At 63.8% G+C, this 913,810-nt stretch carries 839 protein-coding genes, 1 tRNA gene and 28 pseudogenes (2 of these 868 running past the window's edge); 342 read left to right on the plus strand and 526 right to left on the minus strand.

Going from position 1 to position 913,810, the window contains the following annotated elements; genetic code table 11:
• Positions 1-673, plus strand: partial view of an exodeoxyribonuclease III gene (locus tag EI171_RS27335; protein WP_161535179.1) — the 3' portion only. Its footprint begins 98 nt before the window's first position; only the last 673 of its 771 coding nucleotides appear in the window; the start codon falls outside the window, past its left edge; its stop codon occupies positions 671-673.
• A 1-nt stretch (position 674) separates the two neighbouring features.
• On the opposite strand, the gene EI171_RS27340 is transcribed toward EI171_RS27335, so the two are convergent.
• The 3 genes from EI171_RS27340 to EI171_RS27350 form a co-directional block, all read right to left on the minus strand.
• The gene (locus EI171_RS27340; RefSeq protein WP_161535180.1) at positions 675-1,493 is read right to left on the minus strand and encodes a DUF4886 domain-containing protein; all 819 of its coding nucleotides are present in this window, start codon (positions 1,491-1,493) and stop codon (positions 675-677) included.
• A gap of 84 nt (positions 1,494-1,577) precedes the next feature.
• Positions 1,578-1,946 (minus strand): GFA family protein, encoded by a 369-nt coding sequence (locus EI171_RS27345; protein WP_028171069.1) that lies wholly within the window; start codon positions 1,944-1,946, stop codon positions 1,578-1,580.
• Between the two features lie 76 nt (positions 1,947-2,022).
• Positions 2,023-2,340 carry a hypothetical protein gene (locus tag EI171_RS27350; RefSeq protein WP_161535181.1) on the minus strand — a complete coding sequence of 106 codons (318 nt, stop codon included), beginning with the start codon at positions 2,338-2,340 and terminating at the stop codon, positions 2,023-2,025.
• A gap of 186 nt (positions 2,341-2,526) precedes the next feature.
• Between EI171_RS27350 and EI171_RS27355 the strand changes: the two genes are divergently transcribed.
• A complete protein-coding gene (locus EI171_RS27355) occupies positions 2,527-3,252 on the plus strand; it encodes a sulfite exporter TauE/SafE family protein (protein WP_161535182.1) in 726 nt (241 codons plus the stop codon).
• 11 nt (positions 3,253-3,263) lie between these two features.
• Here the strand turns inward: EI171_RS27355 and EI171_RS27360 are convergent, their stop codons facing one another.
• Both EI171_RS27360 and EI171_RS27365 read right to left on the minus strand, forming a co-directional pair.
• A complete protein-coding gene (locus tag EI171_RS27360) occupies positions 3,264-5,333 on the minus strand; it encodes a bifunctional diguanylate cyclase/phosphodiesterase (RefSeq protein WP_161535183.1) in 2,070 nt (689 codons plus the stop codon).
• Positions 5,333-6,490 carry an ABC transporter substrate-binding protein gene (locus EI171_RS27365; protein WP_161535184.1) on the minus strand — a complete coding sequence of 386 codons (1,158 nt, stop codon included), beginning with the start codon at positions 6,488-6,490 and terminating at the stop codon, positions 5,333-5,335. Before EI171_RS27365 ends, EI171_RS27360 begins: the two co-directional genes overlap by 1 nt.
• A 204-nt stretch (positions 6,491-6,694) precedes the next feature.
• On the opposite strand from EI171_RS27365, the gene radA reads away from it, so the two are divergent.
• From radA to EI171_RS27395, 6 genes are all read left to right on the plus strand, one after another.
• Positions 6,695-8,140 (plus strand): DNA repair protein RadA, encoded by a 1,446-nt coding sequence (radA, locus tag EI171_RS27370; RefSeq protein ID WP_011086838.1) that lies wholly within the window; start codon positions 6,695-6,697, stop codon positions 8,138-8,140.
• 167 nt (positions 8,141-8,307) lie between these two features.
• Positions 8,308-8,937: a CvpA family protein gene (locus EI171_RS27375; protein WP_011086837.1), complete on the plus strand. Its 630-nt coding sequence runs from the start codon at positions 8,308-8,310 to the stop codon at positions 8,935-8,937.
• Positions 8,938-8,965: 28 nt separating this feature from the next.
• Positions 8,966-10,489, plus strand: coding sequence for an amidophosphoribosyltransferase (gene purF, locus EI171_RS27380; RefSeq protein WP_011086836.1), 1,524 nt, complete (start codon positions 8,966-8,968; stop codon positions 10,487-10,489).
• 138 nt (positions 10,490-10,627) lie between these two features.
• Positions 10,628-11,368: an SDR family NAD(P)-dependent oxidoreductase gene (locus EI171_RS27385; protein WP_161535185.1), complete on the plus strand. Its 741-nt coding sequence runs from the start codon at positions 10,628-10,630 to the stop codon at positions 11,366-11,368.
• Between the two features lie 91 nt (positions 11,369-11,459).
• Complete coding sequence (locus EI171_RS27390; RefSeq protein ID WP_161535186.1) at positions 11,460-12,608, plus strand: hypothetical protein; 1,149 nt, start codon at positions 11,460-11,462, stop codon at positions 12,606-12,608.
• Positions 12,609-12,772: 164 nt separating this feature from the next.
• Complete coding sequence (locus EI171_RS27395; RefSeq protein ID WP_028171062.1) at positions 12,773-13,999, plus strand: ABC transporter substrate-binding protein; 1,227 nt, start codon at positions 12,773-12,775, stop codon at positions 13,997-13,999.
• Positions 14,000-14,170: 171 nt separating this feature from the next.
• On the opposite strand, the gene EI171_RS27400 is transcribed toward EI171_RS27395, so the two are convergent.
• The 10 genes from EI171_RS27400 to EI171_RS27445 all read right to left on the minus strand — a co-directional run bounded on the left by EI171_RS27400 (position 14,171) and on the right by EI171_RS27445 (position 27,116).
• Complete coding sequence (locus tag EI171_RS27400) at positions 14,171-17,440, minus strand: autotransporter domain-containing protein (RefSeq protein WP_246740268.1); 3,270 nt, start codon at positions 17,438-17,440, stop codon at positions 14,171-14,173.
• Positions 17,441-17,616: 176 nt separating this feature from the next.
• Positions 17,617-18,891, minus strand: a complete 1,275-nt coding sequence (locus EI171_RS27405; protein WP_161535187.1) for a TCR/Tet family MFS transporter — start codon at positions 18,889-18,891, stop codon at positions 17,617-17,619.
• Positions 18,888-20,270, minus strand: coding sequence for a ribosome biogenesis GTPase Der (der, locus tag EI171_RS27410; protein ID WP_028171059.1), 1,383 nt, complete (start codon positions 20,268-20,270; stop codon positions 18,888-18,890). Before der ends, EI171_RS27405 begins: the two co-directional genes overlap by 4 nt.
• A gap of 49 nt (positions 20,271-20,319) precedes the next feature.
• A complete protein-coding gene (locus EI171_RS27415; RefSeq protein ID WP_028171058.1) occupies positions 20,320-20,871 on the minus strand; it encodes a hypothetical protein in 552 nt (183 codons plus the stop codon).
• 30 nt (positions 20,872-20,901) lie between these two features.
• The gene (locus EI171_RS27420) at positions 20,902-21,555 is read right to left on the minus strand and encodes a tetratricopeptide repeat protein (protein WP_011086826.1); all 654 of its coding nucleotides are present in this window, start codon (positions 21,553-21,555) and stop codon (positions 20,902-20,904) included.
• A gap of 169 nt (positions 21,556-21,724) precedes the next feature.
• Positions 21,725-23,317: a class I adenylate-forming enzyme family protein gene (locus EI171_RS27425; protein ID WP_161535188.1), complete on the minus strand. Its 1,593-nt coding sequence runs from the start codon at positions 23,315-23,317 to the stop codon at positions 21,725-21,727.
• A gap of 12 nt (positions 23,318-23,329) precedes the next feature.
• Positions 23,330-24,151 (minus strand): 3-methyl-2-oxobutanoate hydroxymethyltransferase, encoded by an 822-nt coding sequence (panB, locus tag EI171_RS27430; protein WP_028171056.1) that lies wholly within the window; start codon positions 24,149-24,151, stop codon positions 23,330-23,332.
• Positions 24,152-24,154: 3 nt separating this feature from the next.
• Complete coding sequence (locus EI171_RS27435) at positions 24,155-24,739, minus strand: NnrU family protein (RefSeq protein ID WP_028171055.1); 585 nt, start codon at positions 24,737-24,739, stop codon at positions 24,155-24,157.
• Positions 24,740-24,808: 69 nt separating this feature from the next.
• Positions 24,809-25,387: a hypothetical protein gene (locus EI171_RS27440; protein ID WP_028171054.1), complete on the minus strand. Its 579-nt coding sequence runs from the start codon at positions 25,385-25,387 to the stop codon at positions 24,809-24,811.
• 106 nt (positions 25,388-25,493) lie between these two features.
• Entirely contained in the window at positions 25,494-27,116 is a 1,623-nt protein-coding gene (locus tag EI171_RS27445; protein ID WP_011086821.1) for a peptide chain release factor 3, read from the minus strand.
• Positions 27,117-27,274: 158 nt separating this feature from the next.
• On the opposite strand from EI171_RS27445, the gene sugE reads away from it, so the two are divergent.
• Positions 27,275-27,589: a quaternary ammonium compound efflux SMR transporter SugE gene (gene sugE / locus EI171_RS27450; RefSeq protein ID WP_161535189.1), complete on the plus strand. Its 315-nt coding sequence runs from the start codon at positions 27,275-27,277 to the stop codon at positions 27,587-27,589.
• On the opposite strand, the gene EI171_RS27455 is transcribed toward sugE, so the two are convergent.
• The 7 genes from EI171_RS27455 to EI171_RS27485 form a co-directional block, all read right to left on the minus strand.
• The gene (locus EI171_RS27455) at positions 27,582-28,589 is read right to left on the minus strand and encodes an inorganic phosphate transporter (RefSeq protein WP_011086819.1); all 1,008 of its coding nucleotides are present in this window, start codon (positions 28,587-28,589) and stop codon (positions 27,582-27,584) included. The two genes, sugE and EI171_RS27455, sit on opposite strands and share 8 nt — an antisense overlap.
• 99 nt (positions 28,590-28,688) lie before the next feature.
• On the minus strand, positions 28,689-29,333 hold the full coding sequence (locus EI171_RS27460) for a DUF47 domain-containing protein (RefSeq protein ID WP_011086818.1): 645 nt from the start codon (positions 29,331-29,333) through the stop codon (positions 28,689-28,691).
• A 156-nt stretch (positions 29,334-29,489) separates the two neighbouring features.
• Positions 29,490-30,458: a branched-chain amino acid ABC transporter permease gene (locus EI171_RS27465; RefSeq protein WP_011086817.1), complete on the minus strand. Its 969-nt coding sequence runs from the start codon at positions 30,456-30,458 to the stop codon at positions 29,490-29,492.
• A gap of 1 nt (position 30,459) precedes the next feature.
• Positions 30,460-31,329 carry a branched-chain amino acid ABC transporter permease gene (locus EI171_RS27470; protein WP_011086816.1) on the minus strand — a complete coding sequence of 290 codons (870 nt, stop codon included), beginning with the start codon at positions 31,327-31,329 and terminating at the stop codon, positions 30,460-30,462.
• Between the two features lie 74 nt (positions 31,330-31,403).
• A complete protein-coding gene (locus tag EI171_RS27475; RefSeq protein WP_011086815.1) occupies positions 31,404-32,627 on the minus strand; it encodes an ABC transporter substrate-binding protein in 1,224 nt (407 codons plus the stop codon).
• A 90-nt stretch (positions 32,628-32,717) separates the two neighbouring features.
• On the minus strand, positions 32,718-33,464 hold the full coding sequence (locus EI171_RS27480) for an ABC transporter ATP-binding protein (protein WP_060911715.1): 747 nt from the start codon (positions 33,462-33,464) through the stop codon (positions 32,718-32,720).
• The gene (locus EI171_RS27485; RefSeq protein WP_011086813.1) at positions 33,457-34,212 is read right to left on the minus strand and encodes an ABC transporter ATP-binding protein; all 756 of its coding nucleotides are present in this window, start codon (positions 34,210-34,212) and stop codon (positions 33,457-33,459) included. Before EI171_RS27485 ends, EI171_RS27480 begins: the two co-directional genes overlap by 8 nt.
• A 310-nt stretch (positions 34,213-34,522) precedes the next feature.
• Here EI171_RS27485 and EI171_RS27490 point away from each other — a divergent pair, with 310 nt between their 5' ends.
• On the plus strand, positions 34,523-35,203 hold the full coding sequence (locus tag EI171_RS27490; RefSeq protein WP_161535190.1) for a hypothetical protein: 681 nt from the start codon (positions 34,523-34,525) through the stop codon (positions 35,201-35,203).
• 24 nt (positions 35,204-35,227) lie between these two features.
• On the opposite strand, the gene EI171_RS27495 is transcribed toward EI171_RS27490, so the two are convergent.
• Positions 35,228-35,581, minus strand: a complete 354-nt coding sequence (locus tag EI171_RS27495; RefSeq protein WP_060911712.1) for an ArsC family reductase — start codon at positions 35,579-35,581, stop codon at positions 35,228-35,230.
• 107 nt (positions 35,582-35,688) lie between these two features.
• Here EI171_RS27495 and EI171_RS27500 point away from each other — a divergent pair, with 107 nt between their 5' ends.
• From EI171_RS27500 to EI171_RS27510, 3 genes are all read left to right on the plus strand, one after another.
• A complete protein-coding gene (locus tag EI171_RS27500; protein WP_011086810.1) occupies positions 35,689-36,060 on the plus strand; it encodes a tRNA-binding protein in 372 nt (123 codons plus the stop codon).
• A 217-nt stretch (positions 36,061-36,277) separates the two neighbouring features.
• Positions 36,278-36,910 (plus strand): TetR/AcrR family transcriptional regulator, encoded by a 633-nt coding sequence (locus EI171_RS27505; protein ID WP_028171048.1) that lies wholly within the window; start codon positions 36,278-36,280, stop codon positions 36,908-36,910.
• 3 nt (positions 36,911-36,913) lie between these two features.
• Complete coding sequence (locus tag EI171_RS27510) at positions 36,914-37,696, plus strand: sulfite exporter TauE/SafE family protein (RefSeq protein ID WP_161535191.1); 783 nt, start codon at positions 36,914-36,916, stop codon at positions 37,694-37,696.
• A gap of 2 nt (positions 37,697-37,698) precedes the next feature.
• Here the strand turns inward: EI171_RS27510 and EI171_RS27515 are convergent, their stop codons facing one another.
• The 11 genes from EI171_RS27515 to EI171_RS27560 form a co-directional block, all read right to left on the minus strand.
• A complete protein-coding gene (locus EI171_RS27515) occupies positions 37,699-38,403 on the minus strand; it encodes a glutathione S-transferase family protein (protein ID WP_161535192.1) in 705 nt (234 codons plus the stop codon).
• A 105-nt stretch (positions 38,404-38,508) separates the two neighbouring features.
• Complete coding sequence (locus EI171_RS44975; RefSeq protein WP_165448151.1) at positions 38,509-38,652, minus strand: hypothetical protein; 144 nt, start codon at positions 38,650-38,652, stop codon at positions 38,509-38,511.
• Positions 38,653-38,769: 117 nt separating this feature from the next.
• Positions 38,770-39,435, minus strand: coding sequence for a DUF429 domain-containing protein (locus EI171_RS27520; RefSeq protein ID WP_161535193.1), 666 nt, complete (start codon positions 39,433-39,435; stop codon positions 38,770-38,772).
• 27 nt (positions 39,436-39,462) lie between these two features.
• On the minus strand, positions 39,463-39,810 hold the full coding sequence (locus EI171_RS27525; protein ID WP_161535194.1) for a carboxymuconolactone decarboxylase family protein: 348 nt from the start codon (positions 39,808-39,810) through the stop codon (positions 39,463-39,465).
• A gap of 3 nt (positions 39,811-39,813) precedes the next feature.
• Positions 39,814-40,335, minus strand: coding sequence for an RNA polymerase sigma factor (locus EI171_RS27530; protein WP_161535195.1), 522 nt, complete (start codon positions 40,333-40,335; stop codon positions 39,814-39,816).
• Entirely contained in the window at positions 40,332-40,541 is a 210-nt protein-coding gene (locus EI171_RS27535) for a DUF2892 domain-containing protein (protein ID WP_028171042.1), read from the minus strand. The genes EI171_RS27530 and EI171_RS27535 overlap by 4 nt, the downstream gene beginning before the upstream one ends.
• A gap of 97 nt (positions 40,542-40,638) precedes the next feature.
• Positions 40,639-41,823: a serine hydrolase gene (locus tag EI171_RS27540; protein ID WP_202633023.1), complete on the minus strand. Its 1,185-nt coding sequence runs from the start codon at positions 41,821-41,823 to the stop codon at positions 40,639-40,641.
• A gap of 74 nt (positions 41,824-41,897) precedes the next feature.
• Entirely contained in the window at positions 41,898-42,590 is a 693-nt protein-coding gene (locus tag EI171_RS27545) for a GNAT family N-acetyltransferase (protein ID WP_161535196.1), read from the minus strand.
• 4 nt (positions 42,591-42,594) lie between these two features.
• Positions 42,595-42,942, minus strand: a complete 348-nt coding sequence (locus tag EI171_RS27550) for a Lin0512 family protein (RefSeq protein ID WP_028171039.1) — start codon at positions 42,940-42,942, stop codon at positions 42,595-42,597.
• A 208-nt stretch (positions 42,943-43,150) separates the two neighbouring features.
• On the minus strand, positions 43,151-44,815 hold the full coding sequence (locus EI171_RS27555) for an acetolactate synthase large subunit (protein ID WP_161535197.1): 1,665 nt from the start codon (positions 44,813-44,815) through the stop codon (positions 43,151-43,153).
• Positions 44,816-45,812: 997 nt separating this feature from the next.
• On the minus strand, positions 45,813-46,706 hold the full coding sequence (locus tag EI171_RS27560) for a LysR family transcriptional regulator (protein ID WP_161535198.1): 894 nt from the start codon (positions 46,704-46,706) through the stop codon (positions 45,813-45,815).
• A 104-nt stretch (positions 46,707-46,810) separates the two neighbouring features.
• Between EI171_RS27560 and EI171_RS27565 the strand changes: the two genes are divergently transcribed.
• The 7 genes from EI171_RS27565 (at position 46,811) to EI171_RS44980 (ending at position 51,558) form a co-directional block, all read left to right on the plus strand.
• A complete protein-coding gene (locus tag EI171_RS27565) occupies positions 46,811-47,551 on the plus strand; it encodes an SDR family oxidoreductase (protein ID WP_161535199.1) in 741 nt (246 codons plus the stop codon).
• Positions 47,552-47,587: 36 nt separating this feature from the next.
• Positions 47,588-47,821, plus strand: coding sequence for a 4-oxalocrotonate tautomerase family protein (locus EI171_RS27570; protein WP_011086795.1), 234 nt, complete (start codon positions 47,588-47,590; stop codon positions 47,819-47,821).
• An 86-nt stretch (positions 47,822-47,907) separates the two neighbouring features.
• Positions 47,908-48,591: a GntR family transcriptional regulator gene (locus EI171_RS27575; RefSeq protein ID WP_246740269.1), complete on the plus strand. Its 684-nt coding sequence runs from the start codon at positions 47,908-47,910 to the stop codon at positions 48,589-48,591.
• Positions 48,588-49,838, plus strand: a complete 1,251-nt coding sequence (locus EI171_RS27580; RefSeq protein WP_161535201.1) for a dicarboxylate/amino acid:cation symporter — start codon at positions 48,588-48,590, stop codon at positions 49,836-49,838. Before EI171_RS27575 ends, EI171_RS27580 begins: the two co-directional genes overlap by 4 nt.
• On the plus strand, positions 49,838-50,881 hold the full coding sequence (locus tag EI171_RS27585) for a low specificity L-threonine aldolase (RefSeq protein WP_161535202.1): 1,044 nt from the start codon (positions 49,838-49,840) through the stop codon (positions 50,879-50,881). The genes EI171_RS27580 and EI171_RS27585 overlap by 1 nt, the downstream gene beginning before the upstream one ends.
• A 65-nt stretch (positions 50,882-50,946) precedes the next feature.
• Positions 50,947-51,300, plus strand: coding sequence for an MmcQ/YjbR family DNA-binding protein (locus EI171_RS27590; protein ID WP_028171033.1), 354 nt, complete (start codon positions 50,947-50,949; stop codon positions 51,298-51,300).
• A gap of 102 nt (positions 51,301-51,402) precedes the next feature.
• On the plus strand, positions 51,403-51,558 hold the full coding sequence (locus EI171_RS44980) for a hypothetical protein (RefSeq protein WP_053815110.1): 156 nt from the start codon (positions 51,403-51,405) through the stop codon (positions 51,556-51,558).
• A gap of 75 nt (positions 51,559-51,633) precedes the next feature.
• Here the strand turns inward: EI171_RS44980 and EI171_RS27595 are convergent, their stop codons facing one another.
• Positions 51,634-52,104 carry a MarR family winged helix-turn-helix transcriptional regulator gene (locus EI171_RS27595; protein WP_161535203.1) on the minus strand — a complete coding sequence of 157 codons (471 nt, stop codon included), beginning with the start codon at positions 52,102-52,104 and terminating at the stop codon, positions 51,634-51,636.
• A gap of 138 nt (positions 52,105-52,242) precedes the next feature.
• On the opposite strand from EI171_RS27595, the gene EI171_RS27600 reads away from it, so the two are divergent.
• From EI171_RS27600 to EI171_RS27610, 3 genes are all read left to right on the plus strand, one after another.
• A complete protein-coding gene (locus EI171_RS27600) occupies positions 52,243-52,644 on the plus strand; it encodes an Ohr family peroxiredoxin (protein ID WP_060913061.1) in 402 nt (133 codons plus the stop codon).
• 79 nt (positions 52,645-52,723) lie between these two features.
• On the plus strand, positions 52,724-53,137 hold the full coding sequence (locus EI171_RS27605) for a cupin domain-containing protein (protein ID WP_161535204.1): 414 nt from the start codon (positions 52,724-52,726) through the stop codon (positions 53,135-53,137).
• A gap of 52 nt (positions 53,138-53,189) precedes the next feature.
• Entirely contained in the window at positions 53,190-54,062 is an 873-nt protein-coding gene (locus EI171_RS27610; protein WP_161535205.1) for a helix-turn-helix domain-containing GNAT family N-acetyltransferase, read from the plus strand.
• Between the two features lie 43 nt (positions 54,063-54,105).
• Here EI171_RS27610 and EI171_RS27615 read toward each other — a convergent pair whose 3' ends face one another.
• Positions 54,106-55,326: an MFS transporter gene (locus tag EI171_RS27615; RefSeq protein WP_161535206.1), complete on the minus strand. Its 1,221-nt coding sequence runs from the start codon at positions 55,324-55,326 to the stop codon at positions 54,106-54,108.
• Between the two features lie 184 nt (positions 55,327-55,510).
• On the opposite strand from EI171_RS27615, the gene EI171_RS27620 reads away from it, so the two are divergent.
• On the plus strand, positions 55,511-55,972 hold the full coding sequence (locus tag EI171_RS27620) for a cupin domain-containing protein (RefSeq protein ID WP_161535207.1): 462 nt from the start codon (positions 55,511-55,513) through the stop codon (positions 55,970-55,972).
• A 178-nt stretch (positions 55,973-56,150) separates the two neighbouring features.
• Here the strand turns inward: EI171_RS27620 and EI171_RS27625 are convergent, their stop codons facing one another.
• On the minus strand, positions 56,151-56,738 hold the full coding sequence (locus tag EI171_RS27625; protein ID WP_028171027.1) for a membrane protein: 588 nt from the start codon (positions 56,736-56,738) through the stop codon (positions 56,151-56,153).
• Positions 56,739-56,845: 107 nt separating this feature from the next.
• Entirely contained in the window at positions 56,846-57,430 is a 585-nt protein-coding gene (locus tag EI171_RS27630; RefSeq protein WP_028171026.1) for a TetR/AcrR family transcriptional regulator, read from the minus strand.
• A gap of 77 nt (positions 57,431-57,507) precedes the next feature.
• Between EI171_RS27630 and EI171_RS27635 the strand changes: the two genes are divergently transcribed.
• Positions 57,508-58,005, plus strand: a complete 498-nt coding sequence (locus EI171_RS27635; RefSeq protein WP_161535208.1) for a peptide deformylase — start codon at positions 57,508-57,510, stop codon at positions 58,003-58,005.
• Positions 58,006-58,047: 42 nt separating this feature from the next.
• On the opposite strand, the gene EI171_RS27640 is transcribed toward EI171_RS27635, so the two are convergent.
• The 3 genes from EI171_RS27640 to EI171_RS27650 form a co-directional block, all read right to left on the minus strand.
• Positions 58,048-58,410, minus strand: coding sequence for a helix-turn-helix transcriptional regulator (locus EI171_RS27640; RefSeq protein ID WP_028171024.1), 363 nt, complete (start codon positions 58,408-58,410; stop codon positions 58,048-58,050).
• A complete protein-coding gene (locus EI171_RS27645) occupies positions 58,410-59,072 on the minus strand; it encodes an SRPBCC family protein (protein ID WP_011086779.1) in 663 nt (220 codons plus the stop codon). Before EI171_RS27645 ends, EI171_RS27640 begins: the two co-directional genes overlap by 1 nt.
• 201 nt (positions 59,073-59,273) lie before the next feature.
• Positions 59,274-60,065, minus strand: a complete 792-nt coding sequence (locus tag EI171_RS27650; protein ID WP_161535209.1) for a helix-turn-helix domain-containing protein — start codon at positions 60,063-60,065, stop codon at positions 59,274-59,276.
• A 120-nt stretch (positions 60,066-60,185) separates the two neighbouring features.
• Between EI171_RS27650 and EI171_RS27655 the strand changes: the two genes are divergently transcribed.
• Positions 60,186-61,736: a carboxylesterase/lipase family protein gene (locus EI171_RS27655; RefSeq protein ID WP_161535210.1), complete on the plus strand. Its 1,551-nt coding sequence runs from the start codon at positions 60,186-60,188 to the stop codon at positions 61,734-61,736.
• A 74-nt stretch (positions 61,737-61,810) separates the two neighbouring features.
• Here EI171_RS27655 and EI171_RS27660 read toward each other — a convergent pair whose 3' ends face one another.
• Both EI171_RS27660 and EI171_RS27665 read right to left on the minus strand, forming a co-directional pair.
• A complete protein-coding gene (locus EI171_RS27660) occupies positions 61,811-62,692 on the minus strand; it encodes a GyrI-like domain-containing protein (protein ID WP_011086776.1) in 882 nt (293 codons plus the stop codon).
• Positions 62,693-62,867: 175 nt separating this feature from the next.
• Positions 62,868-64,126 (minus strand): annotated as a pseudogene (locus EI171_RS27665) (serine hydrolase domain-containing protein).
• Between the two features lie 278 nt (positions 64,127-64,404).
• On the opposite strand from EI171_RS27665, the gene EI171_RS27670 reads away from it, so the two are divergent.
• Positions 64,405-65,796 (plus strand): NAD-dependent succinate-semialdehyde dehydrogenase, encoded by a 1,392-nt coding sequence (locus EI171_RS27670; RefSeq protein WP_028171020.1) that lies wholly within the window; start codon positions 64,405-64,407, stop codon positions 65,794-65,796.
• Between the two features lie 91 nt (positions 65,797-65,887).
• Here the strand turns inward: EI171_RS27670 and EI171_RS27675 are convergent, their stop codons facing one another.
• From EI171_RS27675 to EI171_RS27685, 3 genes are all read right to left on the minus strand, one after another.
• Complete coding sequence (locus EI171_RS27675; RefSeq protein WP_161535211.1) at positions 65,888-68,158, minus strand: hypothetical protein; 2,271 nt, start codon at positions 68,156-68,158, stop codon at positions 65,888-65,890.
• Between the two features lie 102 nt (positions 68,159-68,260).
• Positions 68,261-68,557 carry a hypothetical protein gene (locus tag EI171_RS27680; protein ID WP_060911690.1) on the minus strand — a complete coding sequence of 99 codons (297 nt, stop codon included), beginning with the start codon at positions 68,555-68,557 and terminating at the stop codon, positions 68,261-68,263.
• A gap of 239 nt (positions 68,558-68,796) precedes the next feature.
• Positions 68,797-69,180, minus strand: a complete 384-nt coding sequence (locus EI171_RS27685; protein ID WP_161535212.1) for a glyoxalase — start codon at positions 69,178-69,180, stop codon at positions 68,797-68,799.
• Positions 69,181-69,329: 149 nt separating this feature from the next.
• Here EI171_RS27685 and EI171_RS27690 point away from each other — a divergent pair, with 149 nt between their 5' ends.
• Complete coding sequence (locus EI171_RS27690) at positions 69,330-69,791, plus strand: GbsR/MarR family transcriptional regulator (RefSeq protein WP_246740270.1); 462 nt, start codon at positions 69,330-69,332, stop codon at positions 69,789-69,791.
• 63 nt (positions 69,792-69,854) lie between these two features.
• On the plus strand, positions 69,855-70,538 hold the full coding sequence (locus tag EI171_RS27695) for an isoprenylcysteine carboxylmethyltransferase family protein (RefSeq protein WP_161535214.1): 684 nt from the start codon (positions 69,855-69,857) through the stop codon (positions 70,536-70,538).
• A gap of 264 nt (positions 70,539-70,802) precedes the next feature.
• Here EI171_RS27695 and EI171_RS27700 read toward each other — a convergent pair whose 3' ends face one another.
• The 3 genes from EI171_RS27700 to guaA all read right to left on the minus strand — a co-directional run bounded on the left by EI171_RS27700 (position 70,803) and on the right by guaA (position 75,961).
• Positions 70,803-73,223, minus strand: a complete 2,421-nt coding sequence (locus tag EI171_RS27700) for a hypothetical protein (protein WP_161535215.1) — start codon at positions 73,221-73,223, stop codon at positions 70,803-70,805.
• 3 nt (positions 73,224-73,226) lie between these two features.
• Entirely contained in the window at positions 73,227-74,291 is a 1,065-nt protein-coding gene (locus EI171_RS27705; protein WP_161535216.1) for a PIN domain-containing protein, read from the minus strand.
• A 71-nt stretch (positions 74,292-74,362) separates the two neighbouring features.
• Complete coding sequence (gene guaA / locus EI171_RS27710) at positions 74,363-75,961, minus strand: glutamine-hydrolyzing GMP synthase (protein WP_161535217.1); 1,599 nt, start codon at positions 75,959-75,961, stop codon at positions 74,363-74,365.
• A 150-nt stretch (positions 75,962-76,111) separates the two neighbouring features.
• On the opposite strand from guaA, the gene EI171_RS27715 reads away from it, so the two are divergent.
• From EI171_RS27715 to EI171_RS27725, 3 genes are all read left to right on the plus strand, one after another.
• Positions 76,112-76,483 (plus strand): nuclear transport factor 2 family protein, encoded by a 372-nt coding sequence (locus tag EI171_RS27715; protein ID WP_161535218.1) that lies wholly within the window; start codon positions 76,112-76,114, stop codon positions 76,481-76,483.
• Positions 76,484-76,883: 400 nt separating this feature from the next.
• Positions 76,884-77,216: a DHCW motif cupin fold protein gene (locus EI171_RS27720; protein ID WP_161535219.1), complete on the plus strand. Its 333-nt coding sequence runs from the start codon at positions 76,884-76,886 to the stop codon at positions 77,214-77,216.
• Positions 77,217-77,483: 267 nt separating this feature from the next.
• Positions 77,484-77,693 carry a cold-shock protein gene (locus EI171_RS27725; RefSeq protein ID WP_008141931.1) on the plus strand — a complete coding sequence of 70 codons (210 nt, stop codon included), beginning with the start codon at positions 77,484-77,486 and terminating at the stop codon, positions 77,691-77,693.
• 219 nt (positions 77,694-77,912) lie between these two features.
• Here EI171_RS27725 and EI171_RS27730 read toward each other — a convergent pair whose 3' ends face one another.
• Positions 77,913-79,214, minus strand: a complete 1,302-nt coding sequence (locus tag EI171_RS27730; RefSeq protein ID WP_161535220.1) for an RsmB/NOP family class I SAM-dependent RNA methyltransferase — start codon at positions 79,212-79,214, stop codon at positions 77,913-77,915.
• Positions 79,215-79,249: 35 nt separating this feature from the next.
• Entirely contained in the window at positions 79,250-79,672 is a 423-nt protein-coding gene (locus tag EI171_RS27735) for an MAPEG family protein (RefSeq protein WP_028171008.1), read from the minus strand.
• A 157-nt stretch (positions 79,673-79,829) separates the two neighbouring features.
• Between EI171_RS27735 and EI171_RS27740 the strand changes: the two genes are divergently transcribed.
• From EI171_RS27740 to EI171_RS27785, 10 genes are all read left to right on the plus strand, one after another.
• Positions 79,830-80,465 carry an acriflavin resistance protein gene (locus EI171_RS27740; RefSeq protein WP_161535221.1) on the plus strand — a complete coding sequence of 212 codons (636 nt, stop codon included), beginning with the start codon at positions 79,830-79,832 and terminating at the stop codon, positions 80,463-80,465.
• Between the two features lie 70 nt (positions 80,466-80,535).
• Positions 80,536-81,378, plus strand: coding sequence for a metallophosphoesterase (locus EI171_RS27745; protein WP_161535222.1), 843 nt, complete (start codon positions 80,536-80,538; stop codon positions 81,376-81,378).
• Positions 81,379-81,520: 142 nt separating this feature from the next.
• Positions 81,521-82,816 carry an amino acid deaminase gene (locus tag EI171_RS27750; RefSeq protein WP_161535223.1) on the plus strand — a complete coding sequence of 432 codons (1,296 nt, stop codon included), beginning with the start codon at positions 81,521-81,523 and terminating at the stop codon, positions 82,814-82,816.
• 11 nt (positions 82,817-82,827) lie between these two features.
• Positions 82,828-83,487, plus strand: a complete 660-nt coding sequence (locus EI171_RS27755; protein WP_060911679.1) for an amino acid ABC transporter permease — start codon at positions 82,828-82,830, stop codon at positions 83,485-83,487.
• Between the two features lie 10 nt (positions 83,488-83,497).
• The gene (locus tag EI171_RS27760) at positions 83,498-84,148 is read left to right on the plus strand and encodes an amino acid ABC transporter permease (protein WP_161535224.1); all 651 of its coding nucleotides are present in this window, start codon (positions 83,498-83,500) and stop codon (positions 84,146-84,148) included.
• Complete coding sequence (locus EI171_RS27765; protein ID WP_028171002.1) at positions 84,135-84,863, plus strand: amino acid ABC transporter ATP-binding protein; 729 nt, start codon at positions 84,135-84,137, stop codon at positions 84,861-84,863. The genes EI171_RS27760 and EI171_RS27765 overlap by 14 nt, the downstream gene beginning before the upstream one ends.
• A gap of 31 nt (positions 84,864-84,894) precedes the next feature.
• Positions 84,895-85,692, plus strand: coding sequence for a transporter substrate-binding domain-containing protein (locus EI171_RS27770; protein ID WP_161535225.1), 798 nt, complete (start codon positions 84,895-84,897; stop codon positions 85,690-85,692).
• A 55-nt stretch (positions 85,693-85,747) separates the two neighbouring features.
• Positions 85,748-86,092 carry a RidA family protein gene (locus EI171_RS27775; RefSeq protein WP_092183004.1) on the plus strand — a complete coding sequence of 115 codons (345 nt, stop codon included), beginning with the start codon at positions 85,748-85,750 and terminating at the stop codon, positions 86,090-86,092.
• 63 nt (positions 86,093-86,155) lie between these two features.
• On the plus strand, positions 86,156-87,184 hold the full coding sequence (locus EI171_RS27780) for a succinylglutamate desuccinylase/aspartoacylase family protein (protein ID WP_161535226.1): 1,029 nt from the start codon (positions 86,156-86,158) through the stop codon (positions 87,182-87,184).
• Positions 87,185-87,225: 41 nt separating this feature from the next.
• On the plus strand, positions 87,226-88,290 hold the full coding sequence (locus EI171_RS27785) for a LacI family DNA-binding transcriptional regulator (RefSeq protein WP_161535227.1): 1,065 nt from the start codon (positions 87,226-87,228) through the stop codon (positions 88,288-88,290).
• A gap of 10 nt (positions 88,291-88,300) precedes the next feature.
• On the opposite strand, the gene EI171_RS27790 is transcribed toward EI171_RS27785, so the two are convergent.
• The 3 genes and pseudogenes from EI171_RS27790 to guaB form a co-directional block, all read right to left on the minus strand.
• Complete coding sequence (locus tag EI171_RS27790; protein WP_060911673.1) at positions 88,301-88,609, minus strand: hypothetical protein; 309 nt, start codon at positions 88,607-88,609, stop codon at positions 88,301-88,303.
• Positions 88,610-88,769: 160 nt separating this feature from the next.
• Entirely contained in the window at positions 88,770-89,792 is a 1,023-nt protein-coding gene (locus tag EI171_RS27795; protein ID WP_060913057.1) for an NADP-dependent oxidoreductase, read from the minus strand.
• Between the two features lie 291 nt (positions 89,793-90,083).
• Positions 90,084-91,576, minus strand: a pseudogene (gene guaB, locus EI171_RS27800) (IMP dehydrogenase).
• A gap of 407 nt (positions 91,577-91,983) precedes the next feature.
• Between guaB and EI171_RS27805 the strand changes: the two are divergent.
• A complete protein-coding gene (locus EI171_RS27805) occupies positions 91,984-93,474 on the plus strand; it encodes an MFS transporter (RefSeq protein WP_161535228.1) in 1,491 nt (496 codons plus the stop codon).
• Positions 93,475-93,627: 153 nt separating this feature from the next.
• Here the strand turns inward: EI171_RS27805 and EI171_RS27810 are convergent, their stop codons facing one another.
• Positions 93,628-94,314 carry an RlmE family RNA methyltransferase gene (locus EI171_RS27810; RefSeq protein ID WP_011086747.1) on the minus strand — a complete coding sequence of 229 codons (687 nt, stop codon included), beginning with the start codon at positions 94,312-94,314 and terminating at the stop codon, positions 93,628-93,630.
• Position 94,315: 1 nt separating this feature from the next.
• Positions 94,316-95,389: a Ppx/GppA phosphatase family protein gene (locus EI171_RS27815; RefSeq protein WP_161535229.1), complete on the minus strand. Its 1,074-nt coding sequence runs from the start codon at positions 95,387-95,389 to the stop codon at positions 94,316-94,318.
• 214 nt (positions 95,390-95,603) lie between these two features.
• Between EI171_RS27815 and EI171_RS27820 the strand changes: the two genes are divergently transcribed.
• Positions 95,604-97,976 (plus strand): xanthine dehydrogenase family protein molybdopterin-binding subunit, encoded by a 2,373-nt coding sequence (locus tag EI171_RS27820; protein ID WP_161535230.1) that lies wholly within the window; start codon positions 95,604-95,606, stop codon positions 97,974-97,976.
• A 100-nt stretch (positions 97,977-98,076) separates the two neighbouring features.
• Here the strand turns inward: EI171_RS27820 and EI171_RS27825 are convergent, their stop codons facing one another.
• Positions 98,077-98,877, minus strand: a complete 801-nt coding sequence (locus EI171_RS27825; RefSeq protein WP_028170995.1) for a hypothetical protein — start codon at positions 98,875-98,877, stop codon at positions 98,077-98,079.
• A gap of 106 nt (positions 98,878-98,983) precedes the next feature.
• On the opposite strand from EI171_RS27825, the gene EI171_RS27830 reads away from it, so the two are divergent.
• The 3 genes from EI171_RS27830 to EI171_RS27840 all read left to right on the plus strand — a co-directional run bounded on the left by EI171_RS27830 (position 98,984) and on the right by EI171_RS27840 (position 102,445).
• Positions 98,984-99,487, plus strand: coding sequence for a YaiI/YqxD family protein (locus EI171_RS27830; protein WP_060911671.1), 504 nt, complete (start codon positions 98,984-98,986; stop codon positions 99,485-99,487).
• A gap of 2 nt (positions 99,488-99,489) precedes the next feature.
• Positions 99,490-101,301: an ABC-F family ATP-binding cassette domain-containing protein gene (locus EI171_RS27835; RefSeq protein ID WP_161535231.1), complete on the plus strand. Its 1,812-nt coding sequence runs from the start codon at positions 99,490-99,492 to the stop codon at positions 101,299-101,301.
• A 64-nt stretch (positions 101,302-101,365) separates the two neighbouring features.
• Entirely contained in the window at positions 101,366-102,445 is a 1,080-nt protein-coding gene (locus EI171_RS27840; RefSeq protein WP_060911670.1) for a D-TA family PLP-dependent enzyme, read from the plus strand.
• Here the strand turns inward: EI171_RS27840 and EI171_RS27845 are convergent.
• Positions 102,442-103,344, minus strand: coding sequence for a LysR family transcriptional regulator (locus tag EI171_RS27845; protein WP_161535232.1), 903 nt, complete (start codon positions 103,342-103,344; stop codon positions 102,442-102,444). The two genes, EI171_RS27840 and EI171_RS27845, sit on opposite strands and share 4 nt — an antisense overlap.
• 92 nt (positions 103,345-103,436) lie before the next feature.
• Between EI171_RS27845 and EI171_RS27850 the strand changes: the two genes are divergently transcribed.
• Entirely contained in the window at positions 103,437-104,654 is a 1,218-nt protein-coding gene (locus EI171_RS27850; protein WP_161535233.1) for an MFS transporter, read from the plus strand.
• Positions 104,655-104,691: 37 nt separating this feature from the next.
• Here the strand turns inward: EI171_RS27850 and EI171_RS27855 are convergent, their stop codons facing one another.
• The 4 genes from EI171_RS27855 to EI171_RS27870 form a co-directional block, all read right to left on the minus strand.
• Positions 104,692-105,924, minus strand: coding sequence for an NAD(P)/FAD-dependent oxidoreductase (locus EI171_RS27855; RefSeq protein ID WP_161535234.1), 1,233 nt, complete (start codon positions 105,922-105,924; stop codon positions 104,692-104,694).
• Between the two features lie 144 nt (positions 105,925-106,068).
• Positions 106,069-106,986, minus strand: coding sequence for an SDR family NAD(P)-dependent oxidoreductase (locus EI171_RS27860; RefSeq protein WP_011086737.1), 918 nt, complete (start codon positions 106,984-106,986; stop codon positions 106,069-106,071).
• A gap of 144 nt (positions 106,987-107,130) precedes the next feature.
• Positions 107,131-107,610, minus strand: a complete 480-nt coding sequence (locus tag EI171_RS27865; RefSeq protein WP_011086736.1) for a MaoC family dehydratase — start codon at positions 107,608-107,610, stop codon at positions 107,131-107,133.
• A 132-nt stretch (positions 107,611-107,742) separates the two neighbouring features.
• On the minus strand, positions 107,743-109,461 hold the full coding sequence (locus EI171_RS27870; protein ID WP_161535235.1) for an AMP-binding protein: 1,719 nt from the start codon (positions 109,459-109,461) through the stop codon (positions 107,743-107,745).
• A gap of 243 nt (positions 109,462-109,704) precedes the next feature.
• Here EI171_RS27870 and EI171_RS27875 point away from each other — a divergent pair, with 243 nt between their 5' ends.
• The 3 genes from EI171_RS27875 to EI171_RS27885 all read left to right on the plus strand — a co-directional run bounded on the left by EI171_RS27875 (position 109,705) and on the right by EI171_RS27885 (position 111,648).
• On the plus strand, positions 109,705-110,895 hold the full coding sequence (locus EI171_RS27875; RefSeq protein WP_161535236.1) for an integrase arm-type DNA-binding domain-containing protein: 1,191 nt from the start codon (positions 109,705-109,707) through the stop codon (positions 110,893-110,895).
• Positions 110,888-111,193: a hypothetical protein gene (locus EI171_RS27880; protein ID WP_161535237.1), complete on the plus strand. Its 306-nt coding sequence runs from the start codon at positions 110,888-110,890 to the stop codon at positions 111,191-111,193. The genes EI171_RS27875 and EI171_RS27880 overlap by 8 nt, the downstream gene beginning before the upstream one ends.
• 116 nt (positions 111,194-111,309) lie before the next feature.
• Entirely contained in the window at positions 111,310-111,648 is a 339-nt protein-coding gene (locus EI171_RS27885; protein WP_161535238.1) for a hypothetical protein, read from the plus strand.
• Here the strand turns inward: EI171_RS27885 and EI171_RS27890 are convergent.
• On the minus strand, positions 111,645-112,013 hold the full coding sequence (locus EI171_RS27890; RefSeq protein ID WP_161535239.1) for a hypothetical protein: 369 nt from the start codon (positions 112,011-112,013) through the stop codon (positions 111,645-111,647). The genes EI171_RS27885 and EI171_RS27890 overlap by 4 nt on opposite strands.
• 35 nt (positions 112,014-112,048) lie before the next feature.
• Between EI171_RS27890 and EI171_RS27895 the strand changes: the two genes are divergently transcribed.
• The 8 genes from EI171_RS27895 to EI171_RS27930 all read left to right on the plus strand — a co-directional run bounded on the left by EI171_RS27895 (position 112,049) and on the right by EI171_RS27930 (position 119,102).
• Complete coding sequence (locus EI171_RS27895; protein ID WP_161535240.1) at positions 112,049-113,152, plus strand: DNA-primase RepB domain-containing protein; 1,104 nt, start codon at positions 112,049-112,051, stop codon at positions 113,150-113,152.
• Positions 113,145-114,320 carry an AAA family ATPase gene (locus EI171_RS27900; RefSeq protein WP_161535241.1) on the plus strand — a complete coding sequence of 392 codons (1,176 nt, stop codon included), beginning with the start codon at positions 113,145-113,147 and terminating at the stop codon, positions 114,318-114,320. Before EI171_RS27895 ends, EI171_RS27900 begins: the two co-directional genes overlap by 8 nt.
• Positions 114,321-114,535: 215 nt before the next feature.
• Positions 114,536-114,949 carry a hypothetical protein gene (locus EI171_RS27905; RefSeq protein WP_161535242.1) on the plus strand — a complete coding sequence of 138 codons (414 nt, stop codon included), beginning with the start codon at positions 114,536-114,538 and terminating at the stop codon, positions 114,947-114,949.
• A 58-nt stretch (positions 114,950-115,007) separates the two neighbouring features.
• Entirely contained in the window at positions 115,008-116,081 is a 1,074-nt protein-coding gene (locus EI171_RS27910) for a hypothetical protein (RefSeq protein ID WP_161535243.1), read from the plus strand.
• 12 nt (positions 116,082-116,093) lie between these two features.
• Positions 116,094-116,549, plus strand: a complete 456-nt coding sequence (locus EI171_RS27915; RefSeq protein ID WP_161535244.1) for a hypothetical protein — start codon at positions 116,094-116,096, stop codon at positions 116,547-116,549.
• Positions 116,539-116,745, plus strand: coding sequence for a hypothetical protein (locus EI171_RS27920; protein ID WP_161535245.1), 207 nt, complete (start codon positions 116,539-116,541; stop codon positions 116,743-116,745). Before EI171_RS27915 ends, EI171_RS27920 begins: the two co-directional genes overlap by 11 nt.
• 259 nt (positions 116,746-117,004) lie before the next feature.
• Positions 117,005-117,445 carry a hypothetical protein gene (locus EI171_RS27925; RefSeq protein ID WP_161535246.1) on the plus strand — a complete coding sequence of 147 codons (441 nt, stop codon included), beginning with the start codon at positions 117,005-117,007 and terminating at the stop codon, positions 117,443-117,445.
• A 175-nt stretch (positions 117,446-117,620) separates the two neighbouring features.
• Positions 117,621-119,102: a hypothetical protein gene (locus tag EI171_RS27930; protein WP_161535247.1), complete on the plus strand. Its 1,482-nt coding sequence runs from the start codon at positions 117,621-117,623 to the stop codon at positions 119,100-119,102.
• Between the two features lie 106 nt (positions 119,103-119,208).
• Here EI171_RS27930 and EI171_RS27935 read toward each other — a convergent pair whose 3' ends face one another.
• From EI171_RS27935 to EI171_RS27955, 5 genes and pseudogenes are all read right to left on the minus strand, one after another.
• Positions 119,209-120,003 (minus strand): hypothetical protein, encoded by a 795-nt coding sequence (locus tag EI171_RS27935; RefSeq protein ID WP_161535248.1) that lies wholly within the window; start codon positions 120,001-120,003, stop codon positions 119,209-119,211.
• 469 nt (positions 120,004-120,472) lie between these two features.
• Positions 120,473-121,366: pseudogene (gene mmsB, locus EI171_RS27940) on the minus strand (3-hydroxyisobutyrate dehydrogenase); the annotation flags it as partial.
• Between the two features lie 21 nt (positions 121,367-121,387).
• On the minus strand, positions 121,388-122,455 hold the full coding sequence (locus EI171_RS27945; RefSeq protein ID WP_161535250.1) for an enoyl-CoA hydratase/isomerase family protein: 1,068 nt from the start codon (positions 122,453-122,455) through the stop codon (positions 121,388-121,390).
• Positions 122,452-123,597, minus strand: a complete 1,146-nt coding sequence (locus EI171_RS27950) for an isobutyryl-CoA dehydrogenase (protein WP_161535251.1) — start codon at positions 123,595-123,597, stop codon at positions 122,452-122,454. The genes EI171_RS27945 and EI171_RS27950 overlap by 4 nt, the downstream gene beginning before the upstream one ends.
• A 22-nt stretch (positions 123,598-123,619) precedes the next feature.
• Complete coding sequence (locus EI171_RS27955) at positions 123,620-125,116, minus strand: CoA-acylating methylmalonate-semialdehyde dehydrogenase (RefSeq protein ID WP_011086731.1); 1,497 nt, start codon at positions 125,114-125,116, stop codon at positions 123,620-123,622.
• 101 nt (positions 125,117-125,217) lie between these two features.
• Here EI171_RS27955 and EI171_RS27960 point away from each other — a divergent pair, with 101 nt between their 5' ends.
• On the plus strand, positions 125,218-126,126 hold the full coding sequence (locus tag EI171_RS27960) for a LysR family transcriptional regulator (RefSeq protein WP_161535252.1): 909 nt from the start codon (positions 125,218-125,220) through the stop codon (positions 126,124-126,126).
• 114 nt (positions 126,127-126,240) lie between these two features.
• Here EI171_RS27960 and EI171_RS27965 read toward each other — a convergent pair whose 3' ends face one another.
• Entirely contained in the window at positions 126,241-126,861 is a 621-nt protein-coding gene (locus EI171_RS27965) for a TetR/AcrR family transcriptional regulator (protein ID WP_161535253.1), read from the minus strand.
• Positions 126,862-126,925: 64 nt separating this feature from the next.
• Positions 126,926-127,459 (minus strand): PaaI family thioesterase, encoded by a 534-nt coding sequence (locus tag EI171_RS27970; protein ID WP_028170984.1) that lies wholly within the window; start codon positions 127,457-127,459, stop codon positions 126,926-126,928.
• A gap of 154 nt (positions 127,460-127,613) precedes the next feature.
• On the opposite strand from EI171_RS27970, the gene EI171_RS27975 reads away from it, so the two are divergent.
• From EI171_RS27975 to EI171_RS27985, 3 genes are all read left to right on the plus strand, one after another.
• Positions 127,614-128,384 (plus strand): enoyl-CoA hydratase, encoded by a 771-nt coding sequence (locus tag EI171_RS27975; RefSeq protein ID WP_028170983.1) that lies wholly within the window; start codon positions 127,614-127,616, stop codon positions 128,382-128,384.
• 306 nt (positions 128,385-128,690) lie between these two features.
• Entirely contained in the window at positions 128,691-129,887 is a 1,197-nt protein-coding gene (locus tag EI171_RS27980) for an acetyl-CoA C-acyltransferase (RefSeq protein ID WP_161535254.1), read from the plus strand.
• Between the two features lie 112 nt (positions 129,888-129,999).
• The gene (locus EI171_RS27985; RefSeq protein ID WP_161535255.1) at positions 130,000-131,295 is read left to right on the plus strand and encodes an MFS transporter; all 1,296 of its coding nucleotides are present in this window, start codon (positions 130,000-130,002) and stop codon (positions 131,293-131,295) included.
• A 6-nt stretch (positions 131,296-131,301) separates the two neighbouring features.
• On the opposite strand, the gene EI171_RS27990 is transcribed toward EI171_RS27985, so the two are convergent.
• The 4 genes and pseudogenes from EI171_RS27990 to EI171_RS28005 all read right to left on the minus strand — a co-directional run bounded on the left by EI171_RS27990 (position 131,302) and on the right by EI171_RS28005 (position 135,138).
• On the minus strand, positions 131,302-132,669 hold the full coding sequence (locus tag EI171_RS27990; protein ID WP_161535256.1) for a carbohydrate porin: 1,368 nt from the start codon (positions 132,667-132,669) through the stop codon (positions 131,302-131,304).
• Between the two features lie 47 nt (positions 132,670-132,716).
• On the minus strand, positions 132,717-133,733 hold the full coding sequence (locus EI171_RS27995; RefSeq protein ID WP_161535257.1) for a transporter: 1,017 nt from the start codon (positions 133,731-133,733) through the stop codon (positions 132,717-132,719).
• A 113-nt stretch (positions 133,734-133,846) separates the two neighbouring features.
• Positions 133,847-134,314 (minus strand): annotated as a pseudogene (locus tag EI171_RS28000) (acetoacetate decarboxylase); the annotation flags it as partial.
• A gap of 278 nt (positions 134,315-134,592) precedes the next feature.
• Positions 134,593-135,138: a hypothetical protein gene (locus tag EI171_RS28005; RefSeq protein WP_060911632.1), complete on the minus strand. Its 546-nt coding sequence runs from the start codon at positions 135,136-135,138 to the stop codon at positions 134,593-134,595.
• 363 nt (positions 135,139-135,501) lie between these two features.
• On the opposite strand from EI171_RS28005, the gene EI171_RS28010 reads away from it, so the two are divergent.
• A complete protein-coding gene (locus EI171_RS28010; RefSeq protein ID WP_161535258.1) occupies positions 135,502-136,143 on the plus strand; it encodes a glutathione S-transferase family protein in 642 nt (213 codons plus the stop codon).
• Between the two features lie 241 nt (positions 136,144-136,384).
• Here EI171_RS28010 and EI171_RS28015 read toward each other — a convergent pair whose 3' ends face one another.
• From EI171_RS28015 to EI171_RS28035, 5 genes and pseudogenes are all read right to left on the minus strand, one after another.
• Positions 136,385-137,044: a TadE/TadG family type IV pilus assembly protein gene (locus tag EI171_RS28015; RefSeq protein WP_011086720.1), complete on the minus strand. Its 660-nt coding sequence runs from the start codon at positions 137,042-137,044 to the stop codon at positions 136,385-136,387.
• A 3-nt stretch (positions 137,045-137,047) separates the two neighbouring features.
• Positions 137,048-137,605 carry a TadE/TadG family type IV pilus assembly protein gene (locus EI171_RS28020; protein WP_011086719.1) on the minus strand — a complete coding sequence of 186 codons (558 nt, stop codon included), beginning with the start codon at positions 137,603-137,605 and terminating at the stop codon, positions 137,048-137,050.
• 10 nt (positions 137,606-137,615) lie between these two features.
• Positions 137,616-139,024: pseudogene (locus tag EI171_RS28025) on the minus strand (TadE/TadG family type IV pilus assembly protein).
• A 405-nt stretch (positions 139,025-139,429) separates the two neighbouring features.
• Positions 139,430-140,989 carry an acyl-CoA carboxylase subunit beta gene (locus EI171_RS28030; RefSeq protein WP_161535259.1) on the minus strand — a complete coding sequence of 520 codons (1,560 nt, stop codon included), beginning with the start codon at positions 140,987-140,989 and terminating at the stop codon, positions 139,430-139,432.
• Positions 140,919-141,893, minus strand: coding sequence for an IclR family transcriptional regulator (locus tag EI171_RS28035; RefSeq protein ID WP_161535260.1), 975 nt, complete (start codon positions 141,891-141,893; stop codon positions 140,919-140,921). Before EI171_RS28035 ends, EI171_RS28030 begins: the two co-directional genes overlap by 71 nt.
• Before the next feature lie 94 nt (positions 141,894-141,987).
• On the opposite strand from EI171_RS28035, the gene EI171_RS28040 reads away from it, so the two are divergent.
• From EI171_RS28040 to glsA, 4 genes are all read left to right on the plus strand, one after another.
• A complete protein-coding gene (locus tag EI171_RS28040; RefSeq protein WP_011086715.1) occupies positions 141,988-142,209 on the plus strand; it encodes a biotin/lipoyl-containing protein in 222 nt (73 codons plus the stop codon).
• Between the two features lie 314 nt (positions 142,210-142,523).
• Positions 142,524-143,690, plus strand: coding sequence for a TAXI family TRAP transporter solute-binding subunit (locus EI171_RS28045; RefSeq protein ID WP_161535261.1), 1,167 nt, complete (start codon positions 142,524-142,526; stop codon positions 143,688-143,690).
• Between the two features lie 36 nt (positions 143,691-143,726).
• Positions 143,727-145,802 carry a TRAP transporter permease gene (locus tag EI171_RS28050; protein ID WP_161535262.1) on the plus strand — a complete coding sequence of 692 codons (2,076 nt, stop codon included), beginning with the start codon at positions 143,727-143,729 and terminating at the stop codon, positions 145,800-145,802.
• Positions 145,803-145,822: 20 nt separating this feature from the next.
• The gene (glsA, locus tag EI171_RS28055) at positions 145,823-147,664 is read left to right on the plus strand and encodes a glutaminase A (RefSeq protein WP_161535263.1); all 1,842 of its coding nucleotides are present in this window, start codon (positions 145,823-145,825) and stop codon (positions 147,662-147,664) included.
• Between the two features lie 16 nt (positions 147,665-147,680).
• Here glsA and EI171_RS28060 read toward each other — a convergent pair whose 3' ends face one another.
• The 5 genes from EI171_RS28060 to EI171_RS28080 form a co-directional block, all read right to left on the minus strand.
• Entirely contained in the window at positions 147,681-147,983 is a 303-nt protein-coding gene (locus tag EI171_RS28060; RefSeq protein ID WP_027543134.1) for a nucleoside triphosphate pyrophosphohydrolase family protein, read from the minus strand.
• Positions 147,984-148,009: 26 nt separating this feature from the next.
• Positions 148,010-148,537, minus strand: coding sequence for a carboxymuconolactone decarboxylase family protein (locus EI171_RS28065; RefSeq protein ID WP_011086710.1), 528 nt, complete (start codon positions 148,535-148,537; stop codon positions 148,010-148,012).
• A gap of 99 nt (positions 148,538-148,636) precedes the next feature.
• Complete coding sequence (locus tag EI171_RS28070; RefSeq protein ID WP_161535264.1) at positions 148,637-150,868, minus strand: N,N-dimethylformamidase beta subunit family domain-containing protein; 2,232 nt, start codon at positions 150,866-150,868, stop codon at positions 148,637-148,639.
• 13 nt (positions 150,869-150,881) lie between these two features.
• Positions 150,882-152,486, minus strand: coding sequence for an ABC transporter substrate-binding protein (locus EI171_RS28075; protein WP_161535265.1), 1,605 nt, complete (start codon positions 152,484-152,486; stop codon positions 150,882-150,884).
• 20 nt (positions 152,487-152,506) lie between these two features.
• Positions 152,507-153,913, minus strand: a complete 1,407-nt coding sequence (locus EI171_RS28080) for an aspartate aminotransferase family protein (protein WP_161535266.1) — start codon at positions 153,911-153,913, stop codon at positions 152,507-152,509.
• Between the two features lie 112 nt (positions 153,914-154,025).
• Between EI171_RS28080 and EI171_RS28085 the strand changes: the two genes are divergently transcribed.
• The gene (locus EI171_RS28085; RefSeq protein ID WP_161535267.1) at positions 154,026-154,784 is read left to right on the plus strand and encodes a FadR/GntR family transcriptional regulator; all 759 of its coding nucleotides are present in this window, start codon (positions 154,026-154,028) and stop codon (positions 154,782-154,784) included.
• Positions 154,785-155,241: 457 nt separating this feature from the next.
• On the opposite strand, the gene EI171_RS28090 is transcribed toward EI171_RS28085, so the two are convergent.
• The 12 genes from EI171_RS28090 to EI171_RS28145 all read right to left on the minus strand — a co-directional run bounded on the left by EI171_RS28090 (position 155,242) and on the right by EI171_RS28145 (position 166,888).
• A complete protein-coding gene (locus EI171_RS28090) occupies positions 155,242-155,601 on the minus strand; it encodes a Zn-ribbon domain-containing OB-fold protein (protein ID WP_161535268.1) in 360 nt (119 codons plus the stop codon).
• The gene (locus EI171_RS28095) at positions 155,598-156,734 is read right to left on the minus strand and encodes a thiolase family protein (protein WP_161535269.1); all 1,137 of its coding nucleotides are present in this window, start codon (positions 156,732-156,734) and stop codon (positions 155,598-155,600) included. The genes EI171_RS28090 and EI171_RS28095 overlap by 4 nt, the downstream gene beginning before the upstream one ends.
• A 169-nt stretch (positions 156,735-156,903) precedes the next feature.
• The gene (locus EI171_RS28100; RefSeq protein WP_161535270.1) at positions 156,904-158,103 is read right to left on the minus strand and encodes a CaiB/BaiF CoA-transferase family protein; all 1,200 of its coding nucleotides are present in this window, start codon (positions 158,101-158,103) and stop codon (positions 156,904-156,906) included.
• 118 nt (positions 158,104-158,221) lie between these two features.
• Positions 158,222-158,428 (minus strand): hypothetical protein, encoded by a 207-nt coding sequence (locus tag EI171_RS28105; protein WP_011086702.1) that lies wholly within the window; start codon positions 158,426-158,428, stop codon positions 158,222-158,224.
• Between the two features lie 120 nt (positions 158,429-158,548).
• Complete coding sequence (locus EI171_RS28110) at positions 158,549-159,718, minus strand: acetyl-CoA acetyltransferase (protein WP_161535271.1); 1,170 nt, start codon at positions 159,716-159,718, stop codon at positions 158,549-158,551.
• Between the two features lie 60 nt (positions 159,719-159,778).
• A complete protein-coding gene (eda, locus tag EI171_RS28115) occupies positions 159,779-160,429 on the minus strand; it encodes a bifunctional 4-hydroxy-2-oxoglutarate aldolase/2-dehydro-3-deoxy-phosphogluconate aldolase (RefSeq protein ID WP_161535272.1) in 651 nt (216 codons plus the stop codon).
• Positions 160,430-160,442: 13 nt separating this feature from the next.
• On the minus strand, positions 160,443-161,423 hold the full coding sequence (locus tag EI171_RS28120; RefSeq protein ID WP_161535273.1) for a sugar kinase: 981 nt from the start codon (positions 161,421-161,423) through the stop codon (positions 160,443-160,445).
• A gap of 29 nt (positions 161,424-161,452) precedes the next feature.
• On the minus strand, positions 161,453-162,439 hold the full coding sequence (gene denD, locus EI171_RS28125; protein ID WP_028170962.1) for a D-erythronate dehydrogenase: 987 nt from the start codon (positions 162,437-162,439) through the stop codon (positions 161,453-161,455).
• Positions 162,440-162,504: 65 nt separating this feature from the next.
• Positions 162,505-163,428, minus strand: coding sequence for a carbohydrate ABC transporter permease (locus tag EI171_RS28130; RefSeq protein WP_161535274.1), 924 nt, complete (start codon positions 163,426-163,428; stop codon positions 162,505-162,507).
• Positions 163,421-164,377, minus strand: a complete 957-nt coding sequence (locus EI171_RS28135; RefSeq protein ID WP_028170961.1) for a carbohydrate ABC transporter permease — start codon at positions 164,375-164,377, stop codon at positions 163,421-163,423. The genes EI171_RS28130 and EI171_RS28135 overlap by 8 nt, the downstream gene beginning before the upstream one ends.
• Positions 164,378-164,441: 64 nt before the next feature.
• Positions 164,442-165,761, minus strand: coding sequence for an ABC transporter substrate-binding protein (locus tag EI171_RS28140; protein WP_161535275.1), 1,320 nt, complete (start codon positions 165,759-165,761; stop codon positions 164,442-164,444).
• A 59-nt stretch (positions 165,762-165,820) separates the two neighbouring features.
• Entirely contained in the window at positions 165,821-166,888 is a 1,068-nt protein-coding gene (locus EI171_RS28145; RefSeq protein WP_028170960.1) for an ABC transporter ATP-binding protein, read from the minus strand.
• Between the two features lie 200 nt (positions 166,889-167,088).
• Between EI171_RS28145 and EI171_RS28150 the strand changes: the two genes are divergently transcribed.
• From EI171_RS28150 to EI171_RS28185, 8 genes are all read left to right on the plus strand, one after another.
• Entirely contained in the window at positions 167,089-168,189 is a 1,101-nt protein-coding gene (locus EI171_RS28150; RefSeq protein ID WP_161535276.1) for a LacI family DNA-binding transcriptional regulator, read from the plus strand.
• A 122-nt stretch (positions 168,190-168,311) separates the two neighbouring features.
• The gene (locus EI171_RS28155) at positions 168,312-170,141 is read left to right on the plus strand and encodes an IlvD/Edd family dehydratase (RefSeq protein ID WP_161535277.1); all 1,830 of its coding nucleotides are present in this window, start codon (positions 168,312-168,314) and stop codon (positions 170,139-170,141) included.
• A gap of 138 nt (positions 170,142-170,279) precedes the next feature.
• On the plus strand, positions 170,280-171,011 hold the full coding sequence (locus tag EI171_RS28160; RefSeq protein ID WP_038966876.1) for an SDR family oxidoreductase: 732 nt from the start codon (positions 170,280-170,282) through the stop codon (positions 171,009-171,011).
• A gap of 124 nt (positions 171,012-171,135) precedes the next feature.
• Positions 171,136-171,882, plus strand: a complete 747-nt coding sequence (locus EI171_RS28165) for an SDR family NAD(P)-dependent oxidoreductase (RefSeq protein WP_161535278.1) — start codon at positions 171,136-171,138, stop codon at positions 171,880-171,882.
• A gap of 69 nt (positions 171,883-171,951) precedes the next feature.
• A complete protein-coding gene (locus EI171_RS28170) occupies positions 171,952-173,085 on the plus strand; it encodes a serine hydrolase (protein WP_246740271.1) in 1,134 nt (377 codons plus the stop codon).
• Position 173,086: 1 nt separating this feature from the next.
• Positions 173,087-173,479, plus strand: a complete 393-nt coding sequence (locus tag EI171_RS28175) for a GFA family protein (RefSeq protein WP_011086688.1) — start codon at positions 173,087-173,089, stop codon at positions 173,477-173,479.
• Between the two features lie 150 nt (positions 173,480-173,629).
• A complete protein-coding gene (locus EI171_RS28180; protein WP_011086687.1) occupies positions 173,630-174,310 on the plus strand; it encodes a site-2 protease family protein in 681 nt (226 codons plus the stop codon).
• A 63-nt stretch (positions 174,311-174,373) separates the two neighbouring features.
• Positions 174,374-174,796: a hypothetical protein gene (locus tag EI171_RS28185; protein WP_011086686.1), complete on the plus strand. Its 423-nt coding sequence runs from the start codon at positions 174,374-174,376 to the stop codon at positions 174,794-174,796.
• Here EI171_RS28185 and EI171_RS28190 read toward each other — a convergent pair.
• The 6 genes from EI171_RS28190 to EI171_RS28215 form a co-directional block, all read right to left on the minus strand.
• The gene (locus tag EI171_RS28190) at positions 174,784-175,611 is read right to left on the minus strand and encodes an energy transducer TonB (RefSeq protein ID WP_011086685.1); all 828 of its coding nucleotides are present in this window, start codon (positions 175,609-175,611) and stop codon (positions 174,784-174,786) included. The genes EI171_RS28185 and EI171_RS28190 overlap by 13 nt on opposite strands.
• A gap of 8 nt (positions 175,612-175,619) precedes the next feature.
• Positions 175,620-176,084, minus strand: a complete 465-nt coding sequence (exbD, locus tag EI171_RS28195; protein ID WP_011086684.1) for a TonB system transport protein ExbD — start codon at positions 176,082-176,084, stop codon at positions 175,620-175,622.
• 3 nt (positions 176,085-176,087) lie between these two features.
• Complete coding sequence (exbB, locus tag EI171_RS28200) at positions 176,088-177,062, minus strand: tonB-system energizer ExbB (protein ID WP_161535281.1); 975 nt, start codon at positions 177,060-177,062, stop codon at positions 176,088-176,090.
• Positions 177,059-177,748 (minus strand): Fe2+-dependent dioxygenase, encoded by a 690-nt coding sequence (locus tag EI171_RS28205; protein ID WP_161535282.1) that lies wholly within the window; start codon positions 177,746-177,748, stop codon positions 177,059-177,061. The genes exbB and EI171_RS28205 overlap by 4 nt, the downstream gene beginning before the upstream one ends.
• A gap of 19 nt (positions 177,749-177,767) precedes the next feature.
• Positions 177,768-180,299: a TonB-dependent siderophore receptor gene (locus tag EI171_RS28210; protein WP_028170952.1), complete on the minus strand. Its 2,532-nt coding sequence runs from the start codon at positions 180,297-180,299 to the stop codon at positions 177,768-177,770.
• A gap of 227 nt (positions 180,300-180,526) precedes the next feature.
• Positions 180,527-180,766 (minus strand): hypothetical protein, encoded by a 240-nt coding sequence (locus EI171_RS28215; protein ID WP_028170951.1) that lies wholly within the window; start codon positions 180,764-180,766, stop codon positions 180,527-180,529.
• 399 nt (positions 180,767-181,165) lie between these two features.
• Here EI171_RS28215 and EI171_RS28220 point away from each other — a divergent pair, with 399 nt between their 5' ends.
• The 3 genes from EI171_RS28220 to EI171_RS28230 all read left to right on the plus strand — a co-directional run bounded on the left by EI171_RS28220 (position 181,166) and on the right by EI171_RS28230 (position 186,109).
• Positions 181,166-182,338 carry an efflux RND transporter periplasmic adaptor subunit gene (locus EI171_RS28220; RefSeq protein WP_161535283.1) on the plus strand — a complete coding sequence of 391 codons (1,173 nt, stop codon included), beginning with the start codon at positions 181,166-181,168 and terminating at the stop codon, positions 182,336-182,338.
• Positions 182,335-185,481, plus strand: coding sequence for a multidrug efflux RND transporter permease subunit (locus tag EI171_RS28225; protein WP_011086679.1), 3,147 nt, complete (start codon positions 182,335-182,337; stop codon positions 185,479-185,481). Before EI171_RS28220 ends, EI171_RS28225 begins: the two co-directional genes overlap by 4 nt.
• Before the next feature lie 64 nt (positions 185,482-185,545).
• Positions 185,546-186,109 (plus strand): invasion associated locus B family protein, encoded by a 564-nt coding sequence (locus EI171_RS28230; RefSeq protein ID WP_161535284.1) that lies wholly within the window; start codon positions 185,546-185,548, stop codon positions 186,107-186,109.
• A gap of 15 nt (positions 186,110-186,124) precedes the next feature.
• On the opposite strand, the gene EI171_RS28235 is transcribed toward EI171_RS28230, so the two are convergent.
• The gene (locus tag EI171_RS28235) at positions 186,125-188,413 is read right to left on the minus strand and encodes an arylsulfatase (protein WP_161535285.1); all 2,289 of its coding nucleotides are present in this window, start codon (positions 188,411-188,413) and stop codon (positions 186,125-186,127) included.
• 107 nt (positions 188,414-188,520) lie between these two features.
• Here EI171_RS28235 and EI171_RS28240 point away from each other — a divergent pair, with 107 nt between their 5' ends.
• Entirely contained in the window at positions 188,521-189,207 is a 687-nt protein-coding gene (locus EI171_RS28240; RefSeq protein ID WP_246740272.1) for a TetR/AcrR family transcriptional regulator, read from the plus strand.
• Here the strand turns inward: EI171_RS28240 and EI171_RS46485 are convergent.
• From EI171_RS46485 to EI171_RS28255, 3 genes are all read right to left on the minus strand, one after another.
• On the minus strand, positions 189,189-189,314 hold the full coding sequence (locus EI171_RS46485; protein WP_256380387.1) for a hypothetical protein: 126 nt from the start codon (positions 189,312-189,314) through the stop codon (positions 189,189-189,191). The genes EI171_RS28240 and EI171_RS46485 overlap by 19 nt on opposite strands.
• A 31-nt stretch (positions 189,315-189,345) precedes the next feature.
• On the minus strand, positions 189,346-189,708 hold the full coding sequence (locus tag EI171_RS28250) for a DUF1428 domain-containing protein (RefSeq protein ID WP_028170946.1): 363 nt from the start codon (positions 189,706-189,708) through the stop codon (positions 189,346-189,348).
• A gap of 174 nt (positions 189,709-189,882) precedes the next feature.
• Positions 189,883-189,956, minus strand: a tRNA-Gln gene (locus EI171_RS28255).
• Between the two features lie 480 nt (positions 189,957-190,436).
• Between EI171_RS28255 and EI171_RS45840 the strand changes: the two are divergent.
• The 3 genes and pseudogenes from EI171_RS45840 to EI171_RS28265 all read left to right on the plus strand — a co-directional run.
• Positions 190,437-190,732, plus strand: a pseudogene (locus EI171_RS45840) (SOS response-associated peptidase); the annotation flags it as partial.
• Between the two features lie 127 nt (positions 190,733-190,859).
• Positions 190,860-191,933 (plus strand): acyltransferase, encoded by a 1,074-nt coding sequence (locus EI171_RS28260; RefSeq protein WP_161535286.1) that lies wholly within the window; start codon positions 190,860-190,862, stop codon positions 191,931-191,933.
• 662 nt (positions 191,934-192,595) lie between these two features.
• Positions 192,596-192,808 carry a hypothetical protein gene (locus tag EI171_RS28265; protein ID WP_060911603.1) on the plus strand — a complete coding sequence of 71 codons (213 nt, stop codon included), beginning with the start codon at positions 192,596-192,598 and terminating at the stop codon, positions 192,806-192,808.
• A 249-nt stretch (positions 192,809-193,057) separates the two neighbouring features.
• On the opposite strand, the gene EI171_RS28270 is transcribed toward EI171_RS28265, so the two are convergent.
• The 6 genes from EI171_RS28270 to EI171_RS28295 are packed head-to-tail and all read right to left on the minus strand — an operon-like array spanning position 193,058 to position 199,764.
• Positions 193,058-194,029: a tripartite tricarboxylate transporter substrate binding protein gene (locus EI171_RS28270; protein ID WP_028170943.1), complete on the minus strand. Its 972-nt coding sequence runs from the start codon at positions 194,027-194,029 to the stop codon at positions 193,058-193,060.
• Positions 194,030-194,086: 57 nt separating this feature from the next.
• Positions 194,087-195,217: an iron-containing alcohol dehydrogenase gene (locus EI171_RS28275; protein WP_028170942.1), complete on the minus strand. Its 1,131-nt coding sequence runs from the start codon at positions 195,215-195,217 to the stop codon at positions 194,087-194,089.
• Positions 195,218-195,230: 13 nt separating this feature from the next.
• The gene (gene pdxA, locus EI171_RS28280; RefSeq protein ID WP_011086666.1) at positions 195,231-196,268 is read right to left on the minus strand and encodes a 4-hydroxythreonine-4-phosphate dehydrogenase PdxA; all 1,038 of its coding nucleotides are present in this window, start codon (positions 196,266-196,268) and stop codon (positions 195,231-195,233) included.
• Positions 196,265-197,371 (minus strand): four-carbon acid sugar kinase family protein, encoded by a 1,107-nt coding sequence (locus tag EI171_RS28285; RefSeq protein WP_161535287.1) that lies wholly within the window; start codon positions 197,369-197,371, stop codon positions 196,265-196,267. Before EI171_RS28285 ends, pdxA begins: the two co-directional genes overlap by 4 nt.
• Positions 197,368-198,813 (minus strand): FAD-binding oxidoreductase, encoded by a 1,446-nt coding sequence (locus EI171_RS28290; RefSeq protein ID WP_161535288.1) that lies wholly within the window; start codon positions 198,811-198,813, stop codon positions 197,368-197,370. The genes EI171_RS28285 and EI171_RS28290 overlap by 4 nt, the downstream gene beginning before the upstream one ends.
• Positions 198,814-198,840: 27 nt before the next feature.
• On the minus strand, positions 198,841-199,764 hold the full coding sequence (locus EI171_RS28295) for a dihydrodipicolinate synthase family protein (RefSeq protein WP_028170938.1): 924 nt from the start codon (positions 199,762-199,764) through the stop codon (positions 198,841-198,843).
• A 124-nt stretch (positions 199,765-199,888) separates the two neighbouring features.
• On the opposite strand from EI171_RS28295, the gene EI171_RS28300 reads away from it, so the two are divergent.
• Complete coding sequence (locus tag EI171_RS28300) at positions 199,889-200,722, plus strand: IclR family transcriptional regulator (protein ID WP_161535289.1); 834 nt, start codon at positions 199,889-199,891, stop codon at positions 200,720-200,722.
• A gap of 10 nt (positions 200,723-200,732) precedes the next feature.
• On the opposite strand, the gene rnz is transcribed toward EI171_RS28300, so the two are convergent.
• From rnz to EI171_RS28325, 5 genes are all read right to left on the minus strand, one after another.
• Positions 200,733-201,638, minus strand: coding sequence for a ribonuclease Z (gene rnz, locus EI171_RS28305; RefSeq protein ID WP_161535290.1), 906 nt, complete (start codon positions 201,636-201,638; stop codon positions 200,733-200,735).
• Positions 201,639-201,705: 67 nt separating this feature from the next.
• Positions 201,706-202,689 carry an antibiotic biosynthesis monooxygenase gene (locus EI171_RS28310; protein WP_161535291.1) on the minus strand — a complete coding sequence of 328 codons (984 nt, stop codon included), beginning with the start codon at positions 202,687-202,689 and terminating at the stop codon, positions 201,706-201,708.
• 10 nt (positions 202,690-202,699) lie between these two features.
• Complete coding sequence (gene guaD / locus EI171_RS28315) at positions 202,700-204,097, minus strand: guanine deaminase (protein ID WP_161535292.1); 1,398 nt, start codon at positions 204,095-204,097, stop codon at positions 202,700-202,702.
• Between the two features lie 15 nt (positions 204,098-204,112).
• A complete protein-coding gene (locus tag EI171_RS28320) occupies positions 204,113-205,330 on the minus strand; it encodes a multidrug effflux MFS transporter (protein ID WP_161535293.1) in 1,218 nt (405 codons plus the stop codon).
• Positions 205,331-205,694: 364 nt separating this feature from the next.
• Positions 205,695-206,468 (minus strand): alpha/beta fold hydrolase, encoded by a 774-nt coding sequence (locus EI171_RS28325; protein WP_028170933.1) that lies wholly within the window; start codon positions 206,466-206,468, stop codon positions 205,695-205,697.
• A 144-nt stretch (positions 206,469-206,612) separates the two neighbouring features.
• Here EI171_RS28325 and EI171_RS28330 point away from each other — a divergent pair, with 144 nt between their 5' ends.
• The 4 genes from EI171_RS28330 (at position 206,613) to EI171_RS28345 (ending at position 212,086) form a co-directional block, all read left to right on the plus strand.
• Positions 206,613-207,263: a GntR family transcriptional regulator gene (locus EI171_RS28330; protein WP_028170932.1), complete on the plus strand. Its 651-nt coding sequence runs from the start codon at positions 206,613-206,615 to the stop codon at positions 207,261-207,263.
• Positions 207,260-208,789: an aldehyde dehydrogenase gene (locus EI171_RS28335; protein WP_028170931.1), complete on the plus strand. Its 1,530-nt coding sequence runs from the start codon at positions 207,260-207,262 to the stop codon at positions 208,787-208,789. Before EI171_RS28330 ends, EI171_RS28335 begins: the two co-directional genes overlap by 4 nt.
• A gap of 75 nt (positions 208,790-208,864) precedes the next feature.
• The gene (locus tag EI171_RS28340) at positions 208,865-210,232 is read left to right on the plus strand and encodes an MFS transporter (RefSeq protein WP_161535294.1); all 1,368 of its coding nucleotides are present in this window, start codon (positions 208,865-208,867) and stop codon (positions 210,230-210,232) included.
• Positions 210,233-210,601: 369 nt separating this feature from the next.
• Positions 210,602-212,086, plus strand: a complete 1,485-nt coding sequence (locus EI171_RS28345) for an amidase (RefSeq protein WP_246740273.1) — start codon at positions 210,602-210,604, stop codon at positions 212,084-212,086.
• A gap of 37 nt (positions 212,087-212,123) precedes the next feature.
• On the opposite strand, the gene EI171_RS28350 is transcribed toward EI171_RS28345, so the two are convergent.
• Complete coding sequence (locus EI171_RS28350) at positions 212,124-212,729, minus strand: TetR/AcrR family transcriptional regulator (RefSeq protein ID WP_038966275.1); 606 nt, start codon at positions 212,727-212,729, stop codon at positions 212,124-212,126.
• Between the two features lie 201 nt (positions 212,730-212,930).
• On the opposite strand from EI171_RS28350, the gene EI171_RS28355 reads away from it, so the two are divergent.
• Both EI171_RS28355 and EI171_RS28360 read left to right on the plus strand, forming a co-directional pair.
• Positions 212,931-214,172, plus strand: coding sequence for an efflux RND transporter periplasmic adaptor subunit (locus tag EI171_RS28355; RefSeq protein ID WP_028170927.1), 1,242 nt, complete (start codon positions 212,931-212,933; stop codon positions 214,170-214,172).
• Between the two features lie 165 nt (positions 214,173-214,337).
• Entirely contained in the window at positions 214,338-217,541 is a 3,204-nt protein-coding gene (locus EI171_RS28360) for an efflux RND transporter permease subunit (RefSeq protein WP_161535296.1), read from the plus strand.
• Here EI171_RS28360 and EI171_RS28365 read toward each other — a convergent pair.
• From EI171_RS28365 to EI171_RS28435, 15 genes are all read right to left on the minus strand, one after another.
• The gene (locus tag EI171_RS28365) at positions 217,538-218,266 is read right to left on the minus strand and encodes a sulfite exporter TauE/SafE family protein (RefSeq protein WP_161535297.1); all 729 of its coding nucleotides are present in this window, start codon (positions 218,264-218,266) and stop codon (positions 217,538-217,540) included. The two genes, EI171_RS28360 and EI171_RS28365, sit on opposite strands and share 4 nt — an antisense overlap.
• A 14-nt stretch (positions 218,267-218,280) precedes the next feature.
• On the minus strand, positions 218,281-218,460 hold the full coding sequence (locus EI171_RS28370) for a hypothetical protein (protein ID WP_246740274.1): 180 nt from the start codon (positions 218,458-218,460) through the stop codon (positions 218,281-218,283).
• Positions 218,453-218,710 (minus strand): hypothetical protein, encoded by a 258-nt coding sequence (locus tag EI171_RS28375; RefSeq protein ID WP_161535299.1) that lies wholly within the window; start codon positions 218,708-218,710, stop codon positions 218,453-218,455. The genes EI171_RS28370 and EI171_RS28375 overlap by 8 nt, the downstream gene beginning before the upstream one ends.
• Before the next feature lie 228 nt (positions 218,711-218,938).
• Positions 218,939-220,057: a helix-turn-helix transcriptional regulator gene (locus EI171_RS28380; RefSeq protein WP_161535300.1), complete on the minus strand. Its 1,119-nt coding sequence runs from the start codon at positions 220,055-220,057 to the stop codon at positions 218,939-218,941.
• Between the two features lie 312 nt (positions 220,058-220,369).
• A complete protein-coding gene (locus EI171_RS28385) occupies positions 220,370-220,648 on the minus strand; it encodes a hypothetical protein (protein WP_161535301.1) in 279 nt (92 codons plus the stop codon).
• Between the two features lie 382 nt (positions 220,649-221,030).
• Positions 221,031-221,279 (minus strand): hypothetical protein, encoded by a 249-nt coding sequence (locus EI171_RS28390; RefSeq protein ID WP_161535302.1) that lies wholly within the window; start codon positions 221,277-221,279, stop codon positions 221,031-221,033.
• 74 nt (positions 221,280-221,353) lie between these two features.
• On the minus strand, positions 221,354-222,328 hold the full coding sequence (locus EI171_RS28395; protein WP_161535303.1) for an AraC family transcriptional regulator: 975 nt from the start codon (positions 222,326-222,328) through the stop codon (positions 221,354-221,356).
• A 232-nt stretch (positions 222,329-222,560) separates the two neighbouring features.
• The gene (locus EI171_RS28400) at positions 222,561-223,715 is read right to left on the minus strand and encodes a LuxR C-terminal-related transcriptional regulator (RefSeq protein WP_161535304.1); all 1,155 of its coding nucleotides are present in this window, start codon (positions 223,713-223,715) and stop codon (positions 222,561-222,563) included.
• A gap of 296 nt (positions 223,716-224,011) precedes the next feature.
• Positions 224,012-224,524 (minus strand): hypothetical protein, encoded by a 513-nt coding sequence (locus tag EI171_RS28405; protein ID WP_011086643.1) that lies wholly within the window; start codon positions 224,522-224,524, stop codon positions 224,012-224,014.
• A gap of 101 nt (positions 224,525-224,625) precedes the next feature.
• Entirely contained in the window at positions 224,626-225,072 is a 447-nt protein-coding gene (locus EI171_RS28410; protein WP_011086642.1) for a MaoC family dehydratase, read from the minus strand.
• A gap of 379 nt (positions 225,073-225,451) precedes the next feature.
• The gene (locus EI171_RS28415; RefSeq protein WP_011086641.1) at positions 225,452-225,874 is read right to left on the minus strand and encodes a hypothetical protein; all 423 of its coding nucleotides are present in this window, start codon (positions 225,872-225,874) and stop codon (positions 225,452-225,454) included.
• A gap of 12 nt (positions 225,875-225,886) precedes the next feature.
• Entirely contained in the window at positions 225,887-226,108 is a 222-nt protein-coding gene (locus EI171_RS28420) for a hypothetical protein (RefSeq protein ID WP_008137329.1), read from the minus strand.
• Positions 226,109-226,306: 198 nt separating this feature from the next.
• A complete protein-coding gene (locus tag EI171_RS28425) occupies positions 226,307-227,119 on the minus strand; it encodes a lytic transglycosylase domain-containing protein (RefSeq protein WP_028170916.1) in 813 nt (270 codons plus the stop codon).
• Positions 227,120-227,255: 136 nt separating this feature from the next.
• Positions 227,256-228,059 carry a shikimate dehydrogenase gene (locus tag EI171_RS28430; protein ID WP_161535305.1) on the minus strand — a complete coding sequence of 268 codons (804 nt, stop codon included), beginning with the start codon at positions 228,057-228,059 and terminating at the stop codon, positions 227,256-227,258.
• A gap of 5 nt (positions 228,060-228,064) precedes the next feature.
• Positions 228,065-229,924, minus strand: coding sequence for an NAD(P)/FAD-dependent oxidoreductase (locus tag EI171_RS28435; RefSeq protein ID WP_161535306.1), 1,860 nt, complete (start codon positions 229,922-229,924; stop codon positions 228,065-228,067).
• A gap of 174 nt (positions 229,925-230,098) precedes the next feature.
• On the opposite strand from EI171_RS28435, the gene EI171_RS28440 reads away from it, so the two are divergent.
• Both EI171_RS28440 and EI171_RS28445 read left to right on the plus strand, forming a co-directional pair.
• Entirely contained in the window at positions 230,099-231,724 is a 1,626-nt protein-coding gene (locus tag EI171_RS28440) for a long-chain fatty acid--CoA ligase (RefSeq protein WP_161535307.1), read from the plus strand.
• A gap of 55 nt (positions 231,725-231,779) precedes the next feature.
• Positions 231,780-232,991 (plus strand): acyl-CoA dehydrogenase family protein, encoded by a 1,212-nt coding sequence (locus EI171_RS28445; protein ID WP_161535308.1) that lies wholly within the window; start codon positions 231,780-231,782, stop codon positions 232,989-232,991.
• Positions 232,992-233,657: 666 nt separating this feature from the next.
• On the opposite strand, the gene EI171_RS28450 is transcribed toward EI171_RS28445, so the two are convergent.
• The 4 genes and pseudogenes from EI171_RS28450 to EI171_RS28465 all read right to left on the minus strand — a co-directional run bounded on the left by EI171_RS28450 (position 233,658) and on the right by EI171_RS28465 (position 237,259).
• Positions 233,658-234,524 (minus strand): HlyD family secretion protein, encoded by an 867-nt coding sequence (locus EI171_RS28450; protein WP_161535309.1) that lies wholly within the window; start codon positions 234,522-234,524, stop codon positions 233,658-233,660.
• Positions 234,521-234,726: pseudogene (locus tag EI171_RS28455) on the minus strand (DUF1656 domain-containing protein). Before EI171_RS28455 ends, EI171_RS28450 begins: the two are co-directional and overlap by 4 nt.
• Positions 234,723-236,771 carry an FUSC family protein gene (locus EI171_RS28460; RefSeq protein ID WP_161535310.1) on the minus strand — a complete coding sequence of 683 codons (2,049 nt, stop codon included), beginning with the start codon at positions 236,769-236,771 and terminating at the stop codon, positions 234,723-234,725. Before EI171_RS28460 ends, EI171_RS28455 begins: the two are co-directional and overlap by 4 nt.
• Positions 236,772-236,773: 2 nt before the next feature.
• Complete coding sequence (locus EI171_RS28465; RefSeq protein ID WP_028170909.1) at positions 236,774-237,259, minus strand: MarR family winged helix-turn-helix transcriptional regulator; 486 nt, start codon at positions 237,257-237,259, stop codon at positions 236,774-236,776.
• A gap of 92 nt (positions 237,260-237,351) precedes the next feature.
• Here EI171_RS28465 and EI171_RS28470 point away from each other — a divergent pair, with 92 nt between their 5' ends.
• Complete coding sequence (locus tag EI171_RS28470) at positions 237,352-238,578, plus strand: MFS transporter (protein ID WP_161535311.1); 1,227 nt, start codon at positions 237,352-237,354, stop codon at positions 238,576-238,578.
• Positions 238,579-238,645: 67 nt separating this feature from the next.
• On the opposite strand, the gene EI171_RS28475 is transcribed toward EI171_RS28470, so the two are convergent.
• Positions 238,646-239,554: an amino acid ABC transporter substrate-binding protein gene (locus EI171_RS28475; protein ID WP_161535312.1), complete on the minus strand. Its 909-nt coding sequence runs from the start codon at positions 239,552-239,554 to the stop codon at positions 238,646-238,648.
• A gap of 174 nt (positions 239,555-239,728) precedes the next feature.
• A complete protein-coding gene (locus EI171_RS28480; protein ID WP_028170906.1) occupies positions 239,729-240,148 on the minus strand; it encodes a nuclear transport factor 2 family protein in 420 nt (139 codons plus the stop codon).
• Between the two features lie 142 nt (positions 240,149-240,290).
• Here EI171_RS28480 and EI171_RS28485 point away from each other — a divergent pair, with 142 nt between their 5' ends.
• The 3 genes from EI171_RS28485 (at position 240,291) to EI171_RS28495 (ending at position 243,298) form a co-directional block, all read left to right on the plus strand.
• Positions 240,291-241,532, plus strand: a complete 1,242-nt coding sequence (locus EI171_RS28485) for an amidohydrolase family protein (protein ID WP_161535313.1) — start codon at positions 240,291-240,293, stop codon at positions 241,530-241,532.
• 79 nt (positions 241,533-241,611) lie between these two features.
• Complete coding sequence (locus tag EI171_RS28490; protein ID WP_161535314.1) at positions 241,612-242,817, plus strand: amidohydrolase family protein; 1,206 nt, start codon at positions 241,612-241,614, stop codon at positions 242,815-242,817.
• 175 nt (positions 242,818-242,992) lie between these two features.
• A complete protein-coding gene (locus EI171_RS28495) occupies positions 242,993-243,298 on the plus strand; it encodes a hypothetical protein (protein ID WP_060913046.1) in 306 nt (101 codons plus the stop codon).
• Between the two features lie 18 nt (positions 243,299-243,316).
• Here EI171_RS28495 and EI171_RS28500 read toward each other — a convergent pair whose 3' ends face one another.
• The 7 genes from EI171_RS28500 to EI171_RS28530 all read right to left on the minus strand — a co-directional run bounded on the left by EI171_RS28500 (position 243,317) and on the right by EI171_RS28530 (position 249,511).
• Positions 243,317-244,240: an NAD(P)-dependent oxidoreductase gene (locus EI171_RS28500; protein WP_161537086.1), complete on the minus strand. Its 924-nt coding sequence runs from the start codon at positions 244,238-244,240 to the stop codon at positions 243,317-243,319.
• Positions 244,237-245,106 carry an ABC transporter substrate-binding protein gene (locus tag EI171_RS28505; protein WP_161535315.1) on the minus strand — a complete coding sequence of 290 codons (870 nt, stop codon included), beginning with the start codon at positions 245,104-245,106 and terminating at the stop codon, positions 244,237-244,239. The genes EI171_RS28500 and EI171_RS28505 overlap by 4 nt, the downstream gene beginning before the upstream one ends.
• Positions 245,107-245,133: 27 nt before the next feature.
• Positions 245,134-245,817, minus strand: a complete 684-nt coding sequence (locus EI171_RS28510; protein WP_161535316.1) for a 4-carboxy-4-hydroxy-2-oxoadipate aldolase/oxaloacetate decarboxylase — start codon at positions 245,815-245,817, stop codon at positions 245,134-245,136.
• The gene (locus EI171_RS28515; protein WP_011086622.1) at positions 245,814-246,527 is read right to left on the minus strand and encodes a PIG-L deacetylase family protein; all 714 of its coding nucleotides are present in this window, start codon (positions 246,525-246,527) and stop codon (positions 245,814-245,816) included. The genes EI171_RS28510 and EI171_RS28515 overlap by 4 nt, the downstream gene beginning before the upstream one ends.
• 67 nt (positions 246,528-246,594) lie before the next feature.
• Complete coding sequence (gene dctA / locus EI171_RS28520; RefSeq protein WP_161535317.1) at positions 246,595-247,896, minus strand: C4-dicarboxylate transporter DctA; 1,302 nt, start codon at positions 247,894-247,896, stop codon at positions 246,595-246,597.
• The gene (locus EI171_RS28525; RefSeq protein WP_161537087.1) at positions 247,893-248,777 is read right to left on the minus strand and encodes an amidohydrolase; all 885 of its coding nucleotides are present in this window, start codon (positions 248,775-248,777) and stop codon (positions 247,893-247,895) included. The genes dctA and EI171_RS28525 overlap by 4 nt, the downstream gene beginning before the upstream one ends.
• A gap of 29 nt (positions 248,778-248,806) precedes the next feature.
• Positions 248,807-249,511 carry a TetR/AcrR family transcriptional regulator gene (locus EI171_RS28530; protein WP_028170897.1) on the minus strand — a complete coding sequence of 235 codons (705 nt, stop codon included), beginning with the start codon at positions 249,509-249,511 and terminating at the stop codon, positions 248,807-248,809.
• Between the two features lie 108 nt (positions 249,512-249,619).
• Between EI171_RS28530 and EI171_RS28535 the strand changes: the two genes are divergently transcribed.
• From EI171_RS28535 to EI171_RS28550, 4 genes are all read left to right on the plus strand, one after another.
• On the plus strand, positions 249,620-250,597 hold the full coding sequence (locus EI171_RS28535) for a tripartite tricarboxylate transporter substrate binding protein (protein ID WP_161535318.1): 978 nt from the start codon (positions 249,620-249,622) through the stop codon (positions 250,595-250,597).
• 14 nt (positions 250,598-250,611) lie between these two features.
• Positions 250,612-251,415 carry an ABC transporter substrate-binding protein gene (locus tag EI171_RS28540; protein WP_161535319.1) on the plus strand — a complete coding sequence of 268 codons (804 nt, stop codon included), beginning with the start codon at positions 250,612-250,614 and terminating at the stop codon, positions 251,413-251,415.
• Between the two features lie 180 nt (positions 251,416-251,595).
• Positions 251,596-252,519 carry a PepSY-associated TM helix domain-containing protein gene (locus tag EI171_RS28545; protein ID WP_161535320.1) on the plus strand — a complete coding sequence of 308 codons (924 nt, stop codon included), beginning with the start codon at positions 251,596-251,598 and terminating at the stop codon, positions 252,517-252,519.
• A gap of 151 nt (positions 252,520-252,670) precedes the next feature.
• Complete coding sequence (locus tag EI171_RS28550) at positions 252,671-253,924, plus strand: DUF763 domain-containing protein (protein ID WP_161535321.1); 1,254 nt, start codon at positions 252,671-252,673, stop codon at positions 253,922-253,924.
• A 22-nt stretch (positions 253,925-253,946) separates the two neighbouring features.
• Here the strand turns inward: EI171_RS28550 and EI171_RS28555 are convergent, their stop codons facing one another.
• The 4 genes from EI171_RS28555 to EI171_RS28570 form a co-directional block, all read right to left on the minus strand.
• Entirely contained in the window at positions 253,947-254,180 is a 234-nt protein-coding gene (locus EI171_RS28555; protein ID WP_028170893.1) for a hypothetical protein, read from the minus strand.
• Positions 254,181-254,292: 112 nt separating this feature from the next.
• Positions 254,293-255,549 (minus strand): cytochrome P450, encoded by a 1,257-nt coding sequence (locus EI171_RS28560; protein ID WP_161535322.1) that lies wholly within the window; start codon positions 255,547-255,549, stop codon positions 254,293-254,295.
• Positions 255,550-255,660: 111 nt separating this feature from the next.
• Positions 255,661-255,987 carry a hypothetical protein gene (locus tag EI171_RS28565; RefSeq protein WP_028170891.1) on the minus strand — a complete coding sequence of 109 codons (327 nt, stop codon included), beginning with the start codon at positions 255,985-255,987 and terminating at the stop codon, positions 255,661-255,663.
• A gap of 106 nt (positions 255,988-256,093) precedes the next feature.
• Positions 256,094-256,867 (minus strand): ferredoxin--NADP reductase, encoded by a 774-nt coding sequence (locus tag EI171_RS28570; RefSeq protein ID WP_161535323.1) that lies wholly within the window; start codon positions 256,865-256,867, stop codon positions 256,094-256,096.
• Positions 256,868-257,023: 156 nt separating this feature from the next.
• Here EI171_RS28570 and EI171_RS28575 point away from each other — a divergent pair, with 156 nt between their 5' ends.
• Positions 257,024-258,220 (plus strand): amidohydrolase family protein, encoded by a 1,197-nt coding sequence (locus tag EI171_RS28575; RefSeq protein WP_161535324.1) that lies wholly within the window; start codon positions 257,024-257,026, stop codon positions 258,218-258,220.
• 113 nt (positions 258,221-258,333) lie between these two features.
• On the opposite strand, the gene EI171_RS28580 is transcribed toward EI171_RS28575, so the two are convergent.
• From EI171_RS28580 to EI171_RS28615, 8 genes are all read right to left on the minus strand, one after another.
• Positions 258,334-258,789 carry a MarR family winged helix-turn-helix transcriptional regulator gene (locus EI171_RS28580; RefSeq protein ID WP_011086610.1) on the minus strand — a complete coding sequence of 152 codons (456 nt, stop codon included), beginning with the start codon at positions 258,787-258,789 and terminating at the stop codon, positions 258,334-258,336.
• Positions 258,790-258,814: 25 nt separating this feature from the next.
• Positions 258,815-259,519: an ABC transporter ATP-binding protein gene (locus EI171_RS28585; RefSeq protein WP_011086609.1), complete on the minus strand. Its 705-nt coding sequence runs from the start codon at positions 259,517-259,519 to the stop codon at positions 258,815-258,817.
• Entirely contained in the window at positions 259,516-260,307 is a 792-nt protein-coding gene (locus tag EI171_RS28590) for an ABC transporter ATP-binding protein (RefSeq protein WP_161535325.1), read from the minus strand. The genes EI171_RS28585 and EI171_RS28590 overlap by 4 nt, the downstream gene beginning before the upstream one ends.
• Positions 260,304-262,193 carry an ABC transporter permease gene (locus EI171_RS28595; protein WP_161535326.1) on the minus strand — a complete coding sequence of 630 codons (1,890 nt, stop codon included), beginning with the start codon at positions 262,191-262,193 and terminating at the stop codon, positions 260,304-260,306. Before EI171_RS28595 ends, EI171_RS28590 begins: the two co-directional genes overlap by 4 nt.
• Before the next feature lie 174 nt (positions 262,194-262,367).
• On the minus strand, positions 262,368-263,570 hold the full coding sequence (locus tag EI171_RS28600) for an ABC transporter substrate-binding protein (RefSeq protein WP_028170888.1): 1,203 nt from the start codon (positions 263,568-263,570) through the stop codon (positions 262,368-262,370).
• A gap of 80 nt (positions 263,571-263,650) precedes the next feature.
• Positions 263,651-264,235 (minus strand): amino acid synthesis family protein, encoded by a 585-nt coding sequence (locus EI171_RS28605; protein WP_011086605.1) that lies wholly within the window; start codon positions 264,233-264,235, stop codon positions 263,651-263,653.
• A 27-nt stretch (positions 264,236-264,262) separates the two neighbouring features.
• On the minus strand, positions 264,263-265,162 hold the full coding sequence (locus EI171_RS28610) for a UPF0280 family protein (protein ID WP_161535327.1): 900 nt from the start codon (positions 265,160-265,162) through the stop codon (positions 264,263-264,265).
• Entirely contained in the window at positions 265,159-266,616 is a 1,458-nt protein-coding gene (locus tag EI171_RS28615; protein ID WP_161537088.1) for a 6-hydroxynicotinate reductase, read from the minus strand. The genes EI171_RS28610 and EI171_RS28615 overlap by 4 nt, the downstream gene beginning before the upstream one ends.
• 250 nt (positions 266,617-266,866) lie before the next feature.
• On the opposite strand from EI171_RS28615, the gene EI171_RS28620 reads away from it, so the two are divergent.
• Entirely contained in the window at positions 266,867-267,349 is a 483-nt protein-coding gene (locus EI171_RS28620; protein WP_161535328.1) for a (2Fe-2S)-binding protein, read from the plus strand.
• Positions 267,349-270,873 carry a molybdopterin cofactor-binding domain-containing protein gene (locus EI171_RS28625; protein ID WP_161535329.1) on the plus strand — a complete coding sequence of 1,175 codons (3,525 nt, stop codon included), beginning with the start codon at positions 267,349-267,351 and terminating at the stop codon, positions 270,871-270,873. Before EI171_RS28620 ends, EI171_RS28625 begins: the two co-directional genes overlap by 1 nt.
• Positions 270,874-270,876: 3 nt before the next feature.
• On the opposite strand, the gene EI171_RS28630 is transcribed toward EI171_RS28625, so the two are convergent.
• On the minus strand, positions 270,877-271,845 hold the full coding sequence (locus EI171_RS28630; protein ID WP_011086600.1) for a catechol 2,3-dioxygenase: 969 nt from the start codon (positions 271,843-271,845) through the stop codon (positions 270,877-270,879).
• Positions 271,846-272,284: 439 nt separating this feature from the next.
• On the opposite strand from EI171_RS28630, the gene EI171_RS28635 reads away from it, so the two are divergent.
• The 3 genes from EI171_RS28635 to EI171_RS28645 all read left to right on the plus strand — a co-directional run bounded on the left by EI171_RS28635 (position 272,285) and on the right by EI171_RS28645 (position 275,375).
• Positions 272,285-274,024: an ATP-binding protein gene (locus EI171_RS28635; RefSeq protein WP_028170883.1), complete on the plus strand. Its 1,740-nt coding sequence runs from the start codon at positions 272,285-272,287 to the stop codon at positions 274,022-274,024.
• Between the two features lie 243 nt (positions 274,025-274,267).
• On the plus strand, positions 274,268-274,849 hold the full coding sequence (locus EI171_RS28640; RefSeq protein ID WP_011086598.1) for a peroxidase-related enzyme: 582 nt from the start codon (positions 274,268-274,270) through the stop codon (positions 274,847-274,849).
• Positions 274,850-274,871: 22 nt separating this feature from the next.
• Positions 274,872-275,375, plus strand: coding sequence for an MgtC/SapB family protein (locus EI171_RS28645; protein ID WP_161535330.1), 504 nt, complete (start codon positions 274,872-274,874; stop codon positions 275,373-275,375).
• On the opposite strand, the gene EI171_RS28650 is transcribed toward EI171_RS28645, so the two are convergent.
• The 3 genes from EI171_RS28650 to EI171_RS28655 form a co-directional block, all read right to left on the minus strand.
• Positions 275,372-277,924, minus strand: coding sequence for an HAD-IC family P-type ATPase (locus tag EI171_RS28650; RefSeq protein ID WP_161535331.1), 2,553 nt, complete (start codon positions 277,922-277,924; stop codon positions 275,372-275,374). The genes EI171_RS28645 and EI171_RS28650 overlap by 4 nt on opposite strands.
• Positions 277,921-278,088 carry a hypothetical protein gene (locus EI171_RS44985; protein WP_165405372.1) on the minus strand — a complete coding sequence of 56 codons (168 nt, stop codon included), beginning with the start codon at positions 278,086-278,088 and terminating at the stop codon, positions 277,921-277,923. Before EI171_RS44985 ends, EI171_RS28650 begins: the two co-directional genes overlap by 4 nt.
• Before the next feature lie 276 nt (positions 278,089-278,364).
• Positions 278,365-279,096, minus strand: a complete 732-nt coding sequence (locus tag EI171_RS28655; protein ID WP_028170880.1) for a Crp/Fnr family transcriptional regulator — start codon at positions 279,094-279,096, stop codon at positions 278,365-278,367.
• Positions 279,097-279,242: 146 nt separating this feature from the next.
• Between EI171_RS28655 and EI171_RS28660 the strand changes: the two genes are divergently transcribed.
• On the plus strand, positions 279,243-279,446 hold the full coding sequence (locus EI171_RS28660) for a hypothetical protein (protein ID WP_011086594.1): 204 nt from the start codon (positions 279,243-279,245) through the stop codon (positions 279,444-279,446).
• 19 nt (positions 279,447-279,465) lie between these two features.
• Here the strand turns inward: EI171_RS28660 and EI171_RS44990 are convergent, their stop codons facing one another.
• A complete protein-coding gene (locus EI171_RS44990; RefSeq protein ID WP_165448150.1) occupies positions 279,466-279,609 on the minus strand; it encodes a hypothetical protein in 144 nt (47 codons plus the stop codon).
• A 275-nt stretch (positions 279,610-279,884) separates the two neighbouring features.
• On the opposite strand from EI171_RS44990, the gene EI171_RS44995 reads away from it, so the two are divergent.
• Positions 279,885-280,040 (plus strand): hypothetical protein, encoded by a 156-nt coding sequence (locus EI171_RS44995; RefSeq protein WP_165448149.1) that lies wholly within the window; start codon positions 279,885-279,887, stop codon positions 280,038-280,040.
• 15 nt (positions 280,041-280,055) lie between these two features.
• On the opposite strand, the gene EI171_RS28665 is transcribed toward EI171_RS44995, so the two are convergent.
• A complete protein-coding gene (locus EI171_RS28665) occupies positions 280,056-280,682 on the minus strand; it encodes a ParB-like protein (protein WP_028170879.1) in 627 nt (208 codons plus the stop codon).
• 321 nt (positions 280,683-281,003) lie between these two features.
• Between EI171_RS28665 and EI171_RS28670 the strand changes: the two genes are divergently transcribed.
• The 6 genes from EI171_RS28670 to EI171_RS28695 all read left to right on the plus strand — a co-directional run bounded on the left by EI171_RS28670 (position 281,004) and on the right by EI171_RS28695 (position 285,787).
• Positions 281,004-281,345, plus strand: coding sequence for a hypothetical protein (locus EI171_RS28670; RefSeq protein WP_028170878.1), 342 nt, complete (start codon positions 281,004-281,006; stop codon positions 281,343-281,345).
• 234 nt (positions 281,346-281,579) lie between these two features.
• Entirely contained in the window at positions 281,580-281,867 is a 288-nt protein-coding gene (locus EI171_RS28675; RefSeq protein ID WP_007592476.1) for an acyl carrier protein, read from the plus strand.
• Between the two features lie 10 nt (positions 281,868-281,877).
• The gene (locus EI171_RS28680) at positions 281,878-282,348 is read left to right on the plus strand and encodes a 3-hydroxyacyl-ACP dehydratase FabZ family protein (protein ID WP_161535332.1); all 471 of its coding nucleotides are present in this window, start codon (positions 281,878-281,880) and stop codon (positions 282,346-282,348) included.
• Complete coding sequence (locus EI171_RS28685; protein WP_161535333.1) at positions 282,345-283,556, plus strand: beta-ketoacyl-ACP synthase; 1,212 nt, start codon at positions 282,345-282,347, stop codon at positions 283,554-283,556. The genes EI171_RS28680 and EI171_RS28685 overlap by 4 nt, the downstream gene beginning before the upstream one ends.
• A 12-nt stretch (positions 283,557-283,568) precedes the next feature.
• Complete coding sequence (locus EI171_RS28690; protein WP_011086589.1) at positions 283,569-284,846, plus strand: beta-ketoacyl-ACP synthase; 1,278 nt, start codon at positions 283,569-283,571, stop codon at positions 284,844-284,846.
• A gap of 8 nt (positions 284,847-284,854) precedes the next feature.
• On the plus strand, positions 284,855-285,787 hold the full coding sequence (locus EI171_RS28695; RefSeq protein ID WP_161535334.1) for a lipid A biosynthesis lauroyl acyltransferase: 933 nt from the start codon (positions 284,855-284,857) through the stop codon (positions 285,785-285,787).
• 103 nt (positions 285,788-285,890) lie between these two features.
• Here the strand turns inward: EI171_RS28695 and EI171_RS28700 are convergent, their stop codons facing one another.
• The 8 genes from EI171_RS28700 to EI171_RS28735 form a co-directional block, all read right to left on the minus strand.
• Positions 285,891-287,015, minus strand: coding sequence for a polyamine ABC transporter substrate-binding protein (locus EI171_RS28700; RefSeq protein WP_161535335.1), 1,125 nt, complete (start codon positions 287,013-287,015; stop codon positions 285,891-285,893).
• A 6-nt stretch (positions 287,016-287,021) separates the two neighbouring features.
• On the minus strand, positions 287,022-288,200 hold the full coding sequence (locus EI171_RS28705) for an aminotransferase (protein WP_011086586.1): 1,179 nt from the start codon (positions 288,198-288,200) through the stop codon (positions 287,022-287,024).
• 8 nt (positions 288,201-288,208) lie between these two features.
• The gene (locus tag EI171_RS28710; protein ID WP_028170872.1) at positions 288,209-288,535 is read right to left on the minus strand and encodes a rhodanese-like domain-containing protein; all 327 of its coding nucleotides are present in this window, start codon (positions 288,533-288,535) and stop codon (positions 288,209-288,211) included.
• A gap of 310 nt (positions 288,536-288,845) precedes the next feature.
• A complete protein-coding gene (locus EI171_RS28715; RefSeq protein ID WP_161535336.1) occupies positions 288,846-290,777 on the minus strand; it encodes a potassium transporter Kup in 1,932 nt (643 codons plus the stop codon).
• Positions 290,778-290,917: 140 nt separating this feature from the next.
• Entirely contained in the window at positions 290,918-292,816 is a 1,899-nt protein-coding gene (locus EI171_RS28720) for a potassium transporter Kup (protein WP_063921615.1), read from the minus strand.
• Between the two features lie 256 nt (positions 292,817-293,072).
• Positions 293,073-293,903 (minus strand): flagellar motor protein MotB, encoded by an 831-nt coding sequence (locus tag EI171_RS28725; RefSeq protein ID WP_011086582.1) that lies wholly within the window; start codon positions 293,901-293,903, stop codon positions 293,073-293,075.
• A gap of 24 nt (positions 293,904-293,927) precedes the next feature.
• The gene (locus EI171_RS28730; RefSeq protein WP_011086581.1) at positions 293,928-294,701 is read right to left on the minus strand and encodes a motility protein A; all 774 of its coding nucleotides are present in this window, start codon (positions 294,699-294,701) and stop codon (positions 293,928-293,930) included.
• A 212-nt stretch (positions 294,702-294,913) separates the two neighbouring features.
• Positions 294,914-295,738, minus strand: a complete 825-nt coding sequence (locus EI171_RS28735; protein ID WP_161535337.1) for an SDR family NAD(P)-dependent oxidoreductase — start codon at positions 295,736-295,738, stop codon at positions 294,914-294,916.
• Positions 295,739-295,839: 101 nt separating this feature from the next.
• Between EI171_RS28735 and EI171_RS28740 the strand changes: the two genes are divergently transcribed.
• Positions 295,840-296,133: a hypothetical protein gene (locus EI171_RS28740; protein ID WP_028170869.1), complete on the plus strand. Its 294-nt coding sequence runs from the start codon at positions 295,840-295,842 to the stop codon at positions 296,131-296,133.
• Between the two features lie 9 nt (positions 296,134-296,142).
• Here the strand turns inward: EI171_RS28740 and EI171_RS28745 are convergent, their stop codons facing one another.
• The 4 genes from EI171_RS28745 to EI171_RS28760 form a co-directional block, all read right to left on the minus strand.
• Entirely contained in the window at positions 296,143-296,862 is a 720-nt protein-coding gene (locus EI171_RS28745; protein WP_038966252.1) for an RraA family protein, read from the minus strand.
• A gap of 221 nt (positions 296,863-297,083) precedes the next feature.
• Positions 297,084-297,965 carry a phosphatidylcholine/phosphatidylserine synthase gene (locus EI171_RS28750; RefSeq protein ID WP_028170867.1) on the minus strand — a complete coding sequence of 294 codons (882 nt, stop codon included), beginning with the start codon at positions 297,963-297,965 and terminating at the stop codon, positions 297,084-297,086.
• A gap of 87 nt (positions 297,966-298,052) precedes the next feature.
• Positions 298,053-298,757 (minus strand): phosphatidylserine decarboxylase, encoded by a 705-nt coding sequence (locus EI171_RS28755; protein WP_257784524.1) that lies wholly within the window; start codon positions 298,755-298,757, stop codon positions 298,053-298,055.
• A 77-nt stretch (positions 298,758-298,834) separates the two neighbouring features.
• A complete protein-coding gene (locus tag EI171_RS28760) occupies positions 298,835-300,790 on the minus strand; it encodes an ABC transporter ATP-binding protein/permease (protein ID WP_028170866.1) in 1,956 nt (651 codons plus the stop codon).
• 200 nt (positions 300,791-300,990) lie between these two features.
• Here EI171_RS28760 and EI171_RS28765 point away from each other — a divergent pair, with 200 nt between their 5' ends.
• On the plus strand, positions 300,991-301,596 hold the full coding sequence (locus tag EI171_RS28765) for a TIGR00730 family Rossman fold protein (RefSeq protein ID WP_028170865.1): 606 nt from the start codon (positions 300,991-300,993) through the stop codon (positions 301,594-301,596).
• A gap of 181 nt (positions 301,597-301,777) precedes the next feature.
• On the opposite strand, the gene EI171_RS28770 is transcribed toward EI171_RS28765, so the two are convergent.
• From EI171_RS28770 to cysS, 4 genes are all read right to left on the minus strand, one after another.
• Complete coding sequence (locus EI171_RS28770) at positions 301,778-302,155, minus strand: VOC family protein (protein WP_161535338.1); 378 nt, start codon at positions 302,153-302,155, stop codon at positions 301,778-301,780.
• A gap of 129 nt (positions 302,156-302,284) precedes the next feature.
• Positions 302,285-303,898: a citramalate synthase gene (cimA, locus tag EI171_RS28775; RefSeq protein ID WP_161535339.1), complete on the minus strand. Its 1,614-nt coding sequence runs from the start codon at positions 303,896-303,898 to the stop codon at positions 302,285-302,287.
• 177 nt (positions 303,899-304,075) lie between these two features.
• Positions 304,076-304,567, minus strand: a complete 492-nt coding sequence (locus tag EI171_RS28780) for a GNAT family N-acetyltransferase (RefSeq protein WP_028170862.1) — start codon at positions 304,565-304,567, stop codon at positions 304,076-304,078.
• A gap of 115 nt (positions 304,568-304,682) precedes the next feature.
• The gene (gene cysS / locus EI171_RS28785; protein WP_011086571.1) at positions 304,683-306,065 is read right to left on the minus strand and encodes a cysteine--tRNA ligase; all 1,383 of its coding nucleotides are present in this window, start codon (positions 306,063-306,065) and stop codon (positions 304,683-304,685) included.
• A gap of 290 nt (positions 306,066-306,355) precedes the next feature.
• On the opposite strand from cysS, the gene EI171_RS28790 reads away from it, so the two are divergent.
• Together EI171_RS28790 and EI171_RS28795 are read left to right on the plus strand one after the other, a co-directional pair.
• Positions 306,356-306,661 carry a hypothetical protein gene (locus EI171_RS28790; protein ID WP_028170860.1) on the plus strand — a complete coding sequence of 102 codons (306 nt, stop codon included), beginning with the start codon at positions 306,356-306,358 and terminating at the stop codon, positions 306,659-306,661.
• Positions 306,662-306,804: 143 nt separating this feature from the next.
• Complete coding sequence (locus tag EI171_RS28795; protein WP_161535340.1) at positions 306,805-308,004, plus strand: DUF2865 domain-containing protein; 1,200 nt, start codon at positions 306,805-306,807, stop codon at positions 308,002-308,004.
• Positions 308,005-308,046: 42 nt separating this feature from the next.
• Here the strand turns inward: EI171_RS28795 and EI171_RS28800 are convergent, their stop codons facing one another.
• Positions 308,047-308,955, minus strand: coding sequence for a DUF2189 domain-containing protein (locus EI171_RS28800; RefSeq protein ID WP_161535341.1), 909 nt, complete (start codon positions 308,953-308,955; stop codon positions 308,047-308,049).
• A gap of 554 nt (positions 308,956-309,509) precedes the next feature.
• On the opposite strand from EI171_RS28800, the gene EI171_RS28805 reads away from it, so the two are divergent.
• The 5 genes from EI171_RS28805 (at position 309,510) to EI171_RS28825 (ending at position 314,031) form a co-directional block, all read left to right on the plus strand.
• The gene (locus EI171_RS28805) at positions 309,510-310,343 is read left to right on the plus strand and encodes a cytochrome c oxidase subunit II (RefSeq protein WP_011086566.1); all 834 of its coding nucleotides are present in this window, start codon (positions 309,510-309,512) and stop codon (positions 310,341-310,343) included.
• A gap of 68 nt (positions 310,344-310,411) precedes the next feature.
• Positions 310,412-312,187 carry a cbb3-type cytochrome c oxidase subunit I gene (locus tag EI171_RS28810; RefSeq protein ID WP_011086565.1) on the plus strand — a complete coding sequence of 592 codons (1,776 nt, stop codon included), beginning with the start codon at positions 310,412-310,414 and terminating at the stop codon, positions 312,185-312,187.
• Entirely contained in the window at positions 312,184-312,891 is a 708-nt protein-coding gene (locus EI171_RS28815; protein ID WP_011086564.1) for a cytochrome c oxidase subunit 3, read from the plus strand. Before EI171_RS28810 ends, EI171_RS28815 begins: the two co-directional genes overlap by 4 nt.
• Positions 312,892-312,906: 15 nt before the next feature.
• On the plus strand, positions 312,907-313,629 hold the full coding sequence (locus tag EI171_RS28820) for a heme-copper oxidase subunit III family protein (protein ID WP_161535342.1): 723 nt from the start codon (positions 312,907-312,909) through the stop codon (positions 313,627-313,629).
• A gap of 9 nt (positions 313,630-313,638) precedes the next feature.
• Positions 313,639-314,031 carry a cytochrome C oxidase subunit IV family protein gene (locus EI171_RS28825; RefSeq protein ID WP_060911542.1) on the plus strand — a complete coding sequence of 131 codons (393 nt, stop codon included), beginning with the start codon at positions 313,639-313,641 and terminating at the stop codon, positions 314,029-314,031.
• Positions 314,032-314,129: 98 nt separating this feature from the next.
• On the opposite strand, the gene EI171_RS28830 is transcribed toward EI171_RS28825, so the two are convergent.
• The 3 genes from EI171_RS28830 to EI171_RS28840 form a co-directional block, all read right to left on the minus strand.
• On the minus strand, positions 314,130-315,887 hold the full coding sequence (locus EI171_RS28830) for an NAD+ synthase (protein ID WP_161535343.1): 1,758 nt from the start codon (positions 315,885-315,887) through the stop codon (positions 314,130-314,132).
• Positions 315,888-315,992: 105 nt separating this feature from the next.
• Positions 315,993-316,346 (minus strand): diacylglycerol kinase, encoded by a 354-nt coding sequence (locus EI171_RS28835; protein WP_161535344.1) that lies wholly within the window; start codon positions 316,344-316,346, stop codon positions 315,993-315,995.
• A 4-nt stretch (positions 316,347-316,350) separates the two neighbouring features.
• Positions 316,351-317,739: a class II 3-deoxy-7-phosphoheptulonate synthase gene (locus EI171_RS28840; RefSeq protein ID WP_028170853.1), complete on the minus strand. Its 1,389-nt coding sequence runs from the start codon at positions 317,737-317,739 to the stop codon at positions 316,351-316,353.
• 181 nt (positions 317,740-317,920) lie between these two features.
• On the opposite strand from EI171_RS28840, the gene EI171_RS28845 reads away from it, so the two are divergent.
• On the plus strand, positions 317,921-318,817 hold the full coding sequence (locus tag EI171_RS28845) for an alpha/beta fold hydrolase (RefSeq protein WP_161535345.1): 897 nt from the start codon (positions 317,921-317,923) through the stop codon (positions 318,815-318,817).
• Between the two features lie 4 nt (positions 318,818-318,821).
• On the opposite strand, the gene EI171_RS28850 is transcribed toward EI171_RS28845, so the two are convergent.
• Positions 318,822-319,085, minus strand: a complete 264-nt coding sequence (locus tag EI171_RS28850) for a hypothetical protein (protein WP_038966250.1) — start codon at positions 319,083-319,085, stop codon at positions 318,822-318,824.
• A gap of 201 nt (positions 319,086-319,286) precedes the next feature.
• Positions 319,287-320,770, minus strand: a pseudogene (locus EI171_RS28855) (aldehyde dehydrogenase family protein).
• A 114-nt stretch (positions 320,771-320,884) separates the two neighbouring features.
• On the opposite strand from EI171_RS28855, the gene EI171_RS28860 reads away from it, so the two are divergent.
• The gene (locus tag EI171_RS28860) at positions 320,885-321,967 is read left to right on the plus strand and encodes a substrate-binding domain-containing protein (RefSeq protein ID WP_011086556.1); all 1,083 of its coding nucleotides are present in this window, start codon (positions 320,885-320,887) and stop codon (positions 321,965-321,967) included.
• Positions 321,968-322,018: 51 nt separating this feature from the next.
• On the opposite strand, the gene EI171_RS28865 is transcribed toward EI171_RS28860, so the two are convergent.
• On the minus strand, positions 322,019-322,594 hold the full coding sequence (locus EI171_RS28865) for a hypothetical protein (RefSeq protein ID WP_161535346.1): 576 nt from the start codon (positions 322,592-322,594) through the stop codon (positions 322,019-322,021).
• A 162-nt stretch (positions 322,595-322,756) separates the two neighbouring features.
• Here EI171_RS28865 and EI171_RS28870 point away from each other — a divergent pair, with 162 nt between their 5' ends.
• Both EI171_RS28870 and EI171_RS28875 read left to right on the plus strand, forming a co-directional pair.
• Entirely contained in the window at positions 322,757-323,695 is a 939-nt protein-coding gene (locus tag EI171_RS28870) for a LysR family transcriptional regulator (RefSeq protein WP_161535347.1), read from the plus strand.
• Between the two features lie 172 nt (positions 323,696-323,867).
• Complete coding sequence (locus tag EI171_RS28875; protein ID WP_038966243.1) at positions 323,868-324,836, plus strand: helix-turn-helix domain-containing protein; 969 nt, start codon at positions 323,868-323,870, stop codon at positions 324,834-324,836.
• A gap of 99 nt (positions 324,837-324,935) precedes the next feature.
• Here the strand turns inward: EI171_RS28875 and EI171_RS28880 are convergent, their stop codons facing one another.
• From EI171_RS28880 to EI171_RS28900, 5 genes are all read right to left on the minus strand, one after another.
• Entirely contained in the window at positions 324,936-325,517 is a 582-nt protein-coding gene (locus tag EI171_RS28880) for a TIGR00645 family protein (RefSeq protein WP_161535348.1), read from the minus strand.
• 48 nt (positions 325,518-325,565) lie between these two features.
• A complete protein-coding gene (locus EI171_RS28885; RefSeq protein ID WP_011086551.1) occupies positions 325,566-326,204 on the minus strand; it encodes a TerC family protein in 639 nt (212 codons plus the stop codon).
• Entirely contained in the window at positions 326,201-326,563 is a 363-nt protein-coding gene (locus EI171_RS28890) for a hypothetical protein (protein WP_060911534.1), read from the minus strand. The genes EI171_RS28885 and EI171_RS28890 overlap by 4 nt, the downstream gene beginning before the upstream one ends.
• 2 nt (positions 326,564-326,565) lie before the next feature.
• Entirely contained in the window at positions 326,566-327,027 is a 462-nt protein-coding gene (locus EI171_RS28895) for a TerB family tellurite resistance protein (protein WP_028170845.1), read from the minus strand.
• Between the two features lie 413 nt (positions 327,028-327,440).
• Positions 327,441-327,821, minus strand: coding sequence for a nuclear transport factor 2 family protein (locus EI171_RS28900; protein ID WP_161535349.1), 381 nt, complete (start codon positions 327,819-327,821; stop codon positions 327,441-327,443).
• Between the two features lie 184 nt (positions 327,822-328,005).
• Here EI171_RS28900 and EI171_RS28905 point away from each other — a divergent pair, with 184 nt between their 5' ends.
• The 5 genes from EI171_RS28905 (at position 328,006) to EI171_RS28925 (ending at position 332,845) form a co-directional block, all read left to right on the plus strand.
• A complete protein-coding gene (locus EI171_RS28905) occupies positions 328,006-329,766 on the plus strand; it encodes an MOSC and FAD-binding oxidoreductase domain-containing protein (protein WP_161535350.1) in 1,761 nt (586 codons plus the stop codon).
• A gap of 41 nt (positions 329,767-329,807) precedes the next feature.
• A complete protein-coding gene (locus EI171_RS28910; protein WP_028170844.1) occupies positions 329,808-330,404 on the plus strand; it encodes a redoxin domain-containing protein in 597 nt (198 codons plus the stop codon).
• 102 nt (positions 330,405-330,506) lie between these two features.
• Entirely contained in the window at positions 330,507-331,334 is an 828-nt protein-coding gene (locus EI171_RS28915) for a class II glutamine amidotransferase (protein ID WP_028170843.1), read from the plus strand.
• Positions 331,335-331,354: 20 nt separating this feature from the next.
• A complete protein-coding gene (locus EI171_RS28920) occupies positions 331,355-332,584 on the plus strand; it encodes a carboxylate-amine ligase (RefSeq protein WP_161535351.1) in 1,230 nt (409 codons plus the stop codon).
• 75 nt (positions 332,585-332,659) lie between these two features.
• Positions 332,660-332,845, plus strand: a complete 186-nt coding sequence (locus tag EI171_RS28925; RefSeq protein WP_038966239.1) for a hypothetical protein — start codon at positions 332,660-332,662, stop codon at positions 332,843-332,845.
• Here EI171_RS28925 and EI171_RS28930 read toward each other — a convergent pair.
• Positions 332,830-333,033 carry a hypothetical protein gene (locus EI171_RS28930; RefSeq protein WP_038966238.1) on the minus strand — a complete coding sequence of 68 codons (204 nt, stop codon included), beginning with the start codon at positions 333,031-333,033 and terminating at the stop codon, positions 332,830-332,832. The two genes, EI171_RS28925 and EI171_RS28930, sit on opposite strands and share 16 nt — an antisense overlap.
• A 402-nt stretch (positions 333,034-333,435) precedes the next feature.
• On the opposite strand from EI171_RS28930, the gene EI171_RS28935 reads away from it, so the two are divergent.
• Positions 333,436-334,575 (plus strand): glucuronate isomerase, encoded by a 1,140-nt coding sequence (locus EI171_RS28935; RefSeq protein ID WP_161535352.1) that lies wholly within the window; start codon positions 333,436-333,438, stop codon positions 334,573-334,575.
• Between the two features lie 43 nt (positions 334,576-334,618).
• On the opposite strand, the gene EI171_RS28940 is transcribed toward EI171_RS28935, so the two are convergent.
• The 4 genes from EI171_RS28940 to EI171_RS45005 form a co-directional block, all read right to left on the minus strand.
• Positions 334,619-335,239: a general stress protein gene (locus tag EI171_RS28940; RefSeq protein WP_161535353.1), complete on the minus strand. Its 621-nt coding sequence runs from the start codon at positions 335,237-335,239 to the stop codon at positions 334,619-334,621.
• A 20-nt stretch (positions 335,240-335,259) separates the two neighbouring features.
• Positions 335,260-335,595, minus strand: a complete 336-nt coding sequence (locus tag EI171_RS28945) for a hypothetical protein (protein WP_011086542.1) — start codon at positions 335,593-335,595, stop codon at positions 335,260-335,262.
• 87 nt (positions 335,596-335,682) lie between these two features.
• Positions 335,683-335,835, minus strand: coding sequence for a hypothetical protein (locus EI171_RS45000; protein ID WP_053815111.1), 153 nt, complete (start codon positions 335,833-335,835; stop codon positions 335,683-335,685).
• Positions 335,836-335,994: 159 nt separating this feature from the next.
• A complete protein-coding gene (locus tag EI171_RS45005) occupies positions 335,995-336,444 on the minus strand; it encodes a hypothetical protein (protein WP_049832367.1) in 450 nt (149 codons plus the stop codon).
• A gap of 402 nt (positions 336,445-336,846) precedes the next feature.
• On the opposite strand from EI171_RS45005, the gene EI171_RS28955 reads away from it, so the two are divergent.
• Positions 336,847-337,854: an alpha/beta fold hydrolase gene (locus tag EI171_RS28955; protein WP_011086540.1), complete on the plus strand. Its 1,008-nt coding sequence runs from the start codon at positions 336,847-336,849 to the stop codon at positions 337,852-337,854.
• Between the two features lie 109 nt (positions 337,855-337,963).
• Complete coding sequence (locus EI171_RS28960; protein ID WP_011086539.1) at positions 337,964-339,259, plus strand: DUF892 family protein; 1,296 nt, start codon at positions 337,964-337,966, stop codon at positions 339,257-339,259.
• A 59-nt stretch (positions 339,260-339,318) separates the two neighbouring features.
• On the opposite strand, the gene gor is transcribed toward EI171_RS28960, so the two are convergent.
• Genes gor through rpiA form a run of 3 tightly spaced genes read right to left on the minus strand, consistent with a single transcriptional unit; the run spans position 339,319 to position 342,033 of the window.
• Positions 339,319-340,707, minus strand: a complete 1,389-nt coding sequence (gene gor / locus EI171_RS28965; RefSeq protein WP_161535354.1) for a glutathione-disulfide reductase — start codon at positions 340,705-340,707, stop codon at positions 339,319-339,321.
• A gap of 46 nt (positions 340,708-340,753) precedes the next feature.
• Complete coding sequence (locus tag EI171_RS28970; protein WP_011086537.1) at positions 340,754-341,305, minus strand: DUF2059 domain-containing protein; 552 nt, start codon at positions 341,303-341,305, stop codon at positions 340,754-340,756.
• A gap of 2 nt (positions 341,306-341,307) precedes the next feature.
• Positions 341,308-342,033, minus strand: a complete 726-nt coding sequence (gene rpiA, locus EI171_RS28975) for a ribose-5-phosphate isomerase RpiA (RefSeq protein ID WP_011086536.1) — start codon at positions 342,031-342,033, stop codon at positions 341,308-341,310.
• A 150-nt stretch (positions 342,034-342,183) separates the two neighbouring features.
• Here rpiA and EI171_RS28980 point away from each other — a divergent pair, with 150 nt between their 5' ends.
• The 6 genes from EI171_RS28980 (at position 342,184) to EI171_RS29005 (ending at position 348,493) form a co-directional block, all read left to right on the plus strand.
• Complete coding sequence (locus EI171_RS28980) at positions 342,184-342,876, plus strand: HAD family hydrolase (RefSeq protein WP_011086535.1); 693 nt, start codon at positions 342,184-342,186, stop codon at positions 342,874-342,876.
• A 137-nt stretch (positions 342,877-343,013) separates the two neighbouring features.
• Positions 343,014-343,499, plus strand: coding sequence for a hypothetical protein (locus tag EI171_RS28985; RefSeq protein WP_028170836.1), 486 nt, complete (start codon positions 343,014-343,016; stop codon positions 343,497-343,499).
• A gap of 120 nt (positions 343,500-343,619) precedes the next feature.
• The gene (moaA, locus tag EI171_RS28990; protein ID WP_028170835.1) at positions 343,620-344,654 is read left to right on the plus strand and encodes a GTP 3',8-cyclase MoaA; all 1,035 of its coding nucleotides are present in this window, start codon (positions 343,620-343,622) and stop codon (positions 344,652-344,654) included.
• Between the two features lie 293 nt (positions 344,655-344,947).
• Entirely contained in the window at positions 344,948-345,487 is a 540-nt protein-coding gene (locus EI171_RS28995) for a TRAP transporter small permease subunit (protein WP_161535355.1), read from the plus strand.
• A complete protein-coding gene (locus EI171_RS29000; protein ID WP_161535356.1) occupies positions 345,484-347,085 on the plus strand; it encodes a TRAP transporter large permease subunit in 1,602 nt (533 codons plus the stop codon). The genes EI171_RS28995 and EI171_RS29000 overlap by 4 nt, the downstream gene beginning before the upstream one ends.
• 121 nt (positions 347,086-347,206) lie before the next feature.
• Positions 347,207-348,493, plus strand: a complete 1,287-nt coding sequence (locus tag EI171_RS29005; protein ID WP_161535357.1) for a M20/M25/M40 family metallo-hydrolase — start codon at positions 347,207-347,209, stop codon at positions 348,491-348,493.
• 39 nt (positions 348,494-348,532) lie between these two features.
• On the opposite strand, the gene EI171_RS29010 is transcribed toward EI171_RS29005, so the two are convergent.
• Both EI171_RS29010 and EI171_RS29015 read right to left on the minus strand, forming a co-directional pair.
• Complete coding sequence (locus EI171_RS29010; protein ID WP_161535358.1) at positions 348,533-349,969, minus strand: HAMP domain-containing sensor histidine kinase; 1,437 nt, start codon at positions 349,967-349,969, stop codon at positions 348,533-348,535.
• A 1-nt stretch (position 349,970) separates the two neighbouring features.
• On the minus strand, positions 349,971-350,645 hold the full coding sequence (locus tag EI171_RS29015) for a response regulator transcription factor (protein WP_011086528.1): 675 nt from the start codon (positions 350,643-350,645) through the stop codon (positions 349,971-349,973).
• 381 nt (positions 350,646-351,026) lie between these two features.
• Between EI171_RS29015 and EI171_RS29020 the strand changes: the two genes are divergently transcribed.
• Positions 351,027-351,263: a hypothetical protein gene (locus EI171_RS29020; RefSeq protein WP_028170832.1), complete on the plus strand. Its 237-nt coding sequence runs from the start codon at positions 351,027-351,029 to the stop codon at positions 351,261-351,263.
• Positions 351,264-351,654: 391 nt separating this feature from the next.
• Here the strand turns inward: EI171_RS29020 and EI171_RS29025 are convergent, their stop codons facing one another.
• The 5 genes from EI171_RS29025 to EI171_RS29045 all read right to left on the minus strand — a co-directional run bounded on the left by EI171_RS29025 (position 351,655) and on the right by EI171_RS29045 (position 356,857).
• Positions 351,655-352,743: a TRAP transporter substrate-binding protein gene (locus EI171_RS29025; protein WP_028170831.1), complete on the minus strand. Its 1,089-nt coding sequence runs from the start codon at positions 352,741-352,743 to the stop codon at positions 351,655-351,657.
• Between the two features lie 207 nt (positions 352,744-352,950).
• On the minus strand, positions 352,951-353,706 hold the full coding sequence (locus tag EI171_RS29030; protein WP_246740275.1) for a hypothetical protein: 756 nt from the start codon (positions 353,704-353,706) through the stop codon (positions 352,951-352,953).
• A 226-nt stretch (positions 353,707-353,932) separates the two neighbouring features.
• Entirely contained in the window at positions 353,933-355,024 is a 1,092-nt protein-coding gene (locus EI171_RS29035; protein ID WP_028170829.1) for a TRAP transporter substrate-binding protein, read from the minus strand.
• Between the two features lie 203 nt (positions 355,025-355,227).
• Entirely contained in the window at positions 355,228-356,364 is a 1,137-nt protein-coding gene (locus tag EI171_RS29040; protein ID WP_161535359.1) for an Mrp/NBP35 family ATP-binding protein, read from the minus strand.
• 55 nt (positions 356,365-356,419) lie between these two features.
• A complete protein-coding gene (locus EI171_RS29045; protein WP_011086522.1) occupies positions 356,420-356,857 on the minus strand; it encodes a VOC family protein in 438 nt (145 codons plus the stop codon).
• A gap of 184 nt (positions 356,858-357,041) precedes the next feature.
• On the opposite strand from EI171_RS29045, the gene EI171_RS29050 reads away from it, so the two are divergent.
• From EI171_RS29050 to EI171_RS29075, 6 genes are all read left to right on the plus strand, one after another.
• On the plus strand, positions 357,042-357,914 hold the full coding sequence (locus tag EI171_RS29050) for an NAD(P)-dependent oxidoreductase (RefSeq protein ID WP_011086521.1): 873 nt from the start codon (positions 357,042-357,044) through the stop codon (positions 357,912-357,914).
• 21 nt (positions 357,915-357,935) lie between these two features.
• The gene (gene nhaD / locus EI171_RS29055; protein WP_161535360.1) at positions 357,936-359,213 is read left to right on the plus strand and encodes a sodium:proton antiporter NhaD; all 1,278 of its coding nucleotides are present in this window, start codon (positions 357,936-357,938) and stop codon (positions 359,211-359,213) included.
• A gap of 137 nt (positions 359,214-359,350) precedes the next feature.
• The gene (locus EI171_RS29060) at positions 359,351-360,946 is read left to right on the plus strand and encodes a HAMP domain-containing sensor histidine kinase (protein WP_038966223.1); all 1,596 of its coding nucleotides are present in this window, start codon (positions 359,351-359,353) and stop codon (positions 360,944-360,946) included.
• A gap of 44 nt (positions 360,947-360,990) precedes the next feature.
• A complete protein-coding gene (locus EI171_RS29065) occupies positions 360,991-361,194 on the plus strand; it encodes a DUF1289 domain-containing protein (protein WP_011086518.1) in 204 nt (67 codons plus the stop codon).
• Between the two features lie 28 nt (positions 361,195-361,222).
• Positions 361,223-361,777, plus strand: coding sequence for a TIGR02281 family clan AA aspartic protease (locus EI171_RS29070; RefSeq protein ID WP_028170824.1), 555 nt, complete (start codon positions 361,223-361,225; stop codon positions 361,775-361,777).
• Between the two features lie 220 nt (positions 361,778-361,997).
• Positions 361,998-362,666, plus strand: coding sequence for an outer membrane protein (locus EI171_RS29075; protein WP_161537091.1), 669 nt, complete (start codon positions 361,998-362,000; stop codon positions 362,664-362,666).
• 53 nt (positions 362,667-362,719) lie between these two features.
• Here the strand turns inward: EI171_RS29075 and dusA are convergent, their stop codons facing one another.
• From dusA to aceE, 14 genes are all read right to left on the minus strand, one after another.
• A complete protein-coding gene (gene dusA / locus EI171_RS29080; RefSeq protein WP_161537092.1) occupies positions 362,720-363,715 on the minus strand; it encodes a tRNA dihydrouridine(20/20a) synthase DusA in 996 nt (331 codons plus the stop codon).
• 521 nt (positions 363,716-364,236) lie between these two features.
• Positions 364,237-365,955: a class I poly(R)-hydroxyalkanoic acid synthase gene (gene phaC / locus EI171_RS29085; RefSeq protein WP_161535361.1), complete on the minus strand. Its 1,719-nt coding sequence runs from the start codon at positions 365,953-365,955 to the stop codon at positions 364,237-364,239.
• Positions 365,956-366,104: 149 nt separating this feature from the next.
• Entirely contained in the window at positions 366,105-367,481 is a 1,377-nt protein-coding gene (locus EI171_RS29090; protein WP_161535362.1) for a sigma-54 dependent transcriptional regulator, read from the minus strand.
• Complete coding sequence (locus EI171_RS29095; RefSeq protein ID WP_161535363.1) at positions 367,474-369,369, minus strand: ATP-binding protein; 1,896 nt, start codon at positions 369,367-369,369, stop codon at positions 367,474-367,476. The genes EI171_RS29090 and EI171_RS29095 overlap by 8 nt, the downstream gene beginning before the upstream one ends.
• The gene (locus tag EI171_RS29100; protein WP_371740274.1) at positions 369,362-370,366 is read right to left on the minus strand and encodes a cytochrome d ubiquinol oxidase subunit II; all 1,005 of its coding nucleotides are present in this window, start codon (positions 370,364-370,366) and stop codon (positions 369,362-369,364) included. Before EI171_RS29100 ends, EI171_RS29095 begins: the two co-directional genes overlap by 8 nt.
• On the minus strand, positions 370,363-371,754 hold the full coding sequence (locus EI171_RS29105; protein WP_246740277.1) for a cytochrome ubiquinol oxidase subunit I: 1,392 nt from the start codon (positions 371,752-371,754) through the stop codon (positions 370,363-370,365). Before EI171_RS29105 ends, EI171_RS29100 begins: the two co-directional genes overlap by 4 nt.
• Before the next feature lie 76 nt (positions 371,755-371,830).
• A complete protein-coding gene (locus EI171_RS29110; protein WP_161535364.1) occupies positions 371,831-373,153 on the minus strand; it encodes an NAD(P)/FAD-dependent oxidoreductase in 1,323 nt (440 codons plus the stop codon).
• Between the two features lie 48 nt (positions 373,154-373,201).
• Positions 373,202-375,478, minus strand: a complete 2,277-nt coding sequence (locus tag EI171_RS29115; RefSeq protein ID WP_161535365.1) for an NADP-dependent malic enzyme — start codon at positions 375,476-375,478, stop codon at positions 373,202-373,204.
• A gap of 68 nt (positions 375,479-375,546) precedes the next feature.
• A complete protein-coding gene (phbB, locus tag EI171_RS29120) occupies positions 375,547-376,272 on the minus strand; it encodes an acetoacetyl-CoA reductase (RefSeq protein ID WP_028170815.1) in 726 nt (241 codons plus the stop codon).
• A gap of 123 nt (positions 376,273-376,395) precedes the next feature.
• The gene (locus EI171_RS29125; protein WP_161535366.1) at positions 376,396-377,568 is read right to left on the minus strand and encodes an acetyl-CoA C-acetyltransferase; all 1,173 of its coding nucleotides are present in this window, start codon (positions 377,566-377,568) and stop codon (positions 376,396-376,398) included.
• 57 nt (positions 377,569-377,625) lie between these two features.
• Positions 377,626-378,960 (minus strand): dicarboxylate/amino acid:cation symporter, encoded by a 1,335-nt coding sequence (locus tag EI171_RS29130; RefSeq protein ID WP_202633024.1) that lies wholly within the window; start codon positions 378,958-378,960, stop codon positions 377,626-377,628.
• 45 nt (positions 378,961-379,005) lie between these two features.
• Entirely contained in the window at positions 379,006-380,751 is a 1,746-nt protein-coding gene (gene lpdA, locus EI171_RS29135) for a dihydrolipoyl dehydrogenase (protein WP_161535367.1), read from the minus strand.
• 17 nt (positions 380,752-380,768) lie between these two features.
• The gene (locus EI171_RS29140; RefSeq protein ID WP_011086502.1) at positions 380,769-382,337 is read right to left on the minus strand and encodes a dihydrolipoyllysine-residue acetyltransferase; all 1,569 of its coding nucleotides are present in this window, start codon (positions 382,335-382,337) and stop codon (positions 380,769-380,771) included.
• A 23-nt stretch (positions 382,338-382,360) separates the two neighbouring features.
• Positions 382,361-385,048, minus strand: a complete 2,688-nt coding sequence (gene aceE / locus EI171_RS29145; RefSeq protein WP_161535368.1) for a pyruvate dehydrogenase (acetyl-transferring), homodimeric type — start codon at positions 385,046-385,048, stop codon at positions 382,361-382,363.
• A gap of 625 nt (positions 385,049-385,673) precedes the next feature.
• Here aceE and lipA point away from each other — a divergent pair.
• A complete protein-coding gene (gene lipA / locus EI171_RS29150; protein WP_161535369.1) occupies positions 385,674-386,642 on the plus strand; it encodes a lipoyl synthase in 969 nt (322 codons plus the stop codon).
• 739 nt (positions 386,643-387,381) lie between these two features.
• Here lipA and EI171_RS29155 read toward each other — a convergent pair.
• From EI171_RS29155 to EI171_RS29210, 13 genes are all read right to left on the minus strand, one after another.
• Complete coding sequence (locus EI171_RS29155; RefSeq protein WP_161535370.1) at positions 387,382-389,118, minus strand: methyl-accepting chemotaxis protein; 1,737 nt, start codon at positions 389,116-389,118, stop codon at positions 387,382-387,384.
• A gap of 765 nt (positions 389,119-389,883) precedes the next feature.
• Positions 389,884-390,585 (minus strand): SDR family NAD(P)-dependent oxidoreductase, encoded by a 702-nt coding sequence (locus EI171_RS29160; protein ID WP_161535371.1) that lies wholly within the window; start codon positions 390,583-390,585, stop codon positions 389,884-389,886.
• Between the two features lie 33 nt (positions 390,586-390,618).
• Entirely contained in the window at positions 390,619-390,840 is a 222-nt protein-coding gene (locus tag EI171_RS45850; protein ID WP_246740278.1) for a hypothetical protein, read from the minus strand.
• Entirely contained in the window at positions 390,798-391,424 is a 627-nt protein-coding gene (locus tag EI171_RS29165; protein WP_246740279.1) for a hypothetical protein, read from the minus strand. The genes EI171_RS45850 and EI171_RS29165 overlap by 43 nt, the downstream gene beginning before the upstream one ends.
• Before the next feature lie 60 nt (positions 391,425-391,484).
• A complete protein-coding gene (locus tag EI171_RS29170) occupies positions 391,485-392,684 on the minus strand; it encodes an ABC transporter substrate-binding protein (protein WP_161535372.1) in 1,200 nt (399 codons plus the stop codon).
• Positions 392,685-392,757: 73 nt separating this feature from the next.
• Entirely contained in the window at positions 392,758-393,918 is a 1,161-nt protein-coding gene (locus EI171_RS29175) for an iron-containing alcohol dehydrogenase (protein WP_161535373.1), read from the minus strand.
• Between the two features lie 97 nt (positions 393,919-394,015).
• The gene (locus tag EI171_RS29180; protein ID WP_161535374.1) at positions 394,016-395,026 is read right to left on the minus strand and encodes a nitronate monooxygenase family protein; all 1,011 of its coding nucleotides are present in this window, start codon (positions 395,024-395,026) and stop codon (positions 394,016-394,018) included.
• Between the two features lie 20 nt (positions 395,027-395,046).
• Positions 395,047-396,234, minus strand: coding sequence for an acetyl-CoA C-acyltransferase (locus tag EI171_RS29185; RefSeq protein WP_161535375.1), 1,188 nt, complete (start codon positions 396,232-396,234; stop codon positions 395,047-395,049).
• A gap of 13 nt (positions 396,235-396,247) precedes the next feature.
• Positions 396,248-397,378 (minus strand): acyl-CoA dehydrogenase family protein, encoded by a 1,131-nt coding sequence (locus tag EI171_RS29190; RefSeq protein WP_161535376.1) that lies wholly within the window; start codon positions 397,376-397,378, stop codon positions 396,248-396,250.
• Positions 397,379-397,401: 23 nt separating this feature from the next.
• The gene (locus EI171_RS29195; protein WP_161535377.1) at positions 397,402-398,583 is read right to left on the minus strand and encodes an acyl-CoA dehydrogenase family protein; all 1,182 of its coding nucleotides are present in this window, start codon (positions 398,581-398,583) and stop codon (positions 397,402-397,404) included.
• A gap of 12 nt (positions 398,584-398,595) precedes the next feature.
• The gene (locus tag EI171_RS29200; RefSeq protein WP_161535378.1) at positions 398,596-399,333 is read right to left on the minus strand and encodes an SDR family oxidoreductase; all 738 of its coding nucleotides are present in this window, start codon (positions 399,331-399,333) and stop codon (positions 398,596-398,598) included.
• Positions 399,334-399,378: 45 nt separating this feature from the next.
• Positions 399,379-400,926 (minus strand): class I adenylate-forming enzyme family protein, encoded by a 1,548-nt coding sequence (locus EI171_RS29205; protein WP_371740275.1) that lies wholly within the window; start codon positions 400,924-400,926, stop codon positions 399,379-399,381.
• Between the two features lie 59 nt (positions 400,927-400,985).
• Entirely contained in the window at positions 400,986-401,624 is a 639-nt protein-coding gene (locus EI171_RS29210; protein WP_161535379.1) for a 2-hydroxychromene-2-carboxylate isomerase, read from the minus strand.
• 206 nt (positions 401,625-401,830) lie between these two features.
• Between EI171_RS29210 and EI171_RS29215 the strand changes: the two genes are divergently transcribed.
• Complete coding sequence (locus tag EI171_RS29215) at positions 401,831-402,313, plus strand: helix-turn-helix domain-containing protein (RefSeq protein WP_161535380.1); 483 nt, start codon at positions 401,831-401,833, stop codon at positions 402,311-402,313.
• A 217-nt stretch (positions 402,314-402,530) separates the two neighbouring features.
• On the opposite strand, the pseudogene EI171_RS29220 reads toward EI171_RS29215, so the two are convergent.
• Positions 402,531-403,127, minus strand: a pseudogene (locus EI171_RS29220) (LysR family transcriptional regulator); the annotation flags it as partial.
• Here EI171_RS29220 and EI171_RS29225 point away from each other — a divergent pair.
• Complete coding sequence (locus tag EI171_RS29225; protein ID WP_246740280.1) at positions 403,127-403,444, plus strand: SDR family oxidoreductase; 318 nt, start codon at positions 403,127-403,129, stop codon at positions 403,442-403,444. The pseudogene EI171_RS29220 and the gene EI171_RS29225 sit on opposite strands and share 1 nt — an antisense overlap.
• A 162-nt stretch (positions 403,445-403,606) precedes the next feature.
• Here EI171_RS29225 and EI171_RS29230 read toward each other — a convergent pair whose 3' ends face one another.
• Positions 403,607-403,984 (minus strand): response regulator, encoded by a 378-nt coding sequence (locus EI171_RS29230; RefSeq protein WP_161535381.1) that lies wholly within the window; start codon positions 403,982-403,984, stop codon positions 403,607-403,609.
• A gap of 78 nt (positions 403,985-404,062) precedes the next feature.
• On the minus strand, positions 404,063-404,425 hold the full coding sequence (locus tag EI171_RS29235; protein ID WP_161535382.1) for a PRC-barrel domain-containing protein: 363 nt from the start codon (positions 404,423-404,425) through the stop codon (positions 404,063-404,065).
• 100 nt (positions 404,426-404,525) lie between these two features.
• On the opposite strand from EI171_RS29235, the gene EI171_RS29240 reads away from it, so the two are divergent.
• The 3 genes from EI171_RS29240 to EI171_RS29250 all read left to right on the plus strand — a co-directional run bounded on the left by EI171_RS29240 (position 404,526) and on the right by EI171_RS29250 (position 405,613).
• Positions 404,526-404,714, plus strand: a complete 189-nt coding sequence (locus EI171_RS29240; RefSeq protein WP_161535383.1) for a hypothetical protein — start codon at positions 404,526-404,528, stop codon at positions 404,712-404,714.
• A 135-nt stretch (positions 404,715-404,849) separates the two neighbouring features.
• Positions 404,850-405,347 carry a hypothetical protein gene (locus EI171_RS29245; protein ID WP_161535384.1) on the plus strand — a complete coding sequence of 166 codons (498 nt, stop codon included), beginning with the start codon at positions 404,850-404,852 and terminating at the stop codon, positions 405,345-405,347.
• On the plus strand, positions 405,344-405,613 hold the full coding sequence (locus EI171_RS29250; protein WP_161535385.1) for a hypothetical protein: 270 nt from the start codon (positions 405,344-405,346) through the stop codon (positions 405,611-405,613). Before EI171_RS29245 ends, EI171_RS29250 begins: the two co-directional genes overlap by 4 nt.
• Positions 405,614-406,039: 426 nt before the next feature.
• On the opposite strand, the gene EI171_RS29255 is transcribed toward EI171_RS29250, so the two are convergent.
• Both EI171_RS29255 and EI171_RS29260 read right to left on the minus strand, forming a co-directional pair.
• Positions 406,040-406,240: a hypothetical protein gene (locus EI171_RS29255; protein WP_161535386.1), complete on the minus strand. Its 201-nt coding sequence runs from the start codon at positions 406,238-406,240 to the stop codon at positions 406,040-406,042.
• Positions 406,241-406,660: 420 nt separating this feature from the next.
• On the minus strand, positions 406,661-408,100 hold the full coding sequence (locus EI171_RS29260; protein WP_161535387.1) for an IS1182 family transposase: 1,440 nt from the start codon (positions 408,098-408,100) through the stop codon (positions 406,661-406,663).
• A 307-nt stretch (positions 408,101-408,407) separates the two neighbouring features.
• Here EI171_RS29260 and EI171_RS29265 point away from each other — a divergent pair, with 307 nt between their 5' ends.
• The 5 genes from EI171_RS29265 (at position 408,408) to EI171_RS29285 (ending at position 412,324) form a co-directional block, all read left to right on the plus strand.
• Positions 408,408-409,169, plus strand: a complete 762-nt coding sequence (locus EI171_RS29265; RefSeq protein ID WP_161535388.1) for an outer membrane protein — start codon at positions 408,408-408,410, stop codon at positions 409,167-409,169.
• Positions 409,170-409,559: 390 nt separating this feature from the next.
• A complete protein-coding gene (locus EI171_RS29270) occupies positions 409,560-409,931 on the plus strand; it encodes a transposase (RefSeq protein WP_039187448.1) in 372 nt (123 codons plus the stop codon).
• On the plus strand, positions 409,928-410,278 hold the full coding sequence (tnpB, locus tag EI171_RS29275; RefSeq protein WP_075969263.1) for an IS66 family insertion sequence element accessory protein TnpB: 351 nt from the start codon (positions 409,928-409,930) through the stop codon (positions 410,276-410,278). Before EI171_RS29270 ends, tnpB begins: the two co-directional genes overlap by 4 nt.
• A 59-nt stretch (positions 410,279-410,337) precedes the next feature.
• Complete coding sequence (locus EI171_RS29280; RefSeq protein WP_161535389.1) at positions 410,338-411,948, plus strand: IS66 family transposase; 1,611 nt, start codon at positions 410,338-410,340, stop codon at positions 411,946-411,948.
• Between the two features lie 4 nt (positions 411,949-411,952).
• Positions 411,953-412,324, plus strand: a complete 372-nt coding sequence (locus EI171_RS29285; protein ID WP_075969264.1) for an Imm1 family immunity protein — start codon at positions 411,953-411,955, stop codon at positions 412,322-412,324.
• A gap of 26 nt (positions 412,325-412,350) precedes the next feature.
• Here EI171_RS29285 and EI171_RS29290 read toward each other — a convergent pair.
• A pseudogene (locus EI171_RS29290) lies at positions 412,351-412,882 on the minus strand (cyclic nucleotide-binding domain-containing protein); the annotation flags it as partial.
• A gap of 488 nt (positions 412,883-413,370) precedes the next feature.
• Positions 413,371-413,808: a MarR family transcriptional regulator gene (locus EI171_RS29295; protein ID WP_161535390.1), complete on the minus strand. Its 438-nt coding sequence runs from the start codon at positions 413,806-413,808 to the stop codon at positions 413,371-413,373.
• 437 nt (positions 413,809-414,245) lie between these two features.
• On the opposite strand from EI171_RS29295, the pseudogene EI171_RS29300 reads away from it, so the two are divergent.
• The 4 genes and pseudogenes from EI171_RS29300 to EI171_RS29315 form a co-directional block, all read left to right on the plus strand.
• A pseudogene (locus tag EI171_RS29300) lies at positions 414,246-414,603 on the plus strand (hypothetical protein).
• Positions 414,604-415,000: 397 nt separating this feature from the next.
• The gene (locus EI171_RS29305; RefSeq protein ID WP_161535391.1) at positions 415,001-415,591 is read left to right on the plus strand and encodes an RNA ligase family protein; all 591 of its coding nucleotides are present in this window, start codon (positions 415,001-415,003) and stop codon (positions 415,589-415,591) included.
• Between the two features lie 480 nt (positions 415,592-416,071).
• Positions 416,072-416,308: a hypothetical protein gene (locus EI171_RS29310; RefSeq protein WP_161535392.1), complete on the plus strand. Its 237-nt coding sequence runs from the start codon at positions 416,072-416,074 to the stop codon at positions 416,306-416,308.
• A 49-nt stretch (positions 416,309-416,357) separates the two neighbouring features.
• Positions 416,358-416,726 (plus strand): annotated as a pseudogene (locus EI171_RS29315) (DNA ligase); the annotation flags it as partial.
• A 187-nt stretch (positions 416,727-416,913) separates the two neighbouring features.
• Here EI171_RS29315 and EI171_RS29320 read toward each other — a convergent pair.
• Both EI171_RS29320 and EI171_RS29325 read right to left on the minus strand, forming a co-directional pair.
• Entirely contained in the window at positions 416,914-417,129 is a 216-nt protein-coding gene (locus EI171_RS29320; RefSeq protein WP_161535393.1) for a hypothetical protein, read from the minus strand.
• Positions 417,130-417,280: 151 nt separating this feature from the next.
• On the minus strand, positions 417,281-417,793 hold the full coding sequence (locus tag EI171_RS29325) for an MOSC domain-containing protein (protein ID WP_161535394.1): 513 nt from the start codon (positions 417,791-417,793) through the stop codon (positions 417,281-417,283).
• Positions 417,794-418,333: 540 nt separating this feature from the next.
• Here EI171_RS29325 and EI171_RS29330 point away from each other — a divergent pair.
• From EI171_RS29330 to EI171_RS29350, 5 genes and pseudogenes are all read left to right on the plus strand, one after another.
• The gene (locus tag EI171_RS29330) at positions 418,334-418,483 is read left to right on the plus strand and encodes a hypothetical protein (protein ID WP_161535395.1); all 150 of its coding nucleotides are present in this window, start codon (positions 418,334-418,336) and stop codon (positions 418,481-418,483) included.
• A gap of 76 nt (positions 418,484-418,559) precedes the next feature.
• Positions 418,560-419,234: a recombinase family protein gene (locus EI171_RS29335; protein ID WP_161535396.1), complete on the plus strand. Its 675-nt coding sequence runs from the start codon at positions 418,560-418,562 to the stop codon at positions 419,232-419,234.
• Complete coding sequence (locus EI171_RS29340) at positions 419,235-420,221, plus strand: recombinase family protein (protein WP_161537097.1); 987 nt, start codon at positions 419,235-419,237, stop codon at positions 420,219-420,221.
• Positions 420,222-420,861: 640 nt separating this feature from the next.
• Positions 420,862-421,878, plus strand: coding sequence for a DUF4062 domain-containing protein (locus EI171_RS29345; protein ID WP_161535397.1), 1,017 nt, complete (start codon positions 420,862-420,864; stop codon positions 421,876-421,878).
• 320 nt (positions 421,879-422,198) lie between these two features.
• Positions 422,199-422,525: pseudogene (locus EI171_RS29350) on the plus strand (hypothetical protein); the annotation flags it as partial.
• Positions 422,526-422,706: 181 nt separating this feature from the next.
• On the opposite strand, the gene EI171_RS29355 reads toward EI171_RS29350, so the two are convergent.
• The gene (locus EI171_RS29355; RefSeq protein WP_161535398.1) at positions 422,707-422,910 is read right to left on the minus strand and encodes a response regulator; all 204 of its coding nucleotides are present in this window, start codon (positions 422,908-422,910) and stop codon (positions 422,707-422,709) included.
• Between the two features lie 232 nt (positions 422,911-423,142).
• Here EI171_RS29355 and EI171_RS29360 point away from each other — a divergent pair, with 232 nt between their 5' ends.
• Positions 423,143-423,454 carry a cytochrome c gene (locus EI171_RS29360; RefSeq protein ID WP_161535399.1) on the plus strand — a complete coding sequence of 104 codons (312 nt, stop codon included), beginning with the start codon at positions 423,143-423,145 and terminating at the stop codon, positions 423,452-423,454.
• 458 nt (positions 423,455-423,912) lie between these two features.
• Here the strand turns inward: EI171_RS29360 and EI171_RS29365 are convergent, their stop codons facing one another.
• A complete protein-coding gene (locus EI171_RS29365) occupies positions 423,913-424,107 on the minus strand; it encodes a hypothetical protein (RefSeq protein WP_161535400.1) in 195 nt (64 codons plus the stop codon).
• A 420-nt stretch (positions 424,108-424,527) separates the two neighbouring features.
• On the opposite strand from EI171_RS29365, the gene EI171_RS45860 reads away from it, so the two are divergent.
• The 3 genes from EI171_RS45860 to EI171_RS29375 all read left to right on the plus strand — a co-directional run bounded on the left by EI171_RS45860 (position 424,528) and on the right by EI171_RS29375 (position 425,789).
• Entirely contained in the window at positions 424,528-424,989 is a 462-nt protein-coding gene (locus EI171_RS45860) for a helix-turn-helix domain-containing protein (protein ID WP_246740643.1), read from the plus strand.
• A gap of 32 nt (positions 424,990-425,021) precedes the next feature.
• Positions 425,022-425,237: a hypothetical protein gene (locus EI171_RS46790; RefSeq protein WP_371740276.1), complete on the plus strand. Its 216-nt coding sequence runs from the start codon at positions 425,022-425,024 to the stop codon at positions 425,235-425,237.
• A 351-nt stretch (positions 425,238-425,588) separates the two neighbouring features.
• On the plus strand, positions 425,589-425,789 hold the full coding sequence (locus tag EI171_RS29375; protein WP_161535401.1) for a hypothetical protein: 201 nt from the start codon (positions 425,589-425,591) through the stop codon (positions 425,787-425,789).
• A 345-nt stretch (positions 425,790-426,134) separates the two neighbouring features.
• On the opposite strand, the gene EI171_RS29380 is transcribed toward EI171_RS29375, so the two are convergent.
• From EI171_RS29380 to EI171_RS29395, 5 genes and pseudogenes are all read right to left on the minus strand, one after another.
• On the minus strand, positions 426,135-426,575 hold the full coding sequence (locus EI171_RS29380; protein WP_161535402.1) for a nuclear transport factor 2 family protein: 441 nt from the start codon (positions 426,573-426,575) through the stop codon (positions 426,135-426,137).
• A 57-nt stretch (positions 426,576-426,632) separates the two neighbouring features.
• Positions 426,633-426,812 carry a hypothetical protein gene (locus EI171_RS29385; protein WP_161535403.1) on the minus strand — a complete coding sequence of 60 codons (180 nt, stop codon included), beginning with the start codon at positions 426,810-426,812 and terminating at the stop codon, positions 426,633-426,635.
• Positions 426,813-427,449: 637 nt separating this feature from the next.
• Positions 427,450-427,725, minus strand: a pseudogene (locus EI171_RS46795) (DNA ligase); the annotation flags it as partial.
• Positions 427,726-427,774: 49 nt separating this feature from the next.
• Positions 427,775-427,927 (minus strand): hypothetical protein, encoded by a 153-nt coding sequence (locus EI171_RS46800; RefSeq protein ID WP_371740277.1) that lies wholly within the window; start codon positions 427,925-427,927, stop codon positions 427,775-427,777.
• A 673-nt stretch (positions 427,928-428,600) separates the two neighbouring features.
• Positions 428,601-429,689 (minus strand): DUF1236 domain-containing protein, encoded by a 1,089-nt coding sequence (locus tag EI171_RS29395; RefSeq protein WP_161535404.1) that lies wholly within the window; start codon positions 429,687-429,689, stop codon positions 428,601-428,603.
• Positions 429,690-429,918: 229 nt separating this feature from the next.
• Here EI171_RS29395 and EI171_RS29400 point away from each other — a divergent pair, with 229 nt between their 5' ends.
• Positions 429,919-430,146, plus strand: a complete 228-nt coding sequence (locus tag EI171_RS29400) for a hypothetical protein (protein ID WP_011090370.1) — start codon at positions 429,919-429,921, stop codon at positions 430,144-430,146.
• A gap of 250 nt (positions 430,147-430,396) precedes the next feature.
• On the opposite strand, the gene EI171_RS29405 is transcribed toward EI171_RS29400, so the two are convergent.
• The 5 genes from EI171_RS29405 to EI171_RS29425 all read right to left on the minus strand — a co-directional run bounded on the left by EI171_RS29405 (position 430,397) and on the right by EI171_RS29425 (position 433,494).
• Positions 430,397-430,906: a PRC-barrel domain-containing protein gene (locus EI171_RS29405; RefSeq protein WP_011090371.1), complete on the minus strand. Its 510-nt coding sequence runs from the start codon at positions 430,904-430,906 to the stop codon at positions 430,397-430,399.
• A gap of 384 nt (positions 430,907-431,290) precedes the next feature.
• Complete coding sequence (locus EI171_RS29410; protein ID WP_011090372.1) at positions 431,291-432,424, minus strand: glycosyltransferase family 4 protein; 1,134 nt, start codon at positions 432,422-432,424, stop codon at positions 431,291-431,293.
• A gap of 131 nt (positions 432,425-432,555) precedes the next feature.
• Positions 432,556-432,765 (minus strand): hypothetical protein, encoded by a 210-nt coding sequence (locus EI171_RS29415; protein ID WP_028175743.1) that lies wholly within the window; start codon positions 432,763-432,765, stop codon positions 432,556-432,558.
• Between the two features lie 106 nt (positions 432,766-432,871).
• Complete coding sequence (locus EI171_RS29420; RefSeq protein ID WP_038967338.1) at positions 432,872-433,276, minus strand: hypothetical protein; 405 nt, start codon at positions 433,274-433,276, stop codon at positions 432,872-432,874.
• 17 nt (positions 433,277-433,293) lie between these two features.
• On the minus strand, positions 433,294-433,494 hold the full coding sequence (locus tag EI171_RS29425; RefSeq protein ID WP_028175742.1) for a hypothetical protein: 201 nt from the start codon (positions 433,492-433,494) through the stop codon (positions 433,294-433,296).
• A gap of 307 nt (positions 433,495-433,801) precedes the next feature.
• Between EI171_RS29425 and EI171_RS29430 the strand changes: the two genes are divergently transcribed.
• Positions 433,802-434,203: a hypothetical protein gene (locus EI171_RS29430; protein ID WP_246740282.1), complete on the plus strand. Its 402-nt coding sequence runs from the start codon at positions 433,802-433,804 to the stop codon at positions 434,201-434,203.
• A gap of 112 nt (positions 434,204-434,315) precedes the next feature.
• Here the strand turns inward: EI171_RS29430 and EI171_RS46805 are convergent, their stop codons facing one another.
• Complete coding sequence (locus EI171_RS46805; RefSeq protein WP_371740547.1) at positions 434,316-434,459, minus strand: carbohydrate porin; 144 nt, start codon at positions 434,457-434,459, stop codon at positions 434,316-434,318.
• A gap of 677 nt (positions 434,460-435,136) precedes the next feature.
• Entirely contained in the window at positions 435,137-435,397 is a 261-nt protein-coding gene (locus tag EI171_RS29440) for a hypothetical protein (RefSeq protein ID WP_161535405.1), read from the minus strand.
• Positions 435,398-435,781: 384 nt separating this feature from the next.
• Between EI171_RS29440 and EI171_RS29445 the strand changes: the two genes are divergently transcribed.
• Positions 435,782-435,988: a hypothetical protein gene (locus EI171_RS29445; protein WP_161535406.1), complete on the plus strand. Its 207-nt coding sequence runs from the start codon at positions 435,782-435,784 to the stop codon at positions 435,986-435,988.
• Between the two features lie 130 nt (positions 435,989-436,118).
• Here EI171_RS29445 and EI171_RS29450 read toward each other — a convergent pair whose 3' ends face one another.
• From EI171_RS29450 to EI171_RS29460, 3 genes are all read right to left on the minus strand, one after another.
• Positions 436,119-436,262 (minus strand): hypothetical protein, encoded by a 144-nt coding sequence (locus EI171_RS29450; RefSeq protein ID WP_202633025.1) that lies wholly within the window; start codon positions 436,260-436,262, stop codon positions 436,119-436,121.
• A gap of 387 nt (positions 436,263-436,649) precedes the next feature.
• Positions 436,650-437,165, minus strand: coding sequence for an inorganic diphosphatase (locus EI171_RS29455; RefSeq protein ID WP_161535407.1), 516 nt, complete (start codon positions 437,163-437,165; stop codon positions 436,650-436,652).
• A 79-nt stretch (positions 437,166-437,244) separates the two neighbouring features.
• Complete coding sequence (locus tag EI171_RS29460) at positions 437,245-437,760, minus strand: ferritin-like domain-containing protein (protein ID WP_161537099.1); 516 nt, start codon at positions 437,758-437,760, stop codon at positions 437,245-437,247.
• Positions 437,761-437,958: 198 nt separating this feature from the next.
• Here EI171_RS29460 and EI171_RS29465 point away from each other — a divergent pair.
• Together EI171_RS29465 and EI171_RS29470 are read left to right on the plus strand one after the other, a co-directional pair.
• A pseudogene (locus EI171_RS29465) lies at positions 437,959-439,461 on the plus strand (FAD-dependent oxidoreductase).
• Positions 439,380-440,748 (plus strand): annotated as a pseudogene (locus EI171_RS29470) (NAD(P)/FAD-dependent oxidoreductase). The pseudogenes EI171_RS29465 and EI171_RS29470 overlap by 82 nt, the downstream one beginning before the upstream one ends.
• Before the next feature lie 230 nt (positions 440,749-440,978).
• On the opposite strand, the gene EI171_RS29475 reads toward EI171_RS29470, so the two are convergent.
• The gene (locus tag EI171_RS29475; RefSeq protein ID WP_161535408.1) at positions 440,979-441,590 is read right to left on the minus strand and encodes a phasin family protein; all 612 of its coding nucleotides are present in this window, start codon (positions 441,588-441,590) and stop codon (positions 440,979-440,981) included.
• 38 nt (positions 441,591-441,628) lie between these two features.
• On the opposite strand from EI171_RS29475, the gene EI171_RS29480 reads away from it, so the two are divergent.
• Positions 441,629-442,498, plus strand: coding sequence for an alpha/beta fold hydrolase (locus EI171_RS29480; RefSeq protein ID WP_246740283.1), 870 nt, complete (start codon positions 441,629-441,631; stop codon positions 442,496-442,498).
• 394 nt (positions 442,499-442,892) lie between these two features.
• Here the strand turns inward: EI171_RS29480 and EI171_RS29485 are convergent.
• A pseudogene (locus EI171_RS29485) lies at positions 442,893-443,228 on the minus strand (DJ-1/PfpI family protein); the annotation flags it as partial.
• Positions 443,229-443,592: 364 nt separating this feature from the next.
• On the opposite strand from EI171_RS29485, the gene EI171_RS29490 reads away from it, so the two are divergent.
• The 5 genes and pseudogenes from EI171_RS29490 to EI171_RS29500 all read left to right on the plus strand — a co-directional run bounded on the left by EI171_RS29490 (position 443,593) and on the right by EI171_RS29500 (position 446,777).
• Entirely contained in the window at positions 443,593-444,228 is a 636-nt protein-coding gene (locus tag EI171_RS29490; protein ID WP_161535409.1) for a cysteine hydrolase family protein, read from the plus strand.
• Complete coding sequence (locus tag EI171_RS45865; protein WP_246740667.1) at positions 444,225-444,371, plus strand: hypothetical protein; 147 nt, start codon at positions 444,225-444,227, stop codon at positions 444,369-444,371. Before EI171_RS29490 ends, EI171_RS45865 begins: the two co-directional genes overlap by 4 nt.
• A pseudogene (locus EI171_RS29495) lies at positions 444,347-444,549 on the plus strand (DUF892 family protein); the annotation flags it as partial. The gene EI171_RS45865 and the pseudogene EI171_RS29495, both read left to right, overlap by 25 nt.
• 466 nt (positions 444,550-445,015) lie before the next feature.
• The gene (locus EI171_RS45010; protein ID WP_202633026.1) at positions 445,016-445,174 is read left to right on the plus strand and encodes a hypothetical protein; all 159 of its coding nucleotides are present in this window, start codon (positions 445,016-445,018) and stop codon (positions 445,172-445,174) included.
• Between the two features lie 493 nt (positions 445,175-445,667).
• A complete protein-coding gene (locus tag EI171_RS29500; RefSeq protein WP_161533493.1) occupies positions 445,668-446,777 on the plus strand; it encodes an IS630 family transposase in 1,110 nt (369 codons plus the stop codon).
• 219 nt (positions 446,778-446,996) lie between these two features.
• Here EI171_RS29500 and EI171_RS29505 read toward each other — a convergent pair whose 3' ends face one another.
• Positions 446,997-447,596 (minus strand): helix-turn-helix domain-containing protein, encoded by a 600-nt coding sequence (locus tag EI171_RS29505; RefSeq protein ID WP_161535410.1) that lies wholly within the window; start codon positions 447,594-447,596, stop codon positions 446,997-446,999.
• 207 nt (positions 447,597-447,803) lie between these two features.
• Between EI171_RS29505 and EI171_RS29510 the strand changes: the two genes are divergently transcribed.
• The 5 genes and pseudogenes from EI171_RS29510 to EI171_RS45870 form a co-directional block, all read left to right on the plus strand.
• Positions 447,804-448,307: a fasciclin domain-containing protein gene (locus tag EI171_RS29510; RefSeq protein ID WP_011085261.1), complete on the plus strand. Its 504-nt coding sequence runs from the start codon at positions 447,804-447,806 to the stop codon at positions 448,305-448,307.
• A 167-nt stretch (positions 448,308-448,474) separates the two neighbouring features.
• On the plus strand, positions 448,475-448,939 hold the full coding sequence (locus tag EI171_RS29515) for a TspO/MBR family protein (RefSeq protein WP_161535411.1): 465 nt from the start codon (positions 448,475-448,477) through the stop codon (positions 448,937-448,939).
• A gap of 11 nt (positions 448,940-448,950) precedes the next feature.
• Positions 448,951-449,460: a hypothetical protein gene (locus tag EI171_RS29520; protein WP_161535412.1), complete on the plus strand. Its 510-nt coding sequence runs from the start codon at positions 448,951-448,953 to the stop codon at positions 449,458-449,460.
• Between the two features lie 215 nt (positions 449,461-449,675).
• Positions 449,676-449,970: pseudogene (locus EI171_RS29525) on the plus strand (IS5 family transposase); the annotation flags it as partial.
• A gap of 49 nt (positions 449,971-450,019) precedes the next feature.
• A pseudogene (locus tag EI171_RS45870) lies at positions 450,020-450,208 on the plus strand (BON domain-containing protein); the annotation flags it as partial.
• Between the two features lie 232 nt (positions 450,209-450,440).
• On the opposite strand, the gene EI171_RS29530 reads toward EI171_RS45870, so the two are convergent.
• Entirely contained in the window at positions 450,441-451,181 is a 741-nt protein-coding gene (locus EI171_RS29530; protein WP_161535413.1) for a S1C family serine protease, read from the minus strand.
• A gap of 217 nt (positions 451,182-451,398) precedes the next feature.
• Here EI171_RS29530 and EI171_RS29535 point away from each other — a divergent pair, with 217 nt between their 5' ends.
• Positions 451,399-451,614, plus strand: coding sequence for a hypothetical protein (locus EI171_RS29535; RefSeq protein WP_161535414.1), 216 nt, complete (start codon positions 451,399-451,401; stop codon positions 451,612-451,614).
• A gap of 432 nt (positions 451,615-452,046) precedes the next feature.
• Here EI171_RS29535 and EI171_RS45875 read toward each other — a convergent pair whose 3' ends face one another.
• Positions 452,047-452,514 carry a CBS domain-containing protein gene (locus EI171_RS45875; RefSeq protein ID WP_246740644.1) on the minus strand — a complete coding sequence of 156 codons (468 nt, stop codon included), beginning with the start codon at positions 452,512-452,514 and terminating at the stop codon, positions 452,047-452,049.
• On the opposite strand from EI171_RS45875, the gene EI171_RS46810 reads away from it, so the two are divergent.
• On the plus strand, positions 452,431-452,691 hold the full coding sequence (locus EI171_RS46810; protein WP_371740560.1) for a hypothetical protein: 261 nt from the start codon (positions 452,431-452,433) through the stop codon (positions 452,689-452,691). The two genes, EI171_RS45875 and EI171_RS46810, sit on opposite strands and share 84 nt — an antisense overlap.
• Here EI171_RS46810 and EI171_RS45880 read toward each other — a convergent pair.
• Entirely contained in the window at positions 452,593-452,793 is a 201-nt protein-coding gene (locus EI171_RS45880; RefSeq protein WP_371740278.1) for a CBS domain-containing protein, read from the minus strand. The genes EI171_RS46810 and EI171_RS45880 overlap by 99 nt on opposite strands.
• A 118-nt stretch (positions 452,794-452,911) precedes the next feature.
• Here EI171_RS45880 and EI171_RS29545 point away from each other — a divergent pair, with 118 nt between their 5' ends.
• Entirely contained in the window at positions 452,912-453,616 is a 705-nt protein-coding gene (locus EI171_RS29545; protein ID WP_161535415.1) for a c-type cytochrome, read from the plus strand.
• Positions 453,617-453,768: 152 nt separating this feature from the next.
• Here the strand turns inward: EI171_RS29545 and EI171_RS29550 are convergent, their stop codons facing one another.
• The 3 genes from EI171_RS29550 to EI171_RS29560 form a co-directional block, all read right to left on the minus strand.
• Entirely contained in the window at positions 453,769-454,218 is a 450-nt protein-coding gene (locus EI171_RS29550; protein WP_161535416.1) for a CBS domain-containing protein, read from the minus strand.
• A 48-nt stretch (positions 454,219-454,266) separates the two neighbouring features.
• Entirely contained in the window at positions 454,267-455,088 is an 822-nt protein-coding gene (locus tag EI171_RS29555; protein ID WP_161535417.1) for a universal stress protein, read from the minus strand.
• A gap of 141 nt (positions 455,089-455,229) precedes the next feature.
• Complete coding sequence (locus EI171_RS29560) at positions 455,230-455,679, minus strand: host attachment protein (protein WP_161537100.1); 450 nt, start codon at positions 455,677-455,679, stop codon at positions 455,230-455,232.
• Positions 455,680-455,822: 143 nt separating this feature from the next.
• Here EI171_RS29560 and EI171_RS29565 point away from each other — a divergent pair, with 143 nt between their 5' ends.
• Both EI171_RS29565 and EI171_RS29570 read left to right on the plus strand, forming a co-directional pair.
• The gene (locus EI171_RS29565) at positions 455,823-456,491 is read left to right on the plus strand and encodes a CBS domain-containing protein (protein WP_246740284.1); all 669 of its coding nucleotides are present in this window, start codon (positions 455,823-455,825) and stop codon (positions 456,489-456,491) included.
• A 39-nt stretch (positions 456,492-456,530) separates the two neighbouring features.
• Positions 456,531-456,743 carry a hypothetical protein gene (locus tag EI171_RS29570; protein WP_161535419.1) on the plus strand — a complete coding sequence of 71 codons (213 nt, stop codon included), beginning with the start codon at positions 456,531-456,533 and terminating at the stop codon, positions 456,741-456,743.
• Positions 456,744-457,076: 333 nt separating this feature from the next.
• On the opposite strand, the gene EI171_RS29575 is transcribed toward EI171_RS29570, so the two are convergent.
• Positions 457,077-459,116, minus strand: a complete 2,040-nt coding sequence (locus tag EI171_RS29575) for a protein-L-isoaspartate(D-aspartate) O-methyltransferase (protein ID WP_161535420.1) — start codon at positions 459,114-459,116, stop codon at positions 457,077-457,079.
• A gap of 137 nt (positions 459,117-459,253) precedes the next feature.
• Here EI171_RS29575 and EI171_RS29580 point away from each other — a divergent pair, with 137 nt between their 5' ends.
• Together EI171_RS29580 and ppsA are read left to right on the plus strand one after the other, a co-directional pair.
• Positions 459,254-459,475, plus strand: coding sequence for a DUF302 domain-containing protein (locus EI171_RS29580; protein WP_246740285.1), 222 nt, complete (start codon positions 459,254-459,256; stop codon positions 459,473-459,475).
• 104 nt (positions 459,476-459,579) lie between these two features.
• On the plus strand, positions 459,580-462,042 hold the full coding sequence (gene ppsA / locus EI171_RS29585; RefSeq protein ID WP_246740286.1) for a phosphoenolpyruvate synthase: 2,463 nt from the start codon (positions 459,580-459,582) through the stop codon (positions 462,040-462,042).
• Here the strand turns inward: ppsA and EI171_RS29590 are convergent.
• The gene (locus EI171_RS29590) at positions 462,012-463,352 is read right to left on the minus strand and encodes an agarase (RefSeq protein ID WP_161535423.1); all 1,341 of its coding nucleotides are present in this window, start codon (positions 463,350-463,352) and stop codon (positions 462,012-462,014) included. The genes ppsA and EI171_RS29590 overlap by 31 nt on opposite strands.
• A gap of 179 nt (positions 463,353-463,531) precedes the next feature.
• Between EI171_RS29590 and EI171_RS29595 the strand changes: the two genes are divergently transcribed.
• From EI171_RS29595 to EI171_RS46815, 5 genes and pseudogenes are all read left to right on the plus strand, one after another.
• The gene (locus EI171_RS29595) at positions 463,532-464,866 is read left to right on the plus strand and encodes a GH1 family beta-glucosidase (RefSeq protein WP_161535424.1); all 1,335 of its coding nucleotides are present in this window, start codon (positions 463,532-463,534) and stop codon (positions 464,864-464,866) included.
• On the plus strand, positions 464,863-465,837 hold the full coding sequence (gene glk / locus EI171_RS29600; protein WP_161535425.1) for a glucokinase: 975 nt from the start codon (positions 464,863-464,865) through the stop codon (positions 465,835-465,837). The genes EI171_RS29595 and glk overlap by 4 nt, the downstream gene beginning before the upstream one ends.
• Positions 465,830-466,795: a 1-phosphofructokinase family hexose kinase gene (locus EI171_RS29605; protein WP_202633027.1), complete on the plus strand. Its 966-nt coding sequence runs from the start codon at positions 465,830-465,832 to the stop codon at positions 466,793-466,795. Before glk ends, EI171_RS29605 begins: the two co-directional genes overlap by 8 nt.
• Positions 466,788-467,903: an SbmA/BacA-like family transporter gene (locus EI171_RS29610; protein WP_161535426.1), complete on the plus strand. Its 1,116-nt coding sequence runs from the start codon at positions 466,788-466,790 to the stop codon at positions 467,901-467,903. The genes EI171_RS29605 and EI171_RS29610 overlap by 8 nt, the downstream gene beginning before the upstream one ends.
• A 46-nt stretch (positions 467,904-467,949) precedes the next feature.
• Positions 467,950-468,169: pseudogene (locus EI171_RS46815) on the plus strand (MFS transporter); the annotation flags it as partial.
• Positions 468,170-468,382: 213 nt separating this feature from the next.
• Here the strand turns inward: EI171_RS46815 and EI171_RS29615 are convergent.
• Genes EI171_RS29615 through EI171_RS29625 form a run of 3 tightly spaced genes read right to left on the minus strand, consistent with a single transcriptional unit; the run spans position 468,383 to position 470,777 of the window.
• On the minus strand, positions 468,383-469,801 hold the full coding sequence (locus EI171_RS29615; protein WP_161535427.1) for a HAMP domain-containing sensor histidine kinase: 1,419 nt from the start codon (positions 469,799-469,801) through the stop codon (positions 468,383-468,385).
• Positions 469,798-470,463, minus strand: a complete 666-nt coding sequence (locus tag EI171_RS29620) for a response regulator transcription factor (RefSeq protein ID WP_161535428.1) — start codon at positions 470,461-470,463, stop codon at positions 469,798-469,800. The genes EI171_RS29615 and EI171_RS29620 overlap by 4 nt, the downstream gene beginning before the upstream one ends.
• A complete protein-coding gene (locus tag EI171_RS29625; protein WP_161535429.1) occupies positions 470,463-470,777 on the minus strand; it encodes a PepSY domain-containing protein in 315 nt (104 codons plus the stop codon). The genes EI171_RS29620 and EI171_RS29625 overlap by 1 nt, the downstream gene beginning before the upstream one ends.
• Positions 470,778-470,925: 148 nt before the next feature.
• Between EI171_RS29625 and EI171_RS29630 the strand changes: the two genes are divergently transcribed.
• From EI171_RS29630 to EI171_RS29640, 3 genes are read left to right on the plus strand one after another with little or no spacing between them, the layout of a single operon-like run.
• Positions 470,926-471,195: a PepSY domain-containing protein gene (locus EI171_RS29630; protein WP_161535430.1), complete on the plus strand. Its 270-nt coding sequence runs from the start codon at positions 470,926-470,928 to the stop codon at positions 471,193-471,195.
• Positions 471,196-471,205: 10 nt separating this feature from the next.
• Positions 471,206-471,772 (plus strand): cytochrome b/b6 domain-containing protein, encoded by a 567-nt coding sequence (locus EI171_RS29635; protein WP_161535431.1) that lies wholly within the window; start codon positions 471,206-471,208, stop codon positions 471,770-471,772.
• Between the two features lie 41 nt (positions 471,773-471,813).
• Positions 471,814-472,509 (plus strand): VIT1/CCC1 transporter family protein, encoded by a 696-nt coding sequence (locus EI171_RS29640; RefSeq protein WP_161535432.1) that lies wholly within the window; start codon positions 471,814-471,816, stop codon positions 472,507-472,509.
• A gap of 58 nt (positions 472,510-472,567) precedes the next feature.
• Here the strand turns inward: EI171_RS29640 and EI171_RS29645 are convergent, their stop codons facing one another.
• The gene (locus EI171_RS29645) at positions 472,568-473,920 is read right to left on the minus strand and encodes a ferric reductase-like transmembrane domain-containing protein (protein ID WP_161535433.1); all 1,353 of its coding nucleotides are present in this window, start codon (positions 473,918-473,920) and stop codon (positions 472,568-472,570) included.
• 276 nt (positions 473,921-474,196) lie between these two features.
• Here EI171_RS29645 and EI171_RS29650 point away from each other — a divergent pair, with 276 nt between their 5' ends.
• Positions 474,197-474,649 carry a hypothetical protein gene (locus EI171_RS29650; RefSeq protein WP_246740287.1) on the plus strand — a complete coding sequence of 151 codons (453 nt, stop codon included), beginning with the start codon at positions 474,197-474,199 and terminating at the stop codon, positions 474,647-474,649.
• Between the two features lie 140 nt (positions 474,650-474,789).
• Here the strand turns inward: EI171_RS29650 and EI171_RS29655 are convergent.
• Together EI171_RS29655 and EI171_RS29660 are read right to left on the minus strand one after the other, a co-directional pair.
• Positions 474,790-474,906: pseudogene (locus tag EI171_RS29655) on the minus strand (EF-hand domain-containing protein); the annotation flags it as partial.
• Between the two features lie 525 nt (positions 474,907-475,431).
• Positions 475,432-477,717: a heavy metal translocating P-type ATPase gene (locus EI171_RS29660; RefSeq protein WP_161535434.1), complete on the minus strand. Its 2,286-nt coding sequence runs from the start codon at positions 477,715-477,717 to the stop codon at positions 475,432-475,434.
• Between the two features lie 123 nt (positions 477,718-477,840).
• Here EI171_RS29660 and EI171_RS29665 point away from each other — a divergent pair, with 123 nt between their 5' ends.
• From EI171_RS29665 to EI171_RS29680, 5 genes and pseudogenes are all read left to right on the plus strand, one after another.
• Positions 477,841-478,149, plus strand: coding sequence for a hypothetical protein (locus EI171_RS29665; protein WP_161535435.1), 309 nt, complete (start codon positions 477,841-477,843; stop codon positions 478,147-478,149).
• 72 nt (positions 478,150-478,221) lie between these two features.
• Positions 478,222-478,332 (plus strand): annotated as a pseudogene (locus tag EI171_RS45885) (arsenate reductase); the annotation flags it as partial.
• A 450-nt stretch (positions 478,333-478,782) separates the two neighbouring features.
• Positions 478,783-479,970, plus strand: a complete 1,188-nt coding sequence (locus EI171_RS29670) for an acetyl-CoA C-acyltransferase (protein ID WP_161535436.1) — start codon at positions 478,783-478,785, stop codon at positions 479,968-479,970.
• Between the two features lie 158 nt (positions 479,971-480,128).
• Positions 480,129-481,703, plus strand: coding sequence for a TRC40/GET3/ArsA family transport-energizing ATPase (locus tag EI171_RS29675; RefSeq protein WP_161535437.1), 1,575 nt, complete (start codon positions 480,129-480,131; stop codon positions 481,701-481,703).
• Between the two features lie 555 nt (positions 481,704-482,258).
• Positions 482,259-494,324: a VCBS domain-containing protein gene (locus EI171_RS29680; RefSeq protein WP_161535438.1), complete on the plus strand. Its 12,066-nt coding sequence runs from the start codon at positions 482,259-482,261 to the stop codon at positions 494,322-494,324.
• A 561-nt stretch (positions 494,325-494,885) separates the two neighbouring features.
• On the opposite strand, the gene EI171_RS29685 is transcribed toward EI171_RS29680, so the two are convergent.
• Both EI171_RS29685 and bamA (EI171_RS29690) read right to left on the minus strand, forming a co-directional pair.
• The gene (locus EI171_RS29685) at positions 494,886-495,101 is read right to left on the minus strand and encodes a hypothetical protein (protein WP_161535439.1); all 216 of its coding nucleotides are present in this window, start codon (positions 495,099-495,101) and stop codon (positions 494,886-494,888) included.
• 743 nt (positions 495,102-495,844) lie between these two features.
• Entirely contained in the window at positions 495,845-497,230 is a 1,386-nt protein-coding gene (gene bamA, locus EI171_RS29690; protein WP_371740548.1) for an outer membrane protein assembly factor BamA, read from the minus strand.
• Between the two features lie 87 nt (positions 497,231-497,317).
• On the opposite strand from bamA (EI171_RS29690), the gene istA reads away from it, so the two are divergent.
• Together istA and istB are read left to right on the plus strand one after the other, a co-directional pair.
• A complete protein-coding gene (istA, locus tag EI171_RS29695; RefSeq protein WP_161532270.1) occupies positions 497,318-499,075 on the plus strand; it encodes an IS21 family transposase in 1,758 nt (585 codons plus the stop codon).
• A gap of 4 nt (positions 499,076-499,079) precedes the next feature.
• Positions 499,080-499,846: pseudogene (gene istB / locus EI171_RS29700) on the plus strand (IS21-like element IS1631 family helper ATPase IstB).
• 74 nt (positions 499,847-499,920) lie between these two features.
• On the opposite strand, the pseudogene bamA (EI171_RS29705) reads toward istB, so the two are convergent.
• Positions 499,921-501,024 (minus strand): annotated as a pseudogene (bamA, locus tag EI171_RS29705) (outer membrane protein assembly factor BamA); the annotation flags it as partial.
• Positions 501,025-501,372: 348 nt separating this feature from the next.
• Between bamA (EI171_RS29705) and EI171_RS29710 the strand changes: the two are divergent.
• From EI171_RS29710 to EI171_RS29735, 6 genes are all read left to right on the plus strand, one after another.
• Complete coding sequence (locus EI171_RS29710) at positions 501,373-501,738, plus strand: hypothetical protein (RefSeq protein ID WP_049832366.1); 366 nt, start codon at positions 501,373-501,375, stop codon at positions 501,736-501,738.
• Positions 501,739-501,992: 254 nt separating this feature from the next.
• Complete coding sequence (locus EI171_RS29715; RefSeq protein WP_371740279.1) at positions 501,993-503,519, plus strand: efflux transporter outer membrane subunit; 1,527 nt, start codon at positions 501,993-501,995, stop codon at positions 503,517-503,519.
• Positions 503,516-504,748, plus strand: a complete 1,233-nt coding sequence (locus EI171_RS29720) for an efflux RND transporter periplasmic adaptor subunit (protein WP_161535441.1) — start codon at positions 503,516-503,518, stop codon at positions 504,746-504,748. Before EI171_RS29715 ends, EI171_RS29720 begins: the two co-directional genes overlap by 4 nt.
• Position 504,749: 1 nt before the next feature.
• On the plus strand, positions 504,750-506,711 hold the full coding sequence (locus EI171_RS29725) for a MacB family efflux pump subunit (protein ID WP_060911494.1): 1,962 nt from the start codon (positions 504,750-504,752) through the stop codon (positions 506,709-506,711).
• A 100-nt stretch (positions 506,712-506,811) separates the two neighbouring features.
• Entirely contained in the window at positions 506,812-507,525 is a 714-nt protein-coding gene (locus EI171_RS29730; RefSeq protein WP_038966216.1) for a response regulator, read from the plus strand.
• Entirely contained in the window at positions 507,522-508,841 is a 1,320-nt protein-coding gene (locus EI171_RS29735) for an ATP-binding protein (protein ID WP_028170783.1), read from the plus strand. The genes EI171_RS29730 and EI171_RS29735 overlap by 4 nt, the downstream gene beginning before the upstream one ends.
• A gap of 261 nt (positions 508,842-509,102) precedes the next feature.
• Here the strand turns inward: EI171_RS29735 and EI171_RS29740 are convergent, their stop codons facing one another.
• From EI171_RS29740 to EI171_RS29790, 11 genes are all read right to left on the minus strand, one after another.
• Positions 509,103-510,011: a flagellin gene (locus tag EI171_RS29740; RefSeq protein ID WP_161535442.1), complete on the minus strand. Its 909-nt coding sequence runs from the start codon at positions 510,009-510,011 to the stop codon at positions 509,103-509,105.
• A gap of 15 nt (positions 510,012-510,026) precedes the next feature.
• Positions 510,027-511,775 (minus strand): flagellar hook-associated protein FlgK, encoded by a 1,749-nt coding sequence (gene flgK, locus EI171_RS29745; RefSeq protein ID WP_161535443.1) that lies wholly within the window; start codon positions 511,773-511,775, stop codon positions 510,027-510,029.
• Between the two features lie 21 nt (positions 511,776-511,796).
• Positions 511,797-512,255: a flagellar protein FlgN gene (locus EI171_RS29750; RefSeq protein WP_161535444.1), complete on the minus strand. Its 459-nt coding sequence runs from the start codon at positions 512,253-512,255 to the stop codon at positions 511,797-511,799.
• Positions 512,256-512,279: 24 nt separating this feature from the next.
• Entirely contained in the window at positions 512,280-512,540 is a 261-nt protein-coding gene (locus EI171_RS29755) for a hypothetical protein (protein WP_028170779.1), read from the minus strand.
• A gap of 3 nt (positions 512,541-512,543) precedes the next feature.
• Positions 512,544-513,809 carry a flagellar hook protein FlgE gene (gene flgE / locus EI171_RS29760; RefSeq protein ID WP_161535445.1) on the minus strand — a complete coding sequence of 422 codons (1,266 nt, stop codon included), beginning with the start codon at positions 513,807-513,809 and terminating at the stop codon, positions 512,544-512,546.
• A gap of 19 nt (positions 513,810-513,828) precedes the next feature.
• The gene (locus EI171_RS29765; RefSeq protein ID WP_161535446.1) at positions 513,829-514,497 is read right to left on the minus strand and encodes a flagellar hook assembly protein FlgD; all 669 of its coding nucleotides are present in this window, start codon (positions 514,495-514,497) and stop codon (positions 513,829-513,831) included.
• 214 nt (positions 514,498-514,711) lie between these two features.
• Positions 514,712-514,984, minus strand: coding sequence for a hypothetical protein (locus EI171_RS29770; protein WP_028170776.1), 273 nt, complete (start codon positions 514,982-514,984; stop codon positions 514,712-514,714).
• Positions 514,985-515,158: 174 nt separating this feature from the next.
• A complete protein-coding gene (gene fliS / locus EI171_RS29775; protein ID WP_028170775.1) occupies positions 515,159-515,578 on the minus strand; it encodes a flagellar export chaperone FliS in 420 nt (139 codons plus the stop codon).
• Positions 515,579-515,599: 21 nt separating this feature from the next.
• Positions 515,600-517,288, minus strand: a complete 1,689-nt coding sequence (fliD, locus tag EI171_RS29780) for a flagellar filament capping protein FliD (protein WP_161535447.1) — start codon at positions 517,286-517,288, stop codon at positions 515,600-515,602.
• Positions 517,289-517,361: 73 nt separating this feature from the next.
• On the minus strand, positions 517,362-518,186 hold the full coding sequence (locus EI171_RS29785; RefSeq protein ID WP_011086476.1) for a flagellin: 825 nt from the start codon (positions 518,184-518,186) through the stop codon (positions 517,362-517,364).
• 141 nt (positions 518,187-518,327) lie between these two features.
• Complete coding sequence (locus tag EI171_RS29790) at positions 518,328-519,026, minus strand: RNA polymerase sigma factor (RefSeq protein ID WP_011086475.1); 699 nt, start codon at positions 519,024-519,026, stop codon at positions 518,328-518,330.
• Between the two features lie 509 nt (positions 519,027-519,535).
• Here EI171_RS29790 and EI171_RS29795 point away from each other — a divergent pair.
• From EI171_RS29795 to EI171_RS29810, 4 genes are all read left to right on the plus strand, one after another.
• On the plus strand, positions 519,536-521,965 hold the full coding sequence (locus EI171_RS29795) for a hypothetical protein (RefSeq protein ID WP_161535448.1): 2,430 nt from the start codon (positions 519,536-519,538) through the stop codon (positions 521,963-521,965).
• A gap of 67 nt (positions 521,966-522,032) precedes the next feature.
• Positions 522,033-523,361 (plus strand): hypothetical protein, encoded by a 1,329-nt coding sequence (locus tag EI171_RS29800; protein WP_161535449.1) that lies wholly within the window; start codon positions 522,033-522,035, stop codon positions 523,359-523,361.
• 14 nt (positions 523,362-523,375) lie between these two features.
• Complete coding sequence (locus EI171_RS29805; protein WP_161535450.1) at positions 523,376-523,903, plus strand: hypothetical protein; 528 nt, start codon at positions 523,376-523,378, stop codon at positions 523,901-523,903.
• 733 nt (positions 523,904-524,636) lie between these two features.
• On the plus strand, positions 524,637-524,957 hold the full coding sequence (locus tag EI171_RS29810) for an exonuclease domain-containing protein (protein ID WP_161535451.1): 321 nt from the start codon (positions 524,637-524,639) through the stop codon (positions 524,955-524,957).
• A gap of 9 nt (positions 524,958-524,966) precedes the next feature.
• On the opposite strand, the gene EI171_RS29815 is transcribed toward EI171_RS29810, so the two are convergent.
• The 14 genes from EI171_RS29815 to EI171_RS29880 all read right to left on the minus strand — a co-directional run bounded on the left by EI171_RS29815 (position 524,967) and on the right by EI171_RS29880 (position 540,199).
• Positions 524,967-525,149 (minus strand): hypothetical protein, encoded by a 183-nt coding sequence (locus tag EI171_RS29815; RefSeq protein ID WP_028170767.1) that lies wholly within the window; start codon positions 525,147-525,149, stop codon positions 524,967-524,969.
• Positions 525,150-525,194: 45 nt separating this feature from the next.
• Positions 525,195-526,310 (minus strand): WD40 repeat domain-containing protein, encoded by a 1,116-nt coding sequence (locus EI171_RS29820; protein WP_161535452.1) that lies wholly within the window; start codon positions 526,308-526,310, stop codon positions 525,195-525,197.
• A gap of 8 nt (positions 526,311-526,318) precedes the next feature.
• On the minus strand, positions 526,319-526,627 hold the full coding sequence (locus tag EI171_RS29825) for a hypothetical protein (protein ID WP_028170765.1): 309 nt from the start codon (positions 526,625-526,627) through the stop codon (positions 526,319-526,321).
• On the minus strand, positions 526,624-527,073 hold the full coding sequence (locus tag EI171_RS29830) for a hypothetical protein (protein WP_161535453.1): 450 nt from the start codon (positions 527,071-527,073) through the stop codon (positions 526,624-526,626). Before EI171_RS29830 ends, EI171_RS29825 begins: the two co-directional genes overlap by 4 nt.
• A 15-nt stretch (positions 527,074-527,088) precedes the next feature.
• Complete coding sequence (locus tag EI171_RS29835; RefSeq protein WP_028170763.1) at positions 527,089-529,155, minus strand: sigma-54-dependent Fis family transcriptional regulator; 2,067 nt, start codon at positions 529,153-529,155, stop codon at positions 527,089-527,091.
• A gap of 100 nt (positions 529,156-529,255) precedes the next feature.
• Positions 529,256-529,750, minus strand: a complete 495-nt coding sequence (locus EI171_RS29840; protein WP_011086465.1) for a hypothetical protein — start codon at positions 529,748-529,750, stop codon at positions 529,256-529,258.
• Positions 529,751-529,962: 212 nt separating this feature from the next.
• Positions 529,963-531,594, minus strand: coding sequence for a molecular chaperone GroEL (locus EI171_RS29845; RefSeq protein ID WP_161535454.1), 1,632 nt, complete (start codon positions 531,592-531,594; stop codon positions 529,963-529,965).
• 105 nt (positions 531,595-531,699) lie between these two features.
• On the minus strand, positions 531,700-532,533 hold the full coding sequence (locus EI171_RS29850) for an iron-sulfur cluster assembly protein (RefSeq protein WP_028170760.1): 834 nt from the start codon (positions 532,531-532,533) through the stop codon (positions 531,700-531,702).
• Between the two features lie 5 nt (positions 532,534-532,538).
• Positions 532,539-533,561, minus strand: coding sequence for an amidohydrolase family protein (locus EI171_RS29855; protein ID WP_161535455.1), 1,023 nt, complete (start codon positions 533,559-533,561; stop codon positions 532,539-532,541).
• A 135-nt stretch (positions 533,562-533,696) separates the two neighbouring features.
• Entirely contained in the window at positions 533,697-534,068 is a 372-nt protein-coding gene (locus tag EI171_RS29860) for an MmoB/DmpM family protein (RefSeq protein ID WP_011086461.1), read from the minus strand.
• 6 nt (positions 534,069-534,074) lie between these two features.
• Positions 534,075-535,145, minus strand: coding sequence for an aromatic/alkene monooxygenase hydroxylase subunit beta (locus EI171_RS29865; protein WP_028170759.1), 1,071 nt, complete (start codon positions 535,143-535,145; stop codon positions 534,075-534,077).
• Positions 535,146-535,200: 55 nt separating this feature from the next.
• A complete protein-coding gene (locus EI171_RS29870) occupies positions 535,201-536,241 on the minus strand; it encodes a 2Fe-2S iron-sulfur cluster-binding protein (protein ID WP_161535456.1) in 1,041 nt (346 codons plus the stop codon).
• A gap of 84 nt (positions 536,242-536,325) precedes the next feature.
• Complete coding sequence (locus EI171_RS29875) at positions 536,326-537,996, minus strand: aromatic/alkene/methane monooxygenase hydroxylase/oxygenase subunit alpha (protein WP_038966206.1); 1,671 nt, start codon at positions 537,994-537,996, stop codon at positions 536,326-536,328.
• A gap of 1,150 nt (positions 537,997-539,146) precedes the next feature.
• A complete protein-coding gene (locus tag EI171_RS29880) occupies positions 539,147-540,199 on the minus strand; it encodes an NAD(P)-dependent alcohol dehydrogenase (protein WP_161537102.1) in 1,053 nt (350 codons plus the stop codon).
• A 714-nt stretch (positions 540,200-540,913) separates the two neighbouring features.
• Between EI171_RS29880 and EI171_RS29885 the strand changes: the two genes are divergently transcribed.
• Positions 540,914-541,075: a hypothetical protein gene (locus EI171_RS29885; protein ID WP_161535457.1), complete on the plus strand. Its 162-nt coding sequence runs from the start codon at positions 540,914-540,916 to the stop codon at positions 541,073-541,075.
• Positions 541,076-541,365: 290 nt separating this feature from the next.
• Here EI171_RS29885 and EI171_RS29890 read toward each other — a convergent pair whose 3' ends face one another.
• The 5 genes from EI171_RS29890 to EI171_RS29910 form a co-directional block, all read right to left on the minus strand.
• Positions 541,366-542,109: an SDR family NAD(P)-dependent oxidoreductase gene (locus EI171_RS29890; protein WP_038966228.1), complete on the minus strand. Its 744-nt coding sequence runs from the start codon at positions 542,107-542,109 to the stop codon at positions 541,366-541,368.
• Between the two features lie 32 nt (positions 542,110-542,141).
• Positions 542,142-542,936, minus strand: a complete 795-nt coding sequence (locus EI171_RS29895) for an SDR family NAD(P)-dependent oxidoreductase (protein ID WP_011086453.1) — start codon at positions 542,934-542,936, stop codon at positions 542,142-542,144.
• A gap of 35 nt (positions 542,937-542,971) precedes the next feature.
• Positions 542,972-543,310 carry an NIPSNAP family protein gene (locus tag EI171_RS29900; protein WP_011086452.1) on the minus strand — a complete coding sequence of 113 codons (339 nt, stop codon included), beginning with the start codon at positions 543,308-543,310 and terminating at the stop codon, positions 542,972-542,974.
• Between the two features lie 24 nt (positions 543,311-543,334).
• The gene (locus tag EI171_RS29905; protein ID WP_161535458.1) at positions 543,335-544,567 is read right to left on the minus strand and encodes an ABC transporter substrate-binding protein; all 1,233 of its coding nucleotides are present in this window, start codon (positions 544,565-544,567) and stop codon (positions 543,335-543,337) included.
• Between the two features lie 68 nt (positions 544,568-544,635).
• A complete protein-coding gene (locus EI171_RS29910; protein WP_161535459.1) occupies positions 544,636-546,339 on the minus strand; it encodes an FAD-dependent oxidoreductase in 1,704 nt (567 codons plus the stop codon).
• Between the two features lie 182 nt (positions 546,340-546,521).
• On the opposite strand from EI171_RS29910, the gene EI171_RS29915 reads away from it, so the two are divergent.
• Positions 546,522-547,409, plus strand: a complete 888-nt coding sequence (locus tag EI171_RS29915; RefSeq protein WP_161535460.1) for a helix-turn-helix domain-containing protein — start codon at positions 546,522-546,524, stop codon at positions 547,407-547,409.
• Between the two features lie 16 nt (positions 547,410-547,425).
• Here the strand turns inward: EI171_RS29915 and EI171_RS29920 are convergent, their stop codons facing one another.
• Genes EI171_RS29920 through EI171_RS29935 form a run of 4 tightly spaced genes read right to left on the minus strand, consistent with a single transcriptional unit; the run spans position 547,426 to position 551,092 of the window.
• Positions 547,426-548,256 (minus strand): sugar phosphate isomerase/epimerase family protein, encoded by an 831-nt coding sequence (locus tag EI171_RS29920; protein WP_161535461.1) that lies wholly within the window; start codon positions 548,254-548,256, stop codon positions 547,426-547,428.
• On the minus strand, positions 548,253-549,146 hold the full coding sequence (locus EI171_RS29925; RefSeq protein WP_161535462.1) for an NAD(P)-dependent oxidoreductase: 894 nt from the start codon (positions 549,144-549,146) through the stop codon (positions 548,253-548,255). Before EI171_RS29925 ends, EI171_RS29920 begins: the two co-directional genes overlap by 4 nt.
• Before the next feature lie 21 nt (positions 549,147-549,167).
• Positions 549,168-550,040: an IclR family transcriptional regulator gene (locus tag EI171_RS29930; protein ID WP_161535463.1), complete on the minus strand. Its 873-nt coding sequence runs from the start codon at positions 550,038-550,040 to the stop codon at positions 549,168-549,170.
• A complete protein-coding gene (locus EI171_RS29935; protein ID WP_161535464.1) occupies positions 550,037-551,092 on the minus strand; it encodes a Gfo/Idh/MocA family protein in 1,056 nt (351 codons plus the stop codon). Before EI171_RS29935 ends, EI171_RS29930 begins: the two co-directional genes overlap by 4 nt.
• 191 nt (positions 551,093-551,283) lie before the next feature.
• Here EI171_RS29935 and EI171_RS29940 point away from each other — a divergent pair, with 191 nt between their 5' ends.
• The 10 genes from EI171_RS29940 (at position 551,284) to EI171_RS29980 (ending at position 562,501) form a co-directional block, all read left to right on the plus strand.
• Positions 551,284-552,546 carry an ABC transporter substrate-binding protein gene (locus EI171_RS29940; RefSeq protein WP_011086444.1) on the plus strand — a complete coding sequence of 421 codons (1,263 nt, stop codon included), beginning with the start codon at positions 551,284-551,286 and terminating at the stop codon, positions 552,544-552,546.
• Positions 552,547-552,629: 83 nt separating this feature from the next.
• Positions 552,630-553,307 carry a branched-chain amino acid ABC transporter permease gene (locus EI171_RS29945; RefSeq protein WP_246740289.1) on the plus strand — a complete coding sequence of 226 codons (678 nt, stop codon included), beginning with the start codon at positions 552,630-552,632 and terminating at the stop codon, positions 553,305-553,307.
• Positions 553,304-553,498 (plus strand): hypothetical protein, encoded by a 195-nt coding sequence (locus EI171_RS45890; RefSeq protein ID WP_246740290.1) that lies wholly within the window; start codon positions 553,304-553,306, stop codon positions 553,496-553,498. The genes EI171_RS29945 and EI171_RS45890 overlap by 4 nt, the downstream gene beginning before the upstream one ends.
• The gene (locus tag EI171_RS29950) at positions 553,495-556,026 is read left to right on the plus strand and encodes an ATP-binding cassette domain-containing protein (protein ID WP_371740280.1); all 2,532 of its coding nucleotides are present in this window, start codon (positions 553,495-553,497) and stop codon (positions 556,024-556,026) included. Before EI171_RS45890 ends, EI171_RS29950 begins: the two co-directional genes overlap by 4 nt.
• 17 nt (positions 556,027-556,043) lie before the next feature.
• Positions 556,044-556,853 (plus strand): shikimate dehydrogenase, encoded by an 810-nt coding sequence (locus tag EI171_RS29955; protein ID WP_161535466.1) that lies wholly within the window; start codon positions 556,044-556,046, stop codon positions 556,851-556,853.
• Between the two features lie 5 nt (positions 556,854-556,858).
• Positions 556,859-558,583 (plus strand): FAD-dependent oxidoreductase, encoded by a 1,725-nt coding sequence (locus tag EI171_RS29960; RefSeq protein WP_246740291.1) that lies wholly within the window; start codon positions 556,859-556,861, stop codon positions 558,581-558,583.
• Positions 558,584-558,596: 13 nt separating this feature from the next.
• Entirely contained in the window at positions 558,597-560,324 is a 1,728-nt protein-coding gene (locus tag EI171_RS29965; protein ID WP_161535468.1) for an FAD-dependent oxidoreductase, read from the plus strand.
• Between the two features lie 17 nt (positions 560,325-560,341).
• Positions 560,342-560,956 (plus strand): NIPSNAP family protein, encoded by a 615-nt coding sequence (locus EI171_RS29970; protein WP_161535469.1) that lies wholly within the window; start codon positions 560,342-560,344, stop codon positions 560,954-560,956.
• A 10-nt stretch (positions 560,957-560,966) separates the two neighbouring features.
• A complete protein-coding gene (locus EI171_RS29975) occupies positions 560,967-561,797 on the plus strand; it encodes a sugar phosphate isomerase/epimerase (protein WP_011086437.1) in 831 nt (276 codons plus the stop codon).
• Positions 561,794-562,501, plus strand: coding sequence for an SDR family NAD(P)-dependent oxidoreductase (locus tag EI171_RS29980; RefSeq protein WP_011086436.1), 708 nt, complete (start codon positions 561,794-561,796; stop codon positions 562,499-562,501). The genes EI171_RS29975 and EI171_RS29980 overlap by 4 nt, the downstream gene beginning before the upstream one ends.
• 598 nt (positions 562,502-563,099) lie before the next feature.
• Here the strand turns inward: EI171_RS29980 and EI171_RS46820 are convergent.
• Positions 563,100-563,267 (minus strand): annotated as a pseudogene (locus tag EI171_RS46820) (ligase); the annotation flags it as partial.
• A 541-nt stretch (positions 563,268-563,808) separates the two neighbouring features.
• Between EI171_RS46820 and EI171_RS29985 the strand changes: the two are divergent.
• Entirely contained in the window at positions 563,809-564,723 is a 915-nt protein-coding gene (locus EI171_RS29985; protein ID WP_161535470.1) for a hypothetical protein, read from the plus strand.
• A gap of 299 nt (positions 564,724-565,022) precedes the next feature.
• A complete protein-coding gene (locus EI171_RS29990) occupies positions 565,023-565,682 on the plus strand; it encodes a hypothetical protein (RefSeq protein WP_161535471.1) in 660 nt (219 codons plus the stop codon).
• Positions 565,683-566,138: 456 nt separating this feature from the next.
• Here EI171_RS29990 and EI171_RS29995 read toward each other — a convergent pair whose 3' ends face one another.
• Together EI171_RS29995 and EI171_RS30000 are read right to left on the minus strand one after the other, a co-directional pair.
• The gene (locus EI171_RS29995; RefSeq protein WP_161535472.1) at positions 566,139-567,098 is read right to left on the minus strand and encodes an OmpA family protein; all 960 of its coding nucleotides are present in this window, start codon (positions 567,096-567,098) and stop codon (positions 566,139-566,141) included.
• A gap of 888 nt (positions 567,099-567,986) precedes the next feature.
• Positions 567,987-568,547: a hypothetical protein gene (locus tag EI171_RS30000; protein WP_028170712.1), complete on the minus strand. Its 561-nt coding sequence runs from the start codon at positions 568,545-568,547 to the stop codon at positions 567,987-567,989.
• Positions 568,548-569,529: 982 nt separating this feature from the next.
• Between EI171_RS30000 and EI171_RS30005 the strand changes: the two genes are divergently transcribed.
• Positions 569,530-571,392, plus strand: a complete 1,863-nt coding sequence (locus EI171_RS30005) for a caspase family protein (RefSeq protein ID WP_246740292.1) — start codon at positions 569,530-569,532, stop codon at positions 571,390-571,392.
• A gap of 140 nt (positions 571,393-571,532) precedes the next feature.
• Positions 571,533-572,525, plus strand: a complete 993-nt coding sequence (locus EI171_RS30010; RefSeq protein WP_161535473.1) for a hypothetical protein — start codon at positions 571,533-571,535, stop codon at positions 572,523-572,525.
• Between the two features lie 27 nt (positions 572,526-572,552).
• On the opposite strand, the gene EI171_RS30015 is transcribed toward EI171_RS30010, so the two are convergent.
• The 3 genes from EI171_RS30015 to EI171_RS30025 all read right to left on the minus strand — a co-directional run bounded on the left by EI171_RS30015 (position 572,553) and on the right by EI171_RS30025 (position 576,780).
• A complete protein-coding gene (locus EI171_RS30015; RefSeq protein WP_236842227.1) occupies positions 572,553-573,110 on the minus strand; it encodes a DUF4384 domain-containing protein in 558 nt (185 codons plus the stop codon).
• 109 nt (positions 573,111-573,219) lie between these two features.
• Positions 573,220-575,019, minus strand: coding sequence for a caspase family protein (locus EI171_RS30020; protein ID WP_161535474.1), 1,800 nt, complete (start codon positions 575,017-575,019; stop codon positions 573,220-573,222).
• Between the two features lie 39 nt (positions 575,020-575,058).
• Positions 575,059-576,780 (minus strand): hypothetical protein, encoded by a 1,722-nt coding sequence (locus EI171_RS30025; protein ID WP_161535475.1) that lies wholly within the window; start codon positions 576,778-576,780, stop codon positions 575,059-575,061.
• Between the two features lie 183 nt (positions 576,781-576,963).
• Between EI171_RS30025 and EI171_RS30030 the strand changes: the two genes are divergently transcribed.
• Together EI171_RS30030 and EI171_RS30035 are read left to right on the plus strand one after the other, a co-directional pair.
• Complete coding sequence (locus tag EI171_RS30030) at positions 576,964-577,221, plus strand: hypothetical protein (protein ID WP_236842226.1); 258 nt, start codon at positions 576,964-576,966, stop codon at positions 577,219-577,221.
• Between the two features lie 98 nt (positions 577,222-577,319).
• Positions 577,320-578,303 (plus strand): DUF4424 domain-containing protein, encoded by a 984-nt coding sequence (locus EI171_RS30035; protein WP_161535476.1) that lies wholly within the window; start codon positions 577,320-577,322, stop codon positions 578,301-578,303.
• 9 nt (positions 578,304-578,312) lie between these two features.
• On the opposite strand, the gene EI171_RS30040 is transcribed toward EI171_RS30035, so the two are convergent.
• The 9 genes from EI171_RS30040 to EI171_RS30080 are packed head-to-tail and all read right to left on the minus strand — an operon-like array spanning position 578,313 to position 591,917.
• Positions 578,313-580,121 carry a serine/threonine-protein kinase gene (locus tag EI171_RS30040; RefSeq protein WP_161535477.1) on the minus strand — a complete coding sequence of 603 codons (1,809 nt, stop codon included), beginning with the start codon at positions 580,119-580,121 and terminating at the stop codon, positions 578,313-578,315.
• Positions 580,118-580,894, minus strand: coding sequence for a PP2C family serine/threonine-protein phosphatase (locus EI171_RS30045; RefSeq protein WP_161535478.1), 777 nt, complete (start codon positions 580,892-580,894; stop codon positions 580,118-580,120). The genes EI171_RS30040 and EI171_RS30045 overlap by 4 nt, the downstream gene beginning before the upstream one ends.
• 6 nt (positions 580,895-580,900) lie before the next feature.
• A complete protein-coding gene (tagF, locus tag EI171_RS30050; RefSeq protein WP_011086383.1) occupies positions 580,901-581,602 on the minus strand; it encodes a type VI secretion system-associated protein TagF in 702 nt (233 codons plus the stop codon).
• Positions 581,599-585,135, minus strand: a complete 3,537-nt coding sequence (tssM, locus tag EI171_RS30055; RefSeq protein WP_161535479.1) for a type VI secretion system membrane subunit TssM — start codon at positions 585,133-585,135, stop codon at positions 581,599-581,601. The genes tagF and tssM overlap by 4 nt, the downstream gene beginning before the upstream one ends.
• Positions 585,136-585,178: 43 nt before the next feature.
• Complete coding sequence (gene tssL / locus EI171_RS30060; protein ID WP_060911463.1) at positions 585,179-586,705, minus strand: type VI secretion system protein TssL, long form; 1,527 nt, start codon at positions 586,703-586,705, stop codon at positions 585,179-585,181.
• A complete protein-coding gene (gene tssK, locus EI171_RS30065; RefSeq protein ID WP_161535480.1) occupies positions 586,702-588,039 on the minus strand; it encodes a type VI secretion system baseplate subunit TssK in 1,338 nt (445 codons plus the stop codon). Before tssK ends, tssL begins: the two co-directional genes overlap by 4 nt.
• A gap of 48 nt (positions 588,040-588,087) precedes the next feature.
• Entirely contained in the window at positions 588,088-589,467 is a 1,380-nt protein-coding gene (tagH, locus tag EI171_RS30070; RefSeq protein ID WP_161535481.1) for a type VI secretion system-associated FHA domain protein TagH, read from the minus strand.
• Between the two features lie 12 nt (positions 589,468-589,479).
• Positions 589,480-590,043, minus strand: a complete 564-nt coding sequence (locus EI171_RS30075) for a hypothetical protein (RefSeq protein WP_011086378.1) — start codon at positions 590,041-590,043, stop codon at positions 589,480-589,482.
• A gap of 5 nt (positions 590,044-590,048) precedes the next feature.
• The gene (locus EI171_RS30080; RefSeq protein WP_161535482.1) at positions 590,049-591,917 is read right to left on the minus strand and encodes a type VI secretion system Vgr family protein; all 1,869 of its coding nucleotides are present in this window, start codon (positions 591,915-591,917) and stop codon (positions 590,049-590,051) included.
• Between the two features lie 347 nt (positions 591,918-592,264).
• On the opposite strand from EI171_RS30080, the gene EI171_RS30085 reads away from it, so the two are divergent.
• The 9 genes from EI171_RS30085 (at position 592,265) to EI171_RS30125 (ending at position 604,357) form a co-directional block, all read left to right on the plus strand.
• On the plus strand, positions 592,265-593,578 hold the full coding sequence (locus tag EI171_RS30085) for an ImpA family type VI secretion system protein (RefSeq protein WP_161537104.1): 1,314 nt from the start codon (positions 592,265-592,267) through the stop codon (positions 593,576-593,578).
• A 139-nt stretch (positions 593,579-593,717) separates the two neighbouring features.
• Positions 593,718-594,245, plus strand: a complete 528-nt coding sequence (gene tssB / locus EI171_RS30090) for a type VI secretion system contractile sheath small subunit (protein WP_027548753.1) — start codon at positions 593,718-593,720, stop codon at positions 594,243-594,245.
• A 16-nt stretch (positions 594,246-594,261) separates the two neighbouring features.
• Entirely contained in the window at positions 594,262-595,764 is a 1,503-nt protein-coding gene (tssC, locus tag EI171_RS30095; RefSeq protein WP_028170697.1) for a type VI secretion system contractile sheath large subunit, read from the plus strand.
• A gap of 50 nt (positions 595,765-595,814) precedes the next feature.
• Positions 595,815-596,300 carry a type VI secretion system tube protein Hcp gene (locus tag EI171_RS30100; protein ID WP_011086373.1) on the plus strand — a complete coding sequence of 162 codons (486 nt, stop codon included), beginning with the start codon at positions 595,815-595,817 and terminating at the stop codon, positions 596,298-596,300.
• 182 nt (positions 596,301-596,482) lie between these two features.
• Complete coding sequence (gene tssE / locus EI171_RS30105; protein ID WP_011086372.1) at positions 596,483-597,031, plus strand: type VI secretion system baseplate subunit TssE; 549 nt, start codon at positions 596,483-596,485, stop codon at positions 597,029-597,031.
• Between the two features lies 1 nt (position 597,032).
• Positions 597,033-599,000 carry a type VI secretion system baseplate subunit TssF gene (gene tssF, locus EI171_RS30110; RefSeq protein WP_028170696.1) on the plus strand — a complete coding sequence of 656 codons (1,968 nt, stop codon included), beginning with the start codon at positions 597,033-597,035 and terminating at the stop codon, positions 598,998-599,000.
• On the plus strand, positions 598,964-600,028 hold the full coding sequence (gene tssG / locus EI171_RS30115; protein WP_011086369.1) for a type VI secretion system baseplate subunit TssG: 1,065 nt from the start codon (positions 598,964-598,966) through the stop codon (positions 600,026-600,028). Before tssF ends, tssG begins: the two co-directional genes overlap by 37 nt.
• A gap of 97 nt (positions 600,029-600,125) precedes the next feature.
• Positions 600,126-602,765: a type VI secretion system ATPase TssH gene (tssH, locus tag EI171_RS30120; RefSeq protein ID WP_161535483.1), complete on the plus strand. Its 2,640-nt coding sequence runs from the start codon at positions 600,126-600,128 to the stop codon at positions 602,763-602,765.
• Between the two features lie 5 nt (positions 602,766-602,770).
• Positions 602,771-604,357, plus strand: coding sequence for a methyltransferase regulatory domain-containing protein (locus EI171_RS30125; protein WP_161535484.1), 1,587 nt, complete (start codon positions 602,771-602,773; stop codon positions 604,355-604,357).
• Between the two features lie 89 nt (positions 604,358-604,446).
• Here the strand turns inward: EI171_RS30125 and EI171_RS30130 are convergent, their stop codons facing one another.
• A complete protein-coding gene (locus tag EI171_RS30130; RefSeq protein WP_236842224.1) occupies positions 604,447-605,022 on the minus strand; it encodes a hypothetical protein in 576 nt (191 codons plus the stop codon).
• A gap of 260 nt (positions 605,023-605,282) precedes the next feature.
• On the opposite strand from EI171_RS30130, the gene EI171_RS30135 reads away from it, so the two are divergent.
• Entirely contained in the window at positions 605,283-606,161 is an 879-nt protein-coding gene (locus tag EI171_RS30135; protein WP_028170692.1) for a hypothetical protein, read from the plus strand.
• Positions 606,162-606,373: 212 nt separating this feature from the next.
• A complete protein-coding gene (locus EI171_RS30140) occupies positions 606,374-607,372 on the plus strand; it encodes a hypothetical protein (protein ID WP_161535485.1) in 999 nt (332 codons plus the stop codon).
• 124 nt (positions 607,373-607,496) lie between these two features.
• On the opposite strand, the gene EI171_RS30145 is transcribed toward EI171_RS30140, so the two are convergent.
• Entirely contained in the window at positions 607,497-608,399 is a 903-nt protein-coding gene (locus EI171_RS30145; RefSeq protein ID WP_011086363.1) for a hypothetical protein, read from the minus strand.
• Positions 608,400-609,021: 622 nt separating this feature from the next.
• Between EI171_RS30145 and EI171_RS30150 the strand changes: the two genes are divergently transcribed.
• Both EI171_RS30150 and EI171_RS30155 read left to right on the plus strand, forming a co-directional pair.
• Positions 609,022-609,957, plus strand: a complete 936-nt coding sequence (locus EI171_RS30150; protein WP_161535486.1) for a hypothetical protein — start codon at positions 609,022-609,024, stop codon at positions 609,955-609,957.
• Between the two features lie 136 nt (positions 609,958-610,093).
• Positions 610,094-610,417 (plus strand): response regulator transcription factor, encoded by a 324-nt coding sequence (locus EI171_RS30155; RefSeq protein WP_011086360.1) that lies wholly within the window; start codon positions 610,094-610,096, stop codon positions 610,415-610,417.
• A gap of 170 nt (positions 610,418-610,587) precedes the next feature.
• Here the strand turns inward: EI171_RS30155 and dhaK are convergent, their stop codons facing one another.
• The 13 genes from dhaK to EI171_RS45895 form a co-directional block, all read right to left on the minus strand.
• Positions 610,588-611,571 (minus strand): dihydroxyacetone kinase subunit DhaK, encoded by a 984-nt coding sequence (gene dhaK, locus EI171_RS30160; RefSeq protein ID WP_028170688.1) that lies wholly within the window; start codon positions 611,569-611,571, stop codon positions 610,588-610,590.
• A 36-nt stretch (positions 611,572-611,607) separates the two neighbouring features.
• Entirely contained in the window at positions 611,608-611,934 is a 327-nt protein-coding gene (locus tag EI171_RS30165) for a hypothetical protein (protein WP_370163087.1), read from the minus strand.
• Positions 611,935-612,022: 88 nt separating this feature from the next.
• Positions 612,023-613,642 (minus strand): phosphoenolpyruvate--protein phosphotransferase, encoded by a 1,620-nt coding sequence (gene ptsP, locus EI171_RS30170; RefSeq protein WP_161535487.1) that lies wholly within the window; start codon positions 613,640-613,642, stop codon positions 612,023-612,025.
• 4 nt (positions 613,643-613,646) lie between these two features.
• Entirely contained in the window at positions 613,647-613,952 is a 306-nt protein-coding gene (locus EI171_RS30175; protein ID WP_049832360.1) for an HPr family phosphocarrier protein, read from the minus strand.
• A 25-nt stretch (positions 613,953-613,977) separates the two neighbouring features.
• Complete coding sequence (gene dhaM / locus EI171_RS30180) at positions 613,978-614,370, minus strand: dihydroxyacetone kinase phosphoryl donor subunit DhaM (RefSeq protein WP_011086355.1); 393 nt, start codon at positions 614,368-614,370, stop codon at positions 613,978-613,980.
• Positions 614,367-614,990, minus strand: a complete 624-nt coding sequence (gene dhaL / locus EI171_RS30185; RefSeq protein ID WP_028170684.1) for a dihydroxyacetone kinase subunit DhaL — start codon at positions 614,988-614,990, stop codon at positions 614,367-614,369. The genes dhaM and dhaL overlap by 4 nt, the downstream gene beginning before the upstream one ends.
• Before the next feature lie 12 nt (positions 614,991-615,002).
• The gene (locus EI171_RS30190; RefSeq protein ID WP_161535488.1) at positions 615,003-616,031 is read right to left on the minus strand and encodes an ABC transporter ATP-binding protein; all 1,029 of its coding nucleotides are present in this window, start codon (positions 616,029-616,031) and stop codon (positions 615,003-615,005) included.
• The gene (locus EI171_RS30195) at positions 616,024-617,121 is read right to left on the minus strand and encodes an ABC transporter ATP-binding protein (protein WP_028170682.1); all 1,098 of its coding nucleotides are present in this window, start codon (positions 617,119-617,121) and stop codon (positions 616,024-616,026) included. The genes EI171_RS30190 and EI171_RS30195 overlap by 8 nt, the downstream gene beginning before the upstream one ends.
• 10 nt (positions 617,122-617,131) lie before the next feature.
• On the minus strand, positions 617,132-617,332 hold the full coding sequence (locus tag EI171_RS30200; RefSeq protein ID WP_011086351.1) for a hypothetical protein: 201 nt from the start codon (positions 617,330-617,332) through the stop codon (positions 617,132-617,134).
• Positions 617,329-618,306, minus strand: a complete 978-nt coding sequence (locus EI171_RS30205) for a carbohydrate ABC transporter permease (RefSeq protein WP_060911452.1) — start codon at positions 618,304-618,306, stop codon at positions 617,329-617,331. The genes EI171_RS30200 and EI171_RS30205 overlap by 4 nt, the downstream gene beginning before the upstream one ends.
• Entirely contained in the window at positions 618,303-619,277 is a 975-nt protein-coding gene (locus tag EI171_RS30210; RefSeq protein ID WP_011086349.1) for a carbohydrate ABC transporter permease, read from the minus strand. The genes EI171_RS30205 and EI171_RS30210 overlap by 4 nt, the downstream gene beginning before the upstream one ends.
• Before the next feature lie 69 nt (positions 619,278-619,346).
• On the minus strand, positions 619,347-620,705 hold the full coding sequence (locus EI171_RS30215) for an ABC transporter substrate-binding protein (RefSeq protein WP_028170679.1): 1,359 nt from the start codon (positions 620,703-620,705) through the stop codon (positions 619,347-619,349).
• 894 nt (positions 620,706-621,599) lie between these two features.
• Positions 621,600-621,818, minus strand: coding sequence for a hypothetical protein (locus EI171_RS45895; protein WP_028170678.1), 219 nt, complete (start codon positions 621,816-621,818; stop codon positions 621,600-621,602).
• 1,092 nt (positions 621,819-622,910) lie between these two features.
• Between EI171_RS45895 and EI171_RS30225 the strand changes: the two genes are divergently transcribed.
• Positions 622,911-633,326 (plus strand): VCBS domain-containing protein, encoded by a 10,416-nt coding sequence (locus EI171_RS30225; RefSeq protein WP_161535489.1) that lies wholly within the window; start codon positions 622,911-622,913, stop codon positions 633,324-633,326.
• A 354-nt stretch (positions 633,327-633,680) separates the two neighbouring features.
• Here the strand turns inward: EI171_RS30225 and EI171_RS30230 are convergent, their stop codons facing one another.
• The 3 genes from EI171_RS30230 to EI171_RS30240 all read right to left on the minus strand — a co-directional run bounded on the left by EI171_RS30230 (position 633,681) and on the right by EI171_RS30240 (position 635,501).
• On the minus strand, positions 633,681-634,178 hold the full coding sequence (locus EI171_RS30230) for a GNAT family N-acetyltransferase (protein WP_038965933.1): 498 nt from the start codon (positions 634,176-634,178) through the stop codon (positions 633,681-633,683).
• Positions 634,179-634,315: 137 nt separating this feature from the next.
• Positions 634,316-634,813 (minus strand): SH3 domain-containing protein, encoded by a 498-nt coding sequence (locus EI171_RS30235; protein WP_161535490.1) that lies wholly within the window; start codon positions 634,811-634,813, stop codon positions 634,316-634,318.
• 199 nt (positions 634,814-635,012) lie between these two features.
• Positions 635,013-635,501 (minus strand): DUF2147 domain-containing protein, encoded by a 489-nt coding sequence (locus EI171_RS30240; protein ID WP_161535491.1) that lies wholly within the window; start codon positions 635,499-635,501, stop codon positions 635,013-635,015.
• 216 nt (positions 635,502-635,717) lie between these two features.
• Here EI171_RS30240 and EI171_RS30245 point away from each other — a divergent pair, with 216 nt between their 5' ends.
• The 3 genes from EI171_RS30245 to EI171_RS30255 all read left to right on the plus strand — a co-directional run bounded on the left by EI171_RS30245 (position 635,718) and on the right by EI171_RS30255 (position 638,195).
• Positions 635,718-636,404, plus strand: a complete 687-nt coding sequence (locus tag EI171_RS30245; RefSeq protein ID WP_161535492.1) for a response regulator — start codon at positions 635,718-635,720, stop codon at positions 636,402-636,404.
• The gene (locus EI171_RS30250; RefSeq protein WP_011086340.1) at positions 636,401-637,501 is read left to right on the plus strand and encodes an ATP-binding protein; all 1,101 of its coding nucleotides are present in this window, start codon (positions 636,401-636,403) and stop codon (positions 637,499-637,501) included. Before EI171_RS30245 ends, EI171_RS30250 begins: the two co-directional genes overlap by 4 nt.
• A gap of 136 nt (positions 637,502-637,637) precedes the next feature.
• Positions 637,638-638,195 carry a cytochrome b gene (locus tag EI171_RS30255; protein WP_011086339.1) on the plus strand — a complete coding sequence of 186 codons (558 nt, stop codon included), beginning with the start codon at positions 637,638-637,640 and terminating at the stop codon, positions 638,193-638,195.
• A gap of 421 nt (positions 638,196-638,616) precedes the next feature.
• On the opposite strand, the gene EI171_RS30260 is transcribed toward EI171_RS30255, so the two are convergent.
• From EI171_RS30260 to EI171_RS30270, 3 genes are all read right to left on the minus strand, one after another.
• Complete coding sequence (locus tag EI171_RS30260; protein ID WP_202633028.1) at positions 638,617-640,977, minus strand: TonB-dependent siderophore receptor; 2,361 nt, start codon at positions 640,975-640,977, stop codon at positions 638,617-638,619.
• A 719-nt stretch (positions 640,978-641,696) separates the two neighbouring features.
• The gene (locus tag EI171_RS30265; RefSeq protein WP_011086335.1) at positions 641,697-642,065 is read right to left on the minus strand and encodes a hypothetical protein; all 369 of its coding nucleotides are present in this window, start codon (positions 642,063-642,065) and stop codon (positions 641,697-641,699) included.
• Positions 642,066-642,399: 334 nt separating this feature from the next.
• On the minus strand, positions 642,400-643,626 hold the full coding sequence (locus EI171_RS30270) for an aminotransferase class III-fold pyridoxal phosphate-dependent enzyme (protein ID WP_202633029.1): 1,227 nt from the start codon (positions 643,624-643,626) through the stop codon (positions 642,400-642,402).
• Positions 643,627-643,860: 234 nt separating this feature from the next.
• Between EI171_RS30270 and EI171_RS30275 the strand changes: the two genes are divergently transcribed.
• Positions 643,861-644,583, plus strand: a complete 723-nt coding sequence (locus EI171_RS30275) for a GntR family transcriptional regulator (protein WP_028171905.1) — start codon at positions 643,861-643,863, stop codon at positions 644,581-644,583.
• 117 nt (positions 644,584-644,700) lie between these two features.
• On the opposite strand, the pseudogene EI171_RS30280 reads toward EI171_RS30275, so the two are convergent.
• From EI171_RS30280 to EI171_RS30375, 22 genes and pseudogenes are all read right to left on the minus strand, one after another.
• Positions 644,701-646,396 (minus strand): annotated as a pseudogene (locus EI171_RS30280) (N,N-dimethylformamidase beta subunit family domain-containing protein).
• A gap of 35 nt (positions 646,397-646,431) precedes the next feature.
• A complete protein-coding gene (locus EI171_RS45905) occupies positions 646,432-647,391 on the minus strand; it encodes a N,N-dimethylformamidase beta subunit family domain-containing protein (RefSeq protein WP_246740295.1) in 960 nt (319 codons plus the stop codon).
• Positions 647,366-648,694 (minus strand): LamG domain-containing protein, encoded by a 1,329-nt coding sequence (locus EI171_RS45910; protein WP_246740296.1) that lies wholly within the window; start codon positions 648,692-648,694, stop codon positions 647,366-647,368. The genes EI171_RS45905 and EI171_RS45910 overlap by 26 nt, the downstream gene beginning before the upstream one ends.
• Positions 648,684-649,034: a hypothetical protein gene (locus EI171_RS30290; protein ID WP_011086330.1), complete on the minus strand. Its 351-nt coding sequence runs from the start codon at positions 649,032-649,034 to the stop codon at positions 648,684-648,686. The genes EI171_RS45910 and EI171_RS30290 overlap by 11 nt, the downstream gene beginning before the upstream one ends.
• Before the next feature lie 50 nt (positions 649,035-649,084).
• Positions 649,085-650,152, minus strand: coding sequence for an extracellular solute-binding protein (locus EI171_RS30295; protein WP_028171909.1), 1,068 nt, complete (start codon positions 650,150-650,152; stop codon positions 649,085-649,087).
• Positions 650,153-650,174: 22 nt separating this feature from the next.
• Positions 650,175-650,981, minus strand: coding sequence for an ABC transporter permease (locus EI171_RS30300; RefSeq protein WP_011086328.1), 807 nt, complete (start codon positions 650,979-650,981; stop codon positions 650,175-650,177).
• A complete protein-coding gene (locus EI171_RS30305) occupies positions 650,978-651,856 on the minus strand; it encodes an ABC transporter permease (RefSeq protein ID WP_039184197.1) in 879 nt (292 codons plus the stop codon). The genes EI171_RS30300 and EI171_RS30305 overlap by 4 nt, the downstream gene beginning before the upstream one ends.
• Positions 651,856-652,986 carry an ABC transporter ATP-binding protein gene (locus tag EI171_RS30310; RefSeq protein ID WP_049832416.1) on the minus strand — a complete coding sequence of 377 codons (1,131 nt, stop codon included), beginning with the start codon at positions 652,984-652,986 and terminating at the stop codon, positions 651,856-651,858. Before EI171_RS30310 ends, EI171_RS30305 begins: the two co-directional genes overlap by 1 nt.
• A gap of 100 nt (positions 652,987-653,086) precedes the next feature.
• A complete protein-coding gene (locus EI171_RS30315; protein ID WP_161535493.1) occupies positions 653,087-653,875 on the minus strand; it encodes a shikimate dehydrogenase in 789 nt (262 codons plus the stop codon).
• 14 nt (positions 653,876-653,889) lie between these two features.
• Entirely contained in the window at positions 653,890-654,537 is a 648-nt protein-coding gene (locus EI171_RS30320) for a class II aldolase/adducin family protein (RefSeq protein WP_011086324.1), read from the minus strand.
• Positions 654,534-655,817 carry a 3-oxo-tetronate kinase gene (otnK, locus tag EI171_RS30325; protein WP_246740297.1) on the minus strand — a complete coding sequence of 428 codons (1,284 nt, stop codon included), beginning with the start codon at positions 655,815-655,817 and terminating at the stop codon, positions 654,534-654,536. Before otnK ends, EI171_RS30320 begins: the two co-directional genes overlap by 4 nt.
• Positions 655,818-655,875: 58 nt before the next feature.
• Complete coding sequence (locus EI171_RS46825; protein ID WP_371740281.1) at positions 655,876-656,253, minus strand: GMC family oxidoreductase N-terminal domain-containing protein; 378 nt, start codon at positions 656,251-656,253, stop codon at positions 655,876-655,878.
• On the minus strand, positions 656,192-656,368 hold the full coding sequence (locus tag EI171_RS46830) for a hypothetical protein (RefSeq protein ID WP_370163106.1): 177 nt from the start codon (positions 656,366-656,368) through the stop codon (positions 656,192-656,194). The genes EI171_RS46825 and EI171_RS46830 overlap by 62 nt, the downstream gene beginning before the upstream one ends.
• Before the next feature lie 114 nt (positions 656,369-656,482).
• A complete protein-coding gene (locus tag EI171_RS30335) occupies positions 656,483-657,814 on the minus strand; it encodes an MFS transporter (RefSeq protein ID WP_060911437.1) in 1,332 nt (443 codons plus the stop codon).
• Between the two features lie 77 nt (positions 657,815-657,891).
• On the minus strand, positions 657,892-658,698 hold the full coding sequence (locus EI171_RS30340; RefSeq protein WP_161535495.1) for an enoyl-CoA hydratase/isomerase family protein: 807 nt from the start codon (positions 658,696-658,698) through the stop codon (positions 657,892-657,894).
• 30 nt (positions 658,699-658,728) lie between these two features.
• A complete protein-coding gene (locus tag EI171_RS30345; RefSeq protein WP_161535496.1) occupies positions 658,729-660,273 on the minus strand; it encodes an AMP-binding protein in 1,545 nt (514 codons plus the stop codon).
• Positions 660,266-660,784, minus strand: a complete 519-nt coding sequence (locus EI171_RS30350; RefSeq protein ID WP_161535497.1) for a (2Fe-2S)-binding protein — start codon at positions 660,782-660,784, stop codon at positions 660,266-660,268. Before EI171_RS30350 ends, EI171_RS30345 begins: the two co-directional genes overlap by 8 nt.
• Positions 660,781-661,596 (minus strand): xanthine dehydrogenase family protein subunit M, encoded by an 816-nt coding sequence (locus EI171_RS30355; protein WP_161535498.1) that lies wholly within the window; start codon positions 661,594-661,596, stop codon positions 660,781-660,783. The genes EI171_RS30350 and EI171_RS30355 overlap by 4 nt, the downstream gene beginning before the upstream one ends.
• A complete protein-coding gene (locus EI171_RS30360) occupies positions 661,593-664,595 on the minus strand; it encodes a molybdopterin cofactor-binding domain-containing protein (RefSeq protein WP_161535499.1) in 3,003 nt (1,000 codons plus the stop codon). The genes EI171_RS30355 and EI171_RS30360 overlap by 4 nt, the downstream gene beginning before the upstream one ends.
• 142 nt (positions 664,596-664,737) lie before the next feature.
• Positions 664,738-665,577, minus strand: a complete 840-nt coding sequence (locus tag EI171_RS30365) for an AraC family transcriptional regulator (RefSeq protein ID WP_011086314.1) — start codon at positions 665,575-665,577, stop codon at positions 664,738-664,740.
• 124 nt (positions 665,578-665,701) lie between these two features.
• Positions 665,702-667,117 (minus strand): UbiD family decarboxylase, encoded by a 1,416-nt coding sequence (locus EI171_RS30370; RefSeq protein WP_028171918.1) that lies wholly within the window; start codon positions 667,115-667,117, stop codon positions 665,702-665,704.
• A gap of 25 nt (positions 667,118-667,142) precedes the next feature.
• Positions 667,143-667,763 (minus strand): UbiX family flavin prenyltransferase, encoded by a 621-nt coding sequence (locus EI171_RS30375; protein WP_028171919.1) that lies wholly within the window; start codon positions 667,761-667,763, stop codon positions 667,143-667,145.
• A 161-nt stretch (positions 667,764-667,924) separates the two neighbouring features.
• Between EI171_RS30375 and EI171_RS30380 the strand changes: the two genes are divergently transcribed.
• From EI171_RS30380 to EI171_RS30390, 3 genes are all read left to right on the plus strand, one after another.
• Positions 667,925-668,896 (plus strand): LysR family transcriptional regulator, encoded by a 972-nt coding sequence (locus EI171_RS30380; protein WP_060913030.1) that lies wholly within the window; start codon positions 667,925-667,927, stop codon positions 668,894-668,896.
• A gap of 211 nt (positions 668,897-669,107) precedes the next feature.
• The gene (locus EI171_RS30385) at positions 669,108-670,148 is read left to right on the plus strand and encodes a tripartite tricarboxylate transporter substrate binding protein (protein ID WP_028171920.1); all 1,041 of its coding nucleotides are present in this window, start codon (positions 669,108-669,110) and stop codon (positions 670,146-670,148) included.
• Between the two features lie 422 nt (positions 670,149-670,570).
• Positions 670,571-670,888, plus strand: coding sequence for a helix-turn-helix transcriptional regulator (locus EI171_RS30390; protein WP_011086308.1), 318 nt, complete (start codon positions 670,571-670,573; stop codon positions 670,886-670,888).
• 11 nt (positions 670,889-670,899) lie between these two features.
• Here EI171_RS30390 and EI171_RS30395 read toward each other — a convergent pair whose 3' ends face one another.
• From EI171_RS30395 to EI171_RS30460, 14 genes are all read right to left on the minus strand, one after another.
• On the minus strand, positions 670,900-671,451 hold the full coding sequence (locus EI171_RS30395; protein ID WP_011086307.1) for a YeeE/YedE thiosulfate transporter family protein: 552 nt from the start codon (positions 671,449-671,451) through the stop codon (positions 670,900-670,902).
• 11 nt (positions 671,452-671,462) lie between these two features.
• The gene (locus EI171_RS30400) at positions 671,463-672,014 is read right to left on the minus strand and encodes a YeeE/YedE thiosulfate transporter family protein (RefSeq protein ID WP_161535500.1); all 552 of its coding nucleotides are present in this window, start codon (positions 672,012-672,014) and stop codon (positions 671,463-671,465) included.
• 107 nt (positions 672,015-672,121) lie between these two features.
• Positions 672,122-673,213, minus strand: a complete 1,092-nt coding sequence (locus EI171_RS30405) for a YeeE/YedE family protein (protein WP_161535501.1) — start codon at positions 673,211-673,213, stop codon at positions 672,122-672,124.
• A 101-nt stretch (positions 673,214-673,314) separates the two neighbouring features.
• The gene (locus EI171_RS30410) at positions 673,315-673,758 is read right to left on the minus strand and encodes a DsrE family protein (protein ID WP_060911430.1); all 444 of its coding nucleotides are present in this window, start codon (positions 673,756-673,758) and stop codon (positions 673,315-673,317) included.
• 8 nt (positions 673,759-673,766) lie between these two features.
• Positions 673,767-674,672 (minus strand): alpha/beta hydrolase, encoded by a 906-nt coding sequence (locus EI171_RS30415; RefSeq protein WP_161535502.1) that lies wholly within the window; start codon positions 674,670-674,672, stop codon positions 673,767-673,769.
• A gap of 14 nt (positions 674,673-674,686) precedes the next feature.
• Positions 674,687-675,088: a DsrE family protein gene (locus EI171_RS30420; RefSeq protein ID WP_246740646.1), complete on the minus strand. Its 402-nt coding sequence runs from the start codon at positions 675,086-675,088 to the stop codon at positions 674,687-674,689.
• 59 nt (positions 675,089-675,147) lie between these two features.
• Positions 675,148-675,840: a c-type cytochrome gene (locus EI171_RS30425; RefSeq protein WP_246740298.1), complete on the minus strand. Its 693-nt coding sequence runs from the start codon at positions 675,838-675,840 to the stop codon at positions 675,148-675,150.
• The gene (gene soxC, locus EI171_RS30430) at positions 675,824-677,095 is read right to left on the minus strand and encodes a sulfite dehydrogenase (RefSeq protein WP_011086300.1); all 1,272 of its coding nucleotides are present in this window, start codon (positions 677,093-677,095) and stop codon (positions 675,824-675,826) included. The genes EI171_RS30425 and soxC overlap by 17 nt, the downstream gene beginning before the upstream one ends.
• A 6-nt stretch (positions 677,096-677,101) precedes the next feature.
• Positions 677,102-678,793, minus strand: a complete 1,692-nt coding sequence (soxB, locus tag EI171_RS30435; RefSeq protein WP_161535505.1) for a thiosulfohydrolase SoxB — start codon at positions 678,791-678,793, stop codon at positions 677,102-677,104.
• Positions 678,794-678,820: 27 nt separating this feature from the next.
• Positions 678,821-679,642 (minus strand): sulfur oxidation c-type cytochrome SoxA, encoded by an 822-nt coding sequence (soxA, locus tag EI171_RS30440; RefSeq protein WP_161535506.1) that lies wholly within the window; start codon positions 679,640-679,642, stop codon positions 678,821-678,823.
• Positions 679,643-679,670: 28 nt separating this feature from the next.
• Positions 679,671-679,997: a thiosulfate oxidation carrier complex protein SoxZ gene (soxZ, locus tag EI171_RS30445; RefSeq protein ID WP_011086297.1), complete on the minus strand. Its 327-nt coding sequence runs from the start codon at positions 679,995-679,997 to the stop codon at positions 679,671-679,673.
• Between the two features lie 17 nt (positions 679,998-680,014).
• The gene (gene soxY, locus EI171_RS30450; protein ID WP_011086296.1) at positions 680,015-680,467 is read right to left on the minus strand and encodes a thiosulfate oxidation carrier protein SoxY; all 453 of its coding nucleotides are present in this window, start codon (positions 680,465-680,467) and stop codon (positions 680,015-680,017) included.
• 18 nt (positions 680,468-680,485) lie between these two features.
• A complete protein-coding gene (soxX, locus tag EI171_RS30455; RefSeq protein ID WP_202633030.1) occupies positions 680,486-680,929 on the minus strand; it encodes a sulfur oxidation c-type cytochrome SoxX in 444 nt (147 codons plus the stop codon).
• Between the two features lie 129 nt (positions 680,930-681,058).
• On the minus strand, positions 681,059-681,673 hold the full coding sequence (locus EI171_RS30460; protein WP_246740299.1) for a thioredoxin family protein: 615 nt from the start codon (positions 681,671-681,673) through the stop codon (positions 681,059-681,061).
• A 54-nt stretch (positions 681,674-681,727) separates the two neighbouring features.
• Here EI171_RS30460 and EI171_RS30465 point away from each other — a divergent pair, with 54 nt between their 5' ends.
• Positions 681,728-682,447, plus strand: coding sequence for a hypothetical protein (locus EI171_RS30465; RefSeq protein WP_246740300.1), 720 nt, complete (start codon positions 681,728-681,730; stop codon positions 682,445-682,447).
• A 1-nt stretch (position 682,448) separates the two neighbouring features.
• Here EI171_RS30465 and EI171_RS30470 read toward each other — a convergent pair whose 3' ends face one another.
• Positions 682,449-683,180, minus strand: coding sequence for a cytochrome c biogenesis CcdA family protein (locus EI171_RS30470; RefSeq protein WP_161535507.1), 732 nt, complete (start codon positions 683,178-683,180; stop codon positions 682,449-682,451).
• A gap of 75 nt (positions 683,181-683,255) precedes the next feature.
• Between EI171_RS30470 and EI171_RS30475 the strand changes: the two genes are divergently transcribed.
• The 4 genes from EI171_RS30475 to EI171_RS30490 all read left to right on the plus strand — a co-directional run bounded on the left by EI171_RS30475 (position 683,256) and on the right by EI171_RS30490 (position 687,311).
• The gene (locus tag EI171_RS30475) at positions 683,256-683,627 is read left to right on the plus strand and encodes a thioredoxin (RefSeq protein ID WP_161535508.1); all 372 of its coding nucleotides are present in this window, start codon (positions 683,256-683,258) and stop codon (positions 683,625-683,627) included.
• Positions 683,628-683,664: 37 nt separating this feature from the next.
• Positions 683,665-684,015, plus strand: a complete 351-nt coding sequence (locus tag EI171_RS30480) for a metalloregulator ArsR/SmtB family transcription factor (protein ID WP_161535509.1) — start codon at positions 683,665-683,667, stop codon at positions 684,013-684,015.
• A 72-nt stretch (positions 684,016-684,087) separates the two neighbouring features.
• Positions 684,088-685,167 (plus strand): YeeE/YedE family protein, encoded by a 1,080-nt coding sequence (locus tag EI171_RS30485; RefSeq protein ID WP_161535510.1) that lies wholly within the window; start codon positions 684,088-684,090, stop codon positions 685,165-685,167.
• Positions 685,168-686,486: 1,319 nt separating this feature from the next.
• Positions 686,487-687,311, plus strand: coding sequence for a type II secretion system protein M (locus EI171_RS30490; RefSeq protein WP_246740301.1), 825 nt, complete (start codon positions 686,487-686,489; stop codon positions 687,309-687,311).
• A 111-nt stretch (positions 687,312-687,422) separates the two neighbouring features.
• On the opposite strand, the gene EI171_RS30495 is transcribed toward EI171_RS30490, so the two are convergent.
• From EI171_RS30495 to EI171_RS30585, 20 genes are all read right to left on the minus strand, one after another.
• Positions 687,423-687,959, minus strand: a complete 537-nt coding sequence (locus tag EI171_RS30495) for a tetratricopeptide repeat protein (RefSeq protein ID WP_236842217.1) — start codon at positions 687,957-687,959, stop codon at positions 687,423-687,425.
• A 79-nt stretch (positions 687,960-688,038) separates the two neighbouring features.
• Positions 688,039-688,446 (minus strand): hypothetical protein, encoded by a 408-nt coding sequence (locus EI171_RS30500; RefSeq protein WP_011086285.1) that lies wholly within the window; start codon positions 688,444-688,446, stop codon positions 688,039-688,041.
• A gap of 9 nt (positions 688,447-688,455) precedes the next feature.
• Positions 688,456-690,111, minus strand: coding sequence for a type II and III secretion system protein family protein (locus EI171_RS30505; protein WP_161535511.1), 1,656 nt, complete (start codon positions 690,109-690,111; stop codon positions 688,456-688,458).
• Positions 690,112-690,499: 388 nt separating this feature from the next.
• Entirely contained in the window at positions 690,500-690,916 is a 417-nt protein-coding gene (locus EI171_RS30510) for a TadE family protein (protein ID WP_236842216.1), read from the minus strand.
• Positions 690,916-692,253, minus strand: a complete 1,338-nt coding sequence (locus tag EI171_RS30515; RefSeq protein ID WP_011086282.1) for a TadG family pilus assembly protein — start codon at positions 692,251-692,253, stop codon at positions 690,916-690,918. Before EI171_RS30515 ends, EI171_RS30510 begins: the two co-directional genes overlap by 1 nt.
• A 537-nt stretch (positions 692,254-692,790) precedes the next feature.
• A complete protein-coding gene (locus EI171_RS30520; RefSeq protein ID WP_161535512.1) occupies positions 692,791-693,438 on the minus strand; it encodes an isoprenylcysteine carboxylmethyltransferase family protein in 648 nt (215 codons plus the stop codon).
• Positions 693,439-693,440: 2 nt separating this feature from the next.
• Positions 693,441-694,349 (minus strand): type II secretion system F family protein, encoded by a 909-nt coding sequence (locus EI171_RS30525; protein ID WP_161535513.1) that lies wholly within the window; start codon positions 694,347-694,349, stop codon positions 693,441-693,443.
• The gene (locus tag EI171_RS30530) at positions 694,346-695,278 is read right to left on the minus strand and encodes a type II secretion system F family protein (RefSeq protein WP_161535514.1); all 933 of its coding nucleotides are present in this window, start codon (positions 695,276-695,278) and stop codon (positions 694,346-694,348) included. The genes EI171_RS30525 and EI171_RS30530 overlap by 4 nt, the downstream gene beginning before the upstream one ends.
• Complete coding sequence (locus EI171_RS30535) at positions 695,275-696,651, minus strand: CpaF family protein (RefSeq protein WP_161535515.1); 1,377 nt, start codon at positions 696,649-696,651, stop codon at positions 695,275-695,277. Before EI171_RS30535 ends, EI171_RS30530 begins: the two co-directional genes overlap by 4 nt.
• Positions 696,648-697,850, minus strand: a complete 1,203-nt coding sequence (locus EI171_RS30540; RefSeq protein WP_161535516.1) for an AAA family ATPase — start codon at positions 697,848-697,850, stop codon at positions 696,648-696,650. The genes EI171_RS30535 and EI171_RS30540 overlap by 4 nt, the downstream gene beginning before the upstream one ends.
• A complete protein-coding gene (gene cpaB, locus EI171_RS30545) occupies positions 697,850-698,803 on the minus strand; it encodes a Flp pilus assembly protein CpaB (RefSeq protein ID WP_038965955.1) in 954 nt (317 codons plus the stop codon). The genes EI171_RS30540 and cpaB overlap by 1 nt, the downstream gene beginning before the upstream one ends.
• Before the next feature lies 1 nt (position 698,804).
• Positions 698,805-699,311 (minus strand): prepilin peptidase, encoded by a 507-nt coding sequence (locus tag EI171_RS30550; protein ID WP_038965956.1) that lies wholly within the window; start codon positions 699,309-699,311, stop codon positions 698,805-698,807.
• A 103-nt stretch (positions 699,312-699,414) separates the two neighbouring features.
• Positions 699,415-699,762: a hypothetical protein gene (locus tag EI171_RS46835; protein ID WP_011086274.1), complete on the minus strand. Its 348-nt coding sequence runs from the start codon at positions 699,760-699,762 to the stop codon at positions 699,415-699,417.
• Positions 699,763-700,419: 657 nt separating this feature from the next.
• Positions 700,420-700,749, minus strand: coding sequence for a hypothetical protein (locus EI171_RS30560; protein WP_347341928.1), 330 nt, complete (start codon positions 700,747-700,749; stop codon positions 700,420-700,422).
• 124 nt (positions 700,750-700,873) lie between these two features.
• Entirely contained in the window at positions 700,874-701,791 is a 918-nt protein-coding gene (locus EI171_RS30565) for a DUF2950 domain-containing protein (protein WP_161535517.1), read from the minus strand.
• On the minus strand, positions 701,788-703,443 hold the full coding sequence (locus EI171_RS30570) for a DUF3300 domain-containing protein (protein ID WP_038965969.1): 1,656 nt from the start codon (positions 703,441-703,443) through the stop codon (positions 701,788-701,790). The genes EI171_RS30565 and EI171_RS30570 overlap by 4 nt, the downstream gene beginning before the upstream one ends.
• Before the next feature lie 94 nt (positions 703,444-703,537).
• Positions 703,538-705,451 (minus strand): HAMP domain-containing sensor histidine kinase, encoded by a 1,914-nt coding sequence (locus tag EI171_RS30575; protein ID WP_202633031.1) that lies wholly within the window; start codon positions 705,449-705,451, stop codon positions 703,538-703,540.
• Between the two features lie 81 nt (positions 705,452-705,532).
• Entirely contained in the window at positions 705,533-705,817 is a 285-nt protein-coding gene (locus tag EI171_RS45915) for a hypothetical protein (RefSeq protein WP_371740282.1), read from the minus strand.
• A 101-nt stretch (positions 705,818-705,918) separates the two neighbouring features.
• Positions 705,919-707,151 carry an HlyD family secretion protein gene (locus tag EI171_RS30580; protein ID WP_161535519.1) on the minus strand — a complete coding sequence of 411 codons (1,233 nt, stop codon included), beginning with the start codon at positions 707,149-707,151 and terminating at the stop codon, positions 705,919-705,921.
• Entirely contained in the window at positions 707,144-707,578 is a 435-nt protein-coding gene (locus EI171_RS30585; protein WP_060913025.1) for a hypothetical protein, read from the minus strand. The genes EI171_RS30580 and EI171_RS30585 overlap by 8 nt, the downstream gene beginning before the upstream one ends.
• Positions 707,579-707,758: 180 nt before the next feature.
• Between EI171_RS30585 and EI171_RS30590 the strand changes: the two genes are divergently transcribed.
• Complete coding sequence (locus tag EI171_RS30590; RefSeq protein ID WP_011086265.1) at positions 707,759-708,211, plus strand: hypothetical protein; 453 nt, start codon at positions 707,759-707,761, stop codon at positions 708,209-708,211.
• A gap of 42 nt (positions 708,212-708,253) precedes the next feature.
• Positions 708,254-709,054, plus strand: coding sequence for a polyphosphate kinase 2 (gene ppk2 / locus EI171_RS30595; protein WP_011086264.1), 801 nt, complete (start codon positions 708,254-708,256; stop codon positions 709,052-709,054).
• A gap of 94 nt (positions 709,055-709,148) precedes the next feature.
• Here ppk2 and EI171_RS30600 read toward each other — a convergent pair whose 3' ends face one another.
• The 6 genes from EI171_RS30600 to EI171_RS30625 all read right to left on the minus strand — a co-directional run bounded on the left by EI171_RS30600 (position 709,149) and on the right by EI171_RS30625 (position 717,296).
• Positions 709,149-709,616: a hypothetical protein gene (locus EI171_RS30600; protein WP_161535520.1), complete on the minus strand. Its 468-nt coding sequence runs from the start codon at positions 709,614-709,616 to the stop codon at positions 709,149-709,151.
• Positions 709,617-709,797: 181 nt separating this feature from the next.
• Positions 709,798-710,232: a hypothetical protein gene (locus tag EI171_RS30605; protein ID WP_161535521.1), complete on the minus strand. Its 435-nt coding sequence runs from the start codon at positions 710,230-710,232 to the stop codon at positions 709,798-709,800.
• A 30-nt stretch (positions 710,233-710,262) separates the two neighbouring features.
• The gene (locus tag EI171_RS30610) at positions 710,263-711,963 is read right to left on the minus strand and encodes an aspartate:alanine exchanger family transporter (protein WP_161535522.1); all 1,701 of its coding nucleotides are present in this window, start codon (positions 711,961-711,963) and stop codon (positions 710,263-710,265) included.
• 13 nt (positions 711,964-711,976) lie between these two features.
• A complete protein-coding gene (locus tag EI171_RS30615; RefSeq protein WP_028171958.1) occupies positions 711,977-714,730 on the minus strand; it encodes a decarboxylase in 2,754 nt (917 codons plus the stop codon).
• A gap of 194 nt (positions 714,731-714,924) precedes the next feature.
• A complete protein-coding gene (locus EI171_RS30620) occupies positions 714,925-716,616 on the minus strand; it encodes a SulP family inorganic anion transporter (protein WP_161535523.1) in 1,692 nt (563 codons plus the stop codon).
• Entirely contained in the window at positions 716,613-717,296 is a 684-nt protein-coding gene (locus EI171_RS30625) for a YoaK family protein (protein ID WP_028171959.1), read from the minus strand. Before EI171_RS30625 ends, EI171_RS30620 begins: the two co-directional genes overlap by 4 nt.
• A gap of 143 nt (positions 717,297-717,439) precedes the next feature.
• Here EI171_RS30625 and EI171_RS30630 point away from each other — a divergent pair, with 143 nt between their 5' ends.
• Genes EI171_RS30630 through EI171_RS30640 form a run of 3 tightly spaced genes read left to right on the plus strand, consistent with a single transcriptional unit; the run spans position 717,440 to position 720,642 of the window.
• A complete protein-coding gene (locus tag EI171_RS30630) occupies positions 717,440-719,128 on the plus strand; it encodes an aspartate:alanine exchanger family transporter (protein ID WP_161535524.1) in 1,689 nt (562 codons plus the stop codon).
• A gap of 11 nt (positions 719,129-719,139) precedes the next feature.
• Positions 719,140-720,033 carry a S9 family peptidase gene (locus tag EI171_RS30635; protein WP_028171961.1) on the plus strand — a complete coding sequence of 298 codons (894 nt, stop codon included), beginning with the start codon at positions 719,140-719,142 and terminating at the stop codon, positions 720,031-720,033.
• A gap of 30 nt (positions 720,034-720,063) precedes the next feature.
• Complete coding sequence (locus EI171_RS30640; protein ID WP_161535525.1) at positions 720,064-720,642, plus strand: invasion associated locus B family protein; 579 nt, start codon at positions 720,064-720,066, stop codon at positions 720,640-720,642.
• Between the two features lie 21 nt (positions 720,643-720,663).
• Here the strand turns inward: EI171_RS30640 and EI171_RS30645 are convergent, their stop codons facing one another.
• Together EI171_RS30645 and EI171_RS30650 are read right to left on the minus strand one after the other, a co-directional pair.
• Positions 720,664-721,170: a response regulator transcription factor gene (locus EI171_RS30645; RefSeq protein WP_028171963.1), complete on the minus strand. Its 507-nt coding sequence runs from the start codon at positions 721,168-721,170 to the stop codon at positions 720,664-720,666.
• Between the two features lie 47 nt (positions 721,171-721,217).
• A complete protein-coding gene (locus tag EI171_RS30650; protein ID WP_161535526.1) occupies positions 721,218-721,850 on the minus strand; it encodes a response regulator transcription factor in 633 nt (210 codons plus the stop codon).
• Positions 721,851-722,176: 326 nt separating this feature from the next.
• On the opposite strand from EI171_RS30650, the gene EI171_RS30655 reads away from it, so the two are divergent.
• A complete protein-coding gene (locus tag EI171_RS30655) occupies positions 722,177-722,860 on the plus strand; it encodes a helix-turn-helix domain-containing protein (protein ID WP_161535527.1) in 684 nt (227 codons plus the stop codon).
• 137 nt (positions 722,861-722,997) lie between these two features.
• Here EI171_RS30655 and EI171_RS30660 read toward each other — a convergent pair whose 3' ends face one another.
• The 3 genes and pseudogenes from EI171_RS30660 to EI171_RS30670 form a co-directional block, all read right to left on the minus strand.
• Positions 722,998-723,441: a potassium channel family protein gene (locus tag EI171_RS30660; RefSeq protein ID WP_011086249.1), complete on the minus strand. Its 444-nt coding sequence runs from the start codon at positions 723,439-723,441 to the stop codon at positions 722,998-723,000.
• Between the two features lie 59 nt (positions 723,442-723,500).
• Positions 723,501-723,851 carry a phasin gene (locus EI171_RS30665; RefSeq protein ID WP_011086248.1) on the minus strand — a complete coding sequence of 117 codons (351 nt, stop codon included), beginning with the start codon at positions 723,849-723,851 and terminating at the stop codon, positions 723,501-723,503.
• A gap of 17 nt (positions 723,852-723,868) precedes the next feature.
• Positions 723,869-723,994 (minus strand): annotated as a pseudogene (locus tag EI171_RS30670) (alpha/beta fold hydrolase); the annotation flags it as partial.
• Positions 723,995-724,095: 101 nt separating this feature from the next.
• Here EI171_RS30670 and EI171_RS45920 point away from each other — a divergent pair.
• The 4 genes from EI171_RS45920 to EI171_RS30690 all read left to right on the plus strand — a co-directional run bounded on the left by EI171_RS45920 (position 724,096) and on the right by EI171_RS30690 (position 726,274).
• Positions 724,096-724,266, plus strand: coding sequence for a hypothetical protein (locus EI171_RS45920; protein WP_236842214.1), 171 nt, complete (start codon positions 724,096-724,098; stop codon positions 724,264-724,266).
• A gap of 228 nt (positions 724,267-724,494) precedes the next feature.
• Complete coding sequence (locus EI171_RS30680; protein WP_011086246.1) at positions 724,495-725,148, plus strand: CoA transferase subunit A; 654 nt, start codon at positions 724,495-724,497, stop codon at positions 725,146-725,148.
• A 3-nt stretch (positions 725,149-725,151) separates the two neighbouring features.
• The gene (locus tag EI171_RS30685) at positions 725,152-725,802 is read left to right on the plus strand and encodes a 3-oxoacid CoA-transferase subunit B (RefSeq protein ID WP_161535528.1); all 651 of its coding nucleotides are present in this window, start codon (positions 725,152-725,154) and stop codon (positions 725,800-725,802) included.
• 13 nt (positions 725,803-725,815) lie between these two features.
• On the plus strand, positions 725,816-726,274 hold the full coding sequence (locus EI171_RS30690; protein WP_011086244.1) for a MaoC family dehydratase: 459 nt from the start codon (positions 725,816-725,818) through the stop codon (positions 726,272-726,274).
• Positions 726,275-726,303: 29 nt separating this feature from the next.
• On the opposite strand, the gene fabI is transcribed toward EI171_RS30690, so the two are convergent.
• From fabI to EI171_RS30765, 15 genes are all read right to left on the minus strand, one after another.
• Entirely contained in the window at positions 726,304-727,092 is a 789-nt protein-coding gene (gene fabI, locus EI171_RS30695; RefSeq protein ID WP_011086243.1) for an enoyl-ACP reductase FabI, read from the minus strand.
• Entirely contained in the window at positions 727,089-728,303 is a 1,215-nt protein-coding gene (locus EI171_RS30700; RefSeq protein WP_161535529.1) for an acetate/propionate family kinase, read from the minus strand. The genes fabI and EI171_RS30700 overlap by 4 nt, the downstream gene beginning before the upstream one ends.
• A 5-nt stretch (positions 728,304-728,308) precedes the next feature.
• Positions 728,309-729,271, minus strand: a complete 963-nt coding sequence (locus EI171_RS30705; RefSeq protein ID WP_161535530.1) for a phosphate acetyltransferase — start codon at positions 729,269-729,271, stop codon at positions 728,309-728,311.
• A gap of 29 nt (positions 729,272-729,300) precedes the next feature.
• The gene (locus tag EI171_RS30710; protein ID WP_011086240.1) at positions 729,301-731,520 is read right to left on the minus strand and encodes a TerB family tellurite resistance protein; all 2,220 of its coding nucleotides are present in this window, start codon (positions 731,518-731,520) and stop codon (positions 729,301-729,303) included.
• Between the two features lie 64 nt (positions 731,521-731,584).
• Positions 731,585-732,676 (minus strand): AI-2E family transporter, encoded by a 1,092-nt coding sequence (locus EI171_RS30715; protein ID WP_028171974.1) that lies wholly within the window; start codon positions 732,674-732,676, stop codon positions 731,585-731,587.
• Between the two features lie 152 nt (positions 732,677-732,828).
• Entirely contained in the window at positions 732,829-734,328 is a 1,500-nt protein-coding gene (locus tag EI171_RS30720; protein WP_161535531.1) for a tripartite tricarboxylate transporter permease, read from the minus strand.
• A gap of 12 nt (positions 734,329-734,340) precedes the next feature.
• On the minus strand, positions 734,341-734,808 hold the full coding sequence (locus EI171_RS30725) for a tripartite tricarboxylate transporter TctB family protein (protein WP_161535532.1): 468 nt from the start codon (positions 734,806-734,808) through the stop codon (positions 734,341-734,343).
• Positions 734,805-735,620, minus strand: a complete 816-nt coding sequence (locus EI171_RS30730) for a carboxymuconolactone decarboxylase family protein (protein ID WP_161535533.1) — start codon at positions 735,618-735,620, stop codon at positions 734,805-734,807. The genes EI171_RS30725 and EI171_RS30730 overlap by 4 nt, the downstream gene beginning before the upstream one ends.
• A gap of 13 nt (positions 735,621-735,633) precedes the next feature.
• Positions 735,634-736,407, minus strand: a complete 774-nt coding sequence (locus EI171_RS30735; RefSeq protein WP_161535534.1) for an SDR family NAD(P)-dependent oxidoreductase — start codon at positions 736,405-736,407, stop codon at positions 735,634-735,636.
• 11 nt (positions 736,408-736,418) lie between these two features.
• Positions 736,419-737,444: an acyl-CoA dehydrogenase family protein gene (locus EI171_RS30740; RefSeq protein WP_246740304.1), complete on the minus strand. Its 1,026-nt coding sequence runs from the start codon at positions 737,442-737,444 to the stop codon at positions 736,419-736,421.
• 39 nt (positions 737,445-737,483) lie between these two features.
• Positions 737,484-738,254, minus strand: a complete 771-nt coding sequence (locus EI171_RS30745; protein ID WP_161535536.1) for an SDR family NAD(P)-dependent oxidoreductase — start codon at positions 738,252-738,254, stop codon at positions 737,484-737,486.
• 46 nt (positions 738,255-738,300) lie between these two features.
• Complete coding sequence (locus EI171_RS30750; RefSeq protein ID WP_161535537.1) at positions 738,301-739,512, minus strand: acyl-CoA dehydrogenase; 1,212 nt, start codon at positions 739,510-739,512, stop codon at positions 738,301-738,303.
• A gap of 57 nt (positions 739,513-739,569) precedes the next feature.
• Complete coding sequence (locus EI171_RS30755; protein WP_246740305.1) at positions 739,570-740,787, minus strand: ABC transporter substrate-binding protein; 1,218 nt, start codon at positions 740,785-740,787, stop codon at positions 739,570-739,572.
• A 64-nt stretch (positions 740,788-740,851) separates the two neighbouring features.
• Positions 740,852-742,975 (minus strand): acetate--CoA ligase family protein, encoded by a 2,124-nt coding sequence (locus tag EI171_RS30760; protein WP_161535538.1) that lies wholly within the window; start codon positions 742,973-742,975, stop codon positions 740,852-740,854.
• Position 742,976: 1 nt separating this feature from the next.
• Positions 742,977-743,747 (minus strand): enoyl-CoA hydratase/isomerase family protein, encoded by a 771-nt coding sequence (locus EI171_RS30765; RefSeq protein WP_161535539.1) that lies wholly within the window; start codon positions 743,745-743,747, stop codon positions 742,977-742,979.
• Positions 743,748-743,935: 188 nt separating this feature from the next.
• On the opposite strand from EI171_RS30765, the gene EI171_RS30770 reads away from it, so the two are divergent.
• Entirely contained in the window at positions 743,936-744,913 is a 978-nt protein-coding gene (locus EI171_RS30770) for a tripartite tricarboxylate transporter substrate binding protein (RefSeq protein ID WP_161535540.1), read from the plus strand.
• A gap of 26 nt (positions 744,914-744,939) precedes the next feature.
• On the opposite strand, the gene EI171_RS30775 is transcribed toward EI171_RS30770, so the two are convergent.
• A complete protein-coding gene (locus tag EI171_RS30775; RefSeq protein WP_011086227.1) occupies positions 744,940-745,614 on the minus strand; it encodes a TetR/AcrR family transcriptional regulator in 675 nt (224 codons plus the stop codon).
• A 109-nt stretch (positions 745,615-745,723) separates the two neighbouring features.
• On the opposite strand from EI171_RS30775, the gene EI171_RS30780 reads away from it, so the two are divergent.
• Positions 745,724-746,608, plus strand: coding sequence for an SMP-30/gluconolactonase/LRE family protein (locus EI171_RS30780; RefSeq protein WP_161535541.1), 885 nt, complete (start codon positions 745,724-745,726; stop codon positions 746,606-746,608).
• 12 nt (positions 746,609-746,620) lie between these two features.
• On the opposite strand, the gene EI171_RS30785 is transcribed toward EI171_RS30780, so the two are convergent.
• The gene (locus EI171_RS30785) at positions 746,621-747,538 is read right to left on the minus strand and encodes a LysR family transcriptional regulator (RefSeq protein ID WP_161535542.1); all 918 of its coding nucleotides are present in this window, start codon (positions 747,536-747,538) and stop codon (positions 746,621-746,623) included.
• Between the two features lie 123 nt (positions 747,539-747,661).
• Here EI171_RS30785 and EI171_RS30790 point away from each other — a divergent pair, with 123 nt between their 5' ends.
• The 3 genes from EI171_RS30790 to EI171_RS30800 all read left to right on the plus strand — a co-directional run bounded on the left by EI171_RS30790 (position 747,662) and on the right by EI171_RS30800 (position 749,662).
• Complete coding sequence (locus tag EI171_RS30790; protein WP_161535543.1) at positions 747,662-748,744, plus strand: LLM class flavin-dependent oxidoreductase; 1,083 nt, start codon at positions 747,662-747,664, stop codon at positions 748,742-748,744.
• Positions 748,745-748,799: 55 nt separating this feature from the next.
• On the plus strand, positions 748,800-749,294 hold the full coding sequence (locus tag EI171_RS30795) for a flavin reductase family protein (RefSeq protein ID WP_060911395.1): 495 nt from the start codon (positions 748,800-748,802) through the stop codon (positions 749,292-749,294).
• A gap of 68 nt (positions 749,295-749,362) precedes the next feature.
• Positions 749,363-749,662 carry a hypothetical protein gene (locus EI171_RS30800; protein WP_060913022.1) on the plus strand — a complete coding sequence of 100 codons (300 nt, stop codon included), beginning with the start codon at positions 749,363-749,365 and terminating at the stop codon, positions 749,660-749,662.
• Between the two features lie 11 nt (positions 749,663-749,673).
• Here the strand turns inward: EI171_RS30800 and EI171_RS30805 are convergent, their stop codons facing one another.
• The 3 genes from EI171_RS30805 to EI171_RS30815 are packed head-to-tail and all read right to left on the minus strand — an operon-like array spanning position 749,674 to position 753,646.
• Entirely contained in the window at positions 749,674-750,114 is a 441-nt protein-coding gene (locus EI171_RS30805; RefSeq protein ID WP_161535544.1) for a RidA family protein, read from the minus strand.
• Positions 750,115-750,132: 18 nt separating this feature from the next.
• A complete protein-coding gene (locus EI171_RS30810) occupies positions 750,133-751,311 on the minus strand; it encodes an acyl-CoA dehydrogenase family protein (RefSeq protein WP_161535545.1) in 1,179 nt (392 codons plus the stop codon).
• 16 nt (positions 751,312-751,327) lie between these two features.
• Positions 751,328-753,646 carry a bifunctional salicylyl-CoA 5-hydroxylase/oxidoreductase gene (locus tag EI171_RS30815; RefSeq protein ID WP_161535546.1) on the minus strand — a complete coding sequence of 773 codons (2,319 nt, stop codon included), beginning with the start codon at positions 753,644-753,646 and terminating at the stop codon, positions 751,328-751,330.
• Positions 753,647-753,937: 291 nt separating this feature from the next.
• On the opposite strand from EI171_RS30815, the gene EI171_RS30820 reads away from it, so the two are divergent.
• Positions 753,938-754,444, plus strand: coding sequence for a MarR family winged helix-turn-helix transcriptional regulator (locus tag EI171_RS30820; protein WP_011086218.1), 507 nt, complete (start codon positions 753,938-753,940; stop codon positions 754,442-754,444).
• Positions 754,445-754,457: 13 nt separating this feature from the next.
• On the opposite strand, the gene EI171_RS30825 is transcribed toward EI171_RS30820, so the two are convergent.
• The 7 genes from EI171_RS30825 to EI171_RS30855 are packed head-to-tail and all read right to left on the minus strand — an operon-like array spanning position 754,458 to position 761,847.
• Entirely contained in the window at positions 754,458-756,122 is a 1,665-nt protein-coding gene (locus tag EI171_RS30825) for an ATP-dependent acyl-CoA ligase (protein ID WP_246740306.1), read from the minus strand.
• Positions 756,123-756,131: 9 nt separating this feature from the next.
• Complete coding sequence (locus tag EI171_RS30830) at positions 756,132-757,289, minus strand: ABC transporter substrate-binding protein (protein WP_161535547.1); 1,158 nt, start codon at positions 757,287-757,289, stop codon at positions 756,132-756,134.
• A gap of 57 nt (positions 757,290-757,346) precedes the next feature.
• Positions 757,347-758,129: a cyclase family protein gene (locus tag EI171_RS30835; protein ID WP_161535548.1), complete on the minus strand. Its 783-nt coding sequence runs from the start codon at positions 758,127-758,129 to the stop codon at positions 757,347-757,349.
• A 34-nt stretch (positions 758,130-758,163) separates the two neighbouring features.
• Positions 758,164-759,405 (minus strand): SDR family NAD(P)-dependent oxidoreductase, encoded by a 1,242-nt coding sequence (locus tag EI171_RS30840; RefSeq protein ID WP_161535549.1) that lies wholly within the window; start codon positions 759,403-759,405, stop codon positions 758,164-758,166.
• Positions 759,402-760,580: a thiolase family protein gene (locus EI171_RS30845; protein ID WP_060911389.1), complete on the minus strand. Its 1,179-nt coding sequence runs from the start codon at positions 760,578-760,580 to the stop codon at positions 759,402-759,404. The genes EI171_RS30840 and EI171_RS30845 overlap by 4 nt, the downstream gene beginning before the upstream one ends.
• Before the next feature lie 16 nt (positions 760,581-760,596).
• The gene (locus tag EI171_RS30850) at positions 760,597-761,034 is read right to left on the minus strand and encodes an organic hydroperoxide resistance protein (protein ID WP_060911388.1); all 438 of its coding nucleotides are present in this window, start codon (positions 761,032-761,034) and stop codon (positions 760,597-760,599) included.
• Positions 761,035-761,055: 21 nt separating this feature from the next.
• Complete coding sequence (locus EI171_RS30855) at positions 761,056-761,847, minus strand: aspartate/glutamate racemase family protein (RefSeq protein ID WP_060911387.1); 792 nt, start codon at positions 761,845-761,847, stop codon at positions 761,056-761,058.
• A gap of 631 nt (positions 761,848-762,478) precedes the next feature.
• Between EI171_RS30855 and EI171_RS30860 the strand changes: the two genes are divergently transcribed.
• The 4 genes from EI171_RS30860 to EI171_RS30875 are packed head-to-tail and all read left to right on the plus strand — an operon-like array spanning position 762,479 to position 767,189.
• The gene (locus EI171_RS30860; RefSeq protein WP_161535550.1) at positions 762,479-763,627 is read left to right on the plus strand and encodes an ABC transporter substrate-binding protein; all 1,149 of its coding nucleotides are present in this window, start codon (positions 762,479-762,481) and stop codon (positions 763,625-763,627) included.
• Between the two features lie 42 nt (positions 763,628-763,669).
• Positions 763,670-764,713 carry a branched-chain amino acid ABC transporter permease gene (locus EI171_RS30865; protein ID WP_161535551.1) on the plus strand — a complete coding sequence of 348 codons (1,044 nt, stop codon included), beginning with the start codon at positions 763,670-763,672 and terminating at the stop codon, positions 764,711-764,713.
• Positions 764,710-766,479: an ATP-binding cassette domain-containing protein gene (locus EI171_RS30870; RefSeq protein ID WP_161535552.1), complete on the plus strand. Its 1,770-nt coding sequence runs from the start codon at positions 764,710-764,712 to the stop codon at positions 766,477-766,479. Before EI171_RS30865 ends, EI171_RS30870 begins: the two co-directional genes overlap by 4 nt.
• Positions 766,476-767,189 carry an ABC transporter ATP-binding protein gene (locus EI171_RS30875; RefSeq protein ID WP_011086207.1) on the plus strand — a complete coding sequence of 238 codons (714 nt, stop codon included), beginning with the start codon at positions 766,476-766,478 and terminating at the stop codon, positions 767,187-767,189. Before EI171_RS30870 ends, EI171_RS30875 begins: the two co-directional genes overlap by 4 nt.
• Positions 767,190-767,586: 397 nt before the next feature.
• Here the strand turns inward: EI171_RS30875 and EI171_RS30880 are convergent, their stop codons facing one another.
• Positions 767,587-767,829, minus strand: coding sequence for a hypothetical protein (locus tag EI171_RS30880; protein ID WP_060911382.1), 243 nt, complete (start codon positions 767,827-767,829; stop codon positions 767,587-767,589).
• 472 nt (positions 767,830-768,301) lie between these two features.
• Here EI171_RS30880 and EI171_RS30885 point away from each other — a divergent pair, with 472 nt between their 5' ends.
• Entirely contained in the window at positions 768,302-768,808 is a 507-nt protein-coding gene (locus tag EI171_RS30885) for a peptidoglycan-binding domain-containing protein (protein ID WP_060913021.1), read from the plus strand.
• Positions 768,809-768,869: 61 nt separating this feature from the next.
• Here EI171_RS30885 and EI171_RS30890 read toward each other — a convergent pair whose 3' ends face one another.
• Positions 768,870-769,376: a MarR family winged helix-turn-helix transcriptional regulator gene (locus EI171_RS30890; protein ID WP_246740307.1), complete on the minus strand. Its 507-nt coding sequence runs from the start codon at positions 769,374-769,376 to the stop codon at positions 768,870-768,872.
• 149 nt (positions 769,377-769,525) lie between these two features.
• On the opposite strand from EI171_RS30890, the gene EI171_RS30895 reads away from it, so the two are divergent.
• From EI171_RS30895 to EI171_RS30910, 4 genes are all read left to right on the plus strand, one after another.
• Positions 769,526-770,203: a VOC family protein gene (locus EI171_RS30895; RefSeq protein ID WP_161535553.1), complete on the plus strand. Its 678-nt coding sequence runs from the start codon at positions 769,526-769,528 to the stop codon at positions 770,201-770,203.
• 47 nt (positions 770,204-770,250) lie between these two features.
• Positions 770,251-771,585 (plus strand): epoxide hydrolase family protein, encoded by a 1,335-nt coding sequence (locus EI171_RS30900; RefSeq protein WP_161535554.1) that lies wholly within the window; start codon positions 770,251-770,253, stop codon positions 771,583-771,585.
• A gap of 76 nt (positions 771,586-771,661) precedes the next feature.
• Positions 771,662-772,117 carry a carboxymuconolactone decarboxylase family protein gene (locus EI171_RS30905; protein WP_161535555.1) on the plus strand — a complete coding sequence of 152 codons (456 nt, stop codon included), beginning with the start codon at positions 771,662-771,664 and terminating at the stop codon, positions 772,115-772,117.
• A gap of 101 nt (positions 772,118-772,218) precedes the next feature.
• On the plus strand, positions 772,219-773,106 hold the full coding sequence (locus EI171_RS30910) for an alpha/beta fold hydrolase (protein ID WP_028172006.1): 888 nt from the start codon (positions 772,219-772,221) through the stop codon (positions 773,104-773,106).
• 2 nt (positions 773,107-773,108) lie between these two features.
• Here the strand turns inward: EI171_RS30910 and EI171_RS30915 are convergent, their stop codons facing one another.
• Genes EI171_RS30915 through EI171_RS30930 form a run of 4 tightly spaced genes read right to left on the minus strand, consistent with a single transcriptional unit; the run spans position 773,109 to position 776,323 of the window.
• The gene (locus tag EI171_RS30915) at positions 773,109-773,831 is read right to left on the minus strand and encodes a hypothetical protein (RefSeq protein ID WP_028172007.1); all 723 of its coding nucleotides are present in this window, start codon (positions 773,829-773,831) and stop codon (positions 773,109-773,111) included.
• A complete protein-coding gene (locus EI171_RS30920; RefSeq protein ID WP_011086198.1) occupies positions 773,828-774,265 on the minus strand; it encodes a thioesterase family protein in 438 nt (145 codons plus the stop codon). Before EI171_RS30920 ends, EI171_RS30915 begins: the two co-directional genes overlap by 4 nt.
• On the minus strand, positions 774,265-775,173 hold the full coding sequence (locus tag EI171_RS30925; RefSeq protein WP_028172008.1) for a fumarylacetoacetate hydrolase family protein: 909 nt from the start codon (positions 775,171-775,173) through the stop codon (positions 774,265-774,267). Before EI171_RS30925 ends, EI171_RS30920 begins: the two co-directional genes overlap by 1 nt.
• A 43-nt stretch (positions 775,174-775,216) precedes the next feature.
• Complete coding sequence (locus EI171_RS30930; RefSeq protein ID WP_161535556.1) at positions 775,217-776,323, minus strand: cupin domain-containing protein; 1,107 nt, start codon at positions 776,321-776,323, stop codon at positions 775,217-775,219.
• A 365-nt stretch (positions 776,324-776,688) separates the two neighbouring features.
• On the opposite strand from EI171_RS30930, the gene EI171_RS30935 reads away from it, so the two are divergent.
• From EI171_RS30935 to EI171_RS30950, 4 genes are all read left to right on the plus strand, one after another.
• The gene (locus EI171_RS30935; RefSeq protein ID WP_161535557.1) at positions 776,689-778,848 is read left to right on the plus strand and encodes an indolepyruvate ferredoxin oxidoreductase subunit alpha; all 2,160 of its coding nucleotides are present in this window, start codon (positions 776,689-776,691) and stop codon (positions 778,846-778,848) included.
• A complete protein-coding gene (locus EI171_RS30940; RefSeq protein WP_011086194.1) occupies positions 778,845-780,410 on the plus strand; it encodes an indolepyruvate oxidoreductase subunit beta family protein in 1,566 nt (521 codons plus the stop codon). The genes EI171_RS30935 and EI171_RS30940 overlap by 4 nt, the downstream gene beginning before the upstream one ends.
• A 155-nt stretch (positions 780,411-780,565) precedes the next feature.
• Positions 780,566-781,060 carry a MarR family winged helix-turn-helix transcriptional regulator gene (locus EI171_RS30945; RefSeq protein WP_161535558.1) on the plus strand — a complete coding sequence of 165 codons (495 nt, stop codon included), beginning with the start codon at positions 780,566-780,568 and terminating at the stop codon, positions 781,058-781,060.
• Positions 781,060-781,542, plus strand: coding sequence for a MarR family winged helix-turn-helix transcriptional regulator (locus tag EI171_RS30950; RefSeq protein WP_011086192.1), 483 nt, complete (start codon positions 781,060-781,062; stop codon positions 781,540-781,542). The genes EI171_RS30945 and EI171_RS30950 overlap by 1 nt, the downstream gene beginning before the upstream one ends.
• A 137-nt stretch (positions 781,543-781,679) precedes the next feature.
• Here EI171_RS30950 and EI171_RS30955 read toward each other — a convergent pair whose 3' ends face one another.
• From EI171_RS30955 to EI171_RS31010, 12 genes are all read right to left on the minus strand, one after another.
• Positions 781,680-782,561: a DMT family transporter gene (locus EI171_RS30955; RefSeq protein ID WP_161535559.1), complete on the minus strand. Its 882-nt coding sequence runs from the start codon at positions 782,559-782,561 to the stop codon at positions 781,680-781,682.
• A gap of 128 nt (positions 782,562-782,689) precedes the next feature.
• Positions 782,690-783,172 (minus strand): GNAT family N-acetyltransferase, encoded by a 483-nt coding sequence (locus EI171_RS30960; RefSeq protein WP_231166676.1) that lies wholly within the window; start codon positions 783,170-783,172, stop codon positions 782,690-782,692.
• A 167-nt stretch (positions 783,173-783,339) separates the two neighbouring features.
• Positions 783,340-784,449: a D-alanine--D-alanine ligase family protein gene (locus EI171_RS30965; RefSeq protein WP_202633032.1), complete on the minus strand. Its 1,110-nt coding sequence runs from the start codon at positions 784,447-784,449 to the stop codon at positions 783,340-783,342.
• Positions 784,450-784,466: 17 nt separating this feature from the next.
• The gene (locus EI171_RS30970) at positions 784,467-785,123 is read right to left on the minus strand and encodes an antibiotic biosynthesis monooxygenase (RefSeq protein ID WP_161535561.1); all 657 of its coding nucleotides are present in this window, start codon (positions 785,121-785,123) and stop codon (positions 784,467-784,469) included.
• Between the two features lie 745 nt (positions 785,124-785,868).
• Entirely contained in the window at positions 785,869-786,597 is a 729-nt protein-coding gene (locus EI171_RS30975; RefSeq protein ID WP_028172016.1) for an SDR family NAD(P)-dependent oxidoreductase, read from the minus strand.
• An 18-nt stretch (positions 786,598-786,615) separates the two neighbouring features.
• Positions 786,616-788,232: an ATP-dependent acyl-CoA ligase gene (locus EI171_RS30980; protein WP_161535562.1), complete on the minus strand. Its 1,617-nt coding sequence runs from the start codon at positions 788,230-788,232 to the stop codon at positions 786,616-786,618.
• 7 nt (positions 788,233-788,239) lie between these two features.
• Positions 788,240-788,716: an aromatic-ring-hydroxylating dioxygenase subunit beta gene (locus tag EI171_RS30985; protein WP_161535563.1), complete on the minus strand. Its 477-nt coding sequence runs from the start codon at positions 788,714-788,716 to the stop codon at positions 788,240-788,242.
• A complete protein-coding gene (locus EI171_RS30990; RefSeq protein ID WP_161535564.1) occupies positions 788,713-790,053 on the minus strand; it encodes a Rieske 2Fe-2S domain-containing protein in 1,341 nt (446 codons plus the stop codon). The genes EI171_RS30985 and EI171_RS30990 overlap by 4 nt, the downstream gene beginning before the upstream one ends.
• A gap of 17 nt (positions 790,054-790,070) precedes the next feature.
• On the minus strand, positions 790,071-791,021 hold the full coding sequence (locus EI171_RS30995; RefSeq protein ID WP_161535565.1) for a PDR/VanB family oxidoreductase: 951 nt from the start codon (positions 791,019-791,021) through the stop codon (positions 790,071-790,073).
• 118 nt (positions 791,022-791,139) lie between these two features.
• A complete protein-coding gene (locus EI171_RS31000; RefSeq protein ID WP_246740308.1) occupies positions 791,140-791,745 on the minus strand; it encodes a flavin reductase family protein in 606 nt (201 codons plus the stop codon).
• Between the two features lie 19 nt (positions 791,746-791,764).
• On the minus strand, positions 791,765-792,730 hold the full coding sequence (locus tag EI171_RS31005; protein ID WP_161535567.1) for a nitrilase: 966 nt from the start codon (positions 792,728-792,730) through the stop codon (positions 791,765-791,767).
• 60 nt (positions 792,731-792,790) lie between these two features.
• The gene (locus EI171_RS31010; protein WP_246740309.1) at positions 792,791-794,425 is read right to left on the minus strand and encodes an MFS transporter; all 1,635 of its coding nucleotides are present in this window, start codon (positions 794,423-794,425) and stop codon (positions 792,791-792,793) included.
• Between the two features lie 173 nt (positions 794,426-794,598).
• Between EI171_RS31010 and EI171_RS31015 the strand changes: the two genes are divergently transcribed.
• Complete coding sequence (locus tag EI171_RS31015) at positions 794,599-795,477, plus strand: IclR family transcriptional regulator (protein ID WP_161535569.1); 879 nt, start codon at positions 794,599-794,601, stop codon at positions 795,475-795,477.
• A gap of 56 nt (positions 795,478-795,533) precedes the next feature.
• On the opposite strand, the gene EI171_RS31020 is transcribed toward EI171_RS31015, so the two are convergent.
• The 6 genes from EI171_RS31020 to EI171_RS31045 are packed head-to-tail and all read right to left on the minus strand — an operon-like array spanning position 795,534 to position 801,399.
• Positions 795,534-796,583, minus strand: coding sequence for a LacI family DNA-binding transcriptional regulator (locus tag EI171_RS31020; RefSeq protein ID WP_011086178.1), 1,050 nt, complete (start codon positions 796,581-796,583; stop codon positions 795,534-795,536).
• Positions 796,580-797,224 carry a ThuA domain-containing protein gene (locus tag EI171_RS31025; protein ID WP_018643025.1) on the minus strand — a complete coding sequence of 215 codons (645 nt, stop codon included), beginning with the start codon at positions 797,222-797,224 and terminating at the stop codon, positions 796,580-796,582. The genes EI171_RS31020 and EI171_RS31025 overlap by 4 nt, the downstream gene beginning before the upstream one ends.
• 10 nt (positions 797,225-797,234) lie before the next feature.
• Complete coding sequence (locus EI171_RS31030; protein WP_161535570.1) at positions 797,235-798,332, minus strand: Gfo/Idh/MocA family protein; 1,098 nt, start codon at positions 798,330-798,332, stop codon at positions 797,235-797,237.
• Between the two features lie 22 nt (positions 798,333-798,354).
• On the minus strand, positions 798,355-799,203 hold the full coding sequence (locus EI171_RS31035; RefSeq protein ID WP_161535571.1) for a carbohydrate ABC transporter permease: 849 nt from the start codon (positions 799,201-799,203) through the stop codon (positions 798,355-798,357).
• A complete protein-coding gene (locus tag EI171_RS31040) occupies positions 799,196-800,137 on the minus strand; it encodes a carbohydrate ABC transporter permease (protein WP_161535572.1) in 942 nt (313 codons plus the stop codon). Before EI171_RS31040 ends, EI171_RS31035 begins: the two co-directional genes overlap by 8 nt.
• 2 nt (positions 800,138-800,139) lie before the next feature.
• A complete protein-coding gene (locus EI171_RS31045; protein WP_161535573.1) occupies positions 800,140-801,399 on the minus strand; it encodes an extracellular solute-binding protein in 1,260 nt (419 codons plus the stop codon).
• A 168-nt stretch (positions 801,400-801,567) separates the two neighbouring features.
• Here EI171_RS31045 and EI171_RS31050 point away from each other — a divergent pair, with 168 nt between their 5' ends.
• From EI171_RS31050 to EI171_RS31150, 21 genes are all read left to right on the plus strand, one after another.
• Positions 801,568-802,326, plus strand: coding sequence for an SDR family NAD(P)-dependent oxidoreductase (locus EI171_RS31050; protein ID WP_161535574.1), 759 nt, complete (start codon positions 801,568-801,570; stop codon positions 802,324-802,326).
• A gap of 236 nt (positions 802,327-802,562) precedes the next feature.
• Positions 802,563-803,813, plus strand: coding sequence for an ABC transporter substrate-binding protein (locus tag EI171_RS31055; RefSeq protein WP_011086171.1), 1,251 nt, complete (start codon positions 802,563-802,565; stop codon positions 803,811-803,813).
• Positions 803,814-803,936: 123 nt separating this feature from the next.
• Positions 803,937-804,764: an AraC family transcriptional regulator gene (locus EI171_RS31060; RefSeq protein ID WP_161535575.1), complete on the plus strand. Its 828-nt coding sequence runs from the start codon at positions 803,937-803,939 to the stop codon at positions 804,762-804,764.
• Positions 804,765-804,953: 189 nt separating this feature from the next.
• Positions 804,954-805,964 (plus strand): branched-chain amino acid ABC transporter permease, encoded by a 1,011-nt coding sequence (locus EI171_RS31065; RefSeq protein ID WP_011086169.1) that lies wholly within the window; start codon positions 804,954-804,956, stop codon positions 805,962-805,964.
• Position 805,965: 1 nt separating this feature from the next.
• Positions 805,966-807,048 carry a branched-chain amino acid ABC transporter permease gene (locus EI171_RS31070; protein ID WP_161535576.1) on the plus strand — a complete coding sequence of 361 codons (1,083 nt, stop codon included), beginning with the start codon at positions 805,966-805,968 and terminating at the stop codon, positions 807,046-807,048.
• A complete protein-coding gene (locus EI171_RS31075) occupies positions 807,041-807,823 on the plus strand; it encodes an ABC transporter ATP-binding protein (protein ID WP_161535577.1) in 783 nt (260 codons plus the stop codon). Before EI171_RS31070 ends, EI171_RS31075 begins: the two co-directional genes overlap by 8 nt.
• Positions 807,816-810,032: an ABC transporter permease gene (locus EI171_RS31080; protein ID WP_161535578.1), complete on the plus strand. Its 2,217-nt coding sequence runs from the start codon at positions 807,816-807,818 to the stop codon at positions 810,030-810,032. Before EI171_RS31075 ends, EI171_RS31080 begins: the two co-directional genes overlap by 8 nt.
• A 3-nt stretch (positions 810,033-810,035) precedes the next feature.
• Entirely contained in the window at positions 810,036-810,869 is an 834-nt protein-coding gene (locus EI171_RS31085) for a phosphoenolpyruvate hydrolase family protein (protein ID WP_161535579.1), read from the plus strand.
• Positions 810,870-810,896: 27 nt separating this feature from the next.
• Positions 810,897-813,797, plus strand: a complete 2,901-nt coding sequence (locus tag EI171_RS31090) for a flotillin family protein (protein WP_161535580.1) — start codon at positions 810,897-810,899, stop codon at positions 813,795-813,797.
• A gap of 11 nt (positions 813,798-813,808) precedes the next feature.
• Positions 813,809-814,246 carry an SRPBCC family protein gene (locus EI171_RS31095; protein WP_011086163.1) on the plus strand — a complete coding sequence of 146 codons (438 nt, stop codon included), beginning with the start codon at positions 813,809-813,811 and terminating at the stop codon, positions 814,244-814,246.
• A gap of 5 nt (positions 814,247-814,251) precedes the next feature.
• Positions 814,252-814,707, plus strand: coding sequence for an SRPBCC family protein (locus EI171_RS31100; RefSeq protein WP_028172034.1), 456 nt, complete (start codon positions 814,252-814,254; stop codon positions 814,705-814,707).
• On the plus strand, positions 814,698-815,516 hold the full coding sequence (locus EI171_RS31105) for a xanthine dehydrogenase family protein subunit M (protein ID WP_161535581.1): 819 nt from the start codon (positions 814,698-814,700) through the stop codon (positions 815,514-815,516). Before EI171_RS31100 ends, EI171_RS31105 begins: the two co-directional genes overlap by 10 nt.
• 17 nt (positions 815,517-815,533) lie before the next feature.
• The gene (locus EI171_RS31110) at positions 815,534-816,010 is read left to right on the plus strand and encodes a (2Fe-2S)-binding protein (protein WP_027548905.1); all 477 of its coding nucleotides are present in this window, start codon (positions 815,534-815,536) and stop codon (positions 816,008-816,010) included.
• A gap of 11 nt (positions 816,011-816,021) precedes the next feature.
• Positions 816,022-817,608: a xanthine dehydrogenase family protein molybdopterin-binding subunit gene (locus EI171_RS31115; protein WP_161535582.1), complete on the plus strand. Its 1,587-nt coding sequence runs from the start codon at positions 816,022-816,024 to the stop codon at positions 817,606-817,608.
• Positions 817,609-818,631: a xanthine dehydrogenase family protein molybdopterin-binding subunit gene (locus EI171_RS31120; RefSeq protein WP_161535583.1), complete on the plus strand. Its 1,023-nt coding sequence runs from the start codon at positions 817,609-817,611 to the stop codon at positions 818,629-818,631.
• Between the two features lie 10 nt (positions 818,632-818,641).
• Positions 818,642-819,523 carry a MoxR family ATPase gene (locus EI171_RS31125; RefSeq protein ID WP_011086157.1) on the plus strand — a complete coding sequence of 294 codons (882 nt, stop codon included), beginning with the start codon at positions 818,642-818,644 and terminating at the stop codon, positions 819,521-819,523.
• Complete coding sequence (locus EI171_RS31130) at positions 819,520-820,641, plus strand: VWA domain-containing protein (RefSeq protein WP_161535584.1); 1,122 nt, start codon at positions 819,520-819,522, stop codon at positions 820,639-820,641. The genes EI171_RS31125 and EI171_RS31130 overlap by 4 nt, the downstream gene beginning before the upstream one ends.
• A complete protein-coding gene (locus EI171_RS31135; RefSeq protein WP_161535585.1) occupies positions 820,638-821,522 on the plus strand; it encodes an amidohydrolase in 885 nt (294 codons plus the stop codon). Before EI171_RS31130 ends, EI171_RS31135 begins: the two co-directional genes overlap by 4 nt.
• 31 nt (positions 821,523-821,553) lie before the next feature.
• A complete protein-coding gene (locus tag EI171_RS31140) occupies positions 821,554-822,402 on the plus strand; it encodes an MBL fold metallo-hydrolase (protein WP_011086154.1) in 849 nt (282 codons plus the stop codon).
• A 20-nt stretch (positions 822,403-822,422) separates the two neighbouring features.
• Positions 822,423-823,997 carry an isochorismatase family protein gene (locus EI171_RS31145; protein ID WP_161535586.1) on the plus strand — a complete coding sequence of 525 codons (1,575 nt, stop codon included), beginning with the start codon at positions 822,423-822,425 and terminating at the stop codon, positions 823,995-823,997.
• Between the two features lie 3 nt (positions 823,998-824,000).
• A complete protein-coding gene (locus EI171_RS31150) occupies positions 824,001-824,627 on the plus strand; it encodes an FMN-dependent NADH-azoreductase (RefSeq protein ID WP_161535587.1) in 627 nt (208 codons plus the stop codon).
• Positions 824,628-824,731: 104 nt separating this feature from the next.
• Here EI171_RS31150 and EI171_RS31155 read toward each other — a convergent pair whose 3' ends face one another.
• A complete protein-coding gene (locus tag EI171_RS31155) occupies positions 824,732-825,754 on the minus strand; it encodes a glycoside hydrolase family 5 protein (RefSeq protein WP_161535588.1) in 1,023 nt (340 codons plus the stop codon).
• Between the two features lie 20 nt (positions 825,755-825,774).
• Complete coding sequence (locus EI171_RS31160; protein WP_161535589.1) at positions 825,775-827,061, minus strand: O-antigen ligase family protein; 1,287 nt, start codon at positions 827,059-827,061, stop codon at positions 825,775-825,777.
• A 222-nt stretch (positions 827,062-827,283) separates the two neighbouring features.
• Between EI171_RS31160 and EI171_RS31165 the strand changes: the two genes are divergently transcribed.
• On the plus strand, positions 827,284-828,420 hold the full coding sequence (locus EI171_RS31165) for a GNAT family N-acetyltransferase (protein WP_161535590.1): 1,137 nt from the start codon (positions 827,284-827,286) through the stop codon (positions 828,418-828,420).
• A 30-nt stretch (positions 828,421-828,450) separates the two neighbouring features.
• Here EI171_RS31165 and EI171_RS31170 read toward each other — a convergent pair whose 3' ends face one another.
• On the minus strand, positions 828,451-829,674 hold the full coding sequence (locus EI171_RS31170) for an NAD(P)/FAD-dependent oxidoreductase (RefSeq protein WP_161535591.1): 1,224 nt from the start codon (positions 829,672-829,674) through the stop codon (positions 828,451-828,453).
• A 433-nt stretch (positions 829,675-830,107) separates the two neighbouring features.
• Between EI171_RS31170 and EI171_RS31175 the strand changes: the two genes are divergently transcribed.
• On the plus strand, positions 830,108-831,454 hold the full coding sequence (locus tag EI171_RS31175) for a lipopolysaccharide biosynthesis protein (RefSeq protein ID WP_028172046.1): 1,347 nt from the start codon (positions 830,108-830,110) through the stop codon (positions 831,452-831,454).
• A gap of 7 nt (positions 831,455-831,461) precedes the next feature.
• On the opposite strand, the gene EI171_RS31180 is transcribed toward EI171_RS31175, so the two are convergent.
• Complete coding sequence (locus EI171_RS31180) at positions 831,462-833,558, minus strand: GumC family protein (RefSeq protein WP_161535592.1); 2,097 nt, start codon at positions 833,556-833,558, stop codon at positions 831,462-831,464.
• Between the two features lie 278 nt (positions 833,559-833,836).
• Here EI171_RS31180 and EI171_RS31185 point away from each other — a divergent pair, with 278 nt between their 5' ends.
• The 3 genes from EI171_RS31185 to EI171_RS31195 all read left to right on the plus strand — a co-directional run bounded on the left by EI171_RS31185 (position 833,837) and on the right by EI171_RS31195 (position 837,576).
• Complete coding sequence (locus tag EI171_RS31185; RefSeq protein WP_161535593.1) at positions 833,837-835,027, plus strand: glycosyltransferase family 4 protein; 1,191 nt, start codon at positions 833,837-833,839, stop codon at positions 835,025-835,027.
• Between the two features lie 29 nt (positions 835,028-835,056).
• Positions 835,057-836,592, plus strand: coding sequence for a hypothetical protein (locus EI171_RS31190; protein WP_161535594.1), 1,536 nt, complete (start codon positions 835,057-835,059; stop codon positions 836,590-836,592).
• A 123-nt stretch (positions 836,593-836,715) separates the two neighbouring features.
• Positions 836,716-837,576: an alpha/beta hydrolase gene (locus EI171_RS31195; RefSeq protein ID WP_161535595.1), complete on the plus strand. Its 861-nt coding sequence runs from the start codon at positions 836,716-836,718 to the stop codon at positions 837,574-837,576.
• 106 nt (positions 837,577-837,682) lie between these two features.
• On the opposite strand, the gene EI171_RS31200 is transcribed toward EI171_RS31195, so the two are convergent.
• From EI171_RS31200 to EI171_RS31245, 10 genes are all read right to left on the minus strand, one after another.
• Positions 837,683-838,033 carry a Rieske (2Fe-2S) protein gene (locus EI171_RS31200; protein ID WP_246740310.1) on the minus strand — a complete coding sequence of 117 codons (351 nt, stop codon included), beginning with the start codon at positions 838,031-838,033 and terminating at the stop codon, positions 837,683-837,685.
• Positions 838,026-838,730: an ABC transporter ATP-binding protein gene (locus EI171_RS31205; RefSeq protein WP_028172051.1), complete on the minus strand. Its 705-nt coding sequence runs from the start codon at positions 838,728-838,730 to the stop codon at positions 838,026-838,028. Before EI171_RS31205 ends, EI171_RS31200 begins: the two co-directional genes overlap by 8 nt.
• Positions 838,723-839,505, minus strand: a complete 783-nt coding sequence (locus tag EI171_RS31210) for an ABC transporter ATP-binding protein (protein WP_161535597.1) — start codon at positions 839,503-839,505, stop codon at positions 838,723-838,725. The genes EI171_RS31205 and EI171_RS31210 overlap by 8 nt, the downstream gene beginning before the upstream one ends.
• Positions 839,505-840,551 (minus strand): branched-chain amino acid ABC transporter permease, encoded by a 1,047-nt coding sequence (locus EI171_RS31215; protein ID WP_161535598.1) that lies wholly within the window; start codon positions 840,549-840,551, stop codon positions 839,505-839,507. Before EI171_RS31215 ends, EI171_RS31210 begins: the two co-directional genes overlap by 1 nt.
• On the minus strand, positions 840,548-841,420 hold the full coding sequence (locus EI171_RS31220) for a branched-chain amino acid ABC transporter permease (protein WP_028172054.1): 873 nt from the start codon (positions 841,418-841,420) through the stop codon (positions 840,548-840,550). The genes EI171_RS31215 and EI171_RS31220 overlap by 4 nt, the downstream gene beginning before the upstream one ends.
• A 69-nt stretch (positions 841,421-841,489) precedes the next feature.
• Positions 841,490-842,644, minus strand: a complete 1,155-nt coding sequence (locus tag EI171_RS31225; protein ID WP_202633033.1) for an ABC transporter substrate-binding protein — start codon at positions 842,642-842,644, stop codon at positions 841,490-841,492.
• A 75-nt stretch (positions 842,645-842,719) separates the two neighbouring features.
• Positions 842,720-843,919 carry a 2Fe-2S iron-sulfur cluster-binding protein gene (locus tag EI171_RS31230; protein ID WP_161535600.1) on the minus strand — a complete coding sequence of 400 codons (1,200 nt, stop codon included), beginning with the start codon at positions 843,917-843,919 and terminating at the stop codon, positions 842,720-842,722.
• Positions 843,916-844,752, minus strand: coding sequence for a xanthine dehydrogenase family protein subunit M (locus EI171_RS31235; RefSeq protein WP_161535601.1), 837 nt, complete (start codon positions 844,750-844,752; stop codon positions 843,916-843,918). The genes EI171_RS31230 and EI171_RS31235 overlap by 4 nt, the downstream gene beginning before the upstream one ends.
• Positions 844,749-847,142 carry a xanthine dehydrogenase family protein molybdopterin-binding subunit gene (locus EI171_RS31240; RefSeq protein WP_161535602.1) on the minus strand — a complete coding sequence of 798 codons (2,394 nt, stop codon included), beginning with the start codon at positions 847,140-847,142 and terminating at the stop codon, positions 844,749-844,751. Before EI171_RS31240 ends, EI171_RS31235 begins: the two co-directional genes overlap by 4 nt.
• A 9-nt stretch (positions 847,143-847,151) precedes the next feature.
• Positions 847,152-848,444, minus strand: a complete 1,293-nt coding sequence (locus EI171_RS31245; RefSeq protein ID WP_161535603.1) for an amidohydrolase/deacetylase family metallohydrolase — start codon at positions 848,442-848,444, stop codon at positions 847,152-847,154.
• Positions 848,445-848,654: 210 nt separating this feature from the next.
• Between EI171_RS31245 and EI171_RS31250 the strand changes: the two genes are divergently transcribed.
• The 3 genes from EI171_RS31250 (at position 848,655) to EI171_RS31260 (ending at position 851,755) form a co-directional block, all read left to right on the plus strand.
• Positions 848,655-849,098 carry a MarR family winged helix-turn-helix transcriptional regulator gene (locus EI171_RS31250; protein ID WP_161537116.1) on the plus strand — a complete coding sequence of 148 codons (444 nt, stop codon included), beginning with the start codon at positions 848,655-848,657 and terminating at the stop codon, positions 849,096-849,098.
• A 289-nt stretch (positions 849,099-849,387) separates the two neighbouring features.
• Complete coding sequence (locus EI171_RS31255; RefSeq protein WP_246740311.1) at positions 849,388-850,806, plus strand: cytosine permease; 1,419 nt, start codon at positions 849,388-849,390, stop codon at positions 850,804-850,806.
• Between the two features lie 4 nt (positions 850,807-850,810).
• Positions 850,811-851,755, plus strand: a complete 945-nt coding sequence (locus EI171_RS31260; protein WP_161535605.1) for an acetamidase/formamidase family protein — start codon at positions 850,811-850,813, stop codon at positions 851,753-851,755.
• Positions 851,756-851,757: 2 nt separating this feature from the next.
• Here EI171_RS31260 and EI171_RS31265 read toward each other — a convergent pair whose 3' ends face one another.
• The 13 genes from EI171_RS31265 to hydA (EI171_RS31325) all read right to left on the minus strand — a co-directional run bounded on the left by EI171_RS31265 (position 851,758) and on the right by hydA (EI171_RS31325) (position 867,333).
• Complete coding sequence (locus tag EI171_RS31265) at positions 851,758-852,744, minus strand: ABC transporter ATP-binding protein (protein WP_011086129.1); 987 nt, start codon at positions 852,742-852,744, stop codon at positions 851,758-851,760.
• Complete coding sequence (locus tag EI171_RS31270) at positions 852,741-853,730, minus strand: ABC transporter ATP-binding protein (RefSeq protein WP_028172064.1); 990 nt, start codon at positions 853,728-853,730, stop codon at positions 852,741-852,743. The genes EI171_RS31265 and EI171_RS31270 overlap by 4 nt, the downstream gene beginning before the upstream one ends.
• A 19-nt stretch (positions 853,731-853,749) precedes the next feature.
• On the minus strand, positions 853,750-854,673 hold the full coding sequence (locus tag EI171_RS31275) for an ABC transporter permease (RefSeq protein WP_011086127.1): 924 nt from the start codon (positions 854,671-854,673) through the stop codon (positions 853,750-853,752).
• Positions 854,670-855,611, minus strand: a complete 942-nt coding sequence (locus tag EI171_RS31280; RefSeq protein WP_027548944.1) for an ABC transporter permease — start codon at positions 855,609-855,611, stop codon at positions 854,670-854,672. The genes EI171_RS31275 and EI171_RS31280 overlap by 4 nt, the downstream gene beginning before the upstream one ends.
• Positions 855,612-855,628: 17 nt before the next feature.
• Positions 855,629-857,233 (minus strand): ABC transporter substrate-binding protein, encoded by a 1,605-nt coding sequence (locus tag EI171_RS31285; protein ID WP_161535606.1) that lies wholly within the window; start codon positions 857,231-857,233, stop codon positions 855,629-855,631.
• 142 nt (positions 857,234-857,375) lie between these two features.
• The gene (gene nikE / locus EI171_RS31290) at positions 857,376-859,046 is read right to left on the minus strand and encodes an ABC transporter ATP-binding protein (RefSeq protein WP_161535607.1); all 1,671 of its coding nucleotides are present in this window, start codon (positions 859,044-859,046) and stop codon (positions 857,376-857,378) included.
• The gene (locus EI171_RS31295; protein WP_060911331.1) at positions 859,043-859,891 is read right to left on the minus strand and encodes an ABC transporter permease; all 849 of its coding nucleotides are present in this window, start codon (positions 859,889-859,891) and stop codon (positions 859,043-859,045) included. Before EI171_RS31295 ends, nikE begins: the two co-directional genes overlap by 4 nt.
• Positions 859,888-860,922: an ABC transporter permease gene (locus EI171_RS31300; RefSeq protein WP_161535608.1), complete on the minus strand. Its 1,035-nt coding sequence runs from the start codon at positions 860,920-860,922 to the stop codon at positions 859,888-859,890. The genes EI171_RS31295 and EI171_RS31300 overlap by 4 nt, the downstream gene beginning before the upstream one ends.
• 28 nt (positions 860,923-860,950) lie before the next feature.
• The gene (locus tag EI171_RS31305) at positions 860,951-862,570 is read right to left on the minus strand and encodes an ABC transporter substrate-binding protein (protein WP_161535609.1); all 1,620 of its coding nucleotides are present in this window, start codon (positions 862,568-862,570) and stop codon (positions 860,951-860,953) included.
• A 118-nt stretch (positions 862,571-862,688) separates the two neighbouring features.
• Positions 862,689-864,125: an NAD(P)-binding domain-containing protein gene (locus EI171_RS31310; protein WP_161535610.1), complete on the minus strand. Its 1,437-nt coding sequence runs from the start codon at positions 864,123-864,125 to the stop codon at positions 862,689-862,691.
• On the minus strand, positions 864,122-864,871 hold the full coding sequence (locus tag EI171_RS31315; protein ID WP_060911328.1) for an SDR family oxidoreductase: 750 nt from the start codon (positions 864,869-864,871) through the stop codon (positions 864,122-864,124). Before EI171_RS31315 ends, EI171_RS31310 begins: the two co-directional genes overlap by 4 nt.
• Before the next feature lies 1 nt (position 864,872).
• On the minus strand, positions 864,873-865,847 hold the full coding sequence (locus EI171_RS31320) for an NAD(P)-dependent oxidoreductase (protein ID WP_161535611.1): 975 nt from the start codon (positions 865,845-865,847) through the stop codon (positions 864,873-864,875).
• 16 nt (positions 865,848-865,863) lie between these two features.
• Positions 865,864-867,333, minus strand: a complete 1,470-nt coding sequence (gene hydA / locus EI171_RS31325; RefSeq protein WP_161535612.1) for a dihydropyrimidinase — start codon at positions 867,331-867,333, stop codon at positions 865,864-865,866.
• Positions 867,334-867,389: 56 nt separating this feature from the next.
• Between hydA (EI171_RS31325) and EI171_RS31330 the strand changes: the two genes are divergently transcribed.
• Positions 867,390-868,052 (plus strand): aspartate/glutamate racemase family protein, encoded by a 663-nt coding sequence (locus EI171_RS31330; RefSeq protein ID WP_161535613.1) that lies wholly within the window; start codon positions 867,390-867,392, stop codon positions 868,050-868,052.
• Here the strand turns inward: EI171_RS31330 and EI171_RS31335 are convergent.
• The 13 genes from EI171_RS31335 to EI171_RS31395 all read right to left on the minus strand — a co-directional run bounded on the left by EI171_RS31335 (position 868,049) and on the right by EI171_RS31395 (position 883,974).
• Complete coding sequence (locus tag EI171_RS31335) at positions 868,049-868,717, minus strand: flavin reductase family protein (protein WP_202633034.1); 669 nt, start codon at positions 868,715-868,717, stop codon at positions 868,049-868,051. The genes EI171_RS31330 and EI171_RS31335 overlap by 4 nt on opposite strands.
• A gap of 5 nt (positions 868,718-868,722) precedes the next feature.
• Positions 868,723-869,655, minus strand: a complete 933-nt coding sequence (locus EI171_RS31340; RefSeq protein ID WP_161535615.1) for an N-carbamoyl-D-amino-acid hydrolase — start codon at positions 869,653-869,655, stop codon at positions 868,723-868,725.
• A 111-nt stretch (positions 869,656-869,766) separates the two neighbouring features.
• Positions 869,767-871,449 (minus strand): long-chain fatty acid--CoA ligase, encoded by a 1,683-nt coding sequence (locus tag EI171_RS31345; protein ID WP_161535616.1) that lies wholly within the window; start codon positions 871,447-871,449, stop codon positions 869,767-869,769.
• A complete protein-coding gene (locus tag EI171_RS31350) occupies positions 871,446-872,741 on the minus strand; it encodes an aspartate aminotransferase family protein (RefSeq protein ID WP_161535617.1) in 1,296 nt (431 codons plus the stop codon). Before EI171_RS31350 ends, EI171_RS31345 begins: the two co-directional genes overlap by 4 nt.
• Positions 872,742-872,752: 11 nt before the next feature.
• A complete protein-coding gene (locus tag EI171_RS31355; protein WP_161535618.1) occupies positions 872,753-874,333 on the minus strand; it encodes a hydantoinase B/oxoprolinase family protein in 1,581 nt (526 codons plus the stop codon).
• On the minus strand, positions 874,330-876,339 hold the full coding sequence (locus EI171_RS31360; RefSeq protein ID WP_161535619.1) for a hydantoinase/oxoprolinase family protein: 2,010 nt from the start codon (positions 876,337-876,339) through the stop codon (positions 874,330-874,332). Before EI171_RS31360 ends, EI171_RS31355 begins: the two co-directional genes overlap by 4 nt.
• A gap of 409 nt (positions 876,340-876,748) precedes the next feature.
• On the minus strand, positions 876,749-878,314 hold the full coding sequence (locus EI171_RS31365; protein ID WP_161537117.1) for a PLP-dependent aminotransferase family protein: 1,566 nt from the start codon (positions 878,312-878,314) through the stop codon (positions 876,749-876,751).
• A 46-nt stretch (positions 878,315-878,360) separates the two neighbouring features.
• Positions 878,361-878,891, minus strand: coding sequence for a flavin reductase (locus EI171_RS31370; RefSeq protein ID WP_161535620.1), 531 nt, complete (start codon positions 878,889-878,891; stop codon positions 878,361-878,363).
• An 8-nt stretch (positions 878,892-878,899) separates the two neighbouring features.
• Complete coding sequence (locus tag EI171_RS31375) at positions 878,900-880,153, minus strand: Zn-dependent hydrolase (RefSeq protein ID WP_161535621.1); 1,254 nt, start codon at positions 880,151-880,153, stop codon at positions 878,900-878,902.
• Between the two features lie 4 nt (positions 880,154-880,157).
• Positions 880,158-881,039: an alpha/beta fold hydrolase gene (locus tag EI171_RS31380; RefSeq protein WP_161535622.1), complete on the minus strand. Its 882-nt coding sequence runs from the start codon at positions 881,037-881,039 to the stop codon at positions 880,158-880,160.
• 11 nt (positions 881,040-881,050) lie between these two features.
• A complete protein-coding gene (locus EI171_RS31385; protein ID WP_060911319.1) occupies positions 881,051-882,196 on the minus strand; it encodes a pyridoxal phosphate-dependent aminotransferase in 1,146 nt (381 codons plus the stop codon).
• 7 nt (positions 882,197-882,203) lie between these two features.
• The gene (locus EI171_RS31390) at positions 882,204-882,983 is read right to left on the minus strand and encodes an SDR family oxidoreductase (RefSeq protein WP_161535623.1); all 780 of its coding nucleotides are present in this window, start codon (positions 882,981-882,983) and stop codon (positions 882,204-882,206) included.
• A gap of 67 nt (positions 882,984-883,050) precedes the next feature.
• Positions 883,051-883,974: a GntR family transcriptional regulator gene (locus EI171_RS31395; protein ID WP_161535624.1), complete on the minus strand. Its 924-nt coding sequence runs from the start codon at positions 883,972-883,974 to the stop codon at positions 883,051-883,053.
• Positions 883,975-883,991: 17 nt separating this feature from the next.
• Here EI171_RS31395 and EI171_RS31400 point away from each other — a divergent pair, with 17 nt between their 5' ends.
• Genes EI171_RS31400 through EI171_RS31425 form a run of 6 tightly spaced genes read left to right on the plus strand, consistent with a single transcriptional unit; the run spans position 883,992 to position 889,552 of the window.
• Entirely contained in the window at positions 883,992-884,855 is an 864-nt protein-coding gene (locus tag EI171_RS31400) for an ABC transporter ATP-binding protein (protein ID WP_161535625.1), read from the plus strand.
• Positions 884,852-885,637 carry a class II aldolase/adducin family protein gene (locus EI171_RS31405; RefSeq protein WP_161535626.1) on the plus strand — a complete coding sequence of 262 codons (786 nt, stop codon included), beginning with the start codon at positions 884,852-884,854 and terminating at the stop codon, positions 885,635-885,637. Before EI171_RS31400 ends, EI171_RS31405 begins: the two co-directional genes overlap by 4 nt.
• 22 nt (positions 885,638-885,659) lie before the next feature.
• A complete protein-coding gene (locus EI171_RS31410; RefSeq protein WP_161535627.1) occupies positions 885,660-886,676 on the plus strand; it encodes an ABC transporter substrate-binding protein in 1,017 nt (338 codons plus the stop codon).
• On the plus strand, positions 886,673-887,488 hold the full coding sequence (locus EI171_RS31415; RefSeq protein ID WP_161535628.1) for an ABC transporter permease: 816 nt from the start codon (positions 886,673-886,675) through the stop codon (positions 887,486-887,488). Before EI171_RS31410 ends, EI171_RS31415 begins: the two co-directional genes overlap by 4 nt.
• Positions 887,485-888,243, plus strand: a complete 759-nt coding sequence (locus tag EI171_RS31420; protein ID WP_161535629.1) for an ABC transporter permease — start codon at positions 887,485-887,487, stop codon at positions 888,241-888,243. Before EI171_RS31415 ends, EI171_RS31420 begins: the two co-directional genes overlap by 4 nt.
• A gap of 4 nt (positions 888,244-888,247) precedes the next feature.
• Positions 888,248-889,552 carry an LLM class flavin-dependent oxidoreductase gene (locus tag EI171_RS31425; protein ID WP_161535630.1) on the plus strand — a complete coding sequence of 435 codons (1,305 nt, stop codon included), beginning with the start codon at positions 888,248-888,250 and terminating at the stop codon, positions 889,550-889,552.
• Between the two features lie 210 nt (positions 889,553-889,762).
• Here the strand turns inward: EI171_RS31425 and EI171_RS31430 are convergent, their stop codons facing one another.
• The 11 genes from EI171_RS31430 to dapA form a co-directional block, all read right to left on the minus strand.
• Positions 889,763-890,695: a dihydrodipicolinate synthase family protein gene (locus EI171_RS31430; RefSeq protein WP_246740313.1), complete on the minus strand. Its 933-nt coding sequence runs from the start codon at positions 890,693-890,695 to the stop codon at positions 889,763-889,765.
• A gap of 26 nt (positions 890,696-890,721) precedes the next feature.
• Positions 890,722-891,513, minus strand: a complete 792-nt coding sequence (locus tag EI171_RS31435) for an amino acid ABC transporter ATP-binding protein (RefSeq protein ID WP_305764995.1) — start codon at positions 891,511-891,513, stop codon at positions 890,722-890,724.
• Positions 891,510-892,241, minus strand: a complete 732-nt coding sequence (locus EI171_RS31440) for an amino acid ABC transporter permease (protein WP_161535632.1) — start codon at positions 892,239-892,241, stop codon at positions 891,510-891,512. The genes EI171_RS31435 and EI171_RS31440 overlap by 4 nt, the downstream gene beginning before the upstream one ends.
• 19 nt (positions 892,242-892,260) lie before the next feature.
• Positions 892,261-893,097: an ABC transporter substrate-binding protein gene (locus EI171_RS31445; protein ID WP_060911315.1), complete on the minus strand. Its 837-nt coding sequence runs from the start codon at positions 893,095-893,097 to the stop codon at positions 892,261-892,263.
• 121 nt (positions 893,098-893,218) lie between these two features.
• Positions 893,219-893,521, minus strand: a complete 303-nt coding sequence (locus tag EI171_RS31450) for a DUF4286 family protein (protein ID WP_060911314.1) — start codon at positions 893,519-893,521, stop codon at positions 893,219-893,221.
• 11 nt (positions 893,522-893,532) lie between these two features.
• Complete coding sequence (locus EI171_RS31455; RefSeq protein ID WP_060911313.1) at positions 893,533-894,486, minus strand: dihydrodipicolinate synthase family protein; 954 nt, start codon at positions 894,484-894,486, stop codon at positions 893,533-893,535.
• Positions 894,483-894,914, minus strand: a complete 432-nt coding sequence (locus EI171_RS31460) for a MaoC/PaaZ C-terminal domain-containing protein (protein ID WP_011086090.1) — start codon at positions 894,912-894,914, stop codon at positions 894,483-894,485. The genes EI171_RS31455 and EI171_RS31460 overlap by 4 nt, the downstream gene beginning before the upstream one ends.
• Positions 894,915-894,917: 3 nt before the next feature.
• Positions 894,918-895,325 (minus strand): MaoC/PaaZ C-terminal domain-containing protein, encoded by a 408-nt coding sequence (locus EI171_RS31465; protein WP_028172095.1) that lies wholly within the window; start codon positions 895,323-895,325, stop codon positions 894,918-894,920.
• An 11-nt stretch (positions 895,326-895,336) separates the two neighbouring features.
• A complete protein-coding gene (locus EI171_RS31470) occupies positions 895,337-896,500 on the minus strand; it encodes an acyl-CoA dehydrogenase family protein (protein ID WP_161535633.1) in 1,164 nt (387 codons plus the stop codon).
• A complete protein-coding gene (locus tag EI171_RS31475; RefSeq protein WP_161535634.1) occupies positions 896,497-897,687 on the minus strand; it encodes a CaiB/BaiF CoA-transferase family protein in 1,191 nt (396 codons plus the stop codon). Before EI171_RS31475 ends, EI171_RS31470 begins: the two co-directional genes overlap by 4 nt.
• Positions 897,688-897,701: 14 nt before the next feature.
• Positions 897,702-898,610, minus strand: coding sequence for a 4-hydroxy-tetrahydrodipicolinate synthase (gene dapA, locus EI171_RS31480; protein ID WP_161537119.1), 909 nt, complete (start codon positions 898,608-898,610; stop codon positions 897,702-897,704).
• A gap of 184 nt (positions 898,611-898,794) precedes the next feature.
• On the opposite strand from dapA, the gene EI171_RS31485 reads away from it, so the two are divergent.
• The 6 genes from EI171_RS31485 to EI171_RS31510 all read left to right on the plus strand — a co-directional run bounded on the left by EI171_RS31485 (position 898,795) and on the right by EI171_RS31510 (position 904,416).
• A complete protein-coding gene (locus EI171_RS31485) occupies positions 898,795-899,880 on the plus strand; it encodes a LacI family DNA-binding transcriptional regulator (protein WP_011086085.1) in 1,086 nt (361 codons plus the stop codon).
• Between the two features lie 3 nt (positions 899,881-899,883).
• On the plus strand, positions 899,884-900,252 hold the full coding sequence (locus tag EI171_RS31490; protein WP_028172100.1) for a tautomerase family protein: 369 nt from the start codon (positions 899,884-899,886) through the stop codon (positions 900,250-900,252).
• A gap of 15 nt (positions 900,253-900,267) precedes the next feature.
• On the plus strand, positions 900,268-901,410 hold the full coding sequence (locus EI171_RS31495; RefSeq protein ID WP_161535635.1) for an acyl-CoA dehydrogenase family protein: 1,143 nt from the start codon (positions 900,268-900,270) through the stop codon (positions 901,408-901,410).
• 16 nt (positions 901,411-901,426) lie between these two features.
• Positions 901,427-903,010, plus strand: a complete 1,584-nt coding sequence (locus EI171_RS31500; RefSeq protein ID WP_161535636.1) for an acyl CoA:acetate/3-ketoacid CoA transferase — start codon at positions 901,427-901,429, stop codon at positions 903,008-903,010.
• Between the two features lie 9 nt (positions 903,011-903,019).
• Complete coding sequence (locus tag EI171_RS31505; RefSeq protein WP_161535637.1) at positions 903,020-903,508, plus strand: MaoC/PaaZ C-terminal domain-containing protein; 489 nt, start codon at positions 903,020-903,022, stop codon at positions 903,506-903,508.
• Positions 903,509-903,579: 71 nt separating this feature from the next.
• Positions 903,580-904,416, plus strand: a complete 837-nt coding sequence (locus EI171_RS31510) for an ABC transporter substrate-binding protein (RefSeq protein WP_161535638.1) — start codon at positions 903,580-903,582, stop codon at positions 904,414-904,416.
• A gap of 167 nt (positions 904,417-904,583) precedes the next feature.
• Here EI171_RS31510 and hydA (EI171_RS31515) read toward each other — a convergent pair whose 3' ends face one another.
• Genes hydA (EI171_RS31515) through EI171_RS31535 form a run of 5 tightly spaced genes read right to left on the minus strand, consistent with a single transcriptional unit; the run spans position 904,584 to position 909,361 of the window.
• Positions 904,584-906,044, minus strand: a complete 1,461-nt coding sequence (gene hydA, locus EI171_RS31515) for a dihydropyrimidinase (protein ID WP_011086079.1) — start codon at positions 906,042-906,044, stop codon at positions 904,584-904,586.
• Complete coding sequence (locus tag EI171_RS31520; RefSeq protein ID WP_161535639.1) at positions 906,005-906,742, minus strand: aspartate/glutamate racemase family protein; 738 nt, start codon at positions 906,740-906,742, stop codon at positions 906,005-906,007. Before EI171_RS31520 ends, hydA (EI171_RS31515) begins: the two co-directional genes overlap by 40 nt.
• Positions 906,743-906,745: 3 nt before the next feature.
• The gene (locus tag EI171_RS31525) at positions 906,746-907,522 is read right to left on the minus strand and encodes an ABC transporter ATP-binding protein (RefSeq protein WP_011086077.1); all 777 of its coding nucleotides are present in this window, start codon (positions 907,520-907,522) and stop codon (positions 906,746-906,748) included.
• Entirely contained in the window at positions 907,522-908,373 is an 852-nt protein-coding gene (locus EI171_RS31530) for an ABC transporter permease (RefSeq protein WP_161535640.1), read from the minus strand. The genes EI171_RS31525 and EI171_RS31530 overlap by 1 nt, the downstream gene beginning before the upstream one ends.
• Entirely contained in the window at positions 908,357-909,361 is a 1,005-nt protein-coding gene (locus EI171_RS31535) for an ABC transporter substrate-binding protein (protein ID WP_161535641.1), read from the minus strand. Before EI171_RS31535 ends, EI171_RS31530 begins: the two co-directional genes overlap by 17 nt.
• A gap of 174 nt (positions 909,362-909,535) precedes the next feature.
• Here EI171_RS31535 and EI171_RS31540 point away from each other — a divergent pair, with 174 nt between their 5' ends.
• Positions 909,536-910,270 (plus strand): GntR family transcriptional regulator, encoded by a 735-nt coding sequence (locus tag EI171_RS31540; protein WP_231166670.1) that lies wholly within the window; start codon positions 909,536-909,538, stop codon positions 910,268-910,270.
• Between the two features lie 2 nt (positions 910,271-910,272).
• A complete protein-coding gene (locus tag EI171_RS31545; RefSeq protein WP_038966024.1) occupies positions 910,273-911,022 on the plus strand; it encodes an aspartate/glutamate racemase family protein in 750 nt (249 codons plus the stop codon).
• On the opposite strand, the gene EI171_RS31550 is transcribed toward EI171_RS31545, so the two are convergent.
• Positions 911,023-912,402 (minus strand): amidase, encoded by a 1,380-nt coding sequence (locus EI171_RS31550; RefSeq protein ID WP_161535642.1) that lies wholly within the window; start codon positions 912,400-912,402, stop codon positions 911,023-911,025.
• Between the two features lie 88 nt (positions 912,403-912,490).
• Here EI171_RS31550 and EI171_RS31555 point away from each other — a divergent pair, with 88 nt between their 5' ends.
• The gene (locus EI171_RS31555; RefSeq protein WP_161535643.1) at positions 912,491-913,585 is read left to right on the plus strand and encodes an ABC transporter ATP-binding protein; all 1,095 of its coding nucleotides are present in this window, start codon (positions 912,491-912,493) and stop codon (positions 913,583-913,585) included.
• 29 nt (positions 913,586-913,614) lie between these two features.
• Positions 913,615-913,810 carry the 5' portion of an ABC transporter substrate-binding protein gene (locus EI171_RS31560; RefSeq protein ID WP_011086070.1) on the plus strand. The gene runs 851 nt beyond the window's last position, so only the first 196 of its 1,047 coding nucleotides appear in the window; its start codon is at positions 913,615-913,617; its stop codon lies beyond the right edge, outside the window.

Below are 913,810 nucleotides of genomic sequence, written 5' to 3' on the forward strand. Positions count from 1 at the left end.
GGAATTGAAGGCAAGTGATGGCGAATTTCCGGCGGCAGCCATCGAAAAGGCCGGCTACGGCGCAGTATGGCGTGGACAAAAAACCTGGAACGGCGTTGCCATCATCGCCCGCGATGCCGAGCCCATTCTCACCCGCGACCGCCTGCCCGGCGGCAGCGACGATCACGAGGCGCGCTACATCGAGGCCGCCGTGCGCGGCATCATCGTCACCAGCATCTACCTGCCCAACGGCAACCCCCAGCCGGGGCCGAAATTCGACTACAAGCTTGACTGGTTCGCGCGCCTGAAGCGCCACGCCAAGACCTTCATCAAGCAGGATCTGCCCGTGGTGCTCGCCGGCGACTACAACGTGGCGCCGACGGCGATCGACATTTATCCGACGAGGTCCTGGGACAAGGATGCGCTGATCCAGCCGAAGAGCCGCGCGGCATTTGCCTCGCTGGTCGCGCAAGGCTGGGGCGACGCGATCCGCGAGCTTCATCCGGACAAGCGCATCTACACTTTCTGGGACTATAAGCGGAACCGCTGGCCGCGCGATGCGGGCCTGCGGCTCGATCATCTGCTGCTCAGCCCTGCCCTTATTTCACGCCTGGCCAAGGCCGGCGTCGACAAGAAGGTGCGCGGCGAGGACGGCGCAAGCGATCACGCGCCGGCCTGGATCGTCCTGCGCTAGATCAGCGCCCGTAATACTCCTGCACCGTGTCCCATGCCGCCTTTTGCAGCAGTTGCGCCGTCTCCGGATCCAGCCCCATCGTGTAGGAATTGCCGACCGGCGTGCGACCTGTCAGCGCGGCGAGCGTCGTGCAGGCCGCCAGATACGTGCCGGCCGGACTCGGATGCCGCCTGTCCGGCGCATAGAGATTGAGCTCGGGCTGAAGCTTGCGGACGCGCGCAAACGCAAGACCCGCGGGAATGACGAGCGCATCATTGGCATTGCCGGCGAGCGTATAGGCCTCGGCCAGTCCTTCCGTCATCTCCGGCTTGTCGGCGTAGGCCCAGGACATGAACAGCACCGGCCGCATGTCGTGGGCGCGGACGATCTCGCTGTCCTTCTTGGCGAAGGCGACGAAGGCGTCTTTCAATTGCGGATGGATCGGGCACTGACTGCAATCCATCATCACAACCGCTTCGAACTGCCTGCCGGGCTTGTTGAAGACCACGACGTTCTGCTCGTCGAAGGAGTAGGCGCCGATGCCGCCCGGCCGCAGCAGATTGTCCATGTCGTGCCAGTCGAGGCCGGAGCCGCCGATCGTGACCATGGTGTTGCGATACGCCGCCTTGTTGGCCGCATCCGCAGCCCGCTCCATGAAGGAGAGATGCCAGGGCATGCCGTTGTTGTAATAGAAGAAGCTGTTCCCGACGAACAACGCCGCCTTGGGGAAGTCAGGTCCGAGCGTCGTGACCTTCGGCCTGGTCTGCGCCTGCGCCGCGTTGAAGCTGACTACAACTCCCAGACACATTGCGAGCATCGCTCGCGTCAAAAGACGCATCATGGGTTTCCTCGCCTTTTCTTCTCACCGAGGCCGGAAACAGATCAGCTTTCTCCGCCAGCCTCAAGAGGACGGGAGGCGGCATCCTCACCACAAATTCCTGCCGTCGATCATGTTCACCGGTACCGCGTCGAGGTCGAAATCGTCGAATAGGCGCGCGTTCACCGCGACCTTGGGGTTGTCGAAGTCAGGCTTGCCGGTCGACCAGTCCGGCGACTCCGAATAGGTGCCGCAGCCGCAGCTCGCACAGAAATGGTGTTTGACGGTGCGGCTGCCCCAGAGATAGGTCGTCACGTTTTCCGGCGGCGACAGCAGACGAAACTGCGCCGGCTTGTAATAGGCCCACAACGCGCCGCGCTTGGCGCAGAGCGAACAGGTGCAGCGCGTCACGCTGGAGGGCGCCTCCGTCACCTCGAACACCGTTTCACCGCAATGACAGCTTGCCTCGATCGGCATGACCACCTCTCCGTTTTGTCAGGAGATGGTCGTAGCCGGCCCCTGCTGCCAACATGCTGTCAGCAGCGCAATTCCCTCACGGAGTCTCGTTCGCGGAGAGGCGCCGGGCATTCGCGGCCACATGCTCACGATAGCGCCGGACGATGGCGGCCGGCGTTGCCCCCGCAAGCAGGCCCGCGGCGGCCTCGAAGGCTGCAGCGATCTTCTCGCTCACCATCAGCACGGCCTCCTGCCCGGCGGCCTCATCGCCCTGGCTGACCTTCTCGCAGCGCAGCCGCACCACTTCACTCGCTTCGACCGCGAGCATCGCGCCGGCGTACCAGGGAAAACCATTGTCGGACCCGCTGAGCACTGCATGCCGGTCGAGCGCGGAGAAGGAATGGTGATCGGGCATCGCGGACCTCAAATTCTCTAGGCGAGCGCTCCGATCAATACGCTTCAAATTCTAAGGACCAGGCCGCCGAGCGGGTCGGATTGGCGGTTCCTGCGACACCGCCGATTAACCAAGAGGCGATGTCGATGCGGCTGGGCACGGTTGCCGGCCACGGGCTACATTCGTCCGATTCCCGGAGCCCTGCCCTTGGCCTTCCTCTTCGTCCTCACCGTCGGCCTCGTCGCCGGCACCATCTCAGGCATCGTCGGCACCGGCTCGTCGATCATGCTGATGCCGGTGCTGGTCTACGCCTATGGGCCGAAGGAAGCCGTGCCGATCATGGCGGTCGCCTCCGTGATGGCGAATTTCTCGCGGATCCTGGCCTGGTGGCGCGAGGTCGACTGGCGGGCCTGCGCGGCCTATTCGGTGACGGGTGTTCCGGCCGCAGCGCTTGGCGCGCGCACGCTGCTCGCGCTCCCCTCCCACACCGTCGATCTTGCCATCGGCATCTTCCTGATCGCAATGGTGCCGGTCCGGCACTGGCTGGCGCGGCACGACCTCAAGGCCAATCTCTGGCATCTTGCGATCGGCGGCGCGATCATCGGCTATCTCACCGGCATCGTGGTCTCGACCGGGCCGCTCAGCGTGCCGCTGTTCCTGTTCTACGGCCTGTCCAAGGGTGCCTTTCTCGCCACCGAGGCGGCCGCCTCGCTCGGCCTCTACTTCGCGAAGTCCGTGACCTTCGAGCGCTTCGGCGCACTGACGAGCGATGTGTTCATCAAAGGTCTGATCGCAGGATCGTCATTGATGGCCGGCGCCTTCATCGCAAAGCGTTTCGTGCTGCATCTGAAGCCCGAGATGTTCCGCCTGCTGATGGACGCGATCATGATCGCGGCCGGGCTCTCGATGTTCTGGAACGCGACACAGCCGTAGCCGCACAGCGCTCAGGCGGCAAATTCGGGCGCGATTGACGGGCTGTCGGTGACGACGCGGCTCCCAGCCGCCTGTCCCTCGAGCCATTGCAGCACGGCCGCGAGCGGTTGCGGCCGATGATAGTGATAACCCTGCCCGAGCATCACACCCATCTCGCGCATGGCGTCAGCTTGCTCGGGCCGCTCGATGCCTTCCGCGACAAGCGTCAGCCCCAGCGTGCCGGCGAGCGAGGCGATGACGCCAACGATCGCCTTGTCTTCCGCGCTGTCCGGAATCTCGCTGATGAAGGCCTTGTCGATCTTGACCTTGTCGAGCGGGAAACGCCTGAGATGGGCGAGCGAGCTGTAGCCCGTGCCGAAATCGTCGAGCGCGATGGTGGCGCCGAGGCGCCGCAGGCGGTGCAACGTCTCGGACGCGCTGGCGATGTTGTTGATCAGCGAGCCCTCGGTGATCTCGAGCTCGAGCGACGATGCCGCGACGCCGAAGCGCAGGCAGGTCTCGCGCAGCTCGGCGGCAAGCGAATGGTCGGCGAGCTCGGACGGCGGCAGGTTGATCGCGATCCGGATATCCGGCCTGCCGGCGGCAGCCAGATGTTGCAGCGCGCGGCAGGCATCGGTCAGCACATAGCGCGTCAACCGTGCATTGTTGCCGCTGCGCTCGATCAGCGACAGGAATTCGCCGGGACCGATCACGCCATATTCAGGGTGGCGCCAACGAATGAGCGCCTCCAGGCCGACGACGCCCTGGCTGTCGAGGTCGACCTGGCTTTGATACCAGACCTCGAACTGGCCCTCGGCGAAGCCTGTGGGAATGGCAAGCTCGAGCTCCCTGCGACGGCGGTAGTCGCGCTGGAGCGCCTCGTTCAGCACCGCGACGGTGCCGGGCGCCTTGGTCTTGGCATGGTAGAGCGCGATGTCGGCGAGCGCCGGCAGGTGCGATAGCTCGGGATCGCCGGCGCGGCGCACGGCAAGACCGATGCTGGCCCGCGGCACGACCTGCTTGTCGTGAAGCCGGATCGGCTCGGAAATCGCGGCCAGCAGATGGCGCGCGAAGGCCTGCGCGGTCGCTTCGTTGCTGACTTCGGGGCGGATCACGACGAATTCGTCGCCGCCGAGCCGCGCCACCCAATCCTGCGGCTCGACCGCCTCGCGGAGACGCCCGGAAATGTGGACCAGGAACTTGTCGCCGGCATCATGACCGAAAGTGTCGTTGATGCCCTTGAAGTCGTCCAGATCGATGAAGCAGAAGGCGATCAGGGAATCCGGCGAGCCTGCATCGCCGCTCAAGGTCACCAGGCGCTCGGACAGCGAGCGCCGATTGGGCAGGCTCGTGAGCGGGTCGTGCGACGCCATGTGCCCGAGCCGGTCGAGCGCACCTGACGTCGTGTGCTGCATCGCGTTGAAGGCGTGCGCGAGCTGGCCGAATTCGTTCGACGATGTGATGTCCGCCGGATAGGCGCGACCATCCCGCTTGCTGCGCTGGATCGCAGACATGATTGCGTCAAGCGGCTTGCCGATGAAGATGTTCGCCGATATCCGCATTGCGACCACGGTCGCAAGCGTTGCGAGCAGGCCAACGATCAGCAGCCGCATCAGACGGCTGCCCGTGTCGGCGTAGACTGTCGCGTAGGAATAGGCGATCGCGATGCGGCCGGCCTGCACGGCCATGTTGCCGTTGCTGTAGTTGATCGGACGCGACACCTCCGCGACCGCCTGCCCGGAGGGGCGCGCCACCACGCGGGCGATCGCAGCGCCGGTGTCGTCATAGACGGCCGCCGCAGCGATGGTCTCGTCGTGCATGATCTCATTGAGCACGTTCGTGACCTGGTCGTAACGCATCTTCCAGAGCGGCTCGGCGATCAGCTCGGCGCGGCTCTCGGCCGTGCGGGCAATGCGCGCGTCGAGCTGCCTGATCTGCGACCAGAAGCTGGATGCCTCGACGCCGGCGGAGGCGAGCAACTGCACCACCAGCAGCACCGGCACGGTGGCCCAGATCATCGCGCGGACCACCGAGCGCGAGCGCGACGGCGCCGCCGCTTGCTGCTTGCGATCCGGATCGGTCATGTCGTCACCGTTCCGCATCAGTCAGCGATGCCTTCCGGCAGCGTCAGCGAAGAAATCAGCGCATCGACGGAGAAATCGTACCGGCCGCAGCGCCCTGCCCTCGCCCTGAAACGCGCGAAATCGATCCGATCGAAGGCGCGCGTCTTGATGAGGTCTCCGACCGCAGCGAGATTGTCGCGGGTGATCGCGGATGTCTTGGCCTCGACGCGGGGCGATGTGGCCGCGAAATCGCAGCCATCGGCGTAGTCGCGGAGCAGGACGATCGACCAGCCGCCGAGCAGGAAGTGGCCGCCGTCGGTCAGGAGCAGACGGCCGGCCCTGATCTCGCGCAGTGCATCCTCCGACCAGTTGAGGCCGACCACCTGAATATTCCGACCGGGCATGAGGCCGGCAGCGGTCGCCGCGCGAAGCGCGCCGAGCGCCATCGGATCGTTTCCGGCCCAGATGCCGGCGGGCCGTATCTCCTTGCGCGCGGCCCAGCTCAGATAATTCGCCGTGACCTGCTCGGCCTCCGACTGCGTCCAGTTGGCGAACAGCATCCGGTCCACCACCACGTCGGGCGCGGCCGCCACCGCAAGCTGGAGCCCGGCGTTGCGCGCGATCGAGGCGGGCGTGATCTCGTCGCCGCCGATGCCGAGAATGTGGATCTTGCCGTCCGGGCTCTGCCATTTCTCGGCACGCGCCGCGCTGATCAGCGCATTCGCCATCCGCGCGCCCGCGGTCTGAAGATCGGTCGTGATGTCGCCGAGCCAGGTCTTGAGCGTCCGGCGCGGCGGTCCGAGCCGCGCCGCATCCTCGCCGATCAGCGTGTTCGAGAGCAGCAGCGTCTTGACGCCCGCGGCCTCGGCCGCCTCCAGGATCGGAACGGCGGCGGATTCCTCGTTCGAGAGAATGAGGAAGTCGGGCTTGTCGGGACGTGCCACCACGCCGAACCCCAGCTCCTGCATAGTGCGGTAGTTGCGCTCGCTGGTCAGCACCTCGACATGCGCATCAAGCTTGCGGCCGGCGGCCTGCATGGTCTGCGCGACCATGTCCCAATAGACCTCGCCGGTCTTGCCGGGATTCACGAAGACGATGTTGAGGGATTTGGCGTCAGCCGCGACGACACGGCCGGCAGGCGCCAGAACGCCGCAGGCCATGCCCACGGCGAGCAATATCCGCAAAAATATCGTCATTGGTCTCGTCACCCCGTACTGGTTCCGAAACTGGACCGTCGTCCGCTAACATTTGGCAAAGCCCGGTGCGGCGCTGGGGCCTAGAACTAACAAAGGGTGTACTGGTTGCGTTGAATTGCGATATTGGGCGCGCGGGCGATCGGCCTCGCGGCCCGCCATTCCGTGCTATCAGCTGACATCAAGACCCCCGACTCAACTGTCCCCATGGCCAAGAACACGCTTTCCTTCGTCTGCCAGAACTGCGGCGCGGCCTATAACCGCTGGCAGGGCAAGTGCGAGTCCTGCGGCGAGTGGAATACGCTCGCCGAGGAGGACACGAGCGGCAGCGTGCCGGTCTCGATCCGCTCCAAGCGCAAGGGCCGGACCTTTGCGCTGGAGAGCCTTGCCGGCAAGAGCCCGGATGCGCCGCGCCTGTCCTCGGGGATGACTGAGCTCGACCGCGTCACCGGCGGCGGCTTTGTCCGCGGCTCCGTATTGCTCGTCGGCGGCGATCCGGGCATCGGCAAGTCGACGCTGCTGACGCAGGCGACCAGTCTGATGGCGCGCGCCGGGCATCGGATCGTCTACATCTCCGGCGAAGAAGCCATCGCCCAGGTGCGGCTGCGTGCCGAGCGGCTCGGCCTGTCGGACGCGCCGGTGCAGCTTGCGGCCGAGACCTCGGTCGAGGACATCGTCTCGACGCTGTCGGAGGGCGCGGTTCCCCGCCTGATCGTGATCGACTCGATCCAGACCATGTGGACCGACACCGTGGAATCCGCGCCCGGCACCGTCACGCAGGTGCGCGCTTCGGCGCAGGCGTTGATCCGTTTCGCCAAGAAAACCGGCGCCGCCATCATCCTGGTCGGCCACGTCACCAAGGACGGCCAGATCGCAGGCCCCCGCGTGGTCGAGCACATGGTCGATGCCGTGATGTCGTTCGAGGGCGAAGGCTCGCAGCAATTCCGCATCCTGCGCGCCGTCAAGAACCGCTTCGGGCCAACCGACGAGATCGGCGTGTTCGAGATGACCGGCCTTGGTCTGCGCGAGGTCACCAACCCCTCCGAACTGTTCCTGTCGGAGCGCGATCTCGGCACGCCGGGCACCGCCGTGTTTGCGGGCATCGAGGGCACGAGGCCGGTCCTGGTCGAATTGCAGGCACTGGTCGCACCAACCTCGCTCGGCACCCCGCGCCGGGCCGTGGTCGGCTGGGACCCGAGCCGCCTCTCGATGGTGCTGGCGGTGCTGGAAGCCCATTGCGGGGTCAAGCTGTCCGGCCATGACGTCTATCTGAACGTCGCCGGCGGCTTGCGCATCCACGAGCCGGCGGCCGACCTCGCCGCGGCGGCGGCACTGGTTTCGTCCCTGGTTAATGCGCAGTTACCCACGGATGCAGTCTATTTCGGCGAGATTTCGCTCTCAGGCGTGGTCCGTCCGGTGGCGCAGACCCCGGCCCGGCTGAAGGAAGCGGCAAAACTCGGCTTCCAGCGCGCCGTGCTGCCCGAATCGGCCCGGGGCGAAGCCGGCGGCGACGCCGGACTGTCGCTCAACGCGGTGAACAGCCTGACGACTTTGGTGGCCGAGATCGCCGCCCGCGGCTCCCGTCGGGGCGAATCCGGCGGATCGGCAGAGAAAAATGCCACACCGGCAAGATTCCGCCGCGGAGAGGGGTAGCCGGAGGTGACGTCCCCGGCCCCCGCCGCTATACAGCCGTCACAAAAGCAGCATGGGATTGCGTGGTTGCGGCCTTGCCGGGAACGCCGTCTGCCCCTCTTTTAGGGCAGCGGCCAAACACCGATTCGCTGAGCACCTTTGAGAGTACGAGCGGACCAGACCAGCCGATGCCAGTAACACTCCTCGACCTGATCCTGCTCGGTGTGATGCTGATCTCGGGCCTGCTTGCAATGGTCCGCGGCTTCATGCGCGAAATCCTGTCGATCGCAGCCTGGGGCGCGGCCGCGATCGTGACGCTGTACTCCTTCTCCAAGCTGCTGCCGACCGCAAAGACCTATTTCAACAACGACACGGTCGCGAGTGTGGTCGTGGTCGCCGGCGTGTTCGTCGGTACCCTGGTCGTGGTCTCCGTGATCACCGTCCGGATCTCCGACATGATCCTGGATTCGCGGATCGGCGCGCTGGACCGCACCCTCGGCTTCCTGTTCGGGCTGGCTCGCGGCCTTTTGATCGTCGTGGTCGCCTTCCTGTTCTTCACCTGGCTGGTGCCGGACAAGCAGCGCCCGGACTGGGTTACGGGGGCGAAATCCCGCGTGGTGCTCCAGGGAACCGGCGATTGGCTGATGGCGCTCTTGCCGGACGACCCCGAGAACACCATCTTGAAGAGATTCAAGAAAAACAAACCAGATGATGATCAAGCTGATTCCGAGCAGCAGCCTTCGGGCAGTGGCGACGGATACAGTAAACCTGCTCGTGACAGCCTGAAAAAGCTGATCGAGAAACCTGCGGCGCGTTGATTAGGCCCTAAAGAGAGGCGCGGACGAGATGCGACACCCTGACCAGGACGCCCAACTTGATCTCGATCCAAAAGCCGGTTTGAGCCCGGCCGCGCTAGAGCTTCAGGACGATCTGGAGGGGGATACGCTCCGCGAGGAATGCGGCGTATTCGGCATCTACGGCCACCCCGACGCCGCCGCCATCACCGCCCTCGGCCTCCACGCCCTTCAGCACCGCGGCCAGGAAGCCGCCGGCATCGTCTCCTATGACGGCAGCCGCTTTCACAGCGAACGCCGCCTCGGCCTCGTCGGCGACACTTTCTCCCGCCGCGAGGTGATCGACCGCCTGCCCGGCAACATGGCGGTCGGCCATGTCCGCTACTCCACCACCGGCGCGACCATCCTGCGCAACGTGCAGCCGCTGTTCGCCGAACTCAACGCCGGCGGCCTTGCGGTCGCCCATAACGGCAACCTCACCAACGGCCTGACGCTGCGCCGCGAGCTCGTGAGGAACGGCGCGATGATGCAGTCGACCACCGACACCGAGGTGATCCTGCACCTCGTCGCGCGCTCCCGGCGCAGCCGCTTCATCGAGCGCTATATCGACGCGCTGCGCGAGATCGAGGGCGCCTATGCGCTGGTCTCGCTGACCAACAAGAAGCTGGTCGGCGCGCGCGACCCGCGCGGCATCCGCCCCCTGGTGCTCGGTGAGCTCGATGGCTGCCCGATCCTGACGTCGGAGACCTGCGCGCTCGACATCATCGGCGCGCGCTTCATCCGCGACATCGAGCCGGGCGAAGTCATCGTGTTCGACGAGAACGGCCAGGACATCCACAAGCCGTTCCCGCCGATGGCGCCGCGTCCCTGCATCTTCGAATACATCTATTTCTCCCGTCCGGATTCCATCGTCCACGGCCGCTCGGTCTACGAGGTGCGCAAGGCCTTTGGTGCGCAGCTCGCGCGCGAGAGCCACGTGCCGATCGACGTCGTCGTGCCGGTGCCGGATTCCGGCGTGCCCGCCGCTGTCGGCTACAGCCAGCATTCCGGCGTGCCGTTCGAGCTCGGCATCATCCGCAACCACTATGTCGGCCGCACCTTCATCCAGCCGACGCAGGCAATCCGCGAATCCGGCGTGCGCATGAAGCATTCGGCCAACCGCGCCGCGATCGAAGGCAAGCGCATCATCCTGATCGACGACTCGCTGGTGCGCGGCACCACCTCGAAGAAGATCGTGCGCATGATGCGCGATGCAGGCGCGAAGGAAGTGCATTTCCGCCTCGCCTCGCCGCCGATCCTCTATCCCGATTATTACGGCATCGACCTGCCGGACCGCGGCGGCCTGCTGGCCGCAACGCATTCGCTGGAGGAAATGCGCGAGATCATCGGCGCCGACTCGCTCGCCTTCCTGTCGATCGACGGCATGTACCGCGCCATGGGCGAGCCCGGCCGCGACCCGGCCAATCCGAAGTTCTCGGATCACTGCTTCACCGGGGCGTATCCGACCCACCTCACCGACCAGACCCAGACCGAGCAGCAGCCCCGGCAATTGTCGCTGCTGGCGGAGGCGAGCTGACGGCGAAGCCGTCATCCCGGGGCGGTCCGTAAGGACCGAACCCGGGATCTCGAGATTCCGGGTTCGCGCTACGCGCGCCCCGGAATGACGGGGATGCGGGGGGCTTGTCCCGGCCATCCACGGCTGTAAAACCCCGCCATGACAAATCCCCTCGCCGACCGCATCGCTCTCGTCACCGGCGCCTCGCGCGGCATCGGCTTCGCCACGGCCAAGGCGCTGGCGAAGGCCGGCGCACACATCGTCGCGGTGGCGCGCACGCAGGGCGGGCTGGAAGAGCTCGACGACGAGATCCGGAAAGAGGGCGGCAGCGCCACGCTGGTACCGCTCAACCTCACCGATTCCGACGGCATCGCGCGGCTGGGCGCAGGCCTGCACGAGCGCTACGGCAAGCTCGACATCCTCGTCGGCAATGCCGGCGTGCTCGGCCCCTCCTCGCCGATCGGTCATATCGAGCTGAAGGCCTTCAACGACGTGATCGCGGTCAACGTCTCCGCGAACTTCCAGCTCATCCGCTGCATGGAGCCGCTGCTGAAGCAGTCCGATGCCGGCCGCGCCGTGTTCATCACCTCGGGCGCCGCCAGCAAGGCGACCGCCTATGTCAGCCCCTACGCCGCCTCCAAGGCCGCGCTGGAAACGCTTGCGCGCGCCTGGGCGCAGGAGACCGCGAACACGCCTCTTCGTGTCAACCTGTTCAACCCCGGCCCGGTCCGCACCCGCATGCGTGCCACCTTGATGCCGGGCGAGGATCCCGCGACGCTCGACACCGCCGAGCAGGTCGCCGAATTCATCGTGCCGATGTGCGCACCCGACTGGACCGAGACCGGCAAGTTCTACGACTACAAGACCCGCAGCCTGATGAGCTTCCGCTCGCCAGCCTGATTGACTTGGCTGATTGACTTGGGTCCCTCCCCGCGATTGACTGCCCGCGCTCAAGCGGCAGCAAGCCGCAGGCCAAAAAAGGGAGGTTGCGATGGCACCATCGCATGATCGCGCAGGCGTTGGCGGTGCGCTCGCACGGGTCTCTCACGCCTTCTCCATCCTGATCGCGGCACTCGCATTTGCGCTTCCGGGCGTTGCGACCGCCGGCGATGTCCCGACCTTCGCCGTCGATCCTTCCTGGCCCAAGCCGCTGCCGAACAACTGGATCCTCGGCCAGGTCGGTGGCATCACCGTCGACTGGCAGGGCCACATCTGGGTGATCCATCGCCCGCGCTCGCTCACCGACGACGAGAAAGGCGCAAGCCTCAATCCGCCGCGCTCGAAATGCTGCGTCTCGGCGCCGCCCGTGCTCGAATTCGACACCGACGGCAACCTGCTGCGGTCCTGGGGCGGCCTGGGCGAAGGCTACGAATGGGTCGGCCGCGAGCACGGCATCGAGGTCGACGAGCGCGGCTTCGTCTGGGTCGGCGGCAACGCCGACAATGACAACGCCATTTTGAAGTTCACGCTCGACGGCAAGTTCGTCGCCCAGATCGGCAAGATCGCGCCGAGCCTCGGCAGCAACGACACGACGCAACTCGGCAAGCCCGCGGAGACCGCGATCGACAAGGAGGCGAACGAGATCTACGTCGCCGACGGCTACGGCAACCGCCGCATCATCGTGTTCGACGCGAGCACGCTGGCCTACAAGCGGCACTGGGGCGCCTATGGCAACAAGCCTGATGACAACAAGCAGGCGCCCTACGATCCCAAAGCGCCGGTTGCCCAGCAATTCGGCAATCCCGTCCATTGCGTGAAGCTCGCCAATGACGGGCTGGTCTATGTCTGCGACCGCATCAACAACCGCATCCAGGTGTTTCGGAAGGACGGCACCTTCGTGAAGGAGTTTTTCTTCGAGAAGAACACGCTCGGCAACGGCGCGGTGTGGGACATCGCGATCTGGCCCGATCCAAAGCAGACCTGGCTGCTCAGCGCCGACGGCGAGAACAACGAGATCAGGGTGATCAGGCGCGACGACGGCAGCGTGGTCGGCAGCTTCGGGCGCAACGGCCGCAATGCCGGTCAATTCCACTGGGTGCACGCCATGGCGATCGACGCCAAGGGTAACGTCTATACCGCCGAGGTCGATACCGGAAAGCGCATCCAGAAATTCAAGCTGACGTCGGACGCGCTTAAATAGCGCCTCAACGCATTTTGCCCAAAAGTTAACCGACGGATGACGCAACGTCGCAGCGTCATCCGGCTTTAGGCGCATTGCCGCCGGCCGTGGGACACGGTAGAGCCATCAGCCGGACCAAGGCTCCGCAAGAGAGCCGTCCGCATGTTTGACAATGGAGGGAATCTATTATGACGACATTCGCGCGCCGCTCCGCGGCCCTTCTGGCCTGTGCCGCCTTCGGTTTTTCCACATCCGCCTTCGCGCAAGACAAGACCGTCAAGATCGGCGTCTTGAACGACATGTCGAGCCTCTACGCCGACATCGGCGGCCCGAACTCGGTCGCCGCGGTGAAAATGGCGGTCGAAGATTCCGGCCTGAAGGCCAAGGGCTGGACCATCGATGTCCTCTCGGGTGATCACCAGAACAAGCCCGACATCGGCGTCAACATCGCCCGGCAATGGATCGATGCCGACAAGGTCGACGCCATCGCCGACACGCCGAGCTCCGGCGTTGCACTCGCGGTGAGCAACCTCGTCAAGGATAAGAATTCGGTGCTGCTCAATTCGGGCGCCGCCACGGCCGACCTCACCGGCAAGGCCTGCACGCCCAACACCGTCTCCTTCACCTACGACACCTACATGCTCGCCAACGGCACCGGCAAGGCCCTGACCAAAGCAGGCGGCGACAGCTGGTTCTTCCTGACCGCGGACTACGCGTTCGGCCACGCGCTGGAGCGTGACACCAGCGCCGTCGTCACGGCCACCGGCGGCAAGGTGCTCGGCGGCGTCAAGCATCCGCTCAACTCCTCCGACTTCTCCTCCTTCCTGCTGCAGGCGCAGTCGTCGAAGGCCAAGGTCATCGGCCTTGCCAACGCCGGCGGCGACACCACCAACGCGATCAAGCAGGCGGCCGAGTTCGGCATCGTGGCCGGCGGCCAGAAGCTCGCCGCGCTGCTGCTGTTCATCAACGACGTGCATTCGCTGGGCCTGAAAACGGCACAGGGGCTGACCTTCACCGAGTCCTTCTACTGGGACCTCAACGATCAGACCCGCGAATGGTCGAAGCGCTTCCAGAAAGTGTCGCCCAAGGGCTCGATGCCCTCGATGACGGTAGCGGGCCTCTATGCGGAAATCCTGCACTACCTGAAGGCAATGGACGCGCTCGGCGGCAATCCGCATGACGGCGCCAAGGTCGTCGCCAAGATGAAGGAGCTGCCGACCGACGATCCGCTGTTCGGCAAGGGCCCGCTGCGCGCCGACGGCCGCCGCCTGATCCCGGCCTATCTCTTCGAGGTGAAGAAGCCGGAAGAGTCGAAGGGGCCGTGGGATTACTACAAGCTGGTGGCCACCATCGCGCCGGAAGATGCCGCCAAGCCGCTCGAGGCGAGCGAGTGCCCGCTGGTCAAGAAGTGACCGCGTAGCGGACACGCACAGGCTCTACGACGACATGCCCGGGCGAGAGCGCGAAGCGCGTCTTCGCGCTCGATGTCCCGGGCATTTGCGTTTGGGGCCTGCTACCGGCGGGCAAGGCGCCGCTCGCGCCATTTCTCCACGTCGCGTCTCTACAACGCGGACGAGCGCTTCCTACCAGGCATAGCGCACCACGCCCTTTCCGGAGTAGCTTGTGGTGACGTTCGAGAACTCACCCTCAAAGGTCCCGGCGAGCGAGAAACCGTTCAGCCATTTCACCTCGGCGGTTGCCGAGGTGAGCGCCGCGTCTCGCGCAGGCGATGCACCGCCGACGACGAAGGATGCGCCCGGCAACGCCTGGAAAGTGGCGGCGATGCCGCGATCGATATTGTAGTCATGTGCCCAGCCGAAGCGGCTGCGCAGGGTGAGGATCGCTCCCGGCAATGCCAACGATCGATCGGTGCGGAATCCCAATTCGGAGCGCGGCGAGGTAGCGGTCCTGGCCGCATAGGCCAGCGCAAAGGTGTTGGCACCGACGATGGCCCGTTCGGCATAGCCCGGCAGCTCGAAGGTCGCGAATTGCGCGGCGGCATAGGGCGTAAGGCCGATGCCGGCCCATGGGGTGATGAAGCGATAGCCGCCCTCGATACGCCCCGCCCACGCATTGGCGTTGAACTGCGCACGCAACTGGTCACTGCCCGCAATCGTGACCGTCCGGCTCGTCGTGATATCCTGCCAGCCATAGGCCAGGGCGCCGGAGACGTACGCGGCGCCGGCCGTATGACGAACGAATACGCCAGCCTGGAACAGGTCGGAGCGCCCCGAACCGAGACCGTTGGCGACGACGAAGTTGGTACCGCCGCCGGCCAAGGCGAACCCGACCTGGGTGAATGGAGAGATCCGATAATCGGCGCCGACGGCCGTGCCAGCGATGCGGCTGGTGGACGTGTTCGATCCCTGTACGGCATTGCCGTCGGTGGTCTGCGAGCCCCCATAGCCCGCGCCCCATACGCTCCAGCGCTGGCCGAAATCGATCGCGCCCGGCGTCTTGGCGATCATGGCGTAGGCGTCACGCTCGGCACCGGGCCGGCGGCGACCGCCGGCATAGCTATCGGCTGCTCCCTCTTTCCCAAATGAAGCGGCCGTCGGTGCGGTCCCGTCGCGGCCCGCGGTAAACGGATCGGCCAGCAAATTGACGAAGAGGTTCATCGCGTCGAATGTTGTCTGCTGCGAACCTGCCGCCAGTTCGCCCGAGGCCTGTGTCAGGTTCGCCGGGACATTGCCGGCGAAGATGCCGCCAAACGCCGAAGGAACGTTGCCGAAGGAATTGAACGCCCTGTCGAGCGCGGTGGCGACGGCCCGCTGGTTGATGTTGAGGCCGGCAATCTCCCCAAGGCCCGAGGCCAGAACAAGCTGCACCGTGCCGCCCGAATAGGTCAGCGAACCGGAAATTCCCGTCGGCGTCGCCACCCACTCAAAGCGCGAACCGTTCAGCGCCCCCGCGGTCAGGATGGTATAGGGCGAATTGAACCGCAGAGTGCCGCTGGCGAGCGCAACCCGAACCGTCCCGGCCAACGTCGCCGCCCCCGTCACATTGGTGAGGTCGGAAGCCGCCGATGACACCTGCACGAGGTAGGTCGCGGCGGCCGTGAATACAAGGCTGCCCTGAACGTTGATGGTGCCGACCGAGTTGCCTGGAGACAGAATGCCGCCGTTGATGACGGTATTGCCGACGATGCCGTTGCCGCCCAACGTGCCGCCGGCATTGACAACGAGATTGCTGGCCGATGCGATATTGCCGTTTACGATCAGCGCCCCGCCGCCGACATTGACATCACCGGAGAAGGAGCCGGTGCCAGTCAGCGTCCAGACTGAATCGTCGACCTTGTTGAAGGTCGTGAACCCCCGATACTGGGCCGCCGCGCCCAACGTGCTGACATCGAAGGTCGCCGCACCGCTGCCCCCGAGTTGGAACATATCACTGCCCCCACCGAGCACGTTGCCCGATATCACCGATCCCGGCGCGAGCGTGAGAACGTTGCCGCTACCGGCGAACTGGATCGCGGCCGTTCCTCCAGTGATGGTCCCCGCATTGAACACGTCCGACCCACCCGTGCCCGCATAGATGCCGTTGCCCGTGAGGCCGGAAATGGAGCCGTAGTTGATGACTGAGACGGACCCGAGGCTGGCGCGGACGCCGGTGTCGCCGCCACTGATCTGCGCGCCGGCATTGTTGGTCACCACCGCACTCGTCTCGGCGCGAATGGCGTAGCCAAAGCCGCCGGCACTTATGGTTCCGGAATTAACGACGGTTGCGACGCCATTGCTGGCATAGATTCCGTTGTTGATCAGGCTCGTGATCTGCCCACCAACGCCGTTGGTTACATTGACGTCGGTGAAGGCAAAGATGGCGATATTGTTGAGACCGGAAATGGTCCCGTGATTGGTAACGCGAGCAAAGCCCAAATTGGCAACCATGCCGCCGGTAATGCTTCCAGTGACACCGTTCGTTATTGTCAGATTGGCATTCGCAGAGGCGGCAAAGCCGGTGGGGCTCGAGATGGTGCCGAAATTCGTTACCGAAATCGATCCGCTGTTGGCGCGGATGGCAGCCGTTGCGCCGGTAATCGTCCCGGCGGCGGCGTTGGTGACGTCCATATTGCCGGTCACCTCCAGGCCATAGCTGGTCGTACCGGTAATCGTGCCGGCATTGGTGACATTCAACAATTGGTTGGCCTGGACACCGCTTATCCCGCCGGAAATCAGACCGCCCGCAGCGTTGGAGACGACCCCCGTGCCGTAGGCAATGAAACCGTAAGAGGTGCCGATGATATTGCCGGCATTGATGACATTCCCGACAGCGGAATAGCCGGAATTGACGCCGAGATCGCCGGCGATGGTGGCGCCCGCATTGTTGGTAACCGTGGCGTTGACGAAGGCGAATACGCCAACGTTTGCGTTGCCCGTGATCGTGCCGGAGTTGACGACAGTCACACTGCCGTTGTTCGAGCCGATGCCGGATAGGACAGTGCCGGTGATGGTGGCGCCGGTGTTGTTGGTGACGGTGACGTCATTTTGAGAGAAGACACCGTTCGTTGCGCCTGTGATGCTTCCCGAATTGCTGACCGTAGCGTTGCCGATATTGATTCCGCTATTCACGCTTCCGGTGACAGAGGCACCGCTATCGACATTGATGACAATGCCGGTCTGGTTGCCCGTCCCGTAACCGTTGGTCCCGTTCTGATCGGTCGTCACGCCCGAGCATGTAATGGTCGTGCCTGGCGGCGGATTGGGGCTATTGTCGGCCGCCGGCGAACAGGCCGCATACGCCCCGCCCATCAGAGCCAGCGTGACGGTAGCCGTGATCGCAATTGCAGCGGCAGCTCGCCAAATCAGCAAGCGCTGCCGAGGGAAACACCATATCCGAATCGGCAGGCGCGTCATTTGAATGGCTTGCTTCCGAGGCGTCGGCGGCCCCGGCCTTCAATTGCAAAAAGAACGAATCAACAGATTTATTGAATATGCTAAGTATCGCCGCCGAAAGGCTCCATGTACGCACGTCTGGCGAGAATCCGACGAATCGGAATCTCTGTTGCGAATTGGCGACAGTCGCAACCGTCCTATTCGCGGCCACCAGTCTGCCGGGCGGATGCGACTGTCGCCAGCGTCCGCATCGCGATGGCCACGCATACCACCATCAGCGCGCCCGCGAGGAGGAATGGCGCGCCGGGCAATTGCCAGGGCGCGCTGGTGCCGATGAAGTATGAAAACGTCAGCGTGAACAGGAACGGCCCGACGAGCTGCGACACGCTCTGCACGCTCGCGGTTGCGCCCTGCAGCTGCCCCTGTTGATCGGGTGCGACCAGCCGCGTCATCAGCGATTGCATCGCGGCACCCGAGATGCCCCACAGCGACATCACGGGAATGCCGATCCAGAACAGCGGTCCGGTCGGCGCTGCGCCAAAGATCACGAACCCGACCGCACCACAGCACAGGCCCAGCAACAGTGTGTTCCGCTCGCCGAGCGCACGCACGATCGGGCCGATGGCGAGCCCCTGCACCACCATGGCGCAGATACCGACCATCGCGAGCGTCAGCCCGACCGTCTTGGAATCCCACCCGTAGCGATAGGTCGCATAGAGCACGAAGGTCGATGGCAGCACGACATGCGCGACCTGCGCGATGAAGTTGACGACCGACAGCGCAGCGAGCATCGCGTTGGAACGCAGCAGACGCAGCGCCCCGACCGGATTGGCGCTGGTCCAGCGGAACGGCGCGCGCTTGTCGGGCGCCAGCGATTCCGGCAGGACCAGGAGCCCATAGAGCGCATTGGCGAAGCTCAAAGCCGCCGACGCCCAGAACGGCAGGCGCGGATCGATGTCGCCGAGCAGGCCGCCGAGCGCGGGGCCCAGGATGAAGCCGGCGCCGAAGGCCGCGCCAATCCTGCCGAAGATCGCCGCGCGCCGCTCCGGCGGCGTAATGTCGGCAATATAGGCAAACGCCGTCGAGATGCTGGCCGAGGTGATGCCGGAGATCACGCGCCCAATGAAAAGCCACACCAGCGACGGCGCCAGCGCCATCAGCACGTAGTCGGCGGCGAGCCCGAAATTCGACAGCAGCACCACCGGCCGCCGCCCGAAACGATCCGACAGCGCGCCCAGCACCGGCGAGAACACGAACTGCATCAACGCCCAGGCGGTGCCGAACAGGCCGAAGATGCGGGCCGCGTGTGCGGTGTCGTTGTCGACGAAGCTCTCGATGAGCTTTGGCAGGATCGGCATGATCACGCCGAGCGCGAGCATGTCGAGCAGGATGGTGACGAAGATGAAGGCGACCGCCCCGCGCCGGACCGGCGCAGCGCCCCGCGCCATCGCCTCGCCGGCATCGTTGCTCACGACGGCCGCTTGCGCTTATGGGCGAAGGGGTTGGCCTTCTCGCGCAAGGTGATGCGCACGGGCGTGCCCGGCAGATCGAAAGCCTCGCGCATGGAATTGGTCAGGTAGCGCAAGTACGACTGCGGCACCGCGTCGGCACGCGAGCAGAACAGCACGAAGCTCGGCGGCCGCGCCTTGGTCTGCGTGATGTAGTTCAGCTTCAGCCTGCGGCCGGACACGGCCGGCGGCGGATTGGCCTGGACCGCCTGCTCGAACCAGCGATTGAGCGCTGACGTCGACACGCGTCTGTTCCAGACCGCGTAGGCGTCCTGGATCGCCTGCATCAGGCGATCGATGCCCTCGCCCATCAGGCCTGATACCGCGACGATCGGCACGCCCTTGACCTGCGGCAGCCAGTGGTCGGCGTCGCGGCGCAGGCCCGAGATCGCGCCGCCGCCCTTGGTCTCCATCAGGTCCCATTTGTTGGCGGCGAGCACGAGCGCGCGGCCCTCGCGCTCGACCAGATCGGCAATGCGCAGATCCTGCTCCTCGAAGCGGTTCTGCGTATCCATCATCAGCACGACGACTTCAGCAAAGCGCACCGCGCGCAGCGCGTCGGCGACCGAGAGCTTTTCGAGCTTCTCCTCGATGCGCGAGCGACGCCGCAGGCCGGCGGTGTCGAACACGCGAAAATCCCGGCCCTTCCAGTTGATCTCGACCGCGATGGAGTCGCGCGTGGTGCCGGCCTCCGGGCTCGTCAGCAGGCGCTCTTCGCCGAGCAAATGGTTGATCAGCGTCGACTTGCCGGCATTCGGCCGGCCGACGATGGCGACCCGGATCGGGCGCGTCGCGGCCTCTTCCTCGGAGAGCGGTGCGTCGTCCTCGTCCTCATCCTCCTCGACGGGCTCCGGCATCAGCTTGGCGAGGGCGTCATAAAGCTCGCCCATCCCCTCGCCGTGCTCGGCCGAGATCTGGATGGGATCGCCAAGACCAAGCGCAAAGGCTTCCATCGCGCCGGCATCGCCATGCTTGCCTTCGCTCTTGTTGGCGACCAGCAGCACCGGCTTGTTGGCCCTGCGGGCGAAGTCGGCGAAGGCGCGGTCGGTCGGCGTCAGGCCGATGCGGGCATCGACGACGAAGAACAGCGCGTCGGCCTGCGCGATCGCGGCCTCGGTCTGCTCCTGCATCCGCGCGGTCAGCGAGCCCTTGGCGCCCTCGTCGAGGCCGGCGGTGTCGATGATGGTGAATTCGAGGTCGCCGAGCCTGGCCTCACCCTCGCGGCGGTCGCGGGTGACACCCGGCAGGTCATCGACGAGCGCGAGCTTTTGCCCAACCAGGCGGTTGAACAGCGTCGATTTGCCGACATTGGGCCGGCCGATAATGGCAATCGTGAAGGACATCGGTCATTCGTGCGCTGCGAAGGCCGCGCCTGTCAATGCAATGGAATTATTAGCGCGAGAAGCTGCCGCTCGGCAGCGGCGCCGGGAAGCCGCCCTGCGACTGCTGCTGCGTGGTCTGGGTCGGTTGGGCCTGCTGGACGGGCTGATCGGGCGGCGGCGCGGTGGTGCGCTTGCGTACGATCTTCTGCTTGGGCTGCGGAGCGGCCGCGGGCGGCGCGGCCTCCGGCTGGGCCTCGCCATCGACTTCGCCGGCAGGCGCATCGGCGGGCGCGGCCGCGCTGGCAGCCGGCTGTCTGGTCTTTTTCGCCTTCGCACCCTTCGCCGGCTTGGCCGGCTCAGGCGGCGGCTCCGTGGGCAAAGCCGCAACGGCAGGCGCATTCGGATCGGGCTGCTGCTGTGCGCCCTTGTACATGTCCTTCGGCACACCCTGCTCGAGGCCCGGCACGCCCTCCGGGAAGACCGGCTTGCGGTCGCCTGGCAGCTTCTTCTTGGTGTCGAGGAAATCGAGCATGTCGCTCGGATCGAAGCTGGAGCAGCCGCCCAGCACGCCCGTGAAGGCGATCAGGACGGCGGCTGCGATCAAGCGTGGCGTGCGGCGCATATCGGTGTCTCGTCTCAGCTCTCGGGACCGTCAGCTTTTGGCGACGGGCGGCAGCAGGGCCTGGAGCGCCTCGGCGCGCGAGCGCAGGCCCGGCGGCGTTTCGCCGTCCTCTGCGATCGCGTCGAGCCATTTGCGGGCTGCGGTCGTGTCGTTGTTGCGCCAGGCCGACAGCGCCAGCAACTCGCGGGCGCTGTGGCGGAAGGTCGATTTGGGTGTGGCGGAAGCCTCCAGCCGCTGCTGCATGTCGGCGTAGCTGGCGCTGTCGACCAGCAGGCCGGCGGCGCGGATCTTCGCCAGATCCTGCCACTCGCCGCCGACGCCGCGGTCGGCGGCAATGTCGTCGTACATCTTGGCAGCGGCCTTGGGATCGCGGCTAGCGGCCTCGGCCGCAGCACGCAGCCGCGCCAGAGTGCGATAGCCCGACGGAGCCTTGGCGGCGAGCTCGGTGAAGGCCGTCTCGGCCTCCGCATGCTTGTCCTGCTCGGACAGCTCGACGGCCTTCTCGAAGGCGGCGCCGGCCTCGGCGGCCTTCTTGGCCTCCAGATACTGGTAGCCGCGCCAGCCGCCCACAGCGGCCACGATGAGCACCATCAGGGCGATGAAGTAGATCGAATATTTTTCCCACAGCTTCTTGAGCTGTTCGCGACGTACTTCCTCGTCGACTTCGTCAAATAATTCAGACACTTATGCTAATCCCATGCCCGTCCGGGTGCGCGCGCCACAGCGTTCGCGTCAGGAATCCCGTCCCCCGCGTGGCGGCGAGGTAGCCTAACGATATGGCGGTGGCAAGGCAAAGCGAGCCCGATCAAGGCGTTAACCACCCGGGAGAGCCCGGAAGAAGCCCCTGCCCGGCTCAGGTTCCCAAGTGCTCCCGCAACTGCCGCTTCAGCACCTTGCCATTGGCGTTGCGCGGCAGCGGCTCGGTGGTGATCGCCATGGTTTCGGGGACCTTGTAGTCGGACAGCCGCTCCGCGCACCAGGCCCGCAAGACGTCGCCGGCGACCGGGGTGCGGGTCACCACGACAGCATGGACGCGCTCACCGAGCACCGGGCAGGCCCTGGCAATGATCGCGCTCTCGATCACCGCGGGGTGGCCCGCCAGCACGGACTCGACCTCCGCGGAATAGATCTTCAACCCGCCGCGATTGATCATGTCCTTCTGGCGGTCGAAGACGCGGACAAAACCGTCCGCATCGACTGACCCCAGATCGCCCGAGTGCCAGAACCCACCGGTGAAGCTCTCGGTCGTGGCTTTCGGGTTGTTCCAGTAACCCTTGATGACTGAGGCGCTCTGAATCCAGAGCTCCCCGATCTCGCCATGGGGCAGCTCGCGCCCATCGGGTCCCATCGCGACGATGCGCGCGCCGGGACACGGCAGGCCCACGCTGTCGATATGGCTCGCCGTCAGCTCGCCCGGCATGATCGTCGAGGGCGATGTCGTCTCGGTCGCGCCGTAGCAGTTCATCAGCTTCAGGCCGGGAATCGTCGCCTTGAGCTTCTCGATGGTCGCGACCGGCATCGGCGCGCCGCCAAAGCCACCGATGCGCCAGCTCGACAGATCGTAGCTGTCGAAATCGGGCTGGAGCAGGCAGAGATTGTACATTGCCGAAACCATCACCGTGTACGTGACGCGCTCGCGCGCGGCGAGCTTGAGATAATCGGCGGCCTTGAACTCCGGCATGATGATCAACGCGCCACTGCTGCGGATCATGGTCGTGATGTTGGCGACGACACCAGTGACGTGACCGAGCGGCACGGCCGCGATCGAACGGTCCGCTTCCGTCAATTGCAGGCAGGACGCAAACACCATCGAGGAATGGACGATGTTGCAATGGGCCAGCATCGCGCCCTTTGGCTTGCCCGTCGTGCCCGAGGTGTAGAGGATCATCGCCGTGTCCTCTTCGCTCACGTCGACGGGCGCGGCGGCCGCGGCGTTGTCTGCGAGCACCGCGAAGCGCGACGCATGCGGGTCGTCGTCGACGGCAACGCGGTGGATCACATCAGGCACATCCCGCGCATCCGGCAGCCGCCCGGCGAGCCCTGCCTCGTGGATCAGGATCTTGGCGCCGCAATCGGTGAGCACATAGGCAATCTCCGGCTTCTGCTGACGCGTGCTGAGCAGAACCGTGACCAGCCCCTCATGCGCGGCGGCAAACAGCAGCAGCGGAAATTCGATGCGGTTGCCCAGCAGGATGGCCACGCGATCACCGCGCTTGAGGCCGAGCTTGCGAAAGCCCTCGGCGATCCGGGCGGCCCGGTCGACGACCTGGCGCCAGCTCAGCCGGACATGACCGCAGATCAGGGCCTCGCCATCGGCGTTCTGCGCAACCGCTTCCGCAATCATCGCCCAAACGCTGCCCGGCCGCTTCACAAAGGCCGGCACGACGCGGTCGCCGAAGCGCGGCTCAAGCCGCATCGACGGAAGTGCGTGCTGCGACCAGTCCATGCGCGCCCCTCGTCAGCTCTTCTTCATGTCGTAGACATGCTCCGGGCCCGGGAAGGCCCGGCTCTTCACGTCGCGCGCATAGCCCGCGATGGCTTCCTCGATCGCCGGCCCGAGATTGCCATAGCGGCGCACGAATTTCGGCGACCGCGGCGACAAGCCGAGCATATCTTCCAGCACCAAAATCTGGCCGTCGCAGGCTGCGCTCGCGCCAATGCCGATGGTAGGAACTGCGATCGATTGCGTGATCTTGCTCGCCAGCGGCTCGGCGACCGCCTCGATCACGATCGAGAAGGCCCCCGCCTCTGCGATCGCCCTGGCGTCGTTCTCGATCGGAGCCCAGTTCGCCTCCTCGCGGCCCTGCGCGCGGAACGAGCCAAGCGTGTTGATCGACTGTGGCGTCAGCCCGATATGGCCCATCACGGGAATGCCGCGCTCGGAGAGAAACGCCACCGTCTCCGCCATCCGCGCGCCGCCCTCGAGCTTGACCGCGCCGCACAGCGTCTCCTTCATGATCCGCACCGCCGACTGGAAGGCCTGCTCCTTCGAGCCTTCGTAGGAGCCGAACGGCATGTCGACGACGACGAGCGCCTGGCTGGAGCCGCGCATCACCGCGCAGCCCTGCAGGATCATCATCTCAAGCGTCACGGGCACCGTGGTCTCGAAGCCATGCATGACATTGCCAAGGGAATCGCCAACCAGGATCGCATCGCAGTGCCTGTCGACCAGCGCGGCGGTGTGCGCGTGATAGGAGGTCAGCATCACGATCGGCTCGCCATTCTTGCGAATGCGGAGGTCGGGCGCGGTCTTGCGCCTGATGGCGGATTGGACGGACATTTGTCAGACCCCTACGACAGGAACTCCGATCACGACAGGATGGAATGCAAACGCCAGCGCCAGATACGCAACGACGCCGACCGCGACCGCGATCAGGTCGTTGGTGGCGCCGCCCACCGGAATCGGCGGACCGCCACTGTCGGAGCGATGCTTCAACGAAATGCGGTCAAACACCGCCCAGCCCAGGAACGAGCCGAACAGGATGATGGAACCGAGATCGCCATTGGCGAGGAGATGCGCGGCCGCCCACAGCTTGATGCCGGCCAGCATCGGATGTTTCAGCGTCGCGTAGATGCGGCCGCGCAGGTATGACGCGACAACCAGGATGACCGCGGGCAGCATCAGCGCGAGCGTGATGTGCTTCATCGCCTTCGGCGGATACCAGACGTCGATCCAGCCGGTCGCACGGTAATGACCAAAGCCCCAGATGATCAGCGCGAGCCCCGCGAGTGAGACGAGCGCATAAAGGATCTTGTAGGTCCCCTCGCCCAGCCTCGCGATGGCCTGCGCGCGCGCCTCGCGTTTCGTTGTGAAGACATGGGCCGCGAAAAACAGCACCAGCCCCAGGATCATGACTAGCAGACCCACGACATCCTCCCCTCAACCAGCGCCCGCCTCTGGCGTAGCATCGATTGGCGGTCGGTCGCAACCGATGCGCTACTTGCCGAGCTGCCGATTGTCGACGTAGCGGATCGCGATCGGCCGCCCTGCCAGGGCGCCGCCGAGACCGCTGGTGAATTTCAGCGGCAAGCAGGCCTTCAGCGAAGCATCGATGGCGTTCAGATAGGTCGTGCGGGTGTCGGCCGGGACGCCCGCGGTGGCGTATGTGAGGCGTGGCGGACCGATCAGGCCGCCCGCCTTGTTGAAGCTGAAGCGCACCGACATCTGCATGCCGGCCCGCGCGTTGTCCGCTGGCGGCGACCAGCAAGTGCGCAATTCGGCGAAGAGGTCGCCGATCGTATCGAGATCGTGATCCGGCTTCCGGTATTTGGCGCGGTCGGATTCGGACGGCACGCTGACGATCGTGAGCTGGAGATTCTGGCCGTAAGGATAGTCGATCTCGGGAATGCAGGGCCCGGGCTCGAGCGGGCTGCAATAGGACGGCGTGCAGGGCCGGTTGTCGAGCACGCTGCACGGTTCATGCGCAAACGGGATGGGATTGATCTGGCGCCGCTGCGCGTCGGCGGCCACCGTCGATATCGCCAGCAGTATAAGAAGGAGAATGCCGCGCCACATGGTATGCGAGCTCACAATGCCACTGTGGACGAAAGGTGGCATTGGTCGCGAAAGCGTCAAGTGCGCGCGCGTTCACATGCTCGCGTTTAGGCGGCCTTGGCGCGCGTTATCCCTTCTTCTTGACGTCCTTGACGTTGGTGAACTCGATGCCCTCGGCGCGTTCCCTGGTGTAGCCGAGATAGAACTCGTTCCTCGCCAGATAGACGGGATCACCATCGACGTCGTCGGCGATACTCGAGGTGTTGGCGGCGATGAAAGTGTCGAGCTTCTTGCGATCGTCTGAAGAAACCCAGCGCGCAAGCTGGAACTCGCTGACCTCGAACTCGACCGGAAGGGAATATTCCGCCTCCAGCCGTGCCTTCAGCACGTCGAGCTGGAGCGCGCCGACCACGCCGACCAGCGCCGGTGCACCGTCGCGCGGGCGGAATACCTGGACGACGCCCTCTTCCGACATCTGCTGAAGCGCTTCCTTCAGCTTCTTCGCCTTCATCGCGTCGGTGAGACGGACGCGGCGGACGATTTCCGGCGCAAAGCTCGGCACGCCGACGAAGTTGAAATCCTCGCCCTCGGTCAGCGTGTCACCGATGCGCAGCGTGCCGTGGTTGGGAATGCCGACGACGTCGCCGGCAAAGGCCTCATCCGCCACCGAACGGTCCTGCGCGAAGAAGAATTGCGGGCTCGACAGCGGCATGCTCTTGCCGGTGCGCACCAGTTTCGCCTTCATGCCGCGGCTGAGCTTGCCCGAGCACAGGCGCGCAAAGGCGATGCGGTCGCGGTGGTTCGGATCCATGTTCGCCTGGATCTTGAACACGAAGGCGCTCATGCGCGGATCGGTCGCCTCGACCTTGCGCTGGTCGCTCTCCTGCGCACGCGGCTCGGGCGCGAACTTGCCGAGGCCCTCCAGGAGGTCGCCGACGCCGAAATTGCGCAGCGCGCTGCCGAAATAGACCGGCGTCAGGTGGCCCTCGCGAAACGCCTCCAGCTCGAACGGTTTTGAAGCCTCGGTGACGAGCTCGAGCTCGTCCTTCACCGCGGAGACGTCGAGATTGGCGTTGAGCTTGGCGAGCTCCTCGATCTCGATCTGCTGCGCCGCGCCGGTCTTGGCGCCGCCGCCTTCGAGCAGGCGCACGCCGCCATTGACGACGTCATAGGTGCCGAGGAAGTCGCGGCCGCGGCCGACCGGCCAGGTCATCGGCGTGGTGTCGAGCGCCAGCGTCTTCTCGATCTCGTCCAGCAGCTCGAACACGTCGCGGCTCTCGCGGTCCATCTTGTTGATGAAGGTGATGATCGGAATGTCGCGCAGGCGACAGACCTCGAACAGTTTTCGGGTGCGCGCCTCGATGCCCTTGGCGGCGTCGATGACCATGACGGCGGAATCGACGGCCGTCAGCGTGCGATAGGTGTCTTCCGAAAAATCCTCGTGGCCCGGCGTGTCCAGCAGGTTGAACACGAGGCCCTCGAACTCGAAGGTCATCACGGACGTCACGACCGAGATACCGCGCTCGCGCTCGATCTTCATCCAGTCCGAGCGCGTGTTGCGCCGCTCGCCCTTGGCCTTGACCTGACCGGCGAGGTTGATGGCGCCGCCGAACAGCAGCAGCTTTTCGGTCAGCGTGGTCTTGCCGGCGTCGGGGTGGGAGATGATCGCAAAGGTGCGCCGCCGCGCCACTTCAGCGGCAAGCGGGGAACGGGCCGGCGATTCGGCTGTGGTGGTGGCGATGTCGGACATGGCGGGAGCGTTTGGCAGGGAAAATGGGCCGGATCAAGCCTGATTTGGTAATTGCGGAGCCCTTCGGCCAGCCCCATATCGCCGTTTGGGAGGGACGGCCCTCCTATCCACCAGCATATCAGCCGCGGGGACGACCCTGCCTTGAATGGAGGGTCGTCATGGCCTGGAGCATCCTGTTCGTCGCCGGTCTTCTCGAGATCACCTGGGCGATCGGCCTGAAATACACCGAGGGTTTCACCAGGCTTGTTCCCTCCGTCATCACGCTCGCGGCGATGGCGGGCAGCGTCATCCTGCTTGGGCTCGCGCTCAAATCGCTGCCCGTCGGGACCGCCTATGCGGTGTGGACCGGCATCGGCGCGGTCGGCACGGCGACGCTCGGGATCATCCTGTTCGGCGAGCCGGCGACCGCGCTTCGCCTGGCCAGCATCGGACTGATCGTTGCCGGTATCATCGGGCTGAAGTTCGTTACTTGACGAAAATCCTGACCGCCCACCAGGTCAGCGCGGCGACGATCGCCGAGGCCGGCATCGTGATCACCCAGGCATAGACGATCGAGCTGGCGACGTTCCAGCGCACCGCCGAGAGGCGGCGGGCGGCGCCGACGCCGACGATGGCGCCGGTGATGGTGTGGGTGGTCGAGACGGGAACCCCGAGGAAGGTCGCCATGAACAGGGTCGCGGCGCCGCCGGTTTCGGCGCAAAAGCCCTGCATCGGCGTCAGTTTCGTGATGCGCAGGCCCATGGTGCGGACGATGCGCCAGCCGCCCATCAGCGTGCCCATCGCCATCGCGGCCTGGCAGGACAGCACGACCCAGAACGGCACCGAGAATTCGCTGCCGAGATGGCCCTGTGAATAGAGCAGCACGGCGATGATGCCCATGGTCTTCTGCGCGTCATTGCCGCCATGGCCGAGCGAATAGAGCGAGGCGGAGGCGAATTGCAGGATGCGGAAGGCGCGATCCACGGCGAAGGGCGTCGATCGCACCGAGGCCCAGGAGACGATCGCAACCAGCAGCATCGCCAGCAGGAAGCCGACCAGCGGAGACAGCACGATGGCGATCACCGTCTTGGACAATCCGCTCCAGACCGCCGCCGAAATCCCGGCTTTGGCCACGCCGGCACCGAACAACCCGCCGATCAGCGCATGCGACGACGAAGACGGGATGCCGAGCGCCCAGGTCACGAGGTTCCAGACGATGGCGCCGACCAGCGCCGCGAAGATCACGTGGGCATCGACGATTGAGGGATCGATAATGCCGGTGCCTATGGTCTGGGCGACGTGCAGCCCGAACACCATGAAGGCGACGAAATTGAAGAAAGCGGCCCAGAACACCGCGAATTGCGGCCGCAGCACGCGGGTCGAGACGATGGTCGCGATCGAATTGGCAGCGTCATGCAGGCCGTTCAAGAAGTCGAACAGCAGCGCGACGGCGATCAGTCCGACCAGGACGGGAAGACCCAACGCAGCATCCACGGCGAGGCCCCTGCCTTAAAGTTTTCGCATGATCTCCGCGCAAACGCGTTCCGCGTTTGTCGCGAAGGAAAACCGCTGCACATTTTTCCGGATCATGCGCTACACTTGCTCGATGACGATGCTGTTGATCTCGTTTGCGACGTCATCGAAGCGATCGGCGACCTTTTCGAGATGGTCGTAGATCTCGACACCGACGATGAAATCCATCGCGTTGCCGTCGCGGTGCTTGAGGAACAGCTCCTTCATCCCGATGTCGTGGAGATCGTCGACCCGGCCCTCGAGCTTGGTCAGCTCTTCCGTGATGGCGGTCAGCATGGCCACGTTCTTGCCGATCTGCTGCATCAGGGGCAGCGCACGGCCGACCAGATTGGCGCATTCGATCAGAAGCCCGCCGATCTCGCGCATCGGCGGCTCGAAGGCGCGGACCTCGAACAGCATCACGGCCTTGGCGGTCTGCTGCATCTGGTCGATGGCATCGTCCATCGAGGTGATGAGGTTCTTGATGTCGCCGCGGTCGAACGGCGTGATGAAGGTGCGGCGCACCGCCGTCAGCACCTCACGGGTGATGTTGTCGGCATCGTTCTCGAACTGGTTGACGCGCTGGCAATAGACCGGCGTCTCCTCGCCCCCGTTGAGCATGCCCTGGAGCGCGATCGAGCCCTGGATCACGGTCTGGGCATGTCGGTCGAACAGGTCGAAGAACCGTTCTTCCTTGGGCAGGAAAGCGCGAAACCATCGCATCATGGGGATAGACTACCGGTTGGAAATGGCCCGGCCCGGAAGGGCCGTCACGAAACTGTCATAGACCATTTTCGGTCCGCGCGCGTGCCACCTCACGCCCGCGGTGCCGGATCATCCACCACTTTCACGAAGCGGGTAAATTGACCTTAAATCAATTACTTAGAGCGAACGCCGGAAGTAATGCGCGATTTCACCGACGACGCCGCGGCGGAAGGTGAGCACGCAGATCACGAAGATCGAGCCCTGGATCACCGTCACCCATTGGCCGAAGCTCGCCAGATATTGCTGCATGGCGATGATCACGAAGGCGCCGACCACGGGTCCGAAGATGGTCCCGAGACCCCCGACCAGCGTCATCAGCACGACTTCGCCCGACATCGACCAGTGTACGTCGGTGAGCGAGGCATTTTGCGCCACGAACACCTTCAGCGATCCGGCGAAGCCGGCCAGCGTGCCCGACAGGACGAAGGCCAGGAACTTGTACTGGTCGGTCCGGTAGCCCAGCGAGATCGCGCGCTGCTCGTTCTCGCGGATCGACTTCAACACCTCGCCGAACGGCGAGTTGATGATGCGGAAGATCAACAGGAAGCCGGCGAGGAAGCCGACCAGCACGACGTAGTACAGGACCGTCGGCTTGGAGAGATCGAGGACGCCGAACATGTGCCCCTGCGGAATGCCCTGAATGCCGTCTTCGCCATGGGTGAACGGCGCCTGGAGGTAGATGAAGTACAGGAGCTGCGACAGCGCCAGCGTGATCATCGAGAAATAGATGCCCTGGCGGCGGATCGAGATGTAGCCGGTCACGATCGAGAGCACGAAAGCACCGGCGACGCCGACGAGGATGCCGAGCTCCGGCGGCAACGCCCACACCTTCAGCGCATGCGCGCTGCAATAGCCGGCCGTGCCTAAGAACATCGCGTGGCCGAACGACAGCAGGCCGCCATAGCCGATCAGAAGGTTGAAGGCGCAGGCGAGGAGCGCGAAGCACAGCGCCTGCATCACGAAGAACGGATAGACCCCCGTGAACGGCACCGACGCCAGCAGCAGCGCCATCACCGCAAACACGATCATCTCGTCACGCATCGCGCGCGGGGTCGCCCGCAGCGTATCGTCCGTCAAGGCTGTCATATCAGGCCGCCCTTCCCGTCAATCCCGATGGCTTCACCAAGAGCACCAGCACCATCAGCACGAACACGACGGTGTTGGAGGCCTCGGGGTAGAAATACTTGGTCAGGCCCTCGATCACGCCGAGAGCGAAACCGGTGATGATCGAGCCCATGATCGATCCCATGCCGCCGATCACCACCACGGCAAACACGACGATGATGAGGTCGGCGCCCATCAGCGGCCGCACCTGGTTGATCGGCGCCGAGAGCACGCCGGCGAGCGCGGCAAGGCCGACGCCGAGACCGTAGGTCAGCGTGATCATGCGCGGCACGTTTATGCCGAAGGCGCGGACCAGCGTCGGGTTTTCGGTCGCGGCGCGGAGGTAAGCGCCGAGCCGCGTCTTCTCGATCAGGTACCAGGTCGCCAGACACACGATAAGCGAGAACACGACGACCCAGCCGCGATAGACCGGAAGGAACATGAAGCCGAGATTCATGCCGCCCTTGAGCTGGTCAGGAATGGCATAAGGCAGGCCCGACGATCCAAAATAGTTCTGGAACACGCCCTGCACGATCAGCGCAATGCCGAAGGTCAGCAGCAGGCCGTAGAGATGGTCAAGCCCGGTCAGCCATTGCAGCATGGTCCGTTCCAGGATCATGCCGAAGATGCCGACGACGATCGGAGCGACGATCAATGCCGGCCAGTAGCCGATACTGAGATAATCATTGTTCAGCAGGAAATAGGCGACGAAGGCGCCCATCATGTAGAGCGCGCCGTGGGCGAAATTGATGATGTTGAGCATGCCGAAGATCACGGCAAGCCCGAGACTGAGCAGCGCGTAGAACGAGCCGTTGATCAGTCCCACCAGTAGCTGAGCGTAAAGTGCCTGCATCGATCCCGCACCCGGTCCCTTCGGCGTTCCCCTGAAAGTCGCCCGCAGGCCTCAAAGGCCTGCGGGCCGTTATCCTACTTCTTCAACAGCGCGCACTTGCTCTCGGACAGCGGCGTGAAGGCCTGATCGCCCGGCACCGTGCCGACCAGCTTGTAGAAGTCCCACGGGCCCTTGGACTCCGAGGGCTTCTTGACCTCGAACAGATAGGCGCTGTGGATGGTGCGGCCGTTCGGCTGGATCTCGCCCTTGCCGAACAGATCGTCCTCCGTCGGCATCGACTTCATCTTCTCGACGACCTTGACGCCGTCGTGAGGATTGCCGCCGAGTGCGTCCAGCGCCTTGAGATAGTGGCGCACGCCGGCATAGACGCCGGCCTGCACCATGGTCGGCGGCGCGTTGTTCTTCATTTTCGAGGCGAAGCGCTTCGAGAACGCCCGGGTCTGGTCGTTCATGTCCCAGTAGAACGTCTCGGTGAAGTTGAGGCCCTGCGCGGTCTCCAGACCGATCGCCTTGACGTCGGTGAGGAACAGCAGGAGCGCGGCGAGCTTCTGGCCGCCCTTGACGATGCCGAACTCGGCCGCCTGCTTGATGGCGTTGGTGGTGTCGCCGCCGGCATTGGCAAGGCCGATGATCTTGGCCTTGGAGGCCTGCGCCTGGAGCAGGAAGGACGAGAAGTCCGGCGTGTTCAGCGGATGCTTCACGCCGCCGACCACCTTGCCGCCATTGGCGGTGACAACGGCCGTTGTATCGCGCTCGAGCGCCGCACCGAAGGCGTAGTCCGCGGTCAGGAAGAACCAGCTGTCGCCACCCGCCTTCACCAGCGCCTGGCCCGTGGTGTGGGCCAGCATGTACGTGTCGTAGGTCCAATGCACGGTGTTGGGTGAGCACTGCGCGTTGGTGAGGTCGGAGGTCGCCGCACCAGAGTTGATGTAGACGCCGTTCTTTTCCTTGATGACGTTGTTGACGGCGAGCGCCACACCGGAATTCGGCACGTCCACGATGACATCGATCTTGTCGACGTCGAACCACTGCCGCGCGATCGCGGTGCCGATGTCGGGCTTGTTCTGGTGATCGCCGGAGACAATGTCGATCTTCCAGCCCTTGGCGGTAAGGCCGGAATCTTCAACGGCCATCTGCGCTGCGAGCGTCGAGCCGGGGCCGCCGAGATCGGCATAGAGTCCTGACTGATCGGACAGCGCGCCGATCTTGACGGTCTTGTCCTGCGCGGACGCGACGCCGGCTGCGGCGAAGGTGAGCGCGGTGGTCAGCAGCAATGATGCAATCGACCTGGTCTTCATGCAACTTTCCTTTTTGAATTTTCTCGTTGGCAGTTCTTCTGTTTAAGCATGATCTTTTCGGAAAATCGCTTCACACCTTCCGGATCATGCCTAGACGCCGAGATAAGTGTGGAGCTTGTCCATGTTGGCGGCAAGCTCCGCATTGGAAAATCCGTCAATGATCTTGCCGTGCTCGACCACGTAGTAGCGGTCGGCAACGGTGGATGCGAACCGGAAGTTCTGCTCGACCAGGAGGATCGTAAAGCCCTCCTTCTTGAGCCGCGCAATGGTGTGGCCGATCTGCTGGATGATGACTGGCGCCAACCCTTCGGTCGGCTCGTCCAGCATCAGGAAGCTCGCACCGGTGCGCAGGATGCGCGCGATCGCCAGCATCTGCTGCTCGCCGCCGGACAACTTCGTGCCCTGGCTGTTGAGCCGCTCCTTCAGGTTCGGAAACAGGTCGAAGATCTGCTCGAGCGGCAGTCCGCCTTCGCGGACCACTGGCGGCAACAACAAATTCTCCCGCACGTCGAGGCTGGAGAATATCCCCCGCTCTTCCGGGCAGAACGCGATGCCCATGCGCGCGATCTTATCGGAGGTCGTGCGGATGATCTCCTGGTTGTTGAACTTCACCGAGCCGGTACGCTTGCCGATGATGCCCATGATCGACTTCAGCGTGGTCGTCTTGCCGGCGCCGTTACGCCCGAGCAGGGTGACAACCTCGCCCGCGTTCACGTCGAAATTGATCCCATGCAGGATGTGGGACTCGCCATACCAGGCCTCGAGGTTGCGGACCTGGAGGATGTTTCCGCCGCTCGCAGCCTTTGCCGGAGCCTCGGCGATCGCAGTGTCAGGCATGACCGGCTCCCAGATAGGCTTCCTTGACGCGTTCGTCCTTGGTGAGCTCGCTGTAATGGCCCTGCGCGAGAACCTGCCCGCGCGTCAGCACGGTGATGATGTCGGAGAGATTCGCCACGACGCTCAGATTATGCTCGACCATCAGGATGGTGTATTTCGCGGAGATGCGCTTGATCAGCGCCGCGATCTTGTCGATGTCCTCGTGGCCCATGCCGGCCATCGGCTCGTCCAGCAGCATCATCTCGGGGTCGAGCGCGAGCGTGGTTGCAATCTCGAGTGCGCGCTTGCGCCCGTAGGGCATCTCGACCGCAGGCGTATTGGCAAACTCGCTGAGGCCGACATCGTTCAACAGATCGCGTGCGCGATCGTTGAAACGGTTGAGCACGGACTTGGAGCGCCAGAAATCGAAGGAACTGCCGTGCTGGCGCTGAAGCGCGACGCGAACGTTTTCCAATGCGGTCATATGCGGAAACACCGCCGAGATCTGGAACGATCGCACCAGTCCCATGCGGGCCACGTCGGCCGGCGCCATCGCGGTGATGTCCTGTCCCTTGTACAGGATCTTCCCGGCGGACGGCCTGAGGAACTTGGTCAAAAGATTGAAGCACGTCGTCTTGCCGGCGCCGTTCGGGCCGATCAACGCGTGAATGCTCCCACGGCGGACCTTGAGCGCAACGTCGCGGACAGCGAAGAAGCCCGCGAACTCCTTGGTCAAGCCTTCCGTTTCGAGAATGAACTCATCGGCCAAACAGATTTCCCCCTGCCCGCGCGACCCGCGTGGCTGTCCTTGTTGCTTCGGCTTTCAGGAGGCCTTGGAGCCTTCCCGGAACGCCGCCTCCGGGCGCGGAATATGCCGGAGGTGACGGGGGTTAGGCAAGGCGGAAAGCTGAGCAGATCAGGTCTCCGGCTGGGATACAAATGCTCCCTTAGTCGGAGATGTTTTGATGTCACGCCTGCCCGGCCTTCCGGTTCAAGAAAGCACCGGTCGTCAAGCCGTCGTTAACGGTCTTTCGTCCCGCGCGCCAGCCTTCATAGAAAATTTTCCCGCGGCATGGATGATGCGCGGGTTTCGATCTGCCGGGAATATTGTTTTGGATTTCGCAAGCGCCGCTCCCTCCGCCGTCAAGTCGATCAGGCAGCGTGATCTCCTGAACACGTGGCTGCGACTCTATGCGCGCCAGCAGATCGCGCCGGCGATCTGGGAGTACCAGCCCGCGCGGCTCGAGGAAGAGCTGTCCGATCTCATCTATTACACGGTGGACAGCTCAACTCCGGTGCCGCGCCTCGTCATCCAGAGCGAAGGCACGCGGATATCGCGCGCTTATGGACATACCGGCAAGGGCGTGCCGCTGGATGAATATATCGGGCCGCGGCTCGTGCCCTTCGTGATGCCCATCTATTACGAATGCGTCGCGCGCGGGCTTCCGGTCTACAGCGTTGCCGACGTCGACGACATCTACGGGCGCAACGTCGCCTACGAACGCCTGCTGTTGCCGTTCCTGACCGACGGAAAGGTCTGTCACATCATCGCCTCGCTCAAGACCTTCTGCGAGGACGGCGGCTTCGAGATCAAGAATCTGATGCGCGGAAATGACGCGCCGCCGCGACCGAAGCTGCGCGCCGTGATCGATCGCGACCTCTTTCATCGCGCCCCCGGCCGTATCGCGGCCGCCGACGTCGTCGAGTTCGCGGACCAGTCCGGTCCCGCCGACGCCACCGAGATCATCGAGCTGAACTAGCCTTCAGCGCGATTTGGCGCCGACTTACTTCGCCCTGACTTCCTTGGCGTAGATGTCCGGCTTGAAGCCGACCAGCAGCTTGCCGCCGACTTCCAGCACCGGACGCTTGATCATCGATGGTTGCGCTAGCATCAACGCCAGTGCCTTCTTCTCGGTAAGACCCTCCCTGTCGGCGTCGGGCAGCTTCTTGAAGGTCGTGCCGGCACGATTGAGCAGAATCTCCCAGCCGAGCTTGTCGCTCCACTGCTTGAGCTTGTCCTTCTCGACGCCCGCCGTCTTGTAGTCGTGAAACTCATAGGCAACGCCATGGCTGTCGAGCCAGGCGCGCGCCTTCTTCATGGTGTCGCAGTTCTTGATGCCGTAGATGATGTTGGGCAAGACGTTCCTCTCGCATGCGTGATGCTTCGGCTGCGGCGTTGTACGAAACTCCGGTTCGCGCGACAATATTGCGAGCGAAGCTTACAAACTCTGTCAACGGACTCATCATGCACGTCACCCACGATCCCGCCGCGGCCCCGTCGCCGACCATCGACTTCAACAGCTTCCTCGCGGTCGATATCCGCGTCGGCACCATCGTCGATGCCAAGCCGTTCCCGGAGGCGCGCAAGCCGGCCTGGCGGCTGTGGATCGACTTCGGCCCGGCGATCGGCGTGCGCAAGAGCTCGGCGCAGATCACCGAGAACCATCCGCTCGAGACGCTGGTGGGGCAACAGGTCGCGGCCGTCGTCAATTTTCCCCCGCGCCAGATCGGGCCGGTCGTATCGGAAGTGCTGACGCTCGGATTTCCCGATGCCGACGGCAAGGTCGTGCTGGTGCAGCCGGGCAAGCCGGTGCCGAACGGCGGACGGCTGTTCTAGCGGCACACGGTCGCGAGCCGAGCCGTTGCGTCTGTCGGCGGCTCGCCATCCGTTTACGTCTCCTGTTCCCCGGCTCGGAGCCATCGAGACTTGACCAAAACCCGTCGTTGATCTAAAAATGACTGACTGATCGTTTTTTATTATACCCGCCAATAATCAAGCTGCCCTCGATGAATCGCTAAAACGATCGATCAGTCAGTTATTTGCGGAGGCTCCGATGCCGAAGATCAGCGACAAGCAGCGTGAAGGCCGGCGACGGCAGATCCTCGAGGCCGCCCTCGCCTGCTTCGCCGAGAATGGCTTTCACCAGACCGGCATGGCCGACATCGTGAAGCGGTCGGGGCTGAGCCATGGCGCGGTCTATCTCTACTTCCAGAGCAAGGACGACCTGATCGAGGCGCTCGCCGACGACCGGCACCGCCGCGAAGCCGTGCTCAACTCGGTCGCGCAGGGATCGGGTGATCCGATCGAAGGACTTCACGCGCTGGTCCGCGTCTACGCGCAATGGCTCACCGATCCCGCCGGCGAAGCGCGGCGGCGCGTCGGCATCCATGGCTGGGCCGAGGCGCTGCGTAACCGCCGCGTCCGCACCAGCGTCGTCGAGGGCATCGAGATGCCGCGCGCCCTGATCGTGGCGCTGGTCGAGCGCGCCCAGCACGACGGCCTCATCAGGCGCGACCTCGGCGCCGACGCCATCGCGCGCGTGTTGATCGCTATCTTCCAGGGCTTTGTGCTGCAAAAATGCTGGGGCGAGGACTTTGACGTCGATGCCTGCATGGCGGCTGTCGATGGCGTGATCGACGGCTTCCGCACGACGAAGCCGGACGTCAAGCGACGAACCCGGGCTTGAGCGATGTCCTGGATTTACGAACTGCTCGCAGGCATCGGCGTCGGCCTCGTCGGCGGCGTGACATCGGGCTTCATGGGCACGAGCCCGGGCGGCGGTCTCGTGATCTTCTCCGTTCTGCTGCTCGGCGCGGAGCAGCACGTCGCCCAGGGCACCTCGCTGATCACGCAGGTCCCACCGACCGGTTTCGCCGGAGTGCGCCGCTACTGGCAGAGCGGCAATCGCAGTCCGCTGCAATGGATCGTCTGGATCGGCATCGGATTTCTCGTCGGTGGCGCGGGCGGCGGCTATGCCGCGGCCGGCGTGTCCGACGCAGTGCTGCAATGGACCTACGTCGTCTACCTCGCTCTGCTGATCGCAGCCCTGCTGCTGCGCCGCGACCGCAAGGACGGAGCTGGCGAGGCCGGCGATCCTGCCGAACTGCCCTGGCTCCCGCTGTTCCTCATCGGCGCGCTGGCCGGCTTTTCCTCCGGCTTCATGGGGATCGGCGGCGGCCTGGCGATCACCGTCGGCCTTGCCGCGGGCCTGCGCGTGCCGCAGCACCAGGCGCAACTCGTCAGCCTCGTCTTCTCGGTGATCCCGACCAACATTCCAGCGGCGTGGATCTACTGGAGCAAGGGGCTCATGGTCGGCTGGCCGGCCATCATCGGCATCGTTGCCGGCCTCTGGGTCGGCACCGATCTCGGCGCACGCATGGCCAATGGGGTCAGCAAATCGGTGCTGCGCCGGGTCATGATCGCCCTCGTCTCGCTGATGGCGCTCTACATGACCTACAAGGCGCTGAGCTAGTTTCACGGCCGCTTCGGAATATTGAGCCCACGTTGCACCGCCGGACGCGCGAGTCCCCGTTCGAGCCATGCGGCAACCGATTTGAACTGGGTGAATTCGACGAGATCACCGGCGCCGTAGAAGCCGATGAGGTTGCGCACCCAGCCAAGCATCGAGATGTCGGCGATGGTGTAGTCGTCATCCATGAACCATTGCCGGCCGGCCAGATGCGTCTCCATCACGCCGAGCAGGCGCCTGGACTCGCCCACGTAGCGTTCGAGCGGCCGCTTGTCCTCGAAATCCTTGCCGGCGAATTTGTGGAAGAAACCGACCTGGCCGAACATCGGCCCGATCCCGCCCATCTGGAAATGCACCCACTGGATCGCCTGGTAGCGGCGCGCGGCATCCTGCGGCAACAGCTTGCCGGTCTTCTCCGCTAGATATTGCAGAATCGCCCCGGACTCGAACAGCGGCAGCGGCCTGCCGCCGGGACCGTTGGGATCGAGGATCGCCGGGATCTTGCCGTTCGGATTGAGCGACAGAAACTCGGGCGTCTTCTGGTCGTCCTTGCCGAAATCGACAAGATGGACCTCGTAGGGAAGCCCGATCTCCTCCAGCATGATCGACACCTTGACGCCGTTCGGCGTCGGCAACGAATAGAGCTGAAGCAGCTCCGGATGCCTTGCCGGCCAGCGTCTGGTGATGGGAAAGGCGGAGAGATCGTACATCGGGACCCCGGCATCGTTCGTGAGATTGTCGCCTAATCTAGGCGAGCGGACGAACGGCACAAGGCCGATGCAGAGGTCACACGATCTTTTCGCACTGAAGCCGGATCACAGCGGCCGCAGCAAGTGACTTGTCGCATACACGATATCGCGCTGCGCACGTTGCTCGATGAAGCGCTGCCCGGTGACGAGCAGGGCTCCGGTGAAAACGAGCGCGAGCAGCGCGGTCGCGAATTGACTGGTATCATTCATCGCACGAGCATCTCTGTAATCTCTTCGCACGGGGAACGCGGGCCGACCATCGACAGTTCCTATATCTGTCAAATAAATTGCCGCTTTATCCCGAGCGCGCCTTGGCGGCCGGTCGCCTCAATAGTTGATCTCCATTCGCAATCCGCGCGGATCGATCTCGCCATCGCCGACCGACTGCGTGCTGTCGCGCGCCGCGACCGCGCAGGCGCAGGCGTCGATGAGATCGTCACGTCCGATGCCGGTGCCGTGACGCTGCGTCAGCCATTTTCGCAAGCGTGTGAAGCCGCGTTGCTCCAGTAGCGCGATGCGTTGTTCGCGGCCCTGCGCTGATGCCTTGCTCTCGAGCAGCAGGCGGCCGGCGAGATTCCAGAAGATCAATTCCGGATGCGCCTCGCCGATCGTGGCCTGCCGTGCCGGCGTCATGATCTCGTCGACCTCCCTGATCTTGTCCCTGATGTTCCAGAGCTGCGCCGACACGCCCCTGCCCTCGCCCTCGTGCTTCCAGTAGTGCCGATTGGCTGCCGCCATGTCGGGAAATCTCCAGAGGTCGCGGCGCGCGCCGAGAAACACGGCGGGGCCGACCAGTTCGCGCGCACGCAGGTCGCATGTTCGATAGCCGCTCACGTTCAACCCAATCGGCATGTCGATCATCGCGCGCGCGTGTGGCATCGCGAGCAATCGCGTCAGCCCCGGCGAATAGTCGAAGCCGTGATCGCCGTGCTCGTCGATCCAAGCTGCGACCCAGCCGTAACGAAATCCATCGAGGCCGAGATAATTATTCACGCGGACGACCGAGCCCCCGATGCGCGTTCATCCCGTGGTTTCACCTCGATATCGCTCGAACAGGCGCTGCGCCAACAGCGCATGGCCGAGCGTGCCGCCGGCGCGGACCGCAGCGGCGATCAACGCAGCTTCCGCGACCTCCTCGCGCGTCGCACCGGCTTTCGCCGCCTGCGCCGTATGCACGTCGAGGCAATAGGCGCATTGCGTGGTGAGCGCGACCGCGAGCGAAATCAGCTCGCGATATTTCGGCGGGATCAAGCCGTCCTTGCGCTCGACGGCATGATTGAAGGCGAGGAAGGCGTTGGCCTCGACCGGCGCGAGCGCGACGAAGGCCGGGACGGATTTCAGGTCATCGGGGTTTTGATAATCGGTCATGTCTCATCTCGTCAGATATTCGCGCATCAATGCGCGGGCGCGATGTAGGCGTGCCTTGACGGTCTGCCTGGACGCGCCGAGTGCGACGGCGATTTCGTCGATGGTCATCTCCTTGACGTCGCGCATCAGCGCGACGTCGCGATAGTGCAGCGGCAGCGCCTCGAAGGCCGCGGCCACGTCGAGCCGCAAATCGGCCTCGGGCCGCGACAGCAGTGCGGCCTCCGCGTCACTCGCATCGATGGCCGGCATAAGGCCGGCCTTGCGCGCGAGCCGCAGGCATTCGCGCCGAACCACGCTGAACAGCCAGGCGGACAGCGCCAGCAGCGAGCGGATGGTGCCGACATGGCGGAACAGGATCCACAGCGCCTCCTGCGTCGCATCCTCGGCATCCGCCGAGCTGCGGCAGGTCGCGCGCGCGTAGCGGCGGATATCGGGCTGCGCCGTCGCGAGCAGCGCCGCGATCGCCTCGGGATCGCCGAGCCGCGCAGCCTCGAATAGATTGGGCGAGATCGCAGCCGCACTCACGACACGCCTCCTCGTCCGATCCCGGCCATCGCGCACATCGGGCAGTAGCCGACGAGGCCGGTCAGCGCGAAGCCTGCGCCGCCGAGCGCGACCAGCCACGCCGCAAGCCCGGACAGATACGCGAACGCGGCAATCCCGACCGCAATTCCGAGCGCCACCCGCACCGCCTGATGCACGCCACCGATGTTCTTCCTGTAAAATCCCATCACATCCTCCGACACGCGCCGAGGCGGAATGCCTCGAGGACAAGGAGGACGCGACGGGCGAAAAGGATTCGCGGAGGCCTGCAATTTTTTTTCGCGGTCAGCCTCCGACCGCCTGGTAGGCCAGGCGCTTGAACTCGAAGAAGAACGGATTCCAGAAGCCCATGTAGCGCTGGGCCATCAGGACGCCGGCGGTATTCGCCTGCGGGCAGATCCACCAATGCGTGCCGGCAAGGCCGCCCCACTGGAATTCGCCGGTGGAATTCGGCGGATCGAACGGCGTCGGCGCGAAGGTGACGGCGCCGCCGAGACCAAAACCCTTGCCGGGCATCGGCCCGAGATTGGCAAAGCGGATGGTCTGGCCTGCGGGCAGCTGGTTCGTCATCATCTGCCGCAGCGTCTCCGGCTTCAGCAGTGTATCTGACCCGGGCACCAAGGCGCGCACCAGCGCAAGCATGTCCGGCAGGGTCGAGACCAGACCGCCGCCGCCCGAGAGCCGCGGGAACGGACGGCGATAGGCCTGCGGGTAAGGCAGATTGTCGGCCCGCGTCAGGCCGGGCTTCATCGGATCGAGCACGTCGGCGCCGGTGTAGAGCGCGACCAGCCTGCCCTGCTGCGCTTCGGGCACGTAGAAGCCGGTATCGGTCATGCCGAGGGAATCGAAAATGCGCGCCTTGAGGAAGGCATCGAGGGATTTTCCGGAGACGACCTCGACGACGCGGCCGAGCACGTCGGTCGCCACCGAATATTCCCAGCCCGTTCCGGGACGATAGGACAGCGGCAGATCGACAAGCTTGTCGATCATGTCGGTCAGCGGCGTCAACGGATTAAGCACGCCCGCCTCGTTATAGCCTTTGAACAGCACCGTGCCGGGGTCGAAGATGCCGTAGCTGAGGCCGGAGGTGTGGGTCAGGAGCTGGCGGATCGTGATCGAGCCCTTCGCCGGCTCGACATCGGCAAGGCTCAAAGCGCCCTGCTTCAGCACCTTGCGATTGCCGAGCTGCGGCAAGAATTTTTCGACGACATCGTCAAGCCCGATGCGGCCCTCTTCCACCAGAAGCATGATCGCGCACGTGACGAAGATCTTGGTATTCGAAAACGCGCGGAAAATGTGGTCGGTCCGGAGCGCGGTTTTCGCTTCGCGGTCGGCAAGCCCGACGCATTGCTGGTCAACGACCTCCCGGCCGCGCAGCACCGCCCAGGACACGCCGGGAATGATCTCCTGATCGACGTAGCGCTGCATCGCCGTCCGTACGGCGGAAAAATCGGTTGTCCTGGCGTCCATGTGTTTCCCCCAATTGTGGTTGGGACGGATATAGCGTGAATTCGAAGGAAATGAAGGGCGGTCCTTGAGGGAGCCTATCCCTCCTTCATGAACGCAGTGACGTACAGGCGCCGCCGAATTCGCATGCCGTGTCGCTGGTACAGCGCGATCGCGGACGCGTTGCCGGAAAACACGTGCAGGAACGGAATCTCGCCGCGCGCCTCGATCCGGCGCGCGACCGCCGCGAGCAGCGCCTGCGCATAGCCGCGCCCGCGATAGTCCGGATGGACGCAGACGGCTGTCATTTCGACGAACCTTCCCGGCTTCATCCGCTCGCCGGTCATCGCGACCAATTCCCCGCTGACGCGGATGCCGAGGAATGTGCCGAGCTCATGCGTACGCAGTGCGAATGGACCGGGCTTCGTCAGATCCGTCAGCGCCATCATGGCGGGAACGTCGGCGGCGCTTAATTTGACGATCTCGGCGTCGCGCAGCGAACTGTCAGCGGGCGAGCCGATCATCTGCTCGCCGGTCTCGGCCAGCACCACCTTGAAACCGGCGGGCATTTCGACCGGCTCCGGCGTGAACAGCGCTGCAACCTGCGAGCCCGACAGGAGATCACGGAGCGCAGCAAAACTTGCCGCGGACATGTCGGCCATGTCGGCAAACGGCGTCATGTCCACAGGATAGCGCAGCGCTCGCGGGCCGCCCTCCGCCAGATGCTTCTGGCTCGTTGTCAGCGCGCTCCAGATCGGGCGATCCAGCAGCGCCTCATCGCTGTCGGACACCGGCCTACTCCTTGTCGAAGCTGACGATGACGGCGGCATTGGCGATGAGGATGGGGTCGTTGGCCACCTCCGTGGCCGAGGGTATCTCAAGCCCGCCCTTGACCGCAGTCACGGTCACGGTGCCGTAGGGCAGCTCCTTCGCAACGGCTTCCTTGTCCACCGCCTCGGGGTTGGGCACTCCGATCGTGACATCGACGAACATGTCGTTCGCGGTCTTGCCGATCATCCGGAAGAAACCGAGGCTCGAATGCCGGATGGCATCCGACACCGCCCGCTTCGCCGCCTTGGTGGCGTCCCTGCCGTGAACGTCGACGCCCATGCCCATCTCGGTGATACAGCGAACGCGAGTCATTTCATATTCCTGTGGCTGGTTGGGTGATTGAGAGTGTCGGGGATCAGTGGCTGCGGCACAAGTGAGGCTGTCATGTTAGCAGGAGGTCTTTGCCGAGACCTCCGTCATTGCGAGCGCAGCGAAGCAATCCAGAGTCTCTCCGCGGAGGCAGCCTGGATTGCTTCGCTGCGCTCGCAATGACGATGTCGAAATAGCTTCGCCCCATCAATCACGCCTTCGACTTCTCGTGAGCCCGCAGCTCATCCACGAGCACCCGCACGTTCTCCGAATAATCGATCGGGATCGAGACCAGGTGCACGCCGCCTTCCCTGAACGCGGCATCCAGCGTCGGGCCGAAGCTGTCGATGCTCGCGATGCGATGCCCCTTGGCCCCATAGGCCTTCGCGTAGAGGGCGAAATCGGGATTGCCAAAGGTCATGCCGAAATCGGCGAAATGATCGACGGCCTGCTTCCAGCGGATCATGCCGTAGGCGTTGTCCTCCAGCACCAGCACGACCAGGTTGAGCTTGAGGCGGACGGCGGTTTCCATCTCCTGGCTGTTCATCATGAATCCGCCGTCGCCGGCGACCGCGAGCACGCGGCGATCGGGATAGAGCATCGCCGCCATCATCGCCGACGGCAGGCCTGCGCCCATCGTCGCCAGCGCGTTGTCCAACAACAGCGTGTTGGCGACGCGGGTGCGGTAGTTGCGCGCGAACCAGATCTTGTACATGCCGTTGTCGAGCGCGACGATGCCGTTCTCCGGGATCACCTGGCGAATGTCGTGCACGATCCGCTGCGGCGTCGGCGGCCAGCGCGCCTCGGTGGCGCGGTCGGCGATATGCCTGAGGATCTCCTCACGGAGCGGCAGCAGCGCCGCGGCCTGCGGCAGCTTGCCTTCGAGCCGGTCGGCGAGCAGCTCCAGACTCGGGCCCACGTCGCCGACAACCTCGGCATCCGGGAAATAGACCTGCTCGACGCTGGCCGACGTGTAGCTGACGTGAATAACCTTCGGGCCCGACGGCCCCATGATGAAGGGCGGCTTCTCGATCGGGTCGTGACCGATCGCCACGATCAGATCGGCGGCGTCGATCGCGTCGTGGACATAGTCGCGCTCCGACAGCGCCGCGGTGCCCATATAGAGATTTGTGCCGCCGGGCACGGTGCCCTTCCCCATCTGCGTGGTGAAAAAGGGAATGCCGGTTCGCCGCACGAAGCTCGCGATGCCGTGGGTCGATCGTGGCCGGCTGGTCGCAGCGCCCATCATCACCAGCGGATGCCTTGCAGCGAGAATCATCTCGGCGGCACGATCGAGCGCGGCGCGGTGGGCGACCGGAATTTCGATCGGATGGATCGGAATCACGGGAGCGGCCGGCACTTCGTCGCCCGCGATGTCCTCGGGCAGTTCGAGATGCACCGGCCCCGGCCGTTCCTCCATCGCCACGCGAAAGGCATCGCGCACCACGGTCGGGATGCTGGAGGCGCTGATGATCTGCCGCGACAGCTTTGTCAGCGGCTTCATGGTCGCGACCACGTCCACGATCTGGAAACGCGCCTGCCGGCTGCTCATGATCGGCTTCTGGCCGGTGATCAGGATCATCGGCATCGCGCCGAGATGCGCATAGGCCGCGCCCGTGGACAGATTGAGCGCCCCGGGGCCGAGCGTCGAGAGACAGACGCCGGGCTTCCCGGTGAGCCGGCCATGGGTGGCAGCCATGAAGGCCGCCGCCTGCTCGTGGCGGGTCAGGACGAGCTCAATTTTGGAGGTGCGGAGCGATTCCACGAAATCGAGGTTTTCCTCGCCGGGAACGCCGAAAATGCGGTCGACGCCTTCATTCTCCAGCGCCGCGACAAACAGGTCCGATCCCTTCACCTTGCGCTCCTGCCCGCTCATGTCGCCTCCCGGTCACAATGTCGGCCCCTGTGTTCGACGGGAACCTCAAGTGTATCGTAACCGCGTGGCGCTCCGGCACAACTCACAAAGCGGCGCAGTTGGCCAACGATGTAGAGAGTGACTGTTCCGTCATCCTGAGGTGCGAGGCTTGCGGTGCGAATGCATCGCAAGCCGAGCCTCGAAGGATGAACGGCCGGGATGCAGCCGGGCCGTCGCCCTTCGAGGCTCGCCCTGCGATACATCGCAGGACGAGCACCTCAGGGTGACGGTGATAAATTGGTGCTCGCGACAAGTCGGATTTCCCAATCGCAGACACATCTTCGCATCCTCGCGGCTTGCTTCGCCCGAGCTTTGCTTCATCGCGACACCCTCCGATGTCAGAGGGCGCAGGGAAGGCCGGGTGCCGGCCGGGCACCCACGGTCCACTGTGCGAAGGTTGCGCTACAGGAAGCTGCACAGCGGCATACAGGTGAAGCCCAACACACGGCCTTCCCTGCTCAGTGGTTTGACGGCTTATGCCGCGTTCTCCCCGGGGAGCGATGCACTATTGCCCCCGTCGCCGTGCGGATCGCTGATGCGCGTGCCCGGTCGGGCCGCCGCATCACCACAAGACTTGGCGCACAGACCCCGGGCGCCAGGACGACACGGTTTTGCCGTACGCAGATCACACCGGTCGTGTGCGCGACGGCGTTCGCTCACGGTTGCCCGCCCTGCGATGCCTATCGCGCCGATGTGACTAGCGTCCACCGCAGCTCACCCCGCGTGTCGTGACGATCGCGATACGCCCCTCTGACCGGGATGAGGTGGCGCACGAATACGCCAAAGCCGAATTTCGGTAAAGTGGAATATTTTCGCTTGAGCGGATTGACCCGCAGCTTGGATGTTTTGCCCGTCGGGCAACGCAAGCTCTTGTAGCCCGGATGAGCGAAGCGATATCCGGGATTCGTGCGGGCGGCGGTCCCGGGTATCGCTTCGCTCACCCGGGCTACGAGTCACATCAAAGCTTCGCCTCGGCAAAAATGCCCGATATCCAGTCGAGGAAGACGCGCAGGCGCAGTGCGGGCTGGCGGTTTTGCAGGTACAGCGCGGAGAGCGGCGTCGGTGACGGCGGATAGTCGGCGAGCACCTCGACCAGCGCGCCGCTGGCGAGATCATCCGCGAAGCGATAGCGGGGGGCCTGGGCGAGGCCGAAGCCGAGCCGTGCGAGATCGGCCATGGTGTCGGAATTGTTGACGCGAACCCGGCTCGGCAGCACGACGTGATGCAGCGCGCCGGCGACGGAAAATTCCAGCGGCAGCACATCGCCGGTGCGCGAGGAGACGAAGGCGACCATCTGATGGCCGTCGAGCGTATCAGGCGCCATAGGCACGCCGTGGCTGGCGAGATAGGCCGGGCTCGCCACCGTGATCTCGGCGATCGTGCCGAGGCGGCGCAGGATCATCCCGCTGTCCTCCGGCTCGCCCGACCGGATCACGCAATCGATGCCTTCACGCACGAGATCGACCAGGCGGTCGCCCTGCCCGATCTGCAAGTCGAGCTGCGGATAGCGCGCCAGGAATGCCGGCAGGTGCGGCAGGATGAAGGTGCGGGTCAGCAAGGGATGGGCGTCGATGCGGAGCAGGCCGCGCGGCCGCGCATCGCGCATCGCAGTTTCCGCTTCCTCGACCTCGGCCAGGATCGCGACGCAGCGGCGGTAGTAGTCCTCGCCGTCGAGCGTCGGCGTGACATGCCGCGTCGTGCGGTCGAGCAGGCGCGCGCCCAAGCGCGACTCCAGGCCGCGCAAGACCTCGCTCGCCGTCGAGCGGGGAATGCCGAGATCGGCGGCCGCAGCCGTAAAACTCTGCCGCTCGACGAGGCGAACGAACAGACGCATGGCGTCAAATCGGTCCATGGCCGATTGTTCACCACAGCCGACAAGTGATGGCAAGTCTGAGGCGATTATCCGGCCACGGCGATCAGCTAAATCTCCGGCTGAAGACAACGAGGAGACCTGCCATGACCCACCAACATCAGCGCGCCGCCATCGTGACCGGCGGCTCCCGCGGCATCGGCGCAGCGATCGCCCGCCGGCTGGCGCAGGGCGGGATTGCGGTCGCGATCAACTATGCGAGCGGCCGCGCGGCTGCCGATGCGCTCGTCGCCGAGATCGAGGCCGCCGGCGGGCGCGCCATCGCCGTGCAGGCCGACCTCGCCGATTCGGCAACCCCTTCGCGGCTGTTCGATGCGGCCGAGCGCGCCTTCGGCGGCGTCGACATCCTCGTCAACAATGCCGGCATCATCGAGCTCGGGCCGCTCGCCGAGGTGACCGATGAAGCGTTCGCGCGGCAAACGTCGATCAATCTCGGAAGCGTGTTCCGGTCCTTGCGCGAGGCGGCGCGGCGGATTCGCGACGGCGGCCGCATCGTCAGCTTCTCCTCCAGCGTGGTCGGTCTCTACCAGCCCGGCTACGGCGTCTACGCCGCGACCAAGGCCGCGGTCGAAACCATGACGCACATCCTCGCCAAGGAGCTCGGCAGCCGGCGCATCACCGTCAACGCGGTGGCGCCCGGGCCGGTCGAGACCCGGCTGTTCCTCGAAGGCAAGAGCGAGCAGCAGGTGCGCGCCATTGCCGCCATGAACCCGTTCGGCCGCCTCGGCCAGCCCGACGACATCGCAGGAATCGTCGCCTTCCTCACCGGTCGCGATGGCGGCTGGATCAACGGCCAGGTCATCCGCGCCAATGGCGGCGTGGTCTGACGCACGGCACGATCGCATCACACGGAGAGACCCATCATGCCTTTCGCCAACATCAAGATTCCGCAAGCCGCGCTGTCTCGCACCCAGAAGGCGGAGATCGTGCATCGCCTCACCGCGCTGTTCGTCGACTATTTCGGCGAAGCGGCGCGGCCGCACACGATGGTGCTGATCGAGGAAGTCCCCGACGGCGGCTACGGCCGCGCCGACGAGGTGTTCGTCGTTCCCGACGCCTGGCGCGCCCGCGACGCCGTCACGCCAGCTTCAGGCTGAGCTCGGGTGCCGCCCTTGGTTCGTTTCACCAGCAAAATCAGTAGGCCCGCTTGACATTCCTCTGACATGCCGCTGGTATGTCAGTTATGCCCACCGCCTCCCTCGACCGCGACCGCGCCTATGCCCTGCTCCGCGACCTCGTCGTGTCAGGCGAGTTTGCGCCTGACGAACCCCTCTCCGAACGCAGCCTGTCGAGCCGCCTGGCGCTGGGCCGCACCCCGATCCGCGAGGCGCTGAAGGCGCTCGCCAGGGACGGCCTGCTCACCATCCATCCGATGCGCGGCACCTTCCTGCGCCAGATGTCCTTCGACGATCTGCGCGAGATTCATGAATTGCGACTCGCGCTCGAAGGCATGGCCGCCTATCTCGCCGCGACGCGCGGGCCGACGGAGCCGCTGCGCCAATGCGCCGGGGAGCTGCGCAGCATTCAGTCGCGCGAAAACCTCGATGTCGAGGAGGCGCAGCAGGTCGGCTGGGCCTTCCACGACGAACTCTTTCGCGCGACCGGCAATGGCCGGCTGGCGCAGTCCTACGACAATCTGCGCGCGCAGAGCGGCCTCGCCCTCCAGAAGATGCGGCAATACAGCGTCGAGCGCACGCGCCAGGCCGTCAGCGAGCATCTCGATATCTACGCGGCCATCGAAGCGCACGATCCTGACGCCGCGCAGCAGCGCATGTGGCGGCATCTGTCGTCCGCATTCGAGGCTCGCCTCACCGCGCTGGGCGCGATCCGCACGCAATATCCGGGACAAGGAGACCACCACGCATGAACCGGCTGCTGTTCAGATTGCCGCTCGTGTTCCAGATGCTGCTCGGATTGGTGCTGGGCCTCGGCGTCGGCCTGCTCTGGCCGGATTTCGGCGCGAGCCTGCGGCCGATCGGCACCGCCTTCGTCGAGGCGGTGAAGATGATCGTCATTCCCGTGGTGTTCGCAGCCGTCACGCTCGGCCTCTACCGCATGGGGAGCGAGTTGAAGGTCCTGGGGCGCGTCGCCGCGATCAGCCTCGGCTATTTCTACCTCGCCACCGTGATCTCGATCCTGATCGGCCTGCTCCTCAACGCCGCCTTCCATCCCGGCGCCGGCGCCCCGCTGGCCGCGACCGGCAAGGTGCCGCAGAACCTCGCGGTGTCGGTGGACTGGATCAAGTTCTTCATGGACATGATCCCCTCCAACATCGTCGCGGCGATGGCCGAGCAGAAGATTCTCCCGACGCTCGTCTTCGCCATTCTGTTCGGGCTCGCACTCGCCTCTAGCGGCAAGGTCGGCGAGCCCATGGTGGCCGTGCTCGAGGCGGTGATGGCGGCGATGTTCAAGATCACCAAATGGATCACCTCGCTCGCTCCGATCGCCATCTTCGCGGTGATGGCGTGGCTGTTCGCGACGCAAGGCCTAGCCACCGTGATCGCGCTCGCCAAGCTCGTCGGCGTGATGTATCTGGGCCTTGCGATCATGGTCGCGATCTTCTGGCTGATGCTGCTTGCGATCGGCGAGAAGCCGCTCGTCGTCACCAAGGCGGTGATGGAGCCGATGATCCTGGCCTTCTCCACCCGCTCCTCGGAAGTGACCCTGCCGCTGCACATGGAGAAGCTGCGGGCGATGGGCGCCTCAGAGCGCATCGTCTCGGTGGTGCTGCCGCTCGGCTATGCCTTCAACCGCGACGGCGCCATCATGTATTTTGCCCTCGCCGTCACTTTCCTCGCGGAAGCCTATGGCGTGACGCTGACCTGGTCGACGCTGTTCACCATCGTCATGGTCACGACGATCGCGAGCAAGGGCAGCGCCAACGTCCCCTCCGGCGGGCTCGTCGCCATCGCCATGGTGCTGTCGGCGATCGGGCTGCCGATCGAGGCGCTCGCGGTCATCGCCGGCGTCGACGCCTTCCTCGACATGGGCCGCACCGCGATCAACGTGTTCGGCAACACGGTCGCGGTGAAGCTGGTCGAAAAGTTTGCCGGCGACATGGCCGCCGATGAGACCCAGCCGACGGCGGCCGGCCTGCAAGTGCAGGACGCCTGATGGTCGCGCAAGAGAGAGGCCGCGACGGCGTCGTCGATCTGCGCAGCGACACCGTCACGCTACCGACGGCCGCGATGCTGGAGCGCATGCAGCGGGCCCCGCTCGGCGACGACGGCCGCGAGGGCGACCCGACCGTCCGCGCGCTCGAAGCGCGCGGCGCCGCGTTGACCGGCAAGGAAGCTGCCCTGTTCGTGCCGAGCGGCACGATGGGCAATCTCCTGGCGATGCTCGCCCATGCCGAGCGCAGCGCAGAGGTATTCGCCGACGCTGGTGCGCACCTGCTCAACTCCGAGCTCGGCAGCGTCGTGACGATCGCGGGGCTGGTGCCGAAGCCCATGCCGAGCCGTCGCGGCGCAATGGACGAAGCGGCGCTTGCAGACGCGATCCGCGGCTCGGAACGTCCCGGCCTGATCGCAATGGAGACGACGCATAACGGCGCCGGCGGCGCCGTGCTGCCCCTGCCGCACATGATGCGAATTCACGCGCTCGGACAGAGCAACGGGATCCCCGTGCATCTGGACGGCGCCCGCCTGTTCAATGCCTCGGTCGCGCTCGGCGCGCCGGCGGCACGGATCGCCGAGCATGCCGACAGCGTGATGGTCTGCCTGTCCAAAGGCCTGAGCGCGCCGGTCGGCAGCCTTCTGTGCGGTACCGCGGAGTTCGTCGCACGGGCGCGCACCTTGCGGAAACTCGTCGGCGGCACCATGCGCCAGTCCGGTGTCGTCGCAGCCGCGGGCCTCGTCGCGCTGGAGACGATGATCGAGCGCCTCTCCAAGGATCACGCGGCAGCAAGGCGGCTCGCCGCGGCCTTGAGCTGGCTCGACCCGGCACTCGCTGATCCCGACCAGGTGCAGACCAACATCCTGCGCATCGACGTCTCCGCAAGCGGACGCGAGGCCGCCGCATGGGCCGAGGGCGTGAAGCAGCGCGGCATCCTGGTGCAGGCCAGCGGCCCCTCGCAGCTCCGGCTCGTCACCCATCGCCACATCGACGGAGCGGCGGTGGACCGCACCATTGCCGCCTTCGCGGCGCTCGGCCGCTAGCGCGCGCATTGCAAGCAGCAAGCGCGCGCATTGCAAGCCGCGCGCGGCGTGCTATCGCTCGCGCCATGACTCCGAAAAGCTTCGAAGCGCGCTGCCTGCGCCTGCCCGCCGCCACCAAGGTGGTGCAGTGGGAAGGCACCTCCGTGTTCAAGGTCGGCGGCAAGATGTTCGCGCTCGGCGGCGGCTTTGCCGCGGGCTCCGGCGGCTACATGTTCAAGGTCTCGGACATGGCCTATGCAATCCTGATCGAGCACGGCGTGGCACGTCCGGCGCCGTATCTGGCTCGCGCCAAATGGGTGCAGCTCGTCAGCAACAACGCCCTGCCGGATGCCGAGCTCACCGCCTATCTGGCGCAGGCCCATGCGCTGATCGTGGCCAAGCTGACGCGCAAATCACGCAAGATGCTGGGGCTGGACTAGAGCCTCGCTGCGCCGCCCTCGCCATAACGTGATGTTCCTCCCATGGACTTGTGCTGCACCGCAACTAGCTCAAGGCAAAGTCCAATCGAGATGGAGTGTTTTATGAGCTCACCGAACACCACGACAGCCGCCAAATCTCATCGCTATGAACTCGTGCATGGTGACGGAGCCGACTTCGTCGCCTACCAGCGCCGTCGCGAAGACGGGATTTGGCAGACCTTTGCGACATGGATGATTCCGCGCACGGTCTGCAGCTGAAGCGGAGCGCTTTTCCCTCGTGCTTGCGCCGGAGGCGGACGCCGCCTCCGGCTTCCCTGCAGAAGCCCGCCCCGCTCAGCGCTTCTTCTCTGCACCCGTTTGGGTCGCGCGCAGCAGATTGTCGCGCAATGTGCTCACCGTCTTCTGCACCACCGGAAAATCGTCGCCGAGGCCGGTCGCCTCGATCAGGGACTCGCCGAGATCCTGTTCGATCAGCTTGCGCCCGCCCGGCGTCAGGCTCACCCGCACCTGCCGCTCGTCGGCGGGATCACGGTGGCGCCTGATGTAACCCGTCTGCTCGAGCTTCTTCAGGATCGGCGTCAGCGTGTTGGATTCCAGGAACAGCTTCTCGCCGAGCGCGCTGACGGTCTGCTCGTCCTCCTCCGACAGCGCCACCAGGGCGATGTACTGGGTGTAGGTCAGCCCGACCGTGTCCAACAGGGGCTTGTAGGCACGGCCGAAGGCGAGATTGGCCGAATAGACCGCAAAGCACAGGAAATTCGACAGCTTTCGGCCTTTGCCGGCGGCTTTGGGGGAACGGGCCACGGGAACCTCCGCAATTCGTGATCTGCCAACCGATATAAATCGTATCCGATTAAATCGGAAGATCTTGACCGGCGGATGCGGCGGGTTTATTTCATGGCGCATCCGATTAGATCGGATACGATAAAAAAGGACCCCGCCATGTCATCCGCTGCCAAGCTTCTCTTTACCGGCAAGACCCACGTCACCTCAGGCTCCGATGGTGCCGCGCACTCCAGCGACGGCTTCCTCGACATCAAGTTGGCGCAGCCGCATCCGGCCGCCGAAAACCTGTTCGCCGCCGCCTGGTCGGCCTGCTACCTCGGCGCGCTCGGGCTCGCCGCCGCCCAGCGCAAGGTCAAGCTGCCGAGCGAACCGTCGGTCGACACCGCGATCGACCTCAACAATGCGAACGGCGCCTTCTTCTTGCGCGCCCGTCTCGACGTCAGCGTCCCCGGCGTCGACCGTGCGGTGGCGCAGGAGCTGATCGAAGCCGCGCACGGCATCTGCCCGTACTCCAAGGCGGTGCACGGCAACATCGAGGTGACCACCACCCTCGTCTGAAGCGCCACGACGCGGGAACCGGCCGGCATCGGCCGGGCTCGCGCGGTGCGATCAATCCAGCGACCACACGGAGCCGACCATGAGCCATCGTCTTTTGCCCGCCGTGCGTATCCTCGCCAGCGCAGCCGTACTGGCCGCAAACCTGTTCACGCTGCCGGTAGCGGCGCAGCCGGCCGGTGTCACGCGCACCGACCTCCAGCGCCACGATCTCAGCGCGCCCGGCCGCGAAGCCGTGCAGGTGCGCGTCGACCTCGCCCCCGGCGTGGCGTTCGGCCGGCACACCCATCCGGGCGAAGAAATCATCTACGTGCTGTCAGGCGCCATCGAATACGCCGTCGAAGGCAAGCCACCGGTGACGCTGAAGGCCGGCGACGTGCTGTTCATCCCGTCCGGCACGGTGCATGCGGCGAAGAACGTGGGCACTGGGACCGCGAGCGAGCTTGCGACCTATATCGTCGCGAAGGACAAGCCGCTGCTGACGCTGGCAAAGTGAGGCCAGCCACTCCAATTGACCAAGAGACGATATCTGACTAAAGTCAGATATCATGCTCGATCCCGTCTCACGCGTTCGCCGCTTCAACCGTGCCGTCACCTCCGCCGTCGGCGCGCTCGACACCTCGTTCCTCGGTCGTGGCCGGCCGCTCGGCGCCGCGCGCGTGCTCAACGCAATCGGGCACGGACGTTCGGACGTGGCCGAGATCCGCGACTATCTCGGGCTCGATTCCGGGCTGATGAGCCGGCTGTTGCGCAGCCTCGAGGACGAAGGGCTGGTCGAGACCACGGCGCATGCGGACGATGCGCGCCGCCGCGTGGCAAAACTCACACGCACGGGCCGGCGCGAGTTCGCGGCCTACGAGGCGCTGTCGAATACGCAGGCAGAAAGTTTCCTCGCCCACCATTCGCAGCGCGATGCGCTGCTGGCGGCCATGGACATGATCGCCTCCGCGCTGACACGCGAGCGCGTTGCGCTCGACGAGACGGACCCGCGATCCGAGGAGGCGCGCTATTGCCTCGGCGAATATTACGCGGAGCTCAGCCGTCGTTTTAAACAGGGCTTTGACGTTTCGCTGTCGCGCGATCCCGATGCCAAGGACATGCGCCGGCCGCGCGGAACCTTCATCGTCGCGATGTCGGACACGCTGCCGACCGGCTGTGTCGGGCTGAAGGGAACCGATCACGGCTATGCCGAGATCAAGCGGCTGTGGGTCGCCCCCGCCGCGCGCGGATTGCGGCTCGGCCGTCGCCTGATGGACGCGGCCGAAGACGCGGCGCGCGAGCTCGGCATCGCGCTGCTGCGGCTCGACACCAACAGCGCCCTCCCCGAGGCCGGCCAGCTCTACCGCACCACCGGCTGGCGCGAGATCCCGCGGTTCAATGACGATCCCTATCCGGATCTGTTTTTCGAGAAACAGCTGTGAGGCAGAAGTCCCGGGTGTCGCTTCGCTCACCCGGGCTACAGTCTCACGCCGCTGCAGTCGCCGCCTGCCCTTGCGGCTTCGCGAACGGGCGGAAGGTCATCGCCATCAGGAAGGCGCCGAGGCCCATCGCCCAGGAGGCGATGTAGAGCCAGGCGTAGCTCGAGAACGCGTCGTAGATCAGGCCGCCGGCGAGCGGCCCCGTCGCCATGCCGAGGCTGCCGGCCATCGCGGTGCCGCCGATCACCGTGCCCATCATGCGCAGCGGAAAGTTTTCGCGCACCAGCACCGCGTAGAGCGGCATGGTGCCAGCATAGATGAAGCCGAAGATGGCGCCGACCGCGTAGAACGCCGCGAGCTGATGCGCGAAGACGTAGGCGAGTGCGCCGAACGCCTGCAACAGCAGGCCCGTGACCAGCACGCGCTTGGCGCCGAAGCGATCGCCGAGCAGGCCGAAGGCGATGCGGCCGCCCATGCCGGCAAAACCCTCGATGCTGTAGATCGTCACCGCCGCGATCAGCGGAATGCCGCAGCTCACGGCATAGCTGACGGTGTGGATGATCGGGCCGGAATGGGTGGCGCAGCAGAAGAAATTGGTCGCGAGCAGGATGAGGAATTGCGGCGAGCGCAGCGCCTCCCCCAGCGACATCTCCGCCTGCGCGGCGTCCTCACCCGACGGCACGGGCATCGCCTGCGCAAGCGCGGGCGGACGGCGCACCAGCAGCGATACCGGGATCATGATGGCGCCGACCACCAGTGCCACGATCTGCATCGAGGTGCGCCAGTCATGGCCGGAGACGAGCCAGGCCGCGAGCGGCGACATCGTCATCGGCGCCATGCCCATGCCGGCCGACACCAGCGAGACCGCGAGGCTGCGGTGGGTGTCGAACCAGCCGGTGACGGTCGCCATCATCGGCGCGAAGATCGCCGCGCAGGAGGCACCGACCAAGAGGCCGAACACGAACTGGAACGCAATGAGCGAGGTCGCATGGCTCGCCCCGAACAGGCTCAGCGCCAACACCGTCGAGCCCGTCAGCACCACCGGCCGCGGCCCGAACCTGTCCGTCGCGGTGCCCCAGGCCATGCTGGTGAAGGCCATCGCCAGAAAGCCGATCGTCATGGCGCTGGAGATGCCGGTCACCGACCAGCCGGTGTCCTTGGCGATCGGCTGCAGGAACACCGGCAGCGAAAACATGCCGCCGATCGCGACACAGCCAAGCAGGCCGCCGGCGGCGACGATCACCCAGCGATAGTAGGACGAGTTCATTTTCCTTGTCTCCCGTCAGTCTGTCTGAGTGAAAGACGATTGGGATTGGCGCGCGCCGACAGGCGACGGTACTTTAATTTTCCGGCGATCGCGACCGCGCCGCCGGTGCGCGGTTCCGCAAGCGCCGCCCCTGATGCGGCCTGTTCGCGCCTCATAACTCCAAAGGCTTCAGGAAAGCACCCGCATGCCCAAGATCGACATCGCCGCAGTGCCGGAGCGCAGAGGCTCCGGCTATCCCTCGCCCTTCAGTCTTCCTTGCGCCGAGCGCATCCGGCAGCGGCTCGGCAACGCCGGAGGCCTTTCCGATTTCGGCGTCAATTTGATGCGGCTGCCGCCGGGCAGCTGGTCGAGCCAGCGGCACTGGCATTCGCATGAGGACGAGTTCGTCTATTTGCTCGAAGGCGAACTGACACTGATCGAGGACGACGGTGAAACCGTCTTGCGCGCGGGCGATTGCGCCGCCTTTCCGAAAGGCAGCGGCAACGGCCATCACATGATCAACCGGTCGGACGCGATTGCCCTCTACCTCGAAATCGGCTCGCGCTCGCCCGCCGACCTCATCACCTGCTCCGACATCGACATGATGAGCCCGGCTTCCGACGGCCGGTTCCTGCACAAGGATGGCAAGCCCTATCCGGACGGCTAGTTCGGCCACGAGAACAAAAACCTCGAAAACAACCCCATGCACAGTAGGCGGGCGCTGCGGGATCAATGACTTACGATGTCGGTCATTTGCGATGCCGATCACTTGCGATACCAGGCCGCAATTTGACTCGTCGGGCAAAACACCGGCATCCTGTCATGATCCCGCCAACGCCATCGCATCACCCCAGCTGAGCCCGCCTGGCGCCACGCCGCCACGCGCTGACGGTGAGCCAGATCGCCGAGACCAGGAAGTAGAGCGCGCCGACCGCAGCATAACCGGCGACATTCGTGATCGACGGAGCCGCGGGCATCGCGGCTTGAGCGATGAAGAAGCCGCCTGCCAGCGCTGATTGGCCACCGCTGAGCGCCATGGCCCACTGCGCGCCAAAACGCCTCCAGCGCCGGATTGCCGTCCCGAGCTGCAGCAATCCGGACAGGATCGCCCATGCACCGAACACGCCGAGCACCCAGTTCATGCTGACCTGCAAGGCAAGGACGACCGCGACTGTGGTCGCCAGACTGACCAGGACGTTCAGAGCCTGGGTGCGGTTCTGGCTGAGCCCACCGCTGCGCAGCGCGTCGAGCCAATTGGCCGCGGCGTCCCACGCCGGATAGGCGACGAGCAAAGCTCCGGCGACCGGCGCGGAGGACTGACCGACGGCAAACGCAGCGGCAACCCAGGCGACGGAAAACCCCGCGCGCGTGAAGTAGTACAGCCTCAGCCATTGCTCCTGACCGGCCGAATCCGGCTGATGATGATCTCTCATGACAGTCTCCTTACCTACTAGTTGGTAGTTTCTCGAGCGAAGCGAAATTGCATCGACGCAGGTGGCTTGCAGCTTGTGTGATTGTCGGGGGGCCCGCCGGGTGGATCTCAGCGCGTTGCGGACAGCCGCTCCAGCAGCGGCCGGGTGATGACACCGAACATCTTGGGATCGCCATAGGCACGCGCCGACAGCATCGCGCCGTGAACCGTGGCCATGAATCCTTCGGCCTCGACCCGCGCCGTGCCGGAAAGCTGTAGCCGCCCCTGCCGCTTGCCGCGCTCCATCACTGAGGTCAGCCAGGATGCCAGGGCGCGGAAATGGGCGCGCACTTCAAGCGCCACCTCCTCGGGCAGGAGCGGAAGCTCACTGGCAAGAAGCGCACACACGCAGAACGGAGCCGTCGCGTCCTTGATGCACGCCTCCCAATAGGCGAGATAGCTTTTGAGCTGTGCGCCGGGGTCCGGGATGTTGCGCTCGATGGCGGAGAGTCCCGCCGCGGCCTCCTCGCGATAGCGCGACACGAGGGTGCGGACCAGGTCGACCTTGCTGGCGAAATGGTGGTGGATGCTCGGCTTGCGGATGCCGACGATGTCGGCGATGTCGGCGTAGCTGAAGCCGTTATAGCCGCCGGCAATGATCAGCGTGCGCGCGCAGGCCAGGATGTCGTCGGCGGTCGAGGAAACGTTGGTCATGGCGCATGAACTACCTTCCAGTTGGTAGGGCGTCAAGAACGAGGTGCTTCAACCATCCGTGAGTGGTAGGAGCGTGCATGACCATCCGCCCCCTCGCCCGCTACCCCGACCGCCGGCTGGCGATTCCTGCCCGCCCCGTCACTGCGTTCGACGACGAGCTCCGCGAGCTCGCCGCGGACCTGCTCGACACCATGCGCGCCGCGCCCGGCATCGGCATCACGGCTCCGCATATCGGCGTGCCCTTGCGCGTCGTGGTGCTCGAGCTCGACGCCAAAGACGGCGCACGGACCTATGTCAATCCTGAGATCACATGGGCTTCGCCCGAGATGATCATGCACCGGGAGGGCAGCGTCTCGATGCCCGGGGTCAACGACGAGGTCCAGCGTCACGCCCGCGTGCGCATCAGCTACTGGGATCTCGACGGCACCATGCAGACCGAGGAGTCGGAAGCCCTGCCCGCCGTCTGTCACCAGCACGAGATCGATCAGCTCGACGGGATGTTCTGGATCCAGCGGCTGTCGCGGCTGAAGCGGGAACGGCTGGTGAAGAAGTTCGAGAAAATGTCGCGGGGGTGACCGTGACGCTAAGGCGGCTTCGCCACCTTGTTCGCGACGCCTTCAAGCCCTCTTCCCGCTCCGTTTGGTGACGGGAGCGTGACGACGCTCCCGCTTGCCGCGCGCGATCTCGGTCGCCAGCGCGTCCAGCTTCGGCTCCCAGAAATTCCTGAACTGACCGATCCACGCATCCACCGCGCGAAGCCCCGCAACGTCGACCGAATAGAGCCGCCTTTGCGCCTCCGCCCGAACCGTCGCGAAGCCGCTCTCGCGCAGCACCTTAAGGTGCTGCGACACGGCGGCCTGCGTGATTCCGAACTCCGCCCCGATCGCCTCGACGACCTCGCCGGACGCCATTTCCCCGGGCGACAGCAGCTCGAGGATGCGACGGCGCACGGGATCGGCGAGGACCTCGAAGACGTGCATCAGCTTCCTGTGCCTGGATGTGCGACATCGGGCGGCATCTCGCCGCGATAGAAGGCGATGGTGCGGTCCGAGCGCTGCTTCGCCGTGTCAGGGTCGACCCCGCTCGCGACATGCGCCTCGCGCCATTGCTCGCCGCTTCGTGTCATGAATTCCTTGCCCGCAGGAGATCCCATCCATGCCTCGGCCGTCTCATGGTCGACCGATGCCCCGGTGGCAACATATCGCTCAAGTCCGGCAATGGCGAGGTCCCAACCGATACCCACGGCGCCTGGGCCGAACTGATTCCAGTGATCCTCGATGATCGCGGTGTGCTCCAGCGTCAACCGCGCCTGATGTCGTTCTGCCGCGAGCTGGACGTCGATCCAGCTCATCGCACCACCGAATTCCCACGTCGCTGCAAAATGGGTCGGCGGCGTACATGCCGTGATGGTGCCGCCCGCATTGCCCTTGAGCTGGTACCTTCCGCCGAGCTGGAGGTCTCCCTCGACCGGCAAGAACCAGCGCGGAATGCGCTCCCTGCTGGTCACCGCGTCCCAAAGATCGTCAACGCTCGTCTCGTAAAGCCGCGTCAGTGTCACCGCGCTGGCCGGCTTGCCGTCTTTCTCGAAATTCCGCACCGAACGCGTCACAAGCCCCAAGACTCTGGCGACGTCGATCTCCATTGCATTCCTCCTTGTCGTTGATCGCAAGGGCAAATATCGATCTGCACTAATATAAGTCAAGTCTTATATTCACGACGTTCGACGCCTGGAATTCGGTGCCCCTCCTTCAGCGGCAGAAAAAGGTCCCCAACCGCCTCGTGCTCCGGCACCTCCGGGAAGAAGCTCCGCCGCTGGCAATAGATCGGGAAGTTGCGTGCTTCCCTACGCATCCCGCACGATACTGCTGAGATATTTTGCCGGGGGGTTGCCGAGCGCCTTCTTGAACATCGTGATGAAGGCCGCGACGGACTCGTAGCCGAGATCGGCCGAGACCTGCTGCACGCTGGCGCCGGCAGTGAGTTCTCGCAGGGCGACGATCAGGTGCAATTGCTGGCGCCAGCGCCCGAAGCTCAGACCCGTTTCCCTGACGACGAGACGCGCGAGGCTGCTCTCGCTGAGCGCGACGCGCTTCGACCATTCGGCGAGGGTCCTGCGGTCGGAAGGATCTTTTGCCAGCGCAGCCGCGATCCGCTTCAACCGCGGCTCGGACGAGAGCGGCAGATGGAGCTGCTGGACGGGCATGCGCGGCAGCTCGCGGAGCAGGACGCTCGCCAGGAGGTCCACCCTCGCCAAGTCATCCCCGACCTGATCGCACAACTCGACGATCAGCTCACGCAGCAGCGGCGAGATCGACAGCGTGCAGCATCGACCCGGCAGGTCCACGATGTCGGGCTCGATGTAGACGAAAAACAGCCGGGCATTCTCTGTGGCGAGGTTGCTGTGCTGCATGCCGCCGGGAATCCACACCGCGCAATGTGGCGGCACCATCCACAGGCCACTGGGAACGCGACATGTGACACCACCTCCCAACGCGAAGACCAGTTGTCCCTTGCGGTGGCTGTGATCGGGGACCTCCCCCTTGGTCCCCGTCACGTCAACGCGCACGGCGATGACCGGGGCGGAGCGATCGTCCACATCGAGGCTGGACCATGGAAAGCGAAGGGGTTGCCGCATGCTGCCGGTTTTTAGTCATTGATTGGCTAAATATCTAAATTCAACGAGGGCGAAAGTCGATAGGTTGCTGCCAAACCTGCCGGGCGGCGGCCAGGCGCCTACCGATGACGGGATACGACCATGAATGCCTTCACGACCGCGACAGCAGCCGAACTCGGACGTGTGGTCCGCACCCAAGCCGGTTTCGTGCGCGGCGGCGTGCGGGACGCAAGCGGCGTGCTGTCGTTCAAGGGCATCCCCTACGCGGCGCCCCCGGTTGGACGGCTGCGCTGGTGCGCACCGCGGCCGCCAGCGCCTTGGGACGGCGTGCGAGATGCAAGTGTGTTTGGCGCAGGCTGTCTTTCAGCTCTCGAAAACGACCATCGGCCGGGACCGCGCGACGAGGATTGCCTCTATCTCAATGTCTGGACCACAGCGGAGCATCCGGACGAGAGGCGGCCCGTGATGGTGTGGATTCATGGCGGGGGCTTTCAATTCGGCTCCTCGGCCAACCCCGCGACCGACGGAGGCGCGCTGGCGGCCAGCGGGGTCGTCGTCGTCAGCTTCAACTATCGCCTCGGCGTCTTCGGCTTCCTCGCCCATCCTGATCTCGACGCGGAAGCGCCGTCGGGCAATTACGGCCTCAGAGACCAACTGGCGGCGCTGCGCTGGGTCAAGGCCAACATTGCCGGCTTCGGCGGCGATCCTGACAACGTCACCCTGTTCGGCGAGTCCGCCGGCGCCATGGCAGTCGGGATCCTGATGGCCTCGCCGCTCGCGCACGGACTGTTTCACAAGGCCATCGGACAGAGCGGCGCGTTCTGGGATGGCAAGCACGGGCCACTTCAGAGTTTTGAAGAAGCCCGCGCGCGCGGTCTCGCGTTCGCCCGGCAACAAGGCGATGAGTCCATCGCCGCCTTGCGCGCGATGCCGGCCGATCAGTTGAATGCAGCCGCACCATGGAGCTTCAAGGCCAGCCCCGTTGTCTCGGCATTCTCACCGAGCATCGATCATGATGTGGTGCCCGACGTGCCCGCCCGCAGATTCCTGCGCGGCGAGCAGATGCACATCCCGTTGCTGGCGGGCTGGAATAGCGCGGAGGAATTCCCCTTCCCTGCGCAATCCCTGCCCGACCACTCGGCGCGCGCCTTTCTCACCGCGGCCGAGGCAATGTTCGGCGGGGAACGCATGGCCGATTTCCTGAAGGTCTACCCTGCCGCGACCGATGCCGAGGCGAAGGCCTCCGCGGCGGCCCTCACCGGCGACGCCGTGATCGGCGAGCAGTGCTGGCAGTCGCTGCGGCTGCATCGGCGTCGCCGGCGCGCGCCCGCCTACGGCTATCTGTTCAGCTATACGTCGCGCTACACGCCGATCGCCTCGCATGTCACCGAAATCCCGTTCGTGTTCGGCACGCTGACGCCGCAACAGGTGATCGGCAGCACAGCACCGCCGGCCGAGGAGGACCGCGCGCTGGCGCGGACGATGATGGGTTACTGGGTGAATTTCGCGACGCAGGGGAATCCGAACGGATCAGGTCTGCCACCCTGGCCCGCCTATGACGAGAACGACGTCGTGCAGATCCTCGATACGACGATCGAAGCCCGTCCCAATCCGCAAGCCGCCCGCTTCCGCTTCCTCGACAGTTTCAGGCAGGACGGCGTATTGCCGATGCGCTGGCGCGAGATGGCATAAGCGGCTTAACCGCCAACTCGATAGCGACCAGTCCGTCTCCTACGACCGAAACGGACAGGCCGCCGTCAGGTGCGCTATTTCAGCGGCAGGAAAAGCTCCGCGACCGCCTCATGCTCCGGCACCTCCGGGAACAAGCTCAGCCGCTGGCAATAAATCGGGAAGTCGCGCGCTTCCTCGCCGCTGGCCGGAAGCCAGTCGCGATAAAGGTAGAGCGCGGCGGGCTCCAGATTGTCGGTGTGGCCGACGACGCGCAGCACCGCGCAACGTCCGCCGGGGATCTCGCCGGCCTTGATCGCTTCGCCATTCGCCTGGATCGGCTGGTCGGTCCCGGCGCAGAGGTCCACGCTGTAATCGGCCGGCGAGGCGGGACGCCGCTCGGAACGCCAGACATTGAAGGTCGGACTTGTCCTGGGGTGGAGGTTAGCCGCCCTGCGCCAGGCGATGAACCGCTGGATGGTGGCAGGAAGCGTCGCCGGGTCGCCCCGATGCTCCATGATCGCCACCCGTGTGGGCGGGACATCGCGGATCGTCACGTCGTCAGGGGTAAAGGTCTTCTGCATGAGCTTGCTCCTCGCGTTGTCGAGAGGCCCGAAGGCCGCAAGCCACGGCTCCCAGTCGGGAGATTTCCGGAACGACGACGGCGATTGCCCGAACCGTTGCCGAAAGGCGCGGGCGAAGGCGTCCGGTGCGTCGTAGCCGGCATCCATCGCGATGTCGGTGACGCTTTCGTCGTCCCTGTAGGCCAGCCGATGCGAAGCGCGCTTCATACGGGCAAGCTGAACATAGCGATGCACGGACAGCCCGAAGGTCGCCGTGAACTGCCGGTGGAAATGAAATTTCGAGAAGGCCGCAACAGCGCTCAGCGTGTCGAGGTCCAGATCAGCGTCAAGATGCCGGTCGATATGCTCCAGCACCCGCCGCATCCGATCCTGATAATTTTGCAGCGCCGCCTTCATCGTCCCTCCTCCGTGGCGGCTCCAGTTAGTCGCTGACGGCTGCGACGTGCTCGACCGATCTTGCGGTTTGGGGACTCGTAGGGTGGGTAGAGCGCAGCGAAACCCATCATCGCTGGTGCTCCGCGAGAGAAGCCGATGGGTTTCGCTATCGCTCTACCCATCCTACAACCTCACCTCATCCGCCCGCAATCAGCGCCTTTGCCAGCGCCATGTAGGCCGGCAGCGTCACGGGATCGTTGGCGGCGTTGCCCGCGACAGGGTGCGAGGCGTAGCGCGCGATCACCATCTCGGCCTTGGGATCGACGTAGATGCCCTGGCCGTGGACGCCGCGCGCCATGTAGGCGCCGTGGGGGTTGTGCGTCACCCACCATTGATTGCGATAGGAGGCACCTGGCAACGTGGTGTAGCCGGCCGGCTTGAATTTCTCGGGATCGCCGCCGCGCGAAATGTCCTCGACAACGGACGACGGCACGATCTGGCGGCCATTAAAACGGCCGTGATTGCGCATGGTCTCGCCGAAGCGGGCGAGATCGCGCAAAGTGGTCGAGAGACCGCCGCCGCCGCTCTCGGTGCCGATGCGGTCGACGTGATAATGCGCGTCCTCTTCCGCGCCGATTTGCGTCCAGATCCGCTCGGAGAGAACATCGGACAGTGTCAGGCGCTGGCGCGCCGGCAGATCCAGGCCAGCACGTCGGTGTTGACGGTCTTGTAGGCAAAGGCCTTGCCGTGCTCGCCCTGCTTCTTCTGCGCGACGAGGAAATCGAAAATGGTGGTCGGGCCGTCATAATCAGGCGGGATCGGCGCCATGCCGTTGGCGCGCCGCAAGCCCCAAACATGCGAATTCCTGTCGGTGTAGACTTCGGTGTATTCGAGGCCGGTCGTCATATCCATGACCTCGTGCACGCGCGCATCGCCAAATGCGCTCGCCTTCAGCTCCGGTACATAGTCCGTGACCGGTGCCTGCGGATCGATCTTGCCCTCGGTGACCAGAATGCCCGCGAGCACGCCGGTGAAGGATTTCGTTACCGACATTCCGATATGCGGCTTGTGCGGCTTCAACGCACCGAAGTAGCGCTCGTAGATCAGCTTGCCCCGATGCAGCACGGCGATGCCGTCGGTGTAGGTCTCCTCCAGCACTTTCGCGAAGGTCATGGGACGGCCGTCCATCGTGGTCGAGGCGACCGCGCCGATGTCGTGGTCCTCGCGCGGCAGCGGCGATGCCGGTCCCGCCCCGCGCCAGACGTTCACGGTCGGCACCAATTGGCGGATATTGCTCCAGGCCCAGCGCAGCTCGGGGAAGCTGCGGAACGAGCCGTCCTGGAAGGTGATCGTCCGCTCCGGCGCCGGCGGGAAGCCCTTCATCCAGCCGAGCGTTTCGGGATCGGTCTCAGCGGCGGTTGCGGGGGCTTGATTGGCGGTGGTCGCGACGGACATGAAGGCGGGCTCCGGAGAGGACGATGTGGCTGGCGTATCATGAGACAGCGCAACCCACATCCCGCGTTTGTGCCGGGGTGCTGTGCAGTGCCCCCTGATGACGACAGGTCCGACCACCGCCCGCTCGCAGTCTCGTGAACGGCGCTGAGGCATCTCGATTGACCTGTCTCAAAGTGACGAATTGGGTTGTGATCCATCCTTTCATCAGCAGTCCCGTCGGAAGCGCATGAAGGCAGCCGGCACCAAGCACTGCACGATGCCTGGAGCGAGAACGACACATGGCCTACGCAACCACCTACCCCTACACGGGTGAAGTCCTCGAGACATTCCCCACCGCCACCGATGCCGAGGTCGCCCGCGCGATCGACGCGGCGCATGCGGCCTTCCTTGCCTGGCGCGAGACGTCCTTTGCCGCGCGCGGCGCGATCCTGCAAAAGGCAGCCGACCTGCTGCGCAAGGACGCCGACGCCTACGCAAAGCTCCTGACGCTCGAGATGGGCAAGCTGTTCACCGAAGCGAAGGCCGAGGTCGAATTGTCCGCGAAGATCTTCGAATATTACGTCCAGAATGCCGAAAGCCTGCTCCGGCCGGAGAAATTGACTGTCGCCGATCCCGCCGAGGGCGAGGCCGTCATCGTCTGCGAGCCGCTCGGCGTGCTGCTCGCCATCGAACCCTGGAACTTCCCTTACTACCAGATCGCCCGCATCATCGCCCCGCAGCTTTCGGCCGGCAACACCATGCTGCTGAAGCACGCCTCCAACGTGCCGCAGAGCGCGGCGGCGTTCGAACGGCTGATGCGTGAGGCGGGGCTGCCCGAGGGCGCCTTCATCAATCTCTACGCGACCCGCTCGCAGGTCGAGACGATCATCAACGATCCGCGCGTCCATGGCGTGGCGCTCACGGGCTCGGAAGATGCCGGCGCGGTCGTCGCCGCGCAGGCCGGCAAGGCGCTGAAGAAGTCGACCATGGAGCTCGGCGGCGCCGACGCGTTCGTCGTGCTCGCCGACGCCGACATGGCCAAGACGATCAAATGGGCGGTGTTCGGCCGTCACTGGAACGGCGGTCAGGTCTGCGTCTCGTCCAAGCGCATGATCATCGTCGATGCGGTCTATGACGAATTTCTTGCGCGCTACCGCGAGGGCGTGGCCGGCCTCAGGGCGGGCGACCCCTTCGCCCCCGAAACCACGCTCGCGCCGCTCTCTTCGCAGGCCGCGGCCGACGAGATCAAGGAGAAGATCCGCCAGGCCGTTGCGCATGGCGCCAAGGCCGAGCAGGTCGGCCCGCCCGTCCCCAACCAGGGCGCCTTCGTGCAGCCGACGATCCTGACCGATGTCGCCGACGACAATCCGGCGCGCTACTGGGAATTCTTCGGCCCCGTCTCGATGCTATTTCGCGCCAGGGACGAGAATGATGCCGTGCGCATCGCCAATGATTCCCCGTTCGGCCTCGGCGGCTCGGTGTTCACCTCCGACACGAAGCACGGCGCGGACGTCGCCAGGAAGATCTCGACCGGCATGGTGTTCGTCAACCACCCGACCAAGGTCGAGGCCGACCTGCCCTTCGGCGGCATCCGCCGCTCCGGCTACGGACGCGAATTGCTGGGGCTCGGCCTCAAGGAGTTCGTCAATCACAAGCTGATCGACGTCGTCGACATCGACGCCCGGTTCTGACGGCGCGTCGTGCGTCACCCGCGCCGTGCGTGGCGCGGGTGACGTGCGATGGATGGGTCGGGCGATGAATACCCGTCGCTCCGGCTTCGGCTTACCCCTTTCGCCCCGTACGCTTCTTCGCCTTCGCTGCGCGTTTGCGCCCCGGGGCTGCCGCGCGCGCGGGACCGCGTTCCGCGCGGCCGCCTGTGTCGGCGGTCAGCTCGGGACGCAATCTGGCGAGCTTGGCGCGGTCCGGCAGCAGGTCCGCGAAGCCGTCGAGCACCCGCGGCGCGGGCGCACCGTCGCCGGCGACGGCCAGTGCACCTGCCGGCGCCGCGGTCTGGCTGAGCGCCTGCAAGCGCCGGCACGCCTCGCCGAGGTGATAGGCATCGCCGCCGAGCGCCACCCATTTGCCGACCTCGGGATGCAGCACGAGATTGGCCGAATGGTTGTCGCTGGCGCTGGACGGATAGTCGACGAACACGTCGATCCCCGACTGCACGCCCACCATCACGCCCTGCGCCGACCACGACACGGCGACGTCGACGCGGTAGCGGCCCGGTCGCTCGAAGGCAAAGCCCGCCGTGCTCCAGAACACTTTTGCCGAGGCCGTGACGCTCTTGCCAGGTTCGAGCTCGCTCAATTTCGCGTGCTCGCACAGGATCACAAAGGGCCTCACCGGACGCTCACGGCCCTCGGCATCGGTGACCGTGATCGACGCGAACAGGGCCTCAATGCCGACGTCGTTCGGCGCGCGCAGCGACACGCCGCTGGTGTTCGTCATCGTCCAGGTCAGATCCAGCGGCTGGCCGAGCGCGACGCGGTCGGTCGTAGCCGTCACCGCAAGCGTCAGCTCGGAAGGTTCGAAGTCGTGCCGGTCGGCGGCCTGTGGCGCGCCGGTCGGGAACCAGCTTGCGAACGGCCATCCGCCCGGACGAATGACCGGATCCGGCATGTGGTTCAGGTGATGACGGACGTTGGTGTTGTGCGCGAGCTTGATCTGATCCGGGAACACGCCGGGCTCGCCGGTCGCGGGACCTCCGAGCACGTCCGCCACGCTCGGCGTCGTGGTCATGATCGAGTTGTCGGCCGCCGTCTCCTGCTCCTGGTGGATCTGGTTCAGCGTGTGCGTCAGCTCGTGGGTCGCACTGCGCAGGAACGCACGCGGCACGTCGCGCTGCTTCCTGTTCGCGGCCAGACCAAAGTTCGACGAGTCCGAGGTGGGATAGCCGTCATCGGAGAAGCTCGCGCAGCCTTCGCGGGGAACGCCGATCTGGTCGTACATGATGCCGCGCGAGCAGCCGAGCTTCGCAGGCACGACGATCATGTGCACGCGCCATTCGGCGTCCAGATTCGTCGCCGGATTGCGCACGGTCGTCATCAGCGCGTGCAGATCCGCAGAGCTCCAGCAGTTGGTCGGCACCACGCCTGATGGCACCGGGACGTTGAGCTGGTCCTGCACCACCGTGAGCTGCCAGCCTGTCCTGGCGAAGATCGTGTCGAAGAACTCTGTGCCGCCGGCGCCGTCGGGCACCGGCGCGGGCCGCACGGCGCCGACCAGCGTATCGATTTCCAGCGTCGCTCTGCGGAAGAACTTCGACACCCAGGCGAGCGTGACGCTGCCCTTGTCCACACCGCCCTCGAACAGCCGGCCCTCGTAGAACGGTCCGCCGGTCAGGGAGAACGGAAACGGCGCCGGCACCTTCGCAAGCTTCATCGTCACGGTGCGCGACGGCGTCGCCGGGAACGTGCCCTTGAACTGGCCGACCGGCGGCTGCGTGTAATTGAACTGCTCGGCGACGATGGTGAGCTCGCACTTCTTCGGCAGCGGGACCGCGACCGGCGCGGACACGCTGGTCACCCTGAGATAGGAATGATAGCGCGCGCGGGGGAAGATGGGGATCCTCGGCCTGCGGATCGGGAACGGAATAGCCGGCTCATCGACCGCGCTGAGCGAACCGGCGAGGCTCGTCAGCCCCGCGTCTGCTGCGGCTTCATCTGCGTTCTTGTTCCCCACCGGCGGCAACGGATGGGGGATCGGACCGATCACCGGCCGCTTCGAGTAGAGATCGCCGCTGACGATCAGATGATCCGCGCCGCCGTCGGGCGCCGAGCGATCGACGCGCAGCGTGCCTTCGAAGGACACGAAGCCGGCCGTCGGCCTGAAGTTGATCTGGTAGCAGCCTTCGCGAAAGTCGAGCCTGCATAGTCTGAACGGCGGAAACGGCTGCAGATCGGTCGCGGCCGGCTGGTCGCCGGAATCGTCGTCGCTGATGCTGATCTGACGCGACAGCGGCACCTGCGGCTTCATCGCCGGCTCGACCGATGCTCCGGTCATCTTCGCAAGGCTGCCACTCGATTCATGCTCTGAGCAATTGCACATGTCGTAATCTCCTCGTTGAAATGACGAGGCGATCGACAAGAGCATCGGGCTCGTTCGCGGGTACGCCCGCGTTATCTCAAGTCAGCTGTGGCGTGCGCAGTCCTACGCGCGCCGATAGGTCACGACACAGCCCTCGGAATCCGTAAACTCAAACCGGTCGGCCTCGAGTGAAATGCGATAGGTCACAAGTTCATCGCTGGCCGTCCCGACGACGAGTGTGTTGGGATCCTCGAGACGGTAGATTCCCGCGTCCCACCACACCATGCCCTGCCCCTCGCCGCGCATGCCGCGGTAGGTGCCGGTCGAGAAGGTGATGGTGGCGGGATATTTGTCCGCACACGCAGCCGCCGTGGTTTTGGTCCACGTACCAACCATGCTCTGTTCGTGTTTGTCAGCCATAGTGTCTCCATAGCTCTCAGGAACCGACGCAATCGGCCGGTTGATGGCTATTTCAACATGTCGTTCTGGCGTGTGCAGCTCATTTCAGCTGATGTGGTGGCGGGCATCTCAATAAACCCAATTCACCACGTACAATCACAGCAGGTACTTTATCGCAGCATTGACGCGAGCGTGCGTGTGAGGTGCTTCACATGAAGGTGCGACAATTGAGCGCCGAGAGGCTCGCGCCAACGCCAGACCTACTCCGTCATCAACCGGCTCGGCCAGCCCACGCGGACGAGCAGGTCGTCAGGGCCATTTAGCGCGAATTCATACATGCCCCACGGCTTGTGCTCGGCCGCGCGGCTCGGCTCGACGATCTCCGGGCACATCGCCGCGGCCAGGCCGCGGACCCGGGGCGTATAGACGTAGACGCCAAACGGGTTGCTCCCCGGAATGAGCCAGCCTTCCACCGCCTGCTGCAAATGCACCTCGCCACCAACACCATCTGACAGCATCCGATAGTCTTCGTAGCCTTGATCGACCGGCCTGAAGAAGCCGAGCCTGTTCCACCACTGTTCCGCTGCATCGAGGTCGTTGCAGGGAATGATTGCGATCACGCTCGATGTCTGCCGCTCGTCCATGACGCGATGGCTCCCGCCGAAGCGTGAACTCCGGCGACATGATACCGATCCTACAAAACACCAGCCGCAGCGGACCGACAGGGAGGCATGAGCCCCCGCTTGACGCTTGCGGTCGGCCGTTACTTCTATATATTCGGAATATGCCGAATATGTCAAACAAGACCAGCAGGGACGAGCAGCGGTTCACGGAGGACGTGGCACGGCTGCTCACGCCCTGGGGCGTACCGCCCGTCGCCGCCCGTCTCTATGGCTATTTGCTTCTCTGCCCTCGCCCCGTCAGCCTCGATCAGATCACCGAAAGCCTCGGGATCAGCAAGAGCAGCGCAAGCGTAGCCGCTCGACTGCTCGAGAGCTACACGCTGGCGCGTCGCCATAGCGAACCTGGGACAAAACGCGCGCTCTATGCCGTAGCAGACGACTACGAAGCCATGGTCCGGCAGCAGAATCGTCTGCTCGACGCGTTGGCCGGGCAGTTGAACGCCGGAGCTGAAATAGCTGCGTCCAAGGCGGCAAGCGCGCGTCTCAGGGAGATGGCCGACTTCTATCGGGTCATGCGGGGCGCCATGGAGGACGCCATGAGCCGCTGGACACGTGGCCGACGACGGCAATGAGGAAACCCGCAGCGGCGCTGGCCGTGCGGAAGACTTCGAACCTTCGACGAGAAAGGCAGAAAAATGGGTCTCGTTCTCAATCTCATCGTTCAGACGATCGTCTGGTTCGGCTTCATGGGCGCGATCATCTTTGGTGCTGCAGGCACGACGGACTACCCCGGCGGGTGGCTCTATCTCGGTGTGATGGTCGTGCTTTCGGTCGCGTTCGGGATAAACATGGCGCGCGTCGATCCGAGCTTGCTCAGAGAGCGCCTCAAGCCGCCCGTGCAGAAGGATCAGCCGCTCGCGGACAAGCTGATTCTCATCCCGATCCTGCTCCTCATATTCGGAGGAATGGGCTTCATGGCGGCGGATGCGGCGCGCTGGCGGTGGTCGGCGATGCCATCTTCCGTGCAGTGGGCAGGCTGCGGGCTCCTGCTGGCGGCGATGTTGTTCATTTACTGGACCATGCGCACGAACAGCTTCGCGGCGCCGGTCGTGAAACTGCAAACGGACCGCGGGCAGGCCGTCATCACGACAGGCCCCTATGCCATCGTCCGCCATCCCATGTATTTCGGCACGCTCTTCTACGTCGCCGGGACATCGCTCGTGCTCGGCTCGTGGTGGGGACTTGCGACGGTCCCCATCCTCGCCCTGTTGTTCGGCATCCGGATCGGCATCGAGGAGCAGACGCTGCGCGCGGGCCTCGAGGGCTATGACGACTACGCGCGCCGTGTGCGCCGGCGTCTGATTCCGTTCATCTGGTGAGACGGTACGTCCTGCATGGCAACGCGAGAACGATTGGTCGAGAGGCCGGCGGCGGCGTCCGTAATGATGGCCCGCGCAACACGCGCGAAGGCCGGCTTCTCGACCGCCAGGATCGCTTCGAGCGCGTCGGCCTTGTGCAAGATGTCGAGCTTGACCTGCGCGAGTACAGACGTCGCCCTGAAGCAAAACGAAGCCGAACTAAAGCGATGTCCGACCTCTCAGCAACTGGGTCGAGGACGCTGATCATCATTCCGGTGGCCATCGTTAAGGAGATTCTCCAAAACGGTGCTTCCGCAACGCAACATCCTCCTCAGCCCTCTTCCTCGCGGATTCCCTCATGCTTTCTAGATCTTCAATATAAGATCTAGCAAAATCGCTGACCCGCTCATCTGGATCAACAAGCCACTCAAGGATTTCCTGCCGTTTTCGTTCATACGCTTCCACGAACCCAAACTCTCCCGAGACAACGCCTGTCGTCTCAAGAGCTATCGCGACCTCAGTCCTCAGTTTGCTATCAGTCGGGATAGATCGAATGATCTCGCGGCAGACGGCATGGATGAACGGCTGCCCCTCATAGTTGCGCAGAACAGCCAGAACGAATGCCAAGTTGGCCTCGCCACCTGCCCTCACCAGCTCCAACAGTTCCCTTTCAAAGTCGGCTGAAAAATTTGGAAAAATGTTCTTAAGGAGTCGTCCCCCCAAAAACTGAAAAAGCGAACGGTCTCGACCAAATTGCTCCCGACCCAACTGCACTACCTGTTGGGGGAAGTGCGACAGCGGCTCCTGAAGCTTATCAAAATCGTATGGGACGGCTTGAAACTCCGCCGGACCGGCCTCTTGCTGTTGGGTCAGCTCGCGATCGATCCTCCTGCAAAAAAATGCCATGACGCTAGCCGCATGACGTTGCGCAATGACAAAGAGAACACTCTCGGCGTGATAGTCAATCACTGGCAAGCTCTCAAGATTCTGGAGAACTAGGGACACGCCCGTCCCATCAAGCGCAGCGATAGACGAGTTGAGCTCCTGTCTAAACCATGCATCAAACACCCAACTGGCGTCACCCTCGCGAGTTAAGGCTGACAACGCCGGGAGAAACAACTCATTCAACAGAATGGTGTCGCCAGAGCGATAGTTCGTAATTGCAACCGAAACAACCTGCCGAATTGCGGCGAGATCCTTGAGTTCTACAGCTCGTTCGAGCAAGTGTCGAACCAAGCCAATGTCCAATCCATCATTAGATAGGAACAACTTAGTACAGGCAAATAGGTACTGCCCTCTCTCCCCGCTTGGGTCGTCGATCCAACTTAGGATCAACGAGCGGGCTGCGAGCTGCTCAGGCCCAGCCCACAATCCACGCAGAATGGGAATGAGAAATCTCTCGATCGATCGATGGTCTTCAGTGACTAGCTTTAGTGCCAGCAACGGATGCAACCTCGCTAGTTCCTCCAGGAAAGCGTAGAATATAGGAAAAGTTGCAAGGTCGTTTGACTCGGTCCGAGCGAACGTCACAATTCTCGTGCGCCATTTCGGATAGGATTCCTCGCTTATGCTCGCGGCGAACTCCGAAGCAGCACGCCGACGCATCTGCTCCGTCGCTTCGAAATCTCGCTCCGAGGCTGCGGCCCTGTCCCTCCAACTACCAAATATCCCCTCATACCCCACAAGCACTCGATAGACTTGATACTCCGGATGAGCCGAGATCTCCGTTTCGAGAGATAGCGCAAGCTCTCTTGTTTCCACCGCACGTGCGTGAAAGTAGATCCAGTAGCCTCGCGACTCGATGCTCTGGACTATTTGAAGATCTTCTGTCGCCACCAATTCCTTATAAAACGAAATCACCTCCGCAGCATCGCGCACGATAATGTCGCGAAAAGTCTGATCATCACCACCAACGTCAGGCATTCGCGTGGCTTCTTGCAACGCGCTCAAAATTGCCAATCTATCAGGCACAGTTTCGGCTGATAGATAGAGCCGCTTGAGCAGCAGAACGCTTCGAAGACGAACATCCGATATCTCTTGCCACGCGGGAATCGCCCCACGCTCAAGGGTGACCGCCCTGTATGACCAAGAGCTCGCTTCCATCACCGGAGAAAGAAGACCTCGAAGAAGGGTCAGCGCGCCACTAAAGAAGCGGCGCAGATCGGAGCTAGCCAACTGCTCGAGCGCTAAAATCACTTCTTTCTGCGGCTCGGCCCCTAGCCCTCCTTTCCGGTCAGGCCCATAGAAGACATCGATGTTATAGTCAGCCAACCCGGCGAGCGCATCGATTGATTTCTTCCTAATCTCATCCGATGCGTGGATGGAAAAGCGCAGGAGTATTCTGAGGACAGACCGCGTCTCAAAATAACGGAGGCCAGCCAGAACCTCGATCGCATCCCCTGTCAGTCGTTGAGCACTATGATATTTGGCGTATCGAGATCCCCACGCTTGCCGCTGATCAGAATACAGGATCTCGCGTCGCTCAACCTGATCGAGGAAGCTGTCCAAGATATCGACTGCTCTTGCGCTAAATCTGTGACCAATGACGTCCAGGATCGCGAGCGCATGCGACAAGGCATCATAGTCTTGCTCTGACCGCAGCGCAGCGGCTACTTGGTCAAGCTCATTCTGGAGGGCCGCCACCGCCCCTTGTGATTGCGACTTAGCGAGGCGCGTTAGAGCCTTGATGCGGGTCTGAATATCCATGACCTAGGAACCTTTGGCCAGAACTTGGATTATTTCAGGCTCCATCGCAGCAGCCGCAAGTTTGGCGAGCGCCGCATCATTAGGCAAATAGTGATTACCAGTGTCGCGGATCAATCCGGAGATAGCTAAACGCTCAGCGACGTTTCTTGCAAGCTCAATGGCTATGCCCAACTGCCCGAGCAGTTCGAACAACTGATGTTTGGTAGGATCTCCTAAATATGCAATACAACCTAGCACCGTTCTGTCCAAATTCTCGAACGGCTTCTGTGCACCAGTGAGCAGGCTTACCAATTTCTGATCGGCCAAGCCCGCATCACCTTCGACTGCGTCAGAACTCTCTGCAACCGGAGCATGTCTACCTGGAGGCGCATGAACGGCGGTAGCGGACAATACAGCCGGCCCGATTTTCACCTCTGCCTCTGCTTGCCTTTCGATGAAGTCTTGCGCCTCTACCGCGGCGAGATCTAGCGACGGCATGCCGGCCTGCAGCTCTCGTAGGGCTCGTTCCAACTCTCGGTAGCCCGCAATGACTATGCCGAGATTACGTGCCTCGTCTACGAGTTCTGGCGCAAAATTATCGCCCTCAAAAAATGCTTTGTTATCCCTCGAAATGAAGCGAACCTCGGAGCCTCGCGGCAACCGAAGCACACTCTCCCAAATTAGACAGTCCTTATACCCGTGGTCAGATTTCGATGTCGGCCTCCTCTTCTGGAGGGAGCGCTCGCCAGCGGCCGCAAGAACCTCCTTGGTCATCGGCGCTGAAAGCAGCAGCTCGTCGAGCGACGCTAGCCGTTCCAGGGTCCTTTGATCAACTACTTCATCGCCTGGCAATAGCCGATCGTCTAGATCGCCGACCAGTGTCTTGAAACTCGAGATCGCCGCACTCGCACGACCACGTTCCTCGCTCGCGGCTAATCGCGTCTGCTCAATGTACTCCTTCTGCAATATCTCAGGGACGAACAACCGACCCTTTGCTGTCCGGAGGAGCCGGATCAACTGCGGCCCCCCTTTCTTGCGGAGAAGATGTGTCTCGCGAACAAAAACATTGGTATCGCAGACAACGATCATACTGCGATCCTACTGCGAGGATCGGGCATTCGGCGGGCATCGGTCGCTCACTGACCGCAATTGGATCCCCCCTACTCCCACTCAATCGTCCCCGGCGGCTTGCTGGTCACGTCGTACACCACCCGGTTCACGCCCTTCACCTCGTTGATGATGCGCGTGGCGGTCTCGCCTAAGAACTTCATGTCGAACTGGTAGAAGTCCGCGGTCATGCCGTCGGTGGAGGTGACGGCGCGCAGACCCACGACGTAGTCGTAGGTGCGGCCGTCGCCCATGACGCCCACCGTCTTCACGGGGAGCAGCACCGCAAAAGCCTGCCAGATGTCGTCGTAGAGGCCGTGCTTGCGGATCTGGTCGATGTAGACGGCATCGGCCTTGCGCAGGATGTCGAGCTTGTCGCTTGTGATGTCGCCGGGGCAGCGGATGGCAAGGCCCGGGCCCGGGAACGGGTGGCGGCCGACGAAGATTTCGGGAAGGCCGAGCTCGCGCCCTAGCTTGCGGACCTCGTCCTTGAACAGCTCGCGCAGCGGCTCGACGAGCTTCATGTTCATGCGTTCAGGGAGACCGCCGACATTGTGGTGCGACTTGATGGTGACTGAAGGTCCGCCGGTGAACGAGACGCTCTCGATCACATCAGGATAGAGCGTGCCTTGCGCGAGGAAGTCGGCGCCGCCGATCTTCTTGGCCTCGGCCTCGAACACCTCGATGAAGAGGCGGCCGATGGTCTTGCGCTTGGTCTCGGGGTCGGTGACGCCTTCGAGTTCGCCCAAAAACTGCTTCGACGCATCCACGTGCACGAGCGGGATGTTGTAGTGGTGGCGGAACAGGTCAACCACCTGCTCGGCCTCGTTAAGGCGCATCAAGCCGTGATCGACGAACACACACGTCAGCTGGTCGCCGATGGCTTCGTGGATCAGCACGGCGGCGACGGCCGAATCGACGCCGCCGGAGAGGCCGCAGATCACCTTGCCCTTGCCGACCTGGGCGCGGATCTTGGCAATCTCCTCCTCGCGGAAGGCGCGCATGGTCCAGTCGCCGGTGAGGCCGGCGATCTTGCGCACGAAGTTGCGGATCAGCTTGGCGCCGTCGGGCGTGTGCACCACTTCGGGGTGGAACATCAGGCCGTAATATTTGCGCTTCTCGTCCTGGATGATCGCGAAGGGCGCGTTCGGCGAGGTGCCGGCCACCGAGAAGCCCGGCGGCATCCTGGTGATGCGGTCGCCATGGCTCATCCAGACCTGGTTCTTGCCGCCAAGCGACCAGACGTCCTCGAACAGCTTGCTCTGCGCTTTCACCTCGACATCGGCGCGGCCGAATTCGCGGTGATGGCCGCCCTCGACCTCACCGCCGAGCTGCGCCGCCATGGTCATCTGGCCGTAGCAGATGCCCATCACGGGAACGCCGGAGGCGAAGATCAATTGCGGGGCGCGGGGCGAGCCGGCCTCGTGCACCGACTCCGGCCCGCCGGAGAGGATCACCGCCTTCGGCTTCATCTCCTTGAAGGCCTCTTCGGCCTTGTTGAACGGGACGATCTCGCAATAGACGCCGTCCTCGCGCACGCGACGCGCGATCAGCTGCGTCACCTGGCTGCCGAAGTCGACGATGAGAATCTTGTCATGCGCCGAGGCCACGGAGCGCGTCGACGCGGAGCGGTCGTTCTGTGCTGCTGTCATGGCAAGCAGATACGCGACCACGCCCCTGCCCGCAACCGCGCAGGTTTGCGCGCCCACATTCTTCTTTGGGCATGGACAAATGTATATAGGTAAGTATTATTGACCTAATTTGCCCCACCCTTCAACCAGGGGCCGATCAGGGAGAATGCCATGTCACAGCACCATCAGCCATCGACGCTTGCCGCGCTCGGCCGGACCTGGGTCGAGGCCTGGAACGCGCGCGATCTCGAACGCGTGCTGACGCTCTATGACGAGGACACCGTGATGACCTCGGACCGCATCCCGGTGATGGGATTCGATGCCAGCGGCACCGTGCGCGGCAAGGATGCTTTGCGGGCCTATTGGCGCAAGGCGCTCGGGCTGCTGCCGGAGCTGCACTTCTCGCTGATCGATGTGTTCGTCAGCCCGGATAGCGTGGTGGTGTTCTACGCGAACGAGCGGGGGAAGAAGATCTGCGAGTATCTGCGGGTGAACGACGCGGGTCTGATCGTGCAGGGGTCGGCGAACCATCTGGTGGGGTGACGTCTCGCCGTGTTGAACGGTGCCGCCCCACCCACCGCCGTCATTCCCCGCGAAAGCGGGGAATCCAGTACGCCGCGGCTTCTCCGTATCACGGCACGGCCTCTGGAATACTGGATCGCCCGCTCCAGTGCGCAAGTGCGCACAAGGCGGGCGATGACACCGTGAGCGGGGTGCGAGCGTGCCCCAAGCCCGTCATCGCGAGGAGTTCGCGACAAAATTGCGGAGCAATTTTGCGCTGACGCGACGAAGCAATCCAGACGGCCTCCGCGGATGCATTTCTGGATTGCTTCCGCCTTCGCCAAGGCTTCGGCGGACAAGTCGCTATGCTCGGAATGACGGAGACTGCGGCGACAGCGTACGCTAACACCGGCATTGCCGGCTCTGAGACAGGACCTCCCCCATGAAACTCCCCACCTCCCCCTTCACCGTCACCGACTGGAGCAAGATCGAGCCGACCAAGCATGCCGGCGAGACCGGCCAGGCGCTGTGGCGCACGCTCAACATCGGGGATCTCCGGGTGCGGATGGTCGAGTATTCGCCGGGCTATCTCGCCGACCATTGGTGCGACCGCGGCCACGTCATCTTCGTGGTCAAGGGCGAGCTCGATTCGGAGCTGCGCGACGGCCGCAAGTTCAAGTTGACCGCGGGGATGAGCTACCAGGTCTCCGACTTCGGCGACGCCGCGCACCGGTCCTCGACGGCCACCGGGGCGACGCTGTTTATCGTCGATTGAGATGCGCCGGAGCGGTTAATTTGCACCGCAAAATAGAAAATCCGGGCGAGGTGCCGGGTGGCGGGTGGTGCCTTGAAGTGGCCCAAAATTCTCGCTATATTGTGATCATCGATACTTGGCCGAACGACTGGGCCGCTTCGCCTCGTCTAAGACAGGCGCGCACGCTTCAGATGATTTCTCCAAAACATCGACTCATCAGGACTATGGGCGCAGTGCTGCGTACCGGTCCGCGTGCGTATCCTCTCTAACTAACTAAAGGAAATTCCCATGGCTATGGGCACCGTGAAGTGGTTCAACACCCAAAAGGGTTATGGTTTCATCCAGCCGGACGACGGCCAGAAGGACGTGTTCGTGCACATCAGCGCCGTCGAGCGCGCTGGCCTCTCCTCCCTCAACGAGGGTCAGAAGGTCTCGTTCGACATCGTCGCCGACCGTCGCAGCGGCAAGTCGTCGGCTGATAATCTCCGCGTCGGCTAATCGCCAACGCACCGGCGCTTCTGACCACGGACGTACCGGCAGAGCGCGAGAACTTGAAAGCCCCGTGACCGGGATTCGGTCTGCGGGGCTTTTTGTTTTTGGCCCCTTCCGTCATTCCGGGGCTCGCGAAGCGAGAACCCGGAATCCATGGGACCGCAGAAACCGCCGCGCCATGGATTCCGGGCTCGCCCTGCGGGCGCCCCGGAATGACAACGTTGGTCAGGCGCCCTTCTTCAGCACCGAGACGAAGAAGCCATCCGTCCCCGTCCGGCGCGGCGTCATCAGCCAGCCTTCGGGCGATTGCAGCGCGGCTTTTGCGAAATCTTCCGCCTTGTCCCAGAGCACGCTCGCGGTCTGCTCGGGTGGCACCACCGCGAACTCCGGATGGCGGCCGATGAACGCCCTCACCTGCTCGCCGTTCTCTTCCGCCAGCACCGAGCAGGTGATGTAGGCGATGCGGCCACCTGGCTTCACCAGCGGCACGGCGCGCTCCAGCACCTCGGCCTGGTCGCGCAGGCGAATCTCCAGCGCACCCGGCCGCATCCGCCATTTGGCGTCGGGGTTGCGGCGCCAGGTGCCGGTTCCCGTGCAGGGGGCGTCGATCACAACGAGATCGGCCGTGGCACTGATGTCGGCCAGCGGATCGGCCTCGCCCTTGGGCGTGCGGACATCGGCATTGTGGACGCCGGCGCGCGACAGGCGTTCGTGAATGGGCGCAAGCTGCCGCTTGTCGCTATCGGTCGCGATCAACCGGCCCTTGCCCTGCATCATGGCGGCGAGCGCCAGCGTCTTGCCGCCGGCGCCGGCGCAGAGATCGATCACCTGCTCGCCGGGTTTTGCCGCGGTGAACTGGGCCGCAAGCTGCGATCCCTCATCCTGCACTTCAACGGCGCCCTTGATGAAATCCTCCTCGGCCTGGATGCCGGGGTTGCGCGCATCGGCGGAAAGCTCGATGCGCAGGCCGGTTGCAGACCAGGGCGTCGGTTTCGCATGAAGATGAGCAAGCGCCCGCAGCACCTTGTCACGATTGGACTTTAGCGTGTTGACGCGCAGGTCCAGCGGCGCCCGGCTCGCCATCGCGGCCGCCTCCGCCGCACGGTCCTCGCCGAACACCTTTGCCAGATGCGGATCGAGCCATTCGGGGTAGTCGCCGGCGATCGCAGCGGGAGCGTCCCTGAGGGAGCGATGGCTGAGCGCCGCCTGCTCGGCCTCCGTCAGCGGCGCCGGCGCAAACCGGCTGCCGTCGAACAGGGCGGCCATGGTGGCCGCGTCCATGTCGCGCTCGAGGCGGAGCATGCCGATCAGCCGCGCCCGCGCGGTGTCGGCGTCCATCAGGAAGGCGCTCGAGGCATAGCGGCGCAGCACGTCCCAGACGAGGCCGGCAATCGCGGCGCGGTCGCCGGAGCCGGCGAAGCGGTGCGCGGTGCCCCACTCCTTCAGTGCCTTGGCCGCGGGCACGCGGTCTCTCTCGATGGTATCGATCAGTTCGATGGCTGCGGACAGCCGGGCAGCGGGGGTCATTTCAAATCTTTCAGATGAAATCCGACCGTTAAAAGTCAGATCAACAAGAGCATTCTCAGCGCGAAGTAGATCCACATCACCAGCAGCACCAGTACGCCGGCGAGCCAGATCGTCGAGCGGCGGCCGAGATCGTTCGAGGAGACGAACACGCCGGCATGGGCGAACCGTGTCACCACGAACACCCATGACATCAGCACGATGAAGAGATCGACATGGCGCAAGGGGAGCGCCAGCGCGATCAGGGCGTAGAACAGCAACGGCAGCTCGAACTGGTTGCGGTAGCAATTGGCGATTTGCGTGGTGCTCTTGGGCCAGTTCGGCTCGCCCAGCGCAATGTCGCGGATCTTGGTCTCGCCCGAGACCAGCGCCTTGCGGCGCCCGAAGACCATGCCGATCAGAAGCGCGAAGGTGAGACCGACCTGCACGAAGACAGGCAGCAGGACCATTTGGACAGACATCGGAACTTTCCCGTAAGGCGGAACACCGCGGACCGTCATTAGCCGCGACTTCTGACGCTGACAATCAGCGAGTTGAACCGGTGTTCCCGCTCTTGCGACCAACCACCGATTGTTAAAGCAATTTCGTCCCCTTTGGGGCGCAAGGCAAGCGACCGCCATGAACACCCTCTCCGGCCTGATCGGCCCCCTTGCCGAATCCGCCAGCGACCGGCTCGGCATCCTGATGTCGGCGCTGTCAGGTATCGCGATGGCGCTCGCGGTCGCGCTGGCGATGACGGTGTATCTCCGCCTGGGCTATCGGATGAGCTATTCCCCTTGGCGCGATGTCGTCAGGCATGGCCTCGCCACGCTCGCCGCCGTCGCCCTGTTCGCCTTCGCCGCCTACGACGTGCGCCACGCTGCGCTCGCCTATCTCGGCCTCAACCCGTCCAAGCCTGCGGTCGAGTTCGAGATCCGCATGCCCAGGGAGACGCTGACGGCTGTATCCGACACCCAGATCGAGCTGCATACCGACCGCAACCAGACGCTGGCGCTGGTCGACGGCGTCCGCGACCTCGCCGACGGCCGCGCACTGCTGCGCGGCGCGGTGGCGCTCAACCACCGCACCGCCGACCGCGTGCTGGTGGTGAACCTGCCCGGCAAGGGCACGTTCGAATTCCGCCTCCGCCTTCCTGCCGAGCCGCATCGCTCCGAGCAGTTCGGCCCCTGGCATCTCGCCGACCGCATCGCCTCGCCGGTGACGGGCAGCATCGCGCCGCAGGACGCCTACACGATCCGCTATCGCGTGCTTTAAACATTGTTCGATCGCGGATGATGCGCGCGCCGTCATCGTTCCGACGTGCGACAACGCGTATGCTGACGCCATGTCCGAATTTCGCCTGACGCAGATTTCCGACACCCATCTCGGCCGGCGCTTTCCCGGCCTGATCGCCAACTTCCACCGCGTCTGCGAGCACATCGACGCTGACCGGCCCGATCTCGTCGTCAACACCGGCGACGTCTCCTTCGACGGGCCGACCAGTCGCGACGATGTCGCATTCGCAAAAGGCCTGCACGACGCCCTGCCCGTGACCTGCCGTTACCTCCCCGGCAATCACGACATCGGCGACAATCCGACCGCGATCGGGCCGGCGCCGAAGCCGCCGGTCAGCGAGGCATACCGCCAGCAATTCCGCGACATCATCGGCGAAGACCATTGGTCGTTCGAGGCCGCGGGCTGGTGCTTCATCGGCCTCAACACGCTGGTGATGAATTCCGGGCTCGCCTTCGAGGCCACGCAGTTCGACTGGCTAACCCAGGAGATCGCACGCACCAATGGCAGGCCGGTCGCGCTGTTCCTGCACAAGCCCGTGTTCCTCAACCTGCCCGACGATCCAGAGACGCCGGAGACATCGATCCGCTACGTGCCGCAGCCGGCGCGGGCGCGGCTGATCGAGATGTTTGCGCGTGTCGATCTGCGCCTCATCGCCAGCGGCCACGTGCACCAGCGCCGCGACTTCACGTTCCGCCACACGCGCCACGTCTGGGCGCCGTCGGTCGGCTTCAAGATCAACGACCAGCGCCAGGACCGGATCGCGATCAAGGAGACCGGCCTCGTCGAGTACCGCTTCCGGGGTGACAGTCTCGAGGTCCGCCACCTCAGGGCGGCGGGCCAGGCCGACATCGATATCGAGGAGGTCCTCGGCCAGATGGGCGGCGAGCACTAGCCCAATCCGACGGCATTCACCCCTACTTTCATACCTAGTTGCACTGAACTTGGCCCGTGGATGGCTAAAATCCGCTAATGACAACGTTGTCATTCGGACATATCGTTCACTTCAGCGGTCGAGGGCCGCTGAGGGAGCGACGATGCAGTTCTTGTCCCGGTGGGATAGCCAACGCGTTTCGACGACTACCCGGGGCATCCCCCTGGTCGATGGCCTGGCCACTGAGGACATTGGCAACCAGCGCTGGTCGCCTTCGCGCGGCGATCTTGCCCTGCCCGCCCTCACCCTCGATGAGGCCGCCTTTGCGGCCAACCGCGACCTCTTCCTGAATTGGTGCAAAAGCGCCGGCGTCAGCGTCGCGCCCCACGCCAAGACCCCGATGTCGCCGGAGCTCGCCCGCTCGCTGCGTGCAGCCGGCGCCTGGGGTACGACGGTCGCCAACGTCCAGCAGGCCGCCGTGCTGCTCGCGAGCGGCGAGCGGCGCCTGCTGCTGGCCAACGAGATCGGCGGACTGGCAGCCGGCCGGCGGCTCGGCGCGCTGCTCGGCGCCTATCCCGACGCCGAATTTCACGCCTTCGCGGATTCACCCGCCGCTGTCGCCGCGCTTGCCGAAGCGGCACGGATCGCGGAGCGCCGCGAATTGTCCGTGCTGGTCGAGCTCGGCGCAGGCCGCGCCGGCGCGCGCGATCGCGCCGCCATCGAGGCGACGATCGCAGCCGTGCTCGCCGCCGACCGGCTCGTGCTCGGCGGCGTTGCGACCTATGAGGGCGCAGCCGCAACGCCCGATGCCGACGAGACGATGCGCGCGATCGCGGCACTGATGGAGCGCACCATCGAGACTTTTGCGCTGGTGCGCGCCGCCGCCCCGCAGCGGCCACTGATCATCAGTGCCGGCGGCTCGGCCTTTTTCGACATCGTCGCGCGCGCGCTCGCACCTGGCACGCAGGCTGACGGCAACGCCAGCGTGATCCTGCGCTCCGGCGCGCTGTTCTTCGCCGATCACGGCATCTATGCCCGCGCCTTCGCGGAAGTAGACCGGCGCGGCGGTCTCCTCATCGACGGTCTGCACCACTCCGCCGTAGAAGGCTTTCGCCCCGCGCTGACGCTCTGGGCCGAAGTCTTGTCGCGCCCCGAGACAGGACTTGCGATTGCCGGCTTCGGCATGCGCGACGCCTCCTTCGATCAGGGACTGCCGGTCCCGTTGCGCGTATTCCGCGACGGCGTCGAGCAGCAAGGGCTCGACGCTGCGCTGACGGTAACGCGCCTCAACGACCAGCATGCGTTCCTGTCCGTCGCCCCCGAAAGCGTCCTTGCCGTCGGCGACATCATCGCCTTCGGCATCTCGCATCCCTGCACCTGCCTCGACCGCTGGCGGGTGATCCTCGGGCTCGACGCCGATGGTGTGGTCACGCGCGCCCTCCCCACCCAGTTCGGCTGAGAGCGCACGCAATGAACTTCCTGCCGCTCTGGCGCTATCAGAACCAGCTCATCGACGGGGCCATCGTCACGCTCGAGCTGACGGTGATCGCGGCGCTGGCCGGGCTCCTGATCGGCGTTGCCGGCGCGGTCGCGCTGAACGGCCGCATCACGCCGCTGCGCTGGCTGGTGCGCGGCTATATCGAGCTGTTCCGCAACACGCCGTCGCTGATCCAGATCTTCATCGTCTTCTTCGTGCTGCCGAACTTCGGCCTGAAGCTGCCGGCCTTCGAGGCGGCTGCCGTCGCGCTGTCGCTGTATTTCGGCGCCTACTCGGTCGAGATCATCCGCGCCGGCCTCGACTCCGTGCCGAAGAACCAGATTGAGGCCGGCCAGTGCCTTGGACTATCGGGCTGGCAGGTGTTCCGTCACATCCTGCTGCCGCCGGCGCTGCGCAACGCCTATCCGGCCGTGACCAGCCAGTTCGTGCTGCTGCTGCTCGGCACCTCGCTCGCCTCGCAGGTCGCCGCCGACGAACTCTTCCATGTCGCAGGATTCATCGAGAGCCGCACCTACCGCAGCTTCGAGGTCTATGCGGTGATCTGCGCGGTCTATTTCGCGATGGCGATGTCGTTCAAGGCGCTGTTCGCCATCATCGGTCTGGCGGCCTTCCGCTGGCCGCGGCGGCGCTGAGGGGACAGCGATGCGATCCTTCACCCTCATCGATTTCGTCTCGCTGTTCGCGGCGCTGCGCTGGACCGTCGCGCTGGCCGTGCTCGCGCTCGCCTTCGGCGCGCCGCTGGCGCTCGGGCTCGCCATGGGCCGCATCAGCCGCTTCGCCGGGCTGCGGTGGACGATGGCGGCGTGCATCCAGGTGATCCAGAGCGTGCCGCTGCTCGGGCTGTTGTTCTTCTTCTATTTCGGCATGCCGGTGTTTTTGGGCATCCAGGTGCCGGCGCTCGTCGCCGTGACCGTCGCCTACACGCTCTACACCGCCGCCTTCCTCGGCGAGATCTGGCGCGGCGGGCTGGAGGCCGTGAAGCAGGCGCAATGGGAGGCCGGTGCCTGCCTCGGCCTCTCCGCCTGGCAGCAATTCCGCCACATCATCGCGCCGCAGGCGCTGCGGCTGTCGCTGCCGCCGACCGTCGGCTTCCTGGTGCAGCTCATCAAGGGCACCTCGCTCGCCTCGATCCTCGGCTTCGTCGAGCTCGCCCGCGCCGGCCAAGTGGTGAGCGCGGCGACGTTCCAGCCGCTGCTCACCTACGCGCTGGTCGCCGCGATCTATTTCGCGCTGTGCCTGCCGCTCACGCTTTGGTCCCGCTCCCTGGAGGCCCGCCTCGATGGCTCTCGTTGAAATCCGCGACGTGCACAAGACATTCGGCAAGGTCGAGGTGCTCAAGGGCGTCTCGCTCGACGTCGAGGAAGGCGAGATCGTCACGATCATCGGCCGCTCGGGCTCGGGCAAGTCGACGCTGCTCCGCTGCATCAATGCGCTGGAGAGCGTCGATTCCGGCGAGATCCGCGTCGAGGGCGAGCGGGTCCATACGAAGATGCCCGACCTCAAGAAATTCCGTCAGCGCGTCGGCATCGTGTTCCAGGCCTTCAACCTGTTTCCGCATCTGAAGGTCGAGCGCAACATCACGCTGGCTCCGCTGCTCACCGGCCGCATCGACAAGGCCCGCGCACGCACGCTGGCCCAGGACGTGCTCACCCGCGTCGGCCTTGCCGAGAAGATCGACGCCTGGCCCGAGCAGCTCTCCGGTGGCCAGCAGCAGCGCGTCGCGATCGCGCGCTGCCTCGCCATGGCGCCTCACCTCATGCTGTTCGACGAGGTGACCTCCGCGCTCGATCCTGAACTCGTCGGCGAGGTGCTGAAGGTGATGGAGGCGATGGCGAAGCAAGGCATGACCATGATCCTAGTCACCCACGAGATGGGTTTTGCCCGCAACGTCGCCAACCGCATCGTCTTCATGCACCAGGGCCGCGTCTGGGAACAGGGACCGCCGGCAAAGCTGTTCGCCAATCCTGAGACCCCCGAGCTCGCCAGCTTCATCGCCTCAGCAAAATGATCATCCAGCCATCCGCCACCAGGAGAGAGTCATGAGACAACTGAAATCCCTCTTTGCGATCGCAGCCACGGCACTCGCAGTGCTCGCCGCGCCGAACCTCGCACAAGCCGACAAGCTGCAGGATGTGCTCGGCTCCGGCAAGCTGCGCGTCGGCATCCTGACCGATGCCGCGCCCTGGGGCTTCAAGGACGACAAGGGCGAGATTGCGGGCTTAGACGCCGATCTCGCCCGGCTGATCGCCGCCGACATGGGCGTGAAGCTCGAGCTCGTGCCGGTGACGGGCGCCGCGCGCATCCCGAGCCTGCTCTCCGACAAGATCGACATGCTGATCGCCGGCCTCGGCGCCACGCCCGAGCGCGCCCAGCAGGTGATGTTCTCGCAGCCGTACGCGGTGGTGAATCTCGGCGTCTACGGTGCGAAGTCGCTGCCCGCCGCGACCGGCAAGAAGCCCGACAATCTCGACGGCCGCAGCGTTGCGGTGGCCAAGGGCTCGACGCTCGACGTCTGGCTCACCGACAACGCACCGAAGGTGAAGCTGGTGCGCTTCGAGGACACCCCGGCCGCGCTCGCCGCATTCCTCGCCGGACAGGCCGACACCTTCGCCGAGAACAGCGCCATTGCGCTGAAGGTGCAGGACCAGAACCCGACCAAGGAGGTCGAGTTGAAATTCCTGATCCGCCAGTCGCCGGCCCATGTCGGCGTGCGCCAGGGCGAGCAGAACCTGCTCAACTGGATCAACACCGACATCTTCTTCAACAAGCTCAACGGCAAGCTCGGCGCACTTCAGCTGAAATGGTTTAGGGAAGAGCAGTCGCTGCCGACGCTGTAAGCTCGCACACGGCTCCCGCATCAGGCGGGAGCCGACCTTCACGAGGAGAATTGAGATGATCAAACGCTACGTCGTCGGCTCGCGCATGAGCCAGGCCGTCGCCGCCGGCGGCATGGTGCATATCGCAGGTCAAGTTGCGGACGACCGCAAGGCCGGCATCGTGTCGCAGACCCAGCAGGTGCTCGCCAAGATCGACGCGCTGCTCAAGGAAGCCGGCTCCGACCGCTCCAAACTGATCGCGGTCAACGTCTTCCTGCCGCATATCACCGACTTCGACACCATGAACTCGGTCTACGATTCCTGGATCGATCCGGCCAATCCGCCGGCGCGCGCCTGCGTCGAAGCCCGTCTCGCCGATCCCGATTTGCGCGTCGAGATGACCGCGGTCGCCTTGCTGTAACGGCATCGTCCCTCTTTCAACCTTCGGCCGGCGTCGGCGACGACGCGGCCCTCAGGGCCTCCCATGCATACCGGACTTTTCCACGAGATCGATTTCGAGAAGGACCAGAAATGGTCCGGCCATCTCGGCATTCCCTTCTCGATCGATCGATCGCCCTACTTCCAGCTCAAGATCCCGATCTTCCGGATCAAGAACGGCGCCGGCCCAAAACTTCTGTTGATGGCCGGCAATCACGGCGACGAATACGAGGGCGAGATCACGCTGACGCGGCTGTATCGCCGGCTCGATGCCAAGGCGGTCAAGGGCGAGATCACCATCCTGCCCTTCGCCAATCTTCCTGCCGTGATGGCGGCGCGCCGGCGCTCGCCGCTCGACGAGGGCAATCTCAACCGCGCCTTCCCGGGCGATGCCGCGGGCACGCCGACGTTCCGCCTTGCGCACTTCCTCGAGCACGAGCTGTTTCCGCGCCATGACGTCGTCTTCGACATCCATTCCGGCGGCACGTCGATGGCGCACGTGCCCTGCGCGCTGATCGAGCGGCAGGGACCGCCCGAGATGTTCGGCCAGGCACTGCGCCTGATGGAAGGATTAGGGATGCCCTTCGCCTTCGTCGCCGAGAACGGCGCCGCTGCGCCGACCTCGATGGCGGCGGCCGCGCGCGCCGGCGCGATCGGACTGTCAGGCGAGTTCGGCGGCGGCGGCACCGTCACGCCGCAGACGATGGCGTTCACCGCGCGCGCCGTCGACCGGCTGCTGCTCGCGCTCGGCATCGTCCAGGCCCCGGTGCTGGGGCCGCACGCGCCGGTCGAGCGTGCCACCGAATTGCTGGCGCTGCAAAGCCATGCGCAGGCGGTGTTCGCGACACGGCGCGGCTGGTTCGAGCCCGCCGTCATGGTCGGCGCGCGCGTTGCGGCCGGCGACGTCGCCGGCTGGTATCATGATTTCGAGCGGCCTGAGCTGCCGGAAGACGTGTTGCGCTTCCCGGCCGACGGCATCGTGATCTCGCAGCGCCTGCACACCGACAGCCAGAGCGGCGACTGCCTGGTCCAGGTCGGCCGCGCGCTGTCGCGCGACGAGCTGCCAGCGCGCTGAGCTTTGGAGACGATAGCGACTTCGACTACCCTCGGGATTCGATGACCGATCCGGCAAAGCCGAGCTATGACGACGTGGTGCGCATTCCGGCGCCGCCCGGCCGCGCCAGCGCGACCGGACGGCCGCCGCGCATCGCGGAGGTGGCGGAGCGCGCCGGGGTATCGCCGATCACGGTGTCGCGGGTGCTGCGCCACCCCCAGAAGGTCAATCGAAAGACCCGCGAGCGCATCCTCGAAGTGATCGAGGCAACCGGATACGCCTCCAACCCGCATGCGCGCGCGCTGCGCTCGGGCCGCTCGAACGTGGTCGTCGCCTTCGTCTCCAACATCCTCAGCCAGCAGTTCGGGCTCGCCGTGCGCAGCTTCGCGGCCACGCTCGAGCCGGAAGGATTCGAGGTGCTCGTCGGCCAGACCTCCTACTCCTATGTCAAGGAAGTCGCGATGATCCAGTCGCTGCGCGGCATCCGCCCCGCCGCGGTGATGTTCACCGGCGTGATCGAGCTCGAGGAGAACCGCGCAGCGCTTGCAGAGCTCGGCATTCCCGTGATCGAGACCTGGGCGTTTCCGCGCGACCCCATCGACATGCTGGTCGGCCTGCCCAATGCGGATGCCGGTGCGATGGCGGCGCGCAGGCTGGCTGAGGCCGGACATCGCCGCGTCGCTTTCATCGGCCGCAGCAGCGGCCGCGGCGCGCTGCGCCGCGACGGTTTTCGCACGGCAGCGGCGCAGCTCGGCCTCGATATCGTCCACGAGATCGGCGTTGGCGAGATCACAGGCCTCATAGACGGCCGCGCCGCCTTCACCGCCCTGCTCGATCGCGGCGACCGCGTCGATGCCGTGTTCTGCGCCAACGATCTGCTCGCGACCGGCGCGCTGATCGAGGCCCGCGCGCGCGGCCTGTCGGTGCCGCGCGATCTCGCCGTGCTCGGCTTCGGCGACAACGACGTCGCCGATCAGATCACGCCCGGCCTCACCACCATCTCGTTCGATGCGGCGGCCGTGGGGCGCATCGCGGCCGAACTGCTGCTGGCGCGCCTGTCGGGCACGCAGCTTGCCGAACAGCGGCTCGCCGTCGACCTGTTCCTGGTCGAGCGCGGCAGCGTCTGAGGATTGCGGCTTACGCGACGCTCTTGAGGTCCTGCTGGATCGCAGCCAGCAAGGATTCCAGCGCTGCGCTGTTCACCGGCCTCGCCTCGGCCATCTCGGGCTGGACGTTGGCGGACTGGACGCCGGCGGGCTGCGCAGCTTTGAGCGGACGCTTCGGGAACGGCGGCGGTGTCGGCATCGCGGGCCGGGTCAAATCGCCCTCGTCCTCGGCATGAACGAACTTGCCATGGATGACGTCGTCGCGACGGCCCATGACGAACATGGTCGTCCAATAGCCGGCGGCCAGAAGGATTACGCAGAAAATACCAATCTCTAACATCGTAGCACCTGAAATATGCCCGATGATTCAATGCCTTCGTCCGGACGTCAATGAACCGACGGTCACACCTGCGGGTTTTGCGGGCAGGTGTGACCGATCGGTGACACTTTCTTAACCATCCGCGCCGGGGCTGTGGCGCAGGTGCAACCAAGCCGTGCAGCTAGGCCTTATCTGGCCCGACCCGCACCAGCTGCTTGCCGAAATTGGCGCCCTTCAGGAGCCCCATGAAGGCACCGGGGGCGCTCTCCAGGCCCTCGGTGACGAACTCCTTGTATTTCACCTTGCCGTCGCGGACCCAGCCGGACATGTCGCGCAGGAAGTCGCCATGGCGCGCGGCGAAGTCGGAGACGATGAAGCCGCGGAAGGTCAGCCGCTTGGTCAGGGTCGCGCGCATCATGCTGGCGGCCCATTTCGGCGGCTTGGCCTCGGTGTCGTTGTAATGGGCGATCAGGCCGCAGACCGGCACGCGCGCGAACGGATTGAGCAGCGGGAACACCGCTTCGAACACGGCGCCGCCGACATTCTCGAAATAGACGTCGATCCCCTTCGGGCAGGCGTCCTTCAGCTTGGCCGCAAGATCGGGATCGCGGTGATCGATGCAGGCATCGAAGCCGAGCTCCTTCACCACGTAGTCGCATTTGTCCTTGCCACCCGCAATTCCGACCGCCCGCGCGCCCTTGATCTTGCCGATCTGGCCGACGGCGGAGCCGACCGCACCGGAGGCACCGGCGACGACGACGGTCTCGCCTTCCTGCGGCTTGCCGATGTCGAGCAGGCCGGTATAGGCGGTCATGCCGGGCATGCCGAGCACGCCGATCGAGGTCGAGATCGGACCGAGCTTGGGATCCACCTTGATCAGGCCCTTGCCGCTGGAGATCGCGTGCGTCTGCCATCCGGTACGGGCTCGCACGATGTCGCCTGCCGCGAAATCAGGATTGTTCGACGCCGCGACCTCGCTAACCGCCTCGCCCTCCATCACGCCGTCGATCGGCACCGGCGCGGCATAGGACGGACCGTCACTCATGCGGCCGCGCATATAGGGATCGAGCGACAGCCAGATCGTGCGCAGCAGGACTTCGCCCTGCCCCGGTGTCGGGACAGCGAATTCCTCAATGCGGAAATCGGACGGCTTGGGTTCGCCGACGGGACGCGCGGCGAGAACGATGCGTTTTGCTTGGGACATGATGGCTTCCTCCTGAATGCTTGTTGCAGTCATTTAGGAGGTAGGTGGGAATGAAGCAAATCCCACACTCGCTGTCATCGCGAAAGCGGGCGACCCAGTAGTCCAGGGGCGGCTGTGATTGAACCGAGAAGCCGCGGCGTACTGGATTCCCCGCCTTCGCGGGGAATGACACCGTCGTTGAGGCGAGCGCGCAAACCACTCATTGTCATTCCGGGGCGATGCGAAGCATCGAACCCGGAATCTCGAGATTCCGGGTTGCGCTTCGCGCCCCCGAAATGACGGCAGAGGCGACTAACCCCCGCCCGGATAGTTCGGGCTCTCGCGGGTAATCGTGACGTCGTGGACGTGGCTTTCGCGCAGGCCTGCACGGTGATGCGGACGAACTGCGCCTTGTCGTGCAGCTCCTTCATGTCCTTTGCGCCGACATAGCCCATCGCGGCGCGCAGGCCGCCGGCGAGCTGGTGCATGACGTGGCCGACCGCTCCCTTGTAGGGTACCTGGCCCTCGATGCCTTCAGGCACGAGCTTGAGCGTGTCCTTGATGTCCTGCTGGAAATATCGGTCCGCCGAGCCGCGCGCCATTGCGCCGACCGAGCCCATGCCGCGATAGGCCTTGTAGGAACGGCCCTGCCACAGGAAGACTTCGCCGGGCGTCTCGTCGGTGCCGGCGAGCAGCGAGCCGACCATGGCGATGTCGGCACCGGCGGCGAGCGCCTTGGCGAGGTCGCCGGAGAACTTGATGCCGCCATCGGCGATGACGGGAATGTCGGCCTTCTTTGCAGCCTCCACCGCATCCATGATCGCGGTGAGCTGGGGAACGCCGACGCCGGCGACGATGCGGGTGGTGCAGATCGAGCCGGGGCCGATGCCGACCTTGATGCAGTCCGCGCCAGCATCGATCAGCGCCTGCGCGCCTTCGGAGGTCGCGACGTTGCCGGCGACGACCTGCACAGAGTTGGACAGACGCTTGATGCGGTTCACTGCGTGCAGCACGTGGCGCGAATGGCCGTGCGCGGTGTCGACGACGACGAGGTCGACGCCGGCGTCGATCAGCCGCTCGGTGCGCTCGAAGCCGGTGTCGCCGACGGTGGTGGCGGCGGCAACGCGAAGGCGGCCCTGCGCGTCCTTGCAGGCGAGCGGATGGGCGACCGCCTTTTCCATGTCCTTCACGGTGACGAGGCCGACGCAGCGATATTGCTCGTCGACCACGAGCAATTTCTCGATGCGATGCTGGTGCAGCATCCGCCGCGCCTCGTCCTGGCTGACATTCTCGCGCACCGTGACGAGGCCTTCATGCGTCATCAGCTCGGAGACTTTTTGCCTGCGGTCGGTGGCGAACCGCACGTCGCGGTTGGTGAGGATGCCTACCAGCTTGCCCGGCGTGGACTTGCCCGCGCCGGTGACGACGGGAATGCCGGAGATGCCGTGATCGCTCATCAGCTTGAGCGCATCGTCGAGCGTCGCCTCGGGGCTGATGGTGAGCGGGTTCACCACCATGCCCGACTCGTAGCGCTTGACCTGGCGCACCTGGGCGGCCTGCCCTTCGGGATCGAAATTGCGGTGGATGACGCCGAGGCCGCCGGCCTGCGCCATGGCGATCGCCATGCGGGCCTCGGTGACGGTGTCCATGGCGGAGGCCATGATCGGGATGTTGAGCGGAATGGCGCGGGTGACGCGGGAGCGGATGTCGACCTCGCCCGGCATGACGTCCGAGAGGCCTGGCTTCAACAGCACGTCGTCGAACGTAAGGGCTTCGCGGATGCCTTGAACTTGCACCGTGGCCATCTGCCAACTCCTTCCTGCGGCCCTGCCGCAAATAGCTATGGATGAGCGCCGCCCTCGGCGTACCTTGCGGCATCGCCGGAGAATCGGAGCCCATCGGTGGGGTTGACGCGGGTCGATAGCACGGCCGCGTGACGAATCAAAGCAAATCGAGCCGCTGGCCAGCCATGCACAGGCTTTTTACCCAAATTCAGCGGGGATAGCCGGGCGGCGGCCACCCCTCGTCATTCCGGGGCGCGACCAAGGGCGCGCCCCGGAATGACGAGGGAGCGAGTGCAACCGCCGTCGAGGGTCACATGGTTATTACCCAGGATTTAGGTGCCATGCGTTGATCCGCAATGGTCGCCGCCGGGCGGCGGTGTTAAGCCGCAAGCCTCGCCCTTCCTTCCGATTTTCGTTACCAATCCGTCATGGTCGACAAGCAACGCGTCATTCCGCTGATCGTGGCCACTGCTCTCTTCATGGAGAACATGGACTCGACGGTGATCGCCACCTCGCTGCCGGCGATCGCGGCCGACATCGGCACCAGCCCGCTGACGCTGAAGCTCGCGATCACCTCCTATCTGCTGTCGCTCGCGGTGTTCATCCCGGCGAGCGGCTGGACCGCGGACCGGTTCGGCGCGCGGATGGTGTTCGCGATCGCGGTCGGCGTCTTCATGGTCGGCTCGGTCGGCTGCGCGCTCTCGACCTCGGTCACCGATTTCGTGTTCGCGCGCATCCTCCAGGGCATGGGCGGAGCGATGATGACGCCGGTCGGGCGCCTCGTGCTGCTGCGCTCGGTGGACAAGAGCGCGCTGGTCAATGCGATGGCCTGGGTGACGGTCCCTGCCCTTATAGGCCCTGTGATCGGCCCGCCGCTCGGTGGTTTCATCACGACCTACGCGTCCTGGCACTGGATCTTCCTGATCAACATCCCGATCGGGCTGCTCGGCATCTTCATGGCCCTGCGCTTCATCGATCCCATCAAGAGCGAGGAACGCGAGCCGTTCGACCTCTACGGCATGGTGCTCGCGGGGATCGGGCTCGCCGGCATCGCCTTCGGCCTGTCGGTGGCCGGCCTCAACCTGCTGCCCTGGAGCACGGTCGCCGCGCTGATCGTCGGCGGCGCGATCTCGATGACGCTTTATGTCATTCACGCCCGGCGCACGGGATCGCCGGTGCTGGACTTTTCGCTGCTGAACCTGCCGACGCTGCGCGCGGCCGTGCTCGGCGGATTCCTGTTCCGGCTCGGCATCGGGGCGCTACCGTTCCTGCTGCCGCTCCTGATGCAGATCGGCTTCGGGCTGTCGCCGTTCCACTCCGGCCTCGTCACCTTTGCCTCCTCGCTCGGCGCCATGGGCATGAAGACGCTGGCGGCACGCATCATCCGCACCTTCGGCTTCCGCAACCTGATGACGGTGAACGCGATCGTCAGCGCGTTCTTTCTCGGCGTCTGCGCGCTGTTCACGGTGACGACACCGCTGCTGATCATCATGGTGATCCTGGTGGTCGGCGGCTTCTTCCGCTCGCTCGAGTTCACCGCGATCAACACGGTGGCCTATGCCGAGGTCGAGACTGGGCAGATGAGCCGCGCCACCACGCTCGTCAGCGTCAACCAGCAGCTTGCGGTCTCCGCCGGCGTCGCCGTCGGCGCAGCGTCCGTCGAGACGACGATGTGGCTCAGCCATGTCAGCGAGCTCAACGCCACCGTGTTCGCGCCGGCCTTCGTCGTGGTCGCGCTGACCTCGGCGGCGTCGAGCTGGTTCTTCTGGCAGATGCCCGCTGATGCCGGCCACGAGATCTCCGGCCGCAAGGCGACCGAAATCGCGAGCCGCCGGGGCGCCGGCAAGGGTGCGGCCAAGGCCGCCGTGAAGGCGGCGACGGAAGATACGCAGGACGTGCGCGACCAGCGGCTGGGGTAAAAAACGCGCTCCGTCATTCCGGGGTGATGCCACGGGACCGCGCAAGCGCGGCCCGGAGCATCGAGCCCGGAATCCATTGTGCCGCAAGAGTCCCGGGAGAAATGGATTCCGGGCTCGCCTCTTCGAGGCGCCCCGGAATGACGGAGTTCGTTGCTACGCCTTCGCCCCGCCGCGAAACCCCGTCGCCAGCACGTAACGTTCCGACGAATCCTGCCGGCTCGCCGCCGGCTTCACATGGCGCACGGTGGCGAAGTCGCGCTTGAGCTGGGCGAGCAGATCGGCGTCGGCGCCGCTCTGGAACGTCTTGGCGAGGAAGGTGCCGCCGGGCTTGAGCACGTCGCACGCAAACGCCGCCGCGGTCTCGATCAGGCCGACGATACGGAGCTGGTCGGTCTTGCGGTGACCGGTGGTGTTGGCGGCCATGTCGGACATCACGACATCGGCGCCGCCCCCCAGCATCGCGGTAAGCTTTGCCGGCGCGTCATTGTCCATGAAGTCGAGCTGCGCGAACTCGACGCCGGCAATCTCGGGCATCTCCAAAAGGTCGATCGCAACGACCTTGCCCTTGCCGTCCACCGAGCCGACCCGCTTGGCGGCGATCTGGCTCCAGCCGCCCGGCGCAGCACCAAGATCGACCACAGCCATGCCGTGCTTCAGCAGCCGAAACTTGTCGTCGATCTCGAGCAGCTTGAATGCCGCGCGCGAGCGATAACCCGCCGCCTTGGCTTTCGCCACATAGGGATCGTTGAGTTGCCGCTCCAGCCACAGCTTCGACGACAATTTGCGCTTGCCGCCGGTCTTGACCTGGACGTGCAAGCGGCCGGTGGTGTCCTTGGCCATCTCACCAGCTCCTGAGCGCGCCGTCCTCGCGCATCATCTCGACCAGCATGCCTTCGCGCAGGCCGCGGTCGGCGACGCGCAGGCGCGGCAGCGGAAAGGCGCGGCGGATCGCGTCGAGGATGGCGCAGCCCGCAAGCACGAGATCGGCGCGCTCGACGCTGATGCAGCTGTTGTTCGCGCGCTCCTCGTAGCTCATGCCGAGCAGCTTGTTGATGGTCGCGGTGATGTCGGAATCGTTCATCCAGATGCTGTCGATGCGGCGGCGGTCGTAGCGCGCGAGATTGAGATGGATGCCGGCGAGCGTCGTCACCGTGCCTGAGGTGCCGAGCAGGTGCATGTCGGTGAGATCGACGCCGTGCGCTTCCGCGAACGGCGCGACGTGGTGTGCGACCTCCCGCTCCATCGCGGCGTAGATCTCCGGCGTCACGTCGCGGCCGCCGAACTGCTCGGCGAGCGTGACCACGCCGAACGGGATCGACATCCAGGCCTTGATGCGCGGCTCCGGATTTTCCGGATCGCGCTCGATCCGCACCAACTCGGTCGAGCCGCCGCCGATGTCGAACAGGATCGCGCCGCGCCCCCTGGGGTCGACCAGCGGCGAGCAGCCGAGCACGGCGAGCGAGGCCTCGGTCTCGCGGTCGATCACCTCGAGCTCGATGCCGGTCTCGGCCGCGACGCGGCTGCGAAAACCCTCCGCGTTCGAGGCCGCGCGGCAGGCTTCGGTCGCGATCAGCCGCAGCCGGCGCGCTTTCCGCAAGTTGATCTTGTCGCGGCAGATGCTGAGCGCCGCGATGGCGCGCTCGATCGCGGCCTCGCTGATGGAGCCGGTCGCCGAGACCCCCTCGCCGAGCCGGATGATGCGCGAGAAGGAATCGACCACGCGAAAGCCGTCGCTGGTCGGACTGGCGATCAGGAGCCTGCAATTGTTGGTTCCGAGGTCCAGCGCCGCGTAGACGCCGGTTCCCGGCGCTTGCGCGGCGACGGCCGGTTCAGTGGCCAACGCCACCGCCGCCATCGACCCCTCGAGCTCACCGTGCGGCGCATGGCCGTCGCGGAGCCGCGTGTGGTCATTCATACAAACTGTCTTTCCGCGGCCCGCTGAGGCCGAGCTGGAATTGCTTTTTCGCCTGAAACATTAGCAGCGCGGCAGGCCTGCGCAACAACGCATCACATGGCACCATGCCCATTCGTGCGTTGTCGTGAACGGGACCGTGGGTTATTTTTGAGGGGTCCGGCCCCCCCCAAGCGCCCCCCAAAACGCGCAATTGCCGGCTTTTCAGGTCAATTCCATGCAAGAACACACCAAATCGTCCACGCTCGAAAACGCTATTGCACTGCAAAAATACGGCGTCGGGCAGCCCGTCCGCCGCAAGGAGGACGACACGCTGGTGCGCGGCAAGGGCCGCTACACCGACGATTTCAACCTGCCCGACCAGGCCTACGCCGTGGTGGTCCGCTCGACCCACGCCCATGGAATCATCCGTGGCATCGGCCTCGATGCCGCCAAGGCGATGCCGGGCGTGCTGGGGGTCTGGACCGGGACGGACCTCGATGCCGCCGGCTACGGCCCCTTCACCTGCGGCCTGCCGCTGAAGAGCCGTGACGGCTCGCCCCTGCTCCAGACCAACCGCCAGCCGCTGGCGACCGACAAGGTTCGCTTCGTCGGCGATCCCGTCGCCTTCGTGGTGGCCGACACGCTGGCCCAGGCGCGCGACGCGGCCGAGGCGGTCGAGCTCGATATCGAGCCGTTGCCGGCTGTGACCGACCCCGAGGAGGCCGCCAAGCCCGGCGCGCCGCAGCTCTACGACCACATCCCGAACAACGTCGCGCTCGACTACCATTATGGCGACATGGAGCAGGTGAACGCGGCCTTCGCCAGCGCCGCTCACGTCACCAAGATCGACATCGAGAACACCCGCGTCGCCGTGGTCTCGATGGAGCCGCGCGTCGGGCTCGCCTCCTACGACAAGAAGGCCGAGCGCTACACGCTCCAGGTTCCGACGCAGGGTGTCGCCGGCAACCGCGCCAACCTCGCCAAGAACCTGAAAGTGCCGAACGAGAAGGTCCGCATTCTCACCGCCAATGTCGGCGGCTCCTTCGGCATGAAGAACATCAACTACCCCGAATACATGTGCATCCTGTACGCGGCCAAGGCGCTGGGACGGCCGGTGAAGTGGCTGGACGAGCGTTCGACCAGCTTCCTGTCCGACAGCCACGGCCGCGCGCAAAAAATCCATGCCGAGCTCGCGCTCGACGCCGAGGGGCACTTCCTCGCGGCCAAGCTCGAAGGCTACGGCAATCTCGGCGCCTACATCACCGGCGTTGCGCCGGGCCCGCTCTCGCTCAACACCGGCAAGAACTTTTCCAGCGTCTACCGCACGCCGCTGATGGGCATCGACATCAAGACGGTGCTGACCAATACCACGCTGATGGGCGCCTATCGCGGCGCCGGCCGGCCCGAGGCGAACTACTACATGGAGCGGCTGATCGACCGCGCCGCCGACGAGATGGGCATCAACCGGCTGACGATGCGCAAGCGCAACTTCATCAAGCCGACCCAGATGCCGTTCCCGGCGTCCTCCGGCGTCACCTATGACAGCGGCGACTTCCAGGCCGTCTTCAACAAGGCGCTCGAAATCTCCGACCACGAGAATTTCGCCAAGCGCAAGAAGGAGAGCAAGAAGGCCGGCAAGCTGCGCGGCATCGCCGTCGGCTCCTATCTCGAGGTCACGGCGCCGCCGAGCCCCGAGCTCGGCAAGATCGTGTTCGATCCCGACGGCAGCGTGCAGCTCATCACCGGCACGCTCGACTACGGCCAGGGCCACGCCACTCCGTTCGCGCAGGTTCTGTGCGAGCAGCTCGGCGTGCCCTTCGAGAGCGTCAAGCTCGTGCAGGGCGACAGCGACATCGTCCACGCCGGCAACGGCACCGGCGGCTCGCGCTCGATCACCGCGAGCGGCATGGCGATCGTGGGAGCTGCCAAGCTCGTGATCGAGAAGGGCAAGCGCGCCGCCGCGCACATGCTGGAGGCGTCCGAAGCCGACATCGAGTTCGAAGGCGGCAGCTTCACCATCGCCGGCACCGACCGCAGCATCGACATCATGGAGCTCGCCAAGAAGCTGCATGACGGCAAGGTGCCGGACGGCGTGCCTGATAGCCTCGACGTCGATCACACCAGCGAGCCGGTGCCCTCTGCCTTCCCGAACGGCTGCCACGTCGCCGAGGTCGAGATCGATCCCGATACCGGCGTGGTGCAGATCGTGCGCTACAGCGCGGTGAACGATTTCGGCACGGTGATCAACCCGCTGCTGGTCGCAGGCCAGCTCCATGGCGGCGTCGTCCAGGGCATTGGACAGGCGCTGATGGAGCACGTCCGCTACGACGAGAGCGGCCAGCCGATCACGGGCTCGCTGATGGACTACGCCCTCCCCCGCGCCGAGGACGTGCCGTTCATGACGGTCGGCGATCACCCGGTGCCGGCCACGACCAATCCGCTCGGCAGCAAGGGCTGCGGCGAAGCCGGCTGCGCCGGCAGCCTGTCGACCGTGGTGAACGCCGTGCTCGATGCGCTCTCCGACCACGGCATCAAGCACATCGACATGCCGCTGACGCCGGAGCGCGTGTGGCGTGCGATCCAGGATGCGAAGGGCAAGGCGGCGTAGGAGTTGTTTGTCGTTCCGGGGCGATGCGAAGCATCGAACCCGGAACCTCGAGATTCCGGGTTCGGTCCTGCGGACCGCCCCGGAATGACGACGCTGGATGTTACGCCGCAGCCTCCTCGCGCGGCTGGTAGATCGCGGTGTGCTGGCAATGCGCCAGCGGTGTCGTGCCGTTGGCGACGACCAGCGCGTCGAGCTCGACGAAGCGGTGGCCCTTCTTCTCGTAGTTCGCGGTGACCTTGGCCCGCGCAACGATCTCGTCGCCGGCGCGCGCGGGCGACAGCAGCTGCATGCGGCTGCCGACGTGGATCCACGGGCCCAAAATGGTATTGTCGACGAGGACGCGATTCATCACGCGCTGGATCAGGCCGGGATGGCCGAGCCCCTCGCGCGCGAAGATCGGATCGGTTTCCCTGATATCGGCGAGATAGTCCGCGGCGGCCTGCCCGATCCATCGGCGCGGCTCTGTGCCAAGCCATTTGCCGGTCTCGAACGTCGCCGGGCTGACCGGCTTGCGCTCAGCGACCGCGGGGACCGCGAGATAGTCGCTCAAATCCACCGCAGGCGCAGCCGCCGGCAGCGAGGCCGTCCCGGTGGCGCAGAGCTCGGTACGGCTGAACACCTCGATCGTGAGCAGGCCATTGTGCTCGGTCGCATCGACATCGGCCGTCTCGCCGTCATAGACCGGCTTGATGAAGCGGGCCTCCACTAGTCCGCGGGTGAGGAAATCGCGGCCCCAGCGCGCCAGCGGCACATGCATCATGTAGGCGAAGACATCGACGCCGGGCACCAGCCCGCCCGAGAAGCCGAAGCGGCGCGCCACCTTGTCGTCATGCATCTTGTTCTCGGATTGTTTGGCGGTGTTGTAGGCCTCGACGCGGTAGGTTTCGAGCCGGTTCGGCATGGCTGGCCTTCCCCAAAATTCCTGTTGTTTCGGATCGATCGTAGGCCCCGGGGAACACCGGTCAATCCCCTCGCCTTTGCGGCCCGAATGGGGTACCACCCCGCCAATGACTGACACGCCCACCCGCATCTATGTCGACGCCGACGCCTGTCCGGTGAAGGACGAAATCTACCGCGTCGCGCTCCGGCACGGCGTGCCCGTAAGCGTGGTGGCTGGCAACTTCATCCGCGTGCCGCAGGACCCCTTGATCGAGCGCATCGCGGCGGGAGCCGGCATGGATGCCGCTGACGACTGGATCGCCGAACGCGCCAGGCCCGGCGACGTCGTCGTCACCTCCGACATTCCGCTCGCCAGCCGCTGCGTGAAGGCGGGCGCCGACGTGATCGCGCCGAACGGCAAACCGTTCACCGAAGAGTCGATCGGGATGACGCTGGCGGTCCGTAATCTGATGACGGATTTGCGCTCGGCAGGCGAAGTCACCGGCGGCCCGCGATCGTTCGCGCCGCGCGACCGTTCGACGTTCCTCTCGGCGCTCGACCAGACGCTGCGCCGGATCCAGCGGCGCCGCATTGATGCGGCCGCAACCAGCCAGAATTCAAGCCAGGGCTGACGATGGCGCCGCCGCTGATCCAACTCAAGGACATCAAGCTGACGTTTGGCGGCACGCCGCTGTTGAACGGCGTCGAGCTCAACGTCGCGACTGGCGAGCGGGTCTGCCTGATCGGCCGCAACGGCTCCGGCAAATCGACATTGCTGAAGATCGCAGCCGGCCTGGTCGAGCCCGACGGCGGCACGCGCTTCGTGCAGCCGGGCGCCACGATCCGCTATCTGCCGCAGGAGCCTGACTTCGGCGACCACAAGACCACGCTCGCCTATGTCGAGGCGGGACTTGCGCCCGGCGACGACCAGCATCAGGCGCGCTATCTGCTCGAGCAGCTCGGGCTGACCGGCGACGAGAACCCGCACAACCTCTCCGGCGGCGAAGCTCGCCGAGCCGCGCTTGCATGTGTGCTTGCGCCCTCACCCGACATCCTGCTGCTCGACGAGCCGACCAACCATCTCGATCTCTCCACCATCGAGTGGCTGGAGCAGGAGCTCGACAGCCGCCGCAGCGCGCTGGTGCTGATCAGCCACGACCGCCGCTTCCTCACCAACCTCTCGCGCTCGACCGCCTGGCTCGACCGCGGCCGGATCAAGCAGATCGACCGCGGCTTTGCCTCGTTCGAAGCCTGGCGCGACGAGGTGCTGGCGGAGGAAGAGCGCGACCAGCACAAGCTCGACCGCAAGATCGTCGACGAGGAGCACTGGCTGCGCCACGGCGTCTCCGGCCGGCGCAAGCGCAACGTCAAGCGGCTTGCCAATCTGCACACGCTGCGCGACCAGCGCCGCAACTATCGCGGCACCGCCGGCAGCGCCAATCTCGCAGCCGCCGAGGCCGAGCAGTCCGGCAAGCTGGTGATCGAAGCCAAGGGCATCACCAAGGCCTATGGCGAGCGCAAGATCGTCGACAATTTCTCCACCCGCATCCAGCGCGGCGACCGGCTCGGCATCATCGGGCCGAACGGCGCCGGCAAGACCACGCTGGTCAATCTGCTCACCGGCGGCATGCAGCCTGACAGCGGCACCGTGCGGCTCGGGGCCAATCTGGAGATGGCAACCCTCGACCAGCACCGTGAAAGCCTCGACCCCAAATCGACGCTGGCGGAGGCACTGACCGGCGGCCGTGGCGACCAGATCATGGTCGGGGGCAAGCCGAAGCATGTCGTCGGCTACATGAAGGACTTTCTGTTCGCGCAGGAGCAGCGCGGCACGCCGCTGGAAGTGCTCTCCGGCGGCGAACGCGGCCGGCTGATGCTGGCGCGCGCACTGGCCAAGCCCTCGAACCTGCTGGTGCTGGACGAGCCAACCAACGATCTCGACCTCGAAACGCTGGACGTGCTCGAGGACATGCTCGGCGACTACGAGGGCACCGTCATCCTGATCAGCCATGACCGCGACTTCCTCGACCGCGTCGTCACCTCGGTGATCGCGCCTGAGGGCAACGGCAAATGGATCGAATATGCCGGCGGCTACAGCGATATGCTGGCGCAGCGCGGCGCGGACTTGAAGCGCGAGACGGCGAAGGCGCAAGTCCCCGCGGAGAAGAAAGAGGAGCGGATCGCTATTCCCGCTGCCGCGCCAAAGCGGCGATTGAGCTTCAACGAGAAGCACGCGCTGGAAACACTTCCGAAGAAGATGGAGACGTTGCAGGCCGACATCGCCAAGCTGCAACGCGTGCTCGACGATCCCAACCTCTACACCAAGGATCGCAAGACATTCGACGACACCTCCGCCGCCATCGCCAAGGCGCATGACGAATTGTCCGCCGCCGAAGAGCGCTGGCTCGAACTGGAAATGCTCCGCGAAGAAATCGAACAGGCTTAGCGCGTATTCCGCAAAAATGGGCACCGGTTTTGCAATCAGACTACGCGCCAACTGAGGGACTGCCATGACAACGACTCTCGCCGCCAAGATCGCCCGTGAATACGGCACCCCCTGCGCCGTCATCGACATGGACAAGGTCGAGCGCAACATCGCGCGGATCCAGAAAGCCTGCGACGAGGCCGGCGTCGCCAATCGTCCCCACATCAAGACGCACAAGAACCCAACGATTGCGAAGATGCAGATCGCGGCGGGCGCCAAGGGCATCACCTGCCAGAAGCTCGGCGAGGCGGAGATCATGGCCAATGCCGGCATCGACGACATCCTGATCAGCTACAATCTGCTCGGCGAAGAGAAGATGGCGCGGCTCGGCGCGCTTCAGGCGAAGGCGAACATGACGGTTGCCGCCGACAATTCGACCGTGGTTGCCGGTTTGCCCAAGGCGGCCGCAGCATCAGGCCGTCCGCTCTCGGTGGTGGTCGAATGCGATACCGGCCGCAAGCGCGCCGGCGTCGAGACGCCGGCCGAGGCGATTGCGCTGGCGCGCGAGATCGCCGGGTCCAAGGGGCTCGAATTCGCCGGCTTCATGCTCTATCCGACCGAGACCGGCTGGGCGGACGCGCAGAAATTCTATGACGAGGCGCTGGCCGGCGTGCGCGCGCACGGGCTCGATGCCAAGATCGTCTCCACCGGCGGCACGCCGAACCTCGTCAATCTCGGCAAGCTCAAGGGCGGCACCGAGCATCGCTTCGGCACCTATATCTACAACGACCGCATGCAGGTCGCGGCCGGCTCCGCCACCTGGGACGACTGCGCGCTGCACATCTATTCGACCGTGGTAAGCCGCGCCGCGCCCGAGCGCGGTATCCTCGACGCCGGATCCAAGACGCTGACCACGGACACCGGCGGGCTCGACGGCCACGGCCTGATCCTGGAGCACCCCGAAGCCAAGATCGCGCGCTTTGCCGAAGAACACGGCTTCCTCGATCTCTCCCGGAGCAACACGCGCCCGAACGTCGGCGACGTCGTGCGGATCATTCCCAATCATGTCTGCGTCGTCGTCAACATGATGGACGAGGTGGTGATGGTGCGCGGCGATGAGATCATCGGCACGCTGCCGGTGGCGGCGCGGGGGAAGCTGCGCTAACTCCCGATCAGCGCCTGGAGCTCCCGGTCCAGTCCATCGCGGAACAGCTTGATCGGCCGCTCCAGACGGCCGGCGGGCGCACGATGGACTATCCAGGCGCGCACGGCGGGTTTGAAGTCGCGCGCCACCACCGGCTTGAGCTTGTCGCGAAACGCGCTGCGTTTCAGGGCGATCGGAGTGACCAGCCCGACGCCGAGGCCGCGCGACACCAGCGACAGGCGGAGCTCGCTGTCCAGCGCTTCCACGGCGATGCTGAACGGCAGATGCTCCGCGTCGAATTTTCGTTTCAGCGAGTCGCGAAAGCCGCAACCGTCCTGGTTGATCACCCACGGCAGCTGCGACAGCCGTTCAAGATCGACGATGCGCGGGATCTTCATGTCGCGCGCAACGACGAACACGACGGGCTGCGCGCCGAGATCGTCGGCGGCGAGATCGGAAGGCGGGACCGCGCCGTCGGGCAGACAGATCGCGGCCGCATCGAGCTCGTTGCGGCAGACACGTTCGAGCTGGTTCGGCGACCAGCCGGAGACGACACGCACGGCCAGCGCGGGAAATTCGGCACGCACCGCGTCGAGCGGTCCGGTCAGCCCCGCCTCCGAGAGGAACGGCGTCAGGCCGAGCCGGAATTCGCCGCGCACCACGCCGTCATTGGCGACCCCTGATTTGAGATCGTCCAGCATCCGGAGCAGGCGCCGGCCCTGCTCATACGCTTCATGGCCCGCCGCGGTCGGTTTCAGCGGCTTGGAAAGCCGGTCCAGAAGCTTCGCCCCCAGCATCTCCTCGAGGTTCTGGATACGCCGCGTCACTCCGGGCTGCGTGAGATTGAGGCGCGCCGAGGCCGCCACGATCGATCCGGTCTCGACTACCGCAACAAACGCCACAAGGTCATGGGTGTTCATAACTAACTCGCATATTCTTTATAGACTTATTTGAATTGTAGCATATTAGACCCGCGGCTTAAAGGGACCTGCACTGAGCCCCGCGAGGTCCCATGACGATTTCAGAAACCCCCACGCTTGCGTCGCGAAACCAACTCGCCGAACGGCCCCTGATCTGGCTTGGCGCCATCACTGCCGGTGTCGTCGTCACCAACCTGTTCGCGCCGCAGATCCTGCTCGGGCAGATCGGGCGCTCCTTGTCCATGCCGGCGTGGCAGGCGGGCCTGATCAGCACGTTGACGCTGCTCGGCTATGCCCTCGGCCTGTTGCTGCTGGTGCCACTGGTCGATCTCGTCGAAAACCGGCGCGTCATCCTGCGCACGCTCGGCTGCGCTATCCTTGCCGCACTCTCCACGGCGTTTGCGCCGAAGCCATTCCTGCTCTTGCTTGGCACCTTCGCCCTCGGCGCCTCCTGCGCGGCGATTCAGATGATGGTTCCACTGGTTGCGTCCATGGTGGCGCCGGAGCGGCGCGGACAGGCCATCGGCGAGGTGATGAGCGGATTGATGATCGGCATTCTGCTGTCGCGGCCTGCGGCGAGCCTGATCGCCGATCTCTGGAGCTGGCGCGCCTATTACGTCGTCTCCGCCGCCCTGATGGCGCTGCTGGCCGGCGCGCTCGGCCGCTACCTTCCAGCCCTGCAATCGCCGGCGCGCGCAAGCTACGGCGAATTGCTGCGCTCATTTCCCAGGCTGCTGCGCGAAGAGCCCGTGCTGCGCGTGCGCGCCTGGACCGCATCGCTGGTCATGGCCTCCTTCACCGCCTTCTGGTCGGCGGTCGCGCTGCGACTGCCGGAGGCGCCGTTCGGCCTCGATGCCAAGGGAATTGCCGCTTTCGCGCTGATTGGCGTCGTTGGCGCCGCCGCGACGCCGATGGCCGGCCGGTGGGGGGACAAGGGATGGGCACGCTCGATGTTTGTTGCGGCCCATCTGCTCATCATCGGCTCGCTCGCGCTCTGCGCCTGGGCCGGCGCGCTGGAGTCCCGCATTGCCGCCCTCCTCGTGCTCAGTCTGGGCACCATCCTGCTCGATGTCGGCATCACCACCGACCAGACGCTCGGCCGCCGGGCAATCAACCTGTTGCGGCCCGAGGCACGCGGCCGCATCAACGGCCTGTTCGTCGCGCTGTTCTTCATCGGCGGCGGTGTCGGTGCCGCCGCGGCATCGCTGGCATGGACCCTTGGCGGCTGGACGATGGTCTGCGCGGTGGCGGCGGGTTTTGGGGTGCTCGGCCTGGTCACGGATCTCGTCAGCCGGACGGGGACATCATGAGCACCGCTATCAGCGAGCCTCGAACAGCGACGGGATTCTACGAGCGCTTCAGCCACTCCAGCACACCCCTGCCCGCGGCAGCGCCGGTCGCGAACGACGCCTGCAGCAGATAACCGCCGGTCGGCGCTTCCCAGTCCAGCATTTCGCCGGCGGCGAACACGCCCGGCAGCTTGCGGATCATGAAGTCCGCGTCGAGCTCGTCAAACGAAAGGCCGCCTGCAGTCGAAATCGCGCGATCGATCGGGGCAACGCCGGTGAGCTGGACCGGAATTGCGTTGATCAGGTGTGCGAGCTCGGCCGGCGAAAACGATGCCAGCGGCCGGCCGGATGCGATCGCGGCCTCCTGCATCAGGCCGATCCCGACCGGCGATACTTGCGCGGCCTTGCGCAGGAAGTTTGCGAGCGATTGCTTGCCGCGCGTACCTGACAGGCGCGTGGTCAGCGCGGCGGCGCCGAGGTCGGGCCGCAGTGCGATGGTCAGCGTCGCCTGCCCGATCCCCAGCACCGCCTCGCGCAGCTCCGCCGACAGCGCGTAGATCGCGCCACCTTCGATGCCGCCACGGGTGATCATCGCTTCGCCGCGCACCGTGTGTGCACCGATCGTCACCGCCACGCCCTTGAGCGGCTGGCCCTCGAAACGGTCACGGAACAATTCGGACCAGGCGACGGTGAAGCCGGAATTGGCCGGCCGCAGCCTTGAGATGGTAATGCCGTTGGCCGCAAGGATATCGACCCAGCCGCCGTCCGACCCGAGCCGCGGCCAGCTTGCGCCGCCGAGCGCAAGCACCGTGGCATCGGCCGCAACGACGGAGGTGCCGCTCCGGGTTTGGAACAACAGCCGCCCTTCCCCATCCCACCCGGTCCAGCGATGGCGAAAGGCGAACCGTACGCCGCTGGCGTCCAGTCGCCGTAGCCACGCGCGCAGCAGCGGAGACGCTTTGAATGCCTTCGGAAACACGCGGCCGCTGGTGCCGACAAAGGTCGGCTCGCCCAGCGCCGCGCTCCAGGCGCGCAGCGCGTCGGGTGGAAACGCTTCGATCGCGGCCTGCAGCTTCGCCGCCGCCTCGCGATAGTGCGGCATGAACTGCGGCAGAGGCTCGCTGTGAGTGAGGTTGAGCCCGCCGCGGCCCGCCATCAGGAATTTGCGGCCGGCGGATGGCATCGCGTCGTAGACGGTGACGCGCGCGCCACCCTGCGCCAGCACCTCGGCCGCCATCAGCCCGGCCGGACCTGCGCCAATGATGGCAACGTGGGATTCGGGTGCGGTCATGGTGGGAGTTTAGGCCAGATTCTAGCGCCCAGCTCGTCGTTCCGGGGCGCGCCTTCTTGGGCGCGAACCCGGAATCCATTAGACGACGGATTCTGAGGCACGATGGATTCCGGGTTCGCGCTACGCGCGCCCCGGAATGACAACTCAGAGCTTGATGCCGGCCCTGGCCGCGGCCTGCGCAACATACTTCTGCGTCTGCTCGAAGGCGCCCTGCAAAGCCTTCGCCTTCGACATGTCGCTGATCTCGGCGAAATGCGCGGCGACCGCGTCCGGCGTCCATTCGGACTCCGGCAGGTTGATGCCTTCGCTCTCCACAATCTTGATCACGGCGAAGGAGCCGGCACCGGCGCCCATGATGGTGCGGGTGGGCGCGTCCTCGCTGAGCATGTACTCGACCGCGGGCGTGATCGCGTTCGGCTTCATCAGTTGCAGCGCCTGTGGCGGCAGCAGCTCTTCGGTCATGCGGGTCGCCGCGGTCGGCGAGATGATGTTGACGCGGATGTTGGTCTTGCGGCCCTCTTCCGCCAGCACATTCATCAGGCCGACCATGCCGGACTTCGCCGCGCCGTAATTGGCCTGGCCGAAATTACCGTAAAGGCCGGAGGACGACGTGGTCAGCACGATGCGGCCGTAGTTGCGGTCACGCATGCCGGCCCAGGCCGCCTTGCAGCAGTAGAAGGTGCCGACGAGGTGCACGTCGAGCACCTTCTGGAAATCGGCCGCCTCCATCTTGCCGAACGACTTGTCGCGCAGGATGCCGGCATTGGCGCACAAGAGGTCGACGCTGCCCCATTCCTTCGTGGCACGCTCGACCATCGCGGTGACCTGCTCGAAGTTCGAGACGTCGGCACCGTCGGCCATCGCGGTGCCGCCGGCTTTGCGGATCTCCTCGACCACGGCTTCCGCCGGCGACAGCGAGCCACCAGTGCCGTCGCGCGCGCCGCCGAAATCGTTGACCACGACCTTCGCGCCGCGGCTGGCCAGTCCCAGCGCATGCGCCCGTCCGAGGCCATTGCCCGCGCCGGTGACGATGGCGACGCGTCCGTCAAACCTGATTGCCATTGTGCTTCCTTTCTTCCTTCTCCCCTCGTGGGAGAAGGTGGCGCGAAGCCACCCTCTCCCACAGGGGGAGTGGGTAAGAGCGCTTCGCGAGAGATCGGACAGCTTTTGAGCAGCGATGAAGGACCGGGTCAAGCCCGGCCAGACCTACGCGAAATAGATCAGGCCCAGCCACTCGGCGACCAGCGCGGGCTTGTCCTCGCCCTCGATCTCCACCGTGACATTGGTGCGGGACTGCAGCTCGTTCGGCTTGCGCAGCTTGGCTTCCGCTAGCACGAAACGGCCACGGACGCGCTTTCCCGAGCGCACCGGCGAGATGAAGCGCAGCTTGTCGAAGCCGTAATTGACGCCCATCGTGGTGCCGGCGATGACCGGCATCACCTCATAGGACATGATCGACAGCAGCGACATGGTCAGGAAGCCGTGCGCGATGGTGGTGCCGAACGCGGTCTCCTTCTTTGCCCGTTCAGGGTCGACGTGGATGAACTGGTGATCCTCGATCACGTCGGCATAGGTGTCGATGCGGGGCTGGTCGATCAGGTGCCATGACGACACGCCGATCTCCTTGCCGACCATGGCCTGATAGGCGTCCAGCGTAATCGGCGGCTTCTTCCAGACTTCGTTCATTGATAGCTCCAGATGGCGTCATTCCGGGGCGATGCGCAGCATCGAGCCCGGAATCCACTGTGCCACAGAGTTTGTCGCCGAATGGATTCCGGGTTCGCGCTCCGCGCGCCCCGGAATGACGAAGGTACCCACTTAACTCTCGCTCCGGGTTTTCGGCAGCTCCGGAAAATCCTCCTCGCGGAATTCCCGGCCACGCAGCGGATCGCCCCGATCATCGTCGCGCTCGAGACGTCGTAGCTGCACGCGGCGGATTTTGCCAGAGATCGTCTTCGGCAGCTCAGTGACGATTTCAAGGCGGCGGATGCGCTTGAACGGCGCAAGTCGGGTGTGCAGGTGCTTGAAGATCGACAGCGCCGTCTCCGGCGTTCGCTCCGCACCCGAAGTCAGCAGCACGAACGCCTTGGGGATCGCCAGCCGGATCGGATCCGGGCTCGGCACCACGGCAGCCTCGGCGACGAGTTCATGCTCGAGCAACACGCTTTCCAGCTCGAACGGACTGATGCGGTAATCGGACGATTTGAACACGTCGTCGGAGCGGCCGACGAAGGTGAGATAACCATCTTCGTCTTCGAACACGACGTCGCCGCTGCGATAGAGTGCGCCCTCGGCACCCGAGAGCTTGCCGTCGTCGCCCTGATAGCCCTGCATCAGGCCGGCGGGACGGTTCGCCCCGAGCACCAGCGTCACCTCGCCTTCCTTCGCCGGGTTGCCGTCGGCATCGCTGACCTGCACGCGATAGCCCGGCAGCGGGCGGCCCATCGAGCCGACCTTGATGTTTTGCCCCGGCGAGTTGCCGGCAAGCGCGGTGGTCTCGGTCTGGCCGTAGCCGTCGCGGATGGTGAGGCCCCAGGCCGCCTGCACCTGGTCGATCACCTCGGGATTGAGCGGCTCGCCGGCGCCGCAGACCTCGCGCAACGCGACCTTGAACGAGGCAAGGTTCTCCTGGATGAACAGCCGCCACACCGTCGGCGGCGCGCACAGCGTGGTGACGCCGCAGCGGCCGATGGTGGCGAGCAGCGCCTTCGCATCGAAGCGCGGCTGGTTCACCACGAACACGGTGGCACCCGCGTTCCACGGCGCGAAGAAGCAGCTCCAGGCGTGCTTGGCCCAGCCGGGCGATGAGATGTTGAGATGGACGTCGCCGGGCTTCAGCCCGATCCAGTACATGGTGGAGAGATGGCCGACGGGATAGCTGCGCTGGCTATGCAGCACCAGCTTCGGCTTTGCCGTGGTGCCCGAGGTGAAATAGAGCAGCATCGGGTCGTCGGCGTGGGTGGGGCCGTCGGGCACGAAGCTATCCGGAGCCTCTGCCGCTTCATCGTAAGCGAGCCAGCCATCGGAGGCCGCGCCGACCACGATGCGGACGACATTCTCTGCACCGAGGCTCGCGAACTTCGCGACCTGATCCTGCGCGGCCACCACGGCCTTCGCCTTGCCGCGATCAAGCCGGTCGCGCAGCTCGTCGGCGGTGAGCAGCGTGGTGGCGGGGATGACGACGACACCGAGCTTCATCGCAGCGAGCATGGTCTCCCACAGCGGAACCACATTACCGAGCAGCAGCAGGAGATGGTCGCCACGCTTCAGGCCCTGCGCTCGGAGGAAGTTGGCGACCTGGTTGGAACGGCGCGACAGCGCCGCGAAGGACAATTTCGTCTGCCGGTCCTGCGCGGCATCGACGATCCAGAGCGCGGGCCGGTCCTTGCTCTCCGCATTCGCCGCCAGCTCGGCGTCGAACCAGTCGAGCGCCCAGTTGAAGGGGGCCGGATCGGGCCAGCGGAAGCCTTTGACCGCTGCCTCGTAATCCGTGCGGTGTTGTAGAAGAAACGCGCGCGCTTCCTGAAATGTCGTCATGGTCCGGGCCCGTCCAATTGACCTGCGAGCGTAGCCCGGATGGAGCGTCCGGGCTAGCCGATTTCTGGTTGATGCTGGTTGATACTGGTTGTTGGTCGTAAGCACCGGAAATGGCGCCCAATTCTCGCCCGCCCCCCTTCCGGTTGGTTGTGGTTGACCCTATCTTAAGCTGACTTAAGCTGACCGGTTCTAGGATGGAACCGGGGGATAGATCGGGGGATGACCATGCGAACATGGGACCGATTGAGCGCCAGCTTCGTGCGGGGCGTGAAGGCGCCGGGCAAGTACTACGACGGCGGCGGCTTGCTGCTGAGCGTAGCACCAACCACGACGCCGGGCGAGGTCAATAAATCGTGGCTGTATCGCTATCAGATCGACAAGCGTGAGCGGGTGATGGGTCTCGGCTCAGCGCGGGTGGTGTCGCTCAGCGAGGCCCGCGCCAAGGCCAACGACGCGCGCAAGCTGCTCGCCTCAGGGATCGATCCCATCGCCGACCGCGATGCCGCCCGCATGGCCGCGCGCGTCGCCGACTTGCACCGCGCCACCTTCCGGCAAGTCCTCGACCAGTTGCTTGAAAGCCATGGTGACACGTGGCGGGCGAAGCACGCCAGTCAGTGGAAGAACTCGATGGAGACCTACTGCAAGCCGCTGATGGGCGTCGCTGTCGGCGACATCGACACCACGATGGTGATCAAGGTCATTGAACCGGACTGGAAGCGAGCACCGCAGACCATGGATCGGGTGCGGCGACGGATCGGCGAGGTGCTGGGCTTTGCCGAGGTGCGCGGCCTGCGCAAGGCGGGGCCTAATCCGACGCGGTGGAAGAACCATCTCGACCAGTTGCTGCCCCACCCGCGCGACCTGAAGCCCGTGGAGCACCACCCGGCGCTGGGCTATGACGCCGTGCCGAACCTGTACCGGCGACTGATCGCGACGGATTCGATCCCCGAACTGTGCCTCGCCTTCACGATCCTGACCGCCGTGCGCAGCCAAGAGGCACGCGGCGCGCGGTGGGACGAGATCGACCTGAAGGCCAAGCTCTGGACCGTGCCGCCGTCGCGCATGAAGCGCAAGCGCGAGCATCGCGTGCCGCTGAGCGACGACGCGATCAAGCTGATCGAGCGGCTGCCGCGCACGGGCGAGTACCTGTTCACGGTCAACGGCAACGGCAAGCCGATTGTCGCGATGAGCTTGCGCAAGGCTTTGCACCGGCATGGCGCGAGCGACTTCACCGTGCATGGGATGCGCAGCGCATTCCGCGACTGGGGCGGCGAGCGCACCAAGGCACCGCGCGAATTGTTGGAGGTCGCGCTGGCGCACGTCATCGGCAACCAGACCGAGGAAGCTTATGCGCGCGGCGATCTGCTGGCGAAGCGGCGCGCGATCATGGAGCAATGGGCGAAGCACTGCGCCCGTGGAGGTCGTCATGGATGATGCCGTCATGAGAGAGGTCGTCGGGGAGTTGCTTGATCATCCCGAAGACTACGCTCTGCCCCCGGAGCTACTTCGCGAGTTGCTAACGCGGCTGCGTGATCTGTTGGCACAGGACACGGGGCGACGTGCTGCGCATCGACCGAAACAGGACAGCACCGGGTCGTTCGTCGCCACGCTGATCACGTGCGGCATGAGCCCTGCGAAAGCCAAGCGCATGGCGGCAAAGATCAGAAGCAAATCGCCGCGCACGGTCGCGCGGGCTTATGAGCGGCACCAAACCGCGAAGCGACAAAAGTAACCCCTCGTTCTGTCGCTAGCGACAGAACTCCCTCCCTACTTCTGTCGCCTCGACGCGTGTGCGTCTCGCTGTGCATCCTTCCGATCACCACGGGTTGATTATGGAGGAATTGCCAGATGCGCGACGACGACACTCCCCGCCGCATTCGCGACGACGACGAATTGATCGCGCTCGACGCCGTGCGGGACATTCTGGGCGGCATGTCGGTTGCCACCGCTTACGTCGATGGCGAACTGATGGCACTGAAAATTTCCATGACGGCGGGCGAACGCCGCACTCATTCCGTGCGCTGGATCAAGCGCGAGATTCTGGAACTACGCGCTCAGCGCGTCGAACGTGCCGACGCCAACGCTGAGACTGTCAAAGCAGAAATCGCGGCACGCGTTGAGCGACGCCGCGAACGGCAACGGTTGCGCGTGCGCCCGAAGCCCGCCGCGCGTGAAGCCGCCGACTAACACCAACCCCCAAACATCTCGGAGGAACGACCATGACCATTGATCGAAATGATCCTGAGTATCAACGCGGCTACTTCGCCGGGTGTTATGTTTGCGACTGCAAGATCACGAGAGAAGAAGCCGTGGCGCTCGCTCATGATCTCAAGTGCGAAGCATTCAAGCACGGGTTCGGTGTCGGCTACCGGCACATGGGTTCGTGCAACGGAGAAGTCATTCCGGGGGAAGACCCCGAGTGTGATGACGCCGCTGCGAGAACGATCCGCAGCCTTCAAAGGCTTGCGGAACACAGCGAGCGCGGCTGATGAACGATCAAGCACGCATCCAAGCGTGTCGAGACTGAAATCGGGAGAAAGGACGATGGGCATGACCAGAACCACGACCATTCAAGTGGAGTTGCGTAATGAGTGCCACAAACAAAACGCCCCGCAGCGTTCGCGCGCCACGGGGCCAAGACGAGGTTGGTAATGAGCCGGACGATTTTAGGGCCGATGCCGGCGCGACGCAAGCCCCTGCCGACCTTGCCCCTGACCTCGATCAGGCCGCGCGCTTTCTGCGAGCACTTGATCCGGACCCCGCCACGCGATTCCTGTTCAAGACGCTGGACGATTCCGGATGCGATGCGCCAAACCTTGAAGAACAGCACCTTGGCACGCTGGCCGAACGGGCCGATGATCTGGCTGAATTGAACGGGCGCGGTGCCGGAATTTTCGTCACCATAAACCGGACTGTGCCGCACCGCGTCCGGCGACGCGCCGAAGATGTGATCGCCGTCCGCGCCGTCTTTGTCGATCTCGATGGCGCACCTCTACAGCCGGTGCTCGATCATCACATCAAGCCGCACTGCATTGTCGAGACGTCGCCCGGCAAGTATCACGCCCATTGGTTCACCGACGACGTTCCGCTGGATCAGTTCTCTCTGATCCAACTGGCACTGGCCGAGCAATTCAACGGCGATCCGTCCGTTCATGACTTGCCGCGCATTGCGCGGCTGGCGGGGTTCTATCATTACAAGCGCGAACCGCATCTGGTGCGGATCGTCAGCCTCGACGCCGACTTGCCGCGTTATCCGGGTGCGATCTTCGGGCGCAAGCCAACTCCCGTCATGAAGCCGTACCAGGAACGCGGCCCGGTTACGTCCTGCGATATCATGCTGGCCTGTGCGGCTCTGGCCGTGATCCCTCCGGCTGATCCGGTCAGCGATCACGCATGGCACGACCGCAACCATATCGGCATGGCGGCATGGCGGGCCAGTGACGGCGACCCGGAAGTGTACGACGCGTGGTGCGAATGGTTACACAGATCGGGACGCTACAGCGAACGGCACGCGAATAGACAGTGGAAGAAATACGGCAAGAACATTCACGCGCTCAAACCGGGCCGTCGCCCGCTTGGACTCGGCACCCTGATCGCGATGGCAGACATTGCCGATCCGTGCTGGCGCGACAAGATGATCCTCGATTTCGTCATGGCGATGCTGAAAGACGAGGAGGCGCATCATGGTTGATCCGATCAACTTCGATGAAGTCAAGAAACAGTTCTTCGCCAAGATGAAGCAGAAGGCCGAGGAAGTTAAAGAGCCCTGCGTCCTCCGCGCCGCCGATGTCCAACCGCGCGAGCACGATTGGCTGTGGGACGGCCACCTGCTGTGTGCCGCCGTCGAGATGATGACGGGGCTGCCGAGTATCGGCAAGTCGCAAGTTCATTGTTCCTTTGTCGCCTGTGTCACGACGACCAAGCCATGGCCGGACGGGACCGACTCCGGCGAACCTGCCAATGTCGTGATGCTGACGGCCGAAGACGCACTCGATCAGGAATTGATCCCGCGCCTGATGGCAGCCGGTGCCGATCTGAAGCGTGTTCACATTCTCAAATGTATCAAGTCGGACGGTAATGATCGGCAATTCCTGCTCGATAGCGACCTCGACATGCTGGAAAAAGTCGTCACTGAGATCGGTGACGTGAAGCTGATCACGATTGATCCGATCACGAGCTACCAAGGCGTCAAGATCGATTCACACAAGACGACGGCGGTTAGATCGCAGTTGGGACCGCTGAAGGACTTTGCCGAGCGCAACCACGTCGCAGTCTCCTGCATCACGCATCCGGCCAAGGCCGCAGGCAACAAAGCAATCGATTGGTTCATCGGCAGTCAGGCATACATCGCGGCGGCACGCGTCGGACACGTCTGCATTCCAGAAATGGAAACCGACGACAACGGCGACAAGATCGAGACTGGCCGGGTGCTGTTCTGTCACGTCAAGCACAATGCGTCCGAACGGATGCCGACGCTGGCATTCCGCAAGAAGAGTTTTGATCTGCACGGCACCTCCTGCGATCCGTTCACGATCATACAAAGCGTGCGCGTCGAGTGGGGGGAAGATTCGGTTGACATCTCGGCCGACGAAGCAATTCGCGAAGCCGCTTCCAGTGGCAACGTGAACCGACTGACCGGAAAGCAAGCCGAGGTCGTCGCCTTCCTGAGGCAAATGCTGCAAGGCGGCGAGCCGGTCGCCAAGCGGGACATCGACGCGGAAGCGGCGAAGCGCGGCTACAGCCACGAGCAGTTAAAGACGGCGCGAAACAACCTAAAGAAGGGGGGCGACGACATCGTCGCAGCACAGGTTCCGGGGCAAGCTCACGCAGGCTGGACATGGCAATGGCTCCGCTTTTGAAGCCCGGAAAGGTCAGTAAGGCTGCCTACATTCTGACCCCTGTCAGAGTGGTTTTGAACCACAGCCCTTCTGACATTCTGATAGCGAATTCAAAGACTTACGAGGGGGGTCTGTCAGAAGGTGAGCCCTTCTGATCAGAGGGGCTCTTAACCCACTGAAATTACTATCAGAATGTCAGAAAGTCTCTATTTAACGGTTAGGGGAGATTTTGTGTGATGGTGTGTGATCTGGATCAAATGGACGCGCCGCCCCGCCCGGCGCAGCCGGTAACCGCTTACGATCTGATTCCGGTGGGCGTGACGGCCGGCGCACCAACGTGCGGAGTACCTTGGCTCCGCAAACTGAAGGGTGACAAACGCGCGCGGCAGTGTCGTGAGGCTAAGCGGCGCGAGCGCGAGCGCGAGAAAGGCGAACGCCTTCCGGAGATGTTTGGTTACGGTTCTACAAAGCTAACAATGGAAATCTATAGTCTAGTGCTCCCAGTCAAATTGCTACAGGAAGCCTTGGAAGAAGACCCTGATCATCTTCTGAAGCGCTTCCCCGAGGTCGGGCGTGAGCACACGCACACTCACGATGAGACAGCGGAGGCGCTGCGGAAATTTCTGCTGCGCTGGCTCTTTGTCAGATGACGCGTTCGTGATGTCATCGATGACATCGCTTCGGTGAGATCGGGCGGATCATCGCCGCATGATGACACGAGCCCCAGCGGTCAACCGCATCCCCGCCGATTTCATTCGCCCTTTCAGCGATTCCCTCGCCCTTAGCCTCACGCGCGCGTTTCTGGCGTCGGCTGACGGCATGATGTCGGTCGCCAGCCCGGCTGAACGACTCCGGCACGATCCCGTCGCGCTCGATATCGTCACCAAATCGCAGGTGACGATCCCGACACTGCCCGGCACCCCCGCAGTCGCGGCGACGCAAGTTCATGTGTTGGGTGCGCTGCTCGGAACGGACTCGATGTTGCCGGCGGTCCTGCCGAATGCGACGGTCGCCCCGTTCGGACAAGCTGCATCGATGTTCGTTCCTGGATATTCGCGCGACGGCAGCGCAGTCGGGTTTTCAAAAGCAGGCAGCCCGTTTGCGCCCGTGCAGCGTGATTTGTCGCTCGGCTACACGCTGACGGCGGGGCGGCGCTGCGGCTTCATTTCAGTCTTCACCCGCGAAGCTATGTTCTCTGAGTTGTTCGTCCGCCGCCAGATCACCGGAGACATCGGTGCGGGTATCGATACGCTGATGCTTTCCACGAACGCGGCGGATGATGCGACGGGAACGCCAGCCGGGTTGCGCAACACTGTGAATGCCATCGGCGCAACGGCGGGCGGCGGCGAAGCGGCGATGACGGCTGATTTGTCCGCGATTGGCGCGGCAGTCGCCAAGGTCGGCGGCGGCAACGTGCTGTACGTCGCATCGCCGAAGGAATTTATAAAAATCCGCGCACGGTTGCCGTTGTTCAAGTTGCCGTTGGTCGCATCGAGTGGTCTCGCCGATGGCGTTATTCTCTGCATGGCTCCGGTCGCGCTGGCGATTTCCTCCGCTGATCGCCCGCTGCGGATTGAAGTCTCTGATCAGGCGGTCTTGCACATGGACACAAGTCCGACTGCGTTGACGACGGCTGGTACGCCTCCGGCATCGGCATTTCCCGAACGATCGATGTTTCAAACTGACTGCAAGGCGCTCAAGCTCGTCGCGGACGATCTCGACTGGGGATGGCGCACGATTGCGGGCAACTGCATCGCGTGGGTGACCGGCGTGACTTGGTAGGAGCAAGGACGAATGAGCACCATCGACTTCAAATCGCTTCGCGCCCAACTCGCGGCCGACTCCGTGCGATCCAAGGCTGAGCTTCAACAGCGTATCGAGATGCGAGAGCGTGGCGACTTCGATGATCAGATTATTCACAAGACCTATCAGCCGGAGCCCGAGCCGGCAGCGCCAGCAGCACCACCGCGATTGCAAGGCGTGATGTCGCCGGAGATGGCGGCGCAGTGGAATGGTTGGCTTCACGCGTCGGTTAGCAATGCCCTCGCTGCGCACAGCGGTCAACTCCACGCGCATTTGACCGCGCGCGACGAGACGATCTGCAAGCTCGTCGGTGAAGTCGTTGGACGCGAGGTCAAGAAGCTGCGTGAGGAAATCGGCGTGCTGCGGGCGCAGACTACATTGCTCGAAACCGTTGCGAAGCACCGCATTATCGCGCTGCCGACAAAGAGCAAGTCCAATGCCGCATGACGAAGCCCAAGCCCTGCGTGAGCGTGTCCGAACGACCATCATGCGCGTCTATCTTGAAGACCGCGATGCGCTGGGCTTTTTGGCCGAGCGACTATGCGCCATCACCGATATCGCGCGTGGCCCTGTGTTGTCGTGCAACGAGCGACTGGCTTTCAGCGACCTGCTGCATGCGGCGGCCGATGCAGTCGAGCGATGAAAGAATTTCGAGGTGCGGGTTGGCCTCCTTGCTCGATCCCCCGCAACTCGAAAGGTGGGCGCATCCTGACCATGAGTGCGCCCGCACTACGCGCGCCCCAGCGTGACGGCTCGCCGAGTGGCTAGTCACGTTGGGGTCCGGATCAAAGTTGCGGGGCGGCGGGGGCGCAATCGAAAATTGAATAGGGTTAGTCCGACGGATCACGTGGATAACCCGAGCTTCATAAACGTGTATTTTTTCGACGGCGATGGGTAGAAAAATGAAACAACGTGGTCGAGTTTCCGGCGCTGCTCGTGACGTTCTCGGGCTTCCGGCCGACACCACCGAGCGACCAGATGCGCCCTATACGTTGACCGACGCCGAAACTGCCGAATGGCGAGCCATCGTCGCGGCGATGCCGCCGCAATATTTCGCCCGCACGCAGTACCCACTGTTGACGCAACTGTGCCGCCATATCACGGCCAGCAATCGCATTTCGCTGCTGATCGAATCTCTCTGCAAGAGAAAGTCCATCGACTGCACCGAACTGATTTCGCTGCACGCCGCCCAAGCCGCCGAGACCGCCGCGATCATCCGGCTGTCACGCTCGATGCGGCTGACCCACCAGTCCGTGTATCGCGCCTCCGCCACGGGCAGGCTGACGCCGCAGCCGGTCATTGAGGCGCCGTGGCGTCGGGGAAAAGTGGAATACAGCAAATGAAGCATTCCACCGATGAGAGGGGGCGAATGAAAGCACCTGCCGCCCGGCGGGCTCGATCAGATTGCCGTGGGCCGAGTTGCAGTTTGCACAGGGTCCGAAATGGAAACACTGGTTGTCCCAGCGACACAGAGAGGCTAGGGTTGCATCCGTTCTGCCGGGTTTTTGCGAGGTGCGGATGAGCAGTCCGATCCTGTTGCTTGAAGAAGTGTTTCGTACTGAGGGCCTACCTGAATTTACGTTCGTTCCAGCGCCAAACTACAATGAAATTTTGCTCGACATACGACGGCCCGGCAAGCCCGTCATTCTTGAGGGTCAATCCGGCACCGGCAAGACTTCCTGTGTCAGGCGGATCATCGCCGAACTGCAGGATCAGGCAGCGACCGAGTACCTGACCGCCCGAAATCCGGTTCACATTTCTCGAATCGAGAAGATTGTACACGAGCAAATCGCGGGCAGATTTGTGGTTGACGATTTTCACAGGTTAAGTCAGCAGCTTCAGGAGCAAATAGCTGATGTCGCCAAGCTAGCGGCTGAAGTACGCGATCAAGGTGACGTGCCGAAACTGATAATCATCGGCATCAACCAAGTGGGGGCAAGTCTGATTCAGCTTGTGCCTGATATCGCAAAGCGAGTTGGTATTCACAGAATTTTGCCGGGACGACGGCAGGAGATTGCCGAGCTTATCAAGAGCGGATGCGAGCGCCTCAACATCCGTATTATGAATGCCGATGCGATTTTTGATGAGACGCAGGGAGACTACTGGCTGACGCAACAGATTTGCCAATCCATATGCTCCGCCGCCAACGTAACCCAGACAGTCGAAGAGCGGACGGACGTAACGTATGACATTGGGGACATTAGGAGGCGGGTGGTTGAGCGATTGCGGGCAGCCTATTATCCTGCGGTGAAGGATTTCTGCCGGGGCCGTCGCTTTCGCCCAAGTAACGACCCATACTTCAAGTTGCTCCGCGAGGTCGGGCAGCAGGAATCATCGATCGTCGACTTGAATGAGATGGCTAATGCTCACCCGGAGGTGCGCGGCAGCATCAACAACATCAAAGAGCGCCGGTTAGAAATTCTTATCGAGTCGAAACCGAATGTAGCTCTTCACTTTTACTACAACGCAGACACTAAGAGCTTTGCGATTGAAGACCCTGCGCTGTTCTATTTCATAAAGCATCTTGATTGGAATCAACTGAGACAGGATTGCGGGTTCCGAGAGCATGGCGAGGACTTTGAGTTCGACGTGGCGCTTTCCTTTGCCGGGGAAAATCGCGCCTTGGCTGCATACATTGCAGCAGCTCTGTTAAGCCTCGATGTAACAGTATTCTTTGACGCGCTTTTCGAGGCAAACTACTTAGGCAGGGCATGGTCGGCACAATTCACCGAAGTGTTCGGACGGAAGAGCCGCTTTGTAGTTTGTATTCTAGATATTCGCCACTCGGAGAAAATTTGGCCAACGTTCGAACGCGAAGTGTTTGCACCACGAATAGCGAACGCAAGCGTAATTCCCATCTTCTTGGACGACACCAAGTTTGTTGGCATACCGCGTGACATCGTCGGCATTCATTTCAAATTCGATCCCACCGATCCTGACTGGAAGAAAAAAGTTGATGAGGAGATCATCTATAAGTTGATCGACAAACTGTCAGAATAGCTCGCGATGCTTCTGCGCGGACGGCAAGAGCCTGACGGTGACGATGAATCCGCTGACGGGGATATTCTTGTTGGGGTAGGCAGGAAGTGCATTGTTCAGTCCTCCGTCATTGCTTGTAACTACGAAAAAATTCCCGCATCGACTCCTGTTGTGCCTCATTGGTGATCTCGCTCAGCCGCCAAGCGTCCTTGTTGATCAGCTTCTTGATCTCGCGCTTCACAATCCCGCGTAGATCGCGCGGGTCCATCGCGTCCAATTCCCAGCAGCGTCGCCCGTGGGTGCGGACGAACCACGAATAGCGCGTGTCGCCCCGCTTGTCGGCGGCTGGGAATGACGGCAGCCCGACAACTTGCTCAGGCGTCAGCGCGATCCGTTTCAGCTTGATATGCGTGCCGCCGTACTCGGCAAAGCGCTTCGGCAGATCGACGGCGGACATGTTCGCCCCGCTCGGATCGAGATCGCCGACATAGAGAATGTGCAGCGGGCGTCCGTCGTTGTCATTGGCGATGTCGTGGGTGACTGTGGCGCTCGCATAGCCATGCACGACCATGAACGGAATGGCGAACTCATCGAGCACCGGTTGCAGGACGCCCCTTATTGTGCCTTTCTCACTCCAAACCTGCACGCGGTGCGGCTGGCTCTGCCAGAAGTTCAGGCGATAGGCCAGCGCGCTCGCAGCCATGTACTCTTCGGGACTATCCCACGTTGCGGCTTCCTCGATCTGCCGCGTCTCGTCAACGATCTGCTCCCAAGGAATTGTGCCTTCCTCGCGCGCGATGGTTAACAACCGCGAGACCTTGGACGTTTCAGACTTCTCCATCGACGCAATGAGCTTCTGCACGAACAACGTGTAGCAAACACCGCGCACGGTGATCGGCGCTCTCTCCTTCGCGATCGGCATGGTTCGGCATCTCCAAAATGCGAACTCAAGGCGCGCGAAAGCACGCCGCGAATCGCGATGAAAATTTCTGGGAGTGGCAGAGCAGGAGCCGCGCCCACCGCGCGAACTCCTCTCTGCCTGTGCCGTACCTTGCCAAACGAGCCGTGGGCTCGCCCGCCGCCAATATAGCTCACCCTGCCGCGCCGCCAAGCCCCCGACGCCGCCGCAGAAACGCGAGTACGCTGCGTTCCCGCGCCGCCCCGGCGCAAGACACCGGGACGCCTGATCGCCGCGTTCCTGGTACCGGATGCCGATCCCCCAAAATCCATGGGGGACAGATCGGGGGGTGGCGCGTCAAAAGGCGAAATATCTCAATAAAATCAATGCTGATGCCCGGATGGAGCGAATCGCAATCCGGGGCCGGCTACGCAATTGGCAGAAGCTGTCCCGGATTTCGATTCGCTCCATCCGGGCTACGGGCAAAGCCTCGCTATTTTCCAGCGAGGCCGCGAACGTGCTTGATAATTCCGGAAAAATCCACCCCGCCGTGCCCCGCCTTGTCGAAGGCCTGGTAAATCTCCTGCGCATGCTGGCCGAGCGGCGTCGCCGCGCCGGCGGCCTTGGCGGCATCCTGCGCCAGGGTCAGGTCCTTCACCATCAGTGCCGAGGCGAAACCCGGCTTGTAGTCGTTGTTCGCCGGAGAGGTCGGCACCGGGCCCGGAACCGGACAATAGGTCGTCAGCGACCAGCACTGGCCCGACGAGGTCGAGGCGACGTCGAACAGCGCCTGATGCGAGAGGCCGAGCTTCTCACCCAGCGCGAAGGCCTCGCTCACAGCGATCATGGAAATGCCGAGGATCATGTTGTTGCAGATCTTGGCCGCCTGGCCGGCGCCGGCGCCGCCGCAATGCACGATCTTCTTGCCCATGTTTTCGAGCACGGGCTTTGCCGCGGCGAACGCCTTGTCCTCGCCGCCGCACATGAAGGTGAGCGTCGCCCCCTTGGCGCCGCCGGTACCGCCGGACACCGGCGCATCCACCGAAAGCACGCCGTTCTTGGCGGCCAGCGCGTGTGCCTGCCGCGCGCTCTCGACGTCGATGGTGGAGGAGTCAATGATCAGCGCGCCCTTGGTCATGACAGGGACGACCTCGTTCCAGACGCCGAGCACATGCTTGCCGGCCGGCAGCATGGTGACGACGACATCGGCGCCCTTCACTGCGCCCGATGCGCTGTCGGCAATGCCGGCGCCATCGGCCTTGGCTTGCGCGCGCGAGGCCTCGACGAGGTCGAACGCGACGACCTTGTGGCCGGCCTTGACCAGATTGGCCGCCATCGGGCCGCCCATGTTGCCGAGACCGATGAATGCGATCGTGGCCATTGTCGTTTCCTCCGCTTGAGACTGTTGTTAGTTGAACTTGAGTTCGTCGGCGCCAATCTCGGCGAGATACGGCGCAAGCAATTCCGGCGTCACATCCTCGATCCGCGGCGGCGACCAGATCGGATTGCGGTCCTTGTCGATCACGGCGGCGCGTACGCCCTCGCGGAAATCGTCGCTGCGGAAGACCTCCAGCGCGGCGCGATATTCGCGCACCAGACATTCTTCCAGGCTCGACGCGGCGCGTGCCAGCCGCAGCAGCTTCAGCGTCACCACCATGCCGCGCGGCGATTTTTCGCCAAGCGTCTTCAGTGTCGCCAGAGCGAATTCGGAACCGTCGCGCTTGAGCGCGGCGACGATGTCCTCCATCCGGTCGAAGCCGAACAGCGCATCGATCATCGGCTCCTTTGCCGCGACCGGCCCGGCGGTCTCGCCGGTCGCAAAGCCGTTGATGAGCTTGCCGACCTCGGCCGCGGTTGCACCGGAGCGCAGCTTCGTCAGCGCATCCCGCAGCTCCGGCCATTTCGCCGCCGGCACCACCCAATCGGCGAACTTCGCGTGGATCGCGTCCGGCCCGTTCATGGTCTGGCCGGTCAGGCCGAAATAGGTGCCGATCTCGCCCGGCGAGCGCGACAACAGATAAGTGCCGCCGACGTCCGGGAAGAAGCCGAGCCCGACCTCGGGCATCGCGAGTTTGGTGCGATCGGTGACGACGCGGTGGCTCGCATGCGCGGAGAGCCCGACGCCGCCGCCCATCACGATGCCGTCCATGAAGGCGACATAGGGCTTTGGGAACCTCTTGATCCGGGCGTTGAGGATATATTCCTCGCGCCACAGGATCTTGCCAAGGTCGCCATGAACCTTCGAGCTTTCCCAGAGCGTGCGGATGTCGCCGCCGGCACACAGGCCGCGCTCGCCGGCGCCCTCCAGCACGATCACGGCGACGGCCGGATCGGTCTCGAAGCGGTCGAGCGCGGTCTCGATGTCGCGAAACATCTCGAGCGTCACGGCATTGATGGCCTTGGGACGGTTGAGCCTGATGACGCCGGCCGATCCCTCGACGCGGGCGACCAGATCGCCCTCTTCCGCTGCCGTCATCGCGCGCCCTCGATCAGTTTGCGCGCCACGATGAGCCGCATGATTTCATTGGTGCCTTCGAGGATCTGGTGCACGCGCAGATCGCGCACGATCTTCTCGATGCCGTATTCGCTGAGGTAGCCATAGCCGCCGTGAAGCTGGAGCGCCTGGTTGGCGACCTCGAAGCCGACATCGGTGCCGAAGCGCTTGGCCATCGCGCAGAGCATGGTGGCGTCAGGATCCTTGCGGTCGAGCGCCGCTGCGGCCCGCCACAGGAACGTGCGCGCGGCCTCGAGCTCAATCGCCATGTCGGCAAGGCGGAATTGCAGCGCCTGGAATTCGTCGAGGCGTTTTCCAAACGCCTTGCGCTCCTTCATGTAGTTGCGCGCCTTGTCGAGCGCGGTCTGCGCGCCACCGAGCGAGCATGCCGTGATGTTGAGACGGCCGCCATCGAGGCCGGCCATCGCGATCTTGAAGCCGACGCCCTCCTCGCTCAGCCGGTTGGCGACCGGCACGCGGGCGTTCTCGAACATGACGGCGCGGGTCGGCTGCGCATTCCAGCCCATCTTGCGCTCGTTGGCACCGAAGGAGACTCCCGGTGTGTTGCCGTCAATGACGAGCGTCGAGATGCCGCCGGGGCCGTCGCCGCCGGTCCTGACCATCGCGACCAAAAGGTCGGTGCCGCCGGCGCCCGAGATGAACTGCTTCTGGCCGTTGAGCACATAATGGTCGCCATCGCGCACCGCGCGGGTGCGCAGCGCCGCCGCATCGGAGCCGGCGCCCGGCTCGGTCAGGCAGTAGCTCGCGATCAGCTCCATGGTGCAGAGCTTCGGCAGCCATTTGTGGCGCTGGGTGTCGCTGCCGTAGGCATCGATCATCCAGGACGCCATGTTGTGGATGGAGATGAAGGCCGACGTGGTCGGACAGCCCGTCGCCAGCGCCTCGAAGATCAGCGCCGCGTCGAACCTGGTCATACCGGAGCCACCGACATCCTCGCGGATGTAGATACCGCCCATGCCGAGCGTCGCCGCCTCGCGCATCACGTCGACGGGGAAATGCTTCTCCTCGTCCCAGCGCAGCGCGTGCGGCGCGATCTTTTCCGCCGCAAACGCCAACGCCATGTCGCGAACCGCGATCTGATCCTCGTTCAGAGCGAACTGCATGGGTGCCTCGCTCTTGAGAGGATCACTTCATCAGCGGGATCGAGAACTCCGCGCCTTCCTTGACGCCGGACGGCCAGCGCGAGGTCACCGTCTTGGTCTTGGTGTAGAAGCGGACCGAGTCCGGGCCGTGCTGGTTGAGATCGCCGAAGCCGGACTTCTTCCAGCCGCCGAAGGTGTAATAGGCAATCGGCACCGGGATCGGCACGTTGATGCCGACCATGCCGACATTGACCTTGGCCGCGAAGTCGCGCGCCGCGTCGCCGTCGCGGGTGAAGATCGCAACGCCGTTGCCGTAGTCATGCTCGGACGGCAGCGCCAGTGCTTCCTTGTAGTCGTGCGCGCGCACCACCGAGAGCACCGGGCCGAAGATCTCTTCCTTGTAGATCCGCATGTCCTTGGTGACGTTGTCGAACAGCGAACCGCCGAGATAGAAGCCCTTCTCGTAGCCCTGCATCTTGAAGCCGCGGCCGTCGACGGCGAGCGTCGCGCCTTCCTTGATGCCGATGTCGATGTAGCCCTTGACCTTCTCGACCGCCTCGCGCGTCACCAGCGGACCGTAATCGGCCGACGGATCGATCGAGGTGCCGATCTTCAAGGACTCGACGCGCGGGATCAGCTTTTCCATCAGGCGGTCGGCGGTGGGCTTGCCGACGGGCACCGCGACGGAGACGGCCATGCAGCGCTCGCCGGCCGAGCCGTAGCCGGCGCCGATCAGCGCATCGACCGCTTGGTCCATGTCGGCGTCGGGCATGATGATGGCGTGGTTCTTGGCGCCGCCGAAGCACTGGCAGCGCTTGCCGGTCTGCGCGGCGCGCTCATAGATGTACTGCGCGATCGGCGTGGAGCCGACGAATCCGACGGCCTTGATATCAGGGTCGTCGAGGATGGCGTCGACCGCTTCCTTGTCGCCGTTGACGACGTTGAGGATGCCGGCTGGCAGGCCCGCTTCCATCATCAGTTCGGCAAGCAGCATCGGCACGCCGGGATCGCGCTCGGAGGGCTTGAGGATGAAGGCATTGCCGCAGGCGATCGCGGGCGCGAACTTCCACATCGGGATCATCGCCGGGAAATTGAACGGCGTGATGCCGGCGACGACGCCGAGCGCCTGGCGCATCGAATAGATGTCGATGCCGGGGCCGGCGCCTTCGGTGTACTCACCCTTCATCAGATGCGGGATGCCGCAGGCGAACTCGGCGACCTCGAGGCCGCGCTGGATGTCGCCCTTGGCGTCCGGCACGGTCTTGCCGTGCTCACGCGCCAGCAGCTCGGCGAGCTTGTCGTAGTCGCGCTGGACCAGCTCGACGAATTTCATCATGACGCGGGCGCGGCGCTGCGGGTTGGTCGCGGCCCATTCCGGCTGCGCGGCGCGGGCGTTCTCCACGGCAGCGCGGACCTCGGCCTTGGACGCCAGCGCCACCTTGGCTTGGACGTCACCGGTCATCGGCTCGAAAACGTCGGCGGTGCGGCCCGAGGTACCTTTGACCTCCTTGCCGCCGATGAAATGTCCGATTGAACGCATGGAAATATCTCCTTCAGGCCAGCCTGTTCGCTTTGACAAATCCTATCGACCTGCATTTTATAGGATTCAAGTCTGATATATTGCACCATAGATGTGCGAAAATGCTGGATCAAGGTAGCATCGACTGGGACGACTTTCGCTTCGTGCTGGCCATCGTGCGGGGCGGCTCGGTTTCGGCTGCGGCAAAACAGCTCGGCGTCGACCATGCCACCGTGATCCGCCGCGTCGACAGGCTGGAAAAGCACCTCTCGGCCAAGCTGTTTGACCGGCGCAAGACCGGCTATCTCCTCACCGAGGCCGGCCAGCGCGTCGCCGACAGCGCGGAAGCGATGGAATCGACCATCGTCGCCAACCAGGAGCAGGTCGGCGGCTCCGTGGCGCGGCTGACCGGAACGGTGCGGATCGGTGCGCCCGATGGCTTCGGTACCGCCTTCCTGGCGCCGCGGCTGGCGCCCTTCGCGGACCGGTATCCCGATCTCGATCTGCAACTTGTGGCTACTGCGCGGCTGTTCAGTCTCTCCAAGCGCGAGGCCGACATCGCGATCAGCCTGACCATGCCGAAGGAGGGCCGCATCGTCGGCCGCAAGCTGCTCGACTACCGCCTCGGGCTCTATGCCGCCCCCGCCTATCTCGACCGCTTCCCGCCGATCGTCTCGCGCGAGGTGCTGCCGCAGCACCGCTTTGTCGGCTACATCGAGGAGCTCCTGTTCACGCCGGAGCTCGACTATCTGCCGCAGGTGTCGCCGCGGATTTCCGCACGCTTCCGCAGCGCCAATCTGATCGCACAGCTCAACGCCACGCTCTCGGGCTTTGGCATCGCGGTGCTGCCGCATTTCATGGCGAGCGACTATCCGCACCTCGTCGCGGTGCTGCCGGAGGAGATCTCGATCACGCGGACGTTCTGGATGCTGATGCACGCCGACAGCAAGGACCTCGCCCGGATCAGGGCCGTGGCGGACTACATCGGTGAGATCGTGGAGCGCGAGCGGGCGTTGTTTGCGGGGCGGTAAGCACCGATCCCGTAGGGTGGGCAAAGCGAAGCGTGCCCACCATGCCAACTACGATCACGGAGAGACGGTGGGCACGGCGTAAGAGCGCCTTTGCCCACCCTACGGCATCTCGGCCTAACTCTGCTTCGCCTTCTTCACCGCCGCCACCTTCGGCTCACGCTTCGCACCATCCAGCGCGCTGTCCCTGCCCGCCTTCAGCACCTCGTCCGACAGTTCGCTGGAGCCGGCGATGCGCGCCAGCAGCATGGTGCCGGCCATCGTCGCCAGCGTCGCGATCGCCTGCTTGCGCGCGGCCTTGCGCGGCAGGTTCGGGATGTAGTCGGTCATCATCTCGATCATCTCGTTGAGCTTGCCGGCGAAGGCCTTTCGCGTCTTCGGGCTCTCGCGGGCGATCTCGGCGCCCAGCGCGGGAATCGAGCAGCCATGGCCGGGATTGTCGCGATGCAGCGCGGAGAGATAGGTCTCCGCGATCAGCGCCAGCCGTTTCTCGGGAGAAACCTCGCCACTGATCTTGCGCCAGTGCTCCATCGAGCGGTCCATGGCGTAGGCAAAGGCCTCGATCACCAGCGCCTCGCGGGAATCGAAATGCGCGTAGAAGCCGCCATGGGTCAGGCCCGCCTCCTTCATGAGGTCGGCGACGCCGATGCCGTGCGCACCCTTTTCGCGCAGCCGCACGGAGGCCTTCTTCACGATGCGGTCGTGGGTTTCCTGCTTGTGTTCCCGGGAATAGCGCATGCGGGTCTCATTGAATGTCGGAGATCATTTCATAACACAAGAATGGACCGGACGGTGAATTAATTCATGTTAAGATATTGCCAATCATGGAAAAGGTTGCAGTTGCATGGACTGCGAGCGCCCCCTTGCCGTCGCGGACGAACCCCTCGGTGTAGCTGGTCTGCCGTCCCAGCTTGATGATCTTGCCTTCGGCCGTGATCAGCCCGGACCGGACCGACAGCGGACGCAGGAACGTCATTTTCAGATCGAGGGTCACGGACGACTGCCCGGCCTCCAGCCGGGTCGAAATGGCGCATCCCATGGCGGTGTCGATCAGCGCCGCGGCCGTCGCGCCATGCAGGAGGCCGATGGTATTTTCGAGATCCTCGCGCGGCTCCAATTGCATCACGATCCGGCCCGGCTCGACCACCGCCATGGTGAAGCCGATCAGCTTTGCGAAGGGCGGCGGCGGCAGCCGGCCGTCGCGAATGCCCAGCATGGCGTCCATGCCCGACAGGCCCATCGCCGCTTTCGCGACCGGCGCAGGGACCTGCCAGTCCACCACACGCTCGCGCCGCTGCGTGGGCGAAAACAGGTCGAGTTGATCGATGTCGGTCATGGCAGCCTCTTTGTATGACATACATCATACTATGCCACGAACTTCGCGCTGGCAACTCCGTCTCCCCGGCCCGCTTGACAAGCAACGCGTTTCGGCCCGGAAGTGACCCCGACCGGTGCGCCCGCGCACGTCCAACAAACGTCGAGATCCCACGATGGAAATGCTCAACAACCACTGCGGCGTGACGCGCGATGCGCGCGGCGTCGTTCACGTCGCGATCTGCAACGCCGGCTCGCTCAACATCCTCGGCTCGCCCGTCACCGACGCGGTGCGCGAAGGCCTGCAACAGCTCGCCTCCGATCGCAGCATCCGCGTCGTGGTGCTGCGCGGCCAGAGCGAGAAGAGCATGATCGGCGGCGCCGACATCAAGGAGATGGCCAAGCTCGAGCAGGCATCGGCCGAAGCCTTCATCAGCCGCCTGCGCGATCTCTGCGAGGCCGTGCGCCAGTTCCCCGCCCCCGTGATCGCGCGCATGCCCGGCTGGTGCCTCGGCGGCGGGCTCGAGGTGGCGGCCGCGTGCGACTTCCGCATCGCCGCGCATGATGCGCATTTCGGCATGCCGGAGGTCCGCGTCGGCATTCCCTCGGTGATCCACGCCGCGCTGTTGCCGCGCCTGATCGGCTGGGCCCGCGCGCGCTGGCTGGTGATGACGGCAGAGAACATCGACGCAGCCACGGCGCTCGCTTGGGGCCTGGTCGACAAGGTCGCACCCGAGGGCGGGCTGGATGCAGCCGTCGAGCACACGGTGAAGGCGCTGCTCGAATGCGGCCCCGAGGCGTTGCGGTCGCAAAAGGCGCTGCTACGGCAATGGGAGGAACTGCCGCTGACGGAGTCGGTGAACCTCAGCGTCAAGGTGTTCGGCGAGTCGTTCCTGACCGACGAGCCGACGCGCCTGATGCAGGCGTTCGTGAACAGGAAGCGGTAAGCGCTGGACGGGGTGCTTCGTTCCGCATGACGCTGTCATCGCCCGCGCGGCGGGAGATCCAGTATTCCAGAGGCTGCGGTGATTGAGCCGAGAAGCCGCGGCGTTCTGGATGCCCTCGCCTTCGCGGGGCAGACATCGTCATTGGGGGAGCGCTTTCGTTCCTAGAGTCACAGCCCCTCCTCCGATCGCAGGAGGAAATCTCATGCGAACCACAAGATTTTCTCATCCCAGCCGCGGTTGCATTTTTTGCGCCGCATCATATGATGAGCATAATCTTACTCAACCGTCATCGCAGGGAGTCCCGTCATGGCCGAAGCCGCCGATCCCGTCGTCATCGTCTCCGCCGCCCGTACCCCGCTCGGCCGCTTCATGGGCGAATTGTCGCCGCTGGCCGCGCATAAGCTTGGATCGCATGTGATCGGCGCTGCGCTGGAGCGCGCCAAGCTCGCGCCTGAGAAGGTCGATGAGGTCTTCATGGGCTGCGTGCTGCCCGCAGGACAAGGCCAGGCCCCGGCACGCCAGGCTGCCCGTGCGGCCGGCCTGCCCGATGCGACCGGCGCCACCACGGTCAACAAGGTCTGCGGCTCCGGCATGAAGGCGACCATGCTGGCGCACGACATCATCCGCGCCGGCTCCGCCGAGATCGTCGTCTCCGGCGGCATGGAGAGCATGAGCAACGCGCCCTATCTTCTCGCCAAGGCACGCGGAGGCTATCGCGTCGGCCATGACCGCATCATCGACCACATGATGATGGACGGGCTGGAGGACGCCTACGAGACCGGCCGATCCATGGGCGATTTCGGCGAGGCCACGGCAGAGGCCTACCAGTTCACCCGCAAGGACCAGGACGCCTATGCGATGGAGACGCTCAGCCGCGCCCGCAGGGCGGTCGAGGGCGGCGCGTTCAAGGCCGAGATCGCGCCGATCACGCTGACCGAGAAGGCTGGCCCACGCGTCGTCGCCAATGACGAGCATCCGCTGAAGGTCGATCCGGCCAAGATTCCCGGACTGAAGCCGGCGTTCCGCGCCAATGGCACGATCACGCCGGCCGCCTCCTCCGCCAATGCCGACGGTGCCGCCGCGCTGGTGCTGACGAAGCGGTCGCTGGCCGATCGCAACGGCCTTCCGGCGCTTGCCGTGATCAAGGGCCACGCCACCCACAGCCAGGAGCCGCAATGGTTCACCACGGCGCCGATCCCTGCGATCCGCAAGCTGCTCGACAAGATCGGCTGGAGCGCCGGTGACGTCGACCTGTTCGAGATCAACGAGGCTTTCGCCGTGGTGGCGATGGCGGCGCAGCGCGATCTCGGCATTCCCCGCGACAAGCTGAACATCAACGGCGGCGCCTGCGCGCTCGGCCATCCGATTGGCGCCACCGGCGCGCGGCTGATCGTGACGCTGCTGCATGCGCTCGAGGCCCAGAACCTCAAGCGCGGCGTCGCCGCGCTCTGCATCGGTGGCGGCGAAGCCACGGCCATCGCGGTGGAGCGGCTGACGCACTAGTCGTGATGTCCGAAATTGAGGGAAGTCTGACATTTTAGACTTCCGACGAATATGCCAGATTATAACGATGACGCGAGTCCCGGGAGGGACCGCCAACCATGATTGAGGCCCAATGATCTCGAACTGGCTCGCGGCAAGGCTCAGCCGCCGCAATATCCACTACGGCTGGGTGATGGTCGGCGTGACCTTCCTGGCCGCGCTGATCAGCGCCGGCACGGTCGGTGCGCCCGGCGTGTTCATCGTTCCCCTGCAGAAGGAGTTCGGCTGGAGCACGGCGGAGATCTCTTCCGCGCTGTCGATCCGCTTCATCCTGTTCGGGCTGATGGCGCCGTTCGCCGCCGCCCTGCTCAACCGCTACGGCCTGCGCAACGTCACGCTCACGGCGCAGCTGATCGTGGTCTCGGCGCTGGTCGCATCGCTCGGCATGACCGAGGTCTGGCAGCTCATAGCCCTGTGGGGCGTCGTGATCGGTATCGGCACCGGGATGACCGCGCTGGTGCTCGGCGCGACCATCGCCACGCGCTGGTTCGCGGCGCGGCGCGGCCTCGTCGTCGGCATCATGACCGCGAGCGTCGCCACCGGTCAGCTCGTGTTCCTGCCGCTGCTCGCAAGCCTCACCGAACGCTTCGGCTGGCGGCTGGCGCTCGGCTTCGTCTGCATCATGCTCGGCGTTTCCGCACTCGCGGTCCTGCTCGCGATGCGCGACCGTCCGAGCGATCTGGGCCTGCGCCCGTTCGGTGACGAGGGCAGCGAGCCCCTGCCCGCGCCGCCCGTCAACCACGGCTCGATCACGGCGGTGGCGCTCGGCACGCTGCGCGACGCCTCGAAGTCGAGCGCGTTCTGGATCCTGTTTGCGACCTTCTTCGTCTGCGGCGCCTCGACCAACGGCCTCGTCCAGGTCCACCTGATCCCGATGTGCCTCGATTTCGGCATCCCGCAGGTGCAGGCCGCAAGCCTGCTGGCTGCGATGGGTATCTTCGACTTCTTCGGCACCATCTTCTCGGGCTGGCTGTCGGACCGTTACGACAATCGCTGGCTCCTGTTCTGGTACTACGGCCTGCGCGGTCTCTCGCTGATCTTCCTGCCCTTCAGCGATTTCTCGTTCTACGGCCTGTCGATCTTCGCGATGTTCTACGGCCTCGACTGGATCGCCACCGTGCCGCCGACGGTGCGCCTCACCGCGCAGAAGTTCGGCCCAGAGCGCGCCAATCTGGTGTTCGGCTGGATCTTCGCCGGGCATCAGCTCGGCGCCGGCACCGCGGCCTTCGGAGCGGGCCTGTCGCGGACGCTGCTCCAGAGCTACCTGCCCGCCTTCTTCATCGCCGGCGCGCTCTGCGTGTTCGCCTCGCTGATCGTGCTGGCGCTGTCGCGGCAGCCGAAGCCGAAGACGCAACCCGCAATGGCGTAAGCTGCCCTAGTACCGGATCGTGGTGGTGACGCCGAAGACTGCGGCGTCACCGATCCGCGAAGTCCCGCTCGGATCGTTCGGAATGGGGACGCCGCCCGAGGGGCGGAACACGTACTGGAAATACGGCGCCACCAGCCAGCCCGGCTTGATATGCGCCTCGTAGATCATCTCGATCAGGGTCTCGTTGCTGCGCACCGGGCTCTGCACGCCGGTGAAGGCCTGCGTATCGAGATCGAGCGTGCGGGCCGTGTTCGAAATCCGCATATAGGCCATCGCCACGCCGAAGCGGTCGAGCGGATGGCCTGGCGTGAAGCCGACGAAGCCGATGCCGCCGTCGAGATAGAGGTCGATCAGATTGCGATCCGGCGGGCTGTAGGCGATGCGGCCGAACGCGGTGACGCCCGGGATCGAAGCGGAGGTGGTGTTGTCCTTCACCTCCGGCGGGCGGTAGAGCACCTGCTCGATCACCGCGAAGATGCCGTAGTTGCCGCGGAGCTTCGCCGGAACGCCGCTTCCGGAGGGATCGGCGATCGACAGTCCCTCCGCGGTAAACCGCTGGCTGTCGAACGAGCCATAGTGCTTCCAGGCGCCCGGCGTAAAATTGCCGGCGAGCGGGCGGCCCCCGATATCGATGTCGTAGTTGAAGCGGACCTGCCCGATCACCCAGGGCGGATCGTTGACGCGGAACGCGAGGCCGTGATGGTCGCGAATCTGTGGATCGGCATCGCCCGGCCCGGACGGATCGCCGTTGAACACCGCAGCATAGGCGGTGATCTGGTCCGTCAACGCGGCCTTGACGCGAATGCCGGGCACCGCGATCGGCGGGGCCGGGCCGCCGGCCGGAAGGTTGGAGGCCTTGATCGCCGGCCAGCCGAAGGTGCCGTTGATGAAGAGGTCGTCGGTCTGGCTGTCGAAGAACTCCACATCCGCGGCCTGCTGGCCGGCCCTGATGTTCAGCCTGTCGCCAAAGAAGCTCTGCTCGAAATAGGCGTTGTAGAGCCGCTGGTCCGGCAGCGCCTCGATCTCGCTGATGGTGGCGAGGTTCTGCACGTAGTTGCGCGAGAGCCCGCGGCCGTAGATCACGAAGGCGTTGGCGTAGAAGCGGCCGCCGCTCCAGCCGACGAGCTTGTCCAGATCGGCATCGACCGAGAGATCGAGGCGGCCGAAATGGATCGCGCCGCGCCCAACACCGCCGGACACATTGCCGATGTTGTCGGCGATGTAGGTGGCGCCGAAATTCAGGCCCTTGTTGGCGAGCCCGTCATGCCATTCGTTGGACCATTTTGGCGCCAGCCATTCCGCCGCGCTTTCGTCCTTGGCGCCGGCGCGCGCGCTCGTGCTCGCCAAGGTGCACGCCAGCGCAATTGCAGCCATGCTTCGCAGCAGAGAGCTATCGGCAATCGCGTTCACGGTTGGGTACGCTACTTGAAAATGCCCGTGCGCCGCATGAACAAATAGGCCGCGCCGACCGACGAGGCCATCAGCGCCGCCGCCCAGAGGAATCCGGTCTCGACGTCGGTGAGCGGCAGGCCCTTGGTGTTCATGCCGAAGATGCCGGTGATCAGCGTCGGCGGCAGCAGCAGCGTCGTCACGATGGAGAGCGTGTGGAGGTGGTGGTTGCTCTCCTCCTCGTTCTTGAAGCGCAGCTCCTCCTCGAGCAGCCGGCTGCGCTCGCGCAGCTCGACGATGTCGTGATCGAGACCATCGAGCCGCTGCGCCAGCTTGCCGGCGTGGATCCGCAAGCCCGGCGAGAGATGGTCCGTGTTCTTCTGGTCGAGCCGGTGAAACAGCACGCGCAGGCCGGTGAGCTGACGATGCAGCCTGACGCAGGTGCGGCGCAGCCGGCCGAGATTGCGGCGCATCTCCGGCTTGGCATCGTCGGCGAGGATGCGTTCCTCGATGCCGTCGATCTCCTGCCCGAGCTTGTCGGCCATCCGATCAAGCGTGTCGGCGACCTCGTCCACGATCTTTTCCAGGAGATGGGCGACGTTGTCGACGCGGTAGCCGCCTTCGAGCACCCGGCGCGTCGCATCCGCCGAGCACAGCGCCTGATGGCGGCCGCTGACCAGCAGGTGCTCGGTCATGGCGAAGCGCAGGAACGCGGTCTCCTCCGTGGCGCTGTCGATGTCGCGCACGAGGTCGGAGAACACGCCGTAGACGCAGTGGTCGATGACATGGAGCTGCTGGAACGTGTCGTTGGACAGCAGCAGCTCGCGCGCAAGCGGCGGCAGCGTCGATGCCGCAATCCACGGCCGCGCCCGCGCATCGGTCAGGTTGAAATGCAGCCAGAGCCGGCCGTCATGGCTGAACTCGATCGGCCGGTCGATCGGCAGCGCCTCGGCGCTGCCGTCGCTGTGCAGGCGGAACGCCCAGACGAGGCCCGGAATGACAGGCTCAGCCCCCGATATCGCGCTGACAAGCTTTGCCGGCTCAGCCATGGTAGCCCCAACCGTCAACAAATGCCCCGTCTCCGGAAGATGGCTGACGGCATCTTCCGGATCCACGCGGGTACTCAATTACGCCTTTGTTACAGTTTGATGATGGCGCCGCCCTACTCCGCGGCCAGCCCCGTCGCGGCCGCCGCCTCGACTTCCCTGATATAGTCGTGCACGACGCGGCCGAACGGCAACGTCAGATCGGCGGTGTAGTGATGCGCGCCGACGACGCGACGAACCGGGAAATCGGCAACCGGCGCATTGACGTGCGGCACCAGGTGAAGACGTCCGGGCCCCATCCAGGAGCCCTTCGGCACGATATCGGTGAGGTTGATCGCGACGAGCTGGCAGACTTCGAGACGGCCGTCGACGCCCGGGATCATCTTCAGATTCACCTGCGTCTTCGACAGCGTCGCGCGGGTGAGATCGCTGTTGCCGGCCATGCTCTCGTGCTTGTAGCCCATCGTGCCCATGGCGACGAGCTGGCCGGCATATTCCAGCGTGCCCGTCAGCGTGTCCTTGACGATCTCGAGCTTGGGACGGGCGTATTTCTTGGGAAAGCCCCAGATCTCGCGGCCCGCGGCGAAGCGGCGCGACTGGATCAAGATGCCCGAGCAAGGCATGGGGCTGGTGGTGCACGACGTCCACCGGGAGACGGAGAGCGCGTAAGGGGCACTGGAGCGGGGGCGCAAACAAAAACCGCGAAAACAACCCCATGCACAGTAGCCGAGGCACGGCGGATCAATGACTTACGTGTCCGCAAGGCGATTTGACTCGTCGGGCAAGACACCGGCATGATGTGATCATGGCGGGATACACAAGTCGCCGATGCCCTGCCCGACATTGATGCAGGAAGCCTTGCTCAAAGCGTCGCGACGCGCGGGTTGACGACCGTATACCCCCGCAAGGAACGCGCGTGCATTCTTGTTGCGTGTCCGCCCGAGTTGGCGTCATACGCCATCCAGATGTCTCCCCCGAGGTGCTGCTCCAGGACGAACACGTGGCCGCGTCGTGCCGCCACCATTCCCGGCGCTGGCGATGTGCGCGGAAAACGTAGCCAGTTAGCCGCGAGATTCAATTCCGGCACCATACGACCAAACACGCGCAGGGCCGCGCCGCAACCACAGAAGGACGACGGGCAACCGGCCGGTCGACCGCCGACGATCCGATCGCCAGGGACATTCGCCGCCGCAACGGCGTTGCCAGCGGCGACCATTGTGAGTTGTCTTGAATGGGGCGCCTGTGATGAGTACTTGGAAACGCGCTCGCGGCGCGTTTGCGAAGACGAGAAGTCGCAGGGCATGATGACATTGCATTCGGGCGCTTGAGCAATGCGGTTGGGTCGTGCTTCCGAAGCAATAGAACTGACGGCAACAAAAAGACACGCAGAAAGAACCGGCTTGAACATTGCAGGACTCCGAATTGGAAGGTCCCGCCCCGGTCGATGAGCAACTGATAACAGTTTGGCTGAAATGGGCCTAAAGGGCGGCAGAAAATGGCAGCATTTGCGGACCGCTCTCTTCAATCCGCATAAGCCACACGTTGCGACCGAAATGATTAACTCGCAGAGTACGAACGTCCGCCTTTGACACTCCCAGCGCTTGCGACAAGCGACCAGCTTCGCGTTGCGCTGGAAGCGGGAGGTCGCGACCGCCGGCGACGCCGAAGGCGTTGCGCAGGAGTATTCGACGAGCCTTGTACATATCGTGTCAGAGTGGAAATCTCGCTCCCGCGAATTTAGGCACTAAAGCCAGCGTAAGGACGCTCAATCATGCTCACTGTCTATGGCGAAGGTCGTGGGTTCCGTGTCGTTTGGCTGCTCGAGGAATTGGGAGTGGCTTATCGGCTGCGCCCGGTCGATCTGCTCGCGGTCGAGAATGATCCCGATTTCCTCGCGATCAACCCCGCCGGCTTTATCCCGGCGCTACAGGACGGCGACATGATCATGGTCGAATCGATCGCGATCCTCGAATACCTGCTTGCCCGCCACGGCCCGAGCCCGCTCGCCGTCGCCCGGGATGATCCGGCTTTCGCCGCCTATCTGCAATTCCTCCATTTGGGAGAGGCTGGGCTCGCTGGGCCAATGAACGCCGTCTTCGTCGGTCGCGCACTCGCGCCCGAAGCAGAGCGAAACGCCCGGGTCACGAACTGGGCACTGGAGACCTTTCACAGCCGGCTGGGATTGGTCATCCAGCGTCTCGCAACTCGTCCATTTCTCGCCGGAGACCAGTTCACCGCTGCTGACATTTCAGTGAGCTACGCTCTCCTGCTTGGTCTGCGAACCGGCAACTATACCCCGGGTTCAGTCGAGCGTGCCTATCTCGCCCGCACGACGACACGCCCCGCCTACGCCCGAGCAATGGAAATCTGCCAAGCCACCAAAGCCTGGGCGGAGAGATCACCGACGTTGTAGAGCCAAGTCGTGAATCCATAGAAGGGATTCCCACGCGCGTGGTCTTCTGATTCAGGATTGGCATGAGCCGATATGGCAGACTTCGAGTGGCGCGTGATCGAGCCACTTCTGCCCGATAAGCCCAAGCTGTGGCCTCGCGCCAGATGCCACGTGCACCTATCGAACGTTTGACACGTCGGGCAGCGGCGTCACGCCATCATTGCCCGCCTGCATCCCGGTTAACCGGCGCCGCGTCGCGACGCTAGCAGGTCTTCTGCTGCAGATGCTGGACGCATGTGCACGTCGTCGTCGCCGGATACTTCACGTCGTAGTATGGGAAGCTCGAGTTGGCCGGGCTGTTGGTCGAGCAGCGCGGGAACAGGTAATAGCTGTCGGTCAGCTGCACGGTGCCGGCGATCGTATAGCCGAGGTTGGGCGTGTAGTCATAGGACACCTCGCTCAGGATGAGCGAGATGTTGGCGTTGTTGGGATTCTTCGGATCGGTGGCGGTGAACTGGGACAAGGTCATCTGCTGACCCACGGTTCGCGCTGCCCCCGATTTGGTCGACGTGCTCCATTGCACCGTCGCATTGCCCTTGCTGTCGGTCGAGACTCCGGAGACCGTGATCGTCATCAGGGAGGTACTGCCGCTCTTGACGGCATAAGGCGCCATGATGGCGGTCGAAGCGGCAAGGATGCCGGTCATCTGGGACGCTGTGACCTGGGTGTTCTGCGAAACCATGTCCGCGACACTGTGCGCGGTCGCGGAGACCTTGACGTTCATGGCCAACCCGTTCCCGAGCTCGACGCCGCCGATATAGAGCAGCAGCATGAACGGGCTCACGATGGCGAACTCCGTCGCCGCAACGCCGCGAGCGTCGGTCCACAGGTCCCGTGCGCGAAACGACAGGCCGGCGATCATCAGTCAGCTCCCTGGCTCATTCTGGAACGCGGCGGACGCCATGATCAGCCGGTTGCCGTTGGAAAGATTCGACAGATTGAAACCGAGTGGCCCGAGCATGACAGGCCAGACATACATCACCCGGAGGACGACGATATCGCCGGAGTCGCCGGGATTGAACTGCCAGGTGTTGGTGACCGCACCCGTAGCGTCGAAGGTCAGGGAGGGCATGGCCGTGTTCGCGGAAGTCCACGACGTGGCGACCTGCATGTCCACCATGATGCCGCTGCAGTTGAACAAGATCACGATCTGGTCGCAGACCTTCTGCTTGAATGCGGACTGCGTCATCTGCGCGGACTGAACCTGTCCCGTCATGACCAGGCGCGCCGATTGACGCACCACGGATTCGAGCAATTCCTGCGCAAAGAAAACGATGAACGTCTGAATGAGCGCAATGATGAGGGCGAGGAACGGCGCGGCGACGAGCGCGAATTCGACGGCCGTGGCACCCCTGCTGTCCCGGGCGAAAGCTGCGCAGCGACCGCCGCGCCTCGTTCTCGTTGTAGCCTTTGGACCAGTCATGGCGCTTGCTCTACTGCACGAGGCTGGCAGTGCTTGACGCCACCTTGATGAAGAGGTTCGTCAGCGCGTCGGAAATGTCGCCACCGGTTTGGACGGAGGCATAGAAGCCAGGCGAGGCGCATGATTGCAGTTTTTGCGCGATGGTCCCGGTCAAGGAAGTAGGCTCGTTGTACGGGTCCACCCAGCTCATGTACCAGCTGTTCGTGACCGGGATATTGGGGGTCTTAAGTTGCAAGTATTCCGTGTAGAGGACAGCGATCTTAATGCCCCGGTTCTTGATGGTCGTGCAGATCGTCGTGTCGAGCGGCTGCTGGCATCGATTGTTGGAGGCGAGGCTCGCGTTGGGGCAAGTCGAAGCGCCCGAGACGATCTTGTCCTCCACGCCGTCGGTGACAAGGAACACCACTTCCTGCGGCGTATCTCCCGACGCGTTGCTCCCAAGCCCGGGAGTGGGCATGACGTCGTTGAGGCTTTTAAGCGCGCCGGCGATATCTGTGCCATTGTCGGTCTTGCAGTTGGTCGTCACAACGACGCAGTTCTGGTAGGCGACCGGCATCAGCGCGATGTTGGAAACCTGGGTTCCGGCGCTGGTCGGGGTGGTCAGTGTGGCCAGTGCGTTCAAACCCAAATCGAACGTATAGAGCGCCGCTTTGTAGGTGGTGTTGTTCAACGCCGACATGCACTGCATGACGCCGCCCGAAACGCCCGACTGCGGGCAGTTCGACCAGCTATTCAGCAACTGGTTGACGGCACTCGTCACGAGATCGATCCGCAAGGTGATATTTCTTTGTCGCGCGATCGCGAGGTTATCCTTGGTCCCGCCGTCGTGAGCGATATTGGTTTCATGACAGGCGAAGCCGCAGTTCTGCGAGCCCCCTGCCGACTGGTACGCGGGGGCGGTGTATTTGATGAGATTGCTGATGTCGGTCGTGGTCGCGCCGATCCCCATGGACGGCGAGTCATCCATCAGCAGATAGAAATTCATGTTGGGCGCGCTCGACGCCCTCGCCGTCGCGGAACCGGCGACCTGCCAGGTCTGCTTGCCGAGAACGCCGGGGAAATTGTTCGTGGACTGCGCGGTGTAGGAACCGTGATGGTTCGCGCGAGACCGGAATCGACGATAGTGACCGTCGGTGTCGGAACCGCGGACAGTCCGGGAAGATTCGCCTTCGCTGCGAAGACGGCTTCCGCGGTCGCCTTGACGACGGTGGTGTCGCTCTGCGTCAGCATCGCCGGCCTCACGGCCGCGATCGCGGCCGCGTCGGCAGCTGCGTTCAATTGCTCCCGCTTGCGCAGGGCCAGCGTATAGTCGAGCGCCATGCCCAGTAGAAAGATCGTGGGGACCATCATCAGCGCGAAGATGATGGCGACGTTGGCCTTCCTGTCTCTCGCGAAACGAAGCATTGCGCTGCGGAGCATGAGTTTCATCCTGGCTGCCGTCGCTACGGCAGCGGCCCTTCCCCTGAAATCGACGGAAAAGACTGCCGGGTTTCGATCCCGGCGCTCGCCGTCATGGGCGGAATATGCGGAGGGCTCCCTTAATCAAGACTTACGAGCAATCCACAACATGGGCTGCAACAGGTTGGATGTATCATATTGAGAAGGCATCATTAACGTCGGTTAAACGCGATCGCAGACACCCGCGGGTAAGCGGTAACAGGTGCCCCCTACGCCCGTTGCGGCCTCACGACCGGCGCTATCAGGCACGGCCGCGCGCCGTCTCCAGGCAGATCGCAAGCGGCGGAAAACCCGTCCCGCTCTTGGCAAGGGGGGGCCTGTCGGTCCGATTCGGGACTTTCGCGCCTCTGTGACGCGCCGGGCCGCCTACGGCCTGATCGTCATGTTCTCCGGCGGTCCGGCTTTTCGCAGCGGCTCGGCCAGCCTTGCGAACTCGCAGAGCAACGATCTCGTCTTCCTGGGATCGATGATCTCCTCGACCCAGAACTTCTCGGCCGAGCGGAACGGCGAGCGCAGCTTGTTCAGCCGCTCCTCGATCTCCCTCAGCTTCGCCGCCTTGTCCTCGGCCGCATCGATGTCGGCGCGGTAGGCCGCTTCAATGCCGCCTTCGAGCGGAAGCGAGCCCCAATAGGCCGACGGCCAGGCGTAGCGGATCGAGAAGCGGTCGGCCGGCTGATGCACCACGCCGGCGACGCCGAACGCGTTACGCAGGATCACGGTGCACCAGGGCACGGTGGTCTGGTTGACCGCGGCCATGACGCGGACGCCGTGGCGGATGGTCGCCGCCTTCTCGGCATCGAGCCCGATCATGAAGCCGGGGCAGTCCATGAGATAGACGATCGGCAGATGGAAGGTTTCGGCGAAATCGACCCAGCGCACCACCTTCTGGCACGCATCCGCCGTCCAGGAGCCGCCATAGTGAAAACTGTCGCTGGCAAGCAGCAGCACCGCCCTGCCCTCGAGCCGCGCGAGGCCGACGATGATTGGTTTGCCGAAATTCTTCGCGACCTCGAAGAACGAGCCCTTGTCGACAACGGACTCGATGATCGGCCGCATCTTGTAGACCTGCTTGCGGTTGCGCGGCACCGCGTTCATCAGCGCTTCCTCGGTACGCTCGGGATTGTCGGTGCAGGGCAAGGTCGGCGGCAGCTCGTAGACCGACGACGGCAGATAGGACAGGAAGCGCCGCGCGCAGGCGAACGCCTCTTCCTCGGTGTCGACGGCATGGTCAATCGCGCCGGCGCGGGTCTGGATGTCGGCGCCGCCGAGTTCCTCCTTCGAGAGGTCCTGTCCCAGCGCCTTCACCACAGGCGGCCCCGCGACGAACATCGCGGACTTCCGGGTCATGATGGAATAGTGGCTGGCGGCGAGGCGCGCGGCACCGAGCCCTGCAACCGAACCGAGGCCGAGCGCGACCACCGGCACCTGCGACAGGTTTTCCGTCGTGAAGCGATACCAGCGCGTGCCGCCGATGCCACCCGGCAGGTTCGCCGCGCCCTTGGTCTCGATGGTCTTGACCGAGCCGCCGCCGCCGGAGCCTTCGATGATGCGGACGATGGGCAGACGGAAGTCGTGCGCCATCTCCTCCGCCATCAGCGGTTTCGCGGAGATCGATGCATCCGCCGAGCCGCCGCGCACGGTGAAATCGTCGCCGACCACGACCACCGTGCGGCCGTCCACGCGCGCGCGGCCGAACACGCAGTTCGCCGGCGTCAACTTCTGTAACTCGCCGCTGGAATCGTACTCACCGATGCCGGAGACGGCACCGATCTCGTGAAAGCTGCCTTTGTCGATCAGCTTGTCGATGCGCTCCCGAACAGTCAGCCGGCCCTGGTCATGCTGTCGCTTGACCTTGTCAACGCCGCCCATCTCCCGCGCGAAGGCTTCGCGCCGGGCGAGCTCGTCGAGTTCCGGCTTCCAGGTCATTCACTCCCTCCGAATTGATCGGCTTGTTATTGTTGTGCACGGCCATTGCGACCGGTTTGCGCGGGATACGGTTGTTGAAGACGTCGCCTTCCGCACCCTCGAGCAGGCTGCCCAGCGATCGGCCCAGCGCGAGCATCAGCGGCGCGACTTCCGCATGCAGACGCTGCTCGTCGTACATCGCAGACAGAAGGCCGATCGTGATGACGACGAAGGTCTGGTACTGCGGCGACCAGATCGGCACCGCGAGGCCGTTGATGTGCGGGCTCCAGAGGCCGCAGGCCGTGACATAGCCGCGCTCGCGCAGCGATTGCCGGTTGGCTTCGATGCGAGGCTTCAGGATCTTGGCCGCCTCGGGAGCTTCGCGCTCCATGTCCGCAATGAAGGCATCGCCGACCTCGGGCGCCAGCGCCGCGGTGTAGGCTGCGCCCGCAGCGGTCGAGGCCATCGAGATGCGGCTGCCGGTGCCTTCATGCAGGCCGAGCGCAGTCGCGGATCGCGCGAACTGGAGATAGACGAGATGGAAGCGATCGGGGACCACGAAGCCGACCGTCCCCGGCAGTTGCTCAGCGACCTCTTGCAGGCGTTGCCGGATCATGCTGCGCAGCTGCGCGCCCTTCATCATCGAGGCGCTCATCGCCACCGCGCTCGGGCCGATGCGATATTTCTGGTCGCGCGGCAGATAGACGAGCTGGCCCATGCGCGTCAGCGTGTGCGTGAGCCGCGACACCGTCGAGCGCGGCAGGCCGCAGCGATTTGAAATCTCGAGATTGCCGAGCCGCGCCTCGTGGCCCTCGAAGCATCGCAACACATCGAACGCGCGCGACACCACCTGGATGACATCACCCTCACCGGCTTCGCCAGCGAGCGCACCTTGCCTACTCAACCGCTCCGAACGTCGTCCCATGTTCCCTACCATCTGTTCCGCTGTGCGGAATTAAATTCCACTTGCAGACGACGCTACCTCAGGCATTTTGCGACGACAACAAAAAGGCGATGGCATGCCAGAAATTAAGATCGTCACGGAGGTCGCTGGACGCATCTGCGCAACTCCCGTGCAAGTTGGAGGAACCGTTGCGGATGGTGACGACGTTGTGGTGGTCGAGGCGATGAAGATGGAGATCCCGGTACCCTCGCCTGCGTCCGGCACGATCACATCGCTTCTCGTCAAACTCGACGACGTCGTCGCCGAGGGACAGGCCATCGCGATCGTCGCGAGCTGAAGCGCATGCGCATCGCCTGACGTGGTTGCGCAATCTTTTTGTGGCCATCCTTCGAGACGCCTGCTTTTGGCAGGCTCATCGGGATGAGGCTGGTTTTCGCAGCAAATCACACATCCTCATGGTGAGGAGCGCCGCTCACGGCGCGTCTCGAACCATGGCCGAGCGATGCGCTATCGCCGTCAGTGGCCCGCGACAATCTGTCAGACCTCCGCTTCACCTCCGCGGTACGACGTTGCCATCGCCTGATACGGATGACATGATCTTTTCAAGCAAGAAGGTCTTCGCGAACCAAGCGAGGATGTTGGGAGGAAAACATGCTTCGTGGGCTGCTCGTGCTCGCGCCTGCCTTGGTTGCGGGCATTTCTTTTGTGTCTACACGCTATGCGTCGGCCGAAGACATCAAGCTGCCGCCGACATTGACGTTCACCGCCTATGACACCGGCACTGCCGGCTTCAACATCGCGGTCGGCGTCGGCAAGATGATGAAGGACAAGTACAGCACCGACGTGCGCGTGCTCCCCGCAGGCAACGACGTCGCGCGGCTGGCGCCGCTGCGCGCCAAGCGTGCCGCGGCGGCGGCGATGGGATCGGGCACCTATTTCGCGCAGGAAGGCGTGTTCGAGTTCGGCAGCAAAGAATGGGGGCCGCAGTCGCTTCAGATCCTGCTCTCGAGCGTCGATTGCAATTGCGGTTCGCTTGGCGTCGCAGCCGATACCGGCGTGAAAGATCTGAAAGACCTGAAAGGCAAGCGCGTCGGATTTGTCGTGGGCTCGCCCGCGCTGAACCAGAACTCGCTCGCGGTGCTCGCCTTCGCCGGGTTGACGCAGAAGGACGTCAAGGTCGTCGAGTTCGCCAGCTACGGCGCGATGTGGAAGGGCCTGATCAACAACGACACTGACGCGGCCTTCGGCACCACCATCACCGGCCCCGCCAAGGAAGCCGAGACCTCGCCGCGCGGCCTGATCTGGCCGCCGCTGCCGGCCAAGGACAAGGAGGGCTGGGCGCGGATGCAGAAGGTCGGCTCGTTCTTCTTCCCGCAAGTCGCGACCTGCGGCGCCGGCATCTCGCCGGACAAGCCGATCGAGCTCGGCAACTATCCCTACCCGATCTTCGTGACCTACGCCTCGCAAGCACCCGACCAGGTCTACGCGATCACCAAGGCGATGATCGTGAACTACGACGCCTACAAGGACTCCGCGCCCGGCGCCGGCGGTCTCGCCGCCGAACGCCAGACCAGGAACTGGGTGGTGCCGGTGCATCCCGGCGCGGTCAAGGCGCTGAAGGAGGCCGGGCAATGGAGCGACGCGCAGGACGCGCACAACAACAAGCTGATCAAGCGGCAGGAGGTGCTCGCAGCCGCCTGGGCGGACTACGGCAAGTCCAGTCCGCCGTCCGACGACAAGGCGTTCCTCTACGGCTGGATGAAGGCGCGCGCCACTGCGCTTGCGAAAGCCGACATGCCGAACGGGTTCGAGGACTAATCCACAGCGGTTAACTGCCTACGATCGGGGTCGATCATGTCGTCTGCTTCAGTTTCCACGGCCCCCAAGGACGAGGCCAAGCGGGTCGTGTTCGACGATCCGCACGGCGCCGCCGGCAACATGCAGGAAGCCGAGGTGACGCGCGTGCGCGCGTTGCGCGGCGCCTGGCGCTGGACGCTGGTTACTGCGACCGCGGCGACCATCCTGCTCTGCATCAACCAGCAGTTCTCGCTGCGCTTCTTCATCGGCTACACCCAGCTCAACACGGAGTATTTCTATCTCCTGATCGCCTTGATGCTGCCCTTCACCTTCCTGATCTTCCCGGGGACCGAGCGCGCGCCGCTCGACCGCATTCCCTGGTACGACCTCGTCTTCTTCGTCGTGACCTTCGCGGCCGCGCTGCTGTTGATGTCGAACGTGCGCAAGGCGGCGGAGGCCGGGTGGGAATTCGGCGGCGCGCCGAACAGCGTGATCGCCGCAGGCCTCGTGATGTGGGTGATGCTGATGGAGGCGCTGCGCCGCACCGGCGGCTGGAGCCTGCTGCTCAGCGTGTTTCCCTTCACCGTCTATCCGCTGTTCGCCGAATCCGGCTGGTTAGGTCCGTTCCGCGGCACGCAATCGACGCTGGAGCAGGCCACCGCCTATCACGTGCTGTCGGGCGAGAGCCTGCTCGGCATTCCCATCCAGGCCTTTGCCGACACCGTGATCGGCTTCCTCGTGTTCGGCACCGCGCTGATGATGACGGGGGCCGGCAAATTCTTCATCAACCTCGCCTTCGCGCTGTGCGGCACGTTCCGCGGCGGCGCGGCGAAGGTCTGCATCTTTGCCAGCGGCCTGCTCGGCATGATGTCGGGCTCGATCATCTCCAACGTGCTCACCGCCGGCACCATGACCATCCCCGTGATGAAGAAGAGCGGCTTTCGCGCCTCCTATGCCGGCGCGATCGAGGCCTGCGCCTCCACGGGCGCGGTGCTGGCCCCGCCGGTGATGGGCGCGACCGCCTTCGTGATCGCGCAGTTCCTCAATGTCAGCTACGCCGACGTCGCGGTCGCCGCGATCATTCCTGCCGCGCTCTATTATGTCGGCCTGTTCATGCAGGTCGACGCCTACGCGGCGCGCCACGGTCTCAAGGGCATTCCGCGCGCCGAGCTGCCGCGGATCATGGATACGATCAAGGATGGCTGGTACTACGTCTTCGTCATCGCGCTCCTGATCGTGATGCTGCTCTACTTCAAGCGCGAGAGCCACGCGCCGTTCTACGCCACCGCGCTGCTGCTCGTGCTCAACCAGCTGTTCTCCAAGGACACGCGCTGGACGCTCGCAACGATCGGCAAATTCCTCGAGGTCAACGGCCGTACCTTCGTCGAGCTGGTCGGCATCCTCGCCGGCTGCGGCCTCCTGATCGGCGCATTCTCGATGACCGGCGTGGTGTCGAGCCTCGCCAACGACCTGCTGCATATTGCCGGCGACAATCCCTTCCTGCTGCTCGGCATGTGCGCCCTCACCAGCCTCATTCTCGGCCTCGGGCTGACGACGACGGCCTGCTACATCTTCCTCGCCATCCTGGTCGCGCCGGCGCTGGAGAAGCTCGGGCTGAACAGGATGGCTGTGCACATGTTCATCTTCTACTGGGGCATGCTGTCGTCGATCACGCCGCCGGTTGCGATAGCCTCTTTCGCCGCCGCGGGCATCGCCGGCTCGCCCGCGATGAAGACGGGCTGGGAATCGATGTGGGTCGGCAGCATCATCTATTTCATCCCGTTCTTCTTCGTGCTCAATCCGGCGCTGGTGCTGCAGGGGTCGAGCCCCTATCTCGCCGGCCTCGGCCTGATGGCGCTGGCCGCGTTCGGCACGCTGTTCATCTGCGGCGGCATCCAGGGCTACCAGCCCTTCGTCGGCGACCTCCGCGGCGCAGGCGCGCGGGAATGGCCGATCCGCGTGCTGCTGGTGATCGGCGGATTCGTGGTGGCGACCCCCGGCGGCGGAATCATGCCGCTGTCGCAGATGCAGGTCACCATGCTGGGCCTTGCGATCCTCGCGCCAACGATTTTGATCGCCCTGCTGTTGATCCGACGGCAAGGGCCGATACCGGACGGGTTGCGCGTGCCCTGATTGCGTTGCACAAGGAGGCGATGACACCGCCGCCCGCCTCCGCCTGGACCCGCTCGAAGCCGCCCTTGCTGCGGTTTCTCGACACCTGCCTCAACGAATTCTCCGCCGAGACCTCCGGCGCGGTGGCCGATTACATTCCGGAGCTGGGCAAGGCCGACCCTGCCTATTTTGGCATCAGCCTCGCCACGCTGGACGGCCATGTCTACGAGGTCGGCGACTCCAGGGTGCCCTTCACCATCCAGTCGATGTCAAAGCCGTTCGTGTTCGCGCTGGCGCTGGATCTTTTGGGCGCCGGCCGCGTCGAGAGCGCGATCGGCGTCGAGCCGTCGGGCGATCCCTTCAACTCGATCCGGCTCAATTCCGACAATCACCCGTTCAACCCGATGGTCAATGCCGGCGCGATCGCCTGCACCGGGCTGATCTACGACAGCAAGGGCGCGGAGGCCTTCGAGCAGATCCGCCTTGCGCTCAGCCGCTTCGCCGGGCGCGATCTCGCCGTGGACGAGGCCGTCTACAGCTCGGAGAGCCAGACCGGCGACCGCAACCGCGCCATCGGCTATCTCCTGAAGACCAATGCGGTGATCTCGGACAACGTCGCCGCCGTGCTCGACGTCTATTTCCGGCAATGCGCGGTGCTGGTCACGGCGCGCGACATCGCGGTGATGGCGGCAACGCTCGCCAATCGCGGCATCAATCCGGTGACCGGCGAGCAGGTGATGAGCGCTTACGCGATCTCGCGCACGCTGTCGGTGATGACGTCTTCCGGCATGTACGACTATGCCGGCGAATGGATCTACCGCATCGGCATTCCCGCCAAGAGCGGCGTCGGCGGCGGCATTCTGGCGGCGCTCCCTGCCCGGCTCGGGCTCGGCAGCTATTCGCCGAAACTCGACAAGCACGGCAACAGCGTACGCGGCATCAAGGTCTGCGAGGCGCTGTCCTCGCATTACGACCTGCACATGCTCAACCGCAGCGACGACGCGCGCAACGCCGTCATCGCCGACTACGACATCGGCAAGAGCCCGTCGCGGCGCGTGCGCCGCGCGCAGGAGCGCGAGATCCTGGCCGCGCACGAGCAGGAGGTGCGGATCATCGAGCTGGTCGGCACGCTGTCGCTGTCGGCGGTCGACTACGTGTCGCGGCGGCTCGCGGGCCGGCCACGGCCGCAATTCGTGATCTTCGACCTTCACCGCGTCACCTCCACCACGCGCGCCGGCGCGCGGCTCGTGGCCGAGGCTTTCGAGGAGCTCGCCGCGCTGAACGTCACGGTGGTGCTATCGGGCGTCAGGCGTGCCTCGAAGGAGTGGAATACCCTGCGAGAGTGGACCGCGGAGCTGAAGAACGTCCGCGACTTCTACCTGCTCGACACCGCGATCGAATGGGCCGAAGACCAGATCGTCTACCGCTATGGCGGTTCGATCGATTTTCACGAGACCACCGAGCTTGCCGAGCAGCCGCTGCTGGAAGGTCTCAGCGCGGACGAGCTGGCGGAGCTCGGCGCGATCTGCACCATCAGGACCTATCAGTCCGGCGCAAAGATCCTCACGACAGGCGATCCCGCCGATGCCCTGTTCTTCCTGCGCAGCGGCGCGGTGCATGTCACGCTGCCCGACGGCGTGCGGCTCGCAACCCTGACCGCCGGCATGGCGTTCGGCGAGATGGCGCTGCTCGAGCAAACCCGCTCGGCCGACGTCTTCGCCGACATGGCGACGACGGCCTTCGAAGCCCCGCTGAAGGATTTTGAGCGCTTCCGCGAGCAGCACCCGCGCGCCTCCGAGCGCATCATGCGCAACCTGGCGCAGCTGCTTGCCGATCGCCTGATTGTCGCCAACGCCAAGGTGGATATTTTGACGTCGACCTGAGCGACGCCGGTATGGCTTATCGGCTTGCCGCCTCGCTGATCCGCCGCCTGATCTTGGCGGCGCTAGCCTTGAGCAATTCGGATGGCTGCTGGCCGGTCGCGGCGCACAGGCAGGCCCAGTAGTAGATGACATCGCCGAGCTCTTCGACGAGACCCGCCTTGTCGAGCCAGTCATCGCGCAGCAGCTTCTTGATGTGGTCGGCGACCTCGCCCGATTCACCGGCGAGGCCGAGCCCGAGATAGGACAGCCGCTCGTTCGACGGATGCTCGTCGACTTTCGCAACGCTTGCGGCCCAGGCCGCATATTCATCGATCGTCATCGGCATCCCTCGCCCCGGCTTTCGGATCAGCCCACCACTTCCGTGACCGGCTGAAGATCGATCTCGAACGTCTCCAGGAATTTCGACGTCATGATGTAGAAGCCGACCGAGAGCTGCAGCTCGACCAGCGCGGCCGGCGTCAGCTTCGATGCGATCGCCTTGAAGGTCGCGTCCGTCGGCTTGTTCAGCTTGACGATCTCGTCGGTGAAGGCGAGCGCGGCGCGTTGCACCTCATTGAAGCAGCTCGCGGCCTGCCAGTTCTCCAGCGCCTCATTCTGCTCGTCGGTGACGCCGACATTCTTGCCGATGCGCTTGTGGGCGACGATCTCGTACGGCGCCTCGCACAGGATGCCGGTGCGCGTGATGGCGAGCTCGCGCACGACCGGATCGAGCTCGCCCTTGTGGCGGATGGCGCCGCCGAGCCGGCAATACTGCTCAAAATAGCTCGGCGAATGCGACATCATCCGGAAGATGTTGGCGTGGCGGTTCTTGTCGAGGATTTCGCGGGTGCGATCGGACGCCTTGGACGGGTCGCTGTAGTTGATACGGGCCATCAGTCACCTTGGGTCTTGGTCTTGTTGTCGTTTTTCAGGAGTTCCCAAGACTAATCTTGCGCTGACGCAAGCGCAACATCATCGCGCATCGCGTCATCGCTACGCGGTCGACGCTTTCGGCGCCTGGAACGGCGTGGAATCAGCAAAGCGGCGGACGATATTGGTCACCAGCAGGGCCGCCACGTTGTTGTAGCCGTCAACCGGCAACGCACCGATGAAATTCATCGAGCCGACGGAAAAGACCGCGCCGCCATTCGGCGTCTCGAAGAAGGTCAGGTCGGAACGGATGATCTCCTCGCGCGACGCCGGCCAGGTGTGGTCGTAGCGCTCTTCATTGACCGGCTGATAGGTCGGATCGGCAAGCACGGCCCGGCCGATGATGATCGCATGATGCGGCGTGCCGAGGCGCGTGTCGGCGCGGTCGAGCTCGTGGCCTGCGGCGCCACCGCCCATGAAGCCGCGCTCGCCGAGCTTGGCGCCCGGCCTTGCCAGATCCTCGATGCCCTCGCGCATGAATGCGACGCGGGGATCGAGAATGCCGTCGAGGAAGGTGTAGGGGAAGCCCATGTACTCCCCTTGCGTACTGAAGCCGACGCCGACCAGCGCCTGCGGCGGGCGGCCGAGCCGTCGCCAGAGGCCGCCATAGGACCCGTCGAAAGCATGATAGCTCTCGCCGGGGAGCGTTTCCCAAAGACGGATGCCGCCCTCGGCGCGTCGCAGCTCGAAAGCCCAGGTACCCGTCGCGTGCGGCACCACTTTCCAGTAGAAGCCGTTGCCGCCGAGATACATGAAGCGGCCGCCATTGCCGATGTAGGCACCGAGCGCATCGAGCGTCTCGTGCGTGTGGTACTCCGGATGCTGGCCGGTCAGAACCACGGAATATTTCGACAGCAGATCGACGCCTTCGGCATGGACGTCGTGATCGGTGATGACTTCGAAATCGATGCCCTTGCGGGTCAGAAGATCGGTGATGGCGCTGTCGGCGGAGATCCAGTACAGGCCGGAACCGTAGTCGCTGGGATCGACGAGGTGGATCTGGTTCACGCGCTTGTCGATCAGCGGCCGGCGCATGGTCGACATCACCACGCCGCTGCCGTCCGAATGGAAGTTGTAGGGCGACACGCCGTATTCGGGATGGCCGTCCGGCGCCTGCGCCAGCGCGCCCCAGGCCAGTGACCGCTCCGTGATCAGGGCTTGCCTGCCCTTCTTCTGATACTGACTATAGACCGTGTAACTGAAGGTCGGGGCGAGGAATGCCACCTTGGCCTGCGATCCCGGTATGCGGGCGCGGACATAGAAGACGATGTTGTCGCGCGCGCCGTCCTTTTCCAGGTGCAGCGCATAGACGCCGCTCTTCCAGTCGTCCGGCACGGTGAAGGTCAGCGACGGCTGCCAGCCGGAATCGCCGATATCGTCGTCGTGGAAATGGATCGCGCCCCAGAGCTTCGGCTCCTCTGTCCAGCGATGCGTCACGCCGCCTGTCCAGCGCGATCCCGTCATCGCGCGCGTCGGCAAATTGATGCAAACGCCGTGCGCCCTGGAAGGACCGATATCGGTCGCAATGTCGGTCGGAATGCCGATGGAAAAATCCCATTCGGCGACGGCCGGGGCCGCGGCTCCAGAGCCTTGCACGGCGATGACGCCCTCAAGGCCCGCACCGCCATCGGTGATGCGCGGCCGTTCGATCTTGCCGTTGAAATGGTGGACTGCGCCTTGCCCTGCGCGCTCCGCCGCAATCGCGACGGCCCCCATGCCGGCCAACGCGGTGCGCGGCGCGCCCAGCGTTTTCGTCGCGCGCTCGTCGCGGTCGAGCCTGATCTTGCGGGGGGCCTGTGCGATCGCCAGCGATCCGGTCACCGGGTCGAACAGACACGCGATATCGTGCCACGCCCGCTCGGTGAGCGCGATGCCGGTCTCGACCTCGAATGTTGTCTCGCCAACGACAAGCCGCGCAAAAGCGCCCGCCTTGCCGACGCCAAGCGTCAGCGCGCCGCCAGCGCCCGCCCAGTTCAGCACGGCCTGCCTGCCCGCGGCGAGCAGGGTCGGCCAGACGGTCGCGGCAAAGGCGATCGGACCTGTCGGCAACGTCAGTGCTGATACATCGACCCAAGAGCCTTTGGCGATGGTCTGCTCGATGCCATCGTGCTGGCCTTCGAGATCCCACTTGACTGGAATCTCGCGATAACCGGGCCCCTTCGGGTTCGGGTCGCCACAGATCACGCGCGCGATCCGCGCCGAGTAGCGGCCGCCGCCCTTGACCGCGATCATGAAGTTGATGGCGTCGCCGGAGCGCACGCTCCAGCGGTCCGCATAGCCGGTGATCGGAAGCATCGAAAATCCCTCTTCAGGCCCCGCGCACGTTCCAGAACAACGGCAGGCCCTTGAGCATGCCCGTCAGGCTCTTCTTGTAAGCGGTCGGCTGATAGAAGACACCAAGCGGAACATAGGGAACGTCGATAAAGCACTGCTTCTGCATCTCGACGCCGATCCTGGCCTGCGCGGCGGCATCGGGAGCGGCGAACCAGGCATCCCGCAGCTGTTCCAGCTTCTCGCTCTTCGCCCAGCCGAACGTCGCCTTGTCACCGCTGCCGCGGATGAAGTTATGCGCCGACGGATTCAGCTGCGTGACACCCGCGGAATAGGTGCAGAAGGCGCTGTATCCGCCCTTGTCCGGCGTCTCGCGGTTGCCCATGCGCCGCAGCATCGAGCCCCAGTCCATCGCCGCGTAGTCGAGATTGAAACCGAGCTTGCGGAACAGATCAGCCGCGACTTCGCTCATCTGCCCGATCACAGGGAAATCGCCCGGCGCCATCAGCAGCACTTTCTCGCCCTTGTAGCCGGCGTCCTTGATCGCCTTGGCCGCGGCGGCGATATCCCGGGGGCCGGTCAGCGCTTCCATGCCGGCATCGTTCGCCATGTTGCCGCCGGGCGCGAAGAAGCCGATTTTGTCCCGCCAGAGACTGCTGTCCTCTCCCGCGACTGCGGACATGAATTCCTTCTGGCTGATGGCGGAGAGCACCGCGCGGCGGATGGCCGGGTTGTCGAACGGCGGCTGCGTGTGGTTGAAACGCAGCACGCCGACATTGCCTATCGGGTCGAGCAGCTCGACATTCAGCGCCTTGTTGCCCTTCAGCTTCGGCAACAGGTCGACGATGGGCTGATCCCACCAGTCGATCTCACCCTGCTGAAGTGCGGCCGCCGCCGTCGCGGGATCCGGGATGACCTGCCACTCGACCCGGTCGAAATGCGCGACCTTCGGACCGGCCAGCAGGCTCGGCGTCCCCTCGGGGCGCGGCACATAGCCGTCGAAACGCGTGTAGACCAGACGCGCGCCGGGCACGTGCTGATCGGCCTGGAACTTGAACGGACCGGAGCCGATCAGCTCCTTGACCGGCGTGACGCTGTCCGTCTGTGCAAGACGCTCCGGCATGATGAAGGCAACGATGGCGCCCACTTTGCCGAGCGCTTCCGGCAGCAGCGGAAACGGCGACTTGAGACGCCAGCGCACGGTCTTGTCGTCAGGCGCCGAGACTTCGTCGACCAGGTTGAAGAGCGAATTGCCGAACGCATCGCGCGAGGCCCAGCGTTTCAGGCTCGCCACCACGTCGCGTCCGCGCACGGGCTCACCGTCGTGGAATTTCAAGCCATCCCGCAACGTCATCGTCCAGAGCTTGCCGTCGTTCTCGACGGTATGGCCGGCGACCATCTGCGGCTGAACCTGGAATTTCTCATCCACGCCGTAGAGAGTATCCCAGATCAGGAAACCGTGGTTCCGGTTGACCAGGCCGGTGGTGATCATCGGATCGAGAATTGCGGCATCGGCCTGCGGTACGAAGCGCAGCACGCGCGAGGCTTGCGCGCGGGCCAGCCGCGGCATCGGCAAAGTCGAGCCCAAGGCGACGCCGAGACCGGCGCCCAGTGTGGATCGGAGCAGGTCTCGACGGCGCATGCTATGGTCTCCTCAACGGGTTACGCGGATGGACGTTTCTCGGCAAGCTTCGCTTCGGCGCTGAACAAGGTCCGCCCGAAAAGGTCGAGCGCCTCGTCAACCCCGGCTTCGTCGATGATCAGCGGCGGACAGAACCCGATCGTGTCGCCCATCGCGCGGATGATCAGGCCGTTCTCGATCGCGAGCGCGTCGAACATCGCGCCGACCTTCAGCGCGGGATCGAAGGCCTGCCGCGTCGCGGGGTCGGCGACCAGCTCGACCCCGATCATCAATCCCTCGCCGCGCACCTGCCCGACGATGCGCGAATCCCGCGCGATCTGCTCCAGCCCGGCACGGAGCCGGCTGCCCATGCGGCGGACATGCGGGACCACATTCATCTCGTGATAGATCTTCAATGTCTCGAGCGCGATGGCCGCGCCGACCGGGTGTCCGGAATTGGTGAAGCCGTGGCCGAACAGCTCACCGCCCTTGTTCATCTCGCTGAGTGCATCCCGGATCGGACGTCCCAGCAACACCGCTGACATCGGGAAGTAGGACGAGGTGATGCCCTTGGCGAGCGCCACCATGTCCGGCTTCATGCCGACCGTCTCGCAGCCGAACCAGTTGCCGGTGCGGCCGAAGCCGCAGACCACCTCGTCGCCAAGCACCAGGATGTCGTGACGGCGCAGCACCGCCTCGATCGCAGCGAAATATCCCTTCGGCGGCACGACGATGCCACCGCCGGCGTTGATCGGCTCGGCGATGAAGGCGGCGATCGTATCAGGCCCCTCGGCCATGATCAGCGCTTCGAGATCGGCGGCAAGGCGATCGACGAACGCCGCCTCGCTCTCGCCCGGCCTGGTGCCGCGATAGGCATCCGGGCAATGCGTGTGCAGGAAACCGTCGAGCGGGAGGCCGAATTCACGATGCATGCGCGGCAGGCCGCACATCGAGGCCGCAACGATCGTCGAGCCATGGAAACCGCGATCGCGGGCGATAATCTTCCGCTTCCCGGGCTTGCCGTGAACCGCGTGATACACCCAGGCAAGCTTCACCATCGTCTCGGTGGCTTCCGAGCCTGAGGTGGCGAAATAGGCCTGCGCATCCGGGATCGGCGAGATTTCGACCAGCTTCTCGGCAAGCTCGATCGTGTTATCAGGCGTCTTGTGATTGAAGCTATGATAGAAGCCGAACTTGTCGTAGGCCGCCGCCGCTGCGGCCTTGAGGCGCTTCTCGGAAAAGCCGAGCGAGGTGCACCAGAGCCCGGCCATCGCTTCCAGATAACGCTTGCCGCTCGCGTCATAGACATGGACGCCCTCGCCGCGCGCCATGATCAGCGGTCCGATTTCTGCATGACGCTGCGGGTTGGTCTGCGAGTGCAGATGGAACGCGATGTCGCGCGCCTCGGCTGAATTGGGCTTGCTGTCGAACACGCGCGCAGCCTCCATCGTCCCACCGACGGAGCATTCCCAACCCCGGTCGTGCGAAACTGGTCAGTCCAAATTGGTCTGACCAGCTTGCCTTTCGTGCGGCAGCTTGTCAAACTCAAATAAAGAGCTGATGAGCACGAAGATGTTGCACGATCCCCCGCCCAAGCCTGAACGCAGCTTCGAGATCGTCGCCCGGCGCATTGCTGCGATGATCCAGGCGAGTTACCGGATCGGCCAGCGCCTGCCGGCAGAGCGCGATCTCGCGAAGACCTTTGGCGTGTCGCGGCCGACGGTGCGCGAAGCCATCCTGTCACTGGCGATGGCCGGCATGCTGAAGGTGCGCAGCAACAGCGGCGTCTATGTGATCAGTCGTCAGGAAGCACCCGACGTGCATGTGCTCGAAGGTTTTGGGCCGTTCGAGAATCTGGAGGTGCGCCAGCTCATCGAGCCGCAGATCGCCGCGATCGCGGCGCAGCGCGGCACCGAAGCCACCTTCGCGCAGCTCGCCGAAGCGCTCGCCATGATGCGCTGGGAACATGCGCAGGGACGCGAGGCCGACACGTCGGATCACCGTTTCCACATGGTGCTGGCCGAGGCGACGGGGAACGGCGCGCTGGTGCAGATCAGCGACTCGCTGTGGCGCGCGCAAACCGAGTCCGGCATCTGGCAGGAAATTCACAACCACATGCAGATGGAGGACTATCGTCCCATGTGGCGCAGGGATCACGAGGCCATCTTCGAAGCCGTTCAAGCGAGGAACCCACGCAAGGCGAGCCTCGCCATGACGCGTCACCTCACCAACATCAAGGATGCGCAGATGGAGGCTTCGAATGCCAGATCGATGGCCACGACCAAGGCGCCCGCGAATCCTCCCAAGAAGGCCCGGTGAAACTTTTCGCGGTTGAAGCAAGTTTCCGCAAACCTTGTGCTGCACGACCGCAAGAGCAACATCATCGAGTCAAAATGCCGCCGCATTGCTGATCGACCTTGGCACAGTCGATATTCGCCGCGTGGGGACAAATCGCGGTGAATACTCGCAAGGGGTGTTCCGAGTAAAAACAATTGGCCGTCGGGCGCGCTAGCCGCGCAACGACGAGTCACGCCCAAGTCTAGGGAGAAAAAGGCATGAAGGAAGCCACCAAGGGGGCGGCCTCGGGAGCGCTCGCGCATATGCTGGCGGTGACGGCGATGCTCGTCATCGCCAGCATCTTGTTCTACGGGCGCTAGTAAGAGTTGTAAGCGTTGTAAGAGTTTTCGTCGTTCCGGGGTGGCCCTCGCACAGGCCAGGCCCAGAATACCCGTTCCAGGCTCGGTCTTCCGGACCGCCCCCGAATGACGAAATCCCGCTATTTGCTTTTGGTGAAGAACGGCACGAGCTTCCCGGCGAACGGCTTGAAGCTCGCATTGACCTCGTCGCCGATGGCGAGGTCGTTCTCGCCGTGGGCCATCATACGAAAACCCTCGGCACAATCGACCAGCAGGATGTTGTAGGGCACGTGCGCGCGCGTCTCGGGCGTGGCGGCGCGGCAGACCAGCGAGGTCGCATAGACCCTGCCCTTGCCGCTGGCGCGCTGCTCGGATGGGCCGGACGCACCGCAGGCCGCGCAGAAGGCGCGATGGAAATACTGCACGTGACCGCATGCGCCGCAGGTCTGAAAGATGATGGCCCGTTCGCCCGTGGTCCAGTCGGCCAGACGCTCGCTCATCGCACCCGCTCCAGGAACATGCTGACATGGGACGACAGCACGCCGCCGTCGCCGTGCAGGAGTGCGATCGAGGCATCGCGCACCTGGCGATTCGCCGCCCGCCCCGTCATCTGCAAATGCGCCTCGACCAGATGCGCCATCGCACCGCCGACGCCGCAATGGCCGTAGCTGAGCAGACCGCCATGGGTGTTGAGCGGCATCGCGCCGTCGCGGCCATAATGGCCAGAGCGTACGCGGGCCGCCGCTTCACCACGGCCGGCGAGGCCGAGATCCTCCAGCAGCATCGCAAGCGTGATCGTAAAACTGTCGTAGATCGCGGCGTAGCGCACGTCGGAGATCGCAAGGCCGGTGGCCTCCCTGGCGCGCGCGATCGAGATTTCGGCGCCGAGCTCGCTCAAGCCGGGCGCGGCCGTGACATGCTGATGGGTGTGGGCCTGGGCGCAGCCGCGGATGCGCACACCGGCCTCGCCTGTCCGCTCGCGGCTGACGACGAAGGCCGCGCCGCCGTCCGACACCGGGCAACAATCGAGCAGTTTCAACGGCATCGCGACCGGCTTCGAGGCCATGACGTCCGCGACCGTGATGGGATCTCGGAATTGCGCGCCGGGACGGGTGCAGGCGTGGGCCCGCATCAGCACCGCGAATTCAGCAAGGTCCTCTTCGGTCACGCCATATTCGTGCATGTACCTGTTAGCAACGAGGCCATAATAGGCGGGAATGGTCGGGCCGAGCGGCACCTCGTAATCGGGATGGCCGACCTGCGCCAGCGCCTGGATCGAGGCGTCGCGGCTCTGTCCCGTGAGGCGGTTCTCGCCGGCGACGACCAGCACATTGCGCGCGACGCCGGCCTCAACGAGATGATGCGCGAGCATCGTCATCGCCAGCCCCGTGGCGCCGCCGACCTGCACGGCATGGGCGTAAGAAGGGCGGATGCCAAAGTGCTCGGCGAAGACTGTCGCCAGCATGATGTGCGGCGAGACGGTGGAGTAGCCGCAGAGGACGCCGTCGATCTCGGCACGCTTGAGCCCGGCATCGTCAAGCGCGGCTTGCGCGGCCCTGCTCATCAGGTCGAGCGAGGATGAGCCTTCGTGCTTGCCGTACGGCGTGAGGCCGACGCCGGTGATGAAGCTCATGCTCTCTCCTCCTGGTCATTCCGGGGCGCGCCTTCTTTAGGCGCGAGCCCCGGTGCGCAATTGCGCACCGGAGAATCCATACTCCCGATGGTGGTTATGGATTCTGGGCTCGCGACTTCGTCGCGCCCCGGAATGACGGATGAGAGGGTTTGCGCCATCGCTTCCTCCCCTACTCCGGCAACGAGCGCGTCACGCCGTCGCGGACCATGGCGGCGATCTCCTCGGCGGAATAGCCGATCTCCTTGAGGATCTCCGCGCCGTGCTCGTTGAGACGCGGCGCAAGCCTGGTGGTCTCGGCCTCGGTCTCCGACCAGCTCGCCGTCACCTTCATGCTGCGGATCGGGCCTTCGGTCGGATGGTTCACGACCGGGAAGAAGCCGGTCGCCTCCAGATGCTCATCGTGCAGCATCGAGGCGAGGTCGTGCATCGGCATGACAGGCACATCGGCCTTGGTCAGCAGGTCGATCCATTCGGCTGTCGTGCGCGTCTCGAAGATGCGGGCGAGCTCGGCATAGACGACGTCGATATTATTGGCGCGGCCGGCGAAGGTCGCGAATTTGGGGTCGGCGCGCAGATCGTCGCGCCCCGTCGCCTTGAAGAAGTTTTCCCACTGCTTGTCATTGTAGACGATGACGCTGAGATAGCCGTCCGACGTCTTGTAGGGCCTGCGGTCGCGCGAGAGGTGGCGGGCATAGCCGCCCTTGTCGAGCGGCGGCTCGAAGGTGAGCCCGCCCATGTGATCGCCCATGACGAAGCCGGCCATGGTCTCGAACATCGGGATGTCGACGCGCTGGCCGCGCCCGGTCCGGTCGCGGTGCACGAGGCTGGCGCAGATCGCGCCGACGGCAGTGAGGCCGACGATGCGGTCGACCAGCGCGTTGGGCACGTAGCGCGGCACGCCGTCGCCCGTCTGCGCCATCAGCGCCGGCAGCGCGGTGGCACCCTGGATCAGATCGTCATAGGCGGGTTTGGCCGCATAGGGCCCGTCCTGGCCGAAGCCGAACACGCCGGCGTAGACGAGGCGCGGATTGATCTCCGAGACGACGTCATAGCCGAGCTGGAGCCGCGCCATCGCCTGCGGGCGGACGTTGTAGACGAGAACGTCGGCGTCCCGGAGCAGGCGCAGCACGGCATCGCGCCCCGAAGGCTTCTTCAGATCGAGGCAGATCGAACGCTTGCTGCGGTTGGTGTTGAGAAACACCGGGCCCATGCCGGCGTGGCGCATCGGGCCGATCAGGCGGGTGACGTCGCCGTCCAGCGACTCCACCTTGATCACGTCGGCACCGTAGTCGCCGAGCATCTGGGTCGCATAGGGCCCCATCAGCACGGTGGTCATGTCGACGACCTTGATGCCCTTCAGCGGCCCCATTCGTTCGCTCCCGATTGCGCGGGATCGGCTCAGCCCGCGATTTCGGTCCAGCTAACGGCAGCGGCGCCGCGCGCGCAAGGGCGGCCGGCGTATGGCTGCATGCGTGGTGGCGCGGCCGCTATTTCTTCTCGCGGGATTCCCGGATCTTCAGCAGCCGGTCGAGCTCTTCGTTCTGCTGGCTGATCCGGTCCGCGATGCGCGACTCGTTCTGCTCGCCGGAAGCGGCCGCGGCCTGCTCGATGAGCTGCCTGATATTGTCCTCGAGGATCGCGATGCGATCGTTGAGTGCGTCCATCGACAGCGAGTCTTCGTAGTCATTGCTCATGATGCATTCCCTGCAAATCAATCAAGAGCTTTAAGGGGCCCGGGCGGGGCCACCATGATCTAGCGCAATAAAGAAAGAAGGTGGGCACCGCGCTTCGCGCCCTTGCCCACCCTACAAGCCTTACTTCAGCGGCTCCAGCACGGAGACGTAGTTGGCAACCGCTGCACCGCCCATGTTGAAGATGCCGCCAAGCTTGGCGTTCTTGAGCTGCATGCCCTCGGGCGCCTGGCCCGCAAGCTGCATCGCGGTCATCACGTGCATTGAAACGCCAGTGGCACCGATCGGATGGCCCTTGGCCTTCAACCCGCCGGACGGATTGACCGGCAGCTTGCCGTCCTTGAGGGTCCAGCCTTCCTTGATGGCGCGGGCGCCCTGCCCCTTCGGCGTCAGGCCCATCGCTTCATATTCGATCAGCTCGGCGACGGTGAAGCAGTCATGTGTCTCGACGAAGGAGAGATCGGTGAGCGCGACGCCCGCCTTCTCCAGCGCCCGCTGCCAGGCGACCGTGCAGCCCTCGAACTGGAGGATGTCGCGCTTGGACATCGGCAGGAAGTCCTGGGCGTGCGCGGTGGCGCGGAAGCCGATCGACTTGCTCATGCCCTTGGCGGTCTCGGCGTCGGCCAGGATCAGCGCCGCCGCGCCATCGGAGACAAGCGAGCAATCGGTGCGCTTCAGGGGGCCGGCGACATAGGGGTTCTTCTCGCTCTCGGCACGGCAGAAATCGAAGCCGAAGTCCTTGCGCATCTGGGCGAAGGGATTGGCGACGCCGTTCTTGTGGTTCTTGGCCGCGATCAGCGCCAGCGCATCGGACTGGTCGCCGTATTTCTGGAAGTAGGAGCTGGCAATCTTGCCGAACACGCCGGCAAAGCCGCCCACCGTGTCGCCGTCCTCGGGCAGGTAGGACGCCTTGAGCAGGTTCTTGCCGATCTCCGGCCCCGGCGTGCGGGTCATCTGCTCGACGCCGACGACGAGCACGATCCTGGCCGCACCTGCGGCAATCGCGCGCAGGCCTTGGTGCACCGCGGCAGAGCCGGTCGCACAGGCGTTCTCGACGCGGGTTGCCGGCTTGAAACGCAGCTTCGGGTCGGCCTGGAGCACCAGGGAAGCGGTGAAATCCTGCGGCGAGAAGCCGGCGTTGAAATGACCCAGCACGATCTCGTCGACGTCGCCGGCCGAAATGCCGGCATCCGCCAGCGCCTCATTGGCCACGCGGACGACGAGGCTTTCGACGGTCTCGGTGTCAAACTTGCCGAACGGCGTATGCGCCCATCCGACGATGCTGGCAGTCATGGTCTTTTCTCCCTGGAAGCTCTCCCCTGAGCTATGTCTTAGCCTAGGGATGGCAAGACTTCACGCGCCTTTCAGGGCCTTGAGGGTGCGCTGGCAGATGGCAGTTATGCCGGCCCAGTTCCCCGCCCTGATCTCCGCGGTCGGGCACAGCCAGGATCCGCCGACCGCGACCACGTTGGGCTCCGCCAGCCAGGTCGCCGCATTGGCCTCGCCCACCCCGCCGGTCGGGCAGAACCGCACGTTCGGGAATGGCCCGCCGAGCGCGCGCAGGCCCTTGATGCCGCCGGCCTGCTCGGCCGGGAAGAATTTTGCAACGTCGAAGCCGTAGGACAGCGCCATCATCAGTTCGGACGCCGTGGCAATGCCCGGCGCAAACGGCAACGAGCTATCGGTGGCGGCCTTCAACAGGTCCGGGGTCAGGCCCGGGCTGATGCCGAACGCGACGCCGAGCTTCTCCACACGGGTGAAGTCGGCCGGATTGAGAATCGTGCCGATGCCGACGATCGCCTCGGGCACCTCGGCCATCATCGCCCTCGCCGCCTCAATCGCAACGGGGGTGCGCAGGGTCACCTCCAGCGTGCGGACGCCGCCCGCAACCAGCGCACGGGCCAGCGGTACAGCATCCTGGATGCGCTCGATGGTGAGGACGGGAATAACGGTCGCAGCCTTGAATAGCGCGACGAGCTGGTTCTGTTGGGCAGTCGTGGTCATCTTGGCCTTCGTTTCACTTGGTCGCTTGGCGCGTAGCCGCCGGCCGGTGCCGCTTCTTCGGCGGCATGGCATAGCCTGGAATGATGGCGCCGGGATAGCAGATCACGAGGCTGGCGAGGCGATGACCGGCCCGGGCCGCCTCGACCGGCTCGGAACCGGCGAGCCGGGCTGCGATATAGGCCGCGGCAAAGCTGTCGCCGGCGGCTGTGGTGTCCACCACGGGCTTGGTCATGGGCTCGGCACGGACCTCGCTGGTCCCGCCCGGAAAGCGCAGCAGGCTCACCGGCTCGGCGAGCCGGAACACCAGCTCGGGGCTCGGGATGCGCGCCATCAGCTGGTCGTGGCTCTCGCCGGGATAGAGCGCGAGCAGATCCTCGGTCGAGGTCAGCACGATGTCGGCGGTCGCAAACGCCGCGGCAAAGGCCTCGCGCGCGACATCGCGATCGGGCCATCCCCGCGCGCGAAAATTGGTGTCGAACACGAAGCGGGTACCGAGCAGGCGGGCGCGCTTGATCGCCGCGAGCAGGCGCTCGCGGCCAGGGGCGTCGTAGATCGAGAGCGTGATCGCGGAGAGATAGACGATGTCGTAGCTCATCAGCGAGTTGAGCAGCTCGTCCGTCTCCGGCAGGCTCATCAGCTGGCGGGCGGCCGCGCTGTCGCGCCAGTGGAAGAACTGGCGCTCGCCCTTCGCATCCGTCTGGATCATGTAGAGGCCGGGCAGCTTGCCCGGCAACCGCACCACGCGCCGCGTGCCGACGCCCTCCGCGGTCCAGGCCGCGATCATCTCATCGCTCAAGGCATCGTCGCCGAGCGCGGTGAGGTAATCGACCTTGACCTCGAGCCGCGCCAGATAGACCGCGGTGTTGAGGGTGTCACCGCCGAAACCGCGCGAGTAGAGACCGCCGCCCTGCCCGGCGGACTGTCCGGCAGATTGTCCACCTTGGGCCTGCCGGAGCTCGACCATGCATTCGCCGATGCAAGCAACGCTCGCCATGATCAGATCCACGCTGTTCATCGATTGCGTCAGGCGACGAAATTGCCGCCGAGCTCGTCTTCGATGTGAATGCGGATGATATCGTCGAAATTCTTTTCGGCGGTGGTGAAGCCGAGCTCGAGCGACCGCTTTGCGTTGAAGTTGCGCGGCCAGCCGCCGACGATGCCGACGATGAAGGGATCGGGCTCCCGCTTGATGCGGGCTGCGACCTTTTCGCCGGCAACGCGCTTCAAGGCGGCGATCTGCTCGCCGACTGTCGCCGACAGGCCCGGCATGGTCAGGTTGCGGCGCGGGCCGACGGTGGCGAGGTCCATGGTGCCGGCGTGGAGCAGGAAGCCGACCGCCGAACGCGGCGTCGCGTGCCAGTGGCGGACGTCCTCGGACACCGGGAGGATCGCTTCCTTGCCGGCCAGCGGCTCACGCAGGATGTTGGAGAAGAAGCCCGATGCCGCCTTGTTGGGCAGGCCGGGCCGGATGCAGATGGTCGGCAGGCGGATGCCGATGCCATCGAGGAAGCCGCGGCGGGAATAGTCGGCGAGCAGCAGCTCGCCGATCGCCTTCTGGGTGCCGTAGCTGAGCAGCGGGGTGTGGAAGAACTCGTCGCCGATCGCGTCCGGGAACGGGGCGCCGAACACCGCGATCGACGAGGTGAACACTACGCGCGGCTTGTAGCCGCCGCCGACGAGGCGGATCGCGTCGAGCAGCATTCGCGTGCCGTCGAGATTGATGCGGTAGCCCTTGTCGAAATCGAGTTCGGCCTCGCCCGAGACGATCGCGGCGAGATGGAAGATCGCGTCCGGGCGTCCGGCGATCAGCTTTTCGGCAGCCCCCGGCACGGCGAAATCGCCCGACACCGTCTCGACCGGAAAGCCGGCTTTTTCCGGCTTCTTGGGCTCGACCACGTCGTGCATGGTCAGCTTGGTGATCTCGCTCTTGCCGAGCCGGCCGTCGCGCAGCAGCCGTTCGCAGAATTTGCGGCCGACCATGCCGGCGGCGCCCAGAACCAGAATGTGCAAGAGCTTAACTCCTTCTTATTGGCCGGACCGCGCCGCTCCTGACGCGCCCTCGGCAAGCCCCGCGATCATTCCTTCACGGCGCCGGTCATCGCCGACACATAATGCTCCACGAAGAAGGCGTAAAGGATGACGAGCGGCAGCGAGCCGGCCAGCGCCCCCGCCATCAGCGAACCCCAACGGTAGATGTCACCATCCACGAACTCGTTGACGATCGCGACCGGCACCGTCTTGTTGCTGGTCGATTGCAGGAAGGTCAGTGCGTAGATGAACTCGTTCCAGCACAGCGTGAAACAGAAGATGAAGGCCGAGATGAGGCCGGGGATTGCGAGCGGCACGACGATCTTGATCAGGATCTGCCAGCGGCTCGCTCCGTCGATTAGCGCGCATTCCTCGAGCTCGAAGGGGATGGTCTTGAAATAGCCCATCAACAGCCAGGTCGAGAACGGGATCAGGATCGTCGGATAGGTCAAGATCAGCGCCAGCGGCGAGTCGAAAAGGCCGTACTGATACACGACGGTGGCGAGCGGAATGAACAGGATCGAAGGCGGCACGAGATAGGCAAGGAAGATCAGCCCTCCGACGAGGTTGGCGCCCTTGTAACGCAGCCGCACGATGGCGTAGGCCGCAAACACCGATGCGACGATCGAGAGCACCGTGGCGCAGATCGCCACATACATCGTGTTCCAGAGCCAATGCGGATAGTAGCTCTCGAACAGCAGCTTGTAGAAGTGCTTGAAGGTCGGATTCCAGGTCCAGAACGGATTGAACTTGTCGAGATCGAGCAGCTGCTCGTCCGGCTTCACCGAGGTCAGCGCCATCCAGTAGAACGGGAACAGCAGGACCACGACGATGATCGTGAGCGGCAGATAGAGCGTCACCATGCGCCGCGGCACGGACTGGAGATAGCTCATGCCCTCGCTGTGATCGACGCGCGCCGGCGTCGATAGCACGGACTTGAGATCGACTTTCGAGGCAGGAAGATCAGTCATTGCTTTCTCCCTGTTGCCACTTGCGACGCTGGAGGCCGAACCACGAGACCATGATCGCGGCAAGCAGGAATGGAATCATGGCGCTCGAGATCGCGGCGCCCTCGCCGAGTTGCCCTGCGATGATCGCGCGCTGATAGGACAGCGTCGCCATCAGGTGGGTTGCGTTGACCGGGCCGCCGCGCGTCATCGCCCAGATCAGCTGGAAGTCGGTGAAGGTGAACAGCACCGAGAAAGTCATCACCACCGCAATGATCGGCGTCAGCAGCGGATAGGTAATGAAGCGGAAATTCTGCCAGCGCGTGGCGCCGTCCAGGGTCGCTGCTTCATAGAGCGAGGGCGATACCGTCTGCAGGCCGGCGAGCAGCGTGATCGCCACGAACGGCACTCCGCGCCAGATATTGGCGAAGATAACGCAGATCCTCGCCCAGGTGGTATCCCCGAGGAAATTGATGTTCTGGCTGATCAGCCCGAGATGCCGCAACGACCATGAGATGATGGAAAACTGAGAGTCGAATATCCACCAGAACGCCAGCGCGGAGAGCACCGTGGGCACGATGAAGGGGATCAGTACGGCTGCGCGCAGCATCGCCTTGAACGGCATGTGTTCGTTCAGGAGCAGCGCGAGATAGAGCCCGACCGCGAATTTAACGGCGCTGGCGACGAAGGTGTAGAGCAGCGTGTTGAACACCGACAGCCAGAAGATGGAATCGTCCCAGAGCCATTCGTAGTTCTCGGTGCCGATGAAGTGCCCGACGCGGCCGATGCGGGTATCGGTGAAGGACAGCCAGATCCCGAGCCCGAGCGGATAGGCCAGGAAGAAGATCAGGAATGCCATGGCCGGCACCATGAACCAGAAACCGAGCCAGTTGCGGTTGTGCTTGAGCTGGTCCCAGGCGCGTGCCTTTTGAATCTGCGGCTTGGCGCGGGGAGCAACTGCGATATCGGCCATGCTCGGATCCCTGATCGGAGTGTTGACGAGTGGGTGGCCGGCGAGACCACCCACTCCGCGACGGTTAACGATAGATGCGCTTCAACTGGCGCTCGGCTTCCGCCATTGAGCCCTTCACATCCTTGGTGCCGGTGCAATAGTTGGCGAACATGTCGACGACGATGAAGTCGGCGATTGCGGTTGCCGCCTTCTCGCCCACAGTGCCGATGCCCGAGGCCGGCAACGTACGCTTGGACGCCTGCGCAAACACGGCGTTCTTGGGATCCGCGGTCCAGACCGGGGCCGTCTCATAGGCGTTCAAGGTCTGCGTCAAATAGCCTTGCGCACCGCTCAACCACTTCTCGTAGTTCTCCTTCTCCAGCATGAAGGCGATGAAGGCCTTCGCTGCGTTCGGATATTTGGTGAAGTTGAACGCGAGGATGGGCAGCGCAAGCTGCAATTCGGTCGGCTTGCCGATCGGACCCACCGGCCACAGGGCGTGATAGGTGTCCTCAGTCAGCTCCTTCTTGGTCGGATCGGTCTTGGCCCCCACGTAGATCGAGATGCCGTTGGCCGTACAATAGAGTTCGCCAGCCAGGTACGCCTTGTTGTTGGAGGAGTCGTTCCACGACGGCGTGCCCGGGATGAAGGTCTCGTAAAGCGCCTTGCAATACTCCAGCGCCTTCGCCGTCTCCGGCGAATTGATGATGACCTTGTCGTTCTGGTCGACCGTGTAAGCACCGTGGCCCCAGAGGACCCAGTGCAGCCATGAGTTGCCGTCGCCGCTGGCATGGCCGAGGGCAAAGCCGGCCGGCGTGTTGTTTGCCTTCAGCGCCTTGCACATCTCGAGGAAGCCGGGGAAGTCCTTCGGGAATTCCTTGAAGCCCGCCTTGTCCGTCGCCGACTTGCGGTACGTCATGTAGCCGCCGTTGGTCGCAACCGGGATTCCCAACCAGTCGTCACCGAGCTTGCAGGTCTTGGCTGCCGCATCGGTCCATCCGCCGTACTTCTTGCCGAGATAATCGGCGACGTCGTTCATCTCGAGGACCTTGGTCGGGAACAGCTGCGGCAGCGTGTGCAGGCCCCAGGCCAGATCGAGACCCGAGCCGGTGTTGGCGGCAACCGATGCCTTCGGCTGCACGTCCTCGAAGGACTCGCTGAACACGTTCATCTCGGTGCCGGTCGCAGTCTTGAACGCCGCGACCATGGCGTTGAATGCTTCGTCTTCCTGCGGCACGAAACGCTTCCAGCGCATCACCGTCAGCTTGGCGCCCGGCTCGGCCTTCCACGGCGAGTCCGCCGCCCAAGCCCTTGCGAAGTCGAACAGTGCCGGCCCGGTCAGTGCGCCGGTGGCAGCCAGCGCGGTTCCGCCTTGGAGCAGAGCCCGGCGGGTAAAGTCTTGCATGTCGTCCTCCCTGTGATGCTTTTTTGTAGTCTTTTGCAGTCTGCCTCATTCAGCTTGCATTACGCATTGAGCCGTTTCCCCGTGGCCTCGTCGAACAGGTGAACCACCGACGGATCGGGCCTCAGCCGGACCTTGTCGCCCGGGTTGAACTGGTGACGCTCGCGGAAAACGGCGACGACCTGCTCGCCGCCGAGCTTGGCGAAGACCTGGGTTTCCGAGCCGGTCGGCTCGACCACGACGATCTCGGCCTCAGCGCCGTCGTCGGCGATGGTGAAATGCTCGGGCCGGACACCAAAGACCACGGGACGGCCGTCGGCCCCCGCCGGCGCGTTCCTGAGCGGCAGCTTGACGCCGTTCGGCCCTTCGAAGGTCGCAGTGCCGTTGACGCGGACATGCCCCTTCAGGAAGTTCATGGCCGGCGAGCCGATGAAGCCGGCGACGAACTGGTTTTCAGGCTTGTCGTAGAGCTCGAGCGGCGTGCCCATCTGCTCGACGATGCCGTCATGCATGACGACGATCTTGTCGGCCATAGTCATGGCCTCGATCTGGTCGTGGGTGACGTAGACGGTCGTGGTCTTCAGCCGCTGGTGCAGCTCCTTGATCTCGGTGCGCATGGCGACGCGCAACTTGGCGTCGAGGTTCGACAAGGGCTCGTCGAACAGGAAGACCTGCGGATCGCGCACGATGGCGCGGCCCATGGCGACGCGCTGACGCTGGCCGCCGGAGAGCTGGCGCGGATAGCGCTCGAGCAGCGGCGACAGCGCGAGGATCTCGGCGGCGCGCTTGACGCGCTTGTTGATCTCGTCGGAACTCGCGTTCCGCAGCTTCAGCGAGAAGCCCATATTCTCGCCAACGGTCATATGCGGATAGAGCGCGTAGTTCTGGAACACCATCGCAATGTCCCGCTCCTTGGGCTGGACATTATTGACGACGCGGTCGCCGATCGAGATCGTGCCGGAGGTGATGTTCTCGAGGCCTGCGAGCATGCGCAGAAGCGTCGACTTGCCGCAGCCGGAGGGGCCCACCAGAACGACGAACTGGCCGTCCTCGATCGGGATCGAGACGCCGTGCAGGACTTCAAAGTTGCCGAACGATTTCCGCACGTCGCGGATTTGCACAGACGACATCTAGCTCCCTCCTCGAAAGTCCACGGCGCCTCGCGCCGCGACCGTCTTGTTTTTTCTGAACTTCGCCGAACGAAGCCCGGTCTTAACAGGCGACATTGTCGGCAGTTTGTGCGGTTTTGGCAATTTGTCTTTGGTTAGTCGTTGCTGGTAGCGCTGTCAACGTTCCTTTGTTTGCGGCAGTGACTGTGTTAAGAGCAGCAATGGGTCGAAAACGCACCAAGTCAGGCAAAATCCGGCTGGCGGAAGTCGCCGAGCTTGCCGGCGTCAGCCCGATCACGGCGTCCCGCTTCTTCCGTAACCCCGAAGCGCTCTCGGTCGCCAAGCGGACGCGGGTCGAGAGCGCGGCCAAGGAGCTCGGCTATGTGCCGAACCTGGCAGCACGCGCGCTCGCCTCGCAACGCACCGAGGTGATCGGTGTCTTGATTCCGTCACTGACCAACAACGTGTTTTCCGACGTGCTGCGCGGCATCTATGACGCCTCCGAAGGCGGCCGTTACTCGATCCAGCTGTCCAACACACGCTACAGCATCCTCCAGGAGGAGAAGCTGCTGCGCCTGTTTCTTGCGCAGAAGCCCGCCGGGCTGATCGTCACTGGCATCGACCAGACCGCGGAATCGCGCGCGATGCTGGAGGCGGCCGACTGTCCGATCGTGCAGATCATGGAGATCGGGCCCAATCCGGTCGACATGATGATCGGCTTTTCCCACTATGAGGCAGCGCGCGCCGCGGTTGCCCACCTGTTCGCGCAAGGTCACCGCAAGATCGGATTCGTCGGCGCGCGCATGGACCCGCGGGTGCAGCGGCGGCTGGACGGATATGTCTCGGCCATGAAGGACGCCTCCCTGTTCGAGCAACGCCTCGTCGTCACGACCGCCACGCCGACGTCCGTAACGCTCGGCGGCGCCCTGTTCACCGATCTCCTGGCACGCGAGCCCGACCTCGATGCGGTGTTCTGCGCCAACGACGACCTCGCGCTCGGCGTGCTGTTCGAATGCCGGCGCCGCGAGATCGGCGTCCCCGAGCAGATCGCGATCGTCGGCTTCAACGACCTCGAATTCATGGCCTCCGCCGTCCCCACCCTGACCAGCGTGCGCACCAACCGCTACGAGATGGGCAAGACAGCCGCCACCATGCTGATCGAGGCGATCGACGGACGGCGCCCGGAGCAGCCGGTGCTCGATCTCGGCTTCAAGGTGATCGAGCGGCAAAGCTCGTCGGCGCGACGTTCAGACGGCAGGCCGGCTGCGTCAGGTGCGGGCACTGCGAACAAAATGGTAGCGTTACCAAGTAGCCATGACTAGTATCGGATTTGTGAGGAAACGACCCGCCAGCGGGAAGGCAGGTCATCGCTAGCGCCGCTGGGCATCGCACAAGCCGACACCCCAAGACCGACGCCAGTGCGTTTGCATTGCAGGAGAACCCAATGACAAAAAAGCCAACCAATGGGCACGCGCCCGCCGGTAACGGCGCCCGTCGCCACCTTCGCTCGCAGGAATGGTTCAACAACCCGCATAACCCGGGCATGACGGCGCTCTATATGGAGCGCTATCTGAACTATGGCCTCACCCGCGCCGAGCTGCAGTCCGGCAAGCCGATCATCGGCATCGCCCAGACCGGCAACGACCTCTCCCCTTGCAACCGCCACCATATCGAGCTCGCCCACCGCGTCCGCGAGGGCATCCGAGAGGCCGGCGGCATCGCGATGGAATTCCCGACCCATCCCATACAGGAGACCGGCAAGCGCCCGACCGCGGCGCTCGACCGCAACCTCGCCTATCTCGGCCTCGTCGAAATCCTTTACGGCTATCCGCTCGACGGCGTGGTGCTGACCACCGGCTGCGACAAGACCACGCCCGCCTGCATGATGGCGGCGGCGACCGTGAACCTGCCCGCGATCGTGCTGTCGGGCGGCCCGATGCTGAACGGCTGGCATGCCGGCGAGCGGACCGGCTCCGGCACCATCGTCTGGAAGTCGCGCGAGCGGCTTGCCGCCGGCGAGATCGACTATGAAGAGTTCATGGAGATCGTGGCGTCCTCGGCGCCCTCGGTCGGCCATTGCAACACCATGGGCACCGCCTCGACCATGAACGGGCTGGCCGAAGCGCTCGGCTTCTCGCTGCCGGGCTGTGCGGCGATCCCCGCCCCCTATCGCGAGCGCGGCCAGATCGCCTACAAGACCGGAAAGCGCATCGTCGAGATGGTCTGGGAGGACCTCAAGCCCTCGGACATCCTGACCCGCAAGGCGTTCGAGAACTGCATCGTGATCAATTCGGCGATCGGCGGCTCGACCAACGCACCGATCCACATCAACGCGCTGGCGCGCCACATCGGCGTCGAGCTCTCGATCGACGACTGGCAGAAGGTCGGCCACGACGTGCCGCTGCTGGTCAACATGCAGCCGGCCGGCTTCTATCTCGGCGAAGAATTCCACCGCGCCGGCGGCGTGCCGGCCGTGGTGCGCGAACTGATGAAGCACAAGCGCATCCACGAAGACGCGGTCACCGTGAACGGTCGCGGCATCGGCGAGAACTGCGCCAATGCGCCCACGCCCGACAACGACGTGATCTGGTCCTACGACAAGCCGCTGGTGAAGGACGCCGGCTTCCTGGTGCTGAAGGGCAATCTGTTCGATTCCGCGATCATGAAGACCAGCGTGATCTCCAAGGAATTCCGCGACCGCTATCTCAGCAAGCCTGGAGATCTCAACGCCTTCGAGGGCCGCGCCATCGTGTTCGAGGGTCCGGAGGATTATCACGCGCGGATCGACGATGCCTCGCTCGACATCGACGAGCGCTGCGTGCTGTTCATCCGCGGCACCGGCCCGATCGGCTATCCTGGCGGCGCCGAGGTCGTGAACATGCAGCCGCCGGCGGCGCTGATCAAACGCGGCATCCTGTCCCTGCCCTGCATCGGCGACGGCCGCCAGTCCGGTACCTCGGGCTCGCCGTCGATCCTGAATGCCTCGCCGGAAGCGGCCGCCAATGGCGGCCTCGCGATCCTCAAGACCGGTGACAAGGTCCGCATCGACCTCAACAAGGGCAGCGCCAACATCCTGATCTCGGACGACGAGCTGAAGAAGCGCCACGCCGAGCTCAAGGCCAATGGCGGCTTCAAGCATCCGCCGAACCAGACGCCGTGGCAGGAGATCTACCGCAGCACCGTCGGCCAGCAGTCGACCGGCGCCTGCATGGAGCTCGCCACGCGCTACCAGAACGTCGCCGGCACCTTTGGAGTGGCGCGGGATAATCACTGACACTGTCATTCCGGGGCGCGACGAAGTCGCGAGCCCGGAATCCATTGATCAACCGACGCTGTGGCCCGATGGATTCCGGGTTCGCGCCAAGAGGCGCGCCCCGGAATGACGACAAAAAATTCAAAGGAGAACAAAAAAATGGCAGACCGCCTCAAGGGAAAGCGCGCCGTCATCACGGCTGCGGCAGCAGGCATCGGGCGCGCATGCGCCATCGCATTCGCGCGTGAAGGCGCGACCGTGATCGCGACCGACATCAACGAGAGCGGCATCGCGGGCCTTGCCAAGGAAGGCATCGCCGAAACCGCAAAGCTCGACGTGCGCAACACCGCCGACGTCAATGCTTTTGCAAAACGAGTCGGCAAGATCGACATCCTGCTCAATGCGGCCGGCTTCGTGCACCACGGCACCATCCTGGAATGCTCGGAAGAGGATTTCGACTTTTCGTTCGACCTCAACGTCAAGTCGATGCACCGGACCATCAGGGCCTTCCTGCCGGACATGCTCGCGGGCGGCGGTGGCAGCATCGTCAACATCTCGTCCTGCGCCGCGCTGCGGCCGCCCGCCAACCGCTATGTCTATAGCGCGTCGAAGGCTGCGGTGTCGCTGCTGACCCGCGCGGTCGCGCTCGACTTCATCACCAAGGGCATCCGCTGCAACAGCATCTGCCCGGGCACCGTTGAGACGCCCTCGATGCTCGACCGCGCCGCCGCGCAAGGACCGCAGGGCAAGGAGATGTTCATCTCCCGCCAGAAGATGGGCCGGCTCGGCACCGCCGACGAGATCGCCTCCATGGCGGTCTATCTCGGCAGCGACGAGAGCGCGTTCACCACCGGCGTCGACCTCGTCGTCGACGGCGGCTACATGCTCTGATCACGTCTCGTCCCGAGGAGGCGCGACAAGCGCCGTCTCGAGGGACGGGCCACGGGCTCCATGGGTCGAGACGCGCGCCAAGCGCGCGCTCCTCACCGTGAGGGACAGATAGAGGGATTTTTCGATGAACAAGATCGACCTCAACGGCCGCGTCGCCATCGTCACCGGCGGCGCACAGGGCTTTGGCCGCGCCATCGTTCAGCGCTTCGCCGCCTCCGGCGCCAAGGTCGCGATCTGGGATTTCGACGCCGCGCTGGCCGAGAAGACGGCAAAGGAGATCGGCGGCGAGACCAAGGTGTTCAAGGTCGACGTCACCGACACCGCAGCCGTCGAGCAGGCCCGCGATGCGACGCTGGCCGCCTTCGGCAAGATCGACATCCTGGTCAACAATGCCGGCATCGCAGGCGTCAACAAGCCGGTCTGGGAGACTGACCTCGAGGAATGGCGCAAGGTGCTGCGCATCAACCTCGACGGCCCCTTCATCTGCTGCAAGGCGATCGTGCCGGAAATGCTCAAGCAGAAATACGGGCGGATCGTGAACATCGCCTCGATCGCCGGCAAGGAAGGCAATCCGAACGCCTCGCACTATTCGGCGTCCAAGGCCGGCCTGATCGCGCTGACGAAGTCGCTCGGCAAGGAGCTCGCCGCGCACGACATCCTCGTCAATGCGGTGACGCCGGCGGCGGCGAAGACCGCGATCTTCGACCAGATGACGCAGCAGCATATCGACTTCATGCTGTCGAAGATCCCGAAAGCGCGCTTCGTGCAGGTGGAAGAGCTCGCCGCGATGGTGAGCTGGCTCGCATCCGAAGATTGTGCCTTCTCCACCGGCGCGGTGTTTGATATTTCCGGTGGACGGGCGACCTACTGAAGCATTGGCCGCCCCTGGAAGGGGCGGACCATGCGGCTTGGTTGTCGGGATTTTGGGCGTCGGGATTTCGTGAAGCTCGCAGCGGGCGCAGGCGCGCTGCCGCTGCTGTCGTCGACGACGTTCGCGCAACTCTCGCCCAACCCGCCGAACATCCGCCCGCCCTCACCCGCCGAGCGCGGCGCCATGGCACGGCTCGCGCACAGCTTCATGGACAAGTACGGCGTGCCGGCACTCTCCGTTGCTATCGGCTATGCCGGCACTGTTGTCCATGAGGACGCCTTCGGTGTTGCCGATATCGAGCGGAACGAGGCCGTAACACCGCGGCATCTGTTCCGGATCGCCAGCGTCAGCAAGATGATCACCTCAGTCACGATCTTCCGCCTGATCGAGGAGAACCGCCTCAAGCTGGCGGATCGCGTGTTCGGCCCGGACGCGTTGCTCGGCGCCGATTACGGACAGCCGCCCTATTCCGCCGGCATCGACCAGATCACGCTCGAGCATCTGCTGACCCACACCGCCGGCGGCTGGAGCAACGACAACCGCGATCCCATGTTCACCCATCCGCGGATGGATCATGCCGAGCTGATCGCCTGGACTCTGGCCAACCGGCCGCTCGACCGCCCGCCGGGCCAGCACTACGCCTACTCCAATTTCGGCTATTGCGTGCTCGGGCGCGTGATCGAGAAGCTCACCGGCCAGCCCTATGCCGAGCACGTCCGCACCGATGTGCTCGCGCGCTGCGGCGTCACCGACATGACCATCGCGGGCAACACGCGCGAGCAGCGCCAGACCGGCGAGGTCGCCTATTACGGCCAGGGCGAAAATCCCTACGACATGAAAGTGAGGCGGATGGATTCCCATGGCGGCTGGATCGCGACGCCGGCGGATCTCGTGCAGTTCCTGATGCATGTCGACGGTTACACGAGACCCGCGAACATCCTGCGGCCGCGCACCATAGAGATCATGACCACCGCGCCCAGCTACAGCCCGGACTATGCCAAGGGTTTCTGTGTCAACAAGTCAGACAATTGGTGGCACAATGGCAGCCTGCCGGGCACGAGCACGATTGCCGTGCGCACCCATGGCGGCTTCTGCTGGGCAGCCTTCACCAACACAAGACGCGGGAATTCCAACATGGATGGCGATCTCGACAATCTCAACTGGAGCATGGCGCGCCAGGTCGGCGAATGGCGGGTGGCCTGACATGATCCGGGAAGGTGGATGCCTGTGCGGCGCGGTGCGGTTCAAGGCGGAGGGCGAGCCGCTCAACGTCCGCATCTGCCATTGCCGCTTGTGCCAGAAGGCGATGGGCTCGCCCTACTTCGCCCGCGCACAATTCGACCAGCGTGCGCTGACCGTCGAGGGCGAGACCGAGCGCTATGCCTCGTCCGAGAACATCGACCGCGTGTTCTGCAAGCGCTGCGGCACACGCCTGTTCGCCTGGCGACGCAACGGCACGCTGGCCGGTGTAGCACTCGCCACCTTCGACGACCGCAACGCCTTCGCGCCGACCGAGCACATCTGGGTGTCGGAGAAGCTCGCCTGGCTGAAGCTCGACGACGGCCTGATACAATATCAGACGACGATTCCTGCATGAATTTGCACGACTGCACGGCGGGGGCGGTCCGCCGGTCATTTGCGGCGTGGTATTTCGGAACCGGCCACCCTATCTTGAGCTGAAGCGTTGCTGCACCGCCGGTTGGCTGGGACGGCTGCAAGGCCGCAGGCAAACCGGGACGGACGAGCCGTGAACATTTCCCTTTATGACCTTTCGGTGTGGGTGCTGCCGCTGGTGCTCGCCATCACCTTCCACGAGGCGGCGCACGCCTTCGTCGCGCACCGGCTCGGCGACAACACGGCCTGGCAGCTCGGCCGCGTCAGCTTCAATCCGCTCCGCCACATCGACCCTTTCGGTACCCTGATCCTGCCGGCAATGCTGCTGTTTGCGCATTCGCCATTCCTGTTCGGCTACGCCAAGCCGGTGCCGGTGAATTTCCGCAAGCTCAACAACCCCAGGCTCGACATGGTCTGGGTGGCGCTGGCCGGGCCCGCGACCAACATCCTGCTGGCGCTGGCGGCGGCTCTCACTCTCCACGCCCTGCCCTTGGCGCCGGCGGGGTCCGCGCAGTGGATCTTCGACAATCTCAAGAATGCGCTGCTGATTAACGCCGTCCTGGCCGTCTTCAACATGATGCCGATCCCGCCGCTCGACGGCGGGCGCGTCGCGGTCGGGCTGCTGCCACGGCCGCTCGCCCTGCCGCTGGCCCGGCTGGAGCCGTTCGGTATGCTGATCCTGATCGGCCTGTTGATCCTGCTGCCGCTTGCGGGCTCGCAGTTCGGTCTAAATCTTGATGTTATTTCAGCAATACTGCGAACGTTGACCGGTTATGTGATTCAGGCTGTTCTCTTCCTGACCGGCAACGCGTAGTTGAACTACGACACCCGAACACAAGCCGAAGGGCCAGAGGCCGACTTGGTCAAAGCTGCCGATATGCTGATCGCGCGACGCGCCGACACCCGAGCCCGCGCCGATTTTGCCACCTGGAAGATGATGGCCAAGCTCAACGGGTCGTCCGCGCTGCCGCCGGAAGCCCAGGAGTTCCTCGCGAGCTACAAGAACCTGCTGGCGCAGATGAGCGAGGGCGAGGCTACCGAAGCCACCATCGGCGCGATCTACCGGGCCTATTATGCCGAGATGGGCGGCGCCGGAACCCCGCCCGACGTCCGCACCCGCCCGCCTGAAACGGCGGCGGACAATGTTACCGCTTTCCGCCGTCCGGCACCGAAGCCGAAGAGGTCTGCCGCCTTCGGGGCGACGACACTCGGTGGAACCCAGAAGCGACCGCTTCCGGTGGCGCTGATCTTCGCCTGCCTGGTCGTGGTCTATGTCGGAATCCGGCTCTACTGGCGCTGAGCCGTCTTCTTCTTTTTCTTCTCGTCCGGCGGCTTGAAGATGATGGGGACCGTGCGCTCGATCCGGTCCTCGGTCAGCGCGGCGGGCGGTGTCGGGAAAGGATCGGATTTGTGGACCATGGAGATCGCGGCGGCATCGTAAGCCGCATCTCCGGACGACTCCACGACGTCAACCGAGATCACGTTCCCCCGTCGGTTGAGCGCGAAGCTCACCTTTACCGTCTGGTTATTGGGCTCCTTGCCCTCCGGGTTGACCTTGTGCGCAGATAGGTGCGCGCTGATCTTACGGTTCCAGTCGGCTGTCAGCTTCAGGATGTCCTTGCCGATGCCGAGAACCGGCGCCATCGCCTTCTCGGCCTCGCGCGTGGCGTCTTCAAAGGTTTGGCGCTCCATGGCGACCGACTTCTGCGATGCCTCCATGGCCGGCGTTTCGACGGCGGCCACCTTCGGATCGTCGTCCTGCTCCTTCTTCGGCTTGTTCTCGGTGACGAGGCGATCGGGATCCTCGGCCTGTTGCGGCCGATCCTGTGGAAGATCCGTCTCCTTGACCTCGGCCTTCTGCTCGGGCAGCGCCGGGCGCTCTTCCTGCTCCTCAGAGTCCGTCGGCCCGGGTGCCCTGTCGGACTCCTGAACCGGCGGCGACGTCATCTCGACCGCGAACTCCGCTCCCGCAGCGCCCAGCCCCTCGTCGCCATCGTCGGCCCGCAGGTTCGCGAGCGCCAGCGCGGCCCCGCCCAAATGGAGCGCGAGCGCCGCAACCGCCGCCAAAATCCAAAGCCGCCGGGCTGGTCTGGGTTCGAGTTCGACGTCGGACATGACGCCCCCTATGGCTGCGCCGCGCCAGCGGCGGCCGATCCCGCCGCCGTGGGCGGGCCTTCGAGCGCAACCAGCTTCACCCGCGTGTAGCCGCCGGAGCGCAACAGCTCCATGACGCCCATCAACTCGCCATAGGGCACGGAGCGATCGGCACGCAGGAAGACGTACTTGTCCTTGCTCATGTCGGACAGCCCGTCGAGCGTGCCGATCAGCTCGGCGCGGTGGACGGAATCCTCTCCGATGGCGAGCGTCAGATCGCGCTTGATGCTGAGATAGGTCGGCTTGTCCGGCTTCTTCTGCGGCGTCGAGCTCGACGTCGGCAAATCGATCGGCAGATCGACCGTCGAGAGCGGGGCCGCGACCATGAAGATGATCAGCAGCACCAGGATGACGTCGATGAACGGCGTGACGTTGATGTCATGCGTTTCCGAGAAGTCGTCGTCGTCATCGTTGTCTGCGAGCGAAACGGCCATGGTTCACTCCGCCGCGCGCGAATGCACGCTGCCGTGGCTGCGATCGAGATCGCGCGAGAGCAGCCGCCCCGCCGCGCCCGAGGCACGGCTGACGAGCTCGAGATAGCTCTTCGTCACGCGCGAGAAGTGATTGTAGATGATGACCGCAGGGATCGCGGCGACGAGGCCGATCGCGGTGGCGAGCAGCGCCTCGGCGATGCCGGGCGCGACCACGGCGAGGTTCGTGGTCTGCGACTTCGAGATGCCGATGAAGCTGTTCATGATGCCCCAGACCGTGCCGAACAAGCCGACGAAGGGCGACGTGGAGCCGATGGTCGCGAGCACGCCCATGCCGATGCGGATGCGCCGCGCCTCCGCGCGCACGATCTCGGAAAAGCTCGAGGCTGCGCGCTCCTTGATGCCGGCATCGCTGGACAGGCCGGCCGACATCCGTGCCTCGCGTAGCGCTGCCGCCAGGAAGGACGGCAGGATCCCCTCCTTGGTGCCGAGCGCCATCTGCGCTTCAGCGAGCGACCGTGCCTCCGAGATCTTCTTCAGCGCCGAGCGAAGCCTGCCGGACGCGACCGACAGCTCGATCGACTTGGCGATGAGGACGGTCCAGGTCATCAGCGATGCGAAGGCGAGCCCGATCATCACCGCCTTCACGATGACGTCCGCCGACATGAACATCACCCAGGGCGACAATTCCTTCATGGCCGGCGCGGTAGCGGACGCGGCGTCGGGCTTCGCAGTCGCCGGAGCGATGGCTGCGGGGGATGCCGTTGGCGCCGCGGGAGCGGTCGAGGCCGCAGGCGCCGGGGCGGCAGGCGCGGTCGTCGATGGTGCCGCTGGGGCCGGGCTGACCGGAGCCGGCCGGGCCGTAGATTGTGCCGGGACCGCAGGCGGGGTCTGTGTCTGGGCAGAAACCGGAGATGCGAGCCAGGCGGCCGCCAGCATCAAGACTGCGGCACGGCTTGCTTGGAAGGACATGATCTTCATACTTCGGCCCAGTAGCGAATGAGGTTGTGATAGATACCCGTCAATTTGACCGTTTCGGGATCGTCACGCCCGAGCCGTTCCACCAGCGCCTGTATCGCGGTGTCGAGGTCAAAGATCATGCTCCGGGCTTGATCGTCCCGTATCATGCTCTGAAGCCAGAAGAAAGATGCAACCCGCGCTCCCCGGGTCACCGGCGTCACCAGATGCAGGCTGGTCGAGGGATAGAGCACGCAGTCACCGGCTGGCAACTTGACTTCGTGCGAGCCGTAGGTGTCCTCGATCACAAGTTCGCCACCGTCATACTCGTCCGGCTCGGCGAGGAACAGCGTGACCGACAGGTCTGTGCGGATGCGAAGGCCGGTCAGGCGGTCGCCGCGGATCGCATTGTCGACATGCAGGCCGAAATGGTGACCGCTGCTCGCCGCATAGCGGTTGAACAGCGGCGGGAATATCTGAAGCGGGATCGCCGCCGCGATGAAGCGCGGGTTCGACGTCAGCGCCGAGATGATGCGGTTGCCGAGCTTGCGCGCGACCTCGCTGTCCGGCGGCAATTGCTCGTTGCGCTTGACCATGGCCGACTGCGAGCCGGCAGTGGAGCGGCCGTCCTCCCATGCGCTGGCGTCCATGATGCGGCGGAAATCCGCCACATCATCCTTGCTGAGAACGTTTTCGATGCATGTCAGCATGAAACTGATTATCGCTCCATCAGTAGCGCGCCGAGAGCACCACATAGGCGGCACGGCCCGGTGCCTCCAGCACGAACGGTGCCGCGCTCTGGTACAACGCGTCGTAGTAGCGCTTGTCGAAGATGTTGTTCACGAACAGCTTGACCTGCCAGTTCTTGTTGATCTTGGCCTCCGCGAACATGTCGAAACGCCAATAGCTCGGAATCGACGTGCCCTGGTTGGCCGCGAGCAAAGTGCCGCCGTAAATCTTCGAACGGTAGACCGCCTGCCCACCAAGTTCCCAGACGTCGGTGAGCTGGTACTTCGTCAGCAAGCTGAAGGACTCATGCGCGATGTTGGCGAGCGGACGCCCGACATTGGTCGGATACAGCGCCTTGTTGGCCGACGGCGCCAGCGACTGCGTCACTTCCGACTGCATCAGCACGAGACCGCCAAACACGCTCCACTTGTCGGTGATCTTGCCGCCGACGCCGAGATCGATGCCGCGGATGCGGTAGGCTGCTCCGGCGGTGATACACGATATATTGCCGCTCGTTCCGGTCGGATAGACGCATCCCAAAGGCGCTGCAGCGGCCGCACTGCCCACGTTCTGCGACTCGCGTGCGTTCTCTTTCGTCGTCTGGAACAACGCTGCGGTCAGAAGCAGATGACGATCGAACAGCTCCCACTTGGTGCCGAGTTCGATGGCCTTGTTCTTCTCGGGGCCGAATATCTGCGTATTGCCGCCCGGCAGGTTCGGATTGAGGCCGCCATAGGCTGTGCTGGTGCCGTCGAATTCGGCACCAACCGGGTTCGCCGAGGTCGCATACGCCACATAGACACTGCCGTTCGGTGCCGGCTTCAACGTCAGGCCGAGGTTGAAGTTCGGAATTAGAAACTCCGCCGATTGCTGGCCAGGACTGCCGACCTTCCGCGTGTTGATGCTGTAATCATCATAGCGGAACCCGCCGTTCAGGATCACCAAGTCACGATAGTTTGCGCTATCCATGACGTAGCCGCTGACGGTGTCGATGCCGATCTTGGTGGGACTGCCGGTGAGGCTCGGAATCCCGAAGGGAAGATTGGTATATTGCGGAGCGAATACGCTGACGTCGGTCTTCGATCCGCTGCCGCTGAAGGGCGTGCCGGTCGTCAGCTCCGAGCTGAGGCCGGTATAACTGTCGATCGACGATCTCTCGCGATCATACTCGACACCGCCGAGCAAGGTGTGCCTGAAGCCTACATCGTCGTTGAACTTGTAAGTTGCCTCGGTCTGGTTGGCGAACACGTCCGTGACCTGGAATCGGCTCTGCGGATTTGCACTCAGCGTCGAGGCCGAGAGCGGATCGACAAGCTTCGGCGCTTCAGGAAGCGTACCGATGTAATTCTGCGTCGAGCGGGACGCGCGGATCTTGTTGCTGACCATCAGGTCGGGGGTGATCTGCACTTCCGCGTTGATTGTGCCGATGTCCTGGCCGGTCCGGAAGAAGTCCCGGTTGACGAAGCCGTACCAGTTATTGCGATTGGCGCCGAAGTCCGGAAACGGACCGCCGGCAGTCGACGTCGTGCTGGGCCGATAATATGGCACGCCAAAATCCGGGCGGCCGGTCAGCTCGGTGTGAATGTAGTTGCCGGTGACCTTGACCGTATCGGTCGGCTTCCAGGTCGTGGCGACGAAGGCGCCGTTTCGATTGTCGGTGACGTAGTCGCGGCCGGCGACGTTGGCATCCTGGAACAGGCCGCCGACGCGGACGGCGAGCGTCGGGTCGATCACCTGATTGACGTCGAGTGTGACACGCTTGGTCTGGTCGGTGCCAAACGTGGTGTCCATGTTGTAGAAGCTCTTTGCCGTCGTCGCCTGCTTGGTGACGATGTTGATCGCACCACCCGCGACACCGCGGCCGGAAAAGGTCGAGCCGGGACCGCGCAGGATCTCGACCTGCTCGGTGAAGAAGTTCTCGCGCACACTGACGCCGGCATCGCGCACGCCATCGATGAAGATGTCGTTGCGCGCGTCGAAGCCGCGGATGAAGAAGCGGTCACCGAAGGCATTGCCGCCCTCGCCCGATCCAAGCGTCACGCCAGCCGTGCTGAGAATCGCCTGCTTCAGCGTCGTGGCGTTCTTGTCCTCGAGCACTTCCTTGCTGAGAACCGTGATCGACTTAGGCGTATCGACCAATTTCTCCGGAAACTTGCCCCCGGCCTGCACGTGATCGACCTTGTAGGGCGCGGCCGGATCGGCATAGGGATCCGCGTCGGCGGGTCCGGAGGGCGTCGCCGGAGCAGCCTGCTGGGCCTGCTGGCGCTGCGCGGCGCGGCGAAGCGCGTTGCGGGCGCGGACCTGATCCGGCGTGGGCTTCGAGGCCGTCGGGCGCGGACGCTGGACCGGAGCATCGACCGTCACCGGCGGCAGGTTCGACTGCTGCGCCTCTGCGCCGCTCGACACCGACGCCGCCGCGATCAGGCTTGCGACTGCCGAGACCTTCTTGCCGGAAATGCCCGCGGACTTTTCATACGCCAGATCGAATGCTGCGACCGAACGCAACGACTTCGGTGCGACCACCTGCCCCATTACAACACGCCCCATCTTCATGTCCGCTCATTCACTTCGATGAGCGATTGGGCTGTTGGTATCGACGGCAAAATAGTGGGTCAATGCGGGCAGGCCGCGAGAACGCTTGAATAAGTCCAGATCAAAACGATTCTAATCTACAGTTTCAAACGGTTCTAAAGAGAGATTGGAGTCGTTCTAAAACGAGCGCGAAAAAAGCCGCGAAATCAACGATCGCGCGCGCAGCGTCAATCGCTGCTCGGCGGCTTCATCAGAGAGAACAATTCGTCGACAGTCTTCTGTGCGACGGCACGCACGCGATCGGTGTTGTCCATGCCGGCGATGTTGACTCCCTTCACCACCGCCTTGATCTCGTCGCGGAAGTCGGTGAGGAAGCGCAAGGGGTCGCGCTGCTCGTTGGCGACGCGGGCGATCAATCCCGTGATCAGAATCTGACACGCGATCAGCTTGCCGTTCAATTCGTCCATCCTGCGCTCCCGTTGTGGCGCGCCGATATGAACGATGCCGATTTTCCTGACAACCGAAACACCGCCCGCGCGATTTAGAACCGTTCTCGGAACGCGCACATCCCGACGCTCCTGCCCGGGTGTTGCGCCAGCCTCGTTCCCAACTCGCCGCGGCCACCCACACCGGCTACGGGCATTGCCTCATTCTTGCACGCTGATCGCTCGCGGCGGGAAAATGCAGCACTGCACACCGGCGCGCCAGCGAGTTGCCTAAGCCGTGCAAAGCTTTCCAATTGTTTAGGATTCCCGATCGATAGTGCTGTTTACACTGGAACTTGGCGTGTATTATACAAGCGCCTTGGAACCCAATGATTGCCCCACAATTCGTAAATGAGGGCACAAGAGCCGACACGAGCCGATATGAAAAAAACACGGCCGATCCTCTGGATTCTGATCATCGCGGCCGTGGCCTCCGCGGGTTACTATGGTTGGCAGAAATTCGGCTCGCCGAATGCCGGAAAAACCCAGACGGCACAAAAAGGTCCGCCCCGCGCCCCCGCCGTTCCAGTGAGCGTTGCGCCGGTCCAGAAGGTCGATTTCCCGGTCTACCTGACCGGTCTCGGCACGGTTCAGGGTTTCAACACCGTCCAGGTCCGGCCCCGGGTTGACGGCCAGATCGACCGGATCGCCTTTACCGAAGGCCAGATCGTCAAAGAGGGCGAGCTTCTGGTCTCGATCGATCCCCGTCCCTATCAAGCCGCGCTCGACCAGGCCAAGGCCAAGAAGGCGCAGGACGAGGCAAATCTGGCGAACGCCAATCTCGAGCTCCAGCGCGCCATGAAGCTCGGCGAATTCGCCACCGCGCAGCGGGTTGACACCCAGCGCTCCACTGTCGCCCAGCTAACCGCCCAGATCGCCGCCGACGACGCCGCGATCTCCAATGCCCAGACACAGCTCGACTACACCCAGATCAAGGCGCCGATCACCGGCGTCGCCGGCCTGCGCCAGGTCGACGTCGGCAACATCGTCAACGCCTCGACGCAGACGGGTATCGTCACGATCTCGCAGGTCGAGCCGATCTCGGTGATCTTCACCGCGCCGGAAGATCAGCTCGCCTACATCAGCGAGGGCCAGAAGGCCGGGGCACTCAAGGTGATCGCGTTCACCACCGACGGCAAGAAGACACTGGCCGAGGGCAAGCTCGCCGTCATCAACAACCAGGTCGACACGACCAGCGGGACGATCCGGCTCAAGGCGGTGTTCGACAACAAGGACCACACGCTGTGGCCGGGACAGTCGGTCTCGACGCGGCTTCTGGTGCGGACGCTGAAGGACGCGACGGTGGTCCCGGATGACGCGGTCCAGCATTCGACCAACGGCCTTTACGCCTATACCGTCAACCAGGACAACAAGGCCGAAGTGCACAAGGTCAAGGTCAGCTACGCGATCGACGGACGTTCGGTCGTCGACGAAGGTCTCACGCCGGGGCAGCAGGTGATCACCGGCGGCCAGTTCAAGGTGCAGCCCGGAAGCCTCGTCTCGACGGCGGTGGCGAGTTCGGATCCGGCCCAGAACAAGGTTCGACAGGAATGAACGCGGGCGGGATTTCGGCACCTTTCATCCGTTATCCCATCGGCACCTCGCTGCTGATGGCGGGCATTCTCTTTGTCGGTCTCGTCGCCTATCCCCTGCTCCCGGTCGCGCCGCTGCCGCAGGTGGACTTTCCGACCATCCAGATCACCGCCAACCTGCCGGGCGGCAGCCCCGAAACCATGGCCTCGTCGGTGGCGCAGCCGCTGGAGCGCCAGTTCGCCCAGATCCCCGGCATCGCCCAGATGACCTCGACGAGCTATCTGGGCACCGCGTCGATCACCATCCAGTTCGACCTCAACCGCAGCATCGACGGCGCGGCCAATGACGTGCAGGGCGCCATCAACGCCGCCAGTGGCCAACTGCCGAAGAATCTTCCCTCGCCGCCGACCTATCGCAAGGTCAACCCGGCCGATGCGCCGATCCTGCTGCTGTCGGCGACGTCGGAGACGCTGCCTCTGACCAGCGTCAGTGACGCAGTCGACGCCCAGCTCGCCCAGCAGATCAGCCAGCTCTCCGGCGTCGCGCAGGTGTTCATCGGCGGCCAGCAGAAGCCGTCCATCCGCATTCAGGTCGATCCGGCGAAACTCGTCGCCAAGGGCCTGTCGATGGAGGACGTGCGCAGCCAGATCGCGATCACCACGGTCGACAGCCCCAAGGGCAATATCGACGGCGACAAGCGCGCCTACACGATCTACGCCAACGATCAGCTCACCCAGTCCAAGGACTGGAACGACGTCATCATCGCCTATCGCAACGGCGGTCCGTTGCGGATCCGCGACATCGGCCAGGCGGTCAGCGGCGCCGAAGACGCCAAGCAGGCGGCCTGGGCCAACGGCAAGCGCGGCGTGTTCCTGGTGATATTCAAGCAGCCGGGCGCCAACGTCATCGAGACCGTCGACAAGATCAAGGCGACCTTGCCCCGGCTGGTGGCAGCGATTCCGCCCGCGATCAAGATCGAGCTCATCAGCGACCGCACCACGACCATCCGCGCCGCAGTCGAGGACGTCCAGTTCACACTGCTGCTGACCATCGCCCTCGTGGTCATGGTCATCTTCATCTTCCTGCGCAGCTTCTGGGCGACCGTCATTCCCACCATCACGGTTCCACTGGCGCTATTGGGCGCGTGCGCGCTGATGTGGGTCGTCGGCTATTCACTCGACAATCTGTCGCTGATGGCACTCACGATCGCAGTCGGATTTGTCGTCGACGACGCCATCGTGATGCTCGAGAACATCACCCGCTACATCGAGGAAGGCGAATCGCCGATGGCGGCCGCCTTCAAGGGTTCGAAGGAAATCGGCTTCACGATCGTCTCGATCAGCATCTCGCTGGTCGCGGTGCTGATCCCGCTGCTGCTGATGGGCGGCATCATCGGCCGTCTGTTCCGCGAGTTCGCCGTCGTGCTGGCGATGACCATCTTCGTCTCGATGTTCGTGTCGCTGACGCTGACGCCGATGATGGCCTCGCGCTTCCTGCGCGCCCATGGCGAGGTGACCCACGGCAAGTTCTACCAATGGAGCGAGCGCGCCTTTGACGGGATGCTGCGGGGCTACGAATACATCCTCGATCATGCCCTGGCCTGGCGCCGTACCACGCTCACGATCTTCTTCGCCACGCTTGGCCTGTCGATCTACCTGTTCGTCCTGATCCCGAAGGGCTTCTTCCCGCAGCAGGATGTCGGCCTCATCACGGCGACCTCCGAAGCCTCGCAGGACATCTCGTTCAAGGAGATGGTGAGACGCCAGGAGCAACTGGGCAAGATCATCCTGGCCGATCCCGACGTTGCCAGCGTTGCCATGTCGATCGGCGGCAGCGGCCGCGCCGGCAACAACGGCAACCTGTTCATCACGCTGAAACCTCGCAACCAGCGCGAGGCATCGGCCCAGCAGATCATCGCGCGACTGCGTCCGCAGTTCGACAAGGTCGAGGGCGCCCGCCTCTACATGCAGGCGGCCCAGGACGTCCGGCTCGGCGGCCGGCCGACCCGCACGCAGTTCGAGTTCACCCTGCAGGATGCCGATCTCGGCGAGCTCAACGACTGGGCACCGAAGATCCTCGCCAAGATGCAGACGCTGCCGGAGCTGCGCGACGTCGCGACCGACCAGCAGACGCAGGGCACCACGGTCCAGCTCAAGATCAACCGCGACACCGCCTCACGCTACGGCATCCAGCCGCAGCTGATCGACGACACGCTGTACGACGCCTTCGGACAGCGCCAGGTCACGCAGTATTTCACCCAGCTCAACACCTACAAGGTGATCCTCGAGATCCTGCCGGAGATGCAGGGCAGTCTCGAGAGCCTGAACAAGCTCTATCTGAAATCGCCTTTGACCGGCGACCAGGTGCCGCTGTCGACCTTCGCGACCTGGACCACCGATCCGGTCCGCCCGCTCTCGATCAGCCACCAGGGCCAGTTCCCGGCGATCACCATCAGCTTCAACCTCGCCCAGGGCGTCGCGCTCGGCCAGGCCACCGAAGCCGTGCAGAAGGCGATGGCCGATCTCGGCGCGCCGCCGACGCTGAACTCGAGCTTCCAAGGCACTGCGCAGGCGTTCCAGCAGTCGCTCGGCACCGTGCCGCTGCTGATCCTCGCCGCGCTCGTCGTGGTCTATCTGATCCTCGGCATCCTCTACGAGAGCTACATCCATCCGATCACGATCCTGTCGACCCTGCCCTCGGCCGGCGTCGGTGCGCTCCTGATCCTGATGGCGTCCGGTTTCGACTTCAGCCTCATTGCATTGATCGGAATCATCCTCCTGATCGGCATCGTGAAGAAGAACGGCATCATGATGGTCGACTTCGCCATCGCCGCCGAACGCGACGAGCACAAGACGCCGGCGGAATCGATCCGCCAGGCTGCGCTGCTGCGCTTCCGCCCGATCATGATGACGACGATGGCGGCACTGCTCGGCGGCGTGCCGCTGATGCTCGGCCACGGCACCGGCGCCGAGATCCGCCAGCCGCTCGGCTACGCCATGGTCGGCGGGCTGATCGTCAGCCAGGCGCTGACGCTGTTCACCACCCCGGTGGTCTATCTCTATCTCGACGAGCTCAACAATTGGTTCTCGGGCTGGGGCCGTTCGGATGACGGCGAAGGCCACGAGGCACCCGCGCGCGGCACCGTCAAGCAGGCCGCCGAGTAAGCTTGCGCCGCCGCTCCCGCGACGCTACAGCGAGGCTTCCGGTTCACGCCAACGCAGTCTCGCCATGCCCATGCAATCCAGACTTGTCGCCCTTGCCGCCGGCCTCCTGTTGTCGACCGGTGCCGCGTATGCCCAGCAGAGCGCCAAGAAGAACGCGGCTCCTGCCCCGGCCGCACAGCCCGCGCCGGCGCCGACACAGCCGCAGGCTGACGGCGCGCAGCAGGCCGGCTGGGTCGTGCGCTGCACCAGCGTCAGCCGCGATGCGCCGCTCGAATGCGCGATGGAGCAGAATGCGGTGCTGACCAAGACCGGCCAGACCATCGTCCTGATCAACATCCGCATCGCGCCCGACACCCGCACGCCGGTGGCACTGCTGCAACTGCCGCTCGGCCTCAACCTTCCGATCGGCGCCAAGCTCCAGGTCGACGAGGGCAAGACGGTCGACCTCCAGATCCAGACCTGCGAGAACCGCGGCTGCTACGCCTCGACGCTGATCGCGGCGGACTTGCTCGCAGCCTTGCGGTCGGGCAAGCAGCTGAAGGTCTCCTTCCAGAACATGGCCAAGGAGACGATCGCGATCCCGATGCCGCTGGGCGATTTCGCGGCCGCCTACGACAAGATCAAGTAACGGGACGTTTCGCCCCTACTGCCGCGCCATCTGCGCGTTGCCGACGGCATCACCGTCGAGCTTCTGGTCGTTGTGCATGGTGACGGTGACGCGCAGCAGCCGGCCCTCGAACTCGAACGGCGCTTCGTATTGCGACACCGGGCTGCCGCGGTCGCGGCCGATGTCGAGGCCGGACCACGAGATCAGCGTGTGGAAGCCGAGCTGGGTCTGGAGCGTGCCCGCCGGCTCGCCGTCGATCAGCAGCGTGTATTCGGTAACGCCGGTGCGCGAGCCCTTGGCCGGCGGCTCCTTGCGCAGGGGGCGCTCGACGCGCACACCGAGCCGCCGCGCACCTGACGGCACCTTGCGGTTCGAGTGCACGACCTGGTGGCTGCCGCCGATGTTGAGGTCGTGCACGAGATGGCCGTCCTTGACGTAGAGGCTGTAGCCCGACGTCGCATCGCCGTGCGCGATCAGCACGCCGTTGGCGCCCGCCTCGTCGATCTCGACATGCGCCTCGATCGTGTAGCTGCGGCTGCGCACGTCGGGCGCCACATCGGTCGGCACGTGACCCATGCCGTGGTGGAAGACGAAATGGTGGCGCGCACCGTGGAAGCGCGCGGCGTTCTCCGCAAAGCGCGGCCCGAAACGGTCGTCGAGCGGCAGCACGTTGTGCTTCTCCGCCTCCTCCCACCAAGTCGCGATCATGCGGCCGAGACGCTCCGGCTCCTTGGTGGCGAGATCATTCGTCTCGGAGAAATCCTGATCCAGATGGAACAGCTCCCATCTGTCGTTCTCGAACGGCGTGCCGGGCGGATGGAAGGCGACCGCCTTCCACCCCGCCTGCCAAAGGCCGCGATGGCCGAACATCTCGAAATATTGCGGCGAGCTTTTTGAGGGCGCGGACGCGTCCGTGATCGAGCGCGCAAAGCTCTCGCCTTCGAGCGGCATCTGCCGGCAGCCCGCGATCGTCGGCGGCGCCTCGATGCCGATCAATTCCAGCAGCGTCGGCGTGAGGTCGCAGGCGTGCACGAACTGGTGCCGCAGCTCGCCTTTGCCTGCGATCTTCTCCGGCCAGTTGATGACGAAGGGATCGCGGATGCCGCCGCCATGGGTGTTCTGCTTGTAGCGGCGCAGCGGCGTGTTCGACGCCATCGCCCAGCCATGCGGGAAATTGCTGTGGGTGTCGGGCCCACCGATGTCGTCGATGCGGGCGAGCTTTTCGGCAATGGGCTCCGGCTTGAAGTTGAATGGCCCCATCGCGTTGACGAAGCCGAGCGGCCCGCCTTCCTGGCTCGCGCCATTGTCGGACATCACGATGATGACAGTGTTGTCGCGGATGCCCGCCGTCTCGAGAAACGCAACGAGCCGGGCAAGATGGCGATCGGAATGGTCGAGCATGCCGGCGAAGGCTGCTTGCAGGCGCGTGAAGACGCGGCGCTCGTCCGCGGTATGCTCCTCCCAGGCCTTCACGCCGTCGTTGCGCGCGGGCATCCGCGTTGCCGCCGGCACGAGGCCCATCGCCCTCTGGCGCGCCAGCCGCTGCTCCCGTTCGACGTCCCAGCCGTGCGCGAAGGCCGCGTCGTAGCTCCTGATGATATCGGCGGGCGCCTGATGCGGCGCATGGCAGGCGCCCAGCGCGACCCAGGTGAGCCAGGGAATATCCGGCCGGTCGGCGACGTGATCGCCGATGAAGCGGATAGACTGGTCGATCAGGTCCTCGGTCAGGTGATAGCCGTCGGCATAGGTGCCCGGCGGATCAATGTGCGTGTTGTCCGAGACGAGCTCGGGCGCATACTGGTCGGTCTCGGCATCGAGGAAGCCGTAGAAACGATCAAAACCACGCCCGAGCGGCCAGCCGTCGAACGGGCCCGTGGCGCCGCTCTCGGTCAGCGGGGTGACGTGCCACTTGCCGACCATGTAGTTGCGATAGCCGTGCACCCGCAGCATCTCGGCGAGCGTCCCCGCCTCGCGCGCGATCTTGCCGCGATAGCCGGGATAGCCGGAATCGAAATTGGCAAGGCAGCCGACGCCGACCGAATGGTGGTTGCGCCCGGTGAGCAGCGCCGCACGCGTCGTCGAGCACATCGCCGTGGTGTGGAAACCGCTGTAGCGCAGGCCCTCCGCGGCGAGCCGATCGATGGCCGGCGTCTTGATGGAAGATCCGTAGCAGCCGAAATCGGAAAAGCCGACATCGTCGAACAGCACGACCAGAATGTTCGGCGCGCCCTCTCGCGGCCTCGGTGCCTGCGGCCACCCGGGTTTTGACTCCGCAACCGTCTTGCCGACGGTGCCGCGGAACGGCGTGCCGCTGCCTGCGCTCATCTGCTCCTCCCTGCTTGTTGCGTGAACCGGACGGTTGACCCGCGGTCTGACCACGCTTAAATTATAATCAGAATTATGATTATGATTTGAAACGGATGCAAGCGCGGATGCGAGCACGTTCAGAAGAGCCCGGATTTCGCGATTTCGACCTGCCGGGCGTCGCCCCGTCGCGCCAGAAGCGCAGCCGGGAGACGACGCTGGCGCTGCTGCGCGCCGGCGCCGACATGCTGCGGGCGCGCAGCCTTGCCGAACTCTCGATCGAGGCGCTCTGCGCCGAGGTCGGAGCCACCGTCGGCGCCTTCTACAGCCGCTTCGAGAGCAAGGAGGCCTATTTCAACGCCCTGATGGCGCTGGCCGCGCGCGATGGCGAGCAGCGGCTGGGCGAGATCAGGCGGCCGTCACCCGACACCGGCCTCGACAAGCTCTGCCATGTCATCGTCGGCGGCATCATCGCCTGGATGCGCAACCATGAGGGCGTGCTGCGCGCGGCGCTTCAGCATGACGACACCCGCCCGGACAAATGGACGCCGTTCAAGGCGCTCGCCCAAGCCACCACGATGCGCGCCACCCCTCTCCTGTTGCCAGCCATGGGCAAGGGAATGGGCAAGGGACGCAAGGCCGCCAAGACCCGCACCATCGCCTTCGGCTTCCAGGTCGTGCTGGGCACGCTGGTGAACGCGATCCTCAACGATCCCGGACCGCTGTCGCTTTCGTCGAAAGAGATGGAGAGGCGGCTCGCCGGTTGCCTGTTGCTGCTGCTTCAGGCGGAAATCGATCATCCCACGCCGAGATAAGCGTTCTGCACCTGCAGGTCCTCCGCGAGCGCCGCCGCGGTGCCCGACAGCACGCTTCTGCCGACCTGGAGCACGGACAGCGGACCCGGATTTCGCTTACGCTCCATCCGAGCCACGAGCCTCCCTGCTCGACCTCACTCAACTGATAACATCGCTCGCGCGCAGCAGCGTCGTGAAGCCGCCATAGATCATGCGCTTGCCGTCGAACGGCATGCCGTCCAATTTCAGCCGAGGGTCAGCCATCACCTTCTTGTTGACCGCATCGCGCGTCTCCCGATCCCGATAGACGATCCAGGAGAACACCACGAGCTCATCCTCCTTCGCCATCACCGCGCGCGGAAACGATGTCAGCTCGCCATAGGGAACGTCGTCGCCGATGCATTCGACATAATCGAGCGCGCCGTGCTCCATCCAGACTGCGCAGGCCGTCTTCGCCAGCGCCTTGTAGGCCTCGATCTTGTCCTTCGGCACGGCCAGCACGAAACCATCGACATAGGGCATCACGGATCTCCTTGGGTTGTGTGTCCCAAGGACGATGGAGCGCACCGCGATCCGACGCCGCGGCTGCGCTTTCAGATGAGGCAAACCGTCGCGAGCGGCGGCACGGCGAGCGGGGCTTCGCAAAGGGCGCGGCCGCGGGGCGGGTCAATCATGGCTTGGGAAAAGCGCCTGAACTGGCTGGGGAACCTGGATTCGAACCAAGACAAACAGAGTCAGAGTCTGTTGTGCTACCGTTACACCATTCCCCACCGAAGCTCTTGATATAACAAGACTTTCTTCGGAAGTTTTGCAAACCGCAGCAAAAGTTTTGCAAGTCAGCGGCGCGCTGGCGCTCATATAGCCGCGTCGGCGTTCGCGGTCCAGCCCCTCTGTGACTATCGCGGCTTGTTCGCCTTGCGTTCTCGTCCTATGACTCGGCGCCATGTCCGCCGCCCGCATCATCAAGCCGCCACCGCTTTCCGGCGGCGATCGCAAATACTACGCCCGTGAGATCCGCAAGGCGGAGGTCACCTTCCGCACAACGTCTCGAGGACGCGCGACGACTCACGCAGCCGCGCGATCGGCAGGTCGCGCTCATGCGTAACTTCTGTACGGCAGTCCGTGCCAGCGAAGAAGCGCCGGCCGGATTTGATCGTCCTGCGTCAGGCCGGCGATCCGCAACCCGCCGCACCATCTCGCCGCATCAAGAAGGCCTCAATCTCTAGAGCGTCACCGCCAGCCAGGCGGCGATCAGCGCGCTCTTTCGCGTCGTCAATCGCTACGTCGGCAACCTGGCGGCGATGCCCTCGGCCTTCCAGGACAATCCGGCGCCCGTGGTGCGTGCCGCCGACAACGGCGAGTGCGAGCTTGCCATGATGCGCTGGGCATGCCGTCGCCGCCGAGCATCAAGGGGCCACCCGTCACCAACGAGCGTAACACGACGTCGCCACACTGGCGTCGCTGGTTGAAGCCGGAGAGCCGTTGCCTGGTGCCGGCGAACAGCTTCTCCGAATACGCGCCGGAGCTGAACCTGGAAACGGGCAAGGCAGCGAGTTCGGCACCGGCATCAAATATGCTGTGGAGAACGATTGCCTTGAGTTACATGAGCGCGGGCCGTATGACCGGATACTTGCTGACGCTCCATAAAGCACGATGCCGCCGCGCAGATCAAAATGTTCAGCCTCGATCGAACGAAGAACGATACTTCCACATTGCTGGATCTCCTCCGCGCGCTCGCCGCCCAAATGGTTTGCGTCGGGCACACTTGGAATTTGACTTTCACGTTCTTCGGCGGGGCTACGCAGACGCTAATCCCCGATATCGGCGTTCTTCTGTTTTTCGTGCTGTCCGGCTTCGTCATCGCATTCACGCTCCACGAGCGAACCAAAGCTGATGATTATTCCCTGCTGAACTATGCCGTCGAGCGCTTCGCCCGCATATACTCCGCATACGCGCCGGCGCTGATCTTGATCGCCGTACTGGACTATTCCGCCTGGGCGCTCGGAGTTGAGCGGTTTCGACTCGACAGCGCGGTAAGCTTTTTGAAGAACTTGGTGATGCTGCAGGGTTATCCTGGTAGGTGGGGCGGAGACACATTCGGCTCAGCCGGCCAGCTCAGCACGCTCGCCATCGAATTTCACATCTACTTCTTCGTCGGCGGCCTGTTCTTCTTCTGCAAAGGTCGCGACCAGATCGCTGGCCTCGTGCTGGCAATCGCAACCGCCACCGTTCCACTGTTCCATTTTGCTGAGAGGCCGGACGCGTCCCACGGCCTCTTCGTGCTCTGGTTGCTGGGCTTCGGCGGGTACTTCGTCGCAATCAATATGAGGATCGATCGGCTGGTGACAGTCGCCTGCGCCATACTCTCTATCCCGTTGTTCTGGAAGTGGCGCGGCTCTCATGTGCGCGGCGACGAGTACGCGCTAGCTGCACAACCCTATTTTGCGCTGTTTTTTGTGAGTCTTGCGATCGCAGCGCAGGGCCAAAACTGGCTCCGAAGATTTCAATCAATCGTCGGGTTCTTCGCAGGTTATTCCTATAGCCTGTTCTTAATCCACTTCACGATAGTGAAGATCGTCGTTTGGCACTTGACGTCGCCGCTCTGGGTGAGATTCGTGCTGGCGATCCTCATCTCAAATTTCGTCGCTTGGCTCTTCGCCATGGTCACCGAAGCCCGACACAAACAACTCGCTCGCTGGATACTGCGGAGAATGGCTTCGTTTCGAACCGTAACCGCTCGCCCCTGAAGACGACGGCAATCCGCCAGTAACGCTGTCGGAGGGCTTGGAGGTTAGTGGAGCCAGCTCATTCCCCACTTGGCCCCCTCAATCATCACCGCGATGAGCCGATCATGCGGCTCTTCGGAATGCCAATAATGAAACGACCGGTAGAGAACAAATTACAGGACGGCGCCTGAGGCTATCCCTAAAATTGGCAATTCTCAGTCCCATCGGCTTCGCGGCGCGCTCTAACAGTTTGCCCGAGGGCCGGAAATTGGTTGACTGAACGTCTTGCGTCAATAGAGATCGAGAAATCTCACAATCCAACGTAGCAGCTGAACGGCTGATGAATGCCCCATTCAATAAGCGTTGCATATCATAGGCGTAATCTGCCTATTGGAACCCGTATCCACGCCCTTCGTTGAAGATCAATCAAAAGGAGAGAACAGTGTTTATTCGTGCTGCAATTCTGGCGCTGGCAATCCTAGGATCAGTCTCATCGGCCATGGCTCAGTTTCCAGGCTCGCCGAGTGGCGGGTGTCCGCACGGCTATGATTTCAACTACTCCAATGGGCGCTGTTATCCTAACGAATACAAAGCGCCAGGTACCTATGCCCGACCGCAGCCGGACTATCAAGGCTATAGAGCCTATGGGTACGGATCCTGCCCCGATGGGTACGACTTCAACTATGACAACGGACGCTGCTATCCAAATTGGAGGCGCGCGCCTGGGCGATACCGCTACTGATCTGGCCACAACTCTGACACCGACCATAGGCTTTGGCGTTCAGCTTGGCGCCTGCGATATTCCGGAGGCGCTGCGCGATTTCATCGAAAGCCAGCTGGGCCGCGCGATCGGCGTGCAACTGGCGCTGCCGCTGCGAATCGCCGGCCGTGGCTAAGTGCACGGCCTGTGACGATCTCGGCTGCGTATGCGAGAACCACCCGGACTACCCATGGGACGGCCCGCGCGCATGCGGTTGCGGCGGCGCCGGCGCACCCTGCCCGGCCTGCAACATCCCGGCCGACGGCGACGCGCCGCGAATGCCGGACGGCTTCCGCCTGGAGGTCGATCGCGCTGGTTCTCGCATGCGCGGTACAGCTTGGTCGGCGACACGCGCCAGCCAAGCCTTGGAGTGAACGCCTGCCCCCTACTCCAGCTTGATGTTCGCGGCCTCGATCACCTTCTTCCAGCGCGCCGTTTCTGCGGTGATGTAGGCTGCGAACGGCTCCGAATCCACCGCGACCGCAGCCGCGCCGAGCTCGGCCATCTTCTGCACCGTGTCCGGCTGCTGCATGAAGGCGCGGATCTCGGCCGAGAGCTTTTCGACGATCGGCTTCGGCGTGCCCGCAGGGACGAGGAAGCCGTGCCAGGCGACCGCCTCGAAGCCCGGTAGGAATTCGGCGACTGCCGGGACTTCCGGATCGAACGCGGCGCGCTTCGGCGTTGCTGTCGCAAGCATCGCGAGCTGGCCGGTCTTCACCTGCGGCAGCAGCAGCGGCACGTTGTCGAAGGCGAGATCGATCTGACCGCTGAGGAGATCGGTCAGCATCTGGCTGGAGCCCTTGTAAGGCACGTGCACCATCTTCGTGCCGGTCATCTGCTGAAACAGCTCGCCGGCCAGATGCTGCGAAGTACCGACGCCGGCCGAGCCGAACGAGACCTTGTCCGGATTCGCCTTCAGATAGGCGATTAGCTCCGGCACGGTGCGCGCCTTGATCTTGTTGGGGTTCACGACGAGAACGTTGGGCACGACGCTGATCTGGGCGACCGGCACCAGATCCTTGTCCGGCTGGTAGCTGAGCTTCGGCCCATAGAGCGAGGGGTTGATGGCGAGCGCCGACGTGCTGGCAAGCCCGAGCGTGATGCCGTCAGGCGCCGATTTCGCCAGCCGTGTCACGCCGAGGATCGAGCCGGCGCCGCCGACATTCTCCACCACGAAGGGCTTGCCGAGCTTGACCTGCAAATGGTTGGAGACCATGCGCGCGAAGATGTCAGCGGTGCCGCCGGCGGCGAAGGGAACGATCACCGTCACCTGCTTGGACGGATAGCCGTCCTGCGCCTTCGCCGGCGACGTCGCCAGCAGCATCACTGAGGCAAGAACAAGCCACATCGATCTCATCGAAGTTTCCTCTGTTTTCACTGTGTTATTGATTGGCCGCCGCGCGCGGCGGGTGTTTTAGAACGCGACCTCGTACATCCCGTGGATCGCATCCCGGCCGAGATCGCGCGGGTTGTTGTCGAGCAGGCGGCGAATGGCGTGCGCCTCGTCGGCCATCACCCCGAGGTCGTCCTTGGGCACGCCGAGCGCGGACAGCCGCATCTCGATCCCGAGATCCCTGCAGAACTCGTAAGTCGCGTCGAACGCGCGTTTCGCATCGCCCTGCTCCGGCAGTCCGAGCGCCTGGAGCACTGCGCGCGTCTTCGCCTCGACCGCCGGCATGTTGAAGGCCAGCGTGTGCGGGAAGATCACCGCGCAGGCGAGCCCGTGCGCGACATGATGGCGCGTGCCAAGCGGATAGGCCACCGCATGGCCGGCGGTGGTGTTCACCGGTCCAAGGCAGTAGCCACCATAGAGCGAAGCCAGGGCAAGACCGGCGCGCGCCTCGCGGTCGCCGCCGTCGGCCACCGCGCGCTTGAGATAGCGCCCGACCAGCCGCGCTCCCTCGAGCGCATAGAGATCGATCGTCGGATGCGCCTTGCGGCTGGTATAGGCCTCGACGCAATGCGCGAGCGCATCGACGCCGGTGGCCGCAGTGACCTCCTTCGGCACGGTCATCGTCAAGTCCGGATCGACGATGGCGATGTCGGCGAGCATGAAACGGCTCTGCACGGCCTGCTTGTTCTGGCTGACGGGATCGGTGACGAGCGCACGGGTGCCGGCCTCGCTGCCGGTGCCCGACGTGGTCGGGATCTGCATCAGCGCCACGCTGCGGCCGGCCACCTTCTCTGGCCCGACGATGTCGGCAAAGGCCACGTCGGACGTGCAGAGCACCGCGACCAGCTTGGCGAGATCCATCGCGCTGCCGCCGCCGAAGCCGACCACGAGATCGGGCTTGGCCTCGCGCGCCATCGCCACCGCCTTCTCGAGATTGGGCAGGTCCGGCTCAGGCTTGACGTCGCCGAACACCTTCACCGCACCCGGCAACGCCAGCATGTCGATGCGGCGCGCATTGAACGCATCGGAAATCACGAGCGGCCGCTTGGCGCCGGTCCGCTCGGCGAAGCGCGCCGCGGCCGTGATCGTGCCGTTGCCGAATTCCAGGATGGTGGGACGAAGGATTTCGATGGGCGTGAAGGCGTTGGTCATCGTGCGGTCGATCTCATGATTTGGATGCGGAGGCGCCAGCGGCCAGCCGTTCGGCATAGTCGATGGCCTCGATCAGGCTGTGCTCGTTGGCGATGCCCTTGCCGGCAATGTCGAAGGCGGTGCCATGATCGACGGAGGTGCGGATGATCGGCAGGCCCAGCGTGATGTTGACGCCGGAGAGCTCCTGCCAGCGACCGGTCGCGGGATCGACCTGGAAGCCGAGCAGCTTGACGGGAATGTGCCCCTGGTCGTGATACATCGCGACCGCCGCGTCGAACTGGCCGGCGCGCAGCTTGACGAAGATGGTGTCGCCGGGCACGGGACCGATGACATCGAGGCCGTCGGCGACCGCTTTGGCGATCGTCGGCGCCGACACGTCGATATCCTGCCGGCCGAACAGGCCGCCCTCGCCCGCATGCGGGTTGAGCGCGGCGACCGCGATCTTTGGTTTGGCAATGCCGAGCCGGCGCAGCGCATCGTTGGTGAGGTCGATCACCATGCGCAACCGCTCCGGCGTCAGACGCTTCGGCACGTCTTCCAGCGCGACATGGGTTGAAACATGGCTGACGCGCATGTTGCCATGGGCGAGCAGCATCACCGAGCCGCGCACGCCGGTCAGATGGGCCAGCATCTCGGTATGGCCGGGGAAATGATAGCCGGCCTTGTTGAGGGCCTCCTTGTTGAGGGGGGCCGTGACGATGGCCGCGGTCCGGCCCGCCTGCGTCAGACGCACGCCCTGCTCGATCGCCTTATAGGCGAAGCGGCCGCCATCGGCGCTGAGCACGCCCGGCTTGATCGGGTCGCCCTCGGCGTCGGCTTGCAGGTAGCAGAGGTTGGGCCATTCGCGATCGTCCGCCGACACCTGCGGGATGGCAACGTCGGTGCCGAGCGCGGCCTTCGCGCCGTCAAGCGCCGCGCCGCTGCCGATGATCAGCAGGCGCAGATCGCCCGTCGCGATCCGGCCCTTCAGCCCGAGGCAGGCCTTGACGATGATCTCCGGCCCGATCCCGGCCGGATCGCCCATGGTGATGGCAAGATGACGAGAGGTCATGTCGGACTCTCCATTCTGAGCAGATGATTGTCCCGGAGCAGATCACGCCAGAGATCGCGGGTTCCGAACGCTCCGGACTTCGAGACGACGTCAACACCGGCCCAGCGCCCGCCTTGCAGCACTGAACGCGGCAGCCCCGGCACGATGCGTCCTGTCACCTGAAGGGCATGCGCGCCAAGGGCAACGCATGCGGCCTTCAGGGTCTCGCCGCCGGCGACGATCAACGTGCCGGGTCGATCGAGCGCCGCGATCAGCGCCGTCATTTCGCGCGCGATCCGCCGCGCCGCCTCGACGCGCGTCAGGCCTTCGGCGAGAGAGAATTTGACCAATGCGATTCCGTCACCGGCCAGCTTGCGCTGGACACGCATCGCGCCCTCACCTTCCGCAAGGGCGATGGTCGCCTCGCCGCATGCGGCGAGCTGCGACGCCGTGGCAGCCTGGTCCGAGCCGAACAGTCCCAGCACCGGCAGCTTCAACTGGCTCGGCGCGTCGGCACGATGGCTGCGGGCGAGCGCCCCGGCCAAGCCGCCGCTTCCGCACCACAGCACGGGCCCCGGCATGCGCCGTCCCATCTCCACCACACGATCGAGATCGATGTCGCTCTCGGCATCGAAGACCTGAACGCCGGCCTGCGCCAGCGTGTCGGCCTGCCCCTGCCGCGCCTCGATGCCCTCGAGCTGCAATTGGGCGAGGAGATTGTCGCCGACACGATGCCAGTCGCCTTGCACCGTGCGCGCGAATTGCTGGCCATCGACGGTACGGCGTCCCTGATAGTCGAAGGCGGGCGCGACCACGCAAGATGCCCAATGGCCGCTGCGCAGGCAGGCGCCGAGCTCTGCCGCCCATGCGCCACGCAGGAGGCTATCGACCTTCTTGTAGCCGATCGTCGCCCCGTGGAGCTGCGGCGCCAGCCGCCCGACGATCTCGACGCTCTCGGCCTTGGAGCGCTCCCGCGTGCCGCTGTCGATTGCGAGGCTCCGGGAGCCCTGCGTCGCGGGCGCTTCCGGCCAGGTGACGTCGAACGATCCGCACAGGCCGACGAACTCCGCCGCGGTGTCGAGCGCACCGGTGAGGTCGTCGGCAAGCAGGCGGACGCTCGTCATCGGCGCACGCCTCCTGCGGCGAAGATCTTGCCCGGATTCATCAGGCCATTCGGATCGAGCAGATGCTTGATATCGCGCATCAGTTCGATGTCGAGCGGATCGGCGACGCGGGCGAGCCGGCCGCGATTGGTGATCCCGATACCGTGCTCGGCACTGATGGCCCCACCTTGCGCCGCGGTCTCGTCGTCGACGATCTCGTTGATCTCGGCCACCAGCTCGGCCGTCGCATCCGGGTCCTGACAATGCGCGCGATCGATCAGTGCCACGACATGGATGTTGCCGTCACCGATATGGCCGTGCATGACGACGTTCGCATGTGGCACGGCGGCCTTGATCCGGGCCTCGACATTTTTGACGAAGGCCGCCTGGCGCTCCAGCGGCACGACGCTGTCATGCGACACCACGTAACCGCTGCGCTTGTTGCCTTCGGACACGCTGTGCCGGACCGCCCAGATCGCCTTCGCCTGCGCCAGGTTGGAGGCCAATATGGCGTCTTCGGCAAGCCCCGCCTCCATCGCCTCGGCAAGCACCGCGGCCAGCGGCTCGCTCAGGTCCACGCCTGCGAGCGTGTCGGTCAGCTCGACGATCAGATACCACGGCGTCGTCAGCTCGAAGGAGATCGTGACATGCGGCACCGTCTTCGCGATCGCCTCGATCTGCGACCGCGACATGATCTCGAGGCTGCCGAGCCGGTCGCCGACGGCACCGCGCAGGCGCTGCATGATCTCGAGCGCCTGCTCGACGCCCTGCAACTTCAATAGCGCCAAAGCCGAGCTGCGCGGCGGCGCGAACAGTTTCAGCACCGCTGCGGTGACGATGCCGAGCGTTCCTTCGGCGCCGATGAAGAGCTGCTTGAGCGCGTAGCCCGTGTTGTCCTTGCGCAGCGCGCGCAGGCCGTTGAAGACGCGCCCGTCGGGCAGCACGACCTCCAACCCGAGCACGAGATCGCGCGTCGGCCCGTAGCGCAGCACGGCCGTGCCGCCGGCATTGGTCGAGATATTGCCGCCGATCTGGCAGGAGCCCTCGGCACCGAGGCTCAGGGGAAAATAGCGATCGACGTCCCGGGCCGCGTTCTGCACCTCGGCGAGGATGCAGCCGGCCTCCACGGTGATCGTGTTGGCGAGCGGGCTGACGTCGCGCACGGCCCGCATGCGGTCGAGCCGGATCACGACATTGCCCGCGCGATCGTCCGGCGTCGCCGCCCCGCACATGCCGGTGTTGCCGCCCTGCGGCACGATCGCGAGCCGCCTTGCCGCGCAGAACTTGACGACGGAGGCGACCTCGGCGGTCGAGCCGGGCTTCACCACCGCCACGGCGCGGCCGTGATAGCGCCCGCGCCAGTCCACCACATAGGGCTCCTGGTCGGGCCCGGACGCGATGACGTACTTGTCGCCGACGATATCAGCGAGCCCGGCCAACGCACCCTGGAAAGAATCGGACATCGGATCGCCTCGTCGCCCGCGCCAAGTCTAGACGGCGGCGGCAGCGAATGCAGCAGCATCCGCGAGCAGTTCTTTCATTTGAGCCGGCGGCAGCGACTCCAGCGGCGGCCGCAGCCGCTGCCATCCGGCGTGACCGGTGCGCTCGGCCACCAGCGCCTTCAGCGATGCCATCTGCGGGAACCGCGAGACCAGCTCGCGCGCCTTCACGATGCGCGCCTGCGCCGCCTTGAGGGCCGGATCGTCATCGCCGTCGCGAAAGTGCTTGTAGACGTGGGCAAGACTGCGCGCGACGAGGTTGGACGTCGCGGTGATGCAGCCTGCGCCGCCCTTGCGCAGCAACGGCAGCATCAACGGGTCCGCGCCGCCCAGGACCGCGAACCCGGGGAAGCGCTCCACCATTGCGGTCATGTTGGCGAAATCGCCGGACGAATCCTTGATGCCGGTGAAGACGGCCGGATAGGCCTTGCGCAGCCGTTCGATCAGCGCATGCGAGATCGGCTGCGCCGACATCTGCGGATAGTGGTAGAGCACGACTTTCAGGCGCGCATCACCGATGCGCTGCACCACTTCGCTGTAGGAGGCGTAGATGCCGTCATCGCTGACGTTCTTGTAGTAGAATGGCGGCAGCATCACCACGGTGTCGACGCCGACCGAAAGCGCGTGACGCGTCAGCGCGATGGTCTCGGTGAGCGCGGCAACGCCGGTGCCGGGCAGAAGCCGCTGCGGCGCGATGCCGGCGGCCACCACGGCTTCAAGCAGCGCGGTGCGCTCGGCCGCTGAGAAGGAGTTTGCCTCGCCGGTCGTGCCGAGCAGCGCGATGCCGTTGCAGCCCTCATCCAGAAGGTAGCGGCAATGCTCCACGAAACGCGCGTGATCGGGCGCGAGCTCGGCGTCGAGCGGGGTCAGCGCGGCGGAGAACACGCCATGAGGGTGCAGCGATGATGTCGACAAGCTTCCTCCGATCGTCAAATCGATATTGTTCGGAATGCGAACATTTGTTATTTACTGATACTGTCAGTAAAATCAGCGCACCCCTGCGTCAAGGGTGATGCTGTCATGACGGGGGCATTCGAGCATGGCCAAGGTCCACAAGAAGGCCGCGAAGCGCAAACCTGAAGCTAGCCCAAAGAATCCCAAGAATTATGTCGCTTCCGTTGGGAAGGCCTTCGCTGTGCTCAGGAGTTTCACCAGCGAGGCCTTCGAACTCACCTTGAGTGAAGTCGCCGCACGCGCCGATCTCGATCGCGGGACCGCGTTCCGGCTGATCCAGACCCTGATCGAGCTCGGCTATCTCCAGCCGGTTCCGCAAAGCCGCCGGTTCCGCCTCGGGCTCGCCTGTCTCGACCTCGGCTACACGGTGCTGTCGCACGGATCGCTGCGAGCCATCGTCGAGCCGCTGCTGCGCGACCTCGTGCCTGACGTGGGCGATGCGGCCTCGCTCGGCATCCTCGACGGCGGCGACGTGATCTATCTCGCGCGCGTCGGCGCCGGCCTCGACCGTCACAAGATGGATCGCCGGCCGGGTTCGCGCATTCCCGCCTACAGCGCCGCGCTCGGCCATGTCATGCTGGCGCATCTGGCGCGGGAGGAGCAGATCGAGCGACTGGAAGCGCGCCCTCGCGTCAAGCTGTCGGAGCGAACGCTGACCGATCTCGACGCTCTGCTCGCCCGGCTCGACCTGGTGAAGAAGAAGGGCCACGCCGTCTCCGACGGCGAGAACGCCTATGGCTTGCGGACGCTGGCCACGCCGATCTTCGACGCCCAGGGTGTCGTGATCGGGGGATTGAGCGTCACCATCGACGCGATGCGCATGGACATGCCGGCCTTTCGCGACCAGGCGCTGCCGCGACTGATGCAGGTGACGCGCCAGGTGCAGGATATCGCGATCAAGTCGGGATTGTCGGGCTGAGGGCGGCGGACTAGACGACGATGTGATCGAAGTCGGCGGCGATCCGGCTGTTCGGGAAGATCCTTGCCGCCTCGGCCAGGATCTCTTCGTCCTCGTAGCGTCCCGACATATGGGTCAGCACGAGCTGTCCGACATTGTTCGCGGCCGCAAAGGCGGCTGCTTCTGCTGCGGTGAGATGGCCGTAGTCCCGCGCGGTCGACGCGTCGCGATCGAGGAACGTCGCCTCGATCACCAGCATGTCGGCGTCAGCGACATATTGCGACAGCCCCGCGGTGGCCTCGGTGTCGCCGATCACGACGAGCTTCCTGCCGCCGCTCGGCGGCCCCAAAACGTCCTCCGGATCGATCGTCCGGCCGCCTTCGATCACGACCGGCCGTCCTTGGGCCAATTCGCCGCGCAAGGGACCGTCGGGCACACCGAGCGAGGCGAGGCGATCGGACAGAAGGTGACGGCGCGCGGGGCTTTGGAATACGAAGCCAAAGCTGTCGGTGTCGCGATGGCGGACCGGAAAGCAGTCGATGGTGAAGTCGCCGGCATCGATGACCTGGCCTTCGGTCAGCGCTGCGAACTCCACGGGGATCGGCGCCCTGCCCGCGCCCCACAGGCCCGCCAGCATCCGGATGACGATGTCGAGTGTGCCCAGGCCGCCATGAATGGTCATCACATCGGAGGATTGCCGCAAGCCCAGCGTCGAGAAGAGACCGGGGATGCCGAGCACGTGATCGAGATGAGCGTGCGTCAGCAGGATGCGGTCGAGCCGCCGGAAGCCGGCGCCACTGCGCAGCAACTGACGCTGCGTGCCCTCGCCGCAATCGATCAGGATGCGCTTGCCCGCGGCCTCCACCAGGAGGGCCGGATGGTTGCGTTCCGCCGAGGGAACGCTGGCCGAGGTCCCGAGAAATGTCAGGGCGAACATGCTCGTCAGTGTCCAGAGACCGCCGCTCTCCCCGACAGCACCGGAGCGGCGCGCACGGTGGACGATCTCACCGCCCCCAATGCCACGCGAGCAGCAGCGCGTACAGACCCATCGACGCGGCGTAGAGCGCGGCAAGCAGCGCGTAGCCCGCGATCTGGCGACCGAGCGTCGCCTTCGGCGTCACCCACCAGTCCAACGCCCTGAAGGCGGCCGGCACCAGCCACCAGCCGAGCAGCTGGGTGCTGACGAGATTGCCGACGAAGAGCGACAGCCAGACCGGCACGCCGTGGCTGTCGATCAAGGGCGCGCTGACGAAATAGCCCCAGAGGTAGACCACGGGATAGAGCACCAGGAGGACGATGAGGTTGCTCTTCCAGATCAACGCAGGCCCCTGCTCCGGAGCCTGCGTCTTGCCGGCCGGGAACCAGAAATTGAAGCCGTAGCTCGCCCGCTTCACGTTCATGCCCGCGTTGAAGCGCGCGCCCTCCCTAAGCAGTGTCTGCCGCAACGGCGAGTCGAGCCATGCGCTGAGGTTGGCATCGCTATCGAATGACAGGATGACGATCCACTCATCGTGCAGGCCCGGAATCGGCCGCTCGATCTTGTGCCGCAAAAATCCTTTGAACTCGGCTTCCGCGGCCTGGATGCGCTGCTGCCAGGTGAGGAAAGCGTCCTCCAATCCTGCCGGCACCTTGAAGGAGATCACGGCGGAGACCGCGCTGTCGCGCTGCACTCCGGTGTCGGGCAGGATATGGACGTCCTCCGAACCAACGAAGAAGCGTTGTATCTCCGCAATCAGCTTCGCCCGCACCTCGCTCTGAAGCCAGGCGCGCGCCGCCGCCGGACTCGCGAAGCGCACGATCGTCACCCAGTCCACATGCGCCGGCGGCTGCGGCGGCACCACCTCCTGGCTGAGAAAGCCGGGCCAGGTCTTGAGCACCTCGCCGACCTCGCCGTTCCACCGCGCAAACGCCGCAAAGCCGTCGTCGGCGATGCGGCGCTGGATGACGAGGGCGACCGGCTGGCCGGCCGTATCGGGTGATCCGTTCATCGCGTCCGCTTCAGCTCTTCTTGTAGAGACGCTTGCCCATCACCCAGGTCTCGTCGACGCAGCGATCGTCGCCGACCATCATGACAGCGAACAGCATGTTCGCGGCGTCATCGACCGTGCGCGGACCAGCACCGTCGGCGACCAGCGACTGGTGCCAGGGTTGAGCGACCGGGCCGCCGTTCGGATCGAGCGCGATGAAATCGGCTTCCTTGCCGGGCTCGAAATTGCCGAGCTTGTCGTCGATGTAGAGGCCTTCGGCGCCGCCGAGCGTGACCGACCAGAAGCCACGATAGGGCGATAGCTTGTTGCGCTCGGCTTCCGCGAGGTCCTTGCGCGACGGATCCATGCTGCCGTCGAGCAGCGTGTTGTTGCACATGCCGACCTTGTAGGCGTCGTCGAGCACGGAGATCATCGAGAAGCGGTTGCCGCCGCCGACATCGGTGCCGAACGACATCTTCACGCGATGCTCCGGATCGGTGGCGCGGCCGAGACGGAACAGGCCGCTGCCGAGGAACAGGTTCGAGCACGGGCAGAACACCACCGCCGCGCCTTTCTTGGACATGCGGCGGAATTCGTTGTTCGAGAGATAGACGCCGTGGCCGCCGGAGAACTTTGGACCGACCAGGTCGAACTTCTCGTAGACGCCGAGATAATCCTGGCAGTCCGGGTGCTCGACCAGCACGCCGCTGCACTCGGCCGGATTCTCGGAGATGTGGGTATTGACCCAGCAGTCCGGATGCTCATGCTTGAGGCGCTGACACGCCTTCAGCAGTTCGGGCGAGGCGCCGAAGGCGAAGCGCGGTGTGATGGCGTAGAGGTTGCGGCCCTTGTTGTGATACTGCGCGATCAGCCGCTTGCTGTCGCGATAGAAATTCTCGGGCGTATCGATGAATTCGGCCGGCGCGTTGCGGTCGATCCCGGTGAGACCCGCGATCACGCGCATGTTGCGCCTGCTTGCCTCCTCGAACAGCTCTTCGGTCGCGACCGGTGAGGAGCTGGTGAAGGCCTGGCAGGTGGTGGTGCCGGCGGCGAGCAGTGCATCGAGAAAACGCTTCACGCCTTCGCGCGCGTAGTTGCGATCCTTGTACTTGATCTCCTCGGGATAGATCGACTTCTGCAGCCACGGCAAGAGCTGCTCGCCATAGGCACCGAGCACGCGGGTCTGAGGCAGATGGATGTGGCCGTCGATGAAGCCCGGGACGATGATGCGGTCCTTGAGATGGGTGATCTCAACGCCCGGATGCGCGGCGGCGATCTTCTCGTACGGACCGAACGCCTTGATGACGCCGTCGGTGACGACCATGAGGCCGTCCTGATGAAAGCGCGCAGACGCCTGCTCGTTGCCGATGTGCTTCCAGGGATCGTCGACGAAGTCGAAGAACGTGCCGCGAATACCGACGGTGGTCATGAACTGGTTCCTTCCTTAAGTCTGTGTGGCGTGGCGCGCCGCGGGCAGCGAGATCGCGAGCAGTGTGCCCGCAACAGTGCAGAGGCCGAGATAAAGCCAGCCGATCGGCGCCTGCGTTGCTTCGGGCAGCACCGCCGCGATGGCCATGGCGCCGCTCACCGCGAGATAGCAGAGTGCGCTGATGAGGCCGCCGATCAGGCCGTGGTCACGCTCGAACAGGCCGAGCGCCATGCCGTACATCATCGGGCACAGGACTCCGCAGCCGCCGAGCACCAGCGCGCCGCCGATCGTGATCGATGCGAAATCGAGACCGATGGTCATGCCTGTTACGGTCAGGACCGCGGAGCCTGCGAGAAACAGCGCGAAAGCGCCAAACCCCAGCATGCGGGCCGGCATGAAGCGCGCGAAATGTGCGCAGCCGAGCTCGCCGGCGAGATTGACGCCGCCAAGGCCGAGCGCGACGAGGCCGTAGATGGCCGCCGAATAGCCGAGGCCGGTCTGGTAGAAGAAGGGCGCGACGACGCCGAACGCCAGTTGCGCGCTGGCGGCGGCGGCAAACACCAGCACGAAGGCCAGGAAACCGGGACGAACAAGCGCGGCGCGAAGGATGCCGGCCGTGCGGCGCGGATCGAACGGCGCGCGCCGCTCCGCCGGCAACGTCTCGGGCAGCAACAGCACGACGATCGCGGCGACGATCGCCGCGGCAATGGCGATGATGACGAACACTCCGCGCCACGACGTCAGCTCGACGATGAAGCCGCCGGCCGCGGGTGCAAGCACCGGTGCAAGTCCCCAGGCCGCGCCAAGCAGGCCGGAGATCGCGGTGAGCTCGCGGCCACGAAAGCAATCGGCCGCGACCGCATAGGCAACGACGAGGCAGGTGCAGCCGCCGACGCCTTGCAGGAAGCGCAGCGCAAGCAGCAGCGATGCGCTGGTGGCGAGCGCGCAGGCAATGCTCATCGCGATGAGCACCGACAGCCCCGCGAGCAGGACGTTGCGGCGACCGAGCGTATCGGAGGCGATGCCGACCGGCACCAGTGCGAGGCTCATGCCGAGCATGTAGGCGGTAACGGTGTTCTGCATCGACGCCGGATCGGCGGAAAGATCCACCACCATCTGCGGCAGGCCGGGCGTATAGGCATCGAGCGGAATCTGGCTGAACGGCACGACGCACAACAGGATCGGCACGATCCCGCCCTTCGCACGACCGGCGTCCGAAGTAAGTGCAGTCATGGGCAACGCCCCCTCGATGCCCGCGGGTTCCATCTTTTCGTGCGCGCAATGAGAGGCGACGATGCGGGGTGCGGATATGGACGCGCGGAGCGTGCCAGAACTGTGTGTAAAAACTCTTAGGACTACCGGTTCAATGCAGACGGCTGACGTGCCGATCGTCGCGACCTGGGGGCCAAACAAAAAACGCGAAAACAACCCCATGCACAGTACAAATCAATGAAGAATTTCCTGCCGCGCGGGCTCGCGCCTTGCCCGCGAGGACGTTTGACACGTCGGGCAAGACAGGCGCAGGATTGCACGATCCCCAAAGCTGAATTCGCCGCCGAGCCGAACCATTAACCGTTCGGAAGGCATCGCTGCGTCTTCAAAGCAGGAAGCCTTGAAGAGCTCCGAGAAACTGTCGCGGCGATTGAAGCTGCGGCACGTGGGCGCAGCCCGGGATGACCTTGAGCTCGGCGCGCGGCAATCCGGCGGCCAATTCGCGCGACATCGGCGGCGGCGTCGCTTCGTCGCGCTCGCCCACGAGAACGAGGACCGGAACTTTCACCGCGGCAAGCTCGGCTCGGAGATCGAGGCTCGCCAATGCATCGCACGCGGCGCGGAACACGTCGGGATCCGCCCGCAGAAACGCGGCACGACGATCCTGCATCAACTCCGGATGCTGCGCCTGGAACTCGGGCGCAAACAGGCGACGCATCGCGACGTCGGTGATGGCCTCCAACCCCTTCTCGCGCGATGCCTTCGCCATGTTGCGAAACGCCTCGCGGCCGGGCTCCGAGAACGCTGCGCCGCTGTCGGCGAGAATGAGCTTGCTGGCGATCTCTTGATGCCGGATCGCCATCTGCAACGCGACGAACCCACCGTAACCATTGCCGAGCACGATCGCCGGCGCGCCGCCCGCGCCTTCGCGCACGGCCTCGGCCATCCGGTCCGCGACCGCGGCAAGGCCGCCGTCCACCGGGCGTGAACGGCCGAACCCCGGCAGCTCCGGCACGATGGTGCGAAACGACCTCTGAAGCTCAGGCACGATCGCATCGAAGCTCGCGCGATCCGACAACAGCGAGTGAAAGAGGAACAGCGGCGGCCCCTCGCCCGATTGCGCGGCGTTGACGGTCCCGTTGGCAAGAAGCCTGTCCATGTCCGGTCTTTCCCTCACTTCGTCGGTCGTTGGCGCGCCGCGGAGGCGCTGATTGATAAATCAACTGTCAGGGAATTCAAGCATTTGGCCCTTGACGTGAAATATCACGATTGAGATATTAATGCCAAGGAGACCAAACATATGATGCTTTTGCGCGAGAATATCTACGACCGTCTCAGGTCTGATATTTTAGCTTGTCGCTTCGCGCCGGGCGATGAAATGCGCGAACAGGACCTTGCCGAGCGCTATGAAGTGAGCCGGCAACCGGTCCGGGATGCGCTTCTGCGCCTGCAGCGCGAGCATCTCGTGACGGTGCAGCCGCGCCAGGGCTACCGGGTCACGCCGATCTCGCTGGCGGACGCCCGCGACCTCCTGCGCTTCCGTCTTGCGCTGGAGCCGGCCTGCGTTGCCGAGGCGATCGAGAGCGCGCCCGACAGTGTCCTGAAATCGCTCGATGAATTTCGCCGCTTCGCCGGCAACCACGAGGACTTCATCGCCTACAATCGCGCCTTCCACTCCGCGCTGGCGCATGCGTCCGGCAATCGCCGGATGGCGACGGCGCTATGCGACCTGATCGGCCAGGCCGACCGGCTGGTCCGCGTCAGCATCTCCAACCTTAGGGGGCACGACCCCGCGAAGCTCGTCGCCGAGCACGTCGCCCTGATCGACGCCATGCAGAGCCGCGAGACGCGAACCGCGGCGCGCATCATCAAGGCTCATATCGGGGCCACCGAAAAACGCGTTCTGCCGGCGCTCAAGCGCAACGCCGTCATCGTCGAGGAGAGGTCATCATGAACATTCCTTCAAAACCTGCGTCGATCGACGTCGAAACCCACGGCAATTTCATCGACGGGCGTGAAGTCGAAGCCGGCAACGGCGCGATGCTCGATGTGCGCAACCCCGCGACCGGCGACGTGATTGCCCGCATTCCCAATTCCACGGCGGAGGACATCGACCGCGCCATGAAGAGCGCGCGCGCCGCGTTCGAAGGCAAGGCCTGGGGCGGCTTGGATACGCGCGCCCGTGCCAGACTGGTCAACAGGCTCGCCGATGCCTTCGAGGCCAATCTCGACAGCCTGTACCGGCTGGAAACCCTCAACAACGGCCGCCCGGTCAACGAGACCCGCGCGCAGCTCTCCCGCCTGCCCGATTTCTTTCGCTACTTTGCGGGCGTTGCGCTAGCGCGCCGCGACTCCGTGATCCCCGTGGAAGGCGCGTATCTGAACTACACGCTTCGCACGCCGATCGGCATCGTCGCCAACTGCACACCGTTCAACCATCCGCTGATGATCCTGTGCAAGTCGCTGGCCGTGGTGCTGGCGACCGGATGCGTCACCGTGGTCAAGCCGTCCGAATATACGCCGCTGACGACCTTGAAGCTCGCGCAGATCTTCACCGAAGCCGGCCTTCCGCCGGGTGTCTTCAATATCGTGCTGGGCCTCGGCCAGAGCGCCGGCAAGATGCTGGCCGAACATGGCGACATCAACAAGCTGGTCCTGACCGGCGGCACCGAGGCCGGCCGCATCGCCGGCAGCGCGGCGGCAAAAGTGTTCGCACATCAGACCATGGAGCTCGGCGGCAAGACGCCGGTGATGGTGTTCGACGATTTCGACGTCGACCGCGCCGTCAATTACGCCGCGTTCGGCGCTTTCATCGGCGCCGGACAGACCTGCGTCTGTGCCTCGCGCCACATCGTCCAGGCCACCATCTATGACGAATTCGTCGAGAAGCTGCAGGCCAAGACCCGCACGATCCGCGTCGGCGATCCCTTCGATGCGAGCACCCAAATGGGCCCCGTGATCTCCGCCCGGCAGCGCGACCGCGTTCTCACCTACGCGGGCTACGGTCACGAAGACGGCGCGCGTCTCGTCACCGGCGGTGTTGCCGCGAAGGTGCCGGGCCACGACAACGGCTATTTCGTCGAGCCGACGGTCTTCGCCGACGTCACATCCGACATGCGCATCTTCCAGGAGGAGGTGTTTGGTCCCTTCACGTCGGTAACGCCGTTCAAGGACGAGGCCGACGCGCTCCGGCTTGCCAACGACTCGCCGTTCGGCCTCGCCGCAGCCATCCGCACGCGCGACGTCGCCCGCGCGCATCGTGTCGCCGCCTCGGTCAAGGCCGGCATCGTCTGGATCAACGACCACCACCGGCTCGACCCGGCCTCGCCCTGGGGCGGCGTCGACGATTCCGGCATCGGCCGCGAATGCGGCACCGAAAGCTTCAACGACCACTTCAACACCAAGAGCGTGATGGTCGCGACCCACGAGCAGCCGTTCGACTGGTATCGCGACACGGCCAACCAGAAGCGCCTCAACTAGCAGACATTGCACGCGGCAGATCGCTCACAGAAGGCGGGCCGCATCGACCAGAATAACAGTCAAGGGAGAGCGTATATGTCGACATCGGTGAACGCAGGCAGCCGTCTTGATCGGCTGCCGATCGGGCCATTCCACCGCCGCATCATGCTGCTGATCGGCATCGGCATGTTTTTCGACGGCTTCGACATCTATATCGCCGGGACCGTGCTGAGCGTGACGCTGAAGACCGGCTTTTCGACGCTCGCCCAGAACGCGGCTTTCATCTCGGCGACCTTCGTCGGCATGATGCTGGGATCGTTCGGCACCGGCTTTCTCGGCGACCGCTACGGACGCCGCTTCACCTATCAATTCAATTTGCTGCTTTTCGGCATCGCTTCCCTCGCCGCCGCGTTCTCGCCGAACATGGCCTTCCTCATTGCCTGCCGCTTCGTGATGGGGGTCGGGTTAGGGGCGGAGAATGTCGTCGGCTATTCGACGATGACGGAATTCGTGCCCGCGCGCACCCGCGGAAAATGGCTCGGCTTCACGGCCGTCTGCGTCGTCACCGGCTTGCCGGTCGCCCTGCTGGTCGCATCGGTACTGGTGCCGCAGTTCGGCTGGCGCTCTATGTTCGTGCTCGGCGGCGTAGGCGCGCTCGTCGTCTGGTACAGGCGCAAGTCGTTGCCGGAATCCCCGCGCTGGCTGGAAGCGGTCGGTCGCACCGCTGAAGCGGAAGCGCTGATGCAGGCCATCGAGAAGGAGGCGGCGCAAGGCCAGCCCTTACCTCCTCCCGCAGCTACGGCACCGGCCCCAGTGTCCCCCGATCTCGGCACGCTGTTCACTGCTCCCTTGCTGTCGCGGATGATCGTCGGCGCCGTCTGCCTGATCACGATCAACACCCTGCTCTATGGCTTCGTGACCTGGCTCCCGGTGTTCTTCGTCAAGCAAGGGCTCTCGATCGCAACCTCGTTCGGCTACTCGCTGCTGATGGCGCTCGGCGCTCCCGTCGGCGCGGCGATCGGCGCATTGACCGCCGACCGCTGGGGCCGGAAGCCGACCATCATCGGCGCGTCGCTGATCGCAGTGGCGCTCGGCGTCCTCTACCCCATGATCTCCGATCCGATCCTGCTGCCGGCCGTGGGCTTTGCGCTGACGGTGCCGATCTACGTCCTGGTCGCGCTTCTGTTCGGCATCTACATCCCCGAGCTGTTTCCGACCGAGGTCCGCCTGCGCGCTTCGGGCATCGTCAACACGCTCGGGCGCGGCGCCACGATCGTCACACCATTCCTCGTGGTGTCGCTGTTCGAGACGCGCGGCGTGGCCGGCGTGATGGCGCTGATGATCGGACTGCTGGTGGTGCAGATCATCACGGTCTGGGCGCTCGGCATCGAGCCGCGGCATCGCAGCCTCGAGGAGCTCAAGGCCGAGGAATCGGCTTCGCCGGTGCTCAAGGAAGCTTCCTGAGCATCACTGTTCGCTGGTCTGCGGGCGCCCCGGCATCGACGTCGGGACGATCGCATAAGAAGGCGTGGCGGGAAGCTCGCCCGCGGCCCATCCTTCGAGACGCCCGCCTACGGCGGGCCCTCAGGATGAGATCGCGTTTTGCGGCGGGATGTCTGCCCCTCATGGTGAGGAGCCCGCCAAAGCGGGCGTCTCGAACCATGCAGGCCGAGTTCGTCCGGCAGTCTCCTGGCTCCCAAATGCGACCAGCCCCCGCCCCGACCGGCGGGCAGATCTGGTTCCCGTTGCGCTGCCTCCTCATCACGCTCCCAACATTGCATGTTCCATCCCCGGATCGGTTCGCCGAGACGACGAGATACAATGGAGTTCGTGATGACCGCAGATGCCGCTGCCTTGAACTACGGCTCGATCAGCGCACTTCTGAGCGCTCTGCACGCCCGCAAGATCTCTGCGTCAGAGCTGCTCGCGCATACGATCGCGCGCATCGAGGCCCTGGACGGCAAGATCAATGCCGTCATCGTGCGCGATTTCGATCGCGCAAAGGACGCCGCGCGCGCTGCCGACGCCGCGCTTGGCCGCGGCGAGCGCCAGCCATTGCTCGGCATCCCCGTGACCTTGAAAGAACCGTTCAACGTCGCCGGCCTGCCGACCACGTGGGGCTTTCCACATTTCAGGGATTTCAAGCCGGAGGAAGATGCCCTCGTCGTCTCGCGGTTGAAGGCGGCGGGCGCGATCATCATCGGCAAGACCAATATCCCGATCGGGCTGCGGGATTTCCAGAGCTACAACGACATCCACGGGACGACGAACAACCCGTGGGACCTCGGCCGGTCGCCCGGTGGCTCCTCGGGCGGATGCGGAGCGGCGCTGGCCGCGGGGTTCGGTCCGCTCTCGATCGGCTCGGATATCGGCGGATCGATCCGGGTCCCCTCGCATTTCTGCGGTGTGTTCGGACACAAGCCGAGCCTCGGCCTGGTCCCGCTGCGCGGATACAGCCTGCCGCCGGCGCCGCCCGTCCCCGGCCAGGGCGATCTGGCTGTCGTTGGACCGATGGCGCGTACTGCCTCCGACCTTGCGCTGGCGCTCGACGTGATTGCCGGACCCGACGAGACGCGCGACGGGATCGGCTATCGCCTTGCGCTGCCGGCGCCGCGACATGACCAGCTGAAGAATTTCAGGATCCTCGTGATCGATACCCATCCGCTGATGCCGACGGGCGACGCGGTGCGTTCCGCGATCGGACGGCTGGCGAAACGGCTCGAACGATCCGGCGCGGGGGTCGCGCGCGCGAGCACGTCGTTGCCCGATCTCGCAGAATCCGCGCGGCTCTACATGAAGCTGCTCAACGCCGCGCGAAGTCCGCGCCTGACACCGGCCGCCCTCGCGGAGGCGCAAGGACTTGCCGCCGCACTCTCGCCGGACGACCGCAGCCTGCAGGCCGAGCGCGCCCGCGGCTGGGGCATGATCCATCGTGAGTGGCTGGCGACCGATGCGGCCCGCCTGCAGTTGCAGCAGCGGTGGCAGCTCTTCTTCCGCGAGTTCGACGCGGTGATCTACCCGACGGCCGCCGTGCCGGCCTTTCCGCACGACCAGTCCGAACCGTTCGACGCTCGGCAGCTCGACATCGATGGAAAGCTCTACAACTACTCCGATGCGTGCTTCATCTGGGCTGATCCCGCATCGACCTGCGGCCTGCCGGCGACCGCCGTTCCGATCGAGCGCACGGCGACGGGCTTGCCAATCGGCGTCCAGATCATCGGGCCTTACCTCGAGGACCGCACGACGATTGCGCTGGCCGGGCTGATCGAGCGCGAGTTCGGCGGCTTCGTCCCGCCGCCGTCGCTCCCTGCCATGTAGTCCACAAGATGACAGAAGCCGGCGACGCTGGCAGCCGTCACGTTCTCCCGGCCGATTGCGCCTCGACCGCCTGCACGGCCACGCTCGCCACCTGCCGCAGCGCTTCGCGATCTGCGCCCGAAGACGCCATCACGCCCATGCCGACGGAGACCGCAGAGACGTAGCGCGCGAGCGCGGCGGGATCAGAGCTCGACTTGAGATCACCTTCCGCCTTGGCGCGAACAAAACGGTCGCGGAGCTGATCTTCGTTCTGAGCGCGGCGGGCGGCGAGTTCGAAGGGGACATTCTCGGAGCCGCTGCCGCAGGCGATGCCGCCCTGCACGAGCAGGCATCCGGGCGGATTGGCGGGATCGGTCTGCTTGTCGGCGATGCCCATCAGCATCCGCTCGGCGACCTCGCGGGCGGTTGGCGCCGAGACCACGCCGTCCATCCAGACGTTACGCAGCTTGGTGTAGCGGTCGAGCGCGGCCTTCAGCAGGCCTTCCTTGTTGCCGAAACAGGCGTAGAGGCTGGGCGGATTGATGCCCATGGCCTCGGTGAGCTGCGCGATGGTGGCGCCCTCATAGCCGTGGCGCCAGAACACTTCCATCGCTTGGTCCAACGCCGTTTCGGCGTCGAATTCCCGGGGGCGTCCCATGCCCATGTGCCTGTCTCCTCGGAATTCACGTTCTGCGTGAAGCTTAACGTCAAATCCTATCTATTTGTTCTAGCTTTATTTTCTCTTCCGCCTTCCAATGCTTGCGGTAAGCGGCTACAATTTTCTTAGCAAACGGTACATAAGTATCTTGCGCTGCGGTATCCAGCTCCACATCTGTAGTGAACACTACATATCTGGAGCGCGCAAATGCCCCCCTCCCAAAATACCTCTCGCCCTGGCCGTATCCGCCGCCTTCTCGGCGGCGCCGCCATCGTGGGCGCCCTCGCCGTGGCCGGTTCGATCGCGACCGGCCATTACTTTCGTGCTGCGCAGGCGACCGCAACGGCTGCCGCGGCCGAGCAGGCCGTCTCCGTCACGGTCGCGATGATCGAGCCACGGCCGACCGTGCTGTGGGATGATTTCTCCGGCCGGCTCGAGGCCATCCAACGCGTCGAGCTTCGTCCGCGCGTGGCCGGTGCGATCCTGTCGACCAACTTCACCGAAGGCGCGCTGGTGAAAGCCGGCGACGTGCTGTTCAAGATCGATCCGGCGCCCTACGCGGCCGAGGTCGACAAGGCCAACGCCCAGCTCGAGGCGGCGAAGGCGCGCGTGGTGTTCACCCAGAGCGAGCTCGAGCGCGGTGCGCAGCTCGTCGGCAACGCGGTCGTCACGCGGCGCGACTACGACCAGCGCGACAACGCCAATCGCGAGGCCATCGCCAACGTCAAGGCGGCCGAAGCGACGCTGCAGACCGCGAAGCTCAATCTCGATTACACCGAAGTGCGCGCGCCCGTGGACGGCCGCGTCGGCAAGATCGAGGTCACCGTCGGCAATCTCGTTGCCGCCGGCACCGCCTCCCCGGTGCTGACCTCGCTGGTTTCCGTCAATCCGATCTACGCGTCCTTCGATGCGGATGAAGAGGTCGTGCTGCATGCGCTGAACTCGATCGCGGACGCCTCCGGCAAGCGCGGCAATCTCGACCAGATCCCGGTGGAGATGGCGACCTCAGGCGGCCTTTCGGCGAAAGGCCATATCCAGCTCATCGACAACCAGGTCAACGGCCAGAGCGGCACCATCCGTGTCCGCGCGGTGTTCAGGAACGAGGACGGGCGTCTGATCCCCGGCCAGTTCGCCCGCGTGCGCATGGGCCAGCCGAAGCAGCAGACGCTGGTGATGATCGACGAGCGCGCGATCGGCACCGACCAGGACAAGAAGTTCGTGATGGCGGTCGGCGACGACAGCCGCGCGGTCTACCGTCCGATCACGCTCGGTGGTGCGGTCGACGGCTTGCGCATCGTCACCGCGGGCCTGAAGCCCGGCGATCGCATCGTCGTCAACGGCCTGCAGCGCGTGCGTCCCGGCGCCCTCCTCAAGACGGAGGTCGCGGCGATGGGCGCGCGGGGGCAGCAAGCGGCCAACCGCAGCAACCAGGACGTGGTGCAACGCTGACATCTTCCGTCATTCCGGGGCGCGCGTCGCGCGAACCCGGAATCTAGAAGTTACTGAACTCCGATCACTTCACCTCTAGATTCCGGGTTCGCGGGCTTCGCCCGCGCCCCGGAATGACGGTGGAGCTGTCCGGAGACGAGCAAGATATTGCCCAGGGGCGAGGCCATGAATCTCTCAAAATTCTTCATCGATCGTCCGATTTTTGCCGGTGTGCTGTCGGTCCTGATTTTCCTCGCAGGGCTCATCTCGCTGTTCGCGATGCCGATCTCGGAATACCCGGACGTGGTGCCGCCCTCCGTCCTCGTGCGCGCGACCTATCCCGGCGCCAATCCGAAGGTGATCGCGGAGACGGTGGCGACGCCGATCGAGGAGCAGATCAACGGCGTCGAAGGCATGCTCTACATGTCGAGCCAGGCGACCACCGACGGCGCGATGACCCTGACGGTGACGTTCCGCCTCGGCACCGACCCCGACAAGGCGACGCAGCTGGTGCAGAACCGGGTGCAGCAGGCCGAGCCCCGCCTGCCTGCCGTGGTGCGCCAGCTCGGCATCATCACCAAGAAGTCCTCGCCCGACCTCACCATGGTGGTGCATCTCTTGTCGCCCAACGGCCGCTACGACATGACGTATTTGCGCAACTATGCGGTGCTCAACGTCAAGGACCGGCTGGCGCGGATCGACGGCGTCGGTGACGTCCAGCTCTATGGTGCCGGCGACTATTCGATGCGGGTCTGGGTCGACCCGCAGAAGGCGGCCGAACACGGGCTGACCGCGAGCGATATCGTCAAATCGATCCAGGCGCAGAACGTCGAGGCCGCCGCCGGCGTGGTCGGCTCCTCCCCGAACGTCAAGGGAATCGACCTGCAACTGTCCGTCAATGCGGAAGGGCGGCTCGCGAACGAGGAGCAGTTCGGCGACATCGTGGTCAGGACCGGCGCGCGCGGCGAAGTGGTGCGCTTGCGCGACGTCGCGCGCATCGAGTTAGGGGCGTCCGAATACGGCCTGCGCTCGCTGCTCGACAACAAGCAGGCGGTGGCGATCCCGATCTTCCAGGCGCCCGGCTCCAATGCGCTCCAGATTTCCGACCACGTCCGCGCCACCATGGCCGAGATCAAGAAGAACATGCCCGAGGGCGTGTCCTACCAGATCGTCTACGACCCCACCCAGTTCGTGCGCTCCTCGATCGAGGCGGTGATCCACACGCTGCTGGAGGCAATCGCGCTGGTGGTGCTGGTCGTGATCCTGTTCCTGCAGACCTGGCGCGCCTCGATCATTCCGCTGCTGGCGGTGCCCGTGTCGATCGTCGGCACCTTTGCCGTGATGCACGTGTTCGGCTTCTCCATCAACGCGCTCAGCCTGTTCGGCCTCGTGCTTGCGATCGGCATCGTCGTCGATGACGCCATCGTCGTGGTCGAGAACGTCGAGCGCAACATCGAGGCCGGGCTGTCGCCGCGCGATGCCACCTATCAGGCGATGCGCGAGGTCTCCGGCCCGATCATCGCGATCGCCATGGTGCTGATCGCGGTGTTCGTGCCTCTCGCCTTCATCTCCGGCCTGACCGGGCAGTTCTACAAGCAGTTCGCGTTGACGATCGCGATCTCGACCGTGATTTCCGCCGTCAACTCGCTGACGCTGTCCCCGGCGTTGTCGGCACTGCTGCTCAAGGGCCACGATGAGCCGAAGGACCGGCTGACGATCCTCATGGAAAAGGGCCTTGGCTGGTTCTTCCGCGGCTTCAACCGGGCCTTCACGCGTTCATCGGAGAATTACAGCGGCACCGTCACAAAGGTGATCTCCGGCAAGGCCGCGGTGATGGGTCTCTACGTCGTGCTGGTCGGCCTCACCGCCTTCCTGTTCCAGCAGGTGCCGAGCGGCTTCGTGCCGGGCCAGGACAAGCAATATCTGGTCGGCTTCTCGCGGCTGCCCGACGGGGCAACGCTCGACCGCACCGAAGAGGTGATCCGCAAGATGAGCGACGTCGCGCTGACCCAGCCAGGTGTCGAGAGCTCTGTCGCCTTCCCGGGCCTGTCGATCTCAGGCTTCACCAACTCGTCCAATGCCGGCATCGTGTTCTCGACGCTGAAGCCGTTCGACGAGCGCAAGGGTGCAGCCCTGAGCGGCAATGCCATCGCAGCCGAGCTGAACAAGAAATACGCCGGCATCCAGGAAGCCTTCATCGCCATGTTCCCGCCGCCGCCGGTCAACGGCCTCGGCACCATCGGCGGCTTCAAGCTGCAGATCGAGGATCGCGCCGGCCTCGGCTATGAGGCGCTGAACGAGGCGACCAAAGCGTTCATGGCGGCGATGCAGAAGGCGCCGGAGATCGCCGGCGTGTTCTCGAGCTTCCAGGTCAACGTGCCCCAGCTCTTCGCCGACATCGACCGCACCAAGGCGCTCCAGCTCGGGGTGCCCGTGACGGAGGTGTTCAACACGCTCCAGATCTACCTCGGCTCCTACTACGTCAACGACTTCAACAAGTTTGGCCGCACCTATTCCGTCCGCGTCCAGGCCGACGCCCCGTTCCGCGCCCGGGCCGACGACATCCGGCAGCTCAAGGTGCGCTCGTCCTCCGGCGACATGGTGCCGTTGTCCGCACTGCTCAAGATCCGCCAGAGTGCGGGTCCGGAGCGCGCGATCCGCTACAACGGCTTCCTGTCGTCCGACATCAACGCGGCGGCCGCGCCCGGCTTTTCATCGGGCCAGGCGCAGGAAGTCGCAACGCGGATCGCAGCGGAAGTGCTGCCGCCCGGCTTTGCCTTCGAATGGACCGACCTGACCTATCAGGAGTTCATCGCCGGCAATTCCGGAATCTGGGTGTTCCCGCTGGCGATCCTGCTGGTGTTTCTGGTGCTGGCCGCGCTCTACGAGAGCCTGACCCTGCCGCTCTCGATCATCATGATCGTGCCGATGGGTCTGCTCGCGGCGATGTTCGGGGTCTGGCTCTCGAAGGGCGACAACAACGTCTTCACCCAGATCGGCCTCATCGTTCTCGTCGGGCTCTCGGCCAAGAACGCGATCCTGATCGTCGAATTCGCGCGCGAGCTCGAATTCGCCGGGCGCACGCCGATCCGCGCCGCGATCGAGGCGAGCCGGCTGCGGCTCCGTCCGATCCTGATGACGTCGATGGCGTTCATCATGGGCGTCCTGCCGCTGGTGCTCTCGACCGGCGCAGGCTCGGAGATGCGACGCGCGATGGGTGTCGCGGTGTTCTCCGGCATGATCGGCGTCACCGTGTTCGGCCTGTTCCTGACGCCGGTGTTCTATGTGCTGCTCAGAACCATCACCGGCAACAAGCCGCTGGTACATCACGGCAGCGACATCAGCGCCGCGCCGGTCCAGGGGCTTCATCACGAAGGCGCAGGCCACTAGATCAGGGAAATCCCCGAGATCAGCAGCAGAACGAGCACGGTCTTGCGAAAGACCGTCTCGTTGACGCGGTGAAAGGCGATCACACCGAGCGCGGAGCCGGCGAACAGCGCCGGCAGGCTGACCGCGAGATCGACGAAGACCTTTGACGACAGGTCCTGATGTCCGACCAGCAGCGCGATGGCGAAGACCTGCATCGCCGCGATGAACGGCTGCACCAGGCCACGCTGCTCGCTCTTGGGCATGCCGCGCATGTCGCACCAGATCGTCGGGATCGCGCCCGGCATGGCCGTCAGCCCGCCGACCAGCCCTCCCCCGAATCCGATCAGCGCAACCCAGTGCCGGCCGACGGCCTCGCCGGCCGTCACCAGCGTCGGACGCAGCAGCATGTAGGCGGCATAGAGCGCGACGATGACGCCGAAGCCGCGCCTGAGCAGATGCGTATCGGTGGACTGCAACAGCGACACAGCGATGGGAACGCCGATCAATCCGCCGACGATCAGCAGCAGACTGCCTTCCCAGCGGATGCTGCGCCGAAGCGCCCACAGATTGGTCGCCTGCACGCCGATGCTGCACGCCATCATCAGCGGCACGGCCTCCAGCGGCTGAAACACCCGGAGCAGGATGGCGCCGGCTACGGCCGAGAATGCGAATCCCGACAGCCCCGAAACAAAGGCGCCGGCGAATACGGCAACGCTGAGCAGAGCCAGTGTCGTGACATCAGGCACGGACCGTCCTCCGGTCAATCGTAGGGAATTTGCGAGACGGCAGCGTCGACGTTTTCCGAGCAAACTTGCGGTTCGCGTGGAAACGACACATGCATCGCGTGCGCGTGAGAGCGTTCCAGCATCGCAAGGCCAACCAGTTGAAGCGTGACGAGTGCCACGGTCGCGGCGATTGCGACGATGTTGACGTTACGCACGCTCGAACGTGGGGTCGCCGGCGGCGCGCTCGCTCGCATCAGATCCGTGGGCATTGTCTGCAATATCCTCTTTGTTGCTGACCGGAATGATTTCATTCAAAGGCAATGGGTCGTGCGGCTGCTCCAGCAGATGGCGATAGCGCAGCAACGCGCGCCGCGCGTCGATCGCGCGCTGCGCGCGGAACGCCGCGCCGATACGCGCGACGATGTCGCGGAACTTGCGAGCCAGAACCGGTGACGTCGTTCGCATGACAATCTCCTTTCGACCTACACCAGAGATTGACGGGATTCACTTCCGCTCGCTGTGAGTTGCTTCACAAAACACGAACGCGTCGAACAAGAGATCGTGTGACATCTCCTAGAGGGGCACGCGGCAAATCGCGTCATTCGATCGAATGACCCGCGATAACTTTCTAATGATGTGTCTGTTTGAACCTATGGCGGGCTGCAGCGACGCCGCCCGCGACGCGAAGGCGCGTCAGTGCAGGAGTGGATTGGAAAATCCCGCCACGAGCTTGACGAGATCCGCCTGACGAGAAACGCCGGTCTTGGCGAAGACGCGATGCAGATGCGTCTTCACCGTCGTCTCTGCGATGCCGAGCGCAATCGCCGTCTCCGGCACGCCGCCGACCTCGACGATCGACTGCAAGACCCTCAATTCCGCCGGCGTGAGGTCGAACGTGCGGTCGACGAGGCCGGCACACGAGCGGCCGTCGAGTTCCGCCTTCCAGACGAACAGGGCTCCGACGGCCGGCGTGCGCTCCGTCGCGCCATCACGCAGCAACGACGGCAGCGCGATGACGTTCGCGATATAGTAGGAACCGCCATCGGATCTCAGCGGGATTTTTCGACCGGCCGCCGCAGCTACGGCAACCTCGCCGGAGTCGCGGAAGATATCGCGCAGGGCCAGATTTGCCTCGGCGGATCGCGCCACGAGCCGGCCCGAGACCGACCGCAGGACGTCAGCCGCGGCCAGAATGGTTTCCGCGGCAGGATTGCTGTGGACGATATTGCAGGCGGCATCGAGCAGGATGACGCCGGCACTGAGCCGGTCCACGACATCGGCCAGCGCGATCGCTCGCTGCTGCTTTCGCTCGATCGCCCGGTTGATCAGCAGCGCCCGGCTGGCGTGCGCGACCAGCGACTGCATGCGCGCGCGCTGCTCCGCATTGAGCATCTCCCTGCCCGGGATCACCGTCAGCAACATCGGACACGGCGACTTCGACTGCTCCAGCACCACGTTCGCCACGTCGACATAGCCCTGTGGACGCAGCCATTCCTGATAGAAGCGGCCGCGGCGATATTCCTCGAAATTCACGAGATCCGGGATGTTGCGCACCTCGCCGTACCGGGGGAGCCTGGCGAGAGGATCGTAGCGGGCGTAGGTCTCGGAATAGAGCTGGATGTAGTGCGGATCGACCCCGCAATAGAAATGCGTCGCGCCGGACTTGCTGACCGGATCCTTCGAAATCAGGCCGCAGGCCTGGCTGCCGATGAACGCATTAACCATGACGACCACGTCGCTCCACAACTCAGGGTGGAGACCCGCGTCATATATACTCTCGATCAACTCGTCATGTTTGGGAGGTCGGGGCATTGGAAGAGCCAGTGGTCAAACATCGAGACTGTGGAATGTTCTTCGTGCCCGGCGGCCTAGTTGAGTCTGTCACGGGAGCAAAAGGTTCAACTCCGATCGTGATTTCACCGATCAGTTGACGAGCGGATTCGAGAATCCAGCAACGGGCAGCTTACGAGGTCCGTGCATGGCAATGAATGGCATGAGTGATCAATATCACCAAGCGTACCACAACCGCGGCACGCGGCATCCTCCGATCGGAGGATGCGCCGGCCGGGCGGATGGAGCCCGGCCAGCGTGCGTCGTGTTCAAGCCGCCGGGGCTAATGCCGGCTCAGAACGCGACGCGAACGCCGCCCCTCGCGGTGCCAGTGCGGCTCTGGTCGGACATCATCATGCCCTCGACCGCGCCGAACACGGACACGTTGCGGCTGGTACGGTAGTCGAAGCCGAAGCCGGCGACGGCACCCACCGTGCTGCGGCTACCTGGCGTCACGAAAGAGAAGTTCTGGCCGAGCAGCACCGTGCTGATGGTGGTGTCGCCGACGCGCTGGAGCGCGATGACGCCGCCATGGATGTTGGCCTTGAGCTCGCCGCCGGCGAGGCTGGTCACGCGGGACAGATCGACCTCGCCCGCTCCTCTGCAGCGTGCGGCCGCCGACCGACAATCCCTGCGCCGAGCCGGTCTCGCTATAGTCATCGAACCGGCCCGCGACGTAGCGCAGCCGCGCCGTCGGCGTCAGCAGATCGCCGTTGCCGTCACATTCATTTCCAGTCCCTCGGTCGCCGCCATCTCGCCCCACCGGCGCACAGGCACGTTGTCGGCAGCCCCCTCCAAACGGAGGAGGCTGCCGCTGCGAATTGGATTCGCTGAGCGCTAAAGTAGAAATGTCCGTCGTATTCGACTTGGACGGAGGCGACCGGGTCGCGGCTCAGAACGAACCGAGCGCGCTTCGCCCGGAACTGGTGCAGAGTTGTGACACCGCCTGCGCGGCTTACACTTGGTCCCAGCCCGCCCTCTCCGCGCTCTCGGCCCACACGGCGGCGCGATAGATCTCGCGCCCGCGGTTGTCCCTGACGCGGATCCAGGCGTCACGATCGCGCAGGTCGTCGCGCCAGACGAAAAGATGCCGCGCCATCTCGTCAGCCACCACGATGGTCGCCTTGGCATGTTCGAACACCATGCCGCCCGGGTCGATCTTCACGATATTGCCGACCAGGAGGTCGAAGAAGAGACGGTGCATTCAACACTCCGGCTTCAGGCGCCGTTTCCGCACGCAACGCTGCGTCATGATCTACTAAATCCGGTCGGGGTGCGTTACAGCGCTTCGCCGCTCCTGACGTCGCTCGGCGTCGCGCCATAGGCCCGCCGGAAGCAGCGGTTGAAATAAGAGAGATCTCCGAAACCGACATCGTAGGCGATCGAACTCACCGGCCGCTCGGCGAAGTCAGGCTCGCGCAGCATGCGATGGGCACGCTTGAGGCGTTGCTCGGTGAGGAAGGACGAAAAGGTCTTGCCGTCGGCCTCGAACAGCCGCTGGAGATAGCGCGGGGTCACGCCGAGCTCTTGGGCAACATTTGCCACCGAGATATCCTGCTGCCAGCAATTGTTGACGATGAGGAATTTCGCCTTCTGGAGTCGCGCCGCCTTGATGCCGCGCCGTCCGGTCGATTCCCGGACGTGATCCGTGGCGCCGAGAACGAGCGCCAGGAGATCATGCAGATGCGCGACGCCGAGCTGCCGCATCGCAGGCACCGCCAGCACCTTTTCGTGCACCAGCGCGATCGCGTAGTCGACGAGCAGCCGTAGCCCGGTGGTGCTCTCCGGGATGACGCGCATCACCGCATCGTCGACATCCACGATCATCGGGGCCAGCACGCGTCTCGGCACGCGCAGCGAGAAGCCGCTTCCGAGCGAGAGGCGCTCGAAGATCGTGACGTCCTCCGCGCTGGTCAGGACCGCCTCTCCCGCCCGAAGCCTCAAATCGTGTCCTCGCTCGGATATACCGAGAACGCCCGACCTGTTCACGATCAGGGCGAGACTGTCGTCGCCATCTGCAACCAGATGCTTCGTGCGAACGACCCGCGCTCCGCACAATCCCCCGATCAGCAACTGGGCTTCCGGCAAGACGTGGGACGTGAAGCTCGCCGCAGCCGGCTTTCCTTCCCTTGCCTCGACTTCCGCCTTCAGCACGCCGCGGCAGTAGAATTCGCGCAGGAGCGGTACGCGCTCGTCTTCGGGAATGTGGTCCGTTGAAACATTGAAAATTGAAAATTCATTCTTGCCGCTCACTGCAATCTCTCCAACCAACGAGCAGGCCCGGCCACGCGCTGTTATCTCCCCGCACCCGCGTTCGGTGCCGGTGCGCATTGTTCCGTGACGCACGCTGCCCTTCTCATTTTCAAGTGGCGGCCATATACGAAAGTATCAAATGATACGCGTCATACGTTCGGAGGACACACGCACCTTGCTCATCACAATGGATTGAGATTGCGCGAACTCATGATCCGCGATGTGAATTGGATCACACCGCATCGCCGGCGCCGGTCTGCCGCCCAAACGGCGCCGCAAATCCGGCGGCGATCTTGACGAGGTCGGCCTGCCTGCCGGCGCCCGTCTTTTCGAACAGCCGGCTGAGATGCGTCTTCACCGTCGTCTCGGCGATACCGAGCTTGGCCGCAATGTCGGGAACCCCGCCGATCTCGACGATCGCCATCAGCACGCGCAATTCGGACGGCGTCAGCCTGAACGCCACTGCGATCGCATCGGGCACGAGCGATGACACCATCGTGGCCCTTTGAACGAAGAGCACGGTGGCAGCTCCGTCACGCGGCAGATGGCGCTCCCGCCTCAACGGAACGGCATGGAGCAGATAATGATGTCCGTCGGACGATGTCACGAGCTCGATCTGACGGCGACCGTTTGAATGAGTTCCTGCATCCGCGGAAAATTCGAACAGGCCGCGGAATATTTTGTCAGCCTGGGTGTTGCGGCCAACTATTCTGTCGCCGACCATTGCGAGGAGATTGGCGTCGACGAAGAGCTGACGGCACGACGCGTTGGCATGGACGACCCTCCCTTCTGCGTCGAGCAGGCAGATCGCCGTGCTCAGTCCGTCCAGGACATCGGCAAGATCGTCCACGGTATGCGAGCGCGCCCTGATCTGGCGACCCATGACCCGCGACCGCTGGATGTGAGGCGCGAGCAGGCGCATACGCTCGCGCATCGCGTCGTCGACGGTCCCGCGGGACCGGTGACGCAGCACCTGCAAGATCGTGGTGCGCGCGACCGTTTTCTCGAGCGTCACGGTTGCGAGGTCTATCGCTCCCTGCGGCTCCACCCACTCTCGGTAGAAGCTGGTCGCCTCGAAGTCGGACTGGGGCATGACGTCGGCCACGCCGACCGTCTGGCCGGCGGCGAAGTCGAGATGGCGGTCGAGCAAGGGATCAAGTTCGACATATCTGTCGCGATAGAGCTGGCGGAACCGAGTGTCCGTGCCAAAATGCTCGTGGATCTCGATCGAGAGCCTGGCTGCATCCCTGGACAGGATGGTCGCGCCACATCCACCGACGAAATTCGAAACCTGCTCCAAGGCGGCGCTCCGCAGCGCGGGATTGGCCGCTGCATCGTAGATCTCGCCGACGAGCGACGAGAACCGGTTTGCCTGGAGGATCGTCATCGGATGGACGATGGGGTCTGCGAGTTGCCCCGGTGGCGAGGGGGACGAGCGCGTCGGGAACTGAGGGAGGCAGGCCGGCCGATCGCCGCCTTGGACGGAGAAAAAATGCGACAGCGCAATGCTGGAATATCGAACATCATCCTTGCGTAACGTCAACCGCAGGATGCGGCTTGGACGTTTCCGCCAAAGACTAGGATTAATGCGAACAGCGACCGGACAGTGTGCGAAGAGTCACGCGCCCGCTCGCGGTTATCGCCTGCTGTCGCCTGCCCGCCTTGCGGACCGGCCTCTGCGACTTACTTCCGGTTCTCCTCGCAGAATTTCAGCGCGGCGAGCGCCTCGCCGGCGCGAGGGATCTGCATCTCGATGCTGTCCTCGTCATCGTCCTCGAAATCGAGCGTGAGACGCCTGGCCTTGGAGAGGCGATCCATGATCGCCTGGTCGAACTCGAAGATGCCGCGCACGGTGGTCTTGTCCATCACCTCCCACTTCGCCTTCTTCATGATATCGGCGTCATCGGTGGCGACGTCGGCCCGGAGGATCTCGCCGACCTTGTCCCACTCCCAGCCGTCGTAGATCATCACGATCACGATGGCCTTGTCGGAATAGGTGATGACGATGACGTAGTCGCGGTTCTCGTCCTCCTTGTCCTTGTAGCCGCGGCTCGCATTGCAGTGCGTATCCTGCGTACGCTTCTCGATGGTCCAGTCGCCGACCTTGGATTGTTGCGCCAGCGCGGGCCTTGAGCTCAAGGCGGCTGCGCTCAAGGCGCCTGCGAGCATTCCGGCGGCGAGAAGGAATCGTCTCATGTCGGCCTCCAGCGTGTTCCCGGGGCCGAGATGACCACCTCTGCCGACGACCCGCAAGGGCTTCAGGCCGCGGGCAAGGCCAGCGGCAGGCGGCTTGCGTCCTAGGCTCGCCGCGGCACGATCGCGATCGGGGTGAAGGTGTAAACCTCCTCGCCGTTCTGGTTGAACATCGTCCATTTCACCAGCGCGATACCCTGCGGCTTCGACTTCGACGGCGTCAGGCTCATCACTTCGCCGACCAGATGCAGGCGGTCATTGGGCCGCACCGGAATGGTCCAGCGCAGCCCGTCGACGCCCGCGCCGATCAGCGGATGCGGACCGAAGGGCCGGGTCTGGATCGCGAGGTTCATGGCAATCGCGGCGGTGTGCCATCCTGATGCAGCGAGCCCATTGAACAGGGTCCCCTTGGCGGCCTCGTGGTCGAGGTGCATCGGCTGCGGATCGAACTCGGCCGCGAAGCGCTTGATGTCGGCTTCGGTGACCTCGACCTCCGGCGATTTGAACCGCATCCCGATGCTGAGATCGTCGAACCACTCGACCTGCGCCATGATTTTGCCTCGCAAAGCAGGACCGCCCGCGAAGACGCGCGGCCCGAAGGAATTGAACTAAAAGCGCGATGTAGCGGGCCTGCCGCGCACAAACCAGCCCAGGGTTCCCCGCGAAACCCCTTTTCCGGTGCGACGAAACACGCCTGAAACAGATGGCCGGTTATCTGGTTGTCAAAATCATACAGGGACGGCCACCATGCAATTCCTTCTCAATCTGATCCTGGACTATTCCTGCTGCCAAAATCTCGTCGCCCAGCCGGCGCGGGAGGATGAGCTATGATCGAGCTGATCTCCGCCCTCCTCGCCCTTTGCAGCATCGGCGTCTTTGCGGCGCATGCGCTGGATGCCTATCGCACCACGCACTCCTGAGCGCCCTGCGCTAGAACGGCCGCCGGTAAAAATGCTCCGAATGCGTTGCCGGCGGAAACCTGTTGGCGAGCGCCAGCGCTGACTTTTCATCCGTCTCGAGCGCGATCTTCTGCGCGAGCATCACGTCGCCGGGCACGAGGAAGCCTGTCGGGACGAAGCACCATCCCATCGTTGCCATGCCGGCGTCGTCGATTTCGTGGACGTTGGCGGCCGTGCCGTAGTGGATGCGATACCTCTTGCCGGTATCGCAGCCGATCACATCGAAATACCGGTGCTGCTCGAACTGGGCGCGCTGCGCCGGTGACAGCCAATCGGCCAGAAGCCGACGGCCGCGCGCATCCGGCGTGTTCTCGCCGAAGAAGCGACGGTAGAGTTCGCGCAGCGCATGCAAACGAGCACGCGCTGGCGCGCGGAACCGGAGTGCCGCGAACATGGGCAGCTCAGATCAACCGCCGACCAAGCGGGGATAGAACAGCGTTTCCTGCGCGGTCGGGTCGAACGATTTGATACGGGTCACTTCGCCGGGCCCGGTACGGAAGGCGGCGGTGAAGCCGGCTCCGGTCAGCTCCCGAAAGCGCTGTTCGGCCCGCGCCAGCGCTTCGGCATTGCCAGGATCAAACTCGTGGCGTGTGTCGCCAGTCTGGTCCATCACGATCTGGGTTGCCATGTTGAGTCTCCTCATGCCCAGCCCTGAATCTGATCAAAGCAAACCTCATGCCGTCAGTTCCTGATAGCAACAACTTTCTCGCGCCGGCGCATCACGCCTTGCTGAGCAAGAGCGTTTTCGAGCGAAGTGGATGCCGGTTCGCGTCAAGAAAACGCGTCAAAACAAGCATCGAGAGCCCCGTTTGAAGCGGGGCTCTCGTCAGCGCGAGGCGGCCGTTCCGCCCTCGTCGATCTGTCGTCCCATCAACGCAATTGCCTTCTGATAGACGCCGGCCGCATTCCAGGCCTCGATCGCGGCGAAATTCGGCTCGCCCGGCTGGTAACCGGCTCCCGCACGCCAGCCATGGGCCTTCAGGAAATTCGCAGTCGAGTTCAACGCATTGGCGGCAACCTCGAGATTGCCGGTGCCATAGGCCAGGATGTTCTTGGGCATGAACTGGGTCTGGCCGACCTCGCCGTGCATGGAGCCGCGGGTCGCCCCCGACAGGGTGCCGCGGTCGATCAGCTTCAGTGCGGCATAGAGCTGGTCGGTGAAGAACTCGGGGCGACGGCAGTCATAAGCAAGGGTCGCGATCGACGACAGCATGTTCTGGTTGCCGCGCTGGCTGCCGAAGCCGGTCTCCATGCCCCAGATCGCGATCAGCGGCCCGGGCGGAACGCCGTAGCGCTGCTGGATCGAGGCGAACAGGGCCGCCTGCGACTGCTTGAGCTGGCGCCCCTTGGCGACGATGGTGGTGGCACCGCGCTTGGCGAGGAACTGGTCGAGCGACAGCGAGAAGCTGCGCTGGCCGCGGTCGGCTGCGATGGTCGCGCTGGCGTAGTTCGTCTGCATCAGGGCCGAGATCGCGGTCGGGCCGATGCCCTTGCCCTGCGCCTCTGCACCGAACTCACGCTTCCAGCCTTCGAACCCGGCCGGCGAGCTGCCGCATTGCGCGGCGTTGGCCGCAGGCAGAGAGAGAAGCAGCGCGGCCGCGCCGATCACCGCCGTCGCCACAATCCTGCCCTTGATCATTGCTCGTTCCTCTCCTTAGGGCGCGACCGGCTCGCGCACGCGCATGATCCTACGTCGGTTGCGATCGCTCAAGTCCCGACAGGACCAATCGATCCAAGCAAAGCTCTTGACACCGGCAAGTCGCGACGTCCGCAAATCACGCAGCCTCCGTTCCCAGCAGGAAATCCACCATGATGCTCTGGTGCTGCTGGTACATGTCGGTACCGGTCCCCGTGACACAGCCGATCTTGCGGGCCGCGGCGATGAAGGGGGAGACTTCGGGCCTGGTGATGACGCAGCCGCAATAGGCGGCTGGCGCAAGGCGCGCGACGTCGACCGGCAGCGGGTCGCCGTCCTTCATCCCGGCGGGCGTCGCATTGGCGACGAAGTCGAAGCCGGCGGGGTCCATGGTGCCGGTCCGCACCGGCGCTTTGCCGAGCCCATTGAGCCGGCCGATCAGCGCGTCGCGGCGCTCGGCCATGCTGTCGTGAATGGCGAGCTCGCCGACGCCGGCCTCGACCAGCGCGAGCGCGATCGCCGAGCCGGCGCCGCCGGCGCCGACCAGAAGGGCGCGCATGCCGCCGGGATCGATCCCCTTTGCCCGCGCTGCGCCGACGAAGCCGAGGCCATCCACCATATCGCCATGCCATGAGCCGTCGGCGCGCCGGCGCATCAGGTTCACGGTGCGCAGGAAGTGCGCCCGATCGGTCGCACTCGTGCAGGCCTGGTAGCAGGCAAATTTGTGCGGGATGGTCACGACGATGCCGTCGAGATTTTTCAGCCGCGCAGCCACCGAGAGGAAGTCGGGCAAATCTCCCGGGGCGACCTGAACGGGCACGAGAATGCCGTCGTGTCGCCGTGCGGCGAAGGCGGCTGACACGCCCGCGGGCGAGCGCACCTGCGCGATGGGATCACCGACGATGACGTGGAGCCGCGTGGCGCCTGACGGGGCCGGGATCATGCCGCTCACACCGGAACCGGGGCGCCGCCCGCCTCCGCGGCCGTCCCGTAGGTCAATTCCAGTCCATCCAGATTGCCCTCCTTGCGCCACTTGTCGAGCAGCCGCAGGAACGCCACCGGCCCGCGCCAATATTGGCTGTTTCTTGCCGCGATCGGATCGAACACGCCCTCGTTGTTGTAATAGCCGGGCGTGCATTCGGCCAAGTAAGTCTGACGGCCGAGCGCGGCTTTCACGACCTCCTCGACCCAGGCGTTCTCGGCAGCGAGCGTCGGCTCCAGCGTTCTGGCGCCGCGCTTGCGCGCCTGATCGATCACATAGGCGATGTGCTGCGACTGCTCGTCGATGATGTGCGGGAAGTTGGCGCTCTGGCCGGCCTGCACCGTGACGATCAGGAAGCAGTTCGGGAAGCCGCGGCTGTAGAAGCCGTGCATCGTCCTGACGCCGTCGCGCCAGCGCTCGGACAGGCTCATGCCGTCGCGGCCATAGACCTCGAAGCCCATGCGGCGGGCGTAATCGGTGCCGACCTCGAAGCCGCTGGCATAGATCAGGCAGTCGAGCTCATAGGCCTTGCCATCGACGATCACGGCATTCTCCGTGATGCGCTCGACGCCCTGCCCTTTGGTATCGACGAGATGCACGTTGGGGCGATTGAAGGTGTCAAGATATTCGTCGTGGAAGCACGGCCGCTTGCAGAACGCCTTGTACCAGGGCTTGAGCGCGGCCGCGGCCGCCTCGTCCTTCACCACGGCATCGACGCGCGCGCGGATCTCCTCCATCTTGCGGTAGTCGGCCTGCTCGATGACCTTCAACGCCTCCTCCAGCGAGGTCACCGGCTGTGGCTGGCGGCGCGGCGCGAGCAGGATCTCGCCAAGCAGGCCGGTCCAGCCATCCTGGACCAGATCCTGCTCGAACGGCTCGCCCGAGATCACGGCGGTGAAATTGTCCATGCGCTCGCGCTGCCAGCCGGGCCCGAGGCTCTGCGCCCAGCTCTGATCCGTCGGCCGGTCGTCGCGCACGCCGATCGCCGACGGCGTGCGCTGGAAGACATAGAGCTCCTTCGCCGAGCGGCCGAGATGCGGCACGCATTGCACGGCGGTGGCGCCGGTGCCGATGATGCCGACGCGCTTGTCGGCAAGGCCGGCGAGACCGCCTTCAGCCGTACCGCCGGTGTAGGCGTAGTCCCAGCGGCTGGTGTGAAAGCTGTGTCCCCCAAAACTCTCGATGCCGGGCATGCCCGGCAGCTTCGGCCGGCTCAGCGGGCCGCCGGCCAGAATGACGAACCGCGCGCGGATGCGATCGCCGCGATCGGTCTCGACCAGCCAGCGCGCCTCCCGCTCCTGCCATTCCATGCGCGAGATGACGGTCTGAAACAGCGCGCGCTCGTACAGGCCGAAGTGGCGGCCGATGCGGCGGGAGTGTTCGTAAATCTCCGGCGCCCGCGCATATTTGCGCACCGGCATATAGCCGGTCTCCTCCAGCAGCGGCAGATAGATGTAGCTCTCGGTATCGCAGGCCGCACCGGGGTAGCGATTCCAGTACCAGGTGCCGCCGAAGTCGGCGGCCTTTTCCACGATGCGAAAATCCGCGATGCCGGCCTCGCGCAGGCGCGCGCCGCAGAGCAGGCCGCCAAAGCCGCCGCCGACGATGAGCACTTCGGTCGCTTCGCTGACGGCCTCGCGCGCAAATCCGGGATCGGCCCAGGGATCATCGAGATAGCGGCCGAAATCGCCTGATACCTCGACATATTGCGCCTTGCCCTCGGCGCGCAGACGGCGATCGCGCTCGTCGCGATAGCGCGCGCGAAGTGCGGAAAGATCGACCGTAGGTGCGCCGGCTGCGCCGGTCTTGTGTCTTTCCGCTGACATCCATTTCCTCCACGACAGACGCTGCTTCGCCGGCAGCTCTCCTCACGTTAGCCTTGAAAAAGTGACGCATGCAATCACGTCTGCCGTTTTTTGCGTGAACGGCGCGTGACGTTCCGGTAACCTCGCGCGCAAATCACAAGCGCCATGCAACGACATGGCGATCCGGAGGAAATGATGCAGGGATTGATGATGGACATGCCGCTCCTGATCAGCGGCCTGATCCAGTACGCCGCCGACTATCACGGCGAGGCGGAGATCGTCGCGCGCGAGATCGAGGGCGACATCCATCGCTACACCTATGCGGACGCTCACCCACGCATCAAGCGCATGGCGTTGGCCTTGAAGCGTCTCGGCATGAAGCAAGGCGACCGCGTCGGCACGCTGGCCTGGAATACCCACCGCCATTTCGAGATGTTCTACGCCGCGCCGGGCATGGGCTATGTGCTGCACACCGTCAATCCGCGCCTGTTTCCCGATCAGCTCGTCTACATCATCAACCACGCCGAAGACCGCCTGCTGTTCGTCGACCGCGCCACGCTGCCGATCGTCGAGGCGATCGCGCCGCAATTGAAGACGATCGAAGCTTACGTCGTGATGTCCTCGCGCGAGCGGATGCCGGAGACGAAGCTTGTAAACGTCCATTGCTACGAGGAGCTTCTCGGACGAGAGAACGACGCCGGCTTCACCTGGCCGGAGTTCGACGAGAAATCCGCCTCTACCATCTGCTACACCTCGGGGACGACGGGAAATCCCAAGGGCGTGATCTATTCGCACCGCGCCGCGATCCTGCAGACCATGACCTGCTGCAATTTCGACTTCCTTCCGGGACACATCGAAGGGGTACGCGAGGTGATGATGCCGATGGCGCCGCTGTTCCACGGCAATGGCTGGAATATGCCGTTCACCGCGCCCTACACCGGCTCGAAGCTGGTGCTGCCCGGCCGCAACTATGAGCCCGACAAGCTGTATGAGCTGCTCGAAGGCGAGAAGGTGACGCTGTCGGCGGGGGTGCCGAGCTTCTGGCTGATCCTGCTCGACTGGCTCGGCCGCACCGGCAACAGATTCTCCACCCTGCGTGCAACGCTGTCGTCGGGCTCGGCCCCTCCGCGCGCCATGGTCGAGAAGCTGAAGCGCGACTACAACATCGACTACATCCAGGCCTGGGGCATGACCGAGGCTCTGGGCTGCTCGATGCCGGGCCTGCGTCCCGGCTCGGAGCACCTCAGCGACAAGGAGAAGTTCGACCGCCGACAGGTCTCGGGCCGGGCTTGTTTCGGCACCGCCTTGCGCATCGTCGACGACGGCGGCGTTGAACTGCCGCGCGACGGCAAGACCGTCGGCCACCTGCGCGCGCGTGGTCCCTGGGTCGCCTCGGGCTATATGAAGCTCGACGAAGGCCTCGACCACGACGGCTGGCTGATCACCGGCGACATGGCCGTGATCGACCCGCAGGGCCACGTCACGCTGACCGACCGCTCCAAGGACGTGATCAAGTCCGGCGGCGAGTGGATCTCCTCGATCCAGCTCGAGGACGTCGCCTTGTCTCATCCCGACGTGCTGCAAGCTGCCGTGGTCGCGATTGCGCATGAGAAGTGGCAGGAGCGTCCCCTGCTCCTCGTGGTTCGCAAGAAGGGCGCGACCGTCGACGGCAAGGCGCTGCTCGACCACATGCGCCCGAAGATCGCGAGCTGGTGGATGCCTGACGCCGTCGAGTTCCTGGACGAATTCCCGATGACCGGTACCGGAAAGGTGCTCAAATCGGCGTTGCGCGAGAAGTTCAGGGAATACCGCGTCGCTTGAAGCGGCACGCGATCACGCTGAAGTCCGCGCCGTCCATCGATCAAGGAGACGTAAGATGCTTTACCCGATGTCGCCCAAAGTCGTCGAGATCAAGCGCAAGCTCGAAAGCTTCATGGACCGGCACATCTATCCCAATGAGGAGCGGTTCTACCGCGAGGCCGAGGAGCTCGGGCCCTGGAAGGTCTATCCCGTCGTCGAAGAACTGAAGCCGCTCGCGCGCGCGGAAGGCCTCTGGAACCTGTTCCTGCCGGAATCGAGCCACGGCGCGGGCCTCACCAATCTCGAATATGCCCCGCTCTGCGAAGTGATGGGCAGCTCGCATCTTGCACCCGAAGTGTTCAACTGCTCGGCGCCCGACACCGGCAACATGGAGGTGCTGGAGCGCTACGGCACGAAAGAGGACAAGGAGCGCTGGCTGAAGCCGCTGCTCGCGGGTGAAATCCGCTCCTGCTTCGCCATGACCGAGCCTGCGGTCGCCTCGTCCGACGCGACCAACATCGAGAGCTCGATCGTGCGCGACGGCGACCATTACGTCATCAACGGGCGCAAATGGTACACCACCAACGCGACCGACCCGCGCTGCAAGATCTGCATCTTCATGGGCAAGACCGATCCTGACAATCCGGACCGCCACAAGCAGCAATCCATGATCCTGGTGCCGATGGATACATCAGGCATCGAGGTGAAGCGTCCTCTCCCCGTGTTCGGCTTCTACGGCGTGCCCGACCGCGCCTCCGAGGTCGTCTTCACCAATGTGCGGGTCCCGAAGGAGAACATGCTGCTCGGCGAAGGCCGCGGCTTCGAGATCGCGCAGGGGCGCCTCGGCCCCGGCCGCATCCACCACTGCATGCGCCTGATTGGCTTGTCTGAACGCACGCTGGAAAAGATGTGCCGCCGCGTGCGCAGCCGCGTCGCTTTCGGCAAGCCGGTCTCCGAGCAGACAGTGACGCAGGAGCGCATCGCGGAATCCCGCATCATGATCGAACAGGCCCGGCTGCTGACGCTCAACGCCGCCTACGCCATGGACACGGTCGGCAACAAGGTGGCGAAAAGCGAGATCGCGATGATCAAGGTCGCCGTGCCCAACATGGCCTGCCAGGTCATCGACTGGGCGATCCAGGCCCATGGCGGCGGCGGCACCTCGAACGATTTCGGCCTGACTCAGGCCTATGCCACCGCACGTTTGCTGCGCCTTGCTGACGGCCCGGACGAGGTACACAGGAACCAGATCGCACGGTTCGAGCTGAAGAAGTATTCAAATGCCTGAGGGGACGTTGGCCTCAGCAAGCATCGAAGCCAACGCATTGAGATCGGAGTCTAATCGAAGCTTGGCGGCTCATCGATGGATACCGGCACATTCTTCTGCTTCGTAATTGCTTCGAGCATTGCGTTGAAGATTATGATCGGCAGGTAAAACATAAGCATGATCGTATTCCTCCTGCTGTGACAACCTTGGCTCGCGGGGCCAAGTTCCTCAAATTGACACTCGCTGGCCGCGGAACATTCTCTTGGCTTACTTGACTACCGATGAAACCGGGTCTCAAAGAGTATCAGGAACGCATCGCGTCAATCGCATGAGCGATCAACACCATTGCGCTCGCAGCGATGATAAGCACAAGCAACCAACTCACGTCCGCCTCCAACGCTGGAAGTGAACGCGCTCATCCATGCACAGTCAAAAACCATCGGTCTGGAACCGCTATTCAGCGGCTCGCTGATGTTTCGCGGCAACAAGAGCATCCGCAGTCGGCCCTATCGGCAGAATGCCAAAAGGAGCAACGCGCCGACGACGCAGGCTGCTAGGACTAAAAACCAAACGCCCATACGCTCCCCCGACTCACACACGCGAATCAGGATTAGCCCTACGATTTGGCATTGAAACGCTTATTGCCGGCTTTTCCCCAAGCCAGGCGCGATCCATCTGCTCGCTGCGCTAGTCCAATACCTCCACCGTCGCGGAGCGACCGGCGACCAGCGACATGTTCTCCGGCACCGGATCGAGCGCGATGCGCACCGGGACACGCTGTGCCAGCCGCACCCAACTGAAGGTCGGGTTGACGTTGGCGAGCATGCTGGCTCCCTCCGCGCGGTCGCGGTCCTCGATGCCGGCGGCGATGCTCTCGACGCGGCCTGACAGCGTGACCTTCTCGCCCATCAGGCGGACCCGCACCTTGTCACCGGTGCGAATGCGCGCGAGCTTTGTCTCCTCGAAGTAGCCTTCCACATGCAGCGTGTCGGTATCGACCAGCGCCATCACGCCCTTCCCGGCCGTGACGTAGGCGCCGGGGCGCAGGTCCATGTTGGTGATCACACCGTTCACGGAGGCATGGACCTCGCTGCGGTCGAGGTTGAGCTGCGCCAACGCACGATCGGCCACGGCTTGATCGAAGGATGCCTTGGCCTGGAGCTGGGTGGCGAGAACCTGCTCCTGCTTCTGCTGCGACACCGCGTCGGTCGTCAGCGCGTTGTAACGCTTCAGATCGGCATTGGCCTGATCGAGCGTCGCCTGATGACCCGCAACCGACGCCTCGGCCTGGCGCAGCGCCAGCGCGAAACGTTCGCGGTCGATCCGGAACAGCACGTCGCCGCGGCGGACCTTCTGGTTGTCCTTGACCAGCACCTCGGTCACGAATCCGGACACGTCGGGCGCGACCTGGACCACGTCGGCGCGGACGCGGCCGTCGCGGGTCCAGGGCTGCTCCATGTAGTAGACCCAGAGCTCGCGGCCCACTGCGAGCGCGGCGACGACAACGATGAGGGTCAGCGCGAGGCGGCCGAGCCAGGCAAAATTGCCCTTCATGAAAGATACTCCGAGAGGTAGACGACGCCGCCGAGAAGGCAGACGAAGATCGAAAAATCGAACAGCGCACGTGCCAGACCAGCCGGTAGAGATCGAAGCGCTGCATGAGCCGGCGCAGAATCGCGCTGAGGACGTAAGCAACAATGATCCACAGCAGCAGCGACGGCACGAGCACGCCGTAGATGTCGATCACATATCTCATGCCGCAACACTTTCTGCGCGCGGCCGATAGGCCGGTGCATCCGGGAACAAGCCGCGCCTGATGCCGACGAGGCCGATCAGGGCGTCTTCGCGCGCGCTGTCATTGGGATCCTTCACCGCCTGGGCCAGCGCCCGGTCGACACTGGTCAGCAGCTCGGCCGGCATGCCGCTCCCGGCATAGCTGCGGCAGGCGATGGCGAGCCGGTCGAGCATGTCGTCGATGACGGAAATGGTGGACGCCGCAAGCCCGTAACGCGCGCGGCGCAGATCGATGATGTTGATCCCGATACGAAGCTGGACGAGGCTGTCGGTGTCGCGGCGATCGCTCTCCGACAGAAACGCGATACGCTGCACCAGAAGGCCGAGCCGGTGCAGCATGAGGCCTGCGAACTCCGCGCGGTCGCGCTTGCCGCGCCGCTCGGCGGCGACCGCGATCGACTTCCAGTTCGACAGCACCAGGCGATTGGCGATCCATTCCGCGCCGACGCCGCGCGCGATCCGCGTCACGATCTCGGCGACGACGATGCCGACGAAAAAGGCAACGGCGGAATTGGCGTAGGACGCAAAGTCCGCGCTGTAGGTCGACTGGATTGCAAGCAGGGTTGCAGTGTTGGCCGCGAGCGCCGTCCCGGTTCCCGCCGTAGCCGGACGGCCGATCAAGAAGCCGTAGAGCAGAAAGGTCGGCGCGAGTGCGACCACCAGGACCTCGATATGGGAGATCGCAGGGACCACCGCGAACAGATAGACCGCAACGACGACGATGGCGACCAGCGACCACCGGCCAAAACTGCGGATGAAGCGCGCGGGCTCGTCTTGCGCGGCGAAGAACGAACATGCGACCGCCGCCATCATCGGCGCCGACGCGCCGTCCGGCCAGCCGGTCCCGATCCAGAACGCGCAGCAGATCAGGATGGCCACGACCGCGCCGGCCGCCGACCACAATGCAAGGCCGCGGTCGCGGTGGCGGACGGGCGCGGCACCGGCCTCGGAATGAAAGGCCAAGTCGATCGTTGCAACATTGCGGCTCTCGGCAATCGCCTCGGTCAGCGCACGGCAATCGCGCGAGAGGTCGACCAGCTCGCGCAGCCGTAACAACAGGCTGGTGGTGATGATCCGTTCCCAGTCGGCGCCGTCATCGAGCACCGCCTGCTGCTCCGAGATCGCGGCCCGGATTCGCTCGGCCGGCTGGCGCGCGCCGACATCGCTCGCGATCCATTGCGCGAGATCCTCCAGGAGCCGTTTCAGCCCGGGTTGCCGCCGCAAGGCCTCCTCGCCGAGCGCCGCCAGCCGGTCCTCCAGCGAGGCGATCACCGGCAACAGCGTCAGCATGCGCAGCCTGATTTCACCGAGGCCGGTCACCGCATTGCGATCGGTCAACCGGTCATAGGCGAGATGGGTGGAGAGCGTGTCGATCTCGACGATGTCGGTCGCGAGCTTGAGGCGCTTGGCGCGATGCGTTTCGCTGGTGCCCTCGCGCAACAGCACGACCTGGCTGAGACGGCGCGCGTCCGCCAGCCAGGCGTCGACCCGGTGAGCGACAGCAGGCGCGACGCTGCGGGGAAATACGATGGTCGAGACCAGGCTGGCGCAGATGATACCCAGCGAGATCTCCTCAAGCCTTGCCACCGCAGTGTCAAAGATCGCGCCGGGCTCCGACACCGAGGGAAAGCCGATCAGCGCGACCGTGTATCCGGCCAGCATGAAGACGTAGCTGCGCGGCGTGCCGTCGAGCAGCGAAAGATAAAGACAGAGCCCGACCCAGAGCGCGATGGCGAGGCAGAGGAGTTCCGGCGCATCGATCAGGTTCGGCACCAGCGCGACCGTCATGGCCGCGCCGACCAGCGTGCCCATCACCCGGAAGAACGCCTTCGAGCTGGTCGCGCCCGCCAGCGGCTGCGAGGTGATGTAGACTGTCGCCATCGCCCAATAGGGCCGCGGCAGGTCCATGGCGAGCGCGATGACGAGCGCCAGCATCGACGCGGCGAACGTCTTCAAAGCGAAAACGAGGTCCGCGTGGCGGACCAGGAACGGCTCGTCTGCGCGCATGACTATTTCGACTCTGCAAACGTCCTGGCAAACATCTTGGCTTCATGCAGGCGACCGGCCCGCTGCTCGATGCGCTGGAGCGTCTCGAAGGTTATCGCAAGTTCATCCGCGCCGATATCCTTGAGCAGGCTTGCCCGCACCCTACGCAGCACGCGATTGGTCTCCTCGACCTTCGCCTCGCCCGCCTTCGTCAGATGTAGCGTTTTGGCACGCCGGTCGGTCGGGTCCTCGCGGCGCTCCACCAGGCCTTCGGCCTGGAGCAGGTCGATCAGACGCACCAGCGATGGCCCCTCGATGCCGAGCTCGTCGGCAAGCACGCCCTGACGCACGTTCTCACCCTGGCGCGACAGCAGCAGCAGCGGAATCGCGGTCGCATAGGACAGGCCGTGATCGGACAAGGCCTGATCGGACTCGCGCCGCCACATCCTGCCGAGGCGCGTGATGAGCCGGCCGATTTCGGCATGGATAAAGCCTTGCGAGGGTGCCATGCAAATTAGATAGGACGCGAACTATTAGCCTGCAACTATATAACCCGACGTAGCGCGATCGATCACGCAAATGCGAACGGGGACGACGCAGGATGGGACCGGGTTCCGCGATTGAGGCACGAGAGGCGATAGCGGGCGAGAGCGCGCTGACGCTCGTCCCGACCTTCGTCGTCGTAGCCGTGGATGCCACGGGAATGGGAATCATCCTGCCGCTGCTGCCGTTCTATTCGCAGCGGCTCGGCGCCACGCCCTTCCTGCTCGGTGCGCTGATCTCGGTCTATGCCGTCTGCCAGCTCGTTGCCGGCCCTGTGGTCGGCATGCTCTCGGACCGCTACGGTCGCAGAAAGGTCCTGCTGGTCAGCCAAATCGGGACGTTCATCGGATTTGTGCTGCTGGCATTGGCGGCCAACCTGACACTGGTGTTCCTGGCGCGCATCATCGACGGCCTGACATCAGGCAACATCTCGGTCGCTCACGCCTATGCCGCCGAGCACAGCGCGCCGGCAACGCGCAAGCAGGCGCTCGGCATGACCAGCGGCGCGATCGGAACCGGGCTGCTGCTCGGCCCCGCGCTGTCGAGCTTCCTCGTGCACTACGGCCAGACCGCGCCAGTCTGGGCTTCGGCGGCGCTCTCGCTGATCAGCATGTTCGCGACCATCGCCCTGCTCCCGCCCGATCATCCGGCCTCCGAGCCGCTCTACCAGCATCGCGTGCCTGAGCCGACGCTGACGCGCAGCCTGCTCGGCATGCGCTACGCCTGGCGGCTGCTCGGCCTGCTCATCGTCTTCTTCTTCGTCAATTCGATGTTCCTGTCGCAGATCGGCCTGTTCCTCTCGGCGCGGTTCTCCTGGGACGGGCATCCCTTCGGGGCACGCGAGCTCGGCTGGATGTTCGCCTATGCGGGCTTCATCAACATGATGGTCCAGGGACTGTTGATCGCGCGCGCGAACCTGATCGCGTCCGACCGCGCCATCGTGATGGCAGCGTTCGCCTGCATGGGCCTTGGATTTGTGGGGTTGGCGGCCGGCAACAATGTCAGCCTGCTCGCGATCTATCTGACGCTGATCATCGTGGGCACCATGTTCGCCCGCAGCACGCTGACCGCGGAATTGTCGCGCTCGACCGCGATCAACCGCCAGGGCATGATCATGGGTCTCAATCAGTCCCTGATGTCGGGCGCAAACATCAGCGCCCCGCTCTTGAGCGGCGCGCTGATCGGTCATCGGCTGTTCGCGACCTGGGCGCTGGCGATGGCTGCGATTGCAGCAATCGGCGCGGCGCTGGCCGGCCAGTTGCTGGATACGCCGCGGACGCGCTAACTTAGATCAAGCTGAGCTCGCAGTGCCCACCTCTCCCCAGCGGGGAGAGGTGAAAACCACCCTCGCCTCAGTTCACCACATAGACATCCGGATCGGCGCTCGAGCTCGGCTTCTTGTAGGCATTGCGCAGGGCCGGCGACATCGGGACGTTGTAGTTGAGGCCGTTCGGCGGCGTCGGCGATTCCAGCCACTTCCTGTAAAGCACCTCGATCTCCGGGCTTGCGTAGAGCTCTGCCGTGGCGCGATCGGCGAGTGCCTTGAACGGCGCGTCCTCCCGCCGCAGCATGATCCCGTAGGGCTCCGGCTTCGAGAACGTCTCTTCGCTGATCATGAACAGCGCCGGCTCCTTGGAGCGCGCAATCGCGACCGCGAGCTGGACGTCATCGAGCGCGTAGGCCTGGGCGCGGTCGGTCTCCAGCAGCAGGAAGGCCTCGGCCTGGTCCTTGGCCGGCATGATGTTGATGCCGAGATTGCGCTCGGTGTTGACCTTGGCGAGCTGGGTCAGGTTGACCGACCCCGCCACCGCCGTGACCGCCTTGCCCTTGAGGCCGTCGATGGTGCTGATCTTGGCGGCCTTCTTCGCAGCAAACCGCGTCGCGCTGAGGAAGTGCGTGTTGGTGAAGGCGACCTGCTTCTGGCGGTCGGCGTTGTTGGTGGTCGCCGAGCAATGCAGGTCGAGCGTGCCGTTGACCATCAGCGGGATGCGGTTCGACGACGTCACCGCGAGAGTCTCGACGGCGATGTCGGGCATGCCAAGCTGCTTCTTCACGGCGTCGACGATCTTCAGGCAGATGTCCATGGCAAAGCCGACCGGCTTCTGGTTTCCGTCCAGATAGCTGAAGGGAACGGACGCCTCCTGATAGCCGAGCGTGATCTTCTTCGTCTCCTTGACCTTCTGGAGCGTGCCCGACAGGTCTTCGGCTGAAGCTGCGCCCGCAAGACATGTCAGGGCCAGGATAACGGTGGGTAAGCGCATCGGCTGCTCCTCAAGGGGGTCGTCGACTCGTGTCGAGACGCGATCGCGGCGGTGATAGCCCAGACATGCGCCAGCCGCCAGACGAGGCCGCGTCTACCAGCTATCGCGACTTTCGATATGACGCGCGGCAGTTGTCTCCGGCGGAGCGGCTCGGCCCGGGCACCGAGATAGCCCTTACGCGTCGATGCTCCGTTGGACCAGGATGCGCTCCGCGCTGTCGTTCCAGACGTCCATTTTGGTGATCTTGCCGTTCCGCACCACGAAGCGATCGATGTAACGGTTGCCCTCGAACGGTGTACCGTCCTTCCACTCGCCGTAAAGCGTGCCGACGCTATAAACGATGGTTTCGCCATCGCCGGGGCAGACGTCGAATCGGTCCATCTTCTTCTTGACCCAGCGGTAGCGCTTGGCGTTGAAGCCTGTCGGGCCGCGCGGATGATCGAACTCGCGTCCGCCGGTGAAGGTAATCACCGTACCCGGCGCCATATAGGCTGCCGCAGCATCGGGATCAGGGATCATCGATGCCGTAAGATAGGCTTCCACAATCGCGGCATCGGACAACGGAGCGGTTTCGGCTCGTGCGGCAACGGACATGCTAATTCTCCCGGGTTTGCGGAATACTAACGCCACTCCGGCGAACTCCGTGCATATATTTTGAACATTTCCTTCGCTAGACTGCCGACAATCTGGAGCCGCCAATCTCGGCCGATTGCTCTAAATTCCGCCCGCAAGTGCCATGACCAGTCAGACCGCCTTCGACCTGATCTTCCGGAACGCGCTGTTGCGATCATCCGCCGCACCCGTCGATATCGGCGTGAAGAGCGGCCGCATCGCCGCGATCGAGCCAGGGCTGACCTGCGAGGCCGTCGAGGTCGATGTCGGCGGACACCTCGCTTTGCCCGGCTTCGTCGACACCCACATCCACCTCGACAAGGCCTGCCTGCTCGGCCGCTGCGGGCACAATCACGGCAGCGTCTCGGAGGCGATCCGTGCCGTTGCCGGGATGAAAAAGGACTTTACGGTCGAGGACGTCTATGCGCGCGGTGCCCGCGTGCTCGAGCGCGCGATCGTGCACGGCACGACGCGCATGCGCACGCATGTCGAGATCGACCCGCGTATCGGCTTGCGTGGCTTCGAAGCTGTCAAGGCGCTCAAGCGCGACTATGCTTGGGCGATCGACCTGTCGCTCTGCGTCTTTCCGCAGGAGGGCCTGACCAACGATCCCGGAGCTGAGGACCTGCTGATCCAGGCGCTGCGCGAAGGCGGCGAGGTCATCGGCGGCTGTCCCTATATGGACACCGACCCGAATGCTCACCTCGAGCGCATCTTCAATCTCGCGCAGGAATTCGACGTCGACGTCGATCTCCATCTCGATTTCGACCTCGACCCATCCTGGTGGCACCTCGACGAGGTGTGCCGGCAAACCGAGCGGCGCAACTACGGGGGACGCGTGGCGGTTGGTCATGCCACGAAACTCTCCGCGTTGCCGCCGGAGCCGCTGAAAGCTGCCACCGCGCAACTGGCGAAAGCCGGCGTTGCCGTCACCGTGCTGCCCGCGACCGATCTCTATTTGATGGGGCGCGAGGCCACCCACAACGCGCCGCGCGGACTGACGCTCGCCCACAAGCTCGCCGGAGACGGGGTGTTGTGCTCGGTCGCGACAAACAACGTGCTCAATCCGTTCACGCCGTTCGGCGACGCCTCGCTGCTGCGGATGGCGAATTTCTACGCCAACGTCGCCCACGCCTCGGTCAGCGACTTCGACATCTGCCTCGATCTCGTGACCGAACTGCCGGCACGGCTGATGAACCTCGGCGATTACGGCATCAAGGTCGGCAATCCCGCCGATCTCATCGTGCTCGACACGCAAGACAGCCGCTTCGCCATCGCCGAGCTTCCTGATGTCATGATGGGCTTCAAGGCTGGCCGGCAGACTTTTGCGCGGCAGCGGCCCACTCTGTTCAGCCCGGGACGCTGAGCAGCCCTCGCCTTGCCGTGCCTTGCGCCCGCCCCGCGGCCCGCGCAACACTCCGCAGATCATCCAACGGAGGAACCGGATGGCCTTCGACACACTCTTCCTCAACGCACGCTTCGACGGCGGCACCCGCCATCACATCGCGGTCAAGGACGGACGCATCGCCGCAATCACGTCCGTTGACCAGCCACCCGCCGGTGCCGAGACGATCGACCTCAAAGATGCCCTCGTCGTTCCCGGCTTCGTCGAAGGCCACATTCATCTCGACACCAGTTTCTATGGCGACGCCTGGCGGCCGCACAAGCCGTGCACCGACGGATTCAACGTGCACGAACGCGTCGCCTTCCAGGCGCAAAACATGGCCGAGGCCGCGCCGATGGACGTGCGGGCGCGCAACCAGCTCGATCTCTGCATCGGACACGGCACCACGCAGATGCGCAGCCACGTCATGGTCGACGGCTCGGTCGGCTTGAAATCGCTAGAGACGATCCTGCGCGTGCGCGAGGAATACAACGGCCTGATCGACATCCAGCTCGTCGCCTTTCCCCAGAGCGGCATCCTGTCGAGCCCGGGCACGGCGCAACTGCTCGACGAGGCCATCGGGCTTGGCGCCAACCTCGTCGGCGGGCTCGATCCCGCGAGCTTCGATCGCGACGTTGAAAAGCATCTCGACGTCGTGTTCGGCGTCGCCAATAAGCACGGCGTCGACATTGACATCCATCTGCACGACATGGGCACATTGGGCGCCTTCGAGATCGAGCAGATTGCGGCACGCACGCGCGCGCTCGGCATGGAGGGGCGCGTTGCAGTCAGCCACGCCTACGGGCTCGGCGACATCGCCGCGGATTACCTCAAGAAGGTCGCCGACATCCTCGCCCGCTCCGGCGTCGCGATCATGACCAACGCGCCGGGCGCGCGGCCGTTTCCGCCGATCCTCGCCTTGCGCAATGCCGGCGTGACCGTCTTCAGCGGCAACGACAACATCCGCGATTCCTGGTGGCCTTATGGCGACGGCGACATGCTGCGCCGGGCCACGACGCTCGGCTACCGTTCCGGCTTCAACATCGATGAGGAACTGCGCGCCGCATTCGACGTCGTCACCGCATCAGGCGCAAAGGCGCTCCGGCTCGAAGGCTATGGCCTGCGAATCGGCGCGAAGGCCGATTTCGTGGCGCTGAATGCAGAACACGTTCCCGAGGCCGTCGTCGCGGTGCCGCAAGGGCGCTCCGTCTACAAGGACGGCAGGCTCGTCGCCGCGAGCGGCAGGATAGTAGGGAAATCCGGCTGACGACCGGCCGCTTTCAGTTCGATGTTACCGCCAAGCTTTCCAGAATTCCGAATACGGTAGAATCCCGGATAGTAGATTCTCTCCGATTCCCGATAGGTGCGCGCATTGCAAGTCCCGCGGTGCCGGTCATAGTAGGGCCTGCACTGAAGTCTGCATTCAACGGGGAAGCATGGACATGTTCAGCGCATTCAGCAGCATCGACATTCATTCCGTTCGAGCGAGAACACCGAGCGAGGTCGCCGTGAAGCGGCTCGACGGCATCGGGCACGTCCTGTCGGACCTCGATCTCGCTGATGTCCAGACTCAGGATGACCTGACACGTGCGCTTATGGCGCTCGACACGGCCGACAAGTGCATTCGGGCGATCCGCGCAGAATTCCGGACTGAAGCTGCGAGTGATCGGCTGGTCCGCAAAGCCGAAAGCCTGATGGCATTGATCGAACGCACCCGCGACGAGCTCATGGGCGTTGGCGCGGCATAGTCCTGGGCTGGCGTCGCCCTACTTCGCGCGATTGATCTTCGCGAGGATCCGGTCGGCCTCGATGCGCCAGTCGGCGCTACGGGCAAACTCCCCGGTGCCCCTGGTGCCGAACAGCCCTTCATCGGCGAGATCGGCCACCCAGGCCTGCCGCTCGGCCGTGCCCTGCGCCGACCACGGCGTCAGTCCCGCTTCGCGTACCGTCTCGGCAACTTCGCGCACCTCCTCGGCACGCCGGCGGCCATGCCCGATCACGCGCTGGAAGAAATAGGCGCCCTGCGTCTCCCAATTGATGGCGGGAAACGTTTCTGCGAGCGAGGCCAGCACGGCATCCTCCACGCCATAGGCGCGCGCGGTGGTGAAGCTTTCGATGACCATGGCCTCGAGGCCCTTGATCATGATGCTGCGGCACATCTTCACCGCGGAGGACACGCCGAGCTTGTCGCTCGCGACCTTCGCCGCAAAGCCGATGGCGTTCAGCAGCGGCTCCAGCTCCCTGGCACCGGGGCCGCCGAGCAGCAGCGGCACCTTGATGCGATACGGCGGCACCGAAGTCATCACCGCACCCTCGACATAGCGCCCGGCAGCACCGTCGATCAGCACCGCGGCGCGCTGCTTGGCGCCGGGCGAGGCCGAGTTGAAATCGAGGAACCAGGTGCCCTGATTGATCGCGGCGGCGCAGGCCTTTGCGACAGGAACGGCCTGGCTTGCCGTGACCGCAGAGATGATGAAATCGGATTTCGCGGTCAGCTCGGCGTGAGACGCCGCAAGGCCAACGCCGAATTTCGCTGCATGCTGTTTCAGCGCAGTATCCTGCTCGCCCCCGAGCTTGATGTCATAGGCGGCAACCTTGATGTCCTGCTGGCGCAAATCCTCGGCCAATATCCGGCCGACCTCGCCATAGCCGACCAGCCCGATCTGCCATCGTCTCGGATCCGACATCAGTTCAATCCTCGTGTCGTCTCGTCGAACAGCTCCTCGACCGCATAGCGGCGCGGGATCAACGCCTGCTGGAATGCATAGTCGACGATCAATTCGAGCGGCTTCCTGTTGGCTTCGATCCCGAACGGGACGAGGTCCGGCGTTGCGGCGGGGCCCACCTGCTCCTTGCTCCGCTTGAGAAGATCATAGACGCCCGCGACCACATCAGGCCGCGATTTCGCAAGCTGTTCGGTCACGACCACGAGATGATTGATCGGCACGACGCCACGCCGCGCATACCATTTGGCGGCTTCCGCGGCGGGATCGGGGAAGAGCGGCTTCAGCTTGGGATCGTTGGAGGTCTCGCCGAGGACGGCATCCAGTCCGCCGTCGATCAGCATCTGCAGGATCTTCTTGTCCTTCGGCGCGCGCTCGGTGGTGTCGACATATTCGGCGACATGCGGATCCTCGAACGTCACCCAGCGAATGTTGTCGAGATCGACGCCGTAATCGTTGGCGAGGATGCCCCTGATCCAGGCGCCCGTCGTCGTCGTGAAGGAGCGGATGCCGACGCGCTTGCCTTCGAGATCGGAGGGCCCAAGCGTCCCATGCGAGGGGTTATACAGCGCATAGGAATGCTGGAAACGCCCGAGCATGGTCGCCGGCAGCAGCACCAGCGGCTTGCCGTGGGCCTTCGCCATCAGATAGGTGACGATCGCCATCTCGCAGACATCGAACGCCTGCTCACGCACCATCGGCTTGAACGCGGTGTTGGTCGGCGTGTACTCGATGAAGTCGAGGTCGAACAGGTCGGAGCGCAGCTCGCCGCCCTTCACCGCCTGCACATGGGGGTGACTTCCGAGCACGGCCTTCAGCTTGAGACGATCCATCCGCCCGCTCCGCTTCCATTATTTCGCTCAGACGTCCTCGGGATTGTCGACATAAACGAGACCGGCCTTCGCCAGCGCCTCGCGCATGCTGTACATGTCGAGACCGAGTTCGCCCGAAGCCAGCCGCTTGCGCTTGCCGCCTTCGTCCGCGTTGCGCTTGTTCGCCTTTTCGGCGACCTCGGCCGCATTGCGCTTCGGCACTACCACCACGCCGTCGTCATCGGCGACGATGATGTCGCCGGGATCGACGTTGACGCCGGCGCAGACTACGGGGACGTTGACCGAGCCGAGCGTAGCCTTGACCGTGCCCTTGGCCGAGACCGCGCGCGACCACACCGGAAACTTCATCTCGTGCAGCGCTTTGACGTCGCGGCAGCCGGCATCGATGATCAGCCCCTGCACGCCACGCGCCTGGAGCGAGGTCGCGAGCAGCTCCCCGAACATGCCATCGGTGTTGTCGGTGGTGCAGCCGACGACGAGGATGTCGCCTTTCCTGCACTGCTCGACCGCGACATGGATCATCCAGTTGTCGCCGGGCTGCGCCAGCACGGTGACGGCCGGGCCGGCAATCGACGCACCTGCCCAGACCGGCCGCAGATACGGCTTCATCAGGCCGATGCGGCCATAGGCCTCGTGCACGGTCGAGACGCCGTACTCTGCCATTCCGGCGGGATCGGCACGCTTGATGCTGCGAACGACGACGGACTTCATGCGAGCTCCTCCGCAACCGTCGGGAACAGACGCTGATAGGCCTCGCCATAGGTCATCGGCACGCCGGTGTTGCGGCTGCCCTGGATGCCGCGGTTGAGCGCAACGCGCTCGTAATAGCCCCAGAGATGCTTCTGTGCGGCCAGGATCTGGAACGCCTCGTACTTCTCCTTCCAGACCTCATCGATCTTGAGGAGCAGGTCCGGCTTGTAGTTGCACTGCTCCGGCTGGTGCGGCTCGAACAGGAACACCGGCGGAGCCGAATATTTGTACTGCGCGCCGGGCTTGTGGCCCATGGCCTGCGCGACCACGCGGGTCTCCTGCGCGAAATGCGCGGCGTTCGGATGGTCAAAATTATAGGGGTCTTCCAGCGCATGCGTCAGCACGAAGCTCGGATTGAGTTCGCGGTAGATGTCGACCATGCGGTCGAAATGCGCTTCCGTCAGCTTCAGCGGATAGTCGCCGCAGTCGAAGAATTCGATCTCGGCACCGAGCAGCTTGGCCGCCCGCTCCGCCTCGTCCTTGCGGCCGGCCTTGACCGATTCCAGCGTCGCGCCCTTCTCCTTCCAGGCGAACTGGCTCTCGCCGCGCTCGCCGAAGGACATGCAGACGATCTTCATGCGATAGCCCTTTTTCGCATGCAGCGCGATGGCGCCGCCGGCGCGCCAGACGAAATCGCCCGGATGGGCGGTGACGACGAGACCTGTTTTCATGGGACAAACTCCCCTCTTTCGTTCGTAGGCTTCATAGGCCGCCCGCCTCGTGCAGGCAGCCAATTCATCAGGCCGTGACGGCCGCTTGTTCCTCGCCGTCGAGCACGCGCCGCAGGCGCTCGCCGTCGAGCGCGCCTTCCCATTTGGCAATCGCGATGGTCGCAACCGCGTTCCCGATCAAATTGGTCGGCGTCAGCCCCTGCGACATCAGGCGGTGGATGCCGAGCACCAGCGCGACGCTCGTCACCGGAATGGTGCCGGTCGCCGACAGCGTCGCCGCCAGCACGACGAAGGCCGCGCCTGCAATGCCCGCCGCGCCCTTGGAGGTCACGAGCAGGATCAGCAGCAGCTCGACCTGCTCGGCGAGCCCGAACGGCGTGTTGGTCGCCTGCGCCAGGAACACCGAGGCCGCGGCGAGGTAAAGACAAGTGCCGTCGAGATTGAAGGAATAGCCGGTCGGGATGACGAGGCCAACCACGCTCTTCTCGCAGCCCGCCTTCTCCAGCTTGGTCAGCATCCGAGGCAGCACGGTCTCGGACGAGGTCGTGGCGATGCAGATCAGCAGCTCTTCCCAGATGTAACGGATCAGCTTGAGCAGCGAGAAGCCGCACAGCCGCGCCACGGGACCGAGCGCCACGATGATGAAGATGACGCAAGTGAGATAGAAGCCGCCCAGCAGCTTACCGAGCGAGGCCAGCGAGCCGACGCCGAACTTGCCGACCGTGAAGGCAATGGCGCCGAATGCCCCGATCGGCGCCGCCCACATCACGAAGCCGACGACGGCGAACACCATCTTGGCGGCGAGGTCGATCAGATGCACCAGCGGCGCGGCGCGCTCGCCGAGCTGCACCAATGCAAAGCCGCACAGAACGGAGATGAACAGCACCTGGAGGATGTTGCCCTCGGCAAACGCGCCAATGAACGTGGCGGGAACGATGTTCATCAGGAACGGCACGAAGCCGATGACGCTCGTCTGCTTGACATAAGGCTCGATCGCGCTGGCATTGATGCTGGCGGGATCGATGTTCATGCCGACGCCAGGCCTGAGCAGGTTCACCGCGACGAGCCCGATAATCAGCGCGATCGTGGTCATGATCTCGAAATAGACGATCGCCTTCACCGCGACGCGCCCGACGCGCGCCATGTCGGCCATATGGGCGATGCCGTGCACGACGGTGCAGAAGATGATCGGCGCGATCAGCATCCGGATCGCCTTGATGAAGGCATCCCCAAGCGGCTGCATCTTGGCACCCGCGTCGGGGCTTACGATCCCAAGCGCGATGCCGGCCGCCATGGCGATGAGCACCTGGATCCAGAGCTCCTTCCACCAGGCGCGGCCGCGCGGCTTGTCGATCGCCAGCGCCGTCATTGGTCGAACTCGAACAGGCGCGCGGGGTTGTCGACGAGGATCTTCTGCTGGAACTCCGGCTCCGGCGCGAACAGCGGGATCAAATCGACGAGGTCGCCGTCATTCGGCATCACCTTGACGTTGGGATGCGGCCAGTCCGTGCCCCAGATGACACGGTCAACCGCAGTCTCGACGATCTTGCGCGCAAACGGCACGGCGTCAGTGAAGGGCGGGCCGGCCGAGGACACACGCTCGGAGCCGCAGATCTTGACCCAGCATTTCTCGTCGCGCTGCATCAGCTCGATCAGAATCCTGAACGGAAGCTGGTCGAGCCCGTCCGACGCCTTCACCCGCCCCATATGGTCGACGGTGTAGCTCAGCGGCAGCTTCGTCAGCATGTCGGCATATTCAGGCAGGTCGATCGCGTCGAAATGCAGGTCGATGTGCCAGCCGAGCGGCGCGACCATCGCGATGATGCGGTCGAACACGCGCTTGTCGGGAACGCCGCCGAGATGGCGGACGAAATTGAAGCGGCAGCCGCGGAAGCCACCCTCGTGCAGCACGCGAAGTCCGCGTTCGGTGATGGTGTCGTCGATATTGGCGACCGCGCGGTAGGCACCATTGCTTTGCGCGATCGCATCGAGCGCGACCGTATTGTCGGTGCCATGGACGCTGGCATTGACGATGACCGCCCGCTCCACCCCGAGCTTGGCGTGCAGCGCCCGGAAGTCCTCCAGCGGCGCGTCCGGCGGCGTGTAGGAGCGGTCGGGCGCATACGGGTATTTCGCGCCGGGCCCGAAGATGTGGCAATGCGCGTCGCACGACAGCTTCGGCAGCTTGAACGCCGGCGTGCGCGTGTTCGGATCCGGCGGCGGAATGGTCGGCGTGTACATCATCGTCATCAGTCGAACCGCCGAGCGTGACCGCTTCTTCAAGTCTTGCTGCTGGCAACGGCCCGCCGGCGCGCCGGCTGGTCGAGCGGCGGTGCCTGGAACGCGGCGACGGTGGCTTGCACCAGTTGCTCGATGGCGCTGGCCGCGTCGCTGCCGTCGGCCTCGCCACGCGACAGGCGCGAGACGCGGTCCGGCGTCACCAGCGAATAATAGAGTGCACCGAGCAGGAAATGGCTGCGCCATACGATGTCGGTGCGCGGAATGTGCGGCAGGCTCTCGTGGACCGCGTCGATGAAGGCGTGGCTGGTGTCGTCAAAGGTCTGCGCGATGATTTTTCGCGCAACCTCGTTGCCTTCCGCCGACATCACGGCGCGCAGCCGCGTAAAGCGCGCCCCACCACCGGCAAGATCGCTGCCCGAGGTGAAGGCCGGCACCACATAGGCCCGCACGATCGCCTCCAGCCGGTCCTGGAGATCGCGCACGCGCCTGGCGGCGGCGAGCAGCTCGGAGCGGCGGAGATTCATCGGCCCGCAATGGCGCCGGTAGATCTCCAGCAGCAGGCCGTCCTTGGTCTTGAAATGATAGGTCACGCTGCCGGGATTGGCGCCGGCGGCCTGTGCGATGTCGCGCACGGACACAGCATTGAAGCCGTTGGTGGCGAACAGCTCCTCGGCCGCGGCGAGGATCGCCTCGCGCATGTTCGGCTTGCGGGCCGTTTCCTTGCTGGTGGGCTTGCGTACCATGCTATTTGTACTATCGTACAAAAGATCAGGTCTCGTCAACAACAACGATGCGAGACGTCCCCGGGCGGTTCGGAAGACCGCAGCAGGGGCGAATGGAGTGCTGGGAAAATGCTGGGTTTGAACACAACAATTGGTCGGCTCGTGGTCGGTGCGGGCTTGCTGCTGGCGGCGAACGCCGCGCAGGCTGAGAATTATCCGAGCAAGCCGGTCCACATCCTGGTGCCCTACGCGGCCGGGGGCGCGGTCGACGTGCTCGCGCGCACGCTCGGCCAGGCGCTGGCCAAGACCTGGGGCCAGCAGCCGGTGATCGACAACCGTCCCGGCGCCGGCGGCATCGTCGCCTCGCAGGCGCTGACGCAGGCCGCACCCGACGGCTACACGCTGATCCTGGTCGCGAGCGGCCATCCGCTCAACCAGTTCATCTACCCGAGCGTGCCCTATGACACGTTCAAGGATTTCACTGCGATCACCGAAGTGGCCTCTTCTCCACTCGCAATCGTGGTGGCGAAGGACAGCCCCTACAAGACGCTCGGCGATCTGCTGGCCGCTGCCAAGAAGGAGCCGGACAAGCTCTCCTACGGCATGTCCGGCAACGGCACGTCCGCGCATCTTGCCGGCGAGCTGCTCAAATACATGTCCGGCACCAAGATCGTCGCGATCCCCTACAAGGGCGGCGCGCCGGCACTGACCGCCGTCATCGCCGGCGAGATCCCGCTCAGCATCAATCCGCTTGCAGAGGCGATCGGCCAGCTCGAAGGCGGCCCGGTGCGCGCGCTCGCGGTGACATCAGCCGAACGCTCCAAGGCGCTGCCGGATGTTCCGACCATCGCCGAGGCTGGCGTGCCAGGCTACGACGTCTCGGTCTGGTGGGGCGTGCTGGGCCCGGCAAAAATGCCGCCGGAGATCGTGTCCAGGCTCGAGACCGACCTCAAGGCCGCGCTGCAAGACCCCAGCGTGCTGTCGACGCTCGGCAAGATCGGCGCAGCTCCGGTCGGCTCCTCCGCCAAGGACTTTGATGCCTACATGCACGCCGAGGCGACCAAATGGGAGCCGGTGCTGAAGGCCGCCAACATCCGCGCGCAGTAAGGCGGGATCGTCTGATGAGGATATCTTCCTGGAGGCACGGTGCGCTCGCCGCCCTGCTCGCGTTTGCAACCGTCGGCCTCTCCGGCTCGTTCGCGAAGGCCGACGGCGAAGCAAAGCTCCTGGCGCCGAGCGGCACCTTGCGGGTCGGCATCTATCCGGGCAGCCCGACCTCGATGGTAACAGATGCGGCCGGCAAGCCGCACGGCCTCGCCTACGATCTCGGCGGCGAGCTTGCAAAACGGCTCGGCGTCGGTGTCGACTATGTCAGGTTCGAGCGCGTCGCCGACATCGTCACCGCGATTCACGACGGCCGGGTCGATTTCACCGTGACCAATGCCACGCCGGCCCGTGCCAGCGAGGTCAGCTTCAGTCAGCCCGTGCTGGCGATCGAGCTCGGCTATCTCGTTCCGGCGAACTCGCCGGTCGGCAAGGTTGAGGATATCGACAAGCCCGGCGTGAAGATCGGCGTCACCAAGGGCTCGACCTCCGAGCGAACGCTGCCGGCGAAGTTCAAGAACGCGACCATCGTTCCCGCCGAAAGCGTCACGGCCGCCATCGGCATGTTCGGCCGCGGCGAGATCGACCTTTACGCCACCAACAAGCCGACGCTGTTCGAGATGTCCGACCAGATGCCGGGCGCGAAAATCCTCGACGGCAATTGGGGGCTGGAGCACATGGCCATCGCGATCCCCCGGGGACGCGAGGACGCGCTTCCCATGCTCAATCGCTTCGTGACGGAAGAGCAGTCCTCCGGCGCGCTGGACACGATCCAGCAGCAGGCCGGCCTGCGCGGCGCGACCAAGGCGACGCGCAAGTAGACTCAATTCTCCGCCCGCTCCGCGGACCGCCAGACGCTCTCCGCCCAGGTGCAAGCGATTGGCATTCGCCAACATCGCTTACTCCGTTTGCTGCAAATCAACGCAGCAACATGGACAAAGCGTCATTGGTCTTCTTGGCTGCGCTGGGCGACGAAAGCGTGAGATCGCCGGAGACCGAGAATGAACAAACCTCTATTGTTGACACTGCATCGATGGATCACGCTGGTCTTCGCGCTGCCCCTGCTCGCGATCATCGCCACCGGACTGATTCTGTCCTTCGAGCCGCTGGTGCAAGTCAGTGGCATCAGTGGTCCGGCGATCGACGCCGGGCGCATCGTCGAGCTGGTGAAACGGTATGATCCGGATAGCAAGGCGCGCGGGCTTTCGGTCAATGCCGCGAGCCAGCGCATGACGCTGCAAGGCGCCGGCACCTCGGCGATCGATCTCGCAACGGGCGAGCCCGCCGCCGCGGGCTCCAGCCTCCCTGATCTCTTCCTGTGGGCCCGCGTCACGCATGAACGGCTGCTCGGCCAGGCGTGGCTGGTGACAAGCTCGACCATCGCCATGGTGTCCCTGATGGTGCTCGGCCTCCTCATGGGACTGCCGCGCCTGCGCAATTCGCTGTCCGGATGGCACAAGGGCACCGCATGGTTTGCATTGCCGCTGATCCTGCTGAGCCCGCTGACCGGCCTGTGCATGGCGTTCGGCCTGACGTTCCAGAGCGGCGCCGCTCCAGCCGGCGGTGGACGTCCCGTTACCCTGCCCGATGCTGTTCGCATGGTCGCAGATTCGCACGAGTTGTCGCATGTGATCTCGATCGGCGCGCGCGGCGGTCGCACGATGGCGCGGATCTATGAGGACGGGGAGCTGCGCGCCTATGCCGTCAATTCATCCGGCGTCACACCGCTGTCGCGCAACTGGCCGCGCCTGATCCATGAGGGAAACTGGTCGGCTCCGATCGCTTCGCCTCTGAACGTCGTGACGTCGATCGCACTGCTAACGCTGCTGTCGACGGGCCTCCTGATCTGGGCGCGACGGAAGCTGCGCAAGCCGCGAGCGCGATCGAACAAGCAACCTGGCGCAACCGTTGCCAAGGCCGCCTGATCGGAGAAAGCGTTCAACTGCGCGCGCCGGCCCGGCTGAGCGTCCCGCATCCTATCGAGAGGGATGGTCACCGGCCTTTCCCTCGTCACGCAGCACGATGCAGCATTCCCCTCGTGCAACGGTCGCCGGATCGCGCTAGTCTGCCGCACACATGACCAGACGTACCGGCAGCGCCGATCTTCCTCTCCACACCGGACGGGTTCCGCCGTGGCTTGCGAGCCGCATGGCCTCGCTTGGCGCGATCGTCACGCAGGCGATCGTGCATCATTACGGCCGCGATGCGTTTCTCCAGCGGCTGTCGCATCCGTTCTGGTTCCAGTCGTTCGGTGCCGTGATGGGGATGGACTGGCACTCCTCGGGGATCACCACCTCCGTGATCGGCGCGCTGAAGCGCGGGCTCGGCCCGCTGCAGGACGAACTCGGGATCTATGTTTGCGGTGGCCGAGGCCAGCATTCGCGCAAGACGCCGGACGAGCTGTTGCAGCTCGGCGAGCGCGTCGGCTTCGACGGCGTAAAGCTCACCCGCGCCAGCCGGCTGGTCGCGAAGGTGGACAGCGCGGCCGTGCAGGACGGCTTCGACCTCTATCTCCATGGCTTCTTCGTCACGGCCGACGCCAAGTGGACGGTGGTGCAGCAGGGCATGAACGGCGACAAGCGGCAGGCCCGCCGCTATCACTGGCATTCCGAGGCCTTGAAGAGTTTCGTTGACGCGCCGCACAGCGCGATCGACGGGCCGCAGCAAGGCGAGATCGTCAATCTCACCGACCACCGCGCCGATATCTCGCGCAGCGCGCAGCTCGAACTCCTCGGCGATCTCGGTCCCGATCGCATCGTCGCCGAATTCGAGCGGCTCACCGGGGCCGCGCCCGAACCGGCGCAGGCGATGCTGCCGCATCTGATCATGCCCGCGCATCACGATGTCAGGCCCAAGGACGTGTTCGCGCGGCGGCTGCACGGCACGCTGGCTGCGGCAGCCGAGCGTGGCCCCGTCGACTTCCCGGAGCTGTTGCTGACGCCCGGCGTCGGCGCTCGCACGGTGCGTTCGCTGGCGATGGTGGCCGAGGTCGTGCACGGCGCCCCCTATCGCTTCAACGATCCCGCCCGTTTCTCGCTCGCTCATGGCGGCAAGGATCGGCATCCCTACCCCGTCCCGATCAAGGTCTATGACGAGACCATCCGCGTGCTGAAAGGCGCGATCCAGAACGCAAAACTCGGACGCGAGGAAGAGATGCAGGCGCTCAGGCGTCTCGACGACCAGGCGCGACGGCTGGAGCGGACCGCGCGTGGACCGTCGGTCGAGGCTTACATCGCCGGCGAGCGTGCGGCATCTCCCGAGCTCGACGGCCGCTCCGTATTCGGCTGGGAGCGCGATCTCGTCGCTCCGAAGAAATCGGCCGGCTCCTGAAGCTGCCGCTCGGGGCTCTCGCCTAGTCTTCAGCCTCCTCGTCGTCGAGCAGCCGGTTGGCCGAATGATCCTGGTACTGCTCCGTCTGGATGAACTTTCCGTCCATGCCGCGAATGTCGGAATGTTGCGCCTTGTCGCGGTTCGACAGGATCATGTTGTCGCCGACCTTGTCCTTTGCGATGTCCGTGAGTGCGCCAGTCCCCGCGCCCTTGCCGCGCGCGCCTGATCCGATATGCGTCTTGCCGCCGTTGGGCATGGACTGCTCCCTTGCTGCTGCGTGCATTGGTGCAACGCCTGCGCGACGGAGATTGTTTCGCACTCCACGCAAGATGATGCGCGCCATTGTTCCCGGCACGGCGTGCGCTGCGTCAGTCCGCGAGCAACGGCTCGGCGGCGGCACCACGGCTCGGCCTGCGGTTCCCGCCGGCAACGACAGGCAATCGCGCGATCGCACGCATACCCGGCCGCTTGCGCCAGTGGATTTGCGCGGGGTCCACGGCGAGCTCGAGTTTCGGCCATCGCGCAAGCAGCGCCTGCAATGCGCAAGTCGCTTCGATCCGCGCAAGCTGGTGGCCGAGACAGAAATGAATTCCCGTTCCGAACGACATGTGGCGGTTCGGCTTGCGCGTGAGGTCGAGCCGCTCAGGGCGGTCGTGCACGGCCGGGTCCATGTTGGCGGCGGCAAGCATGACCATGACTCGGTCGCCCTTCTTCAGCCGTACGCCCGCAAGCTCGACATCCCGCCGCAGATAGCGCGGTTTGGAAAACTGCACGGGCGAGACGAAGCGCAGGAATTCCTCGACGGCGAGTGAGATGCGGCTCCAATCCTCCTCCAGCCAGTCGCGCAAGGCCGGATTCCTGAGCAGCTCGTAGACCGAACCGCTGATCAGATGCGTGGTGGTCTCCGAGCCTGCCGCGAGCAGCAGGAACACCATCGACACCATTTCGTCCGGCGTGATCTGGCCGCCCTCGCGCTCGACCTGGACCAGCTCGGCGATCAGGCCCTCGCCGCCCTGCACGCGCGCGATCTGCAACTGCTGTTCGAGGTAGGCGCGCATCTTGCGGAACGCGAACAGCAGGCGGAAGAAGCTGACGACATTCGTCAGCGACGACATCTTGTTGGCCCAGGCGATGAATCTCGGGCGATCGGCCGCAGGCAGGCCCAGCAGCTCGCAGATCACCGACACCGGCAGGATGCGGGCGTAGCACTGGACGAGGTCGGCCGGGCTGCCATCGGCAAACAGGTCGTTCGCCAAGCCGTCGGCGATGGCGCGAATGCGTGGCTCCATCGCCACGATCGCGCGGCGGCGAAATGCCTCGTCCACGATGCTGCGCAGCCGCGTGTGATCGGGCTCGTCCATGGTCAGCATGTTGTTGGCGATGGTGGTGACGAGCTTCGGCATCCACCAGCGCAGGCCGGCGACTTTGCCGTCCTCCTTGCGCAGCGTGAAGGTGGTGCCGTCCTTCAGGACCTCAGCGGTGGCGTCATGGGTCGTGGTGATCCAGACATCGCCGACGAGAGGAAATCGCGTCGCAACCACGGGGCCCGAGGCGCGCAGCGCCGCGATCGCCGCGGGCGGATCGCGAAAGAAGGCCTCGCTGGTGAAATCGAGGCGCGGTGCCATGGGATCACCGGATTGGTTGGTGGCGTCTCAACCAGATGGTGCGCGCGGACCCACGTGCAAGGGCCGGAACCGGTGCTGGCTGCGCCAGCGCGATGCTCGCGCGACCAGAGCCTATCCACGGCCCGGCGAGCGCGGCCCGGTCTTGCGTTGCTGCTGATTGGTGTAGGCGTCCCAATGGCTCCAGCTGCCGCTGCTGAGGCTTTGCAGATCGGTGGTAAGCGGACGGCGCGTGCGCTTGTCGTAATCGGCGATCGCGCGTTCCGACTGCGCGATCTTGCGCTTCAGTTCCGCGACCGCCTTCTGGGTCTGGCCGTTCCGCTTCGACGAGGCGATCTCGCCCATCGTGAAGCGCGCCGTCTCGAGCGCCTTCAACTCGGCGCGGTTCTTCTTCAACTGAACCCGGTGCCAGGCGATGTTGCTGTCGCTGTCCGCAACCATGTGGGAACTCCGCTGATTCGTTCCCACAGTGTATCGTGTGCCGAATCGGCGCCGCAACGCCCGTGCGAGGGCGAAAATACGGTCTTATTGCGCAAGAATTCCGCGTCTAGCGCTCGGCGAAGGCCTTTTCGACCACGAACTGGGCCGGCTCGCCGTGATTGCCCTCGATGAAGCCACGCTCGCCCAGGAGCACGCGGGTGTCAGCGACCAGCGCCGGGCTGCCGCAGATCATGACGCGGTCGTGCGCGGCCTCCAGCGCCGGCAGGCCGATATCGCTGAACAGCTTGCCCGAGGTGATGAGGTCGGTGATGCGGCCGCGGTTGCGGAAGGGATCACGGGTCACGGTCGGGTAGTAGATGAGCTGGTTGCTGATGTACTCGCCGAGCAGCTCATCTTTCGGCAGATGCTCGGTGATCATCTCGCCATAGGCGAGTTCCTTGACGTGGCGGCAGCCGTGCAGCAGCACCACCTTCTCGAAGCGCTCGTAGGTCTCGGGGTCCTTGATCACGCTCAGGAACGGCGCCAGCCCCGTGCCGGTGCCGATCAAATAGAGGTTGCGGCCCTCTTCCAGATTGTCGATCACCAGCGTGCCGGTGGCCTTGCGGCTGACGATGATCTCGTCGCCTTCCTTCAGGTGCTGGAGCCGCGAGGTCAGCGGGCCGTCCGGCACCTTGATCGAGAAGAACTCCAGCGTGTCCTCGTAATTGGCGCTGGCGACGCTGTAGGCCCGCAGCAGCGGCTTCTCGCCGACCTTGAGCCCGATCATGGTGAATTCACCGTTGCGGAAGCGGAAGGTCGGGCTGCGGGTGGTCTTGAAGGAGAACAGCGTGTCGGTCCAGTGGTGGACGCTCAAAACGCTTTCCTGGTTGAAATTGCTCATCTCACCCTTCCGTGTCGCTACGTTGCGGTTCCGAGGCGGTCAGCTATGCGTCGTTTGTACACGATCATTCGTGTACTAATGAATAATCCGGCTTGATCCCCTGGTCAAGGCTGCCCAAGATCGGCAGCGTTGCAGTTAAGGAAAAGGACCCCTTCCATGGCGCATGACGCACCCCAGGCCACCGGGCCCTCGAAGCTCGTGATCCGCAATATCGGCCTGATCCTGTCGGGCGCGCTGGAAAAGCCGATCCTGGACGGCGACACCATCGTCGCCGAGAACGGCAAGATCACCGCGATCGGCCGCTACAAGGATCTCGACACGGAAGGCGCGACCACCATCGTCGATGCCAACGGCACCACGGTCACCCCCGGCCTGATCGACAGCCATGTCCACCCCGTCGCCGGCGACTGGACGCCGCGCCAGAACCAGATCAACTGGATCGACAGCTCCCTCCATGGCGGCATCACCACCATGATCTCGGCAGGCGAAGTGCACATGCCGGGCCGCCCCCGCGACGTGGTGGGGCTGAAGGCGATGGCGATCTTCGCCCAGCGCGCGTTCTGGACGTTGCGTCCGGGCGGCGTGAAGGTTCATGCCGGTGCGCCGGTCATCGAATGCGAGATGGTCGAAGAAGACTTCAAGGAATTGGCCGCCGCCGGCGTCAAGCTGCTTGGCGAAGTCGGCCTCGGTGGCGTCAAGGACGGACCCACTGCGCGCAAGATGGTGGGTTGGGCGCGCAAATACGGCATCCAGAGCACCATCCACACCGGCGGCCCCTCGATCCCCGGCTCCGGCCTGATCGACAAGGACGTGGTGCTGGAGGCCGACACCGACGTGGTCGGCCACATCAATGGCGGCCACACCGCCCTTCCCGACGACCAGATCCGCTGCATCTGCGAGGGCTGCAAGCGCGGGCTCGAGATCGTTCACAACGGCAACGAGCGCTCGGCGCTCTACACGCTGCGCATCGCGCGCGAAATGGGCGACCTGCACCGCGTCATCCTCGGCACCGACGGGCCGGCCGGCTCCGGCGTGCAGCCGCTCGGCATCTTGCGCATGGTCTCGATGCTGTCCTCGATCGGAGAGCTGCCGGCCGAGATCGCCTTCTGCCTCGCCACCGGCAACACCGCGCGGATGCGGCAGCTCGATTGCGGCCTGATCGAGGTCGGCCGCGCCGCGGATTTCGTCATCATGGACAAGGCGCAGCACTCGCCGGGCAAGAACATCCTGGAGAGCGTCCAGCTCGGCGACCTCCCCGGCATCGGCATGACCATCATCGACGGCATCGTCCGCACCCAGCGCAGCCGCAACACGCCGCCGGCCGGCAAGGTGCCGGAAGTGGTGGCGAAGTGACGGCACTTGCCGTCATTCCGGCGCGCGCGAGAGCATGAACCCGGAATCTCGAGCAACAATCTCCGGATTCCGGGTTTACGCGCGGCGCGCGTGCCCCGGAATGACAGCCAATTTCACCGCAACTTGCTCAACAGCGCCATCAGCATCTCGCGCTCCTTGGCGTCGAGCGGCGCCAGCGTCTCGCGGGTGATGGCGAGCGCATTTGGCGCCAGTTTCTCGGCAAGCTGCTGACCGGCACGCGTCAGGCTCACCAGCAGGCGTCGCCCGTCCTCGGGATCCTGGCTGGTTTCAGTCAGGCCGCGCGCCGTCAGGCGGTCGATCACGCCCTTGATGGTCGCGACGTCCATCGCGGTCAGCCGTCCCAGCTGGTTCTGCGAGCACGGCCCGGTCTCGGCGAGCTTTGACAGCGCCGCCCATTGCGTCGGCGTCAGATTGGTGCCGATATCGCGGGAGAAGATCGAGCTGTGGCGCTGCCAGACCTGGCGCAGGATGAAGCCGACCTGCTCGTCGAGCACGTAAGGCGGTTTTGCCGGTTTGACGCTCTTCTTCGCCGCAACGCTTCTCGCCATCCGCTCGCTGCCCTTCCCTTTGCCGTCACAACGACAGATGCGCGTCGCGGATGTCCGGACGCGCGTCGAGCTCGGCCATGGTGCCGCCGAAGCAGATGCGGCCGCGCTCGATGATATAGGCGCGATCGGAGATCAACCGCGCGAAGTGCAGATTCTGCTCGGAGACGACGATGCTGACGCCCTCCTTCTTCATGGTCAGGATGGCATCGACCATCTGTTCCACGATCTTCGGCGACAGGCCTTCCGACGGCTCGTCGAGCAGCACCAGCGACGGGTTGCCCATCAGCGTGCGCGCGATGGTGAGCATCTGCTGCTCGCCGCCGCTCATGCGGCCGCCCGGGCGGTTCTTCATCTCGCCGAGGTTCGGAAACAGCGTGAACAACTTGTCGCGCGTCCAGTAGGGCGCGTTCGGGCGCTTCGGCTGCCGGCCGACTTCGAGATTCTCCTCCACCGTCAGATCGGTGAAGATTCGCCGCTCCTCCGGCACGTAGCCGAGCCCCTCGCGCACGATCTCGTGCGTCGGCCGCACCGACACGTCCTTGCCCTCGAACATGATGCGGCCCGAGCGCTGCGCCACGAGGCCGACGATCGAGCGGAACGTCGTCGACTTGCCGGCGCCGTTGCGGCCCAGCAGCGCCACCACCTCGCCCTCGCCGACCTCGAAACCGATGTCGAACAGGATATGCGCCGGGCCGTAATGGCTGTTGAGGTCCTGCACCGTGAGTTTCATGCCGAGGCTCCGTCGCGATGGCGGGCATCGTAGACGAGCCCCTCGCCGAGATAGACCGCCTGCACCTGCGGGTTGCCACGCACCTCGGCGGGCGAGCCCTCGGCGATCAGCGTGCCGCGGTTGAGCACGATGATGCGGTCGGCGTGCTCGAACACCACGTCCATGTCGTGCTCGGTGAAGAGCACGCCGATCGACTTCTCCCGCGCGATTTGAGCCGTCAGCCGCATCAGATCGACGCGCTCGCGCGGCGCCATGCCGGCGGTCGGCTCGTCCATCAGCAAGAGTTTCGGCTGGTTGGCGAGCGCGACCGCAAGCTCGAGCCGCTTGAGGTCGCCATAGGCGAGCTCGCCGCAGGGACGATCCGCATAGCCGCTCATGCCGACGAGCTCGAGCAAGCGGCCGGCTTCGCCACGATCGAACTTCGGCGCCGAGCCCCAGAGATTGAACAGCTGCTTCGCGTGCGAGATCAGCGCAACCTGCACGTTCTCGCGCACCGTCATGGTCGCGAACGTCGCGGTGATCTGGAAGGTACGCCCCACCCCGAGCCGCCAGATCTCGCGCGGCTTCTTGCCGGTGGTTTCTTCGCCAAGCAGGCGGACCTGGCCGGAATCCGGCCTGTTCTGGCCGTTGAGCATGTCGAAGCAGGTGCTCTTGCCGGCGCCGTTCGGGCCGATCAGCGCCAGGATCTCGCCGGCGCGCAGCGAGAACGAGACGCCGCGCACGGCATGGATGCCGCCATAGGATTTGGTCAGGCCTTCGACCGCGAGAAGTGGGGGTGCGACGCTCATTCGGCGGACTCGATCGGCTTGGCAAGCAAGGGAGATCCCGGCGGCGATGTCTTCCTGCGACGCTGCGCCAGCATCTCCAGCATGCCGACAATGCCCTTGGGGAAGACGACGACAATCAGCACGATGAAGCCGCCGAGCACGAGCTTCGACAAGTCGGTCTGGCTGACCAGCCAGATGTTGAGCGCCTTGTAGACGATGGCGCCGATCACCGCGCCCGACACCGTCTCGACGCCGCCAAGCAGCACCATCACCAGCGCGTCGACCGAAAGCGAGATGCCTAGATTGTCCGGGAAGACGCTGCCCTTGAGATAGGCGAACAGCGCGCCGCCGATGCCGGCGGTCGTGCCCGCGATCACGAAGGCCGTCCACTGGATGCGCTTGGCGTTGATGCCGATCGCTTCGCTGCGCAGCAGCGAGTCGCGCGTGGCCCGCAGCGCGTAGCCGAACGGCGAGAACACCATGGCCCGCAGCGCGAACGTGACGAGCGCCGCGACACCGAGCGCCAGCCAATAGAAGTGCGACGGGCTCGCCGCCCATTTTTCCGGCCAGACGCCCAGAATGCCGTTGTCGCCGCCGGTGACGCTCACCCATTGGAACGCGATCGACCAGACGATCTGCGCAAAGGCGAGTGTCAGCATCGCAAAGTAGACGCCGGAGAGCTGCACGGCGAAGAAGCCGAACACCGCGGCGCCCATGCAGCCGAGCAGCGGCCCGAGCAACAGGCAGACGATCATCGGCAGTCCGGCCATCTTGGCGAGGAAGGCGATGCCGTAGGCGCCGAGGCCGAAATAGGCGGCGTGGCCGAAAGACGCGAGTCCCCCGACCGACATCAGGAAGTGCAGGCTGACGGCGAAGATCACGAAGATCGCGATCTCCGAGCCGACGGTCAGCGCGTAGTTGCCGGCGAACAGCGGCAGCGTTGCGGCAATGACGAGCGTTGCCAGCGCGGCCAGCCGCTCGTTCGACGACAGCGGGCGCCAGGGATTGACGGTGAGACCCGGCGTCTTGCGCGCGGCCGCCTCCGGCTTGCCGAACAGGCCCCAGGGGCGGACGATCAGCACCACCGCCATCACCAGGAAGACCAGGATGATGGAGATCTTCGGGAAGATCAGGATGCCGAAGGCGTTGAGCTCGGAGACCAGCACCGCCGCGACGAAGGCGCCGACGATGCTGCCGAGACCGCCGATCACGACCACGACGAAGACCTCGACGATGATGCGCAGATCCATCGCGTGATGCACGGCATCGCGCGGGATCTGGAGCGCGCCGCCGAGCGCTGCGAGGAAGACGCCGACCGCGAACACCGACGTGAACAACCATTTCTGATTGACGCCGAGAGCCGCGACCATGTCGCGGTCCTGCGTTGCCGCGCGCACCAGCACGCCCCAGCGCGTGCGCTGGAACAGCAGCCAGAGAATGCCGAGCACGACCGGGCCGAGCCCGATCAGGAACAGGTCATAGCTCGGGATGTTCTGGCCGAAGAAATCGATCGCGCCCTTGAAGCCCGGCGCGCGGCGGCCGACGAGATCGTCGGGCCCCCAGATCAGCACGACGAGGTCCTCGACCATCAGGGTCAGACCGAAGGTCGCGAGCAGCTGGAATAATTCGGGCGCGTGATAGATGCGGCGGAGCAGCACCATCTCGACGATGACGCCGATCAGCGCCACGGCCAGCGCGGCCGCGACGATACTGCCCCAGAAACCGAACGCGCCCGAAAGCCGCTCGGTGAGCGTGAAGGCGATGTAGGCGCCGATCATGTAGAAGGCGCCATGCGCGAAATTCACGATCCGCGTCACGCCAAAGATGATCGACAGGCCCGAGGCCACCAGGAACAGCGACGCTGCGCTGGCGAGACCGGTCAGAAACTGTACGACATAAAAGGCCATCGGCGGTCCGGGTTCAGGTGTTGCTTCACCTCTCCCCGCTTGCGGGGAGAGGTCGAATTGCGGAGCAATTCGGGTGAGGGTGAGTCTCCGCAAGCTCGATGGTTACCTCCCTCGCGGAGGCTCCCCCTCACCCCGACCCTCTCCCCGCAAGCGGGGCGAGGGAGAAGAAAGAGATCAGTCCTTCGGACGCAGCTTCTCGACTTCGGCATCGCTGGGCAGATAGTCCGCGCCCTTCTTGTAAGAAGAGTCCACCATCACACCCTTGCCCTCCTTCAGCGCGGTCTTGCCAACGTAAGCGCCGAGGGTCGACTGGTGGTCGATCTTGCGGAAGGTGATCTCGCCGAACGGCGACGGCATCGACAGGCCCTCGGCTGCGGCAATCAGCTTCTCCGGATCGGTCGAGCCGGCCTTTGCCAGGATCGCGGCGGCCGACTTGATGGTCTGGTAGCCGACGATCGAGCCGAGACGCGGATAATCGTTGTACTTGGCCTGGTAGGCCTTCAGGAACGCATCATGCTCGGGCGTCTTGATCGAGTACCAGGGATAGCCGGTGACGATCCAGCCCTCCGGCGTCTCGTCCTTGAGCGGATCGAGATATTCGGGCTCGCCGGTCAGGAAGGACACGACCTCGCGCCCCTTGAACAGGCCGCGGGTGTTGCCTTCGCGCACGAGCTTCACGAGGTCGGCGCCGAAGGTGACGTTGAGGATCGCCTCGGGATTGGCCGCGGCAACCGCCTGCACCACCGGACCCGCATCGATCTTGCCCTGCGGCGGCCACTGCTCGTCCACCCACTGGATGTCGGGGCGCTTCTCCGACATCAGCTTCTTGAACACGGCAACTGCCGACTGGCCGTACTCATAGTTCGGCGCGATCGTCGCCCAGCGCTTTGCCGGCAGCTTGCTGGCTGCTTCCACCAGCATCGCGGCCTGCATGTAGTTCGAGGGCCGCAGGCGGAAGGTGTACTTGTTGCCCTTCGACCAGGTCACGGCGTCCGTCAGCGGCTCGGCCGCAAGGAAAAACACCTTCTTCTGGTTGGCGAAGTCGCTGACGGCCAGACCGATGTTCGACAGGAACGTCCCCGTCAGCATCGCGACGCCCTCGCTCGACACGAGCTCATTGGCCGCAGTCTGCGCATCCGCCGGCTTGCCGCCGTCGTCCTTGGAGACGACGACGAGCTTCTTGCCGTTGATGCCGCCGGCCGCGTTGATCTCTTCCACGGCGAGCTGCCAGCCCTTGCGATAAGGCTCGGTGAAGGCCGGCAGCAGCGAGTAGCTGTTGATCTCGCCGATCTTGATGTCCTGGGCCACGGCCGAATGAGCCATGCCGCCGGCCAGAAGCGCGAAGGCCGCGCCCACAAAATAGTTTCTCGCTCGCATCCCAACCTCCAGTTTTGAACTCTCTACGTCTTCAGCGTGATCTTGTCGGGGAAGCAGTGCCCGCCTCCCCGGTTCAAACTCTATCTCAGACCGTCCTCGCCCTTGATCTCCGCAACCGTCAGCCCGCCCACACGCGGCAGCGGACGGCCGCTGTCGGTAACGGCGACCGCGACCATGATCTCGTTGGCGCGCGGCGCGTCGTTGATCTGCACTTCCATGCCGTCGAAGTGGCTGCGCACGAAGGCCGCATCCTTGTGACCCAGGGGAATATCGAGCGTCGTGCCGGGGCCGCTGCGCTTCTTCGACGAAGGGATCAGCGCTGCGCCCTTGCTCAGAACCTTCCGCACCGGCGCGCCCATCTTCGGGTGAAGGATCGCTGCCGCATGCTCCAGTTCGCCGTTCTCACCGACGGCCGCCGCCTTGCCGTAGCTCTGCACCTTCGCCCCGTCGATCCCGAGCGCCGCGACTGCGCGCTTCGACAGCAGTTCGCCGAGTTCCTCGCCGATCGCGATCAGCGGCGCGAGATCCTCGACATATTGTCCGGCAAAGGGATTTTCGATCACGGCGATGGCCGCGGCGCGCCGGGTCGGCGGCGAGACCTGGCGGCCCATCTCCATTTGCGTCTCTTCGACGACCGTGACGATCTTGCGGATGATCGCGCTCATGATTGTTTCCCTTGGGCTCTTCCCTGCTCAGGCATGAACCGCGTTCTCCAGCACAGACGGGCGCGATCGTTGCCGTTCAATATCTTTTGTTCCGATGACGAGCATATCACCACTGAGCTGCAACACGGCACCCTCGATCAATCCGCGATCGAACAATTGCCGTGCACATTCCGCGCCAGATTCCAGCGCGGCCGAAATCTCGGTCGGTGACAATTCGCCGACGTTGCGGGTGACAAGACGCGCGCCGAGATCGCTGTCGGGCTGAAGCTCGTTCGCGGGCTGCCGGACGATGGCGGGATGCCCGGGCAGATCGACAGCGTTGGCGATGATCGTGGCCGCCGCATCGGCCTGCGCGGCCGTTGCCGCCAGCACCGTCACGGCGTCGGCAATGCCGAGCGAAAAGCTGCGGCCGTGGCGCCCGCTGGTCGCGATCCCCCGCACGGGATCATCAGCATCGACCTTCATTCTCCGCATCACGCCGTCGCGATCGGGCCGGTCCATCAGGCCGACCGAAAAATGTTCGCCTCGCGCAAGATGCAGCGCGATGTCGCCGCCATTGTTGACATAGGCCTGGTCGAGCGACGCCGCGTTCAGCATTGCGCCCAGAATCTCCTCGGCCACGCTGCCCGCCACCGCGGCCATCGGCGTGATGAAGCAATCGGGGGCATAGGGCGCAACGGCGGCATACATGCGGCGCGCAACGGCGCCCTTCAGTGGGCACGCTCCGGGTTCCGCTGCCTTGCGCAGCTCCGTCAGCTCCACGCAGAGCTCATCGAGCAGTCCGGTGAAGCGGCGCGCTGCGGCGTCATAGGCCGCACGCACCTCGCCCGCGCCCCCCCTCGCTTCGACGATCAGATCAATCGGCCCATCCTGCAAATGCAGCCGCCGACCATCAGACAGCAATGCGATTTGCGGGAGCCGTGTCATGCCCGGGGCCCTGGAATCGGGTTCTGCCAGGGCAACTGGCGGACATCCTCGCCGTTCTGTACTTCCGAGAGCGGCTTGACGTAATCCATGTGTCCACCGAGCGCGGCGTAGTCGGACAGCTTCATCGTGAACTCGATCGGCGCGACCAGCGCCGGCGTCGGCACATAGCCGAACGCGCCTGAAGGCATCTGCGTCACGTCGACCATGTAAGTGATGCCGCCGCCGGGCCAGACATAGACCGGTGCGCCGCCGCTGGTGACGCGTGTCAGCGCGTCCTTCACCGAGCGCGTCAGCCGCACCGGATTGTCGGTGACGCCCGCACGCAGCGAGCCGCCCGCACCGGCCATGAACAGCACGGTGCACAGCGCCGGCTCGCAATTCTCCTGGATACGCTCGACAGAGAACTTCAGATCGGCCGGCATCTCGGTCTCGACCGGCTTCAAGGCCTCGTCGAGCACGTAATAGGACGAATGCTCACCCGTCGTGGAAACCATCAGCATGGAGAGGCCTGGCTTGGCCTCCTTCGCATCGAACGGTCCGAGGATCGCGAGCGGATCGGAAATGTTGGTGCCGCCCCACCCCGTGCCGGGATCGGCGACCTGGAAATAGCGGCCGGGCGTCGAGCGCCGGCCCTTCATCTTGATGCCGGTGTCGGCGATGTCGAGCAGCTTGCCGGCCTGGTGCTCTGAGAGCACGCCGGTGATGTGGTCATCGACGACCACGACCTCGTCGACCTTGCCATGCCATTGCTTGGCGAACATGCCGATCGTCGCCGAGCCGCAGCCGACGCGCATGCGCTCTTCTTTCGCGCCGTTGACGATCGGCGGCCGGCCGGCCTGCACCACCACCGTGGCGCCGCCGTCGATGGTGAGCTCGACCGCCTTGCAATTGGCGAGGTCCATCAGCGTATCGCAGGTGACGCGGCCCTCCTTCTTGGAGCCGCCGGTGAGATGATGCACGCCGCCGAGCGACAGCATCTGCGAGCCGTATTCGCTGGTGGTGACGTGGCCGACCGCCTCGCCCTGCGCGCGCACGGTCGCGGTCTCCGGGCCCAGATAGCGGTCGGTGTCGATCTTCACCTTGATGCCGCAATAGGAGAAGATTCCCTCGGTGACGACGGTCACCATGTCGACGCCGTCGACTTCCGCAGAGACGATGAACGGTGCCGGCTTGTAGTCCGGATAGGTCGTGCCCGCACCGATCGCGGTGACGAAGGTCGAGGGTTCGTGGACGATCTTGCCGTCCCAGTCTTCCGTGCGGCTGAACGGCACAAGCTTGCCGCCATGCGAAACGGTGCGCTCCAGGATCACGTGCGGATCGACGCGAACGAGCTTGCCGTCGTGATTGGCATAGCGATCGCAGGCGCCCGCCGCGCCCGGCTTGATGTAGCACATCACCGGACAGGCATCGCAGCGGATCTTGTCGGTGGCGGCGCTCGTCGTTTCAGTCACCATGTGCAAGCCAGCGGACACTGCGGTTATCATTCGTATACGAACGATGTTGCGCGCGGTCCCGATAGCTGTCAAGCGGCGGCGCGCGCGAAAAGATGCGCTGCCGAATAAAACCTCATTTGCCTGCCGCCTTTGTCCACAAAGCGGGCAGTCGCGCTGCACTGCGGCATGGCCGCTTGCACGTTTGTGTACAAACGGTATCGTCGCAACGTACAATTTTTGCGACCCGATCGTCGCGGGGCTTGGGAACAGGATGACGCAGACACCGATCCGCCTCACCGTGAACGGCAGGATCCACGAGATCACTGCAGAGCGCGCAACGCCATTACTCTATGTGCTGCGCAACGACCTCGCGCTCAACGGTCCGAAATATGGCTGCGGCCTCGGCGAATGCGGCACCTGTACTGTCCTGATCGACGGCGCCGCCGCGCGCTCCTGCGTCATCCCGGTCGGCGGCTGCGCGGGACGCGACATCGTGACGCTCGAAGGGCTCGGCATAAGCGACAAGCCTGATCCGGTGCAGCAGGCCTTCATCGACGAGCAGGCCGCGCAATGCGGCTACTGCCTCAACGGCATGATCATGACCACCAAGGCGCTGCTCGCGATCAACCCGCAGCCGACAGAACAGGAAGCGCTGGCGGCGCTGCGCTACAATCTCTGCCGCTGCGGCACGCATGTCGAAATCCTGCGCGCCGTGATGCGCGCATCGGGGCAGCTCACCGAGGCCGCGGACTGATGGCCTCCCCTGCCTCGAACGGAGCTGAGCGGCAATCAGGCTCGCTCGTCGTCGTCCGCACCGTGGACGAGATCACATCCGAGACCTTCGTCCGCATCACCGCAGACGGCTCGGTCACCGCTTACAATGGTCATGTCGATCTCGGCACCGGCATCCGCACCGCGCTCGGCCAGATCGTCGCCGAGGAGCTCGACGTGTCCTTTGCGCGCGTCGTCATCGTGCTCGGCGATACCGCTGTCGTGCCGAATCAGGGCGCCACGATCGCCAGTGAAACCATCCAGATCACTGCCGTGCCCCTGCGCAAGGCCGCGGCGCAGGCGCGCCACTTCCTGATCGCGCGCGCAGCCGAGCGGCTGGAGTTGCCGGAGGCCGACCTCAAGATCGAAGACGGACTCGTGCGCGGGCACGACAACCGCAGTGTCAGCTATGGCGAATTGATCGGCGGCGAGACGATCCGGCTCGAGCTTGCCGACGACGTCGCCGTCAAGCCCGTCGGCGACTACGCCATCGTCGGCCAGTCGATGCCGCGGGTCGACCTGCCGGCGAAGGCCACGGGCGAGCTGACCTTCGTGCACGACGTCCGCCTGCCTGGCATGCTGCACGGCCGCGTCGTGCGTCCGCCCTATGCCGGCGTCGATGCCGGGCCGTTCGTCGGCACCAGCCTGCTCGCGGTCGACGAATCCTCGGTGCGCGACGTTCCCGGCATCATAGCCGTCGTGCAGATCGGCGATTTCGTCGGAATCGTTGCCGAGCGCGAGGAGAATGCGATTCGCGCCGCGGAGCAGCTCAAGGTGAGCTGGAAGCCGACGCCCACCCTCACCGACCTCGCCGATGTCGAGACCGCGTTGCGCGCCAATCCGTCGACGCCGCGGACGTTGATCGACAAGGGCGACGTCAATGCGGCGATATCAGGCGCCGCCAAGCCGATGCAGCGCACCTATGTGTGGCCGTACCAGATGCATGCCTCGATCGGCCCGTCCTGCGCGGTCGCCGACTTCCAGAGCGGCAACATCCGCGTCTGGTCGGGCACGCAGAATCCGCATCTGCTGCGCGGCGATCTGGCGCTGCTGATCGAGCGCCCCGAGAGCGAGATCGAAGTCATCCGGCTGGAGGCCGCCGGCTGCTACGGCCGCAACTGCGCCGACGACGTCACCGCGGATGCGCTGCTGCTGTCGCGCGCGGTCGGCCGTCCGGTGCGCGTGCAGCTGACGCGCGAGCAGGAGCACGCCTGGGAGCCCAAGGGCACCGCGCAGCTCATCGACGTCAATGGCGGCCTGAACGCCGACGGCGGCGTCGCGGCTTACGACCTCGCCACGCGCTATCCCTCGAACGCCGCGCCGACGCTGGCGCTGCTGCTGACCGGTCGCGTCTCGCCCCATCCGGCCGTGCTCCAGATGGGCGACCGCACCGCGATCCCGCCTTACGACTACGACCACATGCGCGTCATCACCCATGACATGGCGCCGATCGTGCGCGCGTCCTGGCTTCGCGGCGTCTCGGCGCTGCCGAACACGTTTGCGCATGAATCCTACATCGACGAGGCCGCAACGGAAGCCGGCGTCGACCCGATCGAATACCGGTTGCGCTACCTGAAAGACCAGCGCGCCGTCGATCTCGTCAATGCGGTGGCCGAGCGCGCGGGCTGGACGCCGCGGCCGGTCCGCGAAGAGAAGGACGGCGAGGTCGTGCACGGGCGCGGCTTTGCCTATGCGCTCTATGTCCACAGCAAGTTTCCGGGCTATGGCGCGGCGTGGTCGGCCTGGGTCGCCGACGTCGCCGTGAACAAGACGACCGGCGACGTCAGCGTGACGCGCGTCGTCGCCGGGCAGGACTCCGGTCTGATGATCAATCCGGACGGCGTGCGCCACCAGATCCACGGCAACGTCATCCAGTCCACCAGCCGCGCGCTGATGGAGGAGGTCTCGTTCGAGCGCGGTGCGGTGGCGGCGCGCGAATGGGGCGCCTATCCGATCATCCCCTTCCCCGACGTGCCCAAGATCGACGTCTTGATGTTGCCGCGGCCGGACCAGCCGCCGCTCGGCGTCGGCGAGTCCGCCTCGGTGCCGAGCGCGGCGGCAATTGCGAATGCCATCTTCGATGCCACCGGCGTGCGCTTTCGCGAGCCCCCGTTCACGCCCGAGCGCATCCTCCGGGGCCTGCACGGTGACGCGCGGCCCGCGCCGCAGGCCCTGCCCGCTCCTGCAGCGCCACAGCCATCGCGCATCTGGCAGAATCCGTTCGCTAGGCGCGCCGGCATCTTTGCGACCATTGCCGCCGTCTGCACCGCCGCGATCGGCGTTGGCGCTGCCCTCTTGCCTGGCCGCGCCATCGCGCCGATCGCGCGGCCCGATGCATCGGTCTATTCCGCGGCAACCATCGCCCGCGGCGCGCAGCTTGCCGCGCTCGGCAATTGCGCGGAGTGCCACACCACGATCGGCGGTGCGCCCAACGCCGGCGGCCGCGCGCTTGCGACGCCGTTCGGCACGATCTACGCGACCAACATCACGCCCGACGTCGAGACCGGCATCGGCGCCTGGTCCTATCCCGCCTTCGAGCGCGCGATGCGCGACGGGCAGCATCGCGACGGACGGCAGCTCTATCCCGCCTTCCCCTACACGCATTTTTCGAAGACCAGCGAGGCCGACCTCCAGGCGCTCTACGCCTATCTGATGGCGCAGCCCGCGGTGCGCGCGACGCCACCCGCGAATACGCTCGCCTTCCCGTTCAACATTCGCCCGCTGCTCGCGGGCTGGAACGCGCTGTTCCATCAGACGAAGGACTTCAAGCCCGATCCCGCGCAGTCCGCGCAGTGGAATCGCGGCGCCTATCTGGTCGAAAGTCTCGGCCATTGCAGCGCCTGCCATTCGCCGCGCAACGCGCTCGGCGCCGAGCAGCGCGAGGCCTATCTCGCCGGCGGCTTTGCCGAGGGTTGGGAGGCGCCGCCGCTGACGTCGCTGTCGCAGGCACCGATCCCCTGGAGCGAGGACGAGCTCTACGCCTATTTGCGCACCGGCCAGTCGCGCTATCACGGCGTCGCCGCCGGCCCGATGGCGCCTGTTGTCAGGGATCTCACGGCCCTGCCCAACCAGGACATTCGCGCGATGGCCGTCTATCTCAACTCGTTCAACGACGCCGCCACCGAGGCGCCGGATGCGCTTGCCGCCAGGCTCGAGAGCGCAACGCAAGTCACCACCGCCGCCTCCACCGGCGCGCGGCTCTATCAGGGCGCCTGCGCCGTCTGCCACGAGGTCGGCGGCCTGCCGCTGTTCGGCAGCCGGCCCTCGCTCGCGCTCAACAGCAATCTGCACAGCGCATCGCCTGACAATCTCGTGCAGGTGATCCTGCACGGCATCGCCGAGCCCGCATCGAGCGATCTCGGCTACATGCCCGCGTTCAGGAACAGCATGAGCGACGCGCAGGTCGAGGAGCTCGTCACGTTCCTGCGCAGGCAGTTCGCCCCCGACAAGCCGGCCTGGACAGGCGTGCGCGAAACGATCGCACGCGTGCGATCGCCTGCCCACTGAATATTATGCGTGCTTCTTCACTTCCACCGGCGGCGTGCCGTGGGTGTGGAAGGACTCGATCGTCTTCAGGCCCCACGCCTGGCCCTTCTTGCGCTCCTCTTCCGTCCACACGATCGGCTTCCAGTCGGGCGCGAGGATGAGGCGCGCGCCGGCATTGGCGACCTCGACGCGGTTACCGCCGGGCTCGTAGACATAGAGGAAGAAGGTCTGCTGGATCGCGTGCTTGTGCGGACCGGTCTCGATGTGGATGCCGTTCTCCAGGAAGATATCCGCCGCGCGAAGAATCTCCTCGCGGCTGTCGAGCGCGTAGGTGACGTGGTGGAAGCGGCCTGGCGTGCCGGAATGGTCGAGCGAATAGGCGAAGTCGTAGCTCTTGTTCGACATCGTCAGCCACATCGCCGCTTCCCGACCGTCGTTGAGCACGATCTGCTCGGTGAGCCGGCAGCCGAGATAGTTCTCGAAGAACTCGCGGTTGGCCTTGATGTCGACGGCGAGGCAGTTGAGATGGTCGAGGCGGCGGACATTGACGCCGCGGGCGGGAAAGCGCTGCGCCTGGTTCTTCAGCGCGGGCTTCAGCTCCGGCGGCGCCTGATACCATTCGGTCTCGTAATAGAGCTCGACGATGTGACCGTCGGGATCGCGGCAGCGGAAGGTCGGCCCCTGCCCCATGTCGCCGTCGATCCAGCCGATGTCGAACCCGGAGCCCTTGAGGGCGGCGACGCGGCGCTCCAGCGCCTGCTGGCTGCGCGCGCGCAGCGCCATGTGCTCCATGCCTGAGGTCTTCGACGCCGTGAGCTTGAGCGAATAGCGCTCGTAATCGTCCCAGCCCCGCAGGTAGACCGACTCGCCCTTCCGGCCGCTGATTGTCATGCCCATCACATCGACGAAGAATTTCAGGCTCTCGTCGGGCTTGGGCGTCAGCAGCTCCATATGGCCGAGATGGGCAAGATCGAGGATCGGTTCGGGCTGCATGCTTTCCTCCTGGCGTGGCTGCGATCCGCAGGAACCGGATCGCGCATTCGGGCACAGGGCCGCAATTGGCTCACGCGCCCGGAGGCGGCACCGAGGCCGCGGGTTCATTTGTACTAATGTACAAATGATTAGGTCCCGTCAACAAACCAACCCTTGCATCCCGGACCGAATGGCGCCCCGCGCTTGAGCAGAACCATCCCCGAACGGCGGACGGACTGCCCGAATGGTAAAATCTTCCCTAATTCGATCGAAAGCCTGCTGGCCCCAAAAAGCAGCACTTTCCGGCCGTTTCCGCCCACAGATATGCATCAGGAACGAATCTATCGGCCGAATTGTCGCGGATTTAACGAAGCGGCCGCGGCTGCCGTTTAACCGTTTGTGCAGCCGCGGCCGCGCATAGTCCGGTGCAACCCCCGTGCTCTTGCCAGGTTCATTCATCGTGACATCCTTTGGACGCGTGATTTCGGTACGTGGATCGCTCGCCCGGGTCGGGCTTCTGGCGGCAAGCCAGATGCCGATCTCGGAGGTTCGGGCGACCGTCGGCCGTTTCGTCAGCATTCGCTGCGCCAGCTCGGTCATCGTCGCGATGATCACCGAGGTCTCCTGCGAGAATCTGTCGAGCGCCGACAATTACATCGCCATCGCCTCGGTCGACCTGCTCGGCGAGATCCTCAACGCCGCCGACAAGGCCAAATTCCAGCGCGGCGTCACCAATTATCCGACCATCGGCGACGCGGTCGACCTGATCACGAGCCAGGAGCTGCGCACGATCTACGCGCCGACCGGATCGGACCAGATCAACGTCGGCTTCCTCCAGCAGGACCGCTCGGTGATCGCCTATGTCGACGTCGAGGAAATGCTGTCCAAGCATTTTGCCGTGCTGGGATCGACCGGCGTCGGCAAATCGACCGGCGTCTCGCTGCTGCTCAACGAGATCCTGAAGGCGCGCCCGAACCTCCGCATCTTCCTGCTCGACGTGCACAACGAATATGGCCGCTGCTTCGGCGACCGCGCGCTGGTGCTGAACCCGCGGAACCTGAAGCTGCCGTTCTGGCTGTTCAACTTCGAGGAAATCGTCGACGTGCTGTTCGGCGGCCGCGCGGGCGTTCCGGAGGAGCTCGACATCCTCGCCGAGGTGATCCCGCTCGCCAAAGGCGTCTACACCCAATACCAGAACGCCGACCGCATCGGCCTCAAGCGCATCGACCCCAAGCAGATCGGCTACACGGTCGACACACCGGTGCCTTATCGTCTCGTCGATCTGATGTCGCTGATCGACGAGCGCATGGGCAAGCTCGAAAACCGCTCCTCGCGCATCATCTATCACAAGCTGATCTCGCGTATCGAGGCGGTGCGCAACGATCCGCGCTACGCCTTCATGTTCGACAACGCCAATGTCGGCGGCGACACCATGGCCGAGGTGATCAGCCACCTGTTCCGCCTGCCCGCCAACGGCAAGCCGATGACGGTGATGCAACTCGCCGGCTTCCCGGCCGAAGTGATCGATTCCGTCGTCTCGGTGCTCTGCCGCATGGCCTTCGACTTCGGCCTGTGGAGCGACGGCGTCTCGCCGCTCTTGTTCGTCTGCGAGGAAGCGCATCGCTACGCCTCCGCCGACCGCAACGTGGGCTTCGGGCCGACCCGCAAGGCGGTGTCGCGCATCGCCAAGGAAGGCCGCAAATACGGCGTCTATCTCGGGCTGATCACCCAGCGTCCGGCCGAGCTCGACGCCACCATCATCTCCCAGTGCAACACGCTGTTCACGATGCGTCTAGCCAACGAGCGCGACCAGGCGCTGCTGCGCGCCGCGGTGTCGGATGCGGCCGCGAACCTACTCTCCTTCGTACCCTCGCTCGGCACCCGCGAGGTGCTGGCGTTCGGCGAAGGCGTCGCACTGCCGACGCGCTTGCGCTTCAAGGAGGTGCCGCCGCACCAATTGCCGCGCGGCGAAGCCACCATCAGCAGCGTGCCGTCGGTGACCTCCGGTCACGACATGCATTTCGTCAGCGCCGTGCTCGAGCGCTGGCGCGGCGCCACCTCGCAGCGCGACGTGCCGAACGACCCGGTGTTCCAGGCGCCACCCGCGAAGACGCTCGGCACCGCCGAAGCCCCGATGCTGCAGCCCTCGATGGGCCTCGATCCCGACCGCTTCTCGCTGTTGAAGAAGCCGCTGCGGTAAGGCCACGCGCCACCCACTTCGTCATTGCGAGCGCAGCGAAGCAATCCAGAATCCCTCCGCGGAAACACTCTGGATGGCTTCGCTGCGCTCGCAATGACGGAGCAAGGTGAATGAGCGCCATTCCCCAATGCGCATCCAAACCGCAGATGCGCCGTCGCGCCGCGCCAACCGGTGCCCCGTGGCACGTTGAGCCCCGCGTCCGCATCGACTATGGTTGCCGGCCCCAAGCCGGAATCCATGCCAATGACAAAAACAGCCGCACAACGCTTCCCAGCTCCCGCCCTCGACACGCTGCCTGACGACATCCGCACGCGCCTCCTCGCCGTGCAGGAGAAGAGCGGCTTCGTGCCGAACGTCTTCCTCACGCTGGCCTATCGTCCGGACGAGTTCCGCGCGTTCTTCGCCTATCACGACGCGCTGATGGAGAAGGACGGCGGCCTCACCAAGGCCGAACGGGAGATGATCGTGGTGGCGACCTCGGCGGCCAACCAGTGCCAGTATTGCGTGATCGCCCATGGCGCTATCCTGCGCATCCGCGCCAAGAACCCGCTGATCGCCGACCAGGTCGCGGTGAACTATCGCAAGGCCGACATCACGCCGCGGCAGAAGGCGATGCTCGACTTCGCGATGAAGGTCTCGGCCGACGCGCAGCGCATCTCGGAGGAGGATTTCGCCGCGCTTGCGCCGCACGGCTTCAGCGACGACGACATCTGGGACATCGCCGCGATCTCGGCCTTCTTCGCGCTGTCGAACCGGCTGGCGAACTTCACCGGCATGCGGCCGAACGACGAGTTCTACTTGATGGGCCGGCTGCCGAAGAAGTGAATGACGCGGTGGCTGACGAGCAATGACCGTGCTGAACTGGCCCGAGATCCTTCTGCGCCTCGGCGTCGCCACGCTCGCAGGCTGCGCCATCGGCCTCAATCGTGACCTGCACAGCAAGCCGATCGGGCTGAAGACGCTCGGCATCGTCGGGCTCTCGACCGCAACCGTCGTATTGCTGGCCGTGCAGTTCGCCGAGGCGGGCAAGATCACCGATGCGGCAAGCCGCGTCATCCAGGGCATCCTCACCGGCATCGGCTTCCTCGGTGCCGGCGTCATCGTCCACGAAAGCGACAGGTTTCGCGTCCGCGGCCTGACCAGTGCCGCCTGCACCTTCCTCGCCGCCTGCCTCGGCATCGCCTGCGGCGTCGGCCAGTGGCCGATCGTCGGAACGGCGCTGACACTGGCCTTCCTGATCCTCACCGTCGGCAACCGCGCCGAGCACTGGCTGCACCGGATGCTCGGCGCCAGGGACGAGACGCACGAAACCGATGCGCCGCCGAAGACGCGCTCCTCGGATGAGAGCTAGAACCGAAGCCGCCGCGCCCACAGCGGTTTCAGCAATTCGAGCACCGTCAGCACCAGCAGCCCCGCGCCGAGCGCGATCATCAGATCGTCCGCATGCAGCGGACCAAAGCGGAACAGGCTGGAGGCCGGCGGCCAGAGCAGCGCGGTGGCGAGAACGAGAGCCACCCCCGCGAAGATCCAGGTCAATGCGGGATTTGGACGGAAGAATGCGGACGCGAACGATGCGCTGAAGGACCGATTGACCAGGACCAGAGCGACAATGCAGACGACGAGCGTCACGAAGGCGAGCGTCCTCGCCTCGTCGGCGACGAGGCCGGAGCGAAGCGCGCCGACGAATATGATGGCGGTCAGGGCAAATGCGAGGGCCCCCTGAAGCACGCTCCAGCCAACCAGTGCCCACGAGAACAGCGCGGCATCAGGCCGCCTCGGCGGACGCGTCATCGCATCGCGCTCGTCCCGCTCCGCCTCGAACACCAGCGAGCATACGGGGTCGATGATCAGCTCCAGAAACGCGATGTGCACCGGACTGAAGATCAGCGGCAGCCCGAAGACCAGGGGCAGCAGCGCAAGTCCCGCGATCGGCACATGAACGGCGAAGATGAAGGCCATCGCCTTCCGCAGATTGTCGTAGATGCGGCGGCCCAGACGAATAGCCGACACGATCGAACCGAAATCGTCGTCGAGCAGCACGATCGCCGACGCCTCTCGCGCGACGTCGGTCCCGCGCCCTCCCATCGCGATGCCGATGTGGGCGGCCTTGAGCGAAGGCGCGTCGTTGACGCCGTCGCCGGTCATCGCCACGATCTCGCCGTTGAGCTTCATCGCCTGGACGATGCGCAGCTTCTGCTCCGGCAAAACCCGGGCGAACACGTTGACATGCCCGACGCGTTTCGCGAGCTCCGGATCATCCGCCAGCCTGACCTGATCGCCGGTCATGACGTCACGGACGTCGAGTCCGGCCTGGTTCGCGATGGCAACGGCGGTTGCCGGATAATCGCCCGTGATCATGACGACGCGGATCCCCGCCGCGCGGCATTCGCGAACCGCCTCCGGGACATGGGGCCGCAGCGGATCGGCAAGCCCGACCAGGCCGACAAATCGAAACGCGAAATCCTCCTGGGTCGGCGGGAGTGAAGACTCATCGCAGGCGGCAACGGCCATCCCCAGCACGCGAAGCCCGTCCCTCGCCATCGCGCTGGCGGCATCTCGCACCGAATCCTGATCAGCAGCGTTCATCCTGCACAGGCGCGCGATCGCCTCGGGCGCGCCCTTGGCGCATGCGACGAGGTCCGCCCGGCCGGCCGTGCGCCAGACCTGCGTCATGGCCAGCAGCTCGGGGCGCAGACCGTAGGTACGCACCAGCGTCCGGTCGCCGTCCGGCGCATCGCCTCCCCGCAAGGCGTCCTGCGCGAACAGATGCAGAGCCTTCTCCATCGGGTCGAACGGTTCCGGAGAGCTCGCCAGGGCACCGCAACGCGCCAGCTCGATAAATTCAGGCCTGGCGTCATCCCGCCCGGCGCTCTCCGGACGCATGCGTGCCCCGTCGAGCAGCCGCAACTCCGCGACGGACATCTGGTTCTGCGTCAGTGTCCCGGTCTTGTCGGTGCACAGGACGGTCGCAGAGCCGAGGACCTCGATGGCTGCGGCTCGCCGCGTCAGGACGCGCGCCTGCGAAATCCGCCAGGCTCCCATCGCCATGAAGACCGTGAGCACGACGCCAAATTCTTCCGGCAACATCGCCATGCCGATGGCGATGCCCGCAAGCAGCGCTTGCAGCCAGTCCCCACGCAAGACTCCGTAGAGCGCGATGGCGGCCACGCTGACGACCGCGCCGCCGAGGAAGCAGAGCCGCACCAGTCTTGCGGTCTGTTGCCGAAGCCGGGGCGGCTCGGTTTGCAAGCCGCGCAGCGACAGCCCGATCTTCCCGATCTCGCTGCGCGGGCCGGTGGCCTCGACCAGCGCCAGCCCCTCGCCGCGCACGACGAGCGAACCTGAATACACGAAGGGCTGATCCTCGCCGCCCGGCCGCTGATCGGCTGACATGGCCTTGCCGGCAGCCCGCTTGCGGACGGGCACCGACTCGCCGGTCAGCAGCGACTCGTCGATCTGCAGATCGCGCGCGTCCACCAGCGCGGCGTCGGCCGGAATCCGGTCGCCTTCGCCGAGGACGAGCAGGTCGCCGCGCACGACCTCGCGGCCCGGGATGCGCCGACGCGCACCGTCCCGCACCACGAGCGCGCGCGGGCTGCTCAGGTCGCGCAAGGCTTCCAGAACGCGCTCGGTCCGGGTCTCCTGCACCACCGTGATCACGATCGACATCGCACCGAAGACCAAGAGGATCAGCGCTTCCCTGAGATCGCCGAGCACGAGGTAGACCAGCCCACCGCAAAGCAGCAGCACGAGCATCGGCTCGCGCAGCACTTCCATGACGATGCGGAGCGGACTGCGTCGTTCGGGCCGAGGCAACTCGTTGGCGCCGTCCTCTTCCAACCGCGCCCGAGCCTCGGCCTCGCTCAGCCCGGCCGGTCTTTTGGCTTCCGTGGCGCTCACGTCTTCCGCCGCAGGCTCCAGAGACTTCCGGCGAGCAGGACGGCCGTCACGAGCAGTATGGCGACGAAGGTCTGGATGATTGTGAAGTTCAGCGCATCACGCGCGACGAACAGCGCGGTGATGGCTCCGGCCAGGACAAACAGAATGCGAAGGATCAGGCTCATCGTCGCGTCTCCAGGTCGGCATGATCCGGAGCCCACCTGGCGACGCGGGAGCGCAATGCTGGTTCGGCTGTCATGCCGGCGGACCTTAGCGGCCGACGCCGACGCCGATTTGCGATACGTCAATTTTACCTGCGCCGTTGGGCCGCACGTTCGGCCCGGTCCGCCGCCTGCGCCTCCTCAACATCCAGCGTAATCGACACTTTCAGGAACGGCGCACCCCGCCAGCGGACGTCCACGACGACGGGCCGCGCACGGCCGACCGCGGCATCGGGCGGCTCAAAGCGTCGGGGACTGGTGGAGATAACGGCCGTCGAAATCCGCGAGTTCCAAGAACTTCTGCTCGTCGAGTACGGTGACGCGGCCGCGCTGAAATTCCACGATCCCCTCCTGGCGCAACTGCTTGATCACCCGGTTGGCGTGGACCGCCGTGATCCCCAGGGCCTCGCCGATCTGCTCCTGCGTCAGCGGCATCTCGAAAGTGTTGCCGTCCACGCGACCGATCACCCTGAGGCGCTCGCGCAGCTCGATCATGACATGGGCGAGGCGTGCAGGCGCCGGACGCTGGCCGACATTGACGATCCACTCGCGAAACATCGCGGCGTCGATCAGCGTGTCCCGCCAAAACATCTCGGCGACGACCGGCCTGCGTTGGTGCAATCTTCGCAGCGTATCGTGGCTGATGAAGCCCAGCGTGCATGGCGTCAGCGTCGAGAGCTCATGGTCCATCACGTGCAGGAACAGGCTCATCAGGTCCGGGATCTCGCCCGGAATGTGCAGGGAGAGAATCTGTCGCTTGCCGCTCGCGATCGTCTTGGAGCGCGCGCAAAATCCCTCGACAATCAGGCAGCATTCGGTGGCCCGCTCGCCATCCCTCACCACGGGCGTCTCCGCCGGATACTGTCTCACCGCGATCGGAAGCGCTTCGATTTCTCTGACATCCTCCTCCGAAATGCCGGAAGAGACGCGCAAACGCCTGACAAGCGCAGCACGAATCGTGTCGCTGGGCACGCGAAGTCGCTCCGTTTGCATGAATTGGACCCATGGCGCGCCGGGCGCCGCCGTCATGAAACCCGCGATCCGCGCCCCCGTTCCAACAAAAGTTAAGGACGCCGCTCGCGTCCGCATGGTTGGCTCCGCGCCGGAAAGGCCAAACCATGACCAAGAAACGCAACCGTACAAAACCGGCCCTGTCTCTCCAGGAGCGCTTGGACAAGTTCACGCAAGAGGCCCGCGCCGCCGCCAGGAAGCTGCCGGCCGGCGCCGAGCGCCACACGCTGTTGCAGAAGGCGCGCGACGGCGAGGCGGCCGCGGAGATGGAGCGCCTGCTGTCCCCGCCCGGTCCGCAAGCCCCGAAGTGATCTGCGACGCGCTACGCCGCTAGCGCTTCGCCATCAACTCGAGCGCCGGGGCAAAGCGCTCGGAAAACGTCAACGTCTTGGCGTGGTGAACTGCGGCAAACGATGCCGAGATTCCTGCTGAGGCGACCGCGAGCAAGGCAATTGCGAAAACCAGACGGCGCATTTTGGCCTCCTGTGTGAGCTCGACTACCCCACACAGATGGGACGGCTCTGTTTCAGGACGGTTTCGTGCGAACAGAAAATGGCTTCGCTCAAGAGGCTGTGATGAGGTCCTGTCGCGGGGCCGCAGCCGCCATACACTAATAGGTAGTTGCTGCTGTCTTGCAGCGGGTGCGAGCCGTGTCGGGAATTTTACGCACGCGCTCACGATCCTGAAATCGCAAGACTGCCGCAACAGGCAACATTTGCAGGAGTGCAAAGTCTTCGAGGATCACTCACATGAACGTCGTCATTCAGAAGCTCAATGGCCTATGGCACCTCATCATCGGATCGAGCCGGATCCGAACGCCCTTCCTGGAAACCCAGGAGCGCGCGCTGGTCGTGACTTACGCCCGGCGCATCTACCCCGGCGCCAAGATCTTCCAGCGCGACTGATCTGAGCCGCCGCGCCTAATCGTCGTCCGCCGGCCCGCACCAGCCCGGCAGATAGATCGCATCCTTGCTCTTGGCCGCGGACAGCGCCTTTTCCAGCGCCTTGTCGAAATTGGCATCCACCGCCTTGCGCGACAATTTCCGGCGCAGATAGTCGGCCCACAGGAATTCGGAGAACGGCGTGGTGTCCTTGGCAAATCCCCCCAGGCGGCGGAGCTCGCCGGCGAGGCTGCGGAAGGGATCGTCCCTGAGATCGGCGACCGATTTCGGCAGGTCGCGGAACGGCCGCCTTTCGCCCTTGGAATCGTAGGGATAGACCCAGCGCTTGTTGTCCATCACGCCCCAGAAGGCCTCGCGCTCGACCATCCTGAGGTCGCCGACGACAGTCACCAGCACTTCCTTGACGCCCTCGTCGTGCAATGCGCGGCCGAGATGATGATGGTCGATCACGTAGTAACGCTTGTCCGGCCCGTACACGACGGGGATCATGTGCTTGCCGAGCAGATCGGCCTGCTTCTTGCTATCGTGCTCGCGCCAGCGTTTGCGCTTCTCCTTGACCTCGCGCATGCCGACCGTCATCTGCGTCGGCCGAAGCGACAGGATCGGCACCGGATGCACCCTCGGCTCGCGCGCGTTCGTGGTCATGGTCGAAGAGCCCCTCACATTGTTGGTTGCAACCGGTGGTCCAGGTTCCATGATTATGCCATGGGCCTTGCGGCGACAAAATGCGTTCGGCGCGCAAAGGGAGATCACAAGCCGATGTTCGCGGGACCGGGCACGGCAGGTGCCATGGCTGTTTTGCAGCGCAACCCCGCGCATCCTGACACCGGCATGAAGACCGCTCTCGCGGGCCCTCGCGAAGAGGTCGTGCAAAAGCGCAATACACGTACGCGTTGAGAAGATTTTCTGCAACGCGTTCACCACGTATGCTATCAAAAACCGCTGCTTCGGAGTGATCCTCGCACCATGAAATCCCAGCGGCCCATAAGCTCTGATGAGGAGCACCGGGTGCTCCAGTTCAGGCCGCGCACCTCCCCCTCCCCGACGGTCCACCGGGGCAACGGCACCGTGCAGCCGATGCGCGGCGCGCCCAAGCCGCTCGACCTGTCGCGCTACGAGCAGCCCCGCACCGAGCCGGACGATTTCCGCCACCGCATGCTCGCCAACATCGCCGCGCTCGCCTTCACCATCGCGCTGACCGCGATCGGGATCTGGCTCGCCGTGAGCATCGCCGACCTGCGCCGGACCCAGGACTGCGTGCTGATGGGCCGCCGCGACTGCGCCAAGATCACGACGCCGCACATCTAGGCCCGGCCCGCCGCCGATCCCCCGCCGCAAAGGGGCTCCGGCAGGCATCCCCAGCTCCGTCCCTTGCTGTCCCCTTGGCCTGCCCGGCTCCATTGAACTCAGGGCGGCGCTCCGATATACGGGCTCTCGACCCGGCCAGAGGGGGGTTGAGGGCGTCATCAGGGGCGCGATGCCCACCCGCCATGCCACTCTGGAACATCTGACAAATATCTGCAATATATCAAAGGCTTAGTGATGTCCTCCACATTCGATCAGGTCGCTACGATCATCGCTGAAACCTGCGACATTCCGCGCGACACGATCACGCCGGATAGCCACGCCATCGATGACCTCGGTATCGACAGCCTCGATTTCCTCGATATCGCCTTTGCGATCGACAAGCAGTTCGGCATCAAGCTGCCGCTGGAAAAGTGGACCCAGGAGGTCAACGACGGCAAAGCGACCACCGAACAATATTTCGTGCTGAAGAACCTGTGCGCGCGCATCGACGAGCTGGTTGCAGCCAAGGGCGCGAGCGCCTAATCGGGCGGCCATGCAACTCGAATACTTTCACATGATCGATCGCATCGTCGACCTCAGGGTCGACGAGAAGACGATCGTCGTCGAGGCCCAGGTCCCGAAGGAAAGCACCGTCTTCGAGGGACACTTCCCGGGCTATCCCTTGATGCCCGGCGTGCTCCTGATCGAATCGATGGCGCAGGCCTCGGGCTGGCTTCAGCTCGGCGTGTTCAAGTTCGAGCGCATGCCGATCCTGGCCGCCGTGAAGGAGGCCAAGGTGCGTGGCTCGGTGTTCCCCGGCGACCTCATGAGCATCGAGGCGAGCCTCTCCTATGAGGGCTCGGGCTATGCCATGACCGAAGCCAAGATCAAGGTCGGCGGCAAGCTGCGCGCGAACGCGGCGCTCACCTTCACGCTGATCCCCTTCCCCAACGCGGACATGCGCGGATACATGGCGAAAGTCGCCGAGCGCGTCGGCTTTCCGCAGCAGGCCGTATCGCCATGACTGACACCGCTTCGAAGCCCGGCCAGACGGAAGTCTGGATCACCGGCATTGGCCTTGCCACCTCGCTCGGCGAGGGCCTGGACGCCAACTGGGCCGCGCTCCAGGAGAAGCGCATCAATGTCGACGAGAAGGGCTTTGCGCCCTACATCGTGCATCCGCTGATGCCGGTCTCCTTCGACAGCCAGATCCCGAAGAAGGGCGACCAGCGCCAGATGGAAGCCTGGCAGCGCATCGGCACCTATGCCGCGGGCCTCGCGCTCGACTCTGCGGGGATCAAGGGCAACAAGGATATCCTGTCGAAGATCGATATGGTCGTGGCCGCCGGCGGCGGCGAGCGCGATCTCAACGTCGACACCGGCGTGCTCACGGCCGAGGCCAAGGGGGCGAATGCGCCCGGCTTCCTCAACGAACGCCTGATGAGCGATCTCAGGCCGACGCTGTTTCTGGCCCAGCTCTCCAATCTCCTCGCCGGCAACATCGCCATCGTGCACGGGCTCGGCGGCACCTCGCGCACCTTCATGGGCGAAGAGGTTGCGGGCGCCGATGCGGCCCGCATCGCGCTCGCGCGCATCGCCTCGGGCGAGAGCGACATCGCCCTGATCGGCGGCTCGCACAATGGCGAGCGCAAGGACCTCATGGTCCTCTACGAATTCGGCGACTTCAACCTGAAGGACAAGTTCGCTCCCGTCTGGGCGCGCAAGGACCACGCCGGCTTCGCGCTCGGCTCGGCCGGTGCCTTCCTGGTGCTGGAATCGCGCGCGCACGCGGAAGCCCGCGGCGCAAAGCCGTTCGCGAAACTGTCGAGCGTGGTGGCCGATCTGGCCCGGCGCAAGCAGCCCGGCGACATGGCGGCGACGCTGGAGAAGCTTTGGGCCAAGCTGCCGAAGCGCGAGGGCAAGGGCGCGATCATCACTGGCGCGACCGGCGCAGAGCCCGCGACATCCGAGGAGCGCGGCTTCCTGAAGGACCACGCCGACTTCCCGGTTCGCTCGACCGGCACGATGTTCGGACACACCATGGAGACGCAATTCCCGCTCGGAATCGCGCTCGCCGCGCTGTCGATCTCGCGCGGCGCACTGTTCCCGCCGAACGATTCCACAGGGACCGAGATTGAAATGCAGGGGGCACCCACCCAGATTGTGGTCGTGGGGGCCGGACACTGGCGCGGCGAAGGCATGGCGCTGGTCGAGGCCGTAAGCCAGCTCTAGCGGGGGATCGACATGACTGCACCACGCGACAAATTCGGGCGTCCCGTCGTCGTCGTCACCGGCATGGGCATCATGACCTCGCTCGGCGCCGGCAAGGCGGACAATTGGGCGAAGCTCGTCGCCGGCGAATCCGGCATCCGCACCATCACGCGCTTTCCGGTCGACGGCCTGAAGACGACGATGGCCGGCACGGTCGATTTCGTCAGCGTCGATCCGTTCTCCTCCACCGGCCTGTCCGAGCGGATGGCCGAGATGGTCACGCAGGAAGCGCTCGAGCAGGCCGGCATCGGCGCCAACGCCGATTTCCCGGGCCCCCTCTTCCTCGCGGTCGCGCCCGTCGAAGTCGAATGGCCGCAGCGCCGCGAGCTCGGCCGCGCCGTCGGCAAGCTCGACTTCACCTATGACGACCTGCTGCGCATCTCCGGCGGCGGCAAGTACAGCGCATATCATCACCGCTTCATGTTCGGCTCGGTCGCAGCCCATCTCGCCGAGACCTTTGGCACCAAGGGCTCGCCGATCTCGCTGTCCACGGCCTGCGCCTCGGGCGCGACCTCGATCCAGCTCGGCGTGGAAGCGATCCGCCGCGGCGAGACCGATGCCGCGCTGTGCGTCGCGACCGACGGCACGGTGAATCCGGAAGCGCTGGTGCGCTTCTCGCTGCTTTCGGCACTGTCGACCCAAAACGATCCGCCGCAGGCGGCTTCCCGCCCCTTCTCCAAGAACCGCGACGGCTTCGTCATGGCCGAAGGCGCCGGCGCGCTGGTGCTGGAAAGCTATGAAGCGGCGACTGCGCGCGGTGCAAAAATCCTCGGCGTGATCGCCGGCTGCGGCGAGCTCACCGATTCCTTCCATCGCACCCGCTCCTCGCCCGACGGCAAGCCGATCATCGGCTGCATGAACAAGACGCTGGCCGATGCCGGCATGACCCCGGACCAGATCGACCACATCAACGCGCACGGCACCGCGACGCCAGAAAACGACAAGATGGAGTACAACACGACATCGGCCGTGTTCGGCGATCTCGTCTCGAAGATTCCGGTCACCTCCAACAAGTCGATGGTCGGCCACACCATCTCGGCCGCAGGCGCGGTGGAGGCGATCTTCTCGCTGCTGACGCTCGAGCACCAGCGCATCCCGCCGACGATCAACTACGAGACCCCGGATCCCACGATCCTGTTCGACGTCGTCGGCAACAAGGCGCGCGATGCGCGCGTGACCGCTGTCATGTCGAACTCGTTCGGCTTCGGCGGCCAGAACGCCTCGCTGATCCTGACCCGCGAACCGGCCTGACCGGACGCATGGCGCTGCTTCCTGCGAGCACGAAGGCCCGCGCGCGGGAGGCTGCCAAATCGATCGGCGGCGGCCTGATCGGCGCCGCCACGGTCGGCATGCTGCGCACCACGCGCTATTTCGATCCGGTCAAGACCTCGGACTTCTTCTCACGCGTTGTGAAGCTGATCGGCCCGCGCCTGCGCGAGCACCGGATCGGCCGCGCCAATCTCACCGCTGCATTTCCGGAGAAATCGCCGGAGGAGATCGAACAGATCCTGATGGGCGTCTGGGACAATCTCGGCCGCGTCGGCGCCGAGTTCGCCCATATGGACCACGTCTGGGATTACGACCGCGACCATCCGGAAGTGAGCCGGATCGAATTGCCCAAGCGCAGCATCGAGCTGTTCGACCAAATCCGAGACGACGGCAAGCCGGCGCTGATCTTCGCCGCGCACCTGGCCAACTGGGAATTGCCCGCGCTCGCCGCTGTCGCGCATGGCCTCGATGCCGCGATCCTGTACCGCCGGCCGAACATCGCCTCCGCCGACCGCATCATCCAGGAGATGCGCCAGGTCAACATGGGCACGCTGATCCCTGCGGGGCGCGATGCGCCGCTACGCCTCGCGCAGGCGCTGAAGGACGGCAAGCACGTCGCCATGCTGATCGACCAGTATCTGACCGGCGGCGTCGAGGTCACCTTCTTCGGGCGCAAGACCCGCGCCAATCCGATGCTGGCGCGCCTCTTGCGCCAGGTCGAATGCCCGATCCACGGCGTCCGCGTCATCCGCAAGCCCGGCGGCCGCTTCGCCGCGGAGTTGACGGAGGAAGTCCCGCCGGTCCGCGATGCCGACGGCAAGATCGACATCCAGGGCACGACGCAGGCGATCACCAACGTGGTGGAAGGCTGGGTGCGCGAGCATCCCGAGCAGTGGTTGTGGCTGCACCGCAGGTGGCGGTAGCTACGCCGTCATTGCGAGGAGCGAAGCGGCGAAGCAATCCAGAGCGTCTCCGCGAATCGATTCTGGATTGCTTCGCTTCGCTCGCAATGACGGGTGCCGCACGTCAGCGCCCCGTCTTCACCTTGGTCCAGAGCCGGTTGATGATGCGCTGGGTCGCCGGCTCACGCGCCGTGATGACGAACAGTTTTGCGAGCGTCGCTTCGTCCGGATAGATGTTCCTGTCGCCCAGGATTTTCGGATCGACCAGCTTCTGGCTGGCGAGGTTGCCGTTGGCATAGGACAGGAAGTCCGAGTTCTTGGCGGCGACGTCCGGGCGGTAGAGATAGTTGATCAGCTCATAGGCTTCGCTGACGTTCTTGGCATCCGCGGGGATCGCGAGATTGTCGAAGAACATCTGCGCGCCCTCCTTCGGGATCGTGTAGCCGATCTCGACGCCGCTCTTGGCTTCCGCAGCGCGGGCGCGGGCCTGCATGATGTCGCCGGACCAGCCGACCACGAAACAGATCTCGCCGGTGGCAAGCGCGCTCAGATATTCGGACGAGTGGAACTTGCGCACGGACGGGCGAACCTTGGCGACGGCATCGGCGGCCTTCTCGAGGTCCGCCTGCTTGGTCGAGTTCGGATCGAGCCCGAGATAGCTCAGCGCCGCCGGAAAGATGTCGTCGGCGGAGTCGAGCATGTGCACGCCGCAGTCTTTGAACTTGGCGAGGTTCTCCGGCTTGAAGACGATGTCCCAGCTGTCGATCTTCGCGTCGGGTCCGAGGATCTGCTTCACCTTGGCGACGTTGTAGCCGATGCCCGTGGTGCCCCACATGTAGTTGGCGGCGTAGACGTTGCCGGGGTCGTAGATGCCGAGGCGCTGCGTCACGACAGGCCAGGCATGGCTAAGGTTCGGCAGCCTCGACTTGTCGAGCTTCTGGAAGATGTTGGCCTTGATCTGGCGCTGGAGGAAATAGGCCGTCGGCACCACGACGTCGTAGCCGGACTTGCCGGCCATCAGGCGCGTCTCCAGCGTCTCGTTGGCGTCGAACGTGTCGTAGATCACCTTGATGCCGGTCTCCTTGGTGAAGGCCTCAAGGACATCAGGCGCCATGTAGTTGGACCAGTTGTAGAAGTTGACGACCCGCTCCTCGGCGCCTGCGGGGGCGGAGAGCAACGTCAGCGCTGCGGCGATCGCGAGGCCAAAGCCAAAGCCAAAGCGAAGTCCGGAGCGGCCGACGTTCGTCATCTCTGTCTACCTCTTGCGTCCACGCACGGCGTCCGACAGCCGCTCCAAGGCGGTGTCAAGCGTCTGGTCCTTCTTGGCGAAGCAGAAGCGCACCACCGAGGTCACGGGGTCCTGCTCGTAGAACGCCGAGACCGGGATCGCCGCGACCTTGTAGTCCTTCACAATCCGCCAGCAGAACTCGGTATCGCTCTCGTTGAGCCCGAGCGGCGACAGGTCCACGGTGAGGAAGTAGGTGCCTTGCGACTTCAGCACGGGGAAGCCGAGGCTTTCGAGCCCCTTGGTCAGCCGGTCCCTGCTCCGCGTCAGGTCCTTGCGCATCGACAGGAAGTAGTCGTCGGACTTGCCGAGGCCGTAGGCGACGGCGGCCTGCAGGTTCGGCGCGGTGGTGAAGGTCAGGAACTGGTGCACCTTGGCGGCGACGCGCAATAGCGGCGGCGCGGCGCAGACGAAGCCGATCTTCCAGCCCGTCAGCGAGAAGATCTTGCCGGCCGAGCCGACCTTGATGGTGCGCTCGCGCATACCCGGAATCGTGATCAGCGGGATGTGCTTGTGCTCGTCGAAGGTGACGTGCTCCCAGACCTCGTCGCAGATCGCAATGACGTCGAACTCCTGGCAGTAGCGCGCCAAGAGCTCGAGATCCTCGCGCGGATAGACCACCGCGGAGGGATTTAAAGGATTGTTGAAGAGCACCGCCTTGGTCTTTGAATTGAAGACGCTTTTCAGCATGTCCTCATTCAGCCGCCAGTGCGGCGGCTCGAGCCGGACGAGGCGCGGAATGCCGCCGGCCTGACGGATGATCGGCAAATAGGAATCATAGACCGGCTGGAAGCAGACCACCTCGTCGCCGGGCTGCACCACCGCGAGGATGGCCGAGGTCAGCGCCTCGGTGCCGCCGGAGGTGACCATCACCTCGCTCATCGGATCGAGCTTGAGGCCGTGCCAGTGGCCGTAATGGGTCGCGATCGCCTGGCGCAGCTCCGGCAGGCCCATCATCGACGGATACTGGTTGTAGCCGTTCAGCGAGGCGTCAGCCGCGGCGCGGCGGATGTCCTCGGGGCCGGGATCGTCAGGAAAGCCCTGGCCGAGATTGATGGCGGCGTTGTCGCGCGCGGCCTGCGACATCGCCTCAAAGATAGTGACGGGAAGGTCGGCGAAGACCTTGTTCAGGGACGAGCTCTTGGACATCGGCCGGATCAGCCACCGACCTTGCTGGGAAGACCTGCCGCCTTCCAGCCCAGCATGCCGCCGGCCAGATGCTTGTCGTAAGGCAGGCCCGCCGCCTGCGCCGCGAGCGAGGCCGTCACGGAGCGCTTTCCCGAGCGGCAGGCGAACACGACCTCCTTGCCTTGGGGATCGGGGATCGCCTTGGGGTCGAAGGTCGAGAGCGGAACCACGACGCCGTAGGGATAGGCCTCGGCGTCGACCTCGTTCGGCTCGCGGACGTCGACGAGCAGATAGCGCCCTTCCGCGACACCCTTGGAGACCTCGTCCGGGGTCAGATCCTGTACTTGATTTGCCACATCATCCTCCAACGTCGCGAGCCGCATGCCGGGGCGATCCCGGCGGGCGGCAACCTCGCCTCTCGGGAGACGAAAATCAAGCGCTCCAAAGGCTTGAGCCGCGCGGCGCAAGTTAAAGCTAAATCGCAGCGACTTGAAGTCCGGCGTTCAGGATGCCCTCACCACGCATTCGGTGTCATTCCCCGCGAAGGCGGGGAATCCAATACGCCGCGGCCTCGCCGTATCCCCTCGCCGTCTCTGGAATACTGGATCGCCCGGTCAAGGGCCGGGCGATGACAGCGGTGGAGACGGACGTGCGCCAACTCGGACGCTAGATAGTCACCTGCGTTCCGACCTCGACCACGCGGCCGCTAGGGATCTGGAAATAGTCGGTGGCGTCGTTGGCGGAGCGGCTGAGCGAGATGAACAGCCGGTCCTGCCAACGCGGCATGCCGGAATGGGCGGCGGGCTTCAGCGCCCTGCGCGACAGGAAGAACGAGGTCGACATGATGTCGAACTGCCAGCCGAGCTTGCGGGCGATCGCCAGCGCCTTCGGCACGTTGGGCGATTCCATGAACCCGAACTTCAGCGTCACCTTGGAGAAGGTCGGGCTGATCTGCTCCAGCCTGACCCGCTCGGCCGGGTCGATCCGCGGGGTCTGCGCGGTCTCGATGGTGAGAATGACATTCTTCTCGTGCAGCACTTTATAGTGCTTCAGACTATGCATCAGCGCGGTCGGGGCGCTGAGCGGGTCCGAGGTCAGGAACACGGCCGTTCCGGGCACGCGCTGCGGCGGCCGCTTCTCCAGCATGGCCACGAGGTCGGCGAGCGGGAACTCGAGCTTGCGCGATTTCTCGAACAGCAGCCGGCTGCCGCGCCGCCACGTGTACATCAGGATGATCATGAGCGCACCGAGGGCGAGCGGCACCCAGCCGCCCTCGAACACCTTGAGCAGGTTGGCGGCCAGGAAGGTCAGGTCGAGGAACAGGAAGGGCGCGATGAGCGCGGCCGCCGCGAGCGGCGACCACCGCCAGACCTTCCAGATCACGACGAAGCCCATCATCGCCGTGACCACCATGGTGCCGGTGACGGAGATGCCGTAGGCGGACGCCAGCGCGCTCGAGGAGCGGAACAGCAGCACCAGGAGCACCACCGCGACCAGCAGGAGCTGGTTGATGCGCGGGATGAAGATCTGGCCGGAATGGGCTTCAGACGTATGGCGAATTTCAAAGCGCGGCAGCAGCCCGAGCTGGATCGCCTGGCGTGTCAGCGAATAGGCGCCGGTGATGACGGCCTGGCTTGCGATGACGGTGGCGGCGGTGGCGAGCACGACCATGGCGCCACGGATCCAGCCTTGCGGAAACAACTGGAAGAACGGGCTCTCGATCGCCCCGGGATCACCGAGCACGAGCGCCCCCTGCCCCAGATAGTTCAGCGCCAGCGATGGCAGCACGATGAACAGCCAGGCGGTCTGGATCGGCCGTTTGCCGAAATGGCCGAGGTCGGCATAGAGCGCCTCGGCACCGGTGACCGCCAGGAACACCGCGCCCAGCGTCACGAAGCCGATGATGCCGTGGTGGAGCATGAAGGACACGGCATAGAGCGGGTTCAGCGCGAACAGCACCTGCGGCTGCGCGATGATCGGATGGATCGCCGCCACTGCAATGACCGCGAACCAGACGCACATGATCGGGCCAAAAAAGGCGGCGACGCGGGCGGTGCCGCGCGACTGCACGGCGAACAGGCCGACCAGGATGATTACGGTCAGCGGCACGATGTAGGGCTCGAACCGCAGCGTGACGTCCTTCATGCCTTCGATCGCCGACAGCACCGAAAGCGCGGGGGTGATGACGGCGTCGCCGTAGAACAGGGCGCCGGAGATGATGCCGAGCAGGACGATGGTCGCCCCGCCGGTGCCGACCGCGCGCTGGGCCAGCGCCATCAGCGCGAGCGTGCCGCCCTCGCCGTTGTTGTCGGCGCGGAGCAGGATCACGACGTATTTGAGCGTCACCACGACGATGAGCGCCCACAGGATCAGGGAGAGCACGCCGAGCACGGCCGCCGGCGTAGCGAGCCCGTCGGTGCCCGAGGAGGCCGCCGTCACGGCCTCGCGGAACGCGTAGAGCGGACTGGTGCCGATGTCGCCATAGACCACGCCGATGCTGCCGAGCGTCAGCGCGCCGAAACGGGCCGTGGTGTGGGCCTCGCCATGGCCATTGGCCGCCGCCGTTTCCGGGGCGGGAACTGCTACGTCGCTTGTCATGGGAGAGCCCGGTGGCCTCTAAAAATGCTTCACTGCACAACGGCGGAAGAGCGCGGGCTTATAGTCCTGCGCTGTCGGCATAGCCTAGCCCGTTTTTGGGCCCTCGCCATGCAAATTTTGCATGGATCCGCCAATTGCGTTCAGATGGTGACTTGGGTGCCGACTTCAACCACCCGTCCCGTGGGAATCTGGAAATAGTCGGTAGCGTCGTTGGCGGACCGGCTTAGCGCGATGAACAAGTGGTCCTGCCAGAGCGGCATCCCCGACTGCGCCGAGGCCTTCAGCGACCGCCGCGACACGAAGAACGACGTCGACATGATGTCGAACTGCCAGCCCTGCTTGCGCGCGATCGCGAGAGCCTTGGGGACGTTCGGCTGCTCCATGAAGCCGAAGCGCAGGCGGACCTTGGAGAACTTGTCGCTGATCTTCTCCATCCGGAACCGCTCCGACAGATCGACCCGCGGCGTATGCGCGGTCTCGATGGTCAGGACCACGTTGTGCTCGTGCAGCACCTTGTTGTGCTTGAGGTTGTGCAGCAGCGCGGTCGGCACGAAGGATGGATCGCTGGTCAGGAACACCGCCGTGCCCTTGACGATATGCGGCGGCCGCTTCTCCAGGCTCCGGATCAGATCGTCCAGCGGCACCTCGATCCGGCGCGTCTTCTGGATCAGGATTCCCGAGCCCCGCCGCCAGGTCCAGATCGTCCCCGCCATGGCTGCGCCGAACAGCAGCGGCACCCAGGCGCCTTCGAGCAGCTTGAGCAGATTGGCGCTGAAGAAGCTCATGTCCACGACGACGAAGGGCAGGATCACGGCAGCCGCCGTAGCCGCGCGCCAGTTCCACAATTTCCAGATCACGACGAAGCCCATGATGCCGTCGGCGACCATGGTGGTGGAGACCGCGATGCCATAGGCCGAAGCCAGATTGCTGGGGGTGTGGAACAACAGCACCAGCAGCATCACGCCGATCAGCAGCAGCCGGTTGACGCGCGGCAGATAGATCTGGCCGGCATGGCTTTCGGAGGTGTAGCGCACCTCGAAGCGCGGCAGCAGGCCGAGCTGCACGGCTTGATAGACCAGCGAATAGGCGCCGGTGATCACCGCCTGGCTCGCGATCACGGTCGCCGCCGTCGCAAGACCAACCAGCGGCAGCACCAGATGCTCGGGCACCATGCGGTAGAAGGAATGCTCGATCGCGCTGGGATCGGACAGCACCAGCGCGCCCTGGCCGAAATAGTTGATCAAGAGCGAGGGCAGCACGAAGAACATCCAGGCCGCCTGGATCGGCTTGCGGCCGAAATGACCGAGATCGGCGTAGAGCGCCTCGCCGCCGGTCACCGCCAGGAACACGGCGCCCAGCGTCACCAGGCCGATCGTGCCGTGCGACAGCAGGAATTGCAGCGCGTAATAGGGATTGATCGCGGCAAGTACCGACGGATCGTCGGCGATGTGGACGGCGCCCATCACGGCAATACACGTGAACCAGACCACCATCACCGGCCCGAAGGCCGAGGCCACCAGCGCGGTCCCCTTGCTTTGGACCGCGAACAGCAGCACCAGGATGAGGACGGTGAGCGGCACGACGTAGTGCTCCAGGGCGGGCGTCGCGAGCTTCAAGCCCTCGACCGCCGACAGCACCGAGATCGCCGGCGTGATCATGGAATCGCCGATGAACATGGAGGCGCCGACCACGCCCAGCGCGAGCAGGAACCAGCTTCGCCGCCCGAGCGCACGCTGGCCGAGCGCCATCAGCGAGAGCGTACCGCCCTCCCCGTTGTTGTCGGCGCGCAAGAGCAGCAGGACGTATTTGGCGGTGACGACGATCAGCAGCGCCCACAGGATCAGCGAGAGCACGCCGAGCACCATGACCCGCGTGACCGGCTCGCCATGGGCCGCGCCCCGCACCGCCTCGTGGAATGCGTAGAGCGGCGAGGTGCCGATGTCGCCGAAAACGACACCGATGCTCCCGAGCGTGAGCGCCCAAAAGCCCGATGTGACCGGCCCTTCCTGGGTCTCGGTCGATGTGATGCTCGCCGTCATGTGGATGGAAAACGCTTCGTCCCTGAATTTGATCCGGCGCCTTTTGACGCTTCCGGCGCGCCTGTCAATCGGCACCCCACCTTAGCAGGCGCCGGGCCGAATGCTGTGACGGCGCAGCCACGCTCGTCGCCTGCGCGACGAGATGCCTCAGGTAAGATGGTAGCGCAAGGGGCTTATCGTTTGGACATGATCCCCGCGCAAACGCGTGTCGCGTTTGTCGCGAAGGAGAACCGGTGCCCACTTCTCCGGATCATGCCTACGGCTTCAAATTCGGCGGCAGTGGCGGATCCTCGCGCATCAGGGTGATGGTCACGCGCCGGTTGGCGGCCAGCGAGGGATCGTCCGGAAACAGCGGCTGGGTGTCCGCCTTGCCGGAGACGGCGAAGATGTGCGAGGCCGGCAGGCCCTCGCGCTCGAGGATCTGCCGCACGGCATTGGCGCGGTCGGCGGATAGATCGAAGGCACCGTAGTCGCTACGGGTCGGCACGAAGCCGGCCGCGGTGTGGCCGGCGATGGAGACGCGGAGCGGCGTGGCCTTGAGCGGAATCGCCAGCTTCTCGACCAGGCGGCGGGTGCGGTCATAGGGCACCTTGGAACCGTCGGCGAACATCGAGCGGCCGTCCTGGTCGACGATTTCGAGATTGAGACCCTGCTTGGTCTCCTCGAACATGATGTGCTTGGACATCTCGGTCAGTTCCGGCATGTCCTGCAAGGCCTGCCGCAGCGAGGCCGCGGCGAGCGCGAAATTGCGGTCGACCTTGATCTTCGCCCCCGACGTGCGGTCGCGGTCCTCCTGGTCCGGGGTCGGCGTGTTGGAGGCATCCTCGGGCTGGATATGGTCGACGTTCTTGAGCCGCGGGCGCGTCGGCAGGCCGTCGGACTCGACGATGCCGGCGTAGCGCGCTTCGCTCTGCACGCCGAAGGCGTCGCGCATCGAACCGGCGACGATCTTGAGCTTGTTGGCGTCCTGCGTCGAGAATGCGACGAGCATCACGAAGAAGCTCATCATCAGGCCCATCAAATCGGCGAAGGTCACGAACCAGCCGTGACCGCCCCCGTGAGCATCGCCGCGCTTCTTCTTGGCCATGGCTGTCTGTCCCGGCGGGCGGCGTTACGCCGGCACCGGCTCGCCTTCGGCGTGGCGATGCTTCTCCGGCAGATAGGCCAGCAGCATTTCGCGCACTAGCGTCGGGCTCTTGGAGTCGCGGATCATCAGGATGCCGTCGATGATCAGGGTGCGGTTGGTCTCTTCATCCAGCAGCTTGCCGTGCAGCTTGTCGGCGATCGGCAGACAGAACAGGTTCGCGACGAGCGCGCCGTAGAGCGTCGCGAGCAGCGCGGTCGCCATGAACGGGCCGAGCTTGGAAGGGTCGGTCATGTTCGCGAACATCTGCACCATGCCGATCAGGGTGCCGATCATGCCGAAGGCCGGGGCGCAGTCGCCGATGGCACGATAGATCTTGCTGCCCTCGTCGAGGTGCATCAGGAAGTTGTCGCGGTCGCGCTCGAGATTGTCGCGGATGAAGTCGAGGTCGTAGCCGTCGGCGACATAGCGGATGCCCTTGGCGAGGAACGGCTCGTCGGTCTCGACCTTTTCGAGCCCCACCGGGCCCTGCTTGCGGGCGATCTCGGCGATGCGGGCGAGCTCGTCAACGAGGTCGTGCGCCGACAGCCGGCTCATGGTGAAGGCGAACTTGGCGCCGAGCGGAAGGCCGTGCAGGAGCGCGCTGAGCGGAAAGCGGATCATGGTGGCGGAGATCGAGCCGCCGAAGATGATGATCATCGCATGTTCGGAGATGAACATGTGGAGGTCGCCGCCCATGAAGATCATCGCTGCGATGACGATGATGCCCGCCGTGAGCCCAACGCCGGTCATGATATCCATGAGAGACTCCAACGCGTACGCAACAACGGCCGTCCTGGCCGCTGGCGCGGCCCAACCCCGAACCGCATCGGAAACCCTAGAGGGCCGCCCTTAAAGCCGCGTAAAGGTTAAGTTGAGCCGGCGCGCCGGACCGGCGCATCGCGCCAGGAGAAAGCCGGCTTTGCCGACCCCCGACGGGAATCTCAACACTTCGCTAACCATGTTGCGCGGGGCTACGACGAGATGCCCGCCAGTTCCAGGCTGAGCGCGCGCAGACGCTTGCGTGCGTCGGCATCGTAGGCTTGCGGATTGGCGCGCGCCTCATTCATGCCGTTGAAGAACAATCCGCTCTTGCCTGCGACGTCGTCGCCCTCGACGAGGCGCAGGATCGCCGCACCGCCCTGCTCCACCGTCGAGATCGGCGTGATGCCGCCGGCCCGCACCATGGTGGTGTTCATGTAGGTCGCCGGATGCAGCGAGTTCACGGTGACACCCGCGCCCTTCACTTCCTCGGCGAAATCGATCGTGAACATGATCTGCGCGAGCTTGCTCTGCGCATAGGCGCGCGAGCCGCTATAGCCCTTGGTGATCATGACGTCGTCGAAGTCGATCGGATGCTGACCGAGCGAGGCGACGTTGACGATGCGCGACGGCGCCGCGGCCTTCAGCAGCGGCAGCAAGAGATGGGCGAGGAGGAAGCCGGAGAGATAATTGACGGCGAAGCGCAGCTCATGACCGTCGGCGCTGACCTGACGCTGCGGCCCGTCACTCTGCGAGCCGATGCCGGCGTTGCTGACGAAGACGTCGAGACGCTGGTGATCACGTTTCACGGCTTCCGCGAGTGCGCGCGTGCCCGACATCGACGACAGGTCCGCCTGATAGAAGATCGGCGCGGCATGACCGGCTTTCACGATCTCGTCGATCAGCGTCTTTGCGCGCGCCGCATCGCGGCCGTGGATCAGGACCTTCGCGCCCTCGGCCGCCAGCCGGCGCGCGACGTAGCGGCCGACGCCGTCGGTCGAGCCAGTAATCAGGACCGTCTTGTCATTCATCTGCATCGCAGGCCCTCCGACTGCGGCCCTAGGCCACATCCGTGACCAGGAATCATACAGTATTCTATGGTCGGTGCGGCATGCTCCATCGCAGGAGCCGTTTTGCAATGTTGACGCTGTTCGGCCTTCTCACCGCGCTTCCTGCGGTTCTGGCGCTTCATCTGCTCGAACCGGAACTCGTCCTGCCGGCGTTCAGCGTCCTGCTCTTTGTCGAAGCCGCTTTCGCAGTGATCGCAGCGCGCCTGGTTCAAGGTCCTGACAAGGCGGACGACATCACCCTGTGGGATCTCGCCGGCGGCTTCACCCTGATCGGATGCGCCGCCGCAATGTTCGCCGAGCCGGATCAGGCCGCCCTGTTTCTGACGGAACAGGGCGACCCGCGGCCGGCATCGCGGCCGTAAGCTGCAAGCTCAGTGGATCTCCGCCGAGCGCTTCAGCGCCGCCTTCAGCTTCTCCAGCGAGAAGTCGGGGCTGCGGGCGATCTCCAGGATCGGCGTCTCGCGGCGGCCGCAGAGTTCGGCGGCCTCGGGCAGCTTTGCGGCGACGTCGAGCGGGATCACGATGGCGCCGTGCTGATCTGCGTGGATGAGATCATCGGACTTCACGGTCATGCCGGCGACGCGCACTTCGCCGCCAAAACTCTCCGCATGCACCCAGGCATGCGACGGGCCGATCGAGCCGGCCAGCGCCTGGAAGCCAGGGGCCCATTGCGGGATGTCGCGGATCGATCCGTCGGTGATGACGCCGAGGCAGCCGAGCGCCTTGTGCACGTTGCTCTGCACCTCGCCCCAGAACGCGCCGTAGCCGACGTCGGGGCCGTCGATGTCCTGGATCACCGAGATGCGCGGCCCGTGGCCGGTGCCGACATATTCGTAATATTCGATGCGGCGCTTCGACTGCTCTTCGGCAGGCAGCGAGGATTTCAGCACCGAGCGGATCGCAACCGTGCGGGCATAGCCGACGATCGGCGGCAGGTCGGGGAACGGACAAACCAGTTGCTTGGTGGTGTAGCCGATCAGCCGGCGCTCGGGTGCCACGATCTCCATGGCGTTGCAGATCGTCGGGGTGTCATAGCGGCCCAGCGCTTCGAGGACGGAAGCGGGCAGCGGCCCGGTCGCGGTATCAGTCACGGCGTTCTCTCCCAGATTGGCGGCTGATTGACGCGATGCCGCCGGCACAGGGCGATATAGCCGAGATCGGGCCTCAACCCAACTCAGCGCGCCTTCATGGCAGATATCCGCGAAAAACGCTCAGTGCATGATCCGGAAAAGTGCGCAGCGGTTTTCCGAAAAGATCATGCTCAAACAACGACCTAAAGCGCGATGAGGTTTCAGCCAAATCTCATCGCGCTTTAGTGCAGCCGTCCGGGCCGGTCGTCGTCGTGCGGCGGCTCCGACAGGTTCGCCAGCGTCGGCGCCGACGGCGGCGACGAGATCTCGCCTCCCGCAGGCGTGGCAGCCTCCATCGCGCGCGCCTGGTCGCGATAGGATTTGTAGCCGAGCGGCAAAGCGAGAAGATACAGCACCGTGCCGATCGACAGCACGTGCCAGGGATAGGCGATCAGGATAGCAATGAAGACGATCACCGCGACGAAGGCCGGCAGCACCAGTTCCGGCGGCACGCGCATGCGCTTGGTCTTGCCGGAAAACACCGGCAGGCGCGACACCATCAGGAAGGCGATCAGCAGCGTGTAGGCCGCCGTCACCGCCGCGGGCGCGCGGCCGAGATCGAGGAACGCCACATAGATCGGCAGCAGAACCGTGATCGCACCGGCCGGCGCCGGCACGCCGGTGAAGAAATTGGCGGCGAAGGCCGGCTTGTTGGGATCGTCCATTGTGGCGTTGAAGCGCGCAAGACGCAGGCCGCCGGAGATCGCGAACACCATCGCGGCGATCCAGCCGGCATTGCCGAGCTCGTGCAACTGCCAGAAATACAGCATCAGCCCGGGCGCGACGCCGAAATTGACGAAGTCGGCGAGGCTGTCGAGCTCCGCCCCGAACTTGGACTGGCCCTTGATCATGCGCGCGATGCGGCCGTCGATGCCGTCCAGCGCGGCGGCGAACACGATGGCGTAGACGGCGAGCGACATCCGCCCCTCGATCGACAGCCGGATCGACGTCAGGCCGGCGCAGATCGCCAGCAGCGTGATGACGTTGGGCACCAACATCCGCACCGGAATCGGGCGGAACCGCCGGCGGCGAACGTCAGGGTCTTTGATGTCATAGGGCGTCATGGCTCGTCCTCACCTTGAGGCGAGATATAGCAAGCCGCGTCCCCCTCCGCCATTGCGGCGGAAGGGCCCCAGGGACCGACTTATTGGTTAATTGGCGCGGTAGGCGCGACTCGGGTCGTCGCCGGCAAGATCGGCCAAAATCGTCTCGCCGGCGATCGCGGTCTGCCCTTCCGACACCAGCGCCTTGGTGCCGACAGGCAGATAGACGTCGAGGCGCGAGCCGAAACGGATCAGGCCGAACCGCTCGCCGGCACCGATCGCCTGGCCCTCCCTGACGAAGCAGACGATGCGCTTGGCGATCAGGCCTGCGATCTGGACCACGCCGATCCGCGCCGTGGGCGTCGTGATCACCAGCGAGTTGCGCTCGTTGTCCTCGCTCGCCTTGTCGAGCTCGGCATTGATGAAGAGGCCGGGCCGGTAGGCGATGCGGTCCACCCTGCCCGCGATCGGGCTGCGGTTCACATGGCAGTTGAACACGCTCATGAACACCGAGATGCGCGGCAGCGGCCGGTCGCCGAGCCCGAGCTCGGCCGGCGGCAGCGCCATGGTGATCATCGAGACGCGGCCGTCGGCCGGTGACACCACCAGCCCCTCGCGCACCGGCGTCACCCGCACGGGGTCGCGGAAGAACAGCGCGCACCATACGGTGAGGATGGTGCCGATCCACCCCAAAGGCGACCACAGCCAGAACAGGATCAGGCTTGCCAGCGCAAAGCCGCCGATGAAGGGATAGCCCTCCTTGTGGATCGGCGGGATCTGACGCTGGATCGAATCGAGAATGGACATCGCTATCTGCCGCTCTGGGTTGATGGCGCAGGGCGTCCCGCGCGGTGGAGTTGTTTAGGCCAGAGTTGGGACCGGAGACAAGATCACTCCGCAGCCGCAGGCGTCGTCAGGGCGTCCTCGACCGGCGGTGGCTGCCGGTTGGGCGCCTCGCTGGTATCGGCCATCTTGGCCAGCTTCTCGCGCGCGGCCTCCGCCTCGCGCTGCCTGTTCCACATGCTGGCATAGAGGCCGCCCTGCGCGAGCAGCTTTGCGTGAGTGCCACGCTCGGCGATCCGGCCCTGGTCCAGCACGATGATCTCGTCGGCGCCGACGATGGTCGAAAGCCGGTGCGCGATCACCAGCGAGGTGCGGTTCTTCGCCACGCGGTCGAGGGCGCCCTGGATCTCGTGCTCGGTGTGGGTGTCGAGCGCGGAGGTCGCCTCGTCCAGCACCAGGATCGGCGGCGCCTTCAAGACGGTGCGCGCGATCGCGACGCGCTGCTTCTCGCCGCCCGACAGTTTCAGGCCGCGCTCGCCGACCTGGGTCTCATAGCCCTTCGGCGCCATGCGGATGAAATTGTCGATCTGCGCGAGGCGTGCCGCCTCCTCGACCTCGGCATCGCTGGCGTCCCAGCGGCCGTAGCGGATGTTGTAGCGGATGGTGTCGTTGAACAGCACGGTGTCCTGCGGCACCATGCCGATGGACGCGCGCAAGCTCGCCTGCGTGACCTCGCGAATATCCTGGCCGTCGATCAGGATCCTGCCGCCGGAGATGTCGTAGAGGCGGAACAGCAGCCGCGATATGGTCGACTTGCCGGCGCCCGACGGCCCGACGATCGCGACCGTCTTGCCGGCCGGCACCTCGAAGCTGATGCCCTTCAGGATCGGACGCGCCGGCTCATAGGCGAAGCGCACGTCCTCGAAACGCACGATGCCGGCGGAGATGACCAGCGGCTGCGCGTCGGGGCCGTCCTTGATCTCGGCCTCGCGTCCCAGCACGCCAAACATCTTCTCGATGTCGATGATCGCCTGCTTGATCTCGCGATAGACCATGCCCATGAAGTTCAGGGGCTGGTAGAGCTGGATCATCATGGCGTTGACCAGCACGAAATCGCCGACCGTGTTGGTGCCGTTGCGCACGCCGATGGCGCACATCAGCATGGTGGCGGTCAGCCCCAGCGTGAAGATCACGGCCTGGCCGGTATTGAGCACCGCGAGCGACGTATAGGCCTGGACGCTCGACTCCTCGTAGCGCGCGACCGAGCGGTCGTAGCGCTGCGCCTCGCGCGCCTCGGCGCCGAAATATTTCACGGTCTCGTAGTTGAGCAGCGAGTCGATCGCCTTGGTGTTCGCCTCGGTGTCGGAATCGTTCATCTTGCGGCGGATGCCGATCCGCCACTCGGTCGCGATGTAGGTGTAGTACATGTAGACCGCGACCGTGATCAGCGTCGCCACCACGTAGCGCCAGTCGAACTGCCAGAGCAGCACGGCGAGCAACAGCGAAACCTCGACGATGGTCGGGATCAGCTGAAGGATCACCATGCGCACGATGACCTCGATGCCCTCGCGGCCGCGCTCGAGCACGCGCGTCAGGCCGCCGGTCTTGCGCTCGAGGTGGAAGCGCAGCGATAGCTCGTGCATGTGGATGAAGGTGATGGTGGCGAGCTTGCGCACCGCATGCATGGCGACGCGCGCGAACAGGCCGTCGCGCCACTGCGTCAGCACCGCCATCAGGATGCGCGTCACGCCGTAACTCGCCGTCAGCAGCAATGGCGAGGCGATCACCCAGAGGTGCCAATTGTCGGGCAGCACCGGCGCGGTGTTCGCGCCGGTCAGCGCGTCCGTCGCCCATTTGAAGCTGAACGGCACCGTCAGCGTGATCAGCTTGGCGGCGAGCAGCAGCACCATCGACCAGACCACGCGCATCTTCAGGTCGAAGCGGTCGCCCGGCCAGATATAGGGCCACAGGTGCGCCAGCGTGCCCATCAGGGTGGCCCGCTCGAGCGGCCCGCCGGCGGGATCTGGCACGTCGGCGCCGGGCGGCGAATGAGGTTGGTTCATCAAGAAGCCTGAAAGCCCGCCGGATGCGGGCACGGTGCGATTAACGATTTTCGCTCGTCATATAGAAGCTTCCGGGAGCGAGCGCACCCCGCCAGATGGCGAATCTTTGATTGTTTGTCGCCATTTACCGGTAGATTTCCGGGAGGTCCGAATCACCGATTGGGCTTGACGCCTCTTCGCTGCAATGCATCATGGCACCAATGAGCACGATCAAAACCGTCTGTGTCTATTGCGGCTCCGGCCCCGGAACCAATCCCCGCTTCACCGAAGGCGCCAAGGCGTTCGGCAAGGCGCTCGCCGAGAACAACATCCGCCTGGTCTATGGCGGCGGCTCGCTCGGCCTGATGGGCTCGGTCGCAACCTCCGTCCTCGATAATGGCGGCACCGTCACCGGCATCATTCCCGAATTCCTGCGGATGCGCGAGAACGCGCTGACGCGGGTGCAGGAGATGATCGTCACCCCCGACATGCACGAGCGCAAGCGGCTGATGTTCGAGCGCTCCGACGCCTTCGTGGCGCTGCCGGGCGGCGTCGGCACGCTGGAGGAGCTGGTCGAGCAGTTGACCTGGAAGCAACTCGGCCGTCACGCCAAGCCCGTGCTGCTCGCCAATATCGACAATTTCTGGGAGCCGCTGTTCTCGCTGCTGTCGCACATGCGCCAGACCGAGTTCATCCGTGCCGGCCTCTCGGTCGACATCCTCAAGGCCGATCGGGTCGAGGAGATCCTGCCGAAGCTGAAGGCCGCCGTGGCACAGCTCGCCGAGGCGGAAAAAGAGCTCGCTCCGGAAGTCGCGCGCAAGCTGTAACGATTGGTTGGCTCGATTTCACCGCGGGCTCCGTCACCTCTCCCGCTTGCGGGAGAGGTCGCCGCATAGCGGCGGGTGAGGGTTCTCTCCTCTTGGGGGTTCTCGCCCGTGGAGATACCCCCACCCCAACCCTCCCCCGCAAGCGGGAGAGGGAGCGCACCGCCTTCGTGGCGATAACGCTCTATTCCGCAGGAAACGTCACCGCCTCGATCCGGTTGCCGTCGGGATCGACGACGAAGGCCGCGTAGTAGCGCACGCGATCGTGCGGGCGGATGCCCGGCGCGCCGTCGGATGCGCCGCCGGCGGACAGCGCGGCGGCATGAAACGCATCGACCTCGGCTGTGGTCTTCGCCCGCAGGCAGATGTGCACGCCGCTCTCCGGGGCTACGCGCGGCATGCCTTCGCGCAAGTTGATCCAGAATTCAGGATAGGCCTTGCCGAAGCCGACCGTGCGCGGCCGCATGACGAGACGCGTCAGGCCGAGGGCGGCGAGCGTCGCCTCGTAGAATGTTGCGGAGCGATCGAGATCGCTGACGCCGACGGAGATGTGATCGATCATTGGTGCGCTCCCCTCCCACAGTCATTCCGGGGCACGCGCAGCGTGAACCCGGAATCTCGAGATTCTCAGGTGCGCAATGGCGCACCATAGTTCGGTCCTGCGGACCGCCCCGGAATGACAGCATCAAAACTACGCCGGCGCGCCCGATTTCACGAGCTTGTAGATCACCGAATCCATCAGCGCCTGGAACGAGGCGTCGATGATGTTCGGGGACACGCCGACCGTGGTCCAGCTGTCGCCGTTCTCGTCCTCGCTCTCGATCAGCACGCGCGTGACCGCGCCGGTGCCGCCATTGAGGATACGGACGCGGTAGTCGATCAGCTTCAGGCCCTCGATATATTTCTGGTACTTGCCGAGGTCCTTGCGCAAGGCGACGTCGAGCGCGTTGACGGGACCGTTGCCTTCGGCCGCCGAGATCAGATGCTCGCCGGCAACGTCGACCTTGACCACCGCAAGCGCCACCGTGACGCGCTCGCCGAGCGCGTTGTAGCGCTGCTCGACATTGACGTCGAACTGCTCGACCTCGAAATAATGCGGCACCTTGCCGAGCGTGCGGCGCGCCAGCAGATCGAACGATGCGTTGGCGGATTCATAGGCGTAGCCGGCCGCCTCGCGCTCCTTCAGCTCCTCGACCAGGCGCGTCAGCTTCGGATCGCTCTTCTCGTAGGCGATGCCGGCGCGGTCGAGCTCGGCGATCACATTGGAGCGGCCGGCCTGGTCTGAGACCAGCACCTTGCGGTGATTGCCGACCAGTTCCGGCAAGACATGCTCGTAGGTCTGCGGATCCTTCAGCACGGCGGAGGCATGGATGCCGGTCTTGGTGACGAAGGCGCTCTCGCCGACATAGGCCGCATGCCGGTTCGGCACGCGGTTGAGCATGTCGTCAAGCGTGCGCGACACCTTGACGAGGGTAGCGAGCTTCTCCGGCGTCACACCGATCTCGAGGGCGTCGGCAAACTCCTGCTTCAGCTTCAGGGTCGGGATCAGCGAGCAGAGATTGGCGTTGCCGCAGCGCTCGCCGAGACCGTTCAGCGTGCCCTGGATCTGCCGCGCACCGGCGCGCACGGCGGCGAGCGAATTCGCCACCGCCTGCTCGGTGTCGTTATGAGCGTGAATGCCGACGTGAGCGCCGGGGATGTGCCTGGTCACCTCGGTGACGATGGCCTCGACCTCGTTCGGCATGGTGCCGCCATTGGTGTCGCACAGCACCACCCAGCGCGCGCCGGCCTCATAGGCGGCTTTGGCGCAGGCGAGCGCGAAGCTGGAATCCTCCTTGTAGCCGTCGAAGAAATGCTCGCAGTCGAGCATCACCTCGCGGCCGGCGGCCTTGGCGGCCGCGACGCTGTCGCGGATCGAAGCGAGGTTTTCCTCCTTGGTCGTCTCCAGCGCGACGCGCACCTGATAGGCGGAAGACTTTGCCACGAAGCAGATCGTGTCGGCCTTGGCTTCGAGCAGACCGGCGACGCCTGGATCGTTCGAGACCGAGCGCCCTGCCCGGCGCGTCATGCCGAAGGCGGTGAAGCGCGCGTGATTGAACTTCGGCTTGCTGCCGAAGAACTCGGTGTCGGTCGGATTGGCGCCGGGATAGCCGCCCTCGACATAGTCGATGCCGAGCTCGTCCAGCATCGCGGCGATGATTTGCTTGTCCGTCAGCGTGAAATCGACACCGTTGGTCTGCGCCCCGTCGCGCAGCGTGGTGTCGAACAGATAGAGGCGCTCTTTCTTTGCTTGTGCCGAGCTCATCGCGAGCGTCCGTTCTTGTTACCTCCCCCCCTGTGGGGGAGGTCGACGATGCACAGCATCGTCGGGAGGGGGGTGCCACACGGGTGGTCGGAGTGTGGGGCTCCCCCCCCCCCAACCCTCCCCCACAAAGGGGGAGGGAGCGGAGAGAGGATCGCGCTTGGTGACCACGCTCCTTGCTCATTGCGGTGCTCCGAGCGTCTTCTTCATGGTGGTGTTGGCCAGCCACTCGTCGTTCACGGTGATGCTGTTGCGCTGCATGGCGACGTAGCCGCGCTTGGCGAAAAAGCCCTGCGCGTTGTCGCTGGCATCGACCGAGAGGCTTTTCGCGCCGCGGCCGCCGGCAAGCTTCTCCAGCGCATCGACCAGCATGGTCGCGATGCCCTGCCCGCTGACTGCCGGATGCACATAGAGCATGCGGATGTGATCGGCCCCTTGCAGCGAGGCGAAGCCGACGGGCGAGCCCTCCAGCGTCGCGATCAGCGTCAGATCGGCGGCGAGCCGCTTGCCGAACTCTTCGCTTTCCGCCGCCTCCATCCAGGCCTGCTGCTGCGCCTCGGTATAGTCTTCGCCGGTCAGCTCCTCGATGCTCGCGACGAAGATCGCCGCAAGCACCGGAACGTCATCAGGCAGGAAGGGCCGCAAGCCCGGCCTTGGCAAAGTCTGTCCCATCGTCTTCACCACATCCCATAGAGCTTGAGCGCCAGCGCCACCGCGGCGGCGAGGAGCAGGACCTTCAGCGCGATGTAATAGAGCCAGTGCCGCGGAAAAGGCGTGTCGGGCCGCTTCATCGCGAAAACTCCCAGGTCGTCCCTTCCTTGGAGTCCTTGATCGCAACGCCCATCGCGGCGAGCTGATCGCGGATGCGGTCGGACTCTTTGAAGTCTTTCCGTCCACGGGCTGCGGTCCGTTCCGAGATCAGGCGCTCGACCTCTCCGGCATCGACCCCGCTCGCCTTCTGCTTGCGATCTTCCCACTGCGCGGCGCTCTCGGAGAGAAAGCCGAGCAGCCGCAGCGATCCTGCCAATGCGCTCACGTCGCTGTTGCGCAGGCCATGCAGCGCCGCGATCGCCAGGGAGGTGTTGAGGTCGTCGAGCAGCGGCTCGACCACGGACGCGGCGGGACGGCCGGGATCGACGTCGGCCGCGACGCGATACCAGTCGTCGAGCGTCTTGGCGCTCTCCTCCAGCGACTTCATGGTCCAGTCGATCGGCGAACGATAATGCGTCTTGAGCATGTTCAGGCGCAGCACCTCGCCCGGCCAATCCGCCAGCAGCTCATGGATGGTGATGAAGTTGCCGAGGCTCTTCGACATCTTCTCGCTCTCGACCTGCAGGAAGCCGTTGTGCATCCAGTAGTTTGCCATGCGCTCTCGGTGGAAGGCGCAGCAGGTCTGGGCGACCTCGTTCTCGTGATGCGGAAACACGAGATCGATGCCGCCGCCGTGGATGTCAAAGTACTCGCCGAGATGCTTCCAGGCCATGGCCGAGCACTCGATGTGCCAGCCCGGGCGCCCCTGCGCGGCGATGCCGGCCGGCGACGGCCACGACGGCTCGCCGGGCTTGGACGGCTTCCACAGCACGAAGTCGGTGCTGCCCTTCTTGTAGGGCGCAACATCGACGCGGGCGCCGGCGACCATCTCGTCCAGCGAGCGATTGGACAGCGCGCCGTAGCGCGGCAGGGTGGAATTGGCCGCGTTCATCGCCTGCGGCGAGAACAGCACGTGGTCCTCGGCGACATAGGCAAAGCCGCCGGCGACAAGCCTCTCGATGATCTCGCGCATCTCGCCGATATGCTCGGTCGCGCGCGGCTCGACGCTCGGCCTGAGCGCGCCGAGCGCGTCGACGTCGGCGTGGAACTGCTTGCCCGTCTGCTCGGTGACCTCTCGGATCGCCTCGTTCAGCGGCAGCCCTGGAAAATCACGCGCGGCGCGGTCGTTGATCTTGTCGTCGACGTCGGTGATGTTGCGGACGTATTTGACGTGCGCCTCGCCATAGAGATGGCGCAGCAGCCGAAACAGCACGTCGAACACGATCACGGGCCGGGCATTGCCGATATGGGCGAAGTCATAGACCGTCGGTCCGCAGACATACATGCGGACGTTGTTCGCATCGAGCGGCACGAAGGTGCGCTTTTCCTTGGTCAGCGTATCGTAGAGGCGCAATTCCATATGGATACCCGTCGGCTGTTGGCCGGGCGTCCAAGGCTCTCAATGTTTTTGAGAAAAGACGGCTCCAGCCAGCGAATCGCTAGCTCGTAATCTCGCGGCAAATGGCGCAAATGGCGAGGAGACCGTACATGCGGCCACATATGGGCTATCAGGCGCCCCCGCGTCAAGAGAGCCGCGAAAATGCCGTTTTATCTCCGCAAAGCGCGGCCGCCCCGCCATGATGGTTCATCATCATTAACCTTTTGAGTTTATTCGGAAGCTGGCGGTTCCCCCAGCCCCCGGTGCCACCCATGCGATCCCTGTTTGCACTCGTCTCCTGTGCCGCCATCATCGCAGCGTCCGGCGCATTCGCCGAGACCCGCGTCTTCATCATCGCCAACCAGGCGGACGGCTACGGCATCGACCAGTGCCTGGCCAAGGGCGACAGATGCGGCGCGCAGGTCGCGCGCACCTATTGCCAGTCACGGGATTTTGCCCAGGCCTCAAGCTATCGCCGGGTCGATCCCGACGAAATTACCGGCTCTGTCCCCAAAACCGGCGCAAACTGCTCCCATGGCCATTGCGACGAATATGTCGCAATCACCTGCCAGCGCTGAATTCGCTCGGCACTGGCGGACCTTAGGCCCAATCTTTGGCCCCTGAAACGACGTGACGATGCCGCAGGAAGCGGCTATGGGAGGGCGCGCTTCGGCCCCCCAAGCCACGTTGGAAAGTCACACTGGGCCGTGACCTCGCTAGAATGGCGGATATGCCTGAATTTTTGACTCTCTCCCGTGCCCGCTCAATCCTTGCCTGCACCGTGCTCCTGAGCACCGTCGTGCTCGCCAACGCCGCTTTCGCGCAGGCCGGCCCGCCCGGACCGCCGCCTCAGCCCGGCCAGAACGGGCTAGGCCCCAATCCGATGTGCGCGCGGCTGGAAGGCCAGCTCGCCGCGCTCGATCGTGGCGGCGGCGGTGACCCCGCGCGTGAAGACCAGATCCGCCGCTATCAGGATTCCCAAGCCAAGCAGCAGGCCGAGCTCGACCGCGTCACCATGCAGGCCAAGCGCATGGGCTGCGATTCCTCCGGCTTCTTCTCACTGTTCAACGGCCAGTCGGCGCAGTGCGGCCCGGTCAACACCCAGATCCAGCAGATGCGCGCCAATCTGGACCAGATCACCGGCAATCTCGAACGCCTGCGCGGCGGCGGCCCCGGCGGCTTCAGCCCGGAACGCGACAGCCAGCGCCGCTCGGTGCTGGTGGCCCTCGCCCAGAACAATTGCGGCCCGCAATATGCCAACGCCGCGCAGGCGCAAGGCGGCGGCAACTTCCTGAGCAATCTGTTCGGCGGCAACAACAACCCCAACAATCCGCAGAGCGTGCCGCCCTCCGATCTCGGCCCGCAATCGGGCACCTACCGCACCGTATGCGTGCGCACCTGCGACGGCGCCTATTTCCCGGTCTCGTTTGCGACCGTGCCGGCGCGCTTCCCGGACGACGAGAAGACCTGCAAGGCGCTGTGCCCGGCCGCGGAAGCCGTGCTCTACACCCATCGCAATCCCGGCGAAGACATGAACTCCGCGGTCTCGATCAGCGGCCAGCCCTACACGGCGTTGCCGACCGCATTCAAATTCCGCAGCGAGTTCAACCCGTCCTGCTCCTGCAAGGCGGCGGGCCAGACCTGGGCGGATGCGTTGAAGTCGGCCGACGACAAGGCCGCAGCCGAGCAGCAGGGCGACATCATCGTCACCGAGGAGAGCGCCAAGAAGATGCAGCAGCAGCGGCTCAACAAGGGCGCGCCTGCAACGACGGCCAAGAAGGGCACAGCTGCTCCGGCGCCGACGACGGCCACCGCACCGGCCGCGACGCCGCCAGCGGATACCGGCACGGCTCCGACGAGTTCGGAGAACAAGCCGATCCGTTCAGTCGGACCGACCTTCCTGCCGCAGCAGCAGAAGTAGCTCAGCCCTGCCGCACGGTCATCCGCCCACCGGGTCTCGCAGCTACTGCTCGCCCTCGCGGCTCCACAGGAAGAGATTGGCCGGGAAATCCGCGGCATAGCGCTTCCCCTTCGGCGGGGGCGGCGGTTCGTCCGGCGGATTCGGATTCGGCTCGACCACTCTCCGATAAAGGTGCCAGGTCGCATGACCGAGCACCGGGAGGACGACAGCGAGACCGACGAAGAACGGCAGCGAGCCGACCACGAGCAGCGCCGCGACGATCAGCCCCCACCCCGCCATCGCGACCGGATTGGCGGCCACCGCCTGCAGCGATGTACGGATCGCATCGATCGCCGTCGCATGCCGATCGAGCATCAACGGAAACGATACGACGCTGACGCATAGCGCCGCGACAGCAAACAGGAAGCCGACACCGCAACCGACGATGATGAGCGACCATCCTTCCGGCGTGGTCAGCACGCGGGTTGCAAAGTCCGGAATGCTTGCAGCCGCCGCGTGACCGAAGATGGTGACATAGATCGCGTTCGCGACGCCGATCCAGACCCCGAACAGGACAAGCAAGAGCACGCCGAGCTCGAGCATGGCGCCGAAGGACGGTGCGCGCAGCACCTTGACCGCATCCCATGCATCGACCTCCTCGCCGCGCTCACGGCGGCGGCTGAGTTCGTAGAGGCCGATCGCGGCAAAGGGACCGATCAGGGCAAACCCGGCGGCCAGCGGAAACAGCAGCGGCAGGACCGAATAGCCGAGGACCATCCTGAACAGGACGAGACCGAGAACCGGATAGATCACGCAGACGACGATCGCGTGACTCGGCATCGCCTGGAAATCTTCCCAGCCCAGGCGCAGCACCTCTTTCAAGTCGAGCAAGCCGATCTTGCGAATGGGATAAGAGACCGCCTCACCGAACAGGTGCCGCTTGACGATCTTGTCGGAATAAAGAGTGGCCATGGACACACCCTCCTCTGAAGTCGCGGCGGAGAACGGCGCGCTTTCCGGCCACGCGTGTCCGCCCTTAAGTGCGGGAGACGCGATCGAGCCGAGTACGGCAGTTCCAGGCTCAACGAGGAAGGAGCTTAGCCGGACGAAACCCGTCGCGACCTGCGCTCCAAGCTTAGCGCGTGCGATGTGGAATGACCAGCGCTCCCGGCTGGGTGAAATTGTGCGTCGCATATTTTGTGCGATGCATCACATCGAGAATGCGACTGACGATGGCGAGCTTGCACGGCAACATGGATCGCCCACGCCGCCTAAGCTCGTTGACATGCTATTGACGCCGGGTTCGCGGGGGATCATTTTAGAAATGTAGACGCCCCCAGCTCCGGTGAGATTGGCGGTCGCGAACTTCTCTTGATATCGCGACCGGTTGAAGGGGCGAGGCAAGAGGCGCGGCGATGGCGCATATGTCAGCATAGAACCAGCATAGAGAAAGTCAGCCATCGCGACAGACGCGAGCTCCGCCCTGGATTCGTATCCGCAGCCTTTGTTGGCAAGGATGGTTCAGGATGGCTGTCGCACTGATACTGCTTCTGATCGCGATCGGTTCGGTGCTGTTTCACCTCTTCAGCCCGTGGTGGTGGACGCCGATCGCCACCAACTGGGGCTATATCGACGACACGATCAACATCACGTTCTGGATCACCGGGTTCGTCTTTACCGCGGTCATCCTGTTCATGGCCTATTGCGTCTTTCGCTTTCACCATAAGGAGGGAAGACAGGCCGCGTACAATCCCGAAAACAAGAAGCTTGAATGGTGGCTCAGTGTCGGGACCGGCGTCGGCGTCGCTGCCATGCTCGCACCCGGCCTGGTCGTCTGGCACCAGTTCGTGACCGTTCCGGCAGATGCCACCGAGGTCGAGATCATGGGCCAGCAATGGCAGTGGAGCTTCCGCTTGCCGGGGAAGGATGGCCGGTTGGGCACGTCCGATGTCCGCAACATCAGTCCTGAGAACCCGATGGGTCTCAATCGCGACGATCCGCACGGCCAGGACGACGTCGTGATCGAAAATGGCGACCTGCATCTTCCGATCGGGAAGCCGGTCAAGGTTTTGCTCCGGTCCGTTGACGTCCTGCACGATTTCTATGTGCCTGAGTTCCGGGCCAAGATGGATATGGTGCCGGGCATGGTCACTTATTTCTGGATAAGGCCGATCCGAACCGGAACCTTTGATGTTCTCTGCGCGGAGCTGTGTGGCGCTGCTCACTACCAGATGCGCGCCAAGGTCATCGTCGAGGCAGAGAGCGACTATCACGCCTGGCTGGAGCAGCAGAAGACGTTTGCCGGATTGTCAGGTCGAAATGCCGTTGTGAGGGCGAAGTACAATTCCGGCGACGACTAGGAGAATGCAGGTCGGGCGCGTGAAGACGAGCTGATCGCCCCCGAAGGAAACGACCGAGGAGGTGCTCTATGGTCGATGTCCCCTATGACAGGATTGCAGACATTCCGCCTGCCGAAGTGCCCGATGTCGAGCTCTACCATCCCAGGAGCTGGTGGACGCGGTATGTCTTTTCGCAAGACGCCAAGGTGATCGCCATACAGTACTCGCTGACAGCCTCCGCCATCGGACTGGTGGCCCTGGTCCTGTCGTGGCTGATGCGACTGCAACTGGGATTTCCCGGCACATTCTCCTTTATCGATGCCAACCAGTACCTCCAGTTCATCACCATGCACGGCATGATCATGGTGATCTACCTGCTCACGGCGTTGTTTCTCGGAGGCTTCGGCAATTACCTGATCCCGCTGATGGTTGGCGCACGGGACATGGTCTTTCCCTATGTGAACATGCTGAGCTACTGGGTCTACCTGCTCGCAGTCCTGGTGCTGGCCTCGGCCTTCTTCGTGCCCGGCGGCCCCACCGGCGCCGGCTGGACGCTGTATCCGCCACAGGCGATTCTGTCGGGCACACCCGGACAGGATTGGGGCATCGTCCTCATGCTGTCCTCCCTGATTCTGTTCATCATCGGCTTCACCATGGGTGGGCTGAATTATGTGGTGACCGTGCTGCAGGCGCGCACCCGCGGCATGACGCTGATGCGCCTGCCGCTGACGGTGTGGGGCATCTTCACGGCCACCGTCATGGCGCTGCTGGCATTCCCCGCGTTGTTCGTTGGCTCGGTGATGTTGCTGCTCGATCGTCTGCTGGGGACCAGCTTCTTCATGCCGACCCTCGTCGAGATGGGCCAGCTGAGCAAATATGGCGGCGGCAGCCCGCTCCTGTTCCAGCACCTGTTCTGGTTCTTCGGTCACCCCGAAGTCTACATCGTCGCCCTGCCCGCCTTCGGCATCGTCTCCGACCTGATCAGCACGCATGCGCGAAAGAACATCTTCGGTTATCGCATGATGGTCTGGGCCATCGTGGCGATTGGAGCGCTCAGCTTCGTCGTGTGGGCGCACCACATGTATGTAAGCGGCATGTACCCGTATTTCGGGTTCTTCTTCGCCACGACGACGTTGATCATCGCCATCCCGACCGCCATCAAGGTCTACAACTGGGTGCTGACCCTGTGGCATGGCGACATCCATCTCACGGTGCCGATGCTGTTCGCCCTCGGCTTCATCATCACTTTTGTGAATGGCGGGCTTACCGGACTGTTCCTCGGCAACGTCGTCGTGGACGTGCCCCTGTCGGATACCATGTTCGTCGTCGCGCATTTCCACATGGTGATGGGCGTCGCGCCAATCATGGTCGTGCTCGGGGCGATCTACCACTGGTACCCGAAGGTCACGGGGCGAATGCTGAACGACGTGCTGGGCAAGTTCCACTTCTGGGTTACGTTCCTCGGCGCCTACCTGATCTTCTTTCCCATGCATTATCTCGGGCTGCTCGGCGTTCCGCGCCGATACTTCGAACTCGGCGACGCGGCGTTCATCCCGCCGTCGGCCCACTCGCTGAACGCCTTTATCACCGTGGTGGCGCTGACGGTGGGTTTCGCCCAGATGGTGTTCCTGTTCAATCTTGTCTGGAGCCTGTTCGAGGGCGAGCCTTCGGGCGGCAATCCGTGGCGAGCGACGACGCTGGAGTGGCAAACGCCGGAGACGCCGCCAGGGCACGGCAACTGGGGCAAGCAGCTCCCGATCGTCTATCGCTGGGCCTATGATTACAGCGTGCCGGGCGCGGCGCAGGACTTCATTCCGCAGAACCAGCCGCCCCCGACGGGGGCCGTTCAGGGAGTTGCTCCGTGAGCGCCGTTATCCTGTTCCTGGCCGTGATCGCCGTCATCGTCGGATGGTGGCTCTCGCAGCAACGGCTGACTGCGAAACCGTGGCTGGAGGCAGGTCCGATCGATGATTTCCCCGGCACCGACGCCATGACCTGGCCGGCAGCGAAGGTCGGACTTGGCGTGTTTCTCGCTGTTGCCGGTTCGTTGTTCACGCTGTTCATCAGCGCCTACTCCATGCGCATGAACATGGTGGACTGGCGGACAATGCCGGTGCCAAAGGTGCTGTGGTTCAACACGGGCGTGCTGGTCCTGAGCAGCGTCGCGCTGCAATGGGCCCTCATGGCCGCGCGCCGCAACGACATCGACGGCGTCGTCGTCGGCCTGCTCGCGGGCGGAGCGTCGGCGATCGCGTTTCTCGCGGGGCAGCTGCTGGCATGGCATCAACTGAGCGACGCCGGCTATTTCATGGCGTCCAATCCGGCCAATGCCTTCTTCTACGTGATCACCGCGGTGCACGGGCTGCATCTGACCGGCGGCCTGGTTGCGCTCGGCCGAACCACAGCGGGGGTATGGCGGCACGACACCGGGACGGCCGAGATGCGCCTGAGTGTGGAGCTGTGCACCATCTACTGGCATTTCCTGCTGCTGGTCTGGCTGGTCCTGCTCGGTCTCCTCACGGGCTGGACGGACGATTTCGTCGACATCTGTCGCCAATTGCTGAGCTAGGAAGGACGAGACGAGATGGCCGAGACCGCGCTGAGAGACACCGGACAAGTGCCTGCCCGGCTTGAAGGCTGGCAGGGTATCGCCGCCGACTGGGCGTCGGATCAGCGCGCCTTCAAGAACGTGTCCTGGGGCAAGGCCATGATGTGGATCTTCCTCCTCAGCGACACCTTCATCTTCAGTTGCTTCCTGCTGTCCTACATGACCGCACGGATGTCGACGACCGTGCCGTGGCCCAATCCCAGCGAAGTCTTTGCCCTCAATATCGGGGGCAAGCACATCCCCCTCATCCTGATCGCCATCATGACCTTCATCCTGATCAGCAGCAGCGGGACGATGGCGATGGCCGTCAATTTCGGCTACCGCAGGGATCGCGTCAGGACCGCGATCCTGATGCTGGCCACGGCGGCATTCGGTGCGACGTTCGTCAGCATGCAGGCCTTCGAATGGACCAAACTGATCATGGAGGGCGTCCGTCCCTGGGGCAATCCGTGGGGCGCGGCGCAGTTCGGTTCAAGCTTCTTCATGATCACCGGTTTCCACGGCACCCATGTGACGATCGGCGTCATCTTCCTGATCGCGATCGCGCGCAAGGTCTGGCGGGGCGACTTCGATGTCGAGAGGCGCGGCTTCTTCACGAGCCGCAAAGGCTATTACGAGATCGTCGAGATCACCGGCCTGTACTGGCACTTCGTCGACCTCGTATGGGTGTTCATCTTTGCCTTTTTCTACCTTTGGTGAGGTCGGCACATGACAAACGCCACGGTACACATGGAAGGACAGATCCAGGCTCATGTGCACGCCGCAGCCGCACCAGGGACGGCTCACGCCAAGGGCCAGCAGCACCCGATCAAGCTCTATCTCGTGGTCTGGGCATGGCTGTTCGTTCTCAGCACCTGCTCCTACCTCGTCGATTATTTTGGGCTGCACGGCAGTCTCAGATGGTCGCTGATCCTGCTGTTCATGGTGTTGAAGGCCGGCCTCATCGTCGCCGTCTTCATGCACATGGCCTGGGAGCGGCTGGCCTTGGCCTATGCCATCCTGCTGCCGCCGGTCCTGGTGCTGGTATTCGTGGCGATCATGGTGCTCGAGTCCGAATACACGCACTTGCTTCGGGTGCTGTTCTTCGCAACACCGTCGTAGCGCTCATGTGAATTTCGCACCTCGCTCCACTGTCATGCCCCGCGCAGGCGGATGATGACAGATAGACGTGTGGCAAGACCGCCCGTCTCTCTCCGGTGCTACCCCTCGAACGCGTCCGCAGATCTGCCGTTGTCGCGCGAGATCAGCGTGTCGTCCGGGGCGGCCAGCGGCTCGCCCTTGTCGCGAAAGCGGTTGGTGATGGGATAGCGGCGGTCGCGGCCGAAATTCCTGGGTGTCACCTTCACGCCGGGCGCGGCCTGGCGGCGTTTGTATTCGGCGACGTTGAGGAGATGGTCGATGCGGGTGACCGTCTCGCGGTCGAAGCCTGCTGCGATGATCTGGTCCAGCGGCTCCTCGCGTTCGACGAGGCGTTCGAGGACGGCATCGAGCACGTCGTAAGGCGGCAATGAATCCTGATCGGTCTGGTTCTCGCGCAGCTCCGCCGTCGGCGGACGCGTGATGATATCGGGCGGGATCACCTCGCCGGCCGGCCCGAGCGCGCTGTCCGGCTTCCAGCTGTTGCGCAGCGCCGCCAACCGAAACACCTGCGTCTTGTAGATGTCCTTGATCGGGTTGAAGCCGCCGTTCATGTCGCCATAGAGCGTGGCGTAGCCGACCGACATTTCCGACTTGTTGCCTGTCGTCACCACCATCAGCCCGGTCTTGTTGGAGATCGCCATCAAGAGGGTGCCGCGAGTGCGGGCCTGAAGATTTTCCTCGGTGATATCAGGCGGCAGATTCTTGAAGATGCCGGACAGGATAGTCTCGAAGCCGGTCACGGCTTCCGCGATCGGCAGGACCTCGTAGCGGATGCCGAGATGGCCCGCGAGCTCGCCGGCGTCCGCGATCGAGCTTGCCGCAGTGTAGCGATAGGGCAGCATCACCCCATGCACCTGGTCGGCGCCGAGCGCGTCGACTGCGATCGCTGCGCAGAGCGCGGAATCGATGCCGCCGGAAATGCCGAGCAGCACGCCGGGAAAGCCGTTCTTGGCGACGTAGTCGCGCAGGCCCAGCACGCAGGCCGCGTAGTCGGCGTGGTCGCCTTCCGGTTGCGCGGCGATCGGCCCGGCGCAGCGCCAATCCTCGCCGTTACGCGTGAAGCGCAGCGTGGTGATGCTTTCCGCGAACGCCGGCAATTGCGCCGCGAGCGAGAGATCGCCGTTGAGCGCGAACGAGGCGCCGTCGAACACCAGCTCGTCCTGGCCGCAGACCTGGTTGAGATAGACCAGCGGCAAGCCGCTCTCGGTGACGCGCGCGACCGCGACCGACAGGCGCACGTCGTTCTTGTCGCGGGCGTATGGCGAGCCGTTCGGCACCAGAATGATCTCCGCGCCGGTCTCGGCCAGCGTCTCGACCACGTTCTCGTAGTCCTCGGACTCATCCAGCCAGATGTCCTCGCAGATCGGCACGCCGATGCGCACGCCGCGTACCGTGACCGGCCCCGCGGCAGGCCCGCGCGCGAACAGCCGCTTCTCGTCGAACACGCCGTAATTCGGCAGATTGCATTTGAAGCGCAAGCCAGCGATGCGGCCACCGTCGAGCAGCGCGCAGGCATTGTAGAGCTTGCCGTCCTCGACCCAGGGCGTGCCGACGAGCATCGCCGGCCCGTCATCGGCTGTCTCGCGCGCGAGGCTTTCGATCGCGGCCCGGCAGGCGGCCTGGAAGGCCGGCTTCTGCACCAGGTCCTCCGGCGGATAGCCGGCGATGAACAATTCCGGAAACAGCACGAGATCGGCGCCATCGGCGGCCGCCCGCACGCGCGCGGCCCGCGCCCTGGCGGCATTGCCCTCGACGTCGCCCACGGTCGGATTGAGCTGAGCGAGCGTGACCGCAAATGCGTTGAGACGTTCGGTCATGGCCGCCCCCGTCCGATCCAATGGCTAGAGCATGATCCGGAAAAGTGTGGAGCGGTTTTCCGAAAAGATCATGCTCAAACAACAACCTCAAGCGCGATGAGCGCTTTAGACGAAACCCAACCGCTCGACGACGGCAAAGATCCAGAACGCGCCGGCCATCAGCAGCGCGATGCCGACGGCCGCCGAGCCCATGTCCTTGACCTGCCCGATCTGCTTGTCGTGATCCAGGGTCAGGCGATCGGCGAGCTTTTCCACCGCGGTGTTGAGCAGCTCGACCACCAGCACGAACGCCACAGCACAGACCAGCTCGACCGCGCGCATCGCGGTCGCGCCGATGAACCAGGCCAGCGGCAGCGACAGCAGGAGCGCAAAGATCTCCTCGCGAACCGCCTGCTCCGATCGAAGTGCAAAGGCCAGACCGTTGCGCGAATTGATCGTGGCCTTCCAGATCCGCAGCAAGGTCTTAGAGCCCCGCGGCGACCGGCATCGGCCTGGCCTTGCCGGCGCGTTCCTGCTTGAGCAGTTCGGCGACCAGGAAGGCCATGTCGATGGACTGCTCGGCATTGAGGCGCGGGTCGCAGACCGTGTGATAGCGGTCGTTGAGATCCTCGTCCGTGATCGCGCGGGCGCCGCCGAGGCATTCGGTGACGTCCTGGCCGGTCATCTCCAGATGCACGCCGCCGGCATGGGTGCCTTCGGCGGCGTGGATCGCGAAGAACGACTTCACCTCGGACAGGATGCGGTCGAACGGCCGCGTCTTGTAGCCCGACGTCGAGGTGATGGTGTTGCCGTGCATGGGATCGCACGACCAGACCACCACCCTGCCCTCGCGCTTCACGGCGCGGATCATGTTCGGCAGGTGCTCGCCAACCTTGTCGGAGCCGAAGCGGCCGATCAGCGTCAGCCGGCCCGGCTCGTTGTCGGGGTTGAGCACGTCGATCAGCTTCAGCAATTCGTCGGGCTTGAGCGACGGGCCGCACTTCAGCCCGATCGGGTTCTTGATGCCGCGGAAATATTCGATATGGCCGTGGTCGAGCTGGCGGGTGCGATCGCCGATCCAGATCATGTGGCCCGATGTCGCGTACCAGTCGCCGGTGGTGGAATCGACGCGGGTCATGGCCTGCTCGTAGCCGAGCAGCAGCGCTTCGTGGCTGGTGTAGAAATCGGTCGCGCGCAGCTCCGGATGGCTCTCCAGATCGAGGCCGCAGGCGCGCATGAAGTTGAGCGCGTCCGAGATGCGGTCGGCCAGCTCCTTGTAGCGGCGGGACTGCGGCGAGTCCTTGAGGAAGCCGAGCATCCACTCATGCACGCTGCCGAGATTGGCGTAGCCGCCGGTCGCGAAGGCGCGAAGCAGGTTCAGCGTCGCCGCCGACTGGCGATAGGCCATCAGCTGGCGCTGCGGATCCGGCACACGCGCTTCCTTGGTGAAGGCGATGTCGTTGACGATGTCGCCGCGATAGCTCGGCAGCTCGACGCCGCCCACCTTTTCGGTCGGCGAGGAACGCGGCTTGGCGAACTGGCCGGCGATGCGGCCGACCTTCACCACGGGCACTGCGCCGGCATAGGTCAGCACCACCGCCATCTGGAGCAGCACGCGGAAGAAGTCGCGGATGTTGTTGGCTCCGTGCTCGGCAAAGCTCTCGGCGCAGTCGCCGCCCTGGAGCAGGAAGGCCTCGCCCGCCGCAACGCGGCCCAAGGCCTTCTTCAGATTGCGCGCCTCGCCCGCGAACACCAGCGGCGGAAAGGTCGCAAGCTGCGCCTCGACGTCGGCCAAAGCCTTGGCGTCGGGATAATCGGGCACCTGTAGCACCGGCTTGCTGCGCCAGGACTCGGGCGTCCACCGCTCGGACATCGCAATCTCTCCGTGAAGCAAAAAGCACAACCTGATCTGTGGGTTGCGAGGGCCGCCTTATACACAGGCTGGCTCCCGGCCGCCAGTTGTAAATCCATTCCGCACTGCAAACCCTTGCAGGGAAAGCCAAATTCGCATTTGCTTGGGAAGGCTAAGGAAACTGGCAGGACACCGGCGGCCCATGGACGCGGCGCGCGACGACGTTTTCATCGACGAGATCAGCTTCCCGGCGACCGACGGGTATGCGCTGAGCGGCACCCTGTTCCTGCCGCGCGCCGCCAAGCGCCATGCTGTCCTGATCAATTCAGCCACCGCCGTCCCGCGAAAAATCTATCGCGGCTTTGCCTCCTACCTCGCCCATCGCGGCTGCGCGGTGCTGACCTACGACTATCGCGGCATCGGCGACTCCCGGCTGCCGGCAATGGTCGGCTACAATCAGCCGAAATCACTTGTCGGCTTCAAGGCCTCGATGTCGGACTGGGCGGCGCTCGACGTCACCGCCGCGGTGAGCTGGATGCGCGAGCGCTACAACACGCTGCCGCTCGCCTATATCGGCCACTCCTTCGGCGGTCAGGCGCTCGGGCTGATCGCGAACAACACCGACATCTCGCGCGCCGCGTTCGTCGCCTCGCAGGCGGCGACCTGGCGGCTGATGACCTCACCGGAGAAATACCGCGTCTTCGCCTTCATGAACCTCATTGGCGTGCCGCTCGCCCACGCGTTCGGCTACGCGCCGGGCTGGGCCGGCATTGGCGAGGATTTGCCCAAGGGTGTGTTCCTGCAATGGGCCGACTGGGTCTCGAGCCCGCGCTATCTCTTCGATTCAAAACTGCCCGCGCTGGAGAATTTCGCAAAATTCAAGGGCGAGTTGCGCGCGCTGTGCTTCTCCGACGATCCCTGGGCGACGCGGCCCGCGGTCGAGCTGCTTACAGGCGGATTCACGGCGATCAAGCCGGAGGTGTTGACGGTGAAGCCGTCCGACATCGGGGCCAAGGCGATCGGCCATTTCGGCTTCTTCCGCCCCGAGCACCGCGACACGCTGTGGCGCGGCGTGGCGGAATGGATCCAGGGCGAGTAAGCCGTTACCGAATGATCGTGGTCAGCGACGAGTAGCGCCTGTTCGGCCTGGCTTCACCCGGCGCGAACTGCGCGAAGGCATCGCTGACGCGGACGGCCGGCGGCGTATCGCCGGCGAAACGGAATTCCTTTGGCCGCGGCGCGTAGAAGCTGGCGCTGTAATAGGCGTCGTCGAAGCGCGCCTCGCCGACCCCGAACACTGCGTCGCAGACGAACAGGAGCGCGTAGACTCCCGCGACCGCAGCGACGATCTCCTTGAGAATTGACATGCTGATGCCCTGCCCTTTTGCGGACAGGATGCGCATTGGTTCCAAAGCTCAGGTTTAAGGCGCCGTGCTTCTTGTTCGCAGGGTTTGCCGCCGCTGAGCGGGATGCAGACAATTTTATCGATCTCGAAAAAGAGAGCCCGCCTGACCGAACGATCAGGCGGGCTCCAGGCTTGGCCGCTCGGGAGGTATCAGACGGCCAAATCAGACGGCTAAGTTCATCCACACCGCCTTCGGCTCGGTGAAATTGTCGAGCGCGGCGGTACCGTGCTCGCGACCGAGGCCGGAGTCGCGTTCGCCGCCCCAGGGCAGGCGCACGTCGGTATAGCCATAGGTGTTCATCCAGACCGTGCCTGCGCGCGCCCGCTTGGCAAAACGCTGGAGCTTGCCGATGTCGCGGCTCCAGACGCCGGCGGCGAGGCTGTAGGCGGTGCCGTTGGCGATCCGCAAGGCATCGGCCTCATCCCTGAACTTGATGATGCTGACGACGGGACCGAAGATTTCCTCCTGCGAGATCCGCATCTCGTGTTCGACATTCGCGAACACCGCGGGGCTGATGAAGTAGCCGCGCTCGCCGACCCGCGTCCCGCCGGTGACAAGGCTCGCCCCCTCCTTCTGGCCGATATCGACATAGTCGAGGATCGACTTCATCTGCTTCTCGGAGATGACAGGCCCGAGCGCGGTCTTGCGGTCGAGCGGATCGCCGATCTTCAGCGATTTTGCGCGTGCAGCGAGACGCTCGACGACTTCGTCATAGGCCTTCTCCTGCACTAGCACGCGGGAGCCGGCCGAGCACACCTGGCCGGCGTTGAAGAAGATGCCGGAGGCCGCGGCTTTCGAGGCTGCTTCGAGATCGGCATCGTCGAAGATGACATTGGCCGATTTGCCGCCGAGCTCGAGCGAGACGCGCTTGAAATTGCCGGCCGCGCCTTTCATGATTCCACGACCCACGCCCGGCGAACCGGTGAAGGTGACCTTGTCGACGTCAGGGTGATTGACCAGCGCGTCGCCGACGACGCGGCCGGGGCCCGTGACGACGTTGAAGACGCCTGCCGGCAGGCCGGCCTGAAGCGCGAGTTCGGCGATGCGCAGCGCCGACAGCGAGGTCAGCTCGGCCGGCTTCATCACGATCGTGCAGCCGCAGGCCAGCGCCGGCGCCAGCTTCCACATCCCGATCATCAGCGGGAAATTCCACGGCACGATGGCCGCGACCACGCCGACCGGCTCGCGCACGTGTAGGTCAGGGCATCGTCACGCACCGGCACGACGTCGCCGCTGATCTTGTCGGCCCAGCCGGCGTAGTAGATCAGCGTGTCGACGGCAGCCGGGAAGTCCTGGCGCAGCGTCGCGGAGATCGGCTTGCCGGCATCGATCGACTCGAGCTCGATGATTTCTTCGGCGTTTGCCTTGAGCAGCTCGGCCCAGCGCAGCAGGATCTGGCCGCGCTCGGAGGCGCGCATCGTGCGCCACGGGCCCTCGAACGCCCGGCGCGCGGCCGCCACCGCATGGTCGACATCGGCCTCGTTGCCTTCGGCGACGGTGACGATGACCTGCCCGGTCGCCGGATTGAGCGATTTGAAGGTGCGGCCGGAGCTCGCGGGGACGCGGCGGCCGTCGATGAGCAGATGCTGCGGCCGGGCCATGAACTCGCTGGCTGGCGAATGCGCAAAGTCATATGCAACTGACATCATATTTCCTCCTGTTCTGGTATGCCAGATTAGGACGGAAATTGCCGCAGTAAATATGATATCGTGTGCCTATGGCTCACTCACCATATGAACTCAACTTCATAAGGTCGTTTCATGCTCCAGATCGAGATCGAGGCAGTTTGGCGGTTTCGCCAGGAGGGCAGTCCGCGCACGGCGGTGGTCATGCTCGGCGTTCTCAACGAAATCCGGAAGACCGGAAAGATCACGAGCGCGGCCGCCGACGCGCACCTCTCCTACCGGCACGTCTGGAATCTGATCGAGCAATGGTCGGAGTTCTTCGGCACGCCGCTGGTCGAGACCCAGCGCGGCAAGGGCTCCAGGCTCACGCCGTTCGGCGAGCGGCTGGTATGGGCGGGCGAACGCATGCAGGCCCGGCTCGGGCCGCAGTTGGAAAACCTGGCACAGGAGCTGGCAAGCGAGATCAAGCCGTTCCTCGAGCAGCGCCCCTCGGTGATCCGCGTGCACGCCAGCCACGGCTTTGCGGTGGCGAAGCTGCGCGAATTCCTCGACCGCGAGCCCGGCATCGGCGTCGACCTGCGCTATGTCAGCAACCAGCATTCGCTGGTCTCGCTGGCGCAGGGCGCCTGCGATCTCTCCGGCCTGCATCTGCCGCACGGCGCGCTGCGGGCGCAAGGCATCAAGGCGGCGCGCGAGTGGCTCGATCCGCGCGAGGACCGCGTCATCAGTTTCGTCACGCGCGAGATGGGTCTGATGGTCGCGCGCGGCAATCCGCTTGGCATCGAAACGATCGAGGACCTGACCAGGCCAAAGGTCCGCTTCGTCAACCGCGACCATGATTCCGGCACGCGCCTTCTGTTCGACCAGTTGCTCGCCGCACACAGCATCGACGAAAGCCGCATCAACGGCGCGCAGCAGATCGAGTTCACCCACGCCGCGGTCGCCGCCTATGTCGCGAGCGGCATGGCGGATGCGAGTTTCGGCGTCGAGGCGGCCGCTCGCCATTTCGGCCTCGATTTCATTCGTATCGTGACCGAGGATTACTTCTTCGTCTGCAAACGCGCCTTCCTCGACACCGAGCCGATGCAGCGCATCCTCGATATCATGCGCAGCGCCGATTTTCGTGCCGCCGTCGCCAGCCTGCCCGGTTACGTCCCGTCCGACACCGGTGCGGTCACCGGCGTGAAGGCGTTTCTGGAGATGCACGCCGTGCGCTGATGAACGGCCGAGGCTCGCCCTTACCCTGGCGGACTGCCGCTACGCGCCCGGTCAAACGACCGGCTCGTCCTTGAGCGCCGACACCACCTGCTCGCCGCGGTCGGTCAGGCGATAGGTCACAAGCGGACGGCTCGACGGCGGCTTGCGGTCGATCTCGACGATGTAGCCGCGCACCATCAGCGCTTCAAAACTGCCGTAGTAGCCGAACATGCTGATCTGGTTCTGCTTGAGCAGCTTGAACTCGCGCAGGAGACGGATCTCGTTGCCCGAGAGCAGCGAGCGGCGGACGCGCTGCACGAACCGCGCGCGCTGCTCGAACCACGCCTGGTCGGGCAGTTCGTGCGAGGCCGGCGCCGGGTCGCGCTCGCAAGGGCGCGCCTCCGTCGCGACATCGGCCATGACCGGCGGAAGGCCCGGCACGCTGCCGACGACCGCGTCCTTGGCGACATCGAGCAATGCCATCGGCCAGCGCCGCTTGTTGTCCACCATGACCGGCGGCGGCACGACGCTGTCGCGCACCAATTGCTCGAAACGGCCGGCGGTCACGCCGACATAGGCGGCCGCCCGACGGCGATCGACCAGACGGGTGTCCGGCTCGTACTCCTCGCAAGCGATGTTCTCGTTCACCCCGAAATCCCCTGGCGCGTCGTTGCGCAGGCCCGGCGGCCCTCTTTGGGACCCGGCCGAGCCGGCGGCGAACCTAGGGGGGACCAGCGCTCTCGAAAAGCAGAGAATTTCGTACATGTTGATGCCGTTTCGGCAACGGCTATAGTTCGTGCCGGGGGACCCATGCGATTTCACTCACCGGCCATCCAGTACTTCCACGCGGTCCGCCGCACCGGCTCGATCCGGGCCGCGGCGCGCGTCCTGAACGTTGCCTCCTCGGCGGTCAGCCGCCAGATTCTCAAGCTCGAGCAAGAGGTTGGATCCCCCCTGTTCGAGCGCACTGCGCGCGGCCTGACGCTGACGACGGTCGGCGAGATGCTGGCCCGGCATGTCATGAACGTGCTCCAGGACCTCGACCGCTTCCGCTCGGACGTCGCGTCCCTGTCCGGCAACTGGCGCGGCACCGTCAGCATCGCCTGCATCGAGTCGCTGACGGAATCGGTGCTGCCGGACCTGATCGCCTCGCACCGCGGCCGCGCCCGCCGCGTCAGCTTCACCACCGAGGTGAAGGGATCGTCGGACGTGCTCGAGGCCCTGAGCCGCGGCGAGGCCGACATCGGCATCGCCATGGCGCTCCGCCATCCGCCGGACCTGCGCCAGGTCGCCTTGAAGCGGTTCCGCCTCGGCGCAGTGGTATCGCGCGAGCATCCGCTGGCGCGCCGCAAGACAGTGACGCTGGTGCAATGCCTCGCCTTCCCCGTCATCAATGCGCTGCCGGAGCTGTCGATCTATCATCTGCTCCAGCCGCTGATCGCACAGCTCTCCGAGACGCCGGAGCCGGCGATCCAGGCCAATTCGATCGACCTGATGCGCGAGCTTGCCGCACGCGGCGTCGGCGTCGCCTTCCAGACCCAGCTTGGCATCGGCCGGCTGTCGCCCGAGAGCCAGCTCGTCTTCCTGCCGCTCGACAATGCCGGCAGCCCGGTCTGGTCCGACCTCGGCATCTATGTTCGCGCCGAGCGCACCCTGCCCGCCTACACCGAGTCCTTTCTCCAGGAACTGGTGCGCGAACTGGGCGAGCGCGAGCGGCGCGAGAACGCGGCCTATCCGCAGACGGCGTGACATCTCCGCGCCGCCGGCAAGCCGGAGCAGCTTGGAGGCGACCGCACGCCCCGTGGTCTTGCGGACTTGCCTGAAGCACGGTTGCTCCGGCAACATTTCCGGCCGATGTCGCGCGCGCGAGGTCGAGGACGCGCCGGCACACGCCGAACGCCTGAGATCACTGGGACCCGAGATGCCGGTACGTTGGCTCAAGCCGTCGCGAGTCCTGGGCATCGAGCGCTACAGCGACTTCGAGTCCTTTCGTCCGAGCGAGGTGCTGGGCGGCGGCATCAGCACACCGCTCGAGCCGCGCGAGTTCTCGCTGCACCGCGCCATCCTGCCGCTCCAGGATGGTCTGTTCGTGCTCCAGCGGACCTTCGCCCGGCGCCTTCAGGCCAACATCGGCACCGATCACGGCGTCGGCCTCGTCATCCCGCTCGCCTGTCATTTCACCGCCAACGGCCGCGAGATCGACAATTCGATGATCGGAATCGTGCGCGGCAAGGTCCCCACCGAGGCGGTCGAGCATCACGCCAACACCTATCTGATGCTGCGCTTCAACTCCGACATGCGCCATCGCGGCTGGGCGGACTACGAGACCGGGCTCGAATTCACGCGTCTCGACGACGACACGATGGCGGGCCTGCGCGCCGCGATCCTCGACATGTTCTGCCTGGCCTCACGCTGCAATGATCCCAGGCAATTCGAAGCCATCGACCGGCCGATCCAGGAAAGGCTTCTCGAAGGCCTCGATGCCGCCCTTGCCCCCGTCGACGCGCAAGACCGCCGGCGCGGATCGTTCGACAAGCATCGCAAGCTGGTCGCGCGGCTGGACGAGGCGGCCACGCTGTCCGGCGGCATCCCGCTCTACAGCGGCGACCTCGCAAATGCGCTCGGCGTCTCCGTTCGCACGCTCCAGAGCGCGACACAGGCGGTGCATGGCGTCAGCCTGCATCACCATCTCAGGCTGAAGCGGCTGTGGTCGACCCGCACGCAGCTCCTGACCGGAGGTGACGGAATGACCGTGAAGGCCGCGGCGCTCGCGAACGGCTTCTGGCACATGGGCGAATTCTCGAAACTCTACAGGACGACGTTCGGCGAGATGCCGTCCGGGACGCTGGCGCAGGCCCGCGATTTTGCGGACGACAGTCCGCACCTCTGAGGTTTCTCCGGTCAAATCGCGCGATCGCGAGCAGCTCGCTCCGCGCAAGCGAAACCGCCTCGCCGCCCCTCGCCGACCTCGATCTCGCCAGCCAGGCGCTCAGCCGTGACCCGCTTGCTTGCGGTGTCCGCTCTCGCTCAGGCGATCGACCCAGGCAATGCCGATCGCCGAGATGATGAAGGTCAGGTGGATCAGCACCTGCCACATCACGCCGGTCTCGGTGAAATTGCTGCGCGTGGTTCCGAGATTTCCGGCCTCAATGAAGGTCCGAAGCAGCGAGATCGAGGAGATGCCGATGATCGCCATCGCAAGCTTGATCTTGAGCACGCTGGCGTTGACGTGACTGAGCCATTCCGGCTCGTCGGGATGGCCGCTCAGGTTCAGCCGCGAGACGAAGGTCTCGTAGCCGCCGACGATAACCATCACCAGCAGGTTCGAGATCATGACGACGTCGATCAGTCCGAGCACGACCAGCATGATCTGCTGTTCGCTGGCGTCAAAGGAGTGCACGACCAGGTGCCAGAGCTCCTTGAGGAACAGCAGCACGTAGACGCCCTGTGCGATGATGAGGCCGACATAGAGCGGCACCTGCAGCCAGCGCGAGCCAAAGATCAGCTGGGCGAACGGGCCGATTTGCGGCAGCGGAGGCGCGGCCGAAGGTGCTTTGGGTTCAGAAATCATTGATCACTCCGGAGTGCAGGCAAGAGATGTCGCCCAAGAGATTCGGCCTCAGAGACTCGCGATGACCGGCGCGAGCTCGAGCGAGCCGCGATAGATCATCTCGAAGGCGACGTAAACGATGATGGCGAGGCCGACATAGGCGATCCAGCGCTGCTTCTGGAGCACGCGGCCGAGCAGATCGGCGGCCACACCCATCATCGCGACCGACAGCAGCAGGCCGAAGGCCAGGATGTAGGGATGCTCGCGCGCCGCGCCCGCGACCGCGAGCACGTTGTCGAGCGACATCGAGACGTCGGCCGCGACGATCTGCAGGGCGGCCTGGCCGAAGGTCTTGCGCGGTGCCGATGCCGCGCTTCCGCCGCCGCCATGGCTGAACGCAAGCCCGCTTCCATGCGCGGCCTGCTCGCGCAGTTCGCGCCACATCTTCCAGCACACCCAGAGCAGCAGCACGCCGCCGGCGAGCAGGAGGCCGATCACCTGCAAGATCTGGGTCGCGACGCCGGCAAAGGCGATCCGGAGCGCAGTCGCCGCGACAATACCGACGACGATGGCGCGCCGGCGCTGCTCGGCCGGCAGCCCGGCAGCGGCAAGGCCGATGACGACGGCGTTGTCGCCGGCGAGCACGAGGTCGATCAGGACGACCTGAAGCAGCGCGGTCAGCGCGTCGGCGGTGATGAATTCAATCATGATTGATCATTCTTCGATGCGGACGGTTCGAGCCATTGCGGCTTGCGGCGTTCGATCCAGTCGAACACCTTCGACCGGGACGAGCGCAGCGCCGGCACGTCCTCGGCAAGCAGCGCGAGGCCGAGCGGCAGCATCCAGATGCCGAGCACCGGCAGGATGGAGAGCACGCCGCCGACGACGAGCAGCGCGCCCGAGGGGATTCTCACCCAGCGGCTGGACGGCTTGAGCAGATAGGTGACGGTGTCGCCCACGCGCGGCGGCAGGCGATGGACGAGCCTGTCGAGGCGCGGGTCACCGCCGGCCATCTGGCCCGTGGTGCCCTCGGTTCGGGTCGTATGCTCGTCCGATGCCGCGCTCATGCTCACTCCTTTGGGACGGGGCCTGCCGCACCCGGTCCGACCTGCTTGGCGCGCGGCAACACCAGCGTCAGCAGCCGCAGCAGCTTGATCGCCTGCACCTCATGGGGATGCACGTCCTCGTCCGCGGCCGCAACGCGCTCCGACAGCTCCATCAGATGGGACGAGAGCGACATGTTCGAGACCGGGCGCAGCGTGTCGATCACCACATTGGCAAAGTCCGGCTCCTCGAGCCGTTCCGCCAGCTCGTCGAACATCGCGAACAATCGGTCGTCGCCGATATGCGGCGCCAGTCCGCGATCCCTGATGAAACGGATCACCTCGTCGCGCTCGACCGGCGAGACGCGCCGGTCGGCCACCGCGACAAGCGCACCGGCGATGATCAGCGCCGCCGCTGCCTGCTCGTTGAGGCTGGACGGTTCGGCAATCTCGAGTTCGATCGGGTTTGAGTACTTGGCGTCAGACATCGATGCTCCTCAACGTTGCGAAATGGCCGCGCGGAGCTGCGATGGGGACGATTGGGTCGGAGGGAACAGAGAAGACCCGACGATCGGCCGATCCATCGCATTCGCGCGGGACAGGTCATCCGACATCACGAGGTTTGCCGACATTCGTCGGCGGCCTCGCCAGAGGGGCCCGGATTCTTGTTCGCCTCAGACATAAAGATGGGTCTGTCGGAATCAAGGCGATGAGACTGCGACCAGCCGCCGCATCGGTTCCGTGTTGCCATGTTTGGTTAAGCAGTGGTGCGCATGTCCAGGACGCGCTGCATCCCCACCGTCATTGCGAGCGCAGCGAAGCAATCCAGAATCCCGCCGCGGAAAGGCTCTGGATTGCTTCGCTGCGCTCGCAATGACGGAGTGTGGCGCGGGCACCGCTCCTACCTCACGACCTCAACCAAATGCGCACGCGAGGGTGATGGATCAAACCGGTCGCCGAAATATTGCGTTTCGTGCGCCACCAGTCCGTCGCGGAATTCCATGATGCTCACGACGTAGGACGGCACGCCGTCATAAGTCAGCACGAACTCGCTCACCCAGAGATCGCCGCCGCCGATGATCCGCCGAACCGAGAAGCGCTTCTTGTTCGGCTGCACGAAGCGGCTCTCCTGAATGTTCCTCCGGCCGTGGATGCGCTCGCTCGATTGGGGATAGTCGAGCACCGCGTCGTCGCGATAGATGGCGTGCTCGGCCTCGAAATCGTTCGCGTCCGAAGCGTCCCAATGGCGCTGGAGCGCCGCCAATCTGGCCCGATCGTCCATCTCGACCTCCGATCCCGAATGAAACCGCCTCCCGCCGCCTTGATCTGATGACGCAGGACTCCGGCGGCAAGGGTTCCCTTGCAACGTCTAACAACGGCTAACGAGCTAACGGTTCGAATTGGATGCAGATTAGCGTGCAGGCGACCCGTCGGATCGGGTCGCACCTCAGGGTCGGGAAACCGTGATGGCACGTCTGCTTTCCGTCAATGTCGGCCTGCCGCGCGACGTCGCCTGGCAAGGCAAGACCGTCCATACCGGCATCTGGAAGGCCCCCGTCGAAGGGCCGCGCAGGGTGCGCAGGCTCAACATCGACGGCGACGGCCAGGGCGATACGGCCGGCCATGGCGGCGAACAGCGCGCCGTCTTCGTCTACCAGGACGAGTCCTATCGGTACTGGCAGGAACATCTGGGGCGACCGGATCTCGTTCATGGTCAATTCGGCGAGAACTTCACCGTCGAAGGCCTTGCCGACACCAACGTGTGCATCGGAGACCGCTACAGGATCGGCTCCGCCCTGTTCGAGGTGACGCAGCCGCGCGTCACCTGCTACCGGCTAGGCATTCGCATGGACGAGCCGGACATGCCCGCACTGCTCGTCAGGCACGGCCGGCCCGGTTTCTATTTTCGCGTGATCGAGGAAGGCGACGTGGAGGCCGGTGACGAGATCACGCAAGTCGCCAGAGGTCCTGAAAGCATGAGCGTGTTCGAGATCAACGCGCTGCTTTACCTGCCCCCTCACCCACGCGACCGCCTGGAGCGCGCGCTGCGGATTCCGGCGCTGAGCCGCGGCTGGAATCGTTCCTTCGCAGCGCTGCTCGAGCAGCAGCGCACAAGCAAGATTGCCGCAGGAAACGCCGGGCTCGGCCCGGCGGCGAGCCCACCTCCTGCCTGGCGCGGCTTCCGTCCGTTTCGCGTCTCGCGCAAGATCGCCGAAAGCGGCACCGTGACGTCACTGATCCTCGAACCCACGGACGGGCATCGCGCGGCCCCCGCCCTGCCCGGTCAATTTGTCATCGTGCGGCTCGGGCCCTCTGAGGCACAGGCGATGACGCGCAGCTACTCGCTGTCGAGCCGCTCCGATGCCCCGCCCTACCGCATCAGCATCAAGCGGGAAGCGCACGGCGCGGCCTCCCTCTATATCGCCGACAGTCTCCGAGTTGGCGACGTCGTCGAAGTCGGTGCGCCACGCGGCAGCTTCACGCTCCGGCAGGATGCGCGGCCCGTCGTCTTGCTCAGCGCGGGCATCGGCGTGACGCCGGTGCTCGCCATGCTCCACGCGCTCGTCGCGGAAGGGTCGACGCGAGACGTCTGGTGGCTGCACGGCGCGCGCAACGGCCGCGAGCATGCGTTCGCCGCCGAGACGCGCGGGCTTTTGGCCGGACTCGCTCACTATCACAGCCACGTCTGCTTCAGCGCACCCGATCCGGCCGATCGTCCGGGAGCGGATTTCGACAGCGCCGGACATCTGGATCAGCACCTGATCGAACGGCTCAACATGCCGCGCGACGGCGATTTCTATCTCTGCGGGCCGGCCGCTTTCATGAGCGATCTCACGGCCGGCCTGGCCGCATTGGGCGTCGCGCCCGATCGCATCCACACCGAGCTGTTCGGCGCGAGGCCATCGCTGACGCCCGGCATCGCGGCTTCGCCGCGGACACCCGCGCATGCGCCGGTCGGAGCACCCGGCCCGGGCCCGATGGTGTCATTCGCGCGCAGCGGCCTCAATGTCCGCTGGGGACCATCCTATGCCAGCCTGCTCGAGCTGGCCGAAGCGTGCGACGTCCCGGTGCGCTGGTCGTGCCGGACCGGGGTTTGCCACAACTGCGAGAGCGGGCTCGTAGCCGGAGAGGTCAGCTACGCGCCCGATCCGCTCGACCCGCCGGCGGACGGCAATGTCCTGATCTGCTGCTCGCAACCGAAGGCAGATGTCGTGATCGATCTTTGACCGGCTTCGACACACCCTCGCCAAACCATGGAGCGATTCAAATGCGGCCCGACATCACGGAAGGTGTCACCTTCCCCGACTACGAGCTCAGTGACCACACCGGCAGACGCCGCAAGCTCTCGGATTTGCAAGGCGATGATCCCATGGTGCTCGTCCTTGGCCGCGGCGGCTTCTGTCCTAAGGATCGACGCCAGGCCGAGGGCTTGCTGCAACTCCATCGCGAGATGGAGGTGGGCTACTGCCGCATGGTCACCATCACCACCGACACGATCCTCCAGACCAACGAGTACCGCAGCGGGGTCGGAGCTCACTGGCCCTTCCTCTCCGATGCCAGGCGTATCGTTCAGAAGGATCTCGACATCGCCGAATACACCGATCCGGTCCACAATCCGATGATCCCGCACGTCGTCGTGCTGGAGCCCCGCCTCGTCGTTCACAAGATCTACAATGGCTATTGGTTCTTCGGCCGCCCGACCGTCGAAGAGCTTCGCCAGGATCTCAGGGCCGTCAGCATGAAGTGCCGTCCGGATTGGGACATCACCGCACCGGGGCTCAAGGCGCTCTGGGATCAGGGCCGCAAGGAGCATTTCTATCCGTATGGCAAGGCTCCGTCCAAGGTACTCGACGAGCAGGATTAGACACAGGCGGGTGTCGCGCGGTCGCCGCGGCTTCTGTCGGGAACACAAACGCCGTCGGGTTTGTTGGTGCACCTCAAGAATAACCCCTCGACTGGAACCTGCATGTGCCGCTGGATCGCATACCGGGGCGAGACCACCTCGTTCGAACCTTACGTCACCGAGCCCGAGCATTCGCTGATCGCGCAGAGCATCCGCTCGCTCCAGTCCACCGCGGGTTCGAATGGCGACGGCTTCGGGCTCGGCTGGTACGGCGAGCATCCGGAGCCCGGCCTCTACCGTGAGACGCGCCCGGCCTGGTCGGATGAAAACCTGCGCTATCTCTGCCGCCATCTGCGCTCGCATCTCTTCTTCGCTCATGTCCGCGCCGCCACCGGCACGGCGGTGACGCGGCAGAATTGCCATCCCTTCGCCTGCGGCCAATGGATGTTCATGCACAACGGATTCGTCGGCAGCTGGAACCGGCTGCGGCGCAAGGTCGAGGCGCTGATCCCGGATGCGTATTATCCGTCGCGATTGGGGACGACCGACTCCGAAGCCGTTTTCCTCGCCATCATGGGCGCCGGCCTCGACAACGATCCGCTTCGAGCAACGCAGGCCGTGTTGCAATCGCTCGTCGGTCTCGTCAACGAAGGCCAGCTTCGCGAGCGGCTGCGCTTCACCAGCGCGATCGCCAACGGGAGGGATCTCTATGCGTTTCGCGTCGCGGTCAACGATGCCGCCAACACGCTCTATTTCCGCGAGGCCGGCGGCCAGGTCGTCGTCGTGTCCGAGCCGTTCGACAAGGAATCGGACTGGACGGAAGTGCCGCCGAATCACGCCCTGATCGCGCGCGCGTCCGAAAGCGCGAAAATTGTTCCGTTCGACCTTGCAATTTCCAGTGGGGCTGACGCGGAACCCGCCCCCGTCAGGAGGATTATTTCCCGCAGGTAATGCCTTCGCCGGGTGGCACGATGACATTTGCTTCGGACGTCTTGAAATTGCTGCGTCTCGATTCCTCCGACGACAAGCAGCACCTCGTCATTCGCTCGGCCGGCGGCCGTGGCAAGGCGGCTGAATATTCATTCGGCATCGAGGAGGAATACTTCCTCGCCGATCGGCGCAGCCTGGACGTCGCGATCCAGACGCCCAACGAGCTGTTCGAGTCGGCGAACTGGTCGACCGGCGGCCAGGCCATGCGAGAGATGCTGCAATCCCAGCTCGAGGTCGCCACCAACGTTCACGTCGACGTCAACGACGCGCGTGAAGAGCTGCGCTTTCTCCGCCGCGAAGTCGCGAACGTTGCCGCCCAGTACGGCTTCGTGATCATGGCCTGCGGCACCCATCCGACCGCCGTCTGGCGCATGTCGCAACCGAGCCCGAAGCCGCGCTACGAGGAGATGATCGAGGATCTGCGCAGCATCGGCCACCGCAACATGATGTGCGGCATGCATGTGCACGTCCAGCTGCCCGATCCCGAGAAGCGCATGGCGGTGATGCGGGCGATGCTGCCGCATCTGCCGCTGTTCATCGCGCTGTCGGCGTCCTCCCCGTTCTGGAACTCGCACAAGACGGGCCTGAAGGGCTACCGCCTGGCGGCCTATTCCGAGCTGCCGCGCACCGGCCTGCCCGAACTGTTCGAGAGCAGGCATGATTACGACGAGTATGTCGGCGCATTGCAGCGCTCCGGCGTGATCCCTGACGAGAGTCACATCTGGTGGGCGATGCGCCCTTCCATGAAGCATCCGACCCTCGAGCTTCGCGCGCCCGACACCTGCACCTTCGTCGACGACGCCGTTGCCATCGCCTCGCTCTATCGCTGCCTGACGCGACATCTGTATCGGCGGCCTCATCTGTCGAAAACCGTCACGGTCGTCGAGCGCGCGATCGCCGTCGAGAACAAATGGCGCGCCCAGCGCTACGGCACCGATTGCATCTTTGCCTCGAAGGACGGGCCAGTCACCATCTCGGAGCTGCTCTCCCGCCTGATCGACGACATCGTCGAGGACGCGGATGCGCTGAATTGCGCGGCCGAGGTCGAGCATTGCCGTACCATCGTGGAACGTGGCAGCTCGGCGGAATTCCAGCTTCGCGCCTACCGTGAAAACGGCAACGACATCGCAGCCGTGTCACGCTGGATCGCTGCATCGACGATATCAGGGACGAGCGCTCCGGTCGGACGCACCGCGTCTGCGCCGACATAGCGCCCGCGCAAGCTTTGGGAACGATAACGGCATTCCGGAATTTGCCGTGTCTCGTGCAGTGTCTTGGAGAAAAGCATGACCGACATCACCTGTTGCGCCGGCTGCGGCCACGGCCTGGTGCCCATCCTGTCCGAGAAGGGCGCGACGGAATCGAGCTGCTTCTGGTGCGAAGGTGTCGATGCCCGAACGATGGACATGGCGAAGTGGGCGGACAGCCCCTCCGGCAAGCCCGAGCGCGCCGCGCTTCAGTCGTTCGAATGAGCGGCTTCGGACGTCTTACGGAATTCCTGTCCCTCGGTGCTGCAATGCCTTCCGGCTTGCAGGATCACCATGCTGAGCAGGTGAGCCAGGAATGAAAGTCCGGCCGTGTGCGCGATCTCGCGCAGCTCGGTGCAGATCTCCGCAATGTAGCGGGCGGCCTCCTGCGGCCTTGCGTAGCCGTCTTGCATGGAAACTCCCGGGTTAGAGCCGGACGAGAGCTGCTGCCTCGGTCGAAAGGCAACCTAGGACGCCTAATCCCGCCGAGCCGAATGCGTTCCGCGGTTGCGCCCGGGAGCAGCCATGCCCTGCACGCTGCCCGTCAGGGCTTGCCGACAAATTAGACAGTTTGCGCCACGTTCGCGAGATCGCGAGGTTCGGCAGGACGGTCGGGCAATCCCGCTCAACGCGCGGTCTAACCTTCGGCGGAACCACTGGATTTTCTGCCGTCCGGTCTCGCCATCCCGCCCCGCGGAGGCCCTCTGCTGCCCTGCAACCGAACTGGCCCAAGATTCGCAGAGCATTATCAGGCTCCAAGTCCCCGCCCTCGCCATCAGGGCAGCCGGGACGAGCGGATCAGATCGGAGAATGCCATGAACGTGCATGCTGCGGGCGATCTCAAATTCACCGGCCTCACCCGTCCGAATGGCACGCCCCTTCGTCTGAACGATCAGGACTTCGTCGCGATCGACCGCGACAAGAATGCGAAGTTTGAGGCGACCTACCGGCCGCAAGCCCTCTACAATCGCGCCAACGAGGGCTTTCACGCCAACAACGAAACCTTCCTCCTGCACGAAGTCGCGACCAATCTGCCGATCTACCGCCCCGACACCGGCCCCACCGATTTCCATCTTCATCTTCCGCCCGGCGGCTTTCAGCTCGTGCTGGTCACCTCGGGCGCATTCACCTTCGACTACGACGGACGCTTCTACAGTGTCGGCCCGGGCGCTGTGATGCTGCAAAGCGCGATCGTGCATCGCCAGCTCTTCTACACCTGGTCGGGCCTGTCGACCGAAGAGAACTTGAAGACGCCGCAGACGGTGGTGCCCGATCCGATCTCGATGGGCTATTCGGGCAAATTCCTCGAAGCCTTCATCACCGATCCCACCACCTTTCCGAACCCGACCATCGTCGGTCCGAGCCATATCAACGAGGCCGAGACGCCGCGTGTGGCCTGGAGCCATCCTCTGCATGATCGTCCCGCCGATGCAGGCTTCTGGCTTCAGGACCCGTTGGCGCTGGATGCGCTGTTCAAGCCGCTCACCGATGGCTCGGTCAAATCGGCCATGCCGGTCCATGTGCGCGATATCGGCATCGAGGTGCCGAGCGGGCATCTCGTCACCGGCCACATCATCGCAACCGACCCGCCCGGTCAGTCGCTGCTGCCGAAGAGCACGTCGGCAACAGCGGACGGCACCTCGTTTGCCAAAGGCGAGGTCGTGATCTATCGCGTCATCCGCGGCACGGCCGAATTCAAGAACAGGTCAGGCGAGACCTTCGAACTCTCTGCCGGCGACGTGGTGACGGCCGGCAAGAGCTCGATCAACCTCATTGGCGTCGGTGAGAACACCCAGGTCCTCCGGCTCGGCCTGCTCAAGGGCATGAACGACCTTCGCAGCTGGACGGCGACGCAGCGCGACGAGATCGACGGTCTGGCCGGTCAGATCATCACGCACAAGGACATCCGTCCCCTGCGCACCGAAGGCAAGCCGGTCGGGTATCTGTACGCGTAGTGCCAAAAAAACGGCCCGCCGGAGCGGGCCGTCGAGATCTCATTTAGCGCAATGATCCCCCGTAGAGCTTTCGCTCCTTGCGAACCTCTTCGGCGCCGTAAGGCTTGCTGGCAGGATCGAACGATTTCCATCCGGCCTTTTGCCAGCTGGCACTGCGGTCACGTAAATTGACGGAAGACTCGTTCAGGATTGAGTCAAAGCGGGACCGATCCGCGTCCGCCACCCGCGCCGACACGAGCGTGCCTCCGCGACGGACGCCCTCGGCGTAGGTGTCCGCATCCTCACGCGAAATGCCGGCCTCCGTGAGCGCCCCGACGATCCCGCCGGTAGCTGCTCCGGCGGCGGCAGCAACCGCGGTCGCGGCCAGCCAGCCAGCTGCGACCACAGGTCCGAGGCCGGGAATTGCCAGCAAGCCAAGGCCGGCAAGAAGGCCAGCGGTACCACCGACGCCCGCACCGATGCCAGCACCCGTACCGGCTCCCTCGGCACGATCATCGACACCATCCCGGTCGCGATCTACCTTCTTGTCGGTGTTAAACCAGCTGTCCGAATTGTTGGCGACGATGCTGATGTCCGAGTGCGGCACGCCGGCAGCTTCGAGACGCTGAACCGCCTGCTGCGCGGTGTTATAGTTGTCGTAAAGACGAGAAATTGTAACGGTCATCTTGAGTCCTTCTTGCTTGCTTACTTGGCCGAATTGACGTTACCTTGAAAATCGACGCTGACCGCGGTGGCTGATCCACCCTTGCTGGCCTGTCCGCGCCACACGCCCTTGTCGTCCTTCTTCAATTCGGTGACGTTGGCATAGCCGGCATCCTCGATCTTCGATTTGGCCTGTCCTTCGGTGAAGCTGTTGCGCCCCGCGACAGGAGCGTCGGAGTTGTTTTGGCCGGCAGTGTTGACCGCGCCGTTGTTAGGTCCGGACTGCGCCGGCGGAGTCTGCGCCGAAGCCGACGTCGCCGCCAATGCCGCGGCCGCTGTGAATAAAGAAATGCAAATGTAGAGTGATGGGCGTCTCATGATTGTCTCCAGTGTCTAAGGAGTGAGCCAAACCCCCATGGGTGCTTTGGTTCCTAAGCTCTTCGCCCGGGGACGTCGGCTTCGAGATCAAGCGCTGAAGAACATCATCCCCGTGACCGCCATGATGAGAATGGCAAGTCCCATACTCACGCCCAGCAGCATCAGCACGCTCGGACCGAGCTCGCCCTGGCGCGCTTCGAGCGCAGTCTCGACGATGCGTCCGCTCTTGTCCTTGTCCATGTCATTTGGTCCTGCATTTGAAGGGATCGGCTTGACCGTTTGCTGCGCTGGCATGACGCGCTTTGCCTTTGCCGAAATCCCGCGTCACCGGATTCAAGCGGCGCGGTCGCGCTTCTCAGTCATGAAAGTCGTTGCCGTGCGTCGGGAGAGTGGACGAGATCAGGCCTGCGCGCTTTGCGGCGGAGGTCGCGAGACCGGTGGCGTCTCGCCGTCGAGCCAATCCGGCGTGTCCGCGAGAGCGAGCCAGGCATCGCCCATGCGCCTGAACTGATTGCGCGCCATGTCGTCGGGAGCGGTGCCTTCCAGGGCCAGGCAGTGTCCGGCGTTCTCCCGAAGATGCTCGGACCGGTTCGATTGGAGATCCGTGCTGCTCGCGGGATCCGCAGAGGTCTGCCAGGCGTTCCGGCACACCGGGCACCGCCACTGATTGACGAGCTTCCCGGTGGGCAAATAGGTCGAGTGCACGGGAGTCACCACGAGCCGCCCGCAAGCGGTACAGCCGTTCGTCCCTTGCGACGGCGGCAATTGGCCGCTGTCCTGAATCACCTTCGTGCTCCAGCGACGTTCGAGCTTACGGCAAAGATGCAGAGGATAAAGCAAGACGTTCATCGCGCGCCTCCGGTTTGTGGCGGGAGCGCGGCAGCGTCTCTCGGTCACTGGCGCCTGTCGTGTCTGTGCCAGCGATATGCTGGATATGGTGTCTCACACGACATTCACCAGAGCGCGATCCTGAGAAACCGCTCTTGGCGGCGGCCTGCTTGCCGCATCGATTGGGGTTAGGAACATATCTCCACGCCTCCTGTTGCATCTCCACGACATGACCCGTGAATGCGCATGCCGCATGGAATCTGGCCATGGTGCCCTCCGTTGGCACGGCATAGGCAACGTCCAGGTCGATACGGTTCCGGATCCCAGGAGCGCATCATCAAGATCGCGATGAGACCAGGACGTTAATCCGGAAGCGTCCCTTCCTATTCTCCAACAGCTGGCCGCGGTCAGCGAAAGTGTCACATGCGCATACTGAAAAAGCGTTCGCCGTCTTTGGCGGCGACGACCCTTCATGCTCTTGCGGAATATCCGTTCGCCTCCGCGCTCATCGCAGCAGCCGGCCTGATGGCGGCCGCCGCGGTCGTCAATCGGCGGCTTGCCGACAAGGCACAACGCGACAACCCGCCACAAGGACGGTTCATCGACATCGACGGCGTTCGCCTGCACTATGTCGAGCGCGGATCCGGACGCCCTTTGGTCCTGCTCCATGGCAACGGCAGCATGATCCAGGATTTCGAGTCGAGCGGCTTGATCGACCTCGCCGCGAAGGACTATCGCGTCATCGTGTTCGACCGTCCCGGCTTCGGCCACAGCCTGCGGCCCCGCAATGTGGTGTGGACGCCTGCGGCGCAAGCCGATCTCTTCAAGGACGCGCTTGCGCATATCGGCGTCGAAAAGGCGATCGTGCTCGGACATTCCTGGGGAGCGTCGGTTGCGATCGCCCTGGCGAGCAGACATCCCTCGACGGTCGAGGCCTTGATACTGGCATCGGGCTATTATTTCCCGACCGCCCGCACCGATGCCATGATGGCGATAGCCGGGCCGGCGATACCGGGATTCGGCGATATCCTCAGTCACACGATTTCGCCAATCCTCAGCCGCCTGATGTGGCCGGCGATGCTGCGACAGCTGTTCGGACCGAAATCCGTCCCGCAAAAATTCGACGGCTTCCCTAAATCACTGGCCGTGCGTCCCTCGCAGCTTCGTGCCGGCGCCGCCGAGGCGGCGCTGATGATCCCTGCGGCAATGCTGTCGGCGAAGACCTACGGCGAACTGGCCATGCCGGTCACCATCCTGGCCGGCGAAGACGATCGCCTCATCGACATCGACGAGCAGTCGGGCCGTCTGCATGACGAGATCAAGCACAGCAAGATGCATCGCGTCCCCGACGCGGGTCACATGATCCAGCAGTCGAACACGGCCGATCTGATGGCCGCGGTCGAGGAAGCCGCGGCCGGAACGTTGCACTGAGCACTCACATCGCATCGAGGGGCTCTGGTCGCGGTACGATTCCGAATTAGGAACGTCCACTGTTGCGCCCGGTTGGCCCCGACTTCTCCTGCGAAGCAAAGGTCTTTCCATGTACCACCACGTCAAGAAGCTCATGTTCACAGTTCGCGTCGACGAGCCCGATTCCCGGTTCGGCAACATGCTGCTGGAACAGTTCGGCGGCGCTAACGGCGAGCTCGCCGCCGCCATGCAATACTCCATTCAAGGTCTCAATTGCGAAGATCCGGACCGCAAGGATCTCCTGATGGATATCGGAACCGAGGAATTGAGCCACCTCGAAGTCGTCGGATCGCTTGCGCGCCTGCACTTGAAGCCGCTGAAATTCGATCGCGAAGCGGCGGAAGCCGATCCCCTGATCGCGATCGCCGGAGGCGGTGGCGTCGGCCTGTTCAACTCGCAGGGCAACGCCTGGACCGCCGACTACCTCAAAATCACCGGCGAACTCGACGTCGACCTGCGCAGCAACATCGCTGCGGAGGCCCGCGCCAAGATAGTCTACGAACGGCTGATCAATTTCTGCGACGACGCGGGCACCAAGGACGCCTTGCAGTTCCTGATGACGCGGGAGATCACCCACATGAAGGCGTTCTCGCGCGCGCTGGAAAGCATGAACAAGCCCGCGTTCAGCATCGGCCGCATCGCGCCGACGCCCGGCCTCGTGGACCAGTTCTTCAACGATTCGACGGGATCCGGCGACAACGGTGAAATCGACACGCGCGGTCCCTGGAATGAGGGCGAAGACTGGGAGTTCATGGAATCCCCGGCGCTCCAGAGCGGCGAGCCCGGCACGGCGCCTTCGATCATAGCCGAGAGTTCGCCGTCTGAGCCGGTCATCGGTCTTGACGACCTGCTGATCGACCAGCTGCGGGACCTTCTCCATGCTGAGAAGCAACTGACCAAGGCGCTGCCCCAGATGATCGAGGCTGCACGCTACGATCAGCTCGGCGAGCTGTTCACCGTTCATTTGGCCGAAACCGAAGCGCAGATCGAACGTCTCGACGAGTGCTTCGAGCTGCTCGGCAAGAAGCCGCGCGCCAAGGCCTGCAAGGGTATGCAGGGACTTGTCGAGGAAGGCGACGAAGTGATCAAGGAGGGCGCCAGGAAGGACGATGCCGCCGCGGATCTCGCCCTGATCGGCGCCGCACAGCGTGTCGAGCATTACGAAATTGCCGGCTACACGACTGCCCGCAACCTGGCGCAGCAGTTGCGTCACAGCGCCGTCGTCGCGCTTCTATCGAAGAATCTCGCCGAGGAGGAAAACGCGGATCAGTTGCTCAACCAGGTCGCGCGTTCGTTGATGTCGGTTGCGAAAATGCCCGCCGCCATCGAGCAGAGCTTCGCCGACGATGCGAGCACCGCAGGCTAGACCGGCGTCGCAGCATCGACAACGTCAAGGCGGCTCCCGCCCAGGGCCGCCCAACGCCGCTATTCGGCCGCCTGACGCACGTGGCGCGCGGTCGGGGTGCGCATGGTGACGAGCTCTTCGGCCGCGGTCGGATGCAGCGCGATGGTCGCGTCGAAATCGGCCTTGGTCGCCTTCATCTTCACCGCGATCGCGACCGCCTGGGTGATCTCGGCGGCGGCGTCACCGACGATGTGGCAGCCGAGCACGCGGTCGGACGAGCCATCGACGACGAGCTTCATCAGCACGCGGGTATCGCGGCCTGACATCGTCGCCTTGATGGGGCGGAAGGTCGTCTTGTAGATGTCGACGTGACTGAACTGCGCGCGCGCTTCGGTCTCGGTCAGACCGACGGTGCCGACCTCCGGCTGCGAGAACACCGCAGTCGGGATATAGGCGTGATCCACCCTCACCTCGCGCTTGCCGAACACAGTGTCGGCGAACGCATGACCCTCGCGGATCGCGACCGGCGTCAGATTGTGGCGATGGGTGACGTCGCCGATCGCATAGATGTTGTCGACCGAGCTCTTCGAGAAATGGTCGACCGCGATGCCGCCGTTCTTCGGATTGATGGCGACGCCGGCCTTCTCCAGGCCGAGATTGGCGACGGAAGGATGACGGCCGATCGCGAACATCACCTGGTCGGACGCCACGCTCGAGCCGTTCGACAGATGGGTGGTGAATTCCTCGCCATGGCGATCGACCTTCGCCACCGTGCAGCCGGTGAGAATGGTGATGCCCTGCTTCTCCATCTCGCTGCGAACGTGAGTGCGAACGTCTTCGTCAAAGCCGCGCAAAATGTTGTCGCCGCGATAGATCACGGTGACGTCGGAGCCGTAGCCCGCGAAGATGCCGGCGAATTCCAGCGCGATGTAGCCGCCGCCCTGGATCACGATCCGCTTCGGCAGCGTCTTGAGGTGAAACGCCTCGTTGGAGGAGATCACGTGCTCGATGCCGGGGATCGAGGCGCCATGGTTGGGCGCGCCGCCGGTGGCGATCAAAATGTATCTTGCTGTAATCTTCCTGTCGTTCTCGAGCAGGCGGACGGTGTGCTTGTCCTCGATCACCGCACGGCTCTTGACGATCTGCGCGCCCGACTTCTCGACATTCGTCGTGTAGGCCGCCTCCAGCCGCGCGATCTCCTTGTCCTTGTTGGCGATCAGCGTCGCCCAGTCGAAGCTCATGGACGGGATGGTCCAGCCGAATCCGGCGGCGTCCTCGATCTCGTGACGGACATGCGAGCCGATCACGAACAGCTTCTTCGGCACGCAGCCGCGGATCACGCAGGTGCCGCCCATGCGGTACTCTTCCGCGATCATGACGCGGGCGCCGTGGCCAGCCGCGATGCGGGCGGCACGCACGCCGCCCGAACCACCACCGATGACAAAAAGGTCGACGTCGAATTCAGCCATTGTCCACTCCGACCTCTTTCAGGAACTCCCTATGAGATAGGTACTGTCAGATTTCCTTGCCACGCTTGCGCATCTCGGCGCGGAAGGCGCCCATCACGGTCTCGGAGAAGTTCTGGGCCCAGGAGTTCATGAAGGCCATGCTGAGGCCGATGGCGCGCGGCTCGGCGTCGATCAGCTTCTTGCCCAGCGGCGACTTGTAGAAGGTGACGAGGTCCTTCAGCTCCTGCTCGGTGAACTCGCTAGCATAGATCTGCGCCATGCCTTCGCCGATCTCGTTCTGGCGGCCGTTGAGCTGCTGGGCGACGACCCCTGCCACCTCGTTGAGATCCTTCTGATAGTTCAGGTTCTGCTGGATCAGCGCGATCTTGGTCTTCTCGACCAGGCCGGGCACGGCGCCTTGATACATCGCCGTCGCGTTCTTGATTTGCAGAATTTCCTTGGCCGCCGCAACCGCCGCCGGCGAGGCTTTCGGCTGAGCCGGCGCCGCGGCGGCCTTGGGCTGGGCCGGCGCCGGCTGCTGCGCCATGGCCGGGGCAGCCGAGAGGGCCAGTCCCGCAGCGAGGGTCGCGGCCGGCAAGAATTTCAAAACGCTCTTCATTCCTAGTCTCCTTTCGGCTTTCGCCGTTCAATCACGCGAATTCCCTCGCCACCCGCCAGAACAGCCGAGCTGGCCAAGCCGATGAACAACCCATGCTCGACCACGCCGGGGATGGCGCTCAACGCCTTGGCGAGACTGGGCGGATCCACGATCCGTCCGAGCTGGGCATCGAGGATCCAGTGGCCGCCATCGGTGACGAAAACGTGGCCATCCTTGTCCCCACCCTTGGCCTTGCGGACCGCCATTTGCCCGGAAACGCCGCACTGCGCAAATGCCGTCTCGATCGCCCGGCGCGTCGCCCCGAGCCCGAACGGGATGACCTCGATCGGCAGCGGAAAGCGGCCGAGCGTCGGCACCCATTTGGTGTCGTCGGCAATCACGATCATGCGATCCGATGCGGCCGCCACGATCTTCTCGCGCAGCAGCGCGCCGCCACCGCCCTTGATCAGGTTGAGCTCGGGATCGATCTCGTCGGCGCCGTCAACAGTGATGTCGAGATGATCGATCTCGTCGAGCGTGGTCAGCGGCACGCCGCAGCGCGTCGCATCGAGGCGCGTCGCCTCGGAGGTTGGCACACCGATCACCTTGAGTCCGGCCGCGACGCGCTCGCCGAGCAGCTCGACGAAATGCTTGGCGGTCGAGCCGGTGCCGAGCCCGAGTTGCATGCCGTCACGCACCTCCTCGAGGGCGCGCGCCGCAGCCTGCCGCTTCAACTGGTCCATGTTCACGATGCGCCGCCCCTGAATTGAGAGTGTGCCGCCGATAGGTTGCTTGCGGCGGCCTATGTAGCCTCGTTTTCCGCGCGGGAACAGGCCTATAAGCTGATCTTATGGCATCGCCCCTTGCGCCGGCACGGCCGGACCGATAGCGCTTGGACCATGACCTCCCCTCACACCATCGTCTTCGATCTCGACGGCACGCTCGTGGATACGGCGCCCGACCTGATCACCGCGCTGAATTACGTGCTCGACCGCGAAGGCCTGCCGCCCGTGCCGATGCAGTCAGCCCGCAACATGATCGGCGCCGGCGCCCGCAAGCTGATCGAGCGGGGCCTGGAGGCTGAGGGCCGCATCGTCACGCCTTCGGACATGGATCGGATGACGGCGGATTTCATCGCCTATTACGCCGAGCATATCGCGGTCGAATCCCGGCCTTTCGAAGGGCTCGAGACCGCGCTCGACCATTTTGCTGCGCAGGGCCATCGCCTGGCGGTCTGCACCAACAAGCTGGAATGGCTGTCCAAGCGCCTGCTGGACCAGCTCGACCTCAGCCGCCGCTTCGCGGCGATCTGCGGCGCCGACACCTTTGGCGTCCAGAAGCCCGATCCGGCCATTTTCCGGGAAACGGTGGCCCGCGCCGGCGGCGAGGTCAAAGCCAGCATCATGGTCGGCGACGCCGGAACCGATGTCGGGGTAGCCCGGCGCGCCGGGGTGCCCGTGATCGGGGTCAGCTTCGGCTACACGGACGTGCCGATCGCCGAGCTGAAGCCGGACCGGCTGATCCATCACATGCGTGACCTGCCGGCCGCAGCCACCAGCCTGATGACGCCGCTGGGTTCGGCAAGGTCCTGAAATCTCAGCAAAAAGCGAAGATACCCCCGCGTTAACCAACTATTAACTATGCGCGGCGCGCCGGTTGCCTGCCCTCAGCGACGTCCCTAAGGTCCGCCCGGGATGTGGCGGTTCGTCGCAGTAGAAGTGGGTGGTTGATGCGTCGTGTGATCGCGATTGCGCTAGCGGGAGCGAGCCTCCTGGGGGCAACAAGTCTTGGTGGCTGCTCCTCGATGTCCTGGGACATGTTCAAATCGGCGCCCCCGACCGTTCAGGTCCGGCTCGAATCCAATCCCCCGGGGGCTGATGCCTCGACCTCGCTCGGTCCGGGCTGCAAGACCCCCTGCTCGGTCTCGGTTCCCGCCCCGGACGCGCCGTTCACGGTCGCCTTCGCGCTGCCCAAGTACCAGCCGGCGAGCGTCCCGGTGAACATCATCAAGAACCCCGGCGATCTCACCACGCCCGCCTCGGTCACCACCGATCCGAATCCGGTGTTTGCGGAACTCCAGCCGGCGGTGCCGCCCAAGCCGGTGAGGAAAGCGCACCGGCCGAAGAAGCCGAAACCGGTCGCAGCCGCGCCCGCGGCCGCCGAACCAGCCGCCGCCGGCTCGCCGTTCCCCGATCCGAACGCGAGCAAGCGCTGATCCAAGGGCTGAGTTACGTATACCACCCGATTGTCCTAGCCGCGTCCGATGCTTAGATTGCTTTCAGAGCACCGTTGAAGCAAAGGTGCGCCCGTCGCCGTAAGTGACAAGGCATTTGGTATGAACGGATCTTCCGCGAACCCCCGCGCAGCGCTGTCCAGCGCCATGACCGATCCGTTCGGGCGGACCATCAGCTATTTGCGCGTTTCCGTCACGGATCGCTGCGACCTGCGCTGTTTCTACTGCATGTCGGAAGACATGACGTTCCTGCCCAAGGCGGACCTGTTGACGCTGGAGGAGCTCGACCGGCTCTGCTCGGCCTTCATCGCCAAGGGCGTCAAGAAGCTGCGACTCACCGGCGGCGAGCCGCTGGTCCGCCGCAACGTGATGACGCTGGTGCGCTCGCTGTCGCGCCATCTGTCGAGCGGCGCCCTGAGCGAGCTGACGCTGACCACCAACGGCACGCAACTGGCAAAGTATGCCAGGGAGCTCGCCGATTGCGGCGTCCGCCGCATCAACGTCTCGCTCGACACGCTCGATCCCAAGAAGTTTCGCGAGATCACCCGCTGGGGCGAGATCGACAAGGTGCTGGAAGGCATCGAGGCCGCGCGTGCCGCGGGGCTCGCCGTGAAGATCAACGCAGTGGCGCTGAAGAATCTCAACGAGGACGAGCTGCCTTCGCTGATGCGCTGGGCCCACGGCAAGAACATGGGCCTGACGCTGATCGAGGTCATGCCGATGGGCGAGATCGGCGCAGGCCGGATCGACCAGTATCTGCCGTTGTCGCTGGTGCGCGCACGCCTCGCCCAGCAATTCACGCTGACGGACCTGGCCGAGAGCACCGGCGGCCCGGCGCGCTATGTCAGCGTCGCCGAGACCGGCGGCAAGCTCGGCTTCATCACGCCGATGACCCATAATTTCTGCGAATCCTGCAACCGGGTGCGCATCACCTGCACCGGCACGCTGCACACCTGCCTCGGCCACGAGGATGCCTCCGATTTGCGCAAACCTCTGCGTGCATCGGACGACGACATGCTGCTTGCGGATGCGATCGACCGCGCCATCGGGCTGAAGCCCAAGGGCCACGATTTCATCATCGACCGCCGCCACAACCGCCCCAGCGTCTCCAGGCACATGAGCGTCACCGGCGGCTGAGGATCGGCCCCGCTCCGCTAACCTAAGCTTTTGACGGCGCGTCAATTTGTCCATTTTCCAATTGACGGCACGTGACGCCACTGATTTGGTGCGACCGCCTTTGCTTGCCCGGCAACAATAAGCCGGCCCGCCCGTTGGCGGTCGCGGTCAAGACGGCAAGGCACGAGGGGAGGACTGACGCCGCAATCGCTCCGGAATACAATCCGTGCGGTCGTGTGCATCTTGCACGCGAGCCGAGCGATGCGTGCTGAAGCCTTCCGTGAAGTGTAAGGCCGCGACGGAGAGAAAGTAAGATGCGTCCATTGCTGGCGCTGAGCAACGCCATCGACGCCCTCAACGAAAAGATTGGGTACGTCTGTAACCTGCTCGTGCTCCTGGCGTGCCTGGTCAGCGCGGCCAACGCCATGATCCGCTACGCCTTCAACGACTCGTCGAACGGCTGGCTCGAGCTGCAATGGTACATGTTCGCCATCCTCGTGATGTTCGGCTCGGCCTACACCTTCAAGCGCAATGAGCATGTGCGGGTCGAGATCTTCTACCTGACCCTGTCCGAGCGCGGCCAGCTCTGGCTCGACATGATCGGCACGCTGTTCTTCCTGATTCCCTCCTGTCTCCTGCTCGCCTATCTGTCCTGGCCGTTCTTCATGCAGGCCTATAGCGTCGGCGAGACGTCTGCCAATGCCGGCGGCCTGATCCGCTGGCCGATCAAGTTCGTGATCCCCGCCGGCTTCGTGATGCTGGCGCTCCAGGGTGTTTCCGAGGTCATCAAGCGTATCGCGGCTTTCCAGGGCTATGTGACGATCGACGCCAAGTACGAGAGGCCGACCCAATGATTACGCTGGAGATGATGCCGCCGTTGATGTTCGGCGGCCTGGTTCTGGCGATGCTGATCGGCTTCCCCGTTGCCTTCACGCTGGCGGCCGTCGGCCTTTCCTTCGGCTTCCTCGCCATCCATCTCGGCTTCTTCGATCTCAACTTCCTTCAGGCGATTCCCGGCCGCGTGTTCGGCAGCGTGCTCTCCAACGAGCTGCTGCTCGCGATCCCGTTCTTCACCTTCATGGGCGCCATATTGGAGAGATGCGGGCTGGCCGAGGACATGCTGGATTCGATGGGCCAGCTGTTCGGCCCGATCCGCGGCGGTCTCGGCTATTCCGTCATCATCGTCGGCTTCATCCTCGGCGCCATCACCGGCACGGTGGCCGCGCAGGTGATCGCCATGGCGCTGATCTCGATGCCGGTGATGATCCGCTACGGCTACAACATGCGCTACATCACCGGCGTGCTCGCTGCCTCCGGCACGATCACGCAGCTGGTGCCGCCCTCGCTGGTGCTGATCGTGCTCGCCGACCAGCTCGGCAAGTCGGTCGGTGACATGTATCTCGGCGCCTGGGGCCCTTCGGTGTTCCAGATCATGCTGTTCGCCGGCTACACGTTCATCCTCGGCCTGATCAAGCCGGGCCACGTGCCGCCGGTGCCGAAGGACGCGCGCACGTTGACCGGCTGGCCGCTGTGGAAGAAGTGCCTGATGGGCATCATCCCCTCGGCCGTGCTGATCTTCGTCGTGCTCGGCACCATGATGATGGGCCTTGCCACGCCGACCGAAGCCGGCGCGATGGGTGCCGTCGGCGCCATCGTGCTCGCCGCGATCCACCACAAGGACTTCACCTCGACCGACCGCAAGATCCTGATAACAGGCGTGATCGCCGCCGGCGTCGGCACCATCGTCGCGATGATGATGAGCGAGAATTTGATCTTCAAGCTCGCCTTCGCCCTCACCTATCTCGCGGTGGCGTGGATCTGCATCCGGGCCGCGCGCATCCCCGACCTGCGCGACCTGATCACGCAGGGCTACCAGTCCACCATGCGCCTCACCTGCATGGTCACCTTCATCCTGATCGGCTCGACCTGCTTCTCCGTGGTGTTCCTCGGCGTATCCGGCGGCGTCTGGCTCGAGCACCTGCTGACCTCGCTGCCCGGCGGCGTCTGGGGCTTCCTGATCTTCATCAACCTCTTCATCTTCTTCCTGGCCTTCTTCCTCGACTTCTTCGAGATCGCCTTCATCATCCTGCCGATGATCGCGCCGATCGCGCAGAAGATCCTCGCCCCCGTGGTGGGACCGGACGCGGCGCTGATCTGGTTCGGCGTGATGCTCTGCGTGAACATGCAGACCTCGTTCCTGCATCCGCCGTTCGGCTTTGCGCTGTTCTACCTGCGCGGCGTGGCGCCGAAGGAAGTGAAGAGCTCCGACATCTACTGGGGCGCGATGCCCTGGATCGGCCTCCAGCTGATCATGGTGATGCTCGTGATCATCTTTCCGATCACCGTGACGGGCCTGCTCGACAAGCCCCTCAACGTCGATCTCGACAAGGTCAGGATCGAGGTGCCGCAGATCGAGCTGCCGCCGCTGGATCTCGGACCGCCGCAGAAGTAGCGGCCGTGACCATCGCCGTCATGTTCCGCCTCGGCGGTTCATGACGCGCGCGTCCGCGCACGTGACACGCGCCGCAAACACGGGCATACCGGGCCATCCTCCAACTGATGGACCGCCGCGCATGTCCCGATCGCACCCTGTTCCGTCGTTCACTCCCTTGATCGCATCGCTCTGGCTGGCATGTGCCGCAACGTTTGCGCATGCGGAACCGATGACCGATGTCCATGCATTGGCGCAAAAGGAGCAGCAGCCGCTGCTCGACACGCTGCGCGATCTCGTCGGCATCGAATCGGGCAGCAAGGACGTTGACGGCCTGGAAAAGATTGCCGAGCGCGTTGCCGGCCAGCTCAAGCAGCTCGGCGGCACGGTGGAGATTTTGCACCCCACCGACATCTATCGCCTCGACGACACGCCCGAGACAATCGGCCCGGCCGTGCACGCCGTGTTCAAGGGCACCGGCAGCAAGAAGATCATGCTGATCGCCCACATGGACACGGTGTACCTGAAGGGCATGCTGAAGGACCAACCGTTCCGCGTCGACGGTGACAAGGCCTACGGCCTCGGCATCGCCGACGACAAGCAGGGCGTCGCGCTCATTCTCCATACCGTGGCGATGCTCCAGAAACTCAACTTCAAGGATTACGGCACGCTCACGGTGCTCACCAATGGGGACGAGGAGATCTCCTCGCCCGGCTGGCGCAGCACCATCGCCAAATTCGCCGCGGATCAGGACGTGGTGTTCTCGTTCGAAGGCGGCGGCACCGACGGCACGCTGCGCCTCGCCACCAGTGGCATCGGCTCGGCCTATCTCACGGTGCAGGGCAAGTCCTCGCACGCGGGCGCGCGGCCCGAGGGCGGCGTCAACGCGCTGTACGAGCTCTCGCACCAGGTGCTGCAGATGAAGGACCTGTCCAAGCCAGAGCAGGGCCTGAAGCTGAACTGGACGGTCTCCAAGGCCGGCACCAACCGCAACGTCATCCCGGCCGACGCCACGGCCCAGGCCGATGCGCGTGCGCTCAAGGTCGCCGATTTCGACGAGTTGCAGAAGGCGCTGCAGGAGAAGATCAAGAATCGCCTGCTGCCCGACTCCAGGGTCGAGCTGAAATTCGAGGTGCGTCGTCCGCCGTTGGAAGCCAACGACGCCTCGCGCCGCGTCGCGGCCTACGGCAAGACGATCTATGGGGAGATCGGACTGTCCCTCAAGGTCGACGAGAAGGCGACCGGCGGCGGCACCGACGCCGCGTTTGCCGCGCTCAAGACCAGCGGAGCCGTGGTGGAAGGCATGGGCCTGTCGGGCTTCGGCGCGCACTCCAACGATGCCGAATATGTGCAGATCAACAGCATCGTGCCGCGGCTTTATCTGGCCACGCGCATGATCATGGACCTGTCCACGGGTAAGCTGAAATAGCGGCCGCCCTAAAGTGGACGCCGATGCAAAGCATCGGCGTTATGAGGACGGCGGCCGAAGGCCGCCTATGCCACCCTCTCCCACATCCGCCTTCGCCAAGGCTTCGGCGGATATGAGGGGAGAGGGGCCGCCTGCCCTCTCCGCCAGCCGAAACCGCAGCGTGAACTCCGCGCCGCCACCGGGAAGGTTCTCCACCGCCACCGTCGCGTCATGGTCCTCCGCCACGCCGCGCACGATCGAGAGCCCCAGACCGGCGCCGTCGCTGCGCTGGCGGTCGGCGCGCCAGAAGCGCTGGAAGATCAGCTCGCGCTCGGCGTCCGCGATGCCGGGACCGCAATCGCGCACGCGCACTACACCGTCGTCACCGACCTCGACATCGACGGACGTATCCTTTGCGGTGAACTTGATGGCGTTTTCGGCGAGGTTGAAGATCGCGCGCTGAAGCATCTCGGAATTGCCGTGGACCATCACCGGCGCGTCGGTGCCCCTGAGTGCGATGTCCTTGTGCTGGGCGAGCGCGAACGGCGCGATCGCGCCGACCACCTCGGTGCAGACGGCGCGCAGGTCGGCGGTCTCGCCGGGATCGAGCACCAGCGTGTCGAGCTCGGCGATCTCCAGCAGCTGGGCGACGATGCGGCTCATGCCCTCGATGTCGGCATGCAGCGCCTGCCTCGCCTCGCGGTCGCCGAGCGTCTCGATCCGCGTGCGCAGGATCGCAAGCGGCGTGCGCAATTGATGCGCGGCATCCGCGGTGAACTGGCGTTGCACGCGAAAGCCGTCCTCGAGGCGATCGAGCGCCTGGTTCACGGCGGTGACGAGCGGCATGATCTCGCGCGGGATCTGCTCCGTCGGCAGGCGGATGTCGGTGCGCGCCGGGCCGATATTGCTGGCCTCCTCCGAGGCCTTCCACAGCGGCGCGACCGCACGGCGGAAGATGATGATGTCGGTCGCGAGCAGGATCAGCAGGATCGGGATGGTGATCCACCCGACCCGCCGGAAGAAGTTCGAGATGATGTCGTCGATGATGACGTCGCGGTGCGAAAGATCCTCGGCGACGCGGATGCGCACCGTCCTGCCCTCGATCACGCGGCTCACGCCGGCACCGGAAATCGTCTCGGACAAGCGCGGCGGGGCGGTATCGCCGGTCTTTCGCCGCGACGAGAACAGCACGCGTCCCTCGGAATCGCGAATGTCGTACTGGTAGCGGCCATAGGCTTCCGAATAGAGGCCCTTCAGACTGTCGGGCAGATTGAAGGTCAACGTGCCGTCCGCCTGCGGGACGATGCGCTCGGCGAGCACCTCGGCCTGGGCGCGCATGGCATCGCGGTGCAGCTGGTCGACCTCCGAGTTGAGCAGCCAGAACAGCACCAGCGGCAGGAAGATCGCAACCACCGCGACCGCCACGATATGCAGGAACACGATGCGCGAGATCAGCGATTTGAACGTCGGCCTGGCGAATGACCGGGCGGCGGACACGCTATTTCTCCTCGGCCATGAGATAGCCGACGCCGCGGATGGTGTGGATCACGACCTTGGCGCCGTGTTCGGTGAGCTGCTTGCGCAGCCGCGAGACGTAGACCTCGACGGCGTTGGAGGCGACCTCGCCCTCGAGTCCGAAGATGTGATCCTCGACGTTCTTCTTCGGCACCACCCGCCCCTGCCGGCGCAGCAGGATCTCGAGCACCGAGGCCTCGCGCGCGGAGATGATCCGCGGCTGGTCGTCGATGAAGATCTGGCGGCTCTCGGTGTCGTAGACGAGGTTGGCCAACCGCAGCGAGCGGCCGAGCAGCTGGCCCGGCCGGCGCAGGATCGCCTCCAGCCGCGCCACCAGCTCCTCCATCGCGAACGGCTTTGCGAGATAGTCGTCGGCGCCGCTGCGCAGGCCGTTGACGCGATCCTGCAAGCCGCCGCGCGCGGTCAGCACCAGCACCGGCAGCGGCTCCATCTGCCGGCGCAGCTCGCGCAGCACCGACAGGCCGTCGCCGTCGGGAAGGCCGAGGTCGAGGATCATCGCGGCATAGCTGACGCTGCCGACCGCCTCGCGCGCCTCGGCCGCGCTGCTCACGATGTCGCTCTCGTAGCCGGCCGCCGACAGCCCGGCGGCCACCAGCCGCGACAGCTCGGCATTGTCTTCGACGATCAGAAGGCGCATCTCAGTCCCGCCGGATGTTCCGGTGTCATCTCACGGCCAAGGTTACGGCCAGGGCCGCATCATCGCTCTCATCCACCATTCCGGACGCCTCGGCCAGCGAAAAAACACGCGGCGGGCCTTCCTGTCAGGCTCACGTAAGCCGATCAGAAGTGTCCTGATAAAGCCGCGATGCCGGCCGGTGGAGCGCAACGAGACGGCATTGCCGCTTACAGGCCTCCGACGGTCATCCACCACGCACGCGGGTAGGATCGGATTCCAAACCCGAGCCCACCGCCGGTGAGCGCCTGATCCCGATGATATGGATCAGTTACTATCCAGGACTTGTTTGCTAATTTGCCGGATATGGGCAAATTTCTGTTCCAGGACGGAGGGACGAGCTTCATGAGCAGGCCGGTCAAGACTGAAGGCGAACTGATCGCAATGGCGAGGGCCGAGTTGAAGGTCCACGCCGACTGCCCCGATGGAATGGCGATTTCCATCGTTCGCGATGGCGCCTCCTGGGAGTTTCGCGCCGACGCGGATCAGGCCACGTCCGATCGACCCGGCTACCCCGAATGTGTCGCCATGCTGGTCCAGATCGGCGATCACCTCAGCAAGCAGTATGACATCGGGGATTAGACCGACCTCGACGCTTCGAACATGCGCGTAGCGACTTCAGAACGCGCGCTCGATCACCAGCGTCAGACCAAGCTGCGAATCCCATCACGACAAGCAGCGGAACTGCCGTTTCAAAGAACGGCAGCGCCATCCATCGGTGCGACTGCCCGTGGCTGATCCTGACCTGGCTCTCAAAACGCGGCACGGACCCCGGCTCCGCGATCATCGCCTGCTTCAGCTGATTTGTCCCGACGCATCAGGCTGTTGGCAGCATCCACTGAGCCTCTTGCCATGTCCCCTCGTCTATTGAGCATGGGCCGTTTTTCATGTTTTGAGTCTGTCACCTCCAGAGCTGCGACCGCAACGCCCCGCAGCCTTCGCTCCGGGGCGGTGCATGCGACAGAAGTCGCGATCAGCTCTGCGACCGCCGCGCCATGAAGATGTCGTAGCCGACTTCCGCGACCTGGAACCAGGCGTAGCCATCGCCGGTGAACTTGGCGAGAGAGTCGTGGACCTTCTTGAAGTTGGCGTTGGTCGCACCGACTTCGGCGTGCAGCTCCTTGGCGGCCTTGTAGCAGGCCTCCATGATCGGCGGCGAGAAGGCGTGCAGCTTGGCGCCGTTGGCGAGCAGCTTCTTCAATGCGAGCGGATTGGCTGTGTCGTAGCGTGCCATCATGTAATTGTTGGCGTAGTGGCCGGCCTGCTCCAGCACGCTTTGATAGTACTTCGGCAGCGCATTCCACTTGTCGAGATTGACGAAGGCCAGCAGCATCGGCCCGCCCTCCCACCAGCCGGGATAGTAGTAGTGCGGCGCGATCTTGTAGAAGCCGAGCTTCTCATCATCGTAGGGGCCGACCCATTCGGCGGCGTCGATGGTGCCCTTCTCCAGCGCCGGATAGATGTCGCCGCCGGCGAGCTGCTGCGGCACCACGCCGAGCTTCTGGAGCACGCGGCCGGCAAAGCCGCCGATGCGGAATTTCATGCCCTTGAGATCCTCGGGCGTGTTGACCTCTTTCCTGAACCAGCCGCCCATCTGGCAGCCGGTGTTGCCCGCAAGCAGCGAGACGACGTTGTAGCTCTTGTAGAACTCGTTGAGGACTTCCCGTCCCCCGCCCTGCATGTACCAGGCCTGGTTGATGCGCATGTTGGGCCCGAACGGCACCGCCGAGCCGAAGGTGAAGGTCGGGTCCTTGCCGAAATAATAGTACGAGGCGGTGTGGCCGATCTCGCAGGTGGCGTTCTGCACGGCGTCGAGCACCTGGAGGCCCGGCACGATCTCGCCGGCCGCGAATATCTGGATCTGGAATTTGTTGTCGGTGGCTTCCGCAACCATCTTGCACATCATCTCGGCGCCGCCAAAGAGCGTGTCGAGCGATTTCGGCCAGCTCGTCGGCATGCGCCATTTGATTTCCGGCATCGACTGCGCGATCGCGGGAGCGGCGAGCGTGGCGGCGCCGGCCGCACCAAGTCCTGTGACCTTGATGAAGTCTCTTCTCTTCATGATTTCCTGCCCTGATGGATCTGATTGTGAAGCCTTCTTGCCGAGGCTTGGGGCCAGCATGACGCAAGGCCCAACGGAATTCCATCGTCATCGCACTGCGGCAGAGAAAGGGCCTGGCCTCCTCCGGAGGCGCGAGTCTTGCGGCGTGCGACTTAAGGCGTAGCGCTTGGATCATCATCAGCCGCGGGTGCGCGAGCGGAGGGCGCGTCAGCAGATTTTCTGGAAACGCGGCCGCCAGCGCGGCAGCTCGACCGGCGGCAGCACGTAGCTTTTGCCCTCGGCCGAGATCGTCAGCGGCTGCCCGGAGTCCAGAAGATTGAAGACGCGATTTTCCAGCGCGCGCCATTTGTCTTCGGCAAGCTCGGGATAGCCGAGGTCCGGCTGGTTGAACATTGTGGTGTTCGGCGGGAAGGACTCGGGACCGGCGTAGGTGAAGCCGGCGAAATCCATCTGCGTCTTGCCGTTGGCGATCGTGATCGAGGCCTTGGTGTGGTCCTGTTTCGGCGCTTCCCCCGGATAGACCGCATCCATCTCGAAATGCGCGCCGCAGCCGATGCGAAATACTGTCTTGCCCCTGGTGTCGTAATAGCCGAGGTACGGCCTATCCTGGCGATCGATCTCGAATTTCCAGGCCCCCTTCCAAATATCTTTCGACATACCGCCGGCCGCCGATGCCGCAGACCACCCGAGCCACGTTACAGCGACAACGATTCCAAGCAGCCTTGCATGCGTCATCATGGCAAGCCCCCAACGCGATCCGCGATCGTCACTCCAGGGATCATCGGACAAATTTCGGATTCTGCGATGATCGCTTTCTGGCACTGTTTTGCCCGACGAATCAAGCGGCTTCGCAGAGCGCAGCCAGTGCCGCGAATGCAATGCGGCGGGGCCAAGCTGCGCTCGCAATGACGGGGGGGCCGATGCGCGCCAAATGACGATGTCGTTCCGGTCGCCGTCGGGCAAATCGCCCCGTCGGCACCGGCTGCTCCATGATTGCTCTGTCCCGCTGATTTGCCCCGCCCCGTCAAACTGTTGGCAGCATCCACCGAGCAAGGCGCCCCGGCCCCACTTCTACTGTGCATGGGGTTGTTTTAGACATTTTTTGTTTCTGACCCTGGATGCACCAGCAAAGAAAAAGCCCGGCCTCGTCTGGAGGCCGGGCTTTCCGATCTTGCGACTTCTTCGAAGATCAGCCGCGGGTGCGCGAGCGGATCATGAAGCTGTCGTAGGTGTACTCGGCAACCTGCCACCACAGATATTCATCGGAGCGGTAGGCCTGCATGGCGTCGATCGACTTCTTGAAGTCGGCGTTTTTGGCCGAGATCTCGCCCCACAGCTCGTTGGTCGCCTTGAGGCAGGCTTCGAGCACCTCGTTGGTGAAGGGACGAAGCTGCGTGCCGCCGGCCACCAGACGCTTCAGCGCCGACGGGTTCTGCATGTCGTAACGCGCGGCCATCCAGCTGTTGGCATTGGCCATCGCGTTGGTGAGGATCGCCTGGTAGTTCTTCGGCAGCGAATTCCACTTGTCCAGGTTGGTGAAGGCATGGACGGTCGGGCCGCCTTCCCAGAAGCCAGGATAATAGTAGTACTTGGCGACCTTGGCGAAGCCGAGCTTCTCGTCATCATAAGGGCCGACCCATTCGGCGGCGTCGATGGTGCCCTTCTCCAGCGCCGGATAGATGTCGCCGCCGGCGAGCTGCTGCGGCACGACGCCGACTTTCTGAAGCACCTGGCCGGCGATGCCGCCGATGCGGAATTTCAAGCCGGAGAGATCGGCAACCGTCTTGATCTCCTTGCGGAACCAGCCGCCCATCTGGGTGCCGGTGTTGCCGCAGGGGTGGCCAATCACGTTCGACTTCTTGAAGAACTCGTTGGCGAGCTCGTTGCCGCCGCCCTGGTACAGCCACGAATTCTGCTGGCGCGCGTTGAGGCCGAAGGGCACCGAGGCGAAGATCGCGAAGGTCGGATCCTTGCCGACATAGTAGTACGACACGGTGTGGCACATCTCGACCGTGCCGTTCGAGGTCGCATCGAGCGCCTGGAGGCCGGGGACGATTTCGCCGGCCGCGAACACCTGGATCTGGAATTTGTTGTCGGTCATTTCGGCGACGTACTTCGCCACCTGCTCGGCACCGCCATAGATCGTATCGAGCGACTTCGGGAAGCTCGAGGTCAGGCGCCACTTGATCTCGGGCGATGATTGAGCGATCGCCGGCGAGGCCACCGCGGCTGTCGCCGCCGCGCCTGCTGCCGACACTTTCAGGAAATCACGACGCTTCATTTTCAGGTCTCTCCTTGCTGGGGCGTTCCCCCGAACTTCCTCTTTGCCGCCGCTCATTCCGGCGACGCGCTTGGGCCGCGTCGAACCGATGGGGCTTGACTGCCGTGGGCGTTTAACACGGAAGCCCCGCCTGCGGAACGCGACATTGGCATGACGGGGCTCTACGAAAGTCGCATGTCCCCAATGGATTGGCGTCGCCCCGCTCAGGCCGCCGCGATGGCGCCCTTGAGCTGGTCCCGAACCTGGCCCGCAATGGCGCGGTAGATCGCCGCATGGGGGCCGTCCGGCTCGCTGTCGACGACGGGATTGCCGGCGTCCGAGGTAGCGCGAATCGCCATGTGCAGCGGGATCTCGCCCAGGAACGGGACTCCGAGCTTCTCGGCCTCGTGGCGCGCTCCGCCATGGCCGAAGATGTCGGATTTCGTGCCGCAATGCGGGCACTGGAAGTAGCTCATGTTCTCGACGATGCCGAGCACGGGCACGTTGACCTTGCGGAACATCGCAAGCCCCCGCCGCGCGTCGATCAGCGACAGGTCCTGCGGGGTCGAGACGATCACGGCGCCCTTCAGCGGCACGTTCTGCGCCAGCGTGAGCTGGGCATCGCCGGTGCCCGGCGGCATGTCGACGACGAGCACGTCGAGGCTACCCCATGCGACGTCGCGCAGCATCTGCGTGACCGCCGACATCACCATCGGACCGCGCCAGATCATCGCGGTCTCTTCCTCCACCAGGAAGCCGATCGACATGATCGCGAGGCCGAAGCGCCGGAGCGGAATCATCTTGCGCTCGCCATCCAGCTCCGGCTTGTCGCGCAGGCCCGTCAGCCGCGGCACCGAGGGGCCGTAGATGTCGGCATCCAGAAGCCCGACCTTGAGGCCGAGATCCCGCAGGCCCAGCGCCAGATTGAGCGCGGTGGTGGACTTGCCGACGCCGCCCTTGCCCGAGGCGACCGCGATCACGGCGGCGACGCCCGGAATCTCCGATTGCCGCGCCATCGGCGACCCACCGCCCTGCGGCGGCTTGTGGGCATGGACCGGCTGCACGCCCGGCGTGCCGCGGCTTGGCGTGGGCGGCGGCGGAGGTGCAGAGCCCGGCTTGCGCTCGGCGGTCAGCGCCACCATCACGGTGGTGGCGCCGGGAATGGCGCGCACGGCGGCCTCGGCCTCGGCCCGGACGGACTCCCAGGCCCTCGCCTCCGCGGCATCGACGTTGATCGAGAAGAACACCTTGCCGTCAGAGGCGCTGATCGCGCTCAGCACATTGGCATTGGGAAGCGCGACCCCGCGCGGCGATTTGATCCGGGCGAGGCTGTCGAGAACCTGTTGCTGCGTCACGCTCAAAGCGCATCTCCTTGAGTCCAGGATGTGCCCCATTAGAGCGGAAACGCCCAAAAGGCTACTGCCTGCCGATATCGTCAGCCATCTCGGCGGGCGCCGCCCCCTGCTCCAGGGCTGCCTCGTAATTCAGCTCGATCATCACCCCGTTGGGGTCGTGCACGAAGATCTGCCAGAGGTCGCCGCCGGGCACCTGGCGGGAGTCGAATTTCATCCCCTTGGACGTCAGCCGCTGCTTCATGCCGTCAAAACCGCGGCTGACGAAGGCAACGTGGTGGACAACGCCGGAATCCGGCTTTTGTGGCTCCGAGGTCGGAGAAATATCGACGAGGTGCACCACCGGCTTGCCCTCGCTGTACATCCAGGCACCCGGGAAGGCGAAATTCGGCCGGGCGCCTTTTTCCAGGCCCAGCACATCCTCGTAGAAGCGCACCGTCTCGGCCAGATTACGGGTCCGGATGTTGAAATGATCGAGGACGCCAACGCTCACGCCGCCCATTCTTTCGCTCCCTTTTTTTGAAGTCCTTTAGTCCCGCCATCCTAGCACAGGGGGCCGCCAAACGAAGCCGTTGCCCTCTGCCCTCAAGGGTTTATGGTGCGCCCCGATCCGCCTTCACGGCGGAACCCGGCGCGCCCCGCCCGGCAAGAACCGTAAAACCCAAACTACGGACAAGGTACCACACATGGCTAAAGTCGCTTTCCTCGGTCTCGGCGTGATGGGCTTCCCCATGGCCGGACACCTCGTGAAAAAAGGGGGCCATGAGGTCACCGTCTACAATCGCACCGCGGCCAAGGCGAAGGAATGGGCGGACAAGTTCGGCGGCAAGACCGCGGCGACCCCAAAGGCCGCCGCCGAGGGCCAGGATTTCGTGATGTGCTGCGTCGGCAACGACAATGACCTGCGCGCGGTCACGATCGGCCCCGACGGTGCCTTCGCCGGCATGAAGAAGGGTGCGACTTTCGTCGACCACACCACCGCCTCCGCCGAAGTCGCGCGCGAGCTCGACGCGGCCGCCACCAAGGCCGGCTTCAAGTTCATCGACGCCCCGGTCTCCGGCGGCCAGGCCGGTGCCGAGAACGGCGTGCTGACGGTGATGTGCGGCGGCGCCGAGGATGCCTATGCCGGCGCTGAGCCGGTGATCACCGGCGCCTATGCGCGGATGTGCAAACTGCTCGGGCCCGCCGGCTCCGGCCAGCTGACCAAGATGGTCAACCAGATCTGCATCGCCGGCCTCGTGCAAGGCCTCTCCGAGGGTATTCACTTCGCCAAGAAGAGTGGCCTCGACGTCGCCGCGGTAATCGAGACCATCTCCAAGGGGGCGGCGCAGTCGTGGCAGATGGAGAACCGCTACAAGACCATGAACGAGGGCAAGTACGATTTCGGCTTCGCGGTCGAATGGATGCGCAAGGACCTATCGATCTCGCTGGCCGAAGCCCGCCGCAACGGCGCCACCCTGCCGGTGACCGCGCTGGTCGACCAGTTCTACGCCGAAGTCGAGAAGATGGGCGGCAAGCGTTGGGATACGTCCAGCCTGCTCGCGCGCCTCAACCGCTGACACCTGACCATCTGAACGACCTTGCTGATCGCGATCGCCGCCATCTTCGTCCTGGCCTATGCGGCGATCGCGCTCGAGCACCCGCTTCGCGTCAACAAGAGCGCTTCCGCGCTGCTCGGTGCGGGCCTGCTCTGGAGTGTCTACGCGATCGCGACGGGCGACCACGCGCTGGTCGGCCGCCAGCTCGACGAGTCCGTCGGCTCCACCGCGCAGATCGTTTTCTTCCTGATCGGCGCCATGACCATCGTCGAGGTGATCGACGCCCATGATGGTTTCGAGGTCATCACCTCGCTGATCCGCACCACGAGCCAGGTGGCGCTGATCTGGCTGATCGGCTTCGTGACGTTCTTCCTGAGCGCGATCCTGGACAATCTGACGACCACCATCGTCATGATCTCGCTGATCCAGAAGCTGATCGCCCGTCGCGATGACCGCCTGCTGTTCGCCTCCCTCATCGTCATTGCCGCCAATGCCGGCGGCGCCTGGACCGTGATCGGCGACGTCACCACGACCATGCTCTGGATCGGCGGGCAGATCTCGCCGCTGAGGATCATGAGCGCGGTGTTCCTGCCCTCGCTCCTCAATCTGCTCGTGCCGCTCGCCTTCATCAGCTTCTCGCTCAAGGGCAAGACCATCGCGCCGCCGTCGAAGGACACCGGGCTGCTGGCTGTCGACCGGTTCGAGCGCAACCTGATGTTCTATCTCGGGCTCGGCACCCTGATCGCGGTGCCAGTGTTCAAGGCGGTGACGCATCTGGCGCCCTTCATGGGCATCCTGTTCGGGCTCGGCGTGCTCTGGCTGGTCGGCGAGATCGTGCACCGGCACAAGGACGAGCATGTGCGCCAGCCCCTCACGCTGGTGCATGCGCTGGGACGGATCGACATGACCTCGATCGTGTTCTTCGTCGGCATCCTGCTCGCGGTCGCCTGCCTCGAGCATGCCGGCCTGCTCTCGATGCTGGCCAAATGGCTCGACGCCACGCTCGGCCGACAGGACGTCATCGTCGTCGTGCTCGGCCTGCTCAGCGCCATCATCGACAACGTGCCGCTGGTCGCCGCGACCATGGGCATGTACGACCTCGCGCATTATCCGCCCGACAGCTTCATCTGGGAGTTCATCGCCTATTGCGCCGGCACCGGCGGCTCGATCCTGATCATCGGCTCGGCCGCGGGCGTTGCCGCGATGGGGCTCGAGCGGATCGAGTTCCTCTGGTATGCCCGCCGCATCGCTGGCCCCGCGCTCGCCGGCTATCTGGCGGGTGCGGTGGTGTACATCGCACAGCACGCGGCGCTGCATTGAGCGGTTCGGACCGGCTCCAGATTAACGCCCGGTTAACGTAATTCTTTAGCTCCTTAAGTCAGCTCTTAAGGATTTCTTGCCAGAGATAGACAATGCAGAAGGCCCGCGTCCGGCGTGGGCAGGAATCGTGTTGCTTGATGAGTAACCCCGCTGAAAAGCCTGAGGTTGTGCAGCTTCCGGCCGAGCCGGTAAGCGCTCCATCGGCGAGCAGCCGAAGGGCTGCGGCGCAGCGGGTGCGCGAGGCGCGCGATAAGTTAACGTCGACCAGTGGAACCCGGCCGGCTTTCGACGCCGAGATGCTGCGCCAATATGCCCAGACGCGGCTGTCGGCCTCCTACGTCGTGATGCTGCTGGTGGTTGCGACCGGCGTGCTGTTCGGACTGTGGATGCAGCCGATCCCGGCCGCGGCCTGGACCGCCGGCATGCTCTGCATCCACGGCGCGATGATCCGCAGCTGCCGCCGGTTCCTGACCGAGCCCGCCTCGCCCGCCGCAACGCGCGCGTGGCGAACACGCTTCGTCGTGCTCGACCTGCTCTACGGCCTGTGCTGGATGGCGATCCTGATCCATCCCGTGCTCGACATGGTCACGGAAACGCTGATGATGTTCCTGATGCTGCTGGTGATCGCAGTATCGAGCATGCTCGCCGCCAATCTGCCGATCGCCGCCCTTGCCGCCACCGCACCGGTCGCAGTCGCCATGGCGCTGAGCTTTGCGGTGACCGGCTCGCTGGACAATTACATCCTGGCCGCACTCGCGCTCGCCGCCGAAGGCTATTTCGTGCTGCTGGCGCATCGCCTGCATTCCTCGACCTTCGCCACGCTCGAGGCGCGCGCCGAGAAGGACGCGCTGATCGGCGAACTGGAGCAGGCCAAGGCGATCTCGGACGAGGCGCGCCACCGCGCCGAATCCGCCAATGTCGCCAAGTCGCGCTTCCTCGCGCAGATGAGCCACGAGCTGCGCACGCCGCTGAACGCGATCCTCGGCTTCTCCGAGGTGATGAAGAGCGAGATTTTTGGCGCGCATGCCGTGCCGGTCTACAAGGAGTACTCGGCGGACATCCACAATTCCGGCGTGCACTTGCTCAACCTCATCAACGAGATTCTCGATCTGTCGCGGATCGAGGCCGGCCGTTACGAGCTGAACGAGGAAGCCGTGTCGCTGGTCGGCATCGTCGCCGACTGCCACCATCTGATGAAGCTGCGCGCTTCCAGCCGCGGCATCACCATCCACGAGGTATTCGAGCAGGCCATGCCGCGGCTCTGGGCCGACGAGCGCGCGATCCGCCAGGTCGTGCTCAACCTGCTCTCCAACTCGATCAAGTTCACGCCGCAGGGCGGCGAGATCTGGCTCAAGGCCGGCTGGACAGCTTCGGGCGGACAATATCTCTCGGTGAGGGATACCGGCTCCGGCATCCCCGAGGACGAGATTCCGGTCGTGCTCGCTTCCTTCGGCCAGGGCTCCAACTCGATCAAGTCGGCCGAACAGGGCGCAGGGCTGGGCCTGCCGATCGCAAAGAACCTGATCGACCTGCATGGCGGCACGTTCACGCTGAAATCGAAGCTGCGCATCGGCACCGAGGTGATCGTCACCTTCCCGCCGGAGCGCGTGATGAGCGCGCTGGCGCCGCTGTCAGATGATTCTCCGCCGCTCCAGCCGGAGGGCTCCCTCGCGCCTGACGAGAAGCGCCGGCCGCGCCACAAGCCGATCATGAGCGCAGGCACGGGCTCTTAACGATATGCTTGCAGAAATGCCCGACCATCCCTCACTATGCCGAAATGAGCAAAGAAACGCCGTGCGTCGCCGTCTGCATGATCGATCCCAAGACCAAGCTGTGCTTCGGCTGCGGCCGCACCTTGCCGGAGATCGCGCGCTGGCACGCCATGGAAAGCGCGGAACGGCTCTCGGTCATGGCGCTGCTGCCGGCACGCATGGCGGAAGCTGGACTTGCGCCGATCGCGGGATCGCGGAAACACGCCTGACCGGCCGGCGCGCATATGGAGGTGCGCAATGATCCGCTTCCTGCTCGTTCTCGTCATGCTTGCCGGCACCGCCGGTGCCGTCGTCGCCTATGGCGATCCCGATCAGATCGCGCGCGCGAGCAACAAGGTCTCGCACATCTTCCGCACCCAGACCGTCACACCGGCACCCGCCGTGCAGATCCAGCGCGGCCAGGGCGGTGAATTCGCGCTGCGCGCGAAGATCAACGGCGTCGCCGCACCGATGGTGATCGACACCGGTGCGACCTCCGTGGTGCTGACCTGGGAAACCGCAAAGGCGATCGGGCTGCCGCTCGAGATGCTCGAATATGACGTCGATCTCGAAACCGCGGGCGGCCACACCAAGGCGGCCCGGCTCACGCTCGACCGTCTTGCCGTCGGCCACCTCGTCGAGAAATCGGTGCCGGCCCTCGTCGTGCAGCGCGGGCAGATGAAGACCAATCTGCTCGGCATGAGCTTCCTCGACCGCCTGGAGAGCTGGGGCGTGCGCGCCGACAAGCTGATGCTCACCGGCTATCCGGAGCTCCAGGGCAGCCCCCGCCGCGCGCGGATGGCGGTCGACTAGAGCGCCGACGCGAGCCGCCGCTCGCCAGCCGACAGGCTCGATCGCGCGGGCTGTGACCCATCCAGACCACGACTTCAGTTGGCGCGCCGCGAAAGCGCCGCGGTCTGGCATTTGGGCTATTTACCAACCGCCTAGTCGGTTTATAACAATCGCAGTCCCGGATCGGGGTTGGACAGGCGCTGCTCCCGAAGGGACGCGGCCAAGTGGGAGATTGTGAATGATGACTGCAAGAGCCGCGTTACGCCGCACGATGTGCGCCCTGCCCTTTGCGGCTGTGTTCGCCGCAGGCAGCGCCTGCGCTGCCGACCTGTCGCCGCGCTATGCAGCGCCCGCCTCCGCCTATACGGCACCGCAGCCGGTGTATTCGTGGACGGGTCTCTATGCGGGCTTCAACGCCGGCTATGCCGAGAGCGGCGACGACACCTTCAACAATCTCGCTGGCGCGACTGGCGGCAAGGTCAAGGGCGCCGTCGGCGGCGTGCAGATCGGCTACAACTACCAGCTCTCGCCGATGTTCGTGGTCGGCATCGAGAACGACTTCGAAGGCGCAGACATCAAGAACCACGACGCGCTCAACAGCGCCGCGGTCAGCCTGCCCTGGTACATGACCGGCCGCGCCCGCGCCGGCATCGCGACGATGGATTCACGCCTGCTGTTCTTCGGGACCGCCGGCCTTGCCGCCGGCGAATTCAAGGACGGTCCGATCAACAAGATGAAGATGGGCTGGACAGCGGGTGGCGGCGTCGAATGGGCGTTCCTGCCGAAATGGTCGGCCAAGGCCGAATATCTCTACACCGAGTTCAAGCACGACGACCTGCCGGACTGGAACGCCGCGAAATTCCACACCTTCCGCGTCGGCGTGAATTATCACTTCGACCTGTTCCGTTGAGGCCGATCGACGAAGAGCCGGATGTTGCGATCCGGCTCTTCACGTCGCGGCAGTCAGGCGGCCGCCTCCGCCGGCGCACGCACACCGACGCGCGCGATCGCATCGCGCAGCACGTCGAGACCGGCGCCCGGCTTTACCCCCTGCTCGGCAAGATGGCGGCGGAAGGCCCGCGCGCCGGGCACGGCGTGGAATGCACCGACGAAATGCCGTGTGATGGCGTGCAGCCGCGTACCGCGCGCGAGCTGCGCCTCGATATAAGGCATCATCGCTTCGAGCGCGTCCTGCATGGTCGCATGAGGCGCCGCCTCGCCGAAGATATCGGAATCGACGGAGAGCAGCCGCCATGGCTCCTGATAGGCGGCGCGGCCGAGCATCACGCCATCGACGTGTTCAAGATGCGCCTTCGCCTCGTCGATGCCTGGGATGCCGCCATTGATGATGACGGGCACATCGGGCATCGCGCGCTTGAGCCGATAGACGCGCTCGTAGTCGAGCGGCGGAATATCGCGGTTCTCCTTCGGTGACAGGCCGTTGAGCCAGGCTTTCCGGGCATGCACGATCAGCGCATCGCAGCCCGCTGCGACCACCGCGCGCGCGAGCGTATCGAGCGCCACCTCCGGGTCCTGGGCGTCGATCCCGATGCGGCACTTCACCGTGACGGGCGCCGCAACTGCGCGCTTCATCGCATCGACGCACCTCGCCACCAGCTCCGGCTCCGCCATGAGACAGGCGCCAAAGCGGCCATCCTTCACGCGATCGGACGGACAGCCGACATTGAGATTGATCTCGTCATAGCCGAACGCCTCGCCGATGCGCGCGGCCTGCGCGAGCTCGCGCGGATCCGAGCCGCCAAGCTGAAGCGCCACCGGATTTTCGCACGCATCGAACCCGAGCAGCCGCTCCCGGTCGCCATGAATGACGGCGCCGGTGGTCAGCATCTCCGTATAGAGCAGCCCCCGCCGCGTGAGATGACGGTGGAACACCCGGCAATGCCGGTCGGTCCAATCCATCATGGGCGCCACGGCAAATTTGCGCCCTAAGCTGTTCATCTTATTGAGGTATTTCAACTCCGATCAGTCCTTTATGTGATTAGACCGACTGAGAATTCTCGTTTGACGAGGGCTTCCGTAGCCTGGCTCTTCTAGGACGATATTTGCATGAATTGGAAGCGGAAATCGCTTCTTCGGATTCTCAGTGCACACGTCAGGCGGAGGTCAAGGCGTGCATGTGCAGGCAAAGCTTCTTTGGACATCGAGGTTGTAGCTGCCTGAGTCATACTCACTTCGCGGTGTGAGTATAATTTCTGCTCACGAATTTCCCTCTTCAATCGAGACCTTCGCAGCCCAGCTCGCGCAGAGAAGAATCCCTGCGCGCCCGCCACAATGTTCGAGATCTGCTTCCGCTCCGCTCGGACTTTTCTGTGGCAGCTTTTAGTAACCTATCGACATCGTCAAACGGTACAAAGAGCAACCCATAGTCATTTCTGATGATGAGATCGCCTCGCTCAGCGACCGCTTTGACGGCTAACGCTCCCGCTACCTTCCAATCGTTCCATGACCGTTCAACGATGTCAGTTCGCCTTCGCTTTCACATATCGGCCCGGTGCCGCTTCCCCCGGCGGATAGAGGTTGCTGCCGAGTTGCGTCCGGGCGGGCACCCGGTCTTCAGCCCACGGCTTGAGCCACGCGATCCAATCGTTCCACCAACTGCCCGGCCTTTCGTCGGCGCTCGCAAGCCACGCGGCGGGATCGTCGCATCGCTGGTCCGACAGCCAATAGCTTCGCTTGTTCTTGGAGGCGGGATTGATCACGCCGGCAATGTGCCCACTGGCGCCGAGCACAAAGCGGGTGTTGCCACTGAACAGGCCGGTGGTGCGATAGGCCGATCGCCACGGCACGATATGATCTTCGGCGGTCGCCAGCACGTAAGCAGGCAGATCGACCCGGGCCAGATCGACAGGAGTGCCGCACATTGTCAACCGGTTCGGCTCCCGAAGATTGTTCTCCAGGTACATGTTCCTGATGTAGAAGCAATACATCGGTCCGGGAAGGTTGGTGACATCCGCGTTCCAGAACAGCAGATCGAAACGCTCCGGCGACTTTCCCTTCAGATAGTTGTTGATCACGTTCGGCCAGATCAGCTCCTTCGACCGCAGCGTCTGAAAGACGAAGCCGAGCTCGGCGCCGCGGTAGATGCCTTCCCTCCCGATCGTCTGCTCGCGCTGCCGCACCCCTTCCTCGTCCACGAATACGCCAAGATCGCCCGGTTCCCGGAAGTCGAGCATGGTCGTCAGCAACGTCACACTGGCAACCGATTCATCGCCGCGCGTTCGCAGAATGGCGAGTGCGGATGACAAGATCGTTCCGCCGACACACCAACCCAGGACGTTGATCTTGTCTACACCCGAAATCGATCGGGCGATGTCGATGGCGCGTATGGCGCCATCCTCAACGTAGTCGTCCCATCGAATGTGGCCACAGGAGGCATCCGGGTTGCGCCATGAAACCACGAAGACCGTGAAGCCGTTCTCGACCGCGAATCGAACGAACGAATTGGCCGGCTGGAGGTCGAGAATGTAGAACTTGTTGATGCAGGGCGGCACGATCAGCAGAGGCCGGCCAGCCACCTGCTCCGTCGCAGGCGCGTATTGAATGAGCTGAAACAGCTCGTTTTCGAACACAACCGCGCCCCTGGATGCGGCGACATCCTTTCCGACCTCGAAAGCCTCCTCATCCGTGATCGTCAGGCTACCCCTGCCCAGATCGCTCATCAGGTTTTCCAGGCCCGCCTTGAGGCTTTGACCTTCGCTGTCCGTCGCGAGCTTGATGACATCCGGATTGGTGGCCAGGAAATTGGTCGGGCTCATCGCCTCGATGAGCTGGCGCGTGAAGAAGCGCAGTCGATGCTTTTCCTTCTCGTCGAGATCGAGCGCCTCGACGAAGTCGACGCAGTAGCGCGAGTTCAGCAAATAGCATTGCTTCAACAGACTATAGGCCGCATCGTCCCGCCATTCCGTGGCGTTGAACCGGCGATCGCCGCGTGCAGGCTCAATGCCTCCTTCGCCTTGCACGCCGGCGGCCGATTTGATGACGTGCTCGGTGAGCTGGTATAGCCGCTTCATGTGCTCGGCCTGCAATTCGGCGAGACGCCCCGATAAATTCAGGGCTGAGCCGAGGTTCGCCCCGTCGCGATCGCTGTTCGGTGCCCACCCAAGCGATCGCCACAGACTTTCCCCCGCCTTCAAAAAGCCCTCGACAAATTCATCAGGCACGTTGAATGGCCGATTCATGGCGTTCCTCAAGATCTGATTGGTTCGTTGCCTTCCGATAACGGGCGGCTTCTGCCGGCGCCCTTTGCCCTCGGCTGCACCGGGAGCGTGCTAGCTATCTGGGCCCGCATGGGCGGGCCGGTCGGTTCGTCCCACGGTCCGCCGCGATCTCAGGACCCGGAGCGGACGGCCGCACCCTCCCTGATGCCATCGACATTCACGGAGAGGCGTTTGATCTTGTCGTACAGCGTCTGCTTCGGAATGCTGAGAAGCGCGGCCGTTGCCTGGACGTCGCCCTGCTTGCGCCGGAGCGCGTCCTCGATGATCGATCGCTCGATGTTCTCGAGTTGCCGCGGCAATGACACATCCGACGTACCGAAACCGGATTTATTGACCGCCTTGCTGTCGAGGACACCGAGCACGAAACGGTCGGCGACGTTGCGAAGTTCGCGTACGTTGCCCGGCCACGAATAGGCCAGCAGGTGAGACATGGTCTGTTCGTCCAGAATCGGGGCGTCACGCTCGAACCGCCTCGCCGCATCCAGGGTGAATTGCTCGAACAGCAGCGGGATATCCTCCCGCCGTTCGCGCAACGGCGGGAGCTCGATGAAAGCGACGCCGAGGCGATAGTACAGATCGGCACGAAACAGACGCTTTTCGCTCAGCTCGAGCAAATTCACCTTGCTCGCAGCCACGACACGGCAATCCACCGCGATCGCCTTGTTGGTGCCGACGCGCTCGATCGAGCGATCCTGGAGCGATCTCAGCAATTTAACCTGGACGCTCAGCGGCATGCTCTCGATCTCGTCGAGGAACAGCGTTCCGCCACTGGCGTATTCGATCTTTCCTATCCGCTGACGGGTGGCGCCGGTGAACGCGCCCACCTCGTGGCCGAACAGCTCGCTCTCGACCAGCGATTCCGGCAGACCGCCGCAATTCACCGCGACATAATTGCCGCCGCGGCGGCCGCTGTGATTGTGCAGGCAGCGCGCGACGACGTCCTTGCCGGTTCCGGTCTCACCATAGATCGTGACGTCGACATTGGTCGCCGCCAAGGTGGAGACGAGCCGGCGCACCTCCTGGATCTGCGGTGATCGGCCGAGCAAGCTCGCCTCGATTCCGTTGCGGTCCGCCAAGGCGGACCGCAACGATCGCACCTCGAGCGTCAGCCGCCGCTTCTCCGCCGCCCGGCGCACCACTGAGATCAACTGCTCCGAGGAGCAGGGCTTCTCGATGAAATCATAAGCGCCGGTCCGCATTGCCTGCACGGCCATCGAAATATCGCCATGACCCGTGATCAGGATCACAGGCAGATCCTGGTCCAGTCGGCGCAGATCGGACAGCCAGTCGAGACCGCTACGCCCGCGCAGGCGCACATCGCAGACCACGACAAAAGGCATATCTGCCCGAACGGAGCCGCTGGCGCTCTCAACCGAGGCAAATCCGGAAACGGAAAATCCTGCGAGCTCGAGCGCCTGGACGCCGCCGATCCGGACGTCGTCGTCGTCCTCGACATAGATCACGCCGATCGATTGGTCATCACCCATGCGAGGCCGCCTCTGCTATCTCTGCCAATGGAAGGGTCACGACGAATTCGGCACCATCAGGCGTCAGGTTTCGCGCATGCAGTTCGCCGCCGAACGAGCGTGCAATGTGATTAGAAAGCATCAGGCCAAGGCCGAGCCCCTTTCCCGCGGGCTTGGTCGTCACGAACGGCTCGAACATGCGCTGCAGGACGTCGGAGGCGATCGCCGGCCCGCTGTTGCTGATCACGATGCGGCAGCGGACGGTCTGCGCCTCTTCCCTGCCCGCCCGGATTACGATCGACTTCCGCTCGACGCTCTCCACGGCATCGAGCGCGTTCGCCACGATGTTGCACAACAGCTGCTCGAGCCGCGTCTGATCGGCAATCACGCAGAGTTTCGCGTCGACCTCCGTCGCGATGGCGACGCCGCCCTCCCTGACGCGCCCGGAGAGAATCTTGAGCGATTCAGCCACCGCATGCTCGACGGACACCGCACCAAGCGGGCTGCTCGACTTGTAGGCGAACACCCGCAATTGGCTGGTCAGACGGCCGAGCCGCCGCACCAGTTCGCCAATGCGCGTGAGATTTCCGCGAGCATCGTCAATCAATCCGCGGTCGACCAGCAGGACCGCATTGTCGGCGGCGGTTTGCAGCGCCGCCAGCGGCTGGTTCAGCTCGTGCACGATGCCCGCCGACATCTGGCCGAGGGCCGCCAGCTTGCCGGCATGAACGAGTTCATCCTGCGCAGCCCGCAATTCGGCGGTGCGCTCCTGCACCCTGGTCTCGAGCATGTCGTTGGCCGCCTGCAACGCGGCTTGGCTCGCCAAGCGTTGCTTGATCTCCCGGCGGCGTTGCTCGACAAGACCAAGCGCCAGCAGCGCGACGAGGGCGGCGAGACCCGATATGATCCCGATGATGAGCGCGGTCTGCCGCGTGGGCGCCTCGTCGTCGAGAAGCACGAGCTTCCACAGACCGCGGTTGATTGGGACCTCGCTGACCGTATAGGCGGTACCGTTCTCCGCTATGATCCGTGCCGTGCCGTTCTCAGATTGATCGACGAGCGTCCATCCAAGTGGCACAAGATCGTGGTTTCCGTAGGGTTTGAATCGCGCAATGTCATCACGTGTTGGAACCGAAAGCGGCGCCATGGGGCGATAGCGCCACTCGTCGCGGGCGGCAAGGATCGTCACCTTGCGCTCGTCGACCAGAAGAATGTCGTTGTCGGTGCTGCGCCAGGCCCGCTCGAACGAATCCAGATTGACCTTGACGGTCGCGATCCCCTTTGTCGTTCCGCCGTCCTTCAGCGCATAGGACAGATAGTAGCCGGCGCGCGCGGTCGTGATACCGACACCAAAGAAGGCGCCGCGGCCATTCGAGAGCGCTTCGCTCACATAGGGGCGATACGACAGGTTTTCGCCGAAGGGCGTGCCGGGCTGGTCGAAATCAGCCGCGGCCAATGTCGCGCCGGTGACGCCAAGGACATAGAGATTGTCGGCTCCCGCAAGCAGGTTGATCGACTTCAGATACAAGCTGACGTTTTGCTGCAGTGCAGGATCGCTGGGCGCCTCGAGCAGCCGGAACACGCTGGGCGATGTCTCCAGGAGAGACGGAAGATATTCAAATCTCGACAGGTAGCCGTCGAGCCTCGCGGCCTCGACGGTCAGCCGCTGCTGGGCCGCGGCGTGCAGATGGTCCAGTCCCCGGCGGAACGTGACCATGTATCCCAGCCACGCCGCCGCGGCGACCAGCGCGAGGGCAAATGCGCCACGAACGAGCCAACGCGTGGAAACCGGCACCACCGAACTGACTTTGGCAGGTCCCTTGACGCTCACCAGGGATAGAAGCTCCGTCATCTCCTGAACCAGCACAAACTGTGGAGCACCGGCCACTGCGGACGACGGCTCACGCATAGTCCAACTCTATGGCCTTGCCTCGGAATACGCGATAGGAAAATCCGGTGTAGGCGATGATGACCGGCAGTGTCACGCAGACCCCGATCAGGATCACCTTCAGCGACTCCGGGCTGCTGGCGGCCTGCCAGACCGTGAGCCGGTCGATCACGACAAACGGATAGATGCTGTAGCTGAGCCCGAGGAAGCTCAGGAAGAAGACCAGGACCAGCAGCGCGAAGGGCAGCCAGCACAGTGCCTCGCGCACGGCTGGCGTCCCCAGCAGAAGGCGAACTGCCAGCAGCGCAACGCCGGACGTGATCGGGATCGCCGCCACCGCGATGATCGCCGGCAGCGTGAACCACCTGACGCGGACGGTCTCGCTGATCCATGGCGTTGCCATCGAGATCAGGATCAGGCCCAGGACCATGGGTGCCCAAGCGATCTTGCTCCACTCGATCGCCTTCTCCTGCAGTTCACCCTGCGTCTTCATCACGAGCCATGTCGCGCCCAGCAGCGCATAGGCCATCGGCAGCGCAGCGGCGATTGCGCCGGCAAAGATCGGATAGTTCCAGCCGTCGCCAAAGCCGCTGATGTAGCGACCGAGCATCCAGCCCTGGCATACCGACGCAAGCATCGACCCGGCGATGAACATGCGATCCCACATTGCCTTCCGGCCGGTCTTTGCCTTGACCCGGAAATCAAACGCTGCGCCGCGGAGGACCAGGCCGACCAGCATCAGCGCGGTCGGAAGATACAATTCCGACAGCACCAGCCCATGCGCTTTCGGGAACGCGACCAGCAGCAGACCGACGCCAAGCACGAGCCAGGTTTCGTTGGCGTCCCAGAACGGGCCGATCGACGCGACCATGGTATCGCGCTCCTCGGGCGTCGCGCGGTGCATGAGCATGCCGACCCCAAGATCGTAGCCGTCGCTCACGACGTAGACGAGCAGCGACACGCCCATCAACCCGATGAAGATCAGTGGAAGCATCTCGTCGAAGGACATCAACGTCATGCGAACTCTCCGCGGCTGCGATAGCGATGCGGATCCTCTGCAAAATCCTCCGACATGATGGCCTCCGCGCCCTTTTCCGGCTTCTCCGCCATGTATTTCAGCACGCCGACATAGGCCGCCAGCAGGCCGACATAGAGCGCCACGTAGATGGCCAGGGTCAGCGCGATACTAGCTATTGGAACACGCGAGACGACCTCGCTGGTTCGAATCAGGCCTGATACGATAAAGGGCTGGCGCCCGATTTCCGTCACGTACCAGCCTGCGATGGTTGCGACCCACCCGGCGAAGGTCATCCCCGCGAACAGTTTGAGCAGTGGTCGCGGCATAAGGGAAAAATCCCAACCATCGCGCCAATGCCGCCAGAGGCCGACCCAACTGACCAGCAGCATCAGGATGCCCGTTCCCACCATGATTCGGAACGACCAGAACAGCGGCAGCACCGGCGGATGGGCAGATGGAAACTCGTTCAGCCCCTTGAGCTCCCCGTCAGGGTCGTGACGTAGGATCAGGCTCGCGAGCTTTGGCACCGGCAGCTCGAAACGGTTCGACCGCGTCGCATCGTCGGGAATCGCAAACAGCAGTAGCGGCGCGCCACGCGTGGTTTCCCAGATGCCTTCAACGGCCGCGATCTTCTGCGGCTGATGCTCGAGCGTGTTGAGCCCGTGAAAATCGCCGGCCACGATCTGTGCGGGTGCCGCCAGCGCTGCGAACACAAGCCCCGTTCGCAGCACACGCGATACGCTCGTTGTCGCAGCGCCCTTCAGAAGCTGCCAAGCACTGATCCCGATCAAAAGGAACGCGCAAGTCAGCGACGATGCAAATACCATATGGACGAAGCGATAAGGAAAGGATGGATTGAAGACGATCTCCAGCCAATTCTTCGCATGGAATTGGCCGTCGACGATCTCGTATCCGGCCGGCGTCTGCATCCATGAATTGAGGGCGAGGATCCAGAACGCGCTCATCAACGTGCCGAGCGCGACCAGAAAGGTCGCCCCCAGATGAATCATCTCGCCGACGCGGCGGTGGCCGAACAGCATCACACCGAGAAAGCCCGCTTCCAGGAAGAACGCGGTCAACACCTCATAGCCCAGCAGCGGGCCTGCAATATTGCCGACCCGCTCCATGTAGCCCGGCCAGTTGGTGCCGAACTGGAAGCTCATAGTGACGCCGCTGACCACCCCGAGCGCAAATGTCAATGCGAACACCTTGGTCCACAGCCGATAGGCGCGCAGCCAGTCCAGCTTCTGCTGCGGGTCGGTTGCGCGCAGATGCCTCAGGCGGAAGAACAGCAGCACCCAGCCCAGTGCGATCGAGATCGACGGAAACAGGATATGAAACGTGATGTTCGCGGCGAACTGGATACGCGCGAGGAACACGGCGTCCATCAGCATCCTCTCCAGGTCAGGCACCGCGCCATGTGCATAACGGCCCACACGACATCCATTCTCTCCGCGACCGCAATCAGTGGAGCTTCACATGCGGTTCGGTCCGCCGCGTGATCAGGCGGGCCAACGTGTCGAGCGCTACCTTCACCGAACCATGCAGGGCGTGCTCGTGCATCTTGTACAGCGACAGGTACATCATCCGCGCGAACAGCCCCTCGAAGACCAGGCTGCCGCCCACCAGCGCCCCCATCATCGAGCCGACCGTGCTGAACTCGCCGAGCGAGACCAGGGATCCGAAGTCACGGTAGCGATAGTCCTTGATTGCCTCGCCCCGCAGATGCCGCGGGATCTGCGAATAAAGGTGGGACGCCTGCTGATGCGCCGCCTGCGCACGCGGCGGCACGTTGCCCCGGTCGCCCCATGAGCAGGCCGAGCAGTCGCCGATCGCAAAGATGTTGTCGTCCCATGTGGTCTGCAGCGTCGGCCGTACGGCGAGCTGATTGATGCGGTTGGTTTCGAGGCCGGCGATATCTTTCAGGAAATCGGGCGCCTTGACGCCCGCCGCCCAGACGATCAGTTCGGCGGGAATGATCCGTCCGTCCGTCAGGCTCACATGGTCCGACCCGACTTCGGAGACCTTGGCGCCCACCAGCAGGTCGACGCCGAGCTTGATGAGCAGCTTTTCTGTCTCTTTCGAAACCCGTTCCGGCAGCGCGGGCAGCACCCGGTCCGCGGCTTCGATCAGCGTGATCCTGATGTCCTTCTGCGCATCGACCTGATCGAGACCAAAGGCCACCACTTCCCGGGTCGTCCGGTGCAGTTCCGCCGCAAGCTCGACACCGGTCGCACCGGCTCCGATGATCGCGACCTTCAATTGGTGTTCCCCAAGGGGCGAGGATTGGGCATGGGCGCGGATACACGCATTGACCATTCGCTCGTGAAAGCGCTTCGCATCTGCCTGCGATTCCAGCTTGATCGCGTGCTCCGCGACGCCCGGCGTGCCAAAATCGTTGTTCTGGCTGCCGACAGCGATGACGAGGACGTCATAGTCAAAGCTCCGCTTCGGCGTCACCTCACGGCCTTCGGCATCGAGATAGGGCGCCACCAGCACCTGACGGCGCTCCCGGTCGATTCCGATCATCTCCCCGATCCGGTAGCGAAAGCCGTGCCAATAGGACTGCGCGAGATAGTCGACCTCGTGGGCCGCGATATCCATGCTTCCGGCGGCGATCTCGTGCAGCTTCGGCTTCCACACATGGGTGCGGTTGCGCTCGATCAGCGTGACCTCGAGCTTGCCCTTGCGGCCGTATTTGTCGCCGAGGCGGGTTGCGAGTTCCAGACCGCCCGCCCCGCCGCCGACGATCACGACCCGGGGTTTTCCCGATTGCGCCTCACTCATGTTGGCCTCGATCGATCGTGTTCACAGTCCGCCCAGCCGGATCTCCAATCAGTCTCTCTCCGACACCGCATCCGCGGCTGCGACAGCGGCCATGTTCACGATGCGGCGGACGGTGGAGGACGGCGTGAGAATGTGCGCCGGCTTTGCCGCGCCAAGCAGAATGCCGCCGACCGTCAGCCCCTGCCCCGCAGCCATCCGCAGCAGATTGTAGGAGATATTGGCGGCGTCGAGATTGGGCATCACCAACACGTTCGCAGGCCCTGCGAAGCCGGACTCCGGAAACTCGTGGTCACGCACCGATTGCGACAGCGCCGCATCTCCGCGCATCTCGCCTTCCACCGCGAGGTCGGGCGAGCGCTCGCGAATGATCGTGCGCGCTTCGCGCATCTTGTGCGCTTCCGGGACCGCGGAGCTGCCGAAACTCGAATGCGACAGCAGCGCCACCCGCGGCGTGATGCCAAATCGTTTGACTTCGGCGGCCGCCAGCAACGCGATGTCAGCAACCTGCTCGGCAGTCGGATTGAGATTGCAGTGCGTGTCGCAGATGAACAGCTGATGCTGCGGGAGAATGAGCATCTGCATCACGGCGAGGGTCCGCACATCGTCCCTCGTCCCGATCACGTTCTTGATCGCGGCCAGGTGATCGGCGGTTCGCCCGATCACCCCGCAAAGCATCGCATCGCCGATCCCCCGCTCGAGCAGGATCGAGGCGAGCACGGTCGCGTTGCTCCTTGTCTCCGACAGCGCAAGGGCCGCCGACACGCCGTCGCGCTTCCTGCGCGCATGATAAACATCGGCGCATTTGGAATAGACCTGCGCATCGTGCGGATCGATGATCTCGCAGTCCTGTCCGGGTCTGAGCCGGAGACCGAAGGCCTTGATGTGCTGTTCGATCGTCGCCGGCCGGCCAAGCAGCAGCGGCTTTGCGATCCGCTCGTCGGCGATGACCTGTGCGGCCCGCAGCACGCGCTCATCCTCGCCCTCCGCCAGAACAAGGGATTTTCCGCTCCCCTTCGCCACCGAAAAGACCGGCTGCATCGCATTTCCGGACTGGTAGACGAAGCGGCTCAGCTTCTGTCGATAAGCGTCCATATCGACGATCGGACGCCTGGCAACACCCGTATCGGCAGCCGCCTTAGCCACCGCCGGCGCAATCATCTCGATGAGACGTGGATCGAACGGCTTTGGAATGAGATAGTTGCGGCCGAAGCGAAGGTCCTCGCCCTTGTAGGCTGTGGCGACCACCTCTGGCACCTCAGCCATGGCCAGGTCCGCCAGCGCGCGCACCGTCGCAAGCTTCATCTCCTCATTGATGGTCGTCGCGCCACAATCGAGCGCGCCGCGGAAGATGAACGGGAAGCACAGCACATTGTTGATCTGGTTAGGGTAGTCCGAACGTCCCGTGCCGATGATCGCATCGGGGCGGACCGCCAGCGCGTCCTCCGGCATGATCTCCGGAATCGGATTGGCCATCGCGAAGATCAGGGGATCGCGCGTCATCTTCTTGACCATCTCAGGGGTCAGCACCTTGCCGGCCGACAGGCCAAGGAAGATGTCCGCATCCTGAATGATGTCATCTAACTTGCGCGCCTCCGTCTTCACAGCATAGCGCGCCTTGTTATCGTCCATGCTTTCGGCGCGGCCGGCATACACGACGCCCTTGGCATCGGTCACGATGATCCGCTCGCGGCGCAGTCCAAGGCTCACGATCAGATCGAGGCAGGCTAGCGCCGCAGCGCCCGCGCCGGAGCACACCAGCTTGACGTCGGCGATGTCCTTCTTGACCAGCTTCAGTCCATTGAGGATCGCCGCCGCGGCGATGATCGCAGTGCCGTGCTGGTCGTCGTGAAAGACCGGGATCTTCATCCGCTCGCGGAGCTTCTTCTCGATGTAGAAGCATTCCGGCGCCTTGATGTCCTCCAGGTTGATACCGCCAAAGGTCGGCTCCATCCTGGCGATCGTCTCGACCAGCGCATCAGGATTCTCCTCGGCGAGTTCGATGTCGAAGACATCGATCCCCGCGAATTTCTTGAACAGGCACGCCTTGCCTTCCATGACCGGCTTGCCAGCCAATGCGCCGATATTGCCAAGGCCGAGCACGGCGGTTCCATTGGTGACGACGGCGACGAGGTTACTGCGCGCCGTCAGCACATCTGCTTGCAACGGATCCTCCGCAATGACCAGGCAGGGCTCCGCCACGCCGGGCGAGTAGGCCAGCGCCAGATCGCGCTGGGTGGCCATCGCCTTGGTCGGCACCACCGAGATCTTTCCCGGCGTCGGCAGGCGATGGTATTCGAGTGCGGCTTCCTTCAGATCCTGGTCCATCGTATCCCTCGACTTGATTCCCTCGTTCGGGAAGCCGATACGCGGCCTCCCTCTGCTCTCAAGCGGCCTCAGATCATGTGCTGGCCGCCATTCGCCGAGATCGTCGATCCCGTGATGAAGCCGGCATCGTCGGAGGCGAGGAACACGACCGTGCGCGCGATCTCGTGTGGTTCGCCGAGGCGACCGACCGGAATCTGGGGCAGGATGTTCTTGGCCACGATCTCCGGATTGATCGCCTTGACCATCTCGGTCGCGATATAGCCGGGGCAGATCGTGTTGACGGTGATGCCGGCGCGAGCCCCTTCCTGAGCCAGCGCCTTCACGAAGCCGATATCACCTGCCTTGGCGGCGGAATAATTGACCTGACCCATCTGGCCCTTCTGACCATTGATCGAGGAGATGCAAATCACCCGGCCGAACTTGCGCTCGCGCATGCCTTCCCACACTGGCCGCGTCATGTTGAACAGCGAGTTCAAATTGGTGTTGATGACCGCGTACCATTGCTCCGGCGTCATCTTGTGGAACATGCCGTCCTTGGTGATGCCGGCATTGTTGACCAGCACGTCCACCGGACCAAGGTCAGCCTCGACCTGTTTGAGACCCGCGGCACAGGCGTCGTAGTTCGAGACGTCCCATTTGTAGACGTTGATGCCGGTCTGGCCCTTGAACTTCGCAGCCGCCTCGTCGTTACCGGCATAGCTCGCGGCTACCTTGTAGCCGGCCGCCTTGAGCGCGATCGAAATCGCCTCGCCGATACCGCGCGTTCCGCCGGTCACCACCGCAACTCTGGACATGATCTCCTCCTGATCCTGGTCGGTTCAATCTCTATTTGCCGGCGCTCGGCCAGCCGTTGTCGTTCGCGGACGGCGTGGTGCCGTCCGCGATTATCTCCGGTTCCAAAAACCGGCTTTGCTCTTCTAGCGTTCGACCGTTAGGGCGACACCCATGCCGCCGCCGATGCACAACGTGGCAAGCCCTTTCTTCGCACCCCGCTTCTGCATCTCGAACAGCAGCGTCGTCAGCACGCGGGCGCCGGATGCACCGATCGGATGGCCGATGGCGATGGCGCCGCCGTTCACGTTCACGATCGACGGATCCCAGCCCATGTCCTTGTTGACGGCGATGGCCTGGGCCGCAAAGGCTTCGTTGGCCTCGACGAGGTCGAGATCTTTGACCCTCCAGCCAGCCTTTTCCAGCGCCTTGCGCGAGGCCGGAATCGGCCCCGAACCCATCACCGCCGGATCGACGCCGGCCGTGGCCCACGAGACGATCCTGGCAAGAGGCGCCAGGCCGCGCTTGCTGGCTTCGTCCGCGCTCATCAACACCAGAGCGGCCGCGCCGTCGTTGAGGCCCGAAGCGTTGCCCGCCGTGACCGAACCTTCCTTGTTGAAAGCGGGCTTCAGCTTGGCCAGCGACTCCTGCGTCGTGCCGGGGCGGATATATTCATCCTGGTCGACGACGACGTCGCCCTTCCTGGTCTTGACGGTGACCGGAACGATCTCATCCTTGAACCGGCCGCCCTTCTGCGCATCCTCGGCCTTGTTCTGCGAGCTGGTCGCGAACGCATCCTGCTCCTCGCGGGTAATCTGCCATCTGGCGGCGATGTTCTCCGCCGTGACGCCCATGTGATAGCCATGGAAGGCGTCCATCAGGCCGTCCTTCAGCATGGAATCGACGAACTTGACGTCGCCCATCTTGGTGCCGCCCCGCATATGCGACAGATGCGGCGCCATCGACATGGACTCCATGCCGCCGGCGACAATGATTTTGGCATCGCCATTGGCGATCTGCTGCAGCCCAAGCGCGACCGACCGCAGGCCCGAGCCGCAGAGCTGGTTCATGCCCCATGCCGTTTTCTCCTGCGGAATGCCGGCCGCCATCGCGGCCTGCCGCGCGGGGTTCTGCCCCTCACCACCGGATAGCACCTGCCCCAGGATGACTTCGTCGACATCCTCGGGCGAGACCTTCGCGCGATCCAGGGCGCCTTTGATTGCGACAGCTCCGAGCTCGTGTGCGGACAGCGCGCCGAACGCCCCGTTGAAGGAACCGACTGGCGTCCGCGCCGCGGAGACAATTACCACATCCGTCATGACAAACTCCCTTGATAGCCCGTGATGTCCGGGCGGTGATCGGTTGGCACCGTGCCCTTAGCCCGTCGTTACGGCGACCTCGAGGTCGGTCGGATCGATGTTGCGATCGAGTGCGACGCGCAGCTTCTCGCGGTCGAGCTCACCCTCCCACCAGGCGACGACGACGCAGGCAACGCCATTGCCGCACAGGTTCGTCAGGGCCCGACACTCGCTCATGAACTTGTCGATCCCGAGCACGATCGCCATGCCGGGAAGCAACTCGGGCCTGACCGCGGCGAGCGTACCGGCAAGGGTGATGAAGCCCGCGCCCGTGATGCCGGAAGCGCCCTTCGACGTCAGCATCGCAACGACGAGGATCGTCATCTGCTCACCGAACGAGAGATCGACGTTCATCGCTTGGGCGATGAAAAGCGTCGCCAGCGTCATGTAGATGTTGGTTCCGTCGAGATTGAACGAGTAGCCAGTCGGCACGATTAGTCCGACGACGGACTTCGAACAACCGAGAATCTCCAGCTTCTCCATCATCTGCGGAAGAGCGCTCTCCGAGGACGACGTGCCGAGCACGATCAGCAGCTCATCCTTGATGTATTTAAGGAACTTGAAGATCGAGAAGCCGGCGATACGGGCGATGATCCCGAGACCAACGACCACGAACAGAAACGCAGTGAGATAGAAAGTCGCGATCAGGCCGGCGAGATTGCCGAGCGCCTGGGGGCCATAGCGACCGATCGTATAGGCCATCGCACCAAAGGCACCGATGGGCGCGACCTTGACGATGATCGAGATGACGCCGAACATCGCGTGGGCGACGTCGTCGACAAACGCACGGACGGTATGAGCTCGCTCGCCAAGGCCCATCAGCGCAAAGCCGAACAATATGGCGAACAGCAGAACCTGGAGGATTTCGCCTTGCGCGAAGGCCCCGACCACCGTGTCCGGGATGATGTGGAGGACAAAGTCCACCGACTTCATCTCGCTCGCCTGTTTCGCATAACCGGCGACGGCCGCAGCATTCGACTGCCCCTGGAAACCCGCTCCCGGACGCAGCACGTTGGCGACGACCAAGCCCAACGCCAGGGCAAAGGTCGAAACGACCTCGAAGTAGACGAGCGCCTTGACCGCGACGCGGCCGACCTTTTTCACTTCGGAAATGTGCGCAATGCCGGAGACGACCGTACAGAAGATGATCGGCGCAATGGCCATCTTGATGAGCTTGACGAATCCGTCGCCCATCGCCTTGATCCAGTCGTTCTTGGCGAGATCCGGCCAGAGCCAACCGACAATAACGCCAAGCGCGATCGCCACGAGAACCTGAACATAGAGGATCCGATAGAACGGCTTCTTCTGCGTCGCAGTCGCCGTTGCAGAGGTCGCAGTGATTGTTGCGGACACTGTGTTTTCTCCCTGATCTCGCTGTGCCTGCGTTAGCAGGCCGCGCTATTTCTTCTTCTGTGCCGGCAGATCGGTGCAGTGGCCCTCAAAGACCTCCGCTGCCATTCCGATGGACTCGCCGAGCGTCGGATGCGGATGAATGGTCTTGCCGATATCGGCCGGCTCACATCCCATTTCGATCGCAAGGCAGACCTCGCTGATCAGATCGCCCGCATGCGTGCCGACGATCCCGCCGCCGATGACGCGATGCGTCGCCGTGTCGAATAACAGCTTTGTGAAACCCTCGTCGCGGCCATTGGCGATGGCGCGGCCGGACGCCGCCCACGGGAAGACCGATTTGCCAAACTTAATGCCCTCGGCCTTGCACTCGTCCTCGGTCTTGCCGGCCCAGGCGACTTCGGGATCGGTATAGGCGACCGACGGGATCTGTCGCGCGTCGAAATAGGATTTTTCGCCATGGGCGACTTCGGCAGCCACATGGCCTTCATGCACGGCCTTGTGCGCCAGCATCGGCTGGCCCACGATGTCGCCTATCGCAAAGATGTGCGCCACGTTGGTGCGCATTTGCTTGTCGACGTCGATGAAGCCGCGATCGGTCACCGCGACACCGGCCTTCTCGGCGCCGATCTTCTTGCCGTTCGGGCTTCGGCCGACGGCTACCAGAACGAGGTCATAGACCTGCGGCCCGGACGGCGCCTGCTCGCCCTCGAAGCTGACCTCGATTCCGGCCTCGGTCGCCTTCGCGCCGACGGTTTTGGTCTTCAGCATCGCCTTGTCGAAACGCTTCGCGTTCATCTTCTCCCAGACCTTGACCAGGTCACGGTCGGCGCCCTGCATCAGGCCGTCGAGCATTTCGACCACGTCGATGCGCGCGCCAAGCGCCGAATAGACCGTCGCCATCTCGAGCCCGATGATGCCGCCGCCGATCACCAGCATGCGCTTCGGGATCGACTTCAGCAGCAATGCGCCCGTCGAGTCGACGATGCGCGGATCCTCGGGCAGGAACGGCAGCTTCACCGCCTGGCTGCCAGCAGCGATGATCGCCTTGGCGAACTTGATCGTCTTCTTGCCGCCCGCAGTGACCACTTCAAGATGATGCGGATCGAGGAAGGCACCGACGCCGGTCACCACCTCGACCTTGCGGGCCTTGGCCATCCCGGCGAGACCACCGGTCAGCTTCTTGATCACGCCGTCCTTGAACCCGCGCAGCTTGTCGAGGTCGATCTGCGGCGCACCGAACGAGATTCCGTGGTCCGGGAGATGCTTGACCTCATCGACGACGGACGCCGTATGCAGCAACGCCTTGCTTGGAATGCAGCCGACATTGAGACAGACGCCGCCGAGCGTGTCGTAACGCTCAACCAGCACGGTCTTCATGCCGAGATCGGCGGCGCGGAAAGCGGCCGAATAGCCGCCGGGCCCGGCGCCGAGCACCAGCATCTCGCATTCGATATCCGCCTTGCCGGAATGAGATGCCGGGACAGGCGCAGCTGCGGACGACGTAGCGGCAGGCTTTGACGCCGGCGCAGGCGGCGGAGCGGCCGCGGCCCCCGCAGTCTCCAGCACGAGGATGATCGAGCCTTCACTGACCTTGTCGCCAACCCTGACTTTGACCTCCTTGACGATTCCGGCATGCGAGGACGGGATCTCCATCGACGCCTTGTCGGACTCGACCATGATGAGGCTGGTGTCGACCGCCACGGTCTCGCCGGGCTTCACCATGACCTCGATCACCGCAACGTCCTTGAAGTCGCCGATGTCAGGAACCTTCACTTCGATCTGCTGAGCCATGCTGCTCTCCCCCGAACTCAGAACAGCACCCGCCGCAAATCGGCGAGCACGCTGGCGAAGTAGACGTTGAAGCGGGCGGCGGCCGCGCCGTCGATGACCCGGTGATCCCAGGACAGCGACAACGGCAAGGTAAGGCGCGAGGCCCAAGTCTTGCCGTCAGGCGAATGCTGCTTCCAGTATCCCTTGCATACGCCCATGATCGCGACTTCCGGCGCGTTGATGATCGGCGTGAAGTAGATGCCGCCGATGCCGCCGAGCGACGAGATCGAGAAAGTGCCCCCTTGCATCTGGTCCGGCTTGATCTTGCCCTCGCGCGCAAGCTTGGCGAGCGCGTTCATCTCGTTGGCGATCTCCGGCAACGACTTCTTGTCGGCATCGCGGATGACAGGCACCATCAGTCCGTTCGGCGTGTCCGCTGCAAAGCCGATGTGCCAGTAATTCTTGTAGACCAGGGTGTCGCCGTCGAGGCTGGCGTTGAACTCCGGAAACTTTTTCAACGCCGCAACGGCCGCTTTCACCATGAACGGCAGCAGCGAGAGCTTGACGCCGCTCTTCTCCAGCTCCTTGTTCATCTTGACCCGGAACTGCTCGAGTTCGGTGATGTCGGCCTCGTCATGAGTTGTGACGTGCGGAATGACGACCCAGTTGCGATGCAGATTGGCTGCCGAGATCTTCTTGATGCGGCCGAGCTCCTTGCGCTCGACCGGCCCGAACTTCGCGAAATCGATCTTGGGCCAGGGCAGAAGATCGATGCTGCCGACACCGCCTCCGCTCGCCGCCGCAGCCTGCGGCTTGGCGGCGGGCGCACCACCCTTGGCAGAGGCCTCGACGTCCTCACGCACAATCCGGCCGTGATTGCCCGAGCCCTTGATCTTGCCGAGATCGACGCCCATCTCGCGCGCCAACTTGCGCACCGCCGGACCGGCATAGGCCAGCGCGAAGGCTTGTTCGTCGACCCCGGCGGCTTGCACCGCCAATGCCGCGGCTGTCGCCTGTGATGCGGGTGCCAGTGCGGGCGCGGCAGCGTTCGCCGCAGCGGATGCGTCACCGGTCGCGAGCACGAGGATAATCGCGCCCTCGCTGACCTTGTCACCCGTCTTCACCTTGATCTCGCGCACCGTACCCGAGAGCGGAGCCGGCACTTCCATCGTTGCCTTGTCCGATTCGAGCGCAATCAGCGGATCCTCCGCCTTGACGCTATCGCCGGGCTTCACGAAGATTTCGATGACCGGCACGTCCTTGAAGTCACCAATGTCGGGGACGCGTACCTCGGCCACACCGGCCGGCGCGCTGACCGGCGACGGCGGCGCACTGACGACCGGGCGCGTTTCCGCCTGCTCGGCGCCCGCGCCCTCGAATTGCACGATCACCGCACCTTCGCTTACCTTGTCGCCAACCTTGACCACCACGGACTTCACCACGCCATCGCGCGGTGACGGCACTTCCATGGTCGCCTTGTCGGACTCGAGCGCGACCAGCGGGTCCTCGGCCTTTACCTTGTCGCCCGGCTTGACGAAGACCTCGATCACCGGGACGTCCTTGAAGTCGCCGATATCGGGAACCTTGATGTCGATCAGCCCACTCATTGCTCTGCCCTCGGCTCCCAGCCTCACACGGTCCACGGCGCAGCGCGCCCGGCATCGATTTGATATTTGGCGATGGCCTCGGCCACGACCGCGGGCTTGATCGCTCCCTCATCGGCGAGCGCCTTGAGGGCGGCGACCGCGACGTAGTGCCGGTCGACCTCGAAGAATTTGCGCAGCTTCACGCGATAGTCGCTACGGCCGAACCCGCCGGTGCCGAGCACGACGTAGCGGCGCCCCGCCGCCTGTACATATTCCCGGATCTGGTCGGGGTAGTTGCGCATATAGTCGGTGGACGCCACGACCGGCCCCGGATATCCCTTGAGCTGCGATTCAACCCAGCTCTCGCGACGTGGCTCGGTCGGATGCAGCAGGTTCCAGCGCTCCGCCGCCATGCCATCGCGGCGCAGCTCGTTGAAGCTGGTTGCGCTCCAGACGTCCGCGGCCACGCCGAAGTCTGCCTTGAGCAGATGGGCGGCCGCGATCACCTCGCGCAAGATCGTGCCCGACCCGACTAGCTGGACGCGGAGGCCCTTCTTCGCGGTCTCGCCTCCGTTTTTCAGGAGATAGAGCCCCTTGAGAATCCCCTCCTCCGCCCCTTCGCCTGCATCGGCCAGCGCTGGATGCGGATAGTTCTCGTTCATCAGAGTGAGGTAGTAGTAGACGTCCTCCTGCGCCTCATACATGCGGCGCATGCCTTCGCGCACGATGGTCACGACTTCATAGGCGAAGGTCGGATCGTAGGAGATGCAGTTCGGGATCGTGGCCGCGAGCACGTGGCTGTGGCCGTCCTCGTGCTGCAAGCCTTCGCCGTTTAGCGTAGTTCGGCCGGCCGTGCCGCCGAGCAAGAAGCCGCGTGCCCGCATGTCGCCTGCGAGCCAGGCGAGATCGCCGACACGCTGCAGGCCAAACATCGAGTAGTAGATGTAGAACGGGATCATCGGCACGTTGTTCGTCGAGTAGGACGTCGCCGCGACGATCCAACTCGACATCGCACCGCCTTCGTTGATGCCTTCCTGGAATACCTGCCCGCTCTTGTCTTCGCGGTAGTACATCAGCTGGTCGGCATCCTGCGGCCTGTAAAGCTGGCCGACCGACGAATAGATGCCGAGTTGCCGGAACATGCCCTCCATGCCAAAGGTGCGGGATTCGTCCGGCACGATCGGCACGATGTGCCTGCCGATCACCTTGTCGCGCACAAGGGTGCCGAGCAACTGCACGAAGGCCATCGTCGTCGAGATCTCGCGGTCGCCGGTGTTTTCGAGCAAGCGCTGGAACGTCGAGAGTGGTGGAATTTGCAAGGACGCGGATTTCCGCCGGCGTTGCGGCAGGTAGCCGCCGAGCTTTTCGCGCTGTGCCCGGAAATACTTCATTTCCGGGCTATCTTCCGGCAGCCGGAGGAAAGGCACCTTGGCCAGGTCCGCGTCGGCGACCGGCACCTGGAAGCGATCACGAAAGCCGCGCAGCGCGTCCTGCGTCATCTTCTTCGCCTGATGGGCGATCATCTGGCCTTCGCCGGATTCGCCCATGCCGTACCCCTTGACGGTTTTCGGCAGGATGACCGTTGGCTGGCCCTTGTGGTTCACGGCCGCGGTGTAGGCGGCGAAGACCTTCTCGGGATCATGGCCGCCGCGCGCGAGCTGCCAGATCTCGTCGTCGCTCATATCGGATACGAGCTGCTTCGTTTCCTCGTACTTGCCGAAGAAGTGTTCGCGAATGTAGGCGCCGCTCTTGCTCTTGAAGTCCTGGTATTCGCCGTCGACGCATTCTTCCATGAGCCTGAGCAGCAGCCCGCTCTCGTCCTTTTCCAGCAGGCGGTCCCACCCCGAGCCCCATAGCACCTTGATGACGTTCCAGCCCGCACCGCGGAATACGCTTTCAAGCTCCTGAACGATCTTGCCGTTGCCCCGAACGGGTCCATCGAGCCGCTGCAGGTTGCAGTTGATGACGAAGATCAGATTGTCGAGGTTCTCGCGGCCGGCGAGCGAGATGGCGCCGAGCGATTCCGGCTCGTCGGTTTCGCCGTCGCCCATGAACGCCCAGACCTTCCGGTTGGACGTCTCGGCTAGCTTGCGGTTCTCGAGATATTTCAGGAACCGCGCCTGATAGATCGCCATCAGCGGCCCGAGGCCCATCGACACCGTCGGGAACTGCCAGAAATTCGGCATCAGCCAAGGATGCGGATAACTCGACAACCCGTTGCCGCTCGTCTCCTGCCGAAAGCTGAGAAGTTGCTCCTCGCTCAACCGCCCCTCGAGAAAGGCGCGTGCGTAGATGCCGGGCGAACAATGTCCCTGAACGAAAATCAGATCGCCGCCATGGGCATCGGTCGGCGCGTGCCAGAAATGGCCGAAGCCGATGTCGTAGAGCGTCGCAGCGGACTGGAAGCTCGCGATGTGGCCGCCGAGCTCCGAGCTTTCTTTGTTGGCGCGCAGAATAATCGCCAGCGCATTCCAGCGGATGACGGAGCGAAGCTTGTGCTCGATCGCGCGGTCGCCCGGCAGCGCCGGTTGCTGATCCGGCGGGATTGTATTGCAATAAGGCGTTGTCAGCGACTGCTCGATCTGGAGGCCGCTGTGTCGGGCCGCATCGAGCATCGCATTGATGACGAACTCGGCGCGTTCATTGCCGCGGTGCCCGCGGACCGCCGACAGGGCATCAAGCCATTCCCGGGTTTCCTGCGGGTCCTGATCGTGAGCGTCCGCGAGCGTCATTACTTTCTCCATTGCATGCCGAGCCGAAGTCGAGCGCCAAGGTTCATTGCGGCCCGCGTTCATGCGGACGCGCACAATGCCGAACGGGCGATATCCCGGTCGCGTTAGGTCGTGAGTTGAATGTTGGCTGGCATCTGAACGTCCCCTCGCACAGTTTATTTTAGAGCTGTCGCTTCTTTTGACAGGTTATTAAGCAGCATTCATGCCAGCCCACGGAAAGTACGGTATTCTCAGCGATGTCGTTCAATTTGCTTGGTTTTACCGGATAGCTGACTGCTCCCGCGAGGGCATTCGGGCCGGATCCGTCTGAAGCTCCGGAAAACCGGCCAGAGCGACCGCCCGAAATATCGGACCGACCTGACGGAAGGTTCCGAATGCCAGGCGATGCCGTCACCCGGCCCGCCGGGACTGGAGCATCCGCGTAAGGGTTTGCCCAGTCACCCAAGTGAGAACAACGCGATTACAAATCAGGTTGACGCGTGTCATCGCGATAACTGAATGTCAGCGACCAAGCGCGCGAGACTCCATTGTTGGCACGCGATTGCTTGCGCAAGTCGAGACGTATCATGCAGTTTGAGCGAAGCCGCCGGCATGTTTGGCTCTGGCACATCACAGGGATGGGTGCATGAAAGTGATACTTGATCTCCTCAACAACGATCCGCGCACGACGCAGCGGACCGAAAGGCCGCGCCATCCCGAAAAGGCCAACCGCCCGGACACACCGATGGAAAGCAGGCCCGCATGGATCCGCGTGAAAGCCCCCGGCTCCGCCCAATGGACTGAGACGCAACGTATCGTGCGCGAAAACAAGCTCGTGACCGTCTGCGAGGAAGCCAGCTGCCCCAACATCGGCGAGTGCTGGGCGAAGAAGCACGCGACCTTCATGATCATGGGTGACACCTGCACGCGCGCCTGCGCGTTCTGCAACGTGCGCACCGGCCTGCCCGGCCCGCTCGATGCCGACGAGCCCGGCAAGGTCGCCGACGCCGTGGCCAAGCTCGGGCTTGAGCACGTGGTCGTGACATCGGTCGATCGCGACGACCTCGCCGACGGCGGCGCCGCCCATTTCGCAGCCACAATTGCGGCGATCCGCGCAATGAGCCCGGCAACGTCAATCGAAATCCTCACGCCTGATTTCCTGCGCAAGCACGGCGCGCTCGAAACGATCGTTGCGGCAAGGCCAGACGTGCTCAATCACAATCTGGAAACGGTGCCGTCAAAATATCTCGCGGTACGCCCAGGTGCCCGCTATTTCCATTCGGTGCGACTTCTGCAACGCGCGAAGGAGCTCGACCCGCGCATCTTCACCAAATCGGGAATCATGGTCGGCCTCGGCGAGGATCGTAGCGAGGTGCTGCAGTTGATGGACGATCTGCGTTCCGCCGACGTCGACTTCCTGACCATCGGCCAGTATCTCCAGCCGACGCGCAAGCACCATGCCGTGATGCGCTTCGTGCCCCCTGTTGAATTCGAGGCCTATGAGAAGACCGCCTATGCCAAGGGATTTCTCATGGTCTCGGCCACGCCACTGACGCGATCCTCACACCACGCCGGTGACGACTTCCGCAAGCTGCGCGAGCGCCGACGCGCGTAGCTACCTCTGCGACTGGATCGCGCTACTCCACAAACGGGACACCCTGCGCAACCGTCACCCAGGTCCACGGCTTAGCCGTAGCTCAGGCTGAACAAATTGGCAGGGCAATATGCTCGTCGTGCTCACAAACGAATGGATTTTGTTGCACCTCCTGAGATTCTTCTTGACCTTCCCGTGCACACGTTGTGCACACGCAGGCTTCTAAGCGTTTGAAAACCCTAAACTCTCGCTCCAATCCATCATCAGGAAGTTTGAGGTAGGTCCAGCCACCAAGAGCCAGTTAGATCTAATGTGTTCACCTCAATGATCGCACGCACCATACGGGACAGCTGCAAAGAATGAAGCCCAGACGGGATCTATACTGCGCTCAAGCTCGCGCGCGACATCTTCGGTCGCATCGCGTGACCAGCCCTCGATGGCGTTGATGACGACGATCCTAACAGGATGGCCCGAGGTGAGGTCGCGCCAAGGCGGCCTCGCGGTCGGTTTCTCGACAGGCGCAGCCCGCGCGGGCGCGGAAGTCCTCCGGGAGGAGGTAGATGTACTGGGCTAGAGGATCCAGCGGCACGATCAGGGGCGACTGACGCAATACGCAACTCCTTCCCGGAAAGGTAACCCCCTTTTGAAACCGATTTAGTTCGGTCGTCTCAACCGGTTCGCTAGGGGAAGTCCTTGAAAAACTTGGTGGGCGACTAGGGCACGAACATTGGACCCGCTGATCAAGTCCGCAGGCACGTCCTCAGGCCGCGCGCACCGTGTCGAGAAATTTGCCGACCTCGAACTTGAGACGGTTGCTGTCGGACGCGAGCGATTGCGCCGCCGAAAGCACCTGTGAGGATGCCGATCCGGTCTCGCCCGCGCCGCGCTGCACATCGGTGATGTTGGCCGACACCTGATGGGTCCCTTGCGCAGCCTGCTGCACGTTGCGGGAGATTTCCTGCGTGGCCGCGCCCTGCTCTTCCACCGCAGCCGCGATTGTCGAGGAGATCTCGGAGAGTTTTTCGATGGTGTCGCTGATGTCTTTGATAGCTCCGACCGATTCGTGCGTCGCGGCCTGGATACCAGCGATCTGTTGGCCGATCTCGCCGGTCGCCTTCGCGGTCTGCTCGGCCAGCGCCTTGACCTCGGAGGCAACGACCGCAAAGCCGCGCCCGGCCTCACCCGCGCGGGCCGCCTCGATCGTGGCGTTGAGCGCCAACAAATTAGTCTGACCGGCGATGGTGTTGATCAGTTCGACCACATCGCCGATCCGTGTCGCCGCCTTCGAGAGCTCGCTGACGCGCTCGGTAGTGGAGCGGGCCTGACCGACGGCCTCACTGGCAACCCGTGCCGACTCCTGAACCTGCCGGCTGATCTCGGTGATCGAGGACGACAGCTCCTCGGTCGCCGACGCCACCGATTGCACGTTGGTCGACGCTTCCTCGGACGCCGCAGTGACCATGGTGGTGAGTTCTTGGGCGCGCTCCGCGGTCGAGGTGAGCGTCGAGGCGGAGGCCTCCAGCTCGGTCGATGCCGAGGAGACGGTATCGACGATCTCGCCGACGGCGGATTCAAAGCTGTCGGCGAGCTTGCGCATCTCAGCCTTGCGCTGCTCGGCCGCGACATTATCCTGTCGGATCTTGGCCTCGGCTTCGTCCCGCGCCTTCTGCTCGGACACGACCTTGAACCTTTCGACCGCTCCGGCAACGCCGCCGACCTCGTCCTTGCGGCCGAGCCCAGGCAGCACTACCGCGAAATTGCCGCCGGCGAGCTCATTCATCGCAACCGTCAGCGCGCTGATGGGTCGTGCGATGGTCACGAAGGACATGAACCATGAAGCGATGAGCACGAGCATGGCGCATGCACCGATGATGATGCCGAGCCTCTCGCTCGCGGCCATTTCGCGCCCTGCAACGGCAATCTCCTCCTCGCTTCGGTGCTTGGCAAACTCGGCGATCTGGTTGGTCAGCGTGTCCATCTTGGCTGCGTTCGGCAACGTGATCTCGCGGGTCACACGCACGTTCTCTTCGGCGAACTTGGCCAGGCGCGCAGCAGCGTCACCGCCGGTGACCGCAATGGCCTCGCTGCGGATCGATGCGAGCTGATGGACGCCCTTGAGATAGTCCATCAGGAGACGCTTGAGCTCTTCCATTCGCGCGCGATTTTCCGGGGAGCGCGAGAGCTTCAGCATCGCCTCAACGGCGTCACTGAAAGATTTGGATCGTTCGAGGAGGCTATCGTTTGCTTTTTGCAGGTCAGCCGGATTGCTGGCGAGGCGAATGTCGCGGGCGCTGAGCTGCATGCTTCGCAACGCGAGCGTGGCTTCGACCGCATCCCGCACCAGCACCTGCTGCGCGAGCGCCGACTCATTGGAGTGGCGCACATTGCCATTGCCGACGATCTGGCCCGCGATCATGGCTGCGACGAGGAGGATGCCGAGCGCTGAGGCAACCGCAAGCTTGGTACCGATCCGCAAATTCCGAATAAGGCTCAACATGGCAGATTTCCCCAGAAACGCGCGGCCAAGTCATTGTCGGCCGCTTCGGACGTAGATCGCCGTTGCCTGAAAACTGAGCGCGTCGAATTCCTATTTGGTTAACGGCGGCCTCCGGAGAAATACCGGCATCGCCGTCAAGCACTTGAAACTGCGCACGGATTGCGAGCTTAACAAGTTAATTACACCTTCCGGCAGGACAGGTAGCCTGGTCGCGGCTATGCCAAGGAAACGATGATGCGAGCGTTGGTTGCGACCCGTAAGCGGCATGTACATCTCTTGGCGCAGAAGGAGTTCGATCAGCACAATGCTGATGGAGCAGCATCACCTCGAGAAGAAACGCAGACCTCCCCAATTTGTCGCAAGATTTTTGTTGACGTCCCGGTGCACACGGCGAGCACACGCCATATTTGAAAAAATTTAGCTTTCGCTCCAATCCATCATAAGGCAGTTTGAGCTAGGTCCAGCCAATGTAAGCTAGCCCGATCTAGTATTGACTGCGAGAATTGAGGATTGGCTTGGTGGTACATACCGGGGCTCGAGCCTAGGACCCGCCGATTAAAGGGAGGTGTGATTTAGTTTGAAAATCAACGGTCGTTCCGACACATGCGTCAATAAATTTTCATTGAACCCCGCAGTGGAATTTCGCCTTGTCGGAACAGCTGGATCATGAAGGCAGACTGGAGGGTGGACGGGCCGCAGATCGTGTCAGAAGGAGCCGCGCCAGCTCGATCGCGCTAGATCGGCTCTTGCCGCTTTGCACGCCCGCTACCAGCTCTCGCCGAAGGGCCGAATTTCAACGTTAAACGACCATGCGCTGCGGTCCTGGTGGGCGAGGTGCCAGATCTCGCTGGCGATCGCCTGCGGCTTGATGAAGAAGTCGTCCGGCCGCTCCGGCCACCGCTTTCGCGTCCATTCGAGGTCGATCACGGCATCGATCACGACATAGGCAACGTGGACTCCCTGCGGTCCCAGATCCCGGGCCATGGACTCCGCCAAAATCCGCTGCGCCGCCTTGGTCGGCGCAAAGCCGGCGAAGCCGGCCTTGCCGCGTAGCGCCGAGGTGTTGCCGGTCGCAATGATAGACCCCGCACCGGCTGCGACCATCGCTGGGGTAAATCGCCGGGCCAGGAACAAAAGCCCCATCGTGTTGACCTGAAAATTGCGATTGAGGATCGCCGGGTCAATCTCCCGGAAGGTGCCAAAGGCACCGCCGACGGCGTTGTGGATGACGACGGCGGGATGCCCGAGATCACGCTCCACAGCCGATGCCACCGCATCCACCTGCGCGGGATCCGATACATCACAGCGAAATCCCTTCGCGCCGGGCAATTGCGCTTCGAGCGTCGCAAGACGCTCCTCGTTCCGCGCGAGCAGCGCTACGCTATAGCCGCCTTCTGCAAACTTCCTGGCAAGGGCCGAGCCCGTACCGGGGCCGACACCTGAGATTAGGCAAACTGGCGCGGTCATGCGGGCAGACCTCCTTCGTGCAGCCGGCGGCCTTCACGCCGCAGCCCTGGACAGCAACTTCTGGACAAATGGCCCAAAATCAGGACGGAAGTGCTCGTGCGCGACGAGCCGGTCAAAATGGGCGAACGCCAGAGGGTACTCACTCCGAACACCGGCGTGAAGGATCTTGTCGAGGCTCAGTCTGTTCAACTGTTCAACCCGCGCATACTCGTTCATGAACAGCGCAAGTTCGGCGGCAAGGCAGATGTCGGCCAACGTGATCCCGTTCCCCACCAGCGTATCCCGCCGCGGCGACAAGGCCTGTTCGATCCCGACGCATAGATCGCGAACGCCTCCTTCGCGCGGGCGTGAATGGTCGCATCGACCGTGCCGGCCGACAGCGCAAGGAGATAGATCTGCGCGTCCCTCGCAAAGACCAGGCTGACATCGAGAAAGCCGTCTATCCTGGACGCTTCATAGGCGTCCCTTCCGTAGAGCTGGTACGTCGCTTCGCCAAGGCGCGCCACAGCACGCATGATGCCGTTGGATTCGACGATTCCGACCTTGCCGGCAGGCCCGAAGGCGGCCGGCACGTTGCCGAACGGCTGCGCCGCCAAGAAAGCATCGGTCTTGAAGAGCTGCGCGCCGGTCAGCCCGACCCGCCCCGTTCGTGCGAGAGATGACAGCGACTGGCGTTCCTCCTCGACCAGAGGACGTGCATCATAATCCCACAGCCAGCCTTTGAGCTCCCTGGCGGGCGCCCCTCTGACCTCGACATCCACACCGCAGAACCGTGCGGCAATGGTTGCCTTCCAGACACGCGGGTTCGGCAGATAGGAGAATATGCGCAAGTCGGCCATCGTGGATTTCTCCTGATGAACTTCGTCCTCACGGCCTAAGCGTAGGAGCAGCCGGATGCTCTACTCCGAGCTTGCGTCGAGAATGTCGCCGAACGGCTCCCAGCGGGAACCGGTCCAGCGCTGAAGCTGAAGCTGCGTCCAGATCATGTTGTTGCTCTCACTGGTATTGATCCTGACGCCGGGCAAGGCGGTCGGCAAAACAAAGTCCTTCAGCGACTTTGCCTGCTTGATGATGTTCTCGCGCGAAAGATCGTCGCCGCATTGCCTGAGGATCTGCTCGAGCACCATGCCTTGCTGGTACCCGGTCAGGTAGCTGGTGTTGGTGATGTCGGAGCCAGCCAGATATCGCTCGAAGAAGGTGCTATAGGCCTTGACCGCCTCATCGTCAGTCCATTTCTGGTCGTTCGGATCTTTGTTCGGGGTCCCGACAATGACACCGATCGAATTTCCCAGCCCTGCGGGCCTCAGCGTGCCCGCGACCGAAGACGAAGGGAAGTTGATCAGGATCGTCGCCTTCCACCCGGTCTCGGCTGCGCGACGGATCGCCTGTGCCGCGAATTTCGGCGTCCCGGCCACGAACAGTGCCTGCGCGCCGGAACTCTTGAGTGCGACGACCTGCGAGTCGACCGTCGGCTCCGTGACCTCGTAGCTGGCGGTGATCACACGCTTATCGAAATCCGCGCCCAGCACCGCTTTGAAGGCGTTGACGTAGTCGCGACCTAGATCATCATTCTGGTAGAGGATTGCGTATTTCGCCGCAGGCAGCGCCCGCGTCAGATATTTTGCGTAGATCTTGCCTTCGGTGTCATAGCTGACGAGGCCTGTGGTCGTCAGCGGATAGTCCTTGACGTTGGTGAACTTGCTCGCACCGGTGACGATCGCGATGGTCGGCACTCTCTTCGCGGCGAGATATTTGGCCACCGCCGAGTTGCCCGCCGTACCGAGCTGGCTGAACATGAACGCGACCTCGTCGCTCTCCACCAGCCTTCGCGCGTGCTCGAAGGCCTTGGGCGGGCTGTACGCGTCATCCATCATGACGTAGTCGATCTTGCGGCCGTTGATGCCGCCGCGATCGTTGATCGATTGCACATAGGCCTGCACGCCCTGTCCGACCTGACCGATCGAGGACGCCGGTCCGCTCAGGGGAAAAATGCCGCCGATCTTGATCTTCGTCGCTGTCACACCCGGCGCGTCACCCGCCCAGCAAGGAGTAGACATCGCAATCACGAGTGCGCAGGCCAGTCGCGTGCTCCAGGACATCGCAGATTCCCTCCACTATTGATTTACGCACGTGGTGCTTGCCGCAAGGCGTGACAGACATTCAGCGGCCGCGTCAGGCCGCCAGCTTGAGTATCTTGACGATGTCGCCGGGCTCACGGATCGGCTGCGGATTGGCCCGCGTGAAGATTGACAACATTGCGTTCTTGCCAATGAGCTCGAAACGGTCCTCGGCTACGCCGACGTCGGCGAGCCGCCGCGGCAGACCGAGCTCCGCGATGAAGGCTGCAAAGGCTTCGCCCGCATCGCGACCGGGCGCGCCGAGTGCGGCGGCGACCGATCTCTGCGCCGTTTGCGTGGCCGGCAGATTGTACCGCAGCACGCTCGGCATCATCACGGCCGTACAGAAATAATGCGGAACATCGCAGGTCCCGCCGAGGACATGGCCGATGGCATGGCTGGCGCCCATCGGAACGCGCGACTGCAAGCCGAAGGCTGACATCCAGGATCCCAACTGACAGCTCAGCCGCGCCGCTTTGTCGTTTGGATTGTCCTTGGTGCGCCGAAGCCCGTCGTACAGATAGCGCAATCCCTGCTGGCATACGGCATCGACGAGCACATTGGGACGGCTGGAGCAGATCGCCTCGATGCCGTGATCCATCGCGCGTGTGCCGGATCCCAGCCAGAGCTTCTCGGGCGTGTATTTCGTGATCGCGGGGTCGAGGATGATGCTGCGCGGCATCATCATCGGATGATTGAAGATTTGCTTCAGCTTGCGACCGGTATCGGTGACCAGCGCGCCGGAATTGTACTCACCGCCCGAGAGCGTACTGGGGATCGCGATCATCCGCACCTTCGGCGCGCGAAATGCCCCGAAGCGGCGGTCCGGCGTGGTCTCGAATCCGTCGAGCCCCATCGGTTCGAAGATCTCGTGCTCCATGCACATCAGCACGATCTTGGCCGCATCGACCACGGAGCCGCCGCCGATAGCGACGACCAGGTCGGCCTGGGCATCCTTGGCCTGCCGGGCAATCTCCGTCACCACGTCCCGGGTCGTATGCTGCGGCACGCCGTCAAAGGTCGCGGCATGGTGTTCACCGAGCGCCGTCCGGATATTCTCGATTTCGTCGGTCGTGGTGTTGAGCGTGCGGCTCGCGATCAGATAGACGCGCTTGGCTCCCAGCCATTCGGCCTCCTCCCGAAGCGCCTCGGCCGCCGGCTTGCCGTAGATCACGGATTCCATGGTGGGATATTGATGGCTACCAACGACGGGCATGCTCTTCCTCCCTGGTTTACTTCTCTCCGCACCGCCGCGGCGTCAGCATCCCGACGCCGCCAGCTATCCCCGGTCTTGGCGTGCTCTTCGCCGCTCGTCAGGCGACCGCGCGCTCGCGCGGCGTCTCGATCTCGCCGTCAAGGAAGCCGGTTAACCGCTGGCGGATGATCGCTTCGGCCTCCGCCATGATGCGATCGATCAGCTCCTTGACCGTCGGAATGTCATGGATCAGCCCGACCACCATGCCGCAGCTCCACGCGCCCGCGTCCATCTGGCCATCGATCATGACCTTGGGATAGACGCCGGCCACCTGGTCGAGGATGTCGTCGATCTTCAGGCTTGCGCCCTTCTCACGCTCGATCTCGAGCAGCTCGTTGACGCCGTTGTTCCTGAGCACGCGCTCGGTGTTGCGCAGGGCGCGCATCACCAGCACGGTGTCGAGTTCGGTAGCCTTGACCAGCGCCTGCTTCACATTGTCATGGACCGGGGCTTCCTTGGTGGCGACGAAACGCGTCCCCATGTTCATGCCGGAGGCGCCCATCGCGAGCGCACCGACGAGGCTGCGTCCATCCGCCATGCCGCCGGAGGCTACGAATGGGATCTTCAGCTCGTCCGCCGCCCGCGGCAGCAGGATCATGTTTGGGATGTCGTCTTCACCGGGATGACCGCCGCACTCGAAGCCGTCCACGCTCACGGCGTCGCAGCCGATCTTCTCGGCCTTCAGCGAATGCCGCACCGATGTACATTTGTGGATCACCTTGATGCCGGCTGCCTTCAGCGCCGGCATGTACGCCTCCGGGCTGCGACCCGCAGTCTCGACCGCCTTGATGCCGCCCTCGCGGATGGCGGCGATGTACTCCGGATAGGGCGGGTCCGACAGCGTCGGCAGGAACGTCAGGTTCACGCCGAACGGCTTGTCGGTCATGTCGCGGCAGCGCGCGATCTCCCTGGCGAGGAGCTCCGGCCTTTTCTGCGTCAGGCCGGTGATGATGCCGAGGCCACCGGCGTTAGACACCGCCGCGGCCATCTCGGCGAAGCCAACATAGTGCATGCCGCCTTGGATGATCGGGTGCTGGATGCCGAACAGTTCAGTGATTGCTGTCTTCACGTGAAAAACTCCGTTTCCGATCAGTGGACGATTTCGAACAGGCCCGCGGCGCCCATGCCGCCGCCGATGCACATGGTCACCACGCCGTATTTCGCCTTGCGCCGCCGGCCTTCGAGCAGGAGGTGGCCGGTCAGGCGCGACCCCGTCATGCCATAGGGATGGCCGATCGCAATCGAGCCACCGTTGACGTTCAGCTTGCTCGGATCGATGCCGAGCTTGTCACGGCAATAGATCACCTGCACCGCATAGGCCTCGTTGAGCTCCCAGAGATCGATGTCGTCGATCCTGAGATTGTGGCGCTTGAGGAGCCTCGGGATCGCGGCGACCGGGCCGACGCCCATCTCGTCCGGCTCGACGCCAGCAGCGGCGAAGCCGCGGAAGATGCCGAGCGGCTTCAGGCCTTTCTGCGCGGCGATCTTGTCGCTCATGATCACGCAGGCCGAGGCGCCATCCGAAAGCTGGCTGGCGTTGCCGGCGCTGATGGTCTTGCCTTCGAACACCGGCTTGATCTTCGAAAGGCCTTCCGCGGTCGTGTCTGGACGCGGGCCCTCGTCCTTCGACAAGGTCACCTGCTGATAGGTCACTTCCTTGGTGTCCTTGTTGACCACGGCCATCTTGGTCGTGATCGGCACGATCTCGTCGTTGAAGCGGCCCCCCTGCAAGGCAGCACCAACGCGGCGCTGGCATTCGAGCGAGTATTCGTCCTGCTGGTCGCGACCGATCTTGTAGCGGTCGGCGACCACCTCGGCCGTCTCCAGCATCGACATGTACATCTCCGGCTTCATCGCCATGAGATCCTGGTCGACCGCGTGGAACTTGTTCATGTGGTCGTTCTGCACCAGGCTGATCGACTCGATGCCGCCGCCGATCGCGATCTCGACGCCATCAAGCATCACCGAGCGTGCGGCGACCGCGATCGCCTGGAGGCCGGACGCACATTGCCGGTCGATCGTAGTGCCGGCCACCGTCACCGGCAGCCCGGCGCGGATCGCGCCCTTGCGGGCGACGTTCATCACCATGGTGCCCTGCTGCATGGCGCAGCCCATCACCACGTCCTCGACCTCGCCGGGCGCGATGCCGGCGCGCTTCACGGCCTCGGCCATCACATGGCCCGCCAGCGTCGGACCATCGGTGTTGTTGAGCGCGCCGCGATAGGCCTTGCCGACAGCGGTGCGCGCGGTGGATACGATTACTGCTTCAGTCGTCATGTCTGCCTCTCTGCTAGGCGGCCGCATCGAGCTGCGCGTAGCGCAACAGGTGAAACGCGGGATCGCCGAACTGGATGTTGATGGAGGAAATGTGCTTGAAATAATGTCCGACGTTCAATTCGTCGGTCATGCCCATGCCGCCATGCAGCTGCACCGCCTGGTCGGAGATGAATCTGCCGGCATAGCCGATCTTCGACTTGGCGCCCGACGCGAGACGCGAAACGCCGGCCTCGCCTGCATCCAGGCTGAGGGTGAGGTGCTGCATCAATGAGAGCGCCTCCTGATGGGCGATGAACATGTCGACCATCCGATGCTGCAGCACCTGGAACGAGCCGATCGTCGTGCCGAACTGTTTGCGGGTCTTGGAATAGTCCAGCGTCGCGGCATTCAGTTCGGACATCGCACCGACGGCCTCGGCACAGAGCGCGCCGATGGCACGGTCGCGACAGGATTCCAGCGCGGCCAAACCCGCACCCTCCTCGCCTAGCAATTGGCCAGCCACGCCACGCAGGCTGATCTCCGCCGCGCGGCGACCGTCGATCGTCTTGAAGCTCTGGAGATCGAGGTTGGCGGCACGGCGATCGACCACGAAGAGGCTGACGCCGCTGCGGTCCCGCTGTTGACCGGACGTACGCGCCGAAACGATCAGATAGTCCGCCCAGGGCGCGGCCATAACCGCGGTCTTCGCGCCGGTCAACACATAGCTGTTACCCTCGCGCCGCACCGCGGTGGTGACGCTGGCGAGATCGAAGCGCGAGCCTTTCTCGATCCAAGCGAGCGCCCAGATCTTGTTGCCGGCTACGATCTCGGGGATGAAGCCCTGCTTCTGTTCGGCGGACCCGACGCGATCGAGAAGGCCGCCAGCGAGCACCACCGTCTCGACGAAAGGCTCGACCACGAGATGACGGCCGAACTCATGCATGATGATCATCGTCGACAGCGGGCCGCCGCCGAGGCCGCCGAAATCCTCGGAGAACGGCGCGGCCAGCAGACCGAGCTCGGCGAAGGCCTGCCATTGACTGCGGCTGTAGCCCTCCTCGCTCGCGACGATCTTGCGGCGCGCATCGAAATCATACTTGTCGCGCAACAGGCGCTGGACGCTCGATCGCAACAATTCCTGCTCTTCCGTGAACTGGATATCCATCCGATCCTCTTGTGGCGCTATTGCTAGAGACCGAGCACTGCTTTGGCGATGATGTTGCGCTGGATCTCGTTCGATCCGCCGTAGATGGAGAGCTTGCGCGCGTTGAGATATTTCTCCGAGGCCGTGTGGCCGTAGTCCGGACCCGGCATGAAATGGTTGGCGCTGACCGGATGCTCGCGGATCGCCAGCCCGTAATTGCCGATCGCGCGATGGGTCAGCTCCGTGAGGTCCTGGAAAATCTCGGTGCCGCGGATCTTGAACAGCGAAGCCGCCGGCCCCGGATCGATGCCGCGGGCCATCTGGGCAACGACGCGCAGCTCGGTTGCCTCCAGCGCCAGCACGTCGAGCTCGACGCGGGCGATGTCCCTGATGAATTCGAGATGCGCCGGATCGTCTTCCGGAATCTCCGCCTTCACGATCTTCTTCAGCTTCTCGATGTAGCGCGTCGAGCGGCCGATGCCGGCCATGCTGGTGCGCTCATTGCCGAGCAGGAATTTGGCGTAGGTCCAGCCCTTGTTCTCCTCGCCGATCAGGTTTTCGACGGGCACGCGGACGTTTTCGAGGAAGACGTCATTGACCTCGTGGGAGCCGTCGATGGTGGTGATCGGGCGCACCGTGACGCCCGGCGACTTCATGTCGATCAGGAGGAACGAAATGCCGGATTGCGGCTTGGCCGCCGGATCAGTGCGGACCAGGCAGAAGATCCAGTCGGCGTGCTGGGCCAGCGTGGTCCAGGTCTTGTGGCCGTTCACGATGTAGTGGTCGCCGTCGCGCACCGCCTTGGTGCGGACGGTGGCGAGATCCGAGCCCGAGCCGGGCTCGGAATAGCCCTGGCACCACCAGTCCTCGCCCGACAAGATGCGCGGCAGGAACTTCTCTTTCTGCCCCTCATTGCCGAATGTGTAGATCACCGGACCGACCATGGTGACGCTGAACGCCAGAGGCGGCAGCGTGCCGGCACGGCTGGTCTCCTGCTCGAACAGGAAACGACGGGTGATCGACCAACCGGGCCCGCCATATTCCTTGGGCCAGAGTGGCGCGATCCAACCCTTCTTGTGCAGGATGCGATGCCACAACAGCATCTGCTCCTTGGACAGGTCAGTCTCCGGATTGGGGACGCGCATTTCGGTCGGATAATTGTGCTTGATGAATGCGCGAACTTCGTCGCGGAACGCTGCGTCTTCCGGGGATAGCGCGAGCTGCATCGGACGCGCTCCCTACCACTTCTCGCCGAAGGGACGGATCTCGAGTTCAAACGTCCAAGCGCTCTTCGGCTGCTGGTAGAGCTGCCAATAGGACGTCGCCACCGATGCAGGCGGCATCAACAGATCGGGATCGTCGAGCGCGTTGGGACCCAATGCTTCGAGCCGGCGCTGCCGCACCCATTCGGTATCGACGCCGGAATCGATGATGAGATGCGCGACATGGATGTTCTTCGGCCCGAGTTCGCGCGCCATCGCCTGCGCTACCGCGCGCAGGCCGAACTTCGCGCTGGCGAAGGCGGCATAGCCGGAGCCGCCGCGCAAGCTCGCGGTCGCGCCGGTGAAGAAGATGTTGCCACCTCCGCGCGGCAGCATCAGCCGCGCGGCCTCGCGGCCGGCGAGAAAGCCGGAGTAGCAGGCCATCTCCCAGACTTTTCGGAACACCCGCTCGGTGGTCTCGAGGATCGGAAAGTTGACGTTGGCGCCGATGTTGAAGATGCAGACCTCGAGTGGCGCGTGCTTGTCGGCGTCGTTCAGGAAGGAGATGATCTCCTCCTCCTTGCGCGCATCGAGCGAGCGGGCGTGGATCTCGCCACCGGCGGCCTCGATATCCTTGACCAGGGGCGCGAGCTTGTCGCCATTGCGACGACCAGCGAAGACCGTGAAGCCCTCGGAGGCGAATTTCTTGGCAATCTCGCCGCCGATGAAGTCACCCGCGCCGATCACCGCAACCGTCTTGTTTCTCTTCTGCATGGGATTTCTCCAGCCTTGTAAGATGTTGAGGCAATATCGCCCGCTTCAGTTGCGCAGCGATTCCGCCAGCTTGTGCTTCAGGAGCTTGCCGGTCGACGTCGCCGGCAGCGCGTCCATGAGGATGATCTCGGACGGCCGCTTGTAGGAGGTGAGCTCCGGCGCGACATGCGCCATCACATCCTGCGCGGTGGCCGAGGAGCCTTTGAGGAGCTGGACGAAGGCCACGATCTCTTCATTGCCCGGGACCGGCCGCCCGACCACAGCGCACTGCACCACGTCGGGATGGGTGCTGAGCACCGCTTCGATCTCGGCCGGATAGACGTTGAAGCCGGACCGGATGATCATCTCCTTGGTGCGGCCAACGATGAACATCGCATCGCCCTCGAAGCGCGCGAGATCGCCCGTGTTGAACCAGCCGTCCGGGTCGATCGCCTTCGCCGTGAGGTCGGGCGCGCGATAATAGCCGCGCATGACGTTCGGGCCGCGGACATGCAGTTCGCCGATCTCGCCGTTCGTCACGATGGTGCCGTCGCGCCCCATAATCCGGGCCTCGATACCCGGCACGAGGACGCCGACCGAATTGTCGCTGCGCGGCGCCTCGGGCCGCACGCCGGAAATGCCCGGCGAGCACTCAGTAATGCCAAAGGCGTTGCCGAGCGGAAGACCGAGCTCCTTCTCGACCCTTGCCTTGAGCTCGAGGTCGAGCGGCGCGCCGGCGACGCTCATCAGGCGCAGCGCCCCACGCTCGAGCTTCGGCAAGCCCGCCATCTGCTTGTATTCCAGCAGCCGCTGGTAGGTGGCGGGCACGCCGTTCAGAAGCGTGATGCCTTCCTCGGCCAGCGCCTTGGCCAGCGCAGCGGGATTGTATTTCGTGACCAGCCGGGTGACGCCGCCGACCATCAGCGTCATCGTCAGCAGCGAGATGCCGACAATATGCGAGATCGGCAGCACGCAATACTGCACGTCGTCCGCCGTCATGCTGCGCAAGGTCGCCGTGGTACTGGCCGAAAACAGCAGGTTCCGATGCGTGAGCATGACGCCTTTCGGCGTTCCGGTCGTACCGGACGTGTAGATGAGGACCGCCACCTGGCGTGCGCCGTCCGCCTCGACCGGCTCGGCCTGCGTGTCCTGGTTCAGGGCAGACACGCCGATGCCGTGGAGCGGCCCGACATCCTGCACCGCGGCGTCGCAACGCGTCGCGTGCGCGGCCGCCTCTTCGGAGACCTTCGCCGTGAAGAACGTGCGCCGGGCGCCGCTGTGATCCCTGATCTGATCGAGCTCACGCGGCGACAGCCGCGGGTTGGCGACGATCGCCCAGGCATCGAGGCGGCTTGCGGCGAACAGGAGGCAGGCGAGCGCGATTGCGTTCTCGCTGACCATCATCATGCGATCGCCGGCGCGGATGCCAAGCGCGCGGAGCGCATCGGCCGTCGCACCGACCGCCCGGTCGAGCTCGCGATAGGTCAGGCTGGCATTCTCTTCGATCAGCGCCGTCCGGTCGGGCGTGGCGGCAACATAGGGGTCCATCACTTCATGGATGCGCTGCGGCAACGCATTCATAATTTCGGCTGCATCCTGCTGCCAGTTCGCCAATGACACCTCCCGTTGAAAGGCCCTTTGCGGGCTCGGTTCATTCTGATGGCTCCGCGCGGTCAGGCGCTCTTGCGCCGCGCTGCGGCCGATTGCGCAAGGATTTCGTCCTCGACATCCCGCAGGCTGTCTTTGCCAAAGTAGATCTCGTTGCCGACGAAGAACGTTGGCGAGCCGAACGTGCCGCGCGCCACGGCGCTGCCTGTGTTCTCGATCAGCTTCTTCTTGACGTCGTCCTGCTGGGCGCGGGCGATGATGCGATCGATGTCCAGCCCGGACGACAGGAACGCCTCACGGAACACCTGCGGGTCGTCCATTTTCTTGGGCTCGATCCACATGTGGTGATAGGCGGCACGGAAGTAGGGCTCGAACATCCCCTCGAACTCGGCCGCGACAACGCCGCGCATCAGCATCAGCGTGTTCACCGGGAAGAACGGATTCGTCTTGAATTTGGTGATGCCGTGACGGTGCAGGAAACGCTCGGTCTCGAGCGCATTGTATTCCGGCTTGTTCTTGATCCCGCGCAGTGACTCCGCGGGCGACATGTTGCCGGTCGCCTTGTAGACGCCGCCGAGCAGCACCGGCACGTAGTCGAACTTTACTCCCGTTCGCTGCTCGATGGCGGGCAGCGCAAGCTCGGCGAGGTAGGCGTTGGGACTGCCGAAATCGAAGTGAAACTCGACCTTGAGCGGAGCTGCCATGAAACGCCCTTCCCTTCGATGGCGGCGGTCGTTCGCCACCTGATTGATCGTGGCGCTAGCCCTAAAGTTCTATTTTAGAACTGTCAATATGATAACCATCATTTAATATCGCAAATCCGGCATCAAATGCCGCATCCTATTGAAATGTAGCGAGTTCTGATTTAGAATTTATTTTTGTAGATGCCGCAGGTCGACTGGAGACGTTGATGAAATGGGATGCTCTCGAAGAGGAGCCGTGCTCGCTGGCCCGCACGGTGGCGGTCATCGGCGACCGCTGGAGCCTGCTCATCCTGCGTGAATGTTTTCTTCGGGTCCGCAGATTCGACGAGTTCCAGTCGTCGCTTGGCGTGACCCGGCACCTCTTGGCCGACCGGCTGAAGAAGCTCGTGCGCTTTGGCGTCCTTCGCAAAATTCCCTATCAGGATGCGCCCAAGCGCTATGAATACATCCTGACGCAGAAGGGTCTCGACCTCTATCCGATCATCATGTCGATCGTGCACTGGGGCAACGTCCACATGGTCGACTCGCGCGGCCGACCGTTGCTGCACGAGCACAAGAACTGCCACAAGATGTTTGACCCCGTCATGGTCTGTTCCGAATGCGGTGAGCCGCTGACGGCGAAGGCCGTCCATGTTCATCCGGGCCCCGGCGCGCGCAATCCCTCGCGCGTCGGCCGAAGCGTTCGATGATCGCAATTGTCATTCACCGATGATGCGAGGTAGCCAAGGGTGATCGGCTGAGAGCACGCACAGTGTGGTGAATGTCGACCCTATCTACTCCTTGCGTCGCCTACGGGGCCGCGCGCCCCATCAATCGCGATGGAGGCCAGAGCGTTGCATGCAGCGCGCTTGGTCACGCTCATACGGAGCGAGATCGAGAAGTTAGCGCTGTTGCTCGCGCGCCATCGCGGAACGCCTGACCTGAACTCTGGAATCGGAAGTTCACGCAGTCATGTTTTGTGAGATCCTCGGGACGCTGCGGTGCACCACGCCGCGCCAGGTAACCGGGCGCGGCAAAGGCACAAATACTGTGCGGCGCGAGTTGTAGGGAAATCAGCCGGGAATCTTCGAGGTCTCCGACGCGGATCGCCACGTCGACGCCCTCGCCGATCCAATCGATGAACTGGTCGCCGAGGCGCAGGTCAACGGAAAGCTTGGGATAGCGCTTGCGAAAGCGCGGCAGGGCGGGTGCAACGATGTGAACGCCGATCGGCAGAGGAACGGTCACCTTTAACACGCCGGCCGGCTCTGACCGCGCCGCGACCGCGGCCTGCTCGATCGCCTCCGCCTCCTGGATCAGCCGCAAGGCGCACTGATGCAATTCGCGCCCTTCTTGGGTCAGCGTGAGCGAGCGGGTCGTGCGGCTGAACAGTTTCAGACCCAGGTGCTGTTCCAGCCGTTGCACGCTTTTGCTCACGGCGGAGGGAGAGACACCGACCGATCGGGCGGCGGCGGTATAGCTGCCTAGCGATGCGGCGCGAGCGAAGGCAATGAGCCCGGTCATTGCCGATCGTCCGAACGCCTACGGCACGGCCGTGCTCGCCTCCGCCTCCGCTGCGATGGAAGCGCTGGCGCGAGGTCTGGTGCTGGAACTGGCGCCGCGCCGCGTCAACGCCCTGTCTCCCGGCACCACCGATACGCCCCTGCTCGCGCACGCTCGGCGAGGGACGCGATGCTTACGTTGCGGCGCTGAAGGAGAAGCTACCGCTGCGTCGGCTCGGCACCCCCGAAGAAGTCGGCGCCGCCATGGTGTTTCTGATGATTAACGGCTTCATGAACGGCGAAACCTTCCACATCGATGGCGGCTCCCGCCTCGTCTGATCAGCCCTCTCGCGGAAAGGAAGGGCATCATGCCAAGTCTCTTCGATCCTATTCAGCTCGGCGGCGGTGGCTGAGGCCGTCGGCGCCGATCCGAATACCCGCCATGCGGACCGTGCCGGGTCCGTCCCTAGTTTCGCCTACACCGCCAGCGGTTCAACCCAGCTAAGCTCGCGTATCAAGAAGCTGCGAAACGACGGCAGCCAATTGAGCCGGCGCAAAGGGCTTCTCGATCAGGAGGCTGCCGTCGACACCCAGCGATTTCCAGTCCGGCGCGCTGGCGCTCGTCATGTAGACCACAGGAAAGCCAGGCGTGATTTCCCTAATCTGCCGCGCCAGTTCCCATCCGCTGATGCCATCACCTAAGTTGACGTCCGTCAGCAGCGCCCGACACTGCTTCCGGCCGTCCCGAAAGGTGGACATCGCCGCCTCTCCCGAATGGACCGAGCAGGCCTCGAAGCCGCCGTCCGACAAGGCGTCCTCGATGAAGCTGCAGATCAGAGCTTCATCCTCCACGACCAGAACACGAACGGCATTGCTCACTTTTCAAGTCTCCTCTGCGACCGAGGCCGGTCGTCTCGTATGACAGCGGTTGCGTTGGGCCGCGAGTGCAGCGCCGCCTCAAGCCACCGGCACACCGTAGTAGGCATTCACGGAGCGTGTAGTCGCGGGGTCGCTCCAATTCCAACTGATCTCGTCGGCGTATTTGGGGGCGCTGCGGAGCTGGTCCTGGGTGATGCCGGTGACGTAGCCCGCGAGGTTGGTGTCGTATTTCAGCGCCTGCCAGGGCAGCGGATAGTGATCGTCGCCGATGCCGAGCAGGCCGCCGAAGCTGAGCACCGCGTACGATACCTTGCCGCTGACCTTGTCGATCATGACGCGCTCGATGTAGCCGACCTTTTCCCCGTCGGCCCCGTAGACATTCGTGCCCTCGACCTTGTCGCTTCCGATCAGGCTGAAGGTCTCGCGATCTTCCATGGGCATGTTGATCTCCCGGATGTTGTCTTCTGGAGTCAACGGGAGGACGATGGCTCCGTTCCTGGCAAAGCCTCGGTGGCATTGTTCTGGGCGAGCGGAGTTCGGGATGGAACTGACCGATCTGGAGCGCGAATTTTTGAGGAAGCTGCTCGGCGAATCCTGGGGCAGCCCGTCGATGTTCGACCATGAGATCGTGGCACGGCTGATGGAGCTGGGTCTCGTGGAAACCGAGCCGCTTCCATCCGGCGATATCGAATGCCGGATCACTGACGCGGGCCGGGCGGCGGCCGCGTAACCGCAATTCGGCCTAGGGCTGGCTCCGCTCAGTTTTCTGAACGGCTGCGACCCAAGCGACGCCGGCTCTTATCCGAATCACAAAGCCGGACCGATCCGGCGGCGGCGCCGAGTAGCATCTGAATATAGTGCCCGGTTGGCCCTGTATCTGGCGGCAGGCCGGCTGGCTTCCGAACTCTGGATCAGCAAGCGGCCGTCGGCCGTGCACAAGTACCACGTCCATCTTCGGCCGCGCTTTCTCAAGTGGGTCTCGAAAACAGCGAACTGGTTCGATACCCATTGGGCGACCCGGACATCCCTCGACGAGCCGCTCAATGAGTACGTGCCCCAGGGTAAATATGTTCAAACCGATGAATATTTGGGATCAACCCTCAGGACCTTGTTCCCCGTGCGTTCGCACCATAGAAAACGGGGCATGACCGCGCCGATCACGATCAAGAAGCACGAAGCCGTCCCCGGCACCGGCAGCTATAAGGTCCGTTTCGCGGACGGCCGGCCGAGCGTCTATTTCTACTGGGACGACCTGCCCGGCCGGCGACTTCAGTCGGAGCTGCTGACGCGCAGCGAGGCCGAGGCCAGGGCCAAGGAGCTGGCACGCATCGAGCGCGACAAGCTCGCCGGCGCCGGCGCATGAAGCACGCCGAGCCCCGTCCCTTCGCCGATCCGCAAGTCGCCGCGCGCAAGCTCCTCGAGCTCGCCGCCGGCGTCGAGCCCGTCGATGGGCGCATCCACATCGAGAAGATCAACGCGCCATTCCTGTCCAAGAACGGCTGCATGGGCACCGGCGCGGAATTCGGCGCCGGCATTCGCTACGCGGTCGAGAAGGGCTGGCTCGACCTGCATGAGAGCGGCACCTTCGTGATGCTGCTTCCGCACGGTGAAGATCTGCTCAAGCGCTGATGGCCTTGGGCGGTTGAGACAGCCAAGGAGCGGCTCTTCACTTTCTGACTTAAGCCCATCGCGGGGACGGTACTTCTGCCAAGGAACGATGGTTCTCGGTTCGTGGCTGCGGCGCACAGTCCACTAAGACCGGCCCCGTTGGGCTCCAAAGGAGTGCCCCTTTTGGGCAGTCATCTTTTCCACTTCACCCGCATAAATTGGAACTCGCCCACCAGGCTGGCTTGCCCTTCCAGCCCCAGCGCGGCGAGGCAGGCGGCCCAACCGCGCGATCAGCGAGGCAGGGTCGCTGCGTGTTATACACTCGCGGATGAGGATCAAGGATACTGCCCTTCGCAGGGCGCTGGCTTGCTTCAACCGGTTCATGGTCCAGCGAATGGGCGGGGCCAGGCGGGGTCATTGAGCTACGTCAAAGACCGATGGCGGCAACTACTTTGGCGGCTGCAGCTCGGACGATCTCAGCCATCCGTCAATGTTGGCGGCGATGTCGGCTTCGCGGGCCTTCTTCAAGATCTCTTCACGCCCCGCGGCCCCTTCAGGTAATTGACCTGTCTTTTCCCTCGCTAGCCGCGCTTCTTCGATGAGCCGTTCGCCTAGCGCTCTATCCTGTTTGAACCGGTGGCGTTTCATGAACGTCCTCCCGACATGAATTTGCTGCTTAAAAACGCTCCCGAAGGCTCACGCGTTCCAGCCCCGCATCCCCGCGAGCTGGGGCTTTTTTGTTCACCCACTGCTTAGCGACGAGCTACTTCAAGGGGATCGATGCAAAGAGAGAGGCCGCCAACTGAGGCGGCTCTAGTTCTTCGTAATCGGCTTCGGTGGTTCTTCCGCCATTGCCTCTAAATCAATAGGGGAAAGTTCCTCAGACTAACTCAGGAACATGGCCCCGGAGTAGGTCAAAAGCGTTGGTCTAGCGTTCGGCCGCAATCTTCCGGTCTGCCCTAATAAACCGACCTGAAGCTGCACCGCGTCAATGGAAGCAATGGGTCTTGGCCGTGTAAAAACGGCTTCAATGGGCGTCGGTCCGGAAGCTAGGGACCGCGCCCTGTCTCAGGCGCCGATCGCAGCCATCAATTGCTTGCTCCCGACGATGTTCATGACCCGCGTCAGATTATAGGCCAGGACCGAGAGAGCCATCTCGGCGGCTACGTTTGGGAGGGTTTTGGTGAGGAAGTGTGTCGCTCCCATGCGGGCCTTCATCGTGCCGAACGGATGCTCGACGGTCTCACGACGCTGGCGCATTGCCTGTGGGTTTGCATCAAGGCGCTGCTGCACAGCCTCGAGCAGATGCTCATGCTCCCATCGCGTAATCCGCCGCTCTGGCCCGGTCGTGCATTGCGATTTGAGTGAACAATTTTGACAGGCTGTGGTCCAGTAACGCCGCAGCATCTTGCCGTCTTCTTCGTTTGTGTAGCGATACGGCAATCGCTCCCCAGCCGGACAGCGATAGACGTCCTCCCCTGGCAAATACGCAAAGTCCTGCTTACCGAAGCGCCCCTCGGATTTGGCGCCCGACGTCTGCGGCTTAGGCAGCGTTACCGTGATGCCGGCCTCGTGGCACGCGAGGATCTCCGGGCTGTTGAAGTAGCCGCGATCGGCGACAGCTTCGAGCGTTTCGGTCTTTAGAACAGCCTTCGCCTGCTTAGCCATATTGGCGAGTTGTGCCCGATCGGAACCGCTGTTCGTCACCTCGTGCGTCACGATCAAATGATGTTCGGTGTCGACGGCGACCTGCACGTTGTAGCCGACGACCCCGGAGCCGCGGCCGCTCGTGGCCATCGAACGGCTGTCGGGATCAGTCAGGGAGATTTGCTGATCGGGCGAAGCAAGCATCTGCTTCTCGTAGGCAGCAAGCTTGCCCATTTCTTCCTTCAGCTTCGTCAGCTTCTCGGTCAACCTCGTCACCTTGGCTGCCAGCACCTCCGCCGGCTCCTGCCGGTCAGCCGTGTCAAGTTGGCTCAGATAGCGCGCGACGCTCTCCTCCAGCTGGGCGCGCCGCCGCTCCACCTTCGCCCGTGTGAAGTTCCTGTCCCGGTTGTTCACGGCTTTGAACTTGCTGCCATCGATGGCGACGCTCGCCGTCGTGAGGAGACCCATCTCACGGCAGAGTTCGACGAAGCGCGCGCATACCTTGCGTAGCGCCAAGCCATTGTCTTTGCGGAAGTCCGCGATCGTCTTGTGATCGGGAGCGAGCCGGCCCAGCAGCCACATGGCCTCGACATTGCGTCCGGCCTCTCGGTCGAGCCGCCGGCTCGACTGCACCCGGTTCAAATAGCCGTAGATGTAAAGCTTCAGGAGAACCGAGGGATGGTATGACGGTCGACCGGTCGCCGCCGGTTCCACACCCTCGAAGCTTAACTCGGCCAAATCGAGCGCATCGACAAACACGTCGATCACCCGAACAGGGTTGCTCTCATCAATGAAATCGTCGAGGCATTCGGGCAACAACGTCGACTGCCCACGATCCGCCTCCGCAACGAAGCGCTTCATTCCAGCCCCCCGCAAATCGTGCGGGAATCATATCGCGCGAATCACATCAAGCGCAGCGTTTTCACACAGCCAGGGCCATTAGCAGACCTGCCATCGGCAGGGAATGCTCCGATGAGCGGCAGGAATATGCACGTTGACGTGCATTTGGTTCCCAGCAAGTTCTTAATATATATAAAGAATTTTCGCTAGATATCTGCGCCGAGTGTTGCGACTTAGCTACATCAACCTTCAGGCGAACGGGATAGCATTGATTCCTCAGGTGGGCGTCGTGCCTTTTTTGAACTTCTTTCTGGGGAGATTTCTCGTAATGAAAAAGCTTCTGATTGCCGCGGCCGGGATGATGGCCGTGGGTCTATCCGCCCCCGCGTCGGCGGCTGATCTGGCGGCCCGTCCCTACACCAAGGCGCCGCCCCCGGTGGTCGCGCCGATCTATGACTGGACGGGATTCTACATCGGTGCCAACGGCGGTTGGGGCCAAAGCCACAGTTGCGTGGATTTCGTAACTGCCCTTGGAACGGTCGCGAGCGGGTGCGGTGATCGGTCCGGAGGCGTCGTCGGCGGGCAAATTGGATATCGCTGGCAAACCAATCAGTTTGTGTTCGGATTGGAAGCCCAAGGCGATTGGGCCGACCTCAAGAACACGCGGGTGAGCCTGTTCAATCCGACGCTCTCAACCACGGCAAAGACTGACGCCATCGGTCTGTTCACCGGGCAACTCGGTTGGGCTTGGAATTCGGCGCTGCTCTATGTGAAGGGCGGTGCGGCTGTGACCAGCAATCGCTTGACTATATTCGACAACACCACCGGGATCGGTTTGGTCTCGGCGGATAATACGCGCTGGGGCGGTACCTTGGGTGTAGGCTTTGAGTATGGCTTCACGCCCAACTGGTCGGTCGGTGTGGAGTACGACCACCTGTGGATGGGGCACGCAAATAACTCCTTCTCCGTGGTCGATCCGCGCCTTGCGGCGGTACTCAACGACCGGATCAGCCAGGACGTGGACATGGTCACCGTTCGGTTCAACTATCGCTTTGGTGGTTACGGGGCTCCGATCGCGGCGAGATACTGATCGCTCCAGTCTGCGCAAACCAAAGCCCCGGCTCGCCGGGGCTTTTTTGCGGGCTATGAATTGCTAGCGGTTGCTGCTTCTTCGCAATGTCTGAGGGGGGCAAAATGCGAAGGACTCAACGTAAGCAAGTCGGGTCTCCTATGCCCCGTTGAACGGACCTCAATGAGGCGTGTCGCCGCTTCGCTGATGGGCCAATACCGGAGTTATGCGTCGAGCTTCGCGAGAGCCTCCCGGTCTAGCAGTTCGAAACGCCGCTGAGTGTTTCCGTCAAAGCGCAGTAATTTTTCGTCTCGAAGCATGGAGAAGGCGCGGGGTAAGCCCCGGTGACGGCCACCTTGCGTCGGCAGTGAGGCTTCGCGAAGCCATAGGACTAGTCCTGGAGCTAGTCCTATGGCCAAAGCGGAAGTGGAAGTGATCACGTCGGAGCGGCGACGGCGGCATTGGTCGCGGGCTGACAAGGAGCGCATCGTCGCTGCAGCGTTGCAGCCGGGTGCGACGATCCTGGGCGTGGCGCGCGCGTTTGGTGTGCATTCCAGCCAGGTGTTCCGCTGGCGCCAGCAGCTGTGCGGCGAGGAGACTGCCGTGCCCGGCTTCGCCGCTGTGACGATTGCAGCCGATCCCGATCTTCACGCAGCGGCAGCTCCGCCTCAGGGGCTGATCGAAGTCGAGATCGGGACTGAGACCAAGATCCGGATCAGCGGCGCGGCGGATGCCGCGACGGTGACGGCGGTGATCACGGCGCTCCGGGCGGGTTCGCGATGACGATCCCGATCCCCTCCGGCACACAGGTCTGGCTGGCGAGCGGCCATACCGACATGCGCAAGGGCTTCGACGGCCTGGCGCTGCTGGTCCAGGAGACCTTGAAGCGCGATCCGCATGGCGGCCATCTGTTCGTGTTCCGCGGCCGCAGCGGCGGGCTGATCAAGGTGCTGTGGCACGACGGCCAGGGCATGTGCCTGTTCGCCAAGCGGCTGGAGCGCGGCCGCTTCATCTGGCCACAGGCTGTGGACGGAGCCGTGACGATCACGCCGGCCCAGCTCGGCTATCTGCTCGAAGGCATCGACTGGCGGCATCCGCAGCGGACGTGGCGCCCGGAAGCTGTTGGTTGAGCGCTCGAACGTAACGGCACTGATGCGTACCGGGCGGAGCTGTGATTCCATCTTCTGCGATGATCACAGCCGATTCGCTCCCTGATGATGTCGCGACGCTGAAGGCGCTGGTGCTCGCCGGCCAGGCGGCCCAGCTTGCGGCGGAAGCCAAGGCACGCAATCTCGAAGCCGAGGTCCGCGCCCGCACGCTGCTGATCGAGCAGATGAAGTTCACGATCGCCAAGCTCAAGCACGAACAGCACGGCCAATCCTCCGAACGAGCCTCGGTGCTCGATCAGCTCGAGCTAGAACTCGCCGACCTCGAGGAGGATGCATCGGAGGCCGAAGCCGATGCGCAGCTGGCAGCCGAACGGGCCAAGGCCGCGAAGATAGACGTGCAGCCATTCGAGCGGCGGCGTCCGGCGCGGCGGCCGCTGCCCGAGGACCTGCCGCGGGAGCGCGTCGTTCATCCCGCGCCGGCCCATTGCCCGTGTTGCGGCGGCGACAGGTTGCGCAAGATCGGCGAGGACGTGACCGAGACGCTGGAGCTCGTGCCGCGGCAGTGGAAGGTGATCCAGCACGTCCGTGAGAAGTTCTCCTGCCGCGCCTGCGAGGCGATCAGCCAGCCGCCGGCGCCGTTCCATCCGATCTCGCGCGGGCGCGCTGGACCGCGTCTGCTCGCGCACATCCTATTCGCCAAATACGGATTGCACCTGCCCCTCAACCGGCAGAGCACGACGTATGCGCATGAAGGTGTGATCCTGGACGTCTCCACGCTGGCCGACTGGGTCGGCGCGGCGGCGGCGACATTGATGCCGCTGGTCGATGCGATCAAGGCGCATGTCCTCGCTGCCGAGCGCATCCATGCCGACGACACCACGGTGCCGGTTCTGGCCAAGGGCAAGACGCGCACGGGGCGCGTCTGGACCTATGTGCGCGACGATCGGCCCTTCGCCGGGCACGCGCCGCCGGCCGCCGTGTTCTTCTACTCGCCCGACCGCTCCGGCACCCATCCAGAGGCGCATCTTGCGACCTATGCCGGACCGATGCAGGCGGACGCCTATGCCGGCTTCAACAGGCTCTACGATCCATCGCGGAAGCCGGGCCCGATCATCGAGGTCGGCTGCTGGGCGCATGCACGGCGCAAGTTCTTCGAGATCGCACGGCTGAAGAGGGCGCCGATCGCGATCGAAGCGATCGCGAAGATCGACGCCCTGTTTGCGATCGAGCGCGACATCAACGGTCTGCCGGCCCACGAGCGCAAAGCCGCGCGCCATGCGCGCAGCCGCCCGCTGGTCGATGAGCTTCATACCTTCCTGCACGAGCGCCGCGCCAAGCTCTCCGGCAAGAGCGAGACCGCCAAGGCGATCGACTACAGCCTCAAGCGCTGGGAGGTGTTCACGCGCTTCATCGACGATGGCCGGCTGTGCATGACCAACAACGCGGCCGAACGCGAGCTACGCGCCGTGGCCGTCGGCCGCAAGAACTGGACCTTCGCCGGCTCCGACGATGGCGGCCGCCGTGCCGCCGCCATCTACACCCTGATCCAGACCGCCAAGCTCAACGATCTCGATCCGCCGGCCTGGTTGACGGACGTGCTGCTGCGGATCAATGATCATCCGGCGTCGAGGCTCGACGAGCTGCTGCCGTGGAATTGGTCAAAACCCAGAACCCTTGTCGCCGCTGCCTGATCAGATGAAGATCACGTTTAACGGAACTGACTTGTCGATTGCCACTGTCGAGCATCTGAGCCTTGCTCTGGATCGCATCGACAAGCAACCGCAGTTCGAACTCTGGATATCGGTACCGAACGGTCAGTCCTTAGCCATGCTGCGCAATGGTAGCCACGCTTGGCTTATGTATCTGCGGTTCAATGGTGATAGCGGCGTCGTGACAAAGGGTAACCCAGACCATCAGGGAACCTGCGCTTACACACTCTCCAACGGGCAGGTCGACGAGCATCCCCTATCCTGGTGCATAGATCTAGAAGAATGCTACAAAGCGATTGCGTACTTCTTCGTCAATGACGGAGCACGATACGATCACGTCGCGTGGCAAATCGCGTAACAGATCTGCCGCGGTCTTGGCCGGATGGATACGGCGCGGGAGACGGTTTCCAAGGTGATGCCGAGATAGTCGGCGATGTCGCGGCGGTTCATTGGCAGCAACATCATCGCGGGATGTGCTAGCCGTTCATCCATTTCAAGAAGGAAGGCGGTAACTCTCTCCAGGGAAGTCTTCCGCCCCAGGAGAAGCATGTGATCTTCCGCGTGCTGCAGATTTTGCGTAACAAAGCAAATGAGGTTTTTTGTGCTGACTACTCGATTTTGCATGGCATCGAGGATGCTGCCTCGCTTTATGATGCGAACGTGGGTTTCGACGAGTGCGTCAGCGCTAAACCGGTGCGCGACGCCATTCTCAAATCCGAACATGTCACCCTGGAGGTGGAACGCATTGATCTGGCGGCGACCATCTGGGAGCATCTTATACGTCCGCACCGCTCCGGAAGTAATCTGGTAGACGTATTCGGCGTGCCCCTTCGCCAAAAATCTCGATGCCCTTGCGATACTTGAACTCGCTGCAGAAGATGCGCTCGCCAGCGAGATCGGCGAGGTGCCCGTCAATAGGCTGGCGGGTGGCAGCGTTCGCATTGACTAGCACCGTTCAAGCCTCCCTGTTTTGTAACTTGGCAAGGAGTTGAACATAGAGCAAATCCGCGAGATTGATCAGGCGCAATTGGGGCGGACCTACGTAGACAACCGGAGGCGGGTGCTTCTCTTGGCTGGCCGGAAAAATGCGTACAAAAGGAAGCCGCCAGCCCTTGGGGAAGCCAGCGGCTTTGGGTGGGGTCGCGTAGTGGGGCTACGCAATGTCTCCCTTAGCTCTAGCGAAAGGATCGCATGTTGATCAGGATCAAGCGGGATATCGGGTGGAGTCGATGGACGCCCGCTATGAGTCATAAGCAGCGGTGGGCGCAAGTTGGATCGGCGTTCGGTTTGCCCCTAACAGCCGACATGACACGCGCTCAATCGACCTTCGGCTAAGGGCCAAAGGGCGAAGTTGGAGAAGGCGGCCTTTTTCGGACGACTCTCTCTTCGACCGAAGAACTATGCTTAGAGGGCGTCGATGCCCCGTCCTTCGAAGTTGAAGCAAAGAAGATCGACCTCGGCTCCGGTGAGATCGGCTCGAAAAAATCGGCATGTGTATTCAGTCTGCTTCCTGCTCGCACGGTTGGATGCCGCTTCAGTCAAGAAAATGCACTGTCTGCAACTATCCGCATGGTGACGATTTTGACGCGCGTCTAGCTGCCGCAAAATTTGACCGAGTAGGTCGCGAAAGTTGTCTGCACCAACTTCAAGCGCCGCAACGGCACGGATGAGCGGTGCGATGGGATCGCTGGCAAGAAGTTTCTCTCCCCGGGGGGGCACATCAAGGATGACCGAGCGCTTATCTTGGTCGGCGCTTTTGCGCTGAAGGTAACCCTTGTCTTCAAGACGCTTGACGGTTTGAGAAGCGGTAGCCCGAGAGGTGCCTACGAACTGGGCTATCAAAATGCCAACCGCTCGACGTTTGCACCAACAGATCGACCGCTTGCCGCGCTGCCGTGATCATCCCGCCCCTCGTTATAATCCGGCAGATTTACCTGGCGGAACCTTACAATGCATGTAAAGCGGGGTTGAACGACTATACGAAGGTTTGCAATTGCACTTGTGCACTTCACGAAAGCCGCTTCTAACGCGGGCCGCAGGCCAGCGGACAGTCCCTTATGGGTCATAAGCCGCCGATCACGCTTAAGATGGCAGACTCCCACTTTGCGTTGGTAAGCCGACGTTTGTGAGTACACGCCCGGTCCAGGAACCTCGCGCGCGTGCGGTATTTGAATCGTCGCCAGCTCACCGTCCGAGCTGGTGGAGCGGCCTCGGCCTGCCTCAAAAGCCCCCTGAAGCCGGGGCCGTCTCTCCGCCACTGTTCGTGTTGGAGTTTGCGTATGAGTTCCTCGCGCTCGATCGCGCCGACTGATCGCTTCGACCGCGACATCTATCTGGTCCTCGAGGACTTCGGCGTCCGCGCCGGCTGCGCCTGGCGCGAGACCGACGAAACCGACACCGACCTCGAGACCATCCTCAGGCATCTCCTGTCCGGCGATTACGCCTATCCGGTCCGGATTGTGTGCTTCAATCCGGGCGAAGGCTGGTCACGGGACGCCACGTCCGACGTCGCTGACGCGCTGGCGCAGCGCGCCACTGATACCGACGCAGAGATCCCGTCCGCGCTGCAGGACTTCCGCCAACGCAACCAGGCGCTTCGACGTGCAGCTCGCGCTGCCGCTGCCAGGTGCCGCGTGATGCCAGCCGGAGAGAGGCCACACGGGCGACGCGGCTGTGAAGTGCACGACCTGTGACGACGTCGGCTGGGTTTGCGAGAACCATCTGGACCATGGGATGGCCCGCGCGCATGCACCTGCGGCGGCGCCGGCGCGCCCTGCCCGGCCTGCAACGCTCCAGCCGACGGCGAGGCGGCGCGGATACCGGGAGGCTTTCGCGTCGAGGTCGACAGGGACGGTTGGCGACACTGAGGGCTGCGCCTATAGCACCAGGCTCACCAACCAGACCGCGAGCGAGCAGCAGAGCGCAATTCCAAGATACGGCAATGCAATTGTCATCGGTTCCTCACTGACGAATTCCCGACGCTGAAACGGGAGTGAGATTCGCATATTCGCGGCCGCGTGACTATCTCGTTCTCATGCACCGCGCGTTCGAGTTCTGCCTGCCAACTGCAGCCAAGGCTGTCCCAGCCGGGCCTGACTGGGTCCATGAGATAAAGTACGATGGATGCCGTCTGCGCCTTGAGCGTAACGGCCGCCAGATACGCCTGGTCACCAAGAACGGCCACAACTGGACCGATCGCTTCCCCTGGATCGTCCAGGCCGCGCTCCGCAATCGCGAGCAACGGTTCGCGGTCGATGGCGAGGCGGTCGTCCTTGGCGTCGATGGCATCTCCGACTTCAACGCCCTGCACTCGCGCAAGCACGACGACGAGGTGCAGCTGTACGCGTTCGATATCCTCGCGCTCGGCGGCGAGGATCTGCGTCAGCGGCCGGTGGAGATGCGCAAGACCCATCTCGCCCGGCTGTTGCGCGGCCGGCCCGACGGCATCTTCATCGCGCCGTTCGAAAGCGGCGAGATCGGACCGGACCTGTTTCGCGCCGCCTGCGACCTCGGCCTCGAAGGCATCGTCTCCAAGCGCCGCGATCGTCGCTATATCGCCGGTCGCACGAAGGAGTGGATCAAGGTCAAGAACAGGTCTCACCCGGCCATGAGCCGCGAGTTCTAGCGCTGGCCCGGCGGGCAGCGCGTCGCGCTGCAGACAAAAGACCAGACGCCGACGCTAACCATAACTGCGACCAGGTCTTGTTTTGGTAAATCCTAAAACTTATCATTATGACTTTCAGTATGGAATTTTTTGATGATGGTCCGATTACCTATGGTCGCGGTCATCGCGCCCGACGGGGAAAGATCATACTGGGTTGCAGCGGTCGAACCTGAGAGGGCGGCCGAAGCGGTCGCGCGGGTCGTTGGCGACGGGCAAAATGTTAGGCTCTTGCAGCACCGCCTGCGCGTGAAACCCGATGCGCTCCGACCAGGCGAAGTCCGCCGACTTGGGATCTGACCAGACACCTACCCCCGAAGAGGCACTCCATCTCCCCAAAAGAGCGTCCTCTCCGCCTTAGCACCGCCGGTATATCTTAGCGTTACGCACATTGGCGGGCAGAGAGCGCGCGCTTTCGCTGTCGACTCTTGGGGAGTCGTGCGGATGACCCGTTTCTTCTTCCATGTCCACGACGGCATTACCATCTTCGATGATGTCGGACTGGAACTTCCGGATATCGCCGCCGCGCAAGCAGCGGCGATCGAATTGAGCAGTAAAATCCTCAACGACGGAGCAGAGGGACCCCTGTGGCAGGACCTTACCTGGCGTGTCGAGGTGACCGACAGCCCCGGAATGGGCGGGCAGATCTTCCTTGTCGTCAACTTTTCGGTCACAACGTAATGCACTAAACCAACCTACGCCCCCGTGATGGTGCCCGACGGCGGCCAGCGTGTCCGACTTCAACGCCCTGCACTCGCGCCGGCACGACAACGAGGTACAGCTCTACGCATTCGACGTTCTCGCGCTCGGCGGCGAGGATCTGCGCCAGCTGCCGCTGAGTCTGCGCAAGGCCAATCTGGCGCGGCTGCTGCGCGGCCGACCGGATGGCATGTTCGTCGCGCCCTTCGAGCTAGGCGACATCGGCCCGGACCTGTTTCGCGCGGCGTGCGGCATGGGTCTCGAGGGCTTGGTCTCGAAACGGCGCGATCGGCGTAATGGCGCCGGCCGATCAAGGGATTGGATCAAGCTGAAGAACCGGACGCATCCGGCGATGACGCGAGTCATGGACGCGCTTTCCTCAGCGGGTGGCGAGAGGTAGCGTGATTAAGGTTAGAAACTCACATCCGGCAAGAGTGATGCGACTTGTCCGAGCAATATAGCCGCCAGCCCAGATCGGCACCCGATTTAACAGGGAGGGCGAGGGCTACAAGACAAGCAATGTAGAACAGCGAAGTGCGCCATTCCGAGCGATCAGTGTCACGCATACTCGTCTCACGCATACTCAATTAGGGCTCGGTGTTCCACTCCTGCCCATACAGGCCGCGCATACGCCGATAGGCGATGCGCTTCACAAGATCGTCGAAGACGGCCCGAGCCACGAACCCGAGACCTACCGCAATTGCACAGGCCAGATAATTGTCGCCCCAATGCCACGCCAGGTTGGATGCCACAACGCCAAAGACCGAAACCGCCTGAACAGCAATCCGGGCCAGCCGCATCATCTCCAACCTCCCTCACGTCAAAAAACATCCGTCCCAAGAGGGTGTCAACAAGGAACACGACTCCACTTTTGAGCTAACGATGCGAACCAAGGTAAGGCAGCCTGCCGAGTGCAGCTCTGCTCAGTGTTGCGACCTGCCAGTCGCGCGCTCATTAGGCGCTCCGCATAGTGTCGCCAATCCTGACAATGCCGCCTTTCACGATTTTGCAGTACAGCCCGCCGCGATTGATTAGGTGTTTGGCAATCGCCTTGCCGGTGACCTTCTCTATATGGCGGCACGGGTCCACAAGCCTGGCCCCTTGCAGCAAAGTCTCACCGAGCCAGAACTGGTGGCCGACGAGGTGGTTCAGCGGCACCCCTTCGACCGTCACGTTGCGCCGATGCTCCTCTGGGCGCAATTCGATCCCGCACTCGCGCTTGATTGCAAAGAGCGTCTCAATCTCGAACAGCGTGAGCTGCGCATCCTCCGCGTGCAGGTACGAATAAAATCCCTCCTTCATCGAGTAGCGATCGCCGTCAATGCCTTTGCCAGCGATCAAAGTGACCTCTGACATTGCGTGCATGGGCAGAAACCCGCGCGAAGCGATGTGGATGAAGCGGATTACGCCGGTCCATCCGAGTTTGACAGATGTCTGCACCCGTCGGTCGGTGGTCTTGTCCAGCATCGCAAGGGTCTCCCTCCCCGCAGATCAGCAAACCTACGCCGAGCTGCCCCCGGTGCAGGAGAAATAGGTAAGTAACCCTTATGGGTTAGCGGCAAACCGACCCTGCCGCTTCGCGCTGTGTTCCATATGGAACCGACCTGCGGGGATCGCCATATTAGGAATTGGAAACTCAAGCCCTGCGGTTAGGACCCGCAAGCGTAAGACGAGGTTGTGTCATGCAGCGCCGCCGTCGTTTCAAGCAGATCCTTTCCCTTGAAGAACGCCTAGCCGAACAAGCGAGGCGCCTCCGCGAAGAAGCCGAATCTCTCCCCCCAGGACCTGTACGCGACGAAGCCCTACGCAGGGCCCGGCAGGCCGAGACCGGCTCGCATCTGAGCGAGTGGCTGAGATCGCCTGGATTGCAACCGCCTAAGTAATCCGTTCAGCGATTTCAGGAACATTGGCCGAGACAGGTTGGTTGACACCGATCACCGTTACAACATTTGGCCTTTGCCGGTGACTGCGAGCCTCCGCTCACGCCCCTAACCGCAGGTGGCAGCCATGTGTGAAAAATGCGGGGAGCTTGATCGACGGATCAACCACCTAAAAGGCTTGGTTGCGAGGGTGACCGATGCACAGACAGTCGCCGCAATCGGCGCGATGACCGAGAAAATCGAAGCCGAGAAGATTACCCTCCATCCCACCAAATAGAAGAGGCCGCGTCAGTTGGCGGCCTCTTCTATTGGAGAGTATCCTTGCCTGGTGCTTCTGCGATGAGGGAAGAGCCATGGGCAAGGCGCTTGTCGTGCGCAAAGGAACGAACCTCGCGAAGCTCATCAGAGCCGATCGCGCCGCGCAGTATGTTCGGATGTCAACCGAGCTCCAGCGCTATTCGATTGAGAACCAGGCCGCAGCGATCGCTGCCTACGCGCAAGACAAGAATCTCACGATCGTCCGAACTTATAGGGATGAAGGACGCAGCGGCTTGACGACAAAGGGCCGCGCAGGTCTCATTGAGCTTATCGACGATGTCGAGTCAGGGCGCGCAGACTTCGATCATGTCCTCGTATACGACGTCAGCCGCTGGGGTCGCTTCCAAGACGTCGACGAAAGTGCCCACTACGAATTTTTATGCAAGCAAAACGGCGTTCGGATTGCCTATTGCGCCGAGCAATTTGACAACGACGGCAGCCTCCTTTCGAGCATCGTCAAGAACATCAAGCGCGTGATGGCGGCAGAGTATAGCCGGGAGCTTTCAATCAAGGTGCATACCGGCCTATGCCGGATCGCGGGCCTAGGTTATCGTGTCGGCGCCCCCACTACCTTTGGTCTCCGCAGAGAGCTCGTCGACGAAAATGAGCGATCGAAGGGCGAACTCAGGAAGGGGGACAGGAAGTCTCTGAAAACGGATCGTGTTCGCCTACGCCGCGGATCTGAAGATGAAGTTGCGATCGTCAGGTAGATTTTCCATCAGTTCGCGGTCGAACAGACGTCGAGTACAGCCATCGCGCGGGAGCTCAATCTGGCGGGCGTCGCAAACCATCACGGCCGACCATGGACCGAGAATATAATCCGCAACATTCTCGCCAACGAAAACTATGTCGGAAACCTGGTCTACAACCGCACATCTAGCCGACTTGGCCAGAGGCTCACCAAGAATTCTTGCGACTTGTGGGTGCGCGGCGATCCTCATCTCGATGCGATTGTTGATCAAGGCATTTTCGTTCGCGCTCAGGATCTGCTGGCGCAACGGTATATCTCAATGCCAGAAGAGAAGATGTTGACCCTCCTGCGCGTGACGCTCAGTCGCAAAGGCAAGTTGACCGGAAGCATCATCAACAATACGCCCGGGATGCCGTCTGCTGCTTCGTATTTCAACCACTTCGGCTCGTTGAGAAAGGCCTACTCGCTCATCGGTTACAAGGGCTCGCGCGACTGCGATTGGTTCGATTGTCGAGACGCGTGGGCAAACGTAGTCGCGAGACACAAGCTTGAGGCTGTCGAAGCGCTGCGCGGCGAGCGCGGGCTGCGAGTTACTGAGGTCGAGACCGGGATTGGTCTGACAGTGAATAGGAAACTCCACCTATCATTCGCGGTGGTCCGTTACGCGACAAAGGGCACCGGCTGCATTCCGTGCTGGAGAGTCTATCTCAAATTGATACCTGCAGGACTAGTGGCGGTAGCGCGATTGGACGGTGAGAACAAGACGATCCAAGACTATGTGCTGCTTCCCGTCCCTCAAGACGCTCCGGCTTACCTATGGCTGTCGGATCGCTCGCTCGTCCGCCAAAAAGCCACCCGCTTTGCGACATTTGACGAGTTGATTTGCAAGTTCGTAAGAGGCCTGCCACCATCCAGCCACCCCAAGCCGACCAGGCCGGCGCGCCCGAGCAAGCGAGCGAGAACAATCGGCCCCAAGCCGAGGAACGTCCACGCACGCCGCCGATGAAGCGCCGATCCAGCTGCGGCTGCCGTCGCATGTCGGCATCAGGAAGTGGTCGCGCACGCCGTGGTCAGCGGAACTTTCCCGTCGCCCCCCCAAATTACATTTTGACGGATTCGCAACTTATAATAGCATGTTCGCATCTGGGATATGAGCGCCATGCTTTCGGGTCTTTTGCAGCGTTGGAGGATACGAAAGCTCGCATTGATCTGCCCAAATTGCTTGAGAGAACCTTCCTCGGCGAATGCGTCGCGCGGCCGCACTCTTCTTAAAGGCAATCTTACCTGCGAGTACTGCCGCAAAGCGGAAGACGTCGCCGGATGGCGACTTGCAGCACAAGCCCGCCGCCAAGATCGCGGCACCGGCGAACCAACCCGCAACTGATGCTGACCGCCGCCGGCGGAGGATGCCGACCACCCGACCATTCACGGTCTGCGCCGCACCGGCATCCTCGCCCGCGCCGAGGCCGGCTACGAGTCGACCAAATCGCCAGCGAAATCGGCATGAGCCGACAGAATGTCGCGCACTACATGCGCTTCAGGGACCGGATGCAGGTTGGCGCCGACGAGCAGTTGCGGCTTCGGGTTGTCAACCAAGATCCACGGCTTTAGTGAGAACCTGTCATAGGCCTAACGAGAGGCGCCCAGTGGACCGTGTTTTCCAAATTTTTGTAAGCTCAACCTTCGCAGATCTTCAAGAAGAGCGTCACCTGGTCAGCAACAGCTTGGCGAAGGCCGGGTATGTCCCTGCGGGTATGGAACTCTTTCCCGCAACGGATCAGGATCAATTTGAATATATCAAGCGGATCATCGATCGTAGTGACTACTACGTAGTCATCACCGCCGGCCGCTATGGCTCTGTTGCCGGCGACGGGATCGGCTTCACCGAGAAAGAATTCGACTACGCTCGATCGAAGGGAATCCCGGTTCTCGCATTCTTGCACAGGAATGTCGGGAGTCTGCCAATCGACAAGTCGGAGCGGGAGGAAACAGGTCGCACCAAACTGAAATCATTCAACGACAAGCTCAAACAAGGCCGGATGATCGACTTCTGGGAGAACGAGCACGAACTTTGCACCAAGGTCGTCATCGCGGTCAGCCAGGCGGTCAACCTTTCTCCTGGAACGGGTTGGGTTAGAGGCGACAACGCGATCGATCCAAAGATCCTTCAGGAGGCGGAGAAGCTCAGAATAGAAAACGCTGAGCTAAAGCAAAAACTCGCCAACTTGCAAGGCACCTTGGTCGTCGAGTTTGATCCCTTACTGGCGGGGCCCGATACCGAGATCACGCTCGATCTCACGACGACGATCAGCAACTATCCAAGCCACGGTCACAGGACTGAGTCGCGTGAGGAACACACGACGTTCAAGAATATATTCTTGGCAATCTATGACGGTCTTTTGCATGAACCCTCACAAGCAACAATTGCCCAGGTGATTGGCAAAGCCTTCTCTCCGAGCAGCGTCGGCGGGATGACCATGACGACATGCAGTGACGAGAATAGCCTTATGATTCGGCGGCAATTGGAAGCGCTTGGACTCATCGTGACGGCCTCAAAGATGTCCAGCACTGGTCACGATTATCTCGCCTGGGTCGTCACCGAAAAAGGACGGAAATACTCGTCTCTTCATTCTGCTCTTAGGCCGATCGAGCGGCCTGATTAGCTTTGCTAACCTCTCGGACGTGATACCGAGCCGCCCCACCATCCGCCGCCCGCGCGGCACTGGAAGCGCTGATGGCATGGTCCGCAGCGTTCGAGACGCCGATCGTGCTCGAGGGCGAGGGCGAGCTGGTGACTGTTCGGGGCCGAGGCCAATATCGCTGCGCTGCCGGCGCGTGGAAAATTTACCGGTTGAGGTTCCTTGTAGGAACCACGCGCGCGCACGTTATTTGAATCGTCGCCGGCTCACGCCCGAGCTGGCGGAGCGGCCTCGGCCTGCCTCAAAAGCCCCCCCTGAAGCCGGGGCCGTCTCTCCGCCACCGTCTGTGTTGGCGTTCCTCGCCCTCGATCGTGCCGACTGATCGCCTCGACCGCGACATTTATCTGGTCCTCGAGGACTTCGGCGTTCGCGCCGGCTGCGCCTGGCGCGAGGCCGACGAAACCGACACCGACCTCGAGACTATCCTCAGGCATCTCCTGTCCGGCGATTACGCCTATCCGGTCCGGATTGTGTGCTTCAATACGGGCGAAGGCTGGTCTCGGGACGCCACGTCCGACGTCGCTGACGCGCAGGCACAGCGCGCAACTGATACCAACGCAGAGGTCCCGTCCGCGCTGCAGGACTTCATCGCCGCTGCGCGGACGCCACCGGCGGAGGCGCCAATTCCAATGACGATCGTCTCGGCGGAGGTCGCCTCATCGATTTCGTTCCGCTCCTCGTCGCTAATATCGGCCATTAGGCAACCTCAGTTACGCTTCGGTCGAGGCGACATTTGGCCAATGATATCATGAGCTTCGGCAAGAAAGTCACTGTTTGGTTGATGGCGAAAAGCTACATTTTGGTTGATGGCGAAAAGCTACATTTAAGGCGGCCGCGAAGGTTGATGTCGGTGACCAGGGCGCGGTGCGCTCCGGGATTGCCGGTGAAAAGCGTCAGCGCCTCCTCCGCGGTCGCCACGGTGTTGACGAGGAATCCGCCCTCGCCGAGGGCGTTCTCGATCATCTCCTGCAACTGATAGTCGTCCTCGACGACCAAGATGGACGGCTGGTCCAGCGTCCCCCTTGCGCGTCAGGCGCGGATGCCCGGAATCCTGAACTCGGTCCAAATCTGGACAGAGGAATTTTGCTCGGCAAACCAGAAGATATAGGCGGAAGACATCGTCGCCGACCTCGCGGCGTCCTCTACGCGTCGGATTGCGGTCGAGACGGCCGAAACGAACCAGCCCCCGAAATCGTTGATCGGAGGTGTGACTGCTGGAGCATCAACCATGTCAGGAATCTTCCGGTTGATTGCCGTGGTGTACGGCGGGCTTGCGATGATCACGCCAGCCGTCGCGGCGGACGTCCTAAACGGCAAGGACATCGCACAGCGCTGGTGCGCAAGTTGCCATGTCGTGGGGAAAGGACAAACGACCGCAACCGACCAAGCCCCGCCATTCGCCTATCTGGCAAGAAGCCCGGATTTCAATCAGAACAAGCTGGCCTTCCTGCTGCTACTGCCACACCCGAACATGCCAAGCGTGTCACTGAATCGAGCGGAAGTCGCGGATCTCGCGGACTATATTCGCTCTCTCAAATAGGGGCGAACTCGCGAAAACCCGCTTCAGCGCAACGCTCGTTGCGATCTCATTTCGCACTTTTCACGAGGGCTACTTTCCGTTCGCGATGCCAAACGTCGATGCCCTGACCGTCGAGCAATTGCCTCGCCTTTGGCGTCGCCTCCTCGTCGTCAGCGCAAATCCAGTTCGACATAGCCGCTGATGTGGCCCTCCTCGTTGAGGAAACAAGCGCGGTAGCCCATGGCTGAGGTTTCTTGAGAGGAACCATATGCCGTCCACCCACCGAGAGAATAGCCGGCGGCTTGGACGAGCTTCGAAGCCGAACTGGCTCGCGAACCGGCACGCCTAGCCGGCGGATTCGCATTTGAAGCAGCGCCACGTCGGGGCGCCCCTACCGTCGCGACTTGCGGTCAAAGTCATCGGCTTCTTGCAACGCGGGCAGACGGGAATGGCACTGGAACGCGGCATTGAGCGAGAGACTAATTGAGAGGATTCGCCGGATGCTCGGCAAAATCAGATGAACGGGCTAGGCTCGCCACCGAAACGGACTCCTCTACAGCGAGCCTTTCGGCCTGTTCGACGAGCTCGGTCCGGACGCGTGGAGCACGTATCCGGAGGAAAGCGCGGATCAGCCTAAGCCCCTGCAGATTGCTTCGTGCTTCGTTGTCGTTCATTTTTCGGCTCCATGCCCGGTCTTATGCGATCCAGACGACAAGTGCAACAAGGCTCCGCGTCGCGCTTTGGTTGCAATATAGAACCGACCAAAAGAAAGAGTTCGTGCGCAACGAGGTCCGCCGACCTGGGAGTTCCGCGCCGACGGGCGCAGCTCTTTTCGGCGGACGATGTGCCGAGAGACGGCTCAGCTTCCGCCTGCAGAAGCCGAGCGGTCACAGCTCGCCGCCCTCCCGCACACCATCAGAAATCTAGACGACGGCGACTGCGTCCTCCGCCAGGGCGAGGTCCCGACCCGATGCGTCGTCGTGATGAGCGGTTTCCTGGCCCGTCAAAGAGTGATTTCCGACCGCAACCAAATCTCTGCCTTCTACGTGCCGGGCGACATGCCGGATCTGCACACGCTGCATCTTCCATTGTCGATGACGACTTATGCAGTGTGGGCAAGTCCAGCGTCGCCCTCATCGTGCTCACCTGAGAGAACAGCTCGCCCAGTCGCCGGAACTCACCAACGCGCTCTGGCGCCAAACATTGATCCAGGCAGCGATCTATGGGTCGAGGACCTCGGCTCGCGGCCCGCACTGCCGCGCGTAGCGCATCTCATCTGCGAACTCGCGGCGAGATTGGAGATCGTTGGACTGCTGGAAGGGAGCCGCTTCCGCTTGCCCCTCACGCAAGCAGACTTCGCCGAGGCGTGCGGTCTCTCCATCGTTCACATGAACCGGACGATCCAGGAGCTCAGGCGCAAGGATCTCATCGCTCCGAGGTCTGCCTGTTGCGGCGCAGTGAGCTTGAAGAAATCACCGATTTCGGGCCCGGCTATCTTCACGCCTTGCGGACATCCCTGCCCGCCGCAGCCCTCCCCGGTTCCATCACGAATCTAGGAACGTGATGCGCTGAGACCCGTTGGGGCCTCATGAGGTACTATTTTGACTACCGCGACCCTGACAACTTCGTGCCCGACGAAACAGGACTCGACCCAACTGGCGCCGAACGGGCTCGAAGCTTGGCGCTGTCCGCGGTGGGAGAAGCAACGAAAGAACTCACAGCCGAAGGCAGCACCGGCCCCATCGCCATCGAGGTCAGAGACGAGAACGGTCCTCTCCTGCTCGTTTTGGCCCCGTCGACCTGAGCCTTGCGCTCAATCGCACGACAGGCTGAGGCGCGGGGCCGCTCCTACTTGGCCGGCGACCTTAGCGGGCCCTCGATCCGCTTCTGCGCTGCGGGGTCGCGCATCGAATCCTTATTGCATTCCGGACGACAAAGCACTTGCCCCTGTCGGCGGTCTCGTCATCCACGAGCTTCATCGGCCGTCTGCGGTGAGGACAAGCCTTTCTCGTCGGATGCAGCAGCGACATCTGTTTCCCCCTGCCGCGTTCAGCCTAAGCCCGGTTGGCCTTTGCGCCAAGCGCCGTTCCGACGCTTGACGAGGCGAAGCCGACATACTGAAATCGAGCCTTCAGTGATGTTGTGGGGTGACGTCATGGAAGAGTTTCACCTCGGGTTCGCGCAGCAGGCGCGCGACCTGGCCGAGAAGGCCGATCCGTTTACCAGGCGTCGGCTGCTGGAATTGGCCAGGCGGTACGACGTACAAAGCAAGCCCGGCCACCATGGCGCTCGGGTCGCTCCTCCGCCCAAGGCGATGCCGCCCAACGCGGTCTTCTCCGGCTCCGGCGAGTCCTGAGCCCTTTCAGCCGCCTTTGAGAGCACCTTGACCTCGCGGACGGGCCAGCTCGCGCCCTCCGCGATCACCCGAACCTTTTCGCCGAGACTAACGAGCGGGTGGGAGCCGATGTCATCCTCGGCGGCCGCGACGACCACGAGATCGGTCTCCGGAGTCCAGCCGAGGTAATCGACGACATCAAGGATCGTAAGGCACGGCGAACGTACCCTAGCCTGATCATCTTAAAGGCCCCGACGTGCAATATCGTCGGGGTCAATGTTATGAACGGTGCCGCTCTTTGGACGCGCGCTGTTCTATCAGAAGCATGGCGCTGATTTACTGGGGTTCGATCAGACGCTTCGCCATTCAGTTGAAAGTTTGAAGCCTCAGCTTTAACGAGCCATCCGCTTGACGCTCGAACACGTGCATCGCGAGACCGCTGAGAGGCGTTGGCTTGCCCTCCTTGTCCTTGCCAGTGGCGCTCCACTTGGCCGTAGCAAAGACGACCTTGTCGTCTCCCCCCGCGTCGATGACCTCCAGCTTATGTGCGATCACGCCGTTCGCGAAGAGCCCCGCAAAGAACTTCTCGATCTCGGCTGGCCCGGACGCGACTTGGTGCGTCGGCGGCATCAGCTTTGCATTGGAGACATAACTGGCAGCGATGGCTTTCTCATCGTGCTTGTTGAATGCGGCGTCCCAGGCTGTATACGCCTTTTCAACCGCACCTTTGGCGTCCTCGGCGAGCGACGCTGCTGGAGCGGCAGCGAGCAGAAAAACCGCTAATGCCGATGCCTGAGTAATGCGCATGGATCATTCTCCTCTCTAGGTTGGCCTCTTTCATGTCACCGTCTTCCTCTCAGACACTCAACGGGCCGCTCCGCCCTCACAAAGAAGAAATCGTTGGCGTGCAGCTGTGAGCGCGACTCCCCTCAGCGTGATTGTGTCGTTCGCATCGTCGGTGATCACGGTGTTGCCGTGCCCCGCCCCGTCGTTGGCCGCATGGGTTTGCACAGCGGCGAAGTTGGCGAACAGGGTGTTGATCAACCTGGTCCGCATTTGGCTTAGTCAGTAATCACGTCCTTGCCGAAGGATTGAAGACGAACGTGTCCGTGTCCTTCAGCCGGTGAGCGTGTCGTTTCCGCTTCCTCCATCAAGAACGTTTCCTTTCGCGCCTGCCGACAGCGTTCTGACGCGTTGATGCCGGAGGCAAAAGTGCTGTTAGGGGGCTGTTGTCGGCAAATGGATCATCGATGGTGGTGTAAGTGCCATCACTGCAAGGAAGCCGTGCCCGACGCTGTTGGTGTCGTAGTAGTACCCGGCGGTCTGGCCCGAGGCGTTGTTGCCTTCAGCAACGGTGTAGTTGGCAGCGAACGGATCGTCGATGGTGGTATGAATACGTTGTCATGTCGGCCCTCCTTTTGAGCCCGGCAGGGCAGGAGCTACAACAGTCTCCAACTGACCTTTCTGAAAGACAATCCGAAGCGTCTTTGGTTCGGGCACTGAAATCGTGCTCGCCGAAGGCAACGCTGTCCATTGGATTTTGATGACGGCACACCGGCCGGCAACTCAGGTTAGCCATAGTAAGAGGCAGCTCTGCTGGAACCTCGAACCAAGCATAAGCTAAGCAGTGAGCTATGCAAGTAGATCGATCTCATCAGCGCCGACGATATAGGCTTACCCCCTACAGCTGCCGCTCCATCGCGGGATGCAGCCTGTTCTTGACCTTGATCCAATACTTACATCGACCGCCGACGTAAGGCCGTTCGCGATGCTTGGAGACCAAACCCTCTAGCCCCATCCGGCATGCGGCGAGGAAGAGATGAGGTCCGATCTCGCCTCGCTCGAACGAATTGACGAAGCTTCCTTCCTGTCGCCGCGCAAGTAGGCGTTCCAGATTGCTCTTGCGGAGATGCAGCGGCAGCATCCGCAGATCGTCGCCGCCTTCGGCAAGGATGTCGAAGGCACAGACTGTACCTCGTGGTCATGCTTGCGGGGGTGAACTGCAATTAATCAGGGCTGCCATCGACGCCGAGCACGACCGTTTCGCCATCGAGGATGAAGTGCTTCTGGTGGATTTTGCGCGCGGCTTCCACGATCCAAAGATAGCGACTGGCCCAGTTGTACCCGCCGCGCGTGATCAGGCGTACCCGGTCGCCCACTCTCCAGGCGAAGACGGTAGCCGTCGTACGTGCTTTACCTCATGAAGCCAGTCCGGCCCGCTCGGGACCGCCACGCCTCTGCTGGGAAGGCAAAACTCGAATGAACGCATTCAGGAAAAGTAGGCACTCTCGACCTGTTTACGAGATGAAGCTTGGAGCAACCGGACCAAAAACTGGCGTCCACATTTTTACGGCTTGGGCGGCAGATCAGGAGCGACGTCGCTGCCCGTGCTCTCACCGATAGCCTGCTCCACTGCGGATGCTGTTCAGCCAGTTTGGCAAACAGTTCGCGCTTTTTGGGGTCCGTCGCCAAGTCGCGAATAAGGGCGCACTCAGCGGCGTCTCGCTGTAGCTTCTCCAGTTGGGCCTGCATGTCTTTCATCTGCGGCCTCGATGTTCCAGTGCGGCGCTCGTTCGCGCCGGGTCCGGCTTCAAGCCGCGCCAGCAATTGCTCTTTCTTTCCAGCAGCTTCGCAAGAGCGGACATCCGATCACCGCAATGTTTCGACCGTATCGAAAGGGCCGCTCGGAGAGCGGCCCTTTCTTGGTAACCGGCTACGGGTTGCCGAAGCTGAAAGCGCTGAGCGGGACGGCGCTCGCAGCCAATCCCAAAAGGGAGGCGGCGGGCATTCCCAGCGCAATGATCTTCATGAATGTTCTCCTTCCTTGGGAGATCAGTCGATCTCTTCGATGATGCGACGTTCCTGCGGGTCGACGATGTAGGTTCGGCTATCCCGGTGAATGTATCGGTACTCCCGCAGGCTCGGCGCCTCGCGATAGACCTCGTCGGGGAAGGCATCGATTTCCACGCCGTCCGGTAGGCGCTCGCCCCGGCGGATCTCAGTTCGCACTGTGCTGCCGGTCGTTTGCCGCTCGCGCTCGACGGGACGCGCCTTGACGTGCTTGCGGATCACCTCGCGATCACGATCGCCGAACGTGGTCTTCCGCTGCTCGGTGCGCGCTGGAGCAGCCGCCGTGGACCGGCCCGAGTACGGCAGGACCGCAACGATCTTGTAGCTGGAGGGCTCCACGATCACGATCTCGTCCTTCACCAGGACGAAGTTGTAGCCCCGATACTGGGGCACGGTCTCGACGACCTCCGCCGGCAGCGGCTGCAGACGGACATCCCGCGGCACGGCAGTGCCCACGGACAACGAGAAATTCACGTTGTTGAGGGGCTGCACGTTGAGGTGCGAAATCGAAGTGCTGATCCGCGTCCGCTGCTGATCATTGATGTTCACCGAGGCATTCACGTTCGTGTTCGACGAGCGATCGGCCGTATTCTGCTGGGTGCTCGGCTGCTGGGCCGTGTTCGTCGAGTTGCTACCCGTCGGAGATTGCGCCTGACTGGCGCCCGAAGCTGGCGGGTTCGCGCTCTGCGCCCGGTTGTCCGTACGCGGGTTGGTCTGCGTCTGGTCCGAAGGCGCATTGGTCTGGTTGGAGGGCTGGCTGGTCTGCGCCTGATTGGTTGAGTTGTTCGAGCTGGGCGCCTGCGTGGTGTTGGTGCCCGTACCGGAATTGGTCGTTTGGCCTGCAGCGCTCTGGCCGGTCGATGACGGAGACTGCGTCTGGGCCGAATTGGTCGAAGGATTGGTCTGCGCGGATCCCGAAGGTGTTGAAGAGGACGGCGTCGTCGAGGTGGAATCCGGGTGACGCTGCGTAGTTGACGGATTGGAGTTCAACGTGCTCGGAGAAGATTGCGCAAGAGCCGAAGTCGCGATCGCGACAGCAGCCGTCGTAGCCAAGATTAAACGCTTGTCCATCTGAACCTCCTAAATGCGGATGTCGATCAACCTCCGATGCGGCACGCGGTTCCTTTTCGGGAAAACCCGGCAGCTCTCGTGGCGGCGGGAGGTGAATTTCTTCCGGTAGACCCAAGATCGCGGTTGTGCCGAAATGGCGCTGGGGCGCTGCAGCCGCGAACAAACGGAACTTCAGTCAAACCACGCCGTTGGCAGTGACTACTTACGAATCATTTGAGGAGGACACACCATGAAGAAGCTGATTGTGTGCGGCGCGCTTGCCGCTTTCGCCCTCGGCACGCAGGCCGCCAGCGCCGCCGAGTTCTACATCGTGCGCGACGCGACCACAAAGAAGTGCACTGTCGTCGACACCAAGCCGACCACTACGACCACGACGGTGGTGGGCAACGGCGTCTACAAGACCAAGGTCGAGGCCGAATCCGCGGTGAAGACCACCAAGGTGTGCACCGAACAGTAAATATCGCGGGCTTCAGGCGGCCACTCGGAAGCGTTCGGACAGCAATTGGAGGAAATGCCCGTACTCATTTTGTGGGCCGTTCCTGCCGTCCTCGTTATTGGCGGCCTCGGCTATTTCTTAATTCACATGCACTGAACGACGACCCGCCCGATGATCCGGGCGGGTCTTTTTTTCCCGACAACCGTCGGTGGCTCACGGCGGACAAAAAGGGCCCCGTGATGGGGCCCTCATCTCCGAACTCTCGTCCCATTTAGTTGTAATCTGAGTATTTGAACTGCGGGAGCGCCTTCAATTGCTCCTTGTTGCCACTCATGACGGCGTGGTCAGGGACCCAATCGTTCGTGCTGCGGTTCGTGGTGGTTGTCGCTGCGGCGCCGGTGGTGGTGTCGCGCGACGTGGTCGAGGTGCTGCTCGAACTGGTCCGGACCGGCTCTTCGACGAACTTCAGCTTGTCCATCGAGACGGCGATGTCGTGCTCACCCATCCCCAAAAAACCGCCGATGCCGATCACCACCGCGTTGATCTTACCGCTCTTGTCGACGAGCAGCTCGTTGATGTCGCCGAGCTTCTCGTTGGCCTCGTTGTAGACGTTCAGGCCCATGAGCTTCGAGGCGCGCCAATTTCCCTTGAGCGCGATCTTCGCATCGGCCGAGTGGGTGGCCGCCGGCGCGGCGCGATCGGCCGGCTGAGTGGTTTGCGCGTACGCAGCGCCGCCGATCACAGCAGTGCCAAGCAGAGCGACGGCAAGAAAGCTTTTCATCGATTATCTCCTCCAACGTGAGCCAACATCCGTACAGATGCCGGCGCCAACGCCCGGGGCTGCCACTTGTTCCTGAATTGACTCTTGTTCAGAACGGGTGCTCTCGCGAAGGATTCGATCCGCGCTGCGGACGCCGGTGCGCTACCGACGTTCGGTGGTAACAAGCCGGACGGGAATGCGCTTACCGTCGGAGCGGAGGCAGGCTTCCGAGAAATGCGGCCAAACCTGCTTCGAACAGACTTCCGCTTCCTTCGTGGAATCGCTTGCCGGCTGGACCTGCGGCTGCGGAGGAGGCGCCTCATCCGCAAGAGCCGCCGTCGTTGCGAGCAGAACGAAAGCTGCCGTTGCGTAAATAATGGTTTTCATGTGTCCTCGATCGCCAACTCAACGACCAGAGTCCGAAGCCGTTCCGACAGGTCGGGAAGACTGTGCTGCCCCTTTCGCGAATCCTTCGTCTCCTCCAGGTATCTGAACACTCTCGGCTGCGCGGACTCCGCGATCGACCAACTCGCGATATCGGATCTCGTACTCCCTCGCCATCCGGCTCGCGGCGAAGCGCTCCTCGAACCGGGCCCGGACTGCTCTTCTGTCCAGCCGGCCCAGTTCGTTCACCGCCGCGATCGCCTGCTCCTCGTTGTCGACGATAAAGCCGGTCACGCCGTCTTCCACCACTTCGGGCACCGAGCCCCACCGGTAAGCGATCACAGGCGTCCCACACGCCATCGCTTCGATCATGACGAGCCCGAAGGGCTCCGGCCAATTGATCGGAAACAGCAACGCGGCGGCCCCGGCGAGGAAGGGCTGCTTCCTGATTTCGTCCACCTCGCCGACGAGCCGGATCTCTTCACCATCGATGTTCGGTTCGAGCTTCTTCTTGAAGTAGGCCGTCTCCGCGCGAGGAATCTTGGCGGCGACCCGCAGCGGCATCCGCGCGGCCCGCGCGATACGTATGGCGGCTTCCGGTCCCTTGTCTGCCGTCAGCCGCCCGAGAAAAGCCAGGTACGAACCATGGTCGTAAGAGGGCCGAAACAGGTCCTTGGGCATGCCGTGCTGGATCGTTGCGATCCAGTTCGCATCCGGAAGCGGCCGACGCTGGTTGTCGGAAATCGAGACGAAGCCCGCGTTCGGAAAGGCCCCGATCACCTTCGATAGACCGGGAAGGTCGAGGCGGCCGTGCATCGTCGTGAGGAAAGGCACCCCGGTCCGGCTGAGCACAGGAAGTGGCAACCAGTCGACGTGGGAGTGGATCACGTCGAAGTCGCTCGCGCGCTCGGCAATGGCTTCTATCAGCAACGCGCAGGCGGCGCTCGGGTCCGCGCCCCTCCGGCCCAGGCGCAGTGCGCGCGGCCACACCGGGTGGAGCTTTCCCTTCGTCTTCGAATCTCCGCTCGCGAACAGGGTGACGTCGTGTCCGAGCTCGACCAGTTCGTCCATCAGCCAGGCGATCACCCGCTCCGTGCCACCATACAGCTTTGGAGGAACGCTCTCGGCCAACGGAGCAAGCTGGGCAATCCGCATCGGCTAGGCCCCGAGCACGAACCGCAGGACCGTCACGATAGTCGCGGAAATGAGGGATGAAATCGCGAGCATTGTCCAACTCGGCCTTGTGCTTCCGCGAGCCACGCGTGCGGCGAGCATTTTCATCCCCGTCAACATTCGTCTTCGGGAAGCCGGTGCAGGTAGGCTATCCCGAAGCTGGCGAGTTCTTCGGCATCGCTCTCTCGCTCATCCCCTCTCCTTTGCAGGTGGCGCTCGAGCAGGCAGCGACGGCTGTCCTGTGCATCGACGTCGGGGTGCCTCGCCCGGTACACCGTCCAGGCGGTCTCCGCGGCCCTCATCAAGGCGACTTCGTCGACCATCTTCACCTCCGGCGACCGCACCAATCGCAGGCAACTCAAGAGGGTTCGGAAAGTTTCTAGTTTTTCCCGAAGCCTCGAAATACCGGCGGAGATCCGCGAGGAGGAGTCAGGAGGCCCTCCCTCGCGCCCGCTCGCGGGCGGCTCGGCGGCGTTGCAGTCGGTTGCTTCGGCCGGACGTTGTGGAGGCGTGAGGTCGGGGCGCGGGGGCTAGAGATGAAGGTTCGGCTCCGAGGCCTTCGCTTGTGGGCTCCAGTTCGCGAGGCCGCGCTTCCATGAATTCCAGCACTACCCGGCCCTTCTCGGTTATGCGCCAGCCACCGTTCAGTCGCTCGACCAGTCCTTGCGAGAAGATATCCAGATCCGGCACGCGCGCGGCCAGGCGCTTGGTGCGCTCTACCCAGTCACGTCCGCTCGTCGCAAGGATCGCCATGTCGCGCTTGAGGTCCGCCATGACTGCGAATCCATCGGGATAGCTCACGAGGATCTTGAGCACGGTGACCTGGAAGTTCACGCCCCGGCTCCCTTCCGCTACCGCCACATCGTCGGTGCGTCGTGGAGAGCCTCGCAGCCGACCTGCTTTAGTCTCTCGCGCGAAGTGTCGCCGTTCGTGGCGGCTTCCAGAATCCTGGATGCCACGAAGCTGCGTGCGCCGGTCTCATAGCGCGAGACGTCTGCGCAGACTTCGTCGAGAACGGCGCGCAGAAGCGCGGTCGTTGCCGGATAGAACATGGGAGGCCCCAAAAGGAGAAATAATCGTAGCGCAATCGCGGGGGCGCCGAAATCAACAGTGTTAAGCGCCCCAATATCTGGCCAAGTCTACACTCGAAGTCCAGCTCGGCAAGCTCCGAAAAGTCGCCGCACCGCACGCGGATTGAACCGGTCTTCGGTCGAAATGTTTGTGTTCCAAGCTCGAAACTCTCAAGTGACGACGTCCCGGCGCCGAGCACCATTGCCCCTCGGCACCGGGGCAACCAGCAACCATTGCCTATTTTTCCCGTTGTCTGGCCGGGCCAGAAACGTGGAGAGGAGGAATCCGATGAAGAAGATTGCAATGGTGGCGGCGACGGTCGGCGCTCTCGGTCTCGGCTCGATCGCGGCGACGTCGCCCGCCGAGGCTCATTGGCGAGGTGGCTGGGGACCGGGTATAGCCGGCGGCCTGATCGCCGGCGCGGTGATCGGCGGGCTTGCCTCCTCGGCGTATGCCTGGGGGCCGGGCTACTACCCGGGCTACTACGGCGCCGGATACTATGGCGGACCCTACGCCTATGACTATGGGTACGATGCGCCCTACCGCTGGGGCGGCGGCTACGCCACGACCTACTACACCGCGCCGGTGTCCTATGGCTATCGGTACCGTCGCGTGGTCCGGCCCGCCTACGCCTATTACCGCGGCGCCTATCCGGTCGTGCGGCATCACTGGCATCATCACCACTGGTGATACGGGGCCGTCCCTTGAAGCCCCCGTCAGGCCGCGCTCCGAACGGGCGCGGCCTTCTCGTCTCGTGGAGGAGCAGGATATTGCAGGTCAACACCATCCGCCGGTGAAGCAGTCATGCCGGTCGAACGCCAGCTGGCCTCCCCACGGATTTCGTCCACCGCTTCGCCTGTCCATCGCCATGGATCTGGAACATGTTGGCGTGGAAGGTGAGCTTGTCGATGCCGGCAAGCTTTTGCAGATCGAGATCGACCGCAATGTTCCAGCCGTCCTTCGTATATGGCGCCCTGCTTCAGACCGCCGGATGTATTGCCTAGAACTTCACCGATATAGGTCGCCGCGAACTTGACGCCGTATTTCTGAAAAGGATTCGAAAGCAAACCGAGTGTTTTCTCTTCGACGGCGCTCTCGCCGGTGTCCGGATCGGCGGGCTTGTCGTCGTCAGTCTTCTTGTCTTCCTGGGCAAACGCATAGGCGCCAGCGAGCAGATATCCGCCGGCAATGGCGGCGCCCACGAACGTCCGGAGCTCTCGTCTGCCCAATTTACGTCTCCGGCCACGCTGCAAATGATGCATTTGATCAGGGGAAATTCAAGGACACTCAAGCCAAAGCGGGTTTATTCCTCAAGCCGGCCAGCGCCATGGCCGGCACCGCGAAGGTGATCAGCAAGGGCGGCTGGCAGCAATTTCCCACAATTTGGCGTGCCATTTCCCGGCATGGGCAGCAAACACGCTTCCACAACGAAATGCTCAAAATAATCCCTCGACTTCCACGGACGGAATGGGATCACCAGCGACGCCAAGTAACTTTCTGGCGCGCGATCCGATGTCGATGGTCAGTCATCTCGCCGTCCAAGTCCGCGGATTTGCCGCTCGACCTCGCTTCTTGAGGAAGGCGTTATCGAACGCGCAGTGTGTTTGCCCGTTCAAGCCACTACTACGCGCAGAGAGGACATTCACCATCAGCGGCTTCACTTAGCTGCCGACCAATTTCTCCCATAAGGGCCTTCGGCTCCCAGTTCGTGCCGTCACTTTTGACAATCCTCTTGGCGCGCTCGAAAGCATGGCTCTCGGCCGCATCATCCCCTATGCGGATGGTCACTTCAGAGTGGAAGGGGCAAACCGCGATTGCACGGGTCGTCTCTAGAGCATAGCGCACGGTCGCTCTGAGATCATCGACGTAATTTTCGGCGGACACGTAAGCCTCCTGTCGCACATGTTCTGCGAGATCAACACGCAGCCAGATATTGCCGCGCGCGGATAGGCAGTTAAGGCGAGGCCCGGTGTGCCTAAGAGCCCGGGCCTCATAACCTCGGCAGCCTGACAACAGGTTGTTCGAATACGCGTCCAGTCTATCCGACACGGCAGGATATCGCTTTGACGCTGCGCAAAGCCCCAAGGGGCCAGCCCGGCCCCTTGCGGCTCGAGGGGACAAGTGCGGGCCAGGCGGTCCGACGGGCCGGCGCCGTGTGGAAAGCGCCATGCAATTAGAGACTAGTCCCAGACGTCGACATCGCTGTGTTCACTTGTGACCCGGAACAAGTATTTGTAATGTTCCTGCACTGGAACATTGAGGCCGCAGATGAAAGACATGCAGGCCCAGCTGGAGAAGCTACAGCGAGACGCCGCGGAGTGCGCCCTTATTCGCGACTTGGCGACGGACCCGAAAAAGCGCGAACTGTTCGCCAGATTGGCTGAACACCTTGCGGTGCTTGCATCCGCAGTGGAGCAGGCCATCGGTGAGAGCACGGGCAGCGAAATAACACCTGATCAGCCGACCAAGCCGTAAAATGTGGGCGCTAGCTTGGCCCCGGTTACCCGAAGCTCCATATCGTAATCAGGCAGGGCTCGGCATCCGGTACAGCAGCCGGCCGCGCCTCCACGATCTTGTAAACGACGCGGCCTTTCTCGGTGATACGTCAGCCGCCATCGAGCCTCCCGACGAGACCTTGCGAAAAGATGTCGAGGTCCGGCACGCGCGCCGGCAGCCGCTTGATGCAGTCGGCCCAGTCCCGGCCGCTCGTCGACAGAATCGCCCATGTCGCGCTCGACGTCCCGGTCACGCAAATCCATCCGGTAGCTGACCACGATCCTCAGCACCGTGACCTGGAAATTCATCCCAGTCCCCTGCCCGCTCAGGGTCATAGCTACAACTGGAGCTTGGCGGCAAATCGGCGGACATCATCTTTCCGAGACCTGAACAAGTCGCCGGCCTGCATGTTGGGCTGAAATGCCGGATGAACATATCCGCTTGCTTGGGGAGGCCGCGCGAGGTCGACGATTTGGCCGCATCCATTAATGATCGAGATGCGGCCGCGAAGATCGAGGCGCAGGCTGCGGACTATGAGAGGGGCGCTGCGGCGCTCGGCGCTTCGAAAGAAGAAGCACGCAAAGGATTCGGACGAGCCCTGATTGCAGCCAGCATCAGTGCGTTCAGCAAGCCTACGCCTCTAGCGGGCTAGGCGCCGGATGGCCTTGGCCGCACGGCCTGGACCATGCCATCCGAGAAATTTCAGCTCCTTGTTCTCAAGCGCATTGGTCGCCCGAAAGAATTGTTCAAGGTCGTCGCGCGCACGGGAAGGCAGCTTGCGGACGTCCTTGATATCCGCTTCGAGCGGTGATCGGTCAGGCACCGCAAACACCCGGTCGTTTCGTTCCTTCTTGCCCTTGCTTTTCTGTTCGACCTCAAGAATGCCAGCTGGACGGCAGCGCAGCACGACACCGGGGTATGTCTGCGCGTCATGCAGGATCAGCACATCCAGCGGATCGCCGTCGTCGGCTTTCGTCGAGGGAATGAAGCCCCAGTCGTAGGGATAGGTCAGACCTGCCATCAGCGGCTTCGCCAGGATAAAAACGCCAAGCTTGGGATCGAAATCAAGTTTGCACGAGCTGCCCCGCGGCGTTTCGACCACGGCGAAGATATTATCGTCGTCGGCCCAACTCGGCAATTTGATCAGATCGGTCATCGCAACAGTCGATCACGCATTTCGCACCGACAACGGGGACGGGCCCGACTAAATCGCTTCCGTCAGGCCCCTGCTGACATCACGCGGCGGGGGACGCTTTCTTGTTCACGCCCTTGCGCAGGGCGACAGTATTGAGCTTGGTATTCGCCGCCTTCTCTTCGTTCAGATTTGTGATCAAAAAGCGCACGATATCGTCGTGGCCAAGTTCTTCCGCCCAGGCAATCAGCGTACCGTAACGGCATATCTCGTAATGCTCGACGGCCTGCGCATTCGCGACGATCGCCGCGTCAAGCACCGTCTTGTCTCCGATCTCGCCAGCCGTCTCGTTCGCTTCCTTGATCAGACCGTCGATCGCGGGACATTGCGTGCCGCTCGGCCCCTTGCCTAGCTTCTCAAAAGCCTTTTCGAGGCGCTCGATCTGCTTGTTGGTCTCTTCCAGATGGTTCTTGAGGCCCGCCGCGAGATCGCGGTTGGTCGCCTTCTCGATCATTTTCGGCAGCGCCTTTATGATCTGCTGCTCGGCGTAATAGATATCCTGCAGGCCGTGCAGGAGAAGGTCATTCATTGTCTTGATGTCTTTTGTGAAGAATCCCACGGCTTCGCTCCTCGTTCTTAAAGCTTGGGAACGCGCGCTTGCGAACCTTGTTCCTCCGCCCAACGGGCCACCCAAGGACCACCCGTCGTGTCTTCGGGATTGACGGATTACGCGCGGAACGAAGTTGCGGCGTCCTGCCGCGTGGCAAAAAGGAACTCTAGCATCAAGCCCGTGTTTTGCTTTTTTGCGGAGTTTTGCATGGTCAGCACCTCGCTCTGGATGGATACCGAGATATTGCCGGAGGCGTGCGCTCGAAGGTGATGTGCGTTGCGATGTAGCCGTTGTCGGTTCGGGGATTGCCGGTCTGTCGACCGCTTACGAGCTCTCCAAGCGTGATCAGTCGGTGATTGTCATCGACCGTAGGGGCATCGCGAGCGGCATGACGGCGCGCACCTCGGCGCATCTTGCGCCGCTTTGCGATGATATGATGAGTGAATTCAGGAAGCTGCGCGGCCCGGAAATCGCAAAGCTGTTCTACGAAAGTCAGGCGGCGGCCGTCGATCGTATCGAGGAAATCCAGGCGAGCGAAACGATCGCCTGTGACTTTCGGCGTCTCGATGGGTATCTCTTTCAGGGCCACGGCATGCCGGCCGATGTGCTCGATGAGGAGCTGGAAGCGGTGCGCGAAGTCGGCGCGCCCGTCCATCGGCTGGTCGGCGTTCCACTCAAGGGGTGTGAGAACCGTCATGTGCTTCGGTATCCGCGCCAGGCGACCTTCCACCCCCTCAAATATCTCGCCGGCGTGGCCGCGGTTTGCCAGAGCCGCGGCGTCCGCTTCTTCGCTAACAGTCCGGTCGAAGAGGTTGCGCAAGGGGATGGCGCGGTTACGCTCCGAACCGCACAAGGGCAGATTACGGCCGGTAACGCCGTGATCGCGACCAACGCCTCAATTGCCGACCGCTACAACTGCATTCCAAAGTCGCTCCCTACCGCACTTACGTGCTCGCTTTCGCGATTGCACGGGGCGAACTCCCCGACGCACTCTATTGGGATACCGAGGATCCCTATCACTATGTGCGGCTGCAACCAGGTTCCGACGATCATGACGTCGTCCTTATCGGCGGCGAAGACCACAAGAGCGGCGAAGCAAATGACGCCGAGAAGCGCTTTGCCAAATTGGAGAGCTGGGCGCGCGAATTGATCCCGGGCCTTGGCAGGATCACGCACCGGTGGTCCGGCCAGGTTCTCGATACCAGCGACTATGCCGGCTTCATCGGCCGCGAGCCTGGCAGCGAACGCATCTACCTCGCGATGGGGGATTCGGGCCAAGGGCTGACCCATGGCGTGATGGGCGCGATGCTGAACACATCCCTCATTCTCGGCGAGCACAACCCCTGGAGTGCTGTATATGCGCCTGGCCGCACGCCACTTGCGGCCGCCAGGAATTTCCTGCGCGAGAACCTGACCATCCTACAAAACCTTGCCGAGTATGTGGCACCGGGTGAAATCGCCTCCCTTGAGAAGATTGGGCCGGGTGAAGGCGCCATCCTACGGCGGGGCTTCGAAAAGATTGCCGCCTACAGGGACATCGCCGGCGAACTGCACCTTCATTCGGCAAGCTGCGCGCATATTGGTTGTCATCTGCACTGGAACAGCTTCGAGACCTGCTGGGACTGTCCATGCCACGGCTCGATCTTTGCGCCAAACGGACAACCGATCAATGCACCAGCCGTGTCTGCCTTGCGACCCATGAAGGTCTAGCGAAACTGTCTCTATGCTCTCGGGAGAGTTCCATCTTCAAGGACGAAGACATCGAGCAAGATGATCTGCGCAGCTCCCGCACCCCTTGGGCGGCCTTGCCTCCCCCACCGATCGAGCCTATCGCCGACAGCTTTCGTTGCGATGTTCTAGTCATCGGCGCCGGCATAACGGGCGCTCTCGTCGCCGAACGCCTGACGCGGCAAGGCCGTCAGGTAGTCATCATCGACCGCGAACTTCCCAGCTCGGCAGCACAGTTGCGAGCACCGCGATGCTGCTATGGGAAATCGACCGCCCCCTTTCTGAACTTTCGCAGCTCTATAACTTCGAGAAAGCCGTCCATTGCTATCGGGCCAGCCACCATGCCGCGAGGGGCTTACTTGCCCTGGTCACCGATCACGGACTTGCGTGCCAGATGCGACCACGTCTTTCGCTCTACCTCACCGTTGATGACAGTCCAACGCTCATCAAGGACGAATTTGCGCTGAGACGCCGAGCGGATTTGCCCTCTGTGTTTCTCGATCATGCCGAGCTGCTGAGCCGCTTCGGCATCGCGCGGGCGGGCGCTCTTTTATCAAGGGACGCAGCCGACGCCGATCCGGTGCAGCTCACACGTGGCCTGCTTGAGATCTCTCTCCAGCGCGGCGCCCGCCTCCTGAAGGCCAACGCGGTGGCGTACGACAGCGCGCGTCAACGGTGACCGTCGGCCTTGAAAACGGGCTTTCGATCGAAGCGCACCACGTGGTGCTCGCGACCGGCTATGTGATGCCGGGTATCGTGGGCTCCACATCGCACCAGCCGGCCTCTAGCTGGGCAATCGCGACCCGACGGCAGCCGAACGCCCTGTGGCCCGAGCAAGCGCTGATCTGGGAAGCGACCCGCAATTATCACTATGCGCGCACCACGCCGGATGGCCGCGCCATCTTTGGCGGCGAGGACGATGATGCAATCATCGATCCTGAAGCTCGCGCTGCCGCGACGCCGGCAAAGGTAAAAGCGCTCAAGGAGCGCCTGAAGGCGCTTTGGCCCCGCGCATCCACCGAGGTGGCCTTCAACTGGTCCGGCGCGTTCGATACCACCCCTGACGGGTTACCGCTAATTGGCGCTGTGCCTGGCTACAGGAATATCCTTGCCGCTTTCGGTTATGGCGGCAACGGGATTACCTTTAGCTTCCTCGCGGCGGAACTGCTGGGCACGCTGCTTTCAGGAGGCTCTTCGCCCCTGCTCGATGTTCTTGCGCTCGACCGCGATCTTTCAGCTAACGACGCGCCATCAGGCAGCCAAGCATGAAGGCGACGAGCAACGACGGCAATGGGGCCTCCCGGACCACATCACGCAGAAAGGCGAGCGCCGTTGCGAAAACGCCGAAGGCAAGATGCGGTCTCAGACACGTTCCATCAGCACGGAAAAGCCTGTCCGTCGCCTAAGAAGAAATACGGACGACCCGGCTAACGTCCCTTGTGAGGCTTGCCGTACCGCACGGGCGCGATTTTGAGGTTCAGCCGCGCATTGCGCCCTGCTTATGCCGGCGCTCGCTCGGCAGCCTGCCGCATGCGTTCGATACTCTGGGTTATATGGTTTCCGGCATCGTCAGCCACCTTCAGAGACACGTCCGCCATCCGGCGGCTGGTATCCAAGGCGCTCCTGATCGTGTCGCGCATCAGATCAGTCTGCACGGCAGACAAATCATGAGGAGTTCGGCAGCGCCAGAGTTCATTCATGCGGTCCATCGTCCTTTCGATCTGCTGTCGAACGAAATCGAAGTACTCGCGTGACACGCCATTCATTCCTTTGGCGACTGCGGTCGTAGAGTACATGATTGCTTCGGCGTCGCGGACCCAGCGTTCCGTTGCCCGCTGCGCTTCATTGCCCGTCAAACCGAACGTGCGACCAAGTTGATCAGTCGAGCGGCCCATCATCGCGGTGGCCGTGTCGACGCCGAAGCGCCACGTGTTTTGCAGCATCTCGGCATTTTGTCGCAGCATATAGCTGCTGGCCTGGGCGACCTCCTCGCCGGCCTCAGCGGTAGCTAAGCCGATCCGTCTGGTCTGCTCCGCGGTCCTCTCGGCGGCGCGGCGGATTGTGTCCTCAGGGTTTTGGGTTGACTTTTCCTCCTGGCGTGGATTGGCCATCAGTTGCTCCATCATTGTTGTTGGTGAGGTCGGACCCTATGCCCTCCGTCACAGGTGCGATCCTACGCGAGCAACGTGGACATTGTTCGACCGTTCCGGGGCGAGCGAACTTTAATCATTCCTCCGCCATTGCACGCAGGAACGAGCGCTTCAACTTCCAATTACTTGATGGATTGCCTCATCTGCTCGGCACTGCGGGTCTCGTGTACCGCCTCCTCGATCATCAAGGCTCAGTAGTGACCACCCCCGAAACCGTATTGCTCATCGCCGCCTTGTTATTAGCGCTTCTCATCGTTGGTACCGTCGCCTTCTCCAAACTGGCCAAGCGGAGGAATCCACCAATAGGCAAGATCCTCGAGTGCGACGGCGTAGCAGTCCACTATGTCGACCGGGGTGATCCTGCGGCTCCCTGCATTGTGCTGCTCCATGGCAATGGATCCATGATCCAGGACTTCACCATCAGTGGCCTGGTCGATCTTCTTGCTCGCAGCAATCGCGTGGTGTGCTTCGACCGCCCGGGCTTTGGCTACCGCCAGCGGCCGCGGCTCCGAATATGGACCGCAGCAGCTCAGTCAGCTCTGTTGGTGAAGGCGCTCAATCAACTCGGGATCCGTGATCCTGTGGTGCTTGGCCATTCTTGGGGCGCCTTCGTCGCTATCGCTCTCGGCGTGCGGAAGGATTATCCGATCCGGGGTCTTGTGCTTGCGTCCGGGTGCTACTTTCCGACCGCCCGATTGGACGTGTGGCTGATGTCCGGTCCAGCCATACCGGTCCGGGGCGACTTGGTCAGTTACACTGTCGCGCCAATCATTTCGTGGGCCGTTTTGCCGGGAGCCATCGCTTGCAGACGTTCGCGCAGGACAGCGCCTGACCAGTGCTGGAGATCGCTGCTTCTGAATATGATTTAAACTAAGAAGTCGACGAAATGACCAACCAAGTGAATATCGCTACGGCGAAACTCAGTGAGCTAAAGCTTCAGTCGCCAAATGCTCCCAGTACTCTGCCTCTGCGAGAAGTTTCCAGCTTCTCTCAGGATGAAGCGCGGCAGTCTGCCGGCAAAGGGACGCCATTGCGCGAAAGCGGCGGGCAGCTTCCATTCCAACCTCCCATGTTGTCCCCAACATATTTTTGAATTTTATGATGGAGTCATCATGATTATTGGGAGTAACCAAATTTGTGGTTAGTTGCGCGCCTGCGTGAAATTGGTTTCGCTTTTGGCTTCATATCAATTTCGGATGCTTCGGTACTGGATCGTGTTGCGCGCCGATTGCGCATCGCCGCACAATCGCGCCCTCAAGGGAGGGCGTGACACACGGCCGCGACGATCTTCTTGGCATCGAAGATATCCTTGATGAACTTCAGCGGCTTGGGCTCGCCCCGCAGAAGATCCGGATTGATCTGCCCGCCGGGCAACACGATCGCGTCGTAGTCGGCGGCCGATGCCTCGTCGAGCGTCTTGTCGACCTTCACCGGCGGCCCCCAATCCTTCTTGTCCCAGCCCTTGATCTCGCCTGAGGCGAGCGAGACGACATCGACCGTTGCGCCAGCCTTCTTCAAGCGATCCTGCGGTACTTCCAACTCGGCCTGCTCGAACCCGTTCGTGGCGAGAATGGCGATCCTTTTGCCGGTCAAATCCATGGGTCCAATCCTTCGTTTCGGGGGTTTGTCCAACAATCGATCGTCTCGAACACCGTTCCTGAAGAGTTAGCTCGGTCGAGAATTTGGATCAGACCGCCAAGACGACGTACGCCCTGCGTGCTCATCGACCGCTTCAGGACCGGGCTAAAAAGGCAGGTCGTGTCGTCGGCAAAAACGGCCCCTGCATTCAGATGCGGCGTCCTGGCGGTGGTGCGAGCTGGCGGACAGGTGGCCGCCGGCGATCGAGCGCGCGTCATCCTGCCCGACGGATATCAGAAACGGCTTCCTTCGCTGTAGCTCCGTGGCAAGCTGGAGGAACCAAGCCACTACACCTCCGTTGGAGCTGACTTTAGAGGACAGGTCCATGACGAAGGCTGACGAATTCCGCTACGGCGCTCCCCGGAACGCGGTCCATCTCTGCGTCGACATGCAACGGATGTTTGCGGGAGGTACGGATTGGACGATGCCGTGGTTGCCGCGCGTCCTGCCGAACGTCGTCGCGATCACCTCTGCCCATCCCGAGCGGACAATCTTCACGCGCTTCATCCCGGCGCAAAGCCCAGGCCAGGGCGTCGGCATGTGGCGGCGCTACTACGAACGCTGGAGTTCGATGACCATGGACAAGCTCGGGCCGGAAATGGTCGACCTGGTGCAGGAGCTTGCCTGTTTCGTCCCGCCCGCGCGCACTTTCGACAAGTACGTCTACTCGCCTTGGACGGGGAGCGGGCTTCATGCGCAGCTTCGCGAAGCCGGCGTCGAAACGGTCATCGTCACAGGCGGCGAAACCGACGTCTGCGTCCTCGCGACCGTATTGGGCGCGGTCGATTGGGGCTTCCGCGTGATCCTCGTCGCCGATGCGCTTTGCAGCTCGGCAGACGAGACACATGATTCTATGATGAACATCTACATGAACCGGTTCGGCCAGCAGGTGGAGTGCGTCACGACCGAAACGCTTCTCGCCAACTGGCCCGCCGACGGCCGGGCTAGCCCCGTCTCATGAACCGTTTCTACGTCGTGCAGATCCTAGTGCCGAAGGAGACCGGCTGCGAGCCGGTTTCCAACGAATGGTTCGACAGATTCCTGCAGGAGCTGACCGACAAGTTCGACGGGGCGACCAGAAGCAGGTACTCGACGCGGCCCTGATCGCGGCAGCCCAGGCCGTGAGCCCTACGAAATCACACGGCACTTTGATCGCTGGCCCGGGAAGCTCGGCCGCGACGACTGCGCTTCGGTCCTGCAGCAGAACCTCGACGAGGAGAAGGCGACGGACGAGAAGCTCAACACCTTCGTTCTGCGCAGTGTGAACGAGAAGGCCGCGTAACCCCAACCTACATCGAATGAGGCCGCCGTTCGCTCCGAGCGGGCGGCCTCATTCATTTGCCGCCGAGCCAATGACGGTCTACACACGGCTCCATGAAGCCTCGAACGCGGGTTCCCGCCAGGACTCCCTCGTCCCCGTTGCAGTCGGCGTCTGGAGCGCTTGCGCCAACATCTAAAAGACGTTGTCCCGATGGACCTGACGGCGAGCGAACGCGACTTCCTGAACGGCTTGGCTTCGGAATCCTGTACCAGCCCACAGCTGTTTGACCATGAGCTCGTCGCCGCCTAGTCGAGCTTGGGCTCGTCGAGGCCGAACCACTCGCCTCGGGTGAAGTCGGATACAGGATTACCGCGGCGGCCGCGCTGCCTTGCTGTCTGGGGAAAAGCGCCGTTAGGTCAGCCGGTCTGCATTTTCCGAATCGGACACAAGCCATCATCTGCTCTCGGCTGAATTGCGGAGCACGTAAGTGGGTCGGCTTTCAATTGGTCTTTTGATCGCGACAGGTTTGCTGCTCACTGCTTATTTCGGCCTGTTGGCTTGGCGCATTTCAGACGACAAAGACCTCGACATCACCGGTGGAATTCCGCACGACACATTCGGATGGAAGCCGAGGTCGGCCAACTGATCGGCCGCCCCTTTGCGCTCGCCCTCCGGTTGCGGTTAGTTCGAGGAGAACGATCCCGAGGGCGTGGCTTTCGAATACGACGTGATAGCCCCCGCGAGCTTGATCCATGCAGTGCAAACCAGCGATGGAGAGGGAGCTGTATGGTGGCTACAAGCCAGGCGCCGAGCGGCCCCATCCGTTCACGCCGGCGGGACACCATCCATAAGCGAAACACCCACGTTTTCGCATATAGAGACAAACGCCCTCTTCGTCTCGGCGTCGTTAAAGCAGAATCGTCTCCCTTGGACGTCGCGCTCAATCCACCAGTCGATCTTGTTTGCCCGTGAAACGCGGGATGCCTCGCCGCGCAACTAATCTAATTGCCTTCCGTAGGCCCGAACGATCACACAATTTGTCATTTCTGATCTCAAAATTGCACTGCTTTAACTAGTCATCTGGAACGCAAGTTCGTCACATTAGTTGATAGCTCGAATCTCTACAGAGGAGAGAGCTCGTGGCTAATGCAGGTGAGCGAGGCCGGCCGATCGCGCCGTTGGTGCTTAGTCCGCAGGAGCGGGCGTACTTGGAGAGGCAAGTTCGTCGTCATCGCGTTGCCCGATCGCTATCTGAGCGATGCCGCGCGATCCTGCGATGCGCGGATGGATTGCCAAGCAAGTCTGTGGCTGCCGAACTCGGCCTGCACGAACACACCATTGGCAAGTGGCGTCGCCGATTTTTGAAGGACCGCTGTGATGGCCTGCTTGACGAGGCACGCCCTGGCCGCCCTCGAACCATCAACGACGATCAGGTTGCTGAGGTGATCGAGCGGACGTTGCGGACGACGCCAGCCGATGCCACGCATTGGTCGATCCGCTCGATGGCTGCGGAAACCGGCTTTTCCCACACCACGATCCGCCGAATGTGGGCGGCGTTCGGCTTGCAGCCGCACCGTAGCCAGACATTCAAGCTATCGAGCGATCCGCTGTTCGTCGACAAGGTACGCGACATCGTCGGCCTTTACCTGTCCCCACCGAACCGAGCCCTTGTCCTCAGTGTCGATGAGAAAAGCCAGATCCAGGCCCTGGATCGCGAGCAGCCGGTCCTTCCGATGATGCCGGGCGTACCGGAACGGCGCACGCACAGCTATGTGCGGCATGGTACGACCTCGCTGTTTGCCGCGCTCGATGTCGCCTCGGGATTCGTCATCGGCAAATGTTACAAACGCCACCGGGCAATCGAGTTCTTGAAGTTCCTCAAAGAGATCGACGCTCAAGTCCCTGAAGGGATCGATGTCCATATCGTCATGGACAACTACGCCACTCACAAAACACCCAAGATCAAAGCGTGGCTCGCCCGCCGGCCGCACTATCATGTCCATTTCACGCCGACTTCCGCGTCATGGATCAACCAGGTCGAGCGCTGGTTCGCTGAGCTCACCAGAAAGCAGATCCAGCGAGGTGTTCACACCTCCGTCAGGCAACTCGAGGCCGACATCCGTACCTTCATCGATTTGCACAACAGACACCCGAAGCCCTTCAAATGGACCAAGTCCGCAGACCAGATTTTGGCGTCCGTCAAACGCTTCTGCCACAAAGCCCAGCAGACATTATGTGGCGAACTTTAGATTCAGGTGACTAGGCCGTGTACTCATAAATCAAGATTCACTACCGCGGCTGTGAACGATGTCCGCTATCCGACGTTTTGCGGACTCAATCCGGACATCGCCTCAGGTCAGAAAAGTGCCACCCCGGACGTGCGGAGCAAACTAGCGGATAGTCGTTTCGGATAGCGCAGGCGAGCAGGGGATAGTTCCTGTTCGTCGGGGATTGTCTTGCGATCCCGGTCACGTTGAAGCTGATTTCGGCGTCACGACGATAATGGCCGCGCACGGCAACGACCCTTTAAGGCGGTAAGTGTGCGGATGAGCGCAATCGAAATACATCGAATCGCCTTGGCCCAGCGTGAAGTCCTCTCCCTCCAGGTTCACCACAAGCTCGCCATCCAAAACGTAGATGATCTCCGCGCCCGGATGCTCGTGAGGCTCCGACTGCTCGTCTTCCTTCACAAACTCGACGTAATAGCCGTTGAGCTTGCGGTCGCTGACCGGATAGTCGAGCGACTCGAAGCAGTAAGCGGGCGAAGTCCGTCCGGCCTTCTCCGGAAGACGAATGCGGTCCTCCTTGCGCACGACCGCATGTACCGGCCGGTCGCTGTCCTCTCTAAAAAAGTGATCGAGCCCGACGCCGAACACTAAAGCGATCCGCAACAAGGTCGGTAGCGTCGGAAACAGATGCCCGCGTTCGATTTTCGACAGCATCGCCGGCGAGAGACCGGTGTGCTCGCTTAGCTGGACCAGCCCCAGCTTTTTGCGCAGCCGCAGCCGGCGGATCTTTGAGCCGATGGCGTAGCCCCTAAGGGCCGTGATCAGAGTCTCCGATAGCATGGTTCCGGTCTCATTTCATCCCAGTTCAAAGATGGAACGTGCGTTTTATCCTCACGAAAACTACTTTGCATATCACGCTAATGTGCCCTTGATGAAAATTTGTTTTCCTACCATTCAAGAAGGGCAAGGCAAAACACGTTTCTCCCGTCCCTCGAAACCGGAACGCGGGCCGCCAAGCCGGCCCCCGCAAGTTACAGGAGCTAAAAGATGAGCAGAGTAGGTATTGCGTCGAAGGCCGCGGTCGTCATGGCCGTGGTAGGTTTGGCGATCGGCAGCACTTTCGCGCGCGCCAGCAATCAGGACATTGTCGACACGGCGGTCGGTGCCGGCCAGTTCAAGACGCTGGCGGCGGCGCTCAAGGCGGCCGACCTGGTTGCTACCCTGAAAGGTCCCGGACCGTTCACGGTGTTCGCACCGACGGACGAGGCATTTGCCAAGTTGCCGGCCGGCACGGTGGAGAACCTGCTGAAGCCCGAGAACAAAGCGAAGCTGACGGCCATCCTCACCTACCACGTGGTGCCGGGCGCCGTGAAAGCTGAGCAGGTAACTAAGCTGGACCAGGCCAAGACCGTCAACGGAGCAATGGTGAAGGTCACGACCAAAGGAGGCAAGGTGACGATCAACGATGCTACCGTCGTAAAGGCTGATATCCCGGCCTCGAACGGAATGATTCACGTCATCGACAAGGTCATCCTGCCGCCCCAGAACTGATCGGCCATATCCCTCAACCGATCGACCGCCGGTCCGCCTTGCCCCAAAGCGGACTGGCGCCTTCTCGACAAGGCCCCCCCCAACGAGATGCGATCGCTACTGCTCATCCGAGACAAGAGAACCACTGACATTCTTCTGCCGAACAACAGCGACGAAGATCCATTCGAATGAAAATGCGCGCGGCCGAACTCGGTAGTTTACTTTTGTTTGTTACGCTCGTTCTGGGTGGCGGCCTTATCATCGGTTTCGCGACCGCCCCCGGTGCATGGTATGCGGCGCTAAGCAAGCCGCCTTTCAGTCCGCCTAACTGGATCTTTGCCCCGGTTTGGAGCACGCTTTATATTATCATCGCGATCGCTGGATGGCGTGTTTGGAGAGAGGGCCGCAACAACTTACCGATGAAGCTATGGTGGGGACAACTGGCTCTGAATTTCGTTTGGTCACCCATATTCTTCTCAGGCCATCGCATCGATATCGCCCTTGGCGTAATCGTGCTGCTTCTGATGACGATCGTTGGCTTCATCATGATAACCTGGCGATGGGATAAGATCGCATCTCTGCTGTTCGCGCCTTACGCGGTGTGGGTGGCATTCGCTTCGGTTCTGAACGGCGCAATCTGGCTATTGAACTAACAGGAGGCCGGATGCGCCGCCGCATTGTCATCGTCAGTGACAAGATGCAAAGAGGCTGCCGCTATGTATTGTCTGCGCCGGCCGGGCGCGATTTCGACCCGCAATTCCGGCCCGATTTGACGCCGAAGCAGATGCTGGAACTCGGCGTGTTCTGCGGCAAATACCTCACCGATTGTCGTGACGAGTTTCCCGCGAGTTGGTTCGCGCGGGCGAAGCTCTCGCCTTTTGGCCGCGACTGCCTTTGCAACTATTTCGGCGTGGACGCCAGCCAAAGCTTGTCGGAATGGCGGAGAAAGGGCTGGATGCATCCGAACGATCCGCGCGGCTGGTTCCAGTGGTATTGTCGATACTACCTAGGCCGGCGCTTGCCTGAGGAGGACACGCGACAGATCGGGCGCTGGAAGGCCATGAGGCGACACGTGTCACAGATCAGGAAGCATTGCGAACCGTGCGACCCGACTTGCCGGCCGCGCCAGCGCCAGGCGTTGTTACATTGGGCCTACGACAGCCGGAGAATTTAGACGTCGCGTCGTCATTACCGCCCCGCACAGCGCGACACCTCATCCTATGACGCGGTGATTGCCGCGAGTTGTTGCTCGACGTCAGTTAAGGGTCATTCGCGTCGCTTTTGTGCATCAGCAGCATGTCCGCTATCCGGCTCATCTCGGACTTACAATTCCTCGTTGCGAACACCGAGATAGACGTGATTCAAGCTCTCAAACCGGGGCCTCGAATCATGAGATACGAACTCACGGACTTGAGTGGGCCGCCATCAGGCCGTTCCTTCCTAACAAGCCGCGCGGCGTACCGAGGGTCAATGACCGACGTGTCCTAAACGGCATCTTCTGGATATTGCGGTCAGGCGCACCATGGCGCGATCTGCCGGAGAGCTTTGGGCCTTACACGACCTGCTACAATCGGTTCGTCCGTTGGCGAATGGCTGGCATCTGGGACCTGATCATGGAAGCCCTCGCCGATCTCATGATGGCTCCGTCCAGATGATCGACACTTCCATTGTTCGCGTCCGCCAGAGATCACGGTACAGAGTCGCATTTTCCAGTGCGATTGCAGCCTGGGAGGCGGCGGGCCGCGATCATCGCGGCCGAAAACACTAGCGGCGTCAAGGAAGTCCATGACCACCTTTGCTTGGTCGATTCATACTCCGGCTATTATGTGGAATCGCCAGAAGACTTGAAGGCCGCGGGCCGAACGCCGGCGACTTGGGAGCGATCATGCTTGGATGGATCGTCCGGATTCTCTTTGCGATAGCAGCGCCGATCACGGCGCTGTTCGTGTCGCGAGACGCGTTGAACTTCGGCCTCATTCAAACCGTTGTAACGATGCTTCTCGTCACAGCTATTGTCGGCTTGGTCGCCGCCTACTCCGGGCGTGACCGAGGCACCCCCCACTAAGCAGATAGTCCCGAGGGCTGGCAAAGCCGGGCGAATTTTCGGGCGCTCGCGGTTTCGCTATTGATGCGCTGATCCCTCGCAGGGGGATCCTACTGGGCAGCTACAAAAAGCTTCCTGACCGCGTCTGCTGGCACTGCAAAAGCAAAGCCACTCCTTCGCGCAATGACGACGCCGACTAGCTTGCCTTTCAGATTCACCAGCGCCCCGCCCGAACTCCCTTGGCTGATGAGGACATCCGATTGGATCAGATCGCTGTTCGCAATGCCCGGGCAGGAACGATGCAAAGCTGACACGATGCCAAATGTCACGCTTTGCCCCCAATCTTGTGGATTTCCAATCGTCATCACCGGCTCCCCCACGTCGGGCGTACCTAGGTTCGCCAGAGTCAATGCTTGAAGGTTGCCGGGTTCAACACGGAGTAGCGCAACGTCATCTCGCTCGGATCTTACCAGCACGACGGCATCAAGTACTCGCCCATCCTGGGGGAGTGCCTTTACGACGGTCGCGCTTGCAACCAAGAGATTTGCAGTGACGATCAAGCCTGCCAGGGCGTCTACGACGACGCCCGCTCCCTGCCACTCTCGAAGCGTAGGAGGGTCTGGAAAGCCGGCTTCGGGATCGAATACTCGCGGCTCTGATGGCACGCCCCAGCCTCGTATTCCAACCACAGCAGGCGAGATGCGCTTCACAAGAGCGGCAAATTCCGTCGTCGGGAACACCTCTCCTGGATCTCTATAGTCCTTGGCCCAACAGCCGGTGACACCGAAGACCAGCGCCAGACTGCATACGACGACGCCGATCCAATTTCGGCGCAAGATATTGCGTAGCATGGCCACCTCTCAGGCGATCCAAGTGAAGTTGCCTAACCAGCCTAACGACTTGGAGCAGGCGCGATTTGAGGATTCGCAAACTCTCCCTCGCCCTTCTCGCGCGCGAAACCAGGCCTACGGATACCTACTTAGGTGACGCTCCCGAATTTAGGTCCGTCGCCTGATGCGGTAGGAAGGGCTTTCCTACACGGCGTTCGGCTTGCCAATGGAGCCCGCAATGAATCACTCGATTTACACCGCGGATAGGGCAACCCACCTGAAGGTGGTGGTCTCTGTGCTGCTCGTCAGCGTTGCAATCATGGCGGCAACACCGACCGTCTGGCTGACTCATCCAGCAACAAGTGTGCAGGTTACGGCGGCGCATACCGTCTACAAGCCCCATCGAAGCCAAGCCCTCACCAAAATGGCGCAAATCGAGAAGGACCCGATCTAGATCGATTGATGGAGGGCATCAAGATGAGCAACGAACTAATCAAGGTCGTGACGCTATTTACCCTCTATGCGGCATTCGAAGTCACGCTCTATTCCTCATCCATCGGGAGACTGATGTCTCGCGCTGTCCGCTCGCCGATACGAAGGGCCAGCCGCAGGTTTGTCGGGCGAACCCTAAGCGAACAGGGCGCTCGGTCGGCCGAATAGCATCAGCGCTTAGCTTAGCCCTTGCGTCAGCAGGATTGGAGCACCATCGGTCCTCACCGGCGCTAGGCGACTGGTACCATAGGGGTAAGGTAACTCCCGACTGGAGTGTCAGAGCAGAAGCGGTTGGCCGTCATCGAACAATACGTTGGAAATCAACGGACGATTATCAAACGAAACCGCGAGCTCAACTGACGCCGCCCGCTCTCATAAGCGCTACAGTGGTTCGTCATCGAGCGTGGACGGCTCCATCTGAAGCGAAACGAAATCGCCTCCACCGTAATCGTCCTCCGGGTCCGGATGGGGGGGACTGGACACAGAGGCGGTCGTCTACTCGACGAACACCAGGAACGTTCTCGCAAGCTACGATAACAGCGCGGTGTGCGCTCTCGCCCCTGATAACACCACGTAGCGAGATCGCGCCGTCCTTTACCCTGACGTTCAGGCCGATCGGCTGCAACGGTGTTTTTGCCAGCGCGGCGAGAACCGCCCGACGGAGCTGATTGTCGCTCCCGGAATAGCCCGAATCGCATGTGAGTGGTCCAGCAACAGCGGGCAGGAAGTCGGAACGTGTGATGATTCCGACGATACGATCATCGCGCATGACCGGAACGTGATTCAGGTGCCGACGCTCCATCACGTCCGCCACCTCATCGAGAGGTGCCTGCTCGTTGGTGGTCACAGGCTGACGGGTCATCACCTGCTCGACCTTGCGACCGTGTTCCTTCACGAACTCGCTGGCGACTCGCTCAGCCCCGAGCAGGAGCGAAAGCAATCAATTACGCTCATGCTCGGTTCCGATCTCGCTCCGCCTGAGAAAATCGCTCTCGCATATAATGCCGACGAGATCATCGGCCGAATCCACGACAGGTAGCCCGCTGATATGATGCGCAAGCATCACTTTAATCGCGTCCGTGATCGGAGCCTCGGGCCGTATCGACACCACCTGCCGTGACATTATCTGATGCGCGCGCATGCCTTCACTCCGGAACGGGCCAAGAGGTATTTGCTGCGTCAATTAGCGTCTTGATCGAGATCAACGCCGGGACGGGCGGAGATGGCAACTTGACGACCAATACCGGAAGTCTTCGGTCATGCGCCTGAAAACGCTTCTGTCGATCGCGATTCTTGTAACGCTGTCGGCGTCCAGCGCCGGGACGCCGGTCGACCCGTCTGCAACACTGTCCGATCTTATGACCAGACTTCAGCTTCAGCACGCAAAGCTATGGTTTGCGGGCAAGCTGAGGAATTGGGGCCTGGCCGAATACGAGCTTCAACAAATCGGCGCCAATCTTGAAGCCACGGGCAAGTTGCAGACTGACCCGTCGCAAGCTAATCGCGCCAAGCGACAACTTGATACCGTACGCCAGGCAATCCATTCGAGGGACTTACCCGGGTTCATTACGTCGTATGCGGACATGACAAACGAATGCAACACCTGCCACCGGAGTAGCGGGTATGCCTCGATCGCGATCCAGATTCCGCTCACCTTGCCGGTGCCCAACCAATTGTTCGTCGACCAGGTGACTGAGGGGCGATCCCTAGCCCATTCATCTTGCGGGACGTGCCATGTCGTCGCCGACGGAAGGGAAGCGCCTGCACTCCGCCCATCGCCACCTGGCTTCTTGGAGATAGTCAACCGGCCGTCGTTCTCCGCTGCCGAACTCCGACGATTTTTGGCATCGAGCCATCGTCGTCTTGGACCAGATCAGTCAATGCCAAATCCGAGGCTCTCGGAATACCAGATTGAGGCCATCGTGGCCTACCTCGAGACGTTGAGAGCGGGCCAATCTCGCTGAGACGAGCCTACCGGGCAGGCGGTCACCGCCGCGCTTTTGATTTATAAGATCTGCGCTGAACCAGGAGCAGTGACAAGGAGCGTCGCTAAGAGTCCATCTTGGGCAAAACGGGCCCTTCGCCGAGCTCGACTTCGCGCCCGTTCTAAATGTCCCTATTTTCTCAGGCGCGGCTCGAGCGCCAGGAGCATCTCCGTGCGCCCCACTATACCCGCAAGCTTTCTGTCCCGGAGGACTAGCACCTGGGAGATCTGATAAATGTCCATCTGCTTGACGACCTCCTCGATTGTGGCGCTTTCATCGACGCAGACGGGATGTCGGCTCATGACGGCATCCACGCGCAAGCCACTGGTTCTCTCACGAGCGAGCTGCCCGTCGTCTTTAACTAGCAGCCACTCGAGCCAAAACCCTTCGGGATAGTCTACGCCTAATTCGCGCCTGTGAAGAAAATCACCTTCCGAAATGATGCCGACCAGCACCCCTTCACCGTCAACGACCGGGAGGCCGCGCTGATTGGTCTCGAGCAGCAGATGGATGGCATCGAGCAGCGAAGCACTCGGCTTCACCGTTGCAAACCAGGTTCGCATGATATCTGCTGCCTTCATTGCTGCTTCCATCGAACCCGCCCTGCCAGCAATGCGCTCTGCTCTGCGCTAGTGCGACATCAGCACGCACACTTTGGCCTCCTGCAGGAGGCTGCGTGTCATACCGCCGAAGATCCATTCTCCCAACCGGCTATGTCCATAACCGCCAGTGACGATGAGGTCCGCGCCGAGCTCGGACGCCAGCCGAATAAGGTAGCCTCCGTCCGGCTCCGACGTATGGACACGTATCTCGTGCTGGCACTGCACCCCATGCCGCTGAAGATAGCCGGCCACGTCGCGAACCCGCTTGCGAGCCGCATCCTGTTCGCTCGACGCGCAGATTTCCGCGATTGTGACCTGCGACGCCCTGGTCAGAAACGGCATCGCATCGCGAACGGCGAGGCGCGCCTCCCTTGTGTCCTTCCAACCGACCACGATGCGGTCGCCGGACAACTCCGTCACGCGCTCCGGCACAGATAGCGTGGGGCGCCCCATCCGCAGCATGGCTCCGGCCGGATCGAGGAAGTGGGAGTGGCTGGCCGCCTGCGACCTGCGCTTGACGATCACAAGGTCTGCCGCGCGGGCCTGCTCGACCAGAAAGTCGGTCGGATCATCGAGGGCCCAGCGCCATTCGACCGTCTCGCTTGGCAGGCCGACCACCCTCTTGAACCAAGCCTCTTTCGCCGAAAGCGTTGCCTTTATGCGCTTGATGTCTTCCTCGGTGGTCTGCTCGATGATGACACCTTCGGCGACAAAGGGAGGCTCCACCGCCACCGCAGAAACCCCCAGGATGGCCGCCCCGAACGTTCTCGCGACGCCTTCCGCAACGGCAACTTGCCCTGCTTCCTGCTGCTCGGAATCGACGTAGACCATGACGCTTGCGACAGACATGATGACACTCCGAAAACGTGTGCGATGGCCCTTTATCGCCTTGCGATCAGCGAGACGCTTGACCGAAGTCAAACAAGCCGGCTTTGCCTACCGATGTGACAGGTGACGGGGACTGGCGGTTCCCTGCGGGCACACCTCTCCTTAATCCGTGTCCCGCAGATGCTTTTCGATTTCGCCTACGGGGTGCCTGGTGAGGTCCTTGTCGAGTTCACCGACGATCCGACGCCTCACGTCGGCATGAAAGGCCGAGCGAAGCTCCGCCAGCGTGCAGGGTGGCGCGACGACAATGAGGGAGGTCTCATGCTCGCCGCGGAGGAGACGCTCTGCCGCAGCCGCGACCTGCCTCGCAAAGCGCTTCTCCTCGAGTTCATGCCAATCGGTCATTTCCACCGCACTGCGCTGCGCCGAATGCGAGCCTTTGCTTATCCGACCGGGGCGATCGCTACCTTGGGAATGGGCGGGCGGATTCTCTTTCTCGAACACCGCCTCCGTCTTCAGATTGGGGAACTTCTCGTTGCCCTCGTTGCGAAGGAACAGCGCCTTCCGTCCGTCGCCGACGAACACGATTGCGCGATATGGTATCCTGATCATTTTCGGCCTCCTCGCTGCATGCGTCCAATTCCTATTCCCCAGCAGACTGCGCTGCTTGATCCCGATCAAACCGGGCACCCCACGATCAGGCAGGATGACCCGAGATCGGGATACGGAGGTTTGTCATGTATGCACGAGACGTGATGGTGTCGCCGGTGTTTACGGTCGGACCAAACGCAACCGTCCGCGAGGTCGCGCAGATCCTGTTGGAGCGCCGGATCAGTGCTGTGCCGGTCGTCGATGCCGACAACAAGGTGGTCGGGATAGTTAGCGAAGGCGATCTGCTGCACAGAGCCGAGAGCGGGACCGAACGCTCCCCCGCCTGGTGGTTGCGCCTGTTCACCGGCGATGCCCAGCTCGCGACTGACTACGTCAAGTCGCACTCAATCAAGGTTCAGGACGTCATGACACAGGAGGTCACGACCGCTGCACCCGAGACGCCCCTGCATGAGATCGCAATGCTTCTCGAAGAGCGCCAGATCAAACGCGTTCCTATCGTCGACAAGGAAGGTCAGCTCGTCGGGATCGTCAGCCGGGCCAACCTGCTCCAGGCCATCGCGAGCGCCAGACCAGAGCTCGAGATTTCGCTTCCCGATTCAGTCATCAGGAAGAACTTCTTCGAGGAGCTCAGGAAGCAGCCCTGGGCTCATACGTTCAATGTGAACGCGACCGTGCAGAATGGCGTGGTCGACATCTGGGGTTTCGCGCCATCGCTAGCCGAACGCACGGCCATTCGCGTTGCCGCCGAGGCGATACCCGGCGTCGTAACCGTGAATGATCACCTGCTGGAAACTCCAGTCTTTGTCTATTGACCCGCATACCGGCACGCCGGCAGAACGAACCAGGTATCCATGGCCCGCTTTACCGTCCGCTTCTTCAAGGATGTCATCGGCGACCGAGGGAAATCGTGCGAAATCTGCCAGCACGTCGTTGACGTCGATGCACGTGATGCGACCGAGGCGGTCTCACTGGCTCAACAGCAATTCAACGAGTTCCGGGGGATTAGAGACTGGTCGCTGTACGCTGATCGTATCGACGTGCAGCCGGCCGATTTCCCCTCGTGACGTAGTGGCACTCCCGCACTAGGCACGCGCTATACTGAAGCGTAAAGTATCATACAGCACACAGGCTAGGAGCGCTTACTCCGGTGATGCAGTCTGAGTGCCTCTCTCACCTCATCGTCCTCAAGGGCATCCTCGATCGCCCGATCGGCCTGCTTCGTCTCCAGGACTCCCGCGCCTCGGTTCGGGGCAGGCACCTCCGGCTCATGCTTCGCTAAGCGCTCCTGCGCCCTCTGATCATTCTTGCTCATTCACTTTCACTTTCTCTCGTCGAACTGCTCCACGGGCCGAAACGACCCCGCCGGCTCGATCGCCCTCTGACTGCTCATAACGAGATCACACCCCGAACGGATAAGTGTCGGGAAGCCCGGCGATCTCGGCCGTATCCAGCGGAGTTACCGCCCGGGTGTCGTCAAACCAGATGTACTCATCGAACTGCTGCGGCAAACTGGCTTGGAAGTAGTGGCTCGCAAGTTCGGTATCGGGCCTGTAGATCACGCCGATGGCCCGCTCGAGCCGTTCCTTGCCAAGACCCTTTGGACCGCAGAGATCACCGCGGCCGCGCAGGCCGAGCATGAAGCGCGGAAGGCCCGTTGCGTGACACAGCTGTTCATAGCTGTTGGGAAGCGACGGGCAGACGGTCTTGACCTCCATCGGGCCGCCCCAATCGGACGCCGCGGCAACCGTGCCGCTGTGGGTGCCGAAGCCAACCAGATACGCCTGTTCGCCAAACTCCTTGCGGCAGAGCTGGCCGATATTGTGCTCGCCGCGGTCGGCCATCTCGGTCGCCGACGCGTTGCCAACATGCGAGTTATGCGCCCAGACCACCGCCTTGCTGCCCGGCCCGTGGAACGCCAGCAGGTTCTTGAGGGTGTCGAACATATGACTGTCGCGCAGGTTCCATGACGCGCGCGAGCCGTAATACATGATCCGGTAATAGCGCTCGGCGTTGGCCACCAGACGCGCATTTTGCTCGGCATCGAGAAACCGCTCGCCATCGTGCTCGGCATAGGCCCGGCGCTTTGCCAGGAGATCGGTGAGCGCGTGCGCAACGTCGGATTCGCAAGTCGGATAGGATCGGGTCAGTGCCGCATGGCCGTAAGTGGCGGGATCGCGCTGCCACGGCGTCAGGCAACCATAGCGCTCGCGGGCTACACGCGCCGAGGCGGGATCGACTTCGTCGAGATAGTTCAGGACCGACCGAATTGAATCGTAGAGGCTGTAGAGATCGAGACCGTGGAACGCGACCCGTTTAGTCTTGTCCACCGTGCCGTTGTGCTTGCGCAACCAGCTGACGAAATCGCGCACCTCGGTGTTTCGCCACATCCAGGTCGGAAACCGCGCAAACGCGGTCCACTCCGACGGCGGATACTGGAAATGCCGCACGTAGTGATCGACCCGGGCGGCATCCGGCCAGTCTGCCTCGATCGCCACGAAGCGAAAACCCTTCCTGACGATCAGATCGCGGGTGATGCGTTCGCGCATCCGGTAGAACTCGGAGGTGCCGTGAGTCGCCTCGCCGAGCAGCACGATGCGCGCCGACCCGATACGTTCCATCAGCGGGCTGAGATCGGCCGCCTCGATGGATGGAAACGATTCGACGGCATCGGCGAGATTGCGGACTAGCGCTTCCTCGTCCGGAGCGACCGGCCGCAGCGCCCGGCGCACGGGCGCGCCGGTCTCGCGTTCTGCACTCGCCCATCCTTCCTCTCCGATTAATGGAACGAAACGGACGTCGGCAATATCTTCGCTGCGATATTCGTCCTTTGAAACGCGAACGACCCGTACCAATTCCTGGGTACGCTGATCGGCGCCGACTGGAATGACCAGCCTGCCGCCGATCTTCAACTGCTCCTTGAGCGCCTCTGGAACCTGCGGACCGCCGGCGGCTACGACGATAGCATCGTAAGGCGCATGTTCGGGCCAGCCCTTGGTGCCGTCACCATGGAGGACATGGACGTTATCGTAACCGAGTTCGGTAAGTCTGGCAGCCGCCGTTTCCGCGAGCGGACCGAGGCGTTCGACCGTGTAGACATTGGCCGCGATCTCCGACAGCACCGCGGCGGCGTAACCGGAACCGGCGCCTATCTCGAGCACCTTCTCGCCGCCCTCGAGCATCAGCGCCTCCGCCATGAAAGCGACGATGTAGGGCTGGGAGATGGTCTGCTCCCCGGCGATCGGGAGCGGCGAATCTTCGTAGGCAAATTCACGCAGATTCGGTGGCAGGAACAACTCGCGCGGCACCTTGCCCATTGCCTTGAGCACGAGTTCGTCACGCACACCGCGCGCGGAGATATTGTGCTTGACCATCTCTGCCCGGAGTGCGGGAAACGAATTCACCTCATCAGAGCGATCTGGATTCAGCGCTAACGCCATGATGGCCCGCTCCTGGAGCTCAGCGTAAACCTTAAATAAAAGCTAGGACCATTGCGCCTCCATCGATTTGATCGACATCAAACCGGGAAATGACGAGCGCGTCAGGATTGATCCATTGGAGACAAATGGAGACGGCCATGGATCTCCGAAACTATCGTATCCTTGGGGCATGCAATCCACGGCTTGCCTACGAAGCACTCCAGCTTGAGGACAAGGTCGGCACCATGCTCCCCGGCAAAGTCGTCGTTCAGGAGATCGCTCACGATCTCACCGAAATCGCTGCCATTGTTCCTGTCGCATCGATGCAGGCAATTGAAAATCCCGACCTCAAGGCATCGGCTGAGCGATCCAGACCTTGACCTTGCTCCGGAACATGATCGACGACTTGCAGGGAGCCGCGTAAGTCCATCGAAACGTTGACCTGCCTCAAGGCCGGGCAGGCCCGGCGTGGTCTGCTGTGCGCATGTCCGGATATATCAGATCCTTCCTCGAAATCGGATTGGGCGACGTCGGGCTGGTCGGCGGCAAGACCGCTTCGCTCGGCGAATTGTATTCGGCTCTCGCGTCCCGAGGCATAGCCGTCCCCAATGGCTTCGCCATCACGGCAGACGCCTATCGCGAAGCGCTATTGCGGGGCGGTGTGGCGGACGAGCTTCACCGGCTTCTCGATGGGATCGACAAGAGCAAGATCAAGCAGCTCGCGAGCAAGGCCGCCAAGGCCCGCGAGATCATATACAGGGCGATGGACACGCCGCTGCTACGCGAACAGGTCGTGGAAGCCTATCGGCAGCTTGAACGCGAGGCCGGGATCGGCGTCGCCGTCGCCGTACGAAGCTCCGCGACGGCGGAGGATCTGCCGACGGCGAGCTTTGCGGGCCAGCACGAAAGCTTTCTCAATGTGCGCGGGCCCAAAGACTTGTTCGAAGCTTGCCGGCGGTGCTTTGCTTCCATTTTCACCGACCGCGCGATCTCCTATCGCATCGACAACGGCTTCGATCATTTCAAGGTCGCGCTCTCCGTCGCCGTGATGAGAATGGTCCGTTCCGATCTGGCGGCCAGCGGCGTCGTTTTCACGCTCGATACCGAATCCGGCTTTCGTGACGTGGTCTTTGTCACCGGTTGTTACGGTCTCGGCGAGACCATCGTGCAGGGCCAGGTCGATCCGGACGAATTCTACGTTCACAAGCCGACGCTGAGCCAGGGCTTTCGCATGGTGCTGCGGCGCCGGCTCGGAGCCAAGCAGATCCGCATGATCTACGGCAAGCGTGGGGGCAGCCATGCGACGCTCACCCGCAAGGTCCCGGAAGCCGAACGCCAGAAATACTGCATCTCCGACCCGGAGGTGCTGAGCCTTGCCGAGATCGCAGTCCGGATCGAAGCCCATTACTCCAAACACGCCGGCGCTGCGATGCCCATGGATATCGAATGGGCCAAGGACGGCGCCGACGGAAAACTCTATATCATTCAGGCTCGGCCCGAGACCGTCGCTTCGCAGCGTTCGGCGGACGTCTACGAGACCTACAATCTCAAAGGACAGGGCTCGGTCATCGTCAACGGCCGCGCGGTCGGAGAGAAGATCGCTTCAGGACGTACGCGCCGCGTCGTGTCCGCGCGCGATCTCGCAGCCTTCAGGCCGGGTGAAATCCTGGTGGCGCCGGCCACCAGTCCTGATTGGGAACCGATCATGAAGATCGCGGCCGGCATCATCACCGATAAGGGCGGTCGCACCTGCCATGCGGCCATCGTGGCGCGAGAGCTGGGCATCCCCGCCGTGGTGGGCGCCACACACGCGACTGAGAAGATCAAGAGCGGAACCGACGTTACGATCTGCTGTGCGGAGGGCGATATCGGCAGCGTCTATCAAGGGGCGGTTGCCTTCGACATTACCAAGACGCCAGTGAGCGAACTCCGGCAGCCGCGCACAGCCATCATGGTCAATGTCGGAACCCCGGAAATGGCATTCCGCACCGCCATGCAGCCGCAGGCCGGTGTTGGCCTCGCCCGCATGGAGTTCATCATCAGCGAACATATCGGCGTTCACCCGATGGCGCTGCTCAAGCCGGACAAAATCAAGTCTACCAAGGCGCGGGCCGCAATCGCACGCCTGACGAAGGGCTTCAAAAGCCCGGCCGACTTCTTTATTCAACGATTGGCGGAAGGCGTCGGCACCATCGCCGCGGCATTCTATCCGAAGCCTGTGATCGTACGGCTTTCCGATTTCAAGACCAACGAATATGCCAGCCTGATTGGCGGAGAAGGCTTCGAGCCCAGGGAAGAGAATCCGATGCTGGGATTCCGGGGCGCCTCCCGCTACAGTCATCCCGCCTACACTGAAGGGTTTGCTTTGGAGTGTGCCGCGCTCCGCCTGGTGCGAAAGGAGATGGGTCTCTCCAATCTGCGCGTCATGGTGCCGTTCTGCCGAACCGTCGAGGAAGGCCGGCGGGTGATCGCGACGATGGCTGCTAATGGACTGAGGCGCGGCGAAGACGATCTCGAAATTTACGTCATGTGCGAGATCCCGAATAACGTCATCCAGATCGACGCCTTTTCTCAGTTATTCGACGGCTTTTCGATTGGTTCCAACGATCTTACCCAGCTCACGCTGGGGGTCGACCGGGATTCCGATATCGTAGCCTTCGACTTCGACGAACGCGACCCGGGAATGCTGGAGATGTTTCGGCAGGCGGTGGTCGGCGCAAAGCGCAACGGTCGCCATATCGGCATCTGCGGCGAAGCGCCCGCGAACTATCCGGAGATCGCGCGATATTTGACGGGACTTGGCATCGATTCGATCAGCGTCAATCCCTCGAGCGTGTTTCGCACCATGGCCGTGGTGTCCGACGCCGAAGCCAATCAGCCAAAATCCGAGACGCGGGACTCCCCTCGCTGCAACGATCAGATCACAGCCGGGACGGCAGCGGCATGAATGCGTTCTGCCGCGGCGTTGACCCTGGTCATCGTCTTCGTCAGCTCGTCATAGACCCGGTCGTCAATGGTCACCGTGCCGAAATTCGAATCTTCACCGTCAAAACGCCCCTGCGCCGGCTGATCGGCATGCTCGAACCAGTGATAGCCGACTACATTCGGCTTGCTGAGGGCCGCCGCAACGTAGCCCTCGAAAGCCCGGGCGCGGTCGAGCTGAGTAGCCAGCCGTGGCCCCGCCCCTCTGGTATTCGGCAAGCCTGCGTCGTCGCCTCGGAATGAGAATTCGGAGATCAGGCATGGCTTGCCGGTGGCAGCATAAGCGTCGATGACCGGACCGGGGTCGAACTCGTAGCAATTGAAGGAGATCACATCGAGATGGCGGCCGGCCGCGGCAATTACGCCTGCCAGTGGCTGATAGCCGAACCGGGATCCGAGCACGAGATGATTGGGATCGGCCGTCTTGATTGCCGAGACGCACTGTTCGAAATACCTGTCAGCCACGACGGCCACGAAGGCATCGCAATCTGCTGAGAACGCCTCGCGAGCGGGATCTGCCAGGTTGGCCTTGGTCTCGAGCGCGTCGTTCAAGATGCCAGGCCGAAGCCTGACGAACGGCGCCACGACGTTCTCGATCCTGCCGAGTTCCTCCCAAGATCGCGCCCGTGTGCGCCATACCGCATTGAATTGAGCAAAATCCCGATAGTGCGCCTGCAGACCCGAGATAGCGGCGACCCTGCCTGGACGATGAGACGGCAGGTTCAGAAACAGCGTCAGAAGCTCGTCGGCACCGCGCCAGTCGGGTGACCAGTACAGTTCGTTGTCGAGGAAAGTACCGAGCAAGCCGGGATCATTGCTCCGATGCCTGCAACGTTGATCGGCACTTGCGCGGATATGCGCCGAGAATTCGGGATCGAAGACGTCCGGAAAGACTTGCTCACGCCGGTGCAAGCGGAAGGACGCGCCGAGCTCAGCGGTCGGCGCCGTCGCCAGCAATTGCGATCCCGCACTGGCGACGAGTTCGTCCGACCAGCAGCCAACCGTGTTGAACTTCCAGCTCGCCAGCCGGTCAGACACAACGGTGCGCCAGATCTGCAGGCTGCCGTACTTAGTCCGGCAAGCCTCGGCGTAGGGCACGCGTTCGGTTCCCCCGATCCGATCCTGATCGAAACGGACCGTATCGACCCCCTTCGAGAGAAATCTACCACCATCGGGATCGACGAGCCAGAATACGCCATCGCGCTCGGCAACGCGGAAGTAGCCGCTTCCTCTGAGGCCGTCGTCGACGAGCCCTCCCCATTTCGTTCTTCGCAAGCGCGGACCCCGGCAACAATCTAACGATACGAATCCATCGCACGGCGCGGCCCGGGCTTCTTGACCTATCTCAATACCACCCGGAACCGGCATGACTACCAATGTCGCAGGAGCCCGAGATCCAACTGGCCGCGCAACAGCGTCCGGCCATCGATCGAGCAGGACCAAGCAGGTCGTCCATGCCGACAACGCAACTGCCAAATACCGCCAGCCTGCGCCCCGATTTCATCTGGGGCGTTTCCACATCCAGCTTCCAGATCGAAGGGGCAACTCAGGAGGACGGGCGCGGATTGAGCGTCTGGGACATCTATTGTCGGACCGGTGAAATCAAGAATCACGATACCGGCGACGTCGCCTGTGACCATTATCATCGCTACCGCGAAGATGTCGGTCTCATGAAGGCGCTGGGCGTGCAGGCGTACCGGTTCTCGGTCGCCTGGCCGCGCGTCCTGCCACTCGGGCGCGGATCTGCCAACGAGGCCGGCCTTTCATTCTATGACCGGCTGATCGACGAGCTCTTGGCCGCCGGTATCGAACCGTGGCTGTGCCTGTATCATTGGGACCTTCCGCAGGCCCTGGAGGAGCGCGGTGGCTGGCTCAACCGGGAATCGGCCGTGTGGTTCGCCGACTATGCGAGCTTGGTCGCCGCGCGCTTTGGCGACCGGGTCAAGCACTTTGCGACATTCAACGAGCCGTCGATGTTCAGCCTGTTCAGCCGTTCGCTCGGCAAGCGCGACAGCAGCAGCGAGGACAAGCTCCACCGCATGATCCACAACGTGAATCTCGCCCACGGGGCGGCGGTGGATGTGCTCCGCGCTAACGTGATCAACGCCTCGATCGGCTGTATCCATAATCGACAGCCATGCCGGCCTTCCAGCGCAAGCGAGGCCGATGCAGCGGCCGCAGCACGCCTGGATGTGTACTGGAATGCAGCCTTTCCGGATCCGCAATGCCGCGGCGAATATCCGCTATCTATGCGCGCGGCGATCGAACCGCATATGCAGCCCGGTGACCTGACGCGGATTTGCCGTCCGCTCGATTGGTTCGGGCTGAACCACTATAGCCCGGTCTACGTGAAGGCCCGGGCGGGTTCAATGCTGGGCTACAGCTTCGGCGACAAGCCGGCCAGCGTCCCCTTGACCCCGATCGGATGGCCGATCGATCCCGACGCTTTCAGTCAAACACTGCAGGATGTGCACGCACGGTATGGCCTCCCCATCTACGTGCTCGAGAATGGCTATGGCGATTCCGGCCAGCCCGACCAGACCGGTGCGGTGATCGACCCGGGCCGGATAGAGTTCTTGAAGGCCTATATCCACGCGATGAACGAAGCCGCTGCCCGCGGCGTCGATGTTCGTGGCTATTTCGTTTGGTCGCTGCTCGACAATTTCGAATGGGACTCCGGGTACAGCATCAGGTTCGGCCTGACCTACGTTGACTATGCTTCGCTGCGGCGAACCCCGAAATCGTCGTTCGGCTGGTATGCCGGATTGATCAGGGCAATGCAGCGATGAAAGCTCCCCCCTTAGGACGAACTGTCCTGCTTGGAGACGTTGGAGGCACCAACGCCCGCTTCGCGCTGCTGATTGACGGCACGGTCAGCGCCACAGCTCACACGGCTGTCAGTGACTACGCCACATTTCAGCAAGCGCTCGCTGCCTATCTCGGCGCTTCGACCAAGGCCGGTCAAATTGCTCACGCGATCCTTGCGGCTTCCGGCGTGGTTCAGAATGGCCGCTGCGCGCTCACGAACAATTCCTGGGTGATCGATGCAGAGGAGCTGCGCCGGACTCATGGATTCTCGACCGTACGTCTGATCAACGACTTCGAAGCCGTCGCATGGGCCCTGCCTCGGCTTGGCCCGAGCAGTCTGCTGCAGCTGGGTGGGCGGCAGCGGGTCTCAGGAGCGCCCCTTGCTGCACTCGGCCCCGGCACCGGCTTGGGAATGGCGGTCAGCATGCCGCACCCCGGCGGGCAGATCGTAGTGTCCAGCGAAGGGGGCCATTCCACAATGGCGAGCGGTTCCTTGCGCGAGGATGCCGTCATCGAACATTTGCGGCGACGCTTCGGACATGTGTCGGCCGAACGGGTTCTGTCAGGCGCAGGACTGGAAAACCTCTATGACGCTCTCGCCTCGATCGACGGCGCGAGCCCATCAAGACGTCGCGCCGCCGACATCACGCGGGCCGCGATCGAGGGGACTTGCACGATCAGCCGCAGCGCCGTTGACATGTTTTGCGCGATGCTGGGGTCTGTCGCGGGCAATCTGGCACTGGCATTGAATGCGAGAGGCGGGATATTCATTGGCGGTGGCATTTTGCGCCATATGCCTGACTATCTCGCCGCGTCCCAGTTTCGCCAGCGCTTCGAGGAGAAGGGGCGGCTCCGAAAATTCCTGGAACCCATACCGGCCTATCTCATCCTGCACGACGACGCTGCGTTCGTCGGCCTTCGTAACCTGATGGAGGTCGAAGGCGTTGGCTGAGATACCGCAACTCGACATCGTGACCCTGACCATCAACCCGGCTGTCGATATCTCGACCTCGGTCAAGAAGATGGTGCCCTACACGAAAATGCGCTGCGCCGAGCCTCAGCGCGATCCCGGCGGTGGCGGGATCAATGTGGCCCGAGTCCTGAGACGGCTCGGCCTTGAAGCGACCGCAGTCTATCCGGCCGGCGGCGCGACCGGGCAAACCCTGACGGCGCTGGTTGAACGCGAGGCCGTGCGCAGCATCGTGATCCCGATATCGAACGATACCCGAGAAGACATCACCATTTTCGACGAGACCAGCCGGGAGCAATTTCGACTGGTGTTTCCGGGCGCCTTCCTCAGCGAATTTGAATGGCAGCAATGTCTCGACGCAATTGCGCGTTTCAGTCCGCAGGCTGCGTTTGTCATCGCAAGCGGCAGCCTGCCGCCGGGAGCGCCGGCCGATTTCTTCGGCAGGGTGGTCCGGGCATCGAAAGGGGCGGCCAAGGTCATCGTTGATACGTCCGGCGCCTCGCTCAAAGCCGCGCTGGAAGCGGGCGTCTATCTCATCAAGCCCAACCTTCGGGAGTTTCAGGAGCTGGCGGGGATCAGTAGCGCCGACGAGTCCTCGCTCCTGGAGGCGGGCCGCCGCCTGATCGATCGTTATCGCATCGAGATCATTGCCCTCTCGATGGGCCCCGGCGGGGCCCTGCTCCTGACGCGCGACATCGCCTTGCGTGCGAATGGCCTTGCTATGGAGCCTGTCAGCGTTTCCGGCGCAGGCGACAGCTTCCTTGGGGCGATGGTGTCGCGCCTCGCCAATGGCGACAAGCTCGATAGCGCCCTGCGTTATGGCGTTGCCGGCGGTTCGGCGGCGCTGCTCAGTCCCGGAACGGGGCTTTGCCTCGGTGCGGACGTTCATCGCCTCGCATCCAGCGTGAACGTCACAATCATAGCCGGCTATCATGCTTAGCAACGAGACATACCACTCGCCCGGCGAACGGCAGTTGCTGCTGCGCTTCTGGAAAAGTGCCCGCGGCTTCTGGAAAGGCAAGTCGGCGGGCTGGGCCTGGCTTCTCACCGTGTTGCTCATTGCGACGGTTCTTCTGCAACTGCTGACCCAGTACTCGCTGAACTTCTGGAACCGCGACTTCTTCAACGCGGTCGAACGCAAGGACGAGAAGGAGCTTCTGAGCCAGGCGATACGATTCATCCCGCTCGCCGCGGCCAGCCTGTCGCTCGCCGTCTTCTCGGTCTGGGGCCGTATGACGCTCCAGCGAAAGTGGAGAGCCTGGCTCAGCGATAAGCTTTACCGCTACTGGCTGGAGCGGGATCGTTTCGTGCGACTGAACTTCGTGGCGGGAGACTATCAGGCCCCTGAATATCGAATCGCGGAGGACGGCAGACTGGCAACGGACCTCCCGGTCGACCTCGTTCTCGGGCTTCTCGCCTCTCTGCTGACAGCGGCCACCTTTATCGGCATCCTCTGGGCGGTTGGAGGCAACGTCACGATTGACGCAGGGAGCCTCACCGTGACCATTCCCGGATATCTCGTGGTTGCCGTCGTCATCTATTCGATTGTCGTGGCAGCCACGACAATGCTGATCGGTCGCCGGCTGACGCACGTTCTTGAGGAGAACAAGCGGGCTGAAGCGCAACTAAGGGCCATCGGGACCCATGTACGCGAACGCGGAGAGGGCGTAGCCCCCGAAACCGAAGGCGAAGATGGACTCCGCACCATTCGCCCCGCCCTCAAGGCAGTGATTGCCGCGTGGCTGGATTATTGCTGGCAGCTCATGCGCCTGACACTCATAACCCACACGAACTCGCTGCTGACACCGGTGATTGGTTTGCTGCTTTGCACGCCGAAATATGTTGCCGGCACAATGCTGCTTGGCGAGGTTGTCCAGGCGGCGGCAGCCTTCGTCGCAGTGCAGAACGCCTGCAGCTGGTTTACAGACAACTATCCCCGACTCGCGGAATGGGCTGCTTCAGCCAACCGGGTTGCGTCGCTGCTTATTGCGCTCGACAGGATCGATCACCCCGCCGTGGAACATGGGCCGGCACGCATGCGGAGCTAATCCCGCAGGAGCAGGCATGTGTGCTGTCGAAGCTCTGATCATCCTATTCGCCTTCGTCATCAGTTTTGTCGCAGGCGCCGCATTGTTTGACGGCGCGTTCCTATCCCCTCGTTTGCCGTCTCCGTTCTCGCGTTCAGACCGTGGACGCCGGGCTGCCATATTGCCAAGCGGCGCGTTCTTTGTCGGCACGCTTCTCGTCGCTGCATTCCTCCCGTCGACACGGTGCCCCTGGCATTCTGACGATCATGGTTGCGATTTGGTTGTTGCGCACTCAATGACTTCGCGTTCGCCTCGGTTTGTTTGATCGGCATCAAAGGTGTGAATCGGGGCAGGGGTCAGGCTGTTGCAGATATCGGCAGTAACGCTGGGAAATGGCCGAAAATGTCGGTCTCTCGTATTGGCGACGCGGCGTCTACCGCACGCGCAGCCGCTTCTCCGGCAGCGCTCTCGCGCCGCTGACGCCCGCGGTCTGCGAGGCGTCAGGCTCGTTGCGGCGAAGTCGAAGACGCGATCGATTCTTTTGCGGAAGGGCTCGGAAGCTTAGGGACCGCAGATCTCGGAGCGATTGTCGCCTTCAGCCCGCCGAGTTCCGACTTCGAGAGTTCCAGTTCCCACTCGTACGCATCCAGTACATCCTGGACAATGGCAAGACCCAGACCGGCCGCTCCTCCCCGCTCGTCCAGGCGGGTGCCGCGCTCGAGCACGCGTAACAGGTGGGTCGGTTCGATGCCTTCGCCGTCGTCTTCGACGACAAGGGATGGCCGATTTTCATCGGTGGTGATGCGGACGCATCCTGCGGCATGGCGCGCAGCGTTTTCGATCAGATTACCGAGGACTTCCGCAAGGTCGCTCCTGTCGAGCGAAACGCAAAGATCATCGGCCACAAGGTTCTCGAATCTGACTTGCGCGCCCTCGGGAGTGCGCGACAGAGTCGCGAGGATAGACCCCACGAGCGGCTTCACGGAAGCGGATGTTGCTGCGCCGCCTCTGGCGCGCCCGCGAACCCTGGCGCGCGCGAGCTCGCGGTCGACGTGGCGGCCCATGGCTTCGCCGACGGCCTCAATGTCCCGAGCGATGTCGCGCTCGCCCCGCTCCCGGAGGCGCGAGGCATCGGCCGCAAGGGCAGCAAGCGGCGTCTTCAGCCCGTGCGCTAAGTCCGCGGCGCGACCGCGGGACCGTTCGATTTCGTGTTCCTGAGCATCAATGAGTGCGTTGACTTCCTCGACCAGAGGGTGGACTTCCGTCGGGACCGACGACGGCAGATGCCGGATCCGCCCCGCTCTGATATCGGCCACTCCGCGGTGCAGCGCGACGAGCGGGCGCAAGCCGACGCTGACCTGAACCCACGTCGCTAGGGCCAGCACGAAGCCGAGAAGAGCGAGCGCTGTCGCAAGATCCTTGGCGAACGCCAAGGTCGCCGCCGATACCCTCGCCAGGTCCTCGGCGACGGCCAGACGGACGATCACCGGCTTGCCGTCCGCTGAGAGGCTGACGGCGCGCTCGGTGACCAGCACGCGCTGGCCTCCCGGTCCCGTGGCTTCGTGCTGATGGATTTCGCCCGGCCGTAGCCGGTCTGCGGGGAGGGTCATCGCGGAATCCCACAGCGAGCGCGAACGCAGGACCTGCCCGCGGTCGTCGCCGACCTGCCAATAGAGCCCGGAAAGAGCATCCGCGAACCGCGGATCGACCGGCGTCTGCATCAACACCAGCTTGCCTTGCGGGTCGACGTCGATGCCCGCAAGAAGCTGCTTCAGATGGACGTCGAGATCCTGGGCAAGGGTGCGCGAGATATGGCGTTCGAAGACCACGACGAGCGCGCCGCCGGCGACCGCAAGCGCGATCAGGATCGCAATGACCCCGCCTGCGACCAGTCGCAGCCTGAGCGAATGCCGGTTCATGCGGGTTCCTCGGGCATCAGATAACCGAAGCCGCGCCGCGTCTCGATCGCATCCGCACCCAGCTTCTTGCGCACGCGGCCGATCAGCACCTCGAGCGTGTTCGAGTCGTGCTCCTCGCCGTGGCCGTAGACGTTTTCGTCGATCTCCTGTTGCGACACGACTCGGCCGCGATTTCGGAGGAGATGGGCGACCAGCTTATATTCGAGCGGCGAAAGCGTGATCGGCACGCCGCGGCGGGTCACCTTCATCTGCCGCTCGTCGAGCACGATCTCGCCGGCGGTCATGACCGAGGAGCCGTGCCCCGTCGACCGGCGCACGATGGATCGAAGCCGCGCCAGCAGCTCCTCCATCCGGAACGGCTTCGGCAGATAGTCGTCGGCGCCGGCGTCGATCCCGTCCACCCGCTCGGCCCAGCTTCCGCGTGCCGTAAGAATGAGGACCGGCATGTTACGTCCATTGGCGCGCCAGCGCTTCAGGACCGCAAGGCCGTCCATGCCGGGAAGACCGAGATCGAGGATAACGGCTCCAAAATCCTCGGTGTCGCCGACGAACCAGGCGTCCTCGCCGTTGGCGACGGTTTCGACCACGTAGCCCGAGGCTTCGAGCGTGCGCGAAACATCAGATGCGATCCGCGGGTCGTCCTCGACAACAAGCACGCGCATCACTTCTCCTTCGTCCGTTCGACTTCGCCGCTGCGGGCATCGATATGGATCTCGAAGACCCGCCCCTTGTCGTCGACGACCCGCAATTCGTACTTCCAGGCACCGGCTTCCCGTTCGAGCTTCACGCCCACGACGTCGCCGGGCAGCCTCCCCCGAACGACATTCAGAATGTCCGCAAGCGGACGGATCTCGCCGGCCTCGACGGCTCGTCGTGCGTCGTCGTGATCGCGGGCGAATGCCGACGCCCCGCCGCCCGCAACCATGATGGCGGCAGCAAGGATCAGGGTCCGAAGTCGGTGCGGGCGTAAGGCCATGAAGCAACTCGTCATCCGGAAGATATGGATGCCAGATATCACCTGACAAATAGCTGACTTGCCTCAACAGGCGTCGGTCAGCCAGCTTCTGGCAGGTTGCCCCACATCGCCGACGCATGGTGCGGCCGGCCACCGTCAGGAGATACCTATGCGCAAGATCGCCATTCTTACCGTCGCCGCCGTCGCGCTTGGGGCGGCGGCCTCCGCCCAGGCCGGCAGCCTCGGCAAGCCCTGCACGACAGCCCCCGAGGCCCAGTGGCTGCCCATGGCGCAATTGCAGGTCGAGGCCCAAGGCTACAAGGTCCAGAAGGCCAAGCTCAAGAACGCCTGCGGCGAGCTCTACACGCTCGACAAGAACGGCAACCGGGTCGAACTGTTCGTCGATCCGACCAATGGCCAGATCATCGGCCAGATGTAGTGGTTCGCAAATGAGAACCGTAAGCAACACGATCGGAGCCGGCGGCGCGATGCCGCCGGCCACGGTCAAGGTATGGGATCCGTTCGTCCGGATCTTCCATTGGTCCCTGGTCGCCTTCTTCGTGGTGGCCTACGCCACCGGCGATGAGATCGAGCGGGTACACGTCGCCGCCGGCTACGCCATCGCGGGCCTTCTCGCGATCCGCATCGTCTGGGGCTTCGTCGGGCCGCCGCATGCGCGATTTTCGCACTTCGTTCGTCCGCCGCGCGAGGTACTCGCCTATCTGCGGGACGCCGCGCTGCTCAGGGCACCCCGCTACATCGGGCACAACCCTGCGGGCGGAGCGATGATCGTCGCGCTCCTCGTCGCGCTGGCCGGCACGTGTGCGACGGGCTACATGATGACGACGGACACCTACTGGGGCTCCAAGCTGGTCGAACACGTCCACGAGTTCTTGGCCAACCTGACCGTCGGCCTCGTCGTGGCGCATGTCCTTGGCGTGCTGATCGCAAGCTTCGAGCATCGCGAAAACCTGGCCGCGTCCATGATCTCCGGCCGCAAGAGGGCTGCTGATTAGGCAGCCCTCTTCAAACCTAAACCACAACCAGGAGCGTTCCTGTGCCAGCCACCCCGCACATCGAAAAGCACTTCACCTCCTCCGAAAGCGTCCGCGACGTCGTGATCGGGATGGCCGACGGCTTGACGGTGCCGTTCGCGCTGGCGGCCGGTCTTTCCGCGGCCGTCGCCAACACTGACGTGATCGTCACCGCGGGGCTCGCCGAGGTGGTCGCCGGCGCCATCGCGATGGGCCTCGGCGGGTATCTCGCCGCGCGCACCGACGCGGAGCACTACGCGGCCGAAGAACAGCGCGAACACCATGAAATCGACCTCCTGCGCGAACGAGAGATCGACGAGGTGGAGCAGATCTTTCGCGAGTACGGCCTCGAAGGAGAGGCGCTGAAGTCTGTCGTCGGCGCGGTCGCGTCAAACAGGCAGCGATGGGTCGACTTCATGATGCGCTTCGAACTGGGACTTGAACGTCCCGATCCGAAGCGCGCGCCCATCAGCGCTGCAACGATCGGAGGCTCGTACGTGGTGGGCGGCTTGATTCCGCTCGTGCCCTACATGTTCACGAAAGACATCGGGACAGCCCTGCAGATCTCGGTCGCTGCAACCGGCATGGCCCTGCTTTGCTTCGGGGCGGTCAAAGGGCATTTCACCGGCGTTAACAAGATCAAGTCCGCGCTGCAAACCTTGCTCGTTGGCGGATTGGCCGCTGGGGCCGCCTACTGGCTCGCACACTTGTTCGGCTAGATACATGACACAGATAGTTCGTAGAAAATCGAAGTAGGCAACTCTTTCGACCTCTCCGTCAGCGCATCGCGAAGAGCTCCTGGTGGAACCGCTCTTTGACAGGAAAGCCGTGCGTGCTGAAGTCTCGCCTGAGGGCGCCACCGAAGGCGGTCGGACCACAAAACCAGATGCTCGCCTTGCGCCACTCAGGTACGGCTTCGCGAACGCGTTCGCCGGTCAGCCGTCCATCACGAGCGTCGATAAGAACGTGCAGGCGGACATCGGCTGACCGCGCATCTGCTGCGAGCTTGCCAAGGGCCTCCTCGTCGACGTCAGCCGTGGTGTGGAAGAGGTGAACCGTCTGCACCATAGGGCAATCGGGAGCTCCCTTGCGCATGGCCAACTCTTTCATGCGGGCGACGAAAGGCGTGATGCCAATACCACCGCCGATCCAGATCTGGTGTGGGCAGTCATCATCGAAGGTGAAGCAGCCATAGGGCCCCTCGACCTTCACCTCCTGTCCAATGCGGAGCTTCTCGCGCAGCCGGCTGGTGTGGTCCCCGAGTTCCTTGGTGATGAAGGTGATCTTGGGGTGTTCAGCGTTCCAGCCGGACGCGATTGTGTACGGATGCGCGCCCTCTGAGGCGTCCGACCTGGCAAAGGCGAACTGACCCGGCTTGTGGCCCGACCATCCGTGCAGCACCTCGATTTCGGTCTCGAGTGCTTTGACGCCAGGATAATACTGCAGCGAGGTGATCCTGCCCTTGACCTGCCGCCCGGCGCCCACCCGACGCAAAAGGACAAGAACGGCCGCCCACGTACCGCAGGCAAGCAGCACACCCATGGTCCAGCCGAGCGGTGACATCCAGTAGCTGAACTTCGTCAGCGTGACGGCGTGAAAGACCAGCACCAGATACGCAAGGGCGAGCAGCAGGTGTGTCTTGTAGAAGAGCCGGTAGGGAAAATACTGGATCAGCGCCAGCGCGATGAGCACTACGGCAGCGTAGAAAGCCCACTCGCCAAGCCCCTCCGCAGTTCCATGCAGGGTCCCAAGGAAGACCTCGATCGGGTTCTCGATGGTGGGCCTTGCCCCACGCTCCGGTCGTGCCAGTAAACCCCAGCCGACCAGCCACTTCGGGCCATTGGCCCAGAGCCAGTGGACAATGGCAGTCACAAGGGCTGCGATGCCGAGCCATTTGTGCAAGCGGTACATTTTGTCGAGGCCGCCCAGCCATGCCTCCGGCCAGCGCGGTCGCAGGGCGAGGATCATCGCCATGCTCATGCACCCGATTGCGAGTACGCCGCTTAGCTGCACCATCCTCTCGCGAAGTGGGAAAAAGGGCCCAGGCCCAAATGGACGGGGTTCCGCAACCAGCCAGAGCAGGACGAGAACAGCCAGAGTCCCCCAAAATGCTCGCTTGAGATTTTGCATGCTGCCTTCTCTCATGACGATATCAGCGCCAGCTTGAACTGATCGAGCAGCGTTGCATTGAGCTGACTCAAGGCTGCTTGTCACGGTGTTGCACGCTAATCAAAGGAGGCCCGGAGTTTCTTCAGCTAGTTGGCTAACGACCGCGCGGTGACTGACCTGCAAGGCATACTGCGTCGTGGGGCCGCAGCTCATTCGCCCCGGACTTTGCTCCAGCGCAAGCTCTGGCCGTCGCCGTCCTCCTATCTGCGAGCAAATAAATTCTTCGGAGAAAGCCCGGTGACCCTTCTGACCAAGTCACTCATGCCCGTAGTCGTCGCGTTCGGGCTTGCCATGGGGCCACCTGCCTTCGCCGCTGGACCGCACGCGCATGACGGACCAGCCGCGACGGTCCAGCTTCGGCTAGACCACGGCAAGAAGTGGTCGACGGACGATGCCCTGCGCCGCGGCATGGGCGAAATCCGTGTCGCTATGGCGCAATCGTTGACGCCCATTCACAACAATGTGTTTGCGCCTGCGCAATATGAAGCCCTGGCGACGCGTCTCCAAACGCAGATCGACTATGTGGTCGGAAACTGCAAGCTGCCCGAACAGGCCGACCAGCAACTTCACCTTGTCCTCGAGCAGATCATCGACGGTGCGGCCGATGTGAAGACCCAGGCTGGCCGCAATCGCGGGGCGATAAAGGATAAAGATCGTGCGGGCGCTTGCTCAATACGGCGAGTATTTTGACCATACGGGCTGGCAGCCGCTGGAACATTGATATGCCGCGGCGGCGGAAGCGCCGCTCGCCGCCGCGCATTGTCCAGAGACGTCACGCAAGCCAATGCTGACTCGGCGCAAGACCTATGCTCTCCTGCCCGGAACGGCTGCTATTGCTGCGGGACCGAGCTCCTCGTCCCGTGCATGAATGCCAGCATTTCTTCCAAGGTCAGCTTGCCATCCTTGTTGCTGTCCATTGCCTTAAAAATTCGTTCGTGAGCTACCTGACCGATCCTTGATGCGGCCTTAGGCAAATCAATGCTAAGCGTGCGAGTTAGGTCTCGATCGCATTTGGACACGGCTCTTCACTCGAAACGAGGGTCAATACGCATGCGGGACCACCGTCTGTGGGCCTCCTCGATAGTGATGGGGCGTCCGGATGGTTGGATACATCGCGCCGGGGCCGCTCTGAACACCAGCCATTCCGTAAGCACTGTAAGGGTCAGTCACTCGGCTTGCGTGGGGAACACTCGATTTCGGGCCGCCCTGATACACGTGCTCGTCGACGCGAAGCGAGTTCTGAGCCATGCTCGCCTCCGTCAGGAATGGGACCAAGAGTGCTCCTGCCAAAATAGATCTTATGATCATGATTTTCCTCCCACGTGGTTTGTGTTTGAGGAGAATCTATCAAAGCGAAGAATTCAACCCACGCACTGATGCAGATCAATGGGTCAGGAACGCTGGGCGAAACTCGATCCGACCTAGAGCGCGACGATGTACATTCGGTGTGGACCGTACAGAAGGGCGGTCACCTATGCCGCCACGGCTTCGTAAATATCCTCCTCTTGGGCTGTGTGCATGCGCACTAGCGTTTCGATCGCCTCGATCACTCGTTGGGCATCTCGGACAAGATAGCGATCGACCTTCTCTGACGGCAGATCCTCCACGATCCGATCGAGTAACCGCGCGAGGTGCAGTATCTCGCGATGTGCACGGCTCATGGCAGCGAGGCCGTGGCGGTCGCGAAGCACCTCCGCAAGCTTCGGATAGACGCTGTCCTCATCGTCGCGCTCGTGTATCACCACGCTACTCTGAACAAGGCGCTGAGCTTCGCCAATCAAAGCCGAGGCGGATTCGGGCGTCGCGTCGTCCAGCGCATCAATGATTCTACGCAAGCGGTCGAGGTCTTTGACCAGGGCCTGATGATCGTGATGCAACGACAGCCCCTGTTCCTCGGTGATGCGCGCGCCGCCTCTGCCGCTTCCCGGAGTGAGCGCCCGCAGCGCGTTCAGAATGACTGCAACGTCGATGACCTCCTGCACGATCGCCGCCGGCACGGGATCAAGCCAGCCCACGGCAGCAGCCACCATTGCCACTAACGACAACCCCATGCCGACAACAATGCTCTGCAGGGCGATACGCCGTGCCCGCTGCGCGATCATGATCGCCTCGCCAACGCGATCGAGCCGGTCGGCCAAAATCACTACATCTGCGGCCTCGGACGAGGCGCTTGCGCCGCGCGCGCCGAGCGCAACCCCGGTATCCGCCACGGCCAGCGCCGGGGCGTCATTGATGCCATCGCCAACCATGATGGTCGGATGCAACCGCTGTTCCGTGCGCACCGCCTCGACCTTGTCCGAAGGGACCCGGTCGGCCAGCACGGCGTCAAGATCGAGCGCTGCACCGATGGCCTGCGCTGCGGCAGCACGGTCGCCCGTAACCATGACCATTCGCGCGATGCCAGCATCGCGGAGCAGCCGGATCGCTCGCGGCGTATCAGCTCGTAACTCGTCTGCAAGCAGCAGCGCACCGATCGGACGGCCATCCACGGCGACAAAAACGATCAGAGCCGAGCGCCACGAGGCTCGCCGGACCGCCCGCAGCTCCCACGCCGACAGCTCGGCATGTGAGAGAATCATCTCTCGCGACCCGGCGGTGACCTGGCGGCCGTCGATCAGGCCGCTCAGGCCAGAACCCATGGCTTCTTTGACTTGTTCGGGCGCCTTCAGCTTCAGGCCGCGATCGACGGCCGCCGCAACCACGGTTTTGGCAAGCACGTGATGCGAGGCCTGCTCAAGCGATGCCCCAAGCGTGAGGACCTCGTCCGGATCCTCCCCCGGCGCAACCTCAACCGAAAGCAACCGCGCCCCGCCCACCGTCAGGGTGCCGGTCTTGTCGAACAACACCGTGTGCGCGCGAGCCAGCGCCTCCAGCGCCCCTCCGCCTTTGGCCAGGATGCCGCGGCGGGCCGCCTGCGCCACTCCGGCGATAAATGCGACTGGCGCGGCCAGAATCAGGGGACAAGGCGTCGCTGCCACTAGCACAGCGAGGCTCCGGGTCAGATCACCGGAGATCCGCCACGCCACGAAGGCGACGACGAGCGTCACCGGCAGGAGGATCAGCGCAAAGCGATCGGCCAGCCGCACGAACGGAGCCTTCGCTGTTTGCGCCGCCGTCACCATGCGTACGATGCCGGCGTAGGTGCTCTCGCCGGCCGGCGCGGTCACGGTCAGCTCGAAGGTCTCACCCGCATTCAGAGAACCGGAAAGAACTGCGCTGCCGCGTGTCTTCTCGATCGGAATGGGTTCGCCGGTCACCGCGGACTCGTCGATGGTGGCCGAGGCCGAACCAACGATACCATCGACCGGAATGATCTCGCCGGCCCTGACCAGGAGTTCCTCGCCGACCGAGACTGCCTCGATCGGAACTTCCTCGATCTGCTCGCCAGTCTTGCGATGGGCCTGCCGCGGCGCCCGATCAACCAGGGATCGCAAGTCGCGTTCCGCCCGGGCGATCGCGATATCCTCCAGGACGTTGCCGCCGGAATACATCAGCGCAACCACGGCGCCGGCCAACGGCTGGCCGAGTGCCAGCGCCGCGCTCATCGACAGCAGCGCAATCGCGTCCACGCCGAGGCGGCCGCTCAGAAGATCCCTAACGATCGAGACCGCCAGTCCGCCGATCACGGGCGCCGTGCCGAGCTCCCATGCGAGATCGGCCAGATCGGGCCGGCCCGCCACTTGCGCGAGAATACCCGCGGTCAATCCTGCGATTGCAATCGCAACCAGGGTCCATCGCAGGACCCGCTCAAACGACATGGCTTCGTTCCATAGTTACATGGGCGCCACTCTCTCCCGAAACCGGTTTCGTCGCTTGAGCAGAATCAACCGCCGAGACAAGGGAATGCTATCCGGAGACCGTCCTTAAGGGGCAGCCATGACGTGGATCAACATCTGTCCGATCGTCGGGCCGATACTTCGTTGCAGGAGGCTATCATGTGCATTCTAGCTCAAGTTCTAGCGGTGATTTTCCTGCTGTCATCAGGCGCGGCATGCTTCGCCGACGAGATAGGAAAGCCCGAACGTTCCTCGCCAGCCCTGACGAATGGCGAAGGTCAGCCAAAGGTGACGAAGCCAACGCAAAAGGATACTCATCGGCTACAGGAGATGATGGACCAGAGGGACTGGGATCACCGCAAAGCTGGCCGCGACTGGCGGATGCGGGGCGATAAAGAGAACCTGGGCCACTAAAGGACCGCCACTCCTTAGATTCACCCAGATGGAGCCCCGAACGAGCGCTCTCTTCAACGCGATCGTTGCACGACGCGTATAGGCGTAAAACTGTGTCGCCCATCGGAAGCGGTGCTGGATCTCTTGCCAAACCCGCACATCGGGCGGTTCGTGAAGGAAGACGGCGAGGTCGTCGAGACCTGACGAGCGCACATTTTCTTGCTGCGAATATTGGTGTGCTCGCCCTGCAGCCACGAAGTTCGCGGTAGCCCACGGGCACACCAAACGAGCTCGACGAGCTACACCTCTATGCCTGTTGCGCGTCTTTGGTGTTGAGCCGATACTCGGGCTCTAGTCTTCATCGCAGCTAGGCTGCGAGCCATCGCGCGACGTCTTCCGGTTTGGCAAGGCCGCCCGGCGTGTACCACCTTGCCGTTGACGACAATACCGGGCGTCGATGCGATGCCAGAGCGCGGCGTGCCTCAAGCGTGCCGAGAACAGACCATTGCTATCCGTATTTTTGTTACCTTGCAGGCCGCTGGTCACTCCCGTCCGTTGATCCATCGCAACAAGGGCTCCCGCCAGCGTTGCTATTGAACCTCGGCAGACATCCCATCGCAAAAGCGATGCAACTCGAAGAACGGGAGATGACTCATGGCCAATAGGGAAGTCGTAATCTGTTCGCCCGTGCGCACCGCTATCGGCACGTATGGCGGCACGCTGAAGGATCTGCCCGTGGTCGATCTCGGTGCCGTGGCGATCCGCGCAACGCTTGAGCGCGCGAAACTGTCGCCCGACGATGTTGGCACCATCGTCATGGGCAACGTAATTCAAGCCGGCAACAAGATGAACCCGGCCCGGCAAGCGGCCATCAATGGCGGCGTCCCCGTCGGTGTTCCGGCGCTGACAGTCAACCGGGTCTGTGGCTCGGGCGCGCAGGCGATCGCGAGCGCTGCTCAGGAGGTGATGCTCGGATTCATTGACAGCGCGGTTGCCGGAGGCATGGAGAACATGGACCGTGCCCCGTATCTCATGGGCTCCGGGCGGTGGGGTTATCGCATGGGTGATGCGAAGATATTCGATGCGATGCTGATGGACGGTCTCAACGATGCCTTCTCCGGTCAACATTCCGGATGGCATACGGAAGATCTCGCAGCCTCGCATCAGATCACCCGCGAAGAGCAGGACCGTTGGGCCGAACGCTCGCAAAAGCGCTTCTCCGCGGCTCAGGCTGGCGGCAAGTTTGCCGCTGAAATCGCGGCAGTCGAAATTGCCTCCCGCAAGGGCCCGACAAAATTCGACAAGGACGAGCACAATCGACCGGAGACAACGATGGAAAGCCTCGGAAAGCTGAAGCCGGCGTTCCGTAAAGACGGCACCATCACGGCCGGCAACGCACCCGGGCTCAATACCGGCGCGTCAGCCATGATCGTGGCCGATCGCGCCTGGGCCGACAAGAAGGGCCTGGCGCCCATGGCACGCCTAGTCGCCTACGGGATAGGCGCTGTCGAACCAGGTATGTTCGGATTGGGGCCGGTTCCGGCGGTGAAGCAGGCGCTCGAACGGGCCGGCTGGAAAACCTCGGATATCCAGCGCATCGAGATCAACGAAGCCTTCGCGGCGATCGCAGTTGCGGTTGCGAAGGACCTGGGTCTCGACGCAGGCATCGTCAACGTGGAAGGCGGTGCGATCGCGCATGGTCATCCCATCGGTGCCTCCGGCGCGGTGCTCACCACTCGATTGCTGCATTCGATGAAACGCGACGGCATCAAGAAGGGTATCGTCACCCTTTGCATCGGCGGCGGCCAGGGGATTGCGCTTGCGCTTGAATCGGTGAATTGAGCCTGCTTCCGCGAAGTATGGGCGCGCTTGTGCGCGCCGGTTTTCCGGCGTGCCTGAAGCATTGAGCCGATGAATTATCTTGAACGCAATGCTCATCGCGGCATCGGGACCGATCGGCAAATCGTCGCCTGACCGCACCGGCCGCAGGACAGCTTATGATGCCCCACTTTCGCGCCTTGAACGCCCCGACCCCGTATCTATTTTTTACCGGAAAGGGCGGCGTCGGTAAGACCTCGCTTGCTTGCGCTACCGCCGTTGGCCTCGCCGACCGTGGACTTTGCGTTCTTCTCGTCAGCACCGATCCTGCGTCGAACCTCGACGAGATGCTCGAAGTTACGTTGACCGATCGCCCGACGCCGGTGCCCGACGTGGCCGGACTTTCGGCGATGAATATCAATCCCGAGTCTGCTGCCGAGAGCTATCGCACCCGGGTCCTCGAACAGCTCGGACCGGAGGTGACCGCCGGCGAGCGATCGACTGTGCGCGAGCAGCTCTCCGGGGCTTGCACCACTGAAATAGCCGCCTTCGACGAGTTCGTGGGGCTACTGGACGGCGATATGGCGGGGTTCGATCACATCATATTCGACACGGCCCCGACCGGCCATACTCTACGGCTGCTCAGCCTGCCAAAGGCGTGGACCGGCTTTCTCAAGGACAACGATCGGGGGGCATCCTGCCTCGGGCCGCATTCAGGTTTGAAGATGCAGGAGGACCGCTTTCGCATGGCGCTCCAAGCCTTGGGCGATTCCAAACGGACCACCATCGTCCTCGTCACCCGCGCCGATCAGGGCGCGATCCGCGAGGCGGCGAGAACGTCGGGCGAACTCGATGCGCTCGATCTCTCGAACCAGCTCCTCGTGGTGAACGGCCGCTTCCACGCCGCGGATCGAACAGACGCCGTCGCGGTTGCCCTTGAGCAAGATCAGGACGAGGCGCTGGCGGCAATGCCTGCGTCACTCACGAAACTTCCGCGAGACGAAATCCCGTTGCTTGGTTTCGATATCGTCGGTCTTACGGCTTTGAGGGCGCTCTTGTCGCCCTCCAGCCAGCCGCCAGTTGCTGCCACTATGCCAAGCGCCGAACCGGTTGACCTGCCGGGCCTGGGCCGGTTGGTCGATGACATCGCGCGGGATAAGCACGGCCTCGTCATGGTCATGGGCAAGGGCGGCGTCGGGAAGACGACGATTGCTGCCGCCATCGCCGTGGGATTGGCCAAGCGGGGTCATGCCGTCCACCTCAGCACCACCGATCCCGCAGCTCACGTCGCCTTCGTCGTCGATGGCATCATTCCCAGGCTGACGGTCGACCGGATCGACACCCGGGACGAGACGAAGCGGTATGTCGCGAAAATCCTGGAGAGCCGGGGCCGTGACCTCGACGAGCAAGGCAAAGCTCTGCTGCTTGAGGACCTCGCTTCGCCATGTACTGAGGAAGTGGCCGTCTTCCATGCCTTCTCGCACATTGTTGCGGAGGCTCGTAGCGACTTCGTCGTACTCGATACCGCGCCCACGGGCCACACCCTACTCCTGCTGGATGCGACCGGGGCCTATCATCGCCAGATGACAAGCCAACTTGCGCCAAGCGGTGGTGGGCGTATCGTCACCCCGCTGATGAGGCTGCGCGGCAAATTCGAAGAGCCCGCCGGCGAAGACCAAGGGTGGTCTCAGCAAGGCACAGCTGAGGAAGAGCGAGGCGCAGCATCGCAGCCACTGCGAGCAAAAGCAGTGGGCTAAGATTGACCCGTTTGGGTCATGTCGGAAATGGCCGGTGCTATGTGGATGGCTTGTGCGGTGACCATAAGAAGCCTCCATTTCTTTGATTTCATCGCCGGACGGTCAGCAACATTTGCGAAGTGTCAATCGCATCTGAGCAGCCAACTGGCGATCCGTCTTCGCATTGAAATTTCCTTTGTGTGCAATCGGGCACGTCGTAGAACAGGCGCCAACTGAGGATGTTTCGCGATGCGAATTCTCTTTTGAGTTGATATAACATACGTCCGCATCGAAGTTTCTGCGGTCATACAAGGGCGTACGCCATGCTCGCGTGATGCAACCGAGGGCTGTTTGTTCGATGGTGCAGTGCGCTCCTGTTAAGTTTCAGTACGTAGTTTTCCCTATTTTCTGTTTCTAGCTTGACGCACTTCGCATTCTCAGAAACATTCTCCAAAATTTTGCAGATCGCCAAACGCTTTTACTTCCATCCAACCGACGCAACATTTGAGCGCCGACACTGACAAAGCCAACCGGGTTTGGACAGCTAACCAATAAATTTTGGGGAGGGGCACAGCCATGTCAAATTCAGCCGCGATCATCGGTACGCCGACGAATTCGACCGTCACCGAAGACACCAATCTGCAGACGCTGGTTGCGGCGGGATCGATTTCGATTTCGGATGCCAATGCCGGGCAGGCGGCTTTCAAGACGACGGTCATCGCCGCTTCGGGCGATCTCGGCACCCTCACCATCGCTGCCAACGGCTCCTACGTCTACTCGGTAGCAGACAGCAAGGTGCAGTATCTCGGCGCCGGCGACACCAAGGTCGATAGCTTCACGGTCACCTCGCTCGACGGCACCCAGAAGCAGGTGGCCTTCACCATCTACGGCGTCAATGACATCGCCATCATCGGCACGCCGACCGTCGTCGACGTGGTGGAAGATGCCACCAGCCCCACCCTCAAGGCGACCGGCACGCTCTCGATTTCGGATGCCGATCAGGGCGAGGCCGCGTTCAAGACCGCCGTAATCTCGGCGTCAGGCAACCTCGGCAATCTGGTCCTGCAGAGCAACGGCAGCTACAGCTATTCGGTCGCCGACAGCGCCGTGCAATATCTCGGAGCCGGCCAGGTCAAGACCGATGTCTTCACGGTCACCGCGCTCGACGGCACCACCAAGCAGATCACCTTCAACATCCACGGCACCAACGACGCAGCCGTGATCGGAACGCCGACCCAGCACGACGTGGTCGAGGATGCCAGCCAACCTACCCTGTCGGTTTCAGGGTCGATCTCGATCTCGGATGCCGACCAGGGTCAGGCCGCCTTCAAGACGACGGTGACGTCGGCCGCTGGTACGCTCGGCAACTTCGTCCTTGCAGCCAATGGCACCTATACTTACTCCGTCGCCGACAGCGCCGTGCAATATCTCGGCGCGGGACAGACCAAGGTCGATACCTTCACGGTCACCTCGCTCGACGGCACCACCAAACAGGTGTCCTTCACCATCCATGGCGTCAACGACGCCGCGATCATCGGCACGCCGACCGTGCACGATGTGACCGAGGACGCCACCAACCCGATCCTCTACGCGGTCGGCACCGTCTCGATCACCGACGCCGACCAGGGCGAGGCCGCATTCCAGCCGGCGCTGCTGGCCGGCAGCGGCAATCTCGGCGTGCTGATCATCGGCAGCGACGGCGCCTACATCTACGCCGTGCTCGACAGCGCGGTGCAGTATCTCGGCGCCGGCGATACCAAGGTCGATACCTTTACCCTGACGGCACTCGACGGCACCACCAAGCAGGTGTCGTTCACTATCCACGGGGCCAACGACGCCGCCATCATCGGCACGCCGACCGTGCATGACGTGACCGAAGATGCCAATCCCACCACGCTGACCGCCTCCGGCACCATTTCGATCTCCGACGCCGACCAGAACCAGTCCACCTTCAAGACCACCGTGACGGCCGCGGCGGGCACGCTTGGCGCACTCTCGATCGCGACCAACGGCGCCTACACCTATTCGGTTGACGATTCCAAGGTGCAGTATCTCGGCGCCGGGCAGACCAAGACCGAGACCTTCACGGTGACCGCCTACGACGGCACCCAGAAGCAGGTGTCCTTCACCATCCACGGCATCAACGATGCCGCAGTCATTGGCACTCCCAGCGTGCACGATGTCTATTCCGATCCGACCAAGTCGAGCTTGACCGCGACCGGCTCGATCTCGATCTCGGACGCCGATCAAGGCGAAGGAGCGTTCAAAACCACGGTGGTTTCGGCGGCGGGAAATTCCGGGCATCTGACGCTCGCGGCCGACGGCAGCTACACCTATTCCGTTGCGGAAAGCGTGGCGGCCCAGCTCGGCACCGGCGCTTCGAAGGTCGATGTCTTCACGGTCACCTCGCTCGACGGCACCACCAAGCAGGTCTCGTTCACCATTCACGGCGGGACCCCGGCGAACACGCCGGCAACGATCGGCGATCCCACCAACGCCAGCGTGACCGAGGACGTCGGCGGCAGCACGCTGACGGCATCCGGCACCATTTCGATCAGCGATCCCGACGCCGGACAGGCCGCGTTCCAGACCACCGTTGCCCCGGGAGCCGGCAATATCGGCACGCTGTCGCTACAGAGCAGCGGCAGCTACACCTACTCGGTCCTCGACAGCGCCGTGCAATATCTCGGCGCCGCTGACAGCAAGGTCGACACCTTCACCGTCAAATCGGTCGACGGCACGTCGAAGGTCGTCTCCTTCACGATCCATGGTGCCAACGACGCCGCCGCCATCGGCGATCCGCAAACCCACGACGTCACGGAAGACAGCGGCGTTCAGCCCTCCGGCAACCTCGTCGCGTCAGGCCAGTTGACGGTGGTCGATCCGGACCAGAACCAGTCCTCGTTCCAGCCCGGCACCATCACGGGCGCCGGCAATCTCGGCACCCTGACACTGGCGGCCGACGGCACCTACACCTACGCGGTTGCGAATTCCGCGACCCAGTCGCTCGCGGCTGGCGATACCCATATCGACAATTTCACCGTTCATTCGTCTGACGGCACCGCCAAGGTGATTTCGTTCAGCGTTCACGGCACCAACGATGCGGCCACCATCGGCGATCCGCAGGCGCACGACGTCACCGAAGACGCAACGACGCCGACCCTGTCGGTGTCGGGCCAGTTGACGGTGAGCGATGCGGATCACGATCAGTCCGCCTTCGCCACCAATGTGGTATCGGCTGCGGGCAATCTCGGCCAGCTCACCATCACCGCCGACGGCCATTACACCTACAGCGTCAATAACGCTGCGGTGCAGGGCCTCGCGGCGGGCGAGGTCCGGATCGAGACCTTCACCGTCTCCTCCGTCGACGGCACGCAAAAGCCTGTTGCGTTCACGATCCAGGGCACCCAGGACGCCCCTGCCCTGCAAATCGCAACCGCCTCGGGCGCCGACGACGCCCCGATTTCGCTCTCCATTGCGGCCCATCTGGTCGACGATAGCGGCACGCTGGCGCCGATCGTCATCACCGGCATTCCGTCCGGCTATACGCTCAACCACGGCACCTTCTTCGACGGCGACGGCCACTGGGAGGTGCCCTCCGACGCCGCCACGCTGGCGACGCTTGCACTGATCCCCGGAGCCGACGCGCACCAGGACACGTTGGTGCTCAACGTCTCGGTCGCATCGATCGAAAACGGCCAACAGGCCTTCGCCTCGGGCCTGATGACGGTCAACGTCTCGGCAAGTCAGAGCGACTCCAGCGCCCGCGCGGTCGACGGCTACGTCGCCGGCGCGTTCGTGTTCGCAGACGCCAATGGCAACGGCACCTACGACACGGGTGAAGCTTCGGCCGTCACCAATGCCGATGGCAGCTTCACCCTGCACAACCCCCACGGCACCCTCATCATGTCCGGCGGGACCGACATTTCCACCGGGCTCGCCTTCTCGGGCACGCTCAAGGCGCCGGAGGGATCTACGGTCGTCACGCCGCTGACCACCCTGATCACGACCATCGCCGCGACCGGAGTCTCGACGGCCGATGCGACCAACCAGGTCGCAACCGCCTTCGGGATCGACCCGACCCATATCGACATCACGACCTTCGATCCGGTCCCCGCCGCCGTCTCCGGCGACACGGCAGCGACCGCCGTGCTGTCGGCCGGCGTCCAGGTGCAGAGCACGATTGCGCAGATGTCCGCCGTCGGCGTTTCGTCGACGGATGTGGTCGCTGCGATCGCGGACGCCATCGCCAACCCCGGCAGCGTAACGCTCAATCCCGGCGAAACCATCCTGACCTCGAGCGCATCGGTCCAGTCGATCGCGACCAGCGCGGGCGTCAGCTCCGACGCCCTGACGACCGTGACCAGCGTAGTCCAGGCCGCCAACGCCAGCATCCAGGGCGCCCACGACGTCACCACCATCGCCCAGGCGGCCCAGGTCGCCCAGGGCGACGCAACAGCCTCGCTCGCGGCCATCACCAACTTCGCCGACCCCAACCAAACCTCCGCGGTGACCCAGACCTATGTCGACAATCTGTCGACCCAGGTGAGCCAGGCGGTGGTCGCCAGTCCAGCCGGCCCCGTCCTCGGCACGTCGGGCAATGACGTCCTGACCGGAACGGCAGCCATCGACACCATCGACGGACGCGAAGGCAACGACCAGATTTCGGGCGGCGACGGCACCGATCTGCTGTTCGGCGGAGCCGGCAACGACCGGATCGCCGGCAATGCCGGTAACGATCATATCGATGGCGGCGCTGGTTTCGATCGCGCGCTCTACACCGATGCGACCGGCGGCGTCACCATCAACATGGCCGCCGGCACCGCGTCGGGCGCGGGCGTCGACAGCGACACGCTCGTCAACATCGAAGGCATCGTCGGCAGTGCCTTCGCCGACACCTATGATGCGACCGGATTCACCGGGGTCTCCGGCATCCCGGGCTCCCCGATCGGCTACAACGAATTCGAGGGCGGCGGCGGCGACGATAGCATCACCGGCACCGTCAACGCCGAGGGCGCCTTCCTGACGCGGGTCTCCTATGTGAGCGCCACCGCCGGCGTGACCGTCGACCTCGCCGCCGGCACCGCCGACGGCGACGCGTCCGTCGGGCACGACACGTTCCACGGAGGCATCCAGTCGGTCTGGGGCTCGAGCCACGACGACATCTTGCGCGGCAGCAATAACGGCTTCGGCACCGTCGAAGTGTTCTCGAGCTTCGCCGGTAACGACACGTTCGACGGCCGCGGCGGCTTCGACCGCGCCGACTACAACCAGGATCCGACCACGACATTGGGCATCACGGTCCACCTGGCCGCCGGCACCGTCACGGGCGACGCCTCCGTCGGGACCGACACCCTGATCTCGATCGAAGCGGTCCGGGGTACCAATTTCGCCGACACCTATGACGCTACCGGGTTCTCCGGGACCAGCATCAATGCCGGATCGAACGGGACGTTCAACGAATTCACCGGTGGTGGCGGCAACGACTCCATCATCGGCAACGGCAACACCCGCATCAGCTTCAACAATGCGACCGCCGGCGTGAGCGTGGACCTGCAAACCGGCGCGACGCCGGGCACGGGCACCGCCACCGGAGACGCCTCGGTCGGCACCGACACCTTCAGCGGCGTGAACGCTGTGCAGGGATCGATGTTCGACGACACGATCTACGGCAGCAACAACACGGCCGTGACCGAGACCTTCACCGGCAATGCCGGTAACGACTATATCGACGGCCGCGGCGGCTTCGACATCGCCAGCTACAACAACATCTACCTGTCGACCGGCAGCATCGCCGTCAACATGGCGGCCGGCATCGTCGTCGGCGATTCCTCGATCGGCACCGATACGCTGCGCTCGATCGAGGGCATCCAGGGCACGGTGAACGCCGACACCTACAACGCGACCGGGTACGGAGCGGCCGGCGCGTTCAACGTCGGCAACAACGGCACATTCAACCAGTTCGAGGGCCTGGGCGGCAACGACATCATCACCGGCAACGGCAATACCCGCGTGATCTACGCCAATGCCACGGCGGCGGTCACGGTGGACCTGTCGCTCGGCACGGCTCACGGGACCGCGGCGGGCGATCTGGCGGCGATCGGGACTGACAGCTTCACCGGCGTCTTCAGCGTAACCGGCTCGGCCTTCGCCGACACCCTGATCGGCAGCGCCGGCAGCGACATGTTCGTCGGCAACGGCGGCAACGACCAGATCAACGGCGGTGCCGGCGGCGACATCGCCATCTATTCCGGAACCAAGACTCAGTATTCGATTTCGACCGACGGCGCCGGCCACGCCACGGTGACCGACAACGTCGCCGGACGCGACGGCACGGATACGCTGACCAACGTCGAAGCGTTGCAATTCACCAACGGCACCGTCCTGATCACGTCGGGCAGCGCCGCGAACCCCGTCGACCTCTCCGACACCAGGCTGTACTTCAACGCGGCCACCAATCCGTTCACGTCGGCGACCGGATCGGCCGACGATTACGTCAAGATCAACCAGGGCCTGTCGGGCCACCTCATCGACCTCGGCGCCGGCGCGAACGACACCGTGATCCTCGGCGTCACCGGCGGCTACAACCTCAACCTCGCCAATGTCGAGTATCTCGTCGGTACCGCCGGCGACGATTTCGTCGGCTTCGCCTCCAACGTCAACGGCCTGACCATCGACATGGGTGGCGGCAACGACACCGTCAATCTGGCCAACGGCTCGAACTCCGTCAGCACGAGCAATATCGAGAACCTGAACGGGAGCGACTTCGCGACCGGCAGCCTCTCCAACGACACGCTGAGCCTGCTCAACAATGTAACTGGACTGTCGGTCAACCTCGCCAACGGCATCAACACGCTGAACCTCGCCGCCGGCGCCAACGCCTTCGTCAACATCTTCAGCGTCGATACCATCAACGGTACTGCTTCCGACGATTCCTTGTCGATCGCCAACGGCCTATACTCGCCGAACAACGATGTATCGATCGATCTCGGCGCCGGCAACGACACGCTGACGGTCAGCTCGCAATTTGGAGGCTTCGCGCTCCACAATGTCGAGCATATGGTCGTCACGTCGGCCAATGCCTTCTACACCCTGACCAACGACCAGAGCGGCCTCGCCATCGACTTCGGCGGCGGCAATTCGGGCCTGCAAATCGCGGCTGGAAGCAACAGCCTCGCGCTGACCGGACTCCAGAACGTTGGCACCGGCGACTATATCGGCGGCACAGGCTCCGCCGCGTCCGACGACACGCTGACGCTGCTGAATGATGTCAGCAACCTGACCGTCAATCTGCAAGAGGGCAACAACACCCTGAACCTTGCGGCCGGGACCAATTCGATCACCGCCTTCAACGTCCAGCACATCTACGGCACGGCGTCGGACGACGTCCTGACCATGCTGAACGACGCCGGCGGCGACACCATCGACCTCGGTGCCGGCAACGACACGCTGAATCTGACCGGCTTCACCGGTGGTGTCACCGTCGCCAATGTCGAACACGTCAACGGCAGCAGCCAGACCGACTTCATCACCATCGCCAACGCGTCAGGCACCACGACCGTGACCGGCGGCGTCGGCAGCGACGTCATCACGGCGAGCGCCGCGACCGACATTATCCGCTACACCGATGCATCCGATTCCTCCACGATGACCGGCGAGGACACGATCAACAATTTCGATGCCGCGCACGACCAGTTCCTGCTGGACGGCGTCGCAGGTCTCGCAGGCTCGGTGCACTTCATGGCATCGGGCGTGCTCGACGGCTCGCCCGCGACACCGCATACCGAGGCGATCCTCGCCAATGTCGGCGGCCAGACCCAGCTCCAGATCGACGTCGACGGCAACGGCACGATCGACGGCAGCGACATCGTGGTCGTCATGAACGGCCTCACCGGCTCGCTAAGCGATGCCAACTTCGCGGTGATCGCGCCGAACCACGCACCGACCGACATCGCGATTTCCAACGCGACCGTTGCGGAGAACAGCCCCGCCGGCACCGTCGTCGGCACGCTGTCGGACACCGACCCGGACGCCGGCGACGGCGCCGCCTTCACGCTGACGAACAGCGCGGGCGGCCTGTTCGCGATCTCGAACGGCAACCTCGTGACCACGGCACCGCTCGACTTCGAGCAGGCGGCCTCCTATCAGGTCGTCGTGCAGGTCGCCGATACCGCGGGTGCCACCTTCAGCAAGACGCTTCAGATCGGCGTCACCAATGTGAACGAGGCTCCGACCGACGTCACCCTGACGAACGCGTCCGTTCTGGAGAATTCGCCCGCCGGCACCATCGTCGGTAGCCTCGCGGCAATCGATCCGGATGCGAACGATTCTGCCACCTTCACCCTGCCGAATGATGCCGGCGGCCTGTTCGCCATCGCCAACGGCAATATCGTCACCACTGCCCCGCTCGACTACGAACAGGCAGCCTCGCACCTGGTCACCGTCCGCGCCACCGATGCCGGTGGGCTGTCCTTCGACAAGACCTTCACCATCGCCACTGGAAACGTCAACGAGGCGCCGACCGCCGTGCTGCTGTCCAACGCCTCGGTTGCGGAGAACAGCGCGGCCGGCGCCGTCGTCGGCGCCCTGTCGGCGATCGATCCGGATGCGGGCGACAGCGCCACCTTCACGCTCACGGACAATGCCGGCGGCCTGTTCGCGATCTCGAACGGCAATCTGGTCACCACCGCCGTGCTCGACTTCGAGCAGGCGGCCTCCCACCAGGTCACGATCCGTGCCACCGATTCCGGCGGATTGTCCCACGACACGACGTTCACCATCGCGACGACCAACGTCAACGAGGCGCCGACCGCCATTTCACTGTCCAACGCCACCGTGCCGCAGGGAACGGCCAACGGCACGGTTGTCGGCACACTCTCGGCGGTCGACCCGGATGTGGGCGATAGTGCAACGTTCTCGCTGCTCGACAATGCCGGGGGCCAGTTTGCGGTCAGCGGCAACAGTCTGGTGGTTGCGGGCGCACTGTCCGCTGGCCCACAGCAGGTGGTCGTGCGCGACACCGATTCCGGAGGGCTCACCTTCGACAAAACCATCACGATCAGCGTCACGACGGGCGCACTCGTCGTCGGAGATGCCAGCAACAATAATCTGGTTGGCACGGCCGGCGACGACACCATCCAGGGCCTTGGCGGCAACGACAAGCTACAGGGGCTCGGCGGCAACGATACGCTGGACGGCGGCCAGGGCTTCGATCGCGCGATCTATACCGACGCCACCAGCGCCATCACCGTCAACCTTGCCGCGGGTACGGTGACCGGCGGATCAGGCTCGGACACGCTCGTCAACATCGAGGCCATCGTCGGCAGCGACTTCGCTGACACGATCAATACGTCCGGGTTCCTCGGCGACAGCGGTATTGCGGGAAATCCGCTCGGCCTCAGCGAGATCGAAGGCCGCGGCGGCAACGACACCATTATCAGCGATGCCAACAGCCAGGGGGCGCCGATGACGCGCCTCTCCTATGTCAGCGCAGCCGCAGCCGTGACGGTCGACCTCGCGGCCGGAACCGCCCACGGCACCGCCGCAGGCGATACGGCGAATGTCGGCACCGATACCCTCGTCGGATCGGGCTTTGCTGCCGTGATCGGCTCCGCCTTCTCCGACACCCTCCTCGGCAGCAACAACGCCAGCGGCACGGTCGAGATATTCGACGGCCGCGGCGGCAACGACACGCTCAATGGGCGCGGTGGTTTCGACCGCGCCGACTATGCGCTCGACCCGGCAACGGCGTCCGGTATCACGGCCAACATGGCAGCCGGAACCGTGACCGGAGACTCCACGATCGGGACAGATACGCTCGTTTCCATCGAATCCATCCGCGGCACCAATTTCGTCGACACGTACAATGCCGTCGGCTTCTCGGGATCCGGTGTCAATCCCGGCTCCAACGGTACTTTCAACGAATTCAACGGCATGGGCGGCAACGACAGCATCACGGGCAACGGCAACACGCGCCTTGCCTTCGTCAACGCCACCGGCGGAGTGACGGTCGACATCGCGGCCGGAACCGACTCGGGTGACGCCTCGACCGGCAGCGACACCTTCTCCGGCGTCAACGCCATCCAGGCTTCGATGTTCGACGACACCCTGCTCGGCAGCAACAACGCCACCGGTACCGAAACCTTCACCGGTCTCGCCGGCAACGACTACATCGATGGCCGCGGCGGCTTCGACCTCGCGAGCTACAACAACATCTACTTCTCGACTGGTCCGGTGACCGTCAATATGGGCGCGGGAACAGCCACGGGCGATGCGTCCATCGGTAACGACACGCTGCGTTCGATCGAAGCGATCCAGGGCACCAATTTCAACGATTCATACGACGCCAGCACATTCGGCACCGCCGGAGCCCTCAATATCGGCAACAACGGCACGTTCAACCAGTTCGAAGGTCTCGGCGGTAACGACACCATCGTGGGTAACGGCAACACCCGGGTGATCTACAGCAGCGCTGCTGCCGGGGTGACGATCCACCTCGCCGCCGGCACTGCGACGGGAGATGCCTCCGTCGGAACCGATACCTTCTCCGGCGTCAACAGCGCGACCGGGAGCCAATTGGCCGACACCTACGACGCGACCGGATTCACCGATAGTGGCACCTTCAATAGCGGTACCTTCAACCTGTTCGAGGGCCTCGGCGGTAACGACACCATCACCGGCAACGGTAACACACGCATCGCCTATGCGCAGGCGGCGGCCGCCGTGACGGTCGACCTGTCGCTCGGGACCGCACATGGCACGGCCGGCGGCGATCTCGCCAATGTCGGTACCGACACCATCACCGGCGGCGTCAATTCCGTCCAGGGATCGAACTTCAACGACACCCTGATCGGCGGCGGCGGCAATGAGTTGTTCTTCGGCGGCGGCGGTAGCGACACGATCAATGCCGGCGGCGGCAACGACCAGATCACCGCCCAGGCCGGCGCCGACACGATCGATGGTGGTGCCGGAACCGACATGGCCATCTATACCGGTCCCTCCTCGGCCTACACCATCACGACCCTCGCAGGCGGCCAGATCCAGGTCGCGGATTCCAATTCCGCCCGGGACGGCACCGACGTTCTCACCAATGTCGAGGTTCTCCAGTTTAGCGACGTCACCACCCTGCTCGCCTCGGGGACAGCAGCCAACCCGATCGACATCTCGAGCATGGGCCTCGGAGCCAACGGCAACGCCCTCCACGGAACGGCAGGCGACGACTACCCTATGGTTGGAGGCAGCAGCTTCGGGCATCCGATCGATCTCGGCGCTGGCAACGACACCGTGATCCTGGCGACCGGTGGCGCCTCACTCACCTTGACCAACGTCGAAAACGTCCTCGGCAGCAGCGGCGACGACTTCATCAACCTGACCAACAACGCCAACGGATTGTCGATCGATGGCGGCGCGGGCAACGACTTTGTCAGTCTCGCCAACGGCCTCAACTCACTCACCGTCCACAACGTAGAAAACGTGAACGGCAGCGATTTCTCCGGTAGCTCGGACGATACGCTGACGCTGCTGAACGACGTCACCGGCGTTTCGGTTAACCTGGGCAACGGCAACAACACGATGAATCTCGCCGCAGGCGCCAACTCGCTGGTCGACATCTTCAATGTCCAGCACATCAACGGAACGTCATCCGATGACGTGCTGACGGTGACTGACGGCGTCTTCGGGCCGAACAACAATTCGATCATCGATCTCGGTGCGGGTGACAATACTCTGAACTTCAGCTCTGGCGGCCTATCGCTGACCGTGTTGAACATCCAGCACATCAACGGCAACGCGCTGGACGACTTCGTGCAGCTCAACAACGATGTGTCGGGCATCGCCATCGATCTCGGCGGCGGTAACGACACGCTCATACTGGCCAGCGGCACCAACTCCGTTGCGGTCAGCAACGTCGAATCCATCAGCAGCAACGACTTCTCGGGCGCGCCGTCCGACGACACACTAACATTGCTGAACGACGTCACCGGCGTCTCGGTTAACCTCGCACAGGGCAACAACACGCTGAACCTCGCCGCCGGCGTCAACTCGCTCGACAGCTTGTTCAATATGGCGCAGCTGAACGGAAGCGCTTCCGACGACACGCTGACCGTGACGCAACAGTCGTTCGGAACGGTGTTCGACATGGGCGCCGGCAACGACACCATCAACTTCCAATCGACCGCTGGCGGCGTCACGGTCGTCAATACCGAGACCGTCAACGGCAGCGCCGGCAACGACTTCATCACCATCAGCACCGGCGCGACCGCCACGACGATAACCGGCGGGGCCGGCGCCGACATGATCACCGTCGGGTCCTCGGCCGTGAACTTCAACTTCAACGCCGTCGGCGACTCGCAGACCGGCAATGGCGATACCATCGTCAATTTCGATGCAACCAGCGACACGTTCACGTTCAAGAACATGACCGGGCCGAATGGATTCACCGGAGCGGTTCACTTCGTCGGCACCGGGACGTTCGACGGAACGGCGCAAGCTCCGCAATCCGAGGCGCGCGTCGACAATGCAAGCGGGAATGCAACCCTTCAGATCGACGTCAATGGCGACGGCGTGTTGGATGCAAACGATGTCGAGATCCACCTGACCAACTACGTCGGAACGCTGCACGATTCGAACTTCATCCTGGCCTAGGGGACGCCGAACTTCCGCACCCTGCCCACACCTGATGTGCCTCGCCGAAATGCGGGCCGCGTAGAGATCGACGATGATCCGTCCTGCGGTTGCGCGGGAGGGTCAACGAACTCCGCGCTTCATTGATAAACTGCCTCCCTGCGCCCACCCATTGCGCAGCGGTTTCCAGCGCCTTAAGACGTCTGCGCTCATATGCTGTCGTAAGATTTTTCTAGATCTCCCGGTGCACGTCGTGCACACGCCGGCGTCTAACCAATTGTAAAACTTGAACTCTCGTTCCAATCCATCATGGGCGCGGTGGCAAATTTGCGGTCCAAGCTATTCATCTTATTGAGGTATTTTAACTCCGATCAGCCCTTTATGTGATTGGACCGACTGAGAATTCTCGTTTGACGAGGCTTCCGTAGATTGGCTCTTCTAGGACGATATCTGCATGAATTGGAAGCGGAAATCGCCTCTTCGGATTATCAGTGCACACGTCGCGTGCGCGGGAGCGGGAGTGCACACGTCACCCGAATGGCGTATGTCAGAGATCCTGGAGAGCGATGGCTTCGGTTATACTCATTCAGCGATGTGAGTATAAATCGCATGCATATGCTGCGCCCATTCAATCGCGGGCCATTCATTGACCGGCCAAACCCGGATTTTCGCCCCGATATTTGACCGCTGGCACGCTAATGCTAATGAAACACCGTTATGCGCCGAATGAATACGAACGAACTCGAAAGGCAGGCAAAGGGGGTGGCCGCCCTGATGCGCATGCTTGCCAATGAGCATCGTCTGCTCATCGTCTGCAAGCTCGTCGAATATGGCGAAATCAGCGCTACAAGTTCAACTGGGAGAGGCCGTTCCTCGACGGCGGCAAGAATTCCTATTTCGAGAACTCCTTCGTCAACATCGAGACCATCATGAAGCGGCTGGGCCAGGAGCACGGCGTGCGCTTCGCGTTCGAGTGCTACGACCTCGGAGCAGCGCTTTGAGGATGGCAAGCTGCACACCGTCAGAGAGGCCGGCATCGTTTGCGCATACGGTACCTGTCTCCCCGGCCACCGGCAATCTTTGGCCAAGCAGGGAGAGACGGCGCAGCAGCAAGTCTACCTGACCACGCCCGGTATCGGGCCGAGCGGGCCGCGGCATGCGCACGGCGCACCGGGAGGCGCCGGAGGAGCGCGGCAAACGATCGGAGGTGGTCCCGGAGGACCGGGAGGAAATGCCACGCAACGCAGGCGCATAAGCCTTGGCGGCGGTGGAGGCGGCGGCGATCCGAAGCCGGGCGGGCCAGGCGGCGGAGGCGGCGGCGGGAACGGTTGGGCCGAAACGCCGCTCGCCGCGCAGAACGCGATCATCAATGCCAAGGTCAGTCTACGCATGTCGTCACTCCTCGCGACTTCCGCCGCAGATTGCCACAAGCCTTCGTCCTCTCAAGCGTCCACACCTCTCGGGAAACATCGCGCAATGCTTTCGCAAGTACAGAAACATTTGCCCAGCCGAAGCCCGGCCGAACGCGACGATGTTGCAGCTTAGAACGACGTCCCTCCCCCGAATCTGAACTGCTGGACGGTGTCGTATTTTCCCTTGGTCAGCGGGATGGCGTAGTCGAAGCGCAGCGGACCGAAGGGCGATTGCCAGATCAACCCGACGCCGACGGAGCTTCTGATGACCTTGCTGTCGTCGTATTGCAGCCCGCAGGTGGGACACGCCGCCGAATTGACCTCGCCCGTGGCGCTCCAGGACGTCGGCCCCTGATAATCCCAAAGCGAGCCCGCATCGGCATAGACCGCGCCCTTCAGCCCCACCTCCTTCGGCAGGAACCAGAACGGCATTTGCAGTTCGGCCGATGCACCCCAGTATTTCGTTCCGCCGAGCGCATCGCCGGTCGCACCGAAACTGGCGTAGGAGATGTCGCGCGGGCCGATGCCATTGGACGCGAAGCCGCGGACGAGGTTCGGACCCATCTGGAAGTGATCCAGCATGCGGAGATCCTTGTCGCCGACTTTGTTGAGCACCCCGCCCTGCAGATGCAGGAGCCCGACGATCTCAGCCACCAGCGGCGCGTAGTATTTTCCGTCAACGGCGGTCTTGAGGTAGCTGACATTGCCGCCGACTCCAGCAAAATCCTGCCGCCAGTCGATCAGCAGTCCGTCCGTCGGGTTCTTGTTGTTGTCGAGCGTATTGTAAGTCAGCGTGTAGCCGACGGCCGATGTCCAGGACGCGCCATCCGACAACTCCTTGCGCACGGGCAACGACGACTCGCCGTCGCCATAGCAGCCGTAGCCGTAATACGAGGAGTCGCTGGAATAGACGGGATCAACGCCGCCAAGCACGTTCTTGATGTAGGCGGGCGTCGGATTGTAGGCCAGCGAGGCATTCGACGCATTGTTGTTGCAGTTGTTGTAGGCGCTCGAAAGCTCGATGCGCTGCTGGTAGAGCGAGTAGCGCAACTGCAGCGACGTATCCTCGCGCAAGGCGAGGCCAACGCGCGGCGAGAGCCCCAGCGTGGTCACGCCGTAACTGGTGTAGCTGTTCGCCTTTTGCTGGCGATAGGACAAGTCGAGCCCAAGCGCGATCCTTTGCTCGAGCAAATAGGGCTCGACGAAGGAGAGCGTCACGCCCCGGGAATATTGGCCGTAGGTCACCGACGCCTTTCCGTAGAGCCCGCGCCCGAAAAGGTTACGTTCGGAGATGCTGACCTCCGCCAGCGCGCCGTCGGAGGTCGAGTAACCGCCCGAGATCGAGAAATCGCCGGTTGACTTCTCCTCGAGATCGACGATCAGGATCACGCGGTCGCTGGAGGAGCCCGGCTCCGTGGTGATCTTGACCGACTTGAAGAAGTCGAGGTTTTTCAGCCGCCGTTCAGCACGGTCGACCAGCGCGCGGTTGTAGGCACCCCGTGGGTCGGTCAAAATCCCCCGGGTATGGTCACTTGAAACTCCCCCACCTGATGATCGCCGTCAGCGCCGCTGAACAGCAGTAGCCGGTCAGGCAGGACGTTTATGTTCGACCCCTTTAGCCAGCAAGGGGCCGGGGAGTTGAACGTCTTGAAGCGACATCTGCAAAGCACGGTATTTACATTACTTGATCGCAACGCCAGCCAGCGCGAGATCCACAGGCTGACGGGGGTCGATCGCAAGACGATCCGGCGTTACCGGGCGCTGCGGGCTGGTGCGGAGGCAAATTCCCCCGGGGAAGTGACCACCGGCACGGTGAGCGCGGACGACCAAATTCCCCCACCCCGACCACCGGCTTTTGGGGTGTCGGAAGCGACAGCCGCCTGCAGCCTGGCCCGCTCGGCCTGCGAACCGCATCGGGCATGGATCGAAGAACAGGTCCGCCTGAAGCGGAATGCGCAGGCGATTTACCAGGACCTGGTCGATCGATTTGGCTTTCCGTCCAGCTATCAGAGCGTCAAGCGGTTTGTGCGCACGTTGCGACACAGCGATCCCGAGCAGTTTGATCGACTTGAGTTCCTGCCTGGCGAGGAGGCCCAGGTCGACTATGGCGAGGGCGCTCTGACGATTGATCCCAGGAGCGGCCGGTACCGCCGTCCCCGCCTGTTTGTGATGACGCTGCGCTACTCGCGGCGCAGCTTCCGGCGGGTGGTCTGGAAGTCCAGCCAACACGTCTGGGCGCAGCTCCACGAAGAGGCGTTCCGGTATTTTGGCGGGGTCCCCAGCTATGTCGTGCTCGACAATCTGAAGGAAGGCGTCCTCAAGCCGGATTTGTACGAGCCCGAGCTCAACCCGATTTACAGCGCGATGCTGGCTCATTACGCCGTGGTCGCCGATCCCGCGCGGGTGGCCGATCCCAATCGGAAAGGCTGCGTCGAGAGTGCGATTCAACATACCCAGGGCACCGCGCTGGCCGGACGGCGCTTCGAGACACTGGAAGCCCAGAACGAGTTCCTGAGGCACTGGGAGGAGAATTGGGCCTCCAAGCGCATCCACGGCAGCACGCGCCGTCAGGTCGAGGCGATGTTCCAGGAAGAGAAGCCGCACCTGCGGCCGCTGCCTGTCGCTCCCTTCCGCATCTTCACCGAAGTCGTCCGGACTGTCTGCGACGACACCACCGTACGCGTCGACAACAGCTATTACGCCGCGCGGCCCGCGCCGATCGGCAGTCAGGTCGTGGTGCGGATCTACGCCTCCACGATCGAGATCCGTGATCGCCACACCCGTGCGCTGCTGCGTGTTCATTCCCGGATGACGCACCCCGGTTCTGTTGTCCTGCCGACCAGCGAACGGCCGTTCAATCCGTCGCGGCAAACCGCCGTGCTGCTGGCGAGCGCCGAGCGCATCGGGCCGCAGACCAGGGCGCTATGCCAGCAAGTGTTCGACACCGAGGGGCGCCCCGGACAGCGCGCGATGTGGGGCATTGTCGGGCTGGGCCGGAAGTATCCGGCGCGGCTGGTCGAGCAGGCCTGCGCGCACGCCATCGACAACCGCATCTACCGCTACAAGCACGTGCGTGCGACCGTCGAGCGGTTGTTCGAACAGGCGATTGAGCAGGTTGGAGTGACGCCACAGCCGGCATCGCCGCTCACCCAGGATCATCCGCTGATCCGTACCCCCGCGGAATACGGCGACCTCTTCAGCCGCGCTGTGCGGCGCGACGCCGACGATAATGGTCGGCAGGCCGAGGCTCACGACGATCACGCCACGGCAATCCGCGCTCGTGTCGCCTGCGCAACCCCGGCCAGCTCCGGCGCCACGAGCGCTCCCGCTGCACCTTCTCACCTTAAACTGGAGACCTAGCCACATGATGACCATGCCGGAAATTGAGCGTTGCCTACGACAGCTGCGCCTGTCGGGTGTCCGCGACACGCTGCAGACGCGCGTGCTCCAGGCGCAGGGCGCCAACCAGCCCTTCCTCGAGACCTTCTCCCTTATCCTGCAGGATGAACTGGACCGTCGTCAGTCCCGTCTTATCGAGCGGCGATACCAGCAATCCGGGCTCGACGAAAAGCTGACGCTCGCCGAGTTCGACTGGTCCTTCAATCCCAAACTGCCACGTCAGACCTGCTTCCAGCTCCACACCCTGGCGTTCATTGCCGCTGGCGAGAACGCTCTGCTTGTCGGCAAACCTGGCACCGGGAAGTCGCACATCGCCAAGGCGATTGCCTATCAGGCGATCCTGCAAAGCCACAAGGTCCAGTATCTTGAGACCGACGACTTCTTCCACCGCTACGCCCTGAACTCTCCGGCACAACGCGAGGTCCGGCTGCGAACCATCATCGACTGCGATCTCCTCGTGCTGGACGATCTATTCCTCGCACGCGCCATCCCCGACGACGCCGGCACTTTGCTGCAGACCCTGATCCATCAGCGCTACAAACTGCGCCGCAGCGTCATCGTCACCTCCAATCGCGTCGTGCAGGATTGGGGGCATACCTTGGGGACAACACTATGAGCACGACGATCCTCGATCGCCTTATGCATCATTGCCATCTGCTTGAGTTCGACGGACGCAGCTATCGGCTCAAAGAAGCCGCTGAAGCTCTTGCCCGGGAAACAAACTCAAACTAACAGTCCCTTGTCCTGCCTCGCGGGTGGAGGAATTTGACTGACCACACCCGGAGGAATTTGAAGTGACCCGCGGGGTAGGCATCGCCCTCGGAGAGGTCGAATTCGCGGCGGATGACATAGTCGCGCGTGCGGGTGTTGCCGCGAACGTTGATCCGCTCGATGTAGGTGCGCGGCCCTTCGTCGATGGAGAAGACAACGGACACTGTTTGGGCCTCGAAGTTGCGGTCGCCGGTCGGACGCACGACGGCAAAGGCAAAGCCTCTGCGCGACGCCTCGATCTGCATATCCTCGACCGACTTCTCGACCAGTTCGACATTGTAGAGTGAACCCGCATTGACCCGCGAATAGCTGCGCAACGCGGCCGGATCGAAACCCGGCACGGTCGAGCGAAAATCGACGGATCCGACGCGATATTGCTGGCCTTCCTCGATCTTGAAGGTCACGAGAAAACCCTTGCGCCCGGGATCATACTCGGTAAGCGCGGCAACGACCTGCGCATCGGCGAAGCCGTTCTTCAAATAGAAGCGACGGATCAGATCGCGGTCGGCCTCAATCCGGTCCGGATCGTAGACGTCGTTGTTGCCCAAGAAGCTCAGCAGATTGCCCTCATGCGTCTTGATGACGTCACGCAGCCGTGCGGCTGAATAGCTGGTATTGCCGATGAACTCGATCGACTTGACGCCGGTCTTGCCGCCCTCCTGGACCGTGAAGATGAGATCGACGCGATTGTTCGGCTGCTCCACGATTTCGGGCGTGACGCGCACGTCATAGCGGCCGGAACGCCGATAGATCTCGGCGATCCGCAGCGTGTCCGACTGCACGATCGCGCGCGAGAACGTACCGCGCGGCTTGGATTGCACCTCCGCGGACAATTGCTCGTCCTTGATCTTCTTGTTGCCTTCGAAGGCAACGCGGCCGATGACAGCGTTCTCCACCACCGAAACCACGATCTGCATGCCCGCGCGCCTGATCTGGACGTCCTGGAAGAGCCCCGTGCCGATCAACGCCTTCAGGCCATCGTCGATCGCGGCCTGGTCGAGCCGGCCGTCCGGAGTGCTCTTGAAGTAGGAGCGAACGGTCTCGGCCTCCACGCGGCGATTGCCCTCGACGACGATACTCTGCGACACCTGAGCGCCCGCGGCTGTCGGCAACCCAACCATGACAACGCAGGCCGCCATCGCGATCCCGCAGATCGCGGCCGCGATCGCCCAATTTCGCCAAACCTTCATTCCACACCTCACGAGCAACTGACCGCTCTGAGACGAAAACGCTGTGGCGGTGGTGTGGCTCGAAAGTTGCTGGATCGTTGCTAACGATTTGGATTTATCGCCGCGACGGACACGCCCGAACAGGCCTGCACGAGGGCCCGCAGAACGCTCTTCAGCAGCAGAGGCGGCTGCAACGCGCGTCCTGCGCGATCGCTTGTCGGTTTGGGCGGGCAACGTCCCGCAACAAGTGAGCGATTTACTTGATCGCCCGCCGGTGCGAGAGGCCGCGAAGGCTTGGTCAATTCCGGAGAGACAAACGTGATCTCGATCGCACGCCCGACAAGAATTTCGGCCCTCATTGCTACGCTCGTCGCGTCGCTCGCGGCAATCGATGGTGCAACGGCAGCCGAGCGAAAGCAGCGGGAGAATGCCGATGTCTACGCCTACGGGCCTCGCGGCCCCAACCGCTCGTACCAGGCCGGACCGCACACGCGCATCTATGTCACCAAGAGATCCTGGCTGGACGGCGGGACCGAGGTGCTTCCCGGCGAGCGCAAGTTCACCGACTACGCATTTCCTCCGGGGATCTCATTTGCGCGCCAGAACAATAACCGGCCGCTCGACTGGCAGCCGCTCTATCCGGCTTTCGACCTCGGCGGCCTCTCCCCGGGATTTCCGTTCTAGGCAGCGGCGCAGAAGCAGCCGGCGAGGCCAGGCATGCGCCTCGTCTCGGCTCCGTACAAGTCGCAATCGCTGTTTACATTCAGCAACATTCCGCCTGCTGAAAGGCCATAGTGCGCGTGCTACTGGCCCTCATTCCGGTCCGGCAACAGGCCGACCGCGCTCTTCAAGCGCCAGAATGCGGTTCGATTTTCATCCGCATTCCCACGACATGGACGCCAGCCGTTTCGATGCCCTTTCAGCCGACCGCAACAGACTTGCCCTCGAGAAAGGAGCGGCATCAGCAGAGCGCCTGCCCGGGACTGACCTCGCCAACCAAGCGCTTGTGCGGCGCCGTCATCGTTACGAGCCTGCTCGCCGGCTGCGCCGTCGGGCCGGACTATATGGGGCCGCCTCGCGTGACGCTGCCGACCCAATGGGCCAACGCGCCCCGGCACCAAGGGGGCACCGGCGAATTCGGACGATGGTGGTTTCGTCTGCGCGACTCCCTGCTCACCCAGCTCATCGGCGAAGCAGTGGAAGCAAATCCGAGCCTCGCGAAGGCAAAGGCATCGGTCCGCGAGGCGCGAGCCACGGTTGCGCAAACCGCATCGGGCTTGTTCCCGTCGGTCACCGGGTCGGGTTCGGTGACTGACAACAAGACCAGCAGCGCAGGATCTTCTGGCGTCGCCATCGGAACGTCCCCCTACACCTTGTACCAGGCGGGTTTCGACGCGAGCTGGGAGCTCGATCTGTTCGGCGGCACACAGCGCAACATCGAGGCCGCGATTCGCTCCGAACAGTCGGCCGAAGACGAGCTGAGATATAGCCTCGTCACCCTGCTCGGCGACGTCGCCGCCTACTATGTCGATGCACGCGGCTATCAGGCGCGCATCGCGCTCGCGAGGCGAACGGCCGCTTCGCAGCGCGACACCGAGCGTTTAACGCGCACGAAATACGAGGCCGGCAGCGCCACCGCCGTCGATCTCGCCAAAGCCTCGGCCCAGGCGGCCAGCACGGAAGCCAACATTCCGACCTACGAGGCGGCCCTCGCCACCGATACGCATCGCCTCGGCATCCTGCTCGGCCGCGCTCCGACTGCAGTATCGGGCCTCTTCGCAAAATCGGCGCCGGTCCCCGCGCCGCGCATGCCGCTACCGACGGGAGTTCCCGCTGATCTCCTGACCAACCGGTCGGACGTCGCGAGCGCCGAACGCAAGCTTGCGCAGGCCACCGCAAAAATCGGCGCCGCCGAGGCCGACCGCTATCCCAGCATCTCGCTGACGGGATCGGTGGGGACATCGGCGATTCGCGCCGGCGACCTCGCCAAATATTCCAGCGTGAGCTGGTCGGTCGGCCCCTCCATCACCGTGCCGGTGTTCGACGCCGGTAAGCGCTACGCGACCGTCAGGATCGCCGAGGCGCAGCGGGACCAGGCCTTTGCCACCTTCCATTCGACCCTGCTGTCCGCGCTCGAAGACGTCGAGAATGCGCTGGTGGCGCTCTCGCGCGAGAAGGCACGCGCCGGCAAGCTAGCGGAAGCGGCGAAAAACTATCGTGAGGCCGCACGGCTCTCGCGCTCGCTATTCGAGACCGGATCGTCGAACTTTTTGGATGTGCTTGACGCCGAACGCTCGCTCTATTCGGCGGAAGACTCGCTGATCCAAAGCCAGGTCGCCATCGCCAAGTACTATGTCACGCTGGCCAAGGCGCTCGGCGGCGGGTGGGTCGATCCGGTCGATGCCGCGACGCCGCTGATCGTCGACGCCAATACGGGGCCGCACGCCCGGGAGGCCCTGCGATGAACATCCTTGCCAGGGGATCGCGAACATGGCTCGCGCTGGCGTGCCTCCTCACCGCGATCGGCGTCGCCGCCGCCGTGCATTTCCGCAGCGGATCGGCGAAGACGACGGCGTATATCACCGCACCGGTGACGGTCAGCGACCTGCGGGAGGAAGTGCTCGGCAGCGGAACGCTGAAACCTCTGCGGCTCACGGCGGTCGGCGCCCAGGTGTCCGGTCGCATCACGTCCCTGAACGTGCGCGTCGGCGATACCGTGAAGGCGGGCGACGTCATCGCCCAGATCGACCCCGTCACCAAGCAGAACGACCTTCGCAATTCGGAGGCCTCGCTGAACAATTATCGCGCCCAGAAGGTCGAGAAGGAAGCGACGCTGGTCCTGGCCGAGGCCAATCTGGCGCGCCAGCAGGCCACCCTTGCGCAGCGCGCGACCTCCCGCAGCGATTACGACAACGCCGACGCCACCGCGAAGCAGACTCGCGCGCAGATCGCGGCGCTGGAGGCGCTGATCGCGGGCGCCCAGGCGGCGGTCGAGACCGCCAGGGTCAATCTCGACTACACCCGTATCACCGCCCCGATCGACGGAACGGTTCTTGCCGCCGTGGCTCAGGAAGGACAGACCGTCAACGCGGTGCAGTCGGCACCGACCATCGTCGTGCTCGGCCAGCTCGAGACCATGACCGTGCGCACGGAGATCTCGGAGGCCGACATCGTCAAGGTGCAGCCGGGACAGGCGGTGTATTTCACCATCCTCGGCGACCAGGACCACCGCTACGAGGCGACACTGGAGCAGATCGAGCCGGCGCCGGAATCGATCAAGAGCGATTCGAGCTTCTCCTCCAGCTCGACGAGTTCGACGTCGAGCTCGTCGTCGTCGAGTTCCACCAGCACCGCCATCTACTATATCGGCGTGTTCAAGGTGCAGAACCGCGAATTGCGGCTGCGCACCTATATGACCGCGGAGGTCCATATCGTCATCGGCGAGTCCAAGCGCACCAAGACGATCCCCGCGCTGGCGCTGACGCGGCAGCCTGACGGCCGTAACACCGTTCGCGTGCTGGACACATCCGGCGAGGTCCGCCAGCGCGATGTGAAGATCGGGCTCAACGATCGCACCACCGTGGAAGTCAAGTCCGGCCTCAGCGAGGGCGAGCACGTCATCACCGGAGAATCGTCGAACAGTGGGCCGACCTCCCGCGGCTTCCCGCAAGGTGGCCCGCCAGCGGGATCGTGACATGACCGAACCGATTCTGGCGCTCAGCCACATTTGCCGCGAGTTCATGACCGGCGACACCAAGGTCGCCGCGCTCGCGGACGTGACGCTGGACATCGATCGCGGCGAACTCGTCGCCATCATCGGCTCCTCCGGATCGGGCAAGTCGACACTCTTGAATATCCTGGGCTGCCTGGATCACGCGACCTCCGGCAGTTATCGCGTCGCCGGCGAGGACGTCGCGGCGCTCGACGCCGACGCCTTGGCCGCGCTGCGCCGCGAGCACTTTGGCTTCATCTTCCAGCGCTACCATTTGCTCTCCGAACTGTCGGCGCTCGAAAATGTCGAGATCCCCGCGGTCTATGCCGGCGATACCGCGAGCGAACGGCAGGCGCGGGCCGAACGCCTGCTGGCCCGGCTCGGCATGGCCGAGCGGCGCGGTCATCGGCCCAACCAGCTCTCCGGCGGCCAGCAGCAGCGGGTCTCGATCGCGCGCGCCCTGATGAACGGGGCCGAGGTCGTACTCGCGGACGAACCAACCGGTGCACTCGATCGCCGCAGCGGCGAAGAGGTCCTGAAAATCCTGGTGGAGTTGCATCGCGAGGGAAAGACGATCATCATCGTCACGCACGATCCCGAGGTCGCCAAGCGTGCCAACCGCGTCATCGAGTTGCGCGACGGTCTTGTTGTTTCGGACAAGCGCACCGACGCCGCCGTGGCGACGGCGGCTGCCTCCCTCCCCGCTGACAAGCCTGACACAAGGTCCAGCCGTTGGTCCGGCCTCGCCTTCCGCTTCCGGGAGACGCTGCGGATGGCCCTACTCTCGATGGCGGCGCACCGGCTGCGCTCGTTCCTGACCATGCTCGGCATCATCATCGGCATCGCGGCCGTGTCCTCCGTCGTCGCGCTCGGCAACGCCTCGCAGAACAAGGTGCTGTCCGATATCTCGAACCTCGGGACCAACACGATCGAGGTGTTTCCCGGCAAGGACTTTGGCGACGCCCGAGCCGGCAAGATCAAGACGCTGGTCCTCGACGACGCCCGTGCGCTGGACCGCCAGACCTTCATCGCCGGCGTCACGCCGACCGTCTCGACCAGCACGACGGTGCGCTACCGCGACCGCGAATCCAACGTGCTGGTGAACGGCGTCGACCGCAGCTACTTCCAGGTCAAGGGCACCAAGATCGCGGCGGGTGCGCTGTTCGACGCTGTCGCCGTCCGCAACATCGAGCGTCAGGCCGTCATCGACGACAACACAAGAAGGACATTCTTCTCCGACGATCAGAACGCCGGCATCGGCCGCGTGATCTGGGTCGGCAAGGTGCCATGCCGCGTCGTCGGCGTGATCGCCCAGCAGCAGGGCGGTTTTGGCTCCAACCAGAACCTCTCCGTCTATCTTCCTTACACGACCGTGCAGGCCCAGTTCACCGGCGATCGCTCCCTTCGCAGCGTCCTGCTGCGCGTCAGCGACGAGGTCTCGACCGACCTTGCGCAGGAGGCGGTCACCACGCTGCTCACGCGGCGCCACAGCACCAAGGATTTTGTGATCCTCAATACCGACGACATCCGCCGCACGATCACCAGCACGACGCAGACCCTCGCCTTCCTCGTGGCGGCGATCGCCGTCATCTCGCTCGTCGTCGGGGGTATCGGTGTAATGAACATCATGCTGGTGTCCGTATCCGAACGGATCGGCGAGATCGGCGTGCGCATGGCCGTCGGCGCAAGACGGGAAGACATCCTCCAGCAGTTCCTCGTTGAGGCGACTCTGATCTCGTCGCTCGGCGGGATCGCAGGGATCCTGATCGCAGTCGCGCTGGGCGCGCTCCTCAACCTTCTCCTGCCGGGGTTCCAGGTCTCCTATTCGACCTTCTCCATTGGCGCCGCCTTCTTGACGTCGACGGCGATCGGGATCTTCTTCGGCTATTTCCCGGCGCGGCGCGCCGCATCCTTCGATCCGGTGGTAGCCCTCAGCCGTGAATGACCTTAGAACCCTCGCCGCGTGTGGTAGTTTGGCTCGAACGCGGTCTTCCGGCACCGACCGGCCGCCCGCATCGACGCCAAGCAACATCGCCATTCATGCCATGAGCACCCAGAGCATCCTCATAGTCGAAGACGACCAAGAGACACGAAATCTGGTCGCACGCTATCTGCGTGAGAACTCGTTCAACGTCGGCATGGCCGCGAACGGGCGTGAGATGGACCGCTACATCAGCCAGAACCGCGTCGACCTGATCGTGCTCGACCTCATGCTGCCGGGCGAGGACGGCCTGAGCCTGTGTCGACGCCTGCGCGTCGACACCACGACGCCCATCATCATTCTGACCGCCAAGGGCGACGACGTCGATCGGATCCTCGGTCTCGAAATGGGAGCCGACGACTATTTGCCAAAGCCGTTCAATCCGCGCGAACTTCTGGCGCGGATCAACGCCGTGCTCCGGCGGCAATTGGGCGGATCGGCGGGGCCCGCGGCAAAGACCTCGGCCCGCCTGAGATTCGAGGGCTGGATCATCGATTCCCGAATGCGGGAGTTGCGTGACCCGGAGGGCGCGCAGGTGCCGCTGACGAGCGCCGAATTCGACCTGCTGCAATCCTTCTGCGAGCGCCACGGCCGCATCCTGAGCCGGGACACGCTCCTGAACATGACGCGCGGGCGGCCGGGCGGCGCCTTCGGGCGCAGCATCGACGTGCTCGTGAGCCGATTGCGCGGCAAGCTCGACAGGACCGAAGGAACCTCGATGATCAAGACCGTCAGAACGGGCGGCTATATTTTCACGCCGCGGGTGGACGAAGCGTGAGCCGGCTCCGCAAGCTCGTAAGGCTCTTTACCCTGCGACGAATCAGCGGCCAGATCGCCGCGCTGATCCTGTCAACGCTCGTGCTGATTCACGCGCTGATCGCCGGCTATGTCCTGGTGAGCCGGCCCAAGCCCAGCCTGCTGACCGACGAGCCACTGCAGCAATTCGAGCTGATTGTGCGAATTCTCGACAAGACGCCGCGAAACGAACGTCGCGTTCTCGTTGAGAATATCGGTCGCGGCCTTCCTGACCTGCAACTTCGACTGACGGAGGGCGGGCCTCGCGCGTCCGCAACTCCGACGACGGCCATCCCCTCACCGTTCGATGGCCGCGTCCAGATCGTTCAGCGACGTCCGCCCGAACAGGACAGCGTCCTCTTCGATCTCGGGGACGGCGAAGTCCTCGATGCGACAGTGAGGACGCCGAGCATTCCCGGATTTATCACCGGCCTTTGGGCAAGCACGCTGTTGTTCCTGGTCATCAGCATTACGCTGCTCGGGGTATGGGCCGGCCGGGCGCTCAGCGCGCCCCTATCGGCCTTTGCCAGGGCAGCCGAGAGCTTCAGCCTGAGCCGGTCCTCGGCACCGCTCCCCGAGAGCGGGCCCGAGGAGATCAGGTCGGCGGCGAAGGCACTGAACCTGATGCGGAACCGGATCACGTCGCTAATGAACGACCGGACCCGGATGCTCGCCGCGATCAGCCACGATCTGCGCACACCCATCACGCGGCTACGGCTGCGCTCCGAATATATCGAGGACGACACCCAGCGCACACAGACGCTGCGCGACCTCGACCAGATGCAGGCGATGCTCGAATCCGTTCTCATCCTGCTGCGTGGCGGCAGCGGCGCCAGGCCCACGCTGGTGGACATCGCGGCACTCGTTCAGATGGTATGCGAGGAGTTTGCGGACTGCGGTCACGCGGTCCATTACCACGGCCCCTCGCGGCTCACGCTCACGGTCAAGCCGGATGAGATCAGGCGGGCGCTCGCCAATCTGATTGGAAACGCCATTCGCTTCGGCAGCGAAGTGAACGTCGCCCTGTCCGTCGCAGACGCGGTCACGACCATCGAGGTCTCGGACGATGGTCCCGGAATCCCGGACGACAAGAAGGCCGCGATGCTCGAGCCGTTCGTACGGGGTGACGACGCCCGCACGATGAACGAGACCAGCGGCTTCGGGCTCGGACTGTCGATTGCCAGCAGTATCGTCGAGGCACACGGCGGATCCCTGTCGCTGCAGGACAACCAGCCTCACGGCCTCAAGGTGGTTATTGTGCTGTCTGAACGCCGATGCCAAGCGTCTGCGAACGAGTAACAAGCTCATCACACTGCCGCAACTTTCGCGATCTCGGCTCACTCAGTTGGCGCAGGAAGCTGATTTCGGCTTGCTTCAACTATCTGAAATCCGCTGCCTTCAACCTTCCGCTTCGCAGCAACACACCTTTGGCCAGGCGCCAAATTGTTCGCTTCGTCAACTGCTGAAATATCTTGGATTGCTGCTCGCTAGTCACCCTGGAACGATAGCCGTCTGACACGCCCGCCTTCGTCGGACCAGGCGCTCAGCGACTTTGCGCAACTATTTCAGATAGCTCGCGAGATTCATGCTCAGGATTTTTCCGAGCGCGGAATAGGAAGCGGTGAGCTGGGACTGATAGGTCGAAAGTTGCGCGGTGATCGCGGCAACGTCGACGCCGGTCAGGTCGCTCGACAGCGTCTCGGCAAAGCTCTTGTAGTCGCTCTGCCGCGTGCTCGCCGTTTCGATCTGCGAGGCCGCACCGGAGAGTCTGGCCTGCACCGCCACCGTGTCGTCCAGCGCCGTGCTCGCGAGGTCGAGCGCCTGGGTGATGTCAGAGGACGACAGCGAGGTGCTGTTGGCCACGAACTTCAGGACACGCATCACCTCCTCGAACGCCGAATTGTCGGCGGTGACGCCATAGGACACGGCCTGGTCGGCCGAGACGCGGACCGACGCGATTTCGCCGTCGCCGGAGTAATAGGAGGTGTCCGCGGTGGCGGTGGAGCCTGTGCCGGTGGCAAAACTCGTGATATCCACCGGCGCCGTCTCGGTCTTGCCGCCGGCAAAGACGTACTGGCCGTCATACTGCGTGTTCAGCAGCGACCCCATCTGCTCCAGATATTGCTGCGCGGTGGCGATCGCCGAATTCGCCTCGGTCGAGCTGCCGGTCGAGGCGGCGCTGAGCTGCGAGCGCAACTGCGTGACCATGTCGGTCATCGATCCCACCGCCGAATACATCACCTGCACCCGGCTGTCGGCGAGCGTCGCGGCGTCGACGTAGGATTGCGCCCGCGTCACCGAAACCTGCAGATTGACCACGTGCTGAGCAGTCGAGCCGTAGCCGCCGAAATCGCTCGAGATCTGGCCCGACGATTCCTGGATCTGCTCGTTGGCCATCACCGACTGAATGCGCAGCGCATCCGCGATCAAGGAGCTGGTCTGCGCGAAGGTCGCCACCCGCATTGCCATCGGTAACCTCCCGCCTCAGCCCGACTGCACGGCGTTGAGCAGCGCAGAGTACATCGTGTTGATGGCCTGGATCAGCGCCGAGGCCGCGGAATATTTGTTCTGCAGCGTGCTCAGCCGCGCCGATTCCTCGTCCAGGTTCACGCCCGACTGCGAGGAGAGCGAATCCGCATAGGTCGATTGCGCCGTCTCCTTCGCTGTATAGGTTGAGGAGGCCTGCGACGCCTTGCTCGCAACATCCGAGACGATCGTGGCGGCGTAGTCGGCGAACGAGCTGGTGGATGCGGCGAGGCCACCCGCGGATGCAAAGCTCCTCGAGCCCGTCAGGGTGTCGTAGAGATTGTTGACCACGGTGGCCGAGCCCGATGACAGCACCTGGCTGCCGACGGTCAACGTCGATGACGAATCCAGCGTGGCGAGCGGCAGATCGTAGCTGCCTGAGAGGAAGCTGCTCTTGACCGCAATGTCGGCAGCGCTGGTTCCTGTGACGATGTCGTTCAGGCCGAAATAATCAGACAATCCCTCGCCCGAGCTGCCTACGGAGCTCGTCATCTCGTTGATCGCGACGCCATTGCCTGAACCGGTGGCTGAGACCATCAAATGGCCGTTCGCATCGACCGATGCCGACAGGCCGGAAATGCCGTTGATCGCGGTCACGAGATCACCGACCGTCGCGTAGGACGACAGGTCGAGATCGGCATAGGACACCAGATTGCCGCTCTGGTCGGTGGCGGCAATGCGCACCGTGCCGGTCGCCGAGAGCGCGTCCGTGCTCGCGACCGCCGTGGTCCCGGTCAGGCTGGTTGGCGGCGGCACCGACGAAGCGCTGTTGGATACGCTGTTCAGCGCGGAAGTGAGCTGCTGGGCCAGCTCGTCGAGCTGGGATTGCGCGGCCGGCAGCGTCTTGTCGCGCAGGGTGACGAGCGCGCCGATATCGCCGCTCGTGATCTGGGACGTGATGTCGACGCCGTTCACCGCGATGGCACTGAAACTCGTCGACGACGAGACGTTGGCCGCCGTCGTGTAGCTGATCGTATGCGCGGTGCTGTCGACCAGCGCCTGGCCGGAGGTGGTATAGACCTGAAGATCACCGTTCGACGCCGTGAAGTACCTGACGTTCATCTTCGAGGCGAGATCCTGCAGCGCAGTGTTGCGCTGGTCCTCGAGATCCGCGGTCGACTGGCCGGACGCTGCGACCTGCTTGATCTCGGCATTGAGGTTGGCGATCTGCTTCAGATTCTTGTTCACGTCGTCGACCGAGGATGCGATGTCCTTGTCGGCATTGGAGCGGAGTTTCTGGATGCCGCTGGAGGTCTCCCGGAGCTGGCTCACCACATCGTCGAGCGCACTCACCGCGTTGGATTGCAGCGACGCGCTGCTCGGCGTGCTCGCGAGCGACGACAGCGCCGATTCCAGGTCGGCCAGCGTATTGGCAAGCGACGTACCGGTCGACGAGCTGTCCGAGTTGCTGGTTGAGCCATAGAGGCTTTGCAGCGAGGTCAGATAAGTGTTGGTGGTATCGGCCGCGCCAAGTTCAGAGGTTGCGCCGATCAGCGACTTCAGGAGCAGCTTGTCCACCGTCGAGGTGATGCCGGTCACCGTGACGCCGGTGCCGACGCCGTTGGTGACGCTGCTCGTCTGGTTCGCGGTCTTGGTCGTGTAACCGGTCGTGTCGGCGTTCGAGATGTTCGACGACGTCACGCTGATCTGGACCTGCGTGGCCGAGAGCCCGCTGAAGGCGATCAGTCGTGCAATATCGAGCGACACGGCGGCGACCTCCTCGTTGCGTCAGGCGCGCCGGCTGGTGCCGCTGGAGACGGTCCGCGCGGCGGCGACGTGGCCCGAGGCGCCATAGGGCGACACCGCCGCAATCTGCTCGCGGATCGCCTGCATCACCGCCTCGATCCGGCGGTTGCTGGCCTCGATCGCCGCGCGCAACCGCACCAGGTTCTCGTCCATCGCGGCACGCAGCTTCAGGATCCGCTCCATCAACTGCTCGCGCAGGATCATGTCCCTGACGTGCAGGCTGGTGCTGCCCCCGGCACATTCGGCGACCGTCCGCTCGAACAACTCGGCCAGCCGGTTCTTCTCGTCCACCTGCCTCAGGCGCGAGGCGGGCAAGCCCTTGGCGAGCTCCGCATTCTCCTCGGCAACCAGGGTGGTCAGGACGTCAATCAGCGCGATCAGCGACTTGATCCTGATATCGCCGCCGGCGGCACTGGTCCTGGTAGGCTCTGCCTGTTTCATGTTCGTTGCCTTCACATCGTTCTTCTAATTCTGCGGCCGGCCGCGGCCGGCCTGCGAGCCGCGCAGATAGGCGCCGATCGCCGTGGTTCGCGCCGCCGTGCGCCGCATCTCGTCCTCGATATCCGCGCATTCGCGCAGCAGCGCGCGGCGCGTGCTCTCGACATCGTCGACCAGCGCAAGCAGCCGACCAGGATTCGCGCGGTCCACTGCACCGGCGCGCGACACCAGCCGCTTCAGGCGCAGCAGCAACCCCTCGCCGACGGCATGATCCCTGGCATCACGCATCACTCACCTCATCGCCGAGATCAGCGTGTCGTACATCTTGTTGACGGTCGAGATGACCTGCGAGGCCGCGGAATAGGCCTGCTGCGCCGAGATCATGCTGGAGAACTGGCTGCTGGTGTCTGTGGTCGAGGATTCCAGCTCGCTGCCGTAGATCGTGCCCGCGCCGTTCTCGCCCGAGGCCTGGAGAGCGGCGTTGCCCGACGTCACGGTTGCCGAATAGATGCCGTCGCTGCTTGCCGACAGACCGTTGGGATCGGCGAAGGTCGCCACCGCTATCTTGTAGATCGCAATCGTCTGGCCGTTCGAGTAGGTGGCATCAACCACGCCGTCCTTGCCGATCGAGACACTGGAGAGCTTGCCGTAAGACAGCCCGTCGGAATCGATGCTGGTGACGTTGACGGAGGGCGTGGTTTCGCCCGAGGCGTATTGCGTCAATCCATCGGTCTTGCCGACGGTGCCGAGATTGAGCGTGATCGAGCTGTCGGCGGCCCCATCGGTCCAGCCGGTCACCACGACGGTCGCCGGGCTCGGACTGGTGCTGGCGAGCGAGCCGTCGCTGTTGAAGGTGATGGCGATCGTGCCCGAGGCCGTCCCCGTCGCCGTCGTCGTGTCCGACGTGGAGGTCGGATTGGCAAAGCTCGCGCTCCAGGTGTTGGTGCCGGTCTTCGTCCAGGTGACCTGCATCGAGTTCGCCGCCCCCAGCGAATCGTAGACCGTCATCGAGCTGGTGTAGGTGTCCCCGGTCGCGGCGTCCGACGGCAAATTGGCCGCGACCGTCGTCTTGGTGGTGGCGCTGCCGCTGGTGGACGCGACCTGCGTGTTGATGGCCGTGAGGTTGCTCGCCGATTCATTGCCGACGACGTTGCCGTCGGCGTCCGTGCGCCAGCCTTCGAGATAGTTACCGTTGTTCTCCAGATAGCCCGCATTGTTGATGGTGAACGCACCGTTGCGGGTATAGGAGATCGTGCCGCCGGACGTGGAATTCGACACCGCGAAGAATCCGCTGCCCTGGATCGCGACGTCGGTGGCGTTCGAGGTCGCTGCAAGCAGACCCTGCTGGGTGATGTTGGCGCGGCCGGAGACGGTGACGCCGCCCGAGGCGTAGGAGGTCGCGTTGCTCGACGCGGTGACGAGCGCGTCGAACATCGCCGACGTCGTCTTGTAACCGGTGGTGTCGGAGTTGGCGATGTTGTCCGAGATCATCGACAGCGACTGGCTCTGCGCGCTGAGCGCCGAGATCGCCGAGGAAAGTGCGCCGGTGAGACTCATGATAAAACTCCGGATGAGATCAGGACGTGACGCCGATGATGTTGGCGGCGCTGACGGAGACGCCGCCGACCGTGAGCGACGGCGTCGAGGTCGAGGTGTCGATGCCGGTCACCGTGCCGGTGACGGTCGTGTAGTTGAGGACGGAGTTGCCGGCGCTATCGGTCGCGTTGACCGAGATCGTGTACTGGCCGCCGTCCGAGAGCTGGTTGCCGCTGGAGTCCTTGCCGTCCCAGGTGAAGCTGTTGGATCCGGAGTTGCCGGTGCCGGTGCCGGTCCACACCGTGTTGCCCGAGGAATCCTTGACGCTGATCGAGACGTTCGAGGCTGCAGAGGACAGCGAGTAACCGAACGTCGCGGAGCCATTGCTCAGCGACGCCGTATCGGTCTTGGCCTCGACGGTGTGGCCGATGTAGTTGACCGAATTCAGCGTCACGAGGCTGGAGAATGAGCTCGCCAGCGACGTCAGATTGCTGTTGATCGACTGCTGCGACGTGAAATTCGCGTAGGAGGTGAGCTGATTGATGAAGTCGGTCGTCGAAGTCGCGTTCAGCGGATCCTGGTTTTGCAGCTCGCTGACGAGCAGGCTCAGGAAGTCGCTCGACGTCAACGACGACGCGGAAGACGAGCTCGACGACGATAATGTCGTCGTCGTTGCAGTTGAGACGGAACTCGTCGCGGAAACGGTCATCGCACACCCCGGTTCTAGGCGACCGGCGCGCTCGCATTACGGAGCAGTTGCGCGCTGATCTCTGTGCAGATGAAACGGGACCGGACGGGAATTCAGGCGCGGATTTGCACACGCGCGATCACTGTTCGACTCGGCAAAATCTGCCGTGTGAAGACGTCAGGCAGAGATGAAGAACTGTGGGACGATCTCGATGCCGATGCGACGACGCGAGCGATCAGCCCCTCGCCGTCTCGCCCTCGGTAAGCGCCTCGGTGGCATCCGTGCCGCGCTTGGTCGCCGCGGCAACGATGCGGTCGGCGAGCCCCGCCGGCGCGCGCACCGGCGGCGCGGCCAGCGCCGCGCGGAGTGCCTGCGCCTGCGCGAGCAGGGCCTGCGCTTCAGCGGACCGGGACAGCAACTGTTCGGCGGACAGGCGGCGATCATCGGGCCAGCGCGAGACGTCCTCGCCCAGCCGATCGATCAGATCCTCAAACTCGGTGACGTCCATCGTCCGGATATCCGCCTCGCCAAGCCCGTCATAAAGCATTGCTGGCGCGCCGGAAACCGAATTCGCGCTGTGATCCGCGCCAAGCCGCGCCAGCACGGCCGGAACGGCCGCGAAAACAGCCGCCCGGACCCCCTCGCCCCGGTTATTCACGGGATCTATGAAACCGCCCGGCCGCTACCGTGACGGAGCCGAATCGGCCTTGCCGCCCCGGCTCGCCGCATCGACGAATTCCCACGCCTCGCGCATCTCGGCCAGGCCGGCGATGATCCGCCGAAAGCTCTCGCGGGCGTCCGGCCGACCATAGGCCCTCAGGCTCGCCAGGATGAGCGCGTTGTAGGTCTGGTAGAGCCGCTCGGCGACGTCCCGGCCATTGGTGAAATCGAGATTGTGGCTGAGCCCGCGCAGGATGGCGGTCGCCTTCATCAGGTGCTCATGTCCTTCCTCGAAGCGCCGCGACTCCTGGGCCACGAGTGCCTTCTGCAGGAAGATGGCGGCCCCGCCGAGCAGCATCGACACCGCCTTCAGCGGCGGCACCGTGGTCGCCGCTCCCCGATAGGCCTGGTTGGCCAAGTACGCCATCTGGTTATGCATCATCACTCACTCGGTTCCACGCTATCAATTGCTCGACGAGTTCAGCAGCGCCTTCAGATAGGTCAGCGTGCTGTTGGCGCTCTCGATCGCCGCCTGGTACTTCGCATATTGGGTCTGGAGCTGGGACTGCAGCGTCGACGCCGCGCTGTTGATGTCGTCGACCTTCTGCTGCAGATCGTCGTCGCGTGTCGTCAGATTGGTGATCAGGGTTTGCAACGCACCGCTCGACGAGGAATAGTTCTTCGCGAGCTGATAGAGCTGCGTGGCGAGACCTGACGTCGACGTCACCGTGATCGACTGCGAGGTCGAGCCGCTATAGGTGAAGGCCATGCCAGCATAGATCGATCCGGACGCGCCGATGATCGTGGTGCCGCTGACCGTGAATAACGAGGAATCGCCGCCGACCGAGGCCGAGGTCAGATTGCCGTCGGAATCCACCGTCAGATCCAGGGTGAAGGATTGCGGCGACGTCCCGGTGTTGACGACGCTGAGCTGGCTAGACGACGTCGTGGTCTGCGCCGACAGCAGCTTTGTCACGCCGCTCAGATTGGTGCTCAGGACATCCGACAGTGTCGAGGTGTCGAGCTCGAGCTCGTTGTTCTCGTTGAACGACAGACCGAGATCGGCCATCGTCAGTCCGCGGACGGTGCTGTTCAGGCTGTTCTGAAGCGCGTCCATGATGTTGCGCATGGTGCCGTCGCCGAACAGCACTGCACTCGAGGATGCCGTGCCGTCAGTGCCCGTCGCCTGCTGGGCGATGACCTCGTCACGAAACGCATTGTAGTTGGTGACGAAGGTCTCGAGCGCCGACTGGATCTGGCTGGTATCGGTCTCGATGCTGATGTTCAGCGACGTCCCGTCCGGCGTGGCCTGGAGCAGGTTGAAGGTGACCCCGGTCAGCACGTCGGAAATGTCGTTGGTGTCGCGGGTCATCGCGATGCCGTCGAGGGTGAACTCGGCCGACTGCGCCGCCTGGAGCACGTCGGTGAAGGCCCCTGAGCTGTCGGTTACGCCCAGCTTGCTGAGGATATCGTCGCCTGACGTGCTGGAATAGGTGATGTCGGCGGCGTCCGCCGTGCCCGTCAGCACCATCTCATAGGAGCCGCTCGACACCTGGACGATCGAGGCCTGCACATTGGTCGTCGAGGTCTGGGCATTGACGGCATCGACGACGTCCTGCAGCGACATCGTGCTGGTCACCGTGATATCGGATGTCGAACCGCCCGCGAGGCCGAGCGAGAAGGTGCCGGAATAGCCGAGCTCGGCGGTCTGGCTCGACTGCGAGGTGCCCACCACCTTGTGCGCGGTCGCGAGCTGGCTGATGGTCAGCGTATGGTCGCCAGTGGCGGCCCCGCTCTTGATGCTCATGGACAGCGTCGACGATGCGCTGACGTCGCCGGTTGAGCTGATGCTTGCGGAACGGGTCGAGAAAGCGTTGGTGACGAGTGAATTGACCACCGACGTCGCGAGCGACGCCAGCCCGGAATACAGCGTCTTCAGGTCGCTCTGCAGCGTCTGATAGGCCGAGATCTTGGCTTGGTTGCTGGTGATCGACGTCGAGATCGTCGTCGCCTGCGCCGTCTTGGCGTCAACGGCGGACTGGATCAGCGCCGACCAGTCGACGCTGCTCGAATTGGTCGTGCCGCTCGTGGTGATCGAGACCCCCGAGCTGGTCGTGCTGGTGCTGCTGGTGCTCGAACTGACGCTGGTCACGTGCCTGGCGATCCCTGGAAGGTGCCGGGCCGGCCTCTTGCCGGCCCGGTCAGATCATGATCAACGCGAACGCTTAGCCGAGCAGCTTGAGCAGGTACTGCGGCATCTGGTTCGCGGCCGCCAGCGCCGACACAGCAGCCTGGGTCTTTACCTCGGCCGACGACAGCTTCGACTGCTCGGCCGCGATGTCGACGTCCTTGATCGCGGAGTTGGCGTTCTGCAGGTTCTGGGTCTGCGTCGAGATCGAGTCGGCGCTGAAATTGAAGCGCGACTCCTGGGCGCCGATGCTGGCGCGCGCGGCCGAGACGGTGTCGATGGCGGTGTCCAGCGTGGTCAGCGCCGAGGTCGCGCCCGACTGGGTGCTGACGTCGAGCGAGGTGACGCTGAGCGAGGAAGCCGTCAGGCTCGACAGCGTGATGGTGATGGTATCGGAGCCGGACGAGCCGACCAGGACAGAGACGCCGGAAGCAAACACGCTGGAGCCGTCGAGCAGGCTCTGGCTGGAATAGCGGGTGCCGCTGGCGATCGAATCGATTTCGCTGGTGAGCTGCGAGAATTCCGAGTTGATGTAGGCGCGGCTGGAATCAGTCGTGGTGCCCGAGGCGGATTCGGAGGCCAGCGACTTCATGCGCGCGAGAATGTCGGAGATGTTGGAAGCGCCGCCGTCCGCGGTCTGCAGGATCGCCGTCGCCTGCGAGGCGTTGGTTGCCGCCTGCTGCAGCGTGGTGACGTCGGACGAGATGCGCGTGGAGATCGCCAGACCGGCGGCGTCGTCGGAGGCGGATGTGATGCGCGAGCCGCTCGACAGTTTTGAGAGCGAGCTGGTTTCCTGCGCGGAATTGACGTTGAGATAGCGGACCGCGGCATTGGCGGCGGTATTGGTGTTGATTGCGGGCATTGGAAGCTCCTGTGCTGATGGGCATGACGTGCCGCATCGTGGAAAGACTTACGACGACGCGGGCGCAGCCCCGTCCACCCGCTCAAACGAAGGAGCGCCGAACGATCAGGCGGGAAATCTTTCGAGAGCCGGATTTTATGGTTAGCAGTCGGTAAACGCGGTGCGGATGTCGCGTTCGTGCCGCCGCAGGAGCTGGCGCAGTTGCTGACGTCCGCGCTTGAGGAGCGATTCCACCGCGGCCACGGTAGAGTCCATGACCTCTGCGATCTCGCCGTTGCTCATGTCCTCATGATACGACAGGATCACCGCGATCCGCTGCTGCTCCGGCAGCCGCTGCATCGCCTCTTCCAGCATGCCGTTCAGCTCGTTGCGCTCGATCACGCGCGATGCATCCGGCCGTCCGTCGGCGACCTCGGGCACGGTATCGACATTCTCGGTGCGCGGCTTGCGGCGGAGGTCGATGCAGCGGTTGGAGATGACGCGATAGAGCCAGGTCGAGAACTTTGCGCGGCCATGCTGCCAGCGGCCGCGATGACTCCAGATCTTCAGCATGCTGTCCTGCACCACGTCCTCGGCGTCCGCCGCGTTGCCGACGATGCGCAGCGCGATCGCATAGGCACGATCGATGTGCCGCTCGACAAGCATCCGGAAGGCGGTCTCATCGTCAGCGGCAAGCCGATCGAGAAGCTCGCTGTCCTCGTCGAACACGACATCGGCCGCGACCGGCTCGCCGTCAGGCGCGATCGAAGCCGACGCGATCACCGGTGCGTTCGCTTCGCTCGTGATCGTCGTCGCGATCTCGGCTTCGGCGCGAGCAAAAACGTCCACCGCAAAACTCATCCCGCAATCTCCAACCCGCAATGCCGGCGGCGCATCTTCCACACGGCTTCCAGGCGTTGAACGCGAGGCGAAAACAATCCAGGCGCATAATTTTTGTTATTTTTCAAGATGTTAGTTGGAAGCTTTTGCCGGCCGGCCGGCAAAGATTGCCGACGGCGTGCGGCGAAGCGCGCACTCGTTCTGCAATCATCGACATCGTCTCGCATCATCGCGGATCATTCATCTCGAACAGAGCTGCACAAAAACGCTGTGATTACGCGGCACTGAACTGATCGCACCCATCACGCGACACGCGTGCGAATGATCGATTGTTTCCGAGTGGAAACGAACGCGAGACAACTTTTTCACTCGGCAGTTTTTGCCGAATCACAATTCGAACCTAGCGGATTTTTCTATTCTGTCAGGCGCGAGATGCGCGATTTCGAATCGCACATCGATTATTTTCGCCATCGCACGCCTGAATTCGTCCGCACGCACGTTGATCGCTTCGATTGGCGGAGAATTTCGGGATGAACGTCGCAACGGTCGACGCACAGCGTCGCGCGCAAATTGTTTCTGCTTGGTCGTTCGATGTTTTCGATACGTTTCTGATGCGCGCCTGCACGACGCCGGATGGTGTGTTTGAAAGGACTTACGAGCTATCGGGCATTTCAAGAACTTGTCCGAATGTTTCCGCCAGTTTCGTTCAGCATCGCATGCAGGCCGAATCACGTGCACGCCGGACCGCGAAGGAGACGCGGGGGACCAGCGAAGTGCACATCGACGACATCTATTCCTTCTTTCCGTTCAGGCTGTTCGGCCTGAAGCGCGCACATCTGCGCGATCTCGTCGACGCCGAGTTCGAGGCCGAGCTCGAGCTCTGCCGCGTCAACCCGGACATGCTCCGGCAATATCTGGACATGAAGCATTTGGGCCATCGGGTCGGGTTCATCTCCGACACCTATTGGAACTCGGACCAGCTCGCGCGCCTGTTGCGCGCCTGCCGTCCGGGATTGTCCTGGGACTTCCTCTATGCGTCCTGCGACCACGGCAGCAGCAAGAGCGAAACGTTGTTCGCAACATACCTCACATACCTCACTGAGCAGAACGTTGATCCGGCAGCATCCTTTCATATCGGCGACAATGACCGCGCCGACATCAAGGGCGCGAAGCGCCACGGCATCCGCCCGCGCTATTATCCGCAGGCCGGTCAGCAACTCGCGTCAAGATTCCAGCGCGAGACCGCGATATTCGAGCTGCTGTGCCCGGGGCAGCCTGCGCGGCTTGACCATGGCGCGCGTACGCTGCGGCGCATGGTGGCGGCGCGCAGCGCGGAGAGGCCGCCGGCCTATCACTTGGGGTTGACGGTCCTCGGCCCGATCATGACGGCGTTCGACGTCTTCGTTGCTGATCGCTGCGCGGAGCTCGAGGAGCCCGGCCGGCGGGTCGCCGTCGGCTTCCTCGGGCGCGACGGCTTTCTGTCGCACCGGATTTGGCACAGCGGTCGTGACGCCGCATCCGCCTATGTCGAAATCAACCGCCGCGTCAGCCTGATCGCCTCGGCTGACACCATGCAGCCGCTGCTCGACCTGCTCGGAAAAGTCTTGAAGATCGACGCGCCGACCTTTCGCGACATGCTGAAAGTGCTGCCATCAGCAGTCGCGGACTTCTTCGCACAATGTCCCAACGGGATCGCGACCGGCGCTGCGCTGGCGGATGCCCTGCCCGAGCTGATGGACGCGCGGGAGATCACCAAGCTTGCCGCAGGCCAGCGCGCCCGGCTGCTTGCTTATCTCCGGCATGTCATCCCGGATTTCGATCGCTGCACCGATCTCGTGCTGGCCGATCTCGGCTATTCCGGCAGCGTCCAGAAGGCGCTGCGCCGCATCTTCGACCAGGAGGGCATCGCGATCCGCCTGCACGGCGCCTATTTGATCTCGCTTGACGACACTCTTGACGATCTTGCCGACTGCGATACCGCTAAAGGCTTCATCTCCGATCTCGTGGTCACCCCGCACGTCAAGCGCATGCTGATCCGCAACGTGGCCCTACTCGAGCAGATCTGCTGCTCTGCCGACGGCTCGGTGCGCGATTACGACGGCGCGCAGGTGCTGCGCGAGATCAATCCGCGACCGGGAGTCCAGATTGCTCTGGCCTCGGAGATCCAGGCGGGCGCGCTCGCCTATGCGGCAAACGCTGGCAAAATTGCTGCCGCCATCGGGCTCGAGCCCCATGCGGCGCCCGATATCGCAGCGCGCTGGAGCGCGGCGACGTTGGCGCGGCTCCTGCTGCTCCCGGACGACGACGAACTGGCGTTGCTCGGCGAGCTCAAGCACGACATCAACCTCGGGACGCACGCGTTGGCGCCGATGCTCGACACGGGCTTCATCCGCGATCAACTCACCGCGCGAGGCCTAACCGCCGCGTGCACCTCGGCCGCGCCGCCGATGTGGCTTGCGGGCAGCTTTGCTGGCTTGTCCCCGTCGCACGCCTATCTCTACGCCTTGTTCGGAGCGAACCGCTTGCCCGCCGATGTCTTCGAGGAGACGCCTTGCGGCGCGTTGCAGGTGGGACTGTTCCGGGCGAATGGTGACGCCGCGGTCGAAACCGTCACCATGTTCCGCACCGGACTTGGCGAACTGCGCCTGCGCATTCCGGTATCGCGCGCCATGGCCATCGCCATGATCGCGCTGCCGCTGGCGAAGGCCGCGCGCGACGGTCAGCTTCACGGCGTGACCATGCAGCTCGGCGACAGCGTTCGCGACGCCGCCGAGAGCCAGGACGTGGCGGGCGTCCCGGCGGAACGGTTGACCTATGCGGGCCTGACGCTGACCGGAGCCTCCTATCACGCTACGGACGACGAAGGTCGCCTGCAGATCCCGGTCGGCCCGCTGGCACGCGAGATCGCGATCTATTCGGTGGCCATCACCCCACTCGGTCACGCGGACCATCGCGATTAGTGCGCCCGGATTAACCCCCTCGGCCGTTGGAGTGTACGGGCCGGCATGACGCAAGGGGGCACGGGAATTGACCGACGACACGCACGCAAAGCTCGACAACCTCCTGCGGTCGGCGAACATCCGGCTCGGCCGGATCCAGCGGAACCGCCTCGCCTGGCTGGTGGACCGCTACGGCGCTCCGACGCTCGGCGGCCATTATGAGGGGCTGCGTCACGGCGGGGTCATCGTCCTGACGGAGCCGCCGAGCGGTGCCGCGGCCGAGCTGTTCTATCGCTCGCTGCATTCCGGCTGCGCCGTCGCCATTCCCTTCGGCGAAAATCCCGGCTTCGACTTCCTCAAGTCGAAACTCACCGAGTTTGGCACGGTCAGCCCGAGCGCCGAGGGCCCGCACGAATTGTGGTGGGGCGGCATCGGCTGGTCAAAGCTGTCAGCGAGCGCCGATGGCGCCACGATCCGGCCGCGCATCGTCTCCTATTATCCATTCGGCAGCGATCCCGACGACATTCGCAGCCTGCGCCGATCGCTCGACGAGTTGGAGCTCGATTCGCATATCGAGCCGGTCGCGGCCGAGCTCGGCGAACAAGTGCTCTGTTTCGAGAAGGCCGAGTTCCTGGCCCGGATGTGGCAACGCTACAGCGAGCCGCTACTGTTCGTCGAAGCCGGCGCAACCCTGTGCGAGGCGCCCTTGCTGCCGTCGGCGCTCGGCTGCGACGTCGCGCTCCACAAATGGAACCGCTGGGAAATGTCGGCGCGCACGCTTTATCTCGGCCGCACCGCGCGCGCCGGGCAGTTGCTGCGGAGTTGGCACCATCTCGCGGCGTCATATCCGTCAATCTGGGACGGCTATCTGCTCGACCAGGCCTGGGGCCTCACCTCCTCGGAAGGGCCGCTCGACACGGTGTGGCTGCCGCGCTCCTACCACGCCATGAAAGGCGACCTCGCCGCCGCACGCGCCACCATCCTGCACAGCGAGCAGACCACGACGACCAGCCTCGGCCCCGATCCGGGCTTCGCCGGCCTCGTCCGCGCAGCGCGCCGTGCGGGCCGAACCGGCGCGCGCGACGCCTTCATGGTCATGACGTCGGAAGCCGCCAACGAGAACGGCGTCGCCGTGATCCTGCGCGACATCGAGGCCAATGACGCCCGCGCCGTGGCCGCCATGGTGGAGGCCGTAACCGGCGCCTTTGCAACCGATTGCGGCGGATACAAGCGCTTCGAGCTATCGTTGTGCGCCCTGAAGGACGATCTCGGTGCGGCCCGGGCGGTGGCACAGCAGGCGCGCTATCGCATCCTTGAGATTGCGCCGGGCCAGTCGATCCCGCGCGATTTCTTCGCCGCGCATGCACATCACCCCGCCGATCACGCGGTCATGACCGCCCGCCATCCCTTTCCCTGACGGACATCAGCGCCATGCTCAAGACCATCATCCTGCTTACCCAGACCGTCCAGCAGCAGCGCCCGCTCGCAAATCTGCTGCGCGAGTTTAATCCGGATCTCGCCTTCTGCTCCGCGCTCTCCGCCCAGGATCTTGCCGCCATCGCACCCGACATCCTGCGTGACGCCCGCCTGGTCTCCTTTGCCAATGACATTCCCGTGTCCCAGAAATTCCTGCTCCGGCTCGGCCACGGCGCCTACAAATTCCATGTCGCGCCGGTGCAGTATCCCGGTCTTCCGGCGTCGCACGACGACAGCGAGGACCCGCGCTGCTTTTCGGCGATCGCGCAATCGATCGCGATCTGGCCGGACTGCCGCCGCGTGGTCGGGCTTGAGACCGTGACCGTCCCTGACGACGCCACCCCCACGGAGCGCGAGCGGTTGATCTTCACCCGGCTCGCGCATCTGTTCTGGCGGATGTCGAGCCTGATCGCGAGGGACGCAGAAATTCGCGGTATCATCGACAGCACAGAGAGCAAGCCTACGTTTGCACAGATGAACTGAGTAGGGATCTAAGAGCTGAACCGTTTGATCGGAGAAGCCTGGATCGTGGATGTGATGACGGGAAGATCTGCGCAACACGCGGGACGCCTTACCGATGGATAACTGGCGCACACCGTCGCTTCATCCGCCAGCAGACTGCCGTCATCAACTTGATCCGCGCCTATTGTGTCGAATTCGGGATTGTCGCCCGGTCGGTCACGGGGTTGTCGAGCAACTATTGGAAGTGGTCGCCGATATAGCGAGCGTCTTCTTGAAGGTGCCCCAGGCCTGATCACGTTAGCTGTGAAGAGACTTTTTCTTGATCTCCCAGTGCAAACGTCGTGCACATGCTACCCTCTAACCAACTGAAGATATTGAACTCTCGCTCCGATCCATCATGGGCCAAGTTTGAGCTAGCTCCAGCAAATAAGGCCCGAGCCCGCCATATCGACAATCGTACCTCCGCACCTTCGGCTGCAAACTGCGCCGCCCGGGAATCGGTGGTTGTGAGAGCGCGCGACACCCGGCTCTTGTGCTTGCTTGAACGCGCCATTCCAACGCTGGCCGCGAAGAGTGACAATTGCCTCCGAAGGCAAAGGTCACACGTTCGACTCGTGTCCGGCGCGCCGGTAAAATCAGCTATTTACGTAATAGAACGCTTTCTAAGAATAACTCCGGGTAAGCGCCAACTGAGCCTCCGTGATAGATCCAGCCGCGATGCGGGGCAGCTGTAGCCCGAGGATCGAAACCCCCAATGCTAGAGGACCTGCCCCTGGCCGCCATGGCCGAGGCATTGGCCAAATCCTCCGACCATCGTGTGCTTCGGCGCTTGGTGCGTCGGGAAGCTTTCACTCCATCCGACGAGCAAGTGACCAAAACTGGCATCCTGATTGATGTCGAGACGACTGGCCTAGATCAACATGAAGACGAAGTCATCGAGCTGGGAATGGTCAAGTTCGACTACGTGCCCCGGAAAAGCCGGGGCACTAGAGGGGCACGTCCGCTCGGCGTGTTTGACGAAAATAGCTCCGCCATGGCCTACCGCACCCGCCGCTGCCGCGATCGTATGCAGTAAGACGACACGTCACTGTGTTGCTGCGCTTCGCTCGAACGCCCTATTTTCGACGATGAACCTCGCCGCCAGCACCAAGGCGCCCATCGAGAACTCTTTTCCGTGCGCGGCGATCATGCGCTCCGATAGTTCCGCCAGCTCTTTGAAGAACTGATCCTTACTTTCGGCTTCATTTAGCAATCGTGCTACTGTCATAGATTTCCTCCTGGTGCTCGCAAGGCTCTCCGCCCCGGTTCGCTGTTACTTGAAGATTTGCGGCGGAAACGTCACGATCGCCGCTTCTCCGCCGCACGTTCCGACTGCAAGATGCTGGCCATCGGCGGACCATCGAAGGGCTTGGACGGCGCCCCCACCGGGCGGTTTGACAACCAATTCGTCGGGATGTCCGATCCTCGCGACGACGACCCTGCCGTCGCTGTACCCTGCCGCGACCAGGGGACGCCCGGGGTGCATATCTACCGCCTTGACGAGGATGAATCCGCCACGACCGGTGCTGAGGCTCGTCGGCTGCTTGCTTCCGTCGTCGAGGCTGGAAACGTCCCATGCGATCAAGCGGTAGGCCCCGCTCGTAACAAGAACGCGCGAGTCTGCACTCCACGAAAGAGACGTAACGCCCGCAGGATAGCCGGACATCCGGACGGTCCGCGCATCGGCAAGGCGCAACAGCACGATGCCAACTTCTGCGACGGACATCGCCAACCAGCTTCCGTCGGGACTCCACGACAAGCTCGAGATTGAGCCCAAGGCCATTGAGACGGTGGGCTCAGGCCGCGGTCCGAAGGCACGCACGAGCAGGCAACCGTCAGCTCCTATCGCGAAGCTCCGACCGTCTGGCGAGACGGCCATCGCGGATGAACGGCCTCCCGCACGCTTCTGAAGCCATCCGACCTCGCCGTTGGAATCGCAGTATATGACCGACTCGCCGGAAGCAGCCAGAATGCCGCCGGCATGCACCGGGGCGACGAGATCAATCGGTGCCCCGAGCTTCGCGGCTTGTCGGGTGACACCGGATGCCGACACATGCAATAACTGGCTGCCATCGCTTGCGATGAAGCCCGAAGGCTCGATCGAGGCGAGATGAAGCGAAGCATCACTGATGACGACTTTCGTCAACGGCGGGACCGGATTCCGCCGCGGGGAGATCGTCGACCGGCCGCCGTCCAAGGCCATACGATAGCGATCTTTCGGCGGATCGCTATCGGCCAGCGGAGCGATGGCTAGAGAGCCGTCTGCAAGCGCGAACGCCACTGCCTGTCCCGCAGCGTCGAACGTCGCGTTCGTAACGAGCGCCCCCATGGTCCAATGCCGACCAAGCAGTTCATAGAGCGTAGCGGTCTCAGCTTCCATCGTGTCCATCGGTCGTCTCACCTGCCGGTCGCAATACACCTGTCGAGTTCTTCAAGGCGTCGTTCCAGCGCGGCGCATTGGGCGTCGCATGTTGCCATTCCGGCCTTTGCTTCTTTCAAGCGCTCGTGCGCTTCCTCGATAGCGTAGGCGAACGCATGCGAACCGCCTGTCGCCGCAATCTCCTGCTCAATCCTCTGAATCTCGAATTCTGCTCCACCAGCAAGCTGACGGTTCAGAAGGTTCCACGATTGAGCGGCCGATATCTGCTGAACGACGAACAACCGCTCCTTCAGCATTTCGACAAGGACTTCCGGATCGACACTCATGCGCTCGATTCGATTTGATCCAGGATCCGCTGGAGGCCCCGGGCATCGGATACGAAGTGTTGCTGCGCGTCATTAACGTGAGATTGCAGCGAGTCCCACAAATCGACCCTCAGCAACCGCGCAGGATCGCCCGCCATCGTCTCGATGGTCTGGAGGCCGAACCGATGCCGCAAGCCGATACCCTGCAATACGAAATCCGACAGCTCGCGTGCATGCGTTTCGACGAAAGGGCGCAGTAGCGGATGTACGCTGTAGCTCATGCCGCGCTTTGCGAGCTCGGTCTCGATGAACATGATGAAATGTCGCACCAGCAAGCTTTGGCTTTCGCCAACCAGGCGCATCACGAAAGTGACGTCGCGGTCGGCGCGCGCAAGGATCTGCGAGGCCAGCGTCGCCGCGGGGGCCGGACCTTCCCCGCCCTTTTGTTCATCCCAGACAGCCGCCATGCCAGCCCCCGATCGCTAGGTCCGGGAACGGTATTGGTGCAACTTGCGGTACAGCGTAGCGCGCGAAAGCCCCAGCTTTTCCGCGGCAGCGGCAATATTGCCGCCGGCGTTTGCGACGGCTCTCTCGATGGCACGACGTTCCATCTCGTCAAAGCGCGCGATCTCGTCACTCTCCGATCCCGTCGCGCTTTTCTCCGACTGCACGGAGATTGAGGGAGGTTGAGCCGGCGCCACCTCCACGAAATCCTCTGGCAGGTCCCTGGGAGTGACGATGCCGGTGATCGTCATCAGCACGAGGTTCTCAATCAGATTACGCAGCTCGCGAACGTTTCCCGGCCAGGAATAGCGGCGCAGCAACTCCATAGTGGCCGCCTCGAACCGCAGCGGCTGGGTGCTGTAGATCGTGGCGAATTGCCTGTTGAAGTGATCGATCAGGATCTCGACATCGCCCAGCCGATCGCGGAGCGGCGGGATGGTGAACTTGACGACGCCGATCCGGAAGTACAGATCCTTGCGGAAACGTCCCTCGGCCACTTCCTGCTTCAAATTCCGATTGGTCGACGCCACCAGCCGAACGTCCACCGGGCGCGCCTTGCTGTCACCCAGTCTGTACACCGCGCGCTCTTCCAGCACACGGAGCAGGTAGGGTTGCAGGTCCATCGGCATCTCGCCGATCTCGTCTAAGCTGAGCACGCCGCCATTGGCAAATTCGAACCGCCCGGGCCTTCCCTCGCGCGTAGCGCCGGTATAAGCGCCCGGCGCATGCCCGAACAATTCGCCGCCGAGCAACTCTTTCGACACCGCACCGCAATTGAAGGCAACGAACGGCTCCTTGCCCGTCTTCAGACTGGCGGCATGAACCAGGCGGGCGAACAGTTCCTTGCCGACGCCCGTCTCGCCCTCGAGCAGGATCGCGGTCCGGCCGAGGGCCGCCCGCTCAACTTTCTGCACCACGTCCAGCAGTGCCTCGCTGCATCCGACGATCGCTTCCTTTGCCGACATCAGGGCAGTGCGGGCTGTCGGCGACATCTCGGATGCAGCAGGATGGGTTCGCGGCTTCGAAGCAAGCACGAGCATTGCGCCCTTCACGACCCCGTCAACGATCAGTGGCTCGATCCGCTGCTCGCGCAGCTCCTCGGGCAACCCCTCGGCCAAGTCTTCGCCCAACAGGCCTTCGCGACTTGGAAGGATCTGTGACCCAATGCTCAACTCACGAGACTGCGTGATCCGCCGCCAGCGAGCCGACGCCATATCGTTGTGATGGACGACCCGACCAAACCGATCCAGGATCACCACGCCGTCGGCACTGCCCATCCCTGGCATTCGACAAATGCTTGCCTCGAGAAGGCGTATTCTTTCGAGCCGGATCTTCTCCGAGAGCGCAAGCTCAATATGATTGGCCGCGATCACCGCCAGCGCGACATTGTGACGATGAAAGATCGCCTGGGGGCCGGAAAAATCGATGATGCCTATGATGCTGCCGTCGATCGGGCTACGAATGGGGCTACCGACGCAGGTCCAGGCCTTGATGCCCTCGGAAAAATGCTCCGCGGCGTGGACATGAACCGGCTTTCCTGTGACGAGCGCCGTGCCAATGCCGTTGGTGCCGGTCACCGTCTCTCCCCAGGCGGCGCCGACTTCGAGGCGAATATCGTGCCCGGCATCGATCGTCCTCTGATCGCCCCCGACATCAAGCACGACACCATTCCTGTCGGTGATGACCAGCATTGTGGCCGCATCGCCAAGTACTTCCGCAACGCGGCGGAAAGTCTGGGCGCTGGAGCCTAGCAGATCATCGTTCTTCAGACGCAGCTCATAGAGATCGTCCGGCGAAGTCACGAAGCTGCTGCCCCTGCAATGGGCGTTGACCCCCGACTTGATGCTGCGCTGCCATGATTCTTCGATGATGCCTCGCACCAGAGCGCTCTCGCGCTTTGCATCTCCGAATGTCAGGAAGTTTTCCCACGCCTTGTTGGTCTCCCGTTCATCGTACGGCCGTCCCTGCTCCGCATCCGCGGCCTCCGGGATTTTGTAGCCTTCCAGGGAAAACGGCGGCTTAGCCATGAAGGTTTCCGTCAGCATTGGAGCACCAAACCTATATTGGCAAACAGCAGCTTGATCAGCAGAAACGACATGAGCCGGGCCAATGAGATCGTGCTCTCACCGGCTCGGCTTACGCAGATCATTCGACCGTTCTGGCGATCGCATCCAAACCGAGACGGCCTGAGATGATCTGCTCCAGGCGCGCTTCCGACGCCTCATCGGGTACGCTCACTCCCTCAAGGTCTATCAGGACCCTGTGCAATTCGACATCGAGCGGCTCGAAGATCCCATTCTCTCGCGTCGCCAGAGCGAAGTGTCGCGATTGCCCGCCGCCGCGCAATTCACCGACAAAATGGAGTTGCCGCCCTGACGCGAGATCGGCAATCACGACGCGGCCGTTATAGCTGATCCGAACATAGGGCTCGATCTCCCTCGGGCGAGCCCGAGGCGTGGACCAAAGCTTGCCCGACGGCTGAGGCTCAGAGGGAGGCGTCGGATTGCGCAACTCCTGCCAGCGCCCGAGCGTCAGATGATTGGCGAGCGAATTGATCTTCGTGCGGTTCTTCTGAAGGAAGTCCTTCGCCTTGAGCTCTTCGCGGTGCGGACCGTCGCGCTTGGAGATGATGTAGGCCATGTCCCGGTTCCTCCTGCCCCGGCTGGTCGGATGACCGTGGAGGCTTATGATTTGCCTCCTTCGGGCTCATGCCGAAGCTCGCAAGATTGTAGCTGTTTCCAGATCGTTGTCACCGTCCATTCATTCGATCGTGACGGTCAAGCCATCGCCGTATTTGGCGCGCCACGTCGGCCATTGACGCCCTGTCGGAACGCGAACCGCGTTCATCTGCTTCAGGCCCGCCCAAGCTTTTCTGCCCCGCCGCCCAACGCAGGACCCTGCGTCGGATCGACATACTCCGGCACATCGGCAACCAGCGTGTTGGTCGTCAGCACCAGCGTGGCCACGGAAGCGGCATTTCGAAGCGCGGTATACGTCACCCTGACCGGGTCGACGATGCCGGCAGATACCATGTCGATGAACACGCCGTTTGCAGCGTCGAACCCGACCCCGGCCCGCGAACTTTGCAGCTCGGCCACAACCTTCGCCGCATCATGGCCGGCATTTCGGGCGATGAAAGCGGCAGGACGCGACAGGGTCTCGCGCACCAGCTTGATGCCTTCACCCAGGTCTCCGTTGATGTTGCCGAGGGCGCGCACCACCACCGGCGCGCACTGCGCCAATGCCGTCCCGCCCCCCGGCACGATGCCCTCCTCGGCCGCAGCACGCGCCGCGCTGAGCGCATCGTCGATCAACTGGATCGTACGCTTCTGCTCGACCGGCGTGACGCCGCCCGCAAAGATCACGGCGGTCCCACCCGAGAGCTTAGCCAGGCGTTCCTTGAGCTTGTCCTGCTCGATGTTCGGCGGCGCCAGATCGTGCTGCTTGGCCACCTGCTGTCGGCGCGCGGCGATCGCCGCATCGTCCCCGCCGCCCCGGATGATCACCGTTTCGCGCGCACTGGCCCGAACCTGCCGCGCAGTGCCGAGGTCGGCAAGGCTCGCCTCTTCCAGCATGCCCCCGAGTTCGCGGGCGATGACCCGCCCCCCGGTGATGATGGCGAGGTCATCCATCATGGCCTTGCGCCAGTGGCCGTAGTCGGGCGGATTGACCACCAGAACCTTGCCGCGGTTGCCTTCGCCGAGCAGCGTGACAACCACTTCCGGGGCGATCTCTTCGGCGACAATGACAAGCGGCTTCCCGGTCTCCGCGACCCTCGCGCGCACCGCCACCAACTCGCCCGGCGCCTTGATTTTCAGGTCCGTCAGGAGAATGTAGGGCTGTTCCAGCACCACCTCCATCTTCTCCACGTCCGTTACCATGTGATGCGAAATGTAGCCACGGTCGAACGACATGCCCTCGACCACCTCGAGCGTCGTACTCGTGGTCAACCCGTAGTCGGAACTGATGATACCATCCTTGCCGACGCGCTCGACCGCCTCGGCGATTAGATCGCCCAGATGAGAGTCGGTCGACGCAATCGTTGCCACCGCCCGTAGCGTCCTGCGGTCCGAGACCGGAATTGCCGCACTCTTCAGGCTCTCGACGACGACTTCGACGGCGCGGTCGATCCCCTTGCAGAGATCGACCGCCTTGGCGCCGCGCTCGAGGGCCGCGACGCCGCCTTGAATGAGACCGTTCGCGAGTACCATCGCCGTCGTCGTACCGTCGCCAGCGACTTCGTTGGTCTGCATCGAGACTTCGCGTACCACCTGGGCGCCCATGTTCTCGAAGCGATCCGGCAATTCGATCTCGGAGGCGATGGTAACGCCATCGCGCGACACGATGGGCGTGCCGATCGGCCTGTCGACCATCGCGTTCATGCCCTTGGGACCGAGCGTCGATTCGATCGCGGCGGCCAGCTTCTGGACTCCACGCGCAAGAGCGCGGCGAGCTTCTATGTCATGCAGCAAGACTTTTGGCATTGCGTTTCACTCCCACGTGATCGTTTCTCGGTCGTCAGGCCGGGCGAACTTGATGTCCGCTCCGATTTGTCGGCACCCACAGGTCGCACGCGTATCAGCGCGACCTCACGCAAGCGCCGCGGAATGCTTGTTCATTGCAGGCGATCCGGAAGACCGCACGGCGCAGCCACTGCCGCAACCTCCGCACGGAGCTGGCGTCTGCTCCGCGCGATCCGCGTCCAGCTCGAGATAGCGCACCGCAAGAAGGCCCCGGCATAACGAGCTGTTGAACTCCATGTTGATGCGCACGCCTCGCAAGCGCTGCAAATACGACGCCATTTCGTGGCGCTTGATGGGGGCCCCATCGTAGGTAACAAAGGCCGGGTCGGCCGGGAGATCGGCGAGGCGCCGCTCAACCAGAAGCTCGCGATAGCGCGGCTTCTGGCGCGCAACTTCTTCCGAGTCGAAGTTGATCGCGTCAAACGCGCTCAGACTCATGCGGCAAATCGCGGGATCCTCATAACCCAGCCCGCGCAATGCCAGGATCATGACCTCCTGGCGCCGCTCGAACGCCTTGCGGCGGAATTTCTCCCGCAGATCGTCAAGTGAACCGCCGCTTGCGAAATCCTTGAGCGCCTCGCCAAACGACCTACCCTCGCGGACGCCCCGGTTGATCTCCTCGGCGACCATATGGTCCCGAAGCTGCGGGCGGGCTTCGCGAACCCAAGGCAGCGAGGACACCGCCCGACGCATATCGTCGGCCATAAGGAACGCGAAGTTCGCCGAACACCAGTAGGTCGGCAGGCGAAAGACGATGTCGACTCCATCAACATGATCGACCGTGACCCGCTCGACGAATCCAAGCTCGGTGACCGGTTCGTCCAGCTCGGGATCCGTGACCAGCGCGAGGCGCTCCCACACCTCATTGGTCTTGCGATCATGCTGATGGAGCGCGTTCATCGGCTCTACTCCGCTGCCGTCGCGTGGATTTTCTGCCCGAGCTTCGCCTTCTGCGCCTCGACGTCGACTCCATAGAGACGTGCGGCGTTGAGGCCCAGAATCTTCCTCTTTGCCTGCGGGGTGAGGTCGACGCCGTGCTCCTGCTTCAAATCTTCCGGCAGCTCGAAATTCCAGAACTTCTCGACCAGCCAGCGCGGCGTCCAGATCGCGTAGTCGCTCCCGAAAAGCAGCTTGTCCTCGCCGACCCAGAACAGCAGTTCGCTGATCACTTCGGCAAAATAGCGCGGCCGTCCATGGATGAACGGCAACGCCACCGCGAGGCCGCCGTAGACGTTCGTCTCCTGCACCGCGATCCAGCAAAAATCATCGAGGCGCGGCAGACCGCAATGCTCAATGATGAAATTCAAGCCCTGGAAGTCCGTCGCGGCATGGTCGACGTCGTGAACATCGAACGCATCCTTGTCCAACGGAATGATCGTCGGCCCCTTATGGACATGGATGTTGGTGATGCCGAGCTTCTGGCAGAGCTCGAGGCAGCGATAGGCGTTGGGATCCGTGAGCTTCCACCCACGCGAGTCACCCTTCCACTCGGCGGTATAGAGCTTGACACCCTTGATGCCGAACGTCTCCTTCATGTAGTGGATGTACTCGAGCGCCCTCTCGCCATCCCGTGGATCGAAGGCGCCGTTGACGATGAAGCGGTCCTTGTACTTCTTCGCCATCTCGGCGTTGCGATCGATAGTGTTGAACCCGTTCTTGTAGAACTCTGTGAGGTAGGTCGACTGAACGACGGCCATGTCGTCAGGACCGTCGACGAACAGATCGTGGTACATCTGGTCGGCGCTGTATTTCTCGAACTGCTCCTTCGGCCAGAGCTTGTCCTTCGGGCTGAGCGAGGTGTGGTAGGCGTAGAAGCAGTCGATGAACTGCTTGCCGTGGACGTTGAGCTGATTCGCCGGACTTCCGTCCCAAAAATGGGTATGGCCGTCGATAACGAACACTTCCTCGCCGGTGGGAGTTATGAACATGTTGCTCTCCGGAAATTCCTGGTTGGCTCTAGTCGATCAAACGAAGCGCGGTGGTCGGGCGAGACCACTTCGAGAAGCGGCGGGGCCATAGCCGCTGGGGATGCGGCCCCGCCCAGTCAGGGAGGCGATGGAGACTCACTCGATGTATTCGAAGACCTCGTCCATGTTTCCGAACAGCGTCACCGTGTTGTCGTCGATACGCACCATCCGTCCGTAGTGGGTCGAGGTATTAACTTCGAAGATCTCGGCCGTCATTTCCTTCCCGAGAATTTCGCTGATTTCATCCATCTTGAAAGTCAGCTTTCCCTCGCCGTCGATGCGGATCAGGGCCGGCTGATAGGTCACTGTCACGTTCGGCTTCTTCGCCATGAACTCGGCGATGGCGCGCGCCTCGACGCTGTCATTCATGGTGACGCCGCACTGATGGGAAATCGTTTGCTCGAAACGAAGGTCCCCCATCTTCTGGAAGATATTCTGGTTGGTCGCAGATCTGGAAACGACGGACATTGCAATTTACTCCTTGGGAAGGGTGAGGCCGAGCTCGCCGAGAATCTTCTTGATGCGTTCGACCGACTGCGCACGCGCATCGGCGTACTGCACCGGCTTCGAATGCGGCTGCGACCAGATCGGCTGCAGGCCGGCGGCCGCCTTGTTGGCGAGCGCAACATGCTTGTTCACCCACCCCTGGAACAGCTTCTTGTTGTGGGCGCCATGCTGATTGTCGGTCACCAGAAGGTGCATCAGGTCGATCGTGTTCGCGAGATTGCGCTCATAGTCCGCTTCCGCGGACGAAATCACCGGCGGCGTGATGAAGTCGCCGTTAGACGAGGCTACCTGCATCAGGAAGCCGCTGCGAAACAGTTCGCCGACCAGCGGCTCGAACACGATGTTGGTGGCGAAATACTGCTCGAGATAGTCGGCCGAGCCCATGATCGACTCGATCGCTTCCCGCGTTCCCTGCCAGCCCTTGTCTTCCAACCAGACGCGCTTGCCGGCCGTGTCGTCGAAGCCCGGAATGTCCATTCCGATCTCGGCGAGATACAGCGTAATATCCTGTGAAAGGCGAAGCTTGTAGGACGAGTTCGTCAGCGTCGCATTGTTGATCATCTGGGTGTAGCCGTAACGCTGAGCCTGCATCAGCGACGTGCCGAGACCGAACTCGGCGTGCTTCCACGCACCGAGATGGTTCTGCAAGATCTTGATCCAGGCCTTGTCGAAGCTCTTCGGTGCCCCGGACTTGCGACCGTTGGCGATCACGGCCTGGACCATGGCTTCGATCTTGGACTGGCGCTGGTAGTGAGTGCGCTCCCATTCCTGGTCGGGAGCACGGAACGCATGCCAATTCGAGCTGAGGGCCCCCGTGTTGTCCTTGGTGTATGCACCCTTGCCGTTGGGGAAAGAGATGATCCAGTCCTGCAACAGGTATCGTTCCGGATCCGGCTGCACGTCGACCGTCACGTCTTCGTAGTGCGTGGCTCGCTTGCTGCGGGGCTCGAAATAGCGGTATCTGCGGCTATCCGAATCCGGAAACACCGCAGAACCTGCTGCACCGGATTTGGCTGATACGGTTTGAACGGCAGTCATGGTCGTCTTCCTCCTCCTGTTGTTGGGCTCTAGCTCGTTGGGCGGTCGAGGCGTCTTAGTTGTTCGCCGGCGTGAACTTGTCGAAGAAGATGCGGTCCGACTCGACATCGCTCATCTGCAACACTGGCGTCAGCGCCTCGATCATTGGCGATGGTCCGCAGGCATAGACGTCGACGTCTTCACCATAGTCCGCCCCGCGAAGGTGCTCTCCGACTGCCTCATGCACGAAGCCCTTTGCTCCGCCCCAGGCTGTGTCGTCGGCCGCATGGGAGAGAACCGGGACGAAGGTGAACTCCGGATGCTTGCCGGCGAGCTCCGCGAAATGGTCGAGATAGAAGAGATCGTTCTGCGTCCTGGCTCCGTAGAAGAAGCGCACCGGACGAACTTCCCCGGAGCTGATGTGATCATGCAGGATAGACCACAGCGGCGACATTCCGGATCCGCCACCGACCAGGATCATGGCTCCCGTTTTGTTTTCTCGTCGGAAGCAGGTCCCGTAGGGTCCTTTGATTCCGACTTCGGTTCCGACGGCGAGATCTCCGTCGAGTCGTGAGGAGAAGCGCCCATTGGGGTACTTCTTGATGATGAACGCGAGATTTTGGCTTTCGCCCGGCGAATTTGCCATGGAAAACGAGCGCGTAATCGTCTCTGGCCCCGGGAGCGTGATGTCGACATATTGACCCGCCCAGAACTTCAGAGGTTGCTCCAGTGTGATTTCGAGGCGGCGGATGTCATGGGTCAGCGCAGAGACGCTCGTAACGGTGCCCGTGAAATCCTTGACGGGAATCGATTTCGACAGCACTTCCTCGTCATAGTTGAGGAGCTCCACCTCCAGATCCGAGTATGCCAAGGTCCGACAGAGCAGGATGTAATCCTGGCCTCGCTCCATCTCGTTCAGGGCAAACGTCGAGTATTTCTTCAACTCGACATCGCCTCCGGTAAGGACGCATTTGCACGCCGAGCACTGCCCCTCCTTGCAGCCATGCGGCAGCGCGATCCCTTGGCGAAACGCAGCGTCGAGAACAGTTTCGTTCTCCTCGACCTCGAACTCTATGCCTACCGGTTGCAGGCGAACGACATTAGCGGGCGCGCCCATAGGGGCCTCCTCAAACGAACGCTTTCATATCTTCCGGGGAGCGATCGGGAAGGAGCCGGCCGCAGCCGGCCCCTTCCGTCTCACTTAGTTGCAGGGATTGATAGTGAATCCCTTGCGATACTCGGCGAGATGCTTCTCGCGGTCGGCCGGGCTCATCTCCCGCAGCGTCTGTAGCGGGCTCTTGAGGATGTGGCCGCGGACATCGTCGAGCGTCCACATTTCCTTCTGGTCGAAGCGCAAATGCGGCTGCGCGACCAAGGTCTTGCCGTCCGTGCGCACGAAGCCGAGATCCTTGATGGCGTCGGCAATATCCACATTGTGGTAGACGCTTTCCCACTCGCGACGGCCGCTGAACCGCCCCATCGCCGGGGTCGGACGACCCTGGTACTCGCCGGCGAACGCTTCGACGGCCGTCCACCGATCGAGCTCATGGGCGAAGGTGTGCAGCTTGCCGTCGATCTCGTCGGTGACGATGTCCTCACGGATGAGGCACGGAACGAGGCACGACCAGCAACGATGCGGATAGACGTAGCCGACGTCGCTGTTGAACAGGATGTTGGTTTGACCCCGATGCGACAGCTTCTCGTACCATTTCCAGAACTCGCCGAACTGCGCATACCAGCCCGGATACTTGTGCTCGAACCACTCGAAGTCCTTTTCAGTCTGCGCCTCGATACGCCAGAAGTTCGCCGACCAGCCGACGGCAAAGAACTGGGCGACCTTGTGGACGTAGTGCTTCTCGGTCAGCCGCTTCCAGGCGGCCTGCACGTCGTCATGATGGATCTTGATGCCGTACTTCTCGAGCGGCAGCATATAGGTCCGGTAATAGTCCTCGAAGATCCAGCGGTGCCACATCTCCGCGTAGGACTCCTTGTTCTTGTCGCGGTTCGTGGTGCCGTATTCGATGAACGTCCCGATCGCCGCGTCGACGATGGCATGGTTCTGCCAGAAGGCATAGCGCATGTCGCGCTCGAGCAGCAGGTGATTCTCCGGCTCCTTCAGCATCGACATCAGCATCGAGTGGCCGTTGCCGATGTGGCGGCTCTCGTCCGACTGAACCGAGAGGAACACGGTTGGCAGCGCATAGTCGCCGTTGCGCGCCGCCTCCGACGGCATGGCGACGAACAGCGTGTTGGTGAACGCCGTCTCGGCGACGACGGTCAAGTAGACGTTCGCCGACGTGATGGCGTCACCGGTGATGAATCCTTCACCGAACTGGCGACCGATCGTGGTGGCGTAGCACTTGCCGAACGCCTCCTCCGTGATGTCGAAGCCGGCCGGGTCGATGTAGTTCTCCATGTACCATTTCTTCAGGTTCATCTGGATGGTCGAGTGACGGAATTCGTCGACCATCTGCATGGTGAAGCCAGTACGGAGATCTTCGCCGGGTGCGAGGCGCCCGACCATCGCCATGGAACGTGCCGCCGAGATTTCCGGGAACGGGATGATCGCCAGGAACAGCTTCATCCACTCGACCCAACGTGGCTCGACGTTGCGGAACATGTCGCCGCGAAGCGCGGCATCGAGGGCGCCGTAGACGCGGTTGTCCTTTTCCTCCTGCATCGGGAAATAGGAGCGAAGGACCTGCTTCATCGGATCCTTGGGCGCCTTCGTGATCTTGTAGTCGGTGGGGAAGGTCATCGCTTCCTGGACGTAGGACGGATTCCATCCGAGATCTGCAATCTTCTTTGCAGCCTCACCGACGGAAATGCCGCGCTGGGCGGTGATCTTGTTGAGTGTTAGCGTTCCAGACATCTCGTCTTTCCTCCTGATCGGGTCAGAAACCACATCGATATTCCGCCTGCCTGGACCTTCGCGGACCGAGCAGTGCTTACCCGTGCGTTACGGGCCACCTCGCGACCGTTTGCGCGGCCGGACGTTTGATATCGGCAAGGGTCTCAGGATGACTGTGGAACACCTCAGGGATGATCAGGAGCGATCTTCGGACCCAGCCGTCCTCCGATCGCAATTGAGTGACCCCGCGCAAGGTTCGCCCTCAGCTTGACATCCCCTTCCCTCGTTCTTTTCGCGGCTCGCCCCGGACGGAGCAGTCAGCGTTGTTGTGCCAAACAGCTTTGCAATGGGCGTGCCAGCGCTCTCTTGCCCCGCCAAATTGATTTCTGATTGCCGGAGGTGAGGATCGGCGCTGACGGAGACTTCGCGGCTCCCAGTTAGCGACCTGCGGAAATGCAAACTGCGACAAGAGTTGCAAAATGAGAATCGGCGCAACGCGGAGACCGCCACTTCGCGGCGCAATGTTTGCGCTGCAACAGTGCCAGAAATTGCCCCGGGCAATACGTCGAGCGCTTTCGGAATCGAACGCGGTCCGCTCGATGCGACAGGCGTCTTTCACGTTGAAGGCCGCGCATACGAGACTGGTTCGTTGCCCGGTCCATTCGGACTAGCGATAGTCCTCGAAACCGGCCGACCGTTTTGATTGCCGAACCTTCTCGATCCAGCGCTCGGTGTACTGGGCGTAGCAATCGTGATCGCAGAAAGGGAGACCGGTACTGAATTCTCTCAGATAGTGAGCGTGAATGGGCTCGCAGCAAGACATGCAGAACGTCTTCAGCCACGGTGTTCTGCCATTGACGAGGACGAACCTCATGCGGCGTTCCTAAGCGATCTTGTCGATATGAGATTGACAACGATGCAAATTGAGACGATGGCGTACAATGAGACTCCGGAGATCAGACCACTCCTCCACCCTTGCGGTGTTTGCACTGCGATATGAGCTTGTGTGAAACCGATCTGATTGAACTGTTGCAGCGCCTGACCAGCATAAGATCTCACGCAGCTGGGCTCCGGTGACGGCGTCAGACGACACCACACGGGCATGACGACGGCCGCTTGCTCGATCCATCGCGAGGAAATGCATGCTCGCGATGGATGATGCAGCTATCCTTCAAGGGATTAACACGGCCCGCCCATGAATTTCGCCTGCATTGAGATCGTGCAAGGCCTTGTTGGCGTCCGCAAGGCGATACTCGGTCGTGGCAAGTTCAACCAGATCTCGGTCCGCAAGGGCCATCAACTCGGTTAGTTCGGCCCACGTGCCGACCAGATTGCCGATAATGTTTTTCTCGGTTATCACCATGTCGACTGTCGGCACCCGAATGTCTTCGCCGTAACCGACGACGTAGTAGCTGCCCATCGGACGAGTCATCGCCAGGCCCTTCGACGTCGTCCCCTTCTCGCCGACGAAATCGATCACCGCTTCCGCACCGTTTCCGCCGGTCAGACCCAGAACGGCTTCCACTTCGTTGCCGTCAGCTTTCACGAGATGATCGGCGCCCGATTTTTCGGCTAGTTTCAGCGATGCTTCGGACTTGTCGACGACAATAATGTCGGCCGCACACATCGCTTTGAGGCACTGGATTCCGATGTGGCCCAATCCTCCCGCACCGATAACAACGCAAGATTCGCCTGGCAAAAGGTGACGCGTGGCCTTCTTGACAGCGCGATAGGCGGTGAGGCCTGCATCGGCGTATGGCGCGACATCCTTTGGCGCCAAAGTCCGTGGCAGCGGGACGATGTTGCGTTCTGAGGTGCAAAGGAACTCTGCATAGCCGCCGTTGCAATCGAGGCCTGGGAACGTTCCAGGACCGTGCATGTCGAATCCTCGGCGACAGGCGAGACACGTCCCGCCGCTGATCTTCGGATGGACGATGACAGGATCGCCCTTCTTTAGTCCCTCGACTTCCTTGCCAACTTCTTCGATCCAGCCTGCATTTTCGTGCCCCATAATGAGGGGAAGCAGCTTGTCACCGCTCGGATCCATGTGCGGCTTCCACACGCCTTCGACGATGTGAAGGTCGGTTCGGCATACGCCCGCACCACCTATGCGGACAATGACGTCGGTTGATTTCGTCAACTTCGGATCAGGCACCATCTCTTCCCCGACCCAAAGGTCGTTGGAAAGTTTCTCGTCGTAGGCTCTCAATACTTGGGCTCTCATCATTTCCTCCGTCTCCCCGGCGAACTTCGGTGCGCCATCGGCGATTTCAGCCTCAGCATTTTTTGTGCCAGCGGATTTGTGTCGCGGCGCCAACAGCCGCTGTTGGATACGCGCCAACAGTCCTGCTGCGGCGCAGCGCGAAGATGATAGATCACCGTGCTGAAACAGCCCGATACTACCAGGCACGGATCAGCGTTATCTAAAGTCCTCCACCATTGGGAGGATCGATGGTTCAAGCTAAGCACGACAAAAAGGAGAGCAGCTGGACTTTGCTGCGCATTGCTTGCCGCGCAAGGAGGTTAACTGGATGGCCAAACCGGTCCACTCGATGATCCGCGTGGCCCACGAGGCGACTTCCACCGGCGCGCCTTCGATCTCGAGATCCCCAACCATCTGAGTGTGCCAATTTCGCCCTGATCTATTTGCGTCTCCGTCCTCACCTTTCGAGCTGGAGCTGACGGTCATCGCAAGGAGCCGTATGCGCTCGACGTCCCGATCTTCTTACTGGATCTGTTCTCGAAAGGAGATGTCGTGAACCTGACCAAAGCAGAGCGGCAGCATGCCAAAGACGGGGCAAATCTTGACTTCAGCTTTGTCCATCTCACGCAAGGTCAGAACTGAGTCCTAGTATTCTCGCGCGCAGATCTACAATTCGCAGCAAGCCGGCATTATTGCTTATTCGTATCTGGCGTATGGGCTTCCTTGGTTGAGCGGATGACGCTTCTGCCCGACGGGAACGAGCTAGGAATCGTGCTCAATGGCGATCTGGCCGCGATCTTGAGCTTTGCTGCGGGCAAAACGAAGCCCGACCTCCTTCCGGAGGCCGGGCTTCTTGGCGACTTAGTATCGATCGTTGGTTGCCGGGACAGGATTTGAACCTACCCAGACGTCTTGAACGCGACAGTCTGCGGGACTGCCGCAGACAAACCAGTCGTCACCAGCCCAGAAATTGGAGCGCTGTTGGCTCCCCAAATTGGGTGTCGGTAGATTTTTGTTGATCTCTCCGTGCACACATCGTGCACACGCCGCCCTCTAACTTATTGAAGAACTTGAACTCTCGGTCCAATCCATCATGGGCCAAGTTGAGCTAACTCAGGCTAGCCTAATCCAAGCTGATCCAAAATCGTCAGCTCTGCGCCATAGCCACGCCGGCGCGACGCGATCAATTAGATTGCCGTGTAGCCGCCGTCGGCATTGACACACGCGCCCGTGATGATCGAGGCCTTGTCGCTCGCAAGAAAGGCCACAACCTCAGCAATCTCCCCAGGCCGCGCCAAGCGCCCGATCGGCTGCCGCACCAGCATCGCCTGGCGGGTCGCCTCCGGCAACTTGGCCAGCAACGGCGTATCGACATAGCCCGGAGAAACGCAGTTCGCGCGAATACCCTGGAGCGCATAGGTCAACGCAACTGAGCGCGTGAGATTGACCACCGCGGCTTTCGCGGCCGAATAGGCGTTGCTGTTTTCCTGACCGACGTGAGCAAGGATCGACGCCATGTTGACGATCGCGCCACCACCGGTCGCACGCATGATGCCTGCGGCGAACTTGTTGCAGATCGCCACCCCGGTGAGATCGACGTCGATCACGCGGCGCCAGTCGACGAGATCGAGCTCGTGGATCGGCGACTTGCGCTCGGGAATGCCGGCATTGGCGACGAGGATGTCGAGCCGGCCGAACAGCGTGACGGCTGCCTGCATCAGCTCGGCGACTGAGGCCTCATCGGTGACGTCGACATGCTGGAAGCCCGCCGCGTGACCATCGGCGGCAAGCCCGGCCGCAAGCGCGGCTCCGCCTTCGGCGAGATCACCGAGCAAGACTTTCGCCCCCTCGACGGCAAACAGTCGCGCAATCGCCGCTCCAATCCCGGAGCCGGCGCCGGTGATGACGGCAACCTTTCCCTCGAGCAGCACCACACCCTCCCGTTCGACCCGATTTGCCGAGCTCAGCTCTTCTCGAAGCCCGGGCGCGGAATCGTGCCCATCAGCGTCCGGGTGAAGCCACCGTCCACGACGATCTCCTCACCGGTGATGTAGCTCGCGCGCTCGCTCGCGAGGAAGACTACCGCATCGGCGATGTCCTCGGGGCGGCCGATGCGCCGTGCCGGCACCAACGCCCGCCGCGCCTCGTACACGCCCTGGGTCTGATAGATGGCCTCGGTCATCGGCGTGCGGATCATGCCCGGGCTGACGACGTTGCTGCGTACGCCGCGCGGTCCCCATTCGACCGCGAGCTGGCGGGACAGCACGGCCACGCCGGCCTTGCTCACGCTGTAGGCGCCGCTGTAGCTCTGCGGAAATGAGGCCGAGATCGATGCGACATGGACGATGGCGCCTGCGCCGCGCGCCAGCATCGGCTCTCCGAAGGCCCGCGCGCAGCGCAGGTAACCGGTCAGGTTCAATGACAGAATGCGGTCCCAATCCGCCATGCTCGTGGTGTCGAGCCCGCCCGGCAACATCGTGCCAGCATTGTTGACGAGGATTGTGGCTTCGCCGACTTTCGCCGCCACCTCGCCGGCGGCGCGCGCGACGCTGTCATCGCGGGTGACATCGCAGGCTAGGAACTCCGCGCGGCCACCGCTTGCGCTAATCTCCGCCGCGACAGCCGCGCCGGCCTCGTCGCGGTCGAGCACGACGACGGTCGCGCCAACCGCCGAAAGGCCGAGCGCAATGCCGCGCCCGATGCCCGCACCACCGCCCGTGACGACGGCAACTTTCGCGGAAAGATTGATCCATGCCATGCGGGGCTTCCAAGGTTGGAAAGGCGATTGGCGCCTCAGGTGGCGAGGCCGGACAAGGACAGCAGCTCGATCCTGCGGATCAGCCGGTTCTCCTGCGCGACGATGAGATGCTCTGAGGCTTGCAAGTAAGCCGGCCAGTCGGGATCCTTGTCGCGCTCGGCGTGCCGGCGCTCGAACTCTCCCATGTCGGGGAAACCCCAGAGATGAACGATCTGGTTGAGCGGCCCGACCGCGCTCGTGAACATGCCAAGCGGACGCCCCAGATATTTGAGCTGGACCGGTATCGCGAGCCGGTCGAACACCTCGATGAACTCCGCCATCTTCCGCAGGCGGATGGTGTAGACACGCAGGTCGACAATGGCTTGCTCGGTCATCGGAGGATCTCCCGGTTGGCTCTCTCAGCTGCGCACGAGCGCGCAGCTACCCTCGTCGAGGGGCCGGAACGCTTCGGTTGCGCTCAGCGTCGAGACCAGCTTGTAGACGTCGCCGGTCGACGTGCTCTCCGCGGGCTTCTTCACCTCGAAGAGATAGGCCGGATGGATCTTGCGCCCGTCGGCGCGGATCATGCCCTGACCGAAGCAGTCGTCGTCGGTCGGCATCTTCTTCATCAGCTCGACGACCTCGCGCCCGTTGCGCTTGGCCTGCTCGGCGCCGAGCTCCTTCACCGCCTTGAGGTAGTGCAGCACGCAAGCGTAGTCGCCGGCCTGGCTCATGTTGGGATAGACGTTTGCTGCCAGGCGCGGCTTCACCCGGTTCATGAAGGCGCGCGTTCGCTCGTTGAGATCCCAGTAGAAGGTCTCGGTGAGCGACAGGCCCTTGGCCGTCGACAGGCCCATGCCGATGACGTCGGTAACATAGCCGACCAGCGCCGCCATGCGCGCGCCGCCCTGGTCCAGACCGAACTCCTGGGCCTGCTTCAGACAGTTGATCAGCTCATTGCCGGAATTGGCAAAGGCGATCACATTCGCGCCGCTCGACTGAGCCTGCAGCAGGAAGGACGAGAAGTCCGAGGTCGACCCGAAGGGATAGCGGACCGAGCCGAGCACGGTGCCGCCGGCCGCCTTAACGAATTTCGCCGCGTCCGCCTCGGCAGCATGGCCGAACGCATAGTCGGCGGTGAGGAAAAACCATTTCGAGCCGCCGGTGCGCACGAGCGAGGTCGCCGTCGAATGGGCGAGGCACCAGGAATCCCAGGACCAGTGCACGAGGTTGGCGCTGCAGCTCTTGCCGGTCAGGTCCGACGATCCGGCGGTGGTGATCAAGGCAACCTTGTTCTTGTCCTCGATCAAGTATTTGGCGCCGAGCGCGATCGAGGAGTTGCCGACATTCTCGATCACGTCGACGCCATCCTGATCGAACCATTTGCGGATGATCGCAAGGCCGACGTCGGCCTTGTTCTGATGGTCGGCGACCAGGATCTCGACCTTGACGGAAGGGTTGGCCGCCATGAATTCGGCAGCCGCCTGCTGTGCGCAGGCGACTGTCGTGGGCCCCGACACGTCGCGATAGATGCCGGACATGTCGGTGATCACGCCGATGCGGATCGTGTTGTCGGACTGCGCCCGGGCGAGGCGCGGCGCCAACGCCGTGGCGAGGCCGGCACCGACGAAACTGCGGCGTGTCATGGTCATGTCGTTTCTTCCTCACCTGTCCTGCCTTCCGGCATGGACCGTTGTTGATCCCGTTTGGATGGTGTCGATCAGGCTTGCTGGCCAGCCAGATGACGGCCGGTGATGTAACCGAAGGTCATGATCGGCCCGAGCGTGATGCCGGCACCAGGATAGTTGCCGCCCATGATCGAGGCACGATCATTGCCGACGGCATAGAGTCCGGCGATCGCCGTACCGTCGTGGCGCACCACGCGACCGACCAGGTCGGTAGTCAGACCGTCGAATGTGCCGAGATCGCCCATGATGAGCTTCAGCGCGTAGTACGGCCCGGTGCCGATCGGGGCCACGTTCGGGTTTGGCTTGTGCTCGGCGTCGCCGAGATAGCGGTTGAAGGCCGTCGAACCGCGCTTGAACGCGCGGTCAATGCCATGGACCGCGCCTTCATTGTACTCGCGCACCGTTGCTTCCAGACCGTCGGCCTCGATGCCCGCGGCCGCGGCAAGCTCGCGCAATGTCGCGCCGCGGTTCAGATAGCCGTTGCGCACAAAAGTGCCGACCGGCACTGGCGCCGGCTTGGCATAGCCGAGGCCGTATTTGCGGATCGTGGCGTGATCGCAGATCAGCCAGGCCGCGGTCTCCCTACCACCGGCGCCATCGGCGATCATCGCGGCGCCGACGTCGTGGTAGGACTCGGACTCGTTGGTGAAGCGCCGCCCTTGCCTGTTCACCGCGATCACACCGGGCTTGTAGCGGTCCACGAGATGCGGAAACACGCCGGTGCGATTGCCGAGCGGCACGCGCGACACCGGCATCCACGCCGCCGCACTCGGAAAGCGGATGTCGCAGCTGCCGCCGGCCACCTCTGCCATGCGGATGCCGTCGCCGGTGTTGGCCGCAGGTGTCGGCGACAAATGTTCGCCGCCTCGGGCAAGATGCGGATAGGCGCGCGCAATGCGCGCCTGATCGTGCGGAAAACCGCCGCTCGCCAGCACCACTGCGCGGCGCGCCGTGATCGCGTACTCGCCCTGCGTATCGCCGACGATCGCGCCCGCGATGGCGCCGTTCCGGCTGATCAGCCGTTGCGCGGGCGTTGCCGTGAGCAGCGGAATCCCAAGATCGAAGACGGTCCTCGCAAGCCGCGCCGCCAGCGCATTGCCGCTGGTGATCTTGACCCCGCGGCGATAGCGGGCGAGATCCCAGAGGTGGCTGGCAAGCCGCCGGGCCACGTAGATTGCCGAAGCGAGCGAACTCGTGACGCGGAAGAAATGCTTCAGCTCGTCATTGGACGAGTTGAACATCATGCCGATGAAGGTGATGGTCTCGAGCGGCGGCCGCAGCCGGCGGATCTCCGTGCCGAGCCCGCGGGCGTCGTAGGGCGCCGCGGTCACCGAGCGGCCGAGCTTGGTGCCGCCCTCGACGTCCGGATGATAGTCGGGATAGGCCGACAGCACGAATTTCGCTTCGGTCTCCTTCTCGAAGAAATCGAGCATGCGCGGGCCGACATCGAGAAAGGCATCGATCGCCGCATCGTCGAAATGATGGCCGGTCTCGTGCTTGAGATAGGTGCGCGCCGCGTCGCGGCTGTCCGTGACGCCCGCATCGCGCGCATGGCGATTTCCGGGAATCCACAGCACGCCGCCGGAAAAAGCCGTGGTGCCGCCGAAGTACTCGTCCTTCTCGACGATGATCACGTCGAGCCCGCACTTCCGGGCCGTGATCGCGGCGGACAATCCGCCGGCGCCCGAGCCCACGACCAGCACGTCGCACGACAAATCACGCGCTTGTCCTGACATTGCCGTTTCCTCCCGTGGTCTCGCCGCGCCGTTGCTTTGTTTGGGTCTGACGACGGCTCGTATTCTCGATAGGCGCGACCGCGGGCGCCGCCAATGGACGAAACTCTTTTTGTATTGTACTTTTCATAAGTGCAGTGCAGCGACCGGAACTAACCGCCACTGCCGCGGAGGGAACCGCAAGCATGATTCCGCACTATTTTTTGTACGAGGAAGCGGCTTCGAAGGTCGAACCGTCGTTCCTCCATATCGAGCCGATCCCGGTGCGCAGCGGCAGGCACAATTGGACAATCCGGACGCACACGCATCCCGACCATCACCAGGTCCTGGTGATCAGCAAGGGCGGCGGCGCCATCGAGGTCGAGGGCGTGAGCTGGGAGGTCTCGCCGCCGGCGCTGGTCATCATCCCGGCGCTGACGATCCATGCCATCCGCTTCAGACCCGGCACCGACGGCTATGTCATCACCGTGGCGCTGCCCTTCCTGCAATCCGCGCTCGATGACGATGCCGACCTCATCGACGGCTTTCGCGTACCGGTCCGCTTCCTGTCGCAACAGATCGGCCGCGACATCGACCTCGTCGGCCTGTTCGCCTCGCTCGAGCACGAATTCGTCTGGTCGGCACCTAGCCGCCGCACCGCCATCAAGGCCTATCTGCAACTGCTCGCAGTAACGGTTCGCCGGCTGCTCGAGCAGGAGCGTGTTCGTCCGATCTCCAGCGCACGGGAGGCGGAGACCGTGATGCACTTTCGCGAGCTGGTCGAGAAGCACTATCGCGATCACCCCTCGCTCGATGTCTACGCGCGCAAGCTCGGCGTCACGGCCGCGCGCCTCAACGCCTGCTGCCGGATGACGACAGGCAAGTCCTCGCTGGCGCTGATCAATGATCGGCTGCTCACGGAGGCCAAGCGCAACCTGCTCTACTCCGACATGACCGTGAACGAGATCGGCGCAGCACTCGGCTACGCCGATCCGGCCTATTTCAACCGCTTCTTCTCCCGCAATGTCGGCCTGTCGCCGGGCCGCTTCCGCGAGCGGCTGTTCTCCGACGAGACCCGCGCGGCTGCCAGCTGAAGTTGGCATTGCGCGATCAGCCGGCGAGAGAAAAGGCCAGGCCCTGCCGCTTGAGTATCGCGGCGCCTTCGTCGATGTCCTTGAGCGGCTGGTCCGACAGGATCTCGAGCACGACCCTGCCCTCATAGGCTCGCTGCCTCAGCAGCGCAGCGATGGCCGCAAAATCGATCTCGCCCGAGCCGATCGGATCGTGTCGCCACTGCCCCTTCGGACTGTCCGATAGATGAACGATGCCGAGACGGGGCCACAGCGCCCTAAGACCCTCGACCGGATCCTCGCCAATCGCAACGGCATTGGCGACATCGTAGATCACCGGCATCCCGGCATAGCCTTCGGCATCGAGAAAGCGAGTGATGTCCGCGGCGCTGGCGAGCAGCCCCTGCGGATGGTTTTCGAGGATGACCGGCACGCCGGCGCGCTCCGCCTTGTCGTAAATGCGGGCGAAGGCGTCGCGAAAACTCACCATCAATCGGTCGTTGGCCTTGGCAAGCAGCGCGTGCCGGCGGCCGGAGCCGACGCAGATCCAGCGCGCGCCGAGCTCGGCGGCGCGGTCGATCGTGGCCACATAAGACGAAACCGCGAAATCGACCACGTGTTGCGACGGGCTTGCGAGATTGATGTCGCTGCTGGCGAGGTCGAGCGCCAGGAGCGACAGGCAATGCCGCTCGATCAGCGCGCGAATTCGCCGCGTGCGCGCGGCGTCCTGTACCCAGGGATCGAAGTGCGGCGGCGTCGCCATCAACTGGATGGTGCGATAGCCCGCAGCGGCGAGCCGCTCGATGGCGTCCTCCGCGACGCAGTCCCACGCGAAGCCGAAAGTGTGGGCGCCGAGCACCGGAAGCGTCATGGGGCCGCCCGGTAAAGCTCGATGGTGCGACGAATGCCGTCGCGCAACGAGGTCAAGGGCAGGCCGGGAAGCGCGCGCCGCAAGTCGCCCTCGCCGATGTCCTCCGCGAATGGAAGCACGGGACCATCGATCCCAATCTTCGCACCGGGGACGACGTCACGCACGGCCGCGACGACGTCGTCGTTCGAAACCACCTCGCCCGGCAAGTTGAAGACGTGCGCGCCATGAGGCTCGCGGCGAAGCGCGGCGTAATAGGCCGCGACGACATCGTCGACGAACACGAGGCCGGCCGTGCCGATATAGGGAATGATATAGGTCTCGCCACGCGCGGCCGCGCGGCAGGCCAGCGATGGGCCCGCAGTCAACCCGGTTTCGCGGCCATAGCCATAGACGATATAGGGCCGGAAGCCGATGCTGGCGATGCCATGGTCCTCCCAATAGGCCCGCGCGCTGCCTTCGCAGGCGAGCTTGAATGCCCCGTAATGGGTAATGGGCCGCGGCGTCGTCTCGTCGTCAGGGCCGTAGACGCCGGCGCTGCTCGTATAGACGATGCGGCGGATACCGAGCGCTTGCGCGGCGTTGAAGACGTTCAACGTGCCGACGAGGTTGATCATCGCGCCGCGCACGGGATCGGCCTTGCAGGCCGGCGTCAGCACGCCGGCGAGATGGACAGTTCCGTCGCAGCCTTCGGCTGCAGCACGCACCGCCTGCCCATCCGCGATATCGCCGATGCGCCACTCCACGGACGCGGCGGCAGCTCCGACAATCCCGTTGAACTGCGCCGAGCGCTCGACCGACTCGAACACGCGCAGCCGATGACCATCGCCCGCGAGCCGTCGCGCCAGCCACGCTCCGATGAAACCGCCGCCGCCTGTGATCAGAATCTGCATAATGTCAGGTCTCCGCGCCGATCAGCTGCCAGAGCCGAAGAAGCTTTCGCCCGGCCGCGCGGCACGGCCGTAGAGACCGGGCGAGGCGAGCGTCGCCATCGACAGCTCCTGCGCCGTCTGCAGCAGCGCCGGCGCCAACTCGAGCATGCGCTCCTCGGTCAGCCGGATATGGGGACCGGCGATTACCACGGCCCCGGTCACCTCCTTGGACTTGGGATGACGGATGGGGGCCGCGGACGCGCTCATCCAGGGCGTATAGGTCTGCACGCAGATGCTGACGCCGCGCTTGCGGGACTGGCGCAGATATTTCAGCAGCGCCGGCCAACTCTCGGGCGCGCGCGGGCCATAATCCTTGCGCAGCCCATAGCCCTGCTTCTCGACCAGCGCGCGCGCGTCCTCGTCCGACAGGCACGACAGCCAGGCGTGACCGCTCGCCGAGCAGGACAGCCGTCCCACTTGGCCCATGTCCGGATCGTAGCGCAGGCCGGCGGGCGAGCCCTGCGCCTTAGCCACCCATACGAGCTCGCGACCATCGATCATGGCGAGACGTACCAGCTCGCCGCTCTCGCGCGCCAGGTGATCCAGCAGCGGCTGGGCGAAATCGGTGATGCCGCTGCCGGCGAGGAAGGTGAAGGCAAGCGAGGCGATCTTGGCGGTGAGCTGGTAGGCGCCCTGCTCGCGTTCCTGCTTGACATAGCCATGCTCGATCAGGCTCGTCAGCACGCGGTGCGTGGCACTGCGCGGAATGTGCAGCGAGTCGGCGATCTCGAATAACTGCATGCCACGGGCATTCGTCGCGAGCAGCTCGAGCACGCCGAGCGTGCGCTCCAAAAGGCCGCTGGGCGCATCGACGGGATCCGGGTTCTTCAGCATCAAGGCAGCATCCTGATTCACAATTCCATCTCCTGATCAGGCCGCACTATCTGACCGGTTTTGGCCGCTTTGTGAACTGCCATCGTGGCTCGCAGGGTCAGCATGCCGTCGCGGGCGGTAATCAGTGGCGCCTCGCTGCCACGGACCACCCGCGCCAGATGATCGATCTGCGCAAGGTAGGGATCGCCGCGTTCGACGCCAACCGAGTCGCGCGAGATCGGGGCAAACCAGCTCTTCGCCGACGAATAGTGCCAATAGTCGAGCGTCGGCAGCGCCAGCGCGCCTTCGGTGCCGCTGAGGAAATGCGTCTGCACCGCGGCCGGCTGCGGCGGATAGTTCAGGCTCTCGCCGCTGGCGAGATCCCAGCTCCAGGGGCTTGCCGCGGTGTCGCTGAGGCTCAGCGTCACCAGCGCACCACCAGCGAGCCGGAGCAGGATCGCCGCACTGTCCTCGACGTCGAAGCCTCGCACCGCGTTGGAGACGACAGCCTGCACGGAGGCGATCTCGCCGCAGAGGTGGCGCACCAGATCGATCTCGTGAATGAGGTTGATCAGCACCGGCCCGCCGCCGGGCTCTCGTCGCCATGCCACCTCGAAATAATCGGCGGGCTTATAGAAGGTCGCAAGCACGGTCGCGCTGGTCAGGCGGCCGAGCGCGCCTTCGGCGATCATGGAACGGGCTCGCCGCGTGATCGGATTGTGCCGCCGATGGTGCCCGACCAGAACGGCCACGCCCGCGCGCTCCGAGGCAGCCGCGATCGCCGCCGCATCAGCGAGCGTGCTCGCGATCGGCTTTTCGACCAGTGCCACAATGCCGCGCTCGATGCAGGCGATCGCGAACTCGCGATGGGTCGCATTCGGCGTGGCGATGATCGCCGCATCCGGCTTCATTATACCCAGCAGATCGCGCGCATCCGCATACCAGGGCACGCCGAGGCTCTCCGCGTAAGTCTGTCCCGCTGCGGCAGGTTCGGCGATCGCCGCGAGCCTGCAGCTCTCCGATCGGCGGATCGTCTCGCAATGGGCCCGTCCGATTGCGCCGGCCCCAATCACCGCCACGGCGACCCTGCTCATTCCGCATCCTCTTTGATTTGCGTTGCGCCCGGCGAGGCTTCTAGCACGAGCTGATCAGAATTGGAATTGGATTCCATTTTTCGATTTTTGATATTGGAATCCAATTCCAGTCATGGTAGGGCAAGCCCCAAGAGCCGCATGCACGGCCCGCCGGCAATGACCGGCGCAATGTCAGAAGGGGAGGTGATGCAATGACGGACCTGAAGAAGACACGAGCGGCAACCGGCCTGCGCATCGGCCGGCGCGGCCTGCTCTTGGGCGCAACGTCGCTCGCGGCATCGCGCCTCGGTATGCCGTATATCGGCAACGCGGCAGCCGCCGAGCCGATCAAGATCGGAATGATCTGGGCCAAGACGGGCTCGATCGTCGATCAGGCGGAATATCTCGCCCAGGGCGGCATGCTCGCATTGGAACAGCGCAACAACACGCTCCTGGGGCGGCCCGCGGAGATCGTCTGGCTCGACGAGCCCAATCCGCAGGGTGCTCAGCAGAGCGCGGAGCGCCTCGTCGGCGAGCAGAAGGTCGTCGGCATGGTCGGCGGTGCGCTCTCCTCCTTCGCGCTCGCGATCTCATCGGTCGCCAAGAAGGCCAAGATCCCTTACGTCGCGGCCAATGCCGCCACCGGCGACCTCACTGGCAAGTCCTGCAACAAGTACACCTTCCGCCTGCAGCCGCCGGTCGATGTTCATGCCCGCGTTCTCGCCCCCTACTGCGCTGCGATCGGCAAGAAGTGGTACCTCCTGACCGCGTCCTACGCTTTCGGTCAAGACATCAAGCGCGCCTTCACCGACTACATCACGGCCAATGGCGGCACCGTGGTCGGCGCCGACGAGGTGCCGGTCGGCACACCGGACTATTCGTCTTTCATCCTGAAGATTCGCGCCGCCAAGCCCGACGTCGTGATCGGCGGCATTGCTGCCAGCGACCTCACTACTTTCTTGAAGCAGTGGAACGAGCTCGGCATGAAGGGCAAGATTCCATTCGCCGAGATCTCTGTCGGCAACACCGACCTGTGGGGCGTCGGCCCCGAAGCCGCCGATGGGCTCTACACCATCACCTGGTGGTACAAGAATCCGAACAACTCGCCTGAAGAACAGGCGATGGCCGCAGCCTATGAGAAGAAATACCACAGGCCAGCGGCGGACAAGGCCTGGATGGGCTGGCTGGGCATGAAGAGCCTGCTCGATTCAATCGAGATGGCGAAGTCGACCGAGCCCGGCGCGATCGTGCGGGCGCTGGAGAACTGGAAGTATCGCCGCGGCAACCTGGATATCGGCTATCGCGACTTCGATCACCAGATGACGAGCCGCCTCCTGGTTGCCGGCATTCAGCCCAAGATATCAGACAAGTGGGACTATTTCGACGTCAAGGCCGAATTGCCGAAGACGCCGGACGACATCGCCAAGGCCTTCGGTTCGGCGGGCGACAGCGCCTGCAAGATGGACACGCTCTGAGGTTTGACCCCGGGTGAAACGCGATGACGCGGGCAAATCCGCTTGCGCCATCGCGCGGCCCAAATCCGAAAACGGATGACGCCATGCTCGACATGATCCTGTCGCAGGCCGTCAATGGCCTTGTGCTCGGCTTTCTCTACGTTCTGATCGCGATCGGCCTGTCGATCATCTTCGGCATGCTCGGCATCGTCAATTTCGCGCATGGCGCCTTCTTCGCCGTCGGCGCCTATCTCGCTTATGCCCTGGCCAAGGAGTTCGGCTGGTGGGGGGCGCTTGCCGCGCCGCTGTTGACCGGCGCGATCGGCGTCGTCGTCGAGATGGTCCTGATCCGGCACCTCTATGGCAAGGAACCGCTGCTCGGGCTGATCTTGACCTTCGCGCTCGCACTGCTGGCGGAGGCGGTGTTGCGGCTGATCTTCGGCGGCGCGCCCGTGCCCTTCGCTGCGCCGAAATTCCTGGCCGGCTTCGTCGAATACGGCCCGATCCTGATCACCAAATACAGGATGTTCGTGCTGCTCACGACCGCGCTGACGCTGGTCGCGTTCTGGGCCTTTCTCGCCTACACGCCTTACGGCCGGATCATCCGCGCCGGGTCGCGTGATCCGGAGATGGTCGGCCTACTCGGCATCAACCTGCCGATCGTCTTTAGCGGCGTGTTCGGCATGGGTTGCCTGCTCGCCGGCCTCGGCGGGCTCTTGGCGGCACCGCTCTGGACCATCACGCCGTCGATGGCGGCGGGCGCCATCATGCCGGCATCGTGATCGTCACCATCGGCGGCCTCGGCTCCTTCCTGGGTGCCGTCGTGGCCGGCCTCCTGGTCGGCATCACCACGGCGATGACCATCCAGTTCCAGCCGGAATGGTCGGGCGCAGCCATGTACATCCTGATGGCCGCCATTCTCCTCGTCCGCCCGCGCGGACTGTTCGGCGAACGCTGGGAGAGATTCGAGTGAAAAGTCTCGCTCTGTTGCGCCATCCGGCGTTTGTCGCCGCGCTCGTTCTCACCGCGCTCACCGCAGCCTGGGCGCTGCTCGGCGCGCCCATCTCGCTGATCACGCAGATCGCGATCTACACGCTCTATGGCGCCGGCGTGAATCTTCTCGTCGGCTACACCGGGCTCGTCCCCTTCGGCGCCTCGGTGTTCTTCGGCTGCGCGAGCTATGCGGCCGCCTTCTTCATCCTCGGCCGCTACGGCAACGATCTCGTCTCGCTGCTGCTGGCGACGGTGTTCTCCGCGCTGCTGGCGCTCGTGGTCGGCGCCATCATCCTGCGCCGCAGGGGACTGTACTTCTCGCTGTTGACGCTCGCGTTCTCGCAGATTGCCTTCGAGATCGCCTTCAAATGGACCGGCGTCACCGGCGGCGAGAACGGGCTGCAGGGCGTCTATCGCACGAGCTTTGCCGGACCGTGGTCGTTCCACGTCTTCGTGGTCGCTGTCACCGTGATCTGCATCTGGCTGATGTGGCGGATCGCCCACTCCCCGTTCGGCCGCGTTCTCCAGGCGGTGCGCGACAACGAGCAGCGGGCGAGCAGCCTCGGCTACAACGTCCATCGTTTCCGGCATGGCGCGCTGATCCTTACCGGCACCTTCGTCGGTTTCGGCGGCGGCCTGCTCACCCTTATGCTCGAGGGCGTCTATGCCAACAATCTGAGCTGGCAGCACGCCGGCGACTCCCTGCTGATGACCGTGCTCGGCGGCGTGCATCACGTGCTCGGGCCGCTATGGGGCGCCATCGCCTTCATTCTGCTGGAAGACCGCCTGTCAGCCATCACGGAGAACTGGTGGCTGGTTTTCGCACCCATCCTGATGCTGTTCGCGCTGACCTCTCCGGAAGGAATGCAGGGCCTGTGGCAGCGGCTCTTCGGCCGGCAGCGCTGGACGCTCGTGCGTCTCGACATCCCGCCCCGACCTGCCGCCATCGTTCCATTCGCAAGCAGCGCCGCCAAGGTCGACCGCGGCAAGCCGCTGCTGCAGACTATCGGCTTGAGCAAGAACTTTGGCAGCCTGGTGACGGCGAAAAGCATCGACATCGAGGTCCACAGCGGCGTGCTTCACAGCATCATCGGGCCGAACGGCGCCGGCAAGACCACGTTCTTCAACATGCTGTCCGGCGCACTGAAGCCTAGCGGCGGGCGCATTCTGTTCGACGGCAGCGACGTCACCCGGACGCCGATGCATGTTCGGGCCCGGCTCGGCATCGGGCGCTCGTTCCAGATCCTGTCGATATTCCAGAACCTGACCGTGTTTGAGAATGTCCGCGTGGCCGTGCAGGCTCAGCGCACGGGATCGGCCAAGATGCTCGCCGATGCCTATGCGATGGAGGAGGTCAACGCCAAGACCTGGTCGATCCTCGATGCCGTCGGCCTTGCCGACGTCGCGGCCGAACCATGCATCAATCTACCCCACGGCGCCAAGCGTCTCCTCGAGATCGGCATTACGCTCGCGATCGATTCCAAGCTGCTGCTGCTCGACGAGCCGCTGGCCGGGCTCGCCGAGGCCGACCGCGTCGTCGTGGCCGATCTCATCGGGAAGCTCGCGCAGACCCACGGCGTCCTCCTGATCGAGCACGACATCGATCGCGTCCTTGCGATCTCCGACCGCATCTCGGTCCTGCACCAGGGCCGGATAATCGCCGACGGCAAGCCGGCCGACGTAGCCGCCAATCCCGACGTGGTCGCGGCCTATCTCGGGGCCGCCAAGAACGGCACGCAGTCGCCGCCGTCGTCGGTCGAGCGGATGGCCCATGCGAAAGCGCCGGTACTGCTTGCGGCCAACGCCGTGTCGGCAGGCTACGGCGGCAGCACGGTCCTTGAAGCGGTTGATCTTGCGGTTCACGCCGGCGAAGCCGTCGCCCTGCTCGGCCGCAACGGCGTCGGCAAGACGACGTTGCTGCGCGGTCTCAGCGGCACGCTTGCCATAAGTAACGGCAGCATCGCGTTCGAGGACAAGCCACTCGCGCGCCTCAAGCCCTACGAAATTAACCGCCTCGGCATCTCGCTCGTTCCCGAAGGACGCCGGCTCTTCCCCAACCTCACCGTCGTCGAGAACCTGCAGCTCGCCACGCGTCCCGGCGGTTTCGCCCTGGACGAGGTGTTCGAACTGTTCCCGCGCCTGCGCGAGCGTCGTGCCGCCAAGGCCGAGAGTCTGTCCGGCGGCGAGCGGCAGATGGTCGCGATCGCGCGCGCCCTCGTGGTGCCGAGCAAGCTGATCCTGCTCGACGAGCCGTTCGAGGGCCTCGCGCCGGCCGTCGTCAAGGAAGTCATGGACGCCCTCGTCAAGCTGCGCGGCAAGGTCGCCATGGTGATCGTCGAGCATCACGCCGAGACCGTGCTGCCGATCGTCGACCGCGCCTATGTGCTGGTGAACGGCCAAATTGCCTTTGCCGGCGATGCAGCGATCCTCGAACGCGACCATGACCTGCAGGCCCGCCTGCTCGGCGTGGTCCAGGCCGAAGCGGCGCAGGCCCGCGGGGCGGCTTAGCCAAGAAGAGAAGAAGAATGATCAACCTCAACCTGACCGGCGCCACCCGCCTCAACATCATCGTCGGCGACCCCATCGCCCAGGTGAAATCGCCGGCCGGCGTCACGCAGGCCTTCATCGACCGCGGCTATGACGGCATCCTGGTGCCGGTGCAGATCAACGGCGCCCGTCTCAAGACGTTCCTGGCGGCCGCGACCGATGTCCGCAATCTCGACGGCATCATCGTCACGGTCCCGCACAAATTTGCCTGCTACGAATTCTGCGCAACCTCGACCGACCGCGCCCGTCTACTCGGCTCGGTCAATATCATGCGCCGGCGCCGCGAAGGCGGCTGGCATGGCGACCACGTCGACGGGCTCGGCTTTGTCGGAGCTGTACGCGCCAACGGCTACGACCCGACCGGTAAGCGCGCGCTGCTGGTCGGCGCGGGTGGCGCCGGATCGGCGATCGCCATGGCGCTGGTCGAAGCCGGCGTTCGCTCGCTGGCCATTCACGACAATGAAGCTGCCCGCCGGGACCAGCTGATCGCGAAGCTGGCCACACTCGGCAAGGCGGGGATCGGGCCAGGCTCGGCCGATCCGTCCGGCTTCGACCTCGTCGCCAACGCAACGCCGCTCGGCATGAAGGCCGGAGACCCGCTTCCGCTCGACGCATCGAAGCTCAAAGCCAGCACGTTCGTCGGCTGCGTCATCACCAGCCCGGCGGTCTCGCCGCTCGTCGAGGCGGCGCGGCGCCTCGGCTGCAAGACGTCGACGGGCACTGAAATGTACAACGCACTGCAGAGCTCGATGGTCGACTTCCTGCTCGCGCGCGACGGATCGAGGTGACGGCCATGTTCAAGAACATCGAAGCGATTTCCGACGATGCCCGCTACGATCTTATCGTGATCGGCTCGGGTGCGGCCGGCATGGCGGCTGCGCTGTTCGCAGCGATCGAGGGCCGCAAGGTCCTGCTGGTCGAGCGCACCGAATATGTCGGAGGCACCAGCGCGCTTTCGGCGGCGACCACCTGGATCCCCAACTCGCACCATTCGAAGAGCGTCAATCCCGATGACAGCCGGGAGAAGGTCCGCAAGTTCCTCGACGGCGTGGTCGGCAATCATTCTGCCCCGTCGATGCGCGAGGCCTTTCTCGACAGCGCGCCGGACGCGGTCGCAACGCTCGAAGCCAACAGCATCGTCAAGTTCCGCCCCTATGCGACCCATCCAGATTACGAACAGCAGTTCGAGGGCGCTACGATGCGCGGCCGCGCTCTCGAACCTGTGCCGTTCGACGGCCGCGACCTTGGCGCCGATCTCGGCAATATCCGTCCGCCGATCCCGGAGTTCACGATTTTTGGCGGCATGATGGTCGACCGCACCGATATCGGCCACCTGCTCGCCCTCAAGAAGTCCGCGCGCTCGTTTGCCCATGCCATCAAGATCCTCGCTCATTACGCCGGCGATCGGCTTAAGGGCCGACGCGGGTCCCGCCTGGTGATGGGCAATGCGCTGATCGGCCGCTTCCTGGCCTCGCTCAATGCGCGCGGCGTCGATATCCTGATCCGCACCGAGGTGCAGGATCTCGTCACCGAGAACGGCACTGTGACCGGTGCGGTGCTCAAGTCCGGCACAACGAGCCGCCGCGTAGCGGCCACGCACGGCGTCGTGCTCGCCGCCGGCGGCTTCAATCGGCATCCGCAGCGCCGCGGCGAGCTGCTGCCCAAGGGCGAGACATACAGCCCTTCCGCTCCCGGGCACACCGGCACCATGCAGGACATCGCCTTGCGGCTCGGCGCGCGCCTCGGCGAAGGCAATCTCGACAATGCGTTCTGGGCGCCGGTCTCGATCCGACGGCGCGCCGACGGCAGCACCGCGAGCTTCCCCCATTTCGTCATGGACCGCAGCAAGCCGGGCACGGTTTGCGTTGATCAGACCGGCCGTCGTTTCGTCAACGAATCCGTCTCCTATCACCTGTTCGGTCGCGCGATGTTCGAGCACGACAAGCAGGTGCCCTGCATTCCCTGCTTCATCATCACCGACGCCACAGGCCTCAAGAAATACGGCCTCGGCATGGTACGGATGGGCACGCGCAACCTCGCTCCCTACCTCGCCGACAGCTATCTGACCGAGGGCGCGACCATCAGTGAGCTCGCCGGCAAGATCGGCGTGCCCGCGACCAACCTCGAAGGCACGATCGCGGCGATGAACCGCTATGCCGCTGATGGCATCGATCCGGACTTCGGGCGCGGCACCACGCCCTATCACCGCGTCAACGGCGATGCGTCGATCGGACCCAACCCGACGCTCGGTCCGATTTCGACCGCGCCCTATTATGCCGTGCGACTCTATCCCGGCGACATCGGCGCGGCCACCGGTCTCGTCGTCAACGAATGGGCACAGGTCATGCGCGCCGATGGCAGCGCGATCGCGGGACTCTATGCCTGCGGCAACGAGGCGAATTCGATCATGGGCGGCACCTATCCGGGCCCGGGCATCACCATCGGTCCGGCCATCACGTTTGCCTATCGCGCAGCGCGACATGCGCTTGGGGTGACCCAGGCGCGTCGCGCCGCGTGAACCGGAGGCTGACGTGAGAAGCGACGAACATCTCGATTGCGATCTGCTCGTGATCGGCTCGGGCGCAGGCGGCTTGGCTGCTGCGGTTACGGGCGCCTCGCTCGGTCTCGACGTCATCGTGGTCGAGAAGGAGGCTCAACTTGGCGGCACCACAGCGTGGTCCGGCGGCTGGATGTGGATCCCGCGCAATCCGCTGGCGAAAGCGGCCGGCATCGTCGAGGCCCCCGAGCAGCCCAGGCTCTATCTGCGGCATGAGCTCGCCGATGGTTACGACGCAGCCCGCATCGACATGTTCCTCGAGCAAGGCCCGCGCATGGTCGAGTTCTTCCAGCGCGAGACCCATCTTGCTTTCATCGACGGCAACCAGATCCCGGATTTTCACGGCAAGAGCCCGGGCGCGGTCACGGGCGGCCGCTCGCTCTGCGCGGCGGCGATCGATGGCCGTGAGCTCGGTCCACGCCTCCGCGATCTCAAGCCGCCGCTGGATGAAGTCGCCCCGTTCGGGATGGCCATCGCGTCGGGCGCGGATCTCCGGTACTTTCTCAACGCCCGTTCCTCGCTGGCCTCCTTCCGGCATGTCGCGCGCCGGCTCGCGCGGCATCTGGTCGACATGCTGCGCTTCGGCCGCGGCATGCATCTCGTCAACGGCAACGCGCTTGTGGCCCGGCTGTTGAAATCCGCCGACGCGCTTGGCGTTCGCATCATGCCGGCGGCGCCGGCCCGATCGCTCCTGAGCGAAGGAGCCCGCATCACGGGCGCGCGCGTCGTTCATGACGGCGCGACGCTTGAGATTCGCGCCCGCCGCGGTGTCGTGCTCGCCTGCGGCGGCTTCCCGCACGATACGGCGCGGAAGGCAGCGCTCTTTGCCCACGCTCCAAGCGGCCACGAGCATTGGTCGGCGGCGCCGGCCGGCAACACCGGCGACGGCATCCGCCTCGGAGAGAGTGTCGGCGGAGAGCTGCGGACGGATCTCTCCGACCCGGGAGCCTGGGCGCCGGTCTCACTGGTCCCGCATCGCGACGGCTCGGTTGGCCACTTTCCGCATCTGATCGAGCGCGCCAAGCCGGGGCTGATCATGGTGCGCAGCGACGGCACGCGCTTTGCCAACGAGGCCAATTCCTATCACGACGTGATGAAGGCGCTGTTCGCCGCCACGCCCGCGGGCGCGCCCGCCGAGGCCTGGGCGATCTGCGACGCAAAATTCCTCAAGCGCTACGGCCTTGGCCGCGTCCGCCCGCCGCCCTTCCCAATCACGCCATGGATTCGCAACGGCTACCTGAAGCGAGGCGCGAGCATCGAGGCGCTGGCGCGCGCCTGCGACATCTCCGCCGAAGGGCTCAAGGCGACGATCGGGCACTACAACCGATTTGCCGCGCACGGCGAGGATCCCGCCTTCGGACGCGGTGACACGCCCTATAATCGCGTGCAGGGGGATACGGCTCATCTGCCGAACCCCTGCGTCGCGCCGGTCGATGCCGGCCCGTTCTATGCGGTGAAGATCGTCGCCGGCAGCCTCGGCACCTTCGCAGGTCTCAACACCGACGAACATGCCCGCGTGCTTGATGCGCAGGAGCGGCCCATCGACGGCCTCTACGCCGTCGGAAACGACATGTCGAGCATCATGGCCGGCCGCTATCCGTCCGGCGGCATCACGCTCGGTCCAGCCATGACCTTCGGCTACATCGCCGCGCACCACGCTGGCGGAATTCCGCTCAAGAACAACCGGTCGGCCGCCGCCTGACCGCAAGGAGAAGAAATATGCTCTATGAGATCGCAACGCTGACGGTGAAGCTCGGTACCGCCGCCAAGGCCGTGGCCGGGATCGGCGATTATGTCGGGGCGCCGGAGGCCAAGGGCACGCTGCTCGGCTGCTGGGCAAACGAGATCGGCGAGCTCAACCAGCTCCTGGTGCTGCGCTCGTTTGGCGATCACGAGGCATACCGCGGCGAGCGCGAGCGCGCGCTCCGCACCGCCAATCCCTTCAATGCCGGCGAGGCCATCGCGCAGATGAGCTTCGACACCTATGTGCCGTTTCCATTCCTGCCGCCGGTCGTGCCGGGCAAGTACGGAAGCGTCTACGAGATCCGCACCTATCGCCTCAAGCATGGCGGCGTTCCTCCCACGATCGTCGCGTGGGAAGCCGCGATGCCCGAGCGAGGCAAGCTGTCGCCGCTCTCAATCGCGATGTATGCGCTCGACGGGCCGCCGCGCTTCACCCATATCTGGCCGTTCGCAAGCCTCGATGCCCGCGTCGCGGTGCGCGCGGAATCCGTCGCCAGGGGCGTGTGGCCGCCGAAGGGCGGGCCGGATTGGCTGACCGGCGAGATGCGCTCGATCATCGCGCTGCCGACCGCCATCTCTCCGCTGGCGTGAGGCGATCGCCATGACGCACATCTATTCGCTCGCCTATCTCACCTCGGCGCCGATGGCGCCTCCGGACGCGCTGGTCCTGGCCGAAAAGCTCGGCTACCAGGCGATAGGGGTCCGCATCGCGCCCGCCGCCCCCGGCGGCGACTTCTCGCCGCTCGCCACGGATCCCGCCCTGTTGCGCGAAACCATCCGGTGCATCGAGGACACCGGCGTGCCGGTGTTCGACGTCGAAATTGCACGGCTTGGCGCGGATTTCAAAGCGGACCACTTCGCAGCCTTCCTCGAAACCGCGGGCAGGCTGAAGGCGCGCGCGATCCTCGTCGCCGGTGACGATCCGGACGAAGCCCGACTGACGGAGTCATTCGCCGCATTCTGTCGCGCCGCGGCACCCTACGACCTCACCGCGGATATCGAATTCATGCCGTGGACCGCGGTGAAGAACGCCAGGGCCGCCCTTCGTATCGTGACCAACGCCGGCGAGCCGAACGGCCGCGTGCTGGTCGACGCGCTGCATGCCGCGCGCTCGGCTACCACCCTTGACGATATCGTAGGCCTGCCGCGGGAATTGCTGAGCTACGCCCAGCTCTGTGACGCGCCCGCAGGGATCCCCGCCAGCAACGACGAACTGATCCACACGGCACGGTGCGCCCGGCTTCTCCCGGGCGACGGCGGCATCGATCTCGCCGGGGTCGTCCGCGCCTTGCCGGACGACCTTCCGCTGAGCCTCGAGATTCCGAACGATGAGTGGCTGCCCAAGCTCGGCGCCGAGGAATGGGGACGACGCGCGCTGGCGGCGGCACGCAGCATCGTCGCGCGCGCCGCAGATAGACGAGCGACGACATGAGCGGCCTCGATCTCTCCGGGCGCATCGCCGTCATTTCCGGCGGCTGCGGCGGCATCGGCCAGGCCGTTCGCGAGCGGCTTGCCGCCTCGGGCGCGAAAGTCGTCGTCTGGGACGTCGCAGATGGCGCCGACCAGCGGATCGATCTCACCGACGAGGCCGCCGTCAATGACGTGATGACGGGCCACCTCGCGCGCTTCGGCCGCATCGACATCCTCGTCAATGCCGCGGGAATCACGGGCCCTACGGTCAACATCGAGCAGTACAGCCTTGCTGAATGGCGGCGCGTGCTCGATGTGAACCTCACCAGCACGTTCCTCTGCTGCAAGGCGGCCGTCGCACCGATGCGACGGAAGAACGCCGGACGCATCGTCAACCTGGCCTCGATCGCCGGCAAGGAAGGCAATGCCGGCATGACCGGCTATTCCGCTGCCAAGGCGGGCGTGATCGCGTTGACGAAATCTCTCGGCAAGGAGCTGGCCGGCACCGATATCCGGGTCAACGCCATCGCACCCGCCGTGATCGCCACCGATCTCGTCAAGCAGATGTCGGACGAAGCCTATCGAAACGTGCTGGCAAAGATACCGCTCGGGCGTGCGGGACGACCGGACGAGGTAGCGGCGCTGGTCACCTGGCTCGCCTCCGACGAATGCTCATTTTCGACTGGCGCGGTTTTCGACCTGTCTGGTGGGCGAGCGACGTACTGAGCCACCTGCCGAAGTTCCCTCTCGAACTCATCGCCATTTGATGAGGGGCAAGCTGTCACAGCTTGGCAAGCCGGTGAAATAATTACGCGCGGCAAACCGCGTCTGTCGACGTGTGAAATCGTGTAAAATCATAGATTGGTGCACAAAATCGTGGCCCCTGGTAGTCGGGGAGCGACTCGCCCCCCGACATCAGCATTTTTCATTATTACGCCCTGACCAGCAGCCCCTGCCCCACCCAGCGACCCAACACTGGCCTGCTCACCATGCCGGCGAACAAGATCCGCTTCTCGGTCGAAGCCACCTGCACTGCTGGCTTGCGTCGAAGCTCGACTGCTCAAACTCGCTATCACTAGATTTTTCTTGATCTCCCGGTGCACACGTCGTGCACACGCCGCCTTCTAACCGACTGAAAGACTTGAACATTGACTTGATTCTCTGTCGCTTCGCTCATTGACGATCGCGTGACGCCGTCCGAGGAAGGGCCGCATACGTCGCCCGCTGCCATTTCGCGGCAGCTGCAGATCTCGCATGCCGAGAGCCCCATCGGCGCACGTGACTTGATATCGAGCGAAAAGTCGCGATCCGAGGCGAGATCTCATCATCTGCCGTCTGCTACTGTTCGTGGGTGCGTGGCAATCACGTGTACCTCGCCATCCCGACCCTCTTTGGTGAGGACGCCAGCACCCAAGCCCACGCCTAGGACGTACATCCATCCCTCTTGAAAGTCGAACAAGTGGGAATTGAGCAGTGAGCTGAAGATATTCTGCCTCCTCCCGGGACGTTGCTGCCGCTGCGAATCCGATGGGCCAATCGTCGCGTGACCGCTGGCTTGCACCTTGCGCGCTGGCACATCGAATTGCCGATGCATCTGCGAATGTACCGGCAACGGCTGACCTCATGGGTCAGAAGTCATCTTTCGACTCTCAGAGGTCAACTTGTCACCGCTGGCCTGCACGCGTCGCGTCGATGGGTCGAAGCGCCGATGTATTTGCGCATGTATCGCCAGCAGACGGTGTCCTGGCTCGGCAAACATTCCCCCGGTTGGGGCTTGATGCGGAAGCTTGCGGAACTGCGGCGCGGGTTGCAGCCGAATGGACCCGGACAAGCGGCGCTGCAGCAGACACCGATTGAGCCGCCCGTTTGCGACAGTGCCGAGTGAGGTTGATGCCGTGACTTCCGTGCGTCCGGCCTCCCTACCCCCCTTCGCGCCCGACAGAAGCGAGAGCACTTCGTTTGCACGGCTGCCGGCACGCGGGTTGGCTGGTATCCCTCCCGATTGGCTTCCGCCGGGCAAGAAGGCTGCCGTCGTGTTCACCATCGACGACGTCCATCCCGGTACCTCTCGCGACAGTTATGAGGCTGGCGGCGACCTCGACCATGGGCAGCTTCGTTTTCTGATCCGCCTGCTGACCGCTCATTCGAAGCTGCGCGCTACTCTGTTCGTGACGGCCGATTGGCGCGCAAAACACCCATCCGTTTCGCACCCGCTGCTGATGCACATTCCCGGTGTGCGGCGTCTTTGGTGCGAATGGAATACGTTGCCCGAAGGCACGATGCGCATCGACAGGTTTCCGCGCTTCATCGAATTCCTCAAGAACCTGCCAAGGGTTGAAATCGGGCTGCACGGCCTCACGCACAACCGCGGACGCCACCCCACGCATCTCGAATATCTGGATGCGAGCGAGGAGGAATGCCGGCGCAGTCTGGCGGGGATCTTCCAAATCTTTCACGCCGCCAACCTGGCGTTCGTGCCGGGAATGTCGCCGCCCGGCTGGTACCTGAGCCATGGACTTGCGAGGGCAATGCGGGACGCCGGCCTGACCTTCGTCGGCTCCTCGCGCGACCTCGTGAGCGCCGTGCATCGTGAAGCGCGGAGCGGTATGAGCGGGCTCACCGGTACGTCACTGATCGCGCCACAATGGATATCCGGTGGATTGTTGAACTTCACGACCAACTATCAGGCGACGTCGACCATCGACCGGGCAAGGTCAATTATCGATCACGGTGGTCTGCTTGCGATCAAGGCGCATGTCATCAAGAGGGCCGGATCCTATGTTGCGCTGGATGGGCTCGGCGAAGAATATTGCGATCACCTGCATGCTGTGTTTGATTACCTGGAGACAGTCGGCGAGGACCTCTGGTGGACCAGCATGGGCGAGATTGCCGCGCGCTGCGTTGCGGCGCTGCCGCAGGCATCCATTGGCAAGGCGAATGATCTGTGAAGGTCAGCATCAACCCCGCAGGCTTTGAAGCCGAGCATCTCGCCGCCCTGAACCGATCGTTCGGCGATTGGGGCGACGGGCGCCGCTGGCGGTGGTGTTTTGCGCGGTCATCCTTGTCCGAACCGGCCGATATCGTCGTCGCCGAGGTGAACGGTGCTGCGATTGCTGGAACGGGCATCTCCTATCGGCGAATGATCACGCCCGACGGCGGAACTCTGCTGGCCGGAATCCTGACGGCGGCGTGGTCGCTTCCGGTCAAGTCCGCCCGCGGCGCCTACATGCACGTGATATCGGAAGCGATGCGGCGGATTGCCGAGCGCGGCGGCGCCGTCGCGCTCGGCTTCATGCCGCAGAATAAGTCGAGCGGCCTTCAGCTCCTGCGCGCAGGCGCGATGGCGGCAACCACCGCCTATGTGTCCACGCCCGCTGGCTGGAATGACGGATTGCCGGGCGAATTGAAACCTTGCGTCCTGACGAGCAGTCTCATCGAAGAGCTGTTTCGTCGCGTGAACCGTCGCGCACAACGCGGTCTACGATTCACCTACCCGGATATCGGTGAGTTCGGTGGACAGTTTCTCGAGCGGCCGCATCCCGTCGAGGTGCTCGCGGATGCCAAGGGCGGCTATTTCATTCTCGAACGCTTGTCGCAAGCGATGAACCTGCTTGCGGTCCTTCCGGCCGATGGCGACGCGCGCGCGCCTGGACAGCATCTCATTGATGCGGCCCAGCTTGCCGCCGACCAGAACTCTAAGCTCCTTTCCTATGCATCGAACGAGCATGCTATCGCGGAGGCCGTCGCAGCGGGTCTGGTTGCCAAGCCCGGTTTCATCACCGTGACGATCGCAAACGTGCAAGCACTGTCGGCCGCCGTATCCAACGCGTTGGAAGTGGGCGCTGCAACGAGCGCCTGTCTTGCGATGCTGAGGGCTTTCCACGTCGAGAACGGCGATCGGATGTAGCCAGGCGACATTTGCCCGGTCAACGTCGTCCCCGCCTGCTCGGCAGTGCGTTGTCCGCAAGAAAGAACCGTTTGAAAAATCAGCTGCTCAAACGGTTTTGCTCGCCAAGCTATTGATTTGGTGGGCTCGAACCTGGGACCCGCTGATTAAGAGTCAGCCGCTCCAATCCCAGGTTTCCGCATCATTGATCTATTAAGCTGCAAGTTCTGCTGCGCGAATGCGGCGCCAGAAAGGGGCGCCCTGCGCCCGCACTTCAGCACGCTTGCTCAGGTTAGATGTCGTAAGATTTTTCTTGATCTCCCGGTGCACACGTCGTGCACACGCCGCGCTCTAACCGATTGAAAAACTTGAACTCTCGCTCCAATCCATCATGGGGAAGTTTGAACTAGGTCCAGCCAACAAAAGCTAGCTCGGGACATGAACCGCTGTATGCGGGCTTGGTCGGCCTCGGCATGCTCACGGCCCGCCAAACGGCTTTGGTCTCTCCAGCGGGATGAAAGCGCTCAGATGGGCTGGGTATGTCGACGCGCCGCCGCCTATGGTCGTGCCGGTGCTGATGCTCAAGTAGACGTCCTTCACCCCCTTGGGCGTTTCCAGCAGGATCCAGTTCTTGCTCACATCGCCTATGCCGATTGTCGTAAAGCGCATCGACTTGCCGAACTGCGAACAGGAGATTGGCTTTTCAGTCGTAAACGAATTCCACGGGCCATGCAGGGTACCCGATCTACCGCCAGTCTTCGGAAGGCTTAAGCCAAAGCCCAGGCCGACCGCCGCATAGACGTAGGTGCACTTCAAATTGTTTTCCGTGTCCCATATGGAGAACAAGGCGCTGGCAAACGCAATCCCGGCTCCAGCCCTGCCCTTCACGATGCGCTTGATGGCCGCTCTCGCGGCGAACGAGATCGAACCGTCGACCTCAAGCAGCATGGCTATCTTGAAATTTCGACTGACTTTTGGCTTCGGCGGAACGGGTCGCGGCAAGTCTGGCTTTATGATCGGTTCGAAATAGACCTTCGGGAGCACCCAAAGGACCACTGATCTATCGCTGTCTTCGTCCAGCCTGTGATTTGCCGTCTGCGTATTGCCGATGGCGTGCGACTGCATTTGCTCCGGGTGGATGCCCATCTCGGACAGAGACCGCGCGACTGTAATCACGCGGTTGGCCGACGTCGTCATATTCCAATCGGCCGCACCGATCCGGCTCGCGGAGCCCGTCATCCAGATCTGACCGGCGTCATCCTCGAGTAGGGGTACCACTTTGTTCTTCAGAAATTCGGAATGCTCTTTCTTCAAGCCCCGAAACTGGTAGCCGGCAAAGTCATCGAAATCGAAATTCCAGAGCCGCGCGTGCAGAACCCCCACTCCTGAAAAATCCAGATCGACGTCAACCCTGCCCGGACCAGTTTTGTGAAACATGTCTCTTCGACCTGCAGTGAACAGATAGCAACTCGTCGGCGATCGGCCGGACGGCGCAGGACCGCCTTGTTTTTAGTGCGGGCAAGAGAAGAGAAGTTCATGAAATCGGTAGCTACAACGAAGGTTGTGATCTTCTTCCCATTTCGATCTGGCGCCGAAGCAGTGTGCGCTGTGCAACGCGACATCATTGTCGCGATCGGAGCAGTGACGACCTAGGAGGGGTCGCGGTAGGACAGGCCGTGGAACTCGTACAGCACGACGACTTCGCGGAATTTCCCTAGACCTCGAAGCCCCTACCCCACCGCTGTCAAAGCGACAGCGCATCTAGATAGTACTTTTGCCGGCTTGCTCTGCGTCTGCCTGATCCCCATCAAAAACAAAGCGAAACGGTAGGCGTCGCCCAGCAGCCGCAGCGCAATATCGCGGAAGCACTTGGTGTGCTCGTTGGTGATTTGGCATTGCGTGTCAATTGCGGATGGCTTTGCGCAAAGCAGGCGAAGTGGTCACCGGTTCTGTGATCGCAATCATGGACTCTCGCGCTAAACGTCTGAGCTGGAGCGACGAGGTTCTCGCGAACAGGAACCTGGCGTCGTCTCCTCGATCTACTCTCACTAAGGCTGTCGCTGCCACGCGCGAAACGCAGTCATTCAGTTGCTTTTCGATTTCCGACAAGGGGCTCGCCAAGGGCTCCGCCTACGAGGCCCGGCGCGATGGAACTTGCCGCCTCGACGTCGGGCCGGGAGCACACGACTGCGTCGATTGCCACAATGTGATCGTTTGGCTGAATTCAGTGGAGACCGCCTCGCGCAGAGGACGTTCGGACCGTTTCGCGCGGACGCGCGATCTGCAGGACGACGGAGGCGACGACTTCTGCGGTCGGCCAACGACTTATCCACCAAATCGCTTGACCAGCTTTGAGCCCTTGGCTGCATCGATCTGCTGGCCAGTCAAGTCGGAGCCGGCGCTCAATCCTATCGTCATGAGGTTCTTGACGCGCTGCGCCGCCTGCTTCTCATTGGAATAATCGATCTCGACGTGATCAAGGCTCATCAGATGACCAAGCTCGTGAGCCCAGGCGCGTCCATTGGCGTGGTCATTGCCATACCACTGGACGAAGCTTGCCGGCTCGGGTTCGCTATTGGGGTATGAGCCTCCGCCAGCGGACAGATTTTCGATCGAATTGACGAGGTAGATGTGGATGGCATTGTCCGGATCGTGCCGAGAGGTAAGAACACCCAGCAATCGCTGATCATTGCTGCGTGCGCTCTTTGCCATGTCGAGCGGCTTCTCCATCAAGCAATCGCTGATCACGAACGCGATCTTGGCCTTTGACCAGATTGTATTGACCACGTCGAGCGCCTTCTTGGCCGTGTCGCTGCTCCATTGCCTGGGCTCAACGACCCCTCTCTCGGCAAATGGCGTGATGTAAATCCTCAAGGGAATAGGCATTAGCTTCTCCGAAGTTCGGAATTTGCGATTGTATCTCCGCGCGCTGTCCTCCGCAATTCGGAGGACTGATTTCATTTCGGCTCTACCGAAGGAACAATGTCCGGGGGGACATGACCCCGATGGAGATTCACCACGCCGGCTACACCGACATCCAAGAAGACGCCGATCTCGTGTTTCACCGTCGGGCACCGGCAGCATAGATAGGGCGAGCCGGCTATTTGCCGCGGGCTACCGCGTCTGTTTGCTTATCGACGCCCAGTTTGCTCGACGCGTCGGATCAGGCGACGTCGGGCTCGATGTGGCTCAAGCTCGTCATTGGATCGTCCTGCGCTCGAAGATCGAGCGCTTCGGCGGGAACTTGAAAATGACGGTCTTCATTTGGGGAGATGAAGAGTACAAAGGCCACAAGAACGTCCTCTCTCGCGGAGGATCAGCTCCTGGAGAACTTCTACGGCTTCGTGGTCGCCGAGCCATAGCTCGATGGACGAGTCGAATTCTTCGCAAAGTCCATCACTGCCCGAAGCCGAACTGACGGCCTTGCTCCGCGCTGTTGACCTGATTGCAAGCTGCGACCGAGACGGTCGATCCGCGAGCCCGTCCTTGGACTTCACGTCCGCTCGATCGCCGTCAGCGGAACTTTCGTTTGAACCACGTCAGAGCCTTCTGGTGCGCTGCCGCGTGCAGGCCAGCAAGAATATAATAACTGTTTTACATCAACATCTTATACCGAGGTCGCACGACAGCACAACATTGGCGGGCGCCCATCATCCACATGAATCGGCGCACAACGCCCGGCCGCAATAATCCTCCGCACCTTTTGAACGCCTCCGCATTTCAAAACAACACATAGGAATGGATCGGGCTCGAGATCGGTACTGTATGCAGACAGGCAGCCGCCAGTAGCGTACGAATTCAGGAATTATTTCTTACGCGGCCGTCCTCGCGACGTCACCATTCTACGGGCATAGGTTGGGTGTTCGCCATGAGATTGTACAGGCACCTCCGGGTTTGTCTCCTTCTCGCCGCTTCGCTGTTCCTGGCCTCTCAGCCAGCCTGGGCGACAAAGCGCGTGGCTTTGGTGGTCGGCAATTCCAGCTATCAAAACGCCCCACTGCTTCCAAACCCGGCCAATGACGCTGCGGCCATCGCCGCGACCTTGAAGGGCGCAGGTTTCGATGTGGTTGACTCAAGGCTCAACCTCGCCGCGACCGACATGCGGCGGGCCCTGAGAGAATTCGCCGATCAGGCCCGCAATGCCGACATTGCCTTGGTGTACTATGCTGGCCACGGTATCGAGATCGACGGGACGAACTATCTGATCCCGACAGACGCCAGACTCGAGCGTGACACGGATATCTATGACGAAGCATTCTCGCTCGACCGTGTCCTGCTGGCGATCGAGCCTGCGAGGCAGCTGCGCGTTGTGATCGTCGACGCGTGCCGCAACAATCCGTTTGCCGACTCAATGAAGCGTACAGTTGCCTCGCGATCAATCAGCCGCGGGCTGGCCAGGGTCGAACCCGCCGTCTCCAACACACTGATCGCGTTTGCGGCGAAAGCCGGACTAACCGCACTCGATGGCAACAGCAAGAATAGTCCGTATGCGACGGCTCTCGTGAAGTATATTGCAAAGCCGGGGCTCGACTTGCGCAGGGCTTTCGGCTTCGTCCGAGACGATGTCTTGCAAGCCACGGGCAACCGACAGGAGCCCTATGTCTACGGCTCACTGGGCGGCGAGGACGTTGCACTTGTTCCGGCTGCCAAGGCCGAGGAACCGATACAAGCAGCCAACCCCCAGTCGGAAATTCGTCGCGATTACGAATTGGCCTTGCAGCTCCGCAACAAGCCCGCTCTGAACGCGTTCCTGACCCAGCATCCAGACGGATACTACTCAAATCTGGCGAAGCTGCAGCTTAATCAGCTCGAGGCCGAGGACGCACGCGTCGCGGCGACAGCGAAAGCGCAGCAGGCCGAGCAGCAACAAGCTCGCCTGATGTCCCAAGGCGCCCAGCGTGCCGAACAGGAGAAGGCGGCCGCGGATCTGAAGGCTGCGGAAGAGGCCCGGATTGCCGCCGAGAGGACGAAGCAAGCGGCGCAGGAGCAGGCCACCGAGGCGGAACGGAAACGGACTGCATCCGAATCTACAATCGTCGCTGCACTCTCCGGGAATAAGCCGGCTGTTGAGAGTACCGTCGCGGATAACCCTACGGCCGCTGCGCCCGGTGAGGACAGCAAGACGCCCAAGCTTGCGGCACTGAGCGACGAGCCGCGCCAGACCGATATCGCAAGAGCCGATATCGCCAAGTCCGTACAAGGCGAATTGAGCCGCGTCGGCTGCTTCGCCGGCCCCGTCGATGGCCAATGGAATGCGGCCTCGCAGCGCTCGTTGGCTCTCTTCAACCGGCACGCAGGCACCAAACTGGACGTCAAGCTTGCAAGTCTGGATGCTCTTGACGCGATCAAGCTTAGGCCATCGCGGGTCTGCCCGCTGATCTGCGATCGCGGCTACAGGCCCGACGGCGACCAGTGCAGTAGGATCACCTGTGCCGAGGGTTCGTTCCTCAACGACGACAATGAATGCGAGAAGCGACGCGGGAAGAAACCGGTTGCGAAGCGCAACACGGACGAGCGTCCGTCACGTGCGGATCGTTCGGCCCGCGAGAGACCGGAGCCAACAGCCGACGTTCCGCGGCGGCAAGCAACTGTGAAGAACAGCGGCGGCGGCAGTGGTCAGATCGTTTGTGATCAATCTCTGTGCCGCCAGGTCAGTCGCGGCTGCCACCTCGAATACCGCGGCGGGGGCGGCCCCGGGGGCAACGTAGGTAATGTCGAGTCCTGCCGCTAGCAACGCGCAAGGCTGCCACGGCGTCATGGAAGGCCAGGAGGCCGCGCGGATTTTGGTGTCGAGAATGTGTGACGGGCAGCAGAGCTTAACATCAGGTCAGCAAGGTCCTTGCCTGGATTGGCCGAAGCGGAGCGACCTGTGTGGTTGCGTGTGAGTTTGAGCAAAAGGACGCCAACGCCTTTCCGGGGGTGACGCTCTTCACGAAGCGGCAGGCACCCGGCATGAAGCCGACGGCGGTTTATCTTCCGCCAAAGCACCCAACAGCTGCCACCAAGTTCGATGTCGTGATCTGGCTTCACGGCTTCTATGTCAAAAACCATGAATTCCTATTCCACAACGATCCAGCGCGGCTGCGCGAACAGGTCCGGGATTCCGGCAAGGACGTGGTGCTTATCGCGCCGTTCCTGGGCTACGAATATGCCGTTGGCGACACCTTTGCCGGAAACTACAACGTGTCTGACCTGGCAACCGCGAGCTGGGGCGAACGCTATCTCGAGGAGGTCCTTGGAGCTCTTGCCAGGTTCCTGGGTCTCTCCTCGACGTCCATTCCTCAGCTCCAGATCGGCAAGCTCATCATCGCATGCCACTCCGGCGGCGGTAACGGCATGCGCAATCTCGTCGGGAACCTTGGAAAGTATCAGGGCAAGCTGACGGCCTGTTGGGGATTTGACTGCCTCTACGGCGCCAATGCGCGGCCCGACGATGCGACCTTCTGGTATCAGTGGTTGTCTGGACAGAGCGGCCGCGCGCTCGAGATCGTGTATGGTCCATCAACTCTCCCGCAATCGGTGAAGCTGGACCTGATCGGGCGCGGGCTGGCGACGGCCGATGGCAATCAAGCGCAGCCACAACGCCCTGCTCTCAAGAACCTTAGCGTAAGGGTCGGTCATTACGACCTGTTCCCGGCATTTGGCCAGATGGTCAGGGTCAACGACCTGGACCCGGCTTACGTGGATCGCTTCATGATACCGCAAGTCGCTGACCAGCCGCGTCTGCACCACAAGCCGGCGCCACAGCACGGGGAATTCCTTCAGGGCGCGATTTCCAACGTTCGCAGCGCTTTTCCCTTTCCAAAGGACATTCATTACATGATCGCCCGGGGTGGCTTCTTCAGTCGGCTGAGCAAGCTTTAGCCTTCACAGGCCTTGGCCTTGCCGGGCTCACTTGATGGAATAGGATTTGACGTCGAACGACCAATTATTCGTCACCAGCTTTCCGCTGCCGTTGTCCGGCACGCGCAGCTCACTGGTCCAGGCCGTTAGATAGCTCAACGCCTCGGCCTGATCTTGTAGCTTGCGCGGCAAGTCCGGCAAATCGAGCAACTGCACCCGCCGCTCGCTCAGGATGGCGATCATCACTGCTGACCCAGTCGGCGGTGAGACGACATATTCAAAACCACGCTGCCGAGCCGCCGGGGTTGGAACGACAAATTCGACGCCGGGCTTGACGAGATTGATGTCGCGTCCGTCCGACTGCGCCAATAGCTCGGGAGTCGGAAAGATCTGGGACATTCGCCCTTCCGCGTCGACGTCGACGAGAATGAGATATCCCGGCTTCCTCGCGGTGACGCCGAACGTGACCTTGCCGCCGAGGTTGACGGTCTGACCCGGCAGGATCTGAAGGGACACACTCGCGGTATTGGCCTGCCTGCGCGCCGCTTGTACGGGCCAAAGCCAGGGTGCATACGTCGTGCCGACATTCAGCGATGCCGACGGCAACGGTGCTGCGGACGAAGCTCCGCTACCCGCCAGCAGCAGCAGGAATGCGAGCCATGGTCGCTCCCGGCGGATCGGCTGCGATGACGGCATGGCCTGCTCTCCCTAAAAGTCAGGGAGCACTGAAGAAGCCGACCGAGGCGATCCGCGCGTCCGCAGGCAAGTACCGCTCGAGGCTCTTGATCACCTGCCCCGAAGCGCGGCGCCGGTTGAGCTGCATCAGGACTGTCTCAAGATCGACCATGCGTTGCTGCGAGGTCACTGCAACGATCTGTTCCGCGCCGAACGGCTCGCCGACCCTGAGCGGTAGGCGCAAACTCGCCGATCGGGCCAGTGCCGCATCGGAACCCACCGGATACAACAATTGGATGGTGCCATCGCCAGACACATTGAACAGCAACACCGCTCTTGACCCCACATCAGACAGATCAACTTCGACAGTCTGGCCAGCACGCTGTTGGCGATCGTCCGGCCAGATGCGCATGATCTGCGGCGACCGGGTCGCAATGCGCTTCAGTTCACGAATTGCCGCTGTCCGGTCAACGACCGTCGGCAGGCTGGCAACGTCGATCCCGTAGGCGACTACGTCGCCCCACGCGATCACGTCGTGCGACACGGGATCCCAGATCAGGTCGGGATTGTCCGTCGGTTGAACAGCCTGCACGGGAACATCCTTTGGCGCCACGCTCGCAAAATAGTTCGTCTTGCCGTCGAGCGCCGCCAGCCGGATTGGCGCAGCGAGACGGAGGGGGGCCGGCGCGTCGCCGGTCGGAAGTTCCTTGGTCGCCGCCGCGGCAAGGGTGGGAATGTTTGGTGCCTTGGCCGTGACAGCCGGCGGCGCGGGCGCTTGTCCCTCGACGGGCGCCCCGGATCCGGCCGGGCCGGAGGCCGCTCTCGCGGCCGGCCCCTGAATCAGCACGACACCGCGCGTCAATTCGAAGGCGATGTCGGTATCCGGCGTCTGAGGCGGCGATGATATGGTCACGATGTTCTGGCGCTGGTCCGAGAGCTGATAGACCACCTGTCGAACATTGCTGAAGAGCTCCTTGAGCGTCACCTTCCCATCGTGATTGATGTCCGCGCTACCCTCCACCGCCCGTGCGACCGCATAGCTGAGAGCCCCGCGCAAGCCATCGATGCCAGGGATGCGGACTTCCGGCGCCTTGGTGTAGCGGTCCACCGCAGCCAGGAACGCCGTGTGGTCAAGATCGAGTTCTGACTTCGGATCGTTGCTGTCCGACACCGGCTTCAGTTCGTCAACCAGCAATGTGTAACGCGGCACCTGCCGGAAGCTCATCTCAGCGGCACGCGGATCGATATCGCGCACCATACCGCCGCCGTGGCAGGTATCAGCCACGAAGATCACCTTCGCTCCGCGAAGCTCGAACTGCCGGATGAAATGGTTGAACTCACTGCCCAGAACACGTTCAATGGACCCGGTTGGCGTGGTTTCAAAGCCTGGCAGCAGGAACACGTTTTCCATCCCGTCCGGCTCCGAGCCCTTGACGCGCTCCGGCTCCTGGGTTCCATGACCTGCGATCGACAGAAAGATGAGGTCGTTGTTCTTGGTCCGCTCCACCAGTGAACTGATCTCGCGCAAGATGCTTGCCCTGTCGGCCTGTGCGTTAGTCAGGACGACGACGTCGCCAACCCCCATGCTCTTCAAGCTGGTCACGATGTCAGTGGCGTCGGCGACCGCGCCCTTCAATTTCCGCACGTGCTGATAGTCATCGATCCCGATCACGAGCGCGCGCACCGCCGCCCCGTCCGGATTGCTGATCGACAATCCTCCTGTCGCATGCGCGTCCGGGGATATCAGCCCGATCAACGCAGCGAGCCCGATGGTGGCGCATAGCCGCTTGATCCCGCAATCAAGTTCCCTGGGCATCCGCATCGTGATCCACCTCGACATCCTTCCTATCCATTCTGTAGCGCCAGCGACACACCGGGTTCAGCGCCTTTTGCTCGCCGTCTTGCGGCCCGGCTGCGGTTCGGCCTCTTGATAGGCGCTCGCTGAGACTGTCGCCTGGTCATCCGCGAACGCCCGAAAGCGGACCGGAACGTAGCCACGCGAAAGCAGGCTCGCCAACGGGTAGACGTTGCGGCAGACGCGACCGTTGCAGCCACCGGTCGAGGATTCCATCACCTCGGCCTTGCGATCGGGCGTGAACCGCAGGAACAACATCACGTGCGAGCCCGGCTTGTTCAGCGCATCGCCGGGCCTCAGGTCCCAGGGATTTGCCACGGGGGCTGCGATCGCAGGAATAGCGGCAGTCGTGTAGTGGACAGAAAGTCCCCAGGCGGCGCTGACGAATGCCGAACAGTCGACGCCAGCCACATCCGGCCTTGGCGCGTTGCGAGTGCACACATTGCCAGCCAGCGCTCCGCTGTCGATCCGCTGCCGGAAGTTCGCGAGCGAACCGTGGCAGCCCCAGCAATAGGGCACACCGCGCACCTCCTGGTTCACTTTGCCCTGCAGATACCACGGCCGCCGAATACGACTGAAGCCGCTGCATTGGCTGTCGGGATCGCTGCCGTAGTTCGACTGCGTCAGCTTCCACTGGATGCCCTCGAATGCAAACGCGGTCTCGATAGCCTGCTGGCGATTGGAAGGTCTCACAGCGGCCGACGCGTCGAATTTGACGCCGGATTGCGGTGCTGGCGCGGCTGCCGTTCGCGACGGCCGCACGTCGATAATGGAAGCGTTGGTCAGCGGCCGGAAGCCGACGCCAACCACTTCAATTCCGTCCGGCTTGGTCCGGAGGAAATAGACATCGCCATCGCCCGAAACCGTGACGAACCGCCGGGTCAGCGGCGTATTTTCCAAAGGAAGCTCATAGATTCCCTCGAGACGGCCGTTCGCAGCATAGCGTGCGACGAACGTGGAGGCGTTCTTTCCCGATGGCGGAACGTCCTCGGCAAGCACGTAGAAGCGGTCGCCGTTGTCGATCTCAAGAAACTCCACCGTTCCGAGCTGGTTGCGCACCCGCAGGCTTAGCTGTCCGATTGTCTCGTTGGTGACCATGGTCTGGATCTCGACCCTTACGCTGGCATTGCCCTTGTCCGGAACGATATCGGCGATCACCGAGCCCTTACTTCGAGAAGCCACATATTGCCGGTCGGGCTGCCGCGTCGTCTTGACGATGGCCGCGCGGGTATTCTGGTCGAGCAAGTCGGCCGCGCTGCCGGGCGCCTGCGATCCCATCTGGGCGAAAGCGGAGACGGCGACCTGATCGTCCGCGCTACGGCTCGAGACCTCCTCAAGCTGGATCACGTCACCACCGATTCCGCGCGTGGACTGCCCTGGCGCCGCCTTCAGCGTCCGTACGCCGCCGTCCCAAACCATGATGTCGTCGTTGTGGACCACGAGATCGGTCGGCTGGACGTCTTTCGGCATCTTGAGGACGTCAGGATCTGAGTTCGGCTGTTTCGGGTCAAACTGCAGGATGCGACCGTTGACCTGATCGAGCACAAACAGGTTGCCCTGCCCGTCGGCGCTGAGTGCTTGTGGTCCCGCGAGTTCCACGTCCTCGCTGGCCGGAACGATGCCGACCATGGAAGCAGCCAAACCGCTGGTAAAGCTGCGGACGACAGTATCGTCGGCATGCGCATTGGTTCCGAAAATGCCAGCGCCAACGATGAAGACCCAGATCCAACGATTTGGACGAAGCATGTTCGCCTCAATGTACCCCGAACCGATCGCCGCGTCGGATCGACTAATCCGAGATGCCGTTAATGCTGCGAGTCAATTAGTGGTGCGCAATCTCAATCACGTTCAATTCTATCACTTGACGGTGATAGTCCGAATTCTCTTCAGCTTGCGGTGCAAAACATGGCCCGGAATAGATTTGAGAAGGTGAGCGAAGTTCAGCCCGACGCGATCACGCTGCTCCTGAAACGCGACAATGACGGCGCCTCCGGATCAATCGTGCTGCCGGCCGCCGCGAGCCGGGGACGGCTGACCACCGACCAGATCAGCGCGCAATTGCCGGCGCAGGATGCTTTTCGCGGCGCGATCCGGCTGGCAAACGACGTAAAGCTGGCGCTGGTGGTGTGCGATCCAGACGGGGTCTGGAAGTCCGAGTGGGGCGATCTTTATCAGCCGATCGATTGACCCGCATCGGATGGAACCAGCATATGTTGCGACGCCGCATGGAGACTAGCTTGCCGAACGGAGCCTGCATCCGACCGTCGTTCCGGATACGGGCCTTGATGGCCGCGCTGCTGGTTGCGACGGGCTGGCCGGCACGCGCCAACGACTCGGCTGCGGAATTGTCGATCGGCGGGCTCCAGTTCGTACGCACCAATGACGTGGCCATGGAGAGCGAGAACCTTAGTATCGGGCTCGACAGAATCAGTGTTCGCTACCAATTCGCCAACGTCACTGCCAAGCCGGTCACGCTTACTGTTGCCTTTCCGCTGCCCGACATCGACCTGTCGGAGGCTGAGAACATTGCGCTACCTTCAAATGATCCGATCAACTTCGTCGACTTCGAGACCAGGGTCGACGGCAGCCCGGCGCCGCTGACCGTCGATCAGCGCGCCATGGTTGGCAACAGGGATGTCAGTGCCCTGCTCCGCGAACTCAAGCTACCGCTGCTGCCGATTGGTGGCCGCGAGATCCGGCTGAGCGACCTGCCCGCGGCGACTCGGACCCGGCTCGTGGACGACGGACTTATGATGCCTGCCGGAATGAGCGACAACGGTCGCCAGCAGTATGCGCCAGGCTGGGTTATCAAGACCTCGGCTGTGCGCCAGCAGGTGTTTCCGCCCATGCGCACCGTCACGGTCGAACACCGGTACCGGCCGAGCGTCGGCTCCAGTCCTGACACCATCCTGCGCCCGAGCCTACGCCGCAGCAGCGCACTGGGTCAGCAAGTCGCCCGTTACCGGAAAGAATACTGCGTCCAGGATACGTTCCTCGCCGAGATCGACAAGCGCGCGGGCAGTTACCAGATCAACAGCGCGAACCTGCAGGAGAGGCGCATATCATACGTGCTCAAGACCGGCGCGAATTGGGCCGGGCCGATCCGGTCGTTCAAGCTGACTATCGACCCAGGCGGCAACGACCGCTTGGTGAGCTTCTGTCCTGGGCGGCTCAAGGCATCGTCTGCTACCGGAAATACGCTTGAATATACGGCAAACGACTTCAAGCCGGATGCCGACCTGAAAATCCTGGTGATCGGAACATTCTGAGCGTGCCGGTCAATTGGTGAGCAGCACGTAACGCGCGGCCGCGATGATGGTCACCTTGTTGCGCTGAGCCTCGCTCAGCGCCTGGAGGAAGAACGTATCGGCAGCTATCGGTCGCGGCTGGCGCAATGAGTCCAGAACCTGCGGAACCGCCACGACCAACAGCAATTGCGGACCGCTCGCGCGCGCTGTCGGGAGCGTAAACGAAAGCGAGTCGATGCCCGGCTTCAGAAGATAAGACAGGCTCTGGACTTCGCCGCGATCCGACACCATGAGCAGCTCGACCACGCGGTTGGCAAAGTTCTCAATGGTCCCATTGAGGGCTTCACCACCCTTCAGCTCTGTCGCTGACAGGGTGATGCGTGGCATTCGCGCCTGATCGCTCCCGACCTGACTCAAGAACTTGACGGCTGGGCATTGCGCCTGGGTCACTTGCCTGACGCCGATCGAAGCCTCGAAACCCTGCTCACGCCGAAACGCTTTGTCGAAGGTGTCGAATGGGGCGGTCGAGGCACCGAACCCTTCGATGACAGCGGCATTTGGGCTCACGGCAATCGGCAAGACAAAGAAGCAGTCACCGCCAGAATACTGGGCCACGTATTTGCGGATGCGCTCAGCTCGCCCCGCCCCATCGAGTGCCGGAGACGGCGTCGCCGTCGGCTGCGCAGACAACTTCTCCGGCTCTTGGCGCCCGGGCTGTGGTCCAGCGGGCTCGACCTTCGGCGGCGCCATTGTTCCGGCGAGTTTTGGAGGTGGTGGCAAGACCGCGGTGCCGGGCGCTGACCAGACCAGCTTGTAGAAGGCATATCCACCACCGCCGACCAGCAGTAACAGAGCCGCCACGCCGGCCCCCAGCCAGCGGCCGCGCGGACTCCGCGCGGTCGACGGCATCCTGTCCTGCGGCACCGGCGCCGCGCCTTCCGGCCGCCGCAGCGGATCGAAACCATATAACGGCGCGGCCGGCGTCTGCACCAAACCGGTCGGCTTCCAGCTGGCGACCTCTCCCATGGTCGGGCGCAATGCCGGATCAGGCTGCAGCATCCGCTCCAGCATAGGCCGGATGCGCATATCCACCGCACCGAGATCGGGAACACGCCGGCGCTTCTCCACCAGTTGAAACTGGCTGCCACCCATGTCGAGCTTCTGTCCGGTCAGCGCGTGAAACAGCACAAGACCGAGGCTGTAGACATCGGATTTCGCGGTCACGTCATTGCCGTACAACCCTACCTGTTCCGGCGATGCGTAGTTGTCCTTGCCAGCGAAGCCCGAGCCGATGATGGTCTTGTCACCCATCTGGGTCGACCGGGCTATGCCGAAGTCGATGATCTTAGCCCGCCTGACGTCGTCGAGCGGAACAATGATGTTGTCCGGAGAAACGTCGCGATGGATGATGCCGTGCTCATGGGCAGCCTCCAGTCCCGATGCGACGCGCAGCATCAGCTTGATCAGCGCCTCGAAAGTCAACGGTCCATCGTCGAGCATGTTCGAGAGCGAGCGGCCATTCACGAACTCCATCGCGAGATATGGTCGCTGCAGCACCGGCTCCACCGTAAACAGGAAGTAGCGAACGATCGCGTCATGCGGAAGATTGTGGAGCGCCGCGGCCTCTCGACGGAACAGCGCGAGCGCCGCCTCGTTATCGACCATGTCGGGCAATAGCATTTTCACGGCAACAGGCGATCCAGTTTGGATCTCTCGGCATTTGTAGACCTCACCCATGCCGCCCGCGCCGATCACCGCTTCGATCTCGTAGATACCGTTGAGACGGGTGCCGGGGGGCACGCCCTGATAGGACGGTCGGAACGGATCGTTCGGGGTCATGGTTGCGGCTCGCGATCAAGCGGAGATCTTGTCGCCTCCTGAGATCGTGGCGTCAGCAGTCGCACGATCACAATCGTTACGTTGTCAAGCCCGCCACGATCAAGAGCCAGCGCGAGCATGTCATCGCAAGCTGCCTGGGCGCGTCGCGTAGCCGCGTGCTGCAGGATCTCGTCGTCCCGCACGTGCCTGGTCAGGCCATCGCTGCAGATCACGAAGACATCCTCCGGCTCGGCCGGGCCCGTTACCACCTCAAATTCCGGATCATCGGCGACACCGACGGCGCGAGTAATGACATTGCTCAGCCAATCATTCACGTCTTCGCGCGACAGCGCACCTTCGGCGATCAGTTCCTCCAGTTCGCTGTGATCATGCGACACTTGGCTAATTGCGCCGCGACTGATCAAGTAAACCCGGCTGTCACCCGCCCATATGCAGGCATAGTAGCTATCGCGAACGAGCAGAACCGCCGCTGTAGTCCCGACGGTGGCACCCTGTCGTTCACGACTAAGCGCCAGTATCTGCCGGTTTGCGCTGAATAGCCGCTCCTCGCATTCCGCCAGCAGGTCTGCGGCTGATTCTGGCGTGCCGATCGCGTCAAGCGACTGCACTACAATGCGACTGGCGAGATCGCCGGCCTCGTGACCACCCATACCGTCGGCGACGGCCCATAGGCCAACGTCGGTTCGTACCAAACATGAATCCTCGTTCCGCTCCCGCACCCTTCCAGCATGGGTAACGCTACCAACATCGAACAAGGATGGGGTATGCACCATCGTGCGTCATCCATTCCCGGATGCCGCGAGGCCGGGATCACCGGTCAGCAGCGTAATGTAGTGAAACGGATCTGGTAATCCTCGGCAACTCAGCGCCATTGGCGGAAAGCCTTCCCCTCCGGCGGTCCACCAGAAGCTAGCCGCGGCGTAGACCTGTGGGTTGGCGGCGCAAAGTGCTGCAAACGCCCCCGCGAAGGCGTCGACCGCCGAAGCCCTCCCCATTGCCGCAGTACCAAGCGACGTGATCGGCGGACCGCTGGCGATGGTCTCCTGCAGTCGTGGCACCGCAAGCCGGTCCAGTCCATCGGAGATCTGCTCGAAGGTCGCGGCCCGATCCAGGGTCGAAAGCAAGAACGCCTCTACTTGCCCGAACCATTCGTCCTGCGGATCAATGCTCGGCGGCGGCAGCGAGACGGCCTCGCCGGTCACCGCATGCAGGGTCAAGGGATAGTATCGCCCCACCCCGTCGAGCGAGGGCATAATCGCCCCCGCCACCGTCGTTCCGCAGATTGCGGCACCGAGCCAAAACCGCCAGACCGGCGCGGTCAGAAAGGCCTGCTGCCATCCTGGGCCAAGCTGGTGGCGACTTGCTGACAGCGCAGCCTGTACCCACGGCTCCCAGGCTTCCAGGAAGCTGCGCGGAGTTGCGATCGCGATGAAGTCACGCTTCGCGCCGATTTTGCCGAATAACCCGCAACGCATGGTCATATCCCGGTCGGGCAACGAAACTCACGCAGCACTGACAGATTCAGCGGGTTGCGCAACGATCCAGTCGAAATTTGATAGCTGAGCTCGCGCCCGGCGACGATGAAAGTCGCGCTGGCCGTTTCCGCTTTCACCACTAACGAGCCAGCCTCCAGCATCCGAAACAACGACCAGGGACCAATGCGCTCAAGCACGGATGGCGGGCCGGTGTCGTTGCTGACTGAAATTGCAGTTCGCGGCGCGGGGCCCGGCCATAGGACGGTCGTTGGCGAGTTGCTCTGTGGCTGTGGCGGTGGCGTAGGTTGCGGACCGCCGAACAAGGATGAGGTCGCTGGACCAGGTGTGGTTGGGCTTGTAATTGTGGTGCCGCCGATCTCGGTCTTGACGGTCACGCCTGGCCCGGCTGCCCCAGGCGGCCGGATCGCGAACGATACCGCCGGCAAACCGCCGCCGGTCTGGAAGAAGGCGTCGCGGATATAGGCCGCATTTTGGAATTGCTTGAGCGTATCCGGCGAGAACGACCGACCAACGGGGCTCTCCTTTCGCCAAACCCAGTCCGATCGCGACGTGTCGGCATAAGGTGCCAGATACTGGGTGAAGAACTTGTCCATAACACCATTCGGACTGAACAATTTGGCAAAATCCGCCAGCGGGACTTCCTGGCTGCTGCTGCGGATAAACGGGTAGCGGTTGGTCACGGTCTGTTGGCAGACCGGCGTGACCTGATCGCGCAACGTTTGAAGGATTTGCCCGGCGGTTGAAGCCGCAATGCTGCCTTCGAACTCCGCGGCTGCTGCTCGCAGCATGTCGGAGAATGGCGGCGGCATGCGCGAGGCATTGTTGCGGAGCGCTGCGACCTGGGTCTGAAGCGCAGCTGTGGCCTGTGCGGTCAGTTGGGGATTCTCGATGATCAGCGTCAGGTTCTGCGCGATGTCGTTCAGGTTCGCGACGGTCGAGTCGATCGGCCGGCGGGTGCTCTCGCCTTCGAGCGCCGCGTGGTAAGGTTTGAACTGCGCCTCGATCATCGCGCCAGGCGGTCCATCCTGGGCATTCGTGAAGAGTGCTGGCGCCGGTGCGGCGGCGGCTGCCGAAGCGCTCGCCGGCTTCGCCCGTTCCTTGGTTAGCACCGTCTCGTCGCGCACCGATTCCAGAATTTGCCGCATCGGCGAGGTCGGCGCCGAAAGCGCCCGCAGCACCTCATATTTCGGCTTGTCGGCGAGCAGCTTCTTCAGGCGCAGGCTCCCGAGCGCCGTTCGCCAGGTCGTCACGAAATCGTTGGAATAGATGCTGAGCAGATCGCCGGCCAGATTGTCGTACTGCTGGTCGATGGCCGACTGCTGGCCGGCATCCCCTAGAACCCATCGCTCCCGCTTCATCCGCTCAGACAATCCGGACAGCCGGGCAACGAACTTCTGATGGAAGCCATTATACGTGAAGAACTCGGGTACCCGCACGGCGTCCAAAGGCTGCCCCGTCGTGGTTTCGAACACGACACCCATGTCGGGTCCGCCATGGCGGCTGGCGATCCAGTCGCCAGCGGTCGATGCGCGAGCCTCCGATTTCAGAAACTCGTAGGCACGTTGCGACACGCTCAGGCGCGCCAAGGAGCTCTGGGCCTGCTTGATCAACCGGCCGTCGAGTTCGACCAGCGGCTGCTGTTCGGTCTCGAGGTCGAACATTGCCACGAGGTTCTCGTCGAGCAGACGCCGCCCTTCCGCGTTGGTGGCGCCAGGATAGAGGTTGTCCGCCCAGTCACGTTGCATCCAAGAGCGGATCAACTCGCGGTCCGGCGACTGCAGGCCGCCGACCATCAGATAGACCTTAAGCGCCTCGTAGACAAAGGCAGGCTCGTTTATGCGCGCATTGAGCTGCTCCTCCAGGCGATACAGCAGCCGCGGCCGGAACATGCGCTCAAGCGCCGTATGATAGGCCGCCTTCGAGGGCGACAGCAGCCGGGCGTGCTGACTGAGCCCGTAGCGAGCCGACAGAGGCACCGACTCGCCGCGCGATCCGTAGCCTGCCGGGGCGTTTCGCAGCCGGTAGAGTAGCGGCAGCACCTTGTCTAGATCATGATCAGCAATCAGCGTCTGTTTGATAATTGGTGCGCCGGCGGCTGCATACTCGCTATCGGCCTGCAGGCTTTGCTCAATCAAATCGGAGTTCCGCTTGTAGCTCGTCAGCCAGGCTGCGATCAGTCCGATCGAGACCAGGCCGATCAATGACAGGGCCGCGGTTTTCAGGATTAGCGCGCGGCGCACCGCGGCACGGTCGGTCGAGACCCAGTCGGCTTCGCCGATGATGACCTTGGAGATCAGATCGGCGAGGAAAAAGCTCTTGCCCGTGCCCGAATAGGATCCGGAACCGACCTCCTCAGCGCCGAACGTACGTGCCAGCGACCCGATCAATTGGTCGATCGGCGTGCCCTGCTGCGTACCCGAGGTAAAGTAGAAACCGCGCAGGTTCGCGTTCACGTGATAGCGCGTCGGCTCGAAGATCAGGTTGAGGAAATCGTGGATCTGCGGCTTGAGCCGCGCCATCTGTGCCGGAAAGCCGAACAATTGCACGCGGTGCTGGGGCGTCGGCTCGTCCTGCAGACGGTCGAGCGTCTCCTCGCTCAGGCGCTCCAGCAGACGGTCGAACTCGACCGGGATCTGCCCCACCAGATTCTGGGTCTTGTCGGCGGTCTGGAACGTGGCCCCCCAGACCTGGCGGCGGCCGGCATCCCCGAGATAGGCGAAATACTCGGTGAAGCCGGCAACGAGATCAGCTTTGGTAAATAGCGCGTAGACCGGGAAGCTGACCTTGAGCCTCTGATGCAGCTCGAGCAGGCGCATCCTGATGGCATCGGCGTGAAGTGCGAGCTCCTGCTTCGGCAGCGTTAGAATGTCTTCGATACTGATGGCGACAAGGACGCCGTTGATCGGCTGGCGTGATCGACTTTTCTTCAGGATGTCCAGGAACGCCAGCCAGCTGTCCTTGTCGGCCTTGCTATTGGAGTCCTGGGTGGTGTAGCGGCCGGCGGTATCGATCAGCACCGCCTCCTCGGTAAACCACCAATCGCAGTAGCGGGTACCGCCGACCCCCGCGATCGCCGCGGGCGTCGCCCCGCGCGCGAGCGGAAATTTGAGCCCGGAATTGACCAGCGCCGTGGTCTTGCCGGCGCCGGGCGGACCGATGATGACGTACCACGGCAGATCGTAGAGAAAGCCCGATTTGTTGCCGCTGGCGGTCTTCAGCGTCGCGAGCGCATCCTTCATGCGCTCCTTGAGCACCGGTTCATCGCTGACGGGCTGGTCCGCACCAGCGATGCCATCGGCAATCTCCTTGGCACCCTTGCGCCGCTTGAACAGATTGAGGCCAACGATGCCTGCGACGATCGTGGTGAGCAGCAGAATAGCGATCTGCCGGACGATATGGTTCTCCAGCGGCCGCCAATCGCCGAACGCAATGAAGGGACCGGCGAAATAGATCACCGCTCCGAGCGAGCTGAGCCCGACCCCGTAGAGAACGATGCGAAGAATGTCCTTGGCAAGCATCTAACCGTACCTGTCGCAAACCACCTGACCCGGTGGAATCTGCCTATTCGCTGCGTTCGATAAAGATCTCGACGCGCCGGTTCTTGGCGCGTCCCTCGGGTGTCGTGTTGCTGGCGATTGGCGCATCTGCTCCTTTGCCCTCGACGTCGACGCGCGAACCATCGGTCAAGCCAGGCTTCAGTGCCGCGGCAACCGCCTTGGCGCGCTCGACCGACAACTCGAAATTTGTCGGGAAGCGGACTGTGCGGATCGGCGAACTGTCGGTATGGCCGACGACCCGGATCCGTCCCGGCTCCTTGTCGAGGGTTGCTGCGACGCGGAGTGCGATCGGCTTGAAACCGTCGAGGATGGTCGCCTGGCCCGATGCAAACAAGGCCAGATCGCAGACCCTGATCACGATGAAACTGGGGGTCTGGTCCGCGGTCATGGCACAGGCTGTGTTCTCCTTCGCGAGCGCGTTGCGGATGCGTTGCAACTGGGTGATGCGATCCGGTGGCGGCGGAGGCGGAGGTGGCGGCGGTGGTGCAACGACCTGGCGCTTGAGCTCGATCGGGCCGGCCGGATGGAGCGCGAGCGCCACCTCGGCAGCATTCTCTGCCCGGCCAGCGAGGAGCGTCCGCAGGACGAAATAGGACCCGGTCAGCAGCGCGGCGACGACGGCCGCCACGAGCCAGACCGGAACACGCAAACGCTGCCGGCGCCCCGCCAGCGCCTGCCCGCGCCAGTTGGGCGACAGGTCGGTCATCGTCTTCGGCCGGACCCGGCGCAGCAATTCATAGAGGTTACGCTGGATCAGCTGCAAGTTCGCAAGTCCGCCCCCTGACGTCCGGTGAATGCCCTGAAAACCAAGCGCCAAGCAGGCGTGCTGAAGTTCGAGGACCGGATAATTGACCAGTGGATCAATCTTCAAATGGTCGAGGATCTCAAAGAAGCGGACGCCGCCGACACGCTCGCCGAAGAAGCGGCTCAGCATCGAGTATTGCGTCCAGACGTGACGCTCCTCGGTCGGGATGTGCTGCACGATATCGTCGGCAGTGGCACACAGGATATATTTCGCTGTGTTGGCCTGGTGCTCGGAAATGCCCGCTGAACGGATGTCCTTCTCAAAGAATTTGATAGCGTCAGCGACCTGCTCCATCAGGCTCGCGAATGACGCGCGCATGAGCGCCACCCGCAACCGACCGAGCAGTTGCAGCAATGGGCCCGCAGCGCGCATCACTGGATTGGCATTTGGCGCGACGAGATCGTCGACGCGCAACGGCGGCCCTGCCGGCAGCATGGGTTGCGGCACCTGGCCTTGCGCGGGTGTCGAGATCCATTCCTCGGTTGGATGGCTGGCCGGCGCGGAGGCGTAGTTCGAGCCCTGTGGAACGGGCGAAAAGGATGATGGTGGCGTTGGCGCGCCGGGAGAAGGTACGGGTGACGGCGAATAGGCCGGACGTGCTGCAGGCCCCTCGCCCGGCGGAGGCTGAGAGGTCGGCGCCGGCGGCAACTTCCCGCCGGGGTTGGGACGGATGATCGTCCGTTCGCCCCGACCGAAAGGATTGACCGGCTTGTCCCTGTCGCTCATGGCCTGTCTTCCAGGATAGCCCAAAGATACAGCTCAAGCTCCGGCCAGTCGCCGGAGAAGTGCATTCCGATCGAGGCCGCCGTGCTGAACTCGGGCCACAGCGGCGACTTGCGGTCGAGATAGAAATAGACGTGATCCGTGATGGCCCGGATATGCGGCGGTGGCGTCGGCAAATGCACCAAGGTCAGGCCCGGCAAGTTTGCGTGCACGATCTCGTTCATCTTGGTGTTCGGCCCAACCTTGAACAGGTGCGGGAAATCGTTCTGGATCTCCACGAGTGGCCGCCGTGCGGCAACCTCCAGCACCAGGGTCGCATTTCGGAATAGCGCTCGATCGCGGATCGGCGATACGAACGCATTCTGCGCGCGCTCGATGATCTCCAGACGGATCGCCCGCCGGCCCAGCCGCGCGCTCAAGAAGTCCTGGATGTCGCTCACCAATGGTGTGAAGACGCTCTCGAGATCGTCATGATCGTACGCCGGATAGTTGCGCGCCCGCCGTTCCGCCGTGGAAAAAGTCGCAAGTTCACCCGCGAACCTCAACAATTCCTCGTACAGGCGCTCGGGGTGCACGCTGCCGGAGCGTTGGAAATGAGTCAGCACGGGAATGGTACGGTTCAGCACTTGCAGGACCAGATAGTCGACGCTCTGCAACCCACCGCCGGATGACGGATCGACCGCGTAACGCGCCAGCTCGTCGAGTTTGGTCTCAACCCAGCCGATGATGCGGTTGAGCCAACCATCGATGATCGGATGCGCGGCGCAGACCAGCATCGGCGGCACGAACTTGTCGTCGAACAGGATGTTCTTGTCGCGCACTTCCAGAATGCGCGCGATGCCGAGGCCCATGTATCCGGGCTTGCTGGTCTTGCGCAGTTCGAACGACAAGCGCGGATAAGCGATGTCGATCTCCTCCTCGATGCGTAGCGCCGAGGTCGAGTCAATGAAGGTTTCCGAAGTACGAACATAACGACTGGCGCTGTCGGTGCGGTCCTCGTCGACCTCGCGGGTGTTTGGTGCCGCGACAGGCATCATCAGCCAGACGATCTGGCCTGCGGCCGTCTCCGGCACATCGATCGCTTCGGGAATTGGGCTGTCCGCAGGGATATCGAACGGCGTACCGTCCGGCATAACGCCGGACGCATTGCGCACCGCGAACTTGCTTTGTTCGGTAAGATCCTTATCGATCTCCAGCTGGGCAAAGCCCCAGGGGTATGGTGTCGTGTAGCGAACGCGCTTTTCCAGCAAGTGTTCGATGTAGCGGTCGTTCTGCTGCAGATGATGCGGCCGCAGAAACAGACCTTCCGACCAGAAAACCTTGCTGTACCAAGACATTCCTACATCCACTTAGAAAATGTCGGCGACCGCATGGTCGCCGACAGCTTACTTTGAACCGGGCTTGTCGCCGCGGTCGTAATAGTCCGAGAAGTGCAACATAAAGATTTCGATCGGCGCGCTGTTATCGCGGCCAAGATGCGCCTTCCAGCGCGTCAAGAACTCGTCCCAGAGTTTGCCCTTGTTCGTGCCGAGCCAGGAGCTTGCGCCACGCTGAAGCTCGAGCTCGCGCGCCATCAGCGTCGGATCTATGTCCGCAATCAGCTCATGGACAGCGTGCTGCATCGCCATATAGGTCTTCAACTGATGTGATTTGAGATCACTGAAGCCCTGTGCAAAGGCGCGCTGTGCGTCGAGGTAGCTACGCGTCGGCGGCCCAAAGAGAATGCGCATCGCCTCTTCCGCGGTCGGCGAGAATTTCAGCGGATTATTTTCGAGGGCTTGGACGGTGGTCTGGCTGGTGCTGCGGGTCAGCTGTTTGGCTTGGGTTCGCGCTTGCAGCAGCGCCATGAGATTATCCACGGTCATACGCAAGATGATGCCAAGCTGTTCGGCGAGTTCGGCGTCGGACTTGTTAGCAAAGAAATTGTCCGGCAATCCTGCAGCGCGCGCCACCAGTCGCGCGAACTCGGTACCGCCGACTGGCTTGGCCGTGACAGGCCCCTCGCCTGCTGCTTGCGTTTGGCGCGGCGTCGCAACCTCTTGGTGTGATAGCGATGCCGGCGGCTGTGCACCGACTGGTTCATCATCGATCCACACCGACGGCCGGCGTGGGGTCGGCTTGACTGGGGGGCGCTCGACTTGCGGTTTCGGCGCGGTGACCGGACCCGCTGCCCAGTTCATGTCGTCGTCCTGCACGGACGGTTGGTACGGAGACGTCGGCGATGACGGTCGAAATGGGTCTACACCCGGCGCCGGGACGCTCGCCGCCCAATCCAGGAACCCCGGATTGACGGGCCGCGCAGCCTCGCGTGGCTTCTTCAACAGGTGCGGATCGATCGGCGGCGGAACGTCACGATCGGCCGTCCAAAGCTCTCCGTAATCGGCATGCTGCTGGACCGAGGGTTCGTGCAGTTGCGCCTCATGGTTTGGGCTGCGCCCGCCAGCCTCATCCTCCAGCGAAACTCCGATGATGTAGTGACCGATCGTCAGTCGGTCGCCGTCGCGCAAGCGGTGGGGCCCCCGCATGCGCTGGTCGGCACCATTGAGAAAGGTGCCGTTGGTCGAGACGTCGTGCAGCCAATAGCCGCCGTCGCGAAAGTGCACCTCGCAGTGCTTTCCGGAAATCGTCCGCGCCGGATCCGGCAGCGTCCAGTCGAGGTGACGATCCCGGCCAATATCGACCGAGCGCCTGCCGGTGACCGTAAACGACACAGGTCCGCCGTCCGGAAGGTTCGGTTCGTTCTCGATATTAAAGCGAAGCACCATCACATCGTCTCGTTAGCGCGGAGGGCGCGGTTCGCCGCGTGCCAATTGAATACCATCCTCCAGGCATGACGTCATTATCTGGTCCCGGGAGTCACGGGGGAGCCGGCAGAGGCCAATCAGCAGCGCTGCACGCACCGCCCGTGCGGCCTGATCTGGCTTGGCTTCCACGGGCGCAAATTCCGGGGGAACCACGCTTCCACCGGACCAGCCGGCCGCCAGCGCCAGCCATGTCGCTGGCTGCTCAGGATCGTTGGCATTGCCGACGGCCAGCGCCTTGTTCCGGGACTGCTCGTCCGGTTGCCGGACCCAGGTCTCCACAACATTCAGCGACCTGCTGTCGTAGGCGTCGAAATGGTCGAACATCCGTCGCAGAGAGCGGCATCCCCAGGCGATCGCCACGCGCCTGGGAAGCAGATAGGCGCAGTAAGATACGGCCTGGTACCAGTTGCGGGCATCGGCGGCCTCCTGAAGGAAATCCAGCGAAGGCTTGTCGGCATCGGCTTTGCCGACATCATAACGCGCCAAGGGATAGGCTTGAAACAGATCCCGTACCGTGCCGAACCGAACCTGCCCCATGACCGTCAGCCGACAAGAGTTGGAGTGCCGTGCGCGACCAGCGGACCGCCGGCTGCAAGCGCCATGCCGGCCTGCGCTGTCATGGCGATCGTCGGCGCGTTGATGACGATGCCCGCCGGGCTCAGGATAATCTGGCTGGGACCAACCTGTAGGGTGATATTGGCATTGGCCGTGAGCGTGATGCTGATGCCCGCTTTGACAGACTGGTCCATGGCCAGCGTGATGTGCTGACCGCCCAATTCGATATCGAGCTTATCATTGCCTTTCTTGAGCGTGGTCTTGCGGGTGTCGCCGCCGAATGCAGCTTCGCCGATGGTCCGTGTCTCGGTGTCGCGGACCGTCACGTCGTGGTCCTTCTCAGCATGCACCGTGATCTTCTCGGATCCCTTCTTGTCCTCGAAGTTCCACTCGTTGAAGCCGCCACCACCTTTGGTGGAGTCGGACTTCAATCCTGCAACCGTCTTCTTCGACGGCAAATCATAGGGCAGCTTGTATTCGTCGTTGTACACGGTGCCGATCACCAGGGGCCGGTCCGGATCCCCCTCCAGGAATTCGACAACCACTTCCTGTCCGACGCGCGGGATGATCTGACCGCCCCAGCGCTTGCCAGACCAAACCTGAGCCACGCGCAACCGGCACGACCGCTTCTTCTTCCGATCCCAGAAAAAGCGGACATAGATTTCGCCCAGCGATTCAACGTCGATTTCCTCGTTCGAATTATCGTCTTTGGTCACCACCTTGGCCGTTTGGATGCCGTTAATCCTTGGCTTCGGCGTCATCATCAGCGCTCGAAACGGCCGATCGCTTGGCAGAAACTCATAGCTACCGAAATAGACATGTTGCCCGGCGTCGCCGGGACCGCCGGTGCGGTAAGATTCGAGCGAGAACGAGTGCGTGGCTCGCACCACGAGATATTCCACGTTCTGCGAGTCCTTGGAGTGCTTTTCGAGCTTCGTCAGCCCACCGGGGAACAGGTTGACCGCGTCACCATTGCCGCGACGCCGCCGGTCCATCGCCTGCTCCGCCTGGAGCTGGATCTTCGCGTAGCGCTCGCCGTCGGACTTTTCCTTGAACTTCCCGGGATAGTCGTAATACTCCATCTCCGACCGAGTGTAATGCTCGGAGCCCTTGGCATCGCTGATCAACTGAGCGTTTGGCTTCTGGTAGTTGTAGTCGTTGAGTTCGATCTTGCCGGTGCGAAACCGGCGCTCCGACACCCATTCATAGATGTGTTGCTCGCCTCGACGATCGGCACCCGTCAGCGGGATGTAGGGAATCGTAGCAAGACCTTTGATCGGGCTGTGCGACGATTTGGAGTCCGCCAACACCAGCGTGTGTTTGCCGCCCTCATGCTTGAAGAAGTAGGAGATGCCGTGCTGCTCCATCAGCCGGCACACGAAATTCATGTCGGTCTCGCGGTACTGAACGCAGTATTCGAGCTTCGGACAGGAACCCTCTTCGGTCAGTTTGGATTCATAGTCGGTGAAGCCACGTTCGTTGAATACTTCCTTGATGATGTCGGGCGCCTTCTTGTCCTGAAAGATCCGGCAATCAGTTGTCCGCGACAACAGCCATAGCCAGGGCCTCAGAACGATCCGGTAGCTGAAATAGTCGTTCTTCACCCCGAGCCATTGGGCCTCCGTCAGAATGCCACTGAACTCGCGCTCCTTTTCATGCAGCCTTATGGTCAGCGTACACTGCTGACCGATGGCACGATCGAAGTCGAGGTCGGCATCCTCACTGAGACACTCGATGCGATACTCGAACAGTTCGCTGAGACCTTCCGAGCCTTCGAACCCGGCAAAAACCAGAACGTCCTTGCCAAGAGGCGTCTTGAGTTCGCAGAGGCGGGTATCCTGAGTAAGCTGGCCCATGTGGGCTTAAACTCCCTCCTTCGATCGAATGACCCGCTGCGAAGAGCTGATCAGACGCTATGCAAGAACCACGGAAATCCTGCCCGCCCCCGGCAGTGCCGGCAGGTCCGCCCCAGGGCTGGTCCGGACGTTCCACAACAGCGGTCCAAGGAACCGCCCCGGTCATCAAGTAGTCGGCTCCAAGAGCTTGCCGGTTCACGCGAAAATGGCATGATCTTCGGGAATGAACCAACACCAGCAGGCATCTGACCCATGGATATAGACTCGGATCATGGATCCCCCCGCGATCCGGCAGTCGCCACGGGCTCGGCAGCGGGGCCGTGACCGAGCAGATGGACGATCGTCGTATGCTTGATGTCGCCTCCCTGACGCACCCCATTGCCGCTGACGATCCCTGCGGGCCGGATCTCGACGCCATCGGAGACATCCAGTATCTGAACTTCTTCGCAGGTGCGGAATCGCTGCTGCCGATGTCGTTCTTCGAGGTCGTCAATGCCAACGGAGAGCGTGGACGCTTCGATCCAAAGGCAGTCGATTTTGCCGGCCAATTCGCCGCCGCGCAGCCCCTCCTGGAGCGTACCCGCGATCTGCGCCTAAACCTGCTGCTGGCCAAGTTTTCAATCCTCAACCGCGATCTCGACGGCTTTCTCTGCTGCCTGAAGGCGACCAACTTGCTGCTGCGCGAGCAGTGGGAGGCGGTGCATCCGAAGGGCGAGGACGGCGACTACGCACTTCGCGCCGTCACGGTCGAGGCAATCGACGTGTTCCCGACCGTGATCAACCCGCTCCAGTTCCTTCCCCTGATCGAGAACCGCAGACACGGCAACCTCAACTACCGTGCTTATCAGGTTGCCATGGGCGAAATTCCCGCCGGCGACGCCGACGCCGACGGACCTGATCTGGCGGCCATCGAGCGCATCGTCAGCGAGACGGATCTCGACACTCTCAAGGCAACCAGCGCGCGGTGCTCCGCGGTCGCGGCTGAAATCGCGGGTATCAAACAAACCTGGCACGAGAAGTTGAACGCGGGGCAACCGATCAGCCTCGACAGGCTCTCCGGCCTGGTTAACGGCATGGCTGCCTGGCTTGCGGGCCTTGTCGCGTTGCGCGATCCGGCCGCGATCGCTGCAACCGCGGAAGATGTCGGTCCTGTCGATACACAGGCGCCGTCAGACACGAGCGGGGTGGTGACTTCATCCGCACAGGCATCTGCAGCGCTTGCAGCGGCGGCCGACTATTTTGCCCGAATGGAACCATCCAGCCCGGCACTGTTGCTGGTGCGTCAAGCGCAGGAGATGGTGGGCAAGTCATTCATTGAAGTTATGCGGATGCTGGTGCCTGCGCACGTGGAGAGCGCTGCGATCAACATCGGGCGCGACAAGGTCTTTGACCTGCCGATCGAACGGATGGCGGAACTCGCTACCTCGCTCTCATCGACGGCAGAGAGCAGCGCTCAAGATACTGTATTTTCAATAGAAAACAGGGCGCAGGCCTTAGGCCTGCTGACGAAGGTGGCGTCGTTTTTCCGAACCGCGGAGCCGTCCAGCCCCATCCCCTTTTTGGTCGATCGCGCGCGCGACCTCGCGCAACGAGATTTTCTCAGCCTTTTGAATGATGTTCTTCCTGAGGGAGCCCTTAAAACAATCGACAGATCGCATTGAACCCAGCTTTCGCTCGAGGGCACTAATTGGACACAAGGATGTTTGCCGACCGCAGCAACTTGAAGCGCTCTAGCCAATCTGCGTCGCGCAAATTCGATGTCTTTTTCGATGTCTAATGCGATTTCGTAGTGAGGGAACCATGGCTACAGACAGCGGTCAAAAATTCATTCGGCGAAACCGCGCACCACGCGTGCACATCACATACGAAGATCCTTACGACGCCGAGCGGCTGATCGAACTGCCGTTCGTCATGGGCGTCCTCTCCGACCTCTCCGGCAATAACCCTGGCGTCGAGAAGACGAAGGTCGAGGAGCGCAAGTTCCTCGAGTTCGACATGGACAATTTCGACAACCGCATGGCGGCAATCCAGCCCGGCGTGACGGCGCGTGTCGCCAATCGCCTCAGCGATGGATCCGACGAAAAGATCTCGGTCAACTTGCGCTTCAACAAGATGGCAGACTTCACGCCGGTGGCCGTCGCCCGCCAGGTGCCGGCTACTGCCAAGCTGCTCGAGGCGCGCGAACAACTCGCCAACCTGCTGCGCTACATGGATGGCAAGGTGGCCGCCGAGGACCAACTCAAGAAACTTCTCGCCGATCCTCAACTGATGGCGGCGCTTCGGGAACGCGCGACAAGCCAGTCGACCGAACCTGGCACCGAGAGCTAAGGAAGGAATGGGGACCATGGCAAAAGAAGCTGTTCACAAAGAGAGCACCACCCAGGTCAAGACCGTCGAAGCTGACGAGTTTGCCACTCTGCTGAAGCAAAGCTTCAAACCGCGCACTGAACGCGCAGCGACCGAAGTCGAAAACGCGGTATCCACGCTCGTTCAAGAGGCGTTGAAGGACTCGAGCGTCATCAAGTCGGACGTCCTCGACACCATCGAGGAGATGATCGCGCGGATCGACCAGAAGCTGACCGCGCAAATGAACGAAATTCTTCACACACCTGAGTTCCAGTCAATCGAAAGTGCTTGGCGCGGCCTCCACTACCTCGTCTTCAATTCCGAGACCGACGCCAACCTCAAGATCCGGGTGATGAACGTCTCCAAGAACGAGTTGTATCGGAATCTGCGGCTTTACCCCGATGCGCGCTGGGACCAGAGTCCCCTGTTCAAGCAGATCTACGAGTATGAATTCGGCCAGCTGGGCGGCGAGCCGTTTGGCTGCCTGATCGGCGACTACTATTTCAGCCACCTCCCAACCGACGTACAGTTGCTCCGCGACCTCAGCAAGATCGCCGGCGCCGCGCACGCTCCCTTCTTCAGCGGCGCCGAGCCGACGCTGATGGGAATGGACTCTTGGACCGAGCTGTCCAACCCTCGCGACATCGGTAAGGTGTTCGACACGCCGGAGTATGCCGCATGGAAGGGGCTGCGCGATCAGGACGACTCGCGCTATCTCGGCCTGTGCATGCCCCGCGCGCTCGGCCGCCTCCCCTACGGCGCGAAATCGGAGCCCGTGGAAGAGTTCGCCTTCGAAGAGGAGACGGACGGACACACCGGCGATAAATACGGCTGGATCAACGCCGCCTACGCAATGGCGGTCAACATCAACCGCGCCTTCAAGGAATTTGGCTGGTGCACGCGGATCCGCGGCGTGCAGTCCGGTGGCGAAGTCATCAACCTGCCGACGCACACATTCCCGACCGATGACGGCGGCGTCGACCTGAAATGCCCGACCGAGATCGCCATCAGTGATCGCCGCGAGCACGAACTTGCAAAGGCGGGCCTCATCCCGCTGATCCATCGCAAGAACACCGACAAGGCCGCCTTCATCGGCGCCCAGTCACTCTACAAGCCGAAGAAGTACTTCGGCGAAAAGGGCGTGGATGCCACCGCGTCCGACAACTTGTCGTCACGACTACCTTACATGTTCGCAGTGTCCCGCTTTGCCCACTATCTGAAGTGCATGGTTCGCGACAAGATCGGATCCATGAAGGAGAAGGATGAGCTGACGATCTGGCTGCAAACCTGGATCAACGAATACGTTGATGCCAACCCAGCCCTCTCGTCAGAAGCTCAGAAAGCGCGCAAGCCACTGGCCGCTGCGAAGGTTGAAGTCATCGCAAACGAGGAGAATCCGGGATATTACAACGCGCGCTTCTTTCTTCGTCCACACTTTCAGTTGGAGGCGATGGACGTCGGCCTCAGCCTGGTTTCACGCCTACCCGGCCCCGCTTCCTGATGCCGCAACATCGCAACCGTAACCACGCAGAAATTTGAGAGGACTACGCTATGGCTGTCGACATCTTCTTGAAACTCGATCCGATCAAGGGCGAGTCGCTGGACGACAAGCACAAGGACGAAATCGATATTTTGAGCTGGTCTTTCGGCGAAAGCCAGTCAGGCACTTTCCACAGCGGTTCGGGCGGCGGCGCCGGCAAGGTCAGCGTCCAGGATCTCCACTTTACGCACTTCGTCGACAAGGCCACGCCGGAGCTTTTCAAGGTCTGCGCGAACGGCAAGCACATTGATACAGCGATCCTCACGGTCCGCAAGGCGGGCGAAAATCCGCTGGAGTATCTCAAGATCGAGATGAAGCACATCCTAGTCACCAGCGTATCGACGGGCGGATCGCACGGTGAAGATCGCCTCACCGAAAACGTGAGTCTGAACTTCGCGAAGGTCAAGATGACCTACAAGACCCAGACAGAAAAAGGCGGCGCTGGAGCTGCGCCGGTGTTTGGCTGGGACGTTCCCGCCAACAAGGAATGGGCCTGATTGTCGGCCCTACCTGGCGCCGGTTGCGATAAGCGCGAACCGGCGCCAGGCGATGCGATTGCGGTCGCAAGTCTCGACTTGACCGGTTGCGGGCCCGACCGCCTGCTGAGGCGACATCATCCCGGAGACCAGCTATTGCTCCGCGAAACAGCATAGCGAGCCGGACATCTTGGGGACAGTCAATGACCATTGCTCCAAAGAGGGATCGGCTCTCTCCCCCATTAATGCTGGCCTTTCGCTCCGCTCATGAAGCACGCGATGCGCGCAAGAAGCTCAATCTGCGCGATGAGTTCGGTGAGCGGATCATTGCCGGGCGGCGCAGCGCAGGCCGCTTTCCGATCTCGGAAACGTTGTTGCGGCGGGAGGTCTCCCATGACCTTGAAACGCTCCTCAATACCATTGCTCTGGAATCGACCTTGGATCTGAGCGGGCGGGATAGCGTTCGAACCTCGATCCTGAACTACGGCTTCCCCGATATCGCCCACCGTTCGATCGACGAGGTCACGGACGACGAACTCACCGGCGCCCTGCGCGAGACTCTGACGACGTACGAGCCAAGACTCGATCGCAAGACGATCCGGGTCCGTCGCGACGGCTCGGTCGGTCCTGAGCAGCTGAAGCTGCGCTTCATCGTTCACGCCGACCTCAAGGCTGAGCCGCTCAACGTCCCCGTGGAATTTGTCGCCGACGTCGACCTCGACAGCGGCGACATCCAAATCAATCGACTTTAGCATGAATCGCGAATTCCTCGATTTCTACAATCGTGAACTGTCATTGCTGTACGAGCAGGCAGGAGATTTCGCCGAAGAATATCCTGGCATCGCAGAGCGCCTCGGCGGCCTCATCCGGGACCGCTCGGACCCGATGATCACGGGACTATTGGAAGGCGCCGCGTTTCTTGCCGCCCGCGTTCAGCTCAAGCTCAAGCACGAATTCCCGGAATTCACTGCAAACCTGCTTGAGCAGCTGGTACCGAACTATCTTGCGCCCACACCGTCGGCGATGCTCGTCGCGGCACGGCCACCCTACGCCGACCCAGCGCTGCGCGACGGCAAGAAGATTGTACGCGGCGCCTATTTCGACGCGACCTACCGCGAGAGAGAACGAAGTCTTTCCTGCCGGTTTCGACTTTGCCGCGACATCGTGCTCTGGCCGTTCGACGTCACCAGCGCAGAGTATTTCTCCACAGCGGGCACTCTGCAGGCGCTCGGGATCCCGGTCGGAGGCGACGTCATCGCGGGGCTGAAGCTGTCGCTGACCCATCGTACCGCAGCCCGGCTCGACGAGGAACTACCGGACGCAGAGGCCCGAGCCAAGCCGGAAACCTGGTTCGCAGGCTGCCGCGTGAGCGAACTTCCGATCTACCTCTCAGGCGCGGAATCCGACGCCATCGCGCTCTACGAGCAATTGATCTCGAATTGCAAAGGAGTCTACTTCCGGCATCTCGACGACTTCGGCGATCCGGTGGTGACTCGTGCGCCCCATGATTGCGTGCAGCAAATTGGCTTCGACGAAAACGAGTCGCTGTTCCCTAACGACAATCGGATCTTTCGCGGTTCGGAGCTGCTGCGAGAATATTTCATGTTTCCACGCAAGTTCCTCGGCATAAACCTGACGGGACTACGCAGCGTGATGTCGCGACTGCGCAGCAAATCGATCGATATTGTCTTCGCTTTCGATGAACACAATTCGCGGCTGGCTGCCTCGGTGCGCCCCGAGACCTTCAGGCTCTATACTGCACCGGCGATCAATCTGTTCGAGAAAACGAGCGATCGCATTCCTGTCAAGTCGAATACTTACGAGTACCATGTGGTGCCAGATCGCAGCCGCTATCTGGAATACGAACCGCACCAGGTGCTCGAGGTCTACGCGCACCTGCCGGCAGAGAAGGATAAACGGCCCGTGCGCCCGCTCTATTCGGCCGCCGTCGACCGGACCAGCGGATCGGTCGACGGGCTCTATTTCACCGTCCGCCGCTTACCCCGGCGCCGCACAGTAGAGGAGAAGACATACGGTACTTCCTCAGACTACACCGGGACGGACATGTTCCTGTCGCTGCTTGAGCCCGGCGAATTGAGTGGCGGAGGCTCCGTCGCCGAACTGAGCGTCCGGGCTCTGTGCTCCAATCGCCATCTCACCGAGCACTTGCCGGTCGGCCAGGGCGGCGCCGACTTTCGGCTGCTGGACGATACCTCCCTTGATCTGATGTGTGTCGCTGGTCCCACGCCACCGCGTGAGCCGGTGGTTGCCCAACTGCGCAGCCGCAGCGAAATCGCCAACAGTGGGATTGTCAGCTGGCGGCTGATCAACATGCTCAGCCTCAACTATCTTGGCCTCGTCGAACGCGGTGGCGGCAAGAACGCCGGAGCGCTACGCGAGATGCTGGCCTTGTTCGCCGATCAGTTCGACGACGCCACGGAGCGCAAGATCCGCGGCGTGCGCAGCATAGAAAGCCGACCTGTCGTGCGGCGCGTGCGCGAGCGCACGGGTAGCGGCGCAGCACGGGGCCTGGAGATTACCGTTACGCTCGACGAGAAGGCATTTGAGGGCAGCGGCGTGTTTTTGCTCGGGGCAATACTGGAGCGCTTCTTCGCCGACTATTCGGGCTTCAACACCTTCACTCAGACGGTCATCTCGACGCCGGAGCGCGGCGAGATCATGCGGTGGCCACCGCGCATGGGCACGCGGAGACCGCTATGACGCTGATCGACCAGATGAAGGCCGAGCCCTGGCGCTTCGATTTCTTCCATACGTTACGCCAGTTCGAGCGCGCCAACCCGGATCGACCGCGGATCGGCGACAGTGCCGCGCGTCGCGACGAATATATCGACCTCGGCCAGGTGCCTTATCTGGAGTTCCCCGCCTCGAACCTCGCGGCGGTGGACGACCAGGGTGCCCGGCTGAGGATACTCGTCAAATTTCTCGGCCTCCTGGGCCCGCAGGGCGCCCTGCCCCTTGCCACCACCGATGAAAGCCTCAGCTGGTGGCTGATGCGGGATGACGCCTTCCCCCGCTTTCTCGACCTCCTCAACGGACGCTTCCTGCAACTCTTCTTTCGTGCCTGGGCCGACGCGCGCCCGATCGCGCAGCATGACCGCCCGGCGGACGATCGCTTCATTGCCTATGTCGGCTCCTTCGCCGGCTTGGGCTCCGATGTTTTCGCCGATCGCGATGCGGTTCCGGACATGGCGAAGCTCAGCTTCGCTGGACTGGTCGCGCCCAGGGCGAAGTGTGCATCACGATTGACGCGGTTCCTGCAAGGACTGTTCGACGTCAAAGTCGAGATCGACGAATTCGTCGGCACCTGGCTCTCATTCGACCCAAGTCACTGCAGCCGGCTCGGCGGAACGCATGCGAGGCTCGGCCAGGACGCCCTTCTCGGCTCGCGTGTGTTCAGCGTCGAGGACAAGATCAGAGTTCGGGTCTTTGTCAGAACTTTTGCTCAGTACGAACAATTCCTGCCGACCGAAACACCCAACCTGTCGGCGCCGCTGGCCGACGCCGTTTTCTTCTATATCGGCGACGAATTGGAATGGGAGGTCGAGCTCGCCATTCCGGCGGGAGAGGTCGTCCCGGTCAGGCTTGGACAGAGTGGGCGACTTGGATGGACCACCTGGGTCTCGCCGAACTGGGCCTCCACGGAAGAATATCGCCGCGATGCCCGCTTTCAGCTCGGCGAACGATTGAGAGCCCGCCGGAGTGCCACAGCGAATGCCGCGGCGATTTGAACCTATCCATCGCGCTGATCGCCTAATGCTATGGAATTTGAGGCAATTTCCGCATGATGGCACGCATCCGCGGAGGAATTGAGCAGGAGGAGCCGCCGTGACCGACATCAGCATTGAAGCTGTAACGGGCAAGCTGAACCGGGCCGGCTATGATGCCTTCTTACAGGCCCTGCGCCACGCAAAGAGCGCCGGCAATCGCAACGTCGAGCTTGCGCACTGGCTGTTTCATATCCTGCAGCAGGAACGCAACGATCTCAGCCTCTCGGTCGATCATTACAAGCTCGACCGCGCACGCTTGTTGTCGGACCTTGCCGGCGTGATCAATGGCTTTCGTAAGAACGAAACCGACATGCCGGGCGTCGCCAATTCGGTCATCGATCTGCTCGATCGGGGCTGGCATTATGCCACGCTCTTCTTTGGCGAGACCCAGATCCGCACCGGTCATCTGCTTGTGGCAGGCCTGAAATCGAACGATATTCGTCGCACGCTGAACAACCTCTCGCAGGAATTTTCCAAGGTCAACGTCGACGCACTGGCCGCGGAGCGTCGCGCCGTCTGGGCCGGCTCCGACGAGGAGACCATGCGACCGATGGACGGTTCGGGCCTGGTCGGCGCCGTCACGGAAGGCGCGGCCCAAGCGGGTCCAAAGGGGACGACGCCGCTCGACCGGTTCTCCCAGGATCTCACCGCCAAGGCCAAATCGGGCGAGATGGATCCGATCCTTGGTCGGGACGAAGAAATCCGCCAACTGATCGACGTGTTGATGCGTCGGCGGCAGAACAATCCAATCCTCACCGGCGAGGCTGGCGTCGGCAAGACCGCAGTTGTCGAGGGCTTCGCCCAGCGTATCGCCGCCGGCGACGTGCCGCCACCGCTCCGCGGTGTAAGGCTTTGTGCGCTCGACATCGGCCTGATGCAGGCCGGTGCCTCCATGAAGGGCGAGTTTGAGCAGCGCTTGCGGTCGGTGATCGACGAGGTCCAGAGCTCACCCACCCCCATCATCCTGTTCATCGATGAAGCCCACACACTGATCGGCGCCGGCGGCGCGGCCGGCACCGGTGATGCAGCCAATCTCCTGAAACCTCCCCTTGCGCGTGGCACGCTGCGCACGATCGCCGCCACCACGTGGGCAGAATATCGCCAGTATATCGAGAAAGATCCCGCGCTCACACGACGCTTCCAGCCGATCCAGATCGATGAACCCGATGTGGAAACCTGCTGCATCATGCTGCGCGGACTCCTCGGTCCGATGGAAAAGCACCACGGCGTTCGCATCTCGGATGCCGCGATCGTCGCAGCGGTCAACCTGTCCCACCGCTACATTCCTTCACGGCAGTTACCCGACAAGGCGGTCAGCCTGCTTGATACCGCCTCGGCGCGCGTGGCGATCAGCCAGAGCGCGACTCCGGCCCTGATCGAGGATGCACGCGTTGCGATTGCCGCCCGTGAAGCTGAGCGATCAGCACTCGTCAGCGACAGCGATCTTGGGATTGAGGACGACGAGCGCATCGTAGCGATCGACAACGACGTCGCAGCATTGAAGGACAAGCTGACGAACCTCGAAGCCGATTGGGCCGCAGAGCAGGAGCTCGTCAAGGACATCCGGGGCATTCGGGAGATCCTGTCCGAACCCATGGAAGGCGACGATCCGGCTGCCAGGCGCGCGGAGCTGCGCGGCAAGTTCGACACGCTTGAGAGCATCAATCCGGAAAAGCGGATGGTCTATGCCTATGTGGACCAGCAGTCGGTGGCGTCCGTTGTCTCTGACTGGACTGGCATCCCGGTCGGCCGGATGATGCGCGACGAGATCGAAACCGTGCTGAAACTACCGGAGATCCTCAAGCGCCGCGTCGTCGGCCAGTCTCATGGGCTGACGATGATCGCCAAGCGAATCGAGACCAGCCGCGCCAAACTGGACAACCCGTCGAAGCCGATCGGCGTGTTCATGCTGGCTGGTCCATCCGGCGTGGGCAAGACCGAAACCGCCCTGGCGCTTGCCGAGACCCTCTACGGCGGCGAGCAGAACATGATCACGATCAACATGTCGGAGTTCCAGGAAGCGCACACCGTCTCGACCTTGAAGGGAGCGCCTCCCGGCTATGTCGGCTATGGAGAAGGTGGACGCCTCACCGAGGCTGTCCGGCGCAAGCCCTATAGCGTCATCCTGCTCGACGAGGTCGAGAAAGCTCATCCCGACGTCCATGAGATCTTCTTCCAGGTGTTCGACAAGGGAACCATGGAGGACGGCAACGGGCGGCGGATCGACTTCAAGAACACGTTGATCATCCTGACCACCAACGTCGGCACCGATCTGATCATGGGCCTCTCGCGAGATCCAAAGTATCGCAGCGAACCGGAAGAGCTCGCCAAGATGCTGAGGCCGGAATTGCTGAAGGTGTTTCCGGCAGCGCTGCTCGGACGCATCGTCTCGATACCGTACTTCCCGCTATCCGACGAAATGCTCGCCGGGATCGCTCGGTTGCAGCTCGACCGGATCGGACGACGCCTCCGTGACAACCATAACGCGGCATTCAGCTACGATGACGCGGTCGTGGAGCACATTGTGTCACGTTGCAACGACCCGGACTCTGGCGGGCGAATGATTGACAACATCATCACCAACACCCTGCTCCCGGAGCTGTCACGCGAATTCCTCAGCAAGTCGCTTGCCAAGGAAGAAGTCAAGCAAGCGCGGGTCTCGATCGAGAACGACAAGTTCGCATATTCGTGGAATTGAGGACGATGAACATTCAAACCGAGCATCGCCACCCGAGCACCGGTCCCACGCCATACGACGAGGTCTACTACCCTGGCCACGTCTACGGGCTCACTCATCCGAACCATCTCGCTACCATTGCTGCCGTCTACGGCATGCAGGCGGCTCCGGTCGAGCGTTGCCGGGTGCTCGAGCTTGGCTGCGGCGTTGGCGGCAACCTGTTGCCGATGGCCTTTCAATATCCAAACAGCGAATTCGTCGGTGTCGACCTGAGCGGCGTGACGATCGAGCGCGGCCAGCGAAATATCGCCACATTGGGCCTCAGCAATATCAAGCTCCTGCACTGCGACATCATGAATGTCGACGAAAGCTTCGGGCAATTCGACTACATCATAGCGCACGGCGTGTATTCCTGGGTTCCGCCGGCGGTGCGCGAGAAGATGATGATGATCTTCAAGCAGAACATGGCTCCGCGCGGGGTCTGCTACGTCAGCTACAACGCGCACCCGTTCTCGCATCTTCGCGACCTGGTCCGCGACATGATGCGGTATCACACCCGCCGTCTCACCGACATGAAGGAGAAGGTAGGACAGGCCCGCGCGATCTTGAAGTTCCTGAGCGACGGCTCGAAGGCCAACTCGGTGCACGGCGCAGTTATGCGCGACCAGTACAACCGCGTCCTCAAGTCCCCCGACGAGCTCTTATTTCACGACGATCTCGATGATGGCGCCGAGGCCTTCCTGCTGCATGAGGTTGCCGAAGACGCAAGCCGCCACGGCTTGCAATATCTGAGCGACGCTGATTTCTCACGACGCTATCTTGCCGGCTATTCCGAGGAGGTTCGCGCGACGCTGCAGCGCTTCCCGGAGAGCGAGTTCATGGCGCGCGATCAATATCAGGACTTCATCGACGGCAACGGCTTTCGGCGCACATTGCTCTGCCACGACAGCATTTCGCTATCCCGCCAGATCGACCTCGATTTCGTCACCAAGTTCCATTTGCTGAGCACGACCAACCCGGTTGACCCCGACGCCTGCGTGACCGACGATTCCGCGATGGAATTCGAGAACCAGGACGGCAGCAGGGTCACGGTAACCAATCCGCTCTTGAAGGCTGCGTATCTATGTCTCGGCCGGGCCTGGCCGCGCGCATTATCATTTGGCGAGCTGCTCGATGGCGCCGGCGCGCTGCTGGGCGGCCGGCACACGGATGATGCCGAAAAGGTGCTGACGGAGGCAATGTTCATCCTGGCTTGCAGCGGCGAGGTCTCTTTCCTGCTGTCGCGCCCATTTCTGTTGAAGGAAGCTACCGAGCATCCGCAGGCGAGCCTGCTCGCACGAAGACAAGCGCAAACAGGTCCGCTCGTCACCAACCTCCTCCACCAGACGGTACAGTTGGAAGACGACCGGACCAGGGATTTCCTGCAATTGCTCGACGGTGCGCGGACCATCGACCAGATCACGGCCGAAATGACCGAAAAATTCGGCCCGACCATCCAGGTAGACCAGAAGGATAGTGCCGGGAAGCCTGCCGATCCGTTGTTGCTGTCAACGCGAGAAAGTGTTCAACGCTCGCTTGCGATGGTCGGCAAGCTGGGCCTGCTGGTCGCATGACGCGCTCAAGTGCGTCGGCTCCGTTGGCGATGAACGGCAGGAGTTGGAAGCTCCTGCCATTTCCTGAAACGGATGCGGCCCCCGTCACTCTAGCCGTCGTGGGTATATTGTTGGCCGAGGAGCCATCCCGTGAGAATACCGCCGGGTCCGCTGGCATAGACCGGATCGAGGCCAACACCTGCACGCAGCATCTTCCATTCATGCTCGCCGACCCAGGGAATCCCGGGATCGCCCTTCTGATACTGGGACAGCAGCGTTCGGGCGACCTCTGCGGCATTGGCGTAGATCGGCCCGTTGGCCCAGCGCGGGCGTGGCAGGCCTGTCATGCGGCAATAGAGCGCCGTGCAGACGTACGCAGACGCCTCTTCCGCATTGGCATCGAGGCCGGTACGCAACAGATCATATGCCGCATGCAGGCTTTCGTGGACGATATAGGCCTCGTCCAGCCGCCCCGTCGCCGACACGACCTCCAGCGTGTTCGCCGCAACCGCTGTGCCGTCCGCCCTGGTTCTCGCGACATCGTTGTATTGTGCAGCAACGCCTGCCGCGAGATCCGTCGGAGGTCTGACGGTGACCTGCCCCAACCGGATAGCGCGGGCGACGTGATGGAACGTTTGCGGCGCAATCGTCACATGGCTGCCGCGGATCGGAAACCGGAACCGCATGCGTGCGACCGCCGGGCCACTGAGTACGTCTAACACCCTGCTCCGCAGTGACATTTGATCGTCCTCGTTGTTCACACTACACTACCCCACGGATGGTGGTCGCCATTTCCGATCGGCAGGTTCAAACAGTGACTGCGCTGGCGCGCCAGGAATTCGAATGACCTGGGCCGGGCGGCAGCTTGATCGAGCGAGCCGGCATTGAACCCGAGCCCGTTCGGGTGAGACCAATCTGAGGCAAGGATTGGCTCGGAGGGCGTTCCATGACGACGACTGATCCGACGACGACCGACACTTACCGGAAGATCGCGGCGCGACTGACCATGCTTCGGCCGCAGATCGATTTGAAGAATTACTTTGCCGGCCCCAACCCGGATGTGCGCCTTTATGACGAGAAGCCCTACATCCGACACCAACTCGAGAAGTATGGTGTCGCTGCCGCGACGACCACGCTCGATGGCGTCACCTTCCTGCCCAAGGACTGGGAAGAGCTGATCAAGAAGCTGCGCATTGCCAAGACGACGGACGGATTCGACGCATTCGCCGAAGGGCAAAGCCCGGAGAAGGCGTCGCATTGGGCCCTCGATCTGTCGATGGCGGCAACGATCGGCAAGGGGTTTCGGGAGATCTGGCGCCCCAAACTGTCCGACAAGCCACTCTCAACGCGGGATCTCCCGGGCCGCCACGGCTTCGGGCTCGGGCGCGACCGCGGACAATGGAGCGACGCCTACAGCTCGCAATTCGGCAAGGACCCGCAGCCCCAGGACATCACCTCGCTGCATTTCGCCGTAGCACCCGATCGGGTGAACGTGCACATCGACGAAACAGGCTTCGTGTTCGAGGGCGTGGACGGTGCGCTTACGGTCGGGCCGAACTTCGTGCATCACGCCGGCAATGAACTGTTCTGGAAGAGCAACAAGCATATACCGCAATGGGCCGCAGAGCACATCGATCTGATCCTGCCGAACAGCGCGAACGACTTTTCGCGCGTGGGCATTTCGGTCGACATGTACCAACGCAAAGACTTGCGCGTTACGGTCACCGGCTCCTGCGGAATTTTCGGTGGTTTCGAGTGCTCGGGAACGGTGAGCATCAGCGGAACGCATGATCTGCTCGGTTCGAAGTCGAAAGGCAGGCGCTAAAGCGGACATTGCTCGTTCGGCATTGCTCCGTGTCTACGCCTCCAAGCTACGAATGAGGCTCCTCGATTTGCCACTGCCAGTTCGTGGCCCGAATGAATGGAACTATCGAACCGCCTCGAGGTAGCGGCGACCACGATATTGGTTGCGAGACCGCGTAGTTCCGCAGGAACCAGCAGGGGGGAGATCTCACATTGCCGAACCAGGAAAGGCCCTTGAAGCCTATCGTCGAAAGCTATGTACCGCCAGCAGGAATCCGGCATGCGGTGACGGCAGGCGAGACCTGGATATCCCTCGCCAAGCGGATCGGCATCGACCCTTGGGACCTCATCGAGTTCAATTTTCCAGGCATCAGGCTCGTCAAACAGCGCGATTTCCAACAAGCCACACGGCAGGTGAACTGGTACCTGGCCGAGTATGTAGGCTGCCGCGCGATGTCGCCCGACCGCCAGAATTTTGCGTTTTCATCCGGTACGACCGGCGGGAAAGGTGGATGGCGAGGGGGATTCATCTATCTGCCGCCAGGTACGCCGCCTCCCCCACCGATTGCGCCCACTCCACCGGTTGCGCCCACCCCAGCGGCTCCGACCCCGCCGGAATGTGGAGGAAGCCGACCCGACTTCGCGCGCGTCCTAGACGTCAGCGAACGGGATTTCGCGCGCAACGTCTTTGGCCCGACGTTGCCGCCATGGGAGACAATCGCGATTACCAATGGCCTGGGAGCAGGCGGAAGACCGTGGACGAACGATGGACCATTCTTTAGAGGAAGCAATCCCATGGTGCCGAGCATGCGGTATGCCATCAATCTTGGCAATGTCGCGTTCAGTAACCTGGCATCGCCTAGCCCCACCTTCGGCCTCTTGTGCGACGACTTCGGTCGCATTTGCGACCTCTTCGTGCACGAAATGACCCACGTGTGGCAGGCGTTCAACGATTCAAACTGGACAATGGCACGCTCCTTCTGGGCGCAGACGGTCGGTGCCGGCTACGACTACACGCCCGGGGATAGCTGGGACTCATACAACGTCGAACAACAGGCACACATCGTCGAAGATTGGCACAAGTACAAGATTAGTTCTCCGATGCTTGCCGAAGAACGGTATCCTTATGTCCGGCTCGTGATCCGCTCTGGACGCCTCACTTTTCCTCGCGGGCTAGATCTGGTGGCATTGAAAAAGGACCTTCAAGATCTGCGCGCAAGGCACCTGGACTAGAATCCGCTGCAAAGGAGTGGTCGGGAGTCTACTTAATGATGCACCAACACACCGAGAATTCGACGCGGTGCGGTAGCGCATTCTTCCTCTTGAGAGCACTTTTCCGACTTGTCCAGCGTGCTGGTCAGCTTCGCAGCGCAAGCACACGGAGAAGAATTGCGCGGCCGCCATGCGACAGGCGATCGTGAAACAGTTCGGAGAGCCGGTCTCCACGCTTCCGCACCGAGAACCTCTTCTGGAGCTCATGGGCGCGAGACAGCGAGCAATAGAGAAAATCACGACGTAGCCGGCGCAGGCGGCTGCCATAACCTCTAACATCGGTGCTCGCGTAGGCATCCATCAAGGTGCGTATCAAATAGTCATCGCTCGGATCAACATAAGCTTCGTGGGAAACGCTCGATGATCGCATGGACACAGGTTCATCGCTCGACAGAAATAAGTTCCTGCGGATCAGCCCATCCGACACGCCGGTCGCCTCTTTAGCGAACTTTCCATAGTTCACAAAAGGCAGCGCAGCGAGTTGCCGGCGCAGATTTTCGAGCGTCGCCGACGGGATCCGGACGCCGTTGCCCGCGCTGGTGTCGAGCTTGTTGGCGCGCACCGTGGCGTAGAGGTCGCCCCAGAATTTGTCCCAGGGGGCGGTGCCGTTGCGGTTAGACGACGGATTCCTGCGAACGCTATATGTCGTTTGAGTGAGGTAGGCGGCCAGTTCGCCCATGTGGCGCGTAACAGCGCCGTCAGGATCATAGACGTCGATCATGGCGTGGACGCATTCATGCAGGAGCAGCGCCCGATCGCTATCATTTGCGGGAGGCGACTTCTTCTGCGTCAAGAGAATATCCGTGGCCTGATCGTAGAAGGCGAGATCCTGAGTGCCGCCCTTCACCAATATATTGCCGGCACGAATGTGATCGCGAACTGTCGTTAAGTACTCGCCCTTGATATGGATCTTGTCGACGTAAAACTCGATGCCAAGCGCAACCGAGTCGCTGAGTGTGTCCAGGACGTCGCCTTCGGTCAGTGGCATGACCTACCTTCCTTGCGTGGTTGAGCAATAGTCGTCCGGCTACGCTCCGGCAAAAGAAACGGCAGGTTACTCCTAACTGGACTTCGGCCGGTGTAGTCGGGAAGATTTGCCGGGATTCTCCTTCACGTGCGGCCCGCATCCAGCCGGGAGCATATGATGTTCCCCGATGAAAATCGGCAGTTGTGTTGCTGCGTTTCCATGTGTCGCCAACGCCAGGCATGGTTTTCCGTCGAAGAGCAGACGGCACGCATCGCCAGTATACCTAATGAACCGCAACTCGTCATCGGTAGTCTTCATGATGCGCCCGCCGTGGCTCGCAATCGTTGAGTCTACGACGTCTTGGCAGACGGTTTTCCGCGTCGCTAGCGCGCCGCGCCCGTCACCGCCATAAGGCGTGAATAGCTAACGACATCCGCTGTCAGAATAGCCACTCGACGTACAACTCGCTCGCCCTCGCAACCGCCAACGAAGTCCAGACCGCAAAATCGACGCCAGCGCATTGCCCCGCATGGCTAATTTCCAGTATGTTGCTGGCTCAACCGGCGAGCAATGGTGACGGATGGTTATCCCCGGCGCGGTGGTCCGAGCGCGACACTATCGTGATCTAAGGTTTGGGAAAGCTATGGCAAGCTTCGCTCAGTTCTTGCAGGATTCTGGTGTGTACGCGGCGCAAAGCTTCATGATCGTTCCTCGGGGAGGCTTCAACTTGGTCTGCCTGCGCGACAGCAAGGACGTTCACCTATCGTATGATCGCGACCGGTTACAGGTTGAGGATGTGCGTTTCGAGCAAGTCGAACGCGTCGCTCGGGAATACATCAACAGTCGCTATGGAGAGCAAAAAGGTCAGGAGCGCGATGATCAATTGCTGCGCCTGCGTACAGCGCTGTATCGCACTGCGCGACTGGATGGCAGTGCGCGCGGCCTCAAGGTCGTTGCCAAAGGTGTCGGTATTCCGGAACTCAAAGCCGCGCGCGGCAACACGGCCATCAAGTTGGAGGTCGCCATTCTGCAGCGCAAAGACTTCACGATCGCGTTCAGATTTCTCAAGCACCTCGATCAGTCAGGCAAAGTCATCAACGCCACGAAATGGACGCCGGATGACGTGCCCTGGTTCCTCACCAGGCTGAACTGGGTCTTCGGGGCTCAGACGAACATCTTTTTCACGCTGGTCGATGCCAAATGGATTACGGTCCAGAAAGCCTTAGGACCAAAAATCTCGCGGGATGTTTTTCGAAAGGATATCGCACCATTGAAGAGGCGCGGCGCCGATCTCACCTGCTTTCTGGTCGGTGATTATGCTGCAATGGATACTGAGGCGGCTGGGGAGTATCTGCCTGATGAGCAGGTATTCGTGGTTGTTGACCAAGGTAATCCGCCCGTGTTCGATCTTGGCGAAGCGTTCATTGGTGTAATGGCGCACGAGATCGGGCACTTCTTGCACCACAAACGAAACATGCCCGGGAGTGGACACCATAACCGAAGCGGTATTTTGCTTTCCAGTGGCATGGAAAGCTTGTCCTTGGATAAGCAACTCGTCACCAACTTCAACGCATGGTGAGAACAATCATTCTCGGCATCCCTTCAGCACGTTGAGGCCGCGCGGGCCTCGCGGTCGTAATCCGTCGGTAATGTCCGCCTGCGATGCGCGTTACTGCAACATCGTCTAGGCCACCAATATCGCTGCACGGAGCCTGATGCGAGTACTGATCGTCGACGATCATCCCATCATCATAGCTGCTTGCCAGGCCTTGTTTGCCGACGAGGCAGGCTTCATCGTCACAGGAGCGGCAGATGCGGCCAGTGGATTGGCGTCCTTTATTGCCGGACCTCCTGAGGTCTGCGCCATAGACATCAACCTGCCATCCGTCTCCGGCATGGAGCTCGCTCGACAGATCTTTGGAAGAGATGCCGAAGCGCGCATCGTGATGTTTAGCGTCAACGACGATCCTGTATTCGTGGCAACCGCGATCGACATCGGCGTCAAGGGGTACGTTTCCAAATCGCTGCGTTTTCTTTGAGGCAACACACTTTGCATCGACGCTTCCCAGTCAATGCGAAAGAGACGCCGTGTCCGCGAGACGCGGCAAGTTTCAGTGAGGGAAGACTGGCACAATCCGAAGCGGGAGTGGGCCGTCGCCGCTGATCCTTCGCCGGCGCGAAAGCGATCACCTGCCGCTCACAACCGCGATTACCATTTCAATGCCGCCGTGCGCACGGGATGGTCCCAGAGCGCGGTCGTCTCAGCATCGAGCAGGCTGACGGTGAGCGAGCACCCGGCCATGTCCAGCGAGGTGACGAAGCTGCCGACCAGCGAGCGAGCGATGCGCAAGCCGCGCTTCTCAAGCATCCGGCGGGCCGCGTTGTACATCAGATAGAGCTCGATCGTTGGCGTTCCGCCAAATCCGTTGACGAGCAGGAGGGCCTCGGCCCCGTCGCGCGCGTCGAGATCCTGCGCGATCGCCGTCGTCATCTCGTCCGCGATCGCGTCTGCCCGCTCCAGCTTGACGCGGCGGCGTCCCGGCTCGCCGTGAATGCCGACCCCCATCTCCATCTCGTCCTGGCCGAGCGAGAAGGTCGGCGTGCCCGCAGCCGGGACCGTGCAGCTCGTCAGCGCCACGCCCATCGAACGCGTGCGCACGTTGACGCGCTCGCCGAGCGCAACGCAGCCCTTGAGGTCGGCGCCCTTCTCGGCTGCCGCGCCGACGATCTTCTCCACGATGAGCGTGCCAGCCACGCCGCGACGCCCGATGCTGTGGGTCGAGTTCTCGACCGCGACGTCATCGTCGGTGACGATGGTCGCCGTGAGCCCCTCGGCGATCTCGGCCGCCATCTCGAAATTCATGCGGTCACCCGCGTAGTTCTTCACGATGAACAGCACGCCGGCCTCACCCGAAACCGCCTGAGCGGCCTCGACGATCTGGTCCGGCGTCGGCGACGTGAAGACCTGTCCCGGGCAGGCGGCGTCGAGCATGCCATAGCCGACGAAGCCCGCATGCAGCGGCTCATGCCCGCTGCCGCCGCCCGAGACGAGTGCGACCTTCTTCGGGTTCAGCTCACGGCGCCGCACGAATTTCCGCTCCGGCCCAAGCGCGACGAGATCGGCATGCGCGGCCGCAAGTCCGTCGAGGCTCTCCGCAAGCACGCCGTCGACCGAATTGATGAACTTCTTCATTGTCTCCTCCCCGCTTCTTCCCTTTGGCCTCACGCCTTATTTTTCCCGCATGATGGCAATCAAGCGCCGCGCGAATTCCTGGAGCAGCGCATCGAGCTCGGCGTTCCGCTTCGCACTGCCGAGATCTGGCAAATGCAGCGTCAAGGTCCGCTCATGCGATCCTTCGGTCAGTCGGCCGATCCGGCGCGGATGCGCGCGTGCATATGCGCGAAGAAAGGCGGTCTTCGCCTGCGGAGGGAAGTGGCAGACATCGAAGATCGTATTGAGATGTTGCACGGGTATCGGCACCGGATAGGCGGGATTGCTGATCTGGCTGACGAAGCTGCGGTTCTTCCCAATGGCATGCGCCAGACGCAGCCGCATGCCCGAGGGGCGGCTCTCCAGCACTTCCTTGAAGATGCGCTTGTAAACTGCAACAGCGCCGGCTTCTGCCGGCTCATCGATCGCCGTGTCAGTCAAGGCCCCCTCCGCTGCTCAGCCGGTCGATCGTCTGCTTGATCTGCGCGAGCGCCGATGCATTCACAGATAGCTCGCGCAAGCCGCAATTCAGCAATGCGGGAAGGCAGCGCGGATCGCTTGCCATGTCGCCGCATAGGCTGACGCTGATCGCGGCGCGCCGCCCATGCTCGGCGGTCCGCGCGATCAATTCGAGCACCGCCGGATGCAGCGGGTCCATCAAGGGGGCAAGCGCTCCATTGGAACGATCGCAGGCGAGGACATATTGCGCGAGATCGTTCGAGCCGATCGAGAAGAAGGACGTCTTGAAGCTCGTAATAGCCAGGGCCGCCGCCGGGACTTCGACCATGATTCCCAGCTCGGGAAGCATCGCGGCAATGCCGTCCGCCTGCAAGCGCTGCACGACATCGGCAAACAGCTTCCGCCCCGCCTCGAGCTCAGCCGCAGACGTGACCATCGGAAACATGACCTTGAGGTTTCCGCGCACGGCGGCCCGTGCCAGCGCGCGGAGCTGAATGGCAAAGATCTCGGGCCGGGCCAGGCAAAGCCGCAAGCCCCGAACTCCGAGGAACGGATTGGCTTCGCCCTCCAGCGTAAAGCCGGCGACCGGCTTGTCGCCGCCCGCGTCAAACGTGCGAATGGTAACCGGGCGCTGGTCGGCCCAACGCAGCACCGCATCGTAAGCCTGAAACTGTGTCTCCTCATCGGGCAAACTGCCCCTCTCCGTCAGCAGAAACTCGGTGCGCATCAGGCCGATCCCATCGGCATATTGCGCGTCGGGATGCTCGAGATCGTCGACGCGCTGGATGTTGATAAACAGCTTGATCCGCTCGCCGCGCCATAATGCGGTGGGCCGCCGCAGGATCGCACGGGCGGACGCCCTGCTCTTGCGATGGCTTTCGCGCCGCTTCTCGAACAGGCGAACCTGCTCCGCGCTGGGATCGAGCTCGAGCGTCGCGCCTTCACCATCGAGCAGCGCGTTGGCTCCGACGTCCGGAATGGCGCCGAGTTGCACGACCATGGGAATGCCCCGCGCGCGCGCCAGCATCGCGACGTGGCTCGTGGGACTGCCACGCAAGAGCGCCAGACCGCCGCCGCCGGACCAGTCGATCTCCAGGAATCGCGAGGGCGGCAGATCGTCGGCGCAGACGACGGCGCCGCTCGGAATCTCCAGCGCCGGGCCCCCATCGCCCCGCAAAATGTTGATCACGCGGTCGCGCAGGTCCGCGAGGTCCGAAGAGCGCGCCTTCAGATATTCGTCCGCGGCTGAATTGTAGTCCGCGATCTGCGCGTCGAGCGCCGAACGCCATGCGACATCCGCCGGATCGCCATCGCCTATCGATGCGAAGATCGCTTGGATGAAATCCTCATCCTCCAGCAGCGCGACCTGGAATTCGAGAATCTGTGCAGCCTCGCCGCCGGCGATCCCGGCGAGATCCGCGATCTGCCCGCTTGCCGCGTCAATCGCAGCACGAAGAGCAAGCGCCTCTTCAGCCAGGTTGCCCGCGACACGCTCGCCGTTGTTGTCCGCGCCGACCCGGACGAGCGGGCCATGGGCAAAGCCGATCGAGGCGGTTCTGCCGCGGTAGGCCAGTCCTGTCGCGCTACCCTGCATGCTGCTAAGCCCCGTCCGGAAAATCGGTTGCGATCAGGTCGACCAGCGCCGCAACGGCGGCTTCCGCATCACTGCCGGACGCCCTGATCTCGATCGTGCTGCCGTGGGCCGCACGCATCGCCATGATCTTGACCACGCTCTTGGCATTGATCCACTCGGCCGCGCCTGCGACCCGCACGGAAATCTGGGCCTGGAACTTCTTGGCGAGCTTGGTCAGCTTGACCGCGGGGCGCGCGTGCATGCCAACCGCGTGCACCAGCCGCACATTTCCGGTGAAAATCTGTCCGTCCGCTTTGTCCAGCATGCTCATCTTCCATCATCGCTTCGCCGACGTCTCAGTCGGCAGAGAGTTCCTCGGCCACGGCCTTGACCTGGGCCAGTGAGCTGCCGCCTGCGGCCTCGGTTGCCGCCATCACGGCGCCCTCGACGATCGGCGCGTTGCATACGACAACGAGATCGCGCCGCGCAGGCTCCAGCATCTCGACCGCCATTTCGCTGTTGGTTTCGGCACCGCCGAGGTCGACGAGGATTGCGACGCCCTTGGCAGACCAGGCATCATTAATGGCGTCGATGATCAGGGAGACGCTGGTGCCCAATCCGCCGTCGGGATTGCCGCCGCAAAAAGCCACCTTGACCTCGCTGCCGACCATCTGCCGCACCATGTCGGCGGTGCCCTTGGCGATGTCCTTCGAGTGCGAGACGATCACAATACCCACAGTGTCGGTCATTGCTGTCCCTCCAGGCTCGCGCAGACCGCCTGCACGAGTACGCAGCTCGAGCGGGCGCCGGGGTCGACGTGCCCGACGCTGCGTGGCCCGAGGAACGACGCCCGCCCCTTGGTGGCCTGCATCGGCGCGGTCCGCTCGACCGCCTCGGCAGCGGTGGTCCGGACGCGCGCGATTAGATCCGGCTGGCCGGCCGCCGTCTTCAGCGTTTCCAGGACGGGAACAAGCACGTCGAGCATCGTCTTCTCACCGGCCTGCGAGCGGCCACGCGCGCTCACCGCGTTCACGCCACTGCCGAAAACGTCCGCGAGGTCGTCCGGCAAGTGTTTGTCGTGCGAGAGCGCTTCGCCGGCGGCGAGGAAGAAGCTCCCGTAAAGCGGCCCGGACGCGCCGCCGACCGTCATCACCAGGGTCTTGCCGATCATCTTCAGCGCCTCGTCGAGCGGTTGCGCGGAGATCGCATCGAGCTTGCCCAGAACCGCTTCGAATCCGCGCTTCATGTTGATTCCGTGGTCACCATCGCCGATCGCCTGATCCAGGCTCGTCAGCTCCGGCGCACTGGCGATGACCTGCTCTGCGGCCACCTTGATCAACGACTTGAACGTCCCGGGTTGCAGCGACATCGACATGATCCTCTAGTGAATCATCGCGGGGATGCGTCGCCCCGCGCGATCGAAACAGAGCGGATGTACCAGGTGCAATTCGACCTCCTGACCGGCCTTTAGCGGCTGCTGATGCGGATCCGCAAGCGTCACCAGCACTTCGCCTTTATAGTCCAGATGAACGTGATTCTGTTCGCCGAGGTGCTCGACCCGGTGGACGCGGCCGACCATCCGTCCGCCATTGCGCGCACCGACCTTCAGATGCTCGGTACGGATGCCGACGGTCTCCGTTTCCGGCGGCACCGACACGTCGGACAAGAGACGTGCCGGAAGGAAATTGATCTGCGGCGTACCGAGACGCGAGGCGACATAGGAGCTGGAGGGGCTTTCGTAGATCTCCCGCGGCGTGCCGAGCTGAAGGAGCTGGCCATCCTTGATCACGCCGATCCGGGAGGCCATGGTCATAGCCTCGACCTGGTCGTGGGTCACGTAAAGGATAGTCGCGCCAAGCTCGAGCTGGATCCGCTTGAGCTCGAGACGCAGCTCCGAACGGAGCTTCGCATCCAGCGACGAGAGCGGCTCGTCCATCAGGTAGATCGCGGGATCTCGAACCAATGCGCGGCCGATCGCCACCCGCTGCATCTCACCGCCGGACAGGCGGGTTGCACGGTTGTTCAGCTTGCTTGCGATATGCAGCAGCTCCGCCGTCTGTTCGACACGCTTGCGGATGATGGGCTCGGGCACGCGCCGCGCGGGCGAGCGTAGCGGGAATGCCAGATTGTCATAGACAGTGAGATGCGGATACAGCGAGTACTGCTGGAAGACGAAGGCGATATCGCGCGATCCCGGCGGATCATGCGTCACGTCATGGCCGTTAATCATGACCGAACCGGTGTCGGGGCTCTCGAGCCCGGTGATCAGCCGCAGCGTCGTGGTCTTGCCGGCGCCGCTCGGCCCAAGCAGGACCAGGAATTCCCCGTCATTGATCGCCAGCGAGAGCTCGCGCACCGCCTCTATTGTGCCGAAGCGCTTGCTGATGTTGCGCAGACTGACGTCAGCCATGGCGCGGGCTCCCCTCATTGGCGGTCCGGATCGCCATGCCACTGCCAACATCGAACAACGCCAGTCGTTCGGAATGGAATTCGAGACCGACCGTCTCGCCGATCCGCACCGACGCGCTGGAGGGCAGCCGGGCAGCGACGCGTCCATGCGCCGTGTCGACCGTGACGATCTGCGTCGTGCCGAGATATTCTGCGCCGAACACCTCGCCGCGGACGGGTGCTGCATCGGCGAAACGGATATGCTCCGGGCGTATCCCGAGCGCCAGCGGGGCGCTCGCGCGATCCTCGCGGATCTCAGGGACCGCGATGCTGGCATCATGGAAGGCGATGGCCCGATCTCCGGATCGTAGGCCGCCCTCAAAGCGCAAGAAGTTCATCGACGGCGAGCCGATGAAATCGGCCACGAACATGCTCGCGGGCCGGTCATAGATCTCCTGCGGCGAGCCGATCTGTTCGACGCGCCCCTTGTTCATGACGGCAATCCGGTCCGCCATTGACATCGCCTCGAGCTGGTCATGTGTCACGTAGACCGTAGTTGCACCAATGCGATCATGGAGGTCGCGAAGCTCGCCGCACATCAGATGCCGAAACTCGGCGTCGAGCGCCCCGAGCGGCTCGTCCATCAGGAAGGCCTTGGGCCGCCGGACCATAGCGCGCCCCAGCGCCACGCGCTGGCGGTCGCCACCCGACAGCTTTGACGTCTTGCTCGACAGGAGACGCTCGATCCGCAGGAGCCGCGCCGTCTCCTGCACGCGCTCGCGGACCGCACGCCGGCCCATGCCCTGGCACCTCAGGGGAAAGCCGATATTGTCGGCAACATTCATGTGCGGATAGAGCGCGAAAAGCTGGAAGACGAAGGCGATGTCGCGGGCCGCGGCACGGCGGAACGTCACGTCCTCGCCGTCGAGCAGGACCTTGCCCTCGGTCGGCAGCTCGAGGCCCGCAATCATGCGCAGCGTGGTCGTCTTGCCACAGCCGGAGGGCCCGAGCATCGCGAAAAAGGTGCCGTCGTCGATCGTGAAGTTCGAGCCTTGCACGGCCGTGAACTGATCGAACGACTTGCGCAGGTTTTCGACGCGAATTTGTGCCATGTTGACCGCCCTATTCCGGAAAATGGCTCACGATCACGTAGCCGACCGTGCCGATGAGGATCGTCACGAAGGAATAGCTGTACAGATCAATCGTCCAGGGCTGCACCAGCATGATGATGCCGCCTCCGATCAGGGTCATCGCGCCGGCCTCCCAAGGCCCACGACGGAACCAGCGAGACACTCCGCCCTTGGCAACCGCAGAACCGCTCATTTGCGCACAGCTCCGAATGTGATGCCGCGCAACAGGTGTTTGCGCAACAACACGGTGAACAGGACGATCGGGACAACGAACAGCGTGGTCGCGGCAGCCACCGCCGGCCAATCCTGCCCGCCCTCGCCGATGATGAATGGGATGAATGGCGGCATGGTCTGCGCTTCGCCGCTCGTCAGGAGAACCGCGAAGGCGTATTCGTTCCACGAGAAGATCAGGCAGAAGATCGCGGTTGCCGCAATTCCCGTGACGGCCTGCGGCAATACCACCTTGCGCAGGGCCTGGAGTCGCGTGTAGCCGTCGACGAGAGCGGCCTCCTCATACTCGCGCGGGATCTCGTCGATGAACCCCTTGAGCAGCCAGACCGCGAGCGAGACGTTCACGGCGGTGTAGAGCAGGATCATTCCGAGCCTGGTGTCGGTCAGATTGAGCTGGCGGTACATCAAATAGATCGGGATCGCGACCGCGACCGGCGGCATCATTCGCGTCGAGAGGATGAAGAACAGCAGATCGTCAGCTAGGGGAATGCGAAAGCGCGAAAAAGCGTAGGCCGCGAGCGTGCCCAGAAACACGGCCAGGAACGTCGAGCCGAACCCGATGATCAGCGAGTTCACGAAGCGCGGCACGACCTTCGATGGTCCGGCAATGACCATGTCCCGCTGGCGCACGAGCTTGTCATACCACGTCTCCGGCGGCGGCAGCTTGGCGATGAAGTCCGGCGTCTGGCGGGTGCGCACGGTGAAAAGGTTGACATAGCCTTCGAGGGTCGGCTCGAAGAGCACCTTGGGCGGATAGGCGATGGCGTCGCTCTGCGACTTGAATGCGGTAGCGACGATCCAGAGTAGCGGCAGGATCGTGATCACGGCATAGAGAATGACGAGGCCACCTGCCACGGCCTTCGAACGCGGCGAGGCTTCGACGATGGAATGAGCGGTGGACTTGGCCAGGACTGACTTGGCGAGTGCAGCGGTCATCGTTGCTTCACCTTGTTGAGCGCTTTGACGTAGATGTTGGCGGCACCGAACACGGTCACGAACAGGATGATGGCGAGCGCAGAGGAATAGCCGGTGCGCCATTTCTCGAATGCCGCGCGCTTCAGCGTGATCGACACGAGCTCCGTGGTCGATCCCGGGCCTCCCGACGTCAGGAGGTTGACCATGTCGAACATCTTGAAGTTCTCGATTGCGCGGAACAGCACGGCGAGCATCAGGAACGGCACCGTCATCGGCAGCGTGATCGACCAGAATTGCCGCCACGGCGAGGCGCGATCGACCTCGGCCGCCTCATAGATGTAGTGGGGAATGGAGCGAAGCCCGGCGAGGCAGATCAGCATGACGTAAGGCGCCCACATCCAGGTGTCGACCAGTACGATGGTCCAGGACGCGAGCGAGACCTGTCCGGTCATGCTGAACGAGCTCGGCGGCACCCCCGTGAACAGGCTGATCACGTAGTTGAAGGGCCCGATCTGCGGCTGTAGCAGCAGCGTCCAGAAGTTGCCGACCACCGCCGGCGACAACATCATCGGCAGCAGGATGATCGTGGTCCAGAAGCTGTGACCGCGAAACTGGCGGTTGATCAACAGCGCCAGGCCATAGCCGATGACCACCTGTAGTGCCACAGACCAAATCACGAATTGCGCCGTGGTCTGGAGCCGGAACCAGACGTCCTCGTCGGTGAGGATGTCGGTGAAATTGTCGAGCCCGACGAACCGCAGCGGCAGATAGGACATGCTGAGGTTGAGGCTGGTGAAGGACAGCCGGATCATCCACACCAGCGGAAAGATGTTGATCGCCAGCAACAGCGCGATCGTCGGCGCAACGAACAGCCACGCAATGGTGCGGTCGGAAAGGCCGCGCACGCGCCGTGCGTCGCGAGATTTGGCGGGCTCGCTCATGCCGGCAATCGTAGCATCATCAGGTTGAAGGATCGTCGTCATCTGGTCCATCGGCTGGCTGGTTCGGTTTCCCCGGGGGCCCCCCCGGGGAAACCGGTTCAGTTGATGCGAGCGCCGCGCCTATTGCGACGCGACCTGCTTGCCCTGCTCCTTGAAGACCTTGGTCCAATCCTTGACCAGGAGATCGAGCGCCTGCTGCGCGGTACCCTTGTCGGCGACGACGTAATCGTGCACCCGCTTCTGCATGTCGAGTAGCAGTTGCGCGTAGGACGGCTCGGCCCAGAAGTCCTTCACGATTCCCATCGACTCCAAGAATTGCGGCGCGAACGCCGCGCTCTTCGGGAAGTCGGGCGCATCGACCACCGCTTTCAGGGCCGAGTAGCCGCCGAGCTGCCACCATTTCTGCTGCACAGCGGGCTGCGCGAACCATTTGATATAGGCGAGCGCGTCGTCCTTGCGGTCGGAGGTCGCCACCACGGAGATGCCCTGTCCACCAAGCTGCGTGAAGTGTCCATTCGGGCCGGCCGGATTGACGAAGAATCCGATCTTGTCGCCGCCGACATTCGGATCCTTGTAGAGGCCGGGGAAGAAGGCGAACCAGTTCATCTGCATCGCCACCTGGCCGGACTTGAAGGCATCGAGCCCCTCCTGCATGTAGGCGTTGGTCATGCCCGGCGCGGTGCAGCACTTGTAAAGTTCCTTGTAGAACTCGAGCCCCTTGGCCGCCTCGGGTGAATTGACGACGCCCTGCATCTGATACGGCTTCTTTGGATTGTCGTAGCTGAAGCCGTAATTGTAGAGCACGTTGGTCACGCCCATGGTGATGCCTTCCGAGCCGCGCTCGGTGAAGATATAGGCGCCATAGACCTTCTTGCCGTCGATCTCGCGGCCCTGGAAGAACTCCGCAATCTGCTTCAACTCGTCATAGGTTTTCGGCGGCGCCAGGTCGCGGCCGTACTTTGCCGTAAAGGCGGACTGAATCTCGGGCCGCGAGAACCAATCCTTGCGGTAGGTCCAGCCTACCGCATCGGCCATAGCCGGCAGCGCCCAATAGTTCGGCGAGTTCTTCGGCCACTGCGAGTAGCCGACGACCGTCGCCGGGACGAAGTCGTCCATCGATATCTTCTCCTTGTCGAAGAAATCGTTGAGCTTGACGTACCACTTGTTCTCGGCGGAGCCGCCGATCCACTGGCTATCGCCGATGATCAGGTCGCAGAGCTTGCCTTGGGAGTTGAGCTCGTTGAGGAAGCGATCGGCATAGCTCGTCCACGGGACGAACTCGTATTTCATCTCAATGCCGGATTGCTTGGTAAAGTCCTTGCCGAGCTCGACCAGCGCATTGGCCGGATCCCATGCCGCCCAGCACAGCGTAAGCTGCTTGCCCTGAGCTGCGGCTTCGCCTCCGCCAAATATCCCCAGCAGCGCCGTCCCGAGGACCGTGGTTGCCGCCGAGCTTCTTAGCCAATTGAATGTCCGCATATCCGTTTCCTCTCTCGTTGAAGCATCCAACCCGCTCGGCGCTCCCTGCCGGAACGACGCCAAGATCCTGAAACCGAGTTTGAGGAGCGATGAGTGGAGAACGAGACGAACCATTTCCGGAAACGGGTCCGGAAGGGCTTGGGCTCCTCCCACACATCGGCTCGATGCGTGATGTTTAGTTTTTTTGTAGGACTAAACGTATTACTAAATTTTGGAAGCCGTCAAGCCGGTTTGTCGCTAGCCTGGCGAAAAGATTCGCGACGTTCGCGCGCGCAAGCGGGATGTTCGCAGCGCAGCAAAATGCCTGGATTTTGTCAAAAGCTTCGATTGCCGATCTGGCGCCGCGGAGCAATCCAGCCCGCCTGGATAACCGGCGAGCCAGAAGTTGGCCATCGCCAAGCATGTTTAGCAAAGGGCTTTACTGAACGTTCAACAAAGCGATTAAGAGCGTGAGCAGTCTCCTCATCGGCCGAAGTCTGCCATCGCCGCGGACCACACCTGTTTCGCCCCAGAAACGACCTCGCCAAAGCGCAGCTAACGCGATCGAACTCAAGCATGGGTGCAGCGAGTTCGACCAGCGGGGCTGCACGGAGCGAGATGAGAGGGTGGCGCCTCATGTTTCCAGCAACTGGTGCTGATCGTCAGCACTCACCTATCTCCCCTGCCCTCGGAAACAATGGGCATGCTCATCCGCCGACCCGAGGCAGCCCAATCTCATCTCACGAGGTCTGCTCACATTGGCTGTGTCGAGATTTTTCTTGATCTCCCGGTGCATACGCCGCCTTCCAAGCAATTGAAGAACTTGAACTCTCGCTCCAATCGATCATGGGCCGATTTGAGCTAGGTACAGCAACACACTAGCAACTTGTCAGGCTTGGCTCGATTTGTGCCAAGTTAGGCAACTGATCGCATGACGGCCTGTTTCGGCCGCGGTGCGACGGACCGAGTGGCGAATGAAGCCGGCGCATGAAGTCGGCCGTTGCCGTCCTCGGGAGACACCGGCGCGTCGCTGTGCCTCGCCGAGATGTTGACGATCTCCAGCGAGGTGTCGCGGTACATATCGGCGAAAACCGACAGCGTAGTTTCGACCTTGAGCCAGCGGTCCTGCCGCACCGCGCCTGCTGCGGCCCTGCTGCGCCTCGATGACGCCGTCGGCTGAAAGCAGCTCGACGGCCTGCCGGATCGTGACGCGTGACACGCCGAACTCCGCGGCCAGCTCCTCGTTGACCGGGAAGCGAAAGCCTTGGGGCCGGATGCCATGCTTAGACTGAGCAAGACTAAGAAGCCGGCACTTAGTCTTGCTGACCCCGGGCGGCAAAGAAGCGCCAATTAACGATCTGCGAAGTCATCGATAATGTGCCGCAGGTGCGGTCGATCAGCATGCGCAACCGTAGTGTTACGTGGTCCCGACGGAGTACCCCTCTTGGGCCGTTGCCCCGACCGAGATTCCTAGCGAGCATCGCGATGTACGAGAAGCAGGAGCTGCGCGATTGCTCGTCTCACATTTCAAACGAATCGCCGACGCGGGGATGCGCACAGCGTTTTCCAGCCAGATTGGGATTCTTACGCTGATCCATACGTGCGAACGCCCCTGTGCCGCGGGCGACTGTCGGGTTCGATCTCTGAAGGGACCTTACTAAAGCAAGAAACGTTATTGGAAAATCATAAGCCGTGCGCGGTCGTCAGGAGGCCGAGCACGAACGGGGCAGGAGTTAATGGCGTCGGGATCTTTTCACAACAGGCCAGAGTTTCTTCTGGCGGCGGCGCGTAGGCGCTGAACGGGCGCTCATTGCCGGCGCTCTCCTGTGAGTTGCTCTTCGAATGCGATTGCACCTGCTCTGCATCGGCAGAGTGGAGTGTGTTGTGAGCAGCGCCTTATTCACCTCGACGTCTTTACGAGCCGCCGGCTGGTCTGAAACTAATTCTCGCCTCAAGGACAATTCGAGTTCATCTCGACCATCGGATCTTTCGGTCGAGCTGTCTATGGCAGTTGCGATTGCCTCCCGGGTGACGGCGGCTCCGGTGATCGATTCAACCGATCTGCAGACCTCGTCGAGCGACGGCGCACCTTCGCAATCTCCTCGTCAGGACACGACTGCCGAGTTCTGGGCCGCTTCAAGGTCGCCCGAATCCGTCACGTTGCTCACCCGTGTTCGGGTTGCTCCCAAATGACTTTCATATTCTACGCGTTTTGAGGTCGAAGACATGGCTACTCAGGCAACCGGCGGCGGCAGCACCACTTCATTCTCCAACACACTTCAAGCGACGAACGATATTTTTACGAGTGGCCTGACCGCCGCCGGTGTATCCATTTCGCTGACGGAGGATAACCTTCAGCCTGTCTTTTTCGATGTCATGGGAAATGACCTTGGGGGCAATGCCAAGACCCTCTTTTCCATCGACAACGGCATTAATAACAGCGGCGCCATGAGCGGCTATAGTGCGGCTGATTTGCTGACTCAGGATACCGCGCGCGTCGAAGCCACCAGCAGCGATACAAGCTTGAATGGCGCAAAAATCTGGATCACGGCGGATGGTAAAGTCGGGTATGACGCGTCAGCATTAAGCGCTCAAGTCGCTGCCCTGTCAGCAGGGGATTTTTTTACAGATTCATTCATTTACGCTATCCGACTTGGCAATGGGACGCTGAGCTGGGCGACCGCCACAGTGAGAATTGCCGGGGTCAACGATGGCCCCGTTGCAGCGGCCGACACAAGTGCGGTGAAGGAAGACACCGCGCCGAATTCAGTCAGCGGCAACGTACTCATCAACGATACCGACGCCGATACGCACGACAGTCATAGCGTCACGGCCATCAACGGCTCTGCCACCAAGGTCGGTGCTGATGTGGTCGGCACCTACGGCACGCTGCACCTCAACTCCGATGGCACGTACACCTATACGCTCAACAATGCCCAGGCCAATGTGCAAGCGTTAGCGGCAGACCAGCTGGTTTACGACACTTTCAGCTACACCAATTCCGACAATCATGGCGGCTCGTGCACTGCCAACCTGACCATCACGGTTACCGGCACCAATGATGCGCCGGTGATCACCTCGTCGGCGCAGAGCGGCCTGGCGGCGGAGTGGGCGGATTTGTCGGCGGCCGAAGGGTCCAACACGCCGCATACCGCCTCCGGCGCGGTGACCTTCACCGACGTCGACACGCTCGACAGCCACACTGCGAGCTTCGCTCCCCAGGGCGGCGGCTATCTCGGCAGCTTCACGCTCAATACCACCAACCACGATACCGGCAATGGCGGCTCGATCGGCTGGAGCTTCTCGGTTGCCGACGGCGCCATCGATTATCTGCAGGCCGGCCAAACCCTGACCCAGAAATACGACGTGACGATCTCGGATGGCCACGGTGGCACCGCGGTGCAGACCGTGACAGTGACGATTGTCGGCACCAACGATGCGCCGGCGATTATCTCGTCGGCGCAGAGCGGCCTGGCGACGGAGTGTGCGGATATGTCGGCGGCCGAGGCGGCCAACACACCGCATACCGCCTCCGGCGCCGTGGCCTTCACCGACGTCGACACGCTCGACAGCCATACCGCGAGCTTCGCGCCGCAGGGCGGCGGCTACCTCGGCAGTTTCACGCTCGATACCACCAACCACGACACCGGCAATGGCGGCGCGATCGGCTGGAGCTTCTCGATCGCCGACGGCGCCGTCGATTATCTGCAGGCTGGCCAAACGCTGACTCAGAAGTACGACGTGACGATCTCGGACGGCCACGGTGGCACCGCGGTGCAGACCGTGACAGTGACGATTGTCGGCACCAATGACGCCCCGGTGATCACCAGCGCCACGCAGTCCGGCACCGTGTCGGAAGGCGACGACCTCCCGGCCGCAGCGCACACCGCAACCGGCCACGTCACCTTCTCCGACGTCGATGCCAGCGACACCCACACCCACTCGGTCAGCGTCGCTGCCGCCCACGGCACCGCCACCGTCGATCCCGACGGCACCTGGCATTACACCGTGCTCGACAGCGGCGCCGTCGACGCGCTCGCCGCCGGCGAGCATCTCGCCGACAGCTTTACGGTCGAGGTCGACGACCACCATGGCGGTCTCGCCACCCAGGTCGTGTCGATCGACATCACCGGCACCAATGACGCGCCGATGATCACCAGCGCTGCGCAGTCCGGCACCGTGTCCGAAGGCGACGACCTCCCGGCCGCAGCGCAGACCGCCACCGGCCAGGTCAGCTTCTCCGACGTCGATGCCAGCGACACCCACACGCTCTCGGTCAGCGTCGCCGCCGCCCATGGCACCGCCACCGTCGACCCCGATGGCACCTGGCATTACACCGTGCTCGACAGCGGCGCCGTCGACGCGCTCGCCGCCGGCGAGCATCTCGCCGACAGCTTTACGGTCGAGGTCGACGACCACCATGGCGGTCTCGCCACCCAGGTCGTGTCGATCGACATCACCGGCACCAATGACGCGCCGATGATCACCAGCGCTGCGCAGTCCGGCACCGCGTCCGAAGGCGACGACCTCCCGGCCGTGGCCCAGACCGCCACCGGCCAGGTCAGCTTCTCCGACGTCGATGCTAGCGACACCCACACGCTGTCGGTCAGCGTCGCCGCCGCCCACGGCACCGCCACCGTCGATCCCGACGGCACCTGGCATTACACTGTGCTCGACAGCGGCGCGGTCGATGCGCTCGCCGTCGGCGAGCATCTCGCCGACAGTTTTACGGTCGAGGTCGACGACCACCATGGCGGTCTCGCCACGCAGCAGGTCACGATCGACATCACCGGCACCAACGATGCGCCGGTCATCACCTCGTCGGCGCAGTCCGGCACTGTGTCGGAAGGCGACGACCTCCCGGCCGCGGCCCAGACCGCCATCGGCCAGGTCAGCTTCTCCGACGTCGATGCCAGCGACACCCACACGCTCTCGGTCAGCGTCGCCGCCGCCCATGGCACCGCCACCGTCGACCCCGATGGCACCTGGCATTACACCGTGCTCGACAGCGGCGCCGTCGACGCGCTCGCCGCCGGCGAGCATCTCGCCGACAGCTTTACGGTCGAGGTCGACGACCACCATGGCGGCCTCGCCACCCAGCAGGTCACGATCGACATCACCGGCACCAACGATGCGCCGGTCGCGGTGGCCGACACCAACAGCGGTCTGGAAGACAGCACCATCACCGGCACCGTCGCGAGCAATGACAGCGACATCGATGACGGCGCCACTCTGAGCTACAGCCTCGATGCGGCAGTCGCCGGCCTGACGCTGAACCCGGACGGCAGCTACAGCCTCGATGCCGGCAACGCGGCCTACCAGCATCTGGCGCAGGGCGCCACCACCGACGTGGTGGCGAACTACACGGTCACCGACGAGCACGGCGCGACCTCGAACTCGTCGCTGACCATCACGCTGAGCGGCACCAACGACGCCCCGGTCGCGGTGGCGGACACCGACAGCGGCCTGGAAGACAGCACCATCACCGGCACCGTCGCGAGCAATGACAGCGACGTCGATGACGGCGCCATTCTGAGCTACAGCCTCGATGCGGCGGTGACCGGCCTGGCACTGAACCCGGACGGCAGCTACAGCCTCGATGCCGGCAATGCCGCCTACCAGCATCTGGCGCAGGGCGCCACCACCGACGTGGTGGCGAACTACACCGTCACCGACGAGCACGGCGCGACCTCGAACTCGTCGCTGACCATCACGCTGAGCGGCACCAACGACGCCCCGGTCGCGGTGGCGGACACCGACAGCGGCCTGGAAGACAGCACCATCACCGGCACCGTCGCGAGCAATGACAGCGACGTCGATGACGGCGCGGTCCTGACCTACGCGCAGACCAGCGCGGTCGCCGGCCTGGCACTGAACCCGGACGGCAGCTACAGCCTCGATGCCGGCAACGCGGCCTACCAGCATCTGGCGCAGGGCGCCACCACCGACGTGGTGGCGAACTACACCGTCACCGACGAGCACGGCGCGACCTCGAACTCGTCGCTGACCATCACGCTGACCGGCACCAACGACGCCCCGGTCGCGGTGGCGGATACCAACAGCGGTCTGGAAGACAGCACCATCACCGGCACGGTCGCGAGCAACGACAGCGACGTCGATGACGGCGCCACTCTGAGCTACAGCCTCGATGCGGCAGTCGCCGGCCTGACGCTGAACCCGGACGGCAGCTACAGCCTCGATGCCGGCAATGCGGCCTACCAGCACCTGGCGCAGGGCGCCACCACCGACGTGGTGGCGAACTACACCGTCACCGACGAGCACGGCGCGACCTCGAACTCGACGCTGACCATCACGCTGACCGGCACCAACGACGCCCCGGTCGCGGTGGCGGATACCAACAGCGGTCTGGAAGACAGCACCATCACCGGCACGGTCGCGAGCAACGACAGCGACGTCGATGACGGCGCCACTCTGAGCTACAGCCTCGATGCGGCAGTCGCCGGCCTGACGCTGAACCCGGACGGCAGCTACAGCCTCGATGCCGGCAATGCGGCCTACCAGCACCTGGCGCAGGGCGCCACCACCGACGTGGTAGCGAACTACACCGTCACCGACGAGCACGGCGCGACCTCGAGCTCGACGCTGACCATCACGCTGACCGGCACCAACGATGCTCCGGTCGCGGTAGCCGATACCAACAGCGGCAGTGAGGACAGCACCATCACCGGCACCGTCGCGAGCAATGACAGCGACATCGATGACGGCGCGGTCCTGACCTACGCGCAGACCAGCGCGGTCGCCGGCCTGACGATCAACGCGGACGGCAGCTACAGCCTCGATGCCGGCAACGCGGCCTACCAGCATCTGGCGCAGGGCGCCACCACCGACGTGGTGGCGAACTACACGGTCACGGACGAGCACGGCGCGACCTCGAACTCGTCGCTGACCATCACGCTGAGCGGCACCAACGACGCCCCGGTCGCGGTGGCGGACACCGACAGCGGCCTGGAAGACAGCACCATCACCGGCACGGTCGCGAGCAATGACAGCGACGTCGATGACGGCGCGATCCTGACCTACGCGCAGACCAGCGCGGTCGCCGGCCTGACGATCAACGCGGACGGCAGCTACAGCTTCGATGCCGCCAATGCGGCCTACCAGCATCTGGCGCAGGGCGCCACCACCGACGTGGTGGCGAACTACACCGTCACCGACGAGCACGGCGCGACCTCGAGCTCGACGCTGACCATCACGCTGACCGGCACCAACGACGCCCCGGTTGCGGTGGCGGATACCAACAGCGGCCTGGAAGACAGCACCATCACCGGCACGGTCGCGAGCAACGACAGCGACGTCGATGATGGCGCCACTCTGAGCTACAGCCTCGATGCGGCGGTGGCTGGCCTGACGCTGAACCCGGACGGCAGCTACAGCCTTGACGCGGCCAATGCCGCCTACCAGCACCTGGCGCAGGGCGCCACCACCGACGTGGTGGCGAACTACACCGTCACCGACGAGCACGGCGCCAGCGCCCCCTCGACGCTGACCATCACGCTGACCGGCACCAACGACGCCCCGGTGCTGAACGCCAATGGTGGATCGCTGCCTTACACCGAGAACCAGGCGGCGACGGCGATCGACACCGTACTGACGGCGTCGGATGTCGATAGTGCGAATCTGACCGGGGCGACGGTGTCGATCACGGCCAACTTCACGTCCGGCCAGGATGTGCTCGGCTTCAGCAATCAGAACGGCATCACAGGCAGCTACAACGCATCGACCGGCGTGCTGACGCTGACCGGTTCTGCGACTGTCGCCCAGTACCAGGCGGCGCTGGAGTCGGTGACATACTTCAATTCGAGCGACAACCCGTCGGGTACGACCCGCACCATCAGCTATCAGGTTGATGACGGCCAGACGGCAAACCACGCCAGCAACATTGTGACTTCGACAGTGGCGGTGACGCCGGTCAACGATGCGCCAGTGGTCGTCGCTGGTCATACGCTGAACTACACGGAAAACCAGGCCGCCACCGCGATCGACCCGGCGCTGACGCTGTCCGACGTCGACAGTGTCAATCTGTCCTCGGCGACGGTGCAGATCACCGGCAACTACGTCACCGGCCAGGACGTGCTGGGCTTCACCAACCAGAACGGCATCACCGGATCGTTCAACGCGGCGACCGGGACGCTCACCTTGACCGGTTCATCCAGCGTCGCGACCTACCAGACCGCGCTGGACTCGGTGACCTACCTCAACACCAGTGACAACCCGTCGGGCGTGGCCCGCACGGTCACCATCATCACCAATGACGGGACCGCCAACAGCGTGGCCGTGACCGACGCGATCAACATGACGCCGGTCAATGATGCGCCGGTGGGCGTCGCTGGTCATACGCTGAACTACACGGAAAACCAGGCCGCCACCGCGATCGACCCGGCGCTGACGCTGTCCGACGTCGACAATGCCAATCTGGCCTCGGCGACGGTGCAGATCACCGGCAACTACGTCAACGGCCAGGATGTGCTGGGCTTTACCAACCAGAACGGCATCACCGGATCGTTCAACGCGGCGACCGGGACGCTCACCTTGACCGGTTCATCCAGCGTCGCGACCTACCAGACCGCGCTGGACTCGGTGACCTACCTCAACACCAGTGACAACCCGTCGGGCGTGGCCCGCACGGTCACCATCATCACCAATGACGGGACCGCCAACAGCGTGGCCGTGACCGACGCGATCAACGTGACGCCGGTCAATGATGCGCCGGTGGGCGTCGCTGGTCATACGCTGAACTACACGGAAAACCAGGCCGCCACCGCGATCGACCCGGCGCTGACGCTGTCCGACGTCGACAATGCCAATCTGGCCTCGGCGACGGTGCAGATCACCGGCAACTACGTCAACGGCCAGGATGTGCTGGGCTTTACCAACCAGAACGGCATCACCGGATCGTTCAACGCGGCGACTGGGACGCTCACCTTGACCGGTTCATCCAGCGTCGCGAACTACCAGACCGCGCTGGACTCGGTGACCTACCTCAACACCAGCGATAACCCGTCGGGCCTGGCCCGCACGGTCACCATCATCACCAATGACGGGACCGCCAACAGCGTGGCCGTGACCGACACGATCAATGTGACGCCGGTCAACGATGCGCCGGTGGGCGTCAACGACACCGGCTCGGCCACCGACGCGGGCGGCACCGGCAATGGCACCGCGGGCTCGAACGCGACCGGCAACGTGCTGACCAACGATACAGACGTCGACAACACCAACGCATCTCTGGTGGTATCGGCGATCCGCACTGGGGCGGTCGAAGGCTCCGGCACGGCCGGCACGCTAGGCTCCAGCCTAGTGGGTGCACACGGCACGCTGACGCTCAACGCCAACGGCTCCTACACCTATGTTGTGAATGACAGCGACTCGGCGGTGCAGGCGCTCAACAGCGGCCAGACCATTACCGACAGCTTCAATTATGCCGTAAAGGACCCGGGCAATCTCACCGACACCGCGGTGCTCACGGTCACCATCAACGGCGCCAACGATGCGCCGGTGAATACGGTGCCCGGTACGCAGGAGGTGGTACAAAATACCAACGTGACATTCAATGGCGCCAAACTCATCTCAATCTCGGACGTTGACGTAGGCGCTGGGACCGAGACAGTGACGCTGTCGGTCGCGCACGGCACGCTGACGCTATCGGGCACCACCGGCCTCTCGTTCACCACCGGCGACGGTACGACCGACGCGACCATGACCTTCTCCGGCACGGCGGCGAACATCAACAACGCCTTGAATGGTCTTCTCTACAATCCAACCGACACTTTCGTCGGCGCCGATACTTTGACGATCACGACGACGGATCAGGGTGGATTGAGCGATAGCGACACCGTTACCATCAATCAGGACAGCCCTAACCCGGGTACGCTGACGACGAGTTCGACCGACGTCATCTTCTACGCCAGCGGCACGAACACGGTAAATGCAACCAATCTGACCTTGAACGGTACAGATAGCATCACCGGCGGAACCGGCACGGACACGCTCATCGTCACCGGCGGCTCCCCTGGACCATTCACATTTGGGAATGGCGTGGGAAACCTCTTTCTCACAAATTTTGAAGTTTTCAAACTGGTCGACACCAACAGCGGAAATCATACCGACAACGTAACGTTCCTTTCGACTTTCCAAAATAATGGGGCACTGACCGTCGACGCGACTGGTATCGGTGGCAATGGAAAGCTCAATTTGGATGCAAGCGCAGTCACGTCCGGAGCTTTCATTGTTATCGGCGGAGACAGTGACGACACTCTCAAGACTGGTTCCGGCGACGACACCCTCACCGGCGGCTTGGGTAACGACACCCTTACCGGTGGTGCTGGCAACGACACGTTCAACGTCAATTCTGGCACTGACAGCGTCACCGATCTTTCAGGGAATGATGTCCTTGTCATAAGCGCAGGGGCCACGGCCAACGCTACCGTCACTGCAGCCTTTACGGCCACGTCATCGACCAGCAACGCTGGTACGGCAAACCTGAGCAGCAACGGCTTTGCCGTTGACTTGAGCGCGGCGACCGGCGCCAACGGCTTTACAGTCACCAACACCGGCGCAGCGGCGGCCATCACCGGTTCAGCACAGAATGACACGCTGATCGGCGGCTCCGGAAATGACACGCTTGCCGGCGGCTCCGGCGCCGACAGCATTACTGGAGGCAGCGGCGCTGATACAATGACCGGCGGAGCCGGTAGCGACACGTTTGTCATTAACAGCGGACAATCTCTCGGCACCGTTGGGGGCTCCGGGGATGCCGGCACGATTTCCGGCTATGACGCGATCAACGACTTCGCCACGACCGGCACCAACGACATCCTTGATCTGCCGGTCACCAACGTGACGGCCAATACTGCCGGCACTAACGGTACTGACTCCACGTTGACCATTTCCGGTCAGACGGTGAAATCGCATGCCATCACGAACGGCGTCATCACATTCGATGATGCCAATGCCTTTGCGTCAGCACTAACCCTGACGTCCACCGCTAACGTCGCAGCCGTCGTACAGTACCTTCACAACAACGATATAGCCACCGGCACCGGCGCAGCGGTTGCTTTTGTCGCGAACATCGCCGGAACTGCCCATAGCTATGTCTTTGAGCAGGTCGGCACAACTCCGAACGCCGCTAACGACATCCTGGTCGATCTCGTAGGGGTCACCCTGACCAACATCAGTCAGGCACATCTCGCTCCCGCAGGCATTGCCGGCGAAGCCATCAACCTTGGACTGACAAACCCGGTGGATCACGTTGGCACGGTCAGCGTCAGCGTCAGTGGCATTCCGGCGGGTTGGACGCTGAGCGAGGGCACCGACAACGGCGATGGGACCTGGTCGGTGCAGACAAACGATGTCACCGCACTCACTATCACCACGCTTGATGATTACGCGGGCGCGGTGTCGCTGCATATATCGCAAACTTGGACGGATTCTACGGGCGGCACCGGGTTGGCCATGATCGCCGACAACGTCGAAGCCTATGGACAAGGCTCCCCAATCTTCGCGCTCTCAGGCGACGACAACCTGACCGGCTCCACCGGCGACGACTTGTTCGTGTTCTCCCAGCCGATCGGGCATGACGTGATCTACAGCTTCGACGCTGCCTCGGATCAGATCGATCTGATCGGCTACGCCAACTTCACCGGTTTTGGCGACATCCAGGCGCACATGGCCAACGATGCTGCCGGGGATGCAGTGATCACGCTCGCCGATGGCCAGTCGATCACACTGAACGGGGTCGATGCGTCTTCGCTCACTGCTGATGACTTCGTCTTCGATCACACGCCGGTCACCGAGAATCCAGGCCACATGGTGATCAGCGACGGGGCGATCCTGCCGCTATCCGGCATCATCGACAACACCGGCACCATTGAGTTGAACTCAACCGGAAACGAGGCCGATCTGCAGTTGATCGAGCTTGGCATCACCCTGCATGGCGGCGGCCATGTTGAACTTACCGACAGCAGCGAGAACGTGATCACCGGAACGGTCGCGGACGTCACGCTCACGAACGTCGACAACACCATCGCCGGCGCGGGACACCTTGGGGATGGAGTGATGACCCTCGTCAATGAGGGTACCATTATCGCTACCGGCACCAATTCTCTCGACATTGATACCGGGACCAACGCCATCACCAACTCCGGAACCTTCGAGGCAACCGGCGCCGGCGGGCTTGTCATCCACAGCGATGTCATCAATACGGGCGTGTTGTGGGCCAACGACGGCGACGTCACGATCGACGGCAACGTCAGCGGCAACGGTTCAGCGCTGATCAGTGGGACCGCGACGTTGGCGTTTGCACATGCTTCGGCGGAAAATACCACGTTTGCTGCAGGCGCAACCGGAACCCTCATCCTTGGCGATTCCTTCAACTTCTCAGGGACCGTGTCCGGGATGACCGCAGACGATCATATTGATCTTCTCGACTTCAACTTCGCTAGCGCGCCGACGCTGAACTACACCCCCAACGCGGACAGCAGCGGCGGGACTCTGAGCATCACCGACGGAGCCCATACCGCCAACATCGCTTTGTTGGGTACGTTTGATCCCACCGGCTTCCAGATCGAGGCGGACAAGACGACCGGAACGTTGGTCAGCTACCACGATTTCCATCTGGCCTAAAGGCGGGTTAATCGCGATCTTCGATGGAGCGCATCCTCATCGCGTATATTCGGAGCGTAATGCCAACTATTCGCCCTGGCAGTAAGTCCGCTGCTTACTTCAACCAGTTCCGCACGGTGTCCACGTCCAAGACAATGCCGTGCTTGGCGAGGTCGTCGGCAATTTCCTGCGGCACGGTGCGGCGGCCTAGTTTTGGATCAAGTTTGTAGCTAGGACGGAGAAGAATGGCCGCTCGAAATGGAGCGCAATATCGATCGCAACGGAGCGTCCAAGCCACGCGTGGTCCGGAACGTTCGCACGGGCGCGCTTCACGAAGGCAACGTCTTTCTTCCTTCCGGTGCGGCGCTGGCCGCTCTAAAAGTCGTCGAAATCTCGCCCTTTGTCGTCGTGCAGCATCGGACCGTAGATGCTTTCTTCGGAGCCCGGGATATCGATCGCGTCGAGGTGCTTTCGGTAAAATGCCAAGGGCCCAACGCCACCGATGACCGCATAGGCATATTCCGCCTCACGCATGCCGCGCAGGGTGGTGAAGAGGAGCGCCTCGCCAATGCCCTGCCCACGAGCAGCCTTCGCTACTCCCGTCGGACCAAAGAAGCCGCGCATGGAGCAGTCGGCGCAGGCGAAGCCCAGCAACTCGTTATGCCGCACAGCGATCCAGACCATGACCGGGGAGCGCGTGAAGGCGCGTGTCGCTTCGCTCACCCAGGGATTGTAGAAATGCCTCTCAATCCAGGGAAGCACGATATGCGCCTCCGCAGCCATCGCGCGACGAACCGTGATCCCGTGGGAAGCGATCTTCTCCTCGGTCCGAACGTCGGGAAGATCGTAGAGGCGGACGAGGAGGTCACTCATGGATGGGCCTTTCATTGAATGAATGACGGGTGGTTGCACGCCGATGAGACCCAGGAGATCGATCAGTTACGGACATACCTTCCGGTCCGATTCATGAGTACGCGCTCCAGATGACGATGATGGGCGTATCGAGCCGCCTAGTGGTTGTCCGGCGCGGGCTCATTTTCGGGGTCGACATGGTCATCATCCCAATTGTCGCGCCAACCGGGCGGATTGCCGTCGTCCTCCCAGCGATGGTCGTTCCAACGGTCGGCTTCGCCGTAGAAGCCATAGTCACGATAGTAGTCACGCCAATAGCTGCTGAGGTTAAACGTTACGACGGAGATTTCCGCCTGCGCCGCGCAGGCAGGAACGTAGACGCGGCGCGCTTCGTGAACGAACTGAACATGCGCTCCCGACGCCCAGCCGCGAACACCAGATGCGCTCACGTCGCACCAAGTATAGCGTGCCAGGCATCCGTGAATCGTCAGCGATGAACCGGCCATCAACCTCCCGACCGCTTGAAATCGAACACTCGGTCCGGACCGCACGTTGAGATTCACGCCGGAATATCCGTCGTTTGTTCCGGCATGGCCCTCGCCAGCAAAGGCGATCAGGAGCAGCGTGGTTGCATAGACAATGGGGCGATTTTTCATAGTTTCTCCAATGGAAAGTATCGAAGTGGCACGCCAGGTGGGCTGCGGCCCGGCCACCGTCTCGCTCCCTGCGCATTGCCTCGCGGCTGTTGACGCAGAGTCGAGGCCAAGTTGGGATTTGGTGGAGGACTTCACGCTGAAGCCACTGTTGTGGAAGACGTCGCAGGCGATGATGCGACCTCACATCTAAATGCCGGGGCTATCGCGCAGCCCGAGTCCATATTTCGCTCCCACACAACGAACCGGCGCACCCCCGCACTTCCAGTCGTGCTGCATCAAGCAGGGTAACTGTGCTGGCGTAGCTCTTGCCGTCATCCGCGTTATAGACTCGCCCCGACCATGAGTTCGATGTGGAGGGCAGCATATCGAGGAAGAGCTGAAGCCCCACGATGCGATGCGTTCTGAGAGACGGATCCGGGTTCTTGTCGTCTGTCTGAGGTTTGCCTGTTGCGCTATCGATCGGCTGCTTCAGCCACACGACCTTGCCGCATATTGCCGCGCCGCAGGGCTTCACCACCACCTTGGCGTCGCCCGCCTGAGTCAGCCAGGCTCCAAAGGGACCGGTTCTCGGCATGGTGCGTCCTGCCGCGACGTCGCGCGCGAAAACGAGCGCAATAGCGAAGACGAGCGTAATAGCCAAAACCACCGGAAGTCCGTAAATGGCGGTGCGAACAGGGTCGATGCGCATGCGAAATGGTCCTTACAGAGCGTCGCGGCGATCCAAGAGCGGCTTCGGCTTCCACCAGCCCGCCGGGCAGGGCCGGTATGCCGCGTCATCGCTGGCAACGGTCGATCGACCATGGAGAATTGATGGAGACTTGGTGGAGAAGGCCTGTAATAGGTCGACGGGACTCTCACCCTATGCCAAGAGACCCCATCCAGTGACGCCTGACCTCGTGTTCCGATGAACGCCCTTATCCTCATTGCCGAAGATGAACCGCAGATCTGCGAAATTCTCGACGCCTATCTAACGCGTGAGGGCTTCCGCACGGTCCGCGCCGGCGATGGCCGAGCCGCACTCGACCTGCACCTTGCGCTGAAACCAGACCTCATCCTTCTCGACGTGACGATGCCCCGCCTCGACGGATGGGAGGTGTTGGCCGAGATCCGCCGCCGGGGCGATACACCCGTCATTATGATCACTGCGCTCGACCAGGATATCGATCGATTGCAGGGACTGCGCATCGGGGCTGACGACTATGTCGTGAAGCCGTTCAATCCGGTCGAAGTGGTTGCTCGCACCAAAGCGGTATTGCGGCGGGCTGGCCGGTCAAGCGCCGGCGGCATGCTGCGCGTCGATTGCGTTGCTATTGATCTCGATGGCCACATGGTAAAGGTCGAAGTGGATGGAACGGCACAACCACTGCCGGTCACACTGACCGAATTTCGTCTCCTGGCTCACATGGCGCGAACACCGACCAAAGCCTTCACGCGAAGTGAACTGGTCGATGCTTGCCTACCCGGCAGCGACGCCCTCGAGCGGACGGTGGACAGCCATATCAGCAATCTTCGCAAAAAGCTGGACGCGGCCGGCGCGCCTGGCATGCTGTCCGGTGTTCGCGGCATCGGCTATCGTTTGGCCGCGATATGAAGCGGTATCGCCTAAGTCAGCAGATCATCGTCTCAATGAGCGTCGTGGCGACCATCGCGATGCTGATCGTCTTCGTCGGTTCATTCGTCTTCTATGGAATTTATCTAAGCTATTTTCCGCCACCACCCGGGCCGCCTCCCCTTTTGCCAGAAGCGCCGGACTTGGTGATGATCGCAGTCTTCCTTCTTGTCGGACTGGCCCTTGCGATCGTTGTCGCGCTCCGGCTGACGAAACGAATCCTGGCTCCGCTGAACTCCTTGGCGGAAACCGCGCGCAAAATAGCTGCAGGAGACCTGTCAGCGCGCGCGTCCCCCGGCGATCGGTCGCTCGGCGAGACGGCTCATCTGGTAGCCGATTTCAACGCGATGGCACAGAGGCTGCAAGATAACGCAGACGACATGATCGCTTGGAATGCCGCGATCGCACACGAGCTCAGAACGCCCCTCACGATCCTGAAGGGCCGGCTACAGGGCATCGCCGACGGCGTTTTCACGCCCGATGAAGCGTCAATCGGAAATCTGCTGCTGCAGATCGACGGGCTCTCGCGGCTCGTCGACGATTTGCGTACAGTCACGCTGGCCGATAGCGGGCGCCTGGATCTTGGGAGAGGGCCGGTCGCGCTCGCCGCGGAAATTCAAAACGTCGCCGACCTGCTGGAGCCCGTGCTCGCAAACGCCGGATTCTCGCTCGAACTCACGCTGGCAGATTTGGTCGCTCTCGGCGACGGGATTCGCATTCGCCAGGCGTTGCTCGCCCTTCTCGATAATGTTCAACGCTACGCGAAGCCCGGCCGTATCGAACTCTCGACTCTGAAGTCTGGCAACTCCGCCATCATTCGCGTCGAGGATGACGGTCCCGGAATGCCGCCGGAGTTTGCCAAGCGGGCATTCGATCCGTTCGCACGTGGCGCCCTATCGCGCTCGCCACGTTATGGCGGATCTGGGCTGGGCCTATCCATCGTTCGCGCCATCGCCGAGGCACATGGCGGACGTGTCGCGTATCGGACATCCTCACGCGGAGGCGCCATTTTTGAGATCACACTTCCGCTTGAGGACCATGAATCCAATGTTGCACCCGACGCGTCGATTCAAACCTAACATGTCTCGCGCACCAAGCGGGAAGAACCGACTTCACGGATGTTCACCCCCCTACCGACATTACCTGAACCGCACCTTCGTGGATGCCCGTTGCCCGATGTGCATTCTAGACCGTTCCCGGCAAGGAGTCTAAAGCATGATTCACGACGTTGACCCAACGAACGATAAGTATCCGGCGGCACTGCGGATCCTGCACTGGGTGCGCGCCCTGCTGACCTTGGGCCTCATCGCGGCCGGCTGGATGATGACCGTGCTGGCTGATACTGTCACGGAGAAATTCACCCTGCTTTATCCCTGGCACAAATCCTTCGGTGTGCTGGTGTTCCTGATCGTTCTTGCGCAGCTTGCGATCCGCGCGATGTCACGCCTGCCCGGACCGGCGCCGCTCCCCGCCCAGGAGAGACTCCTGTCGCAGGCCGTGCACGTCGCGATGTACGCGCTGCTGCTGCTTGTCCCGCTAATGGGCTATGCGATGTCCAGCTCTTTCACCGACAGCGACGGGGTGTTCTTCTTCGGCATCCACCTTCCTGAACTTCTGCCGAAGGATGATGATCGATTCAGACTGTTCCAGTTTTTGCACAAGACCCTCGCCTACAGCCTGCTGGCTCTGGTCATATTGCACGTCGCCGGTGCGTTGAAGCACCGCTATTTCGACAAGGACCGGCGCACCGACGTTCTCCCACGCATCATCTAATCCGGTTGCCGACACTGCGCCGAAATTGCATCTTCAAACCCGCTTTCGGTCCTTCACAGTCGGCAGTTCATCGCGGATGTCGGCAACGCTCCGCGGACCAGTGACCGGACGGTGATCTTGGTCCGCCGCCCGGATCGCCGACCTCATCGCCCGCAGGCGTTCCCGTGCCCGACTGGTAGGTCCAAGAGAACCACTGGCACCAGCGGCAGTCGCAGACGGTGCGCGACTGTTAGCCGGTGAAGACTGTCCATCACGCACAGGGCGTCCTTCGAATTTGCGCGTGGAGCTCCGCTACCCTGTCGGGATCTACCTCTTCGGTCGGGACAGAGCACGTTGGCGGAAGAAGACACACTTGCACATCGACCAGCCTGCTTTTTGTCAGCAGGATCCGAAGCGTCTCACCGCTCTGTGAGAGCAGCGATTACATGTCGACGGTCATCGACACCAGATACGTGCGCGGTGCTCCCAGGAAGAACGTTCCGAATGAGGCCACGCTGGACCAATAAGTCGTACCGGTCACGTTCTGGATGTTAGCGCGGAACACCGTCTTCCTGCCGTTGATCGCCGTCGTGTAGCGGGCGCCGAGATCGAGCCGCGTCCAATCCGGGATCGGCTGCTTGTTGTCCGCATCGACGAACTGCCGGCCTGTATAGATGACGGCGCCATTCAAGGTGAGCCCTCTCGCCCACGGGAGATCCCACTCGGCTCCGACATTGGCCTGCACGTTCGGAACGCCGATCGGCGTATTGCCCACACGTGACGTGATGGCGGACTTCGTCAGGGTACCATCCAGCAGCGAAACGCCCCCGAGGACGCGAACATCGGGCCTGAGCTCGCCGAAGACGTTGAATTCGAGCCCGCGCACCTGCGTTTCGGCAGTCGCCCCGAAGCGCCCGGCCAACGTTTCGCCGCTCGCCTTCGATATTTCGAAGGCGCTGAAGGTGGTTGCGACCCGCCCGAAATCCACCTTGACGCCGGCCTCGTACTGTTTGGCGATGTAGGGCGGGAGTATCTCGCCGCCATTGGAAACACCCGTCTGCTGCGGCGCTATATCGCCCTTGCTTAGACCTTCGATGTAGTTTGCATACAGGGAGACGTTGTCTCGGGGCCGGACGACGAGGCCGACCACGGGAGTGGTCGCGCTCTTGTCGTAGGAGTTCGCCAGCGTTCCGACATTGGAAACATAGTTGTTCGCCTCGACGCCCTGGCGCCGGACACCCAACGTCAACAGGACACGCTCGTCGAGAACGGACAAGGTGTCGGCAATCGATAGCCCTGTGAGCTGACTGTCCGAAAGCCGAGGGCGTCCTGCGATCTCGTTTGCGAACTGAGTTGGCGCGACTGTCGGACTATAGATGTTCGACGTAACCAGCGTGCCATTGGTAAGCCGCCGGTACAGTTCGTCGTGATAGACCGAGGCCTGGAAGGTGACGGCATGACGAACGAACCCGGTATCGAAGCGGGCCCGGACGCCGCCATCATATGTATGTCGATCGATGCTGAGCCCGAAGAATTGGGGCGTCGAGGTCGTGTCGCCCCTGGTGTTGGTGATCGTCGGAAGACCGAAGAATCGCTCGACATTGGTCCGCGAGCCGCCCACGTCGGCGAACAGCGTAACCTGATCGGTTACATCGTATTCGTTGCGCCACAAGACCGATTGGTCGTTGATGCGCGACCATTCCCAGGGCTGCGTCACGTTCAGCCGGCCGTCCGGCGCCTTTGGCACCGGCACGCCGGCAGCCATAAGGAACGGACGTGACGGAGCATCGAACCGATCGGTCTGGGCGATGAGGTAGAGCCAGGACCTGTACCGTTCGCCCTGATAGTCGAGGGCCAGCGACCCGACCCCGGTCGTTTCGGACTGGCGATCGATGGGCGTGTCGCCGTCGCGCAGGCTACCGCTGGCGCGTACGCCCCATTCCTTGCTGTCGCCGTAACGCCTCGCAACATCCCAGTGACCGCCAAACCGTGCAGCCGAGCCGTAATCCACGGTGAAGCGCGTCAAATCCTCTCCCGCGCGTTTAGGCACGACATTGATAACGCCGCCGACGCCGCCATTGGGCGCGATGCCCGAGAGCGCGGCTGAGGGACCCTTGAGCACTTCGATGCGCTCGACGTAATCCGTAAAGATGCGGTATGTCGGCGCGATCCCGTACAGGCCCTCGAAGGCAAATTCACCGTTATTGCCTTCGTTGACCGGGAAGCCACGGATGTAAAACGAATCGAGCACACCGCCCGTTGGATGGGAACTTCGTACGGAAGGATCGAGGATCAAGGCGTCCGCCCCCGTCGCTGCCTGCTGATCGCGAATGAATTTGTCCGTGTAACTCGTCACGTTGAACGGTGACTTCATCGTGCCGGTGTTTCCGAGCAGTCCTAGTCGCGCGCCTTGAGCGACCTGGCCGCCTGCGAAGGCGGGCACGACACCCGACCGCGACGGCTGCGACTGCGCAGCGACAGCTTCGGCTTGCAGGGCACCAGGCGCCGTGACGCGCCGTGAAGTTGATCGAACCCGAGACGCATCTCGTTTGCTCGGCGTGCGATGGATCGTCTGTTGCGTTGGAGCATCGACAGTAACGGGTGGAAGCGAGTTGGCGCCTTGCGAGGTTTGGGATTGAGCGGGCGATTCGAACCACGCCAGCAACATCACTCCACCTAGCAGTGTCGCACCAAAGCGAGCTGCCGTCCCAACCTCAACTGCACGTCGCATTTCCAGAAAGTCCCTCAACAGCAACACGTCGCCCAACGTGAACTGGCTCCACGCTCGACCTGCAACGATCATGGATCCAAGATCGGCTCGCCGCGTCCGCGCGCGGCCGACGCTTATCGCTTGTGATTCAGCTCCTCCGCAGACTCGTATTCAGATCAGTTGCCTGCGTTTATATCGGCAACGTCCGATTGCTCACTATCTGCATCGCTTCTCTAGTGAGACGCTATCGTCACCGCAACGCAAATGCGTGCGGTGCGACTTAGAATGCCTCGATCATTGACGACTCGAGCCAGTTGGCCTGCGTTTGGAAAACTTCCAAAGGCGCTTTGACGATCCCCAGCTCATTAATGCGCCTCCGATCCCACGATTTCTTTGCGCAGCATGCGCACCGATCTGGATCTCCCTGACCCGACGGACTGTTATTCGCGCGACCGAAAAGCCTGCCACCTCGGCACTTGCCTCGGAAACGAGGAATGTGATCGATGCTGGATTCGACTCCAATAGATCAAGGAAAGAAACAACCGTTGCTGCTATCGGATCACGATTGGGGCGCGATGGCGCAAAATCGAAGAAGGCATTTGAGCAATGACCTCTATAAGACCAATGTGTGTCGGAGCGTTGCGCTTTCAAGGGCTTCACGACTGTGCAAGGAGGTAGGCGAGAAGCGTGCGAATACGTCATCATGATCGCTCACGACGCGAAGAGTTTTGTTGACGCCATCCGTGATCATCCGGACGGCGTCAGGCGCGACGCCGAACCAGCCGGCGATGAGTACGGCAAAGGGTGACACGCTAGACGTTCCATCCTATGAATTTTTCGGTTGCATAGAGAGTTGATAGAATCGGAGAGTATGGAGTTCTTATGTCCGCCAGGTTGCCTACTGTCTCCGTACGAATGGCATCTGCCCTGAGGACACCAATGTCGATCAGCTTTGAGGTCGACAATGTCTGGGTCACGTCGTGAGCACTCTGCCGAAGTGATCGGTCAGAGGCGTCCTCCAGAGTCTCCTTGTCGTAGGCGCCGAAGATATCGCGCTCACCGAGCAGTAACCGGATCGCCTCCTGGAGTGCAGATTTTTCGCGTCGCTCGTCGGCCGCCGCGGTCAGCAACGCCGCCGCAAGCGCTTCGTCGACTAGGGAAATACCGGCCAGAACCCACACGAAAGCAGTAGCGGCGCTCGCTTGATGACTGCCAGCCGCGCGGAGCTACCGAGGTATCCGGTATCGAGCTCGCCAATGAACACATCCGTGCGGGACGAGAAGCTACAGAAGCCGGATCAGCATTAACGGTGCCGTCAATAAGCTTCCAAGTCTGGCCCTGACGCCATTTGGGCGCAGGTCCGATGATTCTGCACCGACCAATCTGGCTTGAAGCAGATTGATTCCGGAGCCAACGGGAGCTGATCGAACACCCGATCCGAATAGGCGAGGATGGCCTTAAAGGCCCGCATCGGCACGGCTGACTAAACCTGGAAACGGCAAGCAGAGCAAGGAATCACAGCCCTGCTACCACAGCAAAGCCATGTTCGGCGGCTTGGAGCGCCTCGGCGATGTCCGCCTCGGTGTGCGCGGCGCAGAGGAACATGTTGTGCTTGGGATGGAAGTAAACGCCTCGCGCCAACATCGCGCTGCAGAAGGCCGAACCCTTCCGGTAAGCCGGATCCTGGTCGAACAGGAGAGTCGGCATCTGCGCAGGCCCCGATTGGCGAATTGACACGCCGAACTGGCGCGAACGTGTCTCAAGGCCCTCACGCAGCATTTGCCCGAGCTGTGCAAGACGGCTCGGCACATTGTCCCTGCGCACGATCTTCAACGTCGCCACGGCGGCAGCCATCGCGACAGCGCCGGCCCAGAATGACCCGGTGACAAAGACCTGGGACGCGGCACCGCGGAGCCAATTGGCTCCGGTGACAGCCGCCAGGGCATAGCCGTTGGCGATCGCCTTGCTCCAGGCGGACAGGTCGGGGCGGACACCAAGCCCTTCCCAGCTCCCGGCAGCGTTCAGGCGCAAGCCTGCGCGGACTTCATCAATGATCAGCGCAGCCCCTCTGTCGTCGCAGATGCGGCGTGCCGCATGCGCGAACTCCACGGTGGGAAGTTCCTGGTCGAGCCCGAGATCGTGGCGGTATGCCGAGATCAGGATGCCGGCGAGATCGTCGCCGGCCGCCTTTGCCGCCACCACGAGACTCTCGACATCATTGAAAGTGAAATATGCGAGATGGGCGCGATCCTCTGCAGTCACACCGAGCAACGACGGGGAGCACCACGGCACAGCACCATGATAGGCGCCCTTGGCGACCAAAATCTTTCGCCGGCCCGTTGCTGCCCTCGCGATGGTGACGCAGGTCGTAGTCGCGTCGGTGCCGTTCTTCTGGAATTGCGTCCAGTCGGCGTGACCCACCATATCCACGACGAGCTCGGCCAGCTCGACCATGACTTCCGCCGGGCCGTTCAGACAATCCCCCTCACGGCGCTGACGCTCGGCAGCCTCCTCCACTTCGGGATGATGGTGGCCGAGCAGATTGGGTCCCCAACTGCACATGAAATCCACGTACCGGTTACCATCCACATCCCAGAGCACCCCGCCCTCGCCGCGCCGGAAGAATTGCGGATAGCCGTCCGGCAGCTTGGCCGCGTGGAGGTGCCCCCACATCCCGCCCGGCACGACCTTCTCCGCGCGTGCGCGCAGCGTGGTGTCCCTTGTTCGGTTCAATCCCGGCATGACGGCCCTCTCCAACTCTAAGATGATATATCATATATTATCAGGTGAATTGCAAGTGGCTGTCTCCCTATGCCTATGTGCAGCAACCCGACCACAAGGAGTGACCTCCTTTCGGCAGAATCGGCGCCAGCGGCTAATGATTTCGGCAAATCTGCCTGCCTATATTATATATAAAGTGGATTCGAGCAGGTGGTGGGGTTGGCACAAACGGCCAAACCCTTGCGAGGGACCGAAATGAACGACGTGGAACAGAAGCCTGGCGAGAGCGGAGTTGGTCCCGTCGCCCGCGATAGCCTGACAAGCCTTGTCTACAACAACCTGCGACAGGCGCTGATGGAGGGCCGGTTCTGGCCGGGCCACCGCTTCAAGATCCGCGAGCTCGCTGCGACGATGAACGTGTCGGAGACACCCATTCGCGAGGCATTGATGCAACTCGTGCGCGGGCGCGCCCTCGAGATGCAGGCTGGCCGTTCGATCATGGTCGCTCACATGACAGCCAAGCAGTATATCGAGCTCAGGACCGTGAGGCTGTTTCTCGAAGGCCTCGCCGCGGAGCACGCCACGACGCGCATTTCCGAAGCAGGCATCGACAAGATGGAAGCAATCCATCACGAGTTGATCAGCGCCGAAAAAGAGCGTCGGTGGTCGGACGCGGTTCGCGCCAACTGGCAATTCCATCGCGGCCTGTACGATGGATCTGGACTTCCCGAGGTGCTTGCCATTCTCGACGATATCTGGATGCGCAACGGTCCCTTGCTGAATTTTCACTATCCGCACGCGCCACCAATTTATCCGAACGAGCATCAGCACTTGTCCGTGCTCAACTATTTGCGACAACGCCGTCCCGATAAGGTGCGGGAAGCGATCCAGGCCGACATGATGGAGGGCGGCCAAAACCTCGTGCGGCTCCTGGAAAAGCATGGCGGCACCCGCAACATGACGCCTGGGGAGGATTGACCTCAGCGGCGCATCTTTCGCGCCTCCGTCACAGCGTCGATGATCGCGCGATGGGTTCAAACTCCGCGATGTCCGTTGTGCATGGCGCCGGCTGTCGTTCACGCGTGGCTTGCCCGATCACGCCCTCTTCTCTCGCAGCACAGCAGGCGTCGACGACGTGAACCGGTCGAGAATGTTTCGGGTGATCCGCTGCGTGAACGGGTCGCCGCGCTTTAGCCCCATCACCCATTCGCAGGTCGCGGCGGTCAGAACCTCGCCCTTGCCACGGGTCATGTGCACCATCATGCCAGATCCGTATTTGTAGCGGGCAAGTCCCTCCGGCGTGATTTCGCCGGTAAGACATTCCACCAGGCCCTCGTGATCGCTGCTGCGCACGTAGTAGCGAAAGCCCTCGCCTTGCGGCTCGTCCTCGGCGAGGACGGCAGGTGCCATGGCCAATATCTCGATGGTTTCGGGCTGCCCGTCGGCGGGAACGGGAAACGGAAGGCCGTTGCGGAAAGTGTAGTCGAGTCCGTCGACCTCGTAGGCAAAGATGCTGCTTGTCGCCGAAGATGTCGGCATAGTGCAGCCCGGTGCCGGCGAAGGCCCAATGTTCGGGGCGATAGACCGTAAAGCCCTTTTGGCCGTTCGGTGCAAAACCTCCCCAGGACGCATAGAGGCCGTGTGCGCCGTTCACACCCACTGTCGAGGCGCCGGGCCAACGCACGTTACGGTCTTCCCAGGCCGACGTCATGAGATGCGTCCTGCCCGTGCCGGCGATGGGATCCTTGTGGATCGCCTTGAACTTGTGGCAGACCTGCCGCTTGCCATCCTCTTCAAGTCGTATCTGCCACAGGAAGTTGGCACCGAAACGCGCGAGCCGTCCGCCGCTTTCCACATAGCGCTCGATCGCCTCACGCATCTCCCATGTCCAGTACTCGTCATGGCCGATGATCGTCACGCAAGGATAGCCGTCGAGCAATTCAGGCAGGTAGTGGAGATCGGTCTGGGTGATCATGTCGAGGGCATAGCCTTCCTTCTCCGCCCACAACACGAAATGACGATCGTACTGGGCCCAGCCAGCCGCCGCGTAATACTGGCCAAAGCCATTGGCAAAGGCCCACTCCTTCATCGGATAGCGCGGGGCATCGCCCATCTCGGGCGCAGGATCGGCGCAGATGCGGGGCGCACCTGCGGGGAGCCAGACCATGCCGCGGGTCCATGGTCGCTCGAGCGACAACACCGGCGACGGCTCGTCCCGGCCCGGACCTTCGACGCCGAAGTAGTGATTGGCACCACCGAAATCGTTGTAGGCAGTCCAGGTACCCGTCGGCAGGATCATCAGGATCTTCGCACGCCGTGTCCTTTCCAATGGGCGCACGACGAAAAAGTGATGCTGGACGAATCGGCCGCCATTCGCCCGCTCGCAGGACGAGATCACGCGATAGAACCCGGAGCGCAGATCGGACGGCAATCTCCACCGGTGCGTGACCGGCCAGTTACATCCATTGCGGTAGGCGTCAGGTGGCGTGGGCGCGAACACACCGTCCAGTGCATCGACCTCATGCACCATTTCCGGCTCAAGGCCATCGCGATAGACCTGCAACCGCCAGGTTTTCGCCGTCGCGCTGGAATGGAAGGCAACCTCCCCTCCCGGATCGTAAGACATCGCGTCGGTATAGGTGTACACCTCCGGCACTTCGGGGTCTTCGCGCGGCGCTTCGTACCAGGGCTGGCTACCCCAATGCTCGTCCGCATGCATCGGGCGCACCTTTCGCGGCGCGACGTTGATGGCTCCCAATTCCGGAGATTGGAAATGGCGCTTGTCAGTCATGGGAGATCTCTTCTGATCGAAGCCGTGTCCGTGCCCTAAGCCTGGGCGGGGATGACGAACGGCGCCGGATCAAGGAACCGTGTCACGACATTCAGGGTGATAGCGCTGATGTTGTTGTCGTAGTTGTTGTGGCCCAGCGACACGCCATAGGTGATCGAGCCAGTGGCAAATACCGCACCGCCATTGGCGGTTTCGAAGAACACCATGTCGGCGCGGACCAAGGCGTTCTGGGTGCCGTCAAGCCCGTCAACCACGGTACGAAACTCTTCCGGCGTCGGGAGCGCGCCTGCCCCCAGACCTTCGGAGGTCGCAATCCGTAACGCGTGCCGCGGCGTTCCCAGATCGAGATCGTAGCGGTCGATCTCGCTACCGACCGCACCATTGTAGCGAAAGCCGAAGTCACCGAGCTTCTCGTCGCGGTCCACGCCCTCGAAGATGAAGGCGGCGCGCGCGTCCTCGCTCTCGGCCGTGCGCAAATAGTAGCCGCAGGTGTCGTTGATCATCGCCGAAAAGCCGACGCCCACGAGCTTCTGCGGTGCAAAGCCGGAGTGCCGCCACAACGAGCCCGGCTCGCCGGTGCCGGCAAGATGAACCTCGCCCGGCTCCGACTCCCAGGTCCGCGTTCCGGCCATGCCGCGGCGGACCTCCAGCGCCGCGGGCGCGGCCGGATGAAAGCCGCAGCGCCAGTAGAACGCATTGCCTCCCATCGAGATGTGCCGCCCCCCGGCGTTTTGGTGCGCCATGATCGCGTTCATCATGCTGAAACTGTAGTATTCGGGATGGGTCGGCGTCATCACGACCCGATAAGGCGCGAGCGCCCGTGCCCCTTCGCGATCGAGCTCGACATCCGTGATCAGATCGTAGGAAATCCCTTTCTCCTCGAGCCAATCGAGGATGTGGGTGTCGTTGATCAGATTGAACCAGTAGCCCCGCGGGCGCATGTTGAGGATGGGCCGCAGCCAGGAGCTGTTAGGCGCGCCCCGATCCGTCGACATGGCAATCATAGGTCGATTGCCCGATCTCCGGGTTCTCCTGCATAAAGACGTCGTCCTGCGGCAGCCACAGGACGTGCTCCATCAGAGTCTCGAAGTGAACCTGATAGAGCCGCAATGCACTGTTGGCATAAGCCAGATAAGTCGCCACCGAAGCGACGATGACGAAATCGGCTCGCCTGGACTTCCTGCCGGGGGTCACGAAGAAAGTGACATAGCTTTCGCAGTTCGCCTCAGGGTCATTCCCGCCAGGCGTCAACCGCAGCGCATAGACGCCCGATCGCCAATCGGCCGGCACATCGAGCGCGCACGTGGTCTGCCACCCGCAATCGTAGATGTCATCGCTGTGGAAATGGATCGCCGCATATTCGCGCGGCGAGAGCCGCCAGTCATGGACGCTCCCCGACCAATGAAAGCCGGTGACGCCCCTGCGGGGCAGCTGGCGCAGGCTGCCGTGCAGACCGTTGGGCGACAGGTCCTTGACAGACAGCGTCGAGATCCCGTCCGCAAAATCCCAGAAAGCGACAAGGCCGGCCTCGGTCGCACCTGTCCGCGGCTGGCAATCGAACACGCGCAGCGCCTCCGCCTCCAGCGGACGCGAGAAGATCCGCGGCGCCTCGATCTTGCCGTCGAAATGAGACGCGTATTGCTGCTCCCCGTTCAGATGATGGGCCGCAATCAGGAACGGCAATCCCGAGTCGAGCGCAAGCGCCAGCGGCAGAGCGAATGATTTCGCGTGGGCGACCGTCGGCTGAACGCCATTCGCCGGAACGATCAACGACAGCGTTGCCGATCGCCGTACGAGATCGATCGCGACCGATACGAACGCCCAGACGCGCTGTCGCAGTTTCACGTCGAGGGTAAAACGGGCCGACGCTCCGGTTGACTGGCCGAGGACCAGAACCGGGCATCCTTCCTCATCAAGCTCGAGAGCGTAGCCGCGCCCCGAGGCCTCGCACCAATTGCCCATCACGGCCTTGGCATTGTCGGCGATGCGCGTCGGACAGACGTAGGCGCCGAAGCACCAGTGTCCCCCGGTCGGAGCGAGAGCGCCATCGTGCTCGACGATCGCGTTGGATCCCGGCCGGATTGGCTGATCGAGACAGGCGTGCTCGCCGTCGACGTTGCTCGTCATCACCTCGTATTTGAAGCCCGGACCGTTGACATCGACATCGCCGCAGCGCAACCGCAGCACCTCGACCTTCACGTTCGGCCGCTTGCTGCTCAACTGGAAGCGGACCGTCTCGCCTGCTGGAACGCTGATGCGGTCCGGATAGCCGAGATACTCGTTCGTCCTATAAATCACCCGAAACCTCCGCAGGCAGCGTCGCGCCAGTCGTTTCCTGCCAACGCAGCTTGAAAACATGCCACTCCGCTTCAGCGAGAGAGGTGAAGACGCGATCATCGACGAAAGGCATGGGATCGCCCCGCCGCTTGGGGATACACGACAGCCGCCAGGCCCTGCCCGGCTCGAGCACGATCAGGACAAGTCGCCCTTCCGGCCTGCCCCATCGCATCCGCGCCAGCAGCTTGCGGAGCTCCGGACTGTGCACACCGAGCGGGCTCGCGCGGAATTCCTCTACGAGATCGAGCCTGCTCGGATCGATGACGTAGCGCATCGCACTGGGGTCACTGGTGTGATCCATGGTCCGTCCTCATCTTGCGAACGCGAAGCCGCGGGAGACGCTGTCGCGGCTCAGCGCGTCAGCCAGGCCATCCACCGCTCGCGCAATTCGTTGCGGTGCTCGCCGATCCAGGCGAAATCGGGTTTGACCAGCTTTTCGTAGTTTTCCGGCGAGGTCGCATAGAGATTGCGCTCTTCCGGCTTCAGCAACTCGATGGCCGACTTGCTGGCAGTTGCATAGTTGACGGCCCGCATGAACGGTACGTGGGCGTCGGGGCTCGCATAGAAGAAGTCGAGATAGGCCATGGCCGCGTTGAGGTCCGGCGCGCCCTTGAGAACAGCCATATAGCCGGTGTCGCGAATGGCCTGATCCCAGGACATGGCGACCGGAGCGCCCTCTTTCACGACGGCGAGCGCGCGTCCCGAATAGCTCATGGCCAAGACCACCTCGCGGCTGCGCATGATCTGCTGCACCTGATCGCCTGTTTTCCACCAGACGGAGACATTGGGACGAATCTCGTCAAGCTTCTTGTAGGCGCGATTGAGATCGAGCGGAAAGAGCTGGTCCGCCTTGACGCCGTCGGCGAGGAGCGCGGCCACGGGCACCCACCAGTCGCTGTCGCCGGTATCAGGCAGGCCACGAGGTCCGGGGAATTGCTTCACGTCCCAGAAATCGGCCCAGGTCTTCGGTGCCTTCTCCTTGAACGCCTCGGTATTGTAGGTGATCAGCATGCCTCCGGTCGTGCGAGCGACACCGTAGGGCTGGCAGGCATCGGAGACGCCGAACTTCTGGACGCTCGGCAGCTTGGCGCAGTCGATCTTCTCGAGCATGTCGGTGCGCCCGACCAGATCTGGACCGGTTGCCGTGACGATGTCGAACTCCATCTTGCCGGTTCGTTGCATTGCCTTGGCGCGCGCCCACTGGTCGGGAACTTCGACCGCGACCGGGACGACCTCGACATTCCTGGCCTTGTTGAAGGGCTCGTAGAAGTATTTCGCCAGCGTGTTGCCCATCAGACCACCGGTCGTGGCAATCACCAGCTGATCTTCGAGCTTCTGAGCGGCAGCCGGCAACGTTACAGAAAGAGCGGAAGCCAGCGCAAGCAGTGCTGAGGTCCGCTTCCAGGTCTTCTTCGACATCGACGTTCTCCTCTTTGAGCTCTCATCCGGCGCTTGACTGAGTCTTGCTGCGGGACCGGAGTGCATGGCCTCCCAGCAAGATCGCGATGGACAGGACGATCAGCAGCGTCGCGATCGCAGGAATTATGGGTGTCAGATTCTGCTCGATGTCCTCGAACATACGACGCGGCAGCGTCTTCTGGCGTATGCCGGACAGGAAGAACGACACGACGGGTTCGTCGAAGGAGATGATGAAGGCAAACAGCGCGCCGCTCGCAAGACTCGGCAGGACCAGCGGCAGCGTCACGAAGCGAAAGGCCTGAAAGCGCGTCGCACCGCAGCTCATCGCCGCCGCTTCGAGATTGGCGTCGACGCTGCCCAGGGCCGCCGCCATCGTGAACACGACGAACGGCAGGGTCAGAACCGTATGTGCAAGCACAAAGCCGGGAACGGTTCCCGAGAGACCGATCGTCTGGAAAAACAGGTAGAGACCGACGGCGAGCGCGATATGCGGCACGATGATCGGCCCTATCAGGAGGATCTGGAACAGGGTCACGAGCCGGCTGCGACCACGGACCATGGCATAGGTGGCTGCGGTTCCGATCAGCGAAGCACAGGCTGCCGTCAGAAGCGCCACTTGCACGCTGAGCCAGGTGGCCGCACGCCACTGCCTGCTGTCGAAATACTCGGCGTACCATTTCAAGGTGAAACCGGTCGGCGGGAATGCCAGGTAGTCGTTCTGGCTGAACGACATTGGAATGACGATGACGAGCGGCACAATGATGAATGCCAGCACAGCATAAACATAGGCGCCCAGCACGAGGGAACCTCGGTCGGTCGGCGGTTTCACGAGGCGCTCCCCATCAGCCGGTCGAAACGCAACGTCTTGCTGAACACGATCGCGAGCAAGGTCACGAAGAACGTCAGCCCCCCCACCAATGCGGCGGCGAAGGGCCAGTCAAGGACCTCGCGGATCTGCTTTGACACGAGGGTCGAGATCATCATCTCCTGCGGTGAGCCGAGAAGCGCGGGCGTGATGAAGAAGCCAAGCGCCGTGAGAAACACCAGCAGCGATCCGGAAACGACGCCCGGCAGGCTCAATGGAAGAATGACTTCGAGAAAGGTCCGCAGGCGCGTCGCGCCGAGCACGGCGGCCGCCCGCGCATAGTCGTTCGGAATGCTGCGCAAGGCGCCGTAGATCGGTAGGATCATGAACGGCAGCAACACGTGAGTCATGGCGATGACCACCGCGCTCTGGGTGTAGAGCAGCTTGAACGGCTGCGAGGTCAGGCCGAGGGCCATCAGCGCCGAGTTGATCAGCCCATTGCGCTGGAACAGGAAAGACCAGGCGGCGGTGCGCACCAGTACGCTCGACCAGAGCGGCAGGATCACGCAGACCGCGACAAGGGCGGCGGGCGCCCCCTTCGTCCGGCTCATATAGTAGGCCACCGGGAAGCCGAGAACCGCGGATAGGGCTGTCACGAGCGCAGCAGTCCAGAGCGTGCGCATCAGGACGCGCGCGTGAACCGGGTTGTCGACGACGCGGGCGTAGTTGTCCAAAGTCGGATGCGGCTCCAAGAAGCTGATCAGGAGGAGCTGCGCAATCGGATAGATGAAGACGAAGGCGATGACGGCGAAGAACGGTAGCAACAGCAGCAGCGTCGACAGGCCGCTCAGCCTGCGGCCATCGGAGTACCAGAACTGCGATCGCACCTCCTTCGTCATCACCGCTTCCCTCGGTAGAGCAGGATCGCCGCCGCAGGCACGGTGAAGGACGCAACGTCTCCGGGAGCCAGGGAGCTGAGCTGCGATTCGCCCGGAATGCGCGCACGCATCTCGGTGCCATCCGGCAGGCGGCCAATCAGGAGCATGGCTGACCCCGCATAGACGATGTCGCTCAGCGTGACGTTGACGATTTGGCCTGCCGCACTCGCGCCGAGCCGTAGCCGCTCGGGCCTCACGGCCATCACCGCGGCTTCGCCGGCCTTCACTGCATCGACCGCCGCGGTCGCCGGCAGTTGCCACGTCTCACCCCATGGCAGCCCCACCGAGACAACGTCGCCGACGCTTTCGACCGTGACGTCAACGAAATTCATCTCGCCGATGAAGCCGGCGGTGAAGAGATTTGCGGGCCTCTCGTAGAGTTCGCGTGCCGGCCCGATCTGCTTGATCTTACCATCCTTCAGGACGGCGATCCGGTCGGCCATGGTCAGGGCCTCACTCTGATCGTGAGTGACGAAGATGACGGTAATGCCGAGCTCGGCATGCAGGCGCTTGATCTCGAGCTGCATGTCCTCACGCAGATTCTTGTCGAGTGCGCTGAGTGGCTCGTCCATCAACAGGACGCGCGGCTGATAGACGATGGCACGCGCGAGCGCCACGCGTTGCTGCTGGCCGCCGGAGAGCTCGTTGGGACGACGGTTGCCGTAACCGCCCAGACGCACCGTTTCGAGCGCAGCTTCGGCGCGCGCATGACGCTCGGCCTTCGGCAGTCCACGCATCTTCAGAGGAAAGGCGACGTTGTCCAAGATCGTCATGTGCGGGAACAGCGTGTAGTTCTGAAAGACCATTCCCAGGTTGCGCCTGTTCGAGGGCACATAGGTGAGGTCTTCGGAATCCACCTGGATGGTGCCGCTTGTCGGAAACTCGAACCCCGCAACGCTCATCAGGATGGTGGTCTTGCCGGAGCCGGAAGGTCCAAGCAAAGCGATGAATTCGCCGGCGGCAATATCGAGATCCACGCCATCGACGGCAAAAACCGGGCCGAAACGTTTTTCCAGACGGCTGATGCGGATGGATGCGCCTGCTGTTGCCGGTGTAGTCGATGCAGCCTTCACGAAGATCTCGTTTCCCATCTGTCCGCCTGGTACGACGCGGGAGGCAAATGCCCCTTACACTGATGCCGGGACCTCGATCCACGGCGGCTACTCTCGATATAATATTTGATATATCAGGCTATCGCGCAGTAAAGCGCGCGACAAGGGCCATTTGCGCGTCGAGCATCGGCTTGCCGCCGATGGTTCTCGCGCCCTGAGCTGCGGCCCGTTCCAGAAGCCGGGTCACCTCGGGGGTGACGATGATGTCGCTGACGGCGGTCGCGGGACCCACTCCCTCGATATCGAGCGGCAGAGGGTCATCCGTCTTCATGCCGAGCGACGTCGTATTGACGATGAGGTCGAACGCGCGTGCCTCAGCGCGCCCGGCATTGACCTTCGTCTCCGGATAGCGCCGTGACACCGCCTCGGCGAGCGCATGCGCCTTCGCTCCATCCCGATTCATGATGGTCAGCTCGCGTGCGCCGGCCTCGGCCAGGCCGAATGCGGTTGCGCGCCCCGCACCGCCTGCTCCGACCTGGAGCACTTTCCGGCCACGAACCGCAATCTGATGCTGCGCAAGGCTGGCGACAAAACCCCGCGCGTCCAGATTGTCGCCGATGAGGCGTCCGTCAGCCGTTCGCTTGACGAAATTGACGGCGCCGATGAGCGCCGCCGTCGGCGTCGTCTCATCCAGATGTTCGATCACGCCTGTCTTGTGCGGGATCGTGACACCAAAGCCGACGACATTGCGCATCAGCCTGACGCTCGCGAGAACTGCCCCCAGATCGGCCGGCAGCACATGAAGCGGCGATACCGCCACGTCGTCGTCGATGGACTGAAAATAGGTGTTCAAGACAGCGCTTGCGCGAACATGGTCGACCGGGTGCGCCAGCACGAACATGATCTTGGTCTTGCCGGTGATCTCCATGGGCCCTCCTTCGATCAGGCTGGTAAAGCAACTCGGCCGTAGCTCGCATAGCGTTCGAGCACCCGCGCCATTTCATCATCGGGAAGGATCGTCGGCGCGCCGGCCTGACAGGCGAGCAGATACTGCCTGGCAAGAGTCTCAAGCTTTACGGTGAGATCGAAAGCCGCCTGCAGGCTTGCGCCCGCGGCGATCATCCCGTGGTTGGCCAGCAGGCAGGCCTTGCGCTTCCGAAGCGCGGCGACCGCGCCTTCGGCGAGCGCTCGTGTTCCAAATGTCGCGTAGGGAACGCACGGCACGTCGTTCCCGCCAAAACCGGCGACCATGTAGTGGAACGCCGGAATTGGCTTCGCAAGACATGCCAGCGCGACACAGCAGTCGGCATGTGTATGTACGACCGCATTCACGTGCGGATAGGCCTTGAGGATGGCGAGGTGCATGTGCCATTCGCTGGACGGCAGGCCGCCGCCGAGCACGGTTCCGTCGTGCTTCAGCCGCACCAGGCGATCGGGCGTCGTGTTGCCGCTGTTGCCACCACTCGGCGTGATGAGAATGTCCTCCCCGAGGCGGCAGCTTACATTGCCGCTGCTGCCGTGATTGAACCCCTTCTTTTCAAGCGTCTCGACGATGTTTAGCAGCGATTGCCTGGTTTCGAGCTCGTTCAATTGGCATCCTCCGGATTCAGCATCGATTTCAGCGTCGTCATGAACAGGTCGACCGGCCCGAGCTTGCCGGACTTGAGGCAAAGGGCGATCGGATCCGCGTCGTCGGTCGTGGCCGTGCCGATGCCCGGGCCGCCATAGGGGCCAACCCGCAGGCTTCGAATGCCAAGGTGATCAACGATCGAACCCGAGGTCTCGCCGCCGGCGACGACGAAGCGGCGGACTCCGGCACCACGAAGAGAAACAGCGAGACGGCCGAGGATGGTCTCGGCAAGTTGCGCAGCACCTTCGCGCCCATATCGCTCCTGGACCATTTTGACGACTTCGGGAGACTCCGAGGTTGAGATGGCGATAGGCCCGTCCTTCAGCCGCGGTCGCGCCCAGTCGAGCGCCACCCCGACTGCTGACCCGACATCGTCGGCCGCCAGGAGATTCATCCGAAGCACTGGGCGGTGTCGTTCGAATTCGGCGAGTTGCTCGAGCGTGCGTTCCGCGCAACTGCCGGCAAGAACCACCCCGCTGCCATCCACTGCGGGCAAGCGCGCCCGGTTGCTCGTTGGGGCGACGAGCCCCTGCGCCTTCCAGATCGCAGGGTAGTGCTGAACGATCGTTGCGTTGCCCGTCATCAACTTCCAGTCGGAAGTCAGCTCGGCGAGCACATCGAGATCGCGATCATAGATCGCATCCGTAATGAAGTAGCGAACACCCTGCCCGGTCGCGGACGCGATAGCCTGCTCCAAATGTGCAGGGCCGGCACTGACCAAAGGATGGGCAAGAAGGCCAACCCTGGTTGGCGTCTGCCTCTGCAACACGCGAACGAGATCGGGATCCGTCATCGGCGTCAGCGGATCGTTGCGCTTCGGCGAGTCCGAGATCAGCTCGGTCCCGAGAAAGAGATGGCCGTTGTAGACGGTGCGACGAAGCGAGGGAGAGGCGGGGCAAAACGCAGTGTGGTCCGCGCCCGTGAGCTGCATCAGCATGTCCGCCACGGGACCGATATTGCCGCGGTCGGTGGAATCGAATGTCGCACAATACTTGAAGAAGATCTGACGCGCGCCACGCGCGAGCAAAGCCCGCGCCGCCTTCCCGCTCCTGGCAACAGCTTCGTCAGCCGGGATGACGCGCGTTTTTTGCGCAACCACGATGGCGGGGATGTCGCCGATCGTCGCAACAAGTTCGGGGTCGGTGACAAACGCGCAGTCGATACCGGCAGCGATGAGCATGGCGGCGGTCTCCATACCGCCGGTTAGATCGTCCGCCACCACCCCAAAAACTGGTTTCATGATGCCCTTACACGATTTCACGCCACCGCCTCAGCTTTGATACATGATATATCAAATATTACAATAGAGCTTGGCGCCGCGATATTGGTCCGAGCGGACGCTCGGCGTTCCTTCGTCCGGCATTCGACCGGTGGGAAGATACCGTCTTCGAATTAGCCGTTCTGGTCCTCTCGGAACGGCGGCCCGTCGCCGACAACGCCTCGCCGACGGCGCGGCCAAACGGCGGCATCGCCTCGTGCGCGATGCGGCGGACCGGGATCGGGCCGCTTCGGCCGTGCAACGGGCCGTCGAAATCCAGATCGGTCTCGAGCTTGAGAAAATACGGCAGCACGTCCGCCCAGCCCCAGCCTCGCGCTCCGAGATCGCGCCATTCGTCATAGTCGCGCGGCAAGCCACGATTGGCCGACTGCACATTGATACTGGAGCCGCCGCCCATCACCGGCCCTGCTCATAGACACGGGCGACCGGCTTGCTCCCGGCGGCATGTCCATTCCGGCTTCGATCAGGAGAACGCGGCGGTGCCCATCGGCGGAAAGCCGGTTAGCGAGCACGCAGCCCGCCGCCCCGCCGCCGACGATCAGGTCGTCTAATGCAGTCCATCCATACCCGTCTCGTTGCGCAATTCGATGGATCGGCGCGGCCAGGTGCAGCCGCGCCGATTTGGCCTAGCGGAAATTGCCCTTGGTCTCCGGGATCACGATCGCGCCGATCAGATAAATCACGAACACGCCGACCGCGAAATAGGCCAACGACATCGGAATCTCCGCGGGGCTGCCGCTCACCAGCGAGACGAAGGTCGGCATCATGCCGCCCAGCGCAAAGCCAATGTTCCAGGACAAGCCCGTGCCGCTCGCGCGCAGCGCAGTCGGAAAGCGCTCGTTCAGGAAGATCAGCACCGGCGCATAGCCGGCATTGCCGATGAAGGCGATTGCCAGCGCGTAGACCGTGATCTGCGTCGTCTCCTTTGTCGCAGCGAGATTGAGATAGCACAGTGGCAGCAGCACTGCCGCCAGTGCGCCGATCAGAAGGAACGTCTTCTTGCGGCCGATGCGGTCGCTCAGCGCGCCGACCAGCACCGCAGAGAAGAACGCCGACACGCTCGCGCCCATCAGGATCAGCGACGAAGTCTGGTTCGGGACCGCGTTGATGACCTTCAGGAAGCTCGGCAGGTAGCCCGAGGTCAGGTAATAGCCGGCTCCACCGCCGAAGGTGATGAGCAAATTGACCAGCAGCACGCCGCGATACTGGCCGGAGAACACGTCCTTCACCGGCGCCTTCGAGACCTTCGCCTGCTTGTTGCCCTGCTGGCGCTTCAGCTCCTTGAAGTACGGGGATTCCTCGAGGTTCCGGAAGATGAACCAGCCCAGCAGCGAGCTCAGCAGGCCCGAGAAGAACATGAAACGCCAGCCCCAGACCGCGAAGGCATCGCCGGGGAAGACCGAGGACGTGATCAGGAAGATGAAGGATGCGAGCAGCGCACCGATGCCCGCGCCGCCGCCGCCGACCAGGCCCGACATCGCGCCGCGCCATTGCGGCGGCACGGACTCGGTGCCGATGGTATGGGTGGACGCCACGACGCCGCCGACGAAGATGCCCTGGATCAGCCTCAGGATCAGGAACATGATCGGCGCGATCACGCCGACTTGCGCGATGGTCGGCAGCAGGCCGAACGCCGCCGTGCTGAGGCCGACGCCCACAATGGCGATCAGCATCGCCTGCTTGCGGCCGTGCACGTCGGCATAATGGCCGAACACCGCCGAGCCGAGCGGCCGCATCAAAAGCGTGACCGCGAATGAGCCATAGACCGCGGCCAGCGAGAGCGCGGCATTGCTCGACGGAAAGAACAGCGCGCCAACGACCGGCGCCACGTAGAGCAGAATGAACAAATCGAACAGATCGAGCGCCCATCCGAGCACCGATGCGATGATCGCATTGACCATCTGCTTGTTGTCAGCCGATGCCTGTGCACCAGCGACCGGCATATCCATCTCAGCCATGTTGTTTTACCTCCCCCGTTTGAACGGCGCCGCGGTCCGCGCCACTGCGAACCGCGGCATTGCGTTTGCGTCGCGTCTCAGCGGCCGACGAATCTCGGCGGGCGCTTGGCGTTGAAGGCCTCGACGCCCTCCTTGAAGTCTTCCGACTGGCGCAGGCGGCTGTAGCAATGGCCTTCGAGCTCGATGGCGATGGCGAGCGTCGAGTCCTCGGTGTCGTTGAGGAGCTTCTTGGCGGTGCGCTGCGTCAGCGGCGAGAAGGTACGAAGCTCGTCGACGAGCTTGTCGGTCGCCTTCTCCAGCTCGGCATCCGGCACGCATTCAGTGGCGATGCCCCATTCATAGGCCTGCTTGGCCGAGATGCGCTTGGAGCGCATCACGATGTCCTTGGTGCGGGTGATGCCGACCATCTTCTGCAGGCGGGCCGAGCCGCCCGAGCCCGGGATCTGGCCGAGCTTCTGCTCCGGGAGCGCATATTGCGTGGTCTCGGATGCGATGCGGAAGTCGCAGGCCAGCGACAACTCGAAGCCTACGCCGAAGCAGTAGCCGCGATTGGCGACGATAACAGGCTTGGCGCAACGCGCCGGCGCGGCGATGTTCCAGGCGAGCTTGGAGACGTGCTCGGGGCTCGCTTCCATGAAGCCTCCGATATTGCCGCCACTTGAGAAATGCTCGCCCTCTCCGCGCAGCACGATGATGCGCACGCGCGGATCCTCGTCCAGAGTCTCGAAGGTCAGCCGAAGCTGGTCGCGCTGCGGCATCGACACGACGTTGTAGGGCGGCCGTCCCAGGATGATGTCGGCGCGCTCATGCGCCTCGTCGATTTCGACCTTGAACCCGTCGAGCTTGGCGAGCCGGGGGTCGGCAAATGTATAGAGTGACGGCATTTTGGCTTCCTTCTGTTGATGGGCGATTTTTCAGGCCGCGTCCGACGGCGGCAGGCGCTCGGCCTCGTATTCTCCGGCGACGAGCAGCCGCCGCAGCAGCTTTCCGACGGGTGATTTCGGGATCGCGTCGACGAAGACGTAGCGGCGCGGCCGCTTGAAATTGGCAAGGCCCGAGGTGCGGCAGAACCGCTCCAGCTCTCCTTCCGACACCGCACGATTGCGCTTGACGAAAGCGGCGACAACCTTGCCCCATTTCTCATCGGTGACGCCGACCACCGCTACCTCGTCGACATCAGGATGCAGCGACAGGCAGCTCTCGATCTCGACCGGCGAGACGTTCTCTCCGCCGGTGATGATCATGTCGTCGACGCGGCCAGTGACGAACAGGTCGCCGTCGGGATCGACGAAGCCGGTGTCGCCGGTAAAATACCAGCCCTCGCGCAGCGACTTGGCGTCGGCTTCCGGACGGCGCCAATAGCCTTCGAAGGCCTCGTCGCCTTTGAGCGTGGCGATGATCTCGCCCTCCTCGCCGACCGCGGCGATATCCGCGACCGACTTCGCGCCGATGCGCACGACCTTGACGTGCTGGTTCAATCCCGCCTTGCCAGCCGAGCCGGGTTTTGCGGCCGCGTTCTGGTCGATCGTAAACGTGTAGATCTCGGAGCTGCCGTAGTGATTGACGAACAGGTTTGGCTTGAACGCCTCGTTCAGCTTCTTCAACAGGCCATCGGTCATCGACGCGCCGGCAAAGCCGAGCTTGCGCACGCTGGAGACGTTAGTTTTGGCAAAGGCCTCGTGATGAACGAGATCGTGATAGAGCGTCGGCACCAGATAGAGGTTGGTGATCTCCTCCTTCTCGATCAGCGCCAGCGCCTGGCGGCTGTCATAGCGCGGCAGGCAGATGAACGTGCCGCCGATCAGCGACATCGCCAGCAGCGAGCGGACGCCCATGGTGTGGTAGAGCGGCATGACGCCGAGCGTGCGCTCCCCGCGGCCGTAGAGATTCTGCGCGACATGGGCGATCGCTGCGGCCCGCTCGGCGCGGTGCCGGCGCGGCACGCCCTTTGGCCGAGACGTCGTGCCCGAGGTGTAGAGCATGATCGACCAGGCATCGGCACCGACACGCGGCTCCGCGTCGGGCGCGCGGTCCTTGATCAGGTCAGAAAAGCTGGTGGCCTCACCGGTCCCGGGATCGACGGACACGCGCAGCAGCCTGCCTGCCAGCGCCGAACCCTGCACGACCTCGGCAGAGATGTCCTGATAGAAGACCGCGCAGGCCTCGGCGTTCTCGATGCAATAATCGAGCTCGTCGGCCTTGGCGCGCCAGTTGATCGGCGTGATCACGAGGCCCGCGATCTGGCAGGCCCAGTGCAGCGTCGCCGCCTCCCAGCGGTTCTGCAGCAGCGTGACGACGTGATCGCCGGGCTTGAGGCCGAGGCGGTCGAACGTCGCCACCAGCGCGGAGATCTTGTCGTACCACTGCCGATAGGTCAGACGAAGGTCGCCGTCGACCAAGGCAATCGCATTGGGATCGCGCGCGGCGCTGGCCATGAAGCTGCTGGCGAGATCAAGCATCGGACGTCTCATTTTTGGATGAAGCGAGTTCGGCGGCGGCTTCGAGCGCCGCCTGGATGATTGGGGTGTAGCCGGTGCAGCGGCAGATATGCCCGCTGAGAAGATCCCGGATCTCCGCCTCGGTCGGCGCCGGGTTCCTCGCGAGATAATGGTCCAGCGACATCAAGATGCCGGCGGTGCAGAAGCCGCACTGGAGCGCGTGGTTGCGGCGGAAGGCCTGCTGCAGCACGCCAAGCCGATCGGCCGACGGCGCGAGCCCTTCGACCGTCTTCAGTTCGCAGCCATCGACTTGCGCCGCGAGCGTCAGGCACGACCGCGTCAGCATGCCGTCGACGACGATTGTGCAGGCGCCGCAGACACCGTGCTCGCAGCCGACATGGGTGCCGGTCGCCCCCAGCTGGTGGCGCAGAAAATCCGAGAGCAGCATCCGCGGCTCGGCTTCGCCCTCGACGGGATTGCCGTTGAGCGCGAAACGGACGGCATGGCGGCGGTCCGCCTTGAGACGGGTCATTGCAGCACCTCGCCGATCAGGTCGCGGCCGATCATGCGCACGAGGTCGCGGCGGTAGCGCGCGGTCGCGTGGACGTCGTCGTGGGCGCCGAGCTCGTAAGCGAAGGCGTTGAGGGCGTCGTCGAGCGCGGTCCCATCGAGCCGCGGCCAATCGCGCGCGGTCGGCACATCCGCGACGCCCCCGACAGCGAGGCGCACACCCGTTGGCGTCTTCATGGCTGCGCAGGCGACGATGGCGAAATCACCGTGCCGGCGCGCGACCTCGCGGAAAGCGACGCGCGATCCCTTGATGACAGGCAGCGATATGCTTTCGATCAGCTCATCATCAGCGCGCGCGGTCAGCATCATGCCGGAGAAGAAGTCCTTTGCCGCCACGCGGCGGCGTCGTTTAGCGTTGCGCAAGAACACCTCACCGCCAAGCGCGACCAGCGTCAGCGGAATCTCGGCGCTGGGATCGGCATGCGCGAGCGAACCGCAGATGGTGCCACGGCTGCGGGTCTGCATGTGCCCGACCCAGGGCAGCGCCAGCGCCACCAATGGTAATGCCTCGGCAAGGTCCGGCCAGGCCAGCAGGTCGGCCTGGCGAACGCCGGCGCCGATTACAATGGCGTCCTTCTGGCGCTCGATCTTGCCCAGCTCCTTGAGGCGCATGATGTCGATCAAGAGCTTCGGCTTGGCGAGGCGCATGTTGAGCATCGCCATCAGCGACTGCCCGCCGGCGAGCACGCGGGCATCGCCGCCTTGCTGCGCCAAACCTTCAAGGACGTCGCTGACGGTCTCGGCCCTGAGATAGTCGAATGCGGGCGGTTTCATCGGCGCCCCCCGAACAGGCTCGCGACCTTCGCCAGCAGCGCGAACAGCGAGAACCCGCCACCCTCCGCGCCACCACCGCCGGCCCTGCGGGCGAGCGCGGAGAAGAACTGGCCGATGATCACGCGCGTCGCGCCATCGAGCAGGCGGCCGCCGATGCTGGCGACCTTGCCGCCGATGGCAGCGTCATAGCTGTAGGTGAGCTTCGTTCCGCCATTGCCGTCGGGCGCGAGCGTGATGCGTCCCTCGGCGCTGCCAAAACCCAGCGCGCCGGTGGCGCCGCCGCGCAAGGTCACTGCATGCGGCGGATCGAGATCGAACAATTCCACATCGGCACGATAGCGGCCGGTGACGGGGCCGATGCCGAGCGTCACGTCGGCGCGGAAATGCGTCTCGGCGACCTTGTCGACGCTCTGGCAACCGGGAATGACCGATTGCAGCGTCGCGGGATCGAGCAGCATGGCCCAGACCTGCTCCCGCGCGCCCTTCACCGAAGCCCGCCCCTCGCCGCGTAGCCGCCGGTCGCCTTCGCGCACGGGCGCTGCGGTCGCACCGCCTGCTGGCGGCGGCGGCTCGGCGCCGCGCACCATCTCCGCAAGGCGCGCCGGCACCAGCGGCAAGGTGATGTCGGCAACGCCCAGCGCATCCACGACCGCATTGGCAAGGCACACCGGCGTCGACATGCAATTGCCTTCGCCGACGCCCTTGGCGCCGAGCGGGGTGAACGGCGACGGCGTCTCCATGTGGATGATTTCGGGCTCCGGCACCTCGGTCGTGGTCGGCAGCAGATAGTCGGCGAGCGTTCCCGTCAGGAAGCTGCCGTCCTCGGCGTAGGCATATTCCTCAAAGAGTGCGGCACCGAGCGCCTGAGTGAAGCCGCCGCGGATCTGGCCGTTGACCATGCCGGGATGCAAAATGGTGCCGCAATCGTGCATGGTGACGTAGCGGTCGATGCGCGTCTCCAGCGTCGTGCGGTCGATCTCGACGCCGCAGAAGTCGAAGATGAAGCCGTGGCACAGCGAGGAATTGATGCGGTCCTCATCGTCCGGCGGCGTCAGCTCCGGCGGCGTCCAGAACACAGTCTCGCGGATGGTCTGGCCTGCGTCGTCGCGTAGCGAACCCGGCGACCAGTGGCTGAGCGCGGCGACGCGCGAGAACGCGATCCGGTTCTCGGGATTGTGTTTTGATGCGACGAATCCCCGCGCGAACACGATGTCCGACGCCTCGACGTTCAACTGGCTGGCGGCGATGCGCGCGAGCTTGCCGGCGACGCGCTCGGCCGCAATCTTCGCGGTGCCGGCCACCGCCGCCGCAAAGCGGCTCGCATAGTTGCCCGATGCGATCGACCAGGCGTCCTTGGCGGTGTCGATCTCGGTGTTGACGCGGATATCCCTGGGCTGGAGGCCAAACACGTCGGCAACGACCTGCGACAGCACAGTACGATGGCCTTGCCCCTGCGGCACGGACGCCACATGCACCGTGACGCTGCCGACCGGATCGAGCCCGACGGTCGCGGTCGCCTGCGCGCCGTTCTTCGGTCCGGCCTTGCGGCGCTCGGCCGCCGTCAGCACGGTGGTGATGTAGCCCATGTTGGAAACGCTGGGCTCGACTACCGCGGTGAAGCCGATGCCGTAGAGACGCCCCTCTGCCCGCGCCTTGTCGCGCCGCGCTTTCAGCTCGGCAAGCCGGCCCTGCTCGACCGCGCGCGCGATCGCTCCCTGGTAGTTGCCGGAATCCAGGAGCGCGCCCATCGCTGTTCGATAGGGAAACGCGTTCGCCTCGATCAGGTTGCGCTTGATGACGTCGAGCGGATCGAGCCCGAGGCCGATCGCGATGCGCTGCACCAGCCGTTCGAGCGCGAAATAGACCTGCGGACCACCAAAACCGCGGTTGAGGCCGGTCGGCGTCTTGTTGGTGACGACGACGCGGTTGCGGACCTTGACGTGGCTTATGTCGTAGGCGCCGGTCAGATTGCCGTGCATGCGATAAAGCGTCGCCGGCTCGGGCGCGCGCAGATGAGCGCCGCAATCCTCGACCTGGTCCCAGTCGAGCGCGAGGATCTTTCCATCGACGCCAACCGCCGCCGACAGCGTCGTCGCGCGATTGGTCGCCGACACCGAAGCGGTAAGATGCTCGAGCCGGTCCTCGATCCATTTGACCGGCCGCCCCGTGACGCGCGCCGCCGCGGCGATCAGCACGATATAGGGAAACACGCCCTGCTTGACGCCAAAGCTGCCACCGGAATCCGGCGGCGTGCGCAGCCGTAAGCGATTGCCCGGCACTTTCAGCGCACGCGCGATCACCGTGTGGATGCTGAACGGGCCCTGGAAATTGGCGAGCACCTCGAACGCGTCCTCGCCCGCATCGTGCGAGGCGACGACGCCATAGGTCTCGATCGGCGTGCAGGAGTTGCGGGGATATCGGATGTCGATGGAGAAGCGATGCGGCGCATCCGCGAAGGCTTCTTCAAGATCGCCGTAGCGAAATGAGCGGTCGCTGGCGAGATTGCCGGGAAAGCCGTCATGCAGCACCGGCGCCCCCGGTGCGATTGCACCAAGCGGATCGACGACGGCGCCGCGCGGGCGATATTCGACGTTGATCAGCTCGGCCGCATCCTCGGCTCGGGCGCGGTCGGTGGCCACGACCACAGCAACCGGCTCTCCGACATAGCGCACACGGTCCGTCGCGATCGGCCAGCATTCGACCGGCGCCTTCACGCCGACGACCAGGCTTGTCGTGACGGCCTTGACGTCGCTGCCGGTCAGAACCGCGGCAACGCCCGGCAGGCGTTTTGCAGCTTCAGCATCGATGGAGAGAATGTCGGCATGTGCGTGCGGCGAGCGCAGGATGGTCGCGTGCAGCGTGCCGGGCTGGACACCGAGATCGTCGATGAAGCGACCGCGGCCAGAGAGCAGCGCGGCGTCCTCGACGCGCTCGATCGAGCGCCCAACCCACGGCTCATCGCTACTTCCCGGATTTGCGGATATGACCGCCTGCAACATGTCCCGGCATACCTCCCGACGCGTTCTCTGACGCGACGGTGACACTTGTCAGGACAGGGGCTGCGCGGGCCATACCGCCCGCTCTCACGACTTACCAAATCGTCTCATTCGAGCGCGTGCAGCGCAAAATTAGCCGCTAGACTCAGCCCGCAAGACGCGAGACGTTGCGAAACTCGCGCGGGCTGACGCCGGCATGGTCGCGGAAGAAGCGCGTGAAATGCGCCGGCTCCGGAAAGCCGAAGCGCTCGCTGAGCTCTCCGAGCGGCGTGTCCTCGCGCATGACGGCATCGAGCGCGCGCTCCATGCGGACGACGTTGAGATAGATTTTTGGCGAGACGCCGAGCGAGGTCTCGAACAGGCGGAAGAACTGCGCGCGCGAGAGCCCTGCGCCCTTCACGAACTGATCGACGCTGCCATAGGAATCCTGCACACGCATCGCGTCCATCGCGCGGCGGATGCGCCAGTCGCAGCTCACCGCCCTCATGCCGCGGATCGAGGTCGGGAAGCTGCGCCAGGGCGTGAAGCGTTCGATCACCGCGATCATGAGATCCGACAGCGTCTGCTCGTGGGTCCGCACCGCGTCCGGATTCGCCATCATTTCGGCTGCGAGATGCAGCGTGAGCTGGCGGATGCGCGGCGACACCTCGCCCGAGGGGCGTTCGAAAAAGCCCGGCGCGCCGCTCGCGGCCCATCCGGGTCGGAACTCCTTCAGCCATTCGGGCTCGATATAGAGCGCCATGATGAGCGTGCGCGGACGGCTGGCGTCGTGCACATAGGCGTGCGGCTTCCAGCCGTCGACCAGCACGGCGGCCATGTCCGTGAGCGGCGTGACCTGATCGCCAACCAGAAACTGGGTGTCGGCGCCCTCGACCTTGAGCAGGACGTGGCAATGATGATGGGCGTGACGGACCAGCGAACGATCCATGTCGAGCAGAGCGACCCTGCCGAAAGCGCCGTGAGCGATGCGCAGGGCCGTCGACATCAGTTCCTTCCTCCCAGCGTTGCGCTGCAAAACGATTGGCTAGCTGGCGCGGCACTATAAGCGGCGTCAGCTACATATTCCAACCGCGCAAACGGACGCAAGTTGCCTTCTCGCGGTAATCGGCTCATGCGCGCGCCCCCGCAAGCAACCGCGCGACCGCGGCGCTGGGATCGGCCTGCAAGGCCGTGGCGAGATCAACCTCCTCCTCGCCCTTGACGCGAATGCGCTTGAAGGCGAGCTCGGGGGCGCTGACCGGCGCGGTCGCGTCCAGGCCCATCTTCGCGCTGATGCCATTATCGGTGGTCGGATCGAGCTTCGAGCCGAGCGCGCCCGAAACGACCATGAGATCGCGATCGGCCTGGAAGCGCGTCGCCACCGCCCATTCGATCTCCTCGGACGAGGAGATGTCGACGTCCTTGTCCACCACGATGACCTGCTTGATGTCGTAATGCGCACCGAAGGCACACATCATGACGTTCTTGGGCTCGCCGTCATTGGCCTTGTCGATCTTGATCGCGAGATGATAGCGGCAGGTGCCGCCGCGAGTCAGGCGGACGTCGATCACGCCAGGAAAGCTGCGGCGCAGATGCTGCAGCAGCGTCGCTTCGCGCGGCACGCCGCCAAGGATGAGATGCTCGAAACCGCCGCCGACGATGGTGTGGAAGATCGGCGCCTTGCGATGCGTGATCGCATCGACCTCGATCACCTCGCGATTGGCGCGCGGACCGTAATATTGGGGGAATTCGCCGAACGGGCCTTCCGGCTCGCGCACGCCCTGCAAGATCCGTCCCTCGATCACGATCTCCGCATGCGCGGGCACGCGGACCGAATTGGTGCGGCATTTGACGACGTCCACCGGCTCGCCCAGCAGAGCACCGGCAATCGCCATTTCGTCCTCGTCGAGCGCAGCGATGGCTTGGGATGCAAGCAGCAAGGCTGGATGCGCGCCGATGACGATCGCGATCTCCAGCGCCTGGCCCAACTCTTCCGCGAGGCGGTAATAGGAGAATGTATGCCGCGGCAGCAGCAGCACGCCGATGCGGTTCTTGCCAGATATCTGGCAGCGGTGGATCGAGACGTTCTGCACGCCGGTCTTGGGATTGCGGGCGATCAAGAGGCCCGCGGTGATGTAGGGGCCGCTGTCGCGCTCATTGTGCTTGGGGACCGGAAGCTGGCGCAGCAGATCGATATCCTCATGCACGACCTCCTGCACTGGCCCGCTCGCCACTTCATGTGTCGGCAGCGGATGGCTCGCGGCAGCGAGGAGCCGCGGCAGCAGCTGGTCCTCGGTGACGCCGATGGACTCTGCGACCCAGTCGCGGCCGGCAAAGAGGTTGGCGACGACCGGGATCGCGTGCCCGTCGGGGCGCGGAAACAGCACGGCGCTGTCGCGCTCCAGCCGCTTGGCGATGGCGGCGAGCTCGTCCGCTAGCGCAACGCCCTCGTGCGCGATCGCGAGCTTGCCGCGCTCGGCGAGATAAGCGAGCCAGGCGCGCAGATCGGCGGGCGAACCCTTCCTCGCAACATCTTCCATTCGCATACGGGTCTTTCCTTGAGGTCTCAGGTCAGGGCGCGATCTTGCGCAGCGACGGCGAGCGGCGCTTGAGCGCCTCGTCCTCGCCCCAGCGGCGCACGACGCCAATATCGATGTCGTAGAGGTCGAGCACGCGGCCGACCGTGTGCTCGACCATGTCGTCGAGGCTTTCGGGCTTGGCGTAGAAGGCCGGCACGGGCGGCGCGATGATCGCGCCCATCTCCGAGAGTGCCGTCATCGTCCGGAGATGCCCGGTGTGCAGCGGCGTCTCGCGCACCATCAGCACCAGGCGCCGGCGCTCCTTGAGCACGACGTCGGCAGCCCGTGTCAGCAGTGTCGTGGTCACACCGGACGCGATCTCGGACATCGAGCGCATCGAGCACGGCGCCACGATCATGCCCGCGGTGCGGAACGAGCCGCTGGAGATGGCGGAGGCCATGTCGTCGATCGCATGGTTGACATTGGCGAGCGCCCTCACCTCCGCGATCTTCAGGTCGGTCTCATAGGCAAACGTCTGCTCGGCGGTCTTCGACATCACCAGATGCGTCTCGACGCCGGCATTGCGCAGGAGCTGGAGCAGGCGCACACCATAGGTGACGCCCGAAGCGCCGGAAATGCCGATGATCATCCGCTTGGGGCTGACGTCCTGCATATCTTTGGTCTCGCTCCCTGGGGCACGCGCCCCTCGATCAGCAAGACTAGGCAATCACAACCATCATCACAAATAATGATTGATTATATATTCGATCACCTGAGATGATGGCTCGCGAGCAGGATCAGCGACCGAAGGATAGCCCCGTGGAACTCAGGCAGATGCAATATTTCCTGTGCCTGGCCGAGGAAAAGAACGTCACCCGGGCCGCGCGCCAGCTCAATATCGTGCAGCCGGCGCTGAGCATGCAGATCGCCAAGCTCGAGGCCGAGCTCGGGCAAAAACTGTTCGACCGCAGCGTCCAGGGCATGACGCTGACCAGCGCCGGCGAAGCGCTGGTGCGGCTGACGGCGCCGATCGTGCGCGATGCCGAATATGCCCGGCAGGAGATGGCACAGCTCGGCGGGCGCATCTCGGGCCGCGTCTCGGTCGGCCTCATCACGTCGGTGGCGCAAAGCACGATGGCGAGGTCGTCGGCGACCGTCGCCAGCCGCTATCCCGAGATCACGCTGTCGGTCTGCGAGGGCTACACCGAGACGCTGGTCGACTGGGTCAACACCGGCCAGCTCGATTTCGCGTTGATCAACGTGCCGCGCCGCAGGACTCCGCTGGCCGCGCATCACGTCATGGACGAGGAGATGGTGTTCGCCTGCCGTAAGGACGGCCCGATCAAGCCGCCGGCAAAACTGCGTTTCGACCACATCGCCAATGTCGACCTCGTGCTGCCCTCGAAACGGCACGGCCTGCGGCTAATCCTGGACGAGCACGCCGCCGCCGTCGGCATCGACCTGAGGCCGCGTCTCGAACTCGACACCCTGCCTGCGCTCTGCGATGTGATCGCCACCACGGATTTCGCAACCGTGCTGCCGACCATCGCACTCCGGCAATCGCTCGCGAGCGGAGCCATCCGGGCGCATCGCTTCAACGAGCAACGGATCGTGCGCTCGATTGCCTGGGTGCATCACCCGCGGCGAACGGTGTCGGTCGCGGCGAAGGCCGTGCTCGACGTCATCAGCCGCGACCTCGCGCAGGCCGCCGCCGTGGCAAAGGAGTTCGTGGAGCCTACCTCCGGTGGCACAAGCTCGTCCTCCCGAAAAAGGCGCAGAAAGCCGCGGCGGAAAACGATCTCTTAGATGCAGGATTTCGGCTCGGACAAGATGTCGCGCCCGCCGCAAAATGAGACGGGTTGGTAAGTTTTGAGACCAGCCGGCATGGCAGTCGCATCAAGCCGCTAACTACGGTCCAGGCGCAATAATCGCGACCTGGCGCTTATCCCCGACGGCTCTTGTCACGGACGCTCCCTGGCCTCGCAGAACAAGACACAGTCGGGAGATTCAGTCCGAGATGACAAAGTTCGGTCGCAGCAAGATCACGGACATTTCTCAGCGGCAGAGCGAGGGATTTCATCCTCACCGGAGGTCGCTGCTCGCACTCGGCGGTGGTGCCCTGCTCGCAGCCGCGGGGATGCAGGCTGCGAACGCCCAAGACTATCCCGCCCGACCGATCCAGGTGCTCGTGCCCTTCGCCGGCGGCAGCGCCAGCGACGTGATCACCCGTATCCTGCTCAACCGCATGTCCACGTCACTTGGACAGGCCTTCGTGGTCGACAATCGTCCCGGCGCTGGCGGCAATATCGGCACCGCTGCCGCGGCGCATGCCGCACCTGATGGCTACACCTTGCTGATGAGCACCTCCGGCCCGCTGGCTGCGAACAAGGCGCTCTACAAGGACCTCCCCTACGATCCGCTGAAGGACCTCGCCCCGATCGGCCTGTTCGCGACGCTGCCGAATGTCATCGTGATCAATTCGAAGCTGCCGCCGAAATCGCTGCGCGAGCTGATCGACTACGCGAAAGGACATCCTCGCGAGCTGAACTACGGGACGGTCGGGGTCGGCTCCTCGCAGCATCTGGCGGCCGCCTATTTCGAGCAGCTCACAGGCACCGAGCTCACACACGTTCCCTACCGCAACATCGCAGCTTACACGCCGGACTTCATCGCAGGGCAGGTCCCGCTCGGATTCCAGCTCCTGCCGAACGTCCTCGGCCTGATCAAAAGCGGCGATGCGCGCCCGCTCGCGGTGGCCAGTGACAAGCGCATGACGGCGGTGCCTGATGTCCCGACTGCGGCCGAAGCCGGCCTGAAGAATTACGAGAGCGCCGCCTGGCTTGCGCTTCTTGCGCCGGCGAACACCGATAGGGCCGTCGTCGACAAGCTCTACAAAGCGATGGTCGAAGCCGTAAACGATCCGAAGGTGCGCGCCCTCTTCGTCGAGCAGGGCGCCGAGCCGCTGGTGATGGATCCCCAGGGCCTGAAGAATTTCATGACCTCGGAAACGACGAAATGGATCGGGGTCATCAAGAAGATCGGCATCGAGCCGATGTGAGCCAAGCTCTTGTGTAGAAGACCTGCCCGCATTGGCTGTCGTCAGGTTTTTCTTGATCTCCAGGTGCACACGTCGTGCACATGCCGCCCTCTAACCAGTTGAAAATCATGAACCATCGCTCCAGTCCATCATGGGCGCCGCGGCAAATTTGTCGCCTAACCCATTCATCTTATTGAGGTCTTTTAACTCCGGCCAGTCCTTTATGTGATTGGACCGGGAGCGGGAGTGCACACGTCACTCGTATGGCGTATGTCAGAGATCCTTGAGAACGATGGGCTTCGGTTATACTCATTCAGCGATGTGAGTATAATTCGCATGCTTATGCCGCGCCGATTCAATCGCGGGCCATTCATTAACCGGCCAAACCCGGATTTCGCTCTCATATTTAACGGCTGGCACGCAAGTGCTAACGAAACACCGTCATGCGCCGAATGAATACGAACGAACTCGAAAGGCAGGCAAAGGGGGTGGCCGCCCTGATGCGCATGCTTGCCAATGAGCATCGTCTGCTCATCGTCTGCAAGCTCGTCGAATATGGCGAAATCAGCGCGAGCGCGCTTGCCGAGGATGTCGGCCTTTCCGCTTCGGCCCTATCGCAGCACCTTGCAAAGCTGAAGACACAGCGCATCGTCGCCTGTCGGCGCGATGGTCAGACGATGTGGTACCGTGTCGCAGACCGGAGGATCGAAGAGCTGTTTTCAACGCTGCACAGGCTCTTCTGCAAGACACCAAAACGGTGACCTGTGATCTGCTACATCCGCTTCTGCTCAGCTTCCACAGATTCGATCCACCAGAAGAACAGTCCGGCGCCGACTGCAAGAGCGGCGAACCAAATGATGTCCGGGATGTTCGTCACGTCCGGAAGGCGGACTTTGCCGAGCGCCCAGACGTTGAGCACGTGCGCTTTCAGCCAATCGAAACTCAGCGCGTAAAGGATAGCACCGGCAACCATGCCGAGCGCGCCGACCAAGGCATGGATGCTGCCGGTGGCGATGGCGCCGAGCGCCGTTCCCGGGCAATAGCCATAGACCACCATGCCGATACCGAACAAAGCGGCGCCGAGCGCGATCGCCAGCATGTTGGCATCCTTCACATAGTACTTCGTGTTGCCGGTATCGACGAGCAGCAGCACGCCGATGCCGCCGACGACGATCGCCGTGCCCATCACCTTCAGCACAGTAAAATCGCGCAGGCGAAACTGGTTCTCGATCACATTACAGTTCGTCACCTTGCCACGCTGCAGCAGGAAGCCGAAGGCAGCGCCCATTAGCACGGGGCCAAGGATTGTCATCATCGCGGTCATCTTGATTCCCTTCACCGTTTGCGGAACATGAGCGTGGAGATACCGAGTCCTGTGGCGAACATCACCGCCAGGAATAGCCAGCTCGACACCGCGAGCTGCAAACCGCCGGAAATGCCGTGTCCGCTGGTACAGCCGCCAGCAAGCCGTGCGCCGTACATGATCACGATGCCGCCGAGGAACGCGCCGACAAAGCGCTTGGCGATCGATGGTCCGAACCGCTCCTTCCAGACTTCCGGCACGAGCTCGAGCCGCCACGTGCCCGACATCACTGCGGAGAGGAATGCGCCGAGCGGGATGCCGACGAGGAACCAGACGCCGTAGTCCCACTTCAGCGGCATGCTCTTCCAGTAGGAATTCTGCGCCACAGCCTCCGGCCCGATCACCGGAACGGCGAACAGCGAGGCGACGCGCGAATAGGCGGTGGTGACGCCGAGCGGATCGCCGAACACTGCGAAGGCGATCCAGCTCAACAGCCCGATCCCGGCGCCGACGAGATAGGGCGACCAGTCGATGCGCGCAGTGCGCGGCGCTTCGCGAACGTAGCTTTCCGTGATGGTGGTCATGTGCGTTTCCCCGAGGGCGGCGCGCCCGCATTGTTGCGGCGCAATCGGCCCGCATTTGCGAAAATCATATTCAAAAAATGTAATTTAGCAAACCATAAAATATCTGATCACGCGCCCGCTGCGGGCGAGCCAGCGGCCTGCTGCGGTTGTGGCGTACCGGCACGGTCGACGAAGAGGTCGGTGAGTCCAGCCCCGAGCCACATGCCGCCGAGCACGAGCCAGGCGGTGAGCGCGAATATCGAGGCGCCGGTCACGCCCGCGCCGACCGCGCAGCCGCCGGCGAGCATCGCGCCGAAACCCATCAGCACCGCGCCGAGCAGATAGCGCCGCATGCCGAGCCCGTCGAAAAACCCCTCGAGCTTCAGCTCATGCGCGCTTGCCGCAGCGACGAACGAGCCGAGAAACACGCCGGGAATGATGCCGAGGTCGAAGCCGAGCCGGATCTGCGAGCTGTTCAAGACCAGCATCAGCAATTCGGCCGACGGTCCGCTGAAGGTGAGGCTTTTCAGCGTCACCGGTGCGAAGGAGGCCTGCGACAGCTGGTAGGTGAAGAGCCAGCCGGCGACGACGGCTACGCCCGTCGCCAGCGCGGCGAAGATCAGCCGGCGCGGCAAATGGCTGCGTAAGGCGAAGGTGAGCCCCGCGATCAGCCATAGTCCACCGAAAGCGAGCTTCTCGGGCGTACCGCCGCCGAATGCCGCCATGATGTCGCGCGACGGCCCGCCGTCGACAAGCCACAGATTGCTCACCCACTCGCGCGCAGGCGACAGCAGGCCGCGATAAGAAGCCTGCGCCGTCACCGCAAACACCAGGCCCGACAGCAGCGCCCTGAGATTGCCATTGGCCGAGAGCACGAGCAGCCGGCTGGCACAGCCGCGGGCCAGAATCATGCCGCAGCCGAACATCATGCCGCCCACGAGCGCACCGGAGATGCTGCCCTGCTGCGCGAGCTGGCGCGCCTCGGAGACGTCGAGCAGACCGAGCGCGACAAAGGCCTGCGTGCCCACCAGCGCCGCGGCAAAGGTCAGGAGCCAGACCGCAAGGCGCGGGCCGCCCTCGCCGCGGGAGAACTCGACGGCGGCGGCGCGCAGGCAGAAGCGGCTGCGCTGGGCGAAGAATCCAAAGACGCCGCCGACCAGAAGGCCGCCGAGCCATGACAGGCGGTCTTCCCCCAGGAGATCGATGAGTGTCGTCAGCACGGCCGCCTCAGTGTTCCTTTGAGGTCTGCCAAGTCTATCGCTCGCTGCGGTCGCGCCGTATGAGCCAAATCAAGGCCCGGCCGCATCGGCGCCACGCCTGCTCAGGGCCGCAGATAGGCATATCCCTGCTGTTGCAGCTCGGCGAGCCGCACCACGCCGCCCTTCTCGGCTACCACGAAGCCGGGCGTGAGGTCGTCGAGCTTGACCCCCTGCGCCTTCATGGTGTTGGCGCAGGCATCAAATCCGACGCCAGCGTCGGCGAGCTTCTTCATCATCGCAACGGTGTGATCTTCGGCGGCGAGCGCGTGGAAGGCGCGAAGCGCGGGCCCATGCACGACCAGCCTGATATCGGCCTTGCCGGGGCCACCAACGCCATCGACATGGTTCTGGAGGTTGCCCAGAACGAAGACGACGCGGTCGGCATCGGCGAGGTGATAGACGACGCGCTGTCGCGCCGGTGTTTCCGTCGCCGCTGCCGCTTCGCGCACGGCAAGAGCACCAAATAGTCCGGCAAGGCTCGCGCCAAGCATGGATCGACGCTGCATGGTCCCTCCTAACGTGTCTGCTTGATGAATTCGGCGATACGATCGGCAGCATCTTCCGCGAACAGGTCGCGGAAGAAGTGATCGGCGTCCTCGATTCTATCGAGCTGCACCCTGCCGCCGCTCGAATCGGCAAGCGGTGCAAAGGACGCTACCACGTCGGGCACGACCGTATCCTTGGTCGCGGCGAGCACCAGCACAGGGAGCTTGAGCCGCGCCACGAGCGCCGCGGCGTCCTGGCCGGTGTCGGCGGCATAGAAGGAGGCAAAGGCGCGCGCCGTCACCACCGCGTTGCGGCAATAGATGAAGCCTGGCACGTCCATCCACTCGCCACCGCGGCCCGCCGCGACGGTCCTCGTCGCCTGCTTCATGAACGGTTCGAGCGGCTTGCCGTAGGTCTGGGCATAGGAGGCGCGCAAGTCGGCCTCGGCTTTCGCCGTCACCGGCGCCAGCAGCACGGCACCCGCGACCGGCGGGGGTTCGCCCGCCGCCAGATAGCGCGCGACCTGGTTGCCGCCGCGCGAGTGACCGAGGGTGAAGACGAACCGCGACATGCCCCTCGCCTTGGTCACCCAGGCACCGATCTCAGCAACCGCATCGTCAACGACATAGTCGTGCCGCGCCGCGCAGTCATACATGCCCTTGCGGCGGTCGAGCCCCAGCGACAGGGTATGGGCGAGCGAAGCGATGCCGCGCTGCTCAAGCGCCTTCGCGACGCCCTGAATGACTTCCATGTCCTTGTGGGCGAGCGTGCCGTGGGTCATCACGACCAGCGGCGTATCCGGTCCCATCGAGGCAGGTGTGCGCAGTGTCGCGAGGGTCGTGCGGCCGCCGGCCGACAGTTCGAGCTCCTGCTCGGCCGCGCCGGCGGGCGGCGCGAGAAGGAGCAAGACAGCCAATCCCATCAACCATCGCATCGGCGGCTCTCTCCTTACGGTCGGACAATCGTCCAGTTCTTTTCCGCAAGATCCATCAGTGCGGCAACACCAACCCGGGTGACGCTGATGCCCTCGATCAGCGGCGGTCGCCTGCCTTCCTTCATCGCAAGCGTCTCCAGGGTATTGCCGCAGGCGATGAAGCTCACATTGGGCATCGATTTCAGGAAATTCAACAGGCGCTCCTTCACCGGCGAGCGGTCGTCGAGCAGCATGTCGAGGCCGCCATTGAAGGCAACCACCACGATCTCGACGTCGTCGCCCTGCCCGGAATAATGCCGCGAGACGTTCGCCGCAACATCGAGGACGGCGCGCATCTTGGCCGGGTCGTCGTCGCTGATCTGCAGCGCGAGCCGGTGCGGTTCGGTCGCCCGGGACGGAGCGGCCGGACTTGTCATGATGAAGGCGGCAGCGAACAAACTGCGAAGCAACCCACGGCGGCTCGCCCGGCCGCGGATCATTCCACGCCCCGCGACTTTCCGTCCTTGGTATCCTCTGGGGTCACGTCGATGACGGCAGCGCGCGCGGTGATCTTCACCGGCTCGATGCAATCCCTCATGCAGGGGTCCTTCTGCCAGAACGATTTCTCGCTCGTCGCCCGATCGTCCATCACAAAGCCCTGCTCGTTCGGCATCTTGATCGTGGCAAGGTTCTTGTTGGTCAGCTCGAAATTCTGGTCGGTGACAACGTCGTTCAGGTACAGGACGTAGGCGACCAGCGCATAATACTCGTTGACCGAGAGCGACTCCGCATTGCCGTAAGGCATGGCGTGACGGACGTAGTCGAACACGGTCGAAGCATAGGGCCAGTACGAGCCCACCGTCTTGACCGGATTGTCTGATGTCAGCGAACCCTTGCCGCCCGCCAGCACTGGCCAGCGGCCGTTACCCTCGCCGAACTCGCCGTGGCAGGTCGAGCAGTTGTCCATGAAGAGCTTCTCGCCCTGGGCGACCGTGCCCTTGCCCTCCGGCAGGCCCTGACCATCGGGCCGCACGTCGATATCCCAGCCGCGGATTTCCGCCGCGGTCGGCGCGCGGCCGATGTGATAGCGCGGACCGGCTTTGGCATCGGTCTTCTGCTGCGCGAGCGCGGGTGCGCACATTGCGCAAATGAGCAGTGCCGCGGCAGCAAACTTAAGCGACTTCGACATTCTCGACCTCACCATTGGCCTGCACATGCCAGGTCTGGATGCCATTGTTGTGATAGATGGAGTTGACGCCACGGATCTTGCGCAACTCGGCCTTGCTCGGTTGCACGTAGCCGGTCTCGTCCTGCACGCGCGATTGCAGCAGCAGCGGCTCGCCGTTCCAGTCGAACTCGTAGTAGAAGCGCGTCAGTGCCTTGTCGAGCACGGGGCCGTCGAGCCGTGCCGGCCACCAGTTGCGGCCGCCATCGAGCGACACGTCGACGCGCCTGACCTTGCCGTTTCCGCTCCAGGCCAGCCCGGAGACGATGGTGAAGCCCTTGCCGTGCCTGATCGGCGCCTGCGGACTAGGGCTCGTGATCACCGACTTGGCGTCCATCGACCAGGTGAACCGACGTGCCTTTCCGTTGGGCATCAAGTCGGTGTATTTCGACGTCTCCTCGCGGGTGTGCCAGGGCTGATCGCCGACCTTGATGCGGCGCAGCCACTTGACCCAGAGATTGCCCTGCCAACCCGGCACCACGAGCCGCATCGGATAGCCCTGTTCGGGATAGAGCGCCTCGCCGTTCATCTTGTAGGCGATGATGCAGTCGTCGAGCGCCTTCTCGATCGGCAAGCTGCGATCCATCGCGGCCGCATCGGCGCCCTCGACCAGCAGCCACTTACCGTTGGTCTTGACCCCTGCTTCTTCGAGCAGCGTACGCAGCGACACGCCGGTATACTGCACGCAATGGATCATGCCGTGGGTGAACTGACAGCCATTGAGCTGCGCGCCGCGCCACTCCATGCCGGAATTTGCTGCGCATTCCATGAAGTGAATGCGGTTGACGCGCGGATAGCGCTTCAACTCCTCCAGCGTGAGGATCAGCGGACGCTCGACGAGCCCATGGATCATCAGGCGATGATCGGCCGGATCAACCTCGGCGATGCCGCCATGATGCCGCTCGAAGCAGAGGCCGTTCGGCGTGATGATGCCTTCGAGCTCGTGCAGCGGGGTGAAGCTCACCGAGGACTCGCGCGAGGCGGTCAGCCATTCGACGTCGCGCCGGACGACATCCTTCTCGAACTTCGAAGGCTTGCCGTAGGGGCGCACGGCGACGCCCTCGCCGAGCGACTTGGTCCATTCCGGGACGTTGGGAGGCTGGTTCGCCGGATTGCCGCCGCCGGCCAAGGCGGGCTTCGCGAGCACCGACGCCGCAACGCCGGCGCCAGCGGCCAGGAAACTGCGTCGGGATTGCTGGGGACTGTCCATCTTCGACATCGCTTCTCACGCTCCCGTCACTTTGACAGCTCTGTTGGGTTCGAGGCGAACCGTCTTCTGTCGGGTCAGATAATTGGCCACGACCTCCCAGATCGGCGGCCCTTCGGTCCCTTCGTTGACGCTGGCCCAACCTGCGACCTGATATTCCCTCGCGGGATCGATCGGCGCACCGGTCTTGAGCAGCTGCATGTCCGAGATGCGGCTGCCTTGCGGCTTCGCGATATCGATCGCATAGGACAGACCGCCGATGCGCACCATGTCGCCACCCTGCTGATAGTAGGGATCGACGTTGAAGAGATTGTCGGCGACGTCCTCGATGATCTCCTTCAACCGCGAACCCGTCATGCCCATGCGATAGACCGCCGGATAGGTGATCGCGGTCGCGTTGGTGACGTCCTCGAAGGTGATGTCCTGTCCCGGCAGCACGCTTGTGCCCCAGCGGAAGCCCGGCGAGAGCGCGATCTCGGCGTCGCGCTCCTGCAACAGGGCCTGGCAGATCAGGTCGTCGAAGGTGCCGTTGAAATTGCCTCGCCTGTAAAGCAGCGAATCCGTCTTGCCGAGCACCTTCGATAGCTCGGGCGCGAAGGGCTTGCGTACCTCGGCGATCTTCGCGGCCATCTCGGCATCCGCCGCGATCACATCGGAGAACAGCGGAATGAGCTTGAAGCTGTAGGCCTTGACCTCGCCGTCGCGGACGTCGAGGTCGAGCCGCGACACGAACTTGCCGGACGAGCCCGACGCGATCAGCAGGGTCTTGCCGACCTTGACCGCTTCGGGCAGCGCGTCATGGGTGTGGCCGGTCAGGATGACGTCGATGCCCTTGACGCGGGAGGCCAGCTTGCGGTCGACGTCGAAGCCGTTGTGCGAGAGCAGCACGACGAGCTGCGCCCCGTCCTTGCGCGCTTTGTCGACCTGGGCCTGCACGTCCTCCTCGCGGACTCCGAACGACCAGTTCGGGATCATCCAGCGCGGATTGGCGACCGGGGTGTAAGGGAACGCCTGGCCCAGCACCGCGATCTTGACGCCACCGCGCTCGATCATAGTCGAAGGCTCGAACGCCGCCTCGTTCCACTCGGTATCGCGGATGTTGAGGCCGAGGAAGGGGAAGCCGAGCCCCTCGATCGCCTGCTTGACCCGCTCGGTGCCGTAGGTGAATTCCCAATGTCCGGTCATGGCGTCGGGCTTGAGCAGGGCCATGCAGTCGATCATGTCCTGGCCCCGCGTCTTCAGCGAAGACCACGAGCCCTGCCAGGTATCGCCGCCGTCGAGCAGCGCGACCTTGTCGCCGCGCTCGGCGCGGATCGCCTTGATCACGGTGGCGGCCCGATCGAGCCCGCCGATCTTGCCGTAGGTCTTGGCCAGCGCCTCGAAATCCTCCGACGTCAGTGCGTACGCGGCCGAAGAACCGGGTGCGATGCCGAAGCGGGCGAGAAACTCCTTGGCCGTCACGTGCGGCGGCAGTCCCTTCGCCTCGCCGACGCCGAGATTGGTCGAAGGCTCGCGGAAGTAAAGCGGCATGAGCTGACCGTGAATGTCGGTCACATGCACCAGCGTGACGTTACCGAGCGGCTCGAAGGCCAGCAATTCCTTCTGGGTCAGGCGCTGCTGGGCGAACGCCCGGGTCAGGCTCGAACCGGTACTGGTCGCCAGTGTCGCCGTTGCTGCAGCAACCTGGATGAACTCGCGACGAGAGATCATGCGCAATGCTCCTGCAGGCTCATCGTTTCAATTGCGCACCGAGGGCGTCTCGACCGGCAGCCAGATGCCGCGCCAGGCGACATAGAGCTCAAGCGCGAGAAACTCGTCGGAGAGCGGCTTGAACGGCTCGGCGCGTACATCGAACATGCAGCCTTCGAAGCGCTCATGCAGCGGCACCAGGCGCTGGTCGCGCAACCGATAGGTCGGAAAGCCGTTGGTCTGGCCCTGGCTGAGAAAATCGGCGCGCATGAATTTTCCGTTGTTGCGCTCGTGGCACGACTCGCAGGCCAAATCGAGCTGGCCGTAGCGCGTGTAATAGATCTGCTTGCCGCGCTCGAACCAGGGCGACATCGGACCGTCGGTCTTCACCGCCACCGGCATACCGTGCGATTGGTATCGCACGAAGGTGGTCATGTCGGTCAGTTCCTGGGACTTGAATTTCCAGGGCTCCGCCTTCATGTGCTCGGTGCGGCAGATGTTGATGCGCTGCTCGAGATTGACCGGCCTCTTCCGCTTGTCGTCCCATTTCGGTATGGCGGCTCCGACGCCCTTCATGCTCGTTTCGGCCTCGCCGTGACAGCTCATGCATGACTTCCCTTCGCTGCCCTCCGCCCTCTTCCAGACGTCGGCGGCACGCTCCACCGCCAGAAAGCCGGGGTTCTCCAGGTCGTCGTCCTGCAGCGCCCGCGTTTCCTTGCTGCGGAACTGGTAGCCGGAGACGATCGTCTTGAAGACGTGTCCAGGCGGCGCGGAGATGCCTTTGCGTTCGGTCTCCTGCGCGAAAGCACGCGTCGCAAGCGATGCGACCGCGACGATCGCAACGGCGAGTCCAACGTATCGCGAAAGCATCCGCTGTCTCCCTCGAAGCTCTCCGGCATTACGCCTTGAGCGCGATCTTCTCTTCGGCCGTGATCACCGAGCCGTCGTCATCGGTCCAGGAGAACTTGAAGGTCCCGGCTTCCTCCACCTTCGCATCGAACTGGATGTAGGGGTTGGCCGAGATCGCTGGCTCGAGCGCGCAGGCGAAGACCGGCTTGCCGTTGAATTCGCAGGCAAACCTGTTGATGATCCTGCGCGGGATGGGCTTGCCTTGCGCGTCCTTGCGCTGGCCCGATTCCATGACGTGCGAGACCAGGGTCTTGATCTGGATGACCTCGCCCTTGGCCGCCTCCTTGGGAAGCTTGATGCGTGGTTTGTCTGCCATTGCTCTCTCCTTGCGCCCTAGCCGCCGCAGCCGCCGATCGTTACCTTCACGGTCTTCTGCTCCGTGAACAGCGCGCCGTCGCTCATCTTCGCGATCGCAACCACGTTCTGCGTGGCCGCGAGCCGGATCCGGATCGAGGCCTCCGCCTTGCCCGAGACCGGTGTGAACATCAGCGTCGCGACGCCGGCGTTCGGATTGCCGTCGGCGAGAATCATGACTTCCTTGACGTAGGATTCCGTGGTCATCGGGCTCTCGACCGTGAGCGACAGCGGCACGGTATTGCCATTCTCCGCGATCTCCGGCAGGTCGAGCGCGATCTTGCCCTTGACCGGCTGCTTGCCGCCGGTGAACTTCTCGATCCACTTCGCGGCGTCATTGCTCACTTCGGCATCGGCCGCCATCGGCATCAGGGTCAGCATGACGAAGCCCCCCCCGAGCGCGAATGCCTGCCGTCGATTGATGGCTTTCATTCCAGATCCTCCTCGCCGTCAGTTGAGCGTCTTGAGATAAGCGACCACGTCCTCGACCTGCGCGGCCGACAGAATCGACTTGCCGACGAACTCCGGGCGCACACGGCTCAAGCCGTCGCTTTTGAAGAACGCCGGCATGACCGTGTCGGTGAAGATGCGCTTGGGATCGGCGACGATGAGGCGCAACTGCGCCTCGCTGTAGCGGCCGGCGACGCCGTCGAGCGACGGGCCGAACTCGCCGTGGAATTCCTCGGATTTCAGGCTGGTGACCTGGTGGCAGGCGAGGCAATTGCCCAGCGTGCGCGTCAGGAACACCTTCTTGCCGGCATCGGGATTGCCGGGTGCGCCGGTCAGCGATTTGGGCAGAGCGTCATTGACGACGTCGAGCTTGATCGACTCCTGCGCGCAGGCGCTTCCGGCCGAAAGACATAGCGCAAACGCAGCCGCGAGCGAGCGCCGCATGTTCCCTACCCTTGATGGCGAGGTGACGCCCGCCTCGTTTGCGATGGACTCACAATCCATCAAATTCAGTTATTATGATATGTTCATATAAGAAGCGGCGTCAAGACAAATTCGCAGGGCCGGTGTCAGCTAGCCGTTTGTGGTAAGAAAATCCCGGAACGAGCCGCGCTCGTAAGCCCGCTCCCCCACGAAGCGAAACATCGCCAGGAAATGCTGCGGCTTGAGATAGCCGGGTGCCCGCGCCACCTCCCGCGCCATCGGCTCCTTTGCCTCAATGCCGTTGGACGATGGAGGAAAGAACTGGAATGTCGGGGTGAACCTGATCCCGTATTTCTGGGCCAGATCCTTCTCGGACAATTCCTGGCGATCGAAATCCGTAACCTTGCGGGAGCCGATCAGATTGAGCTGCAACACCTCGAAATTATCGCGAATGTAGGTTGTGATCGCCGCATCGGCAAAGTTTACCAGATGCGTCTCACGGCAATAGGGGCAGCCGCGCAGCTCCCACATGATCGCAAGGCGCTTGCCGCCGGCGGCAGCGCCTTCGAGGTCCTCGCGCAGATCGAGGAAGCTCTGCAGAAACCAGGGCTCGTGATAGAGCCCATCTTCTCCAAGGGCCGGCTCAGCGGCCGCCTCGCCGCGGCGGGCGACAAGAGCCGCGCCCGATGCCAATGCGAGAAAGCCGCGTCGCGTCAGCCAGCCGGGCGACGTCAGGGATTTGTGCTTTGGAAGGATCTTGCGCATCGGTCACTTTCATTATGATATTCATATCTACGAATGTGACAAGGATTTCCGATCTTGCGCTGCATCATCGCCCTGTTGGCATGGCTGACGTCGAGCGCGCTCGTTCTCGGCGCGGAGGCCGGCAAACCCACGGATTTCGTATCGGTGATGGGGTCGATCATGGATAATCTGCGCAGCGCGGCGAGCTATGCGCGCACCGGAAGCATTGCGCTGGCGCAGATGGAGACCGACGCGGCGGCGGCCACGTGGAAACGGCTCGAGCCAAATGCGTCCGGTCCCCTGCCCGCTTATGCTCCGGCCGCACTGGCGGAATTTCTTGGTGACGGCGGTGAACGGCTCGCGGCCGCAACGCGCGCGCTGGACGGCGGCGACAATGTCGCCGCCGGTCGCGAACTGCTTGCGCTGCGCAGGTCCTTTCATGAACTCAGGCGTCGTTCGGGCCTCTACGATCTCGGCGACTGCGTATTCGAGATCGCGCCGGCCATGGAAAAGCTACGGGTGGCGGTCACGCGGTATGGCCAGCAGCCGGCGCAGGCATACGCCGAGGAGACCGTTGCCGCCGCAAGCGCATTCCGCGATCGTCTACAGCGCTGCAACGAATGGGCAAGCACCGAGATCGCCGGACAAGGCGAGTTCCGCCGCCTCATCGACGGCGCGATCGCGAGCAGTGGCGAGATCGCCCATGCAGCGATGGCCGGCGACGGGCCGCTCGTGCATCGTTACCTGATCGAACTGCAGTCCTATGCCCAACTGCTCGATTTCCGCTACGGCTAGCTCAGCCGATGGTGGTCAGCCCCGGAAAACGCTCCAGCAGCCACTCTGAAACTGCCGGCATTAGACCGGTCAGGAACATCAGGCCGGTCGCGACTAGAAAGACGCCCATCGTCTTCTCGACCAGGCCAAGATGCCGGCGCGCGCGGCCAAGCGCGACAATGAACCTACCGGTGAACGCGGCCGCGATCAGGAACGGAATGCCGGTCCCGATCGAATAGGCGAAAAGCAGCAGGGCTCCTCGTCCGGTCGTGTCCTCCGAGCCTGCCATCAGCAGGACAGCGGCGAGAATTGGGCCTGCGCAGGGCGTCCAGCCGAACGCGAATGCCAGGCCCATGACGAAGGCCCCCGCCACCCCGGCCGGCCGGTTGTCGACCTGCACTGTCGCACTGCGATAGAGCAGCGGAATCCTCAGCACACCTAGAAAATGCAGACCCATGACGATGATCAGGCCGCCGGCGACGATGCCGAGCGTTGAGAGATGCGCGGAGATGAGGCGTCCCGCGAGCGAGGCGGTCGAGCCGAGCGCGACGAAAACCAGCGAGAAGCCCGCCACGAAAGCGAGAGCGGAGACCAGGATGCGCGGCCGCAGGTCGGGCTTGCCACCGGAGAGATCGTTGACCGAGACGCCGGCCATGTAGCAGAGGAAGAGCGGGACCAGGGGCAGGATACAGGGCGATAGAAACGACAACAGCCCCGCGACGAAGGCCGCCCCCAGCGTGACGTCCAAGGTCATTGCGTCTCATCCCTAGAACATATGCGAATTTAATGATATAAAGCGCCAAGGAAGTCCAGAGGTCCGTTACGCAGGATGAACAGAATCATCGCCCGGCTCGCAGTCATTGTCGCGCTCGCGCTGCCCGCAACGGGATCGCGCGCGGCCGAGCTCGTCATGTTCGAACGGGCCGGCTGCGTGTGGTGCGCACGCTTCAACGCCGAGATCGCGCCGATCTATGGCAAGACCGAGGAAAGCCAGACCGCGCCGCTGCGCCGGGTCGACCTTAATAGCCCCCTACCAGCCGACCTTGCCGGAATCGATCCCGGCGCCTTCACGCCGACCTTCGTCGTGGTAAAAGAGGGCCGTGAGATCGGGCGCATTCGCGGTTATCCGGGGGATGCCTTCTTCTTCGGCCTCTTGGACCGGATCCTGTCCAGCACAGGATCCGAACCGGGCAGGTCGTGACCGCTCTCGAGGATTTTACTCAGGGGAATTTAAGACGATGCCACTGCCAAAGCTGAAGGAGATCGAGGGCTCCGCCGAGCTCGAGCAGATGATAGAGAGGGCGCGCGAGGCGAGCGACATGCTCAAGGCGCTATCGCACGAGTCCCGCTTGCTGCTGCTCTGCATCCTCGCCGAGGGCGAGAAATCGGTGACCGAGCTCGAGCAGTTCCTCGGCGAACGGCAGTCAACCGTCTCCCAGCAGCTCGCGCGGCTCAGACTCGATCGGCTGGTCACCACCCGCCGCGACGGCAAGGCGATCTACTACAGCCTCGCCAACGAGGACGTCCGCAAGATTCTCACCGCCGTCTACGACGTGTTCTGCGAGCCGGTGCGTCGGCGCCGCCGGTAATTTTCCGTTCTGGATTTTCGCGCCTTCCCGGCGCAGACTGCCTAACAAGCAGAACGAACATCCCCGGGAGGAATGCTGGGCCCTTCGACCATAGCGTTTGCATGCGGACTTGCCGCCGGTGCCGTGCTCGGCGTTTCCGGCCGTGCGGGCCGCTTCTGCACGCTCGCGATGCTCGAGGATGCGTTCTTCGGATCGGATTTTCGCCGGCTCAGATCCTTTGCTCTGGCCGCGGCGGTCGCCCTGCTTACGACCCAAGCGCTGGCCGAGTTCGGCATCATAGACCTGTCGCGGTCGATCTATCTCACAGCATCGATCGGCCTGGGCGGCGCGATCATCGGCGGGTTGATGTTCGGCGTCGGCATGGCGCTGGTCGGCACCTGCGGTTTCGGCACGCTGGTGCGCATCGGCGGTGGCGATCTGCGTGCCATCGTGGTCTTTCTCGTGCTCGGCCTGTCCGCGCTCGCGACCATGCGCGGCATCACCGGCATGCTCCGCGTGAAGCTGATCGAGCCATTGTCGGTGCGCCTCACCGAAGGCAACAACCAGACTCTGACTTCGCTGCTCGGGGCTGGCAGCACCACGCGCGCGATCCTCGTCGTCTCGATTGCCGCCGCGCTCGCTTTCTGGGCACTCGCGGATGGCCGGCTGATCCGGTCGCCGCGACTATTTGTCTCCGGTCTTGCCGTCGGCGCCGCGATTGCGTTCGGATGGTTCGCGACGGGGTGGCTCGCGGATGACGAATTCGATCCCGTGCGCGTCTCCTCGCTCACCTTCGTTGCCCCGCTTGGCGACACTATTCTTTACATTGCCACCTTCTCCGGCGCGCGGTTGAACTTTGGCATCGGCTCGGTCGCCGGCGTCGTCGCCGGCTCGTTTGCCGCCGCCATGCTCGGGCGCGGCTTTCGCTGGGAGGCTTGCGATGACGCCCGTGAATTGAAGCGTCACATGAGCGGCGCGCTTCTGATGGGGATAGGCGGGATCATGTCAATGGGATGCACCATTGGCCAGGGATTGACCGCATTCTCAACACTCGCTCTCTCGGCGCCGATCACAATGCTGGCGATTGCCGTCGGAGCGCGGCTAGGGCTTGAGTTCACGATGACTGGCGAGTGGCTGCCAGCAGTGCGCAAGCTGTTCGGCGTCTCGACGTAATGGAAAAACCACCGCTTCCGCACATGTGGCCGGAATCCGAAGCGACTTCACCAAGAAGCAGTCAGCTCTCGACGGCTTCACCCTTTGTCCAAGCCAACGCAATGCTTCGCTCAGCTGCCGTTATTCTGCCGGTCCCCGAAGACGGCAGCGATCTGGCCGATGTAGATCTTGGCCGGAAACATTTTCCGCCCCACTCAACTCTCGCGAACGGGCGCGGCGAGATGAAAAGCGGCAGACGCGTACGCATTCAACCCGAATAAAAACCGTCGCCGTCAACGGGAGCCGTGTCGATCAAGCTCATCGATGGGAGCCGGAAACAATTCTCGGATTGATGCCGACGACGTTCAACCCGAACAGACATCCCAAACTAACGAAACGCTCCCACTGATTGGTACTGGGTCCGGAAAAGTACATTGACCAGGCCGACATGCTGACTTGGCCGACGTTCATGGCGATCGGCGTCATCATGTGGAGACGAAATTCGGCTTCGGAGCGAGGCGCCCTCGCCGCGGCAGATCGCCAGCGCGCCAGCTTCCCCTCGGATATCACTCCTTGGTAGCGCCAGCAGCGCGCGTCGGGCCCGCGCTCTACCCCACGATTACCAGTGCGAGCAGACCGGAGCCGAGCAGAGCGACGCCCGCGAGCGCAACCGCCAGAAAAGCAACAGATGTGAATTCTTCACGCATGGATGTGTGGCCAAGGATTCACCACGCTCCGACCATCACAAGAGTGGCGATGCTCAAAGCCGAGCAGCACAGAATGATGACTGGCGCGACTAAATTTTGGTGAGATCGCATTGCTGGCTCTCCCAGTTAGAAGGATAGGAGACGATAGCTCGGCAATGTATTTCCCTGACTTCGAGGTTGCTGGAAAGTGGTTTCAATCCGATGTCATTTGTTTCGTCTTCGCGCGGGCGGATGAAGTCTCCTCACGGGTTCGCGAACACGAAACGGAACCAGAGACCGATTCTCCCAATCCCGGATCAAACCTCAAAATGAGACCTTGTCGGGGTTGGTTTTTGACAGACACAGTCAATACGGGGCCTCGATCGACTCGCTGGGCGTGCGCGTCTGTAGGGTGAACCGTCGTGCGCGGCCCCGCGCCCAGGGCTGGCGCGACTGAGACCATCTGCGGATATCCCGGTTCGATGCTGATGCCCTTTTCCTCAATTGACACAGGGCTCGCTTATCGGCACGGTTTACGTCCATATCGATGCTGGAATGATTTGCAGATCCGGCGGCGTCGGCCCGCAAACGCGCAGCGTGCAACACGACCGCCTCATTTGATGCTCCGGGCGGAACAACCGCTGAAGTTGGTAGATGGCACCATCGAGAACGGATACGGGCCGGCTTAATCACCAGATGGAGGATGATCCGTCCCGCCCTCATCCGCACGCCGCCTCTCATCCTCCGGCTGACGATCACGTCGCCGAGGACCGAGGGCCGCAGCCACGCACCGATCACGGCAACAGTGCGCCCATAATTCACCCGCCCCACGAGGCCCCCGCCTTGTCGTCTGCGCACTTCGGCTCCGGGCAGGAGGAGTCCGGACGTGTGACAGCGATCGCGAATTGGATGCAGCGAGGACGCCGCATCTGGCGCGGGCACCTCCAGCGCGATCAACTCCCCGAGGCAACCGGAGGGTCGATGGGAAACATCGAGCGCTGGTTGCTCGCGTTGCTGAGCGTTCTCGTCATCGTGAGTTGCGTTTGCGCGACCATTGTCTTGATGCAGGCCACGGCGCTCAAAGCGGAGATCGCCACGCTGCAACGCGAAATCATCGCGCTCAAGCTCCGCGTAGCCAGGCTCGATCAGATCGCAAGCACCAATGAGGCCCGTGACAAGCCAAGCACCGAAGCACCCAAGCCGCCGGCCGAGACTCGCCCCGACCAGGCAGTTCTCGTCCTGTCGCGCGAAGAGATTCAGCTGATCCGCGACTACATCAAGCCAGCCCCGGTTGCGGGCTCCGCGACCGAACAGATCAAGGTCGGCGATCCCGTCACGGGAGAAACAATCCCGTTCCCTTCTCCGATCACGGAGAAGGTCCGCAAACTGCTCGGCGCGAGATTTACCATCCGCAACGGCGTGATCGTCATCAGCCGCATCGGCAGCCGTCAGGCTGATGTTGTGATCGGGCCCAACTAATCAGGGGCTACCCATGCCACGCGCAACTGGCTCATACCCGCGACGAGGCATGCTCCCCAAAGCACGTTAGCGTGCATATCCGAATCAGCCCTTTGCCGGTAGTTATTCCACCTAAGGCTGATTATTCGGCGGCCTTTCGATGAACCGACGGCTACCATTGAGAAGCTCAAGGTTATTGGCGATGACCGGGTTACCTGGATCGAGCGAATAAGCCTTCTCAAACTTCCGTCGCGCCGCACTCAGATTGCCGCGCAGCATGTAGGAATAACCCTGATCATTCAGGATTTGAACGGTCTCGCCCCCCAGCCGAATCGCCTGGGCATAGGCCTGATCAGCCAGGTCAAAACGACGCAGGCGGTCATAGCTTGCCGCGAGCCCAATCCAGGCCGTCAGGTCCTTCGGTGATTTCTCGACGGCGTCCTTGAAATAGCGCTGGGATAGTCCGTAGCTGCCACGGTTGAAATGCTCCAGCCCCAGCCGAACGGGCTCGTCTGATGGGTAATATTTGACGTCAGTCGGCTCCTGCACGGGGTCCCCGCCCGGCGGATCCACGGGGGCCACAATTGCAGCCTCCCTCAGCGTGTAGTCACACCCCGCAAGGCCTGTCCCCAAGCAGCAATAGATCAGCATTAAGATGATGCGCCGCATAACTGTTGTCCCCGCCCGGCTCATCGGACTCATTGAAATAGCATCGTTGAATTTCCCAAAGCTAAGGCCCTTGGCTCCTCTACCTGTTCGGTGCTCCGCCAGTTCCGCCGACCGGTACCGACACGCCGGTTGACGAACCTGCCCCCAATCCCTCGATGTTGACGTTCTGCGTCGGCGTCGTCCGCACGCCCATTTGCCTCGTCGGATCGCTTATGTCGGGAAGCTGATCCACCGGCTGTTGCGTTTTGCCATAGCGTGTGACCGCGGCGCCCACGCGCCGAGCGTCATATGCGATCCTGCGATCACCGACGTTACGCGGCCATGGATGGATCGTATGGGTGACGGCGTTGACCTCTTTGGCATCGCCGGCGCTCATGGTGATGGTATTGGAACGCTGGAAGTAGCGGTCCATCTCGTCGTTACCGGCGAGGCCGTAACATCCCCCGAGCAGCAAAGGCGCGAACAGAACCAGATACCTTTTGGTCATCTCTCGCTCCTAGTTGAGGGTCTTTACGACCGGCTGGTTGGCGGCGGCGGCCGGGGGCGGAACGGGCGTCCTGAGCTCAGGAGCGATGATGTGGCCGTAAGGACCCTTCACGTCGCCACCGGAATTGACGTAGTCATCGTAGCGCTTGCGGACTTCCATCTGGCCATTGAGGAAGAAATCGACGTCGTTGGCCGGCAAGCGTGAGTCGAGCGGAGACGCCAGTTGCTGACCGGGTACCGCCGGCGCAACCAGGCGCGGCGTGACGATGATGACGAGATCCGTCTCCTCTTGCTGGTACGACTTGCTGCTGAACAAGGTTCCAATCACTGGCACCGAGCCGATCCAGGGCAATTGCGAAACGTCCTGGCGATTGCGGGTCTGCAACAGGCCGGCGATTGCAAAGCTCTGGCCATCGCGCAACTCAACCGTGGTTCGCGCGTCGCGGCGGGTCAGCGCAGGAACGGTCGTCCCCTGGATCGTCACCGCATTGGCGAAATCAAGTTCACTGACCGACGGCTCAACCCGAAGGTTGATCACGCCGCGGGAGAGCACGGTAGGGACGAAGGCGAGCTCAACACCGAACTTTTTGTATTCAATCGTGATGGTGGGAAAACCGTTCGTCGTCTGGGTCGGTATCGGCACTGGAAACTCACCGCCGGCGAGGAAGCGGGCGGCGTCGCCGGAAAGCGTAGTCAAGTTCGGCTCCGCCAGCCGGCGTGCCAGTCCCTTGGTTTCCAATGCAGAGATCAGCATGTCCACCGAACCGCCGTTGCTGGTTCGAATAAGACTGGTCAACAAGGTTCCGAACGGGGCCGGCGCGATGCCTCCTGCAGTCCCGGCGAGCGTCCCCAGAGTTCCGAGTACCGGAAGGCTGCCTGTCGGGGCACTACCAACAGGCCCCCCGCCCGCACCGAGGGGACCGTTGGCGGTGTTGATACCACCGATCGGTGTTCGACCGGCGGCGGTCACACGACCTAGCCCAGAATTACCAATGTTAGTGCCGTTGGCGTTCGCCGCAGAAAGGTTCACCCCGAGGTTTCGACCGGCCTCCCGGCTGACCTCAAGGAAGCGCACCTCCAGCATCACCTGCTGCGGTGCTGCGACGCTCATCGCGTTGACGACGGTGCCTCCTTTCGCAACGGTGCTGGTGGCGATTGCCATAGCCCGCTCGGCCGCAACCGCGTCGACGGCGGTTCCGCTGAGCACCACCTGGCCCTCGGAGGCCGAGACGCGAACACCCTGCATGCCGGTGCCGGTCCGGATGTTCTGCTGCAAATTGCCCGTATCGATCACGACCTCGACGTCGAGGACCCCGATCTGCTTCATCGCGCTGTCGAACAGAATGACGTTGGTGGTGCCGGTCTGCTTGCCCTGGACATAGATCATGTGGTCGCTCAGCGACTTCACGTCGACGATGTCAGGCGAGCCCGCGATAATCGTCGCAAAAGCGGTATCGACCTTGAAGGTGCGCGACTTGTTGACGACCACCCTGACCCGCTGGACGTCGTTCATTTCGCTGACAAAGACGCCGCCGGAGGAACCCCGCCGGTCTGCAGCCTCCGCGCGGTCAGCGGGCCCACACAAGGCCACCGCTGCGCCAAGACCCATCACGCCGAAGGCGAGAAGCCTCGCTACCGTCTTACCTGAAACGCGACCGCCGCCCATTCGAGTCCCCCCACCGCGATCCGCGGCCGTCCCCGCAAATCTACGTGCTCGATGTCCCCAAAAGTTCCCCTGCGCGTACCACGTTGCAGAGATTACAGTTCATCCCATTACAAATCGTTATTTCGTATTTCCAACATCATCCTCCCTGATGGCGCCTCCTTGCAAGATGAGAGCCTTACCGCACTGCCACAACAGCAGAGAAAACTCTCCGATGTTGCCAGCGCGCACCACTTTTCGCATATCGGGAACTATCCCATAGCGTCGCGACCTTGAGGCGGGTTCCCGCTGCTCCTGCCATGGAACCACGCTATCGGCTTTCGGAAAACCTGTTCAGGCGATGGGGCGTGCTCTGTCGCTTACGGTACCCGGGTGCATTCCAGGCGACCAACTAGAAAGGAATCTTGGTAGACGCGCTCGGCGCGTTCAATGCTGTGCCCCATATCGGCATGAGCATGGTAAAGCCCGCTTGAGAAGCCGTAACAGTCAAATTGTCGGTGCTGGCCCCCACGGTCAGCGTCGGCGTGAGACGGCCGAAATACAGGAATGGCGCCGCATTCTGCTTAGCCGTCAAGGACAGGGGATCCCCGGTGCAGCCGGCCGGCGACTGCGGCGGGCTTTGGACCATGTCGGGCGTGTAGCAGCTAATCATGACCGCCCGGGCGCCGGCGCTCGCGAGCGTCCGCAAGGACTGCATCGTGATTGCATAGCGTCCGAGATCGATGATGGCGAACATCAATGTAAAAAGCGGCACGAACACGAGGATAAGCTCGAAGGCCGAGGCGCCGCGATTGTCGAGCTTTCTCATCATTGCACCAACGCGACAACTTGGGTGTAAATGATGGTCGCCGGAGCACACCCTTGCGTGCTCAGGTAGCCGCCACCGCTCATGTCGAGCGTTTTCGCGATCACTTGTGAACAGGTCGTATTGGTACTGGCAGTCGTTCCGCTCCAGCTAACGTCGACCTTGGGGAAGTACATGGCCCCGCCCAGGCTAACTAGACCACTACCGTTTATGGTGACCTTGTTGCTGGTCTTGGTCGGAGCCTGATCGTCAATCAGGACGCCATTCAGATCAGAAGAGAAACTGTTCGTGGCAGGTGCGGAGAGGTCAACCGTACCCCCGTTGATGGTAAGCTGCGAATCTCCGAGCAATACCAGGGTTACGCCTGTGCCTTTCAGTTGTCCGCCGGTGACCTTTATAGTTGCCTTGGAGAAGATGTATGTTCCCGGGTCCAAGACGTACTTGTCCCCGTTCTGCACCGTGAAATTGCCGTAAGCTCCTGTCCCCGCGCTATTCGGCGCGCAATGCTTCCATCCATCCGCCTGAACAGGGCATGACGGGCTTGTATTGCCAGTCCTACTGTTGAACGATTCGGTGTCCAGTTTCCGGAGCGGATTGTTAGCGTACGTCATGAAATAGTTGTGCGGCACGCTAATATTGCTGCAGGTGCCTGAGGGGGTGCAGCCACTTACACCATAAACCGCCCATCCCGAACCGGTGAAAGATGGAGTGCTCGCAAGTTGAACACTGGTATCCGACATCAGCGCGCAGCCAGTTCCGTTGTTGCTGAGGTTACCGGCAAGCTTAAGTGCGCCTGAGTCAGGTCCAAGCGCCAAAGCGCACGCCTTGGTCGGCTGCTGGACCAGCGCGATGGCTTGGGCCGGGATGTTGACGGTCGTCAAACCCAGCACTGCCGCCAAGTAGGCCGGCTGTTGCTGGCTGACCCTGGCGCGAACGGCGTTGCCGGTGCCTGCAGGTGGCGTTGTGAACGTGCCCGCAGTGTAGGTGCCGATATCGATCTGCACGGCTCGCGAGATTCTGTTCGGAAGACTGGGCGCGCACTGGGTGCCGGGATAGGGCGTGCTGTCCTGCGGACTTGAGTTGCAAAACCCGTTCTGTGCCGCAAATTCCTTGGCCAGATAATCCACCGATTGTGTACCGCAGGCCGCGCCAGCCATCGTGCATGAAAGCCGCAAGGCGCCCGAGTAGGCCGCCGAGTCGGCGGCGTTCTGCGCGTGCTGGTGGGTGACGTACCATGATCCGGCCTCCGCCCCGAGTGCGACCGCTCCGATGAGCGGCACGAGGGCGATGACTGTTGCGAATGCGGCCGAGCCTTGTCGCGAACGGAGCAGATTACGCATGGAAACACCCTACTGGAAGCGTTCTGAGTAAGGCAGCGTGAACGTACAGGTGGTGGGGCACAGTACCCGTCTCAAGACAATCGGAGCCAAAGTGATGGTTGTCGAAAATGTAATATACTTGGGGAAATCAATATTGCTCGGCGAACAGGTAGCGCCTGCGTCTCCGCATACAACCCGGAGATTGCCGATCGTATGACCAGCGACTGTTGTCTGTAGCCCCGGCCTCCAGGTCACCGAGCCGTCGGGGCCGAGCGGATTATAGTACTGCACATACTGCCCGAAGGAGCGCAACGCCGTCCACGCCGAGATAAATTGGAAGCCCGCGGCGGCTACGTCGGCGAGCGGCATGAGCAGGAACGCCACCAAGACCGGGTAAACGATCAATGTCTCGAACGCGACGGCGCCGCGCTGATGCGCGATGAAAGAATTCTTAGCACACGCGCGCCTGGCTCGACCGATACTTACCACTCCCGATCGCCGAGCCCGAGCAGTAGCGACTTGAACCACGTCCATGACAATTCGGCCACGCATAGTCGTTCACCAAACATAAGGGACCACTCTCCAACGCGATGCCTCGTAGCTGGAATATTCAGGGCAGTTGCGCCGAAGCAGGTCTTCTTCGTAAAGAATTCGGCATACCTGGACGCCGATATGCAGGACGAGCAAGACCGCGGTCAGCGGCGTCGGATTTCTCAGCACTACTCCCAACACCGCGATTTCTTCCGCAAGGTAGAGCGGGTGCTTGATCCACCGATACGGGCCCGTTTGCACCACATTGCGCGCCTGTGGCACCAGACTGAATGACCTACCAAGGTGTCGGATGGTGATCAGCATCATGATCATGCCGATCAACACGCAAGCGGTGGATGCCAGGTTTGGTAGCGCTTGGTCACTCTTACCGAAGAAGGCGATCGTCCATGGCATATAGGTGCCGACGAACGCCGCTATTCTTGGGAGGACGCCATCCGCTTGCGCCTTTGCCGGCGACCGCGTCATCGTCAATAGCGCCAGGAGCACGTAGAAGGTCGCAAGGCAAACACTCGACAAGAGCGACGGCCAAGGTTTATCGGCCGATGATCCAATATTGACGGCGACGCCAAGTGCCAGGAGCATGAACCACATGCCGCCGAACAATTGCATCATCCGGTCGTAAGAGGAGGTTTTCGACAGTGCAACCGTGCTCATGGCTATTTACCGAAACTGGCGAACGAACGCACGAGGTGCAGAATGGGACTTCCTCCCAAAATGACGAACATGGCTGGAAGCAGAAACAGCACCATCGGAATGGTCAGCTTGGCGCCTAACTTGTGTGCTCTTTCTTCAAGCTTGGTAATACGTTCTCGCCGGAGATCGACAGCAATATTCCGCAGAGCCTGGCCCACCGGCGTTCCGTATTGCAGGCTTTGAGCGACCATGGTGCCAAATCGGCGAAGCCCATCCGACGTAGACCCCAATTTCTCGAACGCGTCGCTGCGATTTGGCAGTATCCGGAGATCATCAAGAAGACAGTGCAAGACCCGGGATGTGGGGGGATTGGTCTCGCTCATTTCTTGCGCGACGCGAGCGAGCCCGCTCTCCAGGCCCATTCCCGCTTCGCTGCACACGACCAGCAAATCGATCATATCCGGCGTGCCCAGCCGAATGGCAGCATCAAACCGCCGCTTCAGCACCGCCAGAATCAATCGCGGCCCCAAAATTCCGATCGCCACGCCAATGAGTGTGAAGACCAGCACATCCGTCAGTGCCTTCCCCGAAAGCTGAGCGACACCCCCGGCGATGATTGGACATAGGAATATGCTGACGGCTTTGACACCGATCCAGGCCGGCAACGCTCGACGATGATTGAAACCCGATGATTGAAGGATCGCTCGTAGTTGATCCAGATTTTCCTCAGCGTAGAAGCGGCGATACCACGTGCCGAGCCATGAAAACCAACCAGTCACGTCTTCGAAGGATGCTGACCCGCCAGCAACGCCCATCACCGCGTTTGCCACCCGTGCATCCACAGTACGAATGTGTATCTCGCGGATAATCAACAGGCTGGTCGCAGTCCCAGCCGCCACTGCGAGGGCCACCAGACTGAGGCCAAAATTCATAGTTGTGTTTCCCTTCTGACCATCCAACTTATCACCAAGGCTCCGACAAGCACCGAGGCTACCGCGTAAGCGAGCAGCTTGTTTCCAACCGGATCGGTGAACAAGAGATCGACAGTTTGCGGATTGGCCGCGTATAGTACTCCGCCTCCAATCAAGGGCGAGATTGTTAGCGCTCGTGATGAAAAGATCACCTCTCCTGCCAGCGCCTTGGCGCGGGCAGCTAGCGCAACACGCTGCCTCACAGTGTCGCCCAGGTTCTGCAGCGTTTCGGCCAAGCTGCCACCTGACTTCAATTGGACGGCAAGTGTCACCGCAAACATCGCATACTCGGCCACTTGCGTTCGGCGATAGACACCTTCGACAGCTTCCGCTGGAGGTCTCCCCAGATTCACTTCGTTGCATACGATGGCAAACTGCCCAGCTGTTGGTTGCGGCATTTCGCGCGCGAGGGCGCGGAATGCTTCGTGCACAGGCAAACCCGATCGAACCGTACTCGTCACCAGCTGGATCGCATCAGGCAACTGTCGAAAAAGCTGGAGGGCGACGCGACGTTGCTGCCATCCAAACAGCCCTCGCATCACGATGATGGCTGCGATTGCAGCGGCAACGCACCCGTAGAGAATGGAATATCCGAGTTGACTATTCGCATAGAGGATTGCTGCCGCTCCGAACGCACCGGCAAGCAGCACATAGGCCGGATGCCAAATGTTCGGTATCTCGGGATTGTAATTGACCAGCCGATGGAGGAACAGAGTCTGGGATCCGGTCTCCGTGCGGCGAATGGACAGCAGGTTGGCTGGATGTGAGGCTGGCAGCGCAACCGCCAGCCGGCGATCGATGCGTCTTTCCCGAGCGTCGAGCCACAACGCAATGGCTGCTGCGCACATCGCGAGCGCCAGAACAGTGACGATCACGGACTCCGGCATCATATTTGCCTCATCGCCTCGGCCCAAGCTCCATCCAGCCCGTAATAGACAAGACGGCTTTTGAATTTCGGGGTTGCAAGGTTGCACCTGTATGTGCCCGATAACCGCCCATGCACATCCTCGTCCTGGTACTCGAAGGCTGCGATGTCATTGGTGGTGATCACGTCCCCCTCCAGCCCGATTACCTCGCTGATCTGAACGATACGGCGCTGTCCGTCCCGCATGCGTTCGACCTGCACAATGAGATCCAGCGCAGCGACGATCTGAGTTCGAATGGCGCGCGACGGTAGATTGACCTGCCCCATCTGCACCATGTTTTCGATGCGGGTCAGGGCATCACGGGTGCTGTTGGCATGCACCGTGGAGATCGAACCATCATGGCCGGTGTTCATCGCCTGCAGCATGTCAAATGCTTCAGCGCCGCGCACCTCGCCCACGACGATCCGGTCAGGACGCATGCGCAGCGCATTCCACAAGAGATCGCGCTGTGTCACCTGCCCTGTGCCTTCGAGACTGGGAGGCCGGGTCTCCAGGCTGACCACGTGCGGCTGCTGAAGCTGCAATTCTGCCGCATCCTCGATCGTGACAATGCGCTCGGTGTGATCGATGTACTGACTCATCGCATTCAGGAGCGTCGTCTTACCGGATCCGGTACCGCCGGAGACCAGAACGTTGAGCCGAGACCGGGCGGCGACCTCCAGCAATTGCCCGATGGCCGCGGTCATTGAGCCGTTTTCGATCAATCCGGCCATATCCAAACGAAGGCTTGGAAATTTTCGGATGGAGATGCACGGACTATGGATCGCCAGCGGCGGAAGGATGATGTTGACGCGGCTGCCATCCAGCAGGCGACAATCCACCATCGGGCTGGATTCGTCGACGCGCCGACCAACCTGCGCGGCAATCTTCTGAGCGACGGAGGCGATGTGATCATTGTCGCGGAATCGCACCGCAATTCGTTCCAGCTTGCCGCTTCGTTCCACGTAGACATTACTCGGACCGTTCACCATGATATCGTTGATCGATTGATCGAGCAGAAGCGGACGCAGCGGCCCGTAGCCGGTCATGTCGTCCGCAATCTCGTCCGCTAGCTGAATCTGCTCGCGACCTGACAGTTCAAGTCGTTCCTCGTTGGCGATTCCATGGATGATTTCCTCGATCTGCCGCCGAAGGACATCCCGCGAAACGGTTGCGGCAGCCGACGGATCGATCTGCTCGATGACTCGCTCGCGAAGCGAGGCTGGCATCAGGGGCCGCTGAGGCGAAGGCGCGTGCCTGGGCGCAGATGCAGGCAAGCTCGGCGTCGACGCAGGCAATGGCGTCAATGCAGGCAAAGGAGCTGGCGTATCGTCGTCGCGCCTACCGAAGGTCTTCATAGTCCCAGCAGCCTCCTCAGCCGTCCCTTCCGCTCGGCGCCGAGCCCTGTGATCTCTCTTACAATCGGGGCGAGGTGACGCCGCAGTGCTGATACGTGCTTGAGTGCTGGAATTCCGAGATTGACCGCCTGAGTCATCCCCTTCCCGAGATCGGGTACCACCATGTCTGGTTCTGCCCCCAGGGCCTTGACAATCGCGGCTCTTGGGAGGCCGCCGGGGCGATCGGCACGGTTAAGCAAAGTGAAGACCCGATCCTTGCCGGCGATGTTGGTGACAGCAGCGCGCAGTGCATGAGCATTGCGAAGTCCGGTCACCTCGGCTTCCAGCAGCACCAGCACGTGACGAGAAAGAGTGATCACCGGATGGATGGATGGCGGAAATGGGACCGGTACATCGACGACGATGTAATTGAACCGTTGGCGGAGCAGACCGAGCACGTGCCTCACGCCCGCTTCGGTGATGTCGAGCTGCGCATCCAGCTCCTCATCAGCGGAAATCAGGCAAACCCGCTCGTTGACCTCAATTGCCGCGCGCTCGAGGAACAACGTGTCCGCCCGCATCGGGTTCTCCAAGGCGATACGGAGCCCTGGCCCAGGCCGTACACCCAACATCACGGCTGTTTCGCCGGCTTGTAGGTGAAGGTCGAGCAGCGCGACCTTGGCCTTGGTGGTCTCGGCAAGCTGCAGGGCGAGGTTGATGGCGATACTCGTCGCTCCGGCGCCGCCCTGCGCCCCGCAGATCGAGATCACATGCCCGCCACGATCAGGCTGACTATGGGCCACATCGCCAAGCAGCTTTGGGCGCAGCTGGTCCAGTACCATATCCCGCGTAATCGGCTTCGGCAGATACTCGGTCAGGCCGAGTTCCATGAGCTCGCGATAGAATGTGATCTCCCTGCTCTCACCGATCAGAACCACCCGGACGTCGGGTGGACAGACGCCGGCCAGCCTTTCCAGCTCGGCAAATGGGTCATCGATGCCGCTGATGTCCGTCACCAACGCGGATAGATCCGTGTCGGTTTCGAGCATCCGTATGGCGTTACGGATCGTGCCACGCCTGATCGATATGTTGCTGCCTTCGAGGCCCTTGCGCAGAGCCGCAGCACTAAGCTCGTCATTTACAAAACAGACGATCCGGTTGCGAGCTAGAACAGATGTAGCTTCTTCAGGTGAACTGACGACTGCAATGTTAACGCTCATCAACGTTTCTCCAGCAACTTGCCTGCCTGCACCACCATCGTCGCACCCCGGTGGGAAACTTCCGACCCATCGCAGTTGACCATAGCGTCCCCGTCGCCTGAGTCCTTCCTGACTGAGTATTGCTTGACCTGACCGCCAGTATGAATGACTACCGCAGCAGTCCGGCCGGCAACTGCATTCTGGCGAGCAATTTCCGGCGACACATCGCAGCTGGACATGGCGCCAGTGTCCGCCGTATCCCACTGCTCGACTGCTGCCCGTACGGCCAGCGAGATCGTTCCGATCTGCTTTGCGACTGTGATCTTCTTGACCTGGTCTGGCGCAAGCTCCAACGACACTGTTTGCGCTTGCTTGCCGGCCAAAGAGCTAACGGTTCGCCCGCCTTGCACAATCTCCTGGTCAATCGCAATGACTCGAACGTTGCCCAGAACGACTTCGCTCAGGGCCCGACGCGCGGGGTCTGCCTTCTCGAACACCTGGGTCAACAAGACATCGACATGATCACCGGGCCTGATCAGCCCCGAGACGCCCGACTCCTCGTCAACCTTGATGCTGATTGCCCGGCTGTCCGGGGCCAAGACGCTGGCCAGGAAACCGCGATCTCGCGGCCGCAGCACGTCCTGCAGGGTAATTGGACTGCCGGCCTCGACGAATTTGCGAACCAGAGAGCCGGTAAGTCCGGCCTTCGCGTCGGGCGTTTCGAGAATCGCCCCGGCTGGAAGACGTTCAGGCAGCGCCGACCGCACAGCGAAATCTTCATCGCGGGCCAATGTACCTCTCGATAGCGGACGTGCCGCAACAAAGTACCCGACAGTCGAAGGAGGCGCCGGCCCCTGCTCCGTGACCGCTACCGGAACCTGTTTCGGCAGGTTCATGTTGTAGGCAATAAGCCCGAACGCGGCGGTTGCCAGCAACAGAACTATGATGATCGAGAGACGCAACGCGGATGACATGTCAAAGTCCTCGACTGAAAATGGTCCAAATGCCACCGCATGCTACGGCCACCCCGTAAGGCAGCGGTGCGTGTCGCAAGTGTCGCCACCGCTCGACCGCGTAGACGCGGCGCATGAGCGACGAGCCGGCGGGCGCGAGCCTGGGATATGGCAGGAGGCGCATCAGCAGATGCACCAGGGCGAGAATGCCGCCAGCCAATGCGGTAACGGTCAGCAACTGAATTACGCCCGTCAGCGGAAAGCCGATCGCCAACGCAGTCAGCAACTTGACGTCGCCGCCGCCAATTCCACCGCGCGTGTATAGGACAAACAGCAGCAGAAAGAGGATCGCGGCGGCTATCAGCGACTCGGCAATTTGGATCGCGTTGGGCAATTGAGTGACGATCCCGAGGAACGCCAGCACCAGACAAATTTCGTTTCGGATCAAGCGCGTCGCGACATCGATCGTTGCGACATAGAGCAACAATAGGATTTGCAGAAGCGAGGCTGTGGGAGCAATCCAATTCATCAAATGCACGCCTCAAAGAAGCGGAAGGCAAATTTGTTGGGGAGCACTCTTGCAGGAGGGGGGGCAGCCTGGATTGCCCCCCTCTGGCGTCAAAATGGCTGTATCAACCAGCGATGGCCGTAGCGAAAGCAGTGGTGATAGCGGTGATCCCGGTAGTCAGCGCTGCGCCGATCTGGCCACCAGCTCCGCCACCGAACACAGCACCGACTGCGCCAACGATACAAACTGCGACGATAATGTATTCGAACGACACCACGCCGTCCTGGTCCGTGCGCAGACGCTTCAACGCTTCTCTCGTCTCAATATAGTACGTCAACATAGGAGGATCCCTTCCTTGGAGATGACAGACTTCGGAATGTTCGTTGGCGAAAAACCCCTGCGCCAACTGGATTCTTTTATAATGTTCGCTCGGAGGGTTTCGCGTGCTCCATAGAGGGGTGATGCGGAGCATAAGGGGTACTCCTCGCTCGATTAACCATTTCGCCGAGCGGCCGGCGTTCGGTCGACGCGCGACAACGCGCTGGCGCTTGCCGATCGCTCAGCCATCGTGGGCATGACGATGCACGGCGTTGTCGATCGCAGAAAGAGCGTTGAGGAGTTGAACGCAATCGCGGACTGAGGGCGCTATTCAGCCGCCAATGTCGGTGCGCTCTGTTCTACCGATCGGCCGAATCCAGCCATTCCCGACCTTGAATAGCGGACAGCACCGAGATGACCAATCGCCGGCACTTCACACGAAGCACGGACAGCAGCTAGCGTACGCATTGGCGGACGTAATAGCCGTTGACCCGTATCCACTGGCAGGGGCTTGGCCGAGGCTCCTTGATGATTGTGTAGCCGTGGTAGTCGATGTTGGTTGGTGCGGTCAGGCCACGCCAGAATACTGCATTCGCGCTGGACGAGCTCAGGGTCATCGCTGCCCAGAGACAGGCCAGGGCGACACAGAATGGAAAGAGTGTTCGCATCAGCGTCTTCCGGTTTGGAATTGATTACCGTAGCTCGCTTATCCTGACTGCTCCCAAAGACGCTCGCAAGTCCGATCGCGACATGACGCGAGATGTGATCCGGTCTTGCGCAGGACCGGCGACAGCACCATTTCAAAACCGCCTCATCTCATCGTAATCGTGATTGCGCTGAGATTGGCGGCGAATTCCATGCCCGCCTTGGGACCTTGCAGCACGATCGTGACGCCCTTTTCGTTGCGCAGGTGAGCGCCGTTGATGCCGCCGACGAGGGCGGCTCCGCCGCCGACGGAGGTGTAGGTGCCGGCGAAATCGCGCACCTCTCTGATGCCTGACGCCCGCCCCGCCAGTCGCCCGACGGTTGCGCCGGCGGTGATGCCGAAGCTCAGGCCCGACACCCTGAAGGGATAGACGCGCCCTCGATAGGTCAGTACCCCGCTGCCGGCGCCACCGCCGATCAGCAATCCCGCCTTCACGATTTTGACCTCGACGTGACCACTAGCTTGCGCATGTGACGGCGTGGCGGGAATGATGAACGCGAGCAACGCGATTGCTGCCAGGTACCGGGCAATCCAACGCAGCCACGCTCGCCTGCTGCTCTCAGGGTTTTGCGGCATCGACCTTCTTCCAGGTCTGGTCCGGATCGAACAGCGTGATGCGCTGGGCGATAGACTCGGTGCGCTCTCCCAAGTCCTTCTGGTAGACGGTACCAGCGTGATTGACCAGGAAGGTCATGACGCCGGAATTGCCGTATTCGGCTGGCCAGGCGATCAGGGCGAAGCCACCGATCATCTTGCCCTTGACGACGTAGTTGAGAGCACCGCCGGGCGCATCCGCCCCTTGCCCCTTCAGGATACGGAAATAGTATCCATGATATGGGCTCGGCTCTACACTTCCGGCCTTATAGCCTTCGGCCGAGGCTTCCGCCGCCAGTGCACCGAGTGGGCTCGGGTCGCTATCGTCGCGCCAGAACAGGCCGTCCTTCTTGCCCGGGCTGCTGACGATGCGTTGCGCGTAGACGCCCACGCCCTCACCACGATCCTTGTCGGCATATTCATTCTGGGCATCGACATAGGCGAGCGCAGTCTGGATCGCGTCGAGCTCGTTGCGGCCGATGCGACGATAAAGCACTTCGATCCGTCCCTCGGCCGTGTCGAATTCCCAGCCGCTCTTTGCATTGACGAGTGGAATTGGGAACGGGAAGTCGTCCGGCCCCAGCATCAGCGTGGCCTTCTTGTTGCCTTCCGCCTTGATCGAATGCTTGGCATCATACATCGACGTGAAGCGCTGGCGTATGTCTGCATCGGCGACCTCGTCGCCGGACGAGACGATGTCGTCAGCAGCCCTGCCGAGCACCTTGAGAATATCGGCCGGACCTCCCTTGACCGCAGAGGCAAGCGCTGCCGCTGCATCCTCGGGCGTAGAAAAGGATTGCTGCGCGGGCGCCGTCGAACTCAGCAGTACCAGCGCCATGATGCCTGGCAACGCCGCGCGATGAAGTGACTTCAGAACATTCATGGCGCGACCTCCGCAGGGATCCTCGCACCACGGGCGAGCCAATCGCTGTAGGTTCGGAATTTCAATCCGAGCTTGTCGTAGTGGACAAGCAGATAACCGTCGTTGCCGCGGGTCACCGCCTCCGGCTTCACGCGTTCGACCTCCTGCGCCATGACACCGACATAGGCCTTGTGGCTGCCGAGATAGCTGAAGCGGTAATAGCCGAGGCCGTTGGCGAGATAGCCGAGCAAGACGACATCGTGCTTCAGCGCAATGTCGGAGCGCCGGCCGCCGCCGCCTCCCCGTCCGCCGCCGCCTCCTCGGAAACCGCCTCCGGCAGACATGCCGCCACCGCCACGCCCGGCGAAGCTCGCCCCACCGCCACCGCGAGGCATGCTCGCCATACTCGACCGCCCGCGGGCGGAGGCCGCTGCAGCCGCCCGGCCAGAGGAAACGTTCATGGCACCGCCGCGGCTACCTCCACCACCGCGATTGGCAGACGCTGCGCGGTTGCCGGCACCAGCGCCGCCGCGGTTGGCGGCCTTGGCGCGGTCACCACCGCCCTTGGCTCGATCGCCTCCGCCCTTCGCACTCCCCTTGGCGCGGTCCGCAGCGCCGGCGCGATCGCCGCCACCGGGCCGGTCCCGCGTACCCGCGCGGTCGCCGGTGCGGTCACCCGCTCGATCTCCTGCACGATCAGCGGCACCGGCGCCCGGACGATCCTTGAGTACCTGCTGGCCGTCGCGGCCGCGAAAATCCATCCGGTCCGCGGCGCCCGCCTTCAGATTGTTGTTGCCAAAACGCTGCTGAACATTGGTGTTGTTGTAACGCACGCCCTGGCGGTGCGCCGGATTGTGCTGCCAGCCATTTCCGATGTTGGTGGTCCGGTGATTGACATAGACGTTGCGGTTGCCCCAGTTGCAGCCGCCGCCCCAGTAATTGCCCCAGCGTCCGATCGCCCAGGCGGTCCCAAAAGCGAGCCCCCCCGCGATCACGCCTGCGCCGATATAGGACGGATACCCGAAGTAATAAGGTGGGTAGTCCGCGTAGGGCCAGGCCCCGTAAACGGTGGCCGGCTCGTAGTACGGCACGTACATCGTTCCCGGCTCGGCCGGCTCGATGACGACCACCTGCTTGTTTTCCTGCGTCTGAACACTGACCTTCTGCTGTTTGGTCGTAACGAGCTTCTTGTTGTCATAGGCCTTGGTGCGCAATCGCTGGATCGCATCCATCACGTCCGGCTGCTGCGCGAGCACGGCATCACCCAGGCTCTTGGTCCAATCGAGCTTGTCACTCATCATCGTCAGAACGTCCGCCGTGCTGGCGAGCGCCTTGACGCTGTCGTCCCAGGCCTGCTTCTCGACCTCGGTCTTGAGCGCATCGCCCTTCAGCGACTTGTGTTCTTTGAGCCAGCGATCGGCCTGCACCACTTCCAGCGGATAGGTCGACGCGGCCAGCACATTGGCCAGCAGCTCGTCAGGATAGAGCGCGATCGGCGCCACCAGTGCTTCGAGCTGCTCGGGCTTCAGGAGCTCGGCGCTTGGCGGAGCCTGGCTTGCCGCTTGCGGCTGAGCGGTTGGAGCAGCAGGTTTGTCGGCCGTCTGCGCCGAGGCGACGGACGGGATGGCCATCAACAGCGCAAGCGCGATCACGGTCCTGGCACAGCGAAGCATCACATCCTCCATCGGAGTCACAATTTGGAGGATCGGTCCGCGGCCCGACCGTTCTTTGACAAAGATCAAGGGAAATGGCTGCGTCCCGGCTGCGCTAATCGTGCTGCTGCAACGCGAAAGCCTGGCGCGCGATCGGGAGCTTGATCTTGAACAGCGTCCCGCCGGAGGGCGCGTTCGCGGCGGAAATCGTGCCGTGGTGCGCCTCGACGATGGTGCGGGCTATGGCCAGGCCCATGCCCATGCCCTGCGGCTTGGTGGTGAAAAATGGATTGAAAATGCTCTTGAGATCATCCGTCGCAATGCCGGCGCCGGTGTCGCCAACCCGGATCTCCGCCCAAGCACCGGAAACGTTCGTCGTTACGTTGATTTCGCGTTTGCCTGTCTGAATTTCGGACATCGCGTCCAAGGCGTTGACAACGAGATTGAGAACAACCTGTTGCAGGTGAATCGGATCGCCCCGGACACAAAGTTCGGCCGTCGCCGGAAGGTAGTTCAACACGACGCCGCGTCCCTTGGCCACATCTGCGACGAACCCGATGACATCCCGCACGGTATTGTTTAGTTCAAGGTCTCGAATTTCAAAGGGCGTTTTTTTCAGCATGCTGCGCAGCCGTCGAATCACTTCGCTTGCCCGCTGATCGTCGCGCCTGATGTCGGCCAGGATGGCTCTGAGTTCATCGAGGTTCGGCGAGGCGCTCTTCAGCATGAGCTCCGCCGTCTCGGCGTTGGTCAGGATCGAGCCGAGCGGCTGGTTCAGCTCGTGCGCGATGGAGGTCGTCATCTCCCCGGCGGCCGCATAGCGGCTGAGATGCGCGAGCTCCGCCAGGCGCTGCCGCGACTCGACGTCCGCCAGACGGCGCCGGCGACGTTCGTGGAGTAGCCCGCTGATCAGCCCGGCCTGGACTAGGAACGCTGCTGCGATCATTGCCATTTGCCAACGATATCTTTCCCAGAGCCCCCGCTCGCGAAATAGAACCTCGCTTCCCGTCGGCAAATCGCTCTCGCTGATGCCCCAACGCTGCATCTCGCGCCAGTCGTATCTCGGCGCGGCAAATCCGATCGGTTCGATCTTGATGTCGCCCGGCTTTTCGCCCGCGAAGATGCGAAGCGCCGCGCTGACAGTCGCCTTGCTGGACTCGGATATCGAGTGCATCGGGCCGCCGACGGTCTCGCGGCCAAAAAATGCTTCCTGATAGGAGAAGATCGGCCCGTTGGCGACCGCGTGCAGCCGGCGCAATGCTAGATCACCTTCGTGGGCGACGCCGACACCATCGACCGACATCAGTTGCCAGAACAGCACCGTATGTGGAGGCAGCGTGGAGGCGCGCTTCAATATCTCCTCAAACGACAGGTCTGCGTACCAGATTAATTCGAACCGGTCCTCGAAGGGCTTAGCCTCCCGTTTGACTTCGTCGAGCCAGAACTTCTCCAGCGGCGAGGCGCCAATGACGACGGCAACGGTCCGGGTTTCCGGCAACACCTGAAGAATGCTGCCGAAGAATGCTGTGAAGTCGTTGCGAACCGGAATGACGACATCGTTTTGGGTCAGTGCCCCCCGGTTCACCAGCCGCTGCTCGACCGCCGTCATCACCAGCGGTGTATCCGGGAAGAGCTGCTCGCGATATTTCTGAACGAACCGCGCCGCCGGCGCTCCGAGGCTCATCACGAGGTCGGGCGGACTGGCCCGGTAAAGCGAGCGCAGATAATCGACGAACGGCGCCTCCGGTCCGGGACTGTTGAACCGCGCTGAGAGAAGCGTGTGCTCTTGGATGTCCAGCGCAAACGAGGATTGCTGTTCGAACTCGGCCTTGATGCTCCGGGCATATTCGCTCCAAGGACGAAAATCCCGGCCGAAGGAATGGAGCAGCAGGAGCCGTTTTGGCTCGTTGCGATCGGCGGCAAGGGCCGCCGGCACCATTGCGCCCCAGACCAGCAAACACAGACTGAGACGTGCAACGATGATCGGCCAGCTTGACTTGATCGGGGCCATAGCGATGCGCCCGCTCATGCTTTCTCCACGAGAGTAACCGCCTCCCGGCCACACTCTAGCGCAAATCGTGCAGGCGCCAATCTTCCTCGCGCCATCGCATCAGCAGCGCGTTGTGACCCGGGCGTAGGCGTCCACGACCTGCACGCAGGACGAGCCATAATAGGCTCCCGCCGCACCCGCCGCTGCGCCAGCAGCCACCGCCCGTCGGGTCGTTCGACGGGCCACCCCGGCATAGCTCATGGGGGTCAGCGGCCGCCCTACTCTTGCCTGCGCCTCTGAGAAGAGGGCGCCGTCAGCGAGACGGTTTGTCCCATTCATGGACAATCCCGCGGCAAGGGCGAGTGCCGCGGACGCGCAAACGACGAATTTGCGCGACTGGGTCACTTCTTCGCTCCTGACGGTGTGCCCGGTGTAATTTCGTCGAAATCGGCCATGGCAGCGGAGTCAAGGTCGACCTTGCTGGCGCCCGCGGGGGGCTCGCCGCATCAATGTCCGCTCAGAACGAGCGTCTTGATCGGTAGCAGCAGCGCCTGGATACGTAGCAGCAGCGCGTGCACAAGGCCGACGCCATCGACCACATGCAGCGCGATCTTGCGGAAGGTGCCTGTGTCCTTTGCGCTGATCTCCTCGTGATTGCTGGTATAGGCGTTGACAATGCAGCTGCTGCCCGCCGTCACGCCATCAAGGCCGCCGTTGTAGAGCGGCTCGAGATAAACCAGGATGGTGCCGGGCCGCGCGATGTTCTGCGGATCGATCAACTGTTCGCCGGAGCGGAACTGTCCGGCCGCGATGTAGTCCTGCACCGTCGTCACAACCATCGGGATGATCACCCAGGGCTTCGAGATGCAGGTGGCTTCGGCCAGCATGCCTTCCTTCATCACCTGCGCCTCGATCTGGCCGAAGCCCGCCTGTAGGGCCCCGCGGCCGGCGCCTTCCGGGATCAGCACGCCGGCCGGCCGCATCAACTGGTTGACGACGTCGCCGGTGCGAACCAGGAACTGCTCGACACGGCCGTCTACGCCGGCGCGAACGACGGTTTTGTCGAGATCGACCTGGGCCTGAGCCAACGCCGCTTCGGCGCTCGCCTTCTGCGCCGGAATGAGCGTCGAGACCTGCAAGGCCGCTGATTGCTTTACGGCTGTCGCCGCGTCAACGCCGGCCTGGCGCTGATCGACCAGCACCTGAAGCTTCTCGATGTCGCGCTGCGGCACGATGCCGGGATTGCGGCGCTGAAGGTCGGACTTGGTGTCGAGCTCATCCTTGGCTTGCTGATAATTGGCTTTGGCCTCCTGGATCTGGGCTTCGGCCCTGACCACGTCGGATTGCGCCGCCAACATGGACGCTTCGACCTCGGCGACCTTGCGCGCGGCGGTCTCGAACGCGGCCCGCTGCCTGGAGCTGTCGAGCATAAACAGCACGTCACCCTGCTTCACCGGTTCGCTGAAACCAACCTTGACCTCGGCCACCCGCCCCGCCCCTTCGGGCAGGATCGGCACGGTGCGGAAATAGAGCGCGGCCGACGTGGTGGAAGGATGGAAGTAGAAGATCATGGTGATGAGCGACACCGTCAGCATCAGGCAGCCCGTGATGCCCCATCTCAGCTCGTACCAGATTGAGAAGAAGGTGATCTCCTTGCCGAAGCGCTTGCCCTGGGCATAGCGGCGGTAGAGATAGTCGGGCAGGATCGTGAGGAGAGAGCAGAACATGAGCTCAAACATGGCTGTGCTCCTTCTCCTTCGCGGGACCGGATTTCCCCGTCGGCGGTATACCGGCCCCGGCGTCCGATCGGGACTCGGCCACCACGTCGCCTGCTTCGCCCGGCGTTGCGTCAGCAATCCTCTCAACGGAGCCGGCAATGCTGCGCAGCGGCGTGCCGAAATCGGGGAGATCAATCAGCGCAAGCAACAGGCCCGCCACCCAGAAGATATGCATATGGGTAAAGAGCGAGATCAGGCCGAGCACGGCTACGAATTCGAATTGCAGCTTCTGTGACTTGTGCGCCATCCGCTCGGGCAGGCTATGCAGTTTCCAATAAAGCGTGCCAACCCAGAGCACGGTACCGATCAGGAAGATGCCCATCACGACCATCAGCGTGTCCACCCCGCTTCCCGGCGCGAGATAGAACGGCAGATGATGCGGGGCCATCGGATGAAGCTGCTCGCTCAACGGTCTCTCCCTTTCGGCCCGCGTGTTCACGTCAATGCGGCGAATGCAGTGTCGGTACCGGGTCTCGCAATTGCTTGATCTGAATCAACGGACCTGGAGCGGCCCTACCTAGCCTCGCCTGAAAGCCGACGCGCAACAGCCCAATAGGAGCCGCCCGCCATGCCCGGCATCGATGACCTCATCCCCAGTGCCACGCAGATCCGCAAGGAAGCAGCCCTCAAGGAGGCCGAGAAGGCGGACGAATATGCGCGGCTTGCCGCCGCCGCCGAAGCCGAGAAACGGGCCCTGATTGAACGCCTCAGCAAGCCTTCTGGCAAGACCGAAGAGGAGAAGGTCAAGCTCGCCTCGACCATCATCCAGCGTGCGGTGCGAAATGGCTTGACCGAGGTTCAGGTCTATCGCTTCCCCAACACGCTATGCACCGACAAGGGCCGCGCCATCAATCAGATGGAGAAGGGCTGGGAAAGCACGTTGACCGGCATCCCGAAGGAAATCTTCCAACTCTGGACCGACCATCTGAAGCCACGCGGCTATCGCATCGCCTACCAGATCATCGATTTTCCCGGCGGCGTGCCGGGCGACATCGGCATCACGATTTCCTGGGGTGATTGAGCGCGGGACCGCCAGCTGAGACCTGACGGCGAAAGGGCGAGCATGGCCAAGGACAAGCCTGCCGAGCGGATGAAGCGCAAGGACTACGAGAAGGAATTGGAGAAGCTCCAGGTCGAGCTGTGTCATCTCCAGGACTATGTCCGAGCGAACAAGCTACGGGTCATCATCCTGTTCGAAGGCCGCGACGCCGCCGGCAAGGGCGGTACGATCAAGGCCATCACCGAAAAAGTCAGCCCGCGCGTGTTCCGCGTGGTTGCATTGCCGGCGCCATCCGACCGAGAGAAGACGCAGCTCTTCTTCCAGCGCTACATGCAGCAGTTTCCCGCCGGCGGCGAGATCGTGATCTTCGACCGGAGCTGGTACAACCGCGCCGGCGTCGAGTATGTGATGGGGTTCTGTACGCCCGCCGAGCACGAGCGCTTTCTCTCGCTCTGTCCGCAGATGGAGAAATACGTCATCGACGGCGGCATCATCCTGATCAAGATCTGGCTGGAAGTGGGGATGGACGAGCAGGAGCGTCGTTTCAGAGCCCGCATCGACGATCCGGTGCGGCAATGGAAGTTGAGCCCGATGGATCTGGAATCCTATCGGCGCTGGTACGACTATTCGCGGGCCCGCGACCTGATGCTCAGGAAGACGAGCACCAAGCACGCGCCATGGTACATCATCCGCTCCGACGACAAACGCCGCGCAAGGCTGAATTGTATCGCACATGTGCTGAAGTCAATTCCCTGCAAGCGCATCAAGAAGGACAAGGTCAAATTGCCGAGGCGCTCGGACAAGGGCCGCTACAATGACCAGGCAAGCTTGCGCGGGATGAATTTCGTCGCTGAACGATATTGACGAGGATCGGGCCGCGCGATGATGCGGCCCGATTGCTCGACGCCGGAACCCTCACCGCTGACGGACCACCGTCCCGACCGTCAGCAGCGCGTTCTCAGTATCGATACTGGCTAGGATACTGCGGACAGACCCAATTGCCGTAGGTGTCCTGATAACAGCCATTGTTGTAGTTGTTGTTGTAGTATCCATAGGCTCCGATTGCGGCGGCCCCGGCGGCGGCACCGTAGGCTGCGCCGCGGTAGCCGTAGCGGGGATAACCGGCGACCGGGCGGCCTGGCCGACCGGCAACGGGGTAACCTGGACGGCCCGGACGACCGGCGATCGGATGGCTCGGTCGCGGGCCTCCGACGCGATAGCCGCGCCCGCCACCGCCGTGGATCCGTCCGGCGTGAACCGCGCCGCCACGATAGCCGCCCCCGTGAAAGCCCCCGGCCCGCATGCCTCCTCCACCGCCGCGATAACCGCCACCACCGCCGCCACGACGGGCGTAGGCATCATCGGGGATGAGAGTAGCGGTAAGAAGAACGAACGCCGCAACAGCTGCGAGAAGATAACGAAGCATGGCTAGTCCTCCCTCGATATTAGGGTGCCGTGATCCGCCCTTCGACGATGCCTCGCGAAATCGCGGACGGCACCCAATGGCAATATGTCCGGCGACTCCCTGGCTCGACCTCGGTCAGGAGGGACGCCGCCCCTCGACCGCGCGCATCGAGCCGCGCTGAGGCGGCCCGATCGCTTAGCGTCTACTTCAAACGTATGGTCACACCACCCACGGCAGCCGACACTTCGGCGCCGACCTTCGGACCGCTGAGCTGCAGGATCACGCCGTTGGCGTTCTGCAGTTGAACGGCTCCCGCACCCGCCGCAATGGCGCCACCTGCTCCGCCCACCGCGTAGGAGCCCTCGATGGATGCCGGTCCCCTCAAATTGAGGGCGCGGCCAACCAGCTTGGTGGTCGAGGCGCCGATCGTGAAGCCGACGCTCATGCCGGATACGGTAAAGGGATATTTCTTACCCCGAAGGAGCAGAACACCTTCCCCACCGCCGACGCCGACGATGAAGCCACCCTTGGTGAAGACGACTGCCACCTGCCCGGTCTCGGCATGCGTCGACGTGCTGGAACCGAGGGCTCCGGAAAGGAGAGTGGCGAGCGCGGCGCAAGCAGCAAGTCTTTTCATGTCTGTTGTCCCTTGAATGAAGATGCCGCGCTATTGCGCCAGGATCATCGCGAAGTAACCGAATACCGTGAGCAGGATGCCCGAGACGGCGTAACCGACCGGGAAGCCAATCCAGGGCACCGAGCTCTGGATCTCGACCGCGGCCTCGCGACACGGCCCCGAATGCGAACGAGCACCGGCGACGCCGCCCATCAGCACGGCCGGGTTGATCTTGAAAACGTGGAAGCCGATCGCCCAGACGATGAAAGGCGGGATCGTGCAGGCGATAAATCCGACGATGAAGATCTTCAGCGCCACCGCGCCCGTAAGCTGAGCCAGCAAGCCCGCGCCTGCATTAACGCCGACAATGGCGACGAAGACGACGAGACCGAGGTCCTCGAGCACATTCCGCGCCGCATTCGGCGTGTTGCCGAAGAAGCGCAACCGGGAGACCAAGGAGGAGACGATCACGCCTGACAGCAGGAGGCCGCCGGCATTGCCGAGGCCGATCTTGGCGCCGAAGGCCGGAAACTCGATCATGCCGATCAAGAAGCCGATGATCATGCCGACGGCGAGCGTCAGGAGGTCGGTCGAGGTGTTGGTCCGCGCAATGCGCCCCCACATCTCGCCGAGCTCGTTGACGGCGGACTTCAGGCCGACCACCGAGACGATATCCATCCGCTGGAGCTCGGTCTTTAGACCGGCCGGGATTGCAACGCCACCACGCTCGACCTTGGTGACCTGCAACTGCCCAGCGATCGCCGTCTCGCGGAAGGATTCGAAGGTCCGTCCGACCATGTTCTTGTTGGTGATGAGAATGTCCGCTTGATCCATGGGAATGCCCAGCACCTTGGCATCCGCAACCTCCGGCCCGATCAAGCCCATCTTGTCGGTCAGATGCTCGGTCGAGCCGCCGAGCGCGACGACGTCGCCCTTCTGCAGCACGAGGTCGGGATCGGCTCCCAACAATTCGCCGCCACGCGCCACGTTGACGATGCGGTACTCGGGATTGACCTTGCGGAATTTGGCGATGCTCGTGCCGAATTGCGCCGAGTTTTCGAGCCGGTAGGCGCGCAGTCCGAACTGCCGATAGCCAGTGAGGCCTCCACCCTCGAGATCCTTGACGCCAAAATCCTGCTCGTACTTCTTGGCTGCGGCCTTGGCGTCGACACCCCACCAGCGCGGCAGATACTTGCAGATCAGGATGATTCCGACGGTGCCCCAGATGTAGGTGATGCCATAGGACAGCGCGATCATGCCGGACGCCTCTTCGGGCTTCATGCCCTCAGGCAGCTTGACCACACCGGAGGTGATCGCCTGTTCGGCCGAACCGATCGCGGCCGACATGGTCTGAGAACCCGCCAGCATGCCGCCGGCCGCGCCGGTCGGCAGTGCGAACAATCTCGCTCCGAGCACGACAAGCGTCAGTCCGATCACGCTCGACACCACCGCCAGAATGCAGAATTTGAGCCCGTCCCCCCTCAGACTGTTGATGAAGGACGGTCCCACCCGCAGGCCGACTCCATACATGAAGAGATAGTAGAAAAGGCTCTTGGCGAAATTGTTCAACTCGAGCTTGACGCCGTAAGTCGAGGCCCAGACCGACAGTCCCGCGCCGACCACGATGGCGCCGGCGACCATGCCGAGGCCGTAGCCCTTGATGCTCGCCCGCCCGATATAGACTGCCAGGCCGACGACGAAGAACAGCAGCAGATACGGATTCTGCTGCAGAAAGGTGAAAAAGCCCTGCATGTTCGTCCCCTGTTTACGAGGCGGCCTTCAACTTCGGCTGCGCGCCGGGCTTGGGCCTGCCGATCTTCGCCAAGGCTTCGGTCCGCACGAGCTTCAGGCCTTCCTTGGCGTCGTAGCCATGGATTTCCTTCACATCGAGCTTGCGCATGAAGTCGATGGTCTCCTGGGTGATGACCTGACCCGGCACCATGATCGGGAAGCCCGGAGGATAAGGAATCACGAAACTAGCGGAGACCAGGTCGGGACCGGCCTTCAGGCGCCGGTCGATCTCGGGATCGGCGAGCCGGATGTACTCGCATCCTGCCGCGTCATAGGCCGCGTAGAAGCCACTCCGGATATCACCTTCGTTGGTTTTGGCGCCGGCATCGCCGCGGAAACTCTGGTGGAAATGCGAGAAGTTCGGCAAGTCGGGCACGTCGGTCATCAGGCTCTTCACCCGCGCCTCGAAGGTCTTCTTCGCATTGGCTCCGCCTTGGGTCAGGCCACGGTCGACCTCACCGGCGATCTCCGCCAGCACCCTGACGAGATGTGCCACGTCGCTGCGCGTGTTGTTGATGTTGGACTGGAGCAGCACCGAGTTGCGCGAGGTCTTGTTGACCTGGATGTTGTGGTCGTTCGCTAGGATGCCCTTGAACTGCGTGCCGTCGAAGCCGGCCGTGCCGCACACCAGCGTCATGCGGGTTGGATCGAGGCAAAACTCGTCGTCGTCCAGGCTCTTCAGGGCACTCGCCCAGTTCGTTCCGGCCGCCAAATAGTCGGTAAACCCGCTTTGCCGGTATTGTGCCGGCACCATGGCGTCGGCACCGAGGATACGGAAATATCTCGAGATGAGCGGATTGGTGTTGACTGCCTGTCGGATGGCGAGCGCGATCTCGATCGCATTGGCCACGAGACCGTAACCCTCGAGCTCCATCTGGCGCCGCGAGACGTCCAGGCTCGCGATCAGCTGCTGGTTCGGACTGGTGGAGGCGTGCGTGAACACGGCTTCCTTGAACTGCTGCTCGACCGTGTGGAATTCGACGTCCTTGACCGCCAGCATCGAGCCCTGCCGGATCGCCGACATCGACTTGTGGGTCGAATTGGTCTGGTACACGCGAAGACGAATCTGGCGCGGATCGGGGATCAGCCGGGTCTTGAGCAGCACCTGGTCCGACGGATTCTTGCCGAGCTCGGCCTGCTGCGCCTCGTAGGCCGTAACCGATTTCGGGTCGTGCATCCAGGCTTCGATCTCGCTAGCGGCGCCCATCGCGGTGCGCCGTCGCAGGAACGGCGAGAAGCGCGCGAAGCCGAACCAGGCCTCGTCCCACAGGAAGATCAGGTCGGGCTTGATGGCGAGGCACTCCTCCATCACCCGGCGGGTATTGTAGATATGACCGTCGAAGGTGCAGTTGGTCAGATCCAGCAGCTTGACGCGGTCGAGCCGGCCGTCGGCCTTGGCGCTCAACAAAGCCTGCTTGATGGTCTTCAGCGGCACGGCGCCGTACATCGAATATTCCGTCATCGGGAAGGCTTCGACATAGAGCGGCTGCGCGCCGGCCAGCACCATCCCGTAGTGATGCGATTTGTGGCAATTGCGATCGACGATGGCGATGTCGCCCGGTCCGATCAGCGCCTGCACCGCCATCTTGTTCGACGTCGAGGTGCCGTTGGTCACGAAGAACACGCGATCGGCGCCAAGTGCGCGTGCGGCCTTGTCCTGCGCCTTCTTGATGTTGCCGGTCGGCTCCAACAGGCTGTCCAGGCCGCCGGTGGTCGCGCTGCTTTCGGCCAGGAACAGGTTCAGGCCGTAGAACTCGCCCATGTCTCGGATCCAGTCCGACTTGAAGACCGATTTGCCGCGCGCGATCGGCAGCGCATGGAACGTTCCGATAGGACGCTGTGCATATTTCTTGAGATTGTCGAAGAACGGCGTGTCATAGCGATCCTGCACCCCTTCAAGGATCGAGAGATGCAGTTCGAGCAGCTCCTCGACCGAATAGAAGATCCGGCGGACGACGTCGGCCTCGGGATTTCCGGCCATCTCCTCGACATTGCGATTGGACATCAGATAGAGGTCGAGCTCGGGGCGGACCCGCTTGATGATATGGGCGAGCCGCAGCGCCGAGGCATCGGACTCGTCTTTCAATCCGGCCGACGCGGTCATCGCGCGGAGTACGGGCGCGTCATGGCGCGAGCGCAGTGCAAAGCCTTCGTTGATGACGACAGCTGCAAGATTGGGGTTCAGCATAGCGGCGCAAAAAGCGTCTTCGAGGCTGCCGACGATAACCGGTTCATAGGCAAACTGATCAACCGGACGCCGAAGCTTGCGCCATTCGTTGGCGAGCGCGGGCCAACTTCCGGACGTGAGGCCGGTGACGATCAACGTCTCGAAATAGGGACGGCGCGCCGCGTGCGGACCGAACATCTGCGGCACCAGATCGGGCGTCTCGCCGTTGCCTTCGTCATTCGTATTCCAGTCGCCCGCATGCTGACGGAACGATCTCGTCGTCAGAGCCTGCGCCAACCGTGTTGCGAGCGCCAGCGAAGTCGCCGCATCACCAGTCGTGGCTGCCTCCCGCAAGGCTGCCATGAGCTGCAAGCCAGGATAGCCGTGAAATTCCTCCGTCACGGAGAGATCGGCCAGCGCAGCGTCATACTTCGCACGGTCTCCGCCACGGGACCATGCTTTGGCCGCGTCGACCAGATCGCGCCAATTGTCCGCCCGTCCGCCGGGCCCGGAGAAGAACTGATCGATGCGCTGCTGCGCAGGCTTGGCGTCCTTGGGCATGTCTCTCCCCATCCTTGGCTCTTGAGGCGAAGGTGATGGCGGATCGTGGGTATCGCGCGGGAGAGCTCCATTGATCCAAGTCAACGGTCGCGCATGAAATCAGTCGGCCTGCGAGCAGCGTGCACGCTTCGCGATGCAACACGGACGCGCGACTGAACGAAAGTCGCGCCGGAGATCGGCAAATGTCCCGGGCGCTATCTGGCCTGGTTGTCGCCGAGCACGTTGTCGAGCGAGCGCAACCATTGCCCGCTGTCGGTCCTCTCGGCGAGCCCCTCGGCGCGCAGCAAATCGCGCAATTGCGCATGCGCGCCGGCGATGCAGAACGCGACATGGCGTGACGCAAGTTCGTCGTGGAGATTCCGGAGCATATGCGCGCCGGCCAGATCGATGTAGGGCGACGCCGAGAGGTCGCAGGCAACGAGCCTGACATCCGACGACCTCTGGAGCGCATTCAGAACGACGTCCAGGATCATCTCGGCATTAATATAGAGCAGCGAGGCTTCGGGGCGGAACGCGATGATTCCAACCAGCGGCTCCACGTCCTCGTGCCTGGCGCTGTCGGAGTACCGGCCGCTGCCCGGGAGCCTGCCGAGAAATGCCACATTCGGCTGTGACGCGCGCGCCAGCAGCAGGAAGATGGAGGCGATCGACGCCAGCAGGACACCTTGCAGGATGCCGAGCAGCAGGACGGATACCAATGCGATCACCGCCGCGTAGAAATCGATGCGGCTGACGCGCCACATCCGCGCCAACGTACGGATGTCGACGAGCCGGTACACGGCGGCAAAGACGATGGCGGCCAGCACCGCCTTGGGCAGATTGGTCAGTAGCCCTGTGAAGAACAAGAGACACAGCGCCAGCGTCCCAGAGCAAATGACCAGCGCCAACGGTGTGCGGGCACCCGCGCTGTCGTTGACGGCGGATTGCGACAACCCGCCAGCCACAGGATAGCCATGACCTAAGGCCGTAGCGAGATTGGCCGCACCGAGGCCCAAGAACTCCTGCCTGACGTCAAGGCTGTCACCATGCTTGGCGGCGAAGCTCCGAGCCGCCGAAACACCCTCTATGTAGGCGAGCAGCACACATCCGGCGGCAAGCGGAAAGAGATCGTCGAACTCCAGCAGGCCGAACGTGGGCAAGCCAGGCACCGGCAGGCCCTGGGGGATTCTTCCCGTCACGGGCACGCCGAGAGCCGGCAGACCGAGCGCGGTTGCCACCGCGATCGCCAGCGCCACAACCGCGATCCCGACCGGCCTACCGGGGAGCAGCCGCTCGCCGGTCAGCAGAAGCAGGAATGCCACCAGACCGACGGCGAGCACCAGCGGATTCACGTCACCGAGCTGCCCGGCGAGCTCAATGCCGCGTTCGAAGAAGTCATGGCCTCCACCGGCAACACCGAACAGGCTCGGCAGCTGGCTCATGATGATGGTGAGCCCGGCGCCAGCCTTGAAGCCGACGAGAATGCTGTCGCTGACCAGACGGACGAGGACGCTGAGCTTGCACAGCCAGGCGATGAGGCACAACACCGCGACCGCGAAGGCAGCAAGACTTGCAATTTGCCCATAACGCACCGGATCGCCCGCGGCGAGCGGCCCTACCGTGCCCACGATCATCAGCGAGATTGCCGAAGTCGGGCCGACCGCAAGCTGGCGCGACGAGCCCAACAAGGCGTAACCGAAGCCGCCGAGCATGTAGCCGTAGATCCCGACCTGCGGCGGCAGCCCGGCCAGCGCGGCGTAGGCCAGCGATACCGGAATTGCGTAAGCGGCAAGCGTGACGCCGGCGACAGCATCCGATGGCAACCACGACCTGCGATAGGTCGCAAGCCAGCTCGACGGCGGAAAGTACCGCAACCAGCTCCCCTGCAGCCCAGACGGGGCGCTCATGCGCGGGCCTCGCTGCGATCCACCTCGCAGCGCAGCAACACGATCAGCAAGGCGATCACGGGCATGCCGAGCGCCAGGTTCGGAAAGGACTTTGTCGCGAAGGCCCCGACCGCCGCTCCCACGCCGAACATGACGCACAGCGCTGCAAACATGCCCGAGCGGCGAAGCGGTCCCGGCGGACCTCCGCCGACGACCGCCGCAAACGCGCCCTCAATCGCCTGGCGCATGTTACCGGTGATCATCACCGAACTGTAGACCACGCCTTCGACCTTGGTGAAAATTGCGGTCTGCATCGCCGCGACAAAGGAAATGCCCAGCGTGCCCGCAAGATCGGGCAGCCGGTTGTGCAGAATTCCGATTGCGATCAGAAGCAGTATCTCGATCAGCGTGCTGATGACACTGGCCCGATCTCCCGTCGCGTGGCGCAGCCATGCCGCAACCAGGACACCGATCGCAAATGACAGGATCGGCGGCACGAAATGGAGCGCCGCGGCCCAATTGCCCACCGAACCATAGACCCAGAGCAGGACCAGATTGGCGGTCTGGGCATTCGCCATGACGCCGTGGATCATCCATGTGTAGGCGTCGAGATAGCCGCCGGCGAAGGCGAGCAGCAGCGCGACCTCAAGCGCCTCATTGCGCCGCAACGATGCGCTCGCAGCTAGATCCAGAGTGCTCATGGCGCGGACTTCGGATGTCGCAGATCCTGCATCGGCCAAAAGACGCCGCAGCGAGGATGGCTTGGGATTGATCTAAATCAAGCAGTCGCCCGGTTCCCGGGCGCGAATTCGACGTCAATCATTTCGCCCGGGAATTTGCGATCATGGATACTGTCAGGTGGATCATTTCCACCGCTCCGGAGATCTTCCTGCTGCTTGCGGTTGCCATCGGCACCATGCTTGGACGCGTCAAGATCCACGGCTTCGCGATCGGCACCACGGCCTGCATCCTGATCGTGTCCGTCCTGATCGGACAACTCGGCACCTTTACGTTCCCCGCGCTGCTGAGGATCGTGCTGTTCAGTCTCTTCGTATTCACGATCGGTTACAAATCCGGACCGGAGTTTTTCGCCTCGTTGAGTGTCCGCACCCTGGCCCAAGTTGCCATGGCGCTCGTGCTCGGCGGGACTGGTCTCGTGATCGTGCTGGCCTTTGCGTTCGCCTTCAAGCTCGATCCCGGCACGGCATCCGGGCTTGCGGCTGGCGCGCTGACGCAGTCTTCCGTGATCGGCACGGCCTCGGGCGCGCTGGCGCAGCTCGGATTGCCGAAGACCGTGCTGGAGCAACCGGAAGCGAATATCGCAGCGGGATATGCCGTCACCTATGTGCTCGGCTACATTCTGACACTGCTCTACGTCCCCTTCGCGGCGCCGAAACTGATGGGGGTCAATCTCAAGGACGAGGCGAAAAAGCTCGAGGTCGAGCTTTCAGGTGGCGCGCCGCCGAAGACCGAGAACCTATCCTATCGCAAGTTCCAGGCTCGCGCCTATCGCGTCACGGCTGCGGCCGGCCGAACCGTCAAGGCGATCGAGGAGGACATCGGCAGCCGCACGGTGATCGAACGGATCGTGCGCCAGGGCGCCGATATCGAACCGCGTCTGGACACCGTGCTCGAGGCTGGCGACGACATCGTCATCGCCGGTCGAACTGCCGCCATTGTCGCCGCCAAGCCGATCATCGGCACCGAGATCGATGCCGACGAGATCCTGAAGGCGATCCCCGGCAATGTGCTTGACGTGCTGGTGGACAACCGCAACCTCCACGGCCGATCCATCCGGGATGTGGCCGATCGCATCGGCGGCGATGCACGCGGTGTGTTTTTGCGCGCCCTGACGCGGCATGGGCGCGAAGCCCCGCTGAGCGCGGACACGCGTGTCTATGTCGGTGACGTCATGACGCTGGTCGGCAGCACCCGCAACATCGAGCGCGCGGCGAAGCAGGTCGGGCAGATCGTGCGCTCCGGCGACCGTACTGACATTGCCTTCCTTGCGGCGGGTATTGCCGCCGGGCTGCTGGCCGGGCTCGTCAGCTTCAAGGTCGGCGGCATCGCGCTGACGCTCGGCGGCGGTGGCGGCGCACTGATCGCGGGTCTCCTCTGTGGCTGGCTGCGCTCGCGCCGGCCGACGATGGGCGCAATGCCGCCGGCCGCGCAGCAGACGCTGAGCGATCTCGGCCTCGGTGGATTCATCGCGGCGATCGGCCTGGCCAACGGTCACGCCGCCTGGGTCGCGATCCAGGCGCACGGCCTGTTGCTGGTCGGCATGGGCCTCGTGGTCACACTGGTGCCGCTGGTCGTCGCGACGCTGTTTGCCTATCACGTCCTGCGCATGAACCCGGTCATCACCTGTGGAGCCCTCGCCGGCGCCATGACGGTCGATGCAGCCGTGACCGGGGCTTGCGAGATCGCCGAGAGCCAGACGCCGGTGCTCGGCGTTGCCGTGCCTTACGCCGTCGGCAATGTGGTTCTGACCGTGCTCGGGCCGATTATCGTAGCCTGCACCTTTGTTGGCTGAGGGAGGACGAAATGCAGCCACGGACGTGGATCCAGCCGCTACTGGTGGTCGTGCAGCTGCTTGCGTCCTCCTTGATTGCACCGTCATGGGCCGACAATGAGGCCGCGTCGCGCCGCATCCAGGAGGAAGTGTGGGCATTGCCGTTACCGTTGCCGATGTTCGCCTACGTCGTTCGACCCGTCGGCGATGGCCCGTTCCCGCTCGCAATCATGAACCACGGCGTATCGCTCGACCCTAAACAGCGCAGCTTCTTTCCACTCGTCGAGTTCCGCGACGCGGCGAAATGGTTCGCAAGGCGCGGCTACTTCGTGGTCGCTCCCGTCGGCACCGGTTACGGCGCCTCAGCCATCGATATTCCCGAACGCGGACTCTATGGACCGTTCTTTTCCAAGGTCGGCAAGTGCTCCAATCCCAATTTCCATGACGCCGGCCTCGCGGTGGCACAGGTCGACCTCTGGATCATCGATTTCCTGGCTGCCGAAAAACGCATCACACCGAAGGATGTCGTCGTTGTCGGTCAGTCTGCGGGCGGCTGGGCATCCATCGCGCTTTCCAGCATGAACCCGCCGCAGATCGGAGCGATCATCACCTTTGCCGCTGGCCGCGGTGGGCGTGTCGGCGGCAAGCCGAACAATAATTGCGCCCCGGATAAACTGGTCGAGGCGACGATGGATTTCGGTCGCACCTCCCGGGTGCCGATGCTGTGGATCTATATCGAAAATGACACGTTCTTCGGCCCCGCGTTGTCGAAGCGGATGCATGAGGCCTTCACCTCGGCCGGGGGCAAGGCGCAATACCATCTGGTTCCGCCGTTCGGCGATGAGGGGCATTTCTTCGTCGGCTCGCCGGATGCCATTCCGATCTGGTCGCCACTCGTGAGCAGATTTCTCGACGAAATCAAATAGACGACGCGCTCGATTTCCGGAGGCGACACAATGGCACGCTCACATCGTCAATCCATCCGGATGACACGCAATCACGCGACCGCGCAGTTCGCGCTTCTGCTGCTCGTCGCCACCACCACCATGCCGGCCTCCGCCGAGATTTCACCGCGGGGGCAGCGCATGGCGAATGATATCAAATACGGCGACTGGCGAAAACTATGCTTCAAGCCGGGCGGCGCCAAGACCGTGTGCCGGACCTCGATCACCGGCACGTTCGACACGGGGCAGACGGCGGTTCGGTTGGACTTGATCGAACGTGAGGGCGACCGCACGGCACGGCTCCAGATGTTCGTGCCGGTCGGCATGTTTGTCCAGGTGCCCGTCAAGCTCACGGTCGACAAAGGCAACACCTATGCCGTACCGTACACATGGTGCCTGAACAACGCCTGCATAGCCGCCGATGTGGCAAAACCCGGCCTGATAAGGGAGATGGAAACGGGCAAGACGCTCGCGCTGGAGGTTATCGACCCCAACATGCTGTCGGTTACCGCCTCCCTGCCACTTGCTCAGTTCGCATCTGCTCACAAGGGGCCGCCGGCCCAAACGTTCGACCAGCAGATCGACGAATAGCGCGCAGCTGACTTGTCCAGCCTAGCTGCCCCAGGCTCTCTCCACACTCTCGATGAGCGAGGCCGCGGCAAAGGGCTTGGTCAAATAGGCGATGCATCCCGATGCAATTGCCGCCGCGCGGCTTTCGTGAGTGTCGTTGCCGGTGACAAAGACAATCGGAACCTGGACCTGCTGTTCCGCAAGCCAGCGTCGCAAATCAATTCCAGATTCTCCATCCAGATTGATATCCAGAATGATACAGAATGCCTGCTGAAAGTTGCCATGATTTACCAGCGCCTCGGCGGATTCGAACAGCTTTGCCTCGAAGCCGTGCTCCTGCAGCAGCCGCTTCATGCTCCTGCGCATGGAAGGGTCATCATCGACAACGAAAATGGACTTGCGGCGCTGCAAGTGGCTCAACTCCATACAGGGAAAGCTTGGCAGAACACGATGGACTTGCGTGAACGCGTCAAGCGCCTCGCGGTTCTTCGTCTCCCGGGGAGCCAACACGTCGGCTTGTTGAAATACCCCTCTCAGGGAGATTTCCATTGACCTTTGGTGCAAGTCACAGGGGGAACCTGCGAATTAGTTATCGCCTAGCCGTGTGAGCCGCTCTCGGGATCCAGCATACCAAGCAGCTGCGCCGTTGAAACCAGTTCCGCGAGCGAACTCACCTGCATCTTCTCCATCACCTGGTGTCGATGTGCTTTGACCGTGCGTTCGGTCGTTCCCAATTCATACGCGATCTGCTTGTTGATCTTCCCACGCACAATGAGGTCAAACACCTGCCGCTCGCGTGGCGTCAGCGACGCGACATGAGCGCGACGCGAATCGAGCCGGCTGCGCAGCCCGCGCGCGGTCTCCTGTTGTGACAAGGCCCGCTCGATCGCTTCAATCAGTTGCCCCGACGATACCGGCTTGGTCAAGAAATCCTCGGCGCCGGCCTTGATCGCCCGCACAGTCGTCGCGGTATCGGCGTGTCCGGTGAGAAACACGATCGGGACGGTCGATCCAAGCTCACTAAGACGTTTCTGTAGATCCGGTCCGCTCAGGCCCGGCATCTGCACATCGAGGAGGATGCAGCTCGGCAGCTCTTCGCGGGGCAGATGATCGAGCAGGTCCTGCGAGGATGCATAGGTCGCGACGTCGTAGCCCGCAAGTTTAAGCCGACGCTCGATCGCTGTTCGAAACGAGGCATCGTCGTCGACCACGTGAACAAGGCCGGGCAATGGACCCTCTCTGCTTCCTGCAATCTGCTTTAACCGCTTACCTAACACCTGGATGGGCTTGAGCTCTAGCCATCCCGTTAATGCCGAAGGTTTCGCAGGCCGGAGTTTGTGGCGCGAAGCTTGATCCGACGCAGGAGCCCGCTCTTCTCATTCCGCGCATCCATCCCACCGACCTGTCCCTTGGTACAATGAACCATGAGACAATGGTGAAGAATACGGCGTTAGTCGTAAACCGACCCGAGCCGGAGTGCGACATCGGCGGCACCTCTCCTGGCGAAATATCAGCCTGGCAGACCAATTCAGCGATCAGTTGAGGAGTTGGGCCTATGTTTGTTCGCATCACGACAGACGCGTCTCCCCGCCCCAATTCGCTCAAAGACCTCGGCATGACGAGCGATTCAAATCCAATCGTCAGTTTAAACGAATTTACATATAAAAAGGGCACTGAGATCTACGGCGAGAAGGAACCTGCAGATTACGTCTACCAGGTCAAGTCTGGTGCAGTGCGAAGCTATAAACTCCTGTCGGACGGTCGCCGGCAGATCGGCGCCTTCCACCTCGCCGGAGACATTTTCGGACTTGAGAACGGCAGCGAGCATCGGTTCACCGCCGAGGCGATCGTGGATACCACCGTCCGGCTGATCAAGCGGCAAAGCCTGGAGCTGGTGGCGGAGAGCGACGCGATGGTCGCGCGCAACTTGCTCAACATGACGACCAGCAACCTGCAACACGCAGAGGACCACATGCTCCTGCTCGGCCGGAAGACGTCCTTGGAGCGCGTCGCCGCTTTCCTGCTCGAAATGGACAAGCGGCTCTCCGGGGTCAATGTCATGGCACTTCCGATGTCCCGGCGCGATATTGCCGATTACCTCGGCTTGACGCTGGAGACCGTCTCGCGGGCGATATCGCACCTTCATGATCTCGGCGTCCTCGGCTTCATCGGCAATACCCAGCGCCAGATCATGCTGCTCAACCGGCAGCAGCTCGCCAGTCTCGACCTGCAACACTGAGCGCCTGAGAGCGGGCACTTACCTGCGTCTTGGCTGCCGCAGAGTGGCCTTGTCGGCAAGCGGTAAAAGCTGCACACCACACTGGCTAGCGCCAATGTTGCAGTCGATCCATGGAACTGCCATTCGTCAGCATCAGATCACCTGCCGTCCGGCAGCCTCGTCACTCCGAGATCGTCGAGCGTCTTGCGCAAGACCTCGAACAGGACTGCGGTCGACCAGCCGAACATCAAGATGCCGTTCATCGCGGTCATCGGACCCGTCAGCCGCCACGCCTGTATGGGCGTGATGTCGCCGTAGCCCAGCGTGGTGTAGTTGACGAAGGCGAAATAGATCAGGTCGCTGCCGGCAGGCGCGGCACCGACCAAGGCATAGGCCAGCGCCCAGACCAGAACCTCCATCGTATGCGCCACCATCAGCGCCGACGCTGTTGCGACCATGACGGCCATCAGATGCAGCCGGGGCCACGCATCATGCCGCAGCCCGGCTGTGCGGGCGATGCCGATGGCTCCCACCGTCACCAGGGCGTGGATCATGATGTTGATGACGCTGACGATCGCGCCGACGATGAATTGAAGCGCCATTGTGCTCGCATGGGCAAGGCGGACGGCTGTTCATCGCCTCACGCCTGGGTTCAGTCCATTCAGTTTTTGGGCGTGAACGCGCCCGTCGCCGCCTTCATGGCCGACTCGCCCATGCTCCTGGCCTGATCGGTCAAGGCCTGCATCTGCCCCTGAAAGAATTCGGACTGAAGCTTGAGCGCGTCCTGAACGTCCTTGGCTTGAACGAGCTTGTCGCCAAAGTCGAACGTCGCGCTGGCGTTGCGCTGCATGAAACTGCAAAACTGCTTGGCCTGGTCCGCGATCGGTAGCGGCGAGGAACTGAGCCCCCGCTCCAGCAGCTCAAAATACTCCGCATTGGCCTTTCGCAACCGCACAAGCGCTTCGGTGAGCATCCCGCGGATGTTCTCGGCGGATGGATTGATCTCTGCCATGACGTTACTCCCTCTGATTATGCCGCGAGCCCCCCGAACCAGGCGCCGAAATAGCCGGCGTAGAGGGCCGGCACTTCCAGGTTCATCGAATGTCCGATGTTTGGGACGACCACGAGCCGGCAATCCGGCATCGCCTCGGCCATGGCTAGGGAGCTCGACCGGGGGAGGCTTGATCTAACTCAATGGAATTCGTTGGCGGAGCTTCAAAACACCTTTGCGGTTTCCGGGGATAACCAATCTACCTTTGGCCCTGCCGATCGATCTTGCGACGCTGGCCCACGCCGTTCACGCCGGAATCCGCCCGGCCTCCCTGCTGCCGCCAGGCGCCAATGCGAACGATGCCTTCGTGTCGGCATTGCGCCGCATCGAATTCGGGAGCGGCCGGCTGCTGCAGGCGCAAATTTTCTCTTCCTGAAGGGCGAGAGCCTTGTGCCGTTTCGCGACGCCGTCAACGCGGCGCTTGAGCGGCGCCACGCGGAAGTCCGAAGACTATGGGCAGAAGCCCTTGAGAGCATAGGCATCACCACCCGGCGTGGGAACGATGAGAAGCCTTGACGCAGATCAAAGGAGCGTGCCGACCGCTCGCCAACATCGTCTCACCGTCGCCTTCCTTTGATCGCCTTTGCTGACTGGAGTTCCCATCATGAGGGCCGTTTCCGTCGAAGAAGCCGTCGCGATGATCCCGTCCGGTGCGAGCATCATGGTCGGCGGCTTCATGGGCGTCGGAACGCCGGAGCGCCTGCTCGACGAGGTTGTGCGACAACACAAGACCGGTCTCTCGGTCATCAGCAACGACGCGGCGACGCCCGGAAAAGGTGTCGGCAAGCTGTTCGACGCGGCTCTCGTCTCGCGCCTCATTGCGACCCATATCGGCCTCAATCCGAAGGCGCAGCAGCAGATGCTGGCCAATCAGATCGCCGTCGATCTCATTCCGCAGGGCACCTTCGCCGAGCGCATTCGCGCAGGCGGGTGCGGCCTCGGCGGTGTGCTCACACCGACAGGCGTGGGCACCCTCGTCGCCGAAGGCAAGCGCCAGATCGAGATCGACGGCAGGCCATTCCTGCTCGAGACCGCGCTGCGGGCGCAGTTCGCCCTGGTCCACGCCTTTCTCGCCGACTATCTCGGCAACCTCTCCTACGCGCTCACGGCACGCAACTTCAATCCGGTCATGGCGATGGCGGCCGACACCGTGATCGTGACAGCGGAGCACATCGTGCCCGTCGGCGTCATCGCACCCGACCACGTGCTGACACCGGCGCCGCTCGTCGACTACCTCATTACGAACCCGAACGGGTGAAACATGGACGCACAGGAGATCATCGCGAGGCGCGTCGCGCAGGAGCTTCATTCCGGCGACCTCGTGAATCTGGGGATCGGCATCCCAACGCTGGTCGCCAACTACGTTTCGCCTGATCTCAAGGTGTTCTTTCAGTCGGAAAACGGTTTGATCGGCACCGGACCAATCCCCGAGCAGGGGTTGAGCCACCCCCTGCTGACGGACGCGGGCGGGCGCCCGATCAGTGCGCTGCCAGGTGCCAGCACATTCGACAGCGCGATGTCGTTCGGGTTTATCCGCGGCGGCCATGTCGACGTCAGCGTCCTCGGCGGCCTGCAAGTCGATGCGCTGGGCCATCTCGCCAACTGGATGATCCCCGGCAAGATGGTGCCGGGCATGGGCGGGGCCATGGATCTCGTCAGCGGCGCCAGGCGGGTCATCGTCGCCATGCAGCACGCGGCGAAGGGCAAGTCCAAGATCGTCGCCAAATGCTCTCTGCCCCTGACATCGGCGCGACCGGTGCACCTGGTCGTGACCGACATGGCCGTGATCGCGTTCCCAGACGGCAGGGCCACCCTGCTGGAGACCGCGCCCGGCATCAGTGTCGGCGAGGTCATGGCGGTGACGGACGCCGAACTTGTCGTACACGACAAGATCCCGGAAATGAAGATCTGAGCAGGTGACCGACATGCGGATATTCAGCGACTTCAGCGAAATCAAATCTGCCGTCGGCACCGAGATCGGCGTCAGCGACTGGGTCGAGGTGACGCAGGATCGCATCAACCAGTTTGCCGAGGCGACCTGCGACCAGCAGTGGATCCATGTCGATCAGGAGCGCGCCAGGAAGGAATCGCCCGGCGGCACCACCATCGCCCACGGCCTGTTGTCGCTTGCACTTGCACCGCTCTTCATTCGATCGGTGATGGGCCTCAAGGGCCTACGCAACACCCTGAATTACGGCGCAGACCGGATAAGATATCTGGCACCGGTGCCAGCGGGCTCGAAGCTGCGCGGCCGTGTCACCGTCGCCGAGGCCGAGGACGTTCCACCCGACGGCCTGCGCGTGAACTACCATCTCGTGATCGAGATCGAAGGCGGCAAGAAGCCGGCCTGCGTCGCCGAGCTGATCGCACTGCACTATCGCTGAGCGGCGCACGAGGCGCCCGTCGTTTTCGTTCAGTCGATGATGTGATATCCACCGTCGATATAGAGCACGCCACCGGTGATCAGCTTGGCGCCGTCGAGTGCCAGAAACGCCGTGGCATTGCCGACATCGTCGATGCTGACGAGGCTGCGCGCCGGCGCCTTCGATTGAGCCTTGTCCATCAGCTCGTCGAACTCCGGGATGCCCGACGCCGCGCGGGTGGCGAGCGGTCCCGGCGAGATCGCGTGCACGCGGATGCCCTTCGGCCCCAATTCGGCGGCGGCATAGCGAACGGCTGCTTCAAGCGCCGCCTTGGCCACGCCCATGATGTTGTAGTTCTCCACGACCATCTGGCTGCCATAGTACGTCATGGTGAACATCGTGCCGCCGTTCTTCATCAGCGGCTCGGCGAGATGCGCCATGCGCAGGAACGACCAGCAGGAGACGTCCATCGTCTTCAGGAATCCGTCGCGGCCGACATCCACCACGCGGCCGTGCAGCGCCTCCTTCGGCGAGAAAGCGATCGAGTGCAGCAGGAAATCGAGCTGGCCCCATTCCTTCCCGATCCGCTCGAACACGGCCTCGGTCTGCCCCTCCACCATGACGTCGAGCGGCATGAAGATCGGTGCCTCCAGCGCCTGCGCGAGCGGTTCGACGTGCTTTTTGGCGCGGTCGTTCAGATAGGTGACGGCGAGTTCAGCCCCGAGCCCACGAAACGCCCTGGCGCATCCCCAGGCGATGGACTGGTCGTTGGCGACACCGACGATGAGGCCTTTTTTCCCCTTCAGGGCAACCTTGGTATCCGGGAACACGGGAATCATGACACCCTCTCTTGTCTGGGGTTGGTCGATGGCGTGTTGACCAGCAGCGCCAGCGTATGCTGTGCGATCATCAGTTCCTCGTCGGTCGGCACGACATAGACGGGAATGAGACTGTCGGGACGCGATATCAGCCGCCCGTTGCGGGAATTCTCGGTCGGATCCAGCTTGACACCGAACCAACCGAGCTGCTCGGCCACGCGGGCGCGTATGCTCGCGGAATTCTCGCCGATGCCGGCGGTGAAGACGAAGGCATCCAGGCCCTGCAACGCAGCCGCAAGCATCCCGGCGTTGAGGCCGATCCGATACACGAAATAGTCGATCGCCAGTTTCGCCTTGGCATCCTGGCTGGCCTCGAGCTCCCGCATATCGTTGCTGACGCCGGACAGTCCCTTCAGTCCACAGTCGCGATAGAGGAAGTTCTGCACGTTCGATGCCGACATCCCCCTTTCCGAGATCAGATAGAGCACGACCCCGGGATCGATCTGGCCGGGGCGCGTTCCCATCGGAAGCCCGTCCAGCGCCGTGAAGCCCATGGTACTTTCGACGCTCTGTCCTCCCTTCAGCGCGCACATCGAGGCGCCGCTACCGAGATGGGCGACGATCACCCTGCCCTTCGCAACGCCGGGCGCGGTCTGCGGCAGGGTCTTCGCGATGTATTCGTAGGACAGCCCGTGAAAACCGTAGCGCCGCACGCCCTCGGCGTGAAGCTGATGCGGGATCGCATAGTGATCTGCAACTGCACTATGCGTGCGGTGAAATGCGGTGTCGAAGCAGGCGACCTGCGGCAAGGTCGGGAAGCCCGCGAGGATCGAGCGGATCGGCGACAGGTTGTGCGGTTGGTGCAGCGGTGCGAGGCTGACGAACCGTTCCAGGCGGGCGACGACGCCGTGGTCGATCAGCACCGGCCGGTCATACTCGGGACCGCCATGCACGACACGATGTCCGACGGCGATGGGGTGAATACGAAGCTCGTCCCGCAACCATTCCCCGGCGACGCCCATCGCGGCCGGAACATCGGGGACCGTCTCGATCGGGTAGGCGCGGTCGGCGAGCGGATCGCCATTCGCGCCGCTCGCCCTCAACCGTGGGCGGCTGCCGATGCCGTCCATCTGGCCCTTGAGCTGCCGCCGCAGCCTGCCCTCTCCCTCGACCGAAAAGACCTGGAACTTGACGCTCGAGGAGCCCGCGTTGACGACGAGGATCGTATCCATGATGGTCACGCAGCAACTGTCGGGGCGTGTTGACGCCGGGCATTGGCATAGAGCGACGCCACCGCGCAGGATGCCATGCGCGCCCGCGGCGAGTCCGCCCGTGACGTCAGCACGACGGGCACCCGGGCGCCGAGCACGATGCCGGCGCCGTCGGCCTTGGCAAAGTAGGCCAGATTTTTTGCCAGCATATTGCCCGATTCGAGGTCGGGAACGACGAGGATCTGAGCCCGGCCGGCGACCTCGGACTTGATGCCCTTGATGCGCGCGGCTTCGGGATCAATGGCATTGTCGAACGCGAGCGGGCCGTCGAGCACGCCGCCGGTGATCTGCCCGCGATCAGCCATCTTGCAGAGCGCGGCCGCCTCGATCGTCGAGGGAATCTTGGACGTCACGGTCTCCACCGCCGAAAGGATTGCCACCCGCGGCGTCTTGCCGAATCCGGCCTCGTTGTAGAGATCGATGGCGTTCTGGATGATGTCGCGCTTGGCGTCGAGATCGGGAAAGATGTTGATCGCGGCATCCGTCACAAGCAGGGTTTCGGCATAGGCAGGCACGTCCATCACGAACACATGGCTGATACGGCGTTCGGTGCGCAGGCCGCCGACTTTTGCGGTCACCGCGCGCATCAACTCGTCGGTGTGAAGACTGCCCTTCATGAGCATTTCGCCCTTGCCTGCGTGGATCAGCTCGACACCTTTGGCGGCTGCCTCTTCGCTATGTGCGGCGTTGACGATCTCGAAGCCGGAGATGTCGAGGCCACACCTGCGCGCGAGATCGCCGATCTTGCTCGCGGGCCCGACCAGAATCGGCCGGATGATGCCGGCCTCAGCACTCTCAACGGCGCCGCGCAGCGAGGTTTCATCGCAAGGATGCACCACGATAGTCGGAACCGGCGGCACCGCCTTTGCTGCCGCAATCAACCGGTCATACTTGCTGGGAGACTGCGTTTGCCTTCCTTCGGTTGACATGATCTCGCTCCCAATCCCTCCAGACAGACTTACGATGCCTTCGCCTTTGGATCGAAAGGGGCGACGTTCGATTCCCCTTCACCTGTATCGACGCCGAACAACGTGGCGACGCGCCGCAGGCGACTTGCGCGTTCCCCCGCGATCTCGCCGCTTGCGGAGAGCACCTCGCGTATCGCCGCGAAGGCCGCACGCCGCTGGTTGACATCCTCGGGCAACAGCTTCTGAATGGCTGCCAAGGCACCTTCCCGATCGATCAGCAGCATGAAGAACTGCTCGCGGACCAGCATCTTGAACTCCGGAAGCGTCATTCGCTGTCCACTGTAGTCGCGACGGATCCGGCGCAGCGCCTCAATGCTACGCTCATCAACCATTCCCCGCGCCGACCCGATGTAAAGCAGACTGCGAATGGCCGCCTCGCGCAGGCCGCCCTCGCCGATCCCGGATTTCAGCTGCGCGACCCGCTTCTCCAGCATGGCGCGATGCTCGGCTGACATTTCGCGACGGCGCGACGGCTCGGACTTCGGATCGATCCCGAGCGCAGTCTGCACCGCCGGCGAGCCATAGAGGTTGAGAAAGATCGCTTCGCTCAATGCCTCCTGTGCGTCACGCCAGCTGTCGAGTGCGTGAACGATCTGCTTGGACATCTGCTCCTGAAACGCAAGGAACGGATTGTCTTGGGCGACCGGCTTGCGATTGTCCTCGATGTCCTCCGCGGCCGACTTCACCGCCGTCATCCACGGATTTTGGCTGCTCAGCGCCTCGTACTGCAGCCGCAGGGGATGCAGGTTGCGCATCGTCTCTGCCATCTGCGGCGTGACCAGCGTCTTGATCCAGGGCTGCACGAACTTCTGGTAGGCGGCAAGGTTAAGCTCCGAGACGCGTTTGGCGGCAGCGAAGCGCCGCTCGTCCTCGGGCGAATTGCCACCCATGGCGCGGATGTCGCCGAGCGTCCGCGCCTCGCAGCGCATCACCCACTGGCCGACCACGAGATCGGAACTCGTTGTCTCCTCGCCCTTGGCCTCGAATGTCGCCTCATAGAGCCCCGGCGGCAGCACGTCGATCAGGTCGATGTTACTCGAGAACTCAGCGTGCTCTTTCTTGGCGACGCCGCCGGACACGAAGATACCGAGATGCCCAATGCTCTTGTGGACGGTATAGACGATCGTCTGCCCATAGGCCCTGATCTCATCGACGTCCGCATAGCAATCCAGAATCCAGTCCAGCGCCTGTTGCGGCGGCGTGACGTTGTCGCCCTCCGAGCAGAACACCACGATCGGCGACTGAATATTGCGCAAATCCACCCTGCGGCCGTCGGACATCTCGATCTTGCCGGCGGCGAGATTATTGCCGATGAAGAGCTCGTCGACGATGAACTGGATTTCCTCGGCATTCAGGTTGACATGCCCGCCCCACCATCGCTCGAACTCGAGATAGCGGTTCGCCTCGGTATCGACCTTGGAATAGACGTTGTACTGCTTGGTCCACAGGGTGTTCGATGGATTCTGGTTCTCGAAGTTCTGCACCAGCCAGGCACCGTCGAACTTTCCGGCGCCGAGATCGCTGGTCAGCGCGGTGAGCCAGCTTCCACCCAAAAGGCCGCCGGAATAACGCATCGGATACTTGCCGTGCACGCCCGCCCAATAGGCAAGCGGCGCCCCCGCGATGATCAGCGGCCCGAACAGTTCCGGCCGCAGTGACGCCAGGATCATGACGGCCCAGCCGGCCTGACAATTGCCGATCACGCAAGGCTTTCCGTCCGCGTCCGGATGACGGCTGATGACCTTTTCGATGAAAATGGCTTCGGCGCGCGCGATGCGTTCGATGGTCTGACCGGGCATCGGCTCCGGCAGGAAGCCGATGAAGTAACAGGGATGCCCGGCCTTCATCGCGACGCCGATCTCGCTATCGGCCTTGAAGCCGCCGATGCCCGGGCCATGGCCCGCGCGCGGATCGATCACGACAAACGGCCGTCGCTTGAGATCAATCTCCACGTCCTTGGGCGGGATGATACGGACCAGCGCGTAGTTGACCGGCTCGTCCAGCTTGCGGCCGTCCATAATCAGTTCCGCAGCGTATTGCAGGACATGCGGCGCCGTCTGTGCAACGTGCTCCCGGTATTGATCGCCGCGCTGGCGCATGATGTCCAGGAACAGCACACTCCGCTGGCTCGCGTCGACCATGTATTCCACGGCCGAAGCCACAAGTCCGGACAAGGGGCCGCCCGGCAGGTTGGGATTTTCCATTGACATGTTCCGACCTCGTCGTCGCGCGACGTCATCCAAGGCGCTCCGAGGCGTCCGACATTGATTTAGGTCAACGGTCGATGGTCGCCTGCGACGCCGCGCTGGCGCGATCGGTCCTGATCCAGGCCACGGTGAGCTCCCAAGCCACCGACAGGACAATAGGTCCGATGAAAAGGCCGACTATTCCGTGGCCCAGCGTTCCGCCGATCACGCCGATCAGGATGACGAGCGCCGGCGTCGTCAGGCCGCGTCCCATCACCAACGGTTTCAGTATGTTGTCGAGAATGCTGACGATTCCGAGGAACAATGTCAGCAGCACTGCGACAGTGACATCCTTGTCGGTCCAGATCCAGATCATCACGGGGAGCATGATGATGGCTCCGCCGATCTGCACGATGGAGAGCAACAGCACCAGGAGCGCAAGCAAGCCGGCGATCGGAATGCCCGCCAACTTGAAGCCGATACCGGCCAGCAGCGCCTGAACGACGGCGATGCCGATCACACCTTGGGCTACCGCACGGATGGTCGCGCCCGCGAGATCCAGGAAGTGCTCGCTCTGCTCGGGCACGATCCGCGACAGGAAGCTCCTGCCCGCCGCCACGAGCTGCGGTCCATAGGGAAACAGGCAGCCGGCGACGACGACCGACAGCAGGAACTTGATGGTGCCCACACCGGCATCGCCCGCGATGCCAAGGAGCGTACCCGCGAACGGCTTCAGATACGGCGCAATCCGTTGCACGACCGAACGGAGATTGGTCGAGGCTTGATCCCAGAACTCGTAGAGCGGCGTTCCGATCAGCGGCCAGGTCTTGATCGCTGCGGGCGGTGAAGGGATGACCAGATCGCCCGCGGCCAGCTCACCGGCGAAGTCCCTGATCCCGTCCACCGCACCGAGACCTAGCCAAGCCGCCGGCCCGATGACAATGGCGAGATTAATCGCGGTGAGAAGCCCCGCCGCGAGTTTCGCCCTGCCTCCCAGGATTTTGGCGAGCACGAGGAAGATCGGATTGAACGCAACTGCGAGCACGAGGGCCCAGACCAGAATCGTAACGAACGGGCGGATCAGATACAAAGTCCAGAAGATCAACAGAGCGAGCAATCCGAGCCTGATCACGAGCTGGATCACGTCCTCTCCGGTGAGAAGCTGGCGAAGTGTCTTCAAGGCCGTGTCCAGATCTAGTCCAAAGGCAGCGTAGTCGGCGCTTTAGCGTTGCGATCTTGATCTGGATCAAGTACCCGAGCGGATACGGCGATCTGATCGGCTGACGTCGGGCATGATCAGGGCGAACCTGCCTGCATGGGAATCGCGGTGTATCAATCCTGGAGCGCTTCCTCTCGCCGCGCCCGGATCGTCGGCAACATGATCAGGAGGATCGCGATGGCGGCCGCGGCCAGCAGGCTCGCCGAGAGCGGCGAAGTCAGCAGCACGGTGGCGTCGCCGCGCGAGAGCACCATGGCGCGGCGGAAATTCTCCTCGATGGCCGGACCCAGAACCAGGCCCAACAGCAGCGGCGCCGCCGGAAGTTGCAGCTTGATCAGGACGTAACCGAACACGCAGAACACGGCCGCCTCGTAGACCTCGAACGTTCCGCTGTTGATGGAATAGACGCCGATCGAGCAGAACACCATGATCGCGGGAAACAGATAGCGGTAGGGAATGGTGAGCAGCTTCACCCAAAGCCCGACGAGCGGAAGATTGAGGATCAGCAGCATCAGATTGCCGACCCACATCGAGACGATCAGGCCCCAGAACAGGGTCGGATTCTTCGTCATCACCTCCGGACCCGGGTGGATGTTGTGAATGTTCATGGCGCCCACCATCAGGGCCATCACGACATTGGAGGGAACCCCGAGCGTCAGCAGCGGAATGAACGAGGTCTGGGCGCCGGCGTTGTTCGCGGACTCCGGGCCTGCAACGCCCTCGATGGCGCCCTTGCCGAACTGCTCGGGATGTCGCGACAGCTTCTTCTCCAGCGTATAGGACGCGAAGGACGAGAGCACGGCGCCGCCGCCGGGCAGGACTCCCAGCAGCGTGCCCAGCGCCGTGCCGCGCAGCATCGCCGGCACCATCCGACGGAAGTCGTCGCGGGTCGGAAACAGATTTGTGATCTTCTGGGTGACCAGCGACAGCTTGTCGTCCTGCTCGAGATTCTTGACGATCTCGGCGAAGCCGAAGATGCCCATCGCCAGCGGCACGAAATCGAGACCGTCGAAGAGCTGGGGAACGCCGAAGGCAAAACGCTGGCTGCCGCTGTTCAGGTCGGTGCCGACGAGGCTCAGGAGCATGCCGAGCACGACCATGCCGATGCCCTCGATGAACGGCCCGCTCGACAGCACCGAGGCGAGGATCAGCCCCAGGATCATGAGCGCGAAGAATTCCTTCGGGCCGAACAGCAAGGCGGTCGTGGTCAGCGGGCCCGCAAGGGCCGCCAAGGCGAGCGTTGCCACGCATCCGGCGAAGAACGAGCCGATGGCAGCGGTCGCGAGCGCCACGCCGGCGCGCCCCTGCTTCGCCATCTGGTAGCCGTCGATCGTGGTCACGACCGACGAAGACTCCCCAGGCAGATTGACCACGATCGCCGTGGTCGAGCCGCCATACTGCGCGCCGTAATAGATCCCGGCGAGCATGATCAGCGCGGCGTCCGGTTGCAGCGCATAGGTGATCGGCAGCAGCATAGCGATGGTCGCGAGCGGGCCGAGGCCGGGAAGCACGCCGATCAAGGTGCCGAGCAGGCAGCCGAGGAAGGCATAGAGCAGGTTGGCGGGCTGGGCTGCCGTCGCAAAGCCAATCGCCAGATTGTGGAAGAGATCCATCGATCGGCTCGTTCAGTTGAGGAGAGACGGCCAGACGGGCAGTTGCAGCCCGAGACCGTAGACGAATACGGCCAGACACAGCGCGATGAGCACCGCAGCGTTCGCCAGCGCGCCCATCCAGGTGAACTCGGGGCTGGCCCGGCTCGACACCATGATCAGGACGAAGAGGGCGCCGACCAGACCGAGCGGAAACAGCAAGGCGCCGAACAGGATCACGGATCCGGTGATCCAGGCGAGCCCCTTGAGATCCCAATTGCGCAGCGCCTGCCCGTCCGCGGCCGGCTTCATGGCACTGAGGATCACGACCAGACCGATGGCCGCGAGCACGATTGCGAGCAAGCGCGGAAAATAACCCGGCCCCATTCGCGCGGCTGTCCCCGCGGGATAGTTCAGCGCCGCCACGAAGAATAAGACCGCAAATGTGAGGAACAGAGCGCCAGACGCGAACGCCCTGTGGTTACGGATCGCCAATCCCTTCACTTCCGTCCTCCTCCCTCTCCCGGTCCCTTGCTCTCCTCGCCGGCACCGGCCTTCGAGGAACGCTCGTCGAGGGCCTCCATCAGAACCGGTACGCCGATCGCGCAGGCATGGACGCCAAGATGTGCAGTCATCTGGAGAACCTGAAGGATCTCCCGCTGGCCGATGCCGAGCCGCAAAGCCCGCCTGATCTGCACCCGCAGTCCATGCGGATTGAGTGCCGTGAAGCAGGCGTTCAATGCGAGCGAGATCAGACATTGCGAGCACTGGTCGAGACCATCCCCGGTCTGCCCGCCCGCGAGGAGATCCAGCAAGACGGCGAAATAGCCGGGATCGCTCAGCAGCCATTGCTCGCAGAAATCGGGCCAATCCCCGAATTGCGCCACATAGGCATCCCGCAGCGCCGTCTGCTCATGCGTCAGTTCGGGATGATCGACCTGAAGCCCCGCGCTCGCCAATTCCTCGGCTAGGATGCCGATGCCGAGATTGCAGCCGTCGAGCCCCTGAACCGTCGCGAGGCGAAACACGTCGATGATCTCCCGCGCCGACGCCCCCTCCTGAAGTGCAAGGCGAAGATGCAGCGCAAGGCCGGATCGGAACAGGTGCGTCGCCGATCCGTCGAGCGCGACGTAGATCAGCTCGCGCATCTTGGGCGACAGCGGTCCCTTCTCTGCGGCATAACCCGCATATTTTCCGTATGCGTCGAGAAACGCCGGATCGAGCCGCAGCAGCCCCTCCGTCCAGGGCCGCCAATAGCCCCGCGCCTTGACGTAGGCATCTTTCAGAACCTGCTGTTCCGGCGTCAGATCGGACATCGTAATGGTCCCGTCAGGCAATGTTCGTCAGGGTGATGCCGCCGTCGACGGTGAGCACCTGCGCCGAGATGAAGCCGCTCTCGTCACCGGCGAGGAAGCAGATGGCCTTGGCGATATCGTCGACCGTGCCGAGCCGCCCCAGCGGCGTTCTCGCGACGCGGCGTGCATCGAGTTCGGCGTTACGATTGCGCATCGTTCCTTCGGTCGGAATCGCCGAGGGCGCCACGGCGTTGACGCGGATGTTGCGCGCGCCGAGTTCGGCTGCGGCAGCGCGCGTGATGCCCATGACGCCGGCCTTGATGCCGCTGTAGACGATGCTGTTCTTCGCCGAGATCAGGCCGGCCACCGAAGCGACGTTGACGATCCCGCCGCCGCGTTCCGCATCCATGACCTCGGCGGCGGCCTGGATACCCCACATCACCGCCTTGAAACCGATGTTGAGCATGCGTTCGACAGTCTCCGGCGCGATGTCCGCGACCGACTGATAGCGGACCCAGGCCGCGTTGTTGACGAGGATGTCGAAACGCCCCTGCTGCTCCGCCAATCCAAGCACCGCCTGCCGCATGCCGTCGCGGCTCGACACGTCCTGCGTGACGGCTACGGCCTTGCCGCCGGCCGCCTTGATCGCGTCCACCGTGCCATCGACGAATTCCGGCTTCAGGTCGTTGACACCGACGATCGCACCGCGTCCGGCGAGCCGAAGCGCAGTCGCACGGCCGATGCCGTTTCCGGCGCCGGTGACAAGTGCGACGCGCCCCGCGAGCGTCTGATCCCTGGTCTCGGTCATGGTCGTCTCCTTCATGCTTCCGCCTCGGCGAACGGTGCAATTTCCGATACGTAACGGCGGCCGAACGTGCTGATCAGACCGCTGGCATCGCCCTGGGCCTGAAGCGTACGGATGCGGCGCAGATGGCGATGCACCGGCACATCCCATGTGAAGCCCATGCCGCCGTGAAGCTGTAGCGCGCCCTCGCTGATCGAGCTGCCATAGGTCGCTGCAGCCAGGAACGCCGCATCACGCTGGACCGGACCGCCGCCCTCGGACAGGCTGCGCGTGATCGCATGACGGATGCTTTCGAGCCCGAGCTTCTGGCGCGCCAAGGCATGCCGGATGGCCTGATTGTAGGACAGGGCGTGGCCGAACTGGCGGCGCGTCGACGCATGTTCCTGCGCGAGCGCCAGGCATGCTTCGGCGGATCCCAGGATAGCGGCGGCGCGGAGCACGTTGGCGTCCGAGTTGAGCAAATCCCATGTGCCAGCCGGCAGGACGGAGCCGATCGGGACTTCAACTTTCTGGAGCCGCACCACATGCTCCGGCACGGTCAGATCGAGGCCGGCCGCTTCCTCCACCACAACGCCTTCGGCATCGGTCGGGATCAATGCAGCGGTGCCCGCGTTCATCCGTACCAGGATGTAGTCGACCTTCGCCGCGCAGGCCGCGCGCGCGACCGTGCCGCTCAGCACCTGCAACCCGCCTTCCCGTTCGGCGAAGGCCTCACCCTGCCAGGCGACCGTCGCCAATGTCTCGCCGGAAACGATCGCGGCGGCAAGACGCGTCAGCGACGACTGCAGCAGGCGACCGACGAGGATGGTCTCCAGGAGCGGAAATCCGAGCAATCCCGCATGAGCGGCTGCGATCACCGGCACCGCAAAGCCGAGCGGCAGGGCCAGTCCCCCCACCTCCTCATCCGCGATGACGCCGAGCAGACCGTCACCGGCGAGATTTTGCGCCTGTTCGCGTACAGCCAAGCCTGCACATGCGATCACGGCGCGTGCCGCGGTTGCCGCGAACTCGTCGGGCTGAAGTCCATCGGCCATGGTCATCATTGTCCTCTTCGAAAACTGCGCGACTACAATTGCTCACTAGGCAAGATACCCGCCGTCGACGGGCAGGATGACGCCGTTAACATAGGACGCCATCGCCGAGGCCAGAAAGATCACGGGCGCTGCGATCTCTTCGGGCTGTCCCACGCGCTTCAACGGCGTGCGTGCCATCAGGCCGGACAGCCTCGCCGGATTCTCGCGCGTGCTCTCGCTCATTTCGGTCGCGATGATGCCGGGCGCGACGGCGTTGACCCGGATGCCATCAGGCGCGAGATCGCGGGCAAGCGCCTGCGTGAAGAGCCTCACCGCACCCTTGGACGATGAATAGCCGAGCGTACCACCCATGCTACCGAAGGCCGCGACCGAGGCAACGTTGATGATGGTTCCCCGCGATTTGCGCAGCGCGGGAATGAAGGCATGAACCACGTTGAAGGTGCCGTTGACGTTGACGTCGAACACCTGGCGCCAATTCTCGTGCGCCCGCGGGCTGTCGATCGGCTCGCGGATGATGATCCCGGCATTGTTGACGACGACGTCGACGAGGCCAAGCTCCTCGTCGACCCGCTTGGCCACCTCGCCGCAGGCCAAAGCATCAGTCACGTCGAGCGAACAGGCGGTTGCCTCCTTGCCTCCGTCCCCGATCTCGCGCGCAACGGAGTCTGCCCGATCCTGCCGCAGATCGGTCACGACGACCCTCGCCCCGGCAGCTGCCGCGCCCAACGCGATGGCGCGCCCGATCCCTTGGCCCGCTCCCGTCACCACGACGAGACGATCCTTCAGCAGGCCCGCCTGACTCCGGCCGTCGGACATCACCGGCTCCTTGCCGTTTTCGACGAGGCAATGCGCGGGGAGACCATCACTTGCCTCGCGACAGCTGGAGGATGCGATCGGCGATGATGCCGAGCTGGATCTCGCTCGTGCCGGCATAAATCGTCTCGGCGCGCGCCTGAAGGTAGATGGCTTCGAACCGGCGCCGCGCCACCGTGATCGCCGGGTTCTGCGGCAGCGATGCCTGCGAGAGCAGTTCAATCGCAAGCGCCGCAAAGCGCTGATGCGATTCGCTCCAATAGAGCTTCGCAAGGCTGCCGCGCGCTCCGATCTTGTCGCCGTTGACGAGCGCCTCGACGGCCGTCTCGACATGCGCCTTCAGCACCTCGATCTCGACGGCGACCTCGCCGAGCCTGACGGCGTAATGCCGGTCCGCGACCATTGCCGACAGCGCCGGGTCCGTCTTGCAAGCCGAAATCAGGTGGCGCAGTTCGTTCTCGAAGCGCCAGGCGCGGTACATGCGGTTGGTCGCCCGCTCGATCTCCAGCACGCGGATGGCTGCGGCCCAGCCCTCGTCCGGCGCGCCGATCGCATCGGCCTGGGCCACTTCGACGTCGTCGAAGAAGACCTCGCAGAAGCTCTCGCGTCCGTCGATCGATTTGATGGTGCGCACGCGCACGCCGTCGGCATCGAGCGGCACCGCGAACATGGCAAGGCCGCGATGACGATCCTCCAGCGGACCGGTGCGGGCGAGCACGAGACAGCGTTGCGCCCGGTACGCGCCGCTGGTCCAGATCTTCTGGCCGGTGATCTGCCAGTCGTTGCCATTTCGCGTGGCGCGAGTGCGAAGCCCGGCAAGGTCGGACCCCGCTTCGGGCTCGGAAAATCCCTGACACCAGATGTTGCGCATCTCGAGGATGGCGGGCAGGAACCGCCGTTTCTGCTCCTCGCTGCCGACGGCCAGGATGATCGGACCGGCGAGTTCCTTGCCGATCGAGTTGACGCTCTCCGGCATCGCCAGCGCGCCGATCTCCTGATTTGCGATGAGATGTTCGCGCAAGGAGCAGCCGTGCCCACCATAGGCCTGGGGCCAGGTAATGCCGGTCAGGCCGGCGCGGTACATCGCCGCCTCCCACGCGACGGACTGCTGGAGCGTCGGAGGCGCGAATGCAGCGCTGTCGCCGCGGAAGCTGGCGGGCAGATTGGCATGCAGCCAGCGATGCACCGCATCGCGATAGGCCGCGCCTGCCAGGCTCTCGCTCGCGACCGGATGCGTCGATACTGCTTCAACTACACTCATCGCCTGCTTCCCGCTTTCGCCATACGCGCCGTCATGTCCTGGCCGCCTGTCCGTCCTTCACTGCGACTTGAGCAGATCGCAGGCGCTCTCCGAGGCCGGCCGCCACGCATCCTCGGGCGCGATCGTGCCGGTGATCTCGTAATAGTCGTAGGTGTATTTGGATTCCGACGGAGCCTTGATCCGCGCGACGTGGAGCGGACGCATCACCTGGCCGTCGGCCCTGATGCTGACGTTGTTCATCTCGAAATCGTTGATCGGCGTGTTCTTCATCTGCCGCATCACGGCATCGCCGTCGTCGGAGCCGGCGGCGGCCACCGCCTTCAGATAATGCGTGATGGCGCTGTAGGTGGCCGCCTTGCCCTCGTTGAGAAGCTGACCGTTCGTCGCCTCGGCATAGCGTTTGGCAAACGCCCGGCTCTCCGGCGTCATGTCCCAGTAGAACGGCGTCGTCAGCCGCACGTTCTGGAGGTCCTTGAGGCCGATGCCATGCGTCTGGCTGATCATGAGGCCGAGGGGAACGAGGAGTTGCGTCCTGGTCAGCCCGAACTCCTGGGCCTGCTTGATCGCATTGGCGAAATCCGCCCCCGAATTGGCGAGCGCAATTGCCTTGGCGCCGCTGGCCTGTGCCGTCAGCAGGAATGAGGAGAGATCCGACGAGTTGAGCGGATGCAGCACCGAGCCCACCACCTTGCCGCCACCCGCTTGGATGAACTTCGTTGCGTCCGCCTGCCAGGCCTTGCCGAAGGCATAATCGACCGTCAGGAAGAACCAGGAGTCGATGCCCTGTGCGAGCAGGGCCTTCACCGTGGCTTTCGGCTGGGCATAGGTATCGACGACCCACTGCGTGGTCATGGGCGAGCATTTGTCGTTGGTGAAGAACGATCCCGCCGTGCCAGCCAGCATGTAAGGCTTCTTGCGGTTCTTCATGATGTCTTGCACCGCAAGCGCGATCGACGACGCCGAGCAGCCGACGATGGCATCGACACCTTCATTGTCGACCCACCGCAGCGCGATGGCGACGCCGACATCGGGCTTGTTCTGGTCGTCGGCGATCACGAACTCGATCTTCTTGCCGTTGACCGCTCCACCGAAATCGCCGACCGCGAGTTTGGCGGCCGCGACCGAGCCGAGGCCGCAATTGTCGGCATAGGGACCATTTTGGTCATTCATGATACCAATCTTGACCACATCGCCCGATATGCCCTGCGCGGACACGGGCGCATGGGTCAGCAGCAAGGCAATCATGCCGAGCGCCGTGATTGTCGATCTCTTCACCGTTTCCTCCTGCTTTTACGCGTTTCCTCTGCGGCCGGCTTCTGCCGGCTCTATTTGTTGGGGTTCAGTGGGTTGGCGGCGCACCGTGCGGGATCAGCAACGCATCAAGCGCCACGGCTCCCTCGCCTTTGGCGCGTAACAGCAACGGGTTGACGTCGATCTCCGCGATCGTGTCGGTATGCGCGGCAGCAAAGCGCGACAACGCGGCAACGGCCCGGGCCGCGGCATCGAGGTCGGCGCGCGGCCGGCCACGCGCGCCGTCGAGCACCGCGAACGCCCTAAGCGATTTCAGCATCGCCATGGCCTGCGTCTCGCTGACCGGCGCCATCTGCACGGCGGAATCCTGGAGGATCTCCGCGAAGATGCCGCCGAGACCGACCATCACCACCGGCCCGAACACCGGATCGATGCGGCTGCCGAGGATGAGCTCGGCGACCCCCTTGGCCATCGGCGCCACGATCACACCGTCGATTGTCGCGTTGGGCGCCTTGGTGGCGACGCGGTCGCGCATCTGAGCATAGGCGCGCCGGACTTCGGCTTCCGAGCCAACGCCGACGACCACGCCGCCGGCCTCCGTCTTGTGCGGCAGGTCGGGCGAGGCAATCTTCAGCACCACGGGATAGCCGATGTCGGTGGCTGCACGCGCCGCCGCGTCGACGTCCTGTACCAGACGCTCGGCCAGCACCGGCACACCGGCCTCGGCAAGTGCGCGCTTGGCGCCGAGCTCGTGGCGGAATGCATCGGCTGCCAGCGGCCCCGCCTGCTCGATCGCAGCTGGCACGTCCTGCGGACGTTTCGACACCCCCTGCAGCCGCACCAAGGCAGCGACAGTTGCGCAGCAGCCATCGAAGCTTTCCACCGTCGGAAAGCCCAGCGCGTGCAGCTCGGTCAGCGCGTCCTCCGGGCCATCGACGCAAAGGACGATCGGACGCTGGGGGAACTGCGCGCGGATGTTGCGCAGCGTGTTCATATAAATGGAGCGCAAGCGCGGCAGATGCAGCGAGAACGGCAGCGGCAGGATCACCGTATCGGCCCGATCGTCCGCCACGACGGCCGTCATGATCTTCTCCAGAAGATCTGGGCGGCTCGACATCTGCGCCGTGGCGTCGACCGGGTTGCGGGCCGATGCAAAGGGCACCAGCTCAAGAATCTGGCGCTGCGTCTCCTGGCCGAGCTCCGGCAATGTCAGCCCGACCGACTGCGCGGCGTCCGCGAGCAGCACACCGAAGCCGCCCGACGCCGTGAGAATTGCCACGCCCGGCCCCTTCGGCAGCCGGTCCGGCAGCAGGATCGATGCAACGTGGCCGAGATCGATGAGTTCGTCGATGCTGCGCACGCGCACCGCGCCACAGCGGGCAAACAGCGCGTCGAACACCGCGTCCGATCCCGCCATCGCCCCGGTGTGCGAAGCCGCAGCGGCCTGGCCTGCCGCGGACGTGCCGATCTTCATGACGATGACGGGCTTGCCGGCATCGCGCGCCTCTTCAAGTGCGGAGATCAGGCGGCCGGCATCGCGGCACGCCTCGAGGCAGCACAGGATCACCTTGGTGGCCGGATCGCGCGCCATCCAGGCGATACCGTCGGCGATATCGACGTCGCACTCGTTACCTGTGGTGATGAAGCGGCTGACGCCGACGCCGCGCTCGCTGGCGAGCCGCATGGTGTAGCTGCCGAGATTGCCGCTCTGCGACACGATGCCGAGCGAGCCGGCCGCCGGCATGCTGTGCTCGAGCACGATCGAGAACGTCGCAATGCTCTTCTCGGCGACGCTGACCGCGCCAAGACAGTTCGGCCCCAGCAAGCGCATGCCGCTGTTGCGCGCGGCCAGGCGCAGCCGGTCCTGCATCGCGCGGCCCTGCTCGCCGAGTTCGGCAAAGCCCGACGAGAACACGACGACACTGCGAACGCCGCGGGCCGCGCATTGTTCTACGGCCTCGCCGGCGCGCTCCGCATCGACCGCGATGATGGCGAGATCCGGCGCCTCCGGCACTTCGGCGACGGAAGCATAGGCCTTCAGTCCCTGCACCGTCGCGGCCTTCGGGTTGACCGGATAGATGCGGCCTGCATAGCCGTGGCGGCGCAACAGGTCGACCGGCCGACCGCCGATCTTGGTCGCCTCCTGCGAGGCGCCGATGATCGCGATCGAGCGCGGCGACATCAGCGCGTCGAGACCTTCTCCCGGCCGCATCTCAGCGCCCCTTGAACACCGGCGTGCGCTTCTCCAGGAACGCCATCCGCGCTTCCTTGGCGTCCTCGGTCTTGGAGAGAGCCATCGTGATGTTCTGCTCGAAGCGGTAGGCATCGCGCGGCGGCATCAGCTCGACCATGTTCGCCGCATTCTTGGCATATTCCATCGCGATCGGGCTCTTCGAAGCGATCTCGCGGGCGAGCTTCATCACCTCGGGGATCAGGTTCTCCTTGGTCGTACAAGCCTCAATGATGCCGAGGCGATAGAGCTCGGCGGCCGGCACGCGATAGCCGGTGAAGAACATGCGGCGCATCAGGGAGCGGCCGAACAACGTGTTCAGCATGGCGGCACCGCCGGCGAGCCCGACGTTGATCTCGGGCATGCCGAAGACGGCCTCTTCGCAGGCGTAGAAGATGTCGCAGGAAGCCATCAGGCCGACACCGGCGCCGAGCGCAACGCCGTTGATCGCCGCGATGACCGGCTTGGAGCATTCGCGAATGCAATTGCCGGTCTCGCGTGTGATCCGGTTGTGGCTGTGAAACGCGCCGATCTTGGTCGGGTCCGGACGGTCCTTCAGATCCGCGCCGCTGCAGAACACCTTTCCGGCTCCGGTCAGGATCGCGACCCTGACATCGCTACGCTCGGAAATCTCGTCGAACACGCTCACGATGCGATCGCGCATGGCACGATCGAGCGCGTTCACGGGAGGACGGTTCAGCGTCACCAGCGCGATGTGATCGGACACTTCGAGGGTGACGATATCTCCTGACATGGCTTCCTCCTGGGCTTCTGCTTGTCTTGTGTTTGTCTTGCTTGCTATTCCTGACCGATCGGTCAGCTTTTTGCGCTGATAACATCAAGCGCGGCGACTTGCAATATCCTATCGATGTCCTATTGACCGACCGATCGGTCAGTTATTAGATTTCGCGACAAGCAAGAACGACCGTGAGGAGGACTCCCATGCCCAGGATCAGCCGACGCCAGGCGACAACTCTCATCGCCGGCGCCCTCGTCGCCCCGCTTGGCGCGCCTGCAATCGTGAGGGCCCGCGCGTCGCAGATCTTCATCATCGTGCCCTATGCGCCCGGCGGCTCCATCGACAGCCTGATGCGCTCAATCGCGAAGGCCATGGCGGAAACGCTGGACCAGCCCGTCCTGGTCGACAACAAGCCCGGCGCCAACGGTATCGTCGGATCGCAATATGTGGCGCGCGCACCGAGGGACGGATCGGTCCTGCTGGCCGGCGGCACCGGGCCGATTTCGCTGAACGTGCTGTTGCGCAAGAACCTGCCCTACAAGCTCGCGGACTTCGCCTCGGTCGCCATGCTCTGCAACGGGCCGCTGTCGCTGACCGTGAACGCACGGACGCCGACCGCCGACGTGAAGAGCTTCGTCACCTACGCCAAGGGGCGCGACAAGCCGCTGTTCTACGCCACGCTCGGTCCGGGCAGCGTCACGCATTTGTTCGGGATCATGATGGGCAAGTCGATGGGATTTGCCGTCACCGAGGTTGCCTATCGCAACAATCCGGCCTCCATCATGGAGACACTGTCAGGAGAATGCGATCTCAACTTCGCAACGCCCGCCGCCGTGATCGAGCATGCGCGCGGCGGCCAGCTTCGCATCCTCGCGGTCTCCTCGGACAAGCGCATGACGAGCTTGCCCGAGATACCGACGCTCGCCGAATCCGGCTATCCCGACCTCACGGCATCGTTCTGGACCGCGCTCCACGCTCCGGCGGGCACGCCGCGCGATGTCATCGCGCGGCTGAACGCGGCAGCCAACGCCGCGATGCAGAAGCCCGAGATCGCAAAGCAGCTCGAAACCGATGGCCTGATGGTCGATACCGGCGCACCGGAGCGGCTCGACGCCCAATTGACCAAGGACGCCGCGCTCTGGGGACCGGTGATCAAGGCGCAGAACATCGCCCTGGAATGAGGCGTTGCACGCGGTGCCGCCACCGGTCAGCGTGATTTTCGCCGGCCGGCGCGAGGCGGCTCGGCGCCGGGAAGCTCGATCAACTCCCCGCTCCGCAGCCCGTTGAACAGCATGTCGAAGAAGATCTCCGCGATCTGTTCCGGGGTTGCGGATTTGTTGGGATTGTACCAGCGATGCATCCAATTGAGCGAGGAGAGGATCAGCCGCCCGGTCATGGGAACGTCGACCTTGCGGATTTCGCCGGCGTCGATGGCTTCCTGGATCAGGCCGCGCAGAAAGTTCTCGAAACGGTCGCGGCGCGTCAGCCTCTCCTTGTGCCGCCGTCGGTCGGGATCGTTCCAGAAGGCGGTCGTGGAGGCGATCCAGGCCCAGCGATAGCGCCGGAAGTATTCCGCCGTGGCGACCATGAAAGCACGAATCTTCTGCGACGGCGGCCCGTCGGGAATGCGGTCGCGCACGAAAAGGTAGAGTTCGAGCGTCGAGCCGACCGCCACCCGCGCGTAGATCTCGTCCTTGTTGGAGAAATGATGGTAGAGGAGCGACTTGGAGATGCCACAGGCGAGCGCGATGTCGCGCATCGAAGTCCCCTCAAATCCCTTGCTGGCGAACAGCCGCCCGGCCTCGGCGAGGATCTGAAGCACGCGGTCCGAGGCCTCGGCCTGGTTCGCAACGCCATCCTTCATCGTTGACAGTTCGGTCATGAACTCCGCAATCCGTTCGTCAGCCTGGCGCCAACATGAGGGCCTTTAGAATGAAACTAGGTTTTCACGGACCGATCGGTCAAGCCCGGCGATCCCTGCGCGAGGAACCATGAGCGCGGTCCGGATCACGCGAATCGGCACGACGAAGGACCAGCTCGGCGAGAGCCCCGTCTGGGATGAGCGCCGACAGCGCCTCTTCTGGATCGACGCCCTGGCCGGATTGATCCGCGCCCTCGACCCCGTCACCAGCGCGACCGAGCAATTCAGCGCGCCCGCGCCGATCGGGTCGCTGGCGCTGCGGCGCGACGGCGGCGCTGTGCTCGCACTACGCCACGGATTTGCGCGCTACGATTTCGACATGCGCGTGCTGACCGAAGGTCCGTCGATCGGGCTCGACCACCCGAAGGTGCGGCTGAACGACGGAAAGGCCGATCCCCATGGACGGTTCGTGGCAGGCACAATGCACGGCGACCGCGCCCCGGATGAGGCGCCGCTCGGCGGCCTCTACCGCCTGGACGCATCGGGCGCGCTGGAGCTGCTGGAGACGGACCTCGCCGTGAGCAACGGACCGTGCTTCAGCCCCGACGGACGGACGTTCTATCTCGCCGACAGCGCAAGACGGATCATCTGGGCCTATGACTACAGCCAGGATGGCCCCCTCGCGAACAAACGCGTCTTCGTCAACACGGAGGCGCAAGACTCCGGTTGCGATGGCGCGACGATCGATGCGGAGGGGTATATCTGGTCGGTCCTCGTGCGCATCGGCAAGATCGCGCGGTTTTCGCCTGACGGGACGATCGTGCGGACGATCGACATGCCGATCCGCCATCCGACCAGCGTGACGTTCGGGGGAACCGATCTCGATATTCTGTACGTGACATCGATCTCGCGCAGCCACGCTCTCGGCGATGACCGCCCGGATGCCGGCGGCTTGTTCGCCGTCGAAGGCCTTGGCGTTCGCGGACTGCCGGCGCACCGGCTTGGCCCGGCCTGAGCGGCCCCTCCGCTACTGCGCCGATCTCTTGACCTGCCTTGGCACGTTCTCGGCCATGTAGTCCACGAAGACCCTGATCTTCTCCGGCAGATAGCTGCTCTGGAGGAAGGTGGCGTAGATTCCTTCGTCGAAGGTGGAGTTCGTCACCCGGAAGCCCGGCAACAGGCGGACCAGGCGCCCGCTCTTCAGCTGTTCCGCCACGGTATAGTCGTCCAACAGGGCGATGCCGTGGCCGGCAACGGCGAGATCGCACAGCACCACACCATTGTTGCTGCCGAAGGACGACGGCACGACAATCTCGCGCAGCCTGTTCCTGCGCATGAACTTCCAGACGACGTCGTCAGGGCCCATCCAGTAGGTCAGGCAATTGTGGCGGGTGATGTCCTCCGGCTCGCGCAATTTCGGCATCCGGCCGACGTAGTCCGGCGAGGCCACGAGAATCCGCTCGCTCCGCAGCAGCCTTCGCTGCATGAGGCCTGGGTCTTTCGCCGCCTGGATCTGGAAATCGACGTCGAATTCATCTTCGCGAAGCTGGGGACGGCGCTCCGACAGGCGCAGCTCCACCTTCAGTTCCGGATAGAGCTTCTGAAAGCCCGGGATCAGCGGCGAGAGCACCCTGATGCCGAACAGCGTCCGCGAGTGCACCCGTAGCGTTCCGCGCGGCGCGGTCTGCAACGAAAGCGCTGCGGCTTCGGCGTCCTCGATACCGTGCAGGACCTGCTCGGTCCGCTGGAAGAAGATCTTGCCGGCGTCGGTCAATCCGAGATGGCGCGTGCTGCGGTTCAGGAGCTGCACGCCGAGCTTCGCCTCGAGCTCGCCGATGTAGCGCGACACGGACGCCGGGGAGAGCCCGACACGGCGCCCGGCCGCGGAAAAGCTGCCCTCACGGACGGCACTGACGAACAGTTCCATGGCCTGGAGGCGATTCATCGATCTTTTCAGATTCTGCAAAGGACATGCTCAGAATACGTCAATTGTTCGAAAACGCTCAAGCCCGTAGCTTGCTGAGAACGGATCGCAAGAGCGACCACGATCAGGTGGAGGAAGCAACTGATGGAATTCGGCGTATTCATTCTGGCGCAGCAACGCGGCTATCATCAGAGCTCGCAGCAGGTCATCAACAACGCCGTCGAGCAGACCGTTGCCGCCGAGCAGGCCGGCTTCGATACGGCCTGGTATGCCGAGCACCATTTCAACAATTACAGCCTGTGCCCCTCGCCGCTGATGATGGTCGCCCATTGCGCCGGCCTGACCAAGCGCATCCGGCTCGGCTCTGCCGTCTGCGTGTTGCCGCTGTATCACCCGGCGCGGCTGCTCGGCGAAATCGGCTTTGCCGACACCGTCTCGAACGGGCGTCTCGATCTCGGCATCGGCTCGGGCTACCAGAAGTTCGAGTTCGACCGCTTCGGCGTGGACCTCGATCATTCACACGCGCTGTTCGCGGAATTCTACGACGTGCTCCACGCGGGCATGCAGCAGCGCATCTTCTCCTATTCCGGCGAGCACCTGAAGATGCCGCCGACCGCCATCGCGGTGCGCACGGTGCAGAAGCCGATGCCGCCGATTTGGGTCACGTCCGGCCATGGCGAGACGCTCGGCCGCGCCATTCGCGACAACCACAATCTGTTCGTCACTGCGCTGCTGAACGGCCTCGATGCCATCAAGGCCCTGCGCGAACGCCTCGAGGGGATCGCCGCCAACGAAGGCCGCTCCATCGACGGCACGCGCTTCGGCTTCCTGCGCTGCGCCTATGCCAGCGACAATGACAGCGAGATCCAGTCGTATCTGGACAATGCGCGCTTCCAGCGCCGGCTCTCCGAAAGCCTGAAGTTCCGACGCGCCCAGAGCGACGACGGCTATCTGATCAAGGAAGAGGCCGGGCCGAACGACATGAGCCTGGAGACGATGCGGGACAACCTGCCCGTCGGCAGCGTCAACCAGGTGATCGACCGCATGCTGGAAGAGATCAGCATTCTCAGACCGACCCACATCGCGCTTCAGACCCAGCTCGGCGATTTCGACCAGCGCACGATGCTGCGCCAGATCGAGCTATGGGGCAGCAGGATCATTCCCGCGATCCGGAAAGAGCTGAAATCCGGCCGTGGCAAGGTCGCAGGCGAAGCCGTTTCGGCGTAACGCAACCGGCGAGAAGCGAGCCCGGAGGTACGTCATGGGATGTCAGATGTCTCAAATGACCGATTTCCGCTCAGTCGAAGCCGCGGAGTTTCGGCTGGCCATGCGTAACCTCGCGAGCGGCGTCGCAATCGTGGCGACGGGAACAGAGACGGCGCGGCGCGGGCTGACGGTCAGCTCCGTGACCTCGCTGTGCATGGACCCGCCCTGCCTGCTCGTCGGCGTCAATTCGAGCTCCGAAACCCACACCGCCATCCTAGCCAACGGCCGCTTCGGGATCAGTCTCCTCGGCAGCGGGCAGGAAGATCTGGCGCTGCGTTTCGCCGGTGGCGCCAAGGGCATCGACCGCTTCGCGACGGCGCCGTGGGAGCAAGGCGTGCTTGACGTGCCATTGCTCGAGCCTGCGATCGGCGCGCTGGAATGCGTGCTGCACCATCATCAAATGGTCGGCACGCACGGCCTCTTCATCGGCAGGATCGTGGCCACCCGCGGTGGGAACGGCAATCCCCTGGTCAATTTTCAGGGCGCGCTGCGCGCGTTGCCGCAGGGTTAAATGGACTTCAGGCCTGCCGAGGCCGGTACCATCGCGTCCCGGCGCGCCAGAATCAAAGGAGCGGCACCGTGATCATCGAATGCTTCGCCGGCGGCAGCGTCCGACTGGACGAACCGCTCGACTTTCGCAAGTTCAAGCTGGTGTTGCATGCCGGCGCATCGCCGGAAGTGCTGGCCCGGACCGGGATCACGCTTCTTGATGATCGCGATGCGCTCGTCTCGATTGATCTGGTCCCCACCCTGGAGGGCCGCCCCAACGATGCAAGCTGGGATCGGCAATATGCCGAGATGGTAGCCAAGGCCCGCGAGCATGGCTGGATCGATATCCCGCGAAATGCGATCCGGGCCCACGTCGAACCAGCCCTGTAGGCCGCAATCCTTCAGCGCGGAACGACAGCCGTCGCTTCAATCTCGACGCGCGCTGACGGCTCGACAAGACGCACGACCTGAACGAGCGCCATGCTCGGATAGTGGGTGCCGATCACCTCGCGATAGGCTTTGCCGAGCGCCTTGAGATTGGAGACGTATTCGTCCATGTCCACGACATACCAGGTCAGACGAACCAGATGATCCGGCCTTGCGCCGCCTTCGGCCAGGATCGCGACGACGTTCTCGAGCGCCTGGCGGACCTGCGCAACAAATCCATCGCCAAACCGGCCTGAAACGTCCCAGCCGACGACGCCGCCGGTCACGACGAAGCGCCCGTCGGCCATCATGCCGTTCGCATATCCCTTTGGCTGCGGCCAGCCACCTGGCTGGAGCACCTGCAAACCGTTCGCCATGTCGGGCGCCGCTGCGCCCGGCTGTCTCGTCACACTCATCGGCTTCTCTCTATCGTCTCAGCGCGATTTCAGTAAATCACGCGCCACAATCAGTTTCTGAACCTCGGTCGCGCCCTCGTAGATGCGCAACGCCCGGATTTCGCGGTAGAGGCTTTCGACCACCTCACCTTTGCGCACGCCGCGTCCGCCGAACATCTGAACCGCGCGGTCGATGACGCGCTGCGCGGTCTCGGTCGCCGTCAGCTTCGCCATGGCCGCTTCGCGCGTCGTCGGAAGCTTCTGGACATCGCGGCGCCAGGCTGCGCGATAGGTCAGGAGCGCGGCAGCGTCGGTGTCGGTTGCCATGTCGCCGAGCGCGGCCTGGGTCAATTGGAGATCTCCCAGCGTCGCGCCGAACATGCGTCGGCTGCGCGCGTGCGACAGCGCCTCGTCGAGCGCCCGCCGAGCGAAGCCGAGGGCAGCGGCCGCGACCGACGCGCGAAAAATGTCCAGCGTCTGCATCGCCAGCTTGAACCCGCCGCCCGGCGCGCCGAGGCGACGGCTCGCCGGGATCCGGCAATTGGCAAAGCGCAACGTCGCCAGCGGATGCGGCGCGATGACGTCGATGCGGTCGGCGATACCGAAACCAGGATCATCGGGAAAGACGACGAAAGCCGAGATGCCGCGGGCGCCCGGCGCCTCGCCCGTTCGGGCGAACAGCGTGTAGACGTCGGCAATGCCGCCGTTGGAGATCCAGGTCTTCTCGCCGTCGATGACGTAGTCGTCGCCGTCGGCGCGCGCCGCGCAGGACATCGCCGCGACATCCGATCCCGCCTCCTTCTCGGACAGCGCGAAGGCCGCAAGCCATTCGCCGGAGCGAACCTTCGGCAGCACGGCCTTGCGCAGCTCGGCCGAACCGCCGAGCGCGATCGCACCGGAGCCGAGCCCCTGCATGGCGAAGGCGAAATCGGCAAGGCCGTCGGCATAGGCGAGCGACTCGCGCGACAGGCAGATCGAGCGGGAATCGATCGTCGTCGCATCGCCGTCGGGCGCCGCGACCGCGCAATCGAGCACCCCCGCCTCGCCCATCGCGCGCACGAGCTTGCGGCAGGCGCCGTCGACATCGCCGTGATCGATTGTGTCGAGCGCACCCGACTGCACGAAGTGGTCGAGCCGCTCGCCGATCGTGTGATGGCGCGGTTCGAAAAACGGCCAGTCCAGCCAGTCGCGCTTGATGACCTTTGCCACGGCGCTCATCTGATCCCTCCTCCGCTCACTGCGCGCTAGCTGCCGCGGCGCGCGCCAGATTGCTTTCGTATTGCCCCTTGGCGGACAGATACTGCTTCGGCCAATTGACCGACGTGATGCCGATGCGCGCGGCTTCGTGCAGCGTCCAGGCCGGGTCGGCCAGATGCGGCCGCGCAATGGCGCAGAGGTCGGCGCGGCCGGCCGCGAGGATCGAGTTGGCGTGATCGGCCTCGGAGATCGCGCCGACTGCAATGGTCTCGATGCCGACTTCGTTGCGGATCAGGTCGGCGAACGGCGTCTGGAACAGGCGTCCATAGATCGGCCGCTCCTCCTTCCAGACCTGCCCCGACGAACAATCGATCACGTCCGCCCCCGCCTCCTTGAACATCGCGGCGAAGATCGCCGCATCGGCCGGAGTGTTGCCGCCTTCGGTCCAGTCATGGCAGGACAGGCGCACCGACATCGGCCGATCGGACGGCCACGCCGCGCGCATCGCCTTGAACACCTCGAGCGGAAAGCGCGCACGGTTCTCGTGGCTGCCGCCGTATTCATCCATGCGCCGGTTGGTCAGCGGCGACAGGAAGCTCGACAGCAGATAGCCGTGGGCGCAATGGAGCTCGAGCCACTCGACGCCGGCCGACGCCGCACGATGTGTCGCCGCGACGAAATCGTCGCGCACGCGGTCCATGTCGCTGCGGTCCATAGCGCGCGGCAACTGGCTGTGGGGCAGATACGGCAACGCCGACGCGGAGATCAGAGGCCATTCACCGGATTCAAGGGGTTGATCGATCCCTTCCCATGGCACTCTGGTCGCGCCCTTGCGCCCGGCATGGCCGAGCTGGATTCCGACCTTGGCGTGTCCCAGGCTGTGGATCAGGCCAACCAGTCGGCGCCACTGCGCCTCTTGCGCATCGTTCCAGAGCCCGAGGCAACCCGGCGTGATCCGCGCATCCGGCGAAACGCAGGTCATCTCGGCAAAGATCAGCGCAGCGCCACCCATGGCGCGCGCGCCGAGATGGGCGATGTGGAAGTCGTTGATGAGCCCGTCCTCAGCCGAATACATCGCCATTGGCGACACCATGATGCGGTTCGCGAGCGAAAGGCCGCGCACGCGGTGCGGCGTCAGCATCGGCGGCAGCACCCGCTCGCCGTCCTTGACAGCGATGCCCGAGCGCGCGGCGAACCAGCGCTCAAAACCTTCCAGCCAGGTGCGGTCGCGCAAACGAAGGTTTTCGTGGCTGATGCGCTGGGAGCGCGTCAGCATCGAATAGAAGAATTGCGGCGGCTCGAGCGTATCGGCATAGCGCCGGCCGACCACCTCAAACCATTCCATGGCGTTGCGCGCCGCGTTCTGGATGCGCGCCACGTCGACGCGGCGCACCTCCTCATACGCTTCCAGCACGGTTTCGATGCCGGCGCGGCCGTGACCGTGGCGATCGAACTGATTGGCGAGCTCGATGGCGTCGTCGAGCGCGAGCTTGGTACCCGACCCGATCGCGAAATGCGCGGTGTGCGCGGCGTCTCCCATCAGCACGACATGAGACTTGCCGTTGAACACGCTCCATTTGCCGCAGATCAGGCGGCTGAAATTGAGCCAGGCCGAGCCGCGCAGATGGCGGGCGTTGGTCAGGAGCTTCGCGCCATCGAGCGTCTCGGCGAAGATCTTTTCGCAGAAATCGATCGAGGCCTGCTGATCGAGCTCGCCAAGCCCGTGGGCATTGTAGGCTTCTTCCGTGGTCTCGACGATGAAGGTCGAGGTCTCCGCGTCAAACTTGTAGATGTGCGCCTGGAACCAGCCGTGCTCGGTCCTCTGAAAATCGAACGTGAAGGCGTCGAACGCCTTCTTGGTGCCGAGCCAGATGTAGCGGTTCGGCCGGATCACCATGTCGGGCTGGAATTGCTCGGCATAGCGCGCGCGGATTCTGGAATTGACGCCGTCGCAGGCGACGATCAGGTCGGCCTCGGGAAATTCGAGATCGGACTCGACGTCGCGCTCGAAGACGAGCTCGACACCCAGCGCCTCGCAGCGCCTCTGAAGAATATTGAGCAGATGCTTGCGCCCGATACCGATGAAGCCATGGCCGGTCGTGCGCTGGCGCGTGCCCTTGAAGACGAGCTCGATATCGTCCCAGTGATTGAAGGCGTCCTCGATCTCGGTCGCGCTCTCGGGGTCGGCAAGGCGCATCGCGGTCATCATGGCATCGGAGAACACGACTCCCCAGCCGAACGTATCGTAGGGCTTGTTGCGCTCGACGACCGTGACGACGTGATCCGGATGCCGGCGCTTCATCAGCAGGCCCAGATAGAGACCCGCCGGGCCGCCGCCGATACAGACTATGCGCATGATCCCTCGCTTTCGCGCGCCGCGCCGTGTGCCTGAGCTCTCGCTCGAATTATTTTAAGCATAAAGTATTTTGTCGGCATGGGCCTTGTCAAGGTGGGTTCTGCAAGGAGCCTGGGCGACGCGCCCGGCGCCACCGCGCCGATCTTGAGATACAATGCAAAGTGGACACGGCAGAGCCAATTCCGAGGCACCCGGGCTCAGCCTTGAATTTACTTTTGGCACGAACTATCTTGCGGGCATCCACGAGAGCTGCACCAGCTTTCATCAGGCCACCAAGCCCGGGAGATTCGATTGGCGCTCGCGAAGGAGTCCACGCCTGTTTCAGCCAGGAATGGAGCGGATCAGGAGGCCGAGTACAGGGCTCAAACGCGAGTCTGGCTCCGGCTGCTCGCCTGCACGACCCTGATCGAGGGGGAGCTGCGGCGCCGGTTCCGTGAAGAGTTCGATTTTACCATGCCCCGCTTCGATGTTCTCGCCCAGCTCGACCGCGAGCCGAGCGGACTCGTGCTGGGAGAGCTGCCCAAGCGCCTGATGGTCTCGGCCGGGAACCTCACGCCGATCGTGGACCGCCTGGTCGCGGATGGATACATCACCCGCACAGCGTCGAACCTCGACCGCCGCGTGCAGATCGTCTGTATGACGGTCGAAGGCCGCAAGACCTTCAGGCGAATGGCCAAGAGCCACGGCGCATGGCTCGCCGAGCTGCTGGCGGATTTCCCGGCGGACCGGTTCGACGGATTGATCGGCGAGCTCGACGACCTCAAGGGCGCCGTCAGGGACGCGCTGCAAAAACCCTGAGCGGACGCGACGGTCAGCGTCGCAACCTCACTCCGGCCGCCTCGCGATCCCATGTGTCCGTGGTGACGCCGGCGTCACGCAGCACGCCCTTCTTGATCTTGCCGTTCTCCGTCAGCGGCATCTGGCTCAGAATGCGCACATAGCGCGGGATGGCGAAATAGGCGATCTGCCCTTCGCAATGCCCGACGATGTCGACGGGCTCCAGCGATTGGCCCGGCTCCAGCAGGATCGCAGCCGCAACCTCGTCCTCTCCCAATTCCGACGGCAGCGGGTAGATCGCGCAAGCGGCGACCGCGGGATGGGACTGGATGGTCTGCTCGACCTCCCACGAAGATACGTTCTCGCCACGCCTGCGGATCGAATCCTTCATGCGGTCAATGAAGCGATAGTGTCCGTCAGCATCCCGGACGACCCGATCGCCCGAGTGAAACCACAGATTTCGCCACGCCTCGACCGTTTTCTCCGGCATGCCGAAATAGCCGGTGGCGAAAGCAAAGGGCTCTTTTGCGCGAAGCAGCAGCTCCCCGGCCTGTCCGTCAGCAAGCGCTGAATCATTTTCGTCGACGATCCGCGCCTCGATCCCGTCGGCGAGATAGCCCATCGTCCCTGGACGATCGGATGGGATCGTTCCTGCAAACACGAAATTGGTCTCGGTCGAGCCGTAGCCGTCGACCAGCGGCACGCCAAACCGGTCCAGGAACTGACCGTGGATTTGCGGCGGCACACCGCCGCCAAGCGCAACGCGAAGACGATGCGCCGAATCGTTCGCATTCTTCGGCTGCGCCAGAAGCATCGATGCCATCGCACCGAGCAGATAGCCGACCGTCGCATTGTGCCGTTGCGCGGCGGCCCAGAAGCCGGAGGCGGAGAACTTCGGCTCCAGCACATAGGTGCATCCGTTCAGGAGCGCCTGATAGAACGCATTCAGCGCGTTGGTGTGGAACAGCGGCAGCGTCGTGAACAGCACATCGCCCTCGCGGATGCCGAGCGCCCGCGCCGAATAGATGCCCCACCAGAACAGTTGCGCCTGCGGACAACACACACCCTTTGCGGGCCCCGTGGTGCCGGATGTGTAGAGGATCGCAACGGTGTCGCCGGGGCGCACGGCGCCCGCCGGGGCCGCGGCCCCGAGGGCCGGCAATGGTAGCGCGGAAAGCCCGGCATCGACCGCCCCGCCGGCAGCTCCGACGATCCAGGTCCGAGGCGGCAGCTCGACACCCGCCTCGACAGTCTCGATCGCGGTAACGAACTGAGCCTCGACGACAAGGAGCGCAGGACGCGAGTTGCGGAAGATGTGGGAGAGCTGGAAGCCGCGGAGCGCGGTATTGATCGGAACCGCGATAGCCCCGAGCCACGCACAGCCGAGGTAGACCTGCAAAAACTCCGGGCGGTTCGAACACATCAGCGCGACCCGATCGCCCGGCTTGATCCCCGCATCGACGAGCGCCTGGGCCGCCGCGGCGGCGATCGCCGAAGTCTGTGCAAAGGTCCAGCGCGTCTCGCCCGCGACCAGCAGGACGCGATCGCCATAGCGTTCCGCCTGCCGCGTGAGGATGGTGGAAAGGATCCGCTCCGACGGTGGAAACGACGTCACCGCGCGCACCCAGGCCGGCGTCACGTTCTCCTGTCCGGCCGCTGCGCCGGCGTTCGCCGGCGCCTCGTTTTCCGTCACGATCATGCTTCCGCCTCAGGGCAACAGCTTGTATTTGCCGTCCTCGATCTGGACCAGGATGCGCGAGCGATCGTCGACGCCATGCCGATCCGCTGGCGTATAGGTGTAGACGCCCTGCGTCCCCACGACCTCCTTGGTCGTGAACAGCGCCTGACGAAGCGCGGTCCGAAATTCCGGCGAGCCGGGCTTGGCGCCGGTTGCCATCGCACGCTTGGCGGCATCGGCGAACACCAGCCAGCCGTCGAAGGAATAGGACGAGAATGAATCCGTCGGCGCCTCGCCGTTGGCCTTCTCGAAGGCCGCACGGAAATCCAGCGCAACCTTCTGAATCGGATTGCTGGCGGGAAGCTGCTCCGCCGCGGTCACCGGTCCGGTCGGACAGATGATGCCGTTGGCGGCCTTGCCGGCAAGACGGAGGAAATCGGCACTGATCATGCCGTGATTGCCGTAGAGCGGCCCCTTGTAGCCGCGCTCGGACAGCGCGATGACCGGCAGCGCACCGGGCGTTCCCGTTCCACCCAGCATGATCGCATCGGGACGCGCGGCGATCGCGCGCAGCACCTGGGCCGTGACCGAAGAGTCCGAACGCGCGTAGCGCTCATTGGCGATCACCTTGATGTCCGCCGACTTGGCGGCCAGCACCAGGGAATCGTAGAAGAGGTCACCTAACGCGTCGGAGAAGCCGATGAAGGCGACGCTCTTCAATCCCTTCGCCTTCATGTTGTCGACGATGCCCTGCAACAGCAGCGGCGTCGGTTGCGGCGTCTGCACGACCCAGGGACCGCCCTCGCCCGGCGGCACCGGCGCGATCGGGGACACCGCGATCATCGGAATCTTCATCTCGATAGCCGCAGTCGCCATTGCGAGCGTCTGGGGCGCACCGGACGTGCCAATGAGGACATCGACTTTTTCCTGCTCGACGAGTTTGCGGGCATTGCGCGCCGACGACGTCGGATCGGAGCCGTCATCGAGCTGGATGACCCGCACCTTCTCGCCGCCGATCTCACCGACATAGGCCTGGCCCGCCGCGATCCCCTTCGCGTTCGGAATCCCAATCGACGACACCGGCCCACTGAGACCGGTGACGAAGCCGACGAGAATATCGGCTTGCGCAATGTGCGGGACGGCAAGAAGCAACGCAGTGGAGGCCAGCAGACTCTTGATCAAGTTCATGGCACCTGTCCTTCGTGAGAATGTCTTGTTCCGATTGGCAAGCGCCATGGATTCAGTTCAGGTTGACGAAACCAGCGCGATGACGCGAAGCGGACTGCCGGAGCCGTTCTGGATCTTCAGCGGCGAGGCGACGATGACAGCCCCGGTGGCCGGAAGCTGATCCAGGTTGCACAGGCATTGCAGGCCGTAGCGACCCGCGCCGTGCAGGAAGTGATGCGCCGGATAAGGCGGCTCGAAATGGCCGGCCTGCCCTGCATCCGTGCCGATGGTCTCGGTGCCAAATCCGATGACGCCGCGCTCCTCCACCAGCCACTTCATGACATCAGGGTTCGGGCCCGGCGTGTGCGCGCCGTCATCCCTGAGATTGGAATAGTCGCGCCAACCCTTCTTCGACCAGTCGGTCCGCAGCAGCGCCCAGTTCCGCTCGGGGATCCGGCCGTGCTTGGCTTCCCAGGCTTCCACGAGCGGGACGGTCAGCAGGAAATCGGGATCCTGCGCCGCCTGCGCGGAGCAGTCGATGACGCAGGCCGGCGCGATCATGTCCTTGGCCGGCATCGTGTCGACGGCATTGTTCGGCAGGCTCTTGCCGGTGAACCAGTGAATCGGCGCGTCGAAATGCGTGCCGGTGTGCTCGCCGAACGTGACATTGTTCCAATACCAGGCCGGGCCGCGACCGTCGTATCGCGAGATTTCCTGGATGCGGACCGGCGCCGCCTGGCCGAACTCCGGCGGCAGCACGATGACCGGAAAGTCCGGACTGAGCGTGAAAGTCAGATCGACGACGCGCACCGCGCCGGAAGAAATCGCACCCGCCAGCTCCAGGAGATTGTTGCTTTGCATCGTCACGTCCTCCGGCTTGGTTGAAATCTCGATGTCACCTGTCGAGCTCGCGCTCGAGCGCTTTCGGATTGGCCGCGAGACGTTGCCGTATCTCTTCGGCGACATCTCCGACATACATCTCCTCGAGCCCGCCTCTCAGCCCCGATACGATCGCCTGCGCGATGGCGCGCGGCGCGACCTTCGGCGGCGGCACGGTCTGAAACCATTCGGTGTCGACAGGCCCGGTGAACAGATTCATCACCTTGACGCCGCCGGGCCTGAGCTCGGCACGAAGGCAGTGCGAGAGCGACAGGCACGCCGCTTGCGAGGCAGAGTAGGCGCCAAAGGCAGGCCAGTTCGCCAGCGCATAGACCGAGAGAATGTTGACCCACGCGGCGCTGTTATTGATGCCATCGGCTCCCCGCATCCGCATGCCGGGGCCAAAGGCCTGCGCGAGGTTGATGAAGCCGAGATAGGCCTGGTCGATCTCGTCCCGTGCGATGCTCGTGCCCCTGCGGTCGAGCAGGCCGCCCGGCCGCACATATTCCGTCGTGTTGACGAGGATATCGACCTTGCCGCCGATGTCGGCGGCGAGATCAGCTGCGGATTTCTCGTCGGCCGCATCAAGGGTCACGATTTCGATCCCGTCCTGACCGCGCAGCAGATTCTCGCCGGCGAAAGGCCGCCATGGTTCGGCAACACCGACGAAGACCGTCTTGGCGCCTGCCGCCTTCAATGCGGCGACGGCTTCCTGGCCGATCACGCTGCGGCCGTTGGTCACGAGCACGCGCCGGAATTTCGGATCGGCCGTCATTTCCCGCCACTGCTTGTCGTCTGCCATGTTGGGAGTCTCCCCCTCGGGATGGGCAAAAGCCACCGCCTGGCCGCTCTTGTCGAGTTGAAACGACATGCGGACGGGCGCGCCCTCCGCGGCGTCGGCATGGAGATGTGCGACGATCGTCGGACCGCAGTCCATCTTGACGAGGCCGATGCGCCAGGGCGCCCGTTCGCGGAAATAGACGTCGCTCGGCACGCGTGCCGTCGTTTCCGCGAGAAGGACGCCTCGTCGTGGCGCATCGGCGAACGCGAGGTTGGCCGACAGGCAAGACGGACAAGCCTCCCGCGCGGGATAGGCGAAGGCACCGCAGGCATCACACTGCTGCAGCATGAAGCGGCCTTCGGCGGCTGCCCGCGTGAACCCATGCGACGTCCTGCTGCGCGGTCGCGGTGGCGAAGCAGGCAGCCGCGTCCGCAGCAGCGGGTTCTTGCGCCGGGGCGGCTTGATCGGCTCTATCATCGCGACGGCCCTGCAAAGATCGCGGCGCCCGAGGCGAGACCGCGGTCGTAATTGATCATACCGAACCCCGAGGCCAAGGCGAGGTTCGCATTCCTGACCTGGGTGGAGCCTGCAGTCCCCAGAACCTGCCGCAGCCCTTCGACGAGGCCGAGATAGGCGCCGGCCGCGCCGGCCTGCCCGGCCGAGAGTTGTCCGCCCGAGGTGTTGTGCGGAAAGTCGCCATCGATGGTGAGATCGTGCTGGCGCACGAACTCGGCCCCCTCCCCCTTCTTGCAGAAGCCGAGATCCTCGAACTGCATCATCGTGATGACGGGATAGTCGTCATAGGTCTGCACGACATCGAGATCATCAGGCTTCACGCCGGCCATCGCATAGAGTTCGCCGATGTCCATCGCCCAGCCGCCGCGCACCTGCATCGGATCGTCGGCGAAGGCATTGTGCCGCTCGATCGTCGACAGCAGTCGCGCCGCAGGCAGCCCCAGCGATGCCGCGGTATCTTCGCGCATGACGAGGAACGCTTCCGCGCCGGCGCAGGGCATCACGCAGTCGAACAGGTGGATCGGATCGGAGATCGGCCGGGCCGCGAGATACTGTTCGAGCGTCAACGGTGCCTTCATCAATGCGTGCGGGTTGCGCAGCGCATTGGCGCGCTGGGCGACCGCGATCCTGCCGACATCCTCCCGCGTGACGCCGAAGGTGCGCATATAGTTGCGCGCGATCAGCGCGAAGCTCGCATTGGCGCCGCCCGCGCCATAGGGATAGACGGCATCCTGGTTGAAGCGCGAGAAATTCTCGAGCGTCAGCCGGAAGGAATCGACGTGGTTGGTGTCACCCGCCACGCACGCCACGATGTCGGCGTCATGGGCCTGAACCGCGCGCGCCGCCTTTCGCAATCCCGCGACCGCGCTGGCGCCGCCGAGCGGGATCGTATCCAGCCATCGCACGCAGAGCCCGAAGTGCTGCGTCAATCCGATCCCGCTGTCAGTCCCCATGGTGAAGCTGGAGACGCACAGACCGTCGATGTCGGAGGCTTTGATGCCGGCCTGCGCGAAGAGCGCGCTGAGCGCACGGCCGATCCACCACTGCGCGCTTTCGATGGAGTAGCGCACATAGGGAATCGTGACGGGAGCCGCAATCACGACGCCGTCGTACGGTGTGCGTAAGGAATTGGTCACCGAGCGCCCGCCTCGTTCATCCGCCTGAGACCACCGTCAGTTTCACGGCAATATTGCCGCGGGTTGCGTTCGAATAGGGGCAACGCTCGTGCGCGCCGGCGACGACCTCTTCGGCCACAGATTTCTCGACACCCGGCAGGTTGACTTTCAGTTCAACGGCGAGCGCATATCCGACGGGGACCGGCCCCATTGCAACCTTCGCGGTCACCGAGGGCTCGGCGGATGGCGCGACCTTGCGGGTGCGCGCGACCAGCTTGACCGCACCGAGAAAGCACGCGGCATAGCCGGCCGCAAAGAGCTGCTCGGGATTGGTGCCCTCGCCGCCGGGGCCGCCCAGCGATTTCGGCACGGACAGCAAGACCGACAGCCGATCGTCAGTGCTGGCGGCCTTGCCATCCCGACCTCCGGTCGCTGTCACCTCGGTCTCGTACAGGATCTTTTCGGGAGTCATCATGGCTGGTTCTCCAAGGCTGGTTCACCGGGACTGGCGGCTGTTGCGGGCGAGAAGTGCGCGAAAATCGTCGCGCGCCTGTGCGCTGGCCCGCTTGAAGCTCGGCCCGCGGCTGGGCTCGGTGCCATTGAGCTTCCGGAGCTGCACCCACATCTCCGCACTCTTCAGGGCCACGGCCGCGCAGTTGACCACGGGCGCGTGGCCGACCTTCAGGCCATGCTCCCTGCCGATCAGGAGGCCCGGCAGCACACCGGCGGGGATCACGACGTCGGCGCCGCGCTCGACCAGCGGACGTGCGCAGGCGACAAAATCCGCGATCATGCGGGCTTGCGCGGCCTGATCTCCGGCGAACGCATCGGCGAAATCCGCCGGCTTGCAGCCAAGGCCCGTCACGTGGACCACGCGATCGCCGAGACCATAGCGCTCGGCCTGCTCGTAATGCCAGACCTCGAAGACAGGATCGAGCGTCACAAGGCCTAATCGCCGGCCGAGCTGCGAGGCCGCCAGCAACGTCGCCTCGCCGGTCCCGATCACGGGAATGTCGAGCGTCGAGCGCAGCTCGTAGAGACCCGGATCCTGGAAGTGCCCCATGACGAAGGCGTCGAACCCGCCCTCCTCGGCCGCGATGCCATTGTCGATCGCCTGGACGGCACAGCGCAATTCCGCAAGCCGCCCGAACTCGCGGTCCGGCGGCGTAATGCCCTCGACATGAACTGTCGTGCCGGATGCGGCGATGTTGTTGAGGTACTCCGACAGCCGCGCCATGTAGGGCGCGTTCACGCTCGCATCAACGAAGCTCTGCCAGAAGATGCGCATCGTCCTTCTCCTCAAGCGGTGATCGGAGGATCGGTCGTCGGCTGCCGATGAATATATTTCAATCATAAACTAATTCGCGCGTCAAATGCACGCCGCGGCGCCGGCGACGGCCACCGCTACGGCAAGGCAGGCACGGCCTTTTCGTCCAATCGAATGGCAAAGAAGCGCCGCGCTCTGGCGAAATTGTATGCAACGACATTTTTTTCTGACAGCACCGTGACACGTGTTGACGGCCCTACCGATAATACTTTAGGCTTTAAGTAATTCCTCGCCGGTCAAGGACCGGTGGCCATGACAATGATGTTGCAGGGCACCGATTTTGAGAGACTCGATCGTGTGGACAGTCGCCGTGCTCGAACAGCCGGCAGCAGCAGCACCGCCGGTCGCGCATCGCGGCAGGGCCAACGACCTTTCATTGCTTCAGAAAAAGCCCGCCCGCATTCGCCGATGGGCTCGTTGTTCGAACGGCAACCAGGGCCATGGCTGCTGACGCCCGCCCGAGCAAACTCTCTTCGGCCGCGCCCGGAATTTGGCGCTGCAGCAATGCTTTCAATCGGTTCGTTCGTCGTTCGGGCTCCCCGCGCGGCGGCATCAAGGCATTCCTATCCAGCATCAACGGAGGAGAACGCAAATGCGCAAGACTCTGAGCCTACTTGCACTTGTCGCCGGCGTCTTCGCAGCCCCGGCTGCGCAGGCCGACATCACGATCGGCTTCGTCACCTCGCTCAGCGGCAACGGCTCGTCGATCGGAATCCCCTATGGGCGGGGCATCAACGCCGCCTATGAATACAAGAAGACCATCAACGGCGAGACCATTCGCCTGATCCAGCTCGACGACGGCTCCGACCCGTCGGCCGCGACCCGCAATGCGCGCAAGCTGGTGGAGGAAGAGAAAGTCGACCTCCTGATCGGCACCGCGACGGCCCCCTCGACCATCGCCATGGCGGCCGTGGCGAGCGAGCTGAAGGTGCCGATGATCGCGGTCTCGCCGATCGCCAAATTGCCTGATACGCCGGAGCAGTGGGTGGTGTCGGTGCCGCAGCCGGCTTCACTCCTCGTCAAGATCGTCGCCGACCGCATGAAGCGCGACGGCATGAAGAACATCGGCTATATCGGCTTCTCCGACGCGTGGGGCGACCTCGTCTACAACGGCGCCAAGGCCGCCGAAGCCGCCGGCGACATCAAGGTCCAGACCAACGAGCGCTATGCCCGCACCGACACCTCGGTCACCGCGCAAACCCTGAAGGTGCTTGCGGCGCGGCCGGACGCCGTGCTGGACGGCGGCTCGGGCACCCAGGGCGCGCTGCCTCTGCTCAGCCTCGCCGAACGCGGCTTCAAGGGAAACACCTACGGTACCGTCGCGCTGGTCAATCCGGACTTCGTCAACGTCGGCGGCAAGGCGGCCGACGGCATTCAGGTCTCCGCGGGTCCCGTGATCGTCGCCGAGCAGCTTCCCGACGAGCACTTTGCCAAGAAGATCGCGCTGGATTTCCGCAGCGTCTACCAGAAGACCCATAACATCCCGACCACGGACGGCTTCTCCGCCTACTCCTTCGACGCCTGGCTGATCTTCGCCAACGCCGCCGAGCGCGCGCTCAAGATCGCCAAGCCCGGAACGGCGGAATTCCGCTCGGCGCTGCGGGACGCGATCCTCAGCACCAAGGAGCTGCCGGGCGTGCATGCCGTCTACAACTTCAAGCCCGGTGCGGTTACCGGCGTCGACGAACGCGCGCTCGTCGTGGTGCGGCTGACCGGCGGTGCCTGGAAGTACGCGCCGTAGTCGGAAGGCGGCAGACAGTCAGAACGGGGGAACGACGTCTCAATGACGAGTGACATCGCAGCCATTCTTGCGATCGACGGGATCGCCACCGGCGCAGTCTATGCGCTGGTGGCGATCGGGACCGTCCTCATCTTCACGGTGACCAGGGTCATCTTCATTCCCTTCGGCGACATCGCCGCGTTCACCGCGCTGACGCTGGCGGCCCTCGATGCGAAGCGCTTTCCGGGTACGGGGGCGCTGGTGGTCATCCTGGCCTGCCTTGCGACCCTGATCGAGATCATCTCGCTGGTACGCGCCGGCGAAACCCGGCTGCTGCCGCGCGCGCTCTTGTTCTACCTCGCGCTTCCGGTGGCCGTGGTTGGCCTCGCCTGGCTGACGATGCGCGCCGATCCTCCGCTCGCCGTCAGGCTCGTGCTTGCCTTGATGCTGATCACGCCGATCGCTCCGCTGCTGGATCGGATCGTCTTCCGCCCCATCGCGGACGGAACGGTGTTGTTGCTCCTGACGGTCTCAGTCGCGCTGCATTTCGCGCTAGTGGGCCTGGGGCTGCTGTTCTTCGGACCTGAAGGCGTCAGAACCGAACCGCTGACGTCGTTGTCGGCCGAGTTCGCCGGCGTGCTGGTCTCGGGCCAGACCATGCTGATCGTGATCGCAGCCCTCGTCTTCAGTGGCCTGCTATTCCTCTTCTTCGACTTCACGCTGGTCGGAAAATCGCTGCGCGCCACCGCCGTGAACCGGACCGGCTCCCGCCTGATGGGAATACGGCCAGCCCGCGCCGGCACGATCGCCTATCTGCTGGGCTCGCTGATGGCCGGCGTATCGGGCATCCTGATCGCACCGGTCAACACGGTTTTCTACGATTCCGGCTTCCTGATCGGCCTCAAGGCCTTCGTCGGCGCCATCGTCGGGGGCATGACCAGCTATCCCGGCGCGGCGATCGGCGCCGTCGGCGTCGGCATTCTCGAAAGCTTCGCATCCTTCGAGAGCAGCGCGCTGAAGGACGTCATCGTGTTCTCGCTTCTGATCCCGATCCTGATCTGGCGATCGCTCGCCTCGCTGCATTCCGAGGAGGAGATCGAGGAATGACGCGCTTCCAAATTCAGCTTGCGGCAATGGCGGCGCTGGTGTGTCTGGCGGTAGCCCCCTTCGTGCTCAGTCCATTCAGCATCACGCTGATGAACTACATCGGCATCTATTCGCTGGTCGCCATTGGCCTTGCCCTGCTCACCGGTGTCGGCGGCATCGTGTCGTTCGGACAGGCCGCGTTCGTCGGCGTCGCGGCCTATGCAACGGCCTGGGTCTCCGCGCTGAACGGGTACTCCCCGTGGCTCGGCCTCCTGTTCGGCGTGGCGCTGACCTGCTCGGTGGCGTCCATCCTCGGCGTCGTCACCTTGCGGCTTCAGGGCCATTTCCTCTCGCTCTCGACCGTCGCATGGGGCCTCGCGATCGGCTTCCTGTTCGGCAATGTCGAGGGGCTCGGCCGCTTCAACGGCATCTCGTCGATCCCGCCGATCAGCATCGGATCGATCGCGCTGGTCTCGAGCGCGCAGATCTATTTCCTGATCTGGGGCATCGTCGCCGCCGTCCTGCTGCTCGGATATAATTTGCTGGACTCCCGGCTCGCCCGCGCCATGCGCGCGCTCCGCGGTGGCAATACGCTGGTCGAGAGTCTCGGCATCAACGCCTTCCAGATCAAGCTCGTGACCTTCGTGATCGCGGCCTTCCTGGCTTCGCTCTCAGGGTGGCTCTACGCCCATATGAGCCGGTTCATCAGCCCCGGCCCGTTCGATGCCGGCATGGGCATCGAATATCTGATGATGTCGATGGTCGGCGGCGCCGGCAGCCTTCTCGGCGGCGTCGTCGGTGCCGCCGTCGTCACCCTGCTCAAGAACAGCGTGCAAGACTATCTGCCGCTGATCGCCAAGGGCGCTTCCGGTCAGCTCGAGATCGTCGCCTTCTCCGCATTGTTCATCCTGTTCCTGCAATGGGCGCGGCAGGGCATCGTGCCGTTCGTTGCGCGCTTTCTGCCGAAGGTCCGGCGCGATCGGCCGCTGCCGGCGCCGCCCCTGCCCCGCCGCGCGCAGCCGACCCCGGGCGAACTGCTTCTGAAGGTCGATGGCGCCGAGCGGCGGTTCGGCGGCCTCGTCGCCGTCAACAATGTCAGCTTCGAGGTGCGGTCCGGCGAGATCCTCGCCGTCATCGGCCCGAACGGCGCCGGCAAGAGCACGATGTTCAACTGCCTGACCGGCGCGCTCCGGGTCAACAAGGGCGAGATCGTCTTTGCGGGACGCCCCATCACGCGCGACGCGCAATCCCGCATCGCCAAGGCCGGGATCGCGCGGACCTTCCAGCATGTGAAGCTGCGGCCGCGCATGAGCCTGCTCGAAAACGTGATGCTCGGCACCTACGCCCGCACCAGCACCGGCCTGTTCGCCAGCGCCTTCCGCCTCAACCAGCGCGAGGAGGCCAGCGCGCGGCACGAGGCCCTGATGCAGCTCGAGCGCGTCGGGCTCGGCGAAAAGCCGTTCGAGCTCGCGGGCAATCTGCCGCTCGGCAATCAGCGCATCCTGGAGATCGCCCGTGCGCTCGCCGCGGACCCGGCGCTGCTGGTGCTGGACGAGCCGGCGGCCGGCCTTCGCCGCCAGGAGAAGCTGCGGCTTGCGGAGCTGCTCAGGTCGCTGCGGTCGGACCACCTGACCATCCTGATCGTCGAACACGACATGGAGTTCGTGATGTCGCTGGTCGACCGCATCGTGGTGCTCGATTTCGGCTCAAAGCTCTGCGAAGGCGCTCCAGCGGCGATCCGCAGCGACGAGCGGGTTCAAGAGGCCTATCTTGGAGGCGTCGCGTGAGCGAGATGTTTTCGATGACCGACGTGACCGTCTGCTACGACAATGTCGAAGCGGTCCGCAACGTCTCGCTGTCGGTCGAGGAAGGGCAGATCGTCACCGTCATCGGCCCGAATGGCGCCGGCAAGACCACGCTGCTGATGGCCGCCATCGGGCTGCTCGCATCGCGCGGCCGCCTGGTGTTTCAGGGCAACGATATCGGGAGGATGTCCGTCGAGGACCGCGTCGAGCGCCGGCTGTGCCTCGTCCCGGAAAAGCGCGAGCTGTTCTCCGACATGTCGGTCGCCGACAATCTGCTCCTCGGCTCGTACAGCCTGCGCGACCGCTCGGGCGTCCAGAAGACGCTGGACGAAGTCTATGATCGCTTCCCCCGGCTGAAGGAGCGGCAGCGCCAGGCCGCCGGCACACTCTCCGGCGGCGAGCGCCAGATGCTCGCGCTCGGCCGTGCACTGATGGCCAAGCCGAAGCTTCTCATGCTGGACGAGCCCAGCCTCGGCCTTGCGCCGCTGATCGTGCGCGAGATCTTCCGCACCATCGCGTCGCTGCGCGACCTCGGCGTGTCGATCCTGCTGGTCGAGCAGAACGCGCGCGCCGCGCTGGAGACGGCCGACTACGGCTACGTTCTCGAGACCGGCGAGGTGGTGCAGTCAGGCCCCGCCAAGGATCTCATCCATGATCCCCGGCTGATCACGGCCTATCTCGGCGGACACTAGGGCCGGCTCTTGCAGGCCGCACAACAAGAAGTCGAAAAACAACCCCATGCACAGTAGCCGGGGACAGCGATATCAATGGCTTGATGGCCCGGTGCAGGGACTGCTGTTTTTTCGAAATCGTTTGACCCGTCGGGAAAGACAGGGGCATGATGCCATCATCCCGGCGGTGGCGCGCGATGCGCCACATTGAATGATTTCACTTCCCACGTACTTGCGAGACGACGGCCCGCTTCGGGAGTAGCAAGCCGAGTTCGCGTGCCTTCTTTCTTACTGAAGTGACATGGCGATCAAGCTCCCGGGCGATGTCTCCGGCGCAGGTTTTCTGACGCGCAAGAGCCGTCAATCGCTGCGCGTCGTGCCTAGACCATTCGCGCGGTTTTGAAAACTTCACGGACCCTCATTCGTCTGAAGCGATGGAAGGTGCGGCGACCTCCCCATCCGAGATGGGCGATATGAAATCTCTGTGCAGGCAAGTTGGTCTTCGGGCGCCATCGAACAGCACGGTGAGGCCCGTGGTACGACGGCTCACGTCAATGACGATGCCGCTCCGGTCAGCAAGCTCCGGGCATCGAACGGCACCAAGCTTGCTCATCCTGAAACGCATACCGACAGCAATTCTGTCGACGTTCTGGTAAATCATTACCGATATCCGGTAAGTAAAAAGTCACAGGTAAAAAAGCAAAAGCTCGAATTAACACGAAACTATACCAGATCGACCATCCGTGCAACCGGCGGACGAAATTGACCGCGAACTCTCGCAAGCAGGCGCGACTTGGCGGCAGCCCAAATCCCGAGCATCCGCTGTTGGACTCTTTCCGGAAGTGCCGCGATGTCGACGTGGGTCCGAAATGTGCGCCAGAACGGATGACCGCCTGTGCGCATCCCAACGTGCCGAGATGCGCCGGTCGGGCAGTCCCGACGCAATTCCGTGTAACAAGCTACGCCCGCCAAGGAACAAGTGCCTCCTGTAACAGTTGCCAGCGACGGAACCCGGAGTTGACCTTTGATTTAGACACCACCCGAAATTCGAGTGTCACAGCGGCGCATTTGAACCGATACAGGTGTTCAACGCGAAATCATTGCGAGACTCAAGATCAGCGAAGGATATGCCATTGCGCGTCTTCATCCTCGCGTTATCAGTCTTGGGAATTTTCTTGGGAATTCTCCTCGGTGCAAATGCTGCCGCAGCCGGTCCGAGCACGACCGACCGCGAACTGATCGCATCCATCGATCCGGCGATCGTTGCCGGTGAGGCAACTCAGGAAACCGAAGATCAGATCGGCCTCAACAAGGGAAAGCGTCGCGACGTGCAGCGCCGGCTGACCGGTCTCGGTTTCGACACCAAGGTCAACGGACGGTTCGACGTGTCGACCCGCGCCGTCATCACGCGCTGGCAGGCGGCACGCGGCTATCCCAGGACTGGCTTCCTGAACCCGCTGCAACATCAGGCGCTACTGACCGAGTCCGCCTCGGCGGCGCATGCCAGCTTCAGCGGCAGCGATAAATCCGATGACGACCGTTCGGCCCGCCGTCGCGCGGGTGCGCACCATCAGCACAGTGGGGGCGGTCCCGGTGGACTGATCGGCGGCGTGCTGGGAGGACTGTTCGGACGCAGGTGACGCCCTGCCCGCTTGACGTCCAGATCCCTGACCGATTCACAGGGAGAGGGCCTGTCACTCGTCACTCGTCATTCGTCGCCTTGATCAAATTGTCGCGGAGCGTGACGACGCTTTTCTGCAGCCGCGCGAAATCATCCTGCTTGAGCCCGCTCGACTTCACGAGATTCATGTGCATGCCTTTCTCGCGCAGGCGTCGGCCGGCGTCGGTGAGGCTGACGCGCACCTGCCGCTCGTCGGCGGGATCGCGCTGGCGGCGCAAATAGCCCATCCCCTCGAGTTTTTTTAGTATCGGCGTCAGGGTGTTGGATTCCAGGAACATCCTGTCGCCGAGTTCACTCACGGTCTGGTCATCTTGCTCCCACAGCGCCACGATGGCGATCCATTGCGGGTAGGTCAGGCCGAGCTCCTCGAGGCCCTGCCGGTAGGCCCGCCCGTAGGCGAGGTTGGCCGAATAGATCGCGAAGCACAGGAAATCAGCGAGGCTCCGGTCGCCCGCGGCCGGTTCCTGGTTCTGATTGTCTATTGAATTATCTTTGGAATCGGCTCTGAGACCGTTCGTAAGGCTCATTGTGGACGCCCTTTCAGACACAGACATGTGAAGTCTCGCATGCATATATATCGCATCCGATTAAATCGAAAGGGTTGACATCAGAGCCTGGCGGCACTTTATGACTCGCACCCGATTATATCGTATACGGGCTAAATCAGGAGAGAACCATGCCAGTCACAAATGCAAACAAGACCACCAGACCACCAACGATCGACATGAAGCTCGAAGTCGTCGTGATCCCCGTCTCCGACGTCGATCGTGCCAAGGAGTTCTATGCAAACCTCGGATGGAGGCTCGATGCCGATTTCGCGGGGCCTGATGATTACCGCGTGATCCAATTCACGCCGCCCGGCTCCCCCTCCTCGGTCATTTTCGGCAAGAACGTCACCGCGGCGGCACCCGGCTCCGCCCAGGGCCTGTACCTGGTCGTCTCCGACATCGAAGCTGCGCGAAACGATCTGCGCGATCGCGGCGTCGAGGTCAGCGAGGTCTTCCACGCCGGAGGCGACGTGCACACCGGCCCGGACGAACCCTATCTGTTCGGGCGACGTCGGATTGGTGGTGCGGAGCCCGCGCACCGCAGCTATCGTTCGTACGTTTCGTTCCACGATCCCGACGGCAACGGCTGGCTGTTCCAGGAGGTGACCACGCGATTGCCGGGACGCGTCGAGGCAGCAGACACGACATTCACCTCCTCGACCGAGCTTGCGAGCGCGCTCCGGCGTGCGTCCGCGGCACACGGCGAGCACGAGAAGCGGAACGGCGGTCAGTACGATGCGAACTGGCCGGACTGGTACGCCGACTACATCGCCCGTGAGCAGGCCGGCCAGCCGCTCCCGGTCTGAGCCGCGGCTGCGACGTCACCCAACCGAAAGAGTGAGGGAGAGTCCCAATGCATGCGCAATCAGTTTCTGAAGTCATCAACCCGGACCGGCGCCAGCTCTTGCGTTCCGCCGCGGTGGGAATGGCCGCGGCGGCCGCCGCGAGCCTTTTCCCCGCGCACCCGGCGCCGGCGGCCACAGCTGACGAAATCCGCCCCTTCCGGATCGACGTTCCAGAAGAGGCGCTGATCGATCTGCGCAGACGCATCAACGCGACGAGGTGGCCGGAGCAGGAAACAGTCGCCGACGAATCGCAGGGCGTGCAGCTTGCGATCCTCCGGGACCTCGCGCGCTATTGGGCGACGGACTACGACTGGCGAAAGATCGAGGTAAAGCTGAACGCCCTGCCGCAGTTCATCACAGAGATCGACGGGCTGGACATTCATTTCATTCACGTTCGTTCGAAGCACGAAGATGCGCTGCCGCTCATCGTCACGCATGGATGGCCAGGCTCGATCATCGAGCAATTGAAGATCATCGATCCCCTCACCAATCCCACGGCGTACGGCGCGAGCGCATCGGACGCCTTCCATGTCGTGATCCCGTCAGTTCCCGGTTACGGGTTTTCGGGCAAGCCAACCACCAGCGGCTGGGGCCCTGCCCGCGTCGCGCGCGCCTGGGTCGCGCTGATGAAGCGCCTTGGCTACGCACGCTTTGCCGCGCAGGGCGGCGACATCGGCGCCCTCATTTCCAATGCGATGGCTGAGCAGGCGCCGCCGGAACTGCTGGGCATCCACACCAACTTCCCCGGCACGATTCCGCCGGAGATCACCAAGGCGCTGCAGAGCGGTGAGGCACCCTCCGGTCTCTCGGCCGACGAGCAACACGCCTTCGACCAGGTGAAGGATTTCCGCGCCAAGCATTTTGCCTACGCCGCCATGATGGCGACCCGGCCGCAGACACTCTACGGATTGGCGGATTCGCCGGTCGGCCTGGCCGCGTGGATTCTCGATCACGGCGACGGTGACGCGCAGCCGGCGGCGGCGATCACTTCGGCCGTGCTCGGACGCACCATAAACGGGCATCCAGCGGGCGCCGTGACCCGCGACGACGTCCTCGACGACATCACGCTCTACTGGCTGACGAACACCGCGATCTCGGCGGCCCGCTTCTACTGGGAAAACAAGGGAATGAGCGCGCTGAACGCGGTCAACATCTCGATTCCCGCTGCCGTGAGCGTCTTTCCCGGCGAAATCTACCAGGCTCCGCGCAGTTGGACCGAGCGGGCCTACCACAAGCTCATCCACTACAACAAGGTCGACAAAGGCGGACACTTTGCGGCCTGGGAACAGCCGCAGCTGTTCACCGAAGAGGTTCGCGCAGGCTTCCGGTCGCTGCGCAAATAGAACTGAACATTCTGTCCAAACCAAGAGAGCACGAAATGATCTCCATCGAGCAGAATTCATCACCAAGGAACAAAACATGAGTCAGCGTCTCGACTACAATCAGATTGCACCGGCAGGCGTGAAAGCGCTGGGCGGTGTCCGTGGCTACGTCATGCAGAGCGGCCTTTCCCCTGCGCTGGTCGAGCTGGTCTACCTGCGAATTTCCCAGATTAACAATTGTGCGTACTGCCTCGATACGCACACCCGTGACCTGCTCAAGAAGGGAGTGAAGATCGAAAAGATCGCACTGTTACAGGCGTGGAAGGAAGCCCGCGCCCTCTTCGACGAGCACGAACGCGCCGCCCTTGCGTGGGCCGAAACGGTGACGCGCGTCGCGGATACCGGCGTGCCGGATGAAGCCTATCAGGACGCCCGCGCCGTGTTCGACGAGCGAGAACTCGTGGACCTCACGATCGCGATTAGCCTGATGAACGCCTACAATCGCATGGCGATCAGCTTTCGGAGCACGCCACAGGCCGCACTCGGGACGTAAGCCCCAGGAGGCGCCGGGAAGTTCTCTGCCGAGCTTCTTTCAGACTCCAGATCAACTTGGCCTGCACGCTGATCGGTTAACGGGACGAAAGGACGCTGATCATGTCATACCGGATCAACAACACAACAATCGATTTCTTCGAGATCAACGAAGACATCACGCTCAGAAGAGTGGTTCTGCGTAACCCGAGACCGAAGGGGACCGTTCTCTTTCTGCACGGCTTTCCGGAGACCCTGTCCGCCTGGAAGGACATTGCCGAGGCCCTCGCCGACGACTACGAAGTCCACGCTTTCGATTGGCCGGGTTACGGTCTTTCATCGAGGCCAATGGTCGACAGGTTCTCCTATGCGCCGAAGGACTACGCGCATGTTCTGGATCAGTACATCGTGAAAGCAGGCATCGACACGTCGAGGCTCACGATTTACGCAACGGACATCGGGGCCCTACCGGCACTCCTGCTGGCGGTGGAAAAACCCGATATCGCAAGGACAATCATCGTTGGCGACTTCGCCCCGTTCAACAGGCCGCAGTTCATGTCCGAGAAGCTGCAAAATCTGAAGGCGGGGCCTGCCATGGAGCAGGTCCGCGCCAACATGAACAGCAACCGCGACGAGATCCTGGAAAACATCTTCACAAGAGGCTTGCCCAAGGAAGCGCAGTTCGAAGTTTCGCAGCAGTTTAGGGACGACATGTCCCGCGGATGGAGCCACGGCGCGATGACGACCGTAGACGCGTTCTCCCACTACTACTCGCACTTCACGCGAGACCAAGATCACTTCGAATCGCAACTAGCCCGGCTCAAAACCCCGGTGAAGGTGGTTTGGGGCGAGAAGGACCTCTACATCAAGAAGGAGATGGGAATAGAGCTCGCCGCAAGGATCGACGCCGAGTTGGCGCTTCTTCCCGGCATCGGGCACTACCCTCACCTCCAGGACCCGAAGCGCACCGTCGACGAGATTCGCGCCTCGCTACGCGGCACGTCAACTTGATCTCATCGTGCTCTCGGATCTCGCGGGGGCCGCACGGCCCGCGTCAGCATCGGAAAATGCTTGTTGCCGCCCGAGAAAGGCGGGAATTTCACGAAGTCCGCGCGCATGCGCTTGATCACGTCGGAGCCGAGCGCGTGCGCGAGGGCTTGCGGGCTGTCGAACACCAGCTTGTTGCGCTGCATGTGCTCGACCCGCTGCGACGGCAGCCGGTCGACCCAATCGATGCGGGTGTAGATCTCGATCTGGCGGACATCAGGGAAGGTCCGCATGATCGCCGGGTGGTGCTCCAGATAATGCAGGTTCCAGGCGTTCATGTCCTCGGCCGGGCCGGGATAGTGCACGAGGTAACTGCACGGAGTTGTCGTTCCTGCCGGATGTTCGGCGACATCGACGGGGAATGACCGCGTCACCATCACCTGATGCGTGACGTACAATCCGGCGAGGCCTGACAATCCGGCACCTGTCGCCAAGCTGGCCAAGACGCCGCCGCGATCCATCGCCGCTTCGCATATGAGCAGGTCGGGAAAGCGCAGTTGAAGCGCAAGCACAGGGCCCGAGCCATCGGCTTTGTAGGGATGATCGACCGACTGTTGCAGCGGCGTGAACAGCAGGCCCTCGGTCATCCCAGGGATCGATCCGACCAGCTCAGCGACGGCGACAACCTCGTCGGAACGAATCCACCGTTCACCAGAAGGATCGGAGAACGTCATGAAGAGCGAGATCATGCCGGCGTTGCCTCAGCGCCCTCGCCCTCGCTCACGTGCGCCATGAGCGCGGCGCGAATGTCATCGGGCCATGGGATCGCATGGTGATCCAGCAGCGAGGTCGCGGCAACGACCTGGCGGGCGCGCCAGCGCATGCCATTCGCGCCCGAGACGACATGTTCCAGATGGAGCGACGATCCGCCGACCCGGGCGATGCGCAATCCGAACGTCAGGCGATCGCCGAACATCGACGGCCGGGAAAAGTCGCAAGTCAGATGCACCGTGGGCGTCCCGATCTTCCGGACCGTGATCAATTCCGGCCAGGGAAAACCGATCTCCGCCCAAAACTCTTCGACGACTCCGTTGAGGATGTTCAGATAGGACGGAAAGTACGCGATGCCCGAGGGATCGCAATCGCCGAACCTCAGCTCGCGATCGAACGAAAACGTCGTCATCAGATCGCGACAACGGGGTGCCTGATGACACCGACGCCGTCGACCCCCGCTTCCACCACGTCGCCCGGCCACAGCCATTCCTGCGGGCTCATGCCGGCCCCGACGCCTTCGGGCGTTCCGGTCGCGATGATGTCGCCCGGCTCGAGCGTCATGCCCGACGAAATGTCCGATATCAGCACCGGGATGTCGAAGATCATGTATTTGGTGTTGGAGTCCTGCTTCATGACCCCGTTCTTGGTCAGCCAGAGCCGCAGGTCATGCGGATCGGGAATTTCGTCCGCGGTGACGATGCACGGGCCGAACGGTGCATAGGTGTCCATGCCCTTGGAAAAGATCCACTGGCCGGCGCGGCGATTGTCGCGCGCGGAGATGTCGATCATCACCGAATAGCCGAAGACGTGCTCCATCGCTTTCTCGGTCGCGATGCGCGTCGCGGTCTTGCCGATGATGACGGCGAGCTCGACCTCCCAGTCGAGCTGCTGCGTCATCTTCGCGTTGTGCTGGATCGCCGCGCCCGGGCCGATCACGGAAGTCGGCGGCTTGGAGAAGACGACCGGCTGCTTCGGCAGGTCCTTGTCGGTATCCAGGCTCTTGGCGGATTCCGCCACGTGCGCGCGATAGTTCAGCCCGATGCCGAAGATGTTCTTTCGCGGACGCGGGATCGGCGCCTGCAGCTTCACATCCTCGACCGGAACGGCGGAGCCGGCCGGCAGGCGTCCATTGGTATTGTCCATGCATTCCCTGAGCGCCGGCAGCAGTGTCACGCTGTTGTCGATGAGCGACAGCATGTCGCTCGGCCATGCAAAGCCTTGCGACGCACCGAGGTGCTCGACGTCCACGACCAATCCGTCAACGAGGACCCCGAGACGGGCACCGCTGGAGCCCAAAGTGTAGGTAACAAGGCGCATGAAGCTTTATCCGGCTCTTTCGGTTGAATTCTGCGAGGGTACGTCAGACAGCCACTGGCTGGTGGCCGGCATTGTCGCCATAGGCCTCTTCACGATAGAAGCCGAGACCTTCGATGACAGGCAGGTCGTTGAAGCAGAACAGGCAGGCGTCTTCGCTCTCCGACGCATTGCCGTGCTCGTGCCAGGCCCAGGAGGGAACGCAGAAGATGTCGCGCTCCTCCCACGCGAAACGCTTGCCGCCGATGATCGAATAGCCTCGGCCCTTGGCGACCTGGTAGATGAAGCTGCCGGTGTGCCGATGCGACTTCGTCTTCTCGCCCGGCCGGAGCAGTTGCATGCTCGCGCCGATCGTCTGCATCACGTGCCCGCCGGTGATCGGATTGACGTAGTTCATGAGAATGCCGTCATAGGGCGAGCCGTCGGTCGCGGCGGCGTAGTTCCGCAAGGACTCGTAGGTCGGCTCCCATTCGTATTTGAACATGGGGGAATAGCCCTTCGACCATTTCGAATCCGCCGGCCGCAGACCGGGATTGCCCCAGGTCTTGGTCATATCGTCCACGGGATAACCGGAGTCTTCCTGCTGCACCTTGGGATGGACCGCGAAAAAGTTCGCCTCCAGCGCATTGACGAGCGGGATGTCCAGGCCATCCTGCCAGATGCAGACCGAGCCGTTGGCTTCGACGCCATGCTCGTGCCAGGTGCCGTTCGGCGTCAGCACGAAATCCCGCGCCCCCAGGGTCATCTTGTGACCATCGACGATGGTGTAGGCGCCCGCCCCTTCCATGATGAAGCGCAGGGCCGAAGCCGAGTGCGCGTGCGCCGATGCGACCTCGCCGGGATGCATCACCTGCAATCCCGAATAGAGCCAGCCGACCGCGGCCGAGACGTCGCGGCGGCCGGGATTGTTGAGGTAGATCACCCGCCGTCCCGCCTTCTCCGGCGAGACCAGCTCCACCGAGCGCAGCACGTGCTCGCGCAGATCGCTATAGCGCCAGAGCACGGGAACGGAGGCCGATTGCGGCGCCCACGGCTCGATCTTGTTGGCGACCGTCCAGAGCGCACCGGCTTCGTACTTTTCGAGATCCTTGTAATAGGCCTTGAGCTCGGGGGTGTCCTCGACATTGGCCCGGCCGATGGTGTTTTCGCGCATCCTATCCTCCAAGTCCTGTCTCGTGGCGTCGTCGGTGCGACGCGTCCCGAACTGTCATTCCGGTTTGCCCGGGCCAAGCGGCGCCAGTGGACGCCGATTGACCCGCAGATCGACGATGTCGTGCATTCGCGGCGGCTTCACGGACCGGTGAAGCCGCCTCGTCCGCTGTCGCGCCGGCGTTGAGATAGACAAATGAAGCCTGGACGGCGGCAGCTCTAAAGCGAGGCAGCTTCAGCATCGGCCCTACCCTGTCGCTGGCTCATGACCGTCTTGCCGGAGAGAAGATCCGCAAGCGTGATAGCATGGCGCGGCGTTGACTTACTTCACATGTAAACGTATGCTATCGCATATTTCTGGAGGGTGCAATGGCTGAACGGTCTTTTGCTCGCGAAGTCGAGGATCTCCGGCTCGGCGACGGCGATACGTTCCGCGGCGAAGGCATCCTCGCCATCACCAAGGCGCTGCTGCAATCCGGCGTCGCCTATGTCGGCGGCTACCAGGGCTCGCCGATCTCGCACCTGATGGACGTGCTCGCCGACGCCAAGGACGTGCTCGACGATCTCGGCGTCGTGTTCCAGAGCTCAGCGAACGAAGCGGCCGCAGCCGCAATGCTCTCGGCCTCGGTGATGTATCCCCTGCGCGGCGCGGTTGCGTGGAAGTCGACCGTCGGCACCAACGTCGCCTCCGACGCGCTGGCCAATCTGGCCTCGGGCGGCGTCACCGGCGGCACCATGATCATCGTCGGCGAGGACTACGGCGAAGGCTCCTCCATCATGCAGGAGCGCACCCATGCCTTCGCGATGAAATCGCAAATGTGGCTGCTCGACCCTCGCCCCGACCATGAATGCATCGTCAATTTGATCGAGAAGGGCTTTGAGCTTTCCGAGGTCTCGAACACCCCCGTGATGCTCGAGGTTCGCGTCCGCGCCTGTCACATGCACGGCACCTTCGCCTGCAAGGACAACGTCAAGCCGGCGCATACCATCAAGGACGCGCTCAACAATCCCAAGCGGGACGTCAACCGGATCGTGCTGCCGCCGGCGGCCTATGAGCATGAGCAGGAGAAGATCAAGACGCGCATGCCCGCGGCTGTCGGCTTCATCCGGGACAACAAATTGAACGAGTGGATGGGGCCGAAGCACGGCAAGGTCGGCATCATCATGCAGGGCGGCATGTACAACAACGTGATCCGCGCGCTGCAATATCTCGGGCTGTCGGATGCCTATGGCAGCACGCAAGTCCCGCTCTACGTCATGAACGTCACCTACCCCGTGATCGACACCGAGGTCGCGGAGTTCTGCGTCGACAAGGATGCCGTGCTCATCGTCGAGGAGGGCCAGCCGGAATATCTGGAGCAGGCGATCAACACGGTGCTGCGCCGCAGGGACATCCAGGCGCGCGTCCACGGCAAGGACGTGCTGCCGATGGGCGGCGACTACACCGCGCAGGTCCTGCTCGGCGGCGTCAGGGAATTCCTGGAGAAGACCGAGCCGCGGCTGCTCGGCAACCGGCCGCCGGCGCCGGATGCAGCGCCCGTGCTCAATCACCCCGCGGTCGAGAAGCTCAAGCAGGTCGTGCCGGCGCGCCCGCCCGGGCTCTGCACCGGCTGTCCGGAGCGACCGATCTTCGCCGCCATGAAGCTGGTCGAGGAAGAGCTCGGCCAGCACCACGTCTCAGCCGACATCGGCTGCCATTTGTTCTCGATCCTGCCGCCCTTCAATATCGGCGCAACCACCATGGGCTTCGGCCTCGGCCCGGCCTCGACCTCGGCCTTCAACGTCAAGGCCGACAAGCGCTCGATCGCGGTGATGGGCGACGGCGGCTTCTGGCACAACGGACTGACCAGCGGCATCGGCAATGCCGTGTTCAACAAGCATGACGGCGTGTTCGTCATCGTGGACAATTTCTACACCTCGGCGACCGGCGGTCAGGACATCCTGTCGTCGCGCGCGACCAACAAGCGGCGCAAGACCAACAATTCGATCGTGCAGGCCGTGAAGGGCATCGGCGGCCAATGGGTGCGTCAGATCGACCGCACCTATGACGTCGGCAAGATGCGCGACACGCTGAAGGAAGCGCTGACGACCAAGGACGAAGGTCCCAAGGTCATCGTCGCGTCCTCCGAATGCATGCTGAACAAGCAGCGCCGCGTGAAGCCGCTGATCAACAAGGCGATCAAGGACGGCGTCCGTACCGTCAAGGAGCGTTTCGGCGTCGACGAGGACGTGTGCACCGGCGACCACGCCTGCATCCGGCTCTCCGGCTGCCCATCGCTGTCGGTGAAGCAGCTCGACGATCCCTTGCGCGATGATCCGGTCGCGGCGATCGACAATTCCTGCGTCGGCTGCGGCAATTGCGGCGAGGTCTCCGAGGCCGCCGTGCTCTGCCCCTCGTTCTACCGCGCCGACGTCATCCATAATCCGACCCGCTGGGACATGTTCAAATCCAAAGTCGCGATGGCCGTGATCGGTTGGCTGCAACGGCGGCGCGATCGCCGGCGTCCGGCGCTCGAGGCACTGGCATGAGGGACGAGACGATCCGGCTGGCCCTCCCCGCCGCGGGCGAGGCAACCGAGCGGCCGATCTCGATCGCGATTGTCGCGATGGGCGGCCAGGGCGGCGGCGTCCTGACCGACTGGATCGTCCAGCTTGCCGAGAACCACGGCTGGGTCGCGCAGTCGACCTCGGTGCCCGGCGTCGCGCAGCGCACCGGCGCCACGATCTACTATATCGAGACGATGCCGCCGCTCGACGGCCGCAAGCCGATCCTGTCGCTGATGCCGACGCCCGGCGACGTCGACGTGGTGATGGCGGCGGAATTCATGGAGGCCGGCCGATCGATCCTGCGCGGCCTTGTGACGCCGGACCGCACCACGCTGATCGCATCCAACCACCGGTCCTTTGCGATCGGCGAGAAGATCGCGCCGGGCAACGGCATCGCCGACGGCGGCGCCGTCACCGGCGCCATCGGGATCGCCGCCAAGACGGAGATCATCTTCGACCTGAACGCGCTGGCGATCGCGCACGGCAGCGTCATCTCGGCCGCGATGTTCGGCGCGCTCGCGGCGGCCGGTGTGCTGCCCTTCAGCCGCGACAGCTATCTCGACGTCATCCGCGCGGGTGGGAAAGGCGCGAAGGCCAGCATCGGGACTTTCGAGGCCGCCTTCGACCGGGTCAAGACCGGCTCACCCGACGTTGTGGCGCCGCCGCAACCGAAACAGGCCGGCAATATCCCCTCTCCCGCAACGCCCGATCCGGATCTCGCCGGGCTTGTCGCAAGGCTGACGCAGGAGCTGCCCGAGCCCGCGCTCACCATGGCCCGCGCCGGCCTGAAGAAGGCGGTCGACTTCCAGGACGTCGCCTATGGCACCGAGTACCTCGACATTCTCAAGACGCTGCACGCGGCCGACCGCAGCGCCGGCGGTGCGGCCCGGACCTATGCCTTCACGGAAGCCGCGGCAAAGTATCTTGCCAACGCCATGACCTATGACGACGTCATTCGCGTCGCCGACCTCAAGACGCGCGCCGGTCGCCGCGCCCGCATCGAGAGCGAGCTCGAGATGTCGGAAGGACAGGTGCTCCAGACCACCGAGTTCATGCATCCCCGCATGGAGGAGGTCATGGGCGTGCTGCCCGCGGGCTTCGGTCGCTGGCTTGGCGCGCGGCCACGCCTGCTCGGCTGGCTCGATCGCCGCGTCAACCGGGGGCGCCGGGTGCGGACCTACTCGCTGCCCTGGTTCCTGGCGCTCTATGTCGTGGGCGGCCTACGCGGCCTGCGCCGCCGCTCGCTGCGGCACGCCATCGAGACGGCGCACCGGGACGGATGGCTCAAGGCCGCCACCGACGCAGTCGGCACCAACTACCAGCTCGGTGTCGAGATCCTGCAATGCCGCCGCCTCGTGAAAGGCTATTCCGATACTCACAGCCGGGGGCTGTCGAAATTCGACAAGACGCTGGCGGCGATCAAGCTGGTCGAGCGACGCGAGGATGCCGCCGACTGGGCGCGGCGCCTGCGCGAGGCTGCGCTGAAGGACAGCGCCGGCAAGGAGCTCGACGGCGTGATCCAGACCATCAAGACTTTTGCGTGATGCGGGTCGAGCCCAGCACAGGATTGGATTGCCGTTCGGACCGGAGAACGTCAGGATCAAACGGCTTGACTGCGATTCTTAGGTTGCTAATCGGAGCGAAAGACCCGCGATAATCCCTCCAATTGACGAGACACCTTGTCCTCGATGGTCATGCGATGCCGGCAGCACTCAAAGAGAACATAGTTCCCGTCCCCGGGCAGATTGAAACCCGGCTCTGGCTCCAATTGCTGTCGCTGCATGGCGAGCTGTTCGCCTCGCTGAATTCGATGCTGAACTCCGAGTTCGGCCTGTCGCTCGCAAAATTCGACGTGCTGGCCCAGCTCGATCGCTACCGGGATGGGCTTGCGCTCGGTCAGTTGTCGCAAAATCTGAAAGTGACCGGCGGCAATGTGTCGGGCCTCGTACAGCGTCTTCTCGCCGACGACCTCATCAGCAGGGAGATGTCGAGCGAGGACCGGCGGTCCTTCATCGTGCGCCTGACGCCGAAAGGCGAAGCGCTGTTCAGGAAGGCAGCCGAAATCCACAAGAAGCATCTCGGCAAACGGCTCGAGAACGTTTCGGCCCAGGAGCTGGACACCGCGCTGTCCGTGCTGAAATCCCTTTCTTCAAAACTTCACACCGACAGCAAGAAGCAAAGTCGCAAGAGATAATGGCCAGAGAATCCAAGAGCAGATGGAAGTCGGGTCCGCCGAGGACCAGGGACCAGCTGCAGACCTACATCCCGTACCTGTTCAACCGGCTCGCCAATCGCTGGAATCTCGACCAGAACCGCGACCTGAGCGAGCACGGCGTCAACAATGTCGTGTTCCGGACGCTGTCGGTGCTGTTCATCTACAAGACCCTCACCGTCAACGAGATCGCCGTTCTCGCGGTGACCGAGCAGTCGACGGCGAGCCGCATGGTCGAATCCATGGTGACGTCGGGCCTCGTCAAGCGCGAGATCGCGGAGGAGGACCAGCGCCGCCGCGTCGTGGGTCTGACGCCTGACGGCGAAGCGCTGCTGCGCAAGATCTGGCCGGTCATGGCGAACAACTACGACAAGCTGATCGAAGGCATCGCCCCTGACGACATCGAGGTCTGCGCGCGGGTGCTGGCCAAGATGGTCGAGAACATCCGCCAGAACCAGATCTGACGTTGTTGCTTGAGCATCTCCGCGCAATCGCGTTCCGCGTTTGTCGCGGGGAAAGCCAGCGGTTGGGGACGCGGTTTCCCTGATGGATACATCCAGCTTCGTTTTGACAGCCTTCCTCTCCAGAAAGTGGAGCAGGATCAAGCAGCTCGACGTGATAAATGGACGCCGAGGATGACCAGGCTCAACGCCAACAAGGTCGCCGGGAAAATATCCTCGGACAGGAAAGCTACGGCGATCACGAGGCTCACCAGCGGCTGGCCAAACTGAAGCGGGGCGATAGAGGTGACGCCACCGTGCTCAAGCGCCCAAAACCACACTGCAAAACCGATCAGCGTGCAGAAGACGGCCAGGAAACCGAGCGCGCCCCAGACGGCGAACGAGAGTTGACCAAGAGCGGAAGCCAAGGCCGGAAATGCGGGAAGAGTGATCAACCCAGCGAGAAGAAGCGACCAGCAGGTCGCCGCGAACAGGCCGATCCGCGCTGAGAGCCGTGCGCCTGCGACATAGCCAACGCTGACCGTGACCGTACCGGCAAGAACAAGAAGGTCGCCGAAGAGCGTCGGCGCTGCCACGCTTCCGGCAGGGTTGCGGCCGGGAATGAGAATTGCCACGCCCATGAGCGCGATCGCGCTTCCAAGCCACCAGAGCGGCCTTGGCCAGCAGCGGGAAAGCAGGAAATGGACGGTCGCCGTGAAGATCGGAGCCAAGGCAAGGACGAGGGCGGCGTGCGAGGTGCTGGTGCGTGCAATGCCGACGCCCTGCAGGACGAATGATCCGGCGAACCCGACCAGGGCGCTGATCAGCAGCGCGATCCAGCCACCCCGGTCGCTCGGGAGTTCTGGCTTCAATGAGACGGCGATGGGGATGAGAATGGTGGCCGATAGCAACAGCCGGGCCAACCCGATCAACCCAGGTGACAATTCGCGGGCAACGATGGCGGTTGCTGCAGGAGTAGCTCCCCAGATCACGACGGCGACGCCGGCGCCCATGTATGCAAGGCGGGTTTTCGCTGTGGTCATTGCAGAAACCTCGGGGGGCCGGGCTGCAGGCCAAGATGACGATTACCCATTCTCGATCAGCGTTTCTTTGCGTTTGAAATGAGTATGGACATCCCCCGGCAAGTCGATCATGGGGCTACGTCGCCTGCCTAAACCGCAGTCCACTCCGTTCTGAGGACGGCCATTATCAATTCATCGCGATGGATTCCTCCAAAATAGGCGCTGCCACGTGCGATGCCTTCTGCCTTGAAGCCCACAGCTTCATACGCTCTGCGGGCTCGTTCATTCTCTGGAAAAACGCTTAGCCAAACACGGTGAGCTTCGGTTTCCCGAAAGACGGTGCCAACAACCGCGCGAACGATCCGCCTCCCTAGCCCCTTGCCAGGGTTCGACACCGCTATCCGTTTCAGACAGGTCACTCTCTCCGGAGCCCCCCAATCCCGGACAATGGCGAATCCAACAGAAGCCGCGCAATCCCTGGCAATGAAATAGGCATAGTGATTGTCATCGATAGCCGCCAGATGCCGCGCCTCGTCCCACCGGCCGACTAGTGTATGGTATCCTTCCGACCGTTCGGTCATCATCACGAATGGCAAATCCGTCTTGAACGCGCGCTCGATCTTAAGGTTCATCATCGCTCCATGCCTTCAAATAGATCGTGCGTCACACCGTCTTCCTCATATTTCCCCTCGGCGCCACTCCCCAGCCGGCAGCACGCGGATGCAGATGTAACGCGTCGCTCTGGTTCCGCGGCGAGATCAGAGGGCTCCTTAGTTGGGTCCTATCCGCCGCATTCTTGTCAACCGAAGCTTAAGGCACGACGTCGCTCGTGGCGCGCAAACGCGTGCGCGATTAGCTTGTCCATGAGGTCGGTTTGAGACAAGCCGCTTGCTTCCCAAAGCTTGGGGTACATGCTGCTCCATGTGAACCCTGGCAACGTGTTCGCCTCGTTGACAAAGACTTCATCGCCTTGAACAAAGAAGTCGACTCTGGCCATACCTTCGCAGCAGAGCACGTTGAAGACTTCAACGGCAAGTTCCTGAAGACGGCGAGCCTGTAGCAGGGGAAGGTCTGCCGGGATGTGCAGAGCGGCGCCATCGGCGTCGATATATTTTGCCTGATACGAATAGAAGCCGTGCTCGCTCGCGGGAACAATCTCGCCGAGCCCAGACGCTCGAATATCACCTGTCGATTCCTCCAGGACAGAACACTCGATCTCCCGCGCTCCGTTCAGAGCTTGCTCGACCAGGATCTTGCGGTCGTAGCGGAACGCGAGAGCACACGACGCTGCGAATTCCTCCTCGGACCGCGCGCGGGAGACGCCGACCGAAGATCCCAGATTGGCGGGCTTTACGAACAAATCCGGCGTCCCGAGCGCGGCAACTGCCGCAGCGTATTCGATTCGGGACGAGGCAGTCGTTGTTAGGAACGGCACCACGGGAAGGCCAGCGTCGCGCATCAGCCGCTTGGAAACTTCCTTGTCCATCGCCACGGCAGAACCCGTCACCGACGAACCGACGAACGACACGTCGGCTAATTCCAGTGCTCCCTGCACCGTCCCGTCTTCTCCGTTCGGCCCGTGCAAGATCGGAAATGCAACGTCGATACTCCCCGCGTCACTTCCTGTTGGTCCGTCGCAATGAACGAGGCGGCCTCGCCCGCCCGGCACAAGGCCGATCTCCGGTGCCTCGTCCGAAATTGTGAGCGCTGTAGAACCCGTTCCCGCGCCATTCCCTGAATCGCAGGCAAACCAGCGACCATCTCGCGATATGCCTATGAGATAAACGTCATAGCGATCGCTGTTCAGAGCTCGAAGGATATTGGCAGCGGATGCCCTGGAGACTTCGTGCTCAGCCGAGCGCCCTCCAAACAGCAGCCCGACAGTAATCTTACGTCGCTCTTTCGTCATCTCTCCACCGTATGCTGTCACAAACCAGCATCAGTCGGCTTCGAGCCAAGCTCTTGAACCTGGGTCACGGGCGGATAATATTGAGGCGCCTCCTTTCGATCGAACATGCCGTAGTCGCGAGACACGAGATACAATCGGATCGATGTCACGACGCCTGCCAACAAGAATTCCTCTGCCATTCGAAGCCCGTCTGCAAGCGACGATGCCAGGGCCAGGACGATGTATTCTCGCTCGCGAGAAATGCTCGCCAGAAGGTCACCTTCAACGCCCGCTTGGATGGGCGAGTTGGCGGTGGAAACGATCATGAATCGTTCTGGCCGCAGAACCGGGTCGTTGTAGCTGTTGGTGGTTTCGAATTGACGCGGAGCGCCGGCTTGAGGAGTCCACTCGCAGACGAGCTGGCCGATGCGCAGGCGATAGTCCTCGAAGTGCAGCTTTCTTCCCGCGATTTGCGCGGCATGATGCTTTGCGTGGGTACGCCATCCGGCAAGGCTTGCCTCATCGCGCCAGTGAGAGTGCGAAAGCACGATGCCTGGCCGACCGACGCTTTTGAAGCGGTCAATGAACAGAAGGCCGGGATTCTTGTCCAATTCGGGTCGTAGACCGGCGGCAATATCGAAATAGGCCTGCTCGTGTCCTGGTCGCGGCATAACTTCGAAGAACAATCCAATCATATCCGCTCCACTAGATTGTCGGGTCTGCATGCACCGCGCGGTTGGAGGTGGGACCGCATATCATCACTCTGAGTTCCGTTCTTGATGCGCCAAGAGCGATCCGCCGATGATTAGGCCCATTGCCAGAAACTACGATGGCTCAACGGGGTCATTGAGGCTGATGGCGGCGCTCATGATGCCAACGTCTGGAATCGCAAGTAAACCCTGGGACATTCCGCTCAAATAGCGCGACCAAATTTGCATTTGGCATAAGGTTTCAGGTGGCTCTATGAAAAGGGCCAGTTCCAAAAAATACAGAGAGCCAGAAAGATGCTCTTGCTGGAGGGGACGCTGCTCTTGTCGCCGGGAGTGAGCAGACCTTGTTGCTGCAACTGTCTGGGGGGTGAGGACGCGCATTACGAGCGGACGCCCGACCACCGGCCAACGCCTCCATGTGCCGCGCAGCTTGGCCGCCGATGGCGTCCACGCCCTTCAAGCCGGGGAAACTTACGGCACAACTCTTCGAGGCTGGCGCAATATCGCCCGTTGTCGGGCAAGCTGTTTCACAAATCAAAAGAGCGAGGATTGTTTCTTGGATTTGCGGCATGGAATGAGAGGGAGATCGACCGTGCCACACGGGTTGTCGACCGGATAATCCGTTGACGTGCACAATGCGGGGCCGTCACGCAGCGCGGAGTGTCGGCCGGATAGCTCCCGCTAGATGACCGTCAATCGGCGGCGTCCAATTTTGCCCGCCGAATAGCGCTTACGGCCCCAGGCCCACGAGGCTGGTACCGCCGCAGACATAGAGCACCTGGCCGGTGACGAAATCGGAACGTTCGTCGAGGAAGAAGGTGATGGCGTGCGCCACGTCCTCGCGCGAGCCGAGCCGCCCGACCGGGACGTTGCGCGCCATCCGCGCCTGCTGCTCGGAGCCCTTGGGAATGACGCCCCAGAAATTGTCGGTCAGGATCGGCCCCGGCGCGACCACGTTCACGGTGATGCCGCTCGCGGCGAGCTCCAGCGCCCAGGTCCGCGCCATGCCATGCACGCCGGCCTTGGTCGCCGAATAGGCCGAGCGCGTCGCCGCGCCCATCGCCGCCCGCGAAGAGACGAACACGATGCGCCCGAAGCGACGCGACAGCATCCCTTCCAGCGCCGCCTGGGTCAGCAGCATCGGCGCGCCGAGGTGCAACTGCGCCAGCATCAGAATGTCTTCCGGCTTCGCGTCGGGCAGCAGGTTCGGCAGGATGACGCCCGCATTGTGCACGAGGCAGTCGATGGCGTGATTCCGGCCGATCTCCTGCGCGATCGCGCGCGTCTCCGCGATGTCGGTCAGATCGGCGCGATAGGCCGCGAGCAGATCATGGGTCCAATCAGGCTTCTCCAGCCCGACCGAGACCACGCGCTGCCCCTTCTCGACGAGCTTTCTCGCCAGCGCCTCGCCGATCCCCGAATTGCCGCCGGTGATGAGTGTGGTGCGGATCTCGCTCATGATCGATTCCCTACCCCGTCAGACCTGACGCCGCTTGAGGTCGCGGAGGTCGAAGAAGGCGCCATCGCGCATCAACCTTGCGACAAAATCCTTCAGCCCGCCGCGCTGGATCTTCTCGGTCGCGGTCAGCGGCAGGCTGTCGACGAAGCAGATCCAGCCCGGCGCCTTGTAATAGGCCATCTGCTCCAGGCTCCAGCGGACGACGTCCTCGGCGAGCGCGCGGCCGGCGCCGGCCTCCTCGGCGATGATGACGGCGGCAACCTCGTCGCCGCGCACCTGATCGGGCGTCGCCGCAACCGCGGCCTGCCGGATCGCGGGATGGCGGTTGAGGACGGACTCGACCTCGACCGCGGCAATGTTCTCACCGGACCGGCGGATCACGTTCTTCTTGCGATCGACGAAATGGAGATCGCCATCCACATCGCGCGACACGATATCGCCGGTATGCAGCCAGCCGCCCTCCCACGCCTCGGCGGTCGCCTCCGGGTTTTTCAGATATTCGCGGAAGAAGCCGTAGCGCGGGTCGGCGCCTGCCCGCCGCACCAGGAGCTCGCCCGGCGTCCCAATTGGGGCGTCATTGCCGCTGTCATCAACGATACGAACGTCAACTTCGGGTGCGGGTCGCCCGAAGCAGCTGGTGCCGATCTTGCGCGGCTCGACATTGGCGGCGATGACGCCGCCGCTGCCCGTCTCGGTCATCGCCCAGGCCTCCAGCAGCGGAAAGCCGAAGCGGTCCTCGAACGGCGCGTGCAGCAGCTTGTCGACGCCGGCACCGAAGCCGAAGCGAACGGTGTGCGCGCGGTCCTGCTCCGACGGCGGCGCGCTCATCAGCATCGAGGGCATGACGCCGAGATAATGCAGGCAGGTCGCGCGGCTGTCGCGCACGGAAGCCCACCAACTGCGCGGATGGAAGCGATCGAGCATGGTCAGGCTGCCGCCGACCGACAGCATCGCCATCAGCGACACCGCCATCGCGTTCATGTGGAACAGCGGCAGCGGCGTGATCATGCGCTCGCCGTCGGGCTTGAGCGCGATCAGCCCGCCGACGTCGCGATACCAGTTTCCGGAATGCAGGAAATAGGTGTTGGTGAGCACGCAGCCCTTGGGCTGACCTGTCGTCCCCGACGTATAGAGCAGCGCGCATTCGGTCGCGCCGTCACCCGTGCTCGCCGGCCGCACGCCGCCGAATGGCGCGGGCACGTCGTCCTCGCTGGTCACGACGGGGATCGGCCGACCGGCCTGGCGCGCCGCCGTCACGACCTCGTCGCGCCGCTCGGCAAGCACGAACGCCGCGTTCATCTCGGAATGCGCGATGATGTATTCGAACTCGCTCAGCCGCAAATCCGGATTGATCGGCACCACGGAGACGCCGAGCGCGTTGAGCGCGAACCACAGCTCGACGAACACCGGCCTGTTCTGGAGCAGCAGCCCGACCCTGTGGCCTTCGCCGTAGCCGCGGCCCGCGAACGCGGCGCGCCAGCGCTCGACCCGCTCGAGCATGGCGCGATAGGTGATCTCGCCCGCCGCGATGCCGTAGATGGCGGCCGTCTCCGGCAGCACGTTGAGGAAGCCCGCCTCGCCGCGGCGAAGCGCGGTCTCGCGAAATCGGGCGTAGACTGTGGTCGCTGCGGTCAAATTCGTCTCACATGAAGAGCTGGATGTTGCCGAACGGCGCGTCGAAATTGACGAGATCGACGCGCTTGAGCTTGATCTTCAGGGCATCGCCGACCTGGACGAGATCGTGCGAGGCCCATCCCGAATAGCGCTCCAGCATGTCGCCGCGCGTCTCGGTGTAGATGTAGGACGTCCGCGCCCTGAACACGCCGGCAGCCGTATCGCACGCCACGATCTGCGGCGCCTGCAAAAGATGATGGCAACGGCTCTTCGGCTTCTGGCTGAAGGTGCGCTCGCCGGCCAGACGCTCGACCCGCACCTTCAGGAGCAGCAGGTCCTCATACATCAGCGACGGCTGGAGCACCGGATCCTGCTGCTGCCATTCGAGCGGCATCCAGTAGCGCCCCTCGGGGTGAAACAGATCGAGCCAGGCCTGCCACTGCATCGTGTCGAGCAGCTCGGCCTCGCGATAGATGAAGTCCGTGATCGTCTTCTCGGTGATCATTCGGCGGCCTCGACACGCTTGTCCATATCCATGGTCATGAATTTCGCCCAGGCGTGGAACTGGTTGCGCATCTGCCGCTCGGAGGTGCCGTTGATCACCGCCGTGACGTCCTGCTCTTCATGGCTCTCGTAGAGCCGCCGCAGATTGACCCATTGATTGCCGTTGGATTTCAGGCCTTCCTGCGCCCGCTCGTACATTTCGAGGTCGTCGTGGCCGACGATCGAGGTCGGTGCGTTGATGAAGCGGTTGTACATCAGCGCCCGCTCGTAGAGCTTGTCGGGCGCGCCGACCAGGCGATAGACCCAGCTCTCGACCAGGGTCTTGTCGACCGCGATCGGGATGAAGTTGCGCAGGATCTGGACGGCACCCTTGACCATGATGTTGGGGAAATAGACGGTGTTGTGCCTGACCTCGCCGAGAATCTCGTGCGCCCGCTTCTCGCCGTAGGCCGCGACCATCTGGTCGAGATAGCCCGGGACATCCGAGTAGTTCGAATGGATGGAGTTGGCGACGCCGGTATGGCCGTGGCCGTTCGGCCAGATCCGGATGCCGCTCTGCTCGTAGAACTCGTACGGGCTCATGAAGGGACCGTAGAGCTGCACCGCCATCGGCGTTTCCGTGGAATCGCCCTGCTCGCGCTTCCAGACCTTGACCGCAGTGCCGGCCGAGCTCTCATGCGCCACCATCGGATGGCAGGTGTCGGTCTGGTTCTCGACCAGCATCTTCCAGTTGCAGGTGTGCATGTAGCGGATCGGCGTCGCCAGGACGGCGAGCTTGCCCTCCGGCGAGCGGTCGACCATGTTGTCGATGGTTGAAAGGCTTTCGCCGAAATAGTCCTCGAAGGAGACGCCGCTGTCGCTGAGCCGCGCGAAGATGAAGTCGCGATGGATCACGACGTTCTTGACCCTGGACAGCCCCTCATTCGCCTGGGTGTCGCCGAAGCCGGTGCCCTCGTAGCCCTTCTTCAGCGGGATCGCGAGCAGCGAGCCGTCGGTCTTGAAGGACCAGGCGTGATAGGGGCAGCGGAAGAACTTTCCGGTGTTGCCGCAGGGCTCGGAGGCGATCTTCACGCCCTTGTGCGGACAGCGATTGTAGAACACATGGATGGAGCCGTCGGTATGGCGGCTCGCCAGCACCGGCTGGCGGCCGATCGTGGCGGTGATGAAATCGCCAGGCTTCGCCAACTGGCTGGCATGCCCGACATAGACCCAGCTGTTCGGGAACAGATGCTCCATCTCGAGCTCGAAGATCTCGGGGTCGACATAGACGTCGCGATGAACCTCGGCCTCGCGCACCAGCGCGGCAATCGCGTGGGCATCCCTTCCGTATTTCGCCATGGCGTCCCTCGCCTCCCTCACAAATCCAGCACCAGACGTTCCGACTTCGCGCGCGACACGCAGATCTGCATGACCTTGTTGGAGGCCTTCTCGTCGTCGCTGAGGATGACGTCGCGATGGTCGGGCACCCCTTCGACCACGCCGCACTGGCAGATGCCGCAATCGCCGCGCTGGCAATCGTAGAGCACGTCGAGCCCCGCCGCCTCCAGCGCCTGGATAATGGTTTGGCCGGCTGCGACGCCGACGACCTGTCCGGTCGATCTGATCTCGACCTCGAACGGCAGGTCGGGTGAAGACGGCTGCTCCGACTTGAAGAGCTCGTAGTGAATGCGGTCCGCCGGGACGCCCTCGGCAAGCGCGGCCGCCTTCACCGCGTCTATCATCCCCGCCGGACCGCAGACGTAGATGTGGGCGTTCGCGGCTGCTCCCCTGAGCGCCGCGGCAAGATCCAGACGGGACTCGCCGTTGTCGTAATGAACGGACAGGCCATCGGCGCAGACCTCCCGCAGATGCGGCAGGAACGCCAGAAGTCCTTGCGTGCGGCCGGCGTAGTGCAGGCGAAACGGATTTGCGCGGGCGGTGAGCTCTGCCGCCATCGACAGGATCGGCGTGACACCGATGCCGCCGGCAAACAGCAGCGCGGGCGCCGGCCCCTCGTGCAGATGAAAATTGTTCACCGGCGCGCTTGCCTTGACGACATCGCCGATCTTCAGCGCATGCATGAACTGCGAGCCGCCGGTCGAGGCCTCCTCGCGCAGCACCCCGAGCGCCAGCGCATCCTCGGCAAGACCCGGCAGGGCCATCAGCGAGTACGGACGGTCCCCTCCGTTCGGGAGCGACACGCGGATATGTGCGCCTGCCCGCCATGGCGGCACGGGGCCGTCCTCCACGCCAAGCACAAGGCTCCGTACGAACGGCGTCTCCGCGGCATACGACCTGACCCTGAGCTTGAGCGGATGCGCGTCCATTCAGGCATCTCACGAATTATATGAATTTGCATATTTTTAGACATGTAATAATTGGATGTCAATCGGCCGCAAGGGGGCGCCATGGGCGGGCATGGCCGGAGGCCCCGGCGCCGGCCGCCTATTCGATCGGCGCCGGCCGCACCAGCTGGAAGAGATCGCGAGGCCTCGCATACCAGCCCGACCCGTGCATGCGGGCGATGAGGTCGAGGCCGACCGTATCGATATAGCCTCTCTGTGCATCGATCACGAACTGCTCGGCCACATGAACACAGACGATCTCGCCGATCACCGCGATCTGCCGGGGCCCGGTCTCGTGAACCGAGAGGGAGCGACATTCGAACGCCACCGGGCACCCCTCGATGAGCGGAGGCGCAACCATCTGCGAAGGACATGTTTGAAGCCCCGCAATCTCGATCTCGTCGACGCCGGCCGGAGCATCGACGGCCGTCGCGTTCATGGCTTCAGCCATCTGGTGCGACACCAGGTGAGCGACGAACTCACCCGTCTCGACGATATTCTGCGCCGTGTCTTTCAAGCCCTTGTTCGGATGGCGCAGCAGGCCGAGCACGACCGTCGGCGGTTCATGCCCTAGGACGTTGAAGAAGCTGAAGGGCGCGGCATTGGCGGCGCCGTCCCGGGAGCGGGTCGTCACCCACGCGATGGGGCGCGGCGTAACGGTCGCGGTGAGAATCTTGTAGCGGACATCCGCCGGAAGCTGGCCCATATCGAAGAGCATCGGTCCCTCAATTGCGCGCGCGAACGGCGCTGACGGTTGATACTGCCCGCTTCGGTCGATCGTCGACGACGAGCTGGAAAACGTCCGGACGGGAATAGTGCCCCGCGGCGTCGAAATCAAACTTGCCGCGCGTCACCTCATCGAGCGCAATGTCGGCATACAGGATGGTCTCCCCCTCGAAGCATGGGCCCGCCAGCACCTTGCCGAGCGGATTGACGATGGCGCTGCCGCCGCGCATGAGCACGGTCTCGGGATCGGCACCCAGCGCGCACTCGTAGTCCGCCGGGAAGGCGCCGCGCTTGAGATGCTGACAGGCCGTCAGGACGAAGCAGCGTCCCTCCAGGGCGATATGCTGCATGGTCGGAAGCCAGGTATCGCGATCATCCGCGGTTGGAGCGCAGTAGATGCTGATGCCCTGGCTGTACATGTGCATGCGCAGCATCGGCATGTAGTTTTCCCAGCAGATCACGGCGCCGATATTGCCGAGCGAGGTCTCGAACACCGGCATGGTCGAGCCGTCGCCGAACCCCCAGATCAGCCGCTCGCCCGCGGTCGGCATCAGCTTGCGGTGCTTGCCGACGAGCCCGCGCGCCCCGTCGAAGAACAGGGCCGTGCAGTAGAGCGTGCCCTGCTCTCGCTCGATGCAGCCGATGACGGTAAAGGCACCGGTTGCGGCCGCCGCCGCGGCGATCGTCTCGACCTCCACGCCATCGAGATCGATGGCCGCCTCCCAATACGAACGGAACGCCTCGCGTCCTTCGGGCTTGCGCATGCCGACGGGAGCGCCGAACGAATTTCCCTTGGGATAGCCGCCAATGAAGGCTTCGGGGAAAACGACCAGCCTCGCGCCGGCGCCAGCGGCCTTCTCGATCAGGGCTGCAGCCTTTTGCGCCGACACCAGCGAGCTTGTCGGATCTGACGCGGCCTGAACGACGGCCGCCTTGTAGGTGTTCGGTCGGTTGCTATCCATCATGTCATCCCGGGCACGGAAACGGAGAGCGGGCCGCTGCTGCGGCCCGCCAGCATGGCACACTCAGTGATCCGTCTCGATTTGCGGCCTGTTCGGCAGCATGATCGATCCGATCACGGCGACGACCGTGCAAATGACGACCGGATACCAGAGCCCCGCAAACACGTCGCCGACCGCGAGCGAAAGATAGGTTGCAAAGAACGGCAGGAAGCCACCGAAGATGCCGGCGCCGATGTGGTAGGGAAACGAAAGTGCCGTGTATCGGATGTTGGCCGGAAACACCTCGACCGGGAACGACGCCACCGGCCCATAGACCATCGCGACGATGACGGTCATGACGACCAGCAGAAAGACGATGTAGGCTGACGACACCTTTGCGGGATCCGCCTTGGCGGGGTAACCCGCCTCGGACAGGGCCTTGCGATAAGCCGCCGCATCGTATCCGGCAATCGTCTTGCCGTTGACCGTCATGGCTACGGCCTGGCCGTCGACCGGGGCGGCATAGCTGAAGTTGATGCCGCTTCCAATCAACAGCTTCTTGGCCTGGACGCAAGGCTTGCCGTGATCACCATGCGAGCTCAGCAATGCGGCCGCAAGGCCGAACCGGCATGCTTCGCTGGTGGTGTCGGCGTGCACCGTCACCGGCGCGCTGCGCGTCGCAGCCACGAGCTGCGGGTTTGCTGCCTCCAGCAGCGACGAAAACATCGGCCGGTAGCACAGCGCCGAAAGTACGAGACCCGTCATCATCAGCCATTTGCGTCCGACCCGATCGGACAGCCAGCCGAAGAAAACGAAAGCCGGCGCACCGATGACGAGGCCGATGGCCATCAGGGTATAGGATGTCTGCAGGTCGATCCTTGCGATCTGCTGCATGAAGATCATCACGTAGAACTGGCCGGTGAAGTAGGTTGACCCCATCCCCGCGGTCACACCGAACAGCGCGATCAACACCAGGCGAAGGCTGGACCACCGGGCGAACGTGTCTCTGACCGGGCTCCTGGACAGGCGACGCTCGGCCTTGAGACGCGTGAAGACGGGCGATTCATGCAGCTTGGCTCGGACGTAGATCGAGAACGCCAGCATCGCGATCGAGATGATGAAGGGAGCGCGCCATCCCCAGGCCTTGAAATCGGCCTCGCTCATGACGCTCTGCGTGCCGATGATGACCGCGATGGAGAGCGCCAGCCCGACCGACGATGTGATCTGGATCCAGCCGGTCAGAAGCCCGCGCCGGTCCGGACGCGAATGCTCCGCAACGTAGATGACGGCACCGCCATATTCGCCGCCGACCGCGAGGCCCTGGATTAATCGCAGCATGACCAGAGATATCCATGCAGCATGACCCACGCTGGCATAGGTGGGCAGGAAGCCGATCAAGGCCGTGCCGCCGCCCATCATCACGATGGTGATGAGGAAGGTATATTTTCGACCGACCAGATCGCCGATGCGGCCGAAGACCACTGCGCCGATCGGCCGGATCACGAAGCCTGCCGCAAGAGCACCGAGCGACGCAAGCACGGCGGCGGTCGGGTTGTCCGGCGGAAACAATACCGAACTCATGAACACGGCCAGCGAGCCGTAGATGAAGAAGTCGTACCACTCGAACACGGTGCCGAGGGTCGAGGCGAGAACGACCTGCCGCTCCTCGCTGCGCGTCAGATTCTGGTCGGCGGGTACCGCCGTCGCTCGTGCATCCATCGTCATTCCCCTGTTTGCGCCCGCGGCCAAACCCAGCCCCGCTTCAGGCAATTTTATTTAGTCATATACATATGATGTCGTCAAATACAGCAAGCTTGAATATCCGGCGCGACGCGCCCAATAATGCGCCAGCACGACACCCGTCATAACACCCTGATCTATAAGGATTTTCAGTGAAGAAGCCGCGCCGACCCCGTCCGCCGGATCCGGCGCCCGCATCCGCACGAGGAGCCAAACCCGGCAAGCTCACCAAGGCGGAACGGCCCGGACGGCGCGGCATTCAGTCGATCGAGATCGGCTTCAAGATCCTCGACTACCTCAGGACCGAAATGCGGCCCGTGCCGCTGAAGATGATCGCCGCCAACACCGGAATGTCCGCGGCCAACGTCCACTATTATCTCGTGAGCTTTCAGGCGGTGGGCATCGTCCGACAGGAGAGCGACACCGGCTGCTATGCCCTCGGCCCCTACGCATTGAAGCTTGGCATGGCGGCCATCGAGCAATTCGACGTCTTCGCCGTCGCGCGGCCGGCCATGACCGAACTCGCAACGACGATCGGCCACACCGTATTTCTCGGCGTGTGGGGCAATCGCGGACCGACCATCATCTATCGCGTCGAGGGCGGAGCCAGCCGGCCCATCATCGAGCTGCGCGTCGGAAGCGTCCTGAGCCTGCTGCGGTCCGCGCTGGGGCGAAACTTTCTTGCACATCTGCCGCGCTCGCTGACGGGCGAAATGCTGGATCAGGAGCTCAAGGAGGAACGCTCGCGCGAGACGCGGGTCGATGACGCGCCAACCACCAAGGCCGAGGTGGAGGAGATGATGGACACGATCCGGCGCGACGGCATCAGCCGTTGTCGTGACGCGCTGCTGCCGAACTTCACCTCCCTGTCCGCACCGATCTTCGACCAGGGCGGATTCATGATCGCGGCCATCACGATGATGGGACCCATCGGTATTCTCGACGATGACCTGAAAGGTCCGACAGCGACGGCCCTGAGCGCCCACGCGCGCGCCCTCTCCGCGACCGCCGGCTGGCAAGGCGGCGGCTGAACCGCCCTCGCCGGCTCGATCGGGCGAGAGCAGCGGCCGCGCATCAGAGCTCGCAGTTACGGCAGATTGTCCCGCAGAAAAATGTCGATGCGGATGCGTTCCTGGTCGGGGCTGATGGGCTCACCCGAGCAATGCGCGAGCAGGACGCGCGCTGCGGACCGCGCCTCGTGGCCGGGGTCCTGGTTGATGATGGCGTCGAGCGTGCCGCGGACCAGGAAGCGCCGCGTATACTGAGTCAGCTCATGGGTGATCCAGACCACCTCGCGCGCCCGGCCCGAGGCCTCGAGCGCATCAGCAATGCCACGGTTCCCGGCGCCGCAGCAATAGATGCCGCGGAGATCGGCATGGCGCGCCAGCAGCGCGGCCGTGAGCTTCCGCGTTCGGTCGCTGTCGTCGCGGCCCTCGATGACCGGGAGCGCGCGCAAATCCGGATACTCGCTGGACAGGATCTGGTGGAAGCCGAACTGCCGCTCGGTGTGATCGCGCAGCGACAACGATCCCGCGATCACCGCGACCGTCCCCTCGTTGCCGGCGAGGAAGCGTCCCATCAGCGTGGCCGCGGTCCGCCCCGCGGCCGGGTTGTCGATACCGACATAGTGCAGGCGGCGCGAGCTCGGCGCGTCCGACACCAGGGTCACCACGGCGACCCCGCGGCCTGCGAGCTCGTCGATCGCGGCGCGTACCCTCGGATGGTCGAGCGCGATGACGGCGACGCCCTGATAGGCCGGCGACAGGTTTTCCAGCGCGCTGGCCAGCACGTCCGGATCGAACACGTCGACATGGAGAATATCGATGAAGCCGCGCTGGCCGGCGAGCCAGTCCGCGGTGCGCTGGACCTGCTCGGTCAGGTTGGTCATGAAGCTGTTGCTGCCGGTCGGCAGCACGAACGCGAAACGGAACGTCTGGCCGCGGGCAAGCCGCGCGGCCGCGACGTCGGCACGATAGCCGAGTTTTGCCACCGCGGCCTCGACACGCGCAACCGTCTTGGCGCGCACGCCCTCGCGCCGGTTGACGACGCGGTCGACGGTGGCGAGCGAAACGCCCGCCGCGCGCGCGACATCCTCGAGCGTCGCGCGAAGCACCGGCTGCGCCGCGCCGGCTGTCATTCGCGCGCCGCCCACAGCATGCCGCGGGTCATCAGCGTTCGGATCTCCGGCACGTCGAGCTCGTAGGCACGGTGGCCGAGCGAGGAGTAGAACACCCTGCCCGCGCCGTAGCGCTTCTTCCACACCACGGGCATGACCACGCCCTCGATCCAGGGCGCGTGCTCGCCGGTGAAGGTCGTCGTCGCCAACACCTCGTTGGCGGGGTCGACATGCATGTAATACTGCTCTGAACGATGCTCGAAACTCTTCAGGCCCTTCATGATGGGGTCGTCCGGCTTCGTCAAGTCGACCTTGTAGTCGATGATGTTGCCGGGATGCGCAACCCACTGCCCGCCGCACAGGAACTGGTAGTCGACCGAATCGCGGAACGCGTCGCACATCCCGCCATGATGGCCGGCGAGCCCGACGCCGCTGCGCACCGCCGCGCAGAGATTGAGCGCTTCCGCCTTCTCGATCTTCGACATGGTGTAGATCGGGATGATCAACGACAGATCGTGAATCGCGGGATCGGCGAACGCCGCCGTCGTGGTTTCGATCCGCACCTCGAAGCCTTCCGCCTTCAGCCAGCCGCGGATCATCGAGGCACAGAGATCCGGATCGTGTCCCGGCCAGCCGCCCCAAACTATCATTGCCTTGCGCATGTTTCTGTCCTCAGTCGATCTGTCCGGTTTCGCGTCCGGCCGGCAGCATCGCCGGCCGCTCGACGCGGCTCTCGATCTTGACGCGCCGCCCGTCGTCGGCGGAGGTCTGGAACGCCTCCATCACCTCCAGCACGTGGAAGGCGAGCGCCCCGCTGGCGCGGTGCGGCCGGTTGTTCAGGATCGCGGCGGCCATGTCGGCGACGCCGATCGAGCGGAACTCGCCGTCGACATGGCCGTGCGTCGGCGGCACCGTCTCCCATTCACCGCCGGTCCTCGCGACCTGCACCTCGCCGCCGAAGCGGTTCGGGTCCGGCACCAGCATGCTGCCCTTGTCGCCATAGATCTCGATCGGCGCGTGCCGGTGCTTCGGGACATCAAAGCTCATCGCGATCGAGACGACCGCCCCGCTCTCGAATTCGAGCGTGCCCGCCACATGGGTCGAGACCTCGACCGGAATCAGCGTGCCGTTCATCGGCTGGCTGGTCACCACGCGCTCGGATTTCGGACGCGCGGTCGAGCCCATCACGCTCGCGACCGGGCCGAGCAGCTGGACGAGATCGGTGATGTAATATGGCCCCATGTCCAGCATCGGCCCGCCGCCGCGCAGGTAATAGAAGCCTGGCGCCGGATGCCAGCGCTCGTGGCCGGGACAGCCGAAGAAGGCGCTGCCCGCAACCGGCGTGCCGATCGCGCCGTCGTCGATCAGCTTGCGCGCGGTCTGGTGTCCACCGCCCAGGAACGTATCCGGCGCGCAGCCGACGCGAAGGTTCTTCTGCGCCGCGAGATCGATCACCTTGCGCGCCTCCGCGACGTTGATGCCGAGCGGCTTCTCGGAATGGACATGCTTGCCGGCATTGAGCACGGCGAGGCTGACGTCGGTGTGAGCGAGCGGCACCGTGAGATTGATGACGATCTCGACGTCGTCGCGCCTCAGCAACTGATCGACCCGCATCCCCGGCAGGCCGAAGGCCGCGCCCTGGCGCTCCGCGGCATCGCTGCGCATGTCGGCGAGCGCCTTGACCTCCATGACCGGGAAGCGCTGGGCCGCCTTCAGATAGGCGGTGCTGATATTGCCGCAGCCGATGATTCCGACGCCTATTCTTCTCATTGTGATCTCCGTGAGATTCCGTTCATCCCTTGACCGCGCCTGCGGTGAGGCCGGCAACGATGTGCTTCTGCGCCAGAAGGAAGAGAATGACCGTCGGCAGGATGGTCAGCGTGATGAAGGCCAGGATCAGGTGCCACTCGGACGAATACTCGCCTTGATAAACCATGATGCCGAGCGGCCAGGGATAGAGCGCATCGGTGTTGAGCATCACCAGCGGCAGCAGATAGGCGTTCCAGCTGTTGACGAAGGTGATGGTGCCGACGGTGGCAAGGATCGGCCGTGACAGCGGCAGCGTCACGTAGCGAAAGAACTTGATGTAGCTGCAGCCGTCCACCAGCGCGGCTTCGAGCAGTTCATAAGGGATGTCTTTGAAGAAGCGCCGCAGCAGCAGCACGCTCATCGCCAGGCTGAACGCGACCTGCGGCAGTGCGACGCCGAAATACGTATCGAGCAGCCCGAGATCGCGCACCTTGATGAACAGCGGCAACACCGCCGTCGCGGCGGGAAACAGCAGGCCCAGCGTCAGGTAGCTCAGCAGCATCGATGAGCCGTAGAACCTGACATGAGCGAAGGTGAACGCGGCCATCGAGGCCACGATCAGGGTCAGCGTCACCGCGAGCGTCGAGATGACCAGGGAGTTGCGGAGCAGCTGCCAGTAGCGCGCTGAGAACAGGATGTCGGCATAGTTCTGCCATTCCCAGTGCCTGGGCAGGCCGAACGGATTGACGCGCAGCTCGCCGAGCGACTTGAAGCCGCCGAGCAGGGTCGCAAGCAGCGGCACCAGCACGAAGACGGCGATCACGGCGAGGAACAGCGCCTTGAACAGGATTGCGGGATCGAACGGGGTACGGGCGGGCTCGGCGTCATTCATCGCGCATGAACCATCGCTTGTAGGTGAAGGCAAAGGTCACGCAGATCACGAACAGGATGACGCCGATGGCGCTGCCGTAGCCGACGCGCATGCGGGAGATTCCGTTGTTGTAGAGGAAGCTCACCATCGTGTTGGAGGAATCCGCAGGTCCCCCGCGCGTCAGCGGCATCACCAGGTCGAACAGCTGGAGCGAGCCGATGATGGCGAAGAACACCGAGAGGCGGATGGTCGGATAGAGCAACGGGATGACGACGTGGCGGAGCGTCTGCGACCGCGTCGCGCCATCGATGGTGGCCGCCTCGACCAGGCTCTTGTCGAGGCCCTGAAGCGCGGCGATGAACAGCATCATGTGGAAGCCGAAATACTTCCATACGATGACGATCAGCACCGCCAGCATCGCCGTGTCGGTCGAGGCCAGCAGATGCGGCGGCTCGGCGCCGAAAGTACGCCAGATCGAAGCGACCAGGCCATAATCGCCATCATAGACGAATGAGAAGATCAGCCCGGTTGCGATCTCGGCCAGGATATAGGGCATGAAGAACAGCATGCGCAGCGCCACTGCCCCGCGGAAACGTTCGGCGAGCATCAAGGCCAGCGTGAGCGCCAGCGGCAGCTGGACCAGCAGCGAGACCGCGATAATCAGGCCGTTGTTGCGCAGCGCGAGCCAGAAGGCGCGCGTCTCGAGCACGAAGCGGTAATTGTCGAAGCCGATCCAGTTGGTCGGCCGGCCAAAGCCATTCCAGTTGAAGGCCGAGTACCAGGCGGCCTCGCCGATCGGCACCACCACGAACAGCGTGAACAGCAGCAGCGCCGGCGGCAGGAACAGGATCAGCACCGTGAAGCGGCCGTCCCAGCCGGGGCCGCGCACCGCCGTCGGCGAGACCGATGTCTGCGCAACGCCCATCGCCGGCGCGCTCGCGATCGGTCGCGCCACCGTCAGTTACCCTGCTTCCAGGCCGCCTCGATCGCTTTCGCGGCGTCCTGCGGGCTCATGCTGCCGCCGGCGATTTCGGCAGTGACGTCATTGACGACGCGGCCAACCGAGGGACCGAGGCTCTGGTCGTAGAAGTTCTGGTGATAGTTCGACTTCGCCAGATTGGCCGCGATCAGCTTCATGAAGGAATTGTTGAGGCCGGCATCCGCGCCCTGCACCACCGGGATGATGAAATTGCCCGCCGCAAGCCGCGTCTGTACGTCCTTGGAGACGAAGTATTTCAGGAAGTCGACCGCCTCCTTCGGCGAGCCCTTGGTGATCAGCCAGCCGGTGATGCCGCCGAGCGTATCCGTCGGTGCGCCCTTGCCGCCCGAGACGACCGGGAAATCGAACCAGCAGATCTTGTCCTCGGAGAGGCCGACCTTGTCGGCGGCGAGCGCGCGCTGCAGATGATAGACGGTGCTGATGGCGAGCGTCATTGCGGCCTTGCCGTCACCGAAATAGCCGACGGCCTGCGGATTCTTGAAGCCCAGGAAACCGTTCTGGAACGGCTGAAGATCGACGAGCTGCTTGAACAGCTCGCCGGATTTCTGGAAGGTTTCGCCGGCGAAGCCGCCGTTCTCGCCGCGCAGCGCCGCGTCGAAGGCCGGCTTGCCGCCAATGCGCACGGCAAGATGCGTCCAATAGAAGTGCAACGGCCATTTGTCGGCGCCGCCGACCACGATCGGCGTCACGCCTGCGGCCTTCAACGTCTTGACGGCGGCAAGCAGATCATCCCAGCTCTTGATCCCCGCGGGATCGACCTTCGCCTTGGCCATCAGTTCCCTGTTGCAGAGGAAGCCGACCTGCGACAGCGCGGTCGGAAGTCCATAAACGCGGCCATTGCCGGTGAAGGCAGCGAGCGCGGCCGGCGTCAGGCTGTCGCTGTAACCCTTCACGGAATCAGTGATGTCGTCGAGGACGCCGGCTTCGATCTGCGCCGTCAGGACGCCACCGGCCCAGCTGTAGATGATGTTGGGCCGATCCTTGGATTGCAGGATGGTCGGCAGCTTGGCCTTGTAGGCCTCGTTCTCGAGGAACTGCATCTCGACCTTGACGCCCGGATGCGACGCCTCATAGGCGCGCGCGACCTCCTCCCAGATCTTCACCTGGGCCGGATTGGCCTCGATGTGGAGCCATTTCACCGTCGTGTCGGCTGCGGCAGAGTTGACCCAAAGCAGGCATGCGGCAGCGGCGAGTCCCAGCTTCCCGAGCAGTCTCATCACATCCCTCCCGATCGGCTCTTATTCTTTGGCTGCAATCCTGCCTTCGATTTTTGAGGTACGCAACTAAAATTCTGATCTATGGACCTCACGGCGGAAGCGGTTAAGGTTGGCAGGACAACCGGGCGGCGCCTTGCACCGCCCGCAACACAAGAAAAAGAGGTGCCCATGGCCGCCGTTTATTCCGACCTTGCCGGCAAGGTCGTTCTCGTCACTGGTGGCGCATCGGGGATTGGGGCTGCGATCGTGCGGCGCTTCGCGCAGCAGAAATCCAATGTCGTGTTCTTCGACATCAAGGCCGACGAGGGCCAACGCCTGGCACGCGAGCTGTCCGATCAGGATCTGGCTGCGCATTTCCAGCGCGTCGACCTGACCGATATCGCCGCGTTGCGCGCCGGCGTCGCGGCGGCGCGCAAAGCGCACGGCGCGATCAACATCCTCGTCAACAATGCCGCACATGACGAACGGCACAACACCGAGGAGATGACGCCGGAATACTGGGACGACCGCATCGCGGTGAACCTGAAGCACCAGTTCTTTGCGGCGCAAGCCGTGCTGCCGGACATGAAGGCGGCGAAGGCCGGCGCCATCATCAATTTCGGCTCGGTGTCGTGGATGGCCGGACAAGGCGGCATGGCGGCGTACACAGCCAGCAAGTCGGGCGTCGTCGGTCTCACGCGTTCATTGGCGCGCGACTACGGTCCCTACAATATCCGCGTGAACGCGATCGCGCCGGGCTGGATCATGACCGAGCGCCAGCTTGAGAAATGGATGACGCCGGCGGGCGAGATCGAACTGCAGCAGCGACAGTGCCTGAAGCGCCGGCTGGTGCCGGACGAGGTCGCGAAATTCACCGTCTTCCTCGCCTCGGACGAGGCCTCCGCCTGCACCGCTCAGCACTACGTCGTGGATGGCGGCTGGGTGTGAGATGCCTTGAGGACGGCGGGCGCATCAGGGCGCGGCACGGTCGCCGATTGCACTGCAAAATCACTTGCGCCGCAACATTCAAAAATGAGACTGCCCGTCAAACCGGACGAGGCGCCCACGCAGGCACCGCATTCGACTTCAGCTAGCTTCCCTCCAAAGCCGCGGGCCGTTCGAGAGCCACGGGCGTCGCGCCCGGTTCGGCGCGGCAACAAAGCGACGACACAGGGAGGAGCACAATGTCGAAATGCGGTGTGGGACTGCTTGCGCTGAGCAGCCTGTTTCTTTCGAGCGCGGCGATCGCCCAGGAAAAGATCAAGGTGGGCGTGACCGCAACCCTCGAAGGCACCTACACGGTGCTGGGCGAGGACGGCATGCGCGGCCACCAGACGGCACTCAACGTGCTGGGCAAGAAAATCGGCGACAAGGAGCTTGAGTTCATCGTCGCATCGACCGACGCGACGCCGGATTCGGCAGTGCGCGCCGTCCGCAAGCTGATCGAGCAGGACAAGGTGCAGATCCTGCTGTCGCCGCTCTCCGGCGACGAGGGTATCGCGGTGAAGAACTTTGCAAAGACCCATCCCGAGCTGACCTTCATCAATGCGGCATCCGGCGCCCAGGAAACGACCTATGTCGATCCTGCCCCGAACTTCTTCCGCTACAACATGGACGGCGCGCAGTGGCAGGTCGGCCTCGGCAAATACGCCTATGACGACAAGAAGTATCGCAAGATCGCGACCGTCGGCGAAGACTACTCCTTCATCTACACCCAGGTGTTCGGCCTCGTGCTCGAGTTCTGCGGCGCCGGAGGCCAGGTCACCAACCGGCAATGGGTGCCGCTCGGCACCAAGGACTTTGCCTCCGTCATCGCCGCGCTGCCCGACGACGTCGATGCCATCTATCTCGGGCTTGGCGGGGCGGACGCCGTCAACTTCCTCAATCAGTATCAGCAGGCCGGCGGCAAGGCGCATCTGATGGGAGGCTCCATCATGATCGACCAGACCATCCTGTCGTCAAAGGGGAATGCCAAGAACGCGCTGATCGGCACCATCGCAGCGAGCGGCCAGGCCGATACCTGGGAGGATCCGGGCTGGCAGAAGTTCGTGAAGGCCTATCAGGACGCCTTCCCGCCCAACAAGCGCTTCCCAAGCCCGTCACTGCTCGCGACGAATTACTATGGCTCGACGATGGCCCTGATCCTGGCGCTGCGCGAGGTCAATGGCGATCTCAGCGACAACCAGTCGAAGTTCAGGACTGCGCTCGCGAAGATCGAGCTCGACGCGCCGAACGGCAAGATCAAGCTCGACTCCAATCGTCAGGCGATCGGCACCAACTTCGTCACCGAAGTCGTCGATGACGGCAAGGGCGCGCTGTTCAGCAAGGTCGTGAAGGTGATCCCGAACGTGAACCAGACGCTCGGCTACGACCCGGCCGTGTTCTCGAAGATCGGGCTGCCGAGCCGCACCGTGCCGGAATGTAAGAAATACTGACGCATCACATCGGCAGCAGACGAGCGGGGAGCGACTTGCTGACGCGGGCGCTCTCCGCTCTTGCAATCTCGGCGGCGTTGTTGAACGCTGGCTGAAAAGACAAGAACATTCGGGAGGGAAGGCATGAGCCGTGCGCTCGCCGTCTTCCACGGCCGGTTCGGTCGGGCGACGGTTTATCAGTTGAACCGCCCTTTCAATATCCACGCGCATCGTGAAGGTCATCTGATCTTCCATGTCGGCGGCATGCCCGCATACATCGATGTCTCCGCCGGCCACTACGATCTCAACGAAACCTCGGTCGTTGCCGTCAATCCCTGGGAGCCGCACAATTTTCTGCCGACCGACCTCGACGGCGGCGCGATCTTCTTCGTGCTCTATGTCAATCCCGAATGGTTTGCGCCCGATGCATCGGGCACCGACCGGCTGCGCTTCGGCCGCACGCAGTTCAAGCGCACTGTCGCGCTCGACAAGCACATCCGGCGAACAGCCGCCTTGGTGTGCGGCGCACCATCGCTCTCCAGCCTCGATTCCGAGCTCCGGCGGCTGATCGACATTTGCTACGATGAAAGCTGGCAACAGGCGGAGACCGTACGCGATGCGCGGGCGAGCGGCGCCGTAACCGACTTCCGCGTGCGCAAATGCATCAAGCTGATGTCCGAGAGTCCGGGGGCGGAGATGGAGCTCGACACCATCGCGCGCGAGTCCGGCCTGTCGCGACCGCATTTCTACCGGCTGTTCCGCGTCCAGACCGGCGTCACGCCGAACCTCTATCTCAACACGCTGATCATGGAACAGGCGCTCGAAGCGCTGGTCGCCAGCGAGGCACCGATCGCCGATATCGGCTTCGATCTCGGCTTCTCCTCGCAGAGCGGCTTCACCCGCTTCTTCGCCGCCAATGTGGGGATGGCTCCGACCGACTATCGTCGCGCCGCCAAGGTCTTGCGCGCCTGACCGCCGCGCGAAAAGATACTCACGATCAAATGTCGCACTTAAAGCCCGGCTAGGATGAGCGCAACGCGACCCCAGATGGTCGCGACGACGGGAGCGCACGTTCATGGCGAGGCGAGCAGCCGCTGCAAGGCTGTCTGACCTGCATTCGGTGGAGCTTCGGCGCGCCGCCTGGAAAAGCGGGCGGCGCACATGAGCCGTTTCATCGAACGCCATCCCGCCTGGGCGCTGATCTCGATCATCGCGATCGCCATCGCGCTCTGGCTGATCTTCGCGGTCTGGCCGCCGGGCCTCGAAGAGGCGATCGGCCGCAAGCGCGTCTTCCTCAACGCCGTCTTCAACGGCATCACGCTCGGCGGGCTCTACTTCCTCGTCGCAAGCGGCTTCACGCTGATCTTCGGCCTGATGCGCAACGTCAACCTGGCGCACGGCTCTCTCTATCTGTTCGGCGGCTATGTCGGCTACGCCATCAGCACAGCCACCGGCTCCTGGCTCCTCAGCTTCATCGTTGCCTTCGTCCTGACCGCGCTGGTCGGCGTGCTGCTTCAGGTGATCGTGTTCCGTCGCATGGAAGGCCAGGACCTCAGGCAGACCATGGTGACGATCGGGCTCTCGATCGTGTTCGCCGACCTGATGCTCTGGGCCTGCGGCGGCGACTTCTACCAGATCCAGACCCCGAGCTGGCTAATCGGGCCCGTGGACCTGCCGCTGATCACGGCGGTGAAATCCTCGGGCGAGCCGGTCTACCTCCGATATCCGGTGGTGCGGTTGGTGATCTTCGCGGCGTCCGTCGTGATCGGCGTCGGCATGTGGCTCGCGCTCAACCGCACCCGGATCGGCATGATCATCCGCGCCGGCGTCGACGATCGCGACATGCTGGCCGCCACCGGCGTGCGCATCCAGCTCGTCTTCGTGCTGGTGTTCGCGTTCGGCGCCGGGCTCGCCGGCATCGCTGGCGTCGTCGGCGGCACCTTCCAGTCGCTGTCCCCCGGCGAGGACATTCGTTTCCTGCTGGCCTCGCTGGTGGTGGTGATCGTCGGCGGCATGGGATCGATCCCCGGTGCGGCGCTCGGTGCGCTCATCATCGGCCTCGCCGAGCAGCTCGGCTCGGTCTACATCCCGACCTACGCCATCGTCGTGACCTTCCTGATCATGGTGCTGGTGCTGGCAATCCGGCCGCAGGGCCTCCTGGCGAGGCGCTGACATGTCCCTCGCCCACGATGCCCGCGTTACCGTCCACCCCGCCGCCGTGGCACAGCGTTCCGGACGGGCATGGCCGGAGATCGACAATCCCGCCGCCTGGATCGTCGCGGTCCTCCTCCTGATCATGCCGCTGATCGCCAACGGCTTCTTCCTGATCGAGATATTCGCCACCACTCTGATCCTCGGCACCATGGCGCTGAGCCTGATGTTCCTGGCCGGCTACGGCGGCATGGTCAGCCTGATGCAGCTCACCATCGCCGGCTTTGCGGCCTACATGGTCGCCGTGTTCGGCGTCAGCGCCAACACCAATATCAGCCTCGGCTGGCCGTGGTGGCTCGCGGTCCCGATGGCGCTCGCGCTCGCGACCGTCTTCGGCACGCTCGGCGGCGCGCTGGCCGTCCGCACCGAAGGCATCTACACCATCATGATCACGCTCGCGATCGGCGCGGCCTTCTACTATTTCACCAACCAGAACTGGGCGATCTTCAACGGCCACACCGGCATCAACACCGTCGCGACGCCGCATTTCTGGGGCGTCAACTGGCGCGCCGACATTCCCTTCTACTATATCGTGCTCGCGGTTGCCGCGCTGTGCTACTTCGCCGTCGACTACATCTCCCGCGCACCGTTCGGCCTGGCGCTGCAAGGCGTGCGCGACAATCCGCGCCGCATGGCCGCGCTCGGCTTCAACGTCAATGCGCACCGCATCGCGGCTTACGCCTTCGCGTCCTTCGTCGCGGCGCTCGCCGGCGTGCTCCAGGTCTGGAACTACCGCCAGATCTCGCCGGGTTCGGTCAGCGTCGGCGCCTGCATCGACGTGCTGATCATCGCCGTGGTCGGCGGCATCACGCGCCCGATCGGTCCCTTCATCGGCGCGCTGATCTTCGTGCTGCTGCGCACCTTCGCGCTCGATGTCCTGATCAAGTTCGGGCTCGACGGCAACCGTTTCCGGCTGCTGATCGGGCTCGGCTTCCTCGCCATCGTATTCTGGTCCTCGGACGGCGTGATCGGCCTGTGGCAGCGCTGGCGCCAGAGCCAGCGCCCCACGACGAGCCGTTCGGGCGGAGCAAGCGGCCATGGATAGCGTCGCCCAACGCCTCTCCGCCGTCGGCGCCGGCGCCGCGCTCGAGCTGCGCGGCGTGACGCGCCTGTTCGGCGCGCTGGCGGCGCTGACCGACGTCACCATTACCGTGCGTCCCGGCGAGCGGCGCGCCGTGCTCGGCTCGAACGGCGCCGGCAAGACCACGCTGTTCAACTGCATCACCGGCGACTTTCCGCCCTCCTCGGGCACCATCCGCTTCTTCGGCGAGGACGTCACCCACTTCCCGCCCTATGAACGCATCCGCCGCGGGCTGCGCCGGACCTACCAGATCTCGGCGCTGTTCCCCGGCCTCACCGTGCAGGACAACGTCTATCTCGCCTGCCGCGGCATCTCGCGCGGACGTTTCTCGTTCCTGCGCCCGGGACAGAACGACGCCCTGATGCACGCAGCCGACAACCTGGTGCAGGCCGTGCACCTGACCGCGGTGAAGGACCAGCGCGTCGCCGAGCTCGCGCATGGCCAGCAGCGCCAGCTCGAGATCGCGCTCGCGCTCGCCGGCGCCCCGCGCTTCGTGCTGTTCGACGAACCGGCCGCGGGCCTGTCCCCGACCGAACGGCAGGAGCTGATCGAGATCCTGACCTCGCTGCCCGCCCATATCGGCTACATCATCATCGAGCACGACATGGACGTCGCCCTGCGCGTCGTCGAGAGCGTCACGATGATGCACAACGGCCACGTCTTCAAGGAAGGCCTGCCGCAGGAGATCGAGTCCGATCCCGAGGTGCAGGAGCTTTACCTCGGAGGCGGCCATGAATGAGGTCCGCCGCACAGCCGCCGCGCTCGAGGTCCGCGGCCTCGACGTCTACTACGGCCACTCGCACGCGCTGCAAGGCGTCGACCTCGCGCTGGAGAGCGGCGTGTTCTCCGTCGTCGGCCGCAACGGCATGGGCAAGACCACGCTGTGCAAGGCGATCATGGGACTGGTCCCGGTGAGCGGCGGATCGATCCGCATCCGCGGCGAGGACATCACGCGGCGCTCGCCGGCTCACATCGCCCGCCTCGGCGTCGGCTATGTGCCGCAGGGCCGCCGTCTCTGGCGCTCGCTCAGCGTCGACGAGCATCTGCGGCTCGCCGGCAGTATGCGATCCGGAGCCTGGACAGTCGAGCGCATCTACGACACCTTCCCGCGCCTCGCCGAGCGCAAGGACCATGGCGGCGGCCAGCTGTCCGGCGGCGAGCAGCAGATGCTCGCGATCTCGCGCGCGCTGCTCACCAATCCGCATCTCTTGATCATGGACGAGCCGACCGAGGGGCTTGCGCCCGTCATCGTGGCGCAGGTCGAGGAAATGCTGCTGCGGCTCGGCGAGGACGGCGACATGGCCGTGCTCGTGATCGAGCAGAACATCGGCGTCGCCACCGCGGTCTCGCGCAATGTCGCGATCATGGTCAACGGCCGCATCAACCGCATCATCGATTCGGCGCGGCTTGCCGCCGATCGCGAGCTCCAGCAGCGCCTGCTCGGTGTCGGACTGCATGCGACGCTCGAGCCCGATACCGACGCGCCCGCTGCCGGCAGTGAGCCGAAGCCGGCCCCGCAGCCGTCGCGCCCGAGCGGGCCGATCCGGATTTACATCTCCAACCCCATCTTGCCGACGCGCTGGTCCCAGCCGATCCCGATCGCACGGATCGAAGCCGCCGCACGCACGCTCTCGACGCAGGTTGCGCGTCTCGACGAGACCGCACGGCGCAAGCGCGAGCCGGCGACGGCGCAGACATCCGGACCTCCGGTGGTGCTGGTCGTCGGCACGCTCGACACCAAGGGCGCCGAGCTGCGCTTCATCCGCGACATCATCACGGGAAGCGGCCTGCGCACACGCCTGGTCGACGTCTCCACCAGCGGCAGGCATGCGAGCTGCGATGTCTCCGCACAGGAGATCGCGCTGAACCACGGACGCGGCGGCTCGGCCGTGTTCGGCCCGGACCGCGGCGCCGCCGTGACCGCGATGGCGGATGCGTTCGCCAACTGGCTGCGGCGGCAAGGCAATATCGCCGGCGTGATCACGGCCGGGGGCTCGGGTGCGGCATCGCTCGTTGCGCCGGGCGTGCGTACCCTGCCCGTCGGCGTGCCGAAGCTGATCATCTCCTCCGTCGCCTCCGGCGATGTCGGGCCCTATGTCGGGCCCGCCGACATCACCATGATGTATTCGGTCACCGACGTGCAGGGGCTCAACGCGATCTCGCGCGCGGTGCTCTCGAACGGTGCGAATGCCATCGCCGGCATGGTGAAGGCGCGCCTCGATCAGCGCGAAGCCAGGGAGCGCGCGGCCGCCGCCAGCCTGCCGTCGATCGGCATCACCATGTTCGGTGTGACGACGCCGGCCGTGCAGAGAATCGTCGCCGATCTGCGCGAGGATTTCGAGTGCCTCGTCTTCCACGCCACCGGCGTCGGCGGCCGCTCGATGGAGAAGCTGGTCGAGACCGGCCAGCTCGCCGGCGTCATAGACCTGACCACGACCGAAGTCTGCGACCTCCTGATGGGTGGCGTGTTTCCCGCGACCGAGGATCGTTTCGGTGCGATCATCCGCACGCGCGCGCCCTATGTCGGCTCGGTCGGCGCACTCGACATGGTCAATTTCGGCGCGCCCGACACCATCCCGGAGCGTTACCGGGGCCGCAAGTTCCACGTCCACAATCCGCAGGTGACCTTGATGCGGACCACGGCCGAAGAGAACGAGCGCCTCGGCCGCTGGATCGGCGAAAAGCTGAACCAGATGGACGGGCCCGTGCGCTTCTTCCTGCCCGAGGGCGGCGTCTCCGCGCTCGATGCCCGTGGTCAGCCGTTCTGGGATCCGGACGCCGACGCCGCGCTGTTCCGCATGCTGGAGCGTACGGTGCGGCAGACCGGCAACCGTCAGCTCATTCGCGTCCCCAGGAACATCAACGATCCCGAGTTCGCCTCGACCATCGCAGCTGCGTTCCGAACGCTGTTCGGCCGCACCGGGGCGCGCCGGAGACTAGCGAGGTGACCGATGGCCAGGTTTGAGCGCGCAGCACTCCTGAGGCGATTTCGCGGCATGGCCAAGCGGGGTGAGCCGATCGTCGGCGGCGGCGCCGGCACGGGGCTTTCGGCCAAATGCGAGGAGGCCGGCGGTGTCGATCTCATCGTCATCTACAATTCCGGCCGCTACCGCATGGCTGGCCGCGGCTCGCTCGCGGGGCTCATGCCGTACGGCGATGCCAACGCCATCGTGCTGGAGATGGCCGGCGAAGTGCTGCCCGTCGTCAGCAAGACGCCGGTGCTCGCCGGCGTCAACGGCACCGATCCGTTCCGCGACATGGACGTGTTCCTCGACCAGTTGAAGGCGCTCGGCTTTGCCGGCGTGCAGAACTTCCCGACCGTCGGCCTGATCGACGGCGTGTTCCGCGCCAATCTCGAAGAGACCGGGATGTCCTACGCGCTCGAGATCGACATGATCGCGAAGGCGCGCGAGAAGGACCTGCTGACCACGCCCTACGTCTTCAGCGAGAAGGAAGCCGCCGCGATGGCGATCGCCGGGGCCGACATCATCGTCTGCCATCTCGGGCTCACCACCGGCGGCACGATCGGGGCGCAGACCGCGCCGAAATTGCAGGACTGCCCGGCGCGCATCGACACCTGGGCCTCGGCCGCGCTCAGCGTCAATCCGGAGATTCTGGTGCTCGCGCATGGCGGGCCGATCGCCGATCCCGCCGACGCCGATTTCATCATGAAGAACACCCGCAACTGTCACGGCTTCTACGGCGCGTCCTCGATGGAGCGACTGCCCGTGGAGCGGGCCCTGACGGAACAGGTGCGTCAATTCAAGGCGATCGGCGCGCGATAACGCCTTTAAGGTTCGAGGGAGGACAAGATGTCAGGGATATTGGTCGGCGAGTTGATCCTCTGGCTGATCGTCGCGATCATCGTGATCGTCGTGGCCGTCTACATCGTGAACTGGCTCTACCATCGCTCCTCCAAGGAGACGTCGTTCGTCCGGACCGGCTTCCTCGGCGAGCGCGTGGTGATCAACGGCGGCGCCTTTGTGCTGCCGTTCATCCACGACTACACGCCGGTCAACATGAACGTGCTGCCGATGGGCATCGTCCGCTCCCGCCAGGACGCCGTGATCACCCGCGACCGCATGCGCGTGGATATCGAGGCCGACTTCTACGTCCGGGTCCAGGCCACCAAGGAGGCGGTCTCGATCGCGGCCGCCACACTCGGCCGCCGCACCATGGAGCCCGAACGGCTCCACGCGCTTCTGGCCGGCAAGTTCATTTCCGCAATCCGCTCGGTCGCGTCCGAAATGACCCTGGAGGAGATGCACGAGCGGCGCGGCGACTATGTCGTGCGCGTCAAGACCAATGCGGCGGAGGCACTTGCCCAGAACGGACTCGAGCTCGAGTCCGTCGCGATCACCGATCTCGACCAGACCGATCTCGAATTCTTCAACCCGTCGAACCGGTTCGACGCCGAAGGTCTGACCCGCCTGATGGAGGACATCGAGGCCAAGCGCAAGCTGCGCAACGACATCGAGCAGGACTCGATGATCAAGATCCGCTCCCGCAATCTCGAGGCCGAGCGGCAGGCGCTGGAGATCGAGCGCGAGAGCGAGACGGCGCGGCTGGAGCAGGAACGCGACATCGAGATGCGCCGCGCGCTCCAGCGCACCGAAGTCGCCCGCGAACGCGCACTGCGCGAGACCGAGGCCGAACAGGCCCAGATCTCCGCGCGCGAGACCATCGAGCGCGCGCGGATCGCCAATGACCAGGCCATTGCCGAGGCCCGCATCGCCTCGGAGCGCGAGACCCGCCAGAAGGAGATCGAGCGAACCCGCACCATCGAGGAAAAGGAGCTGCTGGCGCGCGAGGAAATCGAGAAGACCCGGATCGCCAATCAGCGCTCGATCGACACCACCCGCATTGCCTCGGAGCGCGACGTGCGCCAGCGCGAGATCGAGCGCATGCGCACCGTCGAGGAGGCCGAGATCGCCGCACGCGAATCGATCGAGAAGGCCCGCATCCAGCAGGACCGCGTCGTCACCGATGCCCGCATCGCCAACGAGGAGGAGACGCGGCGCCGCGAGATCGAGCGCACCCGCGCCGTCGACGAGGCCGAGATCGCCGCACGCGAAGCCACCGAGAAGGCGCGCATCGCCCAGACCATGACGGTCAATGTCGAGCGCATCTCCTCGGACGAGCGGACCCGCGCCCTGGAAATCCAGCAGGTCCGCACCATCCAGGAGGCCGAGATCGAGGCGCAGCGCGCGGTAGAGGCCGCCCGTATCGCCCGCGAACGGACGCTGGCCGCCGAGCGCATCGCCGCCGAGCAGAACACGCGGCAGCTCGAGATCGAGCGCAACCAGACGCTCGATGTCGCGGGAATTGCCGCGCGCGAGGCGACCGAAGCCTCCCGCATCGCCCAGGAGGAGCGGGTGCGCTCGCTGGAAATCGCCCGCAACCGCGCCGTCGAGGAAGCCGACATCGCCTCGCGCGAAGCGATCGAGGCCGCCAGGATCGCGCAGGAGAAGACCGTTGCGGCCGAGCGCATCCAGGCCGAGCGCGAAACCCGCACGCTCGAAATCGAGCGCACCGGCGTTCTGGAGGCGGCCGAGCTGAAGCGGCGCGACGCGATCGAACGCCAGCGCATCGGCGTCGATCTTGCGCTCGAGGCCGAACGAATCAACTCGTCCAAGAAGCGCGAGGTGCTCAATATCGAGCAGAAGAAGGCGATCGAGATCGCGGACGAGGACCGCGTCATCGCGCTCTCCACCAAGCGATCGGAACGGATCGACGCCGACCGCCAGGTCAAGCAGGCCGAGATCGTCGCGCGCAAGGACGTCGAGACCACCGACGTGTCGCGCGAGCAGGCGCTGGAAGCGGCGCGGATCGAGCGCCGCCGCGCCATCGAGCAGCTCGAGGTCGCCCGCGTCCAGTCGCTGCAGGAAGCCGAGATTGCCGCGCGCGAAGAGGTGGAGCGCGCGCGGATCGCGTCCGACCGCGGCCTCGATGAGGCGCGCATCGGCCGCGAGCGCGAGCTGCGCAAGCTCGAGGTCAACCGCGAAAAGGACGTCGAGACGGTGCTGATGGAGAAGGCCATCGCGATTCATCAGAAGTCGCTGGAAGAGTCCGCAGCGCGTGCTGCTGCGGAGGAAGCCCGCATCCATGCGACGGAAGCCACCGAGCGCGTCATCACCGCGCGCGAGAGCGAGATCGCAAGGCGACGCAAGACGGTCGAGGTGCTGCTCGCCGAGAAGCAGGCCGAGGAAACCCGGATCGCGGCCGACGCCGAGCGTGTCCGCGCCACCGTCGAGGCCGAAGCGCAGCGGATGCTCAACGAGGCCGAGAACGTCCTCACGGATCAGGCGCGCTACTCGCTGTTCCGCCGCAAGCTGCTCGACCGCATCGAAGGCATCGTGCGCGAGAGCGTCAAGCCGATGGAGAAGATCGAGGGCATCCGCATCCTCCAGGTCGACGGGCTCAACGGCAATGGCCATGGCGGCAATGGCGGCCGCAGCGCCACCGACGAGGTGATCGACTCGGCGCTGCGCTACCGCGTCCAGGCGCCGCTGATCGATTCGATCCTCGCCGACATCGGCGTCGAGGGCGGCAGCCTCGCCAAGATGCCGGGCCTGATCCGCGAAGCCCGCGACATGCAGGGCATCAAGGAGTCCGCGCGCAAGGGCGGCGGCGACAAGCCAGCCGCCTCCCCGCCTGCGACTGAGGGCGGCGGCGAACCGCCGGCCGAGCGCGGGCCGCGGAAGAAGAGCTGAGGATCGCGTTCATGGCCCGCGTCTACGTCTCCACCGTCGTCAATGCCCGCAACGACCGCGTCTGGGCGCGGGTGCGCGATTTCAACGGCCTGCCGAATTGGCACCCGGCGATCGCGGAGAGCCGGATCGAGGGCGGCGAGCCCTCGGACAAGATCGGCTGCGTCAGGGATTTTCGCCTGCGCAACGGCGACCGCATCCGCGAGAAGCTGCTCGGCCTCTCCGACTACGACATGTTCTGCACCTATTCGATCCTGGAATCGCCAATGGGCGTGGAGAACTACGTCGCCACCCTGCGGCTCACGCCCGTCACCGACGGCGACCAGACGTTCATGGAATGGACCGCCGAGTTCGACTGCGCGCCGGAGCGCGAGACGGAGCTCGTCAACAATATCGGCGGCGGCGTGTTCCAGGGCGGGTTTGACGCGCTGAAGCGCGTGTTCGGAGGCTGACACCCGTGCCGCATATCGTCAAAAGCACGATTTTGGACGCGCCGACCGATGCAGCGTGGTCCGTGCTGCGCGATTTCAACGGGCACGACCGCTGGCACCCGGCGGTTGCGACCTCCACGATCGAGCGTGCGCAGCCCTCCGACAAGATCGGCTGTGTCAGGCGCTTCAAGCTGAAGGACGGCTCCGAGCTGCGGGAGCAGCTTCTGGCGCTGTCCGACCTGGAGCAGTCCTTCAGCTACTGCCTGCTCGATACGCCGGTGCCGATGTTCAACTACGTCGCCCATGTCCGGCTGCTGCCGGTCACCGACGGCGACCGTACCTTCTGGCACTGGGAGTCACGCTTCACGACCAGGCCGGAAGACAAGGATCGCATCACCCACATGGTCGCCGAAGACATTTATCAGGCCGGGTTCGAGGCGATCCGCCGGCATCTGAAGGAGGCCGCATCATCATGGCCGTGACAGTGAAGACGTTCACCAGCGCCAGCGAGGCTGCCGGGGCGCTGTCCTCGGACCGCAGCGCGCGCTATCTCGGCGGCGGCACGCTGGTGATGCGCGCGCTGAACGAGGGCGACGTGACGATCTCGACCGTCGTTCGCGCCCACGACCAGGCGCTGACCCGGATCGATGCACCCGGCCCACGCGTGACGCTCGGGGCCGGCGTCACCTTCGCGCGAATCCTCGCCGAACGGGACCTCGCCTTCCTGCATGCCCCTGCCCGCTCGATCGGCGGTCCCGCCGTGCGCAACATGGGTACCGTTGGCGGCAATCTCTTTGCCCCCAATCCCTATGGCGATTTCACCGTCGCGCTGCTCGCGCTTGACGCCACCGTCGCCGTGCAGGGCGGCTTTGGCGCGCGCGACGTCCCGATCGAAGAATTCCTGCAGGCGCGCGACCGCCAGGCCGGGACGCTGGTGCTGTCGGTGTCCTGCACCCGGCCGGCCAGCAGCGAGGCCTTCCGCTATCGCAAGATCGCGCGCATCAAGCCGAAGGGCGGCTCGGTCATCACCCTTGCCGCGCATCTGCCGGTCAGCGGCGGCCGGATCGCGGGCGCCCGCATCGCGCTGGGCTCGATGGCGCCGACGCAGATCCGTGCGCGCGCCGCCGAGCGTGCGCTCGAGGGTCGCTCGCTCGATGCCGCGAGCATCGCGGCCGCCGCATCGGCCGCGACCGAAGGAACATCGCCATCCGACAACGCGCTCGGCAGCGCCTGGTATCGCCGCGAGATCGTCGGCGTCCATCTGCGGCGTCTGCTGTCCGGCCAGGAATAGACAGGGAATAGATCGTCATGTCCAAAATACCCCTGCAATTTCGTCACAACGGCCGCGACGTCGCGATCTTCGTGGACGGCGGTACCAATCTGCTGGTGGCGCTGCGCGAGCTGATCGGCGACATGACGCCCAAATTCGGCTGCGGCCAGGGCGGCTGCGGCACCTGCAGCGTGCTGATCGACGGCGAATTGCACCTCTCGTGCCTGACGCTGGCCGAGACCGTCGCGGGCCGCGCGGTCGAGACGCTCGACGGCATGAAGCAGGGCCCGAACTTGCATCCGCTCCAGCGCGCCTTCGCCGACCATTTTGCCGCCCAATGCGGCTATTGCACGCCGGGCATGCTGATGGCCGCAAAGGCCCTGCTCGACCGCAACCCCGCCCCGAGCCGCGCCGAGGTCGTCGAGGCGATCTCCGGCAATATCTGCCGCTGCACCGGCTACGAGCCCATCATCGACGCCATCCTCGCTGCTTCCGGCAGCCGAGCGAGTGCCTGAGGATCCCCATCATGCTGGAACTGCGCAAGGACATCTTCGCCGACGAGCGCGACGATAATTTGAAAGAGATCGGCAAGGGGACGCAGCGCCAGGACATGCTCGGCCACGTCACGGGCACGTCGAGCTATTTCAACGACCATAAACTTCAGGGCATGCTGCACCTGAAGGTCGTCCGCTCGACCGAGGCGCATGCGAGACTGCGCCGTATCGACACCACCGAGGCCGAGCGCTCGGCCGGCGTGCGCCGGATCATCCGCGGCACTGATGTGCCGGTCAATCTCAACACGCTGCTGAGCCTGATCAATTTCGGCAAGGACGACGAGCCGTCGCTGGCGGTCGACAAGGTCCGCTACAAGGGCGAGCCGATCGTCGCCATCGTCGCCGACAGCGAGCGCGAGGCGTTCGAGGCGATTGCCAAGGTCAAGGTCGATTACGAGGTATTGCCGTCGGTATTCGACGTCGAGGACGCGCTCAAGCCCGGCGCGCCCGTGGTCAACGAGACCTATCCGAAAAACACATTCACCTATCATGAGGTCTACGATCACCAGCGCTTGCGATTCGGCGACGCCGATGCGGCGCTCGCGACCGCCGATCACGTGCTGGAGCAGCGCTACCAGATGTCGCCGATCGAGCACGCGCCGACCGAGACCAACGGCGCGATCGCCGCGCCCGACACCAACGGCCGCTACGTCGTCTACACCTCGACGCAGGCGCTGTTCTTCTCGGTCGACACCTGCGCCAAGATCCTGAACGTGCCCTCCAACACCTTCCACTTCATCGGCGGCACCGTCGGCGGCGGCTTTGGCGGCAAGGTGGACACGCTGACGGAACCGCTCGCGATCCTGGGGGCGATGCTGACCGGGCGGCCCGTGCGCTACGTGTTCGGCCGCGAGGAGGAGATGCAATACGGCCCGCCGCGCGGCGCCGAGCGCATCTACATCAAGGATGGCGTGATGCGCGACGGCCGCATCGTCGCGCGTAAGATCCGCGCCTATTTCGACAGCGGCGCCTATACGCGGCTGTCCAGCTACGCCGCCGTGAAATGCGCCGCCCACCTGCCCGGCCCCTACACCATCCCGAACGTCTATGGCGACGTCTATTGCGTCTTCACCAACCGGACGCCTGCAACCGCCATGCGCGGCTTCGGCGTCACCGCGATGGATTTTGCCATCGAGTGTCAGATGGACAAGCTGGCAAACCTCGTCGGCATGGACCCGATGGAGTTCCGCATCCTGAACGCCTATCGCGACGGCGACATGAAGGCGCACAGGCGCGAAGCCAAGAACACCGCGCTGATCGAATGTGTTCAGGTTGCGGCCGAAAAGGCCAAATGGCCGATCCGGGACGAGTTCAAGCGCGCGTCCTCGCGCAAGGACGGCGGCGGCAGCCGCGCCGTGATTCCGCCGACACCGACGGATTCGCACCCAAGGCCGGCTGTGGCCGCGCAGCAGCGCACGACCTATGACCGGCTTCCACCGACGGTCACCCGCGAGCCGCCGCGCGAGCCGCCACCACCGGCGCCGCCTCCCCCGCGGCCCGCTGCGCCCTCGCATGGCGCGACCCGTTTCTCCTCCGTCTTCGGCACCAGGAGGCGCTAGATGACCCGGCATCGCGGACGCGGCATGGCGTCGATCAACTATCCCATCGGCATGAATCTCGGCGGCGACCCCAGCCAGGCGCTGGTGCACTCCAATCCGAGCGGCAAGTTCACCGTCGCGCTGTCGTCGATCGACCTCGGCCAGGGCATGAAGTCGGTGACACGGCAGATCTGCGCGGAGACGCTGGGCGTGCCGGTCGAGGACGTCTATGTCGACACGGCCGACTCCGACACCGGCCCGCACTGCATGGGCTCGTTCGCCTCGCGCGGCACCCACCGCGTCGGCAACGCCGTGATGGCCGCCGCCCGCGAGGCGCGCGGCGTGATGATGGAGGCCGCCGCAGAGGAGCTCGAGGTCAACGCCGCCGATCTCGATACCGACGGGCGCGGCAACATCCACGTCAAGGGCGCGCCGCACCGCTCGATCTCGACCAAGGACGTCGCGATCGCCGCGCAGTTCAAGCAGGGCAAGACCATCTCCGGCCGCGGCATCTTCCTCGTCCCTCTTTCCAACGTCGATCCGGAAACCGGCGAGATGTCGCCGGCAACCTGCTACGCCCATGCCTGCCTGGTCGCCGAGGTCGAGGTGGACGACGAGACCGGCGAGGTCGCGATGGTGCGCATGGACTCCGCCTATGAGCTCGGCCGCGCGCTCAATCCGCGCCTGGTCGAGCAGCAGCTGGTCGGCGGCGCCTGGATGGGCGTCAGCCACGCGCTCTACGAGACGCCCGAGCCCTACTATCCCGATCCCGTTCACGGCCCCCGCGATTTCGTCGAATATCTGATGCCCGGCCCCGGCGATATCTGCCCGCACGACATCGCCGTGCTGGAGCGTCCTGCGCCGGATGGCCCGTTCGGCGCCAAGGGCCCCGGCGAGATGTGCGCCAATCCGGTGCTACCGGCCGTCGCCAATGCGATCTTCAACGCGGTCGGCGTCCGCATCGACGATCTGCCGATCACCCCGGAAAAAGTGCTGCGCGCCATCAAATCCCAGGGCGGCGCGCGACCGCAGGCACGGCGCTAGAGGTCTTGCAATGGCGGTCCGCAGCAACATCGTCGGCATCGACAGCCCCGAAGCGCTGGAGAAGGCGCTGCGCGCGGCCTATTACCTCGCCGACGAGGGGCTCGCGACCGCAGCCTATCTCGGCCTCGCCCTCGGCAAGCCCCTGCTGCTCGAAGGCGCGCCGGGCGTCGGCAAGACCGAGGCGGCGAAGGCCATCGCCGCCGTGCTGGGGCGGCGTTTGATCCGGCTGCAATGTTATGAGGGCATCGATTCGTCCGCGGCGCTCTACGAGTGGAACTACCCGCGCCAGATGCTCGCGATCCGCCAGGCCGGCGACGAGAGCATCGACATCTATGGCGAGACGTTCCTGATCGAACGGCCGATGCTCGCCACACTGCGTGCGCCCGATTCCACCGTGCTGCTGATCGACGAAATCGACCGCGCCGATCAGGAGTTCGAGGCCTTCCTGCTCGAATTCCTGTCCGACTTCCAGATCTCGATCCCCGAGCGCGGCACGGTCCGCGCGGCGGAGCGTCCCGTCGTGGTGTTGACCTCGAACCGGACGCGCGACCTGCACGAGGCCCTGCGCCGCCGCTGCGTCTATCACTGGATCGACTATCCCACCGAAGAGCGCGAGGCGCGCATCGTGATGCTGCGCGCCTCCAGCGTTGCGGAGGCAACCGCACGCGCCGTCGTTGCCGCCGTCGGCAAGCTCAGACGCGAGCCGCTCAGCAAGGCCCCGGGCATCGCTGAAGCCGTCGACTGGGCCGAGGCGGCGACCTTGCTGCACAAGGGCGGCGCGCGCTGGCCCGATGCCTTCAGGCGCTCGATCGGCGTGGCGCTCAAGGACGAGGAGGACCTGCACTTCATCTCACCCCGGCTCGATGCGATGCTTGCGGAGGCAACCGCATGAGTCCCGAACTGCAGCTTCCGCGGGCCGCCCGCGTGTTCGTCTCCTTCGTCGCACTGCTGCGCGTCAACAGCTTTGCCGTCGCCCCGGAACAGACCACCGCGTTCCTCACTGCGATCGAGCTGCTCGGCCCGCGCGACCTCGGCGATATCCGCCAGGCGGCGCTGGCCACCCTCGCCCCGCCGCCCGAACGCCGCGCGACCTTCGACCGGCTGTTCGACCTCCATTTCCGCGGCAGCGAGGCCGTCACGCGCGATGACGACGGCGAGGACGACGAGACCGTCCGGCTTCAGGAAGAAGGCCGCGGAGACGAGGAGCCTCTGCTCTCCGACGACGCCAACGAATCCGGCCTCACCGCGACCCGTACCGAGGCGCTGGTCGAGCGCCGCTTTGCGCAACTCTCTCCCGGCGATGCGCTGCGCCGCCTGACCCGCGAAGCGCCGCGGCGTCTGCCCAGGCGACGCGGCCACCGGCGCATGCAGGCGCGGCGCGGTCCGTTCGCCGATCTTCGCCGGACCTTGCGCGATTCCGTGCGCAGCGACGGCGAGGTCCTGCGTCTCGGCCACCTGAAGCGCAGGCAGCGCCCGCGAAAAATTCTGCTGCTGATCGACGTCTCCGGCTCGATGAAGAGCCGCACCGAGGAGAACATGAAGCTCGCCCACGCGCTGGTGCAGGCAGCGCCCAATGTCGAGGTCTTCACCTTCGGCACGCGCCTGACCCGTGTCACCCGCGCGCTGCGGCTCAAGCGGCGCGAACAGGCGCTGAGCGCGGCCGCCCATCTCGTCAGCGACTGGGACGGCGGCACCCGGATCGGCGATGCCTTGCAAGCCTTTCTCGCGGTGCCGCGGTTCGGCGGCTATGCGCGCGGGGCGGCGGTTATCGTCGTCTCGGACGGGCTGGAGCGCGGCCCACCCGACGCGCTGCGCGACGCCGTGGCAAGACTGTCGCGGCGGGCCTGGCGCATGAGCTGGTTGACGCCGCTCGCAACGGGTCCGGGCTTTCGCCCCCAGACCGAAGCGCTCGTCGCCATCGAACGCTTCGTTGACGATCTCGTCGACGGCGGGTCGAGCGCGTCGATCGTCGCGCATGTCCTGGCACTGGGACGAAGGAGAGTTGCGTGACCGAGATTGTCGACGGCCATCATCACATCTGGCGGCAGGCGGACCTGCCCTGGCTGATCGGCCCCATGCAGCCCCGCATCTTCGGACCCTACGAGCCGATCCGGCGCGACTATTCGATCCAGGAATATATCGGCGATCTCAAGGGCACCGGCGTCAATCGCTCCGTCTACGTCCAGACCAACTGGGCCAACGATCGTTTCGAGGACGAGGCCGCCTGGGTGCAGCAGACCGCGGACGAGCAAGGCTGGCCCCACGCCATCGTCGCCTATGCCAATTTCGCGGTCGACGACGTCCGCCCGCAGCTCGACCGCCTCAAGCGTTACCCGCTCGTGCGTGGCGTGCGGATGCAGCTGCACTGGCACGAGAACCCGCTTTATCGGTTTGCCACCAGGCCTGATTTCTGTCTCGATCCCTTGTTCCGCCGCAACGTCGGATACCTCGCCGACTACGGCTGGAGCTTTGACCTTCAGGTGTTCACGCCGCAGATGCCGGATGCCGCGCAACTGGCCGAGGCCTGTCCGAAGGTGACCTTCATCCTCCAGCACGCCGGGATGCTGGAGGATCTTTCGCCGGCAGGCCGCGCCGCCTGGCGCGCGGGAATGGCGCGCCTCGCCGCATGCCCGAACGTGGTGTCGAAGCTGTCCGGGCTCGGCACGTTCATCCACCGCAACGATCCCGCGCGTATCGCCGCGGTGCTGACCGACACGGTCGCGATCTTCGGCGCCGAGCGTTGCCTGTTCGGATCGAATTTCCCGATCGAGAAATTGTGGACCAGCTATCGCGAGCTCGTTGACGCGTTTCGCGCGGCGGCCGTTCCGCTGAGGACCGAGCAACAGGACGCGATCTTCCGGACCACCGCAGCGCGCGTCTATCGGCTTTGACAGACAAGAAGCGAGACAGGGAGAGACACGGATGGCGCTGGAGATCAAGATCCTGGACTATGGCGATATCGAGCTGGAATCGAGCTTTCTGGTTCTCGGCCGCGACTGCGGCCGCACCCGCCGCGTCCTCACGCTCGGCTTTTTGATCCTCGGCGGCAAATATCCGGTCGTGGTCGACACGGGCTACCGCTCCAACCAGATCATGGAGACGCTGGGCATGCGCGGGCTGCAGTACCACGAGCACATGATCGAGAACCAGCTTGCCCGCCATGGCGTGCGCATGGGCGACGTGCGCTTTGTCTGCCACACCCATCTGCACATCGACCACGCCGGCAAGGACGATCTGTTTCCGATGAACACGACCGTCGTCCTCAACCGCAAGGAGCTGGAATATTCGGTCTCCGGCCTGATGCATCCGCAATATCCGGCGCCCGACATCAAGCACCTGATCGACCGCCTGCACACCAAGAGCGCGCTGCGTTTCCTCGATCTGGAGATCACCGGTCCGATCGAGCTGATGCCCGGCGTTTATTGCGACGCCGCCAACGCTCACACCGAGGGCTCCATGAACATCATCGTCGAGACCGCCGATGGGATCGCCACCATCTGCGGGGACGTGATCTACGATTTCAACGACCAGATCGTCACGCCATTCAACGAGATTCACGACTGGGAGCCGCGGACGACCGGGAACCACGGCACCAGCAAGCGGGCGGAGAAGGCCTCGATCAAGAAGCTGCTGAGCAATTCGCGCTATTTGCTGCCGGTGCACGACAGGCCGGCCAAGATCGAGGGCGGCATGGTCGTCGGCCGTCTGCACGACCAGGTCCCCGGCCCGATCGTGCAGTCGCTGCCCCCGCGCAACTGGTTTCCGGCCTGACGCGTTCGAAGGATCGACCGATGACGCATGTCACCTTGCGAAGCGAATTCGAGACCCTGATCGATCCCTATGCCCCGGTGGCGCAGGTCGGAACAGGCTTTGACTTCACGGAAGGCCCGATCTGGCATCCGGTCGATCATTACCTCCTGTTCTCTGACATGCCCGGCGACGTTCGGCGGCGTTGGGACGCACGGCGCGGCGTGGCCGAGGTCAAGCGCCCGTCGAACAAATGCAACGGCATGACCTACGACGCCGAGCTCAATCTGATCGTCTGCGAGCACGCCACCTCGTCGCTGATCCGCGAACGGCCGGACGGCCGGCGCGAGGTGCTGGCCTCGCATTTCGGAGGCCAGGAGCTCAACAGCCCCAACGACGTCTGCGTGCACTCCTCGGGCGCAATCTATTTCTCGGATCCCTGGTACGGCCGCATGCCGGTCTATGGCGTCGAGCGGCCGCGGCAGCTTGGCTTCCAGGGCGTCTATCGCGTCATGCCCGGCGGCGAGCCGAAGCTCGTCGTCGATCGCAATCTGTTCGACCAGCCGAACGGACTGTGCTTCTCGCCCGACGAACGGCTGCTCTATGTCAACGACACCGTGCAGGCGCTGATCCGCGTATTCGACGTCAATGCCGACGGCACGCTCTCGAATGCGCGGGTGTTCGCGAGTGGCATCAAGTCCGAGCTCGAGCCTGGCCTGCCCGACGGCATGAAGTGCGACCAGCACGGCAATGTCTGGGTCACCGCGCCCGGCGGCGTCTGGGTCTACTCGCCGCGCGGCGAGCTGCTCGGCAAGGTACGTGTGCCCGAGCTCGTCGCCAACCTCGCCTGGGGCGGGCCGGATTTCCGCACGCTCTATCTGACCTCGACGCATTCGGTCTATGCCATCCCGACCAAGGTGGGACCGCGCCACGAGCCCTATATGAGCGGCAGGCGCGGCGGCGGAGGCGCAAGCGCCGGCCCCGCGGCCGCAGCGCCCATCCTCACCGACGGCGAGATGCGGCTCGATCCGCAGCGCTGCGCCATGATCATCCAGGATCTTCAGAACGACGTCATCATGGATGGCGGCGCGTTCGACGGGTCAGGCGCGCCCGCTCACGCGAAGCAGCAGCATGTGGTCGAGAATGTCCGGCGTCTTGCCGAGGTCGCGCGGGCGCGCGGCGTCGCCATCATCCATGTCTGGTTCGTGGTCGAGCCCGGCGCCCCCGGCGTGACGCTGAACGCGCCGCTGTTCGAGGGTCTGGTCGACAGCAAGGCGATGGTGCGAGGCAGCTGGGGCGCGGCGCCGGTCTCGGGCCTGGAGCCCCGGCCGGGCGATTTCGTCGTCGAGAAGATGCGGATGAGCGCCTGGGAGGGCACGCGGCTGGAGACGATCCTGAAGGCCACCGGCCGCGACATGATCATCAACACCGGCGCCTGGACCAACATGTCGGTCGAGCACACCGCGCGCACCGGCGCCGACAAGGGTTATTTCATGATCGTGCCGGAGGATTGCTGCTCGACCATGAATGCCGACTGGCACTCGGCCTCGATCAATTTTGCCATGCAGAACGTCGCCATCGTCACGCGGGCGGATGCCGTCATCAGAGCGCTGGGATGAGCGGTGGCAAAGCTCCTGCACCTCTCCTGCTCGCCGCGTCCCGACTCGGAGTCGAGCGCCGGCGCGCGCGTCTTCCTTGACGGATTTCGCCAGGTGCGTCCCGACTGGGACATCGACGTCATGGATCTCTGGCGGGAGCGGATGCCGGAGTTTGCGGGGCCGATTGTCGAGGCCAAATATGCGCGGATGAAGGCCCAGGCCTTCGACGACGCCCAGCGCGACAGCTTTGCCGAGGCCGAGCGCATGGCGACGCGCTTGTCGCTCGCCGAACGAGTGCTGATCTCGACGCCGATGTGGAATTTCGGCATCCCCTACAAGCTCAAGCAGTGGTTCGACATCATCGTCCAGCCCGGGCTTACCTTCCGGTACGACCCAGCGTCGGGATACCTTCCGCTGCTAGAGGACCGGCCGACCATCGTCATCCTCGCCAGCGGCAGCGACTTCGTCACCGGCATGAACCGCGGCCGCACCGACATGGCGACACCCTATTTGCGCGAGGCGCTGCGCTTCATTGGCATCAGCGACGTGCGCTTCGTGCCGATCGGGCCGACCACCGGCCCGGCGGACCCGATCCTCGCAGCGCGCGAGACGGCGTATCGACGCCTCCGGGAGATCGCCACATGGTTTTGATCGACTGGTGACGCGCCACGTACGCGATTGCGAACGGCGCGAAGAGTGCCGCAGATTTCGCGCGACGGCCGACGAGACTGTGCAGCGAAATCGCGACCGCCGCTTCAACGCTGCGGCGGAATCAGCGCACGCAGGATGTCCGGCTTCCAGGCCTGGCGCGCGCTGTCGAAGGCCGCGAAATCATGGTCGAATTGCCAATAGGCCCATGACCAGCCAAGCCTGTCGGCGCTTCTCGCCATGAACGACAAATATCTCGCGCGGCTGTCCGATGGTGCACGCTCGTATACCCCGAACTCGCCGAGATAGACGGGGCGCTTCTCCTTCTCCGCCCAGAGATTCACCTTCCCGAAGTCAGCGGCAGCCTTCGCTTCGTCGTCCGGACTGCCCCAGTCCAGCGGCCCGATCCGCGAAAACGTCGGGGACCACGGCGCGCCCTGATGCGTGAATCGTATCGGCGCGTAATAGTGAAACGTGACGATCAAGTTCCTGTCGTCGGCCGGAAGAGTCAGGTCGTCGACGGGGATGGCGTCCGTATTGAAAACCGCGGCAATGACCGGCCGCGCCGGATTGGTGCGGCGGATGATTTCAAGACATTCGTTGAGGAGCGAATTCCAGTCGCCGGACGTCATTTGCCCGCCAGGCTCGTTCAGGACCTCGAAGACCAGCGCGGGATATTTTCCGGCATAGCGCTCGGCGATCTGCCGCCAGAATGCCCTGAGCTTCTCGCCGCATTCGGAAACGTCGCGTTGGCAGATATGGGTGTCGTGCTCGTCGACGATCGGAATGAGGTTTCTTGCAAGGACGTCCTCGATGACGGCATCGAGCCGCCTCAGAACGATCTCGTCCAGCACGTTCCCCGGGCCCATGAACTTGAAGCCGAAAAAGTTGATCCTGACGTGCGAAAATCCGGCCTTCCTGATTGCCGTCAGATTGTCCAGGCGGAACGGCGCGTTCCGGCCGCCTTCCCAGATCCCGTCATAGCCGAGAATATTGATGCCGCGCCCCAATTTCGGCAGGTCACGGGAAGCCTGCCCGGCCCCATGGGCATGGAAGCCAAACGACGCGAGGAAAACTGCCGTAGCCGCAAGATTGAAGCGTCTCGTCCAGCGAGCGCGGATGGCTCTCATCTTGCTTCCATTCGTTGAGACTAGAGATCGGTCTGCGGTACAGGCCTGCACGTCGCGAAGAAGAACGCCACCAGCAGCACCGACGTGAACATCGTCGAACGAAGGAACGTCGTCTCGGTAAAATTGGTCTGAAAGCTGAGAACGACAAATCCGATGATCAGCGCGCAGTGCGACCGGTCGATCGCGCGGGCCGAAATCAGATGAAGAACCTTGTTCGAGAACAGCAGGACGCTCGCGGCGAAAAGCGTGTAGCCGAGAAACCCCGTCTCCATCAGGATCGCGATATAGCCGCTGTGATAATTGTCGAGCACCCAGCCATGGTTCTGCTCGAAATAGTCGTATATCGACGGGATGGTCCAGAAGCCGTTGATCCCGAAGCCGAGCAGCGGCGCGTCATCGAAATGGCTGATGGCGTAATGCCAGATGAACGTCCGCTCGGTCAAATCGACGGACGCGTCGCCGACATGGATCGCGTCATACCCCGTCGCGTAAAAATAGAAGATCAGCGCGCCGGCCAGCAAACACATGACGAACGGCAGGACCGCATAGAGTCTCATGCAGATGACCGACCACATCGAGGTCAACAGCAATGCGCATGCGGCCAGGGCAACGGCACCGGCGCCCCGAGATTCCGACGCGAGGACACATGTGGACGCCAGAAGGAAGGTCAGGAGGAAAGCCGGCCACCCCTGCCCCTTCATCTTCAGATAGCAGGCGAAGAACATCAGATATGCGCCGACGAAACCGAGGGTCTGCTTCGATTCATAGACGCCTTGCCATTGACCGTTATGCATCCAGCTGTGGTCTATCCCGATATCGGGTACGGCGAGCGCAAAGAAGGCCGATGCGGCGACCAATATGAAAAGGCCCAACGCCGTGGCCCTGACAACCTCGTCCATGTCGATGCGCGTGATGAGACAGAATGCACCGAAGGTCGTCATCGCAAGCGCCAGGCTCTTCATGATCGCGGCAGTGTTCAGGCTGGTCCAGAACACGGAGATGACGGCGAAGGCGTAGAATGCGACCAGAACGATCAGATCGGGATTGAACTGCAAACGCAGGGGCGGACGCACGAATGCGCTGGCGTAGATCAGGACGCCCCACATCAGGACCGCGACGGCCTGCTGCAGGTAGGTCAGCTCCGCCGGCAACAACCCGGTGTTGAAGGTGCCCATCGACGCGACGACGTTGATGGTGATCGAACAGCCAATCGCGGCCCTGGCAATCTTCTCAACGCCAACGCTGCGCGTCTTCCAGATCGCGCTCCCGGGAGCCCCGGAGTCCACCTCGGTCTGTAGGCTGGCCATGATTGACCTTCCTTAAACGCGGTTAATTATTTGCTAGCGCGGCGAGGTCTGCACTTCCGAGCCTCCGCGGCCGCGAAATCTTAAGACTTCGGTAACGATACGAACCCGGCTCGGTCCTTTTAATGCAAATCGTACCACCTCGGTATCTCGACCGTCACTCCCCTGCTATAAGCCCTCAGCTCGATCGAGCACTCCCGAATTCCCTGGCTTCCCTGGTTACGCATGAACACGCCTGGCAACACGTTCGATATCGCCGTCGAGCCGGCATTCGACTTCCTGTCGGCGGACTATGCAGAGCTGTTCGACCACTCGGCCGCCACCGCGTTCCAGCATCCGCTCTGGCTGCACAGCCTCTACAGCAGGCTCGCGTCTCATGCGGGAGCAACCCCTCTGGTCGTCGTCGTTCGCTACCGCGCGACGGGCGCCCTTGCGATGGTGCTGCCCCTGCTCCGGATCCGGCGCGGCCCGATACGGACCGTCGAATTCGCAGATCTCCGCGTCTCCGACTATCTGGCGCCGGTTTGCAGTCCGGCGGTGTTTTCCGAACTGCTTGGGGATGCGGAGGCATGCGCCGAAATTCGCCGCCTCGTTCGTCCTTTCGACCTGCTCCGCGTGACCAAGCTGCCGGACGGGCGGCTCCCGATCGAGAACCTTCTGGCCGCGCCGCGCCGCGTCGCGATGGACACCAATGCCTACGCGACCGTTCTCCTCGCCCCATTCGAGCAATGGCGGGCCAGTGCGATGGATCGTTCCTATCAGAAGGAGCTCGCAAAGAAGTATCGGCAGCTCCAGAAGAAGGGCGCGCTGAGCTTCTCGTGCTGCAACGACAGCGCCGCCGTCCTCGAGGCGCTGGACGTAATGAGGAAATTTCGCGGTCCGCGGTTCCAGTCGCAGGGCGACGGAGACCTGCTCCAGCGCCCGGAATATTACGACTTCTATTCCGACGTCGCGGTCCGCGGTCTCGGCTCCCTTGCGCGGCTCTATGCCATGAAGATGGATGGCGAGGTGATCGCCGCCGTGCTCGGCTTGCACCACCGTGACAGCTTCCTCGTCATCATGAGTGCCTTCGACATTGCCGGATACAAGAGCCAGTCCCTGGGCGCGCTGATGTTCGAGCAGGTGGCGAAGGACTGCATCGAGCGCGGGGATCAGATGCTCGACTTCACCATTGGCGACGAGCCATACAAGAAATTGTTCGGCGCGCAGCCCTCGCCGATGTGGGCGGTCACGCAGGCCGGCAGCACCACAGGCGCGATATCCCTGTTCGCACTGGAGCAGGCGCCCTGGCTCAAACTTGCCGCCAAGCGAATTTCGGAGTTCAGGCTCTCGCCAGCCCGCACCTCGACGCCCACGCGCTGACGGGCGTCAGGCGCTGGAGGGTCGCGGCCCTCAGGCGCGCAGCGCGCTGCGGACCTGCGCGAGCCAGCCCGGCCGCATCTGATCGACCCGATGGGTGATGCTCCGCCGCAGGAAGTGCAACCGTCGCCGCACATCCCAGCTGATATCGTCGCGCGACGTCAGCGCCTGGCGGAAGCGCGCCATCTTCAGTGACTGCTGGTCCGCGGCGATCTTGTCGCGATCGGAATAGAACTCCGATATCTTCTCCGTGCTCATGCCTTCGGTCGCAAGCCACCGCGGCGCATATTCGGTGCAGAGACGCTCGACGTCCACCAGCAGGCGGGCTACGCCCGTTCCGGCGGCGGGACAGTTGGTCTGAAACGCATCGCCGATCAGCACGACGCCGGGCTGGAGGTGTCCTTCGACGACGGACAGATCCATCACCCAGTTCTGTACCCGATCCGTCACGCGAAAATCGCCGAGATAGGGCTGCAATCCCGGCAGCAGCCGCAGGAGCGTCGCTTCCGTGTCGCGACGCAGATCACGCATGACCGGATCGGTCGGGTCGCGGAACATGAAGAGATTGGCCCGCATGCCGGCGGGTACCGGAAACAGGCTGAGATAATCGACGCCGTCGGAAATGCGCTCGCCGTAACAGGTCAGCGCCTTGAAATCGAACGGCGTGCCGTCCCGGCGCGCGATCGTGAAGCCGAACGAGACCGAGTGGCCTGCGGCCAGCACGCGCCGCCTGATGCCCAGCTTGTAGCCGAGGGCTCCGGCCATGCCCGTCGCCAGAACGACAAGACGCGCATTGAGGCGGCGCCCGGAGGCAAGCTCCAGATGCTGGACGTCGTCGCTACAGGTGACTGCGGTGACCTCGTCGACGATGAGGCTGGACGGATCGGGTATCTGGCCGCGCGCCATGGCAACGAGACCGGCATAGGGAAGCCCGTAAGCCTGGCCGACGCTGACATCGACCACCTTGCCTTCCCTGACATTGAGCACCTGATCGTATGGACAAGCGACGCTCGCGAGGCCGCGGATGAAGCCCAGCCTGCGGAACATCTCCAGCTGCGGGCCTCCGATCTTCTCGACCCGAAACTCGTCCGGATAGACCGCGCGCTTGTCCACCAGCGCGACGCGATGCCCTGCCCGCGCAAGGACAGCAGCCGCGAGCGAACCTGCAAGGCCACCTCCGACAATCGCGACGTCCGCAACGATCGTCGTGGTCGCAGCTGCGGCGATCGGCTCAGTCACGGTGCTATCCGCCGTCATGGTCCAGGCTCCCACGGTTAACGGTGGTTCCATGTGCAATTATCCCGCCTGATGTCGCATCGCAGGACCGAACGCGATCATTTCCGTCGATCGAGGTTAACGAACCGAAGACTCGATCTGGCCGGACGATGTTTCGGCACGCGTCTTGCTCGGGATGTTCGACAAGAACCGGTGTTCGGCGACGCCACGGCGGAACGCATGGCTGCTTCTCGTCAGAGCGACATCACGTCGCTTTTCGACGAAGCCGGCCTGCGCTCTAACTGGGACAGCCGGAACGAAGGTGTCCCACCGTGACGCAGCGGATGTTTCGCCGACATCGGCCGCAACCAACAGGACTCCAGAGGCCCCATTAACACTCGCCGTTTTTCACCATGCTAGGCTGTCACCGCCATCGCAGCGCGTATCTCCAGGGGAAAGTCGTCCCTCAACGTCCATGATCGAATCCATCGTCCAGTTCCTGCGGCGCGACGTGACGCGCGGTGTTGTCGGGACCATCCTCCTCAAGGTTGGCAGCGGCGCGCTTGCGTTTGCGTTGTTCTCGCTGGCGGCGCGAACGATGTCGCCTGATGGATTCGGCATCTTTGCGACCTGGCTTTCCGTTGCCCAGATCGCAGCGGTCGTGGGGCTGGTCGGCCAGGAGTCGCTTCTGGTGCGATTTTTGAACGAGTATCAGGTCGAAGACAGGCCCGACCTCACCAAAGGGGTCCTCCTGTCGAGCTTCAAGATGACCTCCGTCGCGATGCTGATCGCGATCGCCGCGGTCGCGTTGGCCGCGAGCTTGAGGGGCGATTGGTGGCTGCTGATCCTTGCTCTCTCGGCCTACACGGCGGTGAATGCCGGACTGATGCTCGGCAGCCAGATCGCCCGCTCGCTGGTCAGCATTCTCATGGGCGAAGGAAACCGGGAGCTCTTCTGGCGGGTCATCGTCGTCCTGTTTCTGCTTGCCATGTTGTTCGGCCATCGGCAGCTCGATCCCGCCGAGTTGTTCGCCGTGATGACGATCGCCATGTCGGTCGGCCTTGTCGCGCAGGTCGTTGCCATTGCGCGAGCCCTGCCGGACTTGCGCAGCACGGCGGCGCGTTACGAGACCTCTCGCTGGAGAGCCAGCGCGCTCCATTTCTGGGTTGCGTCCATCCTGGAAGCGGCCAACCAGTATTTCGACGTCATCCTGGTCTACTGGATGCTGGATCCGGCGACCGCTGGAATCTATTTCGCCGCCTCGCGCCTGGCCAACATCTTCGCCATGCTGTCGGCGGCGCTGTACAGTTTCGGGGCGCGTCGGCTTCCTTCGCTGTACTTCAGCAAGAACCACCAGGAGTTCGGGCGAACGTTGCGGCTCATGGCGGAAGTGACCGCACTTTGCGTGGCCAGCGGACTTCTCCTGATCTGGATCGGCGGCCCCCATCTTCTCAACCTGTTCGGGCCTCATTTCGCCGCACAGCACTGGGTCCTGATCGTGCTCGCGATCGGCACCGCTTTCCAGGCGGCGGGCGGTCCATCCGCCGCGATCCTGCAGCTGACCGGCCATGAGCGCATCTATGTCCCCGTCGTCGCGGCGAACGTCGCACTGCGGCTGGTCGGATTTCTCGTCCTGATTCCCTGGCTCGGCGTGCTTGGCGCGGCGATCTCGGCGACCGTGTCGCTGGCGTTCGCGACCATCGCGCTCAACATCCTCTGTCGCCGGCGAACCGGAGTCGACCCTTCAATTCTCGTGCTTCTGCGCTTCTCGGCATCGAAACGCGGCGCCTTTGCGGTCCGCGGTGCCGACTCCGGCGATTAGGCGTCGATCAACCGGCCAGGCCCAACACTTCGCCCCGACGACGCGCCGCCGACGGATCGGGCGGGACACGATTGATGACGAGCCCGGTCGGCACGCTGCCAAAGCGGGACAGCGCCGCCATTGCCCTGCGCATTGCAGCGGAATCGACCGCGTCTTCGCAAGCGACCAGGACGACCAGATCAGCGTGAGCGGCGAGCGCCGCCGCCTCCGGCTGCAAGGCCAGCGAGGTGGCGTGGACGACGATCAGATCGAACTCCGAACGAATGTCATCCGCGGGCGACGCCTCGGGCCGCTTGCCGGCGCCCAGAAGCGCGTCGACGCTGCGAAAGTCCGCCGTGGTCATGCCGTCCGCCTGCTCCTTGACGAGGCTAACCGCGGCACCACCGAGGTCCGGCTCGACCCGGATCAGGACGCTCAACTTCCCCTTGTTCACCGCCCACCGGTTCAGCGACCGCGCGACGGTGTTGCCGCCGGCCCGCTTGCCGACTGACATCACGAGCGCGACCTTGCCCCGGGCTCCCGGCAATTTCTCCAGCCGGTCGAACAGCGGGCGCAAATGTGGACTGAGATCGAGCGCAGCCGTCGCTGAGACCGGACCTTGCCAGATGTTTCGGGGCACATCGCCCGGCAGCAAGTCGGGAATGCGGGCCCACACGGGCGGGCGTGGCCACGACGCGGGCTGGCGCGGAGCCGGATCGGGGGCACGAACGTCTTCGACGGGCTTGTCCGATCGGCGTCCCGTAGCGGCAACGACCGCCGTCGATGTCAGCAGCGAGCCGATCGCGAGCGCGGCAAGCAGCAAGGGCAGCGGCGGAAGGGTCGAGCGAAGCGGCGGAATGGCGGACGACGCAATCTTGGTCTGGGAGCTCTGCAGGAGACGCTGCTCGTTCGTCGTCTTCGAGCGCGACAGGAATTGTTCGTAGATGTTTCTGTTCGCCTCGGCGTCGCGCTGCAACTCCTGGAGCCTGACCAGAGCCTGACCGTCGACCAGGAGCTGCGATTCAGCCGCCTTCATCTGGCCTTCGAGGGCCTTCTGCTGTTCGCGCTGGGCCTCGTACTCCGACTTTGCGGTGTCGATGCTCTTGGCCCGCTCGACCTCGATCTGCCTGTTGAGATCGTTCAGCTGGCTGTAGGACATGACGAGGTCGGGATGGCGATCGCCGAACACCGCGCGCTTCTGCGCGATTTGATCATTGAGCGCCGACCGCTGCGCGCGCAGCGCGCTCAGGAGATCCTGCTTGGCCGGACCCTCGACATTCGCCTTGACGTCGCGCTGCGCCTGCTCGTAGCGGGCTTTGGCCTCTTCGGCCCGGGCGCGCGCGGCGGCGACCTGCTGCGACAGCTCGGTCACGCGCAATTGCTGGGTCGTGGAATCCTTGCCGGCGTTGACGATCCTGTGCTCGAGCTTGAACGTGGCCACGGCGTCCTCTGACGCCCTCAACCGGTCGTTTAATGTCTTGAGCCGGCCACTGAGCCAGTCGGCCGCCTCGTCGGTCGCATCGGTGCGGTTGCGACTCTGGCTCGCGACGAACGCCTCGGCTATCGCGTTCGCATAATAGGCCGCCCGCTCCGGCCGGTTCGACGTGAAGCGGATGGCGATGACGTAAGTGAGCCCGCGGCGGGAAATGTCGAGACGGTTGCGGAACCTCTCGAGCAGGCGCGCGGGGTCGGTATGTCCCCCGGAAATGTCCTCGTCATCCCGAATCTTGAGCTGCTCGATCAGCGGCTTGAGAAAGCCGTCGGACTTCGCCACTTCGACCAGGCTTTGCAGCGCGGCGCTATCCTGCCCTATGCCCGGCAGAACGTCCTGATCCGCGGTCACGCGTTGTTCGCGGGGATCGACGACGACCAGCGCGGTCGCCGCAAATCGAACCGGGATCACCAGCAGAACGATGACGCCGAGGGCGAAGATCGCAAGAGCGAGCGCCAGGATACGGCGAGCATTGTCCCGAATGAAGGAGAGCGCGCCTGCGGCAGTGAGCACACCGCCAAGGCGGGCTGCGGCTCCGCCAGCCTCACCGTTCGACGCATCTTGAGTCTGCCACGACGCGGAGACACCGGTCGATCCGGAACTTGTCGGGTCTGCGCGGCGACCGAACGTCATGGACTTTACTCGGATTCAACTGGCAAGCACTGTTCAGTGGCCTGCGCCACCGTAAATATCTATGGTTAATCCGCGGTTACCCGCCTCCGCGCGAAGATGACCAATTGGTTAACGCGCTCGCTTCGCACCGTCCGCAAACCGCTGCCATTCTCCTGTGAACGATGCCGTTCCGGCGGACAGGGCATTAACTCCGTTTGTTGCTAGCCGGTGTCCGCGCGACGCTCGCATGATAGGTACGGCGTTAAGAAGGTGAACGTTTCATTAGCGGGTCGGGATCCGTGCTGCATTACCAGCCAGGCGCAGAACTGGGCGAGGCACCGAAGCTGCCGTCGACCGCGGCAGCACTCGCAAGTCGGGGCAGCGGCCGACCGAAGCCGCACGTGCTTCTCGTCCAGACGCAAGCCGAGAATGCGGGCGCCCAGGAGATTTCCAGGCTACTCGGCGCCGGCCTGACCGCGCGCGGCTATCGGGTCACCAATCTGTTCTTCTTCCGCAAATCGGATTCATTCGACGAGCCGCCCGATACGCTCTACTGCGCATCGCGCCGGCCGGGACATCCACTGGCCCTGCTGCAAATGCTGTGGACGCTCGGCCGTCATATCAGGACCACCAGGCCCGACGCCGTTCTGACCTTTCAGCATTTCGGCAACGTCATCGGCGCGGGCGTGTCTCGCCTCGTCTGCCGCGCGCCCGTCATCGCCAATCAGGTGTCGTCCGCACTGTCGATGAGCTGGCCGATCCGCACGGCCGACATCGTCATGGGCAGCCTCGGCTTCTTCGACCGCATCACGCTGAACTCGCTGGACATGCAGCGCGAATATTCGCGCTACCCTGCGGCCTACCGGTCGCGCATGGTGCATGTCCCGCACGGCTTCGACGACAAGGCCCTCACCCTGCCGAAGGAAGCTGCGCGACAGAAGTTCAATCTTCCGCCGGACCGCATATTGCTTGGCTGCGCAGCCAGGCTGCACCCGCACAAGCGGCTCGATGCAGCGATACGCCTGCTGCCGGATCAACCGTCCTGGCATCTCGCACTGGCCGGCCAGGGTGCCGACGAGGTTCGGCTAAGGCAGCTGGCGGATGATTTGAAAGTCTCGGACAGACTGCATCTGCTCGGGGAAATCACCCCGCGCCAGATGGCCGACTTTCTCGCCTGCCTGGACGTGTTCGTATTTCCGACACAAGCCGAGACTTTCGGCCTTGCCGCGGTCGAAGCCGCAAACGCCGGCGTTCCCTCCGTCGTCACCGATCTTCCCGTCCTGCGCGAGGTGCTGTCCTTCGAAGGCAAACCGACAGCACTGTTCGTGGATGCCTCCGATCATGCGAAGCTGTCGGCCGCCGTCTCGAAACTCCTGACCGACCCAACCCTGCGCGACGAACTGCGACAAAACGCCAAAGGCCTGAGGTTGCGGTATTCGGTGGATTCCATGGTTGAGGAATATGTTCGAATTCTCGGCCAAGTCATTTGACCTGATCCGCTGGAATAGATTGGCTCGACATGATCATCGAGTTTCGCTGTGAACGTGAGCATGCGCGGCGGTGGATGCACCGCGAGACGCTGTCGATCGACGGGCGGGACGTTCCGGTCCAGATCGCCTGGACGGCGACGGCGGAGTCACGGCCTGCGGGTCTCGACGCGCTGTTCGCGCTCGAACGCATGGTGTTGCACAAGGGCAAACCCGGCGGTGCCGACGGGCTGAAGATCATTCCCGAGCGGACGCAGGCTCGCACCGGCACGGCCGACGTGATCGTCGATTTCACAGGCGGCGCGCGCGATCGGGACTGCTCGGCTTCGCTGTATCTGCGCCCGCTGTTCAACGGAACTGCAGGAGAAAACGCCGCGCTCGCCGCCATTCTTGCCGGCGACATGCCGGTGATCGACATCGTCAACGAGATCGACGGCGCCGTCCTCGATCGCGGCCACCCGTCGGGAGAAACTGCAGCCGGCCTGAGCGGCGCGCTCGAAACGGTCATGGCGCGAACCCTGACCATGGTGGCGGCAATCCTGTCGGGACGGCCGCGCATTCTGCCACAACTGTCGCGTCCCGCCGGCGCCATGAACCGACGTGGACCTGTCGGCTACGTCGCGCGCGGCCTTGCCGTCTCGATCGCCAAGGAGATCTATCGCCTCTGCTGCTACGCCCCGCATTGGCATATCGGATGGCGCTTCAATGACGGCGCAGGCGTCTGGCAGACCGGAGATCTCTCCGGGCCCCGCTGGAACGTTCTGGGAGATCCCGGAAACCACTTCTACGCCGATCCCTTTCCCGTCACCTGGCGTGGACGAACGTTCGTCTTTTTTGAAGATCTCGATCACCGGGTCGGCAAGGGAATCATTTCAGCGATCGAGTTCGGTGACACCGGGCCAGTCGGCGACGTCATGCCCGTGCTGGAAGAGCCCTGGCACCTGTCCTATCCGTTCCTGATCGAGGACGACGGCGAGTTGTGGATGATCCCGGAGAGCTCGATCAACGGGGACGTCGCCCTCTACAAATGCGTTCGGTTTCCGGACCAATGGGAGCGGCATGCGACGCTGCTTTCGGGCCTGGAGCTCGCCGACGCGACGATCACACGGCACAACGGCCTGAACTACCTGTTTGGCGCCTGGCGCGACGGAGCCGGCGGCTATTCGGATTCGCTTGCGATCTACTACGCCGACCACCTGCTCGGCCCCTGGCTGCCTCATGCCAGCAACCCGGTCCTGATCGATCGTGCCAGTGCGCGACCGGCCGGGAATTTCGTCACCATCAACGAAAGACTGTGGCGGCCGGTCCAGAATTGCGCCGACGGATACGGCGCGGCGCTCGCCCTGGCGGAGGTCATCGAACTGTCGCCCACGACATTCAAGCAGATCGTCCGCCACTCTCTGAAGCCGGGACCCGCATGGCCCGGCCGAAAGCTGCACACCCTGAACCGCTGCGGCCGGCTGGAGGTGATCGACGGATCGCGTGTTCAGCCGAAGACGAGCGCCTTTGCGCGCCAATTCCCATTGGCGGTTTTGCCGCCGCGGACCCGTCCATCCACCGCCTGCTGAAACAAGTTCCGCGAACGGCGCATCCCTCGTCTGAGCGCGAGCGATCTGCAATTCTATCGGGATTCGTGGCAGACAGGAGCGAGCGACGCCGGTCATTGCCACGACCGGCCGCTCGGAGACTCCATGGTCAACAACACAAGCTCGACACATCGGCCGTTCGATCCCCGCAGCAAATGGGCCGAACTGTCCCAGGCGGAACGCAGCGCCGCCTATGACAACAATGCGGCGGTCAAGAACAGCCCTGCCCTGATCGAGGAGCGCAACAAAGCTTCCAGCCGGCTGCGCGGTACGCTGAAGTCCCATCTCGATTTGCCTTACGGCGAGCGGGCGAACAACAAGCTCGATCTTTACCCCGCCGCAAAGCCCGATGCGCCCTGCCTGGTGTTCGTGCACGGCGGCTATTGGCAGCGCAATTCGCGCGAGCTTTTCGCCATGCTGGTCGAAGGCGTTGCCGCACATGGCTGGGCGGTTGCGATTCCCGGCTATTCGCTGGCGCCCGAGGTGTCCCTCACCGACATCGTCGCCGAAATCCCGCGCGCGCTCGACTGGCTCGCCGCGCATGGCGCATCCTATGGCATCGGCGGGCCGGTCGTGCTGTCGGGCTGGTCCGCCGGCGCCCATCTCGTGGCGATGGCGCTGGACCATCCGCGCGTCCATGCGGGGCTTGCGATATCAGGCGTCTACGATCTGGCGCCGATCCGCGATACCGGCCTCAACAGCGCGCTGAAGCTGACGGACGAAGAAATCGCCAAGCTCTCGCCGCTTCGCCTGCCCGTGACACAGAAGCGGCTCGACATCGCCTATGGCAGCAACGAACTCCCCGCCCTGGTGCTGGATTCAATCAACCTTCATGAGAAGCGAGCGGCCGCGCAGGCGCCCGGCAAGCTCATTCCGGTCGCAGGCGCCGACCATTTCACCATCCTCGAGGCGCTGCGTCGGCCGGACGGCGCTCTGGTGGAGGCTGCACGCCGGTTGCTGGACTAAAAACGCGAAAACAACCCGATGCACAGTAGAACGCCGTTGTTTCCAAAGGCAAAATCTACGACGCGGATCGTTTTGACTCGTCGGGCAAAACAGGGGCATGATGCCATCATCGCCCCGATCGCCGCTCAGGCTCTTCAACCCAGATTTGCTCTCCCGTGACCTTGACCGGATAGAGCCGCAATGGCGGACTTGGCCAGCCCGCTGTAATCGCCCCGTCGCGCAAATCGAATGATGCGGCATGGCGCGGGCACTGCAGCCGCCCCGCTGTCACCTGTCCAAGACCAAGATCGGCCTGTTCGTGGGGGCAGGCACGGTCGCACGCGACGACATCGCCCTCGCTCCAGATCACAAGCATATCGCGCCCGGCAACGCGGACGATCGTCTCTGCCTTCAGCCGGCTGAGGTCACAGACCGGAATCCACGCCGGTTCGCCCGAACGGACAGCCTCGTCATCCACCGAGATAGGCCTTCCGCACATGCTCGTTCTCGATCAGCTCCGTGCCGGCGCCGGACAACACGATGCGGCCGTTCTCGAGCAGATAGGCGTGGTCGCACATCTCGAGCGCGGCGAACGCGTTCTGCTCAACCAGCAGTACCGTGGTGCCGGCATCGCGAATGCCGCGGATGATCGCAAAGGTGCGCTCGACGATGTTGGGGGCAAGGCCGAGCGAAGGCTCGTCGAACATGATCAGCCGCGGCCGCGACATCAGCGCACGCCCGATCGCGAGCATCTGCTGCTCGCCACCGGACAGCGTGCCCGCCGCCTGCCGGCGCCGCTCGGCGAGCCGCGGAAATTCCGTATAGATGCGATCGCGATCGGCTGCGATCTCGCCTGAACCGCGACGGAGGTAAGCCCCCATGTCGAGGTTTTCCTCGACGCTCATGTGCGGAAACACGCGCCGCCCTTCCGGACAATGCGCGATCCCGCTCGCCAGCACGCGCGGCGGCCTTGCCCCGGTGATGTCGATGCCCTCGAACCGCATTTGGCCTGCGCGCGGCGGCACGAGGCCGGAAATCGCGCGCAGCGTCGTGCTCTTGCCGGCGCCGTTGGCCCCGATCAGCGCCACCAGTTGCCCGGCCTTCACGTCGAGCGAAATGCCGCGCAGCGCGGTGACGCCGCCATAGCCGCACACCATGTCGCGGATCTCAAGCACGCGCCGCTCCATGCCCGAGATAGGCCTCGATCACGGCGGGATCGTTGCGGATCACGTCCGGCGTCCCCTCGGCGATGATGCGGCCGTAGTTGAGCACCACGATGCGGTCCGAGACGGTCATCACCATCGGCATGTCGTGCTCGACCAGAAGGATCGTGATGCCGCGACCGCGGATGTCGCGAATGAGCTCGACGAACCGGTGGGTTTCCGAGGCATTCATGCCCGAGACGGGTTCGTCGAGCAGCAGCATCGAGGGTTCCGCCGCGAGCGCCAGCGCAACGCCGACGAGGCGCTGCTCGCCGTAGGAGAGCGAGCCGGCCGCATCGTGGGCACGGCGTTCGAGACCGACCCATTCGATCAGCTCGCTTGCCCGCTGCCGCAGCCTGCGCTCCGAGGCGCGCGCGCCCGGCAGCCCGAGGATGGCGTCGAGCAGCCGGACCCGGCCCTGACGATGCAGGCCGATCAGGAGATTGTCGTAGACCGTGTCATTGGGAAACACACTGGTGCGCTGGAAGGTGCGGATCAGGCCGAGATCGGCGATCTCGTGCGGCTTCAATCCGGTAAGCGTCGTGCCCTGATAGGTGACACGGCCTGCGCTCGGCGTCAGGAAACCGGTCATGACGTTGAAGGCCGTGGTCTTGCCGGCGCCGTTCGGTCCGATCAGGCTGACGATCTCGCCCTCGCCCACGGTGAAACTCATGTCGGAGATCGCGACGAGCCCGCCGAAACGGACAGCGACCTGCTCGATCGTCATGGCAACGCTGCGTGCCGTCATCACGCCCGCTCCTTGACAGCTGTCTCGGCGAGGGCCACCGGCGCTAGTGCCGTCGTGCCGCTCCGTCTCCGGCGAAATCGCTGCGCGAGCGAGGGCACGATGCCGCGCGGCAGCACGAACAGGATGGCGATCAGCACGCCGCCATAGGCGATCCACTGCGCCTCCGGCGCCATCACCGGACGCAGCGCGACCGGCAGCAGCCCGAAGATCAGGCCGCCGACGATGGGCCCCGCCAGCGAGCCCTTGCCGCCGCTGATGACCATGATCACCATGGTGACGGTGTTGATGAAGGCAAACACTTCCGGATCGATGATCCGGATATAGTGCGCATAGAGGCTGCCGGCGGCGCCAGCGATCGCGGCGGAAATCACCGCCGCCAGCGTCAGCGTCTTCGTCACGTCGATACCGACGGAGACCGCGAGCGTCTCATTCTCCATCAATCCGCGCATCGCGCGGCCGAAATGGGAATGAACGAGACGCGCGATTAGGAGATAGGCGATCACCGCCACCACCAGCACCAGGTAGTAGTTCTGCATCTTGGTGCGCAGCGTCAGCTCACCGAAGCCGGGCAACGGCAGTGCGATGGAGGGAATATTGGTCAGCGCCAGCGGGCCTTGCGTCAGTTCGACCCAGTTCAACGCGACCAGCCGGACGACTTCGGCGAAGGAGATCGTGACAATGACGAAATAGGCGCCGCGAACGCGGAACGAGAGCAGCCCGACGAAATAACCGCACAGCCCGGCGATGAGGATCGCGAGCACGAAGCCCACAATGGGCGGCCACGGCGTGTGAACAAGGCGCAGGTCTCCGGGCAGCCCGATGTCGAAACCGAGCGATGTCAGCGCGCTGACATAGGCGCCGATGCCGAAGAAGGCGATGTGGCCGAGGCTGAGCTGCCCGGTGAAGCCGAGCAGGAGATTGAGGCTCATCGCGCCGATGACGAAGATTCCGGTCGTGATCAGCGCGTTGAGGAGATAGGGATCGCGCAGCCAGAGCGGCACCGAGGCAAGGGCCGCGACGGCGAGAATGGTGAGGGCTATTCTCATCCGACGCGCTCCGCGCGCGCGAACAGGCCGGTCGGCTTGAAGATGAGAACCGCGATGATGATCACGAAGCCCATCGCGTCGCGATAGCCTGATGAGACGTAGCCCGCGCCGAGCTCCTCGGCGAGCGCCAGGATGAAGCCGCCGATCACCGCACCCGTGATGTTGCCGAGACCGCCGAGGATGACGATGGCGAAGGCCTTGACGGCGGCAAGATCCCCCATTTGCGGGAAGATCACGTAGACCGGGCCGAGCAGAGCCCCCGCCGCGGCGGCAAGGCTGGAGCCGATCGCGAAGGTCGAGGTGTAGATCATGTCGACATTGACGCCCATCAGCGAGGCCGTGTCGTGGTCCTGGAACGTCGCCCGCATCGCGCGGCCGAGGCTCGTCCTGTTGATCAGGAGATACGTCACCAGGATCAGCAGTGCCGCGGCGGCAAGCACGAACAGCCGCAGCCAGGACACGGAGACAGGTCCGAGCACCAGGGGCGCCTCGGGAAACGGCGTCGCCACCGATTTGGCGACCCCGCCCCAGATCCACAGCGTGCCCGACTGCATCGCGATCCAGGCGCCGATCATGACCAGCATCGTGGTGTCGATGTCGGAGCCGCGCAGGGGCCGCAGCAATGTCAGCTCGATAGCCGCCCCCAACAGCCATCCGGCCAGCACGGCGACGGGCAGCGCAAGGAAGAAGTTCAGCCCGAGCTGCTGCACCACGATAAACATGATGTAGGCGCCGAACGTGTAGAGCACGCCGTGCGTGAAATTCACGACGTTCATGATGCCGAAGATCAAGGTCAGCCCGATCCCGAGCAGCGCATAGGTGCCGCCGAGCACAAGCATGTTGACCAGATGCTGGAGAAACTCGCTCAAAGCCGTTTCCGTATGACCCGCAATGCGGCGAGAGCGGCGGTGCGCCGCCCTCGCCCGCGAAGAAACGCGTTAGAGCGTCTTCATCCCGACCTTGCCGTCGTTGATCTCGATGAGATAGACGTTCGGCTGGCTCTGCCCGCTCTCCTTGCCCTCGGGGCCGGACTTGCGGAACACGATGTCGCCGTTCAGCCCCTTGATGTTGATATCCCAGAGCGCCGCCTTGATCGCAGCCGGCTCGGCCTTGCCGGCCTTCTCGATCGCGGCCGCCGCGGTACGGATGCCGTCATAGCCGCGGAAGCTTTCGGTGCAGCCGGCGAACTCGAAGCCGCGCTTCTTCCATTCCGTGATGAAGTAGTTGGTTGCCTCGGGGTTCGGCGTCTTGTCCGGGAACCACGGCAGGAAGGTCGTCAGATGCATGGTTCCGTTGGCGGCGGCTCCTGCCTGGGCGATGATCTGGTCGGGGTTCTGTGAGCCGCCGGTGGTGATGATGCGCTTCTTCAGGCCCAGCGCAGCAGCTTGCTTGAAGATCAGCGTCAACTGGTCGACGGCGGTCGTGACGATGACCGTCTCGGACTCCGAGCTCTTGATTTTGGACAGCTGCGCGCTCATGTCCTGCGCGCCCTGGTCCATCGTCTCGACGAGGCCGATGCTGATGCCCTTGTCCTTCATCATCTTGCTGAAGTCCTCGGCGGTGCCGCGGCCCCAGTCATTGTTGATGACGAGGAAGTCGACCTTCTTCAGGGCGAGCTTGTCGACGATGCCCTTGAACGCCGCGGCCTCGACCGCCGAGGGCGGCGAGATGCGGAAGATGAAGGGATTTCCGGTCGTCGTGATCTTGCCCGAGGACGAGGTCTCCACCACCATCGGCGTCTCGTATTCCATCAGCTTCGGCATCACCGCGAGCGTCAGGCTCGAGCCCCAGGCGCCCATCAGGACCGGCACCTTGTCGCTGGTGATGAGCTTCTCCGCGACGGCGGCGGCTTCCGTCGGGTTGCTCTTGTTGTCCTCGATCACCAGTTCGATCTTCTTGCCCAAAATGCCGCCCTTGGCGTTGATCTCGTCGGCGGCGATCTTGGCGCCGTTGACGACGTAGGTGCCGGAGGCCGCGAAGGCGCCGGTAAGAGGCTCGTTGACGCCGATCTTGATGGTCTGCGCCCCTGCCGCGCCGCCGAACAAGGCCGTCGCCAGCGCGATTGTCCGAACCAGTCCGAGTGCTCGTTTCATGTTGTCTCTCCAAATCCAACGCTGTTGATCTCTAGGCAGTCCAGCCTTCGTCACTCCGCGGCGCGAGCGCGCCGATCATTCCGCGCCACCTTTTCCAGTGAAGACGCGGCCAAACATGCGCGCGAGCCGAGCACGCAAAACGTCCGATGCAAGCGACCAGAAGCTGAGCTCCGCCGGGGCCGCCGCCCCCGACGGCGCGCCCGACATGTGGCGGTCGAGATTTCCCGCGAACTCAGCGACCAGGCGTCTGGCGAGATCGTGCACGAGGCCCGGCCGGCCGACCTGCGCCAGCATGCCCGTGAGCGTGTAGCCGATCGACAGGTCGACGGAGGTCGCCGCGCCGCCATCGAGCGGGATCAGGCGATAGCGGATTTCGCCTTGCGTCGCCGAATGGCTGCGCTGGTCGGTGCCGATGCCGACGATGCGGCCGGAGAGCGTCGCGGGATCGCGTTCGACGCGCGCGGCCCCCTCGAAGCTTGCCGCGATCGGCCCGAGCCTGACGCGGATCACGCCTTCGACACGCTCGGGCCTTGGCGGCGCCGCGAGCGATACGCCGGGAAGGCAGGCTGCAATACCCGCGATATCATCGAACATCGCGAACACTTTCGCCGGTGGATACGGCAGCGAGAAGCGCTGATCGAGAACGGTCGCTGGGGTGAAGTCGGGAATGGTACCCGGCACGACACTGTCTGATGCCGCGACCAACGCTTGCCGCGCAGGCCGCGGCTCGATTTGGCCAGATGCGGCTCGCCCCGATCCGGCGGGGCCGAGACTGGTCCGGCCGCCACCGGCCTGCGGCGCAATGTTGCGCGCACGCCTCGCCTCGATCACGGACTGCACCGCCCGCACGATGCCGACATAGCCGGTGCAGCGGCAGAGATTGCCGCTGAGGCCGACGCGAATGCGCCGCTCGTCGGCGTCAGGCAGGCGCAACACCAGGTCGCGCGCCGAGACCAGCATGCCGGGCGTGCAATAGCCGCATTGCAGGGCATGCTCGCGGGTGAAGGCGGCGCGCAACTCGGTCGTGACCTCGTCCTCGTCGAGGCCTTCGATCGTGGTGATATCGGCGCCCTCGCAGGCCACCGCATAGGTGATGCAGGAGCGCGCCGGCACGCCGTCGAGCAGCACGGTGCAGGCGCCGCAAACGCCGTGCTCGCAGCCGAGATGCGTGCCGGTCAGGTCGAGCTTGTCGCGCACGAAATCGGCAAGGCTGGTGCGCGGCTCGGCCGATAGCTCCACCGCACGGCGATTGACATGAAGCGCGATCGTATTCATGCAGCGGCCCCCAGCACGGCGCGCTTCAACACGCTGACATGGATATGGCGTTGCGCGGCATCGTCGATGCCGGCCTTCATCAGAAGCGCATCGGCGACGCGGATGTCGAAACGCTGCTTGTAGTCGGCCGCAATCCGGCCGCCGAACAACCCGGCGGCATCGATCACGACGATCGGCGCCGTATCGATCGCACCGATCACGACGCGGGCGGTGGCGGCGGCGGGATCGACAAAGACCGCACCGATCGCATGGGCGAACTCGCCGGTCTTGCGGCAGCTCTTGGCATAGCCCCAATGCGCGGAGGCCGATCGGGCCGGCACGTGAATCGCCTCGACGATTTCGCCGGCGTGCAGCGCCGATTCCAGCGCACCGACGACAAACGCCTCGATCGCCATCGTGCGCGCACCGGCAAGACTGCGCAATGTCACCTGCGCACCCAAGGCCGCGAGCGCCGAAATCCAGTCCGCGGCGGGATCGGCATGGCTGAGCGAGCCGCCGATCGTGCCGCGGTTGCGCACGGCGCGATAGGCGATGTTGGCGGCGACGCCGCGCATCGCGCCACGCGTCACGTCGGCGGTGCGGCCGTCCTCGATATCGGCATGGGTGACCAGGGCACCCAGCACGAGCTCGCCGCCGGACACCTCCGCGCGCTTGAGCTCGGCAAGCCCGGAGATGTCGACGATCAGCTCCGGCTGCACCAGCCGCAGATTGAGCATGGGCCCGAGCGACTGGCCGCCGGCGATGATCTTCGCCGATCCGCCTGCCGCTGCCAGCATCGACAGCGCCGAATTGAGATCGCGCGGGCGTTCGTAAGCGAAGGGCGCCGGTTTCATGCCGCGCTCCTCTCAGTCGCGCGAGCGGCCAGCACAGCCGCGACGACGCGATGCGGCGTGATCGGCGACTGCATCAGCTCGACACCGAGCGGGCGTAGCGCGTCGTTGACGGCATTGGCGATCGCGGCCGGCGGCGCAATCGCACCGCCCTCGCCGATACCCTTCACGCCGAACTGCGTATAAGGCGACGGCGTCTCCATATGATCGAGGCGCGCGGCCGGAACCTCGGTCGCGCCGGGAAGCAGATAGTCGGCCAGCGTCGTCGCCAGCGGCTGGCCGGAGGCGTCGAACGGCATCTCCTCGTAGAGCGCGGTGCCGATTCCCTGGGCGAGGCCGCCATAGATCTGGCCGTCGACCACCAGCGGATTGACCAGCACGCCGCCGTCCTCGACGATCACGTAGTCGAGGATTTCCACCTCGCCGAGATCAGGATCGACCGCGACGACGGCCGCATGCGCGGCGTAGCTGAACGTCCCGCTGTCGCGCACTGGCTTGTAGCCCTGCGTCACCTCGAGCCCGCCGGGATCGACGTCAGCGGGCAGATCCTGCGGGCGGCGATACCAGGTGTGGGCGATCGCCCTCAGGCTGACGCTGCCATTGACGCCGCGCACCTCGCCATTCTGCAACACGACCGAAGCCGGATCATGCTGCAACAGTTTGGCACCGATGCGCCTTGCACGTTCGCCGAGCTCGCGACAGGCCGTCGCCACCGCGCCGCCCGCCATCACCATCGAGCGCGAGCCCCAGGTGCCGGTCGAATAGGGCGTCATCGCGGTGTCGCCGAGGATGATGCGGATCTTTGCGACGTCTATTCCCAGCATTTCATGCGCGACCTGGGCGAGCGTCGTCTCCATGCCCTGCCCATGCGAATGCACGCCGACACGCAGCTCGAGACCGCCATCCGGCGTCAGCCGTGCCGATGCCTGCTCGTGGCCCGGCACCATCGGGATGCCCCAGCCGGAATAGACCGAGGTGCCGTGCGCCGCCTGCTCGCAATAGATGGAGACGCCGACGCCGATGCGGCGGCCGTCCGCTGCGCCCTGCTTTTGCTTCGCGCGAATGGCGTCGACATCGATCGCGGCGAGCGCGCGGCGCATCGCTTCCGGATAATCGCCGCTGTCAAAATGCTTCCTGGTGATGTTGTCGAACGGCATCTGTTCGGGGCGCACCAGATTGCGCAGTCGCACCTCGCCGGGCTCGAGCCCGGCCTCCACCGCGACGAGGTCGAGCATCAATTCCAGCGCAAAGCAGACGCCGGTGCGCGCGACGCCCCGGTAGGGCAGGATCGGACATTTGTTGGTGGCAACCGAAAAGGTGCGGCAGCGATAGGCCGGCATCTTGTACGGACCGGGCAGGATACTCGCGACCTGCGCGGCCTCGAGACAGGCGGAGAACGGATAGGACGAGTAGGCGCCGGAATCGACCGTCGCCTCGCAATCGATGCCGCGCAAGGTCCCGTCGCTGTTAGCATAGACCGTGATCTTGTAATGATGCTCGCGGCAATTGGAGCTGGCGACGAGATGCTCGCGGCGGTCCTCGGTCCAGCGCACGGGATGGCCGCAGCGCATCGTCAGCCAGGACAGGCAGACCTCTTCAGGCAGCAGGATGCCCTTGTGGCCGAAGCCGCCGCCGACATCGGGCGAGATGACACGGATCTGGCCCTCTTCCATGCCGAGGCATTCGGCAAGGCCGCTGCGCGTGATGTGCGGCATCTGAGCCGCCGAATGCAGCGTGAGCTGGTCGAGCCGGCGGTCGAAGGTCGCGACCACGCCGCGGCCTTCCAGCGGCGACATGCATTGCCGCGCGGTCGAGATCTCGCGCGTCACCTTGATAGGCGCATCGAGCGCGGCGGAGATGTCGACCTCGTAATTGGTCTCCAGGAAGACGTTGTCGCCCCAATGCTCGTGCACCAGCGCCGAGCCCGGCTCGCGCGCCTTCAGCATGTCATAGACCGCGGGCAGCTCTTCCAGATCGAGCGTCACGGAGGCCGCGATGTCCTCGGCCTCGGCCCGCGTCGGCGCGAGACACATGGCGACGAGCTCGCCGACCTGGCGCACCTTGCCGGTGGCCAGCACCGGCTGCTCCGAGATCTTGAACCCCGGCAGCCCCGAGACCGCGCGGATCGGCTTGATGCCGACGAGATCCGCCGCCGTGAACACACTGCCGCGATAATTTTCGGGCACGTGGATGCCGCGGATGCGCGCGTGCGCGAGCGGGCTGCGCACGAAGGCAACGTCCTGAAGGCCGGCGAGCCTGATGTCCGCGACGAACTGGCCGCGGCCGCGCATCAGGCGGTCGTCCTCCTTCCGCGGCAGCCGTGCGCCGACGCCCTGCCCGGACCTTCCAGAAGGAAACTCTCGCTCGTTGCGCAACTCCGCGTTCTCCTTCACCGCCTGGCCTTACGCCGCGACGGCCTGCGGCAGGATCGGGGCGACCGCGTCGAAGCGCGCGCCGGCACGCAGGCAGAAGGCCGGCTGAAGCAGGCGCTCGGCGATCACCTCGTTCTTCTCGTTGTCCTTGAGGATGAAGCGCCCCTTCTTCTCCGAGAGCACGGAGACGTCGGCATCCATGCCGACCTTGAGCGCGCCGATCTCCGCGCTGCGGCCGAGCATTTTGGCCGGATTGGAGGTGACCATCGGCACCACCTGCTCGAGCGACAGGCCGAGCGCCATCATCGAGCTCATCGCCTGGACCAGGCTGAACTTGGCCTGCCCCGCGAAGGGATGGTTCTCCTCGTCCTCGTGCTCGTCGGGCGTTCCGGCCGGCGCGGGCACATGGGTGTTGTAGCCGTGGATGTCGGCGCCGAGCGTGGTCGGAATGATGCCGGCGGCGATCGCCTTCTTCGCAAGCCGGTACGAGAAATGGCTGCCGTGGCCGACATCGACCTTCAGGCCGCGATCGAGCGCCGCCTGGATCACCGGATGCACCTCGCCCTCGCGGTTGACGAAGCCGCCGGGGTGGCGCGTGAACGGATGGGCGAGAACGTCGCCCTCGCGGAGCAGCGGGATCACGCGGGTGAGGATGGTGTCGGCATCTTCGCCGTTGGCGCCGCTTTCGGGCAGGCCCCAGAGCTGGCCGAAATGCACATAGACCGGCAGGTCGGCGCGCTTGCCGATCTCCGCCGCCATCTCGATGACGCGGATGCCCCAGCGCGCGAAGCCGCCGATCTCGGCATGGGCCTTGATGCCGCGCACGATGTCGAGATTGGCCGTCGCCGCCTTGACGGTCGCATCGATGTCGACGCCGTCGGGGCTATAGAGCTGCGGATAATAATGTCCTTCCAGTCCGCCGACGAGATAGGCCGACAAGAAGGCGTAGACGCGCGAGGCCGAGGGCTCGGCGATGAAATGACGAAAGCCGGGCAGCGTCATGCAGGACGGGCCGCCCTGATCGACCAACGTCGTCACGCCCGACTGCACGCCGACCATGTCGGGGTTCATGCCGAAGCGGCCGGAGACATATTGATAGACATGCGCATGGGTATCGATCAGGCCGGGCAGCACCAACTTGCCCGTGACGTCGACCACTTCCTTCGCGCTGGTCGGCAGGATGTCCGGCGCGACCGCCGCGATCTTGCCGTTGCGGATCGCAACATCCCTGATGCCGTCCACGCCCGAGGCCGGGCAGATCACGCGACCGCCTCGCAGCAGAAGGTCGAAGCTGGCAGTGACGGAGCTGGCAGTAGAAGGCACGGCGCTCTCCTTGATTTCGTACGGGCGGTTGCCCCGCCCTCGAATTACGAAGCATGCTTCGTATTTTACAAAAGCAAGCTTCGTGCCATGATCTGGCGGTGGCGAGCGCACGAGAATCGAGCTAAGCGCGAGGAAGTTTTTGGGTTGGGAGAGCGTGCATTGCGGCAAGCACAGAAGCGTCGCAGCGGGGGCAAGCACCGCCCCTGGCCATTGTCGCAACGTCCCGGCTATCTGATCCGGCGGCTGCACCAGATTCACGTCGCGCTGTTTCAGGAAGCGTGCGGCGCGTTCGAGGTCACGCCGCTGCAATACAGCCTGCTCTCGGCGCTAGCCGTGCGCGAAACCGCCGATCAGACCACTTTGGCGGCCGATATCGCCCTCGATCGCACCACGACGACCGGTGCGCTGAAGCGGCTCGCTGCACGGAACCTGGTCGAGCGCGCCATCAACAAGGACGATCGCCGCGCGCGCCTGTGCCGATTGACGCCGGCCGGCGCGGCGCTTCTGGTCAAGATCGAGGGCGCGGCACGGCGGGCGCATCGTGCGACGCTCGGCGATTTGAGCGAGCGGGAACAGGCGCTCTTCATCGAAATGATGCAGCGCATCGTGGCCGGCAATCCCAGCCGCGGCAGCGCCACTGCCCTATTCGATTAGAAGCGGCTGCTGCGCTTTTGGGTGAGGCTGCTTAATTTATCATCGTACCGCTGCACGACCGTGCAACGTCTTTTGCCTCTCGCCCGCAAGCGCGCGGAGGAGATCAGCGTCTCGCCGGCACGGTGGCGAACCGGCGCGTGAGTTCAGGGCACGCTTGAAATTCCAATGACAATCCGGCGCAAACCTCATTGCATCCGGCATCAGCGCACGCCCTGCTCCGGCGGTTGTGCAACCAATGGCACGATTTATGCTGCAACGATGCGAAGCGTGCTTCGTATTGGGGGATGTCATGACGGATTCCGAACTTCGCGCTGATATTCACAGCATCGAACCAATTCCCGATGCGGACCGGGACTCGACTGGACCGCAGCAGATGTGGATCTGGGCCGGCGCCAACATCGCGCCGGTCAACTGGGCGCTCGGCGCGCTCGGCATCATCCTGAAACTGGGATTGATGGAGACGATCGCGGTCATCGTGCTCGGGAACATCGTCGGCTGCGCGATCTTCGCGACCTTCACCGTGATGGGGCACAAGACCGGCGTCAACCAGATGGTGCTGAGCCGGTCCGCGTTCGGCGTCCGCGGCGCCTACCTGCCCAGCATCCTGATGTTCGTGATGACGCTCGGCTGGATCGGCGTCAACACCTACTTCCCGGTGAAGGTTTCGATCGGCATTCTCGGCCAGTTCGGCGTGCCCGACACCTGGCTGATCGAGATCGTCATCATCACGCTGGTGATGGCGGCGCAGGTCCTGATCGGCGTCTACGGATTCTACGCGATCCGCACCTTCGAGAAATACACGGTGCCGCCCACCATCGCCATCATGGTGCTGATGAGCGTGCTGGCCTGGACGCGGCCCGGCGTCGTCAACTGGAGCCTCACGACCTCGCTGCCGCCGGGCGCGCATCTGGCGATGCTGACCCTGCTGATGACGGCGATCGGCGTCGGCTGGGGCATTTCCTGGGTCACCTGGGCTTCCGACTATTCGCGCTTCGTGCCGCGAAGCGTGCCGTCGAAATCCGTGTTCTGGTACAGCTATATCGGCATGTTCGTGCCGACGGTGTGGCTCGGCATCCTCGGCGCGACCATCGCCTCGACCACGCTGGACACCGATCCCGCAAAGATGGTCAGCGCGGTGTTCGGCGGGCCGGTCAGCATCCTCGTTTTGCTGATGGTGCTGCACGGCCCGATCGCGACCAACATCCTCAACGTCTACTCGGCGACGCTGGCGGCGCTGAGCGCGGGGCTGAAGTTCTCGCGCTTCTGGCTCACCGTCATCGTTGGCGTCGCCGGCTATCTGGTCACGCTGTACTTCATCTTCGCGCCGTCCTTCGCCAAAGCGTTCGACAACTGGATGATCAGCCTCTTGTTGTGGATGAGCCCGTGGGCCGGCGTGGTGCTCGCGGACTTCTTCCTCAAGCGGAAGGGCAAGATCGACGTCGCCGAGCTCTATCGCTCGCCGGAGACCAGCGCCTATGGCGACATCAACTGGGCCGGCATGATCGCGTTCTTCGCCGGCCTTGTCGCCGGATGGCTGGTGGAAGACGGCTTGGTCGGCGCGCTTCAGGGGCCGGTCTCGATCAACCTGTTGGGTGGGGCCGATCTGAGCTGGCTGTTCGGGATCGGGGTCTCGGGGCTGGTCTATCTGGCGCTGGGCAAGCACGTCACGTCGCCCTCCTCGATCGTTGCGAGCAGCGCAGGCCGGTGAAGGCATGGACTACGTTCTGCGATCCACTCCTGGAAACGTCCAGTGGGGACTCTGGGACGGACGGCTGAAGCCGGTGCTCCGGATCGCATCCGGAGACCGCGTGACCATCGAGACGCTCTCGGGCGAGCCGGACGACCTGCCCGATCCGTCGCTCGGTTTTGACGTCGTGCCCGGACATGCGGAGGTGCTCGCAAGCGCCTTCCGCGGTCCGGGGCCGCACCTTCTCACCGGGCCGATCCACATCGCGGGCGCCGAGCCCGGCGACGTCCTCGAAGTGCGCGTGCTGAGCATCGAGCTGCGCTGCAATTGGGGCTGGAATCTGCAGGTCCCGACGCTCGGCACTCTCCCTGAGGATTTCCCCGATTTCCGCCGCATCCACATTCCGCTGGACCGCGCGCGCAACGTCGCAAAACTCCCCTGGGGCCAGGAGCTGCCGCTCTCCCCCTTCTTCGGCAATTTCGGCGTCGCGCCGCCGCTCGCCTGGGGCCGATTGTCCTCAAAGGAGCCGCGGGCATTCGGCGGCAACATGGACAACAAGGAGTTAGGTGCCGGCAGCACGCTTTATTTTCCGGTCTTCGTGCCGGGCGCGCTGTTCTCCGCCGGCGACGGCCACGCGCTCCAGGGCGACGGCGAAGTCTGCCTGACCGCGATCGAGGCGGCGCTCACCGGCACCTTCGAATTCCACGTCCGCCGCGATCTCCGCCTCACCTCGCCCCGCGCCGAGACGGCGTCCGACTGGATCACCATGGGCTTTGACGAGGATCTCGACGACGCGGCCAAGGCCGCGCTGCGCGACATGATCGCGCTGATCCGCGAGCACAGCGGCCTCGGCGCACAGGATGCCTATACGCTCTGCTCGATCGCCGCGGACCTGCGGGTCACGCAGATGGTCGACGGCAACAAGGGCATTCACTGCGTGCTGGCGAAATCCCGCATGCCATGCCTCTAAACTTATGGTGCCTCTAGTGCCTCGTCGAGGTGGCACGCCACCCACTGCTCGGGTCCAGTCGTCCGAAGCACCGGCTCTTCCGTGCGACAACGGTCGAACACGTATGGACAACGGGTGTGGAAGCGGCATCCGCTCGGCGGATTGATCGGGCTCGGCACGTCGCCGCCGAGGATGATCGGGTTGCGCTGGGCGCCCGGCTCGGGCAGCGGCACCGCTGAGAGCAGCGCCTTGGTGTAGGGATGCCTCGGCGCGGCAAAGATCTCCCGGCGCGGCGCGACCTCGACGATCTTGCCGAGATACATCACCGCGACGCGATGGGTCATGTGCTCGACGATGGCGAGGTCATGGCTGATGAATAGCAGCGCGAGGCCGAATTTCTGCTGGAGATCCTGGAGCAGATTGACGATCTGCGCCTTGACCGAGACATCGAGCGCGGAGACCGCCTCGTCGCAGACGATCAGCTCGGGCTCGGCCGCCAGCGCCCGCGCGATCCCGATGCGCTGGCGCTGACCGCCGGAGAACTCGTGCGGCCGGCGGTTCAGCGCCTCGCGCGGCAGGCGCACGGTGTCCATCAGCGCCGTGACGCGCACCTCGAGATCTTCCGCGGATTTGGCGAGGCCGAAATTGCGGATCGGCTCCGCGAGAATGTCGCGCACGCGCATGCGCGGATTGAGGCTGGAGAACGGATCCTGGAACACAACCTGCACGCGCCGGCGCATCTGGCGCATCGTGGCCGGCGCGGCATCGTCGATGCGCTGGCCGTCGAGGATCACCTGCCCCGAAGTGATGTCGAACAGCCGCAGGATGGCGCGGCCGACCGTCGATTTGCCGCAGCCGGACTCCCCGACCAGCGACAGCGTCTCGCCGCGCGCGATCTCGAACGACACGCCGTCGACCGCATAGACCCATTCGGACTTGCGGCCGAACAGGCCCTTGTTGACCGGGAAATGCTTCTTGAGGTCGTTGACCTGGAGCAGAGGTGGACTCATGCCGCGACCGCTCCCTTCGCCGCGTAGTGACAGGCCGCAACATGGCGCGGGCCCTTCTCCTCGAGCCCCGGCGCATATTGGCGGCAGAGATCGGTCGCGAGCGCGCAACGTCCGGCGAAGACGCAGCCGGTGATCGGCTTGCGCAGGTCGGGGACCTGCCCGGGAATCTCGGCCAGCCGTCTCGCGGTGCCCGTCAGCGACGAACCAAGCCGCGGCACGGCGCCGAGCAAACCTTGCGTATAGGGATGCCGGGGCGAGCGAAACAGCTCGGCGACCGGCGCCTCCTCGACCTTGCGGCCGGCATACATGACCATGACGCGCTCGGCGATCTCGGCAACGACGCCAAGATCGTGCGTGATCAGGATGATCGCAGCACCGACCCGGCTCTTGAGGTCAAGCATCAGCTTGAGGATTTGCGCCTGGATGGTCACGTCGAGCGCCGTGGTCGGCTCGTCCGCGATCAGAAGTTTTGGATTGCACGCCAGCGCAACGGCGATCATCACGCGCTGGCGCATGCCGCCGGAGAGCTGGTGCGGATATTCGCGCACGCGCCGCTTCGGCTCGGGAATGCCGACCAGCGTCAGCATCTCGATCGCGTGCGCCTCGGCCGCCTGCTTGTCCAGACCCTGATGGATCATCAGCGTCTCGCGGATCTGGCGGCCGACGGTCAGGACCGGATTGAGGCTCGTCATCGGTTCCTGGAAGATCATCGAGATGTCGTTGCCGCGGATGGCGCGCATCTCGCGGTCGGACAGCTTGAGGAGGTCCCTGCCCGCAAAGCGGATGCTGCCTGCGATCTTGCCCGGCGGCTCCGGGATCAGCCGCATCAGCGACATCGAGGTCACCGACTTGCCGCAGCCGGATTCGCCGACGATGGCGAGCGTCTCGCCCTCGTTGACATGGAAGGACACGCCGTCGACCGCGCGGTTGATGCCGCTGGGCGTACGGAAGTGGGCCTGAAGGTCTTCGACTTCGAGCAGCGCCATCGTGATCAGCCTCGCAACATCAGAGGCTCTTGGCCATGCGCGGATCGAGCGCATCGCGAAGGCCGTCGCCGAGCAGATTCACGGCAAGCACGGTGACGGACAGGAAGGCCGCCGGAAAGAACACGATATAGGGCTTGACCTGCCACAGCGCGCGGCCTTCGGCCATGATGTTGCCCCAGGACGGAATGGTGGGCGGCGTACCCGCACCGATGAAGGACAGGATCGCCTCCGTGATCATGGCGCTGGCGCAGATATAGGTCGCCTGGACCAGCATGGGCGCGAGCGTGTTGGGCAGAATGTGGCGCAGGATGATCATCGGCGTGCGCGTGCCGCAGGCCACCGCCGCGTCCACATAGGGCTGCTCACGCAGCGACAGCACCACGCTGCGGACGAGGCGCGAGACGCGCGGGATCTCGGCGATGGTGATGGCCAGGATGACGTTGCCGACGCTGCCGCGCGTCAAGGCCATCAGCGCGATCGCCAGCAGGATCGGCGGAATCGACATCAAGCCGTCCATGAAGCGCATCAGGATGCCGTCGGCCCAGCGGATGAAGCCGGAGACGATGCCGATGGCAAGGCCCACCGCAGACGCGAACATCGCAACCGACAGGCCGACCGTGAGCGAGACCCGCGCGCCGAAGAGCACGCGCGAATAGATGTCGCGGCCGAGCACGTCGGTGCCGAACCAGTAATCGGCCGACGGCGCGCGTGTGCGCTTGGCGGGCGCGAGCGCGGTCGGATCGACCGTTCCGAGATAAGGTGCGAAGATCGCGATCAGGACCAGCGTCAGCAGCAGCGCACCGCCGATGGCGACCGTCGGATGACCGCGCAGGAAGCCGATGAAGCCGCGCCGGATCTTGACCGGCCGAAGGATCTCCGGCAGTTGCGGCGCGAGGACTAGACCGGCCGGGAGCGATTGCGGGTTGACGGTGGTGTCGGTCAATAGCGGATCCTCGGGTCAACGAGCGTATAGATGACGTCGATCATCAAATTGACGAGGACGTAGACGAAGCTGAACAGCAGCACGATCCCCTGGATGACGGGATAGTCGCGGCGCAGGATCGCATCGATCGTGAGCCGGCCGAGGCCGGGAATCGCAAACACACTTTCCGTGACGACGGCACCGCCGATCAGGAGCGCGATGCCGATCCCGATCACGGTGACGATCGGCACCGCCGCGTTCTTCAGCGCGTGAACAAACAGGATGCCGCCCTGCCCGAGGCCCTTGGCCCGCGCGGTGCGGATATAGTCCTGCTGCAGAACTTCGAGCATGGTGGCGCGGGTGATGCGTGCGATCAGCGCGATGTAGACACAGCCCAGCGCGACCGCCGGCAAGATCAAGTTCTCCAGCCAGGGCCAAAAGCCCTGGGCAAGCGGCGTGTAGCCCTGCACCGGCAGCCATTCCAGCTCGAGCGCGAAGATGTAGGCAAGCATGTAGCCGACCACGAAGACGGGCAGCGAGAAGCCGAACACGGCAAAGCCCATGATGACGCGGTCGATCAGGCTCCCTGCCTTCCACGCCGCCACCACGCCGAGCGGCACAGCGACCACGATGGTGAGCAGCAGCGTGACGATCATCAGCGACAGCGTCGGTCCGAGACGCTGCCCGATCATCGTCGAGACCGGCAGATTGGTGAAGATCGAGGTGCCGAGATCACCGTGCAGGATGCGCCAGACCCAGCTTCCGAACTGGATCAGGAACGGCCGGTCGAGACCGAGGCTCTGGCGGATGCGCTCCACATCCTCCGGGCTCGCCTGATCGCCCGCGATCACCACGGCCGGATCGCCCGGCGCGATGTAAAGCAGGCTGAACACGAACAGCGCGACGATTGCCATCACCGGCAAGGTCGCGACGATGCGACGGAGGATGTAGGAGAGCATCTGGCTTCAGCGCGCGATCATGCGGATTTCGACACGCCCCAGAAGAACGGCAGCGGCCCCTTGGTAATGCCGGAGACGTTCTTGCGCCACGCGGTGTAGCTCAGGAAGAAGCCGGTCGGCGCGTAGACGACGTCATCGAGCGCCGCCTTGTTGAGGCGGCCGATAGCGGCTTTCTCCTCATCGAGGTTCTTGGCCTCGAACCAGGACGCGACCTCCTTTTCGGTGCCGGGGCTGGTGGGCCAGCCGAACCAGGCCTTGTCGCCGTTGGCGCGAATGGCGGTGTACGGCGCAGGGTTTATGCAGTCCGCGCCCGCATGCCAGGTGTGGAACATGTTCCAGCCGCCCTGTCCCGGCGGCGTCTTCTGTGCACGGCGCGAGCCGACCGTGCCCCAGTCGGTCGCGACGAAATCGACATTCATGCCGAGCTTCTTGAGCAGGTCCGCGGTCACGTCGCCCTGCGCCTTGGTGATCGGCTGGTCCTGCGCCACGAGGCACGTCACGGGCTGGCCGGAATAACCGCTCTCGGCGAGCAGCTTCTTGGCTGCGTCGAGATCGCGCTTGCCCTTCAGGATCTCGCCGCCCGCCTCGGAATAGAGCGGCGTATCCGGCGTGAAGTAGCCGGGCAGCGGCTTCCACAACGCGGTGTCGTCGCCGACGATCGAGCGCATGTAGTCTTCCTGGCTCATTGCCATCAGCACCGCGCGCCGCGCCCGCACGTCGTTGAAGGGCGGATACAGGAAGTTCATGCGGAACGAGCCGACATTGCCGAGGGGATCGCCAATGTCGACGCTGATGTTCTTGTTCTTCTTCAGGACCGGAACGAGGTCGGCGATCGGGCTTTCCCACCAGTCGACCTCGCCGTTCTGCAAGGCGGCGGCCGCGGTCGCCGGATCCGGCATCACGATCCATTCGATGCGGTCGACCATGATCTGCTTGCCGCCGGCCAGCCACGACGCTTTCTCCTGCCGCGGCGCGTAGTCGGCGAACTTCTCGAACACCGCTTTCGCGCCGGGCACCCATTCGCCCTTGGCGAACTTCATCGGCCCGGAGCCGACATAGTCGGTGATCTGCTTGAACGGATCGGTCTGCGCGATGCGCTCCGGCATGATGAAGGCGCACGGCGAGTTGTTCTTGGCCAGCGCGTAGAGCAGCTTCGGGAAGGGCTGCTTGAGCACCCATTTGAAGGTGCGATCGTCGACGGCCGTCAGCTCCTGCTGGAGCGCCTTGATCATTAGCCCCATCGGATCGCGCGCCGACCAGCGCGTAAGGCTCGCGACGACGTCCTTGCTCAGCACCGGCTCGCCGTCATGGAACTTGAGCCCCGGCCGCAATTTGAACGTCCAGGTCGTACCATCGTCGGTGACTTCCTCGGACTCCACCATCTGGCGTTGCGGCTGGAGCGAGGAATCGATGCCGTAAAGCGTGTCCCAGACCAGCGCCGCAGCGTTGCGCACGACATATTGCGTGCCCCAGATCGGATCGAAATTGGCGAGATTGGCCTGCGGCACGAAGCGCAGGGTGCGCGCCGCGGCACCCTGGGCGATCGCCGGGGCCGAAAGGCCGCCCGTCAATGCCAGGCCGCTTGCGCCAGCCAGTCCCTTCAATACGGTCCTGCGGTCCATGAAGTCCTCCCAGTAATGCCGTGATGCCGGCCAATCATTGGCCAAGAGCAGTGAAACCGAAGCCCATTGGCGTGCAAATGGTATGCCAGTAACCAGGCCTTCGCCAGCGGGATCTCATCGTGACTTTTGGTCGATCGAGACCTCAAAGCGCCGCCGCCAGCGTCGGCCCGGTCTCGATATGCGGGATCGCCTCGACCAGCTTGCGCGTGTAGTCGGTCTTCGGATTGTCGAACAGCGCCCGGCTCTCGCCCTGTTCCACGATGCCGCCATTGCGCAGCACGATGGTGCGATCGCAGAGCATGCGCACCACGTTGAGATCGTGGCTGACGAACAGCAACGCGATATCGTTCTCGCGGCGCAAGCGATCGAGCAGTTGCAGCACCACCGCCTGCACGGAGACGTCGAGCGCGGCGGTCGGCTCGTCCAGCACCAGAAGCCGGGGCCGGCAGGCGATGGCGCGGGCGATGCCGACGCGGGCCTTCTGGCCGCCGGAGAGCTGGTGCGGGAAGCGCGGCAAGAGATCGAGCGGCAGCCCCACGCGCTCCGCGCATTCCTCGACCCGCGCGCGTAGCGCGTCGCCCGCCCGCATGCCGTCGAGCCGCATCAGCGGATGGGCGATGCAGTCGAAGGCGGTGAAGCGCGGGTTGAGGCTCTCGTTCGGGTCCTGGAAGACCATCTGAATGTCCTTGCGCAAGGACGAGCGGTGAAAATCACGCGATGCCACATGACCGATCGACTGCCCGTCGAACACGATGTCGCCTTCGCTCGGATCGATCAGGCGGCAGATCATCCGCGACGTCGTGCTCTTGCCCGAGCCGGACTCGCCGACGAGACCGACGCTCTCGCCGCCGGCCATCGTCATCGAGAAATCCGCGACCGCCGCGGAGCCCTGATCGAAACGCTTGGCAAGCTTGCGCACTTCCAGCAGCGGCGGCGTACCGTGCGCGGGCTCCTGCCTCGGCATGTTGACAACCGCCGCGTAGCCTTCCCGCTCCTCCTCCGTCACGAGATTCTCGATCCGGGACGTCGCGGTCGGCGATGCCGCAACGAGGCGCCTGGTGTAGGCGTGCTGCGGCGTGGTGAAGAGAGTCCTGGGACTGGCCTCCTCGACGATGCGACCGCGCTCCATCACCGCGATGCGACGGCAGTAGCGCGCCGCGAGCCCGAGATCGTGCGTGATCAGGATCGTCGCCATGCCGCGCGCGGCGGCGATGTCCGCCAGAAGATCCATCACCACCTTCTGCGTGGTGACGTCGAGGCCGGTGGTCGGCTCGTCGGCAATCAGCAGTGCGGGATTGCAGGAGATCGCGATCGCGATCATCACGCGCTGGCACATGCCGCCGGAGAGCTCGTGCGGATAGGCGTTCATCCGCGTCTCGGGGTCGCGGATCTGGACCGCGCGCAGCAGCTCCAGCGCCTCGGCGCGCGCGGCGTCCTTCGAGACGCGCTTGTGGGTGAGGATCGCGTCTGCGATCTGCAAGCCGATCGCCCGGATCGGATTGAGCGCCGCACGCGGGTTCTGGAAGATCATGGACATGGCGGCGCCCTGGAGCTGACGGAGATCGTCGCCCCGGAGTTTTGTCACGTCCTGCCCGCGAAACAGGATCTTGCCGCCGGTGACGCGGCCGGCCGCATCGAGCAGCCTTGTCGTTGCGAACCCCGTAACCGACTTGCCCGAGCCGCTCTCGCCGACGAGGCCGAGCATCTCGCCGGCTTCGACGGTGAGCGTGACCCCGCGCACGGCCTCGACCATGCCGCGCCGCGTCGAGAACGAGACGTGGAGGTCGTCGATCCTGAGCAGTTCCTTGCTCATGTGCGCATGCGGGGATCGAGAATGTCCCGCATCCCGTCACCGAGGAGATTGAAGCAGAGCACGGCCAGCATCAGCGCAAGGCCGGGGAAGGCCACCAGCCACCACCGTCCGGTCGAGATGAAGCGCGCGCCCTCCGCGACCATGATCCCCCATTCCGGCGTCGGCGGCTTGACGCCAAGGCCGATGAAGGACAGGCCCGCCGCATTCAGAATGGCCCAGCCGAGGTTGAGCGAGATCTGCACCGCCATCGCCGGCAGGATGTTCGGCAGCAAAAAGCGCAGCACCACCGAAAAGTGGCTCTCGCCGCAGGCGCGCGCGGCTTCCACCCAGCCGACATTGCGCCGGACGTTGACCTCGGCCCGCGCGAAACGGATGTAGAAGGGAAGATTGATGATCGCGGTCGCGATCACGATGTTCTCGATCCGGTTGCCGAGGGCCGCGACCATCGCCATTGCCAGCACGAACAACGGAAAGGCCATCATGACGTCGACGAAGCGGCCGACGCCGCGGTCGAGCCTGCCGCCGGCATAGCCGCAGAACGAGCCGACGACGGCACCGATCAAGAAGGAGATGCCGACCGCGGAGACCGCGATGGCAAGGTCGAGCCGCGCCGCGATGACGAGGCGGCTGAACACGTCGCGCCCGAGCTGGTCGGTGCCGGCGAGATGGGCTGCGCTCGGCGGCTGCAGCGCTTCCGAAACATTGGAGACCACGGGATCGTAAGGCACGATCCAGGGGCCGAAGATCGCGAGCAGGACGAACAGAAAGACGCCGGCCGCGGCGACGGCCGTAAGCGGATTTCCGCGCAGGATCCAGACCGAATGGCGAAGGGTGGCGCTGGTCATTCGATCGACACCCTGGGATCGGCGATACCGTAGCAGACATCGACCACGAGATTGACCAGCACAAAGAGGCTGGCCATCAGCAGCACAAAACCCTGCACCGGAGCATAGTCGGAGGACAGCAGTGCATCGAGTGCGTAGGAAGCCACGCCCGGCCACGAGAACACCTTCTCCACCAGGACATTGGCGCCCAGCATGGTCGAGAACACGATGCCGGCAATGGTGATGACGGGGAGAATCGCATTGCGCAGCGCATAGGTGACGACCACCTTGCGCCACGACAGCCCGACAGAGCGCGCGGTGCGCACGAAATCGCTGCCGAGCGAAACCAGCATCGAGGCGCGCGTGATCCGCGCCAGCGGCGCGATCACGAACAGGGCCATGCTCACCGCCGGCAGGACCAGCTGCTTGCAAGCTGCCCACCAGCCTTCAAAATCTCCTGCGAGCAGGAAATCGATCGAGAGGAAGCCGGTGCGCTGCGGCGGCAGCGAGGTGAAGACGTCAATCCGGCCCGTGGGATCGGGCGCGAACCCGAGCAGGTAGTAGAAGACGTAGATCAGCAGCAGGCCCGACACGAAGGTCGGCACGCAGACGCCGAGCGCGCAGAACAGCCGCACGCCGTGATCGACGATCGACCCCGGCCGCAGCGCCGCGACGACGCCGAGCGGCACCGCCGCGATCAGCGCGATCAGCAGCGCGGTGAAGGTGAGCTCGAGCGAGGCCGGCAGCCGCTCGCGCAGATCCTTCAGCACCGGCTGCCCGGTCATCATGGAGCGGCCGAGATTGCCGTGGCCGATGTCTGAGAGGTAGAACACGAGCTGCTCCGGCACCGACCTGTTGAGCCCCATCTGCTTGCGGATCTGCTCGATCTCCTCCTTGCCGGCGTTGGGCCCCGAGGCAAAGAACACCGCGGGGTCGCCGGGCAGGACGCGCATCAGAAGAAAGGTGAAGACCAGCACGCCGAACAGCGCCGGCAGCGACGACAGAAGCCGCCTGCCCGCCCGGATCATCGTTGCGCCAAGACCGGTCGTCACCTTTCAGAGCCCCTCTCGTTTGCCGATCTCACTTGCGGCTGACGTCGCGATAATCCACCTGGCGGTGGAACTCGTAGGTATAGCCCTCGATCGACGACGCCATCACAGCGTCCTGGTTCGGCTGCCACAGCGGAATCTGCGGCATCTCGCTGAAATGGATCGCGTTGAGCTTGCGGCCGTCTTCCTCGTACTTGGCCTTGTCCGGCTCGAAGCGGGCTTCCTGCGCGATCGCGGCGAGCTCGGGATTGTTGATGGAGCTGTAGTTCCAGCGCTGATTGCCGGTATAGAAGTTGCGGTAGAAGTAGTCAGTCGACGGCAGCCAGGCGACGATGCCTTCGGTGAAGAACGGCAGCTTCTTCTCGTTGATCTGCGTCGACATCTGCGCATCCGGCAGCTTCTGAATGTCGACCTTGATCCCGATCTTCGCAAGCGATTCCTTCACCAGCGACGCCATCGGCTCGGCCGTCGAGGCCTGGCCGACGTTGAAGCTGAAGGTGGTCGCAAATCCTTCGGGAAGGCCGGCGGCCTTGAGATATTCGCGGGCCTTGTCGAGATCGGTCTTCACCGGTGCCTGGAACGGATAGATGCCGTTCACAGGCTTGCCGTCCGGCCAGCTCGCGCCGAACAGCGGCGCGCCGCGGCCGAACAGCGCGGCCTTGAACATGTCGTCATACGGCAGCGCGAAGGCGATGGCGCGGCGGACATTGACGTTGTCGAAGGGCGGGATCTGGTTGTTCATCGAGACGAAGGTGATCGCATTGTACTGCGGCGTCGAGATCACCTTGAGCTTGCCCTTGGCCTCGAGCGACTGCACGTCGCTCGCCTGGAGATCGACGACGATGTCGGCATCGCCGCGCTCGACCAGGTTGGCGCGGGTCGCCGGCTCCGGCACCGACTGCACGATCACACGCTTGAAGAAGGCGGGCTTGTTGGCCGAGCCGCGGTTCCAGGACTCGTCACGCTTGAGGATCACCTGCTCACCCGGCTTGAAAGTCTCGACCACGTAGGCACCGCTGCCGGCGGTGTGCTCCTTCAGCCAGGCGGTCGCCCAGGGATCATCCGCGGTCGCGTGCTCCTTGGCGATCTTCGAGTTGATGATCATGGGATAGACGGTCGCCAAATTCGGCAGCGCGAGCTTGTCGGGCTTCGGCAGCGTCACCTCGATGGTGAGGGGATCGATCACCTTGAACTGATCGGCCGACGTCAACGAGCCGGTCAGGAGCTGCGCCTTGCCGAGGATCGGCGCGGTGACGCAGCGATCGAGCGACCATTTCACGTCCTCGGCGGTCACGGGCGAGCCGTCCTGGAACTTGGCGTCCTTGCGCAGGCGGAAGGTGAGCTTCAGCCCGTCGGGACTGACGTCGTAGGATTCGGCGAGCTCGCCGGTGATCGTGTCGAGATCGAACACCCATTTGCCGTTGAGCTGCTTGCGGCCGAACGCCACCAGCCGGTCGTAGGTGCTCATGCTCAGCGCGAAGGACTCGCGCGTCGAGCCGGGGATGTTGGGATCGAGCGTGTTGACGGATGCGCCGGTCACATAGCGCAGCGTTTCCGCCCTGGTTTGGGCCTGCGAAGGCGCGTTCGCGATGAGCAGAAGCGCAACAGTGGCAAGCATCGAGGACGCCGGCCTGAAATACACAAAACGCATTCGTTTTTCCCTGAATTTCGACAAGAACGCCAGCAAGGCAGGTTAAGAAACAAGCAAGTTGCGCGCCAGTCTCATGGTGCGCTCATGGGGACGCTTCGTCGCGGCGGCGCATGGATGATCATCGCAATTCCCCCGTCTTTCGCGCCGGCCGCGTGACCACGGCCTGCGGCACGTCATAGGCGCTGAGCGAAGCCCAGTGCCGCGCGATATCGGCGCGAAACAGGCCGCGCGTCAGGCCGTGCACCAGCTTCGGGACAGCGGTCGTCATCGCGTTGATCGACGAGCCCGACGGACCGAAGCTCATGGTGGAGGCGATGGCGAAGAGATGGATGTCGGAAATCCAGGGCGTCTCGCCCGGCACGCGCTCGGTGAAGGCGTAATCGTCGGCGAGATAGGGAAAGCGGCCGAGCCGTTCGTTGCGCTCGCTCGAAGGCGGCTGATAGCGGTCGGCCCAGGTCGCGATGTTGCCGGCGAATGCAGCGAGCTCGCCGCGCCCGGCAAAGCTCATGTCGATGCCGGTGCCGCAGATGACGAAATCAGCACGGATGGCGCCGCGCGGCGTCTGCAATTCGATGCCTTTGCCCGTCTCCCGGGCCGCCTCGACCGGCGCGCCCTCGTGCAGTGTGAAATTGGCATGACGCGCGCAGCGGTCGTAGGTTGGCTGCGGAAAGCCTTCCCGCATTTCAAGGATGGTGCGCATGAAGCGCCAGCGCCAGGCATCGTCGAGATCGCTGAGATGACGCAGGAAGCCGCGAAAGGTCAGCCACCGATAGGGCTGGATCACCTGGATCTGCGTACGGCGGCACAGCAGATGCACCTCGGCGGCGCCAGCCTCCAGCGCGGTCGCCGCATTGTCGAAGGCGGACGCACCGGCGCCGATTACGGCGACGCGCTTGCCGCGAAGCTTTTCGAAATCGATGTCGTCGGCGACGGTCGCGACCGAACTCGATGGCAGATGGCGGAGCGGTTCCGGGATCATCCAGCCGCCCATCCCCTCCTGCCCCGTCGCCAGCACGATCTTGCGGGCGTAGAGCGTCTCGACCTCTCCTGCCCGTTTCACGCGCGCGGTGAGCAAGCCGTCAGACGCAGGCGCGATCTCCAGGAGTTCGCAAGCGTTGCGCACCGGCAAGCCGACCGTGCGCCGCAGCCACAGCAGATACTCCGCCCAATGGCCGCGTTCGATCAGGCCGAGTTCTTGCCAGCTCTGCTTGCCGAAGCGGGCTTCGTGCCAGGACTGGTAGGTCAGGCTCGGAATGTCGAGGTCGGGACCGGTGTAGTCCTTGGGGCTGCGCAGCGTCGGCATGCGGGCATAAGTGAGCCACGGGCCCTCCTTCCCCTCCTCGGCCTTGTCGAGCAGCAGGATGTTGCTGACGCGGGAGCGCATGAGGCCGAAGCCGATGGCGATGCCGGATTGGCCGGCGCCGACGACGAGCACGTCCAGCGCCGGTTTGCCGTCAGGCCCGATCTTCGGCTCAAGCCATGCCGCGCCCGGATGCGCGATCATGGCGAGATCAGCGCGAACGTCCGCTTCAAGCTCGGTCAGTGCGTCACTCATGCCGCGAGCCAGCCTCCGTCAACGACCATCACGGTGCCCGTCGTGAACGAGGACGCATCGCTGGCGAGATGCAGCGCCGTCTGCGCGATCTCGTCTGCGTGGCCGAACCGCTTCATGGCGTGGCGGTTGCGGGAGGCTTCGCGCACCTCGTCCGAATTGGCGTGACGGGCGAAGCTGCGGCGGAGCATCGGCGTGTCGATCGCGCCTGGCGCGATGGCGTTGACGCGGATGCCGTCGGTGGCGAAATCCACCGCCATCGTCCGCGTGAGACTCACGATCGCGCCCTTGGCGGCGATATAGGCGCTGTTGCCCTTGCCGCCGGCGATGGCGAGCTGCGATGCCAGCGTGATGATCGAGCCGCTGTTCTGCCGCTGCATGTGAGGCACCGCGGCCCGCGCCCACAGCCAGGTGCCGCCGACATTGGCGCGGAACACCGCGTCCCAGTCGTCCGGGCTCGTCGTCAGCACCGTGCCGCCGCAGGAGAAGCCGGCAGCGGTCATGAGGATATCGAGCCGGCCGTGGCGCGCCACGACATCGCCGGCAACAGTCTCGGCCAATGCGGCATCGCCGACGTCCCCGACATGCACCGTTGCCTCGCTCACGAGGCCCAGCGTTTCCTGAAGACCCGCGGCATCGCGATCGACCAGCGCGAGACGCGCGCCCTCCGCCGCGAACAGCTTCGCGCTGGCCCGGCCGATGCCCGAGCCCGCTCCGGTGATGATGGCCGTGCGCCCCTGCAGCCGCATGTCAGATCCCTTCCTTGTGCTGCATCCACCAGGCGCTCATCGCTGCGGCCGACTCCACGCAGCCGAACCGGGCGCGCCAGCCGAACTCATCGGCCATCCGCTTTACCGACATCGGCGCACGATCCCCGCCGTGGAGCTTGATGAAGGTCTTCTCTCCGGGTGACGCGAGCCGGCACTCCAGCCCGGGATGAAGGGCTGCGAACGCCTCACCCCATTGCAGCGCAGACCAGGCCGCGCCGCTTGAGATATTGTAGAGCCGATGGCGCGGCCGCTCGGCTTCGATCAGCACCGCCACCGCTTCGGCGGCGTCGGGCGCGTAGGTCCAATCCTTGATGCCTGGCGCAGGGAGAAGGGCCGGTTCGCCGCGGGCGAACGCAGCAAGGATCTGGAACTGGAGGCTGGGCGTATCGCGCACCTTCCCGATCTGCTCCCACGGACCGAACACGGCGCTTAACCGCACACTCAGAAAATCGCCTCCCCACAACTCGGCAAGCCGCGCCACGGATCTCTCTGACGTGAATTTGCTGATCGCGTAAAATGAGACGGGATCGCACGGCGTCTCCTCGTCCAGTACCGGATAGCGTTGCCCCGCGGCACCATAGGCGGACGCAGAGGAGAGATTGATCACGCGCCGAACGCCACGGCGGATCGCAGCGCTCAGGATCGGCATCTGAGCCATCACATTGATCTCGAGGATGCTCGAGGTCGTGGTCCGCTCGAGCTGGTCCCCGGCGGTTATGGCAGCGCCAAGGATGATCGCATCAAAGCCTTGCTTTACCAGCGCGTCGATCCTCTCGATGTCCGTGATCTCGCCCTGAATAATCGAGAGCCGCTCCCGGTGGTCAGCAAAGAACCGCTCCGCGCCAGCCGGAAGTTGCTTACGATCATACAGCGTCACCTCATGGCCGCGCGCAAGCAACACCTCGGTAACATTGAGGCCGACAAAGCCGGTGCCGCCGAAGATGACGATCTTCATCGCGCGCGATCCACCATCACAGCAACTTTGCTCCGAAGTTCCGTTCCGGATCCATGTCGGCCACGAGGCGCCCCGTCGGCTTCGCCGCCTCGCCGCCGCTGCGCGCCAGGAATTTTCCGCTGCCGGCGCTCGCAAGACACTTATTGCCGTCGACGATCACGCGGCCGCGCGACAGCACCGACACCGGCCAGCCCTTCACCTTGCGGCCTGCGAACGGCGTGTAGCCGGCGAGATCATGCATCATCTCGTCGGCGATCACGGTCTCGCGATTGGGATCCCAGATCGCGATATCGGCGTCAGCGCCGACCACGATCGAGCCCTTGCGCGGATGCAGATTGTAGATCTTTGCCGGCGCGGTCGCAGTCAGCTCCACGAATTTTTCGAGGCCGAGCCGGCCCTTCGACACCATCGCGTCGAACAAGAGCGGCAGCCGCAGCTCCAGCCCCGGCAGGCCGTTGGCGACCTGCTTGAAGTTTGGATTGGGGCCGGCGCGCAGCTTGCCTGTCTCGTCAAATCGATACGGCGCGTGATCCGACGAGATGGTCTGGAGATCGCCGAGCGACAGCGCCTGCCACAGCGCCTCCTGGTCGGCATGCGTGCGCGGCGGCGGGCTGCACATCCATTTGGCGCCGTCCGCACCGGGCTTGTCGAGATCGGCAGCCGTCAGGAACAGATATTGCGGACAGGTCTCGGCAAAGACTTTCAGCCCCTGCCCGCGCGAGTCGCGGATCACCTTGGCGCCTTCGGCGGTGGAGACATGGAAGATCATGATCGGCTGGTCGATCAGCGCCGCCATGCCGATCAACCGGGTGAAGGCCTCGGCCTCCGACACACGGGCGTGGCTGACGGCGTGGTATTTCGGCAGCGTGTAGCCGCGCGCGAGCAGGCGCTTCACCATCCAGGCGATGATGCCGTGGTTTTCGGCGTGCGCGCACAGCATCGCGCCGGACTGGCGCGCGGCAAGGAGGATGTCGAGCAGCGGCTCGTCGTCGACCTTGAGCCGGTCGTAGGTCATGAAGATCTTGATCGACGCATGCCCCTGCTTTACCAGCGCCGGGATGTGCTCCTCGACCGTCTCCCTGGTCGCGTCCGCAATGATCATGTGGAAGGCGTAGTCGATCACCGCGCCCTTCTTCGCCAGCGCGTGATAGTCCTCGACCACCTGCGGCAGCTTCATGCCGACATGCTGGGCGGCGAACGGGATCACCGTGGTGGTGCCGCCGAACGCCGCGGACACGGTCGCGCTCTCGAACGTATCGGCATTCATGATGCCGGCGGCGGACAATTGCTCGATATGGGCGTGGCTGTCGACGCCGCCCGGCAGCACCAGCTTGCCGCGCGCGTCGATCTCGCGCCTGGCCGCCGGAAGGCCGCGGCCGACGGCTGCGATGGTTTCGCCGGAGATGGCGACGTCGGCCTCGAAGACGTCAGTCGTGGTCGCGACGCGGCCGCCGCGAATGATCAGGTCGTAGGTGGGTTCAGTCATGAGGCACTCCGTGATAGGCTCAACGCACGTGATCGCAATTTCTTGGAAAGACCATCATGCCCCGGCCGCGCATTCTCGTCATCAATCCGAACTCCAATCCCACCGTCACGCAGGGGCTGGAGGATGCCTTGAGGCCGCTCGATTTCGAGGGCGGACCGGAAGTAATTTGCCGGACGCTGGCGGAAGGTCCGTTCGGCATTGAAAGCCAGGCCGACGTCGACAGCGTCGCGATGCCGCTGCGCCGGCTGGTCGAAAGCGACAACAGCTCCGCCGCCTTCGTCATCGCCTGCTACAGCGATCCCGGGCTTCAGGTCTGCCGCGAGGGCACCAACCGCCCGGTGTTCGGCATCGCCGAGTGCGGCGTGCTGACGGCGCTGGCGCGCGCCGAAACCTTTGGCGTCATCGCCATCGCCCAGCGCTCGATCCCGCGGCACATGCGCTATCTCAGGCAGATGGGATTGACCGACCGCCTCGCCGGCGAACGGCCGCTCAACATGAGCGTTGCGGAAACCGCCTCGGGCGAAGGCACGCTGGCCAAGATGATCGACATCGGCCGCGCGCTGCGCGACGAGGACGGCGCCCGCGCCATCGTGATGGGCTGCGCCGGCATGGCGCGCCATCGCCGCTCGCTGGAAGACGCCCTTCGTATTCCCGTGATCGACCCGACACAGGCGGCCGTCACCATGGCGCTCGGAGCGGTGCAGTTCTCGGCTCACTAGGCGTCCTTCAGCTCTTTGGCGTCCTGCCGCGCGCGCCATTGCGCGTGGCTCTCGCGGACCAGTGCGAACGTGTCCCGCTGCGTCGTGTAGAGATTGCCGAACATGCGGCCGATCGGCCGGTAGGCGTCGAGATCGACATACATGTTGGCCTCATCGACGAGGCCCTCGCGGGCGTGAACCCTGAGCACCTCGCCGACCAGTAGCTCGCGATCCGGCGAGAAATTCAGCACGACATGGCGCCGGCATTCCAACGCAAAGGGCGCCGCCGCGAGGCGCGGCACCTTCACGTCGACTGAGGGCAGCGTGGCAAGCCCCGTCGCCGCAACCTCACTGTCACCGGACGGAAAATCGACCGCGCAGTCGTTCATTGCCCCCGACAGCGCCTCATCCACCATGTGAACGACGAACTCGCCGTCGCGATGGATGTTGCGGGTCGTGTCCTTCGGCGAGTGATCCGGCTTGTGCTGGAGCCCGAGCACGATCAGCGCGGGGCTTTCGGAGAAAACGTTGAAGAAGCTGAACGGCGCGGCATTGACCGCCCCGTTCTCGTCCAGCGTCGTCACCAGCGCGATCGGCCGCGGCACCACCACGCCGCAGAGCAGCTTGTAGCGGTCGCGCGGATCGAGCTCGGCTAAGGGAATGCCTGATGTGCCCTTGTCGGCCATCGGCGTCACTTTTCCGGCGGCGGCACCGCGCCGGTTTGGCTGGTGATCAGGCCGTAATGCTCGATGCGGCGGTGCCGGGCGAAATCGAAGATCGTGGTCTTGCCGAAGGTGGTGGCATCGAGGTCGCAAGCGTGGACCAGAACCTCGTCGTCGTCAGTCCTGGCCTCGGCGACGATCTCGCCGTTGGGGTCGACGATCAGGCTGCCGCCAAACAGCGGGTGGCCATCCTCATTGCCGGCCTTGGCCACTGCGACGACCCAGATTGCATTCTGATAGGCGCCGGCCTGCACGGAGAGGCGATTGTGAAACAGGCGCTTCTCGACGCCCTCCTCGCTCTTCTCCGCATTGACGGACGGCGTGTTGTAGCCGATCAGCACCATCTCGACGCCCTGCAAGCCCATGACGCGATAGGTCTCGGGCCAGCGCCGGTCGTTGCAGATGGCCATGCCGATGATGCCGCCCAGCTCGCGCCAGACCTTGAAGCCGAGGTCACCCGGCTCGAAATAGCGCTTCTCCAGGTGCTGGTGCGAACGCTTGGTGTCGTATTCCACATGGCCCGGCAGATGGATCTTGCGATATTTGCCGACGATCCTGCCGGACTTGTCGGTGAGGATGGCGGTATTGAAGTGATGGCCGTCCGGCGTCAGCTCCGCATAGCCGAAATTCATGGCCATCTGATGCTGCGCCGCGCGCTCGAACAGCGGTTTCGTCGCCGCACTCGGCATCTCGCGCTCGAACCAGTTGTCGAACTCGGCCCGGTCCTCCACGTACCAGCGCGGAAAAAACGTCGTCAGCGCCAGCTCCGGATAGACGATCAGATCGGCGCCTTTTGCTTTCGCCTCGTCCATCAGCGCGATCATGCGCTTGACCACGGCCTCGCGGCTGTCGGCTTTCTGAATCGGGCCCATCTGGGCGGCGGCAACATTGACAATACGCATAAGCGGGTTCCTGGTGACCTCTTGGACGAAGCTGAACATCGCAGCCTCAACGATTTGCCGGCGCCGGCAGCATAGCGCAGCCGCGTCCGGAATTTCCAGCCGGGCGCCTTCTCATGCGGTCCGCCCCCATTCGGCGTCCTGCAGCAGTCGCCAGTTGATCTTGTTGCTCGCGGTCCGCGGCAAATGATCGACGAAGATAACGGCGCGCGGCGCCTTGTAGCTCGCCATGACGCCGCGCGCCCAGCCGATGATATCGTCCGCCGACGTCGTCGCGCGCATCGCCTCGTCCAGCACCACCAGGGCCTTGACGGTCTCGCCGCGATAATCGTCCGGCGCCGAGACGATACAGCACTCCCGGATGGCGCGGTTCTGGTACATGGCCGCCTCCACCTCGGCCGGCCACACCTTGAAGCCGCTGACATTGATCATCCGCTTGAGGCGGTCCACCGCAAAGAAATAGCCGTCAGCATCGCGATAACCGAGATCGCCCGTGCGCAGGAACCGTTTGCCTGAGAGTTCGATGAAGGATTCAGCATTGGCCTGGGGGCGGTTCCAGTAGCCTTGCAGCACCTGCGGCCCGTGCACGACGATCTCACCGACGACGTTGTCGTCCAGCTCGATCAGGCTCTCGGGATCGACGATCCGCGCGTCGGTCTCCTGCACGGCGATGCCGAGACACTGCCGCTTCGGCGCCGCCATCGGATTGAGGTGCGTCGGTGACATGGTCTCGGTCATGCCGTAGCCTTCGACGAAATCGAGACCGAAGCGTCCCTTCAGCCGCTCGGCCACCGCCGTCGGCATCGCCGCGCCGCCACCGGTCAGCACCTTCAGCTTCGCAAAACACCGGTCGCGGAATCGGACGCTTGCGAGCACGTCGACGATCATGGTCGGTGCCGCGTTCCAGAACGTCACGCCATAGGTTTCGAACAGGTCCGGCAGCAGATCCTTGTCCCAGCGCGCCATCAACAGCAGCGTGGCGCGGGCGACGATCGCGGCATTCATCGAACCCTGCATGCCCGCGACGTGGAACAGCGGCATGAATCCAGTCATCACGTCGCCGCCGTCGAGCCCGTACCAGCGCGCCTGCAAGGCCGCGGTGAACAGCGCGCTGCGATGACTGTGCATGCAGGCCTTGGGCTTGCCTGTCGTTCCCGACGTGTAGGGCAGGATCATGAGGTCGTCCGGCCCGGCGGCCATCGCACCCGGCCGCAAGCCTTGCGCGATCGCGGACGACCAAGAGTGCCAGCCCGGCGACGACGGCATCTCCGACGGCGCTTCGGTCACGCAGGACGGCAGCGTATAGGGCGTGGCGACCGGAACCTCGTCGCGATACTGCGCGACGATTGCATACGCAATGGCATCCCCGACCAGCGGAGCAAACACATCGCTCAGTTCGCTGCCGATGATCGCGACCTTGGCGCCGCTGTCCGCGGCGAGATACGCCATCTCGGCGGTCTTGTTCATGGGATTGACCGGCACGATCACGGCGTCCGCCCGCATCACCGCATAATAGGCGATGACATATTGCGGCGAGTTCTGCAGCGCGATCATGACGCGGTCGCCGCGCTTGATGCCGCAAGCGTCTTGCAGGAAACCCGCCAGGGCATCGACGCGCTCGCGCAGCTCGGCGTAGCTCAGGCTTGCACCGTAAAACACCGTCGCCGGATGCGACGGCCGGTCGTTCGCCGCACGTGCCAGCGCGTCGTACAGCGTCCGTTCCGGCATCGCGAGATGCCAGGGCTCATCCACCGGCCAGGCCGGCGAGCGACGGGATGCTGCGTGATCTATACTCACCCGTGCTCCTCGTCCGCGACGTCGAGACCGTGGTCGAGCGCATCCAGAAGCTGCTCAGCTTCGCGCTCGGAGATCACGAGTGGCGGCGCCAGGAACAGCGAAGTCTGCTCGCCGCTGGTGCCGATCACGGCACCGGCCTCCAGCGCCCGCTCCGCCACGCGCGAGGCGATCGGCACCTCCGTGGTGTCGGCATGCCAGGTGCGCCAGTCCGGCCCGTGCAGCTCGACCGTCCAGTGCAGCCCCTGCCCCGCGACGCGCTGCACGCTCGGATGCTTTTGCGCGATCTCGAGGAGGCGGCGGGTGAACAGCCTTTCGAGCTCTTGGACATGCTCCAGAATCTTGTCGTCGCTGACGACCTTCAGATAGGCGCTGACGGCCGCCATGCTGATCGGATGGCCGCGCAGCGTGCCATAGTTCTGCCAGCTCGTGCCCTTGAGCCGCTCGACGATGTCCTTGGACACCACGACCGCGGCCACCGCCGCCGCACCGCCGCCGAGCGACTTTCCGAGCGTCACGATATCGGGGCGGCTCTCCGCGCCCTGAAACGCGAACCAGCGGCCCGCGCGACCTGCGCCGGTGACGACCTCGTCCGCGATCCAGTACGAGCCCGCCTGCCGCGCGCGGCGCGCCACCTCGTCTTGATAGGCGCCGTCGTAGTAGATGCCGCCTTGGGTGTAGTCGATGATCGTCGCCGCCGTGTCAGAGAGCAGGCGCGTGGCATCCGCCAGATATTCGCTAGGCGGCGTATTATTGGCCGGTGCGCCGTAGATCGCGCCATTCGGTGCCGGCAAAATCCGTACTGGCGCCATCGGCGCCGGGAGCTGCGAGCCGCCCGAGTGCACCGCAAGCCCGCCATGCCATTGCGGCTGCACCGTCATGCTGCGCGACAGGCCGGTGATGCCATGATAGGCGCGCTCGCGCGTCGCCAATGCAGAGCGCTGCGTCAGCGCCTGGCAGAGCGAAAGCGCCATGTCGTTGGCCTCGCTGCCGCTGATGCAGAAGCGGACCGCACCGACCCAATCCTCTTCGCCCCCGAACGCGGTAGCCATCAGGTCGTCCGCGGCCTGCTCGCGACCGACCCAGGTCCACCCCTCATTCACGACCGGCGTATCGGCCGCACGGCGGATCGCCTCCACCATCGCGGGATGACGATGCCCGAGGCCGCCGCCGGTGTTGCTGCCGTCGATGAGGCGGCGGCCGTCGGACAGGTGAAAGTAGACGCCCTCGCCGCCGACCACGGCCATCGGCGCGGCCTCGCCCGCATTCAGTCCGGTTCGCAACAATCTGCTCATCGCGGGTCCCCTCACTCCGCAGCCGCGGCGCCGTAGCCACCGCCGCCGCACATCTCGATCGTGACGAGATCGTCTTGCTGCAGCACCAGATTTGATTTGCCGTCGATCGCAACATGCGCCCCCTGCCGGATCAGCGAGATACGGCAGGTCTTGCCGGCCTCGCCGCCCTGCATGCCGAATGGCGGAATCACCATGCGCTCGATGCAAGTCGTGAGATGCATCGCCGGCGCCAGGATGCGATAGGTACGGACGGAACCGTCACCGCCGGGATAGGCACCCGCGCCGCCGGAATGCCGGCGAATGGCCTGCTGCTCCAGGCGGATCGCGTAGCTCGCCTCGATGACCTCGACCGGCGTGTTCGAGGTGTTGGAGAGATGCACCCGGGTTGCCGACATGCCGGCGCGATTGTGCCGGGCGCCCTCGCCGCCGCCATGGACCTCGTAGAGCATCTTCCATGAACCGTTCGGTCGCGGTTCGGCAAAGAACAGGACGCCCGCGGTGGTGGCTCCACCGGCCGACAGCCGCTCAGGAATGGTGTCCTGCATCGCACGGAAGATCGCATCGACGATGCGCATGGACGTCTCGTGGTTGCCGGCAGCGACCGAAGCCATCCAGCCCGGCTCCAGGATCGAGCCCGGGCGCGTGATGATGGTCAGAGGCCGGAGCGCGCCCGCGTTCTGGTTCATGTCGCGCCCGCTCATGATGCGCGCGGCGTAGGCGACGGCCGAGCGCGCCATGAAAGGCGTCGTGTTGCAGAAGTTCGAAACGCGGTCGCAGCTTCCGGAGAGGTCGAAGGTCGCCTCGTCGCCGCGAATCGTGATCTTGACGTGAATGCGCGCGGGCGCGTTGTTCTCGCTGCCGTCGTCGAGATAATCCTCGCCTTCGTAGACGCCATCCGGCAGCGCGCGCAGCGCCTCGCGCATCTCGATCTCGGAGAGATCGTGCAGGCGCGACTGCGTTGCCGTGAAAACCGCCTTGCCGTGCTCGCGGCAGAGCTCGACGATGCGCTTCTCGCCGGCCTTGGTCGCCGCGATCTGGGCCAAAAGATCGCCCTCGCAGGACTCGGGGTCGCGGACGTTGGCCTTGAGCAGTTGCACGATCGGCGTATTGACGCCGGCTGAGGTTGCGATCAGCACCGGCGGAATCCGCATCGCCTCCTGGAACGTATCGATGGCCTTGGCGAAATAGCTGCCGGGCCAGGTGCCGCCGATATCCGGCCAATGCGCGAGGCTGACCGCGAAGGCGACGATCTCGCCGTCGACGAAGACAGGACGCACGACCTTCACGTCGTTGAGATGGTTGCCGCCGAGCGCGCCGACATTGTAGATCACCACGTCGCCGTCATTCAGGCTATCGCGCGGCATCACCTTCAGCAATTCGGGGATGGTGTAGGCCATCGCGCCGAGATGGATCGGGATGTCGCGGCCCTGCCCGACGAGGCCACCGTGGCCGTCGGTGATCGCCGACGAGAGGTCACCGGCCTCGCGCAGCAGCGGCGAGCGCGCCGAGCGCGTCATAACAAGGCTCATCTCCTCGGCCGCCGCCGAAAGCCCGTGCCTGATGACCTCGACGACGAACGGATCGAGCTTCATGTGCCCCTCCGCGTCAGGAACAGGTTGTCGGCGGCGTCGGGCTTTGCCTGCCAGCCAGGCGGCACCACCACCGTTGACCATGCGTCTTCGATGATGGCGGGACCGTTGACGGTTTCCGTCAGCGCGGCGCGGTCGATGATTGCTGCCGCGATCTCGTGGAAGCCGTCGAACGAGCAGGTGCGCGTACCTGAGGACACGGCCCTCACCGCTGTCGCCGGCCGACTGACGACGGTCGTCGACGGGCGGCGCGCCTGCACCCGCACGGATTCGATGACGCAGCTCTCCTTCGTCGCATAGCCGAAGAGCTCGTGATGCCGCGCCAGAAAATCCTTCTTGAGCCCAGCCACGTCGAGCGGCAGTGCGAACGGCACCGGAATGGCGTCGTTCTGCGCCGCATAGCGCATCAAGGCCACCAGCTCGACCTGGATCTCTGCCCTGGCGACACCGTTGGCAATCAGCGGCGCCGAGGCATCATCAATCAACGTCCCGATCCGCTCCGACACGCGCGCCAAGTCGATCCCTTCAAGCGCCGCGCGCAGCGTCTGCTGCTGGAGGAAGCTGAAATCGGCGGTAAGACAGCCCAGCGCCGAGAACGCACTCGATGCGCTCGGCACGACGACCGCTGCAATCCCGTAGAGATCGGCAAGACCCGCGGCATGCATCGGTCCGCCGCCGCCGAAGGCGAGCAGCGTGCAATCGCGTCCGTCGATGCCGCGTTCGACCGTGACGCGCCGGAGCGCCCGAGCCATCGTGGCGTTCGCGACCTTGATGATGCCGAGCGCCGTTTCGGTCAGGCTCAGCCCCAATGCCTGCGCGATCGGCGCGATGACGCGCTTGGCGGATTCGATGTCGATGCCGATGCGATCGCCAAGCTTGGTCTCGGGATTGAGATAGCCGAGCACGGCGTTGGCGTCGGTGATGGTGGGCTCGGTTCCGCCGCGGCCGTAGCAGGCCGGCCCCGGCTCGGAGCCGGCGCTCTCCGGCCCGACCGTCAGGCCGCCCGGACCGTTGCGCACGATCGATCCGCCGCCGGCACCGATGGAATGAACCGCGAGCATCGGTTGGCGCAGCGGCTTGTCGCCGAGCATGCGGCCGTCGGTCATCTCGGCCTGGCCGTCCACGATCAGGCACACGTCGGTCGTGGTGCCGCCCATGTCGAAGGTCAGCATGCGCGACGTGCCGAGCTGGCGCGCGATACTGACCGAGGCCGAGACGCCGGCTGCAGGACCCGACATCGCCATCACGAGCGGCCGCCGCTTCACCGCCGAGATCGGGATCATGGCGCCGGCCGAATGAAACACCTGCAGGCCGGCTCCAATCGGCAGCCGCTGCTCCAGCTCGCTGAGATATTCCACCGCGATCGGCATCGCGGCCGCGTTGAACACGGTTGCCGAAGTCCGCTCATATTCGCGGGCCTCCGGATTGATCTCGTGCGACAGCGAGACGTGGGCGACGACGTCCTTGAGCCGCTCGCCGAGAATCTTTTCATGCACCGGATTGGCGTAGGCGTGCAGCAAGGCCACCGCGACGCTCTGAACGCCGGTCTGCTTGAGCCAGGCCACCAGACGCTCGATCTCGGCGTCCTCAAGCGCCTTCAGCACCCTGCCTTCGTGATCGAGGCGCTCGGCGAGTCCAAAGCATCGTTCGGGCGGCACCAGAGGCGGCGATTTCGGGGGAATGTCGAGCCGATAGAGATCGCGGCGGCGATAGCGCGCGATCTCGAGCACATCGGCAAAGCCTTCGGTCGCGACCAGCGCAACCTTCGGCAGCCGGCCCTCGACGATGGCGTTGGTCACGCGGGTGGTGCCGTGGACGAAGCGCTTGACCTCGCTCTTGCGCAGGCCGACGGCCTCGATGGCCTCAAGCATCGCCTGAACGGGCGCCTGCGGGCGCGACGGCACCTTCGCAATCCGCGCCTCCGCGGAGTCGCGCCGGATCGCGATGATATCGGTGAAGGTGCCGCCGATATCGGTGCCGACTTCCCAGTGATGTTCGGAAGAGCTCATGTGCAGGGATCAGCTACGCGTGACGTCCGAACCGGACGCCGGATCCTTGCCGTTCATCGCAACGTCCAATGCCGAAACCAGAGCGCTCATCATGCATCCCTTGTCATGCCACCGACCGAGAGCGTGCGACAGAGCGATGGGCACGGGATAGGGCCAGAGTTGTCGCAAACCACTAGACCAGCGCGCGACCGGCGCCGTGCGCCACGCCACCTGCTGCACGTTTTGGTGCAGTCGTGCCCGCAGAGAGAGCACGCGAACACGGGCCGGCTCACGCGAAAAACGTGCAGCGCACCACGGAATTCTCCGGGCAAATCGCAACTCCTGCTGCGCTGCAATCCGAACGTCTGAAATCGTCTGTCTAATTTGCAGGCGATCGAACGGCGCTGCGGGATCGTCGGGTGCCTATGAGCTATGCACCACGATCGGCTCTGCCTCTCTTTATTGTACGAACAGTACGAGACGATATTGCCGGATCGGATGATGCATTGCGGGAGCCGCTGCCGATGCAAGCCGCGATTCTCGCAAGCAGCGGAGATGCATCCTCGACGCGCAGCCGCCCGTATCCGAACACCAGGCCTTGCAACGTCGGCTGCTCCAGAAAATTCTGCGACAGCGGCTGCACATGGATGCCGGCCTGCTTCAGGCTTGCAGCCGCTTCGCGGTCGCTCATCCGCGCCCGCATCGCCTCGGTGAACAGCGCCACCAGATGCAGTCCCGTCACCGCCGCGGACACGGTCATATCGTCAGGCATCAGCGTGGCGATCGCATCGATCAGCGCCCTGCGCCTGGTGGCATAGGCCCGGCGCATCCCGCGCAGGTGCCGCAGCAGATGCCCCTCCCGCATGAATTCGGCGAGCGCGAGCTGACCGACGCCGGAAGTATGGACGTCGATCCGCGCGCGGCCCTTGGAGAAGCCATCGATGAAATGCCTGTTGGCGACGATGTAGCCGAGCCGCAGGTTCGGCATCATGATCTTCGAGAAGGTGCCGAAATAGATCACCCGCCCCTCGCGATCGAGCGAACGCAAGGAGGCGATCATGCTGTCCTGGTGCCTGAACTCCGAATTGTAGTCGTCCTCGATCACCCAGACATCGTTCTTGTTGGCCCAGTCGAGCAGCTCGAGACGCCGCTCCAGGCCCATGCTGACGCCGAGCGGATATTGATGCGACGGCGTGACCACGATCAGCCGGGCACCCGGCGCGCGTCGAATCCCTTCCGAGACCACCAGCCCCTTGTCGTCGACCGGAACCGGAACGAGCTTTGCGCCGGCCGCCGTGAGCGCCCACCGGGCCTCGACAAAGCCGGGCTCCTCGACCCAGACCTCGTCGCCGGGATCGAGGATCATCCGGCTACAGAAATCGAGCGCCCCCGATGTGCCTGACGTGACGACGACCTCCTCCGGCGCGCAGACCAGCCCGCGCACCGAGCCGAGGAAATTTGCGATCTCGCTGCGCAGGCGCGGATGGCCTTCGGGAGGGAGATCGAGGCACTCCTGCTCCCTCGGATTTTGCCAGGTCTGGCGCAGCAGGCGCGACCAGTCCTTGAAGGGAAACGTCGAGATATCAGGTGCGCCGGGACTGAACTCCGACGGCCAGTTGGTCTCGTAGTCGAACGCCAGCAGTGATTGCCAGCGCTTCGACATATGGGCGGGCACGGCCGCGGGCGACGCCACCGACGGCGGCTCCGCGTGCGGTGTTGCGACTGACGCCACCATGACGCTGCCGCGCGGGGTCGATTCAAGATAGCCCTCGGCGTAGAGCAGATCCCACGCGGTCAACACCACCGTGCGCGAGCAGCCCAGCTCCCGCGCGATCTCCCGCGAACCCAGAAATTGCGTTCCGGCCGGAAAGACGCCGCGCAGAATGCAGCCCCGGATGTGGGCCGCGATCTGCAAGTGCAGCGGCACAGCCGACGTCCGGTCGATGTGCATCCCGGCGAGAGATACGCGCTTGTTCGGTTGACGGCTCTTGTCCATCGCGCAGAGGTGATTGTTGGAACGGCCGGCGATCGCCAGCCTCACCTCAGGATGCGTCAAGAGCGGATTCGGGTCCAGCCTCGGCTGGATCGGTCACCCCGACCGTGTGGTAGGCGCGGCCGAAATAGATCAGATTGTCGGTGCAACCGAATCTCTGCAGGGCCACGACGCGGCAGAACAGCACGTCATGCGTACCGACATTGACGGTATCGGCAATCCGGCAGTCGAACGCGGCGGAACAGTCGGCCAGCACCGGCGCACCGGTTGCGAGCGTCGACCACGCGGCCGCGGCAAACCGTTCCTCGGCGGGCACCTTGCCGCCGAACAGCCGGGAGAGCGGCTCATGCCGGGCCGAGAGCACGTTGACGCACACCACCTCGTTGCGAGTCACGCTGGAGTAGGCCGAGGACGCGCGGTTGATGCAGACAAGAAGCGTCGGCGGATCGTCGGTAACGCTGCAAATGGCGGATGCGGTAAATCCGGCGCGACCCGCGCTGCCGTCTGTGGTCACGATGTTGACGGCCGCGCCGAGACAGGCCATCGCATCGCGGTAGTCCTGTGGGGCCACGTCCTGCATCGGCGTCCTCACACCGCAATGCCCGGCGCAAACGCCAGCTCGCGCAGCACCTGGGCCAACACGGAGGCGCCGGCGGCAACATGATCGGGCTCAGCCCATTCGTGCTCAACGTGGCTTGCGCCGTCGCGGCACGGGATGAAGATCATCGCGGCGGGACAGATCTTGGCAAGATGGCGGGCGTCGTGACCGGCGGCGGAGAGGATCTCCATGGCGGAATGCCCCTGCTCTCGCGCGGCTTCCGCAATGCTCGCCCGCAGGCGCGGATCGAAGGCGTTTGACGGCGCATCGACGAGCGGTGTCACCGTGACCGCGCACGGTGCGGCGTTCTGCTGGCAAAGAGCCGCGATGCGCGCGCCCGCGGCATCGAGCACCGCATTATCAGGATGACGCAGATCGATGCTGAAGCTGACGCGCGAAGGCACCACCGACGGCGCGTTCGGAACCACGGCAACACGGCCGATGGTGAACTTGATGTCGGCATCGACCGTGCCGATCTTGGCATGGAGCGCCGCCGCCATCCGCGCAAAGGCCGCGAGCGCATCCCGCCTCTCCTGCTGCGCCAGCGTGCCGGCGTGTCCTTCGGCGCCCTCGACCACCACCTGAAACGTCTTCTTGCCCTGGATGCCCGTGACGACCCCAATCGCGCAGTCGGCTGCCTCGAGCAATGGTCCCTGCTCGATGTGCAATTCGAGATACGCTCCGGCCGCGAAGCCGAGTGGCCTGCGCGGCACATCAGGGAAAGCCTGGTGGAGGCGGTCGAGCGCTTCGCCGACGCTGATGCCGTCGGCATCGCGCGCGGCGCGGATCGCATCCATGTTGCGTTCGCCGGTAAAGGCCTCCGAACCCATCATGCCCGGGGCGAAGCGCGAGCCTTCCTCGTTCATCCAGGCGACGACGATGACATCGCGTGCCAGCCTGTCACTTTGCTCGGCGAGCGAGACCGCCGCCTCTAACGCCGCCATGACACCGGCCGCGCCGTCGAATTTCCCGCCGGTCGGCTGGCTGTCGAGATGACTGCCGAGCAGAACCGGCGACGCGGCGCGATCGCGCCCGGCCAGCGTCAGGAACAGGTTTCCCGCGGCATCCGTCGACGGCGTCAAGCCCGCCTCGCGCGCCCAGCCGATAGCACGGCGCCAGGCGGCAATCTCGCCGTCACTCAGTGCCTGACGGTTCACCCCGCCGGCGGGCGTCGCGCCGATCTCGGCGAGCGCCATCAGGCGCGTCCAGAGCCGATCGGCGTTGATCAAGGTGCTCGATCCCATCGACCTACTTCGTGCGCATGATCTGGCCCGGCAGCGCGCGCGGATCGCGCGGCAGCCAGCGCCCGGCCTCGACCTGGGCAATGAACTCGGCAAGCAGCGCGTTGAACGCCGCCGGCTCCTCGAGATTGAGCGTGTGGCCGGTCTTGGGGAAGACCGAGAGACCGCAGGCCGGAATGGTCTTCTTCAGGAAGATGCCGGGCTGGAGACAATGATCGTCCTCGTCACCGACGACGACCAGCGTCGGCACCATCATCTTCTTCAGGCCGTCTTCGAGATCGTAGAAGGACGGCCGCCGTGCCTGGACCCCGCGCATGGTGTTGGCGGCGCCGCGGTCGGAATGGGTGGCAAGGCGATCGGCGAATTCCTTCCAGCCGCGCGGATCCTTGTTCTGGAACTGCACCCGGCTCGCGCCGAGCGCGTAGATCTTCGAAAACTCCTTGGCGCCCTGCTTCTCGAAATTGTCGGCAACTTCGAGCGAGACGCCGCGGAAATATTCTTCGAACTCCTTCTCGCAGCCATAGCCGGCGCCGGCCACCGTGAGCGACAAGGCACGCTCCGGCGTGCGCAGGCCGAAATGCACCGTACAGAAACCGCCCATCGACAGGCCGACGATGTGCGCCTTCTCGATTCGGAGCGCGTCGAGCACGGCGACCGCATCGTCAGCGGCGATCGCCTGCGAATAGGCCTCCACGCTGTCGGGCACATCCGACGGCGGATAGCCGCGCGCGGCGTAGGTGATGCAGCGATGGCGCCGGCTGAAATAGCGCAACTGCGGCTCCCAGCTTTGGTGATTGCCGCCGAATTCATGGATGAAGAGGATCGGCGTGCCTTCGCCCGCCTCTTCCACATGAAGCTTCACACCGTCTTTGGTGGTGATCATCGTCATCGGCATATTCCCTAGAATTGCGGCGGCAGGTCGTTGAGCGTGCGCGCCTGCGCAACCATGTCCGGCAGCAGCGTGCAGAGCTTTTCGACCCACGCCTGCGGCACGGAGGTGCTGATCTTGACGAAGCGGTCGCCGAAGCGCTGCGTGTGATAGGTGCCCTGGCGGATCATGATGCCCTGGCGGCGATAGCACTCGACCAGCGCCTCGGGACGGATGCCCGCCGCGATGGTCTCCAGCACGAGAAAGTTTCCGTGCGAGGGCATGATCGGCAGCGCCAGCCCTTCGATCGCGGCCGCCGCCTCCTGGATCATCGCCTTGTTGGACCGGTCGGTGCTGCGGACCTTCTTCATCCACTCAGCCTTGACGGAAAGTCCCGCCTGCGCCGCACGCTGGGCGATCACGCTCGCACCAAGCACGCTCGTGGATGTCAGCGCCAGTTCCTCGAACAGGTCGGGCGCTGCGACCAGAGCGCCGATCCGCAGGCCGGCAAGCCCGAGCCATTTCGAAAAGCTGGTCGAGACCACCGAGCCTTGCGGCGCCACGTGGAGCGCCGGGGTGTGGCCGTCGGCGAAATCGCGGTAGGTGCAGTCGTGCACCAGCAGCGCGCCGCAATCGCGCGCAATCGCCGCGAAGCTCTCGATCTCCTCGCGGGTGTAGCGAATGCCGAGCGGATTGTTGGGATCGACGAGATAAATGATCGCCGTGCGCTCATCGACATTCGCCTTCAACGCCTCGGGCGTCAGGCGGTAGTTGCAGGCCGGATCGTAGATCGGAATCTCGATCACCTCGGCGCCCTGCTGGCGCGCGAACAGGCACGGCCATTTCCAGGTCGGATCGGTCGTCACCAGCGTCGTGCCGGGCTTGCAGCGCGCGCGACAGATCATCGCCAGCGCGTTGACGCCGCCCTCGGTCACCAGCGCCTCTGCGCCGGGCACACCGAGGTCGGCGACGATCGCGGCACGCAGCGCCTCGAAGCCGAGCGGCGGGGCATAGGCATTGAACTCGCCAGCCTCGATCGAGCGCAGCATCGCCTCGCGCACGGCGGGGTGGCTCTCGATATGGTTGGTGTTCTGCCCGAGCCAGTAGAGCCCCGGCGTCGCCGAGAGCTCATCGAAATAGCGGTTGCGGAGCAGTGCCGCGGATTGAGGCTTCGACATCGAGGCCTCAGATCACCGAGCCGCGCGCGGCGATGCCGCCGTCGATCGTCACCACCGTGCCGGTGATGTAGCCGGACCTCGGCGAGGACAGGAAGGCGACGAGATCGGCAACCTCCTCCGACGTCGCGGGGCGCTTGCCGGGATATTTGTCGAACAGCTCCTCCCAGCGGCTTTCGTCGCCGAGCATGTCGATCGCCTTGCGCTTCATGATCTTGAGCATGCGGTCGGTGGCAACCGGTCCCGGATTGACCGCGACAACGCGCACGCCGTGATCGAGGCTGCGGCCGCCGAGCGCCTTGGTGAAGGACATCAGCGCCGCGTTGCCGGTCGAGCCGGCGATGTAGCTCGCGTCCCAGTTCTCACCGGAATTGCCGATGATGTTGATGATGACGCCGTCCTTGCCCTTCATGCGCGGATAATAAAGACGCGACAGCGTGATGTAGCCGAACACCTTGAGATCGAAGCCGCGCCGCCAGGCGGCATCATCGAGGATTTCCAGCGAGCCGGCCGGGATGTCGCCGGCATTGTTGACGAGGATGTCAATGTCGCCGACCTCGGCCGCGAGCTTCTCCATCGCGGCCGTGCTCGACAGGTCGAGCGCGTGGATGGTGATCTTCACGCCAAAGTGGGCTTCCAGATCACGCTTGGCCTGGAGCATGGCCTCGCCATTGCGGGCGGCCAGATGCAGGTGACAGCCCTCCGCGGCGAAGAGCTCGGCCACCGCAAGTCCAATTCCTTTCGACGCGCCGGTGATCAGGGCGGTCTTGTTCGTCAGCTTCAGGTCCACTCCGGGTCTCCAGGATGCAAGCTAGATATACAAGGTCTAGCAATTTGCATACCAAGCGACCCGAGGGTCATTCGAAGGCGGCGAGGAAGTCCAGAAGATTGTCGCCGAGCAGGTTGACGTGGTCCCGCATGGCGCTGTGCGCCCGCTCCGGATCGTGGGTCAGGATCGCCTGCATGATCGCCTCATGCTCGCGAACGGTGTCGGCGATCCGGTTCGGCATGCGCGTCACCCGGCGGCGATACGCCGCCACCTGGTTGCGCAGCTTGCGGGTCTGCTCGACCAGGAAGGCGTTGCGCGAGGCTTCGTAGATCGCTTCGTGAAATTCCTGGTTGATGTCGTAGAAAACATCGATATCGCCGGTTTCACCTGCCGCCACAAGCCGCTGGTGAATCTCGCCAATTTCAGTCCCCCAGGCCTGGGAGACGCGCCGCGCGGCGAGCCGCGCGCAGAGCCCTTCCAGCTCCGCCATGACCTGGAACATCTCGATCAGCGCCTGCGCCTTGATGCTGCGGACCGTCGCCCCTTGCCGGCCGCGCAGTTCGACCAGATTGTTGGCGGCCATCAGACGGAATGCCTCCCGCACCGGCGTGCGCGAGACGCCGAAGCGCTGGGCGATCTCCTGCTCGTCGAGCCGGCTGCCCGGCTCGAGATGCCCCGCCGCGATCGCCCCTTCGAGCTTCTGGCGCAGGCTCTCGGCGAGCGTCATGCCGGGGCCTGCGGCCAGGGTTTCGTGCCCATTTTTCACGCGCCTGCCTCCGGCATGTGCACCAATATCCGCCATCATGTTTCTCCGATATCGATATACGTATACAAAATGGCACCAATCTTCCAGTGAACCGGCCGATTTTCTGGCGGAGACGCGTGCATCTCCGGGATATCCACCTGCCAACTCGCAAATCTTATGCCTGATTTGCCGCGAAATCGCACTGGCACACGAGTTGCTAAGAGATTTCGACGCGGTCCGCTTTCGTATGCGAATGGCCGCCGCCATTATACAAGGACATCCCGGTGCAGGCTGCCCGCCTCCCCGATCCCGGACCGGCCATCGAGGCCCCGCAGGCTCACCCGAAGCCTGAGCCGCTGCTCGAGCTGCGCGCGATCGACAAGACCTTCGGCTCCGTTGCGGCACTGTCCGGACTTCAGGCGAGCGTCGCCCCCGGCGAGTTCGTCACCGTCGTCGGCCCGAGCGGCTGCGGCAAGAGCACCCTCTTTAATATTGTCGCCGGCCTGGAAGAGCCCGACGCCGGCGGCATCCTGCGCTTCGAGGGCAAGAGCTGCCACGCCGCCGACCTGCTCGGCCGCGTCTCCTTCATGCCGCAGCGCGACCTGCTGTTTCCCTGGCGCAATGTCGTCGACAACGCCATCCTCGCGCTCGAGGTCGAGGGCATGCCGCGCGAGCAGGCGCGCGCAAAGGCGCTGAAGATGCTGCCCGAGTTCGGGCTCGCCGGCTTCGAGAAGCAATATCCCAACCAATTGTCGGGCGGCATGCGCCAGCGCGTCGCCCTGATGCGCACCTTCCTGTTCGAACGCGACCTGATGCTGCTGGACGAGCCGTTCGGCGCGCTCGATGCGCTGACGCGGGCGATGATGCAGCGCTGGCTGCTCGACGTCTGGCAGAAATACCGCCGCACCATTCTCTTCATCACCCATGACGTCGACGAGGCGATCTTCCTCGGCGACCGCGTGCTGGTCATGACGGCGCGTCCCGGCTCGGTGAAGCTCGAACAGGTCGTCGACCTGCCCCGCCCGCGCCGGCCCGAGATCGTCACCTCTCCGGAATTCGTGCGCCTCAAGCGCACGCTGCTCGACGCCATCGAGGAGGAAAGCATGAAGTCGTTCCAATCCTCCATCGCGCAGGAGAAGACGCCGTGAATGCGATGTCAGCGCCGCAAGCCGCGCCGCGCGGCATCGAACCGGCCGAGTGGGATGCCCGGATCAAGCTCGCGGCCTGCTATCGCATGGTCGCCAAGCTCGGGATGGACGACCTGATCTACAACCACATCTCCTTGCGCGTGCCCGGCCACGAGGACCAGTTCCTCATCAATCCCTACGGCCTGCTGTTCGACGAGATCACGGCATCCAGCCTGGTGAAGATCGACACCAAGGGCAACAAGCTCGACGACACGCCGCATGCCGTCAACGTCGCGGCCTTCGTCATCCATGCCGCGATCCACACCGCGAACCACGACGCGGCCTGCGTGCTGCACACCCATTCCGACGCGAGCGTCGCGGTCTCAGGGCAAGAGAAAGGCCTGTTGCCGCTCAGCCAGTTCGCGATGCGCTTCTACGACCGCCAGGCCTTCCACGACTACGAAGGCGTCGCCATCGACCTCGACGAGCAGGTTCGCCTGGTGCGCGACCTCGGCCCGCACAAGGTGATGCTGATGCGCAATCACGGCATCCTCACCGTCGGACGGACGCCGGGCGAGGCCTTCATGCTGCTGTATTATTTCGAACGCGCCGCGCGGATCCAGCTCCAGATGCAGGCGGCGGCCGCAGCCGGCGCCAAGCTGGTGATGCCGCCGCACGAGGTCTGCGAGAAAGCCGCGCGCCAGTTCTGGGAATTGCAGGGCGACATCCTCGTGCCCGGCGAACGCGAGTGGCCGGCGCTGATGCGCCAGCTCGACCGCACCGATCCGTCCTACCGCAATTGATTTCACCGCCTGGAGTTTGACCATGTTGAGCCGACGCCACGCCTTCTTCGCCCTCTCCGCCATCGCACTGGCGACCGGCTCGCTTGTCACGGCCGCGCCCGCCGCTGAATTGCAGAAGGCAAGCCTGCGCCTGAAATGGCTGCCGCAGGCGCAGTTCGCCGGATTCTACGTTGCGGCCGCCAAGGGCTACTACAAGGCCGAGGGCATCGACCTCACCATCAATCCCGGCGGACCCAACCTGCTCACCGAGAACCTGGTCGCGACCGGCGCCGACACGTTCGGCTTGTCCGGCGGCACCGACAGCGTGTTCGCGGCGCGTGACAAGGGACTGCCGATCGTCTGCATCGGCGTGTCGCACCAGATCACGCCCTTCATCTTCGTCACCCGCAAGGACGGGCCGGTGAAGACGATCCAGGATTTCAAGGGCAAGACCGTCACCACCTGGTTTACCGGCGCCAACCATGTGCTGAACGGCATGCTGGCCAAGGAAGGCATCAAGCCGGATGAGCTGAAGATCCAGCCGCAGCAGGTTTCGGTGACACCCTTCGTCGACGGCAGCGTCGATGTGGTCACCGCGACCTATTACAACGAGTTCTACACCATCCAGTCGCGCATGCCGAAGGACAGCCTGAAGACCTTCGTCGCCGAGGACTACGGCATCACCTTCCCGCGCGACACGCTGATCGTGGCCGAGGCGACCGCCAAGGAGAAGCCTGAGCTGGTCAAGGCGTTCCTGCGCGCTTCTCTCAAAGGCTGGAAGGACGCCTTCGCAGACCCCAAGGGTGCCGTCGATACCGTGATGGCCGCGGCTCCGACGCTCGACCGCGCGCAGCAGGAGTTCATGCTCACCGAGGTAAAGCGCCTGATGACCGCTGGCGCCGCGGCGAAGAACGGCATGTTCTGGATCGATGCCGACGCGGTCAAGACCGCCCACGACTTCTTCCTGAAGTACGGCGTCATTTCCAAGCCGCTGGATCTTGCCGCCGCGTATGATGCAAGCTTCATCCAGAGCGTTCCGCTGGCGGACCGGCTGCCGTGAGCAGCCCTTCGGCGGCATCGCTTGGCAAGAGCTGGGTTGCTGCGCAGCGCATCGCGATGCCGGCTTCGTTGCGCAAGCTGGTCCGGCTCCTGCTGGGCCTTGCGATTGCGGCGGTGATCTGGGAAGGCTCGGTGCAGCTGTTCGGCATCCGGCCTTATTACCTGCCGCGCCTCAGCACGATCCTGATGGCGATCGCGGCGACGCCTCGCGCCTATGTCGACGGCTTCCTGCGTACACTCGCCGAAACGCTGATCGGCTTTGCTTCGGGCGGGGCGTTCGGCGTGCTCATGGGCGTCGTGTTCTTCCGCATCCGCGCGCTGCGCGAGATGGTGTTTCCGATCTTCGTGGTGTCGCAGACGATTCCGGTCATCGCCTTCGGGGCGCTCGTGGTGCTGTGGTTTGGCAATACGCTGCTCGCCAAGGCGATCATTGCGTTCTATCTGACCTTCTTTCCGGTGACGGTGAACACGCTGCTGGGCTTCGAAACCGTCGATCCCAAGCAGATCGCCCTGATGCGCAGCTTTGGCGCCTCCAACCGCCAGCTGCTGCTCCGCTTGCAGCTTCCAACCGCACTGCCGCAAATCTTCGTCGCGCTGCGGCTCGCCGCATCGCTGAGCCTCGTCGGGGCCATCGTCGGCGAATGGTTCGGCGACACCACCGGGCTCGGCGTGCTGCTGCTCCAGGCCATGTTCACCGAGAATGTCGTCGCGATCTGGGCCGCCCTGCTCGCCGCGGCGCTGCTCGGCACCGGCTTCTATGCGGTGGTCGCCGCGGTGGAGCGACGGCTGGTATTCTGGAGCGCCGAGCAATGAGCCGCGCGCTTGCCTCACCTTCGCTCTCCGTCCAGCGCGGCATCCTGGGCGCCGTCCTCCTGGTCGCGTGCTGGGAAGGCGCAGCGCGCGGACTGCATCTGCCGGCCTATGTCCTGCCCGCCGTCACCGACATCCTCGCCGGCCTCTGGTCCAAGCGCGCGACGCTCATCGACGCTGCCGGTTACACCCTGCTCGAAGCGCTGGTCGGCTACGGGCTCGGATGCCTGATCGGTATCGGCCTCGCCGTCGCAATCGCATTGGTTCCGGCACTTCGCAGCGCGATCCTGCCGCTGGCCACCGCGATCAATTCGGTGCCCGTGGTCGGCTATTCGCCGCTGATCCTGCTCTGGTTCGGCATCGGCGTCAGCTCGAAGATCGTGATGGTGGCGATGGCGGTGAGCTTCACCATCCTGCTCTCGATGCTGGCCGGGCTCGACCGTGTCGACCGCCGCGCCGTCGATCTCATGAAGAGTTTTGGCGCAAGCCGCTTCGGTGTGCTGTGGCGCCTGCGCCTGCCGACGGCCCTGCCGCTGCTGCTCGCCGGCATGCGCGTCTCGACGGTGCGCAGCGTGATCGTCGCGATCGTCACCGAGATGCTCGGCGCACATGGCGGGCTCGGCTGGGTGATCTACCAAGCCGTGCTCCAGATCGACTTCGTCCAGGTCTGGGCGGCGATCTTCGTCGCATCGGCGGCGAGCCTCGCCTTCTTCGGCCTGATCGGTTTCCTCGAACGCAAGATCCTGTTCTGGACATGACGCCATGAAACGACAGATGCATCTCGGCCTGTTTATCCTGGGAACCGGCAGCCACGTCGCCGGCTGGCGCTATCCAGGCGCGGTCGACAGCTTCCAGGACTTTGCGGCGATCCAGGAGATCGGCCGCACCGCCGAGCGCGGCAAGTTCGACTTGATCTTCATGGGCGACAATCTCTATGCCGATGCCGCCGCCCATCCCTCCTACACGCTGCGGCTCGAGCCGCTGACGATGCTGGCTGCGCTCGCGACTTCGACCAGCCATATCGGGCTCGGCGCCACCGTCTCGACCACCTACAGCGATCCGTTCTCGGTCGCGCGCGTGTTCGCCTCGCTCGACCACATCTCCAGGGGCCGCGCGGCGTGGAATGCGGTGACGACGGCCAATCCGGCGACCGCTGCGAATTTCGGCACCACCCATCCCGACCACGCCCGCCGCTACGAGATGGCCGGCGAATTCCTCGACGTGGTCAAGGGCCTGTGGGACGGCTGGGCGGATGACGCCATCGTCGCCGACCGCAGCAGTGGCGTCTACATCGATCCGGCAAAACTCCGCCCGATCGACCATGACGGCGCCTTCTTCAAGGTAAAGGGCCCGCTCAACATCGGCCGCAGCCCGCAAGGTCGCCCCGTCGTGCTTCAGGCCGGCGGCTCCGAGGCCGGACAGGCGCTCGCCGCGCGCACCGCCGATATCGTGTTCTCGGTGGTGCAGGATATCGAGGAGGCCAAGGCCGGCTACACGTCGCTGAAGACGCGACTGCCGGCGTTCGGCCGCAAAGCCGACGACGTCACGGTGCTGCCGGGCGTGATGCCCGTCGTCGGCCGCACCGACAAGGAGGCGTTCGAGAAGCTCAACGTGCTCCAGAGCTTTGTCAGCGGCAGCAATGCGCTCGCGATCCTGTCCGATCGCTTCGGCCGGGACATGTCGGCCTACGATCTCGACGGGCCGATCCCGGACATCGCACCGTCCGACAGCTATCACAGTTTCGCCAGCGTCATGCTCGCCAAGGGCCGCCGCGAGAACATGACGCTGCGCGATCTCTACAACCTCACCGCCGCCGCCCGCGGCCATTGGGTGCTGTGCGGCTCGGCCGAGCGCATCGCCGATACGCTCCAGCTCTGGTTCGAGCAGCACGCCGCCGACGGCTTCAACGTCATGCCGCCTTATTTCCACGAAGGGTTCGAGGATTTCGTCGAGCTCGTCGTACCCATCCTGCAGGAGCGTGGGCTGTTCCGCGCGGACTATGAGGGGACGACGCTGCGGGATCACCTCGGCCTTGCGCGGCCGGCCAATCCGTTCTTCGCGGCTTAGAAGATGATGAAGTTAGGTCTGACTGCGAGCCGCGAGGCAGGTACGCTCCCTCTCCCGCTTGCGGGAGAGGGTTGGGGAGAGGGTGTCTCCGCGGTGGGATTCGCCAAGAGGATAGAACCCTCACCCGGCGCAAGTGCGCCGACCTCTCCCGCAAGCGGGAGAGGTGACCGATCCCGCCGCGAGATCGAGTCAACCAAAAGCCATCAGGCTTCAGCGCGCGCCGGCGATCCGCAGCGCTTGCTCGAGTGCCCGCAACTCATTTGAAGTTGCCGGTGGCTGCGGCGGTCGCGCCGCGTCGCATGAAAGACGCCCAAGCAATTTCAGGCAGGCCTTGAGCCGCACCGTCGCGCGTCCTCCCGGCGCATCGCGATAGATCGCGACCGCAAGCGGATAGAGCTTCTCGTGCGCGGCCCGCGCCTGCTCCCAATCACCGGCTTCAGCCGCATTCCAGAGGCTGACGACAAGCTCCGGCACGACGCAGGCAAGGCTGACCTGGCTGCCGGCCGAGCCGACGAGATAGCTCGTCAGCAGGTGCTCATCTCCCGAGCCGAGCACGACGAACTCCGCCCGCAGCTTGCGGATCAGTCGCAGATTCTGTTCGTAAGTCGCGACCTCCCAGCTGCCCTCCTTGATCGCAACGAAGCGAGGGTCGGCAACCAGTTGCTCCAGCAGCGACGGTGCATAAGCCATGGCACCCGCACCGACCGGCGCGGCGTAGAGCATCAGCGGCACGGTGGTGGCATCGCGGATATGGCGGTGATGTGCGATGACACAATCATCGGCGTGTGCGAGCGCCCAGCTGTTGGGAGGAAACACCAGAAGCCCGTCCGCGCCCGCCCGCTCCAGCACAGCCGCCTCGCGCGCGGCCTCCAGGCTCGATTCGTGATTGACGCCAGAGACGATCAGGCAGTCTTTCGGAGCGTACTCGCGCGCCAGCTCCACCACGCGCTGTTTTTCGGCGAGCGACAGCACAAAATTCTCACCGGCATGGCCGTTGACCAGGAGGCCATTGATGCCCGGCGTGGACGCGACCGAGGCCACATGATCCGCCAGTCTTGTCTCATCGATCTCGAAATCGGGCGTCATCGGCACGATCGTGGCGGCATGAATGCCGCGAAGGCGATCGCTGAATGTTTGCGTCATCTCGCCGGACACCGCCGCCGCGCCCGCTAGTGAATGATCTGGTCGAGGAACGTCCGCGCCCGTTCGGACTTCGGATGCTGGAAGAACTCCTCCGGTACGGCCTGCTCCACAACCTTGCCCTCGTTCATGAACACGATGCGGTCGGCGACCTCGCGGGCGAAGCCCATCTCGTGCGTCACGCACAGCATGGTCATGCCCTCCTCCGCCAGCTTCTTCTTGGTCTCCAGCACTTCCTTGACCATCTCGGGGTCCAGCGCGGAGGTCGGCTCGTCGAACAGCATGATCTTCGGCCGCATGCACAGCGCGCGTGCGATCGCGACGCGCTGCTGCTGGCCGCCCGAGAGCTGCCCGGGAAATTTTTCGGCCTGGTCCGGAATCCGGACTTTTGTCAGGAAATGCATGGCGAGGTCCTTGGCTTCTGCCTCGCTCATGCTGTTCACGGTCATCGGGGCCAGGATGCAGTTCTCCAGCACGGTCATGTGCGGAAACAGATTAAAACTCTGGAACACCATGCCGGTGTCGCGCCTGACCGCGTCGATGTTCTTGCGCTGGCGATCGAGCTCGACGCCGTTGACGTAGATCAGGCCCTCGTCGTGCTTCTCGATGTGATTGATGCAGCGGATCAGCGTCGACTTGCCCGAGCCGGAGGGACCGCAGACCACGATCTTCTCGCCCTTGTCGACCCTGAGATCGATCTGATCCAGCGCGGTGAAGTCGCCATAGTGCTTGTAGACGGCCTCCATGCGAACCGCAGGCACATCGCGGAGCTGCGTTGCACCTTCGACGCCGCTAGCCGCATTCATCGATATCTCGCTCATGCCCGGGCCTCCACGCTCGCCCGCGCAACCGGCGCCCTCGCCGCAACCCGCCTCGACTTCGCAGCGCTGGACCGACCAAAGTGCTTCTCCAGCCGGCGTTGAATCGCATCCCAGACCGAGGTGAGGATCAGGTAATAGGCCGTGGCCGCCGCATAGACTTCGAGGATCTGGAAATGCTCCTGCATCAGCATGTCGCTGCGGCGCATGAGCTCCTCGACCGAGATCACCGAGGCGAGCGAGGTCGCCTTCAAGAGCGAGTTGATGGAGTTGCCGAGCGGCGGGATCATCAGCCGGAACGCCTGCGGCAGGGTCACCCGGCGGAACGTCACCCAGGGCGACAGGCTGAGCGCCCAGGCGGCTTCGCGCTGTCCCGCCGAAACGGCCATGAAGCCGCTGCGCACGATCTCGGCGAGGTAGGCCGCCTCGTTGAGGATCAGGCCGACCAGCGCGCAGGTGATCACGGAGAACTTGATCCCGAGTTGCGGCAAGCCGCTGTAGATCACCACGAGCTGGATCAGCAGCGGCGTGCCGCGGAAGAACCAGATGTAGAAGCGCGACGCGCCCGACAGCACCGGGTTGGACGACATGCGCATCAACGCGATGCCCATGCCGAGGATCAATCCGCCGATGACCGCCGCCACCGTCAGGCCGATGGTGACGAGCACCCCCTTCATCAGGAAGTAGTTGAAGAAGTAGTTGACGGCGGCCGTCGGACTGAAATGGCTCATCGGCTCGTCTCCGTAGGTATCAGGCCGGACCCGGGCCGGCGATCGCAAGCGGCTGATCGGCCGGCATGCTGGTCAGGCCGAACTTGTCGAACAGCGCCTGGTAGCTGCCGTCGGCGCGCATGGCGTTCAGCGCCTTGACGACGGCGTCGACCACCGTCTTATTGCGGAAACCGAGCGTAGTGCGCGCCGTGCCGAGCCCGCTCAATACTTCCTTCACGCGACCGCGGCCGGTGAGATCACGCGCCACGCTGTCGACAAGCAACGCGTTGTCCACCTGGCCGGCCAGCAGCGCGCTGACGACGTTGGTGGCGGTGGGGAAGGTCCGCATCTCGACGGCTGCGCCGCCCTTCGCCACGCTCGCATCGCTGAGCTTCTTGAGCCAATTCATCTGGTAGGTGCTGACCTCGACGGCGGATGTTTTTCCGATCAGATCATTTTCGGTAGCAATTTTTGTGCCGCTGTCGGGCGCAACCACGACCGAAATCGCCTGAATGGCGTACGGCACCATGTACATCAGCTTCGAACGTTCCTCGGTCCAGAACATGCCGGTGTCGATGCCGTCGATGCGGCCCGCGGCCATGGCCGGTATCATCGCCGGAAAATCCATCCGGACGAGTTCGACCGGAAGACACAACCGCTTGCCGAGCTCGGCGGCGAGTTCCACGTTGAGGCCCTGCAACTGGCCGTCCTTGTCGACGAATTGCTGCGGCGGGTTTGTCGGATTGATCGAGAGCTGCAACTTCCCGGGCGCAATCAGATTGTCGTCGGTGATCCCAGGCGTACAGGCCGCATGCGCAGCCGTGGATGCAAGAGCGAGTGCGGCGGCCGCACTCAGGCGAAGCAGTGTCGAGAGCATGTGATACCTCCAGTAAGACGCCAATGACCGATGCAGTCCCTCGCCCGGGATTCCCCTCAATGTTTGTTGGATGCGGCCGGCCGGATCTCACGACACGACAGGCAGCATCGTCTTCGCCCCCTCAAGCCGATCCCGACATCGGCTTGAGCTGGATTCGCATGAAGTTCTTCACCAGGGGCTCGAACGGACCGAAGCCCTTTACCTTCAGGAACTCCGGCGTTTCGAACGCCCATCGTCCCGCGACTTCGTACATGGCCGCGTATTTCGGTCCGTCGCCGATCGAGACGAAGCGCTTTGCGGACAGCCAGCCGGGACAGGCGAGCAAATCAGGGAAATGCCTCTGCTCGTACCAGGCGTTGAACGCGGCCTCGTGCTCGGGATCGATGTCGACCCGCACGATGTGAATGAAGGCTTCGTCGGCCATGGGTTCGTCCCTCACGCCAGACGAATGTCGCCGGTCGCGCGCGCCGCACCGAGCGTCGTTGCGATGGCGTCGCACAACGCCGGAACGACCGGCAGCAGCGGCGGCCGCGGATCGGCGTTACCGATCAAGCCGAGCGCCTTGAGCCCGACTTTCATGCGCGTGTGCATGTCCATGATCGGCGCCGGGCCATAGATCGCGCGGACGATTGGATAGAGCCGCTCGTTGACCGCGCGCAGCGCGGTGAGATCGTCGGCGAGCGCCGCCTGCCAAAGCGCGACGAACAGATCCGGCGCGAGGCTGACGAGACCCGAGAGAATGCCGTCGCCGCCGATGGCGAGCTGCGGCAGGAACCAGTTGAAGTTCGACGGCAGGATCGCAACGGAGGGATCGGCCCGCTTCACCGCCCGGCGATTCTCGTCATAGGCGAAGATGCTGTCGCTGCCCTCCTTGATGGCGATAACGCCGTCAAGCGCTGCGATCTTCGCCAGCGTCTCCGGTGAGTAGCCAAATCCGGACGCCAGTGGATATTGGAAGATCGACACTGGAATGCCGATGGCGGAACTGACCGCCTGCACGAAAGCCACCGGTGCGCGCGAGGTCGCCGATGCACCGCCACCAAGCGGCGCCGGCGGGAACAACACGGCGCAATCGGCGCCGGCAGCTTCCGCGAGCTGCGCCTGATGGATCGCTTCCGCGGTGGAATGCGCGATAATGCCTGAAAGCAGCGGCTTGCCGCCGATGTGCCTGCGCGTCCGCTCGATCACCGCCTGCCGCTCGTCGTCCGAGAGCGACCCGCCCTCGCCGGCATGTCCGTTGACGAACACGGCCGCGATCCCGTCCGGACAGGCGCAATAGTCGAGCACGCGGGCGTAGCCGTCCCAGTCGATCGAGCTGTCGTCCTTGAAGGGCAGCACGGTCGCGACCGTGACGCCGCGCAGGTCAGGTTTCTTCATCGGCTTGCTCATGACGGTTTCCGCCGTGGAAATTTCAGGCTCGCGCGCGCCTTCAGCACTTCGAGGCCGCCCTCGTTGCGGGCGCTCGCCTCCCAGATGATGGTGCGGGTCTCGTCGTGCTGCTCGGCGATCCAGACGTCGAAGGTGAGCGTGTCGCCGTAGAACACCGGGCCGGTGAACCAGAACCGGTCCTCGACAGAGACGCCGATCGTGCCGACCAGCTCGCTGGTGAGGATGCTGGTGCAGAGCCCCGCGACCATGATCCCCGGCGCCAGCCTGCGGCCGAAGCGCGTTGCGCCCGCGTAGACCTCGTCGACATGAACAGGGCCGAAATCGCCGGTCGCAGCAATATAGAGCGCACCATCCGCCTCGGTGATGGTCTTGCTGAGGCTGACCCTGTCGTTCACCTTCAGATCGTCGAAGGATTTCGGCTCGTACATGGCTCAGCCCTTCGCGAACGGAACCAGCGTCGCGGTGCCGTCCACCACGGTCGCCCCCGAGGGCGACAGCGTGCAGGTGACGCGGCAGACCGCGTCATCACCGGCAACCGAGACGATCTCGGCCTTGGCCTCGACGGACTCGCCGACAATCACCGGCGCAGCGAAGTTCAGCGCGATGCTGCCGATCCGCCGCGTCGGTCCGCCGAGCTGGCTGAGGCAGGTCGTGGCAAGGCCGCCGACCGCGAGCTCGAAGGCGACCATGTTGGAGGCGCCGGCCTTCCTGGCGCGGACGGCGTCCACATAGAGACCGCCGAGATTGCCGCTGATGCCGGTGAACATCGCCTGCTCCGCGACCGTCATGGTCTTGCGGAAGGCGAAGACGGCGCCGGGCTTGAGAGGTGCGTGAGACATCGGTCGTTTCCCTAGAGCTGCAAGCCATTCTTGATGGTGCTGCGCGCGACCAGCATGCGGTGGATTTCGGAGGTGCCGTCATAGATGCGGGTGACGCGCGCGTCGCGATACATGCGCTCCAGCGGCAGGTCCTTGCTGAAGCCCATGCCGCCGAACACCTGGATGGCGCGGTCCACGACGCGGCCCTGCATCTCGGAGGCCGCGACCTTGATCATCGAGACCTTGTCCCGCGCATCCTTGCCCTGATCGATGTCCCAGGCGGCGTTCATCACCATCATCTTGACGCCGAAGATCTCGGTGGCGGAATCGGCGATCAGTTTCTGCACCATCTGGAAGTCACCGATGAGCTGGCCGAACTGACGCCGCTCGCCGGCATGCTTGCGCATCATCTCGAGCGCACGCTGCGCCATGCCGACGGCACGCGCCCCGATATGGGCGAGACGGATCTGGAGCACGCTCTGCATGATCAGCTTGAACCCGCCGCCAACCTCGCCCAGCACGGCCGCTTTCGGAATGCGGCATTCCTCGAAGGCCAGCTCGGCGTGGCCATAGCCGCGGTGGCCCATCATCGGCTGCGTGCGTGCGACCTTGAAGCCGGGTGTGGTACGATCGACCAGAAACAGCGTGATGCCGCCCCGCGCGCGCTTCTCCTTGTCGGTCAGCGCCATCAGGATCACGTAATCGGCGATGTCGCCGTCGCTGATGAAATGCTTGGTGCCGTTGAGCACCCACTGGTCGCCCTCGAGATGCGCGGTCGTGCTGATCGAGGCGGCGTCGGAGCCGGCGCCCGGCTCGGTGATCGCCATGGCGCAGATCTTGTCGCCCTTCACCGTCGGCAGCAGATAACGCTCGACCTGATCGCCCTTGCAGGCCATCAGCATCGGATAGACTTGGCCGAACACGCGGCGGATCAACGCATCGGAGGTCTTGCCGAACTCTTCCTCGACGAGGCAGTGCTCGACGCAGGACAGCCCGCCGCCGCCGACATCCGCCGGCATGTTCATGGCATAAAGACCGAGCTTCTGCGCCTTGGCCTTGGTCACCGCCAGCGCATCGGGCGGCACCTTGGCCGTCTGCTCCACCACGTCTTCGAGCGGCTGCACCTCTGTTTCAACGAAACGGCGGACAGTGTCGACCAGCAGGCGCGTCTCCTCAGGAACTGAAAAGTCGATCATCGCGCCACTCCCACCGCCTTGCCGGCGATCATCGCCTCAATGTCGGCGGCGCCGTAGCCGATCTCGCCGAGCACTTCGCGGGTCTGCGCACCTAGCCGCTGCGGCACCAGCCGCACCTCCGGCGTCCGGCCGTCATAGCGAGCGGGATGCGCGACCATCCGGATTTGCGCGCCGCCTGCACTCTCGGCGCTCTTGAACACGCCGAGATGTCTCAGCTGGGGATCGGCCTCGAGGTCGCGATAATCCTGTACCGGCGCGTGCCAGATCCGCGCCGCCTCGAGCGAGGGCAGCCAATCGGCCGTCGACTTCTGCTTCAGACGCGTCGCGACGATCCGCGTGATCTCCTCGCGCTTCGAGAAACTGTCGGCCTCGCCGAACCGCTTCAACTCTTCGCAGTCAAGCCCTGCCGAGAGCGCCTTGGGCGCCGCCATGGAGATCGCGAGATGGCCGTCGGCCGTCGCATGAATGCCGTAAGGCCCGGGGCTGAACCAGGCGGCAATTCCGGCCGGACCGCGTGGCGTCGGCGACGGCGCGCCATTGAGCCAGGCGGTCAGCGGCTCAACCTGGAGATCGAGGGCGGCCTGATAGAGGTTGACCTCGACGAGCTGCCCCTTCCCCGTCTTGGTCCTGGCAAACAGTGCCGCGAGAATGCTCATGGCATAGAGCGAGGCCGCATGCTGATCGACGATCACCGCGCCGACGGCGGTCGGCTCGCCATCCGCGCGTCCGGTCCGCATCGCAAGGCCGGACATGGCCTGGAGCAGCAGATCCTGGCCGGGACGATCCTTGTAGGGCCCTTCCGATCCGAACCCGGTCGCCACCGCATAGATCAGGCCGGGGTTGATCGCCTTGAGCGTGTCGTAGCCGAGGCCGAGCTTGGCCATGGTGCCCGGCCGGAAGTTTTCCATCACGACGTCAGCGGTCGCGACCAGCTTCTTCACCGCGGCGATGCCGTCGGGATGCTTGAGATCGACGGCGAGACTGCGCTTGTTGCGCCCGGTCGCCAGGTGATTGACGCTGTCGCCCGCGACGAAGTGATTGGCCACCGCCCAGTTGCGCTGAAACGCGCCCTCGATCGGCTCGACCGCGATGACGTCGGCGCCGAGATCGGCGAGCGTCTGCGCGGCCAGCGGGCCAGCGAGGTAATGATTGAAGCTGAGTATTTTGACGCCGTCGAGCAGGTTCATCGATCACACCAGGTCTAAGCGGCTGCAGTGGACGCGCCGCGCCACGCGAGACCGAACGTCTTCACCAACGCCAGCGCGGCCGCGTCTTGCGCCGCCGGCAACGGCAGTCGCGGCGGGCGCGGGCCGCCGACCGCAAGGCCCATATGGCCGAGCAGCGCCTTGCTGCCGGCGACATAGGCCTGGCCGCCGACGAATTCGATCACCGGCAGATATTTCAGATAGAGCTCGCGCGCCTCCTTGATGGCGCCCTCGTCTGCGACGAGGCTGAAGATGCGCGCCATCTCGGACGGCACGACATTGGAGGCCACTGCGACCCAGCCTTGCGCGCCCTCGACGAAGGATTCGAAGCCGAGGATGCCGCCGAACACGGTCATCCTGTCGCCGCAGAGCCGGATGATGTCGCGCACCCGCGTCACCTCCAGCGTCGACTCCTTGATATAGAGACAGTTGTCGATCTCGGCGATGCGCGCCACGAGCTGTGGCTTGAGATCGACATTGGCGGTCGCCGGATTGTTGTAGACCATGATCGGCAGCGCGATCGCGTCGGCCACCGTCTTGTAGTGATGCACGAGTTCGTCGTCGGTCGGCGTCGAATAGAACGGCGGAATGATCATGACGCCGTCGGCGCCCAGCTTTTCGGCACGGCGGCTGAGGCGAACCACCTCGCGCGTATCCTCCGCACCGGTGCCGATCAGCACGGGCACACGCCCCGCGGCCTGGCCGATGACGACCTCCGCCACCAGCGCCTTCTCGTCGTCGTCGAGAGACAGGAATTCGCCGGTCGAGCCGAGCGGGATTAGCCCATGAATGCCTTCCGCGATCTGCCAGTCGACGAAGGCGCGCAAGGCTGCAACATCGACCTCGCCCGCTGCCGTGAACGGGGTGATCATGACGGTGTAGGTGCCGCGGAACGTCTTCATCAGGGAACTGCCGGGTGCTCGGGTGAATTCAGGCGATGGGTACTGCCTGCGGAATATCCGCACGCGTTATGCAATCGTTTGCATAAATGGCTCTGCATTGGGCAACACCATCCATTTTTTGAGCTTGATCCGCGCGGAATAAGCTCATAGCGTTTCTGCAATCGATTGCAGTCTATCGGCAGGTTTGATGACCGTCACGCTCAAAGATGTGGCACAGGCGGCCCGCGTTTCGGTCAGTACCGCCTCGCGCGCACTGACGGGAACCGGCTTGACCAGCGAGCGCACGCAGCAGCGCCTGACGCGTATCGCGCGCGAGCTCGGCTATCGGCCGAACCCCATCGCGCGGGGCCTCAAGACCGGACAATCGCGGCTCGTCGCGCTGCTCGTGCACAACCTCACCAACGCCTCGTTCCAGGTGATGGCCGAAGTGGTGCAGGCGCGCCTGAAGGCGCTGGGTTATCAGATGCTTCTGTGCATCGGCGGCGACGATCCGCAGCAGGAGAGCGACACCCTCACGACGCTGGTCGACCACCGCATCGACGGACTGATCGTCGTTCCCACCGGCAAGAACGGCCCGCAGCTCAAGGCGTTGGCGAAGGATGTTCCGATCGTCTGCCTGGTGCGGCGCGACGACGCAACCGATCTCGAGACCGTGCTCGCCGACGATCCGCAGGGCGCCTATCTCGGCACGCGCCACCTGATCGAGCTCGGCCACAAGCGCATCGGGTTGATCGTCGGCCGCCAGGATACGACGTCCGGCCGCGAGCGACTGTCCGGCTATGTCCGCGCGCTGCGCGAGGCCGGCATCGCCAAGGACGACACATTGATTCACGCCGGCCATTTCGTCCCCGAGACCGGTGCGACGGGCTGCCGCAAGCTGCTGGACCTCCCGCGCCCGCCGAGCGCGATCTTCGTGGCCAACCACGAGGCAACGCTCGGCGTGCTGCGCGTGACGGCGGAGCGGAACATCGCGATCCCCGACGACCTCTCGCTGCTCTGCTACGAGGACATGCCGTGGTTCGAATGGCATCGCCCCGCGATCAGCATCGTCGACAACGGCGCGCGCGATCTCGCCAATCTCGCCGTCGACCGGTTGCTGCAACGCATGGATGCGAAGGGCAACGGCAATGACGGCGTTCGCGAATATCGCGTCGGCGCCCGGCTGATCAAGCGCGACTCCTGCCGCCAGTTCGATGCCCCGCCCCCTGCGAGATCCGCGAAGTCCAAATCATCTTCATCCAAATCATCTGCGGCCAAATCCGCGAAGGTCTGATCGATGCCCTATGTCGAAGTGCTCGCCCCGCAAGCCCCAAACCAGCGCAAGGCCGCGCTGGCGAGGTCCGTGACCGACGGCCTGATGTCGGCGTTCGGCGTCACCGCTGATACGGTCACGCTCTATTTCCTGAACATTGCGCCCGATGACTACGCCCATGCCGGCACGTTCGGCGCGCAGGCCACCGGCCAGCGTATCCTGCTCAAGGTGCACGCGTTCCGCCGCAGCGAGGCCGAGCGCCGCGCCGCCGCCATCGCGCTGACCCGCGGCGTATGCAGCGCCTATGGCGTGCCCGGCGATGACGTCGCGGTCTATTTCCTCGATCGCGACCGCAGCGAGGTCTCCCACGATTCCAAGCTCGCCAGCGACTGACGGGAGCCGCACGCCATGGACCGCTTCTATTCTCAAGACCAGAAAGCCCTGCGCGAGACAGCGCGCCGCTTCGCGGAGGCTGAGATCCTCCCGCGCGCCGCCACGATCGACCGCGAGGACCGCTTCGACCGCACCCTCTACAAGGGCATGGCCGATCTCGGACTGTTCGGCATCTGCCTGCGCGAAGGCGCCGGAGGCGCCGGCCTGGATGCAGTCGCGGCCTGCATCGCGATGGAGGAGCTGGCGCGATGCTCCGGCGCAGTCGCCAATGCCTTCGCGATCCCCGTCGAGGCGGTGCTGTTCTTCGACCATCACGGCACCGACGCGCACAAGGCACTGATCCCGAAAATTCTCAGCGGCGACATTATTCCTGCGACCGCCGTCTCGGAGCCCGACCATGGCTCCGACGTCGCCGGCATCCGCACCCATGCGGTGCGCGAGGGCAACGGCTGGCGGCTCAACGGCACCAAGGCCTGGGTGACGCTCGGCGGCGTCGCCGATCGCATCATGGTGTTCGCGCGCACCGGTTCCGACGCGGGCCACCGTTCCATCTCCTGCCTGCTGGTCGACGGCGCCCTGCCCGGCATCGCCCGCGGCAAGAACGAAGAGCTGCTCGGCATGCACGGCCTTGAAGATTGCCAGATCACCTTCTCCGACGTGCAGTTGCCGGCGGACAGCGTGATGGGGCCGGAGAACCAGGCCTTCAAGATGGCCATGAGCAATTTCAACTTCAGCCGGCTGATGATGGCCTCGATGGCGCTCGGCATGGCGCAGGCCGCTTTCGAGGACGCCACCGCCTATGCCCGCGACCGCAAGCAGTTCGGCCAGGCCATCATCGGCTTCCAGGCGGTTCAGTTCATGCTGGCGGACATGTCGACCGACATCGCCGCCGCGCGGCTTCTGATCCACCACGCCGCGCGCCTGCACGATGCCGGCGAGCCGATCGCCAAGGAGGCGGCGCAGGCAAAGCTGTTCACCACCGACATGGCGATGAAGCACGTCTCCAACGCGCTGCAGATCCACGGCGGCAACGGCTATTCGCGCGAATATCGCATCGAGCGGATCTTCCGCGACGTCCGCCTCGCCCAGATCTACGAGGGCACCAACCAGATTCAGCGGCTCATCATCGCCCGCCAGGTCGAGAAGGAGGCCGCATGATGCGGGGCGTGCGATCATGCTGAGCATCATCACCGCGGCCGAGGCCGCAGGCTTGATCCGCGATGCCGACACGCTGATCGTCGGCGGCAATGGCGGCACGGGGGCAGCAGAGGCCATTCTCGACGCGCTGGAGCGGCGTTTCCTCGGTGGTCAGGGCCCGCACAATCTGACGCTGATCAACATCACCGGCGTCGGCGCCGTGACCGAGAAAGGCCTCTGCCATCTCGCCCATGAGGGCCTGATCGCGCGCGTGATCGGCGGCAATTTCGGCTTGCAAGTGCCGTTCATGCGCCTCGTCCGCGACGAGCTGATCGACGCCTACAATTTCCCGCAAGGGGTGATGAGCCAGCTCTGCCGTGCCATGGCGGCGAAACATCCTGGCGTGCTCACCCATGTCGGTCTCAACACTTATATGGATCCGCGCCAGGACGGCGGCCGCATGAACAAGCGCACCACCGCGCCGCTGGTGGACCTGCTCGAACTGCACGGCCAGTCTTGGCTGCTCTACCGCGTCCCCGCCCCGCCCGATGTCGCCATTATCCGCGGCACCTCCGCGGACGAGGACGGCTATATCAGCATGGAGCACGAGGGTACGACGCGCGAGGATCTTTCGATCGCGCAGGCCGTGCACAATGCGGGAGGCACCGTGATCTGCCAGGTCAAGCGGATCGTGAAGCGCGGCTCGATCCATCCGCAGATGGTCAAGATCCCCGGCTTCCTGATCGACCACATCGTGCTCGAGCCCGATCAGATGCAGACCTACGGCACCGCCTACGATCCGGCGCGCTGCGGTGAAACGCGTGTGCCCGAGGCGATGATCACGCCAGATCCGCTGACCGAGCGCCGGGTGATCGCCCGCCGCGCCGCCTTCGAGCTGCGCCCGCGCGACGTCGTCAATCTCGGGGTCGGCATCTCCGCGATGATCCCCAATGTCGCGGCTGAGGAAGGCATCTCCGACCTGATCACGCTGACGGTGGAATCCGGCGTGGTCGGCGGCGTGCCCGGGCACGCGCGCGAGTTCGGCACCGCGATCAATCCGCGTGTCATTCTCGACCAGGCCTATCAGTTCGACTTCTACGACGGCGGCGGGCTGTCTTGCGCCTTCCTCTCCTTCGCGGAGGTGGACGCGGCCGGCAACGTCAACGTCACCCGCTTCGGCGATCGCCGTGACGGCTCTGGCGGCTTCATCGACATCACGCAAAACGCCAAGCGATTGATCTTCAGCGGCACCATGACCGGTGGCAAGTTCGATATCGGCGTCGAGAACGGGCGCCTCGCGATCCGGCGCGACGGCGCCTTCCGCAAGTTTGTGCCGCAGGTTGGCCAGATCAGCTTCAGTGCGTCGCTTGCCGCGCAGCGCGGCCAGCACGTCAGCTATGTCACCGAGCGCGCCGTGTTCGAGTTGGAGAACGGCAACGTGACCTTGACCGAGATCGCGCCGGGGGCCCGCCTGGACGAGGACATTCTCGCCCATATGGGCTTTCGGCCGCGCATTAGCCCGCAACTGAAGGACATGGATCCGCGCATCTTCCGCTCCGGGCCCATGGGCATCGCGCAGAGCTTCAAGGCCTTGCCGGCGCGGCCGCGCAAGGTCGCCTGAGGATTGGGCATGGACACCAGCGCCCCGATCAATCTCCGTTACGAGGACATCGCGCTCGGCACGGAGTTCGAGACCGCCGCGCACACCGTGACGGAGGCCGATATTGCTGTCTTCGCCGACGTCACGCGCGACCATCATCCGCTCCACCTCGATGCCGGCTATGCGAAGTCGCGCGGTTTTCCCGCGGTGATCGGCCACGGACTGTTCGGCCTGTCGCTGATGGAAGGGCTGAAGTCGGAGTTGAAGCTGTACGAGGAGACCTCGGTCGCCTCGCTTGGCTGGGACGAAGTCAAATTCAAAGGTCCTATCGTCGCCGGCGATAGCTTGCGCGTGCGTTTCCGTTTCGTCGAGAAGCGGCCGACCAAAAATCCCGCGCGCGGCATCGTCATCGAGACGCTCGACCTTCTCAACCAGCGCGATGAGGTGGTGACCACCGCCCGCCACACCTCGCTGATCCTGACTCGGCAGGCCGATCGCGACGTGACGGCGGCCATTTGACGAGACAATGAAGAAGACGTCGGACCGGAGAACGGCTCCTCTGCCACCCACGATTTGATCGGAGTATTCAGATGCGATTTACCAAGATCTTCTCCGCCTTCGCCCTGCTGGTCGGCCTGTCCCAGGCCGCCGGCGCCCAGACCTGCACGCCGAAGGTGCCGGCCTCGAGCCTGATCGAAGCGCCGAAGTGGCAGATGTCGATCAACCCGACGCTGCCGCCGCAGCAATTCGTCGACGACAAGGGCGAGTTGCAGGGCCTCAATGTCGAGCTCGCCCGCGAGATCGCCAAGCGCATCTGCGTCGAGCCGGTGTTTCTGCGCATGGACTTCCCGCCGATGATCCCGGCGCTGCGCTCGGGCCGCTTCGATGCCATCAACACCGGCCTGTTCTGGACCGAGGAGCGGTCCAAGATGCTCTACCTCGTGCCCTACGCGCAGCAGGCGATCAGCATCTACACCGATCCCTCCTCCAGCCTGAAGCTGGAGAAGTTCGAGGATCTCGCCGGCCGCGTCGTGGGCGTGGAATCGGCGACCTACACCGAGCGCAAGGCGCGTGAGTTCAGCACCGCGATGGAGGCCAAGGGCCTGAAGCCGATCGAGCTGCGCACCTTCACCACTGTCACCGCCACCTCGGCGGCGCTGCGTGCCGGTCAGCTCGAGGCCGCGCTCAACATCAACGAGACCGCCAACTCGCTCGAACAGAAGGGCATCGCAAAGATCTGGGTCCGCGACATCGCCGGCACCGACATCACCTTCGCCTTCCGCGACAAGCTGCTGGCCCAGGCCGTTTCCGATGCGCTCACCGCGATCCGCGCTGACGGCACCTATGACAAGCTGTTCGACAAGTTCGGCATGACCAAGCTGAAGGCGACGACGTTCGTCATTCGCGGCGAGGGGCCGACGAACTGACGGCAGCGGGCGCCTGCCACATTCACTGCCGTCATCCTGAGGTGCGAGGCTTGCGATGCAGCAGCATCGCAAGGTGAAGCCTCGAAGGATGGGCTACGGGCGCTCGCAGCTCATCCCTCGAGGCGCGCAAGAGCGCGCACCTCAGGATGACGGTTGAGCTTGTGGCATCACACCAGGCTGGACTTGCCGCGGCTCAGCACCTCGCCCGCGCCCTTGTCGCCGACGATCCTGCCGTGCTCGTACACCACGCGGCCGCGGGCAACGGTCGTGACGGGCCAGCCGGTGACGTCAAAGCCCTCCCACGGCGTGTAGTCTGCGCCGTGATGCAGATCGGCCTGCTGGATCGGCTTCTTCAATTTGGGGTCCCACAGCACGATATCGGCATCGAAGCCGACACCGATCGAGCCCTTGCGCGGATAGAGGCCGTAGATGCGCGCATGGTTGGTCGCGGTCAGCTCGACGAATTTTTGTAGGCTGATCCTTCCCTTCGACACGCCCTCGGAGAACAGGATCGGCAGCCGCGTCTCGACACCGGGGATGCCGTTCGGCACCCAGCGGAACGAGGTGCGCGAATTCGGTGTCAGCTTGCCCTTCGGGTCGTCGTAGCGGAACGGGCAGTGGTCGGACGAGAAGGTCTGGAACACGCCTGATGTAATGCCCTCCCAGATCGCCTGCTGGCTTTCGGCATCGCGCGGCGGCGGCGAACAGACGTATTTCGCGCCCGTAATGTCCATGTTCAGGCCCTTCATGTCGTCGGCCGTCAGCGTGATGTATTGCGGACAGGTCTCCGCATGAACAGGCAATCCGCGCTGCTGAGCCCAACGCACCTGCTCCATCGCCTCACGGCCGGAGACATGGACGATCATGATGGGGACGCCGACGATTTCGGCATGGCTGATGGCGCGATGGGTCGCCTCGCGCTCGACCGCCTGCGGCCGCGAGACCCCGTGATAATAGGGCGCGATATGGCCCTCGCGCTCCAGCTTGGTGGTCAGGAAGCGGATGGCGTCGTAGCCCTCGCAATGGACCATGACCAGCGCCTCCTCGCGGCGCGCGACGTCGAAGACCTCGAGCAACTGCTTGTCGCTGAGCACGAGGTCGTCATAGGTCATGAACACCTTGAACGAGGTGTAGCCGTCCTTGACGAGGGCCGGCAGTTCCTGCCCGAGCACGACCGCGGTCGGATCGGAGATAATGAGATGGAAGGCGGTGTCGATGTAGCACTCGCCTTCGGCGAGCTTGCGGTAGTTCTCGACGCAGGTCCGCAGCGAGGTGCCCTTCTCCTGAAGCGCAAAGGGCAGCACCATGGTGTTGCCGCCGGCGGCCGCCGCGCGCGTCGCCGAGGCGAAGTCGTCAGCCATCACCACGTCAGGGCCGGAGGCTTGCGAGATGTGGACGTGGCTGTCGATGCCGCCCGGCAGTGCCAGCAGGCCCGTCGCGTCGATCTCGCGCGCCGCGCCCTCGAGATGATCGGCGATGCTGACGATGCGGCCGTCACGGATGCCGATATCGGCGCGGAACTCGTCGCTGGCCGTCACGATGGTGCCGCCGCGAATGGCGAGATCGAGCTGCGTCACTGATGTCTCCGTCACTTGATGGCTGACATTGTCTGGAATATCCGGCCCCATTCCGCAAGAGCCGCAATGTCGCCGCCGGCAAGGCTCAGGGTCCGCCACAGCGTGACCGCGACCGAATCGAGCACGGCGATATCCAGTTCCCGCTCCAGCGAGGCGGCCAGCGCGGCCCCGTCGAGATTGGTGCAGAGGATGACGATCGCATCCGATCCTTCCGCCGCCACCGCGCGGATCATACCCGCAATCGTCGCCGGCGCGACCTCGCCGAAGGAAAAATTGTCGCGAAGTCCAAGATGCCGCTCGGCATGCGGCGCGATCCCCTCCTCGGCCCAGACGTCGGCGATGCGCCGCTGCACGTCGTCGGTGTAGGGCGAGACGAGGCCGACGCGTTTGGCACCGAGCGCCCGGGCGGCATCGATGCAGGCGAGCGTCGACGTCGTCGCGGGCACGCCTGTGCGCGCCGTGATCGCCTCACAAAGGTTCCTGTCGCGGCCGATGCCGAGCCAGCTTGCGGACGTGCCGTTCCAGGCGATCGCGTCGACTTTCGCATCCGCCAGCAGGTCCGCCGCCGGCAGCATCGCCGAGGCGTCGAACTGGCTCAGCGCGGCGGCGTCCAGCGCAATCTCGGTGACGCGGAAGCGTGAGAAATGCGCGGTGACATCGGCCACGCCACGCAGCATGGCGCTGGTGACGGGCTCGAGCACCGAGTTGGACGATGGCGTGATCATGCCGAGACGCTTGCGCATGACCATACTCTACGACGCCTGCGCGAGGCGCGTCGACTCCTCCCGGATCAGAGCCAGGATGTGGCGCTTCGCGTCGTTGAATTCGGGGCTGGTGATGTCCCGCGGACGCGGCAGGTCGAAATTGACGGCCTCGCGGATCCGGCCGGGCCGCTTGGTCATCACCACGATCTTGTTGCCGAGCACCAGCGCCTCGTCGACACTGTGGGTGACGAACACGATGGTGCAGCGGCGCTTCTGCCAGATCGCGACCAGTTCCTCCTGCATTTCGAGCTTGGTCTGGGCGTCGAGCGCCGCGAACGGCTCGTCCATCAGGATGACGCTCGGGTTCATCAGCAGCGCGCGGGCTATCCCGACCCGCTGGTTCATGCCGCCGGACATCTCGGACGGATGATGGTGCTCGAAGCCGCGCAGGCCGACGAGATCGATGAACTCCATGGCGCGGTGGTGCCGTTCGGCCTTGCCGACGCCCTTGAGCTTGAGATGGAACGCAATGTTGTCGATCGCCGTCAGCCACGGCATCAGGGTCGGCTGCTGGAACACCACGCCGCGGTCCGAGCCGGGCCGCTCCACCTGCTTGCCGCCGACCAGCGTGCGGCCGCTCGTCGCCTGCTCGAAGCCGGCGATGATGTTGAGCAAGGTTGACTTGCCGCAGCCGGACGGGCCGAGCAGGCAGACGAAGTCATTGGCCTCGATGTCGAGATTGATGTTGTCCAGCGTCAGGAGATCGCGGCCGCGCCGCTTGTCGGAGAATACCTTGACGATGTTGCGAAGCTCGATTGCCGCCATCAGCCTGCCCTGCCCTGCACGGTGGTCGTCTGCTGCCAGCGCAGCGTGCGCGCCATGATCGCCTTGAGGCCGAGGTCGGAGAGATAGCCGAGCAGCCCGATCGAGATCATCGCGGCGAGCACGATATCGTAGCGCAGGAAGTAGTAGGAATCCCACAGGACGTAGCCGAGGCCGCTCTTCACCGCGACCATCTCGGCCGTGACTGTCAGCATCCAGGCCGATCCGACCGCGATGCGCAGGCCTGCGAAGATCGAGGGCAGCGCCGCCGGCAGCACGATATCGGTCAACATCTGCCGCTGGCTTGCGCCCATCATCGCGCCGGCACGCACGAGATTGTGGTCCACGGTCTTCACCCCGTGAATGCTGTTCATCAGCACGGGAAAGAAGGCGCCGAGGAAGACGAGGAAGATCGCCGGCCTGTCGGCGATGCCGAACCAGATGATCGCCAGCGGAATCCAGGACACCGGCGGGATCGGCCGCAGCATCTGGAGCGTCGGCTCCAGCGTCTTCTCGAACAGGCGCGACCAGCCGATCGCAACGCCGGCGAGAATGCCGAGCAAGCTTGCCAGCGCAAAGCCGCCGAAGACGCGAAGCGCGCTGGCGAGCGCATCGCGCAGCCAGTGCCCCGAATAGGTCTGCGTGGTCTCGTCGAAGCCGAACACCCAGTCGCCGAGCGCATGCAGCACCGCGCTCGGCGCCGGCAGCAGCGCCGGCGGCAGCATGCCGCTGCGGGCAAAGGCTTCCCAGCCCGCGATCAGCAGCGCGGGGACGACGACGCGTTCGAGCCCCTGGAACGCCCGTGTCAGCCGGAACGCCGGCTTGGCCGGAGAGACGTCAGTAACCGAGGTCATTCTTGGCCTTTCCCGTGGCCTGCTCCAGGAACGAATAGTCCATGTTCTTCTCCGCTTCCGCGGAGACGTCCTTCGAGATGTATTTGAGGTCGCGCATCATCGCGGCGATCGCGAGCGTCTGCGAGCGATGGATCGCGGGATCTGGCGAAGCGTTCTTCAGCGCCTCGGTCGCGACCGTCTTGTCGAGGCCGGTGAGCTTGTTGATGACCTCGATCCACGGCCCCTTGTCGGCCATCAGCTTGTTGTCGACCTCGACCACGGCGCTGACGACGCCCTGGACGCCGGCGCGCTGGCTCGCGATCACGTCGGAACGGGTGACGATCAGGTTGGTGAGATTCCCCGCGGCCTGGTCGTAAGGCAGCACGAAGTGCTTGCCGGCGCCGGCGAGCCGGATCTGCGAGGCAAACGGCTCGACCGAGCAGATCATGTCGACCTCGCCGCGCTGGAGCGCCGCGAGATGGTCCGACGGATTGGGAATGTTGATGAACTGGATGTCCTTGTTCGGATCGACGCCCTGCTTGAGGAACGCGCCGCGCATGTGGATGTCCTGCGCGTTGCCGCGGGACGCCGCGACCTTGAGCGGCTGGCCGTCGCTCTTCGCCTTCAGAGCGGTCGTCTTGAAAGTGGTCCAATCCTCAGGCGGCAGGTTCAGTTTCGCGGAGGAGAGGCATTCCGAGCCGCCATTGATCTGGCCGGACACGGCGACGACGTCAAAGCCTTTGTCGAGCGCGGTGATGTAGTGGAGGTAAGTGACCTGCGCGACGTCGATGCTCTTCGACACCAGCGCGGTGAGCACGTCATTGCCCGAGTTGAAGCCGGTGGCCTCGACCTCGACACCCTTCGCCATGCCTGCAATCAGCGACATCGGCAGGCAGTGCGCGCATTTGGCGTAACCGAGCTTGATCTTGGCGGTCTGCGCGGAGGCGAGATCGCTTCCACCGAACATCGCCGCCATCACCACGAGGCCCCATCGCAAACTCGTCCGCATCGCTCACTCCGTTTCGAAGGCGCGAGGTCTCGCGCGTCACCAGAGATCATCGACCGGCCTTTGCGGCAGCGCAACGGGGATTCTGCATGCTGCATACAATTTATGCGTTGTGCCATTGTTTTCAGCGAGATGCGTCGGTATTTTGGGCAAGTCAAAGGGCTGGAAACGGCTAAGATGAGCGGAAGCAGTGAGGCACGCGTGCAGCAGAAATCGGAAGCGCCGAAGGGACGAAAGTCGCCCAAACTCAAGCGGATGGGCCTGCATGAGCGCGCCGCCGCGCGGATGCGGACGATGATCATCCGCGGCGAGCTGCCGCCGGGATCGCAGACCCAGGAGACCAGGCTGTCGAAGGAGCTGGGCGTGTCGCGCACGCCCTTGCGCGAGGCGATGAAGGTGCTCGCAGCGGAAGGGTTGATCGAGCTACGCCCCAATCGAAGCCCTCGCATCGCCGACATCGCGGTCGACGGCATCTCGGAGCTGTTCGAGGCGCTGTCCGGTATCGAACGGCTGGCCGCCGAGCTTGCCGCGGAGCGCGCCACCGAGCGCGATCTCGCCCGCCTGCGCACGCTTCAGACCCGCATGGAGGGTCATCACCGCAACGGCAAGCTCGACGATTACTTCGCCATCAACGGCGAGATCCACAACACCATCGTCCGCATGGCGCGCAACACGCCGCTGCGCGAGGCGCACGAGACGCTGATCTCCCGCGCCGAACGCGCGCGTTACCTCGCGCTCGGCGCCGACCGCCGCTGGAGCAATTCGGTCGACGAGCACGCCGATATCCTGGCAGCGCTCGAGGCGCGCGACAGCGAAGCGGCCGGCCGCCTGCTCGGCGCCCATGTCCGGCGCACCGGCACTGCCCTGCTCGAAGTGATCGCCGCCTCTCAAGCCAAGCAGACGGCGGCGTGACCATGAAGCTGCTGCTGCTCAATCCGAACACCAGCACCGAAGTCACGCACCTGATGATGGGGGTCGGGCAGCGCGCGGCCTCATCAGGCACCGAGCTGATCCCCTGCACCGCGACCCGCGGCGTGCCCTATATCGCGACGCGGACCGAGGCGCAGATCGGCGGCGCCATTGCGCTGGAGATGCTGGCTGAGCAGCACCGGAACGTCGATGCCGCGATCATCGCCGCCTTCGGCGATCCCGGCCTGTTCGCGGCGCGCGAAACCTTCGACATTCCCGTGGTCGGCATGGCGGAAGCCGCGATGCTGACGGCTTGCATGGCGGGCCGCCGCTTCGCCATCGTCACCTTCGCCCAGGCATTGGGCCCCTGGTACGAGGAATGCGTCCGCGCCCACGGGCTGTGGGAGCGCTGCGCCGGCATCCGCATGCTCGACACGCCGTTCCAGGCGATCTCCGAGGTCGGCACCGAGAAGGAGGATGTGCTGGTTGATCTCGCCCAGCGCGCCATCGTCGAGGATGACGCCGACGTACTGATTTTTGCGGGCGCGCCGCTTTCGGGCCTTGCCGAACGCGTCGCCGACCGGATCCCCGTCCCTGTGGTCGATCAAGTCGTCGCCTCGGTGAAGCAGGCCGAAGCGCTTCATGCGCTGCGGCTGCGCAAGGCAACGGCAGGCACGTTCCGCCGGCCCGCCGCCAAGCCGACCATCGGTCTTGCCGAGGCGCTCGCCGCCCGGCTCGAGCATCGCGACAGCTGATCAGAGAGGCGGCCGGCGATGCGAAAACCCCAATTCGTTCTCGATGGCACGGCCGAAGGCAAACAAGCGGGATTCGCCGCCGGGCGGCGCGATGATCTGGATGCCGAACGGCAGCTCGTTCACACCCCTGGGTGCCGGCAAGGTCAGGACCGGAAACCCGACCAGCGACACGATGAAGGTGACAGCGAGATAGTCGATCGGCGTCTCCAGCGCGGCGCCGTCGATCGCGGTGACATCGCTGATCTCGTTCGGCCAGGGCAAGACCGATGCCGCCGGCGCGACCAGGAAGTCGGCGCGCGTGAACAGCTCGCGAAAGCTGCGGTAGATCGCCGTACGGCGCCGCTCGGCGGTGAGATAGTCCTCGGCGGAGAGTTTTGCGCCCGCCTCGATATTCCAGATCACGGTGGGCGTGAGCTCGGCGCGGCGGGTCCTCAGCAACTCGCCATCTCTGTTGGCAATGTGCGCGGCGCGCAAGGTGCGGAAGGTTTCGATTGCGCCACCGCAATCGGGCGAGGACTGCACGACATCGACAACACGCCCGAGCGCCTCGCAAGCCGCTGTGAAACGCGCACGAACCTCGCGCGCAACCGGCGCGACGCCGAAGTCAGGCGTGACGGCGATCCGGGGACGTCCTGCGATCGCTCGATCGTCACTGACTACGCGGGCCGAGAGCGGATCGTGCGCGTCGCTTCCCCCGCATACCGACAGCGCAAGCGCGAGATCGTCGACGCCGCGGGCGAGGAAGCCGTGGCTGGCCAGCATATCCCAGCCGAGCGGACGGCGCGGCGACGGGATGCGGCCGGGCGTCGGCCGGATCGAGGCGACGCCGCAGAAGCTTGCGGGCGTGCGCACCGAGCCGCCGAAATCGGTGCCGTGCGCCAGCGGCACCATGCCGGCCGCGACCGCAACGGCAGAGCCGCCGGACGATCCGCCGGAGGTCAGCGCGGGATCGAAGGGATTGCGCGTCGGCCCGCGCAACCGGTTGGTGCAGACCGCACCGAAGCCGAATTCCGGCGTGTTGGTCTTGCCCAGAATGATCGCGCCGGCGCGCCGCAGCCGCGCGACCACGAGATCGTCCTCGGCCGGGACGTGATGGCGGAACAAAGCCGATCCGTAGGTGGTGATCAGCCCGCCGGTATCGGTGAGGTCCTTGATCCCCATCGGCACGCCATGCAGCGGTCCGATCGGCGCGGGCGCCGCATCGCAGATTTCCGCCGCGCGGCGGGCGCCCTCCGCATCGACCGTGACGAACGCCGCCAATTGGGCATCGAGGCTCGCAATCCGTGCGAGGTGCGCCTCGACGGCGTCACGCGAGGACAGCTCGCCCCTGGCGATAGCGCGCGCAAGCTCCGTGGCCGTGAGGTCGCAAACCGATGTCATCGGCCCACCATGCCAAAACGCGCATCGAAAGGCGAGCGCTTCGGGCACGAGACTTGCTTTCTCCTCTGCAGCAACGGGAGGCAACATCATGGCTGATGCGCCAAGCGGACGTTCGCTCGTCGTCGACGCCGTCACGCACCGCTATCCAAGCGGCGCACTCGCGGTCGAGAACATCAATCTCGACATCAAGGGCGGCGAGATCATCGCCCTGCTCGGTCCGTCAGGCTGCGGCAAGACCACCCTGCTGCGGATCATCGCCGGCTTCATCGCGCAGACGCAAGGGCGCATCATCATCGGCGACGACATCGTCGATTCGCTGCCGCCGAACCGCCGCGCGGTCGGCATCGTGTTCCAGAACTACGCGCTGTTTCCGCACCTGTCGATCAGCGAGAACGTTGCCTACGGGCTCGCCGCGCGCGGCATCGACAAGGCGAGCCGCCAGCGCGAGGCGCAGCGCCTGCTGGAGCTGGTGCAGCTGCCGACCATGGCGGAACGATTGCCGCGGCAGCTCTCCGGCGGCCAGCAGCAGCGCGTCGCGCTGGCCCGCGCGCTCGCGATCAAGCCGTCGATCCTGCTGCTCGACGAGCCGTTTGCCGCGCTCGACAAGAATTTGCGGCTCGACATGCAGATCGAGGTCAAGCGGCTGCAACGCGTCTCCGGCATCACCACGCTGATCGTGACCCACGACCAGGAAGAGGCGCTGTCGATGGCCGACCGCGTCGCCGTGCTGAGCCATGGCAAGCTCGAGCAGTTCGGCTCGCCGTCCGACGTTTACGACCGTCCGCAGACGCTGTTCGTCAACACCTTTGTCGGCTCGACCAATCGCATGCCCGGTGTCGTGGTCTCGGCGGACCGCTCCGCCGCAAAGGTCCGCCTCGACGCCGGCGCGGAGATCATCGCACGGCCCGCGGGCGGCGCGCTCGCCGAAGGTGGCCGCGTCACCGTGTGCATCCGGCCCGAGCACCTGCAATTCGTCGGCGACGAAACCGGCTTTGCCGGTGTGGTCGGCATGTCGCTTCCGCTGGGCGCCACCGTCGTGCACGAGGTCACGACCGCCGACGGCTCCGGCGTCAAGGTCTCGCAGGCGCGCATCGGCGAGACGCGCGCGCTGGAGAACGGCGCGGCGGTGCGCCTCGCACCGCTCGCCCCATCGCTCGCCAACGCCTTTCCCGCAACGCTTTAGATCCAGTTCTTGTCCAGAGGGAGTTCCACATGATCATGAACCGCCGAAGCCTGATGACGACCGCACTCACACTCGGCGCCATGAAGGCGTTTCCCGGCCTGAGCTTCGCCCAGGCCCGCCCGCTGGTGTTCGCGACCTTCACCGGAAGCTGGGAGGAGGCGCACAAGGCCGTGCTGGTGCCGGCGTTCCGGAAAGCCAACGCGGACGCCGCGATCGTGCTCGATC

The sequence above is a fragment of the Bradyrhizobium sp. LCT2 genome, assembly GCF_009931255.1.
Classification (GTDB): Bacteria; Pseudomonadota; Alphaproteobacteria; order Rhizobiales; family Xanthobacteraceae; genus Bradyrhizobium; species Bradyrhizobium diazoefficiens.

Bases quoted from the DNA above. Each gene is read 5' to 3' on its own strand.
- EI171_RS27340 (WP_161535180.1), bottom strand. From the start codon at position 1,493: ATGATGCGTCTTTTGACGCGAGCGATGCTCGCAATGTGTCTGGGAGTT.
- EI171_RS27345 (WP_028171069.1), bottom strand. From the start codon at position 1,946: ATGCCGATCGAGGCAAGCTGTCATTGCGGTGAAACGGTGTTCGAGGTG.
- EI171_RS27350 (WP_161535181.1), bottom strand. From the start codon at position 2,340: ATGCCCGATCACCATTCCTTCTCCGCGCTCGACCGGCATGCAGTGCTC.
- EI171_RS27360 (WP_161535183.1), bottom strand. From the start codon at position 5,333: ATGCGGAACGGTGACGACATGACCGATCCGGATCGCAAGCAGCAAGCG.
- EI171_RS27365 (WP_161535184.1), bottom strand. From the start codon at position 6,490: ATGACGATATTTTTGCGGATATTGCTCGCCGTGGGCATGGCCTGCGGC.
- radA (WP_011086838.1), top strand. From the start codon at position 6,695: ATGGCCAAGAACACGCTTTCCTTCGTCTGCCAGAACTGCGGCGCGGCC.
- EI171_RS27375 (WP_011086837.1), top strand. From the start codon at position 8,308: ATGCCAGTAACACTCCTCGACCTGATCCTGCTCGGTGTGATGCTGATC.
- purF (WP_011086836.1), top strand. From the start codon at position 8,966: ATGCGACACCCTGACCAGGACGCCCAACTTGATCTCGATCCAAAAGCC.
- EI171_RS27385 (WP_161535185.1), top strand. From the start codon at position 10,628: ATGACAAATCCCCTCGCCGACCGCATCGCTCTCGTCACCGGCGCCTCG.
- EI171_RS27390 (WP_161535186.1), top strand. From the start codon at position 11,460: ATGGCACCATCGCATGATCGCGCAGGCGTTGGCGGTGCGCTCGCACGG.
- EI171_RS27400 (WP_246740268.1), bottom strand. From the start codon at position 17,440: ATGACGCGCCTGCCGATTCGGATATGGTGTTTCCCTCGGCAGCGCTTG.
- der (WP_028171059.1), bottom strand. From the start codon at position 20,270: ATGTCCTTCACGATTGCCATTATCGGCCGGCCCAATGTCGGCAAATCG.
- EI171_RS27415 (WP_028171058.1), bottom strand. From the start codon at position 20,871: ATGCGCCGCACGCCACGCTTGATCGCAGCCGCCGTCCTGATCGCCTTC.
- EI171_RS27425 (WP_161535188.1), bottom strand. From the start codon at position 23,317: ATGGACTGGTCGCAGCACGCACTTCCGTCGATGCGGCTTGAGCCGCGC.
- panB (WP_028171056.1), bottom strand. From the start codon at position 24,151: ATGTCCGTCCAATCCGCCATCAGGCGCAAGACCGCGCCCGACCTCCGC.
- EI171_RS27440 (WP_028171054.1), bottom strand. From the start codon at position 25,387: ATGTGGCGCGGCATTCTCCTTCTTATACTGCTGGCGATATCGACGGTG.
- EI171_RS27445 (WP_011086821.1), bottom strand. From the start codon at position 27,116: ATGTCCGACATCGCCACCACCACAGCCGAATCGCCGGCCCGTTCCCCG.
- sugE (WP_161535189.1), top strand. From the start codon at position 27,275: ATGGCCTGGAGCATCCTGTTCGTCGCCGGTCTTCTCGAGATCACCTGG.
- EI171_RS27460 (WP_011086818.1), bottom strand. From the start codon at position 29,333: ATGATGCGATGGTTTCGCGCTTTCCTGCCCAAGGAAGAACGGTTCTTC.
- EI171_RS27465 (WP_011086817.1), bottom strand. From the start codon at position 30,458: ATGACAGCCTTGACGGACGATACGCTGCGGGCGACCCCGCGCGCGATG.
- EI171_RS27470 (WP_011086816.1), bottom strand. From the start codon at position 31,329: ATGCAGGCACTTTACGCTCAGCTACTGGTGGGACTGATCAACGGCTCG.
- EI171_RS27475 (WP_011086815.1), bottom strand. From the start codon at position 32,627: ATGAAGACCAGGTCGATTGCATCATTGCTGCTGACCACCGCGCTCACC.
- EI171_RS27480 (WP_060911715.1), bottom strand. From the start codon at position 33,464: ATGCCTGACACTGCGATCGCCGAGGCTCCGGCAAAGGCTGCGAGCGGC.
- EI171_RS27490 (WP_161535190.1), top strand. From the start codon at position 34,523: ATGCGCGGGTTTCGATCTGCCGGGAATATTGTTTTGGATTTCGCAAGC.
- EI171_RS27500 (WP_011086810.1), top strand. From the start codon at position 35,689: ATGCACGTCACCCACGATCCCGCCGCGGCCCCGTCGCCGACCATCGAC.
- EI171_RS27505 (WP_028171048.1), top strand. From the start codon at position 36,278: ATGCCGAAGATCAGCGACAAGCAGCGTGAAGGCCGGCGACGGCAGATC.
- EI171_RS27510 (WP_161535191.1), top strand. From the start codon at position 36,914: ATGTCCTGGATTTACGAACTGCTCGCAGGCATCGGCGTCGGCCTCGTC.
- EI171_RS27515 (WP_161535192.1), bottom strand. From the start codon at position 38,403: ATGTACGATCTCTCCGCCTTTCCCATCACCAGACGCTGGCCGGCAAGG.
- EI171_RS44975 (WP_165448151.1), bottom strand. From the start codon at position 38,652: ATGAATGATACCAGTCAATTCGCGACCGCGCTGCTCGCGCTCGTTTTC.
- EI171_RS27525 (WP_161535194.1), bottom strand. From the start codon at position 39,810: ATGACCGATTATCAAAACCCCGATGACCTGAAATCCGTCCCGGCCTTC.
- EI171_RS27535 (WP_028171042.1), bottom strand. From the start codon at position 40,541: ATGGGATTTTACAGGAAGAACATCGGTGGCGTGCATCAGGCGGTGCGG.
- EI171_RS27540 (WP_202633023.1), bottom strand. From the start codon at position 41,823: ATGGACGCCAGGACAACCGATTTTTCCGCCGTACGGACGGCGATGCAG.
- EI171_RS27550 (WP_028171039.1), bottom strand. From the start codon at position 42,942: ATGACTCGCGTTCGCTGTATCACCGAGATGGGCATGGGCGTCGACGTT.
- EI171_RS27555 (WP_161535197.1), bottom strand. From the start codon at position 44,815: ATGAGCGGGCAGGAGCGCAAGGTGAAGGGATCGGACCTGTTTGTCGCG.
- EI171_RS27560 (WP_161535198.1), bottom strand. From the start codon at position 46,706: ATGGACCGATTTGACGCCATGCGTCTGTTCGTTCGCCTCGTCGAGCGG.
- EI171_RS27565 (WP_161535199.1), top strand. From the start codon at position 46,811: ATGACCCACCAACATCAGCGCGCCGCCATCGTGACCGGCGGCTCCCGC.
- EI171_RS27570 (WP_011086795.1), top strand. From the start codon at position 47,588: ATGCCTTTCGCCAACATCAAGATTCCGCAAGCCGCGCTGTCTCGCACC.
- EI171_RS27575 (WP_246740269.1), top strand. From the start codon at position 47,908: ATGCCCACCGCCTCCCTCGACCGCGACCGCGCCTATGCCCTGCTCCGC.
- EI171_RS27580 (WP_161535201.1), top strand. From the start codon at position 48,588: ATGAACCGGCTGCTGTTCAGATTGCCGCTCGTGTTCCAGATGCTGCTC.
- EI171_RS27585 (WP_161535202.1), top strand. From the start codon at position 49,838: ATGGTCGCGCAAGAGAGAGGCCGCGACGGCGTCGTCGATCTGCGCAGC.
- EI171_RS27590 (WP_028171033.1), top strand. From the start codon at position 50,947: ATGACTCCGAAAAGCTTCGAAGCGCGCTGCCTGCGCCTGCCCGCCGCC.
- EI171_RS44980 (WP_053815110.1), top strand. From the start codon at position 51,403: ATGAGCTCACCGAACACCACGACAGCCGCCAAATCTCATCGCTATGAA.
- EI171_RS27600 (WP_060913061.1), top strand. From the start codon at position 52,243: ATGTCATCCGCTGCCAAGCTTCTCTTTACCGGCAAGACCCACGTCACC.
- EI171_RS27605 (WP_161535204.1), top strand. From the start codon at position 52,724: ATGAGCCATCGTCTTTTGCCCGCCGTGCGTATCCTCGCCAGCGCAGCC.
- EI171_RS27610 (WP_161535205.1), top strand. From the start codon at position 53,190: ATGCTCGATCCCGTCTCACGCGTTCGCCGCTTCAACCGTGCCGTCACC.
- EI171_RS27615 (WP_161535206.1), bottom strand. From the start codon at position 55,326: ATGAACTCGTCCTACTATCGCTGGGTGATCGTCGCCGCCGGCGGCCTG.
- EI171_RS27620 (WP_161535207.1), top strand. From the start codon at position 55,511: ATGCCCAAGATCGACATCGCCGCAGTGCCGGAGCGCAGAGGCTCCGGC.
- EI171_RS27625 (WP_028171027.1), bottom strand. From the start codon at position 56,738: ATGAGAGATCATCATCAGCCGGATTCGGCCGGTCAGGAGCAATGGCTG.
- EI171_RS27630 (WP_028171026.1), bottom strand. From the start codon at position 57,430: ATGACCAACGTTTCCTCGACCGCCGACGACATCCTGGCCTGCGCGCGC.
- EI171_RS27635 (WP_161535208.1), top strand. From the start codon at position 57,508: ATGACCATCCGCCCCCTCGCCCGCTACCCCGACCGCCGGCTGGCGATT.
- EI171_RS27640 (WP_028171024.1), bottom strand. From the start codon at position 58,410: ATGCACGTCTTCGAGGTCCTCGCCGATCCCGTGCGCCGTCGCATCCTC.
- EI171_RS27645 (WP_011086779.1), bottom strand. From the start codon at position 59,072: ATGGAGATCGACGTCGCCAGAGTCTTGGGGCTTGTGACGCGTTCGGTG.
- EI171_RS27650 (WP_161535209.1), bottom strand. From the start codon at position 60,065: ATGCGGCAACCCCTTCGCTTTCCATGGTCCAGCCTCGATGTGGACGAT.
- EI171_RS27655 (WP_161535210.1), top strand. From the start codon at position 60,186: ATGAATGCCTTCACGACCGCGACAGCAGCCGAACTCGGACGTGTGGTC.
- EI171_RS27660 (WP_011086776.1), bottom strand. From the start codon at position 62,692: ATGAAGGCGGCGCTGCAAAATTATCAGGATCGGATGCGGCGGGTGCTG.
- EI171_RS27670 (WP_028171020.1), top strand. From the start codon at position 64,405: ATGGCCTACGCAACCACCTACCCCTACACGGGTGAAGTCCTCGAGACA.
- EI171_RS27675 (WP_161535211.1), bottom strand. From the start codon at position 68,158: ATGTGCAATTGCTCAGAGCATGAATCGAGTGGCAGCCTTGCGAAGATG.
- EI171_RS27680 (WP_060911690.1), bottom strand. From the start codon at position 68,557: ATGGCTGACAAACACGAACAGAGCATGGTTGGTACGTGGACCAAAACC.
- EI171_RS27685 (WP_161535212.1), bottom strand. From the start codon at position 69,180: ATGGACGAGCGGCAGACATCGAGCGTGATCGCAATCATTCCCTGCAAC.
- EI171_RS27690 (WP_246740270.1), top strand. From the start codon at position 69,330: ATGTCAAACAAGACCAGCAGGGACGAGCAGCGGTTCACGGAGGACGTG.
- EI171_RS27695 (WP_161535214.1), top strand. From the start codon at position 69,855: ATGGGTCTCGTTCTCAATCTCATCGTTCAGACGATCGTCTGGTTCGGC.
- EI171_RS27700 (WP_161535215.1), bottom strand. From the start codon at position 73,223: ATGGATATTCAGACCCGCATCAAGGCTCTAACGCGCCTCGCTAAGTCG.
- EI171_RS27705 (WP_161535216.1), bottom strand. From the start codon at position 74,291: ATGATCGTTGTCTGCGATACCAATGTTTTTGTTCGCGAGACACATCTT.
- guaA (WP_161535217.1), bottom strand. From the start codon at position 75,961: ATGACAGCAGCACAGAACGACCGCTCCGCGTCGACGCGCTCCGTGGCC.
- EI171_RS27715 (WP_161535218.1), top strand. From the start codon at position 76,112: ATGTCACAGCACCATCAGCCATCGACGCTTGCCGCGCTCGGCCGGACC.
- EI171_RS27720 (WP_161535219.1), top strand. From the start codon at position 76,884: ATGAAACTCCCCACCTCCCCCTTCACCGTCACCGACTGGAGCAAGATC.
- EI171_RS27725 (WP_008141931.1), top strand. From the start codon at position 77,484: ATGGCTATGGGCACCGTGAAGTGGTTCAACACCCAAAAGGGTTATGGT.
- EI171_RS27730 (WP_161535220.1), bottom strand. From the start codon at position 79,214: ATGACCCCCGCTGCCCGGCTGTCCGCAGCCATCGAACTGATCGATACC.
- EI171_RS27735 (WP_028171008.1), bottom strand. From the start codon at position 79,672: ATGTCTGTCCAAATGGTCCTGCTGCCTGTCTTCGTGCAGGTCGGTCTC.
- EI171_RS27740 (WP_161535221.1), top strand. From the start codon at position 79,830: ATGAACACCCTCTCCGGCCTGATCGGCCCCCTTGCCGAATCCGCCAGC.
- EI171_RS27745 (WP_161535222.1), top strand. From the start codon at position 80,536: ATGTCCGAATTTCGCCTGACGCAGATTTCCGACACCCATCTCGGCCGG.
- EI171_RS27750 (WP_161535223.1), top strand. From the start codon at position 81,521: ATGCAGTTCTTGTCCCGGTGGGATAGCCAACGCGTTTCGACGACTACC.
- EI171_RS27755 (WP_060911679.1), top strand. From the start codon at position 82,828: ATGAACTTCCTGCCGCTCTGGCGCTATCAGAACCAGCTCATCGACGGG.
- EI171_RS27760 (WP_161535224.1), top strand. From the start codon at position 83,498: ATGCGATCCTTCACCCTCATCGATTTCGTCTCGCTGTTCGCGGCGCTG.
- EI171_RS27765 (WP_028171002.1), top strand. From the start codon at position 84,135: ATGGCTCTCGTTGAAATCCGCGACGTGCACAAGACATTCGGCAAGGTC.
- EI171_RS27770 (WP_161535225.1), top strand. From the start codon at position 84,895: ATGAGACAACTGAAATCCCTCTTTGCGATCGCAGCCACGGCACTCGCA.
- EI171_RS27775 (WP_092183004.1), top strand. From the start codon at position 85,748: ATGATCAAACGCTACGTCGTCGGCTCGCGCATGAGCCAGGCCGTCGCC.
- EI171_RS27780 (WP_161535226.1), top strand. From the start codon at position 86,156: ATGCATACCGGACTTTTCCACGAGATCGATTTCGAGAAGGACCAGAAA.
- EI171_RS27785 (WP_161535227.1), top strand. From the start codon at position 87,226: ATGACCGATCCGGCAAAGCCGAGCTATGACGACGTGGTGCGCATTCCG.
- EI171_RS27790 (WP_060911673.1), bottom strand. From the start codon at position 88,609: ATGTTAGAGATTGGTATTTTCTGCGTAATCCTTCTGGCCGCCGGCTAT.
- EI171_RS27795 (WP_060913057.1), bottom strand. From the start codon at position 89,792: ATGTCCCAAGCAAAACGCATCGTTCTCGCCGCGCGTCCCGTCGGCGAA.
- EI171_RS27805 (WP_161535228.1), top strand. From the start codon at position 91,984: ATGGTCGACAAGCAACGCGTCATTCCGCTGATCGTGGCCACTGCTCTC.
- EI171_RS27810 (WP_011086747.1), bottom strand. From the start codon at position 94,314: ATGGCCAAGGACACCACCGGCCGCTTGCACGTCCAGGTCAAGACCGGC.
- EI171_RS27815 (WP_161535229.1), bottom strand. From the start codon at position 95,389: ATGAATGACCACACGCGGCTCCGCGACGGCCATGCGCCGCACGGTGAG.
- EI171_RS27820 (WP_161535230.1), top strand. From the start codon at position 95,604: ATGCAAGAACACACCAAATCGTCCACGCTCGAAAACGCTATTGCACTG.
- EI171_RS27825 (WP_028170995.1), bottom strand. From the start codon at position 98,877: ATGCCGAACCGGCTCGAAACCTACCGCGTCGAGGCCTACAACACCGCC.
- EI171_RS27830 (WP_060911671.1), top strand. From the start codon at position 98,984: ATGACTGACACGCCCACCCGCATCTATGTCGACGCCGACGCCTGTCCG.
- EI171_RS27835 (WP_161535231.1), top strand. From the start codon at position 99,490: ATGGCGCCGCCGCTGATCCAACTCAAGGACATCAAGCTGACGTTTGGC.
- EI171_RS27840 (WP_060911670.1), top strand. From the start codon at position 101,366: ATGACAACGACTCTCGCCGCCAAGATCGCCCGTGAATACGGCACCCCC.
- EI171_RS27845 (WP_161535232.1), bottom strand. From the start codon at position 103,344: ATGAACACCCATGACCTTGTGGCGTTTGTTGCGGTAGTCGAGACCGGA.
- EI171_RS27850 (WP_161535233.1), top strand. From the start codon at position 103,437: ATGACGATTTCAGAAACCCCCACGCTTGCGTCGCGAAACCAACTCGCC.
- EI171_RS27855 (WP_161535234.1), bottom strand. From the start codon at position 105,924: ATGACCGCACCCGAATCCCACGTTGCCATCATTGGCGCAGGTCCGGCC.
- EI171_RS27860 (WP_011086737.1), bottom strand. From the start codon at position 106,986: ATGGCAATCAGGTTTGACGGACGCGTCGCCATCGTCACCGGCGCGGGC.
- EI171_RS27865 (WP_011086736.1), bottom strand. From the start codon at position 107,610: ATGAACGAAGTCTGGAAGAAGCCGCCGATTACGCTGGACGCCTATCAG.
- EI171_RS27870 (WP_161535235.1), bottom strand. From the start codon at position 109,461: ATGACGACATTTCAGGAAGCGCGCGCGTTTCTTCTACAACACCGCACG.
- EI171_RS27880 (WP_161535237.1), top strand. From the start codon at position 110,888: ATGGATGATGCCGTCATGAGAGAGGTCGTCGGGGAGTTGCTTGATCAT.
- EI171_RS27885 (WP_161535238.1), top strand. From the start codon at position 111,310: ATGCGCGACGACGACACTCCCCGCCGCATTCGCGACGACGACGAATTG.
- EI171_RS27890 (WP_161535239.1), bottom strand. From the start codon at position 112,013: ATGCCCATCGTCCTTTCTCCCGATTTCAGTCTCGACACGCTTGGATGC.
- EI171_RS27895 (WP_161535240.1), top strand. From the start codon at position 112,049: ATGAGTGCCACAAACAAAACGCCCCGCAGCGTTCGCGCGCCACGGGGC.
- EI171_RS27900 (WP_161535241.1), top strand. From the start codon at position 113,145: ATGGTTGATCCGATCAACTTCGATGAAGTCAAGAAACAGTTCTTCGCC.
- EI171_RS27905 (WP_161535242.1), top strand. From the start codon at position 114,536: ATGGTGTGTGATCTGGATCAAATGGACGCGCCGCCCCGCCCGGCGCAG.
- EI171_RS27910 (WP_161535243.1), top strand. From the start codon at position 115,008: ATGATGACACGAGCCCCAGCGGTCAACCGCATCCCCGCCGATTTCATT.
- EI171_RS27915 (WP_161535244.1), top strand. From the start codon at position 116,094: ATGAGCACCATCGACTTCAAATCGCTTCGCGCCCAACTCGCGGCCGAC.
- EI171_RS27920 (WP_161535245.1), top strand. From the start codon at position 116,539: ATGCCGCATGACGAAGCCCAAGCCCTGCGTGAGCGTGTCCGAACGACC.
- EI171_RS27925 (WP_161535246.1), top strand. From the start codon at position 117,005: ATGAAACAACGTGGTCGAGTTTCCGGCGCTGCTCGTGACGTTCTCGGG.
- EI171_RS27930 (WP_161535247.1), top strand. From the start codon at position 117,621: ATGAGCAGTCCGATCCTGTTGCTTGAAGAAGTGTTTCGTACTGAGGGC.
- EI171_RS27935 (WP_161535248.1), bottom strand. From the start codon at position 120,003: ATGCCGATCGCGAAGGAGAGAGCGCCGATCACCGTGCGCGGTGTTTGC.
- EI171_RS27945 (WP_161535250.1), bottom strand. From the start codon at position 122,455: ATGACGGCAGCGGAAGAGGGCGATCTGGTCGCCCGCGTCGAGGGATCG.
- EI171_RS27950 (WP_161535251.1), bottom strand. From the start codon at position 123,597: ATGCAGTTCGCTCTGAACGAGGATCAGATCGCGGTTCGCGACATGGCG.
- EI171_RS27955 (WP_011086731.1), bottom strand. From the start codon at position 125,116: ATGCGTTCAATCGGACATTTCATCGGCGGCAAGGAGGTCAAAGGTACC.
- EI171_RS27960 (WP_161535252.1), top strand. From the start codon at position 125,218: ATGCTGGATCAAGGTAGCATCGACTGGGACGACTTTCGCTTCGTGCTG.
- EI171_RS27965 (WP_161535253.1), bottom strand. From the start codon at position 126,861: ATGCGCTATTCCCGGGAACACAAGCAGGAAACCCACGACCGCATCGTG.
- EI171_RS27970 (WP_028170984.1), bottom strand. From the start codon at position 127,459: ATGACCGACATCGATCAACTCGACCTGTTTTCGCCCACGCAGCGGCGC.
- EI171_RS27975 (WP_028170983.1), top strand. From the start codon at position 127,614: ATGGAAATGCTCAACAACCACTGCGGCGTGACGCGCGATGCGCGCGGC.
- EI171_RS27980 (WP_161535254.1), top strand. From the start codon at position 128,691: ATGGCCGAAGCCGCCGATCCCGTCGTCATCGTCTCCGCCGCCCGTACC.
- EI171_RS27985 (WP_161535255.1), top strand. From the start codon at position 130,000: ATGATCTCGAACTGGCTCGCGGCAAGGCTCAGCCGCCGCAATATCCAC.
- EI171_RS27990 (WP_161535256.1), bottom strand. From the start codon at position 132,669: ATGGCTGCAATTGCGCTGGCGTGCACCTTGGCGAGCACGAGCGCGCGC.
- EI171_RS27995 (WP_161535257.1), bottom strand. From the start codon at position 133,733: ATGGCTGAGCCGGCAAAGCTTGTCAGCGCGATATCGGGGGCTGAGCCT.
- EI171_RS28005 (WP_060911632.1), bottom strand. From the start codon at position 135,138: ATGTTCAAGCCGGTTCTTTCTGCGTGTCTTTTTGTTGCCGTCAGTTCT.
- EI171_RS28010 (WP_161535258.1), top strand. From the start codon at position 135,502: ATGCTCACTGTCTATGGCGAAGGTCGTGGGTTCCGTGTCGTTTGGCTG.
- EI171_RS28015 (WP_011086720.1), bottom strand. From the start codon at position 137,044: ATGATCGCCGGCCTGTCGTTTCGCGCACGGGACCTGTGGACCGACGCT.
- EI171_RS28020 (WP_011086719.1), bottom strand. From the start codon at position 137,605: ATGACTGGTCCAAAGGCTACAACGAGAACGAGGCGCGGCGGTCGCTGC.
- EI171_RS28030 (WP_161535259.1), bottom strand. From the start codon at position 140,989: ATGACCTGGAAGCCGGAACTCGACGAGCTCGCCCGGCGCGAAGCCTTC.
- EI171_RS28035 (WP_161535260.1), bottom strand. From the start codon at position 141,893: ATGGGACGACGTTCGGAGCGGTTGAGTAGGCAAGGTGCGCTCGCTGGC.
- EI171_RS28040 (WP_011086715.1), top strand. From the start codon at position 141,988: ATGCCAGAAATTAAGATCGTCACGGAGGTCGCTGGACGCATCTGCGCA.
- EI171_RS28045 (WP_161535261.1), top strand. From the start codon at position 142,524: ATGCTTCGTGGGCTGCTCGTGCTCGCGCCTGCCTTGGTTGCGGGCATT.
- EI171_RS28050 (WP_161535262.1), top strand. From the start codon at position 143,727: ATGTCGTCTGCTTCAGTTTCCACGGCCCCCAAGGACGAGGCCAAGCGG.
- glsA (WP_161535263.1), top strand. From the start codon at position 145,823: ATGACACCGCCGCCCGCCTCCGCCTGGACCCGCTCGAAGCCGCCCTTG.
- EI171_RS28060 (WP_027543134.1), bottom strand. From the start codon at position 147,983: ATGACGATCGATGAATATGCGGCCTGGGCCGCAAGCGTTGCGAAAGTC.
- EI171_RS28065 (WP_011086710.1), bottom strand. From the start codon at position 148,537: ATGGCCCGTATCAACTACAGCGACCCGTCCAAGGCGTCCGATCGCACC.
- EI171_RS28070 (WP_161535264.1), bottom strand. From the start codon at position 150,868: ATGCTTCCGATCACCGGCTATGCGGACCGCTGGAGCGTGCGCTCCGGC.
- EI171_RS28075 (WP_161535265.1), bottom strand. From the start codon at position 152,486: ATGCGCCGTCGAGACCTGCTCCGATCCACACTGGGCGCCGGTCTCGGC.
- EI171_RS28080 (WP_161535266.1), bottom strand. From the start codon at position 153,913: ATGGAGGCTGCGCGCGTGTTCGACAGCAAGCCCAATTCAGCCGAGGCG.
- EI171_RS28085 (WP_161535267.1), top strand. From the start codon at position 154,026: ATGAGCACGAAGATGTTGCACGATCCCCCGCCCAAGCCTGAACGCAGC.
- EI171_RS28090 (WP_161535268.1), bottom strand. From the start codon at position 155,601: ATGAGCGAGCGTCTGGCCGACTGGACCACGGGCGAACGGGCCATCATC.
- EI171_RS28095 (WP_161535269.1), bottom strand. From the start codon at position 156,734: ATGAGCTTCATCACCGGCGTCGGCCTCACGCCGTACGGCAAGCACGAA.
- EI171_RS28100 (WP_161535270.1), bottom strand. From the start codon at position 158,103: ATGGGGCCGCTGAAGGGCATCAAGGTCGTCGACATGACCACCGTGCTG.
- EI171_RS28105 (WP_011086702.1), bottom strand. From the start codon at position 158,428: ATGAGCAATGACTACGAAGACTCGCTGTCGATGGACGCACTCAACGAT.
- EI171_RS28110 (WP_161535271.1), bottom strand. From the start codon at position 159,718: ATGACTGCCAGCATCGTCGGATGGGCGCATACGCCGTTCGGCAAGTTT.
- eda (WP_161535272.1), bottom strand. From the start codon at position 160,429: ATGACCACGACTGCCCAACAGAACCAGCTCGTCGCGCTATTCAAGGCT.
- EI171_RS28120 (WP_161535273.1), bottom strand. From the start codon at position 161,423: ATGGCGAGCGTTGCTTGCATCGGCGAATGCATGGTCGAGCTCCGGCAG.
- EI171_RS28130 (WP_161535274.1), bottom strand. From the start codon at position 163,428: ATGACTGATCTTCCTGCCTCGAAAGTCGATCTCAAGTCCGTGCTATCG.
- EI171_RS28135 (WP_028170961.1), bottom strand. From the start codon at position 164,377: ATGGCCGATATCGCAGTTGCTCCCCGCGCCAAGCCGCAGATTCAAAAG.
- EI171_RS28140 (WP_161535275.1), bottom strand. From the start codon at position 165,761: ATGCAAGACTTTACCCGCCGGGCTCTGCTCCAAGGCGGAACCGCGCTG.
- EI171_RS28145 (WP_028170960.1), bottom strand. From the start codon at position 166,888: ATGTCGTCTGTGCAAATCCGCGACGTGCGGAAATCGTTCGGCAACTTT.
- EI171_RS28150 (WP_161535276.1), top strand. From the start codon at position 167,089: ATGGGTCGAAAACGCACCAAGTCAGGCAAAATCCGGCTGGCGGAAGTC.
- EI171_RS28155 (WP_161535277.1), top strand. From the start codon at position 168,312: ATGACAAAAAAGCCAACCAATGGGCACGCGCCCGCCGGTAACGGCGCC.
- EI171_RS28160 (WP_038966876.1), top strand. From the start codon at position 170,280: ATGGCAGACCGCCTCAAGGGAAAGCGCGCCGTCATCACGGCTGCGGCA.
- EI171_RS28165 (WP_161535278.1), top strand. From the start codon at position 171,136: ATGAACAAGATCGACCTCAACGGCCGCGTCGCCATCGTCACCGGCGGC.
- EI171_RS28175 (WP_011086688.1), top strand. From the start codon at position 173,087: ATGATCCGGGAAGGTGGATGCCTGTGCGGCGCGGTGCGGTTCAAGGCG.
- EI171_RS28185 (WP_011086686.1), top strand. From the start codon at position 174,374: ATGCTGATCGCGCGACGCGCCGACACCCGAGCCCGCGCCGATTTTGCC.
- EI171_RS28190 (WP_011086685.1), bottom strand. From the start codon at position 175,611: ATGTCCGACGTCGAACTCGAACCCAGACCAGCCCGGCGGCTTTGGATT.
- exbD (WP_011086684.1), bottom strand. From the start codon at position 176,084: ATGGCCGTTTCGCTCGCAGACAACGATGACGACGACGACTTCTCGGAA.
- exbB (WP_161535281.1), bottom strand. From the start codon at position 177,062: ATGAAGATCATGTCCTTCCAAGCAAGCCGTGCCGCAGTCTTGATGCTG.
- EI171_RS28205 (WP_161535282.1), bottom strand. From the start codon at position 177,748: ATGCTGACATGCATCGAAAACGTTCTCAGCAAGGATGATGTGGCGGAT.
- EI171_RS28210 (WP_028170952.1), bottom strand. From the start codon at position 180,299: ATGGGGCAGGTGGTCGCACCGAAGTCGTTGCGTTCGGTCGCAGCATTC.
- EI171_RS28215 (WP_028170951.1), bottom strand. From the start codon at position 180,766: ATGGACGAATTGAACGGCAAGCTGATCGCGTGTCAGATTCTGATCACG.
- EI171_RS28220 (WP_161535283.1), top strand. From the start codon at position 181,166: ATGAAAAAAACACGGCCGATCCTCTGGATTCTGATCATCGCGGCCGTG.
- EI171_RS28225 (WP_011086679.1), top strand. From the start codon at position 182,335: ATGAACGCGGGCGGGATTTCGGCACCTTTCATCCGTTATCCCATCGGC.
- EI171_RS28230 (WP_161535284.1), top strand. From the start codon at position 185,546: ATGCCCATGCAATCCAGACTTGTCGCCCTTGCCGCCGGCCTCCTGTTG.
- EI171_RS28235 (WP_161535285.1), bottom strand. From the start codon at position 188,413: ATGAGCGCAGGCAGCGGCACGCCGTTCCGCGGCACCGTCGGCAAGACG.
- EI171_RS28240 (WP_246740272.1), top strand. From the start codon at position 188,521: ATGCGAGCACGTTCAGAAGAGCCCGGATTTCGCGATTTCGACCTGCCG.
- EI171_RS46485 (WP_256380387.1), bottom strand. From the start codon at position 189,314: ATGGAGCGTAAGCGAAATCCGGGTCCGCTGTCCGTGCTCCAGGTCGGC.
- EI171_RS28250 (WP_028170946.1), bottom strand. From the start codon at position 189,708: ATGCCCTATGTCGATGGTTTCGTGCTGGCCGTGCCGAAGGACAAGATC.
- EI171_RS28260 (WP_161535286.1), top strand. From the start codon at position 190,860: ATGTTCAGCCTCGATCGAACGAAGAACGATACTTCCACATTGCTGGAT.
- EI171_RS28265 (WP_060911603.1), top strand. From the start codon at position 192,596: ATGACAACGGACGCTGCTATCCAAATTGGAGGCGCGCGCCTGGGCGAT.
- EI171_RS28270 (WP_028170943.1), bottom strand. From the start codon at position 194,029: ATGAGATCGATGTGGCTTGTTCTTGCCTCAGTGATGCTGCTGGCGACG.
- EI171_RS28275 (WP_028170942.1), bottom strand. From the start codon at position 195,217: ATGACCAACGCCTTCACGCCCATCGAAATCCTTCGTCCCACCATCCTG.
- pdxA (WP_011086666.1), bottom strand. From the start codon at position 196,268: ATGACCTCTCGTCATCTTGCCATCACCATGGGCGATCCGGCCGGGATC.
- EI171_RS28285 (WP_161535287.1), bottom strand. From the start codon at position 197,371: ATGACGAGCGTCCGCCTGCTTGCCGACGACCTCACCGGTGCGCTCGAC.
- EI171_RS28290 (WP_161535288.1), bottom strand. From the start codon at position 198,813: ATGTCCGATTCTTTCCAGGGTGCGTTGGCCGGGCTCGCTGATATCGTC.
- EI171_RS28300 (WP_161535289.1), top strand. From the start codon at position 199,889: ATGGCCAAGGTCCACAAGAAGGCCGCGAAGCGCAAACCTGAAGCTAGC.
- rnz (WP_161535290.1), bottom strand. From the start codon at position 201,638: ATGTTCGCCCTGACATTTCTCGGGACCTCGGCCAGCGTTCCCTCGGCG.
- EI171_RS28310 (WP_161535291.1), bottom strand. From the start codon at position 202,689: ATGAACGGATCACCCGATACGGCCGGCCAGCCGGTCGCCCTCGTCATC.
- guaD (WP_161535292.1), bottom strand. From the start codon at position 204,097: ATGACCACCGTCGGTATTCGCGGCACGTTCTTCGACTTCGTCGACGAT.
- EI171_RS28320 (WP_161535293.1), bottom strand. From the start codon at position 205,330: ATGACTGCACTTACTTCGGACGCCGGTCGTGCGAAGGGCGGGATCGTG.
- EI171_RS28325 (WP_028170933.1), bottom strand. From the start codon at position 206,468: ATGGACAGGCTTCTTGCCAACGGGACCGTCAACGCCGCGCAATCGGGC.
- EI171_RS28330 (WP_028170932.1), top strand. From the start codon at position 206,613: ATGCTTTTGCGCGAGAATATCTACGACCGTCTCAGGTCTGATATTTTA.
- EI171_RS28335 (WP_028170931.1), top strand. From the start codon at position 207,260: ATGAACATTCCTTCAAAACCTGCGTCGATCGACGTCGAAACCCACGGC.
- EI171_RS28340 (WP_161535294.1), top strand. From the start codon at position 208,865: ATGTCGACATCGGTGAACGCAGGCAGCCGTCTTGATCGGCTGCCGATC.
- EI171_RS28345 (WP_246740273.1), top strand. From the start codon at position 210,602: ATGACCGCAGATGCCGCTGCCTTGAACTACGGCTCGATCAGCGCACTT.
- EI171_RS28350 (WP_038966275.1), bottom strand. From the start codon at position 212,729: ATGGGCATGGGACGCCCCCGGGAATTCGACGCCGAAACGGCGTTGGAC.
- EI171_RS28355 (WP_028170927.1), top strand. From the start codon at position 212,931: ATGCCCCCCTCCCAAAATACCTCTCGCCCTGGCCGTATCCGCCGCCTT.
- EI171_RS28360 (WP_161535296.1), top strand. From the start codon at position 214,338: ATGAATCTCTCAAAATTCTTCATCGATCGTCCGATTTTTGCCGGTGTG.
- EI171_RS28375 (WP_161535299.1), bottom strand. From the start codon at position 218,710: ATGCGAACGACGTCACCGGTTCTGGCTCGCAAGTTCCGCGACATCGTC.
- EI171_RS28380 (WP_161535300.1), bottom strand. From the start codon at position 220,057: ATGCCCCGACCTCCCAAACATGACGAGTTGATCGAGAGTATATATGAC.
- EI171_RS28390 (WP_161535302.1), bottom strand. From the start codon at position 221,279: ATGCACCGTCTCTTCTTCGACCTCCTGGTCGGCAATATCGTGAAGATC.
- EI171_RS28400 (WP_161535304.1), bottom strand. From the start codon at position 223,715: ATGACGATCCTCCAGGCAAACCGGTTCTCGTCGCTCGTCGGCGAGATC.
- EI171_RS28405 (WP_011086643.1), bottom strand. From the start codon at position 224,524: ATGAGACGATTCCTTCTCGCCGCCGGAATGCTCGCAGGCGCCTTGAGC.
- EI171_RS28410 (WP_011086642.1), bottom strand. From the start codon at position 225,072: ATGGCGCAGGTCGAGTGGTTCGACGATCTCAGCATCGGGATGCGGTTC.
- EI171_RS28415 (WP_011086641.1), bottom strand. From the start codon at position 225,874: ATGTTCGCGGCACTCCGGTTCCGCGCGCCAGCGCGTGCTCGTTTGCAT.
- EI171_RS28420 (WP_008137329.1), bottom strand. From the start codon at position 226,108: ATGGCAACCCAGATCGTGATGGACCAGACTGGCGACACACGCCACGAG.
- EI171_RS28425 (WP_028170916.1), bottom strand. From the start codon at position 227,119: ATGATCAAGGGCAGGATTGTGGCGACGGCGGTGATCGGCGCGGCCGCG.
- EI171_RS28430 (WP_161535305.1), bottom strand. From the start codon at position 228,059: ATGATCCCGGCCCCGTCAGGCGCCACGCGGCTCCACGTCATCGTCGGT.
- EI171_RS28435 (WP_161535306.1), bottom strand. From the start codon at position 229,924: ATGTCAGCGGAAAGACACAAGACCGGCGCAGCCGGCGCACCTACGGTC.
- EI171_RS28440 (WP_161535307.1), top strand. From the start codon at position 230,099: ATGCAGGGATTGATGATGGACATGCCGCTCCTGATCAGCGGCCTGATC.
- EI171_RS28445 (WP_161535308.1), top strand. From the start codon at position 231,780: ATGCTTTACCCGATGTCGCCCAAAGTCGTCGAGATCAAGCGCAAGCTC.
- EI171_RS28450 (WP_161535309.1), bottom strand. From the start codon at position 234,524: ATGAAGGGCAATTTTGCCTGGCTCGGCCGCCTCGCGCTGACCCTCATC.
- EI171_RS28460 (WP_161535310.1), bottom strand. From the start codon at position 236,771: ATGCGCGCAGACGAGCCGTTCCTGGTCCGCCACGCGGACCTCGTTTTC.
- EI171_RS28465 (WP_028170909.1), bottom strand. From the start codon at position 237,259: ATGGCACCCTCGCAAGGCTTTATCCATGCCGAAATCGGCCGGCTCATC.
- EI171_RS28470 (WP_161535311.1), top strand. From the start codon at position 237,352: ATGGGACCGGGTTCCGCGATTGAGGCACGAGAGGCGATAGCGGGCGAG.
- EI171_RS28475 (WP_161535312.1), bottom strand. From the start codon at position 239,554: ATGCGCTTACCCACCGTTATCCTGGCCCTGACATGTCTTGCGGGCGCA.
- EI171_RS28480 (WP_028170906.1), bottom strand. From the start codon at position 240,148: ATGTCCGTTGCCGCACGAGCCGAAACCGCTCCGTTGTCCGATGCCGCG.
- EI171_RS28485 (WP_161535313.1), top strand. From the start codon at position 240,291: ATGACCAGTCAGACCGCCTTCGACCTGATCTTCCGGAACGCGCTGTTG.
- EI171_RS28490 (WP_161535314.1), top strand. From the start codon at position 241,612: ATGGCCTTCGACACACTCTTCCTCAACGCACGCTTCGACGGCGGCACC.
- EI171_RS28495 (WP_060913046.1), top strand. From the start codon at position 242,993: ATGTTCAGCGCATTCAGCAGCATCGACATTCATTCCGTTCGAGCGAGA.
- EI171_RS28505 (WP_161535315.1), bottom strand. From the start codon at position 245,106: ATGGATCGTCTCAAGCTGAAGGCCGTGCTCGGAAGTCACCCCCATGTG.
- EI171_RS28510 (WP_161535316.1), bottom strand. From the start codon at position 245,817: ATGAAGTCCGTCGTCGTTCGCAGCATCAAGCGTGCCGATCCCGCCGGA.
- EI171_RS28515 (WP_011086622.1), bottom strand. From the start codon at position 246,527: ATGAAAACAGGTCTCGTCGTCACCGCCCATCCGGGCGATTTCGTCTGG.
- dctA (WP_161535317.1), bottom strand. From the start codon at position 247,896: ATGACGGCGCTGGCGATCGACAAGCCGCGCGGCCGCGCCTGGTGGAAG.
- EI171_RS28525 (WP_161537087.1), bottom strand. From the start codon at position 248,777: ATGACGATGATGTACACGCCGACCATTCCGCCGCCGGATCCGAACACG.
- EI171_RS28530 (WP_028170897.1), bottom strand. From the start codon at position 249,511: ATGGTACGCAAGCCCACCAGCAAGGAAACGGCCCGCAAGCCGAACATG.
- EI171_RS28535 (WP_161535318.1), top strand. From the start codon at position 249,620: ATGCTGGGTTTGAACACAACAATTGGTCGGCTCGTGGTCGGTGCGGGC.
- EI171_RS28540 (WP_161535319.1), top strand. From the start codon at position 250,612: ATGAGGATATCTTCCTGGAGGCACGGTGCGCTCGCCGCCCTGCTCGCG.
- EI171_RS28545 (WP_161535320.1), top strand. From the start codon at position 251,596: ATGAACAAACCTCTATTGTTGACACTGCATCGATGGATCACGCTGGTC.
- EI171_RS28550 (WP_161535321.1), top strand. From the start codon at position 252,671: ATGACCAGACGTACCGGCAGCGCCGATCTTCCTCTCCACACCGGACGG.
- EI171_RS28555 (WP_028170893.1), bottom strand. From the start codon at position 254,180: ATGCCCAACGGCGGCAAGACGCATATCGGATCAGGCGCGCGCGGCAAG.
- EI171_RS28560 (WP_161535322.1), bottom strand. From the start codon at position 255,549: ATGGCACCGCGCCTCGATTTCACCAGCGAGGCCTTCTTTCGCGATCCG.
- EI171_RS28565 (WP_028170891.1), bottom strand. From the start codon at position 255,987: ATGGTTGCGGACAGCGACAGCAACATCGCCTGGCACCGGGTTCAGTTG.
- EI171_RS28570 (WP_161535323.1), bottom strand. From the start codon at position 256,867: ATGAGCAATTTCAACCAGGAAAGCGTTTTGAGCGTCCACCACTGGACC.
- EI171_RS28575 (WP_161535324.1), top strand. From the start codon at position 257,024: ATGGCGCATGACGCACCCCAGGCCACCGGGCCCTCGAAGCTCGTGATC.
- EI171_RS28580 (WP_011086610.1), bottom strand. From the start codon at position 258,789: ATGGCGAGAAGCGTTGCGGCGAAGAAGAGCGTCAAACCGGCAAAACCG.
- EI171_RS28585 (WP_011086609.1), bottom strand. From the start codon at position 259,519: ATGAAACTCACGGTGCAGGACCTCAACAGCCATTACGGCCCGGCGCAT.
- EI171_RS28590 (WP_161535325.1), bottom strand. From the start codon at position 260,307: ATGAGCGTCGCACCCCCACTTCTCGCGGTCGAAGGCCTGACCAAATCC.
- EI171_RS28595 (WP_161535326.1), bottom strand. From the start codon at position 262,193: ATGGCCTTTTATGTCGTACAGTTTCTGACCGGTCTCGCCAGCGCAGCG.
- EI171_RS28600 (WP_028170888.1), bottom strand. From the start codon at position 263,570: ATGCGAGCGAGAAACTATTTTGTGGGCGCGGCCTTCGCGCTTCTGGCC.
- EI171_RS28605 (WP_011086605.1), bottom strand. From the start codon at position 264,235: ATGAGCGCGATCATCCGCAAGATCGTCACGGTCGTCGAAGAGACGCAA.
- EI171_RS28610 (WP_161535327.1), bottom strand. From the start codon at position 265,162: ATGACACGGCTCCCGCAAATCGCATTGCTGTCTGATGGTCGGCGGCTG.
- EI171_RS28615 (WP_161537088.1), bottom strand. From the start codon at position 266,616: ATGGTGACTGAAACGACGAGCGCCGCCACCGACAAGATCCGCTGCGAT.
- EI171_RS28620 (WP_161535328.1), top strand. From the start codon at position 266,867: ATGACGCAGACACCGATCCGCCTCACCGTGAACGGCAGGATCCACGAG.
- EI171_RS28625 (WP_161535329.1), top strand. From the start codon at position 267,349: ATGGCCTCCCCTGCCTCGAACGGAGCTGAGCGGCAATCAGGCTCGCTC.
- EI171_RS28630 (WP_011086600.1), bottom strand. From the start codon at position 271,845: ATGCAGCCCGAACCGATCCTCGATCTTGCCCATCTCGGCCATATGGAG.
- EI171_RS28640 (WP_011086598.1), top strand. From the start codon at position 274,268: ATGACAAAAACAGCCGCACAACGCTTCCCAGCTCCCGCCCTCGACACG.
- EI171_RS28645 (WP_161535330.1), top strand. From the start codon at position 274,872: ATGACCGTGCTGAACTGGCCCGAGATCCTTCTGCGCCTCGGCGTCGCC.
- EI171_RS44985 (WP_165405372.1), bottom strand. From the start codon at position 278,088: ATGAGCCTGATCCTTCGCATTCTGTTTGTCCTGGCCGGAGCCATCACC.
- EI171_RS28660 (WP_011086594.1), top strand. From the start codon at position 279,243: ATGACCAAGAAACGCAACCGTACAAAACCGGCCCTGTCTCTCCAGGAG.
- EI171_RS44990 (WP_165448150.1), bottom strand. From the start codon at position 279,609: ATGCGCCGTCTGGTTTTCGCAATTGCCTTGCTCGCGGTCGCCTCAGCA.
- EI171_RS44995 (WP_165448149.1), top strand. From the start codon at position 279,885: ATGAACGTCGTCATTCAGAAGCTCAATGGCCTATGGCACCTCATCATC.
- EI171_RS28665 (WP_028170879.1), bottom strand. From the start codon at position 280,682: ATGACCACGAACGCGCGCGAGCCGAGGGTGCATCCGGTGCCGATCCTG.
- EI171_RS28670 (WP_028170878.1), top strand. From the start codon at position 281,004: ATGAAATCCCAGCGGCCCATAAGCTCTGATGAGGAGCACCGGGTGCTC.
- EI171_RS28675 (WP_007592476.1), top strand. From the start codon at position 281,580: ATGTCCTCCACATTCGATCAGGTCGCTACGATCATCGCTGAAACCTGC.
- EI171_RS28680 (WP_161535332.1), top strand. From the start codon at position 281,878: ATGCAACTCGAATACTTTCACATGATCGATCGCATCGTCGACCTCAGG.
- EI171_RS28685 (WP_161535333.1), top strand. From the start codon at position 282,345: ATGACTGACACCGCTTCGAAGCCCGGCCAGACGGAAGTCTGGATCACC.
- EI171_RS28690 (WP_011086589.1), top strand. From the start codon at position 283,569: ATGACTGCACCACGCGACAAATTCGGGCGTCCCGTCGTCGTCGTCACC.
- EI171_RS28695 (WP_161535334.1), top strand. From the start codon at position 284,855: ATGGCGCTGCTTCCTGCGAGCACGAAGGCCCGCGCGCGGGAGGCTGCC.
- EI171_RS28700 (WP_161535335.1), bottom strand. From the start codon at position 287,015: ATGACGAACGTCGGCCGCTCCGGACTTCGCTTTGGCTTTGGCTTTGGC.
- EI171_RS28705 (WP_011086586.1), bottom strand. From the start codon at position 288,200: ATGTCCAAGAGCTCGTCCCTGAACAAGGTCTTCGCCGACCTTCCCGTC.
- EI171_RS28715 (WP_161535336.1), bottom strand. From the start codon at position 290,777: ATGACAAGCGACGTAGCAGTTCCCGCCCCGGAAACGGCGGCGGCCAAT.
- EI171_RS28720 (WP_063921615.1), bottom strand. From the start codon at position 292,816: ATGACGGCGAGCATCACATCGACCGAGACCCAGGAAGGGCCGGTCACA.
- EI171_RS28725 (WP_011086582.1), bottom strand. From the start codon at position 293,903: ATGGCCAAGAAGAAGCGCGGCGATGCTCACGGGGGCGGTCACGGCTGG.
- EI171_RS28730 (WP_011086581.1), bottom strand. From the start codon at position 294,701: ATGGATATCATGACCGGCGTTGGGCTCACGGCGGGCATCATCGTCATC.
- EI171_RS28735 (WP_161535337.1), bottom strand. From the start codon at position 295,738: ATGCAGATGAATGACAAGACGGTCCTGATTACTGGCTCGACCGACGGC.
- EI171_RS28740 (WP_028170869.1), top strand. From the start codon at position 295,840: ATGTTGACGCTGTTCGGCCTTCTCACCGCGCTTCCTGCGGTTCTGGCG.
- EI171_RS28750 (WP_028170867.1), bottom strand. From the start codon at position 297,965: ATGACGCCCTATGACATCAAAGACCCTGACGTTCGCCGCCGGCGGTTC.
- EI171_RS28760 (WP_028170866.1), bottom strand. From the start codon at position 300,790: ATGAACCAACCTCATTCGCCGCCCGGCGCCGACGTGCCAGATCCCGCC.
- EI171_RS28765 (WP_028170865.1), top strand. From the start codon at position 300,991: ATGAGCACGATCAAAACCGTCTGTGTCTATTGCGGCTCCGGCCCCGGA.
- EI171_RS28770 (WP_161535338.1), bottom strand. From the start codon at position 302,155: ATGATCGATCACATCTCCGTCGGCGTCAGCGATCTCGATCGCTCCGCA.
- cimA (WP_161535339.1), bottom strand. From the start codon at position 303,898: ATGAGCTCGGCACAAGCAAAGAAAGAGCGCCTCTATCTGTTCGACACC.
- EI171_RS28780 (WP_028170862.1), bottom strand. From the start codon at position 304,567: ATGGGACAGACTTTGCCAAGGCCGGGCTTGCGGCCCTTCCTGCCTGAT.
- cysS (WP_011086571.1), bottom strand. From the start codon at position 306,065: ATGGAATTGCGCCTCTACGATACGCTGACCAAGGAAAAGCGCACCTTC.
- EI171_RS28790 (WP_028170860.1), top strand. From the start codon at position 306,356: ATGCGATCCCTGTTTGCACTCGTCTCCTGTGCCGCCATCATCGCAGCG.
- EI171_RS28795 (WP_161535340.1), top strand. From the start codon at position 306,805: ATGGCGGATATGCCTGAATTTTTGACTCTCTCCCGTGCCCGCTCAATC.
- EI171_RS28800 (WP_161535341.1), bottom strand. From the start codon at position 308,955: ATGGCCACTCTTTATTCCGACAAGATCGTCAAGCGGCACCTGTTCGGT.
- EI171_RS28805 (WP_011086566.1), top strand. From the start codon at position 309,510: ATGGCTGTCGCACTGATACTGCTTCTGATCGCGATCGGTTCGGTGCTG.
- EI171_RS28810 (WP_011086565.1), top strand. From the start codon at position 310,412: ATGGTCGATGTCCCCTATGACAGGATTGCAGACATTCCGCCTGCCGAA.
- EI171_RS28820 (WP_161535342.1), top strand. From the start codon at position 312,907: ATGGCCGAGACCGCGCTGAGAGACACCGGACAAGTGCCTGCCCGGCTT.
- EI171_RS28825 (WP_060911542.1), top strand. From the start codon at position 313,639: ATGACAAACGCCACGGTACACATGGAAGGACAGATCCAGGCTCATGTG.
- EI171_RS28830 (WP_161535343.1), bottom strand. From the start codon at position 315,887: ATGACCGAACGTCTCAACGCATTTGCGGTCACGCTCGCTCAGCTCAAT.
- EI171_RS28840 (WP_028170853.1), bottom strand. From the start codon at position 317,739: ATGTCCGAGCGGTGGACGCCCGAGTCCTGGCGCAGCAAGCCGGTGCTA.
- EI171_RS28845 (WP_161535345.1), top strand. From the start codon at position 317,921: ATGGACGCGGCGCGCGACGACGTTTTCATCGACGAGATCAGCTTCCCG.
- EI171_RS28850 (WP_038966250.1), bottom strand. From the start codon at position 319,085: ATGTCAATTCTCAAGGAGATCGTCGCTGCGGTCGCGGGAGTCTACGCG.
- EI171_RS28860 (WP_011086556.1), top strand. From the start codon at position 320,885: ATGCTCCAGATCGAGATCGAGGCAGTTTGGCGGTTTCGCCAGGAGGGC.
- EI171_RS28870 (WP_161535347.1), top strand. From the start codon at position 322,757: ATGCGATTTCACTCACCGGCCATCCAGTACTTCCACGCGGTCCGCCGC.
- EI171_RS28875 (WP_038966243.1), top strand. From the start codon at position 323,868: ATGCCGGTACGTTGGCTCAAGCCGTCGCGAGTCCTGGGCATCGAGCGC.
- EI171_RS28880 (WP_161535348.1), bottom strand. From the start codon at position 325,517: ATGATTTCTGAACCCAAAGCACCTTCGGCCGCGCCTCCGCTGCCGCAA.
- EI171_RS28885 (WP_011086551.1), bottom strand. From the start codon at position 326,204: ATGATTGAATTCATCACCGCCGACGCGCTGACCGCGCTGCTTCAGGTC.
- EI171_RS28890 (WP_060911534.1), bottom strand. From the start codon at position 326,563: ATGAGCGCGGCATCGGACGAGCATACGACCCGAACCGAGGGCACCACG.
- EI171_RS28895 (WP_028170845.1), bottom strand. From the start codon at position 327,027: ATGTCTGACGCCAAGTACTCAAACCCGATCGAACTCGAGATTGCCGAA.
- EI171_RS28900 (WP_161535349.1), bottom strand. From the start codon at position 327,821: ATGGACGATCGGGCCAGATTGGCGGCGCTCCAGCGCCATTGGGACGCT.
- EI171_RS28905 (WP_161535350.1), top strand. From the start codon at position 328,006: ATGGCACGTCTGCTTTCCGTCAATGTCGGCCTGCCGCGCGACGTCGCC.
- EI171_RS28910 (WP_028170844.1), top strand. From the start codon at position 329,808: ATGCGGCCCGACATCACGGAAGGTGTCACCTTCCCCGACTACGAGCTC.
- EI171_RS28915 (WP_028170843.1), top strand. From the start codon at position 330,507: ATGTGCCGCTGGATCGCATACCGGGGCGAGACCACCTCGTTCGAACCT.
- EI171_RS28920 (WP_161535351.1), top strand. From the start codon at position 331,355: ATGACATTTGCTTCGGACGTCTTGAAATTGCTGCGTCTCGATTCCTCC.
- EI171_RS28925 (WP_038966239.1), top strand. From the start codon at position 332,660: ATGACCGACATCACCTGTTGCGCCGGCTGCGGCCACGGCCTGGTGCCC.
- EI171_RS28930 (WP_038966238.1), bottom strand. From the start codon at position 333,033: ATGCAAGACGGCTACGCAAGGCCGCAGGAGGCCGCCCGCTACATTGCG.
- EI171_RS28935 (WP_161535352.1), top strand. From the start codon at position 333,436: ATGAACGTGCATGCTGCGGGCGATCTCAAATTCACCGGCCTCACCCGT.
- EI171_RS28940 (WP_161535353.1), bottom strand. From the start codon at position 335,239: ATGACCGTTACAATTTCTCGTCTTTACGACAACTATAACACCGCGCAG.
- EI171_RS28945 (WP_011086542.1), bottom strand. From the start codon at position 335,595: ATGAGACGCCCATCACTCTACATTTGCATTTCTTTATTCACAGCGGCC.
- EI171_RS45000 (WP_053815111.1), bottom strand. From the start codon at position 335,835: ATGGACAAGGACAAGAGCGGACGCATCGTCGAGACTGCGCTCGAAGCG.
- EI171_RS45005 (WP_049832367.1), bottom strand. From the start codon at position 336,444: ATGAACGTCTTGCTTTATCCTCTGCATCTTTGCCGTAAGCTCGAACGT.
- EI171_RS28955 (WP_011086540.1), top strand. From the start codon at position 336,847: ATGCGCATACTGAAAAAGCGTTCGCCGTCTTTGGCGGCGACGACCCTT.
- EI171_RS28960 (WP_011086539.1), top strand. From the start codon at position 337,964: ATGTACCACCACGTCAAGAAGCTCATGTTCACAGTTCGCGTCGACGAG.
- gor (WP_161535354.1), bottom strand. From the start codon at position 340,707: ATGGCTGAATTCGACGTCGACCTTTTTGTCATCGGTGGTGGTTCGGGC.
- EI171_RS28970 (WP_011086537.1), bottom strand. From the start codon at position 341,305: ATGAAGAGCGTTTTGAAATTCTTGCCGGCCGCGACCCTCGCTGCGGGA.
- EI171_RS28980 (WP_011086535.1), top strand. From the start codon at position 342,184: ATGACCTCCCCTCACACCATCGTCTTCGATCTCGACGGCACGCTCGTG.
- EI171_RS28985 (WP_028170836.1), top strand. From the start codon at position 343,014: ATGCGTCGTGTGATCGCGATTGCGCTAGCGGGAGCGAGCCTCCTGGGG.
- moaA (WP_028170835.1), top strand. From the start codon at position 343,620: ATGAACGGATCTTCCGCGAACCCCCGCGCAGCGCTGTCCAGCGCCATG.
- EI171_RS28995 (WP_161535355.1), top strand. From the start codon at position 344,948: ATGCGTCCATTGCTGGCGCTGAGCAACGCCATCGACGCCCTCAACGAA.
- EI171_RS29000 (WP_161535356.1), top strand. From the start codon at position 345,484: ATGATTACGCTGGAGATGATGCCGCCGTTGATGTTCGGCGGCCTGGTT.
- EI171_RS29005 (WP_161535357.1), top strand. From the start codon at position 347,207: ATGTCCCGATCGCACCCTGTTCCGTCGTTCACTCCCTTGATCGCATCG.
- EI171_RS29015 (WP_011086528.1), bottom strand. From the start codon at position 350,645: ATGCGCCTTCTGATCGTCGAAGACAATGCCGAGCTGTCGCGGCTGGTG.
- EI171_RS29020 (WP_028170832.1), top strand. From the start codon at position 351,027: ATGAGCAGGCCGGTCAAGACTGAAGGCGAACTGATCGCAATGGCGAGG.
- EI171_RS29025 (WP_028170831.1), bottom strand. From the start codon at position 352,743: ATGAAGAGAAGAGACTTCATCAAGGTCACAGGACTTGGTGCGGCCGGC.
- EI171_RS29035 (WP_028170829.1), bottom strand. From the start codon at position 355,024: ATGAAGCGTCGTGATTTCCTGAAAGTGTCGGCAGCAGGCGCGGCGGCG.
- EI171_RS29045 (WP_011086522.1), bottom strand. From the start codon at position 356,857: ATGGGCGGCGTGAGCGTTGGCGTCCTCGATCATTTCAACATCCGGACC.
- EI171_RS29050 (WP_011086521.1), top strand. From the start codon at position 357,042: ATGGCTAAAGTCGCTTTCCTCGGTCTCGGCGTGATGGGCTTCCCCATG.
- EI171_RS29060 (WP_038966223.1), top strand. From the start codon at position 359,351: ATGAGTAACCCCGCTGAAAAGCCTGAGGTTGTGCAGCTTCCGGCCGAG.
- EI171_RS29065 (WP_011086518.1), top strand. From the start codon at position 360,991: ATGAGCAAAGAAACGCCGTGCGTCGCCGTCTGCATGATCGATCCCAAG.
- EI171_RS29070 (WP_028170824.1), top strand. From the start codon at position 361,223: ATGATCCGCTTCCTGCTCGTTCTCGTCATGCTTGCCGGCACCGCCGGT.
- EI171_RS29075 (WP_161537091.1), top strand. From the start codon at position 361,998: ATGACTGCAAGAGCCGCGTTACGCCGCACGATGTGCGCCCTGCCCTTT.
- dusA (WP_161537092.1), bottom strand. From the start codon at position 363,715: ATGAACAGCTTAGGGCGCAAATTTGCCGTGGCGCCCATGATGGATTGG.
- phaC (WP_161535361.1), bottom strand. From the start codon at position 365,955: ATGAATCGGCCATTCAACGTGCCTGATGAATTTGTCGAGGGCTTTTTG.
- EI171_RS29090 (WP_161535362.1), bottom strand. From the start codon at position 367,481: ATGGGTGATGACCAATCGATCGGCGTGATCTATGTCGAGGACGACGAC.
- EI171_RS29095 (WP_161535363.1), bottom strand. From the start codon at position 369,369: ATGCGTGAGCCGTCGTCCGCAGTGGCCGGTGCTCCACAGTTTGTGCTG.
- EI171_RS29100 (WP_371740274.1), bottom strand. From the start codon at position 370,366: ATGACGTTGATGTCCTTCGACGAGATGCTTCCACTGATCTTCATCGGG.
- EI171_RS29105 (WP_246740277.1), bottom strand. From the start codon at position 371,754: ATGGACGCCGTGTTCCTCGCGCGTATCCAGTTCGCCGCGAACATCACG.
- EI171_RS29110 (WP_161535364.1), bottom strand. From the start codon at position 373,153: ATGAGTGAGGCGCAATCGGGAAAACCCCGGGTCGTGATCGTCGGCGGC.
- EI171_RS29115 (WP_161535365.1), bottom strand. From the start codon at position 375,478: ATGGACCAGGATCTGAAGGAAGCCGCACTCGAATACCATCGCCTGCCG.
- phbB (WP_028170815.1), bottom strand. From the start codon at position 376,272: ATGTCCAGAGTTGCGGTGGTGACCGGCGGAACGCGCGGTATCGGCGAG.
- EI171_RS29125 (WP_161535366.1), bottom strand. From the start codon at position 377,568: ATGACGGATGTGGTAATTGTCTCCGCGGCGCGGACGCCAGTCGGTTCC.
- lpdA (WP_161535367.1), bottom strand. From the start codon at position 380,751: ATGGCTCAGCAGATCGAAGTGAAGGTTCCTGACATCGGCGACTTCAAG.
- EI171_RS29140 (WP_011086502.1), bottom strand. From the start codon at position 382,337: ATGAGTGGGCTGATCGACATCAAGGTTCCCGATATCGGCGACTTCAAG.
- aceE (WP_161535368.1), bottom strand. From the start codon at position 385,048: ATGACGCTCGCGGACGCTCACGATCAGGACCCGCAGGAAACCCGGGAA.
- lipA (WP_161535369.1), top strand. From the start codon at position 385,674: ATGAAAGTGATACTTGATCTCCTCAACAACGATCCGCGCACGACGCAG.
- EI171_RS29155 (WP_161535370.1), bottom strand. From the start codon at position 389,118: ATGTTGAGCCTTATTCGGAATTTGCGGATCGGTACCAAGCTTGCGGTT.
- EI171_RS29160 (WP_161535371.1), bottom strand. From the start codon at position 390,585: ATGACCGCGCCAGTTTGCCTAATCTCAGGTGTCGGCCCCGGTACGGGC.
- EI171_RS29165 (WP_246740279.1), bottom strand. From the start codon at position 391,424: ATGGCCGACTTGCGCATATTCTCCTATCTGCCGAACCCGCGTGTCTGG.
- EI171_RS29170 (WP_161535372.1), bottom strand. From the start codon at position 392,684: ATGTCCTGGAGCACGCGACTGGCCTGCGCACTCGTGATTGCGATGTCT.
- EI171_RS29175 (WP_161535373.1), bottom strand. From the start codon at position 393,918: ATGCCCGTCGTTGGTAGCCATCAATATCCCACCATGGAATCCGTGATC.
- EI171_RS29185 (WP_161535375.1), bottom strand. From the start codon at position 396,234: ATGACGACTGAAGCAGTAATCGTATCCACCGCGCGCACCGCTGTCGGC.
- EI171_RS29190 (WP_161535376.1), bottom strand. From the start codon at position 397,378: ATGGATATCCAGTTCACGGAAGAGCAGGAATTGTTGCGATCGAGCGTC.
- EI171_RS29195 (WP_161535377.1), bottom strand. From the start codon at position 398,583: ATGCAGCTCGCGCTATCCCCGGAAGACGCAGCGTTCCGCGACGAAGTT.
- EI171_RS29200 (WP_161535378.1), bottom strand. From the start codon at position 399,333: ATGCAGAAGAGAAACAAGACGGTTGCGGTGATCGGCGCGGGTGACTTC.
- EI171_RS29210 (WP_161535379.1), bottom strand. From the start codon at position 401,624: ATGGCAGCTCCGCTCAAGGTCGAGTTTCACTTCGATTTCGGCAGTCCC.
- EI171_RS29215 (WP_161535380.1), top strand. From the start codon at position 401,831: ATGAAATGGGATGCTCTCGAAGAGGAGCCGTGCTCGCTGGCCCGCACG.
- EI171_RS29235 (WP_161535382.1), bottom strand. From the start codon at position 404,425: ATGCCCATGGAAGATCGCGAGACCTTCAGCCTGATCGGAAGCGACAAG.
- EI171_RS29240 (WP_161535383.1), top strand. From the start codon at position 404,526: ATGGAACTGACCGATCTGGAGCGCGAATTTTTGAGGAAGCTGCTCGGC.
- EI171_RS29250 (WP_161535385.1), top strand. From the start codon at position 405,344: ATGAAGCACGCCGAGCCCCGTCCCTTCGCCGATCCGCAAGTCGCCGCG.
- EI171_RS29255 (WP_161535386.1), bottom strand. From the start codon at position 406,240: ATGAAACGCCACCGGTTCAAACAGGATAGAGCGCTAGGCGAACGGCTC.
- EI171_RS29260 (WP_161535387.1), bottom strand. From the start codon at position 408,100: ATGAAGCGCTTCGTTGCGGAGGCGGATCGTGGGCAGTCGACGTTGTTG.
- EI171_RS29265 (WP_161535388.1), top strand. From the start codon at position 408,408: ATGAAAAAGCTTCTGATTGCCGCGGCCGGGATGATGGCCGTGGGTCTA.
- EI171_RS29270 (WP_039187448.1), top strand. From the start codon at position 409,560: ATGGCCAAAGCGGAAGTGGAAGTGATCACGTCGGAGCGGCGACGGCGG.
- tnpB (WP_075969263.1), top strand. From the start codon at position 409,928: ATGACGATCCCGATCCCCTCCGGCACACAGGTCTGGCTGGCGAGCGGC.
- EI171_RS29280 (WP_161535389.1), top strand. From the start codon at position 410,338: ATGATCACAGCCGATTCGCTCCCTGATGATGTCGCGACGCTGAAGGCG.
- EI171_RS29285 (WP_075969264.1), top strand. From the start codon at position 411,953: ATGAAGATCACGTTTAACGGAACTGACTTGTCGATTGCCACTGTCGAG.
- EI171_RS29305 (WP_161535391.1), top strand. From the start codon at position 415,001: ATGCACCGCGCGTTCGAGTTCTGCCTGCCAACTGCAGCCAAGGCTGTC.
- EI171_RS29310 (WP_161535392.1), top strand. From the start codon at position 416,072: ATGACCCGTTTCTTCTTCCATGTCCACGACGGCATTACCATCTTCGAT.
- EI171_RS29320 (WP_161535393.1), bottom strand. From the start codon at position 417,129: ATGATGCGGCTGGCCCGGATTGCTGTTCAGGCGGTTTCGGTCTTTGGC.
- EI171_RS29325 (WP_161535394.1), bottom strand. From the start codon at position 417,793: ATGCTGGACAAGACCACCGACCGACGGGTGCAGACATCTGTCAAACTC.
- EI171_RS29330 (WP_161535395.1), top strand. From the start codon at position 418,334: ATGTGTGAAAAATGCGGGGAGCTTGATCGACGGATCAACCACCTAAAA.
- EI171_RS29335 (WP_161535396.1), top strand. From the start codon at position 418,560: ATGGGCAAGGCGCTTGTCGTGCGCAAAGGAACGAACCTCGCGAAGCTC.
- EI171_RS29360 (WP_161535399.1), top strand. From the start codon at position 423,143: ATGTCAGGAATCTTCCGGTTGATTGCCGTGGTGTACGGCGGGCTTGCG.
- EI171_RS29365 (WP_161535400.1), bottom strand. From the start codon at position 424,107: ATGAACGACAACGAAGCACGAAGCAATCTGCAGGGGCTTAGGCTGATC.
- EI171_RS45860 (WP_246740643.1), top strand. From the start codon at position 424,528: ATGACGACTTATGCAGTGTGGGCAAGTCCAGCGTCGCCCTCATCGTGC.
- EI171_RS46790 (WP_371740276.1), top strand. From the start codon at position 425,022: ATGAGGTACTATTTTGACTACCGCGACCCTGACAACTTCGTGCCCGAC.
- EI171_RS29375 (WP_161535401.1), top strand. From the start codon at position 425,589: ATGGAAGAGTTTCACCTCGGGTTCGCGCAGCAGGCGCGCGACCTGGCC.
- EI171_RS29380 (WP_161535402.1), bottom strand. From the start codon at position 426,575: ATGCGCATTACTCAGGCATCGGCATTAGCGGTTTTTCTGCTCGCTGCC.
- EI171_RS29395 (WP_161535404.1), bottom strand. From the start codon at position 429,689: ATGGACAAGCGTTTAATCTTGGCTACGACGGCTGCTGTCGCGATCGCG.
- EI171_RS29400 (WP_011090370.1), top strand. From the start codon at position 429,919: ATGAAGAAGCTGATTGTGTGCGGCGCGCTTGCCGCTTTCGCCCTCGGC.
- EI171_RS29405 (WP_011090371.1), bottom strand. From the start codon at position 430,906: ATGAAAAGCTTTCTTGCCGTCGCTCTGCTTGGCACTGCTGTGATCGGC.
- EI171_RS29410 (WP_011090372.1), bottom strand. From the start codon at position 432,424: ATGCGGATTGCCCAGCTTGCTCCGTTGGCCGAGAGCGTTCCTCCAAAG.
- EI171_RS29415 (WP_028175743.1), bottom strand. From the start codon at position 432,765: ATGGTCGACGAAGTCGCCTTGATGAGGGCCGCGGAGACCGCCTGGACG.
- EI171_RS29425 (WP_028175742.1), bottom strand. From the start codon at position 433,494: ATGTTCTATCCGGCAACGACCGCGCTTCTGCGCGCCGTTCTCGACGAA.
- EI171_RS29430 (WP_246740282.1), top strand. From the start codon at position 433,802: ATGAAGAAGATTGCAATGGTGGCGGCGACGGTCGGCGCTCTCGGTCTC.
- EI171_RS29445 (WP_161535406.1), top strand. From the start codon at position 435,782: ATGAAAGACATGCAGGCCCAGCTGGAGAAGCTACAGCGAGACGCCGCG.
- EI171_RS29455 (WP_161535407.1), bottom strand. From the start codon at position 437,165: ATGACCGATCTGATCAAATTGCCGAGTTGGGCCGACGACGATAATATC.
- EI171_RS29475 (WP_161535408.1), bottom strand. From the start codon at position 441,590: ATGGCCAATCCACGCCAGGAGGAAAAGTCAACCCAAAACCCTGAGGAC.
- EI171_RS29480 (WP_246740283.1), top strand. From the start codon at position 441,629: ATGCCCTCCGTCACAGGTGCGATCCTACGCGAGCAACGTGGACATTGT.
- EI171_RS29490 (WP_161535409.1), top strand. From the start codon at position 443,593: ATGACGAAGGCTGACGAATTCCGCTACGGCGCTCCCCGGAACGCGGTC.
- EI171_RS45865 (WP_246740667.1), top strand. From the start codon at position 444,225: ATGAACCGTTTCTACGTCGTGCAGATCCTAGTGCCGAAGGAGACCGGC.
- EI171_RS29505 (WP_161535410.1), bottom strand. From the start codon at position 447,596: ATGCTATCGGAGACTCTGATCACGGCCCTTAGGGGCTACGCCATCGGC.
- EI171_RS29510 (WP_011085261.1), top strand. From the start codon at position 447,804: ATGAGCAGAGTAGGTATTGCGTCGAAGGCCGCGGTCGTCATGGCCGTG.
- EI171_RS29515 (WP_161535411.1), top strand. From the start codon at position 448,475: ATGAAAATGCGCGCGGCCGAACTCGGTAGTTTACTTTTGTTTGTTACG.
- EI171_RS29520 (WP_161535412.1), top strand. From the start codon at position 448,951: ATGCGCCGCCGCATTGTCATCGTCAGTGACAAGATGCAAAGAGGCTGC.
- EI171_RS29530 (WP_161535413.1), bottom strand. From the start codon at position 451,181: ATGCTACGCAATATCTTGCGCCGAAATTGGATCGGCGTCGTCGTATGC.
- EI171_RS29535 (WP_161535414.1), top strand. From the start codon at position 451,399: ATGAATCACTCGATTTACACCGCGGATAGGGCAACCCACCTGAAGGTG.
- EI171_RS45875 (WP_246740644.1), bottom strand. From the start codon at position 452,514: ATGACCCGTCAGCCTGTGACCACCAACGAGCAGGCACCTCTCGATGAG.
- EI171_RS45880 (WP_371740278.1), bottom strand. From the start codon at position 452,793: ATGCGCGCGCATCAGATAATGTCACGGCAGGTGGTGTCGATACGGCCC.
- EI171_RS29545 (WP_161535415.1), top strand. From the start codon at position 452,912: ATGCGCCTGAAAACGCTTCTGTCGATCGCGATTCTTGTAACGCTGTCG.
- EI171_RS29550 (WP_161535416.1), bottom strand. From the start codon at position 454,218: ATGAAGGCAGCAGATATCATGCGAACCTGGTTTGCAACGGTGAAGCCG.
- EI171_RS29555 (WP_161535417.1), bottom strand. From the start codon at position 455,088: ATGTCTGTCGCAAGCGTCATGGTCTACGTCGATTCCGAGCAGCAGGAA.
- EI171_RS29560 (WP_161537100.1), bottom strand. From the start codon at position 455,679: ATGATCAGGATACCATATCGCGCAATCGTGTTCGTCGGCGACGGACGG.
- EI171_RS29565 (WP_246740284.1), top strand. From the start codon at position 455,823: ATGGTGTCGCCGGTGTTTACGGTCGGACCAAACGCAACCGTCCGCGAG.
- EI171_RS29570 (WP_161535419.1), top strand. From the start codon at position 456,531: ATGGCCCGCTTTACCGTCCGCTTCTTCAAGGATGTCATCGGCGACCGA.
- EI171_RS29575 (WP_161535420.1), bottom strand. From the start codon at position 459,116: ATGGCGTTAGCGCTGAATCCAGATCGCTCTGATGAGGTGAATTCGTTT.
- EI171_RS29580 (WP_246740285.1), top strand. From the start codon at position 459,254: ATGGATCTCCGAAACTATCGTATCCTTGGGGCATGCAATCCACGGCTT.
- ppsA (WP_246740286.1), top strand. From the start codon at position 459,580: ATGTCCGGATATATCAGATCCTTCCTCGAAATCGGATTGGGCGACGTC.
- EI171_RS29595 (WP_161535424.1), top strand. From the start codon at position 463,532: ATGCCGACAACGCAACTGCCAAATACCGCCAGCCTGCGCCCCGATTTC.
- glk (WP_161535425.1), top strand. From the start codon at position 464,863: ATGAAAGCTCCCCCCTTAGGACGAACTGTCCTGCTTGGAGACGTTGGA.
- EI171_RS29610 (WP_161535426.1), top strand. From the start codon at position 466,788: ATGCTTAGCAACGAGACATACCACTCGCCCGGCGAACGGCAGTTGCTG.
- EI171_RS29615 (WP_161535427.1), bottom strand. From the start codon at position 469,801: ATGAACCGGCATTCGCTCAGGCTGCGACTGGTCGCAGGCGGGGTCATT.
- EI171_RS29620 (WP_161535428.1), bottom strand. From the start codon at position 470,463: ATGCGCGTGCTTGTTGTCGAGGACGACCCGCGGATCGCATCTGATGTT.
- EI171_RS29625 (WP_161535429.1), bottom strand. From the start codon at position 470,777: ATGGCCTTACGCCCGCACCGACTTCGGACCCTGATCCTTGCTGCCGCC.
- EI171_RS29630 (WP_161535430.1), top strand. From the start codon at position 470,926: ATGCGCAAGATCGCCATTCTTACCGTCGCCGCCGTCGCGCTTGGGGCG.
- EI171_RS29635 (WP_161535431.1), top strand. From the start codon at position 471,206: ATGAGAACCGTAAGCAACACGATCGGAGCCGGCGGCGCGATGCCGCCG.
- EI171_RS29645 (WP_161535433.1), bottom strand. From the start codon at position 473,920: ATGCAAAATCTCAAGCGAGCATTTTGGGGGACTCTGGCTGTTCTCGTC.
- EI171_RS29660 (WP_161535434.1), bottom strand. From the start codon at position 477,717: ATGTCGTTTGAGCGGGTCCTGCGATGGACCCTGGTTGCGATTGCAATC.
- EI171_RS29670 (WP_161535436.1), top strand. From the start codon at position 478,783: ATGGCCAATAGGGAAGTCGTAATCTGTTCGCCCGTGCGCACCGCTATC.
- EI171_RS29675 (WP_161535437.1), top strand. From the start codon at position 480,129: ATGCCCCACTTTCGCGCCTTGAACGCCCCGACCCCGTATCTATTTTTT.
- EI171_RS29680 (WP_161535438.1), top strand. From the start codon at position 482,259: ATGTCAAATTCAGCCGCGATCATCGGTACGCCGACGAATTCGACCGTC.
- EI171_RS29685 (WP_161535439.1), bottom strand. From the start codon at position 495,101: ATGCTCATTGGCAAGCATGCGCATCAGGGCGGCCACCCCCTTTGCCTG.
- istA (WP_161532270.1), top strand. From the start codon at position 497,318: ATGTTCGACCCCTTTAGCCAGCAAGGGGCCGGGGAGTTGAACGTCTTG.
- EI171_RS29720 (WP_161535441.1), top strand. From the start codon at position 503,516: ATGAACATCCTTGCCAGGGGATCGCGAACATGGCTCGCGCTGGCGTGC.
- EI171_RS29725 (WP_060911494.1), top strand. From the start codon at position 504,750: ATGACCGAACCGATTCTGGCGCTCAGCCACATTTGCCGCGAGTTCATG.
- EI171_RS29730 (WP_038966216.1), top strand. From the start codon at position 506,812: ATGAGCACCCAGAGCATCCTCATAGTCGAAGACGACCAAGAGACACGA.
- EI171_RS29740 (WP_161535442.1), bottom strand. From the start codon at position 510,011: ATGGCAATGCGGGTGGCGACCTTCGCGCAGACCAGCTCCTTGATCGCG.
- EI171_RS29750 (WP_161535444.1), bottom strand. From the start codon at position 512,255: ATGAAACAGGCAGAGCCTACCAGGACCAGTGCCGCCGGCGGCGATATC.
- EI171_RS29755 (WP_028170779.1), bottom strand. From the start codon at position 512,540: ATGCGTGATGCCAGGGATCATGCCGTCGGCGAGGGGTTGCTGCTGCGC.
- flgE (WP_161535445.1), bottom strand. From the start codon at position 513,809: ATGAGTCTCACCGGCGCACTTTCCTCGGCGATCTCGGCGCTCAGCGCG.
- EI171_RS29765 (WP_161535446.1), bottom strand. From the start codon at position 514,497: ATGACCGTTTCCGCGACGAGTTCCGTCTCAACTGCAACGACGACGACA.
- EI171_RS29770 (WP_028170776.1), bottom strand. From the start codon at position 514,984: ATGGACGTCACCGAGTTTGAGGATCTGATCGATCGGCTGGGCGAGGAC.
- fliS (WP_028170775.1), bottom strand. From the start codon at position 515,578: ATGATGCATAACCAGATGGCGTACTTGGCCAACCAGGCCTATCGGGGA.
- EI171_RS29785 (WP_011086476.1), bottom strand. From the start codon at position 518,186: ATGCCCGCAATCAACACCAATACCGCCGCCAATGCCGCGGTCCGCTAT.
- EI171_RS29790 (WP_011086475.1), bottom strand. From the start codon at position 519,026: ATGAGTTTTGCGGTGGACGTTTTTGCTCGCGCCGAAGCCGAGATCGCG.
- EI171_RS29795 (WP_161535448.1), top strand. From the start codon at position 519,536: ATGAACGTCGCAACGGTCGACGCACAGCGTCGCGCGCAAATTGTTTCT.
- EI171_RS29805 (WP_161535450.1), top strand. From the start codon at position 523,376: ATGCTCAAGACCATCATCCTGCTTACCCAGACCGTCCAGCAGCAGCGC.
- EI171_RS29810 (WP_161535451.1), top strand. From the start codon at position 524,637: ATGCTAGAGGACCTGCCCCTGGCCGCCATGGCCGAGGCATTGGCCAAA.
- EI171_RS29815 (WP_028170767.1), bottom strand. From the start codon at position 525,149: ATGACAGTAGCACGATTGCTAAATGAAGCCGAAAGTAAGGATCAGTTC.
- EI171_RS29820 (WP_161535452.1), bottom strand. From the start codon at position 526,310: ATGGACACGATGGAAGCTGAGACCGCTACGCTCTATGAACTGCTTGGT.
- EI171_RS29825 (WP_028170765.1), bottom strand. From the start codon at position 526,627: ATGAGTGTCGATCCGGAAGTCCTTGTCGAAATGCTGAAGGAGCGGTTG.
- EI171_RS29830 (WP_161535453.1), bottom strand. From the start codon at position 527,073: ATGGCGGCTGTCTGGGATGAACAAAAGGGCGGGGAAGGTCCGGCCCCC.
- EI171_RS29835 (WP_028170763.1), bottom strand. From the start codon at position 529,155: ATGCTGACGGAAACCTTCATGGCTAAGCCGCCGTTTTCCCTGGAAGGC.
- EI171_RS29840 (WP_011086465.1), bottom strand. From the start codon at position 529,750: ATGGCCTACATCATCTCCAAGCGCGACGGTCCGCACCGCGAAGAGCTC.
- EI171_RS29845 (WP_161535454.1), bottom strand. From the start codon at position 531,594: ATGCCAAAAGTCTTGCTGCATGACATAGAAGCTCGCCGCGCTCTTGCG.
- EI171_RS29850 (WP_028170760.1), bottom strand. From the start codon at position 532,533: ATGAACGCGCTCCATCAGCATGATCGCAAGACCAATGAGGTGTGGGAG.
- EI171_RS29855 (WP_161535455.1), bottom strand. From the start codon at position 533,561: ATGTTCATAACTCCCACCGGCGAGGAAGTGTTCGTTATCGACGGCCAT.
- EI171_RS29860 (WP_011086461.1), bottom strand. From the start codon at position 534,068: ATGTCCGTCGTTTCCAGATCTGCGACCAACCAGAATATCTTCCAGAAG.
- EI171_RS29865 (WP_028170759.1), bottom strand. From the start codon at position 535,145: ATGACTGCCGTTCAAACCGTATCAGCCAAATCCGGTGCAGCAGGTTCT.
- EI171_RS29870 (WP_161535456.1), bottom strand. From the start codon at position 536,241: ATGGGCGCGCCCGCTAATGTCGTTCGCCTGCAACCGGTAGGCATAGAG.
- EI171_RS29875 (WP_038966206.1), bottom strand. From the start codon at position 537,996: ATGTCTGGAACGCTAACACTCAACAAGATCACCGCCCAGCGCGGCATT.
- EI171_RS29880 (WP_161537102.1), bottom strand. From the start codon at position 540,199: ATGAGAGCCCAAGTATTGAGAGCCTACGACGAGAAACTTTCCAACGAC.
- EI171_RS29885 (WP_161535457.1), top strand. From the start codon at position 540,914: ATGACGCTTCTGCCCGACGGGAACGAGCTAGGAATCGTGCTCAATGGC.
- EI171_RS29895 (WP_011086453.1), bottom strand. From the start codon at position 542,936: ATGGCATGGATCAATCTTTCCGCGAAAGTTGCCGTCGTCACGGGCGGT.
- EI171_RS29900 (WP_011086452.1), bottom strand. From the start codon at position 543,310: ATGACCGAGCAAGCCATTGTCGACCTGCGTGTCTACACCATCCGCCTG.
- EI171_RS29905 (WP_161535458.1), bottom strand. From the start codon at position 544,567: ATGACCATGACACGCCGCAGTTTCGTCGGTGCCGGCCTCGCCACGGCG.
- EI171_RS29910 (WP_161535459.1), bottom strand. From the start codon at position 546,339: ATGTCAGGACAAGCGCGTGATTTGTCGTGCGACGTGCTGGTCGTGGGC.
- EI171_RS29915 (WP_161535460.1), top strand. From the start codon at position 546,522: ATGATTCCGCACTATTTTTTGTACGAGGAAGCGGCTTCGAAGGTCGAA.
- EI171_RS29920 (WP_161535461.1), bottom strand. From the start codon at position 548,256: ATGACGCTTCCGGTGCTCGGCGCCCACACTTTCGGCTTCGCGTGGGAC.
- EI171_RS29925 (WP_161535462.1), bottom strand. From the start codon at position 549,146: ATGCAGATTCTGATCACAGGCGGCGGCGGTTTCATCGGAGCGTGGCTG.
- EI171_RS29935 (WP_161535464.1), bottom strand. From the start codon at position 551,092: ATGAGCAGGGTCGCCGTGGCGGTGATTGGGGCCGGCGCAATCGGACGG.
- EI171_RS29940 (WP_011086444.1), top strand. From the start codon at position 551,284: ATGACGGACCTGAAGAAGACACGAGCGGCAACCGGCCTGCGCATCGGC.
- EI171_RS29945 (WP_246740289.1), top strand. From the start codon at position 552,630: ATGCTCGACATGATCCTGTCGCAGGCCGTCAATGGCCTTGTGCTCGGC.
- EI171_RS29955 (WP_161535466.1), top strand. From the start codon at position 556,044: ATGATCAACCTCAACCTGACCGGCGCCACCCGCCTCAACATCATCGTC.
- EI171_RS29960 (WP_246740291.1), top strand. From the start codon at position 556,859: ATGTTCAAGAACATCGAAGCGATTTCCGACGATGCCCGCTACGATCTT.
- EI171_RS29970 (WP_161535469.1), top strand. From the start codon at position 560,342: ATGCTCTATGAGATCGCAACGCTGACGGTGAAGCTCGGTACCGCCGCC.
- EI171_RS29975 (WP_011086437.1), top strand. From the start codon at position 560,967: ATGACGCACATCTATTCGCTCGCCTATCTCACCTCGGCGCCGATGGCG.
- EI171_RS29980 (WP_011086436.1), top strand. From the start codon at position 561,794: ATGAGCGGCCTCGATCTCTCCGGGCGCATCGCCGTCATTTCCGGCGGC.
- EI171_RS29990 (WP_161535471.1), top strand. From the start codon at position 565,023: ATGCGGCGGATTGCCGAGCGCGGCGGCGCCGTCGCGCTCGGCTTCATG.
- EI171_RS29995 (WP_161535472.1), bottom strand. From the start codon at position 567,098: ATGTTTCACAAAACTGGTCCGGGCAGGGTTGACGTCGATCTGGATTTT.
- EI171_RS30000 (WP_028170712.1), bottom strand. From the start codon at position 568,547: ATGCCTATTCCCTTGAGGATTTACATCACGCCATTTGCCGAGAGAGGG.
- EI171_RS30005 (WP_246740292.1), top strand. From the start codon at position 569,530: ATGAGATTGTACAGGCACCTCCGGGTTTGTCTCCTTCTCGCCGCTTCG.
- EI171_RS30020 (WP_161535474.1), bottom strand. From the start codon at position 575,019: ATGTCGAGGTGGATCACGATGCGGATGCCCAGGGAACTTGATTGCGGG.
- EI171_RS30025 (WP_161535475.1), bottom strand. From the start codon at position 576,780: ATGCTTCGTCCAAATCGTTGGATCTGGGTCTTCATCGTTGGCGCTGGC.
- EI171_RS30035 (WP_161535476.1), top strand. From the start codon at position 577,320: ATGGCCGCGCTGCTGGTTGCGACGGGCTGGCCGGCACGCGCCAACGAC.
- EI171_RS30040 (WP_161535477.1), bottom strand. From the start codon at position 580,121: ATGACCCCGAACGATCCGTTCCGACCGTCCTATCAGGGCGTGCCCCCC.
- EI171_RS30045 (WP_161535478.1), bottom strand. From the start codon at position 580,894: ATGGTGCATACCCCATCCTTGTTCGATGTTGGTAGCGTTACCCATGCT.
- tagF (WP_011086383.1), bottom strand. From the start codon at position 581,602: ATGACCATGCGTTGCGGGTTATTCGGCAAAATCGGCGCGAAGCGTGAC.
- tssM (WP_161535479.1), bottom strand. From the start codon at position 585,135: ATGCTTGCCAAGGACATTCTTCGCATCGTTCTCTACGGGGTCGGGCTC.
- tssL (WP_060911463.1), bottom strand. From the start codon at position 586,705: ATGAGCGACAGGGACAAGCCGGTCAATCCTTTCGGTCGGGGCGAACGG.
- tssK (WP_161535480.1), bottom strand. From the start codon at position 588,039: ATGTCTTGGTACAGCAAGGTTTTCTGGTCGGAAGGTCTGTTTCTGCGG.
- tagH (WP_161535481.1), bottom strand. From the start codon at position 589,467: ATGGTGCTTCGCTTTAATATCGAGAACGAACCGAACCTTCCGGACGGC.
- EI171_RS30075 (WP_011086378.1), bottom strand. From the start codon at position 590,043: ATGGGGCAGGTTCGGTTCGGCACGGTACGGGATCTGTTTCAAGCCTAT.
- EI171_RS30080 (WP_161535482.1), bottom strand. From the start codon at position 591,917: ATGGGCCAGCTTACTCAGGATACCCGCCTCTGCGAACTCAAGACGCCT.
- EI171_RS30085 (WP_161537104.1), top strand. From the start codon at position 592,265: ATGCTTGATGTCGCCTCCCTGACGCACCCCATTGCCGCTGACGATCCC.
- tssB (WP_027548753.1), top strand. From the start codon at position 593,718: ATGGCTACAGACAGCGGTCAAAAATTCATTCGGCGAAACCGCGCACCA.
- tssC (WP_028170697.1), top strand. From the start codon at position 594,262: ATGGCAAAAGAAGCTGTTCACAAAGAGAGCACCACCCAGGTCAAGACC.
- EI171_RS30100 (WP_011086373.1), top strand. From the start codon at position 595,815: ATGGCTGTCGACATCTTCTTGAAACTCGATCCGATCAAGGGCGAGTCG.
- tssE (WP_011086372.1), top strand. From the start codon at position 596,483: ATGACCATTGCTCCAAAGAGGGATCGGCTCTCTCCCCCATTAATGCTG.
- tssF (WP_028170696.1), top strand. From the start codon at position 597,033: ATGAATCGCGAATTCCTCGATTTCTACAATCGTGAACTGTCATTGCTG.
- EI171_RS30125 (WP_161535484.1), top strand. From the start codon at position 602,771: ATGAACATTCAAACCGAGCATCGCCACCCGAGCACCGGTCCCACGCCA.
- EI171_RS30130 (WP_236842224.1), bottom strand. From the start codon at position 605,022: ATGCGGTTCCGGTTTCCGATCCGCGGCAGCCATGTGACGATTGCGCCG.
- EI171_RS30135 (WP_028170692.1), top strand. From the start codon at position 605,283: ATGACGACGACTGATCCGACGACGACCGACACTTACCGGAAGATCGCG.
- EI171_RS30145 (WP_011086363.1), bottom strand. From the start codon at position 608,399: ATGCCACTGACCGAAGGCGACGTCCTGGACACACTCAGCGACTCGGTT.
- EI171_RS30150 (WP_161535486.1), top strand. From the start codon at position 609,022: ATGGCAAGCTTCGCTCAGTTCTTGCAGGATTCTGGTGTGTACGCGGCG.
- EI171_RS30155 (WP_011086360.1), top strand. From the start codon at position 610,094: ATGCGAGTACTGATCGTCGACGATCATCCCATCATCATAGCTGCTTGC.
- dhaK (WP_028170688.1), bottom strand. From the start codon at position 611,571: ATGAAGAAGTTCATCAATTCGGTCGACGGCGTGCTTGCGGAGAGCCTC.
- EI171_RS30165 (WP_370163087.1), bottom strand. From the start codon at position 611,934: ATGCGGCTGCGTCTGGCGCATGCCATTGGGAAGAACCGCAGCTTCGTC.
- ptsP (WP_161535487.1), bottom strand. From the start codon at position 613,642: ATGCAGGGTAGCGCGACAGGACTGGCCTACCGCGGCAGAACCGCCTCG.
- EI171_RS30175 (WP_049832360.1), bottom strand. From the start codon at position 613,952: ATGAGCATGCTGGACAAAGCGGACGGACAGATTTTCACCGGAAATGTG.
- dhaM (WP_011086355.1), bottom strand. From the start codon at position 614,370: ATGACCGACACTGTGGGTATTGTGATCGTCTCGCACTCGAAGGACATC.
- dhaL (WP_028170684.1), bottom strand. From the start codon at position 614,990: ATGTCGCTGCAACCCGGGACGTTCAAGTCGTTGATCAAGGTGGCCGCA.
- EI171_RS30190 (WP_161535488.1), bottom strand. From the start codon at position 616,031: ATGGCTGACGTCAGTCTGCGCAACATCAGCAAGCGCTTCGGCACAATA.
- EI171_RS30195 (WP_028170682.1), bottom strand. From the start codon at position 617,121: ATGGCACAAATTCGCGTCGAAAACCTGCGCAAGTCGTTCGATCAGTTC.
- EI171_RS30200 (WP_011086351.1), bottom strand. From the start codon at position 617,332: ATGAGCGGTTCTGCGGTTGCCAAGGGCGGAGTGTCTCGCTGGTTCCGT.
- EI171_RS30205 (WP_060911452.1), bottom strand. From the start codon at position 618,306: ATGACCGCTGCACTCGCCAAGTCAGTCCTGGCCAAGTCCACCGCTCAT.
- EI171_RS30210 (WP_011086349.1), bottom strand. From the start codon at position 619,277: ATGGACCAGATGACGACGATCCTTCAACCTGATGATGCTACGATTGCC.
- EI171_RS30215 (WP_028170679.1), bottom strand. From the start codon at position 620,705: ATGCGGACATTCAATTGGCTAAGAAGCTCGGCGGCAACCACGGTCCTC.
- EI171_RS30225 (WP_161535489.1), top strand. From the start codon at position 622,911: ATGGCTACTCAGGCAACCGGCGGCGGCAGCACCACTTCATTCTCCAAC.
- EI171_RS30230 (WP_038965933.1), bottom strand. From the start codon at position 634,178: ATGAGTGACCTCCTCGTCCGCCTCTACGATCTTCCCGACGTTCGGACC.
- EI171_RS30235 (WP_161535490.1), bottom strand. From the start codon at position 634,813: ATGAAAAATCGCCCCATTGTCTATGCAACCACGCTGCTCCTGATCGCC.
- EI171_RS30240 (WP_161535491.1), bottom strand. From the start codon at position 635,501: ATGCGCATCGACCCTGTTCGCACCGCCATTTACGGACTTCCGGTGGTT.
- EI171_RS30245 (WP_161535492.1), top strand. From the start codon at position 635,718: ATGAACGCCCTTATCCTCATTGCCGAAGATGAACCGCAGATCTGCGAA.
- EI171_RS30250 (WP_011086340.1), top strand. From the start codon at position 636,401: ATGAAGCGGTATCGCCTAAGTCAGCAGATCATCGTCTCAATGAGCGTC.
- EI171_RS30255 (WP_011086339.1), top strand. From the start codon at position 637,638: ATGATTCACGACGTTGACCCAACGAACGATAAGTATCCGGCGGCACTG.
- EI171_RS30260 (WP_202633028.1), bottom strand. From the start codon at position 640,977: ATGATCGTTGCAGGTCGAGCGTGGAGCCAGTTCACGTTGGGCGACGTG.
- EI171_RS30270 (WP_202633029.1), bottom strand. From the start codon at position 643,626: ATGCCGGGATTGAACCGAACAAGGGACACCACGCTGCGCGCACGCGCG.
- EI171_RS30275 (WP_028171905.1), top strand. From the start codon at position 643,861: ATGAACGACGTGGAACAGAAGCCTGGCGAGAGCGGAGTTGGTCCCGTC.
- EI171_RS45905 (WP_246740295.1), bottom strand. From the start codon at position 647,391: ATGTCGACGGATCGGGGCGCGCCTAACAGCTCCTGGCTGCGGCCCATC.
- EI171_RS30290 (WP_011086330.1), bottom strand. From the start codon at position 649,034: ATGGATCACACCAGTGACCCCAGTGCGATGCGCTACGTCATCGATCCG.
- EI171_RS30295 (WP_028171909.1), bottom strand. From the start codon at position 650,152: ATGTCGAAGAAGACCTGGAAGCGGACCTCAGCACTGCTTGCGCTGGCT.
- EI171_RS30305 (WP_039184197.1), bottom strand. From the start codon at position 651,856: ATGACGAAGGAGGTGCGATCGCAGTTCTGGTACTCCGATGGCCGCAGG.
- EI171_RS30310 (WP_049832416.1), bottom strand. From the start codon at position 652,986: ATGGGAAACGAGATCTTCGTGAAGGCTGCATCGACTACACCGGCAACA.
- EI171_RS30315 (WP_161535493.1), bottom strand. From the start codon at position 653,875: ATGGAGATCACCGGCAAGACCAAGATCATGTTCGTGCTGGCGCACCCG.
- otnK (WP_246740297.1), bottom strand. From the start codon at position 655,817: ATGAAACCAGTTTTTGGGGTGGTGGCGGACGATCTAACCGGCGGTATG.
- EI171_RS46825 (WP_371740281.1), bottom strand. From the start codon at position 656,253: ATGGGCGGCGGCTCCAGTATCAATGTGCAGTCGGCCAATCGTGGCTTG.
- EI171_RS30335 (WP_060911437.1), bottom strand. From the start codon at position 657,814: ATGGCTGAGATGGATATGCCGGTCGCTGGTGCACAGGCATCGGCTGAC.
- EI171_RS30340 (WP_161535495.1), bottom strand. From the start codon at position 658,698: ATGCCGTCACTCTATACATTTGCCGACCCCCGGCTCGCCAAGCTCGAC.
- EI171_RS30345 (WP_161535496.1), bottom strand. From the start codon at position 660,273: ATGCTTGATCTCGCCAGCAGCTTCATGGCCAGCGCCGCGCGCGATCCC.
- EI171_RS30350 (WP_161535497.1), bottom strand. From the start codon at position 660,784: ATGACCCGTCTCAAGGCGGACCGCCGCCATGCCGTCCGTTTCGCGCTC.
- EI171_RS30355 (WP_161535498.1), bottom strand. From the start codon at position 661,596: ATGAAACCGCCCGCATTCGACTATCTCAGGGCCGAGACCGTCAGCGAC.
- EI171_RS30360 (WP_161535499.1), bottom strand. From the start codon at position 664,595: ATGTTGCAGGCGGTCATATCCGCAAATCCGGGAAGTAGCGATGAGCCG.
- EI171_RS30365 (WP_011086314.1), bottom strand. From the start codon at position 665,577: ATGTCGACGGCCCTGCGCATCGCTCACGGCGCTTTCGGCAGGGTCGCT.
- EI171_RS30370 (WP_028171918.1), bottom strand. From the start codon at position 667,117: ATGCGAATGGAAGATGTTGCGAGGAAGGGTTCGCCCGCCGATCTGCGC.
- EI171_RS30375 (WP_028171919.1), bottom strand. From the start codon at position 667,763: ATGCAGGACGTCAGCCCCAAGCGGATGATCATCGGCATTTCCGGCGCT.
- EI171_RS30380 (WP_060913030.1), top strand. From the start codon at position 667,925: ATGCAATATTTCCTGTGCCTGGCCGAGGAAAAGAACGTCACCCGGGCC.
- EI171_RS30385 (WP_028171920.1), top strand. From the start codon at position 669,108: ATGACAAAGTTCGGTCGCAGCAAGATCACGGACATTTCTCAGCGGCAG.
- EI171_RS30390 (WP_011086308.1), top strand. From the start codon at position 670,571: ATGCGCCGAATGAATACGAACGAACTCGAAAGGCAGGCAAAGGGGGTG.
- EI171_RS30395 (WP_011086307.1), bottom strand. From the start codon at position 671,451: ATGACCGCGATGATGACAATCCTTGGCCCCGTGCTAATGGGCGCTGCC.
- EI171_RS30400 (WP_161535500.1), bottom strand. From the start codon at position 672,014: ATGACCACCATCACGGAAAGCTACGTTCGCGAAGCGCCGCGCACTGCG.
- EI171_RS30410 (WP_060911430.1), bottom strand. From the start codon at position 673,758: ATGCAGCGTCGATCCATGCTTGGCGCGAGCCTTGCCGGACTATTTGGT.
- EI171_RS30415 (WP_161535502.1), bottom strand. From the start codon at position 674,672: ATGCGATGGTTGATGGGATTGGCTGTCTTGCTCCTTCTCGCGCCGCCC.
- EI171_RS30420 (WP_246740646.1), bottom strand. From the start codon at position 675,088: ATGACAAGTCCGGCCGCTCCGTCCCGGGCGACCGAACCGCACCGGCTC.
- EI171_RS30425 (WP_246740298.1), bottom strand. From the start codon at position 675,840: ATGTCGAAGTCGCTTAAGTTTGCTGCCGCGGCACTGCTCATTTGCGCA.
- soxC (WP_011086300.1), bottom strand. From the start codon at position 677,095: ATGTCGAAGATGGACAGTCCCCAGCAATCCCGACGCAGTTTCCTGGCC.
- soxB (WP_161535505.1), bottom strand. From the start codon at position 678,793: ATGATCTCTCGTCGCGAGTTCATCCAGGTTGCTGCAGCAACGGCGACA.
- soxA (WP_161535506.1), bottom strand. From the start codon at position 679,642: ATGCTTTCGCGATACGTTGGACTCGCCGTTGCGATCGTCGCGGTCGCA.
- soxZ (WP_011086297.1), bottom strand. From the start codon at position 679,997: ATGGCAGACAAACCACGCATCAAGCTTCCCAAGGAGGCGGCCAAGGGC.
- soxY (WP_011086296.1), bottom strand. From the start codon at position 680,467: ATGAAAGCCATCAATCGACGGCAGGCATTCGCGCTCGGGGGGGGCTTC.
- soxX (WP_202633030.1), bottom strand. From the start codon at position 680,929: ATGCGGCGCTCGCTCGCGGCTGCGTTTGCGCTATGTCTTTCGGCCGGA.
- EI171_RS30460 (WP_246740299.1), bottom strand. From the start codon at position 681,673: ATGCGCAAGATCCTTCCAAAGCACAAATCCCTGACGTCGCCCGGCTGG.
- EI171_RS30470 (WP_161535507.1), bottom strand. From the start codon at position 683,180: ATGACCTTGGACGTCACGCTGGGGGCGGCCTTCGTCGCGGGGCTGTTG.
- EI171_RS30475 (WP_161535508.1), top strand. From the start codon at position 683,256: ATGAACAGAATCATCGCCCGGCTCGCAGTCATTGTCGCGCTCGCGCTG.
- EI171_RS30480 (WP_161535509.1), top strand. From the start codon at position 683,665: ATGCCACTGCCAAAGCTGAAGGAGATCGAGGGCTCCGCCGAGCTCGAG.
- EI171_RS30485 (WP_161535510.1), top strand. From the start codon at position 684,088: ATGCTGGGCCCTTCGACCATAGCGTTTGCATGCGGACTTGCCGCCGGT.
- EI171_RS30490 (WP_246740301.1), top strand. From the start codon at position 686,487: ATGGCACCATCGAGAACGGATACGGGCCGGCTTAATCACCAGATGGAG.
- EI171_RS30495 (WP_236842217.1), bottom strand. From the start codon at position 687,959: ATGCGGCGCATCATCTTAATGCTGATCTATTGCTGCTTGGGGACAGGC.
- EI171_RS30500 (WP_011086285.1), bottom strand. From the start codon at position 688,446: ATGACCAAAAGGTATCTGGTTCTGTTCGCGCCTTTGCTGCTCGGGGGA.
- EI171_RS30505 (WP_161535511.1), bottom strand. From the start codon at position 690,111: ATGGGCGGCGGTCGCGTTTCAGGTAAGACGGTAGCGAGGCTTCTCGCC.
- EI171_RS30510 (WP_236842216.1), bottom strand. From the start codon at position 690,916: ATGAGAAAGCTCGACAATCGCGGCGCCTCGGCCTTCGAGCTTATCCTC.
- EI171_RS30515 (WP_011086282.1), bottom strand. From the start codon at position 692,253: ATGCGTAATCTGCTCCGTTCGCGACAAGGCTCGGCCGCATTCGCAACA.
- EI171_RS30520 (WP_161535512.1), bottom strand. From the start codon at position 693,438: ATGAGCACGGTTGCACTGTCGAAAACCTCCTCTTACGACCGGATGATG.
- EI171_RS30525 (WP_161535513.1), bottom strand. From the start codon at position 694,349: ATGAATTTTGGCCTCAGTCTGGTGGCCCTCGCAGTGGCGGCTGGGACT.
- EI171_RS30530 (WP_161535514.1), bottom strand. From the start codon at position 695,278: ATGATGCCGGAGTCCGTGATCGTCACTGTTCTGGCGCTCGCGATGTGC.
- EI171_RS30535 (WP_161535515.1), bottom strand. From the start codon at position 696,651: ATGAAGACCTTCGGTAGGCGCGACGACGATACGCCAGCTCCTTTGCCT.
- EI171_RS30540 (WP_161535516.1), bottom strand. From the start codon at position 697,850: ATGAGCGTTAACATTGCAGTCGTCAGTTCACCTGAAGAAGCTACATCT.
- cpaB (WP_038965955.1), bottom strand. From the start codon at position 698,803: ATGTCATCCGCGTTGCGTCTCTCGATCATCATAGTTCTGTTGCTGGCA.
- EI171_RS30550 (WP_038965956.1), bottom strand. From the start codon at position 699,311: ATGAATTGGATTGCTCCCACAGCCTCGCTTCTGCAAATCCTATTGTTG.
- EI171_RS46835 (WP_011086274.1), bottom strand. From the start codon at position 699,762: ATGCTCCGCATCACCCCTCTATGGAGCACGCGAAACCCTCCGAGCGAA.
- EI171_RS30565 (WP_161535517.1), bottom strand. From the start codon at position 701,791: ATGAATGTTCTGAAGTCACTTCATCGCGCGGCGTTGCCAGGCATCATG.
- EI171_RS30570 (WP_038965969.1), bottom strand. From the start codon at position 703,443: ATGCTTCGCTGTGCCAGGACCGTGATCGCGCTTGCGCTGTTGATGGCC.
- EI171_RS30575 (WP_202633031.1), bottom strand. From the start codon at position 705,451: ATGAGCGGGCGCATCGCTATGGCCCCGATCAAGTCAAGCTGGCCGATC.
- EI171_RS30580 (WP_161535519.1), bottom strand. From the start codon at position 707,151: ATGTTTGAGCTCATGTTCTGCTCTCTCCTCACGATCCTGCCCGACTAT.
- EI171_RS30585 (WP_060913025.1), bottom strand. From the start codon at position 707,578: ATGGCCCCGCATCATCTGCCGTTCTATCTCGCGCCGGGAAGCGGGGTG.
- EI171_RS30590 (WP_011086265.1), top strand. From the start codon at position 707,759: ATGCCCGGCATCGATGACCTCATCCCCAGTGCCACGCAGATCCGCAAG.
- ppk2 (WP_011086264.1), top strand. From the start codon at position 708,254: ATGGCCAAGGACAAGCCTGCCGAGCGGATGAAGCGCAAGGACTACGAG.
- EI171_RS30600 (WP_161535520.1), bottom strand. From the start codon at position 709,616: ATGCTTCGTTATCTTCTCGCAGCTGTTGCGGCGTTCGTTCTTCTTACC.
- EI171_RS30605 (WP_161535521.1), bottom strand. From the start codon at position 710,232: ATGAAAAGACTTGCTGCTTGCGCCGCGCTCGCCACTCTCCTTTCCGGA.
- EI171_RS30610 (WP_161535522.1), bottom strand. From the start codon at position 711,963: ATGCAGGGCTTTTTCACCTTTCTGCAGCAGAATCCGTATCTGCTGCTG.
- EI171_RS30615 (WP_028171958.1), bottom strand. From the start codon at position 714,730: ATGCCCAAGGACGCCAAGCCTGCGCAGCAGCGCATCGATCAGTTCTTC.
- EI171_RS30620 (WP_161535523.1), bottom strand. From the start codon at position 716,616: ATGAGCGCCCCGTCTGGGCTGCAGGGGAGCTGGTTGCGGTACTTTCCG.
- EI171_RS30625 (WP_028171959.1), bottom strand. From the start codon at position 717,296: ATGAGCACTCTGGATCTAGCTGCGAGCGCATCGTTGCGGCGCAATGAG.
- EI171_RS30630 (WP_161535524.1), top strand. From the start codon at position 717,440: ATGGATACTGTCAGGTGGATCATTTCCACCGCTCCGGAGATCTTCCTG.
- EI171_RS30635 (WP_028171961.1), top strand. From the start codon at position 719,140: ATGCAGCCACGGACGTGGATCCAGCCGCTACTGGTGGTCGTGCAGCTG.
- EI171_RS30640 (WP_161535525.1), top strand. From the start codon at position 720,064: ATGGCACGCTCACATCGTCAATCCATCCGGATGACACGCAATCACGCG.
- EI171_RS30645 (WP_028171963.1), bottom strand. From the start codon at position 721,170: ATGGAAATCTCCCTGAGAGGGGTATTTCAACAAGCCGACGTGTTGGCT.
- EI171_RS30655 (WP_161535527.1), top strand. From the start codon at position 722,177: ATGTTTGTTCGCATCACGACAGACGCGTCTCCCCGCCCCAATTCGCTC.
- EI171_RS30660 (WP_011086249.1), bottom strand. From the start codon at position 723,441: ATGGCGCTTCAATTCATCGTCGGCGCGATCGTCAGCGTCATCAACATC.
- EI171_RS30665 (WP_011086248.1), bottom strand. From the start codon at position 723,851: ATGGCAGAGATCAATCCATCCGCCGAGAACATCCGCGGGATGCTCACC.
- EI171_RS30680 (WP_011086246.1), top strand. From the start codon at position 724,495: ATGAGGGCCGTTTCCGTCGAAGAAGCCGTCGCGATGATCCCGTCCGGT.
- EI171_RS30685 (WP_161535528.1), top strand. From the start codon at position 725,152: ATGGACGCACAGGAGATCATCGCGAGGCGCGTCGCGCAGGAGCTTCAT.
- EI171_RS30690 (WP_011086244.1), top strand. From the start codon at position 725,816: ATGCGGATATTCAGCGACTTCAGCGAAATCAAATCTGCCGTCGGCACC.
- fabI (WP_011086243.1), bottom strand. From the start codon at position 727,092: ATGATTCCCGTGTTCCCGGATACCAAGGTTGCCCTGAAGGGGAAAAAA.
- EI171_RS30700 (WP_161535529.1), bottom strand. From the start codon at position 728,303: ATGGATACGATCCTCGTCGTCAACGCGGGCTCCTCGAGCGTCAAGTTC.
- EI171_RS30705 (WP_161535530.1), bottom strand. From the start codon at position 729,271: ATGTCAACCGAAGGAAGGCAAACGCAGTCTCCCAGCAAGTATGACCGG.
- EI171_RS30710 (WP_011086240.1), bottom strand. From the start codon at position 731,520: ATGTCAATGGAAAATCCCAACCTGCCGGGCGGCCCCTTGTCCGGACTT.
- EI171_RS30720 (WP_161535531.1), bottom strand. From the start codon at position 734,328: ATGGATCTCTTCCACAATCTGGCGATTGGCTTTGCGACGGCAGCCCAG.
- EI171_RS30730 (WP_161535533.1), bottom strand. From the start codon at position 735,620: ATGTCCGATCTGACGCCGGAACAGCAGGTTCTGAAAGATGCCTACGTC.
- EI171_RS30735 (WP_161535534.1), bottom strand. From the start codon at position 736,407: ATGACCGAGACCAGGGATCAGACGCTCGCGGGGCGCGTCGCACTTGTC.
- EI171_RS30740 (WP_246740304.1), bottom strand. From the start codon at position 737,444: ATGACCATGGCCGATGGACTTCAGCCCGACGAGTTCGCGGCAACCGCG.
- EI171_RS30745 (WP_161535536.1), bottom strand. From the start codon at position 738,254: ATGTCCGACGGCCGGAGTCAGGCGGGCCTGCTGAAGGATCGTCTCGTC.
- EI171_RS30750 (WP_161535537.1), bottom strand. From the start codon at position 739,512: ATGAGTGTAGTTGAAGCAGTATCGACGCATCCGGTCGCGAGCGAGAGC.
- EI171_RS30760 (WP_161535538.1), bottom strand. From the start codon at position 742,975: ATGCGGCCGGGAGAAGGTCTCGACGCGCTGATGTCGCCGCGCTCGATC.
- EI171_RS30765 (WP_161535539.1), bottom strand. From the start codon at position 743,747: ATGTCAGGAGATATCGTCACCCTCGAAGTGTCCGATCACATCGCGCTG.
- EI171_RS30770 (WP_161535540.1), top strand. From the start codon at position 743,936: ATGCCCAGGATCAGCCGACGCCAGGCGACAACTCTCATCGCCGGCGCC.
- EI171_RS30775 (WP_011086227.1), bottom strand. From the start codon at position 745,614: ATGACCGAACTGTCAACGATGAAGGATGGCGTTGCGAACCAGGCCGAG.
- EI171_RS30780 (WP_161535541.1), top strand. From the start codon at position 745,724: ATGAGCGCGGTCCGGATCACGCGAATCGGCACGACGAAGGACCAGCTC.
- EI171_RS30785 (WP_161535542.1), bottom strand. From the start codon at position 747,538: ATGAATCGCCTCCAGGCCATGGAACTGTTCGTCAGTGCCGTCCGTGAG.
- EI171_RS30790 (WP_161535543.1), top strand. From the start codon at position 747,662: ATGGAATTCGGCGTATTCATTCTGGCGCAGCAACGCGGCTATCATCAG.
- EI171_RS30795 (WP_060911395.1), top strand. From the start codon at position 748,800: ATGACCGATTTCCGCTCAGTCGAAGCCGCGGAGTTTCGGCTGGCCATG.
- EI171_RS30805 (WP_161535544.1), bottom strand. From the start codon at position 750,114: ATGAGTGTGACGAGACAGCCGGGCGCAGCGGCGCCCGACATGGCGAAC.
- EI171_RS30810 (WP_161535545.1), bottom strand. From the start codon at position 751,311: ATGAGCGCCGTGGCAAAGGTCATCAAGCGCGACTGGCTGGACTGGCCG.
- EI171_RS30815 (WP_161535546.1), bottom strand. From the start codon at position 753,646: ATGCGCATAGTCTGTATCGGCGGCGGCCCGGCGGGTCTCTATCTGGGC.
- EI171_RS30825 (WP_246740306.1), bottom strand. From the start codon at position 756,122: ATGATCGTGACGGAAAACGAGGCGCCGGCGAACGCCGGCGCAGCGGCC.
- EI171_RS30830 (WP_161535547.1), bottom strand. From the start codon at position 757,289: ATGAACTTGATCAAGAGTCTGCTGGCCTCCACTGCGTTGCTTCTTGCC.
- EI171_RS30835 (WP_161535548.1), bottom strand. From the start codon at position 758,129: ATGCAAAGCAACAATCTCCTGGAGCTGGCGGGTGCGATTTCTTCCGGC.
- EI171_RS30840 (WP_161535549.1), bottom strand. From the start codon at position 759,405: ATGATAGAGCCGATCAAGCCGCCCCGGCGCAAGAACCCGCTGCTGCGG.
- EI171_RS30850 (WP_060911388.1), bottom strand. From the start codon at position 761,034: ATGATGACTCCCGAAAAGATCCTGTACGAGACCGAGGTGACAGCGACC.
- EI171_RS30855 (WP_060911387.1), bottom strand. From the start codon at position 761,847: ATGCGCATCTTCTGGCAGAGCTTCGTTGATGCGAGCGTGAACGCGCCC.
- EI171_RS30860 (WP_161535550.1), top strand. From the start codon at position 762,479: ATGCGCAAGACTCTGAGCCTACTTGCACTTGTCGCCGGCGTCTTCGCA.
- EI171_RS30865 (WP_161535551.1), top strand. From the start codon at position 763,670: ATGACGAGTGACATCGCAGCCATTCTTGCGATCGACGGGATCGCCACC.
- EI171_RS30870 (WP_161535552.1), top strand. From the start codon at position 764,710: ATGACGCGCTTCCAAATTCAGCTTGCGGCAATGGCGGCGCTGGTGTGT.
- EI171_RS30880 (WP_060911382.1), bottom strand. From the start codon at position 767,829: ATGATTTACCAGAACGTCGACAGAATTGCTGTCGGTATGCGTTTCAGG.
- EI171_RS30890 (WP_246740307.1), bottom strand. From the start codon at position 769,376: ATGAGCCTTACGAACGGTCTCAGAGCCGATTCCAAAGATAATTCAATA.
- EI171_RS30895 (WP_161535553.1), top strand. From the start codon at position 769,526: ATGCCAGTCACAAATGCAAACAAGACCACCAGACCACCAACGATCGAC.
- EI171_RS30900 (WP_161535554.1), top strand. From the start codon at position 770,251: ATGCATGCGCAATCAGTTTCTGAAGTCATCAACCCGGACCGGCGCCAG.
- EI171_RS30905 (WP_161535555.1), top strand. From the start codon at position 771,662: ATGAGTCAGCGTCTCGACTACAATCAGATTGCACCGGCAGGCGTGAAA.
- EI171_RS30910 (WP_028172006.1), top strand. From the start codon at position 772,219: ATGTCATACCGGATCAACAACACAACAATCGATTTCTTCGAGATCAAC.
- EI171_RS30915 (WP_028172007.1), bottom strand. From the start codon at position 773,831: ATGATCTCGCTCTTCATGACGTTCTCCGATCCTTCTGGTGAACGGTGG.
- EI171_RS30920 (WP_011086198.1), bottom strand. From the start codon at position 774,265: ATGACGACGTTTTCGTTCGATCGCGAGCTGAGGTTCGGCGATTGCGAT.
- EI171_RS30925 (WP_028172008.1), bottom strand. From the start codon at position 775,173: ATGCGCCTTGTTACCTACACTTTGGGCTCCAGCGGTGCCCGTCTCGGG.
- EI171_RS30930 (WP_161535556.1), bottom strand. From the start codon at position 776,323: ATGCGCGAAAACACCATCGGCCGGGCCAATGTCGAGGACACCCCCGAG.
- EI171_RS30935 (WP_161535557.1), top strand. From the start codon at position 776,689: ATGGCTGAACGGTCTTTTGCTCGCGAAGTCGAGGATCTCCGGCTCGGC.
- EI171_RS30940 (WP_011086194.1), top strand. From the start codon at position 778,845: ATGAGGGACGAGACGATCCGGCTGGCCCTCCCCGCCGCGGGCGAGGCA.
- EI171_RS30945 (WP_161535558.1), top strand. From the start codon at position 780,566: ATGCCGGCAGCACTCAAAGAGAACATAGTTCCCGTCCCCGGGCAGATT.
- EI171_RS30950 (WP_011086192.1), top strand. From the start codon at position 781,060: ATGGCCAGAGAATCCAAGAGCAGATGGAAGTCGGGTCCGCCGAGGACC.
- EI171_RS30955 (WP_161535559.1), bottom strand. From the start codon at position 782,561: ATGACCACAGCGAAAACCCGCCTTGCATACATGGGCGCCGGCGTCGCC.
- EI171_RS30960 (WP_231166676.1), bottom strand. From the start codon at position 783,172: ATGAACCTTAAGATCGAGCGCGCGTTCAAGACGGATTTGCCATTCGTG.
- EI171_RS30965 (WP_202633032.1), bottom strand. From the start codon at position 784,449: ATGACGAAAGAGCGACGTAAGATTACTGTCGGGCTGCTGTTTGGAGGG.
- EI171_RS30970 (WP_161535561.1), bottom strand. From the start codon at position 785,123: ATGATTGGATTGTTCTTCGAAGTTATGCCGCGACCAGGACACGAGCAG.
- EI171_RS30975 (WP_028172016.1), bottom strand. From the start codon at position 786,597: ATGAGCGAGATCCGCACCACACTCATCACCGGCGGCAATTCGGGGATC.
- EI171_RS30985 (WP_161535563.1), bottom strand. From the start codon at position 788,716: ATGATCACCGAGAAGACGATCACGGACTTCATCTATCGCGAGGCCGAG.
- EI171_RS30990 (WP_161535564.1), bottom strand. From the start codon at position 790,053: ATGGCGAAATACGGAAGGGATGCCCACGCGATTGCCGCGCTGGTGCGC.
- EI171_RS30995 (WP_161535565.1), bottom strand. From the start codon at position 791,021: ATGGACGCGCATCCGCTCAAGCTCAGGGTCAGGTCGTATGCCGCGGAG.
- EI171_RS31000 (WP_246740308.1), bottom strand. From the start codon at position 791,745: ATGGGCCAGCTTCCGGCGGATGTCCGCTACAAGATTCTCACCGCGACC.
- EI171_RS31005 (WP_161535567.1), bottom strand. From the start codon at position 792,730: ATGATGGATAGCAACCGACCGAACACCTACAAGGCGGCCGTCGTTCAG.
- EI171_RS31010 (WP_246740309.1), bottom strand. From the start codon at position 794,425: ATGGATGCACGAGCGACGGCGGTACCCGCCGACCAGAATCTGACGCGC.
- EI171_RS31020 (WP_011086178.1), bottom strand. From the start codon at position 796,583: ATGACAGCCGGCGCGGCGCAGCCGGTGCTTCGCGCGACGCTCGAGGAT.
- EI171_RS31025 (WP_018643025.1), bottom strand. From the start codon at position 797,224: ATGCGCAAGGCAATGATAGTTTGGGGCGGCTGGCCGGGACACGATCCG.
- EI171_RS31030 (WP_161535570.1), bottom strand. From the start codon at position 798,332: ATGAGAAGAATAGGCGTCGGAATCATCGGCTGCGGCAATATCAGCACC.
- EI171_RS31035 (WP_161535571.1), bottom strand. From the start codon at position 799,203: ATGAATGACGCCGAGCCCGCCCGTACCCCGTTCGATCCCGCAATCCTG.
- EI171_RS31045 (WP_161535573.1), bottom strand. From the start codon at position 801,399: ATGAGACTGCTCGGGAAGCTGGGACTCGCCGCTGCCGCATGCCTGCTT.
- EI171_RS31050 (WP_161535574.1), top strand. From the start codon at position 801,568: ATGGCCGCCGTTTATTCCGACCTTGCCGGCAAGGTCGTTCTCGTCACT.
- EI171_RS31055 (WP_011086171.1), top strand. From the start codon at position 802,563: ATGTCGAAATGCGGTGTGGGACTGCTTGCGCTGAGCAGCCTGTTTCTT.
- EI171_RS31060 (WP_161535575.1), top strand. From the start codon at position 803,937: ATGAGCCGTGCGCTCGCCGTCTTCCACGGCCGGTTCGGTCGGGCGACG.
- EI171_RS31065 (WP_011086169.1), top strand. From the start codon at position 804,954: ATGAGCCGTTTCATCGAACGCCATCCCGCCTGGGCGCTGATCTCGATC.
- EI171_RS31070 (WP_161535576.1), top strand. From the start codon at position 805,966: ATGTCCCTCGCCCACGATGCCCGCGTTACCGTCCACCCCGCCGCCGTG.
- EI171_RS31075 (WP_161535577.1), top strand. From the start codon at position 807,041: ATGGATAGCGTCGCCCAACGCCTCTCCGCCGTCGGCGCCGGCGCCGCG.
- EI171_RS31080 (WP_161535578.1), top strand. From the start codon at position 807,816: ATGAATGAGGTCCGCCGCACAGCCGCCGCGCTCGAGGTCCGCGGCCTC.
- EI171_RS31085 (WP_161535579.1), top strand. From the start codon at position 810,036: ATGGCCAGGTTTGAGCGCGCAGCACTCCTGAGGCGATTTCGCGGCATG.
- EI171_RS31090 (WP_161535580.1), top strand. From the start codon at position 810,897: ATGTCAGGGATATTGGTCGGCGAGTTGATCCTCTGGCTGATCGTCGCG.
- EI171_RS31095 (WP_011086163.1), top strand. From the start codon at position 813,809: ATGGCCCGCGTCTACGTCTCCACCGTCGTCAATGCCCGCAACGACCGC.
- EI171_RS31105 (WP_161535581.1), top strand. From the start codon at position 814,698: ATGGCCGTGACAGTGAAGACGTTCACCAGCGCCAGCGAGGCTGCCGGG.
- EI171_RS31110 (WP_027548905.1), top strand. From the start codon at position 815,534: ATGTCCAAAATACCCCTGCAATTTCGTCACAACGGCCGCGACGTCGCG.
- EI171_RS31115 (WP_161535582.1), top strand. From the start codon at position 816,022: ATGCTGGAACTGCGCAAGGACATCTTCGCCGACGAGCGCGACGATAAT.
- EI171_RS31120 (WP_161535583.1), top strand. From the start codon at position 817,609: ATGACCCGGCATCGCGGACGCGGCATGGCGTCGATCAACTATCCCATC.
- EI171_RS31125 (WP_011086157.1), top strand. From the start codon at position 818,642: ATGGCGGTCCGCAGCAACATCGTCGGCATCGACAGCCCCGAAGCGCTG.
- EI171_RS31130 (WP_161535584.1), top strand. From the start codon at position 819,520: ATGAGTCCCGAACTGCAGCTTCCGCGGGCCGCCCGCGTGTTCGTCTCC.
- EI171_RS31140 (WP_011086154.1), top strand. From the start codon at position 821,554: ATGGCGCTGGAGATCAAGATCCTGGACTATGGCGATATCGAGCTGGAA.
- EI171_RS31145 (WP_161535586.1), top strand. From the start codon at position 822,423: ATGACGCATGTCACCTTGCGAAGCGAATTCGAGACCCTGATCGATCCC.
- EI171_RS31155 (WP_161535588.1), bottom strand. From the start codon at position 825,754: ATGAGAGCCATCCGCGCTCGCTGGACGAGACGCTTCAATCTTGCGGCT.
- EI171_RS31160 (WP_161535589.1), bottom strand. From the start codon at position 827,061: ATGGCCAGCCTACAGACCGAGGTGGACTCCGGGGCTCCCGGGAGCGCG.
- EI171_RS31165 (WP_161535590.1), top strand. From the start codon at position 827,284: ATGAACACGCCTGGCAACACGTTCGATATCGCCGTCGAGCCGGCATTC.
- EI171_RS31170 (WP_161535591.1), bottom strand. From the start codon at position 829,674: ATGACGGCGGATAGCACCGTGACTGAGCCGATCGCCGCAGCTGCGACC.
- EI171_RS31175 (WP_028172046.1), top strand. From the start codon at position 830,108: ATGATCGAATCCATCGTCCAGTTCCTGCGGCGCGACGTGACGCGCGGT.
- EI171_RS31180 (WP_161535592.1), bottom strand. From the start codon at position 833,558: ATGACGTTCGGTCGCCGCGCAGACCCGACAAGTTCCGGATCGACCGGT.
- EI171_RS31190 (WP_161535594.1), top strand. From the start codon at position 835,057: ATGATCATCGAGTTTCGCTGTGAACGTGAGCATGCGCGGCGGTGGATG.
- EI171_RS31195 (WP_161535595.1), top strand. From the start codon at position 836,716: ATGGTCAACAACACAAGCTCGACACATCGGCCGTTCGATCCCCGCAGC.
- EI171_RS31210 (WP_161535597.1), bottom strand. From the start codon at position 839,505: ATGACGGCACGCAGCGTTGCCATGACGATCGAGCAGGTCGCTGTCCGT.
- EI171_RS31215 (WP_161535598.1), bottom strand. From the start codon at position 840,551: ATGAGAATAGCCCTCACCATTCTCGCCGTCGCGGCCCTTGCCTCGGTG.
- EI171_RS31225 (WP_202633033.1), bottom strand. From the start codon at position 842,644: ATGAAACGAGCACTCGGACTGGTTCGGACAATCGCGCTGGCGACGGCC.
- EI171_RS31230 (WP_161535600.1), bottom strand. From the start codon at position 843,919: ATGAATACGATCGCGCTTCATGTCAATCGCCGTGCGGTGGAGCTATCG.
- EI171_RS31235 (WP_161535601.1), bottom strand. From the start codon at position 844,752: ATGAAACCGGCGCCCTTCGCTTACGAACGCCCGCGCGATCTCAATTCG.
- EI171_RS31255 (WP_246740311.1), top strand. From the start codon at position 849,388: ATGACGGATTCCGAACTTCGCGCTGATATTCACAGCATCGAACCAATT.
- EI171_RS31260 (WP_161535605.1), top strand. From the start codon at position 850,811: ATGGACTACGTTCTGCGATCCACTCCTGGAAACGTCCAGTGGGGACTC.
- EI171_RS31265 (WP_011086129.1), bottom strand. From the start codon at position 852,744: ATGAGTCCACCTCTGCTCCAGGTCAACGACCTCAAGAAGCATTTCCCG.
- EI171_RS31270 (WP_028172064.1), bottom strand. From the start codon at position 853,730: ATGGCGCTGCTCGAAGTCGAAGACCTTCAGGCCCACTTCCGTACGCCC.
- EI171_RS31280 (WP_027548944.1), bottom strand. From the start codon at position 855,611: ATGCTCTCCTACATCCTCCGTCGCATCGTCGCGACCTTGCCGGTGATG.
- EI171_RS31285 (WP_161535606.1), bottom strand. From the start codon at position 857,233: ATGGACCGCAGGACCGTATTGAAGGGACTGGCTGGCGCAAGCGGCCTG.
- nikE (WP_161535607.1), bottom strand. From the start codon at position 859,046: ATGAGCAAGGAACTGCTCAGGATCGACGACCTCCACGTCTCGTTCTCG.
- EI171_RS31295 (WP_060911331.1), bottom strand. From the start codon at position 859,891: ATGACCAGCGCCACCCTTCGCCATTCGGTCTGGATCCTGCGCGGAAAT.
- EI171_RS31305 (WP_161535609.1), bottom strand. From the start codon at position 862,570: ATGCGTTTTGTGTATTTCAGGCCGGCGTCCTCGATGCTTGCCACTGTT.
- EI171_RS31310 (WP_161535610.1), bottom strand. From the start codon at position 864,125: ATGAGTGACGCACTGACCGAGCTTGAAGCGGACGTTCGCGCTGATCTC.
- EI171_RS31315 (WP_060911328.1), bottom strand. From the start codon at position 864,871: ATGCGGCTGCAGGGGCGCACGGCCATCATCACCGGAGCGGGCTCGGGC.
- EI171_RS31320 (WP_161535611.1), bottom strand. From the start codon at position 865,847: ATGAAGATCGTCATCTTCGGCGGCACCGGCTTTGTCGGCCTCAATGTT.
- hydA (WP_161535612.1), bottom strand. From the start codon at position 867,333: ATGACTGAACCCACCTACGACCTGATCATTCGCGGCGGCCGCGTCGCG.
- EI171_RS31330 (WP_161535613.1), top strand. From the start codon at position 867,390: ATGCCCCGGCCGCGCATTCTCGTCATCAATCCGAACTCCAATCCCACC.
- EI171_RS31335 (WP_202633034.1), bottom strand. From the start codon at position 868,717: ATGGCCGACAAGGGCACATCAGGCATTCCCTTAGCCGAGCTCGATCCG.
- EI171_RS31340 (WP_161535615.1), bottom strand. From the start codon at position 869,655: ATGCGTATTGTCAATGTTGCCGCCGCCCAGATGGGCCCGATTCAGAAA.
- EI171_RS31350 (WP_161535617.1), bottom strand. From the start codon at position 872,741: ATGAGCAGATTGTTGCGAACCGGACTGAATGCGGGCGAGGCCGCGCCG.
- EI171_RS31355 (WP_161535618.1), bottom strand. From the start codon at position 874,333: ATGAAGCTCGATCCGTTCGTCGTCGAGGTCATCAGGCACGGGCTTTCG.
- EI171_RS31360 (WP_161535619.1), bottom strand. From the start codon at position 876,339: ATGAGCTCTTCCGAACATCACTGGGAAGTCGGCACCGATATCGGCGGC.
- EI171_RS31365 (WP_161537117.1), bottom strand. From the start codon at position 878,314: ATGGACAAGAGCCGTCAACCGAACAAGCGCGTATCTCTCGCCGGGATG.
- EI171_RS31370 (WP_161535620.1), bottom strand. From the start codon at position 878,891: ATGCAGGACGTGGCCCCACAGGACTACCGCGATGCGATGGCCTGTCTC.
- EI171_RS31375 (WP_161535621.1), bottom strand. From the start codon at position 880,153: ATGGGATCGAGCACCTTGATCAACGCCGATCGGCTCTGGACGCGCCTG.
- EI171_RS31380 (WP_161535622.1), bottom strand. From the start codon at position 881,039: ATGACGATGATCACCACCAAAGACGGTGTGAAGCTTCATGTGGAAGAG.
- EI171_RS31385 (WP_060911319.1), bottom strand. From the start codon at position 882,196: ATGTCGAAGCCTCAATCCGCGGCACTGCTCCGCAACCGCTATTTCGAT.
- EI171_RS31395 (WP_161535624.1), bottom strand. From the start codon at position 883,974: ATGGCGGCGGCCATTCGCATACGAAAGCGGACCGCGTCGAAATCTCTT.
- EI171_RS31410 (WP_161535627.1), top strand. From the start codon at position 885,660: ATGTTGAGCCGACGCCACGCCTTCTTCGCCCTCTCCGCCATCGCACTG.
- EI171_RS31420 (WP_161535629.1), top strand. From the start codon at position 887,485: ATGAGCCGCGCGCTTGCCTCACCTTCGCTCTCCGTCCAGCGCGGCATC.
- EI171_RS31425 (WP_161535630.1), top strand. From the start codon at position 888,248: ATGAAACGACAGATGCATCTCGGCCTGTTTATCCTGGGAACCGGCAGC.
- EI171_RS31430 (WP_246740313.1), bottom strand. From the start codon at position 890,695: ATGACGCAAACATTCAGCGATCGCCTTCGCGGCATTCATGCCGCCACG.
- EI171_RS31435 (WP_305764995.1), bottom strand. From the start codon at position 891,513: ATGAGCGAGATATCGATGAATGCGGCTAGCGGCGTCGAAGGTGCAACG.
- EI171_RS31440 (WP_161535632.1), bottom strand. From the start codon at position 892,241: ATGAGCCATTTCAGTCCGACGGCCGCCGTCAACTACTTCTTCAACTAC.
- EI171_RS31445 (WP_060911315.1), bottom strand. From the start codon at position 893,097: ATGCTCTCGACACTGCTTCGCCTGAGTGCGGCCGCCGCACTCGCTCTT.
- EI171_RS31450 (WP_060911314.1), bottom strand. From the start codon at position 893,521: ATGGCCGACGAAGCCTTCATTCACATCGTGCGGGTCGACATCGATCCC.
- EI171_RS31455 (WP_060911313.1), bottom strand. From the start codon at position 894,486: ATGAGCAAGCCGATGAAGAAACCTGACCTGCGCGGCGTCACGGTCGCG.
- EI171_RS31460 (WP_011086090.1), bottom strand. From the start codon at position 894,914: ATGTACGAGCCGAAATCCTTCGACGATCTGAAGGTGAACGACAGGGTC.
- EI171_RS31465 (WP_028172095.1), bottom strand. From the start codon at position 895,325: ATGTCTCACGCACCTCTCAAGCCCGGCGCCGTCTTCGCCTTCCGCAAG.
- EI171_RS31470 (WP_161535633.1), bottom strand. From the start codon at position 896,500: ATGATCGACTTTTCAGTTCCTGAGGAGACGCGCCTGCTGGTCGACACT.
- EI171_RS31475 (WP_161535634.1), bottom strand. From the start codon at position 897,687: ATGAACCTGCTCGACGGCGTCAAAATACTCAGCTTCAATCATTACCTC.
- EI171_RS31485 (WP_011086085.1), top strand. From the start codon at position 898,795: ATGACCGTCACGCTCAAAGATGTGGCACAGGCGGCCCGCGTTTCGGTC.
- EI171_RS31490 (WP_028172100.1), top strand. From the start codon at position 899,884: ATGCCCTATGTCGAAGTGCTCGCCCCGCAAGCCCCAAACCAGCGCAAG.
- EI171_RS31495 (WP_161535635.1), top strand. From the start codon at position 900,268: ATGGACCGCTTCTATTCTCAAGACCAGAAAGCCCTGCGCGAGACAGCG.
- EI171_RS31500 (WP_161535636.1), top strand. From the start codon at position 901,427: ATGCTGAGCATCATCACCGCGGCCGAGGCCGCAGGCTTGATCCGCGAT.
- EI171_RS31505 (WP_161535637.1), top strand. From the start codon at position 903,020: ATGGACACCAGCGCCCCGATCAATCTCCGTTACGAGGACATCGCGCTC.
- EI171_RS31510 (WP_161535638.1), top strand. From the start codon at position 903,580: ATGCGATTTACCAAGATCTTCTCCGCCTTCGCCCTGCTGGTCGGCCTG.
- hydA (WP_011086079.1), bottom strand. From the start codon at position 906,044: ATGGGGCCGGATATTCCAGACAATGTCAGCCATCAAGTGACGGAGACA.
- EI171_RS31520 (WP_161535639.1), bottom strand. From the start codon at position 906,742: ATGGTCATGCGCAAGCGTCTCGGCATGATCACGCCATCGTCCAACTCG.
- EI171_RS31525 (WP_011086077.1), bottom strand. From the start codon at position 907,522: ATGGCGGCAATCGAGCTTCGCAACATCGTCAAGGTATTCTCCGACAAG.
- EI171_RS31530 (WP_161535640.1), bottom strand. From the start codon at position 908,373: ATGACCTCGGTTACTGACGTCTCTCCGGCCAAGCCGGCGTTCCGGCTG.
- EI171_RS31535 (WP_161535641.1), bottom strand. From the start codon at position 909,361: ATGCGGACGAGTTTGCGATGGGGCCTCGTGGTGATGGCGGCGATGTTC.
- EI171_RS31540 (WP_231166670.1), top strand. From the start codon at position 909,536: ATGAGCGGAAGCAGTGAGGCACGCGTGCAGCAGAAATCGGAAGCGCCG.
- EI171_RS31545 (WP_038966024.1), top strand. From the start codon at position 910,273: ATGAAGCTGCTGCTGCTCAATCCGAACACCAGCACCGAAGTCACGCAC.
- EI171_RS31550 (WP_161535642.1), bottom strand. From the start codon at position 912,402: ATGACATCGGTTTGCGACCTCACGGCCACGGAGCTTGCGCGCGCTATC.
- EI171_RS31555 (WP_161535643.1), top strand. From the start codon at position 912,491: ATGGCTGATGCGCCAAGCGGACGTTCGCTCGTCGTCGACGCCGTCACG.